Raw genomic sequence first — 686892 nt, 5'->3', positions numbered from 1 at the left:
CCGAGGTTTTGATGAAACAAACCCCTGGCCCGCCTCACCTGCACAATGGCAAACTCCTCACCTTTTACCGGAGAAAAAACGATGCTGATTGGCTATGTCAGGGTGTCAACAAATGACCAAAACACCGATTTGCAACGGAATGCGCTGCAGAGCGCAAATTGTGAACAGATTTTTGAGGATAAAATCAGCGGAAAGACCAGTGAACGGCCTGGTTTAAAGCGGGCGCTGCGGACGTTAAAAGAGGGCGATACTTTGGTGGTGTGGAAGCTCGATCGACTGGGTCGCAGCATGCGTCATCTCGTTATGCTCACCGAAGAGTTGCGCGAACGCGGGGTAAACTTCCGTAGCCTGACGGACAGTATCGATACCAGCACACCGATGGGCCGCTTTTTCTTTCATGTGATGGGCGCACTGGCGGAGATGGAGCGCGAATTGATTGTCGAGCGAACGCGTGCCGGGCTGACCGCAGCGCGTGAAAAAGGGCGCATTGGTGGCCGGCGGCGCATTATGACACCGGAAGTCGTTGCCAGAGCGGAACGCATGATGGCGAATGGCGCCACGCTTCATCAGGTTGCGCTGGTATTAGATGTCTCACCCAAAACGATTTATCGTTATATTCCAGCGCCAAAACAGCACCATTTACGCGGTTCTTCTTACTGAACGATCAGCAAACCGCAATCGAATGCATCCTTTCCACTGACCTGACAATCTGAGCACACCCTCAACACGGAGTGCTACAGATGTCTGATTTTCATCACGGTGTCCGCGTCGTCGAAGTCAATGACGGTACACGCACCATTTCAACAGTTTCAACCGCCATTGTTGGCATGATCTGCACCGCAGAAGATGCTGATGCAACGGCGTTTCCTCTTAACACACCTGTCCTGCTGACCAACGTGCAGGCAGCCGTCGGTAAAGCCGGTACAAAAGGCACCTTAGCGGCAGCGCTGCAGGCGATTGCTGACCAGGCGAAGCCGGTTACTGTCGTGGTTCGCGTTGCAGAAGGCGCGAGCCAGGCTGAAACCACCTCTAACCTGATTGGCTCGACGGATGCGAACGGTAAATACACCGGCATGAAGGCGCTGCTGAGTGCGCAAACGCAACTGGGTGTTAAACCCCGCATTCTCGGCGTCCCAGGTCTGGACTCGCTGGAAGTGGCGACAGCGCTGGCCAGCATTGCCCAGCAGCTGCGTGGCTTTGCCTACGTGTCTGCCTGGAACAGCAAAACCATCTCGGATGCCATGAAGTACCGCGAAAACTTCAGCCAGCGCGAGCTGATGGTGATCTGGCCAGACTTTATGGCCTGGAACACCGCCACGAACAAATCTGAAATGGCTTATGCCACCGCACGTGCACTGGGCCTGCGCGCCAAAATTGACAACGACACCGGCTGGCATAAAACCCTGTCCAACGTGGGCGTCAATGGCGTAACTGGTATCTCCGCAGACGTTTTCTGGGACCTGCAACAGACCGGCACCGATGCCGATCTGCTGAACGAAAAGTGTGTGACCACGCTGATTCGCAAAGACGGTTTCCGTTTCTGGGGCAACCGGACCTGTAGCGACGATCCACTTTTTGCCTTTGAAAACTACACCCGTACGGCACAGGTGCTGGCCGATACCATGGCCGAAGCGCACATGTGGGCCAACGACAAACCACTGACGCCGGTGCTGGTGCGCGAAATCATCGCTGGCATCAATGCCAAGTTCCGCGAGCTGGTCAGTGCTGGTTATCTGCTGGGCGCAAACTGCTGGTACGACGACAGCGCGAACGATAAAGAGACCCTGAAGGCGGGCAAACTGTTTATCGATTACGACTACACACCGGTGCCGCCGCTGGAAGATCTGACCCTGCGTCAGCGCATCACCGACACCTATCTGGCGAACTTCGCCGCATCCGTAAACAGCTAAGGAGCCGGATAAATGGCACTGCCACGTAAACTTAAGGGGTTGAACCTCTTCAATGATTCAAACAGCTACCAGGGCATCGTCACCGCCGTGACGCTGCCGAAGCTGTCGCGCAAGCTGGATACCTACCGCGCTGGCGGTATGAACGGTGCGGCGTTCATCGATAACGGCCTGGACGATGCCGCACTCGATATGGAGTGGACGCTGGGCGGGATGGATGAGCTGGTGTTAAGCCAGTGGGGCGCAACCGCCAACGTACCGCTGCGTTTCACCGGTTCTTACCAGCGCGATGACACCGGCGAAGAAATTGCCGTGGAAATCGAAGTGCGCGGTAAGCACCAGGCCTTTGATTTCGGTGAAGCCAAACAGGGCGAAAACGCCGAAACCAAAGTCACCAGCAAAAACACCTATTTCAAACTGACCTGGAATGGCAAAGAGCTGATCGAAGTCGACACCGTCAACATGGTGGAGAAGGTCAACGGCGTCGATCGCCTGGAACAGCGTCGTAAAAATCTCGGCCTGGTGTAATAAAAAAGGCCGGCGCGTCCTGCGCTGGCCCTCTTTATCCTGATGGAGAAAAAATGGAACAGCTTGATAAACCACAACTGAAAGAAAACCTGGTGGTGCTGGAAAGCCCGATTTCACGTGGTGATGTGGTGATCAGCCAGGTTGAGCTGGTGAAACCAACGGCAGGATCGCTGCGTGGCGTGCGACTGGCAGACCTGGCCTCGTCTGATGTGGATGCCCTGTTAATGGTGCTGCCCCGTATCACCCTGCCATCGCTGACCAAAGCGGAGTGCAACGCGCTCGATCCGGTGGACCTGATTGCCCTGGGCGGCAAGGTGATTGGTTTTTTGTCAGCGAAATCGGCCGGGTAAGCTGGCCCCGCGATCTAACGGTCAATGACCTGATGGCCGACATTGCCAGCGTTTTTCACTGGCCACCCTCAGAAATGTATCTCATGTCGCTGGAAGAGTTACTCGACTGGCGGCATAAAGTGATGATCCGCAGTGGAGTAACCTCTGATGAGTAACACGCTCAAGCTGCAAGTGCTGCTGGAGGCGGTTGATCGGGCCACGCGCCCGTTCAATGCCGTGCGTAAAGAAACAGAAAGGCTGTCTGCGGATATCCAGGAAACGCAAGACCGTCTGGCAGAACTTAACGCCAAATCCGCGCAGATTGAAGGGTTCCGTGATACCCGAAAAGAACTGACGCTGACCCAACAAAATCTTAAAAACACCCGGGCAGAAGCGGCAGCACTCGCCATTGAACTGAAAAACACCAAAAACCCCACCGTTGAACAAGCGCAGGCGCTGGAGAAACTGCGCCTGTCTGCCAACGCGTTACAACAAAAGAACATTCAGCTGCGCCAGTCGGTGCAGGATCAGCGCCAGTCGCTGAATGACGCCGGGATTTCCACGCGTCGTCTGAGCAGCGAGCGCCAGAAGCTGAACCAACAAACAGAGCGGACCCAATCCACCCTTGATGCGCAGGGCGAGTCGATGGGGTTGCTGAATCAGCGCCAGGATAAGCTCAATCGTACCCGGGATCGTTACCGCGCCGGCATGGCGCTGGCGGATAACGTACAAGGTGCCAGCAACAAGGCCAAAGACTTCGTCGAGAAGGGCCGCAAGGTTATCGATTATCTGTCACCTGCGGATGCGAATAACGGTAAGGATCAGGCGGCATCCCTGTCTGTTAATCCGAACAACAGCGGTGCGCAACCGGATATCGCTGAGCTGAACAAGGCGATGGCCAGCATCGGCCCGGTGGCAAAACAAGCCGGCGTGAGCGTCGGTCAGGCATCGGCGATGATCGGCGTGCTGGCCGAAAACGGCATGACGGGCAGCGCTGCGGGCGCAGGCGTCGGTGCCATGTTGTCGCACGTGCAGGCACCTGATGACAATGCAGACAGCGCGCTGAAAGCGTTGAATGTTGTTACCGCAGATGGCGAGGGCAACAGTCAGCCGATTTTCACGGTGCTCAGCCAGGTGCAGACGGCATTTGAGAAAAACAAAATCGATGCAGCCCAGCAGGCAACCTATCTGCAGGCCATCTTTGGCGAACAGGGCGCGGCTCCTGCCGCTGTGCTCATGAAAGGTGCCGCCAGTGGGCGCCTGGATCAGCTGTCTCAGGCGCCGGCGGCTCAGCAGCCGGTAGATGCCTCTGTTGACACCAATCTGCAAACCATCAGTCAGGACGGCTTATCCGTACAGTCCGTTCTGACCGGCGTGATGAATATCAATCCCCAGCTTTCGGACAGCCTGCTGACGCTGGCGGCCAGTGGACTGACGTTGGTGGACTCACTCGCCAGCGTGGGGAATATTGTCTGGCCGGTCATTAGCGGGTTGAGCACCATCATGGCGGGCGCTGAACTGCTGGGCGGTGCGTTTGCCATCATCGGTGGCGCGATTACAGCGACGCTGGGCGCAATTACGCTGCCGGTTGTGCTGCTTGGCGCGGCTATCGCGGCGGGCGCGATGCTGGTTTATCAGTACTGGGAGCCGATCAGCGCCTTTATCAGCGGCGTTGCTCAGGGCTTTAGTGCAGCGATGGGGCCGATAAGTGACGCGTTCGCGCCGCTGAAGCCGGTATTTGACTGGTTCAGCAACAAAGTCTCTGAGCTGGGCTCCTGGTTCTCAAAGCTGCTGGAACCGGTGAAGTTTTCTCAGCAGGAACTGGCCTCGGCAGGGGAGATGGGACAGCGCTTCGGCAATATGCTGGCGACGGCACTCAAATTACCCGGTGAAGCCCTGAATCAGCTGCGGGGCGGCATTGACTGGGTGCTCGGCAAGCTTGGCATCATCGATGAGAAATCTGACAAGGTGAAAGACAAGCTGCCTCCGCCCAAAATGCGCGAACAGGACGACGAGGATGAGGACAACGCGGATGCCCGTCCGGCCGCATCGCGCGCCAGCCTGAACAGCACGCTCAATCAGCCTTTGCCCTCGGTTAACAGTTCAAACGTGGATAACCGGCAGCACACGGTCACCAACAATATCAATGTGACGGGCGACCCACAGGCGATTGGACAGGCCGTCGCGCAGGCTTCCACGGTATCGCCGTGGTCCACGGCTGATCGCAGCTATAACTCCATGTTTAGTCTGGATTAATTAACCATGATGATGATATTAGGCATGATGCCGTTTGTACGGCAAACCCTGCCCTTCGACAATTTGCAGCATGACATTACCTATCGCTGGGCGAAAAACAGCCGCGTGGGGCGCCGTGAGTCGACTCAGTTTTTGGGCGGCGGCGACGATAAAATCAAGCTGTCTGGCGAACTCCGGCCTGAAATCACCGGCGGCAATGTCACCCTGTTGGCGCTGAAGACTATGGCCGATGAAGGGCTGGCGTGGCCGCTGATTGGCGGCAATGGCATTATTTACGGCATGTTTGTTGTGACGGATTTCTCGGCCACGCATACCGAATTCTACAGCGACGGCAGCGCGCGCAAGATAGGCTTTACCCTCAACCTGCTGCGGGTAGACGATTCACTAACCAGTATGTTCGGGGACTTAAAAAGGCAGGCGGAAGAACTGCAAAACCGGGCCAGCGACGCAGCGCAACGGGTCGGCTCTGTCATCAACAGCGCCACCTCTGCGCTGAACGGAGGGCGCTGAGATGAGCGATATCGCCCCGATTCCCGTGCCCCTGCGCGTTGCGCCTACGCCGGACTTTAATATCAAAATTGAGACGAAGGATAAAACGGAGGATATTCGCCCACGGCTGATTTCTCTGAAGTTGACGGATAACCGTGGCCTGGAGGTCGATCAGCTGGACCTGGTGCTGGACGACAGTGACGGCCAGTTGGTTATGCCGCCCTTTGGCGCGAAAGTGGTCTTAGAGATAGGCTGGAAGGGACAGCCGCTTGCAAATAAAGGCTCCTACATCATTGATCAGGTCACCTACCAGGGCGCGCCGGACACGATAACGGTGGTCGCCCGAAGCGCCGATTTTAGCGGTTCGCTCGATGTTAAAATCACTGATTCATATCCGGACATGACGGTTGGCGAGGTTGTGGAGAAAATCGCGAAACGTAACGGACTTACCTCCGACGTGCGGCCGGAGATAGCCAAAAAAAAGATTAAGCATATCGATCAGACGCAGGAAACGGACGGCACGTTCATTACCCGGCTGGCTATGCTGGTTGGCGCTGTGGCGGCGATAAAAGATAAGACGCTGCTGTTCTTTGCCCCCGGGCATGGCGTGACAGCGAGCGGAAAGCCGATTCCACTCCTGAATCTGAACCGACAGGATGGCGATAAGTATGAGTACAAATTGTTTAAGCGCGACGATTACAGTGGCGTTGAAGCAAAATGGTACGATCAGAAAAAAGCGCAGCAGAAAGGGGTAACCGTCAACACGATACCGCCAGCAACACCGGCGGTGAACCCTGTCCATCCGGCGGCCAAAAATATCCCCACTATCGGGCAACAAGACCCGGGAAAAACCTATGTTTTTGGCAGCAATAAGAAGCTGTTCGTACTGAATACGCACTTCAGTAGCCAGGGGGAAGCAGAGGTGGCGGCTAAAGCGAAGTGGCAGGAACTGCAACGCAACCGGGCTACGTTGAAGATCCTACTCGCGCTGGGTGCTGCTGAGCTGATTCCTGAAACGCCGGTCAAAGCCCAGGGTTTTAAATCGGTCATCGATAATCAAAAATGGCTGATTACTAATATCGTGCATACCCTCGATAAAAGTGGATTTACCACCCAGTTGAACCTGGAGCTGATGATTGAAAACGTGGATTACGTCTTAGTGGAAAAACAGGCTGGTTAGATTTAGTCTAATTTAAGTTGCTTTTTGTTTAGTCTTTGGCTAATGTTGCACTATGCCAGAGAGGAGAACGACTATGATGCATTGCCCAAAATGTCAGACCGCCGCCCATACGAAAAGCAGTCGCTACGTTTCGAAAGAGACGAAAGAACGTTATCACCAGTGCCAGAACATTAACTGCAGCTGTACCTTTAAAACCCTGGAGAGCGTATCCGGGATTATCGTCGAACCGGCGCAGATCAATACGGTGCCGGTTATGGCGAAAGGGAGCGATAACCCGTCACCGCAGCTGCTGTAAGCTCAACCCGCGAAAGCGGGTTTTTTTATGGATGCGGGTTGGATGGGATGGCTGACAGACGTGGCTGAAGGCCAGCGCGCCGTTGACGTTTAAGGGGGCGACAGCGCCCTCTGGGAGTGCTGTTAATAACTGTACGGCGGGGAGGCGCTGGCCCTTGGGGACAGTGGCAATAACTGTACGGGAATGAAAAGATTTCAGGAATGGCAGCACGACAAAATATATTTTCAGTGAATGAAGATGAATCGTGGTGGTATTTTCGGCAGAAGAAAACTCAGGGTTATAAAGCATTTTGGCACTGAGAGTGAGTCCACAGTGAGATTTTAAATTTTGCATGCGAATTCCCTTCTTCCCTGCGGAAGAAGGGAAGGGTCCAAAATCAGTGAACGATATGTGTAAATTTGCTCTCAATCATCACCAGCCCCGACGCTGTTCGCACAAAGCGCGGCGCGGTTAAGTCATCAGTCATGATGTTAACCATCTGGAATAACAAGCCGGTGATATGTTTTTGCAAGTCTGCCGGGGCCTGCTGATTCAGCAATACTAATGTTAACGCGCTGCAATATTGCCGCATCTCTTCCGAGTCTATCGAATCCCTGCTGCGACAGGCTCTGTCATCACCTTTCTCCAGCGTGAGGCGCTTGATCAGGTGTTCTGGTAGTGGCTTGTCTAACAAAACTTTCAAGACTTCCAGTGCAGCGAGCAGACGACCGCACAGCGCCATGCGGTCTGCAATATCGTTACACTCAACCAGGGCATCGACATAGCGCCCGCATGCATCCAGCACTAGGAAGAGATCGTGCGTGGTGCCGAGCGGCGTTTTCAAGAGGTTTGAGATCGCAGATTCGATAACTGGTTGAATGTCCACGATTTGATGATGGGCGGTTGTGTTACTATCGGTGTTAGCCATAGCGTTGTTTCCTTAACACTGAACGTTGTGGTCAGACGCTCCGGTATGTGTTGCTGCACTGCCGGGGCGTTGCTCTTATAAAAGGCCTCGTGTTAGTGTGGTCTTTTATAAGGCTAAACTGAGGGAATAGGTCAGCACATGTCAATAATAATGCGTGAAAAAAAACCAAAAGGTCGAGGCAAGTCCCCACAATTCCATATGCGCATTGATCCCGACTTGAAAAAACAGCTCGATGCTGTTGCAACTGAAGAAGGAATTAGTCTGGCAAGCTGGTTGAAAAACCTGGCGAGGGAGGCGTTAAAGGCAAGGGGAATTGAGCCGAAGGGATAAATTTGTGCGTGAAATGTTGAGTTAATTATATGTGTGGTAAATGAAAAAAGCTAAATTTCGCTATTGTGAAGTTTTTAATGTGGCCATTACAAGTTTGATAAAGTAGCTGAGGCTTTGATGGAGTTGTGAGTAAATGAAGCTTTTCGTTGTATGGTTACTGCAATCTTTTTTCTATCTTTTACCGCTTATAGCCAGTGTTGTTGGCGCTTATTTTATTGTGCGATTTGTTCCATTTTATCCAATGGGGTTTGTGGTTGCCTGGGGCGGTATCGTTGCTTATCTTTATATAAGATATAGTAAGTGGATATAACCTAAAACGTATAATATTTTTCATGGCGATTTGAAAAGCACCATGAAATTTCAATGATTATCTGTATTAGGATGTTCAGTGAATCGGGTCTTACCCCTATTGACTTGCTCAAAGTAAATAATCAGGTTACAACATCCTTATAAATGGATGAGCAATCTAAGTTGTATGCTTACAAGATTAGCTATGAGATAACATTCAAATACAATAAGATTGCCTGAAAGAAGAACGGATTATGATAATGGACGAGACAGAAAAAGCAGTATTCGATCTTGTTGAGACCTACAATGGTCGCAGCATATTTACCTTTAAGCGGTATCCGCTCAAACATAACACCGATCTTAATGAAGATTTTCGAATGGACCCGTTAGATGCCTATGATTTACTGGAGGAATTCACAGAGAAATTTTCAATTAACCCAGATAAAATCAATTTCACTCGCTATTTTCCCGAAGATAATGGCAAAGCAGAAAAGGCGTTGACCATTCAATTACTGATTGACTCGGCACGAGCAGGTCACTGGACGGATGAAGAAAAATCAAAAAGAGAAAATACCTTACCCTCAAACTCAGACAGGAAAATAATGAAAAAGGGAACAAACAAGACGATTTATATTTTAGCAGTCATTATATGTTTTCTGATTCTTCCGGAAATAGTGGTTCGTACACTAACCCCTGAACAGCTCGTCAGACTCAGCGATTTCACAAGTCTGGGCGGGATTTTTAGCCACCTCCTTTCGTTAATGATTTTTCTCGGTATAGCATCGATGTTGCTGGGTATTGCCGCTATCTATCTGGCAAAAAAAATCTACCGATATTTAGTCAGATTAAAAAAATAACAGATCCGCTATGTGTACTTCACGCTTTACGAATGTACTCAGAGCATAACTGTGGTAAAGCTGAAAACGTTGAGCGAAAGCAATCCGGGAGAGCTTACAGGATCTATGGACCTGTTTTACGGTGGTTGGTTTGCGCAAACATATTGGGTCAACGTGAGAATAGTAAAGCGTGCCATTCTTAGCCTAACAGGAGGAGTAACAGGAGCGTAGCTATCCTGAGCCATGTTTTTCTCCGATGTGCGGATTTAGCCTGAGACATAATCCCGGTATTATCTTTAACCAGGTTGGCCCTTTTTATCATTTTCACTGATTTTCGTGGTGGGATACATCACCAATACATAAGCCCCCATTCCGCAGATTAGTACAGCGAGAGGTCCTACGATCCGCATGGCGCCTTCATTCATAAAGCCTGTATAGAACATACCAAATACAGTTGCTGTCAAAACCAGTGTTCCCACTATCTCGGAAACAAATTTGAATGACAGTTTAAAGATTCTCGATAACACGTAATCACGCCTCCGTTCTGTTGGGCTCTTTCCGCAACATTCTTCCCATTTCTATCAGGTGCTTCAAAGGTTCTTCGAAAAGGAAGTAGAGCATATCGTAATTATGTATACGTTGCTTCTGCCACAGTGCCGTCACGCTGAAAATCGACCCATCCGTGGTGCTGGCACGCCAGGCTGTGGATAACGCGTTAACTGAGGTAAAGGCTTATACCGACAAGGCGCAGGCGCACATGTTACTGCCGATAATCCCCATAAGCATTACCTGCAAACGGCCAACGTGCTGGCGGAAATCAAAGACGCGGGACTGGTTGCCGACGCCCTTAAAAATCTCAGCCTGTATGATGCCGGTAAGCATGGCGTTTCAGTAGCGGCAGATATGACGGCGGGCGGGGATAAGCTGTCGAGCGTTGATGCCGTTATGCGTCTTTTCAATAAGTGAGCCTTTGCGGGCAACGACTATATCTGCATTCCCGACGAGACATGACGGACGCTGTGTTATTGCCAGGCGGCAGAAAAATCGCCACGGAGAGCGAGAAAGCGCTGCTGGAGCAACAGAGAACCTACCGCGTGAAGCTGAACCGCGTCGAGACCTGAGCGGCACCGGATGTCAGCTGGCCGGAAAAGCCTGAACAGAAAAAAACCTGTTACAGCGGGGACTATCAGGAAAAATTTTAGATGCGGGAAGGCTTAATTTTGCCATTCAATCATCTCATCCAGCCGTTTTAAAATATCGGGGAAGTAGCTCTCGTTGATGCCGAAATCGCCTTTAACCTGAACGCTGTCAGCATGCGCTTCAGGACGAAGGTCATATTCAATCATTACACCATCGTCGCCGACGTCACAGTGCCTGTGGCGGCCTCAGCCCGGAACAATTTGAAAACCAGAATCTCGCTTAGGATTGTGTCCACATTACGTGGGTAAGATCAAAGAACGTTATAACCAGTGCCAGAACATTAATTGCAGTTGTACCTTTAAGTCGCATGAGACTGTGTCAGAAATTATTATGTCACCAGGTAAAGTTAAAGCCGTTCCGCCACATCCAGGCAGAGGCCAGCAGCAGCCCCTATGGTTATGATCGTAATGAAGCCCGGTTAGCGGTTTTTTTTACAAGCAATGAGTCTGACTGCTTAAGTGTGAATGTGTTTTTCTTAGTTGGCCTCATCTTTCTTGGGAATATCATTATCTCTTGTTTTATCATCAGTGATCTTGCAAATAGGTCTGTAGTGAAGACTTGAGATCTTCTTCCTGTCTTTTACTGGCTTTCTCTCTGCTCGCTCTCCCGATATTACAGGCCAATTGGAAAGAAATTCTGAAAGTGTTTCCAGAAAATGATGCATTTACATCTTCCTCCATTTTCTTCAGTCTATAAACCCGAGCTATTTTAGCATGGAGCTATTATTCACTGCGTTGAATTACAAGGAGGAGGTATTCATGGTTACAGGATTACCAGCGAGTGAAGAACCCGGTCGCTACTACACTTTTCAGTCACGATTACCACACGGCGAATTCTTTGAAATTCGCCCACGATTTCTGCCTCATGGTGCGAAGCCTATTGTTGATGATGAAACCGGTATGTGTATCGGCTACTCAGTATCTCAGGCTCCAGGATTGTGGCAGATTTATGATACGGAAGGAAATTTTTTTCGGCTTGAAGAGACACCGTTAGAGTCTCCCCTCATTGACCCAACCGATTTGGTGTTGCTGGCGGCAGGAGCATTTCGTATTTTTCTTGCCGGGAGAGCTTTACTACAGAGTGGAGTTCGTGCAGCCGTAACTGTAAATCTTAGCCATGCCACGATCAGCCTCTTGCGCGGAAGGCTAAAAATAGGCCTTTCGGCTCGCTCTTTGAAGATGACGGAAAGCGCAGCAAAGCACATGTATGAACCTGGTCGATATGTGCCTTTACAGATACAGGAAAAAGCCATTCGATATGGAACACGTATGCCAGACCCACTTAGAAAACCAGGGCTTTTCAGATATGAAACCCGTATGTACCGGCTGGTAGAAGATAAACAAAAAAAAGGAAGTTATTTCTATAAACCCTACCGGCTTGAAGTTCTGGTAAGAGAAAAAGACTGGACTATTATGCACTTTCAGTACATGCCTTAAAGGTGAACGGATGATCGATATACAGAGCGGAACCCTACATCTCAAGTTAACCCCTTATGAAAGGATACCTGAGCCTGAAGAAGCGGCATATGACCGGATCATGGTCTGGGTTGAGTTTTCTGTTCCTTCGCTTAAAACTGAATTCCGTGCGGAGTTTGCTGCGGGCCAGCTTGAGATATTTCGGGATGATTTAAAAAAGCTGCATCAGTCGCTGATATTTCAACAGAAGAATTCGGATGTCGTTCTTAGCTGTCTGTTTAAGCAGGTCGAGTTGACATTCATACAGTCAGATTCGGGTAATGCTGTAGGCGTAAACATGGTGCTAAGGCCTGAGGATCATGCTGATAGTGTCATGCTTACAGACTTTTTTGGACTGGATGAAAGTTACTTCCCTGCGATTTTGTTTGGACTGGATGAAATCATAAACTGGTCAACCTGATACGTTCAGATAACACAGTTACTTTATACATTTCTAAAGATTTTCCGCTTTGTTGAGCCGCTGTGTGCGGACTGCTCTGAGTGAACAGCAATGGCACAATTAGAATGTCGAGAAAATCTATCGCCATTTTATCGCCACTTAAAAACAGGAAACAAAAAAGCCACCCTTTTGAGGTGGCTTAACTTCATGATTTTTATCACTAAATCTGGTAGCCCCTGCTGGGTTTGAACCAGCGATCAAGCGATTATGAGTCCCAATTTGAAATAAGTAAAATCAGCAACTTACTGATTTTTATGTTTTGTTTGGGCCGAATAGTGATGAAAAGTGGCACATAGCGTTGCGCTCTGCTGCCACTTTGCTGCCACTTACGGGGGATAATAAATTTATGAATTCTTAACGAGTTCACTTAAAAAAGATTGCAATGCCTTAGATGGTTCATGAACATCACTGACAATCATTTTCACTCCTCTTGCATCTAATATTTTCTCTTGAACAGGGTTTGGTCTTGTTGAGAAAACGAAAGACTTTGGTCTGGATGTTGAAGTGTTGCTATTTTTTTTCCATAGCTTATCTAACTTATAAAATAATAGTTTTATATTCCAATCTGAAAGACTATAACCAATGAAAAGAACTGATTTACCTAACATGTCGCTTCTAAATTTTATGTCTAAAGGGCTATCAAAATCTAAACGATCAAAATAGCTTGATTCACCAAGCACAATCGATGAGTCGTCCGAAAAATCCCCATGAAGCTTGACTACTTGTGTTACATCGCTTTTAATATCTGCAATATCAGATACATCAACGATAACTTTATGTTTCTTGTTATAATGTTTAAGTGAATGCTCAATCCATCTGTCGTAATTAGTTGTATAGATTATTGGGAAGTTGCCGGTTGCAATATGTTTATGGATTTCAGAGTCTTCGATTTTTATATCACCACTATGCCACTTTGTATCCATCCAACTTCTTAATTTCCCGATCTTATTGTTATTATTCAATAAGTAATATTCAGCTAGACTTAAGTAATCACCGTATGTAAGGAATACATCGTCGTCGAACTCAAGCTCATTTGCGATTTCACTAATCAGTTCCTTCCAATCTGGAAGATTAAGGTTTTTTGAAACGCCAGCTCCAATAAAAAGAATGAGGTTGTCATTTTTATAAGCATCCAATAACTCTTGATCTATCATCACTTTTCCTCCAGTAAATGTAACGAAAGCTTATCCAATGCTAATTTCCTCATGGATATTTGATTTTTTTTATCGCCCATCTCAGCAAAGCTTTCTTGGTAACCATTTGGTATAAATATACAGTCCCACTGAAAATCCCGGTTTCCTAATGGTGAATCTGATATCGTTCCTTCAACTTCGCCTTGAAAAAAGTGTATTTTCTTTCCATCGCAATAGCCAATTACTGTTTTAGCAATTGCAGCCTTATCTTGATGAGAGTTGAGTAGTGATATAAATCCTTCTGCTTCAAGATCATCCCAAAATATTTGAGTTAACCCACCAGGTAACTCTTTTAATGATTTTAAATATAAACCAGTATGTTCTACAAATACTGGTCTTCCTATCTGCTTAAAAGCTTTTAATAATTTATCTCTAACTAAATCCTGCGTATTTTTACTTTGTATTTCTTCAATTTTTATGTTGGCACTCACCACCTCAACTCGATCACCTAAGATATCATTTATTTCCTTGATTTTATTAGGGTTGTTACTCAGGAAATGTAGTTTCATAGTATTCCTTTAATAAAAGTAAATTGTTTTTGATATTCATACATCTTTTTGGAAAAGTTAGGGATTATAATTTCTTTATTGCAATAGTCGTAATCATCAATAAGACTTGTTTCTTGTATCCCCGGATTATCTGAGCAAACAACAAAGGGAACTTCGAAATTCAAAAACTCTTGAAGAGAATGTCCTTTGGCTATATGTGTAGCACCTGTCATCACGTTGCTTAAAGGGCATACTTCAACACAAACTTGATTCTTACTTAGCATTTCTAATACAAGTTTATCGTTTTTAGCGCAAGTTCCATGGCCTATTCTATCTGCTTCGAAATGAGTTATGGCTTTTTTAATATTATCGACATTTCCAGTCTCGCCTGCATGAATTGTAATTCCTAATCCTAAATCATGTTTGCATTTTTTGAACAGATTGTAGATATTATTATCCAGTTCAGTATCTTCATCTCCAGCCAGATCAATGCCAACGATATTATTTTGTGAACTTGATAAAGGAATATTATTGATGGCGAGTTTAATATGGTCCATGGCCTGTTCGCCTCTCCCGATTGTAATAATTAACCCAGCCTTTATCTGATATTTGCAGCTATAAATTTTAATTCCTTCCAGAAGCCAATCTAATGCCTCGAGATAAGTAATCCCACAATTTCTAGCTAAATGAATTACCGTGTGCCTGATCTCAACAAATTTTATGTTTGTTTCTGCCATGGCTATAAAAAAAGCCTCAATCATAGTATTTAATTGAACTTTGTTTATAGGGATAATCCGAAGAAATTCCCAGGGCTTAAGATACTCTATCAATCCAGAAGATTTTTTATTAACTAATAACTTGCTGTGATGGTAATTAATTTCAGTCAATCGATCAGCAGAATTATTTTCTACAATGATTCTATCAACTATTTCTGGAGGCAAAGCTCCATTGAAATGTACGTGCAATTCACCTTTTGGAGTAACTAAAAAATCATCCATGCGTTATCCTAATTTAAATTCACATTTTCTCTTGAAAATTTGGTTGTTGGTTTGAGGAGTTTATTGGCAGCCATGATACTAATTATATCACTTTGTCATATGGAAGAGTTAGATATAATTAATAGGATTAAGCCGCGTCGCTTCAGCTAAATGGTCTGGCGCGAAATGCGCGTATCGCATCGTCACCTTAATATCCGTATGCCCTAAAATTCGCTGAAGCACAAGGATGTTTCCTCCGTTTATCATGAAGTGAGAAGCAAAGGTATGACGTAATACGTGCGTAAGCTGCCCGGCAGGTGTCTCGATGCCGGCGCGCTGCATGGCTTTTCTAAAGGCGGAGTAACAAGGTTTAAAGAGCAACTGTGCTTTCCTGCTCGATGGCAGTTCAGCCTGTAATTTTTCAGTTATCGGCACCGCGCGGTTTTTCTTGCTCTTAGTTTTCACATAAATGATCTGACCGGCGCGGATTTGGTTTCCCTTTAAGCCTTCTGCTTCGCTCCAACGTGCGCCAGTTGCCAGGCAGATTTTCACGATGGTAGTCAGATCTTTGGATCGGCTGTTCTCACATTCGGCGAGTAGATTTCTGATTTCCTCAATGGTGAGATACGCCATCTCCGATTCACTGATTTTAAACTCGCGCACGTTCTCTAGCGGATTTGGCGCGGTCCATTCATCCAACCGGCGCAGTTCGTTAAACATCGCCCTGAAATATGCCAGCTCTAAATTTACCGTGCGCGGCGTAACCGTCTTCACTCGATTGGAGCGGGTGATTTTCCCGCTTAAACGCTGCTCGCGATAAGACGCAAAAATTTTCGCGTTAAACTCGGTTGCGAGTGGGTTTCCCATCGCCTCGCAGGCGAACGCCATTGTGGTTCGCCGTTTCTCACCATCCGCCAACGTAATGCCATGGGTGTTGAACCACAATTCAACCAGCTCAATTACCCGCCGCTTATCTGCTTTATCTCCCAGCCAGGGTTTATCTTGAACTTGCTCTTTTACGAACTTCTCATAGGATTGTGCTTCGCCCTTCGTCGCAAACTGGCGGCGAATCCTTTTGCCGTCACGGCCGTTTGGGAAAATCTGCGCCTGCCATTTCCCGTTGGGTAATTTGTTTATCGCCATTCCATGCCTTAAAGGTATTCGGTTCGAGTGATCACTTTGCCTAAAACTACGATGTCACTTGATTGGCATTCAAATGACGATTTCCCATTCTCGACACGTATTCTTCCACCGGGAAAACGTGCCAGTTCTCGAATGCTGACTAACTTATCAATCTCGATAAGCCAAAGCCCATCGACGATCTCGCCTTCATAGGTATCAACCAAATAAGTGCTTCTATCTGCGTTGATCACAAACGGGGCATTCAAGCCTTCGGGTAGTGATGCTTTATCCAGAATGAAATCATCCATAACTTCTAAAACCCCATTTGAGATTTTTTTGTGTGTGGCAATCACAACACGAGATTCCTCCACTTCCATAAAGCGTGCACCTTTACCTGTAGTTAGCCAGGTAAGTGATGCTCCCGTTTCCACATGGCAGATGATCACCCAGTCAGCAGGGAAGGTATCGCGGGCTGAACGGTTGGCTAGCGTGCTTTGCGAGACGCCCAAATGGTTGCATAGCGCCTGACGGCTGCTGAATCCGTACGCCTCAACTAAGCGAAAAATCACATCTTTACCGCCCCGATTACTCTCTACCGCTTCACGAACTACCTTTGCGTTATGGCGATTTGTGTTTTCTTTCGTTGACATATCCGATTTGTGATCCTATTCTTCGGTCTGTGATGAGATGAATAGCGTTTAATAGTGATATCTAATACCTAAACTTGGGAATACTGCATCATGACTCGTAAACTTTCAATGCGCCCTTCAATCAATCTCGTGATTTCAGAACCGTACATTACTGTCGAAGAGTTCTGCCGCCGCACTGGTTACAAGGAGGGCACCGTTCGTCAGATGTACCGCGAGAACCGTTTACCCATCAGGAAGAAGGAGGGCTTAAACGGGCTTATCGAAATCAACATGGTTGCTCTCACTATTGAAGCCGCTTCTGGCTGCGAAATCACAATGCAGGGCTGATGTATCCATATTGGGATATTGAAAGGGATTAATCATGTTTGATTTTAGTGTGTCCACACATAACTACTTTGACGAAGCCTGCCGCCGGTTCGCTCTGTCTCACAACATGAAAGAGCTGGCGCAGGCTGCAGGCATGAACGTGCAGTCCCTGCGCAACAAGCTGAATCCTGAACAGCCGCACCAGTTGACCGTTGCGGAAATGCTTTTGCTCACTGACCTGACCGAAGATGCAACTTTAATGGATGGCGCACTGGCACAACTACATTGTTTGCCTTGCGTACCGATGAACGAACATGCCGAAGAAAAGCTGTCAGCCTACGTTTTGAAGGCAACGGCAGAAGTGGGGCAGCTGGCAGCCAGTGCAGTGAATCAGGATGCGTTGAGCACTTCCTGTCGCCGTAGCCTGATGCAAAGCGTTAATACCGGCATTCGCTGCCTGAGTCTGGCCGCTATAGCGGTACAGGCCCGCATTCATTCCAATCCCACTATGGCATCAACCGTAGACGCTATCAGCGGCCTCGGCGCATCCATTGGCCTGAGCTGAGGGACTGCTAATGATTTCACTGGCATCACTTCTTAAGCGTAAAAGTCCGTCCGTAGCATACGGCAACGGCTGGATCATGGGTGAGAACGGCAAGCCCTGGCATCCGTGCAACAGCCAAAAGCAACTGCTGCAGGGGGTGACCAGCAAACGCAAACCCGCCGGTTTCATGGCGCGTTTATTCAGGGGGTAACATGCAGCGAGTAACAGGCAACACAACCGCACAGCAAGGCCCGGCATCTTTTGCCAAAACTCATTCAACGGGCAATCGTGCTGATGCTGTTAACAAAATGTCGTTTGATGAGTTTCGGAAAAGCTGGCGGCAGCAGCGTGACAATAACGCTAATCCGTCACTGCGTTATTTCAACCGTCAGAATGACGAGTTTAAATTTTGCGTATTAACCCTGGCTAACCGCGAAAATCCTAAAACCTTTTCGCAGGAGGAAATCGGCAAGCCGTTTGAATACTTCGATGAATACCGCCGAGAATTAATCATCATGGCGATGAATAAAATGGCGCGCTGGGGAAAGATTCTGCCCCGACAGTTTTCTACCGCAGACTGTTTTTTACCAGAGTAAATAAGACTCAAAAATTAATGGCGTAAACCCGCCGGGCATTCCTTTGCCCTGAATCTGGAGAATTGAACAATGAGAAATACCCAAACCCGTAATTTTGAAGCCGACGCAGACACGCTTAATGCACTGCTGAGCAAGGCCAAAACAGAACAGCGCAGCGATGATGCGCTGGCCGTATCAATCCGCATTGCGGCGCTGGTCATTCATGCCCGCAAACACGAAATGACCGCGCCAGAAATCATTGAGCTGCTGGATAAAGAGGCAGAGCGTTTTGAGCATCAGGCGCGGGAGCTGCACTAATGGCCGATTCAATGGATTTAGTCCAGGCGCGCGTTGAGGAAGAACTGCAGCGCAATCTCGCTAACGCACGTCATCAGCCTGTCGGGGCTGGTGAGTTCTTCTGTCAGGCCTGCGATGAGCCGATACCGGAGGCCCGTCGTCGCGCGGTACAGGGTGTTACTCACTGCGTCGCCTGTCAGGAAATCGTCGAGCTGAAAAGCGCCCACTATAAAGGCGGTGCTGTATGAGTACGATCCTTAAGTGGGCGGGCAACAAAACCCGCCTCATGCCTGAACTGCTTAATTATCTGCCGCAGGGGCAGCGACTTGTTGAGCCGTTCGCCGGTTCCTGCGCCGTTATGATGGCTACGGATTACCCGGCTTATTTAGTGGCTGACGTTAATCCCGACCTAATTAATCTTTACCGCCAGATTAAAGAACACACGCGCCCGTTTATCGTGGTGGCGGTGAGTCTGTTTACCCAAAACAAGAGGGCAGAGGATTATTACCGCATCCGAGAAGCGTTTAATCATGACCCGGCTCTACCTCTGCTTGAGCGTGCCGCGCACTTCCTTTACCTGAACCGCCACGGCTACCGTGGCCTTTGCCGTTACAACCGTAAGAGTGAATTTAATATCCCTTACGGAAACTATTCTGAACCCTATTTCCCCCTGGAAGAAATAGAAACGTTCGCAGCCAAAGCCCACCGTGCAACGTTTGTATGTGCTGATTTCCGCGAGACGCTGAGCATGATTAAGGGCGGTGACGTTGTTTACTGCGACCCGCCTTATGACGGTACGTTTAGCGACTACCACGCAGGCGGATTTGATAAGGCTGCGCAGCAGGACTTAGCCAGCATGTTAACCAGCGTGTCAGAGCGCTGCCCGGTCATCGCTTCAAACAGCGATACTGACTTCACGCGCACGCTTTTTGATGCCTACGAGCTGACCAGCATCAGGGCTGCCCGCGCGGTAGGTGTGGCTGCAGGTGACAGCAAAAGCGCGGCAGAAATCATTGCCGTTCGTCGTCCTGCCGCTATCTGGTTTGGGGGTTGATATGGCTGCAAAAGAGGCAGCTACATGATTGAGCAGTACGCTTACCCGTGGAATGCTCCACGGGAAGCTATCGCCAGCCCTTACCCCACCTATGAGGAAATGCACAGCCGCAGTCAAATGATTGCGGCTTTGGTGCGTGCGCAGGAGCTGCTTGAGCAGCAGCCGACTCTGATTCAAATTGACGTCAAACGTCGCATGAACGAGCTGGAAAAATCACAGGGCATTGCCCGCGCCAATGCGTACTTAACGAAAACCTTCGTCGAGCGCACATTGCCGCGTGTTGAATGCGTTAATGAACAGTACCGGGTGAAAACGATGAGTGCCGGCACGTTGAACTTGCTCACACATAACGCCCCGAAAGAGGCTGGCGCGGCACGTGCCGGCGGCCAGTTGTGGGAGCTGATGAAGCGTTTTAACCGCCTGGCTGATATGTCGCGTGCCGATGTGGATTTGCTGGCCGGTGACATTGCCAGTTTCATTCTGGCCGAGCTGGTACAGGCACACGCGCAGTCAACTGATGAGTCAGATTATAAATACACGCACCGCGTTTACATGACAGCGGCGGCCATCACCCGGGAATTTAATCAGACGCCGCCACTGTGGGATAAAGTGACGTCCCGTTTCTTTGTTCCGGAGGAAGTCACGCCCGCCGTGCTGCGTATGCAGACAGAGAAATGGTGGACGGGACGACTGCGCCGTGTGGCTGCGTCATGGCGTGAACACCTGCAGATTGCCCTGGCTAACGTAAGCAAAAAACACACGCCTCACGCCAGCAGAATGACGGTTTCAGAATGGCGGGAGCAGAAACGCCGTACCCGTGAGTTTTTAAAGGGCATGGAACTGGAAGACGAGGAAGGCAACCGCATCAGCCTGATTAAGAAATACGACGGCAGCGTGGCAAATCCGGCCATCCGTCGCTGTGAGCTGATGACCCGCATTCGCGGCTTTGAAAATATCTGTAATGAGCTGGGCTATGTCGGGGAGTTTTACACGCTGACCGCACCGTCACGCTATCACGCCACAATCAAAACCGGCCATCGCAATCGTAAATGGAATGGTGCCAGCCCCGCAGACACGCAGCGTTACCTCTGCAGCGTCTGGCAGCGCATCCGGGCAAAGCTGCACCGTGATGACATTCGAATCTTTGGCATTCGCGTTGCCGAACCCCACCACGACGCAACGCCACACTGGCACATGCTGATGTTTATGCGGCCCGAAGATGCGGATCAGGTGCGCCAGACAATCCGTGACTATGCCTTTCAGCAGGACAGCAACGAGCTGACCACGGATAAAGCCCGTAAAGCGCGCTTTCATGCCGAGGCCATCGATCCGGAAAAAGGCAGTGCTACGGGTTACGTGGCTAAATATATCTCTAAGAATATCGACGGCTACGCACTGGATGGCGAGCTGGACGACGAAAGCGGTAAAGAGCTTAAGGAAACCGCGCCCGCCGTTTCTGCCTGGGCGGCACGCTGGCATATCCGACAGTTTCAGTTTATCGGCGGTGCGCCGGTCACGGTTTACCGCGAGCTGCGTCGCATGGATGACACCGACACCGCTCACGGCCTCAGCGCGGAGTTTGCCGCTGCGCATGACGCGGCCGACGTGGGCGACTGGGCGGCATACGTTAACGCACAGGGCGGTCCGTTCGTGCGTCGTGATGAGCTGGCCGTGCGCACCTGGTATCAGTCGGGCGATGAGCTGAATGAATACGGTGAGGAAACCTTGCGTATTAAGGGTGTCTACGCAACTGAGGTTGGCGCAGATACTCCGATTTTAACCCGTCTGGCACAGTGGAAGATTGTTCCGAAGCGTGCCGTTGAATTTGGTTTTGATCTTCAGGGCGCGCCCGCGCCCTCTCGGAGTTCTGTCAATAACTGTACGGGGCGTTTGAGATCTGAGGATTCAAACCCGCCGGAAAGTTTGGAAGAAATCGACCTTAAGGGGATGGGCCATAAAGAACGGCGACGAATGCTTGCCCGACTGAGAGCAGAAAAGCCGGATAAAAAACACCTTGTGCTGCGACGGCCAGATACGATAGAGACGGCGTGTGACAACGTGATCGGCCAGGTCAGAGACTTAAGCGGCGAAACCATCAGTCGCGGTCTTGCCGTGCGCCTGATAGGTGGCACACAGACAGAAATTGCAGGAAAAATGTTCCGAAGCACCTGCTACGGCGACTTAGTACGACCATTCAGAACTAAGGATGACACTTCACGTAAAGACGAAATACTGAGCCGTTTCAACAGCCTTGCTGAAAGGGTTAAGGCGGCCAACTTGCGTAAAGTGGAAAGCGAAGCACACAAAAAGTAAGGCTGAAAGTAAAAAAACATTTCACTTTCGGATTTTCCTAATATACTGTGTTTATGTACAGTTGTTTGAGGGAAGTAAATGTTATGCAGGATTATTTTTTTGAGTCTTTTAAATTGCAACGTATTGATTTGTTTCTTAAATTGGTTGCATCGAGTGATTGCAGTGAAGATGAAAAGAGTCTGGCGATCCAGTGGGTGTCTGAGCTTACAGATGAACTAATGAAAAAGGTCCGGATTCAGGAATATCTACGCTCTATTGATACTAAAAGTTAAGCAATCAAAAGAAAAAGCACATGAAACCAAATAGATAAAATTCATATCGTTTGATAAGTCCTGTATTACTATCTATGGAAGACAATAGCCTGGTAAGGTTTTTTGCTTTTTTGGTAAGGTATTTATCTTAAATTGATAAAATTACTGGATGTCTGGTCGGTATGGTATATCATCTGCTAAGTTTTGGTTTGATTTTACTTTGGAGTGGTTTTTATGATAAACATCACTAATGATATGTTTGTTGAAGTGATGAACGATGCATTGCAAGGGAAACGAGAAAATCTGGAGATGCGGCTACGCATCATGATAAAGAAATTAAAAAAAGATTCTCCAGAGCTTGCATCAGAATTAAGTGATGCACTTTTAAGAAATACAGATTCATTTACTGTTTTAAGAGGTTTTAAAGATAATAAACAACCAGCACCGGTAGACGCTGATACTCGTCAGAAATTGCTAGTCGAAAACTATCCTGTGAGATTAACTGTTAGCCCTCTATGGCCTGAGCATATATCTACATCTTTAAACAGATTTGTGGCAGAGTGGGAAAAAAGAGAGCAGTTGTGTGAAAACGGTCTTCTGCCATCGAAATCACTACTAATGGATGGTCCTCCAGGCGTTGGTAAAACTTTAGCAGCGAAATGGCTTGCAGAGAGGATGAACCTTCCGCTTCTGACTTTAGATTTATCAAGTGTGATGAGCAGTTACTTGGGTAAAACAGGCAACAATATTCGTGCAGTTCTTGATTACGCGCGTTCTTTTCCATGCATTTTGCTACTTGATGAGTTTGATTCCATAGCTAAAAAACGGGATGATTCTTCTGATGTTGGAGAGTTAAAGCGTTTAGTAACAGTTCTACTGCAGGCAATTGACGAGTGGCCGAACACATCAATTTTAGTCGCTGCAACCAACCATGGGGAGTTGCTAGATCCTGCGGTTTGGAGAAGATTTGACCGAGTAATAAAATTTGATTATCCTTCACAAAATCTTATCAAAGATTTCCTACTTCAATGCGATGTACCGCATGGCATTGCTGAAAATATAAGTGAACGGATGGTAGGTAAGTCCTTCGCCGTCATTGAGCGTTCCTTGAATCAGGCAAAAAGGAATTCAGTTCTTGAGGATTTACCGGTTAATCGAGCAATACTTGAAGAGCTTTTTGATGGTGAACCTATCGAGGAAATCATCAAATTTATGAATGAGAAAGGGATGTCGCAACGGCAAATTTCTGCTGAGTTATCAATACCTAGACCAACTATTAAGAAGATAATTGGTTTGTAAGGGGTCGGAATGAATAACAAAAACCTGCTATTAGGCTATGGTGAGACTTTAACCGGTGATGTCAAAATTGAAAACGGTAGTGGGCCTAAAAATAAACCATATACTTATGAAGACAATGCTCCAGTAATAATAAATGAGTTAAGGGGTGTTATTCAAAAGTTTATGGATATTCCCGATGCCGCGAAACCAAAAGGTGAAGCAGTTGCGAAGTTAATCCTTCATCCGGCATTTTTAGCGAAAAGTTATTTTTCAAATCTAATTTTTAAGAGATTTTCGCTAACCAGCATTGGTAGTAAGGCTGTATCAATTAAACCGCGAAAGGTTGTTGGTAGTCGCGGTAAGCACAAAGACGAATATTCGAGCGTATGCATTTATGTTTCTGGAAAAGTAACTGATTTTTCGAATCTTCTTAAAGCGCTGTCAGATAATAAACTGAATAAAGGGCAGCAAAAAGAAATTATAACGTTTGAAAGTGTTGCTTTTTTTTCAGCCAATGAGAAGGTTAAGATAGTTAATTCCTCAATGCATCCTAGAAAGTTGGAGGTAGCTTTACATACGCCTGATAGTAACAAAGATGTGCTTGATAGCTTTATTAAATATGCATTGTCCTGCGGTGCAAAAATTGATAGGCATAAAATAATAAAGGTTAATGACCTCACCTTTATGCCAATATCAGCTAACTTAGCTGAGGCTAAAAATATTGCTGATTTTTCGTTCTTAAGAGTGGTTAGGGATCTTCCAGGCTTAAGGATAAATAATCCTGTTTTCACGCGTACAGTCGTTGAAGATTTTGAATTTGAACTTCCTCTCGAAAAAGCAATTAATGATAATATTAAAGTGGCGATTTTTGACGGGGGAATAGGTAATACTGATTTTGATAAATGGGTCAAAGAATACACTTTTGGCGAGCCTTCAAAGACTAGTGGAAAGTTACTTTCTCATGGTCAAGATGTTACTTCTACAGTTTTGTTTGGAGCTGTTCAGGATGGTCAGTCGCAATTGCCCATACCGTATTCTTCTATTGACCACTACAGAGTTATTGATAACTTGATCGATGGTGGAGATGAAGATTTATTTGACGTTTTATTAAGAATTAAATCTGTTTTAGATGAGAAAAAATACGACTATATAAACTTAAGTTTAGGCCCAAGATTTCCTATTGATGATGAAGATGTACATGTGTGGACGTCTACTTTAGAGCAATATTTATCTGCTGGAAATATCCTGTGTACTGTTGCCGTAGGTAATGATGGTGGTTTGGCTGACGGCTTGAATCGTATACAGCCTCCTTCTGATTTAGTTAATGCATTAGCAGTTGGTGCCGCTAATTCATTATCGAAAACTTGGGTCAGAAGCGATTATAGCTGCATAGGGCCAGGGCGAAGTCCAGGGTATGTTAAACCTGACGGCGTGGCTTTTGGCGGCTCTAAAGATGAGCCTTTTAAGGTTTATAGTCCTTTTTTAAATAAAGTTATTAAAACCGCTGGCACAAGCTTTTCGTCACCATTAGTTCTACGACAAGCCATAGGCTTGGCAGCGAGTTTAGAATATAATATTACGCCACTCACAGCTAAAGCTCTTTTGATTCATCATGCAGAAAATAATGGACTGCAACGTAGTCATGTAGGGTGGGGGAGATTTCCTCATGATATTTCCGATGTTATCTATTGTGATGACAACGAAGTTAAAGTTATATATCAGGGGGAGCTTAAGCCATCCCAGCATTTGCGTGCGCCAATTCCTTTCCCTGATATCCAGATTAACGGTGCTGTTGAACTTAAAGCTACCTTTTGCTTCACGACACCCGTGGACGTTGCTCATCCTGTGAATTACACAAAAAGTGGATTGGTTGTCACTATGAGAAAAACACCAAAAGATAAAATTGGTGCTACTTTCCCACTCTTTAATAGTAAACATATATATGCGAGTGAAGAGGAGTTGCGTGAAGATTCTCATAAATGGGAAACTACGCTTCGTAGTGAGCATACGTTCAACAAAGATACTCTTAAAGATCCATGTTTTGATGTTATTTACTACGGGCGTGATAATGGAATGCCTGCTGAAATAGATGAACTACCAAATCTTGCATATGTATTGATTGTATCGCTAAAGGCAAAAGATACCCCTGAGTTATATAACAATATAAGACAAAGGTATCAAACTTTACAGGCCATTCAAATTAAACAGCAAATCAGACTGCAATCTTGATTTGATAATCTTCTGCATGGCTATGCTGCATGAATCTGCATGATCCCAAAAGGATCGTCTACCCTCTGGCCCGCCTATGATAGCGGGCTTTTGCATATGTCATGCACCTGCATGAAAACCACTACATAAAGCGGGCAGGCGTGGCGGGGCTACGAGCGCGCGCCAAGTCTAAATACCTATCGCTGAGCATTGTCGGTGAAGTATTGTATGGGCAAAGAAACAGTATCTTTTTAAGTTTTGTAAGGATAGATTCCACTTGTATTTGGCTACTATATGCTCACAAAAAATCGAGCAGCTAAACACGAGTGTGTTCAATTTGGTCACTCGCAGGTGTTTTTTCTTCATTCTTATTTCCTTTAGAGCTAAGTTGCTGTATTTTTTATAAAAGCACGTATTTTTTAATTGATTTCCCACGTGAAATTCTTCCTTCAATATTAAAATTCTGATTCATACGAGGTCGTCATGTTTTCTGGACAATGGGTGGGTACTTCTTCTTTTGGTTCATTCAAAGGAGAGTGTTTGATAAATATCGAGCCTAAAAATGATGTATTAGGATGTTACGCTTATTTTTTTTCAGGCTCCGTGTCTTATCCATCGTCATGTGTGTATTTTGAAATGCCTACATCTGGAGACAACCACAAGCTCAATGTTTCTAATATACAGGTCATGAGTTCTGATTTCCTTGCTCAGCCTATTCATTCAACTAAAGATTATATAAGTAACAGTTATGGCGGTATAGACTTTCCTGAGAGCGCGATTTTTGAATTATCTTTCGATGGCGATGTATTGAATTTATTGATTACTCCCAGTGTTGGAAGTGTCATATATTGTGTCTTGGAAAATAAATGTAATAAAAGCTACTCATCTATAGGTATTGATATGACATGGGTAGATTTTAAGAGTTTCGTGAGTAGTGTTGATTACAGGAATGTGGCATTCAGAGGTCAGGCCCATAATTGGCCTTTAAGAACATCATTCCACAGGAATGGTAGGTATGATGTACAGGTATATATGAATGATGATATACCTTTGTTGCACAGACATATATCTAGTATGACAAAGCACTATTTCAATTTATCGGATCCAATACATAACGGTGCATTCATAAATTTGCTCCAGCACCATGGTTATCCTACACCTTTACTCGATTGGTCTTACTCACCTTATGTTGCTGCTTTTTTTGCGTTTAGCAAGCTAACGCAGGATGAAATTGATAATAGTGATGCTTCAAGGAAAGCGAGAATTTTTGTATTTGAATTGGATAAGTGGAGAAGGGAGATTTGGCAGTTTAGTAACCCATTTGATTGTAGGCTAAATATTTCAATAGGGGAGTATTTAACATTGAATAATCCGAGAGCGCTGCCACAACAGGCGTTAACTACTTTTACTAATTGCTGTGATATGGAGGGGCATCTTTATAAGTGCGGGGGAGAGACGGATAGATATCTTAAGGCGATAGATATTCCTATAAAAGATGCAAGGAACGCTATGCGTGATTTAGCGATGATGGGAATCACATATGGTGCATTATTCCCAGGGATTGATGGTGCTTGTCAGGATTTTAAGGAAATAAAATTCCCTCGAACTTAATTATTTACAATAAAATTGAAAGCCAAAGTGGAGTGGTGTTCTGGCTTTCAATTTTTTGGCTAATTAAGTTTGTACTCTTTAAAATCTATTACCTTTTCTCCCAACCATTCATTCAATTCTTTCATTCTTTCTTGTAATGGGCTGAGTTCATTCCGTACGAAAACCATGCTAGCCTTCTCTATATCCCCGAACCCGCCAGTGTTGTTAGGAATTATCCCCATTAACTGAGGCGGCACGCGATGCACGGCCAGCATGTCATCGCGCGACACGTTTTTAATATTCAGAAACTCATCTTTGGCCGCCACCTCTGACAGCGGGATGATCTGAATGCCGTCTTTCTTCCCGTTCGGGCTGTACATAAACAGATTACGGAAGTTACCAGGCCCTTTTGCGCTTTTCATGGCGCTGCGGATGTTGTCAACGTCCTGCTGGCTTTGTGCCGGGTCGGTCATGTACATGATAAAACCCGCATGACTGCCGTTAATGTAATACTTGCGGCGAAACAGCGTGGCCGACTCATTCAGCAGCGCGGACGGTATGGCTGACAGGTAGCCCGGTACGCCGTAGATTTCCTGATTGATGTCCGGCTCCATCAGGTGGAACACGCTGCCCTTTGTAAACTCATACGGCTCGGAGTTAAGGCCGTAGTGCGTATACCAGTAGGTGTCGAGGTCAAGCCCGCGCCGCGTGTATTTGGCAAGCGAAGGCTCCAGTTTCAGCGTGGTGCCGAGGCGGCTGGTTCGCTTCTCCAGGTACGCGTTGGCAAACACCAGGTAATCCATCGCGAAGCGGGTAAAAGCCTGCTGGCTCAAAAGCGGGTGCGGGATAAAGGTACTCGCCAGAATGTTGCACTTAACACTGATGGGCGAACTGTGATGCACGGCGGCACGGAACGTGCGCGCCAGCCCGTCAACGCTTACGGGTGGCTCATACCAGCGGTCATTGATGACGCACTCCACGTAGTCCAGCAGTTCGCGCCGGTCGAGTACCGGGATCGGGTCGCCAAAGGTAAACGCCTCGGAGGCGGCGGTGCTGGTCATCTGTTCCGGCTGCTGCACGGGCTGCGTGCGCGTGCGGTTCCTGCGTCTGCTCATTAATACATCTCCACAATATTCTGCGTGTGTGCCGCCTGTCCCTGCAGCGGCTCGTTTGCCAGCGCGTGCATGGTCGCCCAGGCTAAATCGCCGTGGCTCACTTCCTCGCTGCGGCTGGTTTCATAGGTCGGACGGTTGCCGCTGGCCGTGGTGGCTTTGCGGATAGACATAAACGACTGCGCAATGTCTAAGTGGCTGGCGTCAAACTCCATTCGCCCGCTGCTGATGGTGTCGTAGGCTTTTAAGACCAGGGCATTTTTCACCGTCGGGTTATAAACAAACTCTTTCACCTGCGGGAAAAAGGCTTTTACGTTCTCATAAACGCCGAGGCCGACGCCGGTCGAGTCGATGCCGATGTAGGTCACGTTGTACTGCTGCGTAAGGGATTTGATGGCGTCGGCCTGCGCGCGGAAATCCATCCCGCGCCACTGATGACGCTCAAGGATGCGGAACTTACCGCCCGGCACGGCAGGCGGGGCAATCACCACGCAGCCCGCGCTGTCGCCGTTCTGCGTACCCTTCGCCGGGTCGTAACCAATCCAGACCTCTTTCCAGCCGAACGGGCGCAGCGCCAGCGCTTCGAAGTCGTCCCACACTTCCCAGCTGTCCACCATGCATTTCTGCAGCATGGCAAGCTGGAACACCGAGGCGAGGTCATCCATAAACACGCACATCAGCAGGTTTTGATAGTCTTCCGGGCTGTAGCGCGTGCGCAGCTGCTCCAGGTCGAACAGGTCACAGCCGCCGCGTACGGCATCCTCGACGGTGACTATCTGGCGGAACTGGCCGTCGGCACACAGGCGGCCAGCGGCAAGCGACGCGTGGCTTAAATCAATATCAACCCGGTCGGCTTTGGTGCGGCCCTTGTTGAACTGCGCGCCAGACCAGAACGGATAGGCGCTGTGCGTGAGGCTGGACGGCGTGGAAAAGTAGGTTTCACGCCATTTCTTGTGCAGCGCCATGCCGGAGGCAACTTTCTGCAGTTCCTGAAATTTCGGTATCCAGAAATATTCGTCAAGATACAGGTTGCCGTGATAACTCTGCGCCGTGCGGGCGTTGGTGCCGAGGAAATACAGGCACGCACCGTTAGCCAGCGTCATCGGGTCGCCTTTCAGGTCGACGTCCGCCTCGCGGGCAAACTCCACGATGTACTGCTTAAACACGTGCGCCTGCGCCTTACTGGCCGACAGAAAAATCTGGTTGCGCCCGGTGGTGAGCGCATCGATCAGCGCCTCACGGGCAAAAAAGAACGTCGCCCCGATCTGGCGCGATTTCAGCAGATTGCGGACGGCGTATTTATTGCCCGCTTCCCACCACTGGCGCTGGTAGCCGAACATCGTGCTGTGAAAGACGTCCTGCAGCTTTTCAATCTGCGCGTCGCTGAACACGTTTTTTTCAGGCGGTTTGCGCGGGCCTTTGTTGCGGTTTTCGACGTTGGGGTTTAAATCGGCCTCATTGCCGCCGTTGTTAAATTTCCCGATGCGCGCATGGCGCTCTGACTGCCGGGCCAGCAGGTCAATTTCTTTGTAGTCCTTTCCTTCCTTCTCCTCTTTCATGACCAGCTGACAGTAGCGCGCAGCGGTGGTGAGCTGCATCTGGTCAAGCGGGCCATAGTCGCCCCACCTGTCGCGCTTCTTCCAGCTGTGAACGGTTGCGGGTTTCTCTCCCAGCATTTCTGCAATGCGGGCGATACGGTATCCCTGAAAGTACAGCAGCAAAGCCTGTCTGCGGGGATCGAGGTCTGCGGGGGCGATTGTCGTTGTCATGGCCCCAAAATACGGCCCGCCCGTTTCCTTTTCCGCCGACCGTGATTGTGTGAATTACGGTACAACGTCGCCGCGTTGTTTCACTGCCCCCGTCGCCGCAAACATAGGGACTCACAGAGTTTTTATCTAACCGGAGCCTGGACAATGGCAAAGAAAGCAAGGCGTTTCCGCATCGGGGTGGAAGGTGCCACCACGGACGGGCGCACCATCGAGCGCAGCTGGCTGGAGCAGATGGCGGCCAATTACGATCCGGCTGTCTACACCGCCGTGATCAACATGGAACACATCAAGGGTTACACGCCTGACAGCGCGTTTCGCCGTTTCGGAGTGGTCGATGCGCTGGACACCGAAGAAATCAGCGACGGCCTGCTGAAAGGCAAGCTGGGGCTGTACGCGGTAATTAACCCGACGGATGAGCTGGTCACGATGACCGGCAACATGCAGAAGCTTTTTACCTCTATGGAGATTCGCCCGGAGTTTGCCGACACCGGCGAGGCGTATCTGATTGGCCTCGCCGTGACCGACGATCCGGCCAGCCTCGGCACTGAAATGCTGCAGTTCAGCGCCAGTGCGGGCGCAAACCCGCTGGCTAACCGCAAGCAGCATCCTGACAACCTGTTTACCGCCGCCGCCGAAACCGTGATCGAGTTTGAGGACGTGGCCGACGAAAAACCTTCTCTTTTCAGCCGCGTATCTGCGCTTTTCAGCAACAAACAGAAGTCTGATGACGCCCGTTTCAGCGACGTTCACAGGGCCGTCGAGCTGGTCGCCACCGAGCAGCAGGCATTCAGCCAGCGCATAGAAACCGCCCTGAGCGAGCAGGCCAGCAGCCTGCAGGCGCAGCTGAGAGCAGAAGCTGCAGCCCGTGAGCAGCTGCAGGCGGATTTCAGCCAGCTGCAGGAACAACTGAGCCGTGAAGACGGGCGCCAGGACTTCCGCCCGCGCACGCCCGGTAACGGCAACGGCAACAGCCAGGACGTGCGCACCGACTGCTGATGCAGGTGCGGCCAACCCTCTTAACGAACAGAGAATATGAAACGATGAAAAACAGCACCCGCTTTAAGTTAAACGCCTACATGTCGGTACTGGCGGAAATCAACAAAATCAACCTGTCGGCCCTCAACAGCAAATTTACCGTTGAGCCATCCGTCGCGCAGACGCTGGAAACCAAAATTCAGGAGTCATCTGAATTTCTGACGCGCATCAACATCGTGCCGGTCGCGGAGCAGAGCGGCGAGCGCCTGGGGCTGGGAATCGGCGGCACGATTGCCGGTACAACCGACACCGCGCAGAAAGAGCGCGAGCCAACCGATCCGACCTACATTGACGGCGAAGGCTACAAATGTACGCAGACCAACTTTGACACGGCGCTGCCCTACGCGAAGCTGGACATGTGGGCGAAGTTTTCCGACTTTCAGGTCCGTATCCGCGACATGATTGTGAAACGCCAGGCGCTGGACCGCATCATGATCGGCTTTAACGGCCTCAAGCGCGAGAAAACCTCTAACCGCGACCAGAACCCGCTGCTGCAGGATGTGAATATCGGCTGGCTGGAAAAAATCCGCCAGGAGAAACCGTTGCAGGTGCTGGGCCAGCACATCGACAGCGCAGGAAAAATCATCGCCGATAAAATCACCATCGGTAAAACAGGCCTGTTCCGCAATCTGGATGCCGTGGTGATGGGTGCCGTAACGGAAAAAATCGCCGTGCAGTATCAGGATGACACCGAGCTGGTTGTGATCTGCGGTCGCCAGCTGCTGGCCGACAAGTATTTCCCGATCGTCAACAAAGACCAGCCCAACACCGAAGCGCTGGCCGCTGATTTGATTATCAGCCAGAAGCGCATTGGTGGCCTGCCTGCGGTGCGCGCGCCGTTCTTTCCGGCAGACGCGCTGCTGATTACGCGCCTTGATAACCTGTCGATTTATGTTCAGGACGACACCCGCCGCCGCTCCATCATCGACAACCCGAAACGGGATCGCATTGAAAACCTTGAGTCGGTCAACGAGGCGTACGTGGTCGAGGACTACGACTGCACCTGCCTGATTGAGAACATTGTAATGCTGGAGCAGGAACCGGAGCCGGAAGCGGGCCAGATGAGCGACGCCGAAATCGCGCGTATTGCCTCCGTTGCGGCAAGCGTGGTCAAGGCCATGAGCGAATCGGGTACGGCGCAGGCGCAGGCTGAATCAGGCACCGGCAACGCAGGAGCGTAACCCGTGACCAATCCTTTTCGCACACATACGCGATTCATTCAGGCACAGGAGGCCGCCCGCACGGGCGGCAGTGGCCGCCCGCACGGGCGGCAGTGGCCGCCACGCAAAAGGCTATGACCTTATGCTGCTGCAGCTGAATGAAGACCGCCGCCGCCTCAAGGGCATTCAGTCCACCGTCACCAAAGCGCAGATTAAGGTTGAGGTGCTGCCGAAGTATGCCGCCTGGGTAGAGGGCGTGCTGAGTGCCGACGGAGCGCAGCAGGATGATGTGATCATGTACGTCATGCTGTGGCGTATCGATGCCGGTGATTATGCCGGTGCGCTGACCATTGGCCGCCATGCCCTCAGACACGGCTGGGTGATGCCGGTCGGCAAGCGCAACACCGCCACTGTACTGACCGAGGAAATGGCCGACGCCGCAAAGGCCGCCATTCTGGCCGGAACCCCGTTCGATGCAGACCTGCTGCTGCAGACGCTGGATAACGTGGACGGGGAAGACATGCCGGATCAGTCGCGCGCGCGCCTGCATAAATCCATTGGCTGGGTACAGGCCGAAAGCAACCCGGCATCCGCACTGAATCACCTTAAGCACGCCCTGCAGCTGGACGAAAGATGCGGGGTAAAAAAAGACATTGAGCAGCTGGAGCGGAAACTCCGCAAAGACAGCTGATAACCGAACGTGCCCACGCGCGGGGCGGCACGGGGTGGCGACAGGCAGCGCCGCATCAAAACCCCGTCCACCGCCCACCTATTCAGGAGTAGTAAGGATGCAGTTTACAGCGCCAGAGCAGTCGCCGGTTGCGCCGGTCATTATCCCGAACAATTCATTCTGGCCGGATCTGGATTTGGCTAAGTTCCGCAGCGCGATGCGCGTTGACGGCACCGTGACGCCGGAGCGTCTGAAACAGGTTGTGCTGACCGCTATGTCAGAAGTCAACGCCGAGCTGTACCCGTGGCGGGAACGGCAGGAAATGGCGGGTTACAACGGGCTGGCCGACGTACCGGCTGAACAGCTGGCCGGAAAGAGCGTGCGCCTGCACCACTATGAAAACGCCGTGTGGTGCTGGACGCGTGCGGTACTCAACGAGCGATACAGCGACTTTGACGCCACCGCATCCGGCGCTAAGCGCGGCGAGACGCTGGACGATGCCAGCGGCGATTTATGGCGCGATGCGCGCTGGGCCATCAGCCGCGTGCAGGATCTGCCACACGTAACCGTCGAGCTTATCTGATGAAAGTGCGTGCGCAGCAGTATGACACGGTTGATGCACTGTGCTGGCGTCACTACGGGCGCACGCAGGGGCTGTCCGAGCGAGTGTTACAGGCCAATCCGGGGCTGGCGGAATACGGCCCCACCTTACCCCACGGTTTAGAGGTCGAGCTGCCGGACGTTGCGCCAGCAGCCACGGCGCAGACCGTGCAGCTATGGGACTGAATCATGTGGGAAAGAATCAGCACGTTTATCACCTGGTCGATGGCCGTGTTTATGGCCTGGCTGGGCGACCTGTCGGTTAAAGACGTTTCAACATGGGCCGGGCTGATCATAGGCATCGGTATGGCACTGATCAGCTGGTACTACAAGCACAAAACCTACCAGCTGCTGGCAAGCGGGCGCATCACGCGGGAGGATTATGAATCTGCAAACCGTTAAACGCTGCGTCGTCGGCGCGGTACTGGCCATCGCCGCCACACTGCCGGGATTTCAGCAGCTGCATACCTCGGTTGAGGGACTGAAACTGATTGCTGATTACGAGGGCTGCCGCCTGAAACCTTACCTGTGCGATGCGGGCGTGTGGACCGACGGGATCGGCAACACGCGGGGCGTTGTGCCGGGCAGAACCGTTACCGAGCGGCAGGCCGCCGGGACGTTTATCACCAACGTGTTACGCGTTGAGGCGGCACTGGCGCGCTGCGTGGCGGTCACCATGCCGCAGCAGGTATATGACGCGCTGGTGTCGCTGGCGTTTAACGTCGGCACCGGCCACGTGTGCGGTTCAACGATGGTGAAACTCATCAGGGCCAGCCGGTGGCGCGATGCCTGTTATCAGCTGCCGCGATGGGTGTACGTGAAAGGCATATTTAATCAGGGGCTGGATAACCGGCGCGGGCGGGAACTGAGCTGGTGCTTAAAAGGGGCGGCAGCATGATGCGCGCCGTTGTTGTGACCTGTTTTGTCGTGCTGCTGATGACTGCCGGGCTGCTGTCGTGGCAGCTGCACAGCGCAAACAGGACCATCGGCACGCAGGCGGCGCATCTGGCCGAAAAAGATAAAAAGCTGAGCCAGAAAAACAGCCAACTGCTGGCGGTCAACATCATGGCGCAGAGCAGCAACCTTGCACAGACGCAGCTGTATGCGGCGGCTGAACAAAACAACGCACTGCTGCGACAGCGGCAGCGCCAGATTGAGGATCTGAAAAGTGAAAATGACGCCCTACGCCGCTGGAGTGATGCCCCTCTGCCTGATGCTGTTATCCGGCTGCGCCAGCGACCGGCCATCACCGGAGGTGAATCTTACCGTCAGTGGCTGTCCCAGAATAACCCGCTGCCAGCTGGGGCCGTCGTCGGCGCGCACTAACGGCGATTTACTGGCCCTGCTGGATGAAACAGAAACCGCCTGGGCGGCCTGCGCCGACAAGGTGGACACCATAGTGACCTGCCAGGAAAAAGACGATGAACAAGCCGCAGTCCTTACGCGAAGCCCTGAATAACGCCATCCCTTACCTGCAGCAAAACCCGGACAGGTTTCACCTGTTTGTGGACAAAGGGGCATCCGTCGGGACTTCTGCCGCCTCTCTGTCGTGGGAATACCGCTACACGCTGAATGTGGTGATTACAGACTTCACCGGCGATCAAAACCTGCTGATGGCGGCGGTGATGTACTGGCTGCGCACCAACCAGCCCGACGCGCTGCAGAACCCCAACGATCGTGAGCAGCTTTGCACGTTTGAAGTGGACATTCTCGGCAACGATGCGTGTGACATCAGCATTAATTTAAAGCTGACAGAGCGGGTTATTGCCGAGGAAGTCAACGGCGTAACAGAAGTCAGAGCCGTGCCGGAGCCGGGCAACCCTTTTGAAACGGACGACATCTGGACGGTGCGCCGTGGATAATCTGCATGAGGTTGACGCCTGGCTTGATGCGCTGCTGGCAAAGCTGGAACCGGCTGAGCGCAAAAAGATGCTGCGTGAGGTGGCGCGCGACGTGCGGCGCATTCAGCAGGCTAACATGACGGCGCAGCGCTCACCCGATGGCGGCGCATGGGAACCGCGCCGCGTATCAGCAAGGACAAAGCCGGGCCGCATTAAGCGCAAGATGTTTGTGAAGCTGAAAACGGCAAAGTACCTTAAGACAAAGGCGACAGGCGACAGTGCCGAGGTGGCTTTTGTGCCTGCCGTGCAGCGTCTTGCCCGTGTCCATCATTACGGCCTGCGTGACCGCGTGAGCAAGCGAGGCATTACGGTGAAGTATACAGAGCGTCCTTTGATTGGGCTTGATGATAAAGCTGCTGTATCGATAAAAGATACACTGATGCGTTGGCTTTCAGATTAAGTAAGGTAAAGCTTTGCGCGCTCTGCTTGCTGCTGGTTATATTTATCAATTTGAAACTTTAACACGATATCCATTAATAACGCTATCGAGAACCAGTACATCATAAGTAGTGTTGGACCATAAAAAATTAGCAATTTAAATGCGTCATTATGAACCATGGCAATCCATTTTCTAATCCCTCCCTCCTCACTCTTAAAGGTGATCGCTGTACATAATTTATAAACTAGAGATGCAGATATTTTAAATTCTGAAGCTATATTACCATATGTTTGTAAGGCACAGGTTTCAGGGGTGATTATCCAACTTTTCCTGTCTGGTGAGGTTGCCTTGTTTAGGGAGATAAGGAAAAGCTCATTAGTTGATGTGAGTTTTAATAACGCCCATCCCTCGGGAGATTTATGATAATCTTTACTTAATTGATAGGTGAGCCAGCCTGCGCCTGAGAAAACAATTACCCCTAAAATTAGAATGAATGTATATGTGGCTTTTTTATATGGTTTGTATTCTCTAAGTTTTGCACGAGACAAAGATAACCGCAGTATTAATGGTGGGATTCCGCAATCTTTAAAGTATTCAGAGTCTTCTTTCAATGGTGAGTTAAGTTTCCTTATTAGTGTTAATGTCATAGTCAATAATGTAGGCAATAAAGCTACTAACCAAGGGGCATTCAAGATTGCACCAAAAGTTGATTGATTTTCCATCGTCTTAGCTTCTCTATTAAAAAAGATTACTTGTGTGAAACCCCATACAAATTACCAGTGTGGGATGGCTGGAATTTCTAGATTAACTTTATGCAAATGAATACACAACTTACCGAAATCATGCGCCTCATCACCAACCTGATCCGTACTGGCACCGTGTCCGACGTCGATCCGGTTAACTGGCTGTGCCGGGTGAAAACGGGCGACCTCGAAACCAACTGGATTAACTGGCTCACTACACGCGCCGGTAACACCCGCACGTGGTGGCAGCCAACCGTGGGCGAACAGGTCATTTTGCTGAGCATGGGCGGCAATCTTGAAACCGCCTTTGCACTGCCCGCGATTTATTCCGATGCCTTCCCGCCGCCGGATTATTCAGAGAACGGCAGCACCACGCAGTACAGCGACGGCGGATTTTTTCAGTACGAACCGGAAACCGGCCAGCTGCTGATAAAGAACATCAAAAGCGTACGCATCGAAGCTGCGGACGGTATTCAGCTGATTACTGACGCTTTTGGCGTTGAGGCCATTAAAACGACCATTAACGGCGCAGTCACTCAGGGCGGCGGTGACATGAGTTCTAACGGCGTCGTGGTGCATACCCATACACACGGCGGCGTTAAGTCTGGTAATGACACCTCAGGAGGCCCGGCGTGATGTATCTCGGCATGAACCGCGACACCGGCAAAGCGCTGACCGATATCGATCATATTCGCCAGAGCGTCAGCGACATTCTGCTGACCCCGGAGGGCAGCCGCCTGGCGCGGCGGGAATACGGATCAATGCTTTCAGCGCTCATCGACCAGCCGCAGAACGGCATCACCCGTATGCAGGTCATGGCGGCAACCTACGCCGCGCTGAGCCGATGGGAGCCGCGCATCCGGCTGATTTCAGTGAATTACACAACGGCTTATGACGGCTCGATGGTCGTTGAGATAAACGCACAGCGTGCCGACGGTTCGCCGCTGGCAATGACCATACCAACGGGGGTGAACCGTGGCAGTGATTGATTTATCGCAGCTTCCCGCGCCGGAAGTCATTGAGGTGCCGGACTTTGAAGGGCTGCTGGCCGAGCGCAAAGAAAACCTGATTGCGTTATATCCGTCAGACCAGCAGGACGCCATGCGCAGCGTGCTGGCGCTGGAATCCGATCCGCTGGTCAAGTGCCTGCAGGAAAACGTCTATCGCGAAATCCTCTTACGCCAGCGCATCAACGAGGCGGCGCAGGCGGTCATGGTGGCCTATGCGCTCGGCACCGATCTGGACCAACTGGCGGCAAATAATAACGTTAAGCGCCTCACAATTACCCCGGCAGACCCCGACGCCGTGCCACCTGTGGCGGCGGTAATGGAGTCAGACGACGATTTACGCCTGCGCGTGCCGGGTGCATTTGAGGGGCTGAGCGTGGCCGGGCCGACGGCGGCCTATGAGTTTTACGCCAAAAGCGCAGACGGACGCGTATCTGACGTGTCGGCAACGAGTCCGGCACCGGCGGAGGTGCTGATTACGGTACTGAGCCGGGACAACAGCGGGGCGGCAACGGCGGATTTACTGAATGCAGTGAATGCCGCGTTAAACGCCGAGGAAGTGCGCCCGGTGGCTGACCGCGTAACGGTGCAGGCGGCAGCGATATTTGACTATCAGGTGAAAGCCACGCTGCACCTGTTTGACGGCGTGGCCGCAGGCCCGTGCCTGGAGGCGGCGCAGGCCGCAATGGACGCTTACCTGACTGACCAGAAAAAGCTGGGCCGCAGCGTGCGCCGCGAGTCTTACGGGGCGGTGCTGCGCGTGGCAGGCGTGGACTGGGTGGAAATCACCGAACCGGCGCAGGACGTTATTCTGAACCGCACGCAGGCGGGCAACTGCACGGCGGTGGCCGTCACGGTTGCCAGCGATAATGGGGGTAAAGGATGAGCCAGAGCATGTTACCGCCCGCGTCGTCGGCGCTTGAGCGCAGGCTGGCACAGGCGTGCGGCGGCATCAGCGGGCTGAACGTCCCGCTGCGTGACCTGTGGAACCCTGCCGCCTGCCCCGTGTGGTTTCTGCCTTACCTCGCCTGGTCGTTTTCGGTGGACCGCTGGGATGAGGCCTGGGCGGAAAGCGTCAAGCGCCGCGTGGTGATGGATGCGTTTTATATCCATCAGCATAAAGGCACCATCAGCGCAGTGCGTCGCGTGGTGGAGCCGTTCGGCTTTCTGATCCGCGTGCTGGAGTGGTGGAAAACCGGTGAAGCGCCCGGCACGTTTCGCCTGGATATTGGCGTGCAGGAACAGGGGATTACTGAGGAGACCTATCAGGAGCTTGAGCGGCTTATCAGCGATGCCAAACCCTGCAGCCGTCACATGCTGGGAATGAGCATCAACCTGCAGAGCAGCGGCACGTGCTTTACCGGTGCGGCCAGCTACGACGGCGACGACCTTACCGTTTATCCCTACACACCCGATCTTATCTCCGTCAGTGGCCCGGCATATGCGGGCGCGGCGGTTCACGTTATCGACATGATGGAAGTGGGACCATGACACAAAAATTTTACGCCATAGTGACCAACCTCGGCGCGGCGAAGATTGCTAACGCCGTGTCGCTGGGCACAAAACTGAATATCACGCACATGGCCGTTGGCGACGGAGGCGGCACGCTGCCAACGCCCAACGCGGCGCAGACAAAGCTGGTTAACGAGGTGCGCCGTGCTGCGCTCAATTCGCTCACCGTGGATACGGCCAACAGCAGCCAGATTATTGCCGAGCAGGTGATCCCAGAAACCGAGGGCGGTTTCTGGATCAGGGAAATGGGCCTGTTTGACGCTGACGGCTCGCTGATTGCGGTCTGTAACACGGCAGAAACCTATAAGCCGCAACTGCAGGAGGGCAGCGGGCGCACGCAGCGCCTGCGTATGCTTATCATCGTGAGCAGTACCGAGGCCGTGACCCTGAAAGTCGATCCGTCGGTGGTGCTGGCGACGCGCCAGTATGTGGACGAAAAAGTATTAGAGGTGCGCCAGTACGCTGACAGCCTGATGACGGCGCACCTGAAAGCTGCTGATCCGCATACGCAGTATGCACCGAAGGAAAGTCCGGTCCTGACCGGCATCCCGAAAGCCCCCACGGCGGCAGCGGGAAACAGCAGTACGCAGCTGGCAACCACGGCATTTGTTCAGGCTGCGCTGAGCGCACTGGCGGGCGGCGCACCTGCCGCGCTGGACACCCTCAAGGAGCTGGCCGACGCGCTGGGCGGCGATGCGAATTTTTCCACGACGGTGCTTAACAAGCTGGCCGGTAAAATGGACATCGCGAGAAACGGCAGCGACATAGCGAACGTGTCGGCGTTTCTCAAAAATCTCGGCCTGGGCGACGGCTCGGCGCTGCCGGTCGGCGTGCCGGTGCCGTGGCCTGTTGCAACAGCGCCATCAGGCTGGCTGAGGTGTAACGGTGCCACCTTCAGCGCATCAGATTACCCGCAGCTGGCGAAAGCCTATCCGTCGCTGCGGCTGCCTGACCTGCGCGGCGAGTTTATCAGGGGCTGGGATGACGGACGCGGGGCTGACCCTTCACGCGTATTGCTGAGTCAACAGGAAGGCACGGTGGTGGGTGGCTATGACGATAACGAAGATGGTGATTTCAGCGCCATCAGTTCACCTAATTATGCATTCAGCGACCCCCTTACCGGAGGTCAGTTAGCTTCCATTCAGGGAAAAACGTGGATTAACAACTCATCATCGAAAGTGAACAAATATGACTGGTTTGCTTACTCCTCAACCCGCCCGCGCAACGTCGCATTTAACTACATCGTGAGGGCAGCATAATGACACAGCAGCACAGTGAAGCACTGAACGCGGACGGCCTGGCTGTCGCGCCCGTTACCGTTAACGTTTTTAACTTTGATCAGGCGAGCGGGATTTACACCGGCAGCAGCCTGGAGTTTCTGCCAAAAGGTGTCGGTCTGCCCGCGCACTCTACGGCAGTCGCGCCCCCTGATGACGTTGCCGGGCAGGTGTGCGTCTTTAAAGACGGCAGCTGGCAGCAGGTGCCGGACCATCGCGGCGAAACGGCTTACAGCACGGCAACCGGTGCGGCGGTGACAGTCACGCAGCCCGGTGATTATCCGGCCGGGACAACGCCGGTTAAGCCAGAAACGGCCTTTGACCGGTGGGGCGGCGCAGCCTAGGTAACTGACAAAGCGGCAAAGCAGCGCGCCGCCGTTGAAGCGGCCCAGGCGGAGAAAAGCGCCCGTATCACCGAGGCGGCGGGCGTGACTCAGGCATGGCAAACGCAGCTGATGCTCGGCATCATTTCCCCCGACGATAAGGTAAAACTCACGTCATGGATGACCTACCTGCAGGCCGTGCAGGCGACAGACCCCTACAGCGCGCCCGCTGTCAGCTGGCCTGACCGGCCTGCGTAGTAATCAAAGGCCCCCTGCGGGCCTTTTTCCTTTGTGTCATTTGCCAGACAATGGCCGCAGGGTGCGCCCGCGCGCCATCCCTTTCACCATAGCGGAACCCCTTAACAGAGGATCTGCTCTATGGCACAGGATTATCATCACGGCGTGCGCGTTGTCGAAGTCAACGAAGGCACCCGCACCATTACCACCGTCAGCACGGCAATCATCGGCATGGTCTGCACCGCTGACGACGCCGACGCGGCAGCGTTTCCGCTCAACCGCCCGGTTTTACTGACAGACGTCACTACCGCCATCGGCAAGGCCGGTAAAACCGGTACGCTCGCCGCCTCACTGGACGCCATCGCCGACCAGGCAAAACCGCTCGTCGTCGTGGTGCGCGTCGCGCAGGGCGAAACCGAGGCGGAAACCACATCCAACATCATCGGCGGCGTGACCGCAGACGGGATGCGCACCGGCATGAAAGCACTGCTTGCCGCGCAGAACGTCTGCGGCGTCAAACCGCGCATTCTCGGCATACCGGGGCATGACACAAAGGCGGTGGCAGCCGAGCTGCTGAGCATCGCGCAGACCCTGCGCGGGTTTGCGTATATCTCCGCTTACGGCTGCAAAACCGTTTCCGAGGTCATCGCCTACCGCGCTAATTTCAGCCAGCGCGAAGGGATGCTTATCTGGCCTGACTTCATCAGCTTTGACACCGTGCTGAACGCTGACGCGACGGCGTATGCCACCGCCCGCGTGCTCGGACTGCGCGCCAAAATTGACGAGGCGACCGGCTGGCACAAGTCCCTGTCTAACGTCGGCGTGAACGGCGTCACCGGCATTTCCAAAGACGTGTTCTGGGATTTACAGGACCCGGCAACCGATGCAGGCCTGCTGAACCAGAACGACGTCACCACGCTTATCCGCAAGGACGGTTTCCGCTTCTGGGGTTCGCGCTGCCTGAGCGATGATCCGCTGTTTGCCTTTGAGTGCTACACCCGCACGGCGCAGGTGCTGGCGGACACGATGGCCGAGGCGCAGCTGTGGTCCGTTGATGGCGCGCTGAATCCGTCGCTTGCCCGCGACATTATCGAAAGTATCCGCGCCAAGCTGCGCAGTATGGTGAATCAGGGCTATCTAATCGGCGCAGACTGCTGGCTGGATGACACCGTGAACACCAAAGACACGCTCAAGGCCGGGCAACTCATTATCGATTACGACTACACGCCGGTGCCGCCGCTGGAAAACCTGATGCTGCGCCAGCGCATCACTGACCAGTATCTGGTCAACTTTGCCGCCAGCGTTAAAGCCTAAGGAGCTGAACACATGGCCTTACCCCGTAAGTTAAAACACCTGAACCTGTTTAACGCAGGCGACAACTGGCAGGGCGTGATCGAATCGCTGACCCTGCCGAAACTCACCACGAAGTTTGAAAAATACCGGGGCGGCGGGATGCCGGGCGCGGTGGATATTGATATGGGCCTGGACGATGGCGCGCTGGATACGGAATTCACCATCGGCGGCACCGAGGCGAAGCTGTTTAAACAGATGGGTACACCGACGATTGACGGTATTCAGTTGCGCTTTACCGGCTCCATTCAGCGCGACGACACGGGCGAGGTTCAGGCGGTGGAGCTGGTCACGCGCGGGCGTTACAAGGAGCTGGATTCCGGCGAGTGGAAAACGGCGGACTCTAACACCACCAAAGTGTCGGCAACCAACAGCTACGCCAAGCTGACCATTAACGGTGAAGTGCTCTATGAGGTGGATCTGGTCAATATGGTTCACATCGTTGACGGCAAAGACCTGCTGGAAGCGCACCGCAGCGCGCTGGGCCTGTAATCACGGCGGCAGGCGCTGGCCTGCTGCTTTCATAAACTATTCAGTGGATTAAGAACATGAGCGAAAACATCAACGAAAAAACCATCACCCTGGACACCCCAATCAGGCGAGGCAAAACCGAAATTAAAGAGGTGGTACTGCGCAAGCCGCAGTCCGGTTCGCTTCGCGGCGTGCGCCTGCAGGCGCTGATGGAAATGGACGTCAACGCGGTGATGGCCGTGCTGCCGCGCGTGTCTGCCCCGGCGCTGACGGCACAGGAAATTAACGAAATGGACCCCGCCGACCTGCTGGCGCTGTCGGTGGAGGTGGTCACTTTTTTGTTACCGAAGTCGGCGACGTCGGGTTTCCTGACGGCCTGACGGTTGACGATCTGGTGGCAGATATTGCCACCGTGTTTCACTGGCCGCCGTCGGTCATGTTTGCGGAGTCGCTGACGGATTTACTTGAATGGCGGCACAAAGCGATCCTGCGTAACGGAGCCGGTGACGATGAGTGAAAGAGACCTGCGCCTGCAGGTGGTTCTTAAGGCGGTGGATAAAATCACCCGCCCATTCCGAAACGCGCGCGACGGCTCAAGGGAGCTGTCCGCCGCCCTTAAAGCCAGCAAAGACAGCCTGAAAAATCTTAACGATCAGGCCGGGCGCATTGATGGCTTTCGCAAAACACGCCAGCAGCTTGCCATCACGGAAAAAAATCTCGCCTCTGCCCGGCAGGAGGCCGCCGCACTGGCAACGCAGTTTGCCGCCACCAACCGCCCCACGGCGCAGCAGTCCCGTTTACTTGAGCAGGCAAAAAACCGCGTTAATGACCTGCAGCAGAGTTACAACGGCCTGCTGCGCTCGGTACAGCAGCAGCGCGGCGCGCTGACCGCCGCCGGTATCGATACAAAGCAGCTAAGTGCGGCACAGCGCCGACTGAAAACCGACGCCAGCGCCGCCAGTGATGCCATTGAGCGCCAGCAACGTGAGCTGAAAAAGCTGGGCGAGCGCCAGGCCAAATTGCGCGCGGTGCGTGAGCGCTACGGCAAAACGCTGGAGGCGCGCGATAAGGTGGCCGGAGCCGGAGCGGCATCCACGGCGGCGGGCGTGGCAATGAGTATGCCGTTTGCGGCAGCGGTAAGAGCCTCTGCAGATATGGAAGACGCCATGAAAGGCGTGGCAAAGCAGGTCAACGGCCTACGCGATGACAAGGGCAACCGCACCGCGCAGTTTTACGACATGCAGGCCGCCATCAAGGCCGCCAGTGAGCAGTTGCCGATGCAGAACGGCGCGGTTGACTATGCCGCACTGGTAGAAGGCGGCGCGCGAATGGGCGTGACGAACCAGAATGATTCTTACGCCGACCAGAAGCGCGACTTACTGGCCTTTGCCACCACGGCGGCCAAAGCGTCAACGGCGTTTGAGCTGCCCGCCGACCAGCTGGCCGAGGGGCTGGGGAAAATCGGCCAGCTGTACAAGATACCGACCCGCAACATTGAGCAACTGGGCGATGCGCTCAACTATTTAGACGATAACGCGATGTCGAAAGGTGCAGACATTATCGACGTGCTGCAGCGCATGGGCGGCAACGCCGACAGGCTGAATTTCCGGCAGGCGGCCGCGCTGGGTTCAACGTTCCTTTCGCTCGGCGCGACGTCTGAGATTGCGGCGAGTTCGGCTAACGCGATGGTGCGTGAGCTGTCGATAGCGACCATGCAAAGCAACCGGTTTATGGACGGTATGGATCTGCTCAAGCTGAACCCGGCAAAAATTGAAAAGCAGATGACCAAGGATGCGATGGGAACCATCATCCGCGTGCTGGAAAAGGTCAAGAAACTGCCAGACAGCAAGAAAGTGCCCGCCCTGACAATGCTGTTTGGAAAAGAGTTTGGTCCTGCTGCTGCAAAACTTGTCAACAACCTGCCGGAGCTGCGCCGACAGCTGGCCCTGACGCAGGGCGACGCCGCCAGAGGTTCTATGCAGAAAGAGTCTGACATTAATAAAGATTCCCTTTCCGCTCAGTGGATGCTGACCAAAAGCGGCGTTAACAACACCATAAGCGGGCTGGGCGACACGCTGCGCCAGCCGCTTATGGACATTATGGGGGTGATTAAAAAAGTCACCGGCACAGTGGCGCGGTGGGTTAATAAAAACAAGGAGGCAGCAGGCACGCTGATGAAAGTCGGTGCAGCGGTATCTTTTATCGTTATCGGCATGGGAACGCTGGCAATCAGCCTTGCCGCCATTGTCGGGCCGATGGCGGTCGTTAAATTCGCTCTGATGCAGTTGGGTTACAGAGGGCCGGGCGTTTTTGGTCTGATAGGTAAGGCCATAGTCGTGCTGGGAAAAAGTGTTCTGTGGCTGGGCCGCCTGATGTTCGCTAACCCGATACTGGCCGTCATCGGGCTTATTGCTATGGGGGCGATTTACATCTGGCGTAACTGGAACACCATCGGGCCAATGTTTAAAGCGACATGGCAGGCGGTGACGGATAACACATCTGCAGCCTGGGAGGCCATCAAAGACAAGATTACCGGCGCGTGGACGTGGGTTAAATCGCTGTTCGCGGATGGCACTCTGCAGGGCGTTATCAGCAAGGGCTGGGACGCCATACGTGACGGCATCGCCGGGGCATGGCAAAGCATTAAGATAGCCGTGTCGCAAAAATGGGATGAGCTGGTTAACTCGGCCAGCACATTGCCTGAGCGGTTTAAAGAAGCGGGCAGTAACATGATAAGCGCCCTGCTCGACGGCATCACGTCTAAGTGGGAGGCACTTAAGGCCAGGCTGTCATCCATGACGGATCTGTTGCCCGGATTCATGAAGCCATCAGTGGACAAGGGCGGCGCGACACCGGTCAACCCGTTAAGCCCGGCATCCCCGACGGGCTTTGCCGGACTGTTTGACAATGGCGGCTATATCCCCGCCGGTCAGTATGGCATTGCGGGCGAGAACGGGCCGGAGCTGGTCAACGGCCCGGCGCGCATTACCAGCCGTCGTCGCACCACCGCACTGGCCGCATCGGCGGCGCTGGCGCTGGGGATGGCCGCCGCACCTGCCGCCGCCAGGTCGCTACACCCGTTGAGCCTGCCCGCGCAGGCATACCAGAAAAATGCGCAGCGCGCGAAGGAACCGCAGCCGGTTGCCGTGCCGCAAATCAATGCATCATTCACCATTGTGCAGCAGCCAGGGCAGAGCCAGCAGGATCTGGTTGATGAGGTGATGCGCAGGCTCAAAGCCGAGCAGCGACAGGCCGAAGCCCGCGCGCGCAGTTCATATCGTGATCGAGGAGGGTACGACGAATGATGATGACGCTGGGGCTGTTCGTTTTCATGCTGGAAACGGTGCCTTATCAGGAGCTGCAACTGCAGCGCAGCTGGCGGTTTCCGTCCAACAACCGCGTGGGCCTGCGTCCGTCGCTGCAGTTTGCCGGGCCTGACACCGACACGCTGACGCTTTCCGGCATCCTGCTGCCGGAGCTGACCGGCGGCAGGCTGGCGCTGTATGCGCTGGAGCAGATTGCGGAACTGGGGCGCGCCTGGCCGCTGATTGAGGGCGGCGGCACCATTTACGGTATGTTTGTGATTGAAAGCCTGAGCCAGACAAAGGCGGAGTTTTTCAGCAACGGCGTGTGCAGGCGCATCGAGTTCACGCTCACGCTTAAACGCGTGGATGAGTCACTGGGCGAGATGTTCGGCAGTCTGAGCGGCCAGCTTGACGCGATGAAAAGCGCGGCGGCAGGCGTGGCCGGTAAAGTGACTGCAGCAGCGGGAGGGTTGTTCTCATGATGCAGGCAGAAAGCTGGGTCAGGGGGGCGGCGAACGCGCCCGCTTTCCGGCTCACGATGGAAGGCGCAGACGTCACACAGAAGATAGAGAAAAGGCTTATCAGCCTGACGCTCACCGATAACCGGGGCTTTGAGGCCGACCAACTGGATATTGAGCTGGATGACACTGACGGCCTTCTGCAGCTGCCGCGCCGGGGCGTGGTGTTAAAACTGGCGCTCGGCTGGCAGGGTGAGCCACTTATCAGCAAAGGCAGCTATACCGTTGATGAGATTGAGCACAGCGGGATGCCTGACCGGCTGACGCTCCGCGCCCGCAGCGCCGATTTCCGGCAGACGCTGAACACGAAACGCGAAAAATCCTGGCATAAGACCACCGTGGGCGAAATCGTCAAAGCCATAGCCGACAGGCACAAGCTGAGCCTTGCGCTGGGCGCAGACGTGCAAAAAATGGCGATTGACCACATCGACCAGACAAACGAATCAGATGCCAGCTTTCTGATGCGCGTTGCCCGCCAGTGCGGTGCTGTTGCCTGCGTCAAGGACGGCAACCTGTTGTTTATCCGGCAGGGCCAGGGTAAAAACGCCAGCGGCAAGGCGCTGCCGGTCATCACTATTCAGCGCCGCGACGGTGACGGCCATCGCTTCGCCCTGGCTGACCGCGACGCTTACACCGGCGTGATTGCCAGCTGGCTGCATACGCGGGAGCCAGCGAAAAAGCCGGTAACAAAGGTAAAGCGCCGACGCCGACGCAGGACGACAACAGCCAGTAAAAAAAAGAAAGAGCCGGAGGAAAAACAGGGTGATTACCTTGTCGGAACTGATGAGAACGTGTTGGTTCTGAGCCGCACCTACGCCAACCGGGCAAACGCCGAGCGGGCGGCAAAAATGCACTGGGAACGTCTGCAGCGCGGTGTAGCAACCTTCTCGATCCAGCTGGCGCGCGGGCGTGCTGAGCTTTACACCGAAATGCCGGTAAAAGTGACAGGGTTTAAAAAGCAGATTGATGATTGCGAATGGATCATTACCACGCTGACGCACAGCCTGAGCGCCGACAGCGGCTACACGACCAGCATAGAGTTGGAAGTGAAAATTGATTCATTTCAAATGGAATGAGATGTATCTCAAAACAAATGTTTGTGTATAATTGATTAAAAATGCGATGGGGCTTAAGCGATGATGAATTGTCCTATGTGTGGTAATGCCGCACACACGAGAAGTAGCTTTCAGGTATCTAAGAATACTAAAGAGCGTTATAACCAGTGCCAGAACATTAACTGCAGTTGTACCTTTAAATCACATGAAACTGTGACTGACATAATCATGACACCAGGAAAAGTGGCTAGCGTTCCGCCCCACCCTGATCGAGGTTCTCAGCAAGTCTTATGGATGTAAAAAAAGCCCGCTTAGCGGGTTTTTTTTTGCCCCTCGCAAGAGAAAAGTTGATGGACATTGAAATATGCAAAAAAAGTCTGCTGCCATTTTGCTGCCATCGAGACTATAGCCAACAAAAAAGCCACCCTTGCGAGGTGGCTTAACTGCATGATTTTAATCACTAAATCTGGTGGCCCCTGCTGGGTTTGAACCAGCGACCAAGCGATTATGAGTCGCCTGCTCTAACCACTGAGCTAAGGGGCCAATGGAGCGGGGATTATAAAGTATCTGTCCGGGGCAATCCAGCGTTGATCGGCTGGTTGCTGAAATAAGCAGCAATGTTTTACTTGCTGATAACTATGATAAAACAGACAAAAACCTCTGGCTGACAGGCGGCGACATAACCGGCGCGGTTATCCTTAATTGTCTTTCCCTGCTTAACAGTGAAAAAAGCCAACCCAAACCACGACGCTGCCCGCCAAATGCGCTTTAATCAGTGACAAGACGATGTCAAACAAGGACCCTTTGCGTGAGCGACAGTGAGGCGCGCAGGCGCAAAGCCAGGAGGCAACATGAGCGAACACAACATTAGCGATATCATCGCATCAGATCTGAACGTGCTGTTTTGCGGCATCAATCCCGGTCAGTCGACGGCGCACACCGGCTATCACTTTGCCCATCCCGGCAACCGCTTCTGGAAGGTGATTCATCTGGCAGGGTTTACCGAGCAGCAACTGAAGCCGGAAGAGGAGCAGCGCTTACTGGAAACCGGCTGCGGTATCACGATGCTGGTCGAGCGTCCAACCATCCAGGCGAATGAACTGGCCAGTGATGAGCTGCGTGATGGCGGTCAGCGGCTGATGGATAAGGTGCTGCGTTATCAGCCTGCTGCGTTGGCTATCCTGGGCAAAGATGCCTTTAAACGCGCGTTTCGTCAGAGCAAGGTGGAATGGGGCGAGCAGCCGATCTACATGGGGAAAACCCAGGTTTGGGTGTTGCCGAATCCGAGTGGGTTAAATCGTGCATCGCTGGAAGAGATCGTGGCGATGTATCGTCAGATGTACGATGCGCTGAAGACACGAGGCTGAAGCTAACGCGTGAAAAGTGGGGCAGGGCGGCAGAAATAAAAAACCCCGGCGAACCGGGGTTTTAACTGACTTAATCGTCGAGGAAGCTGCGCAGCACTTCCGAGCGGCTCGGATGGCGCAGTTTACGCAGGGCTTTCGCTTCAATCTGACGGATACGCTCACGGGTAACGTCAAACTGTTTGCCCACTTCTTCTAACGTGTGGTCGGTGTTCATATCGATACCGAAACGCATGCGCAGCACTTTGGCTTCACGCGCTGTCAGGCCAGCCAGCACGTCGTGGGTGGCAGAACGCAGGCTCTCAGAGGTGGCAGAGTCCAGCGGCAGCTCCAGCGTGGTGTCTTCGATAAAATCACCCAGATGTGAATCTTCATCATCACCAATCGGCGTCTCCATAGAGATAGGCTCTTTGGCAATCTTCAGCACCTTGCGGATCTTATCTTCTGGCATCAGCATGCGCTCAGCCAGTTCTTCTGGCGTTGGCTCACGGCCCATCTCTTGCAGCATCTGGCGCGAGATACGGTTGAGTTTGTTGATGGTCTCAATCATATGCACCGGAATACGGATGGTACGCGCCTGGTCAGCGATAGAACGGGTGATAGCCTGACGAATCCACCATGTGGCATAAGTTGAGAACTTATAGCCGCGACGGTATTCAAACTTATCAACCGCTTTCATCAGGCCGATGTTACCTTCCTGAATCAGGTCGAGGAACTGCAAACCACGGTTGGTGTATTTCTTCGCGATGGAAATCACCAGACGCAGGTTAGCTTCGACCATCTCTTTCTTGGCACGACGCGCTTTCGCTTCACCAATCGACATACGACGGTTGATGTCTTTAACCTGCTCGATGGTCAGGCCGGTTTCTTCTTCAATCTGCGCCAGTTTCTGCAGAGAGCGCATCACATCATCCTGCACGTCCAGCAGTTTTTCAGACCAGGGCTTGTTCATCGCCAGTGCGGCTTTGAACCAGCTCTCGTTGGTCTCGTTACCGGTGAATAGCGTAATGAAGTTTTTCTTAGGCATTTTGCACACTTCAATACACAGCTTCATGATCAAACGTTCCTGAGTACGGACGCGTTCCATCATTTCACGCATGTTGTTCACCAGGTAGTCGAACTGCTTCGGTACCAGGCGGAACTGCTTAAAGACGTCAGACAGGTTCTGGATCTCGGCAACAGAGGCAGCGTGGCTGCGTCCTTTGCTTTTGATCACATCACGGGTGGTTTCGTACTGGGTGCGCAGGTCAGAGAACTTCTCGCGTGCCAGTTCGGGATCGATAGAGTTATCGTCATCCGAGCTGTCGTCATCGCTCTCTTCATCTTCTTCATCGTCGTTATTACGATCGGCTTCAGACAGCTCAGAACCGACGTGCGTTGCGGTCGGTGCCAGGTCTTCTTCTGCGTTAGGATCAACAAAGCCAGTGATTAAATCTGACAGGCGCGACTCACCTGCTTCAACGCGATCGTACTGATCCAGCAGGTAGGTAATGGCTTCCGGATATTCAGCGACGGAGCACTGAACCTGGTTGATACCGTCTTCAATACGCTTGGCAATGTCGATTTCGCCTTCGCGGGTCAGCAGTTCAACGGTACCCATTTCACGCATATACATGCGAACCGGGTCAGTGGTGCGGCCAATTTCAGATTCAACGCTGGATAATACCTGAGCGGCAGCTTCCGCGGCATCTTCGTCAGTATCGGAGCTGTTTTCATTCAGCATCAGATCGTCGGCGTCCGGGGCTTCTTCAACCACCTGGATGCCCATGTCGTTAATCATCTGGATGATGTCTTCGATCTGATCGGAGTCGACGATATCTTCCGGCAGATGGTCATTGACCTCAGCATAGGTCAGATAGCCTTGCTCCTTACCACGGGTGACAAGAAGCTTGAGCTGTGACTGCGGGTTTTGCTCCATAAGACGGTATCCACACTTCTGTTAATTAGATTGGTGTCGGTCGGCAGCGTGCCAACAATAGCAGTGAAGGCCTTTATTCTTGCCGCTGCCTTCGTCGCGGCCTGGGCTTTGCCCATTAGTAATCGGCACTTAAGCCGCAAATTTTATGTCGGGCCTGGCTTACTCGCCATTTTTGTCTCTGGAAGTGCTCGTCATCCTCACGTACTTGAGTACGCTCCGGTGACTGCGCGCTTGCAGAAACAAAACTTGCTTCGCCGCCGACGGCCCGAGGGCGGAAGCTGGCTTACTCGCCATGTTTGCTTCTGGAAGTGCTCGTCATCCTCACGTACTTCAGTACGCTCCGGTGACTGCGCGCTTGCAGAAACAAAACGTGCTTCGCCGCCGACGGCCCGAGGGCGTAAGCTGGCTTACTCGCCATGTTTGCTTCTGGACGTGCTCGTCATCCTCACGTACTTGAGTACGCTAAGGTAACGGCACAGAAACAAAACGTGCTTCGCCCATCAAATTTTTAAGCCTGCCGCTTCGGTTACAGGAAGCAGCAGGCCGGATAATGCATCATTTCTTCGCGAAGGCCTGGCTCAGTGTCCAGAGTTCGCGGCGCTCGTCGCTACTCAGCCCGTGCGTGCGTTCACGCGCAATCAGGAACTCCAGTCGTTCTTCCAGTGCCGAGTCATAAATGCTCGCAAGGGAGTCCTGAAATACCGCTTCGCTTTCCTCATCCACTATCATGTGGTTCCAAACGGCCAGTGTTTCAAGCGTCTGGCTAAAATTTGTTCCGCGATATAACTCTAGTAGCTGACCTGTGGTCAATCCAGGATTCTCGTTACAACGCGTCACTAATTCGATAAATAGCGGTAAACCGGCCATTTTCGACTCGGCAAGCCCATCCAGAGACGGCACCAGTGTTGCCAACTGCGGATTCTGGATCAGCAGCGCCACTAATACACGCATTGTGGTGCGTTTGAGTGGCGGGGCCACCGGTGCGCTTCCGCCCGGTGCCTGCTTCGGCATCAGCTTTTCAAGCTGAGAGTCATCCAGAATACCTAATTTGTTACCCAGCTCCTGACGCAGATAAATGCGCAGTGTTTCACCGGGAATCTGTGTGATCAACGGCAGCGCCAACGTACTTAAACGTGCTTTGCCGTCGCGAGAGCTCAAATCTACCTGAGGTAGCAGGCTGTCAAAAAGAAACGAAGAGAGCGGCATCGCCTGCTCCATCCTCGCCTCAAATGCGGCTTTACCCTCCTGGCGAACCAGCGTATCCGGGTCTTCGCCGTCGGGTAGAAACATAAAGCGTAGCTGACGACCGTCATTCATGTAAGGCAATGCTGTTTCAAGTGCACGCCATGCGGCTTCACGTCCGGCACGATCGCCGTCATAACAGCAAATCACGTTGTCCGTACTGCGAAACAGCAGCTGAATATGTTCAGCCGTCGTGGATGTTCCCAGCGATGCCACCGCGTAATCCACGCCGAACTGCGCCAGGGCAACCACATCCATATAACCTTCAACCACCAACAAGCGTTTAGGTTCAGGATGATTTTTTAACGCTTCATACAGACCGTAAAGTTGACGGCCTTTATGAAAAACAGGCGTTTCAGGTGAGTTCAGATACTTAGGCGTATCATTACCCAGCACGCGGCCGCCAAAGCCGATGACGCGGCCTCGCTTATCGCGAATCGGAAACATCACGCGCTCGCGAAAGCGGTCATAAACCCGGCCTTTGTCATTACTGACCAGCATGCCTGCTTCCATCAACGACTCGCGATCTTCAGGCTGTTTGCCAAAGCGTTTCAGGACGTTGTCCCAACCGGCGGGCGCATAGCCAATCGCAAAATGGTTGATGATGTCGGCGCTCAGACCGCGATGTTCAAGATAATCGCGAGCTGACTGGGCGCTGGATTGCTGCAAACTCTGCTGATAAAACCCGTTCAGGTTTTCCATCAGTTGGTACAGGCTCTGGCGCTGATGGCGTTCCATCGGGCTTGGCCCGTTGCCGGCTTCGTAAGGTACGTCTAAACCATGGGATGTGGCTAACTCTTCGATGCTCTCAACAAACTCAAGCCGATCATAGTTCATCAGAAAATCGATGGCGTTACCGTGAGCGCCGCATCCAAAGCAGTGATAAAACTGCTTTTCGCCATTTACGGTGAAAGAGGGCGTTTTCTCGTTATGGAAAGGACAGCACGCGTGATAATTTTTTCCCTGCTTTTTCAGCTTAACGCGAGCATCGATTAACTCCACGATGTCCGTGCGGGCAAGTAAGTCATTGATAAATACGCGTGGAATTCGTCCTGCCATAAGCCCCGTTTTTTCAGCTCATAAACGACAACAAGCCGCGCTTCCTTTCGGAAAGCACGGCCTTTTACTTGACTCGGTCTGCGTTTATCACGCTGTGGAGGCGAACCTCCGGGAAATTAGTACAGACGAGTGCGGCGTGCGTTTTCGCGAGCCAATTTTTTGGCATGACGCTTAACTGCAGATGCTTTAGCGCGCTTACGTTCGGTCGTTGGTTTTTCATAAAATTCACGACGACGAACTTCAGCTAAAACGCCTGCTTTCTCGCAGGAACGCTTAAAGCGACGCAGTGCTACGTCAAATGGCTCGTTTTCACGTACTTTAATTACCGGCATGTAACTCTCACCTCAATAAAATTCGGTTTTGCTGCTGACTGCGGCGTCAGCACATTTCAAAATGGTGCAGCATTTTACTCCAACTCGCGTCGGCTTGTAAAGCACCATGGATAATTTAGAACCAACAGGAGCGATTGCCTGTGCGGCTGCCGGTTTTTTCCAGGGGCGGAAGTATAGCGCACTCTTTAGGCAGCGGAAAATGACTTTTTGCGTGGATGGGGTCCTCTTTTCACTCAAGGGCTATGCTAAACTGCGCGCCGCAAGAATGAGGTGAAGCCATGCGAATTCTGGGTATTGAAACATCGTGCGATGAAACCGGCATCGCAATCTATGATGACGAGGCTGGCCTGGTGGCCAACCAGCTATACAGTCAGGTAAAACTGCATGCCGATTACGGCGGTGTAGTGCCGGAACTGGCATCGCGCGATCACGTACGCAAAACGGTGCCCCTGATCCAGGCGGCGCTGAAAGAGGCGGGTTTGCAACCGCAGCAGATTGATGCGGTGGCGTATACCGCAGGCCCGGGTTTGGTGGGTGCATTACTGGTGGGCGCCACGATTGGGCGCGCGCTGGCCTTTGCATGGAAAGTTCCTGCCGTGCCCGTGCACCATATGGAAGGGCATCTGCTGGCACCGATGCTGGAAGCGAATCCGCCACCGTTTCCGTTTGTGGCATTGCTGGTTTCAGGTGGTCATACCCAGTTAATCAGCGTCACCGGCATTGGCGAATACGAACTGCTGGGCGAGTCGATTGACGACGCGGCAGGGGAAGCCTTTGATAAAACCGCCAAACTGCTGGGGCTGGATTATCCTGGCGGCCCAATGCTGGCGAAAATGGCGCAGCAGGGCACCGCTGGGCGATTCACGTTTCCGCGTCCGATGACCGATCGTCCTGGGCTGGATTTTAGTTTCTCGGGCCTGAAAACCTTTGCGGCGAATACCATTCGTGGCAATGACGACGACGAGCAAACCCGGGCCGATATCGCACGGGCGTTTGAAGATGCGGTGGTAGATACGCTGGCGATTAAGTGCAAACGCGCGCTGGATCAAACCGGCTTTAAGCGTCTGGTTATTGCGGGCGGCGTCAGTGCAAACCGTACCCTGCGCGAGCAGATGGCCGTGATGATGCAAAAGCGCGGCGGAGAAGTCTTTTATGCCCGACCTGAGTTTTGTACCGATAACGGCGCGATGATTGCTTATGCTGGCATGGTACGCCTTAAAGGCGGTACGCGGGGTGAGCTTGGCGTCAGCGTCAGGCCGCGTTGGCCACTGTCGGAACTGCCCGCCATTTGAAAATCAAAAAGCCGGTTAGCCGGCTTTTTTTACGCTTAGGGTTTCTTTTTCCGCTTCCAGATTTTGCTTTCCTGACCGCGCCACAGGCGCTGAATATTGTCATGATGACGCAGCAAAATCAGGCAGGAGAGCATAGAAACCGGAAAGGTGAACTGGGGTTTAAACCACCAGACATAAAACGGCGCAATCAGCGCGCTGACAATCGCCCCAAGCGATGAATAGCCGCTCAGCAGCACGGTCAGCAGCCATGTTCCCGTCATCAGTCCGGTCAGGTCCCAGCCAATCGGGGCGATAGCACCAAAGGCGGTCGCCACACCTTTCCCGCCGCGAAAGCGAAAGAACACCGGGTAAATATGGCCCAGACAGGCGGCAATCGCCGTTAAGCCCAGATAAAGGGGTGAGACATGAAACAGGTACGCCAGCCACACGGGCACCATACCTTTCACAATATCGAACACCAGTACAGACGCAGCCGCCAGCTTGCCGCCAATACGCAGCACGTTGGTTGCGCCCGGGTTGCCTGAACCGTGGGTGCGGGGATCGGGTAAACCGGCAAGTTTGCAGACCAGAATGGCACTGGAAATTGAACCGCACAGATACGCGAAAATAATCATACCAAGCGCGAAAGCACTCATAACACCGTCCCGTTTCCTTTGGGGTCGTTTTGATCACGTCAAGCATGGATAATACGCACAATCTGCCGGAAGTGGTATCCGGCGCGACCAAAAACAGAGAGCATCATCATGGATATCGTCTTTATTGAACAACTCACCGTCTTCACCACCATTGGCGTTTATGACTGGGAGCAGGGAATACAGCAGAAGCTGGTGATCGATGTAGAGATGGCGTGGGATAACCGCCAGGCGGCCGCCAGCGACGATGTGAAAGACTGCCTGAGCTATGCCGACGTCTCCGACGCGATCCTGACGCATCTGACAGGACAGCGTTTTGCCCTGGTCGAGCGCGTAGCGGAAGAAATCGCGGATCTGTTGATGAACCGTTTCAATTCGCCTGGTGTGCGCATCAAGGTAGCAAAACCGGGCGCTGTGGCGCAGGCAGCGCAGGTTGGCGTGCGTATTCAGCGCGGGACTATTCCTAAATAATTACGATGTGATTGCCATCACAATGAAACCAAACCAAATTATTGTCTGTCTCAGGTGGTGCCGTTTCGTTGCGACTGACTAAACGGCGATTGAGCTTAAGGTTTTACTCAGAGTGAAGCAGATAAGATTAAGGCGATAGCGCTGCTGCTAGCGCCTTTTTAATGGTTTTAAAACGGACAGAGGGAATACATTGATGGCAGATCTTCATCAGCTGTGGGTAGCTGCAATCCTGGGCGTGGTCGAAGGGTTAACCGAGTTTTTACCGGTCTCTTCCACCGGGCACATGATTATAGTGGGGCACCTACTGGGCTTTGAGGGCGATAAAGCGGAAACCTTTGAGGTCGTCATTCAGTTAGGTTCCATTCTTGCTGTGGTCGTGATGTTTTGGCGGCGTTTGTTTGGATTAATCGGTATCCACTTTGGTGAAGTCAAACACGAAGGCGTGGGAACGGGCCGCTTAACCCTGATTCATATCCTGTTGGGGATGATCCCCGCGGTGGTGGTCGGGCTGGCGTTGCACGATCAGATTAAAACCTTGTTTAATCCGATTAACGTGATGTATGCGCTGGTGGTCGGCGGCTTACTGCTGCTGGCGGCGGAATTCCTGAAACCCAAACAGCCAAAAGCCGTCGGCGTGGATGATATTACCTATCTTCAGGCATTTGCGATTGGCTGCTTCCAGTGTCTGGCGCTGTGGCCGGGCTTCTCGCGTTCAGGTGCCACCATTTCAGGTGGGATGCTGATGGGCGTGAGCCGCTATGCCGCATCCGAGTTCTCGTTTATCCTGGCCGTCCCGATGATGATGGGTGCTACCGGGCTGGATCTGTATAAAAGCCTTGGCTTCCTGTCGATGGCCGACTTCCCGATGTTTGCCGTTGGCTTTATCACCGCCTTTGTTGTCGCGCTGCTGGCCATCAAAGTCTTCCTGGAACTGATCAAACGTATCTCTTTCGTGTCGTTTGCCATCTACCGCTTTATCGTGGCGGGTGCGGTCTACATGATTTTCATGTAAGCCATTATGACGCGGCCGGGTGACTGGCCGCGTTAAGCTATGCGTTGTTCGACCGCGGCAATACGCCGTCGCGTTAACTCTTCCCGCACCTCAATGCCTTTAAATCCTGCCTCAACCACCGCCTTAGAGGACACCGCCTGAGCCAGTGCAAACGCACGTCGCAGGTAATCGCCTTGCGGATAAGGCATGCTGGCAAGACCACCGCGTCCGCGGGCATCCGCTTCACTACACAGCGCCAGTTGGTTCACCCGTTCGGGTTTGCGCCAGGCATCAAGACGGTCAAATAACGCAACCAGAGATTCAGCAGGGCGCTGCTCAATGGTATGCATCATGTCGTGAAACTCCGTCACCAGCAGCGCTAAATCACGAATCGCATTGGGCACGCGTAAACGCTGGCACAGTGCGGCGACCAACGGTACGCCCGCCGCGCCATGCCCATGATGGCTGGGCCATTTTTCGACAGGGGTTAATGCCTTACCGACATCGTGGAACAGCGTCGCAAAACGCACGTCGATAGCGTCTGATAAGGCCGCTGACAGGGTTAAGGCCATCAACGTATGCACCCCGGTATCGATTTCAGGGTGCCATCTGGCGGGAGCGGGGACGCCGTACAGGTTATCGATTTCCGGAAACAGCACCCGTAAGGCACCGCAGTCACGCAGCACCTGGAAGTAGACCTGAGGATTATGCGAAGAGAGCGCTTTTTCCGTTTCTTTCCAGACGCGTTCGGCCGTGAGATCGGCCAGTTCGCCGCTCTCCGCCATTTGTTGCATCAGGGCCTGGGTTTCATCGGCAATGCGGAAGTTGAGATGGGCAAAGCGCGCGGCAAAGCGTGCAACGCGCAGCACGCGCAGGGGATCGTCACTAAAGGCATCGGACACGTGGCGCAGCTGACGGGCAGCGATATCCTGTTGCCCGTGATAGGGATCATAAAGCTCACCCTTCTCATCCTGGGCGATGGCGTTAATCGTCAAATCGCGCCGCTGTAAATCCTGCTCCAGGGTGACGTCCGGTGCCGACCAGGTGGTAAAACCGGTATAGCCTTTGCCGTTTTTCCGCTCGGTACGCGCCAGCGCGTACTCTTCCCGGCTGTCGGGATGGAGGAACACGGGGAAATCGCGGCCTACCTGCTGATAGCCTTGTTCCAGCATGATTTCTGGCGTCGCGCCAACCACCACCCAGTCTTTGTCTTTAACCGGCAATTTCAACAGCGCATCACGTACCGCGCCGCCAACAAGAAAGGTCTTCACGCACAACTCCAGAGATAAATAAGTGAACTGCGCGTCCGGGGGCTTCCGGCACCTGAATCCAGACGGGCACGAACTCTATTGTTGCACAAATTCGGCATATTGCAGACAGGCCAAAAGGGGCATCTGGCGATCCCCTGATAGCGAGCTGTGGTGCAGACTAGTTCATCCAGCGATCGTTTTTCTTCCGGCGCGGCACCATATGCGGCAGCAGCAGACCGAGCAGCAGGCCCACACCGAGCACGCCGCCGCCATACATAAACCACTGCATGATGATCGTGCGCTGCTTGTCATCCAACTGAACGTTGGCGGCGCTGACTTTCTTCTGGGCCACAATCAGTTCGTTTTTAAGTTTCTGATTTTGCTCTTTTAAGCCGTTAATCACGCTGTCGCTGCTGGCGACTTTATTCTGCATTTCTGCCGTGCGCTGGTTCCAGCTATTATCGATATTCGCTAACTTAGCCGTCAGGTCTTTCACCTGTTGCTCCAGCTGTGGAACCCGGGTGCGCAGGCTGGGGTTTTCACTCAGCTGCGACAGTGGGATCCAGACGGTACGGCCTTCGGCATCGCGCACCTGACCATATTTGGTGGCGTCATTGGTCTGCAGCAACTGGACTTGTTCACCGGCGTTCAGCTTGCCGAGCAGGCGAAACTGATCGCCAGGGCCGCTGCGAACCCAGGTGGATAATTCGTCAGAAACGTAACGTTTTTCATCAGCGTGAGCAGGTGCAAGGGTGCTGAGGGCCAGCAAAGTGATTCCAGTGAGTGTGATTTTTTTCATTAGATTTCGTTTTGCTTAAAATGAAGATAATTTACCGGCACAGTCTGTAGAGGCTTCGCATAAATCTGAATGAGAACTATCCTGGTCTCATGACAGTGCGAAAAGGGTAGCGAAAGCACAAAGAAAGCAGAGACAGCCCGGCTTCTGTGCATTACTCTTCGCCTGAAAACCCCTAACCTTCAGCTCAGTGGATGCAGCAGAAGATAACCTGAAACAGGTAGGGAATATATCCTCAAGTACCAGCGGCGTTAGTGAATAAAAAAATATGACCATCGAGATCGAGCTTAAGTTCATTGCTAAACCAAATGCTGCCGGGAAACTGGCAGAACGGCTGGCGGCATTCCCGCATCAGCATCAGGCTGCCCGTCAGCTGACCAATATCTATTTTGAAACCGACGATAACCAGTTACGTCGATGGAATATGGGATTACGCATTCGTGGCGTGGACCAGCGCTACGAAATGACGCTGAAAACCGCTGGCACAACGCTGGGCGGGCTACATCAGCGAGGCGAATACAACGTTGATCTGACCGAACCGACGCTGGACATCAGCCGTCTGCCAGCCGACATCTGGCCGGAAGGCACCGACGTTGCGGCATTACAACAGCGCCTGCAGCCGCTGTTCAGCACCCATTTTGAACGTGAGATCTGGGTGGTCACGGCGGGCAGCAGTGACGTCGAAATTGCCTGCGATCGGGGCGAAGTCACGGCGGGGGAGTTTAGTGAACCCTTGTCAGAGGTTGAGCTTGAGCTAAAAGGCGGCCAGCGCAGCGAGATGCTGACGTTTGCCCGGCAGTTAATTGCCGTGGGCGATCTGCGGATGGGCAGCCTGAGCAAGGCTGCACGTGGTTATCAGTTAGCGAAAGGCAATCCGCCGCGTGAGTTAAAACCCTTTCCGCTGTTAAAAGCGGGGCCGAAAGCCACGGTGGAAGAGGGCATGGTCGCGGCCATGGCGGCAGGTCTTGACCACTGGCAATATCATGAAGAAGTGTGGCTGCGTGGCAACAAGCGGGCCAGGGAAGCGGTGCGTGAGGCGCTGGATGTGCTGCGTCAGGCATTCGCGCTGTTTGGTGCGTTAGTGCCGCGCAAGGCCAGCAGCGAGCTGCGTCAGAAACTCACTACGCTGGAAGAGACGCTGTTGAACGAGGATGTTGACGCCGACAGCTTCTGTTTTTCTGTCCTCTCTGTTGAAACCCAGTTAGCACTTACTCACTGGTTAGCCGAGTCGCACTGGCGGCAGTGGATTGATGAAAAAGGACAAACCAAGCTGAACGGCTCCTTTAAACGCTTTGGCGATATTATGCTGGGCCGCATCAATGCCGACCTGAAAGAAACCTTCAGCACGATTCACCAGACTAACGAGTATCAGGACAAGGCCACACGTCTGGATCGGCAGTTGCTGGCGGTCCATTTACTGGCGGGCGCCTACTCGCCGGACGCAGTGCACGACTGGCTGGCACCGTGGCAGCAGTTGCAGCGCGCAATCAGGGAGCAGCAGCACGCCAGCCTGGATTGGTTAAAGGCCCAGGCCATGAAACAGCCACCATTTTGGCTAACCAGCGGTTCGCCACGCTGAGTCATACCGCACGCTATCAGGGAGAGAACATGTTGCCATCCTTACCCAACCTATTGCGCACGCAGGCCGCGCAGGCTGTCGAACAGCTCGGGCTTGCGGATTCCGCCCTGAGTGAGGCACAGCTTGCCGGTCTGGCGTTCAGCGACTTTGTGCTGGATAACCTGCAGCAGAATCCGGACTGGTGGCAAGCGATCGCCGCGCAGTCGCCTCAGGCCGACGAGTGGCAGCAGTATACGCAGTGGTTGGGCAGTGACATGGCAGCGGTGGACAGTGAAGCCAGCCTGATGCGCGTGCTGCGCCTGTTTCGTCGTCGCATGCTGGTTCGCATTGCCTGGATGCAGTGCTTACATCACGCCACGACAGAGCAGACGCTGCAACAGTTAAGCGTGTTAGCCGAGGTGCTGATCGACGCCGCGCGCGCCTGGGTTTATCAGGACTGCTGTCGCGAGTTTGGCACGCCCTGCAATGCCGCAGGTGAGCCACAGCCGCTGCTGATCCTCGGCATGGGTAAGCTGGGCGGCGGCGAGCTGAATTTCTCGTCGGATATCGACCTGATTTTTGCCTGGCCGGAAAACGGCACGACGCGCGGCGGTCGCCGTGAACTCGACAATGCGCAGTTTTTTACCCGCATGGGCCAGCGCCTGATCAAGGTGCTCGACCAGCCCACGGCGGACGGTTTTGTTTACCGGGTGGATATGCGTCTGCGTCCGTTTGGCGACAGCGGGCCGCTGGTCATGAGCTTTGCCGCTCTGGAAGATTATTACCAGGAGCAGGGCCGCGACTGGGAGCGGTACGCGATGGTGAAAGCCCGGCTGATGGGCGATGAGCAGGATCGCTGGAGTCAGGAGCTACAGCAGATGCTGCGGCCCTTTGTGTATCGCCGTTACATCGATTTCAGCGTGATCCAGTCGTTGCGTAATATGAAAGCGATGATCTCGCGCGAAGTGCGCCGCCGTGGGCTGAAAAACAATATCAAGCTGGGGGCTGGTGGGATACGTGAAACTGAATTTATCGTGCAGGTGTTTCAGCTGATTCGCGGTGGACGTGAGCGCTCGCTTCAGCTCAGAGCCTTGTTACCCACGCTGTCGGCTATTGAATCCCTGGCATTGCTGCCACCTGAACAGGTTGCTGCACTGCGCGCTGCCTACCTGTTTCTGCGCAGGCTGGAAAACCTGCTGCAAAGCCTGACAGACGAGCAAACGCAAACGCTGCCGGAAGAGGCATTACCGCGCGCCCGTCTGGCGTGGGCGATGCAGTGTGATGACTGGTCCATGCTGAGCACACAGCTGGACGCGCACATGGCCGCCGTGCGGGCCATTTTCGATGAGCTGATCGGGGAAGATACACCGGATGTTGGCGATCGCCCCGAACTGGCCGATTTCAATATGCTCTGGCAGGACAGTCTGGAGGACAGTGAGCTGGCGCCGCTGGTGCCGCAGCTGGATACCGCGCAGTGCCAGGCACTCAATCAGGCGCTGGAGGCGTTTCGCCAGGATATCAGCCGCCGTACCATCGGCCCGCGTGGTCGCCAGGCGCTGGATCAGCTCATGCCACGGCTGCTGAGTGAAGTGTGTTCGCGCAGCGATGCCGCAGTGACCTTCAGCCGACTGGCACCGTTGCTGCTGAGCGTTCTGACCCGCAGCACCTATCTTGAACTGCTGACCGAGTACCCCGGTGCGTTACGTCACCTGATTCGCCTCTGTGCGGCCTCGCCGATGGTGGCAAGCCAGCTGGCGCGTTATCCCCTGCTACTGGATGAGCTTCTTGATCCCGCCACGCTGTATCAACCCACCGCCACCGATGCCTATCGTGATGAGCTACGTCAGTATCTGATGCGCATTCCCGCTGATGATGAAGAACAGCAGCTTGAAGCATTACGCCAGTTTAAACAGGCACAGCTGTTACGCATCGCGGCGGCAGACATCGCAGGCACGCTGCCGGTGATGAAAGTGAGCGATCACTTAACCTGGCTGGCCGAAGCCATCATTGAATCGGTGGTGCAACAGGCATGGAATATGATGGTACAGCGCTATGGCCGACCGTCACACCTTGTGCATGAGCACGAACGGGGCTTCACGGTATTGGGCTACGGCAAGCTGGGTGGATGGGAACTGGGCTACAGCTCGGATCTCGATCTGGTTTTCCTGCATGACTGCCCGCTGGAAGCGGTCACGCAGGGAGAACGCAGCATCGACGGCCGTCAGTTTTATCTGCGGCTGGCGCAGCGCATCATGCATCTGTTCAGTACCCGCACCTCGTCCGGTATTTTGTACGAAGTAGATGCGCGACTGCGTCCGTCGGGGGCGGCTGGCATGTTGGTCAGCACCTTTGAAGCCTTCGACGACTACCAGCGCAATGAAGCCTGGACATGGGAGCATCAGGCGCTGGTTCGGGCCCGCGTGGTGTTCGGTGAACCCGCCTTGAGCGAGCGCTTTAGCGCCATTCGCCGTGCCATTCTCTGCCTGCCTCGCGACGCAACGGCGTTGCAAACCGACGTCAGAGAGATGCGTGACAAAATGCGCGCGCATCTGAGTAATAAGCACAAAGGCCGCTGGGAAATCAAAACCGACGAAGGCGGCATTACGGATATTGAGTTTATCGCGCAGTATCTGGTGCTGCGTTACGCGGCCGCGCAGCCCGCCTTAACGCGCTGGTCGGACAATGTGCGGATTTTTGAACTGATGGCCACCCATCAGAAAATGTCAGATGAGGAAGCGGCTGCGCTTACCCATGCTTATGTCACGCTGCGCGATGCGCTGCATCATCTGGCGCTTCAGGAGCAGCCGGGGCACGTTGAGCCCGACGCATTCGCGCAGGAAAAACAGGCGGTGAACGGCAGCTGGCAGCGCTGGCTACAGTCACCACAATCTCTCACGGCGTGAGGCTGATAGCACCTGTCGCAACTGTGTTATCATCCGCGCACTATTTTGAATGCAGTCTGGAGTGTCTGGAATGAAAGTTACTCTGCCCGCGTTCGGCCAGGCCTCGGTGCTGGTCGTCGGCGATGTCATGTTGGATCGTTACTGGTACGGCCCCACCAGCCGTATTTCTCCTGAAGCCCCGGTTCCGGTGGTGAAAGTAGAAACCGTTGAAGAACGTCCAGGCGGCGCCGCTAACGTGGCAATGAACATTGCTGCGCTGGGTGCCGGTTCCCGTCTGATCGGACTCACCGGTGAAGACGATGCGGCTCAGGTACTGAGTAAAACGCTGAAAGATGTTCGTGTTGACTGCGATTTTGTCACGTTAAAAAGCCATCCCACTATTACCAAACTGCGTGTACTCTCGCGCAATCAGCAGCTTATCCGCCTGGACTTTGAAGAAGGGTTTGAGCAGGTTGATGCCGCCCCGATGCACGAAAAAATGCGTCAGTCGCTGTCCCGCAGCGGTGCGGTGGTGCTGTCGGATTACGGCAAAGGCGCGCTGGACAGCGTTCAGCAAATGATCACGCTGGCACGAGAAGCGAATGTGCCCGTGCTGATCGATCCAAAAGGCACGGATTTTGCGCGCTACCGCGGTGCGACGCTGCTGACGCCCAACCTGTCTGAGTTTGAAGCCGTGGTCGGCAAGTGCAAAACAGAAAACGAGATTGTTGAGCGTGGTATGCAGCTTATCGCCGACTGCGACCTTTCCGCCCTGCTGGTCACCCGTTCTGAGAACGGTATGACGCTGCTCCAGCCCGGTAAGGCTCCGCTGCACCTGCCTACGCTGGCGCAGGAAGTTTTTGACGTTACCGGCGCGGGGGATACCGTGATTGGCGTGCTGGCCGCAGCATTAGCGGCAGGTGACTCGCTGGAAGAAGCCTGTTTCCTGGCTAACGCCGCCGCAGGCGTGGTAGTGGGCAAGCTCGGCACCTCGACCGTCAGTATCGTCGAACTGGAAAACGCGATTCGCGCGCGTCCTGAACGCGGCTTTGGCATTATGACCGAAGCTGAACTCAAAGACGCCGTTGCGATGGCACGTCAGCGCGGCGAAAAAGTGGTAATGACCAACGGTGTCTTCGACATCCTGCACGCCGGGCATGTTTCGTACCTTGCCAACGCGCGCAAGCTGGGCGATCGCCTGATTGTCGCGGTAAACAGCGATGCGTCCACTAAGCGCCTGAAAGGCGACAGTCGTCCGGTGAACCCGCAGGAAAACCGCATGATTGTGCTGGGTGCGCTGGAAGCGGTGGATTGGGTGGTGCTGTTTGAAGAAGACACGCCTCAGCGTCTGATCGCCAGCGTGCTGCCCGATCTGTTAGTGAAGGGCGGAGATTACAAACCTGAAGATATCGCGGGCAGTAAAGAAGTCTGGGCAAATGGCGGTGACGTACGCGTGCTCAATTTTGAAGATGGTATCTCGACCACCAACATCATCAAAACCATTCGCGGCGACTGAATGATGATGGCGGGAGCCTGCGCGCCCGCCATCCCTTTATTTAGCGGTCTTGTCAGCAGGGTTGGCTGCCGGAACGATTGCCGGTGCCGGGCCGGGTGTGCTGGTGGCAGTGGGCGCGGCAGAAGCCGAACTCTTGCTTTCCAGCTGAGCCAGACGTTGCTCCAGCGCCGCCAGTTTTTCCCGCGTACGCAGTAACACCTGAGTCTGTACATCAAACTCTTCACGGTTGACCAGATCCATGCGGGTCATTTGTGCCTGCAGCGTCTGCCGGATTTTCTTCTCGACATCATCGCCAAATTCACGAACTCCCTTCGGCAGCGCGTCATGAACCTGACGGGCCATTTGTTCAATTTTTTTCGTGTCGATCATGATGGTTTCCTGATTACGGGTTGCTATGGCAGCATTTTACCAACGCTATGGTGACTTAAGTGTAATGCCTGAATTGAAAAGGTTAAACCTGAAATCCTTAGCGCAAAAAATGCTAAAGCAATAATGGCTTTCTGCATTGCCGCCCCGAATGGGAAGCGTTATAGTTAAAACGCTTATTCTCAGGGCGGGGCGAAATTCCCCACCGGCGGTAAATCAGCCCAGGCTGACAGCCCGCGAGCGCTTCACTCTCATGGTGAAGGTCAGCAGATCCGGTGAAATTCCGGGGCCGACGGTTAAAGTCCGGATGGGAGAGGGTAACGACATTTGTCAGGCATTATGTCTGTTTTGCGTCATTGCTACGTCTTTAAGGCGTCACTCCTAAGCTTGCCCTGATTCTGGTAACCCAATACATTTATAAGGTTTTATTACCATGAATCAGACTCTACTTTCTGAATTTGGCACGCCGAAACAGCGTGTAGAACGTGCTATCGCAGCGCTACGCGAAGGTCGCGGTGTGATGGTGCTCGACGATGAAGATCGTGAAAACGAAGGCGATATGATTTTCGCCGCTGAAACCATGACCGTCGAGCAGATGGCGCTCACCATTCGCCACGGCAGCGGTATCGTATGTCTTTGCCTGACCGAAGAACGCCGCCAGCAGCTGGCGTTGCCGATGATGGTGGAAAACAATACCAGCGCCTACGGCACGGGTTTTACCGTCACCATCGAAGCGGCGAAAGGCGTTACCACAGGTGTTTCCGCCCAGGATCGTCTCACCACTATTCGTACCGCGATTGCCGATAACGCTAAGCCAGAAGACTTAAACCGTCCTGGCCACGTTTTCCCGCTCCGTGCACACGATGGCGGCGTTCTGGCCCGTGGCGGTCATACGGAAGCGACCATTGATCTCGTTACGCTGGCGGGCTTTAAACCTGCAGGCGTGTTGTGTGAACTGACGAACGACGACGGCTCGATGGCCCATGCGCCTGAAGTCATCGTCTTCGCGAAACAACATGCTATGCCGGTGGTTACCATCGAAGACCTGGTCGCCTATCGTCGCGAGCATGAAACGCGTCAGGCCAGCTAAGCGTTTTCTCATCAGGCCAGATATTCTGGCCTGATTGTTTCACCTGGCACCGCCTGTTTTTCCCTCTTTTGTACCCTTCCATATTATTCAAATTTCCTGAAAGACAACATCATGCTTATCCGCGTGATAACGTCTGCAAACAGCGTATCGTAGTGTTCATTGAGTGAACATATTAAGGATCGCTATGAACCAGGTACGTATGCCGGCACTGTTTTTGGGACACGGCAGCCCGATGAACGCGCTAGAAGAAAACCGTTACACCGAAGCCTGGCGTCAAGCCGGTGCCACGCTGCCACGACCACGGGCGATCCTGGCCATTTCGGCTCACTGGTACACCCAGGGAACGGCGGTCACCGCGATGGATAAGCCGCGCACCATCCATGATTTTGGCGGTTTTCCGCAGGCGCTTTTTGATACCCGCTATCCCGCGCCGGGTTCACCTGAACTGGCAAACGAAATCGCTGAGATATTATCGCCTGTGCCGGTTTATCAGGACCATGCATGGGGATTCGATCACGGCTCGTGGGGCGTACTCATTAAAATGTATCCTGAGGCGGATATTCCGGTAGTCCAGCTTAGTATCGACAGCGGCAAGCCTGCGGCCTGGCATTTTGAGATGGGCAAAAAAGCTGTCTGAACTGCGCGATCGCGGTGTCATGATCGTCGCCAGCGGCAATGTCGTGCACAACCTGCGTAAGGTTCTGTGGGGCGGCGGAAACGCTTATGACTGGGCGACCGGATTCAACGACTATGTGCGCGATAATCTGGCGGTTCAGGCCGAGGCAGATGCACATCCGCTGGTGAATTTTATGCAGCATCCGGATGCGGCGTTATCTAATCCGACGCCGGAACACTTCCTGCCGCTGCTGTATGTGCTGGGATCTCGCCATGCAGACGAGGCCGTCACCGTCCCTGTCGAAGGTATGGAAATGGGCGCTATCAGTATGTTGTCGGTGCAGGTCGGCTAGCGTGAAAACAGGCCAGCGTACTGGCCTGGATAAGAACAGTTAATCGATGAACGCGTGCGGATAAAAACGCGAAAGATCCTGGGTGATCAGGTCGCGATCTTCACGCAGGCCAATGCCTGCAGGCTGATCGTCTATCAACCAGCTGCCAATCAGGGTGTAGCTGTCACCAAATTTCGGCAGAGGGTGAAACTGCTGGACGATCATGCCTTCTTCGCCGTAAGGACCGTCCACACGGGCGATCTCTTTGCCGTTTTCCACAATACGAATGTTGGCACCTTCGCGCGAGAACAGCGGTTTGACGACGTACTTGTCCATTGGTGGCACATCGTCTTCGGCAAACCAGGCGGGCAACAGGTTGGGGTGATTCGGAAACATCTCCCACAGCAGAGGCAGCAACGCTTTGTTTGACAGGATGCTTTTCCAGGCAGGTTCCAGCCAGCGTACGCCCGCATCGGCCAGCTTGGTAGAAAACATCTCGCGCAGCATAAATTCCCACGGATAAAGCTTGAACAGGTTGCTGATGACCTGATCCTGGGCATCCGTAAACTGGCCTTTCTCCCCCAGCCCTATCTCATCGATGTAGAGAAACTCGCTCGGTAGTCCGGCTTCTGTGGCACAGTCCTGTAAGTATTGCACTGTGCCGCGATCTTCATCGGTATCACGGCAGCAGGCGAAATGCAGCCAGTTAAACCCCTGTTGCTGATGAAGCACCGTAAAGCGGTCGATGAGTTTCTCTTGCAGGCTGTTGAACTGATCGCTGCCTTGCGGCAGCTGTCCAGCGTTGAGCTGATCTTCCAGCCACAGCCACTGAAAAAACGCCGCTTCATACAGCGACGTGGGCGTGTCGGCATTGTTTTCCAGCAGTTTGGCATCGCTTTTGCCGTCCCAGGCAAGGTCAAGGCGCGAGTAAAGCGAAGGCTGACGTTGTTGCCATGAGTCGCGCACGAAGTCCCAGGTGTGCTTAGGGATGCGGAATTTGGTGAGCAGCGCTTCGCTGTTCACCACTTTTTCCACCACCTGCAGGCACATCTGATGAAGCTCGGCGGTGACGTCCTCAAGATAATCAATCTGCGCCAGCGTGAACTGATAGTAAGCATCTTCACACCAGTAAGGCTCACCGTGCATGGTGTGAAAACGAAAACCAAACTCCGTGGCTTTTTCCCGCCAGCCCGGGCGCTCTGAAATCGCGATGCGTTGCATAAACGGGTTTAGCCTCCCAGCGAACGATTAGAGGTGCCGGTGGCACTGCTACGCTGCATACTGTTTTGCTTCGCGACCGTTTCACCAAAGCCACCGCGCGTGATGGTTGAGGTCGTGGTCGGCTTAGGCGCCATGGCGGTTTTAGGAACCGTCATGGTTTTACCGGAAGTGGCGTTACCGTAGTTACGGCCGGAAGCATCGACAAACTGACCATTAGCCGGGCTGTTTGGCGTTTTAGGTGAGAACAGCGGCTGCTGCGCAAAACCTGCTCCGCCACCCATCATGCGGCCCATCATATAGCCCGCCATCAATGGCATCCAGAAGCTGCCGCTTTGCTGCGACTCGGCGTTAGTGCTGCCCACGCCCGCCTGAGCAGGTGCCTGCTGACACTGGTTTTCACCAAATTCCGCCACACAGTCTTCACGCGTTGCGTATTTCGGTGCGGTGCGTTCAGCTTCTTTTTTCGCATTGTTAAACGCGGTGGTGCATTGCGCATTCTGGCCAGGGTTGGCTTTTGCGCAATCATCAGCGTTCTGATAAAGCGAGACGGTTTCATCGTTTTGTTCACAACCTGCCAGCATAAATACCGCTGATACAGCGATAGCAACAGGCGTTAAGTGTCTTGCTTGCCAGCTCTTACGAAAGGCGGCATAGCGGATCGTTTTAGTCCGTTTCATTATAAATATCCTGTGCCCAAAGGTAGCGCATAGAATAGGGGATGAGTGGCGAGAAATGAAGCTAACGGCCAGGCAGGACGGGGATCTTTACTTAGTTATACGTTTTTAAGAGAAGCGGGCCGCAAAGCAGCCCGCAACCTGATTAGTGACCGAATGGATTACGGCTGCTCTTATGGGCCGCAGGGCGCACTGGCGCCGTGGCGGTTTCTGAAGAGGACGCGATATGATCGTCACCCAACACCTGCTGAACGTTTTGCGGCTGAACGGTTTCAGGTGACGTGGAGATCTCTTTGCCTAACTGGCTGTTGAGAATACCCAGACTCTGCTCGTTTAGCGTACCCAGCGCATAGCTGATGTTCAGCTGGTTAATCAGATAGCTGTAACGGGCATCTGACAACTGCTGTTTCGCGTTATACAGGGTTGAGGTGGCGTTCAGCACATCAACGATGGTACGCGTACCGACCTGATAACCGGCTTCCATTGCGTCTAATGAGCTTTGCGCAGAAACCACGGCTTGTTTATAGGCCGCAATGCTGCTCGCTGACGCATTTACGTTGTTGTAAGAAGACCGCACCGTCTGGACAGCGGAACGGTGCGCCGCTTCCAACTGCTCGCTGGCGCTGACAAAGCTGTATTGCGCCTGTTTCACCTGCGAGGTCACGCTGCCGCCGCTGTATAGCGGAAGCGTAAAGCTCAGGCCGACTTTACTGTTTCCGGTAATCGAGTCGGTTGAGTTTGCACTCTGTTCAGCGCGGCTTCCGCCGTACTTGCTGTTAGACAGGCCGGTTGAGGCAGTCAGATCGAGCGTTGGCAGGTGGCCTGACTCTGCAGAACGAATCTGCTCACGGGCTAAATCCTGATTCAGGCGAGCAGAAAGCAGATTAAGGTTACGGCTTTCTGCCTGCTTGAGCAGCGAGTTAACGTCATCAGGTTTGGTGGTTTTAAAGCGATCGATATTCAGCGAGGCCAGCGCCAGATAGTCCATGCCGGTGATCTGACGCAGGGACTCCACCGAGTTATCCAGGTTATTCCGCGCTGTCACTTCATTCGCCAGCACGCTGTCATACTGTGCGCGGGCGTTCTGCACGTCGGTAATCGCAACCAGGCCCACGTTGAAGCGCTGAGTGGTTTGATCCAGTTCGCGGTAGATGGACATCTTCTGCGCTTCGACGTAAGAAAGCGTATCAATAGCTTTCAACACGTTGAAATAGGCCGTGGCGGTATTCAGAATCAAATCCTGCTGAGCAACCTGATACGTGACGTCCTGAATACCGGCGGTTTTTTCCTGCAGAGTCAGCGCGCGCCATTTTGACATGTCAAAAATGGTTTGCGTCAATTGCAGTGTGCCACTGGTCGTGTTGGAATGAATACCGCTACTATCACGATAGCCATTTGCATAGCTATAGTCTGCACCCAAACCCAGCTGTGGTAATAAAGGGCTGCGCGCTTCGTTGATTTTCTCAAACGCAGCATCGCGAGTGGCAGCGGAACTCCGCAGATCCGGGTTGCTTAAACGCGCTTGTTGGTAAACCTGAAGCAGGTTTTCCGCCTGGCTGGCGACGCTGAAACCGCCCAGGCTCAGCCCAATAAATAATGGGAGCAGTTTTTTCATTTGCATTCCTTTTGTTGCAGCAAATCGCAATGATAGTGCCGCCGGTAAGCCAAAAATTATCGCAGATTCTAGCAGAGGGCAACTGTGAGATAAGGTGGCTGAACGTGCCATATTTGTGTGTTTCAGGTAAATAACTCAGTAATGACTGTTTGAATGGTGCCTGGGCTTGTGTTTTATCTGTGTCATCCCAATCTGCAAAAGGAACCCAATGATGAAGGACAATAAAACATCACCTGTGACTTTCACAAAAAATGATGTAGAAATTATTGCACGAGAAACAGCCTACGACGGTTTTTTTTCCATCGTTCGCTACCGCTTTCGTCACCGTCTGTTTAAGGGCGGGATGAGCGGGGAAGTGACCCGTGAAGTTTTTGAGCGCGGTCATGCTGCCGTACTGCTACCTTATGATCCCATCCGTGATGAAGTGGTGCTGATTGAACAGATCCGCATCCCGGCCTTTGACTGCAGCCCAACGCCGTGGCTACTGGAAATGATTGCGGGCATTATTGAGCAAGGTGAAACCCCGGAACAGGTAGGACGCCGTGAAGCCTTAGAAGAAGCCGGTCTGGACGTTGGCCGGGTGAAGCCCGTGTTGAACTATCTTGCCAGCCCCGGCGGCACCAGCGAACGTTTATCGGTGATGGTCGGTGAAGTGGATGCCAGTCTGGCAACAGGATGCCATGGTCTGGAGGAAGAGAATGAGGATATTCTCGTGCATGTGGTCAGCCGTGAACAGGCCTACCACTGGATGGAACAGGGGATTATTGATAACGCGGCATCTGTCATCGCCTTGCAATGGCTGGCACTGCACCATAAAGAACTTCGAGAAGAGTGGACGCAAAAATGAAACAGCGCTATACCCCTGATTTCCCCGAGATGATGCGGCTGTGCGAGACCAATTTCGCCCAGTTACGCCGTCTGCTACCACGCGATGACGAGGCAGGCGCATCGGTGATCTATCAGGTAAGTGGCGCCCGCTATCAGTTAACGATTGAAGAATCCACCCGTTACACCACGCTGGTCGAAATTCGTCAGACGGTCCCGGCGGTGAGTTACTGGAGCCTGCCGTCGATGTCTGTCAGGCTGTATCATGACGCCATGGTCGCTGAAGTGTGTTCAACACAGCAGATCTATCGGTTTAAAGCGCGTTATGATTACCCGAATAAAAAGATGAATCAGCGTGATGAAAAACATCAAATCAATCAGTTCCTCGCTGACTGGTTACGCTACTGTCTGACGCATGGCGCGATGGCAGTACCGGTTTGCTGATACGTATAATGCATTGAATGGCGTAGAGACGAAGGAAACGCTTTGGATAGCCTGCTAACTCTTCCTGCGACAACGGGGTCCGAGTTTCGGATTCTGCAAGTGACGGACACACACTTGTTCGCAGGAAAACATGAATCGCTGCTGGGAGTGAATACCTGGTCGAGTTATGACGCGGTGCTGGATGCGATCATCGCGCAGCAGTGCGATTATGATCTCATTGTGGCCACCGGCGATCTCTCTCAGGATCACTCGGTCGAAGCCTATCAGCATTTTGTTGAGGGCATTTCGCGCTTGCCTAAACCCTGCGTCTGGCTGCCGGGTAATCATGATTTTCAGCCCGCGATGGTAGATACGCTGGCCAAGGCCGGGATTAACACCCATAAACATGTCCTGATGGGGGAACACTGGCAGGTGGTGCTGCTGGACAGCCAGGTCTTCGGCGTGCCGCATGGCATGTTAAGCGACTATCAACTTGACTGGCTCCATAACGCGCTCGCGCGCTTTCCCCTGCGTCATACGCTGGTGCTGCTGCACCATCATCCTCTCGCTTCAGGCTGCACCTGGCTTGATCAGCACAGCCTGCGCAATCCGCATCAGCTTGATGCCGTGTTACAGCACTATCCGCTGGCAAAGACGTTGGTATGCGGCCATATCCATCAGGAAATGGATGTGGACTGGCACGGCCGACGCGTTCTGGCAACGCCTTCCACCTGCGTGCAGTTCAAACCGCACTGCACCAGCTTCACTATTGATACCGTTGCGCCGGGCTGGCGCTGGTTTACGCTGCACGATGACGGTCAGCTAGAGACGGAAGTTAACCGACTCACCACTCAGGCGTTTTGTCCCGATCTTGACGCTGAAGGATATTGACGGATGAAGGCACTGCTTTACCTGCACGGCTTTAACAGTTCACCGCTTTCAGCAAAAGCCACGTTGTTTAAACAGTGGCTGAGCCACAACCATCCTGATATTGAGATGATTGTGCCGCAGCTTCCCACGTTTCCGGCCGATGCCGCCGCGATGCTGGAAGATATTGTGCTGAGCAACAGCGGGCGCGATATGGGGCTGGTAGGCTCCTCCCTGGGCGGTTATTACGCGACCTGGCTGTCACAGTGCTTTATGTTGCCTGCGGTGGTCGTCAATCCCGCCGTGCGGCCATTTGAGTTGCTGGTGGATTTTTTAGGGGAAAATCAGAATCCCTACACCGGCCAGCAATATGTGTTAGAGTCTCGCCACATTTACGATCTGAAAGTGATGCAGATTGAACCGCTGGAAGCACCTGATTTATTGTGGTTGCTGCAACAAACCGGCGATGAAGTGCTCGATTACCGCCAGGCGCTCGACTACTACAGCGCGTGCCGTCATACGGTGGAAGAGGGCGGAAATCATGCATTTACTGGATTCGAGCGCCATTTCCCGCAAATTCTGGACTTTCTGGGCCTGAATCACTCTTGAGTAACGCGGAAATCGCAACCATTTTCTTCTTCTAATCAGACAGTTATCATGAGTCAATCAAGCTATAATGCGGGTGACATTGAGGTCCTGACTGGCCTTGAGCCGGTTCGCCGTCGCCCGGGAATGTATACCGATACGACGCGGCCTAACCACTTAGGTCAGGAAGTGATTGATAACAGTGTCGATGAGGCACTGGCGGGCCATGCCAGGCGCGTAGAAGTGATTTTACATGCCGATCAGTCGCTGGAAGTCATCGACGATGGCCGTGGCATGCCGGTGGATATCCACCCGGAAGAAGGCGTCCCGGCCGTGGAGCTTATTCTGTGCCGGCTGCATGCGGGCGGCAAATTCTCGAATAAAAACTACCAGTTTTCCGGTGGCCTGCATGGCGTCGGCATTTCGGTGGTTAACGCTCTGTCCAAACGTGTTGAAGTCAACGTGCGCCGTAATGGCGAGATCTACTTTATCGCCTTCGAAAATGGCGACAAAGTGCAGGATCTTACCGTAACGGGCACCGTTGCCAAGCGCAACACGGGTACCAGCGTCCATTTCTGGCCGGACGAGCACTTCTTTGACAGCCCGCGTTTCTCGGTATCCCGCTTATCCCATCTGCTTAAAGCCAAAGCCGTGCTGTGTCCGGGCGTGGAAATTGTCTTTAAAGACAAGCTAAACAATACCGAACAGCGCTGGTGCTATGACGATGGCCTGACCGATTACCTGTGTGAAGCCGTTAATGGCCTGCCGACGTTGCCGGAAAAACCCTTTGTCGGCACCTTTGCCGGTGATATTGAAGCGGTTGACTGGGCGTTACTGTGGCTGCCGGAAGGCGGTGAGCTGCTGACGGAAAGCTATGTAAACCTGATTCCCACCATGCAGGGCGGCACCCATGTGAATGGGCTGCGTCAGGGCTTGCTGGATGCCATGCGTGAATTTTGCGAATACCGCAATATTCTGCCGCGCGGCGTTAAGCTGTCTGCGGAAGATATTTGGGATCGCTGCGCCTATGTGCTGTCAGTGAAAATGCAGGACCCACAGTTTGCAGGGCAGACAAAAGAGCGTTTGTCCTCGCGCCAGTGCGCGGCCTTTGTGTCTGCCGTAGTAAAAGATGCTTTCAGCCTGTGGCTGAACCAGAACGTGCAGGCAGCGGAACAGCTGGCGGAGCTGGCGATTTCCAGCGCCCAGCGCCGTATGCGTGCGGCCAAGAAAGTGGTGCGTAAAAAACTGACCAGCGGCCCGGCCCTGCCAGGAAAACTGGCGGACTGTACCGCGCAGGATCTGAATAAAACCGAGCTGTTCCTGGTGGAAGGGGATTCGGCGGGCGGATCGGCGAAGCAGGCGCGCGATCGTGAATATCAGGCGATCATGCCACTTAAAGGTAAGATCCTGAATACCTGGGAAGTCTCATCTGATGAAGTGCTGGCCTCGCAGGAGGTGCATGATATTTCGGTGGCGATCGGTATCGATCCCGACAGTGAAGACCTGTCTCAGCTGCGCTACGGTAAAGTCTGTATTCTTGCGGATGCCGACTCGGATGGACTGCACATTGCCACATTGCTCTGCGCTCTGTTTGTGAAGCACTTCCGTACGCTGGTAAAAAATGGCCACGTCTATGTGGCGATGCCGCCACTTTATCGTATCGATCTGGGCAAAGAAGTGTATTACGCGCTGGATGAAGACGAGAAAGAGGGCGTGCTGGAGCAACTGAAGCGCAAGAAGGGCAAGCCAAACGTGCAGCGTTTTAAAGGGCTGGGTGAAATGAACCCGCTGCAGCTGCGCGAAACCACGCTCGATCCCAATACGCGACGTCTGGTACAGCTCACCATCAGTGACGATGATATTGACCAGACCTTGCGGGTCATGGATATGCTGCTGGCGAAAAAGCGTTCCGAAGACCGCCGCAACTGGTTACAGGAAAAAGGCGATAAAGCGGACATTGAAGTGTAGTTCGCCGCCAGATGCAAAAAGCCCCGGCCATCGCCGGGGCTTTTTCATGTAAGCGCCGCAAAAAACTATTTACCCGGCTCAAGCACCAGAATTTTCACGTCAGTCACATAGTCTTTAATCGCAGTACGATGGGCTTCCATATGCGGCATCTGCTGATGTTGATCAAGATGGCGTAGCGTTTCCCACTGCTCCAGCATAAAAACCGAATCGGGTGAATTGTGCTTCCACGGCACCTGCGCCTGATGATCGACCAGAGGGCTGTACTGGTGACAGCCTTCTTCTTCCAGCACGGTAGGAATCACCTGGTGAAACGCATCCAGCACTTTTTGACGACAGCCTGGTTTTACACAAATTTCAGCAACGACGGTTAACATTCACTTTTCCTCTTTCTGGATGAAACGCTATTTAAGCAAAAATCTCGCTGAGGTGCGTGCGATAACGTGCAATATCGCGTGGGACATCAGGCTGTTTCATCACGTCGTTACAGATAAAGGTCGGCAATGCTTCCATACCCAGGAACTGATTCGCCTTGTGGAAATGCAGATAGAGTCCGTCTACGCCAACGCCTTCAAAGAACTGCTCGGGGTCGGTAAAAGCCTCGAGGGGCGCGTTCCAGGTGAGGGACAGCATATATTTTTTGCCCTGAATCAGTCCGCCTGAACCGTATTTTTTGGCGTCGTCAGCACGTGTGCGTCCATCGCTGGCGTAAAGCTTACCGTGGCCTTCGGTGAAAACCTCATCAATGTAACGTTTCACGGTCCAGGGCTCACCCATCCACCAGCCCGGCATTTGGTAAATGACCACGTCACTGTCGACATATTTTTGCACTTCTTCGGCCACGACATAATCGCTGTCGGCAACGGTAATCGTCACCTCATGGCCCAGATCACGCAGTTGGCTGGCGGCCACATCGGTCAGTGTATGATTCAGCTCGCCTTTAGAATGGGCGAAGGTTTTACCGCCATCGATAATTAAAATTTTACTCATTCAGCTTCTCTCCCCTATACGTCAATGGGGATAGCTTAGGGGGAGACGTGCCGGAGAAAAATGCGAGAATGATCACAACACTTTTGCGAATAGCGCAATAACCAGCGGGGTTATGTCACCATAACGGCGCAAACCCATCTTCGAAAAAAATATAATGATGAAAAAAACACTCGTAATCACGTTACTGCTGGCGGCGACCGGCGCTCAGGCTGAGTCTCGTCTGGACACCATCCTCAGCAGTAAAACCCTCAAAGTCTGCACCACCGGGGACTACAAGCCTTACAGCTTTCTGAAACCTGATGGCAGCTATGAGGGGCTGGATATCAGTATGGCCCAGTCGCTGGCGGCATCACTTGGGGCGAAGGTGCAGTGGGTTCCCACGACCTGGAAAACCCTGACGCAGGACTTTCTGGCTAAGCAGTGCGATATCGCCCTGGGTGGCGTATCGGTCACGCTGAAGCGCCAGCAGACCGCCTGGTTTGCGCAGCCGTTGGGCGTGGACGGTAAAATTCCGCTGGTGCGTTGTGCGGATAAAACGAAGTACCAGACGGTCGAACAGATGAACCAGTCCAGCGTGCGTCTGGTTGAGCCAGCAGGGGGCACGAACGAGGCGTTTGTTCACAGCCACTTACCTCAGGCCTCGTTAACGCTGTTTCACGATAACGTGACCATCTTCCAGCAGCTGGTGGACAACAAAGCCGATGTGATGATCACCGATGCCTCCGAGGCGCTGTACCAGCAAAAACGCTTTCCGACGTTATGTGCGCTCAACCCGGATAAACCGCTCCAGTATGGCGAAAAGGCCTATATGATTCCGCGTGATGATATGAGCTGGAAGCAGTATGTCGATCAGTGGCTGCATCTGAGCACCGCGACCGGGGAATATGCGCAGATCGCCCAGCAGTGGATGGGTGTGATGAAGTAAGGAGAAAGCAGGGGGTTCCCCTGATGTGTTAACGCCGGGCTTCAAAACTGCAGATAGCCGTCCGAAACGGCGCACATGCGTCACTGTGCCCACCGCCACGGGAGCGGAACAGACAATTCGCAGCGCTGAGCAGAGCGAGGAAGCCAGAATTTGCCCGCAGGACGCGGGCAAAAAGCGGAGCCGGTACAGGAAGTACCGTCTCCGCTGGTTCGTCAGGCTGACGAACGCCGCGAAGGCACCGCGTTAGCGGCGCGAGGACGTCAGATCCGATACCGTGGCGGTGGGAACCGCACGGAACACCAACCACACATTTTTACCCTTCAGTACTCAATACAGCGACGCTTTTCCCAGTCCGCCAAACAAATTCATTTTGTAGCGGATCACCGCTTTAGCAGCTTCAATCGCTTCGGGATAGATAACGTTAGGGTCCCACCAGGTTTCACGGGTTAAGACTTCGCGGACTTTCTGGAAGTAGGCATATTTCATATCGCTGGAGATATTGATTTTACCCACGCCCAGCGTAACCGCTTCAGCCACTTCCGCATCCGGATTTGCCGAACCGCCGTGCAGCACCAGCGGAATGGACACGCGTTGCGAGATATCCCGCAGGATATGCATTTGCAGTTCCGGTTTCATATCTTTGGGATAAATACCGTGCGCCGTGCCTATTGCCACCGCTAAGGTATCCACGCCGGTGCGCTGCACAAAATCTTCCGCCTGCGCCGGCTCGGTATAAATCACCTTACTGACGCCACCTTCTACCGACGTACCGGTATCGCCAATGGTGCCCAGTTCGCCCTCCACGGAAACGCCCACCGCATGGGCCAGTTTCACCACTTCTTTGGTCAGCGCCACGTTTTCTTCATAGGGCAGCAGCGAACCATCAATCATGACCGATGTAAAGCCACACTGGATGGCCCGCAACACATGGGCAACCGAAGCACCATGATCCAGATGCAGGGTAAAAGGCACGCGGCTTTTCAGGGTGCGCTCCCGCACATAGCCAAAAAACGCATCCGTCACGAACTCCAGTTCGCTGGGATGAATAGAGATAATGGCCGGGGTGTCGGTGGCTTCGGCTTCTTCCACCACCGCGCGGATAAAACAGCTGTCAGCCACGTTAAATGCGCCTATAGCAAAGCGGTGTTGACGGGTGGGGCTTAACATCTCTTTCATTGAAATTAACATGTTAAATCTTCCTCAGCTTGTTTTACGACAATGGGATGCCCTGCGCTGACGTTCAGCGACGCGCACCGGGTTACAGCAGAAAAAAATCAGATCTGATTCGCGGAGCCGGAGTCGCTCAGATAGTCATGTACGACTTCGCGACAGGCGGACGCCATCAGCGCCATCAGGTCAGGCAGTTCAGCAGAAGGATGCTGTTTAAGCGCCTGTTGGATCGCCTGCTTGCCGGCATCAAAAACGGCTGCACCGACGTTAATCTTGGCGACGCCGTGCTGACTGACGCGACGAATCGCCTCCGCAGGCGTTCCGCTGCCGCCGTGAAGCGCAAGGGGGACCGGCGAGACGGCATGCAGTTCTGCCAGACGCTGAAAGTCGATTTGCGGTTTGACGCCAGCGGGATAGAGCCCGTGCGCGGTGCCAACCGACACCGCTAACAGATCGATGCCCGTTTGTTCCAGAAAGGGCAGCACATCCGCCACCTGTGTCATTTTTACCGCGGCGTCCGCCAGCGCATAAGTTGGGGCATCGGCGATATGCCCCAGTTCGCCTTCCACACAAACGCCAGCGGTGTGGGCCATCTCGACCACCTTTGCCGTCTGGCGAATATTTTCTGCCAATGGCTCGGAAGAGGCATCGATCATCAGTCCGGTAAACCCCGCGCGAAAGGCCTGCCCAATCAGCGCAAAGTCTGTCCCATGGTCGAGCGCCAGGGCGACCGGCACACTGGCATCCGCCACCAGCGCCTGAACCAGCGGCACGGCAACAGCGGGCGGAAAATGACGACTGTGTCCCTGATAAACATTCAGGATCAGGGGCGCACGTTGCTCCTCCGCCGCCTGCACGGCCGCACGGGCGCTTTCCAGGTTAAAACAGTTGATGGCCAGTACCGCGTATTGGTGACGGGCGGCCTGCGCTATCAGGTCGTTCATTGCCGCGTACATACGCACTCCTTATTCCAGTGTGAATTTAATGTCGTCATCGCGAACGCTGTGGTCTTCCACGTCGTCAAACTCCTCGTCGGCTTCGGTGACCGGCTTTTTCAGCAGCGATAACATCACGCCACAGATCGTGCTGCCGATACCGAGCGCCAGACAGAACAGCCAGGGTTTGGTAAAGAGGGGAACCACGAACATACCGCCATGAGGCACAGGCGCTTCGACGCCCCAGACCATAATCAGCCCACCGGCGACGGCGGACGCCACCACACAGCTGCCGACGACACGAAACAGATCGCGGGCAGCTATCGGGATCACACCTTCGGTGATCATGCAGATCCCCATCGGAAAGGCTGCCTTCAGTGCTTCTTTTTCTGCGCGGGTGTACTTATGGCGGGTTAACAACCAGGAAAGGGTGATACCAAAGGGTGGGATCATCGAGCCGACAAATTTGACCGCTTCCGGTCCATAAATGCCGTCGACCAGCATGCCATCCGCAAACAGCGACATGGTTTTATTCACCGGGCCGCCGAAGTCGAAGGTCGCCATCGCCCCAAGAATCGCCCCCATGACGAATTTAGAACCGCCTTGCATGGATTCCAGCAGCGCAATCAGCGCCTTCTGTAGCCAGACGATGGGTTGACCGATAAAGGTCATCATCAGAAGCCCGGCGATAATGGTGCTCAGCACGGGCAACACCATGATGGGCATCAGCCCCTGCATCGACTGTGGCAGCCGGATAGTGCGCCGCAGCAGAATCACCGTATAACCCACCAGGAAGCCACCCAGGATGCCGCCGATAAAGCCAGTGCCGATCTGACCGCAGATAAAGCCCACGATTAAACCGGGTGCAAAGCCAGGTCTGTCGGCAATCGAATAGGCGATGGCGGCGCTGATCAACGGCACGATCAATCCCATGCCCCAGCCGCCCATCTGGTTCAGCATCCAGGCTATCGTGCCGGGATGTTTGCCAACGTCCGGTCCGCCGATCACCTGGCCCAGGGCGATACAGATCCCGGCGGCGACAATCAGCGGGATCATCCAGGAGATCCCGGTCAACAGATGGCCTTTGATCTCCTGCCCATACTGTCTTTTGTTATCGTTCATTGTGGATCTCCTCAGGCGCGCGCCAGTGAATCCGCCACTTTTTCCAGAAACTTGATCGGCGACTTGATCACCACTTCGGTTTTCACCCTGACGATCGGTTTGCCGCGAAAGCGTTCTTCACCGTTGATCTTCACATCTACCGCCAGAATGACCACATCGGCGGCGGCGATGGTGTCGGCATCCAGGGCATTTTCGGTACCAATGGTGCCCTGCGTTTCCACGTGGATGATGTGACCAAGGGCATGTGCGCCCTTGATCAGTTTTTCGCGCGCAATGTAGGTATGCGCGATGCCCGCCGTACAGGCGGCAACACAGACGATGTTCATGGTCTACCTCGGACGTGTAGGATTAACAGAGGTCGGTTTCGGCGTACTGACTGAACAGCCGAATGATTTCGCTGGGGTCATTTTCCACCAGCAACTGCGCTATCACCTCATCATCGGCCAGCGCACTGGCCACCTGGGACAGCAGGCGAATATGGGGAGTATTTTGATCTTCAAGACGCACGGCAAACAGGATAATGCAGCGCACCTTACTGCCATCCAGCGTTTCCCACGGAATATCCTGTTGGCTTCGCCCAATGGCTAATGTGGTTTGTTTAACGGCTGACGATTTACCGTGCGGAATGGCAATATGGTTTTCAAACCCTGTCGATCCTTCCGCCTCACGTAGCCAGACGTCCTTAATAAAAGTCGCTTTATCGCTGATGGCGTCGTCACTGAACAGCAAATCGGTCAGTTCAACAATCGCCTCCTCTTTACTGCTGGCTTGCAGGTTGAGATTGACGCGGCGCGGCGTAAGAATGCGAGAAATATCCATCTGTCAGACCTCATTCAGTTAATGTTCAGCCAGGACGCTGTTAACGGCCTGCGGCAGTTGGCTGCCAATCATGGCGTCAGTCACACGACGAATGTCGTCGTCATTGAAAAACGCGGTCACATACACGGTTGGAAACGTTGCGATATCGAGATGAATGGTAGAAATCACCAGGTCCACCGGCTCTTGCTGGCAAAAATCGCCTAGGTTACTGGCAGAAATGACGCCCGCAATAATCCAGTCCGGGAACGCGCGCAGAATACGGCTCTTAAGGAGATGCGAAGTGCCCACGCCGCTGGAACACACCAGCAGAATACGTTTGTGGGCGATTTGCCGTTCCAGCGCAGCCTGAAAATGAACACACAAATAACCCACTTCATCATCAGCGATGGACGCATAATGAAAACGTGTCGCGGTAATCTGCATGGCCCGCTGCGTCAGCGTAAAAATTTCACTCAGCTCGGTTTTAATATCATCCAGTAACGGATTGCGAATACGAATATGATATTTAAGCCGGTTAAGTAATGGCTTAATATGAAAAAGTAAACCTTCAAATAATAAAGGGTCGGTGGTGAGATCCTGTTGAATGAGATCTGAAAAACAGTGAATTAATTCACGCGTTATATTGCGCGATGCTTTATTCGAAAATTGATATTGCGGCAGCATATCGCTACCGCGTTCCTCAACAACAATGCCGGAAGAAATAATGTACTGATAAATAAATCCGATCTCATCAGCCGGTACTGACTGTCCTAAACGTTGTTCAATCTGTACCACCATTTGCCGAGCAATCTTCAGGATACGGTTGTCCATTTCCTGGGCGCTCAGCGCCAGCGGCAGGGATAAGGCCTTACCCTGCGACATGCGGTGGATCATGATCAGGATGTGGGTCGACAGATTGATGTAGTAAGCATCGCTCAGGGGATAGCCAAGCTGCTGCTCCATGTGCTGCAGTAAGGTCTGCACAAAGGCCACATCTTCTTCGCCAAAATAGTGAATCAGCGCCTGGTAACTGCCCGGGTCCAGCCGCGGCAACGGCGTATTACTGCCAACGTTATGCTGCATAACATCGTTAATCAGCGATACCATTGCCTGGCGCAATGCCTGTTCGCTCCCTTCAACATGGGTACCGCTCTGACTGCGCACGACCTGGAGTTCCAGCGGCTGCAGCCACTCTTCAATCACCTTTAAATCGTTGACGATAGAGGCATGGCTGATGAAATAACGTTCAGATAATTTACTGATTGAGGTTTCTCGCGGGGCATCCCTCAGCAGCTGCGACAGAATTTTCACCCGGCGTGCATTGTTGCTTAGCCCCTCAGACCAGTTTTCTTCACTGGCGAGGTGCTGCTGTAAAAGCAGGCGTTGCTCTCTGTCGTCGGTTTGCAGCATCACACTGCGTCCGGGCAGCTTGATCAACGGCACCTGCCAGTCACTCAGCCAGATTTCCAGGCGCTGTAAATCGCGATAAATACTTTTTTCCGACACGCTCAATTGCTGGGCTAATTGTGTTAAAGCCAGCGGCGTGCCGGCCTGTAGCAGTAATTTCAGTAAGCGATGTTGTCGTGAAGTCAGATTCTGCATTCAGTCACCTGTCTATTATTTCGTTAGCGGTGCTTAAGTGGCAATTCGTTTAATCCAACCTGGCATAAAAATAAAATAACCTGATGTCGATGAAAGGGAATGTAGGGCGAGAAAGGCGAATCAACAATACTAAATGTTGTCCCGGAAGCAGGACAGGATTAATACGCGCTACGCTCGCCAGTAATTAATTGCGAGCGCGGTCACAAACTATTAGAAATAAGACGCTGAGCATTTTGTCCAGAGCGTCGTTTTTGGCATGCAATAAACAGGGAAAAAACCCTGAGCTGACTGCGTCAGGACTGTGACTAACACCCGCGAATAAGGTACTATCCTCGCCAAACAACCGCCGGGTGATCCGCCGTTGCGGGTCACGATGTGAGGATGAGGACTTAATGAGCGAATTGACGCAGGATGGTGCAGAGCGTCTTGCCCTGCATACGTTTACTGAGAATGCGTACTTAAATTACTCCATGTACGTCATCATGGACCGCGCGCTGCCTTACATTGGCGACGGTTTAAAGCCCGTGCAGCGCCGCATTGTCTTTGCGATGTCAGAGCTGGGACTGAACGCCACAGCCAAATTTAAAAAATCCGCCCGTACCGTGGGTGACGTGCTGGGTAAATACCATCCTCATGGCGACAGCGCCTGCTATGAAGCCATGGTGCTGATGGCGCAGCCGTTTTCCTACCGCTATCCGCTGGTCGATGGTCAGGGGAACTGGGGGGCACCGGACGATCCCAAATCCTTTGCCGCCATGCGTTATACCGAATCACGCCTGTCTAAATATGCCGAAGTGCTGCTGGGCGAGCTGGGTCAGGGCACGGCCGACTGGGTGCCAAACTTTGATGGCACCATGCAGGAGCCGAAGATGCTGCCCGCGCGGCTGCCGAATATTCTGCTGAACGGCACCACCGGCATCGCCGTGGGCATGGCAACCGATATTCCGCCGCACAATTTGCGTGAAGTCGCCCAGGCCGCTATTGCCCTGATTGACGATCCCAAAACCAGCCTGGATGCGCTGCTGGAGATCGTGCAGGGACCGGATTTCCCGACCGAAGCTGAGATCATTACGCCGCGTGAAGAGATCCGTAAAATCTACCAAAACGGACGCGGCTCGGTTCGCCAGCGTGCGGTGTGGAAGAAAGAAGAGGGTGAAGTGGTGATCACTGCGCTGCCGCATCAGGTGTCGGGCGCCCGCGTGCTGGAGCAGATCGCCAACCAGATGCGCAACAAAAAGCTGCCGATGGTAGAGGATCTGCGTGACGAATCCGATCACGAAAACCCCACCCGGCTGGTGATCGTACCGCGTTCCAATCGCGTCGATCTGGATCAGGTCATGAACCACCTGTTCGCCACCACTGATCTGGAAAAAAGCTACCGCATTAACCTCAACATGATCGGGCTGGATAACCGTCCGGCGGTGAAAAACCTGCTGGAGATCCTGTCGGAATGGTTGGTGTTCCGCCGCGACACCGTGCGTCGCCGTCTGAACTACCGGTTAGATCGCGTGCTGCGTCGCCTGCATATTCTTGACGGTTTGCTGGTGGCCTTCCTCAATATCGACGAAGTGATTCACATCATCCGTACTGAGGATGAGCCGAAACCGGTACTGATGTCGCGCTTTGAGATCAGTGAAACCCAGGCCGAAGCGATCCTTGAGCTCAAGCTGCGCCATTTAGCGAAGCTGGAAGAGATGAAGATTCGCGGCGAGCAGAGCGAACTGGAAAAAGAGCGCGATCAGCTGCAGTCGATTCTGGCATCCGAACGCAAAATGAATACGCTGCTGAAAAAAGAACTGCAGGCCGACAGCAACAGTTTTGGCGACGATCGCCGCTCACCATTGCGTGAGCGTGAAGAAGCCAAAGCACTCAGCGAAACTGAGCTGGTTCCCTCCGAGCCTGTCACCATTGTCCTGTCGCAGATGGGCTGGGTGCGCAGTGCCAAAGGGCATGATATCGATCCGGCAGGGCTGAGCTACAAAGCCGGCGACAGCTATCTGGCGGCGGCGCGCGGCAAGAGTAATCAACCCGTCGCCTTTATCGATTCAACCGGACGCAGCTATACGCTCGATCCCACCTCGCTGCCCTCGGCACGGGGTCAGGGCGAGCCGCTAACCGGTAAGCTGACGCCACCGCCGGGTGCTGTCGTTGAACAGGTGCTGATGGAGCCAGAAGAGCAGCGTTTGCTCATGGCTTCTGATGCCGGATATGGTTTTATCTGTACCTTCAACGATCTGATTTCGCGCAACCGTGCGGGCAAAGCGCTGCTGACCCTGCCTGAGAATGCGCGCGTGATGACGCCAATGGCCGTGCATCACGAAGACGACATGTTGCTGGCCATTACGCAGGCCGGCAGGATGTTAATGTTCCCGGTAGGCGAGCTGCCGCAAATGTCGAAGGGCAAAGGCAACAAGATTATCTCCATTCCGTCGGCGGATGCTGCAGCGGGAGTCGATAAACTGGCCTGGCTGATGATACTGCCACCGGGCAGTGCGATTACGCTGCACGTTGGCAAACGCAAGCTGCTGTTACGCAGTGAAGAGTTGCAGAAGTTCCGTGCCGATCGCGGCCGTCGTGGCACACTGCTGCCGCGTGGCCTGCAAAAAATTGATCGGGTCGAACTGGATGCACCGGCACGTCCTGACAGCGCGGACAGCGACGCGTAATTCACCCGGCTGGCTGATGGCCAGCCGTGTCACATTGAGGAAACTATGTTACTGATATTACGTACTATTATCGTCGTGATTTATTCAACCCTGTTAAGTATTTTCGGGTGCATCTGGTGTCTGTTCTCGCCACGTAACCCGCGCCACGTCGCGACCTTTGGTCACCTGTTTGGCAAATTATCGACCCTGTTTGGCCTTAAAGTAGAGCTTCGCCGCCCCGAAGGCGCGGAAAACTATGGCAACGCGATTTACATCGCTAACCATCAGAACAACTACGATATGGTGACGGCAGCCAAGATTGTGCAGCCCACGACGGTCACCGTGGGTAAAAAAAGCCTGTTATGGATACCCTTTTTTGGGCAGCTTTACTGGCTGGCCGGTAACCTGCTGATCGATCGTGACAACCGCGCCAAAGCACACGGTACGATTGGTGAGCTGGTAGATCAGTTTAATAAAAAGCGCATTTCATTCTGGATGTTTCCAGAGGGCACGCGCAGCCGCGGTCGCGGGTTATTACCGTTCAAAACCGGGGCATTTCATGCCGCCGTTGCGGCGGGCGTGCCGGTCATTCCGATTGTGGTCTCGAATACTCACGGCAAAATTAACCTCAACCGCCTGAAAAACGGACTGGTGATTGTGGAGATGCTGCCGCCGGTGGACGTCAAACAATTTGAGGCCACTTCAGTCCGTAAACTGGCGACGCACTGTCGTGAATTAATGGCGGCAAAGCTGGAAGAGCTGAACGCCGAAGTCGAAGAACGTGAAAAAAACGGTAAAATCTAACCGATAAGTCCTTTGTCGGACTATTCTGCATGGATGCCCCACGGCGGGTTTCGCTCGCCGTGTACGCAGCACAGCAATAAAAACAGAGTTGGCGTTTCAGCGCCACGCGTAAAAGGTCTGAAATTCAATGTCTTTCAGCAGACGTCAGTTTATCCAGCTTTCTGCCGGTGTGGCGCTCAGTGCCACGGTTATGCCTCATGCGGCGCGTGCCGCGTCTGCGCGTGGTGACACGCCGCTTCCTGTTCCACCGCTACTGGAATCGCGCCGTGGTCAGCCGCTGTTTTTAACCCTGCAGCGCAGCCACTGGTCGTTTAACGGTGATAACAATAAAGTCCCGGTCTGGGGCATTAACGGCATGTATCTGGGCCCGACGGTGCGCGTGTACAGCGGTGATGATGTCAAACTGATCTACAGCAATCGCCTTAACGAACCGGTTTCCATGACGGTCAGCGGCCTGCAGGTGCCCGGTGCACTGATGGGCGGTGCGCCGCGTATGATGTCAGCCGGCGTTGACTGGGCACCGGTGCTACCGATTCGCCAGAATGCCGCCACCTGCTGGTATCATGCCAACACGCCAAATCGTATGGCCCCGCACGTGTATAACGGCCTGGCGGGCATGTGGCTGATTGAAGACGACATCAGCAAGCAGTTACCGCTGCCGAAACACTATGGCGTGGACGATTTCCCCCTGATCATTCAGGACAAACGGCTGGATAACTTTGCCACGCCGGTTTATGACCCGCCGGGCGAGGGCGGTTTCCTGGGCGACACGTTGCTGGTCAACGGTGTCCGCAATCCTTTTGTTGAGGTCTCGCGCGGTTGGGTACGTCTGCGGTTGCTGAACGCCTCCAATGCGCGACGTTATGAACTGAGCATCAGTGATAACCGCCCCTTTACGGTGATCGCCAGCGATCAGGGCTTCTTGCCGTCACCGGTTGCGGTACAGCGCTTAACCCTGGCACCGGGCGAGCGGCGCGAAGTCTTAGTGGATATGTCGCAAGGGGATGAAGTCTCCATCACGGCAGGCACGGCGGCGGGCATTATGGATCGCCTGCGGGGTTTCTTTGAACCCTCCACGATTCTGACCTCAACGCTGGTGCTGACGTTACGGCCTACCGGCCTGCTGCCGCTGGTCACCGATAACCTGCCGATGCGTTTACTGGCCGATCAGATTCTGGACGGTGCGTCGGTGCGTACGCGGGAATTCCGCATTGGCGACAGTATGCCGGGCATCAACGGTGCCGTATGGGATATGAACCGCATCGACTCCACCGCCCAGCAGGGCACGTTCGAGCGCTGGATTATTCGTGCCGATCGTCCGCAATCCTTCCATATTCAGGGCGTGATGTTCCTGATTAAGAGCGTGAACGGTGCCCAGCCGATGGGCGAAGATCGCGGTTGGAAAGATACCGTCTGGGTGGACGGCGACGTCGAGCTGCTGGTCAGCTTTACGCAAAGTTCGTCAGAGCATTTTCCTTTTGTCTACCACAGTCAGACCCTGGAACTGGCGGATCGCGGCACGGCAGGCCAGTTACTGACGCAACCCACGCTGTCTTAAGGTTGATGCCAGGGGAAAGCGGCTTGCCGCGTTCTCCTGCGGCGTGGCCATCACCGCGCGCAGTCACCTGGCCCATACGGACCGGTACGCCCGGTGAAACGCCATGCATTGGGCATCGCGCACCAGAGATAAAAAAGCCTCTCTGGGGCAGAGAGGCTTGATGGGGCAAGATGCAGACAAGGCGGTTGCGTTAGCCGTTGAACGTGTCCGGGTCTGGCCCCAGTCGATTGCCGCTGTCCAGCCTGGCAATCTCGCTCATTTCTGTCTTATCCAGGCGGAAATCAAACACCTTGAAGTTCTCTTCAATGCGCGCAGGCGTTACCGATTTTGGAATCACGACCAGACCACTGTCCAGGTGCCAGCGGATAACGATTTGCGCCGGGGTTTTACCGTATTTCTTCGCCAGCGATTTGATGATGTCCTGATCGAATACACCTTCGCCACCCTGAGCCAGGGGACTCCAGGATTCTGTCTGAATCTGATGCATGGCGTTCCATGCATGCAGGGTGCGCTGTTGCAGCATCGGATGCAGCTCAATCTGATTGATCACCGGCGTCACGCCCGTTTCTTCCAGCAGTCGCTTCAGGTGCGGCTGATTAAAGTTACACACGCCGATGCTTTTAACCAGGCCCTGTTGCTGGAACGCGATCATGTTCTTCCAGGCTTCAACATAGTGATCGTTTTCCGGGCACGGCCAGTGCATCAGATACAGATCGACCTGGTCCAGCTTGAGCTTTTCCAGGCTGGTTTCCAGCGCCTGCTGGACATTTTGCTGGTCGTTATTCCACAGCTTGGTCGTGACAAAGATATCGTCACGGGCGACGTCAGTTTCCTGTAACGCCTGACCAATCGCCTCTTCGTTTTTGTACGCGGCGGCGGTATCAATGGAACGATAGCCGACCTCCAGCGCTTTCAGCACGGCGTGACGCGCATCTTCGACGCTGGCTTGCCACACGCCAAGTCCCAGTTGCGGCATCATGTTACCATCGTGCAGTTTGATAATAGGTTGGTCTGCCATGACATGCTCCTTACATTTGCAGTAAACCAGTGAATCTTCGCTGTGCTTAAGTCTAGCTAACAATTTGCAGGCTGCTTGTGAACCGCACAGGATAACCCTGCCTGATCCTGTCAACTTCTTGCCTGATTCTCCATTTTGCTGGCGAATTAACCAGGTGCGCGGCAAACTGCTATTTTATTTTCTGGAGTGATTATGCCCCACGACGCATTGTGCCAACGTCTGGCTCAACAGGTGGTCACGTTGATGACCCACGGGCGCGAACAGCTGTGCCCGGTAGAAAACGTCTCGCTGATCTATGCCGGTCAGTATCGCCCGCGCACGCCGATCATGTATCAGCCCGGCATCGTTATCCTGTTTCAGGGAAGTAAAACCGGCTATCTCGGCAGTACGGTTTTTCAGTACGATGCCACAAAGTATTTGATGCTGACCGTACCGCTGCCGGTCGAGTGCGAAACCTGGGCGTCACCCGAACAGCCCTTAGCCGGGATGTGTCTGAACGTGGATACCGCCAGTTTGCAGGACCTGCTGATGGCGATTGGTGATGATGAAGGTTTCCAGCCGCAGCCGCTTACCTCCGGTATTCACGCCGGCTGGCTAACCGAGCCGATGTTATGCGCCGCAGAGCGCCTGCTGGATGTGATGACACAACCACGGGATGCCCGCGTGCTGGGACCGGACATTGTGCGGGAAATTATCTATTACGTGCTGACCGGGCCGATCGGCGGGGCGCTGCTGTCGCTGGTCAGTCGTCAAACGCAGTTCAGCCAGATTGCCCGCGCGGTACGGCGCATTGAACATCACTATGCTGACAATCTCAGCGTGGAGGCGCTGGCGGCAGAGGTGAATATGAGCGTGTCGGCGTTTCACCATAACTTTAAGGCGGTGACGCAGACGTCGCCGTTGCAGTACCTTAAACGTTATCGCCTGCATCAGGCGCGGCTACTGATGTTGCATGATGGCCTGAAAGCCAGCGTGGCGGCGGTGCGCGTCGGCTATGAAAGCCCCTCGCAGTTTTCACGGGAGTTTAAGCGCTATTTTGGCGTGACGCCGGGAGAAGAAGTGAATCGGGTGCGTCAGACGGTAGCCGAATCCGCCGGCTGACGCAGCCCATGCTCAGGCGTGTTTTTGACGACGCTTTTTCCAGATAACGATGATGCTGCCGACCAGTCCTACCACCAGTAGCACCATCGGTAATATCATCAGGATCGCCATCACCTGATCTTCGTGACGTTTAATAAAGGGCACCTGGCTGATACCGTAACCCATGGTCACTACGATGCCGACCCACAGCAGGCCGCTCAGCCAGTTAAATAACTGGAAACGACCATTGGACAGCCCGGATATACCTGCCATGGTCGGTAACAGGGTGCGAATAAAAGCCAGAAAGCGGCCAACCAACAGCGCCATCAGGCCATGGCGGTTAAACATATTCCATGCGCGTTGATGATATTGCGCCGGGAGCTGCATCAGCCAGCTCTTGACCAGTTTCGTGTTGCCTAGCCAGCGTCCTTGCAGATAACTCAGCCAGCAGCCCAGACTGGCGGCAGTCGTCAGAATCAACAGCGTCGGGAAAAAATCCATCACCCCTTTGGCGACCATGGCACCTGCCAGCAGTAGCAGGCTGTCACCGGGCAAAAAAGAGGCAGGCAACAAACCATTTTCCAGAAACAGCGTCATAAACATGACGCTGTAGACGATCCAAACCACATCTGGATTGGCCAGCGCGGCGAAGTCTTGATGCCAAAGCGCGTGCACAATCTCGTGTAAAACACCCATTAGCTATCCCATTACGTCACAATAAGACTTACTCGTTCTGTTCAGACCTGCCTGACCTCTTACTTCCACCACCGCAACAGCGTGCGGTGGAAGGGTAAAATGCTGCGGTTCTTCTGCTGGCTGAACACTTTTTTTATAAACTGAATGTTAACAGCTAACCAGCCATGACCGGGTGTTATATCACGACGGTCGGCGCCTGGTTTATATCATGTTTACTATTTTAGCGCGTCAGGCGATCAAAGCCTGCCTCAAGATCGACCCGTAAATCATCCACATGTTCCAGGCCGATATGGAGCCGTATCAGCGTGCCCTCGACGTCCACGCCACCGGCCGGGCGAATGGCCGCCAGCTCCTCAGGCTGATTGGCTAAAATCAGCGACTCATAACCGCCCCATGAATAGGCCATGCTGAAATGATGAAAATGGTCGAGGTAATTCGCCAGCTGTTCACGGCTGAGTTTTTGCTGCAGGACAAATGAAAATAAACCGCTGCTGCCGTTAAAGTCACGCTGCCAGAATTCATGTCCCCGGCAGGAAGGCAGTGCCGGATGGTTAACACGCGCCACTTCAGGTCGCGCAGCAAGCCATTCTGCCACCTGTAACGCGCTCTCTTCGTGCTGCCGCAGGCGCACGCCGAGCGTACGCAGGCCACGACTTGCCATGTAAGCCGTATCGGCGTCCACCATCTGACCCATCAGGTAGCTGTTTTCGCGCAGTTGATCCCAGCAGCGGGCGTTGGCGACAGCGGTGCCAATCATGGCGTCACTGTGACCAATCAAGTATTTCGTGCCGGCCTGAATAGAAATATCCACGCCAAGGGCCAGCGGGCTGAACAGCACGCCAGCCGCCCAGGTGTTATCGATCATAATGATGGCGTCGGGCGCTTTAGCGCGCACCGCCGCGACGATAGCGGGAACGTCCTGCACTTCCATCGTGATGGAGGCGGGGGATTCCAGGAAAACCACGCGGGTATTCGGTTGAATCAGTGCGGCGATGTCACCACCGATACAGTGATCAAACCAGGTGGTGGATACCTGGAGTTTGCTCAGTATTTTCGTGCAGAAGTCCTGAGTCGGTTCGTAAACCGCCCCACTCATTAAAATGTGGTCGCCCGCTTCAACGAACGCGAGGATGGCATTGGAGACGGCTGCCGCGCCGCAAGGGTAGAGAACACAGCCCGCACCGCCTTCCAGCTCCGTCATGGCATCCTGCAAGGCGAAATGTGTCAGGGTGCCGCGACGACCATAAAACAGCTCGCCCTTCGCACGCCCTGCGGTGGCACGTTTTTTCTCAGCCACGGTATCAAAAACCAGCGAAGAGGCGCGCTGAATCACCGCGTTCACCGAACCCTGGGTATAACGCTTGTTGCGTCCAGCGCTGACGAGTGTGGTATCAATTTTTTTCGTGGTCATAGCTCTCTACTTTGCCGCTTGCAACTCAGACTTCACGTTACCACGAATTCAGCAGCGGCGTTGAGCGGCTAAACAGATTATTGCCGCAGCAACAGCGAGATTTCGCGGGCTGCCTCCTGCAACAGCGGTAAATGGTGCTGGCGCAGCATATCGGCGGAAACCTGTCCGGCATGCACGCCCACATTCAGGGCGGCCACGATCCGGCCATCCGGCGCGCTGAGCGGCACGGCCAGCGATCGTAGTCCGATTTCCAGTTCCTGATCGTTGATGGCGTAACCCTGCTGCCTGACGCGCGCCAGCTCCTCACGCAGCGCGCTACTACTGACCAGCGTGTGGCTGGTGTAACGCAGTTGGGTTAAACGCGCCAGATAATCATTTAGCGGTTCGCTGGCAAGCCCACTTAACAGCACTCTTCCCATGGAGGTGGTGCTGGCCGGTAAGCGGCTGCCGATATGCAGGTCGATCGTCATGATGCGCGATGCTGACGCACGGGCGATATAGAGAATGTCATCCCCGTCCAGTACCGCCATCGAACAGGATTCGTTCAGCGTCTGGCTGAGCTGGCGCAAAACCGGCTGTGAGGCGCTCGCCAGCGGCGTAGCCCCTAACCAGTTGTGACCCAGAGAGAGCACACGCGGACGCAGTTCAAAGTTTTTACCATCCTCCGCATACACAAACCCCAGCTTGCTCAATGTATAGAGACAGCGCCGCACGGCCGCACGGGGAATACCGGTACGCTGGCTGATTTGCGACACGGACATCAGACGCCGCTGTGGCGTAAACGCCTGTAGCACCTCCAGTCCCCGCGCCAGTGAGGCCATAAAGTTGGGATCGCCTTTCCAGGGATCGCTGTTAGCGCGCAGTGGTTGTTGTTCATCCGTCATGATGTTCTCCCGTGAGTGGCTGGAGCCGTGCACGCCTGTGTGCGCGATCACAATGCCCCGTTTCAGTCTGTCGTTGACCGATAATCGCACACTATTTCGATTATCGGTATTGTTTGCTGTCACAGAGCGATCTACTTTTTGACTATTCAACACAAACCGGCCTGAGCCGGGCTAAAGGAACAGCAGATGATCGATAAAAGTGTGGCAACGCTGGCAGAGGCCGTTGCGGTGATACCGGACGGGGCCAGCATCATGATTGGCGGGTTCGGGCCCGCAGGCCAGCCCCTGGAACTGATTGATGCGCTGATCGACAGTGGCGTCCGTGGGCTGACGGTGATCAGCAATAACGCCGGTAACGGCGAAAGCGGCCTGGCCGCGCTGCTGAAAGCGGGCTGCGTCGATAAGATGATTTGTTCCTTTCCACGTCAGGTCGATTCATGGGTGTTCGACGAACGCTATCGGCGTGGGGAAATCGCCCTTGAGCTGGTGCCGCAAGGCAACCTTGCAGCCAGAATGCAGGCAGCCGGGAGCGGCTTAGGCGGGATTTTCACGCCGACCGCCTTTGGTACGCCGCTGGCGGAGGGCAAAGAAACGCGCGAGATCGATGGTCGCCATTACGTGTTTGAAAAACCGCTTAAGGCCGATTTTGCCCTGATAAAAGCGCACCAGGGCGACCGCTGGGGCAACCTCGTTTACCGCAAAGCAGCACGAAACTTTGGGCCGATCATGGCCATGGCCGCCACCACCACGATTGCCCAGGTCGCAGAACTGGTGCCGCTTGGGCATCTCGATCCTGAAAACGTCGTCACACCGGGCATTTTTGTGCAGCGGCTGGTGGCCGTCGCGCATCCCGTCACCCTGACCGTTTCCGCCTGAGGAACAGACTATGCAAAAACTCACCCGAGACCAACTGGCCCAGCGCGTGGCGCGTGATATTCCTGAAGGTGCTTACGTTAATCTGGGCATCGGCCTGCCCACCCGCATTGCCAACTATCTGCCTGCGGACAAAGAGATCTTTCTGCACAGTGAGAATGGCCTGCTCGGCATGGGGCCGGCACCCGCAGCGGGAGAGGAAGATCCGGAGCTGATCAACGCCGGGAAAGAGCAGGTGACGCTGCTGCCTGGCGGCTGTTTTTTCCACCACGGCGACTCGTTTGCCATGATGCGCGGCGGGCATCTGGATATCTGCGTGATGGGGGCATACCAGGTGTCGGTTAGCGGCGATTTGGCTAACTGGAGTACCGGCGCACAGGACGCGATTCCCGCCGTGGGCGGGGCGATGGATCTCGCCATTGGCGCGCGCAAAGTCTATGTGATGATGGATTACCTGACCAAAAAAGGCGAGTGCAAGCTGGTGAATCAGTGCAGCTATCCGCTCACCGGTCTGGGCTGCGTCAGTCGTCTTTATACCGATATGGCGGTGATTGATATTACTCCGCAGGGACCGCTGGTGGTGGAGTGCTGCCCCGGTCTGAGTTTCGACGCGCTGCAGGCGTTAACGCCGGTGCGCTTATTGCAACCTGAACTGGCGACCGCCTGAGGAGAGACTGATGCAACAGGCATTTATCTGTGATGCGCTACGTACCCCTTTTGGCCGTTACGCGGGCGCGCTTGCCAGCCTGCGCGCTGACGATCTGGCGGCCTTACCCTTAGCCGCGCTGTTAGCCCGTCAGCCTTCCTCGGTGGCACAGGCCATCGATGATGTGATTTACGGTTGCGCCAACCAGGCCGGAGAAGATAACCGTAACGTCGCGCGTATGGCCCTGTTACTGGCTGGGCTGCCGTCCAGCGTGCCGGGCACTACGCTCAATCGCCTGTGCGGCTCGGGGCTGGATGCCATCGGCACGGCGGCCAGGGCGATCAAATGCGGTGAGGCCAACGTGATGATTGCGGGCGGCGTGGAAAGTATGTCGCGCGCGCCCTATGTGACCGGCAAAGCAGAAAGCGCGTTTAGCCGTTCCCTGAAAATGGAAGACACGACGATGGGATGGCGCTTCATTAACCCGCAGATGCGCGCCCGCTTTGGGGTCGATACCATGCCGGAAACCGCAGAAAACGTTGCGCGCGAGTTCGCTATCAGCCGCGCCGATCAGGATGCCTTCGCCCTGCGTAGTCAATTACGTACCGCCCGGGCGCAGGAAATGGGGCTGTTTAGTGACGAACTGATGGCGGTGAGCATCCCGCAGCGCAAAGGCGACGCCCTGAACGTCACCTGTGACGAGCATCCGCGCAGCACCTCGCTGGCGGCGCTGGCAGGCCTGAAAGGCGTGGTCAGCCCGGAAGGCAGCGTGACGGCGGGTAACGCATCGGGCATTAACGACGGCGCCTGCGCCTTGCTGCTGGCAAGCGAGCGCGCGGCGGCAGAACATGGACTGACTCCGCTGGTGCGGGTGGTGGCGATGGCGGCCTGTGGCATTGAGCCGCGCATTATGGGCTATGGCCCGGTGCCTGCCGTGCGTAAAGTGCTGGCTCAGAGTGGCCTGACGCTGGCACAAATGGACGTGATCGAATTAAATGAAGCTTTCGCTGCTCAGGCGCTGGCGGTGACGCGCGAACTGGGGTTAGCCGACGATGCGGCCCATGTGAATCCCAACGGTGGCGCGATTGCGCTTGGGCATCCGCTGGGCGCATCAGGCGGCAGGCTGGCGATGACGGCAGCTTACCAGCTGCGGCGCACCGGCGGCCGGTACGCGCTCTGCACCATGTGTGTAGGCGTTGGGCAGGGAATCGCACTCATTCTGGAACGGGTATAACCAATGTCTCTTTACCGCGCCATGTTTATGGCTTCTCCGCTTAGCGACAGCTTCAGCGATACGGCCCTGCTCCAGGGAATGCTGGATTTTGAAGCCGGGCTGGCACAGGCGCTGGCAGTAGCCGGGGTGATCGATCACGCATCCGCCCGCTGTATTCAGTCCTGTTGCCGGGCGCAGGCGATCGATCGGGCGGCGCTGACGCAGGCTGCGGGGCTGGCTGGCAACCTTGCGATTCCGCTGGTGAAACAGCTTACGGCCGTGGTGGCGGCGACGTCGCCCGACGCCGCGCGCTATGTGCACTGGGGCGCAACCAGTCAGGATGCGATCGACAGTGGTCTGATGCTGCAACTGCGCGCCGCGCTTAACGACACGTCGGTGCTGCTGGACCGGCTGATTGCCGCACTGGTTCTTCAGTGCGAGCGGCACAGCACGACGCTGATGGTTGGCCGGACCTGGCTGCAACACGCTTTACCGGTGACGTTGGGCCTGAAGCTGGCGGGCACGCTGGATGCGCTGGTGCGCTTCCGCGCGCGGCTGGTGGCCATGCGGCCCCGGGTGCTGGCGCTTCAGTTCGGCGGGGCGGCAGGCACGCTGGCGTCGCTGGGGGAAAAGGGCGAGCGCGTAGAGCAGGCACTGTCCGAGGCGTTGGATCTGCCGCGTAGCGCCACGCCCTGGCACGCTCAACGCGACAGGATCACCGAGCTGGCTGGCTGGTATGCCGGTCTTACCGGTACGCTGGGTAAACTGGCCCGGGACATGTCGCTCCTGATGCAGAGCGAAGTCGGTGAAGTCAGTGAACCCCAGGCACCGGGGCGCGGTGGCTCTTCTACCATGCCGCACAAACGTAATCCGGTGCTCTGTGCCGCGATTCTCAGCGCCGCCAACCGGGTCCAGGCCCTGATGTCGGGCCTGTATGCTGGCCAGGTTCAGGAGCACGAGCGTGCGCTGGGCGGCTGGCAGGCAGAGTGGCAGAGCCTGCCGCAGCTGACAGAACTCAGTGGCGCGGCGCTGGTGCACAGCACGGAACTGATCGACGGCCTTGAAGTGCATGAAGAAGCCATGCAACGCAATCTCGGTCTGACGCAGGGATTAATTATGGCCGAAGCGGTCACGCTGGCGCTGGCAGAGACGCTGGGACGGCAACAGGCACACCATCATATTGAGCAGTGCTGCCGCCGGGCGCTGGAGACGCAGCAGAGTTTGCTGACCATTCTGTGTGCAGATGACACCGTTGTCTCGCACCTGAGCCGGCCTGCACTGGAGACGCTGCTCGATCCGGCCACCGCCACGGGCAGCGCATCGCGCTTTATTCACCAGGTTTTAGCGGCTGCGAGGGAATCATGACGCTGCATTACGTACTTGAGGGGCCAGACGATGCCCCGGTTATTCTGTTCAGCAACTCCTTAGGCACCACATCAGAGATGTGGCAGCCGCAACGCGATGCGCTGATCAACCAGTATCGCATCCTGCGTTACGACGTTCCCGGCCACGGTGCCTCAGCACCGGACGGACAAACCCGTTCGCTGGAACAACTTGGAAGCAAGGTTCTGTCGCTGCTGGATACGCTGGGCATCGACAGGGTGCACTTTTGCGGCATCTCGATGGGCGGGCTGACCGGACTCTGGCTGGCACGTTTTCATCCTCAACGCCTGATGACATTAACGGTTGCCAACAGTGCGGCAAAGATCGGCGAGCCTGCGGCCTGGCAGCAGCGGGCGGCACTTGTCCGTCAGCACGGCATGACCGCTATCACGGAGAGCGCGGCTGCGCGCTGGTTTACGCCGGCATTCTGTGAACGCGCGCCCGCGACGGTACAAAGCCTGCTATCGCAGCTCAGCGCCTGCGATGCCGAAAGCTATGCCGACTGCTGTGAAGCTCTGGCGACAGCCGATTTGCGCTATGAACTGGCGGCGATTTCGCTACCTGTGCTGGTGATTGCCGGACGGGACGACAAGGTCACCACAGTGGCCGATGCGGATGCGATGGTTGCACAGATTCCGGGCGCGCAACGTGTCGTGCTGCCCGCCTCGCATCTGTCCAGCGTGGAGGTGTGGCTGGCGTTTAACCGCGCGCTACAGCCTTTTATTGACGCTCAGCTGACGCAGGATCAACGCTATCAGCAGGGCATGAGGGTGCGGAGGGCCGTGCTTGGCGAAGCCCATGTTGACCGTACGTTGGAAAACCTGTCGCCGCTGAATGACGAGTTCCAGAACTTTATCAGCCGCTACGCCTGGGGCGAGATCTGGACCCGTCCTGGCCTGACTCGCCACACGCGCAGCCTGATCACCATCGGCATGCTGATTGCGCTCAACCGGGAAGCAGAGCTGAAGATGCACCTGCGGGCCGCGTTCAATAACGGCGTCAGCCGGGATGAAATTAAAGAACTGCTGATGCATGCTGCGCTCTATTGCGGCCTGCCGGCTTCCAACGCCGCATTCCATCTGGCGCAGACGGTATTCGATGAGCAGGATAGCGCGCGGTAAACGGCGATGTCAGACAGGCACGTCCAGCACCCGTTGCCGCAAGGCCGCTACCAGTTGCAGTTGCTCAGGTGGCGGCGTTTGCTGCTGGCGGGTCAGGATGCCGACCGCTTCAGCCATGCCCTGGCTGGGAAGCGGCAAGGTGCGTAGCTGGTTGCTGGTCAGGTCGTCGCGCACCGCGCCGTAGGGCACCAGCCAGACGTAACCGTGACCCAGCGTCAGGCGGCGGGCCAGCGTGGTGGACAGGGTTTCCACTGCGCCATCCGGTAAGGTCAGGCCATGGCTGGTCATCAGTGATTCGGCGTTCTGGCGCGGCACTGTCCCGCGAGGAGACAGGATCAGCGGCCAGCTGAGAGCTTCGGCCAGCGTCACGCCGGCGTGCAACAGTGGATGATGCGGGGCCACCACCAGACGCAGGGTTTCCAGATACAGCAGCTCGAAATTCAGCCCCTCCATCAACACCGGTTCGGCCATGCGGCCAATCCCCAGCGCCATCTGTCCCGATTTTATCCCCATCAGCAGGGCATCGTTCGCCAGCGTGCTGACCTGGATGCGCCAGCCGGGGTAGTGCTGCTGCAGGCTGGCTAACACTGGCGCAACGACGCTGATTATGGCGGTAGGCAGCGCGCCAAGGTGCAGCGGCGCGGGCTGAGGCGTGCAGCCGGGTCGCATGACCTGGTCAGCAATATTCAGGGCATCCAGAATACGAATGGCGTCGTGCAGGAAACGCGCGCCGCTGGCGGTAAGCTCGGTTCCCTGGCGGCTTCGCAGCAACAGTTGCTCACAGGTAAGGAATTCGAGTTCGTTAAGGGTTTTGGACAGGGCGGGCTGGGTAATGCCCAGATGGAGGGCGGCACGACCCAGCGTCCCCTGCTGCGCGGTGGCAACAAAAGCGTGAAGATGACGCAGGCGCACGCGCTGACTAAACCGGGAAACCCTATCCATGGCTCATGTTATGAATTTGCCGCCGAAGCGGCAAGAACAATGTTGCAAGGAAGTTAAGAATCAGATGTCAAAGAACACGGTTTCTTTTTCACCCTGCAGCCAGATATCGAAGCGGTAGATCGTCTCATCGCCGCGCTGTTCACGCTGTGCCAGTAAGGTGCTGCGTCGCGTTTCCCATTCAATTAAATTCAGCACCGGATCGCTGGCATTTGCCGCCTGTTCATCGGCGAAGTAGAGCCGGGTATTCAGGCCGATGTTAATGCCCCGAGCCACAATCCACAGGTTAAGGTGCGGAGCCATGGGGCGGCCATCGCGCCCGGTCACGCTACCGGGTTTAATGGTGTCGATACGCCAGATACCGCTGTCAAAATCCGAGCAGGTCCGCCCCCAGCCACGAAACGCCGGGTCCAGCGGTTTATCGTGCTGCTGGTCAGCCGGGTGCTGATAGCGTCCCTCGGCATTGGCCTGCCACACTTCAATCAGCACATCGCGAACCGGCGTGCCGGAACCGTCGTAAACGCAGCCTTCAACCACAATGCGCTCGCCGCGCGTTTCCGGCTGGGTAAGCACCTCACTAAAGTTATTTTCAAAAATATCAAAGCCTGCCGCATGGGGCGCCAGGCCAATGTGCACATAAGGCCCGGCGGTTTGCGACGCCGTTTCGGCAAGATAGCGTTTCATGATGCGGCTCCCTGGGTCCGGTTTTCGAACCAGGTCGCACGATGACCGCGCAGGACCAGGTCAAAGCGATAGGCCAGGCAATCCAGCGGCACAGCGGAATGCGTATCCAGTTCAGCAATCAGCGTTCGCACGGCGTCCTCGCTGCCTACCGACTGAACAATCGGACAGCGGCCTACCAGCGGGTCGCCCTCAAAATACATCTGGGTAATCAGTCGCTGGGCAAAGGCTTCGCCAGACAGGGAAAAATGAATATGCGCCGGCCGCCAGTCGCTGACCTGATTGCGCCAGGGATAAGGGCCGGGCTTGATGGTGCGAAAACAGTAGTAACCGTTGTCGTCTGTCAGCATACGACCGCAACCGCCAAAGTTAGGATCGATAGGCGCAAGATACTGATCTTTTTTATGACGATAGCGTCCTCCGGCATTGGCCTGCCACACCTCAACCAGGGCATTTTTTACGGGCTGACCAAACGCATCACGCACGTAGCCATGCACGATAATGCGTTCGCCGATGGGCAAACCCTCTTTCGCGTAATTGAGGATCAGGTCACTGTCTCGTGGCCCAAGCTCCTGGCGGGTAAACACCGGCGCGGTGATTTCTGATAATGAGTTTTGCAACGAAATCAGCGCATTGCGCGGGGATCGCAACAGGCTTGTTTTATACAAGGGCGCGAGGGCCGGTGGGTGATCACGGTAATCACGATGGACCAGTTCGCGGGCGGGCCAGTCATTTTTCATCCAGGCATCCTTTATTATTTTTCGGCTACAGAGCAGGAAGTGTAGGAAGCGCAACTTGTAAAAGAAAAGTGAAAAATTGTCGGCTTTGTCATAACCAAAAATCATGACCAGTTACACATTGACGAAATGTTCCAACTGGTTCATAACAATTGCCAATCTCCGTCAGTGGAACGCCTCGCTGCTGACTGGCTGCTTTAAGGTCACCCGGTGACCGTTTATCTGGAGGCAACAATGAAACGTTCTATCGCAACGGTCTCGGTATCGGGCACGCTGCCGGACAAACTGCGGGCCATCGCCGCCGCAGGCTTTGATGGCGTTGAAATTTTCGATAACGATCTGGTCTATTATCCCGGCTCACCCGTGGAAATCCGCCAGCTGTGTGAACAGCTCGGGCTGGAGATTTTGCTGTTTCAACCCTTCCGTGACTTCGAGGGCGGCCCGCGTGACAGGCTGGCGCACAACCTTGCGCGCGCGGCGCGGAAGTTTGAAGTCATGCAACAGCTGGGCTGTCAGCGGATGCTGCTCTGCAGCAACGTCTCACCCGACTGCAGTGACGATTTCGCCACTCAGGTCAGCGATCTTAAGGCACTGGCAGAGCTGGCTGAGCAACACGGTATTACTCTCGGTTATGAGGCGCTGGCCTGGGGACGCCATGTCAGCCTGTGGCGCGATGCCTGGGCCAGAGTCGAGGCCGTCAACCATCCAGCGCTGGGCATCGTGCTCGACAGTTTTCACATTTTGTCGCGCGGCGACAGCCTTGACGGGCTGGACGTGGTGCCGCCAGAGAAGATTGTGTTTGTACAACTGGCGGATGCGCCGCTGCTGAAAATGGACGTGCTGTCATGGAGTCGCCACTTCCGCTGCTTTCCCGGCCAGGGCGAATTCAATCTGACCCAGTTTATGACGCAGCTGTCTGCCCATGGTTACCGGGATGCCTGGTCGCTGGAGATTTTTAACGACGGGTTCCGTGCTTCGCCGGTAGTGCCGACCGCCCAGGACGGTTATCGATCGCTGCTGTGGCTTGAGGAGCAAACGCGCGACTGGCTGATCAAACAGCCGCTGCTGCCCAGTGCGCTGGCTTCCCTGGCCGGAGACGGGCTGTTTCACTCTGCGCCCCAGCCGCCGCTGCTGTCACTGGAGTTCATCGAATTTGCCGTCAGCCACAACGACGCACTGGCCCTGGGGCAATGGCTGACGCAGCTTGGCCTGGTTCATGCGGGGGATCATCGCTCCAAGCAGGTGGCGCTGTATCGCAACGGCAAGGTGCATGTGATCCTGAATGCCCAGCCGGAGAGCCAGGCCAGCGGGTATTATCATCAACACGGCATTTCGCTGTGTGCGGTGGCATGGCGGGTTCGCGGAGTCGATAAGCTGATTAAACGCGCGCAGGACTATGGTTACGCCATCTGGCAGGGAGAGACCGGCCCGAACGAACGCCAGATACCGGCGTTATGTGCCCCCGACGGCAGCCTGATTTATCTGGTGGAAGATGAGCCAGCAGGCCAGGACGGTTACCACAGCGATTTTCATTTAACGCACCGCACTGCGCCGCAGCCCGCGATGCAGACGCTCGATCATTTGGCGATTGCCCTGCCCGATGACACACGCGATAACTGGATTATGTTCCTGCGCAGCGTGCCGGGTTTTGTGCAGGATACCGAGTGGGAACTGCCCGATCCGCTGGGTCTGGTGCGCAGTCGGGTGCTGCGGAGTCCCAACGATGCGATTCGCCTGCCGCTGAATATGTCGGTCAGCCGGGAAACCCAAATTGCCCGTGCCTTAACGACCTATCAGGGCGCAGGATTACAGCACGTCGCCTTTGGCTGTGACGACCTGTTTAGCGCGGTAAAAGCCGCGCGCGAACGCGGTCTAAAAACCTTACCGATTCCCGATAACTATTATCAGGACCTGATGGCGCGCTTCGATCTCGATGCCGATTTTCTGGCGCAGCTGCAACGCTACGATGTGTTGTATGACCGTGATGAACAGGGCGGGGAACTGCTGCATGTCTATACCGTTCCCTATGAAAAAGGCCGCTTTTTCTTCGAATTGCTGGAACGGCGTGGCGGCTATCGCGGCTTTGGCGCGGCCAATGCGCCCGTGCGGCTGACCGCCATGCGGTAATCCTTCGACGGGCCAGTTTCGCTGGCCCGTTATCCTGCACCTGTCTCCTCTGTAGCGCATCCCTCCGCCTGAAAACACGCCCGATCCCGCTCACAATCCTTAGCGGATAACGGGAGCCATGCTGTCAGAAAAATTGCCTTATATAACAATCTGGTAACGCGATAATGAACTTTATTTAACGCATTGTTGCGCGATAAACGCACAAAATTTCGATTATCGCCGTTTATCGCCCTACAGCGCCTGCATATAGTAACCCCACATAACGTATTTCACCGGAGAGTCACCGTGGCGGAAAGCAAAACAATTGATGTTCGGGCGTTAATCGACAGCCGCCCGCTGGGGATGTGGCAAAAGATGGTGGTGCTGTTTGGCTTCTGCATCATCGCCCTTGATGGATTTGATATTGCCATCATGGGATTTATTGCACCTGAATTAAAAGCCGACTGGGGGATCACCAACCGCGAGCTGGGGCTGATTATCAGCGCAGCGCTGGTGGGACTGGCGCTGGGCGCGATGCTCTCTGGTCCCCTGTCTGACAGGCTGGGCCGCAAAGTGGTCATTATTAACAGCGTGTTCTTTTTTGGTGCCTGGACGCTGATCACCGCCTTTTCGCAAAACATGGAGCAGATGATCCTGTTTCGCTTCCTGACCGGTCTGGGATTGGGTGCGGCGATGCCCAATGTGGGTACGCTGGTGGCCGAATTTGCGCCTGCCAGACGGCGGGCATTTCTCATCACCGTGGTGTTTTGCGGCTTCACCTTTGGTGCCGCGCTGGGGGGCTTTGCCGCTTCATGGCTGATGCCGCACTTTGGCTGGCACGCCGTACTGATGCTGGGCGGCATCCTGCCGATGCTGTTCGTGCCGTTGCTGCTCTGGGCGCTGCCGGAGTCGGTGTGCTTTTTAGTGGTCAGGCGTGCCGCCAGCAAAAAAATTCACCGTATTCTGGCTAAGCTGGCGCCGGATCTGGACCTGCAACAGTGCAGCGTCGAGCTGCCGCCCGTCAGCAAAGCGAACGCGCAGCCAGTAAAAGTGGTACTCAATGACCAATACCGGTTTGGCAGCCTGATGCTGTGGGGCGCCTATTTTACCGCCCTGTTTTTGTTCTACACCCTGGGCAGCTGGCTACCCATGCTGATTAAAGATAACGGTTTTGACGTGGTACAGGCGGCGATTATTACTGCGCTGTTCCAGGCAGGCGGCACCTGTGGTTCGCTGTTTTCGGGTTGGTTAATGGACAGGATTGAGTCGCACCGGGCGCTGTCGCTGATTTACGGTGCGGGCGCGCTGTTCACGGTCGGTATGGGATTTTCGCTCGCGCACCCGGTGTTGCTGGGCGGTTGTGCCATGATGATCGGCTTTTGCATCGGTGGCGCTAACACCGGAATGAATGCGCTCTCGGCCAGCTTTTATCCGACCGAGGCCCGCGCGACCGGCTCCAGCTGGATGCACGGCGTGGGACGCGTCGGCGCGATTCTGAGCGCGTTGGTCGGGGCGGAGATGCTGGCGCTGGGCTGGGGATTTGCCACCATTTTTGCCGTACTGGCTATTCCGGCGTTGTTAACGGTGGCGATGATTACGGCAAAAGGACGTTATCAGCAGCGCCAGGCCGCCAGCAGAAGCACGCCTTCCCGCTGGGGAATTAGCCCAGGGGATATCCGCTAATCAGGGCTATGTTACGCCCAGATGCTGTCCGCTCAGGGCACACAGCCGGTTGAGGTGGTCGGCGTGTTCAGCGGCGGGCTCACCCCGGATGGCATTTCTTGATATTGCCGTCCTGTGCAGGGCGACGACGGTGGCAGCGGGTGCTGTCTGAGCAATGCGTCAGGCGAGAACAAAGAGGGTTCTGCCGGGCTGGCACGGACAGGCTGCTCTGGCTCGGGATCGGCCCGGAAGGGCGGACGTACCTGGCTTCTTTTCTTCTTACCTGAGTGATGGTCGTGACGAAAACGCTTTAACCTGCCCGGCGGGGCCGCGCTGCGTGAGGCATGGATAAAACGAATCAGTGCCACGCTGCGCAACTGGCGACTAAAACATTTAACCATCCCGGATGAGGGTTTACCGGATTCATAACAGCGCCTGAAAAAGTGCAAAGTGATCAGGGTATTGGTGGCGGCATAGCAGGCTCCCGAACAGTGTGAAGCCATGTTTGAACCGGGTAGCAGCAGTGATACAAACAAAAAACAGCGAGACAGCCAGAGCAGCATCGTCCGGTCTGGCGGCGGGCAGGGATCGGATGACGTCTCGCTTGCCTGGGTTAAGGCGTTACTGGCGTGAGAAAGGGTGCCGTCAGGCCCGGCGAAAACGGAAGCGGGAGACAGGCGTGATGGGCGATCTCCCTCACGAGTAAGGTCAGCGTGGTCATGCGGTAAACGGCGGCCTCGTAATGAAAGCCACGGTATTGTCCGACGTAAAAGCGAAAGTAGGCTGGTTATGATTGCATTGCTCATAGGCTGTTTATCATTCTGTTTGCGCAACAATCGTTCGCGGGGATTCCCCTGCTCACGAAAGCGATTTTTCACTGACTCGCTTCTCTGACAATGGAAATGCCGATTTATGCTGACTCTCGTGTAATTAATTGGCCCGATAATAAAATACGCTGCGTTTGCCGTTCGGGTTCTTTCACCTGACGCAGGATAAGTTCCGCCGCCTGCCGCCCGGATTCTTCACTGGCGGAAGAAACATAGGTGAAAGAGGGCGAGGTCAGGTTCACGTGCAGCATGTCTTCAAAGCCCACCAGCGCGACCTGTTGGGTCAGGAACACATCTTTACCCACGGTGCGCCCCGTATGATGAATCCCTGAAATCGCGCCAATGATCGCATCCGGCGAGTGACAGAGCAGGGCGGTAATGGTGTTGTTCTGCTCCAGTAACTGGCGAGTGGCATAAGCGGCCGCCTGGGTATCGGCCCGACAGGACGGCGTAAACCCTTCCCGTAGTGCCAGCCCGTGCTGGGTCAGGGCACTGCGAAACCCGAGTAAGCGCTGTTGCCGGATCAGATCCCCTTCAATCCCGCCAATGTAAGCAATATTGCGATGACCGCGTTCTATCAGATAGCGCGTCGCCAGGTGCGCGGCCTGGCGGTTATCACGCATCACCAGATTGCACTTCTCTGCCAGCAGCGACTGCGATACCACCACCAGCGGCAAAGGGCAGTGCAGGAGTTGCTCGGGCAGGCTGGCGTTTCGCGTGTTTGACGCCAGATAGACGACCCCGGCGACGCCCTGCTGTTTAAACGAAAGCAGGCAGCGTGCCAGCGATTCGTCGTCGTCAGTGGGCTGGCCCAGAAATACCAGGTAGCCCTGCTTTTCAAGCTGCTGAACAATGCTTGCCATCACCTTGACAGAGAAACTGTCGCTGAAATCGCGCAGAATCAAACCGATAAGGTTAGAGGTACTGGCGCGCAGATTCGCCGCGGCCACATTCTGCACATAGTCGAGCGCATCAATGGCGGCGTGAACTTTCCTGATGGTGGCATCGGATATTTTTCCTTTCTGACGCAGCACCAGTGAAACGGTCGAAACCGAAACACCGGCATGTTTAGCAACGTCAGTAATGCTGACTCTCTTCAAACCTGCTCCCTGACATTCACGTCATCCGCCTGATACCGCTTTGCCCGTCGCCTGCAGAAACGCAGGCTAGGATTTGCCCACCATCCCGGACAGCGTCTGGGCAATAAATTGCGCTCTGGCACCAAAAATAATTTGTATTCCGTTATCGCCGACAAAAACCACGCCGCGCGCGCCAAGGTTATTAAGCCCTTCACGGTCGACCTCATTGCTGTTGGCCACTTCAAGCCGAAGGCGCGTAATGCAGGCGCCCACCGCGCTGATATTCTGCTCGCCGCCCAGCAGAACCATAATGTCGCTTGCCAGCTCTGCATCGGTTTTATCATCGGTCGTGGCCGTCACATCGGTTCGTCCCGGCGTTTTTACATTAAACCGGCGTATCACGAAGCGGAAGGTGAAATAATAAATCAATGCCATTGGCACGCCTACGATAACGGCACTGAGATAGTGAGTCTGATAACCGTTAAGTGAGGGCACAATGCCAAAGGTAATGTAGTCAATCATTCCGGCTGAAAAGGACTTCGCGATATGAGCATGCAGCAGGTACATGGTCATATACGCCAGGCCTGCCATGATGGCATTAAAGACATACAGCAGCGGCGCGACAAAGATAAAGGTGAATTCTACCGGCTCGGTGATCCCGGTTAAAAAGCAGGTCAGCGCCGCCGAAAACAGGATACCGAAGGCGATCTTTTTGTTTTTCGTATGGGCTTCGTGATACATCGCCAGACAGGCGGCGGGCAGCGCGAACAGCATCAGCGGGTACTCACCTTGCATAAACTTGCCCGCATTTTGGTAGGTGTTGCTGCTAAAGGATTTCACGCCCTCTTCCAGCATCTTGAACCAGATAGTTTGATCACCATGGATCACCTGGCCGCTTTTGGTCACGTAATCGCCGAAGGAGTACCAGAACGAAGGATACCAGATATGGTGCAGGCCAAGCGGTATCAGGGCGCGTTCGACCAGCCCGAAAATAAAGGTTGAGGCCGCCTGATTATCACCGTTAACGATAACCGACAGCGCATCAATCCCTGCCTGAATATGTTGCCAGACATACGGCATCAGCAGGCCAAGCAGGAAGGATAAAAACGCGGTGGCAATGGCGACAAAACGCTTACCGGAAAAGAAACCGAGAAACTCCGGGAGCTGCAGGGTATGGAAGCGGTTATAGCACCAGGCGGCCAGAATGCCGCAGATAAGCCCGCCAAACACACCCATCTGCAACGTCGGAATGCCGACGACCATGGCATATTTTCCGCCCTGAGCCGCCATTTCCGGTGTGATATGCAACATAGTGCCGATGGTAATATTGGTCACAAAGACGGAAACCGCGGCAGAGAGCGCGGCGATACCGGATTCGGAGGCCAGCCCTACCGCAGAGCCGATAGCAAACAGCATCGGCAGGTTATCGAAAATTACCCCGCCGGCATTCATCATCAGCGGCAACTCAAATTTATTACCAAATGCCAGTAGCAAGCCAGCGGCAGGCAGCAACGAAATGGGCAGCATGAGCGCCCGGCCAATCATTGATAGTTTTGATAACGACTTAACAAATCCTGAGAGCAGTCTCATGCCAGGTTTCCCCAATGTTGCGCTGTTATTAGCGTTTTTATAGCAGGTAGAACGTTTTAGTAGAACGTTCTACTCATCCTGCTGCAGGGGGATTTTGGCCGCAACATAATTTTTACATTCACCGAAACGAAAAACTTATTTTATGAGATTGATCGCTAATTAGCCGTTTTGGCGCATCTGGAGGCGGTAAAAACGCTGGGCTAACTGAGCAACCTCTGCTCAGGGTGTCAGCCAAAAGCCAAAAGCCAAAAGCCAAAAGCCAAAAGCCAAAAGCCAAAAGCCAAAAGCCAAAAGCCAAAAGCCAAAAGCCAAAAGCCAAAAGCCCCGTGGTCGCGACAGTCACGCCACGCCATCTGTGTGCAACGCGGCACGAAGCGTATTGTCTGGGCCTGGTGGCCTGGTAAAATCAACTCGCCGCCGCAGCCCAAAGCCCTGCGTTATTTCCTTGCAGGCCGTTATGTCGCCTGGGTGTGCGCGGATGGCTATAACGAGGGAACCTCCACTTCAGACCATCAATGGCAGAGCTGCTACCACGTATTCCAGCAGAGCGATGCGGCGAGGTCGGGCACCGGCACACTCACGTTGACCGTTGACAGGTGAAACAGGGTTTGATGAAACCGGCGGCAATAAGGCGAAGTGGGCAGCTGCTATCGTTCCTGTGCTAAAAACACAGTACCTTGTGGTGAAAGCTGACGTATGGGGCGAGATGGAAAAGAGCGCCGCGGGCCTGTGAACCGCTCGCCTGAAGCACTGGCGGCTCAGGCGTAATGCAGGCCATCCCAAGACGAGCGTAATAAAGCCAGCGCGTACAGGCCCTGAGACTAAGCGTCCTTTTTCCAGTGCTGGCTCCATAGCGTGGAGGCGCGGTAGATTGTAAATACTAATGAGAACCACTATCAATTCGATTGATTTTTGCTATCATCTGCACTTATTCCGCATCCTGAATATGAAGTTGGAGAAGCCGCGTGGTAGCCAGTGATTTAATGCAAGCAGACCTTTCCGTATGGGGCATGTACCAGCATGCTGATATCGTGGTGAAGGTCGTCATGATTGGTCTGTTATTGGCCTCTGTTGTGACCTGGGCCATTTTCTTCGGTAAGTATGCTGAGCTGAGCGCGGCCAAACGTCGCCTGAAACGTGAACAGCTGGCATTGGGTGAAGCCCGCAACCTGAATGATGCCGCGCGCGCCGCCCAGCAGTTTAAAACCACCAGCCACAGTGCGGTGCTCCTTAACGACGCGCAAAACGAGTTGGAACTCTCTGCAGGCGTTGAAGACACGGCCGGGATCAAAGATCGTACCGCTTTCCGGCTCGAACGTCGCGTTGCTGCTTTCTGCCGACACGCAGGTCGCGGCAATGGTTTCCTGGCAACGATTGGTTCCGTCGCGCCGTTTATCGGTCTGTTCGGCACGGTCTGGGGCATCATGAACAGCTTTATTGGTATCGCCAAAACCCAAACGACCAATCTTGCCGTGGTTGCCCCCGGCATCGCTGAAGCCTTGCTGGCGACCGCGATCGGTCTGGTAGCGGCGATTCCGGCGGTGGTGATATACAACGTGTTTGCCCGCATGATCGCCAACTACAAAGCCTCGTTAGGGGATGTTGCTGCGCAAATTATGCTGCTGCAGAGCCGCGATATCGACCTGGGAAACTTGGCACAGCCTGAAGCCAACCGTCCTGCCGCCGCGCAAAAACTGCGTGTAGGGTAAGCGTTATGGCAATGCGATTAAACGACCACTCCGAAACCGAGGGTGAAATGCACGAAATCAACGTTACGCCATTTATTGACGTGATGCTGGTGCTACTCATCATCTTCATGGTCGCGGCGCCGCTGGCGACCGTTGATGTCCGTGTGAATCTCCCGGCGTCCACCAGTGCGCCTCAGCCGCGCCCGGAAAAACCGGTTTACCTCTCTATCAAAGCCGACAAACAGCTCTATGTTGGCAACGAGGCGGTAAATAATGCGTCGCTGATTAACGTGCTGACGCAGCAGACGCAAGGCAAGAAAGACACCACGATTTTCTTCCAGGCCGACAAGTCTGTGGATTATGAAACGCTGATGAGCGTTATGGATGAACTGCGCACGGCCGGTTATTTAAAAATCGGTTTAATGGGAATGGAAACGGTCAAGAAGTGATGAGTCAGGCGGGGTAAACCCGGTTAGCCGCCCGCTGTGAACCGCAAGCCTTGACCCTTTTTCACTTCTCAGATGCAGTTAATACGCTTACCTGTCCCCGCATTTTAAGCCCTCCTCAAAAAGCGCTCACTCTGTAGCGCTTTTTTTATCTCAGCCTTTTTGCAGAATCTTCGATAGCCTTTTGTCAGTGAACGCAGGCAGATATGCTGCTGTAACTCTCCTGTTAATTTCTTGTTACGGAAGCTCATGAGTTTGTAAAGTGCAATGGTGATCAGTGTCACATTAATTTGGCTTCTGGCAGGCTAAAACGGATAAAAAACCAAGGAAGCCGTGATGAGCCATAGTGAAACTTTACAAAAGCCGCCCAAGAGCGCGGCCAGAACCATTTTCAACGTTACCAGTGGTAACTTCCTTGAAATGTACGACTTCATGGTATTTGGCTATTACGCGACCGCGATAGCCAAAACCTTCTTCCCCGGTGACGATCCCTTCTCTTCACTAATGCTGACGTTGATGACCTTCGGCGCAGGTTTCCTGATGCGCCCGCTGGGGGCGATTATTCTGGGGGCTTACATTGACCACCATGGTCGTCGCAAAGGGTTGCTGTTAACGCTCGGCCTGATGGCAGTGGGTACGCTCACCATTGCGCTGGTACCGGGTTATGCCACGCTAGGCGCGGCGGCACCGGTCCTGATTCTGCTGGGTCGTCTGCTGCAGGGCTTTTCAGCCGGCGTGGAGTTAGGCGGTGTGTCCGTGTATCTGGCCGAAGTGGCCCCAAAAGGACGCAAAGGGTTCTTTGTGAGCTGGCAATCGGGCAGTCAGCAGATCGCCGTGATTTTTGCTGCGCTGCTGGGTCTGGCGCTGAACCATCTGCTTTCCCATGATGAAGTGACCGAGTGGGGCTGGCGTATTCCCTTTGTGGTGGGCTGCCTGATCGTGCCTTTCCTGTTCTATATCCGCCGTATGCTGGAAGAAACCGACGCCTTCAGCCAACGTAAACATCACCCGGCGATGACAGAAATTATGCGTTCGGTTGCCAGCAACTGGGCACTGGTACTGGCGGGCATGCTGATGGTCGTCACCACGACCGTGATGTTCTATATGATTACCGCCTTTACGCCAACCTTTGGCAAAACGGTGTTGATGATGAGCGACAAGCAGGCGTTTATGGTGACGCTGTTCGTGGGCATCTCCAACCTGTTCTGGCTACCGGTGATGGGCGCACTGTCCGATCGCGTCGGTCGTCGCCCCCTGTTGCTGACGTTTACCGTGCTAATGATTGCCACGGCCTGGCCCGTACTGCACTGGATGGTGGGTTCGCCGAGCTTTGCCCATCTGCTGGAGGCGGAATTATGGCTCTCCTTCCTCTACGCCAGCTACAACGGTGCCATGGTGGTCTATCTGGCGGAAATTATGCCGGCAGAAGTGCGCGCCGCCGGTTTCTCCATGGCCTACAGCCTGGCAACCGCGCTGTTTGGCGGCTTCACGCCAGCGGTGTCGAGTTATCTGATTCACGCCACGGGTGATAAGGCGATGCCGGGCGTATGGCTGACCTTTGCGGCCATTTGTGGACTGATTGGCACCTTGCTGATTGGTCGAATGGTCAAACAGTACCGCGCGCGCCACGGCGGCACGCCGGTCAGCGCCGCACTTTAAAAGGCAATATCGACCACCACGCTGTCGCTGTAGTTGCCCGCAGGCGGCGTGTTTTGGGTGGTGAGGACGCGCGCAGTGTAGTTAAAGCTGCGCGTCAGTCCATCGGTGCTGACGGTATTCGCCGCCGCACTGCCAACGCGTTCTGTCCCGCTCGGTCCCCAACGATCGCTACTGGTTCCTTTGTAGATTTCGTAACTCAGAAGGTTTGTGCCGCTCGTCATATTGCGTACGCTGCCGGAAGCGTTGTTGCCATTGCTTAAGCCCACCGTGTAGGTACTGCCTTTACTGCATAATACATTGATGGTTTGCGAAACCGCCCCAAAACTGGCGACCAGCGGTGCACTCCCAAAGCTGATATTCGGTGCGGTAATCGCGGTGCAGTCGTTAGTCAGGACAACCGTCACGGTAATGGGAATGACCCCGTTGCCGGTCTGCGGGGTCAGGCAAGCGCCCAGGGCGGAAAGGCTGGTGCAAACGTTATAGGTGACGGCCATGTTCAGCGTCAGCGTATAGCTGCCCGCCGCCACGGTTTGCCCGGCGACGGTGCGTAAATAGACGGGAATCGCAAAGTTCAGGCTGCCCAGTAACCCCGCCAGATTAATCAACGTCGCCGAGCTGTAGACAAAAGCCGACCCGCCAATCGTGAGTTCATTGGCGCAGGCGCTGTCGGTACACAGCCGTACCGGAATATTGTCGCTGCCGGTATCGCCGCTTCGTTTGAGCGTACCGCGTGTACCGTTGGTGTTGCTGGCGCTGGTCAACTGAAAGGTAATCTGGTTATTACTCAGCAGGGTCAGGGCCGTGCCTGAACCACAGTTGACGTTAGCGTTGGTGGAGGTGGAACTGACGCTGGTATTTGCAACAAAGGTCGTTTCTGTGCCAAAGCTGGCGCTGGAGGCAGGCAGGGCACAGGCTGCATAACCCAGCGAGGGCAACAACAGCAGGCAAAGGAGTAGCATCAGGTTTTTCATGGCGTCATTCCGGCGGTAGCGTTATCAGGATTGGGCACCGGTGCACCTTTGGGCAGCGGCGGTAGGGGGCAGGTCAGCGGCCCGTAGGTTTTTAATGCCTGCGGTTGACCGCCAGGCAGTGTCAGATCGGTTTCACAGGTTCGGCCATCGGGGGCGATGACCTTGATAGGGTTGTGCTCTCTGAGGTCGTCCAGCCAGGCGATGCCGTCCCAGCCAACGTAGCCGGTTGCCTGTCCCGGACGGATCACCTGGCTGGATACCGGCAGCGGCTGGTTATTGCCATCAAACAGAATCACGCTGGCGGCGCGTAAACGTTCAACCGGAAAATCCAGTAAAAATCCACTCTGACGCTTCACGGCAAAACGCTGCTCCACTTTGGGCGTGGTCATATCGGCAGGCAGATCGAGCGTATCAATGTCGTATTTGGCCGCGTAGTAGCTGCTGATTGACGGCACCAGCAGGTAGCCCTTGCTGTCGGTGCGCCCCATCGACTGATTTTCATAGCGGACATTCACGTCCGGGTAATTAGTTTTGACCACCACAAACGCATCGTTAATGGTGTTGGCGGCAAACACCTGATTATCCATCAACACCAACGAGCCGGATAAATCTGCCCACTGCGTCGTGTTGTCATCATCCCCATAAAAGCCAGCGGAGGTATCGATCTTATTGTTGCGGTAGCGCAGGCTGCCCTGACGATAATCGCCGCTGTTGCCGCCCTGATTCGCCCAGGATGCATCCCAGGCAACTCCCCCATCGCTGGGCATGGCGCGGGACAAATAGGCCCGCTGATTATTTTGGCCTTGCTGATCGCGCTCAAGGCTCAGGGAGGCATTACTGTTTTCACCAAACGGGATCACCAGCGAGACGGCACCGCTCCATTCGCCCTGTTGCCTGTCACGGCTGGCGGAAATGTACAGGCTGGCATTGCCCCACAGATTTTTACTCCACGACAGGTTCCACAGGCTGGTACGCTGGTTATCGCCGCTGGAGATATCGATATAGGCTGCGCCCAGACTGCCATAACGATTGAGCGATACGCTGGCGCTGTACTGCGCGGTCCGTCGCGCCAGGCTGTAACGGTTGTCAGCATAGGCACTGTTGCGCTGGTTGCTCAGCAGGGCCAGATTACCAAAGCCGGCGTTGCGGACGGTGTGCTGGGTGCCCAGGCTGAAACGGCTGTTGTTGTACTGATAGCCCCAGCTGTACTGCGCACCCGACTGACCCTCCAGACGACTCTGCGCCGCTGCGCCGTTAATCACGCCCCAACTGCCCACTTTGAACTGCGCGCCCGCGCCGCCCATTCCCAGCTCATTACTGCCTTCCGCGTGGGTTTCCAGCGTGAGCCAGTCCGTCATGCCATAGCGCCACGAGCCGCTCAGGGCTGCCGCACCGTAATCGGCATTTTTGATGCCATAATTTTGACGTATCGCGCCCGCTGAAAAGGCGTAATCGGACAGGCCGGGCTTGAGCAGATTACTGGAAACATAAAACGGCAGCGTGGTGACGACCTGGCGACCGACGGCATCCGTGGTGGTAATGACGGCGTTCCCTGCGCCATTCACAAAGGGCACGTTGGTCAGCGACCAGGGACCGGGCTGGACGTTGGCCTGAGTGGATCGATAGCCGTTAACAAACAGGTCAACCGTCGAGGGCACCGCCGCCTGACCGGAAAAGGCAGGCAGGGGATAGGTAACCAGATCCGGTCGTACGCTGAAATCGCGCGCAACCTGTATGCCGCCAAGCCGGACGCTGCTGGTCCATGCCAGCGCATCGGTAGTGAGGTCGCCAACCCGCCAGCTCAGGATGGCGTTTTCATTCTCATTGCTCCACCAGGTGTCATAGCGGATATAGCCCTCATCCTGGTAGCGATTTTGCCCTTCCAACTGCTGTTGCCAGACGCCATTACTGGAGAAATGCCCTGCCTCACCAAACAGACGCAGTTCATTCCAGGCCGCCAGCCGTGTGCCCGCCACGTCGGTGCGCGTGACGTAGAGATCGTAATTGATCAGGGCACCGTTACTGACGCGTCCAGGAAAGCGCGGCCCGTTGTTGCTCTCACCTAACGTCTGGGCTGGCAGCCAACCGGGCGGAACGGTCAGCAGCAAGCGCTGACGGCGATCGTCATAATCCACTTTCACCTCCGCCAGTTGATTGACATCAACCTGCTGCTGCCCCTGATATTTTTCGGCAGGGATTCCGGCACGCTGGAGATCGCCCGCCCGCACCAGAAAATGGCCGTTTTGCTGCTCGACCGGCACGATATCGCCCCGCGCCTGCTGGTTCACTACCAGCTCTAACATGTAACGCTGGCCGGTAGGGCGGTTATCCACCGACGGAGGGGGCGGTAGCGACGTAAAGGTTTCAGCCCAGAGATAACCGGGCGTCAGACAACACAGTCCCGCGATAGCCAGCGCGACGGGATGCGGCGAAAACTGCATCATTGCAACTTACTGAGCCGCAGCGCTGCGCCACTGCCCGTTATTGGTCTCTGCGCTCAGTTCACCGCTTACGGAGGACGTTAACGGAAAGCGCTGCGTGCTGTTGGCCAGCACATAGCCATAAAGTCCGTTTCCAAGTCGCTGACCGCCAACGGTGACATTACTGAGTCGTGCATGGCCGTTGCCGCGATTCGTCAGTTCCAGATAGCGTTGGCCGCTCGCGTTGACCTGACGCCAGCTGAGTGCTGACTTCGCGTCATCGCGGCTCAGACCGGAGCCATAGACAAAGAGCGGAACCGAATAACGCATCTGAAAATTCAGCCCGGCCTGGTTGTCGCTGACCGATCGCGGGGTAGGGATTTCATCCAGCACCACGCGGTAGGCCACCTCTTTACCCGCGGCAGGCGGTAGCTGTTTAATCAGGCGGACGAGCTGCTTCTGACCGGGTTCGATGCGCACCAGTGGCGGGCTGGCGACGACCTGCTGCTGAGTTTGATACTGCTCCTGGCTGTTGGTCTGCTGCCAGGCGAAGATGCGCACCTGCATAAGCGTCGTGCTGCTGCCACGGTTTTCCAGCCACAGTTCGCTGGCTTTCTCCTCCGGGTTTATCGCCGGGTCGATGGGCCAAATCATGACAGAGTTAGCGCCCTGCGCCTGTGGCAACAACACGAGTGTGAACAGAAAAAACAGGGCGCGCAGGGATGGCATGGTAAAGCTCCTTTGTACTTTTTATCACCAGGTCAGCGTGACGCTGAGCGTGTCGGAATAAACCCCGGCGCGCGTCGGGCCGGGTAACTGCAGCACGCCGTAAATCGGTAACGTGATGTTATTGGCATTGCTGTAGCTCAGCGGCACTGCCGTATTCACCGGAATCGGGATGGTGCGTGCTGCATTGCTAAAGAGGTAATAGGGAATCGTGTTGGTATTGTTCGCCAGCTTCAGGTTGCGGGTCGCGGTGTAGTTACTGCCACCGTTGATGGTCATGCTCAGGGTGGTGCCGGGTGTACAGGCGAGGTTAATCGTTGAACTTTGCACATAGCTGGCGCTGACACTGCTGTTTGCCAGCCCGGACTGGGTGCCAAAATTAAGCGTGCCAAAGATCCCCGTATTGGTTCCGGAGATCACACAACCTGCAACGATTGACGCTGAAACCTGAAATGTCGTGGAGCTGGTCGTAATGCTCCACCCATTCACACTCACCAGGAACAGTAACCCGCCAGCGGTGATCGAACCAGGTGACCAGGTTGCTGTCATCTGCCGCTACTCAAACACGGGCGCTTAGTAGTTCACGGCAACGTTAATGGTATCGGTGTAAGTGCCAGCCGGAATCACAGGGTTAAAGCCGCCGCCCACCACGCGTCCGTAAATCGCGTAATTGGTGCCAAGCGTGGGATCGGTCGTGCCGCTTGGCGCAATATTGGTGTTATTCGCAATGGCGGTGCTAAAGGAGGCGTCGCTGTAGAGGGTATAAGCGATGCCCTGGGTGTTATCCGCGCCCAGCACCAGATAGCGCGGTGCAGATGACACGGTGCCGTAGACGGTTCCCGGTGCCGCATTACTGCTGGTCACCTGGACGTTAAACGTTTGCCCGGTAGTACAACGGACGTAGATACCGTTTCCTGCCGCGCCCACCAGGGTGGCATTCAGAGTATCGAAGGTGGCGGCACTGCTACCAAAGTTCAACGAACCAAAGTTTACGCCCGTGGTGGCTGACTGGCCGTTCACCAGACAACCTGTGGTTAATGTCAGCGTAGCGTTAATTGCACCCGTGGTGGTGGCAGCAAACGTCACGGACGGCAGCGCCGTGGTGAAACTGACAGCTAACAGAAAAAGCTTGAATTTCATAATCATTCCTTACCGATTATTCAGGACTTGTGCTTTTTCACCTGATGGCGTAATACAAAAAAACCAGAGAAAAGAAAACCTAACCGTAGAGTGTCAGCATCCTGCCGTTGTTTTTCCGACAATCCAGAAAACAGGTAAGTCGATTTATATTAATTTTTTTTACTATACATCAGCCTGGCCGTTGTAGCGAAACCCGACGATAAATTTTTTATTAATTTGTTACATTCGTGCCCCCGGACACCCTTCATGGCCGTTCATTCTTGGCAAATGAAAATAAAAACAGGGGCATATTTTGCGCACCGTGACCCTTTCGAATCAGGTGGGATGGTCTTGCGCCGATCAGAAACGGTTTCAGAATAATCGTCTAAGATAAGCAGATGTGGACAGGGGCGAGCAGACGAGTTGGCGGTATGTTTAATTATAATTTATTGGAATAGCAGTCTTTTTTAATTTTTTCTGTGTTTCTGTGCCTGTCGTTTCATGCCGGGAGAGCGGTAATCGCCTGGATAGCGCCCTGCGGACAACGACAGATTTCCCTGTTCGGCAGACAAGGTTGATTGGTCCGGACGCTCGGAAGCATTGGGAACCTCTATTAAAAAAGCCTAATTTAGTCTTTTTTCGCGCCGATAACCGGTAAATAAGACAAAACATCTTTTTCAACGTCAACATCACAGCTGCGCGCTCGGCGCTGTTCGGATAAACACTATGCTAGTGGCCTCATATAACGCATTCATCGTCGTCATTTCGGTATTAGTGGCGATGCTGGCTTCCTTTACCGCGCTGGATATGGCGGGACGTGTAGCCACTTCAACCGGTAAGGTCGCACTCGTGTGGCTGTTTGGCGGTGGCTTTGCCATGGGCATTGGTATTTGGGCCATGCACTTTATTGGCATGCTTTCCATGGACCTGGACATGATGATGAGTTATGACGCATCCCTGACGGCGCTGTCTGCCGGTATTGCGGTGTGTGCATCCATTTTCGCCCTGTGGCTGGTCTGTCAGGGGGACCTGCCTCTGCCGCGCTTAGCCGGCGGTGCTGTTGTCCTCGGCAGCGGCATTGTCGCTATGCATTACACCGGCATGGCCGCCCTGGTGCTCTCGACCCGTATCATCTGGAACTGGGGCTGGGTGCTGATTTCGGTGATCATTGCGCTGGCCGCCTCCGTTGCTGCCCTGTGGCTGGCGTTTAAGCTGCGTGAAGGGCATCAGGGACGCGTCGCGACACTGCGGCTGTGTGCATCGGTGGTGATGGGCGCCGCCATTGCCGGTATGCACTACACCGGCATGATGGCGGCTTCATTCCCTGCAGGCAGCCATACCATGTCTTCGGGCGTTAACAGCAACTGGTTAGCCATTGTGGTCACCGTAGTGACCATCGCCATACTCGGTATCACCCTGCTGGTTTCCATGCTGGATGCGCGCATGCAGGCACGTACCTCTATCCTGGCCAGTTCACTGGCTGAGGCCAATCGTGAACTGGCCCAGCTGGCGCTCCACGATAATCTGACCCGACTGCCAAACCGCATCCTGCTGGAAGACCGCCTTGAACAGGCGATGAATAAAGCCAATCGTGAGAGCAGCCAGTTTGCTCTGATGTTTATGGATCTCGATGGGTTTAAAGCGGTCAACGATGCCTTTGGTCACCACATTGGCGACAGTTTGTTGGTCAGCGTCACGGAAAGAATGAGTGAACAGATGAAAGGCTACTACACGCTGGCGCGTCTGGGTGGCGATGAATTTGTCCTGCTGATTGAAATCACCGAGCCAAATGATGCGGCGGCGGTCGCCGATCAACTGGTAAAAGCGGTGGTTCGCCCGTTCTCTATTTCCCGTTACGAGTTAGTGGTCTCCTTGAGCATCGGCATTGTGGTATATCCCGGTGACGGCGAGGATGAGCGCGAGCTGATGTTCAATGCGGATGCCGCGATGTACCACACCAAAAATAACGGCCGCAACGGCTATACCTTTTTCCAGCCCTCCATGAATCTGCTGGCGCAAAGTCAGTTACAGCTGAATAACGATCTGTGGCATGCGCTGGATAACAACGAGCTGCGGCTGTTTTACCAACCCAAATACTGTGCACCGCACGGCCCGATTATGGGCTTTGAAGCCCTGCTGCGCTGGCAGCATCCGAAACACGGCTTGCTGACGCCGGACTGCTTTCTGCCGATGGCGGAAAAAACCGGCATGATAGTGAATATCGGTAACTGGGTGATTAACGAAGCCTGCCGTCAATTGCATCAGTGGCACCTGCAGGGCCATCTGGCATGGTCCGTGGCGGTGAACCTGTCTGCGCTGCAGTTTGAGCAGAGCAACCTGGTCGAAACGGTTAAAGCGGCGCTGGCGCTGCACCATATTCCCGCCACGCAGTTAACGCTGGAGGTGACGGAAACGACGGCAATGCGTAATCCCGATGAAAGCGTCCGTATTCTGACCGAACTGACGGAGCTCGGCGTCAAAGCCTCGATTGACGATTTTGGAACCGGCTATTCCAGTTTGTTGTATCTCAAACGCCTGCCAGCCAGTGAGCTGAAGATCGATCGGGCCTTCGTGAACGAGCTTCAGCACCAGTCGGAAGATGCGACCATCGTCTCGGCGATTGTGGCGCTGGCGCAGTCTTTACAGTTAAAAGTCGTGGCTGAAGGCGTCGAAACGCCCGAGCAGCAGGCCTTTCTGACCCAACTTGGCTGCAACACGCTACAGGGATATCTGTTGGGTCGCCCCCTTCCACCGGAACGTATCGAAGAGCTTAACGAGTTTGTTGGCACTGAAGCAGACAAACCCGCAGCGCTGGAGTGCTAAGGCGTTAACCGCCACGGCTTTTTTTGTTACAGGTGATCAACATGATAAAGTGACGCCTCAGCATCAGGAGCGACATGCCGTGGCGAAATATCAGCAGTTAATGGATGACATTCAGCAGCAAATCGAAGCCGGTATCTGGCCGCCGGGCACCCGTTTGCCTTCGCTGCGCCAGCAGGTCGCCCGGCAGGGGCTGAGCCTGATGACCGTGCTGCATGCTTATGAATTGCTGGAAAGTCAGGGATGGATTGTGTCGCGCCCGCAGTCCGGTTATTACGTCGCGCCACGGGCGCTGGCAGCCGCACCGCTCAGCGTGGCTATCAGCGAGCGGGTGGATATTAATGACTTTGTGTTCGACGTTTTGCAGGCCACGCGCGATCCGGCCATTGTGCCGTTTGGTTCGGCGTTCCCCGACCCGGCTTTGTTTCCCCAGCGTCAGCTGATGCGTTCGCTGGCGAACGTCTCACACCAGCTGACGCCGACCGATGCATTGCATAATCTGCCCCCCGGCAACGCCACGCTGCGCCAGCTGCTGGCGCAGCGTTACGCCCGTCAGGGCATCACGTTATCTCCCGATGAAATCGTGATTACCAGCGGGGCGCTGGAAGCGCTGAATCTCAGTCTGCAATCCCTTACCGAACCCGGCGACTACGTGGTGATTGAACAGCCCAGTTTCTATGGCGCACTGCAGGCGATTGAACGGCTTAAGCTCAAGGCGCTGGCTATTCCCGTCGACACGCAGAACGGCATTGATTTACAGCAGCTTGAGGACGCGCTTCAGCGCTGGCCTGTTAAAGCCTGTTGGCTAATGACGACCCTGCAAAATCCCTCAGGTGCCACGCTGACCCCCGAGCGTAAACAGCAGCTGGTGGAATTGCTTGCCCGTCATCGGGTGCCGCTGATCGAAGATGATGTGTACGCTGAGCTGTCGGGTGAGGGCGCGCCGCCCCTGCCGGCAAAAGCCTGGGACAGCCATGGCAATGTGCTGCACTGCGGTTCTTTTTCAAAATCGCTGGTGGCGGGGTTTCGTGTGGGATGGGTCGCTGCGGGCCAGCATGCTCAACGTATTCAACGCCTGCAGTTGATGAGTACGCTTTCGACCAGTGCACCGATGCAGTTGGCACTGGCGGATTTTCTGGCGACCCGCCGCTACGATAATCATCTGAAACGGCTTCGGCAAAGTCTGGCAAAGCGCCAGCAACTGGCGCGTCAGGCACTGATGAAGGTGCTGCCCGCACCGTCCACGGTGAGCGACGCCGCCGGGGGCTACTTTTTGTGGGTGACGCTACCGGACAGTATTAATACCACCCAGCTTTACCAGCGCGCGCTGGCAAAAGGTATCAGTATTGCACCGGGGCAGTTGTTTGCCGCCGGTGAACAGTTCAGCCACTGTTTCCGGCTTAACACCGCCTGGCCCTGGGATTCGCGAGCCGAGGCGGCGGTCGTCACCCTGGGTGAGATCATGGCCGACATGGCGCGCGGTTAAACCTGCGCAGCCTGGCGGTGCCCCCAGGTCAGGTAATAAACGTCGTAAAAGTCCACTTCCCCTTTCTGCTTCAGCAAACGGTCAATCCCTGTTTTGACGCGCTCTGGCGCATCCGGCAAAGACATAATGCGCGATACCGCCTGTTCAGGCAGCGGCTGCACGTAATACCATTCGCCGTTGTAGCAAACCCGCAGATCCAGCGCATCGATATCTTCAAAACGGTATTTGGGATTGATATCCAGCAACATCAGAAAGCTCATCACCAGTACAAAGGCGGTCGCGAACCAGAAGGCTGGCCAGCCCAGCATCTCAGTGGAAAAAATCAGTGCCACGCACAGGCCGTAGCACAGGTACATCACTGCCCACAGTCCGGGATGTTTTTTCAAAAAAGAGAAGCTGAAGCGCGGCAGGTTATCCCGGCGTTCTTCACGGTTGAGCGTATTAATTTCGTCGATCAAGATCTGTTTAATGGCGTCCATCGTTCCCCTCACTTTCAACTGATAGCTATTAGAACAGATAACAGTCAAGGCGTTCAGACACAGATTAGGCCATTTTTTATATAACAGTTTCGCGTTTGCTGACCGACTGCGCCGCCACCTGCGCCAGGGCGCGCGGTGCCAACTGTGTAAAATAGTCGACAGCGGGCCCCAGCATGGCTTCATCGGGATTAAACGCCGGATGATGCAGGCCATATTCGCTGGCACTGCCAATATTCACAAAGGCCCCCGGCACCTGTTGCAGATAAAAGGCAAAATCTTCACCGCCCATTAGCGGCGTAACGGCCTGTTCAGCGCGATAACCACTTTGGACGGCCTGATCCAGGGCCATTTCTGTCCATTCTGGCGTGTTTATCAGGGCAGGTGGCCCCGCTATCCATTCCAGCCCGGCGCGAGCGCCAAAGCCCGATGCGATTCCCTGAATCAGCGCCGTCATACGTTCAGGGATTTGCTGACGCAGCGCAGCATGGTGGGTGCGGACCGTGCCTTCCAGTTCCACCTCCTGCGGAAGCACGTTCCAGGTATTACCCGCCGTGAAACGGGTGACGCTCAGCACGACCGTTTCCAGGGCGCTAAACACCCGCGCAGGTAACGTCTGTAATGCCGTCACGATGTGGCTGGCAATCACAATGGCATCAATACCTTCCTGGGGCCGGGCGGCATGTGCGCCTTTGCCGTGCACCCGAATAATAAAGCGGTCGACATTGGCGTAAAACGCGCCAGGCCGGGTTCGCAGCGTACCCAGTGGCAGATCCGGCGCGTTGTGCATACCAAATATGGCCTGCACGCCGTCCAGCGCACCTGCGGCAAGCAGCTGTCGGGCACCTTCAAACGTCTCTTCTGCGGGCTGAAAAAGAATACGTACCCGGCCCGGAAGCGTGGCTTCACGTTGCTTAAGCTGATGGGCAACGCCGAGCATCACCGACGTATGAATATCGTGTCCGCAGGCGTGCATCACGCCGGGTTGTTGGGACATCCAGGCAGAATGCACGGCCTCGTCGACAGGCAGAGCATCAATATCGGCGCGCAGGGCAATAAGGGGTTCGCCCTGGCCAATTTCCGCGACCACGCCGGTCGTCAATGGCAAGGGCAGCAAACGAATATCGCCCTGCTGCAACCAGCGCGTAATACGTTCCGTGGTGGCAAACTCCTGATTTGAGCGTTCAGGATGTTGGTGCAGTTCACGACGCCACTGCACCAGTCGTTCCAGTAAAAATGAAGTCATGAGTCTCCTTGTTCAAACAGTCCAACGCAATCTTAGATATTCCTGCTTAGCCGTTACAGGTTATTGGGTTGCCAGGGGTAATCGGGCAATTGCGTCAGGGCATGATCCTGGGTTGATAACACCGATACCGACGTCGAGTACGCATCATAATGATGATTTTCATTCTCTCTGCCTGAATAATCGCGGGTGGATAATTCTCTGTCAGACCCAGAGCAAGCACCTGCACGGGGCTTTTTAACGGGGCTATGCTGGCAAGCTGTCTCGCTGTTATGTGGGAACAGCATTTGTAATAAGGTACTGACTTTTAACATACTTTATCCCTCTCTCTCACCTGTTTGACCCGATGGATCATCATCGGGCAATACCGTGAGTCGATAAAGTAAGGAATTAATCAAAGCTTAGCGAAAATTAGCAAATACAGCATGGTTAAACGCGGAATTAATATCGATTCTGGCGGGGTTGGTAGGAAGGCAATAAATAATGCCATCGCGGAATGCGTTTATTCATTTAATTCTATTGCCACTTTTTAACTTCATATTGTCATATTTATTGTTTTACGAAATATACCCGCATCGCCACACTGAGCCTTAACGGAAATGAGTGAGGACAGGTGAATGGCATATCAATTAAGTCTGTTAGATAAATCGCCCGTGGCAGAAGGTGAAACACCGGCGGCGGCGCTTCAGCGCACGTTGCAGCTGGCGAAACAGGCTGAGAAATGGGGCTATCACCGTTTTTGGCTGGCGGAACATCACAATATTGAACAGCTGGCGAGCCCGTCACCTGAAGTTTTAATCGCCTGGCTTGTGGCGCAAACCCAGCACATTCGTATTGGCTCTGGCGGGGTGATGTTACAGCACTACAGCCCCTATAAAGTGGCGGAAAATTTTAATTTGCTGGCGTCGCTGGCACCGGGGCGGATCGATCTGGGCATCGGTAAAGCGCCTGGCGGCCTGCCGCTTTCAACCCGGGCGCTACAGCTTGGGGTGCATCAGGATGAAAAGGGCAGTTTTGCCGAGCAGCTTCAGCAACTGGACAGCTGGCTGCAACCTGATGTGGAACGGCACGACGACGAAAGGCTACGGGCCACGCCCTTGCCCGCGCGTCCGGCGCAGCGGTTTCTGTTGGGGGGGAGCGAGCAGAGCGCCCAACTGGCGGCGCAGTTGGGCTGGCAGTTTGTTTTTGCCGCGCACATCAATGGCGATCGCCAGCGTCTTGAGCGATCCCTGCAGGCCTATTCACGGCAGGCACAGGGTAAACGGGCGCTGGTAGCAGTGCAGGTCGTGGTGGCTGATTCGCCAGCGCAGGCCGATTTGCTGGTTGCCGATCTCAAACATTTCCACGTGCAGGTGAAAGGCGGCCCGGGCGTCAACGTTGCCAGCCTGGAACAGGCGGAACGCTATGTTCGTCAGGGCGGCTTTACCGATTATCTGATTGAGCCGCGCACGCCATCCCTGCTGAAAGGCACCGCGTCCCAGGTTCATGCCCAGCTCGACGCGCTACAGCATAACTTCGGCATTGATGAGTTTGTTATCGACACGCCGATTGCCGATGCCCGCGCGCGTTACCGGTCGCTGGAGTTACTGGCAACCCATCAGTGGGTCGCCGCCTGAGCATGATGTGTTAGCCGAGGTACACCATGAGTCTGAACGAAGCACAGTTAATTGCGTGGCGACGCGAGCTGCATACCTGGCCCGAACTCTCTGGCCAGGAGTTTGCCACCACCGCACGGTTGCGCCAGTGGCTCCAGAACGCCGGTATCCGCTTGCTCGACTACCCGCTTGAAACCGGCGTGGTCGCGGAAATCGGCAACGGTGAAAACCTGATTGCGTTGCGTGCCGATATTGATGCGCTGCCGATCCATGAGGCCAGCGGCGTCAGTTTCCACTCTCGCCAGCCAGGTGTGATGCACGCCTGTGGTCACGATCTGCACAGTGCCGTGATGCTGGGCGCGGCCCTTGAACTGCAGGCACAGCAGCAGCAACTGCGCGGTCGGGTACGCATCTTATTTCAGCCCGCCGAAGAGATTGCACGCGGTGCCAGACAGTTTATCCAGGCCGGCGTACTGGATCAGGTACAGGCTATTTTTGGTATGCATAACGAACCCGGCCTGCCGAGCGGGACCTTTGCCACGCGTGACGGGGCGTTTTATGCCAACGCCGACAAGTTTGTTATCCACGTGACAGGTAAGGGCGCGCACGCGGCGCATCCAGAGCAGGGCGTGGATGCCATCGTGGTCGCCAGCCAGATTATTCAGGCTCTTCAGACGCTGACCAGTCGCAGCTTTAACACGCTCGACAGCCTGGTGCTCAGTATCACCCGCATTGACGGCGGTAAAACCTGGAATGTGCTGCCGGGAACGGTGGAGTTTGGCGGCACCGCCCGCACTCACGATCTGCACCTGCGCGCCGAACTGGAAAAACGCGTACGCACGCTGGTGGAGAACATCGCGCAGGCCAATGGCGCGCAGGCCAGCCTGAGCTGGCACGCCGGGCCGCCCGTGCTGATCAATGACGCGCGCTGGGCGCAGTTCAGCAGTGAGGTGGCTCGCCAGGTGGGCTATCGGGTACAGACTGCCGATTTACATCTGGGGGGCGAGGATTTTGCCTTCTACCTGCAGCAGGTACCGGGCGCGTTTGTCAGCATTGGCAGCGCCAGCGACTTTGGCCTGCATCATGCCGGTTTTACGCCCGACGAATCCTCGATAGCGCCCGCCGCCCACTACTTTGCACAGCTCGCCCGGCAGGCGTTGCACCATCTTCACGACCGATGTCGTGAACCCGCCCTGAATTAAGTTCAACTTTCTGACTTGCCTGAGCGGCTGTCCCGGACAACCGCCTGGCATCCTGACGCATAAAAGAGAGCACATCATGACCACAAGACAGCTTCGACTGGGTACCATTTTGCATGGCGCGTCCGGAAATATGTCGGCCTGGCGCCACCCGGCCGCCCAGGCGGACGCCAGCATCAGCTTTGACTACGCGAAAAAAATCGCGCGGAAAGCCGAGGAGGGCAAACTGGATTTTCTGTTTGTCGCCGACGGCTTATTTATTAATGAAAAATCGATCCCCCACTTTCTGAACCGGTTTGAACCCTTAACGCTGCTGTCGGCGCTGGCCGGTGTCACCGAACATTTAGGGCTGGTGGGCACGGTCTCGACCTCCTACAGCGAACCCTTCACCGTGGCACGACAGTTTGCCAGTCTGGATCACCTGAGCGGAGGACGTGCCGGCTGGAACGTAGTGACCTCACCGCTGGAAGGATCGGCCAAGAATTTCTCACGGCAGCAGCATCCGGAACATGCACTGCGTTATCGCATTGCGGATGAGTACCTTGAGGTGGTGAAAGGATTATGGGATTCCTGGGAACAGGACGCGTTTGTCCGCAATAAAGACAGCGGCCAGTTTTTTGACCCCGCTAAGCTGCACACCCTTAACCATCACGGCGACTTCTTCCAGGTACAGGGACCGCTCAATATTTCACGCACGCCACAGGGCCGACCGATCATTTTTCAGGCGGGCGCCTCTGACGACGGTAAAAAGCTGGCAGCCCGTCATGCCGATGCCATCTTTACGCATCAGCCGACGCGCGAGGAAGCCCAGGCATTTTATCGTGACGTCAAAGCGCTACAGGCGAAAAATGGCCGTCAGCCGCAGGATCTGCATATTTTCCAGGGCGTGAGCGTCATCGTTGGCAACGATGCTGAGGACGTGGAGCAGCAATATCAAACCACCGCCGCGCTGGTTTCCATTCATGATGCGCTCAACTATCTTGGCCGCTTCTTCGACCATCACGACTTTTCCCAGTACCCGCTCGATGCGCCTTTCCCCGATATTGGCGACATCGGCCAGAACAGTTTCCGCAGTACCACCGACGAGATTAAACACAAAGCGCGTGAGCAAGGTCATTCACTGCGCCAGGCGGCACTGGAAGCGGCAACGCCGCGTCCGCTGTTTCATGGCACGCCCGAGCAGGTCGCCGACGGTCTGCAACTGTGGTTTGAGAGCGAGGCCGCAGACGGTTTCATTATCAATGGCGGTACGCCAGACACTTTTGAACGTTTTGTTGACCAGGTGGTGCCTGTGTTGCAGGCGCGCGGTTTAGCGCGCCGTCACTATCCGGGCTCCACGCTGCGTGACAGCTTTGCCCTGTCGCAGCCGGTTAATCAATTCACATCACAATAAGAGCCTTTGCTATGCAGAAAAATATGCTTATCGCCTTGCTGATGCTGACCGCCAGCGGTAGCAGCCTTGCGGAAGGAACCCGTGTTGCCGTGAATGGTCAGCGCGTCAGTCTTGAGGCCAATAAAACCCCCATCCACACCGTTAAAAATGCGCAAGCCGTGGCGCAACTGCCTGCCCACTATCGCTTCGCCGTACCGGGCGCGTTTACCGTGGCGGTGGCGGCCCTGAACTCACCGCCGCTGACCGTTTTCTCTGATGACAACAAAACGTTGTTGGGCAGCGAAGTCGATATTGCCCGGCTGGTGGCGGACAGCCTGGGGCTGAAACTTAACGTCGTGCCGGCTTCCTGGGAAGACTGGCCGCTTGGTGTGGCATCGGGGAAATATGATGCCGCCATCACCAACATCACCGTGACGAAGGCGCGCAAAGAGAAGTTCGATTTCGCCACCTACCGAAAAGATTCTCTGGGGTTTTATGTGAAAACCAGCAGCCCCATTCAGTCGCTGACCAAAGCCGAAGATATCGCCGGGCTGCGCATCATTGTCGGTTCCGGGACCAACCAGGAGGCCATTTTACTGGCCTGGGATAAAGAAAATCAGGCCAAAGGCCGTAAGCCGTTTACGCCGATTTATACCAAAGATGACGCCGCCCAAACGCTGGCGCTGCAGGCAGGACGTGCGGATGCCTATTTTGGTCCAAACGTGATTGGCGCCTGGAAGGCGTCACTGAATGGTAAAACCCGCCTGGTCGGCAGTGTGGATGGCGGCTGGCCTAACGCCGCGCACATTGCTGTCACGGTCAAAAAAGGCAGCGGATTAGCGGAACCCATCAGCACGGCCCTGAATGGCGTCATGCAAAATGGTGACTACCAGAAGGTGCTGGATCGCTGGGGAGAAGGCGTTGAACGCATCGATCATTCCGAGATTAATCCACCGGGTTTGGGTGACTGAGGAGCGCACCATGAGTGAACTGCAATTTCGCGAGCTGTCACCGGATGCGCCTGAACTGGTGCCGATCCTGACGGGTTTGTTCGGTGAGTATGCGGCCCGCTATGGCGATTATTTTAGCCGCCACCAGGAACAGGAGCTGGCCGAATGGTATCTGCCCCCGCACGGCTTATTTATTGTGCTGGAGCGTGACGACGAGATTATTGCCATGGGCGCGTACAAACCTTATGACGCACAAACCGCCGAACTGAAACGGATCTGGACGCGTGGCGATCTGCGCCGCCAGGGATTAGCGCTGGTGGTGCTGAAAGAGCTGGAGCGGCGAGCAAAACGGGCGGGTTATCAGCGTCTGTTTTTGACCACCGGCTTTCGCCAGCCCGAGGCCGTGCGCCTGTATATCGGCCACGGTTATCAGCCGCAGTTCGACCTGAATGGCGATCTGGAACGTTTTGGTCAGCCGCCCCACGATGGTCGCCTGCGTTTTATCAAAATTATCGATGTGCACAGCGTTGCGCAGGCAAGCTAAGGATCGCTCATGAGTCATCATCAACAGTTACAGGTGGTGCCCGCCCGCTATCCAGCCCGAACGCTGGGTGCCGTGGTGGCGCTGTTTATTCTGGCAGGCGTTGTACAGTCGGTGGCGTTTAATCCCCGCTGGGAATGGGGCGTGTTTGCCCGCTGGTTCTTCGACCCGGTGATTTTGCATGGCCTGGGGCAGACACTGCTTTTGACCCTGCTGGGCACGGTGTTCAGCCTGCTGTTAGGCGGTTTGCTGGCGCTGGCGCGGCTCTCCTCTTCCTGGCTGTTAAGCAGTCTGGCATGGGGATACATCTGGCTGTTTCGATCGCTGCCGTTGATTGTCGTGCTGATCATTCTCTACAACTTCTCCTATCTCTACGACACGTTGTCCGTTGGGGTGCCTTTTACCCACCTGTCATGGGGCCACTTTCAGACGATTAACGTGCTGGGGCAGTTTCCCGCAGCGGTGATTGGTCTGACGCTGGTTCAGGCGGCGTACAGTGCCGAGATCATTCGCGGCGGCTTTTTAGGCGTCGATCACGGTCAGGTGGAGGCGGCCTCTGCCCTGGGGCTGTCGGCCTCGCGGCGTACTTTTCGCATCATTTTGCCCCAGGCCTTACGCGCCATTATTCCGACCGCCTTTAACGAAATTATCAGTCTCGCGAAGGGCACGGCGATGGTCTATGTGCTGGCGATGCCGGAGCTGTTTTACACCATTCAGATGATCTACAACCGCAATCAGGAAGTGATCCCCTTACTGATGGTCGGCGCAGCCTGGTATCTGATTATCACCACCGTTCTGTCAGTGATTCAGCACAGCGTTGAACGCTGGCTGGCTCGCAGCGTCAGCCGTGAACCGCAACCGTCGCGCTGGCGACAATGGCGCACGCGCGTCGCACCGCTTAATCCTGTTGAGGAGATCAGCCATGTCCGAAGCCATTGATTACCGTTTATCCCCTGCGCAGGGGGCCATTAGCATGACCGGCGTCAGCAAACGTTTCGGCAAGCTCAAGGCGCTGGACGATGTCTCCCTGGCGCTGGAGCCGGGTTCCGTCACGGTAATTCTTGGCCCCTCCGGGTCAGGAAAATCGACCCTGCTGCGGACCATTAACCATCTGGAGCGGGTAGACGAAGGATTTATTCAGATTGACGGGGAGTACATTGGCTATCAGCGCCGGGGTGACCGGTTGTATGAACTGAAGGAGCGGGCGATTCTGCGTCAGCGCATCAATGTTGGCTATGTCTTTCAGAACTTCAACCTGTTTCCCCATCTCACGGTGCTGGAAAATTTAATCGAAGCGCCCATCGCCCATCGCCAGCTCTCAAAGCGCGAGGCGATAACCCGGGCGGGCGAGCTCCTGGATATTGTGGGCCTGCGCCATAAAGCCGATGCCTGGCCTCGTCATCTGTCTGGCGGTCAGCAGCAGCGCATAGCGATTGCCCGGGCCTTGATGCTGCAACCGCGCGTCATGCTGTTCGATGAGCCGACGTCAGCGCTGGACCCCGAACTGGTGGGGGAGGTGCTGGACGTGATTAAAAAGCTCGCCCGGTCAGGTACGACGCTGGTGATCGTCACGCATGAAGTGGGCTTTGCCCGTGAGGTGGCCGACAACGTGGTGTTCATGGTGGACGGTAAAATTGTGGAGCAGGGCAGCAGTACGCAAGTGTTAAACCATCCACGTCATGAGAGAACGCGCCGCTTTCTGGCTCGCGTATTATAAGAGGCCGAGATGAAATATGCGTATCTGACGCTGTTGGCGATGCTGGTGAGCGGCGTGGTGTTTGCCGGGGAAAAACGGGATGCCGCCAACAATGAACAGCCGATTCATGCGCCGGTGAATCCCGACGCGGTAAAAAAAATCCCGGCGGATTTTCATTTTGTTGAGCCGGGCACCTTAACCGTGGCGACCTCTGCCACTAATTCGCCCCCGCTGGCGCTGCTGGCGTCGGATAACCTGACCCGCATTGGCAGCGATCCTGACATTGCCCGCCTGCTGGCGGACAGTCTGGGGCTGAAACTTAAGCTGGTGCCCGCGTCCTGGGAGGACTGGCCGCTGGGGATTCGCGCCGGACGCTACGACGTGGCCATGTTTAACATTGCGGTCACCGAAGAGCGGAAAAAGAAGTTTGATTTTGCCACCTATCGTGCCGATAACCACGCCTTTGTCGTCAAAGCGGACAGTCCTGTCAGCACGATCAACTCACCGGCAGACGTGGCGGGCAAGCGCATCATCGTGGCATCAGGCACCAATCAGGAGCGCATTTTACTCAGTTGGGACGCGCAGAACCGGGCCAAAGGGTTGCCGCCTGTCCAACCCATCTACCTGACGGATGATGCCTCGGCGACGCTCTCTCTGCTCTCCGGGCGGGCCGATGCGCTGTTTGGGCCGCATTCTACGGCGGCATGGAAAGTGGCGTCGCGCGGGCAAACGAAAATAGTCGGCGAGGGGCCGTTCCGCGCCTGGGTGGCGGTGACCACCAAAAAGGGCAACGGCCTGGCGGCGGCGCTGCAAACCGCGCTGGATGGCACCATTGCCGGCGGGCAGTATCAGCAGGTTCTCCAGCGTTGGGGCGAAGAGGATGAAGCGGTCGCCCATTCCACCGTCAATCCACCCGGCATTGTTTACTGAGTCAGGCGAGCCTGAAAATGGCGTCAGCCACAGGCCATCACCGCGCATCGACCCGCCAGCCCTGGCGGGTTTTTTTGTCGCCGCGAAACAGATTGATGCCTTGTCATCGGCCCGTCATTTTCTGGGGTTATTAGCCTTAATCTTCACTTTGACGGCTGCGCAGCGACTGCCGGTTCAGCGTGCAACCACGGGCGTTGTCTCTTTTACAGATTAATCCTACCACGTAAAAGAGACTTACTTACTTAGGGTGAAATTGTTAACAACTAATTTGGCTTTGGTTAGCGAGTTAGGGTGGTTGTGTAAATTGTGATGCATAGCGCACATTACAAACCCTGCGACCTTTGTCACACTAAAGAAAAAAGGAGACATTGTATGACTGCCCAAACCTCCAGTCTGATGTTGCTGATGTCTTTCGCAGCAGGAACATTTTCAGCCGGGGCATCAGATAACCCTCAGCATTTGATGTTCGCCAGTCCGTCTGGCGGCGTGCCGAATAATCCGTTACCGCTCATTATCTGGCCGCGCGTGGTGCCAGAGGATGAAGAGTATATTGCCGCCTGGTTCGAGCAGACGTTTGAAAAAAATGGCTGGCCACCCGACTGGCGCGATCAGCTGTTCCCTTACATGCATTACCATCCCAACACGCATGAGCTCCTCGGCGTGGCTGAAGGCTGGGCGGAAGTGCTGTTTGGTGGCGACAGTGGTCGTATGATTACTCTGCGGGCAGGCGATGCCGTGCTGATCCCGGCCGGTGTCGGACATCGACAGGTGTCAGCCAGCGAAGATTTCCTGGCGGTGGGTGCCTATCCGGAAGGCCTGAAGCCTGAAATCCTGCGCGATGAAATTGCCCATTTGAAGCTGTCCCAGGAAAAAGTGAAAACAGTAGCGCTGCCGAAACGGGACCCGTTCACCGGTAAAGCGGGCGCGATGACCGAGATCTGGCTCCCGGTTGCGACCATGATGCACAACCAGTAACGCGAAACGGGACCGGCTGCTCAGGATTAATGACAGTGCCGCTGCCGACAAACAGGCAGCGGAAACCGGTTCCGCCTTTTCTTGTCAAGCGGTGGCGAACGGGTACGAATGCCGTTATCGCCAGCAGTATTAAGATTTTTCATGTCCCGACACCGTATCGCCCCGGTGAAATATCCTGCCTTATCCCTCTGTTTTTGTGGCTAAAAACCTGATGCGGCACCCATGTGTCGCTGACTGCGCCAACATATTTGTCTCTCGACCACTCGTTATTCATAAAAGTGCAAACAATGCGACTTACTTTCGCTGTATCTCCGGGACAGGCACGAAAGGTTAACTATGTTTTCAGTCGATCAGGTTATTGAGCGTTTCTGGCCCAACCAGCATCCCGCCAACTGGCAGAAACGGATTCTGAAGTGGATCTTACGTGAAGATGAATTCCAGCGATTTGCCGCGCGCTATCCTCACCTGAAAGGCCTGGATATGGTCGAGCAGGTGCTGGAGCACCTCGATGTACGTTGCGAGCTTAGCGAACGCGATCTGGAGCAGATCCCCCCGCGTGGGCCAGTGGTCATCGTGGCCAACCATCCACTGGGAACCATTGACGGCATGGCGTTACTGCATGCGATATCACAGGTGCGCCCCGACGTGAAAATTGTGGCGAACCGGTTGATTATGCTGCTGGAACCGCTCAACAGCCTGATGTTGCCCGTCGACAATATTGGGAATCGTACCAGCCGCCAGCAGTTGCAGAGCATGCAGCAGCATCTTAGCAATCAGGGCGTGCTGATTATCTTCCCGGCGGGTGAAGTGTCCCGTCTTAGCAGTGCGGGCGTGCGTGACCGTGAATGGCATCACAGCTTCCTGCGTCTTGCGGCGAAAGCGCGGGCACCGCTGGTGCCGGTACACGTTGAGGGCCGAAACAGCTGGCTGTTCTATGCTACCGCCAAAGTCGCACCGCCTGTGGCAATGTTAATGCTGGTGCGGGAAATGTTTAAACAGCGCGGAATGCGTATCAAACTGCGTATCGGTGCGCAGATTCCGTTTGCGCACTGGCACGACGGCCACACGCCAGGCAAAGAGCTGGCAAAGCGCGTGCGTAAACATGTCTATCGTCTGGGGCAGGGAAAAAAGGGCCTTTTTCAGACTGAATCCGCCATTGCGCTGGCGGAAGATCGTGCCGACCTGAAAAAAGCGCTGCTGCAAAGCGAACTGTTGGGGAATACCCCGGATGGCAAGCAGATCTATCTGTGGCGACGTAACGGGGCCACCTCGGTGCCGATACTGCGTGAGCTGGGCCGACTGCGGGAGATTGCCTTTCGTGCCGTGGGCGAGGGCAGCGGCCGCCGACGTGATTTAGACAGCTACGATGATGACTACTATCACCTGATCCTGTGGGACGATGCAGAGCTGGAAATCGTCGGTGCCTATCGGTTTATTCCCGGTGGCGAACAGTTGGAACGCCGCGGCATGGAAGGACTCTACAGCCACAGCCTGTTTCATTACGACGAACGCATGATCCCTATCCTGCGTCAGGGCATCGAACTGGGACGCAGCTTTATCCAGCCTGCTTACTGGGGCAAACGCGGGCTGGATTATCTCTGGCTGGGCATCGGAGCCTACGTCGCCAGATACCCTGAGGTGCGCTATCTGTTCGGACCGGTCTCTATCTCTGGCACTATGCCGCTGGCGGCACGTGATTTGCTGGTGGCGTTCTACCGCATCTATTTTCCGACGGACTTCCCCCTGGCCACGTCGCGCTGTCCTTATCCGGCCTCGCTGCCTGACGTGCTGGCCCAGTTCAGCGGCAATGATTACAAAGAGGATCTCCAGCGGCTGAAGCAGTTGCTCAGCAACCTCGGCGTGGCGATCCCGACGCTTTACAAACAGTATTGCGAAGTGTACGAACCCGGCGGCGTGCAGTTTATTGATTTTGGCAGCGACCCCGACTTCAACAACTGTATTGACGGGCTGGTTCTGGCGGATCTCACCAAAATTAAGCCGTCGCGCTATGAGCGCTACGTGGCGGTCCATCTGCCGAAGTAGCCTGCTGTCACGGTGTTGTCATCAATGTGTCGTAACGTTTTGCATAGAACGTTTATGGCACAGGCGACGTAATCATGGCCGCAATTTCACTCTCCGGGCTGCATAAAGCCTTCGCGGCGCAGCCGGTCCTTAACGCGGTATCGCTGGAGATCCAGCAGGGTGAATTTATCGCCGTGCTGGGTCCCTCCGGCTGCGGCAAGACAACCTTACTCCGCTTGATAGCCGGATTCGAAACTCTGGATCGCGGTGAGATCTGGGTAGGCGACACCTTGTTTGCCACTCAGGGTTTTCATCTTCCCCCCGAAAGTCGCGATCTTGGCGTGGTATTTCAAAACTACGCGCTCTGGCCGCACATGACGGTAGCCGAAAACGTGGGCTACAGCCTGAAAGTCAACGGCGTGAACCGTACAGAGCGGGCAGATCGTATCCGGCAAGCCCTGACGCTGGTCGATCTGCTGCCCTTTGCCGAGCGTCGGCCAGCCGATCTGTCCGGCGGCCAACGTCAGCGCGTGGCGCTGGCCCGCTGCCTGGTGGCAAAGCCCGGGCTGGTCCTGCTTGATGAACCTCTGGCTAACCTTGACGTGCATTTGCGTAGCGCGATGGAAGAGGAGTTTCGCCGCTTTCATCGTCACAGCGGGGCAACGCTGGTCTACATCACCCACGATCAGCGCGAAGCGATGGCGCTGGCCGATCGCGTTGTGGTGCTGAATGCGGGGCAGGTCATGCAGTTTGCTTCGCCCCAAACGCTGTGGCGCGAGCCCGCCAACGAGATGGTCGCCACCTTCATTGATGAGGGACGGGTTCTGCCGGTACAGGATATTGAACCGGTGGGACAGGGGCAGGCATCGGTCATGCTGTTCGGCGCACGACTGCTGCTGCGCTGCTCAGCGCAGCAGGCAACGTTACCCCACGGTAAAGCCAGCTTTCATCGTGCCAGCTTCCGCCTGACGCCTGTTAATCGCGGTCAGTTTAACGCGCAGGTTGAACGCATTATCTACCGTGGCGGTCATTACGACATTCACCTGTGCCCGCTGGCGCAGCCGGATGTCTCTTTCACCCTGGCCCTTGATGATGTTTCTGCGCTTGCGGTGAACGACACCGTAAGTATTGCTGTTAATGACGGCTGGATTCTTCCCGCATAAAGGACTTCAGACAATATGAAAAAGGTCATTCTTACCTCGCTACTGTTCACGGCTGTGCTGACAGGTTCAACGCTGGCGCAGGCGGCTGACAAGCCCAGCGGCAAGCTGGTGGTGTACACCTCGCAGGCACAGGAAATTGCGCAGCAAACCATGGATGCGTTCAAAGCCGCTTATCCCGCGATTCAGGTGGAATGGACGCGCAACGGCACCACGCAGTTAATGAATGTCCTGCACACGGAAATGATGAGCGGCAAGGTCAAGCCTGACGTGCTGCTGGTGGCGGATGCCATCAACCTCGGCGCGCTGAAGAAAGAGAAGCAGCTGTATGCGTATCAGGATGCGCCCGTGGATCACCTGAAGCCTGCGTTTTATGACCGTGATAAAACCTTTTTTGGTACCAAGATCATCGCCACCGTGATTGCCTATAACACGCAACGTGCCAAACCGGTCAACAGCTGGAAAGCGTTGCTCAATGCTGATAACAAAGGGCAAATAGCCGTACCCAGCCCGCTTTACTCCGGGGCGGCCCTGTATAAACTGCACACCGATATTACGACGCCGGACATCGGCTGGAACTTCTATAAGCAGTTGGCGGCGCTGGGTATTGCACCGCAGGGCGGCAACGGACCGGCTTTAAAAGCCGTGGCCAGCGGGATGGATAAATATGGCGTGATTACCGATGCTGACATCATCCGGGCCAAAAAACAGGGTTCGCCCATCGACCTGGTTTATCCCGAAGAAGGGGTTTCTTACGTCACCGAACCGGTTGCCATTATGAAATCGGTACATAACCTGCCTGCCGCCAAAGCCTTTGTGGACTTTTTACTCTCCGAACAGGGGCAGAAACTGGTGGTGCAGCAGGGTAACCGGCCGGTCGATGACCGCGTTGCCGCGCCTGAAGGATTTGTCCCTGTCGACCAGATCAAACTCCTGACGCCGGACGTTGAGAAGGCGGTTGCGGACGATGCGCAGGTGCGGGAGCAGTTTACCGCGCTGTTTGGTGGCTGAGCATGAGCGTGCTGAGTAACGACTGTCGGCCCCGCCGTTTGCAGCCCGCACGCTGGCGTTTTCGCGCCGAGCCGTGGGTGCTGGGGCTGCTGGTGCTGACGATCGGACTGCTCTCCGTCGCGCCCTTTGGGCGGCTGATCTGGACAGCGGTGGCGCCGCAGGGCGTGCCGGATCTGGCCCGGCTGACGCAGTTGCTGGTCAGCCGTCGGGTGCTCAGCGCCACGCTAAATACGTTAAGCGTCGGGCTGAGCGCCACCCTGCTGTCGCTGCTGCTCGGCACATTTGCCGCCTGGCTGGTCGCGCTGAGCGATATGCGCGCCAAAGCGGCCTGGGTCTTTGCGTTTATCTTACCGTTAATGATTCCGCCGCAGGTGACGGCGCTCGCCTGGCTCCAGGCACTGGCACCGGGTAGCCTGCTGGCATCGCTGTTTCAGCGGCTGGATTTACCCTGGTTTGCGCCGGGTGAGCAGCCGCTCTGTTCATGGGGCGGAATCGTGTTGCTGCTGGGTTTGCACAATGCGCCGCTGGTGTTTCTGACGGTGCGAGCCGGTCTTCGGCGTTTACCCGCCGAACTGGTGGAGGCGGCGCAGATCAGCGGTGCATCGCACGGGCAAATCCTGCGCACCATCATTCTGCCGCTGGCGCGCCCCGCCATTTTTGCCGGGGCGGCGCTGGCATTTGTGGCGGCCGTCGGTAATTTTGGTATTCAGGCGATGTTGGGCATTCCGGCGCGTTTACCGACCTTAATTACCCTGGTCTATCAACAGCTCAACGCCATCGGCCCCAGCGCGTTGCCGGATACCGCCGTCTATTCCTTGCTGATTGCGCTGATCACGCTGACCGGCATGATGCTAAGCGCCTGGCTGGGCGGTCGACAGGATGTCCGGGTCAGTGGCTCGCCGCGCCCGTTCCATCAACCGCTAAAAGGCGCTCGCCTGCCCACGGAAATCATGGCCTGGCTGTGGATGGCCGCCACGCTCATCATGCCCGTCAGCGCGCTGCTGACCACGGCGCTGACGCGGGGTTTTGGTCAGGCTTTAACGTGGCAAACCCTGACGCTGGAGAACATTTACCAGGCGCTGTGGGGCTATCCTGCAATCCGTCATGCTTTCGCGACCAGCCTGTGGCTGACCTCCCTGGCGACGCTGATCCTGACCACCATGGCGTTGTTTCTGGCTTTTTTCCTGAGCTGGCAGCGCACCCGGCTGGTTCGCGGCCTGTGGTTTGCCAGTGAACTGACGTACGCGCTGCCCGGCATTGTGACAGGCGTGGCGGCCATACTGTTCTTTCTGCCGCCGCTTCCGCTGCTGGAGGTGTCGATTTACGGCACGGTCTGGATCATTCTTGCTGCCTATCTGTCCAACTTTCTGGCTTTAGTCTTGCGGCCCACGCTGGCAGGCTTCGCACAAATTGAGCCGTCGCTGGACGAAGCCGCCCGTCTGTGCGGGGCTGGTTTTATGCGTCGTATGCGCGATATTTTACTGCCGCTGGCGGCACCGTCGGCGCTGGCGGGAAGCCTGTTGGTGTTTCTGACCGCGCTAAATGAAATTCAGGTATCGGTGCTGCTGGTGACGTCTGACACACAAACCCTGGGGCCTACCATCATCTTTCTCGATGAAGGCGGTTCCGCCCCGCTGGCTGCCGCCGTGGGATGCCTGATGATTCTGGTTGTTCTGACCTTAATGCTGCTGGCAACGCGTCTGACGCGCCGCCTGCCGCAGGGAGTATTGCCATGGCAAGCCTGACGGTGGTGAGCGGCGTGGGCGGTAAATTGCCCGCCGCTTTCCTGCTTGAGATTCAGGGATATCGCCTGTTGTGGGACCTGGGCGCGGGGCCTGAACCGGGCGTAAAGCCGGATCTGACTAAGACAGGCCAGGTTGATGCGATTTGCCTTACCCACTCCCACGGCGACCATGCCGGTGCGCTCGACAGCTGGCAACAACTGGGATCGCCGCCGGTTTATGCTACGGAGCTGACCTGGCAGCAGTTGGCTGCTTGCCCGGTGCCCGCCCGCTGGCGGCATTCTCTGCCGTTGCACGGGCAGTGCGCGATGGGGCCGCTTAACCTGTTTACCGGCCGGAGCGGCCACTCGCCCGGCTCCGTCTGGTTGCACCTGGCGGTCGCGGGCGGGATTACCTATATGGGAGACTGGAGCTGTGAGTCGCTGCTGCTGCCTTTTGACCGGCCGCCACGGGCGCGCTGGCTGATTACCGATGCATCCTACGGCGACCGCAATCAGCGTCTGGATCAGCAGGTTGATGCCCTGGTGCAGGCAGCCCGAAAAGGCGCGGTGGTCACGGCGCCGTTGCATGGCAGAGGTCCGGAGATGGCATTACGGCTGCGTAGCCAGGGTTTACCTGTCGTGCTTTGCCCGCAGGTACGTGAGGAAGTGTCACAGCTGCTGGCGCAAAATACATTACCTGCCGCTACCGCGCTGGCGTTACTGCCGCTACTGCGCGAGCCGACGCCAACGCAATGGCGGCCTGACAGCATTATTGTCGCAGCCGATGCGGTGGCAGACAGTGGCCTGGCTGCCACGCTGAGCCAGCGACCCGAATTCAATCTGATTTTTAGTAGCCATGTGGCGCGCGGCACGCGGGCCTTCGAGATGCTGCAAAACGGGTTGGCGCAGTGGCTACCCTGGAATGTTCACCCACCACTGGACGATCAACTGGCGCTGATCCAACACAGCGGGGCGGAACAGGTGATCCCCGCTTTTGTCGAGCCGGCGTTGTGTCAGCAGTTAATCGCCCGAACGCCCGCGACGCTGAACTGGCAGCGTCATTTCACGCTGTCATCCCGCTGGGAAAGCTTTGCCTGAGCGCGCGATGCCTCCTCAGCTGTAAAGCCCGTGTTGCTGCACCGAGGCATGGCCCGGATTATCCCGGATGCGGCGGACAGAGTCGCGTACCACCAGCTTGCCGTTCAGCAGCAGATTGCCGGGTGGCAGGTCCGGGTCTAAACGCAGGGCCTGAAGGACTTTGACCGCGGCTTCTCCCAGCTCATCCCGCGGCACCTGCACCGAGGTTAACGGAATCTCCTGTACGGTCGCCAGATTAAAACCATCCATGCTCATGACGGACACATCCTGCGGCACCCGCAGGCCGGCCTGTTGTAATGCCTGCACGGTTCCCGCCGCAATATAATCCCCACTTGCCAGAATCGCCGTGGGCCGCTGTGCCTGAGGACAATGACGCAGATATTCACCCAGACAGGCGCTGGCTTCGCTGCTGCTAAAGCTGTTGAGCGTAATCAGGTGCTGGCGGCTGTCGAAGCGCAGATTCATGGCATGCCAGGCATCGCGCACTCCCTGCAGCCGCTGCTCCATGGTGTAACGTCGCAAACAGTGCAGCGACAGAATTTGCCGGTGACCCTGTTCAAACAAATAGCGCGCCGAAAACTCGCCAATGAGCTGATGATCGGGCGATACCGAGGGCAGCCGCATTCGGCGATCGCGGGCATTGATCAGCACGCAGGGCTTATTCATTTCGGCTGCCAACTGATGGATGTGCTCGTCGTCGATACCGATTAACAGCGCCGCCTCCGTCTGCTGCATCTTGTCGATAAACAGGGCGGCATCGCTTTCCACCTCTTCCAGCGGACAGTAGCGCAGCCGGACATCGTGCGGTTTGACGGCCTCGCTGATGCCCTGGATCACCTTGTAATAAAAGATATCCGTGCGGATATCAAACGCGCGCGGTGGTGCAAACACCATCAGATCATTAAGCAGCAGCCGCCCATGATGAAGGTTGTCCAGTACGCCTTGCTGTTGGGCAATGCGCAGGACTTTATCGCGCGTGGCGGTGCGGATATTGGCTTTCCCGGCCAGGACGCGAGAAACCGTGCTGACTGACACGCCGCTCAGGGCGGCAATCTCGCTCACTTTTAAGCTTTGTTTCATTCTGTGATCGCCCTCAAATCTGCAAATGAAAAAATTTTCATAACGTGCTGAATCGTGTCCCTACTGGTCTGAGAGGGGTTTTTTGTTATTTCCAGATAGTGTCATGAAAAGAGTTGCAAAAAATGGGCTGTACCCACGTTTTGCGCTTTTTTAAGGTCGGATCAGACAAAAAGGTTTGCTTCGCGGCAACGCGGTTATTACTGGCTACAGGAGTTTCATCATGAGTCTCGACTCGACCACCCGCACCAGCGCATCGCGCACGGTGCGGGTTATTAAAAATCTGCGCTGGTGGATGCTGGGTATGTTCCTGCTGGGCGTGACGGTGAACTACATCACCCGTAACTCCCTGGGCATTTTGGCCCCCGAACTGAAAAACACCCTGAATATGACTACGGAACAATATTCCTGGGTGGTAGCCGCCTTTCAGCTGGCCTATACGCTGTTTCAGCCTCTTTGCGGTTGGTTAATCGATATTATCGGCCTGAAGATGGGCTTTTTAATCTGCGCCGTTATCTGGTCCATTACCTGTCTGCTGCACGCCGGAGCCGGAAGCTGGCTGCATCTGGCGCTACTGCGCTTTGTGATGGGGGCATCCGAGGCCGCAGCCACGCCTGCGAATGCCAAAGCCATTGGGGAATGGTTTCCGAAAAAGGAACGACCGGTAGCAGCAGGCTGGGCTGGCGTGGGGTTCTCCATTGGCGCGATGCTGGCACCGCCCATTATTTATGTCGCGCATATCTCGTTTGGCTGGCAGGGCGCATTTCTGCTGACCGGTGGGCTGGGCCTGATCTGGGTCGCGCTCTGGTGGTGGGGTTATCACTCACCTGAACATCATCCGCGTCTGTCGGAGGAAGAACGGGCGTTTATCACCCAGGACAAAGAAGTCATCGGCGAAAAGCTGCCGTTTTTCACCGCCATGAAAGAGATTGGTAAAGAGAAGAAATTTTACGGTATTGCCATTCCGGCCTTTCTGGCTGAACCCGCATGGGCGGTACTGAGCTTCTGGGTGCCGCTCTACCTGGCCAACGAACGCGGCATGGATCTGAAACAGATCGTGATGTTTGCCTGGCTACCCTTCCTGGCTGCGGATCTGGGCAGCATCGCCAGTGGTTATCTGACCAAACTCTATGTGCGCTGGTTTGGCTGCTCCCGCGTCAACTCTATCGTTGCCAGTTCTGTGACCGGGGCTGCCCTGATGATCTCTCTGGCACTGATGACGCTGGTTAAAGATCCCTATCTGGCCATCGCCCTGATCTCCATCGGCGGGTTCGGTCACCAGGTGATCTCCTGCATGTTGAGTGCGCTGGTGGTCGAGCGTTTTGATCGCCGCCAGATGGCAACGGTTAACGGGATGCGCGGCTCCTGTGCCTGGATCGCCAGCTTTATTTTCTCGCTGATTATCGGCGTCACGGCCGACACCATTGGCTTTAATCCCCTGTTTATTGCCATGGGCTTTTTTGACCTGATTGGCGCGGTTTTCCTGGTGATGTTTATCGCCGAACGCCGCCAACGTACTGCTAAAAATTGAGGGTAACCTGATGAAAACGCTTAAGACATGGACGCTTCATCACCAGGCGGCGAATTTCGTCGAACTGAAAGTCGAGCAACGTCACTTTTTACGTATTTACGTATTAGAAAATGGCCTGATGCGCGTGCTGCTGAAACGCGATGGAGAGCTGGCACTCAACCGCACCTGGAGCATTGCTCCCCAGGAGGATGTGCCATGGGAGGGACGCGATCGCGAATCGCTGGAAGGCTTCACGCTGCCCGCTTTTACCGTTGAGCAGGAGGCGCAGCAAATCCGTCTGGCCACTGACCGGCTGCGCGTCACCGTGCATTATCCGCTGTGCCTCAGCTGGGAACATTTTGACGGCACTGGCTGGCAACCGCTGGCGGTCGATCGCCATACCGGGGCTTACCTGCTGAACATGCATGGCGATGGCGTGGAACATTATCAGCGCCGTCAGCCGCAGGATCGGGTTTACGGCCTGGGTGAAAAAAGTGGCGACCTCAACCGGGTTAACCGTCGTTATGAGATGCGTAACCTGGACGCCATGGGCTATAACGCGGCCAGTACCGATCCGCTCTACAAGCATATTCCCTTCACGCTGACCCAGCGTGACGGCGTCAGCTTTGGCCTGTTTTACGATAACCTCAGCAGCAGCTGGCTGGATCTGGGCAATGAGTTAGATAATTACCATCTGCCTTATCGTCGCTACCGTGCGGAGGCGGGCGATCTGGATTACTACATGATGCTGGGCCCGACGCTGCTGGACGTCACCAAGGCCTTTGTTCGCCTTACCGGTCGTACCCTGTTTCAGCCGAAGTGGAGCCTGGGCTATAGCGGTTCCACCATGCACTACACGGATGCGCCTGATGCGCAGCAGCAACTCCTGTCCTTTATCCAGCTGTGCCGTGAGCATGAAATTCCCTGCGATTCGTTTCAGCTGTCGTCGGGTTACACCTCCATTAACAACAAACGCTACGTGTTTAACTGGAACTACGACAAGGTGCCGAACCCGGAGGGGATGAGCGCTTCTTTCCATCAGGCCGGGATGAAGCTGGCAGCCAATATCAAGCCTTGTCTGCTGCAGGATCATCCCCGTTACAAAGAAGTGGCGGACCAGGGACTGTTTATCCGCGATTCGGAACATGACCGGCCTGAACGCTCGGTGTTCTGGGATGACGAAGGCTCGCATCTGGATTTTACCCATCCACAAACCGTGGCGTGGTGGCAGCAAAACGTCACTGAGCAGTTGCTGAAAAAAGGCATCGATTCAACCTGGAACGACAATAACGAATATGAAGTCTGGGACGGTGAAGCGCGCTGCTATGGCTTTGGTCAGCCCATCGCCATCAAGCATATTCGTCCGGTGATGCCGCTACTGATGATGCGGGCCTCGATGGAAGCTCAGCAGCGCTTTGCCCCAGAGAAACGGCCGTATCTGATCTCGCGCTCTGGCTGTGCAGGGATGCAGCGCTATGTGCAGACCTGGAGCGGCGACAACCGGACAAACTGGCAAACCCTGCGCTACAACATCCGCATGGGATTAGGGATGAGCCTGTCAGGCCTGTTTAACGTGGGGCACGATGTGGGCGGCTTTGCCGGGGATAAACCCGATCCGGAGCTGTTTGTACGCTGGGTGCAGAATGGCGTGATGCATCCACGGTTTACCATTCACTCCTGGAATGACGATCATACGGTGAACGAGCCCTGGATGTATCCGGAAGCCACACCGATGATCCGCGAGGCGATCCGCCTGCGTTATCGTCTGATGCCCTATCTGTATACGCTTGCCTGGCAGGCCAGCGAGCAGGATGAACCCATGCTGCGGCCGACCTTCCTCGATCATGAGGACGATCCCCGTACGTACGACGAGTGCGATGATTTTATGCTGGGACGCGATCTGCTGGTGGCCAGCGTGGTGGAGCAGGGCGCACGCCAGCGCCAGGTTTATCTGCCGGAAAATACCCACGGCTGGTATGACTGGCACACCGGCAACTGGCTGGCGGGCGGACAAACCGTGACGCTGGATGCACCGCTGGATCGGTTGCCGTTGCTGGTCCGTGCCGGGGCCGCACTCCCACTGGGACAGTGCGAAACCACCACCGATGCGCAACGTGATAACGTGCGTGAGCTGCAGATTTGGCCTGTGCCGGGCGATGCCACCACCCAGGGTGAGGTGTTCGATGACGACGGCGAAACCCACGGTTGGCAGAAAGGCAAGGCGTTATGGTTGAACTGGTCTTTAACCAGTAGCGCGTCACGGCTGGATCTGACCATTGAAAAGCGCGGCGATTATCTGCCGGCGTGGCGTGAGATAGCGATTATGTTGCCGCCGGGTGAGCAGCGTTCGCTGTGGATCAACGGTGAAAGGACGTCATGTTATCGGCTGGCGTAAGCGATAGCGCATCAGGCTGTCGTCATCCGCAATATTGATAACCGGCCCACCTGCGTGGGCCGGTTTATGTTCAGGCTGAGTGGTTTTCGGTGCTCATGCGTCCAAGGTCTTTATCGACCAGGAACAGACCGTTACCGCTGTCGCCCACCATCGCCAGTTTATCCAGCACGGTTTTAAACAGTTTCTCTTCTTCATGCTGTTCTGCAACATACCACTGCAGGAAGTTGAAGGTTGAATAGTCCTGCGTCGTCATGGCAGAGTGCGCCAGTTCGTTGATTTTGCTGGTGATCAGCTTTTCGTGATCCAGCGCCTGAATCAACACTTCGTTCAGCGAATTGTAAGCAACGGGCGGTGCAGCAATGCTGCCCAGCACCGGCATACCACCTGTATCACTCAGATAGTCGAACAGGCGCTGCATGTGTTGCATCTCTTCACGCGAATGCATTTTCAGGAAGGACGCTGCGCCCTCGTAGCCTTTATCGCTGCACCACGCACTCATTTGTAAATAGAGATTGGCGGAGAAGAATTCCAGGTTCAGCTGGTCGTTTAAACGTCCAGTCATTTCAGCAGTCAGCATGGCCGCGTCCTTTTGATAGTCATTAAATTAGTGGTGAATTATGCAACAGTCTGGTAACGAATGGGAAGCCTTTTGTTGAAAAAGTTGCAATTTATCTGATTGATTTAAAAAGAATTATTTCAACTGTTGAATGCGAGCGATTATCATTGTGGTCTGCTTTTCGCGCGGTCAATTTTCTCCCTGAATGTTAGCCAGGCGGGGCGTGCGCCGATCCTCTGCGATGTTGCGGACGGCTGAGGCGCAGTCTGTATGCGGCCTGGGGAGGCGACAGAGGAAAATCAGGTACGCGATCGGACCGCGCGTTTTTTTGCCCGCCACGCTGAACAGACATGTTCGATGACGGTTCATGAGGCAAAATGTGAAGGGTGATCGTGAGAAGGTTCTGTCGCGAAAAAATCGCATAAGCTTTTGGTAAAATGCCACCGTTAACCGATAAGGGTGAATATGCAACGTATCGACAGTCACGCTGAATTTTATGATACCCATTTTTCAAAAGAGGATTTCACCGGTCTGACCATCGCTGAAACCCATTTTGAAGACTGCGACTTTAGTAACGTCAACTTCACCTCTGCGCAGTTTACCGCCTGTAAGTTCATTAACTGCACTTTCAGTCACTGTAATCTGAGCCTGTTGGATGCGCCGAATACCCGCTTTTATGGCCTGCAGTTCACGGAGTGCAAGCTGACCGGCATCGACTGGACTAAAGCCTACTGGCCTGATTTTCATCTGGATCATGAGCTGTATTTTGTGAACTGCATGCTGACCAGCGCGTCCTTTTATGGCCTTAAGCTTCAGGGGCTAAAAATGGAGGCGTGCAGAGTGGCGGAGGTTGACTTCAGAGAGTGCGATCTGACTGGCGCAACGTTCAGCGGATCGGAGCTGACAGGCAGCTTATTCAATCACACGCTGTTGCGGGGCGCCGATTTTACCGACGCATGGAATTACAGCATTGATGTCTTAAACAATACGGTCACTAAAGCCAAATTTTCGCGCCTTGAGGCGGTGTCTCTGCTGGAAAGCTTAGGGATTGAATTGGTGGATTAACCGGCACCGGGCCGCAGTGACGTGGGGGTTTTCACTTTCACAGCCGTGGCTGGCGGCAGGATGACTGCGCCGCGCGCCTGGGCCGCCGCATCCGTGCTAAGCCTCGTTGAGCGGAGTTTCAGGCCGACGTGACTTTCTCTTCGGTACGCTGTAGGCCATTAGCACAAAATATTGTATGCTATGCCGCCTTAAAGTTGACCAGGTAACCGGAAGCACGCCAATGTAACTTTGCGCTCACCCCGCGACGACATAAAGTCGCATTTGGCACCGTTTACCTGCCGGTAAGGTTCTGCCGGCCACCGTGATTTATCTGCTGCGCCTGTTAGTGCGTGGCTACGTTGAGAAGAATTCACTCATGTCTAATCCCTTTTTAGAAGAGGTGGCACGCCGCCGCACCTTCGCAATTATCTCACACCCGGATGCCGGTAAAACCACCATTACCGAAAAAGTCCTGCTGTTCGGACAGGCAATTCAGACCGCCGGAACGGTAAAAGGCCGTGGCTCTAACCAGCATGCTAAGTCTGACTGGATGGAGATGGAAAAGCAGCGTGGTATTTCGATTACGACGTCGGTTATGCAGTTTCCCTATCGTGACAGCCTGGTAAACCTGCTGGATACGCCGGGGCACGAAGACTTTTCTGAAGATACCTACCGTACGCTGACTGCCGTTGACTGCTGTCTGATGGTGATCGATGCGGCAAAAGGCGTTGAAGATCGTACCCGCAAGCTGATGGAAGTCACCCGTCTGCGTGATACGCCCATCCTCACCTTTATGAACAAACTCGACCGTGACATCCGCGATCCGATGGAAGTGCTGGATGAAGTGGAAAGCGAGTTAAAAATTGCCTGTGCGCCCATCACCTGGCCGATAGGCTGCGGTAAGTTGTTTAAAGGGGTTTATCACCTTTATAAAGATGAAACCTATCTCTATCAGACCGGTAAAGGGCACACCATTCAGGAAGTCCGCACCGTCAAAGGCCTGGATAACCCAGAGCTCGACGCGGCGGTAGGCGAAGAGCTGGCCGCTCAGTTGCGTGACGAGCTGGAGCTGGTGCAGGGTGCTTCAAACGAATTTGATGAAGAGGCATTTCTTAGCGGTCAGCTCTCTCCGGTGTTCTTTGGAACCGCGCTGGGTAACTTCGGCGTAGATCATATGCTGGATGGCCTGGTAGCGTGGGCGCCACGTCCCATGCCGCGCGATACCGATACCCGCAAGGTTGAAGCCAAAGAAGAGAAGTTCACCGGCTTCGTGTTTAAGATTCAGGCCAACATGGACCCTAAACACCGTGACCGGGTGGCGTTTATGCGCGTGGTTTCCGGCCGCTATGAAAAAGGCATGAAGCTGCGCCAGGTGCGCACCGGCAAAGACGTGGTGATTTCTGACGCCCTGACCTTTATGGCAGGCGACCGTTCGCATGTGGAAGAAGCCTATCCGGGCGATATCATCGGCCTGCACAACCACGGCACCATTCAGATTGGCGACACCTTTACTCAGGGTGAGAACATGAAGTTCACCGGGATTCCGAACTTCGCCCCAGAACTGTTCCGCCGTATCCGCCTGCGCGATCCGTTGAAGCAAAAGCAGCTGCTGAAAGGGCTGGTACAGCTGTCGGAAGAGGGCGCGGTGCAGGTGTTCCGCCCGGTGCATAACAATGACCTGATTGTGGGCGCTGTGGGTGTACTGCAGTTTGACGTGGTCGTTGCGCGTCTGAAAAGCGAGTACAACGTTGAAGCCATCTATGAGGCAATTAACGTCTCTACGGCGCGTTGGGTCGAGTGCAGTGACGCCAAAAAATTTGAAGATTTCCAGCGTAAAAACGAGGTTAACCTCGCCCTGGATGGCGGTGATAACCTGACCTATATCGCGCCGACCATGGTGAATCTGAACATTACGCAGGAACGCTATCCTGATGTGACGTTCCGCAAAACCCGCGAACATTAATCCGCGCCTGCAGGGCCATTCCAGCGCGGGATGGCCCTGTTTTAACAGATACAGAACCCTCCTAAAACACGCTTTTTCCTCGCTTTTGACGCACGATCAACCAGTTACCCAAGCAAATCTCTAAATCCCGACTATGATTACTTCATCGGACGGTTAAAGAGACTTATTTCTCCCTGCGTCCAGTGCCGCAGCAGCACTGTTTGCTGCTCTTGCGCCCACAGTTTTGGGCGAGTTACCAGATAGAAGGATGATATCGATGCACACAACGAAGATTACTAAAACATTGATGGCTGCGATGATCGGTACTGCTCTGCTGAGCGGAAGCGCATTTGCAGAGGAATCCGCGTCTCAGAAAGCGTCACAGACGGCTGACAGCGCCGGTTCTAAAATCGACAGCTCAATGAAATCAGTGGGCGGCTTTATGGATGACAGCGCCGTGACCGCCAAAGCGAAAGCGGCCCTGGTTGATGACGATTCCATCAAAAGCACCGACATTTCTGTCAAAACCCATAAGGGCGTGGTGACGCTGAGCGGTTTTGTCACCTCACAAGACCAGGCTGAAAAAGCCGTGGCCGTGGTGAAAAAAGTGGAAGGCGTGAAATCCGTCAGCGACAAACTGCACGTGAAAGACGCAAAAAATCAGTCAATGAAAGGTTATGCCGGTGACGCTGCTACAACCAGCGAAATTAAAGCTAAGCTATTAGCTGATGACATGGTTCCTTCACGTAACGTGAAAGTTGAAACCACCGATGGTGTGGTTCAGCTCTCAGGTGAAGTGGCGAATCAGGCACAGTCTGACCGTGCTGAGAGCATCGCTAAAGCTATCGAAGGCGTAAAAAGTGTTAAAAATGACCTGAAGGTCAAGTCTTAACACGACCCGGTGCGGCTTCCTCGCGAGGCCGCACTGATAAAAATACCCATCGTTGGGATGAAACAAGCAGTTCAATATTAAAATGGTGAAGGAGAGGCTTATGTTTCGTTGGGGCATTATTTTTCTGGTGATTGCACTGATCGCTGCTGCATTAGGTTTTGGTGGCCTGGCCGGTACCGCAGCCTGGGCTGCTAAAGTGGTCTTCGTGGTGGGTATTATTCTGTTCCTCATCAGCTTGTTCACTGGCCGTAAAAAGCTATAGCGATGACCCAGACAGTTTAATGCTGGCGTAGCCAGTATTAAACGGAGACCAGTTATTTGTAGCGAATGTTATTGTGAAGCAAAGGATGCTTCATATTCGCAACGATGTGTTAAACGGCGCAACGCCAATAGCACAATTTATGGACACCATAGCTGGTTCTCCGTGCTAGTATCGACCCACAATTCTACTCCCTGCATTCCCTACATTTGTCTATCGGGAACCCAATCTGAGGTCGGTACATTGGGTATACGTATTCCCGTGACGCTGGGGGCGATTGAACCCCTTGCTCTCACACCTTTTAAAGCCAGGAAAATCGCCTTAGTCTGCGAGGGCGGCGGTCAACGCGGCATCTTTACCGCTGGCGTTTTAGATGAGTTTCAGCGGGCTAAATTCAACCCCTTCCAGTTACTGCTTGGCACCTCAGCCGGGGCACAGAACCTGTCTGCCTTTGTGTGTGCACAGCCGGGCTACGCACGTCGGGTCATTACGCGCTATACCACCAGCAAGCTGTTTTTCGATCCGCTACGTTTCTTACGTGGGGGCAATCTTATTGACCTCGACTGGTTGATCGATATTACCCGAAGTGAATTTCCCCTGGCGATGAGCAGTGCCGAAACGCTGTTTGCGAACGGGCGCGAATTCTATATGTGTGCCTGTCGCAGTGATGACTATGCGCCCAGTTATTTTGCGCCCACCAGTGATAACTGGCTGGAAATTATTAAAGCTTCCAGTGCGATTCCGGGCTTTTATCGGCTGGGCGTGGATCTGGAAGGAATAAGCTATCTGGATGGCGGCGTCAGTGACGCGATTCCCGTCCGGGAGGCCGCAAAACGCGGCGCGGATACCATTGTGGTGATCCGCACCGTGCCCTCGCAGATGTTTGACACGCCGCGCTGGATGACGCGCATGGAGCGCTGGTTCAACGGCAGTGCGCTGCAGCCGATGATCAATATCCTGCATCATCACGAGCAGAGCTACCGTGAAACCCAGCAGTTTATTGAGAAGCCACCGGGTGATTTACGCATCATCGAAATCTTCCCGCCGCGCGCCTTAGCCAGTAACGCGCTGGGCAGCCGGGTCGCTTCGCTCAATCAGGACTACCATCTTGGACGTCGCTGTGGCCGCTATTTTATGGCCACGCTAGGCCAGTGGCTGAGCGATGCCGAGCCCGCAACCGGGCTGGATATCGTGTTGCCATCAGCGCCGGTGGCGAATGAACCGGAGCGCGCGGCGGTGATCACGCCGTTGGCAGGCAACGATGATGCCTACAGTAAAGGTTCGCTGGCATGAGGTTTGTGGATACCCACTGCCACTTTGATTTTCCGCCGTTCGTGGATGAGGTCGATGCCAGTCTGCGCCAGGCCGCGAACGCGGGCGTTGAAAAAATTATTGTGCCGTCGGTAGAGGCCGGGCGCTTTGACCTGGTTTGCCAGTTAGCCCGCGAGCATCAGCCCCTTTATGCTGCGCTGGGTCTGCATCCGATTGTGATTGAACATCATAAAGAGCCGCACCTCGCTGAGCTTGAAAGGTTGCTGCAACAGCGGCCCGCTAAACTGGTCGCCCTCGGTGAGATCGGTCTGGATCGTTATCGTGAAGATCCCCATTTTGATCAGCAGACATATTTTCTGGATGCGCAGCTGAAGCTGGCGAAACGTTATGATCTGCCGGTAATCCTGCACTCGCGCCGCACGCACGATCAACTGGCGTTGCATCTGCGCCGTCACGATCTTCCGCGCCGCGGCGTCGTGCACGGTTTTGCCGGTAGCCTGCAACAGGCACAGGCATTTATCAAACTCGGCTATGCGATTGGCGTGGGCGGCACCATTACCTATCCTCGTGCCAGTAAAACCCGGCAGACCATTGCGCAGCTACCGCTCTCCTCGCTGTTGCTGGAGACCGATGCACCGGATATGCCCCTCAACGGTTTTCAGGGACAGCCTAACCGGCCAGAGCGTGCCTTTCAGGTGTGGCAGGTGTTGTGTGAACTGCGTGACGAATCGCCCGAGACGATCGCCGATGCGCTATGGCATAACAGCCACAGACTTTTTCTTCTTCCGTAATCCCGCCGGTTTACCCCTTTCTCACCCAAATGTTATAATAGTAACATTCTCAGCGCTGGCTTATACTGGGTTGACTCGGCCGGATAGCGTGCATTAATCCACTTTCTTGTTAGATATTGCAGTTGTTTCATACTTTGATGTGACGTATGGCACATATTACCCGGCCCCGAATTGTTACTATTATCACATGCAAGGGTGATTCAACGATTCACCCCATGTTCTGGAGATCGCTATGACCGATATCAAACAGCAGGCCCTGCGCGCGCTGAAACTGATGGATTTAACCACCCTGAATGAAGACGACACCGATGAGAAAGTGATTGCACTGTGTCATCAGGCTAAATCCCCGGCGGGCAATACCGCAGCCGTCTGCATTTATCCGCGTTTTATTCCCATTGCCCGTAAAACACTGCGTGAGCAGGGAACCCCGGATGTGCGTATTGCTACCGTGACCAACTTCCCCCACGGCAATGACGACATTGAGATTGCGCTGGCCGAAACCCGTGCGGCTATCGCTTACGGTGCCGACGAAGTGGACGTGGTTTTCCCGTACCGCGCGCTGATGGCGGGCAATGCTCAGGTGGGTTTTGATTTGGTCAAGGCGTGTAAAACCGCCTGCGCCGACGCCAGTGTTCTGCTGAAAGTGATTATCGAAACCGGTGAGCTGAAACAGGAAGCGCTGATTCGTCAGGCCTCAGAAATTGCCATTGACGCCGGGGCTGACTTTATCAAAACCTCAACCGGTAAAGTGGCGGTAAACGCGACACCAGAGGTGGCGCAGATCATGATGAGCGTGATCCGCGATAAAGGCGTTAAAGCGCAGGTCGGTTTTAAACCTGCCGGTGGTGTGCGCACGGCGGAAGATGCCGCCATCTATCTGCAACTGGCAGAAGATACGCTGGGCGCTGACTGGGCTGATGCGCGCCACTTCCGTTTTGGTGCCTCCAGCCTGTTGGCAAGCCTGCTGAACACGCTTGGACACAGCAGCGATACTCGACAGTCAGGCTACTAATATCTCTGGGCGGCATCCGGCCGCCTTTTCTCCTCTTTCCCTGACGTAAGGGGGCAACTTTGTACCTCGCACAAGAAATCATTCGAAAAAAACGTGACGGCCACGCGCTGAGTGAAGACGAGATTCGTTTCTTCATTAACGGCGTGCGCGATAACAGCGTTTCCGAAGGACAAATTGCCGCACTGGCAATGACCATTTATTTTCACGATATGTCGCTAGCGGAACGGGTGGCGCTGACGATGGCGATGCGTGACTCAGGCACCGTGCTGAACTGGAAATCCCTGAACCTCAACGGGCCGGTGGTCGACAAGCACTCCACGGGCGGCGTCGGCGATGTCACGTCGCTGATGCTGGGGCCGATGGTGGCCGCCTGTGGCGGTTATATCCCGATGATCTCAGGTCGCGGGCTGGGGCACACCGGCGGCACCTTAGATAAGCTGGAAGCGATTCCTGGTTTTGATATTTTCCCCAGTGATGACCACTTCCGCCAGACCATTAAGCAGGTTGGCGTGGCGATTATCGGCCAGACCAACTCCCTGGCTCCGGCGGACAAACGGTTTTATGCCACACGTGATATCACGGCCACCGTGGATTCCATTCCGCTGATCACCGCCTCGATCCTGGCGAAAAAGCTGGCCGAGGGCCTGGATGCATTGGTGATGGATGTCAAAGTCGGCTCAGGGGCATTTATGCCGACCTATGAGGCGTCTGAAAACCTGGCGCAGGCCATTGTCGGCGTGGCCAATGGCGCGGGCTGCCGAACCACGGCGCTGTTAACGGATATGAATCAGGTGCTGGCCTCCACAGCCGGTAACGCGCTGGAAGTGCGTGAAGCGGTGCGCTTCTTAACCGGTGCGCAGCGTAACCCGCGACTGCTGGAAGTGACGCTGGCGCTGTGCAGCGAAATGCTGATCTCCGGCAAACTGGCGGAAAATGATGCTGAGGCACGCGAAAAATTAATGACGGTGCTGGATAACGGCAAGGCTGCAGAGGTGTTTGCCCGCATGGTGGCGGCGCAAAACGGCCCGAGCGATTTTGTTGAGCGCTACGACAGCTATTTACCTGCGCCGACGATGAGCAAAGCGGTTTATGCCGACAGCGCGGGCTGTGTTACCCATATGGATACCCGCGCGCTGGGCATGGCGGTGGTAGCGATGGGCGGTGGACGCCAGCGCGCCAGCGATGCCATTGATTACAGCGTCGGGTTGAGCGACATGATTACCCTGGGTGAGCAGGTGGATGCCTCCCGTCCGTTAGCCGTTATTCATGCCAGCAGCGAAGCGCACTGGCAGCAGGCCGCTGCCGCCGTAAAAGCGGCCATCACGCTGGGTGACAGCGCGCCAGCGGCCACGCCCGTCGTGTATCGCCGGGTGACTGAGGCGGGTTGACGCGGATAGCGACTGTATACCGCACAGGATTCGGGTATACTGATCTGATCGCTTTTTTTTGACTTGTCGCGCGCTTTTGGCGCAGGAGACTGGCATGAAACGTGCTTTTATTATGGTGCTGGATTCCTTTGGAATCGGTGCCAGCAAAGATGCCGATAAATTCGGTGATGCAGGTTCAGATACGTTAGGTCATATCGCAGAAGCCTGTTTTAACGGTCAGGCGGATAAAGGTCGTAAAGGGCCGCTGCACTTACCGAATCTGACCGCGCTGGGGCTGGGCAAAGCGGCAGCGCTTTCAACCGGGCGTTTTCCGCCGGGACTGGACCCTGAGGCTAAGATCACGGGCGCTTATGCTTACGCCCGTGAACTGTCATCTGGCAAAGATACGCCGTCAGGCCACTGGGAAATCGCCGGTGTGCCTGTTCTGTTTGACTGGGGTTACTTCAGTGATAAGCAGAACAGCTTCCCGCAGGAACTGCTGGACAAACTGGTGGAACGCGCCGGTTTACCGGGCTATCTCGGTAACTGTCACTCATCGGGTACGGTGATCCTCGACCAGTTGGGCGAAGAGCACATGGCTTCCGGTAAGCCGATTTTCTATACCTCGGCGGACTCGGTATTCCAGATCGCCTGCCACGAAGAAACCTTCGGGCTGGAGCGGCTGTATGAACTGTGTGAAATCGCCCGCGAAGAGCTGACCGAAGGCGGCTATAACATCGGCCGGGTGATTGCCCGTCCATTTGTGGGTGACAAAGCAGGCAGCTTTGAGCGCACAGGCAACCGCCACGATTTGGCCGTCGAGCCACCATCGCCGACCATGCTGAAAAAGCTGGTGGACGAAAAGGGCGGTCATGTGATTTCGGTCGGTAAAATTGCCGATATCTATGCCGAGCAGGGCATCACGAAAAAAGTGAAAGCCACCGGGCTGGACGCGCTGTTTGATGCGACCATTCAGGAAATGAAGACTGCGCCGGATCAGGCAATTGTGTTCACCAACTTTGTCGACTTTGATTCCACCTGGGGCCATCGCCGCGACGTTGCGGGTTACGCGGGCGGGCTGGAGCTGTTCGATCGCCGTTTGCCAGAGCTCATGGAATGGGTCAAAGAGGATGATATTTTGATCCTCACGGCGGATCATGGTTGCGATCCGACCTGGCAGGGCACCGAACATACGCGCGAGCACATTCCGATCTTAATTTACGGACCAAAGGTTGAGCCGGGATCGCTGGGCTATCGTGAAACCTTTGCCGATATCGGCCAGACGATCGCGCACTATTTTGACCTGTCCCCCATGGACTACGGCAAGAACATGCTGTAAAAACAGCGAAATTTTTAAAAAGGATAGAGAATTATGGCAACTCCTCACATTAATGCAGAAATGGGCGATTTCGCAGACGTCGTACTGATGCCGGGCGATCCGCTGCGTGCGAAGCACATTGCAGAAACCTTTCTGGAAAATGCCGTTGAGGTGAATAACGTGCGCGGCATGCTGGGTTATACCGGCACCTACAAAGGCCGCAAAATCTCGGTAATGGGCCACGGTATGGGTATTCCCTCCTGCTCCATCTATACGAAAGAGCTGATCACCGAGTTTGGCGTGAAGAAAATTATCCGTGTGGGTTCCTGTGGTGCCGTGCGTGCCGATGTGAAACTGCGTGATATCGTTATCGGCATGGGCGCGTCTACCGACTCGAAAGTCAACCGTATGCGCTTCAAAGATCACGATTTTGCCGCGATTGCGGACTTCGATATGGTACGTAACGCCGTTGATGCGGCTAAAAATCTGGGCGTCGACGCGCGCGTGGGGAATATCTTCTCTGCCGACCTGTTCTACACGCCCGATCCGCAGATGTTTGACGTAATGGAGAAGTACGGCATTCTCGGCGTTGAAATGGAAGCCGCGGGCATTTACGGCGTAGCCGCCGAGTTTGGTGCGAAAGCGCTGACTATCTGCACCGTGTCGGATCATATCCGTACCCATGAGCAGACCACTGCGGCAGAACGTCAGACAACCTTTAATGACATGATTAAGATTGCGCTGGAATCAGTACTGCTGGGTGATTAAACCCCGACGTCATTAATGTCATCCTTAACCCGGCAGCGCGCTGTTGCCGGGTTAACGCGTCAGAAAATTTACGCTTCCCGTTCTTTTCGCAACATTCTCATCAAATGACACACTTTTCATCAGGCTTGTGCATCTTGGCACTGGCAAGGATCGCTTATGTCACTATCATGAAGACGAACAATAAATAACAATATGCCAGACTGAAAATACCTGCCTGATGAATTTCCGAAATTTCGACGCTGAAGAGAAGTTATTTGTACGCCGTGCCGTGATGGCATTTGTGCTGGTCTGCATCTGCTTCACCATTCTTGGTTTAAACCTGTATCGCCTGCAGATACGCGATCACAGCTATTACCAGACACGTTCAAATCAAAACGACATCAAGATGATCCCTATCGCGCCCACGCGCGGGCTGATTTTTGACCGTAACGGCATTCCGCTGGTGCGCAACGTAACCTGGTACGACATCACCATCACCCCGTATAAAGTGGATGATATGAAAGACGTGCTGCGCCAGCTCACGCCGCTTATCGATCTGACCCCGGACGATATAGAACGTTTTCAGCACGATCTTCACCAGAGCAGCCGCTATAAGCCGGTTATCCTCAAAGAGGAACTCACCGACGAAGAGGTGGCGCGCTTTTCGGTAAACCAGTTTCGCTTTACCGGCGTCAGCATTGATACCTATCAGGACAGAGAATATCCCTATGGGGCCGATCTGGCACACGTCATCGGCTACGTTTCTAAAATCAATGACAACGACTACAAACGGCTGAATGCAGAAGGTATTGCAGAAAACTACGCGGCTGACCACAACATCGGTAAACAGGGGATTGAAGGCTATTATGAATCCCTGCTGCACGGTAAGCCGGGTTATCAGGAAGTGGAAGTAGATAACCATGGGCGCATTGTCCGGGTGCTGAAAGAAGTGCCCCCGGTGGCGGGTAAGAACATCACCCTGACGCTGGACCTGCATCTGCAGCAGTATATTGAAAGCCTGCTGGCCGGGCAGCGTGCCGCGTTGCTGGTGGAGGACCCTCACGACGGCTCCGTGCTGGCCATGGTTTCCAGCCCCAGCTACGATCCTAACCCGTTTGTGAAAGGCATCAGCTACAAGGCGTACAAAACGCTGCTGCAGGATAAAAATCTGCCGCTGATCAACCGTGTCACGCAGGGTCTTTATCCCCCGGCTTCCACCGTAAAACCCTATATGGCGATGTCTGCGCTGTTAACTCATGTGATTACCCCGCAAACCACCTTTTTTGGTGGGCCGACATGGACCTTACCGGGCACCGATCGTCGCTATCGTGACTGGAAAAAAAGCGGGCACGGCACGCTCGATGTCACCAAAGCTATCGAAGAGTCTGCCGACACCTTCTTCTATCAGGTGGCCTTTATGATGGGCATCGATCGTATTCACACCATGCTCAGCAAATTCGGTTACGGTCAGCCCACGGGCATCGACCTGAACGAAGAGTACAGCGGGCTGCTACCGAGCCGCGACTGGAAAATGAAAGTGCATAAAAAGCCGTGGTATCAGGGCGATACGGTGTCGGTGGGGATTGGGCAGGGCTACTGGATTGCCACCCCGATACAGATGGTGAAAGCGCTGGTGACGTTAATTAATAATGGCCGGGTGATTGCGCCGCATCTGCTGGAAAAATCGCAGCGCGGCACCAGCGTTCAGCTCTATCAGGCTAAACTGCCCCAGGCGCAGGTTGGCGATCCGCATTCACCGTACTGGTCACTGGTGCGACATGCCATGTTTGGCATGGCCAACGCACCGAACGGGACAGGCTATAAATATTTCCATACTGCGCCCTACGGCATTGCAGCGAAAAGCGGGACATCACAGGTATTCAGCCTGAAAGAAAACCAGACCTATAACGCCAAAATGATTCCGGTACGGCTGCGCGACCATACGTTTTACACTGCCTTCGCGCCCTTCAACGATCCCAAAGTGGCGGTGGCCCTGATTCTGGAAAACGGCGGAGGTGAAGGCGTGGTTGCCGCGCCGGTCATGCGCCAGCTGCTTGACCATATCTTCCTGCCGCCGACCACCACACCGCCGGTCGAGGTGGTACAGCATCGGGCAGGCTAGCGGAAGAACACCCGATTACGCCCGTGCTTTTTAGCATCGTAGAGCGCCGCATCGGCATGGGTGTAAAGCGTTTCAAACCGGGTGCCCGCCGCGCCCCAACTGACGCCGAGGCTGGCCGTGACCAGCCGCTCTGGCAGGGCATTAAGCGGCGAGGCGTTTAATGAGGCAAGAATGGCCCCGGCAACGATCACTGCATCACCCAGCCAGGTATTGGGTAACATGATGGTGAACTCTTCACCGCCGATACGGCCGATGCTGGCCATGTCGGGCGTATTACGCTGAATGCGCTGCACCAGCTCGCAAATCACCTTATCTCCGACGGGATGCCCGTATTCATCATTGATGCGTTTAAAAAAGTCGATATCGAGGATGATTAAGGCCGCTGGTGTTTGATCCAGCGTGTCGCTGATGCGTTGAATAATGGCGCTGCGGTTCCAGACATTGGTCAGGGGATCGTGCGTGGCTTTGTACTCCAGCTCTGTTGCCAGCTCGTTAAGTTGTTCATTCACCCGGTTCAGCTCACGCTCTGCCCGATCGCTGCGCGAGATTAGCCGATAGGTTTCCCGCATCAGCCGCTGGTAGTGGCTGTTAAGCTGCAGCAACGCCTGGCGATACTCTTCGGCGTGTAGGCTTTGCTGTGCCGCGATATGGCTGGCCTGATTGAGTGCCTGGGTTTCTTCCAGGAACAGCTCGTTAAGTTGCGTCATTGGCGCTGTTCCGCATGCAGCTTCACGGTTAACGCGGTGAAATCCAGCGACAGCTCCTCACCAAACTCTTCCGAAACGTCGTCTTCGGCATCGTAGAACCAGTTGAGTATTATCGTGCAGCCGTTTGCGCCAGCCTGTTGAACTGATCGAACAGCCCAAACAGCATCTTGGTGCTTGAGCTGTTGAAATAGCTCAGGTCAATATTCACCTCTGCCGGTTGGCTGGCCTGCGGTTGCCAGCACTCCAGCGCGCTTTGCAGCGGCCGGTAAAAGGCGGCGGCGTTCTCGGGCCAGGATTCTCCTTTCAGGGAGAATCGGTGGGCCGCAAAGTCAAACTCTACGGCGGGCGTACATTCAGTGGCGGTAAGTTGAATGGTTTGCATAAGGGTTTCTTCAGTCATGGCAGATAGTGGCCTTTAACCAAAAGGCAGAGAGCTCGCTGGCCTCCAGTGGCTGGAAACAATATTCCAGCGGTTCACTGACGTCGCGCGCCAGGGTAAGCAAGCCGATATTTGCGCCTTTGCTCCAGACCGGACTCTCAGCGCGTAACCGGTTTCGATAAGCTTGTTTAATTTCATCCGCATTCATCACCCGCAGCGAATCCAAATCACCGCGCAGCTGATGAGTGGCGTCACTGGCGACCAGGTTAGCGCTTTCCAGATAATAGCGACCGTCATCGTAGCGCAGGCTCAATGAACCAAAGCGATACAGCTGATCGTTATGGCTCAGCGCCCGGCTGTCCTGAGAGTAACGTAAAATGTTCTGCGCAATCTCGACAAAGCTGGAGAACAGCCGCCGTCTGACCTTTTGCGACTGCTCATGGTTTTCCAGAAACAGTTTGACCACTTCACCCATTGCCGTGATGTTCTGGGGTGAAAAAAAGCCGGTGTACTGTAGTGCAATAAGGCCGGACTGCGATTCGGTATTGAAGGGCAGACCCCGTAGTGACTCGTTTTTCATTTTCTTCCCGGTGCGGTCAATAGCGAAAGCCAAACCAGGTGACGTCATCGCGTCGCGCCTGGTTACCTTGCCAGCTTAAATAATCTTGCTGAAACGCCAGTGATAACTGCGGCATGGGCAACTGCTGATAACGCATCAGCAGAGACTGGATGCGCTTATTACCAAACATGATATTGCGCTCGCCACCCGGCTGGTCGGTGACGCCATCTGTCAGCACAAACAGCATGTCGCCACGGTTAAACGCTAAGCTCTGCTCAGGCCAGTGATAGTCTTCTGGCGTATCGGTATAGCCGACGCCGACGCGATCCTGACTGAGCGAGGTAATTTCTTTACTGATGTGGCTGAGCATAAACGCCTGGGTTCGGGCGCTGGCCCAGCGCAGCTGATGCCGCTCGGTATCGACCGATATCACGATGGCATCGCAGCCGTCGTTAGACAGTGACGTTTGCTGGGAGGCATTCAGCTGGCCGAGCGTCTGTTTGATATGGTGGTTAAGGGCATGCAGGATGCTGGACGGGGCCTGGAGATCGGCCTCGCGCAGCGCGTTTTCCAGCGCAGACTGCAAAATCACCGTCATAAAGGCACCGGGAATCCCATGACCTGTGCAGTCGGCGATCACCGCCAGCCAGCCGCTGTCGTGACGGTGAAAGGCATAGTAATCGCCACCCACGCCGTCACGCGGTTGCCAGTACAAACACCAGTCGTCGAGCAGGGAAGCGATTAACTGGTTGGAGCGGTCCAGCATCGCGTCCTGAATCACCCGCGCATAATCAATGCTCTGTAAAATCTGCTGATGCTGGCGCGCCTGCAAATCGGAGACGCGGCGAATCAGATCGATCCCTAAACCAATGCCGATATAGTGCCCGTGCTCGGTCAGGATAAACCCATCGGCCACAGACTTATCGCCGTTAGCCACCACCTGCTGTGCGACGCTTTCCAGGGTATTTTCCACGTCAATTACCAGCGGGAACTTATCCATAAAGGCGATACAGCTTTTGCGGTCATAGAGTTCGGGGAAAAACGGGCGCGCCATCTGCGACAAAAAGATATGGCGGTTAATCATGCCAAACGGCTTGCCGTTTTCAACCACGGGCAGGCCAATAAGATCTTTATGCTCGGCAAACAGCGCCATCACGGCACGGTTATCCGTGTCGGGGCTGACAAAAGGAACATCAATGCAGAGCACCCGTGCGTCATAACGGCTTGAGGCGGAAATCACAGTATTCACAGAGGCGGGTAACTGCATGATGCGGCTCTTGATTGTCCAGGAATAATCGTAGAGTAATGAGCGCAGATGACGGATTTATGGCAAAAAAACGGTTGGGAAAAAGAGCGCGGATAAATCGTGGATAAAGCAAAATAGCAGCGAAAAAACGCCTGTCAGAGGGCGTTCGGCAGCGCGAAAATCCGGTGTCTTTTTGAGCGCATCGCTAAATTTTCGTCCGTGACTATCCGGGTTGATGGAAAACCCGTCAGTTGATTTCATTTTTGTGAAAAGCGTTTGACGCTGGGGCCTGCATAAGGTTTAATGCGCCCCGTTGCCCGAATAGCTCAGTCGGTAGAGCAGGGGATTGAAAATCCCCGTGTCCCTGGTTCGATTCCGGGTTCGGGCACCACAAATTTGAAACCCTCGCTTCGGCGGGGGTTTTTGCGTTTGGGGGTGTTGCGTCTGTAGCCAGTATGGTCTGTCTATTTGTTTCAATAAAAAATATTTCTTATACGGATTTTTTTTCGAGCGTCGTAATTTTTATAATCTAGTCTATCAAGAGATTAATGAATTATTCGCCGGTATTTCAGATGAGTTGTTTATTGATCGAATATAACTGTATTGGAAGTTAGTGTGGCAAAGAATAAATTAGCCACCCTTCGAACTCCCTTTTTATGGCAAATTTTAAAAATTCTTTTACGACATCTACTTGATGGGAATTTGAAAGTGCTGTTCTATTAGGAGAGAATTACCATTTGATGATAATCCAGTATTTTATTTTAACCTTACAATGTGTAATTGAATTTTTGAATGAAGTACTTTGCCAGGGTAAAATGCGAAAGCCAGTGATAAAACTACCGGTGAGCGTAGAACTGGAAATAGAGAGTTACTAATATAATTTTGAATTTTTCTTATCCGAAAATGTTGATTTTTTTTGCTAAGTTGTGTGTTATAGTGAATGGTTAGCCGGTTTAATATGAAGTAAATTCATTTATTATGAATGGGTTTGACTAAGAATATCAATAAAATAATAAGGTGTATTTACGATCACTATAGGTGAAATTTTATTTTTCATTAAATGGGTAAATATGCCTCACTGCTATTTTTCAACAGTGGAGCATATTTTTAATATTTATTAAATCATTCAAAGATACTCTTTCTGTAAGAAAGATGTGACATCAAGTGCAAAGCTTTTATAAATAATTTCAATATGATTTCTTCTTATTTCAATTATTTCTTCTTTATTTTTCTCAATCGTAGATAGCGAGTTTGTAGGTATGGCATCTTCAATGATGTCTATTATAATTTTATCTTTAATTTCGTTATTCAAAAAGAAAACCTTACTCCCGAGGAAATTACTTAAGTTTGAACGAAACAAGCTTTGTGGCGGGAAAACAGAAAAAGCATTGACATCGGCATCAATATTTTTTGTTGATAAAATTGAATTGATATGGGATTTGAGAACGATTGCTAATGTTTTTCCTGATGCAGATCCGGCTGTATACTTCACAGAAATATCTAATGGATTAGGGCTTTTTAATTTTTTAATCAAATTTTGATGTATGATTAGTTCTTCTTTTTTTAGGCCGGCTTTGAAAAAAAGTATAATCCCTTCTATTTTAGAAGGACTAACTCTCCCAAGCTCATAAATTGAGATTAAATATAGCCAGTTGCTTAAAGTCTTGTTTGATTTTTGGCCTTTATATGAATGAAAATAGTGAAATGCCATAAAGAAAAGAGTTGTGTATGGCAACAGTGATAATTTATTTATTAACATTGTTTCAACAAAGAAATGCAATGTTTCTTTCAGTGAGGTTATGATTTCTGTAAGTTGAGAAGGGTTGTTTTTATTAATTATTTTTAGTTTTTCAACTATTTTGTTTCTATCTTGCTCGTATACTTCAAAGCCAATTGCAGTCTTGACTAACTGAAGGTAAACTTCATTTTTATTACTTTCTTCAATGAAATAATCACCAAAACATTTTTTGATGTCATTAATAAATTTATTGATGCCACTATCGGAATTACCATCATAAGTTAGTGCATATACCAAATCTTTCTGACCTATGTTTTTTCCCAATGAATTTAATCTTGAAAATACCTCTACTACCTCTGATAAGTCACCACCGTCAAGCTTGATAACAGCCATTTTATATTTTCGTATTTTATCGGCTAAATATTCAGCCTTTTCAATTAAAGTATCATCTTCGGTAATTTCAATGATTCTTCTTGCTTCTTTTAAAAATGATGTTGTTTTCCTTAAGGACTTTATACTTATAAGGTGAGGGTCTGCATTTTTGTTGCCGGGGGAATGTGTAAAAGCTTCATCCTTGAGGTTGAAATATAAATCCCACTTACCTTCTTCATCATCTATATCATCAGAAAGACAACAAAAAAGCGTGGTTAAGCGTTGTTGTCCATCAACTATGTAATATTTATCACCATTTGCTTGATGCACAACTCGCCCTCCAACATAGTTGGGAGTGGGGATGTCTTTGCCTCCTCCATTCCATAGTAATATAGATCCTATTGGATAACCTTTATAAATGCTATCGAAAAGATATTTTATATCTTTTTCTTTCCAAACATATGGTCTTTGAAACTCAGGCAAAACGATTTTACCATTTTCAATATGCGAAACTAAATCGTCTATAAACATTACTTCGGGGCTTACTGAAGGTATTTCATTTTTATCATTATTCATAATATTTTCTCAATAGCCTCACAGATTTTAAAAAATTCATGATTTATATTATCACATCTTAAGGAAAAATCATCTTTTGAAATACGGACGTGTTCGTTGTATGCTGCATCAGATATTTCCTTTCCAAAACCGTTCTTGATTTCATTGTAAACTTCGTCATCAATATCTTCATATAATCCGTTTAATGAAGTGTCATTTTTCTTTTTATATCCACCTCTTTTCTTAAAGCCGAGTTTGTAGTCAAAAAAATCCTTTTGAGTTGATGATAACTTTGAAAAAGACTCTATTATTTTTTTTCGTGTCCAATCTATATTGTAAATTATTTCATCAGGAATGTAGTTTTCAATTTCTCTTTTTTCTAAAGTGTAGCAAAAAATATCATATTCTTTGGCTTGTTCGATTATTTTTCTTTGAATTTCACTGATTTCACTATCAGGATGTAGTTTGTCTGAGTCATGTACGACTAAAATTCTTTTTAGATTTTTCATTTTTTCTACTTTGCTACGTATGTGTTTAGGTATCTCACCGCATCCTCCTGCACCACAAAATTCCCAAGATATGTCTTTAGTTTTGAGAAGATAATCTTTATTTTGACTTTTTATCACAGACTCAATGAAACGTGCATCGCTAAATTCATTCTCTAAAATTATAACAGCCTTACGACTTAAAATATCATTTAATTGTTCACAGGGGAATATTCCGTTACCAGTATGAGTGTTTGAAATGGTGATTTTTAGTGAGTAATTAGAATATGCAGAGTGGACAGCCAATCTTAGCATTAAATTTCTTTCGGAATCGCTAAGGTTATGATGCTCAAGCAATTCATCGATGTTGCCTACATCTAGCGAATGAGATTTGTTATGAGAAACCATGCATGAAATAAAAAAGTTTCTCTCAGAGTCGGATTTAAATACATCAGGGTCACATTTTATATTCATTTTGATGCTCCCGCTTTGCTAAGAGCTATAACTTCATCGAAATCCTCTTCAAAAATACCTTTAGGCCACCATTCAACTCCACCTGTATCGTTAATTTTAATTGGTTTCATTTTTGCCGTTTTATCAATAGTGTCATAATCAATATATAAAAGATTCACTTCCTTGCAATCAATCCCTTCTGCAACTCGCCTTCTGATTCTTAAAATAAACTCTTTTGAATGTGTTTCTACAAAAATAATGTTATTTTTTCTTGCCTTTAAATATAAATCGGCTATTGTACCACATGCTGCGGGGTGAATGTGTAGCTCAGGCTGTTCAATTATTTCAATGCCTTTTATTTTTTTTAAATCACGAACGTTTCGATTAATTATAGATGGAAATATTTGAGCAAAACCCATACCTTCATCTACGATGTTTGACTCATTGAATTGATTGCTACAAATTACTGAAAATGAACCGTCATGTAATTTTAATCCGAAAAATTTCTTATCGAAGTTGAGATACATCCATTCTTTCACTTTATTACTTAATATTCCATTATATTTATAATCCACTTCCCTGAAAATATATGGTGCATTTTGCCCTCTATCGCCAATGTCTAAATTTTTTAAACTTTTTGATGTGTAAGTTCTTTGAAGTTCGGAGCGGAATGGGCCTAAGTAGCTTATGTCAAATTCGTTCTTTCTTATTTTATCTAATGTGCTAAATAACTCATTTTCTGATTCATCTAAGTTTGTGGGTAAAAGGCCATTAAAAATTAAATTCTGCGCTTTTCCGTTGGATTGGTAACTTATAACTCCATCTTTTCCTAAAGCTTCCAAATCCAATTCGGCCTGATAGTGAGTTTCTCCGATTGTAGCTTTAAAATTCGAAACCAGTAATGATTTTAATTCTGTTGAGAAATTTAATTCCGTGGTGAATGAGACGTTTAATTCGTTAATCCTAAAGGTAGCTCCGAGAACAAGTCTGGTATATTCAGTATGCCCGTGGACAATATCCAAGTAAGATGCGCCGATATCTATACCTAATGGACTGTAGTCAAGAACATTTCCTGGGCTAACATCTAACGATTTCAAGATTAAAGGCGCTAATCTTGCCAGTGCACTTTTGCCAGCGCTATTTTTCCCTATAAAGATGTTGATTTTCTTTACGTCTAACTTAATTTCCTTGTATGCTTTATAATTTTTAGCATAGAATTGAATCGGTTCTATCATTTCCATTACCCATTGCTTATTTTAATATTGATTATATTTGTTTTTTTCGTTTGTGCAATGTTTGCTTATGTGTTTTTTCTTTCTTTTAGGATTGACGGAACTACTAATTTAGAAAAAGTAATGAGATTTTAGCTGATGGTAACGTATAAGTATCTGAACTAAAATTTATCGGCCCTCTTGATAAAAAGGAGGGCTTTACAAATTAACATGTAAAAACTTTATTATTATAGAAATATTTAGACTATAAGGATTGGCGGAATAGTATAATTAGTTATATGTCACATTAAGGTTACAGTTTATAAAATCCCTTTAAATAACTTATAAATTCTAATTGCTAGCCTCCTCACCCCTTCGGCTTAACGCCCCTTGCCTTAAGCTCTTTCCTCAGTATCCGCTTTATCCACGTCGCCAGGTTGATGTCACCATCCTCACGCGCCTGTTCTTCGAGCTGCGCTCGAAATTCGTGAGAAAGTCGGATTTGGTACTGATCTGTTTTGGTCTTTTCCTTAGATATTGTCATTCCATCATCCTTGTTATGAGAGAGGTAAACACTTTAATGACAGGGCATGATGCAACAAAAAGAGTGAAGCCCGGTCATGCTGAAATCGGACCGAGCTGCTGACTACACCGTAAAGATGAACCATGCGCCAGAACGCGTAAACGATTAAGGCTGCCATGACGAACTGCGGAAATCTGACATGGATGACAAAAATGGGAATCCCTTTCCAAAATCACGCTGTCTGTTCATCACGGCGATAAAATCCGTCAGGTGCTACAACCCTGTGCACCTGTTCTCTCACCGAATCCGCTTCTGGCTCCGCAGCAGCGCCAGGCCGCTCAGCACCGACATCGCCATCAGGTAATAGCCGGGTGCCAGGCTGGTGCCGGTGGCGGTGATCAACAGCGTACAGATCAGCGGCGCAAATCCGCCAAATACCGTCACCGCGATGTTATAGCTGATCGCCATCCCGCTGGCGCGGGTGCCCATCGGAAACAGATCGGCCATGACCGACGGCACCGTGGAGAAGTAAATCGACTTCAGCAACGCCATCCAGCAGACCATAACGATCAACGTGGTGGGCGTGGTGTGATTCACCACCAGCTTAAAGGCAGGATAGATGGTGACGATCAGTAAAATCAGCGATCCCCACATCAATGGGACACGGCCAACGCGCTCTGCCCACAGGCCCATAATCGGCGTTACTACGGTCAGGATCACGCCCGCCAGCAAGGTGGCGGTGAAGGCGACGGAGCCGGGCAGGTGCAGGTTGCGGGTGGCATAGGTCGGCACATAGTTGAGCATGTAGTTAACCGCCGTAGAGATGACCATCAGGCCAATCGCCAGCAGCATCAGCTCTTTCTGACGGCCAAACAGGCGCTTAAGCGGGGCGACTTCAGGCTGCCGCGTGGCGAAGCTGGCAGGTTCATGTACGTGGCGACGAATATAAATCCCCAGCGGGCCAATCAGCAGACCAAAGGCAAACGGAATGCGCCAGCCCCAGTCCTGAATCTGGCTTTCAGTAAGAATCTGCGTTAATCCCAGACCAAACGCGGATGCCATCAGCGTACTTGCCCCTTGGGTGGCAAACTGCCAGCTGGCGATAAAGGCTTTGCGCTCGGGGAAATGCTCCACCAGAAACGCCGTCGAGCTGCCAAATTCGCCACCCGCAGAAAAGCCCTGCACCAGACGCGCCAGCAGAATCAACAAAGGCGCAGCCAGGCCAATGCTCGCGTAGCCTGGCATGAACGTAATGATGGCACCGCCCAGCATCATCAGATTGATGGACAACAGCAGCGCCTTCTTACGCCCGTGGCGATCGGCATAGTTACCCAGCACAATCGCGCCCAGCGGACGGATCAGGAAGGAGACACCGAAACTGCCAAAGGTCAGCAACATAGAAACGGACGGATCGCTGGTCGGGAAGAATGCATGGGCAATATAGCTGGCAAAAAAGCCGTAAACCGCAATATCAAACCACTCCAGCGCGTTACCGATGCAGGTGGCGAAAAGGGTTTTGTGCAGGCTGGGTTTATTCGCGTGCAGCGGTGCAGCCGTGTTGAGTGTGCTCATGCGTCACCTCCGGCATGTTGACGGTGCTTCGCCACCAGTTCGCGGCCTTGCTCGCCTAAGTCCCATAACAGTCGGGTCATGATTTGCAGACCTTCACGCGCAATCGACTTCAGCATATGTTCGTTCACGCCGTGCTGACCGCAGGCGGGATAAGAGTGCGGCACCCACAATGTGGGCAGGCCGAGGATGTCGGAAAACACCTCGTTGGGCAGCGATCCGCCCAGGTTGGGCAGCAGAGCCGGTTTCTTACCGCTGGTTTCGGCGATGCTGGCCAGCACCCAGTCGACCAGCGGATCGGTGGGATCAAGGCGGGTTGCCGGCGATCCGCGAATAAACTCGACCTTCACGTAGCCAAAGCCGTGCTGCGCCAGATATTCGCTGACGTGCTGCGCCAGGTTCTTCCAGTCGGTGCCCACCACAAAGCGCAGCTGACAGACGGCGCTGGCTTCACCCGGAATGGCGTTCATCGGGCGCGCAGGATTGCCCGTCAGGAATGCCAGTACTTCAAGCGTGTTCCAGCCATACAGACGTTCCGTTGGCGTCAATGCCGGTTCGCCCCAGTTCGGATCGATCTCGGGATCGCCCGGCATCCCGCCAACGTTAATCTGGCTGAGAATGTCGCGCACCTGCGGGGTCAGCGAGTTGGGTTTCAGCGCCTCAACCTGAAGCACGCCCTGGGCATTAACCAGCGCGGCAATGGCGTTGGCCAGTTGGGTGCCAGGATTGCTCAGCAAGCCGCCCCAGTTGCCGGAGTGATAGGCGTTGTCACGGGCAGTCACCGTCAGGCGGAAATTCACGGCCCCGCGCGATCCCAGAAACAGGGTAGGTTGCACTGCATTCAGGCGTGGACCGTCCGAGGCGATAAACAGATCGGCTTTCAGCAGATCACCGTGCTGCTGGCACAACTGCGCCAGGCCGGGGGAACTGATCTCTTCGCCCATCTCGAACAGTAGCTTGCAGTTGAAGCCCAGACGTCCACCGCGTGCAATGAACACCTGTTCCAGCGCGGCCAGATTCACGCAGTGCTGACCTTTGTTATCTGCGCTGCCACGGGCGTACCAGCGATCGCCTTCTTCAACGAGCTGCCAGGGCAATAATCCTTCGCGCCAGTTTTCATCATCGCCAAACACCACATCGCCATGACCGTAGCTCAGCAGGGTAGGCAGAGTGGGATCTTCAATGCGCACTGCGACCAGAAACGGACGATGGGCCGCTTCGGCGTTCTCGATGAAGCGCAGGGTAAAACCCAATGCACTCAGCTGTGGGCCGATTTCGTCATGTAAATAGTGGTGTAATTCGCTGTCGCGATCTTGACGCTGGCTCTCGGTACGCTGCGAAACACGGCGTGCGAGTAGCCGTTGAAACTCGCCACTGTCGAACCATGCGGTGGCCTGGTCTACCGCTTGTTGGGCTGTCATGTTTGCTCGTCTTTTATTCATATTATGGTTTTGTCATCATTGCTGAAACGCTGCTTTGCCACCATTATCAATTTATCTAGTAAGGTTTGCTTTTAGAGCAAAGCAAATGTGCCCGTTTTCGAGGCATGCACCAGCATGAGGCGACCGCATGATCAGTAATGAAATCCGCTATTTCCTCGCCGTCGCGAATACAGGCTCGCTCAGCGCGGCGAGTGAGCAGCTGTTTATTGCCGTGTCGGCAATCAGCCGACAGATTCAGCGGCTGGAAACACAGGTGGGCGTGCCGTTGTTTGAGCGTCACGCGCGTGGCATGGTGCTGAATGAAGCCGGGGAAATCTTTGCTCATCACGTGCGCAAAAATATGCTGGATATGGAATACGCGCTGGCGGAAATCAAAGGGCTGAAAGCCGTGCGCCGTACGTTGATTCGGCTGGCCTGTACCGATGGACTGGCCTTTACGTTGCTGCCCCGCATGATTGCCGCCTTTCGGGAAGATAACCCCGGCATTCTTTTTGAAATCAAAGTCGCCAGCCCGCAGGGCGTATCAGAACTGATACGCAACGGAGAATGCGACCTGGCGTTACAGTTCAGCCTGCACGCTGAGCACGGAGTTGAGATCCTCGGTTCCTGGCCTGCACCGGTGCTGTTGGTGATGCATCAGAGCCACCCACTGGCCAGCGCGCCGCAGGTGACACTCAGCGATATCAGCCATTATCCGCTGGCGCTGCCGCAGCAAAACACCACGGTACGGCAGCTGTTCGAGCTGGCGAGCCACATGAGCGGCAATCTGATTGAACCGGTCGTCACCTGCGATAACTTTTCAACCCTGTTTCAGTTCCTGCTGCATACGCCGTTAGCCGTCACCATTTGTAGTGCTTTCAGCGTGATACAGGAAGCCGAAGCGCACGGCCTGGTTTTGCGATCCGTGGGCATCGATCAGCTAAGCCAGCGCAATTTGCAGTTGCAGGTGCCTTCCGGTCGGCCCCGCAGCGCCGCGCTGGAAGTATTTTTAGGGTTTGCGCGGCAGCAACTGAACGCGCTGGACGAGCCGCTGACCCTATAACCCCACTGCCAGTTTAGTGATCACGGGAAATGCGCCAGACACGGGGTTTTTCATTCACACGTCATGTCATCTCTCTTTAGATAGTGTAAAGGACGTAAAAGGCTGTAAAAGGGCGAGGATTCTGCCTGTGACCGGCCTATCATTCCTTTCATAAGCCGCTGTATCTCTGTCGGAAGTTTGCCGATAACACAGAGTAGAGCGGCACATAACGACCTGAACATTCATCTGCAAAGGAGAACCACCATGGATTCTTTCTTTCCTGAGGATGTCATTGATACCCTCAGTAAAACGTTCTGGCAGCGCGTCAGTGCGGTGAAAGGGCTGATTGAACGTCACCAGAGTTTTCGCCTGCTGTGGTTTGGCGAAGCGTTGAAGCGCAACCGTAACTGGACCGGCGTCACCGCCGAGCAGGCCGTTAACCGGGCGATAAGCGAACATCATGGGCTGCCGCTAGCCGATGTCAGAAAAATGACGATTGCTCAAAAGTGGGTAGCGCTCGTCCCGCTAAGAAAAGCGCTGTATTCCCGCCCGGATGGCAAAACGTTCCAATGGCTGGTGGAAAAGAAGCTCGACGAGCTTGATCGTCCTTGTCGCTTTTCGGCCTAGCGGCTTTCCCCTAAATTAGTCCGTAGGGGGAACACCGGTGCTTAGCTCAGCGCCTGACGGTAATTAATAACGCCCCGGATATCAGCCTGTCTCTGTATCCGGGGCGGTTATACTGCATGACGGCTCAACTGGTGGCGCAGAAGGTGATCAATCTTCGTTATGCCCAGCGCAGCGTTAAGATTGGAACGCTGTCATCTACGGGACATCGTCAGATAACATTGAGCACTGTCATCCCTTCAACGTCCTCATTACGGCACATGCGATTGCCAACTCTTAAGCGCCTACCATTAGCGGCTTTTTGAAACGAAAACGGCATTGTTGGCCGTATGGCGATTTTCATCATCAAGCCAGCCTTTCAGATAATGCTCGATCTGCTCCAGGCTCCTGTTGCGGGTTTCCGGCACGCATTTGATAACAAAGATGGCACCAAAGAGTCCAATGGCGGCGAAAATAAAGAACGTACCCGCCAGACCCACCCGGGCAAGAAGAAGAGGAAAGAAAAGAGAGATCAGAAAGTTCGCTATCCACATGGCGAATACGGCACCGCCCATAAAGATGCCACGCAGTCGCGTCGGAAATATCTCTGACAATAACAACCATGTCACGGGTGACAAGGCACCCTGCTGGAAACTGAGAAACATCAGCATGCCCGCCAGTACCATATAAGCCCGTAGCGCATCTGGCTGACCATTAACCGTTTCAGGCAGCAGATAGCTCACCGTGCCAATAAAGACCAGACAGGCGGTGCAACCAAACTGTCCCGTCATCACCATGGTTCGGCGACCCACTTTACCCAGCATCCAGATTCCAACAAACGTCATCAAGACGGAGACCGCGCCGTTGGCGATGGTGGCAAAAAGCGCGGCATTATCCGACATACCGATTGACTTCAGCACGGTGGGGGCATAATACATAATGGTGTTGACGCCGGTTAGCTGCTGGATAACGGCGATACCGACACCAATCAAAAAAAGTTTGAACAGCCACGGCGTCAGCATTTCACGTAAACGCGGTTTACCCAGCGAACTCTGTTCTTCCAGCGTCTCGGTAATCTCCATCAACTCCCATTCCACCTCATCCTTGTGGCGCGTGCGTTCAAGTATGCTGCGAGCCTCAGCCAGGCGGCCTTTCATGGCATACCAGCGTGGAGTATCGGGCATAAACATCATCCCGACCCACAGCAATACGGCAGGAAGCGTTGCTACCACCAGCATCCAACGCCAGGTGCTTTCACCTCCCCATATTTCGTGGAAGGTCGCATTCGAGATATAAGCCAGGAGCTGACCCGAGACAATCATCAGGTCCTGAAGCGTGACCAGCTGCCCACGTTTATTGGCGGGGGCCATCTCTGCGATATAAACCGGCACGGTCGCCGCCGCGCCGCCGACCGCCACGCCCAGGATAAGACGAAAAAAAACCATCCAGTTTACGTCTGGTGCCAGTGACGTGCCTGCCGCGCCAATCGCAAAAATAACGGCCAGGTAGAGGATTATTTTCCTTCTGCCCGCTGGTGCCGCCAGATGGCCCGATAACAACGCGCCAAAGGCGGCACCAAACAGCAAAGAACTGGTGATCAGCCCGGTTGTGAAGGGAGTGAGATGCAGCTCATCGCCCATAAAAAGCAACGCGCCAGAAATCACGCCGGTATCGTACCCAAAAAGTAAACCACCTAGCGTTGCGATGAGCGCAACGACCTTCACAAAAGGCGAAGTAGGTGCGTTACTGTTTGGGCCCGATGCGTTGTTCAGTGTGAGAAATTGTTCTTTCGTCATACAAGACTCCAGTCACCTGATGTAAAAGAAATAAATCTAAAATTTGTCCAGGCGCAAAGCATTCACCTCAGTACACCTAAATTTACAGCATTAATTTAGATCAAAAATTTCATCAATGTTAACTATGAAACTTTATGTTTGAGTTATGGATCATGTTTTGTTAATTATTTTTTATGAAACGACAGGAAGAGGAGAGGTGCTGAACAAAATGTGAACGCAGCATGCTGGACCAGCGTGATGCCAGGATATTGATATTATTCGATTCAAACGCGTGAAAATTTACCGCGCTGTCGGCATTAAACCGGCCTGAACGAGACTGGAATTAAGTGGAGTATTTGGAATTTTTCTTTCACAAAGTAGCGGGTAGAAAATCAATGTCAGGTGGTAAGAGGCGCTTACGCACGACGGTTGTTATCAACGATGCTGTGCCCACTTTTCATCCAGAGAATGCGTGCGTTGCCTGCCGGCTGAGCGAGCGTAACTGTGCTCTTGCCTCTCCAGCGCTTGATGCCTTTTTGCCAGACGCTTTTTGTCAGCGGAATACATGGGAAAATCAATGACATCCTTGTCATGAGCCCGCTTGCTCTTTACCGAACGTCTTACCGTTATACTGCTGAGGTATCCTGGTGACCGAGCAATTCGCGTTCAATCAATTCACGCGTTTCCACAGCCTGGTACTTCATCTTTTCCGGATAACCAAAAAGGGACGCGGCCACGATAGATTCACCGCCGACTTTGAAGGTCTTCTCGGCGAATTTCATTTCGCGCAGGGTACGGAACAGCGCGTCGAAATCCACCTCACCTTCACCTACGGCAACATGCTGGTGGATGGTGGCATCAACACCCGGAGGATTAACGATATAACGACAGTGCCTGGTGTGGTTCATGGTGTCAGCGATGAGCACGTGGGACAGATCGTCACCGGCATAGCGCAACATTCTTGCGACGTCACCGATTCCTTTGTCGTAAAAGAAGGTGTGCGGTACGCTGTAGATATATTTGACGTTATCGCTGCGAAACGATTTCACTACGTCGACCGTCCCGTCGTTCTCTTCGCAAAAATCCCACGGATGAGCCTGAATCTCAACACGAATGCCCTCGCGTTCAAAAACAGGCAACAGTTCTTCCATCGAACGATAGAACATTTCGTCGCAGATTTCTGGTTGATTTGGATCGCCGGAGAATTCGGTATTAATGACCTGCACGCCCATCTCGACGGCGATTTCAACCAGGCGCTTCCAGTTTTTCACGGCGGCCTGACGACGCAGTTCATCAGGCCCCGACCAGCGATAAACACAAATAAATGAAGATATCTCTAAACCGGTTTCATTCAGCGCCCGCTTATATTCCGTAATGATTTCACGGCTGGCGCGCGGATGTTTATAGAAAGGATTGATCTGGGGATGCGGCGACTGCTCGATGTACTTATAACCCCAATCCGCGACCTGGTGCACCATCCGGGTCACGCCCAGATCTTTTATCACGTCTACGTCAAATGCAATTTTCATCATTGTTACCTGTCAGTAAAAATGGATGGTAGGCCAGCGCTTAACGCTGATAAAAAGAGTGGCGTTCAGGCAGCGTAACGCTTACCGTTTCGCCAGTTTCCGCTGTTTTCAGGCTGGCATCGGCCGCAACAGATGCAGCATAGCCATCCCAGGCTGAGGGACGGCGAATACGTTCTTTACCGATGAGGCCAGCACCTGTGACACCGAGGCGTAACGTCATGATCTTACGCCCACATGTTCACAGGCTTCAGGATCAGGACGGCACTCAGTAATCGCGCGCCTGCGCGCGTTTTTCATTGATCTGTTTGGCAACCTTGCGAATCCGTTCCGAAAGCGCCGTTTGCGCGACGCCAACGTTCCACCAACTGCCATATTTGTGCACCATCGTTTTCGGCAACACTTTAATATCAATCAGTGTGCTGCCCGCTTCGTGGCGCGAGGCATCGAGCGCCTGACGCAGTTCATCAAGGCTGGTGACTCGCCAGGTCTTGCAGCCATAGCCCGCTGCAATTGCGGCAAAATCGACGGGAACGAGGCCACCGGTCAGTCGGCCATTTTCCGGCGAGCGGTAGCGGAACTCGGTGCAGAAACTGTTCATGCCGTGTTCCATTTGCAGGTTGTTAATACATCCGTTAGTCATGTTATCGAGCAGCACGATATTAATCTTCGCGCCTTCCTGCAGCGATGTGACGAGCTCGGAGTGCAGCATCATAAAAGAGCCGTCGCCCACCAGGGCATAGACCTCGCTTTGCGGCTGTGCCAGTTTTACGCCCAGCGCGGCGCTGACTTCATAACCCATACATGAGTAACCGTACTCGACGTGATAGGTATTTTCGGCCCGGGTGCGCCAGACACGTTGCAAATCGCCCGGCAGACTTCCCGCTGCGGCCACAATCACCGATTCTTCGGGAAGCACCTCGTTGAGGACGCCCAGTACGCTGCTTTGTGTCAGGGTTGAGTCGGTTATTTGACGAAATTCACGGTAGACTGACTCGCGATCCAGATGGTCGTCGATTTCAGGCACGAAAGACGTTTCCTTCCATACTGCCTGATAGACACGCTGAGTTTCTTTGTACTGTTGAGTGAGCAGCTCGGCAATACGGTCGCCCCAACTGGCGCGCCAGGTTTCTTTTTCCAGCACCGCATCCAGCGTGTTGAGCGCCGTGAGCGCATCGGCCAGAAGCGGCATACCATCCAGTTTCCAGGCATCAAAATTACTGACGTTGATATTCAGGAAGCGGACGGACGGATGTTGGAAAATCCATTTCGATGAGGTGGTAAAGTCGCTGAAGCGCGTACCGATGCCGATAACCAGATCGGCCTCTTTCGCCAGTTGGTTGGCGGCCAGACAGCCGGTTTCTCCGACACCGCCCGCGTTAAAAGGGTGTGATGAGACAACGGTGCCTTTGCCAGCCTGGGTTTCGACAAACGGGATACCGTAACGGCTGGCAAAATGCATCAATGCCTGGCCTGCGCCCGCGTACTTCACCCCACCGCCGCAGACGATCAGCGGCTTTTGGCTTGCTTTAATAGCAGCAATAGCGTCATCCAGTTGCGCCTGACTGGCCGGACGACGATCTAACACGTGCACCCGTCGGGCAAAAAAGGACTCTGGATAGTCCCAGGCTTCGCCCTGCACATCCTGAGGCAAACAGAGTGTGACCGCGCCGGTTTCAGCGGGATCGGTCAGAACGCGCATCGCATTAAGGCAGGCGCTCATCAGTTGTTCCGGGCGAGTAATGCGATCCCAGTATTTGCTTACCGGGCGAAACGCGTCGTTAGTGCTGATACTGAGATCGTGGCTCTGCTCGATTTGCTGCAGCACGGGATCGGGCTGCCGTGTTGCAAAAGTGTCACCGGGCAGGAGCAATAAAGGAATGCGGTTTGCTGTGGCCGTGGCTGCGGCGGTAATCATATTGGCCGCACCAGGGCCGATAGAAGAGGTGCAGGCAATGATTTGACGACGCAGAGATTGCTTCGCAAACCCGGTTGCCGCATGTGCCATCCCTTGTTCGTTACGCCCCTGGAACACCCGCAGATCGCCGCAGTTCTGCTCCAGCGCCTGACCCAGTCCCAGCACGTTACCGTGCCCGAATATAGCGAAAATGCCTTTAACAAATTTGAGCTCTTCACCATCCACTTTCAGATACTGATTATCAAGGAACGTAACCAGCGCCTGCGCCATTGTCAGTCTCACTTTGCCCATTTTGCTCATTCCTGTTTTGATCGGTAGTAGCCTGTCGCCCGGCCCCTTGCTCTGTCAGGCGGTGTTTGCCTTGACGCAGTTAAGAGGTTGTACCTTAAATCTGGATAATGCCCGATTATAGGCAAACATATTTTTCATTAAACCATAATACAGAAGAAAGATTTCATTTTGCGAGGGCGATCAAACTCTACTGCTATTCCGATTGGGATGCGGGAGGGCAGTGCCTGCCGGGTGAGCAAAGCATACGCATGAAAGATCGAGGAATGCGGCATTATTTTGAATTCTAAAATAAAAATACCACTTCAGACAGGCTGCCTATTGGGATGCATTGGCACGTCATAATGGCCGCGCGCGCCAGGCGCAGAGGAAAAAGTGACAGCGCATTCGCACTGTTTAAATTTATATTTCATTTAAATTAATTCTGGAATGTAAAGTCCATGCAAGGGCGATCACTGCCCCCATGCGGAACGCGCTCAGATCGATGACCCGGCCCGGCAAGGCGCGCAAAACGACATGCTCACAAATGCCGCCTCAATGCGGTTTGACGTCATTGTTATGGAGCGGCTGCCCGTCGCTTCCGTTGCCCGGCAAAGCGCGGCGAGGCCGGAAGATGTCGCCCGTTGCTTCAACTATTCTGGTCGCCCAACCGGCAACGGCGCGCAGGCTATCGCCCCGATGACCACACTGTAATGGCTGGATGGCTGCTCTCCACTACTAACCTAACCCACGATAATCAGGTACTGGCCTGACATCGGTAAAAGATTCACACCTGACTGTCGCTGTCCTCGCAGGGTGCTTAAAGGGCATTTAAATGAAATTTCCATTTCATCAGGGATGCATTTTTCCACGTGAACCTGCCGGTTTTTTGTCAGGCGAAGAATGGTGAATATTCTGTTGTTAATTAAGGGAAATGGCGGGTTTTGTTCTTTTTTTTCTAAGGTTTCTAACCAAGCGTTAACGTATTTTGCGAGAGTCATCAAAGAAATTTATTTTCCTTTTAATCTAAAATGAAACAAATATTTTCATTATCCCGTTGGGTTCGCTTGATGTTACCGGGTTCAGGAGAGTCGCATGACCATCGCCGCAGAACGTTTTTGTATCAACAGAAAGATCGCCCCCTCGCTGAGCATTGAAGCCTTCTTCAGGCTGGTGAACGGTTTGGGGTTGAATAAGGTTGAACTTCGTAACGACTTGCCCAGCGGTAAAGTGATGGACAACCTGAGTGCTGCCCAGGTTTGCGCACTGGCTGAACGCTATAGCATTGACATTATTACCATAAACGCCGTTTATCCCTTCAATCAGCGTACGGAACAGGTTCGCCAACTGACCGAGTCCTTACTGGCTGATGCCAAAGCGGTGGGGGCGCGTTCGCTGGTGCTTTGTCCCCTGAACGACGGCTCGTCGGTTACGCCAGAGGTAACAGTAAACGCGCTGCGCGATGTGGCACCGCTGTTCGCGACCTATGGAATAACCGGACTGGTTGAGCCGCTGGGCTTCCCACAAAGCTCGCTGCGTTCGGCAGCGCAGGCGCAGAATCTTATTCGCGATGCCCATGTTCCCTTTAAATTATTAATCGATACCTTCCATCATCATCTCTATCCCGATGCTGACGCCGAATTCAGTCAGGTGGATATCGCCCAAATCGGTCTGGTTCACCTGTCGGGCGTGGAGGACAAACGTCCGCGTGAAAGCCTGACCGATGCCGAGCGCATAATGTTAACGCCGGAAGATCGTCTGTTCACCTGTCGCCAGGTTAAACAGCTTGAAGAACGAGGCTATAAAGGCATTTATGCCTTTGAACCTTTTGCGCCAGAACTGGCGGACTGGGATGAGAACAAGATTCAGCATGAAATTAAAAACAGCATCCAACTGATTCAACATTCCCTGAAGTAAAGTGCCTCGCCCGTGAGGTTTAACCTGCTGATTTATCGATGATATCTCATGCATCTTCGGTTCGCAGAAACAGCATTATGAGGAACAGCCAACAGGGCGTCGAAGTAAACGCGCCCAGGCTTCGTTGATGCACTGACGGGCAATCATGCCCGTCAGTGTGATTCATCATCTGTCCGTTCTGAGAGACGACAAACTTCCCCGCAGAGAGGCAGGATGTTTTACTCTGTCGCTATTGGCGTAGCATTCTCATCAATCTTCGTGTCGCCCTGAATCGCCTTAATGCGTTTTTCAACGGCATTAACCTGCTCGCTGTTGTGCAATAGCGTATAGGTCAGATCAAACGCCGTACTTGCTCCTGGCGCCAGCTGTTTCACCCGCTTCTGTTCACGTTCAACGGTCACCGGATAAGCATAGTTGGTGCCGGGTTCAATACCGGTGACGTAACCTTGTTTCAGCGTGTCGGTATTTTTCCACAAGGTCAGCAGTGGCAGTTGTTGGGTATCAAACTGGATGGAGGCGCCTTTATTTCCGGCTTTATTGACGACGGCAGCGACCGTGTGATGATCCTTGTCGGAAAGCGGCTTGATGTTAAACACCATTTCATCAAAGTCTTTGGTCGGTCCCTGATAGGTTTGCCAGTTTTTCAACCCCGCTTTGGCGTAATCATTAAACGGACTGATGCTCGACATCGGGGCGAGGAAACGAGCGCCTTCTTCCAGAATCGGCGTACTAAAGTTGCTGTGATAAATAATCTCGTAATCATGCGGGTAATCTGAATGGTTAGTCAGCACGTCATGCAGGCTGAACTGGTTGCTGCCAGGCACATAGCGCAGTTCGGTAAGCGTCTGGAGATCCGCTTTTTTGAACGTGCTCTCTTTGATCAAACCCCGAATACGAATCTCATGCGGAGCCGCATCGGCTACCTCGACTTCAAGCTGGGATACCGGTGTATTACCCGCTTTACCGTGCAACGTATAAATGCGCCCTTTGTCGTTCACCGGATGCCCGGTCCATTCATAGCCGCAGCGCACCATCATTTCGTTGAAACCTTCCAGCCAACCCAGGCCATTTCGGCTTTCAAGATTGATGTAAGCCGGGTTCACCACCTCTTTCACGGGGGAATCCCAGCCCAGCCGGGTGCCAAAACCTTCTACTCGCAGCAGGTTCATTCCTCGGGTGGGGATCAGCGTGATGGTCAGGCCATCCTGACTGCGAATCTCAAGGATTTTACTGCCTTCTTGTTTACCGCCGTGCAGGACTTTCTGTTCGATGCTGAACGGTTTGCCCTGCAACTTCAGCTCGCTGCTGGTTATTTGCCAGTTTCCTTTGTCTGTGCCTTGTTCAGCACTCGTCAGCACCCAGGTTTTTGCTGACACGGAACCCGATATCATCACGGCGAATACGGCAAGTGCGATTTTAGTCTTCATCTTTCCTTCCTTAAGCTGAATCGTTTTTTCAGTCGTTAAGGGAATTTACTGATTTGCACTTAACCGAAACGTGATTCGCCTCACCTGCTGGAAAAAGAATCCACAAATGCCCCAGCACTGTGCGCCGGGTCACAGATAAAAATGAGAAAGGTGACGATTACGGCGGTTAACAGGATTAGCGTTGTAACGATTCAGCCGATACGAGCGGGCGTAAAGAGCCGGGCCAGTCGGGCGGGCCAGGTCATTATAAACGTGCTTTGCCGGTATGCCTGGCTGGGGAAGGGCGGCGGCATTTTCAGCCGCGCCTGGCGTGCCTGTTGCAGACGCGCGTCCGTTATGTCAGATAAAACTGGCGCCTGAATGCGAACATATCGTTCATCAGGCAATACTCAGGATTACCCAGGGTTATCACCGGGACACGTTGGGCAATGGTTGTTTTCCATGCCGCCAGCGAACGTCGCCATGCGGCGTCCTCGTCGTCGGTCAGGGGAGCGAACTGATAACCCAGGGTGATGTGGAAACCGTAACGCTCATGGTCTGGCTCATGAATGCCAGTCACCTGCGATAGCCGATCGCGCAAACGGCGCAGGCAGGTTTCGGTATCCTCATCGGCTGACAGCAGGCGAAGCGTCAGCGGCTTTTCCTTCGCGGACGGCTCTGCCGGATCAACGCGCATACGGTAAGGAGAGGCATCCTCACCCAGGCGAAATTGCCGCAGCCGATCAGCCAGGATACGATCGCATTCCTCTATCGGCATATCGAGTGGAAGCCCTGCTGGCCATAACGGGTAGCGGCGAGCCTTGTCGTTTGCGCCACCGAAGACCGTCATATGATAACTGGATGGCGGCAGTGCCGTGACGTTGCGCGCCCAGGGTTCAGCCGGTAATGCGCGGTAAATATCCAGCAGCGCATCGAACGCGTCAGAATCTTTTTCTTGCTGTGGCAGATGACAAATAATCGTGTTGCCCCGAAACGGCAGTACGCGCCCGTCAGCCGCAAATTTTCTGCCTGTGTCGTTCGGCAAATGATCGGCAGCCCGGCTCATGGAGGTGGCCATTCCGGTCAGCGTCAACAGCGTTCCTTTCAAAAGTGTTCTCCGTGTTGTCATGGTGCTCCCCCTGTATCAGCGAATCGTCCGGCAAACGCACTCAAAAGTGTCATGCGTGCGCGAACGGGATTGAGGCGGCAACTGTGCGTGCCTCTGGTCTACGCATCATTGCAGACCAACCCTTTAACCGGCGTACCAGCGTTGCACAGGCAGCCTGCCCGATAAAAATATGTGCAAATGATCAAGCAGGCTACGCGAAGTCTGTGACCATACGATGACCTGATGGGCGGGAAAGCAGAATTGAGCGGGTTGCTCCGACATCGATAAAGAGAGTCGATGGCAGCGGGCGGCATCACAATGTGATAAGGGGTGACGCGTGAGCCGCTCTGCGCTGAGGGAATGATGGTCGTCTTTTCAGGATGGCCTGACCAGGCGCGCCGCTGACGCAAGCGGTCAGCATATTATCGATACTGGCGCTTTTCGATTACACATCCAGCCTGTGAATCACGGTGACGAACTCTTTTACCCCGCTAAAAATTTCCTGAATATTGTCTGAGAGATTAGTGATCTTGTCGTTTTCTGTGGTGAGAAAGTGGTTGATCTCATCGAGCTGTCGGTACATCTCATCAATAAGATTAGTATTTTCTTCAACCACCTTGCTGATTTTCTGCGTCGCCTGAGAGGTGGAGGCGGCAAGACGTCTGACTTCTTCCGCCACGACGGCAAAACCGCGTCCCGCTTCGCCCGCACGTGCGGCTTCAATTGCGGCATTCAGCGCCAGAATATTAGTTTGTCCGGCAATGTTGTTAATGGTCGAGACAATCTCTTTGATGTCTTTGGCCGAGTAATTCAGTTTGTCACTGATTGCCGTTGCCGCATTGACCTGCGAGGCCATTGATTCCGCGTTACGCACCGTTTGGCTCAGTACATCGTTTGCATTAACGGTGATATGAGAGGTTTTTTCAGACGTGCTCATGGCGATATCGGCAACCTGCTTCGCCGTTTCCACGCGTTCGGTGATATCGGAAGCCAGCTTAATCACTTTATACACGTGCCCCGAGGCATCTTTAACCGGATTGTAGTTGGCTTCAAGCCAGACGCGCTTCCCTGACGCAGTTACCCTTTCGAAACGTCCGGTAAAGGACCGGCCATGCTGGATTTTATTCCAGAAATCCGGGTTTTCTTTATAGAACGCATCGAAGCAGAACATACGGTGATGCTTGCCTTTGATTTCTGCAAGATCGTACTCCATCAGCGCGAGGAAGTTTTCGTTCGCATTGATGATGTCACCATGCGGAGTAAATTCAATCGTCGCCATTGTATTATTCAGCGCAGTAATAATGGCTTCTTTGTGCGTCAGCTCTTCATGCCTGTCGGTAATGTCATTGGCGATTTTGATGATTTTTTTAACGGTGCCGTGTTTGTCTTTCACGGGGAAATAATTGGCGCTCAGGTAGAGCAGGCTTTTGTCTTTTCTGTAGCGTTCGAAGATGCCGCTGAACGACTGCCCGGATGCCAGTCTTTCCCAGAACTGGCCATATTCACGGGAGTGGACGAACTCTGGCTTACAGAACATGCGATGGTGCTGTCCGGTGATTTCGTTAAGCTGATAGCCGGTCACGGCCAGAAAGGCCGGGTTGGCCGAGAGAATGATCCCCTCTGGGGTAAATTCGATCCAACCGCTACAGGCCTTTATCGCCTGAATGTTATTTTGATCATCTGACACGGCCAGCGAAATTTTGCCTGGTAGTAAACGCGTGAGGGAAAACATAGATCTCTCCATTTATAGCCGTTAAAAGGTCAAAAGATTTTGACCACGTAGTGGAGAGACAACGACCCGTTTAAAGGGAGGCCGATCGACTCGGGTCCACTAAGGTTATCGGCATCGCGTGTGTCATATTTAGGTCACATTTCGGTCATATCGAAACAGAGCAGTGAGGCGCGTCACGCTATTCATCAAGGACATGCAGTGGAGACAACAGAGGGCATGCGCCTCACCGATGAGGTGACGGCCTTAACAGCATCCGCGTGCGGCGGACGTCGTTGCAATGCGGCAGAGTGAGGCCGCGTTACGACGGATTATCCGGAATCGCACTGCGCAAAAATTCCGGGATGGACGGGCGACCATTTTCCAGACAGGTGCCGGTAAAAACCGCCTCGGCGTACACCACATTGTTTACCAGAATTTGTTGGATGAAGTTAACGCGGTTGCGTTTTTCATTGGCGGCCAGCGCGCAGGTGACCTGCATTTCATCGCCTTTTTTCAGGCTCTTTTTAAAGCGCAGCGAGTACTCAAGTAGCATATGAATTCGGCCTGCGGCAAACTCTTCTTCAAGATCGACGCCAAGGTGCTCTTTCATAAATGCGTGACGTGTCCATTCCATATAAAACGGATAGTAAAGTCCATCCACCACGCCCTGAAAATCAATGTGCTTTTCGTCAACCTGATAGGTTTTCGTAAACATAGTTGCGCCCGTTGTGAGTAAGGTTATGCTCACTTTAGTGGTCATCGGTGTTTTTTAAAACGCTTTTTTTGGCAAGGGATACGCGGGAAAAGCGTGGGGGCAACAGGCATGATCGGCGCAATCGTTAAGACAGGCCCGGGCCAGCGGTTAGCGGGTCCGGGCTCTGTGATGACTCAGGCACTCAGAATAAAAGCGTGCCGGTTAGCGGAAAGCCGGGGTAGCGAGGTTAGCGCTTTTTTCGATGCGGAAGATGGAAACCGCGTCGCGTAACATCACCGTTTGCTCCAGCATACCTTGTGCGGCAGAAGAAACCTGCTGAACGAGAGCGGCGTTCTGCTGGGTCACCTGGTCCATCTGGCTGACGGCAATGCTGACCTGACCGATACCATTGCTCTGCTCATCGGAAGCGATGGTGATTTCGCCCATAATCGTCGTCACGCCCTGCACCGATTTCACGATCTCTTCCATCGTATTACCGGCCTGGCGGGCCAGTCCTGAGCCTTTTGCCACATGTTCAACCGACTGAGTGATCAAATCTTTGATCTCTTTGGCGGCAGTGGAACTGCGTAAGGCCAGCGAACGCACCTCACCGGCGACAACGGCAAATCCGCGTCCACCTTCACCCGCTCTTGCGGCTTCAACCGCGGCGTTCAGCGCCAGGATATTGGTCTGGAAAGCAATGCCTTCGATGACCGAAATGATTTCTGCCACTTTGCCTGAGCTTTCTGAAATGGAGCGCATGGTCTCAACAACCTGTTTCACCACATCACCGCCCTGCGTCGCCACATGTGACGTTGTGTCGGCCTGTGTATTCGCATGACGCGCATTATCGGTATTCTGACGCACGGTAGCGGTAAGTTGTTCCATGCTGGCAGCCGTTTGTTCAAGCGCCGCGGCCTGCTCTTCAGTACGTTGGGCCAGATCGACATTGCCCTGCGCGATTTCGCTCGCAGAATTGTTGATCAGCTCAGCAGAGGACTGGATACCGCTGACGATGGTGACTAACTGCATGCGCATGGCTTCAAGAGAGCCCATCAGGCTACTCTGTCCTTTGACCGGAACGGCGATCTCCACGGTCAGGTTACCCTGCGCAATCATTCCGGCAATATCGGCAGCCGCTTTTGGCTCGCCGCCCAGTGCGCGGATAATACTGCGCGTAATAATGGTGCCCAGAATGATGGAAAGCAGAATGGTGGTGATACCTGCCAGACTCAGCGTCATTTTGGTGGCAAAGGCCAGACTGTTTACCTCTGCAGAACGTTTGGCTAACAGTGTGGCTTCCGCACCGTTGAATTCAGCAGCGATGGCGCGATAGCGATCCATAAACGCTTTATCGCGGCCTTCCTGAAAGAAATGCGTCAGGGTCTCCAACGGTTGCTTGCCGCTGTTCACCTCGCGGCGTAAGGCGATCAGTTGCTCATCTACGCCCTGAACGCTTTTATGCAATTCAAGCAGTGATGCCAGCCTTTGCTGCTGCTCGGCGTTATCCGCAGTCATCGAGCGTAGCTGGCTGTACTTCTGATCGAAAGCGGTTTTACCGCTGTTAAACGGTGCCAGAAAGTTGTCATTGCCAGAGACAACAAACCCACGCACGCCGGTTTCCATATTAACCATATCGGTCAGCATGCTGTCGCTGACGCTCATGACCTGGTAACTGTGGACGTTCCAGGTGTTGGCCTGGCGCAGTTTAAGAAAGTTAGTGATCGACAAACTGCTGCCAATCAGCGAGACGATGACGATGATGCCGAACGCTAAAGCGATTTTACGGCCAGTTGTGATTTTCATGTTTTTCCCCGATAAGTGATCTTATTATTTTTGTGATTAAAGCCATTACATTTCGTTTATCGGCAAAGATGAATTGCAGTTTATAACCTGAAGTCTTTTTTTTAGAAAACTATCCTTTAGTTTAGTTAAAAAGTAATTTCATTGGTTATCAATAGAAAGGACAGGGTGCTGGAGCGTTGTTTGAAAAAGTGTATCGCGCGGCAGCGTTCGTTTAAATAAATTCGAATAACCAGAAGAGATGGTTTGTTCAGTGAAAAAGTCATTTCTTTTTTTATGAAGTGGGATGTATTCGTAATACTTATGCGCAACAAGAGATAAGCAGATTATCTTATAGTGTATTTATAGATGTACGTTGCCGCTTTCATCCTGAATAATGAAAGCGGCAGCGTTATTTAATAACGTAACTTTATTAAAAAGGATGGTTATCCTTTATTACCTGGCTGAGCATGGGTACCCGTTTGGGTGTGATGCATGGTTGGATTAACAGGGCTTTCTGAATAGGTTTGGGTGTCGTAAATGACCCCTTCTTCTGCTGATTTCAGCAACATGCCTGCCTGGTAGTACTTATCCTGTTTCATCATGGCAAGCGCGTTGGAAACGTCATTTTCGGTTTGCTGCAACGGCATGAGTTCCTGCGTTTCGGTAACGGCAACCCCTGCCAGTTTCAATGCATCGAGCGCGCCTTGTTTATCTCCCGCTTTAATATGCTGGTTGGCTTGATCGATCGCGTCATTTTTCTGTTTGGAAAGTTGATAATCTTCAGAAACCGAGACGTCCGAGCCTATACGAATATAGTTATCACCTGTTATTGGGGCCTTTTTGTCGTAGCGAATATACCTGGTCCAGTCCACACTATTATCTTTAAGATACGTTTCAGCCTGGGTCGCCAGCGTTTTAGCCTGCTGCGTCTGGCCATTAAATAACGCATTGCGAGAAAGCTGAATGTCATTCATCGCCTGTGCGGCCTGCGCAGACACGACTTCGTTATTTAACGTATGGCTGTCTTTGAATGATTCTGCGGCTGCGGCACCGCCGGTAAAAACGAGTACGGCTACAATCATTGAGCTAATAATCATCTTTTTCATGATAGTTATCCTCTGCATTTATGCATCCGAAAGGTGCTAACGTCATTGATTACATCGATATTGCCTTCTTACGGGTTATTACTGATTGGCAAAAATAATGCGCGGTGGTGGTCAGATATATATCGCTGCCCCTTTTTGGCTAGTGTGGAAATGATTATCCAGCACAGCATTTCTTACACAGAAATGGCCGGGCGCAGCGCCATGTAATCCATAATTTTTTACATGATGTTCGTTGTCATTATTATGAGCGAAAAACATATCGCCTAAAAAAAGCGCGTCGGTGAGATGGGAATCTTGTTGTGACTGATTTTTACACTGAGTACCGTGAAAAGAAAGCGTGATTAACGGGTTCATCATTTATCTCCTTGATGTCGTGCTGACGTCTTTACTTAACACCCGGAAGATATTTAAGTGTGATTATGAGTTTGCATAAACATGTCAGCGTTACATTTGATGATTTTATTTATGATTACATATCAGGTGGTTATCAGAATGCTGTTGTTACAGGCCGCCTGTTCTTTAAAAAAGCAAAGCTTTCTATAGATGAAAACGTACAGGCTGACATCTGACCAACACTTCACGCGATACCTCTGTTATCGACCTGAGGCTCGCCGGGACAATGTAAACGCCCTGACGTTATCCCTTAAGATTTTGTCGTGTGCTGTTTCTGACGCCGTTAAGGGTGAGAAATCCTGTCGAGGCCGGTTTTGTCCGCGTCTCATCGTCTTTTCAACATGCTGCTTTACACAATGTATAGCACTGGCAAAATAGACATTTCCCTTTCCAGTTATCCCTATGTCTGAAGAAGCCCTGCGGCAGCAAATCGCGAATTTAAAAAAACATAACGCACGGTTAAAGCGTATTGCGCACGATGCCCGTAATAAATTAAGCGCCGCACTGGACGGCACGGGGTTGTGTCTGTGGCAGTTGGATATTCCCAGCGGCAAGCTGGTTATCTTTAACCGACGCTGGGGATCGATGCTGGGCTTTCAGCCTAAAGAGGTCGGTGCGCATTTCGATGTATGGAAATCCTACCTGCATCCGGACGACGCCAGCGATGTGTTAAAGGCTTTCTACGATCACATCGATGGGAAAGCGCCTTTCTATGAGGCGTTGCATCGCATGATTGGCAAAACGGGCAAAATTACCTGGGTACTGGATCGCGGTCGTGTCAGCGAATGGGATGCGCAGGGAAGGCCCACTAAAGTGACGGGCACCCACATTGATATGACCAAAGAGAAACAGTACGAAGAACAACTGGCCACGCTGGCTATGCACGATCCACTTACGCAGTTAACCAATCGCCATGCGTTAATCAACCATTTCCGCGAGATGAAAACGGACGTAGCCTTTTGTATTGCCTTTATTGATTTAGATAACTTCAAACATGTTAACGACACCTTAGGTCATCGCAGTGGTGACGATGTCCTGATTCAACTCAGCCAGCGTTTTATCGCGGCCTGTCCGGCGAATGTCATCATTGGCCGTCTGGGGGGCGACGAATTTGTTTTACTGATTCCTTTTGCGTTGTCTCATCCGCTCACAAAGAAGCTCACCGACGCTTGCCTGGAGGCAGCCTTACAGCCTTTTGAAGTGGCCAACGGCAGCGCCTCAATTGGCGCATCCATCGGCGTGGTTCAGGTTGAATACCCGGAGAACTTTGACAGCGCACTGGCACGCGCGGATGCGGCTATGTACAGCATCAAGAAAAATGGCAAATGCGGCGTAGCGCTGTCACACGAGGGTTATCTGTAGCGTCCTCTGTTCCGCATTGGAACATTTTTCCCCCTCTGCCAAACTTGTCAGGTATCGCCCTCTGCCACGGCTGTCGCGGTAACGTTATTCGCGCTGGCCTGAAGAGTCATGACTTTCACCCATAGCGAGGCACTTATGAGTCTGTTTAAAAGCAAAGATGGCTTTAATCTTTATTACAAGGACTGGGGAAAAGGTCAGCCGGTTCTCTTTAGCCACGGCTGGCCGCTGGATGCAGATATGTGGGATAGCCAGCTTAACTTTCTGGCTGAACGGGGCTATCGCGCCATCGCCTTTGACCGTCGCGGCTTCGGGCGTTCCGATCAACCCTGGGAAGGCTATGACTACGACACTTTTGCTGAAGATATTCATAGTCTGATTGAGCACCTGCAACTCAGCGACGTAACGCTGGTCGGTTTCTCGATGGGCGGCGGTGATGTGTCGCGCTATATCGGTAAGTACGGTACCGCTAAAGTCAAAAGCCTGGTGCTGCTGGGTGCGGTTACGCCGATTTTCGGCAAAACAGACGATCACCCAGAAGGGGTGGAAAAAGCCGTTTTCGACGGCATTAAACAGGGGCTACTCAAGGATCGCGCGCAGTTTATTAACGAGTTTGCTGCGCCGTTTTATGGCACGAACGCCGGTCAACAGGTTTCTGACGGTGTATTAACTCAGACCTTAACGATTGCGTTAATGGCCTCCCTGAAAGGGACGCTGGACTGCGTGACCGCTTTTGCTGAAACGGATTTCCGGTCGGACCTTGCGAAAGTCGATGTGCCAACGTTAATCATCCACGGCAGCCACGACCAAATCGTGCCTTTTGAAGCAACCGGTAAACTGGCCCATGCGCTGATAACCGGCTCGGAACTTAAGATCTATGACCAGGGTCCGCATGGGTTTGCAGTGACGCATCAGGATCAGCTTAATCAAGATTTACTGACGTTCCTGCAAAAGTAGCAGGGCAGAATAGTCCGAAAAGAACGCCCGTCAGGGCGTTTTTTTATTTTCCTACGCTTCGCTTATTTAAAACGCCCTCTTTATCTTTTTCTCTCTTTTCTGACCCGGTCGTTTTGCTAATTGATGTCTGGTTGATTATTAAATGATCTGCTTTTTATCAGTATCTTAATAATAAACGAATTTACCGCTTCGCTTATTTTCATCCGATGAAATATTTTGATAAAGGAATTTGCGTTATCACGCCTGGTTAAATAGATCATTTATTGATCAGATTGACGATGTCAGGCGCAATCATCACGTTGTTACGCTTCGCTTTAAAAGAAAAACAGAGTGGACTTTTTAATGAATCGATCGATTAATACAGGCTGAAAGGTGCCGCTGTCACACAGTGGGCACCTGATGCGGTTTAGTTGAGTTTCTGCTTTAAATAGTTTCATCACTAAAGAATGAGAGGAAAGTTCTTCACAAACCATGACCAGAAATGTGATGCCTTTTCTCAAACATCATGCTTGATAAGGTAAGTTTTATGACTACATTTATTTCTGGCACCCTTTAGCTGATGTAACTTCAACTGTGCTGTTTGAATAATGAAATTTGAGGAGAACACAGAATGACGCAATATCGTGGTGGGGCGGGTAATTTTGCTGCAGACAAAGAACGTGCAGCAGAAGCGGGACGTAAAGGTGGTCAAAACAGCGGTGGAAACTTTAAGAACGATCCGCAACGCGCTATTGAAGCAGGTCGTAAAGGTGGTAAAGTCAGTCGCCGGAGTTAATGCTTAATTAACAATGAGTTAATCATTATCTTTGTGCACTGAAAAGCTTAACGTTTCTTCGAAACAGATAAACCTTCCAGTGTAATTCGTTGTGTCAATCATCTCTGGTGTGAGATTGCGTTAATCTTGCCGGAAAGGAAATTCCTTTCCGGTATTTTTTTATCTTGTCGTCCGATATCAAAAAAATCACAAATTTAAAAAAATGGAACCTGAGTCCAACGGGCGGAACGTTTTTATTTAAAGCGTGGATTAAGTTGTACGGATTATTGATTTTTTGTACAGGTTTGTCGTTATTGGTGAGAAATCATTCTTTGACCGAAGATAAATTAAAAGAAGTAAATGACTGGTAGTAAAAGAAAAATTGCATCGGTAATGCTACTTTTGCTGTGGGTTTGTGCAAAGTTAAACGCAATTTCCGCTAATTACACTAAGGTTATATGAGAGTGAGATTTACGGTTGCTGCGCTGAAATTACGGCGTGGCTGTTTAAATAATGAGGCGCTTTTTATGACTGTTAAAACGTTAAATGATCTTTTCATCCATGACCTGTCAGATGTTTACAGTGCTGAAAAACAGATAGCCCGGGCGCTGCCAAAAATGGCCCGCGCAGCCAGTGATGAAAATCTTATCGCTGCGTTCAATCAACATCTTGAAGAGACACGCGGGCAAATTGAGCGTCTTGATGAATTAGTCGACATCACGCCCGAGGTTAAAATTAAACGTATGAAGTGTCATGCGCTTGAAGGGTTGGTGGAAGAAGCGCAGGAGATTATTGAGTCTGTTGAAAAGGGTGAAGTACGCGATCAGGGATTGATCGGGGCGGCGCAGAAAGTTGAGCATTATGAGATTGCTACCTACGGCACCCTGCATGCGCTGGCACTGAAGCTGGGCTACACCAAAGCGGCAAAGCTGCTGGCTCAAACGCTTGAGGAAGAAAAACAGACCGATGAAAAACTGACCGGCGTTGCACAGGCCATCAGCACGGTTAAAGGAGCATCAAAATGACGACGGCGATTGAAAATTATCATGACTGGCTTCGTGATGCTCACGCCATGGAAAAGCAGGCTGAGAGCATGCTGAGTAAAATGGCGGGCCGTCTGGAGCATTATCCGGCGTTGGAGCAGCGGCTGGCGCAGCATCTGGATGAAACCAAACATCAGCTCAGGCTGCTGGAGCAACTGCTGGAACGCCACGATATTGACCATTCCATTATGAAAGACGTGATGGGAAAAATGGCGGCCATGGGGCAGGCGATTGGCGGTATGTTTACCCCTGACGAAGTCGTGAAAGGCGCAATGAGCGGCTATGTGTTCGAAAACGCAGAGATTGCCAGTTACACCAGTCTCATCGCGGCAGCGGAACAGGTAGGCGACAGCGAAGGTGTCAGAGTGCTGACAGAGATTCGCGACCAGGAAATTGCGATGGCTGAATGGCTGTTCCAGCATTTGCCGGAGGTGACTCAACAGTTCCTGCAGCGCTCAGCCCAGCCAGGTGTAGAAGCGAAGAAATAACGTGACTACGCGCTGACGGGTATAAAAAAAGCCGGGACAGATTCCCGGCTTTTTTGCGTCTGTTCGGTACGGCTGGCGGTTAATCAGCCATCAGGTGACCATACATCGCCATCAGACGACGCGTTACCCCGTTTGTCCAGCCAAACCCGTCCTGTAACGGATATTCACCTCCGCCGCCCGGACGGGCACGATCGCCGCTGATATCGTACTTTTCTACCAGTTTATGGTGCAACTGATAGAAGTTATTCACCGTGTTCAGCCAGTTAACGGCAATTTCATTCGCCAGCGTCTCTTCCCCGTAGTTATTCAGGCCGACGACGGCCATCCACTGCATAGGGGCCCAGCCGTTCGGTTTGTCCCACTGTTCACCGCTTTCCACCATTGAGGTGAGCAGGCCGCCGTTACTGAGCAGCAGGTGACGCAGGGCGATAGCCTGCAGGTGTGCCTGGTAAGGCGTAGCCAGACCGACAAACAACGGCACCACGGCGGCGGCGGTAAAGGCCCCGAAGCGTGCACGACGCCAGTCGTAATCGCGGAACACACCAGCCGTGCTGTCCCATAAATAGCGGGTAATTGCCCGCTTGCGCGCCTCGGCCTTTTTCTGCCAGGCCAGGGCGGTAAGCTCTTCGCCTTTGGCATGAGACAGCGTGGCTATCATCAACTCAAGCTTGTATAACAACGCATTGAGGTCGATGGGGATAAACTGCGTGGTACGAATGCTCGCCAGGCGTTTGGGATTGCGTAGCCAGCGCGACGAATAATCCCATCCGGACGCGGCACCTGCGCGCAGATCCCGATAAACCTCGCTTGCCGGGCGCTTTGAAAGACGAGCCGTTTCCACATCTTCGATCCAGGACTCATCGCGCGGGGTATCCCGGTCATCCCAGTAGCGGTTCAGCAACGAGCCGTCAGGCATACGAACCACATGGCGGTAAGCCTGGTTTGGCATCAGCGAGCCCGCACCGTCCATCCAGAACTGATACTCTTTCATCAGTTGATCCAGATAGCGCTGTGAACCCTGCACGCCGTCCTCTTCAAACAGCTCCACCATCAAGGCAAACACCGGTGGCTGTGAACGGCTGAGATAATAGGTACGGTTACCGTTTGGCACATGACCGTAGTTATCGATCAGCCAGGCGAAGTTGTCTGCCATATGGCGCAACAAATCGTCACGGCCCGATTCAGCCAGGCCGAGCATGGTGAAGTAGGAATCCCAATAGTAGGTTTCACAGAAGCGTCCGCCGGGCACCACGTAGGGCTTAGGCAGCGGCAGCAACGAGGAGTGCGGCATATGCTGCTGCGGCATTTTGGTCAGAACCGGCCACAGATCGTCGATATGCTCGTTGAGCGTTTTATCGGGATTTGAGACGTAAAAGCTTTCGTTAATGCCTGGCATATAAAAATGCTCAGTAACGAAACGCGACAGATCGAAGTCCTTGCTGCGCTTTTGACGGCGATAGCGCATCAGAACATCCAGTGGATCATACTTGGGCGAACAATCGGGAAAGGTTTTGCTGTCCTCGAAAATGCCCGACATCTGGACGGCTTCAAACAGCTCAAGATAGCGATCGGCAGGCGTCAGCGCATCCGGAGCCGGTAAGCCTTCGATCAGCTCTGGCTCAGGTTCAGAATCCTGCATGCGGTCCAGCTTCAGTTCATGGGGATCGTATTGATACTCAACTTCCGCCCCGGCACGATTCTCTTCGAATGCATTGAGTTGCTGGCGATAAGTATTAATAACGGCCTCCTGAGCGAACGGGGTTGCACAAAAGAGAAATTATAGACCTCTCGCAGGCAGGAACAACAATGCAGATTGTCTATGAACGTAATAAAAATTGTCGATTAATCGTATGCATTGAATAAAACACAGTCAATTCAACCAAATATGACCAGTTTTGCATTAAATGCATTTCAGATGAATCTCTTAGGATATAACTAAATAAATTTTGATCATCGCCAGCGGGCATGTTTTTGACCTGCGTAGCCGTCAAAATGCACAGAAGTGTCAGGATAAAGCAAAATGGTGCGAACAACCCCGCTAAGGACAATTCCGTGGTGAAACCTTACATCTTACAACCTCTCGCTGAGCAGGATGTGTCGGCATTCCGTGCTATCAGACTGGAGGCACTCAGGCGTCATCCCGACGCCTTTGGCGCGGATTACGATCGCGAGCGTCAGCAGCCGGACGCTTTTTTTGCGGCAATGCTACGTGAAAACCGTATGCTGGCGGGCATCGATGACCAGGGCCAGACAGGTGGCATCGTCGGCGTGCGCTTTAATCCAGGCGTGAAACAGCGGCACATCGCCACGCTCTGGGGAATGTATGTGCGTCCTGAATGGCGGGGCAGCGGACTGGCGAAGGCGCTGCTCACGGCTGCGATAGCGGAAGCCCGTGAATGCCGCAGCCTGAAACTCGCCGTGAGCGCCACCAATATCGCGGCTGCCAGGCTGTACCGCTCGGCGGGGTTTCAGACCTACGCGACGGATGTTGCTGCGCTTTATGTCAACGGCGTTTTTCACGATACCTTGCTGATGCGGCGGGATGCTGAACCTGAGCGCTAAGCCTGTAACCTGTGCTGAACAAACGGGCAATACAGGGCGGCGGTCAGATCGGGCTGATACTGAACAGACGCTGCAGTGCCGCTTTGCCGCTGTCCGTTACAACAAGCTCCCGGTATCCCGGCGCCTGCATCAGCCAGTGCTTTTGCAGCAGAAAGCGTAACAAAGCGGCACCCACTTCGCCCCCGGCATGAAAGCGTCTTTCACTCCAGTCCAGGCAGGGACAGCATGCTTTTCGTCGGGAACGAGGGGCAAGCACGATGCCCGCCTTGTCAAAGTTCGCCGTGCCGCACGGCGTTAAGGCTGTGCCGTCTGATGTTATCCAGCCTGCCGATTGCAGAAAATCATAGATTTCGACCGCAATCTCACCGGCCAGATGGTCGTAGCAGGTGCGGGCTCGCCTCACCCGGTTTGGCGTCGTGGTTTTAACGGCGTTACCGGGCTTAACCGAAACGCCCATCAGGTTTTCCAGTAGCCCGGCAACCTCGCGATCGGCCAGGCTGTAGTAGCGATGCCTGCCCTGCACCACACAGACGATCAGGCCGGTATCAAGCAACTTATGCAAATGACCGCTGGTGGTGGACGGGGCGATGTCGGCAACCACGCTTAGCTCAGTGGCTGTCCATGCCCGGCCATCCATTAGTGCACAGAGAATATGCATTCTGGATGCATCCGCCATCGCGGTGGCGACCGCAGACATGCTGGTCTCCAGTGAAGGCGGATGATCTTGTTGATGCCGGGAAGGGATCAGTTTCATGCTGTCGCTAATGTCCATTTTCGGGTGACGTCACCAGCCCGCTCATCATCATCGGTGATCAGGATCAGTCGGTTACTGTGATCGCTGTATTGAACCAGTATAGTAATGCCATTTTCCGCAATGACCCGCGCAATTTCACCCAGTTCTCCCGGCTGTTCCTGCGCTAACTTCCTAATCAACGGTTTTTTGAGCTCTCTGACATCGAAACCGGCGTCAGACAATAACTGATATGCTTTGGGCCCCTCTTCAACAAGAAAATGCGCGTGGCTCTCGTGCGACGTTGTAAAAACGCCACCGCCTTCCAGCCCAATGCCATGCTGGCCGAGCAGGGTGCCAAATGATGAAAGCGCCCCCGGTGTATTACTGAACACGACGTGAATATCAAACATGATCGCGCCCCTCTGGCCCTGAATAGTCCCGAATGAGCTGGACAACGCGTATCTGGTAATGGGCAAAAATGCGTTTTTTACCTTCTGCCTGTGCCGACTGATGCCGCGTGTTTTCCCGCCAGTTTCTTACTGCACTCTCATCCTCCCACCACGATAACGATAAAACCTTGCCGGGCGCGCTCAGGCTCTGAAATCGTTCGATCCTGATAAACCCCGGTATTTCGGCCAGCGCGGGTGTCAACTCAGCCGCCAGCGCAAGGTAGCGTTGTTGCGCTGCGGGCAGTGCCTCTGCTTCAAAAAGAACAGCAATCATTTTGGATCTCCATGAGTAAACATGCAGGCAGTTTACGCACGGCAAAATGTCTTGCTTCGGCGTGTACCGAATCATGGTGTACGCCTCGCGGGCAAGAGGCGATAAGGATGGAGGCATCAGGCGCAATCAAGACAAGATCGCCGTCGTCTATCGGTTATCCTGCTCCGGTAGACGACGGCGTCGTTAGCGAGTAAAGCGGAGGTTAGCGGGTCGACCTTAGCCTTTTGCCAGCGTCGCGCGAATCACGTCCTGATAAGCGGTGGTGGGGCGACCAATAAGCTGGCTCAGTGTGCGCGAATCATCGAACAGCCCGCCCTGAGCAACACCGACGTCGGAGTCCGCCAGTAAGTCCGCCAGCGGTGCCGGTAAACCTGCGGCTTTCAGCGCTGCGGCAAACTCCGCCTGCGGCAGGTTCACGTAATCGACTTTTTCTCCGCTTTGTGCCGCAATTTCAGCGGCAAATTCAGCCAGGGTGTAACTGTCATCGCCTGCCAGCTCGTACACTTTTCCAGCCTGATCGTCACGAACCATCACTTCGGCCGCTGCCTCAGCATAATCCTGGCGCGCAGCAGAAGAGATTCGTCCTTCGCCCGCAGCACCAAGGAACACATGATGTGCCAGGGCTGGCGCGATGCTGGCGGCATAGTTTTCGGTGTACCAGCCGTTGCGCAGCAGGGCGTAAGGCACACCAGAGGCTGCCAGCATGGCTTCGGTCGCGCGATGCTCAATGCCAAGTGAGAGCGGAGAAGTATCAGTATGCAGCAGGCTGGTATAGGCAATAAATTTCACGCCTGCGGCTTTGGCTGCGTCTATCACGGCGCGGTGCTGAGCTTCACGTTGGCCCACTTCACTTCCCGAAATCAGCAGTACTTTATCTACCCCTTTAAAGGCGGCCGCTAAGGTCTCAGGTTTGTTGTAATCCGCTTCACGCACTACAACGCCCAATGCGGCAAGGTCACCGGCTTTAGCGGGCGAGCGCACGGTGGCAACAATGTGGTCTGCAGCAATTTTTTTGCGTAATGCTTCTATGACTAAACGGCCCAGCTGGCCAGTCGCACCAGTAACAGCGATCATTGGGTAACTCCTTTAACATAGCGGTTGGTGAAAAACAGCCTAAGCGATAAACTAACTTTTAGTAAGTACTTACAGAATTGTTAGCGTGGAGCGATATAGCTAAATGTCTGAAAAGATTAGTGAAAGATTTAAACGCGGTGAGCTGTTGCACGTTAACTGTCCGTCACGTGACCTGTTAAAGCGCATTACCAGCCGCTGGAGCGTGTTAATCCTGCTGGCGCTGAAAGATAAAACGCTACGGTTTAGCGAATTACGGCGGACGGTGGGCGGCGTGAGTGAACGCATGCTGGCACAGAGCCTGCGCTACATGGAAGAAGACGGTTTTGTGCAGCGTATTGCCTATGATGTGGTGCCTCCGCATGTGGAGTATCGCCTCACGCCATTGGGCCTGGAAGTGGGGGAGCAGGTGGTCGGCCTGGCCGACTGGTTAGAAGAGAATGTTGATCGTATTCTGTCTCATCGTGAAAAAGACGCCACCGGGGAATAAATTGTCACCCTGAACGGGGCGCGTTTGCCTGTCAGGTGACGCGCCAGCCTGGCCATAGCCGATTACGCAGAGTAAAGGCTGCACTGCAACTGACCGGCATGAACAACCGGCCAGCGCCACAGGGGAGGTTGTTCGCTGGCATTTTTTAACATCGTTTTTACTAATGCGGTTATTTCAGCGAGCTATCGGGAAGAAATAATGACTTTGGGTTTTAGCAGATAGTTCTTTATTTACATACTGCGTTAAATTTTAACATAAATAGCAAACTTTCCTGTGCTGAATGGCACGAGTAAACGCTTATTTATTCTTGGTTAAATATGTCCCGAACGGGCAAAAACCGTCAGAGAGAGAAGATAAGATCACTATCCTGCTAACAATATAAAAAAACACGTAATTTTATTGTGGGATGTAGATTTTTAACGGATTTAAGCCAGCCGGGAAAGGCTGAATAACAGAGAAAAACAGCGAGTTGCGAGGTTTTTTTTACCCAGTGCAGCCTGGCGGGAATGTAGTTTTTTAGCCTCTAATTTAATAACAAAAATGTCACATTGCTGCGCTGTAATTAACTTTTTATTGTTGTTTTTCAAATAAAAGATCTTTCAACAAAAAAATGATCTAAATCAAAAAATACTGTTATAGTTTTTACATATCTGATTGTCTCTGTTTTACCCGGGCGAAGCGTTTTACATTCGCCATGGAATTTTTCTGTGCAACGGAATGACGTTCTTTGTACATAAGTTGTTAATTATAAGTAACTATATGGTGTTCTATGTGGCAAAGAGGTAAGCAATGTTTGGATTAGATGCCTTTCATCTCGCCAGGATTCAGTTCGCATTTACTGTTTCCTTCCATATTATCTTTCCCGCCATCACGATCGGCCTGGCCAGTTTTCTGGCTGTGCTGGAGGGAATGTGGCTAAAAACGCATAATCAAACCTATCGCGATCTCTATCATTTTTGGTCGAAAATCTTTGCGGTGAACTTCGGTATGGGCGTGGTTTCCGGGCTGGTCATGGCGTATCAGTTTGGCACCAACTGGAGTGGTTTTTCTCAGTTTGCGGGCAGTATTACCGGCCCGTTGCTGACCTACGAAGTGTTAACGGCGTTCTTCCTGGAAGCCGGTTTTCTGGGTGTGATGTTATTCGGCTGGAACCGCGTCGGTCCCGGCCTGCACTACTTTGCGACCTGCATGGTGGCGCTCGGCACGTTAATTTCCACGTTCTGGATTCTGTCCTCCAATAGCTGGATGCAAACGCCGCAGGGCTACCTGATTCAGAACGGCGTTGTCGTGCCGGAAGACTGGTTTAAAATTGTCTTTAACCCGTCATTCCCTTATCGCCTGTTACATATGTCCGTGGCGGCCTTTCTGGCCAGTGCCTTCTTTGTGGGCGCTTCTGCAGCCTGGCATTTACTTAAAGGCAATGACAATCCCGCCATTCGTAAGATGTTCTCAATGGCGCTGTGGATGGCCCTGATTGTGGCACCGGTTCAGGCCATGATTGGGGATGCGCACGGGCTGAATACCCTGGAACACCAGCCGGCAAAAATTGCGGCTATCGAAGGCCACTGGGAAAACCCGCCGGGTGAAGCGACGCCACTCATTCTGTTTGGTGTGCCGGATATGGAAGAAGAACGCACTAAGTATGCGCTGGAGATTCCTTATCTTGGCAGCCTTATTCTGACGCACAGTCTGGATAAGCAGGTACCGGCGCTAAAATCCTTCCCGAAAGAAGATCGTCCAAACTCAACCATCATCTTCTGGTCATTCCGCGTGATGGTGGCGCTGGGCCTGTTGATGATTACGCTGGGCGTGGTCAGCTTGTGGTTACGCTTTAAAGGACGCCTGTATGAGTCGCGTCCGTTCCTGTGGTTTGCCTTACTGATGGGGCCATCGGGCCTGATTGCCATCTTAGCCGGTTGGTTTACCACAGAAATTGGCCGTCAGCCGTGGGTCGTTTATGGCGTACAGCGCACTATCGATGCGGTATCGCCGCATGGCGAAATGCACATGAGTATCAGCCTGCTCGCCTTTATCCTGGTTTACTCCTCCGTCTTCGGTGTGGGTTATCACTATATGATGCGGTTGATTAAGCAGGGTCCGGTGACGGGCGAAGGCGATATCGTTGAAACGGGTGGCCCCGGCCAGATCAAAACGCCATCACGTCCGCTCTCTGCTGCCACTCACCAGAATGAGGAGCGTTGAGATGGTTGATTACTCTGTTATCTGGTTCGCGATTATCGTTTTTGCTGTCCTGATGTATATCGTGATGGACGGTTTCGACCTGGGCATTGGCCTGCTGTTTCCTTTCAATAAGGATGCAGGCGAGCGCGACATGATGGTGAATACGGTTGCGCCAGTCTGGGATGGTAACGAAACCTGGCTGGTGCTGGGTGGTGCGGGCCTGTTTGGCGCGTTCCCCCTGGCCTACGCGGTTATTGCGGATGCGCTTTCTATCCCGCTCACCGCCATGCTGATTGGGTTGATTTTTCGCGGCGTGGCCTTTGAGTTCCGTTTTAAGGCCGTCGAGCATCACCGGGCATTTTGGGACAAGTCGTTTATCGCCGGTTCGCTGCTGGCGACCTTTAGCCAGGGCGTTGCGGTAGGTGCCATGCTGGACGGTATTCCGGTATCCGGCCGTAGCTTTGCAGGTTCCACGATGGACTGGCTGGCCCCGTTCCCGCTGTTCTGCGGCGTCGGACTGGTGGTGGCCTATGCATTACTGGGCTGTACCTGGCTTATCATGAAAACCGAGCATGAGCTGCACCGTAAAATGTCCGCACTGGCAACGCCGCTGCTCGTGGCACTGCTGGTCATTATTGGCGTGATCAGCATCTGGACACCCTTTACCCACCATAACATTGCGCACCGCTGGTTCAGCATGCCGAATCTGTTCTGGTTCCTGCCGGTGCCCGTTCTGGTGCTGCTGTGTGCCTGGGGACTGAGAAGCGCCATCAAGCGTGAGGCGCACTATTCGCCTTTCCTGCTGACGCTGGCGCTGATTTTCCTGGGCTTCTCAGGCCTGGGAATCAGTATCTGGCCGAATATTATTCCGCCCTCGGTTTCGATCTGGGATGCGGCTTCTCCACCACAGAGTCAGGCATTTATGCTGGTGGGCAGCCTGCTGATTATCCCGATGATCCTGGGCTACACCTTCTGGAGCTATTACGTGTTCCGCGGAAAAATCAAAGCAGACGAAGGATACCATTGATATGCAGACCCAGGTCAGCAGCAAAGAACGTCAGAATGAAACCCGGTCGCCGTGGTGGAAACGCGTGCTGTGGCTGGTGGTTATCTATGGGGCAAGTGTGCTGGCACTCGGTGTGGTGGCCACGCTGTTCAGAATGATGATGACCGCCGCTGGCATGCGCAGCCACTAAGCTTCACCCACTGCGTAGCGAAACCGGGGCAGGATATCGTACCCGGTTTGCTCTGTTCTTCTGTTATCGGCCAGCCTTCGGGCTGGCTTTTTTAATAGTAACCCAGGCAATTAATGCGCTTTTCGCCGTCCATCCTGACGTTTACCCTGCGCTTCATTACATTTTGTAAGGCTTTTTGTTACTCTTTTATGACGAATTCCCCCCTCTTTTTCTGTTCATACATCAATGCTAAGTCAAACCATAAAAAAACAGCATATTAATGATCTAGTCGACTGGATTGAGGCCAACCTGACCAACGACATTAATATCGACCAGATCACCCTCAAATCCGGCTACTCAAAATGGCATATGCAGCGTTTGTTCAAGGAGATGACCGGGCAAACACTGGCGGCCTATACGCGAAAACGCCGGCTCACGCTCGCCGCCATGGCACTGCGACTGACCCGCATGCCGTTGATTGATGTTGCGGTGCGTTTCGGCTTTGAAAATCAGCAAAATTTTAATCGTGTCTTTAAAAACCATTTCACGATGACGCCGGGGGCTTTCCGACGCCTCAGAGTCTTACCTGTGCGCCATTTTCACGGACGCATTGCCCAGCGCACGCCAGTAAAACAGGTGTTACTGACAGTACGTGAAGAGGCGTTGCAGTTGCAGGGCGAGACGCTGGAGTGGGAGTGCAGGTACGGCGACTATATATGCGATCGCCATCAGCGCGTTGCCGAACAGGTTCGTCATTTTGTCCTTGCGCATCAGGGAACTGCACACGGCTGGTTGGGGTTTCAGTACGGTCCGGGAAGCAGCGCTGTTGAACAGCAGCACATCAGTCTGTTTCGCGGGGTTGAGGTGCAACCAGCGGCTGATGTCCATCAGGATAAGCCGGTCCGCATAGTTGAGCCTGGCCTGTATGCCAGCCTTACGTGGAGCGGTACGCCGGAACAACTCACGCGTTTTATCGCGGATATTTATTATCTGCATTTGCCCAAATTGGGCGTTGCCTGCCGTCCGGGGATGGATTTACTGTGCCTGGATTTAGCCCGGTGCACGGCTGACAACATTGAAGGCGTATTTTCCATCCCGGTAACGCAATGCTGAATGCACATTACGTGCGCCATACTGTGATAAAGCGCACGATTTTATAAGCAGGTAATCTGGCGAGGCGTAAAATTCTCCCTGAAGCTCACTGAGGAGCCACTACGACGGCTTTTATTTCTCTGAGCTGGAATATTCACCTGCTTTCTGCGCCTTATCAGGCTAAAAACTATGATTAAACTTTCCCAGATATCAGCAATGCTGCTGGCTATCGCGCTGTCTGTGGCTCCGGCTCTGGCTGGCGCGCAAATGACCGATCCTGTCAATGTGCCAACAGGTTTGCACCCTGGCTCGCAGGGCACGCATAACGAGATACTCGGTGACAGCTCTCTGCCTCAAAGCAGCGGACAAAACCCGGTTCGATAACAACGTTATTGCCGTCAGTCCTCTTAAAAGGTGCGCAAGCGCCTTTTTTGTTTTTACGTGCCCGTTTCTTCTTCCCTTGCGATCCCTCTCTTCATAACCGATCGCATTTTTGGTCATTGTTCTTAAGATATATCATAGCTATTCTGAGCCGCTAGCATGAGAATGATTTCTATTTACTCAGGCCGCGCGAAAACCATTCCCGCTCGCACAGCCGCGTTTCCGGAGAGTTACTGTGCATACATCTTATCCCCGTCGTTTACCTGAACGCGTACGTAACGAACTGCGCTTTCGTCGCATCCATGTGGCCGAAAAAACCAGGATCGCCGACACGTTTTGGCGCATCGTCTTCACAGGTGACGACCTGATGGGCTTCAACTCCCCTGGTTTTGACGACCATATTAAGGTCTTCTTTCCCTCCGCTGACGGCGCAGCGCTGGCACTGCCGACGATCAACGAGGACGGTATTCAGTGGCAAGACGGCTTGCGGCCGGTAGCGCGCGACTATACGCCACTGGCGTTCGACGGCCTGTCATCGCTGACGCTGGATTTTTACAGTCATGAAAGCGGCGTCGCCAGTAACTGGGCAGCGCAGGCGCAGGTGGGTGATACCTTAATCATCGGTGGTCCGCGTGGTTCTTTGCTGGTGCCGACAGATTATGCTTTTCAGCTTTATGTGTGCGATGAAACCGGGCTGCCAGCGTTTAAGCGCCGCAGCAGCACAGTAAAGGCAGAGGCGCTGCATCTGTTTGCCTACGCCGATGAGGCCGCCGGGCGCGCTTGCCTGGCGGATACCGGCAATGCAGAGATCAGCTGGCTCGGCAGGGGTAACATGACGTTGGCGGATTTACCGCAGCTCACTGCTGCACTGGATAAGATAGCTATTCCGCAGCACGACGCCTTTATCTGGCTTACCGGAGAAGGGCAGTTCGTGAAACAGCTGTGTGACTATTTCACCACGCAGCGCGGGGTTGACGCTGATTGTGTGCGTGCCGTGGCTTACTGGCATCAAAAGTAAGTCTTCTTCTGCTAACTGGATTTACGTGACCTGCTGTTGATTGAATTTTGCCTGACGGCCCACTACCATCAGGCTCTTTCCACTGACTCAGGCAGAGAATGAAAATGGATTCGGCACATTCAGGGCAGAGTAACCACGATGCGCATTCGGAGCCGTGCAGTGGACGTCGCAAGCGCCGTGAAAAAATGTTGGATGCGGGCGAGATCCGTCTGTTGATGCTGCATTTTATCTCGCAGCGTGCCACGCATGGTTATGAGCTGATTAAATGTATTGAGGAGCTGTCAAAAGGCGAGTATTCGCCCAGTCCTGGCATCATTTATCCCAATCTGACATGGCTGGAGGAGATGGACGCCATTCATATCCATGATCCTCTCGCCGCGCGTAAGGCTTTTGTGCTGACCGAAACGGGCCACGCCATGCTAAAGCGCGATGCCGCATTGCTATCTCGCCTGATGAAGCGTTTGTCATCCCTTGCGGTTCTGGTCAATAACCGCAGCATACCGGAGATTGAGCAGGCTATTTATCACTTCAAAAGTGCCTTAAACACTCGCCTGGCGCAGCAGGAGATTACCGATGAAACCCGGGAAAAAATTGTTGCGGTGCTGAAGACTGCGGCAGATGAAATCAACCGCAGTTAATGACTGAGGCTGGTGATCAGCTGTCGTCAGATTTATTTTTATCAATGTGCCCCAGCGAACGCTCCGGGAAACAGATATCCCTTACCCGCTGCTTAAGCGTCTGGGCATCGGGGAATCCGCCGTCGCGTTTGCGTTCCCACAACAGATGCTCATCCAGGGTAATTTCAAATACACCGCCGGTGCCCGGACGCAACGTCACGCTGGCTAAGTCCTGTGCAAAGGTTTGCAGCAGTTCCTGCGCCATCCAGGCGGAGCGCAGCAGCCAGTTACATTGGGTACAGTAGTGGATGACGATCACGGGTTTTTGCATCTTTCCCTCTCTTTCTTATTCGTTAACGCTCAGACCAGCAGGCGCTATTAGCGTGCGCGTCCGGCTGTGCTGTTACGCATGGGTTTCTTGTCTTGATGTTTTGTTGCTAACCCTGACGCGAATCCTCACCCGTGGCAGACAGCAGCGCAAACCTTAACCCATCGCCAGCCGAAACGGTACAGGTAAGCGCCTGCGTTTATTCTGATAAAACATCAGATTAGCTGTTTCAGGTTGTGTGGTTTCGGCCATACTTCACTCATGGCAGGAAACAAAGGAAAACCCATGATGAAACTTAATGAGGCCGCAGCGTTACTGGGGCAGCAACTTTTATCCTCTGGTCTTCGTCTGGCGACGGCGGAGTCCTGCACGGCAGGATTAATCAGCATGACGCTGGCTGCAGTCGAAAACAGTGGCGATTTTTTTACCAGCGGTTTTGTGACCTATAGCGAAAGCGCCAAGGTACGACTGCTTGGCGTCAGCGAGGACACGCTGGAAAAACATACGGCGGTAAGCCGGGAAACCGTATGCGAAATGGCTCGGGGTGCGCGTGAGCGCTCTGGTGAGCCGGTCAGTCTGGCTATCAGCGGCTATGCCGGGCCGGACGGCGGACAGGATGGCACCCCCGCAGGTACGATTTGGGTAGGATGGGCCTTGCCGGGCGGTGACGTCATCGCCCGCTGTCAGCACTTTTCCGGTGAGCCGAAAGCGGTGATGGAGCAGGGGACGATCTGGGCGATTCAGGGGCTGAGCGAATTACTGACGCGCCCGCCTTCGTCGCTCCAGACCGTAAAAGAGCATTAAGCGCAGTCGACGATCAGACGGCCCCGGATTTTGCCATCCAGCAGGTCCTGTGCGCCCTGGCACACTTCACTGAGCGGGATGACTGTTGTCATCTGGCTCAGTAACGCATCATCCAGAAGCTGCCCCAGCCGCTGCCAGGCCTGTTGTCGCAGCGGTTTAGGGCACATCACGCTGTCTACGCCTGCCAGCGTCACACCGCGCAGAATAAAGGGCGCGACGCTGGTGGGCAGATCCAGCCCCTGTGCCATGCCGCAGGCCGCCACCACGCCGTCACGCTGCATCCCGGCCAGCACATTGCTCAGCGTGTGGCTGCCGACGCTGTCGATGGCGGCGGCCCAGCGCTCTTTACCCAGTGGCTTGCCGGGTTGGGTCAGTTCGGCGCGATCCATCACCGCGGTGGCCCCCAGGGTGGAGATTAAATAGGCTTCATCGCTGGCCCGTCCGCTGGAGGCGATTACCTCATAGCCAAGCTTTGCCAGTAAAGCGACGCTGAAGCTGCCGACGCCTCCGCTGGCACCAGTGACTAAAACCGGACCGCTACCGGGCTTAACGCCCTGTTTTTCAAGCGCCAGCACGCACAGCATGGCGGTAAAACCCGCCGTTCCAATTGCCATGGTATTCAAGGGTGTCAGCGTATCCGGCAGCGCGACCAGCCAGTCGCCAGACACGCGGGCTTTCTGTGCCAGCCCGCCCCAGTGTTTTTCCCCAACGCCCCAGCCGGTGAGCAGCGCCGCATCGCCTTCTTGCCAGTCAGGATGGCGGCTTGCCGTGACGCGTCCGACGAAATCAATCCCCGGCACCATTGGGAACTGGCGCACAATCGGCCCTTTATTGCAGATTGCCAGCGCGTCTTTGTAGTTGAGGGTGGAATAGCTTACGTCGAGGGTGACGTCTTGATCGGGTAATTGTGTTTCGGAGAGTTCTTTGAGTTGAGAGCGGTAACCCTGTTCGTCATTGTCGATGACCAGTGCCTTAAACATGCAGCCTCCGTCAGGCATAAGAATAATCAGGCAAGTTTACGCCGGATACGCCGATTGCGGTAGGCACTGGACCGACAAGTGCGCGACGTGCCGCAATTTGGTGGTGTTCCAGTGCAGGCTGATGAAGGTGCTGCCGTATTTGCATATTGCATAATTTTGCATTAATTACAAAAACTTAATCGGTTGGTCATGAGCGTTTTAAATGCAATTAAATGATATTTAAGGCTTTTTTATTTTGTGTTTATTGACCTGATATATAAAGTTGTCGGGTTGTTCCTGCCGGTAAAAAATGACATTATGACCGCCACTTTTTTCTTGCCACCGCCCGCTAACAGAGGACGCTATCATGTCCGGTTCAATGCGCATCCGCACTTGTTCCCACTCGCCTGAGCTGGCGCGTGAACTGTTCCTCGTCGTCATGCCAGTTACACACACATCGTTCACTATGCGGTGAGGCCAATCGGGCCGCAACTGTTGGACATGAGTAAGGACTACTCTTTACTGATGTCTATCGGTCTATCGCGTCAGACATTATTCGCCGGGGAAATTTCCCTATTGCCGTGCCTCAGGCACCCACTCCCTGACTGTTAGGGATTTGTGTTATGACACCACTTAAAATTGCTGCCAGCGCTGCTGTTGCGCCTAATCTGACCCTGAATACTGCGCGCGACGTGGTTACGCTGGATAATACTGATTTTACCGATGTGGCGGCTGTGGTCGTCTCGCTGGCTGATACACGCAGTGGCGTGCTGGCGTTGTTACGTCACACTGGTTTTAATTTACCGGTGTTTGTTGCCAATGCCTTCGAAGAAGAGGTGATGCACCTGCCTGGCGTCACGGGTGAACTGAATGGCGAGCCGCAGGATTGGGTGGCATTGGAAACCGCCGCTCAGGCTTATGAAGCCGCATTATTGCCGCCGTTTTTTGAAACTCTGACGCGTTACGTCGACATGCAAAACAGCACGTTTGCCTGTCCCGGTCATCAGGGCGGTGCGTTTTTTAAAAAGCATCCTGCAGGTAAGCAATTTTTTGATTTTTATGGCGAAAACGTTTTTCGATCGGACATGTGTAATGCCGACGTTAAGCTGGGCGATCTGCTGATCCATGAAGGCTCGGCGAAGCATGCACAAAAATTTGCCGCCAAAGTGTTTAATGCGGATAAAACCTACTTTGTGTTAAATGGCACTTCAAGCGCGAATAAAGTGGTCACCAATGCTTTACTGACGCGCGGTGATTTAGTGCTGTTTGACCGCAATAATCATAAATCCAACCATCATGGTGCGCTGATCCAGGCAGGGGCAACGCCTGTTTATCTTGAGGCTGCCCGTAATCCGTTTGGCTTTATTGGCGGCATTGATGCGCACTGTTTTGACGACGGCTATCTGCGCGAACAGATCAAGAAAGTCGTACCTGAGCGGGCTAACGACGCGCGTCCATTCCGGCTGGCGATTATTCAGCTAGGCACCTACGACGGCACGGTCTACAACGCGCGTCAGGTGGTGGATCGCATTGGTCATCTGTGTGACTACATTCTGTTTGACTCGGCCTGGCTGGGCTATGAGCAGTTTATTCCGCTGATGGAAGGTTGCTCTCCGCTGACGCTTGAGCTTAACGAAAACGATCCCGGCATTTTTGTTACCCAGTCAGTGCACAAGCAGCTGGCAGGCTTTTCGCAGACCTCGCAGATTCATAAAAAAGATAACCATATTCGTGGGCAAAAGCGTTTCTGCCCGCACAAGCGGTTGAACAACGCATTCATGCTGCACGCATCAACCAGCCCGTTTTATCCGCTGTTTGCCGCACTGGATATTAACGCCAAAATGCATCAGGGCGAGGCGGGACGCCGCATGTGGGATGAGTGCGTGATGCTGGGCATTGAAGCGCGCAAAGCGATCTTTGAGCGTTGTGAAATGATCCTGCCTTTCGTGCCGGAAACCGTCAATGGCCAGCGCTGGCAGGATGCGCCAACGGAAGCGATCGCACGCGATCTTAACTATTTTAGCTTCGAACCTAACGCTAAATGGCACGGTTTTGCCGGATACGATCGCGATCAGTACCGTGTCGATCCTTGCAAGTTGCTGCTGACCACACCAGGCATTGATGCTGCCAGTGGCGAATACGCTGATTTTGGTATTCCAGCGACCATTCTGGCGAACTACCTGCGTGAGAACGGCATCGTGCCGGAAAAATGCGATCTCAATTCCATTCTGTTTCTGCTAACGCCAGCAGAAAGCCCGGAAAAAATGGCGATTCTGGTCGCGATGTTGGCGCAGTTTGAGCAACATGTTAAAGAAGATACGTTGCTGGCTGAAGTGCTGCCCACGCTTTACCGTAAAAACGCCAAACGCTACGCGGGTTACACCTTGCGCCGTCTGTGTCAGGAGATGCATGACCTGTACGTGAGCTTTAACGTAAAAGATCTGCAACGCATGATGTTCCGCGAGCAGGGTTTGCCGCAGGTTAAAGTGAACCCACAGGATGCGCATCAGGCTTATATTCGTGGCGAAGTTGAGCTGGTACCGATTGCAACGGCAGAAGGGCGTATTGCGGCGGAAGGCGCACTGCCTTATCCACCTGGCGTACTTTGTGTGGTACCGGGTGAAGCATGGGGCGGGGCGGTACAGCGCTATTTCCTGGCGCTGGAAGCGGGCATTAACCAGTTGCCTGGTTTTTCTCCGGAGTTACAAGGGGTTTACACCGAGGAAGATGCTGACGGACGTAAGTATCTGGTGGCAAATATGATGGTGCAATGAGTTTGCGTTATGCCTGGGCGGCGGCTTATCACCAGGGTTTCGGCGGATGGCCTGTCATCAGGCCCTGAGAAGGTTTCGTTCGCCAGGCGGCAGGGAGTTTCAGTTTGCCCCGTGCGGGCGACCGACAAGGGGCGGCCAGTCGCCGCGGCCCCTTGACCCCGGGCTCCCGTCCTGCCCGCCCGCCGCTGCGCGGTCCCTTCGCTGCTTCAGGATTTCTGCCGGACCGCCAGGACGCGCCGTCCCTGGCGCGGCCCGGCTCTCGCCGACGTCCTGTCGGCTCATCCGGAAATCCCTCATCCGCTCAGCGGTCGGGAAGGCCGGCCAACTCCCCCGCTTCGATATCTGTAGTAAAACCAACCGCGTTGCCGCTTCAGATGCAGGAAAAGCCTCCTGGCTCATCACTTTTCATTTTTTCATGTTCGTCAGGCTTTCCCGTCCTGAGTTTTGATTGCGCATGTTAACAACAGGCGAAGCCAGTCTTCCGGGAAAACATTCGATCTCACAGGCGTAGGTTTTCGGAGGCATCCGGATCGCATCCTAATGTATTGAGATAAAGATATTTTTCTGTTCCCTAAACGTCCGCATTCATTTTAACCGCACGTAGTTAATTACAGACAACGCCGACCTTCCGGGAAAAATATAAGCCCTCACAGGCGTGGGTTTTCAGGAGGCATCCGGAGCGCATCCTAATATATTGAGATAAAGATATTTTTCTGTTCCCTAAACGTCCGCATTCATTTAACCGCACGCAGTCAATTACAGACAACGCCGACCTTCCGGGAAAACATTCGATCTCACAGGCGTAGGTTTTCAGGAGGCATCCGGAGCGCTGAGGAGAGAGCGGAGGCCAGGGCGGAGCGGCAGGGATGCCGCGCAGAGGACGGCTGCGCCAGGGAGGGTGCATCCGTCCGGCCCGTCAGGCCGCAGTGAGTGACGAAGGAACAGCGACGGCTGCCGGACGCCGGGATTGTTAAGGGGCTGGCGTAAGCCCCTTAACACGTCCGCCTGCACGGGCAGGCTGAAACTGCCCAACGCCTGGCGGGCAGAACCATCTCATAGCCAGAGTGAGCAACCCAACGCCTGGCGGGCGGAACCTTCTCACAGCCAGAGTGAGCAACCCAACGCCTGGCGGGCGGAACCTTCTCACAGCCAGAGTGAGCAACCCAACGCCTGGCGTGCGGAACCTTCTCACAGCCAGAGTAAGCAACCCAACGCCTGGCGGGCGGAACCTTCTCACAGCCAGAGTAAGCAACCCAACGCCCGACGGGCAAAACAACCCATCGCCCGGCGGGCAGCCCCCCATCAAAACCGATGATAACTCCGCTGCGCCGTACTCACCTTATACAAATAATGCCGCGATTCCGCAGACGGATGCTGTTTAGACAGCGTCTGATAAACCTGACTGGGTGACATACCGTTAATGATAGTGACCGCACGATCCTTATCGCTGGAGAACACACGCAGTACGCTGCCTGCACCGCCGTTATAGGCGGTAATGACGGCATAGCGACGCGAAAGCGGGTCCTGAATGCCTGCCAGATAGCTGCGCTGCAGCAATGACAGGTAAGCCGTACCGGCATCAATGTTGTTCTCGGGGTCCAGCAGGTAGCTGCGGCTTGGTTTGCCCCATTTACCCTTCATGCGGAACACATCTACGCCCGCGGTATGCTGTACCACCTGCATTAAACCCAGTGCGTCAGAATGGCTGACGGCGTAGGGGTTAAAACTGGATTCGGTCTGCATAATCGCGAGGATCAGAGACGCATCAACACCATATTGCTCAGCAGCTTTGCGCACCATCGGCAGATATTTATGCGCACGCTTATCAAGATGGTTAGGCACCATCGGAATGGTAACCGAGTAGATCACATGCAGACCAGAATTGCGACGCTGCAGTTTATTCGCAATCAAATAGTCCGCAAACGCCTGAGCGCGGCCCTGCCAGCGGATGGCCTGCCCGGTGTTATCCAGTACCTGACCATACAGCAGCGGTTCTTTACTGATTTGGATATCGTTGACATCAGAATAAAGATCGACATTGCCCGGGTCCTCGCCGATCAGCAAGGTGGTCACGATCGCCTGACGCAGGCTGGCCGTGGGATCGGTACCGGAAATGGTCTCAATAGTGATATTACCGCTTTCAAAGTTGATATGGCTGCGGGTGTAATAGTTGTCGCTATATTTGACGTAGTCTTTTGGTCCGGCAATCAGAACCTCATTGATACCCCAGATGTTCTCAATGTTATGGGCGAACTGCCCCATCAGGATGTCAAATCCGTTGGTGTCCTTCACCCACTCTTCTGAATAGGTCGGGTTCTTTTTTCCGGAACAGGAAACTAAAAGGGGTGCAATCACCAGCAGGGCTATCAGCTTTTTATTCATCTAAAATACATGCCTGACCTGGAAAACGGCCCCAGTACTGAGGCCAAAAAGGTTATGCTTCGGGTGGCGTATAGCCTTCAATGTGGACGTCTTTGCCTTCAAACAGGAAATTGATCATCTCCTTTTCCAGCACTTTGCGATCTTCGGGGTTCATCATGTTGAGCTTTTTCTCGTTGATCAGCATGGTTTGCTTGGCCATCCATTGCTGCCAGGCTTCTTTCGAGATTTCATTGTAAATGCGTTTTCCCAGATCGCCAGGGTAGAGTTGGAAATCTTGTCCTTCAGCGTCACGTTGTAAAAAAGTACAAAAAATAGTGCGGCTCATTATTCTTCCTCGTTAATCTCACAGCGGCCTAAAGGCAACTGCTGGGGATGGCGCAGTTCGTGCAAAAGACGCTCTACGGGTGCGGCTAATCCCACAGACGGCGGCAGCGTTAAGTTATACCAGAGACCGCCCGCTTCATCCATTAATGCCCCGGCAGAAGGCCATGACAGCCACATTGGGACGATATCCAGATGGAAATGGCTGAAGGTATGACGAAACGCCGTAAGCTGCTGAGGTTTCGCCCGAATGCCTCGTGCCGTCAGCCAGTCGGTCATCGCCTCTTCACTGGTGAACTGCGGGAAGCAGAATAATCCGCCCCAAAGGCCCACCGGCGGACGCTGTTCCAGCCAGACCTTGTCGCCATGTTGCATCATCAAAAACCAGCCGCTGCGCGCCGGCAACGTCTGTTTCGGCTTTTTCCCTGGATAGCTGGCCCAACTGTTGTTCGCCCGGGCTTCGCATCCGCTGTTAAGCGGACAGATGTCACATTTCGGTCGGGAGCGGGTACACACCATTGCGCCCAGGTCCATCATTGCCTGGTTAAACTGACTGACGCCTTCGGCTGGGGTGACGTCCTCGCTGATTTGCCACAGACGTTTTTCGACATCTTTTTTACCCGGCCAGCCACCTACCGCGTAACAACGTGCCAAAACCCGTTTAACGTTACCATCCAGAATAGGAAAATGCAGACCCAGCGACAGAGACAAAATAGCGCCAGCGGTAGAACGTCCCACGCCAGGCAAAGCGGCGACGTCATCATAGTTGCGGGGAAACTCGCCGCCATGAACATCCACGACCTGTTTTGCCGCTTTATGCAGGTTGCGCGCCCGGGCGTAGTAACCCAGGCCGGTCCAGAGATGCAATACCTCGTCCAGGGGCGCGGCGGCTAAATCGCTGACGGTAGGAAACCGCGCCATAAAGCGTTCAAAGTAGGGAATAACGGTGGTCACCTGGGTTTGCTGTAACATGACTTCAGACAGCCACACCTTATAAGGTGTTTTTTCCAACTGCCACGGCAGGGTTTTACGGCCAAAGCGCTGATACCAGTCCAGCACCTGTTGCGCGAACTGCGGGGCTTGCATCATAAAGGGGATATTTCCGTGATTACGCGACATTCGGGCAGGAATTCCAGCATAAGCGCACGTGAGAGTAAACCGGAAGATTGAAAAGGCCTGTTTCATTCAGGCCCGTCGGATGCGTTGCCTTGACCGCCCCTGGGCGAGTCGCCACGGGCGCGCCAGCATCAATCACAAATGCCAGACAGCAGCAGGCCAGATGACATGCACCTGGCCTGCTGTGGCTGTTCGAAACCCGGTATTAAAAGCCCGGCGTGCGGCTTTTACGGTTCAGATCCAGGTATCGCAAGGCTCCTGACCGGAATCGCTTCTGACGCCGGCGGTTTACGGTATTTATCCAGGAGATGGATCTGGATTTTCCGCAGCATATCGCCGTTCAGCCTGTAGAAACGGAAATAGAGCAGCAGCGTCAGCATAAAAAATACCGCGGGCAGTGCGATCATAATAAATTGCATACCTACCAGGGTTTCCTGTGACTGTGCGATGTTAGGCATATAGCCAATTATCCCCAGCACCACGGCGATAAAGAAAGCGGCAAAGGCTGAACCGCCTTTCACCACCATAGTCTGCACCGAATAAGCAATGCTCTCGCAGCGCACATGCAGCTTGTATTCACCGTAATCGACGGTATCCGCCACCATGATCACCTGGAGCACCCAGAAAAGGGCGGTACCGGTATTTAACAGGATGCCGGCCACCACAATCAGCGGAGTGGAGTGATAGCCCGCCAGCGCCATGGCAAACAGCACGCCACAGCTCAGTATGGGCAGCGCGGATGCCGCCGCCCACAGAATTCGGCGCGACAGAATGTTCACCAGTTTTGGGAACAGGATTAACGTCACCAGGTTCGCCGCACCGGCATAAGAGAGATAGTAGGGGAAAAGAGCGGCATCACCGATAACGTAGGTGAAATAGTAGATGGTAAAGCCGGTAATAATGTTAGCCGCGACGTTGTAAGCCAGCGCCATTCCCAGCAGGCAGGAAAGCTGATCGTTACGATAGATGAGGGCGACAATGGCTTTCAGTCCCAACCGGCTGCCGTCCGTGGTCTCATCGTCAGTGGACGAATAGACTTCATGCACGTTTCGCAGTGTCACCAACATCGATGCGATAAAAAAGGCAATTAACACCAGCGTAAACATCTGGAAGCCTAATCCGCGATTGTCACCGCCAACATAGCTGACAAAGGGCAGGGCAATGCCTGCGGTGACGAAGGAGGCAAGGCTGGCGAAAAAGCGCGGCCAGGGCACCAGCTCTTCACGTTCGCGCTTGTCCAGGGTGATAGTGGGCACCAGCGACCAGAACGGGATATCCATAATGGTGTAGGTCATGCCCCATAAGATGTAAGTGACGCAGACGAACACCAACTGGGCCGTGCCCTCGAACAAGTGGGCGCTAAACAACAGGAACAGCACCAGCGAGTTCGCCAGCGTGCCCACAAAAATCCAGGGTTTGAATTTCCCCCAGCGTGATCGCGTGGCATTAACGATCCAGCCCATGATCGGATCGTTAATGGCATCCCAGATCCGTGCCACTAAAAACAGCGTACCGACGACACCAACCGATAAACCCACTACGTCGGTGTAGTAATACATCAAATACATATAAACAATGCCAATAGCGAAATCTTTCCCAAACGCGCCGAATCCGTAGCTGAGTTTTGTCGTTATTGAAATGCTCATCGGGTACCGGGACGCTGTTGCCAGCGCCCGCCTTCTGTTATGGAATACAGCAGCAGCCGGACTGCATGTCCGGAGACAAAGACGTTACGCGTGAAGCCAGGCGGGCAGCCAGTCTCCGTGTTCGGCGATCAGCTCATCCACCAGCGCATAAATCTCCTCAATGCCCAGCACCGCTGCCGTGTGGGGGTCCAGCATGGCGGCGTGGTAAACCCGGTCACGGTTTTCCGTCAGGATGGCTTCGGTCAGCAGCGTTTGCACATTGATATTGGTTTGCATCATGGCCGCCAGATGTGACGGCAGAGTGCCGACTTTGGTGGGCTGAATCCCGTTGGCGTCCACCAGGCAGGCGACTTCCACACAGCATCCCTGTGGCAGATTGTCGATTAACGCATCATTGCGCACATTGCCGTAAATCACGGCCGGTTCGCCTGTCCATATCGCATTCATAATGGCGCTGGCATACTCGCGTGATGGCTTACTTTCAATGCGTTCAGCGCGCTTGTAATGCTCAAGTTCGCTACGCCAGTTATCCAGTTGCTCTACGCAGCGTTTAGGATATTCGTCCAGCGGGATCTGGTAGCGCTCAATCAGATCGTCTCGTCCCGGCTTGATAAACCAGGGCGTGTATTCCGCGAAGTGTTCTGAAGATTCGGTGACGAAATAGCCCAGTTTTTTGAACATTTCATAGCGTACCAGGTTCGGGCAGCGTGGATTGCCGTGAATATTGGGTTTCGGTGCCTGCCCGGCGTCAAAGGCGGCCAGCAGTTCCGGATACAGATTGACGTAGGTACCCTCTGCGGTTTTCCGCTCAAGCTCCAGATAAAACGCCATATGGTTGATACCGGCAGAGCGGTAACGTAAATCGGCAGGGTTGAGGTTGAGATCGTTCGCCAGCTCTTCAGCGGTTCCCTGAACGGAATGGCACAGGCCAACCTGTTTGATATGCGGATAACGTGCGTACATCGCCCAGGTGTTCATCGCCATGGGGTTGACGTAATTAAGCATGGTGGCATTGGGGCACACCGCCGTCATATCTTCACAAATCTGCCACAGGTGCGGGATGGTGCGCAGCGCGCGCATGATGCCGCCGGGGCCAAGCGTATCGGCGATGGTCTGCTCAAGGCCATAGCGCTTACATACCGCAAAGTCTGTGACGGTACAGGGTTCATAGCCGCCAATCTGGAACGCCACCACCACAAAATCGGCATCGACTAATGCCGTTTTCTGATCACTGTGGCAGGTAATATGGCCTGCCGCGCCAGCCGAACTCATCAGCTTGCTGACCACGGTGTAGGACTCGTCAAGCCGGGTTGCATCAATATCCATCAACGCGATATGGGCTGACTTCAGCGCATCGCGGTGGAAGACATCACCAAGGATATTTTTGACGAAAATAGTGGAACCCGCGCCAATAAACGTAATTTTGGGTGCAGACATCAGGATGCTCCATTGCAAGGTTGGATAACGTCATAGTGTCACGCCGTAACTAACGAAACTTCCTTCTAATCAGGGGAGCATTCCCAAAAGCTCAGATCTGCCCGCCGCCAGCATCGAATCTGAGTTTTTGGGATAAATTTGCCTGGAAAGAAGAGTATCTGGCCTGAAAAGCAGAGAATTATTAACGCGAACCGCCCATTTTTGGCCTCTGCTACTGGCCTGAGCCCTTCAGATATGGCAGGGTTCTGATAATTCAGGAGAGGGAATGATGATGATGCAGCCTGGCGTACCGCTTCCACCCGACCCGCATATGTGTAGCAGCGATGAAAAGCAGACCCGCAGTCCGCTGTCGCTCTATTCTGAATACCAGCGCATGGATATCGAACTGCGTCCGCCGCTGGCCATGACCACCAGCCACTGGCACGGTCAGGTGGAGGTGAATGTCCCGTTTGATGGTGACGTGGAGTACCTGATCAATAATGAAGTCGTCCAGATTAAACAGGGTTACATCACGCTGTTTTGGGCCTGTACGCCGCATCAGCTTACGCGTCCCGGCAACTGCCAGAACATGGCTATCCTTAACCTGCCGATGCATCTGTTTTTGTCCTGGCCGCTCGACAGAGAGTTAATCAATCATGTTACTCACGGCATGGTGATTAAGTCTGTGGCAAAGCAGCAGCTCAGTGTGTTTGAAGTGCAGCGCTGGCAGCAGGAACTCAACAGCCCCGACGAACAGATCCGCCAGCTTGCCGTCGATGAAATTGGCCTGATGCTTAAACGCTTTAGTTTGTCGGGATGGCAGCCGGTAGGGGTGAACAAAACCTCTCGCACGCATAAAAACAGTGTGTCGCGTCATGCCCAGTTTTATGTCAGTCAGATGCTGGAATTTATTGCGGATAACTACGATCAGGCCTTGACCATCAATGACGTAGCCGAACACGTTAAGCTCAATGCCAATTATGCGATGGGCATTTTTCAGCGCGTTATGCAGCTCACGTTAAAACAGTACATTACCGCCATGCGCATCAACCATGTCAGAGCGTTATTGAGCGACACCGATATCACCGTGCTTGATGTGGCGTTGACGGCCGGATTCCGATCCAGTAGCCGCTTCTACAGCACATTTGCTAAATATGTCGGCATGTCTCCACAGCAGTATCGTAAGCTGAGCCAGCAGCGGCGGCAGACGATGGCTTTATAAGCCGTTTTTCGCGTGATGCGTCGAGATCCTGACAGGGTGATCTCAACAAGGAAATTTCTGCGGTTTACTCTACACTCAGGCAGGAAATCGCGCTTCAGGGCACCCAGGAATAAAGCAGAACGTGGCAAAGGCTTGCTTCTGCTTTTGAACTTTGCATAATGCCCGTTTCCCAGAACAGGCAAACCAGCAGGCTTCTACATGATTAATGATGTCATCACCCCGGAATATGATGAAAATGGACGCCCGTTGCGTCGGATTCGTAGTTTTGTGCGCCGTCAGGGCCGCTTAACCAAAGGCCAGCAGCTGGCGCTGGATAATTACTGGCCGGAGATGGGTGTTGAATATCAGCCTGATCCCATTGATTTGCCTGTGCTGTTTGGTCGTGATGCGCCGGTGACCCTGGAAATTGGCTTTGGTATGGGCGCCTCGCTGGTGACCATGGCGCAAAATACGCCACATCAAAACTTCCTGGGGATTGAAGTGCACGCGCCGGGCGTGGGGGCCTGTCTGGCTTCTGCAAAAGAAGCGGAGGTCAGCAATCTGCGGGTTATGTGTCATGATGCTGTTGAAGTGCTGGAAAAAATGATTCCTGATAACTCACTGCGCATGGTTCAGCTTTTCTTCCCGGACCCGTGGCATAAAGCCCGTCATAATAAACGCCGCATTGTGCAGGTGCCCTTTGCCGAACTGGTGATGCGTAAACTTAAGCTGGGTGGCGTGTTCCATATGGCGACCGACTGGGAAGCCTATGCAGAACATATGCTTGAGGTCATGAGCAGCATTGCAGGTTATCAAAACCTGTCTGAAGACAGCACGTATGTGCCGCGTCCGGAAACGCGTCCACTGACAAAATTTGAGCAGCGCGGGCAGCGTTTAGGCCATGGCGTATGGGATTTAATGTTTGAGAGGGTGAAATAATGGCCACACAACGCAGCCGCCGTTTACGTAAAAAATTACATATTGATGAATTTCAGGAACTGGGCTTTTCCGTGGCCTGGCGTTTTCCTGAAGGCACCGCTGAAAGTGACATCGACGAAACCCTGAATCAGTTCATCAATGAAGCGATCGCGCCTAATGGTCTGGCTTTCGATGGTAGCGGTTATCTGGCATGGGAAGGGCTGATTTGCCTGGAGCAAACCGGTAAATGCACCGATGAACATCGTGAGCTGGTACGCAAGTGGCTTGACGACCGCAAGCTGCAGGATGTGAAAGTGACCGAACTCTTTGACGTCTGGTGGGACTAAGTTACCAGCAGTGTCGCTTTCACACCCACACAGGGAGATTGTATGATTCGTAACGCGCTGGTCGCCGGTCTTTTACTGGCAGCAACGCAGGCCCAGGCCGCCTGGGAGTGCAGTGTCAAACCACAGGATGATGTTGTTATTACGCCACAAAACGTGCAGGTGGTGGGTGAAAACGGCAACATGCAGATCTCGACGCTGGGTGATGTGCAGTTCAACGGTCAGAAAATGACGATGAATGCGGCTAACCGTCAGAAGGCGATTGATTATCAAAATGCCTTACGTCGCGATCTTCCCTGGATCGATAACGGTGCCACATCACGTCTGGAGAAAGGGCGTGCTGCGCTGGATAACATCATCACCCAGCAAGTCGGGGAATCCAGCCGGTTACATGAGCGGCTGGCAACGCTGAATACCCAGTTAAAAACCCAGATGAACCGCATTATTGAGCATCGCAGTGATGGTTTAACCTTCCATCATCAGGCGATCGATCAGGTTCGTGCCGATGGTCAGCAACTGGTTAATCAGGCGATGGGCGGTATTCTGCAGGACAGCATCAATGAGATGGGCAGCAAAGCCATGTCCAACGGTGGCGGCAGCGGTTTGCAGGGGTTGATGGGGAATCTTGGCGGCCTGCAAAACGCCATTCAGAGCGAGTGGAATAATCAGGAAGCCGACTTCCAGCAGTTTGGAAAAGCGGTCTGTAACCGGGTTATTGCTCTGGAGAAAGACCGGAAAACACTGGTCAGTTCGCTGAAGTAATGCTTCACAGAGGGCCTGCTCCGGCAGGTCGTCTGCCCTTCACCGTGCGGTTCATTGAGCCAGTGGTCGCCCGTTCTCAGGGTCTGCGCGCCCTGGCGATGAAGACGTCCGTGTTCAGGCGTCATCAAGGTTGCGCCCTTCCTGAATCCGTTGCAAAACAAAAGGGGCTGAATTCATCAGCCCCTGGCAGGATTTAGTCGGTGTTAACCTCTTTAGCGACCGTTTTGTTGCTGGCAACGTAGTTATAAATAACCAGCAGGGCAAAAATTCCCGTGATCACCATGGTGATCGTTCCCTTATCAAGGAACCTGGCCATATTACCCAGCAGTATCCCCGTGACGCCAAAATCGGTGTCCGAGAAGGTGGTGTTGGTCAGGCCGATGGCACCCAGCACAGGTAATAAGGCGACCGGCAGGAAGGTAATCAGAATGCCGTGCGCAAAGGCCCCTAACATTGCCCCGCGTTTACCGCCGGTTGCATTACCAAATACGCCTGCCGTTGCGCCGCAGAAAAAGTGCGGTACGACACCTGGCAGGATTAATATCCAGTGCAGCTGTCCAAGAATAAACAGTCCCACCAGTCCGCCGACAAAGCTGGAAATAAAGCCAACCAGAACGGCATTAGGCGCATAAGGGAAAACGATAGGGCAGTCCAGTGCCGGACGCGCGTTGGGCACCAGCTTCTCTGAAAACCCGGTAAATGCCGGCACAATTTCCGCCAGAATTAAACGCACGCCCTGAAGGATAATAAAGACACCCGCAGCGAAGGTAATAGCCTGCACGAACGAGTACACCAGATAGTTTTGTCCGTGGCTGAACTGACTCTCCACATATTCCCTGCCCGCTGAGACGGACAAAATAAAATAGATGATCATCATCGTCAGGGAAATCGAGATGGTGCTGTCACGCAAAAAACTCAGGTTTTTTGGCATGTTCATCTCTTCAGTGGATTTTGAACCTTTGCCCACCAGAGAACCTATCCAGCCTGACAGGACATAACCCACCGTGCCGGTATGCGCCAGTGCAACCTGATCGTGCCCAATGATTTTACGCATATAGGGCTGAGCCAGTGCCGGGAAAAATGCCATTAACATTCCCAGCGTCAGCGAGCCGGTATAAATAAGCTGTACGCCTTCAAAGCCAGCCACCGACAGGATAATGGCAATCATACAGGCCATATAAAAGGTCACATGACCAGAGAGGTAGATATATTTCAGGCGGGTAAAACGGGCAACGGTGATATTTGCCACCATGCCAAACGCCATGATAAGCGTCGTGGGCGCGCCATACTTCGCCAGGGCGATAGACACCATCGCCTCATTATTTGGAATAATTCCCTGAACGTTAAATGCGTGCTTAAAAATATCCCCCAGCGGCGTTAGTGAACCAACCAACACCGTGGCACCGCCTGCCAGTACTAAAAAACCCAGGATGGTTTTTACCGTGCCTTTTATCACATCCGGCAGCGGTTTGCGTTGCGCGATCAGACCGAACATCGCCACCAGTCCGACCAGAATAGAGGGGACTTTCAGCACGTCGACAACTACCAGTAAAAGGTTTTGTATAAACATAATAACCTCAGCGGTAAGTGTTCTTTTATAAGTGGGTGACAGGATTATTTATTGAAGTAGTCGCGAATTTTTTGCTCAACTTCTTTCAGGTCGATAATGTTATTAATGATGATGACTTTTTCCGGCGGCAGGTTAGCGCTGTAGGCGATGTCTTTTGCCATAACAAACACATCCGCCACGTCCGGTGTCACTGAGCCGAGATCGGAATGTTCAACGTCCGCCGTGACATCAATCGCTTTAAGCACTTTTTTGATGTTCATTTCCATCATGAAGCTGCTTCCCAGGCCTGAACCACACACTGCCATAATTTTCATAAAAACCTCTTTGAATTTGAATAGGTTAATTGGACATGTCGTTTGCTAACAGCACCGCGCACAACGCGTGTTGGCTTTGTGCCTGGTACACGCGTTCCATGATGGCGTCGTCAGTCAAGACTTCAGCCAGCTGCGAGATCATCTCGATGTGGCTGTTGCTGTCAGGGGCGGAGAACATGAAAAGAATGTCGACAGGATCGTTTTCCCCCGCATCAAAGGTGACCGGGTTTGCAAGCTTCACCACGGAGAGTCCCAGCTTCATTGCACCCTGCTCAGGGCGGGCATGCGGCATGGCAATGCGCGGTGCGATAACGAAGTAGGGGCCGGTTTCCTCTTTAAGGCGGATAATCGTGTCGATGTAATCCTGTGAAATCGCACCTTCTCTGAGCAGGGGATCGCCAGTGACCTGAATCGCGGCTTTCCAGTCAGAAACGCGTTCAAGATAGTGAATTTTGTCGGCATTCAGCCATTGGGTCAGATTCGCCATACGTTATCCTGGATAAAAAGTTATGCAAAAAAGTCAGGATGCAGGCTCGCCGCATTCATCAAGCTGTACAGTCAGCTTTCTTTATTTCTTCACGCTGTCATCCCTTTTCCGTTTTATCCAGCAAAACGGCTGGCAGCAGGATGAAAAAGAAAATAAATATAAACCATTATAAATTATGGTTTTTATTTTGACTGCACGCATCAGTTTTGAACATCCGCTGTTGCAAAAAACGTTTCGTACGTATAGACATGTTAAACCTGTCTAGTCATCTTGATGATGCACCTCGACCTGTACAGATACAATATGCAAGAATCATTTCTGGCTGGGCGAAGGGAATTTGAGTGCAAAATCGTTAGCTGGATCACATCTGGGTCCTTTCTTACTGGCACGTCGTGACGGAAATCGGGCGTAAAGGCGTTGCTGTAGCGCACCGCAGGCACGGGCACACTATTCGGGAACATGCTGATGTTCGATGGCATTACAGAGAAGCAAAAAGAGGTTGTCGACTATATTCTGACGAAGATCATGCAGGATGGCCTTCTGCCGGGCGATAAGCTGGACACAGAAATTGCCATTGCCAAGAACATTGGCATTACCCGGGCGACGGTGCGGGAAGCCACCCGAATCCTTATTGAGCAGCAGCGCATTTATCGGGTAAAAGGTTCGGGCCTGTTCGTCGGCTCAATCGGCAAGAGTAATCATTCTGGCCGGTTTCATGCACTTTCGCCGTTTGATTATCAGGCGCACAAAAAAGGACACAAAGCGGTCAGGAAGGTGCTCACTGCCAGCATTATCAAAGTGCCCGGGCCCGATATGGCGCAGGCTTTACGCATCAAGAACAGCGACCAGATATACAAAATCGTTCGTCTGATGTGCTTTGATGACATCCCTGTCGCACTGGAATATATCCATCTGCCCGTCAGCCTGTTTAACAGCATGGAGTTTGGGCGACTGGAAATCTCAAAATATTCGTACATTGAACAGATCACCGGCAAGAAAATTCAGCGTCGTGATCAGCAACTGAATGCCATCAACGTTACCGACGGTGAGCAGCTCAGGCTGCTGAATTTTAATGCGAATGATGCGGCGCTGGAGATCAACGAAACCGTCTATCTGGATGATGGCATGCCCTGTGAGGTTAACATCGCCATTATTAACACGAGGCTGTTACAGCTAAGGCAGAATACCGAGCGCGGTTGAACGGCGGTGCAAACGGCCCGGTTACGCTCACCTGTGGCGTCAGGCTTCCGGGCCGGGAAGGCGCTACGCTTCCGCTAAAAACAGCTCCAGCAACGTGTTCAGGAACAGTTTGCCTTTCTCTGTAATCTGCCAATATTCCGGCGTTTCGGTGATGTAGCCTGCGGCAAGCGCCTGGTCGATCTGCGGGCGAACCCACGTTTCATCCAGCCCGGTATAGCGGCTAAAGTCAGCACGCGGCGCGGGCTCCAGCAAACGAAAACGGTTCATAAAGAACTCAAACGGCTTATCACTGTCCACAACGTCGTACTGCTTGTCGAGATAGTTTCCCTTCATAAAGCCACGCGGATGACGCACTTTTATCGTGCGGACAATGCGGCCATCGGGCTGGGTCAGTTTGCCGTGGGCACCGCAGCCAATGCCGAGATAGTCACCAAACCGCCAGTAGTTCAGGTTATGTTCACAGCGGTAGCCCGGCCTGGCATAGGCCGAGGTTTCGTATTGCTGATAACCGGCGGCGGTCAGCAACTGATGACCCTGCTCGAAAATATCCCACAGGGCGTCATCATCCGGCAGTGTGGGCGGGCGAGAGGCAAATAAGGTATTCGGCTCAATGGTCAACTGATACCAGGAAAGATGCGGTGGATTGAGCGCAATCGCCTGGCGTAAATCGTCCAGCGCCTCCGTCAGTGACTGATCGGGAAGGCCATGCATCAGGTCAAGGTTGAAGCTGCGTAAGCCTAACCCCTGAGCCAGTTCGGCGGCGCGTTTCGCTTCGTCTGGCCCGTGGATACGGCCCAGTCGTTCCAGCTTCTGCGGACTGAAGCTCTGTACGCCAATGGAGATGCGGTTAATGCCGGCGCGTTGATAAGCGCTGAAGCGGTCAGCTTCTACCGTGCCCGGGTTCGCTTCCATCGTGACTTCCGCATCTGCCGTCAGCGTCAGGCGCTCGCGCACACCATCCATCAACATCTGCATGGCGCTGCTGCTTAACAGGCTTGGCGTTCCGCCGCCGATAAACACCGTGCGAACCTCGCGACCCTGAATCAGCGGCAGATCGTTTTCAAGATCGCGCAGCAGGTGCTGCACATATTCAACGTGCGGCACCTCATCCTTTAAGGCGTGAGAATTAAAATCACAGTAGGGGCATTTCTGTACACACCAGGGAATGTGGATGTACAAACTCAGAGGCGGTAAATCAGGCATTACGCATCGCTTCCAGTAACAGCGTCAATGCTTTACCACGATGAGAGACTTTTCCTTTCTCTGCTTTAGTCAGTTCGGCGGCGGTTTTACCCAATGCCGGAACATAGAACACGGGATCGTAACCAAACCCACCGTTACCGGCTGCCGTCCGGGTAATTTCCCCGTCCCAGCTACCGTGGAACACCAGCGGCGTGGGATCAGAAGCATGACGTAAATAGACCAGCACGCAGTGGAACTGTGCCTGACGTTGCCCGTCGGGCGTGTTTTCCAGCGCCTGAAGCAGTTTTTCCAGGTTCTGCTGGTCGCTGGCCTCTTCACCGGCATAGCGGGCAGAATAAATCCCGGGTGCGCCACCCAGCGCATTTACGGCCAGCCCGGAGTCGTCTGCAAGAGCAGGAAGCCCGGTAAGCTGTGCAGCGTGACGCGCTTTCAGGATGGCGTTTTCGATAAAGGTCAGGCCGGTTTCCTCGGCGGATTCCACGCCGAGTTCGGTTTGCGCCACGATATCCAGACCAAAGGCGGCGAGCAGATCCGCCAGTTCACGTACTTTGCCGGGATTACCAGTGGCAAGAACAACTTTTTGCATAACAGTTCCAGTTTGATTCATTTACAGCAAATACCAGAGACCCGGGAACAGATCCATGCCAAGGAAATTCAGGGCATACAGCACCAGAATCACAATCATGGCTGAGAAGTCGATGCCGCCCATGGCAGGGAGAATGCGGCGAATCGGCGCCATTAATGGCTCGGTCAGTTGGATCAGCACGAAGTCCATCGCACCGCGGCCCTGGCTGATCCAGCTCATCAGGGAGCGAATGATAATCACCCAGAACACCAAATAGCCGGCAGATTTCAGCAACGACAGCAGCCCAACCAGCAAATTGGTGGGATCGACAGAGAACACGCCGACCTGGATGAGCAGCAGAAGCGGGTATTTAAGCGTTGTCAGTACAAAGGCTAACAACAAAGATGCCGTATCGATCGGACCCAGTGCAGGCAGGATACGACGTAAGGGTTTCACAATCGGCTGAGTAATCTTCACCACAAACTGGGCAAGCGGATTATAAAAATCACAACGTGACCACTGCATCCAGATGCGCAGCAGCAGCACCATGACGTAGAGATCGATTATCGTTTTTACTAAAAACGTCATTGTTAACATGAAGTTCCTCAATTATTGTTGTGAAGGTTGTGTGTAATCACGCGCGCCAAATATAGCGGTGCCAATGCGCACCAGAGTACTGCCAGCGGCGATGGCCGCCTCCATGTCATCGCTCATCCCCAGTGAGAGGGTGTCAACATCACTATATTGCTGTTTTAGCTGGTGAAATGCATCAGCCATTTGCTGGCATACCGCCAGCTGTCGCTGATAATCCTGTTCGGGTGCCGGAATCGCCATCAGTCCGCGCAACCGCAAACGCGGCATGGCGGTAATCTCCTGAGCCAGTTCGGCAACCGCATCCAGCATGATGCCAGATTTGCTGTTTTCGTCACTGATATTTACCTGAATTAAGACATTGAGCGGCGGCAGATGTTCAGGCCGCTGATCGTTGAGCCGCTGGGCGATCTTCTGGCGATCGACGGTGTGGCACCAGGCAAAATGTTCGGCTACCAGTCGGCTTTTATTGGACTGCAGGGGACCAATGAAATGCCATATCAATCCAGGATGTGAGGCCAGGGACTGAATTTTTTCAACCCCTTCCTGAACGTAATTCTCACCAAAATCAATCTGACCCGCCGCTGCGGCTTCTTCGACCGCGCTCGCAGGCTTCGTTTTGCTTACTGCAAGTAACGTAATTTCTTCTGGTGCCCGGCCGCAACGGGTTGCAGCAGCAGCGATTCGCTGACGGACTTGCTGTAGGTTGTGCTGGATTGAAGTCATAGTCTGGAGATCAAAATGGATTTGGATGAAATAGTGGCGCTTAGTGTAAAGCATAACGCCGCCGATCTGCACCTTTGTAACGGACATTTGCCGTACTGGCGCCGTCAGGGCAGGCTTGAAACGCTTCCCGACCAGCCTGTCCTGTCTGCTGACTGGATGGCGCGGTTTACCTCGGCATGGCTGGACACTGAACAGCAGGCGCAGCTGAAGCAAGAAGGGCAGCTGGATTTTGCGTTAACCCTGGTGAGTGGACAACGCCTCCGCGCCAATCTGTTTAGGCAGCGTAACGGGCTGTCACTGGCGTTGCGTATTATTGCCAGCCACTGTCCCACGCTGGCAGCGTTGCGCCTGCCGGAGGTGGTGCCGACCTTACTGAATAAACAGGACGGGCTGATTTTGATTACCGGCGCAACCGGCAGTGGTAAATCGACCACGCTGGCGGCTATGGTCGATGCCATCAACCGCCTGCAGGCGCGGCATATTCTGACGCTGGAAGATCCGATTGAGTTTATTCATCACAGCCAGCAATCCCTGATTCAACAGCGCGAAGTCGGGTTGCATTGCCGGTCGTTTAGTCTGGGCCTGAAAGCGGCTTTACGGGAAGATCCTGACGTGATCATGCTGGGTGAACTACGCGACAGTGACACCATTCGTCAGGCACTGACCGCCGCAGAGACCGGACATCTGGTGCTGGCAACCTTGCATACGCGCGGCGCGGTTCAGGCGGTGGACAGGCTGGTGGATGTGTTTCCTGCAGATGAAAAGAATCTGATACGCACGCAACTGGCGGGCAGCCTGAAAGCGGTAATCGCGCAGCAGCTGGTTTCTGCCATCGATGAGAAAAGAGTCGGGCTGTTTGAGGTGCTGATTACGACCAGTGCGGTCATCAACCTGATTCGGGAAGGCAAAATGCACCAGATTCCTGCCATTTTGCAAACCGGCGCGCAGGCCGGAATGCAAACGTTTGAGCAGAGCCGTCTGGCCCGTCAGGCCGAAGGCGTTATTGCTTAATGGGTTTCAAACCAGTCCTGCAGGATAATTGCCGCTGACTGTGAATCCACTGATCCTTTGTTCAGCGCACGATAACCGCCCCGTTCAAACAGATCGGCTCGCGCTTCGACGGTGCTGAGGCGCTCATCCTGCAGCTCCACGCGAATGCCGAAACGACCATGCAGGCGGTTAGCAAACTTGCGCGCGCGCGCGGTCAAAGGCTGTTCAGTGCCGTCCATATTTAACGGTAATCCCACCACCACAAAATCAGGCTGCCACTCTTTGAGCAGTTTTTCGATTTGCAGCCAGTCAGGCGTGCCATCCTGCGCCTTGAGCGCACTCAACGGGCGGGCATTGCCCGTCAGCTGTTGTCCCACCGCGACGCCGATACTTTTGGTGCCGAAGTCAAAACCTAACAACGTTTGTGTATTCATCAGGCGTGACCTGCATCGCTGGCCATATTGTGAATATCAACGCCAATGCTGCGTGCGGCTTCACGCCAGCGCTCAGAGATCGGCGTCTGAAACAGGATGTTGCTGTTAGCCGGTGTGGTCAGCCAGGCGTTTTCCATCAGCTCGTTTTCAAGCTGGTCTTTTTCCCAGGCACAATAACCCAGCGCGACCAGCACATGATCGGGCTGTGAGGCCGTGCCAATCGCTTCCAGAACGTCGCGTGAGGTGGTAATCACGGTGTTGTCTGAGACGCGAATGCTGGAGGTAAAGGTTCGCTGTGCCGAATGCAGAATAAAGCCGCGATCTTCTGCCAGCGGACCACCGCTGAACACCGGTTTATCAAGATTGATTGCCGGGTCGCGGTTTTCTTCGGCGATCTTGAGCTTTTTCAGAATGCCGTCAACCGTCAGGTTTTCCATCGGCTTATTGATAATCAGCCCCATTGCCCCTTCTTCGTTATGCTCGCAAATGTAGACCACAGAACGTTTGAAAAAGGGATCTTGCAACGATGGCATGGCAATTAAAAAGTGATGCTGTAAATTCATTCTCACATGCTTTACCAAAGATAACCGGTGCGTGACATCTGCACCGGTGTTGGGTTGATCACGGAGCATGGCCCCAGCGTTATGCTCAGCCCAGGCGCTTCTCGATGGCGTCCATCAGCATACCGGTGATGGAGACAGGGAACGCGGCCTCGATTTCACGAATGCATGTCGGGCTGGTCACGTTAACTTCAGTCAGTCTATCACCAATAATGTCGAGCCCGACAAAAATCAGGCCTTTGGCCTTCAGGGCAGGGCCGACACGGCGGGCAATTTCCCAGTCGCTTTCGCTCAGCGGGCGAGCTTCGCCGCGTCCGCCAGCCGCCAGGTTACCGCGGGTTTCTCCCCCCTGCGGAATACGCGCCAGGCAATAGGGAACCGGTTCGCCATCGACCACCAGAACGCGCTTATCACCGTCTTTGATCGCCGGCAGGTAATTTTGCGCCATGCAGTAACGGCTTTCATGTTCAGTCAGGGTTTCTGCGATAACACCGAAATTCGGGTCGTCCTGCTTCACGCGGAAAATGGACGCGCCGCCCATGCCGTCCAGCGGCTTCATAATGACATCGCCATGCTCCTGCCAGAACGCCCGCAGCTGTTGCTTAGAGCGGGTGACCAGCGTATCTGGCGTGAATTCTGCGAACCAGGCGGTATACAGTTTTTCGTTACAATCGCGCAGGCTTTGCGGCTTGTTAACGATCAGCGTGCCCTGTTCTTCTGCGCGCTCCAGGATATAGGTGCAGTAGATAAATTCGGTGTCGAATGGCGGATCTTTTCGCATCAACACGACGTTCAGATCAGCCAGTTTAATCACCTGCTCGCTGCCAAACTGATACCAGCTTTCGGCATTCTGTTCCACGCTGAGCAGGCGAGTGCGGGCGAAAGCCACGCCACCGCGCAGGGAGAGATCGTTCATCTCCATGTAGTGAATTTCGTAACCACGGCGCTGTGCTTCCAGCAGCATTGCAAAGCTGGAGTCTTTCTTAATGTTGATGGATGAGATCGGGTCCATCACGATGCCAAGCTTGATCATTATTATCTCCTGAAGGAGGCGGGGATTACCGTCTCGTTCCGTTCGGGCGAAAAGGGGCTGAACAGTCAGGACGCGGTTTGTGCTGAGCGCGACCCGATGAAGCTAAAAGTATCGCTTAACCCAGGTCACCAAACCTCACCTGAAGTGCCGTGATGGCGGTCAGTGCCGTGGTTTCGGTGCGTAAAACCCGTGGGCCAAGCAAAATATCGGTAAAACCATGCTGCGCCGTCATGGCAATTTCATCCGTTGACAGCCCACCTTCCGGACCAATCAACAGGCGGATACGTTCTACCGGCTGGGGCAACGTATTGATGCTGTGGCTGGCGCGCGGATGCAGATTTAGTTTTAACCCACTTTCTGCTTCACTGCACCAGGCTTCCAGCGTCATGGCCGGGCGGATTTCAGGTATCCGGTTACGACCACACTGTTCGCAGGCGGCAATGGCAATTTTTTGCCACTGCTGAATTTTTTTTGCCAGACGTTCGGCATCCAGTTTGACACCACAGCGTTCAGAAAACAGCGGCGTAATGACATTTACACCCAGTTCGATCGATTTCTGAATAGTAAATTCCATTTTTTCGCCGCGAGACATCACCTGACCGAGATGCAGATAAAGCGGTGATTCGCGATCGTCTTCCTGGCTTGCCGTGATGGATACTTTTACACGTTTTTTATCAACATGCGTGATTTCTGCTGCGAAAGTCAGATTACTGCCATCAAACAGTTCTACATGCTGCCCAATGGTCATACGGAGCACGCGGCCAACATGGTTGGCGGCGTCGTCGTCCAGCGTAATTTCACTGCCAACGTGAACAGGCTGTGCGTGATAAATGCGAGGTATGCGCATAAGGTCCCTGAGAGCTAAACGCCGCGGGATTAACGCGGCGGGGCGGTGAAACCGTTAGTTTAGGGCAGGGATTTTAACGCTTGCAAGCCTCGAGCACATAAGGATTATGATTCCCCTGTACACGCGCGATGCGCTGGTCGCGCTCACATTCCCATTTGCTCACCGGATAGAGCTTGTCCCAGGCCATGAATAACTGGGTTTGTTGACGCGACAGGCGCAGATGATACTGGTCACGCATGTAGAAGTAAGTGCGGGCGATTGCGCCGCGAGCCCGCTCTGGCGGCTGCGCCTGCTTGTTTTTAAAATCAATTTGCATGGTGCACTGACCGTACTGCTTTTCAGTGCCGTTCCACTGGCTGTAAGCATAGTTACCACGGTCACCATTCACCTCACCGATGGCCGGCTGCAGATTGTGCAGGTCGGTTTCGATACGGCGGTAGTCGGCATCTTTACTGCAATTTTTGCGGCCGCCATTCTGCCAGCACTGACGTTGATGACCGAACTCCCAGGCAGGCATCACATGTTCCCACTCAATACGCGCGGCGCGGTTGGCATTTTTGCGCGGCTGGTAACCACAACTGTTCAGGTCAGGCTCGCCCTTTTTGCCGTGCCAGCTAATCTTACAGCCACAATAAAAGCTGCCTGGCGCATCCTGGTTAATCTCTGCGGCGAAGGCTTTGGCCTGCTGAAAATTATTTTGATGATAGTTATTGAGGTTAAGGGCCTGGCTGTTAAAAGATGCCAGTAACAGCGCCGTGGTTATGATTAATTTGCGAGACATATTCCAGTTTTACCCCTGATCCTTAAAAGGGCGGCAGGGTACCAGAATGCAGGCGCAGGCGGAATGAGAATCCGTTCAGGAGAGGGGAGAGACGTCGGCTTTCAACAGGCTACCGCAGTGCACGCAGCGGTACTCGCTTTCGCCTCGGAGCACGCGGTTATGGCGACGCACGGTAAGCTGGTGCTGCTGACACTGGCAGCGATAAGCAAAAGTGCGGCTGCGCACCGACTCGACTTCGAACTGATGAGTGCGCCGTGCCGGCACGCCCAGAACGCTCTCCATCATCCATTTCCACTCTTTGCCATGGGGCGCGACGCGGCCAAAGGTTTTCCACACCAGCAAATGGGCCAGCTCATGGGGAACGACTTCTTCAATAAAGGCCTGCTGATTTTCCATCAGCAGGACGGGATTGAGGCGAATTTCCCATTTTTCCAGCCAGGCCGTGCCAGCGGCGGTGCCACGCTGCTGATAAACCAGCGTTGGCTCAGGATAATGGCGTTCAAGCTTTTCATTGGCCCGCTCAAGCGCGCTACGCAGGGCGCGCATAACGGCTTGTTGCAGGGCAATGGGAAGACGGGCTGTTTTCATGGCGCTCAGCATAAGCGGCGCAGGCGAGGAACTCAACAGCAATACACCGCCTGCAAAAAAGGTCATGCTGGCCGACCGGCACCACCCACTTTTTAATGAAACTGCTTAACCGTCTGCGCCAGTTGCCGGGCCTGGTCCTCAAGCGAACTCGACGCGGCCGACATCTGCTGAACCAGCGCGGCATTCTGCTGCGTGGTCCCATCCATTTCGTTGACGGCGATGGTCACTTGCGCAATGCCGCGAGCCTGCTCATCGGAGGCGGCAACGATTTCACCGATGATATGCTGCACGGATGAAACGGCAGTCGTCATCTCATGCATGGTTTTGCCCGCATCGTTGACCAGTACAACACCATTTTCGACCCGCACGGCGGACGCTTCAATCAGGGCGGAGATATCTTTCACGGCGCTGGTCGTCCGCTGAGCCAGATTACGCACTTCAGAGGCCACCACAGCAAAGCCGCGCCCCTGTTCTCCGGCGCGAGCCGCTTCGACGGCGGCGTTGAGTGCCAGAATGTTGGTCTGGAACGCGATGCTGTTAATCAGCGTGGTGATATCACCGATTCTCTTTGAGCTTTCATCGATCTGGGCCATGGTCGTTACCACCTGATCCACCAGGGTTTCTCCCCGGCTGGCGATACGCGTGGCATTTTCGGTCAGGCCCGTTGCCTGCTGTGCATTATCCGCATTCATGCGAATGGCGGCGCTAATCTGCTCCATGCTCGCGGCGGTCTGTTCCAGCGCCGCCGCCTGTTCCTCGGTGCGTGAGGCGAGATTGAGGTTCGCACTGGCAATCTCGCCCGCACCCTGCTGGACCGAAGTGCTGGCGTCTTTGATTTGACCCACGATACTCTGCAACTGTGCCTGCATGGTGTGTAAAGCATAAAACAGGCTGCTGCTGTCACCTGGCGCCACCTGAATGCCGTTGTTTAACCGGCCCTCAGCAACGGCCAGCGCAATGCGCGCCGCCTCTGCGGGTTCACCGCCCAGCGGACGCATTACTTTACGGTTGAATAACAGCCCCAACACGGCCCCTACAGACAGAATACTGATTATCATCAACGCTATAGCCCAGTAAAGCTGCTGGTCAGCCGCCGCCATCACCTGACTGACCGGCGCGACAATCCCGACATACCAGGGTTTAGTGCTGTTACCTACGCTTATCGGGTACCAGGTATACATGGCTTTTTCTTTCAGGACGGGATCGTACTGCTCTGTCACTGCCGTACGATAGCCGTTTACATTGCCCTGCCATTTTTTACCGGCTTCACCTGCATCGGGGGAGGAAATCACGTTGCCACTATTCGAGAGCAGCAGCGCATAGCCGGTTCCCTGCCAGGGCTTGATTTGATTGACCTTTTTCTGGATGGCGGACAGCAGGATATCGGAACTGACCACCACTTTCAGTTTGTCGTTGACCATGACAGGCGTTGCCACCGAGGTTAGCCACTCTGGTTTTGCGCCATCATAAGCGAAGCTGTAAGGCTCAATCAGTGTGTCCTTTAGCGTTTCCTTCGGCAGCAAATAGTAATTTCCGGCACCGGGCTGCAAATAATCCAGTGCCGGATTCATTTTGTAACGGCCGTCTTTGTCCCGGTCTATGTACCAGGCATAGCGACCACCAGGTGGCGTGCCCTGCTGCCCGACGAAGGCACTATCGCGGCCGTCAAAGGCATCGGGTTCAAACACCACGGTCATCGACACAAAGTCTGGGTTTTTGTGCAGCGCATATTCCATGAGCTTATCGGCAACTTTGCGATCGGTTATCCCCGCCGCAGGCAGAGCGGCCAGGCTTTGTCCCAGATTTTGCGCGGCATCCAGCGCGTGAGTCAGTTCTTGCTGGATTTGCCCGCCATGACCGGCAGCAATTTGCTGCAGGTATTCGGCAGCAAGGGATTTTTGTTCTTTGGATGACTGCCAACTGAGTAATCCGATGGTCGCAGTAAACCCCACGACAATCGTCATTCCGCCGGCCAGCAGCATCTGAGCACGGGTGCTCATTGTCTTTTTTATGCTGGTGCTGTTCATTTGATTTCCTGGTAAACGTAAAGTCTGAAAAATTATTTTTATAATGAAAACGTCATTTAATTTATCGGCGTATTTTTATTCGACTTTAATGAAAGAAAAGCGAAGCGGTGACGGTGACAATGGGGAAATAGCAGGGCTTGACGATAATAAGGCGGGGGATTTTTCGAGAGAGAACGACGGTAAAACGCCAGCAAAAAAGCCAGTCAGTTTTCACTGACTGGCTTTGAGATACACATGAAAAGCGGAGGCTTACTGACCGATGTCGCGCAGCTTTTTGCCTGCCATCAGGTTACGTTCAATGTGCTCCAGCGAAACGTTTTTGGTTTCGGGAATTAACATAACCGTCAGTACGATGAAGAAGACGTTCAGCAGACCGTAAACCCAGAAGGTCGGTGCATTGCCCAGCGTATTCAGCATGGTCAGGAAGGTTGCGCCGACAATCATGTTGGCGATCCAGTTGGTGGTCGTTGACACGGTGATACCGAAATCGCGTCCTTTCAGTGGCTGAATTTCAGAACACAGAACCCAGATCAACGGACCGGCTGACATGGCAAAGCCCACGATAAACATCAGCAGCATGCCAATCGCGAAGTACTGCGCGCCTGACGAATGAATGCCCATATGCAGCATGGTGCCCAGAACGCCCATACCGGCCGCCATCACCAGGAAGCCCAGAATCAGGGTAGGCTTACGGCCCCAGCGATCCACCAGACCGATAGCAATAAAGGTTGCCAGTACGTTAACCAGGCCGACAATCACCGTTCCCCACATCTGTTGGGTGGTATTTGAGAAACCTGCAATCTCAAAAATTTTCGGTGCGTAATACATGATGACGTTCATGCCGGTAAACTGTTGCATAACCTGCAGCAGAATGCCCAGGTACACCGCACGACGGAAGTGGCTGCTACTGGTAAATAATCCCCAGCCTGACTGTTTGATCTTCAGGCTTTCGCGGATTTCATCCAGCTCGCGCTTTGCCTGCTCACTGGTATCACGCAGGCGATCCAGTACGCGTTGCGCATCGCGGAAGTTGCCTTTCGCCGCCAGCCAGCGTGGGCTGTTAGGCAGGAAGAACACGCCAACCAGCAACAGCAGGGCAGGAATAGTGATAACGCCCAGCATCCAGCGCCAGTTACCTGTAAAGCTGAACGCCGTATCGGAAAGATAAGCACCCAGAATACCGATGGTGATCATCAACTGGTACAGCGAGATCATGCTGCCGCGGATTTTTTCAGGGGCAATCTCTGAAAGATAAAGCGGCGCGGTGTAAGAGGCGATACCTACCGCCAGACCCAACAGCACACGTGCGCTGATCAGCATTTCAGGGTTCGGTGCCATGGCTGACCAGAGTGAGCCAATAACAAACAGAATCGCACCGGCCATCAGGCTTTTCTTACGGCCCAGACGGGATGACATCCAGCCGCTGCCGATGGCACCGATCGCTGCACCAAACATCATGGAGCTGACAATCCACTCCTGTTGATGGGCAGTGACGTTAAAGTCCTTCGCGATAAAGGGCAGAGCACCGGCAATAACGCCGATATCCAACCCAAACAGCAGGCCTGCGAGGGCTGCCAGAAAGCAGACAAATAAGGTCATTGCCTTATTTGAGGTTCTGCTTTTATGTGAATTGCCAGGCATGGTTGCCTCCAAAATTATCCATCATTGTTGTTATCGATGTTAAAAAACCTTAACTGAGCAAAAAGTGAACCCGATCACATTGATGTAATCGCTTACACTTGCTGAAACCCTGAAATCCAGCATTTACAACCCAGAAAGGTCAAGTAACCAGTGAGGTATAGCACCCTCGAAGTTTCTGACAATGTCCTGTTTAACGCCTATCAGATGACGCTGAAAATAACGCATTTTCAGAAGAATAACTACGGCGATAAATTCCTAAATAGCCGATATATAAAGCGTTTCAAATTGTAAGCGTTAACACATCAGCAGCGTACAAGCCGAAAGAAAGTGTAGTTGAGTTAAAAAAATGTGCAGAAGGAAAAAACGCCATGAAAAGGAAGCAGAACAGGCAAAAAAAAGCCCCGCCAGATGGCGGGGCTTTTCAGTGATGCGTCAGCCTTACAGGCCCGCAGCCTCACGCAGCTGGGCAGCTTTGTCGGTTTTTTCCCAAGGGAAATGCTCGCGACCAAAGTGACCGTAGGCAGCGGTTTCTTTATAGATAGGATGCAGCAGGTCCAGCATCTGAATCAGGCCGTAAGGGCGCAGGTCAAAGAACTCGCGCACCAGCAAGGTCAGCTGTTCAGTAGACACTTTTTCTGTGCCAAAGGTCTCGACCATGATAGAGGTCGGCTCAGCGACGCCAATCGCATAGGAAACCTGAATCTCACAACGATCGGCCAGGCCCGCGGCCACGATGTTTTTGGCAACATAGCGGGCGGCATAGGCGGCTGAACGGTCAACTTTAGACGGATCTTTACCAGAGAATGCGCCGCCACCGTGACGGGCCATCCCGCCGTAAGTATCGACAATGATTTTACGACCGGTCAGGCCGCAGTCACCCATCGGACCACCGATAACAAAGCGGCCAGTCGGGTTGATGTGATATTTAGTGGATGCATTCAGCCACTCGGCAGGCAGGACAGGCTTGATGATTTCTTCCATCACCGCTTCCTGCAACGCTGTCTGTGAGATGTCTTCGCTGTGCTGGGTTGACAGCACCACGGCATCAATCCCAACAATTTTACCGTCGTCGTACTGGAAGGTCACCTGGCTTTTAGCATCCGGGCGCAGCCATGACAGCGTGCCGTTCTTACGCACTTCAGCCTGGCGCTGAACCAGACGGTGCGCATAGGTCACCGGTGCGGGCATCAGAACATCAGTTTCGTTTGTGGCATAGCCAAACATCAGGCCCTGGTCACCCGCGCCTTGCTCCAGCGGATCGCTACGGTCAACGCCCTGGTTGATATCCTGAGACTGTTTGCCAATCGCGCTTAACACTGCGCAAGAGTTGGCATCAAAGCCCATATCGGAATGAACATAGCCGATTTCACGAACGGTATTACGGGTGATTTCTTCGATATCGACCCAGGCGCTGGTGGTGATTTCGCCGCCAACCAGCACCATACCGGTTTTCACGTAAGTTTCGCAGGCCACACGCGCTTTCGGATCCTGTTCCAGGATGGCATCAAGCACGGCATCAGAAATCTGGTCGGCGATTTTATCAGGATGTCCTTCGGATACGGACTCGGATGTAAAAAGATGTTTAGCCATTATGTTCTTTACCTTACCAATGGTTTGAATTCGACTGCATAGCGCAAGTGAGTATTAGCTGACTTAACGCCCCTTAAGGCAAAGCCGTGAGCAGTCAGGTAGTGTCAGCACGCAGGCCAACACCGCCTGGATATTAACCTGTTTAGATGGAAAACCATCTGGACGTCTATTTTAGGTTACGGGGTGAGCGAATTACCAGCCCTTTTTGAGGTTACGCTGTTAACTTTATGCTGCGCAGTGGATAATTCTGTTTATGGCGGAGGCATTAAGCAAATAATCTCTTTGCATTTTTTGTGCGCAAAATGTATAAAACGCCGCTGCGTTCTCAGCAGAAAAAAAAGGATGACGTGCTAGCGCGTCGCGCCTGTCAGACAACTGTCTGGCTTTCACCCTGATGCTTTTCCACATGTCTTTGACCTGTGCGGAGGTGATACGAGTTATGAGCCTTATGTTCCCACTCACGGGTTCTTCGCGTGCTGGCGTTGCGCCGGCGTTATCCTGTTTCCCACCTTTATTTCTCTTCTGCCGACATTTTATTGGTTTCGGTAATTATCCCGACACAAGCGCTGGCTAACCTCTGACGCGATAGCGGTTTATATCGCCCAGGCTGCGAGCGTCGTCAATTATTCGCGACCCTTTTGCACCTGACATGGCTGAGTGTTTTACACTTAGGTATTCAAGGATGCATCGTGCGGGTTCGCGACGCAGACAGAGCATGACGTAATATGTGGCAACGAATTTTCAGACTTCCGACCTTTGAGTCGGTTTACATTATTATCTTTCAACGGAAAATTGAGGTTCGCGATGTCTGACGGCATGAAGAATATCAAGGGTTCGTCAGCTGGCGAACAAGGTGCACTCCGCTCAATGCAGGAGGTGGCGATGAACGATCAAGACGCCAGCCTGATGCTGCGAACGTATAACATTGCCTGGTGGGGCAACAACTACTATGACGTCAATGAACTGGGTCATATTAGCGTCTGCCCGGACCCGGATCGCCCGGATGTACGCGTCGATCTGGCTAAGCTGGTCAAGGAGCGAGAGGCACAAGGCCAACGCCTGCCCGCACTGTTCTGTTTCCCCCAGATTCTTCAACACCGCCTGCGCTCCATTAACGGGGCATTTAAACGTGCGCGTGAGTCTTACGGCTATACCGGTGATTACTTCCTGGTTTATCCCATCAAAGTTAACCAGCACAAGCGCGTGATTGAATCTCTGATTAACTCCGGCGAACCGCTGGGCCTGGAAGCCGGTTCAAAAGCCGAACTGATGGCGGTGCTGGCCCATGCCGGGCAGACCCGTTCAGTGATTGTGTGTAATGGTTACAAAGATCGTGAATATATTCGTCTGGCGTTGATTGGCGAGAAGATTGGTCACAAGGTTTATCTGGTACTTGAGAAGATGACCGAAGTGCGCATGGTGCTGGAAGAAGCGGAACGCCTGAACGTGGTGCCACGTCTGGGTATTCGCGCCCGCCTTGCTTCACAAGGCTCCGGTAAATGGCAGTCGAGCGGTGGTGAGAAATCCAAATTTGGTCTGTCTGCCACCCAGGTCCTTAAGCTGGTCGACATCATGCGTGAAGCCGGTCGGATGGACAGCCTGCAGCTTCTGCATTTCCATTTGGGATCGCAGATGTCTAACATCCGCGATATCGCCACCGGCGTGCGTGAGTCAGCACGCTTCTATGTTGAGCTGGCGAAACTGGGCGTCAACATTAAGTGCTTTGACGTCGGCGGTGGTCTGGGCGTTGACTATGAAGGTACCCGTTCGCAGTCCGACTGTTCGGTTAACTACGGGCTGAATGAATATGCCAACAATGTGATCTGGGGAATTGGCGCGGCCTGTGACGAGCATGGTCTTGAGCACCCAACGGTTATCACCGAATCCGGTCGTGCAGTTACGGCGCACCATACGGTGCTGGTGTCTAACATCATCGGCGTTGAGCGTAACGAATTCAGTAAGCCAGAAGCGCCAGATATTGAAGACGCGCCTCGTCCTATCCTGAGCATGTGGGAAACCTGGCAGGAGATGCACGAGCCGAACACCCGCCGCTCCCTGCGTGAATGGCTTCATGACAGCCAGATGGACCTGTTTGATATCCATACGGGTTACTCATCGGGCACTTACAGCCTGAAGCAACGCGCGTGGGCAGAGCAACTCTATCTGAGCATCTGTCACTATATTCAGCAGCATCTTGATCCCAGCAACCGTGCACACCGTCCTATTATCGACGAGCTGCAGGAACGTATGGCGGACAAGATCTACGTTAACTTCTCGCTGTTCCAGTCAATGCCGGATGCGTGGGGCATTGATCAACTGTTCCCTGTGCTTCCGCTGGAAGGCTTGAATAAAAAGCCGGAACGTCGCGCCGTGTTGCTGGATATCACCTGTGACTCAGACGGCACCATCGATCACTACGTGGATGGTGATGGGATTGCGACAACCATGCCGATGCCGGAGTACGACGTGGACAATCCACCGATGCTCGGCTTCTTTATGGTGGGCGCTTATCAGGAAATCCTGGGCAATATGCACAACCTGTTTGGTGACACCGAAGCGGTTGACGTGTTCGCGTTCCAGAATGGGGAAGTGGAAGTCCAGCTGTCGGATGAAGGCGATACCGTAGCCGATATGCTGCAGTATGTTCAGCTTGATCCAAACGAACTGATGACGCTGTTCCGTAAGCAAATTCAGACCTCTGAACTGGATGACGAACTGCGCGAGCAGTTCCTGCAAGAGTTTGAAAGTGGTCTGTATGGCTACACCTATTTAGAAGACGAATAAAGCCCCGCGAAGCGCTTGCAGCTTGCCGGGACATTGTTGATAATCGGCAGCAACTCATCCCTTCCTCGTCGGGCCTAACGACGCGGGAGGGATTTTTTTTATCTCAACCTTCATGGTGCGCGGGCCAGACCCGACTCAAGCACAGACAGAGGACGACTTATGTACAATACCCTTGGCAATCAGTACGACAATTCACTGGTTTCTAATGCCTTTGGTTTTATGCGTTTCCCGGTAAATTTCCAGCCTTACGACAGCGATGCAGAGTGGGTGATCACCGGCGTGCCCTTTGATGCGGCCACCTCGGGCCGTCCGGGCAGCCGTCTTGGCCCAGGCGCTATCCGTCAGATCTCGACCAATCTCGCCTGGGAAGGTTGCCGCTGGCCGTGGGAGTTTGACCTGCGTCAGCGTCTGAACGTGGTGGACTGTGGCGATCTGGTTTATGCCTTTGGCGATTCACAGGATCTGTCTGACAAGCTGCAGGCCCATGCAGAGAAACTGCTGGCCAACGGCAAACGTATGATGACCTTCGGTGGCGATCACTACGTCACGCTGCCTCTGCTGCGCGCGCACGCGAAGCACTTCGGTAAAATGGCGTTGGTGCACTTTGACGCGCATACCGATACCTACTCTAATGGCCCAACGTTTGACCATGGCACCATGTTCTTTACCGCACCGAAGGAAGGGCTGATCGACCCTCAGCACTCGGTGCAGATTGGTATTCGTACCGAGTTCGACAAGAGCCTGGGCTTCAACGTGCTGGATGCCGCTCAGGTCAACGACCGTAGCGTGGACGATATTCTGGCTGAAATTAAACGCACCGTTGGCGATCTGCCGGTCTATCTGACATTTGATATCGACTGTCTGGACCCTGCGCATGCACCGGGCACCGGTACGCCGGTCATTGGCGGTTTGACCACTGATAAAGCGACCAAGCTGATTCGGGGTTTACAGGGCATGAATATCGTGGGGATGGATCTGGTGGAAGTTGCACCGGGTTACGATCACGCCGATCTGACGGCTCTTGCCGCGGCTACTCTGGCGCTGGACATGTTGCACGTCCAGGCTGCCAACAAGGGCTGAGGTGACAGAGGGATAACCTCAGTGTTATCCCTCTGATAACGCGTTATTTAGCGTCTGCGGCAATGCGATCGCGAATGTGCTGAGCACGGGCTTCCGAGTCAGGATGCGAGTCAAACATAGAGCTTTGACGGCCCTTCTCCAGTTTTGCCAGTTTTTCAAAGCTGGTTGCCAGCCCAACGGGATCAATACCGCGCTTCTTCAGCAGGCTGTAGGAGTAGTCATCGGCCTGTGTTTCCTGCGTCTGCGAGAACTGCGCATTCACCAGTTTTTCGCCCAAATCACCCAACTGTGACTGTGACAGCGAACCAATGATCCCGCCAGCCGAAGCTGCCGCGGTACGTGCTGCCGTCGTGGTGAAGGCGACCTGCATCGCTTTGCGCGTATGGCCCAGCGCAACGTGGCCCATTTCGTGGCCCAGCACCGCCTCGACCTCATTGTCGGTCATCATATCCATCAGACCGCTGTAGACGCGGATGCAGCCGTTGGCCATGGCCCATGCGTTAACATCTTTGGTCTGATAAACCTTGTAGTTCGCCGGGATGCCATTGATGTTGTCACCCAGCGCCGCAGCGATTTTGTTCAGACGTTGCTGGTATTCGCTGTCAGCCGGTGCCACCTGGTTTTCTTTGTCCATCTGGGCGCAGGATTGATCGCTGAGCTGCTTAACCTGAGCATCGCTCAGGGTGTAAGCCTGGAAAGCCTGTGCGCCCGACTGCAGCAGACCATCACTGTTTACGCCTTCACAACCACTTAGCAATGCAACCAGGCCCAGAGCCAGTGCCGTTTTTTGAATTTTCATTCTGTCGTCCCATAAGTAACAAGATAAAAAACAATCACCTGAATCTGCGCCAGGTGGTTGAACCAACAGGTTATAGTTCGCGATAGGCCATTTTGCTAGCAGACATTACTGGAAAAGCCAGACGAAGCGGGAACATTTAGCGTTTTACCACATTACTTTTGCCCCGTTTTTCATGTACATTGTGGTGAAACTTTTCCCCGTGCTTTGCCCGATAGCTGATTAATTACAACAGGTTAAGGCGCAAATCATTAATCCGAACTGGAGTAGAAGATGCCCTCTCGTAAAGATCTTGCCAACGCCATTCGCGCGTTAAGTATGGATGCAGTGCAAAAAGCTAAATCGGGACACCCGGGTGCCCCGATGGGCATGGCGGATATCGCCGAAGTATTGTGGCGCGGCTATCTCAATCATAACCCAACCAACCCACACTGGGCCGATCGTGACCGTTTTGTGCTGTCTAACGGCCACGGCTCCATGCTGATTTACAGCCTGCTGCACCTGACCGGCTACGATTTACCGATCAGTGAGCTGGAAAACTTCCGTCAACTGCACTCTAAAACGCCGGGTCACCCTGAGTACGGCTATACCGTCGGCGTGGAAACCACCACCGGTCCGCTGGGGCAGGGCATTGCTAACGCGGTGGGTTTTGCCATTGCTGAACGCACGCTGGCAGCGCAGTTCAACCGTCCGGGCCATGACATCGTAGACCATAATACCTGGGTCTTTATGGGTGACGGCTGCATGATGGAAGGCATTTCACACGAGGTTTGCTCGCTGGCGGGTACGCTGAAGCTGGGCAAGCTGGTGGCATTCTATGATGACAATGGCATTTCAATTGATGGTCACGTTGACGGCTGGTTTACCGATGACACCGCTAAGCGCTTCGAAGCGTACGGCTGGCACGTGGTACGCGGCGTAGATGGTCACAACGCCGATGCTATCGCCAAAGCGATTGAAGAAGCGAAAGCCGTTAGCGACAAGCCTTCACTGCTGATGTGCAAAACCGTTATTGGTTTTGGTTCACCGAATAAAGCCGGTACCCATGACTCACACGGCGCGCCACTGGGCGATGACGAAATTGCACTGACCCGTAAGCAGTTAGGCTGGGAATATCCTCCTTTCGTGATTCCTTCAGATATTTATGCTGAGTGGGATGCTAAAGAAGCGGGCCAGGCCAAAGAAGCGGCGTGGAATACCAAATTTGCAGCCTATGCTAAAGCTTTCCCTGAGTTGGCCGCTGAGTTTACCCGCCGCATGAGCAATGACCTGCCAGCTAACTGGCAGCAGGAATCGCAGAAGTTTGTCGAGCAGTTACAGGCGAATCCGGCGAAAATTGCCAGCCGTAAAGCGTCACAAAATGCTATCGAAGCCTTTGGTAAAATCCTGCCAGAATATCTGGGCGGTTCTGCTGACCTGGCACCAAGTAACCTCACCATCTGGTCAGGTTCTAAGCCAATCAATGAAGACGCAGCCGGTAACTATATCCATTATGGCGTGCGTGAGTTTGGTATGACCGCCATTGCTAACGGTCTGGCGCTGCACGGTGGCTTCCTGCCTTACACCGCAACCTTCCTGATGTTTGTTGAGTATGCGCGTAACGCCGCCCGTATGGCTGCCCTGATGAAAATCCGTCAGATCATGGTTTATACCCACGACTCCATTGGCCTGGGCGAAGATGGCCCGACTCACCAGCCGGTAGAGCAGATGGCAAGCCTGCGCACCACGCCAAACATGAGCCTGTGGCGTCCGTGTGACCAGGTTGAATCGGCGGTTGCGTGGAAATATGCCATTGAGCGTAAAGACGGCCCAAGCGCACTGATCTTCTCTCGCCAGAATCTGGCACAGCAGGATCGTACAGCGGAGCAGCTGGCAAACGTCGCGCGTGGCGGTTACGTGCTGAAAGACAGCGCAGGCACGCCAGAGCTGATCCTGATTGCCACCGGTTCCGAAGTTGAACTGGCTGTAGCCGCGTATCAGAAGCTGACCGATGAAGGCCGTAAGGTACGTGTGGTATCCATGCCCTCTACCGATGCCTTCGACAAACAGTCGGCTGAATATCGTGAATCGGTCCTGCCAAAAGCCGTTGCCGCACGCGTTGCGATTGAAGCCGGTATTGCAGATTACTGGTTTAAATATACCGGTCTGAACGGCGCAATCATCGGCATGACTACCTTTGGTGAGTCAGCGCCGGCTGAGAAGCTGTTTGAAGTCTTTGGCTTCACGGTAGATAACGTGGTAGCGAAAGCCAAAGCGTTGCTGGCATAGTAAAGAGAGGCAGGCGAGTGAATACGCGCCTGCCTTCTGATTAAAGGGGGCGGAATCCGTCCCCTTATTAACCAAATTATTCCTCCAGTAATAGCGATTTTTTGCCCGTTTTTGTGACGTAGATCCAAAAATAAGCAGCGCGCTTGATCGCAATCATTCCCGTTATTCCTTCCTTCCATTATCCTAGCTGAACCGTTTCAGTTTGGGCCGCTTTGCTCTGTCCCGGGCTAAGAATCTCCTGTACAAAATGCAGCGAAACGCTCAGGCTATCAGCACCTTTTTTTCAGTCTGGTTTGGCAGGAGAAAGATGACCATTCGGGTAGCGATAAACGGCTTTGGTCGCATTGGACGCAACGTGTTGCGTGCACTGTATGAAACGGGGCGCCGCGCTGAAATTACGGTGGTGGCGGTTAACGAACTGGCTGAAGCCGCAGGCATGGCGCACCTGCTGAAGTACGACACCAGCCATGGACGTTTTGCACTGGATGTCCGTCAGGAGCGTGACCAGCTGTGGGTCGGGGACGATATTATTCGCATTCTGCACCAGGCCGGACTGGATGAGCTGCCCTGGCGCGAGCTTAACGTTGACGTGGTGCTGGACTGTACCGGCGTTTACGGTTCCCGCGACGATGGCGAAGCCCATTTGCGTGCGGGGGCGAAAAAAGTCCTGTTTTCCCATCCGGGTGGTAACGATCTTGATGCAACCGTGGTGTACGGCGTCAACGAGCAGGAGCTGAAACAAACGGACTGTATTGTCTCTAATGCATCCTGTACCACCAACTGCATCATTCCGGTGATTAAGCTGCTGGATGACGCCTTTGGTATTGAGTCGGGCACGGTAACGACCATCCATTCGGCGATGCACGATCAGCAGGTGATTGACGCTTATCACAGCGATCTGCGCCGTACGCGTGCGGCCAGTCAGTCTATCATCCCGGTCGATACCCGATTGGCGGCGGGCATTACGCGTATTTTTCCGAAATTTAACGATCGCTTCGAAGCCATCGCGGTTCGCGTGCCGACGATCAACGTGACAGCCATTGATCTCAGCGTTTCTGTACGCCAGCCCGTACGGGCCCGCGAGGTTAACACCTTGTTGCAAAGCGCGGCAGAAGGGGCATTTCGTGGTATAGTTGACTATACGGAATTGCCGTTAGTCTCAGTAGATTTCAACCATGATCCGCACAGTGCCATTGTGGACGGTACACAAACGCGGGTCAGCGGTCAGCATCTGATCAAAACCCTGGTCTGGTGTGACAACGAATGGGGCTTTGCTAACCGAATGCTCGACACAACGTTAGCGATGGCCGCAAGCGGTTTCAGGTAAGACGCGGTTTGCGTCTGGCAAAACTTATGAGAATCAACGAGAGGGTTCACCATGTCCGTAATTAAGATGACCGATCTGGATCTTGCTGGCAAACGCGTATTAATTCGCGCCGATCTCAACGTACCAGTGAAAGAAGGGAAAGTGACGTCGGATGCACGTATTCGTGCTTCACTGCCAACTATCGAAGCGGCGTTGAAACAGGGCGCCAAAGTGATGGTTACCTCTCACCTGGGTCGTCCGACCGAAGGTGAATACAACGAAGAATTCTCACTGCTGCCAGTAGTGAATTACCTGAAAGAAAAACTGAACGGTACTCAGGTTACCCTGGCGAAAGACTACCTTGACGGTGTCGACATCGGCGCAGGTGAACTGGTGGTGCTGGAAAACGTGCGCTTTAACAAAGGCGAAAAGAAAGACGACGAAGCGCTGTCTAAGAAATATGCTGCGCTGTGCGACGTCTTTGTGATGGATGCATTTGGTACCGCACACCGCGCCCAGGCATCGACGCACGGCGTTGGTAAATTTGCGCCTGTCGCCTGTGCGGGTCCACTGCTGTCTGCTGAACTGGAAGCGCTGGGTAAAGTGATGAAAAGCCCTGAGCGTCCGCTGGTGGCCGTGGTGGGGGGTTCTAAAGTATCGACCAAATTCGATGTGCTGCAGTCGCTGGTGAAGATTGCCGATACCGTGATTGTCGGCGGTGGCATTGCGAATACCTTTGTCGCGATCGACAACAACGTGGGCAAATCGCTGTACGAGCCAGACTTCGTTGAAGCGGCAAAAGGCCTGCGCGATCAATATGGTATTCCTGTTCCAACCGACTCCCGTGTTGGCACGGAATTCTCTGAAACTGCCCCGGCAACCGTGAAAAAGGTTTCAGAAGTCGCAGATAACGAAGAGATTATGGACTTCGGCGACGAAACTGCTCAGGCCATGGCAACCATTCTGAAGAATGCCAAAACCATCCTGTGGAATGGCCCGGTTGGCGTGTTTGAGTTCCCGAACTTCCGTAAAGGCACCGAAATTGTGGCAAACGCGATTGCAGACAGCGACGCATTCTCAGTGGCAGGCGGCGGTGATACGCTGGCTGCCATCGATCTGTTTGGGATCGAAGACAAAATCTCCTATATCTCTACCGGCGGCGGTGCCTTCCTTGAGTTCGTTGAAGGCAAAAAACTGCCTGCCGTAGCCATGCTGGAAGAGCGTGCGAAGCAGTAATCCTTTGGGGGCGATGCCCTGCGGCATCGCCTGAAAACTCGCCCGAAACAGGGCGTTTAAATCGCTGTCCCCGTATTGGGGATAACCGGTCACGAAACAGGACACAATCATGTCTAAAATTTTTGATTTCGTAAAACCCGGCGTTGTCACTGGTGATGACGTTCAGAAGATCTTCAAAGTAGCGAAAGAGAACAAATTCGCTCTGCCAGCGGTCAACTGCGTCGGCACCGACTCAATTAACGCTGTACTGGAAGCTGCCGCGAAAGTAAAAGCGCCGGTTATCGTACAGTTCTCCAACGGTGGTGCTGCATTCATCGCCGGTAAAGGTTTTAAAACAGACAAGCCACAGGGCGCAGCGATTTTCGGTGCTATCTCTGGCGCACATCACGTGCATCTGATGGCTGAACAGTACGGCGTGCCGGTTATCCTGCATACCGACCACTGCGCCAAGAAACTGCTGCCGTGGATCGACGGCCTGCTGGACGCGGGCGAAGAGCACTTCAAGAAAACCGGTAAGCCACTGTTCTCTTCTCACATGATCGACCTGTCTGAAGAGTCACTGGAAGAAAACATCGAAATCAGCAGCAAATACCTGGCGCGCATGGCGAAAATCGACATGACCCTGGAAATCGAACTGGGCTGCACTGGTGGTGAAGAAGATGGCGTAGATAACAGCCATATGGACGCTTCTGCACTTTACACCCAGCCAGAAGACGTAAACTACGCGTACGAAAAACTGAATGCGATCAGCCCGCGTTTCACCATTGCGGCATCCTTCGGTAACGTGCACGGCGTTTACAAGCCAGGCAACGTAAAACTGACCCCAACGATTCTGCGTGATTCACAGAAATACGTTTGTGAAAAACACGGTCTGCCGCACAACGCGCTGGACTTCGTGTTCCACGGTGGTTCAGGTTCATCTGCTGCAGAAATCGAAGAGTCTATCAGCTACGGCGTGATCAAGATGAATATCGATACCGATACCCAATGGGCAACCTGGGACGGTATCCTGCAGTACTACAAAAAGAACGAAGGCTATCTGCAGGCGCAACTGGGTAACCCAGAAGGCGCAGACAAGCCAAACAAGAAATACTACGATCCACGTGTATGGCTGCGCTCTGCTCAGGCATCCATGGTGGTGCGTCTGGAGCAGGCGTTCAAAGAACTCAACGCCGTTGACGTTCTGTAAGCATCACAACGCACTCGTCTGAGTTCGCCAGAACGTCGGATGAATGACGCAGTCCCGATCGTCCGATCGGGACTTTTTTTATCCTTTCCGCTTACCCCCGGTTTCATTTCTTCTTACAGGGCGACACTTTCTGACCGGCTGTCACAACCTCATCGCACCGTCCCCGGTATGCTTTGTCTCTGAGTTAACAGGTGAGGGCGATTTTATGGCAGTCAAACGCATCGTCGCGAATATTCAGGGCAAAAATACGGAAGAAGCTAAACGCTTTTATGGTGACATTCTCGACCTGAAACTGGTCATGGATCACGGATGGATTGTGACCTGGGCTGCGGAGAATGCTATGGCGCCCCAGCTCAGCATTGCGCTGGAAGGCGGTGCAGGCACGCCTGTGCCGGACTTGTCCATTGAGGTCGATAATCTTGATGAGGTGTACCGACGCGTTGTCGCCGCGAGGCTAACAGTGGAATATGGGCTTACGGAAGAAGCGTGGGGCGTCCGTCGTTTTTATGTCCGCGATCCTTTCGGCAGGCTCATTAATATCCTGAGCCATGTGCAGTGAGCAAAACCGTGGCTTCTGGGGCACTGATGAGTAATTGTGCAAAGCCGTCTTAATATGTCACTCATTTTGGCGCCTGGCTAAATAATTGATTACCCTTAACCCTTGGGTGTCGGATTACATCTGGCAGTTTTTGTTTTTCCCCCGTAGGGGGAACCATCAACAGGGCTTACAAATGGAAGACTTGAATGTTGTTAATGGCATCAACAGTGCCGGTGGCTGGCTGGTGCATAACCAGGCACTGATTCTGAGCTATGCCGTCAATATCGTGGCGGCGATTGCCATTATCATTGTCGGCATGATCATTGCCAGGGTGATTTCAAACACGGTTAATCGGCTGCTGCGCGCGCGCCATATTGATGCCACCGTCGCCGATTTCCTTTCCGCTCTGGTACGCTATGGCGTTATCGCCTTTACGGTTATTGCTGCGCTGGGTCGTGTGGGAGTGCAAACGGCCTCGGTCATCGCGGTGCTGGGTGCCGCTGGTCTGGCAGTCGGTTTGGCCTTGCAAGGTTCGCTCTCCAATTTAGCGGCTGGCGTGCTGCTCGTCACCTTCCGTCCGTTCCGTACCGGCGAGTTCGTCGATCTGGGCGGCGTAATGGGGACCGTACTCAATGTACAAATCTTCTCTACTACCCTGAAATCCGCCGATGGCAAAATTGTGGTGGTGCCGAACGGTAAAATCATCAGCGGCAATATCGTTAACTTTTCGCGTGAGCCTGTGCGTCGTAATGAATTTATCGTCGGAGTGGCTTATGAAGCCGATGTGGATGAGGTGATTGCTCTGTTGCGTGATGTCGTTGAAGCCGATCAGCGCGTATTAAAAGATCGTGGCATCCAGATTGGCCTGAACGAATTAGGCGCATCTTCGCTTAACTTTGTTGTTCGTTGCTGGAGTAATAGCGGCGATCTGCAGGACGTCTACTGGGATTTGCTGAAGAACTTCAAGCGTGCGCTGGACAGCAAAGGCATCGGCATTCCTTATCCACAAATGGATGTACACTTGCATCAGGTTAAACAGCCAGACAGCGACGTGACCGCGACCCAGTAAGTCGTGCGATGGGCGGCCCGTGCCGCCCATTAATTTCGTTAATGGCAGATTAAATTTTTCAATTTCCGCTAATCCAAACCGCTCTCTATAATCCCTGCATCTCACCGATGTAAGGAATAACATCCTGTGTTAACCATTTATTTTCAAGGGCTTGCTCTTGGGGCTGCGCTCATCCTGCCGTTAGGCCCACAAAATGCCTTTGTGCTGAACCAGGGCGTAAAGCGTCAGTATCATCTCATGACGGCGGCGCTCTGTGCGCTAAGTGATATCGCCTTAATCTGTGCGGGCATTTTTGGTGGCAGCGCGCTACTGAATCAATCGCCACTGCTCCTGATGATGATTACCTGTGCAGGCGTTGCTTTCCTGCTGTGGTACGGCTGGGGAGCCTTGCGTACGGCGTTTAGCCGCAATATTGAACTGGCATCAGGGATGCACGAAACGCAAAGCAGAGGGCGAATTATTGCGACGATGCTGGCGGTGACCTGGCTGAATCCGCATGTTTATCTTGATACCTTTGTGGTGCTGGGCAGCCTTGGTGGTCAGTTGCAAGGAACGACGGCGCGACAGTGGTTTGCACTGGGCACCATCAGCGCCTCGGTAATCTGGTTTTTTGGTCTGGCGCTGCTGGCTGCGTGGCTCGCGCCTTTACTGCAAACGGCGCGTGCTCAGCGCATCATTAACCTGCTGGTTGGGGCGGTAATGTGGTTTATTGCGTTTCAGCTTGCCCGACAGGTCATCTCTGGGTTTTGACCAAAAGGTAAACGAAAACCGGTTATTAAGGTCAATCTGCCGAACTTTTGCCATAATCTCCACTCCAACCAAGGCGTAATATGATGCGCTTGTGGGCTTCATATACTGGAAGCCATCGAACTGACCTTTTCAAGGAGGACTTTCATGAAACTGAAAGCATTGGCGCTTGCCGCGATGATGAGCGCAGGGGCATTGCCTTTGAGCGTACAGGCTGACGAACTGCCGAACGGACCCCATGTTGTTACGTCAGGTAAGGCAACCGTAGATGCCCGCCCGGATATCGCGACGCTGTCAATTGTGGTGAATGTCTCATCGAAAGATGCCGCTGAAGCAAAAAAGCAGGTCGATAGTCGCGTAGCGCAATATTTTGATTTCCTGCAAAAAAACGGTATTGAGAAAAAAGACATTGAAGCGGCGAACCTGACGACGCAGCCAGAGTATGACTACACCAAAGACGGTAAATCGCAGCTTAAAGGCTATCGTGCGGTGCGTCAGGTGCAGGTCACCGTTCGTCAGCTGGACAAGCTGAACGATCTCCTTGATGGTGCGCTGAAGTCCGGTCTGAACGAAGTGCGCGGTGTCGAACTGGGCGTCGCCAATCCAGAGAGCTACAAGCAGCAGGCGCGTAAAGCCGCGATTAAGAATGCGACCCAACAGGCCGCTGAACTGGCTGAAGGCTTTAATGCCAAACTGGGCCCGATCTACAGCATTCGTTATCAGGTCGCAAACTATCAGCCAATGCCCATGAACCGCATGTTTAAAGCCTCGGCTGCGGCAGATACGTCTGCGCAGGAAACCTACGATCAGCAAAGCATCAACTTTGATGACCAGGTGGATGTGGTGTTTGAGATGAAACCGAATACGGCACAGTAAGCCGTTATCGGTGTTGTGGTTAAGCCATCAGGGGCAATGTTTGCCAGGCGGTCCTTGCGCCGCTGATGCGGTTCCTTCACATCGCTCATCAACCTGACGGACCGGCACAGCCGGCACAACGCTGTGCCGGCTGTGCCTTTTACCCGCATCCTTGCGGGTAAATCCGGGTGGATTCCCTCTGCTCAGCGCTGCGTATTGCCTTCTGAAAAATGCCCTGACGGCCATTAACGCCGTGCCGCTTTCACAACTACACCTTCTCACTGCAACGCCCAACTTTTGCGGCGGCAAAGATTAGACGTTTGGCACACAACCTTCAGCCAGCTCGTTTTTCCTGGCCTTTAGCGCTTGATCTGTCGACCGCCCGCTATTCCGCCGTATCCTGACGTAGCACCCGATGGCCATGGGCAATCAGCGCATCCGTTACCCGACGCATCAGCCGGCTTTCTGGCGCAAAACGGTGCCAGTACAGCATCCGACGTTGATACAGCCCCGGCGTGAGATCGATGAGCTCGCCACTTGCCAGTTCGCGTTCAATCTGCAGGTGAGGGATCATACAGCAGGTCGATCCCTGCCGCGCCATCTGCACAAACGCTTCGGATGAGTTGACGATATGGCAGGGAACGCTGCCCGGAGATAAATCAAAGTTCTGCTGCAAGAAGGCCTGATGCATATCATCCAGATGATCAAAGGCCACCGCTGGCGCTTTAAGCAGGGCGGAACGCGTTACGCCGTTGGGGAAAAAGCGATCTGCGAAATCCTTTGAGGCCACAAACAAATAATCCAGGGCACCCAGTTGATCCACCAGACAACTGGGCAGCGGTTGCGGCTGGATACTCACTGCGCCAACCACTTCGCCTCGTCTCAGGCGTTCCTGAGTGCGGGTTTCATCCTCAACCTGAAGGTTCAGACGCACCGGCGAATCGGCCAGTACGTCTTTTAATGCGGGCAACAGCCAGGTTGCCAGACTGTCGGCGTTCACCGCCAGCGACAGCAGCAGCGGCGTTGTCCCGCTGATTTCATCGCCCAGCCACTCTTCCTCCAGCAACTCAACCTGGTGCAGCAGCGCAAGCAGTTTTTGACCTTGCTCGGTAGGGCGAGGCGGCACGGTGCGAACTAACAGTGGCTGACCAAACAGGTTTTCCAGCTGTTTAATGCGCTGCGATACGGCAGATTGCGTAATGCACAGCTTTTGCGCGGCACGTTCGAAGCCGCGTTCACGTATCACTGCGTCCAGCGCCTGAAGCGTTCTGTAGTCAGGGCGTTTCATTATTTTTCTCTCTCCTTCAGGATGGACGTCACTATGCCACAAAAGTGCCAACGGCAATGTCGGGGAAATTTTTGTGGGCTGGCTTCCAAAGCATTAAATCCGCCCAATGCATCCGAGCATTTTCAGCAAGCCTTGCTTTATACTACGCGCAATTCCTTATCGCACAGGTTCTAAACATATCATGACCCAGGATGAACTGAAAAAAGCTGTTGGTTGGGCTGCACTTGATTATGTCCAGCCCGGTACAATCGTCGGTGTTGGAACAGGTTCTACTGCCGCCCACTTTATTGATGCGCTCGCAAGCATTAAACATCAGATTGACGGTGCCGTTTCCAGTTCCGAAGCCTCAACGCAAAAGCTGAAAAGCCTGGGCATTCAGGTGTTTGATTTGAACGAAATCGATGACCTGGCCATTTATGTCGATGGTGCCGATGAAATTAACCCACAAATGCAGATGATTAAAGGCGGTGGCGCTGCGCTGACGCGTGAGAAAATCGTCGCTGCAGTGGCCAAAAAGTTTATCTGCATCGCCGATGCATCCAAAGAAGTGGATGTGCTTGGACGCTTTCCGCTACCGGTTGAAGTCATCCCGATGGCGCGCAGTTATGTTGCGCGTGAACTGGTGAAGTTGGGGGGCTTACCTGAATATCGTCAGAATGTAGTGACCGACAACGGCAATATCATTCTTGATGTGCACAATCTGCGTATTCTCAATCCCATTGAGCTGGAAAAAACCATCAACGCCTTGCCCGGTGTGGTCACCGTTGGGCTGTTTGCGACGCGCGGCGCAGACGTTGCACTGATTGGTGGGCCGGACGGCGTCAAAACTCTCAAAAAATAATGCGCCTGGCGCTGAACGGCGCCCGCTTTTTTTTGATTTAAAAAACTTTTCTTACCAGGTCAAAATTTGGTGACTTATGTCACATAACCGTCATCGGCAGCGGGTTCGTTCTTTCCGATGCGGCCAACCCATGATTTTGTCTGGCAAAGTACGCCCTCTGAGCCCGGCCATGCTGACGGGCAGGCAATCGTTTGTATTGCCGCAGGCGATTTTTTTGATATTTTGACAGACGGCTGGCGGCGTTCAGTCCTCGTTGAATTCTGAATAGGGTTGGGAAATGGCAAAGGTATCACTGGAAAAAGACAAAATTAAGTTCCTGCTGGTGGAAGGTGTCCATCAGAGTGCGCTGGAAAACCTCCGTGCTGCAGGTTACACCAATATTGAATTCCACAAAGGCGCACTGGATGCCGAGGCGTTGAAAGCGTCCGCTCGCGATGCGCATTTTATCGGTATCCGTTCCCGTTCCCAACTGACCGAAGAGATTTTTGCCGCTGCAGAAAAACTGGTGGCTGTGGGCTGTTTCTGCATCGGAACGAACCAGGTTGATTTAAATGCGGCCGCTAAGCGCGGTATCCCGGTGTTTAATGCGCCTTTCTCCAATACGCGCTCTGTTGCCGAACTGGTTATTGGCGAAATGCTGCTGATGCTGCGTGGTGTACCGGAAGCGAATGCGAAGGCGCACCGCGGCGTCTGGAATAAAATTGCCAAGGGCTCATTTGAAGCGCGCGGTAAAAAGCTCGGCATCATTGGCTATGGTCATATCGGTATGCAACTGGGCGTGCTGGCTGAGAGCCTGGGCATGCACGTTTATTTCTACGATATTGAAAACAAACTGCCGCTCGGCAACGCTTCACAGGTTCGTAGCCTGACGCAACTGCTGAACATGAGCGATGTCGTCAGCCTGCATGTACCTGAAACCGCCTCCACGCAAAATATGATCTCTGCCAATGAACTGGCGCAGATGAAACCCGGTGCGTTGCTGATAAACGCCTCACGCGGCACCGTAGTGGATATTCCGGCGTTGTGTGACGCGCTGGCAAGTAAGCAGGTTGGCGGAGCCGCTATTGACGTATTCCCGGTCGAGCCTGCGACCAACAGCGATCCGTTCATTTCACCACTGAGCGAATTCGACAACGTTATCCTGACGCCGCATATCGGTGGATCTACCGAAGAAGCGCAGGAAAATATTGGTATTGAAGTCGCAGGTAAGCTGGCTAAATACTCGGATAACGGTTCAACGCTGTCCGCCGTTAACTTCCCTGAAGTCTCATTGCCGATGCACGGCGTGAGCGCCAGTCGTCTGCTGCATATACATGAGAACCGCCCAGGCGTCCTCACCGCGATCAACCAGATCTTTGCTGAGCAGGGCATCAATATTGCCGCTCAGTACCTGCAAACCTCGCCGATGATGGGTTATGTGGTGATTGACGTTGACGCCGAGCATGAACTGGCTGAGAAAGCCCTGCAGCTCATGAAGGCTATTCCGGGTACTATCCGCGCCCGTCTGCTGTACTAATCCATCGCTGTCATAAACCCAGGCGCACGAGCGTGCCTGGGTTTATTCATCCCATAGCCAGAGTTTAGACGGCGTCAGTACGGCGGGCAGGGGGATATCCCAGGCCGCAGCAGGTAGCACATCAACCAACTGACAATCGTGGGCAACCCCAATCGGTAGGAATCCGTGCTGTTTCCAGTTCTGTAAAGTGCGGTCGTAGAAACCGCCGCCCATGCCTAAACGCTGCCCGGTGCGGTCAAATGCCACCAGCGGCACCATCATTACGTCCAGTTTATCAAGTGTAACCAGATGGCGGATATCGAGCGGAGGTTCGGGAATGCGCAGCTTATTTTGGATTAACTGTGTTTCCGGCGTATAGCGAAGAAAAAGCAAATGACCGGCAGCAAAGGGATGCAGAACCGGCAGATAAACCCGTTTGTTTTGCTGCCACAGCTTTGCGATAAGTGGTCGTGTATTGATTTCGCCATCAACAGACAAAAACAGCGCTATGTTGCTGGCGTCGGCAATCGGCGCAACGTTAATCGCGTGTTCCGCAAGCTGATCGGCTGCAGCGTGTTGCTGTTCGGGGCTGAGTGCGCGACGTAAATGACGAACATGCTGACGGATGTCCTGTCGCGGTAGCAAAGAGGGTTCTGACATGGTTTCCCCCAGACAAGGTCGCTTGAGCGACGCATTATATCATGCCTGGTGGGAGATAAAGCAGTACTACCAGAAAGGAGATCTCCGAGATGCCGCCGTAGGCTGTAACCCTTGAACCCTTGGTTCAAGGTGAACATGCCGTCGCAACCATCAGGCTTCTCGGACGGACCGAGCATGCTCACAGGTTGCGGAGCGTCACATTCTGTTGGTATGAAATATCGGCTCAGGGGACTGGCCCACTTGCAAACATCTCAGAGAAAATTTACTTCACCGTCAGTGTAGCACAGCGACCATGAAGTGTTATTCGAACTTCGCATCCTCGCGATCGGTTATGCGACCCTGCTCAACTAATGCCTGTTCAATTGTCTGCTGTAGCATACGGATTCGTTGTTCCATATTAGCAGCATAGTCACGCGTCTTACCTTTCTCTTGTGCCAGTTCATGGCAAATGTTTAACGCGGCAATGAACACCAGTTGCTCTGTATTTGTGACTCTAGTGCGAACTTTTAAATCTTGCAACCGTTGATTGAGATCTTCTGCCGCCGCGTTCAGCGCATCTTGCTGTTCAGGCGGACAATTTACTCTCAAAGAACGACCAAAAATTTGTAAATCTACCGGTTGTGCAGACATGCCACCTTCCTGACTGATTACCTGGCTCGCCATTCCCCTTAGCCTTCAATGGCCTGGGAGGCGGGCAACTATATAGACCTGAGAAATAAGATACAACCCCTTTTCTGGAAACCTTGAGGCAGCTAGTGGTAGCATACCACGAACTCTTACAGCCAACGACGATGAAAAATGATGTCTTCACAGAACGCAACCCCCGATTACAACGCGCTGGCGGCGGCGCTCTCACACCACGGCGTCGGTATGACGCCCGCGGAAATGCACGGATTGCTTAGCGGCATCCTGTGTGGCGGTAATCAGGATAACAGCTGGAAAACGCTGGTCCATGATCTCGCGAATGAAGGCATGGCTTTTTCGCAAACGCTGTCTCAGCCACTGCAGTCTCTGCATGCCAGCATTGCTACTGCGCTTGAGGACGATGGCTTTCTTTTTCAACTGATGCTGCCTGGCGATGATGACATCACGGTGTTTGACCGTGCTGATGCTCTGGCGGGCTGGGTGAATCATTTTTTACTTGGCCTGGGCGTAACCCAGCCTAAACTGGATAAGGTCACCGGCGAAACGGGTGAGGCCATTGACGATCTGCGCACGATTGCTCAGCTTGGCTATGACGAAGACGAAGATCAGGAAGAACTCGAGCAGTCGCTGGAAGAGGTGATCGAGTATGTTCGCGTTGCTGCGCTACTCTGTCACGATACCTTCACGCGCCCGCAACCGACCGCACCAGAAGTACAAAAGCCAACGCTACACTAAGCCAGATATCTGAGTTCAACAGGGAGTGCAGACATGATTTCACTGGAAAATTTCCAGCAACGCCGTCAGGCGCTGTTAGCGAAAATGGTTCCGGGCAGCGCAGCGTTAATCTTTGCCGCGCCTGAAGTAACACGCAGTAACGACAGTGAATATCCGTTCCGTCAGAACAGTGACTTCTGGTATTTCACCGGCTTCAATGAGCCGCAGGCGTTACTGGTACTGATCAAAAGTGATGAGAACCACAATCACAGCGTGCTGTTTAATCGTGTGCGCGACCTGACTGCAGAAATCTGGTTTGGCCGCCGTCTGGGACAGGACGCGGCGCCCGCTAAACTGGGTGTGGATCGTGCTCTGCCATGGAACGATATCGGTGAACAACTCCACCTGCTGCTGAACGGTCTGGATGAGGTGTATCACGCGCAGGGCCAGTATGCTGAGGCTGACAAGTTGGTGTTTAGTGCGCTGGATAAACTGCGTCAGGGCTTTCGCCAGAATCTGAGTGCACCGGCTAGCCTGACTGACTGGCGTCCCTGGGTGCATGAGATGCGCCTGTTTAAAAGCCCTGAAGAAATTGCGCTGTTGCGTCGCGCAGGCGAGATCAGTGCGCTGGCACATACTCGCGCCATGCAAGCCTGTCGTCCAGGCCTGTTTGAATATCATCTTGAAGGCGAAATTCATCACGAATTTAACCGTCATGGTGCGCGCTTCCCGTCTTACAACACTATCGTAGGCTCCGGTGAAAACGGCTGCATTCTGCACTACACCGAAAATGAGTGTGAGATGCAGGATGGCGACCTGGTGCTCATCGATGCGGGATGCGAATTACAGGGTTATGCGGGCGATATTACCCGGACTTTTCCGGTTAATGGCAAGTTCAGCCCGCCGCAGCGGGCTATCTACAATATCGTACTCAAATCTTTAGAAACGGCACTTGCCCGATTCCGTCCTGGCGTCAGCATCCGCGAGGTCAATGATGACGTCGTGCGCATTATGGTCACTGGACTGGTTGAGCTGGGCGTAATGCAGGGCGAGGTGGATGCACTCATCGCCGAAGACGCGCATCGCAAATTCTTTATGCACGGCCTGGGCCATTGGTTAGGTCTGGATGTCCACGATGTGGGGCACTACGGCACGCCAAGCCGCGATCGTATCCTGGAACCGGGCATGGTTATCACGGTTGAGCCGGGGCTGTATATCGCGCCAGATGCGGATGTGCCTGTGGAATACCGCGGTATCGGCATCCGCATTGAGGATGACATCGCGATTACTGAAAACGGTAACGAGAATCTTACCGACAGCGTGGTGAAAGATCCCGATGCCATTGAGGCACTGATGGCGGCGGCACGCGCGGTATGACCATTCTTATCGCCGGTGGTGGAATGACCGGCGCCACGCTGGCGCTGGCGATTTCACACCTGACACAGGGCGCACTGCCCGTGACGCTGATTGAAAGCAGCGAACCTGCCAGCCGCACGCATCCGGGCTATGACGGGCGTGCGATCGCGCTGTCTGCGGGCACCTCCCAGCAACTTGCTGATATCAATCTCTGGCAGCGTATTTCACCCTGTGCGACACCCATCACCACTATCCATGTTTCCGATCGCGGTCATGCCGGTTTTGTATCCCTGGCCGCCAGCGATTATGCGATTCCCGCGTTGGGGCACGTGGTTGAGTTATTCGACGTAGGACAGCAGCTGTTTACGCAGCTTAAGCAGGCACCTGGCGTCACACTGCGTTGTCCGTCACGCGTAACTCAGGTGGCCCGTACCCAGGAACGCGTGCAGGTTACGCTTGATAATGGTGAGCAGTTGGAAGGCGAGGTACTGGTGGCCGCTGATGGCACCCGTTCTGCCGTTGCTGCCGCCTGCGGCATTCAGTGGCAGACAGAGGCCTATCAGCAGTTGGCGCTTATCGCCAACGTCACCAGTGAGCGTCCTCATCAGGGCCGGGCATTTGAACGCTTTACCGAGTTTGGTCCCCTGGCGCTGCTGCCAATGTCAAACAACCGTCTGTCGCTGGTGTGGTGCCATCCGCTGGAGCAGCGCCCGCAGGTAGAAAGCTGGAACGACGAGGTATTCCTCAGCCAGCTTCAGCGCGCCTTTGGCTGGCGGCTGGGCAAATTCACCCATACCGGCAAGCGTGATGTTTATCCGTTGGCGTTACAGCAGGCCAATCCTGCGGTTTCCCATCGTGTAGTCACCGTCGGAAACGCTGCGCAGACGCTGCATCCGATAGCCGGTCAGGGATTTAACCTGGGTCTGCGGGATGTGATGTCACTGGCTGAAACCCTGGCCAATGCACATCGGCAGCAACAAGATCCCGGTAGCTACGGGGTTTTGCAGCACTACCAGCAACGTCGCCAACAGGACCGGGCCATTACCGTGGGCATCACTGACGGGCTGGTACGTCTGTTTGCTAATCGTCATGCGCCGCTGGTCGTCGGGCGCAACCTGGGCTTGCTGGCAATGGATCATCTGCCGTGGCTGAGAAATCTTCTGGCTGAGCGTACGCTCGGCTGGGTTAAGCGTTAACTGAGAGGCACTGATGCAAACTTACGATGTGGTGATCGCTGGCGGCGGAATGGTAGGGCTGGCAGTGGCCTGCGGTCTGCAAGGGAGCGGATTACGCATTGCCGTGCTGGAACAGTCGGCCGAGCCGCAATTTGATGCAGGCGCATCTCCCTCTGTGCGCGTATCCGCGATTAATGCGGCCAGTGAACGTCTTTTGCAAAAGCTGGATGTCTGGTCAACTATTTTGTCCCTCCGCGCCAGTCCTTATCAGGCGATGGAAGTCTGGGAGCGTGACAGCTTTGGCGCGATCGCATTTGATGGCGAGCAGCAGGGTCTGGCGCATCTTGGGCACATCATCGAAAATCCCGTGATCCACACCGCCCTGTGGCAGCGCGCCAGCAACTGCAGTGATGTCACGTTACTGGCTGCTTCACAGCTACAGCAAGTGGCATTTGGCGATAATGAAGCCTTTATTACGCTGCAAGATGGCAGCATGATGAGCGCGCGGCTGATGGTTGCGGCGGACGGAGCCAACTCCTGGTTGCGTAACAAAGCCGACATTCCCCTGACCTTCTGGGATTACGACCACCATGCGCTGGTGGCGAATATTCGTACAGCCTTGCCCCATGGCGGCGTGGCTCGTCAGGTTTTTCACGGCGATGGCATTCTGGCGTTCCTGCCCATGCAGCATCCGCATCTTTGCTCAATCGTCTGGTCGCTTTCACCTCAGGAAGCCAGCCGCCTGGAAGCCATGCCAGAGTCGCTGTTCAATCAACAGTTGTCCGTCGCGTTTGATATGCGGCTGGGGCTGTGCGAGCTGGAAGGGGAACGCAAGTGTTTCCCGCTGACGGCACGTTATGCACGTAACTTTGCCGCTCACCGACTGGCGCTGGTGGGCGATGCGGCGCATACCATTCATCCGCTGGCAGGGCAGGGCGTCAATCTGGGATTCATGGATGCCGCAGAGCTGATCGGCGAAATTCGCCGTCTGCATCAGCAGGGCAAAGATATTGGGGAGCACCTTTATCTGCGCCGCTATGAGCGCAGTCGTAAACACAGTGCAGCAATGATGCTGGCCGGGATGCAGGGCTTCCGTGAATTGTTTGCAGGCAACAATCCTGCCAGGAAGCTGTTTCGCGATTTGGGCCTGAAATTAGCCGATAATTTGCCGGGCGTGAAGCCGATGATGCTCCGTCAGGCAATGGGCCTGAATGATATGCCAGAGTGGCTTCGCTAACGCCATCCTGCAGCGAAAAGCCAGCATTCGTGCTGGCTTTTTTTTATCGCCTTAATCCGCTGCACCATAAAAATGCAGTGCTGCACCCTGATTGCGCCTCATTTGATTTATTCTAATTTTGCCTGATGTTTCGCATTACTTTTTTTTATCCCTGCGCCTTTTCGTCCCGCTATTTTTTTAACATCCTGCCAGGCTTCGCGCATAAAATTGCTGCGTATAAATCACCATGGCGTATTTATTGCGTGGCTAATCACAAAATTACAGTTTTTTGTCCTGTTTGCCTTTCTCCCTGGTTAGGCTGTGCAACGTCTTTCGACCTCGCTTTGCTTATGGTTAATCGTCAGGTTCGGTGGTAACGTCAAGGCAAAGAGAACGTTTGCGTCGGCAACATGGCGGCGTAGTTTCAAACTCACTCGTTTCTGCACAGGATAGTTATGACTCAGCACACACCGTTGTTTGAACAGCACCAGGCAAATGGCGCGCGTATGGTGGATTTCCACGGCTGGATGATGCCGTTGCACTATGGCTCGCAAATGGATGAGCATCATGCTGTACGCAGCGATGCCGGCATGTTCGATGTGTCGCATATGACGATTGTTGATGTGAAAGGTGAGCGCACGCGCGAGTTTCTGCGCTACCTGCTGGCAAACGATGTCGCCAAACTGACCCAGCCGGGCAAAGCGCTCTACACCGGCATGCTGAATGCCTCTGGTGGCGTGATTGACGATTTGATTGTTTATTTTATGGACGAGACGTTTTTCCGTCTGGTGGTCAATTCCGCGACGCGTAAAAAAGATCTGGCCTGGATCAGTGAGCATGCCCAGGGTTACGGCGTCGCGTTAACAGAGCGTGACGATCTGGCGCTTATCGCTGTACAAGGCCCGCAGGCCCAGCAAAAAGCGCAAACGTTATTCAGCGATGCGCAGCGCCAGGCGGTGCAGGGCATGAAACCCTTCTTTGGCGTACAAGCCGGAGAGCTGTTTATCGCCACCACCGGCTATACGGGCGAAGCGGGCTATGAAATTGCGCTCCCTGCCGCCGAAGCCGTCGCGTTCTGGCAGCGCTTGCTGAGCGCAGGCGTCAAACCTGCGGGACTGGGCGCACGTGATACTTTGCGTCTGGAAGCGGGCATGAATCTCTACGGTCAGGAAATGGACGAGAGCGTATCACCGCTGGCGGCCAATATGGGCTGGACGCTTAGCTGGGAGCCAACTGACCGCAACTTTATTGGACGTGAAGCGCTGGAAAGCCAGCGAGCAAAGGGCACTGAAAAACTGGTTGGGCTGATTCTGACGGAAAAAGGCGTACTGCGTAACGGCTTGCCGGTACGTTTTACCGATCAACAGGGTCAGATGCAGCAGGGTGTGATCACCAGCGGTTCTTTCTCCCCTACGTTGGGTTATAGCATTGCCCTGGCCCGCGTGCCGGCAGGTATCGGTGAGAACGCGATTGTTGAAATCCGTAACCGTGAAATGCCTGTAAAAGTCACTAAACCGATTTTCGTTCGCGCCGGAAAACCGGTTGCGCAGTAACATATAATTACAGGAGAAATGGCGATGAGCAATGTGCCAGCAGAGTTGAAATACCGCGACAGTCACGAATGGCTGCGCAAAAATGCGGACGGTACCTATACCGTTGGTATCACCGAACATGCGCAGGAGTTACTGGGCGATATGGTGTTTGTTGACCTGCCTGAGGTCGGTGCCACCTTCTCTGCCGGAGAAGAGTGCGCCGTCGCCGAATCGGTCAAAGCCGCTTCAGATATTTATGCGCCCGTCAGCGGTGAAATTGTGGCAGTGAACGATTCCCTGAACGATTCCCCTGAACAGGTGAACAGCGAGCCTTATGACGGTGGCTGGTTATTCCAGATCAAAGCCAGCGATGAGTCCGAAATTGACTCGCTGCTGGACGCGGATGCTTATAAAGCCTCCATCGACGAGTAATCGTTGTGCGGCCTCTTATCGGGGCCGCACATATCTGACTTGCATTCTCTGTTCCCCAGCCCGATTCAGGACTTACAGCTCATGACTCAGACTCTCAGCCAGCTTGAACACAACGGTGCCTTTATCGAGCGCCATATTGGTCCGTCGCCAGAACAACAGGCCGTCATGCTGGAGGCGATCGGTGCCAGCTCTCTGGCGTCGTTGATTGGTTCTATCGTCCCCGCCGACATTCAGCTGCCAGGCCCGCCCGCTGTTGGCGATGCCGCAACTGAACAACAGGCGCTGGCTGAGTTAAAGGCCATTGCCGGACAAAACCTGCTTTATAAATCCTGGATTGGCATGGGATACAGTGCGGTGATCACGCCGCCGGTAATTTTGCGTAACATGCTGGAAAATCCGGGCTGGTACACAGCTTATACCCCCTATCAGCCAGAAGTCTCACAGGGCCGCCTTGAGGCACTGCTTAACTTTCAGCAGGTCACGATTGATCTGACCGGCATGGACATTGCCTCCGCTTCACTGCTGGACGAAGCCACCGCCGCCGCTGAAGCGATGGCGATGTCAAAACGCATCAGCAAACTGAAAAATGCCAACCGGTTCTTTATCGCTGACGATATTCATCCACAAACGCTGGATGTGGTGCGTACCCGCGCCGAAACCTTTGGCTTTGACCTGATTATCGATAGTCCGGCCAAAGCGTTGGATCACGACAACCTGTTTGGTGTGCTGCTACAGCAGGTCGGCACCACCGGAGAAGTACACGACTTTACCCACCTGATTAACGAGCTGAAAGCGCGCAAGGTGGTGGTGAGCATGGCATCCGACTTTATGGCGCTGGTGCTGCTTGAGTCGCCTGGCAAACAAGGGGCGGACATTGTATTTGGTTCCGCCCAACGCTTTGGTGTGCCAATGGGCTATGGAGGGCCTCATGCCGCCTTCTTCGCCAGCCGCGACGAGCACAAGCGCTCTATGCCAGGCCGTATTATCGGCGTTTCCCGCGATGCGGCAGGCAATACCGCCCTGCGTATGGCGATGCAAACCCGCGAGCAGCATATCCGTCGTGAAAAAGCCAACTCCAACATCTGTACTTCACAGGTGCTGCTGGCCAATATCGCGGGGCTGTATGCGGTGTTCCACGGGCCGGTTGGACTGAAACGTATTGCGTCGCGTATCCATCGCTTCACCGATATTCTGGCTGCCGGACTCCAGCGTGGTGGGCTGAAACTGCGTCATAGCCACTGGTTTGACACGCTGACGGTAGAGGTTGCAGATAAAGCGGGCGTGCTTAACCGTGCGCTGAGTTTTGGCGTTAACCTGCGTAGCGACATTCATAATGCAGTCGGCATCACGCTGGATGAAACCACGCGCCGTGAAGACATCAGCACGCTGTTCGCTATTCTGCTGGGTGATGAACACGGTCAGGATATCGACCAACTCGACAGCCAGGTCGCGGCTGACAGCCAGTCGGTTCCGGCCGGGCAGCAGCGTAAAAGTGAAATTCTCTCTCATCCGGTGTTTAACCGTCATCACAGTGAAACTGAGATGATGCGCTATATGCACAGCCTGGAGAAAAAAGATCTGGCACTGAATCAGGCGATGATTCCGCTGGGTTCCTGCACCATGAAACTCAACGCGGCCGCCGAGATGATCCCCATCACCTGGCCTGAATTTGCCGAACTGCATCCGTTCTGCCCGGCAGAACAGGCGGGGGGTTACCTGCAAATGATAGGGCAGCTTTCACAGTGGCTGGTACAGCTGACCGGTTACGATGCCCTCTGCATGCAGCCTAACTCGGGCGCGCAGGGGGAATATGCCGGACTGTTAGCGATTCGTCGTTACCACGAAAGCCGTGGTGAAGGTGAACGTCATCTTTGCCTGATTCCCAGCTCGGCGCACGGCACCAATCCGGCCTCAGCGCAGATGGCAGGCATGGATGTCGTGGTGGTAGCCTGTGACAAACAGGGCAATATCGACCTTGGCGACCTGCGTGAAAAAGCGGCTCAGGCCGGCGATAAACTGTCATGCATTATGGTGACCTATCCCTCCACCCACGGTGTTTATGAAGAAACCATCCGTGAGGTGTGCCAGATCGTGCATCAGCATGGTGGTCAGGTTTACCTTGATGGTGCCAACATGAATGCGCAGGTGGGCATCACCACGCCAGGCTACATCGGCGCAGATGTTTCGCACCTCAACCTGCACAAAACCTTCTGCATACCGCACGGCGGTGGCGGCCCGGGAATGGGACCGATCGGCGTGAAAGCCCATCTGGCCCCGTTTGTTCCGGGACACAGCGTGGTGCAGATTGATGGCATGCTGACGCAGCAGGGCGCCGTCTCCGCCGCGCCATTTGGCAGCGCATCCATTCTGCCTATCAGCTGGATGTATATCCGCATGATGGGGGCAGAAGGACTAAAGCAGGCCAGTTCGGTCGCGATCCTTAACGCTAACTATATTGCCAGCCGCCTGAAATCGGCCTATCCCATTCTTTATGCAGGACGCGATGGTCGCGTGGCGCACGAATGTATTCTCGATATTCGTCCGTTAAAAGAGCAAACCGGTATCAGTGAGCTGGATATTGCTAAACGCCTGATCGACTATGGCTTCCATGCGCCGACCATGTCATTCCCGGTAGCCGGAACGCTCATGGTGGAACCGACAGAATCGGAAGGCAAAATCGAACTGGACCGTTTCATTGATGCCATGCTGGCGATTCGCATGGAAATCAGTCGGGTTGAGCAGGGAGAGTGGTCACTTGAGGATAACCCTCTGGTCAATGCGCCTCATACGCAAACGGAAGTCATCGGAGAATGGTCGCATCCCTACAGCCGTGAGCTGGCCGTGTTCCCGGCAGGCGGACACAATAAATACTGGCCGACGGTGAAGCGCCTGGATGATGTCTTTGGCGACCGTAACCTGTTCTGTTCGTGTGTGCCGATGAGCGACTATGCTTAAGTCAGGTTAACGCATTTATTTCTGAGGGCCGATTTTCGGCCCTTTTTTATGGAGACAGCCATGCAACTCGCACTCGTTACCGGCGGCAGTCGCGGCATTGGTCGCGCAACGGCTCTCTTACTGGCGTCCCGAGGCTACCGGGTGGCGGTAAATTTCCGCTCACGCGCCAGTGAGGCCCATCAGGTTGTGGATGAGATAGTGCGTCAGGGCGGTGAGGCTTTTAGCGTTCAGGCCGACATCAGTGATGAAGCGCAGGTGATGTCGCTGTTTCAGCGGCTGGATCAGGAAGATCTGCCGCTCACGCTGCTGGTGAATAATGCCGGCATACTGTTTCAGCAATGTCGCCTTGAGCAACTGGATGCCTCGCGTATTCAGCAGGTTTTTGCCACCAACGTGCTTGGCCCCTTTCTCTGCAGTCGGGAAGCCGTCCGGCGCATGGGAACCCATCATGGCGGCCAGGGCGGTAGCATTGTTAATGTGTCGTCTGCTGCGGCCCGCACGGGGTCGCCAAATGAATATGTCGATTACGCAGCATCGAAAGGCGCGATGGATACGATGACCAAAGGCCTGTCGCTGGAAGTCGCTCAGCAGGGAATCCGTGTCAATGGCGTACGTCCGGGGATGATCTACACCGAAATGCATGCGGACGGGGGCGAGCCGGGCAGAGTCGACCGGCTGGCCAGCGGAATTCCAATGGGGCGCGGCGGTTATGCTGAAGAAATTGCAGAAGCCATCGTCTGGTTAGCCAGCGATGCCGCCTCTTACATTACCGGCAGCATTATTGATGCCGCCGGCGGGCGCTAAAATTATGCCGCAGCAAAGCGCTGCGGCACGGGCTTACAGTTTTTCGCCGTTGCTGGCGATAACCTGTTGATACCAGGCAAAGCTCTTTTTCTTCGCGCGCGAGAAATCGCCGCTGCCGTCGTCGTTTTTATTCACATGAATAAAACCGTAACGTTTGTTGTACTGACCGGTGGTGAAAGATACACAGTCGATACAGCCCCACGGCGTGTATCCCATAAGATCCACACCATCATGTGTGACGGCTTTCTTCATCTCTTCAATGTGTGCGGCCAGATAATCAATGCGGTAATCATCCTCGATGACGCCCTGTGCGTTCGGTTTATCGATGGCACCAAAGCCATTTTCCACAATAAACAGGGGCTTTTGGTAGCGCTCGTACAACTCGTTAAGCGTATAGCGCAGGCCAACGGGATCAATCTGCCAGCCCCAGTCTGAGGCTTTAACATGCGGGTTTTTAACCGCGCCTTCAAAACCGGTAATGGGGTCATCTACGCCGCTGGCACTGGTCTGCACGGCAGTACTCATGTAATAGCTGAAACCCACGTAATCCGCGCAGCCATTACGCAGGGTTTCAGCATCTTCAGCTTCCATTTCAATGTGATAGCCTTTGCGCGCCCACTCTTTCAGTGCATAAGCCGGGTAGTAACCCCGCATCTGCACGTCACTGAATACATAACGTTGATGCATCGCTTCCTGCGCCAGCAGGACGTCATCCGGATGACAGGAGAAGGGGTAAACCGGCACCATGGCGATCATGCAGCCAATCTGAAAGTCCGGGTTGATCTCATGACCCAGTTTCACTACTTTGGCGCTGGCAACAAACTGATGATGCATGACCTGATACATCGCCTGTTCAGGTTTTTCATGTTCAGTGAAAATAACGCCTGAGCAGCAGTAACCAAACAGCGGATATTGCCAGTTACGCTGATTATTAATTTCGTTAAAGGTCATCCAGTATTTTACTTTGTTCTTGTAACGTTTCAGTACGACTTCACTAAAGCGAACAAAGAAATCGACGACTTTACGGTTATGCCAGCCACCGTATTCTTTAACCAGATGATAGGGCATTTCAAAATGGGAAAGGGTAATAACCGGCTCAATACCGTATTTAAGTAATTCATCAAACAGATCGTCATAGAATTGCAGACCGGCTTCATTGGGTTGCAATTCATCGCCATTCGGGAAAATACGGGTCCAGGCAATTGAGGTACGGAAGCATTTAAAACCCATCTCAGCAAACAGCGCAATATCCTGTTTGTAATGCGAGTAAAATTCAACAGCCTGATGATTAGGATAGAATTTTCCGGGCTGGACGCCGTCGGTGATGACCCGGTCCACACCATGCGAACCGCCGGTCAGCACATCGGCAATACTGATGCCTTTACCGCCCTGATCCCAGCCGCCTTCCACCTGATGTGCCGCGACCGCACCGCCCCACAGAAACGTTTTTGGTAAGCTCATTACGCTCTCTCCCCTGACAATAAAATTGGGCTGAGTGTAGCAAAGCACTTAATAATGTCACGCTATAACACCGTAGCAAAAAAGGGATTTGTTACGGCGAAAAAACGTCTTGTTTTATTTACCCAGTTTTCGACCCAGAGACTCAATAATATACATGACCGGGACCTGAGTCGTAATATCGCTGTGGTCTGCCATTCGTATCACAGGTACATGATAAGACACCGTAAAGTCGCTCATTTTTGCCAGTGAGCAGGTTTCACTATTGGTGATGGCAATGATTTTACACTTATTCAGGCTGAACTGACTGGCGATACGCAGCACTTCTTCCGTTTCGCCGGAAACAGAAAGGATAATAGCCAGGGCGTTTTCATATAAGCTCGGACTCACCGGATAATAGGGGTCGTCAATGGCATGGCTGAACTTACCGACGTTCGAAAAAAAGCGCGCCCCATATTTTCCCAGGCTTCCCGATGTTCCCACGCCAATAAAAAACACCCGCTCAGCCAGATTGATCATCTCTGCCGCCTGACGCATGACCTGCTCAAACTCATCGTTGTTGATGCTTTTAAAGAAACTCAGCATATCCGCGACGCCCGAGACCGGCAGCACAGGGGCCGTTTGCTCCTGCGCCAGACGCAGCCGGATACGAAATTCTGACCAGCCTTCACACTGCATTTTGCGACAAAAACGCAATACGGTGGTGGTCGACACCGCTGCCTGCTCGGCCAGATCGCGGATGGTCATGTAACTGACACTGTCGCGATGTTTGATGATGTACTGATAAACCTGCATTTCAAGATCGTTCAGGGTGGCAAGATCGTGATGCGAGAACATGGAAAAACTCATCAGGCAATTGACTAGCCAGCATTTTACCAGAAATCGCGCAGGGGTTGACCGCAATAATTATTTTAAGCTTACACTTGTACACTGAAACTTTTTCTGGGTACTCTGTTGCACGATAAAGCTGCAGTTGTTATCACTTTTCAGGCAGGAATGTTATGACTCACAAAAGTTTACCGACGCAGGGTTATCCACTGGCAGAGGAAATTGCCAACAGTATCAGTCACGGGCTCGGTTGCCTGTTTGGGATTGTAGGATTAGTGCTGTTGCTTGATAAGGCAATGGCGATGAACGCTGGAATAACCACTATCGTCAGTTCCAGCCTGTACGGCGGCAGCATGATCCTGCTGTTTCTGGCCTCAACGCTTTACCATGCTGTCAGCCATCCGCGTGCTAAGCGCGTGCTGAAAAAAGTTGACCACTGCGCTATCTACTTGTTGATTGCAGGCACTTACACGCCGTTCCTGATGGTGGGGTTACAGTCGCCTCTGGCCTATGGATTAATGGCGGTCATCTGGGGCCTGGCGCTGTTAGGGATTCTTTTTAAGCTGACTATCGCCGATCGCTTTAAGGTGCTGTCCCTGGTTACTTATCTTTGCATGGGATGGCTTTCGCTGATTGTGGTTTATCAGTTGGCGATGAAACTGTCGGCTGGCGGGATCTGGCTGCTGGCGTTGGGCGGCATTATCTATTCCGTGGGCGTGATTTTTTACGTCGCGCGTCGGGTGCCCTTTAATCATGCTATCTGGCACGGTTTTGTCTTAGGCGGCTGTATTTGCCATTTCTGCGCCATCTACTTCTACGTCATGTAAAGAAAAAAGGGCGGGAGAAGATCCCGCCCCTGAACTCAGCCTTCTTCCAGCGAGTAAGGCAAGGGCTGAATCTGCAGCTTACCGCCTTCATCGCCTTCAACACGTAGTACGCTGTCCGGCTCCAGATCGTTGTTCATCACGACCTGCACCCAGGTCACGCCATCGTCCAGCTGGACCGCCGCAAGAACGGTGCCCGTGCGACGCCAGCGCTCGCCCATCTGCAGCTCAAGCGAGTCGTTAGCGGTGGGCAGGTGACTGGCCTGGCCTGACAGCCAGTAGAGCGCACGTTTATTCGCGCCGCGATACTTGGCCCTTGCCACCATTTCCTGGCCGGTGTAACAGCCTTTTTTAAAGCTAATTGCGTCCAGTGCCTGCATGTTTGCAGCCTGGGGAATAAACTGCGCGCTGGTGGCCGCGTCGATGACCGGAATACCGGCTTCGATATCTAACGCCAGCCACTGTGTGCTGTCATTGAACTGCGCATCCTCCGCCAGCCTCTGTTTCAGCGCTTCTGCCTGTGAAAGCGACGTGACCAGCAGAAAACGTTCTGCAGGATGTTCAAACCACAACAGCGTTGTATCGCCCTGCTGTACTACGGGAGTTGAGTGGTCGGGCAGCGTGTCAAAGACATTCGCCAGCGCGGCACGCGCCTGGAAACCGGCGACGCCCAGCAAAACGACATCGTCATCCGCCGCCAGGGTGACTTTAGAAAAAACGGCATATTTTTTCAGCTCAGGCAACTGCGTGTCTCGCAGCTCGCGACGCACCAAATAGGCATAGCCCTCACCACGATGAAACAGACGCAGGTTGCTCCACATCTTGCCCTTAGCATCACAGTGGGCGGCAGGCAGATGGTGAGCCGCATCCAGCGCTGCCACATCCAGAGTCAACTGGCCCTGCAAATAAGGCGTGCTGTCGGGGCCGACGACGGAAACCAGTGCCCAGGCATCCAGAGAGATTAACGTTAACGGCAGGCGTGACGAGGCTGCGGGCTGACGTGGGGGAAGCGTAAATGTTGGCATCGATAAATCCTGAGTATGAAGGTTCATCCGGAACAATGTCTTCAATGTTAAAAGAGCACACTGGCAATGCAACCTGTTTACTGAAAAGGGCGCACAAAACGCGTACTGAGGCGTTAAAAAAACCTGACTCTGTGGCGCGTTGCACAGGGTTGCGTTGTGAGCCTGCAGTCAGCATTAATCCAGGGTACACTAGCGGCCACGATGTGAAATGTGGAAACTGTTGCATGGATATTGATGATAAATCACGAATTCACTGGGCCTGCCGTCGTGGCATGCTGGAGCTGGATATCGCTATTATGCCGTTCTTTAAGTACGAATATGACACGCTCAACGACACGGATAAGCAAGTGTTTATCGCCCTGCTGAAAAGTGACGATCCCGATCTTTTCAACTGGTTGATGAACCATGGCGAACCGGGCGATCCTGAACTTAATCGTATGGTTAAACTTATCCAGCAGCGCAATCGTGAACGCGGACCGGTGGCGATGTAACCTTCATCCCTCCTGGCACGCACGCACGACCTTAACCCTGGCGCTGTTAATGACTATAGCAGGCGTCGGGATAATGGAACTGCCTGCGGCAGAGTGGATGATTAAGCCTGTCCTGGTCGCCGTAGTGCTGTGGGAAGGGTGGCGACAGGATCGCCGTTTACGCCAACGGCAGGGCTGGTTACAGCGCGACAACAACCGCGACTGGCGCTGGCAAGGTGACAGCTGGCAAACGCACCAGCCGTTGTACTGGTTACCCGGCGCGGTCTTACTGGTCCTGCGCAACGGCAAAGGCAAGACTTTACGGCTCTGGCTGATGCAGGACAACATGCAGCCAGAGGAATGGCGCGCGTTACGGGCTCGCTGTTTCAGTGACACCTGACGCGCTGAACAAGGCTTCCAGAGCCATGTTTTCAGAACACGCTTCCCAGAACACTTTTTGCAGAACAACGTTTCCTGAACAATGTTTCCTGAATAAGGTTTCCAGAATAACGCGCCCGGGACAGGGCTTTCAGAACACGGCTTTAAAGCACGGTTTTCAAAACATGTCTTTTAAAACATGACCTTCAAAACAATAATTTCTGGATAACCCTGTCTGAAGAAGGTGAATTAACAGCGGCTTCTTAGCCCCCGTTTCTGAACGGCGGTTTTTTAACACCGCTTTCTGGACAAGGGCTGCAGAACAGAGGTTACAGCCGGTCGGCAGTCTCGGTCAGAATCTGTTCGCACCACTGTTCGACGCGCTCATCCGTCGCTTCAAACTGATTAACATCGTCCAGCGCCAGCCCGACAAACTGTTTGCCATCAGCGCTCAGCGGTTTGGGGCTGGTGAATTCATAGCCGTCCAGTGGCCAGTAGCCGACAAACTGCACGCCCATTGGCTGTAGCAGCTCATGCAGCATGCCCAAAGCATCCAAAAACCACTCGCCATAGCCAATCTGGTCGCCCATGCCGTACAGTGCCACTATCTTGTTATGCAAATTGAGAGTGGGTAACTGAGGCCAGATTGCCTCCCAGTCCTCCTGTAATTCACCAAAATCCCAGGTAGGAATGCCCAAAATCAACAGATCATACTCTTCCATCAGACGCGGATCGTCATCTTTCACGTTGTGCAACGTCACTAACTCGTCACCAATAAAATCCCGAATTTTCTCCGCTACGATTTCGGTGTAACAGGTACTGGAACCGTAAAAAAGACCTATTTTCATGCAGATAGTGCTCTGTTAATCCTGACTTTGGCGTAATTGTATCAGAAGCAGGGTTGAATCAGGCATAATGAGCACGATTTCATACTGAACGGTGGGGAAAACGTGCAAGATAGTGAACTGACAGAACAGTTTCTTGATGCGCTATGGATTGAGCGCAATCTGGCGCAAAATACCCTGTCTTCCTATCGACAGGATCTGCAAACCCTCACTGGCTGGCTGGTGCATAACGGTTTGACGCTCACGACGCTGACTGCGCCCGATCTGCAACAGTTTCTCGCGGAGCGGCTTGAGGGCGGCTATAAAGCCTCCAGCTCTGCACGCCTGCTCAGCGCCATGCGCCGCCTGTTTCAGTACCTCTACCGCGAAAAGATTCGATCTGACGATCCCAGCGCGATGCTGGCAGCCCCCAAACTGCCCCAGCGGTTGCCAAAAGATCTGAGCGAGGCGCAGGTAGATCGCCTGCTGCAGGCGCCGGATGTCAATGTGCCGCTTGAACTGCGCGATAAAGCCATGCTGGAATTATTATACGCCACCGGCTTGCGTGTCTCAGAACTGGTGGGACTGACCCTGAATGATGTCAGCCTGCGTCAGGGCGTGGTGCGGGTGATCGGTAAAGGCAATAAAGAACGCCTGGTGCCATTAGGTGAAGAGGCGGTTTACTGGCTGGAATATTATATGGAGCACGGGCGGCCATGGCTGCTCAATGGGCAGACGCTGGACGTGTTCTTTCCCAGTAACCGTGCCCAGCAGATGACGCGACAAACCTTCTGGCATCGTATCAAGCATTACGCCACGCTGGCGGGCATCGACAGCGAAAAGCTTTCACCGCACGTGCTGCGCCATGCTTTCGCCACGCATCTGCTGAACCACGGGGCTGACTTACGTGTCGTACAGATGTTACTGGGGCACAGCGACCTCTCAACGACACAGATTTATACTCATGTCGCCACGGAACGTCTGCGACTGTTACATCAACAGCATCATCCGCGCGCATAACCGACGGATAGTAAGGAAAACAATGAACAAACATGTTGCCATGCTGGCGCTTCTTGCCAGCGCCTTTTCCGGATTGACCCACGCTGATGACAGCGCCATTCAGCTTTCCCTGAAAAAACTGGGTTTGCACCAGACTGAGATTCAACCTTCACCCCTGCCGGGTTTTAAAACCGTGCTCACCGAAAGTGGCGTGCTGTACGTTACCGATGATGGTAAACACATGATCCAGGGGCCGCTTTATGATGTCAGCGGCACTCAGCCGGTCAACGTCACGAATGCGCTGCTGGATAAGAAAGTTGAGGCGCTGGTCCCGGAAATGATCGTGTATAAAGCGCCAAAAGAGCAGCATGTGGTGACGGTGTTTACGGATATCACCTGCGGCTACTGCCACAAACTGCATGAGCAAATGGCGGACTATAACGCGCTGGGCATCACCGTTCGCTATCTGGCTTTCCCCCGTGAAGGCATGAACGGCAAAGTCGCCAGCGCCATGAAGGCCGTCTGGTGCAGCGCCGATCGCAACAAAGCCTTTGATGAGGCGATGAAAGGCGATGTGCCGAAGATGGATGCGCCAGCCTCATGCAATATCGATATCGGCAAGCAGTACCAACTGGGTGTGCTGTTCGGCATTCAGGGTACGCCAGCTATTCTGACCGATAGCGGAATGATGATCCCAGGCTATCAAAGCCCACAGGAACTCAAGCAGGTACTGGATAATCAAAAGCGTGGTGGTTAAGGCGTGGTAAAGCACGAAGTCGAACTACGTCGCCGTGAGGCGGTGGCCGATCAGCTGGCGTTACCGGCTGATTTACCGCCACTCCTGCGTCGGCTTTATCTGCAACGCGGCGTTACCGATGCCGCCGAGCTGGAAAGAGGCGCGAAAAACCTGCTGCCTTTCAGCGCATTAAGCGGCATAGACAAGGCCGTGAGTTTGCTTCATCAGGCTCTGCTGGATGGCCGTTGCATCATGGTTGTGGGCGATTTTGATGCCGACGGTGCCACCAGTACCGCGCTGACGGTGCTGGCACTGCGCAGCATGGGATACAGCAACGTGCAGTATCTGGTGCCCAACCGTTTTGAAGATGGCTACGGTCTGAGTCCGGAAGTGGTGGAGCAGGCCAGAGCGCGCGGTGCCGAGATGATTTTGACCGTGGATAACGGTATCTCCTCCCACGCCGGTGTGCAGGTGGCGCATCAGCACGGCATTGCGGTGCTGGTCACCGACCACCACTTGCCGGGCGAAACGCTGCCGGATGCTGATGCCATTGTGAATCCCAACCTGCCGGATTGTGATTTTCCCTCTCGCTCGTTAGCGGGCGTTGGCGTTGCCTTTTATCTGATGATGGCCCTGCGCGCGCATCTGCGAACTCAGGGCTGGTTTGGGGCTACGCGAGCGGAACCTAATCTGGCGGACCTGTTGGATCTGGTGGCGCTGGGCACGGTGGCGGATGTGGTGCCGCTGGATGCGAATAACCGCATCTTAGTGTGGCAGGGCCTGAGCCGCATCCGGGCTGGCAAATGCCGACCGGGAATTAAAGCCCTGCTGGAAATCGCCAACCGCGATGCCCGCCAGTTGGCCGCCAGCGACCTGGGTTTTGCGCTGGGTCCGCGGCTTAATGCTGCCGGACGCCTGGATGATATGTCTGTTGGCGTGGCGCTGTTACTGACCGACGATCTCAGCCAGTCACGCATGTTAGCCAGTGAACTGGATGCGCTTAACCAGATGCGCAAAGAGATAGAGCAGGGCATGCAGAGCGAGGCGCTGGCGTTATGCCAAAAGCTGGAGAGCGAGCAAAGCGATCTGCCGCTGGGGCTGGCCTTTTATCACCCCGAATGGCATCAGGGCGTGGTCGGCATTCTGGCTTCCCGCCTGAAAGAGCGCTTCCATCGCCCGGTCATTGCCTTTGCACCTGCCGGTGACGGCATGTTGAAAGGATCGGGACGATCGATTGCGGGTTTGCATCTGCGCGACGCGCTGGAACGTCTTGATACGTTGCATCCCGGCCTGATGCAGAAGTTTGGCGGCCATGCTATGGCAGCGGGACTGTCGCTGGAAGCGACGCGCTACGAGGAATTTCGGCAGCGCTTTGCCGACCTGGTGGGCGAATGGCTTGCCGGAGAAGCGTTACAGGGCGTTATCTGGTCGGATGGCGCGTTACAGCCCGCCGAGTTTTCAATTCAGACGGCGGAAATGCTGCGCGATGCCGGTCCCTGGGGCCAGTCCTTTCCTGAACCGGCTTTCGACGGCAAGTTCAGGCTACTGCAGCAGCGCCTGGTCGGTGAACGTCACCTGAAGCTGATGGTTGAGCCGCTGGAAGGCGGGCCGCTGATTGACGGTATCGCGTTCAACGTGGATACCACGCGGTGGCCTGACAGCAGCGTGCGTCAGGTTGAACTCGCGTACCGGCTTGATATCAATGAGTACCGCGGTAACCGGTCGGTGCAACTGATTGTTGAACACCTCTGGCCGCTCAGCTAGCCGGGCAGGCGGGTTGCGCGGCACTGTTCCCCCTGTCGTCATGATTACCATCGTCACGCCCGTTTCGGCTTAGCCAGTCCATCTGACTGAGCCGAAAGATTAAGACCTGCGCATTTTCTCAACGCTACAAACTGCCGTCGGTTTCGGGTAAACTCGCAGGCTGAATTTCTTATTCCATCGAACGTAAAAAAGACGCTAAACACATGTTTGAAATTAACCCGGTCAAATACCGTATTCAGGACCTCAGCGAGCGCAGCGACGTTCTTCGGGGGTATCTTTGACTACGATGCCAAGAAAGAACGCCTTGAAGAAGTAAACGCAGAACTGGAACAGCCCGACGTCTGGAACGAACCGGAACGTGCTCAGGCGCTGGGTAAAGAGCGCTCCTCGCTGGAAGCCATCGTTAATACGCTCGATCAGATGAACCAGGGGCTGGAAGATGTGCAGGGGCTGCTTGACCTGGCGGTAGAAGCTGACGATGAAGAAACCTTCAACGAAGCCGTGGCTGAACTGGACGTGCTGGAAGGTAAACTCGGTGAACTTGAGTTTCGTCGTATGTTTTCCGGCGAGTATGACAGCGCCGACTGCTACATTGATCTGCAGGCCGGTTCCGGTGGAACAGAAGCGCAGGACTGGGCCAGCATGCTGATGCGCATGTATCTGCGTTGGGCAGAGGCGAGAGGGTTCAAGACTGAAATTATTGAAGAGTCAGAAGGTGAAGTGGCAGGCATCAAGTCCGTCACTATTCGCGTCTCTGGCGATTATGCATTTGGCTGGCTGCGCACCGAAACCGGCGTACATCGCCTGGTACGTAAGAGTCCATTTGACTCCGGTGGTCGCCGCCATACCTCCTTTAGCTCAGCGTTTATCTATCCGGAAGTGGATGACGATATTGATATCGACATCAATCCGGCCGACCTGCGTATTGACGTTTACCGCGCCTCCGGTGCCGGTGGTCAGCACGTTAACCGTACGGAATCGGCGGTGCGTATTACCCACGTTCCAACCGGTACGGTAACCCAGTGTCAAAACGATCGCTCTCAGCACAAAAACAAAGATCAGGCGATGAAGCAGATGAAGGCGAAGCTGTACGAGCTTGAGATGCAGAAAAAAAATGCCGAGAAGCAGATGCTGGAAGACAATAAGTCTGACATCGGCTGGGGCAGCCAGATCCGTTCTTACGTTTTGGATGACTCACGTATTAAAGATCTGCGTACCGGCGTGGAAACGCGTAACACGCAGGCGGTGCTGGATGGCGATCTGGACCGATTCATTGAAGCAAGTTTAAAAGCAGGGCTATAAGGAACCGACATGTCTGAACAACAACCGCAGAGCGCTGACGTTGCACTTGAGTTAAATAACGAACTGAAAACGCGTCGCGAGAAACTGAGCGTGCTGCGTGAAAACGGCGTGGCGTTTCCTAACGATTTCCGTCGTGATACCACCTCCGATCGGCTGCATGCCAGCTATGACGAGAAGAGTAACGAAGAACTGGAAGACTTAGGCATTGAGGTCAGCGTGGCTGGCCGCATGATGACGCGCCGTATTATGGGCAAAGCTTCTTTTATTACTCTGCAGGACGTGGGCGGCCGCATTCAGCTGTATGTGGCGCGTGACGATCTGGCCGAAGGCATCTACAACGAGCAGTTCAAAAAGTGGGACCTGGGCGATATCCTCGGTGCGCGCGGCAAACTGTTCAAAACCAAAACCGGCGAGCTGTCGATCCACTGCTCAGAGCTGCGCTTGTTAACCAAAGCCTTGCGCCCGCTGCCCGACAAATTCCACGGTCTGGCCGATCAGGAAACGCGCTACCGTCAGCGTTATCTTGATCTGATTGCCAACGATGACTCACGTAACACCTTCAAAATCCGTTCACAGATCATGGCCGGCATTCGCCAGTTCATGGTTGGACGCGACTTTATGGAAGTGGAAACGCCGATGATGCAGGTGATCCCGGGCGGCGCATCGGCGCGTCCGTTTATCACGCATCATAATGCGCTGGATATTGATATGTATCTGCGTATTGCGCCAGAGCTGTACCTGAAACGTCTGGTCGTGGGCGGTTTTGATCGCGTATTCGAGATCAACCGTAACTTCCGCAACGAGGGCATTTCGCCACGTCATAACCCAGAGTTCACCATGATGGAACTCTATATGGCTTATGCGGATTACAAAGACCTGATTGAACTGACCGAAAGCCTGTTCCGTACCCTGGCGCAGGACGTGTTAGGCAGCACCGTTGTGCCTTACGGTGAACAGGAATTCGACTTCGGTAAGCCGTTTGAAAAACTCACCATGCGTGAGGCGATCAAGAAATACCGTCCGGAAACTGATTTGGCCGATCTGGAGGATTTCGACAAAGCGGTAGCCATTGCCCAGTCCTTGCATATTAAGGTTGAGAAAAGCTGGGGCTTAGGCCGCGTAGTGACGGAAATCTTTGAAGAAACCGCTGAAGCGCACCTGATTCAGCCAACCTTTATCACTGAATATCCGGCTGAAGTCTCTCCGCTGGCTCGTCGTAACGACGAGAATCCTGAAATCACTGACCGCTTCGAGTTCTTTATCGGCGGACGTGAAATCGGTAACGGCTTTTCTGAGCTTAACGATGCGCAGGATCAGGCAGAGCGTTTCCTGCAGCAGGTTAATGCGAAAGATGCGGGCGATGATGAAGCGATGTTTTATGACGAAGATTACGTCACCGCGCTGGAACATGGTTTACCGCCAACGGCTGGGTTAGGCATTGGTATTGACCGCATGGTTATGCTGTTTACCAACAGCCATACCATCCGTGACGTTATCCTGTTCCCGGCGTTGCGCCCTGGCTCAAAGTAATTATCAGCTGCTGGTTAAAGGCCGGGTGATTCCGGCCTTTTTCATTTCTGCTGCCCGCCACGCCTCACAATGTGCATCGACTTGAGTAATCTCACCTCGTCTGCCAGGCTGACAATCTCAACCTGGAGCGATCATCATGAAGCAACGTCCTGACTGCATTCTTCACTGGCAAGCGCTGGAAGGCGAAGACAACGAACATTATTCCGATAGCGATGAGCTGATGTCCATTGGTACACCTCTGGCAAAACTGTCGGGCTTAACCCGGCTCGGCATCCATCATGAAAGGCTACGACCCGGACGACGCATGTCTTATCCTCATGCAGAGAGTGCAGAAGAAGAGTTTATCTACGTGCTGGAAGGCAATCCCCACGCCTGGATCAATGGCGAACTCTACCCGTTGTCACCGGGCGATGCAGTGGCTTTTCCGGCCGGCACCGGTATTTGCCACACCTTTATTAATAACAGTGACGCCGACGCGCGCTTTCTGGTGGTCGGCGAGGTCAGCAAGCCGGAGAATCGCATTACTTATCCGCTCAACCGCGACTACGAGGCAACGCGCAAAGACAGATGGCTTAACCCACCGCAGCAGCAGATGGGCACGCATCCCGGACTGCCGGATGAAAAATCCTAAGATTTCACAGCATCATCCAGCCAGGTCTGAAAACGGGCGTAGGGCACATACAGCGCCACATCTTTATACAAGGTTTTACCACTATGGTTATCGTTGATGCGCTGACTGTAGCCGATAATCACGCCAGCCAGGGTGTCATCAGAGGCGTTATAAACTGCGCCGCCTGACATGCCCTTAACCACGCCTGCATTGGCAGCCACGACCACGCAGTTTGCTTTATTCCAGTCATTGGCTAACGTCGTGTTCACCAGGTTTTTGCCTGTTGAGCTCACGGGCATGGCGGAGATGAAGCTGTAACCATAAAGATTCACCTGGTCGCCGATATGGCTGTTACGGAATGATGGGGGCAGGTTGGCTTCGCTGTTTTTGTGGTACACGACCGCAAGATCGCATTCCGGATGCCAGGCTTTCACACGGTAAAGCGAATATTTCGCCACGTGGGCCGCCGTAAGGCTGTAGTTCGGGGTTAACGGAATGGTGGTACCCAGTGTGCCCACACCCAGCACGGTTGGAATGCCGGTCACGGTCATATCAACGCGTTTCTCAGCTTCTCTGCTGTATTCATAATGACCGACTGAGCAGCCCGTAAGACTGATTACCATTAAAACGATAAGCCGTTGCATTTTCTCTCTCCGCGTCAGTAGGACTGCATTTCATCTGGCGATTCATAAGAGCTATATCGGCAACGCTAATACTTTATTGATAACTAAAATCGGTATTAGCAAAAAAACGGCTACTTCGCTGGCAACCTTTCTCAACGTCTGGTGCGTAAAGCAGTATTTCTTTCTCTAACAGTATGTTTAATAAGCGTAGTTGGAGTGTGTGTCAATTATTGCCATTTACGCAATAGATTGTTGTTGTTATGTGAGTATCAGATGACAGGCAGCTATGCTGTAATACACAGTGTGATGTAGATCATAAATTATAGCTCGTTCATAACATTGCGTGAGTCACCTGTCACGCAGCAATTATCATTTTTGGGAGAGTGTTATGCCTGTTGCATTGCTGGCATTGGCGCTGAGTGCGTTCGCCATCGGAACCACTGAGTTTGTGATCATGGGCCTGCTGCCGGAAGTCGCAAACGATTTGCGTGTGACCATTCCGTCAGCTGGTTGGTTAATTAGCGGTTATGCATTAGGCGTGGCAATCGGTGCGCCAGTCATGGCGCTGTTAACGGCGAAATTGCCGCGTAAGAAAACGCTAATCCTGTTGATGGTGATTTTTATCATCGGCAATCTGCTGTGTGCGCTGGCTTACAGTTATAACTTACTGATGCTGGCACGTGTGGTGACTGCGCTCTGTCACGGTGCCTTCTTTGGGATAGGGTCGGTGGTTGCAGCCAGTCTGGTTTCCGCCGATCGTCAGGCTTCAGCCGTCGCGTTGATGTTCACTGGTCTCACATTGGCAAACGTCTTAGGCGTGCCGCTGGGAACCTGGTTTGGTCAGCTGTTTGGCTGGCGCGCCACGTTCTGGGGCGTTTCGGCTATCGGCGTGCTGGCATTTATCGCGTTGATCACCAGTCTGCCGGGGAATAAAAACGAGAAGCCGGTCAATCTGGCAAGCGAAATCAGCGCGCTGGCAAATGGCAAACTGTGGCTGTCATTGCTGATGACGGTATGTTTCGCCGCCGCCATGTTTGCACTGTTCAGCTACATTGCGCCGTTGCTGTTGCAGGTTACCGGCATTGGCGATCGTGGCGTGAGCTGGACGTTGTTCCTGATTGGCGCGGGCCTGACCGTGGGCAATATTCTGGGGGGCAAAATGGCCGACCGTAAAGTCTCCCTGAGCCTGATCGGCAGTTTTTCGCTGATTACGCTGTTCTCACTGCTGTTTAGCTGGACCAGCCATGCGCTGTGGCTGGCGGAAATCACATTATTCCTGTGGGCGATGGCAACCTTTGCAACGGTTCCCGGCCTGCAGATCAATGTTGTGCGCCACGGTAAAGAAGCCCCCAATCTGGTTTCAACCCTGAATATTTCCGCTTTTAACGTGGGCAATGCGCTGGGCGCGTGGGTCGGTGGTGCAGTGATCGCGCGCGGCTATGGACTGACGGCGGTGCCGGTTGCCGCTGCTGGCCTGGCGGCGATTGGGCTGATCGTTTGCCTGATCACCTTCCGCAAGTCAGGCGGTACGGCGGCCCGGGTGCATGCTTAAGCGAGTTTGCTCGCAATCTGCTCTGGAAAACGGGCCACCTGTTGCTGCAGATGGCTCACAAACGCCTCCACCAGGGCCGATGCTGGCCGATGTTGCGGCCTGACCAGGCTGATAGTAAAAGGCACGGCGACGCTAAAAGGGCGCATGACCACACCGCTGTCGGCATAATCTAATGCCGTCAGCGGATTCACCACCGAGATCCCTACACCGGCCTGCACCATGGCGCAGACGGACGCTGCACTGTGGGTTTCCATCACCATCCTGCGCGTCACGCCCTGTTCATGAAACAGCGCGTCGAGCAACTGACGATAGCTGTCCGTGCGTGACAGACTGACATAGTTCTCACCGGCAAAATCCTGCGGCGTCAGCACGCTGTGCTGTGCCAGTCGATGCTGCTGCGGCAACACGCACACTTCATCGCAGGTCAGTAGCGCCTGTCGAACGGTCCCGGCGGGGGCATGCTGCGTTTCCGTAAGCCCCAGATCATAACGCTGTGCCGACAGCCACTCTTCCAGTAGCGGTGATTCCTGCGGAATAATATTCAGACTGACATCGGGATAACGCTGCAAAAAAGTCTGACAGACAGGCGGCAGCAGTGACTGGGAAAAGACCGGCAGGCAGGCGATGGACAGTTCGCCCTGGCGAAACTGGCGCAATCCTTCTGCCGCATCGATGATGCGATCCAGCCCATACCACGAGCGCTGTACCTCTTCGAACAGACGTAATCCCTGTACCGTGGGTTGTAAGCGGCCGCGCACGCGTTCAAACAACTTCAGACTCAGCTGCCGTTCAAGGCGCGCCAGTTCACGGCTGACGGTGGGCTGCGAGGTTTGCAGCAGCGTTGCAGCCTGAGTGAGGTTCCCACTGGTCATAACGGCATGAAAAATCTCGATATGCCGCCAGTTGATGTTTGCCATGGGCTATTCCATATCATTTTTGCATAGATGCTATTAAAACAGATATTTTTCGGCATGGCACGATTCTGGCTTAATGGCTTTATTGCCACAGGAGAAAATTTCATGCCTCGTCCACTCAATACGACTGAATCTGCCCTCAACGTTGACCATTTATTGCCGCTAGCGCGCCAGTATAACGGTCCATTCTGGGCCTATGATGCGCAGATTATTCAACAGCGCATTGCCCAACTGCACGCCTTCGACGTGGTGCGTTTTGCGCAAAAAGCCTGTTCTAACACGCACATTCTGCGCCTGATGCATGCTGCGGGAGTAAAAGTCGATTCAGTTTCCCTGGGCGAGATTGAGCGTGCGCTGGTGGCGGGCTTTAAGCCCAACAGCGATGAAATCGTCTTTACCGCTGATGTTCTGGATAACGCCACGTTGGCCAGGATAGCTGAACTCAAGGTGCCGGTGAATGCCGGCTCCGTCGACATGCTGCATCAACTGGGTGCCGTGTCTCCCGGACACGCGGTCTGGCTGCGTATCAATCCGGGTTTTGGTCACGGCCACAGCCAAAAAACCAATACCGGCGGCGAAAACAGTAAACACGGTATCTGGCCCAGCGATCTGCCTGCTGCACAGGCCGCCATTGAACAATATGGACTGCGCCTCATCGGTATTCATATGCATATCGGTTCAGGCGTGGACTATGCGCACCTGCAGCAGGTCTGCGATGCGATGGTCGATCTGGTGGTGCAATTTGGTCAGGATATTGAGGCTATCTCTGCCGGCGGCGGTCTGTCTGTTCCCTATCACTATGGGGAAGACGCGATCGATACCGAACACTATTTTGGCCTGTGGGATGCCGCACGTCAGCGCGTAGCTGAACATCTGGGCCATGCCGTGAAGCTGGAAATTGAACCTGGCCGTTTCCTGGTCGCAGAGTCAGGTGTGCTGGTTTCGCAGGTTCGGGCGGTAAAAGAGATGGGCAGCCGTCACTTTGTGCTGGTGGATGCAGGCTTCAGTGATTTGATGCGCCCATCCATGTACGGCAGCTATCACCATATCTCTCTGATGGCAGGTGATAACCGGACTATCAACGAGCAAACGACGATCGATAGCGTGGTCGCGGGGCCTCTGTGCGAGTCAGGCGATGTCTTTACCCAGCTTGAAGGTGGCAAGGTGGAAACCCGGGCGATTCCAGCCGCTAAAGTCGGTGATTACCTGGTGTTTCATGATACCGGCGCTTACGGCGCGTCGATGTCTTCCAACTACAACAGCCGTCCGCTGATTCCTGAGATCCTGTTCGAAAACGGCGAGCCGCGGGAAATTCGTCGCGCACAGCGCATTGAGGAACTGCTGGCGCTGGAATGAGCCTAATGCGCGCAGTCAGGCTGTCGGGAAAGGGAAAGACGATGGCCGATATACGCCAGCCGCGCAACAGCACGGCTGGCAGTACATATCAAGGTGCAGGATAGGTATAACGGCGATGGATCGCTTCAAGCGCTTCCAGAACCTCATTGCTGAGGGTCAGGTTGGCGCTGTCAATATTGATCTGTAACTGGTCCAGCGTGGTCGCGCCCAGCAGGGTGCTGGAAACAAAGGGTTGCTGACGGACAAAAGCCAGTGCCATTTGTGAAGGATCAAGCTGATGCTGTTGAGCCAGCGCCACATATTCCGCCACCGCCAGTTGCGACTGCTCACCGCTGTAACGCGTAAAACGGCTAAACAGGGTATTGCGCGCGCCAGCAGGTTGCGCACCGTTAAGGTATTTTCCGCTCAGCGTACCAAAGGCCAGGCATGAATAGGCCAGCAGTTCCACGCCTTCATGTTGACTGATTTCTGCCAGGCCCACTTCAAAACTGCGATTCAGCAGGCTGTAGGGATTTTGAATAGAGACGATACGCGGTAGCTCGTGCTTTTCAGCCAGTTGCAGGTAACGCATTACGCCCCACGGCGTTTCATTCGATACGCCGATATAACGAATTTTGCCTGCCCGTACCTGCTCGGCCAGCGCTTCCAGCGTTTCTAACAAGGTGACAGGCACGCTGTTCTCACTGTATTGATAGCCGAGCTTGCCAAAGAAGTTGGTTTGGCGCTGCGGCCAGTGCAGCTGATACAGGTCAATGTAGTCGGTATTGAGGCGCTTCAGGCTGGCGTCCAGCGCTTCGCGAATATTTTTGCGATCCAGCGCCATGTTAGGGCGAATCGATGCATCGTTGCCGCGCGTCGGCCCGGCGACTTTACTGGCGAGAATGATTTTATCCCGGCTGCCGGTCTTTTTTAACCAGCTACCAATATACTTTTCGGTCAACCCCTGGGTTTCGGGACGCGGCGGTACCGGATACATCTCGGCGGTATCAATCAGGTTAATGCCCGAACTGACAGCTAAATCCAGTTGAGCGTGGGCGTCGGCTTCGCTGTTTTGCTCACCAAACGTCATGGTGCCCAATCCAAGCTGGCTGACTTCCAGCGTGCTATGGGGGATACGGTGATAATGCATTGCCGGCTTCCTTTTCTGTAGGGATAAGTATTCTGTCTTCAGGGACTATAGCGCGAGGCGTAGCGGGTAACAAAGGGGAACAACAAAGAGAAGTAGCCTGCCGACGAGGGGAGTGGCGACAGGCTGATACGTTTCGCATCTAGCGTTCAATAATGGTCGAGACTTCATCACTGTTAATCTGCACGGTATGGCCCGACTGATCGGTGTACTGCACCAGCCCCGTTTCTTTATCAATACTCGGTTTGCCTTCGGTCATAATCATACGGCCATCTTTTGTTGCCATGACATAATTGGAACTACATCCCGCTAATGTCACCGCAGCAACGGCCAGTAATACAATTTTAATCAGCCCTTTCATTATGCTTATCCTCACGAATCGTCCATAGCAAAAAGTGTAGTAATAAATCCTTTTACCGATTGGGTTAATCGTATCAATCTGAAAATAACGGGGCGGCGCGGGGCCGCCCTTGACAACGCTAGCTCACTTTTTTCTTACTGCGCATAAGGTTAAGGCACTCAACGGCCATTGAGAAGAACATGGCAAAATAAATGTAACCTTTTGGTACATGCACGGCGAAACTTTCCAGAATCAGGGTGAAACCCACCAAAATCAGGAACGAAAGTGCCAGCATTTTTACCGACGGATGGCGATCAACGAACTCGCCAATAGTGCGGGCAGCAAACATCATCATGAGCACGGCAATGACGACCGCCGCCATCATAATAAACAGATGATCAGAGAGGCCCACGGCCGTAATCACCGAGTCGAGACTAAAAATGATGTCGAGCAACATGATTTGGACAATCGCCCCAAAGAACGAGTTAACGTTGCTCTTGTGCTCGGTTTCCTCGCCTTCAATGGTTTCATGAATCTCCATGCTGGATTTCCACAGCAAAAATAATCCCCCAAACAGGAGGATCAGATCGCGTGCTGAAAAAGCATGATCCATCAGCGTGAAAAGCGGGTTGGTGAGTTTAGCGACCCAGGCAATGGAGGCCAGTAAACCCAGACGCATGAGCATGGCACCCATCAAACCGATACGACGTGCGCGGGCTTGCTGGTGTTTGGGAAGTTTCGCCACCACTAGCGACAGAAAGATAATGTTATCAATGCCCAGCACCACTTCCAGAATGGTCAGGGTACCCAGCGCCAGCCAGGCGTTGGGATCGTAAATCCAATCGAACATACCTGCACTCATATCCTAAACGAAAATTAAACAAAGATTATACGCACCAAATTTGTCTAACTCACCTTTAAATACAGTATCGGACATGAGAACGCCGTCGTCAGACCAGGAAATGACGCGCCAGTAAGGGGCCGGTAAAGCTTTTCTTGAGATAAAAACCACGTGGCAGCGTCATGATCGGCTGTCCGCGATCGCCAATCCCTTCGGTTAACGCTTTGCTGTTGGCCGCTTTCGGGCGAATCTGCAGCCAGGCACCATGACGGGCGGTAATACGTTCCACCTTGCCCAGTACGATCATATCCATTAACTCTTCCCAGTCCTGACGCAGCATTTCATCTTCCTGCGCGTCAGGGCTCCACAGCAGCGGCGCGCCAACCCGGCGTTCAGCTAAGGGGATTTCACGCTCGCCCTCTACCGGGACCCACAGGACGCGCGCCAGCTTATGGCGAACATGGCTGTTTTGCCACGTCACACCGCTGTTACCGGTGAGTGGCGCGACGCACACAAACGTGGTTTCCAGCGGCTTGCCATAGCGATCGACAGGGATCGTTTTTAGTTCTATCCCCAGATGGGCAAAATCCTGTTCTGCTTTACTGCCCGCGCTGGCACCTAAGTGTAATTCCAGCAGCATACCTACCCAGCCTTTGTCCCGTTTAAGGTTGGCAGGCATCGGAATGCCCGCCTGTTCAGCCAGGGTTTGCAGCGTTAAACCCGCCAGCGTCTGCGCGCGTGACAGCAACGTTGCCTCATCTTCAGGTTGCCCGGGAAGGAATGTCATGTGAATAACTCATAATGATTAATAATTAAGCAGCCTGCAGCAACCTAAGGTTTTCCACAGGAAAGAACGCGGTATAACTCACATAATAACATGAAACATAGTACTTTTTTTTGAAGTGAAATTTGCCTGCTCTCACTAATGTAGCAGGTTATCCCAACTTGCTATCAACAATGAACAGGATCTCAGGCCCAGTTATCCACAGAAAAATGGGATAACCCTGGCTGGAACGGCCTACTGGTTCCATTTACAGCCTTGACTTTGCCAGTTTTTGACAAGAATTGGCCGTTTTGATGCAAGCTTAAGCCGATTGCTGTGGATAAAAAGCGTTGTGGTGGATCTTTAGCCAATTGTCAGCGTGAAGGATTTGTCCGGTGGATTTTCAGTGGGTAAAAAGCGGGTTCTGCAAAAAAATTATCTTACATTTCAATTGAAAAAGACAATCTGGTTTTGAGCCTCCTCCGAAGTATCCTGAGATGTTATTCAGTTAACTCCCGCGTTCTGCACAAAGCTATCCACAGAAAACGTGAATAAGATCGCTCTTTTTAGTGTCCTTTGTTTATAACTTCGCATTAGTCTGTGAGTTATCCCAGTATTACGCCTGTAACCGCCCGCAAATCCAGTGGTTTACCGCCTGTAAGGAGTGTGAAACAATCAGACCATTCAATTTTAGCTTTTGAGGTAGTCCGGTGATCGATGATGATGGCTACCGCCCGAATGTTGGTATCGTAATTTGTAACAGGCAGGGGCAAGTGTTATGGGCCAGGCGCTTTGGACAGCACTCCTGGCAATTTCCTCAGGGAGGCATCAATCCCGGTGAAACCGCAGAACAGGCAATGTATCGCGAACTGTTCGAAGAAGTCGGGTTACACCGCAAAGATGTTCGAATACTTGCTTCTACCCGTAACTGGCTACGCTACAAGTTGCCAAAACGTTTGGTGCGTTGGGACACAAAACCGGTTTGTATTGGTCAGAAACAAAAGTGGTTTCTTCTGCAGTTGATGTGTAATGACGCAGATATTAATGTGCAACACAGCAGCACGCCGGAATTCGACGGCTGGCGGTGGGTAAGTTTTTGGTATCCGGTACGTCAGGTTGTTTCTTTTAAGCGCGATGTTTATCGTCGGGTTATGAAAGAATTTGCTGGCGTTGTCATGTCCATGCAGGAGAGTGCGGTGCAGCGAAATCATCCTGCCCATCGACGTAAAAGAGGATAGGCCACGCCCTTTATGCTCACTCAGTTGCGAGAAATTGTTGAAAAGGTGGCGAGTGCGCCACGTCTGAATGAAGCACTCGACATTCTGGTTAATGAGATCTGCCTGGCGATGGAAACGGAAGTTTGTTCCGTCTACCTCGCCGATCACGAACGTCGCTGTTATTACCTGATGGCCACACGCGGCCTGAAAAAACCGCGTGGCTTAACGGTCAAGCTGGCGTTTGATGAAGGTATTGTGGGCCTGGTGGGGCGACTTGCCGAGCCAATTAACCTTGCCGATGCGCAGAGCCATCCCAGCTATAAGTACATCCCTTCTGTAAAGGAAGAGCGCTATCGCTCTTTCCTTGGCGTGCCTATTATCAGCCGCCGTCAGCTCATGGGCGTGTTGGTGGTTCAGCAGCGTGAACATCGACAGTTTGATGAAAGCGAGGAGTCGTTTCTCGTTACCTTAGCCACGCAGCTGGCAGCGCTACTGTCTCAATCGCAGTTGAGTCAGTTGTTCGGTCAGTATCGTCTGGCGCGCATTCGGGCCATTGCTGCCGCGCCAGGTGTCGCTGTCGCTCCGGGATGGGTGGATGAAACCCAGCCGCTGCTTGATCAGGTTTCTGCCGCCTCGACGCTGGATCAGCAACGTGAACGCGAACGTTTATCGCTGGCGATGAGTGAAGCCGCCAATGAATTTCGTCGCTTCAGCAAACGCTTTACCGCCAGCGCGCAGAAAGAGAGCGCGGCGATCTTCGACCTCTACTCACACCTGTTAACTGACGCACGGTTGAAAAAAGATCTCTTTGCTGAGATCGAACGCGGATCGGTCGCCGAGTGGGCGGTCAAAACCGTGATTGAAAAGTTTGCCGCCCAGTTTGCCAGCCTGACGGACAGCTACCTGAAAGAGCGCGCAGGCGATCTGCGGGTGCTGGGGCAGCGCTTGCTGTTTCACCTCGATGATTCTCTGGTGGGCGTCAACGCCTGGCCTGAGCGTTTCGTCCTGGTGGCGGATGAACTGACGGCGACAACGCTGGCGGAAATTCCCCACGAGCGGCTGGCGGGGATTGTGGTCCGCGACGGCGCGGCAAACTCCCACGCGGCCATTTTAACCCGCGCGATGGGGATTCCGACCGTCATGGGCGCGGACATTCAGCCCAGTCAGTTAAACAAACGTCTGCTGATTGTCGATGGCTATCGCGGCGAACTGCTGATCGATCCTGAACCGGTGCTGGTGCAGGAGTACCAACGGTTAATCAGTGAAGAAAATGCCCTCAGTAAAATGGCTGAAGGCGGCGTGGACAGGCCTGGTGAACTGAGAAGCGGTCAGCGCGTGCAGGTCATGCTCAATGCGGGGTTAAGCCCGGAGCATGAGCAGACGCTGGGCAGTTGGGTTGACGGTATTGGCCTTTATCGCACTGAAATTCCCTTTATGCTGCAGAGCGGCTTCCCGTCCGAAGAAGAGCAGGTTGCTCAGTATCAGGGCATGTTACAACTGTTCCATGAAAAACCGGTTACGCTGCGCACGCTGGATATCGGGGCAGACAAACAGTTGCCGTACATGCCGATTAGTGAAGAGAACCCTTGCCTGGGCTGGCGGGGCATTCGTCTCACGCTCGACCAACCCGAGATTTTTATGGTGCAGGTGCGCGCCATGCTGCGTGCTAACGCCGCGTCAGGCAATCTGAGCATTTTACTGCCGATGATTAGCCATATCGATGAGATCGACGAGGCCAAACGCCTTATTCAACGCGCCGGCACGGAAGTGGAAGAGATGCTCGGCTATGCGATTCCGAAGCCGCGCATCGGGATTATGATTGAAGTGCCTTCCATGCTGTTTATGATCCCGCATCTGGCCTCACGCGTCGATTTTGTGTCTGTCGGGACCAATGACCTGACCCAGTATTTACTGGCGGTGGATCGCAACAATACGCGCGTGGCGAATCTGTATGATTCACTGCATCCGGCGATGCTGCGCGCGCTGCAGGCCATTTCCATTGAAGCCCATTTGGCGAATCTGGAATTATGCTTGTGTGGTGAAATGGCGGGCGATCCGATGTGTGTGGCGCTCTTGATAGGGATGGGATATCACCATCTCAGCATGAACGGCAAGAATGTCTCGCGCGTAAAATATCTGCTGCGCCATCTGGATTACGAAGAAGTGCAGAAACTCAGTACCCAGGCGCTCAAAGCTTACTCGGCGTCAGATGTGCGTCAGCTGGTGTCGGCGTTTATGGAAGAGCGCGGTCTGGGCGGCCTGATTCGGGGTGGGCGTTAACCCAGGTTACATTTCTGCGGCTACTCAGAAAACTGGCTGTGCTATCATGCCCAGCCCTAATTTATGTGCATCACGTCCCCTTTTCAGGGCTGAAAATATACGGTGAATGATGAATAACGGCTATATCGCATTTCCGCAGTTCGATCCGGTAATCTTCTCGATCGGACCGCTTTCGCTTCACTGGTACGGATTGATGTATCTGGTGGGTTTTGTTTTCGCCATGTGGCTGGCGGTGCGTCGGGCGAATAAGCCGGGCAGTGGCTGGAAAAAAGAGGAAGTAGAAAACCTGCTTTACGCGGGTTTCCTGGGCGTTTTCCTGGGTGGACGTATTGGTTACGTGCTGTTTTATAACCTGCCCCTGTTTCTCGATAACCCACTGTACCTGTTCAAAGTCTGGGATGGCGGTATGTCATTCCACGGTGGACTGATTGGCGTGATTCTGGTGATGCTGATCTTCGCTCGCCGTACCAAACGACATTTCTTCCAGGTTTCAGACTTTATTGCGCCTCTGATTCCGTTTGGCCTGGGTGCCGGTCGCCTTGGTAATTTCATCAATGGTGAGTTGTGGGGCCGTGTCGATCCCAACTTCCGTTTTGCCATGCTGTTCCCGGGTTCGCGCAGCGAAGATATCGCGCTGGCAGCCAACAACCCACAATATCAGGCATTACTGAACACTTATGGCGTACTGCCACGTCATCCTTCACAGCTCTATGAGCTGTTTCTTGAAGGTATCGTGCTGTTCATTATCCTGAACCTGTTTATTCGTAAACCACGCCCGATGGGCAGCGTTTCTGGCCTGTTCCTGATTGGCTACGGCTGCTTCCGCTTTATTGTCGAATTCTTCCGTCAGCCCGACGCACAGCTTGGTTTGCTCACCGGTGGACTCAGCATGGGACAACTCCTGTCTCTGCCCATGATCATTGCCGGTGTGATTATGATGATTTGGGCGTACCGTCGTCGCCCGCAGCAACAACTTCACGAGGAAAAATGAAACAGTATCTGGACTTAATGCGCTACGTGCTGAACGAAGGCACACCAAAATCTGACCGTACCGGTACAGGCACGCTTTCAATTTTTGGTCACCAGATGCGTTTTAATCTGCAGGATGGTTTTCCGCTGGTCACCACCAAGAAGTGCCATCTACGCTCCATCATTCATGAACTGCTCTGGTTTCTGCAAGGCGATACCAACATTGGTTACCTCAAAGAAAACAAGGTCTCAATTTGGGATGAGTGGGCGGATGAACAGGGTAATCTGGGGCCGGTTTACGGCAAACAGTGGCGCAGTTGGGGCACGGCAAGCGGCCAGGAGATTGATCAAATCACCAAGGTGATTGAACAACTGAAACGCGATCCGGATTCCCGCCGCATTATTGTGTCCGCCTGGAACGTCGGTGAGCTGGACGAGATGGCGCTGGCACCCTGCCATGCATTTTTCCAGTTCTATGTTGCCGACGGCAAACTGTCCTGCCAGCTTTACCAGCGCTCTTGCGACATCTTCCTCGGCCTGCCGTTTAATATCGCGAGTTATGCGCTGCTGGTGCATATGGTGGCGCAGCAGTGCGATCTGGAAGTGGGCGATTTCGTCTGGACCGGGGGCGATACGCACCTGTACAGCAATCACCTTGAGCAGGCTCGCCTGCAGCTAACGCGTGAGCCGCGGCCCCTGCCTAAGCTTATTATCAAGCGCAAGCCAGCGTCGCTGTTTGATTATCACTTCGACGATTTCGAGATTGAAGGCTACGATCCGCATCCAGCGATTAAAGCGCCGGTTGCCGTTTAAATCTCGCCCCATAAAAAACCCCGGTATGGCGCTGTATACCGGGGTTTTTTATTGTTTGTCTGGCGTAACATTGCGGCGTTGATCGCAAACTTTTGTTTAAACACAACAACCAGATAAACGCCTCTGCAGCGCCGCTTCCCGTTCCCGGTTTTTCACTTTGCCAGACCGCCCGCCACACCGCACTCTACTGCCATGAAAAAACAAACGTCAAAAGGTTTCACGCTGGCAGAGCTGCTGTTTGTCATGGTGATTGTCGGTATTCTCAGTGCATTTGCCACTCAGGGCTGGCAACGCTGGCAGCAGCGTCAACAGTTACGGGACAGCGCCCGGCAACTGCAGAACTTTCTGCTCAGCGTGCGGGCGCAGGCCAACTGGCAAAACCGCGACTTTATTCTGTGGGCGCGCACGACCCAGCCCTGGTGCGTTGGTGTAGCCGAACCACCGGTCAACGGCTGTGAGGCCGCCAGGCGTCTGCATTTTATTGCGCCGCACGCGGATGTCGCCTTGCAGCCGTTGCGCGGTGAACCCGGTTTTTACGGACGCCGCAACGTTGCCAAAGCCGGTAGCATTGAGCTGGTGAATGCGGCAGGACGAATACGGCTGATTATCTCTTCACGGGCACGGATTCGCCTGTGTCTGGCAGATGAAGCGGGCTGTGAATGAAAATGGCCGGATTTAGCCTGCTGGAAATGCTGATTGCGATGTCCATCAGTGCGGTACTGATGGTCGGGGCGGGGCGCTTTATGCCGCTGCTGCTGGGTGAAAACCTCAGGCTGCAACAGCGGGTGCAGTTGCGCCTGGAGTTGCAGCAAATACTGTCTACCCTGGAAAAAGCCGTGCGCAGGGCGGGATATTGCCAGGGAGAATGTGGCAGCGGGGGAGTGACGGTAGCGGAGAGCTGTCTGCTTATTCGCGTTGATGAAAACAGCAACGGTCACTGGGAAGGGATCAGCCACAGCGAAAGCGACTATTACGGCTATCGTCTGCGACAAAAACAGCTGGAGATGCAGCGCGGTGTGGATAACTGTAACGGCGGTGGATGGGAGCGCTTGTCCGATCCCGCTTTTCTCTCCGTGGAAGCCTTTGATGTGCAGCGGGAAGGCCGCCTGATCAACATTTTGCTGCAGGGCCGGGCTGGTCAACAGGACGAAACGGTAGCACGCTGGGTCGAGGGCATGAATTTGTGAAGGCGCAGGGCAACAGTGCGCTGGGCATGGTGTTGATCATTATGCTGACAGGGAGCCTGACGCTGCATGCCAGCCGTGAGATGCTGGCGCAGGGGATGAGCGGAGTGGCCGATGAACAGCGTTTCATTCAGGGATTCTGGCAGGCGCAGTCGGCGCTGCAGTGGGGGCTGACATTACAGTGGCCGGAACAACAGACGTTGACCTGCCAGCAGGAGAAACAGTATGGCTGGCAGAGCTGCCTGCAGAGAACCGCAGATGATAAGGGATTGCTTAAAGGTGAAGACCGCACCAGTGAGATGGCCTCATGGCACTGGGTCAGGGTGCAGGGCAGCCGTCTTCATCCCTTGCCGCAAGGCTGGATTGACTACTGCCCGCTGGCCGCAGCGGAAGACTGCTTCTGATGCGGGAGGGTTCAGCCTGCCGGAAGCCCTGTTTGCTCTGCTCCTGATGGCCGTCAGCACCAGCGCTCTGTTGCAGTATCACCGGGTGCTGACGCTGGGATTCAGTCAGCAGTGGCAACAACGCGAAGCCTGGCGCGTGGCAGAGCAACGGCTGCTCGGCCGCGAGGTGCCGGGCTGGCAATCCCGGTCAGAGAAAACCCAGGGGCCGGCGGGCTGTGTGCTGGAAAAAGCCGAGGTAAGCGGGCCGTATCAACGTCACGCCAGCCTGATGCGTGTAACCTGTTAACCGCCAGGGGGCGCTATCGCCCACCGCCTTTTGTTAGGCTTCAAATGCGATACGCGGTAGAGTGAATACCCTCTGACGTCGCTATGCCGTTTTGATTTTCCACAGGAGTTTTCATGTTTCACGTTTATCACTCTAATCAGCTTGATCTGCTCAAAAGCCTGGCAGCCAGAGTGATTAAACTGGACCCACTTGACGATCCCTTCGCCTCAGAAATGGTTCTGGTGCAGAGTCCGGGCATGGCGCAATGGTTACAGATGGAACTGGCACAAACCTTTGGTATTGCGGCGAATATCGAATTCCCGCTACCGGCCAGCTTTATCTGGGAAATGTTTGTTCGCGTCCTGCCGGACATTCCGGTCGAAAGCGCCTTCAGTAAAGCCAGCATGAGCTGGAAACTGATGCACCGTTTACCCTCACTGCTGCGCCAGGATGAGTTTGCCTCGCTGCGTCATTACCTGAGCGACGATGGCGACAAGCGCAAGCTGTTTCAGCTCAGCGCCCGTATCGCTGACCTGTTTGACCAGTATCTGGTTTATCGCGCCGACTGGCTGAACAGCTGGGAACGTGGCCAAAACATTGACGGCCTGGGCGATGCTCAGATCTGGCAGGCGGCGCTATGGCGTGACTTAGTGAATTACACCGAGGAACTGGGCCAGCCTAAATGGCACCGTGCCAACCTCTATGCCCGCTTTATTCATACGCTGGAGCAGGCGCAGACCGCCCCGGCTAACCTGCCCGAGCGGGTTTTTATTTGTGGTATTTCAGCGCTTCCGCCGGTCTATCTGCAGGCGTTGCAGGCGCTGGGCCGCCACATTGATATTTACCTGCTGTTCACGAATCCCTGCCGCGATTACTGGGGCGACATTCAGGATTATGCCTTTCTGGCGAAGTTACAAAGTCGCCAGCGTCGCCGCCACGATCGGGACGAATACCGTGGATTGTTTAGTGACGCGGCACGCGCGCCTGCGCTGTTCAGTGAACAGGGCGAGCAGCAGCTGACTAACCCGCTTCTGGCCTCCTGGGGCAAGCTGGGGCGCGATAATCTTTATCTGCTCAGCCAGATGGATCTCAACAGCGAAATTGACGCCTTTGTCGATGTTGAAGAAGACAACCTGCTACACAGCATGCAGCACGATCTTCTCAACCTGCAGGACAACGCGGTGATTGGCCTGACGGCGGATGAACTGGCCTACAGCGGACAAAAGCGTCAACTGGACCCCGAGGATCGCTCGATTGCCATACAGGTCTGCCACAGCGCGCAACGCGAAGTGGAAGTGCTGCAGGATCATTTACTGGCGCTGATGGAGGCCAGTCCTGGGTTAAAAGCGCGCGATATTATCGTCATGGTGGCAGACATTGACGCTTATGCGCCCTTTATTCAGGCCGTGTTTGCCAATGCGCCGACCGAACGCTATCTCCCCTTTGCCATCTCTGACCGTCGGGCCAGCCAGGCGCATCCGGCGATTGTCGCTTTTTTGCAGTTACTGGCGCTGCCCGACAGCCGTTTTGTCTCAGAGGATGTGCTGGCGCTGCTGGACGTACCCGCCTTAGCGAATCACTTCTCTATTGATGAGAGCGGACTGCGTTTACTGCGGCGCTGGGTAAGTGAGTCCGGCGTCCGCTGGGGGCTGGATGATGCCAGCGTTGAGGCATTGTCCTTGCCAGTTACCGGTCAGCACACCTGGCGCTTTGGCCTGCAACGCATGCTGCTTGGCTATGCGATGGAAAGTCAGCATGGCGACTGGCAGGGCATTTTACCTTACGATGAGTCGAGCGGGCTGGTGGCCGAACTGGCGGGCCATCTGGCCGAACTGTTGTCACGGCTTAATCACTGGCGTCAGGTCTTGTCCGAACCGCGCCCGCTGGAAGCCTGGCTGCCTTTATGCCGCGAGCTGCTCAATGCGTTCTTTACGGCCGATACGGAAACTGAAGCCGCATTACTGCTGGTGGAAGAGCAGTGGAAGGCGCTGATTGAATATGGCATGGACGCACGTTTCGATGAGCCGATCCCGGTGGTATTGCTGCGTGACGATCTGCGCGGTCGGCTGGACCAGCAGCGCATCAGCCAACGCTTTCTTGCCGGGCAAATCAACTTTTGTACCCTGATGCCGATGCGCTCCATTCCTTTCCGTGTCGTATGCTTACTGGGCATGAATGACGGCGTTTATCCGCGCACCTTAGCGCCGCTGGGATTTGACCTGATGCAGCAGCAGTCGCGCAAAGGCGACCGCAGCCGACGTGATGATGACCGCTACCTGTTTCTGGAGGCCCTGATTTCGGCACAGCAACAGCTCTATATCAGCTATATCGGACGCGCAATCCAGGACAACACCGAACGCTATCCCTCAGTACTGGTCACTGAATTACTGGAGTATATCGGGCAAAGTTTTTACCTGCCCGGGGATGAGGACCTGGATCTGGACGAGAGCGCACTGCGGGTCAGGGCGCATCTGGAACATTTACACAGCCGCATGCCGTTTGCGCCGGAAAACTTCCAGCCCGCGTCGACGGCACGCAGCTTTGCCCGCGAGTGGCTCCCGGCTGCGCAAGGCACAGGCCAGCCGCAACCTGATTTTGTCCAGCCCCTGCTCACTCCGCCCGTAGAGACACTCGCCCTGGAGCAGTTCCTGCGATTCTGGCGTCATCCGGTTCGGGCCTGGTTTCAGCAACGTCTGGGCGTCAGTTTCTGGCTTGAGGAAAATGAACTGCCCGATAGCGAGCCTTTTGCCCTGGACAGCCTGGAGCGTTACCAGATTAATGCCCAGTTACTGAATGCATTGGTGACGGGCGATGACACCGATCGTCTTTATGCACATCATCGCGCCGCAGGAAACTTACCTTACGGTGCCTTTGGCGAGCTGTTCTGGCAGGCTCAGCGCGAAGAGATGCAGGAGGTGGCGGCGGAAGTGAGCAGTCAACGCAGCGAAGGTGAAAGCTGGGAGATCAATCTGGATCTGGACGGCGTCAGGTTATCCGGTTGGCTGACCCAGGTGCAGAGCGATGGTCTGTTGCGCTGGCGTCCGGGCGTGCTGAATATCAATGATGGTTTATTACTGTGGCTCGAGCATTTAGTTTATTGTGCACTGGGCGGTAACGGCAGAAGCCGGATATTTGGCCGACAGCACAGTTACTGGTGCTTCCACGCCGTTACGCCGGATGACGCCATCGCCACGTTAGCGCGCTACATGCAAGGCTATCTGCAGGGAATGCGGGAACCCTTAATGCTGCTGACCAAAAGCGGCGGTGCCTGGCTCAACGCCTGTTTCGATAAAAAAAGCCAACAGTTCCTGACGGATGAGGCGACTCAGCTCAAAGCCCGTAATAGTTTGCTGGCGGCCTGGGTGGGCGGTTATCAGCAGGAGGGCGAGGGGAGCGATCCCTATTTGCAGCGGTTGTGCAGGGCACTGGACGCGTCTCATGTACAGCGCATAACCGAGGCCGCGGAGCACTGGTACTTGCCGGTACTGCAGGCCCATCAGGACGATCGGTAAGTCACACCTTTACAGGTGATGAGAACACCAAAAACGTTTGTTGTATTTTCAGCCGTCGATGCGCTGGCAAGGCGGCTTTTGGGTAACGTAAGAGGTTTACATGCGCACACATGCACGCTTGATCCTGGCCATCCTGTTCAGCCTGGTGGCGTTTACGGTTCAGGCCGAGACCGGCCCCGGCTGGCAGCCCGTTAACAGTACCATTGGTAAAAGCCAACAGGATTCGCGCCAGTATCAGGCGATCACGCTGAATAATGGCATGACCGTGCTGCTGGTATCAGACAAGGATGCACCTAAGTCGCTGGCGGCCTTAACGCTGCCGATTGGTTCACTGGACGATCCTGCGCAACAGCCTGGCCTGGCGCACTACCTTGAACACATGGTGCTGATGGGCTCAACGCGTTATCCGCAGCCTGACAGCCTGGCTGACTTCCTCAAGAAGCACGGGGGCAGTCACAACGCCAGTACCGCATCCTATCGCACGGCTTATTACCTTGAAGTGGAAAACGATGCGCTGGAGCCTGCCGTCGATCGCCTTGCGGACGCGATTGCTGAGCCGTTGCTGGACCCGGTCAATGCTGACCGGGAACGCCACGCAGTCAATGCCGAGCTGACCATGGCGCGCGCACGGGACGGTTTGCGCATGGGGCAGGTCAGTGCCGAGACGATCAATCCGGCCCATCCGGCAGCACACTTTTACGGGGGCAATCTGGAAACGCTACGGGATAAGCCGGGTAGTAACCTGCATCAGGCGCTGCTGGACTTTTATCATGGTCACTATTCGGCCAATCTGATGAAGGCGGTTATCTACAGTAATCAACCCCTGGCGCAGATGGCCGCCATTGCGGCCAACACCTTTGGTCGGGTGGCGAACCACAATGCCAGCGTCCCCGCGATTAGCGAGCCGGTCGTCACGGAAGCACAGCAGGGCATTATTATTCATTACGTGCCTGCACAACCCCGTAAGCAGTTGAAAATCGAGTTCCGTATCCCGAATAACAGTGCCCGCTTCCGCAGCAAAACGGACACGCTCATCGGCTATTTAATGGGCAACCGTAGCCCAAATACGCTGGCAGACTGGCTGCAAAAACAGGGGCTGGCCGATGGCGTCAGCGCAGGGGCCGACCCTGTCACCGAACGCAACAGCGGCGTTTTTACGGTCAACGTGTCGCTAACCGATAAAGGCCTTGCCCAGCGCGATGATGTGGTTGCGGCCGTCTTTAGCTACATTTCTATGCTGCGAGAAAAAGGCATCGATCGCCGCTATTTCGACGAAGTTTCCCGTGTTCTGGCGCTGGATTTCCGTTATCCCTCCATCACGCGCAATATGGATTATATCGAATGGCTGGCCGATACAATGCTGCGTGTGCCGGTGGAGCACACGCTGGATGCGCCTTACCTTGCCGACCAGTATGATGCTGAGGCGATTCAGGGCCGTCTTAACAGCATGACGCCGCAGAATGCACGCATCTGGTACATCAGCCCACAGGAACCGCACAACAAGCTGGCCTATTTTGTCAACGCGCCTTATCAGGTTGATAAGATCACCGCTCAGACGTTTACCCAGTGGCAGCAGCGCGGGCGTGACATGCAATTCGCGATGCCCGTACTGAATCCCTACATTCCTGATGATTTCTCGCTGGTTGCTACCGGGGACAAGGTCTACCGCCATCCGGTGAAGCTGGATAACGATTACGGTATGCGCATTTACTGGATGCCAAGCCAGTTCTATAGCAGTGAACCCAAAGCCAGCATTACCGTCGCGCTGCGAAATCAGCAGGCCATCAGCGATGCGCGCCAACAGGTGCTGTTTGGTCTGAACGACTATCTGGCCAGCCTCGCGCTGGATGAGCTGAGTTCGCAGGCGTCGATTGGCGGGATCAGTTTCTCGACCAGTGAAAACGATGGCCTGGTCTTTAACGCCAGTGGCTTTACGCAACGCCTGCCCGCATTACTCAAACAGTTAGTTGATCGTTACAGCACTTTCCGGCCCAGTGAATCTCAGCTTGAGCAGGCCAAATCCTGGTACCTGGAGCGGCTGGATGCGGCCGAAAAAGGCAAAGCCTTTGAGCAGGCGATTCAGCCTATGCAGCTGTTATCGCAACTGCCTTACACCCAGCGCGAGACACGACGCAAACTGGTGAGCGGCATTACGCTGGATGAGGTGGTAGCCTACCGTGATGCGTTAATTAAAAATGCCACGCCGGAAATGATGGCGGTGGGCAATCTCAGCGCCGACAGCGTGACCCAACTGGGGCGCGATCTGAAACAACAGATGCAGTGTGGAGGTATTCACTACTGGCACAGCAACTACCTCAGCGTTGAAAAGCCGCTGAAGGCGAATCTGGAACAGCACGGTAGCAGCACAGACTCTGCGCTGGCGGCACTCTATATTCCCCTGGGCTATGACGAATACCAAAGCATGGCGAACAGCGCGATGCTCAGCCAGATCGTGCAGCCCTGGTTTTACAACCAGCTGCGTACAGAAGAGCAACTGGGCTATGCCGTGTTTGCCTTCCGGATGCCAGTAGGACGCCAGTGGGGAATCGGTTTTCTGTTGCAAAGTAACAGCAAGCAGCCCGCTTATCTGATGCAGCGCTATCAGGCATTCTATCCGCAGGCAGAGCAGCGGCTTCGCACGATGAGCCAGGCCGACTTTACCCAGTACCAGCAGGCGATGCTCAACGATCTTAAACAGCGTCCGCAAACGCTAAATGAAGAAGCCGATCGTTTTAGCCGTGATTTTGATCGCCAGAACTACGATTTTGATACCCGGCAAAAGCTGATGGAGCAGGTCCAGCTGCTTACGCCAGCCGGTCTGGCCGATTTCTTTCATCAGGCCGTGATGCAGAAAAAAGGGATGGCAATGACGTCGCAGATAGCTGGTAGCGGCGAGCGCAAAATTGAATTTGCTCCACTACCTGGCTGGAGAACCTGGCAGGAAATCGCCAAACTGCAGCAGTCGCTGCCGGTAAAGAGTGAAATCCAATGATGCAGTCAAGGCCCGAGTCACTTGACCCGTTAACGCTGCCGCTGAACGGCGAGCGATTAATTGAGGCGTCAGCGGGGACCGGTAAAACGTTCACTATCGGCCTGCTTTATTTACGCCTGCTGTTAGGGTTGGGCGGTGAGTATGCCTGGCGCAGGCCACTGTCCGTCGAAGAAATTCTGGTGGTGACCTTTACCGAAGCCGCCACGGCGGAGCTTCGCGGCCGTATTCGTGACAATATCCATCAGCTACGGCTGGCCTGCGTGCGCGGTAAAAGTCAAAACCCGATGCATCAACAGCTGATTGCACAAATCCCTGACCTGCCACAGGCGGCGTCACAGCTGCTGGCGGCCGAGCGGCAAATGGACGAAGCGGCTATTTTCACCATCCACGGCTTCTGTCAGCGCATGCTTAACCTGAACGCGTTTGAATCGGGGATGCTGTTCGAGCAGGAGCTGATTGAAAACGAACAAACCCTGCTCCGGCAGGCGACGGCCGATTTCTGGCGTCGTCAGTGTTACCCGCTGTCGCTGGATGTGGCCAGAGTGATTGCGGCGGAGTGGAGCGGGCCAGACAGTTTGCTGACCACGCTACGACCCTGGCTACAGGGGGAATCGCCAACGCTCAGGCATCCGCCTCGTGCAGATGAAACCCTGGCCTCACGTCATGCGGCCAATCTTCAGCGTATCAACGCCCTTAAGCAGCAGTGGCAGGCCGCCAGCGACGATGTGGAAGGCATTATTACCGCGTCTGGCGTTGATAAACGCAGTTATAGCAGTAAGCACTTACCTAACTGGGTTACCAAAGTGACGCAGTGGGCACAGAGTGAGACGCTTGATTATCAGTATCCCAAAGAGCTGGAGCGCTTTGGACAGCAGGTGCTGCATGAGAAAACGAAAAAGGGCGAGGCGCCACAGCATTCCCTGTTTGACGCGGTGGATCGGTTCCTGGCAGAACCGCTAACGTTACGCGATGTCATTATCTGGCAGGCCCTGACGGAGGTCCGCGAAGCAGTCCAGCGTGAGAAGCGTCAGCGTGCATTACTGGGCTTTGATGACCTGTTAAGTCGTCTGGATGAGGCGCTTCAGCAGCCGGGCGGGGTGCTTCTGGCTGAAACCATTCGTAGCCGTTTTCCGGTGGCATTGATCGATGAATTTCAGGATACCGACCCACAGCAGTATCGCATCTTCCGCACGCTGTATATTCATCAGCCAGACTTAGCGCTGCTGCTTATCGGCGATCCCAAGCAGGCTATCTATGCTTTCCGTGGCGCGGATATTTTTACCTATCTGCGCGCCCGGAGTGAAGTTAGTGCTCACTACACATTAGATACCAACTGGCGTTCGTCCCCAGAAATGGTGGACAGCGTTAACCGGTTGTTTTCGCAGGTCGATGCGCCGTTTCTGTTCTCTTCGATCCCTTTTCTCCCGGTCAGTCCGGCTGCGCCCAACCAGGACTTGAAACTGATTTACCAGCAACAGCCGCAGCCCGCCTTACGCTTCTGGCTTCAGCCGGGAGAAGGCGTTGGAGTAAGTGATTACCAACAATTTATGGCACAGCAGTGTGCTGCAGACATCAGCCGCTGGCTGGTGGCGGGACAGCAGGGACAGGCGCAGATTGGCAAAGGTGATGCCCTACAGCCGGTTAAAGCATCGGACATTACCGTGCTGGTCCGCAGCCGGACCGAGGCCAGCCTGATCCGCGATGCGCTGAACAGCCTGGCGATTCCCTCGGTTTATCTGTCCAGTCGCGACAGCGTTTACACTACGCCCGAAGCGCGTGAGCTGTTGTGGCTTTTACAGGCGGTTCAGTCGCCTGAGCAGGAGCGATTACTGCGCAGCGCGCTGGCGACATCCATCTTTGCGATTGATGCCGCAGAACTGGACGCTCTGACGCAGAACGAACGCGACTGGGATGCGCTGGTAGAGCAGTTTGTCAGCTGGCAGCAAATCTGGCATCAGCGTGGTGTTTTACCCATGCTGCGTGACGTGATGATCAAGCGGCAGCTGGCCGAAAATATGCTGGCGTCAGACAACGGTGAACGGCGCTTAACCGATCTGATGCACCTGGGGGAATTACTGCAGGAAGCGGCAGTACAACTCGACAGCACGCATGCGCTGGTGCGTTTTCTGGCGCAGCAAATTGCCCGTCCCGACAACCAGGCCTCCAGCCAGCAGCTGCGGCTGGAAAGCGATCGCCACCTGGTGCAAATCGTCACCATTCATAAATCGAAAGGGCTGCAGTATCCTCTGGTCTGGCTGCCCTTTGCCGCCGGCTTCCGCGAGGCCGCCAGCGCCCTGTATCACGATCGCGAAAGCTTTGCCGCGATGCTGGACGTGCAGGGCGATGAGCAAAGCCTGTCGCTGGCAGAAGAGGAGCGGCTGGCAGAAGACTTGCGTCTGCTTTACGTGGCGCTTACCCGCTCGGTGTACCACTGCAGCGTGGGCATTGCGCCGCTGATCAAAGGGGCACGTAAAAAAGAAGGCGAGAGCGATCTGCACAAAAGCGCGCTCGGTTATCTGGTCCAGCGCGGTGAAACTGCCGATGCCGCACAGCTCAGCCAGCATCTGCAGGCGCTTGAGGGGGCGGGCATTGAGGTCATAAGCAGCGAACTCCAGCCCGGCGCGATCTGGCATGAAGGCGAAGGTCGTGACGATGCGCTGAGTAGTCGGGAAATGACGCGTGCGCTGGCAGACAGCTGGCGCGTCACCAGTTATTCGGGATTACAGCAGCACGGTAGCTCACCGCTGCTGGATGCGTTACCTAGATTTGATATTGATGCCGCAGGTGAAGCGGCAGACGATGAAGACGCTCTGTTAACGCCGCACCATTTTCCTCGCGGCGCCGCACCTGGTACTTTTCTGCACGGGCTGTTTGAATCAATTGATTTTACCGAACTGCCAGACGCGATCTGGCTGGAAGATCAGCTGCAGCAAAATGGCTATCCGCTGAGCTGGCTTCCGGTCATTCAGCAGTGGATTGCGCGCGTGCTGACGACGCCGCTTAACAAAGAAGGCCTGACGCTGGCCAGTATCAACAGCAGTGACCGACTTATCGAAATGGAATTCTATCTGCCGATTAACAATTTGCTGACTGCAGCCGATCTGGATGCGCTGGTGCGCCGCTACGATCCCCTGTCGCAGCGCGGTGCTACGCTGGATTTCCGGCAGGTCAAAGGCATGCTGAAAGGCTTTATCGACCTGGTGTTCCGCTGGCAGGGGAAATACTATCTGCTGGATTACAAATCCAACTGGCTGGGTGAAAGCCATGCCGCTTACACGCCCGAAGCGATGGAGCAGGCCATGATCGATCACCGGTACGATCTGCAATATCAGCTGTATACCCTGGCGTTGCACCGTTATCTGCAGCATCGGCTGGCAGGCTACGACTACCAACAGCATTTCGGCGGGGTATTTTACCTGTTTCTGCGCGGCATGGACGGCAGCTCTGCCGATAACGGCATTTTCGCGACCCGACCCGACCCGGCGTTTATTGATGAGATGGATAGGTTGTTTGGCAACACAGAGGAAATGTTATGAGTGATATAAACGCCTTGCTGCTCCAGGCAGTCGAAAAGCGTTTACTGCGTCCTCTGGATATTCAGTTTGCCCGCTTAATCGCGGATGAAACTCAGCCTTTTCTGCTGTTGGCAGCGGCCTGCGTGAGTGCGGATGCCGGAGAAGGCCATGTCTGTCTGCCGCTGGCTAATCTGAGCGAGGCAGGGTTGTTTGCAGGTCGTCAGCCTGCGCTGGCCCAGGCTCTGTGGCAGGCTGCAGGCGCACCGGACGATCTGCATGCGCAGCTGGCGGGCTGGTCGGCAGTCAGCGACGGCAGTGCCGTTACCCCGCTGGTGCTGAGCAATCAGCGTTTGTATCTGCATCGTCTGTGGCAGAGCGAAGGGCAGGTTGCGCGCTTTTTCTCATTGCAGCCCGACGAAGGACGCTTCGATTCGCACCGCGCCAGTGAGGTGTTAAACGACCTGTTTGGCAGCCTTCCTGATGACTGGCAAAAGATTGCCGCTGCTGTGGCACTGACGCGCAAAACCGCCGTGATTTCCGGTGGTCCCGGAACCGGTAAAACCACGACGGTAGCAAAACTGCTGGCTGCGCTGATTCGACTGAATACGCTGCCATTGCGCATACAGCTGGCAGCACCCACCGGAAAAGCGGCGGCCCGTTTAACGGAGTCGCTGGGTAAAGCTCTGCAGGGGCTGGCGGTGAACGAGGAAGAGCGCGCCCGTTTCCCTGCGGAAGCGACGACGCTGCATCGCCTGCTCGGCGCGCAACCCGACACGCAGCGCCTGCGTTATCACGCGGGAAATCCTCTGCATCTGGATGTGCTGGTGGTGGATGAAGCCTCAATGGTCGATCTGACCATGATGGCAAAACTGATTTCCGCCCTGCCTCATCACGCCAGAGTGGTGTTTCTGGGTGATCGCGATCAACTGGCCTCGGTTGAGGCGGGCGCAGTGCTGGGGGACATTTGCCGCTGTAGCGAAACAGGGTTTAGCGCTTCCCGGGCCTTGCAACTGACAACCCTTACCGGTTGTACGCTTGTGGGCAACGACACCGAGGCTGCACCCGCGGTACGCGACAGCATTTGCCTGCTGCGGCAGAGTTATCGTTTCGATGAGAAGTCCGGAATCGGCCAACTGGCCCGGGCGGTGAATCAGGGCGATGCGCGCCAGATGAAGACTGTTTTCGCCGCAGGGCACCACGACGTTTCTTTTCAGCCGCTCAATGACGGCGACGCTTATCAGGCGATGCTGGACGAGGTGGCGCGGGGCTATGAGGCATATCTGCACGCTGTGCAGCAGCAGGCCGCGCCGGAACAGGCCATCGCGGCATTTAGCCGCTACCAGCTGTTATGTGCCCTGCGTGAAGGGCCGTTTGGCGTACACGGACTGAATCAGCGCATAGAGCAACGTCTGATGCAGCTGCAGCGCCTTCGCCGTCCTGCGCTGGGCAGCCGCTGGTATCCAGGCCGTCCGGTCATGATCACCCGCAATGACAGCGCGCTTGGGCTGTTTAACGGCGATATTGGTATTACTTTACGTGACGAAGAAGGCCAGCTCAGGGTGTTTTTTCCGTTGCCGGATGGCAGCGTCAAAGCGATTCAGCCCAGCCGTTTACCGTCCCATGAAACCGCATGGGTGATGACGGTACATAAGTCGCAGGGATCTGAGTTTGACCATACCGCGTTGGTCATGCCGACTCAGTTTTTGCCGGTGCTGACTCGCGAGCTGGTTTATACCGCCATTACGCGCGCGCGCAGTCAGCTGACCATTTACAGCGATCGCTCAATATTTGAACGTGCCGTACAGCTGCAAACTCAGCGACGCAGTGGACTGGTGGAAAGGTTAGAGGCTGCCGGGCAGGCATAATAAGCAGGGCGGCAGGATGGCCGCCCGGTTGACGGTCAGGTTAAATCGGCCATCAGCACCTTTGAACGGCGCTGATAGTTGTACATCTCTTTCTTACTTTCTGGCAGCGACTCAATATCCACCGGCGTAAAGCCGCGCTCCTGGAACCAGTGAATACTGCGCGTGGTCAGCACGAACAGTTTCTCCAGCCCCATTTGCCGTGCCTGAAGCGCGACGCGCTGCAGCAGCAGCTCACCGCGTGACGAGCTGCGATAATCCGGATGCACTGCGACGCAGGCCATTTCACCAATCTTTTCATCCATAAACGGATAAAGCGCGGCACAGGCTATGGTCAGGTTATCGCGCTGGATAATGGTAAATTTATCGATCTCCATTTCCAACTGTTCGCGTGAGCGGCGAACCAGAATGCCTTGCTGTTCCAGTGGGCGAATCAGCTCCAGAATGCCGCCGATGTCGTTGATGGTTGCCCGGCGGATCTGCTCGGCCGATTCCATTACGATCTGTGTCCCGATGCCGTCGCGCGAGAATAACTCCTGCAGCAGCGCACCGTCTTCCTGGTAGCTGATTAAATGGCTGCGGCGCACGCCACTGCGACAGGCTTTTACCGCGCCCCGTAAAAAGCGCACGGTGCCCGACAGAAAATCGCCATCGCTTTCCATTTCATCAATACGCGCCTGAGCATCGTTGGGAAAGAGTTCGGAGACGATGTTGCCTTCACGATCGATCACGCCTTGTTCTGAACAGAAGCCAATCATTTTTTCGGCTTTGAGCTTAATCGCTAACTGCGTGGCAACCTCTTCGGACGTCAGGTTAAAACTTTCACCGGTCACTGACACCGCGACCGGGCCAAGCAGCACAATGGCATCGTTATCCAACTGGCGATGAATGGCCTCTTCATCAATACGGCGGATGCGTCCACTGTGGCAGTAGTCTACCCCGTCATCCACGCCGAGCGGCTGGGCGATAATAAAGTTACCGCTCACCACGTTAATATGTGCACCCTGCAGCGGCGTGTTATTGAGGCTCATTGAGAGCCGGGCAGTGATGTCCAGCTGTAACCGACCTGCCGCCTGTTTGACCAGTTCCAGCGATGATGCATCGGTGACACGGGTATATTTGTGGTAAGCCGGTTCCAGCTGATGTGCCGCCAGGCTGGCATCAATCTGTGGACGTGCGCCATAGACCACGACCAAACGGATGCCAAGGCTGTGTAGCAAGCCGATATCGTTGACGATGCTGGAGAAATTCTCATGCTCAATGGCCTCACCGCCAAGCATGATGACGAATGTCTTATCCCGATGCGCATTGATATAGGGAACGGTATGGCGAAAACCCTGAACCAGTTCAGTACTACGTTCCTTCACGGCTAACCCTCAGTGAATGTTTATTCGTATTTTGTGTATTTTTATGCTTTTGACTGCCATTTTGCAAGCGTTAATCCTGACGATAATTTACGTTTTTCTTGATGCTAATGCCGCTAACAGCCTGCATTATTTGGGGTTTCCGGGGTGACATTACCTGGAGGATTGGATAAAGTTTTCGCCGCCATTTTATTTGGCTGCCGTTTTTTTAAACACTATATAACAGCTGGAGTGGCATGTCGGAAGGTAATCCCCTGGTTTCACGTAGACGATTATTAAAAGGTACGGGGGCGCTGTTACTGCTCAGCGTCAGTGGCGTGAGTATGGCTGCCACCCGTCATATTCTGGCGGTGCGCATCTGGCCCTCTTCAACCTACTCGCGTATGACGCTGGAATCGAACGTCGCACTTAAATACAAGCAGTTTGCCCTGACGAATCCTGACCGACTGGTGCTTGATATTGATGGCTTGCATCTCAACGCGGTGCTAAAGAGCGTGAATAAGCACGTGCGCGTTGACGATCCTTTTATTAAAAGCGCCAGAGTGGGGCAGTTTGATGCCAACACCGTGCGCGTGGTACTGGAACTAAAGCGTAACGTTTCCCCTAAAATCTTCAGCCTTGCCCCGGTTTCCACCATCAAGCACCGACTGGTGGTCGATCTCTATCCCAGTCAGGATATGGTTGAAGATGATCCTTTACTGGCGTTACTTAAAGATTACAACCAGGGCGATCTGGAAAAAAATGAGACGGTGCAGAAGCCTTTACCCGGTAAAGCCGGACGCGATCGACCCATTATCATCATGATCGATCCTGGACATGGCGGCGAAGATCCCGGCGCGCATGGTAAATACAAAACCCGCGAAAAAGATATCGTGCTGAAGATTGGTCGTCGGCTGAAAACCTTGATCGAAAAAGAGCGCAACATGAAGGCTTACATGACCCGCAACGAAGATGTGTTTATTCCGCTTCGGGTGCGCGTCGCCAAAGCGCGCAAGCAACGTGCTGACCTGTTTGTCTCTATCCATGCGGATGCATTCACCAGCCGGGCCGCGCGCGGTTCTTCAGTCTTTGCCCTTTCTACCAGCGGCGCGACCTCTGCTGCGGCGCGTTTCCTGGCGCACAGCCAGAACGAAGCCGATCAGATTGGCGGTGTCAGCATGAGTGGCGACCGCTATCTGGATCACACCATGTTTGATATGGTGCAGCGCCAGACCATCCATGACAGCCTGAAGTTTGGCAAAGAAGTGCTGCACCGTCTGGGGCGCATCAATCATCTGCACAAACGTACCGTGGATCAGGCCGGCTTTGCCGTGCTTAAGGCACCCGATATTCCGTCTATCCTGGTGGAAACGGCGTTCATCAGTAATGTGGAAGAAGAGCGTAAGTTGCGTACCACGCGCTATCAGCATCAGGTGGCAGAGGCGATACTGGAAGGGATTAAAGCCTATTTCAAAAGCGGTGCCGCCCTGGCTCACCGCTGAGTCGCAGGCCGGGGGAAACAGGCTGCTACTGCGTTTCCCGGCCTGCCGTCAGGCGGTGAAAGGCGCGTCAGGCCCGGATGCAGCGTGCGTAATCGCGCATCCCGATGTCCGTTTCGGGGCGCAGCAGGGCTGCCCGGGTGCTCAGCGGCCCTTCGCCAGGTAGCGTGCCATTTCGTCTTCCGGCACCATCCCGCCGCCCGTGGCCCAGACCAGATGTGTCGCCTGGTCCAGCTGCGTCGCGGTAAAACCGTGCAGTTGCAGGTAAGCCGCGGCACCGCAGACGCGCTGGGGGCCAGCCATACCGGCAAGCGCCGAAGGCTCCAGCCGCAGGTCTTCCTCCTGCGCCAGCCAGCTCAGCATGTCATACATACTTTGATCGTCAAGCGTATAAAGCCCGTCCAGCAGGCGCTGCATGGCCCGGCCAACAAAGCCGGAAGCCCGACCCACCGCCAGTCCATCTGCCGCCGTGATATTGTCGATGCCGATGTCCTGCACTGAAATACCCTCATGCAAACCGGTAATGATGCCCAGCAGCATGCAGGGAGAGTGGGTTGGTTCGGCAAACAGGCAGTGAACGTGTTCACCAAAAGCCAGCTTCAGACCAAAGGCGACGCCGCCGGGGCCGCCGCCCACGCCGCAGGGTAAATACACAAACAGGGGATGGTTGCTGTCAACCACGCGTCCCTGTTGTTCAAACTGTGCCTTCAGGCGCTGTCCGGCAACCGCATAACCCAGAAACAGCGTGCGGGAGTTCTCATCGTCAATAAAGAAACAGTCCGGGTCAGATTCTGCTGCTTTACGTCCTTGCTCGACTGCCACGCCATAGTCCTGTTGATATTCCACCACTCTGACGCCGTGACTGCGCAGTTTGGCTTTCTTCCATTCCCGGGCGTCCGCCGACATATGCACAGTTACTTTAAAGCCGAGGCGGGCGCTCATGATGCCAATCGACAGCCCGAGATTGCCGGTTGACCCCACGGCTATGCTGTACTGGCTAAAAAACTGCCTGAAGGCAGGGGAAAGTAGCTTGCTGTAGTTATCTTCCCTGGTCAGCAAACCTGCGCCCAGCGCCAGCTTCTCGGCATGAGTCAGCACTTCATAAATCCCACCACGGGCTTTAATCGAGCCAGAAATCGGCAGGTGGCTGTCTTTCTTTAATAACAGCTTACCTGCAATTTTTTGTCCGTATGCCTGTTCCAGCCGCCTCTGCATCGTCGGGATGGCGACGATCTCTGACTCAATAATGCCGCCCGTGACGGCGGTTTCCGGAAAGGCCTGCGCTATAAAAGGCGCGAACCGGTTCAGACGATCGTGCGCCTCTTTCACATCCTGTGCCGTCAGGCCAACATGAGGAAGGGCTTCCGCGACGCTGGTCGTGGCGGGATTAAACCAGGTGGTTTCGTTGAGCGCGATTAACTCCGCGACCTGCGGGTACTGAGCTGTCAGAGCAGCAATATTGAGATTATTCATACCAGACCTTTTGGTGTCCGAATGAATCATGAAAGCAGAAATGTATCGGCCAGAGCAATACCTGCGGCACGAATAACCTTCGGTCTGATGGGGCGTTTTTATAAGAGATTAAAAGGGGGAAAGCGGTGGGCTTGTGTCGTTCAGCGGAATTCAGATACAAAAAAACACCCTTTCAGGTGTTTAAAGTGGTTGCGGGGGCCGGATTTGAACCGACGACCTTCGGGTTATGAGCCCGACGAGCTACCAGGCTGCTCCACCCCGCGTCCGATTGCGCATAGCGACTTTCACATTGTGTCTTCTGTCTGAGCAAAGTGACAGAAGCGTTGGTTGCGGAGGCCGGATTTGAACCGACGACCTTCGGGTTATGAGCCCGACGAGCTACCAGGCTGCTCCACCCCGCGTCCGATTGCGCATAGCGACTTTCACATTGTTTCTTCTGTCTGAGCACTATCACAGAAGAATTGGTTGCGGGGGCCGGATTTGAACCGACGACCTTCGGGTTATGAGCCCGACGAGCTACCAGGCTGCTCCACCCCGCGTCCGTGGATGCGCACTATACTCCGCACGATGATTGTTGCAACCCCTTTTTGCCCTAAAAGGCTAAATTTGCTGTTAATTGCTGAAGGATTCCCCCGTTTGATGATTTATTGAACCGATATCCATTATGACCAAACAGGATGGATTTCATTATGATGACGGCTTTGCTATCGTCGCGTGGCGAACAGTCATAAAAAGAGATGAAGATGAAAGGACATTGGGCGAAGTATGCACTTACTGGCGCATTTTTAGCGCTGCTGGCTGGCTGTAGTTCTAAGCCAACCGATCGGGGTCAACAGTATAAAGACGGTAAACTGGAGCAGCCCCTTGCCCTGGTCAATCAACCCAACGCCAAAGGCCGTCCGGTCAATGGCAGAGATTTTGGCGAACAGGTGCGGCAGATTCAGTCCACGTCATCTGCCCTGTTTGGTCGCAACAACAGTACGTACAGTGCGGTCGAGAACTGGTTGATAGCCGGTGGCGATACGCGTCAGCTGCGGCAGTTTGGTTTGAATGCGTTTCAGATGGAAGGCACCGATAATTACGGCAACGTGCAGTTCACGGGCTATTACACACCGGTGGTCGAGGCGCGCTACACGCGACAGGGCGAGTTCCAGTACCCTATTTACCGGATGCCGCCACGCAAACGCGGACAAAAGCTGCCCAGTCGTTCTTCTATATATAGTGGTGGGTTAGACGATCGTTATGTGATTGCCTGGAGTAATTCACTTATTGATAACTTCATTATGGATGTGCAGGGCAGTGGCTACGTCGATTTCGGCGACGGTCGTCCGATGAGCTTTTTTGGTTATGGCGGGAAAAACGGCTGGGGTTATCATAGCATCGGTAAAGAGCTGATTGACCGTGGCGAAGTTAAGCGTGAAGACATGTCCATGCAGGCGATTCGCCAGTGGGCGGATGAGCATTCCCCAGAGGAAGTGCGTGCGCTGTTAGAAACCAATCCTTCATTTGTCTTCTTCAAACCTGAATCCTACGTGCCGGTACGCGGCGCCAGCGCTGTACCGCTGGTGGCGAAAGCCTCTGTGGCATCAGATCGTTCACTGATTCCTGCCGGAACGGTGTTGCTGGCAGAAGTGCCGCAGCTGAATGAAAAGGGCAAATTCAACGGTAAATATGAGATGCGGATGATGGTGGCGCTGGATGTGGGTGGTGCAATTAAAGGTCAGCACTTCGATATTTATCAGGGCGTAGGGCCGGATGCTGCTCATCTTGCCGGTTTCTATAACCACTATGGTCGCGTGTGGGTGCTGAAGTCTGCGCCTGGCGCTGGGCAGCCGCTGTTTAGCAATGCTCAGAGCGGTAACAACGGCACCATGCTGTTAGGTGCTAACTAATTCTTGATGCTGCGGGCGCGCTGGCCCGCACTCTGTAACAGGTTTAATTATGAAAGTGTTAAACGATGCCTGGCACCAGCGTTTTGGTGGTACGGCACGTCTTTATGGCAGGCAGGCGCTGCAGCTGTTCGCCGATGCGCATTTCTGCGTCATCGGTATTGGTGGCGTTGGCTCCTGGGCCGCAGAGGCGCTGGTGCGCACCGGGATTGGCAAAATAACCCTGATCGATATGGACGATGTCTGTATCACCAATACCAATCGTCAGATACATGCGCTTAGCGGCAACGTGGGCAAAGCCAAAACGGAAGTGATGGCGGATCGCCTGCGCACAATTAATCCTGATTGTGAGGTGGTGTGCATTGATGATTTTATTACTCCAGACAACACGGCCACGCTGCTGGCGGCCGATTTCGACTATGTGATCGATGCCATCGATAGCGTCCGCCCCAAGGCCGCGTTAATTGCCTGGTGTCGGCGCAATAAGATCCCACTGATCACAACCGGCGGCGCGGGAGGTCAAATCGATCCGACGCAAATCCAGGTGAGCGATCTGGCCAAAACGATTCAGGACCCTCTTGCGGCCAAACTGCGCGAGCGTCTGAAGCAGTCAGGTGTGGTAAAGAACAGCAAAGGCAAGCTGGGCATCGACTGTGTGTTTTCTACCGAGGCGCTGGTTTATCCGCAGGCGGATGGCACGGTTTGCGCCTCACGTAGCACGGCAGAAGGGCCGAAAAGAATGGACTGCGAATCGGGGTTTGGCGCGGCAACCATGGTGACGGCCACCTTCGGCTTTGTGGCGGTATCCCATGCCCTGAAGAAGTTCCTGGCGCGCGCGGCGCGCCAGGCTTAACCCAGCAACCGCTGTGCGCTTTGTTGCACGGCGTCAGCCAGCGCTTTCAGGCCACTGCTGCGTGAGGCGCTGAGCTGGGCGCGCAGGCCCAGTTCTTCAAACAGGTCCAGCGGATCGGACGCCAGCAATTGCGCGGGCGTTTTGCCTTCCACCGCGGTCAGCAGCACGGCCAGCAAACCGCGCACGATGCGACCTTCGCTGTCACCATAAAAGTGCAGAGCACCCTTTTCGCACAGCTGACTGCCGAACCAGACGCGGTTTTCACAACCGCTCAGCTCAATATCCGGCGTTTTTAACGCGTCGGGTAAAGCGGGCAACTGCCGACCCAGCAAAATCAACTGCCGGTAGCGATCTTCCCACTGATGAAAGCGGGAAAAGGTTGCCTGCAAATCAGCCGGGGTTATTTCCACACCGAACGGGTGGGGCGCTAACAGGGGGGCGGTCATCATCAAAACTCCGATAGCAATGCGATGGTGCTGTGCATGGCGCGCAGCAGCGCATCCACATCCTGAAGATTATTATAAGGTGCAAACGAAACGCGTAACGTGCCTTCAACGCCTAACGCCGCCATGAGCGGCTGAGCACAGTGCTGGCCTGCTCGCAGGGCGATACCGTGCTCTGCCAGTAGCGTCACGATGTCGCTGTGATGAATGCCCTGAATATCAAAGGCCAGCAGGCTGGCACTGCCGCAGCGGAAGCTTCGAAAGCCGGGCAGCTCAGCAAGCTGCTCTTCGGCAAGGCTGGCTAACTGCTGACTCCACATCTCGGCTTTGCGCATATCAAGCTGCTGCAACCAACTGAGCGCAGCGCTTAACCCGGTCACACCCGCAACATTTGGCGTACCGGCTTCAAAACGCCAGGGCACCGGTTGCGGGGTAAAACCGGTAAAATCTACCTGCGTCAGCATCTTACCGCCGCCCTGTAAGGGAATCATCTCTTCCAGCAGTTCGGCTTTCCCGTACAGCACGCCGATGCCCATTGGCCCGTAAAGTTTGTGCCCGGAAAAGGCATAGAAATCAATATCCAGCGCCTGCACATCCGGCGGGCAATGCACCACACCTTGCGCGCCATCCACCATGACTTTTACGTCTGCCGCGTGGGCCAGCGCGATAACCTGAGCTAAATCCGGACAGCCGCCGGTCACATTGGACATCTGTCCGATCGCCAACAGGCGAGTCCGGCTGTTAATCAATCCGGGCAGTTGTGACATATCTGGCAGGCGATCGGGCCCAATCGGCCATTTCACCACCCGGGCACCGCTGGCCTGGGCGACCATCAGCCAGGGCACCAGGTTGGCGTGATGCTCCGCTTCACTGACAATAATTTCATCGCCAGCTTGTAAACGCGGGGCTAACCAGCCGTGGGCAACCAGGTTAATCGCCTCCGTGGTGCCGCGCGTCCACACAATCTGGCGATCGCTGGCGGCATTAAGCCAGTGCGCCACCGTGCCACGCGCCTGTTCGTACTGGGCTGTCAGCTGGCGTGCGGCAGCAAACTGGCTGCGGTGGACCGTACCGGCGCTCAGGCTGTAGAACTGCTGCGTCGCGTCTATCACCGCCTGCGGTTTCAGCGTGGTAGCGGCACTGTCGAGATAAACACCGGCATCGTTTAGCGCTGGAAACTGCTGACGAAATGAAGAAGGATTGAAGGCGCTCATACGTGGCTCATAGGTTGTTAATTTTCAGATTAAGGCTGAAAGATGGCTATCTGTCTGGCAAAGCTGGAAAAGCGGGTTATGCTGAGTATTGCAAGGTATAAACTTAACCCGCATGGCGATACGACATACTTACAGTCGATCCCACTTGACCGTCTCTTTGGTCAGCGTAACGCGGGGGGTTTGGTGCAATCAATCTGCAAGGAGATAGAAGATGAAAAAACTCGCCGCAATGTTGGCCGTTTGTACAATGGCCTTTACTTTGGCTGCCTGTTCAAGCAACTACGTGATGCATACCAATGATGGCCGCACGATCGTCGCAGAAGGCAAACCAAAGGTCGATACTGACACCGGTATGATCAGCTATAAAGATGCGAATGGCAATGAGCAGCAAATTAACCGTTCAGATGTGAAAGAGATGGTTGAAACGAAGTAGTCAGCGCATAAAAAAAGCACCGCAATTTGCGGTGCTACTCAATATCACAATGGACAGACAGGGTAAATCTACAGGAATTAAAAAGCTTGATCTGTAAAGGTCAGATCAAAATTGCAAACACAACATCACGACCACAAGCCAAAAGTTTTCAGAAAATCTGCGAACTCACTCACAAATCTAAAAACTTTTCGTTCCGGCTCTGGAAGTAGCGCAACTATAGGTATTTGCTGGAGCTTCCTCAACGGACAATTTATAATGTCTCGGATTATAAATTCTAATACGTAATGCCTTTGTATTAGTTCGCGTATTTTTTGCCAGGCTGGCTACGGAAAACCATGTCAAAACGTCTTCCTCCCCTTAATGCACTGCGGGTATTCGATGCCGCAGCACGCCATTTAAGCTTTACAAAAGCCGCTGAAGAGCTGTTTGTCACCCAGGCTGCCGTCAGCCATCAGATTAAATCGCTGGAAGATTTTCTGGGATTAAAGCTGTTCAGGCGGAGGAATCGTTCGCTTTTGCTCACGGAAGAAGGGCAAAGCTACTACCTGGACATCAAAGAAATTTTCACTGCCCTCAATGAAGCCACGCGCAAACTGCAGGCACGCAGTGCTAAAGGCGCGCTCACGGTCAGTTTGCTGCCGAGTTTTGCTATTCAATGGCTGGTGCCGCGCCTTTCCAGCTTTAATATGGCTTATCCGGGCATTGATGTCCGTATCCAGGCGGTGGACCGGGATGAAGAGAAACTGGCTGATGATGTGGATGTGGCGATTTTCTATGGCCGGGGCAACTGGCCCGGACTGCGGGTAGAGAAACTCTATGCAGAATACCTGCTGCCGGTGTGCTCTCCGTCGCTGATGACCGGGGAGAATCCGCTTAAAACCCCCATGGATCTTGCCCGCTTTACCCTGCTACATGATGCCTCGCGCCGCGACTGGCAGTCCTATATTCGCCAGTTGGGCGTTCAGCACATCAACGTGCAACAGGGCCCCATTTTCAGTCACAGCGCCATGGTGCTGCAGGCGGCTATTCATGGACAGGGCGTGGCATTAGCCAATAACGTCATGGCGCAAAGCGAAATTGAAGCGGGACGGTTGATTTGTCCGTTTAATGACGTTTTGGTGAGCAAAAATGCTTTTTATCTGGTTTGTCATGACAGTCAGGCAGAACTGGGTAAAATAGCCGCCTTTCGACAGTGGATTCTCGCCAAAGCGGCAACCGAACAAGAAAAATTCCGCTTTCGTTATGATCAGTAATGTTTTTGATTTTTTTGCAGGGACCTGCAAACGCACCTTGAGGATAGGTTGATGTCCAGACGTGCCATGTTTATTTTTGCGGCCATCAGCGGTTTTTTCCTGGTGGCATTTGGTGCTTTTGGTGCTCACGTGTTGAATAAAACGCTGGGCGCCACTGAAATGGCCTGGATTCACACCGGGCTGGAATACCAGGCTTACCATACGCTGGCTGTACTGGGGCTGGGGGCGGCGATGCTGTATCGCTGTAACATCTGGTTTTACTGGAGCAGTGCGTCTATGGCGCTGGGAACCGTATTGTTCAGCGGCAGCCTCTACTCGCTGGCGCTGTCGCATTTAACGTTTTTTGTCTTTATCACGCCCGTCGGGGGATTGTTCTTCCTGACTGGCTGGCTATTGATGTTGATTGGCGCGCTGCGTCTTAAAACCAAGGCAGAACGCCATGAATAAAGTTTTACTGTATTGCCGCTCCGGCTTTGAAAAAGAGTGTGCAGCAGAAATTAGTGCTAAAGCTGCAGAGCATAACGTTTACGGCTTTCCTCGGGTAAAAGAGGACGCCGGTTATGTTCTGTTTGAATGTTATCAGCAGCCTGATGCGGAAAGGCTGATCCGTGAACTGCCGTTCGACACGTTGATTTTCGCCCGCCAGATGCTGGTCGTCGGTGAACTGCTGCGCGATCTGCCTCAGGAAGATCGCATTTCGCCCATCGTTGGCATGTTAAGCGGCGTGGTGGAGAAAGGCGGAGAGCTGCGTGTTGAAGTTCCGGACACCAACCAGGCAAAAGAGCTGACCAAATTCTGCCGTAAGTTTACCGTGCCGTTACGTGCCAGCCTGCGTGAGAGCAACATTCTGCTCAACTACGAAAGCCCAAAACGCCCGGTGGTGCATGTGTTCTTTATCGCCCCCGGCACCTGTTACGTGGGCTATTCGCTGCCAGAAAACAATTCGCCATTTTATATGGGCATTCCGCGTCTTAAGTTTCCGTCTGACGCGCCAAGCCGCTCAACGCTTAAGCTGGAAGAAGCCTTTCACGTTTTTGTGCCAGCCGATGAGTGGGATGAGCGTTTAGGCAGCGGGATGTATGCTGTCGATTTGGGCGCTTGTCCTGGCGGCTGGACGTATCAACTGGTTCAGCGCAGCATGATGGTCTATGCGGTGGACAACGGTCCTATGGCACCGAGCCTGATGGATACCGGACAGGTGTTCCATGAACGTGAAGACGGTTTCCGCTTCCGTCCGCCCCGCACCAACATCAGCTGGCTGGTGTGCGACATGGTGGAAAAACCTGCACGCGTGGCGAATCTGATGGCGGACTGGGTGGTGAATGGCTGGTGCCGGGAAGCCATTTTTAACCTGAAATTGCCCATGAAGAAGCGTTATGAAGAAGTGACGCAGAATCTGGCCATGATCGAGGAGCGCCTCACTGAAAATGGGATCAATGCGCAGATTCGCGCGCGCCAGCTCTACCACGATCGTGAAGAAGTGACGGTGCACATCCGTCGTATCTGGGCTGCCATGGGTGGCCGTCGCGACGAGCGCTAATCACCACCGCCGGGTGCCCTTGCGCCCGGCCTGGTGATGTTAATCGCCATGGTAACGCAGTAAATTCAGATTCCCTTCCAGCACTAAATCCTGCTTCAGCCGGGCAACATCGCGGCTGATAAGCGCCATCTCCTGGCCTGATTGCAGCTTATTACGCCATTTTGTCGGAACCTGATCCAACTGCTGATACAGAGCTTCCAGTGAACCAAACTGTAGCAGTAGCTCCCGGGCGCTTTTAGGGCCAATGCCCGCGATGCCTGGGATTTTACTGCTGCTGATGCCGCATAATCCCCAATAGTCGGGCAGAACGGACGGTGCAACGCCGAACTCGGTTTCAATAAACGGCAAATCCAGCCAGCGCTTCTGAAAATAATCGCGGATGCGAATCGCCGGAGCGAGAAGCTGGCAGTAGCCCTTATCGGTAGAAACAATGGTGGCCTGATGGCCAGCTCGCGCCATTTTTACCGCCAGCGTGGCGGCCAGATCGTCGGCTTCATCCTGTTCGGCAATCCAGCAACTGACGCCCACCGCCCGAAAAGCCTCCTGCAGGGCTGGCATTTCAGCCTGTAACTCTTCCGGCATCGGCGGTCGGCCACTTTTGTAGTCGGGTAACAACTGATGCCGCCATCCCTGATGACGGGCCTCGCCGTCGAACACTGCCACAACATGTGAGGGGCGCGTGTGTCCCAGAAGCTGGCGCAACGCCGCAACGCAGCCCTCCACACAGGGCGTGCCCTGCACGGCATGCAGGCGACGAATTAAATTGAGTGCATCAACAATAAGTAAGTGATGTGACATAAGGTAAGGGCAGCCCGCAGGCTGCCTCCTGGTTTACTTAATGATTTCGTAGCACGGGATATAGGCAGTACCGGGCAGTTTCATACGCTGCTGTGCCACAAAGCCCTGTAGCAGTTCATCCATGCGGTGCATGATGTCGGCATCACCGTGCAGTTTATAAGGGCCTTTTTCGCGGATTTCGCGGATGCCCATCTCTTTCACGTTACCCGCAACGATACCGGAGAACGCCCGGCGCAGGTCGGCAGCCAGTTTTTCCGGCGGCTGATTGGTATAGAGATTGAGGTTAGCCATATTTTCATGGGTCGGCATAAAGGGCACCTGCAAATCCTGAGCAATGCGAATTGACCAGTTAAAGCTGTAGGCATCACCCGTTTCGCGGCGATGCTCTTTCACCTGCGGCATGGCTTTTCTCATCAGGCGGGCGACCTCGGCGGCATCATCGATAATGATCTGATAATGCTTACGTGCCTGCTCCCCAAGCGTACTGACAATAAAGTCATCCAGCACACGGAAATAGTCCGCGCTCTCTTTTGGCCCGGTCAGGATGAGCGGCAGAACCTGATGTTCGTTTTGGGGATTCATCAGAATACCCAGCAGATAAAGGAATTCTTCTGCCGTCCCTACGCCGCCAGGGAAGATGATGATGCCATGTGCAATACGCACGAACGCTTCCAGACGCTTTTCGATATCCGGCATGATGATCAGTTCGTTCACCAGCGGATTAGGCGGTTCAGCCGCGATAATCGACGGCTCGGTCAAACCAATAAAGCGACTGTCGCGATAGCGCTGCTGAGCATGACCTACCGCTGCGCCTTTCATTGGGGCTTCCATCACGCCCGGACCACAGCCGGTACAGATATTCAGTTCGCGCAGGCCCAACTGCGTGCCCACGTTGCGACAGTACTGGTATTCCACCGCGTTAATCGAGTGGCCGCCCCAGCAGACAACGGTATTGGGATATTCGCCCACGTGTAATGCCCGGGCATTACGCAGAATGGAAAACACGGTGTTGGTAATCATGACCGAATCGTTGTCTTCTGCGCAGGGTAAGCGTCCAGAGCTGGCTAACTGGCCGTTAACAAACAGGATATCGCGCAGCACGGCAAACAGGTTGGCCTGCAGTGAACGAATAATATGGCCGTCTACAAAGGCCTCTTCGGGCGGATTGATCAGTTCCAGCTTGATACCGCGCTCGCGGCGCAGCACGTTGATATCGAAGTTCTCAAAACGCGACAGCAGTTCATGGCTACTGTCAGTCTGACTGCCGGAGTTGAGCACGGCGAGCGAGCAGTTACGGAAGAGTTGATACAAATCGCTGCTGGCTGTGCGCTTCAGCATATCTACTTCCAACTGGGAGAGCAGATCCATAGAGCCAAGAGGGCTGACATGTGTAATCAAATGAACTCCTTTGCACCCGCGAGGGTGATTGCTGACACTGCAAATGCAGTGACGAAAATCCCTGGTCGGCAATCCACTGTTTACCGCCTTGCCCAGAGTAGCCTTGTGGGCAGGGCTTGCTCAAGTGGAACCGGATAGTTGACTGACTTCCTGAGAAATATCTCGCAAACTATTGACGTACCAGACGAGAATGACCGGGCGTAAAGGCCACGTTACTGCGCCAGGGATTGATATCCAGTCCGCCACGGCGCGTATAGCGTGCGTAAACGGTAAGCTGTTCCGGCTGACAAAAACGCATCAGGTCATTGAAGATACGCTCAACGCACTGTTCATGAAACTCATTATGCTGACGAAATGAAATGATGTAGCGCAGCAGCGCTTCGCGATTGAGCCGTGGGCCCTTATAGCGAATCATCACCGAGCCCCAGTCAGGCTGGTTGGTGATCAGACAGTTAGACTTAAGCAGATGGCTGACCAGCGTTTCGTCCACCCGCTCCTGACCAGCAGCATCAACCAGATAATCGGCATTGAAGCCATAATCTTCAATCTCGATATCCTGCTCATCAATGCAGTCGCCCGCAAAGTGCCCGACAGGCTGGCCCTCAATTTCATTTAACCGAAACAGCGCAACACGCACGTCACCTTCCGCGCAGGCACGCAGATCCTGCTCCAGCGTTTGGCGTACCTCGCCCCAGTCGGCAAAGCGGGTTTGGTTAAAGCTGTTAAGATAGAGCTTGAAACTCTTGGACTCGATAAGATTGTGACTCCGGGCGTCAAGCACCACTTCGCCCACCGCAACCTGCGGAACACCTTTACTGTTGAGCCACGAAAGTTCATATAACGTCCAGATATCAGCACCTGTAAAGGGCAGGTTATCAGGATAGAGGCCGAGCGGCTCGCGGTTCATGCTGCGAGGCACCGCCTGTAATAAGCTGTTGTCGTAGCGATCGTGATAAGCTGTGGGCTTGCCCAGCGTCAGATTGCTAAGCGCCGGGTCCGGCTGATAAGAAGACATAACGGTTACCACTGAGGTCATCAAAGTGAGTAAGTGTAACCTATCAGAAGTGAGAATTTGAATGATGCAGCAAACGGCTGACGCCTTAATCGATTTCACCACCCGATACTGCCAGCACTGGCAGCAGGATTACGGCCATGCGCCGGCCAGCAGTGACCTGTATGGCGTACCCTCGCCCTGCCTGCTGGAGAACCGTGGAGAGCGTGCCCTCTGGCAGCCCCAGCCCTTTAGCCTGCCGCCATCGCTGGATGCCGTTGAGCGAGCGCTGGAGATCCAGCTTGATCCGCAAATCACCGCATTTTATACCAGCCAGTTCGCCGGAGACATGCGCGCCAGCTATGAACAAAACAGGCTGACGTTACTGCAGGTCTGGAGCGAAGAGGACTTTGTTCGACTGCAGGAAAACCTGATCGGTCATTTAGTGATGCAGCGACGTCTGAAACAGGCCCCGAGCCTGTTTATCGCGACCACGGATTCTGAAGAGAATATTATCTCGCTGTGTAACATCAGCGGGAATGTCATTCTGGAAACACCCGGGCAGAAAAAGCGCGTCACGCTGGCGTCCGATATCCCCTCTTTTCTCAATAATTTACAACCGCTTAGTGACTAGTTACAGATATCTGCTAGCAGCCGTGTGAGAGATCTCTTACAAACCTTGTGAGAGATCGCTCTATAATTCACGCGTCCTTCATGCCGAAAAGATGTAAAAATATTGTAAATCATTAACTTATTAGCCGCGCTGATGGGCAGCTTCTATAAGGTAAGGTTATAAATCATTTTAACACCTTGTGCCTTGAGTAGTTTCTGACGAGAATATCACTCGCGGACAGGATGTCCTGGACAACAGGAGCCGTCAGGATGACGGTAGCCAGGAGGCCGGAACGTAACGGAGTTTACGTCACAAGGAAGGCTTCAGGATGAAGCAGGACACTCAGGACTGAGTTAACGGACACCTCCAGGATGGAGAATGAGAGCCCCTTAGAAGAGGCGGCGGGCCAGGAGGCTAAGGATTGATCAGGATGATACGCGGATGGAGTTCGCACGGGAAAAGTTGTCACGGATGAGCAGGGAGCACTAACGTAGCCGGAAAGCTGCAAACGAACCGGGAGCACTGTTTAATGACAGTGCTCCCTTTTTTTGTGCCTGCGGGTTATGCTTGCCGCCCATTTTTCCCCAGTCAGAGGTGATGCATGACGCTGGAACACTTAATTATTCAACGGCTCGAGCAGGTCGAAGCGATAATGCACGAGCACAATCTCTGGCAGACCGCTGCACCAGACGCTCAGGCGTTCACCAGCGAGCAACCTTTTTTCCTCGACACACTTCAACCGCTGGAATGGTTACAGTGGGTACTGATTCCGCGCGTTCGGGCCATCATTGATGCCCGGCAACCTTTGCCAAAGAACTTCGCGGTCGCGCCCTATTTTGAGGTCGCCTTAACGCCTGAGCAGCCCGGTCGTTCGCTGCTGCTCCTCACGTTACAGCAGTTGGATGCCCTTCTGGAGGATGAGTCTGCCGGATGTTAGAGATCATTTATCAGGATGAGTGGCTGGTGGCGGTGAATAAACCTGCCGGCTGGCTGGTGCACCGCAGTTGGCTCGATCGCCACGAAACCCAGTTTGTGATGCAGACGGTGCGCGACCAGATAGGCCAGCATGTTTTTACGGCGCACCGGCTCGATCGCCCCACGTCGGGCGTGCTGTTAATGGGCCTTTCCAGTGAAGTGGGCCGCCTGCTGTCGCAGCAGTTTGAGCATCACCACATGGAGAAAACCTATCACGCCGTGGTACGTGGCTGGCTTGAAGGCAGCGATCGGCTGGATTATCCGTTGGTTGAAGAACTGGATAAAATCGCCGACAAATTTGTCACTGATGCGCGCGTGCCACAGCCTGCTGTGACCGATTATCATGCGCTGGCAAAGGTAGAGATGCCGGTTGCGGTCAGTCGTTATCCCACCGCACGTTACAGCCTGATTGAGCTCAAACCGAAAACCGGCCGTAAGCATCAGTTGCGTCGGCACATGTCCCATTTGCGCCATCCCATCATCGGTGATTCAGCCCATGGTGATTTGCGTCAGAACCGCGGCGCAGCTGAGCACTTTGGCGCTAACCGTTTAATGTTACATGCCAGCAGCCTGGCGCTCAGCCATCCTGTGACTAAAGCACCCTTGGTGATTCGTGCCGGGCTGGATGCTGTCTGGCAAGGCGTTCTGGATCAGTTTGGCTGGCAGGCCTGTTTACCTGATGTGCCACGGGTTGAGTTTATGGCTGGCTCAGGTCAGGATAGCGTGACGGAATAAAGGGGAAGAGAAATGGCGAAAATTGGTATTTTTGTAGGCACCGTATATGGCAATGCATTACTGGTGGCAGAAGAAGCAGAACCGGTTTTGCAGCAGCAAGGCCATGACGTGAAGATTTTTGAAGATCCTGGGTTAGCCGACTGGCAAGGCTATGCAGAGGATGTCGCCTTAGTGATTACGTCAACCACGGGTCAGGGCGATTTTCCGGATACGATTTCTGGCCTGTTCCACGACGTGCAGGACAAACTGGGCCACCAGCCGACACTGCGCTATGGCGTCATTGCGCTAGGCGACAGCAGCTACGAAAACTTCTGTGGCGCGGGCAAACGTTTTGACGCCCTGTTGCAGGAGCATCAAGCCAAACGGGTAGGGGAGGTGTTGTTGGTGGATGCCACGGAAGATCCGGAACCTGAATCCGTTACCACTCCATGGGTTGAGCAATGGGGCAAACAGCTCTGATAAGCGCATGTCAGCCTTGCTGTTTCGCTGCCGTCCCATTCTAAACGGGCGGCAGCCCATTCTGACTAACGGGATCAGGCCGTGCGGGCCGTTCCGTTAGCGCAGTCATAACGGCATCTTGCTCAGGTTATCGGCGCAGGATTAAAGACGGCCAGCTGATTACGAATCCCCCAGCGATCTGACCAGGTCTGTTTTCTGCCGCTGGCAATGTCCAGAATCAATTCGAATAACCGCCAGCCAACCTGCTCGATGGTTTCTTCACCTGTGGCAATGGTGCCGGCGTTAATATCCATCAGGTCATGCCAGCGCTCCGCCAGCGCATTGCGGGTCGCCATTTTAATCACCGGAATTGCAGCCAGACCATAAGGCGTTCCCCTGCCGGTGGTAAAAACCTGTAGGGTGATGCCGGAGGCCAGTTGCTGGGTTCCACACACAAAATCGCTGGCGGGCGTGGCGGCAAAAATCAGTCCACGCCGCGAAGGGCGTTGCCCCGGGGACAGCACTTCCACAATCGGACTGCGACCTGATTTGGCAATGGAGCCAAGGGCTTTTTCCACCACATTTGCCAGCCCGCCTTTCTTGTTACCGGGAGAGGGGTTGGCGCTGCGATCGGTTTTGCCTTGATCAAGATAGCTGTCATACCAGGCCATCTCTTCAATCAGCCGCTGCCCCACTTCCTGATTGATCACACGCGGTGTCAGTAAGTGAATCGCGTCGCGCACCTCGGTAACCTCAGAGAACATCACGGTCGCGCCACTGCGCACCAGCAGGTCGGACGCAAACCCCACTGCGGGATTCGCCGTTACGCCGGAAAAGGCATCACTGCCGCCGCACTGCATCCCCACGACTAATTCAGAGGCCGGACAGGTTTCACGCTGGCGCTGATTCAGCCGCTGCAAATGGCGCTCTGCCACCTGAAGGATTTCATCCACCATCGCGCCAAAGCCCACCAGTTTCTCATCCTGCAAACGCACAATATCTTCGTCATCCAGCGAGACAGGCTGCACGTCGGGCGTACCGGCCAGTAAGCGCTCAGGTTGTAACTTTTCACAACCCAGGCTGACCACCATGATTTCGCCGCCGAAATTCGCGTTGAGGGCCAGATTGTGGACGGAACGGATAGGGATGACCGCCGCAGGGGCGTTGATCGCCACACCACAGCCGTACAAATGATTCAGCGCAACCACACCATCCACGTTGGGATAACGGGGCAGTAAATCACGCTCTATCATTTGCACCACATAATCTACCACGCCCGCCACACAGTGAACGCTGGTGGTAATGCCTAAAAGGTTACGTGTGCCTACACTGCCGTCGGCGTTGCGATAACCCTCAAAGGTATAACCTTCAAGCGGTGGCAGGTCAGGCGGAACGTTATTCGCCAGGGGCAAACTCTGCAAATCGGGCGCGTCCGGAAGCGCAATGAGTGATTCATCGATCCAACTGCCTTGGGCAATATCACGAATCGCAAGGCCAATCACTTCACCATAACGCAGCACGGCCTGGCCCTGAGGAATCGCCTGCAGCGCAACCTTATGTCCCTGGGGGACATGCTCAATCAATGTCAATCCATCACTAAACGTGGTGCCCGCGGCCAGGCCCAGACTGTTCACCACAATCGCAACATTGTCATTTTCATGAACTTTGATGCAGAGCGGTTGTTCTTTTGATGTTGGGGTCATCGCTCACCTTCCAGTGGGTAGCGCCTTGTTTGCGCGGCGCATTCATTATGATAAGCCAGGTGTCACAGGTTCGGTATCTGCCAGGGTCAGTATAAAGAGGCAATACCGCCCGCACATTGTGCAATTGACCTATATTCGGCGTTCTGGTGACGCAGTTTTAATGTCTTTTTACTAAATCAAGTGAAGATTCTCACAAAGCCAGTTATCTCCACGCCTATGGGCGCGCTTTTTGTGATTTTTTACAAAATACGTGAAACGTTCCGCAGCGTTTTATGCAACGGCACAAAAAAGCCTCCTCCTTTTCACCTTATTCCAGGGTGATATTCCAATGCCTCAACCAAATCAGCTTCATATACTGATTTCCGTTTTCCCGGGCAGGTTATTTGTCACGACGCATTATCGGTTTGCCATTAAAAAAATCGCCGTGTTTAACCTACATCTCTCTGATACCCAACGCGATGTGTATGCAGTCAGAGCGAATGTGGCTTTCGCTATATTTCAGGAGTGCATCATGAGTAGTTATCACCAGACAACGGAGGCGGTACAAAAACGCACCAACGCGCGTTACTGGATCGTGGTCATGCTGTTTATTGTGACCTCATTCAATTACGGCGACCGCGCCACGTTGTCTATTGCGGGTTCGGCGATGGCAAAAGATATCGGCCTCGACCCGGTGGGAATGGGCTTTATCTTCTCTGCTTTTTCGTGGGCGTATGTTATCGGACAAATCCCCGGCGGCTGGCTGCTGGACCGCTTTGGTTCTAAGCGCGTCTATTTCTGGAGTATCTTCCTTTGGTCGTTATTTACCCTGCTGCAAGGCTTTGTGGACTTGTTCAGCGGTTACACCATTGTGATGACGCTGTTTATGCTGCGCTTTATGGTGGGGCTGGCTGAAGCGCCTTCATTCCCAGGCAACAGCCGTATTGTCGCGGCCTGGTTCCCGGCTCAGGAACGCGGGACGGCAGTGGCAATTTTCAACTCTGCACAATATTTCGCTACGGTGATTTTTGCGCCAGTTATGGGCTGGCTGACCTCTGCCGTGGGCTGGGCGCACGTGTTCTGGTTTATGGGGGGATTGGGGATTATTTTGAGCCTCGTCTGGCTCAAAGTGATTCACGATCCCTGCGATCATCCTGGCGTGAACAAAGCAGAACTGGAATACATGGAGCAGGGCGGCGCGTTGATCAACATGGATCAGAAAAGCGTGAAGCAAAAAGTCAGCTTAAGTGATAAGTGGTTCCAGGTTAAGCAACTGCTGCAATCGCGCATGATGATCGGTGTGTATATCGGTCAGTACTGTATCAACGCTCTGACATACTTCTTTATCACCTGGTTCCCGGTCTATCTGGTACAGGCGCGTGGCATGTCGATCCTCAAGGCGGGGTTTGTCGCCTCGGTTCCTGCGCTCTGCGGCTTTATCGGTGGTGTGCTCGGTGGGGTGATATCCGACTGGCTCATGCGCAAAACCGGCTCTCTGAATATTGCCCGTAAAACGCCGATTGTCCTTGGGATGCTGCTCTCTACCTCCATGGTGGTCTGTAATTATGTTGAGACGGACTGGGTTGTGGTTCTGTTCATGGCGACCGCCTTCTTTGGTAAAGGCATCGGTGCGCTGGGTTGGGCCGTGATGGCGGACACTGCGCCGAAAGAGATCAGCGGGCTGAGCGGTGGTCTGTTCAACATGTTTGGCAACGTTTCCGGCATCGTCACGCCTATCGCAATCGGCTACATCATTGCGTCTACCGGCTCCTATAACGGTGCGCTGGTTTATGTGGGCATTCACGCGTTCGTTGCCGTGCTTAGTTATCTGGTGCTGGTGGATAACATCAAGCGCATCGAACTGAAAACACGTTAAGGAGCCAGCATGAATACACAATCAACGCCCGTGATTACCGATATGCAGGTCGTTCCTGTGGCTGGCTATGACAGTATGCTGCTGAATATTGGTGGGGCCCATAATGCCTGCTTCACGCGCAATATCGTGATCCTGACTGACAGCGCCGGACACACCGGGCTGGGTGAAGCGCCAGGCGGCGAAACCATCTATCAAACCCTGGTGGATGCCGTACCCCAGGTGATCGGTCAGCAGGTCGCCCGCATGAACCGGCTGGTTCAGCAGGTTCATCAGGGGAACCAGTCCGCCGATTTCGATACCTTTGGCAAAGGCGCCTGGACGTTTGAACTGCGCGTCAACGCGGTCGCGGCACTGGAGGCTGCATTGCTGGACTTGCTGGGACAATGTCTGGGGGTTCCGGTCGCTGAGCTGCTCGGTCCGGGTCAGCAGCGCAACGAGGTGACCGTTTTGGGCTACCTGTTCTACTTAGGTGACCGCCGTAAAACCGATTTGCCTTATCTGTCCGGCGAGAAGGCACAGCATGACTGGTATCACCTGCGTCATCAGGAAGCCCTGAGTAGCGAGGCCGTTGTCCGGTTGGCGGAAGCGGCACAGGATAAATACGGTTTCAAAGATTTCAAACTCAAGGGCGGCGTGCTGCCGGGCGAACAGGAGATCGCCACCGCGCAGGCGCTGAAAAAACGTTTTCCCGAGGCACGAATCACCGTCGATCCCAATGGCGCGTGGCTGCTGGACGAAGCGATCGGGCTGTGCAAGGGCATGCAGGATGTGCTGACCTACGCGGAAGATCCCTGTGGCGCTGAGCAGGGTTATTCAGGACGCGAGGTGATGGCCGAGTTTCGTCGTGCCACTGGCTTGCCGGTCGCCACCAACATGATCGCCACCAACTGGCGTGAAATGAATCATGCGCTGATGCTGAATGCCGTTGATATCCCGCTGGCCGATCCGCACTTCTGGACGTTAAGCGGTGCCGTGCGGGTCGCGCAACTTTGCGATGAATGGGGCTTAACCTGGGGCTGCCACTCAAATAACCACTTTGATATTTCCCTGGCGATGTTCACCCATGTCGGTGCCGCCGCGCCCGGTAAACCTACCGCGATAGATACCCACTGGATCTGGCAGGAGGGCGATCAGCGCCTGACGAAAAATCCGCTGCAGATCCGTCAGGGAAAAATTGCGGTGCCAGATGCGCCAGGCCTGGGTATTGAACTGGACTGGGAACAACTCCGCCTGGCAAACGAACGCTACAAATCACTGCCAGCGGGCGGGCGCAATGACGCCACGGCCATGCAGTATTTGGTACCCGGCTGGACATTTGACCGTAAACGCCCGGCGTTTGGCCGGGCCTCTGCTTAAGGGATAACAGATGAATACGACACCGAAAATTACCGCCATGCAGGTTATTCCCGTCGCCGGTTATGACAGCATGTTATTGAACCTGAGCGGCGCACATTCACCTTTCTTCACCCGAAATATCGTCATCATTAACGATAACGCCGGCCATACCGGCGTAGGTGAAATTCCCGGCGGCGAAAAAATCCGTCAGACGTTGGAAGATGCCGCGGCGCTGGTGGTGGGGAAAACGATTGGCGAATATAAAAACATCCTGAGCCTGGTTCGCACCACCTTTGCCGATCGCGATGCCGGCGGCCGGGGTAATCAGACCTTTGATCTGCGCACCACGATTCATGTGGTTACCGGGATCGAAGCCTCACTGCTGGATCTGCTGGGGCAGCATCTGGGCGTTAATGTTGCCTCGCTGTTGGGCGATGGGCAGCAGCGCGACAAAGTAGAAATGCTGGGTTATCTGTTTTACGTTGGCGATCGCAATAAGACTTCACTGGGCTATCAGAACCAGGACAACGACGCCTGCGACTGGTATCGCCTGCGACATCAGGAAGCGCTCACGCCCGATGCGGTGGTGCGTCTGGCTGAAGCCGCCTATGAAAAATACGGCTTTAACGACTTTAAGCTCAAAGGTGGCGTGCTGAGCGGCAGCGACGAGGCAGAAGCGATTACGGCGCTGGCGAAACGCTTCCCGCAGGCGCGCGTCACTATTGATCCCAACGGAGCCTGGTCGCTGGACGAAGCCATTACGCTGGGCAAGCAGCTTAAAGGCGTGCTTGCCTATGCAGAAGATCCCTGTGGCGCAGAGCAGGGCTATTCCGGGCGCGAAGTGATGGCTGAATTCCGACGGGCAACCGGCTTGCCTACCGCCACCAATATGATTGCCACTGACTGGCGTCAAATGGGCCACACCTTATCTTTGCAGTCGGTCGATATTCCGCTGGCGGACCCGCACTTCTGGACGATGCAGGGTTCCGTGCGCGTGGCGCAAATGTGCCACGCGTTTGGCCTGACGTGGGGTTCGCACTCCAACAACCATTTCGACATTTCACTGGCGATGTTCACCCACGTTGCCGCTGCCGCACCGGGCAAGATCACCGCCATTGATACACACTGGATCTGGCAGGAAGGCAATCAACGACTGACCAAAACGCCTTTCCAGATTGAAGGTGGCATGGTCGCGGTGCCGCAGGCACCGGGGCTGGGTATTGAACTGGATATGGATCAGGTCATGCAGGCCAATGCGCTCTATCAAAAGCATGGTCTGGGCGCACGTGATGATGCGCAGGCGATGCAGTTCCTGATCCCGCAGTGGACGTTTGATAACAAGCGCCCGTGCCTGGTGCGTTAACTTTTTTGGGCTTCCTTGAGGAAGCCCGTTCCACAGGAGCTAAATCATGAGTAATACAGCCTGGCCAAATGAATTTCGCCGCCGCCTGCTGGCTGGTGAAACCCTGATCGGCAGTTGGTGTGCCCTGGCAAGTCCTCTCTCGACCGAAGTGTTGGGGCTGGCCGGATTTGACTGGTTAGTACTGGATGGTGAACACGCACCCAACGATATCACCACCTTTGTGCCTCAGCTCATGGCGTTGAAGGGCAGCCCCAGTGCGCCGGTGGTGCGTCCACCCTGTAACGAACCGGTAATTATTAAGCGCCTGTTGGACATTGGTTTTAACAACATCCTCGTCCCCTTTGTAGAGAACGAAGAAGACGCCAGACGTGCGGTGGCCTCAACGCGCTATCCGCCTGCCGGGATTCGCGGCGTGTCGGTTTCTCATCGCAGCAACATGTACGGCACGGTGCCGGATTATAACGGCACCATTAACGACAACATTGCTGTGTTAGTACAAATAGAAACGCAGCAGGCCGTGGACAATATTGATGCTATCGCGGCCGTTGACGGGGTGGACGGCATTTTTGTCGGCCCTGGCGATTTGTCTGCCGCACTTGGCTACCTTGGGCAGCCCGCGCACCCGGAGGTATTGAAGGTCATCAAACACATCTTTGAGCGGGCAAAAGCGGCTAACAAGCCCAGCGGTATTCTGGCACCGGTTGAGGTGGACGCGCGGCGCTATCTCGAATGGGGCGCGACTTTCGTTGCCGTAGGCAGCGATCTCGGTGTTTTTCGTAGTGCCACTCAGGCGTTGTGTGACAAATTCAAAAAGTAATCATCAGGAGAAACGAAATGAAAATTGGCTTTATTGGCCTGGGCATCATGGGCAAACCAATGAGTAAAAACCTGTTAAAAGCTGGTTATTCACTGGTGGTGCGCGATCACAATGCAGAAAACGAAGCTGAACTGGTGAAGCTCGGCGCGACAACGGCGGCGAATGCCAAAGAACTGGCCCAACAGTGTGACGTGGTCATCACCATGGTGCCCAACTCACCGCAGGTGAAAGAAGTCTGCCTGGGCGAAAACGGCATCATCGACGGCGCTAAACCGGGCCTGATTGTGATCGATATGAGCTCCATCGCGCCGCTGGCGAGCCGGGAAATCCACGATGCGCTGGCGGCAAAACAAATTAAAATGCTGGATGCGCCGGTGAGTGGCGGCGAGCCCAAAGCGATTGAAGGGACGCTGTCAGTCATGGTGGGCGGCGATAAGGCCGTGTTTGACGAGTGCTATGACATCATGAAAGCCATGGCGGGATCGGTGGTTCACACCGGTGACATCGGGGCGGGCAACGTCACTAAACTGGCAAACCAGGTGATTGTGGCGCTGAATATCGCTGCGATGTCAGAAGCCCTGTCCCTGGCGACCAAAGCGGGCGTGAGTCCGGAACTGGTGTACCAGGCGATTCGTGGTGGCCTGGCGGGAAGTACCGTTCTTGATGCCAAAGCGCCAATGGTGATGGACCGCAACTTTAAGCCGGGCTTCCGCATTGACTTACATATCAAGGACCTGGCTAACGCGCTGGATACCTCGCACAGCATCGGTGCGCACCTTCCGCTGACGGCGGCCGTGATGGAGATGATGCAGGCGCTGCGTAATGACGGACAGGGAACTGCCGACCACAGCGCGTTGGCCTGCTATTATGAAAAATTAGCCAACGTCGAAATCTCTCGTTAATGACTCGCCCGGCTTCTGCGGACGTCGGGCCACTTTCACTCTCTAATCGTTAATTAATACCGCCTGGATTGCCTATGAAAATCGTAATCGCACCGGATTCATATAAAGAAAGTCTTTCTGCCCTGGAAGTGGCATCGGCAATCGAAGCGGGATTCCGTGAGGTTTTCCCCGATGCCCATTATGTGAAAATACCGGTCGCTGATGGTGGCGAAGGTACGGTTGAAGCGATGGTGGCCGCGACGCAGGGAAAAAGGGTCAGGTTAACGGTAACCGGTCCGCTGGGTGAACCCGTTGAGGCGTTTTATGGCTTATCGGGTAATGAAGATACCGCCTACATCGAAATGGCGGCGGCCAGCGGCCTGGAGCTGGTACCGGCAGCGCAGCGCGATCCCCTGATCACCACCTCGTTTGGTACAGGAGAGCTGATTAAAAATGCGCTGGATAAAGGCGTTAAACATATCATTATTGGCATTGGTGGCAGTGCCACCAATGACGGCGGTGCAGGCATGATGCAGGCGCTGGGCGCCCGCTTGCTGGATAAGCAGCACAAGCAAATTGGTCAGGGCGGCGGTGCCTTGCCCGAGCTGGCAAGCATTGATATTAGCGGGCTGGACAGCCGTATCCGTCACTGCCGCTTTGAAGTAGCCTGTGACGTCACCAATACGTTGACGGGCGCTCATGGTGCCTCAGCGATTTTTGGCCCACAGAAGGGCGCGACGCCCGAGTTGGTTGAGCAACTGGATCGGGCACTGACGCACTACGCCACCATTATTCAGCGTGATCTGGGCATTGATGTGCTGCAGGTCAGTGGCGGCGGCGCAGCCGGTGGTATGGGCGCTGCACTGCATGCTTTTTGTCAGGCGGAGCTACGTCGCGGGATTGAGATTGTTACCGAAGCACTGGGACTGGAAGAACAGGTAAAAGACGCCGACCTGGTCATCACCGGCGAGGGACGCATCGATAGCCAGAGTATCAATGGCAAAGTGCCCATTGGCGTCGCCAACGTCGCCAAGCGTTTTAATATTCCGGTGATAGGGATTGCTGGCAGCCTGACTGACGATGTCGGTGTGGTACATCAGCATGGCTTAGATGCGGTGTTTAGCGTGCTTTACCGTATTTGCTCGCTGGATGAGGCCCTGAAAGGGGCAGAAAACAATGTCCGGCTCACTGCGCGAAATGTGGCCGCTACAATGAAAATCGCCGGTTTTCACTAAACGTTTTTACGGCCCCGCCATGCAGCAGTGACAGGGCCGTCGTATCATCACCCTGTACTGATTAAGGCATGGAGAGTATGCGCCGTGCCTGCGTGGCGACGTTCTCCATTTCATCCTGAAGCTCCAGGAGTTCTGGCTCCAGCGCTTCGATATCACTGGCCTGATGAAGTTCTTTCTCAAGCTTACGACACAGCTGTTTCATCCGTGGCACGCCGCTGTAACTGGCGCTGCCGTGAAGTTTATGAATGATCTCGCGTAAGGCGATCGCGTCATTGTCGGCCATGGCCTGCGCCATTTTACCGTGCACTTCCGGTAAGAACTCCAGCAGCATTCGTAGTAAATCCCGTGCCAGGTCCGGTTTATTTGCTGCCTGGCGTAATGCCAGCTTCCAGTCGAGCGTTGGCAATATTTGGGGCAGCTCTGGCACCGTGGTGGTCGGGCTTGGCATATAACGCGCCAGAACCTGAGCGAGCTTGTTTTCATCAATTGGCTTGGCAAGATAGTCGTTCATTCCTGCCCTGATCAGATGCTCGCGTTCACCATCAATAGCATGAGCGGTAACGGCAACTATCGGCGTGGCTGCATGGTTTGGCAGCGTACGGATGATCTCACTGGCGCGGATGCCATCAATATCCGGCATTTGTATATCCATTAAAATGACGTCCAACGCTTGCCGGTGGGCGACGCGAATAGCCTGCTCGGCGTTATTACACAGTACGATGTGTTGCACCTGTTCTTCGAGCAGCGCCCCGATCAGCTTCAGGTTAGCAGGATTGTCGTCCACGGCCATCACGGTCAGCGGCAGGCGCGGCGAAGCGGACATTTCATTGCTGTGACGCGCATGCAGCTCCAGCAGCATCGGCAGCAGGCGCGTTTGCGAGACGGGTTTCGTGATACAGCCATCAATACCGCGCACTTTCAGCTCATCGGCCAGTAACATCATCGGACTCGGCAGCGCCATAATGACCAGATCCGCGCTTTCCAGCAGGGAATGGATCAGCCTGTCCTCAAGCACCTGCGGTTGGCTGGCGTTGACCGGCATTGCCATCAACAGAATGGGATAGCGCGGCTGGCTCAGGCCTTCCAGCGTTAAGCTGTGCTCAACCTGCAACGGCGTTGCAGCTAAAATTTCCACCACCGCGCTGGCAACATCTGGGTTGGCTTCAACATAGGCCATGCGCGTATTCGACAGCGCATCCAGTACCCGCGGCATACTCGGTGCATTGGGGTTGAGGTCGAGCTTAACGCGCACCCAAAAGGTAGAGCCGTGATTCTGGCGGCTGACGAAAGTAATCTCCCCGTTCATTTCCCGCACCAGCTTTTGGGTGATCACCAGCCCCAGCCCCGATCCACCGTGGCGGCGAGAAATACTGGCATCCGCCTGGCGAAATGCCTGAAACAACTGCGCCTGCTGCTCTTCGGAAATGCCAATGCCGGTGTCGCGAACCTGAATCTCCAGCTCGACATGGGTCGCCGTGATGGTGTGTTGATCTACGCGTAAATTAATCGTGCCTTTTTCGGTAAATTTAATCGCATTTCCCATCAGGTTGATCAGGATTTGCTGCAGACGAAGCGCATCACCGATAACGTTATCCGGCACGCTGTTATTGCACACCACGGTCAGCTCCAGCCCTTTTTCATGGGCCGACGGAGCCAGTAAAACCAGGGTTTCATCCAGGGTGGCGCGCAACGGGAAGGGAATGGACTCCAGCATCAGTTTGCCGGCTTCCAGCTTAGAAAAATCAAGCACGTCATTAATGATCGACAGCAGGTTATTGGCCGAGCGCTCAATGGTCAGCATGTAGTCGCGTTGAGTAGTGCGCAGCGGCGTTTTCAGCATCTGTCGGGTAAAGCCCAGCACGCCATTGAGCGGCGTACGCAGCTCATGAGACATATTTGCCAGAAACTCGGATTTGATACGGGCGGCTTCCTGCGCCCGCTTCTTGGCCAGATCCAGCTCGACGTTCTGAATCTCCAGTTGCTCCAGCGTTTCCCGCAGATCCCAGGTGGCCTGGTCAATATTGTGCTGCATCTCTTCGTGATAAGCGGTGAGCGACATTGCCATGGCGTTGATCCCGTTTTTCAGGATACTCAACTCGCCGAGCATATGACCTTCCACCCGACTGTCTAACTGCCCACGGCGAATGCGGTCAACGGTACTGACCATATTACGGATAGGGCCGGTGACATCCCGCATCAGACGGTAGGCAAACAGCATGGCAATGCACAGGCAGAACAACAGCATCAGGGTGGCAATAAAGACTTCCCGGTATTGCTGCAAGCGCACGGATTGCAGATCCAGTTCTATCGCCACGTAGCCCAGAGGATTGCCTGCGGGTTTGGCATCCTGTTCCGGTAGCTCGTCAACGGCGTAACGCTCAGACGTTATCGGCTTACGTAAAATCAGCAGGTTGCCGCTGCCTTCGATGGAAACATCGTCAGGAAGCGCGCGAATAGCCTGTTTTGATTCCAGACTGAGGTTTTGATTGTTGTTGGAGGTGACGTAGAGCTGATTATTGTCGTCAAAGACGGAGATGGCACGAACGATCCCGGAATGGCGGCGATGCAGTAAACTAACCAGTTCACGTAGCGCGTCACGATTGTGCCACGTCATGCTGTATTCGGTGGAGATTGCCAGCGGTTCAATGATATTGGCACCCGCCTCAATGACCTGTCGCTGTAGCTCGTTGTAGCGATGCACCACAAAAAATGAGCTGAGCAGCAAACCTACCATCAACGTAGGGGCCAAAATTAAAATCATCATTCGCGCCCGCAGGCTGTATTTGGTCATAATAGTCGCCTGCTGTCCGGCATTGACGTCCCTGTGCATCCGCTGAACCTTATGCACATCGAATCTAAAAGAGAAAGAACCACACTATGGCGCAATTTTACTCCGCAAAACAGCGCGTGACGACCAAACAACGGATCACCGTCACCATTGAAGACCTCGACCCGTTTGGTCAGGGCGTGGCCCGGCACAAAGGGAAAACCCTGTTTGTCACGGGTGCGCTGCCTGGCGAAGAGGCGGAGGTAAGCCTGCTGGAGGACAAACGCCAGTTTGCCAGAGCGAAAACGGTGCGCCTGCTCAGCCGCAGCGCGTCACGGGTTGAGCCACGCTGTCCTCATTTTAGCCGCTGTGGTGGCTGTCAGCAGCAACATGCTGATGAAGCGTTGCAGCAGCAGAGTAAATCGCGTGCGCTGGCGCGCATGCTGACCCAGGCCGCGAACCAGCCCGTGGCGGTTGATGACATTATTGCCGGGCCCACCTGGGGCTACCGCCGTCGCGCCCGCCTTGGTTTACAATGGCATAACAAAAGTCAGCAGTTACTGATGGGGTTTCGCCAGGAATCTACCAACGATCTGGTCGATATTCAGCAATGCCCTGTTATGGTGCCCCAACTTGAAGCGCTAATTATTCCGCTGCGCAATTGTCTCACCATGCTTAATGCTGTCAAACGGTTAGGACATGTTGAACTGGTGCAGGCTGACAATGGCTCAGTGCTGCTACTGCGCCATCTGGATGCATTAAGCTCCGACGATATAGCAAAACTGGAACGTTTTTCGCATCAGCACCAACTGATGCTGTTTCTGGATGATGGAAGTGAGACGCTGCGCGGATTTAGCGAACAGCGACCATTTTATCATTCTCACCAGCTTGAGCTAATCTTCAGTCCACAGGATTTTATTCAGGTCAATGATGCGGTCAACCAGCAGATGGTGGCGAAGGCCATCGAATGGCTTGATTTACAACCTGAAGATCGGGTTCTGGATCTGTTTTGTGGCATGGGAAACTTTACGCTTCCTGTAGGAAAATCGGTACAACGTGCCGTAGGTGTTGAGGGCGTTGCAGCATTAGTGCAACAGGCAGCGTATAATGCTGACGTGAATAATCTTAAAAACGTCAGATTTTTTCAGCACAATCTGGAAGAAGATGTTTCGCATCAGCCCTGGGCTATGCAGGGCTTTAACAAGGTATTACTCGATCCGGCACGCGCTGGGGCGGCAGGTGTTATGGCACATGTCGTAAAATTATCGCCAGAACGCGTGGTCTATGTATCTTGTAATCCTGTGACACTCGCACGTGACAGTAGCACCTTGCTGTCGGCGGGTTACCAATTGGAAAGGGTCGTGATGCTGGATATGTTTCCTCATACCCGTCATCTCGAATCCATGGTGCTGTTCAGAAAAAAAATATAAGTGTCCGGCAGGGGCGCTGTGCAGGAGAGGATATGGTTGCGGTTAGAAGTGCACATTTAAATACGGAAGGGGAGTTTGCCCTTGACCAGTGGATCGCCAGCCTTGGCGTTGCTAACCCGCAATCCTGTGATCGTCTCGCTGAAACCTGGCGCTATTGTGAAGCGCAGACTCAGGGGCATCCTCACCAGTCGCTACTGCTGTGGCGCGGTATCGAGATGGTGGAAATCCTCTCGATGCTCAGCATGGACATTGAAAGCCTGTGCGCCGCGTTGATTTTCCCCCTTGCTAATGACGAAGTGGTCAGCGAAGAAGAGCTGGAAAAAACCGTCGGCAAAGGCATCGTTTCGCTGGTGCACGGCGTTCGTGATATGGACGCCATCCGTCAGCTGAAAGCCATTCATAACGACTCCATGGCCTCCGAGCAGGTGGATAACGTCCGCCGCATGTTGCTGGCCATGGTGGAAGACTTCCGCTGCGTCGTGCTGAAGCTGGCTGAGCGCATCATGAACCTGCGTGAAGTCAAAGACGCGCCGGAAGATGAGCGCGTACTGGCAGCGAAAGAAAGCACCAACATTTATGCACCGCTGGCGAATCGGCTGGGCATTGGGCAGCTTAAATGGGAGCTGGAAGATTACTGCTTCCGCTACCTGCATCCTGATGAGTACAAACGCATTGCTAAGCTGCTGCATGAGCGCCGCATTGACCGTGAGCAGTACATCGAAAACTTTGTTAATAACCTGCGTAAAGAGATGGCAAAAGAGGGCGTGCGGGCAGAAGTGTACGGCCGTCCGAAGCATATCTACAGCATCTGGCGCAAGATGCAGAAGAAGTCGCTGGCGTTTGATGAACTCTTTGATGTGCGCGCGGTACGTATCGTTGCCGAGCGGCTGCAGGACTGTTATGGCGCACTGGGCACGGTGCATACGCTGTATCGCCATCTGCCCAATGAGTTTGACGACTATGTAGCAAATCCCAAGCCCAATGGCTATCAGTCGATCCACACCGTGGTATTGGGGCCTGAGGGCAAAACCGTCGAGATCCAGATCCGTACCCGTCAGATGCATGAAGATGCAGAGCTGGGCGTGGCCGCGCACTGGAAATACAAAGAGGGCCCGTCGTCCAGCCATGCGCGCGGGGCGGCAGGTCACGAAGAGCGCATTGCCTGGCTGCGTAAGCTGATCACATGGCAGGAAGAGATGGCGGATTCCGGCGAGCTGCTGGAAGAGGTGCGCAGTCAGGTGTTTGACGACCGCGTTTATGTCTTTACCCCAAAAGGGGATGTGGTGGATTTACCGGCGGGTTCTACGCCACTGGATTTTGCTTACCATATTCACAGCGATATCGGTCATCGCTGCATCGGCGCGAAGATTGGCGGGCGCATCGTGCCCTTCACCTATCAACTGCAGATGGGCGATCAGGTTGAAGTCATTACCCAAAAACAGCCGAACCCGAGCCGTGACTGGCTGAACCCGAACCTGGGATTCATCACCACCAGCCGTGGTCGCGCCAAAATTCATAACTGGTTCCGTAAACAGGATCGGGATAAAAACATCCTGGCGGGCCGCCAGATTCTGGATAACGAGCTGAACCAGATGGATATCAGCCTGCGTGAGGCCGAGAAGCTGCTGCTGCCGCGCTATAACGTCACCTCGCTGGACGAGCTGTTGGCCGCTATTGGCGGCGGTGATATTCGCCTGCACCAGATGGTGAATTTCCTGCAGGCGAAGCTCAATAAGCCGACTGCCGAAGAGCAAGACCGCGAAGCCCTGCGTCAGCTTACGCAAAAATCGCACGCGCCCACCTCACGAAAAGAGAGCGGTCGCGTGGTGGTGGAAGGCGTTGGCAACCTGATGCACCACATTGCACGCTGTTGTCAGCCGATTCCGGGCGATGATATCGTCGGATTTATCACCCACGGACGCGGCATTTCGATTCACCGCGCCGACTGCGATCAGCTGTCTGAGCTGATTTCCACCGCGCCTGAGCGCATCGTGGATGCGGTGTGGGGCGAAAGCTATTCCAGCGGCTATTCACTGGTCGTGAGAGTCACGGCCAACGATCGTAGCGGGCTGTTACGCGATATCACCACCATCCTCGCCAATGAAAAGGTGAACGTGCTGGGGGTTTCAAGCCGTAGCGATACGAAAAAACAGTTAGCCACCATTGATATGGATATTGAAATTTATAATCATCAGGTGCTGGGGCGCGTCCTGTCTCGCCTGAACCAGGTGCCTGATATTATTGATGCCCGACGTCTGCACTAAACTTCTGTTATCAGGCGCACGTGCTTTCTGACGTGCGCCTGGCTGCTTTTATCACCGCTGTTACGCCAACTGAACACCTGAAGGATTGCCATATGACCTCTATTGATCGCCTGCTGGGCATTATGAAAACCCTGCGCGATCCGCAGCAGGGCTGCCCGTGGGATCGCGAGCAGACCTTTGCCACTATTGCGCCTTACACGCTGGAAGAAACCTATGAAGTGCTGGATGCTATCCAGCGTGAAGACTTTGAGGATCTCCGCGGCGAGCTGGGCGATTTGCTTTTCCAGGTGGTGTTTTATGCTCAGATGGCGCAGGAGCAGGGGCGTTTTAACTTTGATGATATTTGTCACGCCATCAGTGACAAGCTGGAGCGCCGTCATCCGCATATCTTCGCAGAGGGCACGGCAGAGAGCAGTGCGGAGGTGTTGAAAAACTGGGAAGCGATTAAAAGCGCCGAACGGGCAGAAAAAGCGCAGCACTCCGCGCTGGACGATATTCCGAAAGCGCTCCCTGCACTGATGCGCGCCCATAAAATTCAGAAGCGATGCCACAACGTGGGCTTTGACTGGACCACGCTTGGCCCGGTGGTCGATAAGGTGCACGAAGAGATCGACGAAGTGATGCATGAGGCACAGCAAAGCGTGATTGATCCACAAAAGCTGGAAGAAGAGATTGGCGATCTGCTGTTTGCTACCGTAAATCTTTCCCGTCATCTGGGCAGCAAGGCCGAAACGGCGCTGCAGAAAGCCAATGACAAGTTTGAGCGCCGTTTCCGTGCGGTAGAAGCCATTATCACCGCGCAGGGCCTGACGATGCCGGGCGCCACCCTGGCGCAAATGGAAGCCGCCTGGCAACAGGTTAAGGCGAAGGAAAAAAGCTGATTATTCCAGCAGCGAGCATAAATTGCTCTCTTGAGCTTACTCGATTCAGCCTGACGCCAGATTTGTGACGCAGGTCAAAATTTTGTTTACCGCTATCCGCTATGTTACCCGCAGCAATGCGTTGGGAGATGGATGTGATTCACCAATTGTGGCTGATAGCGGTTTCCAGTATACTGTTTTCCCGTCCTGGTTATTCCACCGTCTTTAAACCTAAACTCTCAGGTTCAGCATGACAACGAATTATATTTTTGTGACCGGCGGGGTCGTTTCCTCTCTGGGTAAAGGCATTGCCGCAGCCTCCCTCGCAGCCATTCTTGAAGCGCGTGGTCTGAATGTGACCATCATGAAACTGGACCCGTACATCAACGTCGATCCGGGTACCATGAGCCCAACTCAGCATGGTGAAGTGTTCGTCACCGACGACGGTGCCGAAACCGATCTGGATTTGGGTCACTACGAGCGCTTCATCCGCACTAAAATGTCGCGCCGCAACAATTTCACCACGGGTCGTATCTACTCAGAAGTCCTGCGCAAAGAGCGTCGCGGTGACTATCTTGGTGCCACCATTCAGGTTATCCCTCATATCACGAATGCGATCAAAGAGCGCATTCTTGAAGGCGGCGAAGGCCATGATGTCGTGCTGGTCGAAATCGGTGGCACGGTGGGTGATATCGAATCCTTGCCGTTCCTGGAAGCGATTCGTCAGATGGCGGTGGATGTGGGCCGCGAGCACACGATGTACATGCACCTGACGCTGGTGCCTTACATGGCCGCGGCGGGCGAGGTGAAAACCAAGCCAACGCAGCACTCTGTTAAAGAGCTGCTCTCCATCGGTATTCAGCCTGACGTTCTCATCTGCCGTTCCGATCGCGCGGTGCCAGCGAATGAGCGTGGCAAAATTGCGCTGTTCTGTAACGTGCCGGAAAAAGCCGTTATCTCGCTGAAAGACGTCGATTCGATTTACAAAATCCCGGGCATGCTGAAATCGCAGGGCCTGGATGACTATATCTGTAAGCGTTTCAACCTGAACGCCCCGGAAGCCAATCTGGCGGAGTGGGAGCAGGTGATTTATGAAGAAGCCAATCCAGGCGGCGAAGTCACCATCGGCATGGTGGGCAAATATGTCGAACTGCCGGACGCTTATAAATCCGTTATAGAAGCGCTGAAGCACGGCGGTCTGAAAAATCGCGTGACCGTGAATATCAAGCTGATTGACTCACAGGATGTTGAAACCCGTGGTGTCGAATTGCTGAAAGATTTAGATGCCATTCTGATCCCCGGTGGTTTTGGCTATCGTGGCGTAGAAGGCAAGTTGATGACGGCGAAATATGCGCGTGAAAACAACGTGCCTTATCTTGGCATCTGTCTCGGCATGCAGGTGGCTTTGATGGAGTTCGCCCGTAACGTTGCCGGTATGGCAGGCGCAAACTCTACAGAATTTGTGCCAGACTGTAAGTATCCGGTGGTCGCACTGATCACCGAATGGCGTGACGAAGAAGGCAATGTGGAAGTGCGTACTGAACAGAGCGATCTGGGCGGCACCATGCGCCTCGGCAGCCAGCAGTGTCAGCTAAACCCGGAAAGTAAGGTTCGCCAGCTGTACGGTTCTGACACCATTGTTGAGCGCCATCGTCACCGCTATGAAGTGAACAACATGCTGCTGAAGCAAATCGAGGCAGCGGGTTTACGTGTGGCGGGCCGGTCTGGTGATGATCAATTGGTTGAGATCATTGAGATCCCCAATCATCCGTGGTTTATTGCTTGCCAGTTCCATCCCGAGTTCACATCGACGCCACGCGATGGTCATCCGTTGTTTGCCGGGTTTGTGAAGGCAGCACATGAGCATCAGAAGCGTTTAGCGAAATAAGTTTAACGAACAACGCGCGAACTTTTCGCGCGTTGTTTGTCTTAGAATTGACTAACTTGTACTGAGGAAAATCGTAATGGCCAAAATCGTAAAAGTCATCGGTCGCGAAATTATCGACTCACGTGGCAACCCAACTGTTGAAGCAGAAGTTCACCTGGAAGGTGGTTTCGTTGGTCTGGCTGCGGCACCATCAGGTGCATCTACCGGTTCTCGTGAAGCACTGGAACTGCGTGACGGTGACAAATCCCGTTTCCTGGGCAAAGGCGTAACCAAAGCCGTTGCTGCGGTTAACGGTCCGATTGCTGAAGCGGTAAAAGGCAAAGACGCGAAAGATCAGGCGAACATCGATAAAATCATGATCGACCTGGACGGTACTGAGAACAAATCTAACTTCGGTGCTAACGCCATTCTGGCCGTGTCACTGGCTGCAGCGAAAGCGGCAGCGGCCTCTAAAGGTCAGGCGCTGTACGAGCACATCGCTGAACTGAACGGCACCCCAGGCAAATACTCTATGCCTCTGCCAATGATGAACATCATCAACGGCGGCGAACATGCCGACAACAACGTCGACATCCAGGAATTCATGATTCAGCCGGTTGGCGCTTCAAACGTGAAAGAAGCGATCCGTATGGGTTCTGAAGTGTTCCATAACCTGGCAAAAGTGCTGAAAAGCAAAGGCATGAGCACGGCGGTAGGTGACGAAGGTGGCTATGCGCCAAACCTGGGTTCTAACGCCGAAGCGCTGGCTGTTATCGCGGAAGCGGTAAAAGCAGCAGGTTATGAGCTGGGTAAAGACATTACCCTGGCTATGGACTGTGCGGCTTCTGAGTTCTACAAAGATGGCAAATACGTTCTGGCGGGTGAAGGCGGTAAAGCGTTCACGTCAGAAGAGTTCACCCACTTCCTGGAAGATCTGACCAAGCAGTATCCGATCGTTTCTATCGAAGATGGCCTGGACGAATCTGACTGGGATGGCTTCGCCTACCAGACCAAAGTGCTGGGCGACAAAATCCAGCTGGTGGGCGACGACCTGTTCGTCACTAACACCAAGATCCTGAAAGAAGGTATCGACAAAGGTATCGCTAACTCCATCCTGATCAAATTCAACCAGATCGGTTCTCTGACCGAAACCCTGGCTGCGATTAAAATGGCGAAAGATGCAGGCTACACCGCTGTGATCTCTCACCGTTCAGGTGAAACGGAAGATGCGACCATCGCTGACCTGGCGGTCGGTACAGCTGCAGGCCAGATCAAAACCGGTTCAATGAGCCGCTCTGACCGTGTTGCGAAGTACAACCAGCTGATCCGTATCGAAGAAGCGCTGGGTGCAAAAGCCCCGTTCAACGGTCTGAAAGAAGTGAAAGGCCAGTAAGTTTACTGCTTCTGACTTCTGATAAAACCCGCCCATGCTGGCGGGTTTTTTTATGCCCACAGGTTATGCCGCTCACCTCACATTTTTCCGCGACGTCTATGCTGTTTACATCCATTCTTCACAAAACCCATCGACACTGAACGACGAGCACCGTGCGCCTGTAACAGACAATGCACCTTGCCGCTTGCCTGAAGCGCGTCTGCGGGTGCTTTCAGGTTCACATTTCTGACTGCCTGAAAGGGGATACGCATGAGACTGGCTTCTTATAACGTTGAAAACCTGTTCGATCGCGCCAGAGCAATGAACCAGAATGAATGGCGAGTGGGCAAACCGACGCTGGAAAAATTTGCCCAACTTAATGCCCTGCTGGGACAGGTGGAATACAGCGACGCGGACAAAAAACAGATGGTCGAATTGATGGATGCACTTGGCTTGCAAACGTCCGACACCGGGCCCTTTGTTATTCTCCGGCGTAACCGGGGCAAACTGTTGACCCGACCGACAGACAACAGCGGAATAAAAATTATTGCCGCAGGCCGTGCCGATTGGGTGGGTTCGCTGGAGTTGCGCCGCGCGCCGGTAGACGAAATTGCCATGGGGCTAACGGCACAGGTCATGATTGACCTTCACGCGGATATCCTGACCGTGGTGGAGGCAGAAAGCCGTCCCGCCTTGCTGGAATTCAACAACGCCATGCTGCCGGCCCGCCAGGGAACGCCTTTTGATCATGTCATGGTGATTGACGGCAACGATGAGCGGGGAATCGATGTCGGACTGATGACCGCGGCAGGCTTTGCCATCGACACCATCCGCAGCCACGTTGATGATAAAGATAAACAGGGCAACCTGATTTTCTCTCGCGACTGTCCCGAATTTGCGATTCCGCTGGCCGATGGCCAAACTCTGCACGTGCTGGTTAACCATTTTAAGAGTAAAGGCTACGGCGCTAAAGCCAGTTCCGATGCCCGCCGCAAGCAGCAGGCCGAACGGGTGAAAGCGATTTATCAGCAACGCATCAAAGAGGGGCAAACGTTGATTGCCATCACCGGCGACTTTAACGATACGCCGGACAGTGATGCATTGTCGCCGCTGCTGAAAGAAACCGACCTGAAAGATATCTTCACCCATGAAAAGTTTGATAACGGCGGCTATCCAGGGACCTGGGGCGGCTGCACTGCCAGCAACAAGATTGACTATATTTTGCTGTCGCCCGCGCTGTGGAAAAAGGTAGAGAAGGGCGGTGTATGGCGCAAAGGGATGTGGCCTGGCGTGCGTCCGGTAAAGTGGGAAACCTATCCCGAACTGAAAAAAGAGGTTAATGCCGCCTCGGATCATGCGGCGGTCTGGGTGGATCTGTCCGTCTGAACGGGCTGCTGAACACAGCCCTCTGCTGACCTGCGTGCTGGCGCGTGCCGAACAGCTCGCGCCCTTTCGCATCACCTGACATGATCTCAACCCGGTGTTCTGCGATAATCGCGTTTTGAAAAAACCAAAGAGACCATTATGCAGTACCCGATTAACGAAATGTTCCAGACGCTGCAAGGCGAAGGTTATTACACCGGCGTGCCGGCTATTTTCATCCGCTTACAGGGATGTCCGGTAGGATGCAGTTGGTGCGACACCAAGCACACCTGGGAAAAACAGGCGGATCGGGAAACATCATTAGGCGATATTCTGGTCAAAACGGTGGAAAGCGATGCCTGGGGCAATGCCGATGCGGCGACGCTTCTGAGCAGCATACAACAACAGGGCTGGACGGCTCGCCATGTGGTGATCACCGGCGGTGAACCGGCTATCTATGATTTGCGTCCGCTGACTGCATCACTTGAGGCTGCGGGATTCCAGTGTCAGATTGAAACCAGCGGGACCCACGAAATCCACTGCGCTGATGCCACCTGGGTGACCGTTTCACCCAAGGTAAACATGCGTGGCGGTTATGACGTCCTGGCACAGGCCCTGAGCCGTGCGGATGAAATTAAGCACCCGGTTGCCCGGCAACGTGATGTGGATGCGTTAAACGATTTGCTGGCAGGCATCCACGACAGCAAAGCACGTATCATTGCGCTGCAGCCAATTAGTCGCAAAGATGAGGCAACAAAGCTGTGTATTGAAACCTGCATTGCGCGCAACTGGCGACTGTCGATGCAGACCCATAAATATCTGAATATTGCCTGATAAAACGCTGGCGGCCTTTGGCCGCCAGACCGTTAACATGACGCCGCGCTGGAAAGGCGGCAGCAGGCCGATCAACAGGTGAAGATACGGGCGATCGACCCTGAGCGGCCGTAGCGAAGCGGATTAACCGCGATAGGTGCAGCCTGCGGTGCAGGTTTCTTTAATCATCACCGCGCTCAGCAGCGGCAGACGAGGCTTCATGTGATCCCAAATCCATTTCGCCAGAACTTCACTGGTGGGATTCTCCAGCCCAGGGATCTCATTAAGATAGTAGTGATCAAGCCTGTCATAGAGGGGTTTGAACGCCGCTTTCAGCTCTGCAAAATCCATGACCCAGCCGGTATGCGCATCCACTTCACCGGTAATTTCCAGACGAACAAGGAATGAGTGACCGTGCAAACGGCCGCATTTGTGTCCTGCCGGCACATTGGGTAAATGGTGCGCGGCTTCGAACTGGAACTCTTTAAATAACGTGGTAGACATAATCGCTCTCAGGCATTAAAAACCGCTGAATTCTACCTGAAAAGGCGGTTTTTCGCATCCGCTAAGCGCCGTTTAACGACGATTAAGCCAGAATGGTAAAACGCGTCCCCCACTTTCCTTAAAAAGCGCTCAGCGATATACCGGATCGTCAGCCGGAAGTCGCGCGACGAGGGCTTCCGCGATGCCGTACTCCTCAATCAGCAGCCGGTGCTGCTCTGAACGTGACAGCGGCGTAACGCTTTCTTTTCCCTGGCGATCCCGGATGACCTGCTCTCCCTTCACGATTCCCGTGATCGCCTCGCCGTTAGCGCGGCGAATCAGCAGGGCACCGTCAAAGCGACTGTTGCTACGGCTTTGTTGATGACGTGACTGGAACGCGTCAGCGGAGAGGTCGGTTTCCAGAATTTTACAGTCGAGCCATGCCCGACCCAGCGGCTTCCAGTGTATGCACCAGCTGCCATCATGCTGATGGACGCGGGTGCCCCAGACGGGATGCGGGTTCAGCCGGGCCTCCAGCGGAAGCGGATCGCCGTGGAGCAGCGTGCTGTCAACCACCAGCGTGCGTCCATCCAGCTTGACAATCAACATGCCATGACCGGGAGAACCCACGGGTGCCGGACGCGAAGACAGCATGGTGGAAAGGCCAAACTGCACGTGAAACCCCAAATACGCGAGCAGGGCATACAACGCGCCGTGGCCAGCCCAGCATGTACCGCCTGTGCCAAAGGTTAACCAGTGAGTGAAAAAGTCGCTGGCCGTGCTACCAGGCAGGGGAAGGGCGCGGTCGTCTTCTGTGATGAGACGTCGGCGAAGGTTATCAAAGGGCACGGACTGGCACCAGGCGCGATAAAGCGTGCTCAGTCCGGCCTCGTCAGGGGCAGGAGGCGAGCTGAAGCCAAGTTTTTCCAGACTCTGCTCTGCCAATGCAGCCGGTAATGCTGTGATACTGTCTGGCATCTGTCGTCACTCCGTGGCGGTTTTCCTGTCTTTATGCCATCCCTTTAGCACGATAACCAGTCGGAACGTCCTACCGACAGTATGATTAGCTAAGTTTGTTAACTCACCCTGTCGTTACCACTTTTAACGATTAATTTTATCTGAAAAACCATTTAGTCATTTTGGTTATTTGATATGTCGAAGGCGTATTTAATCGTTAATATAGCTCCCTGTACCCTTTCTTCTCTTCCGCTACTATTCGGTTCGGACTTCTGCTACTGGAATTTTTATCGCGATGACGACTCAGGCACCAGGTTCAATGCTTCCGCTCTCTCCGGAGCAACTTGCTCGTTTACAGGCAGCAACGACAGATTTTTCCACCACCCAGCTGGCCTGGCTCTCCGGCTATTTCTGGGGCATGGTCAATCAAACGCCGGGTCAGGCGGTTGCCAGCGCCCCTGCGCAGGCTGAAGCTCCGGCCATTACGCTGCTTTCTGCCTCACAAACGGGTAATGCCCGCCGGGTGGCCGAGCAGCTTCGCGATGACCTGCAGGCGGCAAAACTGACCGTGAATCTGGTCAACGCGGGCGATTTTAAATTCAAGCAGATTGGTCAGGAAAAAATCCTGATCGTCGTGACATCGACCCAGGGCGAAGGCGAACCGCCGGAAGAGGCCGTTGCGCTGCACAAATTCCTGATGTCTAAAAAAGCGCCCAAACTGGACGGCGCTGCCTTTGCCGTGTTTGGTCTTGGCGACACATCGTATGAATTCTTCAGCAAAGCGGGCAAAGATTTTGACAGCCGCCTGGCTGAGCTGGGCGCTGAGCGCCTGCTGGACCGGGTCGATGCCGATGTCGAATATGCTGAGCAGGCCAGCGCCTGGCGTACGGCAATCACTGCGGTACTGAAAGAACGCGTCCCGACCGCGTCCCCGGCGCAGAGTGCGGCCACCGTTGCCGGCAGTGTGAATGAAGTCTTCACCAGCCCTTACACCAAAGAGCAGCCGCTTAGTGCCAGCCTGGCGGTGAACCAGAAAATTACCGGGCGCGATTCGGATAAAGACGTGCGTCATATCGAAATCGATCTGGGTGATTCAGGATTACGCTATCAGCCCGGTGATGCGCTGGGCGTCTGGTATGAAAATGACGCCGCACTGGTTAACGAGTTGCTTGAACTGGTGTGGTTGAAAGGCGATGAGCCGGTTGAGGTGCAGGGCCAGACGCTGCCATTGGCAGAGGCGCTGCAGAAACATTTTGAGCTAACGGTTAACACCGCGCAAATCGTGGCGCAGTACGCAGCCTTAGCACGTAACGACGAACTGCTGTCGCTGGTGGATGACAAAGCCAAACTGCAGCAGTATGCGCAACGCTATCCGATTGTTGATATGGTTCGCCTGGCACCCGCGCAGCTGAGTGCAGAACAGTTATCCGGCTTACTGCGTCCGTTAACGCCGCGTCTCTATTCTATTGCCTCTTCTCAGGCCGAAACCGATACCGAAGTACATATCACCGTCGGTGCCGTTCGCTTTGATATTGAAGGACGTCAGCGCGGCGGCGGCGCGTCCACCTGGCTGGCGGATCGCATTGAAGAAGAGGGCGAGGTGCGCGTGTTCATCGAACACAATGATAACTTCCGCCTGCCCGCCAACCCGGATGCGCCGGTCATCATGATTGGGCCGGGCACCGGGATTGCCCCGTTCCGCGCCTTTATGCAGCAGCGCGATAATGACGGTGCCGGCGGTAAAAACTGGCTATTCTTTGGTAACCCACACTTTACCGATGATTTCCTGTATCAGGTTGAATGGCAGAAATATGTCAAAGATGGCCTGTTAACCCATATCGATCTGGCGTGGTCGCGCGATCAGGCAGAGAAGATATACGTACAAGATAAAATCCGCGCCCGTGGTGCGGAAGTGTGGCGCTGGATTGAAGAAGGCGCGCACCTTTACGTCTGTGGTGATGCCAACCGTATGGCAAAAGACGTAGAGCAGGCATTACTGGATGTGGTGGTCGAGCACGGTGCTATGGATCGTGAAACGGCTGATGAATTTTTAAGTGAGCTGCGCATTGAGCGCCGTTATCAGCGAGACGTTTACTAATGACTGAAAAATACCCTGGACCGCTGGTGGTTGAAGGCAAACTGACTGACGCTGAGCGATTAAAAAAAGAGAGCAACTACCTGCGCGGTACTATCGTTGAAGATCTTGATGATGGTCTGACCGGAGGGTTCAGCGGCGATAACTTTCTGCTAATCCGTTTTCACGGCATGTACCAGCAGGATGACCGCGATATTCGCGCTGAACGTGCGGAGCAAAAGCTTGAGCCTCGTCATGCGATGATGTTGCGCTGCCGCCTGCCGGGCGGGATTATCACGCCAACACAGTGGCTGGCGATCGATAAATTTGCCACCGATAAAACCCTTTACGGCAGCATCCGCTTGACCAACCGTCAGACTTTCCAGTTTCACGGTATTCTGAAGAAGAACGTGAAGCCAACGCACCAGATGCTGCACGAAGTGGGGCTGGATGCGCTGGCGACCGCGAACGACGTTAACCGTAACGTTCTGTGCACCTCGAACCCCGTGGAGTCTGAGTTGCATCAGGAAGCCTACGAGTGGGCAAAAAAACTGTCAGAACATCTGCTGCCGCAAACCCGCGCCTATGCAGAGATCTGGTGGGATCAGGAAAAAGTCGCAACCACCGACCAGGAACCGATCCTGGGTGAAACCTATTTGCCGCGTAAGTTTAAAACCACGGTGGTGATCCCGCCACATAACGATGTGGATCTGCACGCTAACGATCTGAACTTCATCGCGATTGCGGAAAACGGCAAGCTGGTCGGCTTTAACCTGCTGGTGGGCGGTGGTTTGTCCATTGAGCACGGTAACAAAGCCACCTATGCCCGCACCGCCAGCGAATTTGGCTACTTCCCGGTGGATAAGATCCTGGACGTGGCGGCGGCCGTGGTGACGACACAGCGTGACTGGGGTAACCGTACCGATCGTAAAAACGCCAAAACCAAATACACCCTGGAACGCGTGGGCGTAGAGACGTTTAAGGCGGAAGTCGAAAAACGCGCTGGCGTAACGTTTGCGCCAACGCGCCCTTACGAATTTACGACTCGTGGCGATCGCATTGGCTGGATCAAGGGCATCGATAACAAGTGGCATCTGACGCTGTTTATCGAAAACGGTCGTCTGCTGGATTATCCGGGCCGTCCGTTAAAAAGCGGCGTAGCCGAAATCGCCAACATTCATCAGGGCGATTTCCGTCTGACCGCCAATCAGAACCTGATTGTGGCAGGCGTGCCGGAAAGCCAAAAAGCACAGATTGAAGCGATTGCCCGCGAACATGGCCTGATGGAAAACGTGACGGCCCAGCGCGAAAACTCGATGGCCTGTGTGTCGTTTCCAACCTGTCCGCTGGCGATGGCGGAGGCTGAACGTTTCCTTCCGTCTTTCGTGACGAAAGTCGAAGAGATCATGCACAACCATGGCGTAGGCGAAGAGCACATAGTGTTACGCGTTACCGGTTGTCCGAACGGTTGTGGGCGTGCGATGCTGGCAGAAGTGGGCCTGGTGGGGAAAGCGCCGGGTCGTTACAACCTGCACATCGGGGGTAACCGTATTGGAACGCGCATTCCACGTATGTATCGCGAAAATATTACAGAAAGTGACATTCTCGCCACACTTGATGAGCTGGTAGGTCGCTGGGCAAAAGAGCGCGAGGCCGCAGAAGGCTTTGGTGACTTTGTTATCCGTGCGGGCATCGTTACGCCGGTACTGGACCCTGCGCGCGACTTCTGGCAGGAGGCAAAATGAGTATCGATCTGGCAGCACTGAATGAAATGTCGAAAGTCCAGCGCGCGATGGCGCTGGCCGCGACAAACGCTCAACTGGAAAAAGCCACCGCAGAAGAGCGGGTGAGTTGGGCGCTGGAAAACCTGCCGGGTGCCTATGTGCTCTCCTCCAGCTTTGGCATTCAGGCTGCGGTATCGCTGCATCTGGTGACGCGCGTGCAACCCGATATTCCGGTCATCCTCACCGATACCGGCTATCTGTTTCCAGAAACCTACCGCTTTATTGATGAGCTGGCCGACCAGCTTAAGCTTAATCTGCAGGTGTTCCGGGCAGAAACCTCGCCCGCGTGGCAAGAGGCTCGCTACGGTAAGCTGTGGGAGCAAGGGGTTGATGGCATTGAGCAGTACAACCAGATCAACAAAGTTGAACCGATGAACCGGGCGCTGGAAACGCTGGGCGCACAAACCTGGTTTGCGGGCCTGCGCCGCGATCAGTCAGGCAGCCGTGCCAGCCTGCCGGTACTGGGCGTGCAGCGCGGCGTGTTTAAAGTGCTGCCGATTATTGACTGGGACAACCGTCAGATTCATCAGTATCTGCAAACCCACAACCTGAAATACCATCCGCTGTGGGATGAGGGTTATTTGTCGGTAGGCGATACGCACACCACGCGCAAGTGGGAGCCAGGCATGGCAGAAGAAGAAACGCGCTTCTTTGGCCTGAAACGTGAGTGCGGCCTGCACGAAGGCTAACGCACGCGGCGTAGCGGTATCAACGGGCGATCCTTATGGGTCGCCCGTTTTGCGATGGGGCCACCGCTGACGTCAAAACCCCAGGGACAAACGTGCAATAGCCACAGGTGTCCGTGGCAGTCAGAACGCCGTCTCTACACTGTCCACCACCCGGTATTCATCATCCACCAAGGGAAGATAACGCCATTTATCAAACGCCGTGCACGGATGAGAAATGCCGCATCCCACCCAGTCGCCTGGCATCAGCGGCTCATCATTGGGTAAGCGTAAATAGGCATGTTGATCGTTAACCTCACTGATGTGCAAATGGGTGCCGGATCGCGGCGCGGTGCCATCAGCCTGGCGAATCCACAAGGGGATCGGTAAATCCTGATCGAAAGGGACATCTCGTCTGCCGAAATCCAGCAGCGCCAGACCGGGTTCAGGACGGGAAAGAACGCGTCCCCAGATCTCCAGCGCCGCCGCAAAATGGTGGTCAGCGCCGGGCTGGGCAAAAGGCGCAATACGCGCATAAAGCCCGCTATCGTGTGCCATGTAGGCACCCGAGCGAATTAAGGGCTGAACCGGCAGCGGCAGGACGGCCTGGGTAAAGCATTCGGTCACCACATCAAACCATGCTCCACCACCGGCGCTGAGCAGAATCGTATCGCTGTGGAACAACTGGCGTTCAGCCAGCCTTCTGGCGCACTCCAGCATCACATGGCAGTAGTGCCGAACTAATGCCACGCCAGCGGCGTCCCGCGCGGCACCGAGCGCACCTTCATAGCCTGCCACACCGACAAGATGAAGATGGCGGCTTTGGGCGACGCGTTCAGCAATGGCCAGCGCCTCCTCGGCGGTTCTGCAGCCCGTTCTGCCGCCGGGGATGGACACTTCAATCACTACGGCAATCGCCGTATCGCCCAGGTTTTGCTCCAGCAATGTGATGCCCGCCAGTGAGTCAACGTAGCAGAGAAAGCCATGATCGGGATGCTGGCGCTGCCACTCGCCAATCCAGCGAATCCCGGCAGGATCGACTAATTCGTTAGCCAGAAACACGTTACGGATACCAAAATGACGCAGGGCGCGCACCTGAGCGGGCGTCGCTGCGCTGATCCCCCAGGCACCGCCCTGTGTCACGGCCCGGCGTAAGACCGCTGGTGCCATTGAGGTTTTGCCATGGGCGGCCAGCATGACGCCTTTCTCCTGACAAAATTGCGCCAACTGCTGCAGGTTATTGTCCAGTGCGGACTGTTTCATCACCATGACGGGCGAAAACACCGACCCGCTGCTCAACACGGCGGTGCCGGCCTCGAGCGGGGCATCGCCCGCGCCAGCAACCGATTTAAAACGGGGCGAGGGCTGCGCGCGATCCAGCTTCGCGTCTGCGACTAGCGGGAAACGTAAAGACATAGCGGCTCCTTAGTGCTCAAGAACGCGTGACAGAAATTGCTGAGTGCGCGGATTCTGCGGATGGACAAAAATGTCGTCCGGCGTGCCTTGCTCAGCAATCACACCCTGATCCATAAAAACAACGCGATCGGCTGTTTTGCGGGCAAACCCCATTTCGTGCGTCACCACCACCATGGTCATGCCCTCACGCGCCAGCCCGCGCATCACCTCCATCACTTCGCCAACTAATTCGGGATCGAGAGCGGATGTGGCTTCATCAAAGAACATGATTTTGGGCTGTACCGCCAGCGCACGCGCGATGGCCACACGTTGTTGCTGACCACCGGAGAGCTGAGAAGGATAGTGATCGGCGCGGTCAGCCAGTCCGACGCGTTCCAGCGTCGCCATTCCGCGTGCGTTTGCCTCTGCCGTTGACAGCTTCTGCGCTTTTATCAGTGCCAGGGTGACATTACCGAGCGCCGTCTTGTGGGGAAACAGGTTGAACTGCTGAAACACCATTCCCACCTGACCACAAATATCACGATTACGTTTTTGGTCATGCAGCGGAACGCCGTTAACCCAAATCTCTCCGCCGTCGGCCTTTTCCAGACCGCTCATGATCCGTAATACGGTACTTTTACCGGAACCGGATGCGCCGATCAGCACCAGTACCTCTCCGGGCGAGACATCAAGGCTGATCTCTTTCAGGACTTGCGTCGCGCCAAATGACTTGCTAATCCGACTCAGGGTAATGGCTGCGTTTTTCATGATAACGGGTTCCTGGTTTGCTGGTGCTGGACCCAGCGGGAAAGCGGAAAACAGATAACGAAATAGAGCAGGGCGACCAGGCCATAAACCACGACGGGTTGTCCGATACGGTCGACGATCGCCTGACCCTGATGCATCAGCTCTGACATGCCTATCATGCTGACAATAGAGGTATCTTTAATCAGCGACAGGTACTGACCGACCAGCGGGGGTAAAACGATGCCGCGGGTTTGCGGCAGAATCACGCTGGTAAAGGTCTGCCGCCTGGAGAGCCCAAGTATCCACGAGACTTCCCACTGGCCTTTTGGGACGGCTTCAATACCGCCACGAAAAATCTCGGCAATGTAGGCACCCTGATAAATGCTCAATCCCAAAATGCCCGCGGCAAACAGGTTGATGTCATAGCCGAAATAGGCCACGCCAAAGTAGATAAACATGAGCGTAATAAGTACGGGCGTGCCGCGAAACAGCTCGGTATAGATCACGGCAATTTGTCGGGCGACAGGCAGGCGGCTGGTGCGCAAAATGGCAGCCAACAGGCCAAGCAGGGTACTGCCCACAATGGCGGCCACCGACAGCAATAACGTAATAACCAGACCACGCCATAACAGCGGCAGGCTGCTGAGAATCAGTTCGCTCATTGGGCAGGCTCCCGTTTAACCGTGTGGGACCACATTTTTTTCGCCTGCGACCAGAGGGGCCGTTTGACCGATACCACCAGCGGCGGCATAAACAGACGGCGTTCCACGACGTTGCCCAGCCAGGAAAACAGGTTGCTGAGAAACAGATAGACCAACGCCACCACGCTAAATGTCTGGATGTAGAGCAGCGTACGCGCATTGATGACGGTGGCGGTTCCCGTCAGCTCCGGCAGCGCGATGGCTGACAGCAGTGAGGTGCCCAACAGCAACTGAATCAGATTGTTGATAATGGCAGGCCAGACGGCGCGCGCGGCCTGCGGCATCACCACGTTTAAAAACCGCTGGCGGCGACTGATGCCAAGAATCCAGGCGGCTTCCAGCTGACCTTTTGGCACCGACTGAATACCGGCGCGAAAGATTTCGGCCAGATAGGCACCGACGTTAATCCCCAGCGCCAGTACGCCCGCTGTAAAGGCACTCATGGTGATGCCCAGTGAGGGAAGTCCGAAGAACACAATAAAAATTTGCAGCAGCACGGGAGTATTACGAATAAATTCAACGTAGCCGTGGCTTAGCCAGCGCAGGGGGGCAAAAGGCGCAGATTTTGCCAGTGCGGCCAGCAATCCCAGCACCAGCGCCAGCATAAAAGCCAGCAGCGTCACCTGAAGCGTTAACCAGGTGGCGGCGAGAAAGGTGTCAGCATACTGCCAGAGTGTCAGCCATTGATAGCTCATAGAAAGCCTCCTCAACAGGACGCAGGCATGACCTGCGTCCTCGCCTGTCAGAACTGCGGGTTCAGCGGATAGCGAGGCTTACTGCCAAACCATTTCTGGTAGAGCTGAGCGTTCTCACCTGACGCGTTTATTTCAAACAGGAATTCGTTGAGATAGTTCGTCCACACCTGATCCCCTTGCTTCACACCGAACGCGTTGTATTCCAGCGGAACCAGCGCTTCGTTGGTGACCTCAAGCGTGGGGTCGAGTTTGGCCTGGTAGGCAAGGAAGTTATTATCTTCAATCATGGCATCGGCCTGCCCCTGCTTAACGGCCAGGATCGCCGCCTGAGAGGAATCGTATTCCTGGATCTTCACATCGATCCCCATGCTGCGCACTTCGTCACCGTTGGTTGAGCCTTTCACGGTAGCAATGGTTTTTCCTGCCATATCGTGGGCCGACTTGATCCCGCTTACTTTGCGGACCAACATCGCTTCGCTGGCCACCACGTAAGGCTGAGTGAAACCAATCTCTTTGGCGCGTTCCAGGTTACGCGTGAAATTACAGAACACGACATCCACTTTATTGGTTTGCAGATTAGGAATACGGTTCGCGCTGGTGGTGTTAACCACTTCCAGTTTTACGCCCATCGATTTCGCTAAGGATTTTGCCAGATCCACATCGTAGCCGTCGGGATTACCGGCTTTATCGTAAAAGCCGAAGGGCGCAAAGCTCAGGCAGTCACCGACCCGCAACGTGCCACGCTGCAGTACGGTTTGCAGCGTAGACTGCGGCGCGGCACCGGCTTCCGTTTTCTTTTCTGTCGGCGTACAACCGGCAAGAGCGGCAACCGTCAGTAAGGCCGGAAACAGCAGGGTCAATACCTTTTGGTGTGAAGTCGTGTTCATGTTTATTATCTCAAATAAAAGTGTGGTATCACCAACATCAATAAATAATGTGGATGGGACTTTTTTTAATTATCAATTTATTCTGACGGGTGAATGCGTTTTCACCTGTTATACATGAAGAGAAGGTTATTTCCGGCCTGAATTAAAACACCTCATATCGACTTCGACTTTGCAATCCACCACCAGGTCTTGCACGCTGCAAATGCGTGCTGGCGGATTTTCATGGAATAGCTCACTAAAGACTTTATTAAATGAGCTAAAGTAGCGGGCATCGGTCAGCACCGCCGTCACATGCACCACGTCCTGAATCTGATATCCCGCTTCCCGCATAATGGTCAGACAGTTTTCAAAGGCCAGGCGCGTCTGCTCAATGATGCCGCCTTCGACCACTTCACCGCCTGTCATCGGTGTCTGCCCGGAGATATACAGCCAGCCGTCGGCTTCTACGGCGCGAGCGAAAGGCAGTTTCTGTCCTCCGGTACCGACACCGCCTTCTGTGCCATAGCGCTTAATTGTCATGCTTATGCCCTTAACATCATCACTGCAACTTGTCTGGTATACCGGAATTAAATCTGCAATACCGGATAGGTTGAGATTTGCACAATGCTATTTTTTTTGCAATAGGCTGCTCGGGGATTATTTTGATGCTTTACAATCGGCTTCACGAATATTTGTTATTAATGATAAATGTTTTAAATAAATAGTGATCAGGATCTCTTTTTATAATTATGGCATGCTCTCTTTTAGTGCCCCGATAAATAGCATGAAGCGAAAAAAGAAAACGACAGTTATCGTGCACGCCCGTAGGTAAAACAAAGTGGGCTGTGTATGATGTATTCAATTAACCTCAACGTGACGATCCCGGTAGGAGAAGAAGGGTATGCAGGAAGATAAACCCGCCAGAGCGCGCGGCGTGGACCGTGTGATCGCTATTTTTCGTCAGCTACACGTTGCCCGTCAGCCCATGGCGATGCGTGAACTGATCGAGGCGACAGGCGCGCCCCGCTCAAGCGTGTATGAACTGGTTAATCTGTTGAGTGAAGCGGGACTGGTCGAAATCGATTCGGAAGGCAGTATCTATTTTGGGCGTGAAATGCACTACTACGGTGCGGATTACATCGCGCACAATCCCCTGATTCGTCGGGCGCATCAGTTAATGATCGAGATGGTTGCCGAGCATGGTGAAACCGTGCAGCTGTGTATGCTGGAAGGCAATAAATATACGGTGGTGCTGTCAGAGAGCAATGCACATCCGTTCAAGATAACCTCGGATATTGGCGTTAAAATTCCTATTCCCTGGACGGCCACCGGTCGCTTGCTGCTGAGCAACTGGAGTGATGAGGCAATTCTGTCCCTGATCCCGGAAGAGGATTATCGGCTGGCGAACGGAAAGGTGCTAAATAAGCAGGATTTTCTGGCCGACATTCATCGGGCGGGACATCTTGGCTACTCCATGACGGAAGGGCTGTCAGAGAGTTTTACCTGCTGTATGGCTGCGCCGATTCGTGCCCGTAACGATCTGGCGGTGGCAGCCATCTGTTTTATGGTCAGTCGGGATACACCCGAAGAACGGCGTCAAATGTTGCTGAAAACCTTGATCAATGCAGGTCAGAAGCTGTCCGACTTTACCTGAACCGACGAGCAATGGGGTTAAACCCGGGCTGTCGGCTCAGGGTAAAAGGGCTACAGGTCTTTCAGCACCGCAAGCGCATCGGCTGCGCGCGTCACGTTGACCTTTGTAACCTCATAATGGGCAACAGCGATAAAAGGGTCTTCCGCCAGAATCGCATCCAGCCGTGTGCGCGCAATATCTTTCACCATTATCATGCCGCCCGTGCGGGGATCTTTACGTCCCGCAGCAATAAATACGCCGCTGTTAAAATAGCGATCCAGCCACGTAATGTGCGGTGCCAGCAGGGCTTCTACTTCCTCGATCGGCCGAAAATAGTTCAGGTACACCACATACATTGTCTGTCCTCACACTTTGGGATTGGTTAGCTCACTCAGTAACGGCAGCAGGACTTTCACGCTGTCATGGGTACGCAGGCCAATGCGGCCGGGTAGCCAGTGGTCTAAAAAGTCGAGATTGTCGCGATCGGTCTGATGCCAGGTGGTGCCGTCGGGAAAATGCCGGGAACGGCTGCGCTGCTGTTCGCCATCCTTGCTGCCCAGGTTCCAGTTTCGCGCGGTGACATCCAGCAGGGGAAACCCTGCCGCATCGAAAGGATTGATGCCCTGAAAATCCTTTTCTTGCATCTGACGGCTGGCGGCAGAAATGCCATAGCGGCGCGCCAGCAGCAGGGCGCGTTCGCTGGTCTGTTTACGCACGGCACGCGGCGTGTTGATGCCGCTGTTGAAATAGAGATGATCGCCCGTAATCAGGCTGTTGAGATCGATAACCAGCAGCGTATTCTTTTTCTCTTTCTCACTCATGCGCGCCACGTAGTCGTCCATGCCGTGCAGCTGTGACTCACTGGCGCTGAGCGCGACAAAGCGCACGCCGTAATGAAGTGGCTGATGGCTGAGCTGTTTTGCCAGTTCCAGCATTACGCCAAGCCCGGATGCGTTGTCATCAACGCCCTGCAAACGCAATCCGCCCAGGCTGCGCGTCGTTTCGCTGCGGCTGAGTGGAATCCAGGTATCCAGGCTGGCAACAACCAGAATCTCCTGAGGTGCGCTGCCTTCACGCGCGGCGATGACTGAGGTGGCCGTGATTTTATGCCAGCGCGACGTGCCGTCATTTTCATGCCAGCTGTAGCCGGTATTAAACTGTCGGGTATTGGTTGCAAAACCGAGTTCGGTGAACTGCTGTTGCAGATAGTCGGCCGCCATCAACTCAGCCGGACTCCCGCTCATGCGACCGGGAAAGTAAGTAGAAATGTGTCGAACCTGTTGTTCAGCAAAGTGTCCGGTGACGTCGGTCACGGCCTGAGCGCTGAAAATAACGCTGCCAACAAGCAGCGTCGCCAGGCGAAGAAAGGCAGACATGTCGGGTTCCTTGTGGCTCATTCCCTATAAGGACGGTCATATTTTTTCACCCATAGTATGAAACTGTGACGGTGATTACACAATTTGAATCGTCCGGAAAGGCCCATAAGATCATTTGCTAAGCACATTTTGTTCTGAGCTTTTGCCGGGCGTTATTCCATTCAGTAACAACTCATTCCAATTCGTAATTTCATCTCAATAAACCAGGGAACGTATAGTCGCGATAACGCATCGTAACAACACTAGGGTTAACGTGGATTATTTGCCTCTTTTTGCCGATCTCGCAGGCCGACCCGTACTGGTCGTTGGCGGTGGAGATATCGCGGCGCGCAAGATCGAACTGCTGCGTCGTGCTGGCGCGCGCATTCAAATCGCCTCACGCGAACTCTGCCCGGAGCTGCAGGCTTTACTGGATGAGCAACAGCTTGAATGGCTGGCAACCTCCTTTGAACCCGCTCAGCTCGACAAGGTCTTTCTGGTTATTGCCGCCACCGATGACAATGCGCTGAATGCGCAGGTCTACGACGAGGCGAATGCCCGTCACAAGCTGGTCAATGTGGTGGATGATCAGCCTAAATGCAGCTTTATCTTCCCTTCTATCGTTGATCGTTCTCCACTGGTCGTGGCTATCTCCTCCAGCGGAACCGCGCCGGTTCTTGCCCGCATGCTCCGCGAGAAACTCGAAACGCTGTTGCCGTCTCATCTGGGCCAAATGGCCGAACTGGCGGGGCAGTGGCGTGACAAGGTCAAAGCACGTTTCAGCCGTATGTCTGACCGCCGTCGTTACTGGGAAAGAATATTTAACGGCCGTTTTGCCAGTCAGATGGCAACAGGTGACGTTGAGGCCGCGAAACAGACGCTCGACAGCGAACTGGGCGATCAGCCACCCCGACAGGGTGAAATTATTCTGGTGGGTGCGGGGCCTGGCGACAGCGGCCTGCTGACGCTGCGCGGTCTACAGGTTATGCAACTGGCTGACGTGGTGCTCTACGACCATTTGGTCAGTGAGGAGGTCCTCGATCTGGTGCGGCGCGATGCCGACCGTATCTGCGTGGGCAAACGTGCCAGCGCGCATCTGCTGCCGCAGGACGAGATTAACCAGTTGATGGTGCAACTGGCCCAAAAAGGCAAACGCGTGGTGCGCCTGAAAGGCGGTGATCCCTTTATTTTTGGCCGCGGTGGCGAGGAGCTGCAGGCGGCGCAGCAGGCGGGTATTCCGTTTCAGGTTGTGCCAGGTGTCACGGCTGCGGCCGGTGCCACCGCGTACGCCGGTATTCCACTGACCCACCGTGACTATGCGCAGAGCGTGCTGTTTATTACCGGTCACTGTCGTCCGGATAGCGATGATATTGACTGGCCATCCCTGGCGCGTGCGCGTCAGACGCTGGCGATTTATATGGGCGCCGTGAAGGCGGCTCACATCAGCAAACAGCTCATTCTTCATGGGCGCGCCGCGTCAACGCCGGTCGCGGTGATTGGTCGCGGTACCCGGTCTGACCAACAGGTGTTGACCGGCACGCTTGAACATCTTGAGACGCTGGCAGCGTCAGCGCCTTCCCCGGCCCTGTTGGTGATTGGGGAAGTGGTTAATTTACATGGGCAACTTGCCTGGTTTCAGCATTCGGCACAGCAGGGGGCTCGCGAGTCCGCCGTTGTCAATCTGGCTTGAGAGGAAAAACGATGGACCAAAAACGACTCACTCATCTGCGTCAACTGGAGGCGGAGAGTATCCATATTATCCGCGAAGTGGCAGCCGAATTCGGCAATCCGGTCATGATGTATTCCATCGGCAAGGATTCTTCAGTCATGCTGCATCTGGCGCGTAAAGCCTTCTACCCGGGCACGCTGCCGTTCCCGTTACTGCATGTCGATACCGGCTGGAAGTTTCGTGAAATGTACGAGTTCCGCGATCGCACGGTGAAAGCCATGGGCGCCGAACTGCTGGTGCATCGCAACCCGGAAGGCGTGGCGATGGGGATTAATCCCTTTGTGCACGGCAGTGCCAAACACACTGACATCATGAAAACCGAAGGCCTGAAGCAGGCGCTGAATAAGTACGGTTTTGATGCGGCTTTTGGCGGCGCACGTCGTGACGAAGAGAAGTCACGTGCTAAAGAGCGTATTTACTCTTTCCGTGACCGTTTTCACCGCTGGGACCCAAAAAACCAGCGTCCGGAGTTGTGGCACAACTATAACGGTCAGATTAACAAGGGCGAGAGCATCCGCGTCTTCCCCCTGTCTAACTGGACCGAGCTGGATATCTGGCAGTACATCTTCCTGGAAAACATTGAGATTGTGCCGCTCTATCTTGCTGCGCCGCGCCCCGTGCTGGAACGTGATGGCATGCTGATGATGATCGATGACGATCGTATCAACCTCCAGCCAGGTGAAGTCATTAAACAGCGTATGGTCCGTTTCCGTACCCTTGGGTGCTGGCCGCTGACTGGCGCGGTGGAATCTGAAGCGCAAACCTTGCCTGAGATTATTGAAGAGATGCTGGTTTCTACCACCAGCGAGCGTCAGGGCCGTGTGATTGACCGCGATCAGTCCGGTTCGATGGAACTGAAAAAACGTCAGGGTTATTTCTAAGGAGACGCCAGATGAATACCGTAATTGCACAACAGATTGCCGAACAGGGCGGCGTTGAAGCCTGGCTGACCGCACAACAACATAAAAGCCTGCTGCGTTTTCTGACCTGCGGCAGCGTGGACGACGGCAAAAGTACGCTGATTGGCCGCCTGCTGCATGACACCCGCCAGATTTATGAAGATCAGCTGTCTTCGTTACAGAGCGACAGCAAACGCCATGGTACGCAGGGCGAGAAACTGGATCTGGCACTGCTGGTCGATGGTTTACAGGCCGAGCGCGAGCAGGGCATTACCATTGATGTGGCTTACCGCTATTTCTCTACCGAAAAGCGTAAGTTCATTATTGCCGACACGCCGGGGCACGAGCAGTACACCCGAAATATGGCCACGGGCGCATCGACCTGTGATCTGGCGATCCTGTTAATTGATGCCCGTAAAGGCGTGCTGGATCAGACGCGTCGACACAGTTTTATTTCGACGCTGCTGGGGATTAAACACCTGGTCGTGGCAATCAATAAAATGGACCTGGTGGATTATCAGCAGGCTGTGTATGAGCAGATCAAGCAGGATTACCTCGACTTTGCCGGGCAATTGCCTGAAGACCTGGATATTCGCTTTGTGCCGATGTCGGCGCTGGAAGGCGAAAACGTCGCGTCGCAGAGCCAGAGCATGCCATGGTACAGCGGTCCGACGTTGCTTGATGTGCTGGAAACCGTGGAGTTAAACGCGGTGGTGGCTAACCAACCGATGCGCTTCCCGGTGCAGTATGTGAATCGCCCTAATCTCGATTTCCGGGGTTATGCCGGTACGCTGGCATCCGGTGTGGTGAAAGTGGGGCAACAGGTTAAAGTGCTGCCTTCTGGCGTCGAATCCACCATCGCCCGCATCGTAACCTTTGACGGCGATCTGCAGGAAGCCGGTGCCGGAGAAGCCATTACTCTTGTCCTGAACGACGAAATTGATATCAGTCGTGGCGATCTGTTAGTGGACGCCAGCGCTGAGCTGCGTGCCGTTCAGTCCGCCACAGTGGATGTCGTCTGGATGGCTGAGCAGCCGCTTCAGGCCGGTCAGAGCTACGATGTTAAAATTGCCGGCAAGAAAGCCCGTGGGCGAGTAGAAAAGGTCATTCATCAGGTTGAGATTAATTCACTGGAGAAACGCCAGGTGGACAGCCTGCCACTGAACGGGATTGGTCTGGCTGAGTTTACGTTTGATGAACCGCTGGTGCTCGACAGCTATCAGCAAAACCCCGTGACCGGCGGCATGATCATTATCGATCGCCTCAGTAACGTTACCGTGGGTGCCGGGCTGATCAATGAGCCACTGAGCGATCGGCCGCAGCAAAACGGCGAATTCAGCGCGTTCGAACTTGAACTTAATGCGCTGGTGCGTCGCCACTTCCCACACTGGAATGCGCGCGATCTTTTGGGCGGTCAGTAATGGCCCAGCATGATGAAAACGTCGTGTGGCATGACCATCCGGTGACGCGCCAGGCGCGTGAACAGCAGCACGGCCATCAGGGCGTGGTGCTGTGGTTTACCGGCCTGTCGGGGTCAGGGAAATCGACCGTAGCGGGGGCGCTGGAACAGGCGCTTCACCGCCTCGGTGTCAGCACCTATCTGCTGGACGGGGATAATGTTCGTCACGGACTGTGTCGCGACCTGGGCTTTAGCGATGAGCACCGCAAAGAGAATATCCGCCGTGTTGGTGAGGTGGCTAAACTGATGGTGGATGCGGGTTTAGTGGTTCTTACCGCGTTTATCTCGCCTCATCGTGCCGAGCGCCAAATGGTGCGCGATCTGCTGGACAGCGGCCGGTTTATCGAGGTTTACGTTGATACGCCGCTGGCGGTCTGTGAAGCGCGAGATCCTAAAGGGTTATACAAAAAGGCCCGGGCAGGTGAACTACAAAATTTCACCGGTATAGATAGCGTTTATGAAGCGCCGGACCAGCCAGAAATCTCGCTTAATGGGGAACAATTGGTTACAAAACTGACGGCCCAATTGTTAGATCTGCTGCGTCAGCGCGATATTATCAGTTCCTGAACAGACAGCGGCAAAGCGCCTATCGTTTTGCCGCCTTCGCGTTGACAGGATATTTATGCAGAATATTACTCCCATGCTGGCACGCAAAGACCACGGCACACCGGATGAGCCTCGCTCTGTCCTTCCGGGCGGCGTCATTGGCTTTGTATGTTACTGGTGTGCGCTTGCCATACCTTTCCTGTTGTACGGCTCAAGCACCCTGTTTTTCTTTCTCTACACCTGGCCATTTTTCCTGGCGCTGTTTCCGGTTTCTGTCCTGACAGGCATGGTATTGAATACATGGCTGCGTGGGCAGTTGCTCTGGACCTCTCTGATATGCGTCGTTGCCGTCGCTTGTCAGTTCTGGTTACTGTTCCTGTTTCTGTCTCGCTGGTAGCCAGACTGATGTCTAAACGCAGCAGCAGGTTACAAAAGTTTTCCTGCGTTGCGCCCGATCTTTTCTTCCCTTTTTTGCCTGCGTGAACGGCATTACACGGCATTTTTACTGCCAGTGTGGAGTCCTGAGTAAAGTTATGGGATGATTGGGCCGTTTTTAGGGGGCGGGATGGGAAAACTGACGTTACTGCTGTTGGTGCTGTTAGGTTGGCTGCAATATTCATTGTGGCTGGGTAAGAATGGCATCCATGACTTTTCGCGCGTCGACGACGACGTTGCGGTACAAAAGGCGAATAACGCCAAATTGAAAATGCGTAACGATCAACTCTTTGCTGAAATTGACGATCTCAATGGCGGCTCTGAAGCGATTGAGGAACGCGCACGCAGCGAATTAGGCATGATTAAGCCGGGTGAAACCTTCTATCGTCTGGTACCTGACCAGAACAAACGCAACGCGCAACAAGCTGCGCAAAACCAACAACGATAAAACATGAACAATCAGTCCCACTCTGCGGATGTGATTGCCGTTGTGCCCGCTGCCGGTATCGGCAGCCGCATGCAGGCAACCTGTCCGAAACAGTATCTGACGATTGGTCAGCACACACTTCTGGAACACAGCATTGCCCGCCTGTTTTCCCATCCTGCTGTCATGCAGGTTATTGTCGCCTTAAGCCCTGACGATCGGCATTTTGCCACTTTGCCTCTGGCAAGCGATCCGCGCGTGATTCGCGTGACCGGGGGCGATACGCGTGCTGAATCGGTACTGGCTGGCCTTCAGGCTGCGCAAGGTGCCGGCTGGGTGCTGGTCCATGATGCTGCGCGACCTTGCCTGCATCCTGATGACTTACAGCGCCTGCTGCGGTTACGGGAGACCAGCAAAACGGGCGGCATTCTGGCTGCCCCGGTCTGTGACACCATGAAACGCGGGGAACCCGGTAAGGCGGCGATTGCGCACACTGTCGATCGCGACAACCTGTGGCACGCGTTAACGCCCCAGTTCTTTCCCCGGGCCTTACTTACCGCCAGCCTGACGCGAGCCCTGAACGAAGGGGCGACCATCACCGATGAAGCCTCCGCGCTGGAGTACTGTGGCTACCATCCTGAGCTGGTAACAGGTCGTAGCGATAACATCAAAGTTACCCGCCCGGAAGACTTAGCCCTGGCGGCTTTTTATCTTAGTCAGATTCAGTCAAAGGAGAGCACATGATGCGTATCGGTCACGGTTTTGACGTTCATGCCTTCGGTGGAGAAGGTCCGCTGGTGATTGGCGGTGTGCGAATCCCATTTGAGTATGGTTTTATCGCCCATTCTGATGGCGATGTAGCGCTGCATGCCCTCACCGATGCGCTGTTGGGCGCGGTGGCCATGGGCGACATTGGTAAGCTGTTTCCGGATACCGATCCGGCGTTTAAAGGCGCGGACAGTCGCGGACTGCTGCGGGAAGCCTGGCGCCGTATTGAGGCCAAAGGCTACTGTATTGGCAATGTCGACGTCACCCTGATTGCCCAGGCACCTAAGATGCTGCCGCACGTACCGCAAATGCGCATTAATATTGCCGAAGATCTGGGTTGCCATATGGACCAGGTCAACGTCAAAGCTACCACCACGGAGAAACTGGGTTTTACCGGCCGGGGTGAAGGCATTGCCTGTGAAGCGGTCGCGCTACTGCTGAAAGCGGAACCGGCATGACGCTGCATTACCTTTATGGCAAGCCTACAGCGACGGGCGTGATCAAAGCGACAGCGGACGATTTCGTGGTCGTGGAGGATTTGGGCTATCAGCCTGATGGCGACGGTGAACATGTGCTGGTGCGTATCCGCAAAAGCGGTGCTAACACCCGTTTTGTTGCCGAAGCGCTGGCGAAATTTATGAAAGTGAACGTTCGCGATCTGAGCTATGCAGGTATGAAAGATCGTCATGCGGTCACCGAACAGACGCTGTGCTTTCGCGTTCCCGGCAATGCCATGCCTGTGCTGGCGGGTTTTGCGTTGGAAGGCGTGGAAATCCTTGAGGTCGTGCGTCATAAACGCAAGCTTCGCATTGGCGCGCTGGCGGGAAACGCCTTCCGGCTGGTGATTCGCCAGGTCAGCCATCGCGAGGAAACAGACGCGCGCCTGGTGCGCCTTCGCGACAGCGGCGTACCCAACTATTTTGGCGAGCAACGCTTTGGTCGCAATGGCAACAACCTGGTGACGGCGGTCAGGCTGGCGCGCAACGAGATTCAGATTCGCGATCGCAACAAGCGCGGCCTGATGCTTTCTGCGGCGCGCAGTGCGTTGTTTAATCAGGTCACCAGCATGCGTTTGCAGCAGCAGGGTGGACTGACTCAGGTGATGAACGGGGATGCTCTGCAACTTGCCGGTCGTGGCAGTTGGTTCGTCGCACAGCCGGAAGAGCTGGCTGAGCTGCAGGCGCGGGTGAATCAGCATGCGCTTCGTATTACGGCCCCGTTACCGGGGCAGGGCGATCCCGGCCCGCAGGCCGATGCGCTGGCGTTTGAGCAGCAGTGCCTGGCCGATGCCGGCGAGCTGCGAGGTCTGCTTGAGCGCGAGCGCGTAGATGCCGGACGGCGTGCCATGCTGGTTGTGCCACGCGACCTGCGCTGGTGCTGGCAGGATGATGCCACGCTGGAGATGCAATTTTGGCTGCCCGCAGGCAGCTTTGCCACCAGTGTCGTCAGAGAGCTGTTAAACAGCACCGAGTCTCTTGAAATGCTTGACGAATAAGCCGCTGCTTCCCTTGTCCCTCACCACAGGGGAAGCCGCATGGCCTGCTTCTGGTGGTTTTTCCCGGCCCGTTGGCTGCCTCATCTGTGCATGTCGTCGCCCTGAATCGTTTCGATATCGGCAAGTACCTGCCCTTTTCCTGCCCACTCGTTTATTTTCGCCTACCACTTCCTCTCGCTCACCGCTAGAATGCAACAGTCGCTGTCCACTCTTAACTTGTTGCCATGCCTCAAAACAGGTCCATATAACGGCGGCCTGGTTGAACAGAAAAGGTCAGAATTAAATGCGGATATTGCTCAGCAACGATGATGGTATCCATGCGCCTGGTATTCAGACGCTGGCAAAGGCTTTGCGTCAATTTGCCGAGGTGCAGGTCGTGGCACCGGATCGCAATCGCAGCGGTGCCTCTAACTCATTGACGCTGGAAACCCCATTGCGCACTTTTACCCATGAAAATGGGGATATCGCGGTGCAGATGGGCACGCCCACCGATTGTGTCTATTTGGGTGTAAACGCGCTGATGCAACCCCGGCCAGACATTGTGGTGTCGGGCATTAATGCTGGCCCCAATCTGGGGGATGATGTCATCTATTCCGGTACGGTGGCGGCCGCAATGGAAGGCCGTCATCTTGGATTACCTGCCGTGGCGGTATCGCTACATGGTCATCAGCACTACGCCACCGCCGCGGCGGTAACCTGTGCGATTCTTAAAGCGCTGACGCAACAGCCCTTGCGCACCGGACGTATACTGAATATCAACGTGCCTGACCTGCCGTTGGCGGAAATAAAAGGGATTCGCGTGACGCGCTGCGGCAGCCGTCATCCCGCCGATCAGGTGATTGCACAGACCGATCCACGCGGTAATCCCCTCTACTGGATTGGCCCGCCCGGTGAAAAACTGGATGCCGGCCCCGACACGGACTTTGCCGCGGTGGATGAAGGCTATGTGTCAGTGACCGCTCTCCATGTTGATCTTACTGCTCACAATGCGCAGGACGTTCTCAGCAGTTGGCTCGATAAAGCTGAGGTAAATCTGGCATGGTGAGTCGGCGTATCGAGACATTGCTGTCACAGCTGCGTCGACAGGGCATTGAAGATGAACACCTGTTAAAGGCGATTGCCGATGTACCGCGCGAACGCTTTATTGATGAAGCCTTCGAACATAAAGCCTGGGACAATATGGCGCTGCCGATTGGGTCCGGGCAAACCATCTCTCAGCCCTATATGGTCGCGCGTATGACCGCGTTGCTGGAACTCAACGAGCGCTCACGCGTGCTGGAGATTGGCACCGGCTCCGGTTATCAGACCGCCATCCTCGCTCATCTGGTCGAACATGTTTACTCGGTAGAACGCATCAAAGGCCTTCAGTGGCAGGCCAAACGTCGTCTGAAACAGCTTGATTTGCATAATGTGTCCACCCGACACGGTGATGGCTGGCAGGGCTGGCCGGCTCGTGGGCCTTTTGATGCGATTATTGTCACTGCTGCGCCGCCTGAGATTCCGATTGCGCTGATAGCACAGCTGGCAGAGGGCGGCATTATGGTGCTGCCCGTCGGCGAGGAGCAGCAGGTCTTAAAGCGTCTGCGCCGCCGTGGTAGTGAGATTACAGAAGAAACCATTGAGCCGGTTCGTTTCGTCCCATTAGTTCAGGGCGATCTGGCCTGATTGTCTTGTTAGCATTTCTTCATAACTGTTTCATGGAATCAGGTAGTTGATATTGCTACTATCCGGTTCATTCAACGAAAATCCAGCGTATAACGTGCCGCACAGTGTATTGTGCTGGTGAGACGAATAAGTCAGTTTTTTAAAGGTTGCCACCACGGGGGATTAATGAGCACGGGAAGCACAATTTTTCAGTTACGCCGTTTGGCGGCGCTTTCACTGGTGAGTTTTTGGCTGGCAGGCTGTAGTTCAGGCGATAATACCCAGGCTCCGATAAGCAATATCGGGGACAGTAACAGCGTTAATGATAATAGTAATATGGCGAGTTCTGGCACTGCGCCAGCGGCTGGCGGTGTGCCCTCAGTGCCACCGCAGGGCGGAATGTTAAGTCGAAGCACGCCGTTGCCACAGAACAATTCCGGAATCATTAGTACCAGTAATAGTAATGTGGGCGCCAGTAACAGTAATGTGCAAACCGAAAACGGACGAATTGTGTACAACAGGAGTTATCAGAATATTCCTAAAGGTAGCTATTCTGGTCAGACCTACACCGTAAAACGTGGCGATACGCTGTTCTATATTGCCTGGATTACCGGAAACGACTTCCGCGATTTGGCGCAGCGTAACAACGTCCAGGCGCCTTACAGCCTGAATGTTGGGCAGACGTTGCAGGTTGACAATGGCTCAGGCCAGCCGATTACCGGCGGCAATGCCATCACCGCGGCAGATGCAACGCAGAGCGGTGTCGTCAGCGCACCACAAATAAAACAGGCCCCTGTTGCACAGCAGCCTGTTATTACGTATTCTGATGATTCGGGTAACTCGAATGGCAGTAAATTGTTGCCATCGAAGGGAGCAAATGTTGCATCGACGACAGCTCCAGCCGTTACCGCACCGCCGACGGTTAGCAGCACAACTGACAGCTCTACACCTGTAGGAAGCTGGCGTTGGCCGACCGAAGGGAAGATCATCGATAACTTCTCTGCCGCAGAAGGTGGCAATAAAGGGATCGATATCTCAGGTTCGCGCGGACAGCCAATCGTGGCCACTGCTTCAGGAAGGGTGGTGTACGCAGGCAACGCGCTTCGCGGTTACGGTAATTTAATCATCATCAAACATAATGATGATTACCTGAGTGCCTACGCCCATAACGATACAATGCTGGTCCGGGAACAACAGGAAGTTAAGGCTGGGCAAAAAATCGCTACCATGGGTAGCACCGGAACCAGTTCAGTTAGATTACACTTTGAAATTCGTTACAAGGGGAAATCCGTAAACCCGTTGCGTTATTTGCCGCAGCGATAATCCGGCAGAGTCCTCAGGAATCTGCCCTGGAATCACGGGTAGGAGCCACTTAATGAGCCAGAATACGCTGAAAGTAAACGAGTTACATGAGAACGCGGAATTCGAAGAGAATGGAGCAGAAATTTTTGATGAGAAGGCTCTCGTCGAAAATGAATCTGGCGACAATGAAGTAGCTGAAGAAGAGTTGCTGGCGCAGGGTGCGACGCAACGTGTACTCGATGCTACTCAACTCTATCTTGGGGAGATTGGCTATTCTCCATTGCTGACGGCTGAGGAAGAAGTTCTCTTTGCTCGCCGCGCATTACGAGGTGATATTCCTTCTCGTCGCCGCATGATCGAAAGTAACTTACGCCTGGTGGTGAAGATTGCCCGACGTTACAGCAATCGCGGTCTGGCTCTGCTGGACCTGATTGAAGAAGGTAACCTCGGCCTGATTCGCGCCGTTGAGAAGTTTGATCCGGAACGCGGATTCCGCTTCTCAACGTATGCCACCTGGTGGATTCGTCAGACCATTGAACGGGCAATCATGAACCAGACCCGTACAATTCGTCTGCCAATTCACATTGTTAAAGAATTGAACGTTTATCTGCGTACTGCGCGTGAACTTTCTCATAAGCTCGACCATGAGCCGAGTGCGGAAGAGATTGCAGAACAACTGGATAAGCCCGTTGATGACGTCAGCCGTATGTTGCGTCTCAATGAACGTATTACCTCGGTTGATACACCATTAGGTGGTGATTCCGAGAAAGCGCTGTTGGATATCCTGGCCGATGAAAAAGACAACGGACCAGAAGATACCACTCAGGACGACGATATGAAGCAAAGTATCGTTAAATGGCTGTTCGAACTGAATGCCAAGCAGCGCGAAGTGTTGGCTCGTCGTTTCGGCCTGTTAGGCTATGAAGCGGCAACGCTTGAAGATGTTGGCCGTGAAATCGGTTTAACTCGCGAGCGTGTGCGCCAGATTCAGGTTGAAGGTTTACGCCGTCTGCGTGAAATCCTGCAAGGTCAGGGCCTCAGCATTGAAGCATTGTTCCGTGAGTAAACAGAACTTTGCACGTCAACAGAAAGCGATGGCTAACCCCATCGCTTTTTTTTTACCTGTTCTCTCCGTTCCATCAAGATGAGAACGGTCTGCTCTCAAAAAAATCGCCCGTGAGATAACATGCCTGTGTGGCGGTATCCAGCGCCAGGCAAAGTGTCACATCGTCCACAAAACCTCTCTGAATCAACTTCTTCGCCGATGAACAGTCGTGCAGCGATGCAACGTTAGTTGCCTGATGATATTGCCATGCCGCGACGGCGGTTTCCGCCTCAGGTGACAGTCCGCTACGGCCCAGCGCGGCAATGATGCCGCCAGCTGCAACATAATCTTCAATGCAGGGACGAAGGCTGCCATCCGGCCAGCGTTCACCACAAGGCACAATCAGAAGACGTTCGAACAGGCGGCAGGCAGCCGCCGTTGCGGACAGATTCCTGAAGCAGCCCGTAAAGATCGGCACGCCCCATTCTCTTGCCCTGAAGCAGGCTGCGGAGCCATTAGGGGAGGGAAGCACCAGCTTTTCACCTTTGCGGACATGCAGCAAGGTATGGGGCGACAGGCTGTAGCCTTCTCCACTGAATCGTCGGTCACTGTTTGCCGCGATTGCCCCCACCGACAGCGCATAGTGGGTAACTGAGTGATCTTTCCAGGGATAGGGATAAACGCGAGCGCCATTTTCAACCGCCAGGCTGACGCAGGTAGAAAAGGACATCACATCAATAATCACCACGGCATCCACTTCTCCGGCGAGATGCTCAACGGCGGGAATGCCCCATTCCAGACGGATGTTATATGCCTGCTGACTGTACCAGTGCATGGGTGTTCCTCCAGGTTGTCAGAACGGGGCTGACCGGTCGGGCTAGTCCTGTTTACGTAATATTTTTTGCAGGCGCTTTTGCTGCCAGCGGTTGATCCACTGTTTGAAAACAAACAGGCGCAGCGCTCTTATCACGAGCACGCTTCCCCAGATGACGGCGACCCAGAGCGACCAGTTACTACCGGGTTCGGTGACGCGGTTGAGGCAATACAGCATGAGGCACACCACGACCGCGGTGAGCAGTGAACGAAAGAACTGAGTTTCGAGTGCCAGCTGCAGGCGGGCATCAGAAATGTGATCATCTAGCGCCTGGCTACTTTCTACGTGGGTTTCTGCCGTCAGGTCGGTGACCTTGATTTCAAAGACGGCGGCCAACGCGCTTAGCGTTTCCAGGCTGGGTTGCTCACCGTTTTCAATACGCTGCACGGTTCGGGTGCTGAGTCCGGCCATTTCGGCCAGTTGTTCCTGTGACCAGGCGCGGGCAAGACGATACTCTCTGACTTTATTCAGGTTAGGCATAGTGCAGTCTCCGAAAGAGTGAACAATCGGTAAGAAGCATCGCCGGGACGTGCGGTCAGGAACACGACCGCCGCACGACAGGGACACGACAGCATTATGACACCGCTTTCGCCGGTAACAACAGGCTAAACCATGAACCAGCATGCAGGCCACATGCTGGCAAAAACATCATTCACTGCGGGGGCGTTTTATCCGCCCCGGTGAAAGGGCGGAGGGGATCAGACCAGCGACTTAAGGCGATAAATCCAGTCCAGAGCCTGACGTGGCGTCAGTGTATCCGGGTCCAGGGCTTCAAGCGCTTCCATGGCGGGGGAGGTTTCTTCCACCAGCAGAGGCAGTTGCGAACCGTCGATATTTGAGGTGGCTGACTGATTCGATACCGTTTCCAGCTCTTTCAGCTTATTACGTGCACGTTTGATGACGTCTTTAGGTACACCGGCCAGCGCTGCAACCGCCAATCCGTAGCTTTTGCTGGCCGCGCCATCCTGCACGCTGTGCATGAATGCGATAGTTTCCCCGTGTTCAACCGCATCCAGATGGACATTCACGACGCCTTCAAGCTTTTCAGGCAAGGTGGTTAGCTCAAAGTAATGGGTTGCAAACAACGTCATGGCTTTAATGCGATTAGCCAGACTCTCTGCACAAGCCCAGGCCAGAGATAACCCATCGTATGTCGAAGTGCCGCGGCCGATTTCATCCATCAGTACCAGGCTGTTTTCAGTCGCGTTGTGCAGGATATTGGCCGTTTCTGTCATTTCCACCATAAAGGTCGATCGTCCGGATGCCAGGTCATCTGCTGCGCCAACGCGGGTAAAGATGCGATCCAGCGGGCCGATGACAACGTCTTCAGCCGGTACAAAGCTGCCGATCCACGCCATCAGGGCAATCAATGCCGCCTGACGCATATAAGTACTTTTACCGCCCATGTTCGGGCCAGTAATGATCAGCATTCGGCGCTGGGGGGCCAGGGAGAGCGGGTTGGCAATAAAGGGCTCTTTAAGCACCTGCTCTACCACCGGATGACGACCAGCGGTGATTTTAATGCCGGGTTTATCCTGCAGCGTTGGGCGACAGTAGTTAAGCGTCCAGGCGCGTTCGGCCAGATTACTTAAGACATCCAGTTCCGCCAGCGCAGCGGCACTTAACTGCAGTGCTTCAAGGTGCGGCAGCAACTGATCAAACAGGCCTTCATACAGGCTTTTCTCCAGCGCCAGCGCTTTGCCTTTTGAGGTGAGGACTTTATCTTCGTACTCTTTCAGCTCAGGAATGATGTAGCGTTCGGCGTTTTTTAAGGTCTGACGGCGCACATAGTGGATAGGTACCTGATGGCTTTGACCACGACTGACTTGAATGTAATAGCCATGCACGCCATTAAAGCCCACTTTTAAACTGTCCAGACCGAGTTTTTCACGCTCGCGCACCTCCAGCCGATCCAGGTAATCCGTCGCGCCATCGGCCAGCGCCCGCCACTCATCAAGCTCGGCGTTATAACCCGGCGCAATCACGCCACCGTCTCTTATCAGAACCGGCGGGGATTCGACCACGGACTGCTCCAGCAGGGTGCGGAGTTCGCTAAAGTCGCCCATCTGCGCGCGCAGGTTTTTCAGCTGCGCCGCGTCGACGTTGGCCAGCAGGTCATTCAGCGCCGGTAGCTGTTGAAAAGCATGACGCATGCGCGCCAGATCGCGCGGACGTGCGGTACGCAGCGCCAGGCGTGCCAGGATACGCTCTAAGTCACCTACCTGACGTAATACAGGTTGTAGAGATTCGCTCAGAGGCTGCAGTTCAGCAATCGATTCCTGCCGCTTCGCGATGGTGCTGCTGTCACGTAAGGGCATATGCAGCCAGCGCTTTAACATCCGGCTGCCCATCGGCGTGACGGTTTTATCCAGCACGGCAGCCAGGGTGTTTTCTGTACCGCCCGCAAGGTTTTGCGTAATTTCAAGATTACGGCGCGTGGCTGCATCCATAATGATGCTGTCCTGCTGACGCTCCATGCTGAGGGAGCGAATATGGGGCAGGCTGGTGCGCTGGGTATCTTTAACGTACTGCAGCAGGCAACCCGCCGCGCGCAGCCCCAAATGGGCCTGCTCAACGCCAAAACCGTTTAAATCCCGCGTGCCAAATTGCATGTTGAGCTGCTGGCGCGCTGTATCGATTTCAAATTCCCACAGTGGACGGCGACGTAAACCACGACGCTGATCGATAAGCGACATCTCAGAAAAGTCTTCCGGATAAAGCAGCTCGGCAGGATTAGTCCGCTGCAGTTCCGCTGCCATGGTTTCCAGATCGGCGGGTTCACTCAGGCGAAAGCGCCCTGAACTGATATCCAGCGTGGCATAACCATAGCCGCGCGCACCCTGGACAATTGCGGCCAGCAGGTTGTCTTGCCGTTCCTGCAACAGGGCTTCATCACTGATGGTGCCGGGGGTAACAATACGCACGACTTTGCGCTCAACCGGACCTTTACTCAGCGCAGGGTCGCCGATTTGCTCACAAATGGCGACCGATTCACCTAACTGCACCAGTCGGGCCAAATAGTTTTCAACGGCGTGATGCGGCACACCGGCCATGGGGATCGGTTCACCCGCCGAGGCACCGCGTTTGGTCAAGGAAATGTCTAACAGCTGAGAGGCGCGTTTGGCATCGTCATAAAATAGTTCATAGAAATCACCCATGCGATAAAACAGCAGAATGTCAGGGTGCTCAGCCTTGAGGCGTAAGTATTGCTGCATCATTGGGGTGTGGGTACTCAAGTCCATGTGCGCTGCTTTGTTCATCTCATTCTTACTCAAGGTTGACGCTTCCTTTTCCCGTCACGGTTGACGCTGGGGTTTAACGAGGGAGATATACAGCTGCTATCGTGCTGTACAGACCATGCAGAAATATTACCATTTTACGGCGTCTGCATCATCCGGGTTACCGCAGCGGGTATTGAACTTAGCAAAGCCCGGCCGCCGACTGAATGTTTTTTTTGACCAGAGTTAACGTCATCGAGGCCTTTCACAAAAACAGCCGGACAGATCGTTAAAAATGCGTTTTTTTTACGATCTCGTTTGTATGTATTCGTCCTGAACGATTAACATTAGAATCCCTGGTCTGGCCTGTTATATGGATATCTGATGCGTTTTAAGCTTGCTTTCCTTCCGCTTTTTGTCCTGCTTGCCGCCTGTAGCAGTAAGCCACACTCTTCGCAGCCGCCCGCTGAGCTTGTTGCGCCTAAAGGCGGTTTTTTGCTGGAGCCGTCCCATGCCGTCCAACCGATGTTTGGCGATTTCGCCAGTAATCCTGTCGCAGAACAGTTCATTGATAAAATGGTGGCGAAGCATGGCTTCAATCGCCAGCAACTGCATGCCATTATTGGCCAGGCAAAGCGACTGGACTATGTCTTGCGCTTGATGGATCGTCAGGCGCCTTCGTATACACCGCCAAGTGGGCCTAACGGTGCCTGGATACGTTATCGCAATAAATTTATTACGCCGGATAACGTGCAAAATGGCGTGGCCTTTTGGAACCAATATCAGGATGCGCTACAGCGCGCTCAGCAGGTTTACGGTGTTCCACCCGAGATTATTGTCGGCATTATCGGCGTCGAAACGCGCTGGGGCCGTATCATGGGGAAAACCCGTATTCTGGATGCGCTGGCAACGCTCTCATTTGATTATCCACGCCGTTCTGCTTACTTCAGCGGCGAGCTGGAAACCTTCCTGCTGATGGCGCGTGATGAGAAAGACGATCCGCTCGATCTCAAAGGCTCCTTTGCGGGCGCGATGGGCTACGGTCAGTTTATGCCGTCGTCCTATAAATCCTATGCGGTGGATTTTAACGGTGATGGCCATATCAACTTGTGGGATCCCGTCGATGCGATAGGCAGTGTCGCGCACTATTTCCAGCAGAACGGCTGGCGTCCAGGTGAAAATGTTGCCGTCCCGGCCAGTGGACAGGCGCCCATGCTTGATAACGGTTTTAAAACCCGTTACAGCGTCAGCATGCTGGCTGCATCAGGACTTTCTCCACAGGGATCGCTGGATGGGCATGACGAGGTCAGTCTGCTCAGACTGGATTTAGGCACCAGCTACCAGTACTGGTACGGTCTGCCTAACTTCTACGCCATCACGCGTTACAACAACAGCACACATTACGCGATGACGGTGTGGCAACTGGGTGAGGCGGTCAGCAAGGCGCGCCAGGGATCGCTGTTTTAATTCTACCCTTAGCAACTGTAAGGATATATGATGGCGGCCCTTTATGTCGTGCCGCCTTTATTTTCTGGAGCCGTTATGTCGTTACCTGCTTGCCCCGTTTGCCATGCTGATTACACCTGGCAAGATGCTGAAAATCTTAACTGCCCGTCGTGCGGTCATATCTGGACGCAGGCTGACGGTGACGACAGCGGCCAGGATAGGGTCGTTCGTGATGCCAACGGCAATTTACTTGCCGATGGCGATAGCGTGACGGTGGTTAAGGATCTGAAGGTCAAAGGCAGCTCTTCTGTGCTCAAGATTGGTACCCGCGTCAAGAGCATCCGCCTGGTCGAAGGCGATCACAACATTGATTGCAAGATTGATGGATTTGGCCCGATGAAGCTCAAATCTGAGTTTGTGAAAAAGAACTGATTCTGCCGGGCGCAGGCTGCGCCCGATCTTATTCCCGCCAGTCTGTTCGGGCTCATCTGCTTTTAAACCGCTGACTCTCTTCTTTCGGCCTGCCGTGTTTTTCCACGCATTTTGCTGTCCGGCTGGGCACTTTATCGGTATTTACGCGTCTCATCTTCTGTGAATCGGTAGCCATCAAGAGGAGACGCACTATGCAAGACTGGGATCCGGCGTTGTATCGTAAATTTGAGGCGGAAAGGACACGGCCCGCCCATGAATTACTGGCGAGAATTAAGGTTGAAGATGTCCGGTTTGTCACCGATCTGGGCTGTGGCCCCGGAAACAGCACCGAACTGCTTTACGATGCCTGGCCGCAGGCGCAGGTTATCGGCCTTGATAGTTCAACCGCCATGTTAGCGCAGGCGCGTGAGCGCTTGCCCCAGTGCCAGTTTATTCAGGCGGACATAGGCAGTTGGAAAACCGATATCCCGCAGCAGGTGATTTATGCCAATGCTTCTCTGCAGTGGCTTGGCGATCATCCCGCACTGTTACCGCAGTTAGTTAACCAACTGGCACCGTCGGGCGCGTTAGCGATTCAGATGCCGGATAATCTGGATGAACCTTCACATCAGTTAATGCGTGAGGTGGCGACAGCCGGGCCCTGGCGCGAGAAGATCAGCGCACAGGCTGCAGAACGCAAAAGATTACCCTCAACAGAGCACTATTATGATGTGCTGGCGAAGGCGGGATGTGCCGTGGATATCTGGCGAACCACCTATTACCACGTTATGGACGATGCGCAGGCAATTATCCACTGGCTGAAGGCCACCGGGTTGCGTCCGTTTCTTGCGCCTCTTGACGTGTCTGAACAGGAGCAGTTTCTGGCGGCCTATCACCAGTGCCTGATTACCGCCTATCCAGCGCGCCAGGACGGCAGGGTGCTGCTGGCTTTCCCACGACTGTTTATGGTGGCGACGCGTACAGGCTAAAACTGGACAGTAAACCGCAATTTCTTCACTGGCTGGCCCTGAGCGCTTGAAAAAGAGCGAGGATTGCACCATGTTCAGTCAACGGCGACAGGGAGCAAAAAAATGAATGACCAGCAGTTGCAGGCGCTGAGTGCGCAGATAGGTGAAGCGCTTAAGCAGCGTAACGCCACGGTCACCTGTGCAGAATCTTGCACCGGCGGCTGGATAGCGAAAGTGTTTACTGACGTGAGCGGGAGCTCGGCCTGGTTTGAGCGGGGCTTTGTCACTTACAGTAATGATGCCAAGCAGGAGCTGGTTGGCGTCAGTGCCGCGTCGCTCACGGAATACGGTGCCGTCAGCGAGGCGGTGGTGCGTGAAATGGCGCAGGGAGCCCAGCAGCGGGCACGTGCTGATTACGCCATTTCCGTCAGCGGCATTGCCGGTCCGGATGGCGGCAGTGAAGATAAACCTGTAGGGACGGTCTGGTTTGGCTTTGCGGCACAGGGTGGTGTTGTCATGGCTTTTCGTCAGCAGTTTGACGGCGATCGTGATGCCGTGCGCCGTCAGTCTGTTGGCTGGGCGCTACAAACGTTATCCAGTCAATTTCTGAAAAATTAAACTTGATACTGTATGACTATACAGTATAATTACTCGCAACAGAAAGTGCACAGGCACCATGCGTGCGTGTTTACCCGGCATGATTAGGAGTAGAAATGGCAATTGATGAAAACAAACAGAAGGCTTTAGCTGCCGCGCTCGGCCAGATTGAGAAGCAATTTGGTAAAGGCTCCATCATGCGCTTGGGTGAAGACCGCTCAATGGATGTGGAAACGATCTCGACGGGTTCACTGTCACTGGATATTGCGTTAGGTGCGGGTGGCTTGCCCATGGGCCGTATCGTTGAGATCTACGGGCCTGAGGCTTCAGGTAAAACCACGTTGACGCTTCAGGTTATTGCCGCTGCGCAACGTAAAGGCAAAACCTGTGCCTTTATCGATGCCGAGCACGCACTGGATCCGATTTATGCCAAGAAGCTGGGCGTTGATATCGACAACCTGTTGTGTTCGCAGCCGGATACCGGCGAGCAGGCGCTCGAAATTTGTGATGCGCTGGCCCGCTCTGGCGCCGTTGACGTGATTATCGTTGACTCCGTAGCAGCGCTGACGCCAAAAGCCGAAATCGAAGGTGAAATCGGTGACTCACATATGGGCCTGGCGGCACGTATGATGAGCCAGGCAATGCGTAAGCTGGCAGGTAACCTGAAACAGTCAAATACGCTGCTGATCTTCATCAACCAGATTCGTATGAAAATCGGTGTGATGTTTGGTAACCCTGAAACCACTACTGGTGGTAACGCGCTGAAATTCTACGCCTCTGTTCGCCTTGATATTCGCCGCATTGGGGCGATTAAAGAGGGGGATAACGTTGTGGGTAGCGAAACACGCGTTAAGGTCGTTAAGAACAAAATTGCTGCGCCATTTAAGCAAGCCGAGTTCCAGATTATGTACGGTGAAGGTATCAACACCTTCGGTGAACTGGTGGATCTTGGCGTGAAGCACAAGCTGATTGAAAAAGCCGGTGCATGGTACAGCTACAAAGGCGATAAGATTGGTCAGGGCAAGGCAAACGCAGGCAATTTCCTGAAAGAAAACGCGGCGATAGCCGACGAGCTGGATGTGAAACTGCGCGAGATGCTGCTTAACGGTGGCGATCAAAATATCGCAGCCGGCGCTTCAGCCAATGAAGTTGAGAACGCGGCAAGCGAAGCCAACGAAGACTATTAAAGCCTGAGACAGGAGCGGAAAAATCCGCTCCTGTTTGACATTAAAGCCTCACTTGCCTTTCCTCTGTCCCCATCTCCCGCCATACTCTCACTCCGTTTGTAAAAGGTGCGCAGTATGTCTGAACAACCTCAGCCACAAGTCATCTCATTTTCACGCCTGTTGGATCGCGCGATGCGCCTGCTGGGCCAACGTGACCACAGCCGCGAAGAACTTAAACAGAAACTCCAGCTGTCTGCGCAGCGTAGTGCGTGGATAAAACAAAAAGATCCCGAAATCATTACGCCCGAGCTGTTGGAAAAGGTGCTGAACTGGTGCAGTGAAAACGGCTGGTTAAATGATGAGCGCTTTACCGCGCGGTTTATCCAGAGCCGAAGCCGTAAGGGATTTGGCTCGCAACGCATCAGGCTTGAGCTGGCGCAAAAGGGCATCGGCCGCGAGGCGATCGATCTTGCCATGGAAGAGACCGAGATTGACTGGTCGGCCTGTGCGGCTGAACTTGCAGAAAAGAAGTTTGGCCATCCTTTGCCGACTGAATGGAAAGAAAAAGCGAAAGTACAGCGCTTCCTGCATGCTAAAGGCTTCCTGAGTGAAGATATTCAGCAGGTTTTCAGAAATTTTGACGACGAATAGCCGATGTGATTTTACTTCCCCCCGAAGAATATTTATCTTACCCCTTTTGGTTCCTCAAGCTTGCTGCCGTAACGATGCGGCACGCCTGATAAAGAAGGACCTTTCGTTAGCGTGATTCCAGGATATATATGAGCAAGAGCACTGCTGAGATCCGTCAAGCGTTTCTCGACTTTTTCAATAGTAAGGGACATCAGGTTGTAGCAAGCAGCTCCCTGGTGCCTAACAACGATCCGACGTTGCTGTTTACTAACGCCGGCATGAACCAGTTTAAAGACGTGTTTCTCGGTCAGGACAAGCGCGACTACACACGAGCAACGACGTCACAACGTTGCGTACGTGCTGGCGGGAAACACAATGACCTTGAAAACGTCGGCTACACAGCGCGCCATCACACTTTCTTTGAAATGCTGGGCAACTTCAGCTTTGGCGACTACTTCAAAAAGGAAGCTATCGCATTTGCCTGGGAACTCCTGACCGGCGAGCAGTGGTTTAAGCTGCCTAAAGAGCGTTTGTGGGTCACCGTGTATGAAACCGATGACGAAGCTTACGATATCTGGGCCAACGAGATTGGCGTTCCCCGTGAGCGTATTATCCGTATCGGTGATAATAAGGGCAGCGCCTACGCGTCGGATAACTTCTGGCAGATGGGCGATACCGGCCCTTGCGGTCCCTGCAGCGAAATTTTCTACGATCACGGCGATCATATCTGGGGTGGACCGCCAGGCAGCCCTGAAGAGGATGGCGATCGCTACATTGAGATCTGGAATATCGTCTTCATGCAGTTTAACCGTCAGGCTGACGGCACCATGCTGCCATTACCTAAGCCATCGGTTGATACCGGGATGGGGCTGGAACGCATCACGGCGGTGCTGCAACATGTTAATTCGAACTATGAGATCGACCTGTTCCAGAAGTTGATTGAAGCGGTCGCACAGGTTACCGGTGCAACCGACCTGAACAACAAATCGCTGCGCGTGATTGCCGACCATATTCGTTCCTGTGCATTCCTTATCGCTGATGGCGTGATCCCTTCGAATGAAAACCGTGGCTATGTCCTGCGTCGTATCATTCGTCGCGCGGTGCGTCACGGCAATATGCTGGGGGCTAAAGACGCGTTCTTCTACAAGCTGGTTGCGCCACTGGTTGAGGTGATGGGAGCAGCAGGGGAAGAGCTACAGCGGCAACAGGCTCAGGTTGAGAACGTTCTGAAAAGTGAAGAAGAGCAGTTTGCTAAAACGCTTGAGCGTGGTCTGGCGCTTCTGGACGACGAACTGGCGAAACTGCAGGGTGATACGCTGGATGGTGAAACCGTCTTCCGCTTGTACGATACCTTTGGTTTCCCTGCTGATTTGACGGCCGATGTCTGCCGTGAGCGCAATCTCAAAATCGATGAAGCCGGTTTTGAACAGGCGATGGAACAGCAGCGTCAGCGCGCACGTGAAGCCAGTGGCTTTGGCGCCGATTACAGCAATGTCATTCGTATCGATGCCGCCTCATCGTTTAAAGGCTATGACCAACTCGACCTGTCGGCGACCGTTAAGGCACTGTTCGTCGCGGGTGAAGCCGTTGACGCCGTGACTGCCGGTCAGGATGCAGTGGTTGTACTGGATGAAACCCCTTTTTACGGCGAATCTGGCGGCCAGGTCGGCGATACGGGTGAGCTGAAAGGCAGCAACGCGCTGTTTAGCGTACAGGACACGCAAAAATATGGTCAGGCTATTGGTCATATTGGCAAACTGAGCAGCGGACAATTACGCATTGGTGACCGTCTTGAGGCTGTGGTTGATGAGGCGCGTCGTGCGCGTATTCGTCTGAACCACTCCGCCACTCACCTGCTGCATGCAGCACTGCGTCAGGTTCTGGGTGAACATGTCGCCCAGAAAGGCTCCCTGGTAAACGATAAATACCTGCGTTTTGACTTCTCACACTTTGAGGCCATGAAACCTCAGGAGATTCGTCAGGTCGAAGACATTGTTAACGCCCAGATCCGTCGCAATTTGCCCGTTGAAACCAATGTGATGGATCTTGAGGCGGCAAAAGCCAAGGGCGCGATGGCCCTGTTCGGTGAAAAATACGATCAGCGCGTACGCGTTCTGACCATGGGGGATTTCTCGGTTGAGCTGTGTGGCGGTACGCACGCTGCGCGTACGGGTGATATCGGCCTGTTCCGCATTCAGGCCGAGTCCGGGACTGCCGCAGGGATTCGCCGTATAGAGGCGATAACAGGTGAAGCGGCGCTGGCGCAGGTGTACGCTCAGAGTAGCCAACTGCAGGACATTGCCCACCTGGTGAAAGCCAACAGCAGTAACCTGAATGAAAAAGTGCGCGGTCTGGTTGATCATCTGCGTTCGCTGGAGAAAGAGTTACAGCAGTTACGCGATCAGCAGGCAGCGCAGGAAAGTGCACAACTGGGTAATCATGCGGTTGACGTCAAAGGCGTTAAGCTGCTGGTGACTGAGTTGAGCAATACCGATCCGAAAATGTTGAGAACCATGGTGGATGATCTTAAAAACCAACTGGGCTCAGCGATTATTGTGTTGGCTACGGTAGCGGATGGCAAAGTGTCACTGATTGCTGGCGTAACGAAAGATTTAACCGACCGCGTAAAAGCCGGGGAGCTGATTGCCGAACTTGCACCTAAAGTAGGAGGTAAGGGCGGTGGCCGACCGGACATGGCGCAGGCAGGTGGCAGTGATGCTACTGCACTGAAAGGTGCGCTGGCAGGCGTTGAAGGATGGGTTTCGAGCCGTCTGTAATGAAATAAAATAATTCATCGTAGCAAGCGCCAGAACTGATGTTCCGGCGCTTTTTAATACGATGTTAAATTTGCTAGTGACAAAGTCGGGTTGATGTAGCGTATTTCGGCTAAACTATTTATCAGCAGAATGTATTGGCGCGTTGATGTGCAATGGTGTATTTCTCATAGCCTGTGTGCAGCGTTAAGTGATGGATAACGCCGGGAAGCTTCATAAGCCCGACTCTTTTAATCTTTCAAGGAGCAAAGAATGCTTATTCTAACTCGTCGAGTTGGTGAAACCCTCATGATTGGCGATGAGGTGACTGTAACGGTACTGGGTGTCAAAGGTAACCAGGTCCGCATTGGTGTTAACGCACCAAAAGAAGTGTCTGTGCATCGCGAAGAGATCTATCAGCGCATCCAGGCCGAAAAAACGCAACAAACCAACGTTTGACAGATTCAGCGTCTCGCACCTGTGCGAGACGCTACCCTTGTTTCTCTGCCTCTTCGTTTTCTTTTTACTCCTCATCTCCCATTTTTGTTAACTTCATCATCTTTCATTGTTGATTATTCACTCTTTTTGCCGTCATTTTGTCCCAATTGCCTGTCATTTGTGCAAACGGAAAAAACCTTCCGAAAAATTGTTTGACTTATAAGTGCGGGAAAGTAATATGTGCGCCACGCAGTGCCGATGAGCAGAAACAAAGTTCAGAAGCACAGTTCGGAAGAACGCGTAAGGTGAGGTGGCCGAGAGGCTGAAGGCGCTCCCCTGCTAAGGGAGTATACGGTCAAAAGCTGTATCGAGGGTTCGAATCCCTCCCTCACCGCCATTTCCGATGCATCCGTAGCTCAGCTGGATAGAGTACTCGGCTACGAACCGAGCGGTCGGAGGTTCGAATCCTCCCGGATGCACCATGTTTTTCGATATGGACGTGTATGAGTGTTCTGTAAGGCATCGTCGATATGCCAGTCAGAACAAGGGAAGATAACGTTGCTTTAGCAACGGCCCATAGGGTGAGGCGTCAGCCGAATAATCCTCCCGGATGCACCATATTGTTGGATATGTTGATGTCAGGCGACGCGCCAGCAGACAACATCGTCGGAACAGAGTTGTAAAGTGAACTAGCAATTCCTTCATGGTGAGTCGTTAGCACCCTGCGTTGTACAAGAATTTCATAATGCATCCGTAGCTCAGCTGGATAGAGTACTCGGCTACGAACCGAGCGGTCGGAGGTTCGAATCCTCCCGGATGCACCATACTTTAGAGTATGGACGTGTGTTCCTGGTCTGTAAGACATCATCGATTTGTCAGTCAGAACCAGTGAGGATAACGTTGCTTCAGCAACTGCCCACAGGGCAAGGCGCAAGCCTGGTAATCCTCCCGGATGCACCATTCTTCGTATTACCCCCAGGTTGATTTCTGTCAGTCCATAAAAGATTTTCAATGCATCCGTAGCTCAGCTGGATAGAGTACTCGGCTACGAACCGAGCGGTCGGAGGTTCGAATCCTCCCGGATGCACCATATTCTAGACTTCTAAAGCGAAATCCTTCTGTCCTGTCCTGACGTATTTACAGCAAATACCAGGGAGGATAACGTTGCTTCAGCGACGGCCCGCAGGGCGAGGCTACAGCCGAGTCATCCTCCCGGATGCACCATCTTCTGCACTTCTAAAGCGAAACCCTTCTCCTTCTCCTTCTCTCTCTGTCCTGACCGGATGTGCGTACAGCCAGCCAGATAACAAACAACCTTCCCCCCTTTCGTATCATGCAGGACAAACAGATCGTTATCTCTTTAGCTCCTCAGCGCCCGTTAGCGGCATGACAGACATATCTTCGCCAGTCTTCCTTTTTCTCTTCACAGGCCCGTTTTACACCGTCTGAACTGTCCCGGTTCAAATTCATCCGTGCGATAGCCGTTTTCAGGCAGGTCAACATTTAGCGCTGTGTTAAGTTTTCTACGCTCTTCCGTTAATTTCTTATGCGTTTCTTAGCGCAACGCTGATCTTCAGCTTACCTCACAAAATCACTGGGAATTCGCGACCTTACAGGCTTTCCAACCCGCTCACCTTTATCCGAAAACTAAAATTGCTAATGCTTTCAAAGCATTTGCTGTTCATCCCGCCTGGCGACAACCTACGCACATTCAGCTAAAGTAGTGGCTCATTTGTTGGAGGTCCTCTGTGACAATCTACGATCAATACGACGCCCTGATTTTCGATATGGACGGTACTATTCTTGATACTGAACCGACACATCGAAAAGCGTGGCGTCAGGTGCTGGCACGTTATGAACTGGCGTTCGATGAAGCGCGCATGATGGATTTCAATGGTGCGCCGTCATGGCGGCTGGCGCAGTTAATTGTCGAAACCAATCAGTCAGATCACGATCCTTATGCGCTCGCCGCGGAAAAAACGGCAGCGGTCAAAGCGATGCTGCTGGATAACGTCCAGCCGCTTCCGCTAATGGACATCGTTAAGGCTTATCATGGCCGTCGACCCATGGCTGTCGGAACCGGTAGCCAGCGCGCCATGGCAGATGCACTTCTTAATCATCTGGGCGTCAGGGCGCTTTTCTCGGCGGTGGTGGGGGCGGATGACGTCGAACATCATAAGCCTGAGCCTGAAACGTTCTTGCGCTGTGCGGCGTTACTGGGCGTTGAACCGACACGTTGTGTGGTATTCGAAGACGCTGATTTTGGCGTGCAGGCAGCAAAGGCCGCAGGTATGGCCGTGGTTGATGTTCGCCAGCTGTGAGCGAAACGCTGGCTTATGTATCTTTATTTAGCAGCAGCTTTCTCAGTGCAACGCTCCTTCCAGGTAGCTCTGAGGCGCTGTTGGTTGCATTACTGATCGCGAAAAGCGCATCAGTTTACGGGTTGATTTTAGTCGCATCGTTAGGGAATACCCTGGGTGGCTTGACCAACATAATTTTGGGTCGCTTATTGCCGTTAAAACGTCAGGGGCGATGGCATGAGACAGCAATGACGTGGTTGCAACGGCTGGGGCCGGCAGCGCTGTTGTTGAGTTGGCTACCGGTTATAGGCGATCTGCTCTGCGTCCTCGCAGGCTGGTTACGCTTTGCCTGGTTACCTTCGGTGCTGTTTCTGGCTATCGGTAAAACGCTGCGTTACATCGTTATTGCGACCGCCACATTACAGGGCATGGAATGGTGGCATTGATTCGTACAGATTCGGGGCTAGGGTTAACACTATGCTGAACAAAAATAAATTATTCACACAGCGGGAGGTTAATGTGATCCCCGACGTATCAAAAGCGTTGTCCTGGCTGGAAGCGCATCCTGATGCACTGAAAGGCATTGGTCGTGGCATTGAGCGTGAAACGCTGCGTGTGCAGCCAGATGGTCATCTTGCGACGACGGCTCATCCTGAGTCGCTGGGTTCGGCCCTTAAGCATGACTGGATTACCACCGACTTTGCTGAAACGCTGCTGGAGTTTATCACCCCGGTTGATCACAGCATCGACCATATGCTCGCATTTTTGCGTGATGTCCATCGTCATGTTGCCAGCGAGCTCGGTGAAGAGCGCATGTGGCCTTTCAGCATGCCTTGCCTGATTGAGGATGCGGATAACATTACGCTGGCGCAGTATGGCAAATCCAACATTGGTCGTATGAAAACCCTTTATCGCCAGGGGCTGAAAAACCGCTATGGTGCGCTGATGCAAACCATCTCCGGGATTCATTATAATTTCTCGCTGCCACTGTCATTCTGGCAGGCATGGGCGGACGTAAAAGATTACGAGAGCGGGAAAGACACCATTTCTGCCGGCTACCTGCGGCTGATCCGAAACTATTATCGCTTTGGCTGGATCATTCCTTATCTGTTTGGTGCATCGCCTGCGATTTGCTCCAGCTTCCTGCAGGGCAAAAAAAGCGCGCTACCGTTTGATACGGATAAGAAAGGTACGCTGTGGCTGCCCTATGCAACCTCGTTGCGCCTGAGCGACCTGGGTTATACCAATAAGTCGCAAAGCTCATTGGGTATTACGTTTAACTCACTTGAGGGCTATGTCAGCGCCCTGAAAAAAGCGATTAAAACGCCCTCGGAAGACTTCGTGAAGATGGGCACCCAGGATGCAGCGGGGAACTGGTTACAGCTGAACACCAACGTTCTGCAGATTGAAAACGAACTCTACGCCCCGATTCGACCAAAGCGCGTTACCCGGTCCGGAGAAGCGCCTTCTGATGCCCTGCTTCGTGGCGGCATTGAGTACATAGAAGTGCGTTCAATGGACATCAATCCCTTTTCACCCATCGGTGTGGATGAAAACCAGGTGCGGTTCCTCGATCTGTTCCTGATTTGGTGTACGCTGGCAGACGCGCCAGAAATGAGCGCTGATGAATTACAGTGCAGTCGGCAGAACTGGAACCGTGTGGTGCTTGAAGGGCGTAAACCAGACCTTAAAATCGCCGTTGGCTGTGGTGAAGCAGAGTACTCGCTGGTCGAGATGGGGAAAACCCTGTTTGCCGATTTGCGCCGCGTTGCAGAAGCATTGGACAGTAATCAGGGGACTACAGAATATCAGCAAGTCTGCGACGAACTAGTAGCATCCTTTGACGATCCTGAGCTAACCTATTCGGCGCGTATTCTTCATGCGATGAAAGAAAACGGCGTGACCGGTACGGGGATTGCCCTGGCAGAACAGTACTGGCAGTTGCTTATCAACGAGCCACTGGAAGTGCTGAAGCCGGAAGACTTCGCGCGTCAGGCGCAGGAATCCGTCGCCGCGCAGCAGCAGCTTGAAGCGAATGATACGTTAGATTTTGAAACCTATCTGGCTGGCCGGGAAGGGTAGAAAAGAAAAAGGCCACATCAATGTGGCCAAATTAACATCTCTGTTGTCAGGGATGGATGATAACAAATGCGCGTCTTTCATATATTCAGACGCTGGGCGATCGGAAAAGTTTCATCGTTCCTAAAAAAATTTTTCAGACTAAGAGGTGACGTATGCCATTACTGGATAGTTTTACTGTTGATCACACCATCATGGCCGCGCCTGCGGTTCGTGTTGCAAAAACCATGAAGACTCCCCATGGCGATACGATTACTGTTTTCGACCTGCGCTTTTGTCGCCCGAATATCGACATCCTGACGGAACGCGGTATTCACACGCTGGAGCACCTGTTTGCAGGCTTTATGCGTAACCATCTCAACGGTAACGGTGTGGAGATTGTCGATATTTCGCCTATGGGTTGCCGTACAGGTTTCTATATGAGCCTGATTGGCACACCAGACGAGCAGCGTGTGGCACAAGCCTGGAAAGGCGCGATGGAGGACGTTCTGAAGGTGAAAGATCAGAACCAGATCCCTGAGCTGAATGAATATCAGTGTGGTAGCTATAAGCTGCACTCACTGGATGAAGCGCAACAAATTGCCCGCAACGTGCTGGCGCAGGATATCGGCGTGAACCATAACGACGATCTGAAACTGCCTGCCGAAAAACTGAAAGAACTGCACATCTAGTCTGGCTTCGGCTGTTCTGACAGTAAAACGCCGCCTGTTAGCGGCGTTTTTTATTGCGCAGCTAAAACAACGGTGTCACGTACTGTTGCCAGCCATGAAGTGGCGCAGGTTGTGACGAAAAGAAAAACCGCCTTTAGAGGCGGTTTGTCGGCATCAGGAACCTACTGATTGCTTAAGCGGTGTCCGCGGGGTAATGCGAACCTGCTTAATCATATTATCCTGCACATCCAGGATATCGACATCATAGTGATTCACCCGGACGCGCGTGTTAACGGTGGGGATCTCTTCCAGCGCTTCCAGCAACATACCGTTAATGGTGCGAGCTTCCTGCTCCGGCAGTTGCCAGTTAAAGACTTTATTAATCTCACGAATATTGGCGCTGCCTTCAATCAGCACCGAGCCATCGTTTTGCGGCATCACTTCTTCAGCCAGTGAAGGGGACATCGACGTCGTGAAATCGCCGACGATCTCTTCCAGAATATCTTCTATCGAAATCAGGCCCTTAATGTCGCCGTATTCATCCACCACCAGGCCCGTTTTTTTCTTGTTACGCTGAAACTTCACCAGTTGGATGTTGAGCGGCGTGCCTTCGGGAATGTAGTAGATCTCGTCAGCGGCACGCAGCAGCATCTCTTTCGTAAACTCTTTTTTCTCGGTCATCATGCGCCAGGCTTCGCGCACGCGCAGCATTCCGACACAGTCATCCAGCGAATCACGGAACAGGACAATGCGGCCGTGCGGTGAATGGCTTAACTGACGAATCACCGACTTCCAGTCATCATTGATGTTAATACCGACAATTTCATTACGCGGCACCATGATGTCGTCCACACTGACCTTCTCCAGGTCGAGTACGGACAGCAACATATCCTGATTACGGCGCGACATGTGCGTACGCGACTCATAGACAATGGTACGCAGTTCTTCTTTGCTGAGGGCTGAACTAATCGCACCATCCGCCCGGATGCCCACCAGGCGCATCAACAGGCGGGTAATGGTATTCAGCAACCAGACCAGCGGCAGCATGACGTATTGCAGCGGACCGAGCAGAAAACTACTGGGATAAGCGACTTTTTCTGGATAAAGCGCGGCAACCGTTTTTGGCAGGACTTCGGCAAAGACCAGCACGACAAATGTCAGGATACCGGTCGCGATGGCAACGCCTGCATCGCCATACAGACGCATTCCCACAATGGTCCCAATGGCGGATGCCAGAATGTTGACCAGGTTATTACCGATCAGGACCAGACTGATAAGACGATCCGGACGCTTTAACAATTTTTCGACGCGGCGGGCTGCGCGATGGCCATGCTTAGCCTGATGGCGCAATTTATAACGATTGAGTGTCATCATGCCGGTTTCAGAACCGGAAAAGTAGGCTGAAACCAGCACCATAATGATGAGTGTGACAATCAGGGTCGTGGTCGAAACATGTTCCACCGCAAAACTTCCTTTTTATTAAGAACTGTGAACAAGCAGGTGCTGAAGTACGCGACTGCCAAAGTAAGCCATCGTGAGCAGCAGTGCGCCGCTGCAGTTAAACCACACTACGCGACGACCGCGCCAGCCTTCATGATAGTGGCCCCACAGCAAAACGATGTAGACAAACCAGGCAATAATTGACAACACGGCCTTATCCACGTTTTCGGCGCTGAACAGGTCGTGCATGTAGAACAGGCCGGTGCACAACACCAACGTCAGCAATACAACGCCAACCTGCGTAATGTGGAACATCTTACGTTCAATGGTAAGCAGCGGCGGCATATCCTGAGTGAAAGCCAGCTTTTTGTTTTTTAACTGGTAATCGATCCACGCGAGCTGCAACGCGTACAACGCCGCAATAATCAGTGTCGCATAGGCAAACAGCGACAGGCCAATGTGAATCATGATGCCAGGCGTGGTTTCAAGATGCGTAATAAACGCATTTGGCACAAAGGTGGCAAAGGCCAGATTGATTAACGCAAAGCTATAGACAATCGGCAGCAGCAGCCAGCCGCGATTTCGCGAGGCAACAATGGTCATGATCGAACAGATCAGCAGGCTGACAAGGGAGCCAATATTGAGCAGGCTGAGATTTTGTCCGCCATCGACAGCAAAAATACGTTGCTGCAGGGCGACAGCATGTGTCACTAACGCCACACAGGCCGACAGCACAGCTAATCTGCGCCAGCCGCTTTGACGCTTCAACAGGCTGGGGATAATGAGTGCAAGACTCAGGGAGTAGGCGAACAGCGCCACAATCGCGAAAACGGACATAGTTCCTTTCAGGCATCAGTCAGATAAAGGAAAAGGGCAGTATAGCGCCAGCAGGAGCAGGCTCCAAACGATCTGAGGTGGAATTGAAGAGATCGCCACTGCTTCGTGTTATAATCCGCCGCATTCTGCCGATATGGCGCCTCGCGATTTTTTTAAGTGAGAGACAATGTTTGACAATTTAACCGATCGTTTGTCGCAAACCCTGCGCAATATCAGCGGCCGCGGAAGGCTGACTGAAGACAACATTAAAGACACGCTGCGCGAAGTTCGCATGGCGCTGCTGGAAGCTGACGTTGCGCTGCCGGTGGTGCGTGACTTCATTAATCGCGTCAAAGAGAGCGCGGTAGGCCACGACGTCAACAAAAGCCTGACGCCGGGCCAGGAATTTATCAAAATCGTCCGTAACGAACTGGTTACGGCGATGGGTGCTGAAAACAACGCGCTGGATCTTGCCGCACAGCCGCCGGCCGTTGTGCTGATGGCCGGTCTGCAGGGTGCGGGTAAAACCACCAGTGTAGGTAAGCTGGGTAAATTCCTGCGTGAAAAGCACAAGAAAAAAGTGCTGGTCGTGTCTGCGGACGTGTATCGCCCGGCGGCGATTAAACAGCTCGAAACGCTGGCGCAGCAGGTCGGTGTGGATTTCTGCCCATCGGATGTGAGCCAGAAGCCCGTTGATATCGTTAATAACGCGCTGCGTGAAGCCAAACTCAAGTTTTATGATGTATTGCTGGTGGATACCGCGGGTCGTCTGCACGTAGACGAAGCGATGATGGACGAAATCAAACAGGTTCATGCCGCGATTAATCCGGTTGAAACGCTGTTTGTCGTGGATGCCATGACCGGTCAGGATGCGGCGAATACCGCTAAAGCCTTTAATGAAGCGCTGCCGCTGACTGGGGTTATTCTGACAAAGGTGGATGGTGACGCTCGCGGCGGTGCTGCTCTGTCGATTCGCCATATCACCGGCAAGCCGATCAAATTTATGGGGATGGGCGAGAAGACCGATGCGTTGGAAGCGTTCTATCCAGACCGCATTGCCTCGCGCATTCTCGGCATGGGCGACGTGCTGTCGCTTATCGAAGATATCGAAAGCAAAGTTGACCGCGCACAAGCAGAAAAACTGGCGAAGAAACTGAAAACCGGCGACGGTTTTGATCTCAATGACTTCCTTGAGCAGTTAAAGCAGATGCGTAACATGGGCGGCATGGCGAGCCTGATGGGCAAGCTGCCAGGCATGGGGCAACTGCCAGACAACGTAAAATCGCAAATGGATGACAAAGTGCTGGTGCGCATGGAAGCCATCATCAATTCGATGACGCGTAAAGAACGTGAGAAACCTGAAATTATTAAAGGCTCGCGCAAACGCCGCATTGCCACAGGTTCAGGAATGCAGGTGCAGGACGTTAACCGCTTATTGAAGCAGTTCGACGACATGCAACGCATGATGAAGAAAATGAAGAAGGGCGGAATGGCGAAAATGATGCGCGGCATGAAAGGTATGATGCCGCCAGGTTTCCCAGGACGCTAATGGGTTCCACAAAAAAGCCTGGGATTACTCGGTTTAGGTTGCTTTTTGCGCCAAAATGAGTAAAATTTTCGGGCTTTTTATACAGCACCCGGACCCCGTTCCTCGATGGGGGCCGGGTGTTTTATTAACTGAAGAGGATGTTATGGTAACAATTCGTTTGGCACGTCACGGCGCTAAAAAGCGTCCGTTCTATCAGGTCGTCGTCACTGACAGCCGCAATGCACGCAACGGTCGCTTCATCGAGCGCGTAGGTTTCTTCAACCCGATCGCATCTGGTCAGGCAGAAGGTCTGCGTCTGGATCTGGATCGTATCGAGCACTGGGTTGGCCAGGGCGCAACGCTTTCTGATCGCGTTAACGCGCTGATCAAAGAAGCAAAGAAAGCAGCTTAATCTGTCACGGTGGTGAGCATGAGCAGACAACTTGCCGCACAGGCACCTGTTAACCCGATTGTTCTGGGTAAAATGGGTGCGGCATACGGCATTCGCGGCTGGCTCAAAGTGTTTTCCTCCACTGAAGACGCTGAAAGCATCTTTGACTACCAACCCTGGTTTATCCAGCGCGCCGGTAAATGGCAGCAGGTAGAACTGGATGGTTGGAAGCACCACAATCAGGACCTGATCATCAAAGTCAAAGGCATTGACGATCGGGATGCGGCGGCACAGTTGACCAATTGCGAAATCCAGGTCGACTCGACGCAACTGCCTGCGCTGGAAAACGGTGATTATTACTGGAAAGACCTGATGGGTTGCAAGGTAGTCAACGTTGAAGGCTACGAGCTGGGTAAAGTCATCGATATGATGGAAACCGGTTCGAACGACGTTCTCGTCGTGAAGGCAAACCTGAAAGATGCGTTTGGTGTACAGGAGCGGTTAATTCCGTTTCTTGATGAACAGGTTATCAAGAAAGTCGATCTCTCTACTGGCCTTATTGAAGTAGATTGGGATCCTGGTTTTTGATCTCCGAATCAAACGGTAACGTAACGGCGAAGACGATGTGGATTGGTGTAATTAGCCTGTTTCCAGAGATGTTTCGCGCTATTACCGATTACGGGGTAACTGGCCGGGCAGTAAAAAATGGCCTGCTCAGCGTTCAAAGCTGGAGTCCTCGTGACTTCACGCACGACCGGCACCGTACTGTGGACGAACGTCCTTATGGTGGCGGACCGGGAATGCTGATGATGGTACAACCTTTACGGGATGCCATCTCCGCAGCGAAAGCAGCGGCGGGAGAGGGTGCCAGGGTGATATATCTTTCACCTCAGGGACGCAAACTGGACCAACAGGGCGTTTGCGAACTGGCGTCACGTGACAAGCTCATCCTTGTCTGTGGTCGCTATGAAGGGATTGATGAGCGCGTAATCCAGACCGAAATTGATGAAGAATGGTCAATTGGTGATTACGTTCTCAGCGGCGGGGAACTGCCAGCGATGACGATGATTGACGCAGTCGCCCGGTTTATCCCGGGAGTCCTCGGCAAGCAGGCGTCAGCCGATGAGGATTCGTTCTCGGAGGGATTGCTGGATTGTCCGCACTATACCCGACCTGAAGTGTTAGACGGGATGGAGGTTCCGCCAGTTTTACTGTCGGGCAACCATGCCGATATTCGCCAGTGGCGTCTGAAACAGTCGCTAGGCCGTACCTGGCTGAGAAGACCTGAACTTCTGGAAAACCTGGCTCTGACTGAAGAGCAAGCAAGGTTGCTTAAGGCGTTCCAACAGGAACACCAGCGACAAAACGATGATGCGGGAGAGTGATCTTCCCTGACTATCAGTTTACCCAGGATAAGAGATTTAATTATGAGCAACATTATTAAGCAAATTGAACAAGAGCAGATGAAACAGGACGTACCTTCCTTCCGTCCGGGTGATACCGTGGAAGTGAAAGTATGGGTCGTTGAAGGTTCTAAAAAACGTCTGCAGGCATTCGAGGGCGTGGTTATCGCTATCCGTAACCGCGGTCTGCACTCTGCATTCACTGTTCGCAAAATTTCTAACGGCGAAGGCGTTGAGCGTGTCTTCCAGACTCACTCTCCGGTAATTGACAGCATCGCTGTTAAACGTCGTGGCGCTGTGCGTAAAGCCAAACTGTACTACCTGCGTGAGCGTACTGGTAAGTCTGCTCGTATCAAAGAGCGTCTTAACTAAGGTATCGCTAACGCGACATCTAAAAGTTAATAGCAAACAAGGGGTTGGCAATGTGCCAGCCCCTTTTTTTATGCCAGTGCCTATAACGATTTTTTTGCCGTCGTCTTCAGGCTAAAAGAGACAGGCCAGGATAATACGTTCTGTCTTGTTGAAAATAACATGGGGCAGAGTGGAAACGTCACGCTGTTACCGTGGATGTGCGTCAAGATCCCGGCCGGCTGCCGGTGCTGCGAGATCGCCATCGTTTTGCTGCGACACACGACATTAACTGGCATATCAGTCGCATAGCGTAGGGCTGAGGCTGAACTGATATGATCGTTACCTGATTCATTCTCATTGCCATAAGGACAGGTTTTGAAGGACGCCGTTTTTTTAGTTTCCGGTTTAATGCTTTCGCTAGCCTCATTTTATTCAGCCCGATATGCACTGGAAGGTAACAAGCATAAGTGGCTTTGCCGCTGCCTGACGGCAGTCTGGGTAAGCATGGGATTGGTGTTGTTTCCCCTTTTTCTTGCGCTGGGATTGTATGGTCCGGCCCTTATCTTTGTGGCGGCTAACGTGATTATTGTCTGGGCAGGACGCGAGCACAGAAAGGAGCTGGCGCGCAAGAACAGAAAAGCTACAGCTGTTGCGGAGCACGTTCCGGTTGTCGAGGTTGATATGCCCTGGTTAGATCTGAAAGAGATCGGCTTCAGTTATTTTGATTTTGAGGGCAGGGTCGCTTACCGACGTGTGGACGTTGAATCCTGTGATGGCATGTTTATTAAGGGCTATTGCCATTTCCACAGAAAGATGCGCGCATTCGAACTGGCACGCATCGAATACGGCAGCATCACACTGCGCAACGTAGGAAAAACTATGGACGTTAATAGCTGGTTTATTGCCTACGCTGAGGCTTATAGCCTGTAAATGCGGCCAGTTGGCAGCAGGGATGGCACGTTGATATCCAGGATCATGGCCGTTGAAAATGATAGATTGCCGCGTTAACCGGGCCGCTGTCTAAGATAATTACGCCATAGCGGTAATCAATAAAGCGGCCTCCACTTTTTTCCGCGACGCGTCTGCTGGCATAGTTGTTTTCAACCGCCAGCAGTTCAATGGTTTGCACCTCCGGACGCGCGAAGCCAAAATCCAGCAACAACTTTACCGCCTGCGTGGCAACGCCCTGACATTGCGCGTCACGTCGAACCCAGTACCCCAAAGCGCAAAACTCTCCCGGTTTTTTAGCAAAGCGAAAGCCTGCACCACCTAACAGGCGGTTCTCGGCATCCACGATGGCAAATTCTTCCGCTTCTTTAAGTGCGCGTTGTAAGTGTGTAAAGCGAATCCAGCTTTCGGCTTCATGCGGCTGATAATCCTGATGTGCCCAACTCATCCAGGGCAACAATGTGTCCAGAGAGTCGTTAACGGCTTCCGTGAAAGCCTCAATATCATGTAAATCGAAAGGGCGCAGGCGAAGTGTCGAAATCATCGGTGTCATGCTCTCATCCTTGTACGTTTCCCCCTTTATGTTAACAAGCAATTTTGCACCGGGGAATAAATTTAGTGTACATTTTAATTTACACTAAAAAATAGCTGGGGCTTTTTGTGATATTAATTAAGTTTCTGTTATTTATGATTTAATTAAGGTTATTGGCGGTGCATTTTTAATGTGGTAAATAAAGTGTACACAAAGGATTGCCAGATGTACCACTTATGATACAGTTAAGCACCTCCTCCATGAGGACCCTTTGACCGTATAAATGAGAGTAAAGGACAGGACGATGCAAAAAGACGCGTTAAACAATGTTCATATCGCCAATGAGCAAGTGTTGATTACTCCGGAAGAGCTGAAAAACAAATTCCCCTTGAGCAACGCGCAGCAGGCGCAAATCGCCGCTTCGCGCCAGACGATTGCCGATATCATTGCAGGCCGTGATCCGCGCCTGTTAGTGGTCTGTGGCCCCTGCTCAATTCACGATACGGAAGCTGCTCTGGATTATGCCCGTCGTCTGCAAAGTCTCTCTGAACAGGTAAAAGATCGCCTGTATCTTGTTATGCGCGTCTACTTTGAGAAACCCCGCACCACCGTTGGCTGGAAAGGGTTAATCAACGATCCTTACATGGATAACTCATTCGATATGGAAGCGGGTTTACATATTGCCCGTGAATTACTGGTTAACCTGGTCGATATGGGCTTACCTTTAGCTACTGAAGCGCTGGACCCAAACAGCCCGCAATATTTAGGCGATCTGTTTAGCTGGTCGGCGATCGGTGCACGTACCACGGAATCGCAAACCCACCGTGAAATGGCGTCGGGTCTGTCGATGCCGGTGGGCTTTAAAAACGGCACGGACGGAAGTTTGGGGACGGCGATCAACGCTATGCGCGCTGCAGCCATGCCTCACCGCTTTGTGGGCATCAATCAGTCCGGCCAGGTTTGCCTGCTGCAAACCCAGGGCAATCCCGATGGGCATGTGATTTTACGCGGCGGCAAAGCGCCGAATTACAGTCCGGAAGACGTAGCACAATGTGAAACTGCCATGCTTAAAGCGGGACTCCGTCCAGCCTTAATGATAGATTGCAGCCACGGTAATTCTGACAAAGATTACCGCCGTCAGCCTGGTGTTGCTCAGTCGGCCGTTGACCAGATCAAGAAAGGCAACCGTTCGATTATTGGCCTGATGCTGGAAAGCCACATTAACGAAGGCAACCAGTCTTCGGAGCAGCCGCGCAGCGATATGAAGTACGGCGTTTCTGTTACCGATGCCTGCGTCAACTGGAGCGTCACGGAGGCATTACTGCGTGAAATGCATGATGAGCTACACGAGGTGCTGTCGGCGCGTCTTTCACACGAGGTGTAGTGGGCAATGGTGGCTGAACTAAACGCATTACGCGAACAAATTGATACGGTAGATAAAGCGTTACTGGATCTACTGGCAAAACGTCTGGAACTGGTAGCGGAAGTGGGCGAAGTAAAAAGTCGTCATGGTCTACCTATCTATGTCCCGGAACGGGAGGCTTCCATGCTGGCGTCCCGTCGCAAAGAGGCGGAAGCACTGGGTGTGCCTGCCGATTTGATCGAAGACATATTGCGCCGTGTGATGCGAGAATCCTATACCAGCGAAAACGATAAAGGCTTTAAAACGCTGCGTCCCGATCTTCGTCCGGTGGTTATCGTCGGCGGTAATGGCCAGATGGGGCGGCTGTTTACTAAAATGCTGACGCTGTCGGGTTACCAGGTGAAAACGCTGGATAAAGACGACTGGGATCGGGCCGATGCGCTGTTAAGCGATGCTGGTATGGTGATTATCAGCGTGCCCATTCATCTGACTGAACAGGTCATTGAACAGCTTCCTCCACTGCCGGATGACTGCATCCTTGTGGATCTTGCTTCCGTCAAGAATCGGCCTTTACAGGCGATGCTGGCGGCGCATCGCGGACCGGTAGTGGGTTTGCATCCCATGTTCGGACCTGACAGCGGCAGCCTGGCCAAACAGGTTGTGGTCTGGTGCGATGGGCGGCAGCCCGAAGCCTATCAGTGGCTGCTGGAGCAAATACAGGTCTGGGGAGCTCGCCTGCACCGCATTGGGGCGGAAGAGCACGATCAGAACATGGCGTTTATCCAGGCGCTGCGCCATTTTGCCACTTTTGCTTATGGCCTTCACCTGGCTGAAGAGAACGTCAATCTTGATCAACTGCTGGCATTATCCTCGCCCATTTACCGGCTTGAGCTGGCAATGGTGGGGCGCTTGTTCGCGCAGGATCCGCAGCTTTATGCGGATATCATCATGTCGTCTGAAAATAACCTGAACCTTATCAAGCGCTATTATCAGCGGTTTGGTGAAGCCATTGCGCTGCTGGAGCAAGGTGATAAACACGCCTTTATCGCCAGCTTTAATCGGGTCGAAGACTGGTTTGGCGATCACGCCAAACGCTTTTTGGTTGAGAGCAGAAGCTTGCTTCGCTCGGCTAACGACAGCCGTCCGTAATGTAAAAAGGCATCCAGATGGATGCCTTTTTTCTGGCTACTTCTCGGGTTCGACAGGAATGACATTTTCACTGGGATAACAACCAAGCACTTTCAATGAACGCGTCATCGCACGCAGCTCTTCCAGTGCCTGCTGCATTTTTTCAGACTGCAGATTGCCCTGCACATCCAGATAAAACATCTCTTCCCATGGGTTACCGTTAATCGGACGGGATTCCAGCTTGCTCATAATCAGATTGTGCTGACGTAATACCAACAGCGCGTCAACCAGCGCACCCGCCTGCTGACCGGTTGCCATAATCAGCGTGGTTTTCGCCGAAATCTGATCGGATACCTCGATGGATTTTCGGGCCAGGACAATAAAGCGCGTGTGATTCTGCTGTTGGTTTGCCAGATTGCGCTCAAGCACCTGTAACTGATACAGCTCGCCACCGGCTTCGCTACCAATCGCCGCGACCTTAGGTGAGTTCAGTGCGGCGACTTTTTCCATGGCCGCGGCGGTGCTTTCGGTATAGACAATCTTCCAGTGTGGGAAGCGGTTAATGAAGTGGCTGGTCTGCTGAAAAGGCTGCGGATGACTGTAGACCGTTTCAATCTGTTCCAGATCGCTCTGACTGCTGACCAACATGCAGTGTTCAATCGGCAGCGTCAGCTCACCCACAATCGATAAATTGGTCTGTTGCAGCAGGTCGTAAACGTCGTTGATAGAACCGGAGCTGGTGTTCTCAATCGGTAAGACGGCGTAATCTGCCGCGTTGTTTTCGACCTGTTTAATGATGTCGTGAAATTTCAGGCAACCGCACTCCACCATATTACTGAAATGGCGTGCAGCATACTGACGCGCCGCCAGATGAGAATAGGAGCCTTTCGGGCCTAAGAAGGCGATGCGGGCCGCGTGAGCATGAGGATGGTTAAGGTTTTTTTGCAGCAACGCCTGCTGTGTCAGAACCGAATCTTCAATGACCAACTGGAAAAGACGAGTGATGTAGTGGGCATCCAACTGATGTTTTTTGCCCAGCACGATAAGGTGCTCAATCAGCGCGCGTTCACGTTCAACGTCGCGGACAGGGCGGTGCGTTGCCAGTTTCGCCTGTGCCACCTCCACAGCCAGCAAACGCCGTTCGGCGAGTAACGTCAGTAGTTTTTCGTCAACGGCGCTGATTTTTTCACGCAGTGCCAGAAGCGGATTGTCCGGGGTCATAAGGCTCACCTGTAAGCTATCCAATAAAAAAGCCTCCCGATTGGGAGGCTTTGTTGTTCGTCTTCGCTTTCTTTTTACACGACGAATGGCCTCCCAATCAGGGGAAGGTAAAAAAGAAAGCGAAGAAAAACGACAGTGTTTTCATGACAGGTTCCGAAAAATAAGCTGAACTGAGAGTAACCGCACAGATGAAAAGCTGTCAACAAAAAACGCGCCCGTAGGCGCGTCTGTAAGGCTGGAGCAGAACTTATTCTTCTGCGGCGGGCGTAAAGTCTTTGACGCTGGTGGCCGCACGGCGCGCTTCAGATTTGTGCTGAACTTTGTTGAGTTGGCGCTCAAGTTTACTAATCAGGTCGTTGATAGCGGTATACATATCGTCGTGCTTGGCACTGGCGACCAGTGTCCCGTTGGGTGTGTTAATGGTGGCGTCCGCCACAAATTCTTTGGACTCTTTCGACAGAACGATATGTGGGTTAATCAGGTCGGTTTGCCATTTTTCTAACTTGGCGAGACGGTCTTCGACGTGTTCACGGATGGCTGGAGTGATTTCCATTTGCTTACTGGTAATATTCACGATCATTATTCTTACCTCTCTGTGATTGCCGTCTGAATGGATCCAGCATAGCGCGATATGCCTATAGATGTGTGATTTTGATCACAAAAAAATGTCACTTTTTGTCAACTACAGCAAATTGTGAGAAAGGGCGAGAATGTGGCTGAAAAGCCTTGAAGCCAAAGCATTATCAAGGCATTCTTGATGAGTTAGCTCGGCAGGAAAGTGAACATTTCACTTGTTCTGCAAGCATAAAAAAGCAGCCCTAAAGGCTGCTTTTTTTTGTGGCTAAAAGCGCAAACGTATCAGCCGTTATTGGCGGCGATAATTTTTGCGACTCTTTCCGCCTCGGCATTCAGTTGCAGCTGGCGATAGGCGTTTTCCATCAGTGGCAGCGCGTCATGCGTAGCCTGCGTATCCGGATAATCGCGCATCATGCCCTCAACACGGTTAACAACCGCGACATAAGCCTCACGCTTGGTATAGAATTGCGCCACCGAAAGCTCATATTTAGCCAGACGATCTTTCAGGTAGACCTGACGCTTGTATGCATCAGCCGCATACTGGCTGTTTGGATAACTGCGCAGCAGCTGTGCAAAGTCGCGAAATGCATCACGAGCATGAGTAGGATCGCGATCGGAACGGTCGATACCGAAAAAGCCCTGTAATGCCGAATCGTCCAGCGCCATATCCGTCAGCCCTTTCATATAGATGACGTAATCGATATTAGGATGCGTTGGATTCAAACGCATGAAGCGGCTGATGGCAGCTTGTGCCATGGGCAGATCGGCATTTTTATAGTACGCGTAGATCAAATCCAACTGAACCTGCTGCGAATAGGGACCGAAGGGATAACGATTATCCAGCGCTTCCAGTTGCTTAATCGCCGCTTTAAAGTTACCGTCCTGCAGCTTTTGTTGCGCTGTAGCATAGATTTCAGAAGGCGGGTTGTCCGGTACCGCGTCATTTGAGCCGGAACAACCAACAAGTGCCAGGCTCAGTGTGGCTGCAGCCACCAGATATTTCATACGCGTCATGACGAAGTGATTATCCTCAAAATGTTATGGCGGAAGCTGTCCGTATAGCTCCCGGTAATGACCAGGTACGATAGCACATTATATTAAACGGCATCGCCGTAAAACCCAACGTTAACGAAGAAGCTGTATATGGCACAACAAGTTCAACTCACCGCAACGGTATCCGAGTCACAACTCGGACAACGTTTAGATCAAACTTTGGCGGAATTGTTCCCTGATTATTCACGTTCTCGCATAAAAGAATGGATTCTCGACCAGCGCGTCAGTGTTAACGGCACTGTTATTGATAAGCCAAAAGAAAAAGTGCTTGGCGGCGAGCGCGTATCTATCGATGCAGAGATCGAAGAAGAGCAGCGCTGGGAACCGCAAAACATCCCGCTGGATATCGTTTACGAAGATGAAGATATCATCGTCATCAATAAACCACGTGACTTTGTGGTGCACCCGGGCGCGGGAAATCCCGATGGCACCGTACTCAATGCACTGCTGCATCACTATCCGGCCATTATGGATGTACCGCGCGCAGGTATTGTCCATCGTCTGGACAAAGACACGACCGGGCTAATGGTAGTGGCGAAAACCGTACCGGCGCAAACGCACCTTGTAGATTCACTGCAGCGTCGCGAAATTACACGCGAATATGAAGCCGTGGCAATTGGTACGATGACAGCTGGCGGGACGGTAGATGAACCGATTAGCCGTCACTCGACAAAACGTACTCATATGTCTGTGCACCCAATGGGGAAACCGGCTGTAACCCATTATCGCATCATGGAGCATTTCCGTGCCCATACGCGGTTACGTTTACGACTGGAGACCGGCCGTACGCACCAGATTCGTGTGCATATGTCGCATATTAATCATCCTCTGGTGGGCGATCCGCTTTATGGTGGTCGTCCGCGTCCGCCAAAAGGGGCATCTGAAGACTTCATTACCACGCTGCGCGGATTTGATCGTCAGGCGCTGCACGCTACGATGCTTCGTCTTTACCATCCTATCTCGGGTATTGAAATGGAGTTTCATGCTGCGATACCTCAGGACATGATCGATCTGATTGATGCGCTGAAAGCGGATACAGAGATGTTCAAGGATCAACTGGACTGGCTATGAGCCTGATTATTCCACAATGGCCTGCGCCTGATCGGGTGCGCGCCGCCTCAACCTTACGTCAGGGCGGGGTCAGTGAGGGCAACTGGCGTTCGCTGAATTTGGGCAGCCATGTGGGTGACAAGCCGCAGCATGTGGCGGCTAACCGAGAGCGGCTGGTCTCGCTTGCGGCGTTGCCGGCGATGCCACAGTGGCTTGAGCAGGTCCATTCAACCGACGTTGAACGCCTCAGCGCAGGCGGAAACCTGTTGCTACAGGCAGATGCCTGTATCACCCGTGATACGGGCGTGGTGTGTGCGGTAATGACGGCTGACTGTTTGCCCGTGTTGTTCTGTTCGGATGACGGCAGCGAAGTAGCTGCGGCTCATGCCGGATGGCGTGGGCTGTGTGGCGGCGTCCTGGAAAATACGCTGGCCCAGTTTCAGGCTGCTCCCGCTTATATCCACGCCTGGCTCGGTCCGGCAATTGGCCCTGATGCATTTGAAGTCGGTGCGGAAGTCCGTCGTGCGTTTGTGGAGAAAGACCCACAGGCCGCCGCCGCTTTTCGTCCAGCGGGCGAGAAATTCTACGCCGACATCTGGCTGCTGGCCCGTCAGCGGCTGCACGCCGCAGGAGTGAAATCCGTTAGCGCGGACTCACGCTGCACCTTTCACGAGCAGGAGGATTTCTTCTCCTATCGTCGCGATGGTGTCACCGGCCGTATGGCAACTTTAATTTGGCTGTTATAGTCTTAGCCCATAAGACGATCCAGACAGCGCATTTTTTACTCCTATCTCAGGTCATTAACCTTGAAAATTTGAGGAATGACCTCATCTTAATCTCCAGTAGCATTTGACCTGTAATGGGAGGAATTATGCGTCTGGATCGTCTTACTAATAAATTTCAACTCGCTCTCTCCGACGCGCAGTCTTTGGCTCTGGGACACGACAACCAGTTCATTGAACCTTTACACCTGATGAGTGCGTTGCTCAAACAGGAGGGCGGTTCTATTGCGCCGCTGTTGTCCTCAGCCGGTGCTGACGTCGCAGCGTTACGTACGCAGATTGATCAGGCTATTGACCGTCTGCCTCAGGTTGAAGGCAGCGACGGCGATGTGCAACCTTCTGCCGATCTCATCCGAGTGCTTAACCTGTGCGACAAGCTGGCACAGAAGCGCAACGACAACTTTATCTCATCTGAATTATTTGTTTTGGCAGCCCTGGATTCACGTGGCTCGCTGGCGGATATTTTGAAATCCGCAGGTGCCACCAACGAAAAGCTCACCCAAGCGATTGAACAACTTCGTGGAGGCGACAACGTGAACGATCAAGGTGCTGAAGATCAGCGTCAGGCTTTAAAAAAATACACGATTGATCTCACCGAACGCGCCGAAAAAGGCAAGTTGGACCCGGTGATTGGGCGTGACGAAGAGATTCGCCGCACCATCCAGGTGTTGCAGCGTCGTACTAAAAACAACCCGGTGTTAATCGGTGAGCCAGGTGTAGGTAAAACCGCCATCGTTGAAGGGCTGGCACAGCGCATTATCAATGGTGAAGTACCGGAAGGGCTGAAAGGCCGCCGCGTACTCGCACTGGATATGGGAGCGCTGGTGGCGGGGGCGAAATACCGTGGTGAATTCGAAGAGCGCCTGAAAGGGGTACTTAGCGACCTGTCAAAACAGGAAGGCAATGTCATTCTGTTTATCGACGAACTGCATACGATGGTTGGTGCGGGTAAAGCAGACGGTGCGATGGATGCCGGTAATATGCTCAAGCCTGCGCTGGCTCGTGGTGAGCTGCACTGCGTTGGTGCCACCACGCTGGACGAGTATCGCCAGTACATAGAAAAAGATGCCGCCCTGGAGCGTCGTTTCCAGAAAGTGTTTGTGGCAGAGCCAAGCGTTGAAGATACCATCGCGATTTTGCGTGGTTTGAAAGAGCGCTATGAGCTGCACCACCACGTGCAGATCACTGACCCGGCTATCGTCGCAGCCGCCACGCTTTCACACCGCTACATCGCCGACCGCCAGTTGCCGGACAAGGCAATTGACCTGATTGACGAGGCAGCATCGAGCATCCGTATGCAGATTGACTCCAAACCTGAAGCGCTGGATCGGCTGGAACGCCGCATTATCCAGTTGAAGCTGGAACAGCAGGCGTTGAAGAAAGAGTCTGACGATGCCAGCGTCAAGCGTCTGGATATGCTGGAAGCCGAGCTAAACCAGAAAGAGCGTGAATATGCCGAGCTGGAAGAAGAGTGGAAAGCGGAAAAAGCCTCGTTAACGGGTACGCAGAATATTAAAGCGGAACTGGAGCAGGCACGGCTTACGCTTGAGCAGGCTCGTCGTTCCGGCGATCTGGCGCAGATGTCAGAACTGCAGTATGGCAAGATCCCGGCGCTGGAAAAACAGTTGGCTTCCGCTACACAGGCTGAAGGCAAGACCATGAAGCTGCTGCGCAACCGCGTAACAGATGTAGAGATTGCCGATGTCCTGGCGCGCTGGACGGGTATTCCGGTCGCTCGCATGATGGAAGGGGAGCGTGACAAACTTCTGCGTATGGAGCAGTCGCTTCACTCACGCGTGATTGGACAGGATGAAGCGGTTGAAGCGGTTTCTAATGCCATTCGCCGTAGCCGCGCAGGTCTGGCCGATCCAAATCGTCCTGTCGGGTCGTTCCTGTTTCTGGGGCCAACCGGGGTAGGTAAAACGGAATTGTGTAAATCACTGGCTAACTTCCTGTTTGATAGTGACGATGCGATGGTTCGTATCGACATGTCCGAATTTATGGAGAAACACTCCGTATCGCGGCTGGTGGGTGCACCTCCGGGTTATGTCGGCTATGAAGAGGGTGGTTATCTGACTGAAGCGGTTCGCCGTCGTCCTTATTCGGTGATCCTGCTTGATGAGATTGAGAAGGCACATCCCGATGTCTTCAATATCCTGCTGCAGGTGCTGGATGATGGCCGGTTGACGGACGGACAAGGACGCACTGTTGATTTCCGCAATACGGTTGTGATCATGACGTCTAACCTGGGTTCAGATTTGATTCAGGAACGTTTCGGTAATCTGAATTATGCCGAAATGAAAGGGCTGGTCATGGGCGTTGTGGGTCAGCATTTCCGTCCGGAGTTTGTGAACCGTATTGATGAAGTGGTGGTGTTCCATCCGTTGGGTGAGCAGCATATTGCTTCTATTGCTCAGATTCAGCTACAGCGGTTGTATAAACGTCTGGAAGACCGAGGCTATCAGCTGCATATCTCTGAAGCCGCAATCAAACTGCTGGGTGAAAACGGTTATGACCCGGTTTACGGTGCGCGTCCATTGAAACGCGCTATCCAGCAGCAGATAGAAAACCCACTGGCACAGCAGATTCTTTCTGGTGCGCTGGTTCCGGGCAAAGTGATTGAGATGGATGTAAAAGACGACGTCATTACGGCGCATCAGTAAGATCATCTCTGTAAAAACGGGCGTAATGCCCGTTTTTTGTACCTGCTAGTTGCGGTTTGGGTGGTTTTTAAAGCGCATTGCCTGGAAAGTGAGCACTCGAAAGATTTATTTGAATTAGCGCTTGTCAGCCTAAAATATTTCCCTATAATGCGCCTCCACTGACACGGCACAACGGCTTACGGAATGCGGTGTTGAGAGGTTCAGGAAACTGAGCCGCCGGAGAAAAACTTCTGAAAAAGAGGTTGACTCTGAAGGAGGAAAGCGTAATATACGCCACCTCGCGACAGACGGTTAACCCGCTGTTCGCACTGCTCTTTAACAATTTATCAGACAATCTGTGTGGGCACTCGCAGGATTGATATCAGCGTCTCCGGACGTAAAAAATATCAAGTCTCACGAGTGAACACATAATGAAATTCATTATGACGTTTTACAGATGAGCACCGCTGAACTGGTTTCAGCAAATCAAACTTAAATTGAAGAGTTTGATCATGGCTCAGATTGAACGCTGGCGGCAGGCCTAACACATGCAAGTCGGACGGTAGCACAGAGAGCTTGCTCTCGGGTGACGAGTGGCGGACGGGTGAGTAATGTCTGGGGATCTGCCCGATAGAGGGGGATAACCACTGGAAACGGTGGCTAATACCGCATAACGTCGCAAGACCAAAGAGGGGGACCTTCGGGCCTCTCACTATCGGATGAACCCAGATGGGATTAGCTAGTAGGCGGGGTAACGGCCCACCTAGGCGACGATCCCTAGCTGGTCTGAGAGGATGACCAGCCACACTGGAACTGAGACACGGTCCAGACTCCTACGGGAGGCAGCAGTGGGGAATATTGCACAATGGGCGCAAGCCTGATGCAGCCATGCCGCGTGTATGAAGAAGGCCTTCGGGTTGTAAAGTACTTTCAGCGGGGAGGAAGGCATTGTGGTTAATAACCGCAGTGATTGACGTTACCCGCAGAAGAAGCACCGGCTAACTCCGTGCCAGCAGCCGCGGTAATACGGAGGGTGCAAGCGTTAATCGGAATTACTGGGCGTAAAGCGCACGCAGGCGGTCTGTTAAGTCAGATGTGAAATCCCCGGGCTTAACCTGGGAACTGCATTTGAAACTGGCAGGCTTGAGTCTCGTAGAGGGGGGTAGAATTCCAGGTGTAGCGGTGAAATGCGTAGAGATCTGGAGGAATACCGGTGGCGAAGGCGGCCCCCTGGACGAAGACTGACGCTCAGGTGCGAAAGCGTGGGGAGCAAACAGGATTAGATACCCTGGTAGTCCACGCCGTAAACGATGTCGACTTGGAGGTTGTTCCCTTGAGGAGTGGCTTCCGGAGCTAACGCGTTAAGTCGACCGCCTGGGGAGTACGGCCGCAAGGTTAAAACTCAAATGAATTGACGGGGGCCCGCACAAGCGGTGGAGCATGTGGTTTAATTCGATGCAACGCGAAGAACCTTACCTACTCTTGACATCCACGGAATTCGGCAGAGATGCCTTAGTGCCTTCGGGAACCGTGAGACAGGTGCTGCATGGCTGTCGTCAGCTCGTGTTGTGAAATGTTGGGTTAAGTCCCGCAACGAGCGCAACCCTTATCCTTTGTTGCCAGCGATTCGGTCGGGAACTCAAAGGAGACTGCCGGTGATAAACCGGAGGAAGGTGGGGATGACGTCAAGTCATCATGGCCCTTACGAGTAGGGCTACACACGTGCTACAATGGCGCATACAAAGAGAAGCGACCTCGCGAGAGCAAGCGGACCTCACAAAGTGCGTCGTAGTCCGGATCGGAGTCTGCAACTCGACTCCGTGAAGTCGGAATCGCTAGTAATCGTGGATCAGAATGCCACGGTGAATACGTTCCCGGGCCTTGTACACACCGCCCGTCACACCATGGGAGTGGGTTGCAAAAGAAGTAGGTAGCTTAACCTCCGGGAGGGCGCTTACCACTTTGTGATTCATGACTGGGGTGAAGTCGTAACAAGGTAACCGTAGGGGAACCTGCGGTTGGATCACCTCCTTACCTGAAGATACCTTCCCGCGAAGTGCTCACACAGATTGTCTGATAGAAAGATAAAGAAGCAAGACGGCTGCGAAGTCGAGACACGTCCGTGTCCCCTTCGTCTAGCGGTTAGGACTCCGCCCTTTCACGGCGGCAACAGGGGTTCGAATCCCCTAGGGGACGCCACTTGCTTGGTGACAGGTGAAAGGTGTTGCCCACATATCTTAAAGATGACTTACGAGTCGTGTTTAAGATTTTGCTCTTTAACAATCCGGAACAAGCTGAAAATTTGAAACGACGCATTGTCGTGTTCCTCCGTAATAAGGAACACAGCACAACGCGTTCGAGTCTCTCAAAAGCTTACAGCTTACAAGCTAACTGTTATGCAGTAGCGCGCGAGCAGTGAAGAAAGCAAGGCGCGTCGGCGCACAGCCAGCGGAGCGTACTGAAGTACGTGAGCATGGCGAGCACCGCGCAACGACGCATTCTTTACGCGCAGCCGTTACGGTATTACAGATAAACGCCTGTGGGTTGTGAGGTTAAGCGACTAAGCGTACACGGTGGATGCCCTGGCAGTCAGAGGCGATGAAGGGCGTGCTAATCTGCGATAAGCGCCGGTAAGGTGATATGAACCGCAATAACCGGCGATACCCGAATGGGGAAACCCAGTGTGACTCGTCACACTATCATGCAGTGAATACATAGCTGCATGAGGCGAACCGGGGGAACTGAAACATCTAAGTACCCCGAGGAAAAGAAATCAACCGAGATTCCCCCAGTAGCGGCGAGCGAACGGGGAGGAGCCCAGAACCATCATCAGCTTGTGCATCAGTGGAAGCGTCTGGAAAGTCGCAGGGTACAGGGTGATACTCCCGTACACAAAGGTGCACAGGCTGTGAGTTCGATGAGTAAGGCGGGACACGTGGTATCCTGTCTGAATATGGGGGGACCATCCTCCAAGGCTAAATACTCCTGACTGACCGATAGTGAACCAGTACCGTGAGGGAAAGGCGAAAAGAACCCCGGCGAGGGGAGTGAAACAGAACCTGAAACCGTGTACGTACAAGCAGTGGGAGCCTTCTTTATGGGGGTGACTGCGTACCTTTTGTATAATGGGTCAGCGACTTATATTCTGTAGCAAGGTTAACCGTATAGGGGAGCCGCAGGGAAACCGAGTCTTAACTGGGCGTTAAGTTGCAGGGTATAGACCCGAAACCCGGTGATCTAGCCATGGGCAGGTTGAAGGTTGGGTAACACTAACTGGAGGACCGAACCGACTAATGTTGAAAAATTAGCGGATGACCTGTGGCTGGGGGTGAAAGGCCAATCAAACCGGGAGATAGCTGGTTCTCCCCGAAAGCTATTTAGGTAGCGCCTCGTGAACTCATCTCCGGGGGTAGAGCACTGTTTCGGCTAGGGGGCCATCCCGGCTTACCAACCCGATGCAAACTGCGAATACCGGAGAATGTTATCACGGGAGACACACGGCGGGTGCTAACGTCCGTCGTGAAGAGGGAAACAACCCAGACCGCCAGCTAAGGTCCCAAAGTCATGGTTAAGTGGGAAACGATGTGGGAAGGCACAGACAGCCAGGATGTTGGCTTAGAAGCAGCCATCATTTAAAGAAAGCGTAATAGCTCACTGGTCGAGTCGGCCTGCGCGGAAGATGTAACGGGGCTAAACCATGCACCGAAGCTGCGGCAGCGACACTATGTGTTGTTGGGTAGGGGAGCGTTCTGTAAGCCGTTGAAGGTGTGCTGTGAGGCATGCTGGAGGTATCAGAAGTGCGAATGCTGACATAAGTAACGATAAACAAGGTGAAAAACCTTGTCGCCGGAAGACCAAGGGTTCCTGTTCAACGTTAATCGGAGCAGGGTGAGTCGACCCCTAAGGCGAGGCCGAAAGGCGTAGTCGATGGGAAACAGGTTAATATTCCTGTACTTGGTGTTACTGCGAAGGGGGGACGGAGAAGGCTATATCAGCCGGGCGACGGTTGTCCCGGTTTAAGCGTGTAGGTGTGTGTTCCAGGCAAATCCGGTTCACTTTACACTGAGGCGTGACGACGAGGCACTACGGTGCTGAAGTGATAAATGCCCTGCTTCCAGGAAAAGCCTCTAAGCATCAGGTAACACAAAATCGTACCCCAAACCGACACAGGTGGTCAGGTAGAGAATACCAAGGCGCTTGAGAGAACTCGGGTGAAGGAACTAGGCAAAATGGTGCCGTAACTTCGGGAGAAGGCACGCTGGCGCGTAGGTGAAGGGACCTGCTCCCCGAGCCGAAGCCAGTCGAAGATACCAGCTGGCTGCAACTGTTTATTAAAAACACAGCACTGTGCAAACACGAAAGTGGACGTATACGGTGTGACGCCTGCCCGGTGCCGGAAGGTTAATTGATGGGGTTAAGCGCAAGCTGAAGCTCTTGATCGAAGCCCCGGTAAACGGCGGCCGTAACTATAACGGTCCTAAGGTAGCGAAATTCCTTGTCGGGTAAGTTCCGACCTGCACGAATGGCGTAATGATGGCCAGGCTGTCTCCACCCGAGACTCAGTGAAATTGAAATCGCTGTGAAGATGCAGTGTACCCGCGGCAAGACGGAAAGACCCCGTGAACCTTTACTACAGCTTGACACTGAACACTGAGCCTTGATGTGTAGGATAGGTGGGAGGCTTTGAAGCGTGGACGCCAGTCTGCGTGGAGCCAACCTTGAAATACCACCCTTTAATGTTTGATGTTCTAACGTAGGCCCGTGATCCGGGCTGCGGACAGTGTCTGGTGGGTAGTTTGACTGGGGCGGTCTCCTCCTAAAGAGTAACGGAGGAGCACGAAGGTTGGCTAATCCTGGTCGGACATCAGGAGGTTAGTGCAATGGCATAAGCCAGCTTGACTGCGAGAGTGACGGCTCGAGCAGGTGCGAAAGCAGGTCATAGTGATCCGGTGGTTCTGAATGGAAGGGCCATCGCTCAACGGATAAAAGGTACTCCGGGGATAACAGGCTGATACCGCCCAAGAGTTCATATCGACGGCGGTGTTTGGCACCTCGATGTCGGCTCATCACATCCTGGGGCTGAAGTAGGTCCCAAGGGTACGGCTGTTCGCCGTTTAAAGTGGTACGCGAGCTGGGTTTAGAACGTCGTGAGACAGTTCGGTCCCTATCTGCCGTGGGCGCTGGAGAATTGAGGGGGGTTGCTCCTAGTACGAGAGGACCGGAGTGAACGCACCGCTGGTGTCCGGGTTGTCACGCCAGTGGCACTGCCCGGTAGCTAAGTGCGGAAAAGATAAGTGCTGAAAGCATCTAAGCACGAAACTTGCCCCGAGATGAGTTCTCCCTGACCCTTTAAGGGTCCTGAAGGGACGTTGAAGACGACGACGTTGATAGGCCGGGTGTGTAAGCGCAGCGATGCGTTGAGCTTACCGGTACTAATGACCCGTGAGGCTTAACCTTACAACGCCAGAGGCGTTTTGGTTGAGAGACGAATTAAATTTTCAGCATTGTTTACCGGAAAAGAATTTGCGGAAACGACAGATTTTGCGGCATGAGAAGGCGCAGAGCGATGACGTCAGCGGGAGCATACTGAAGTATGTGACCGTTGCGGCAGAGCGAATGCAACGCGTTCATGGCGTAAAAGAGTCGTTTCGTGCACAAAGAATTTGCCTGGCGGCTGTAGCGCGGTGGTCCCACCTGACCCCATGCCGAACTCAGAAGTGAAACGCCGTAGCGCCGATGGTAGTGTGGGGTCTCCCCATGCGAGAGTAGGGAACTGCCAGGCATCAAACAAGTGAAGAAGCCCTGAACGAAAGTTCAGGGCTTTTTTACGTCCGTAACCTGCGGAAAGCGGGGCGTCAGGACGGTTATGCTGCGCGGCCGGGACTGCGCGAGCGCCGTCCGCGTCATTAAAACCGCCGGGCCGGGATAAAATGGCGCGTGAGAAAGCCGGATGGCGTGTCCGTCATAACGTAAAAAACTTACTCACAGACGCTCTCACTCCCTACAATAAGTGAAGAAGCCCTGAACGAAAGTTCAGGGCTTTTTTACGTGCGTAATCTGTGAAAAGCAGGGCGTCAGGCTGGTCATCACGCACAGCACCTGGCATAAACCTGCACCACCGCTAGACCGGCAACGGATGCGTTTTTTTTACTTCTCTCAGTGATATAGAAGAATTAATACTCAGAATTCCGGGTAATTTACGCAATTCCTTTTCAATAAACAGACTGTAATGGTCTAAATCCCGCGCCACGACCTGTAAGAGAAAATCGGCTTCACCGGTGATGTTGTGACAGGAAAGTACGTAAGGATTGGCCGTGATCCGTTCTTCAAAGTCCCGGGTTGCTGCCTCACTGTGCTGACTGCAAACCAGACGGACAAATGCCATCACGCCAAAGCCCACCTTTCTGCGGTTAATCACCGCCTGATAGCCCTCAATAAATTCCTCATCTTCAAGCCGTTTCAGTCGTCGCCATGCCGAGGCTGGGCTCACGTCCAAATCCTGAGAAAGCTTAAGGCTCGATACTCTGCCGTCCTGCTGGAGATAACGCAGCAGCGCCAGATCTTTCTTATCCAGAATGCTCACTGATATATCCACTCACTATTAGCGTATTTAATGAAGGATAATTTCATAATTAATTATTCAGCTGCAATAGCTGAAAAGTAATTTCCTGATCGAAAGGTATAATTTTAAAGACACCTACGATGAGGGTTTACTGATGAAAGCTGTCATATACGAGTCATTTCTGTCGCCACCACTACTGAAAACGGTTCCGGACCCCACTCCCGAGCCCCACGGCGTGGTGATTCGGGTCAAAGCGACCGGGGTTTGCCGAAGTGACTGGCATGGCTGGGTGGGGCACGATCTCGATATCCCTTTGCCGCATGTGCCAGGACATGAATTTGCGGGCACGATAGAAGCCGTTGGCAGCGCGGTGACAAAATGGCGGCCTGGCGATAATGTCACGGTACCCTTCGTGTCGGGCTGTGGTTTTTGTCACGAGTGTCACTCAGGCAATCAGCAGGTTTGCGATCGTCAGTTCCAGCCAGGTTTCACCCACTGGGGATCTTTCGCAGAATATGTGGCGGTACAGCAGGCGGACTTGAACCTCATCGCGCTGCCGGACACACTTAACTTCACTACCGCAGCGAGCCTCGGATGCCGTTTCATCACCTCGTTCAGGGCAGTGGTCGATCAGGGAAGAACGTCTGCAGGGCAGTGGCTTGCCGTCCACGGTTGTGGTGGGGTTGGCCTCTCCGCCATCATGATTGCGAATGCACTTGGGGCAAACGTGGTAGCGATTGATATCGCGGAGGATAAATTGCAGCTGGCCCGGGATTTGGGTGCCGTCGCCGTCGTGAATGCTGCACGTGTGCACAATGTGGCGGAAGCCATCAAAGACATTACCCAGGGTGGAGCGCATGTTTCCCTGGATGCACTCGGTCATACGGTCACCTGCGTGAACTCCATTAACTCGCTAAGAAAAAGAGGCAGGCACATCCAGATCGGCCTGATGGCGGGTGAACACAGTGCACCGCCTATCCCAATGGCCAGGGTGATTGCTAATGAACTGGAAATTATTGGCAGTCATGGCATGCAGGCTCACCGCTATGACGTCATGATGAATATGATAGCGGCGGGAAAACTCCGCCCTGAAAAGCTCATTGGCAGAACCATTAACCTTGAGCAATCCATAGAAGCGTTAATGAATATGGATAAGTTTGAATCGCCGGGGGTAACGGTAGTCACCGCGTTTTAACGGGTTAACACGACCTCTTCCTCGTCATTGATGTGCATGTGGACGGGAAGAGGCCGCTGGCCTCCCCTGCCTGCGCAACTGAAGATTTCAGTTGTTTCAGGGAATTAACAACGCATGTCACATTTTGTCATATTCAGACAACACATCTTTCCGTTTCCGCCATGACCGTGCTTTACTCAACGCTTTAACGCTGCTTATCAGCAAGGAGCCGAGGCATAGCATGTCAGACGTGATCAAGAATCAACAAGCGCAGGTGCTTGACCGAAAAAAACGTATCTGGGCCATCGTAGGCGCATCTTCAGGTAATCTTGTCGAATGGTTCGACTTTTATGTGTACTCGTTTTTCTCACTCTACTTCGCCCACATTTTCTTCCCACAAGGTGATACCACAACCCAGTTATTGCAAACGGCAGGCGTATTTGCCGCAGGCTTTTTAATGAGGCCAATTGGCGGCTGGTTATTTGGCTATATCGGTGACCGCCACGGGCGCAAAAAATCGATGTTGATCTCTGTCTGTATGATGTGTTTCGGCTCCCTGGTGATTGCCTGCCTGCCGGGCTATGACAGTATCGGGATCGCCGCACCGATCCTGTTATTGCTGGCGCGTATGTTTCAGGGACTGTCAGTGGGCGGAGAGTACGGTACAAGCGCAACGTATATGAGTGAAGTGGCGCTGGAAGGGCGGAAAGGCTTTTACGCATCGTTCCAGTACGTGACATTAATTGGCGGACAATTAGCTGCTGTGCTGACGGTGGTAGTGCTGCAGTTTATGTTAACCGATCAGGAGCTACGTACATGGGGCTGGCGCATTCCGTTCTTCCTGGGGGCGATGCTGGCCGTGGTAGCGCTGTGGCTGCGTCGCTCTCTGGACGAAACTTCCGATAAACAGAGCCGTGAGCATCGCGATGCCGGCAGTGTCATTGGCTTATTACGTAACCACACGAAACCTTTCCTGATGGTGCTGGGTTTTACGGCGGGCGGTTCGTTGAGCTTCTACACCTTTACCACCTATATGCAGAAGTACCTGGTGAACACTTCAGGCATGGATGCCAAAACCGCCAGTGGATTGATGACCGGCGCTTTACTGGTTTACATGCTGCTACAGCCCATTATTGGCGGCCTTTCCGATAGGATTGGCCGACGCACCTCCATGATGATTTTTGGTGCTGGTGCGGCGATTTGTACGGTACCTGTCCTGACGCTACTGCAAAACGTACAAAGTCCCGGTATTGCCTTTGCCCTGATTATGCTGGCGTTACTGATTACCAGCTTTTACACCTCAATCAGTGGGATTTTGAAAGCAGAGATGTTCCCGCCGGAGGTTCGAACGCTCGGCGTTGGGCTCTCTTATGCGGTGGCAAATGCAATCTTCGGTGGATCTGCAGAGTACGTGGCGTTACTGATGAAGCACAACGGTATGGAGACCACGTTCTTCTGGTACGTTTCCGTCATGGGAGCGTTGGCGTTCCTGGTGTCGCTGCTGCTACACCGGCACGGAAAAGGCATTAAGTTGTAACAGGGCAGACAGACAGAATGCCGCAGTCAGGCTGCGGCATTCTGGATCTTCACAGGATACGGCTGATGAGCCGATCGATACGAATACGGCGCAGACGGCGAATCAGCTTACGCACCTTCGCCGGGTAGTCAGCAATGCTTTCCAACTCACGGAAGTGCCCAACAACCCTGGTGTGTTGACGAATCAGCATCAGCTCATGCTGTCGCTGCTCGGTCAACTGCTGCAGAGGATCGTGAATCAGGACCGCATTCTCCAGATCCAGTCGCCATGCGCGCGGATTAAGATTGTTGCCCGTAATAAGCTGCCACTCATCGTCAACCCACATGCCTTTCAGGTGATAGCTGTTTTCACCGTCTTTCCAGAGACGCACGGTCAGTTGACCGTTGCTGACGTAATACTGCAGGCGGCTTAAAAAACGACGCAGGTTAATTTCGTAGAGATAGGGCAAGGCACCGATGATTTTAAACGGCTGATCGGGCGCGATATAGAAGTCATTCGCCGTTTTATCCCCCACGATAATCTCAACTTCTTTACCCTGGCGTAAAAGGGCAATGATATTGCGCACCAGCAGTGCTGGCAGGTTGAAATAGGGGGTGCAGATGGTGAGCTTCTTTTCGGCGCACGGCATTAAATGAAAAATGGTCTTATTCAGCAGGCTGCGCTTACCTAACCCGACCAGCGGTGTGACCGCGAGTTCATCGTTACCGGCATTACCTTCAAACTGATAGTTAAAGCCGCGTAAGTCCTGACGAAACTGACGCGTTTCATTTTTGATTTCCGGGCTGGATGGACGGTCAGCATAGTCCAGGCGATTGACCGCCTCTGCATCTTTCAAATGCACATTCATCCATTCGAACATGGTATCGGTCAGCGCGGCATTACGGATGAGTTGATAGCGGTCGTAGCGGTATTTGTCGTGCTGATGCAGGTAAACGTCATTAATGCTGGCGCCGCTGTAGAGCAAGGTATCATCGATAATGAAACCTTTCAGATGCAGTACGCCCATTGCTTCGCGAGTATTAACCGGAATGCCATAGACTGGAATCACGTTATCAGGATGTAGCTGGGCCATCTCGCAATACCAGTCGGCATTAGTAACACCACGTGCGGCACCAATGCGACCCCGTTGCGCGCGGTGCCAGTCGACTAAGATACTGATATCCAGCTGTGGACGAGCCATTTTCGCGGCATATAATGCATCCATAACGGCCCGACCCGCATCGTCATTTTCCAGATAGAGTGCGACGATACAAATGCGCGATTGCGCTGACGCAATCTTTTCCAAAAGCGTCTCGCGAAATTCGGCAGGCGAATATAACGTCGACACATCCGCAACAGATTGTGACAGTTTAGGCAGCTGTGCGAGGTGTTGTTGGTGTTTATTGCGTTTAAATTTAGACAACATCACAGTGCACTTCTTCTCGGTTCATTGTATGGCCTTTTGCCACCAAATCAGGGTCATAACGCTAAATAATAACATCAACCACGGCGGGCGGGGCGATTTTTACTTTTCTCTACACGGCAAAGTGACATTATCCTGTAACAAAAGCTTCAGGCTGACGATGCCATCGTCCATTTGCACATCTACGCTAAAGTTGAGTTTTTTCGCCAGTGTGACCATGCCGCGGTTGCCGGGCATGGTAATGCCATTCAGTTGTTGCAGACCATGGGCGCGTGTGTAACGAATCATTTTTTCAAGTAAACGTCGTCCCATTCCCAGCCCTTTGAGATCCGAGCGCACCAGCACCGAAAACTCCGCGTCAATGTTGTCTGCATCAGAAATGGCGCGAGTGACACCGATAATTTCCGGTTGCCCCTGATGCTGACGAACCGCAACAATTGCCATTTCCCGGTCGTAATCAATCTGCGTCATATTGGCCAGATCCTCATGGGTGAACTCATTAATTTCACTGAAATAGCGGTAGTAGAGATCTTCTTTGGTGACCTGACTGATGAAGTCGCGCAGAAGCGGTTCATCTTCGGGCAGGATGGGGCGGAATAAACAGTGCTGACCGTCCTTCAGTTCTACCTGCTCTTCCAGATGCTGAGGATAAGGACGTATGGCCAGACGCGTTTCACTGTCACCGGTAAAAGGCGCAAGCGTCAGCGTGACGTCCAGTAAGGTGAAATCACTGCCCGCCGCCAGCAGCGGATGAATATCCAGGCGTTGTATTTCCGGGCAATCCACCACCAGGTTAGAGACCTGCACCAGCAGTTGGCTCAGGCCAGCGACATCCAGCGGGATCAGGGCACTCCGGCTGCGGATCTTGCCGCTTTTGATTGCCTGAATCACCAGATAACGCGCCAGCGTCATATTGAGCGGTGGTAAGGCCACGGCGGCCTGCTTCTCGGCCTGCCACTCCACGCCGCCTTCACCCAGCATGATGATGGGGCCAAACAGGGCATCCTGCTCCACCACGACCCGCAGTTCCTGAGCACCGGCCCGGTTGGCCATGCTCTGTACGACCAGCCCTTCAATCCGTGCGTGCGGCAGCGTTTGTGTTACCCGGTCAACGATAGCGTCAGCCGCTCGCTTTACTTCCGCGGCGTTACGCAGATAGAGCATTACGCCCTGTACCTCAGACTTATGCGCCACATCGGGCGAACGCAGCTTCAGTGCCACCGGATAACCGATTTGTTCGGCGATAGTGACCGCGTCCTCACTGTCTTTGGCAATCCAGGTCGGTAGCGTCGCCAGACCGTAGGCTTTGAGGACGGGCTGCACTTCATGCGTGTCCAGAGACACAATGCCCTTGTCCAGCGCCTGGGACAGCAGTTGGTGAGCCTGAGCGCTATCCTGCGTCAGGTTTACCGGCAAGGCAGGGGTTTCCCGCAATAACTTCTGGTTACGCCGGTATTCAACCTGATGCATAAACGCGGTGACGGTCCCTTCCGGCGTACGCCAGGTGGGAATGCCGGCCTGGGTAAAAGCCCGTCGTGCCGCCAGAGAAGAGTATTCGCCGCACCAGTTGGTCAACAGCGTAAGCTGTTTGCCGCGCGGATGCTGATGGATCAGCTGGATGATTTTCTCTGCGGTTTCAGTCGCCGGAGCGACGGCACTGGGGGCATGAATAATCATCAGGGCATCTAAATCGTGGCTGTCGAGCAGAGCGGTCAGACAGGCCAGGTAGCGTTCCGGCGTTGCATCATCTTTTAAATCAACCGGATTGCCGTGGCCAACGCCTTCTGGCAGCACGGCATTGAGCTGCTGTACCGTTGGCTCACTCAGCGTGGCGAGCTTCCCGTTGCGGGCATAGAGTTCATCCAGCGCCAGTGCAGCGGGTGCCGCGCCATTGCTGATAATCATTAGCCGATGCCCGCGTGGTGGACGCATATGGCTTAACGACTCCACCGCCGTAAACAGCTCGTGCGTATCCTGTACACGTAATAAGCCCGCGCGCTGGATAGCCGCATCCCAGGCGGCATCCAGACCGCTGTGTGTGCCGAGCAGCGCCTGCGCCTGACGGCTGCGTCCGCTTTTGATGATCAGAATAGGCTTGTTACGGGACGCGCTGCGGGATGCTGAAACAAAGCGACGGGCATCACTGAGGTGTTCAAGATAAAGCAGAATCGCGCTGGTTTTACCGTCGCGGGCAAGAAAATCCAGCAGGTCGTCCACATCGGTATCCAGGCTGTCACCCAAGGCGATAAACCACGAAAAACCAAGGTTACGCTGCTGCGCCCAGTCAAGGATGGTGTTGGATACGGCTGACGACTGCGAAATAAACGCGATGCGGCCTTTGGCGATAGGAACAGGAGAAAAGCTGGCGTTAAGGCCCTGCCATGGGGCCAGTAATCCCAGACTGTTGGGACCCAGCAGACGAATCTGCCAGCGGCTGGCACATTGTTTTAACTCGGCTAACTGACTGGCGGGCGCGGAGAGGATAATACAGGCTTTACACCCTTTCTCGCCGAGCTGCTGTAACAGCTCAAGGTTTCTTTTGTGATGGGTACAGATCACCGCCAGGTCCGGGGCGAAGGGCAGGCTGTCAATGTCAGGCCAGGCCAGCACACCGCTAACCGCTTTATATTTTGGCGTCACCGGCAGCACCGGGCCGCTAAAGCCACCCGCCAGCAGATTACGCATCATAAAATAGCCTGCCCGTCCCGGCTTGACCGAGGCGCCGATTACCGCAATCGATTTGGGTCGTAACAGCGCTTCCAGCCCACGTTGACTCATCACCTTCTCCATTCATCGAGATTTAGGTGAGTGTAAACGCTTTTAGACTTTTTTACCGTCGGGCAGATCCCAGCCTGAATAACGACAATCAGCCTGCCAGGGCGCGCATTACCGCGCCTGGCCGGGATGATGCGGCTTACCCGCAAGGTAAGCCTGACGGAACTGCTCAAAATGCTGGGTTAATGCCTGTGCCGCCCCCGTATCGCCCGCCTGCTCCAGAAGCGCCGCCGCGATCTCTGCGGTACAGTGCTGGCCTTCGCCATGCGCTTCGCGCAGCCGGTAGCGAGAAGGGGTCGTAACATTGAGCGAGATCAGCGGAAAGCGGTCAAGCCAGGGGCTTTTACGAAACATCTTCCGCGCTTCGTTCCAGGTGCCATCCAGCATAATAAACAGCGGCGGTTTACCCGCAAGCGGCGGCGAGTGGATAACCTCGCGGCCTTCATCCGCATACGAGGCAGGAAAAACCACTAGCGGTTGATAAGCCTCATCGGCAACGGCTTCCAGCAATGCGGGATCGGGCTCGGTACGTGACCAGCCAAATGCCTGGGTGTCCGGTAACACATCGGCAATCAACCGGCCCGTATTACTCGGCTTCATGGGTTCGGTATCAAACATCACCAGGCAAAAGCGACTGCGAGCAGACTGCACCTGGATGCTGGCGCACAGACAATTTATTTCAGGCAACAGGCATCCCTGGCAGCGGAGCACACGATTCCCGCGTGCCAGAAAGGGACGCGTGGCACGGGCCAGGCGTTGGGCTCGTAAACGCAAAACGGCATTATCAGACATGATTATTCAGGACAGGAAAAAGCGTAGTGTAATCGAAGCGTCGAACAAAGGGAAAAGGCCAGCCAGGCTGGCCTGTCGTGCTTACAGGGATTCGTCGAGCCACTCGTTGAAAGGGGCTTTCGGCATGGCACCGTTTAAGACATCCACCATCTCGCCGTTCTTAAACACCATGATGGTCGGGATGCTGCGAATGCGGAAACGACTGCTCAGAGCCGGTTCTGCCTCTGTATTCACTTTGATAAAGCGGACTTTACCGCTGCGCTCCTGAGCGACATCTTTAAACACCGGGGCGAAGTTAACGCAGGGTCCGCACCACGGGGCCCAAAAATCCACCACGACCGGCAGATCGTCCCGCAGATAGCTGTCCAGCGTTGCGGCCGTCGCGTTAATGACATCGCCCGAAAACAAGGCTTCACCGCAGCGACCACATTTGGCACCCTCGGCAAGCCGTTCTTCGGGAACGCGATTGGTTGCCTGGCAAGACGTGCATACCGTATTCATAAAAACCTCTGATAATGATGTAGAGCACTTTGCTCAATATTACCCATTATGAAAGGGTGATAAGATCGGCTCAATGTGGATTGCTCTATAGGTTCAATAGTTGATAGCTAAGCGCAGTCACATCAGGTAATCTTCGCGCTCTCAATGCAGGAGGAAGAAATGAACGACGAATTTAAAGGCAAAAGTGGTAAGGTCAAAGTCATGTACGTGCGTGGCGAAGATGAGCAAAGCGCGCGTGCGCCGAATCCTCGTACAGGCAAAGGTGGCCGTCCTGCAGCTCGCCGTGAAGACAATCGTCGTTCATCTGGCCCGCGTACTGAGCGTAGTGAAGACGGCGGACGCAGTACGGGCCGTCGCAGCGACAGCGCACCACGCCGCAGTGACAGCGCACCGCGTCGCAACGATCGTGGCAGCGACAATCGTGATGCCTACGGCAGCAGCGATTCACCCTGGCGCACCGTATCCCGCCCACCGGTAGCCGAAGATACCAAACCCGAAAATCCTGGGATTGGCGGTAAAGGCGTGGTTGACGTAGAGCAGATTCGTCGTCAGCGTCTGGAAGAAACCCGTGTTTATGGCGAAAACGCCTGTCAGGCACTGTTCCAGAGCCGTCCTGAATGCATCGTCCGTGCATGGTTTGTGCAAAGTGTGACGCCGCGTTTTCGCGATGCGCTGCGCTGGCTGGCGGCTAACCGCAAAGCTTACCACGTGGTGGATGACGCAGAGATCACCAAAGCTTCCGGTACTGAGCACCACGGCGGCGTCTGCTTCCTGATTAAAAAACGCATGGGCATGGACGTGGCCGAGTGGCTCAGCAAGGCCGAAACCAAAGACTGCGTGCTGGCGCTTGAAGATGTCAGCAATCCCCATAATCTTGGCGCTATCATGCGCAGCTGCGCGCACTTCGGTGTGAAAGGCCTGCTGGTCAACGATGCCTCGCTGCTGGAATCGGGTGCGGCGGTTCGCACGGCTGAAGGCGGAGCCGAACATGTTCAGGCCATCAGCGGTACCACCTTCAATGAAGGCCTGGAAGCGTTCCGCAAAGCGGGTTACACCATAGTGACCACCTCAAGCCATCAGGGAACGCCGCTGTCTAAAGCTGAGTTGCCTGCCAAAATGGTACTGGTGCTGGGACAGGAGCGTGAAGGTTTGTCCGACAGCACCTTCCAGCAGGGTGATATGAGCCTGTCAATTGGCGGCACCGGTAATGTTGAAAGCCTGAACGTGTCGGTGGCAACAGGCGTACTGCTTGCCGAATGGTGGCGTCAGAACGCCTGACCGTACTATTAAATGATGGCGCCGTTAAACGCGCCATCCGTTGTCTGTTTCCCGGCGCTGTCCGGGAAACATCTTCCGCGTCAGCCCGCATCTTTTTCAGCGCCAGACGCCGCGCGCTGAACCTGTTCATCCATCTCATCAAGCGCCCGCTGATTATCCAGCCCCCACTGATAAAGCTGTTCCACCGGTTTTGCAAAACGGTTGCCCAGGGCGGTTAACTGGTACTCCACTTTGGGTGGGATCACGTCATAAACATGACGGGCGATTAACCCTCGCTGCTCAAGCTCCTTCAGCGTCTGAAACAGCATCTTTTTCGATATTCCCTGCAGGCTCCGCTGTAATTCGCCCGTGCGCGCCCGTCCGCCAGGCCAGTGGTACAAGGCATGCAGCACCATCGGATTCCACTTGGCAGAAAAAAGATCCATCAGTCGGCGCGGTGGCGAATCCACATAAAAAACCAGTTTACCTTCTACCCAGGCAGGCATCGTCAGCGCACTCCTTTTATGGTCACCAAATGGTAACTACTATCAATAATGAACCCGTTTAAGTAGAGTTTGCCGCCCTCAGTTATATAAAGCCAGTCACTATGAGAGGCACGATGAAAATTAATGCACTAGTCGCCCAGGATGCAACCCAGCCGCTTACGTCCGGGCTAATAGCGCTGCGCCCGCTTCAGCCGCAGGATGTCAGAATCGAGATTCTTTACTGTGGCGTTTGCCACTCAGATTTGCACATGGCACGCAACGAATGGGCGGCAAGCCATTATCCCCTGGTGCCGGGACATGAAATTGTGGGACGGGTGGTTGAAACTGGTCACGCTGCCAGTCGGTTTGCGCCTGGTGATATTGTGGGGGTGGGCGTAATGGTGGATTCCTGCCGCACATGCCATTTTTGCCAGCATCAGGAAGAACAATATTGTGAGGCCGGCTTCACTGCCACCTATAACGGTACGGATAAATACACCGGTGACCGGACATGGGGCGGTTATGCCGAGCACGTGGTGGTCGATCAGGACTTCGTGGTGTCGGTGCCACAGCACCTGCCACTGGCTGGCGTTGCGCCATTGTTGTGCGCTGGCGTAACCGTGTGGTCACCGCTGCGCCATTTTAACGTTAAAGCGGGCGATAAGGTTGGCGTCATTGGCTTAGGCGGGTTAGGGCATATGGCCGTGAAGCTGGCACGTGCCCTGGGCGCTGAGGTCACGCTTTTCACCACGTCGCCAGACAAAGCCGAGGACGCCCAGCGTCTCGGTGCCCGTCATGTGGTGGTGTCACGCGATGCCTCGGCGATGCAAGCCAGCCGGAATGGGCTGGATCTTATCCTTGACTGTGTGGCGGCCCCTCACGATCTTGATCCTTACCTGGCGACGCTTAAAACCAATGGTCGCCTGGTGCTGGTGGGTATCCCGGACAGTCCGCACGTTTCACCGGACGTGACGCCGATGGTGTTCCGTCGCTTAAGCATTAGCGGCTCATCGATTGGCAGCATTAAAGAAACGCAGGAGATGCTGGATTTTTGCGGCGAGCAGAATATCACGGCGGACATTGAGATGATTCGCGGAGAGCACGTCGAAGAGGCCTTCACGCGAATGCTGAAAGGTGACGTGAAGTACCGTTTCGTGATTGATATGAAAGCGACGCGCTGGTAGCCAATACAGGTTCTGGCGTGCATCACCGCCACGCCAGAACCTGCTACAAGGCTACGCGCTGTTGCGACTAGTGCGCGCCACCCGCACCGCCACCGGCGGTAAAGGGTGGACGGGCAAACCAGATCAGCACCAGCAGTATCAGAAACACGCCTGCCGAGGCCCAAAAAATCTCGTTGGCAGAGATGATCAATCCCTGATTGGTGATCTGCTGCGCAATGTACGCCGAGGCTTGCTGATGCGTCATGCCCATCCCCTCCAACTGACTGTACGTCTGCTGCGCATTGACGTTATAAGGCGTCACCGATTCGCTGAGAGTACTGTGGTGCATTGCCTCACGATCCGTCCACATCGTGGTGGTGATCGAGGTCCCTATTGAACCCGCCAGCGTACGCACAAAGTTTGACAAACTGGATGCCGCCGCCATCCGGTCGGGTGTCAAACCCGACAGCGTAATCGTGGTAAGTGGCATAAAGAAGCAGGCGACCGCGAAGCCCTGAATAAATTGCGGCCAGGCTGATGCACCAAAATCCATGCCCGGTTCAAACGTGTAAGCGCGCCAGTAGAAACAAACGGCATACATGATGAAACTGAAGGTGACCAGTTTCCGCATATCAAGCTTATGGGAGAACCGACCAATAATGGGCGACAGGATGACAGGAATAATCCCGACTGGCGCGGAGGCCAGCCCTGCCCAGGTGGCGGTGTAACCGTAGACCTCCTGTAGCAGCTGCGGCAAGAGAACGATCGATCCAAAATAGAGCATGTAGGCCAGGCTAAGGGACAAACAGCCTATGGTGAAGTTGCGCGATTTAAACAGGGCCAGATCGACGATAGGGTGATCGTCTGTCAGCTCCCAAATCAGTAACATCACCAGCGCCAACACCGCCGCAATCGTCAGGACGATAATTTCTGTGGAGTTAAACCAGTCCAGCTCTTTACCGCGATCCAGCATCACCTGCAACGAGCCAACCCCGACAACCAGCAGCACCAGGCCAACGGTATCAATGGGGCGAATCTGGGTAGCGGTTTCACGACCGCGCAGGGTTTGCAGCGTGAGCATAATGACCACTACACCAATCGGCACGTTGATAAAGAAGATCCAGCCCCAGTGATAGTTATCACTGATCCAGCCGCCGAGAATGGGGCCGCATATGGGGGCCACAATCACCGTCATCGCCCAGAGTGACAGGGCGATACTGCGTTTTGCGGGCGGATAGTTATTCAGCAACAGGCTTTGCGACAGCGGGATCAATGGGCCTGCAACGATCCCCTGAATTATCCTGAAGAAAATCAGCATTTCCAGGCTTTTCGACATGCCGCAGGCCCAGGAAGCCAGCGCAAACAGGATGGTCGACCAGGTAAAAAGTTTGACTTCACCGATGCGTTTGGCCAGCCAACCCGTTATCGGAATCGAGATGGCGTTTGCCACCCCGAAAGACGTGATGACCCAGGTGCCCTGGGAGTTTGAGGCCCCCAGATTACCCGCAATGGTCGGTATAGCAACGTTAGCAATGGTGGAATCCAGAACCTGCATGAACGTCGCCAGGGATAGCGCAATGGTCATTAAGACCAGCGGCATCCCTTTGAGCGGTGCTTGTGCCATTACAGCCTCCGGGTCATCATCCGGCGTTCGCGTGGACGATATCGGTAATCAGCTTATTGACCGGTGCAAGGTCAATGGCCAGGGCGTTGCTGCTGTAGGCAGCCTGCTGACGAACGCTGGTAGCCAGTGCGCTGCCGTCTTTATTATCGGTATCAATTTCTACCAATGTTGACAGCCCGATACGCAGAGGATGTTTAGCCACTTCGTCCTGGTTCAACTCAATACGGACCGGCAGTCGCTGAACCACTTTGATCCAGTTACCAGTGGCGTTCTGCGCCGGTAACAGCGAGAACGCGCTCCCGGTGCCCATATCCAGACCCACGACTTTACCGTGGTACACCACATCGTCACCGTAAATGTCCGCCACCACGGTGGCCGATTGGCCGATACGCACGCCAGCCAGCTGTGTCTCTTTGAAGTTAGCGTCCACCCACAGGTTGGTTGCGGGTACGACCGCCATCAATGGGGTGCTGGTGCTGATCTGTGAACCGACCTGCACGCTGCGGCGAGACACATAGCCATCCATCGGACTGCGAATCTCAGTACGTTGCAGCGCCAGCCAGGCGTCACGCAGTTCTGCCGCACTTTGCTTCACTGCGGGTTGGTTTTCCAGAGACGTATTCAGGATCACCGCCTGATTGGCGTTGTACTGCTGAACCGCCACATCCAACTCCGCTTTCGCTGAAGCCACGGCATCGCGCGCGTGTTGCAGTTCTTCACGCCCAATCAGGTTAGAGGCACCCAACGGCTCGCGACGTTTCAGATCGGCCTGTGCCTGATCTAACGCGGTCTGACGGAGATTAATCGTCGCCTGATATTGCTTTGCATTGATCATCTGTTGGTGCACCTGACGCACGCTGGTTGCCAGCCCGGTCTGCGCTTTTTCAAACGCCTGCTGTGCGTCGGTTTTATCCAGCGACACCAGCACATCACCTTTTTTGACGTAATCGGTATCATCAAACCAGACTTTATTCACGCTGCCTGATACCTGGGCCATGACCTGCACCTGGTTACCGGCGACATAAGCATCATCCGTTTCCTGATAGTGGCGCAACACTAAATACCAGTAAACGCCCCACGCAATGCCAAGCAGTATGACCACCAGCGCCAGTAATATCAGCGCACCTTTGCGCTTTTTCTTCTTGTTATTGACTGGTTGATGCGGGCTTTGCGCCTCTGTTGCACTCATTTATTTCTCCACGTTTTCCACTATGTCGGCGGGTTAAACTCCGTTTTCACCTTCGCCCGAGCCAAAAAAGCCAGCGACTAAGCGCTGGCCGGATAAAAGAGGGTTAAAATAACGATTTCGTCAGGTGATTGTGTCGCAGATCTTGCTATTACCGTGAAAGGGAAGCAGTTAGTTTATCTTCTTCCATTTTATCCAGACGGGTAAGCAGCTTGCGGGTGATGTTTTCCAACTGCGATTTCTCATCGCCGGTCAGAGAAGACCACAGGTATTGCAGGCTCTGATGCTGAGGTGGCAGCACCTGTTGCAGAAACGCATTGCCTTTGTCGGTCAAATGAAGATGCAGGCAACGACGATCCTGAGCGCTCTCACGACGTTCAATCCAGCCGCGCTTTTCCAGCTCATCAGCGATACGTGTTGCATTCGTCCGTGATGAACCCAGCGCGGTGCTCAGTTCAGAGGGCTGGATGCTCTGATCTTCCTGCGCATCAAGCGTCAGTAACGCCATAAACAGGGTTTCATTAATGCCCTGTTCTTTAAGCATTTTGTTGCGATTGTCCAGCAACTTACCCTGCATGTGCATGCAAAGACGCGTCAGGAGAATCTCCTGGAAGGGAAAATCTGCATGACGATTTGCACGGATATTTAACATCTGCTCAATGGGCGTAAACGAACTTTCCATTAGAAAAAACCTCACTAATTTCAACTTTTATAGTAACCACGGTGGCAGCATATGGGTGAGTGACCGGGTTCTGAAACCCCATCCTCAGGCTGTCGCACTGTGGTGATTCACGATCTGTCCTTGACCCCAGGGTAAAGGTTTTGCGCATCGATTCCATACGCGTTGGTCGTACAGTGAAACGGTACGACATCAAATGATTACGAAAGAAAAAATAACTTACGTGAATAACTTTGGGCCAACGATAGCAAACTCACACTCTGCTGAACAGGCTAAATCACACTATTCGGGCTATTCGCCTGTTCCAGACCACGATTCCGCCACCAGATGATCAAATTCAGGGAAGTCAATATCGCCCCGGCCACACAGACGCCATACCAGCCTGCCAGATGGTAGGCATTTGCCGACAACAATGAGCCTAGCGCACCGCCAATAAAGTAGCTGGTCATATAACCGGCATTCAGGCGATTGCGTGCTTCAGGCAGACGCGCATAAATGACGCTCTGGTTGGTGATGTGCACGGCCTGAACGGCAAGATCCAGCAACAAAATGCCGATAATCAGCGCCACAAGATTCTGCGCGCCCCAGGCGATAGCTGCCCATGACAACAGCATAATCAGCAAGCCTGCGCTGGTGGTGAGTCCGGCCTTACCTTTATCCGCCAGCGAGCCTGCCTTTCTGGCGGCCAGCGCACCGGCTGCACCGACCAGCCCCAGCAGTCCGATTTCCCCTTCCGTGAACCCATAGGGTGCGGAGGAGAGCAGGAACGCCATGGATGTCCACAGGATGCTGAAATTCGCAAAGGTCAGGCAGCCGCTATAAGCCCGGGTACGCAGCACCGGATCGGCCGCATACAACTGAAAGATGGAAACCAGAAGCTGGCGGTAATTTAGCGAGACAGACGGCGTAATGCGCGGCAGAGTGCGCCACAGGGCCAGTGCCATCAGCAGCATCAAGACGCTGGCGACCCAGTAGACGGTTTGCCAGCCACCCAACTGTGCCAGGCCGCCCGAAACGGTTCGTGCCAACAGGATGCCCAGCAGCAGTACGCTCATCACCGTGCCAGTGACTTTTCCCCGTTTTTCCGGCGCGGCCAGCGTTGCGGCCAACGGCACCAGAATCTGTGCCGCGACGGAAAAGAGCCCGGTGATCACCGTTCCCAGCAGCAGAAAGGGGAAGGATGAAGAGAGGGCAATGATCACCATGCCAACCGCAGCCATCACGATCATGCCAACAATCAGGCCGCGCCGTTCCAGCATGTCGCCGAGCGGGACCAGTAACAGCAGCCCACAAGCATAGCCAAGCTGTGCGGTGGTCACAATGAACCCGGCGAGCGCGACAGATAAGTCGAAGTGCTGCGCAATGGTGTGGAGCAGTGGCTGAATATAATAATTGCTGGCGACACACAGGCCGGTGGCAACGGACATCAGTCCCACCAGGGCGGGCGTTAAACCAGGACGTGAGGTTGTCATAGGGAGGCAGAGGTAAAAATTAATAATGTGACGTTAATAATAACCTAAAAAATTATTTGAGGGCTATGTTTATGTGGTGCGTGGATGGACAGGTGATGGCGAAAAAAAAGGGCGAACCACCGTCCGCCCTTCGTCAGTCAGTTGTGCCTTATTTAGCGGCAGCGCGGGCGTCGCTAATCCACTGATCAAACTGTGCCTGATGGCCTTTGATCCAACCGTCTACGTGACGATTGATATCCTCTTCCGAGTTTTGCCCGGCATGCATGGCTGCATTTTCCGCATTGATATCATTAATCGGCAGTTTCATGTCGGCAAACAGTTTGGCTGCGGCCGGATTTTTTTCCGCCCAGGCTTTGTTGGCAACGATGTGCATCGTGTTGACCGGGAAACCATAGTTCGCGCCGTTAGCCAGTTTGGTATCCACGCCTTTTTGTTCGCCCGGTAATGAGGAGAACGGCACCTGGAGCCAAACGACGTCGCGGCCCGGTTTAAGCACATCACTCAGCCAGTAAGGCGTCCAGGTGTAGTACAGAATAGGTTTTCCCTGTTTAAAGCGCGCCAGGGTGTCCGCCACCATTGCCGAGTAGTTGCCCATGTTAGCGGTGACTGTTTTACTCAGACCATAAGCCTCATTCTGGTGATTAATCACCGCCTCACAGCCCCAGCCTGGCGTACAGCCGGTCATATCCGCTTTACCATCCCCATTGCTATCAAACAGCTGGGCAATTTTCGGATCTTTTAGCTGGGCGATATTGGTGATGTGATACTTCTCAGCGGTTTTCTTGTCGATGAGATAGCCTTGAGCCGCACCGGAGACGTAGGTTCCCTGGCGATAAAACTTATTGCTACCGCCTGCGGCTTTATACATATCGTCATGCAGAGGCTGCCAGTTGGTCGCCAGGAAGGTCGCATCGCCAGACGCAATGGTGGTATAGGCAACGTTGTAATCCACTTCACTGGGTTTCTCGACGGTATAACCCAGTTTCTCCAGGCCACGGCTCACCAGCAGCGTCTGAAACGTTTCTTCAGCAATCGTACTCTGTACCGGTTTAACCGTAATGCCTTTACCGGGCTGATCGGCGGCGAACGTCTGAGAAGCGGATAAGGCCGCCAGAATGGCAACTACGGCAGGGATCGTCTTGCGCATGGTTATTCCTCGTTTTTGTTGTCGCGTTAAAGGCGGCAGATAACGGCCGCCTTTACTGTTCAGGATTTACGGAAGGGACGTGTCAGCAGGCCAATTGGCCCGGTGTGATACCAGTGGCGGCTGCCACGGCTGCGTTTGTCACGCGCCACCGATTGGGTCAGGCGGTCAAGGATGATGGCCAGAATCACGATGCCGACACCGCCCACGGAGGCCAGGCCCATGTCCAGACGACCAATGCCGCGTAGCACCATCTGGCCCAGTCCACCGACGGCAATCATGGAGGCAATCACCACCATCGACAGCGCCAGCATCAGCGTCTGATTCACGCCGGCCATAATGGTTGGCATCGCCAACGGCAACTGGACTTTGAACAGCAGCTGATGCGGGCTGGCACCAAAGGACTCACTGGCTTCGATCAGGTCGGCAGGAACCTGCTTAATCCCCAGAATGGTCAGCCTGACAATCGGCGGCAGGGCAAAGATAATGGTGACGACAACGCCCGGCACATTACCAATACCAAACAGCATGACAATCGGAACCAGATAAACGAAGGCCGGTGTGGTCTGCATCGCGTCCAGCAGCGGGCGCACAATTCTTGCCGCGCGTTCACTGCGCGCCAGCCAGATCCCCATCGGCAAGCCAATGATGATGCAAAACAGCAGGGCCGTGAGCACCAGCGCCAGGGTAATCATGGCCTGCGACTAGGCACCAATAGCGCCAATGGCGATCAGCGAAATCAGCGTGGCAATGCCCATTGCCGGACTGGCGATTTGCCAGGCGATTAACGCAAACAGCGCGATAGCAACGGGCGCGGGCATACCCAGCAACAGCTGTTGAAACGCGCTGAGGATATAATCCACCGGCACGCGAATACTTTGAAAGACCGGGCGGAAATGATTCACCACCCAGTCGATCCCTTCGGTTACCCAGTGATCCAGCGGAATCCAGGTTTTATGGAAGGGGTCAATGAGCGAGAAATGGTCAGCCTGGGGCGCGGGCGCGTTGTTCAACCAGTCGGTGCTGCTGGTGGAGCCTGTCGCGGCACTGCCATCCGGTGTGCCCCATGCATCTGCACCGCCGGTGGCTGCATGATGGCTGCTGTCGGCGGCACTGCTCTGGTCTGCGGCACCAGACCAGGGATCGCTACTCTGGCTGCGCTGTGTATCCGTTGCCGCCGCGTTATCCCATGGGGTTGATGTCTCTTTACTCATTGCTGGCTCCTTCACGATCTAAAGCACGTAAGAGCGTGCTTTTGGATATCACGCCGACGTATTGATTTTCTTCTCCCACCACCGGAACGGCACAGGGTGCCTGCGCCACGTGTGAGAGCAGTTCATTTAACGAGGTCGTGGCAGGAACCGCCGTGGGCGCGTCGAGCAGGGCGCTTTCCAGCCCTTGTCCTGCCGCCAGCGCCGCTTTAAGAGAGTCGGTTGACACTACACCGATGAATTTCTGTTTTTCCAGCACGTAGCCGAACTCACGATCTTCATCCTGCAGCAGTTTTATGGCCGAGCGCGGGCCTAAACCGGCCGCTTTACGGATCAGCGCGCCAGCATTACGGCGTGCAATATCGTTAGCGCTGAAAACGTGGCTGATATCGACACCGCGGAAGAACGTACGGACGTAATCATTGGCCGGATTATTCAGGATTTCGTCAGGTGAACCCACCTGGACGACTTCGCCATTTTGCATAATGGCAATGCGGTCGCCAATGCGCATGGCTTCATCCAGATCGTGTGAAATAAACACGATGGTGCGCTGATGTCTGGCCTGTAATTTCACCAGCTCATCCTGCATTTCGGTACGAATTAAGGGATCGAGCGCAGAGAAGGCTTCATCCATTAATAAAATATCGGGATTAATGGCTAAAGCACGAGCCAGACCTACACGTTGACGCATTCCGCCTGACAGCTCATCAGGATAAGCATGAGCATAATTTCCCAGCCCAACCTGACGCAATGCCTCAAGGGCTTTTTCCTGCCGTTCCACCAGGGGCGTTCCGGCTAATTCCATACCAAACGCGGCATTATTTAACACGTTAAGATGCGGCATTAATGCGAATGACTGAAACACCATGCTGATCTTATTTCGGCGAACCTCCCGCAGTTCGCTGTCCGATATTTTCGCAATATCGACACCGTCAATAATCACCTGGCCGCGTGTCGGCTCTATCAGACGATTGAGAAGGCGAACCATGGTGGATTTTCCTGAACCGGATAACCCCATGATGACGAATATCTCGCCTTCTTCAATGGCCAGACTGGCATTTTTGACACCCAACGACAAGCCTGTCTTTGCGAGTATCTCCTCTTTGCCACAGCCCTTATCAATATATTTAAATGCCCTCTGTGGATTATCGCCAAATACCTTATAAAGATTTTTTACTTCTAATTTAATTGTCATGCGATAGTGAAGCCCTGATTAAATTATTTTAATGTGAAATGACGTGTCCTGGTCGAATTTAAGCAGGCTATAACCTGACATACTCAGATTATCTGTCAACCCTGACGTGAAATATCCATGGCTAAAAATTACCCGTCATGGCGATAATTTCCAGCGCTCACAAGGGATGAGGGAAGATGAATTTTTTGTGATTTATTTGAGAAATAGCAGATAATTAGCCTGCTCAGACGAAGGGAATTGCCAGAATGGCGTGAGGATCAGAGGAAAGGGATAAGAAATAATGATAGCGATAAGGCTGAAATAACGGATTATAAATCAGTGTCATTAATGATTAATGACTGTGCCGCAGAATCACGGCACAGGGTTCACTAAAAACTCCAGTCTTCGTCTTCGGTTTCTACCGCTTTTCCCATCACATAGGAAGAACCCGAGCCCGAAAAGAAATCATGGTTTTCATCTGCGTTAGGGGACAGGGCAGACAAAATCGCCGGGTTGACGTTGGTCATTTCTGCCGGGAACAGCGCTTCGTAGCCCAGGTTCATCAAGGCCTTGTTGGCGTTGTAGTGCAGGAAGGTTTTGACCTCTTCCGCCCAGCCGACATCGCCATAAAGCGCTTCGGTATAAACCACCTCGTTTTCATACAGCGCCAGCAGCAAATCAATGGCGAACTGCTGCAAGGCTTCGCGGCGACCTTCATCAACCTGCTCAAGGGCTTTCTGGTACTTGTAGCCGATATAGTAGCCGTGTACCGCTTCATCACGGATGATGAGCCGAATCAGGTCGGCGGTATTGGTCAGTTTGCCACGACTGGACCAGTACATCGGCAGCCAGAATCCCGAATAGAACAGGAATGACTCCAGAAAAACGCTGGCAATTTTTTTCTTCAACGGATCGTCAGCACGGTAATGGGTGAGGATGATCTCGGCTTTGTTTTGCAGCGCCTGATTCTCTTCGCTCCACTGATAAGCGGCATCCACATCGCTGGTGTTACACAATGTCGAAAAAATCGAGCTGTATGAGCGGGCATGTACCGCCTCCATAAAGCTGATATTCGACAGCACCGCCTCTTCATGCGGCGTCAGCGCATCGGGCATTAATCCCGGTGCACCCAGCACGTTCTGAATGGTGTCCAGCAGCGTCAGGCCAGTAAACACGCGAATAGTCAGCTGCTGCTGCTGTTTATCCAGCGTCTGCCAGGCAGGCAGATCGTTGGACAGCGGCACTTTTTCCGGTAACCAGAAGTTGCTGGTCAGACGGTTCCATACCTCAAGATCTTTCTCATCCTGAATACGGTTCCAGTTAATGGCTTGAATTTGTCTGAGTTGCATAATGTGTTCTCACAGTGCGCAGGAGACGCAGCCCTGAACTTCAGTGCCTTGCAGGGCCATCTGGCGCAGTCGAATGTAGTAAAGCGTTTTGATCCCTTTTTTCCAGGCGTAAATCTGCGCTTTATTTATGTCGCGCGTGGTCACGTCATCCCGGAAGAAAAGCGTTAATGACAGGCCCTGATCCACATGCCGGGTCGCCTCAGCGTAGGTATCAATAATGGCTTCCGGCCCAATCTGGTAAGCATCCTGATAGAGTTCCAGATTGTCATTGGTCATAAAGGGCGCCGGATAGTAAACACGGCCGGTTTTACCCTCTTTGCGGATCTCTATTCGCGACACAATCGGATGAATACTGGACGTGGCGTGATTGATGTAAGAGATCGAACCGGTGGGCGGTATCGCCTGCAAATTCTGATTGTACAAACCGGACGCCATCACCGAGTCCCGCAGTGCCAACCAGTCATCCTGCGTGGGTAAGGTGATGCCCGCACTGGCAAACAGGGCAGCGATGCGGGGCGTACGCGGTTGCCAGTCACACTGCAGATATTTGTCAAAATAGGCACCGGTGGCATAGGTTGACGCCGCAAAGCCATCAAAGGCCTGTTGGCGCTCTTTTGCCAGCTGATTTGAGGCGCGCAGCGCATAATAGGTCACACAGTAAAAATAGAGGTTGGTGAAATCCAGCGCTTCCGGTGAACCATAGGCGATGCCTTCGCGGGCCAGATAGCCATGCAGATTCATCTGGCCCAGGCCAATAGCATGGGAGCGGCGATTGCCTTCTGCCACGGAGGGAACCGAACCGATATCACTCATATCTGACACCGCCGTTAGCGCACGTATTGCCGTCTCCACCGTGTGCGCCAAATCGCCAGAGTCCATCGCATGGGCAATATTCAGCGAACCAAGGTTACAGGAGATGTCTTTTCCCATCCGGCGATAGCTGAGATCCTCATTGAATTCACTGGCGCTGTTCACCTGCAAAATCTCTGAGCAAAGGTTGCTCATATTGATGCGACCGGCAATCGGGTTATCCCGGTTGACGCTGTCCTCATACATGATGTAGGGATAGCCCGATTCAAACTGGATTTCCGCCAGCGTCTGAAAGAAATCGCGCGGCTGGATATAGGTTTTACGGATTCTGTCGTCCGCCAGCATCGCCTGGTATTTTTCGCTGATGCTGATATCCCCAAACGCCTGACCGTATATCCGCTCAACATCGTAGGGCGAGAACAGCGCCATCGGCTGATTCTCTTTGGCGAGCTGGAACGTAATGTCAGGGATCACCACGCCCAACGACAGCGTTTTAATGCGGATTTTCTCGTCCGCGTTTTCGCGCTTAGTATCAAGAAAGCGCAAAATGTCTGGATGGTGCGCATTGAGCCAGACCGCCCCGGCACCCTGACGTGCGCCAAGCTGATTGGCATAGGAAAACGCGTCCTCCAGCATCTTCATCACCGGAATGACGCCGGAAGACTGATTTTCAATGCGCTTAATCGGCGCGCCGGACTCGCGCAGGTTCGACAGCAGAAACGCCACGCCGCCGCCGCGTTTTGACAGCTGCAGGGCAGAATTCACCGCCCGGCCAATCGACTCCATATTGTCTTCAATACGCAGCAGGAAGCAGGAGACCAGCTCGCCGCGCTGTTGCTTGCCGCTGTTGAGGAACGTCGGCGTCGCGGGCTGAAAACGCCCACTCAGGATGGCCTCCAGCACCGATCGTGCCAGCGCTTCATCCCCTTGTGCCAGCGTCAGCGCCACCATACAGGCACGTTGCTCGAAGGTTTCCAGGTAACGCTTTCCATCAAAGGTTTTTAGGGTATAGCTGGTGTAGTACTTCCACGCACCTAAAAACGTTTTGAACTCAAAGCCCCATGCCTCGGCTTCATCGTGCAGCGCGCACAGGAAGTTAAAATCATACTGATTGAGCACGGCAGCTTCGTAGTAGCCTTCGGCCACCAGATAGCGCAGGCGCTCGGCAACGCTGGCGAAGTGCTGAGTATTAGGTTGCACGTGCTGAATAAGAAACTGACGCGCGGCCTGCTGATCCTTCTCAAACTGGATGCGGCCATCGGCGTCATACAGGTTCAGCATGGCGTTCAGCGCATGGTAGTCCAGCGCTACGTTGTTGAGGGTATCTGTCGTTGCCAAAATTGGGTTACTCCCGCTTTCACATTGGCGATATCGTCGGGGGTTCCCATCAGTTCAAACCGATACAGGTAGGGAACCTGACATTTCTTAGCAATGATGTCGCCCGCCAGGCAGTAACCTTCACCAAAATTACGGTTACCGGCAGCGATAACGCCGCGCAGTCCGCTGCGGTTAACGTCATCATTGAGAAACTGAATCACTTGTCTGGGCACGGCCCCGCGATGACTGCCGCCGCCGTAGCTCGGCACCACCAGGATATAGGGCTGGTGGAGATGCAGCTGTTGCTTACCATCAATCGGTATGCGGTACGCAGGCAGACCCAGACGGGTAATAAACCGATGGGTGTTTTCCGACTGGCTGGAAAAATAGACCAGTGGAAACATGTGGCTACCCGCCGATCGCAACAGACTGAGACAGGCGGGCTATCTTGTCCGGTCGGAATCCGCTCCAGTGATCGTCACTGGTCATCACGACCGGCACCTGGCGGTAGCCCAGCGCTTTGAGGTTATCAACCGCCTCAGGTTGTGAATCAAGGTTGATCAGGTGGTAGTCAATGCCGTGGCGATCCATTGCATTTTTCGTGGCATTACACTGGACACAGTTGTTTTTAGTGTAAATAATAATGCGCATGATTCGTATTCCTCTCTCATTGCGGTGCCGCTGCGGATAACGAAGTGTATTTCCCTGAATCAGGCTTCGTCCTTGCAAACATCTTGTGGGATGACAATGAAATGAATACTAGATGTAGTGCCTTTGGCGGTCAAGCGTACTATATATAGGGTTAATCGGGGTGAGGGCGGTAAGTCAGTCGCGGCGCGGTCTGCAACGCGAAAAAAAAATTTGTAAAGCCGGTTGTGCAAAAAACAGGCACAAAAAAGCCCCGCTCAGTGAGCGAGGCCGATGATAACGATAAGGCAGGGATTAGCGGCGTGAAACCAGCAACGCGCCCAGAACAATCCCCACGGCAGCGCCGATACCTACGCCATACCAGGGTTTGTCATGCACATAGGCATCAACCTGATAACCTGCGTCGCGGGCAACCTGTGAGACACGGTTACCGCCGCCATTGAGTTTCGCGCGGGTTTGCTTCAGTAAGGCTTCCGCCTGACTGCGTGCAGAATTAACCTCATCTTTCGCTTCACTGCCGTAAGATTTAAGCAGCGCTTCAAGTGAATCAGCCAGCTCGTTCACATCCTGATTGATATCAATGTCATCGTTTTTTTGCGTTCGATTAAACATTTTTGGCTCCCTTGTAATTAACACGTAATACTTAGTGTAGACCACGTTTTGCGTAACGAGGCGCGGAATGGCCCTTTAGGGAAAATTCCGAATGCCCGTGCAGCCATGCTGATGTAAGGTTGCGTGGCTTTTGAAGAGGAGAGGATCAAGCATGTATTTACGACCAGATGAGGTAGCGCGCGTCCTGGAAAAAGTAGGCTTTGAAGTCGATGAAATTACCCCACGTGCCTATGGCTACCGTCGTGGCGACAACTATGTTTATGTTAACCGCGAAGCCCGCATGGGGCGCACGGCGCTGATAATCCACCCAACGTTGAAAGAAAAAAGTCAGCCGTTTGCCGACCCGGCTTCCGAAATGAAAACCTGTGATCACTACACGCAGTTCCCTCTCTATCTGGCGGGTGATTCTCAGGAACATTACGGTATTCCCCACGGATTCAGTTCCCGAATGGCGCTGGAACGCTACATACAGAGCGTGTTCGACTAGCGCATCCCGCCCCGTTAACGCGGGGCAACGACCCCTTCCCGACGACGCGTTACCGCTTCGCCCGTTGCATTTCAACGCGGTGACGCGTATAAATCTGCTGCATATAGATGTTTAGACGTCCATACGGATGGAGTATATGAGCGAGCAGACGACTTCTTCGCAGGATCAATTCAAGCGAACCATGAAAGTTCGTCACCTGGTGATGTTATCGCTGGGTGGCGTTATTGGCACCGGCCTGTTTTTTAATACCGGCTACATTATTTCCACGACAGGAGCTGCAGGCACGCTGCTGGCTTATCTGATTGGCGCGCTGGTGGTCTGGCTCGTCATGGCCTGTCTGGGTGAGCTGTCGGTCGCCATGCCTGAAACGGGGGCGTTTCACGTGTATGCTGCCCGCTACCTGAGCCCGGCGACAGGTTATACCGTTGCCTGGCTGTACTGGCTGACCTGGACCGTGGCGTTGGGCTCCAGCCTCACGGCGGCAGGGTTCTGTATGCAGTACTGGTTTCCACACGTGCCGGTGTGGATATGGTGCCTGGTGTTCTGTATTGCCATCTATCTGCTCAACGTGATTTCCACCCGCTTCTTTGCCGAAGGGGAGTTCTGGTTTTCCATTATCAAAGTCATCACCATTGTTGCCTTTATCGTGCTGGGCGGTGCGGCGATGTTTGGCTTTATCCCCATGAAGGACGGCACGCCTGCGCCGGGATTAAGTAATATCACGGCTCACGGCTGGCTGCCCAATGGCGTGTTGCCGATTCTCATGACCATGGTCGCGGTGAACTTTGCGTTTTCCGGCACCGAGTTAATTGGTATAGCCGCGGGTGAAACCGAAAATCCACAGAAAGTCGTGCCGCTGGCGATTCGCACCACCGTCGCGCGCCTGATCCTGTTCTTTGTCGGCACGGTCTTCGTGCTGGCGGCGCTGATCCCAATGGACCAGGCCGGTATCGTCAAAAGCCCCTTTGTATTGGTGTTTGAGAAGATCGGCATTCCGTGGGCGGCGGATATCATTAACTTTGTGATACTGACAGCCATCCTGTCGGCCGCTAACTCGGGTTTGTATGCGTCGGGCCGTATGCTGTGGTCGCTGGCCAATGAAAAGACCCTGCCGCGCGCTTTCGCCCGGGTCAACAAACGCGGCGTACCGCTGCTGGCAATCACGGTCAGTATGATAGGCGGCCTGCTGGCGCTGTTCTCCAGTGTTATCGCGCCGGATACCGTGTTTGTAGCGCTGTCTGCTATCTCCGGCTTTGCGGTGGTCGCCGTGTGGCTAAGCATCTGCGCATCGCACTACGTTTTCCGCAGGCGTCATGTGCAACAGGGGAAATCGCTGCAAGATTTGGTCTACCGCGCGCCGCTGTATCCGCTCACTCCAGTCCTGGGCTTCCTGCTTTGCCTGCTGGCCTGTGTGGGGCTGGCATTCGATCCTTCGCAGCGCATCGCCCTGTGGTGCGGAATTCCGTTTGTGCTGTTTTGCTATGCCGCTTACCATGTCACGCACAAAAAAACACAGGCTAAGGAGGCCAGGGATGTCGCATAATCCTGTTGCGCACGCACTACAACAGTCTGCACCGTTGATTCTGGATGGGGCGCTGGCGACCGAGCTTGAGGCCCGAGGCTGTGATCTGGCGGATACCTTGTGGTCTGCAAAAGTATTGATGGAAAACCCTGAGCTGATTTATCAGGTGCACTACGACTATTTTGCGGCAGGCGCGCGCTGCGCGATTACCGCCAGCTATCAGGCGACGCCGCAGGGGTTTGCGGCGCGTGGTCTGGACGAACAACAGTCTTTGGCGCTGATCGGACAAAGTGTTGAACTGGCCGCCCGCGCCCGTCGTGATTATCTCGCGACGCAGGCCGATGAAACGATCCTGCTGGTGGCCGGCTCTGTCGGACCCTACGGCGCGTTTCTGGCCGATGGTTCGGAATACCGGGGTGACTATGCGCTGCCCGAAGCCGAGATGATGGCGTTTCATCGCCCACGCATCACCGCTTTACTGGCGGCGGGCGTGGATGTGCTGGCCTGCGAAACGCTGCCCTCCTTTGCTGAAGCGCGCGCGCTGGTTGCCCTGTTAGGCGAATTCCCTGACAGCAGCGCCTGGTTCTCGTTTACGCTGCGTGATGCCGAACACATCAGCGATGGTACGCCGCTGCATGAAGTGGCCGCGTATCTGAATGCGCAGCCGCAGGTTGTCGCGATGGGGATCAACTGTATCGCGCTGGAAAGCGTTACGCCGGCCTTGCAACAGCTACAGCGCCTGACAGACAAACCGCTGGTGGTGTATCCCAATTCAGGTGAGCAGTACGATGCCAGCAGTAAAACCTGGCATTCTGCCCCCTCTGGCTGCACCTTGCATGACAAGTTTACCGAGTGGCAGCAGTCCGGTGCCCGGTTAATTGGCGGCTGTTGCCGTACCTCGCCTGCAGACATCGCGGCTATTGCCCGGCATTGTCAACCGCAATAAAGCAGCAGAATCGGGCGATGATAGCCCGATTGAGACAGATGAAAAGGTGGGAAGGGCGGTTTACACTGTGCTTCCTGACTTTTATCGGACCCTTCCATGAAACAGCACATTTTGGCTCTCGCCGCCGCAATGCTCCTGAGCGGCTGCGCCACCATTGTTGGCAATGAAACCCAATCGGTCCTGATCGATTCGCAGCCGCCGGGCGCGCGTTTTACCGTGCAGGATGAAAACGGCCGTCCGGTTGCGGAAGGATACACGCCCAAAACCGTTATCCTGGAGAAATCCAACCACAGCTACTTTGGCAAGAAGCACTATTTGCTGATGCTGGAAAGCCCGGGCTATGTGCCGGTGACGGTACCGATCGAGGCCCGCGCCAACCTGTGGTACCTGCTGGGGAACATTCCACTGCTTGGCTTACCGGGCTGGTTACTGGTCGATCCGTTCTATGGAGGGATGTACAACCTGGAGCCGGAGCATCCTCGTCCTTACATGAATCCGGTTGGCGCGCGCGGCTGATTACTGGGCCGTGGGTTTGACCATGCTGCCCTGGGTTTTATGCCGTTCAAGGTACTGATGCTGGAAGATACACATCCGGATCGTATTGCGGTACTCGCCATTGATGAAGAATTCGTGTTTTAACACGCCTTCAATCTCAAAGCCGAGTTTGCTGTAGATGTGGATCGCTTTCTCGTTTTCCTGATCGACAATCAGGTAGAGCTTATACAGGTTCAGTACCGAGAAACCATAATCCATCGCCAGCCGGGCGGCCTGCGTCGCCAGGCCTTTGCCCTGATGTGTCGGATCGATGATGATCTGAAACTCGGCGCGGCGGTGGACATGGTTGATCTCCACCAATTCCACCATTCCCGCTTTTTGCCCCTCATGCTCGACGACAAAACGCCGTTCGGTCTGATCGTGAATGTGCTTGTCGTAAAGATCTGACAGCTCAACAAACGCCTCATAGGGCTCTTCGAACCAGTAGCGCATGACGCTGGCGTTGTTATCCAACTGGTGTACAAAGTGCAGATCTTCTCTTTCCAGCGGGCGGAGTCTGATGGTCATCGTTTTTCCTTACGTTAGGCTGGGGCGGCAATGTGCTCAACGATCCGCCCCTGCGCCATGCGTACGGCACGGTCACACATATGGTCAATCACATCGGGATCGTGGCTGACCAGAACCATGGTCAGGCCATCCTGACGCTTGAGATCGTTAAGCAGATTGAGGATTTCAGCCTGTATTGACATATCCAGTGCTGACGTCGGCTCATCCAGCAGCAGTATTTTGGGTTGCAGCAGCAGGGCGCGAACAATCGCCACGCGCTGACGCTGGCCGCCGGACAGCTGATGAGGATAACGATCGGCTAATGCCGGGTCCAGACCCACATGGCGAAATCCGTCATGAATACGATCCGCAATGTTATCCCGCTTCAGCAGTTTTAGCGGCTCAGCCAGCGTGCGGCGCAGGCGGTGGCGAGGATGCAGGGACGCGTAAGGGTCCTGAAACACCATCTGCACTTCCTGACGCAGCGCACCGGTAAAGGTGTTGCCCGGCAGCACCGGATGTCCCGCCAGCTGCATCTCCCCCTGCCAGTGAGGATTCAGCCCCGCCATGACCCACAGCAGCGACGATTTACCACAGCCGGACGGGCCGACCAGGCCAAAGCACTCACCGGCGTTCACCTGAAGATTCACGTCGTGCACCACGGTGCGAAGATCGTAACCCTGTTTGTGTGACACGCTGAGGTTATGCAGATTAATCATCGTTATTGGCCTCCAGCGCTGCACGGTCCAGCACCGGCAGCAGTTGTCCATGTGTCGCTTTACTGGGACGGCATGACCACAGCGTGCGGGTGTAAGGATGTGTCGCCTGAGGCAGGTCGGCAGCAGGCAGCGTATCCAGCACCCGACCTTTGTACATCACCATCACGCGCTCGCAGTGTTCTGACACCTGTTGCAGATCGTGGCTGATCAGCAGCAGGCCCATATTACGGGATTCAACCAGTTGGCGGATCAGCGCCAGCACCTGATCGCGCATGGCGTGATCCAGCGCGGAGGTAGGCTCATCGGCAATCAAAAAGGCAGGATCGGTAATCAGGGCGATCGCCAGCATCACGCGCTGGCCCATTCCGCCTGAAAGCTGGTGCGGATAAAACTGCATCAGCGCACGCGGGTCCGGCAAACCCACCGCGTTGAGCATATCGCAGACTTTTTCTTTCCGTTCTGCTCGGCTCAGACGGCGGTGCAGAATCAGCGGTTCTTCAACCTGCCAGCCGATCGTCCGCGCCGGATTCAGCGCATACTTGGGGTCCTGCATCACCATGGCTACGCGATCACCACGAAGCTTACTCCAGCTGCGTTCATTCAGGGTCAGGGCATTTTCACCGGCGACCTGCAGCTGGCTGGCGTGCAGATGCAGCGATGGCGACAGTAATCCCATCAAGGTGCGCGCAGTGAGTGATTTGCCGGAACCGGACTCACCGACCAGCGCCACGCGCTCACGTCCGATGGCGAAGCTGATATTATCCACCAGCGTCGCGTCGTCGCTGCGGATGCTCAGCGACTCTACAAGAATGTTATTTTGCATGTCGGGTATCCAGTCGGTCACGCAGGCCATCGCCTGTCAGATTAAAGGCCAGGCTGGCAAACAGAATGGCCGCGCCGGGCGCGGCAGCCACCCACCACTGGTCAAAAATCACCTTACTGCCTTCTGCCACCATGGAACCCCACTCGGCGGTAGGCGGTTGCACGCCCATGCCCAGGAAGCCCAGTCCGGCTGCGGCCAGGATAATCCCGCCCAGGCTGAGTGCGGCCCGCACCACCGCCGTGGGCAGGCACAGTGGCAGAATATGGCCGAACATCAGGCGAAAACCGGTAATTCCCTGCATACGGGCGGCGGCCAGATAGTCACTGCGCCGCAGGGACAGCGTTTCGGCTCGCGCCTGACGGGCAAACGGCGGCCAACTGGTCAGCGCCAGCGCCAGCGCGCCGTTCATTAGTCCCGGCCCCATTATCGCGACCAGCGCCAGCGCAATCACCAGATTGGGCAGCGACAGAAAAATATCGGTAATGCGCATTAACACGCGCTCGGTCCAGCCGCCCACATAACCGGCGGTAATCCCCACCAGTAAGCCGACCGGAATGGTCAGGATCAGAATTAACGAGACCAGCAGCAGCGTAGGACGCGCGCCATAAATCACCCGGGACAGCAGGTCGCGGCCAAAACCGTCGGTGCCAAACCAGTGTGCAGCCGAAGGCGGCAGCAACCGGCTGGAGATGGTTTGCAGATTCGGATCGTACGGCGCGATCAGCGGGGCCAGCAGTGCCATCAGAATGACAATAGCCACCAGCGTTAACCCAATGGTTAACGAGGTAATCCGGCGGCGACTGCGGCGTGGTCGCACCGTTTCAAGTTCAGTGAGTTGTTGCGTCATCGTGTTCTCGGGTCGGTTAACCAGGTAAGGGCATCCGCCAGCGCGTTAATCAGGATAAAGCAGCCGCCGATCAGTAAGGTGGCACCTAAAATCGCCGGCACATCGCCAGAGAAAAGCGCATTGGTCATGTAGCGTCCCACGCCGGGCCAGGCAAACACGGTTTCCGTCAGGACCGAGCCTTCCAGCAGCGTGGCGTAAGAGAGGGCAATCACGGTAATCAACGTACCAAGCACGTTAGGGAAGATATGACGCAGCAGAATACGCACCCGGCCCGCGCCTTTAGCGCGCGCCAGCACCACATACTCTTTGCTGCTCTCTTCCAGCAGCGCGGCGCGCAGCAACCGTGTAATGCCTGCCATCGCCAGCAGACCCAGGATCACTACCGGTAACCATAAGTGCGCTACGGCGTTCCAGAATATCTCCCGATCACCTGACAGCCAGCTGTCAATCAGCACGAAGCCGGTTTTCGGCTCCAGCGTATAGGCCCAGATATCATCCAGTCGCCCCGGCCCGGCAGACCAGTGCAGCACCGCGTAAAACAGCAACAGGCCCAGCAGGCCCAGCCAGAAGACCGGCACGGAGTAACCCAGCAGGGAGATAAAACGGGCGACGTTATCAATCACGCTGCCGGGTTTCCAGGCGGCCAGCAGTGCCAGCAAAACGCCAAACACCACGGCAAAAATCATCGCGCAGGTGGCCAGCTCAATGGTTGCCGGAAACGTCTGGAGCAGGTCGCTGCTGACCGGCTGGTTGGTCAGACGGGAAACCCCAAGGTCGCCGCGCAACAGGTGCTCGACGTAGTGCCAGAACTGCATCAGTACCGGTTGATCCAGCCCAAGGTCGTGACGCACCTGCGCATAGGTCGCTTCGCTGGCATGATCGCCTGCTATCTGCTGTACCGGATCGATAGGGGACAGATGCGACAGCATAAAGGTGAACGCCAGTAACCCCAGCAGGGTGATCACCAGCGACAGTAAGCCTGATGAAAGGCGGCCAACGCGCCGCCAAATATGCCGGGAGGACCCGGCAGAAGAGGCAGAGTGTGCCATTACTTCGTAACCTGCGAATAGTAAACCATGTCCGGGTTGATGCCCTGAACGTAGCCCTTAAGATTGTCGCGCAGGGCGATCAGGTTTTTCGCCTGCAGGCCAATCACATAAGGGGAGCTTTTCAGCACTTCACGCTGCATGGCCTGGTAGAGCGCAACGCGTTTTTTCGGATCGCTCTCGGCGGTTGCCGCCAGAACCTGCTTGTTCAGCTCCGGGATATGCCAGTCGGAACGGTAAGCAATCGTCTTGCTGCCATCTTCCGGGTTATAGGCAAAGGACGCGGCGTTGGTATTGGGATCAAAGTAGTCCGCGCCCCAGGCATTCAGCGTGCCTTCGTAGTTATGCGCTTTTACGCGCGTCGAGACTTCAGAACTGAGCCCCGGTAACACGTCGACTTTCACGCCGCCCTTGGCAAAGCTGCCCTGCAGGGCCTGCGCGATGTCGAGGTAAGGTGGCTGATTGCTGGTGGACAGGGTGAAGCTGACGTTGGTCAGGCCCGCTTTTTTCAGAATCGCTTTCGCTTTTTCAGGATCGTAACTGTAAGGCGTATCGTTTAGCGCACCGAGAAAACCTTTCGGCAGAAATGTCTGGTGAACATCGAACTGTCCTTTCAGCAACTGACCGGCAATGCCTTTATAGTCGAACAGGTAACGTGCCGCTTCCCAGAAGGCGGGGTTTTTAAGCGCGGCATTGTTTTTGTTGCCCACGTTGAACTGGATGTAATACAGCGAGGCCATCGGAAAGGCTTCGGTGGTCACGCCGCTTTTGCCTTTGAGCGAGGCGATCTGGTCTGCGCCCAGATTACGGGCAATGTCCGCATCACCCTGCTCAAGCAGTAAACGACGGGCAGCCGGTTCCGGCACGTTCTTAATCAGAATATTTTTGATCTTTGGCGCACCCGCCGGCGACGTCGGGTTGGCGGTCAGGATAACAGCCTGGTGCATGACTACCTTGCGGATCTGGTACGGGCCGCTACCGGCGGAGTTGGTCGCCAGCCAGCCGTTGCCAAAATCGCCTTTGGTGGCATGTGCCGTCACGGTCTTTTCATCCACAATGGAGGAGACCGGGGCGGAGAGCAGGCTCAGTACGTAGGCCGGGCTGACGTCGGCAGTCCAGCTGATTTGCACATGGTCGTCATCGACCTTTTTAAGGAAGCCATCTACGTTATCTTTGTTCCAGCCAAGCTGGGTAAGAATAAAGGAGGGATCAAGATTCAGTTTCACGACACGGCCCAGCGAGAAGATCACATCTTCCGGACGCAGCGGGTTACCGCTGGAAAACGTCGCGCCTTTACGTAACGCAAACGTCAGGCTGCGGTTGTCACTGCCTGGCTGCCAGGAGGTTGCCAGCGTCGGTTTTAAGTCGGTCGGATTTTGCGGATCGGACTGAACGAGGCGCTGATAAATGTTGGTAAAAGCCTGTACGCTGGTGAGTTCAAATCCTTTAGCCGGATCGAAGCTGTCGGCATCGTCGGTCGACTGAACCACGACCAGCGTGTCTTTCGGTGTGGCAGCGTTTACGCTAAAGGCGGTGGCCAGTGACAAGGCCAGTAGTGATGGAATTATTTTTTTCATGGAAAATCCTTGCCTGAGAAAGTAACGCGAGTGTACGAAAGGGCTCATGCAAAGAATAGTCCATTATGGGCTAATGATATGCAAAAAAGTTATAACCAATGCAGGACGGTTATAAGACGAAATGAAAATCGCAGGGCGTAACAGAAACGGTTAATAAACGAAACGCCGGTTAAACGGCTATTTTTCTTTACCCGCCGGGTGCGGCGTTTATACTACGTCAAAATAGTTGCAGGAGTCATACATTGGACAGTCACCCTAAATACGATTTAACTCCGGCAAGCTAACTGCATTTCGCTGCTTGCCACCTGGCGGGCAGCAATCCCCTCTGTAGGTTTCGATTGCTCTCCTTAAAATAAACGCTGTAGTCACCGCGAGAGCACGCTATGTTGATGTATATTCTGGCACTTTTTCCTCCGCCTCGACAGGCGTAGCTGCGGGCTGCGCACCCTTTCACTTTTCGTCTTCCTTTGCTTTGCGTTTATTTCGCAAGGTCCGACCTATGGCGGCCTGATATTACGGCTGCGCGGCGGGAATTATTCATCTGTCCTGAAAGGCGGACGCCTTAAATAAACCGGTCATCACCGGAAAACCGGGCATGCATTATTACGCATGCAGGATATCTGTTGCTTTAAATCAGGGAGATGTCGACATGAGCGACATGAAAATCGAACAAGCCGCAAGGGTTTATAACGCGCAACGTTCAGTAAAAAAATCAAAAACACCTTATGCCATCGAGCGCGAAGCACGCCATCGCACCGATGTGACGCTCAGCAATCTGCACAGCAGCTATGAAGGACTGACGCACGCAGAAGCCAAAGCGCGACTCGGCGACTATGGCCGGAATGAAGTCGTGCACGAGAAAGCGCCTTCTGCGTTTATCCAGTTGATTACGGCATTCAATAATCCGTTTATTTATGTGCTGATGGTGCTGGCGCTGGTGAGCGGGATAACGGATTACTGGCTGCCGTTACGTGCCGGTGAGGAAACCGATCTTTCCGGCGTGATAATTATTCTGACCATGGTTACGCTCAGCGGGCTGTTGCGTTTCTGGCAGGAGTTTCGCACCAATCGCGCGGCCCAGGCACTGAAATCCCTGGTGCGCACTCAGGTCACCGTGCTGCGTCGGGAAGAGGGCTGTGCCATCTCCCGTCGCTACGATATTGATATGCGCGAACTGGTGCCAGGCGATGTCATTTTACTGAGCGCGGGGGATCTGGTACCGGCTGACGTACGCCTGCTGACCTCACGCGATCTGTTTATCAGTCAGGCGATCCTGACCGGTGAATCCTTGCCTGTGGAAAAAAACGATCTCAGCGCTGGCGTGGAGATCGAAGAGCAACCCGGTCGCAGCGTACTTGAACTCAAAAACAGCTGCCTGATGGGGACCAATGTTGCCAGCGGCACGGCCAGAGCGCTGGTCGTCGCCACCGGCAGTGAAACCTGGTTTGGTTCGCTGGCGGCTTCATTATCTGGTCGCCGGCCGCAAACGTCATTTGACCGCGGTGTGAACAGCGTTTCCAGGCTCCTCATCCGTTTTATGCTGGTGATGGTGCCGATCGTCTTACTGCTTAATGGCTTCACCAAAGGTGACTGGATGGATGCCACGCTGTTTGCGCTGGCCGTCGCGGTGGGCCTGACGCCGGAAATGCTGCCCATGATTGTCAGTGCCAATCTGGCAAAAGGCGCCATTGCCATGTCACGCCGCAAGGTCATTGTTAAACGCCTGAACGCCATTCAGAACCTGGGAGCAATGGATGTGCTCTGTACCGATAAAACCGGCACGCTGACACAGGACAATATTTTGCTGTCGGCGCACCTTAACGGCAACGGCGAAGAAGATGCGCGAGTCTTGCTGCTGGCATGGCTTAACAGCAGCAGCCAGAGTGGGGCAAAAAATTTAATGGATCGCGCGGTACTGAAATTTGGCGAGCAAAGCCTGTCTAAAGCCGCGTGCAGTCAGTTTCAGAAAGTCGACGAGCTGCCCTTTGACTTTGTCCGCCGTCGTGTGTCGGTAGTGGTGGAAGATCTGCATAACCATCGTCCGCTGTTGATCTGCAAAGGCGCGGTAGAAGAAATGCTGGCAGCGGCGACCTCGTTGCGCCAGGGCGATGCGACAATTCCACTGTGCGAGCAAAAGCGTGCAGCGTTGTTAGCGCTGACCCGTCATTACAATCAGCAGGGCTTTCGTGTGCTGCTGGTCGCTACGCGCGAGGAGGGAATATCGCTGCCGCTGTGCCGCGATGATGAGTGCGAATTAACCCTTGAAGGCATGCTGACGTTTCTGGACCCACCGAAAGAGAGCGCGGGCAAGGCAATCCAGGCGCTGAAAGACAGCGGGATTAAGGTCAAAGTGCTTACTGGCGATAACCCGTTAGTGACAATGCGTGTCTGTCAGGAAATCGGGCTGGCTTCAGAAGCCATGCTGACCGGCAACGACATCGACGCCATGAGTGACGACGAACTGCGTCGGGACGTAGAACGCTGCATGATTTTTACCAAACTCACGCCTCAGCAGAAGTCACGTGTGCTTAAACTGCTGCAGCAAAATGGACACACCGTCGGCTTTCTTGGCGACGGGATCAACGATGCGCCCGCACTGCGCGAGGCGGATGTCGGGATCTCGGTCGACAGCGCGACCGATATCGCCAAAGAGTCATCGGACATTATTTTGCTGGAAAAAGACTTAGCGGTATTGGGCGAGGGCGTGCTGAAAGGGCGTGAAACCTTTGGCAATATCATTAAGTACCTGAACATGACGGCCAGTTCAAATTTTGGCAATGTGTTCTCTGTGCTGATTGCCAGTGCGTTTATTCCTTTTCTGCCTATGCTGTCTGTTCAGCTCCTGATTCAGAATCTGATGTATGACATCTCTCAGTTGGCGTTGCCCTGGGATAAAATGGACCGCGAGTTTCTGCGTAAACCCCGCAAATGGGATGCCGGTAACATCAAACGCTTTATGCTGTGGATGGGGCCAACGTCTTCCATTTTCGATGTCACGACCTTTGCGTTGATGTGGTATGTGTTTGGCGCGAATCATGCGGGTGCACAGTCGCTGTTCCAGTCCGGCTGGTTTGTTGAAGGCTTACTGTCACAGACGCTGGTGGTGCACATGCTACGTACGCAGAAAATCCCGTTTATTCAGAGTTGTGCCCGGTTACCCGTGCTGTTGACCACCGTGGGGATTTCCGCCGCCGGTATTCTGCTGCCATTCTCTTCGCTTGGCGCTATGGTCGGGTTAGTGCCGCTGCCATGGCACTATTTCCCCTGGCTGGTGCTGACGTTGTTGAGCTACTGCCTGGTGGCGCAGGGCATGAAAATGTTTTATATCAAACGTTTTGGGCGTTGGTATTAATCCCCCAGCGAGCAGTAAACCTATAACCTAATTAACCGCAGGTGGATGTCAGCAACGCTTTGCCTAGGCATCCACCTGTCTTCCCGCAAAATCCCCACGTTTTTCTGCATTGCACACGTTGTTATGGATCAATTTATCAAAAGCGATGCCATAAATGTAAACCAGCCGTTAGTCATTCCCTCTCTCCCGCCGGATTTCTCTGATACAATTTGCAAAAAATTCAGCGCCCCAGTGTCGGGGAATCTTCAGGTAAGCCGATATCTGCTATACCGCGTCCACCATAGTAGGCGTGGGTCGTTAACAATCCATGTTGTACGCATTTATCGTTCGGGCATGGTGCTCTACAGTGAATAATTGCGCGTCTTTCCCTGAGCAGACAAAGGTTCGTTGCCACGTATGTGTTTTTTATGGGTTATCCACGCTGTTTGTTGCCGGAGGACAGAATGCAACAGACAGAGTATGTGATTGATGAGTTGGTTCGGTATATACCGGCTCAGAGTTTGCTGTGTCTGGTGGATTCCAGCGAAACCAGCGTGCCGTTATCGCCGGCCTGCAACCATTTACTGGAAATGTTTCTGAAAAGCGCCGGCGTCGTGCTGTCCCGGGAACAGATTCTGGATAACTTCTGGCAAGAAACGGGCGCAACGCCGTCTTCTAACAGCCTGAATGCTTACGTTTCAGCAATACGGCGTGGGTTGTCCTCTCTTGGCATCGATCAGGAAGCGATCACCACCGTCTACAAAGTGGGGTTCGTTTTTAATCCGGTTATCCGTATCCAAAAAACGGAAATCCAGCCTGAGTCTTCCACGGAGGACATTCCTGCCGCCTCCTTACCGGTTACACGCCGCAGCGCGAGTCGTTACTGGGTGTTTTTCGGCATCCTGGTGCTGATGGGGGCTGGATTTCTGCTCCCGCAGCTCATAAGAGAAAAGACGATGACGCCCATCAGCGTCGGCCAACTTAACGGCTGTGATGTGTTTTATCTTCCGGTTCACCCTGGTGAATCGACGTTTCCGACTGAAGCGGTGTGGCACAAAATGATTGCGAGTAGCCAGATGGCCTGTCAGAAGGGCGGTCGGTATATGTTTTATGCCGACAGGAATGTTATGGCCGGACACCCTGGCAACATGTATGTCTCTTACTGCGTCAGAACAGAGAGCAAAAAAATAGCATGCTCAAATTATACAGAGCTGGGATGGAGGCCGGACAATGACAACCCGTAAAAAACGCCTTGCCTCGTTGCTGGGTCTGATAACTGTCTTAGTGGGCTTGCTGGTTTATATCAGCTATTACTACGTTAAATCGCACAGTGAAATGTTTGAATTTACCTGTGCGGCCAATTTACAACAGCGCGATGCGACGACCGACTTTCATCTGGATGCCAGCTTTGTGCTGACGCTACGTTATTCAGGCGAGGCAATGGTCTCTGTTGATGGCACCGTGCATAAAAACGGTAAAGATTACGTATTAAGACGCAATGCGGAGTTCCAGTATTCTCCCTATATCCAGTTTCTTTATAAACTCAATCATTTCACCGTCCACCGGGGGCTGCGGGATAATGTGCCTGCTAACGTCCTGAATACTGATTTTTCTTACCTCTATATCACCAAAATAACCGATATGGATGATGCGGTATTAATTGGCACGCGCGTTTTGCCGCTCATTGTCTGCCATACACGCTAACTGATTTACCCGCCGTGCACGTTATAGCGGGCTGCATAAAACGCGGCACGTTCGCCTGAGTGCGCGCTTTTTTTGCTTTTCTGATGCGCCTTGCGCGAGCTTCATGTTGTCTTGTGCAGATGATAGTTTTGTATTTATTTATAAAATTAGAATTTTGTATCTAATATTGGTCTCGTTTAAGTGTTTGTGGTTGTCCTTTGGCGTCATTGTTAAATTAAGCCGTCGGTAAGATTGCCGTCAGTGAGGTTTGTTGCTGTTACAGACAGGCGATCTTATCCGGGCGTTTAATTTCTTTAATGAAGTCAGGTTTTGACCTTTATACGGAGCCAGCGATGAAAAATTTAGCATATAAAATTCAGTGTGAGGCGAAATGGAATCAGCTTCAGGAAACGGAAAGAAAACCCAAAATGAAAGACGTGATGATGTGCCTGATTAAACGTCAGGCTGAAGGCATTGTGACCCGGGACGTTGCGGATGAATGTGATATGTCTATTTATGCCGCGAGAAACTGGTTACTGAAGCTGGAAAACAGTGGCTTATTAAAAAAAGAGCCAGGACGTAAATCCTGCAAATGGTTCATCCTTTAATAATTAATACATCTTATCTCTGTTCTTATAAAATACGCGGTGCGATCTGGCCTGCTTTTTATTCTTTAATAGGCGACAAATAATCAGCAGGGCGACAGCACTCAGAAAAGTGAAACCAACCAGCTGTAACCCGGCCAGGGTGGCTTCTGGAGACGGCGTCAGCACAGCATCAAGCGGGTTGCCCATCATGACATTTCCGGCCAGCGCAGCGCCCTCGACCTGAAACATCTCCTGTTGCGAGAAGGTGCGCAGCTCCAGGAACAATCCACTCAGGCTGCCCGACAGGCGCATATCATTGCGCAGAAAGAGCGCCAGAAAGGGCACCCGCGCATAGAAGCCGATAGCAAAGACAAACTGGCTGACTGGCAGAACCGGCGCCCATCAACGGGAGGCCGGGCGCGGCGGAAACGGTGACACAGATTTAAAAACGCAGTGCGGCGTCAGGCATAGTAATGAATATGCTTCTTGCCATGTACTGGCGATGACACAATTTTAGTTCTGACCTTGAACACCTCCCACAGCAGGGATTCGGTCAGGATCTCATCTGGCGATCCCTGGGCAATCAGTTCCCCCTCCAGCATCACCATCAGCCGGTCACAGAAGAGTGCCGCATGATTCAGATCGTGGATGGCAACAATACTGGTAACCGGAAGTTCGCTGATCAGCTTCATCAACTGGAGTTGATGGTGAATATCCAGGTGGTTAGTGGGTTCATCAAGCAGAATTTCATTGGGTGCCTGCGCTAACGCTCTGGCGATATGCACGCGCTGCCGCTCCCCGCCGGAAAGACTTTGCCAGCCCTGATCGCAGCGTGAGCACATATCCACGCGCTTCAGTGCGGCTTCGACTATCTCGTCGTCCTGATGCGTCCAACTGGAAAAAGGCGAATGATGCGGGATTCGACCCAGTTTCACGACGTCACGTACGGTCATATTGGCGCTGGTTAACGCATGTTGCTCCACAAAGGCAACGCGACGGGCAAGTTGCTTTCTGGCAATGGATGACAGATCTTTGCCATCCAGCAGTACCTTGCCTTTATGTTGCTTACGCAGGCCAGCCAGCAGGCGCAACAGTGACGACTTGCCGGAGCCGTTCGGCCCCAGCAAACCCACGGTTTCGCCCGGTGACACCGCCAGGGAGACATCGTTAACGATAATTTTTTTCCCTACCTTCCAGGTAAGGTTTTGCGCGCTGATGCTCATTATTGCGTCCTGGAGCGATAAATAATAATTGCAAAGAAAGGCACGCCGACCAGCGCGGTGACTACGCCAACCGGCAGGCTTTGTGGCGCAATCAACATGCGTGATGCGATATCCGCCAGCACCATCAGAATTGCGCCCGCAATGGCACAGGCCACCAGCAACCGGCTGTGCAGCGGCCCAAAAAAGAAGCGCATCACATGGGGAACGACCAAACCGACAAAGCCGATCGAGCCTGCCATGCTGACAATCGTGGCGGTCATCAGGGCGGTCGCGGTGAACAGCACCAGACGGACCACGCCGACCGGAATACCCAGCGAGGCCGCTGCGTCGTCACCAAAGGTAAAGGCATCCAGCGCGCGGGAGTAGTACAGGCAGACCGCTAAGCCGATCAGCACAATCACCAGAACCAACTGAAACTCAGGCCAGCGCACGCCACTAAAGCTGCCCAGCAGCCAGAACATCACGTCACGTGCCTGTTGGGCGTTAGCCGAGGTACTGATAGTGTAAGCGGTAATGGCATTAAAGAGCTGCGATGCCGCCACACCGGCCAGAATGGTACGTTCTGTTCCGCCGCGCGCGCCGTTGGTCAGCAGAGCAACAAACGCAAAAGCGGCAAAGGCACCGGTAAAGGCACCCAGAGACAGCGAGATGGCGCCGGCCCCGACGCCCGATACCACGATCAACACCGCACCTGTTGATGCGCCAGCCGAAACGCCCAGCACATAGGGTTCGGCCAGCGCATTTTTCAACAGGCTCTGCAGGACGGCGCCGCAAATGGCCAGGCCCGCACCGCTCAGCGCCGCAACCAATGCCCGGCTTAAACGGAAATCCCAGATAACGCTTTCATGAATGCGATTAACGGGCACATCCGTCATACCCAGTTTATTGGTCACGGTATACATCACCGATTTCAACGGTATCGACAGTTCGCCCACGCTGACGCCCAGCGCGATAACGACAAACAGCACGACGATGGCGATGAGCGCGATAGCAATAAAGCTCACATTACGTCGCACCAGCACAACCTCTTCACGCATTAATTCAGGCCCATCTTACGTAACTGTTCGCCAACCTGTTCTGCACCATAAATTGTCCGGATCGTCGGGTTCATCGCCTGACCGTCCATCACCACAATATGGCCTTTCTTCACGGCATCCAGCTGGCTGACCGCCGGGTCGCTTTTCAGGAACTTGATCTTTTCTTCGGCGTTATCCAGTTTCCAGCGGTTACGGTCAAGGCTGGTGACCACGATGACATCCGGATTGGTGGCAATAATGCTTTCCCAGCTCACGGTGGGCCACTCTGTTTCCGTGGTAATCGCGTTATGACCGCCTAACACATTGGCAATAAAACCCGATGCGCCGTTTTTACCGCCCACGTAAGCATCGGCAGACGGCGAGGAACTGGAGAACCAAAACAGGAAGGAGAGATCTTTCTTGCCTTTCGGGAAGGCTTTTCTCAGGGCGCTTTCGCGGGCTTTGAAGTCGTTGATCACCTGCTGGCCGCGATCTTCTACGTTAAAGATTTTGGCAAAATCGGCAATCTCTTCATAAACGTAGGACATATTCCACAGCGTGGCACGGCTACCGTAAATGTCGCCGGTGTTCTGTTTGGTGGCACACATGCCCGGAGACAGATAGGTATTCATCCCCACTGACTCAAAGTCTTCACGTTTGGCGACCTTGCTGTTAGGCCCCATCAGCAACTGAATTTGTGCGGCAACAAAGTCGGGATTCTTCGCCAGGATGGACTCCAGCGTGGGGATCTCCACCGTCAGTACCGGCACTTTGGCGTTTTGTTCCGCTAACTGGGGTAAGACTTTGGTCGGCCAGAATGCGCTGGCAACCATTTTATCCTGCAGTCCCAGCAGCAGCAGAATCTCAGCGGTATTCTGCCCAAGCGCCACCACGCGTTCGGGTGCTTTAGTAAAGGTTTCTTTCTGACCACAGTTTTCAATCGTCAGAGGATAAGTGGTTGCCCAGGCGGAACTCGTCGTCAGGAAAATAAAACTCAACAGGCTAAGCATTTTTTTCATTTGTTTTGTCCATCAATAAAATGAGACTGCGTGCTTTTAACATTCTGGCGCGGCGAATTTTATCAGACATAAAATGTAAATAGAAATCATTATTAAATGGGTTATCTTTTTGCCGAAATGTATAAAAATAACTTGAGTGATTAAAAAGACGTAACCTGACCAGTGGCTATAGAAATAAATAACATTGAGCTAAAACAGGGGCGTAAATAATCCGCAGAAGTGAAGGTGGTGATGATTAACCTTATGATAGATAAAATAATATTAACCATATGAAACGTGATAAACGCGACGGCAGGGCGTTCCGGGGCGCGGGTTGACCCGGCCGCAGGTGCGTACAGCGCCAAATGACCTGGCTGCTGCCTGGGCAACGTCCGCAACGCTATCGGCAGGGCCCGTCTGCTCCATCTCTGCTCCATCATCCACACAAACTCCAGCAATCTATTCTGCTTATCATCCTGCCACTTTCGTGGAGGATGAAATGAATACGCTGAACTACATCGCTAAATATGTGGAATATAACCTCAAAGTCGCGAGGTATTTCCTCATCAATGACACACGTTTTCATACGCAACGACTGCGCACGTTGCTAAACAGAGAGCCGAATCTGATTCATCCTGTCACGCTGAATGAAAAAATGTGCTATCGACTGATTTATGACAGAAACCCGCTTTATACGCAGCTGGCAGATAAACTCACCGTGCGTGAATATGTGCTCAGTCGAACCGATGAACTGATGATTGCGCCGTTAATTAATACCTACAAAAACACCAGAGATATCGATTTTAACACCTTGCCAAATAGCTTCGTTATTAAGTGTAACCACGACAGTGGCAGCACGATAATTTGCAAAGATAAAGGTACGTTCAATACGCAAGCCGCGTTATTAACGCTGGATTTGGCCATGAAGAAAAATATGTATTACTGCACACGAGAATGGCAATACAAAGACATCGTGCCAACCCTTCTTTGTGAAGAATATATTGAGCTGTTCGAGGGGCGGGACAGAGGCACGACGCCTGAAATGTTGCGTATCCACTGCTTTGCGGGTTGTGCGAGTTTTATTGAAGCCGACTTCACCGATGAGCAGGGCAGGGAATATGTGAATGTCTACAACAGAAAATGGGAACTGCAGCCATTCCAGATTGAGTATCCCAACCATCCTGCTTCGATACCGGAACCTGCGCTGTTCTATCGCGCACTCTCTGCTGCCCAGGCGCTGGCAAAAGACATTGACTACTGCAGAGTGGATATAATGCTCAAAGACGACAGCCTGTACTTCAGCGAAATAACCTTAACGCCCCAGCGCGGCAAGCTCAAAATCCTGCCTCAGGAATGGGATGCTAAGCTTGGCGCGATGTGGCAACAGCAGGCGTACCATAAAACCCACCGCTTTCCTTCCAGCCCAGCGGTGGATCTACGCTAAAGGGCAACGGGCCAGCGCAGTAAAAACAGTGAACCGCCCTGAGAGGAGGTCTGATAACTGATGTCGCCACCGTGGGCCTGCATAATGGCCTTCGCGACCGATAAACCCAGCCCACATCCCGCTGGGTTTATCGCCCGTCCCGCCGTGCCGCGTTGAAATGGCTCAAACATATGACGCTGGAAATCCTCGGGCACGCCGGGGCCAGCATCTTCCACCTCAATAAAAAACGTGTTGTCCCGGTGTCCGCTGCGCACCCGGATGACGCCCGGCGTGGCGTAATTAAGTGCGTTATCAAATAAGATGGTCAGGCACTGAATAATCCGCAGCGGATCACATTGCGTAACGGCAGTATTTTGCTCAATGATCAGGTTAAATCCCTGCTCGCTAAACTGATGGCAAAACGAGGCGCTAACGTTCTCCAGCACGTCGTTAAAGGCGACGGGTTTAACATCCAGCATAAAAGAACCGCCTTCTGCCGCCCCCACGACGCGTAAATCGTCGATAAGCCGGGATAATCCCTCTGTCTGCCGCAAAAGACTTTTAAACAGCTGCGGATCGGGCTCAAATACCTCTTCTACCAGTCCCTGTAGCCTGCCGCGTAAAATCGTGACGGGCGTTCTGAGCTCATGGGCAATCGCGGCATTCCAGGACTTGCGTTCGTTATCCAGCGTCTGCAACTTTTCTGCCATTTCGTTAAAGTCTCTGACCAGAATATTGACCTCACCAAGGCGGCTCTGACTGTTAGCGGCGCGGGCACTTAAATCCCCCTGAGAAATGCGGCGTAAACTGGTAGCAACGGAGCTGAGTGGATTCAGTATTTTAGCGGAGAGCTTAAAAGCAAAAAGTAAGGCAATCAGGAAGCTGATTACAGAGCTGATCGCTATCCAGACCCAGTCAAAGACCGTCATGCTTTCACTGTTGCTGGCGGATAAACCGCCGGGGAAATTATCGATGATAAAGCTGTAAAACAGGTAGGAGCCCACCACGGCCACGATAATAATGGTAAATGTCAGAGACAGCATAAACAGGAGGATTTGCCGACTGAGCGCTTTGTCTTTATTCACTTCTGTTCACCCAGGCGATAGCCTATTCCACGAATACTTTCTGGCACGCCGGATAAACCACAGCTTTCAAATTTTTTACGTAACTTGCTCATATGGCTGTCTACCGTTCTGTCGAGCGTATCGCTTTCGGGCAGGCAGGCATTAAGCAACTCTTCGCGGCTAAAGACTTTACGGGGATATTTTGCCATGTGCGTTAGCAGCTTAAATTCTGTGGTCGTCAGAACGGGTGTAAACGTCTGTCCATCGCTGTGGATCTCAACAGAGAACTCATCGGGATAGATGGTCATAAAGCGGGTTCTTATCAGGGTTTGTGGTGGGGCCTGCGTTTTGGCTCTGCGCAGAACGGCTTCGATGCGGGCGACCACTTCCGACGGGTTAAAGGGCTTAACAATATAGTCATCCGCGCCCAGGCGAAGCCCCATCAGTTTATCGATATCCTGATCCAGCGCGGTAACCATAATTACCGGCGTGTTGCTGTCTTTACGCAAGGTGGAAAGCACGTTCCAGCCATCGATTAACGGCAGTTGAATGTCCAGCAGCACCAGGTCAGGCTGTAAGCTTTTGATTAAGGCCAGGGCGTTTTCGCCATCTGCCGCATGTACGGCTTTCATTCCGGCGCGTTTGATGTAACTGATTAAGATATCAGAAATTTCAAAGTCATCCTCTGCCACCAGGATTAGATTATCGTTACTCATAACGCCCTCAAGGTGAATAAAACCTGTTGCGGATGATGAGGGCAGCACAGTCAGACATTAAGCTCGCCCTTGCATCAGGAACATTACGCCTGTCAGTACAGGCAGACCAGCAAAAGCACCGGGCCGGGCAGCAGAATAAAACGACCTGCCTGCCATTCGCACACCGCGAGGTGACCGGGTCGCGCGGTGATGCGGCGACGGGGAACGCTATCAGCGTCCGCACCACTCTTTCTGCAAGATGGCGAAAATCAGCGTGTTTTCATAGAGGGTTATACCGTCATCATCAGTAAATGACACATGCTCTTTGAAACAGCCCTCCAGCCGCATTCCCAGACGCTGGCATAACTTTTGCGATCCGTCGTTATAATCCGCAACGTAGGCGTAAATGCGCCTCACATTTTTCACCTTGAATAAGTAATTAAACAGGCAGGTTGCGGCTTCCTGAGCAAAGCCATGACCATGATATTCAGGATTAAGATACCATCCCACGCTCATTGTCTCCGCGTCGGGTTCGTCGTCGTTAGAGGCAAAAAAATGGCCGATTAAGGCATCCGTCTGTTTCAGACACAGGGCAAACTGCGTCGCGTCGCGGCTTCTGTTTTTTGCTTCCTGCACGGCGGCGGCAAAATCCTCCAGCTTCTCATCCAAAAAACAGGCTGGGTAAGGATCGGATAAATACGCAAACAGGCCCGCCGCATCCTGTTCCATAAATTTTCTGATGATTAACCTTTCGGATTCGGCTATTTTCATATCAGATTTTTCCCGGTGAAATAGACAGGAGGGTTATTTTTGTCCTGTGCTGTATTAATCTGTTTAATGAATGAATTTTGGCGTATATTACGTCCTGCGCTTTTAGGTTGTCTATCTAATATATTACTTTATGAATAAATTTTTTTAACTTTTACGCATCCATACTCTCTCCATAAATTTTACATAATAGGTCATTGTTAACGGATTACACTCCGGAATAATGCGCATTATTAGAGAGTATGTGTGATGACGCCCCGGAATTTAATAAAATTAAACTTTTGTGTTTTATTTTTTTACTGTTCGCCATCGGTTTAAATCCCGCAACAGTTTTATCACAACATCCTTATATGACCGTTCAGGGGAAAAGCGTCATAGCGACGCCGTACCGTCCTGTGAAACCCCTCAGTCGTTCTGCCGGGCGTACAGCCCAGAAAACGCTCTGGGAGGCGGTGGCTAACCATGCACTGGCCTGCCGGGGAGGCCGCGCAACCCGGCTTTTATATAAGGCTGCTCTGCGCCGACTCAGGGAGCCGTGAACGCATACAGCAGGCAAGCCAGTCACGATGATGTTGGTTTGACGGACAACGTTTTACATCAGAAATCACGCGAGGGCGCGTGAATAACAGCACAACAGATGAGGGTTTTGGCCAGCATCTTTCTTTTGTTTAGTCAGGGTAAATCATGCCTCAGTTTTTTATTAATCGACCCATCTTTGCCTGGGTAATTGCCGTCTTTATTATCTTGTTTGGTCTGCTCTCCATTCCAAAATTGCCTGTCGCACTTTACCCCTCGGTCGCACCGCCAACCATCAGCATTAACGCTTCTTATCCAGGCTCGACGCCGGAAAGCATGAATAACAGTGTGGTGGCGCTGATTGAGCGCGAGCTTTCATCGGTTAAGCATGTGCTGTATTACGAATCGTCCAGCGATACCAGTGGCATGGCGACGATAACGGTGACCTTTGCGCCAGGCACCGATCCTGAACTGGCCCAGGTGGACGTGCAAAACCGCATCAAAGTGATTGAGTCGCGGCTGCCGCAGGTCGTGCGGCAGAATGGACTGAGCGTTGAAGCCTCAGGTGCTAACTTTTTGATGATCGTCGGACTGACGTCGAAAGATGGCAAGCTTACCGAGGCCGATCTCAGCGATTATTTTTCCCGTAATATTTCAGAAGAGCTTCGTCGGGTTGAGGGCGTCGGTCGCGTTCAGCTGTTTGGTGCAGAGAAAGCGATGCGAATCTGGGTGGACCCGGTAAGGCTTAGCCAGTATCGCCTGACCATCAGCGATGTCAGTCGGGCCATTACTACCGAAAATACCCAGATTGCGCCCGGACGTACCGGCGACTCGCCAGCGGTTGCCGGTCAGCAGGTTAGCTATCCATTACTGGTTAAAGGACAGCTTGGTTCACCGCAGGAGTTCGCGAATATCACCCTGCGCGCAAATCCGGATGGCTCACGCGTGGTACTGAGCGATGTGGCGCGAGTGGAACTCGGCTCACAAACGTACAGTTTTGCCAGCCGTGAAAACGGACATGTTTCGACCGCCGCGGCTATCCAGCTTTCGTCCGGCGCAAATGCGGTAAAAACCGCAGAGCGGATCAAACTCCGCCTGAACGAGCTGAGGCAGGCAATGCCAGAGGGCATGGCTTACAGCATTCCTTTTGATACCACGCCGTTTGTGAAGATCTCTATCGAGAAGGTGATTCATACCTTTATAGAAGCCATGATTCTGGTCTTCCTGGTGATGTACCTGTTCCTGCAGAACGTTCGCTATACCTTTATCCCTGCCATCGTTGCGCCCATCGCCCTGCTGGGCACCTTTACCGTTATGCTGCTGGCCGGTTTCTCGGTCAACGTGTTAACCATGTTCGGTATGGTTCTGGCGATAGGGATTATCGTTGACGATGCGATAGTGGTGGTTGAAAACGTCGAGCGAATCATGGCGGAAGAGGGGCTCGGTCCAAAAGAAGCGACGCAAAAGGCGATGAAAGAGATAACCGGTGCGGTAATCGGTATCACCCTTGTGCTGAGTGCCGTCTTCATTCCCATGGCGATGGCCAGCGGCTCCGTCGGGGCGATTTACCGGCAGTTTACGCTCTCCATGGCGGTTTCCATCTTAATCTCTGCCTTCCTGGCGCTCAGTCTGACGCCTGCGCTGTGCGCCACGCTGTTAAAATCCACTGATAAGCATGCCCATCAGAAAAGAGGCTTTTTTGGCTGGTTTAACAATAAGTTTGCCGCCATGACTCACCTTTATGGTCGCGGCGTAAGCCGCTTATTAAAACGGGTGGGCGGCGCACTGGGGGTTTATCTGGCCCTGTGTCTGCTGCTTGTCCTTGCGATGAAAAACCTGCCTTCTTCGTTTCTGCCGGAAGAGGACCAGGGATTCTTTATGACCTCTATTCAGCTACCGTCAGACGCTACGAGTGAGCGCACGCTAAAAGTGGTTAAAGCGTTCGAACAGCAGGTGCTTTCAAGCCCCGCTATCCAGTCAAGCATCGCGATTATGGGTTTCAGCTTTGCGGGGTCCGGCCCCAACTCCGCAATGGCCTTCACGACGTTAAAAGACTGGGGCGAACGGCAGGGGGCCACTGCCTTTTCCGAAGCCGAACGTGCTCAGAAAGTGATGTCGGCTAATCCCGACGCGGATACCTTCAACCTCATCCCGCCGGCCATTGACGGACTGGGTAATTCATCGGGTTTTACCCTTCGCCTGCAGGATCATGCTGGTAAAGGTTATGCAGCGCTGAAACAGGCGGAAGAGCAGCTACTGGCCCTGGCGGCGAAAAGCCATGTGGTGCGGGATGTGTACGTTGACGGTTTACCCGATGGGCAGATGATCAGGCTTAATATCGATCGGCAAAAGGCCTTTGCCATGGGGGTTTCTTTTGACGAAATCAGCCAGACGCTGTCCGGTGCGATGGGGTCGCTTTACGTTAATGATTTCCCAAACAGCGATCGTATGCAGCAGGTCATCATTCAGGCCGACGCGAAATATCGTATGCAGCTCGACGATATACTCGGATTGTATGTTCGTAATGCGACGGGCGGGATGGTTCAGCTCTCTGAATTTGTTCATGCCGACTGGGAAACAGCACCATTGCAGTTAGTCCGCTATCAGGGCTATCAGTCCATAAAGATAAACGGTAATCCCGCACAAGGATATTCAAGCGGCGATGCGCTTAACGAGATGAGTCGCCTGGCTAAACAGCTACCTGAAGGATTCGCGATTGAGTGGACCGGCGGCTCGTTGCAGGAGCAGCAATCGGCTTCCGAAGCGCCGATGCTGATGGTGCTGTCCATGCTGGTGGTGTTCCTGGTGCTGGCAGCCCTTTATGAGAGCTGGTCGGTCCCGGTCTCCGTTATGCTGGTTGTGCCACTTGGGCTGCTGGGCGCGGTCATTGCCGTCAGTCTGATGAATATGCAGAATGATGTTTTCTTCAAAGTCGGCATGATCACTATCATTGGACTGTCCGCAAAAAATGCCATTCTGATTGTCGAATTTGCTAAACAGATGCACGAAGGGGGAAAAGGGCTGGTTGAGGCAACGCTGGAAGCTTCGCGTATGCGTTTACGACCTATCCTGATGACATCACTTGCTTTCACGTTAGGCGTGATGCCATTGATGCTGGCTAGCGGGGCCAGTGCCAGAACGCAGCAGGCGATTGGCAGCGGCGTGTTTGGCGGCATGATCAGCGGCACGCTGCTGGCAATATTCTTTGTACCGCTGTTCTACTTTTCCGTTATGAAAGTCACAGAGAAGTTGGCGCGTAAAAGGTCTTAACAGTCCTTGAAAAACGGACGTGATGGCAAGCCTGAACCCGGTATGCTGTCGCGTCCTTTCCGTCTGCATCGCTGCCAGGCCTGCCATGAAAGTATAAAAACCGTTCAAGAGCCTCATGCTATACGGCGCGGCCTGTCCGGTGGGCTGTGATGATGTGGATTACCACGATTGGCGGCGTGCGTTTATGAAGGCGAACGCCCTATCGCTAAAACGGGCATAGTGTCCGGTCAGTCACCAACGTCACCGAAGTCACTGAAGTCATCAAAATGCAGGTTGTGTCTCGGTGGCGATTTCAGCCGCTAAAGCCAGACGACGGAGCTCATCTTTCATCAGGGCAGGCTGTGTCCGGGGAATAAAGCCGCTGGCGCAGAGAGTGCGTATAAACGCTGGCGGGCCGCCACAAATACGCTTTGCCGCCTGAAGACAAGGGGAAATGCAAAGGGACGCTTAACTGGCCGACGATGTCAGGCGCGCGGGTCGCTCAGGATACATGGCAATGCCGCCCGACCCTTTCTGGCACCGCGTGCAATGGCAGGCAGACATATCCAGCCTGTCGGCCTGCAGGAGAAACTGACACTTTCCACACAGGCAATGTCCGCTAAACCTTTGCAGGGCTTTCCTCTTTCACCTGAGTGAATACAGAAAAGCCAGCCCACAGGAGCTGGCTTTGTACGAGTAAGGTCTTATCAGAACTGATAAACCAGACCTACAGCAACGATATCATCCGTTGAGATACCGGCTGCGTTGGTGAAGTCATTGTCATCCAGCAGGTTGATTTTATAATCGACAATCGCTGACATGTTTTTGTTGAAGTAATAGGCCGCGCCCACGCCCACGTATTTCACCAGATCCTGGTCGCCAAAATTGCCTTCAATATCCTTGCCTTTGGACTGCAGGTAAGCAAGGGTTGGACGCAGGCCAAAGTCGAACTGGTACTGCGCGACCATTTCGAAATTTTGCGCTTTGTTAGCGAAACCGATGGCACCATTACCGATGCGGGTGGCGTTATAGGTCTGAGTGAACTGCGCTGCCAGGTAAATATTATTGGCATCATATTTCAAACCGCCGGTATAGGTTTCGGCATTATCACCTTCACCCAGTGCCAGACCATTTTGATCCAGTGTACGTTTGGAGTGAGAATAGGCCAGACCTGCGCTGATACCGTCCCAGAAGGTATAGGTTACAGCCGCACCGTAGCCATCACCATTTTGCTTCGCAGCGGCACGCCCGTTATTGGTGGCGCCTTCTCCGTTATTGCCCCCGTTTCTGCCCTGATACTGCAAGGCAAAGTTCAGGCCGTCAACCTGACCGAAGAAGTCGGTGTTACGGTAGGTCGCCAGGCCGTTGGCACGCTGCTGCATAAAGTTATCAGAACCGTAAGTGTCGCCGCCAAACTCAGGTAACACATCGGTCCATGAGGTCACATCGTAAACCACACCGTAATTACGGCCATAGTTAAACGAGCCATAGTCACCGTATTTCAGACCTGCAAAGCCCAGGCGGGTCCATGACTGATCGTTGTCACTTTCCGTTTTATTAGCCTGCATATTGTATTCCCACTGACCAAAGCCAGTCAGTTGATCGGTAATCTGCGTCTCGCCTTTAAAGCCCAGACGAGCATAGGACTGATCACCATCTTCACCTTTGTCACCTGAGAAATAATGTAAGCCCTGTACTTTGCCGTACAGGTCAAGTTTGTTTCCATCTTTGTTATAAACTTCAGCAGCATTTGTTGTACCTGCTGCTAACAATGTAGTTACTGCCACTGCAACTAATTTAAGTTTCATGTGAGAAGTCCTTTTATTTATCTTTTGTATTTACCTGAGCCATTGATGGATGAGGCGCGCTTAAATGGCTCACTACTTTTAAATGACAATGCGGTACAAATTCAATAATAAGTTTCATGTGCTTTTTGTTTATTTGTGTTTATATGATCTGGATCCTGATGAGGAACTTTTTTTGTTATTTTTAATGGTGTTTTTATTTTGACTTTTCATTTTATTAAATTTGGCTATTGTGTTTTATTTAAATTGGCTGCGTGTATTAAATAAATAATAGATTTTTAATTTATTTGTTGTTTGTTGCTGTATTTTTATGTTTCACATAAAGTTGTGAAGTTTACGTATTGTTTTTTTATGACTAAAAAATTAACAGAAAATAAAGAATTTGACACTGAATGACTCAACCTTCAGGTGAATAGTGGTTTTAAGCGCTGTAACGCGTTATCAGGTCTTTAAGGGTGGGAGGAGACGAACGATAAAACAACAGATATGAAGAGTGTCAAGATCCCCCCAAAGCTCGCTTATTGAACAGGTAATGAGTGATAAATGCCAACAGGAAAAGGCTCGATAAAGCGAGTTTTTAGGATGCTTTACTTCAGCAATAGCGAACGTTTACCTGACGACGGGCATGCTTTGCCTGCGAAGCAGATTTTAGTGTTCTGCCCAGGTCAGAGACATGCATAAGTTATAACTACCAGAGACCGGCCAGCGCCAGGGTTGAAACGTCAGGTCTCGTAACCGTTGTCGTTAAGAAGGTTAATGGTCAGGATCTCAATAGCCCTCTCATATGCACGTGCCCGTATCAAGCTAATGACGAACTAACCTGTATGTCTCCACACTCAGCGTAAAAGAGTAACCAGCGCTGCCGCTAACGGTTCTGCTAATCTATCTTTTAGTGGTTCCACGAGAACGAAGAACGGCAGCATATTCTGTTTACGGAAATGAGATGTTGCGGATTTTTTTCATAACCATGAGGGCATCCCGGCAAACAATCCACTCAACCTGTTACAGGTCTAACTCATTTACTTGTGAGTGGACAATTACAAACACAGTCGGAAATAACGAAATTGAAAAAATGATTTGCATTGATAACAAACTTTCCACTCTGGCAACATCAATATAAACACCGAGCAACATATTAATGGAATGTTAAATACAAAAAACGACACCCTGTGGTCGATAAATTGTAAGTAAATGTTTCATTGCTCGTTGGGATGCTTATTATATTAGTAATAATCCGAAGGGCACATGGAAAATCCCAAACCCAATTATAATGAGAAATACCTTTTTAAAGTAAAAAGTGTCGTTAATGTAGACGGCCATTTCAAACAAAGAGATATATTCTGATAGTCAGAATCTATGAGGCTATTTGGTTTGAAGTTGCGCTTTCACTGTGTGAATATTCCTAAAGAAATATATACACTTCTAAAGAAAACCTATGAAGACAAAAATAGTGTGACATTGTTACTATCTTAAAAATTCCAATGCAGGCAAAATTATTTTTGTTTAATTCGGGGGCCCAGTATGGGATATCGGTATTACTGGCCGCCAAATGATATCTATTTTGGCGCTGGTGTAAAAGGCTTGATTGATTATTTGGCAGTAGAAACAAATGAAAGAAACTACTTTTTTGTTAATTTAAATGCATACAGCTTAATTTCTTCATTTCATTTTTTTTCGCATGCAAATGAATTAAGAAAAAAGATTGTGATAATTTCTAGTCCTCGACTATCACCTCTTGCTGAGTTTTGGTTAGCTGAAAATGACAACATAATTGCAGCATTTAGTTGTTTCGATATGCCTGATAATATCGTCAGGCAACTAATTCAGCATCAGCCGGGCGAGAAGATAGCTAATATCAACGTCCGATCTACAGTGAAAGTCAATCGTAAAGACATTATAACCATGAAATATTTTCTTTACGAATCGGGTATGAAAGAGTTGACGGAAAGATTTATAAACTCGCCCTCTACAGTTTACAGATGGCGAAAGTGTATTTCTGAAAAATTCGGCGTTAAAGAGCCCCGGCATTTATTAATACCTGAAAAGCTTACTTAATAAAAAATCGTTAGAACCAGAGTTGATAAAGAGTGTTGACCTAAAAAGTTAACATCAAAAATTGCTGTTCTCTAATCATTAGCATTATCAGCTAAGGGCGGTAGCGTGGTTGAAATAAGTGTCAGGGCTTGTTTTTATTTTAAAGTTACGATTAAGCAAAGGATTATTACGAGTGATCACCAAAGATGATGTTAAAATTGCCATTATTGGCCTGGGGTACGTTGGATTACCGTTGGCCGTTGAGTTTGGTAAAAAACGACCTGTAGTTGGATTTGACGTAAATGATAAACGTATTCTTGAGCTTAACGAAGGGTTAGATGTTAATCTTGAAACAACGAAAGAGGAGTTGCGCGATGCCAGTCATCTCGAATTGACCTCCTCAATTGATGACATTAAACATTGTAATTTTTACATCATCACTGTTCCTACGCCTATTAATGAATATAAGCAGCCAGACCTTACGCCATTGATTAAGGCGAGTGAAACGGTGGGAAGTGTGATTCGTAAAGGTGACATTGTCGTTTATGAGTCAACGGTCTATCCGGGATGTACTGAAGAAGAATGCGTTCCTGTGCTTGAGCGTACGTCCGGTTTGACGTTCAATAAAGATTTCTTCGTTGGTTACAGCCCTGAGCGTATTAATCCGGGTGATAAAAAATATCGTCTTACCAATATTAAAAAAATCACATCAGGTTCAACAAGCGAAACAGCCGATCTGGTTGATGGCCTTTACAAGGAAATCATTAAAGCAGGCACCTACAAAACGGAATGTATCCGAGTCGCTGAAGCCGCAAAAGTGATTGAAAATACCCAGCGTGATTTAAATATTGCGTTGATCAATGAACTGGCGATTATTTTTAATCGGTTAGACATCGATACTGAAGCGGTCCTGCGCGCTGCAGGAAGTAAGTGGAATTTCTTACCGTTTCGTCCGGGATTAGTAGGCGGACATTGTATCGGCGTCGATCCTTACTATCTGACGCATAAATCTCAAGGCATTGGTTATTATCCAGAAATTATTCTGGCTGGTCGTCGCCTGAATGATAATATGGGAGGCTATGTTTCCGGACAGTTAATAAAAGGAATGATCAAAAAAGGAATAAATATTGAAGGGGCAAATGTTCTCATCCTGGGTTTCGCGTTTAAAGAAAACTGCCCGGACATCCGAAATACAAGAATTATTGATGTTGTGAAAGAATTAGAAAATTATAATTGCAAAGTGGATGTTTTTGACCCTTGGGTAGATGCTGAAGAAGTCACGCGAGAATACGGTATTTCAACTATTCAGGCGATTGAAGCCGATTTTTATGATGCCATTGTTGTGGCCGTGGGTCATGAGCAGTTTAAACAGATGAGCGTTGATGATATTCGCGATTACGGAAAGGATAAACATGTACTCTACGACCTGAAATATGTGCTTCCGGCTGAGCAATCAGATATGAGGTTGTAATTATGACTGCTTATGATGAATTAAGAATCCATTTGGTTCTCGAACCAAAACGGTGGCTAATCACCGGGGTGGCAGGTTTTATTGGCTCAGCTTTATTGGAAGAATTGCTATGTCTAAACCAAACCGTGGTTGGGCTGGACAATTTTTCGACTGGCTATCAGCATAACCTGGATGACGTTCGCTCTACCGTCAGCGATGAACAATGGTCGCGTTTTACGTTTATTAATGGCGATATCAGGTCGTTTGAGACTTGCCAGAAAGCCTGTGAAAATGTGGATTACGTACTTCACCAGGCGGCTTTGGGAAGCGTACCGCGTTCACTAAAAGATCCTGTCACGACTAATAGCGCAAATATTGATGGGTTTCTGAATATGCTTACTGCGGCGAGAGATTCGCAAGTGGCTAGTTTTACCTATGCCGCAAGCAGTAGCACTTATGGCGATCATCCCGCGTTACCCAAAGTTGAAGAGCATATTGGCCGGCCATTAAGCCCTTATGCGGTGACGAAATATGTTAACGAGTTATACGCAGAGGTGTTTGCGCGTAATTATGGTTTTCAAAGCATTGGTTTGCGCTATTTCAATGTATTTGGTTGTCGCCAGAATCCGAAGGGTGCCTACTCGGCAGTGATCCCTCGCTGGATATTATCAATGCTTAAGAACGAGCCGGTTTGTATTAATGGTGATGGCTCAACCAGTCGCGACTTTTGCTATATACAAAACGTGATTCAGGCAAACTTTCTTGCAGCTACAACACAAAATGTCGCTGCAAAAAATCAGGTCTATAATGTGGCAGTTGGTGACAGAACGACATTGAACGAACTTTATTATTACCTTCGTGATGAATTAAATAACTGGCAAGATAATAAGAATTTCCGTGAGCCTGTCTATAAGGGTTTTCGTGACGGTGATGTCAAGCATAGCCAGGCTGACATTAGCAAGATTAAACGTTTTCTTTCTTATGAGCCCGAGTTTGAAATTAAAGAAGGGCTTAAATTTACCGTGAAATGGTATATCGATAAACAGGATGAATTATACCCTGTCTCGTAAGTATTTATTGACTTGATCGTGGAATAAAATAATGAAATCGACAGGGATGCTTACGCTTACACCGATTGGCAGTTGCCGAATCGTCAATCCCATTAAGCGAGCTCAACCTTATTTTAACTTTGAAGCTAATTTTAAAAAAATTTATGGCTTTACCCATACCAGCAGTGAAGCCTTACAGCAGATTCGTTTTATTCTGGGAGAGCATGATATCCCGGAAAAAGTACAGCCTTTTATTTTTCGCCCTGCTGTACGTGATATCAAAAATGAGATCCACACGCCTTCTGATTTTTATCTCGTTGAAATATCAAGCCAAAAGAAGGTTATGGCTTATGATTATTGCCTACAAATAAATTACTTAACCAGACATTTTTATGATTTTTTTAGCAAGCCTGAGCGGGCGCGTATTTATTGGTCTCTCGCGACAAAAGAAAATCATCAGAAACTGTCTGCGTACCTGGAAGCTGAACCCTGCTATGCCACGATGCCGGAAAGTGACAGGGCTTTATTGAAAAGCATTCGCGTTGAACAGATGGATGAAGAGGCCATTGAACAGGACATGCGCGAAATCGTTCGGCTCCTGGGGCATGACCATGTCATGTTCATGACGCACATTAATGGCCTTACCCATACGGGATCACCAATACCGTCGCGAGCCAGACTCATCAAAAAGGTAGAATCCAGCGCCAGCAGAATGGGCATTCCCTGCATTAATCCCACCTATCTGATGGCAAAGTGGGGGCAGAAAAGGGCACTGGAAAAAAATGGTGAGGATCTTACACACTATACCGATTCCTTTGGTGATGCGATTGTAGCGGCAATCTTTAAAGATGTGATCTACAGCCAAATTCATCACATGGATGACACGCGACATGAGCTACAAGATCAAATGTTCGAACTCAGTGTGTCTGTCAATAAACTCCTGGCACGAAATGACATCGTTGGCGCGTCACAGACGTTATTTGCCGCACTGCGAAACAATCAGCGTGACCCGATTTTATTACAACTGCGTTCGGTCATCTTTAGCCGGCTGGGTTACTTTGAGCAGGCCTGTCAGGACATTATTGATGTTGAAAAAATGATTGGAACGACCGACAGCACCTTGCGCTGCCGACTGACAGCCCTGCATGGATTAGGGCACTGGGAAGAGGCACTGGCTACGGCTGAAATGATGCTTTCAAATGAAATTGAGGATGAAGACGTTCTGACAGTTGCAGCGGACTCAGCCGACGCACTGCAACTTTTTGAACGGTCATATCATTACTGGAAGCGGGTATTGCTAATGAACTCCGCTACGCCATCAGGATGGGTAAAATTCCTCAACAGCACGCAATATTTCTCCGAGGGTACGGCATTCTCTGAGGCGTTTCATGCGGGCGTACAGTCGCAGTGCCTGAACGAGAGCTTTATGGAAACAGGCTTATCGTTGTCAATTTCCTTCAAAGATGAAGCGATATTTAAGCAAACATTAGAGTGGTTATTACAGCGTGAGTCTGCGTTCGTGTTGTCAGCGTTAACGACGATTACGGATACTGGGCTTATCATCAGTGCGGCTTCATGTATTAAAAACCTGAGCCATCATTTAACGTTGAGCACCTCATTTAAAAATAAATTACATAATGTTTTTATGATGTGGAAGAATATGGCGTTATCACTTCATTCGGCTGATGATTTTGCCACGCTGAGCACCTCTTTAGTTTACGCCTGTTCCGCATCTTCTGTTTACCCTCATATCACAAGCCTGAATAACTCTATAAAAAAGACATGGCGTGATAAGTTAAAGAAAATGTATGAAGAAAAAGAGTATGAGGATATTTTAGTCGGTGTGAGGATTGTCTGGCCTTTATTAGAATACGATCCTGTGAGTGCTATTTATTGCGCGCGCGCACTCATTAATAGTGAGTTATGGCAAGAGGCATGCGTTTTGTCTCATATGACATTAATGCGCAATCCGAATATCACCAGCTTGCAGGCAATGACATTACGTAGCATGCGCCATATCAGTGATGTGCCGTTTCTCGTTGATCGTATAACCGAATTAATGGAGATTTCACAATCTTTCCAAACGCCTTCAATCAACCTCTTATTTGAAAAAGAGTGCCGTCATATCGCGACCAGGGCGCTTAAATATGTTCGTCAAAAGAAAAGTGAAGGTCGTCTGGATGAGGCATTATCCCTACTCATTAAAATGAAACGCATCGATCCCGACGCTCAGCGGTTGATGCGTGAATATAAGCAAATTGTTCGTTTATTTGATGAGTCGATGAAACAAGACGGCAGCATGATGACATCCAAAGAAAATCTGGATTATGCCAGAAAGCTGCTTATATTCGATAACGAAAACACATATGCATTAAAATACGTCGCATTAAATTCAATGCATCAGCGAGACTATGAGCAGGCATTATTATACTGGCAACGACTGGAAAAAGTAGGTGGTCCGACGGATTCTGTCACGAGGAAAATTGCCACTTGTCAGGTAATGCTGCAAAAAAGCTTGTCTGGTAAGAGGCGCTAATTATGTTTGATACGAACCTAAAAAAATTGATGCAGGAAATTACGCTGCTTAAAAAAGAAGGGAAAATATCGGAAGGGATATCCCTTATTGATCGTTTATTTCCAGAAGAGAATATAACCGCATCGGCAGCCTTAAAAAAAGCTGAATTCTTGTACGATCTTAATGAAACAGAACGCGCGTACAAAATTTATGACGCATTAGTTGCTCAAAATAGTGATGAAGCGCGTTACGAATATGCCCGACGATTGTTTAATCGTGGGCTGGCAAAAGATGCTCAGCTTATCCTTAGCGGTATTGAAGAAAAAACATTAAAAGAATATAAAAACTATTTAGCCAAAATTAATAAGATCTGCAATTTACTAGAAGAATATGAAGGCAAAGCTATTACAGCGGGAACGAATACCCGCATTATTGCCATGAAGTATGCCATATTGTCATATCGCCACCGGCAGATCCGCGAACTTCCCAGTGGACGATTAGGACGACTTTCATTGTGTACAGGTTCGCTAGGCAGTGGTGGCGCTGAACGGCAAATTTCGAGACTGGCGATTGAAATAACCAAAAAATATCAGGAACAAGGTGAGATAGCCGGATGGAAAGTGGAGGAACCGGTCGAATTGATCATTCGCTCTCTTTCTCCGGCGCTAAAGCAGAATTTTTTCCTGAAAGAAGTGCAGGATGCGCAAGTTGACGTTCTTGAAATGGCAAAGATAACCGTTAACGTTTTTGACGATACTGCGGTTGATTCTCCTGAACTGCGTTTACTGCTTTCTCATCTTCCCCCACAGTGTAACTACGGTATTAAGCGTCTGGTGCCGCATCTTCGTCAGCGGCAGCCTGATTACCTGTCCATCTGGCAAGATGGTGCCTGTCTGACCGTGGCTCTGGCGGCGCTGATTACAGGTGTTCCCCGTATCCAACTGGGATTGCGAGGATTACCGCCGATAGTAAGAAAACGACTTTTTAAACCGGAATATGAACCTCTCTATCAAGCGCTGGCGCAAATCCCGGGCGTAGATTTTATGAGTAATAACTATTGCGTCGCCCGGCGTTACGCTGACTGGCTTCAGTTGGATGAACGTAAATTCCAGGTGGTATATAACGGGGTTTCGCCACCTGCCACTGAAGCATCGTCAGCGGTTCCTGATAAAATCTGGCAAGCATTTATGCAGAAAACAAAAGATGCCGACACGACAATCGGCGGAGTTTTTCGTTTCGTTAGCGATAAAAGTCCGTTTGTCTGGATCGACTTCGCGGCTAACTATTTGAAGCAGTATCCCCGCAGTCGATTTATTTTAGTCGGCGATGGTGAACTGCGTGCCGAAGCTCAGCAACGGGCTGAACGACTTGGCATTTTGGCGCGTATTCTGTTTGTCGGTGTTTCACGTGACGTAGGCTATTGGCTAAAAAAAATGGACGTTTTTATGCTCTTCTCCCGCTATGAAGGCCTGCCAAACGTTCTGATCGAAGCACAAATGGCGGGCGTGCCCGTCGTGTCAACGCCAGCCGGCGGCTCCGCAGAATGTCTTATTGAAGGTGTTTCTGGCTACATTCTGGATGATGAGTTGGAGGTTAATCTGGAGCAGGCCTGCCACTATGCCAGGCAGTTGAGCACCTTATCGCGAGGCAGAATCTGTGTTTGTGAGGAAACACAGGCCTTTTTGCAGGAACGTTTTTCTGTAGAAAATATGGTGGGATCTTTTATTCGAACCATTACTGCCATGCCTAAGTCATTCAACTGAGTTTATTGAATGGCTCTCACTTAATGTAAATGAGTTTTATGAAAAAGATCATGCTTGTAGTTATTGTGGCTGGATTGCTTTCGGGGTGTACGATCCCAAGAGCTGCATTTAAATCCAGCCTTATTCACCATGACGATCCCGCGTTTAGCCTGATAGAAGTGACACCGGCTTTTAAAACAAACGATTCTGATATATCACAGCATAATATACCCGATGCCATTTTTAACGATACTGACTGGCAATGGACCTCGCTTACTGCAGGTGATGTCCTCCATATCACCATTTTATCTTCGGGGGGCGCGGGCTATTTATCCGATAACTCAAATGGCGATCGCGCTGATTTCGACAATATTTTCGTGGCTGATGATCAAACGGTTCGGGTGCCTTATGCAGGAACAATCGCCGTTAATCATCTCAATGTCAGACAGCTCGCGGACGAGATTACCCAGCGACTTTCACGCGTAGTGCTAAATCCACAGGTTTTAGTCACACTGACTGCCCGAACTGGCGCCATGGTAACGCTGGAAGGTAGTAGTGGAAAAATGGGGCGCTTTCCTCTCGATCAGAGCATGAATCATTTGAGTCATTTTCTGGCGGCAACAAACATGGAGAATGCCAGCGCGGAGATGACGGAAATCAGTGTCACCCGCCAGCAGCATAATTTCCGGGTGCGGCTCGCCGATCTTTATCAGCAACCCGCCCTGGATATTGCGTTACAGCCAGACGATCGTATTACCGTGCGTCAGGTCACTGATTATGTGAATGTCCTTGGCGCGGCGGGCATTCAGGGCAAGCATGCTTTAGTAAAACGTGATTCCAGCATCCTGGATGCTATAGCGCTGGCGAAAGGACTGAACGATAAACTTGCCGATCCTCAAGCTGTTTTTCTGTTTAAACATAACGAAACGCAGCTGGCGAGTCAGCAGGGACGTAAGCCCAATATCTATCATGTTGATATGAGCCTGCCTGATTCAGTGTTTCGTGCCAGAAAGCTTAAGATAGCGGATGGTGACGTCATCTATATTTCTAACGCCTCGTTAACTGACCTTGCTAAGGTTCAGGCTGCGTTTGGCGCTTTCTTATCTCGTAGCACCAATGCGCTATAAACATAGATATATGGCTATCTCGAAAAAATGTTCTGAACGTTTCAGGAATTTCATTTCATGTTACGAGCTAATTATCTTATTAATGTCACGCGATTTAAGAGCGAGATTTAATGATAATGTATTAAGCTATGTCATGGTATTGGCTGTTCCCCTTGCATGGATTACAATCACGGTAATCTCTTTTCAACTTTTATCGCGGAAAGTACCGATTTTTACTGACGATGTGAGTTTTGTGATTGCAGGGATTTTACCCTACCTGTTATTTCGCTATACCATTACCGCTACAATGCGCACGCGTTCTTTCTATATGTCACTGATTGTTGTCCTGCCGGTAAAAAGAAAGTTTGTTATGTTTGCTTTAGCATCGGTTGAATTTATAAATGCCGTCATTATTTACATCATCGTCTCATCAATTAATTTTCTTTTTTTCTCTCATTGGGAAATCCATAAACCGCTTTTGATTTTCAACGGAATGTTTATGGCATGGCTTCTGGGGTGTTCTTTTGGTTACTTTTGTGATGCTTTGTCTGACCGGTTTCCGCTGGTTTATAAGGCTCTGCCCGTCGTACTCAGACCCATGTTTTTAATATCGGCCGTATTTTATACCGCGAACGAATTACCTTATTCCGTATTGAATGTGCTTAGCTGGAATCCTCTGCTTCATGCTAACGAAATTGTCAGGGAAGGCATGTTCGATGGCTATCAATCTTTTTGCCTTGAACCGCTGTACCCGCTAGCATTTTGCGCAACGTTATTTCTGGCTGGGTTAGCCTTTCGCTTGATTCTCAGCACTCATAATAACTGATTTTTTATTTATCGAAGAGGCGAGCTCGTGTTCGGTTTATTAAATTGTACCCGCTATTTTGATACTGCTCACGGTCTCCAGATCATCTTAAATAATATGGACTTTGTGATGGATTATCAGGATCGTATCGGTATTCTGGCAGCGCCAGGCTCGGGAAAGACGACGTTAACCCGGCTGCTATGCGGAATTGATCTCCCTGATGAGGGATGCTTGCTGGGCGAGCGAGGGGATGCGCTGCCGCTGGGCGGCAACAGCTTTATTTTGCCTGGTTTAACGGGTGAAGAAAATGCGCGCATGATGGCCAGTTTTTATGGCCTGGACGGGGATGAGTTTTCCCATTTCTGCTATCAGCTCACTCAACTTGAACAGCGCTATGCGGATAAAGTAAGTAGTTACTCTGTTACGATGAAAGCTCATCTTGCTTATGCCATTAACCTGTTACTTCCCTGTCGCCTTTATGTCGCTGATGACAAACTTTATACCGGTGATAGCGCGTCACAACAGCGCATGCAGACGGCGCTCTCCCGCGAATTACAAAAAAAAGGGCTGGTTGTATTAACCCGAAACCCCCGCCTTATCAAACAGCATTGTCGCGCCTTTGGCGTACTGTTGCATGGAAAAATCATAAGGTGTTCAACGTTAGAACATGCCACTGCGCTTTTTGAGCGATATCAGTCAAGTGAGGCGTTGATATCTGCAGATGATAATACCTTTGATATATAAACAGAACTTAGACGGATAGCGTGTGAATAATTCAGAACGAATCAAAAAATGGAAAGAGGACAGGGCAAGGATAGCGGAAGAGAACCGGACTGCCCGAATCCAAAAAAAAGAAGAAGAACGTCTTTTGCGTCAGGCTGAACAAACGGCTGAACAGCCCAGCGACGATCATCAAAAGGATGCTGAATGGTTGGGAACAGACGCAGACTCTGTTCGACGAGCATCACTGATAATTAAAGAGCGACGCATTAGTCAGGCAAAAAAATCACTGCGTCATCTTCTTCTCTATATTGGATTACCCCTGTTAGCCATCGTATTAATATCCTGGCTAATGACGTCGCGTTTTTACAGTGCTGATGCCACATTTATTGTTCAGTCGGAAGCCAGCCAGGATACGTTGTCCGGTGCCGCTTTTTTTGGCAGTGGTAATGAAATGTCGGAGGGATTTCGGGTCCGCGAGTTTATTCTGTCGAAAGAAATGATGGATCGCATGGAAAAGGAATTGGGGTTTTTAACATATTTTTCTCAAAAAGAGATCGCATTGTTTTCACGCTACCACGCGCCAGCAGGAATTAATAATGACCCCTATCGCTACTACTTATCAAAAGTATCGGTTTCTGCTGATATACAACAGGGTATGTTACGCCTGAATGTGAAGGCGCAGGACAGGGAAAAAGCAGAGTTTTTCGCAAAACGTATTCTGGAATTTGCCGAGCAGCACGTCAATAAGATCTCGCTCAGAATGCAGCAGGAACGCATTCAGTGGCTGGAGAATGATGTTAAAGCGGCACAGGAAAACCTCGCCGCAGTACGTTTAAGTTTACTGAAGGTGCAGCATATTCAGAAGGATATTGAGCCTCAGGAGACAATAACGGCAATTTATAAATTGATTGCCGGATTTGAAACGCAACTGGCAGAGGCGAAGGCGGAATATGATCAACTCATGGCTAATGGTTTAGATCAGAACCCCATGATTCCACGACTGGCAGCCAAAATCGCTGTTCTGAAAAAACAGATTGGTGAGCAGCGTAATCGTTTATCCAGCAAGTTGGGTTCACAAGGCTCGTCAGAAAGTTTGCCTGTATTCGAAGATCTTCGCCTCCAGGGAGAGATAGCCAGGATGCGCTGGGAGGCTGCTCTGCAAACGCTCCAGCAGGGTAAATTACAGGCACTACGTGAAAGACGTTATTTAGTAGTCATTTCTCAACCTATGGTGATCTCTGATACCAGTCGTTACGACCACGGGGCTAAATGGCTCATGTTTTTTGTGTTGCTCGGCATCGCCTATCTGGTTATCTCATTACTGATCACGATCAGACGTATGCGTGAATAACGATTTAGAAGGGAATTTGATGAAGCTATACACAACGGTTGAAAAAACATCGCCGACTGCCTTGCTTAAATATGAGGACTGGGAGGGGATATGCCAGTATTACCGCCAGCATCCTGAGAAAATAAAAGATAGCGTTGCGAATGCACAACATATTCTTTTGTATGCAATCGGCTGTTTGCGTTTGGGCGAGGTGACATCGGGATTCTCTCTGCTGTCCCCGCTAGTGCTGAAGACAACAAACAGTCGGAGTTTATTACGGCGCTGGATAATTTCACCCCTGGCGTCGCGTAATCTGGATGTGGCGCTGCTGACGGTGAACAAGCTTCTCGCGGCGGATGTCTGTCAGACCGAGGATGTGTTGCTGGTCGCGAGTCACCTGATTAAATGTCGGCACTTCAATACGGCCGTTGAGCTGGCGGAGCGAGGATTACGTGTTTTTCCAGGCAATGGCAACATTTTTGCGCTTTATCTACGTAGCCTGACACTGTCAGAAAAAGAGGAGCAGGCCATTTGCTTAGCCAGAAAGCAGGCCCTTGCGCGTCCACACGACAATCATATTTTGCTCACCTGCCTCAGCTACCTGGATAAAAGCCACGCGCTATCGGATAAGGAATTGGCTTTTTCACTTCTCCCCTCTCTAAAAGTAGACTCAGCGGATGCAGCCAGTTTAGTGGTTAATATATCAAGCGCTGTTGGTAAATATCAGGAGGCAATTCAGGCTGGCGAAAGTGCATTGATTGCAGGCCATGATGGCGCAGGTTTACGCCGCAGCCTTGGACAAGTCTGGCTTAAATCCAGTCGTAGTCAGGACGCGAAACGCAAGGCCGTTGAGCATTTCGGCCAGGCTGTGGCTTTCAATCCCGATAATCTGCGGGCGGCGACGTTGTACGCTGATGCGCTCATCAGAACAGGGCAAACTGCCCTTGCCATTCCGTTGCTTGAGCGGTGGCTAATCCGGCATCCCAATCTGCCCTATGTCAGAGCGCTTTATGCCAGGGCGCTTCGCCAGGAAGGCCAGTATGAGGCCGCAAGTGATGAGTTCATGCGTCTGGCAACTGAAAAAGGGATAACCAGTAAATGGAACCGTTATGCAGCCGCCGCACTATTGCAGGCGGGAAAAAGATCAGAAGCTGAAACGGTCTTTGAACGTTATACAGGCGCCCGGGAAGTGCATTTAGCTGAGACATTCGAAGCGGGATTAGCCTCACTCAATGAGAAAATTTCCCAGGTGAGCTTGCCAGTCGAACGGTTTGACTGGGCGTGGGAGATTGCTGGAAAGCACGTGGGCCTGGAGCGACCGGAATGGGAGCGTCGGGCGAAGTGGGGATATCTGGCCGATAATTTCCTGCTCGACTGGCTGGAATGCCGGGGGAACCAGGCTGATGAACCAATGTATCGTCTGGCTGATATTGAACATGTAGAACAATTTTTTAATCGTCTGCAGTTGGATGAAAGAGGATGCATCATTGTCTCTGCCCATCTTGGTGCCATGTATGCCGGACCTGTGATCCTGTCGTTGCTGGATATGAACTGTAAATGGGTTGCCTCTACACCAGGTGTGATAAAGGGAGGCTACGGCGAAAAGTTGATTTCCGTAAGCGATAAAAGCGAAGCCGAAGTGGTCAGAGCCTGTATGCAAACTTTACACCGCGGCCAGTCAATCGTCATCGCTATTGATGGTGCACTAAACCTGGCCGCACCAACGATTGAATTTCATGGTCAACACATTACTTATTCCACTTTCAGCTCTCGTCTGGCATATAAAATGCACTTGCCCACCGTGTTCAGTGTTCCGGTATGGAAAGAGGGTCGCATTGACTTCTTCATGGAAAAAATGGTCGATCCGGAGAGATTCGAAAGTCTTGCGACATTCAGTGAGCGCTGGAAAGAAAACTATCTGCAGTGTGTGACCAACGTAATGCGAAGTGAGCCCGAGAATCTGAGATTATCGGGTGGGATTTGGCGAAATATTGTACCCATCAAGAGTCGAACGCCGTGATGAACATTTTACATTTCCAATCTGTCAGTTAACAATTAACTGTGTTACATGTTCATCCTGATTAAAATAATTAGCAGGAGTGTAACGTGCTTAGAAAAATAAAATACAGCAGCAGCTTATCAAGGCGCTAAGTCGCGACGGTTAGCCGAAACCTGAAGGGTTCATGTTTAGCATGAGCCCTTTTTTTATGGGCTTATATAAGTCAGCCTCTTCATTATGGATTTCAATAATGCTGTTCATCGGCGTAAAAACCATCTTTCCCTGCCTGTGAATATCTTCACAATTCCTTATTTCAAAATGAAATCACTTTTTCCATACATGTTTTTAAAATGAAAAAATATTTCCTGAGGTAAAGGTCATATCACATTTCAATCAGTTTCTGTTGTAGCGCGATTTTTATTGTTTTTTTATTTCTGTCAGTGGCTTAGGTTTAATTTTTAACGTTCTCTCTCTCCTGGCATGCATGCTGCAATACATTCTGCATATTCAACACAGGAGATCATTAAATGACGTATAAGATTTTGCTCCCTCAGGAAATTATGGCGGAAGGGCGCGCCTATTTAGAAAGTCGAGGCTATGAACTGATTACGGGTTCAGGAATGGAAGAGGAGGACATCATTCGAGATATTCCTGACTGTGACGGCATTATTGTTCGTCTTTCAAAAATGTCCGATCGCGTATTCGAGGCGGCTAAGAAACTCAAGGTCGTGGCCAGACACGGTGCCGGATATGACACCGTCGATCTTGAATCCGCCAAACGTCACGGTGTTGTGGTGCTGAATGCGCCCATTGCTAACAGCATGTCCGTTGCGGAACTGGCTATTTTCTACATGCTGCACTGCTCGCGTAACTTCAGGCTGGTCGAAGAGAAGATGCTGGAGGATTACTACTGGGCTAAATTACGTACGCCAAAGGTCGAACTGGACGGTAAAACGCTTGGCTTAATTGGCGTCGGTAATATCGGCTCACGTGTCGCGCTCAAAGCGTTGCACGGTTTCAACATGAAAGTCATTGCTTACGATCCCTACAAAACCCAGGCGGAGATGCCAGAAGGTGTCGAGCGTACCGACGATTTTGATCGTATTTTCCAGGAAAGCGATTTTGTCTCTCTGCATTGCCCAACCACCGCGGAAACTCTGGATTTCGTCGGCGAAAAGCAATTTGCGATGATGAAGCCAACGTCGTACTTCATTAATACCGCCCGCGGCAAGCTCGTTGATGAAAAAGCGCTGTATCACGCGCTCGCTAACCATCTTATCGCTGGTGCCGGCCTGGACGTCTTAAAGAAAGAGCCATTCGATCCGAACGATCCGATTTTCTCACTCAGTAATGTCGTTATTGGCCCACATATTGGCGCCGCCACGAAAGAAGCCACAGACAGAGCTTCACTGCATACCGCAATCGGTATCGATGAGGTTTTGTCGGGTAAAAAACCCACCTGGCCCGTTCCCGGCTTTGGAGAATAAGATGACTATTGGCAACCGTATTTATTTAAAACGTCCCGAAGGCAACCCTGATTTACTTAACGCGTACGCGCAACTGCCCGCCGCGAATATTGCTGACACCATGAATCGTATCGCCGTACTGGGTAACGGTATTCAGCGCATATCTTCGCCACAGAAACCGGTAATGGCGGGTTATGCCATTACAGTTAAAGCGCGGGCTGGCGACAACCTGATGCTTCATGCCGCACTGGATATGGCCACGGAAAATGACGTCATCGTGGTCTCCAACGAAGGCGACCGTTCCCGCGCGCTGATGGGCGAAATCATGGTGGCTTACGCCCATTACTGCAAGAAGATCGCCGGTATCGTGCTGGATGGCCCCATCCGCGATATTGATGCCTTATCGGTATTGGACTTTCCTCTGTTTGCCACGGGGTCAAATCCGGCAGGTCCGTTTAAAGAAGGTCCGGGTGAGGTTAATACGCCGATTGCCGTTGGCGGCGTTGCCGTATGTCCTGGCGATCTTATTGTTGGCGACGCAGATGGCGTGATTGTTGTTCCCCTGCGTGATGCGGAAGCTCTGCTTGAAAAAGCACAAGCCTATGCAAAATTTGACGCCAGCAAAGTCGAGGCGGCTAAAAATGGCACGGCAAATCGCGCGTGGGTGAAGAAAACGCTGGATGAGAAGGGCGTTGAATTCATCGATGACGTTTACCGTTGATCGGCTGACATAATATCCATTCGCTCAAGCCACGGAAGTGAATCTTCCGTGGTGATAAAGCAAAGGTAATCATCTATGTTCTATTTAAAACTTTTACCGATCGTTTTTTTTCCCGTTTTATTTTGGATAATACCCAACCCTGAGGCTGTGTCAGCGACCACCTGGCATATGGTCGGTATTTATCTGGCCATGCTGTGCGGTTTAGTGCTTCGCCCTTTTACTGATGCGATTATCATGCTGATTATTTTAGGCATCGCATCAATCTTTATCGATCCCCGTATTCTGTTTGCCGGTTACGGCACCTCTATGGTCTGGTTTATCATCAGCGCCTTTATTATTTGCAAGGCGTTTGTGATCACGGGTCTGGGTAAACGTATCGCTTATGTTTTATTAAAACGCTACGGCAAAAATACGCTGACGTTGGGCTATTTAATGATGGTAACGGACACGGTGCTGGCACCCGCTACCGGGTCGAATATGTCGCGCTCTGGCGGTATCGTATATCCCATCTTCAGAAATATTGCCGAGGCACTGGGCTCTAAACCGGACGACGGCAGCCGCAGAATCGGCGCTTACCTCACTATCCTGATGTATGTCGTATCGATGGGGACATCCAGCCTGTTTTTAACCGGGATGGCAACCAACGCCATTACCGTGTCGCTGGCGAATGAAATCATGAAGGTCAATCTGGACTGGATAACCTGGTTTAAAGCGGCCGTCATTCCTGCCGGATTGATCCTGCTGCTTTGCCCATGGATTCTCTATAAAGTTTATGCACCTGAACTGAAGAAGATCGATAACGTCAATGAAATTGCCGAGCAGGGGTTGCGTGAACTTGGCCCGGTAAAGCGTGAAGAGAAACTGCTGATCGTGTTCTTCATCATGGGGGTTTTGGGATGGATGACGGGCTCGGTTACTGGTATTTCTTTTATTCCCGTGGGGTTTGCCTTCCTCGCCTGCCTGCTGTTATTCAAAGTCTTAAGCTGGGAACATGTCGCCAGCGAGAAAGCGGCCTGGCAGACCTTTATCTGGTACGGGGCTTTTTACGGCTGTGCCGTCGCGCTGTCTAAAGGCGGATTCTATGTCTTCCTGGTCGGCGTGATTAAAAACTATCTGGACCTGTCTCATCTCAGCGAATTCAGCGCAATTGGCGTACTGATATTTATCAGTCTTGCGGTGCGTTATTTCTTTGTATCCAACACAGCGTTTGCGGTCTCGTTCTATCCCGTACTGTTTACCCTCGGTATGACCACGCAGGCTGATCCCATGTATATCGCGCTGTCACTGGCGTTTTCGGCGGGATACGGCGCGCTCCTGACGCATTATGGTAACGGGGCTGGCGTATTTACCTTCTCCAGCGGCTATGTTCCGCAAAAGACTTTCTGGTTTTTGGGCACGATGATGGTGCTGATTAACGTCATTGTTTATTTCCTGATTGGTATCCCTTACTGGAAGTTAATTGGTATTTAACCGGAGGATAAACATGAAACTGGATATGCTTATCAGGAATGGCCTGACTGTTGATCTCGATAAACACGATTATATCAGGCGGGATATTGGCATCATCGGTAACCGTATTGTTGACCTAAATGACGTCGATGGTACTGATGCTGAAACGGTGATTGATGCCGCGGGCTGTCTTGTTCTGCCCGGGCTTATCGATTTCCACGCCCACGTTTTTCACGGCGGCACGGCTATCAGCGTCAACCCGGATGTCGTTTGTTTACCCAATGGTGTAACCAGCGTGGTCGATGCCGGCAGCAGTGGCTGGGTAAATTACAGGCTGTTTCGTAATAGCGTAATTAACACCGCGACCGTAAAGATAAAAAGCTATCTCAATGTGGTCAATGTGGGCCTGTCGACGCTCGGCGGCGGGCCGACGGGTTACCTGGAAAACACCAATCCGGCGAACGTTAACCCGGAAAAAATTGAGCAGGTCTTAACTGAAAACCAGGACAATATTCTTGGCTTGAAACTGCGTTACAGCCAGGATATTGCCAAAGGAAAGCTCTACAGTAGCGATCCGTTTTTGGCGACCGTTGCTCTGGCGCGTAAGCTTAACACCTCACTCTGTGTACACGTAACGGACTCACGGCTACCGGCAGATGAACTCATCCAGCATTTCAACGCGGATGATATCTATGCGCACTGTTTCCACGGCACAGGTCATACCATTCTCAACGGTCAGGGCGAGGTGTACCCGTCTGTTCTGGCGGCACAGCAACGAGGCGTAATCTTTGACTGTTCAAACGGTGTGGCGCATTTTGATTTTAACGTTGCCCGCAATGCGATGGATCAGGGGTTCTACCCGGATATCATCAGCACCGACTTAACTCAGCGCAACAGTCTGCGTACCGATAAGGTCTACAGCCTGCTACATGTCATGTCTAAATACCTTAATATGGGGATGTCGCTGTTTGAGGTTATTCGGGCGGTTACGAGCACGCCGGCCAGACTGATGAAAATGCAAGGGCAGACAGGTACGCTGGAGCCGAATGCATTTGCCGATATTTCAGTGGTAAAACTGCGCAATGAAAAAATTGTTTTCGAAGATACTCAGGGTGCCAGACTGCAAGGTGAACAGTATATCGATAACTGCGTCACAGTGAGTAATGGCCAGATCTGCTATCGACGCCTGCATTACTAATCGTTAAATACTCCGCCTCGAAAGCCTTGTGACCTAAACGTAGCAAGGCTTTTTTTACACAAGCTGGAATGACGTCTGTCAATATCTCATTCATCGTTATCCTTATACTCGATGAAATAGCGATCGACAAAAGCGAATCTTTAATGAAGTCTAATGAAATCGTCATTTTCTCCGTTTCGAAAACCATAACCCAACGTATTTTAAATTTTCTTATTGAAAAGCAGCTTGAATTGCCAGTGTACGAGACGGGCTATTCAGAAGTATTAGATAAAGCGAATGAGATGATTCGATCAGGCACAAAAATAATTATTAGTCGTGGCGGGACTGCCGCGCTGCTTCGCAGCAATGTGACCATTCCGGTGATCGAGATAGCCCATGATTTTCATGGCATTTATCGTATTCTTAAGCAGGCAAAAAATAAATCGCAAAAGATCGCTGCGATAGGTTTTCCACAGTTTTGTAACGCGCTTAAGCATTACCAAAACATGACCAATGAAAATTTAAAAATTTGTCAGGTCTATAATCACTATGATATTGAAAGTGTCGTAAAAAATCTTGCAGAAAACAACTACAAAGTGGTCATAGGCGGCCTGACGGTTGCAGAGATGGCAAGGAAATATGACCTTAATGTTGTGATGGGTGACACGGATAATAATTCAATTGAGCAAGCCATCAATGAGGCCTTCAGTTTATTAAAATATATCCATCAGGAAAATCTGAAGCTGGATATGAGCTATTCCGCGATGAATCAGTCTCGTGAGGGCATTATGTGCATTGACCAAATGGGGGAGGTGGTGAGCATTAACAACAGAGGTAAAACCCTTTTTCAGTGTCATGCTGGCGATAAAATTTACCGTAAAGAGGCTTTCAAAGAGATTTATCGCTCAATTATCGACGAGTCAGATGTAAACGAAATGATTGTTGAACTCGACGGTGATTTTATCTGTACCTCAATAAAGCATTATACAAAGCGCCAGGATGGCTATTCCATCGTGACCGGATTCATTCAGAGCAAGAGCCAGTGGCGAAACAGTGCGGACAAAAAGAAAAAACAGCAAGGCTTTTATACCCGCTATGCTTTTGATGACATTATTGGTCATTCAGCAAGCATTAACATCGCGATTAATCAAGCGAAGCTGTGTGCGCGTCATGATGCCCCCGTCCATATTTTAGGTGATACCGGCACCGGCAAAGAACTCTTTGCGCAGAGTATTCATCATCACAGCACCAGAAAACATGGCCCCTTTATCGCCATCAACTGCGCCGCCATTCCTGAAAACCTGCTGGAAAGCGAGCTGTTCGGCTATGCCGACGGTGCCTTCACGAACGCGCGCAAAGGCGGAAAGCCCGGTGTCTTCGAGATGGCAATGAAGGGCACGGTTTTTATCGATGAGATCAGCGAAGCACCGCTCAATGTCCAGGTCAAATTACTGCGCGTCCTGCAGGAAAAGCAGTTTGTCCGTCTGGGGGGAGAGCAGCTCATTGCGGCCGACTTTCGGCTAATTACCGCCAGTAATAAAGATCTGCACAGGTTAGTGGAAAAGGGCGTTTTTCGTCAGGACCTTTACTACCGTATCAATATTCTGGCGCTCAGGCTTCCTGCGCTGGCTGAACGGGACGGCGATATTGAATTACTCGTCCGGCATTTACTCCATCAGCAGGGAAAAAACATCACCTTTACGCCAGATGCGCTGGCGGTGTTAACGCGTTACCCCTGGCCTGGTAATATCCGCGAACTACAGTCGGTCATCTACAGGCTGACCGTTTTTCACGATCGCGATGTGATCGACAAAGACGCACTGCTGCAGATCGCTCGCCTCGGCCATGAGGACGGCCCTGCCAGCCATCAGTCTCTGCCCTGTGAGCCTGTGGCTGATGAAACGGATCTGTTAAAGAAGCAGGAAAAGCAGCTGATCAGGCGCGTCATGGCGACAACCCAGGGGGATAAGGCCAGAGCCTCAACCATGCTCGGCATCAGCCCGACAACCCTGTGGCGTAAGTTAAAAGAGTACGAGCTTAACGGCTGAACGCGGCTGACGAAGCGGCTTTGATGTAGTCAACAAATGCCCTTAACGCCGAGGACATATAATGGCGGCTGGGATAGTAAAACTGCAGGCTGGGCTGTTCGGGTAACCATGCCTCCAGCACCGGAATCAGACGACCGTCCGCCAGGTAAGGTTTAACCTGTTCGTGATAAAGATAGCCCATTCCCGCGCCGCACAGCACGGCATCAAGCTGAGAGTCCATATCATCCAGTACGATATTACCGCCCGGAAGTATCTCAAGCCTGCCTTCCGGGCCGCCGAATTCCCATTGATAAATGCGACCGCTGCCGTGACGAAACATCACACATTGATGATTAACGATGTCACGTGGGTGCGCCGGGGGCGCATGGCGGGCGAAGTAGTCCGGCGTGGCCACCACAACCAACTTAATTTTGGGGCCGACAGGAAGGGCGATCATGTCTTTTTCAACCCTGCTGCTGAGACGAATGCCTGCGTCAAAACCCTCTTTAACGATATCCACCAGCCGGTCTTCTGTGGTGATTTCCACGCGGATATCCGGGTAAAGCCGACTGAATGCGGCCACCAGCGGGATTAACACCATGCGCGAGGCCAGACGCGAGGAATTAATTTTCAGTGAACCCATTGGCGTCTGACGAAAACAGTTAGCCTCATCGAGTATCACATTGATTTCATCAACGGCCGGGCGCAAACGTTCAAACAGATTTGCACCCGCTTCCGTGAGTGCAACGCTTCGCGTCGTACGGTTGAACAACCGAATTTTCAGCCGCTGCTCCAGCTGCTTTATGGCATGGCTAACCGCCGAGGGCGACAGGCCCAGCTCGTCACCGGCCGCGCGAAAGCTTTTGTGGCGGGCGACCGCGATAAAGGTCGCGAAGTCATAAACGTTCAGTTTCATTAGTGAAAATCTCTCATTAACCTATCTCAAATCATAGGTTTCACACAGTAATGTGGCGAGCGTAATGTGAGTGCCTCAACACAAGATGAGGTGAAAGATGAAACCAGCAAACCTGTATATCGTTTGGTCACATCCACGGGCCGATTCACTCACCGCACAGATGGTGGCGAGCCTGCGCCATCGGGCGGAACAACGGGGCGCGCATGTTAAAACGCTGGATCTCTACCGCAGTGGCTTTGATCCGGCGATGCGGGAAGAGGACGAACCAGAGTGGGAAAATCCCGTTAAATGCTACTCGCCACAAGTCCATCGCCTGTTCAGCGAGCTTAACGATCGGGATGCCATTATTTTTGTCTTCCCGTTATGGTGGTACAGCTATCCCGCCATGTTAAAAGGCTATCTGGAACGTGTGTGGAACTATGGTCTGGCCTACGGTGAAAACAGCGCGTTAAAAGATAAAAAAGTACGCTGGCTGGCACTGGTCGGCGGTTCTCAGCAAACCTTTATTAAATACGGCTGGGAGAAAAACATCACGGATTACATGATGGGCGTTACGGGCTATCTGGCGATCGGTGACGTGGAGGTTCATTTCCTCTATAACACCCTGGGGGTGGAGGAGACGATTGAGGACAGCCACTCGCATTATGAGCAACTGTTTGCACAAGCGCGGGCGGTCGTAGACAGTACCATTGGATAAAACATGGCAGGGCGATCGCTGCCCTGCAAAACGGCGTATGTGACAGCCTGGCCTGTATCGGCGGTCGGGCGTCGACAGGAGATGACCAAAATGAAAATAGCCATAGCGGGCCTGTTACTGATATCCGGCTCTGCCATTAGCGCGGTGGGCAGTTGCGATGTTATTGGTGGTGGGGCGCAGTATCAGGATCGTCTTACGCCGGATAACGTCGCCCACTATGTTACTGTCCGCACTTTCGATGCGTTGAAACAGGCTGTCGACAGCAATCATCCCTTCATCTATATCCCGGGTGATGTCACCATCACGGTGCCGAATCAGCCACAGGCTTTGCGCATCAAAGCCGGGCAGACGCTTTTTAGCAATCGTGGTGAAAAAGGCAGTCGGGGCGCTTTATTACAAACGCCGTGGATCAATGACGGACTTAATCAATATCCTGTGTATGTTGTTGAGGCTAAAGCAAGGATAACCGGGCTGCGTATTGAAGGTCCCTCTGGACAACCGGACACGCCGAATAAAACGATTGGTATCCAGTTTTTACCCGGCACCGATCATATTGATATCGACAACAATGAGATTTATCACTGGCCGTGGGCCGGGATTAGCGTAAAAACGTCCGTCGACAATAAAATTCATCACAACGTTATCCACGATAATATCCGTACCCAACTGGGCTACGGTGTGGTGGTACAAAATGGCCATGCCCAGGCCGATATCTACTGCAATACCTTTAACGCTAATCGTCATGCTATTGCCGGAAAAGGCGATGACGGTGAGGGCTATCACGCTTATAACAACCTTGTGCTCAATGGCGGAGCACGGGGCGCTTACCATCAGTTTGATATGCACAAGGGCGCGCAGGGCCACGGCGGGAAAAACATCATCATAAACAATAATCTGTTTGATTATGGCCGCTACGGGACGTCAAACCGAGGCAGTGTTTATATTCGAGGTATACCCACCGACGGGCCGGTTAGCGTTAACGACAATCTGTTTACCCAGCCCTGGACGGTAGGCTCGCAAACCGCAGTGGGTGGTGTGCCTGGCTCAGTCCCGCCGGTTGAGGAGATTAAACGCCACAATCGTTTCAGTGTGGCGGCACATTACAGCAAAGATGCGGCCGGATTTTGTGTTGTCTCCGTGGCAGAGCACAGGATGCCGGTGAACTGTGAGTCGGTTGCCTCTGTGCTTGCGAAATAAGCGATGGCGAGGCTGCACAGAAAACCGGTCATCGGTTGCTGCGGGCCACATTCTGATGTGGCAGATGGAAACGCACTGAACGACTGAACCTCACCACGGGCGTTTCGGGTTCCTCCCCATGATATCCTGCGGAGGAACCTGTCCAGCGTCAGTCATAACAGGTTTCGGCGTCAGCGCGCACGGCCATTCATTGTGCTTCAGCCTCGGACGTTTCCGGCACAACGGCGGGTTTTTTTTGCCTAATAAGGCCAGCGCGTGTTGCTCTCCCCACTGCTTTAACAGCCCAAGCAAGGGCGCAAGCGAAGCGCCTTCTTCGGTCATGCTGTACTCCACCTTCGGCGGAACTTCAGCATACACTTCGCGATGAATTAACCCGACGTTTTCCAGTTCCCGAAGTTGCCGCGTGAGTACCCGCGGCGTGATATCCCCCAGCCGTCTTCTTAGCGCATTAAACCGCAGCGTTTCGTTTTGCAGGTGGTAAAGAATCATCCCTTTACCCTTGCCGCCGATCAGTTCCAGCGTGGCTTCAACCGGGCAGGCCACCGCATCGTAATTTTCATATCTGGGGGTTTTTACAGTATCCAAAATGTACCTATATCACCTAAATGACCGTATTTAATAAAATGCACATATGGTCTATGTTTAGCAACTGCTGATTAAGACATCCCTCTTTTAACGGAGAAAAGCATGAAAGCACTTACCCTTAAAGCACCTGGCGGACTCAACAATATCCATGTGTCGGACATCGCCGATCCGGGCCAACCGGGCAAAGGTGAGATTCGGGTCGCTATCAAAGCCGGCTCCCTGAATTTTCACGATCTGATTGTCGCGACGGGGCAGTTTCCAACCGAAGATGGCCGCATCCTGCTGTCTGATGGTGCAGGCGTTGTTGACGCCGTTGGCGAAGGCGTTAACGATTTCCGCGTGGGCGATAGCGTGGTTTCGACGTTCTTTCCTGTCTGGCTGTCCGGCAAACCCACGGCAGACGTCGGTGGCTTCGCCCACACGCCAGGAGACGGCATTGATGGCATGGCCAGCGAATACGTGGTGCGTTCTGAGAATGCCTTTACCCATGCCCCGAAAGGCTGGACGCACACTGAGTCAGCCACGATCACCACATCTGGCCTGACAGCCTGGCGCGCCCTGATCACCGAAGGCAAACTGCAGGCCAACGATACCGTGCTGGTGCAGGGAACGGGCGGCGTGTCCATTGCCGCCCTACAGATCGCCAAAGCGATGGGTGCCAGGGTGATCGCCACCTCCTCATCAGATGAAAAGCTTAAGTACGTTAAAGCGTTGGGTGCCGATGAAACCATCAACTACCGCACCACCCCGAACTGGGGCGATAGCGTCCTCGCATTGACCAACGGCGCGGGCGTGGATCATGTTGTTGAGGTGGGCGGCCCGGCGACGCTGGGCGAGTCACTGAAAGCGGTCAAAATCGGTGGGCACATCACCCAAATCGGTATCATTTCCGGCGATGAAGCAACGCTGTCCATTCTGTCTCTTCTGGCGAAGCAGGTCACCATTAAAGGCGTGATCGTTGCCAGTCGTCAGGACCAGATTGACTACGTTAAGGCGCTGGAAAGTATGAACCAGAAGCCGGTTATTGACCGGACGTTTAAATATGACGATATTGCCGAGGCCTTCGCCTGGCAGCAGAGCGGCTCGCATCTGGGCAAAATCTGTGTTGAGTGGTGACAGGTAGATAAAGTGGGCAGGTAAGCCATGTCCTAAAGGGCGAAAACCTGCTTGTCGTCTGTCAAAAAAGGGTGCATATGCTGTGCACCCTTTTCAACAAAACCCTCTGCACAGCAAGGGGAAATGAGCGGTGTTGTCATCCAACGGCTCGAACCTTGTCTGACTTGCAGGCTCTGCCCCTCTTCATCATCTTTTAGTCATTATCATGAATATAATACGCGGCATCAGCAGGCTGAAAATCGGTCATTTCGCCTGTGGCGATGCCCGTGGCTAATGCCTGCTTGTTGTCCAGCAGCTTATGGTTATCTTCACTGTAGGTGATCTTTTCAATCTGCTCGTCAGTGAGGTGGGTGCAGGACTGATAAATCGTTTTTATCACGTTCCGGTATCTGCTGGTAAATTCGCTTTTCTCGTCCAGCATATTTTCACTGACATTGCTACGCGGCGGGTTTCCAACGGTTGGCGCATGCAGTAAGAAAATGCTGTCACCCATAACCTGCCTCTTTTGTGCGCCGCAGTAGATCATCGTCGCCGCGGATTCCACGGAGGAGGCGTTTACGGTCGTAACGGGAATGGGGGAGTTTTTAACGACCTGATAACCAATTTTCCCGGCATCAATGTCACCACCGGGGCTGCTGATATAGAGCAGCACCTGCGTGGCTGATTTATAATTCTGACCGATCTCATCGAGCACGGATGAAAGCGACATCACCTTATTAAGCGTGACCGCGCCGGTAAAAAACACCTTTACGGATTTAACCGTATTTGGCGGGCGTTTGCCGTCAACGACTTTATTCATGCCAGCCAATGACGGTAAACTCAACATGATAATCATTGCAGTGGCAACGGTGTGGTATTTCATTTCAAGGCTCCATTTTTTACTATTTATTATCAATAAATAAAAAAATCTGCAATATTGATTATGCTTTTTCATTGTTTTGTTACGACTAAAGATATATTTCAGTTTGATTGCTATGAGGTCATGCTTAATCGTTAGTGGGCCAATATTTTAATATGCGGTATCTCACCTATCGGCACAGGACAAAACCATGTTATTAACTGTTGAAGCAGAGCGTGTTAACCCTTAACTCACTGTTTCAACAGGCCACACACTTTTGTAAAAATGATCAGCATGTTGCGCCTCTGTGATCGTATCCCAGACGTTTACCCTCTGAAAAAGAGTTTACAGATTTTCACAGTTTCACATCAATGACGAAGTTTGACTTCATCCTGAATGACCGACCTTTGCAACTTACTGCTTTATGGGTTGAAGTGTTGTAAAAGGGTGAGCGATACGCAAAGTGAGCAGCAGAAACGAGTTCATTTTATTGCGCTGATATTGTCATATTCGCTTTACCTTTTCTGTTATGACGTAAGTGAAGGGTATGAAAAAGATATAGTCATATCCAGCATCTGATTTTTTAAATAAAAACTGCTGCGTGTTTGTTAGTTGGCTCACGTTTTTTTAATTTTTATTACTTCTGCTGTTGTAATTAAAAAATACGATGTTAGTCTGGCGTCGATTAGATAACTGGATTGTGACTGTCTGACAGGCAAAACCTAAGTATTTAGTGGCCGTATTGGCTGCCGGGTACTTAGGTTTTTTTTTGTCTTAAATCTATGCACAGAATGGAGTTTAACTTACCGATAAAATTTAAATGATGATCGTACGGATGGGGCTAATTACGCGCTGTCTTCGCCTCTGGAAAAATTAACGTTTCGAGTGATATCTCTCTCGCGGACGAATACACATTAATAAAAATGGTTTTCAACATGGAAAATAATTATTACCGGCGTCTGTTATGTGGAATGGTATTATTCTCGGCTTCTTATACCAGCCTTGCTCAGGAGTGGAATGGAACCGTTTTGGGATTTGAAGCCCCTCCTGACCCCCTGTTGGGTGAAATGCTGGGTATTCGCCAAACGCTGAGCGACAACGGTTTCACTTATCAGTTCGGCTTTCTCAATCAACTCGCCTGGAATGGCGGCGGTGGCTACGATCACGACTCACACGTTGCCTATATTGATCAATTTGCTTTCACATTTAATCAAGATCTTGAACGCTGGACGGGCATTCCGGACGCTCGTATTGAAGGGAATATCGTTAACCGTAATCACAATGATGACCTTACAACCCGACGTCTACAGCATCCAGGTGTAAAATTTAATGATCTGACTCAGGAGAGTTGGGGAGGGCAGTCCATTACTCGCCTGGGATGGTTAACGTTCGCGCGCAGCTTCGACGATCGGCGTCTGACCTGGCGCATAGGCATGATAAACAAAGTACAGACGTTTGATCAGATCATCCCTTGTGATTTTCAGATGCTTTCTCAGTGCGGTGGAAAATCTGCAAATGCAATGACCTGGAATAACTGGAACGTTCATACGTGGGGCACCACGCTTGATTACAAACTGACGCCTGAAGTGACACTGAAGGGCGGCATTCTGGAACAAAATTCGCAGGCAGCAAGCCGTAGCCACGCGTGGAGTGCATCGACTCAAGGCAGTAAAGGTGTGCTGTTACCCGTCGAAATCGAAACGCGTCCACAGATTCGTGGCTTACCCGGTGCCTACAACCTCGGCGTGCTGTTTACCAACGCGCCACAATACGACCTTTACCAAGGTAAATCCGGTGGAGCAGGCGCCGATGACCCCGAAGGTTACGTAAAACGCACGCGAACCTGGTTCATGTATGCGGGGATGAATCAGCAGCTTACGCGGCATCAGGATGATGAAAATCGTGGGCTCAGTGCGTCATTGAGCCTGGGGATCAGCGATCAGCGAAGCAATTATATCCATGCCATTTACGCTGCATCACTGCGTTACAGAGGGCTGTTTGACGCCCGTCCAGATGACTGGATTGGTTTTGGCTTAACCCGGATTGATATGAGTAACCACTACGCACGTCAACAGGATTATCTCAATAAAATCAGTGGAATAAATGATTATCACTCTGCTTCTTACTTTCCACACTCAGGCCACTCCCTCAACAGTGAAATCTATTATCGTTTTCGCCCTGTTCCATGGCTGGAGCTGCAGCCTGGCATTCAGTACTGGCACCATCCGGGCGGCGTAGCGAAAACACAAGACGCCTGGGTAACTGAACTGAAAACCGTCGTAACATTTTGATGGAGAATGCGATGAGACTCTTTTTGATCCTGTTCATGTTGGTGTGCTGCAACGCGGTTGCCGGTACCTGTAAGACGTTGCCCTTTGCTCCCGATCCGGCAAAACAGTTACGTGTCATGATTAGCACGGATGCCAGTAATGAAGCGGACGATGCTTTTGCGGTGGTGCATGCGCTCCTTACGCCAACTTTTAAGATACGGGGGCTTATTGCGGCACAGTACAACCGCACCGCGGAGATGATGAAAAATCCCAAGCCAACGATGGCAGAGAGCTATGCGTTGTTGACACATCTGTTGGGGATAATGGGGAGTGAAACGCCCGTCTACAGAGGCGCAGTTAACGCGCTAAGTGACAAACCACAACCTGTGAGCGAGGGAGCAAAAGCGATCATTCACGAAGCATTGCGTGAGGATAGCCGGCCCCTGTTCATTCTGGTATTGGGGCCCGCCACGGACATTGCGCAAGCGCTTGACGCTCAGCCAGAAATCGCGTCTCGCCTCACGGTCGTCTGGATTGGCGGCAACCCTTATCCCGCAGGGGGTTGGGAATATAATATGTTTAATGATCCACGCGCCGCTTCCCTGCTGTTTGCCTCGAAAGCGCCACTTTGGCAGGTGCCGCATAATGTTTATATGTCCATGCGGGTTTCCCTGGCAGAGCTGGCTGCGCGAGTGAAACCGCAAGGTGAAACCGCAAGGTGAAACCGGGGGCTGGTTATGGAAGCAGCTTATTGATTTTAATCAGTGGGCATCGGCGCGCCTGAAAGGTATTCCATGGCCAAAAAGCGAGGTCTGGATAATGGGCGATAACCCCGCCGTTGGGTTGTTACTGGATGATCATGAATACGCTTATGAAGAGCGTCCGGCGCCTGCATTAAACGACGATCTCAGTTATAAAACCGTGCAGGGAACACGCACTATTCGTGTCTATCAGCACATCGACTCGCGTTTCATCCTGGAAGATTTTTTCGCTAAACTCCGACTGGCCTGTGGGGAATAACCTGATACCTTCGCGCGACATCACGTTTTTAGAGGTGGTGTATTGAGGCGCAAAATGAAACTGATAAGATGCCTTTTTTGGATTGTTACTGCTGCGGCAGGCAAAACCTGATTTCCTGGCCTGTGCCGGAAGTCGGGTTTTTTTGTTTCTGGGGTTCTGATGAAAATCGCCAAAATACTTAATAACAATGTGGTGGTTGTTCTGGATGAGCACGGGCGTGAGCAGGTTGTTATGGGCCGGGGGCTGGCGTTTCAGAAACGTGTGGGTGAAGCGCTGGACAAGCAGCGTGTAGAAAAGGTGTTTGCGCTGCAAAACGATGAGCTGGTTCATCGCCTCGGGGAGTTACTCAACCAGATTCCGCTGGAGGTGATGACGACCTGCGATCGCATTATCGAACGGGCAACACAACAGCTGGGGAAATTGCAGGACAGTTTGTACATCACCCTGACCGATCACTGCTACTTTGCGATTGAGCGACAGAAGAAAGGGCTGGCGATTAAGAACGTTCTGCTGTGGGACATCAAACGGCTTTATCCCAGGGAGTTTGCGTTAGGGCAGGAGGCCAGGCAAATCATTGCCAGCCGTCTTCATACCGAGCTGGACGAGGACGAAGCCGGTTTTATCGCGCTGCATCTGGTCACCGCGCAGCTCAACAGTGAAATGCCAGAAGTGATGCACGTGACGCATGTTATGCAGGAAATCCTGCAACTGGTGAAATATCAACTGAAGCTGGATTACCAGGAAGAGTCGCTCAGTTATCAGCGCTTTGTGACGCACCTGAAATTTTTTGCTCAACGCATGTTAACGCGCACCGTGGTGCCGGATGATGATGTTTCACTGCATTCGGCAGTCAAAGACAACTATGCGAAAGCCTGGAAATGCGCGGAGAAAGTTTCACAGTATCTACTGCAAAGCTATCAGCGCGAACTGACAACGGAAGAGATTATGTTTCTTGCCATTCATATCGAACGGGTAAGAAAAGAGGCGCATTAAGCCTTATTAACACCGGATTGTAACTGCATTGCGCAGGCAAAACCTGAGCGCGGCCCATGACACACAAGGGGGCCGTTCTCAGGTTTTTTTATTTTTAACAGATGCCAGCGGCATCGCTCTGAGGACATCAACATGAAATATCAACCGTTGGCCAGGGATATTCTCAGCCACGTCGGCGGCAAAGAGAACATCATCAGTCTGGTGCATTGCGCCACGCGTCTTCGCTTCCGGCTCAAAGACCATCATCAGGCGGATGTTGAAGGGCTCAAGCAGCATCCCGATATCATCATGGTGGTAGAGAGCGGTGGACAGTTTCAGGTGGTGATCGGCAACCACGTTCACGAGGTCTGGCTGGCGGTGTGTGATGAAGCGGGACTCACTGACGAGACGCACGACCACAGCGATGATAAGGCTGAAAAGGGGCATTTTTTTGGCCGCCTGATTGATGTGATCTCCGCTATTTTCACGCCGTTTATCGGCATTCTTGCCGCCTCCGGTATTTTGAAAGGGCTGCTGGCTCTTGCGGTGGTGTGCGGATGGCTGACCACCGACAGCGGCACCTACAAAATCTGGTTTGCCGCCAGCGATGCGTTGTTCTTCTTTTTTCCGCTGGTGTTGGGTTATACGGCCGGTAAGAAGTTTGGCGGTAATCCTTTTATTACCCTGGTCATTGGTGGCGCGCTGACGCATCCGATGATGCTTGAGGCTTTTCACGCCAGTCAGCAAGCCGGGGCGATAAGCGAGTCATTTCTTGGCATCCCGATTACCTGGTTCAACTATAGCTCCTCTGTGATTCCCATTATTCTTGCTGCATGGGTCAGCTGCTGGCTGGAAAAGCAGGGCAACAGGCTGTTGCCCTCATCGATGAAAAACTTCTTCGCGCCGCTGATCTGTATTGTGGTGACCGTGCCGCTGACCTTTCTGGTTATTGGCCCGGTGGCGACGTGGCTCAGCCAGTTGCTCGCGAATGGCTATCAATGGATCTACGAACTGGCACCGTGGCTGGCCGGCGCGGCAATGGGCGCGCTATGGCAGGTCTGCGTGATTTTTGGTCTGCACTGGGGCCTGGTTCCGTTAATGATCAACAATCTGGCGGTGCTCGGTTATGACTCAATGCTTCCCATGTTACTGCCCGCCGTGATGGGCCAGGTGGGCGCCACGCTGGGGATTTTTTTACGCACCCGAGACGCTCGTCAGAAAATGCTGGCGGGATCGTCGATCATGGCCGGCATCTTCGGCATTACCGAGCCTGCGGTGTATGGCGTGAATCTGCCTTTGCGGCGTCCGTTTATCTTCGGCTGTGTCGCAGGCGCGATTGGCGGAGCCATCGTGGGATTCAGTCATGCGCACGTTTATTCATTTGGCTTTGCCAATATTTTTACCATCGCGCAGATGATCCCGCCTGGTGGCGTCGATATGACGCTGTGGGGCGGCATCGTCGGTGCGCTGGTGGCATTCGTCCTGAGCGGTGTGCTGACCCTTGTGGCTGGCATGCCCAACACGCTGACGCCCGATCTTCCAGGCGCGCTGTCTGTCGAGAAGAACGAGGTGCTGGCACCGATGACGGGGACGGTGTTAGCTCTCGATCAGGTGCCTGATGCCACGTTCGCCAGCGGCGTGATGGGTAAAGGCGTCGCCATTATTCCAGCCGATAACCAGGTTATTGCGCCCTTTGCGGGCGAAGTCGCCTCGCTTTTCCAGACGAAACACGCCATTGGCCTGCTGAGCGATAGCGGTATTGAAGTGCTTATTCATGTCGGCATCGACACCGTCAAACTCGAAGGGAAACCTTTCACCGCCCACGTAAACGTCGGCGACAAGGTGCAACCTGGGGACATTCTGCTGACGTTTGATCGTCAGGCCATGCTTGCTGCCGGATTTGATCTGGCAACGCCCATCATTATCAGTAACAGCGACAGCTTCGACACGGTGACCGTTTTGTCCTCTTCCGCTGTGGAGGCGGGAATGCCGTTGCTGCGCGTCAGTGACCACTAACAGGAGAGTCAGATGAAAACATTTCCAGAGACATTTTTGTGGGGCGGCGCGCTTGCCGCTAACCAGGTAGAAGGCGCGTATCTCAAGGATGGTAAAGGCTTGTCCACCTCTGATGTACAACCACAAGGGGTTTTTGGCCCGGTTGTCGAACGCGTGGCGGGAGACAGCGGCATCAAAGATATCGCAATCGATTTTTATCACCGCTATCCCCAGGACATCGCACTGTTTGCCGAAATGGGGTTTAGCTGTTTACGCGTTTCCATCGCCTGGACACGCATTTTTCCCCATGGCGACGAGGCGCAACCTAACGAGGCGGGCCTGGCTTTTTACGATAAATTGTTTGATGAACTGGCAGCACACAACATTACGCCTCTGGTCACGCTGTCTCATTACGAGATGCCGTGGGGGCTGGTTAAACAATACGGCGGCTGGGGCAATCGCCAGGTCATCGGCTTTTTCGAACGTTATGCCCGTACCGTTTTTACCCGCTATCAACACAAGGTGAAGCTATGGCTGACGTTCAACGAAATCAACATGTCGCTGCATGCGCCGATGACAGGCGTGGGCCTGCCGGAAACCAGCAGCAAAGCGCAGGTTTATCAGGCCATTCACCATCAGTTAGTGGCAAGCGCGTTAGCCGTTAAAGCCTGCCACGAGGTCATCGCAGACGGCAAAATTGGCAATATGCTGTTGGGTGGACTGGTGTATCCGCTCTCCAGCAAGCCCGAAGATGTTCTGAAGGCGCTGCAGGAAAACCGCACCTGGCAGTTCTTTGGAGACGTGCAGTGCCGGGGCGCGTATCCCGGCTACATGTTGCGCTATTTTCGTGAAAACGCGATTCAACTGGATATCACCGACGCAGACCGCGATGCGCTGATGTCGACCGTGGATTTCATCTCCTTCAGTTACTACATGACCGGTTGCGTGACCACCGATGAAGAACTGAACAAGCAGGCGCGGGGCAATATTCTGAGCATGGTGCCCAATCCTCATCTGAAGAGTTCAGAGTGGGGCTGGCAAATCGATCCGGTCGGCTTGCGCACCTTGTTGAATACTTTATGGGATCGCTACCAGAAACCGCTGTTTATTGTGGAAAATGGTCTGGGTGCCAAAGATACGCCGGATGCGAATGGTATGGTTCAGGATGATTACCGCATCAATTATCTCAATGACCATCTGCTGCAGGTCCGTGAGGCGATTGAAGACGGTGTGAATGTGATGGGTTACACCAGTTGGGGGCCGATCGATTTGGTGAGCGCGTCTAAGGCAGAACTGTCTAAACGTTATGGTTTTATCTATGTTGATCGCGATGATTCCGGGGCCGGGACATTGGCACGCAGTCGTAAGAAGAGCTTTTATTGGTATCAGAACGTGATTGTCTCTAAAGGTGCCTCGCTGAAAGCATAACGACCTTCAGGCTGGTTGAGGCTCATCCATCGTGTCGCCTCAACTTGCCTGCCATTCTTCGCGCCGCTGGTGGCGAGCGTTAACCAGTAGGCCATTCTCTCTGTCGTATTATCCCGCGCGGAACCAAACCCCATTTGCGGGAAGGCTCTGCCTGCTTTTTCTCTGCGGCTTATCCCCAGGTAGCCACAAGATCACCGCCTGAAAACTCCTGCAGCGTCACATATCACAACTCGTGCAGCTACCTTTTTGTGACAAATCACACAACCTCATAACATTTGCCTGCACAGGGAAAGGTTTACCCAGATAATGATTGTACTTTGTACACCGTAGTTTTACAGGGTAAAACAATGATTGTGTCCCGGCGTAAAACCATGATAATTCTGCGAGGAACACCATGTCTGAAAAGATGCCGAATGGCGCTTTAACCTCCGAGATAGAACAGCAGACCGTAAAGCGCGTTATACGACGGATTCTGCCGTTCCTGATCGTCTGTTATCTGATCGCGATTATCGATCGGGGCAACATCGGGATGGCAGCGTTGCAAATGAACGAGGATCTTGGCTTGTCCAGGGCGGTCTTTGGTCTGGCAAGTAGCCTGTTTTTTGTCGGGTATTTCCTGTTCGAAGTGCCCAGCAACTTAGCGATGCAAAAGATTGGCGCAAAGATTTGGATATCACGCATCATGGTGACGTGGGGCATCGTGTCCGTCTGCACCGCGTTTGTTTCAAGTGCCGAAATGCTCTATTTCCTGCGCTTTCTGCTGGGGGCTGCCGAAGCAGGATTCTTTCCCGGCGTTATCCTTTATTTAACCTACTGGATTCCGGGTAAATATCGCGCTCGCGTCATTGCCACCTTTATGGTTGCGATCCCGGCGGCAAACTTTATTGGTTCACCGATCTCGGGCGCAATATTGTCACTGGATGGATGGTTCGGATTACGCGGCTGGCACTGGCTGTTTATTTTAGAAGGCGTTCCCGCCGTGCTTTTAGGTGTCGCCGCCTTTTTCCTGTTAAGCAATCGCCCTGAAAATGCGACCTGGTTAACCGAAGAGCAGCGTAACTGGCTCAGCACCACGCTTGCGGCAGAAAATGCGAAACGCAAAGTGATTGGCCATATTTCGTTGTGGCAGCTTCTGCGCCATAAACACATCTGGGTGATGGCACTGATTTATGCGGGTGCTTCGGCTGCCGGTTCTACATTGAGCGTCTGGTCGCCACAGTTGCTCAAGTCGTTTGGGCTGGACAACTTCACCACCGGTCTGGTTAACGCCATTCCTTATGGCCTGGCGTCGGTTCTTATGATTATCTGGGGACGCAGCTCTGACCGCACGGGTGAACGCCGCTGGCATACTGCGTTAACGCTTTTCCTGATCGCGGGCGGTCTGCTGTCAGCTTTCCTCACGCAGTCGCTGGCGGGAAGCGTGGTCATTCTGTCGCTGGTGCTGATTGGTGCTTACTCCATGAAAGGGCCATTCTGGGCGCTGGCGTCGGGCTGGATGTCTTCCACCACCGCGGCGGCAGGCTTAGCCGCTATCGGCGCAATGGCGAATCTGATTGGTGGTGGCCTGATGGTTAACGTCTACGGCATTATCAATGAGCAAACCGGCAGTCATGCATTGGCGATGGTTCCACTGGCGGTACTCTGCAGTGCGGGAGGCATTGCGGTGCTGATCATGGGCCGCAAAAGCGCGGCGAAAATCGAGGTGGATCAAAGCCTGTCGACCGCAAGCAAATAGTGGGTTCGTCTGAACATCGATAAAGCGCCTGAGGGCGCTTTTTTTATGCCAGACACGTTTACAGGGCAGATAAAGGGCGAGAGGAGGGCGCAGGAAAGGAAAGAGGCGCCCGGAGCGCCTTGTTTTTCTTATAAAAAATAAGTTGCCGATTGCGCTACGTTTTGCGGTAAGGATCGTTGATTAACGCCACGGTGGCGGCACCTGTCATTAACACAGCGGACACTGCCAGCAGCGCCCACATAAATCCTCCGCTTGTCTGGCGCACATAGCCAATAAGAGAAGGCCCGACAAAGCCGCCCAGATTTCCGACAGAGACAATCATCGCTAAACCCCCTGCGGCGGCGCTTCCTGTGAGAAAACCTGAAGGTAATGCCCAGAACGATGCCTGAAAAGCCAGAATGCCGCTCACGGTAAAGCACAGTGCAAGCATCTTCACCACGGGGTCATCCACCACGGCGCTGCAGGCCAGCGCGATGGCGGCGATCACCAGCGCAGCGCTGATCCAGCGAATGCGGTGGCCGGATGCATTTGCCCGCTGCGCCCAGAACAGCATGCTTAACGCGCCGCAGACGTAAGGTAATGCGGTCAGGAAGCCGGTCGCGGTATGGCTAACGCCAATCTGCTTGATGATCTGCGGCATCCACAGGCCGACACCGATAGAACCCACAATGCCGCAAAAGTTAATGAAAGCCAGCAGGTAGAGCAGCGGATTATGCAGTGCATCACGCAGGCTGGAACCGTGCGCCTTTTCTATCTGCTGTTGCTCGTCTGCCAGTCGCCTGCTCAGCAACGTTTTTTCCGTATCGCTTAGCCAGTTTGCTTTTGCTGGGCGGTCATGCAAAAAGAACAAGCATATTATGCCCAGGATAACGGCCGGAAAACCTTCCAGCAGCAACAGCCACTGCCAGTTACGGATATGTTCGTGTCCGGTGATTTGCATCAGCATGCCGGATAAGGGCGCGCCGATGATGTTTGCCACGGGAATCCCGACCAAAAACGCCGCCGTAATTTTTGCGCGCCAGCTTCCGGGAAACCAGTAGGTGAAGAACAGGTAAATACCGGGCGTGAATCCTGCTTCGGCCACGCCCAGACAGAAACGGGCAAAGGCAAAACTGGCAGGGCCAGTGACGAAGGCGGTCGCCATGGAGATGATGCCCCACGAAATCATGATGCGGGCGATCCAGATACGGGCACCCACTTTTTGCATGATCAGGTTACTGGGCACTTCAAACAGGAAATAGCCGATGAAAAACATCCCGGCCCCAAACCCAAACTGTTCAGCCGTGATGCCCAGATCGGCGTTCATGCCCAGTGCGGCGAAGCTGACATTGGTGCGATCCAGATAACTCACGACATAACAGAGGAAGATAAAGGGCAGGATACGGCGGAACGCTTTACCCGCCGCTAACTCGCTTTGTTCAAAATCTGTTTGATTCATTTCTTCACGAGATGCGGACACGGCTTGCGGCTCAACAGGTGAGCCGGCGCTTGCAGAATGCAGATTCATGGTTGCCTCCGCTGCGTTCAGGAAACGCAGAGTTGTTCTCAGAGAAAAGCAGTGGAAAGGAAGGGCAGTGGGTGGCCTGGTGTTTTCATTGAACAGGTAAGAATGCTGCCGCTGACGGATTCGGTAATAAACAGCTGCTGTAAATTTTCTCCACCAAAACAGAGATTAGTGGTGGAGCGTCCGGCGGGGCTGGTGAGGATTTCTGCAGGCTCAGCCAGATCGTTGAGCAGCCAGACGCGGCCCAGGCCCGGATTGGCAATCAGCAGCTCGCCGCGCGCGTTCATCGCTAACCCGTCGGGACCGCTGGGTCCGTGCGAGGTAAAATATTGACCGACCTTGCTGATCGAACCCTCTCGCTGAAGCGGCACGCGCCAGATTGAGTTACCGCGCGTCATGGCGACATACAGCACCTTTTCATCTGGCGACAGAACCAGTCCGTTTGGGCTGGGGCAGTTATCCAGCAGGATATCCAGTCGGCCGTCCTGGCTGAGTCGGTAAACCCGTCCAGTGGGATCGTGCAGCCCGGTTTGCCCTTGATCGGTGAAGTAAAGATTTCCGCGACTGTCAGGCGTTAAATCGTTAACGCCACGAAAACTCTCGCTATTGCGGCGCGACAGCCAGGGGGTGATCGTTTGCGTTTTAAGACAAAGCTTCATTAACCCGTGACGATAATCCGTAATCAGAAGCGTATCCGGGTCGGTGAGTTTCATGCCGTTGGGTTCGCCGTCGTACTGCATGACGATCTCCCAGTTGCCTGCCATATCGACCCGGAATATCCGGCCAAAGGGGATGTCGGTCAGGTACAGACAGCCCGAAGGATGCCAGACCGGCCCTTCCAGAAACGAATCGGTAAGCTGGCCGCCGCGATTGGCGGCAGCCCAGGTATTGTTGCTGTCGGGGACGCGGAAACGGTCAGGCAGCCGGGTGAAAATCGTTGTCTGCCTGACTTCCGCTGTTGTCAGGCACATCATACGGTGGCTTCCTTTTGCGCTAAGACCTTGAGCAGATTGGTCACGGAGGCGGTGCCCATTTTCACATAAGAGTTATCGCTTACGCCGCCGATGTGCGGGGTAATGATGACGTTTTCGACAGACTGCCAGATGTGCGGCGCAGTAAGAGGTTCAACGGTAAAGCTGTCCAGCGCCGCCGAGCTCAGTTTGCCGCTTTTAAGGGCCCGAATCAGGGCATCATCATCAATCAGTCCGCCACGTGCAGTGTTGACCAGAACGGCGCCGGGTTTGAACTGTGCCAGCGCCTGATCATTAATCATCTTGCTGTTTTGCGCGGTAAGGGGACAGTGCAGCGACACAATATCTGCGCGTGCATACAGCGTGGCTAAATCATCCACCTGCTCACAGCCCGCGGGCAAGGTTTTCGCCCAGGGATCGTAAGCAATAACCTGCATGCCAAACACGCGACCAATATCCGCCACCCGGCCGCCAATCGCGCCCAGCCCGACGAGCCCGAGCGTCCGACCTTCCAGTTCAAGTGACTTGTGGGTGGATTTATCCCAGTGTCCCTCACGCATCCGGCGATCCAGCGGGAGCAGGGATTTTGTGCAGGCCAGAATCAGTGCCCAGGTATGTTCAGCCACCGCCGCCGCATTGGCGCCTGGCGCAGACTGGACGCTGATGTTGCGTTCGCCCGCCGCATCTTGATCAATGACGTCAATGCCGCTGCCATGCTTGGAGATCACGCGCAGCGCAGGCGCGGCATCCATAATGCGTGCGTTGATTTTTCCATAGCGCACCACGATCCCAACGGGATTATACTGCTGGCACAGCGTGAATAAGTCGTCTTCAGACGGCTTACTGCCCGCAAAAACCACCTCATAATTGTCCAGCATCGCGAGGGCGGCGGGGGCAAGATCTTCGCCAGTTACGATGACGGTGTCCTGTTTGCGCATCAGAGTTCCTCCCCTTCCGCTAACATGCCAGCTGCACGCAGTGCACCGTTCAGCCAGCCCGGTCTTTTGTCCCCCGCTTTGATCGCGGCAATACGACGGGTTTCCATATCCAGCTTTTTCGCCGCGAGTGCTAATACTATTTCAACGTCGTCGCGCGGCACGACCACCACGCCATCGATATCTCCGACCACCAGATCGCCCGCGTTAATCGTGGCACCGGCAACGGAAACGGGATAATTCACGCGCCCGGGAATCGACTTGGTTGGGCCACAAGGGTTAAGGCCTGCGGAAAAAACAGGGTAGGTGTGCGTGCTGAGTGCATCGGCATCCCTGACTGCGCCATCGATGATGATGCCAGCAATGCCGGACGCTTCGGCCTGGGTTGCCATAATCTCGCCCAATAGCGCGCAGCTGATATCACCTTTACCATCAACCACGATGACGTCACCAGGTTTGGCAACCGCCAGCGCAGCATGGATCGCCAGGTTATCACCGGGACGAACCTCGACGGTCACTGCCGGACCCGCCACTTTCATATGTGCACCCAAGGGCTTGATGCGGCCATGAAGTGTGCCCCTTCTGCCTGCCACATCAGCAATAATCGCGGCCTGAAATTCAGCCGCGCGTCTGACATAATCAGCGCTGACTCGCGTAACTTCACGGTTAATCATGGGTTTTTCATTGGTGGACATAGCGTACCTCATAGGTTGTTTTACACAGTAAAACCAGGTTGTACATTATGAAACCACTATATCGGTGATACTGACGATGACGCCAGTGTTGCGAGCTTGTTTGTGATGTAAACAAGATGTGACTCACAGTTTCGGGTACACTCGGTTCCAGCAAAAATCAGGAGAAGCAAAATGGGAAATGAAGGCGTTAATGCTGTAGAGAAGGCACTGGCCTTGCTGGACTGTTTTAAGCCAGGCGAAGAAAGTCTGTCACTCACGGCGTTGTCTCAGCTTTCGGGTTACCATAAAACCACCGTTTATCGCCTGATGAATTCGCTGGAACGCATGAGTTATGTGGTCAGAAGGGAGAATGGCATTTATACCCTGGGGCCAAGGTTGCTGTATCTGGGCAAGCTGTATGAACAGTCGTTTCATCTGGCCAGCGTGGTTCAGCCCGAACTGCAGGCGCTGGCCTCGGCAACAAACGAAAGCGCCAGCTGGTATGTGATTGATAACGGCCAGCGTCTTTGTGTCTTCCGTGCGGAGTCGTCGGACGGTTTGCGCCATACGCGACTGCCTGGCTCGCTTTATCCGCTGGATAACTCGGCGATTAGCCAGGTGCTGCGTCACTGGGGAATGGGCGAAAGCTTGTTTACTGACGCGCCCGATTTACCGCTCTATACCTCAGGCGCGCGCGATCCGCATACTGCCGCCTTTGCCATCCCGGTGTTTGGCGAAGGGGATAAATTGACGGCGGCCCTTGCGCTGACGGGGCCATCGTCACGATTAACCCTGGATCGTAAAGCGGCAGGGCTGGGCGACCTGATGCGGGACAGTGCGGCCAGACTGTCGGCCCAACTGGGCGCGAGAAAACCTTTCTGTGATTTCGTGTATGCACGTAGCGCGTGAAAAGCGTACGGCGAAAAACACGCATCCTGTAAACCCACATTAGCGCAGACCCGGCTGACAGGCGGACGGTTGCCCGGCATGAGCGTGACAGGGCCGGGGGAAACCGTCTGCGGTTATGCTCAGTGCACAGGATTAACGGTAGTAAACCGCAATATGTTGTCCCGCCACGGTTTCAACCGCGACAGGTATTTCAAAAAGGCGTTCGATCAGATCGGGTTTCATCATTTCAGCCGGGGTGCCTCTGAAAAAAACCTCACCCTTTTTCATGGCGATAATATGGTCTGAATAGGTCGAGGCGAAGTTAATATCATGGATGACCAGGATAATGGATTTTCCCAGCTCGTCAGCGGCGCGCCGTAGCTGCTTCATCATGGTCACGCTGTGTTTCATATCAAGATTATTCAGCGGCTCATCCAACAGAACGTATTTGGTATTTTGACACAGCACCATGGCGACAAAGGCGCGCTGCCGCTGTCCTCCGGACAGTTCATCAAGATACCGTTCAGCCAGTGGCAGTAAATCCAGAAAATATAATGCCTGATGAATATGATGCTTATCGTTTTCCGTTATGCGCCCTTTTGAATAGGGATAGCGGCCAAAACTCACCAGATCGTAAACCGTGAGTCGGCTGGTAAAATGATTATCCTGCCGCAGCACTGACATAATTTTCGCCAGCTTCTCGCTGTGCGTTTCATTGACGACCAGCGAGTCGATCCTGACCTCGCCACTGTCGGGCATCATCAGGCGGCTAATGACTGACAGTAATGTGGATTTGCCGGCCCCATTAGGCCCGATGATTGAGGTGATACCGGATGAGGGCAGGATTTCATTAATGTTTTTAAGGACAGATAAGGGCCCGTACGCTTTATTAACATTTGCAACTTCAATCACGTCGCCACCTTTTTCAGAACCAGATAAATAAAGAGCCCACCGCCAAAGAATTCAATAATAACGGACAGCGTTCCCGCCATGTTGAACAACTGCTCCAGGAGCAACTGTCCGCCCGTCAGCATAATGATGCCAATAAGAATCGCCCCTGGTAGCAAATAACCATGACGCCAGGAGCCCACCACCGGCCAGGCAAGGTTAACCACCAACAGTCCCAGAAACGTCATCGGCCCGACCAGCGCGGTTGAAATCGCCACCAGCAGCGAAATCAGCAGCAGCAGGCCGGTCACATAATGTTGATAGGGCACGCCCAGTGCCGTCGCGCTATTGCGCCCTAGCGCAATGACGTCAAGGCGATGCCGAAGCCGCCAGACGATAACGGTGATCGCAACAATCATCATGGCTGAAATGGCCAGTACCTCAGCATCAGCATGGGTAAAGGTGGCAAACATCCGGCTTTGCAGCACGGCAAATTCGCCAGGTGACAGTAAGCGCTGCATCAGACCGGAAAGGCTGCGAAACAGCGTGCCGAACACCAGGCCAGTTAACAATACCCGGTGAAGATCCAGCCCACTGCGGTTGAATAACCAGCGGTAGAGCAGTGTGGCAAAGATCATTAACAGCGCCGTTTCGCCAAGAAACTGCACCACGCTGCCCATCTGACTCAGTTGCGAAAGCTGAATAAAAAACACCAACAGGGTTTGGAGAAAGACAAAGAGTGACTCAAGCCCCATCACCGACGGCGACAGAATGCGGTTTTGCGTAATGGTCTGGAAAAGCAGCGTGCTGATTCCGGATGCAAAGGCGACCAGTACGATGGTTAATAAAATCTGCCCTCGGTGTTTCAGTATATAGCTGATATTTCCCTGCAGATTAAGGGTCATAAAGACCAGGGAGAATACGACCGCAAGCAGCGCCAATATCCACAACCGCTTCACGGGCGATCGTGCCGCTCTCGGGGCGTGGGACGGTTGCAACAGATTAGTTGGCATAGCGCTTTCCCCTGATAATCAGCACCAGAAAAACGGCTGCGCCCAGCACGCCGAGTAAGGCGCTGACCGGAATTTCAAAGGGATAAATAATCAGCCGTCCCAGGATATCGCAGCTCAATACCAACATGGCGCCTGTCATGGCGACCCAGGGCACGGTTCGTCGCAAATTATCGCCAAAAATCATGCTGACAATATTCGGGACGATCAATCCCAGGAAAGGTAAAACACCGACCACAACGATAACCACGCCGCTGGCGATGGCGATCATGGCCATGCCCGTTAACTGAATCTTGCGGTAGTTAAGCCCGACGTTAACAGAAAAGTCATGGCCCAGGCCGGCCACCGTGAACCGATCGGCAATGAAGGCCGCCAGCAGCGTAATCAGCCCGACAATCCAGAGCAGCTCATAGCGTCCCTGCATCACGCTGGAAAAGTCACCGGATTCCCAACTGCCCAGGGATTGCAGGATATCAAACTGCATCCCCAAAAATGTCGTCACGGAACTGAAAACGGCCCCCAGCATGATGCCTGTAAGCGGCACGATAAAAGCGCTTTTCTGACGGATGTGTTGAATAAGCAGCATAAACAGCACCGTGCCAGCCAGGGCAAACAGGGACGCGATGCACATTTTGACGATGACGGGCGCGGCGGGATACCAGACCATCACCAGCAAAAGCCCCAGGCTTGCGGATTGCGTGGTGCCCACGACCGAAGGCTCAACAAAGCGGTTTTGCGTCAGCATCTGCATGATCTGGCCCGCGACACTCATCGCACTACCGGCCAGCACCAGCGCGACGGTACGCGGAAAGCGGCTGATAAACAGAATGTCCCGCATCTCTGCATCTTGCCACAGGTCGATTAATGACACGCGGGTTACGCCCGTCACTAAGCTCAGAATAACCAGCGCAGCCAGCAGGCCCAGGCTGACAAGATAAGCCCCGTATTTCATTCAGGGCTGGTTCCCGGCCGCGATCAGGTGCTGCCTGATCTGCTTCATCATGAGGCTGTAGCTCTGGATTCCACCGGCAATATACAGCGAGGCGGAATCCAGATAGATAATTTGCTGCTTTTTCCAGGCGGTGGTGCGGCGCACCAGCGGATTATCCAGTACCTGGCGGGCCGACAGGCCTTCTTTGCTGCCGATGGCGCTGTCACGATCCAGAACGAACAGCCAGTCGGGGTTGGCCTGCATGATCAGCTCGGGTGAAATGGCATTGCCATGTTTGCTGGCGTTTGGCATAGCGAGTGCAGGTTTGAACTGCAGCACATCAAAAATAAAACCAAAGCGGGAGTGCGGCGTGTAGGCGCTGAGTTTGCCTCCGTTTACCATTAACATCATGGCGCTGCCCGACTGAGCGGCGGCGGTGCGAAGGTCTGCAATTTGTGCATTAAAGGCGGTTAAAACGGCCTTTGCCTGGGCCTGTTTACCAAAGATCTCCCCCAGTTGCGTAGTACGCTGTGTCAGACTTGCCATGACATTGTTCGGGTCAAGATCCAGCGAAACGGTTGGGGCGATATCGCTGAGTTTGTTGTAGGCCGCAAGGGCTCTGCCACCCGCCAAGATCACATCCGGCCCGGCAGCGCTTAAGGCTTCATAGTTTGGCTCAAACAGCGTGCCGGCATTGAAATAGTCATGGCTGTTGTATTTAGCCAGATGCGCCGGATAGGTGAAACCGGATTGCGCGACGCCCGCAGGGTTAATGCCTAACGCATCGGCAATATCCAGCGTGGCCGGATTCAGGATCACCACGCGTTGGGGATGCAGCGGCAGCGCGGTGGTTCCCTGTAGATGCGTGACGCTGACCGTTTGTGCCGCCTGGACCGAAGCCGGAGGGAAAACGGTCAGTATGCAGGCCAGGGTAAATAAAATCGTCAGAAGAGGGAAACGCATAAGTTCTCCTTGCGCGTTGCTTTTATCCATGGGAAAGCATTCGTAGTCAGTTATAAACAATCGTTAATCTGTGCGTCAGGTCAGATAACCGGCACGCCTTGCCTGTATGACGCTCAACGTGCCAGCACCGCTTCCTCTCAGGTCGCAATAAATAAAACGTGATGCTGGCATCTGTTAACGTTCAGGTTTTATATCGCCATACCGGGCTGGTTTACCTGAATCATCCTTTTCAAAACGCCCTTAATGCAGCGGCCTGATAACAAAGCAGGGCGATCAGAATGAGGCCGTTATTGAGGCATACATGGTGCGACCGGGCACCGCGTAATTGTTGCCTGAATCCCCGCTTGAGGACGGATTGTCAGAGACAGGATTTTTATCAAAAAGATTGTCCAGCCCGACATTAAACTTAAGGTGTTTCGTTGCCCTGTATTGTCCTGACAGACCATAAATCATGTAGGCTTTTCGGATACGTGCTGTCGCGGTATTGCCTCGTGCGGCCTGGTCTGCGCTGCTGTTCAGTCCCAGCATTTTTCCATAGTATTTTGCGGTAAATGAAAGGCTTATGTCGTCATTAACCTGCCAGTCAAGAGAAGACCAGGTGGAGAGTTTTGGCGTTGTCACTAACATCACGCCCAGAGAATCTTCGGCTTTAATCATTCGCGTGAGCGTGTTATTCAGTGACAGACGCTTCATCCAGGGACCCTTTTCTTCTGATATCAAGGGAAGGGTTAAATTGCCCTCCAGGCCCTGGGTGCGCGCAGTGTCAAGATTGACGCGTTCAAGCCAGTAGCGGCCGGAGGTATCGCCCGGAATATAGCCAACAGGGGCAGCGGCAATTTTGTCTTTGAATCGGCTGTCAAAGAAAGTCAGTCCTGCGCTCCATCCCTCGTAATCGAAGATTGCGCCAACTTCCCAGTTTTGTGATGTTTCAGGCTTGAGTTGGTCGCTGCCCATCGTGTAACAACCCCCGCCGTTGTAATCGGCATAGCCGTTACATCCCGCGCCTTTTGAGGATTCAATAAAGCCTTTGCTTGCCTGGCGCACGCTGGGTGCTTTAAAACCTTCTGAATAACCGCCTTTTAATGTCCACGCGTCCGTGGCTTGCCAGACCAGATAGGCGCGCGGCGTTGTCCTGTTACCGTAATCGGTATTATCTCTGCGCAGGCCCAGAGTCAGTGAAACATCCTCCAGCAGGTCGATCTGGTCTTCGACGAACAGGCCGGTGCTTTTGGCTTCACCGCTGTGTTTGCCGTAGGTGCTGGAGGCGTCCGCTACTACGCCGATAGAACGAGGATTGTTCAGCTCTTCTTTTTTCCACTGTGCGCCGAATGTCAGGTTGTGCGGTAAGCCGAACTCAAAAGGCAGGTTAATATCGCCTTCCACGATGCTTTCTTTATTCCATAGCGCGACATCCTGGCTGCCCGTCACGGTAGCGCCAGAAATCACCGGGATATCGGACACCCAGTTTTTGAACTTATTTTGATAGGCGTTCAGCTTCACCGTGCCAAAGTCAAAAATACCGCGATAATCCAACGCATAATTTTCACGTTCAAGTTTATCCACGCCACGCAGCGCAATTTCACTGCCGTCACTGGACTCGCCGGGAATCCCTTTTTCAGTTCCCTGCTGAGTAGAAACGGACAGGCGGTGATTAGGGGTAATATCCCAGCCGAGTTCTGCGCCGTAATTTTCATTCTTGCGTCCTTCCTGGCCGCTTCCCCAGCGCAATGCGCCGGTCTCGCTTTTATCCGCTTCGCGCTTATTCCACGAACCGTTAACGCGCAAATCAAATCCATTACCCAGCGGGCCGCCGATGCTGCCTGTCCAGGTCTGAGTGTTTCCCCGGTTACCATCTTGCGGCTGACGGGTGCCTGCCGTTAATGCTCCGTGCCAGGCATCATTATTTTTTTTGGTGATAATATTCACCACACCGCCCATCGCATCTGAACCATAGAGCGCGGACATTGGCCCTCTGACCACTTCAATACGTTCAATGGATTCGGTTGGAATCCAGTTAATGTCGTCGAAATAGTTTTGCTGTGTGCTTTTGATGCCGTTACTTGAGCCTATGCGTTTGCCATCCACCAACAACAGCGTATATGCCGCTGGCATTCCGCGCAGTTGAATACCGGAACTCACGTCTGTACCAATCGCTTTTGTTACGCCTGCGACACGTTCGAGAATATCCGCCAAATCCGTGGCCGATTTACCGATGTCTCTTTCCAGCTGTTCTGCGGTGATGACAGAGATGGATGCGGGCGCATCTTTAAGCCGTTGTTCAATTGCCGATGCCGTTACCACCATCACATCTTCATTGTCGTCGTTAATATCAGGCTCAGCCAGAGCGGGGGAAACCATACCCAAGGCGGGAATGAATAAACTCGTAGTAATATGACGGGTGATTTTTTTTAACGGCAGCATAACGATTAATCCTTTAACGATTGTCATCCAGTTGAGGAAGCCAAACTCGAAAGAAATCATAATTCCATATGCAAATGGGAATCAACTCAAGAATCATTATCAATTGTCGAAAAAATAAATCCGTCCGGAAACTGAATAGTTTTTTTAACGGATAAAGGCGAGCGGGAGGAGAGGGCGGCATCACGAATCGCTCGCCAGAGTTTGGTGTTAACTGATTTAATTGAAATGATTTTTACTTATGATTTTCTGGATTTAACATTGAATTAACGGTAAGAATAAATAATAAGGCGCCTATAAGTAACTTGCAAAGATTAAATATTCTCTTCTTTGTAATCCATCACCTTTTAAGAGTGAGTAACGATTTTTTATTGAATAGTTAACTCATCATCAACTTTACAGGAACGTTTAAAACATAACATGACCTTGTCAGGTTTGGTTCCGGCATTGCGTGGATGGCGTGTCATTCAGATTTGTCATGGTTTCATGACAATACAGGGTGCGACAGGCTGAAATGATGGGAATATCCGGGCATATATCCCTAACCGCCACGAAGGTGTTAATCAGGTGGGCGAGGGCTTAGACTCTGTTTTAAACAGGACTTTAAACCCGAAAAGTGTTTGACGCCACCTTGCTCGCGATAGAAAGGAACGCGGAGTTTGGGGCGTCATTCACTTTTATTTTCCACACAGAACCACTAATGAAACTGAATGTTATGGTTTCGTCATTTACCGATAGCTGTTCGAAAAAACCTGATGAAGACGTATTGCCAGTTTGCAGGCTTTCGATATTCCCTTTGCTCAAGCTGATTAGCGTTACAGTTAAAGAGAATATCGTCTGTCGTGAACAGCAGATATCTGTCGTTATCGACCTTTACCGCGGCGTCCAATATTTGTCCGTTAATTGAGATGCCTGTCGGTTTATTCTGATAACAACTTAAGAAATTGCCGGCTTAACATGCGTGGCTTTATTTTTTCACGCAGAGTCACCGAACCCGTTTGCTTCATCCTCCTACAAAACGCTATTTCAAAAGCGCTATGACGGCTTCGCATAATAAATTAGCGTTCTGATTACGTTATACCGTTGTCAGACTAATCAACGGATTTTAATGTGCGTACTGACCAAAAAACGAGGCTAGCGCATGGGCCGTGGCTTCGGGTTGCTCCTCGGGCTGGAAATGTCCGCAATCCGAGAGACGCTGACCCTGTACATCATCGCCGTAGGCTTTCAACGTGGCAGCCATATCAGGAATGGAGCCCTGGTCGGCGGACAGTCCCAGCACTGGCATGATCAACCGCCCAAGCCTGACCAGTTCTGCATTTTGCGCAGCGGATTGAGACAGCGCTCTGTAAAATGCCAGCCCGGCGCGTAATCCCCCCGGTGTTTTAAGCAACCGCTCATATTCGGTCAGTTCAGTCTCGCCATAACAGCTGTGATCAGCGGCTTTCTCGCGGAAAAACCATTCCAGATAAATGCGCTCACGTCCTGCCAGCAAGGCTTCAGGAAGATCAGCCACGGCATGGAAGGCAAAGTGCCATGTTTTCCAGGATTTGTCGGAGGCCGACGGCAGTTTATCCGGCAGGGATATTCCCGGGATACCGGCATCCATCAGGGTCAGCGCACGTATTTCATCGCCATATAACATTGCATAGGTAAAGGCGACCCAGGCACCGACGTCATGCGCGGCAAGAAAGTACGATCCTAAATCAAGTGAATCGACAAAAGCATGCAGTCGCGTGGCAACCGTTTGAGTGTCGTAACCGGAAAGCGGCTTATCTGTATCCCCCTGTCCCGGCAAATCAACGGCAATGATTCGGTATTTATCAGCCAGGGGACACATGACATTTCGCCATGCAAACCAGCTTTCGGGGAAACCTGCCAGTAACACCAGGGGAAAGCCATCCTCACGGCCACCTGTCACATAATGAAAGCGCAGACCATTTACACGCGCAAAGTGGTGACTAAAACCATTAGGTGCAGCGGGGAGCATAAAAGCAGGCATAATCTATTCCTGTAGTAAAAGTACAGTACCGGCTAACAGCAGAACCGCTGCCATGGCACGTTGTACTGTAATGGGATGAGGGGGAACACCGAACAGACCGAAACGATCGATCACCAGAGAAAACGCTACCTGCCCGGCGATAACCAGGGCGACCATCGCGGCGGCACCCAGGCGCGGTAGACTGACCGTGACGCCAGCCAGCGTCATCACACCGCAAATACCGCCAAACCACGCCCATAAAGGCAGAGACGGCAGGGATGAGGTGCGCGGGAAGGTTCCGGTTGTGATAGCCCCGAGTATAAAAAGAACGAGTGCCGAAACCAGTGCCGATACCGCCGCCGCCCAAAGCGGTGAGCCCAGCGCATAGCCCAGGCGAGCATTGAAGACCGCCTGCAACGGCAGCATCGCCCCGGCGAGAACGGCAATAACGACGTAAATAATCATGGCTTATTCCAGTACCTTCAGCGCCTGAGCCACAAAACGCTCAGTATCCTGTGTGAGGGTTGAGGCCTTTCCGATGACGCGCATTCCCTGAAGTAACGCCAGAATGACCTCGGCAGCGGCGGTTTCGTTGGTAGTCGCGGCAATGGAACCGTCCTGTTTTCCGTTTTTAATCAATTCCGCAATGTTGCTACGCCGCTTTGCCAGCTGTGTCTCCAGGCTACTGGCCGCAGTGCCAAGCTGGTCGAAGCTGGTGACACCGGCCACCACCATGCAGCCCAGCTTGCCGTCTTTTCCCTGACTGAGCTCAACATAGTCCCGCAGCAGTTCCGCAAGCTTGTCTTTACTCGTTGCCGCCTTTTCCAGCCGGGTTTTTATCTGTTCTTCGCGAAGAAACACATAGCGCTCAAGTGCCATGGCAAAGACGCCCTGTTTGTCTTTATACGCCTTGTAAACGCTACCGGTACTGAGGTTGGTGGCCGCGGTGATGTCACTGATGCTGACGCCACTAAAACCGCGATCGCGGAAAAGCCTAATGGCCCCATCCAGAAATTGTGCTTCGTTGAAAGCGCGTGGTCGCCCCGCAGAGGATTGCGCACTACCGGTATGGGAAGATGGTTTCATGGCTAACCTCCGATTAGGAAATGATCGTTTCCTTTTTAGGGCATAGAGGGGGAGGTTGTCAAGGGGAAGGATGGGGAGGGGGGTTTTGGGGAGGTTGTGGGTGGGGTGGTGTTTGGCTGGCGGAATTTGAATAAATCACCTATCTCTATGAAATTTAATATAAATATTTAATTTAAAGATAATTGGTATACCTAAGCGTATACCAATTGCTTTTGTTAAATGGTTTTTCATGTTGTGGAGGGCGATGGCTTTGCATCTATCGTCAGGTACGCTTTCAGACCTGAAGAGCGTTTTACACCACGCGGATCGGAAAAGAAGGGAACACGTAGCTTTGGAGAGTCGTTCACTTTAATTGTCCATACAGACCCACCAATGAAATTGAACTCAATGGTTTTGTGATTGACAGACAGCGCCTCGAAAGAGCCTGACGAATACTCGTTGCCAACCTGCAAGCTTTCAACAATCCCCTGACTCAGGCTGATGAGAGTAACCGTAAGAAACTCCTCAAAGATCACATCATCCATTGTGAAAAGAATATACCTGTCATTGTCGACTTTAACTGAGGCTTCGAGTACCTGTCCTTTTATAGTGATACCCGTCGGATTGTTATCGATCACTACTTCAGAAACGGCCTGCTGAAAATCAGTCGCTTTACTTTGCTCAACAAGCTTTACCGAAAGAGTTTGTTCCATGATTATCCCCACAAACGTCCCATTTCAAAGGTGGCAAGTGCACCACCAATCCACCAATCAAAACGCAAACGGGTGCGCACGGGCCGCATACCAAACCAGCTAAAGCCCCTCCCGCTGCACCACCTGCTATGCCTGCAACGTTAATGGCTATTTTTTAACGGTTTCAGTATCAATTATCTTAATGGTAAAGAGAAATTGGCTGTTAACAGGTGTTTATTTACATCATTAAATTATTTTAATTTTGATTAGGACAGCGATAACTGCAAGTAAAAAACAACAAAAAAAGCCCAATAAAAAAGTAAAATATAACGGTTTGAGGCTATTTATCTCTGCGCTATGTTGACTGTTACTTGCAAAATCATAGGCCTGACTTTTTGGGTCTAAAAAGAAGATTTTTTTGTTTTGTTTTAATCGCATAAAAAAATAGAGCATTAGTGGCGAACCTAAGTAACCCATATTGCAATGCAATAAGTAAGGGGTAGGCAGCATATACTTTTGTTGGAAGTCAGAAATCAATTTGTTGTAGCGGGATCTGTTACTTAGATACAAAAGAACGCTTACCACTAAGCAAACCATAGGAAGCATAATTAAAACCATTATGGCCGACTTCATTGTTCAAATTCCCATGTATTCATAGATAGTATCCATTATAGAGTCGCTCGCTTTGGCACCGACATAACCCGCAGCGATTGAGCCAACTGCTGCACATACTACCGCTCCTGTTCCTGCTGTGGCGATCCCTATTGCTGCGCATACACCTAATCCTGCTACAGAACCGGCTGCACCAGCTCCCACACCTGTTAATGTTGAAGCTCCAAACTTACCGTACTCTTTGAACGCCGTTCTTTTGCATTCGCTCTCTCGTCCTTTAACGCAGGCATTGACGACTTCATTCGTGGTACCCGCAAAGGCAAACCCTATACCTATGTAGCCACCTGATTTCAAAAATTTTGCCGCTTTCGCTGCACTATCTACATAATTCGAATAGCCAGGTATCCCTCCCAGCCCTACAGTGGACCATTCATGTACGATGGAGCGGCTGGATAGATTCAGTGCTCTACGCATGTCTTCGTAAGGCTTGAACTTCACGGCATAACGAATCAATGATTTCAGTAGTGGCTTGTTCACAAGTTCTTTTAGCTGATTGAAGAGCCGGTTACGTTCTGCGAAGAATTGCTGACTAATCAGTGTCCCCTGAGTACGGAACTGGTTTTGGTAACTGATTTCTATCTTTTTGAGGGTATTCTCGATCTCTGAAAAGTATCTCTCACCAACGTCACCAATAGTGCCAAAAATTTTATCTCCCGCAGTAGTCAGGGCAGCGATCAAACCGTAGTGTTGCTGCATAAAGCTCGCTTCGTCAGGAGTTACACCAACAAACGCAATGTTAGTTTTCTGTTTGGCCTGCCTTAAAGCGTTCAACATTTGCATGGTTTGTGAAGAAGCTGGGTCTGCAACAATGACTATCTGACCCGGATTCAGCCAGGGCGTGTCTGCATTGGTTTGCATAAAGAGACGAGCAGCTTCTGAGTTACTGTCATTGAAAAGCATTCTTGCCTGGAATCCGAGGTTACCAGGTTGTTGAACTACACAGTATGCAGGTGCGAGATTGCGAGGCATTCCATTTCCTCCGATGAAACAATTATTTAGTAGTGGGTTTGAGGCTTTTTTTCTAACGTTACTTAATCAATCCTGCCTGAGATTGTAAATAAGTATGACGATGTAGGCAAAAGGTATTGGTCTTTATGACCGTGTGAGTATCCCGCTTAAGGGAGAGTCAGACGCTGGGCCGTTATGGTTCTGCATTCCGCCAGATTCATTAATCCTTTACACTGCCGCTGCACAACCAGCGGCTTTTTTTATTCCCGTCCTTTGCCTTCCTAAAGCCTTTTTTTTGGCGAGCCGCTTTGTAAAGAGCCGTGCATGCATAGCGTGCATGGATCTGCATGCAAAAACATGAATCGTTTTGCCTCGTTCAGGCCATGCCGGGCGCGGCTAGGCCCGTAGCATGCACCTGCATGAAAAGTGGTGTATAAAGCGGGCAGGCGTGGCGGGGAAAGCATTGCGCGCGGTTAACAGCAGCCCACGGCAGCTCAATTGCATTTGTTAATGAGCAAACTATTTTTAATGATACTTCTCGCACTCCAGTGCAGAGCGATATTTTGAGTAAAATCATTTCTTACAATCTTAGCTCTAAAAAAGGTTTGATAGGAATCTGATGCTCTAACATAAACTCCTTCTGAAATTGAATCGCTATATGAAGATTTTTTTATAAAACTGGGTAATTCATTTAGACGAAAAAAACCCTTCCCTAACAAAGGTACAGATAAAATATTCATGGATTCCGTTAACTCTTGACGTCTATCAAAATCTATAAATTTTTTCAAGCTTTTGTCATAAATATCAAAAGCTAAAAAGTAGTCAGGGAGAGATGTGTAATGGATAGAATGTTTGGCGTAACACCACTCTCCGAATAAAATATGTCTGTCAGTAAGGACATCAAATAGCTTCTCAAGTCTTAATTTTAACCAATTATCTAAAGGTTTCCACTGGCCAGAGAATGGGGGATTTAAAATGCTTCCTCTATTCTGTAATATTATATTCCCCTCAAAATCGAAAGATATGCCAAGGTTTGCACCGTCAATTTTCTCCTCGATGATTAACTCTTTTGTTAGGGCGTCATTTTGCATATCATCATCAAGCACCTTGTCATTTCTAATATCTTGAGTGACTGAAATAGCGAAGTGAGGAGTGCTTGGGAATTTTACATTAATCTCGCTCATCCTTTCATCTTCCTGTTATAGATGGTTTCTATGTATTGCTCATCCATAAAGCACACTTTAATATTTACTTCTAGTAATGCATCTTTCCATCCCCACCATTTACTATCAGCAGCTTGATAAATGCAAGGTTTTCCTGGGTGTGCGTTTGATGTTGCCACGAACTTACGATCTGAAATATCAAAGTTAACTAGTTCTGGATGTTGTGGGAATTCGGAGTAAGTATCATTATTTTTAGTTATGTTAACACGGTCGGTTTCTGGAAAGTTCCATCTATTATCATGCAGCCATTTCATAAAGACATCCCCTTGTCCGGGCGAGCCGCCTAAATTAAGTTGTCCTCTATATTCATCAAAGATTTCATCCATTGAGTCAAGAACTAATCCACTATCTTTACTGCTTGTTATTTTCTCAATCAGTTCAACGCAGCTTAAAATACATTTGGCATTTTCATTAGTTACTCCATCTGCAACAACTGCTAAATTAGCAGTTTTAGGTACGTTAGTATCTAAAATATAATTCTTGGGAATTTTCATTTTTTTTTCATTTCCTCAAGTTTTCTCTGTATGGCTGCTTTAGATTGCGCAGTTATATCACCCATTTCATCTCCAAAGAAATGCTCCGGCCAATTTTTGATGTTGCCAAAGTCGTCAATCAACAAAGGAGTAAGTGACGGTTTGTTTTTGGAGTAATCAGAGAAATAGGCTGCTACATTTTCTTTGGATATTTCGTTTTCTGCTATTCTTCTTTGAAGTCTTCTCAGGAAATGTTCTGAGTGGGTTTCTATAATTAACTGAATTTTTCTATCTTCGCCATTTTCCTTTGAACGTATAACATCAATTAAAACATCCGCTAAAACAGATTGCGCCTTAGGATGGAGGTGTATTTCAGGCTGCTCCATTAAGATAACAGAACCACTAGGTGCGTAGAAACATTGTACTAAAACAGGTAATACTTGCGATACCCCAAATCCTACATCTGGTAAGTCCACCCAAGATTTTGAGCCTTTCGTACATACCTTAACTTCATATTCTTGACGATTTTCAGAGATGGGTTTTACGATGAAATCGTCAATAAGTCCCATTTCTTTCAATTTTAATGCAATTATCTCCTCGAAAGGTTTTGTCACTTTTCTATAGCCAAGGCCTATTTTACGATCTTTGGCAGATAAAAGCGCTGAAATAGTATTTTCACCAGAAAATCCAACGCTTTCAGGCCTGATTCCAGACCATGGATATAACCTTGATGCTTTTATTCTAAGCGGTCCGAGGTAATAAAGTGACCGAAATAACTGCTCGTGTCGTAAATTTAGCTCTTGCACAAAGTCTGCATTTTGATAATAAGCTACAACTTCTTCAGGGAATCCATAAAACCTTACGGCTTCTTTAATTGACCAAACGCGCCCTTTTTGCCTAACTAAATTATAATTAGAGAAGTTTGTCTTAAAGTCATTCTTAGTATTTAAATTCCTTTCAAGTCCAACTGAAAATCCAAGCTGGTTTTCATAATGTATTTCATAATTGAAGCCAGAAAGTTCAACAATCCGCTGACTTTCGTTAAAACATACTGAAGCACCAAATGATATTTCATCTCCTTGGAAGATGTTTGAGCTGATAGGATCCTTCACCCTTAACTCATCATCAATGCTCCAAGTATATTCAAATGATATTTTTTTTGAGGAATCTCTTTGATGAACCATTTCATGAAAAGAGCCAAGCTGTACTGCTGTCTGTGGCCCTCCTGAATAAAGAGGACTTTTACGATCAGGTGAATCAATAGTCTGTTTGAGCATTATTAGAAGCTGACCTATACTAGACTTACCTGAGCTATTACTTCCAAAAAATAACGTAATAGGAGCCATGGATATTTCTTGTGTATCTTCCCATGCTTTAAAGTTTTTTATTCTTAATTTTTTAAACATTTCATCTCCTGAATTTTGTTATAAACAAAAATGCCCCACCAATTCATCAGTTCAACGCGTTTCTCAAGGCAGGTTGAATGATTGTAAGCCCTACGGACTTCGTTTTTATCAGAATGAGCCAATGCAGACTCAATCACATCAGAGTTAAAGTTAGCTTCATTCAGGGCTGTACTTGCAATTGCACGTAAACCATGTGCGACAAGTCTACCACCATAACCAATCCGTTTTAATGCTGCATTTGCAGTCTGACTATTCATCGATTGTTTTGGGTTGTTTCTGCTTGGAAAAATATGCTCACTGTTAGCGCTTACAGGCCTCATAACCTCTAGAATATATAATGCTTGTGGTGATAAGGGGATAATATGTTCACGCTTGGCCTTCATCCTTGTTGCCGGGATAGTCCAGAGTTTATTCTCAAAATTGATTTCTGTCCATTTCGCACCAGAAGCTTCTGAGGGACGCACAAGAGTAAGAAGTTGCCACTCAATAAGACAGCGAGTAGAAACAGATAGGTTCGACATAGATAAAGACCGCATCAACTTTGGCAATTCCTCGGGTCTGAGTGTTGGCATATGCTGTTTTTTTGGCTTCTCAAAAGCCATACCAACACCAGACGCTGGGTTAGCATCGGTCAATCCGGTGTTGACTGCATGAATCATAATCTCGTTGATACGCTGCACTAACCTACGAACTCTTTCAGGAGCGCCTCTAGTTTTAATCGGCTCCAGTGCTTCAACAAACGTTCTGGCCTTGAGTGCTTGAACAGGAATTTCGCCAATAGCGGGGAAGATGTCCTTTTCCAGTGATCGCCAAATGTCTTTCGCATAATCCTCGGTGACGCTTTTGCTTTTAAGCTGGAACCACCTATCGGCAACAACTGAGAAAATGCTATCCAATTCAATCTGACGTTGCTCAGAAACTTCCTTTTGCTGCTTCTGTGGATCGATCCCTTGAGCAAGCAGCGACAAATACTGGTCACGCATCTGACGTGCAGCAGCTAGCGTTAGAGCAGGTATGAGCCAAGACTGAGATTTGTTCGGCTACTACTTCTTGGCCTCTGATAGCGGAAACGCCATAGCTTCTTACCAGACGTTTTGTTGAGCAGGAAAAGCCCGTCGCCATCATGCGACGTGAAGTCTTTCTCTTAGGGGCTTAGTTTTGAGGATTTTGTTATTGGTGAGGGGCATGTCATCCGCGCCATGACTGATTTCCGACCATAATTGGTACATGTTTTTGGCCCACATTAAAGCGTGTATCTTAACGTGTGCCGATTATTTCTGGATTCAGGCGGATCGTCCTGGAAGGTTACAGACACAAAAAAACCCGCAAAGCTTTCACCTTGCGGGCTTTCAGGACTTCAGCGGACAATTCTGGTATCGCCGCGAAAGAATTTTGGTGGAGCTGGCGGGAGTTGAACCCGCGTCCGAAATTACTACACCGTCGGCACTACATGCTTAGTACAGTCTTTACATTCGCCGGTCAGCTGCGGACAGACACGCCACTGACAGACTAGCCTGATTCAGTTTAACGCTTCAACCCCAGGCAAGGCATCCGCGCGATCTCTTTTGGGTTTGACCTCTCTTGATCCCCGTCCTAAGAGCGGAGGCTAGGGAGAGAGGGCTCTAAGCAGGTTATTAAGCTGCTAGTGCGTAGTTTTCGTCGTTTGCGACTATTTTTTTGCGGCTTTTTACGAGGCCAACCGCCCCTCGGCATGCTCCTAAGGCTTCACAATCCCGTCGAATCCAGAATCAGCCCCAGAACTTCAAATACTAGCAAAAAAGCGTATCGAATTCCAGTGTTTAACGATTGGCATTCTTCATAATGCGTGCTTTATCCATTTGCCATTCGCGATCTTTGATGTCGTTGCGCTTGTCGTGCTCTTTCTTACCGCGTGCAACGCCAATCTTTAACTTACACCAGGCGTTTTTCCAATAGAGCGACAGCGCAACGACGGTATAGCCTTCGCGGTTGACACGACCGTAGAGTGAGTCCAGCTCACGCTGCTTTAACAGCAGTTTACGGCTGCGGGTGGGATCGCAGACCACGTGCGATGAGGCCACCGCCAGCGGCTGAAAAGTGGAACCGAACAGATACGCTTCACCGTCGCGCAGCAGAATATAGCTGTCGCTGATGTTAGCTTTACCTGCACGGAGTGATTTAACTTCCCATCCCTGTAGCGACAGGCCAGCTTCGAATTCTTCTTCAATGAAGTATTCATGGCGAGCGCGCTTGTTCATGGCAATGGTGGCAGAACCGGATTTGTGTGTTTTTTTCTTTGTCATAATGCCGCGTATTTTACATCACTTGGTCGGTTATCGCATCCCCAGTCCAGCGGGGCAGCAGGAAACAGGCTATTCTAGCACACCATGACAATGAGGAATTTTTGTTTAATCGCTGAAAATGCTATTATTTAGCGGTTTTGTGACGAACAGGAACCATTATGGCTCAGATTAGTCGTTCGGCGCTGGTCCCCTTTAGCGCCGGACAAATGTACCAACTTGTAAATGATGTGGATGCTTACCCGCAATTCCTGCCGGGCTGCACCGGAAGCCGCGTACTGGATGCCTCAGAAAACCAAATGACGGCTTCAGTCGACGTGTCGAAAGCGGGCATCAGCAAAACATTTACCACCCGAAATACGCTGACTGACAACCAGAGCATTCATATGCAACTGGTCGATGGGCCGTTCCGTAAACTCACCGGTGGCTGGCGCTTTATCGATCTTGGGGAGGATGCCTGCAAGGTTGAGCTAAGCCTGGAGTTTGAATTCACCAACATGCTGGTTGAGATGGCATTTGGTCGAATCTTTAAAGAACTGGCTAATAGCATGGTGCAGGCATTTACCCAGCGCGCCAAAGAGGTTTACAGTGCCTGATATCTCTGTCGAGGTGGTGTACGCCCTGCCCGAAAAACAGTATCAGCACTATGTAAAACTGGAAGAGGGCAGCACGGTTGAGCAGGCTATCCGCAAATCAGGCTTACTGGAACTGCGGCCTGAAATCGATTTGGCCAGCAACAAGGTGGGGATTTACAGCCATCCGGTAAAACTGAGCGACAGCGTGCAGGAAGGCGATCGGGTAGAGATCTATCGCCCGCTTATCGCCGATCCTAAAGAGCTTCGTCGTCAACGTGCGGAGCGCGCGGCGAGCAGTAAAAAATAACCTGTTGGTTCAAACTCCAGTCATTAAAAAAGGCGCTTATCAGCGCCTTTTTACATTCTGTGATGCCCGGTCGTTTGTCGGTAACGACCTTTGCCTCTTCGATTAGTTATCCTGCGAAGACAGCGCTGGCTTGTTGTCGATGTTGGTCAGTACGCCGCTGCGGTCAAAGGTCAGCGTCAGCGTTTGCTGTTTCACTTTCTCGTGACCTGGCTCCTGACGGAACACGTAGTACCAGACATTGCTGCCAAAGGGATCTTTCATCATTGGCGTACCCAGCGTATAGGCCACCTGTTGCTGTGTCATACCGTTATGAAGCTTGGCAACATCATTGGCAACCAGATAGTTACCCTGATTGATATCGGGGCGATAAACAACGCGCTCTAAAGTGGAACATCCTGCGGTCATCATTAACATTACTACTGCCGCGGCAGTCAGCGTTTTACAGCGCATCTATACATTCCTTTTCCGGGGCGAAACGCCTTTTACAGGCTGTTCTTCTGCCATCAAATTCTGAACTCTGCCTGCGGCAGGCTTTATTATTCAGGCGACATTAGCTGTCGATGATAATAAACCTTTTCGCTATTGGAAACCTCTACAGAGCATGCATATGACCACGCTGTGGTAAAAAAGTGCATATCAGGCCGCTAAAAGTTCTTTCGCGTTAGCCAGTGTGTTGCGGGTGACCTCGCTACCGCCCAGTAAGCGTGCCAGTTCCTGCAGGCGTGCGCGCTTATCCAGAGGCTGCATGTGCGTTTCCGTCATTTCGCCATCGGTTTCCTTGCTGACATAGAAATGCTGATGCCCACAACCCGCCACCTGCGGCAGATGGGTTACGCACATGACCTGGGTGGATTCCCCAAGCTGGCGCAACATTTTACCCACTACCGCAGCCGTCGGACCGCTAATCCCCACGTCAACTTCGTCGAAAATCATCGCCGGCGTTTCCATTTTCTTAGCGGTGATAACCTGAATCGCCAGCGCGATACGCGACAGTTCACCCCCAGAGGCGACTTTACCCAGCGGCTGTAACGGCTGGCCAGGGTTGGTCGTCACCTGAAAATCAATGCGGCTGGCACCGTCGGCGGTCAGTTGCTCAGGGTTGAAAATCAGCTCAATGGCAAAGCGACCGTGCGGCATAGAGAGCAAATGCATGCTTTGGGTAATCAGCTGCTGTAACTCGGTTGCATAACGGCTGCGCTGAGCGTGCAGTTGCTCTGCACACTGGAGGGCTGCGTTGTAGTGCTCGGTTACCAACGTCTGCAGGCTTTCCTGATCGCTTTCCTGCTGTGACAGCAGTTCCGCTTCATCCAGCAGTTGCTGGTGCACAGCGGGCAGGCCTTCTGGTGCCACATGATGCTTGCGGGCCAGGGCGATTTGTCGGGAGATACGCTGTTCCAGCTCATAGAGGCGGTTCGGGTCCAGATCCAGACTGTCGCAGTAGTGGCGCAGTTCGTCACTGGCTTCGCTCAACTGAATCGCCGCTTCTTCCAGCAGGTTATAAACGCCGCTCACCTTGTCATCCAGCGCGCTGAGTTCAGACAGCATCTGACGCGCGCTGTACAGCATGCTGTTCAGGTTGGTGTCATCGCTGTCGGCTAACAGCTGAAGCGCCTGCTGGCTGGTCGACAACAGCTGGCCGCTGTTGGCCAGACGTTTGTACTCTTCGTCAATCTGCTCAAACTCGCCTGCCACCGGGGCAAACTCGTTCAGCTCTTTAAGCTGATACTGTAACAACTCTCGGCGGGATTCACGCTCCTGCGCCTGCTGCTGATGCTGCGCCAGCGTACGGCAGCTCTGGTGCCACGTCTGGTAGGACGCACGCATTGCAACAAGCAAGTCGTCATGACCGGCGTAGGCATCCAGCAGGTGCTTCTGATGATCGGACTTGAGCAGCAACTGATGGGCATGCTGTCCGTGAATCTGAATCAGTAACTGGCCCAGGTCGCGTAACTGAGAGAGGGGAACGGCTGTGCCATTGATAAAGCCGCGTGAGCGACCATCGGCGCTGATAACACGGCGCAGCAGACACTCGCTACCGTCGTCCAGATGATTGTCAGTCAGCCAGCGCTGTGCCGACGGCGAGGCTTTGATTTGAAAGCGCGCACACAAGTCCGCGCGACTGGCGCCCTGACGCACCATATCCGCATCGGCACGTCCGCCAAGGCACAACCCAAGCGCATCGATAGCAATAGATTTACCTGCACCGGTTTCACCAGTGATGGCGGTCATACCGCGTTGAAAATCAATGTCGAGCTCACGAACGATAGCGAAATTGCTGATGGTCAGTTGTGCCAGCATAGCGTCACCTGTATGAATAAACACATATGGTTTTTCATACAGTATAAACTGGTTTTTTATACAGTAAAGAGGGCGCGGTCATTTTCAGAACAATTTTTTTGACCAACCCAGTTTCGAACTCAGCGTGTTGAAATAACTGTAATTTTTAGGATGGATAAGATTGAGATGATTTTCGCTGCGGCGAATCAGCACATCTTCCCCTTCCTGGATAGGCAGCGCAATCTGGCTGTCACAGCTGATCTCAAGGTCGTTACGACGTGCCGAGAAACGGAGCCGAATCGTACTGCTGCTGTTGATCACCAGCGGGCGCGCGGACAAGGTGTGCGGGAACATGGGCACAATGGTAATGGCGTCCAGAGAGGGCGTTAAAATCGGGCCGCCAGCGGAAAGCGAATAGGCGGTCGAGCCGGTGGGCGTAGAAATAATCAGGCCGTCCGAACGCTGCGAGAAGGCAAAAACTTCGTCGATATAAACTTCAAACTCAATCATGTGGGCGACTTTGCCCGGATGCAGCACCACTTCATTGATGGCGCTGCCGATACGCGGCGAGCAATCCGACTTGCACACCTGCGCTTCCAGCAGGAAGCGGCTTTCAACAAAATAGTTGCCGTTTAGCACTTCATCGAGCTGGTGATGCGCGTTATCGGGGTCAAGATCGGTTAAAAACCCCAAGTTGCCGCGGTTAATGCCAATCACTTTAATGTCATAACGCGCCAGCACTCTGGCCGCGCCTAACATATTACCGTCACCTCCCACCACAACGGCCAGATCGGCTTTTTGACCGATTTCAGCCAGCGTACCGGTCTGGACATCGCCAAGCGACAGTTCCTGCGCAATCTGCTGTTCAACAATAACGGGATAGCCTTTGGCGGTCAGCCAGCGACACAGCATTTCATGCGTCGTGAGTGCGGTAGGATGGCGTGGATGGCCCACAATACCAATACAGTTAAAGTGTTTGTTCATCGAGTGGGTGTTCCTCATAAGCCAAATCGGCACGATGATGTGACGTGTTCCCTTGAAACCGTCAAACCAATCCCCATAATAAGCCAACCAGCGAAGTGAATGTGCAAAACGCGGAGAAATTCATGAGTAGTAAAGAACAGAACACCCCAAACGAGCAAGTCTCAGACGAAATTCAACAGGATCAACATCAACCTCAGGACGCGGAGACAGCAGTAGAGGTGGATCCGCGTGATGAGCGCATCGCTCAGCTTGAAGCTGAGTTAGCCCAGTTGCAGACGGGCGTACGTGATGCTCAACTGCGTGCGCAGGCCGAAATTGAAAACGTTCGCCGCCGCACCGAAATGGATATTGAAAAAGCGCACAAGTTTGCGCTGGAGAAGTTTGCCAATGAGCTGCTTCCGGTGATTGATAGCCTGGAACGTGCGCTGGAACTGGCAAACAAAGAAGACGAGAAGTCTGCCTCTATGGTTGAAGGCATTGAGCTTACGCTGAAATCCCTGCTGGGCGCGGTGCGTAAATTCGGTGTTGAAGTGGTCGGTGAAACCGGTGTGCCGTTTAACCCGGAAGTGCACCAGGCTATGTCGATGATGGAATCTGAGGATTTCGAGCCGAACCACGTGATGATGGTGATGCAACCTGGTTATACGCTGAATGGTCGCCTGCTGCGTCCGGCTATGGTTGCCGTGGCGAAAGCGAAAGCCTGATTATTGCTTTATCCTGCAACGGCCGCGCACTGACGCGGCCGTTTGTGTTTATGGCGTTTACTCAGGTAAGACCGGCGTCCAGTTAATCGGGGTTTTACCGGCATCGCGTAACAACGCATTGGTTTTGGAAAAATGCTGGCAGCCAAAGAAGCCACGATGTGCCGAAAGCGGGGAAGGGTGCGGAGCCTGTAGAACGTGATGGCGCTGGCGATCGATAATGCTGCCTTTCTTCTGCGCGTGTGAGCCCCAAAGTAGAAAGATCACGCCTTCACGCTGCTCATTGATAGCCTTGATCACCGTATCGGTAAAGGTTTCCCATCCCAGTCGGGCATGAGAATGCGCTTTACCGGCTTCAACGGTCAGTACGGTGTTCAGTAACATCACGCCCTGTTCCGCCCAACTGGCCAGATAACCATGATTGGGTTTCTCAAAGCCCGGAATGTCCTGCTGCAACTCTTTGTACATGTTTTGCAATGACGGCGGTGTCTGTACGCCCGGCAGTACAGAGAAAGCCAGCCCGTGGGCCTGATGGGGGCCGTGATAAGGGTCCTGTCCCAGAATCACCACGTTCACATCGCCTAATTCGGTTAAGCGAAACGCGTTAAACACATCTTTCTGCGGCGGATAAACCGTTACGCCTGCAGCCCGCTGGTTAGCGACATGTTTCAGGGTTTCGATAAAGTAGGGTTTTTCTTTCTCTTCAGCCAGCACGTCATGCCAGGTCAGCTTTTCAGCCATGATCAACTCCCTTGTATTTCGAACCTTAAGCTTAGCGGTTCACTCTGCAGACATGAAGCCCAAAATTTTTTTAAAAATTAAACGAAATTTTCTTAAGGCGCGTTTTTAAAATCAAAAGCTTACCAGCGTGAGGATAAAACGCCCGATTGTAATTGATGCAGGTCAAAGTCATGGTCGCTATCGGGTGATATACCAACAGCTCAAATTGACTGATTCACGGTGTTGGCAACCGTCAGCACGTTGTTGGAGGGATTGAAATGATCACAGGTATTCAGATTACCCAATCGAGTAATCCGGCTTTAATTAACTCGTTTTGGCTGCTGGACGAGGAAAAAGCGCAGGCGCGCTGTCTCTGTGCCGTCGCAGGCTATCAGGAGGATCAGATTGTGACGATTGGGGAACTCGGCGACGTCGCTTACCGTGAAGTGCCTGTCGAGGTGAAACCTCAGGTGCGCGTCGAGGGTGGACAGCATTTAAACGTCAACGTATTGCGCCGTGAAACGCTGGAAGATGCCGTGAAACATCCCGAGAAGTACCCACAGCTGACTATTCGCGTGTCGGGCTATGCCGTACGTTTTAACTCACTCACCGCTGAACAGCAGCGCGACGTGATTACCCGCACCTTTACAGAAAGTTTGTAATGGCTCTGGTGTCGAAATAAAACGCAACGCCTTATCCGGGAATTTATTTCTATTAACAAGGAGATAACTTTTCGGGCAGGCGCGTCACACCTGACTGTGAGGCCGGAGTAACCTGTTGGGCGTTAAAATGGCACTAAAGCAGTATTTACTGGCCTGATAAAATAAAAATCGCCTCATAAAGAGGCGATTTTTTTGAGCGGGTGTTGAATTATTCCGCACTCTCGCTGCCTGGCGTGCTGCCGCTTGGCTTGCGGCGCTTACCGACATTTTTGAGATCGCGATGACGTTTTTTAACCCGTGGTTTCTCTTCGTCTTTCGCTTTTTTCTCTGCACGCTTCACAAGCACCTTTTTCGACGGTTTTCCCGTGGATTTCGGTGAGGGCGCACGGGTCACAGGACGCAGCTCATCAATCACGCGCGCCTTAAGTGGCTCATCCACATAACGGCTGACTTTACCCAACAGCAGATAATCGTGCGCTTCGACCAGCGAAATCGCAATGCCTTTACGACCGGCACGACCGGTGCGTCCAATGCGGTGCAGATAGGTGTCCGCCGTGCGTGGCATATCGAAGTTAATCACGTGGCTCACGTCGTCAACGTCGATACCGCGCGCAGCGATGTCCGTTGCTACCAGAATATTTACGCGTCCCTCAATCAGGCGCTTAATCGCCTCATTGCGTTTCGCCTGCACCATCTCACCTTCAAGGTAACTGGTACGAATGCCGGCATCGTGAAGCCAGCCGACCAGCTCATGCAGACGTTCACGCTTACGTACAAACACAATGGTGCGGGTAACTTCTGGCTGTTTTAACAGGTGAACCAGCAGTTTGGTTTTGTGCTCCAGGTCATCTGCCCGGTAATACCACTGCTGAATCTTTTTACGCTCGCGACGGCTGGGATCGGCTTCCAGTTCGACCGGATCATTGAGCAGGCGCTCGGCAAAATCTTTGATGTGTTCGCCTTCCAGCGTGGCTGAAAACAGCAACGTCTGTTTGCGCCAGCGCGTTTCACCTGCGATGGTTTCGATATCCTGGGCAAAGCCCATATCCAGCATGCGGTCAGCTTCATCCAGAATCAGGGTTTCAACGGCGCGGCAATCAAAGTTTTCTTCTTTAATGTACTGCAGCAGACGTCCGGTGGTCGCCACCACCACGTCCTGGTTCTCGCTAAACACTTCGGCGTGGTTCATATAGGCTACGCCGCCCGTGATCGTCGCAATATCCAAGTGCGTATGCTTAGCCAGTTCACGCGCCTGGTCGGCAACCTGCATCGCCAGTTCGCGGGTTGGCGTTAAAATTAAAATGCGTGGCGGACCAGACTTTTTACGTGGAAAATCGAGCAGGTGCTGCAACGCCGGTAATAAATACGCAGCGGTTTTCCCGGTCCCGGTAGGTGCCGAACCCAGAACGTCGCGGCCCTCCAGCGCGGGGGGAATGGCAGCAGCCTGAATTGCTGTAGGGCGCGTATAGCCTTTCTCCTGCAGCGCTTCAAGCAGGCTTTCGTCGAGTTCAAGTTCGGAAAATGTGGTTACGGTCATGTTCTACCTCAGTTTGGGGCGCTGATTATAGACAGATCGGACATAATCTTCATCTGTTTATCGGTATTGACTGCGCCAGATTACGTCAACGACGTGAATTCCCCAACCCACCACGTTACACTGACCCCTTGCCGTACGGCAGGTAAAAAGGTGAATGGTCGCTGAGTATGATGCAGGACAAGCCGCAGACGCGGCCACAATTAAAAAAGAATGGTTTTACCTTCAAGCAGTTTTTTGTTGCCCACGACCGCTGTGCGATGAAGGTCGGTACAGATGGTATTTTGCTGGGCGCATGGGCGCCGGTGGCCGGAGTTAAGCGGATTCTTGATATCGGTGCTGGTTCGGGGCTGATTGCCCTGATGCTGGCCCAGCGTACTCCGTCAGCGGTTGACATTGATGCGGTAGAGTTAGATCCCGATGCCGCACAGCAGGCGCGCGAAAATATCCAGCACTCTCCCTGGGCAACGCGGATTCATGTCCATCAGCAGGACATCGCCCAGTGGGCTGAAAACTGCGAAGCGCGCTACTCGCTTATCGTCAGTAATCCTCCTTATTTTGAGCCCGGTGTGGCCTGCGCGACGTCCGCTAGAGACAGTGCGCGCGCCACCGGTTCGTTAGATCACCAAACATTATTACGTTGTGCGGCCTCGCTGATTGAAGAAGAGGGGTTTTTCTGTGTGATCTTACCCGAAGCGACAGGGCAGCAGGTTATCGCCCAGGCGCAGGCTGACGGCTGGCATTTACGCTTTCGCTTTGACGTTGCGGAATACGCGCATCGCCCACCTCATCGGGTGCTACTGGGGTTTTCCCCCAGCGCAGGCGAAACCCTGTTTGAACGGCTGGCTATTCGCGACGCGGACAGACAATACTCTGAAGCCTGGCAAAGCCTGACGCGCGACTTCTATTTATTTATGTCATGACCGGGTTGCAGCACGGTAGGTTGTGCCTCGGGTAACAAATCAGGATAGTCGCGGATAAAATGCAACCCGCGACTCTCTTTCCTCTGCAGCGCACAGCGCACCATCAGTTCAGCCACCTGCACCAGGTTTCGCAGCTCCAGCAGGTTATTAGACAGGCGGAAGTGACGGTAGTACTCGTCTATTTCCTGTTGCAACAGCGTGATGCGACGCAATGCCCGCTCCAGCCGCTTGGTGGTGCGCACAATCCCCACGTAGTCCCACATAAACAGTCGCAGTTCATGCCAGTTATGCTGAATCACCACCCGTTCATCGGCATCATCCACCTGGCTGTCGTCCCAGGCCGGTAAGCTGTCTACAGCGTCAACCTCGGGTAAAATACGCAGCAGATCTTCCGCCGCCGACCAGCCATAGACAAGGCATTCGAGCAGTGAATTTGACGCCATGCGATTGGCACCGTGTAGGCCGGTATAGCTGACTTCACCAATCGCGTACAAGCCGTTGATATCGGTGCGGCCCTGCTCGTTCACCATCACGCCGCCGCAGGTGTAATGGGCGGCGGGCACCACCGGGATCTTATCCTTCGTCAGGTCAAAGCCAAAGGTGAGCAGTTTTTCGTAAATCATGGGGAAGTGCGAACGCACAAACGCTTCAGGCTGATGACTGATGTCCAGATACATACAGTCCACGCCCAGGCGTTTCATTTCATGATCGATGGCACGGGCGACAATATCGCGCGGTGCCAGCTCAGCGCGTGCATCAAAGTCGGGCATAAAACGCGAACCATCAGGCCGCACCAGCCACGCACCTTCGCCGCGCAGCGCTTCGGTGAGCAGAAAGTTTTGTGCCTGGGGATGAAACAGGCAAGTGGGGTGAAACTGATTAAACTCCAGGTTAGCCACACGGCAACCTGCCCGCCATGCCATCGCAATGCCATCGCCCGATGCGACATCGGGATTCGTGGTGTACTGATACACTTTGGCCGCACCGCCCGTGGCCAGGACGACGGCACGTGCGCGGCAGGTTTCAACCCGTTCGCGGTTACGGTTCCAGATCCAGGCACCGGTAACACGACGCGGGCCCGGCAGGCCGAGCTTATCTGAAAGAATAAGATCCACCGCGTTGGTGCGTTCAAGAATGCGGATATTCGGATGATGTAACGCCTGACCTACCAGCGTGGTTTCTACCTCGCGGCCCGTCGCGTCCGCGCTGTGCAGAATACGGCGATGACTGTGGCCGCCTTCTTGCGTCAGGTGATAGCGCATCTCCCCCGCAGCCTGTGGATCGGTATCAAAGGCCACCCCGTTATCAATCAACCACTGTACGCAGTGACGCGCATTGCTGGCGACGAACGAGACGGCAGCGCGATCGCATAAACCTGCCCCCGCGACCAGCGTGTCTTCAACATGCGAATCAATGCTGTCGGTTTCGTCAAAGACCGCCGCAATGCCGCCTTGCGCATACAGCGTCGAGCCTTCATTCACCTGCGCTTTGCTTAATACGGTGACCTGATAATGCTCTGCCAGACGCAATGCCAGCGACAATCCTGCCGCACCGCTGCCCACAATGAGTACATCGCACTGATAATCTGAGGGAGAGAAAGTTGTCATGGTGTTTAATTTACTAAACAAGAATGGACCGAGCATAAGCGTTTGGTCGTTTTTTGTGAAGTATTTTGAACACAAACGGCGCAGGATTCGCGCCTTTAAATTAATTTATCAGATATATCAAAAGGTTAATGTATAACGGCTTTAAGCAGGGTTTTTTATACCAAACTTAATCGATTACAAGGATTTAAAGATGAAAAAGCTGTTGTCATAGGTTACTCTGCCTGCGATTTGCGCGCTTTACACTGAACGAAAACCAACAAACTGTGTAATTCTGCCGTAAAGTGGCTAAAAAGAGGCTGAGAGTGAACTTTTCGCCACGCAAAGACTCAAAGCGCATGCTTGCTCAATAGCGGTGTGCTGGCAGTTCCTTAACGCATAAGAAAGTATTTGGGGAGACATTACCTCGGATGAGCGAGCAGTTAGCGGACCAGGTTCTTGTTGAACGGGTTCAGAAGGGGGATCAGAAGGCTTTCAACTTACTGGTAATTCGTTACCAGCATAAAGTGGCGAGCCTGGTCTCACGATATGTCCCTTCAGGCGATGTGCCTGATGTCGTTCAGGAATCATTCATTAAGGCTTATCGCGCACTGGATTCGTTCCGTGGCGATAGCGCGTTTTACACATGGCTGTATCGGATAGCAGTGAATACAGCAAAAAATTATTTGGTCGCTCAGGGACGGCGTCCGCCTTCCAGTGACGTTGATGCAATTGATGCTGAAAACTTCGAAAGTGCGGGCGCATTGAAAGAAATTTCGAACCCTGAGAACTTAATGTTGTCAGATGAACTGAAACAAATCGTCTTTCGTACCATCGAGGCGCTTCCTGAGGACTTGCGAATGGCAATTACCCTCAGGGAACTTGACGGTCTGAGCTATGAAGAGATCGCCGTCATTATGGATTGCCCGGTGGGCACGGTGAGGTCGCGTATCTTCCGTGCACGTGAGGCCATTGATAATAAAGTTCAACCGCTTATCCAACGTCAGTGATAACGGCTACTGGAAGGGTATTAGGCATGCAGAAAGAAAAACTTTCCGCTTTAATGGATGGTGAGGCTTTAGATAACGAGCTGTTTTCAGCGCTGTCTAAAGATGCAGATCTACAAAAAAGCTGGGAACGCTACCATCTCATCCGCGATACCATGCGTGGTGATGTTGGTGAGCACCTGCATTTTGATATTGCTGCGCGCGTCGCTGCTGCTATTGAAAAAGAGCCACAGCGCAACGTTACAACCTTGATCCCCGAAGCACAGCCCGAACCTTCTCGCTGGGAAAAAATGCCGTTCTGGCATAAAGTTCGCCCGTGGGCGGCACAGATTACCCAGGTTGGCGTCGCCGCCTGTGTTTCCCTGGCTGTTATCGTTGGCGTCCAGCATTACAACCAACCGGCCAGCGGCGGCGTCGAAAGTTCCGACTCGCCGGTGTTTAATACCTTACCTGTGATGGGTAAAGCCTCACCTGTGAGCCTGGGCGTGCCGTCTGATGCCTTTGGCGGCGGTAATGTCACGCAACAGGTGCAGGACCAGCGTCGCCGCGTCAATGCCATGCTGCAGGACTATGAACTCCAGCGTCGCCTCCATGCGGACCAGCTGCAGTTTGAAACCAATGCGCCTAAACAAGCGCAGGCCAATGTCCCTGGTAATCAGTCATTAGGAATGCAGCAGCAGTAATGAAGCCGCTATGGTATGCCGTCAGCCTTCTGGCAGGCAGCCTGTTGTGGTCATCTGCCGCCCCAGCGCAGGTTTCTGCGTCTGGGGCGTTATTGCAGCAGATGGAGCAGGCAAGCCAGACCCTCAACTACGAATTCGCCTATATCAATGTGTCCCGCCTTGGCATGGAATCGCTGCGCTATCGTCATGCGGTTATTGACGATCGCGTGTATGCGCAGGTGCTGCAGATGGACGGCCCGCCTCGTGAAGTGATTCAGCGCGGCAACGATATCAGCTATTTTGAACCCGGCATTGAGCCTTTCTCTCTGCCGGGCAATCACATTGTGGATGCGCTCCCGTCCATTATTTATGCCGATTTCGCCAAGCTGGACGTCGCCTATGACTTTATTACCGTAGGCCGCTCGCGCATTGCCGACCAGATGTGCGACGTGGTGCGCATCGTTTCACGCGATGGCACGCGCTACAGCTATGTTGTATGGCTGGACGTGGATACCAAGCTTCCTCTTCGCGTCGATTTGCTGGACCGCGATGGCGAAACGATGGAGCAATTCCGTGTTATCAGCTTTGCGGTCGATGATGGCGTACGTAATCTGATGCAGGGACTGGAGAAAGCCAATCTGCCGCCGTCGTTGTCATTAACTAAAGCCGATAACGTCTCGTTAGACTGGCAGCCCGACTGGCTTCCCGCTGGAATGACGCTGGTGTCTCAAAGCCGTCGAATGATTCCCACATTAAATAAATCGCTAGAGTCACGGCTTTACAGCGATGGGTTGTTTAGCTTTGCCGTCAATGTGACGCCAGCAGATAAAAACAGCACCGCACAGACATTGCGCACGGGACGTCGTACGGTGCAGACCGTAATACGCGATAATAACGAGATTACGGTCGTCGGCGAGCTACCGCCCGTGACGGCAAAACGTATCGCAGACAGCGTCGAGCTCGGGGCGAAAAAATGATGAGAGAATGGGCCACCGTTGTGGCATGGCAGGATGGCATCGCCACGCTGCACACAGAAGCAAAAACGTCCTGCAACAGCTGCCAGGCTCGTAAAGGCTGTGGCAGCCATATGCTGAATAAGCTGGGTCCTAAGAATGCGCACGTGATGCAGATAGCCAGCAGCAAGCCGCTGGAGCCAGGTCAGCGCGTTGAACTGGGCATCAAAGAGAGCAGCCTGCTGGGTTCAGCGCTGCTGGTTTATATGACGCCACTGTTCGGCCTGTTCCTGTTTGCCGGCCTGTTTCAGGCGCTGTTTGGCAGCGACCTGGCGGCAGCCAGCGGTGCGCTGTTAGGCGGTGTGGGCGGGTTTATCGTTGCGAAAGGCATTTCCATGAAATTTGGCGATCGTGAAGCCTTCCAGCCCGTTATTTTGAACATCGCTTTGCCGCCTGATGCGCTGCGCGTTGAAAGCGAAGCCTGATCCTCACTCAAGCCGCACTTGCTGCGGCTTTTGCCATTATGACTCCTCGCAAAAAACTGTTTCGTTTCCACAACGTTCCATTCTTTTATGCGCGGCCTTAACAGTGTAATATGCGTCGTCATTAATGAGGCTGACAGGATTGTGGGTTAAGAGCGATCTTCCTGAATGTGTCTGTGCTCAGGTTCCTAACTGATTCTCTACGTGAAGATATTCCTATAAATGAAGCACATAAGAAATTTCTCCATCATCGCCCACATTGACCATGGTAAATCCACGCTCTCTGACCGCTTGATTCAGATTTGCGGCGGATTAACTGCTCGCGAGATGGCCGCACAGGTTCTTGACTCTATGGACCTGGAGCGTGAGCGTGGCATCACGATTAAAGCGCAGAGCGTAACGCTCGATTACAAAGCGAAAGACGGCGAAACTTACCAGCTCAATTTCATCGACACACCGGGACACGTTGACTTCTCATATGAAGTTTCCCGCTCACTGGCAGCCTGTGAAGGCGCATTGCTGGTGGTTGATGCCGGACAGGGCGTAGAAGCACAAACCCTGGCCAACTGCTATACCGCACTTGAGATGGATCTGGAAGTCGTGCCGGTGCTGAATAAAATCGATTTGCCCGCTGCCGATCCCGATCGTGTTGCTCAGGAAATCGAAGACATCGTCGGAATTGATGCAACCGATGCTGTGCGTTGCTCGGCCAAAACTGGCGTGGGCGTTCCTGAAGTCCTGGAGCGTTTAGTCCGCGACATTCCGCCGCCAGAAGGTGATCCAGAAGCCCCGCTGCAGGCGCTGATTATCGACTCCTGGTTTGATAACTATCTTGGCGTCGTATCATTGGTGCGGGTAAAAAACGGCACCATGCGTAAAGGCGATAAAATTAAGGTACTGAGCACCGGTCAGGTCTACAATGCTGACCGACTGGGCATCTTCACGCCGAAGCGGGTTGATCGCAATGAACTCAACTGCGGCGAAGTTGGCTGGCTGGTCTGCGCCATCAAAGATATTCTTGGCGCGCCAGTGGGCGATACCCTGACAACCGCACGTAATCCGGCTGATAAAGCCTTACCGGGCTTTAAAAAAGTGAAGCCGCAGGTTTATGCCGGTCTGTTCCCTATCAGCTCTGATGATTATGAAGCCTTCCGTGATGCGCTGGGCAAGCTGAGTCTGAATGATGCCTCACTGTTCTACGAACCCGAAAGTTCAACGGCACTGGGCTTTGGTTTCCGCTGCGGCTTCCTGGGTCTGCTGCATATGGAGATCATTCAGGAGCGTCTGGAACGTGAATACGATCTCGATCTGATCACGACCGCACCGACAGTTGTATACGAAGTGCAAACCACGAGCGGCGAAGTGGTCTATGTCGATAGCCCGTCAAAGCTTCCACCGCTCAATAATATCGAAGAGTTACGTGAACCCATTGCCGAGTGTCATATGTTGCTGCCTCAGGAGTACCTGGGCAACGTCATCACACTGTGCATCGAGAAACGTGGCTTCCAGACCAACATGGTTTACCACGGCAATCAGGTGGCGCTGACCTATGAAATTCCGATGGCCGAAGTGGTGCTCGACTTCTTTGACCGTCTGAAATCAACGTCACGTGGCTATGCCTCACTGGACTATAATTTTAAACGTTTTCAGACCTCTGACATGGTGCGCGTCGACGTTCTGATTAACTCAGAACGTGTTGATGCGCTGGCGCTGATTACCCACCGTGAAAACGCACCTTATCGTGGACGTGATCTGGTTGAGAAAATGAAAGAACTCATCCCACGTCAGCAGTTTGATATTGCGATTCAGGCGGCTATCGGCAACCACATTATCGCTCGCTCGACCGTTAAACAGCTGCGTAAGAACGTTCTCGCCAAATGTTATGGCGGTGACGTCAGTCGTAAGAAAAAGCTGTTGCAGAAGCAGAAAGATGGTAAGAAGCGAATGAAGCAGGTCGGTAACGTTGAGCTGCCGCAGGAAGCATTCCTCGCCATTCTGCATGTCGGAAAAGACAGCAAATAAGGATCTCAAATGGCTAATATGTTCGCCCTGATACTGGCGATAGCGACATTGATTACCGGTATTCTTTGGGTGATTGATCGTATTAAGTGGGCACCACAGCGGCGCGCGGTGCAGGCGGCGGCGCAGGCGCAGGCCGGGGGTTCACTCGACAGCAAAGCGCTGGCGAAGATGGCACCTAAGCCGGGCTGGATTGAAACCGCAGCATCAGTATTTCCGGTGCTGGCCGTGGTGTTCTTTGTGCGCTCTTTTGTTTATGAGCCCTTCCAGATCCCGTCCGGTTCCATGATGCCAACCATGCTGATTGGTGACTTTATACTGGTCGAGAAGTTTGCCTACGGGATTAAAGACCCGATTACGCAAACGACGCTGATCCCGACCGGGCATCCAAAACGCGGTGATATCGCGGTATTTAAATACCCGAAAGATCCCAGCCTGGATTACATCAAACGCGTGATCGGTTTGCCTGGCGATCGGGTCACGTACGATCCATACAGTAAAACGCTGACCATTAACCCGGCCTGCGATAATGGCAAACCTTGTAGCAAAGCGCTGCCTGTGACATACAGCAATATCGAACCCAGCAAATTTGTTCAGACGTTCAGCGGGTTTGACGGCAATGAAGCGGGTAATGGTTTCTATCAGTTACCGCTGAATGACAGCATGCAGGGCGGATTACGTCTGGCAACGCGCAAAGAAACGCTGGGCGATGTGACGCATGACATTCTGTTAGTAACCGAAGCACAAAGCCAGGCGAGCATGTATTATCAGCAGCCGGGTCAGCCGCAGGCTAGCTGGGTTGTGCCGCAGGGACAATATTTCATGATGGGCGATAACCGTGATAACAGCGCCGATAGCCGCTACTGGGGCTTTGTGCCCGAGCGCAATCTGGTGGGTAAAGCGGTCGCCATCTGGATGAGTTTCGAAAAACAAGAAGGTCAGTGGCCAACCGGCGTACGACTCAGTCGTATTGGTGGTATCCACTAACCGTAGCCTGACCGTCAGGCAAATAGGGTGGCCTCCATTTGGGGGCCACTGCACACCAAACAGAATGTGTTGGTTTTCCAGCCCTGTTTGGTATGCAGAGTGACAGACGCAAAACAGAACTGGAATCGCATGAACCCCATCTTGATTAACAAGCTTCAGCGTAAACTGGGCTACACTTTTACACATTCTGAACTTTTACAGCAGGCCCTGACGCATCGAAGCGCCAGCAGTAAACACAATGAACGTCTCGAATTTTTAGGCGATTCCATCCTCAGCTATGTGATCGCTAACGCGCTTTATCACCGTTTTCCACGCGTGGATGAAGGGGATATGAGCCGTATGCGTGCCACGCTGGTGCGGGGTAACACTCTGGCAGAGATGGCGCGTGAGTTCGATTTGGGTGAATGCCTGCGTTTAGGCCCTGGCGAATTAAAAAGCGGGGGCTTCCGCCGTGAATCCATTCTGGCGGACACCGTAGAGGCGCTGATTGGTGGCGTGTTCCTCGACAGTGATATTCAGACGGTGGAGAAACTGATCCTCGACTGGTATCAGACGCGCCTGGACGAAATCAGTCCAGGTGACAAACAAAAAGATCCCAAAACGCGCCTGCAGGAGTATCTGCAAGGGCGGCATCTGCCACTGCCAAGTTATTTAGTGGTGCAGGTACGTGGCGAAGCCCACGATCAGGAATTCACCATTCACTGTCAGGTGAGTGGCATGGCAGAGCCGGTGGTGGGCGTAGGTTCCAGCCGCCGTAAAGCTGAACAAGCAGCAGCCGAACAGGCGCTGATTAAACTTGGTCTGGAATAGTTTTATCCCGGCGCCGCAACCGGCGCTGAAAACCTCAGGATTCGAATGAGCGAAAACGTTACATACAGCGGCTTTGTCGCGATAGTTGGCCGACCAAACGTCGGCAAATCCACCTTACTGAACCAGTTGCTGGGGCAGAAGGTCTCGATTACATCGCGTAAGCCGCAAACCACTCGTCACCGCATTATGGGCATCCATACTGAAGGCGCCTATCAGGCGATCTATGTGGATACGCCAGGGTTGCACATGGAAGAGAAGCGGGCGATTAACCGCCTGATGAACCGTGCGGCCAGCAGTTCTATCGGTGACGTTGAACTCATCATCTTTGTGGTGGACGGCACGCGCTGGACGCCCGATGACGAAATGGTATTAAACAAGCTGCGCGATGGCAAAGTGCCCGTGCTGCTGGCAATTAATAAAATCGACAATATTCAGGATAAAAGCATTCTGCTGCCGCATTTGCAGTTCCTTAGCCAGCAGATGAACTTTATCGATATTGTGCCGATCTCCGCAGAAAACGGTAAAAATGTTGACACCATTGCGGCTATTGCCCGTAAGCATCTGCCGGCGTCTGACCATCATTTCCCGGAAGATTACATCACCGATCGCTCTCAGCGCTTTATGGCCTCAGAAATCATCCGTGAAAAGCTGATGCGTTTTCTGGGCGCGGAACTGCCTTACTCGGTCACGGTTGAAATCGAACAGTTCGTGTCGAATGCGCGCGGCGGTTACGACATCAACGGTTTGATCCTGGTGGAGCGTGAAGGGCAGAAGAAAATGGTGATTGGTAACAAAGGTGCCAAAATCAAAACCATTGGTATTGAAGCGCGTAAAGACATGGAAGAGATGTTCGACGCGAAAGTGCATCTTGAACTGTGGGTTAAAGTTAAATCCGGCTGGGCGGACGACGAACGTGCGTTGCGCAGCCTGGGTTACACAGACGATCTCTGATTAAATGGAAGGCTGGCAACGCGCCTTTGTGCTGCATAGTCGCCCTTTCAGCGAGACCAGCCTGCTGCTTGACCTGTTTAGTGAAAGTGAAGGCCGCGTTCGTGTTCTGGCAAAAGGGGCACGTTCACGGCGTTCGCAGTTAAAAGGCACGTTACAGCCTTTTACGCCTTTACTGGTGCGCTGGAGCGGGCGCGGGGACGTAAAAACCCTGCGCAACGCTGAAGCGGTCTCCCTGGCCTTACCTCTCAGCGGTATCACGCTTTATTGCGGCCTGTACGTCAACGAGCTGTTGTCTCGGGTACTGGAACAGCACATTCCCTTCTCTGAACTGTTTTTTGACTACCTGCAATGCATCCAGATGCTGGCAGGGGCCGAAGGTTCACCCGAACCGGCGCTGCGTCGCTTTGAGCTGGCGCTGCTGGGACACCTTGGCTACGGCGTGGACTTCCTGCACTGCGCGGGCAGCGGCGAACCGGTCAGCGAAACCATGACCTACAGCTACCGTGAAGAGAAGGGCTTTATTGCCAGCCTGGTGCTGAACCAGCGTAGTTTCACCGGTCGCGAGCTGCAGGCGCTGTTTACCCGAGAATTCCCCGACGCAGAAACCCTGCGTGCAGCCAAGCGTTTCACCCGCATGGCGCTCAAACCCTATCTGGGCGGTAAACCGCTAAAAAGCCAGGAGCTTTTTCGCCAGTTTACACCGAAAAAAAAGCCGACTATTTCTGACGAGACAGAGCTCTGACCGTAGCCTGGCCTTATCTCTGCGCGGTACACTCAGCACAATGACCATAATGAACCGAGGATTGTCATGGCTGAGTTACTGTTAGGCGTGAATATTGACCACATCGCTACCGTCCGCAACGCACGTGGAACCCATTATCCCGATCCGGTACAGGCAGCGTTTATCGCTGAACAGGCGGGAGCGGACGGCATCACTGTGCACCTGCGCGAAGATCGTCGCCACATTACCGACAGAGATGTCCGCATCCTGCGCGATACCATTGAAACGCGTATGAATCTCGAAATGGCAGTGACCGAGGAGATGCTGGCTATCGCCTGTGAAATCAAACCGCATTTTTGCTGCCTGGTGCCGGAAAAGCGTCAGGAAGTCACCACAGAAGGCGGGCTGGACGTGGCAGGACAACAGGAAAAACTCAACGCGGCGGTGAAACAACTCAGCGAAGCGGGCATTTTGGTGTCCCTGTTTATCGATGCCGATCATCGCCAAATCGAGGCGGCGGTGACCAGCGGTGCGCCCTATATTGAAATTCATACCGGTGCCTACGCAGAAGCGCCTGAAGGCCCGGCCCGCGAGGCTGAACTGGCACGTATCCGTCAGGCCGCGACCTTTGCGGCCAGCTGCGGCTTGAAAGTCAACGCCGGACATGGCCTGACCTATCACAATGTGCTGCCGATTGCCGCACTGCCGGAAATGCATGAGCTGAACATCGGTCATGCGATTATTGGACGCGCCGTCATGAGCGGCCTGCCTGAGGCGGTGAAAGAGATGAAACAGCTGCTGCGGGAAGCGCGTCGTTAATGGCTATCTTAGGACTGGGTAGCGATATCGTCGAAATAGCGCGTATTGCCGACGTGATTTCACGCTCAGGTGACCGTCTGGCACGCCGTGTGCTCAGTGATGCCGAATGGCAGCAGTACCAGCAGCACCTTCAGCCGGTGCGCTTTCTGGCTAAGCGTTTTGCGGTCAAAGAGGCGGCAGCAAAAGCGTTCGGCACCGGCATTCGTGGCGGGCTGGCTTTCAACCAGTTTGAAGTTTATAACGATGCGCTGGGTAAACCGCTGCTGCGCTTCTTCGATCATGCTGCTGAGATGGCGCAACGGCTGGGCGTGCAACATGTGCATGTCACCCTGGCGGACGAGCGTCACTATGCCTGCGCCACGGTGATTATCGAAAGCTAACCATCTAGCTGTACAAACTTATCCCACAGCGCATCGCGTGATTCGATGTGCTGTGGATCAATGATGATCGTGTTATCGATAGGGCAAACGCTCTGGCAGGTTGGCACATCGTAATGACCAACACATTCGGTACAGCGACTCACATCAATCTCATATATCGACTCACCCATTGAGATCGCCTGGTTCGGGCACTCAGGTTCACACATGTCACAGTTAATACAGCGTTCGGTAATCAGTAAAGCCATTGTGGTTTCTTAATTCGATAAATAATATTGGTCGTTTATGCCATTATCGGCAGTAAAATACGCCAAAATGTCTCAGCGCAACTTTCGCTATTGGCGCTACAGGTATAAGTCCGAAATCAATAGCCATGAGGCTTTGTCTGCCGCCCTAAGCCCGCCAGACAGTATCATATTCTGTTTAACGCAAAAATGATGCTGATAGGTAAAATCCTGAAAGACCAAAATAAAATTAATAACGCATTGATTTATATGGTTCTTATCGCGTTCGGTATGCTCAGAGCTAAAGAAATTAACTTTCTTTAGTTGAAGTTTTAGACGTCAGGATGAGCAAAGGCTTTAGAACCGCTGGAAGTCATCTTCGCAGGTTTTGTAAGGTTTACACAAAAAATGCGCTCAGTAGAAATATCTTGTCATAAAATGAGTGAGAGCAGATGCGTGATTAGGATTTTTCCGATAAAATCCACTCATCAAAAATATCGATGGATTGTGTCAGGTGAAAAAAAGAATTCTTTTAATAGCAGGCGTGGCTGTTCTGGCTGCAACAACAGCTTATGCAAGCCTCTCCGCAGGCGGATCTCGGCCAGATTTCGTTGCGTCGGCGGAAAATAAAACGAATAACTTCCTGCAGTACACCTATGGAAAGGGTAAATGTAAAGCAACGCAAGGAACAACGATAAGCTGGGATATGGAATGCAAGTATGAAGGTGGAAAGAAAGTCGTAAAATTTGCCCTTTATTCTGCGGATCACGCTCAGCAACCTACGGCTGAAACCTTCTATCTGGTAGCAAAAAACAAGGCAGCAGTCGAATCAGCGACTACAGGGATGAGCCAGTATTTACCTATCTCTACGCAAGATCTGAGTCGTAGCTAGTCTTTTAAGGTTTGGTTAGTATTCACAGCATTGCAAGAAGCCAGCGTTATCGCTGGCTTCTTGCATTATATGCTTAGCATATTATCTACGCTTAGTGAGCCTGGCTTTCTGCCTAAATCAGCTTCTTAACCAGCGCCTCACTGTGACGAATATGGCTGGATGCGCGCTCAGGATCGTTCTGCACCAGCGCCATAAAAAGCAGGTCGGTTAACGCCAGCTGAGCGGTGGTGGACGAGATGGCGGCGCTGCGTGTGCTCTGCTCTTCTGCCACGGTGTACAGGCAATGCGTAGCGCACTGCTGAAGTGTATTCGGCGTAAAGCCGGTAAATGCCAGCACGTCCGCGCCCACACGAACGGCTTCCTGCGCGGCAAGATTAATCTCACGCCGTTCGCCGGTATAGGAAATCGCCAGCAGCACATCGCCGGCAGACATCGCCTGCACGCTGGCCAGCAGCGCGTGCATATCCTGTTCCGCCACCGCGTTGATACCGATTTTCATCAGCTTCCATGAAAAATCCTTTGCCACCAGGCCTGAGGCACCAATCCCGACCAGCAAGATACGGCGCGCGCGTTTAAGCAACTGCAGGACGGCATTTAATTTCTCTTCACTGTTGATATCCAGCGTCGCACGAATCGCCGAGAGTTTTTCCGTCAGCAATTTTTCACCAACCGCTTTAAGCGGATCGTCACTCAGTATCTGATTGTGCACAGTAATGGCATCTTTATCCGCCAGTGACTCACTCAGTGCCAGTTTGAGCGCAGGAAAACCTTTGTATCCCAGCTTTTGCGCAAACTTAACCACGCTCGACTGACTGACTCCTGACTCTTCCGCCAGCTTTTGCGAACTTAAATGCCGTGCCCGATCCGGTTGTGACAGTAAAAAATCCGCCAGCCGCCGCTCGTTCAGCGCCAGAGAGGGATAAAGCTGGCGAATGCGCAGCAATGAACTCATGCTCAATCCTTGTGATTTAGCGGATGTTCCGCATGGAATAAATGATTCAATGGGCATTGTAGTCACTGGAATAAAAAATGACAGTCATCGCCTCGCTGGACGAAGATGACTACAATAGAGGCTGTTGATGCATATTCGTTAAAAAGGAGTGTTGTTTGACCAACGATATACAACGTCGCGTGGTGTTTTTCGACCTTGATGGCACATTGCACCAACAGGACATGTTTGGCACCTTCATGCGCTATCTACTGCGTCGCAAGCCGCTGAATGTTTTGCTGGTGGTCCCGTTACTGCCGGTGGTGGGCGCAGGATTATTGGTCAAGGGACGTGCCGCGCGCTGGCCGATGAGTTTGCTGTTGTGGTCGATTACCTTTGGCCGCTCTGAAGCAACCCTGTTGCGCCTGGAGGCCGAATTCGCCCAATGGTTTCGGCAACGCGTTAAAGCCTTTCCCGTGGTGCAGAAACGCCTCAGTGAATACCTCAGCAGTGATGATGCAGATGTGTGGCTGATTACAGGGTCCCCCCAGTCTCTGGTTGAACAGGTCTATTATGACTCCGCGTTTTTGCCACGAGTAAAGCTGATCGCCAGCCAGATGCAGCGCGGTTTAGGAGGACGTGTGTTGAAAATGCGCTGCCTTGGTCACGAAAAAGTCGTGCAGCTGGAAGAGCAGATCGGTACGCCATTGCAGCTTTATAGCGGTTACAGCGACAGCAAACAGGACAACCCGTTGTTGTTCTTTTGCCAGCATCGCTGGCGCGTCACGCCGGTTGGTGAATTACAGCAGCTGGAATAACGGCCATCGCGCTTCGGTTTTCCGGGCGTGATGGGTATAATGCGCCGCTTTTTTGCTGCCGGGAGTGGTCTGCGTGACTCAAGAACAAGATGAATACTGGATGCGTCGTGCGCTTACCCTGGCGCAGCGCGCATGGGAGCAGGGCGAAGTGCCAGTGGGCGCGGTGCTGGTTCAGGGAGAGCGGGTGATAAGCGAGGGCTGGAACCGGCCTATCGGGCAACACGATCCCACGGCCCACGCGGAGATCATGGCGCTACGTCAGGGCGGAAAAGTGCTGGAAAACTATCGCCTGCTTGATACCACGCTCTACGTTACGCTGGAGCCGTGCATTATGTGTGCGGGGGCGATGGTGCATGCTCGCATTGGTCGTCTGGTATATGGGGCGCACGATGTGAAAACCGGCGCAGCCGGCTCCCTGATTGACGTGTTAGGTCATCCGGGAATGAACCATCAGGTGGCGTTGCATCACGGTGTGCTGGAAGAGGCATGCGCGGGGATGCTGAGCGATTTTTTCCGTATGCGCCGCCAGCAACAAAAAGCGCTGCGTCAGGCGCAGCGCGACAGTTAGTTCATTGCCACCTCGGGCGTGACGGCAGGATAACCTTTGCCCATCTCCGCTTCCAGAGCGGCCTGTTGGGCAAGGTGTTTTTCCTGCTCCTGCAAATAGCCCACCAGGCTAATCTCATACTTACGAATATTCTCTACGTAGTTGTAGGCTTCCTGCCCGCGCGCATAGCCATAGGTGGTTTGCGTGTAGTAACGCTTTTGACTCAACATGGGTAAACGGAGTTTCACGTCAGCCCAGCTGTCCGGGTTACCGCCCTGTTTCGCGGTGAGCTTACGCACATCCAGCATATGAGCATAGCCCATGTTATACGCCGCCAGCGCAAACCAGATACGTTCATCTTCCGGAATGGTTTGTGGCACTTTTTCCATCATGTTTTGCAGATACTGGCTCCCGCCACGAATACTCTGCTCGGGGTCGGTACGGTCACCCACTTCAACGCTGTCAGCGGTGTTACGCGTTAACATCATCATGCCGCGCACGCCGGTCGGCGAGGTTGCCTGCGGATTCCAGTGCGACTCCTGATAGGAAATGGCTGCCAGTAATCGCCAGTCGATATTATTGGCATACTTCTCGAACAGTGGCTTAATGTCAGGCAGGACGTTATCAATGGAACGCAGGAAGGTGCGCGTATCCACATAGTCGAAGGTGCCGACGTGACCGAGGTATTTCTCCTCCAGTCGGGCCATCGCGCCTTCTTCTCCCATGCTGTTAAAGAAATCCAGCATCGCAGCATTCAGGCTGTCATCACTGTCATGGGGCAGGTACCACGTGACGGGTTCTTCATCCGTGACGTCGAAGGCAACGGCTAACTGAGGATGAATGCGCTGAAGCAGGGCAATCGTTACGGAATCGCCAACCGTGTAATCCAGCTTGCCTTCTGCCACGGCTTCCAGCAGGGCTTTTGGACTTTGATCAGTCGAAATGGCCCAGTCGAGATCGGGATACTGGTTTGTCCTGGCGCTCTTTAACGTCGACAGGTAGGCCGATCCTGAGGCAACCACCAGCCGTCCCTTCAGGTCACCCAGGTTTTTCGGCCGGGGTTTATCCACGCGATAAACCAGCTGCTGCGAAACGCTGTAGTAACCGGGGCCGGTTTGATAGCGATTCAGACGCTCATCGTTGTAGATAAGGCCCGCCGCCAGCAAATCGGCTTTGCCATCGTCAAGCGCATCGAACAGGTCACTGAGGTTAGCGCGCACGGTTATGTCGAGCTTCACGCCCAAATAATCGGCAAAACGCTTCGCCAGCTCGTAGTCCATCCCGGCCGGTGCTTTGTTCACGGTGTAGTAAGTCAACGGCGAGTTTACGGTACTGACGCGCAGCACTCCCCGTGATTTAATCTGTGAGATCGTATCTTGTCCACCACCGTACCAGGGGATGGACGGCCACAGTGCCAAAGCCAGAAGCACGGTGAGAAGACCGATAACCAGATAATTAAATTTTAGGCGTTTCAAATAGTTATCTCTCGATGGCTCCAAGGCCTCTGTCTTTTAAGGCAGTATTGATCTTGTTTTAACTCCCAGAGCGAGGGGCATTTTGCGCAACAAACTCAGGTAGAGCAACTTATAAAGCAAGTTTTGCGCAAATTTCAGGCAAATCTTGTTGGCCATAAATTTTGCGCAAACGGTTTCGTCGCGGAGTGGGTTTCTCTATAATACGCCCCGTTTTCCCCTGTTGCGCCCAATGAAGCGTCGCCCGGCGCTTCGAAGACGAGAGATCTTATGATGGAAATTCTGCGTGGTTCGCCCGCCCTGTCGGCATTTCGTGTAAACAAACTGCTGACCCGCTTTCAGGACGCTCATCTGCCGGTGAGTGATATTTACGCTGAGTACGTCCATTTTGCCGATGTCAGCGCGCCGCTGAGCGAGGATGAAACGTCCCGTCTGCAGCGCCTGCTCAAGTACGGCCCTTCTCTCGCTGAACATGCACCACAAGGGCGTTTACTGCTGGTGACGCCGCGTCCAGGCACCATTTCACCGTGGTCATCGAAAGCCACTGACATTGCCCACAACTGCGATCTTTCGCAGGTGCGTCGTCTGGAACGTGGCATGGCCTTTTATGTCCAGGCGCCTGAACTGACCGAAACCCAGTGGCAGGCGCTGGCGGCACTCCTTCATGACCGCATGATGGAAACGGTGTACAGCGATTTCAATCAGGCCGAGCAGCTGTTTGCTCACCATGAACCTCAGCCGGTCAAAAGCGTCGATGTGCTCGGTGAAGGCCGTCAGGCGCTGGTTGAAGCCAATATGACGCTGGGACTGGCGCTGGCCGAAGACGAAATTGATTATCTGCTGGCTGCCTTTACCGCACTGGGGCGCAATCCAAACGACATTGAGCTTTATATGTTTGCCCAGGCGAACTCTGAGCATTGTCGTCACAAGATTTTTAACGCTGACTGGATTATCGACGGCGAAAAACAGCCTAAATCGCTGTTTAAAATGATTAAAAACACCTTCGAGCAAACACCGGATTATGTTCTGTCAGCCTACAAAGATAACGCTGCGGTCATGGAAGGCTCTGAGGTGGGGCGCTTCTTCGCGGATGCTGAGAAAGGCGAATACGCCTATCACCAGGAAGCGGCACACATTCTGATGAAGGTTGAAACCCACAACCATCCCACCGCGATTTCCCCCTGGCCTGGTGCGGCAACCGGCTCCGGCGGTGAGATTCGTGATGAGGGCGCAACCGGACGAGGCGCAAAGCCGAAGGCTGGCCTGGTCGGATTCTCGGTGTCGAATCTGCGTATTCCCGGCTTTGAACAGCCATGGGAAGAGGATTTTGGCAAGCCTGAGCGCATCGTCAGTGCGCTGGATATCATGACCGAAGGCCCACTGGGCGGCGCGGCATTTAACAACGAATTTGGTCGTCCAGCCTTAAACGGCTACTTCCGTACCTACGAAGAGCAGGTTAACAGCCACAACGGCACTGAACTGCGTGGCTACCACAAACCCATTATGCTGGCTGGCGGTATCGGAAATATCCGTGCCGATCACGTGCAGAAGGGTGAAATCACCGTGGGTGCCAAACTGATCGTGCTGGGTGGCCCGGCGATGAATATCGGCCTGGGTGGCGGTGCCGCATCATCAATGGCGTCGGGTCAGTCCGATGCCGATCTCGATTTTGCGTCAGTGCAGCGTGACAATCCAGAAATGGAGCGCCGTTGCCAGGAAGTCATTGACCGCTGCTGGCAACTGGGCGATGACAACCCCATTCTGTTTATCCACGATGTGGGCGCAGGCGGATTGTCCAACGCGATGCCAGAACTGGTCAGCGATGGTGGCCGCGGTGGCCGCTTTAACCTGCGTGACATCCTCAGTGACGAACCGGGAATGAGCCCGCTTGAAGTCTGGTGTAATGAATCACAAGAGCGTTATGTGATGGCTGTTGCCCCAGAGAAGCTGGCCGAGTTTGCTGCTATTTGTCAGCGTGAGCGTGCGCCTTATGCGGTTATTGGTGAAGCCACCGAGGAGCTGCATCTGACGCTGGAAGACAGCCACTTCTCTAACAGCCCGATTGATATGCCGCTGGATGTGTTGTTAGGGAAAACCCCGAAAATGACCCGCGATGTGGTTAAACAGCAGGCTCAGGGGCACCCACTCCAGCGCGACGGTATCACGCTGACGGACGCGGTGAACCGTGTGCTGCACTTGCCGACCGTGGCGGAAAAAACCTTCCTGATCACGATAGGCGACCGTAGCGTAACCGGCATGGTGGCGCGCGATCAGATGGTCGGCCCCTGGCAGATCCCGGTCGCCAACTGCGCCGTAACAACGGCCAGCCTCGACAGCTACCATGGTGAGGCCTTCGCGCTGGGCGAGCGCGCCCCTGTGGCGCTACTCGACTTTGCCGCCTCGGCCCGTCTGGCCGTCGGTGAAGCACTGACTAACCTTGCAGCCACGCCGGTCGGTTCTTTGAAGCGCGTGAAACTTTCGGCTAACTGGATGTCGGCAGCAGGCCATCCGGGTGAAGACGCTGGCCTGTATGACGCTGTAAAAGCCGTTGGTGAAGAGCTGTGCCCGGCACTTGGCATCACCATTCCGGTGGGTAAAGACTCCATGTCGATGAAAACCCGCTGGCAGGAAGGCACCGAACAGCGCGAAATGACCTCGCCTCTGTCTCTGGTGATTACCGCGTTTGCCCGTGTAGAAGACGTGCGCCGCAACGTGACGCCACAGCTGGTGGCAGATCAGGATAACCTGCTGCTGTTGATCGACCTTGGTAACGGCGCTAACACCTTAGGCGCGACGGCACTGGCTCAGGTTTATCGTCAGTTGGGCGACAAGCCTGCAGATGTGCGTGATGCACAGCAACTGGCGGGCTTCTTTAATGCCGTTCAGGCGCTGGTCAGCCAACAAAAACTACTGGCTTATCATGACCGTTCAGATGGTGGCCTGCTTGTTACCCTGGCGGAAATGGCCTTTACCGGTCACTGCGGCATTGACGTCGATATCGCGGCATTGGGCAGCGATGCGCTGGCTGCGCTGTTCACCGAAGAGCTGGGGGCGGTCATTCAAATCAACGCCGCCGATCGTGAGGCAGTAGAGCAGATTCTTGCAGCGCACGGTCTGGCGCACTGCAGCCATGTGCTGGGATGTGCGAAGCAGGGCGACCGCTTTGTGATTCGTTCTGGCGAGAGTGCTGTGTATAGCGAAAGCCGTAACACCTTACGGACCTTGTGGGCAGAAACCACCTGGCAGATGCAGCGTCTGCGTGATAATCCAGCCTGTGCCGATCAGGAACATCAGGCAAAGCAGGATAACAACGATCCGGGTCTGAACGTGAGCCTGACATTCAAGCCAGAAGAAGACGTTGCAGCACCAATGATTGCCACAGGTGCGCGTCCACGCGTTGCCGTCCTGCGTGAGCAGGGCGTTAACTCCCATGTGGAAATGGCCGCCGCCTTTGATCGCGCCGGGTTTACTGCGGTTGACGTTCATATGAGTGACTTGCTCGCCGGACGGATCGATCTGGAACGTTTCCAGGCGTTAGTGGCTTGCGGCGGCTTCTCTTACGGTGACGTATTAGGGGCCGGTGAAGGCTGGGCAAAATCCATTCTGTTTAACCCACGCGTCCGCGATCAGTTCGCATCCTTCTTCCATCGCCCACAAACGCTGGCGCTCGGTGTCTGTAACGGCTGCCAGATGATGTCTAACCTGCGTGAGTTGATCCCCGGCAGCGAACTGTGGCCACGCTTTGTCCGTAATCAGTCAGAGCGTTTTGAAGCGCGCTTCAGCCTGGTTGAAGTGGCTGCCAGCCCGTCGTTACTGTTAGACGGTATGGCCGGCTCACGTATGCCAATCGCCGTATCGCACGGCGAGGGCTTCGTTGAGGTTCGCGATGGGGCGCATCTTGCCGCCCTCGAGTCCAAAGGGCTGGTGGCGCTACGTTATGTCGATAACGCAGGTAAGGTGACAGAAACCTATCCGGCAAACCCGAATGGGTCGCCAAACGGCATCACCGCCGTGACCAACGAGAGCGGGCGCGTCACCATTATGATGCCGCACCCTGAGCGCGTGTTCCGCACGGTCAGCAACTCATGGCACCCGGCTGAGTGGGGTGAAGACAGCCCATGGATGCGTATTTTCCGTAACGCGCGTAAACAATTAGGTTAATTGCTGTAAAAAAAATGGGAGGCGCTCAGGCCTCCCATTTTTTATGGCGCGGTTGTTGGCAAAAGGAGACAGCCGTCACCTTTTTTTGTCGCTAATGGGTGACATCTATCTTGATGATTTTTCTGAGCAGATTCTGAACGACAAAATTGTGTTGGTATTTGGCGACACTTTTAGCAGACCAGACGGTCCGGAACGAAGCGTTAAAAGGTAAGCTGGCAGCCAATGCCCTGAAAATAAAGGGCCTTTCATTGTTGGCATGAACCTTGCTATACTTGACACACTGCTCATTCACCTGTTTATGATTGCCACCGCGCTGCGGGTAGAGCTCATAAAGCCCGAATGACGCACCAAACGGAGCCTGTCGTCCACCACACCGATAATCGTATGTTCTGCATCGTTATCAAGCATCGGACGCAACGTTGAGTTAGGCTCCACCCATTCTCACGTGCTGCCAGGGCGGCACGCTAACGGCAGGCCATCGCGCCTGCCGTTTTCTTTTCTGCCTCTTCCTTCTCTGGGCTGACTCCGCTAGCATCCGATAAGCGTATCTTTAAGGAAGCTGTCGCGTGAAAAAATGGCGTTTATTTCCCCGGTCCCTGCGCCAGTTGGTGCTGATGGCCTTTTTGCTGGTGCTCCTTCCGCTGCTGGTGCTGGCCTGGCAGGCCTGGGAAAGCCTGTCGGCGTTAAGCAATCAGGCTGCCGACACCAACCGCAATACGTTTACCGACGTCAGGCGCAGTGAGGCCATGGCTCGAACCGCCATTGAGCTGGAGCGCAGTTATCGCCAGTACTGCGTGCTGGGCGATACGTCGCTGGCAAAGCTTTATCAGACGCAGCGTATTCGCTACAGTCAGATGCTCAGTTCCCATGCTGATAGCCTGCCTGATTTACCGGCGTTTAAAACCCTGCAGGCCACGCTGCCGCAACTGGAAACGTTGCAGTGTGATAACGGCAATCCCGTGGCTCACGCCTCTCAGGCACTGGAAAAGTTTTCAGCGACGAACGTGCAGCTGGTCCAGGATACGCGAGAAGTGGTGTTTGCCCGTGGTCTGCAACTGCAGCGTGAAATTGCCGATCGCGGCCAGTTCTTCGGCTGGCAGGCGCTGATCCTGTTTATCATCAGTCTGACGTTAACCCTGCTGTTTACCCGCATGATCATCGGTCCGGTAAAAAGTGTTGAACGCATGATTAATCGTCTTGGTGAAGGACGTGAGCTGGGAAGCAGTATGGTGTTTCGTGGCCCGCGGGAGCTACGCTCTCTGGGGCAGCGCATTATCTGGTTAAGTGAACGCCTGGCCTGGCTGGAAACCCAACGCCATGAATTTTTACGTCATCTTTCACATGAACTTAAAACACCGCTGGCCAGCCTGCGTGAAGGCACAGAACTGCTGGCGGATGAAGTGGCGGGCGCACTGAATCCGGAACAGAAAGAAATTGTCTCAATACTGGATAACAGCAGCCGTCATCTGCAACGCCTTATCGAACAATTACTTGATTACAACCGTAAGGTCGCCGATGGGCCGATTACGCTAGAAGCGGTGAAGCTGAATGACATTGTGCATGATGTGGTTAACGCGCATGCGCTTACGGCGCGGACCAAACTCATGCATGTCGATATCGATCTCAAAGCAACGGATTGCCAGGCAGAGCCTATGCTATTGATGAGTGTGATTGATAACCTCTACTCTAACGCCGTGAACTATGGCAATGAATCCGGTAACATTTGGCTGCGCAGCCGCCAGCAGGACGACCGGATAGTGATCGAGGTTGCTAACAGCGGCACGCCCATTCCCGAAAATGAGCAGGAGATGATTTTTGAGCCTTTCTTCCAGGGCAGTCACCAGCGCAAAGGGCCGGTTAAAGGCAGCGGACTGGGGTTAAGCATCGCAAAGGATTGTCTGCGCCGTATGCACGGTAGCCTGCAACTGGTTGCCTGCGACGACGCTGATGTTTGTTTTCGCATCGAACTGAATACCACAGCCGGGAAAGTCTGAAGCATGAAATTTTTCGCCGTCATTATTTTAAGCGCCCTGAGCAGCATGATGCTCAGTGGATGTGCCTCATCCCCGGTCACCTCAACAACCCAGCCTGCCAGCGGCAACGTTGTGGTGCCTGAAGCCAGCCTGGTTGACTATCTCACCACGCACTGCGGCGATATCTGGCGCATTGAAAATAGCGCCGCTATGACGAATCCCCTTTACTGGATGCGCAGTATCGACTGTGCTGAACGGCTTTCTCCCGCGGAAGCGCGCGCGGAGGCCCATCGCTGGCCGGTGGACAGTTGGGCGCGAGCGTTTAAGCAAGGCGTCTTAATGGCAAACGGCAATGTGACGCCGCTGGAGCGTCGTGACTACATCAACGTGCTCGATGGCTACAGTGAGCAGTTTCCGTCCAACCTGCGGGCATTCATTCAGCTCTGGCGCAGTAATCAGGTTGCCCAGCTTGAGTTAAGCGCCATGCGGACGCGTTACGCCCATTTACAGCAGAGCAGCGATGCGCAATCAGATTCACTGCGTCAACAGCAGATAAAACTGCGTCAGCAGCTCAGTGATACCCAGCGCAAACTGGAGCGTTTAACCGATATCGAACGCCAGCTTTCGTCGCGCAAAACCTCCGATATGTCTGACGGCAGTCACGGAACGGCCCTGCCACAAGAGGACGAACAGTAATGGTGAAACATGCGGCACACCTGCTTTTAGTGGATGACGATCCCAGCCTGCTCAAACTGTTAGGTATGCGCCTCACCAGTGAGGGATATCAGGTGACCACCGCCGCCAGTGGACCCGAGGCGCTTCGACTTTTGCAGAAAGAGAAAATCGAGCTGGTCATCAGCGATCTGCGCATGGATGAAATGGACGGCCTGGCATTATTTGGCGAAATTCAAAAGCGTCATACAGGCTTGCCGGTCATTATTTTAACGGCTCACGGCTCGATCCCGGAAGCGGTAGCGGCAACGCAGCAGGGCGTTTTCAGCTTCCTGACCAAACCGGTCGATCGCGACGCACTGTATAAAGCGATAGATGAGGCCCTGGCACAGCGCGCGCCAGTGAGTGACGATCGCTGGCGGGAAGCGATTGTCACCCGCAGCCCACAGATGCTGCGTCTGCTTGAACAGGCACATATGGTGGCCCAGTCAGACGTCAGTGTGCTGATCAATGGGCAAAGCGGAACGGGCAAAGAGGTGCTGGCGCAGGCTATCCATGCGGCAAGCCCGCGCGCGGGGCAGCCGTTTATCGCCATCAACTGCGGGGCCTTACCCGAGCAACTTCTGGAGTCAGAATTGTTTGGTCATGCCAAAGGTGCCTTTACCGGTGCGGTGAGCGCGCGTGACGGGCTGTTTAAAGCCGCAGAGGGCGGCACGCTGTTTCTGGATGAGATCGGTGATATGCCGCCTGCGCTGCAGGTGAAATTACTGCGCGTGTTACAGGAGCGGAAAGTCCGGCCGCTGGGCAGCAACAATGATATTGATATTAACGTGCGGATTATCTCGGCAACGCACCGGGATCTGCCAAAGGCGATGGAAAAGAAAGAGTTCCGCGAAGATCTGTTTTATCGCCTTAATGTGGTGAATCTGAAAATTCCGGCGCTGCATCAGCGCACAGAAGATATCCCGTTGCTGGCGAACCATCTGCTGCGTCAGGCGGCAGAACGGCACAAACCACAGATACGCAGCTTTTCCGTTGATGCGATGAAGCGCCTGATATCTGCCAGTTGGCCGGGTAACGTACGTCAACTGGTTAACGTTATTGAGCAATGTGTTGCGCTCAGTTCCTCGCCGGTTATCAGCGATGCGCTGGTGGAGCAGGCGCTGAGCGGAGAAAACAGTGCGTTGCCTACCTTTGTAGAAGCGCGAAACCAGTTCGAACTCAATTATCTCCGCAAACTGTTGCAGATGACCAAAGGAAATGTCACCCACGCCGCGCGTCTGGCTGGACGTAACCGTACTGAATTCTATAAGCTGCTGTCACGGCATGAACTGGACGCCAGCGACTTTAAAGAGTAGTTTTCTGCCCCAATAAGCCTGCGGCATTTATACTTAAAAATCCCTCTGCACATGGAGGGCGTGAGGAAAGGATCTGACATGAAAAAGATCGATGCAATTATTAAACCCTTCAAGCTTGATGACGTACGTGAAGCACTCGCTGAAGTCGGCATCACCGGCATGACCGTGAGCGAAGTAAAAGGATTTGGCCGCCAGAAAGGCCATACGGAACTCTACCGTGGCGCAGAGTACATGGTGGACTTCCTGCCTAAGGTCAAAATTGAAATGGTGGTCGGGGACGATATCGTTGATACCTGCGTCGAAACCATCATGCGCACCGCGCAAACCGGCAAAATTGGCGACGGTAAAATCTTTGTTTTCGATGTGGCTCGGGTAGTACGTATTCGTACCGGCGAAGAAGACGAAGAAGCGATTTGATTACGATTGAGTCAGAAGCCCGCCTGTTGCGGGCTTTTTTATGTCCTGAGATCACATCTCTTTATGCGGCCCGAACACCTCATAGTGAATTCTTTCTGCCGCAATGCCCACCGCATGCAACTGCTTAACGATAAAAGACATAAAGCCCAGTGGCCCACACAGGTAGAAGTGGGTGTTCACATCCTGCAGCCGCGCTGACACTGTCGCCAAATCCATAACACCTTGCGCATCATAGCGGCCTGCGTCTTGTTCATCGGGCGCGCGATACCAGATGTGCTGTACAAAATCAGGAAGCTGGGCACCGGTCGTGTTTACTTCCTCTGCGAAGGCATGCTGTTTACCGTTTTCGGCAGCGTGGAGCCAGTTGACGGGCGCCGGATGGCGTTGTGCAGCTAACGCGTGCAGCATGGCCAGCATCGGTGTTTGTCCCACGCCAGCAGAAATGAGTGTGATCGGCGTCGTCGGGCGCACCTGCAGGAAAAAATCGCCGTGCGGCGCGGCCAGCTGCACCTCGTCACCCACTTCGGCATGCCGGTGCAGCCAGCCTGATACACTCCCCAGCGCTTCTTGTTTAACCGCGATACGGTAGGTTTTCTCGTTGCTGGCTGTGGTTAGTGAGTACTGACGAATCTGATGATATTCAAACCCCGCAGGCTGTAAGTGAAGCGTCAAATACTGTCCGGGTTTGAACGCTGCAACCGGGCCGCCATCCACAGGCGTAAAGGTAAAGCTTTTAATGACGGCACTTTGCTGTTCCATCGCACTGATGCGAAACACCCGCTTCCCGCGCCAGCCGCCTTTTTGCTGTTCTGACGCCTGATAAATGGCATCTTCACGCTGAATAAATACCTCTGCCAGTGCGTTGTAAGCGCGTCCCCAGGCGGCCAGCGCCTCATCACCCGGATTCAGCAGTGTCTTGATGGTTGCGAGTAAATGCTCACCCACAATTGCATACTGCTCGGGTTGAATAATGAGGCTGGTGTGCTTCTGAGCAATTTTTTCAACAGCAGGCAGTATCGCCGTCAGGTTTTCCAGGTTTGCCCCATAGGCGCATATCGCATTAAACAGGGCTTCGCGCTGACCGCCATTACGTTGGTTATTCATGTTAAAGACATGCTTCAGTTCCGGATGCTTAGAAAACATGCGGTTATAGAAATGTGCCGTGAGATCGGGACCACAGGCGGCGATGGCGGGTAGGGTGGATTTCACGGTAGCAATGGTCTGTGCATCAAGCATGACAACACCTCCTTTAAAGTTGCATTTAAAATGCATCTTATATCCACTTCTTTCACGCTGTAAATCTTCGCTTACTTTTTGTTGGCAGCAACTGGCAGGTTTTCGCTACAAAATGGAAGGAAATCTGTTTCATCGTCAGGAATAATGTTGAAGGGCAGGCATTGCAAAAAATGCGGTGAAAATGCTTTGCTATTCCATAGCCAAACGTTTGCGTAAAAAGAGGGAATTCACCCTACCTTACCCAGATAAAACGGTTTACACTGTCAGCCTTCGCCCTCAGGGGGCGTAAATTGCCGATTTAAAGATAGCCAGTCAGGAGATGCGGATGTTAAAGCGTGAAATGAACATTGCCGATTATGATGCCGAGTTGTGGCAGGCGATGGAGCAAGAGAAAGTGCGTCAGGAAGAGCACATTGAACTGATTGCTTCTGAAAACTACACCAGCCCGCGTGTTATGCAGGCGCAAGGTTCACAGCTCACTAACAAATATGCCGAAGGCTATCCGGGCAAGCGTTACTACGGCGGCTGCGAATACGTGGATATTGTCGAGCAACTGGCTATCGATCGTGCTAAAGCCCTGTTTGGCGCAGACTATGCCAACGTTCAGCCTCACTCTGGCTCTCAGGCTAACTTTGCCGTTTTCACCGCGCTGTTGCAGCCCGGCGATACCATCCTGGGTATGAACCTGGCACACGGTGGTCACCTGACGCACGGTTCGCCGGTTAACCTGTCAGGCAAACTGTATAATGTTGTGCCTTACGGTATCGATGAAACCGGTAAAATTGACTACAACGAACTGGCCGATCTGGCACAAACCCACAAGCCTAAAATGATCATCGGCGGCTTCTCGGCGTATTCCGGTATTTGCGACTGGGCTAAAATGCGTGAAATCGCTGACAGCGTTGGCGCATGGCTGTTTGTTGATATGGCGCATGTTGCGGGTCTGATTGCTGCGGATGTTTACCCTAACCCGGTTCCTCACGCGCACATCGTGACCTCCACAACGCACAAAACCCTGGCGGGTCCGCGTGGTGGCATCATCCTGGCTCAGGGTGGCGACGAAGATCTGTACAAAAAGCTTAACTCTGCTGTATTCCCTGGTGGACAGGGCGGCCCGCTGATGCATGTCATCGCAGGTAAAGCCGTTGCTTTTAAAGAAGCGATGGAGCCTGAGTTTAAAGTCTACCAGCAGCAGGTGGCAAAAAACGCCAAAGCAATGGTAGAGGTGCTGATTGAGCGTGGCTACAACATCGTATCAGGTGGCACCTATAACCACCTGTTCCTGATCGACCTGGTCAGCAAAAACATGACCGGTAAAGAAGCGGATGCCGCGCTGGGCCGTGCTAACATCACCGTGAACAAAAACAGCGTGCCGAACGATCCGAAAAGTCCGTTTGTCACCTCAGGTGTGCGTATTGGTACGCCAGCCGTCACGCGCCGTGGCTTTAAAGAAGCGGACGTGCGTGAACTGGCCGGTTGGATCGCTGATGTGCTAGACAACGTCAATGATGAAGCCACCATTGAACGCACTAAGCAGAAAGTGCTGGATATCTGTGCGCGTCTGCCGGTTTACGCATAACAGGCTCTGTTGAAAACACAGTCTGACAAGAGGATGGCCCCGGCCATCCTTTTTTATTGCCTGCACGACCCGGCTCTGCCAAAGTAACGACCACTCATTATTGCCTGGTAGCATCGCTGCTGGAGGGAACATGGCAATCGGCTCCGCCAGGTGGCTTGGATTAAGCTACTTCACCTACTTTTTCTGTTACGGTATTTATCTTCCTTTCTGGGGCGTCTGGCTTAAAGGTGTCGGCCTGGACCCTGAACAAATTGGCTTGTTACTGGGATGCGGCATGGTAGCGCGCTTTGTTGGCAGTTTGTTTATTGCTTCCCAGGTTAAAAATCCAGCACAACTGATTACGGCGTTACGGCTGCTGGCGCTGCTGACCTGTTTTATTGCCGTCGGTTATTGGGTCGGGCAACAGTGGATGTGGCTGCTGTTAGTGATGACCGGTTTTAACCTGTTTTTCTCACCTCTGGTGCCGTTAAGCGATGCCCTGGCTGCAACCTGGACACAGCAGATTGGTCTGGCCTATGGGCCCGTGCGCCTGTGGGGTTCCCTGGCATTTGTGATTAGCTCGGCGCTGACCGGGATGCTGGTGAGTGCGTTCTCTTCACAGGCGATCCTCATGCTGCTGTCAGTGGGGCTGGTCAGCATGCTGGCGGGCATGTTGCTGACGCCACAGACACATCCTCAGGGCAGCGAAAGGCAGGGCGGGGTAAGCGGTGGCTGGCAGGCCTGGCGTGACCTGATAAAGGAAAACGCGGTCTGGCGCTTTATGGTGTGCGTCACGTTATTACAGGGCGCACATGCCGCCTATTACAGCTTCAGCGCAATCTGGTGGCAGGAGAGCGGCTATTCCGCGTCGGTGGTCGGTTATTTATGGTCGCTGGGCGTGGTGGCTGAAATTGTGGTATTTGCATTGAGTCACCGGCTGTTTCCCCGCTGGCGCGCGCGCGATCTGCTGCTGCTCTCGGGCCTCTGTGCGCTGATTCGCTGGAGCCTGCTGGGAGCCAGCACCGCCTTGCCATTGCTGATCGTGGCGCAAATTCTGCACTGCGGCAGCTTTACGGTCTGCCATCTGGCCGCGATGCGTTTCATCGCTTCACGTCAGGGAACGGATGTTATTCGTTTGCAGTCACTCTATTCGGCGCTGGCGATGGGCGGCGGTATTGCGGTGATGACCATGATTTGCGGCGTCCTCTTTACCCATCTGCAGGGTCATCTCTTCTGGGTCATGGCGCTGGTTGTCGTGCCTGCACTGTTCCTGCGCCCGCGCTACGATTCAAGCAAATAGCGAATGCGTTGCTGATGGTATTCTGTCAGCGGCAGTTCTGCGTGAATCAGCGGGGGCGAGAACAGCGGCAGCGAAGTCACATATGGCGAAATAATTAAATCGACTTCGCGCGGTGCGCCATCGCGCTGAAAATCCTCAACGCGCTGGTAAGTAATATTGACAGGCAGCAAGGTGATCTCCCGGATCTGCTGCTCGACATCCTGTTCCAGCTCAGGATCGTCACCGGTAAGCAGCAGCACCTGTTTTTCCTGTAGCGCACTACTTTGCATGAGCCAGGCACCTAAAATCACGGTGATCAGACTGACCTCTTCCGCTTCGAAACAGATCTCATATTCCTGCTCAAAAGCGGCCAGCGCCTGCTGTGTCGTGCGCAGCAGGCGCGGATAAAGCCTGGTTACGTCTTGTGCCACACTGTCATCAATACCAATAGTAAAGTAGGTGCGATCCAGCGCCTGAGCTAAATGGGTATATAACTGCTGCTGCAGTTCAGATCGTTCATGAAAAGCGTTGCCAGCATAATGCTCAAAGTCATCAATCAGTCGCTGAGTGGCGCGCATCAGACGCTGTTCGCTGGAATGCGTGACGCAGTCTGGATCAGGCGAGTGGAGCAGGCTAAAGAGCAGCGTCCAGAAATCAGTCTCGCTGGCGTCCGGCGACAGATGGCAGCGTTTTTGCCAGTGATGGATGACATCTGTTGCGGCCTGGCGTTCTGCCTTTGCTGCCAGCCATGCCTGCTGCTGGGCAGTAAAGATGGCAGGCTGGCGTTGGCACAGACCGTATTTCATAAATATTTGTAAAAAGAGTTGATCGCGAGTGCTGAACGGGCGATTAAGGCACAGGCTGCAGTGCTGAATTAGCGCCTGCAAGTTGGTTTCATCGTACAGCGCTTTTTCAATTTTCATCTGTTTCAGGCGCTGACGTAAGGGGGCAGCAAAATGCTCGCAGACAAAGGCCTGCGACAGTCGCAGGCTGCGTCGCAAATTGTGTATTAAGCAAATTCGGCGATCCAGCTCTGTACCATGAATGCGTAGGCTGCCATCCACCATCTGGTGAAGCTCCAGTTGATGATAGCGCTGTATCTCATCACCGACTTCCGCGATATCTTGTCGCGCGGTGGCGATATCCACTCCGTTCAGCAGGCTTAATCTTTTAAGCGTCAGCGCTTGAGCAGGCAGAAACAGCAGTAACAACAGATGGCAGCGACGCTGTAAACCGGTGAAGAGTGGTGCTGAAGATGTAGCAGAACTCATCAATCATTATCCAGCAGGCTATTTTTAGCTAAGAATAGTCAACCACCTGGACCCGTGAACGGTTTACCCGACTTTTTGTTCAGAGGTTTAAGGCGGGTCACAAAATTTTGTTACTTATGAAACCTTTTCATCAGGAAAGTTACTTTATAACATTATGAAACGCATGTTTTTCGTACTACTCTGCCTGGTAAGTTCGTCAGTCCTGGCACATCCCCATAGCTTTATCGATATGAAAACCGAGCTGGTCACGAAGGACGATCGTTTCACTGGCCTGAAAATGACCTGGACCATGGATGAGATTACGTCTGCCGATTTGCTGTATGACGCGAGTGATGCCAAACCGGGTACGGTGGTATGGAAGAAGCTGGCTGCGGGAGTGATGGCAAACGTGCTTGGACAACATTACTTTTCTGAAATCTGGCACAACAAGCAGCGGGTGAAGTTCTTGAATTTACCAACAGAGTACAATCTGTCACGCAGCGGCAACAAGGCGGTACTGGAGTTTGTCCTGCCGCTGGCCGAGCCGCCTTTACTCAACAATGAGCGCTTCGAGATTTTGACCTTCGATCCCACCTACTTCGTCGATATGTTTTACGACAAACCTGAGGCGCTAAGCGTACCGCCAGCGTTACAGTCACGCTGTTCATTTACGTTACATACGCCAAAGCCTGACGATTCATTGAAACAATATGCCCTCTCGCTTGACAAGGCGGATGCGCCGCCAGAGGAAATGGATTTAGGCAGGCAGTTCGCGCAAACGGTGATCCTGACATGTCACTAACGCTTACGACGAGGCCCAAAAAAAGGCTGTGGCCGCTGGCGCTATTTGCCGCAGCGCTTGGTACGGTGGGGGCGGCAATCTGGCTACACTGGCCGCAGATACTCCTGCAAAGTGTTCTCTGGCAAAAAGTGTTGCATCGCCAGATGACCCAGCTCCTGCAGCAGGTTGCAGAGCAGCCCCATCATGCCGGACTGTCGTTACTGGCATTTAGCCTGATTTATGGCGTGCTCCATGCATTAGGGCCGGGCCACGGTAAAGTGGTGATTACTACCTTCCTGGCAACCCATCCGGCAAAATTAAAAACCAGCATGAAGCTGACGTTGCTGGCCTCCCTGCTTCAGGGCTCGGTCGCCATTATCCTGGTCACGCTGATGCTCGTGGTGCTAAAAACCTCGTCGCGCCAGCTGCATCTCAGCAGTTTCTGGCTGGAGAAGGGGAGCTACCTGCTGGTTATTGCCTTAGGCATCTGGGTTGGCTACCGGGCAATCAAGACGCTTTGGTTGCTGCTGCGTCCACCGTCGGCAATGAAAATTCATGCGATCCATCCTCACCATCAACATGATGAGCATTGTGGTTGCGGGCATGCGCATCTGCCGAGTGCGCAGCAGGTGGCCGGCGCAGTTAACGGCAAAACCCAACTGCTGGTGGTGGTGTCGATGGGACTGCGGCCCTGCTCTGGCGCGGTTATGATGCTGCTGTTCTCTAAGGTGATTGGCGTTTATCTGTGGGGCGTGCTCTCTGCAGCCGTCATGGCCCTGGGCACCGCCCTGACCATTTCTGCCATTGGTTTACTGGTTCAGCGTTCCCGTGCTCTGGCGCAACGTCTTGGCGCTGACAGCCAGGCGGGTAAAGGTGCGCGCAGCCTGCTGCCTGTACTGGCATTACTGGGAAGTCTGACATTAATTGTTGTGGGCTGTGCACTTTGGCAATCAGCCCAACCCGGGCTGGCGGGTGGAATCCGGCCGTTTTAATTTCCTTAGCAGCGGAAGTCAATTTCCGCTGTGAATTCTCCGCTTTTTCTTTTCCTCTGCTATTTTCATTTTTCTGTTGACGGTTTAGTGGTGAAAGTTGTTTTCACTGACTACGCTATTAACAGCTAATCCACTTCCCATCCTGGGAATAAATAAACATGGCACGGCTTTTCTGTGTTGCGAGGAAAATATCTCATGGCTGATACCCGTATTAATAATGGTTACCACGATCCGCTGGTAACTGGAACGGCAGGTTTACCCCTTAAACGCATTTCATGGAGTGCCATTTTTGCCGGTGTAATTTGTGCTTTGATTATTCACATATTATTAACCTTGCTGGGTACGGCAATTGGTGCTACCACCATTGATCCTTTGCAGGAAGATAATCCATTTAAACATTTGGGAACCGGTGCGTTAGTCTGGACGGCAATTGAAATGCTCCTCGCCATTGCTGCCGGTGGTTACGTCGCCGGACGCCTGGCCCAGCGTGAAGGTGCGCTGCACGGACTGCTGATGTTTGGTATTAGCACCGTTTTAACTATTTACCTGGCGGTCAGCCTTGCCAGTAGCGTATTAGGCGGTGCCATGAATATTCTTGGCACGGGTTTTCAGGCGGTAGGCAGTGGTATTTCAGCAGCTGCGCCATCTGTTACGCAAATGGCAAAAGACAAACTGCAGCAAAACAATATTAATTTAAACGATATGCAGAAAGAACTGGAAACTACGTTGCGTCAAACGGGTAAGCCTGAATTACAACCGGAAAAACTGAAGCAGGATGCGAATAATGAAGCGCAGAATGCAGAGAACCAGGCGAATAATACCGCTAACCATCCTCAAACCGCCGACACAGATTTAACCAACTGGTTTAAAGGCGTCATTGAACGTCATTCGGATACGTTACAGGCAGCCGACCGTGATGCGTTAAAAAATATTATTAAAGCGCGGACCGGAAAAAGCGATCAGGAAGCAGAACAGATCGTTAATCAGGCTGAACAAAGCTATCAGCAGGCCATGCAGAAATATCAGGAACTGAAAAAACAGGCAGAGCAGAAAGCGCGCGAAGCGGGTGAACAGGCTGCCAAGGCAACGGCCAAAGCCAGCTGGTATGCCTTCTTTATCCTGATTATTGAAGCCGTACTGGCAGGTGTGATGGGAATGGTGGGTCGTCGTACTCAGCCAGCTCAGGTACTCACACACGAACGTCACTAACCGACAGGCAATAAAAAAGGCGGCACGTTAACGTGCCGCCTTTTCTTTTAGCGCTTCAGCGCTTCGCTTAGCTCATCACGCATCGCGGATAACAGCGATTTCACCACGCGAGGATTACCGGCAACGATGTTGCCTGATTGCAGGTAGCCGTGGTTGCCTGTGAAGTCAGTAATCAGCCCGCCAGCTTCACGCACCAGCAGTTCACCTGCGGCGAAATCCCAGGGTTTCAGACCAATTTCAAAATAACCGTCAACCCGACCTGCCGCAACATAGGCCAGATCCAGCGCAGCCGAACCCGTGCGACGGAAATCGGCACACTGGGTAAACAGTTTCGTCAGGATGTTCATGTAGGCTGGCGCGTGCTGCTTGAGCTTAAAAGGGAAACCGGTGGCAAGAATCGTGCCGTCCAGATCGCGAGCGATGCTGCCACGCAGGCGGTATCCATTAAGTTGCGTACCTTGTCCACGCACGGCGCTGAACAGTTCATTACGCATTGGATCGTATACGACAGCCACTTCTGTACGGCCTTTAATACGGACGGCAATAGAAACGGCGAAGTGGGGCAGACGTTTGATAAAGTTGGTGGTGCCATCCAGCGGATCGATTACCCATTGAATGTCCTGATCTTCCCCCTCCAGCTCACCGCTTTCTTCAGTGATGATGGTATGTTTTGGGTAAGATTTACGAATGACTTCGATAATCAGGCGTTCTGCGTCGCGGTCAACATTAGTTACGAAGTCGTTGCTGCCTTTCTGGCTGGCCTCGACGGCGTCCGGGGTTTCATAATTCTTGGCAATTAAATTTCCGGCCTTGCGCGCTGCGCGCACGGCAATGTTGAGCATTGGATGCATCGGTATCTCTCGCTGGATGTTAAAGAACGGGGAAAACGGCGCGGAGTATAGCAGGGTGTTCGGTAAATGTCCTGCTTTATGTTAGAGTACGCCCCATCATTTTCTGACCGATCCCAACTATGCTGCAAAATATTCGTATCGTGCTGGTGGAAACTTCTCATACCGGCAACATGGGCTCCGTAGCGCGCGCCATGAAAACCATGGGGTTAACTAACCTCTATTTGGTCAACCCGCTGGTGAAGCCTGATTCTCAGGCTATCTCTCTGGCTGCGGGTGCCAGTGACGTGATTGGCGAGGCGAAGATTGTTGACTCGCTGGATGAGGCCATTGCCGGGTGCAGCCTGGTGGTGGGCACCAGCGCACGTTCCCGCTCTTTGCCCTGGCCGATGCTGGACGCCCGCGAATGCGGTGTTAAAAGCATTGAAGAAGGGCAGCAGGCACCCGTCGCGCTGGTGTTTGGCCGTGAACGTGTTGGCTTGACCAACGAGGAACTGCAAAAGTGCCACTATCACGTGGCGATCCAGGCCAATCCAGAATACAGCTCGCTCAACCTGGCGATGGCCGTGCAGATTATTGCTTATGAAGTGCGCATGGCCTGGCTGCAGGCGCAAGAGAAGCAGAGTCCAAAACCGCAGTACGACGCTTCACCTTATCCGCTGGTGGACGATCTGGAGCGCTTCTATCAGCATATGGAAAACATGATGCTGGAAAGCGGGTTTATCCGCGAAGCCAACCCCGGTCAGGTGATGAGCAAACTGCGTCGTCTGTATACGCGCGCCCGTCCTGAACGCGATGAGCTGAATATTTTGCGCGGTATGCTCTCATCTTTTGAGAAGCGCAAAAAGACGAAGCCGGACAGCGAATAATAGTTGAGTAAATTACCAGGTTAAATACTTGAGTAATTTACTTGGTTAAATAGTTGACCAAATTACTCGGGAATGTCAGACTTGCTGTCATCTTCGCTAATCCTCCGATAACCGGACGCTATTGAGGTTGTATGCTATGAGACTGACATCCAAAGGACGTTATGCTGTTACCGCTATGCTGGACGTTGCCCTGCATTCTCACCAGGGCCCGGTTCCACTGGCTGATATCTCTGAACGCCAGGGCATTTCGCTCTCCTATCTGGAGCAGTTATTCTCGCGTTTACGCAAGCATGGCCTGGTCGCAAGCGTTCGTGGCCCGGGTGGCGGCTATCTGTTAGGTAAAGAAGCCAATGCGATTGCGGTAGGTGAAGTGATCACTGCCGTGGATGAGTCCGTGGACGCGACCAAGTGCCAGGGTAAAGAAGGCTGCCAGGGCGGCGAACGCTGCCTGACTCACGTCTTATGGCGCGATCTGAGCGTGCGCATCAGTGAGTTCCTGAACAACATTACGCTGGCCGAGCTGGTGAATAATCAGGAAATCCTGGATGTGGCCGATCGCCAAAATGCCAACGACAACCGCCGTTTCCAGAACTCCCGTGCTCAGGAAATCAACGTTAACCTTCGCGCCTCGTAATCCTCCGCTTCTCCGGCCCTTACTGCTAACGCGGTAGGGGCTGAATCTGCTATAAATACGTATGATTTTCTATACGGAGCTGTAGCGCAATGAAATTACCGATTTACCTGGATTATGCCGCCACCACGCCGGCCGATCCGCGTGTGGCCAGCAAAATGATGCAATTCCTGACGCTGGATGGCACGTTTGGTAACCCGGCCTCCCGTTCACACCGTTTCGGCTGGCAAGCAGAAGAAGCGGTGGACGTTGCGCGTAATCAGGTTGCAGAGCTGGTCAATGCTGACCCGCGTGAAATTGTGTTTACCTCCGGTGCGACCGAATCCGATAATCTTGCGATTAAAGGTGCCGCCCATTTCAATCAGGCGCGTGGCAAGCACATTGTCACCAGCATAACCGAACATAAAGCGGTGATTGATACTTGCCTGCAACTCGAACGAGAAGGGTTTGACATCACCTGGTTGACGCCCGCCGCGAACGGCCTGATCGCTGTTGAGGATCTGCGCGCGGCGCTGCGTGACGACACGGTTCTGGTGTCGATCATGCACGTGAACAATGAAATCGGCGTGATTCAGGATATTGCCGCGCTGGGCGCGCTTTGTCGCGAACAGGGCATCCTGTTTCATGTTGATGCGACCCAGAGCGTGGGTAAACTCCCGATTGATCTCAGCGAACTCCCTGTCGATCTGATGTCTTTTTCCGCCCATAAAGTTTATGGTCCCAAGGGCATCGGCGCGCTGTATGTGCGCCGTAAACCGCGTATCCAAATCGATGCACAAATCCACGGCGGCGGTCATGAGCGTAATATGCGTTCGGGCACCTTGCCTGTGCACCAGATTGTCGGTATGGGTGAAGCCTATCGCATTGCCCGTGAAGTCCGCGAAGACGAGATGGCGCGCCTGGCTGCACTGCGTGACCGGCTCTGGCAGGGACTTCGTCAGACAGGTGGCGTGAGTGTCAACGGCGATTTGCAGCACAGTTGCGCCAACATTCTTAACGTGAGTTTTGCTGACGTTGAAGGTGAGTCGTTGATCATGGCGTTGAAAGATCTCGCGCTGTCGTCTGGATCGGCCTGTACCTCTGCCAGTCTGGAACCTTCCTATGTCCTGCGCGCGCTTGGCCTGAACGAAGAGCTGGCACACAGTTCGCTTCGCTTCTCGTTGGGACGCTTTACCACTGAAGAAGAGATCGACTATGCCATCGCGCTGGTGCAGAAGTCTGTTACCCGGCTGCGCGAACTCATGAAGTCATAATGCATTTGCCAGCCGAGGCTGACAAACTGTGCGCCGACAACGTCTGCGGCGTGCAGCGTAACATCTGAATTAAAAGCCGTCGCAAAAACAGGCTGGATGAAACGAATAACGAATACGGAGCCCTACAATGAATACACAACCGATGAAGATTACTCTCAGCAGCCAGCCCGCCGATGCGCGCTGGGGCGAAAAAGCGCTGTTAAGCAGCAACGAAAACGGCATGACGCTGCACCTGCGTGATGCGGATGCATTGATGACCATCCAGCGGGCCGCCCGTAAACTGGATGGACAGGGCATTCGTCATGTGGCGCTGGTGGGTGAAGGCTGGCACCTGGAGCAGTGCTGGGCGTTCTGGCAGGGCTATCGCGGTCCAAAAGGTAAAAACCAGGTGGACTGGCCGCAACTGGGTGAACACGAGCAGGCGGAGTTTGATCGCCGCCGTAAGATCGTGGGCTGGGTGCGCGATACCATCAATTTACCTGCAGACGATCTGGGCCCGGAAACACTGGCGCACAGCGCTATCGACTTACTCAGTGAACTGGGTGGTGAAGCCGTCAGCTATCGCATCACCAAAGGCGACGATTTACGTGAACAAGGCTATATGGGCCTGCACACCGTCGGTCGCGGCTCCAACCGTCCGCCGGTCTTTTTAGCGCTGGATTTCAACCCAACCGGCGACAGCGAAGCTCCCGTTTACGCGTGTCTGGTGGGCAAAGGCATTACCTTTGATACCGGCGGCTACAGCCTGAAACCGAGCGCTGGCATGGACTCGATGAAGTCAGACATGGGCGGCGCAGCCACCGTGACCGGTGCACTGGCTATGGCAATCTCTCGCGGCCTGAATAAGCGCGTTAAGCTCTACCTCTGCTGCGCGGATAACATGGTCAGCAGCAACGCCTTTAAGCTGGGCGACATTATTCGTTACCGCAACGGCAAGTCAGTGGAAGTGATGAACACCGACGCTGAAGGCCGCCTGGTGCTGGCTGATGGCCTGATTGATGCCAGTGAGCAGAACCCGACGCTTCTGATCGATGCGGCAACCCTGACCGGTGCAGCGAAAACGGCGGTGGGTAACGATTATCACGCACTCTTTACCTTTGACGATAATCTGGCGCAGTCGGTGATGGGCAGCGCAGTCAGCGAAAACGAACCTTTCTGGCGTCTGCCGCTGGCAGAATTCCATCGCAACCATCTGCCGTCGAACTTTGCCGATCTGAATAACATCGCCAGCCCGGCGCACTCGGCGGGTGCCAGCAGCGCTGCCGCGTTCCTGTCGTACTTCGTCAGCAACTATCAGCAGGGCTGGTTACACATTGACTGCTCAGCCACCTACCGCAAAAGCGCGGTGGATCAGTGGGCTGCCGGTGCAACCGGTCTTGGAGTGCGGACCCTCGCCAACCTGTTACTGAAATAAGCGCAATCCAGCGGTGGCCTGGCCACCGCTTTCTGAAGGTAGAAGTAAACTATGAACCGTCTTGAAGAGGTGCTGAAGCTGGCAGCGACCGAGCCTGCGCACCGGCCTGAATTTTTCCAGCTGTTGCTGGAAGCCGATGTCTGGGTCCCCGGCGAAAGTACCAGCCAGCAGTTGGATGCCAGCACGCCAGTCGATCTCCAGCACTGGGAGAAAGAGGATGGCAGCAGCGTCATTCCGTTTTTTACTTCCGAACAGGCAATGAGCGACGCCGTCGATGACGAACAGGCGTATTTACGTTTACCCGTGCGCACCCTGTTTGAAATGACGCGCGGCGAAACCCTGTTTCTTAATCCAAAGCTGCCTACCGGCAAAGAGTTCTCCGCCGCCGAAATCAGCCATCTGCTGGGCGAAGAGGGCAGTGCACTCACGCAGCAAAGCGTGCTGGAAGGGGGGCAGTCGCTGTTGCTGTCAGAAGTGGCAGAGCCGCCCGCTCAGATGATCGACTCCCTGACCCAGCTATTTAGCAAATATAAGCAGGTGAAACGCGCCTTTGTTGCCAGCATCCGAGAACATGCTGATGAGCCGGCTAACTTGCTGATTGGAATTGAAGCGGACAGCGATATTGAGACGATTATTCAGGCCGCCGGCAGCGTTGCCAGCGACACATTACTGGATGATGCACCCATTGATATCTGCGAGGTCACGGCAGAAGATCGCGGCATTAGCCACTTTTTTACCGCCCACATTACGCCCTTTTATGAACGTCGCTGGGGAAGCTTCCTGCGCGATTTCAAAGGCGGTCAGCGTATTATCTGACAACGCGCGCGGCAGCTCTGGCCGCGCGTTTCCTTATTTCGCAATCGGCAAATCGTCCCGGCTGCCCCATTCGCCCCAGGAACCGTCATAGAGCGAGACATCCCGGACACCCAGCGACGTCAGCGCCAGAATCAACACGACTGCGGTTACGCCAGAGCCACAGGTGGCGACAATGGGTTGATGAATATCCACGCCTGCTTCGGCAAACAGGGCGCGCAGTTCGGACGCCGGCTTCAGTTGTCCCTGTTCAACCAGCAGGTTCCACGGCAGATTCAAACTGTTGGGAATGTGCCCGCGATGTAAACCGGGACGCGGTTCATCTACCTCGGCATTGAAGCGGTTAGCCGCGCGCGCATCCACAATTTGCGCACCACCTTCATGGCTAATCAGCAGCACGTCAGTCAGGCGTTTCACCAGGCCGTCATCAAACTCTGCGTCAAATTCACCTTCGGGCAGGTTCACTTCGCCCTCCGCCAGCGTCAAGCCGGCGGCTTTCCAGCCTTGTAAACCGCCTGCCAGAATGGAAACCTGCGCCACACCAAATGCGCGTAGCATCCACCAGGCGCGGGGCGCAGAAAACAGGTTGCCCTCATCATAAACAATCAGATGTTTATCACTGTTCACACCCAGCTCGCGCATGGCCACGGCAAAACTTTCAGCGCGCGGGAGCATATGCGGATAAGGGCTGGTGTGATCGGAAAGTGCTTCAATATTAAAGAAAGGTGCCTGGGGCAAATGCCCCGCCAGGTATTCAGCCTGGATATTGCGAACCGCATCCATGCCTGGCGGCAGCATACGTGCGTCCAGTACCTGCAGCGTTTCATCGTTGTAGTGTTCTTGTAACCAGTCGGCGGACACAAACAGTGGCGTCGTCATAACAACCTCATCTCAGCAATCTGTCATGCCAGTGTCGGGTAATGTGCACACCATCTCAAGAGAAGCGTTGATTAAATGCGAGCATTGATGTGAAATTGCCCAGCGTTATACAACAATTCCCCTGGGGCCCGGTGAAGGATTTACCATGAAAAAACGCATTAACCGGCTGCTGTTCAGCATGCTGATCGGTGGTTCGCTGCTGTCTGTCGCCACCTTACCTGTTTTTCCCGTCAGTGCAGAAACCCCTGCAGCCAGCGCGCAGGCCAGCAAACCGCTCACCATTATCGATCTCTCTGAATTACAGCTTGATGGCGCGGCGGCGTTGGTTTTAACCTTTAATCAGCCGCTGGATGACAAGCAGGATCTGGCGCAAAAGGTCAGGTTGATCGACGATAAACACGGCAAAGTCGATGGTGGTTGGGAGCTTTCCAGCAATCGTAAAGCCCTGCGTTTTCGCCATCCTGAACCCTCTCGTCAGTTCACCGTGACCGTCGATTCGGGCTTGCGCGCCGCCAGCGGTGAGACGCTGGCAACGGCCTACAGCAAAAAAATCACTACCCGTGACATTGAGCCGATGGTGGGCTTTGCCAGCCGAGGCTCCCTGTTGCCATTGCGTATCGCTCAGGGGCTGCCGGTACTGGCGTTGAACGTGGACCAGGTGGATGTGGATTTTTTCCGAATCAAAAATGCGGGCCTGGCGGAATTCCTTGCCCAGTGGAATTACGGCAACAACCTGTCTACCTGGCAATCTCAGGAACTGCTGAAAACCAGCCAACTGGTGTATACCGGCCGCTTTGAACTCAACCCGGCCCGTAACACGCGGGAAAAACTGCAGTTGCCGCTGAAAGACATTAAGCCGCTTCAGCAGCCAGGGGTTTATCTGGCGGTGATGAAGCAGGCGGGCACTTATCACTACAGCATGCCTGCGACGCTGTTTACCCTGAGCGATATCGGCCTGTCGCTGCACCGCTTTCCCACCCAGTTTGAACTCTTCGCACAGAGTCTGGAAAACGGTGCACCGCTTTCCGGCGTCAGTATCAGGCTGTTGAATGATAAAGGCCAGGTGCTGCAAAACGGCACCAGCGACAGCAGCGGTCATTTGCGCCTTAATGCGGATGAAAAAGGCAAGTTCCTGCTGGCCATGAAGGGCGAGCAAACCTCGCTGATCGACCTGGCGCGTCCGGCTCTGGATTTAGCCGAATTCCCCGTAGCGGGGCCCGAAGGCTATGACAAACAGCTCTTCGTCTTCGGCCCACGAGATATTTATCGGCCTGGCGAAACGGTGATCGTCAATGCGCTGCTGCGCGATGCTGACGGCAAGCCTTTACCGGCCCAACCGGTTAAAGCAGAACTGGTACAGCCTGACGGCGAGGTAGTGCGCACGGTGGTCTGGCAGCCGCAGGACGGTTTCTATCAGCAGCGGTTTGCTTTACCGACTTCGGCGATGACCGGCGGCTGGATGCTGCGGCTGAATACCGGTGATAACCAGCTGCGGCAGTGGCATTTTCGCGTTGAGGATTTTCTGCCTGAGCGCATGGCATTAACGCTGAAAAACGATGAACAACCCCAGCCAGCGGATGCCGATATTACGTTCGACATTGAGGGGCGCTATCTGTATGGCGCGCCTGCGGCAGGCAATCAGCTGCAGGGACAGCTCTATCTGCGTCCGGCCCGTGAAGCGGTTGCTGCGCTGCCGGGCTACCAGTTTGGTGACATCACCGAACAGGGCCTGAAGCGCAGTCTGGACGATGTCGATCTTAAGCTTGACGCCAACGGCAAGGCGCAACTGACCGTGGATAATCAGTGGGATCAGCTTCACTCACCGCTGAACCTGATACTGCAGGCCAGCCTGCTGGAAACCGGCGGTCGCCCGGTCACCCGACGTGCTACTCAGGCCATCTGGCCCGCGGACGCGTTGCCCGGCATTCGTCCGCTGTTTGGCAATAAATCGGTTTATGATTACCGCAATGACAGCTATCACGATGAGCCGACCGTGCCAGAAAACAGCCTGGCAGAATTCGATATTGTTTATGCCAACAGTCAGGGCGCTAAGCTGGCGGCAGAAAAGCTTGATGTGCGTTTGATTCGTGAACGGCGTGATTACTACTGGAGTTTCTCTGACAGCGAAGGCTGGCAGTCACGTTACGATGCCAAAGACCTGCAGGAAGATGAGCAATCTGTCAGCATTCCCGCTGACGGCAGCACGAAGGTCAGCTTCCCGGTTGAGTGGGGCAGCTACCGGCTTGAAGTCCAGTCGGGTGAAAAAATCATTAGCAGCGTGCGTTTTCAGGCGGGCTATGACTGGCAGGATAATACCAATGGTACAGGCGCACTGCGTCCGGACCAGGTCAAACTGAAGCTGGATAAAGCCGCGTATCAGCCGGGTGAAACCGTCCATTTGCAGGTCGAATCGCCCACGGCCGGGAAAGGCTATCTGATGGTGGAATCCAGCAGCGGGACGCTCTGGTGGCAACCCTTAACGGTGCCGCAGGGTGGAACGCAGGTGGACGTGCCGATCGCGGACAACTGGCAGCGTCACGATCTCTATTTCAGTGCCATTGTGGTTCGGGAAGGGGACAAGGCCAGCGGCGCAACGCCGAAACGGGCGGTCGGACTGTTACATCTGCCGATGGCGACCGAGGCGCGACGTTTAACGCTGACGCTGGACGCACCCGATAAGGTCCGTCCTGAGCAGAACCTGACGGTGAACGTTCAGGCCAGCCGTGAAGGCGGCCCGCTGCCTGACAAGGTGCACGTCCTGCTGTCAGCGGTAGACAGCGGTGTGTTAAGCGTGACGGATTATAAAACGCCAGATCCCTGGACGGCTTTTTTCGGTCGCAAGCGTTATAACGTCGATCAGTACGATGTGTTTGGTCAACTGATTGAAGGCGGTGGACGGCTGGCCGCTCTGCGCTTTGGCGGAGACGGTGAAGACGAATCCATGACGCGCGGCGGTAAAAAACCGGTCACCCATGTCAATATCGTGGCACAGCAACTTCAGGCCGTTACGCTGGATAAAAACGGCAAGGGCTCAGTGACGCTGCCCATTCCGGCCTTTAACGGCGAGCTGCGGCTGATGACGCAGGTCTGGAGCGATGACAGCTTTGGCGCAGCAGAACGCAAACTGGTGGTGGCTGCCCCGCTGGTCAGCGAACTGGCCACGCCGCGTTTTCTGGCCAGCGGGGACAGCGCGTCACTGGCACTGGATATCACCAATCTGACGGACCTGCCGCAAACCCTGAAGGTAGATTTGACTGCCAAAGGTCTGATAGGACTGTCGGGCGCGGCTACACAAAATGTGACGCTGGCAAAAGGCGAAAGGACCACCTTGCAGGTGCCCGTGACGGCGACAACCGGGTTTGGTGACGGCGAAGTGCAGGTGCAGATTTCAGGACTGAACCTGCCCGGTGAGACGGTGCGGCCCAGTCAGCAGACGTGGAAGATTGGCGTAAGGCCGCCTTATCCTGCGCAAACCCTCAATTTTGCCGCTGTCATTGACCACGATAGCCCCTGGCAGGTCACGGCGGCGGCATTTGCGGGTCTGGATGCAGAAACCCTGAGTGGACAACTGACTCTGAGTAATCGTCCGCCTTTAAATATCGCCAGCTACATCAGTGCGCTTTATGCCTATCCCTATGGCTGTCTGGAGCAGACCACCAGCGGTCTCTGGCCGTCGCTCTATACCAGTCAGGCGCAGCTCAGCGCTATGGGGATAAAAACCAGCAGTGATGACGTTCGTCGGGCCGCCGTTGACACCGGCATCGCCCGTCTGGCCGGGATGCAGCGTGCTGACGGCAGCTTTGGGTTATGGAGTAAGCAGAGTGAAGAGGAGTTCTGGCTCACACCTTATGTTACCGACTTTTTACTGCGCGCCAGCGAAGCGGGCTATGCCTTGCCCCCTGACGTGATTGATCGGGCTAACGCACGGCTGCTGCGTTATTTACAGGACCCTTCACAAATCACCGCCGGTGGCAGTGCCGACACCGATGCATTGCGTTTCAGCGTTCAGGCTTATGCCGGCCTGGTGCTGGCGCGTCAGCAGCGTGCGCCACTGGGCGCGTTGCGTGCGCTTTACGAAAAGCGTGACAAGGCTAAATCGGGGCTGGCGCTGATACAGTTGGGTGTAGCGCTGAAGCTGATGGGGGATGGGCAGCGTTCGCCGCTGGCTGTGATGCAGGGCGCCACGCTGTCACGACCTGAAAGCCGCTGGTTTGGAGACTATGGCAGCACGGTGCGCGATGAGGGGATGATGATCGCCCTGTTAGCGGAATATCAGCTGCAGCCGGAACTGCAAAACAGCCTGCTGCTGTCACTGTCAAAAGAGCTGAACGGGAAGCGCTGGCTCTCCACCCAGGAGAACAATGCGCTTTACCTGGCGGCGCGCACGCTGCAAACCGCACAGGGTAAGGACTGGCAGGCGATATTACAGGGTCATCAACCGCCCGTAAGCAGCAGTGGGCCTGTGAATAAAGGGCTGGATAATCAACAACTGGCGCAAGGCGTTGAGGTGAGCAACCCTGGCACGGCACCGCTGTATGGCAGCCTGAATGTGGTCGGTTATCCGCTGACGCCGCCGAATCCGGTCAGCCATATGCTGTCCGTTAAGCGAGAGTACTTCACCCTGGACGGTAAACTGGCGGATCTCAATAATCTGCGCAGCGGTGAATTGCTGGTGGTCCGTCTTACCGTGGCTGCGAAACGCCGCATCAGCGATGCGCTGGTCGTGGATCTGTTACCGGCCGGACTGGAGCTGGAAAACCAGAATCTGGCAGACAGCAGTGCCAGCCTGGGTGACAGTGCGGATGCGTTAAAAGAGAGCATGATGGATATGCAGCAGGCCAACATCCGGCATATTGAGTTCCGTGACGATCGCTTCGTTGCCGCGCTGGCAGTGGATACTTATCGTCCTGCCACCTTGATGTATCTGGCGCGCGCGGTGACGCCGGGCCTCTACCACATGCCGCCACCGCAGGTGGAATCGATGTATGTACCTGAGTGGCGGGCGATTGGCGCTACGCCGCAACAACTGCATGTACAACCGTAGCCGGGCCGGGTTGTGATCAAAAACAGGCACATCAAAAAGCGGTGGGTAGCCCTGCCGCTTTTTATTCTGGCCTTGCTGTTTATCCCGCTGATTCTGGATCGGTTATTCCCCTTGCCCCTCAAAGAGGTGCAGCCCGCACGCGTGGTGGTCGCCGAGGATGGCACGCCACTGTGGCGCTTTGCCGACAGCCAGGGCATCTGGCGCTATCCCGTCACCCCCAGTGACGTCTCGCCGGCCTATTTACAGGCGTTGCTGACCTATGAAGATCGCTGGTTCTGGTACCATCCCGGCATTAATCCCCTGGCCCTGCTTCGCGCAGCCTGGCAGGATCTGCGTCATCGCAGCGTCATTTCGGGCGGCAGCACCTTAACCATGCAGGTGGCACGACTCATTGACCCGCAACCGCGAACACTGCGCGGCAAGCTGATTCAGGCATGGCGCGCTCTGCAACTGGAGTGGCATCTTTCTAAACGCGACATCTTAACGCTTTATCTGAATCGCGCGCCCTTTGGTGGCACGCTGGAAGGGATTGGGGCGGCAAGCTGGAGCTGGCTGGGAAAAGCCCCGTCGCAGCTGACACGAGGCGAAGCGGCCCTGATGGCCGTATTGCCGCAGGCACCCAGTCGTCTGCGCCCCGATCGCTGGCCAGAGCGGGCGGAAGCCGCACGTAACAAGGTGCTGGACAGGCTGGCACAGTATCATGTCTGGTCGCCCCGCCAGGTCGCCGAAATCCGCGAGGAGCCGGTCTGGCTTCCGCCGCGCCAGATGCCGCAGATGGCACCGTTGCTGGCGCGACGACTGCTGTCGATGACCACGCACGATAAAATTGTCTCGACGCTGGACCCGTCCCTGCAGCGTGAACTGGAAAACATGGCGCTGAATGTTAAAAACCAGCTCCCCCCACGGACCTCGCTGGCGATGCTGGTGGTGGATCACACGACAATGGCGGTACGGGGTTATGTCGGCTCCGTAGACTTTAGTGATGACAGCCGGTTTGGTCATGTCGATATGATTGCCAGCGTGCGTTCGCCAGGCTCGGTATTAAAACCCTTTGTCTATGGCATGGCGCTGGACGATGGGCTCATTCATGCCGAGTCCTTACTGCAGGATGTCCCGCGCCGCTTTGGCGATTACCGCCCAGGCAACTTCGATACCGGTTTTCATGGCCCGGTCAGTGCCAGCGAGGCATTAGTACGATCGCTAAACCTGCCCGCCGTTCAACTGCTGGAGGCGCTTGGCCCCAAAAATATCGCCGCACGTCTGCGCAACGTGGGGCTGAATTTACGTTTCCCACCGGGGGCGGAGCCAAACCTCTCCTTGATACTCGGCGGCACCGGGGCGCGCATGGATGATATCGTCGCGGCCTATAGTGCCTTTGCCCGTCATGGCAACGCCGCTCAACTGCGCTGGATGGCCGATCAACCTTTACAGGCGCGCCCGCTGCTTTCGCCGGGGGCCGCCTGGATTATCCGCCGTATTCTGGCGGGAGAGGCCCAGCCTGCTGGCAATGGCAGCGCGCCTGCTGTCGTACCGCTGGCGTGGAAAACCGGCACCAGCTATGGCTACCGCGATGCGTGGGCGGTGGGGATAAATCCTCGTTATTTAATCGGTGTCTGGGTTGGACGACCGGATGCCACTCCGGTGGCCGGCCAATTTGGCTTCGCGTCTGCCGTGCCTGTCATGAATCAAATTAACAGCGTACTGATGAACCGCGTAGCCGCTCAGGAAATGCCCACCGATCCGCGTCCAGCGTCGGTCAGCGTGGCCAGCATCTGTTGGCCTGGCGGTCAGCCATTGCCTGCCGGGGATGAGAACTGTCGACAGCGGCGGCAGAGCTGGGTGTTAAATGAGACGCTACCGCCCACCTTACTCGCGCCGGGGCAGGAAAGCCTGAGCGGCTTACGCCTGCACTACTGGCAGAACGAACAGGGTTTGCGGGTTGCGGCGGATTGTCCGCATGCTATCAGCCATGAACGCCTGGTGTGGCCGCTGCCGCTGGAGGCCTGGCTGCCGCCGCAAGAGCGTCGGGCGCAGCGTTTACCGGCTATCGACACCCGGTGTCCACCTTTGCAGCAGGGCAGCAGCGCGCCGCTGATTGTCACCGGCGTTATCGAAGGACAGCGCGTTCAGCCGCTGCCGGGCACTACGACGCTGGTGATGCCGGTGGCGGTGCAGGGTGGTCAGGGCGTTCAGCGCTGGTGGTTTTTAAATGGCGAGCCGCTTGAGACGGAAAGTCAGAACGGCACGCTGTCGCTGCGCCTCGACCGGGCTGGCGATTATCAGCTGGTGGTGATGGATGAAGCCGGTCAACTCGCCTCCGTCGGCTTTACCCGCGATTGAGTGTTTTTTGCGCTAAATCACAGTGGAAAGCTGTCCGCACAGACGCAGATCAAGATTTTTCAATAAATTATGGGTTCTGTGATAGGCAACGTCACACTCAACCCCTATAATCGGCGCCGTTTCTTAGCCGGGGCGCGCCTCCGGTTTCTTCAGAACGTCAAGACAGAGGTCATCATGGCAATCGAACGTACTTTTTCTATCATCAAGCCAAACGCCGTCGCGAAAAACGTGATCGGTGCTATCTACAACCGTTTTGAGAGCGCAGGCTTCAAAATCGTTGGCGCAAAAATGCTGCAGCTGAGCAAAGAGCAGGCTGAAGGTTTCTACGCAGAGCACCAGGGCAAGCCGTTCTTCGACGGTCTGGTTGAATTCATGACGTCTGGCCCGGTTGTGGTTTCCGTGCTGGAAGGTGAAAATGCCGTTCAGCGTCACCGTGACCTGATGGGTGCAACTAACCCTGCTAACGCACTGGCCGGTACACTGCGTGCTGACTATGCTGACAGCTTCACCGAGAACGCCACTCACGGTTCAGATTCTGCAGAATCAGCAGCCCGTGAAATTGCCTACTTCTTCGGCGAAAACGAAATCTGCCCACGCACGCGTTAATCCCTTAGCGGCTGACGCGTACGCGGCTTTACAAAAATCTGCTGAACACAGGCAAGTCTCACCTGTTATCAGGCAGCAGATGTTGTACAATATTGCGCCTTCATTGAGTCAGCTTAGTGAAGGCGTAATTTTTTCTTTTCCCAACAGCGCCATAACGTGTAACAACGAGGCCAGAGAACATTATGTCCGAACAGATTGTGACGTCCGCGTCCACCTCGCCTATTTCCGTCTCTCCGAAGAGCCAAAAAATCAACCTGCTGGATCTTAACCGTCAGCAGATGCGTGAATTTTTTGTCTCGCTCGGTGAAAAACCGTTCCGTGCCGATCAGGTGATGAAGTGGATTTACCACTACTGCTGCGATGATTTCGAGCAGATGACCGACATTAACAAGAAGCTGCGTAACCGCTTAATGGAACTCACCGAAATTCGCGCCCCGGAAGTGGCCGAAGAGATGCGCTCAACGGATGGCACCATTAAATGGGCTATTCGCGTAGGAGATCAGCTGGTTGAAACGGTTTATATCCCGGAAGGTGAGCGCGCGACCTTGTGCGTGTCATCTCAGGTGGGTTGCGCACTGGAATGTAAATTCTGCTCGACGGCACAGCAAGGCTTTAACCGCAATCTGCGCGTATCAGAAATTATTGGCCAGGTCTGGCGTGCGGCAAAAATTGTCGGTGCCGCCAAAGTCACCGGCCAGCGTCCTATCACCAACGTGGTGATGATGGGCATGGGCGAGCCGTTGCTCAACCTGAATAACGTCGTCCCGGCCATGGAAATCATGCTGGATGACTTCGGTTTTGGTTTGTCAAAACGCCGTGTCACCTTGTCGACCTCGGGCGTGGTTCCGGCCCTCGACAAGCTGGGTGACATGATTGACGTGGCGTTGGCGATTTCGCTGCATGCGCCAAATGACAAACTGCGCGACGACATCGTACCCATTAACAAGAAGTACAATATTGAAACTTTCCTGGCCGCGGTTAAACGCTACATTGGTAAATCCAATGCAAACCAGGGACGTGTCACCATTGAGTATGTGTTGCTGGATCATGTTAACGACAGCACGGATGATGCGCATGAACTGGCAGCATTGCTGAAAGAAACGCCCTGTAAAATCAACCTGATCCCATGGAACCCCTTCCCGGGTGCGCCTTATGGCCGGAGCTCTAACAGCCGTATCGACCGCTTTTCTAAGGTGCTGATGGACTACGGTTTTACCACCATTGTGCGTAAAACCCGTGGTGATGATATTGATGCCGCCTGCGGTCAGTTAGCCGGTGAAGTCATTGACCGTACCAAGCGTACCCTGCGTAAGAAAATGGCGGGCGAAGCGATATCTGTGAAGGCGCTCTGAAAGGCTGATTAACAGCGTTTCCCATTCTGTCTCTGCGTGGCAGGCTGATGCCCGCCACGGAGATAACAGGATGGAGACGATATGTGCAAAGGGATGCGCGCGGCATTACTGGCCGTTTTTGTTGTAAGCGGTTGTGTCAGTTCACCGTCACAACCCGGGGCAGCAGAACTGCGTTTGCAATTGGGTATGCACTACCTGGCAGTGGAAGATTACCCCGCTGCGCGCCGCAATCTCCTGCGGGCACAGGCTGCTGATCCCCAGGATTACCGGGTGCCCCTGGCCTTAGCCAGGCTGGCTCAGCGGCAAGGGCAAAACGCCGCTGCGCATTTCCATTTTTCAAATGCGCAGCGAATTGCGCCACATAATGGTTACATCCCTAACAATTACGGTGCGTTTCTTTGCGCTTTAGGGCAGTATGATGATGCGCATCAACAGTTTATCAGGGCGAAGGGTGCGCAGGAAGGAGACGCCCGTATCGATGCGTATGAACTGTCGGGTTATTGTTATCTGCGGGCAGGGGACAGACAGGCAGCGCGTGCTGCGTTGTCATATGCGCTCGATGCGGACCAGAGTAAAGGAGAGGCGCTACTAGCCGAAGCTGAAAGCGCGGTCGAAAATGACCAGTGGGCTAACGTAGCGCTATTATTAGAGCTTTACCAGCCGCTGCCGACGACGGCACGCAGCCTGGCGTTACACATACGTTTCGCCGCGCAACAGGGAAATGCCGCAGACGTTTCACGTTATGGCGACCAGTTAGCGCGACGTTTTCCGCAATCGATACAGTACCAGCGTTATTTAGCTAATGAATACTGAAGCCACTCAAGAAAATTCTGCAGTTCATTCCACAGGTACACGCCTGCGTCTGGCCCGTGAACAAATGGGACTCACGCAGCAACATGTTGCTGAACGCCTGTGCCTTAAACTTTCTACCGTACGTGAAATTGAAGAAGACAGATTACCTGCGAATTTAGCCTCTACCTTCCTGCGCGGTTACATCCGTTCTTATGCCCGTCTGGTGCATATTCCTGAAGAGGAACTGCTGCCGATGATGGAAAAACAGACGCCGGTTCGCGCCACAAAAATTGAGCCGATGCAGAGTTTTTCCCTGGGCAAACGCCGTAAGAAACGCGACGGCTGGCTGATGATTTTCACCTGGCTGGTGATCTTCGTGGTGGTCGGTCTGACAGGTGCCTGGTGGTGGCAGAACCATAAAGCCTCTCAGGATGAACTGGTGTCGATGGCCGATCAGAACGGCAGTAGCAGCGACAGCAGCCAGTCGATCCCGTTAGGGCAAACTAACGCCGCATCAACGGATAACAGCACCAGCGTACCGCTGAACAATAATACCAGCAGTACACCGGCTAACACTGGCGCAGCGACCAGCACGGCCCCCGCTGAAAGCAGTAACGGCAATAACACGGCTGCGGCGACGCAGCAGGAAGAGAACAACGCGGTCGTGTCGCCTTCGCAGGCACCGACTGATACCAGTAGCACTGCACCGGCCAACACTGCGCAGCAGATGCCAGTAGGCGCAGCGGCGGTCAGCGAACCGGCTGCCGATCCCAATTCAGTGGTCATGACCTTTACGGGCGACTGCTGGCTGGACGTCACGGATGCTACCGGTAAAAAACTGTTCAGCGGTATTCAGCGTAGCGGCGGCAAGCTGAGCCTGTCAGGCACAGCACCTTATCGTCTGAAAATTGGCGCGCCATCCGTTGTTCAGGTGCAATATCAGAATAAACCCGTTGATTTAAGTCGTTTTATCCGTAATAACCAGGTTGCTCGCCTGACGTTGGGTGCGCAATAACAGCGTATCGCGTGTACCGGGCAATTGTGGAGAAGAAATATGCATAACCAAGCACCCATTATCCGCCGTAAGTCCAAACGTATTTACGTCGGCCAGGTGCCCGTTGGCGACGGCGCGCCAATCGCCGTCCAGTCGATGACCAACACCCGCACCACTGACGTGGCCGCGACGGTAAACCAGATTAAAGCCCTTGAGCGCGTGGGCGTTGATATCGTGCGCATTTCGGTACCGACCATGGATGCCGCAGAAGCCTTTAAGCTGATTAAGCAGCAGGTCAATGTGCCGCTGGTGGCCGATATCCACTTTGACTACCGTATCGCGCTTAAAGTGGCTGAATACGGCGTGGACTGCCTGCGTATTAATCCGGGCAATATCGGTAATAACGAGCGTATTCGCGCCGTCGTTGACTGCGCCCGCGATAAAAATATCCCTATTCGTATCGGTGTTAACGCCGGATCGCTGGAAAAAGATCTGCAGGAAAAATACGGTGAACCTACACCGCAGGCCCTGCTGGAATCAGCGATGCGACATGTCGATCATCTGGATCGCCTCAACTTCGATCAATTCAAAGTCAGCGTTAAAGCCTCGGATGTTTTTCTGGCGGTTGAATCTTATCGTCTGCTGGCAAAACAAATCGAGCAGCCTCTGCATCTTGGGATTACCGAAGCGGGCGGCGCGCGCGCAGGTGCGGTGAAGTCCGCTATCGGCCTGGGGCTGTTGCTGGCCGAAGGGATTGGTGACACGTTGCGTATTTCTCTGGCCGCCGATCCGGTTGAAGAGGTGAAAGTCGGCTTTGATATTCTGAAGTCGCTGCGCATTCGTTCTCGCGGTATCAACTTCATTGCCTGCCCGACCTGCTCACGTCAGGAATTTGACGTTATTGGTACGGTTAACGCTCTGGAGCAGCGACTGGAAGACATCATCACCCCGATGGACGTCTCCATTATCGGCTGTGTGGTGAATGGTCCGGGCGAAGCCACGGTATCCACGCTTGGCGTGACCGGCAGCAACAAGAAAAGCGGCTTCTATGAAGATGGCGTGCGTCAGCGCGTGCGTCTGGATAATGACGATATGATCGATCAACTGGAAGCGCGCATTCGTGCCAAAGCGGCCATGCTGGATGAATCCCGTCGTATTGACGTGCAGCAACTGGAAAAATAATCCGGTTCCTGTTCGGCATGCATGACTTTTTTAGCTGAGCCTGTGCGGTTTCATCCTCATGAGGTATGATGCCGGACAGGTTTTTTTGTATTAAGAGATTTTAACGTGGCGAAGAATATTCAAGCGATTCGCGGGATGAACGATTTTCTGCCTGCGGATACGGCCATCTGGCAACGGATTGAAGCGGTACTGAAGTCAGTGCTGGCGAACTATGGTTACAGCGAAATTCGCTTACCTATCGTAGAGCAGACTCCTCTGTTCAAACGCGCCATTGGTGAAGTTACCGATGTGGTTGAAAAAGAAATGTATACCTTTGACGATCGCAATGGCGAAAGCCTGACGCTTCGTCCGGAAGGGACGGCAGGCTGCGTGCGTGCAGGTATCGAACACGGTCTGCTTTATAATCAGGAACAGCGCCTGTGGTACATGGGCCCGATGTTCCGCTACGAGCGACCTCAGAAAGGGCGCTATCGCCAGTTTCATCAGATAGGCGTTGAAGTGTTTGGCCTGCAGGGGCCGGATATTGATGCCGAACTGATTATGCTGAATGCGCGCTGGTGGAAAGCGCTGGGCATCGCCGATCATGTTCGTCTGGAACTGAACTCCATTGGTTCGCTTGAAGCCCGTGCCAGCTATCGCGACGCGCTGGTGGCATTTCTGGAACAGCACAAAGACGCGCTGGACGAAGACTGCAAGCGCCGCATGTACAGCAACCCAATGCGTGTACTCGACAGCAAAAACCCCGATATTCAGACGTTGTTAAATGATGCGCCCCAGTTGGGCGATTATCTGGATGCGGAGTCACGCGAGCATTTTGACGGTCTGCGTGCGCTGCTGGACGACGCCGGTATTGCCTATACGGTCAATCAGCGCCTGGTGCGCGGGCTGGATTATTACAACCGCACGGTGATTGAATGGGTTACCGACAGCCTGGGATCGCAGGGCACCGTTTGCGGTGGTGGTCGTTATGATGGCCTGGTCGAACAACTGGGCGGTCGGGCAACGCCTGCTGTTGGTTTTGCCATGGGAATGGAGCGCCTGGTGTTGTTAGTGCAGGCGGTTAATCCGGAATTTGAACCCGCGCGCAATGTCGATGTCTATGTTATCGCTTCCGGCCAGGGGGTTCAGTCAGCGGCGATGCAGTTGGCTGAAAAGCTGCGTGACCAACTGCCCGACATGAAACTGATGACCAACTTTGGTGGCGGTAACTTCAAGAAGCAGTTTGCCCGTGCGGATAAGTGGGGCGCTCGCGTTGCTCTGGTGCTGGGTGAAGATGAACAGAAGGCCGGTCAGGTCGTGATTAAAGATCTGCGCAATGGCGAACAGCAAACGCTGGCGCAGGCGGATGCGGCTGCTGCACTGCGCACGCTCTTGCAGTAAGCGTGTCACAGCACAACCATTGAAAGGAGAAGGATTGCGTGGAAGTTTATAGCAATGAGAACGAACAGGTTGATGCGCTGCGTCGCTTTTTCGCCAACAACGGTAAAGCCTTAGCTGTCGGTGTCGTCATCGGGATCGCTGCGCTGGGCGGCTGGCGTTACTGGTCCAGCCATCAGCAGGATTCAGCTAAAACCGTGTCAGCTGAATACCAGAAAGTCACCAGTGCCATGCAGGCCGGTAAGCCAGAAACGCTGGAAGCGGTAAACACTTTCGCCAGCGAAAACAGTAATACCTACGGTGCCCTGGCGGCACTGGATCTGGCGAAGCAGTATGTCGACAGCAATCAGCTGGACAAAGCCGCAACCCTGCTGCAAAACGGATTGAAAGACACGAAAGATGCCAACCTGCAGGCGGTCATTAACCTGCGTCTGGCACGCATTCAACTGCAACAAAATCAGGCTGATGCAGCACTTAAAACCCTTGACGGTGTGAAGGGTGATGGCTGGACAGCCATTGTCGCTGACATCCGCGGCGAAGCGCTGCTGAGCAAAGGCGATAAGCAGGGCGCGCGCGATGCATGGAGTAAAGGCGTCGAATCTGATGCGTCTCCTGCACTGAAGCAAATGATGCAGATGAAGATGAATAACTTAAGCTAAGCCAGTCAAGAGAGAGCGCATGGAATTACGTAAATACCTGCTGCCGGGGCTGATCTCAGTCACCTTGCTCAGTGGTTGCTCGCTGTTCAGCGGCGAAGAAGATGTAGTGAAAATGGCCCCATTGCCGAAGGTGGAAAATCAGTTCACGCCTCAGACCGTGTGGAGCACTGGCGTGGGTGATGGAATCGGTGATTTCTACTCTAACCTGCACCCGACCTGGCAAGACGGCACCGTTTATGCTGCTGACCGCTTTGGTATCGTAAAAGCGCTAGACGCGGCGGATGGTAAAGAAAAATGGAAAGTCGATCTCTCTGAGAAAACCGGCTTCTTCTCGAAAAACCGCTCTGCCATGCTGTCTGGCGGTATCACCGTGAGTGGCGACCGCCTCTACATCGGCAGCGAACGTGGCCAGGTCTATGCACTGAACACCAGCGATGGTGCGATTGCATGGCAAGCCAAAGCCGCGGGCGAAGCGCTGTCGCGTCCGGTGGTCAGCGATGGCCTGGTACTGGTTCACACCAGCAACGGTATGCTGCAGGGACTTGATCAAACCAGCGGTGCAGTAAAATGGACCGTTAACCTGGATATGCCTGCGCTGTCACTGCGCGGTGAATCTGCCCCGTCTGTTGCCTTTGGTGGCGCAATCGTGGGTGGCGATAACGGCCGCGTGAGCGCCGTTATTCTGAACCAGGGCCAGCTGATTTGGCAGCAGCGTATTTCACAGCCGAGCGGTGCGACAGAAATCGACCGTCTGAGCGATGTGGATACCACGCCGGTCATTGTTAACGGCGTTGTGTATGCGTTGGCCTACAACGGTAACCTGACTGCACTGGATTTACGTTCTGGTCAGATTTTGTGGAAACGTGAAATCGGCGGTGTGAAAGATCTGATTGTGGATGCGGGTCGCATCTACCTGGTAGATCAGGACGATCGCGTGATTGCCCTCAACGCGGATGGCGGTGTGGCTATCTGGCGTCAAAGTGATCTGCTGCATCGCAATCTGACTTCACCGGTCCTGTATAACGGCTACCTTGTGGTCGGTGACAGCGAAGGCTATCTGCACTGGCTGAACACCACCGACGGCCGTTTTGTTGCCCAGCAAAAGCTGGACAGTTCAGGCTTCCAGACTGAGCCAGTCGTCGCCAGCGACAAGTTGCTGATTCAGTCAAAAGACGGTGAAGTTTACGCCATTACCCGCTAACGGGTAAGTTGTCAGGCAGGGTTATCCTTCCGGCACAACGGCTCCTGATTTCATCAGGGGCCGTTTCGTTTTTAGTCAGGCATGGTATCCTTAGCGCCTTAAGCCTGAACTGAGCGGCTAAAGCCGTTATAATCACGCCATTCGGGCGATTTAATACATTATTGAGGCATTGTTATGGTACCTGTGGTCGCGCTGGTTGGGCGTCCCAATGTGGGAAAATCTACGCTGTTTAACCGTTTAACCCGCACACGAGATGCGCTGGTAGCGGATTTTCCTGGACTGACTCGCGATCGCAAATATGGTCGCGCCGAAGTGGAAGGGCGCGAATTTATTGTTATCGATACCGGCGGTATTGATGGCACCGAAGACGGTGTTGAAACGCGTATGGCAGAGCAGTCGCTGCTGGCGATTGAAGAAGCAGACGTTGTGCTGTTTATGGTGGACGCGCGCGCAGGCATGATGGCCGCCGATCAGCAAATTGCAAAACATCTTCGCTCTCGCCAAAAAGCGACGTTTCTGGTCGCGAATAAAACTGACGGACTGGATCCGGATCAGGCGGTCGTAGACTTCTATTCTCTGGGGCTGGGTGAGATTCACGCCATCGCCGCTTCTCATGGCCGCGGTGTCACCAGCCTGATTGAAACGGCCCTGCTGCCGTGGATGGAGAAGGTCGATCCGGTCGAGATGACCGAAGAAGACGAAAACGAAGCTTACTGGGCAGCCTTAGCGGCAGAAGAAAACGGTGAGGAAGAGGAAGAAGAGGATGATTTCGATCCTACAACCTTGCCAATTAAGCTGGCGATTGTTGGCCGTCCTAACGTCGGTAAGTCTACGTTGACTAACCGTATTCTCGGTGAAGATCGCGTGGTCGTTTACGACATGCCAGGCACCACCCGTGACAGTATCTACATTCCCATGGAACGTGACGGTCGCGAGTATGTGTTGATCGACACCGCTGGCGTACGTAAGCGCGGAAAAATCACGGATACGGTCGAGAAATTCTCGGTAATCAAAACGTTGCAGGCGATTGAAGACGCTAACGTAGTGATGCTGGTGATCGATGCGCGTGCCGGCATTTCCGATCAGGATCTGTCCCTGTTGGGCTTTATCCTGAACAGCGGACGTTCACTGGTGATCGTGGTGAACAAATGGGATGGCTTGTCGCAGGAAGTCCGTGACGAAGTCAAAGAAACGCTCGACTTCCGTCTGGGCTTTATCGATTTTGCGCGCGTGCACTTCATCTCGGCGTTGCATGGCAGCGGCGTAGGCAACCTGTTTGAGTCCGTCACGGAAGCATACGATTGCTCCACGAAGCGAGTAAACACGTCACTGCTGACGCGCATTATGAACATGGCAGCGGAAGACCATCAGCCACCGCTGGTTCGCGGTCGTCGCGTTAAACTGAAATATGCCCATGCGGGCGGTTATAACCCACCGATTGTGGTGATACACGGTAATCAGGTTAAAGACCTGCCGGACTCCTACAAACGTTATTTGATGAACTACTTCCGTCGTTCACTGAACGTGATGGGGACGCCAATCCGCATTCAGTTTAAAGAGGGTGAAAACCCTTATGAAGGCAAACGCAATCTGCTGACGCCGACGCAACAGCGAAAGCGCAAGCGTTTGATGGCGCATATGAAGAAAAATAAGCGTTAACTGATCGAGGGCCAAATGGCCCTCTTTTTTTTGTCCTAGAATTGCGCTTATTTGCCTGGCCGGATGAAAAAAAATGAGCGCAACCTGTGAAAAATGTCAGCAACCCTTAGCCCCGGACGCCACCGATCTTATCTGTACAGGTTGTGGTGTCCGTTATCACTATCAGCCTGTCTGCCCCGACTGCCATCAGCCCCTTGAGCAACTCAGAAGCTGCGGCGCGACTGACTACTTTTGTAATCATGGTCACGGCTTAGTTTCAAAACATCGTCTGACTTACAGGATTGTTCCTGCCTGACGCTTGGGTGCTTCAACCTGCAACACATAACGATCCAAACGCTGCGAGCCGTAACGGTAACGGCGTAAAAATTTGTAGCGAAAATGCTATTGCTTCGTAACGAACACGTTTAAACCTTCACGGGATAACGTACCAGGTGGTACAATTTTTGCCGCGTCATGACGGAGTCACGCCAGCATGGGCTGCCTCCGGAACACATCATTCATTTCATGAACGCGGGTCCGCTTTAATTGGAATAAAACAACGCTGTTTCTTTTACCTGCACCGTGACCGGCGATGAGCCGGGTCGCACAGGACAGGAGCGGCTTTGTTTATCAGGAGAGTAAGTGTTATGGCTGAAACATCATCTCGATCCGGTAAAGGGTTGAGAATATGGTCCGTGCTGCTCGGGCTGGTGCTACTGGCAACCGGCCTGTTCTTTGCTGTTGGCGGGGGAAAACTCGCGACGCTGGGCGGCAGTTGGTATTTTCTGATTGCAGGCATCGTGATGGTGCTGTCCGCCATTCAGTTTGTCCGTGCCAAATCATCGGCAGTGGTCCTGTTCCTGCTGGTGTTTGTCGGGACGTTAATCTGGGCCGTTATCGATGCCGGGCTGGATTTCTGGCCACTGGTTTCCCGTCTGATGGTGCCTGCGGGTTTAATGATCCTGGCATTCATCACATGGCCCGCGCTGCGTAAGCGTGAAAATAAGCCTTCTCTGGCAAAAGTCTCGTATGCCTTTTCTGCCGTCATTGCCGTAGGCATGGTTGCCACATTAGTGCAGATGTTCCAGCCTCATCCTACCGTTGCTTCAACCGGACAGGAGCTGCCGCTGATCCCGGTGGATAAGTCAAAGCAACAGCAAAACTGGGACCACTATGGGAATACCGCAGGGGGAAGCCGTTTTGTTGCGCTGGACCAGATCACCCGCGATAACGTGAAGGATCTGCAGGTCGCCTGGACTTACCACACTGGCGATATTCCAGAAAGCCCAACCGGCAATGGTGCTGAAGATCAGCAAACCCCGCTGCAGGTGGGAAATACCGTCTATCTTTGCACCCCGCACAACAATGTGATTGCGGTTGAAGCCGACAGCGGCAAGCAGATTTGGAAGCGTGAAATTAATGCCCAGGCAGAAGTCTGGCCGCGCTGCCGTGGACTGGCCTATTTTGATGCCACCAAACCGCTTACCCAGCCAACTCAACCGGGATCAACGCCGGTCCCAGGCGTGACCCTGGCTGCCGGAGACAGCTGCCAGCGCCGTATTCTGATGAATACCATTGATGCACGTCTTATTGCTATCAATGCCGACAACGGTGAATTCTGTGAGGACTTCGGTAACCACGGCATCGTCGATCTCAAAGCGGGCCTGGGTGATGCGCCCGATCCCCTTTATCAGCTCACGTCTGCACCCACGATTGCCGGTACAACGGTTGTTGTAGGCGGGCGCGTGGCTGACAACGTTAAAACAGACATGCCTGGCGGTGTGTTGCGCGGATTTGACGTGATCACCGGCCAGATGCGTTGGGCCTTTGACCCGGGCAATACCGATCCAAATGCCATTCTGATGCCAGGTAAGGACTACACGCGGAGTACGCCGAACTCATGGGCACCCATGTCCTATGATCCGGCCATGAACACCGTGTTTATTCCAATGGGAAGCTCCTCAGTCGATCTGTGGGGTGCGAACCGCAACGCACTGGACCATAAATACGGTGCCTCGGTACTGGCGCTTGATGCCACAACCGGCAAAGAGAAGTGGGTTTATCAGACCGTACATAACGATCTCTGGGACTTCGATCTGCCGATGCAGCCCAGCCTGATCGACTTCCCGATGAAGGACGGCAGCACCAAACCTGCGGTGGTTATCGGCGGCAAGACCGGCATGATCTTTGTGCTGGATCGTCTGACCGGCAAGCCTCTCACTAAAGTGGAAGAGCTGCCGATGCCGCAGGGGCATATCCCGAACGAGCAATATACGAAAACCCAGCCGCATTCGACCGGTATGCCAATGATTGGCAATCAGAAACTGAAAGAGTCTGATATGTGGGGCGCCACGCCGTTCGATCAGCTTGCCTGCCGTATCGCGTTTAAATCCATGCGCTATGACGGCCTGTTTACCGTGCCGGGCACCGATAAGTCGCTGAGCTTCCCTGGCTCGCTGGGCGGGATGAACTGGGGCAGCATGTCCACCGATCCAAATAACAACCTGTTGTTTGTCAACGACATGCGTTTAGGATTGTGGGTACAGATGATTCCGGTGGATACCAGCAAGGTTTCCCGTGGCAGCAACGGCGGTGAAGCGATTAATACCGGTATGGGCGCCGTTCCTCTGAAAGGCACACCTTATGCGGTGAACAAGAACCGCTTTATGTCACCGCTGGGCATTCCCTGCCAGGCACCGCCGTTTGGTACCTTGTCAGCTATCGATATGAAAACCCAGAAAATCGTCTGGCAGGTCCCGGTTGGTACCGTACAGGATACCGGTCCGTTTGGGATTAAAATGCGCGCCAAAATGCCAATCGGTATGCCAACGCTGGGCGGCACGCTGGCAACTCAGGGCGGTCTGGTCTTTATTGCCGGCACCCAGGATTACTATCTGCGGGCATTCGATAGCGCAACCGGTAAAGAGGTGTGGAAAGCGCGTCTGCCTGTGGGAAGTCAGGGCGGCCCGATGAGCTATGTCTCACCAAAAACCGGTAAGCAGTACATTCTGATCTCGGCAGGCGGTGCACGTCAGTCACCGGATCGCGGTGATTACGTGATTGCTTATGCGCTGCCTGACAGCAAGTAACAGCACGTCGTAACGGATAAAAGAAAAGGGCCGCTAGCGGCCCTTTTTTCTGCTTATTTTCCGTCGCGGAAGAGCGACGCCAGCTCCGGCGGTGCCGACTGCTCCGGTATCAGGAGCACTACAGTGCCTGCTTCACGGCGCGTGGCGTACTGGATCTGGATACGAAAATAGCGCTGGTCCCCGCCGCCTACCTTAGCCGCTTTTTCCTCTGGTTCGCACAGCGGCATCGCCTGTTCCAGCACTTTACAGACGCGCTGTTTCTCTGGCGCAGGAAGTTCACCCAAAGGAAAACGACGCTCGCTACGTAAGCCGGGAATAAAAGCAAAGCCACCTTCACGCGTAACCACAATGGTTGCGTCATCGGTAAGTTCGGGGAGTTGACTCATAATACGCCTACCTCTTTCCACGCCTGTTCAATTTTGCTACCAACAGAACGATCAAAGCGCTTTTCACCGTGTTGCACGGTCAACTGTGCAAAGGCTTTAAAGTCAGCATCCTGATGCAAATTATCATCACATAAGGTGTCATACCAGGCTTGCCCTGCCTGTTCCCAGGCAAATCCACCTAATGCTTTTGCTGCCAGATAAAAGGCACGGTTAGGAATGCCAGAATTCAGATGCACACCGCCGTTATCTTCACGCGTTTTAATATAATCGTCCATATGGCCCGGTTGCGGGTCTTTACCCAACATGGGATCGTCATAAGCGGTGCCGGGGTGCGACATCGATCGCAAGCCTTTACCGTGAATACCTTTCGCCAGCAAGCCTTCACCAATAATCCAGTCGGCTTTCTCCGCCGTCTGTTTCTTACTGAACTGCTTCACCAGAGAGCCAAATACGTCGGACATCGACTCATTCAGTGCGCCAGCCTGTTCAAAATAGATCAAACCGGCCTCGGTTTCTGTGACACCGTGCGATAACTCATGCGCAACAACGTCGATAGCGATGGTAAAGCGGTTAAAGATTTCACCATCGCCGTCTCCGAATACCATCTGCTGACCATTCCAGAAGGCATTCTGATATTTCTCGCCATAATGCACGGTGCCAGCTAATTTCAAACCGTTATTATCCAGAGAATTGCGTTTATATATTTGCCAGAAAAAGTCATGAGTTACGCCAAGATAGTTCCAGGCCTCGTCGGCGGCAATGTCACCATTTGAGGACTGGCCTTCTTTACGCACCAGGGTGCCTGGCAACGTTTCCTGATTTTTGGCGTCATAGATTTCACGCTCAATCTTCCCGGCCTGCGTGGTCTTGGGTGCAGCGGTCTTTTGCCAGTGCTCCGCCATCAGGTGCTGAACGTGGGTGAGCGTACGGCGCGCCTGCTCCTGCTGATAGCCGGAACCGTGAGCAATAATCTTACGAAGAATGTAGGGAGGTATAACGCTGAAAGCCATTGTAGACTCCTTGGCACGAGGGATGTACCAGGAAGTATAGTTAAGAAATGCTTTTCTTTCGTTTCGGTTTTTCAGGAATCAGCTGAGTGACCTGACTTTCTACCCAGCCATCATCAAGGCGGGTACGCAGTAAATCGCCGTTGCTTAACTGGCGTGTTTTTTTCACCACCTGACCTGCGTTGTCGGTGGTGACGCTGAAGCCACGCGCCAGGGTGGCTAACGGGCTGACGCCTTCCAACTGGGCCGCAAGCTGACCGAAGCGGTTTTTGTCGCGGTTAAGCAATTTCTCCATGCTTTGTTGCAGGCGATAATGCCAGCTTTGCAGGCTTTGTTGCGCCAGATACAGGCGCTGCTGTGGTTGCTGCTGTGCCAGCCTCTGTGACAGGCGATCCTGCTGGCGGCTGGCGTTGCGCAGCCGCACTTCCATCGCTTCGCTCAGGCGCTGCTGTAAGCGAAACAGTGCAGTCTGTTGGCGGGCCAGGCGCAACTGCGGATGCTGCTGTTGCAGGCGGTGATCTAAACGGCTAAAGCTCCGCTGCTGGCGTGCCAGATAATAATCCATCGCCATTTCCAGCCGCTGCTGTTGTGACTGCAGCTGACGCAGAAGTTCAAGCTGATTACGGCTGACAATCTCTGCCGCGGCAGAAGGCGTTGGCGCGCGCAGGTCGGCAACAAAATCGGCAATAGTCACGTCGGTTTCATGGCCCACCGCGCTGACCACGGGAATGCGACTGGCAAAAATCGCACGCGCGACTCGCTCGTCGTTAAAACTCCACAGATCTTCCAGCGAACCGCCGCCGCGCCCCACGATGAGCACATCGCACTCTGCACGCTGGTTCGCAAGCTCAATGGCGCGCACGATAGCGGCAGGCGCATCCACGCCCTGTACGGCGGTGGGGTAAATCACCACAGGCAATGACGGATCGCGACGATGCAGCACACGCAGCACATCGTGCAGGGCTGCACCGGTCGCGGAGGTAATAACGCCAACCTGTTTAGCCGGTTGGGGTAAGGGTTTTTTGTGCCCGGGCTCAAATAAGCCTTCCTGTGCCAGCTTAGCTTTCAACTGCTCAAACTGCTGCTGCAACAGGCCTTCACCAGCGGGATGCATGCTTTCAATAATCAGCTGATAATCGCCGCGCGGTTCATACAAAGTGATGTTCGCGCGCACCAGGACCTGCTGACCGTGCTGAGGACGAAACGTGACGCGACGATTGCCATTGCGGAACATGGCACAGCGTACCTGTGCGCCATCATCTTTTAGGGTGAAGTACCAGTGACCGGAGGCAGGCTGGGTAAAATTGGAGATCTCGGCACTGAGCCAAACCAAACCCATCTCATTTTCCAGCAGCTGACGCACTGTGGTATTGAGACGGCTGACGGTAAAAATATTGGCGTTTGGCGGCAGCGACATGTGACGAAGATCAAATTCCAAATCAGTAGGTTAATCAGTCGATACTACATTGCTGATTGTGCGGATCAAGACTTTTTATTAAATAATAGTGGAGGCAATCGATTACGGCCTGTATAATGCCGCGGCAATATTTTATCTATTCTCACGCACCCAAGGTGGAGTATTGCCATGTTAAGAATCGCTAAAGAAGCACTCACTTTTGACGACGTCCTGCTCGTTCCTGCACACTCCACCGTCCTGCCCAATACGGCCGATCTCAGCACTCAACTGACCAAAAACATTCGTCTGAACATTCCAATGCTTTCTGCTGCGATGGATACCGTGACCGAAGCGGGTCTGGCTATTGCGCTGGCGCAAGAGGGCGGTCTGGGCTTCATTCACAAAAATATGTCGATTGAGCGCCAGGCAGATGAAGTGCGTAAGGTTAAAAAGCATGAAAGCGGCGTGGTCACCGAACCGCAGACCGTGTTGCCAACCACCACGCTGGCAGAAGTCAAAGAGCTGACCGAACGTAACGGCTTTGCCGGCTATCCGGTGGTGAACGCGGACAACGAACTGGTGGGCATTATCACCGGTCGCGATGTGCGCTTCGTCACCGATCTTACCCAGCCCGTCACTGCCGTTATGACGCCGAAAGAACGTCTGGTTACAGTGAAAGAGGGCGAAGCCCGTGATGTCGTGCTGCACAGAATGCATGAAAAGCGTGTAGAAAAAGCGCTGGTCGTGGATGACAGTTTCCACCTGCTGGGCATGATCACCGTTAAAGACTTCCAGAAAGCCGAACGTAAACCTAACGCCTGTAAAGATGCGCAGGGTCGTCTGCGTGTCGGTGCCGCCGTGGGGGCAGGTGCGGGCAATGAAGAGCGCGTGGATGCCCTGGTTGCAGCGGGTGTGGACGTACTGCTTATTGATTCATCTCATGGCCACTCCGAAGGCGTGCTGCAACGTATTCGCGAAACCCGCGCTAAATATCCTGAGCTTGAAATCGTCGGCGGCAACGTGGCGACGGGTGCAGGTGCGCTGGCGCTGGTTGAAGCTGGCGTGAGCGCGGTCAAAGTCGGTATCGGCCCTGGCTCAATTTGTACCACCCGTATTGTTACCGGTGTAGGTGTACCTCAGATTACCGCCGTTTCTGACGCCGTTGCCGCGCTGGAAGGCACGGGCATTCCGGTTATCGCGGACGGCGGGATTCGTTTCTCTGGTGATATCGCTAAGGCGATTGCGGCGGGCGCGTCCTGTGTGATGGTGGGATCGATGCTGGCAGGTACTGAAGAATCACCGGGTGAAATCGAACTTTACCAGGGCCGTTCTTTTAAATCCTACCGTGGAATGGGCTCGCTGGGCGCGATGTCTAAAGGATCATCAGACCGCTACTTCCAGACCGATAACGCTGCTGACAAGCTGGTGCCAGAAGGTATCGAAGGCCGCGTGGCCTATAAAGGCCGCCTGAAAGAGATCGTGCATCAGCAAATGGGCGGCCTGCGCTCCTGTATGGGCCTGACCGGCTGCCAGACCATTGATGACCTGCGCACCAAAGCCGAATTCGTGCGTATCAGCGGTGCGGGCATCAATGAAAGCCACGTGCATGATGTGACCATCACCAAAGAGTCACCAAACTACCGCATGGGTTCATAACCCCGTAAGATTTCTCGCCCGGCAACAGCCGGGCGCTTTACTTAAAGTCACCGTTCTGGAAACCCCTCAATGACGACGGAAAATATCCATAAGCACCGCATTCTGATTCTCGATTTTGGTTCTCAATATACTCAGTTGGTCGCGCGCCGCGTACGTGAGCTTGGCGTGTACTGTGAACTCTGGGCGTGGGATGTCACCGAAGCGCAGATTCGCCAGTTCAATCCAAGCGGCATCATCCTGTCTGGCGGCCCGGAAAGTACCACCGAAAACGACAGCCCGCGCGCACCTGACTATGTGTTTACTGCGGGTGTACCGGTTCTGGGTGTGTGTTACGGCATGCAAACCATGGCGATGCAGTTGGGTGGCAAGGTGGAAGGGTCCAACGAGCGCGAGTTTGGCTATGCGCAGGTTGAAGTCAACACCGCAAGCGCGCTGATTCGCGATATCGAAGATGCCATCAGCGCGGCCGGTAAACCGCTGCTGGATGTCTGGATGAGCCACGGCGATAAAGTGACTGCTATCCCTGATGGTTTTGTTACGGTCGCCAGCACAGAAACCTGTCCGTTTGCCATCATGGCTAACGAAGAGAAACGCTTCTATGGCGTGCAGTTCCACCCGGAAGTCACGCACACGCGTCAGGGACTGCGCATGCTGGAACGTTTCGTGATGGATATTTGTGAATGTGAAGCGCTCTGGACACCGGCGAAAATCATTGAGGATGCCGTCGAGCGTCTGCGTGTGCAGGTCGGCAACGACAAAGTGATCCTGGGCTTATCCGGCGGTGTGGATTCGTCAGTGACTGCCATGCTGCTGCATCGCGCCATCGGTAAAAACCTGACCTGCGTATTCGTGGATAACGGGCTGCTGCGCCTGAATGAAGCTGAGCAGGTGCTGGACATGTTCGGCGACCATTTTGGTCTGAATATTGTTCACGTTGACGGCGAAGCACGTTTCCTGGATGCCCTGGCAGGGGAAAACGATCCGGAAGCGAAGCGCAAAATCATTGGCCGCGTTTTCGTCGAAGTGTTTGACGAACAGGCACTGCGCCTGCAGGACGTGAAGTGGCTGGCGCAGGGCACTATTTATCCTGACGTGATTGAATCCGCTGCCTCGGCTACCGGTAAAGCGCACGTGATCAAGTCGCACCACAACGTGGGTGGCCTGCCAAAAGAGATGAAGATGGGCCTGGTCGAGCCGCTGCGCGAGCTGTTTAAAGACGAAGTGCGTAAGATCGGTCTGGAGTTAGGTTTGCCTTACGATATGCTCTATCGCCATCCGTTCCCGGGGCCTGGCCTTGGCGTACGCGTGCTGGGTGAAGTGAAGAAAGAGTATTGTGACCTGCTGCGTCGTGCAGATGCCATCTTTATTGAAGAGCTGCACAAAGCCGACCTCTACAACAAAGTCAGCCAGGCCTTTACCGTCTTCCTGCCTGTGCGTTCTGTTGGCGTGATGGGCGATGGCCGTAAATATGACTGGGTTGTCTCACTGCGTGCGGTCGAAACCATCGACTTCATGACCGCCCACTGGGCGCACCTGCCATATGACTTCCTGGGCCGCGTGTCCAACCGCATTATAAACGAAGTTAACGGCATTTCCCGGGTGGTTTATGATATTTCGGGCAAACCACCGGCGACGATTGAGTGGGAATGATTTCGCGTCCGGCTTAGACCAACAGTAAGCAGTATAAAAACGAAGCCCGCGTTATGCGGGCTTTTTGCATTTTAGATCCCGCATTGTCTGGCCGATAGTCGCTTCGCCGGAACGGCGAGGGATATCACTGAATTTCGCCTGCAAAATGGGTTCGCGTTGAACAGTGCACGGCGCTGAAGCGAACTCAGGATCTACGCCAGGCGGCAGGCAGGAGACGTACGACGCGAAGCTCTGTGACGACAATCCCCACCAGGATTAACGCCGCCCCTGCAAGTCTTTCCGGCGGCAGACGATCGCCCGCGAGAAAATAACCAAAAATCCCACTAAACACAGGTTCGCAAATCAGTATCAGGGCGACTTTTTCCGGGGCCAGCACAGCCTGAGCACGATTCTGAATGGCGTACGCCAGGGCTGTTGCGAACAGGGCCAGTGACAGGATTGTTAATGCTGTCGGCAGCGAGTGAGGTACAGCAAACTGGTCACGGGCGACGCTCCATAACAAAGAAAGCACGCCAACGATGCCCAGTTGTATCGATGTTGAGGCCAGGGAAATGTCAGGCGTTGTGAAAGTCGACACGATGACGATGTGTACGGCGAAGCACACCGCACAACCCAGAATAAGTAAATCACCATAGTGCACCCTGAACCCGTCAAGGCTGAGCAAGCCAAGCCCAAACACGGCAATGGCGGTTCCTGCTGCCTGTTTAGCACTGGGGCGTCCTCTGCCGATAAGATAGATACACAACGGCGTGAAAACGGTGCACAAGCCTGTGATGAACCCGGCATTGGAGGGCGTTGTATAAGCTGTGCCGGATGTCTGCAGGGAAAATGCAGCGAAGAGCACGATGCCTGCCAATACCGCACGCGCCCAGTCACGTGGCTTCAGGTGGCGAAAAGAACGGATTGAAAAGGGGAGAAGCGCAAAAGCCGCCAGGGTAAACATCCACGCGTTCAGGGTGGATGCGGCCATGACGCCCAGCGTGTCGTGCTTCGCAACGAAGCTCCAGCCCCACACCGCCGTGACGGCTAAAAGCGCGATTGACCAAAGGATGCGATATGACATAGTTGTCCCTTCGGCAGGCATTTATACCGAATGCCTGGCCCAGAATTGTATGTCAGCGGTACCCAAAGCGGCTTACGATAATTCAGTAAAAACCTCCTGGCAATCCTTAACGTTGTTCCTGCGGCGGCTATCCGAAATCTCAACTGTTGATGAGGCGAAGTAGTGGGATAGAAGGGGTCAGTACAAGGTGCCAGCAACCGGGAATTTGATAAGGTCAGGGTTCTGTGGCTGGCGGTGGTCGGGATGATCACGCCCTGATGCCTGTCAGCATTTAAGCCAGAAAAAATCAGCCGGTGCTATCCGGCTGATTTTATTTACCGCATGTCCGCACGAACAAAAGAATACGAATCCGCTGTCGGGCGATGTTTACTTAAGGTGTTCCTTCAGCTCCGCTGACGCCTGGCCAATCGCCGTGCGCACGGTTGGCTCTTTACTCAAGGCATTCAGCAAACCAAAGTCGTGAATCATGCCGTTATAGCGGGTAACCGTCACCGGTACACCGGCGGCATCCAGCTTACGACCAAAGGCTTCACCTTCATCGCGCAGCACGTCGAGTTCGGCAGTCTGAATCAGCGTTGGCGGTAAACCTGCCAGTTGTGCCTCAGTGGCACGCAGCGGAGAAGCCAGAATGTTATTCCGATCTTTATCTGACGTGGTGTAGTTATCCCAGAACCACTTCATCATGTTTCGGGTCAGGAAATAGCCGTTGGCGAATTGCTGATAAGAAGCATCATCAAAGCGGGCATCGGTAACGGGCCACAGCATCACATCGTAACGAATCGCCGGGGTTTTATGTTGTTTGGCCTGCAGCGCGACGGCGGCCACCATGTTGCCTCCGACGCTGTTACCGACCAGCGCCAGGCGCTTACCGTCAACGCCAATTTCCGCACCGTGTTCTGCTACCCATTTTGTCGCTTCATAAGCCTGGGTAATCGCGACCGGATAATGGGCTTCCGGTGATGGCTCGTAGTTCACAAATACCGCCGCAGCGCCGGATTCGTTCACAAGGTCTCGCACCAGACGTTCGTGCGTCGGGAAGTCACCCAGCACCCAGCCGCCACCGTGGAAAAACATGAATACCGGGAGCACTCCGCTGGCGTGTTCGGGTTTAACAATCGTCAGTTTGAGTGGTTTGCCCAATGCTGTGATGGTTTTTTCAGAAATCTGTGCTGGCGGCAGCGCGGCGCCTTGCTGCGCGCCTGTCAGCACTGCGCGTGCTTCTTTCGGCGTTAAGGTTTCGATGGGCTTGCCGCCGCCGCTGTTAAGGGCTTTAAGAAAGGCGGCGACACCAACGGTAGGTTCAGGCGCATTCTCCACAGGGTTGGCCCATGCTGATGTGATCTGGCTGGCTAACAATAAAGCACCTGCGGTGAGTTTCACGTTCATTTTGATTTCCTTGTGTTTGCGATTAAGTAGTGTGCTATTCAGTTTGGCTAAGATGGCAGGATTTTATCGTGTTGTAAACTATTAAATAGCGAGCTACTTAATTTTTTCTCTCTGATGCGATAAGAATGTGAATGACGAAAGGCAAAGGGAAGAGGCGCGGCATCGCTATTGCACGGCCTTTTTTAACGATTTACCCGTTGCTTAATCAATTTCGTGCCAGCTGTTTTTTTGAGCGCTACACTCATATCTGTGCCGCTACGCTGTCAGTCGGTAAAACCGCCTCAGGGCGCGAACACTGGCGGCATGATGAAGGCTGGCAATCAGGCTGTCTGATGTCTCACTACTCAAGGATTGAATTAACCATGTTTAAGCGTCTTCTCTCTTCTCTGCGCAATAAAAACCAACCCGCCGATACCGCACCAGACGAGCCCGCTCAAGAACGGGAGATGATTGTTGCTTACGATGCTCATGGACAGGAAATGTACATTGCACGCAATGAATGGCGTGAGAAGGTCTTTCTGCCGGATCTGGAAAAGAAGTGGGATGATGCGGACGCGTTGTACACCGCGATTCTGATGGGGTTGAAAGACGCCTTTGCTTCCGATCTGGTTGCGGCAGCGGAGCGCCTGGTGGACATTGACAGCAATCCCGAGCGAAGTCATACCCTTCACGGCATCGTACTGATGAAAACCGGCCAACTGGATGCGGCAGAACAAACCCTGCGCCAGGGAATCGATAAATCAGGCGCGACAGGAACCTTACTCACCAATCTGGCAAAAGTCTTTTCCGAGCGCGGTGAGGATAAACAGGCAGATGACACGCTCTGGCAGGCCATTCAAACGGACCCCAACCTCGACAATGGCTTACTCTGGTGGGCGAGCATCCAGCGCGAGCGGGGTGGTGATGAGGCCTATATCGAGGGCTTACGCAGCATTGCCGCGATGCCGGGAAGCTGGCGGGCACAGCTCTGGATGGCCCGTTTTTATCTGGAGCATAACGAAACCGACAAGGCTCGCGGACTTTATGACGAGGTACTGTCGGGTGGACGGTACGATTCTGACGCGCTGTATATGATCTCTGGTGACCTGGGACGAAATGGCGAGATTCCTCTTCTGATTTCGCTGGTTGCGCCTCATTACGATGTTCAAAAGCACGATCCTATGGCCGGTATAAATTTATTGCAGGCTTATCTTGAGCAGGACCAGACGGAGCAGGGACTCAAGCTTCTTAACCAGCTGTATGCACTCAATTTTGCCCCGATCAAGCAGCATCTTGATTATTACAGACAAGCGTTTGAAGAGAAACGTCGCCAAACGGAACCCGTTCAGCAGGTGGCGCCTGATGATGTGAAAATCACAACGTTATCCGTCACGCAGCCCATTTGGCATTACGGCTTATGCAAAGCCGACTGGCTGTTTAACCAAAAACCCGAAGAGACAGCGAAGATCGGTTTCTTTGCGTTATCAAAAATACCTGATGGATTAGCAGCCCAGGGCATACAGCGTGAAGACGAGCTTGGCCGCCTGTCGCGCGCGATTCCGCTCTATCTGGCTGAAGCCGTACATTACTGGAGTGATTATGCGGCGTGCACCTATTTTCTGATGGCGGAGGGCCATGGTCCTGTTCTCACTGGCCAACCGATGGTGGGTGAGGATATTTATGAGATCCTGCCTCCTGACATGAAGTATGTGGTGACGGGGGAAATTGGCTGCACTGGCGAGGGCGAACAGCGTCGTTGGCAGATTGCGTTGTCGCTGTGGAACTGTACCACGCGCAGTAAACAGTTGACTGAAACTGAAGAGGCAACGGATGCCGGGTTAGGCAACGTGATGCAGGAGCTGGAGCGAAAATTACTGATGCAGGCCGGCCTGAAGCGCGAACATCCACTGGATGCCTTTTATCAACGTCCTCCGGCTGACGCGTTGCCTGTCTATCTGACCGGGCTGGGGCAATCGTTAATGCTGACGTTGCTGGCTAACCAACAGGTTCCGTATTCGGAGGTCTGGAATGAGCGCGCCATGTTGGACTGGCCGCTAGATATTGCCCGTCACTGGCCATCCCTGACTGCCGCTAAAATCATGTATCTTTCCGGGTTGGGCAAAGCTTTCGATTACCACTCCGAGGCCCTGCCGGGCTACCAGACATCCAGTCTGGAATGGCTGAGAACGGAGAGCAGTCAACACAGCGTGATCGAAGGACTCTCGCCGCTGATGTGGAAAATATTTGGCATCGAAGGTGAGATAAACTCACGCAGCCAACCTGCCGCGCCGGAGGCGCAGCGGCGCTATGAAGCGTGGTTGCAGCGTGTAGCGGAAAAGGCGATAACAGGCTAGTTTTCAGACGGCGGGTTCAAGATAACCTATGCTGTTGTTGAAATCGCCAGGCATGAAATGCACCTGGAATCTGTTATCTGCTTCGTGCATGGGTGAAGTGCAGGCTTCGCGTGCCTTCGGGATTGGATCTGACGCCTTCCGTACTGACCGCAAAGCAAAGGGCAGCCCAGACCGGTCGCCCGCTGAATGCGGGCGGCGAGTATCCCTGTTTACTTCCTGAGCCTGGGCGGGTTTCAGGCTGGCTGATTCTGCGTATAGCCCGCCTCTGAGCATGCTGGTGGTGAAAGCCATCACGGCCTTTTAACGTTGCGTGATGGCGGGCATTACGTCAGCAGCCACTAACCAGCGGGAGTGAATATTGCGATGACATCGCAGCATAGTTAGTGAATACAAACCCTATATTTCATTGCAAAATCATCCCTTATCTTTTACCTGCAGGAACCGCGATGCTGCCTCTGAAAATCTTCAGTCTCTGTTTTCTCACCGTGATTTTGCTGTCGCTTGCGGCCAGCCTGGCGCAAGCCACTCATGGCAACAACGCTACCGGCCAGGGTGGCTGGGCGACGGCTCGCCGGGATTCGGCTGGCGTTGCGCCCGATCCCCATGCTCATGCCGGTCAGGCTATTGTTCAGGTCTATGCCGCACCGACATACGGCTGGAAAGGCGCAATCGCAGTGCATCCGTGGATTATCTTTAAACGTGCAGGTGAAACCCGCTATACACGTTACGAAGTGATTAGCTGGGGCAGTGGCGATAAAGTCAGGCGCAATTCATCCCTGCCTGATGGCTACTGGTACGGAGCAAAACCGCGGCTGCTGGTTGAGCATCACGGCCCCGATGCGCAAAAAATGATCCCGCAAATTGAAGCCGCCATAAAATCCTATCCCTGGCCTACCACCTATCATGCCTGGCCTGGACCCAACAGTAATACCTTTATGGCGCACATCGGTCGTAACGTGCCCGCCTTGCAGCTTGACTTGCCCGCCAACGCGCTGGGAAAAGACTACCGGCCATTATGGCGTCCGGTGGGGTTACCACCTTCTGGTCGTGGGGTTCAGGTGTCGATACTCGGCGTAGCAGGCATCACCTTAGGGGCGGAAGAGGGGATTGAATTCAATCTTTTGGGGTTAAGCGCGGGAATAGGCTTTTCCCCGTTTCGCTTGCGGCTGCCCTTTATCGGTGGTTTAGGCAGCAATAACCTGCAGGAAAATAAAATCTGACGGCCGAATAGCCCGGAATAAGGCAATCAGTAAAGGTTACCCGGAAGCCAGGCTCCCGGGTAACCGAACGGCCGGTTGCCTTATCCGTTGCGGTCGGTGTGAGTCACGTCACCCCTTTTAACAGACGCCAAAATCGCCCTCTTCATGGTAGAGATTGACGCTTTCTGCGTTAACTTCAATTTCCTTTTTGCTGGCATCGTCCACGCGAGCGCACCACAGTGTTTCACCATCGGCACGCAGTACGACCATTTTGGGCCCGCCCGTTTTCGCTTGTACCAGGTCATCAGTTTTAAACATATTTCCTCCGTCGTTATCTTCGATTGTCGTCCATCACGTCAGGCTGACACTTTTTTGCGTAATCCTTTCCATTTTAGCCGCAACCTGTTTTACCTGCCGCCAGACAGCCCGCATGCTGCCCCTGTACCGCACGAATGACACTTTAGTTGTCAGTTGACAACCCTATAAAAACAAGGAATGATAGGCGCCATGGTGGACAGAAAGCGACATCCCAGCAAAGAGATTGAAGCCGCCTTATGTTATGCAGAATCACAGGGGTGGCTCGTGGTGGCTACGGGTCATCACGCATGGGGCAAAATGTACTGCCCGGCAAATCTGGCGACGTGCCGCTGTGGGGAATACTGTCTGACCTGTATCTGGCGCACCCCAAAAAATGCCCATAACCATGCCAGAGCGCTGCGGCGCGTGGTAGATAACTGTACCGTTACTGATACGTTAAAAAGAGGGAATTAATATGACGGAATATCATTTCATCTTGCGGTTTGAATTGCCTGAATCAGCGGGGTCAATTGATGCGTTACTGGAAAAACTGGCGGAGGCAGGATGCGATGATGCATTGGTCGGTGCCGGTGTGGCAGGCAAGCTGGCGCTGGAATTTACGCGCCACGCCGACTCGGCGAGCCACGCACTCAGCAGTGCGATAGCAGATGTGCAGTCTGCTATTCCTGGCGCATTGATGGTTGAAGCCGCGCCTGATTTTGTCGGCTTAACCGATGTTGCAGACCTGATTGGCGTATCACGTCAGAACATGCGCAAACTGATGCTGACGCACAGCAAACAGTTTCCGTTACCGGTACACGATGGCAAAACGGCTATCTGGCATTTAGCTGATGTGCTGGAGTGGCTGGGGCAGCGCAATCACTACCAGCTGCCCGCGGTCACCTGCGAACTGGCACAGGTGACACGTCGACTGAATGTCATAGGATCGCTGCAGCGCTACGGTTATCAAAACCAGTAATCAATGCGGTATCAGGAAGATCGTCGCCAGGCCCAGGAAAATAAAAAAACCACCGGTATCGGTGATGGCGGTAATTAATACGCTGGAGCCCACGGCGGGATCGCGTTTCATTTTGGTCATGACCAGCGGCACCATCACACCCATTATGGCTGCCAGCAGAAGATTCAGCACCATGGCTAGCATCATGACGCCGCCCAGCGCCATGTTGTCGTACATAAGCCAGGTGATACCGCCCATAATCGCGCCCCAGAACAGGCCGTTGATCAAGGCTACGCCGAGTTCGCGCATAAACAGGAACGAGAAGTTGCCCGGTTCAACCTGATGCAGCGCAAGGGCGCGAACAATCATCGTGATGGTTTGATTGCCGGTATTACCGCCAATACCGGCAATAATCGGCATTAACGTGGCAAGGGCGACAATTTGCGAGATAGTGTTTTCAAACAGGCCAATGACGCGGGATGCAACAAACGCCGTACATAAATTGATCGCCAGCCAGGCCCAGCGATTACGCACGGATTTACGCACCGGGGCGAAAACATCCTCTTCCTGGCTAATCCCGCCCATTTTACGGATATTGCTTTCGTTCTCTTTGTTGACCAGGTCAACAACGTCTTCAATGGTAATACGGCCAATAAGTTTACCCTGCGCATCGGTCACCGCCGCTGAGATCAGGTTATAACGTTCAAAGGCACTGGCCGCGTCTTCGGCTTTGTCGTCGAGCTGAAAGGTGGTGGGATGCGAATTCATCACGTCGCTCACCATAGTCTTAGGTTTGTTCAGCAGGATATCGGTTAGCAGTAGCTCGCCCAGCAGCTGATTGTTTTCATTGGTGATGAAGATTTTGTCTGTGCCATCCGGCATGCTTTTGCCTTTACGCAAAAAGCGCTGCACAGTGGCTAATGTGACATCCTCGCGTACCGTGAGGATGTTAAAGTCCATAACCCGACCCACGCGATCACGGTCAAACTGCATCACGCTCAGGATGCGGGCGCGCAGGTTCGGCTCCAGAGAGGTCAGCAGGCGTCCTGTAAGGTCGCGCGGCAGATAACGCACCAGCCAGGCCTGATCGTCAATATCCAGCGGTTCCATCGCCTGCAGGATGGCGCGATCGCTCATCTCTTCAGTCAGGCTGTCCCAGACGGTTTCTGAGGCTTCCACCAGTACGCGGCCGCGTTTTTCACCCGGAACCAGGCTCCAGAGCGCCAGTCGGGCTTCTTCAGGCAAGGCTTCAAGAATATCGGCAAGGTCAGCGGCGTGAAGCTGGCTGATGTCTTGCTGGAGTATTTCCCGATGTATCACATTTTCACGTTGCTGCTCAGGGGAGAGATGACTGGCTTTATCCAGTAATTCATCCACAAGGTCGTGCTCATTGAGCAGCAGCGTCAGAATACGATGACGAATTTCACTTAAACGTTGAGAGTGTGAGGCAGACACATTGCATCCCTTTAGTCTGAAAGCACCTGCACGAAGTGTAGCGTTTTGACTGGAAAAGGGATGTAAAAAATGGCGCAAGCAGCGGGATTGCGCGTCGTTTAATCAGGTTAATGACACCTTTCGATTAACGACTGTCAGAAAGCGTCGTGATCACCGGCGGTGATTCAGTTTGTTTTTGCTGGTGATGCTCGAAGGCCGCAGGCAGGATAAAAACGAGGCGACTAAACAGAATGATAAAACTGATCAGTAAAACAATCCGCGTCATGCTGACGCTTTTTTTACGTCTTCGTGGAGAAAGGGCGCTGTTCACGCAGGGTAATTCCTGTAATAACCCAAACCGGGCGACAGCAATATTTAGTCACAGTCGCCCAGTGAAATCAACCGTTGTTTAAAAAAAACACAACTGTGTTAATAACTGGCTTTCTGCGCCAACAGCGTGGCAAAGCGGCAGTTAATCCGGTTGCCGTTTTCATCTTTGCGATGTAGCTGTCCCCAGTTTTCGTTGTACTTCACAATATGCCAGTTGCGGTAGTAATGACTTAACTCACCCGATTTAAAGGCAAACGGGAAGTCAGACGGGCAGGGCGCGTCCTCGGTATTCATGGCCGCAACAATCAGGTTAAAGCCGTTTTTCACCGTACAGGCCTGCATATCGGCAATAAGCTGCGGGATCGTTCCCGGTTGTAAAAACATCATTACCACCGTGGAGAGCACCACTTGGTAGGCTCCATTAAAACGCACCTGGTTCAGATCCTGTTGGGCCGTATGAATGCCGGTCAGGCCTTCGGTGGCAATAATGTAATTCAGGCGATCCAGGCTGGCGGGATTATGGTCCCAGGCCGTGACTTCAAAACCATGTTGATTCAGGAACAGCGTGTTACGCCCGCTTCCGCATCCCAGATCAAGCGCTTTTCCGGGCGTCAACTGAGGTAAGGCTTCGACCACTTCAGAATGGGTCGGTGTTAAGCCATAGGTCTCGGCAAAATAATTATCGGTTCGTAATGTCATCGTCGTCGGTTCAGTGATGCGGGCAGTCAATGCCCGCATTGTCAGGCTTCTGCGAGAATCAGTTTCCAGCCGGTTACTTCATCCCAGTAGGTTTGCTCACGCTCAAGATCGAGTTGCACCAGGTTATTCTGATTGAAATAGCCTGCCGGGAAGGTGAGCGTCCAGTGACCGTCATCGCAGGTCAGTTTTAACGAATCCGGGCGCGTCGTGGCCTGGCGCTGGTTGTTCAGTAAGGTGCCCAGACGAAGCAGAAAGATCAGGGGTAAAAACTGCTTCTTCTTGAACAGCGTCACGCGTGGCAGCTCATCCACCTTCACCGCTTTACGGTGAAATCTGACCAGCGCCGCCAACAGCATTTGCTGATCCTGATTGAAGCCCGGCAGGTTAGTGTTCTGCAAAATATAGGCAGAATGGCGCTGTAAACCACTGTGGTTAATGGTCAGCCCGACCTCATGCAACATGGCTGCCCATTTCAACAGCGCAGCCAACTGGGGATTCGCCAGTTTGGGATTTTGATCGCGCCACTGCAGATAAAGCTGTTCAGTCGTTTCCAGTACGCGCCGGGCCTGATCGCTGTCGATGGCATAGTGATTAGCCAGGCTCTGGGCTGTACGGCTGCGAATATCCTGATGACGGAAACGGCCTTCCATTTCATACAGCACGCCTTCCCGTAGTGCGCCATCACTCAGCGTCAGCTCACGGATGGCGAGTGCATCAAACACGCCACAGAGAATGGCTAAGCCGGGAACAAATACGCTTTTACGCTCTTCAGACAGACCCGGCAGACTCAGCGCCGCAAAGGATTTGTGCTTAATCACTTCATCGTAAAGCATGGTCAGGCGCTCGGGCGTAATCAGCTTCTCTTTCTCGCCCATGGCCAGCAGCACTTCGCAGGCCGCTTTGATGGTGCCCGATGCGCCCAGCGCATACTGCCAGCCGTGCAGACGATATTGCCACGCCAGCGTTTCCAGCTTTTGAGTGGCGGCCAGGCGAGCGCGACGAAAGTTCTCTACGCTGATTTCACCGCCAGGGAAATAAAGCTGGGCAAAACTGACGCAGCCCATACGACGGCTTTCCACCAGTTGCGGCTCAAAATCCTCGCCGATAACCAATTCCGTTGACCCGCCGCCGATGTCGATCACCAGCTTGCGGCCTTTTTCTGGCTGAGTATGCTCGACGCCCATAAAAATCAGGCGAGCTTCTTCGTGGCCGGAAATCACCTCAATCGGATAGGGAATGACCTCTGCTGCACGCTGCAAAAAGGTTTCGGCGTTCACCGCCTGGCGTAACGTATGGGTGCCCACAATCGTCACGTTGCTGGCGTTAAAGCCCTGCAGGCGTTCAGCAAACAGCGCCAGGCAGTTCAGCCCGCGTTCCATTGCCTCTTCGCTCAGGTAATTTTTGGCATCCAGACCATCGGCCAGATGTACCCGTTGCTTCAGACGCCCCAGAACCTGCAAAGCACCATCCACCACGCGGGCAATTACCATGTGGAAACTATTGGAACCAAGGTCAATTGCCGCAAACTCTTGAGGTTTCGGCGTACTTTTTTGGGAGATTGGCATAGGCGTTATTCAGGTTGTTCCAGCTTCTTAATGTAATCGTAAATAGCCATCTGCGACCGCACTTTACGACGATTGCCGCGCTGAACGTACTGGTTAGTCAGCTCTTTATCGACAACCCGGGCTTTAACGGTGTCGCTGAGCTGAATAGCAATAATGTCCAGAATGCGCTGCTTTATTTGTGGATCAAGGATCGCTACGGCAACTTCGATGCGATAATCAATGTTACGCGTCATCCAGTCAGCGGATGAAAGAAACACTTTCTTATCACCACCGTTTTCAAAAATATAAACACGGTCGTGTTCCAGGAAGCGGTCAACGATACTGATTACGCGAATATTTTCACTGATCCCGGGCAAGTCTGGAATCAATGAGCACATTCCGCGCACCAGTAAATTAACATTTACGCCCACGCTGGATGCGGTATAAAGCCTGTCTACCAGCCCTTTGTCCACCAGGTTGTTAATTTTCAGCGTAATCCCACTGGGGCGTTTTTGCTGGGCATTGGCTATCTCGTTATCGATCAAATCATACAGCATCCGACGTGAGTTTTGCGGAGAAACCATTAAATGGTCAAAGGTCACCGGACGGTAAGGGTTTTCGATAAAGTTGAACACCCGGCGCACTTCATTGGTGATACGAGCATCGGCGGTTAACAGGGAATAGTCCGTGTAGAGCCTTGCCGTTTTTTCGTTGAAGTTACCGGTGCCAATGTGGGCGTAGCGCACGATCTCTTCGCCTTCACGTCGGGAAATTAAAAACAGTTTGGCGTGAATCTTCAGGCCGGGTGCCGAGAAAATAACGTGTACACCGGCTTCAGTCAGACGTTTCGCCCAGTAAATATTGGCCTCTTCATCAAAGCGGGCCTGAAGTTCTACCACAACCGTGACTTTCTTGCCGTTATAGGCGGCATGAATCATCGCATCCATGATGCGGGAATGCTTGGCGACGCGGTAAATATTGATTTTAATCGCCAGCACGCTCGGGTCGAATGACGCCTGACGTAACAATTCCAGCACATGCTCGAAGGTGTGATACGGATAGTAAAGCAGCACGTCGCGATTACGGATAGCATCAAAACCGTTGCGGAAACCATCAAAGCCAATATGACGGATTTGCGGCATCGGCCGGTTAATCAGGTTGTTTTTCCCGACATTAGGGAAGCCGATAAAATCTTTAAAGTTGTGGTAACGGCCGCCCGCCAGGACGGAGTCATAATTTGAAATCGACAATTTGTCGCACAGCAGCGCCACCATCGAGTCCGGCATGTCGCGCTGGTAAACAAACCGCACAGGTTCAGCCGTCAGACGTTGTTTCAGACTGGAGGACATCAGTTCCAGCAGGCTGGATTCCATTTCCGTTACCAGATCGTACTCTGCGTCACGCGTCATTTTCATCGAATAAGCGTTGAGCGTGTCGTAGTCATAAAACCCCTTGAAGATATCATCCAGGCAATAGCGCAGGATGTTATCTAACAGGATCATGGGTTTACGGCGACGTGGCGGTTCAGCTGGCAGATTAATAAAGCGCGGCACCTTGTCGGAGGGGATCTCCAGCAGGGCGTACTGAATATCCTGACCGCGAATAATTTCAACGGCCAGGTACGTGTAATCGTCTTTAAGAAACTCGGTCAGGTCGGTTTCATGGGTAATCAGAATCGGCGTGATGTGCTGACGCAGTTCATGCTTGAAATAGTGGCGCAGCCAGCTTTGCTGATTGGGGGAAAGCTGACGCTCATTAATCAGGAAGATTTGATTGCGCGCCATCTCCAGCAGCAGGTCGTTATACAGGGCATCAAATTCCTGATCTGATTTCAGGACGCGCTGTTGAATCTTCTTTAATAAATGACGTGGCGTACTGGCAGAGCCTTGCTCTTCGCCAATCAGGATACGTCGTTTCAAATCGGCAAAACGTACCTTGTAAAATTCGTCGAGGTTGTTCGAGTAAATACCTAAGAAACGCATACGTTCAATCAGCGGATTACTTTTATCTGCCGCTTCCTGCAAAACACGTTCGTTAAAGCACAACCAGCTCATTTCTTTTTCGATATAAAGCTTTACCTGACCCATTCTCACTCCGTATGACGGTTGCAGGACTGACGACGATACAGTATCCAACTGCATTATGGCGAGAGTATGGCAAGGTTGTCCAACGGCAAAAGTTGTCTTATCAACCAGCTACGGGCAACATAGCGACTCATTTCCGCCGGATAATCAGGGCCGCATGAGCGTAAACCATATTCCTGTGCAGTTTAGCGATCGCCGACGACGTGCGATTGACCGCTTTACGCGGCGCCTCGTCACGTCTTGCGGGGTGGCTATTCTGCTACTGATGATGCTGCTGTTCTTCTGGTTGCTTTGGGTGGTCCTGCCGCTGTTCAGCGCGCCGGGCGTGCAAAGCATCAGCAGCCAACGACTGTGGGACTCGGCCCCGGCCCTGGCGATTGGCAACCAGGGAACCCTGGGCTGGCGCATCAGCAGTGATGGTAAGGCGCGATTTATTCCGCTGAATGGCCAACCGGCGGCTCCGGCTTTAGCACTGTCATCCGTTCCACAGCAAATCGTGACCAGCGCAGACGACAGGACATTACTGCTTAATGCCCAGGGCAACTTAACGCTGCTGCAACCGGTGATAAGCCAGGGCGAGGGCGAGTGGCATTTTCCGCTAGGTGATAACGTGTTTCGGCTGCCGCAGGGTGGCATAAAAAAGATGGCGCTCGCCACGATTACCCCGGAACAGTGGCGCATTGCCGCCTCAGGTGACGCAGGATTAAGCATACTGACGCTGGGCACTAACCAGCAGGCATCGCTGATTACGCTGCCAGCCCAGCAGCCCCAACATCTGTTACTGTCGCCAAAAGGTGACCTGCTGTATACCACCGAAGGTCACCTGCTGCGGGTCTGGCAAATTGATGACGGGCGAGCATGGCTGCGCGAAACGCAGACGCTGCCTCAGGTGCCTCAACAGCTGCAGTTACTGGCTGGAGGGCAAACCCTGCTGATCCAGGATGACAGCGGCATTACCCAGTGGTTTTCCATCGCAGGTGAGCACGGTCTGCGCTTACACCCTGTGCGTACTTTTGAACACAGCACCGGACAGGCCACGATCATCAGCGAGCCACAGCGACGGGTTTTCGCCACTTTTGATCACGCCGGCATGCTGAAAGTCTTTGCCAGTAAACAGAATGGGCCGATCCTGCAACGTCAGCTGGCCCCCGGCATTCTTCAGGCGCAATTCTCACCCCATGGCGACAGCCTGTTGCTGGAACGGCAGTCAGGCTGGGAAACGCTGAAGCTGACGAATGCCTGGCCGGATGTGACCTGGCGTAATTTCTGGCAAAAAATCTGGTATGAAAACTACCCTAAACCCGACTGGGTCTGGCAATCCACGAATGCTGGCGACAGCTATCAGGCAAAATTCAGCTTAATTCCCATGGTTGTGGGCACACTGAAAGCGGCCAGCATGGCACTGTTGTTTGCGACACCACTGGCGCTGGCGGCTGCCATGTATACTGCGTGGTTTATGGCGCCGGGCTTGCGCCGTTGGGTTAAGCCCGCGATTGAGATGATGGGCGCACTGCCCAGCGTGGTGATCGGACTGATAGCCGGATTATGGTTAGCGCCCCATGTAGGTCAGGCGTTAATTGGCGTGCTGTTGCTGCCCGTCACGCTTGCCGGCAGCCTGCTCGGGTGCGGCGTAGTGAGCCATCGCCTGCCTGAACGCTGGCGGCAGCCGGGGCGCGAGGTGCTGTTATTACTGCCTGTGCTGCTTGTTGTCACTCTGCTAACGTTGTGGCTGCCGACGCTGATCGTACCGGATGCCGGCGACTGGCTACCGCATTACGAGCAACGTAACCTGCTGGTGGCAGCGCTGGCGATGGGGTTTGCGCTGGTGCCCTTAATTTTCACCCTTGCAGAGGATGCGCTGTTTAGCGTACCGGCCTCGTTGGGACAAGGTTCACTGGCGCTGGGTGCCACGCCCTGGCAAACCCTGACGCGCGTGGTGCTGCCGGGCGCCTCGGCGGGCATCTTTGCCGCCCTGATGATTGGCTTTGGCAGGGCGGTCGGCGAAACCATGATTTTACTCATGGCGACCGGTAACACGCCGCAAAGTGAAGGCGGCTTGTTCAGCGGCCTGCGTACACTTTCCGCCAATATCGCGATTGAGATGCCCGAAGCCGCGGTGGGCAGCGCCCATTATCGGATTCTGTTCTTAAGTGCGCTATTGCTGCTGATTTTTACGATGATCATTAATACCTTTGCAGAACTCATCCGCCAGCGCCTGCGCCTGCGCTTCAGTCAGTATAAGGAGCAGGCATGAAGGTGATGCGACAAAACGACCGCTGGCGCTGGTTAACGGCCGGGGCCGTGACGGTGTGTCTGCTGGCGTTTACCTTACTGATTGGGTTGCTGGGATGGCAGGGGCTACGGACGTTTTGGCCCCACAGAGTAGAACTCTATACGTTTACGCAGCCCGACGGCAGTCAAACCCGCCTGCTGGGTGAAACCCTTGAGCGGCAGTCGACGTATCCGGCACCCGCTGAAGGGACAGACGGCCAGCGAGCCTTTCTGCACCGCTACCTGATCAAGACCGGCAATCGCGACTGGGCCGCGCCCGATTTTCGTATTGCGCTCAGCAAAGCCGCACCGGCGGTCAGTCAGCCGGACGATATCATGGTGTTACAGCGCCGCAGCCACGGCAATGCTTACGGCTGGCTTGTCGGCTTGCGCGAAGACAATGAGGCGCTGACGGCAAAGAACATCCATGCGCTACTGCAGCAGCGACTCGAACAGGTACAGCTCACTGTGCGCCAGGCCAGCGAGATCCGTCGTATTGATATGGCTCAGCTGAATCAACAACTGGATCAGTTAGACGATCAGGCTGAACAGCAGCGTGAGGAAAAGCAGTTCGATTTACAGGCGCAGTCAGAATACGACGCTAACCAGGCAGCCCTGGAACGCCGGCTTATCCAGCTCAATGAAAGACTCAACAACCTGCAAGAAGAAAGCGAGCGTGACGTGTTGATTCTGCGTGACGTTAATGGCATTGAGCACAGCATCCCACTGTCGCAGATTGTGGCCGCCTGGCAGCCCAACGCCATGACGCTAACAGAAAAAACAGGGCACTTCTTACAGCAGTTGTGGCGCTTTGTCAGCGATTCACCTGCGGAGGGCGAAAGCGATTTTGGCGTTTTCCCCGCCCTGTTCGGCACGGTGCTGATGGTGCTGCTGATGTCGGTGGTGGTCATGCCGCTGGGGGTCATCGCGGCAGTCTGGCTGCATGAATATGCCGGACGTAATGCGTTGACTCGGCTGGTGCGCATCGCGGTGGTGAATCTGGCGGGCGTGCCCTCTATTGTCTATGGTGTGTTTGGTCTGGGCTTTTTTGTCTGGCTGGTGGGCGGAACGGTCGATCGGCTGTTTTACAGCAGCGCACTGCCGAATCCCACGTTCGGTACGCCGGGCTTACTTTGGGCATCGCTGACGCTGGCCTTGCTGACCCTGCCGGTGGTGATTGTGGCAACGGAAGAGGGGTTATCACGTATTCCGGATAGTCTGAGGCAGGGATCGCTGGCGCTCGGGGCGACCCAGGCCGAAACCTTGTGGAATGTGGTGTTACCGATGGCGGTTCCGGCCATGTTAACCGGGCTGATTCTGGCGGTGGCCCGCGCGGCGGGAGAAACCGCCCCCCTGATGTTGGTTGGCGTAGTAAAAATGGTACCGGAATTGCCCGTTGATGCCGTCTTCCCCTATCTGCACCTTGACAGGAAATTCATGCATCTGGGCTTTCAGATTTATGATTTAGCCTTTCAAAGCCCTAATACAGAGGCCGACCGTCCGTTGGTTTTTGCCACGGCGCTGCTGCTGGTGTTAATTATTCTGTTGCTGAACCTGTTAGCCATGGGCCTGCGTCACCGTCTACGTGAACGCTATCGCCTGATGACTCAATAACTGACGATGACTACAATGCCCGAAACTGATATTGCGCTAACCGTTGATCATCTTTCACTCTGGTACGGTGAGCGCCAGGTGCTTCATGATATCTCGCTACAACTGCCTAAAAACCGGATTACCGCATTAATCGGTCCCTCCGGCTGTGGCAAATCAACGCTGCTGCGGTGTTTTAACCGCATGAATGATGTGATCGACAATTGTCGTGTCGACGGGGACATTTTGCTTGAGCAGCAGTCGATTATGCGGCCCACTCAGGATCGTTCCGCGCTACGCCGTCGTGTTGGAATGGTGTTTCAGCGGCCCAATCCTTTTCCGAAGTCGGTTTACGAAAACGTGGTTTATGGCCTGCGCTTACAGGGCGTGCGCGATAAGCGGGTGCTGAACGAGGCCTGTGAACGAGCACTGCGGGCGGCAGCGTTATGGGGGGAAGTGAAAGATCAACTGGCACAGAATGCCCTGACGCTCTCCACCGGTCAGCAGCAAAGGTTAGTGATTGCGCGTGCTATCGCGATTGAGCCGGACGTGCTGTTGCTGGATGAGCCGACATCCGCGCTGGACCCGATTTCAACGCTGGTGATTGAGGAACTGATGAGCACCCTGAAACAGCACTTCACGCTGGTGCTGGTCACCCACAATATGCAGCAGGCTTCACGGGTGTCGGACTACACCGCCTTTATGCACAATGGCGCGTTGGTCGAATTTGATGACACCGACCGCATTTTCACTGCGCCGAAGGTGCGGCGAACGGAAGATTATATTACCGGGCGGTATGGCTGACAGGTGCAGGGAGCCAGGCTCCCTGTGAGTTACTCGTGTGCATAACCCTGAGGGGGCAATGGTTTACCATCCAGCCAGGCCTTACCATCATGCATAGCCAGGCGGCCTTCAACAAACCAGCTAATCACCAGTGGATAAATGGCATGTTCCTGATGTTGTACGCGCTCGGTAATGTCCGCTTCACTGTCTTCCGCAAAAACCGGTACCTTTGCCTGTAGAATCACCGGCCCACCGTCCAGCTCATCCGTCACGAAATGCACAGACGTGCCGTGTTCAGCATCGCCGTTTTCCAGCGCCTGGCGGTGAGTATGCAGACCGGGATATTTGGGCAGAAGCGACGGGTGAATATTCAGCAGGCGGTCAGCGTAATGCGCCACAAAAGCATGGCTTAAAATGCGCATATAACCGGCCAGCACGACGACGTCCGGGGCATAGGCATCGATCTCATGCATAAGCTGCCGATCAAAACGTTCACGATCGCTGAAATCACGGGGATTCAGCGCGGTCGCCGGAATCCCGGCGAGCGAGGCGCGCACTAAGCCGTAGGCGGAAGCATTATTACTGAATACGGCAGCAACGCTGCCGTGAATACGCCCGTTTGCACAGGCGTCAAGGATGGACTGAAGATTACTTCCGTTGCCGGAAATCAGCACAACCAGCTTTTTCATGACGTGATGACCACACGCTCTTCCGCTTCTGATGCGTTAATCACGCCAATTTTCCAGGCATTTTCACCAGCGGCGCGCATCAGTTCAACGGCGTTATCCGCATCGGCAGGGCTCAGTGCAATCACCATACCGACGCCACAGTTGAACGTGCGATACATTTCATGACGGCTGACATTACCGGCCTGCTGCATCCAGCTAAACACGGCGGGCCACTGCCAGCTGTTCTCGTCAATCACGGCCTGGGTGTTATCGGGCAGCACGCGTGGGATATTTTCCCAGAAACCGCCACCGGTAAGGTGAGCGATAGCGTGAACATCGACCTGTTCGATCAGGCTCAGGATGTTCTTGACGTAGATACGGGTTGGCTCAAGCAGATGATCGGCAAGCGGTTTGCCTTCCAGCTGTTCCACCAGCGGATCGGTACCGCTGACTTCCAGGATTTTGCGCACCAGTGAATAACCATTGGAGTGCGGGCCGCTGGAACCTAGTGCGATCAGGACATCACCATCCTGCACTTTGCTGCCATCAATGATTTCTGACTTCTCAACCACGCCCACGCAAAAGCCAGCCACGTCGTAGTCTTCGCCATGATACATGCCTGGCATTTCAGCGGTTTCACCGCCCACCAGTGCACAGCCTGACTGCAGGCAACCCTCGGCGATACCGGTGATAACGGCGGAAGCGGTATCCACATCCAGTTTGCCGGTGGCGTAATAATCCAGGAAGAAGAGCGGTTCAGCGCCTTGTACCACCAGGTCGTTGACACACATCGCTACCAGGTCAATGCCGATGGCATCGTGGCGCTTGAGATCCATCGCCAGACGCAGTTTGGTACCTACGCCGTCAGTGCCGGAGACCAGCACGGGTTCACGGTATTTTTGCGGCAGCGCACAAAGCGCACCGAAACCGCCCAGTCCACCCATTACTTCCGGGCGACGCGTCTTTTTCACTACGCCTTTAATACGGTCAACCAGAGCGTTACCAGCATCAATATCAACACCGGCGTCTTTGTAACTGAGAGAGGTCTTATCGGTCACTGCGAGGTCCCCACGCGAGTTGCGGTTGGTGGTTTAATATAAAGCGCGGCAATTCTACCAGCGCAGGCAAACGTTTGCGAGTCTCAGATTGCGTCCCTGGCGATTTTCATTAATCCTTACTTTGTCCTGACAAAATGCATTTGATTGCGCAAGCACATGTGGCGCAGGGGCGAAAAGGCGGTATAATCCGGCGATTTTTTTTTAGCTCAACTCACTCCGGGAGAACAACAATGAAGATCGTGGAAGTTAAACACCCGCTGGTCAAACATAAACTGGGACTGATGCGTGAGCATGATATCAGTACAAAGCGTTTCCGCGAGCTGGCCTCTGAAGTCGGCAGTCTGCTGACCTATGAAGCCACCGCCGACCTGGAAACCGAAAAGGTGACGATTGAGGGCTGGAATGGCCCGGTTCAGGTTGATCAAATCAAAGGTAAAAAAATCACCGTGGTGCCTATTCTGCGTGCCGGTCTGGGCATGATGGAAGGGGTGCTCGAACACGTTCCCAGCGCGCGCATCAGCGTTGTAGGCGTTTACCGTGACGAAGAAACCCTGGAACCAGTACCTTATTTCCAGAAGCTGGTTTCAAATATTGAAGAGCGCCTGGCGTTAGTGGTTGACCCGATGCTGGCCACAGGCGGCTCGATGATCGCCACGATCGATCTGTTAAAGAAAGCGGGCTGTAGCAGCATAAAAGTGCTGGTGCTGGTCGCTGCGCCTGAAGGCATTGCCGCGCTGGAAAAAGCGCATCCGGATGTTGAGCTTTACACCGCTTCTGTGGATCAGGGACTCAACGACAAAGGCTATATCATCCCGGGCCTGGGCGATGCTGGCGATAAAATCTTCGGCACCAAGTAATGACGAAAATGCGCGGCTCCACGCATCACGGTGTTTTCAGCCTGCAGCAGCAGGCCGGGCCGCTTTTTTCTGTCGTAACAGACCATCAAATGAATTAGCCGACCACAGAGTCGGCTTTTTTTTATCTAAAAACAGACGATTAACTCAAGGGGACTTTTAATGACTCGTCGCGCTATCGGCGTTAGCGAACGGCCGCCATTACTGCAAACCATTCCGCTCAGCCTGCAACATCTGTTTGCCATGTTTGGCGCTACGGTATTAGTACCGATTCTGTTCCACATCAATCCGGCGACGGTATTGCTGTTTAACGGTATTGGCACCTTGTTGTATCTGTTTATTTGTAAAGGAAAAATCCCGGCTTATCTGGGATCGAGCTTTGCCTTTATTTCGCCCGTCTTGCTGCTGCTGCCGCTGGGCTATGAAGTGGCGCTGGGCGGTTTTATTATGTGTGGCGTGTTGTTCTGCCTGGTTGCGCTGATCGTTAAAAAAGCCGGGACAGGCTGGCTGGATGTGATGTTCCCGCCTGCGGCGATGGGCGCCATCGTGGCCGTCATTGGTCTGGAACTGGCTGGCGTAGCCGCGAATATGGCCGGACTGCTTCCTGCCGAAGGCCAGTCGCCGGACGGCACAACCGTCTTGATTTCCGTCGTCACCCTGGCCGTCACCGTGTTTGGTTCGGTCTTGTTTCGTGGTTTTATGGCCATCATTCCGATTCTGATCGGTGTGCTGGTGGGTTACGCACTTTCCGCGTTCATGGGCATCGTGGACTGGAGCGGCGTTGAACATGCGCCCTGGTTTGCCTTACCAACCTTTTATACGCCGCGCTTTGAGTGGATTGCCATGCTGACCATTCTGCCTGCTGCTCTGGTGGTCATCGCCGAGCATGTAGGCCACCTGGTGGTCACGGCGAATATCGTGAAAAGAGATCTGGTGCGCGATCCCGGACTGCATCGTTCGATGTTCGCCAACGGCTTATCGACGGTTATTTCAGGTTTCTTTGGATCAACGCCCAACACAACCTACGGCGAAAACATCGGCGTGATGGCGATTACCCGTGTTTACAGTACCTGGGTGATTGGCGGTGCGGCCATTTTCGCCATTTTACTTTCCTGCGTGGGCAAACTGGCGGCCGCGATTCAGGCGATTCCGGTGCCCGTTATGGGCGGCGTGTCCTTGCTGCTGTATGGGGTTATCGGTGCGTCCGGTATTCGCGTATTGATTGAATCTAAAGTGGATTACAACAAGGCGCAAAACCTGATCCTGACCTCGGTTATCCTGATTATTGGCGTTAGCGGGGCGAAAGTGCATATCGGTGCTGCCGAGCTAAAAGGCATGGCGCTGGCAACACTCGTCGGCGTTGCGCTGGCCTTAATCTTTCGGGTGATTTCCGTACTGCGTCCGGAAGAAGTGATTCTGGATGCAGAAGATAACCCCGAGTCGTCATCGCGCAGCTAGACGTCAATACGCGGGCAGGGATGCCCGATTCATCTCTGGTTAAAAACTATGATAGACTTGCCCCGATTTTTGCTTGTTCTCTTGCTGAGGTGCTTCTGAACACGCCGGCACAATTGTCATTGCCACTCTATTTGCCTGACGACGAAACCTTCGCCAGCTTCTGGCCGGGTGAAAACCCGTCGCTCATTGCCGCGATTAAGGGTGCGCTTAGCCAGCAGCATGGCAGCTATCTCTATTTCTGGTCTCGTGAAGGGGGCGGTCGCAGCCATCTGCTGCACGCCGCCTGCGCTGAAATGTCCGCACGCGGCGAAGCCGTGGGCTATGTGCCGCTTGATAAACGCACCTGGTTTGTCCCGGAAGTGCTGGAAGGCATGGAGCAACTGCCGCTGGTTTGCATCGACAATATTCAATGCATTGCGGGAGACGAAGCATGGGAAATGGCGATTTTCGATCTCTATAACCGCATCCTGGAAACCGGCAATACCCGGTTATTTATTACCGGCGATCGCCCACCGCGTCAGCTTAATTTGCATTTGCCCGACCTGGCATCCCGCCTCGACTGGGGGCAAATTTATCGTCTACAGCCGCTTTCTGATGAAGATAAGTTACAGGCTTTACAACTGCGTGCCGGATTGCGGGGATTTGAACTGCCCGAAGACGTTGGTCGGTTTTTGCTGAAGCGGCTCGATCGTGAAATGCGTACCCTGTTTGATACGCTGGATCGCCTGGACAGTGCGTCGATCAGCGCCCAGCGTAAGCTGACGATTCCCTTCGTGAAAGAAACCCTCGGTCTCTAAATAATCTCCAGCACCGCTTCGGGCGGACGTCCCAGTCGGGCGCGATCGCCGTTAACCACAATGGGTCGCTCGATCAATTTGGGATGTTCCAGCAGGGCGTCCAGCAACGCGCTTTCCCCGATTTCTGGCCGATCCAGCCCCAGCGCCGCATATAATGGCTCTTTATGGCGCATCAACTCACGCGCGCTTTGCATGCCCAGTTTCTGCAGCAGGATTTGCAGGGTCTGGCGATCGGGCGGTGTGTCCAGATAACGCACGATTGTCGGGTGAATATCCTGTTGCTCCAGTAGCGCCAGGGTTTCCCGGCTCTTGCTGCAGCGCGGATTATGATAAAGCGTCACCATACTATTATCCTTTTTGATACTGCTTAAAGCGTTGCTGAAGCTGACGTAACTGATCGATGCGGGCATCGTATCGGGCCTGTTTCAGACTGCCGAGCGGCACCTGTGCACTGGCACGGCTCAGGGCACTAATGGCCTGATCGAGCTGGCCGTTCAACGCCAGACTTTCGGCGCGGGCAAAGAGTTCTTCATCTGTCTGTCCCTGCTGTGCTGAGGCCTGAGCCAGCAGATCCCACCCGTTGGTATCATCTTTATGTGTCCAGGTATAGCGGTTCAGGATGCGGCTGGCATTCGCGGGCTGTTTCGCCTCCACATAAGCGTTAGCGAGGTTTAGCTGCACGACCGGGCTGGTTTTTGCCGCCTGCGTGGCGGTCAGCATGGCTATTGCCTGCTGCGGCTGGTTCAGGCCGATATCAATGTCCGTCATCAGATCCAGCAGCCAGACATTTTCAGGCTGTTTAGCCAGCAGGGGTGCCACGATCTTTTTCGCCTCGTCATAGCGTTTGGCCTGAAGAAACTGCACGGCTTTACCGTACTGTGAGGCGAGCTGTTCGCGAGAATTACCGTTGGCATATTGCGTGAGCAAATCGTCCGTCAACTGGTTGCGGCCCGTCGAATACATGCCTAATGACCGCACTTTGGCCAGATAGAAGTCTTGTGACGACTGCACGACCACCGGACGCATCTGGTTGGCACGGTTGCGCGCATCGGCAAGGCGGCTGTCAGGCAGCGGGTGCGTTAACAGTATTTCAGGCGGTTTTGAAGAGAAACGGCTCTGATCAGCCAGTTTTTGCAGGAAGTTAGGCATGGCTTGGGGATCAAACCCCGATCGCTGCAACACCTGAATACCGATGCGATCTGCTTCCTGCTCATTGTTCTGGGTAAAGCTAATAATTCCCTGCTGCGTGCCTGCCAGCGTGCCGCTGAGTGCCGCCATCCCCATCTGCGGGCTGGCCATTGCCAGTAAAATGGAGCCAAGAGCGCCCACCCAGGTCAGCGGCGCATTGCGTTTTTGATCTTCCATCGCGCGCGCCAGATGGCGTTGCGTGACGTGAGAAATTTCATGGGCCATCACCGACGCCAGCTGGCTCTCATTATCCGTAAAACGGAACAGGGCCGCGTGCAGCACCACATTACCGCCAAAAAAGGCGAACGCGTTGAGCTCATCGTTCTGAATCAGGAAAAAGTGGAAAGGCGTTTTAACCCCGTCCGCATGTGAAACCAGGCGCTGCCCGAGTTGGTTGATGTACTGATTCAGTAAGGGATCGTTAATCAGCGGGGCGCTGGCGCGGAGCTGGCGGACGTAGAAGTCGCCCATCTGCAGTTCCTGATTAATCGACAAGGTCGAGGCTGCCGTTGTCCCCATATCCGGCAATGAGTCACTGATATCTGCGTGCGAGGTTAACGGGCAGGATAATGTCAGTGCAGGGAGCAGCGTCGCAATCAGCGTCTTTTTTAACCGGTTCAACATGCCTTTATCCTGTAATGAATCCCTGATTTGGCCAGGTAAGCAGCGGAAATGTTCTTTTTTTACGTCAATATTGGTGCCTTCTTCGTATCTTAACCACTGGTGGGGAAGAATGAAATGGCGCAGTGGCAGCAGGTGCAGGGGATTGTGCGTAAAACGCGACCTGTCAGGCCACGGTGGGCGACAGAACGTCATACGGATGCACAACGCTGGCCTGTCAGCGGGCTGAGTAAAGACACCGACGTGGCGATGATCATCCCTCTCAGCTGAGGCGACGAAGGGGCAAAGCTCGGGCAGCATCTCTATTCCGTGACCCGGCAATGACGCACGGTTCTTGCGCGCCGAACGTTTCCCTCCCGGCTTCATGCCGGCTCTCTTCAGCAAGGCCACCGCGCATTACAGCAAAATCAGAACGCTGCCTTTGGCTGCGACGTGTTGGCGGCATTTTGGGCTGCTGTCACCACAACGTCATCTTGCCGTGATGTTCGTGTCACACAACGCCGTTAGTTTACGCAGCAATGAGATCGATCTCATTACGGATAAACGAGGGTGAGATGAGTGATTTAATCAGTGTGGCGGTACTGGCAGGCGTTTCGCGAGCAACCGCGGCCCGTGCCTTTTCCGATCCCCATCTGCTCAAGCCTGGCACCCTGAAAAAAGTGCTGGATGCGTCGGAACAGCTGGGGTTCAGACCGAACCATATTGCGCGCCAGCTTCGCACGCAACACTCCACCACGCTGGGGGTTTTACTTCCTTCACTCAGTAACCCGGTATTTGCCTTACAGCTTGAGGCCATGGAGCAACAGGCGCGGCTGGCGGGTTATGGCCTGCTGGTGGCAACGACGGATTACCAGCCAGAACGCGAAGCGGCCATTGTCGAACATATGTTGCGTCAGCGCGTCGCGGGCCTGGTGCTGACCGTGTCCGACGCGGACAGCAGCAGCGTATTACCGACGCTGGCAGCGGCGCACATGCCCTTTGTGCTGGCGCATAACGTCCCGCAAAACCAAAACTGGCGCTGTGTGTACGTGGATAACCGCCGCGCGATGGCGGAAGCCACGGCACATCTGATTGCGCTGGGCCATCAGCATATCGCCATGGCGGCAGGGCCGATGTTGCAGTCTGACCGTGCACGCCAGCGTTATCTGGGCTATTGCGATGCCATGCAGCAGGCGGGATTCGTCCCTCGCGGGCTGATTGACATGCCAAGTCATATCCAATCCCGATTCGATCCGCTTTTACCGCTGATCAACGGCGCTGACCCGCTGACCGCCGTGATTTGCAGTAACGATTTGCTGGCGATCAGCCTGATTGGCGCGGCGGCACGTGCAGGCATTCAGGTGCCGCAACAGCTGTCGGTCATGGGGTTTGATGGCATTGCCATTGGCGAACAGCTTTCGCCATCACTCGCCAGCGTAGTGCAACCCAGCGATCAGTTGGGTGCCTGCGCAATCGATATGCTTCTCCAACCTTCTCACGATGACTCGCGCCTGCTGGACCACCGGCTGCGTACAGGCGAGAGCATCGCGACCGTATTTCACTCGTCAACATCAGGGAACCATCATGTCTACACACAATAAAATCACGCTGCTTGCCAGGGCGGCATTCTTTACCGCCTGCGCATTTTCCAGCCCGCTGGTGCAGGCGGCTGAAAATGCGATCTGCTACAACTGTCCACCCGAATGGGCGGACTGGGCCACCGAGCTGCAGGCCATCAAAAAAGACACCGGTATCGTGGTGCCGCAGGATAACAAGAACTCAGGACAGGCTCTGGCGCAGTTGGTTGCCGAGAAAGGTAATCCGGTTGCCGACGTGGTGTACTACGGCGTCAGCTTCGGTATCCAGGCGGCGCAGGCAGGCGTGATTGCTGACTACAAGCCAGCCAACTGGGATCGGGTGCCGACAGGCATGAAAGATCCGGAGGGGAAATGGGTTGCACTGCACTCCGGCACGATGGGCTTTATGGTGAATGTGGATGCCCTGGGCGGCGCGCCCATTCCCAAATCCTGGGACGATCTGCTGAAACCAGAATACAAAGGCATGGTGGGCTATCTCGATCCGGCCAGTGCGTTTGTCGGTTATGTTGCCGCCGTGGCGGTAAACCAGGCGAAAGGGGGCAGCATGCAGGATTTCACCCCAGCCCTGACCTGGTTCAAAAAGTTACAGGCGAACAAGCCTATCGTGCCTAAGCAGACCGCCTACGCGCGTCTTATCTCCGGTGAGATCCCGATTCTGCTGGATTACGACTTCAATGCCTATCGCGCCAAATATAAAGACCATGCCAATGTGGCATTTGTGATCCCGCAGGAAGGAACGGTCACGGTGCCTTACGTCATCAGCCTGGTGAAAAACGCGCCCCATACCGCCAACGGCAAAAAAGTCATGGACTATGTGCTGTCTGATAAAGGTCAGGCGATTTGGGCCAATGCCTATCTGCGTCCGGTGCGTCCTTCGGCCATGTCTGCTGAGGCTAAAACGCACTTTCTGCCAGACAGTGATTACGCCCGTGCGCACACTGTGGACTACCAGCAGATGGCCGATGCACAGAAAGCCTTCTCTGCCCGTTACCTGAGTGAGATTCGGTAATGGCACCGTCTGACGCCCGCCGCGATTTACCGGTGGCTTCGCGCCGCCGGTCACGCCGACGCGAGCAGGGGGCAAACTGGCCATGGATGCTGCTGCCTGCGTTACTGTTTTTTGCCGCGTTCTGGCTGTTGCCTTTCGCCCGTTTATTACAGATGGGCATGACGCCAGATCGCAGCACCCAGCACAGTGGTTACTGGACGGTGCTTACCCAGCCGCAATATCTGCAAAGCCTGGTGAATACCGTACTGTTGTCGCTGTCGGTCACGCTATTGACGTTGGTCATTGCCACTGTGGTGGGCTGCTTTCTGGCCCGCCAGCGCTTCACCGGGCGCGGAACGTTGCTGGCACTGCTGACCTTTCCCCTGGCTTTTCCTGGCGTGGTGGTGGGGTTTTTAGTGGTGATGCTGGCGGGACGGCAGGGCGTTCTGGCCCAGATCAGCCTGCGCCTGTTTGACGAGCGCTGGACGCTGGCCTATTCACTGACCGGGCTGTTCATTGGTTATCTCTACTTTTCACTGCCGCGCGCCATAGTGACATTAGTGGCCGCCAGCGAAAAACTGGATCGCTCGCTGGAAGAGGCGGCCCGTTCGTTAGGTGCCAGCCAGTGGCGCATTGTCTGGGATGTGATTGTGCCGGGGCTTAAACCGGCACTGCTCTCCAGCGGTGCACTCTGCTTTGCCACCAGCATGGGCGCATTCGGCACCGCATTTACTCTGGGAACTGACCTGAGTGTCCTTCCGCTCACCATCTATGGCGAATTTACCAACTACGCGAACTTTGCCACCGCTGCGGCGCTGTCGGTGGTCATGGGGGCCGTCGCCTGGGCAGGCTTAATGCTGGTGCGGGTGCTCACCCAATCCCGCCAGGAGACGTCGTCATGAAACGTCGTGGTTTATTTTACCTGCAAATCGCCATTACCACGCTGACTGCTCTGTTCATGATTGTTCCGGTCATCCTGTCGATGCTGGCGGGCGTGACGCAGAACTACTTTGTTGGTCTGCGCAGCGGACTGACGCTGAAATGGGTGGAACAGGTTTGGGAGATGTACAGCGACACCTTTTGGCTGTCACTGTTAATCGCCGTCAGCTGTCTGGCGGTGACCCTGGTGATCGGCGTGCCAGCCGCCTGGGGCTTACTGAAATCGTCGTCGCGCTGGTCATCGCGCATTGAAGAGTGCCTGATGTTGCCGGTAGCGCTACCGGGCCTGGCCACCGCACTGGGCATTATCCTGCTGTACGGTCAGTTCAGCAGCCTGCGTGACAGCTGGGTTTTTATCTTGATCGGCCACGTCCTTTTTACGCTGCCGTTTATGATTCGCCCGGTGCTGGCGGTGATGCAGGCTATTCAGCTACCGCGCCTTGAAGAGGCTGCCGCCAGCCTGGGCGCGGGCTTCTGGCGTCGCTTTTTCACCGTGGTGGTGCCTAACTGCCGCAACGGCATTCTCGCCGGGGCCTTTATGGTAATCACGCTATCGGTAGGTGAATTTAACATTACCTGGATGTTACATACGCCACTCACCAAAACTCTGCCCGTGGGCCTGGCCGACAGCTATGCCTCAATGCGGCTGGAAGTGGGGTCGGCCTACACCTTGATCTTTATTTTAATGATTTTACCACTGTTGCTGATGCTCAACGCCTGTAATCACTGGCTTGAACGCCAGTCTCGTCAGCAACACAGGGAGGAGAAAGCATGATCCTTGAAGCTGTAAACGTGACGCTGCGCGGCTGCGCACGCCGCTTTAATCATCACCAGGCGCTCCATCCGCTCGATCTGAGCGTACGGTCAGGCGAAACCCTGGTGTTGCTGGGCCCATCCGGCTGCGGCAAAACGACCACGTTGCGCATTATCAGCGGCCTGGAGAGCACCGATGCGCCGGGTGAAGTCTGGTTTGACGATCGCAACGTGACCGACCTGCCTGTCGAGAAACGTAACGTGGGAATGGTCTTTCAAAACTACGCCCTGTTCCCCACGCTGAACGTGGCACAGAACGTGGCTTATGGCTTGAAAGTGCAGGGCATCCCGCGCCACGAGCGAGAGGCGCGTGTTGAGGAAATGCTGGAACTGGTCGATCTCACTTCCCTGGCCCAACGTCATATCGACAAGCTCTCCGGCGGACAGAAACAGCGCGTGGCGCTGGCAAGAGCGCTGGCGGCGCGGCCTAAAGTGCTGCTGTTTGACGAGCCGCTGGCGGCGCTGGATGCCAAACTGCGCGAGCGGCTGCGTCTGGAAATCGGGAGCCTGTTAAAAAAACTGGCTATCACCGCCGTGTACGTGACCCACGATCAGCAGGAAGCCATGGCGCTGGGCGATCGTATTGCCGTCATGGAACAGGGGCGCCTGGTGCAGATCGACACGCCGCAGGCCATCTATCAGCGTCCGGCCTCTCGCTTTGTGGCGGATTTCGTTGGCGCGATTAACTGTATCGCACGTGATGAGCAGGGCCATCCGCTGCGTTTTTGTCGCCCAGAGGATGTGCTGCTGGCAGACGAAGGCCGCTATACACAGCACGGTTATATCGTTGCCAGCACCTTTCTCGGAGCATCCCAACGTTTGATGATCGATATCGGGCTGGACAAGCCGATTCAGGTAGAGCGACACGCACGGGAAACCTGGCACGCCGGGCAGCGCGTCAGCTGGTCGCTGGCTGAGCAGGCCGCGCTTGAATTTACTGTTTAAGGAGACAACGTTTGTCTGTTGAACCTACGCTGATTGCGCAAATCAGCGACTTGCATATTAAAGCCCACGGTCGTCTGTCGTATAAAAAGGTCGATACCTATAACGCCCTGCTACGGGCGATTAACACCCTGAATGGGCTTAGGCCACGGCCCGATGCCGTGGTGATAACCGGTGACCTGGTGGATTTTGGCACGGCGGCAGAGTATCAGACGTTACGGCAGGCGCTGGCAACGCTGGATCTGCCGTTTTATCTGATGGCGGGCAATCATGACGATCGCCAGGCATTGAGGGCAGCGTTTCCCGATCACCCCTATTTGCAGCAGGGGCCAACGCTTAACTGGCGGCAGGAGGTGAAGGGCATTCAACTGCTGGCGCTCGACTCCAGCGTGCCGCAGCAACCGTGGGGCCAGCTTGATGAGCAGCAGCTTAGCTGGCTGGATGCAGCACTGACCGCGTCACCGAGCGTGCCCACGCTGGTGATGCTGCATCATCCGCCGTTTGCCTGCGGGATCGATCATATGGATCGCCAGCGATTACGCGATCCCGACGCACTGGCGGCGATTATTGCCCGCCATCCGCAGACAGAACGCGTGCTGTGCGGTCATGTGCATCGCGCCATTCAGACGCGCTTTGCCGGTACGCTGGCCTGTATTGCGCCTGGCGTCTCCCATCAGGTTGCGCTGGATCTGCAACCGGATGGGCCCGCAAATTTTGTGCTGGAACCGGCTGGATTTTTGCTCCATCGCTGGCATCCACAGCAGGGAATGACGACGCATCAATGTGCCATTGGTGACTATGACGGGCCATGGCCTTTTTATGACCAAAACGGTTTAATCGATTAAAGGCCGTACAGGCTGACTTTTTGGTGAATGCCGCGCTTAAACCTGCTCAAATTGTCCTACTGCGTGTAGACTTACACGCAGTAGGACCGCTATTACCATAAAAACAACAGAGCCAGGCACAGCAAAATGAATCTTTGCACTGTGGCGTCCACGCCATGCTAATTAATTTCCGTCCCCGGGCGGACTTACGCACGCTTATTGCGCTGCTGGTAATTACCAGTATTGTCATCACGCTTGCCAATAATTTATATGCGACCTGGCGCGTGCAACGCATGGTGCTGATTGACAGCACGCTGGAAGCCAACCGCGCGTATGCGGCCAAGCTGGCCTCCACCAGTGAGGTTTTTTTCCGTCTGGCGCAGTCTCAACTGCACTTTAGTGCCAATGTACTGGGAAAAGATTTCAATAATGCGTCACTGCTCAAAGCGGAAGTTAACCGTTTACGTGAACAGACCGACAGTTTCAACTCTGTCGCCGTGGTGGATGAAAACGGCAACGTTCAGGCGATATCACCTGAATCCCTGACCTTAACGGGGATGCATCTGACCAGCGATGCGGCCCGCGAAGCGCTGCAAACCCGACAGCCGTTAATTAGCAAACCGACGGTTTCCGCTGCGAATAACCTGCTTATTTTTGTCTCATGGCCGATCTGGAATAATCAGGGACGCTATCTGGGTTATATTGGCGGCACGATTTACCTTAAAAAGAAAAGTATTCTGAACGCGCTGCTGGGTGAACAGTTTTATCGTGACGGCACCAGCGTGTTTGTTCTCGACAGTAATAACCAGGTGCTGTATCACCAGAATCGTCAAATGGTCGGCAAAATTATGCCGCCGTTGATGAGCGAACGTGAGCGCCAGGAAAAAGATAACGGCTCGCTGGTCTTAACCGAGACCGACAAACCGACCCGGCTGGCGGGTTACGCCATCGTCCCGACGACCGGCTGGATGGTGGTGGCACTGAAGCCTGTCGACGTCACGCTGCAACCGCTGTCGGGCCTGCTCCTGAAAGTCCTGAAACGTTCTGTGCCCTTTGCGCTGCTGACCTTGCTGGTGGCGGTCATTCTGGCGCGGATGATCGCCATGCCGCTCTGGCAGTTGGCCCGCAAGGCCAGCAAAATTGATGCCTCAAGCGCCACTTATGAAATTGGCGGCATTCGCGCATGGTACTTTGAGGCCGCGCAGGTAAAACGGGCGCTACTCACCGGCATTGGTCTGGTGCAGGATAAAATCGGTCGCCTGAGCTCCGAAGCACAGACCGATTCACTGACCCTGTTACTGAACCGGCGCGGGCTGAATGCGGTACTCGATTATTACCAGAGCATACGCCAGCCTTTCGCCGTCCTGGCTCTGGATATCGACCATTTTAAAAGCGTGAATGATAACTGGGGACACGATGTTGGCGATCGGGTGATTCAGCAGGTGGCGCAGGCGCTACGGCAGAGCGCCCGGCAGTCGGACGTGGTCAGCCGTAACGGTGGCGAAGAGTTTTTAATGCTGCTGCCGAATACCTCTCTAAAAGAAGCAGAGGCTACGGCCGAGCGGATTCGGAACAGCATCGCGGAAAAAGAGATTGAGGAAGTCGGTCATATCACCATATCCATCGGTGTGGCCGAATGGGACGCGCGCCGGTTGCCACTGGAAAGCAGCCTGAAGCGGGCCGATGATGCTCTGTATCAGGCTAAAAACACCGGACGCAACTGCACCGTGGTCGCGAAACGCGTTAAAGCGTCTTAATCGTTAACCGCGTCGGCAGACCTGGCGCTCCGCCCGTGCGGGGAAATCCCGCGGCGGGCCGGGGCGAATCATCAGGAATTGATATGTTCCCGGCAGTAGCGCCGCTTCCAGCTGGCGGGCGTTAAGCCGGTGTGCTTGCGGAATATCTGGCGAAAATAGCCTACATCATTGAACCCACACTGGCGCGCCACCTCGGTTAGCGGCAGCTTGTCGCCGATCAGCAATTTTTCTGCCATTAAGACGCGCTGCCGGTGGATGGCTTCCGTCAGCGTCAGGCGAAATACGCGCCGGTAAACGCGTCCCAGATAATCCGCATTGCAATGCAGCATTTTTGCCAGTGCGGAGGTCGAAAGCGGCAGGTGATACTGGGTACGAATGAGCTGGTTCGCTTTCCAGGCCAGGTCAACGCCGGGACTGTCAACGACGTCCTCATGCAGGGCGGGAGCGGCGAGCTGCTGGAGGATCAGCAGTAAAATACATTCCAGTGCGACGCTCCGGTGAATGTTTTCCTGCTCGCTGAGGAACTGCCTGAACAGGGCGATGATATAGGCCGGATCGCCAACGCGGGTATGCTGGGGAAGATGCAGCAGTGCCTGGTGTAATCCATGTTGAAGCTTCGGCTGTTTCAACCAGTCAAAATGCAGCCAGTAAAATTTCAGATCCGCCGGAAAAATCCCTTCACCCACATGCAAATGCCCGGGCCTGAGCAGCAGGCTTTCGCCCGCCTGCACGCTATACAGCACGTCATCCTCGCGAATGGTTAACTGACCGCGCTCAACGAAGATGATCTCCCACGAGGTCAGCCTGCGTGCCGGATGTGTCCCGACACCGCGTGAAATAAACAGCCCGCCATTTTGCACCCGAACCGGAAACGCTATGGATAATTCGAACATCATTATTCATTTTCCCGCTGCGACAACCCTGATAATCACCTTTGTATCTGATTATTAACAAAAAACCACGAATGTATCTGATCCACTTCACAGTTTGCTTCACAGGTCGGAATTACCCCGTTTTTATACTTTTTTGTGCTCTTGTTGGTTAACGGATTCCTGACAGAATAAATCGGGTAAGGCGCTAAAACACCAATAAGCCCGCCAGAAAGCGGGTCATCCTCTCTGTCCTGCATGAGGCGTTTTTATGACTTCTACCACCATCGCTCAGGCCGATCTTAGCCAGTCGGCGACGCAGAGTGCGCTGTCCCTGCGTGAAAAAATAGGTTACGGGCTGGGAGACGCCGGCGGCACGGTGATCACCTGCCTGATCATGAACTTTCTGACGTTTTTCTACACCGATGTCTTTGGCTTAACACCTGCGCTGGTCGGCACCCTGTTTATGGCGCTGCGCGTGTTTGATGCGATATCCGATCCGGTGATGGGCGTGATTGCCGACCATACGCATAGCCGATGGGGACGTTTCCGTCCCTGGCAGCTGTGGGTCGCTGTGCCCATTGGCATCATTGGTGTCCTGACGTTCACGGTGCCCGCCGTCAGCATGGACATGAAAATCGTCTGGGCGTTTGCCACCTACCTGCTGCTTTCCGTCAGCTATACCGCCATTAATGTGCCCTATTGCGCGCTGATTAACACCATGACCACCCGCCACACAGAAGTGCTGGCGTGCCAGTCATGGCGGTTTGTGCTGTGCGGCGTGGCCGGATTTCTGGTCTCGGTAGGGCTGCCGTGGCTGGTTTCTGTCTTAGGTAAGGGGAATGCGGCACTCGGCTATCAGTCTGGCGTCGGCATTTTGTGCGCTCTGGCGGTCGTGATGTTCCTGTGCTGCTTCTTCTGGGTTCGCGAGCGCGTACCGCTGGACAGCCTGGGCAAGTTTACCCTGCGCGAACATATGGCCGGGCTGCGTAAAAACGATCAGCTGTTACTGATGCTGGTGATGTCGTTTTTGCTGATTAACGTGTTCAATATCCGTGGCGGCGGCTACATGTACTTCATCACCTATGTGTTACAGGGTAGCACCGCTTACACTTCGCTGTTTTTTACCATGGTGACCTTAGCCTCTATTTTAGGCGCGGTCATCGTTAACCCGCTGGCAAAACACATCGACACCGTCCGGCTCTACTACTGGACCAATTGTGTGCTTGCCGTGCTGGCGGTCATGATGTGGTTCCTGCCGGTGGGGCCGTCATGGCAGGTATTATGGCTGGTGGTGATCCTCGCCAACGGCGTCATCCTGGGGTTCACGCTCCCGCTGCACTTTGCCCTGATGGCCTTTGCCGATGACTATGGTGAATGGAAAAACGGCGTCCGCTCATCGGGCATGAATTTCGCGTTTAACCTGTTCTTTATTAAGCTTGCCTGGGCCTCCAGCGGCGTCATTATCAGCCTGCTGTTCATCCTGGTGGCTTACAAGCCAGGAATCACGCATCAGACACCGGCATCCTTGCAGGGCATTACCGCAATGGAAACGTTGTTGCCTGCCCTGTTTCATCTGCTGCTGCTATTCGCCATCCGCGCCTGCAAGCTCAATAACCCGATGATGGCGCAGATTTCCAGCGACCTGCGAATTCGCCATGTCCCGTCCTGAGGAGAGTAAAATGTCTGTCAATGAAGTCGATCTGCATAAGCTGACGATTCACGATCCCTTTCTCGGTCAGTATCAACGACTGGTGCGGGAGGTGGTCATTCCTTATCAATGGGAGGCGCTTAACGATCGGATCGACGAAGCCGATCCCAGCCATGCCATCGAAAACTTTCGTATCGCGGCTGGCCAGCAGGAAGGGGAATTTTATGGCATGGTCTTCCAGGACAGCGATGTCGCGAAATGGCTGGAAGCCGTAGCCTGGTCACTTTGCCAGAAGCCTGATGCAGAACTGGAAAAGACGGCGGATGAGGTGATTGAACTGGTGGCGGCGGCGCAGTGCGAGGATGGTTATCTCAATACCTACTTCACGGTGAAAGCGCCGGAAGATCGCTGGACGAATCTTGCCGAATGCCATGAACTGTATTGCGCCGGACACATGATTGAGGCGGGCGTGGCGTTTTACCAGGCGACAGGTAAACGCCGTTTACTCGAGGTGGTGTGCAAGCTTGCCGATCACATCGACAGCGTGTTTGGCCCCGGCGAAAATCAGCTGCACGGCTACCCAGGCCATCCGGAGATCGAGCTGGCATTGATGCGGCTGTATGAAGTGACCCAGGACCCACGCTATATGGCGCTGGTAGATTATTTTGTCGCGCAGCGGGGAACGCAGCCTCACTTCTATGATATTGAGTACGAGAAGCGCGGGCAGACCTCCTACTGGAATACCTATGGCCCGGCCTGGATGGTGAAGGACAAGGCTTACAGCCAGGCACATCAACCCCTTGCAGAACAGCAGCATGCGGTGGGGCATGCTGTGCGGTTCGTTTATCTGATGACCGGCGTGGCGCACCTTGCGCGTCTGAGCCAGGACGAAGAAAAACGTCAGGACTGCCTGCGGCTATGGCACAACATGGCGCAGCGGCAGCTGTATATTACCGGTGGCATCGGCTCCCAGGGCAGCGGTGAAGCATTCAGCAGCGATTACGATTTACCGAATGACACGGTTTATGCCGAAAGCTGCGCGTCCATTGGCCTGATGATGTTTGCCAGACGTATGCTGGAAATGGAAGCCGACAGCCAGTACGCCGACGTGATGGAACGCGCGCTGTATAATACGGTACTGGGCGGCATGGCGCTGGACGGGAAACACTTCTTCTACGTCAATCCGCTGGAGGTGCATCCGAAAACCCTCAGTTTTAATCATATCTACGATCATGTGAAACCTGTGCGTCAGCGCTGGTTCGGCTGTGCCTGCTGTCCACCGAATATTGCCCGTGTGCTGACCTCACTCGGCCACTATATTTATACGCCACGCGAGGATGCGCTTTATATCAATCTCTATGTCGGCAACCGGGTTGAAATACCGGTCGGTGAGCATACTTTGGGCATTAGCATAAGCGGTAATTTCCCCTGGGATGAAAAGGTCACCATCAGCGTCGATGTCGCGCAGCCCGTGCAACATACGCTGGCGTTACGTCTGCCTGACTGGTGTGAGGCGCCGCAGGTAAGCTGTAACGGCGACGCTGTGACCGATCGCGCCCGCAAGGGTTATCTCTACATTGAGCGACAGTGGCAAGAGGGCGATACGCTCACTCTGACGCTCCCGATGCCGGTGCGCCGGGTTTATGGTAATCCGTTAGTACGTCACGTGGCGGGCAAGGTGGCGGTTCAGCGCGGCCCGCTGGTGTACTGCCTGGAGCAGGCCGATAACGGCGAGCAGTTACACAATCTGTGGCTGCCCGCGTCGGCATCGTTCACCACCATTCAGGGACGCGGTGTTTTTGCGCATAAGGTGTTAATACAGGCTGAAGGGGTGAAAAAAACCGCCAGCGATCCTGAACGCCAGCCGCTGTGGCACTTCGATCACGCCCCTGCCGCGCAGCAAACCCAGACGCTGACCTTTATTCCCTGGTTCTGTTGGGCGAACCGGGGAGAAGGGGAGATGCGTATTTGGGTGAATGAAGCCTGACGCCTGAAAATGACCCACAGCAGGCCGGGCGTGTTGCTGGCCTGCGGTGAAGATAATGACCCCGTCGGCGACGATTCGCCTGCCAGTGCGCAACGGCGGGAAGCCTGAGGCTGGGGAGAATGGTACGGCACGCACCTTCACCGCGTGCCGTTTTTCATCATCCGCTAGCGCCTGTCAGGTCACGGACTGATTTTCACGTCTTTCCAGCACCAGAATATCCGGTACAATCATGGCCCTTTCTGACCTTATGGACCTGACGGCATGCTGGCTTTATTGATTCAATGGTACAAACGCCGTTTTAGCGATCCCCAGGCGATTGGCCTGCTGGTGATTCTGCTGGCGGGGTTCTGCATTCTTTTCTTCCTGAGCGGGTTGCTGGCCCCCTTACTGGTGGCGGTGGTACTGGCTTATCTGCTTGAATGGCCAACGGTACGGCTACAACGCATTGGCTGTACGCGTAGCTGGGCGACCAGCATTGTGTTGGTGCTGTTTGCCGGAATTCTGCTGGTTCTGGTGTTGATCGTCGCGCCCGTGGCCTGGCAACAGGGCATCAACCTGACGCGAGATCTGCCTAACATGCTGAACAAACTCTATCAGTATGCGGCGGGGTTACCGCGACGTTTTCCCGCCCTGGTCGATGCCGGCATCATTGATGTCATCGTCGAGAACCTGCGCGGTCGTCTCAGCGGCGTGGGCGATTCTCTGGTCAAGTATTCCCTGGCATCGCTGGTGGGATTAATGACCCTGATGATTTACCTGGTGCTGGTGCCGCTGATGGTGTTCTTTCTGCTGAAGGATAAAGAGCAGATGCTGAGTGCCGTGCGACGCGTCCTGCCGCGTAACCGTGGGCTGGCGGGTGAAGTATGGCAGGAGATGAATCAGCAAATCACCAACTACATTCGTGGCAAAGTGTTGGAGATGGTGGTGGTGGGCATCGCCAGTTGGCTGGCATTTATGTTCCTCGGCCTCAACTATTCGCTTCTGTTGGCCGTGCTGGTGGGCGTTTCAGTTCTGATTCCTTACATTGGCGCGATGCTGGTGACCATCCCGGTTATTGGTGTGGGCTTATTTCAATGGGGGCTGGATAGCGAGTTCTGGACGCTGCTTACCGTCTATCTGGTGATTCAGGCGCTGGACGGCAATGTGCTGGTGCCCATTTTGTTCTCAGAGGCGGTCAATCTTCATCCGCTGGTTATCATCTTATCGGTGGTGATCTTTGGCGGGATGTGGGGATTCTGGGGCGTGTTTTTTGCGATTCCGCTCGCAACCCTGGTCAAGGCGGTGGTGCACGCCTGGCCTGAGGCCACGCTGGATGAAACGCTGAATCGTTAAACGTTCAGGGCGCGGTAGATGCCGCGCCCTGAAGACATCAGGCTGATTTCAGATAGTCCATCACGATGTCGTGGTGATTTGACGTTTTGAAGTCGTCGAACACCTTTTCGATTTTGCCATTCGCATCCACCAGGAAGCTGATGCGATGGATGCCGTCATAGGTTTTACCCATAAAGGTTTTTTCACCCCAGACGCCAAACTGCTCACAAACCTGATGCTCCTGGTCCGACAGCAGAGTGAAGTTAAGCAGCTCTTTTTCTGCAAAACGTGACAGCTTTTCAGGTTTATCTGTGCTGATTCCCAGCACCTCGACGCCAGCTTTCTTCAGCTCATCCATGTTGTCACGCAGACCACATGCCTGCACGGTACAACCCGGCGTCATCGCTTTTGGATAGAAATAGACCAGAACGCGCTGCCCCTGGAAGTCGGCTAAATTCACTTGTTCGCCATCCTGATCGGGCAAGCTAAATTTCGGTGCGGTATCACCGGCTTTCAGTGGATTCATCACATCTCTCCATTTTGAGTTCATGCTGTGGTTAATACACCAAGAGGCGAGAAACTGCCAAATGGAAAATAATCAATTTCAGACGATTTCCTCACCTGACCGTACTTTTAACGTAGCAGAACAGTCAAGGCGGCGCTCGTCTTTACCTGCCGGGTATCACCAGTTCACGGTTATCGGCATCGTTCAGGCTATAAAGACGTAACGCGCCCTCGGCATTAAGTTCCTGACACAGTTCATTAAATGCCTGTTCAAATGCCGGACCATCGCTACGCGTTGGGCTGTGCGCCGTCATCTGAATATACAGCGTGGCGGGCCGATCCTGCTGGGCGGGCTGGATACGTGACACCAGTTCCGCAATGTTCATTTGGTGCTTATCCGTCAAATCCGTAAAGCGCTCAATGATATGCGGCGAGTCAGCCACTTCGACCTGAATAAACGCGGTATCCGCCATCGGCGGCCGGGCTGTGGCATGGGTACGTTTCATGACGATCAGCAGCTCCAGCTCAGCGCCTTTCAGCGGCAGCGTCGACTCAATCAGCGTAATCGCGTTCCAGCTACCGGAAAGCAGCATGATGAACGTAAATTCATCCCCAAGCATGGCAAGGCGACTGTCTTCGATGTTGCAACCGCAACTGCTGACGTGGCGGGTGATCGTATTGACGATACCCGGGCGGTCAACACCCAGAGCGGTGATCACCAGGTGGTGGGGTTGAGATTGCGGCAAAATAGGATTCCCTGTGCATTTGCTAATAACCATAAGGTAAACATAAAAAAAACTGCTGACAAGCGCGGGAATGGCGGAGCTTGCTTGCTTTTCCCTAAGTGTAAAACGTACCATGAAGCACTTGTTTGTCGAGGGGATCGCCAATGTTTACGGGAAGTATTGTTGCACTCGTTACGCCAATGGATGACAAAGGTAATGTCTGCCGTGCGAGTTTGAAAAAACTGATTGATTACCATGTCGCCAGCGGTACAGCGGCGATCGTTTCCGTCGGCACCACCGGCGAGTCAGCCACGCTGAGCCATGACGAGCACGGTGATGTGGTGCTGCAAACCCTGGAACTGGCGGATGGGCGTATTCCCGTGATTGCCGGAACCGGTGCTAACGCCACAGCGGAAGGTATCTCTCTGACCAAACGCTTTGAGAATTCGGGTGTTGTCGGTTGCCTTACCGTTACGCCTTATTACAATCGCCCGACGCAGGAAGGCCTGTTTCAGCACTTTAAAGCGATTGCTGACAGTACCAGCCTGCCGCAAATGCTGTATAACGTACCTTCGCGCACCGGCTGTGATATGTTGCCGGAAACCGTTGCCCGCCTCGCTGAAATCAAAAATATTATCGGAATCAAAGAGGCAACGGGGAACTTATCGCGTGTCAGCCAGATCCAAGAGCTGGTTAATGATGAGTTCATCCTGGTGAGCGGCGACGATGCCAGCGCACTGGACTTTATGCAACTGGGCGGCAAGGGCGTCATTTCGGTGACGGCAAACATAGCAGCACGCGAAATGGCCGAGCTGTGCAGGCTCGCACAGCAGGGTAATTTCGTGGAAGCTCGCCGTCTGAATCAGCGTCTGATGCACCTGCACCAGACGCTTTTCTGTGAACCTAATCCAATCCCGGTTAAATGGGCGGCAAAACAGCTAGGATTAATCGCTAATGACACGCTGCGTCTGCCTATGACGCCACTGACTGCGGTTGCACAGCCGAAAGTGGAGCAGGCGCTGGTGAAAGCGGGTTTGCGATAATTTAGGGAGTTTGAATGAATTACTCAGTAAAGCGGTCAACGGTTGCAACGGTGGTGGGGCTTTCCACCCTGATGCTGTTGTCGGCCTGTTCGAACGATCAGCGTTATAAACGTCAGGTCAGCGGTGATGAGTCTTACTTACAGGCCAGCGGGCTGCGCGAACTGAAAGCGCCGTCGGGCATGATTCTGCCTGTCCAGAACGGCGAATACGATATTCCACCGTCAACCAGTAAGGCACCAGTAGGCAAGCAGCTCGATATTCGCCCACCGGCTCAGCCTCTGGCGCTGATGAACGGCTCACGTGCGCAGTTCAGCAATAACACCGGCGTGCTGATGTTTGATAACAGCCGCGGCTCGATTTGGTCTCAGGTTGTAGGCGTTGTACAGTCGAATAACTTCCCGATCGCTTCCCGTAATGACGCCGGACAGCAGCTGACGACCGACTGGGTACAGTGGAACCGGGCGGACGAAGATAAGCAGTATCGTGGCCGTTACCAAATCAGCGTTCAGTCGCAGAGTTATCAGCAGGTCCTGACCGTGCGTCTGCTTGAACTGCAACAGGAAGGCAATAGCGTGACGTCGCCGGTACAGGTTCAGCGTTATACTGCACAAATGTTGAATGAAATTGCCGCCGGAATGGATAAGATCGCCACCATAAATGAAAACGCCGCAGCGGGCCGCGTCAGCGGTGCGATTGACGTGCAAAGCGGTGCCGATGATACCGGTCTGCCAATGCTGGTGCTGCGTACGCCGTTCAACGTTGCCTGGCAGCGTTTACCAGCAGCCATGAACCGTGTTGGCATGGAAGTGACCGACAGCACGCGTTCAACTGGCAGCATGAAAGTGACCTACAAGTCGCCAGGCAGCAGCACCTGGGACAGCGTAGGTGCCAAAGATCCTGAATTGCCAAACGGCGATTACAAGGTTCAGGTTGGCGACCTCGACAACCGGACCAGCCTGCAATTTATTGATCCTAAAGGCCATGTACTGACACAGGCGCAAAACGATGCGTTAGTGGCGGTGTTCCAGGCCGCACTGAATAAATAAAAAATTACCCCAGGCCGGAGATTCTCCGGCCTTTTTATTTCGTTTTTTGGCATAATAGCGCCAGACGAGGTAATCGATTGCGTCACGGCAATCAACGCAAATAGTCTGCCTCAGAACCGGATCTTTCATGTTTGGAGTTAAATAAGATGCAAAAGCGAGCTGAGTTGTATCGCGGTAAAGCGAAAACCGTATACAGCACCGATAACCCGGATCTGCTGATACTTGAATTCCGCAACGATACATCAGCCGGTGACGGCGCCCGCATTGAGCAGTTTGATCGCAAAGGCATGGTGAACAACAAGTTCAACCATTTCATCATGACGAAGCTGCAGGAAGCGGGCATTCCGACGCAGATGGAAGCCCTGCTGTCAGATAACGAAGCGCTGGTGAAAAAGCTGGACATGGTACCGGTTGAGTGTGTGGTCCGTAACCGTGCGGCAGGTTCGCTGGTCAAGCGTCTTGGTGTTGAAGAGGGCATGGTGCTGAACCCGCCGCTGTTCGACCTGTTCCTGAAGGACGATGCTAAACACGATCCTATGGTCAACGAATCCTACTGTGAAACCTTTGGCTGGGTCAGTAAAGAGAATCTGGCACGTATGCGTGAGCTGACCTACAAAGCGAACGACGTACTGAGCAAAATGTTTGATGATGCGGGTCTGATCCTGGTGGACTTCAAGCTGGAGTTTGGCCTGTTCAACGGTGAAGTTGTGCTGGGTGACGAATTTTCACCCGATGGCGCGCGTCTGTGGGACAAAGAAACCCTGGATAAAATGGATAAAGACCGCTTCCGTCAGAGCCTGGGTGGCCTGATTGAAGCGTATGAAGCGGTAGCCCGGCGTCTGGGTGTCAAACTCGACTGAATAAAACTCAGTGAATCAATGAAAGGAGAGCCCCGGCTCTCCTTTTTTCATTTTGGCGTAAAGCTGGTGATTGCTCCGTCACGCATCTAAAATCATGCCATCAGAGTTAACCTGCCACAGGGAGCAAAACATGCGCTGGCAAGGACGTCGCGAAAGCGACAATGTAGAAGATCGCCGTAATCAGTCATCGGGCAACCGGGGAGGCCGTATTCCTCTGCCGCGCGGCAAAGCGGGCATTATCATGCTGATTCTGGTCGCGGTAGCGGGGTATTACGGTTATGACCTGACGCCACTGTTCACTGGAGGCGAGGGCGCGTCGGTGAGCCAGCAACAGCGCACTACTAACCCGAATCAGGACGAGGCAGCGAAGTTCACCTCGGTGATGCTGGCGACGACCGAAGATACCTGGGATAAGTTGTTCAAACAGATGAACAAACAGTATACGCCGCCGAAGCTGGTGATGTATCGCGGAGCCACGCGCACCGGCTGTGGGACCGGGCAGTCTGTTATGGGGCCTTTTTATTGCCCGGCAGACCAGACTGTCTATATCGACCTGTCCTTCTATGACGATATGAAAACCAAACTGGGGGCAGGCGGAGACTTTGCGCAGGGCTATGTGATTGCACATGAAGTCGGCCACCACGTGCAGAAGTTACTGGGCATTGAACCCCGGGTCCGTCAGATGCAGCAGGGGGCCAGCCAGGCCCAGATAAACCAGCTGTCCGTAAAAATGGAGCTACAGGCCGACTGCTTTGCCGGCGTCTGGGGCCACTATATGGAGCAGGAAAAAATCCTCGACGTTGGGGACTTACAGGAAGCGTTAAACGCCGCCGAAGCCATTGGTGACGATCGCCTGCAGCAGAAAAGTCAGGGTCGGGTCGTCCCGGACAGCTTTACGCACGGCACCTCGGAGCAGCGTTATACCTGGTTCAAACGCGGATTTGACAGCGGTAACCCCGGCCAGTGCGATACCTTTGCTAATAAAGGATGAACCTGAAAGCAGTGACCTGTGCCATGCAGGCCGCCGGTATACGGCGATTGGCCGTCATCAGCGGGGAAGCCCGCTGGTGCCAGGAGACGGCGATCGCCTGGTGCCAGACGCTGGAAGGCGACGGGCTGTGGCTGAGCGATAACGCGCCAGATGTGGGCACGCACTGTCCGACTGCCGCCTTTCGTACGCTGCTGGGGCGCGAGTTCCATCATGCCGTTTTCGATGCCCGATATGGCTTTCATGCCGAGGCGCTGGCGGCGCTGGCGGGAACGCTGACGGCCGGTAGCTGGCTGCTGCTGTTAGTGCCCGAATGGACGCGTTGGGCGCAGCAGCCCGATGCTGACAGCCTGCGTTGGGCGGATGTCAGCGAGCCGATTGCCACACCAAACTTTGTCCATCATCTGCAATACCTGATTGAAAATGATGAGCAGGTGCTGTTACACCAGCCGCCGCAGCCGCTCCGGTTGCCCAACTGGACGCCACGGCCCGCCTGGCATTGTCAGGCGGCTTTTCAGCAGCAGGCGATTTTGCGCGAGCTGGCTTGTTTCTCTGCGGGCGTGGCGGTGATCACAGCGGCACGTGGCAGAGGAAAGTCGGCGCTGGCAGGCATGCTGGCCCGGCAGAGCACGCGTTGCCTGATCACCGCACCCGCAAAAATCACCACGACAGTGTTAGCGTCCTTCGCCGGGGATCATTACCGGTTTATGGCACCTGATGCGATTCTGGCTCTGCGCACATTGCCTGACGTTGACTGGCTCATCGTGGATGAAGCCGCCGCCATTCCGGCACCGCTACTCCATGCGCTGGTGGCGCGGTTTCCGCGCGTGTTGCTGGTAACGACGATTCAGGGTTATGAAGGCAGCGGTCGGGGCTTTATGCTGAAATTCTGTGCGGCGCTTGAGCAGGTACGCCATTTTACGCTGGACGAACCGCTGCGCTGGGCGCGCCATGACCCGCTGGAACACTGGCTTAACCAGGCGCTGCTGTTCGAGGATGCGCCCGAAACAGCGGGAACGGGTGAGCTATCGCCCCGGCGAGTCGAAGGCTCTGATATTGCTGCCCAGCAGGCGGCTTATCAACTGCTCACCCGTGCGCATTACCGCACCTCACCGCTGGATCTGCGTCGCCTGCTGGATGCACCGGGAATGCATCTCTGGCTGGCGAGCGATGTTCCGGCGCTGCAGGGGGCGCTATGGTTGGTGGAAGAGGGCGGACTGACAAATGAATTAGCGCAGGCCGTCTGGGCGGGCCACAGGCGGCCTCGCGGTAACTTAGTTGCGCAGTCGCTGGCGGCGCACGCGGGTTTCACCGACGCCGCCACGCTTCGCGCCTTACGCATCAGCCGGATTGCTGTCGCCGCGTCTTCCCGCCGTCAGGGAACCGGAAAGCAACTGGTTGCGTCCGCCAGTGCCGATGCCGCCGGATACGACTACCTCTCCGTCAGCTTTGGCTACACTGACGATCTCTGGGCGTTCTGGCAAGCCTGCGGTTTTACGCTGGCACGGATCGGCAGTCAGCGCGAAGCCAGCAGCGGCTGCTACGCCGCGATGGCCTTACGGGGGCTGACGCCCGCCGGAAAACAGCTGCAGCAGAAGGCGAGCGGGCAACTGGCACGCGACTGGCCACTGCTGAGATCACATATTCAGTTGGACCTGCCATTACCTGAGGCTTGTGATCAGGATTTTACCCCGCACGATGCCTGGCTGGCAGCCGGTTTTGCCTGGGCGCAGCGCCCACTGGAGGCAAGCCTGGCGGTTCTCCAGCGGCTGGTCGATATCAGCCAGCAGCCTTTGCCGTTACTCCGGCAGGCGGTCAGCGCCAACATCAGTCTGGCTGAACTGGCGCAGGCGGCACGGCTCAACGGACGCAAGGCGCTGATTATGGCGTTACGCGCTGAAGCCGCTGGGGCACTGCTGGCGTTACCCGACAGGGATGGTGACGCGTTGCGCAGGCAATTGCAATAAATCCACCAAGTCGTTCAAATATTCCCAATATCATCCTGCGCCCGGGAGCGTAGAGTAGTAGCAGGAGGTCGATATGACACTGAGATACGTAATTGTTCAGCAGCCTGCAAGGGCTGCCCAGCTGTTTCTGCTTTATCACGGCATTGGTGATAATCCCGACGCCATGGCCGAAATTGGCAGCTGGTTTGCTAAAACCTTTCCTGCGGCGCTGGTGGTGTCGGTGGGATCGCCTGGCCCTGGCGGTCAGTGGTTTAAGGAAGCCGGACTGCATGATAAAAGCGAGCAGGCCTGCGTTGACACCAGCATGCCGCAATTTGTGGCGTCGGTTCGCCACTGGCAGCAGCAAAGCGGCGTGAATCCCGAAGCCACCGCGCTGGTGGGCTTTTCACAGGGTGCCAGTATGGTGCTGGAAGGCATCAAAGCCAACGACGATCTGGCTGGTCGGGCGATTGTCTTTAGTGGCCGCTTTGTCACGCTACCGGAAAAAGCCAGCACGCGTACGACTGTGCATCTGATTCACGGCGATGAGGATGAGAATATTCCGCTGGCACAGGCGCAGCAGGCTGAACAGCGTTTAAGGCTGCTCGGCGGTGACGTGACGCTAAATATTGTGGAAGATCTGGCGCATGCCATCGATCAGCGCAGTATGCATTTTGCCCTGCATCATCTGCAGTACACGGTGCCGAAACGCTATTTTGATGAGGCGCTGGGCGGCGGAAAACCCGGCAGTGATGATGTCATTATGACGATGTAATCGTGCGCCCTCACAGAGGCGAGGGCGCGAAGCGGTTATTTCTTTTTCGGCCAGTCGTCGTCGTCCCACTTATCGTTAAAATCACGGTGTGGCGGGAGATTAGGCTTGTTATCCATAAACTTTTTGTGGTCGATGCGTTTCAGATCTTTATAAACGTTCATTAACACACCTACCATCAGCAGGATCACCAGTATCCACCAATAATCTTTAATAAACTCCATAGGCCCGCTCCTTCCCTCGCTGTCAGGCGATCAATTGTTCCATGATGCGTTGGTACATTCGGCTCAGCATTTGTAAATCGGATGCTTTAACGCATTCGTTGATTTTGTGAATTGTGGCATTCACCGGGCCCAGTTCCACCACCTGCGAGCCCATTCGAGCAATAAAACGTCCGTCAGAGGTTCCACCAGAAGTCTGTAACTGCGGCTTAATTTCATTATAGTGCGTTACGGCGTTTATTACGGCATCAACCAGTTTGCCGCGTGATGTCAGGAAGGGCTGACCGGAAAGTTTCCACTCGATGGTATAGCGCAACTGATGGCGGTCCAGCAGTTCTGCCACGCGCTGCTGAATCATGCTGTCAGTGAGTTCGGTACTGAAACGGAAGTTGAACTGGACAAACAGCTCGCCGGGAATCACGTTGTTGCTGCCGGTGCCAGCCTGAACGTTGGCGATCTGCATGCTGGTGGCAGGGAAGAAGGCATTGCCCTGATCCCATTCGGTGGCGACCAGCTCATTGAGCGCAGGCAGAGCACGGTGCACCGGGTTATCAGCAAGCTGAGGATAGGCCACATGGCCCTGTACGCCATGCACAGTAAGGTTAGCGGTAATCGAGCCACGACGGCCATTTTTCACGACGTCACCCACGACTTCGCTGCTGGAAGGTTCCCCGACCAGACAGTAATCCAGACGCTCGTTACGTGCCATCAGGCGCTCAACGACTTTTACCGTACCGTTTGCGCCACTGGCTTCTTCGTCAGACGTAATCAAAAAGGCCAGGCGTCCTTTATGATGAGGATGAACCGCGACGAAGCGCTCGGCGGCAACGACCATGGCGGCCAGCGACCCTTTCATATCGGCGGCACCGCGACCAAACAGCATGCCGTCACGGATGGTGGGTTCAAACGGCGGATTGATCCAGCGGCTGGCATCGCCAGGCGGCACGATATCGGTGTGGCCGGCAAACGCCAGGGTTTCGCCTTCACCGCGCGTGGCCCAGAAATTGAGGGTATCGTTGATGTTCATGGTTTCGATATGGAAACCAATCGCTTCCAGACGCGCAATCAGCAGCGCCTGACATCCGGCGTCATCGGGGCTGAGAGAAGGACGACGAATAAGCTGCTGCGTCAGCTCAATGACCGGACAAAACATATTATGACTTCTCCTGAAGCAGGTTCTGGTAAAGGGATTCACTGAAGCCGAGCAGCAAAGCGCCGTCGGGCGCGCGCAGGACAGGGCGCTTGATGATGGCGGGCTGGTCCAGCATCAGCGCTTTGGCACTCCCGGCATCCGTTATGGCCTCACGCTCTGCCTCGGGCAGCTTACGCCAGGTTGTGCCGCGCGTGTTGAGCAGGTCCTGATAGCCAAGCACGTCGATAAACTGCTGCAACTGGTCACCGGTCAGGCCGTCAGCACGGTAATCGTGGAAACGATAGTCCACGCCCGCCGCCTCTAAAAAGCGACGCGCTTTTTTAATCGTGTCGCAATTCTTAATCCCAAACATGACCCACTGCGCGCTCATCGTCTGCTCCTGTCATTAAAATCAGCTCGGCAGTTTACCATAGTGTGATCTGATGCATCATCCGCCCGATGGCGTCTGGGTGGAATAAATTGCGCCAATACAGAGGTTTTCCGCCTGTAGGTAAACGGTTTCAGTTTTGCCTCTAATAATTACGTGGTTTATCAATTCTGAATTAAGAATTTCCTTAATTACGCTTTTTAGGCTACGTCCTGGTCAAAACCGCATTAAAACCTGTCAGGTTAAGCCTTTGCTGAAATGTGCGTCAGCCAGCAAATCAGAAAAGACTCAGCCTTTTGGCGCCTTTGCCGATAGTAATAACAGGTGTAAACGTATTCACCAGGCGAAAAAAAAGGCGTAATATTGCCACTACAATAAGAGAGGGTTCTATGATTGACACCGAAATGGGGAACTGGAAAGAATTCATCGAAGCGATGTTACGCAATAAGTAACACGCGAGGAGAAAAGCAGGGCAATTTCCCCTCTGCTGTAATTCTTACCACACACAGAAATAAAACGGCCGCTGTTTTCAGAGGCCGTTTTTTTTTGCCTGTTCATTGTGAAAACAGGCGGCAGCTCAGTCCTGATGTTTCTCTTTGAGTGGGAAGCGGCGACGCACCAGAACAAAGAACAGCGGGACGAACAGGATGGCTAACAGGGTGGCGGAAATCATACCGCCCATGACGCCCGTTCCCACCGAGTGCTGGCTGCCCGATCCCGCACCGCTGCTGATCGCCATCGGCATCACACCGAAGATAAAGGCCAGGGAGGTCATCAGGATCGGCCGCAGGCGTTGACGTGAGGCCGCCAGCGTCGATTCAATCAGTTCTCCGCCTTTGCTGTTAAGCTCGTTGGCAAATTCTACGATCAGTATTGCGTTCTTAGCCGATAACCCCACGACGGTCAGCAGACCGACCTGGAAATAGACATCGTTCTCCAGTCCTCGCGTCCAGGTGGCAATCAGAGCACCAAGAACGCCAAGCGGGACGACAAGCATCACCGAGAAAGGAATCGACCAGCTCTCATACAGTGCCGCCAGGCAGAGAAACACGACCAGCAGAGAAACGGCATAGAGTGCGGGAGCCTGAGAGCCGGATAACCGCTCCTGATACGACGCACCCGTCCACTGGAAACCGACGCCCAGCGGCAGGGCGTTGACCAGTTTTTCCATCTCGTCCATCGCGGTGCCGCTACTCACGCCCTGTGCGGCTTCCCCGACGATTTCCAGTGAGGAGTAGCCGTTGTAACGTTCCAGACGCGGTGAACCCGTTTCCCAGCGGCTGGTGGCAAACGCGGAGAAAGGCACCATCGTGCCGCTGCTGTTGCGCACGTACCATTTATTGACATCATCCGGCAGCATGCGGTACGGGGCTTCCGCCTGAACGTAAACCTTTTTCACCCGGCCGCGATCCAGGAAGTCGTTAACGTAGTTGGAACCCCAGGCGGTGGTCAGGGTGTCGTTAATGGTATCCAGTGACACGCCAAGTGCCTGTGCTTTGCGCTCATCAATATCGATTTGCAACTGCGGGCTGTCGTCCAGACCATTGTGGCGCACGCGAGACAGGAGTTTGTCTTTGCTGGCCCTGTCCAGCAGCGTGTCACGCATCGCCATTAACTTGTCATGACCAATACCGGCATGATCCTGTAATTCCAGGTCAAAGCCGGATGAGCTGCCCAGCCCGGTGATTGCCGGTGGACTGCTGGCAATCACGACGGCTTCATTGATGTGTTTAAACGCTTTACCGGCGCGTTCAATAATGGCAAATGAGGTGCGATCGGCACCTGGCCTGTCGTCCCAGTCTTTCAAACGGATAAACAGACGCGCCACGTTCTGCCCGTTACCGCCCGGCCCGGAACCGATCGTTGAGAAGACCGACAGAACATTGTCTTTCTCTTTGGTCAGGTAATATTTTTCAACTTTTGCCACCACCGCTGAGGTTTGATCCATGCTCGAACCGGCAGGAAGCTGTACCTGGGTCATGATCATGCCGCGATCTTCCTGCGGCAAAAAAGAGGAGGGCAGATGAAGAAACAGGTACGCCATAATGCCAATAATCGCCAGATACAGCAGCAGCCAGCGCCCGCCGGTGCGCAGGATACTGGCGACACCGCGTTCATAGCGGTCGGCGTTGCGGTTAAAATGGTAGTTAAACCAACGGAAAAACCCACGCTGACCGTGATGCTCCCCTTTGGCGATGGGCTTGAGCAGCGTGGCACAGAGCGCGGGCGTCAGGATCATCGCCACCAGCACTGACAGGATCATGGCGGAGACGATGGTGATGGAGAACTGACGATAGATCGCCCCCACGGTGCCGCCAAAAAAGGCCATGGGGATGAACACGGCTGACAGCACCAGCGCAATGCCCACCAGTGCGCCCTGAATCTGGCCCATGGATTTGCGGGTGGCCGCGCGAGGCGACAGCCCTTCCTCGCTCATGATTCGCTCAACGTTCTCGACCACCACGATGGCATCATCCACCAGCAAACCGATAGCCAGCACCATGGCAAACATGGTCAGAGTGTTAATACTGTATCCGAAGGCATAGATAACGCAGAAGGTGCCAAACAGCACCACCGGCACGGCGATAGTGGGGATTAACGTGGCACGGAAGTTCTGCATAAACAGGTACATCACGCCAAACACCAACAGGATGGCCTCCAGCAGCGTTTTCACGACATCCGTAATAGAGGCTTTAACAAAAGGCGTGGTTTCATAGGCGATTTTGGCCTCCAGCCCATGTGGAAAATACTGTGACAGCTCATCCAGACGAGCACGCACCAGTTTATCGGTGTTCATCTCGTTCGCGCCGGACGCCAGTTTTACACCCAGTCCGGACGCCGCCTGGCCGTTGTAGCGGCTGAGATAATCATATTTTTCTGCACCCAGCGCCACATCAGCCACATCACCCAGGGTGACGACCGACCCGTCAGGATTGTTCTTCAGAGTAATCGCCTTAAACTGCTCGGGTGTTTGCAACATCGACTGCGCATTTACCGTGGCGTTTAGCGCCTGTTTTTTGACGGCGGGCAGGCCACCGACCTGGCCGACGGCGACCTGGGCGTTCTGAGATTTAATGGCGGTAACCACATCATCTGTGGTCAGAGAATAGGCGGTCAGTTTGAAGGGATCGAGCCAGATACGCATCGCATATTGCGTGCCGTAGGCGTCCACTTCGCCCACGCCGTCAATACGACTCAGCGGGTCCTGAATATTACTGGCGACGTAATCGGCAATATCCTGCTTGTCCATGCTGCCATCGGTCGAGACAAAGGCCACCATCAGAATATTGCTGTCGCCGGTTTTGTTTACCGTGACGCCTTGCGACTGCACGGCCTGAGGCAGCTTGCGTAGCGCTGCCTGCAACTGATTCTGCACCTGCTGGCGCGCTTCATCTGGATTGGTCCCGGCGGTGAAGGTCAGGGTAATTTGTGCCTGTCCGGTATTGCTACTGTTGGAGGACATATACATCAGGTTATCGATGCCGGTCATGTTTTGTTCGATAACCTGAGTTACGGTATTCTCCAGCGTTTGTGCCGACGCGCCAGGATAGGTGGCGGTGATACGCACGTTTGGGGGAGCCAGGTCAGGATACTGTTCAACAGGAAGCGAAATAATGGAAAGCGTGCCGCACAGGCACAGCAAAATTGCCAAAACCCAGGCAAAAATAGGGCGGTCGATAAAGAAATTCGACATTGAATCGACACTCCTCACTGCTTTTATTATTAATATGAGCGATACAGCGCATGATGCACAAAAAATCCACGCAAACCACGCACGGGTAGAAGTCTACTTTACGTGCGAGGCCGGGTTGAAAAGTGGAGAAATTATAGAGAATGTGTAAATTTGCGCGTTTTTTATCAACTGTTTCGACGTTCAATCCACATAATTGTTGCAGCAACGCGTGAACGCACATCCAGTTTGCGCAGGACGTTACGAATATGCACCTTCACCGTTTCTTCCGAAATATGCAGCGCATTCGCGACTTCTTTATTTGACAGTCCTCGCGCCACTTCCTGCATCACGCCGCGTTCGCGTTCGGTCAGCAAACGGAAAGGATCGTCGCTGTTATGCCGCGTAGCAAGATAGTGCTTCACCGCGTCGCTAAACACTTTCTCGCCCTGCGAGGCCTGCATAATCTGGCCGAGCAAGATTTCGGGTTCGCTGTCTTTGAGTAAATATCCGTCTGCGCCCGCATCCACCAGAGCATAAATATCACTGCGCGCATCAGAGACGGTCAGGACCAGAATACGTGAGCTAATGCCTTCGTGGCGCAGCGCTTTCAACGTATCAAGGCCCGACATGCCTTTCATATTCAGATCGAGCAGGATGACATCTGGTGTCAGGCGGCGGGCTTCCGCCAGCGCTTCGGTGCCGTTACTGGCCTCCGCGACGACCTGTAGCTGCGGTTCCAGCGCCAGTAACTGGCGAATGCCACGGCGCATGAGTGGATGGTCGTCCACTATCATGATGGTTAAAGCAGGTTGTTCCATGTTATCTCCCTGTCCCCTGGCATTACTGGCTTGCGGTATGGGCAGTACGTATGATCGGTTTTCCAGACTGCGCCTGAACGTTCAGGCGCAGGATGTTCATTGTACGGGGCAATCCCGTCTTCGTCTGTTGATCTGCCACATCCTGCATGATTATTGCGGCGTGGGTAAAATGCAAAACGGTGCGGTTGTGGCGTTATTCAATCTGCTGAGCCAGGCGCGGCGGAAAGCGCAGTGCGACGCGCGTGCCCCGTTGCAGTGCTGTAATCTGCAAAGACCCTGCCAGCCGTTCAGCACGTTCGGTCATCGTGGTTAAACCATAATGGCCGGGCGGCTCTTCCGTGCTGCCGATACCGATGCCGTCATCCGTCACGGTCAGGACATGTTCACCTTTCTCCGTGTGCTGGTAGTCGATAATAATCACCTGAGCACTGGCATGGCGAATCGCATTTAACAGCGCCTCTCGGGCGATCTGTAAGACGTGGACCTGTTGCTGGGCATCCAGGTCCTGAAGGCCTGGCTGGCAGGTGAACTGGATCTCGGCCGCTGACTGTTCCTGTAAGGAGGCGATCATGGCTTGCAGGGCCGCCACCAGATCTGATTTTTCAATGGTTAAGCGGAAGGTGGCAAGCAGCTCGCGCAGCTGGCGGTAAGCCTCTGCCAGCGCCCGATCAAATTCAGCAATGATGTCGTGTGCGGCACGATCGCCAGCATCGACGGTGCGCCGCAGCAGTGTCAGTTGAATTCGCAGGTAGGTTAACGCCTGGGCCAGCGAATCATGCAGCTCGCGTGCAATCGTAGCGCGCTCTTCAAGCAGCAGCATTTGCTGATGCTGTTTTTGGGTCTGCCAGATCCAGAGTGACCGCCCCAGCATGGCGGCCAGGCTTCGCATTAATGCCTCCGGCGGCGTTGTGACGGTCGTTTGCCAGCGCAGCGTGCCAATAGGTTGACCGTCCTGCTGCAAGGGTAAATGATGCCAGGCGTACGAAGCATCGATCTGGCCCGACGCAAACATAAACGACTCGCCTTCCAGCCGGATAAACGCAAGGTTTTCCCTGGCGCGCACGTTGGCTAACACGTTGTCGAAAAGGGCAGGGTGCAAGGGGCCGCGGGTCAAAATCTGTGAACTCTCATAGAGCAACGACAGCGTATGGTTTGCCTGGGTGAGATCCCGGGTTTTGTCGCGTACCCGCTGCTCCAGTATCTGATAGTGAGACTGTAACTGTGCGGCCATACTGCTGAACGTATGTGACAGCACCTTGAGTTCATTCTGCTGCTGGACATGCAGTGGCGGAAAGGCAAAATTACCGCTTTCCACATACCGGCTGGCCGTGACCAGCGCATTCAGCGGCTTAACCACCTGCTGGCGGGTAAAGCGGATTGTCATCAGCGCCAGGGCCACAATCGCCACCACGCCTGTCAGACTACTGACCGCCACCACCCGCATTTTCAGTTCTGCATAACGCTGCAGTTCCAGAACAAAGCGGTCAATTTCCCCGACGTAAGCAGGCATTTGTTGCCGCCAGGCCTGTGCCGCGTTGTCATGAAGATGCTGAGCCAAAACGGGCCAGCCCGCACGCAAACGCTGATAGTGGTCAATCACTTTGCGTGGCACCCAGGGACGGTCGAGCTGCTGTAATACGGAGGCATCAAGGGTTTGCTGGAACTGCACCAGATGATTCGCCAGCAGCTGTGGCTCCAGTCTGGCATCCCAGGCCAGCCGGTAACTCTGCATCCGCAGTGAGCCCGCCAGGTTAATGGCTTCCGCGTCACGCAGGCTGCTGGACAGCGTGAGCAGCGCCAGACCGGTAGTCAGTAAAGCCAGCAACACAATCAAGGTTAAAGACTGCGCAATACTTCTGGTAACAGAGCGTTTAACAATCACGGTAATAACCCCTTTAATGGCAGGGAATTATAAAAGAGGTGGCGGGATACGCAAGCGGCTTGTCATGGCATCGCCCAACGCGCGCCGTTCAGTCACTCAATAACCGCAGTTGACGTTTCCCAGGAATCCCGACGTCAGAGCGAACATTACTCGCACAGCTTTACACCTCACAAAGGTTGCCTTTCATTATCTCGGCAATAATCACTACCGTGTTTAACCACAGCGACCAACGCGAGTACAGGAGTATTGATGAAACATTTACCTGCTTACCTCACCGCCGCCGCCCTGTTGGCCACTGCGTCATTCCCGACCTTCGCCGCCACGGCGGTGGATCAACGTGAAGCCCAGAACCTGCAAAAGATTGGCAGCGTCTCTGTCTCCAGCGTGAATGGCTCACTTGATGATGTCACCCGCCAGCTTTCGCAGCAGGCGAAAGCCGAAGGCGCCCGCCATTTCCGTGTTATCGGCGTGGACACACCCGGCGATTCCAGTCTTTGGACCGGCACCGCAGAGATTTACCGCTAAACCCTCTCTTTTTCCATCCCTGTAGTGTTTACCGGCCAGCCAAAGGCCGGTTTTTTTGTGATCTCAGAAAAATTTTTTACAAATCGTCCGACTGATCCCCTCGGTATATTTTGCTTCGATGTTACATAACGGTTAGGATTCATCGCCGTAAATTCCCGCGCCGCTTTTAGTCAACTCACAGGCGGGCGCACAGAGGAAGACAACCCATTTCGCACTGCTAAACGCAATCGTTTGGATGCGCTATGACTTATGGTCAGGACAAACAGGAAGGCTATGAAATCTACTAAGAAATCAGCAGCGGACATGCGCGCTGCGAAACGACGCTGGCTCAATTCCCACGACTCCGGCTATAAGAAAGCCATGGGCAATCGTCACGTACAGATGATTGCTATCGGTGGTGCCATTGGTACGGGTCTGTTTCTGGGCGCAGGCGCCCGTTTACAGGCAGCGGGTCCGGCCTTAGCCATCATTTATCTGGTCTGCGGTATCTTCTCTTTCTTCATCCTGCGTGCACTGGGCGAACTGGTTTTACACCGTCCCAGTAGCGGAAGCTTTGTCTCCTATGCTCGTGAGTTCATGGGCGAGAAAGCCTCTTATGTGGCGGGCTGGATGTACTTTGTTAACTGGGCCATGACCGGGATTGTTGATATCACTGCCGTTGCGCTTTATATGCACTACTGGGGCGCGTTTGGCGATGTGCCGCAGTGGGTGTTCGCCCTGGGCGCACTGGCGATTGTCGGCACCATGAACATGATCGGCGTAAAGTGGTTTGCCGAAATGGAGTTTTGGTTCGCCTTAGTGAAAGTGCTGGCGATTGTGGTGTTCCTGGTGGTCGGCGTGGTGTTTCTTGGCACGGGCAAACCGCTGGATGGTAACGCAACGGGTTTCCATCTGATCACGGATAACGGCGGCTTATTCCCGCATGGCCTGTTACCGGCGCTGGTGCTGGTGCAAGGCGTCGTGTTTGCCTTCGCCTCGATAGAACTGGTCGGCACGGCCGCCGGCGAGTGTAAAGATCCTGAAACCATGTTGCCGAAAGCGATCAACAGCGTCATCTGGCGTATTGGTTTGTTCTATGTCGGTTCCGTGGTGCTGTTGGTGATGCTGCTGCCGTGGAATGCCTATCAGGCCGGACAAAGTCCGTTTGTGACCTTCTTCTCTAAGTTAGGCGTGCCTTATATTGGCAGCATCATGAATATCGTGGTGCTCAGTGCGGCATTATCCAGCCTGAACTCCGGTCTCTACTCCACCGGTCGTATCCTGCGTTCCATGTCGATGGGCGGATCTGCACCTAAGTTCATGTCAAAAATGAGCAGCCAGCAGGTTCCGTATGCCGGAATTCTGGTCACCGTTGGCGTATACATTCTCGGTGTGGTGCTTAACTACTACGTGCCGTCACAGGTGTTTGAGATCGTATTAAACGTGGCGTCGCTCGGCATTATCTCGTCGTGGGGCTTTATCGTGCTTTGCCAGTTACGCCTGCGTAAAGCGATCAAAGAAGGCAAAGCGGACGATGTCAGCTTCAAGCTGCCGGGTGCACCTTTTACCTCGTGGCTGACGCTGCTGTTCCTGTTTAGCGTGCTGGTCTTGATGGCGTTCGACTATCCAAATGGAACCTACACTATCGCGTCCATTCCGTTGATCGCGGTGATTCTGGTACTGGGCTGGTTTGGCGTGCGCAAGCGTGTTAATGCCATCGCCGCTACCGAACATGACCACCATGAGCACGACGGCAAATCGTCATAAACATGACCCTATTTGCTGCATAAAATGCCAGCCAGCGTGCTGGCAGTTTTTTTGCGTTGCATCTGCGCTTTCGGCACGCCGTTATTGATGATAGCGTGCGGGCGGTGCGCAATTCAGATAGTTTTCTTAGGCTGCACGTCCTATTATCTCTGGCTCCCTTCATATGGCTGCGGAGCGTCCATGTCGTTCAAGATCAACATCATCAAAGATAAGCTGCTGTCAGAGAACTGGTTTGTTCTGCGTAATATCACCTATGAGATTACCGACAACCAGGGCGAAATCGTGCGTCACAAACGCGAAGTTTACGATCGCGGCAATGGTGCCACCATCCTGCTGTATAACCGTGAAAAAAACAGTGTGGTGCTGACGCGCCAGTTCCGCATCGCCACCTATGTTAACGGTAATCAGGACGGTATGTTGATTGAGGCCTGCGCGGGCTTACTGGATGATGATTCCCCTGAAGATTGCATTCGCAAAGAGGCCATCGAAGAGACCGGTTATGCCGTGGGAGAGGTGGAAAAACTCTACGCGGTTTACATGTCGCCGGGTGGCGTGACCGAGCTGGTGCATTTCTTTGCGGCTGAATATCACGAGTCGCTGCGTGAGAATGCGGGCGGCGGTGTCGACGATGAAGCGATCGACGTGCTGGAAATGGCTTTTCCTGATGCCATGCAGTGGGTGAAAGAAGGGCGGATTCGCGACGGCAAAACCATTATGTTGTTGCAGCATGCGCTTATCGCGGGCTGGCTGACGCTCTGATGATGTGCAGAGCAGATGTGCCTGGCGGCACATCTGCTGCCGGGTTACGCGCAGGCCATGACGTTCCCGGCCACGCATTCGGGATGCGCCTGCAGGCGCGCCAGTGCATCGGCGTAGGAGGGCATAGCGTGGGCGGCGCCGGGTTGTTCGACACACAGAGAGGCAAACGCCGCCGCAAAGAGCGCGGCCTGCTCCAGAGAAACCCCTGCGGCCAACCGGGCAGCCAGCGCACCGTTAAAGGCATCGCCCGCGCCAGTTGTATCCAGTGGTGTGGCGGGAAAAACAGGAATGTGAAGCAGCTGTTGCCCGTCAGACAGTAAGGCACCGGCTGTGCCAAGGGTAATAATCACCTGACGTGCGCCTTTACGGTGAAGCGCCTCGGCGGCCTGCCGGGCACTGGCCATGTCCGTGACCTTCACGCCCGTCAGCAGCATGGCTTCGGTGCTGTTTGGCGTCAGCAGATCGACCTTCGCCAGCAGGGCATCACTGATTTTTTGAAACGGGGCCGGATTGAGGATCACAAAGGTATTTGCTGCGCGTGCGTGATCAATCATGCGCTGAATGGCGCTCAGATTATTTTCCAACTGCACCAGCATAATGTCCGCCGCCGCAACGGTCGGTTTACAGCGCGTAACCTCTGCGGCTGTCACGGTGAGATTGGCACCCGGATAGACGGAAATCATGTTCTCGGCGTCATTACCGGCTACGTAAATCAACGCATTTCCGGTGGGTTTGTCTTTGCAGGTGAACAGCGTAATCGCATCAAAACCGGTTTTTTCCAGATGTCGCCGGGCAAAGAGACCAAAGTCGTCGTGTCCTACTTTGCCAATATAGTGCACCCGGGCACCGGCGCGCAGCGCGGCGGTGGCCTGATTAGCCCCTTTGCCTCCTGGCCCCATCATGCTGTGCTGTGCAATTAAGGATTCGCCCGGTAACGGAAAGCGCGTCATGCCTGCCACGATATCCAGGTTGAAGGAGCCAAACACACACACTTTGCCTTTCATTTTTCCCCTCCAAAATAGCGCTCAGCGGCCAGACAGGCACCGCGACAGCCGGTGTGATCGGTCGCGTGACTGAAGACGATTTTCAAACCCTGGCGCGTCACGGGTGGACGCAGGTATTGCTGTATGGCACTGCGCAGCCGCGCCAGCGGAAAATCAGCCATCGCCAGCACGCCACCGCCCAGAATCAGGTATTCGGGATCGAGAATATTCATTTCGCTGGCGATCAGCTGGGCCAGGCGCTCGACGAACGCCAGCAGATCGGGGTGATCGCCGTGCAGGGTAAAGAGCTGCGAAATGGCGGTATCGGGCTGCTGTGATGCTGCCCAGCCGCTCAGCCAGTGACCGGATATCAGGGTTTCGGCGCAACCCCGGTTTCCGCACGGGCAGGGCAGATCGTTGCCCGCCAGCGGAATATGGCCTAACTCGCCTGAACCCCCATGATGACCATGATAAAACCGGCCTTCCAGCCACAGGCTGTTCCCCAGACCTGTTCCGGGATACAAGCCCACGGCATTCGCGGGTAGCCTCTCAAGCTGCAGCAGATCCCATAACATCAGGTGGTTCACATCTTTATCCATCGCAACCGGCACGCCAAGCCGCGCACTGAGTTGCGCCACCACGGGTTGCTGATCCAGCGCCTGAATAAAGGGCAAAGAGATCACCTGCTGACGGTCACGGCTGAGAATACCGGGCAAGCCGAGCATCACGCCGTTTACCGGCTGTGTCTCCAGAGTTTCGCCGATCACATCGCCCAGCGCGGTCAGCGCATCCGGTTGTTGTGACCAGCTGGCGGTCGGCACTTTACGAAAGCCACACCAGTTCCGGCCTTCTTCCATCAACTGCAGGCGCGTACTGGTACCGCCAATGTCAATGCCAAGCCAGCGTCGTTTCATGCCGACTCCTGCACCAGTTCCTGCGCCGCATCAATACTGCTGCGCATCATCGTCCAGGCGGTGGTGAGATCCTCATGTATATTGAACAGACCCGAGGTGCCCACAATCAGCACTTCCGCCCCGGCCTCCAGCAGGGTGCGGTAAGTGCGCTGATTACAGGAACCATCAATCTCAATCAGATAACGGTACCCGTGAGCCTGTTTTAACGCCTTGAGTGTCTGAATCTTCTCGACCATTTCCGGAATAAACGGCTGCCCGGCATAACCCGGGTCCACCGTCATCACCGTGATCTTCTCCAGCAGATGAATATAGTGGTGAATAAAGGACACCGGCGTGGCAGGGTTTAATACCACGCCCGGTTTTTTCCCCAGGCTGCGGATCTGGTTGATGACCCGGAAGGCATCACGGTTGATCGTCTCTGCGTGCGGGCAAATAAAGTCAGCCCCCGCTTTGGCCACCGCTTCAATAAAATCAGTAGGCTGCTCAACCATCAAATGCACATCGATAGCCACCGGCGTATGCGGACGGATTTGCTCGATAAAGAACGGCGAGAGGGTGATATTTTTAACGTAGTGACCGTCCATGATATCGACATGCAGGAAGTCGGCGCGGGAGTTCAGCACAGCCAACTGCTGTTTGATCTCCATCAGGTTCATACACATCAATGATGGGGAGATTTGAATACGCATCATACTTCCTTTTTCTCAGTCAGAGGATTCAGTGCCGCGCTCAGGCGCTTGCTGCGCTTCACGTCACGGCGTGCATTCAGTCGGGCTTTGCCCTGTTTCACGGCGAGCACCACAATCAGTACCGCGCCCCACATCGCCAGGCTCACGTGCTGGCTGATATTCATCAGGTTGAAGCCGGTGGAGAGGATCTGCAGTGCAATCAGCGCCAGAACGACACCGGTAACGCGGCCAAAGCCGCCGTTGGGATCGGTGCCGCCAAGAATAATGGCCAGCACGGTCAGTAGCAGATAGGCATCGCCATAACCCATGCGCGCGGAGTTAAAGCGCGCCATCATTACCAGCCCCGCCAGCACACACAGCAGGCTGGAGATGACATAGACAAGGATGATCATGCGGTGTGTGTTGATACCGCTAAACCAGGTGGCATTGATGTTACTGCCGCCCATATAGATGCATTTACCGGCGCGGGTTTTTCCCAGGAACAGCGCCAGTAGGGCGGCGGCCAGTAAAAATACCCACAGCGGCAGCGGAACACCCAGCAACGTATCGGAGCCCAGGGCGCGCACGACCGGCGGCATGCCGCTCACCGCCGCCCCTTTTGTCAGCCAGATGCCGATGCCGTTGAGCGTGATCATGGTCGCGAGCGTCACCAGAATAGGATGCGCGCCGATGCGCGTGACCATCACGCCGGTAATCAGACCGATGAGTGCCGCAATGACCATCGCGCCCAGCATCGCCAGCAGTAACCAGCCCACTTGCTGGCCGGTTCCCGCGCCGTCCGGCAACATGCTCAGTAGCACCCAGGCGATGAATAAGCTGGTCAGGTTGGCGGTCGTAATAATGGCCAGGTTTAATCCCCCGCTCAGAATGGCAATAAACATCGCCAGAGTAAGCAAGCCCAGCTCAGGCAGTTGAAAGGCCATGCTGAGAAAGGTGGAATCGGTAAAGAAACGACCGGGCAACAGGATGCTGAACAGCGCCAGTGCAAACGCGATGAGCAGCAGCAGGCCGGTATTGGTGCCGTCAGGTTTTAACGCCAATAAAGGTTTCATAGGGGTTCTCCCATCAGACAAAGCTGACGTCAGTCTCTTTGCGTTTTTTATAGTGAGTAACGGCGATGGCGATCATGATGACCCCGCCGACCACGATGTTCATGAAGTAGTTGGAGACACCAAGCAGGTTGAGACCGTTCTTCAAAATGGCGATCAGGAAAACCCCCATTAAGGTGCCGCTGACCGTGCCTTTTCCCCCCATCAGGCTGGCACCACCCAGCACGGTGGCAGCCAGCACATCCAGTTCACCGCCCACCAGCGCGTTCGGCACCACTTCACCCATGCGGTAAACCTGTACCAACCCGCCAATCGCTGCCATCGCACCCAACCAGCCATAGGCAAACAGGTGGATCAGGCCGACGCGAATCCCGATGCGCCGAGCCGACTCTGCGTCACCGCCAACGGCATAAAGCTGGCGGCCTAAGTGGGTTTTGTTGAGTAACACGGCGGTCAGGGTGGCGATGATCAGCAGGATGAGCAGCGGCAGGCCAAGCTGAAACGTCTGGCCTTGCCACGTAAACGGCAGCACGTTGCGTAAGGTGATCCACCAGTCGGGTAACTGATAGAGGCTGCGTCCGCCGGTTAACCACATCAGCAGGCCAAACAACAGCGACTGCATACTGATGGTGATAATGATGGAAACGACCCGCAGCCAGGTGATGAGCCAGGCATTGATCACCCCGAACAGGGTGCCGCAGGCAATGGCCAGGATAATGCTCAGCAGTGCGTTATCAAACTGATAGTGCACAAACAGGGCGGCGATAAAGTACTGCACCACCGAGGCGACGGCAGCAAAGGAGATATCGATGCCGCCGGTGACCAGCACCACAAACAGCCCCAGCGCAAAGATGCCGGTTACCGCATAGCTTTCGGCTAAATCCAGCAGGTTTTGCACGCTGAGGAACTGGTCGCTGGTCAGTGAGAAAACCACAATAAACAGCAGTAAAACCCAGGTCAGCCAGCCCTGACTGGAGTGAGGACGTAAGCGGGATAAGTCAGGCATTGATCACCTCTGCAAGTTGCTGTTGCTCAACGCTGTCGGGCTGGTATTCGGCATGGATCGTGCCGTCGCGGAAATGCAAAATGCGGTCACAGTTGTGCCAGACCTCAGGGACCTCGTCGGAAATCAACATAATCGACAAGCCTTCACGCGCCAGCTCGTGGATCAACTGGTAAATACTGGCTTTCGCCCCGACATCCACACCGACAGTGGGCGAATCAAGAATTAACAGACGAGGCTGAGTGAGCACCCACTTGGCTAAAACGATCTTTTGCTGATTGCCGCCGGAAAGCGTGGCGATCGCCTGCTCGGGGTCGGCAACCCGGACGCCCAGCTGCTGAATCCACTGCAGGATCAGCCTGTTCTTGCGGTATTCATCAATCAGGTGAAAGCGGTTTTGCAGTTTGTCGAGAATGGGTAAAACCATGTTATCGGCCACCGACTGTTGCTGAACCAGCCCCAGCGTCAGGCGGTCCTCTGACACATAGCCAATACCGGCTTTGATCGCGTCTTCATGGCTGCGAAAGCGCACCGGTTTCGTGTCCAGCCAGATCTTGCCGCTGTCAGGCCGGGTCATACCAAACAGCGACAGGGCCAGCTCGGTACGGCCTGAACCCAGCAGGCCACAGAGCCCCAGCACTTCGCCTTCATACAAACGAAAATTCACGTCGTGGTACTGTCCGTTACGGCTGAGATCCTCCACCTCCAGCAGCACCCGATCGCGCTTGCGCGTTGGATTTTTTAACGGATATTCCAGCTTCTGTCCGGTCATCAGCTCCGTCAGGCGGTGCGGCGTCATCTCCTGCGCTGGAAAGCTGCCAATCTTGCGACCATCGCGAATGACCGTGACCCGATCCGAGATCTCCAGCACTTCATCCAGACGATGGCTGACAAACACCACACAGATGTTTTTCTGCTTGAGATAGCGCACCGTGCGCAACAGCTGATTCACTTCCGTGCGGGTAAGTGAGGCGGTGGGTTCATCCATGATCACCAGCCGGGCATCGGCAACCAGGGCACGACAGATAGCTACCTGTTGCCGCTGGGCGATAGAGAGATGCGCCACTTTTTCGTTAAGATCGAGCGTGAATTGCAGCTCCTCGACAACGCGCCGGGCGCTGTCAAACAGCGTTTTACGCTGGTGCCAGCCGAACAGGCCACGCAGGTTGTGTTCAAACGCGATATTTTCAGCCACGCTCAGGTTGGGGAACAGGGACAGGTCCTGATAGATCACCTGTATGCCAAAGTCTCTGGCCTGCTGTGTCGAGAGGCGAGGCACAATTTCCCCGTCGCCCAGGCGGATCTCGCTGCCGCTGTCCGGCGCATGTACGCCGGACATCACCTTGATCAGCGTGCTTTTGCCACAGCCATTCGTCCCGGCAAGGCAGTGCACTTCACCGGCCAGCAGCGTCAGCGACATATCGCTCAGTGCGCGATGACCGCCAAAGGTTTTCGACAACCTGTTCAGGGTGACGAGCGTTTGTGGTGCGACAGGTTCCATCACTACAGCCCCAGCTTAATCAGTTTCGGCAGGTTGGCTTTATCCAGGCTTTCGGTGTTGTTGCCCAGAATGGTGTGCGTGGTTTCATCCACCCGCACCTTGCCTAATCCTTCAATGGTCATGCCATCTTTAATTGGCGTGTTCTTCTCCATCATCTCGGCAAGACGGACAAACACTTCTCCGGCGGTATGCGGATTCCAGATATAACCACCTTTAATGGCACCCCGGTTGACGAGCTGCGCGCCCTGGCCCGGACTGAATGAGCCAATGACGCAGACCTGGTTACTCTTGTTGCGGTTCATCACCGCCCGGCCTGCGCCGATAGGGCCCTGAGAACCAAAGGCCAGAATCCCTTTGAGATCCGGATACCTGGACATCAGCTCATTGGTTGTGCGGATGGAATCATCCAGCGATTCCCCCACGCCAAATTTGTCAGTGACTAATTGCATTTTTGGGTAATGCTGCTTTTGATATTCCAGCGCGGCGTCGGTCCACTGCTGGTGGAGCGGCACCGTCAGGCTGCCAACGTACATCGCGTATTGGCCTTCATCGTGCATACAGGCTGCCAGCGCTTTCATATGGTTGATGCCATGGGTAGTTGCATCCACCAACTCAAAGTCCCAGTTGGCAAACTTCTGGCCCGGCGACTCGTGGGTAATCACTTTGATGCCCGCATCACGGGCGCGCTGTAAAACGGGTTCCAGCACCTTGGGATCGTTCGGCACCACGCCAATGATGTCCACTTTCTGCGCAATCAAATCCTCAATGGCCCGCACCTGTAAGGCGGGGTCGGCTGCGGTGGGCCCGACCATCCACGCATCGATCCCACTTTTCGCCGCTTCACTTTTTATCCCGGCCTCCATGGCGTTAAACCACGGAATGCCGCCAATTTTCACCACGATCCCCATACGTATTTTTTCTGCTGCCTGGGCCTGGAATGCAAATAACGCGATCAGGGTGCAGGCGATAAGCTGTTTTTTCATAGCGACTCCATTTAATTATTCATAAGCTGTACGGACTGAGGGCGTTGCGAACAGTCGATAATATTTACCCCGTTCCACGCCAGTTCCTGTTCCAGTTCTTTATCTTTTAATTGGTCAGTGATGAGAAAATCCACATCACGGTAATGGCAAACACGCGCGAATGAGGGCCGAAGAAACTTAGAGCTGTCCATTAATAAATGTTTTCGTTCTGCTGCCAGAATGAGCTGTTGTTTTAAATGTGCATTACGTTCATTCCCTTCGCGTAAATAACCGTCATTGCCCAGACTGCTACAGGAAAAAAAGATTTTATTTATTTGAAACTCTTTTAAGGGTTGTTCAGTCACGATGCCGTGAAAATCTTCATAGCGATCGGAATATTCTCCGCCCAGGCAAATCGTGCGAATACTGCTGCGCGCCGCCAGCGTCTGCACAATGCGCAGAGAATTGGTTAATACCGTTAATTCTATATCGGGTAACTGTCGGGCCAGATAAAAACAGGTGGTACTGCTGTCGAGTAATACACAGTCACCCACGCTAATAAATCCCAGTGCCCGTTTAGCAATGGCCATTTTGGCATCGACATGTTCATTAATTCGCTGGCGAAAAGATAATTCATATTCATTAATGCCACGATTATTTATTTGTATGGCCGCATTATATTGTTTAACCGGGACTGCACCGCCATGACTTCGCTGTAATATGCCTTTCTTTTCCAGTTGCGCTAAGTCCCGACGAATCGTTTCCTGCGAAACCTGACACAATGCGGTAAGTTCCGCGACAATGACACGTCCATTACGCATTAATTCATCAATAATTCTCTGCTGGCGTTCAATCGGCAACATGCTGGCCTCCGAGGGTTATAAAGTACTGGAAGGCGCGCGGCAAAAATGTGGCCTGAGCGTGGGTACGCAGGACGCTATTTTCACGGCGCACATAAAGAGATATTTGTTGGGTTTTTATGAAACGGGATGTAATCTTTATTATTAAAAAGTGATGCTGATCACCTTTAAAGGGCTTTTTAACCTGAGAAGAATCTGTTGATAACCTTTTATGTTTAATCTTGTGACGACTATATCATGCCTGTTTTTGACCGTTTATGTGTATTTGACCGATTGCGCTGGCGGGAATGTCCGACGAATCCGATTGAGCGGCGCGGGGTGAATCAGCATGATAAATATTCTGCAGACTTTATTGCACTTCTCTTGTCATAAAGCGGATGTTTTTTAGACGGTTAGCTGCGCTTGCTGAGCACTTCACAGAATGCGGCCTTCGTGACGTGCGCGATTGCGCTATCATCTTCCACTCAAAGAAGTTGGGGCTGGTTTTTCTTAATGTGGTATGGGATGAAATCGCTGTTTGCGTTGCCTTTTTTTATGGTTGCAGCTGTTCAGGCTGAGCCGGTACAGAAGCTGTTTTCTGACTGGCAATTAACCTGCAATAATGCAGCGCATTGCGTTGCGCGAAGCATACCTGGCGACAAAGGCCTGGTGATGACCCTTTCCCGCCACGCGGGAACGGATGACCAGCCTTTACTGCGCATCGATTACGGCAGCGCCTACAGCGGAGCGCTTCCCGGCCCGGCACTAAAAGATAATCTGTTAGTCGATCAACGCCGACTCCGGCCCGATTTCAAGCACTGGACGGTCGAACCGCACCATCTTGCCACCAGTAATCCCATCGCTATTAATGAGTTCCTTGAACTGACCATGGATGCCAAAAGCCTGCAGCTGACGTTCAATGCCGGTCCGCAGATTTCGTTGCGCGGTATGAAGGCGGCGCTGTTATATATGGATGACGTGCAGGGACGGGTTAATGACATCAGTGCCTGGGTCAGGCGCGGGGAACGAAACAGCGTGCCGGCCGCCCCTGCGGTGCCACAGCTGCAGCCTGCCGTGGCTGCGCCTGCGCCACTGACGCGTGAAGAGACCAGTGGCCTTATCGATTACGGCACCTGGCGCGTGAATTCGGACAGCTGTTCGCTCGATCCGCTGCGCCGGGAAGTGAGCGTATCTCCCCTGACCGATAAAAAAGCGCTGCTGCTGGTGAGCTGTGAGATGGGCGCGTACAACGTTATCGATCTGGCCTTTGAAGTGACGCGTGCGCCGCCCTACGTGGCGCGCGGTCTGACCCTGACTCTGCCTTTTACGCCGCCGGGTGACACAGATCGCCAGCTTGAGCTGATTAATGCGGATTATGATGCGGCAACCGGGCAGCTCTATACCTTTGGCAAGGGACGTGGATTGGGCGACTGCGGCACGGCCACCCGTTGGCAGTTTGATGGCGAGCGCTTTGTTTTAGCCGAATACGCGCAGGAGTCGACCTGCGATGCCTGGCACAGCAGTGACGACTGGCCCACGCTCTGGGTGAGCCAGTCAGTCACGGCGGATAGCCGCGGTTAAGGAATCGCCTGCACCATCATTGGTGAGCCGTTCTGATTGCCCACCAGCTCCGCGAGCAGGTTGTTGACGCCGTCGCTCATCGGGGTAAAACGCGTCAGTGGCGAACGAGTGACGACCACGAAAACCCCAACGTTTTGCTGCGGAATCATCGCGATATAGGTGATAAAACCACCGCCACCACCGGTTTTCTGGATAATGCCAGGACGACCGTTTGCCGGGCCCATATAAACCCATCCCATGCCCAGCGCGTCGGCTTTGCCCGGCACATCCATGCCATCGACTTTATGTAGCTGGTCGCGACGGTAGATCAAGGTCTGCAGGCGGTCGATTTGCGGCGTACGATGATTCACCGATGAGTTCAGGAACTGCTGCATCCAGCGCCCCATATCATCAGGTGTCGAATAGACGCCGCCGCTGCCAATCGCTGCCAGTGTGTTGTTACAGGGGCTGGCCCCTTTTTCCGCGACCATCAGACGGGCGCACTGTTCAGGTGACGGCGTAAAGGTGGTGTCTTTCATGCCCAGCGGGCGGGTAATCAACTGCTGTAGCAGTGCCGGATAAGGTTTACCTGCTGCACGTGACAGCGCATCACCGAGCAGATCATAACCAAGGTTGGAATAGGCCGCGTTGGTGCCTGGCGCGGCTTTGAGGTTGGCCTTGTTTAACCAGCTCCAGCGTTCACTCTGCGTGGGCCACACGAACACCGGACGATGCGGTTTGCCGCCGGGCTGTTCACGCGGCAGGCCGCTGGTATGGGTCGACAGGTTAATCAAGCGAATGGGCTGACCGTCAAAACTGGGAACCCGTTTTCCGGGCGGTGCATATTTACTCAGGGGATCGTCAAGACGGATCTCACCGCGCTCGGCCATCTTCACCATCACTTCACTGGTCATCAGCTTGCTGAGTGAGGCGATGCGAATCAATGAATCTTTTTGCGGACGAATATTGCTGCCCGGCCGCGTATCACCAAAACTGGCGAAAACCCGCTGATTACCGTCTATCGCGACCAATGCCATACCGGTGGCACCGCTGGCATAGAAGATGTGCTCGGCATAGCGATCGACAATTTGCGATGCCAGCAACGGATCGGGCGCAACCTGCGCCATGCTTTTAAGGGGAAGCAAAGAAACCATTAAGGCCAGTAAATAAGGAGTGCGCATTTTCAACGGGGACGGCTTCGCTATAGAAATCGGGAGAAAGCCTATAGTAATGCGTTTGCGAATGACGGGAAGAGGGAAGGGCAGTTTTTTTTGTTTCGGATTACAGCACGCTGCCGGGCTGATAGCGCATCCTGGCCCAATGTGGCGATCACCTGTCGGACAGGTTTCCCTTGTGCCGTGATGCCTGGGCCGCTTAGCGCCGACAGCGTCAATCCCGGGATAACATCATACGCGTTTATACATTCGTCTGGGATGTCCTACCTTGCCATACAGCATTTCCACCGTCAGAAACCCTGTTTCAACGCAGTGCTCCAGATAGCGGCGGGCGGTCGTCTTACTCACTCCGGTCTCGGCCATCACATCATCCACCGAAAAAAGACGCGTCGTGGCTGCCGCAAAAAGCGTTTGTACCCGTGCTAAGGTATTTTCTTCAATGCCTTTGCTGCCGTTGTCGTGCGGATAGTTTTTTGCCTGTAACTGATACAGCACGTCCACATTCTTCTGATCGACGATTTTCCATGTGCGTTGCTGTTCCGCAAAGGCGATAAAATTGGCAAGCGAACGGTTAAGCCGCTTCCATGAGACTGGTTTAAGGACGTAATCAAAGGCCCCATTACGAATGGCCTGGCTACAGGTATCCATATCGCTGGCGGCCGTAATAAAAATAATGGAACAGTTAGCGTTTGCCAGGAGAGGATCGCCAATCAGCGTGATGCCTTTGCCATCCGGCAGATAATTGTCCAGCAGCACAAGCTGCGGCAATCTTGTTTCAAGCTGCTGCTTCGCCTCTGACAGCGAGTGCGCTATTCCAACCAGCCGCAGCTGAGGATGGTTGTTAATCAGTTCTGCATGAAGTTGAGCCAGTTCATGCTCATCCTCAACGATCAGGACATCAATAGGATCATGTTGCATTGCTGACCTTCTCCGTTTCCGTGGTGGGATACTGATTTATTTCCACACAGGGAATAAACAGCGAGAAAATAGCACCGCGCGGCAGGTTATCGCTCACCTCAATCGTTCCGCCGGTGCGGGCAATATAGCTTTCGATTAAATACAGCCCGATGCCGTGATCGCCTCGGGTTTTGGTCGTCACCCCGCGTTCGAACATATGCTCACGGATTTCAGGACGGATGCCCACACCGCGATCGGCGACTTCAATGATCAGTTCACGCGCGTTGAGCTTAATCAGCACTTCGACAGGATCGTGCGGCAGTGGCGCGCGTTGGGTGGCTTCAATGGCATTGTCCAGAAGATTGCCAGTCACCGAGATCAGTTCAGCATCCGTGAGCGGAAGAAAGGGGCGATCCATCAGACACGCGGGATCAAAGTGGATATCTACGCCTTTCTCGCGGGCACGTACCGCTTTGCCCAGCAGTAAACCGCAGAGCAAGGGCGACTGGAAGCGGGTGGAGACAAAGTCCAGCAGCTCCTGTTCGTGCTCTGACTGTGCCTCAATATAATCGATTGCCTCTTCAAAGCGGCCCATGTGCAACAGGCCAGAAAGGGTGTTCATGCGGTTAAGCTGTTCATGACGCATAATGCGCAGATTATCGACGTAACGTTTTACCTGGCTGAGTTGGGCGCTGAGTGAGTCGATATCATTGAGGTCGCGAAAGGATATCACCCATCCCATCAGGGACGATTCCAGCATGATACGGACCCGGCTGGCGATAACGGTCAGCGAATTGAAGCGGCTAATCTCATCATGGGTATCTTTTTCCAGCATGACCGGCTGCGACAAAAATGGAACGGGTGAGATCACCTGGCTGACAGATTGCCCACGCAGTTGTTCGGCGGACTGCGCCAGTCCAAGCAGTTTTCGCGCCGCCTGGTTGATCACTTCGATTCGCAGATGTTCATCAATGACGATAACCCCTTCATAGATGGACTCCATCATCGCTTTTTGCTGACGCACCATCAGGCCAATCTCACGCGGTTCCAGCGAGCAAATCTGCTTTTTAATATTGCAGGTAAAAAACCAGGAGAAGATGAACAGGGCAATAAGCAGCAGGGCAGCCACGATCAGAATATTGACCATATTGCTGAAGGTAATCGCCTCAAGATAGCGGGTGAGATAACCCACGGAGACAATGCCAATGACCTGGCCTTGAGCGTTAACAATCGGTGCTTTGCTTCGCAGCGAAATCCCCAGACCGCCAGTCCGGATGGTGGTGATACTTTGGCCCGAGAGTACCGCAGCGTTGTCCCCGCCGACTAACGGCTTGCCGACTTTATCTTCACTCACGGAATGAAAAAGATGCAGGCCCTGGTGGTCACCAATAACGATAAAACTGGCATCGCTCTTGCTGGCAATCGTCTGCATCAATGACTGAATGGCCTGAATGTTGTGGTCCGCTATCTCTTTTTTAAGGTCAGGTATCTGCGCAATCTCCTCGGCCTGAACTTTGGCACGCATGCTCATCGCCTGGTAGATCTGTTGGTTGATGCTGACGTAATAATAGCTACCCAGTAGCACGAACAGGGCAGACGTAAAAACAACGAGCGAAAGAAACAGCTTCGTTTGAAATGACAATTTCATGACGATTACACGTGCTTTGAATTAATAACATTACTGTATCATCTTTTTAACAATATGGGCCAACCCAGTATAACCGCATGATAAGCAGCATAAAAAAAACGCTGACTGTTTTTTGGGCCGCGTTGACGCCCCTTAACGTGGGAAAGCAGACGGAACCGCAATAAAAACCATAAAAACCACGGCGCGAACCAGGACGACGATCACTCAATTTAAAAAAGACCATTAAAACTTTATGCCAGACACCTTCCCCTTCACGTAATTCATCCTCTTTTAACGGCATCCTGAAAAAAATAATGATGCAAAGAGGATAATAATGAGCACACCTGATGATTCTTTCTTGTCTGAGAAACTGTCCAGTACATCGCGCCGTAAAACCCTGAAAGATCAGTGGTGGCATATTATGGATAACTGGAAAGTCGGGATTATTCCTCTGCCGCTCTTCGTACTGGCGGGCTTGCTTATCGCGGTAGACTGCCTGAGTGGGACGCTGAAAAGCGATATCGTGGTCATGGTCGCCACGCTGGCTTTTTTTGGTTTTGCCTGTGGGGAGTTTGGTAAACGTCTGCCCGTGGTCGGCAGGCTGGGGGCCGCCGCGATTTGCGCCACCTTTATCCCCTCTGCGTTGGTTTACTACGGTTTGCTTCCCGACATCGTGGTGACGTCCACGACGCAATTCTATAAATCGACCAATATTCTTTATCTCTACATCTGCTGCATTATCGTCGGCAGCATTATGAGCATGAACCGCACGGTGCTTATCCAGGGCTTTCTGCGCATCTTTTTCCCTATGTTGTGCGGAGAAGTGGTGGGCATGATTGTTGGCATGGGCGTCGGGCTGGCGCTGGGGTTGGAACCTTTCCAGATCTTCTTTTTTATTATTCTGCCGATTATGGCGGGTGGTGTCGGTGAAGGCGCGATTCCGCTCTCCATTGGCTATGCGGCGTTACTGCATATGGATCAGGGCGTCGCGCTGGGCCGTATTCTGCCCATGGTCATGTTGGGTGGCGTAACCGCCATTATTATCTCGGGCTGCCTGAACCAACTGGGGAAACGTTATCCGCACCTGACGGGGGAAGGCCAGTTGATGCCGAACATCGCCAATGTTGAACCTGAGCCGCTGCAATCCGTTTTTTCGGGGAAAGTTGACGTCACCGCGATTGCTTCCGGGGCGCTGCTTGCGGTGTTGCTGTATATGGTGGGCATGTTGGGTCAGAAATTTACCGGTCTGCCTGCGCCGGTTGGGATGCTGTTTCTGGCTGTGCTGGTGAAGCTGGTCAATGGCGTTTCTCCCCGTATTCTGGCGGGTTCTCAGGTCGTTTACCGGTTCTTTCGCACTGCTGTCACCTATCCGGTGCTGTTTGCCGTCGGTGTCGCCATTACGCCCTGGCATATTCTGGTCACCGCGTTTACGCTCACCAACCTGCTGGTGATTATCAGCACGGTCAGCGCGCTGGTCGCCACGGGCTTTTTCGTCGGCAAAAAGATTGGTATGCATCCGATTGATGTCGCGATTGTCTCCTGCTGCCAGAGTGGTCAGGGCGGCACCGGCGATGTGGCCATTCTGACGGCCGGTAATCGCATGGGCCTGATGCCGTTTGCGCAGATCGCCACGCGCATCGGCGGGGCCATTAACGTTTCGCTTTCGTTGTTATTGCTGAGCCATTTTTTGAAATAAACCTGTTCCATAAATAACGCCAGGTCAGGCTGCGTAAACGGCAGTCTGACCTGGCGTCCTGATAAAAGCGTTGGCCTGGCTGATATTCACAGAGGGAAACAGGATTCAATCAGGGTAAACCCACGTCATCGCTCGGCAATAGCGAGTGGCACAACCCGCGCCACTTAACGTCATCGCAACCCATACGCGCGTTTTCCTCTTCTGTTCCGCTGGGGTTCCCACTGAAGGGAGCGTAAAGCAGGGCGGCAACGGCCGGCTGTCGAGCAGGAAAATACGTGTGATAACGCGCGGGATGCCATGCTCACTGGATAGCCTGTTCAGGACGGATAACGAAGACCTGGCGGGAGGCGATCTGCGACAGGAAGCGGATTTCAGAAAGCCGCGCGCCAGCACAGGGCTGGCGCGCGGTGGTACGCTGAACGAGCGACCTTGCCGGATAGCGGCAGGACGCTCAGGCGGGTAGGGATTACGCCGGTTTCAGCAGGGCTTCAGCATGGCTGACGATGTTTTCCACCGTAAAGCCAAATTCAGCAAAGAGTTTTTCCGCCGGAGCCGACTCACCGAAGGTGGTCATGCCCACGATGGCACCGTCCAGTCCGACGTACTTGTACCAGTAGTCTGCAATGCCCGCTTCTACCGCGACGCGCGCTTTCACGGTGGAAGGCAGTACCGACTCACGGTAAGCCGCATCCTGTGCGTCAAACAGGTCAGTTGATGGCAGCGAAACCACCCGGACCTTATGACCGCCGGTCGTCAGCTTCGCCGCCGCACCCAGGGTAATTTCCATTTCGGACCCGGTGGCAATAAGGATGATGTCTGGCGTGCCATCGCAATCCTTCAGCACATAACCCCCGCGCTTGATGTTAGCCACCTGCTCTGGAGTACGCTCAGGCTGTGCCAGGTTCTGACGCGACAGGATCAGCGCAGTCGGGCCGTGATGACGTTCAATCGCCGCCTGCCAGGCCACGGCTGTCTCTACCTGGTCACAGGGACGCCATACGCTCATATTTGGCGTCACGCGCAGGCTGGCAATTTGCTCAACCGGCTGGTGGGTCGGACCGTCTTCGCCCAGGCCAATGGAATCGTGGGTATACACCATAATCTGGCGAGCCTTCATGAGTGCCGCCATACGGACCGCGTTACGGGCGTACTCAACGAACATCAGGAAGGTTGCGGTATAAGGCACAAAGCCGCCGTGATGGGCAATCCCGTTACCGATCGCCGTCATGCCGAATTCGCGGACACCATAATGGATATAGTTCCCGGCCGGATCGTCTTTAATGGATTTTGAGCCTGACCAGATGGTGAGGTTACTCGGCGCAAGGTCGGCGGAACCGCCCAGAAACTCGGGCAGCAGTTTGCCATAAGCCTCCAGTGCGTTCTGCGAGGCTTTACGGCTGGCAATCTTTTGCGGATTCGCCTGCAGCTCGGCAACAAACTTCGCGGTTTCCGCTTCCCAGTTTGCCGGCATTCCACCGTTCATGCGGCGCTCGTATTCTGCGGCCAGCTCTGGATAAGCCTGCTTATAGGCAGCCAGTTTGTTGTTCCAGGCTTTTTCGCGCTCAGCGCCTGCCTGTTTGGCATCCCACTGCTGGTAAATCTCTTTGGGGATCTCAAACGCCGGATAGTTCCAGCCCAGTTGCTTACGGGTCAGCGCCACTTCTTCTTCGCCTAACGCAGCGCCGTGGGCTTCTTCTTTACCGGCTTTATTCGGTGAGCCGAAGCCAATGACCGTACGGCAGATGATCAGTGACGGTTTATCGGTGACGCTCTGCGCTTCCTGGATGGCCGCTTTCACGGCATCGGCGTCATGGCCGTCAATCTCACCCACCACATGCCAGTTATAGGCTTCGAAGCGTTTGTGCGTATCGTCAGTAAACCAGCCTTCGGTTTCGCCATCGATAGAAATACCGTTGTGATCGTAGAAGCCAATCAGTTTACCCAGACCTAACGTACCGGCCAGCGAGCAGACTTCATGGGAAATACCTTCCATCAGGCAGCCGTCGCCCATGAACACATAGGTAAAGTGGTCGACGATATCGTGATTGGGACGGTTAAACTGGGCCGCCAGCGTACGTTCAGCAATCGCCAGACCGACGGCATTCGCCAGGCCCTGGCCCAGTGGGCCGGTGGTGGTTTCAACGCCCGGCGTGTAGCCAATTTCCGGGTGCCCCGGCGTTTTGGAATGCAGCTGGCGGAAGTTTTTCAGTTCTTCGATAGGCAGATCGTAACCGCTCAGGTGCAACAGGCTGTAAAGCAGCATGGAGCCGTGGCCGTTCGAAAGGATAAAGCGGTCGCGATCCAGCCAGGCGGGATTAGTTGGATTGTGCTGGAGGAAATCACGCCATAATACTTCGGCGATATCTGCCATGCCCATTGGCGCACCAGGGTGACCAGATTTTGCTTTTTGTACCGCATCCATACTTAATGCGCGAATGGCATTAGCCAACTCTCTGCGTGAGGACATAAAGGGTCTCCCTTGTTAAGCATCAGGGCGGGAGTGCTCCCGCCCGGTAAAAGAGGGGAAAACTAGAGGCGTGCCGCCAGCACATCTTCGAGTTTTTGCTGGTCAACGGCGAACTGACGGATACCGTCTGCCAGTTTTTCTACCGCCATGGGGTCCTGATTATGCTCCCAACGGAATTCAGCTTCAGACAGCGGCGACGGCTGATGGAAACACTCGGTTGACGGCTCCAGCTTACGTTCAATTGGCTCATCACTGTTTTGCAGCTCTTCCAGCAGATTCGGTGAAAGCGTCAGGCGGTCACAACCGGCCAGCGCAAGTACCTGTTCAACTTTACGGAAGCTGGCACCCATGATGATGGTGTCATAACGGTGCTTCTTGTAGTAATCGTAAATACGGCGCACGGATTTCACGCCAGGATCTTCATCAGCGCTGTACGGGTCCATCGGTTTGCGTGAGTTGTACCAGTCATAGATACGACCGACAAACGGTGAAATCAGGTAAACACCGGCTTCGGCGCAGGCGCGCGCCTGCGCAAACGAGAACAGCAACGTCAGGTTGCACTGGATACCATTTTTTTCCAGTTCTTCCGCTGCCTTGATGCCTTCCCACGTTGACGCCAGTTTGATCAGAATACGTGAGCGGTCAATACCGTGCTCTTCATACATGCGAACCAGCTTTTCAGCTTTCGTGACGCACATGCCACGATCGAAGGAGAGGCGCGCATCCACTTCGGTCGAAACACGGCCCGGTATGCTTTTCAGAATTTCCATACCGAGGTTAATAGCCACTTTGTCGCTGGCGTTGATGATCTGCGTCTCTTTGCTGCCGCCCTGTTTTTTCGCATAGTCGATGGCGTCATCAATCAGATGTTTGTAAGGCTGGAGAGCAGATGCTTTCAGAATAAGCGAGGGATTGGTGGTCGCATCTTGTGGGTGATAATTTCGAATCGATTCAATATCGCCACTGTCAGCCACCACGGTGGTGAACTGTTTAAGGGCTTCAAGCTGGTTCATTTCTACACTCCTTGAAAATACATTGTAACGAAAGGGAACACCTCTGGCCTCGTGCCCTAATCCGTGCAGACATTACGGGTCGCAGTAACGCCGACTCACCACATTGCAACAGACGGGGTGCAGTGAAAATGCGTTTTCTCTGAATGTTGTGCGATGAGGGTAGCGCGTCACCACCCGAGAGAGCATTTCTGCGGATAACGACTGCCCGGCTATTAAGAATAGCAGCCATGACAAATGACGCAGGCCAGACTGTAACAATCTGTGCCCTAAGAAATGAGGTTCTTTGAAGCGCCTCACCGCTTTGTGGTGGTCTGCTTTCTATACTGGGCGCTCACTCACCTGGCGAAGAAGGACGTCAAATGGATGACCAACTGAAGCAAAGTGCGCTTGATTTTCACCAGTATCCCACTCCCGGCAAGATTCAGGTGTCGCCGACCAAGCCGCTGGCGACGCAGCGCGATCTGGCCCTGGCCTATTCACCCGGCGTTGCCGCACCCTGTTTAGAAATTGCCGCCGATCCGCTGGCCGCCCATAAATACACCGCGCGCGGCAATCTGGTGGCGGTCATTTCTAACGGCACGGCGGTGCTGGGCCTGGGGAACATCGGGGCGCTGGCCGGTAAACCGGTGATGGAAGGCAAAGGTGTATTATTCAAGAAGTTTGCCGGCATTGACGTCTTTGATATTGAGGTCGATGAGCATGACCCGGACAAGCTGATTGAGATTATCGCGGCGCTGGAGCCGACCTTTGGCGGCATCAATCTTGAAGATATTAAAGCGCCGGAATGTTTTTACATTGAGCAGCAGCTGCGGCAACGGATGAAAATCCCCGTGTTTCACGACGATCAGCACGGTACGGCGATTATCTGTACGGCGGCGGTGTTAAACGGGCTGCGCATTATCAAAAAAGCGATCTCAGACGTGCGGTTGGTGGTGTCCGGCGCGGGCGCATCGGCGATTGCCTGTATGAACCTGCTGGTCGCCTTGGGCTTACAGAAACACAATATTCAGGTGTGCGATTCCAAAGGCCTGATTTATCGCGGGCGCGAACCCAACATGGCCGAGACCAAGGCTGACTATGCGGTTGAGGATCAGGGCAAACGTACGCTGGCGGAGGTGATTGAGGGCGCGGATATTTTCCTTGGCTGCTCCGGCCCGGACGTGCTCACGCCTGAGATGGTGAAAACCATGGCAAAGGACCCCCTGATTCTGGCGCTGGCGAATCCGCAGCCAGAAATCCTGCCGCCGTTAGCCAAAGCCGTGCGGCCTGATGCGATTATCTGTACCGGCCGTTCTGACTTTCCTAATCAGGTGAATAACGTCCTGTGCTTTCCGTTTATCTTCCGCGGTGCGCTGGATGTTGGCGCGACCGCCATCAATGAAGCGATGAAGCTGGCCGCGGTTCACGCTATCGCCGATCTGGCGCAGGCAGAACAGAGCGATGTGGTGGCATCGGCCTATAGCGATCAGGACCTGAGTTTTGGGCCGGACTATCTGATTCCTAAACCTTTCGATCCTCGTTTAATCGTGCAGATTGCTCCCGCCGTGGCGAAAGCGGCGATGGATTCCGGCGTGGCAACCCGGCCGATTAGCGACTTTTACGCCTACCGCGAACAGCTCACGGAATTTGTTTATAAAACCAATCTGTTTATGAAGCCGATTTTCTCTCAGGCCCGTAAAGCGCCGAAACGTGTGGTGCTGGCCGAAGGGGAAGAGGTGCGGGTGCTGCATGCGACGCAGGAACTCGTGTCGCTGGGGCTGGCAAAACCCATTCTGATAGGCCGCCCGAACGTGATTGCCATGCGGCTGGAGAAGCAGGGGCTGAAAATCGAAGCCGGGAAGGATTTTGAAATCGTCAATAATGAATCCGATCCGCGTTTCAAAGCATACTGGAATGAGTATTACCAGATGATGAAGCGGCGCGGCGTAACGCCTGAGCAGGCGCAGCGCGCGGTGATCGGTAATCCGACGCTGATTGGTGCCATCATGGTCTATCGCGGTGAAGCGGACGCGCTCATCTGCGGCACCATTGGGGATTACAACGAGCACTACGAGATTGTGGAAAAAGTGCTGGGCCTGCGTTCCGATGTGAAAGTCGCGGGAGCCATGAACGCGTTGCTGCTGCCAAACGGCAACACCTTTATTGCTGACACCTATGTGAATGAAGATCCCACGCCCGAGCAGCTCGCAGACATCACCCTGATGGCGGCCGAAACCGTGCGGCGATTTGGGATTGAACCGCGCGTGGCGCTGTTGTCGCACTCCAGCTTTGGCACCTCAAATGCACCCGGCGCACGTAAAATGCGTGACGTACTGGCGCTGGTGCAGCAGCGGGCACCTGAGCTGGAAATTGACGGCGAGATGCACGGTGATGCGGCGCTGGTGGAAAGTATTCGTCGGGAAATCATGCCCGACAGCCCGCTAAAAGGCAGTGCCAACCTGTTGATCATGCCCAATGTGGAGGCAGCGCGAATCAGCTATAACCTGTTGCGCGTCTCCAGTTCTGAAGGCGTAACGGTGGGGCCGGTGCTGATGGGAATGACGAAGCCCGTGCACGTCCTTACCCGTATCGCCTCCGTGCGGCGCATCGTTAATATGGTGGCGCTGGCCGTGGTGGAAGCGCAAACCCAGCCGCTATAATGAAACGGGGCCGCATTCAACGATGCGGCCCCGTGTTAACCTTCGCCCCGCAGAGGGCTGGTTTGCCTGCCTGTCATGCGGGGCAGGCGGACAGACTTCATGCCGGCAGGTTAAGCCAGTTCTTTACCGGCAGAAAATCACGGTAGAGCGCCGCTTCCGGCGAGTCAGGCTCAGGATGATAGTTATATTCCCAGCGTACCAGCGGCGGCAGGGACATCAGGATAGACTCCGTTCTGCCTCCGGTTTGCAGACCAAACAGCGTGCCACGGTCCCACACCAGATTAAACTCCACATAGCGACCACGGCGATAGAGCTGAAACTGACGTTCCCGCTCGCCAAAAGGCACGTGTTTGCGGCGCGCGACGATTGGCTGATAAGCGTCCAGGAAGCCCCGGCCCACCGCCTGAATCAACGCAAAGCTGTTTTCAAAGCCGGGCTGGTGGATATCATCAAAGAACAACCCACCGATGCCGCGCTGCTCGTCGCGGTGTTTCAGATAGAAATAGTCATCGCACCACTTTTTAAAGCGCGGATAGACATCTTCGCCAAAGGGCTGACAAATATCGAATGCCGTCTGGTGCCAGTGCAGTGCATCCTCTTCGAAACCGTAAAACGGCGTCATATCGAAGCCACCGCCAAACCACCAAATAGGTTCAGCGCCAGGTTTTTCGGCAATAAAGAAACGCACGTTGGCATGACTGGTCGGCACATACGGATTATGAGGATGAATGACCAGCGAAACGCCCATGGCTTCAAAACTGCATCCGGCCAGTTCAGGGCGATGCGCGGTAGCGGACGCGGGCATCTGGTCGCCATGAACGTGCGAAAAGTTGACGCCGGCCTGTTCAAAGACCGCGCCATCACGCAGCACGCGGCTTCGTCCGCCGCCGCCGCCGGGGCGCTGCCAGCTGTCTTCAATAAACTGTGCACCGCCGTCTTCGGCGGTCAGCTTGCTACAAATCTCATCCTGCAGATCCAACAGGAACGTTTTTACACGGGAGATATCAGGCATGTGATGGGCTTCTCTTGGTAAAAATTGGACGTGATTATAGCTTATTCATTACGACATTCGGCGATCGTACTCATCAAAGTAATTGATTATTCCGGTGGCGATAGCCGATGCAATTTTTTGACGGAATGCGCTGGTGCCCAGTAACTGCTCTTCCCGCGGGTTAGTGATAAACGAGGTTTCCACCAGCACCGAGGGAATCGACGGGGATTTTAATACGGCAAACGCGGCCTGTTCCGTGTGCTGACTGTGAAGGTGATGCACGGGACGGATCTGATCCAGCACGTGTTTGCCCAGCGTCAGGCTGTTTTTGATGGTGTCCGTTTGCACCAGGTCAAACAGGATCTGCTGCAGATAGTGATCCTGCGCTTCCACCTTTGCGCCACCGACCTTGTCGGCATCGTTCTCTCTGTTTGACAGATAGCGCGCCATGCTACTGCTGGCACCGCGGTTGGACAGGGCGAAGACCGAGGCACCGTTGGCATCCGGGCTGGTATAGCCATCTGCATGGATGGACATAAACAGATTCGCGCCATGCTGATGGGCAATTTCCACGCGCTGATAAAGGGGAATAAAGTGATCGCTGTCGCGCGTCAGGCGCACCTCAATGCGCGGATGTGACTGTAGCTCACGGCGGACGTTGTTGGCGATTTCTAAGACAATATGCTTCTCTTCCGCGCCTTCTTCGCCCACCGCACCCGAATCAATCCCGCCGTGGCCAGGGTCGATCATGACAATGCGTTTACCGTTACTGGCTGGCGGCTTTGGCGAGGTGTGACGGGAAGAGAGAGAAGCCTGCTGTTCTTTTGCCTGTACGGCGCGCGGAGACAACACGGCCAGTGCAAGTCCTGACAGCAGAAGCTGGCGGCGGTGAATTAAACGTTTAAGCAAATGCATGTGCAGGTCCATAAGCAACAATTATGCAAAGTGTTATAGCGTAACGTTAGCGCCACGGCGATCTTTCAACCATTTCAGGTTATTACTTTGTATTTCAGCTCACTAACAGCCAAATCCCTTTTTTTTAACGTTGCCCCCGGTAGGGAGGGTTGCGCCAGCCGAAGAAAGCGTGATAATCAGCAAATTGTGGTGAATAGCAGGTAAAGAAGATGGAAATCCGCACCTTCCGCCAGGAAGACTTTGAAGAAGTAATCACGCTCTGGGAGCGCTGCGATTTGTTACGGCCGTGGAACGATCCCGAGCTGGATATCGAACGCAAAATGCATCACGACGCCGATCTTTTCCTGGTGGCAGAAGTGGGCGGTGAAGTCGTCGGCACGGTGATGGGTGGCTACGACGGTCATCGCGGCGCGGCCTATTACCTTGCTGTGCATCCTGACTATCAGGGACGCGGTTTTGCCAATGCCTTGATGAACCGCCTTGAGAAAAAACTGATTGCACGCGGCTGTCCAAAAATCCATTTGATGGTGCGTGAAGAGAACGATCAGGTGGTCGCATTCTATGAAAAGCTCGACTACGAAACGGTCGATGTGGTGTTACTGGGCAAACGTTTAATCGAAGATCGTGAATATTAATTCTGTCTGGCCACCGGAAGAGTACGATGATAAAGGCCAGTTGCGCCTGCCGTTTCTTTTCTGGCTGATTCTGCTGCTACAGTCACGGACCTGGTTGCTGTTGATTATGGCCGGCGCGTCACGCCAGCAGGGGAACGATCTTCTGGCGCTCTTTTATCCTGACCGCCAGGCCTTCTGGTCAGGCCTGGCGCTGGGCTTACCGGCGCTGTTTGGCCTGCTGTTGACCGGCTACCGTTCGCGTCTGCCAAGACTGTGGCGCAGCTGGCGCCAGGTCTTAATGCTCGCTATGGCGATTAACCTGCTCTGGCAAGGCGCTCAACTGTATCTGGCTGATTTTCTCAGCTCGCCGCTCCCCTTGTTATTGACGCTGTTCGATCTGCTGGCGCTGCTGTGGTTATTCAGCAGCATCCGGCTTCGCGCCTGCTTTGTACCGCAACAGTATCCCGAATAAACTTTTTGCCGCTTTGCGACTCCAATCAGTTCTGCCTTATTGTCCTTTATTGTTCTTTTATTCACAGGAGTTTTCATGAAAGCTGTTCGTTACACGTTACTGACTGCGGCCATACTGGTCAGTGGGTGTGCCAGTTCCTCCGGTACTGACGCTAACAGCAGCCAGCAGGTAAGCTGGTGGAATCCACTGAGCTACCACTGGTCATCGGCGCTGCCCTGGAACTGGTTTGGGTCCTCGCTGACGGCCACAGAGCAGGGCGTGGGTGGCATTAATGGCTCCACCGCCATGACCGAAGCCGCCATAAAAGAGGGGCTGAAAGGCAAGTACGATCTGCGCCAGGGCATGCGCGGTCATAATGGTCAGGTGGTGTCGTTCTGGCAGGCCATGGATGACGGCAAAGTAATGCTGGTGGTTTATGGCCAGTCGCAGGTTGACCGCATTGAAGTGCTGGACAGCCACATTGCCAGCGCCGATGGCAGCAAAATCGGTGACGCGTTCAGCGCCAAATTCGACAAAGCCTTCAATAACTGTGTGCTGGCGAGCGGGCTGGACAACCGTGACGTGGAGTGCCGCGCGCCCAACAGTCAGCATCTTCGCTATGTCTACAGCGGAACCTGGCACGGGCCAGAAGGGTTGATGCCGTCGGATGACACACTCAAGAGCTGGAAGCTCAGCAAAATTGTCTGGCAGCGCTAAGGCCTTTTCGTACCGCTAAACCGCAGGGCAGACCCTCAGCCCTGCGCGTCCAATGCCACTTTCCCGCTATCTTCTGCCACCGCCTTATGCCTTTTTCGACTTTGAAATCAGCAAACGATATATAAAACCGTTACGGGTTTACGCTGAGTTATAAATAAACTGCTGTATCGGCAGATGAGATCTGCATCAAATTTCTTCAGGGTGAACCATGACCTTACCAGCGATGAAAAAAATCGTGAGCGGACTCGCACTGTCGCTGAGCCTGGCCGGTGCCGCAAACGCGACCGAGCTGCTAAACAGCTCTTACGATGTTGCACGTGAATTATTCGTCGCCCTGAATGCGCCTTTTGTCAGTCAATGGGATGCCAGCCATCCTGACGACAAGCTGACCATTAAGATGTCCCATGCCGGGTCATCTAAACAGGCGCTGGCGATCCTGCAAGGTCTGCGTGCCGATGTCGTGACCTATAACCAGGTCACGGATGTGCAGGTGTTACACGATAAAGGCAAGCTGATTCCGGCCGACTGGCAAACGCGTCTGCCGAATAACAGTTCACCCTTTTATTCCACCATGGCGTTCCTGGTGCGCAAGGGAAACCCAAAGCAGATTCACGACTGGTCCGATTTAACCCGTGACGATGTGAAGCTGATTTTTCCTAATCCCAAAACCTCCGGCAACGGGCGCTATACCTATCTTGCGGCCTGGGGCGCTGCCAGCCAGGCTGACGGGGGCGATCAGGCCAAAACCCGCGCGTTTATGACGAAGTTTTTAAAGAATGTTGAAGTGTTCGATACCGGTGGTCGCGGTGCCACAACCACCTTTGCCGAACGCGGCCTGGGAGATGTGCTGATCAGTTTTGAGTCAGAAGTGAATAACATCCGCAACCAATACGGCAAAGATGACTATGAAGTCGTGGTGCCAAAAACCGATATCCTGGCGGAGTTTCCGGTCGCCTGGGTTGATAAAAATGTCGCGCAGAATAAAACGGGCGATGCGGCAAAAGCGTATTTGACCTGGCTGTATTCCCCCGAGGCGCAGAAAATCATCACGGATTTCTATTACCGCGTGAACAATCCGCAGTTAATGGCGCAGCAAAAAGCCCGTTTCCCTGCCACCAACCTGTTTCGGGTGGAAGAGGCGTTTGGCGGCTGGGATAACGTAATGAAAACCCATTTCGCCAGCGGCGGCGAGCTGGATAAACTGTTAGCGGCGGGGCGGTAATCATGTTTGCAGCCAGCCAAAAACGCGTTCTGCCCGGTTTCGGTCTGAGCCTCGGCACCAGCCTGCTGTTTACCTGCCTGGTGCTGCTGCTGCCCATCAGCGCACTGATTATGCAGCTGTCGCAGATGACGCTGCAGCAATACTGGGACGTGGTCACCAATCCTCAACTGATCGCAGCCTACAAAGTGACGTTACTGTCGGCCGGTGTGGCCTCATTGTTTAATGCCGTATTCGGCATGTTAATGGCATGGATTTTAACGCGCTATCGCTTCCCGGGCCGCACGTTGCTTGACGGGCTGATGGATTTGCCGTTTGCGCTGCCGACCGCCGTGGCGGGCTTGACGCTGGCCGGTCTGTTTTCCGTTAACGGCTGGTACGGGCAGTGGTTTGCCCATTTCGATATCAAGATTTCCTATACCTGGATCGGTATCGCGCTGGCGATGGCGTTCACCAGTATTCCCTTTGTGGTGCGAACCGTGCAGCCGGTGCTGGAAGAGTTAGGTCCCGAATACGAGGAAGCCGCTCAGACACTGGGCGCAACGCCCTGGCAGAGCTTTCGCCGGGTCGTGTTGCCTGAAGTCGCGCCAGCCCTTCTGGCGGGCACTGCGCTGTCGTTTACCCGCAGCCTGGGTGAATTTGGTGCGGTGATCTTTATCGCGGGCAACATCGCCTGGAAAACCGAAGTGACCTCGCTGATGATTTTTGTCCGCCTGCAGGAATTTGACTACCCGGCAGCCAGCGCCATCGCCTCGGTGATTCTGACGGCATCGCTACTGTTGCTGTTCGCGATTAATACATTACAAAGCCGATTTGGTCGTCGTCTGGGAGGCCACTAATGGCAGAGATTTCGCAACTCAACGCGGCCGATCGCCAGCCGGTTAACTGGAGTAAGTGGCTGCTTATTGGTATTGGCGCACTGATATCGCTGCTTCTGCTGGTGGTGCCGATGGTCTCCATCTTCTGGGAAGCGTTGTACAAAGGGCTGGGCGTGACGTTTAGCAACCTGACCGACAGCGATATGCTGCATGCCATATGGCTGACGGTGCTGGTCGCGTTGATTACCGTGCCGGTGAATTTAGTGTTCGGCACGCTGCTGGCCTGGCTGGTGACACGCTTTACCTTTCCCGGTCGCCAGCTGCTTTTAACGCTGTTCGACATTCCGTTTGCCGTATCGCCTGTCGTGGCGGGCCTGATGTATCTCCTGTTCTGGGGCATCAATGGCCCGGCGGGCGGCTGGCTGGATGCCCATAATATTCAGGTGATGTTCTCCTGGCCTGGCATGGTGCTGGTCACCGTCTTCGTTACCTGTCCGTTTGTGGTGCGCGAACTGGTGCCGGTGATGCTGAGTCAGGGCAGTCATGAAGACGAAGCCGCCGTGCTGTTAGGTGCCTCGGGCTGGCAGATGTTCCGTCGCGTTACGCTGCCCAATATTCGCTGGGCCATGCTGTATGGCGTTGTGCTGACAAACGCCCGCGCCATTGGTGAATTCGGCGCGGTATCGGTGGTATCCGGTTCTATTCGCGGTGAAACCTATACCTTACCGCTTCAGGTTGAATTACTGCATCAGGATTACAATACGGTAGGCGCCTTTACTGCTGCGGCCTTACTGACCGTGATGGCAATCGTGACGCTGTTTCTGAAAAGCATTGTGCAATGGCGTTTAGAGCAACAGCATAAACGCCTGCAACTGGAGGACAATCATGAGCATTGAGATTAACCAGATCAACAAATCCTTTGGTCGCACAGCGGTGCTGAACGATATCTCACTGGATATTCCTTCTGGCCAGATGGTGGCATTACTGGGGCCGTCCGGTTCCGGTAAAACAACGCTGCTGCGTATTATCGCCGGGCTGGAGCATCAGAACAGCGGTCAGATCCGTTTTCATGACCACGATGTCAGCCGTCTGCATGCGCGCGAGCGTCAGGTAGGCTTTGTCTTCCAGCACTATGCGCTGTTCCGCCATATGACGGTATTCGACAACATTGCCTTTGGTCTGACGGTGTTGCCGCGCCGTGAGCGCCCGTCCAGTGCGGAGATCAAGCAGCGCGTCATGCGCCTGCTGGAGATGGTGCAACTGTCCCATCTGGCAAACCGTTTTCCGGCCCAGCTTTCTGGCGGGCAGAAACAGCGCGTCGCGTTGGCAAGGGCGCTGGCGGTAGAACCGCAAATCCTGCTGCTGGATGAGCCGTTTGGCGCGCTGGATGCGCAGGTGCGCAAAGAGTTGCGTCGCTGGTTACGCCAACTGCATGAAGAATTGAAGTTTACCAGCGTCTTTGTGACGCACGATCAGGAAGAGGCGATGGAAGTGGCCGATCGCGTGGTGGTGATGAGCCAGGGCAGCATTGAACAGGTGGGGACGCCGGACGAGGTCTGGCGCGATCCTGCCACGCGTTTCGTGCTGGAGTTCCTGGGTGAGGTTAACCGCTTTGACGGCGAAGTTCATGGCTCTCAGTTCCATGTGGGCGCGCATCACTGGCCGTTAGGTCATACCTCAGCGCATCAGGGCGCGGTCGATCTGTTCCTGCGTCCGTGGGAAATCGACGTTTCACGCAGGAGCAGCCTGGAAACGCCATTGCCTGTTCAGGTCTTAGAGGTGAGCCCTCGCGGTCATTTCTGGCAGTTGGTGGTGCAGCCAAGCGGATGGCAGAGCGAGCCATTCTCGCTGGTCTTTGATGGTGAACAAACCGCACCGCTGCGTGGCGAACGCCTGTTCGTCGGGCTACAGCAGGCCCGACTGTATCAGGGGGCGACGCCGTTACGGGCGGTTGCCTTTGCGCATAGCGCCTGATATTTTCTTTTTCACGCAGGGCGGGACGGTGTCCCGCCTTTTTAATGACCGTTATACCGCAATGATTCAGGCTGAAGCCTGAACGATGGCGGATAGCGTTTTGCCAGGAAATGCACCGTGACCACTCTGGAAGACACCATCGGTAATACGCCGCTCATCAGGTTGCAACGCCTGACGCCTGACAACGGCAGTGAGGTCTGGCTTAAACTGGAAGGGAATAATCCCGCCGGTTCAGTGAAAGATCGCGCCGCCTGGTCGATGATCCATCAGGCGGAGCGGCGCGGTGACATTACTCCAGGCGATCGGCTGATTGAAGCCACCAGCGGCAACACCGGTATTGCGCTGGCGATGATTGCGGCAATGAAAGGTTATAAGCTACGGCTGCTGATGCCGGATAACATGAGCCAGGAGCGGCAGGATGCGATGCGTGCCTATGGTGCCGAGCTGGTGCTGGTCAGCCGTGAACAGGGAATGGAAGGCGCCCGCGATCGGGCCCAGGAGATGGCTGCCCGGGGTGAAGGCACCGTACTGGATCAGTTTAATAATCCCGACAATCCACTTGGCCACTACCAAACCACCGGGCCGGAGCTGTGGCAGCAGTCGAAACAGCGGATGACCCACTTTGTTTCCAGCATGGGCACCACCGGCACGATTACCGGCGTAGGTCGGTTTTTAAAAGATCATCATACCGGCGTGAAAGTGATTGGCCTGCAGCCGACCGAAGGCAGCAGTATTCCCGGCATCCGCCGCTGGCCACAGGCCTATATGCCGGGCATTTATCGTCCTGAGTTGGTGGATGAGATTATTGATATGGGCCAGCAGGAAGCCGAAGAAACCATGCGCGCGCTGGCGCGTCGTGAGGGCATTTTCTGTGGCGTCAGCTCCGGTGGCTCGGTTGCCGGGGCGTTGCGCATTGCCAAAGCCTGGCCGGGAAGCGTGGTGGTGGCTATCGTCTGTGACCGTGGCGATCGCTATCTTTCGACCGGCATCTATCAGTAGCGTGTCGTCAATATCGACGCGTTAAGAAAGGCTTGTGCTATCCGCCGGGTGCATAAGCCTTTTTTATTTGCCTGGGTTCGCACTATGCTTAATCGCATCTGTAAGGATCGCGTAAAACCGGCTGCGCATTGCGCTGACTCGGGTCAAAATAGCGCCAGTTACACATGAGAGATAACAATGAAAATCTTGCTGGTAGATGACGACGTAGAGTTAGGCACCATGTTAAGCCAATATCTGATTACGGAAGGCTTTGACACGCAACTGGTTTTAACCGGCACGGCCGGGGTTCAGGGGGCGCTGTCCGGTGAGTTTAGCGCCATGATCCTGGATATCATGCTGCCCGATATGAGCGGCACTGATGTGCTGCGCCAGGTGCGTCAGCAAAGCCGCTTACCGGTAATTATGCTGACCGCCAAAGGCGATAACATTGACCGGGTCATCGGGCTGGAGATGGGCGCTGATGACTATATGCCCAAGCCCTGTTATCCCCGTGAGCTGGTTGCGCGTTTGCGCGCCGTACTGCGCCGCGTTGAGGAGCTTGCGCCGCCGCAGGACAAGAAAGAGACACTGCAATGGGGCGAGTTAACCCTCAATTCGGCCAGGCGCATTACGGAATGGCGTGGCAAAACCTTTGACCTGACCGCCTCAGAATTTAACCTGCTCGATTTGCTGTTGCGCTCACCCGACCGTGTCGTCACCAAAGACGAACTGTCAGAAAAAGGGCTGGGACGACCGCGTGAGGCTTACGATCGTAGCGTGGACGTGCACATCAGTAATATCCGTCAGAAACTCAGTGCGCTGACGGCGGAGAGCATTACGATTGAAACCGTCCGCAGCATTGGCTATCGCATTCGATGAATCACAGCTATCGCGGACGCATGTTCTGGAAGATCCTGCTGGGCTTCTGGCTGGTGTTTGTCATTATCAGCCAGCTTATCTGGTTGGGGTTTTCGCTTTCCGGTACCCGACACCATCCACCTGAACTCCTGGTAACACAGCGTCTGGCTGACGTGATAATGGCGTCAGCGTCATCTGTGTTGGAACGTGAAGGGCCCGCCGCACTTGCGGTAATGACAGCGGAATGGACGCCTGAAGAACGGCAATTTCTCAGCATCAATCCCGTTGATGATCTTCAGTCTGACGCCAGCGCAATCCCCTCCGTTTCCGAAACACCCGACAAATCACTATTTCCCGACCAGTTGGTGCGCCAGGTGCAAGGAGCCGATGGCAAGGATTATGAGCTCCTGTACGATCTCAGAGGCATGCGTGAACGGAGTCGGGAAGGGCGGCCGCACAGTTTCCTGAATATTCCCGAGCCGATGTTTATCTTTGCTGGCTCGGTGGGGCTGCTGTTCAGTTTGCTTCTCGCCTGGAACCTGACCCGGCCGATGCGACAGCTGCGTGAAGGATTTTCCCGGGTGGCAAATGGTGATTTGCGCGTCCGGCTTTACCCGGCGTTGCGTAAACGTCACGATGAGCTGTCCAGCGTGGCACAGGCCTTTGATGCCATGGTGGAGCGGCTGGATACGCTGGTGAAGGCGCGTGAAGCTCTGCTTCATGATATCTCCCATGAACTCCGTTCCCCGCTTGCCCGCCTGCAACTGGCAACCGGCCTGGCACGGCAACGGCCGGAAAACGTGAATGCTTCGCTGGATCGCATTGACGAAGAGGCACAACGGCTCGATAAGATGATCGGCGAGCTGTTGACCCTAGCGCGTGCGGAGCATGAAAGTATGCCGGGTGATCACTATTTTGATCTGGCGGGATTGTTAGAGGCGGTCGTGACAGATCTGCGTTATGAAGCGCAGATTCCCGGTGTTGAGGTGACGTTTGACGTTGACGGTCAGGCCGATCATACCGTGCGCGGCAATGCTGAACTGTGTCGTCGTGGCATTGAGAATGTGTTGCGCAATGCGTTGCGCTTCTCGCTTCCGGGGCAGCGGATTGAGGTGAGCCTGAAGGTGGAATCTCAGTGGCTGGCCATTCACGTGCGCGATCAGGGGCCTGGCGTGGATGAAACCAAGCTCTCCAGTATTTTCGACCCTTTTGTGCGGGTGAATTCACCCCTGATGGGGAAAGGTTATGGGCTGGGGCTCGCTATCGTGCGTAAGGTGGTTCTGGCGCATCATGGCGAAGTCCGCGCCGTTAACCGGCCAGAAGGCGGTCTTGAGTTAACCCTGCGTTTACCGCGTTGGCAGCCGCATTAATGTTGTCACAGGCCATAAAAAAACGGCACCTTTGAGGGTGCCGTTTTTCTTTTTAGGTCTTAGTGCGGATTACTTCTTAATACGAATCACCGGCGTTTCACCCACGATGACCTGACCAGAAAGCTTAGTCAGCTCTTTGATCTCATCCATGTTGGAAATGACAACCGGTGTTAACGTTGATTTTGCTTTCTCTTCCAGCAGCGCCAGATCGAACTCGATAACCACGTCGCCTTTTTTAACCTTCTGACCTTCTTCAGCGATACGTTTAAAGCCTTCACCTTTCAGCTCAACGGTATCAATACCGAAATGAACGAAAAGCTCAATGCCATTATCTGATTCAATTGAAAAGGCGTGATTGGTTTCAAAAATCTTGCCGATAGTACCGTCAACCGGTGCAACCATTTTGTTGCCGCTGGGTTTGATCGCAATACCGTCACCCACGATTTTTTCTGCAAACACCACATCTGGTACGTCTTCAATGTTCACGATTTCGCCTGACAGAGGCGCTACGATATCAATTGTCCCAGCGCTATCTGTTTTTTCGCCAAAAAGTTTAGAAAACAAACCCATGATCTTCTCCTAAGCAGTAATTTGGGGCCAGCATCTCGTGGATCAGCAGAGCGTTTTTTCTTTAATGAACTTGTTAACCAGGTTCATCAAGTCTTCCGCCGTAGGTTGAGCCAGTGCCTGCTCTGCCAACGCCTTCGCATCTTCGAAATGTGTATTACGAATAATTTTCTTGATGCCAGGGATAGAAATGGCACTCATGCTGAATTCGTCCAGCCCCATTCCCAGTAACAGTAGTGTAGCACGTTCGTCACCTGCCAGCTCACCACACATGCCAGTCCATTTACCTTCAGCATGAGACGCATCAATAACTTGCTTGATGAGGTTCAATACTGACGGTGTCATTGGGTTATACAGGTGCGAAATCAAATCATTACCACGATCTACTGCAAGAGTATACTGCGTCAAATCGTTTGTCCCAATGCTAAAGAAGTCGACTTCTTTAGCCAGGTGACGGGCAATCACGGCAGAAGCAGGGGTTTCAACCATAATGCCGACTTCGATTGACTCATCAAACGCTTTGCCTTCTTCGCGTAACTGCGCTTTAAGCAGCTCCAGTTCCGCTTTCAGACTGCGTACTTCTTCGACCGAAATAATCATCGGGAACATGATACGCAGCTTACCGAAGGACGAAGCACGCAGAATGGCGCGCAGCTGAGCATGCAGGATCTCTTTACGATCCATTGCGATACGGATAGCACGCCAGCCCAGGAACGGGTTCTCTTCTTTTGGCAGGTTCATGTAAGGCAGGTCTTTGTCACCGCCGATGTCCATGGTACGCACGATAACGGCCTGCGATCCCATCGCTTCAGCAACGGCTTTATAGGCCTGGAACTGCTCTTCTTCGGTAGGCAGCGAATCGCGATCCATAAACAGGAACTCGGTGCGGTACAGACCTACACCTTCAGCGCCGTTACGCTCGGCTCCGGCGATATCACGCACGGTTCCGATATTGGCGCAGACTTCGACCTGATGACCATCCAGCGTCACCGCCGGCAGGTCTTTCAGCTTGGCCAGTTCATGTTTTTCTGAATGATACTGATGCTGAACGGCTTTCAGCTCTTCCTGAACCGCTTCAGACGGGTTGATGTGAATCGCATTGTTCACGCCATCCAGAATAATGAAATCGCCGTTCTTGATCGTGGCGGTCACGTTACCGGTACCGACGATTGCCGGGATCTCTAACGAGCGAGCCATGATTGACGTGTGCGAAGTCCGACCGCCCAAATCGGTAATAAAGCCCAGCACCTTTTTCAGGTTCAGCTGTGCGGTTTCTGACGGCGTTAAATCTTTCGCCACCAGAATAGATTCGTCCTGGATTGCGCTCAGGTCGACAATGTGCAGACCTAAAATATTTTGTAGCAGGCGTTTGCCGATGTCGCGCACGTCCGCCGCGCGCTCTTTCAGGTATTCATCGTCCAGCTCTTCCAGGGCTTTAGCCTGAGCGTCAATCACTGAGTTCACAGCGGCATCGGCAGTAGCGTGATCTTTTTTGATCAGGTCGGTGATTTCCTGCTCCAGCTCTTCGTCTTCCAGCAACATAATGTGGCCTTCGAAGATCGCTGCTTTTTCTTCACCCAGGGTTTCGCTGGCTTTAATGCGAATGGCTTCCAGCTGCTCAGCCGCTTTGCCACGGCCCTGAAGAAAACGCTGAATTTCCTGCTCAACCTGATCATCTGAAATCTTTTTGCGGTTGATGACGATCTCGTCTTCTTTCAGCAGCAGAGCTTTGCCGAAAGCGATACCTGGTGATGCTAAAATGCCTGAAATCATAACCTTACCTTTTTATCACGATGGCTGACTGGACTCGTTGCATTGCCATAGTCGTGGGACACGTACTCTACGAAAGCAATAACGCGGACAGTTTGTCCGCGATCAAGATGTTGCACGCAATGGCGCAGAAGAGTCGTTTTAAAGCGGTGCAGAAAGGAGATTACTCCAGTTCCGCCATCAGCTTAACCAAATGCTCTACGGCTTTTTGCTCATCTTCACCTTCCGCAGAAAGTGTGACAACGGTGCCCTGGGTCAGACCCAAAGTCTGCAGCTTGAACAGGCTTTTAGCGCTGGCAGATTTACCATTGGAGGTGACAGTGATTTCTGACTGGAAGGCTTTAGCTTCTTTGACAAATTGCGCAGCAGGGCGAGTATGCAGTCCGTTTGGTGCGGTAATGGTAACTTCTTGCTGGAACATTCTATTTCCCCAACTTTTTCAGGATTAGTGTTATGGATCTAAAGTCTAGCCTGGAGCCGTAACTTTAGCCTGTGTAGGTGCGCGGGTATACATCTTACTGTCTGACAAATGCGCTTGAATGAGTCTTTCTTTCCCGCTGAGTGTCAAAAAGCGTTTTGAGCACGTCACCGGGTAATTATGCCGTGATTCGCCCTTTCACTAAATCTGAATATTGACTCAGCTTGATCCACTTCAAAGGAGGATTAATTTCAGGCTTCGAAATAATTGGCAGTCTAAATACCAGAGCCACGTTACTGAAATCAATCTGCCGCATGGTAAAAGTGAGATCTACGCCACAAAAAAGCACCCATCTGGGTGCTTTTTAAGCATTTATCCGAAAGCCTTCCCGCTTACTGCAGTTCTTTCTCGGTAAAGAGATCGGCAAACAGGGCAGTACTCAGATAGCGCTCACCAGAAGAGGGGAGGATAACCACAATATTCTTGTCGGCATAGGCTTCGTCTTCCTGCAGCTTCAGCGCGGCGGCGACGGCAGCGCCAGAGGAAATACCTGCCAGAATACCTTCTTCTTCCATCAGGCGACGTGCCGTAGAGATAGCGTCTTCGT

General features: G+C 53.5%; 629 protein-coding genes, 10 tRNA genes, 3 rRNA genes, 2 other RNA genes, 11 pseudogenes, 1 riboswitch and 1 other annotated feature (1 of these 657 running past the window's edge). Of the genes and pseudogenes, 396 read left to right on the top strand and 259 right to left on the bottom strand.

What is annotated here, in order from left to right; translation table 11 throughout:
• Positions 1–81: 81 nt before the first annotated feature.
• The 9 genes from A6A26_RS23820 to A6A26_RS23780 all read left to right on the top strand — a co-directional run bounded on the left by A6A26_RS23820 (position 82) and on the right by A6A26_RS23780 (position 6984).
• Positions 82–660, top strand: coding sequence for a recombinase family protein (locus A6A26_RS23820; protein WP_028722820.1), 579 nt, complete (start codon positions 82–84; stop codon positions 658–660).
• A gap of 80 nt (positions 661–740) precedes the next feature.
• On the top strand, positions 741–1910 hold the full coding sequence (locus tag A6A26_RS23815; RefSeq protein WP_063881029.1) for a phage tail sheath protein: 1170 nt from the start codon (positions 741–743) through the stop codon (positions 1908–1910).
• Positions 1911–1922: 12 nt separating this feature from the next.
• Positions 1923–2435, top strand: a complete 513-nt coding sequence (locus A6A26_RS23810) for a phage major tail tube protein (RefSeq protein WP_063881028.1) — start codon at positions 1923–1925, stop codon at positions 2433–2435.
• Positions 2436–2488: 53 nt separating this feature from the next.
• Positions 2489–2785, top strand: a complete 297-nt coding sequence (locus A6A26_RS23805) for a phage tail assembly protein (protein WP_063881027.1) — start codon at positions 2489–2491, stop codon at positions 2783–2785.
• 32 nt (positions 2786–2817) lie between these two features.
• Complete coding sequence (locus A6A26_RS23800; RefSeq protein WP_063881026.1) at positions 2818–2940, top strand: GpE family phage tail protein; 123 nt, start codon at positions 2818–2820, stop codon at positions 2938–2940.
• On the top strand, positions 2933–5020 hold the full coding sequence (locus tag A6A26_RS23795) for a phage tail tape measure protein (RefSeq protein ID WP_063881025.1): 2088 nt from the start codon (positions 2933–2935) through the stop codon (positions 5018–5020). The genes A6A26_RS23800 and A6A26_RS23795 overlap by 8 nt, the downstream gene beginning before the upstream one ends.
• A 6-nt stretch (positions 5021–5026) precedes the next feature.
• Entirely contained in the window at positions 5027–5530 is a 504-nt protein-coding gene (locus A6A26_RS23790; protein WP_063881024.1) for a phage tail protein, read from the top strand.
• A 1-nt stretch (position 5531) separates the two neighbouring features.
• Complete coding sequence (locus A6A26_RS23785; RefSeq protein WP_063881023.1) at positions 5532–6689, top strand: contractile injection system protein, VgrG/Pvc8 family; 1158 nt, start codon at positions 5532–5534, stop codon at positions 6687–6689.
• 73 nt (positions 6690–6762) lie between these two features.
• On the top strand, positions 6763–6984 hold the full coding sequence (locus tag A6A26_RS23780) for an ogr/Delta-like zinc finger family protein (protein ID WP_063881022.1): 222 nt from the start codon (positions 6763–6765) through the stop codon (positions 6982–6984).
• 376 nt (positions 6985–7360) lie between these two features.
• Here the strand turns inward: A6A26_RS23780 and A6A26_RS23770 are convergent, their stop codons facing one another.
• The gene (locus A6A26_RS23770) at positions 7361–7891 is read right to left on the bottom strand and encodes a hypothetical protein (RefSeq protein ID WP_063881020.1); all 531 of its coding nucleotides are present in this window, start codon (positions 7889–7891) and stop codon (positions 7361–7363) included.
• 138 nt (positions 7892–8029) lie between these two features.
• Here A6A26_RS23770 and A6A26_RS23765 point away from each other — a divergent pair, with 138 nt between their 5' ends.
• The 6 genes and pseudogenes from A6A26_RS23765 to A6A26_RS26360 all read left to right on the top strand — a co-directional run bounded on the left by A6A26_RS23765 (position 8030) and on the right by A6A26_RS26360 (position 10466).
• Positions 8030–8221: a toxin-antitoxin system HicB family antitoxin gene (locus A6A26_RS23765; protein ID WP_063881019.1), complete on the top strand. Its 192-nt coding sequence runs from the start codon at positions 8030–8032 to the stop codon at positions 8219–8221.
• A gap of 133 nt (positions 8222–8354) precedes the next feature.
• Positions 8355–8531 (top strand): hypothetical protein, encoded by a 177-nt coding sequence (locus A6A26_RS25680; RefSeq protein WP_156506701.1) that lies wholly within the window; start codon positions 8355–8357, stop codon positions 8529–8531.
• A 232-nt stretch (positions 8532–8763) separates the two neighbouring features.
• Positions 8764–9057 (top strand): annotated as a pseudogene (locus A6A26_RS25095) (DUF1493 family protein); the annotation flags it as partial.
• Between the two features lie 940 nt (positions 9058–9997).
• Positions 9998–10134, top strand: a pseudogene (locus tag A6A26_RS26370) (phage tail protein); the annotation flags it as partial.
• A gap of 15 nt (positions 10135–10149) precedes the next feature.
• A complete protein-coding gene (locus A6A26_RS26365; RefSeq protein ID WP_156506700.1) occupies positions 10150–10311 on the top strand; it encodes a hypothetical protein in 162 nt (53 codons plus the stop codon).
• A 41-nt stretch (positions 10312–10352) separates the two neighbouring features.
• On the top strand, positions 10353–10466 hold the full coding sequence (locus A6A26_RS26360; protein ID WP_156506699.1) for a tail fiber assembly protein: 114 nt from the start codon (positions 10353–10355) through the stop codon (positions 10464–10466).
• 93 nt (positions 10467–10559) lie between these two features.
• Here A6A26_RS26360 and A6A26_RS26195 read toward each other — a convergent pair whose 3' ends face one another.
• Positions 10560–10691 (bottom strand): hypothetical protein, encoded by a 132-nt coding sequence (locus A6A26_RS26195; protein WP_256392991.1) that lies wholly within the window; start codon positions 10689–10691, stop codon positions 10560–10562.
• A 79-nt stretch (positions 10692–10770) separates the two neighbouring features.
• On the opposite strand from A6A26_RS26195, the gene A6A26_RS25090 reads away from it, so the two are divergent.
• The gene (locus A6A26_RS25090) at positions 10771–10947 is read left to right on the top strand and encodes an ogr/Delta-like zinc finger family protein (protein ID WP_074181041.1); all 177 of its coding nucleotides are present in this window, start codon (positions 10771–10773) and stop codon (positions 10945–10947) included.
• A 73-nt stretch (positions 10948–11020) separates the two neighbouring features.
• Here A6A26_RS25090 and A6A26_RS23750 read toward each other — a convergent pair whose 3' ends face one another.
• The gene (locus A6A26_RS23750; protein WP_063881017.1) at positions 11021–11209 is read right to left on the bottom strand and encodes a hypothetical protein; all 189 of its coding nucleotides are present in this window, start codon (positions 11207–11209) and stop codon (positions 11021–11023) included.
• Positions 11210–11303: 94 nt separating this feature from the next.
• Between A6A26_RS23750 and A6A26_RS23745 the strand changes: the two genes are divergently transcribed.
• On the top strand, positions 11304–11981 hold the full coding sequence (locus A6A26_RS23745; RefSeq protein WP_253851922.1) for a hypothetical protein: 678 nt from the start codon (positions 11304–11306) through the stop codon (positions 11979–11981).
• 10 nt (positions 11982–11991) lie between these two features.
• Positions 11992–12420 carry a WapI family immunity protein gene (locus tag A6A26_RS23740; RefSeq protein WP_063881016.1) on the top strand — a complete coding sequence of 143 codons (429 nt, stop codon included), beginning with the start codon at positions 11992–11994 and terminating at the stop codon, positions 12418–12420.
• Positions 12421–12803: 383 nt separating this feature from the next.
• Here the strand turns inward: A6A26_RS23740 and A6A26_RS23735 are convergent, their stop codons facing one another.
• The 5 genes from A6A26_RS23735 to A6A26_RS23715 form a co-directional block, all read right to left on the bottom strand.
• Complete coding sequence (locus A6A26_RS23735; protein ID WP_371560389.1) at positions 12804–13610, bottom strand: SIR2 family protein; 807 nt, start codon at positions 13608–13610, stop codon at positions 12804–12806.
• Between the two features lie 2 nt (positions 13611–13612).
• Positions 13613–14161 carry a non-canonical purine NTP pyrophosphatase gene (locus tag A6A26_RS23730; protein WP_063881014.1) on the bottom strand — a complete coding sequence of 183 codons (549 nt, stop codon included), beginning with the start codon at positions 14159–14161 and terminating at the stop codon, positions 13613–13615.
• A complete protein-coding gene (locus A6A26_RS23725) occupies positions 14158–15138 on the bottom strand; it encodes an amidohydrolase family protein (RefSeq protein ID WP_063881013.1) in 981 nt (326 codons plus the stop codon). Before A6A26_RS23725 ends, A6A26_RS23730 begins: the two co-directional genes overlap by 4 nt.
• Positions 15139–15246: 108 nt before the next feature.
• On the bottom strand, positions 15247–16260 hold the full coding sequence (locus A6A26_RS23720) for a phage integrase (protein WP_063881012.1): 1014 nt from the start codon (positions 16258–16260) through the stop codon (positions 15247–15249).
• Positions 16261–16268: 8 nt separating this feature from the next.
• A complete protein-coding gene (locus A6A26_RS23715; protein ID WP_063881011.1) occupies positions 16269–16889 on the bottom strand; it encodes a phage repressor protein CI in 621 nt (206 codons plus the stop codon).
• Between the two features lie 90 nt (positions 16890–16979).
• On the opposite strand from A6A26_RS23715, the gene A6A26_RS23710 reads away from it, so the two are divergent.
• The 12 genes from A6A26_RS23710 to A6A26_RS25085 all read left to right on the top strand — a co-directional run bounded on the left by A6A26_RS23710 (position 16980) and on the right by A6A26_RS25085 (position 27326).
• The gene (locus A6A26_RS23710; RefSeq protein ID WP_014604979.1) at positions 16980–17216 is read left to right on the top strand and encodes a hypothetical protein; all 237 of its coding nucleotides are present in this window, start codon (positions 16980–16982) and stop codon (positions 17214–17216) included.
• 34 nt (positions 17217–17250) lie between these two features.
• Positions 17251–17760, top strand: coding sequence for a phage regulatory CII family protein (locus A6A26_RS23705; RefSeq protein WP_063881010.1), 510 nt, complete (start codon positions 17251–17253; stop codon positions 17758–17760).
• A 10-nt stretch (positions 17761–17770) separates the two neighbouring features.
• Positions 17771–17950 carry a phage filamentation protein Fil family protein gene (locus A6A26_RS23700; protein WP_063881009.1) on the top strand — a complete coding sequence of 60 codons (180 nt, stop codon included), beginning with the start codon at positions 17771–17773 and terminating at the stop codon, positions 17948–17950.
• A gap of 1 nt (position 17951) precedes the next feature.
• Positions 17952–18335 carry a hypothetical protein gene (locus tag A6A26_RS23695; RefSeq protein ID WP_024471084.1) on the top strand — a complete coding sequence of 128 codons (384 nt, stop codon included), beginning with the start codon at positions 17952–17954 and terminating at the stop codon, positions 18333–18335.
• A 69-nt stretch (positions 18336–18404) separates the two neighbouring features.
• Positions 18405–18632 carry a DUF2732 family protein gene (locus A6A26_RS23690; RefSeq protein WP_063881008.1) on the top strand — a complete coding sequence of 76 codons (228 nt, stop codon included), beginning with the start codon at positions 18405–18407 and terminating at the stop codon, positions 18630–18632.
• Positions 18632–18859: a TraR/DksA family transcriptional regulator gene (locus A6A26_RS23685; protein WP_063881007.1), complete on the top strand. Its 228-nt coding sequence runs from the start codon at positions 18632–18634 to the stop codon at positions 18857–18859. The genes A6A26_RS23690 and A6A26_RS23685 overlap by 1 nt, the downstream gene beginning before the upstream one ends.
• Complete coding sequence (locus A6A26_RS23680) at positions 18856–19665, top strand: DNA adenine methylase (protein WP_063881006.1); 810 nt, start codon at positions 18856–18858, stop codon at positions 19663–19665. The genes A6A26_RS23685 and A6A26_RS23680 overlap by 4 nt, the downstream gene beginning before the upstream one ends.
• Before the next feature lie 24 nt (positions 19666–19689).
• Positions 19690–21978: a replication endonuclease gene (locus tag A6A26_RS23675; protein WP_063881005.1), complete on the top strand. Its 2289-nt coding sequence runs from the start codon at positions 19690–19692 to the stop codon at positions 21976–21978.
• Positions 21979–22061: 83 nt separating this feature from the next.
• Complete coding sequence (locus tag A6A26_RS26135) at positions 22062–22250, top strand: hypothetical protein (RefSeq protein ID WP_063881004.1); 189 nt, start codon at positions 22062–22064, stop codon at positions 22248–22250.
• 213 nt (positions 22251–22463) lie between these two features.
• Complete coding sequence (locus A6A26_RS23665) at positions 22464–23528, top strand: AAA family ATPase (protein WP_063881003.1); 1065 nt, start codon at positions 22464–22466, stop codon at positions 23526–23528.
• A 9-nt stretch (positions 23529–23537) separates the two neighbouring features.
• Positions 23538–25736: a S8 family peptidase gene (locus A6A26_RS23660; protein ID WP_063881002.1), complete on the top strand. Its 2199-nt coding sequence runs from the start codon at positions 23538–23540 to the stop codon at positions 25734–25736.
• A gap of 480 nt (positions 25737–26216) precedes the next feature.
• Positions 26217–27326, top strand: coding sequence for an FRG domain-containing protein (locus A6A26_RS25085; RefSeq protein ID WP_172823914.1), 1110 nt, complete (start codon positions 26217–26219; stop codon positions 27324–27326).
• Between the two features lie 59 nt (positions 27327–27385).
• On the opposite strand, the gene A6A26_RS23650 is transcribed toward A6A26_RS25085, so the two are convergent.
• On the bottom strand, positions 27386–28420 hold the full coding sequence (locus A6A26_RS23650; protein WP_063881000.1) for a phage portal protein: 1035 nt from the start codon (positions 28418–28420) through the stop codon (positions 27386–27388).
• Positions 28420–30186 carry a terminase ATPase subunit family protein gene (locus A6A26_RS23645; protein WP_063880999.1) on the bottom strand — a complete coding sequence of 589 codons (1767 nt, stop codon included), beginning with the start codon at positions 30184–30186 and terminating at the stop codon, positions 28420–28422. Before A6A26_RS23645 ends, A6A26_RS23650 begins: the two co-directional genes overlap by 1 nt.
• A 144-nt stretch (positions 30187–30330) precedes the next feature.
• On the opposite strand from A6A26_RS23645, the gene A6A26_RS23640 reads away from it, so the two are divergent.
• The 11 genes from A6A26_RS23640 to A6A26_RS23595 all read left to right on the top strand — a co-directional run bounded on the left by A6A26_RS23640 (position 30331) and on the right by A6A26_RS23595 (position 35952).
• Positions 30331–31182, top strand: a complete 852-nt coding sequence (locus tag A6A26_RS23640) for a GPO family capsid scaffolding protein (RefSeq protein WP_063880998.1) — start codon at positions 30331–30333, stop codon at positions 31180–31182.
• 44 nt (positions 31183–31226) lie between these two features.
• Positions 31227–32402, top strand: a complete 1176-nt coding sequence (locus A6A26_RS23635) for a phage major capsid protein, P2 family (RefSeq protein WP_063881261.1) — start codon at positions 31227–31229, stop codon at positions 32400–32402.
• Between the two features lie 25 nt (positions 32403–32427).
• Positions 32428–33072: a phage terminase small subunit gene (gpM, locus tag A6A26_RS23630; protein ID WP_063880997.1), complete on the top strand. Its 645-nt coding sequence runs from the start codon at positions 32428–32430 to the stop codon at positions 33070–33072.
• A 97-nt stretch (positions 33073–33169) separates the two neighbouring features.
• Positions 33170–33634 (top strand): head completion/stabilization protein, encoded by a 465-nt coding sequence (locus A6A26_RS23625; protein ID WP_014604999.1) that lies wholly within the window; start codon positions 33170–33172, stop codon positions 33632–33634.
• Entirely contained in the window at positions 33634–33837 is a 204-nt protein-coding gene (locus tag A6A26_RS23620; RefSeq protein WP_013027024.1) for a tail protein X, read from the top strand. The genes A6A26_RS23625 and A6A26_RS23620 overlap by 1 nt, the downstream gene beginning before the upstream one ends.
• Before the next feature lie 3 nt (positions 33838–33840).
• Positions 33841–34053 carry an HP1 family phage holin gene (locus tag A6A26_RS23615; protein ID WP_013027023.1) on the top strand — a complete coding sequence of 71 codons (213 nt, stop codon included), beginning with the start codon at positions 33841–33843 and terminating at the stop codon, positions 34051–34053.
• The gene (locus A6A26_RS23610) at positions 34034–34549 is read left to right on the top strand and encodes a lysozyme (protein ID WP_063880996.1); all 516 of its coding nucleotides are present in this window, start codon (positions 34034–34036) and stop codon (positions 34547–34549) included. The genes A6A26_RS23615 and A6A26_RS23610 overlap by 20 nt, the downstream gene beginning before the upstream one ends.
• Positions 34546–34977, top strand: coding sequence for an Rz-like lysis system protein LysB (gene lysB / locus A6A26_RS26130; protein WP_063880995.1), 432 nt, complete (start codon positions 34546–34548; stop codon positions 34975–34977). Before A6A26_RS23610 ends, lysB begins: the two co-directional genes overlap by 4 nt.
• On the top strand, positions 34865–35110 hold the full coding sequence (gene lysC, locus A6A26_RS25855) for an Rz1-like lysis system protein LysC (RefSeq protein ID WP_253851921.1): 246 nt from the start codon (positions 34865–34867) through the stop codon (positions 35108–35110). Before lysB ends, lysC begins: the two co-directional genes overlap by 113 nt.
• Positions 35073–35513, top strand: coding sequence for a phage tail protein (locus A6A26_RS23600; protein ID WP_063880994.1), 441 nt, complete (start codon positions 35073–35075; stop codon positions 35511–35513). Before lysC ends, A6A26_RS23600 begins: the two co-directional genes overlap by 38 nt.
• A complete protein-coding gene (locus A6A26_RS23595; protein WP_063880993.1) occupies positions 35506–35952 on the top strand; it encodes a phage virion morphogenesis protein in 447 nt (148 codons plus the stop codon). Before A6A26_RS23600 ends, A6A26_RS23595 begins: the two co-directional genes overlap by 8 nt.
• Here the strand turns inward: A6A26_RS23595 and A6A26_RS23590 are convergent.
• Positions 35949–36653 (bottom strand): DUF6216 family protein, encoded by a 705-nt coding sequence (locus tag A6A26_RS23590; RefSeq protein ID WP_063880992.1) that lies wholly within the window; start codon positions 36651–36653, stop codon positions 35949–35951. The two genes, A6A26_RS23595 and A6A26_RS23590, sit on opposite strands and share 4 nt — an antisense overlap.
• 96 nt (positions 36654–36749) lie before the next feature.
• On the opposite strand from A6A26_RS23590, the gene A6A26_RS23585 reads away from it, so the two are divergent.
• The 15 genes and pseudogenes from A6A26_RS23585 (at position 36750) to A6A26_RS25070 (ending at position 48029) form a co-directional block, all read left to right on the top strand.
• Positions 36750–37310, top strand: coding sequence for a phage baseplate assembly protein V (locus A6A26_RS23585; protein ID WP_063880991.1), 561 nt, complete (start codon positions 36750–36752; stop codon positions 37308–37310).
• Entirely contained in the window at positions 37310–37663 is a 354-nt protein-coding gene (locus tag A6A26_RS23580) for a GPW/gp25 family protein (RefSeq protein WP_063880990.1), read from the top strand. Before A6A26_RS23585 ends, A6A26_RS23580 begins: the two co-directional genes overlap by 1 nt.
• Positions 37650–38567, top strand: a complete 918-nt coding sequence (locus tag A6A26_RS23575; protein WP_063880989.1) for a baseplate assembly protein — start codon at positions 37650–37652, stop codon at positions 38565–38567. Before A6A26_RS23580 ends, A6A26_RS23575 begins: the two co-directional genes overlap by 14 nt.
• Positions 38564–39172: a phage tail protein I gene (locus tag A6A26_RS23570; RefSeq protein ID WP_063880988.1), complete on the top strand. Its 609-nt coding sequence runs from the start codon at positions 38564–38566 to the stop codon at positions 39170–39172. The genes A6A26_RS23575 and A6A26_RS23570 overlap by 4 nt, the downstream gene beginning before the upstream one ends.
• Entirely contained in the window at positions 39169–40452 is a 1284-nt protein-coding gene (locus A6A26_RS23565) for a phage tail protein (protein ID WP_063880987.1), read from the top strand. The genes A6A26_RS23570 and A6A26_RS23565 overlap by 4 nt, the downstream gene beginning before the upstream one ends.
• Positions 40452–40814 (top strand): hypothetical protein, encoded by a 363-nt coding sequence (locus A6A26_RS26355; protein WP_371560205.1) that lies wholly within the window; start codon positions 40452–40454, stop codon positions 40812–40814. The genes A6A26_RS23565 and A6A26_RS26355 overlap by 1 nt, the downstream gene beginning before the upstream one ends.
• Positions 40815–40826: 12 nt before the next feature.
• Positions 40827–41051 (top strand): annotated as a pseudogene (locus A6A26_RS26350) (tail fiber assembly protein); the annotation flags it as partial.
• Positions 41052–41171: 120 nt separating this feature from the next.
• Complete coding sequence (locus tag A6A26_RS23555; RefSeq protein ID WP_063880986.1) at positions 41172–42344, top strand: phage tail sheath protein; 1173 nt, start codon at positions 41172–41174, stop codon at positions 42342–42344.
• A 12-nt stretch (positions 42345–42356) separates the two neighbouring features.
• Positions 42357–42872, top strand: coding sequence for a phage major tail tube protein (locus A6A26_RS23550; protein ID WP_054633114.1), 516 nt, complete (start codon positions 42357–42359; stop codon positions 42870–42872).
• A 56-nt stretch (positions 42873–42928) separates the two neighbouring features.
• Entirely contained in the window at positions 42929–43231 is a 303-nt protein-coding gene (locus A6A26_RS23545; RefSeq protein ID WP_063880985.1) for a phage tail assembly protein, read from the top strand.
• Between the two features lie 14 nt (positions 43232–43245).
• Entirely contained in the window at positions 43246–43368 is a 123-nt protein-coding gene (locus A6A26_RS23540) for a GpE family phage tail protein (RefSeq protein ID WP_063880984.1), read from the top strand.
• On the top strand, positions 43361–46156 hold the full coding sequence (locus tag A6A26_RS23535) for a phage tail tape measure protein (RefSeq protein WP_063880983.1): 2796 nt from the start codon (positions 43361–43363) through the stop codon (positions 46154–46156). The genes A6A26_RS23540 and A6A26_RS23535 overlap by 8 nt, the downstream gene beginning before the upstream one ends.
• Positions 46153–46638 carry a phage tail protein gene (locus A6A26_RS23530; protein WP_063880982.1) on the top strand — a complete coding sequence of 162 codons (486 nt, stop codon included), beginning with the start codon at positions 46153–46155 and terminating at the stop codon, positions 46636–46638. Before A6A26_RS23535 ends, A6A26_RS23530 begins: the two co-directional genes overlap by 4 nt.
• Positions 46635–47750 carry a phage late control D family protein gene (locus A6A26_RS23525; protein WP_063880981.1) on the top strand — a complete coding sequence of 372 codons (1116 nt, stop codon included), beginning with the start codon at positions 46635–46637 and terminating at the stop codon, positions 47748–47750. Before A6A26_RS23530 ends, A6A26_RS23525 begins: the two co-directional genes overlap by 4 nt.
• Before the next feature lie 60 nt (positions 47751–47810).
• A complete protein-coding gene (locus A6A26_RS25070; RefSeq protein ID WP_014605020.1) occupies positions 47811–48029 on the top strand; it encodes an ogr/Delta-like zinc finger family protein in 219 nt (72 codons plus the stop codon).
• Positions 48030–48196: 167 nt separating this feature from the next.
• On the opposite strand, the gene A6A26_RS23520 is transcribed toward A6A26_RS25070, so the two are convergent.
• Positions 48197–48272 (bottom strand) — tRNA-Ile (locus A6A26_RS23520).
• 308 nt (positions 48273–48580) lie between these two features.
• Here A6A26_RS23520 and mug point away from each other — a divergent pair.
• Positions 48581–49096, top strand: a complete 516-nt coding sequence (gene mug, locus A6A26_RS23515; protein ID WP_063880980.1) for a G/U mismatch-specific DNA glycosylase — start codon at positions 48581–48583, stop codon at positions 49094–49096.
• Between the two features lie 70 nt (positions 49097–49166).
• Here the strand turns inward: mug and rpoD are convergent, their stop codons facing one another.
• The 3 genes from rpoD to rpsU form a co-directional block, all read right to left on the bottom strand.
• Positions 49167–51011: an RNA polymerase sigma factor RpoD gene (gene rpoD, locus A6A26_RS23510; RefSeq protein WP_063880979.1), complete on the bottom strand. Its 1845-nt coding sequence runs from the start codon at positions 51009–51011 to the stop codon at positions 49167–49169.
• Between the two features lie 555 nt (positions 51012–51566).
• Positions 51567–53312 (bottom strand): DNA primase, encoded by a 1746-nt coding sequence (dnaG, locus tag A6A26_RS23505; protein ID WP_063880978.1) that lies wholly within the window; start codon positions 53310–53312, stop codon positions 51567–51569.
• A gap of 116 nt (positions 53313–53428) precedes the next feature.
• The gene (rpsU, locus tag A6A26_RS23500) at positions 53429–53644 is read right to left on the bottom strand and encodes a 30S ribosomal protein S21 (protein WP_001144069.1); all 216 of its coding nucleotides are present in this window, start codon (positions 53642–53644) and stop codon (positions 53429–53431) included.
• A 278-nt stretch (positions 53645–53922) separates the two neighbouring features.
• Between rpsU and tsaD the strand changes: the two genes are divergently transcribed.
• Positions 53923–54936 carry a tRNA (adenosine(37)-N6)-threonylcarbamoyltransferase complex transferase subunit TsaD gene (gene tsaD / locus A6A26_RS23495; protein ID WP_063880977.1) on the top strand — a complete coding sequence of 338 codons (1014 nt, stop codon included), beginning with the start codon at positions 53923–53925 and terminating at the stop codon, positions 54934–54936.
• A gap of 35 nt (positions 54937–54971) precedes the next feature.
• On the opposite strand, the gene plsY is transcribed toward tsaD, so the two are convergent.
• Complete coding sequence (plsY, locus tag A6A26_RS23490; protein ID WP_063880976.1) at positions 54972–55571, bottom strand: glycerol-3-phosphate 1-O-acyltransferase PlsY; 600 nt, start codon at positions 55569–55571, stop codon at positions 54972–54974.
• A 108-nt stretch (positions 55572–55679) separates the two neighbouring features.
• Between plsY and folB the strand changes: the two genes are divergently transcribed.
• Complete coding sequence (gene folB, locus A6A26_RS23485; RefSeq protein ID WP_063880975.1) at positions 55680–56039, top strand: bifunctional dihydroneopterin aldolase/7,8-dihydroneopterin epimerase; 360 nt, start codon at positions 55680–55682, stop codon at positions 56037–56039.
• A 193-nt stretch (positions 56040–56232) separates the two neighbouring features.
• The gene (bacA, locus tag A6A26_RS23480) at positions 56233–57051 is read left to right on the top strand and encodes an undecaprenyl-diphosphate phosphatase (RefSeq protein WP_063880974.1); all 819 of its coding nucleotides are present in this window, start codon (positions 56233–56235) and stop codon (positions 57049–57051) included.
• Between the two features lie 32 nt (positions 57052–57083).
• Here the strand turns inward: bacA and A6A26_RS23475 are convergent, their stop codons facing one another.
• Positions 57084–58301: a multifunctional CCA addition/repair protein gene (locus tag A6A26_RS23475; protein WP_063880973.1), complete on the bottom strand. Its 1218-nt coding sequence runs from the start codon at positions 58299–58301 to the stop codon at positions 57084–57086.
• Positions 58302–58458: 157 nt separating this feature from the next.
• Positions 58459–59079 carry a TIGR04211 family SH3 domain-containing protein gene (locus A6A26_RS23470; RefSeq protein WP_063880972.1) on the bottom strand — a complete coding sequence of 207 codons (621 nt, stop codon included), beginning with the start codon at positions 59077–59079 and terminating at the stop codon, positions 58459–58461.
• Between the two features lie 265 nt (positions 59080–59344).
• On the opposite strand from A6A26_RS23470, the gene A6A26_RS23465 reads away from it, so the two are divergent.
• The 3 genes from A6A26_RS23465 (at position 59345) to hldE (ending at position 65032) form a co-directional block, all read left to right on the top strand.
• Positions 59345–60655: a CYTH domain-containing protein gene (locus A6A26_RS23465; protein ID WP_063880971.1), complete on the top strand. Its 1311-nt coding sequence runs from the start codon at positions 59345–59347 to the stop codon at positions 60653–60655.
• A 29-nt stretch (positions 60656–60684) separates the two neighbouring features.
• Positions 60685–63537, top strand: coding sequence for a bifunctional [glutamate--ammonia ligase]-adenylyl-L-tyrosine phosphorylase/[glutamate--ammonia-ligase] adenylyltransferase (gene glnE, locus A6A26_RS23460; protein WP_063880970.1), 2853 nt, complete (start codon positions 60685–60687; stop codon positions 63535–63537).
• Between the two features lie 70 nt (positions 63538–63607).
• On the top strand, positions 63608–65032 hold the full coding sequence (hldE, locus tag A6A26_RS23455) for a bifunctional D-glycero-beta-D-manno-heptose-7-phosphate kinase/D-glycero-beta-D-manno-heptose 1-phosphate adenylyltransferase HldE (protein ID WP_063880969.1): 1425 nt from the start codon (positions 63608–63610) through the stop codon (positions 65030–65032).
• 36 nt (positions 65033–65068) lie between these two features.
• On the opposite strand, the gene A6A26_RS23450 is transcribed toward hldE, so the two are convergent.
• Positions 65069–65401 (bottom strand): ubiquinone biosynthesis accessory factor UbiK, encoded by a 333-nt coding sequence (locus A6A26_RS23450; protein ID WP_063880968.1) that lies wholly within the window; start codon positions 65399–65401, stop codon positions 65069–65071.
• A gap of 171 nt (positions 65402–65572) precedes the next feature.
• A riboswitch (FMN riboswitch) is annotated at positions 65573–65721 on the top strand.
• 110 nt (positions 65722–65831) lie between these two features.
• Here A6A26_RS23450 and ribB point away from each other — a divergent pair.
• The gene (gene ribB / locus A6A26_RS23445; RefSeq protein WP_063880967.1) at positions 65832–66488 is read left to right on the top strand and encodes a 3,4-dihydroxy-2-butanone-4-phosphate synthase; all 657 of its coding nucleotides are present in this window, start codon (positions 65832–65834) and stop codon (positions 66486–66488) included.
• A gap of 184 nt (positions 66489–66672) precedes the next feature.
• Positions 66673–67456: pseudogene (gene ygiD / locus A6A26_RS23440) on the top strand (4,5-DOPA dioxygenase extradiol).
• Between the two features lie 39 nt (positions 67457–67495).
• Here the strand turns inward: ygiD and A6A26_RS23435 are convergent.
• From A6A26_RS23435 to tolC, 3 genes are all read right to left on the bottom strand, one after another.
• Positions 67496–68656, bottom strand: a complete 1161-nt coding sequence (locus tag A6A26_RS23435; protein WP_063880966.1) for a glutathionylspermidine synthase family protein — start codon at positions 68654–68656, stop codon at positions 67496–67498.
• 8 nt (positions 68657–68664) lie between these two features.
• Entirely contained in the window at positions 68665–69333 is a 669-nt protein-coding gene (locus tag A6A26_RS23430) for a DUF1190 family protein (protein ID WP_063880965.1), read from the bottom strand.
• A 142-nt stretch (positions 69334–69475) separates the two neighbouring features.
• Positions 69476–70945 (bottom strand): outer membrane channel protein TolC, encoded by a 1470-nt coding sequence (gene tolC, locus A6A26_RS23425; protein WP_063880964.1) that lies wholly within the window; start codon positions 70943–70945, stop codon positions 69476–69478.
• 211 nt (positions 70946–71156) lie between these two features.
• On the opposite strand from tolC, the gene nudF reads away from it, so the two are divergent.
• Genes nudF through parE form a run of 5 tightly spaced genes read left to right on the top strand, consistent with a single transcriptional unit; the run spans position 71157 to position 75613 of the window.
• Positions 71157–71792: an ADP-ribose diphosphatase gene (nudF, locus tag A6A26_RS23420; protein WP_063880963.1), complete on the top strand. Its 636-nt coding sequence runs from the start codon at positions 71157–71159 to the stop codon at positions 71790–71792.
• Positions 71789–72214, top strand: coding sequence for a DUF1249 family protein (locus tag A6A26_RS25260; protein ID WP_063880962.1), 426 nt, complete (start codon positions 71789–71791; stop codon positions 72212–72214). The genes nudF and A6A26_RS25260 overlap by 4 nt, the downstream gene beginning before the upstream one ends.
• Before the next feature lie 42 nt (positions 72215–72256).
• A complete protein-coding gene (cpdA, locus tag A6A26_RS25255) occupies positions 72257–73084 on the top strand; it encodes a 3',5'-cyclic-AMP phosphodiesterase (protein WP_063880961.1) in 828 nt (275 codons plus the stop codon).
• Between the two features lie 3 nt (positions 73085–73087).
• Positions 73088–73669 carry an esterase YqiA gene (gene yqiA / locus A6A26_RS23405; RefSeq protein ID WP_063880960.1) on the top strand — a complete coding sequence of 194 codons (582 nt, stop codon included), beginning with the start codon at positions 73088–73090 and terminating at the stop codon, positions 73667–73669.
• A gap of 48 nt (positions 73670–73717) precedes the next feature.
• Positions 73718–75613 carry a DNA topoisomerase IV subunit B gene (parE, locus tag A6A26_RS23400; protein ID WP_063880959.1) on the top strand — a complete coding sequence of 632 codons (1896 nt, stop codon included), beginning with the start codon at positions 73718–73720 and terminating at the stop codon, positions 75611–75613.
• Between the two features lie 65 nt (positions 75614–75678).
• On the opposite strand, the gene A6A26_RS23395 is transcribed toward parE, so the two are convergent.
• Both A6A26_RS23395 and A6A26_RS23390 read right to left on the bottom strand, forming a co-directional pair.
• Positions 75679–75987, bottom strand: a complete 309-nt coding sequence (locus A6A26_RS23395; protein ID WP_063880958.1) for a putative quinol monooxygenase — start codon at positions 75985–75987, stop codon at positions 75679–75681.
• Between the two features lie 31 nt (positions 75988–76018).
• Positions 76019–76600 (bottom strand): NAD(P)H-dependent oxidoreductase, encoded by a 582-nt coding sequence (locus tag A6A26_RS23390; RefSeq protein ID WP_063880957.1) that lies wholly within the window; start codon positions 76598–76600, stop codon positions 76019–76021.
• A 154-nt stretch (positions 76601–76754) separates the two neighbouring features.
• Here A6A26_RS23390 and A6A26_RS23385 point away from each other — a divergent pair, with 154 nt between their 5' ends.
• Complete coding sequence (locus A6A26_RS23385; protein ID WP_371560164.1) at positions 76755–77525, top strand: transporter substrate-binding domain-containing protein; 771 nt, start codon at positions 76755–76757, stop codon at positions 77523–77525.
• Positions 77526–77852: 327 nt separating this feature from the next.
• On the opposite strand, the gene A6A26_RS23380 is transcribed toward A6A26_RS23385, so the two are convergent.
• From A6A26_RS23380 to A6A26_RS23355, 6 genes are all read right to left on the bottom strand, one after another.
• The gene (locus A6A26_RS23380) at positions 77853–78713 is read right to left on the bottom strand and encodes a ketose-bisphosphate aldolase (RefSeq protein ID WP_063880956.1); all 861 of its coding nucleotides are present in this window, start codon (positions 78711–78713) and stop codon (positions 77853–77855) included.
• A gap of 86 nt (positions 78714–78799) precedes the next feature.
• Positions 78800–79651: a class II fructose-bisphosphate aldolase gene (locus tag A6A26_RS23375; protein WP_063880955.1), complete on the bottom strand. Its 852-nt coding sequence runs from the start codon at positions 79649–79651 to the stop codon at positions 78800–78802.
• A 9-nt stretch (positions 79652–79660) separates the two neighbouring features.
• Positions 79661–80752 (bottom strand): PTS fructose transporter subunit IIC, encoded by a 1092-nt coding sequence (locus A6A26_RS23370; protein WP_063880954.1) that lies wholly within the window; start codon positions 80750–80752, stop codon positions 79661–79663.
• An 11-nt stretch (positions 80753–80763) separates the two neighbouring features.
• Positions 80764–81078, bottom strand: coding sequence for a PTS fructose transporter subunit IIB (locus A6A26_RS23365; protein WP_063880953.1), 315 nt, complete (start codon positions 81076–81078; stop codon positions 80764–80766).
• A gap of 22 nt (positions 81079–81100) precedes the next feature.
• A complete protein-coding gene (locus A6A26_RS23360; protein ID WP_063880952.1) occupies positions 81101–81571 on the bottom strand; it encodes a PTS sugar transporter subunit IIA in 471 nt (156 codons plus the stop codon).
• An 18-nt stretch (positions 81572–81589) separates the two neighbouring features.
• On the bottom strand, positions 81590–83152 hold the full coding sequence (locus tag A6A26_RS23355; protein WP_063880951.1) for a BglG family transcription antiterminator: 1563 nt from the start codon (positions 83150–83152) through the stop codon (positions 81590–81592).
• A gap of 392 nt (positions 83153–83544) precedes the next feature.
• Here A6A26_RS23355 and parC point away from each other — a divergent pair, with 392 nt between their 5' ends.
• The 3 genes from parC to ftsP all read left to right on the top strand — a co-directional run bounded on the left by parC (position 83545) and on the right by ftsP (position 88159).
• Positions 83545–85818 carry a DNA topoisomerase IV subunit A gene (parC, locus tag A6A26_RS23350; protein ID WP_063880950.1) on the top strand — a complete coding sequence of 758 codons (2274 nt, stop codon included), beginning with the start codon at positions 83545–83547 and terminating at the stop codon, positions 85816–85818.
• 45 nt (positions 85819–85863) lie between these two features.
• Positions 85864–86601: a 1-acylglycerol-3-phosphate O-acyltransferase gene (locus tag A6A26_RS23345; protein WP_063880949.1), complete on the top strand. Its 738-nt coding sequence runs from the start codon at positions 85864–85866 to the stop codon at positions 86599–86601.
• Positions 86602–86728: 127 nt separating this feature from the next.
• On the top strand, positions 86729–88159 hold the full coding sequence (gene ftsP / locus A6A26_RS23340) for a cell division protein FtsP (RefSeq protein ID WP_063880948.1): 1431 nt from the start codon (positions 86729–86731) through the stop codon (positions 88157–88159).
• 190 nt (positions 88160–88349) lie between these two features.
• Here the strand turns inward: ftsP and dkgA are convergent, their stop codons facing one another.
• Positions 88350–89177, bottom strand: a complete 828-nt coding sequence (gene dkgA, locus A6A26_RS23335) for a 2,5-didehydrogluconate reductase DkgA (protein ID WP_063880947.1) — start codon at positions 89175–89177, stop codon at positions 88350–88352.
• Between the two features lie 192 nt (positions 89178–89369).
• Between dkgA and A6A26_RS23330 the strand changes: the two genes are divergently transcribed.
• A complete protein-coding gene (locus A6A26_RS23330; protein WP_063880946.1) occupies positions 89370–90278 on the top strand; it encodes an AraC family transcriptional regulator in 909 nt (302 codons plus the stop codon).
• A gap of 12 nt (positions 90279–90290) precedes the next feature.
• Here the strand turns inward: A6A26_RS23330 and A6A26_RS23325 are convergent, their stop codons facing one another.
• The 3 genes from A6A26_RS23325 to A6A26_RS23315 all read right to left on the bottom strand — a co-directional run bounded on the left by A6A26_RS23325 (position 90291) and on the right by A6A26_RS23315 (position 93248).
• Positions 90291–90953 carry a DedA family protein gene (locus tag A6A26_RS23325; RefSeq protein WP_063880945.1) on the bottom strand — a complete coding sequence of 221 codons (663 nt, stop codon included), beginning with the start codon at positions 90951–90953 and terminating at the stop codon, positions 90291–90293.
• 220 nt (positions 90954–91173) lie between these two features.
• Positions 91174–92364: a cystathionine beta-lyase gene (metC, locus tag A6A26_RS23320; RefSeq protein ID WP_063880944.1), complete on the bottom strand. Its 1191-nt coding sequence runs from the start codon at positions 92362–92364 to the stop codon at positions 91174–91176.
• 77 nt (positions 92365–92441) lie between these two features.
• On the bottom strand, positions 92442–93248 hold the full coding sequence (locus A6A26_RS23315) for an IclR family transcriptional regulator domain-containing protein (protein WP_063880943.1): 807 nt from the start codon (positions 93246–93248) through the stop codon (positions 92442–92444).
• Positions 93249–93434: 186 nt separating this feature from the next.
• On the opposite strand from A6A26_RS23315, the gene A6A26_RS23310 reads away from it, so the two are divergent.
• The 6 genes and pseudogenes from A6A26_RS23310 to pcaC all read left to right on the top strand — a co-directional run bounded on the left by A6A26_RS23310 (position 93435) and on the right by pcaC (position 98484).
• Positions 93435–94124, top strand: a complete 690-nt coding sequence (locus tag A6A26_RS23310; protein WP_063880942.1) for a 3-oxoacid CoA-transferase subunit A — start codon at positions 93435–93437, stop codon at positions 94122–94124.
• Between the two features lie 10 nt (positions 94125–94134).
• On the top strand, positions 94135–94788 hold the full coding sequence (locus A6A26_RS23305; RefSeq protein WP_063880941.1) for a 3-oxoacid CoA-transferase subunit B: 654 nt from the start codon (positions 94135–94137) through the stop codon (positions 94786–94788).
• A gap of 10 nt (positions 94789–94798) precedes the next feature.
• Positions 94799–96001, top strand: coding sequence for a 3-oxoadipyl-CoA thiolase (gene pcaF, locus A6A26_RS23300; RefSeq protein ID WP_063880940.1), 1203 nt, complete (start codon positions 94799–94801; stop codon positions 95999–96001).
• Between the two features lie 3 nt (positions 96002–96004).
• Positions 96005–97345 carry a 3-carboxy-cis,cis-muconate cycloisomerase gene (gene pcaB, locus A6A26_RS23295; RefSeq protein ID WP_063880939.1) on the top strand — a complete coding sequence of 447 codons (1341 nt, stop codon included), beginning with the start codon at positions 96005–96007 and terminating at the stop codon, positions 97343–97345.
• Positions 97342–98097 (top strand): annotated as a pseudogene (pcaD, locus tag A6A26_RS26125) (3-oxoadipate enol-lactonase); the annotation flags it as partial. The gene pcaB and the pseudogene pcaD, both read left to right, overlap by 4 nt.
• A complete protein-coding gene (gene pcaC, locus A6A26_RS26120; protein ID WP_241568456.1) occupies positions 98098–98484 on the top strand; it encodes a 4-carboxymuconolactone decarboxylase in 387 nt (128 codons plus the stop codon).
• 9 nt (positions 98485–98493) lie between these two features.
• Here pcaC and A6A26_RS23285 read toward each other — a convergent pair whose 3' ends face one another.
• Genes A6A26_RS23285 through pcaH form a run of 3 tightly spaced genes read right to left on the bottom strand, consistent with a single transcriptional unit; the run spans position 98494 to position 100844 of the window.
• Positions 98494–99426: a LysR substrate-binding domain-containing protein gene (locus tag A6A26_RS23285; protein WP_063880937.1), complete on the bottom strand. Its 933-nt coding sequence runs from the start codon at positions 99424–99426 to the stop codon at positions 98494–98496.
• A 60-nt stretch (positions 99427–99486) separates the two neighbouring features.
• A complete protein-coding gene (gene pcaG / locus A6A26_RS23280) occupies positions 99487–100107 on the bottom strand; it encodes a protocatechuate 3,4-dioxygenase subunit alpha (RefSeq protein ID WP_063880936.1) in 621 nt (206 codons plus the stop codon).
• Positions 100104–100844: a protocatechuate 3,4-dioxygenase subunit beta gene (gene pcaH, locus A6A26_RS23275; RefSeq protein ID WP_063880935.1), complete on the bottom strand. Its 741-nt coding sequence runs from the start codon at positions 100842–100844 to the stop codon at positions 100104–100106. The genes pcaG and pcaH overlap by 4 nt, the downstream gene beginning before the upstream one ends.
• A 231-nt stretch (positions 100845–101075) precedes the next feature.
• Here pcaH and A6A26_RS23270 point away from each other — a divergent pair, with 231 nt between their 5' ends.
• Positions 101076–102968, top strand: coding sequence for a bifunctional sugar phosphate isomerase/epimerase/4-hydroxyphenylpyruvate dioxygenase family protein (locus tag A6A26_RS23270; protein WP_063880934.1), 1893 nt, complete (start codon positions 101076–101078; stop codon positions 102966–102968).
• A gap of 285 nt (positions 102969–103253) precedes the next feature.
• Positions 103254–104630, top strand: coding sequence for an MFS transporter (locus A6A26_RS23265; RefSeq protein WP_063880933.1), 1377 nt, complete (start codon positions 103254–103256; stop codon positions 104628–104630).
• Positions 104631–104662: 32 nt separating this feature from the next.
• On the opposite strand, the gene A6A26_RS26115 is transcribed toward A6A26_RS23265, so the two are convergent.
• Positions 104663–105112, bottom strand: a complete 450-nt coding sequence (locus A6A26_RS26115; protein WP_253851920.1) for a hypothetical protein — start codon at positions 105110–105112, stop codon at positions 104663–104665.
• Between A6A26_RS26115 and A6A26_RS26190 the strand changes: the two genes are divergently transcribed.
• Complete coding sequence (locus A6A26_RS26190) at positions 105111–105242, top strand: hypothetical protein (RefSeq protein ID WP_256392953.1); 132 nt, start codon at positions 105111–105113, stop codon at positions 105240–105242. The genes A6A26_RS26115 and A6A26_RS26190 overlap by 2 nt on opposite strands.
• Before the next feature lie 277 nt (positions 105243–105519).
• On the opposite strand, the gene malI is transcribed toward A6A26_RS26190, so the two are convergent.
• Complete coding sequence (malI, locus tag A6A26_RS23255) at positions 105520–106536, bottom strand: Mal regulon transcriptional regulator MalI (protein ID WP_063880932.1); 1017 nt, start codon at positions 106534–106536, stop codon at positions 105520–105522.
• Between the two features lie 66 nt (positions 106537–106602).
• A complete protein-coding gene (locus A6A26_RS23250; RefSeq protein ID WP_063880931.1) occupies positions 106603–108105 on the bottom strand; it encodes a PTS transporter subunit EIIC in 1503 nt (500 codons plus the stop codon).
• 357 nt (positions 108106–108462) lie between these two features.
• On the opposite strand from A6A26_RS23250, the gene A6A26_RS25850 reads away from it, so the two are divergent.
• The 4 genes from A6A26_RS25850 (at position 108463) to A6A26_RS23230 (ending at position 111898) form a co-directional block, all read left to right on the top strand.
• The gene (locus A6A26_RS25850) at positions 108463–108705 is read left to right on the top strand and encodes a hypothetical protein (RefSeq protein ID WP_063880930.1); all 243 of its coding nucleotides are present in this window, start codon (positions 108463–108465) and stop codon (positions 108703–108705) included.
• 383 nt (positions 108706–109088) lie between these two features.
• The gene (exbB, locus tag A6A26_RS23240) at positions 109089–109814 is read left to right on the top strand and encodes a tol-pal system-associated acyl-CoA thioesterase (RefSeq protein WP_172823913.1); all 726 of its coding nucleotides are present in this window, start codon (positions 109089–109091) and stop codon (positions 109812–109814) included.
• Between the two features lie 5 nt (positions 109815–109819).
• Complete coding sequence (gene exbD / locus A6A26_RS23235; protein ID WP_063880928.1) at positions 109820–110242, top strand: TonB system transport protein ExbD; 423 nt, start codon at positions 109820–109822, stop codon at positions 110240–110242.
• 333 nt (positions 110243–110575) lie between these two features.
• Positions 110576–111898 (top strand): MFS transporter, encoded by a 1323-nt coding sequence (locus A6A26_RS23230; protein ID WP_063880927.1) that lies wholly within the window; start codon positions 110576–110578, stop codon positions 111896–111898.
• On the opposite strand, the gene A6A26_RS23225 is transcribed toward A6A26_RS23230, so the two are convergent.
• The 5 genes from A6A26_RS23225 to A6A26_RS23205 are packed head-to-tail and all read right to left on the bottom strand — an operon-like array spanning position 111895 to position 117155.
• The gene (locus A6A26_RS23225; RefSeq protein WP_063880926.1) at positions 111895–112869 is read right to left on the bottom strand and encodes a Csu type fimbrial protein; all 975 of its coding nucleotides are present in this window, start codon (positions 112867–112869) and stop codon (positions 111895–111897) included. The genes A6A26_RS23230 and A6A26_RS23225 overlap by 4 nt on opposite strands.
• Positions 112866–115313 (bottom strand): fimbria/pilus outer membrane usher protein, encoded by a 2448-nt coding sequence (locus A6A26_RS23220; RefSeq protein ID WP_082875223.1) that lies wholly within the window; start codon positions 115311–115313, stop codon positions 112866–112868. Before A6A26_RS23220 ends, A6A26_RS23225 begins: the two co-directional genes overlap by 4 nt.
• A gap of 6 nt (positions 115314–115319) precedes the next feature.
• Positions 115320–116018, bottom strand: coding sequence for a fimbrial biogenesis chaperone (locus tag A6A26_RS23215; protein ID WP_063880925.1), 699 nt, complete (start codon positions 116016–116018; stop codon positions 115320–115322).
• Between the two features lie 24 nt (positions 116019–116042).
• The gene (locus A6A26_RS23210; RefSeq protein ID WP_063880924.1) at positions 116043–116564 is read right to left on the bottom strand and encodes a Csu type fimbrial protein; all 522 of its coding nucleotides are present in this window, start codon (positions 116562–116564) and stop codon (positions 116043–116045) included.
• 24 nt (positions 116565–116588) lie between these two features.
• On the bottom strand, positions 116589–117155 hold the full coding sequence (locus A6A26_RS23205; RefSeq protein ID WP_063880923.1) for a spore coat protein U domain-containing protein: 567 nt from the start codon (positions 117153–117155) through the stop codon (positions 116589–116591).
• A 705-nt stretch (positions 117156–117860) separates the two neighbouring features.
• On the opposite strand from A6A26_RS23205, the gene A6A26_RS23200 reads away from it, so the two are divergent.
• Positions 117861–119957: a putative bifunctional diguanylate cyclase/phosphodiesterase gene (locus A6A26_RS23200; protein WP_063880922.1), complete on the top strand. Its 2097-nt coding sequence runs from the start codon at positions 117861–117863 to the stop codon at positions 119955–119957.
• A gap of 79 nt (positions 119958–120036) precedes the next feature.
• Complete coding sequence (locus A6A26_RS23195) at positions 120037–121440, top strand: aminotransferase-like domain-containing protein (protein ID WP_063881257.1); 1404 nt, start codon at positions 120037–120039, stop codon at positions 121438–121440.
• Here A6A26_RS23195 and A6A26_RS23190 read toward each other — a convergent pair.
• The 3 genes from A6A26_RS23190 to A6A26_RS25665 all read right to left on the bottom strand — a co-directional run bounded on the left by A6A26_RS23190 (position 121437) and on the right by A6A26_RS25665 (position 123473).
• A complete protein-coding gene (locus tag A6A26_RS23190; protein WP_063880921.1) occupies positions 121437–121919 on the bottom strand; it encodes a YlaC family protein in 483 nt (160 codons plus the stop codon). The two genes, A6A26_RS23195 and A6A26_RS23190, sit on opposite strands and share 4 nt — an antisense overlap.
• Positions 121920–121995: 76 nt before the next feature.
• Positions 121996–123162 carry an amidohydrolase gene (locus tag A6A26_RS23185; RefSeq protein ID WP_063880920.1) on the bottom strand — a complete coding sequence of 389 codons (1167 nt, stop codon included), beginning with the start codon at positions 123160–123162 and terminating at the stop codon, positions 121996–121998.
• 53 nt (positions 123163–123215) lie between these two features.
• Entirely contained in the window at positions 123216–123473 is a 258-nt protein-coding gene (locus A6A26_RS25665) for a hypothetical protein (RefSeq protein WP_156506698.1), read from the bottom strand.
• A gap of 303 nt (positions 123474–123776) precedes the next feature.
• Here A6A26_RS25665 and A6A26_RS23180 point away from each other — a divergent pair, with 303 nt between their 5' ends.
• The 15 genes from A6A26_RS23180 to A6A26_RS23110 all read left to right on the top strand — a co-directional run bounded on the left by A6A26_RS23180 (position 123777) and on the right by A6A26_RS23110 (position 139431).
• Entirely contained in the window at positions 123777–124775 is a 999-nt protein-coding gene (locus A6A26_RS23180; protein ID WP_063880919.1) for an LLM class flavin-dependent oxidoreductase, read from the top strand.
• A gap of 26 nt (positions 124776–124801) precedes the next feature.
• Positions 124802–125956, top strand: a complete 1155-nt coding sequence (locus tag A6A26_RS23175; protein ID WP_063880918.1) for an amidohydrolase — start codon at positions 124802–124804, stop codon at positions 125954–125956.
• Between the two features lie 76 nt (positions 125957–126032).
• On the top strand, positions 126033–127346 hold the full coding sequence (locus tag A6A26_RS23170; RefSeq protein WP_063880917.1) for an LLM class flavin-dependent oxidoreductase: 1314 nt from the start codon (positions 126033–126035) through the stop codon (positions 127344–127346).
• Positions 127347–127357: 11 nt separating this feature from the next.
• A complete protein-coding gene (locus A6A26_RS23165) occupies positions 127358–128296 on the top strand; it encodes an ABC transporter substrate-binding protein (protein ID WP_063880916.1) in 939 nt (312 codons plus the stop codon).
• A 10-nt stretch (positions 128297–128306) separates the two neighbouring features.
• Entirely contained in the window at positions 128307–128819 is a 513-nt protein-coding gene (locus tag A6A26_RS23160) for a GNAT family N-acetyltransferase (RefSeq protein ID WP_063880915.1), read from the top strand.
• A gap of 9 nt (positions 128820–128828) precedes the next feature.
• The gene (locus A6A26_RS23155; RefSeq protein ID WP_063880914.1) at positions 128829–129755 is read left to right on the top strand and encodes an amino acid ABC transporter permease; all 927 of its coding nucleotides are present in this window, start codon (positions 128829–128831) and stop codon (positions 129753–129755) included.
• The gene (locus tag A6A26_RS23150; protein WP_063880913.1) at positions 129739–130533 is read left to right on the top strand and encodes an amino acid ABC transporter ATP-binding protein; all 795 of its coding nucleotides are present in this window, start codon (positions 129739–129741) and stop codon (positions 130531–130533) included. Before A6A26_RS23155 ends, A6A26_RS23150 begins: the two co-directional genes overlap by 17 nt.
• A 9-nt stretch (positions 130534–130542) precedes the next feature.
• Positions 130543–131442, top strand: a complete 900-nt coding sequence (locus A6A26_RS23145; protein ID WP_063880912.1) for an ABC transporter substrate-binding protein — start codon at positions 130543–130545, stop codon at positions 131440–131442.
• Positions 131393–131656, top strand: a complete 264-nt coding sequence (locus tag A6A26_RS23140; protein ID WP_156506697.1) for a hypothetical protein — start codon at positions 131393–131395, stop codon at positions 131654–131656. The genes A6A26_RS23145 and A6A26_RS23140 overlap by 50 nt, the downstream gene beginning before the upstream one ends.
• Positions 131657–131814: 158 nt before the next feature.
• On the top strand, positions 131815–132417 hold the full coding sequence (locus A6A26_RS23135; protein ID WP_063880910.1) for a cupin domain-containing protein: 603 nt from the start codon (positions 131815–131817) through the stop codon (positions 132415–132417).
• A gap of 336 nt (positions 132418–132753) precedes the next feature.
• Positions 132754–134460 carry a bifunctional ornithine lipid synthase OlsF gene (locus A6A26_RS23130; protein ID WP_063880909.1) on the top strand — a complete coding sequence of 569 codons (1707 nt, stop codon included), beginning with the start codon at positions 132754–132756 and terminating at the stop codon, positions 134458–134460.
• A gap of 74 nt (positions 134461–134534) precedes the next feature.
• Positions 134535–135602, top strand: a complete 1068-nt coding sequence (locus A6A26_RS23125) for an ABC transporter ATP-binding protein (protein WP_063880908.1) — start codon at positions 134535–134537, stop codon at positions 135600–135602.
• 15 nt (positions 135603–135617) lie between these two features.
• Positions 135618–136610 (top strand): ABC transporter substrate-binding protein, encoded by a 993-nt coding sequence (locus A6A26_RS23120; RefSeq protein WP_063880907.1) that lies wholly within the window; start codon positions 135618–135620, stop codon positions 136608–136610.
• A gap of 2 nt (positions 136611–136612) precedes the next feature.
• Complete coding sequence (locus tag A6A26_RS23115; protein WP_063880906.1) at positions 136613–138355, top strand: ABC transporter permease; 1743 nt, start codon at positions 136613–136615, stop codon at positions 138353–138355.
• Complete coding sequence (locus A6A26_RS23110) at positions 138343–139431, top strand: MBL fold metallo-hydrolase (protein WP_063880905.1); 1089 nt, start codon at positions 138343–138345, stop codon at positions 139429–139431. Before A6A26_RS23115 ends, A6A26_RS23110 begins: the two co-directional genes overlap by 13 nt.
• A gap of 15 nt (positions 139432–139446) precedes the next feature.
• On the opposite strand, the gene A6A26_RS23105 is transcribed toward A6A26_RS23110, so the two are convergent.
• Positions 139447–140511, bottom strand: a complete 1065-nt coding sequence (locus tag A6A26_RS23105; protein WP_063880904.1) for a LacI family DNA-binding transcriptional regulator — start codon at positions 140509–140511, stop codon at positions 139447–139449.
• A gap of 220 nt (positions 140512–140731) precedes the next feature.
• Here A6A26_RS23105 and A6A26_RS23100 point away from each other — a divergent pair, with 220 nt between their 5' ends.
• Together A6A26_RS23100 and A6A26_RS23095 are read left to right on the top strand one after the other, a co-directional pair.
• Positions 140732–142039, top strand: coding sequence for an MFS transporter (locus tag A6A26_RS23100; RefSeq protein WP_063880903.1), 1308 nt, complete (start codon positions 140732–140734; stop codon positions 142037–142039).
• A 10-nt stretch (positions 142040–142049) separates the two neighbouring features.
• Positions 142050–144413, top strand: a complete 2364-nt coding sequence (locus tag A6A26_RS23095) for a glycoside hydrolase family 31 protein (protein ID WP_063880902.1) — start codon at positions 142050–142052, stop codon at positions 144411–144413.
• A gap of 70 nt (positions 144414–144483) precedes the next feature.
• Here the strand turns inward: A6A26_RS23095 and ftnA are convergent, their stop codons facing one another.
• Positions 144484–144990, bottom strand: coding sequence for a non-heme ferritin (ftnA, locus tag A6A26_RS23090; RefSeq protein ID WP_063880901.1), 507 nt, complete (start codon positions 144988–144990; stop codon positions 144484–144486).
• 444 nt (positions 144991–145434) lie between these two features.
• Here ftnA and A6A26_RS23085 point away from each other — a divergent pair, with 444 nt between their 5' ends.
• The 11 genes from A6A26_RS23085 (at position 145435) to mrdA (ending at position 157735) form a co-directional block, all read left to right on the top strand.
• Positions 145435–146034 carry a pentapeptide repeat-containing protein gene (locus A6A26_RS23085; RefSeq protein ID WP_063880900.1) on the top strand — a complete coding sequence of 200 codons (600 nt, stop codon included), beginning with the start codon at positions 145435–145437 and terminating at the stop codon, positions 146032–146034.
• 355 nt (positions 146035–146389) lie between these two features.
• A complete protein-coding gene (prfC, locus tag A6A26_RS23080; protein WP_063881256.1) occupies positions 146390–147976 on the top strand; it encodes a peptide chain release factor 3 in 1587 nt (528 codons plus the stop codon).
• A gap of 256 nt (positions 147977–148232) precedes the next feature.
• Positions 148233–148847 (top strand): molecular chaperone OsmY, encoded by a 615-nt coding sequence (osmY, locus tag A6A26_RS23075; protein WP_063880899.1) that lies wholly within the window; start codon positions 148233–148235, stop codon positions 148845–148847.
• 100 nt (positions 148848–148947) lie between these two features.
• On the top strand, positions 148948–149109 hold the full coding sequence (locus A6A26_RS25055) for a DUF1328 domain-containing protein (protein ID WP_003848537.1): 162 nt from the start codon (positions 148948–148950) through the stop codon (positions 149107–149109).
• 240 nt (positions 149110–149349) lie between these two features.
• Positions 149350–150399 carry a patatin-like phospholipase family protein gene (locus tag A6A26_RS23070; RefSeq protein ID WP_063880898.1) on the top strand — a complete coding sequence of 350 codons (1050 nt, stop codon included), beginning with the start codon at positions 149350–149352 and terminating at the stop codon, positions 150397–150399.
• On the top strand, positions 150396–151169 hold the full coding sequence (locus A6A26_RS23065) for a TatD family hydrolase (protein WP_063880897.1): 774 nt from the start codon (positions 150396–150398) through the stop codon (positions 151167–151169). The genes A6A26_RS23070 and A6A26_RS23065 overlap by 4 nt, the downstream gene beginning before the upstream one ends.
• A 232-nt stretch (positions 151170–151401) precedes the next feature.
• Entirely contained in the window at positions 151402–152181 is a 780-nt protein-coding gene (deoC, locus tag A6A26_RS23060; protein ID WP_063880896.1) for a deoxyribose-phosphate aldolase, read from the top strand.
• Positions 152182–152240: 59 nt separating this feature from the next.
• Complete coding sequence (gene deoA / locus A6A26_RS23055) at positions 152241–153569, top strand: thymidine phosphorylase (RefSeq protein WP_063880895.1); 1329 nt, start codon at positions 152241–152243, stop codon at positions 153567–153569.
• A 94-nt stretch (positions 153570–153663) separates the two neighbouring features.
• On the top strand, positions 153664–154887 hold the full coding sequence (gene deoB / locus A6A26_RS23050; RefSeq protein WP_063880894.1) for a phosphopentomutase: 1224 nt from the start codon (positions 153664–153666) through the stop codon (positions 154885–154887).
• 33 nt (positions 154888–154920) lie between these two features.
• Positions 154921–155634 (top strand): purine-nucleoside phosphorylase, encoded by a 714-nt coding sequence (gene deoD, locus A6A26_RS23045; RefSeq protein WP_063880893.1) that lies wholly within the window; start codon positions 154921–154923, stop codon positions 155632–155634.
• Between the two features lie 217 nt (positions 155635–155851).
• The gene (mrdA, locus tag A6A26_RS23040; protein ID WP_063880892.1) at positions 155852–157735 is read left to right on the top strand and encodes a penicillin-binding protein 2; all 1884 of its coding nucleotides are present in this window, start codon (positions 155852–155854) and stop codon (positions 157733–157735) included.
• Here the strand turns inward: mrdA and A6A26_RS23035 are convergent.
• From A6A26_RS23035 to A6A26_RS23020, 4 genes and pseudogenes are all read right to left on the bottom strand, one after another.
• A complete protein-coding gene (locus A6A26_RS23035; protein WP_063880891.1) occupies positions 157732–158442 on the bottom strand; it encodes a GGDEF domain-containing protein in 711 nt (236 codons plus the stop codon). The genes mrdA and A6A26_RS23035 overlap by 4 nt on opposite strands.
• A pseudogene (locus tag A6A26_RS23030) lies at positions 158439–158824 on the bottom strand (DUF1987 domain-containing protein). Before A6A26_RS23030 ends, A6A26_RS23035 begins: the two are co-directional and overlap by 4 nt.
• Before the next feature lie 10 nt (positions 158825–158834).
• Entirely contained in the window at positions 158835–159401 is a 567-nt protein-coding gene (locus A6A26_RS23025) for a SiaB family protein kinase (protein WP_063881255.1), read from the bottom strand.
• A gap of 16 nt (positions 159402–159417) precedes the next feature.
• A complete protein-coding gene (locus A6A26_RS23020) occupies positions 159418–160647 on the bottom strand; it encodes a SpoIIE family protein phosphatase (protein WP_063880890.1) in 1230 nt (409 codons plus the stop codon).
• A gap of 294 nt (positions 160648–160941) precedes the next feature.
• On the opposite strand from A6A26_RS23020, the gene A6A26_RS23015 reads away from it, so the two are divergent.
• A tRNA-Phe gene (locus tag A6A26_RS23015) sits at positions 160942–161017 on the top strand.
• A 735-nt stretch (positions 161018–161752) separates the two neighbouring features.
• Here the strand turns inward: A6A26_RS23015 and A6A26_RS23010 are convergent.
• From A6A26_RS23010 to A6A26_RS22990, 6 genes are all read right to left on the bottom strand, one after another.
• Positions 161753–163312: a DUF262 domain-containing protein gene (locus A6A26_RS23010; protein WP_063880889.1), complete on the bottom strand. Its 1560-nt coding sequence runs from the start codon at positions 163310–163312 to the stop codon at positions 161753–161755.
• Complete coding sequence (locus tag A6A26_RS23005; protein WP_063880888.1) at positions 163309–164250, bottom strand: hypothetical protein; 942 nt, start codon at positions 164248–164250, stop codon at positions 163309–163311. Before A6A26_RS23005 ends, A6A26_RS23010 begins: the two co-directional genes overlap by 4 nt.
• Positions 164247–165470 (bottom strand): AAA family ATPase, encoded by a 1224-nt coding sequence (locus A6A26_RS23000; RefSeq protein ID WP_063880887.1) that lies wholly within the window; start codon positions 165468–165470, stop codon positions 164247–164249. The genes A6A26_RS23005 and A6A26_RS23000 overlap by 4 nt, the downstream gene beginning before the upstream one ends.
• A gap of 337 nt (positions 165471–165807) precedes the next feature.
• On the bottom strand, positions 165808–165984 hold the full coding sequence (locus tag A6A26_RS25660) for a hypothetical protein (RefSeq protein WP_156506696.1): 177 nt from the start codon (positions 165982–165984) through the stop codon (positions 165808–165810).
• A gap of 276 nt (positions 165985–166260) precedes the next feature.
• A complete protein-coding gene (locus A6A26_RS22995; protein ID WP_063880886.1) occupies positions 166261–167535 on the bottom strand; it encodes an MFS transporter in 1275 nt (424 codons plus the stop codon).
• Positions 167532–168953: a M20 family metallopeptidase gene (locus tag A6A26_RS22990; protein WP_063880885.1), complete on the bottom strand. Its 1422-nt coding sequence runs from the start codon at positions 168951–168953 to the stop codon at positions 167532–167534. Before A6A26_RS22990 ends, A6A26_RS22995 begins: the two co-directional genes overlap by 4 nt.
• 148 nt (positions 168954–169101) lie before the next feature.
• Here A6A26_RS22990 and A6A26_RS22985 point away from each other — a divergent pair, with 148 nt between their 5' ends.
• Positions 169102–170016 (top strand): LysR family transcriptional regulator, encoded by a 915-nt coding sequence (locus tag A6A26_RS22985; protein WP_063880884.1) that lies wholly within the window; start codon positions 169102–169104, stop codon positions 170014–170016.
• Between the two features lie 243 nt (positions 170017–170259).
• Entirely contained in the window at positions 170260–170622 is a 363-nt protein-coding gene (locus A6A26_RS22980; RefSeq protein ID WP_063880883.1) for a hypothetical protein, read from the top strand.
• Positions 170623–170909: 287 nt separating this feature from the next.
• Here the strand turns inward: A6A26_RS22980 and A6A26_RS22975 are convergent, their stop codons facing one another.
• From A6A26_RS22975 to iolD, 4 genes and pseudogenes are all read right to left on the bottom strand, one after another.
• A complete protein-coding gene (locus A6A26_RS22975) occupies positions 170910–172394 on the bottom strand; it encodes a sugar porter family MFS transporter (RefSeq protein ID WP_063880882.1) in 1485 nt (494 codons plus the stop codon).
• A gap of 605 nt (positions 172395–172999) precedes the next feature.
• Entirely contained in the window at positions 173000–173902 is a 903-nt protein-coding gene (locus tag A6A26_RS22970; RefSeq protein ID WP_063880881.1) for a sugar phosphate isomerase/epimerase family protein, read from the bottom strand.
• Between the two features lie 40 nt (positions 173903–173942).
• Positions 173943–174074: pseudogene (locus tag A6A26_RS22965) on the bottom strand (inositol 2-dehydrogenase); the annotation flags it as partial.
• Positions 174075–174167: 93 nt separating this feature from the next.
• Positions 174168–176108: a 3D-(3,5/4)-trihydroxycyclohexane-1,2-dione acylhydrolase (decyclizing) gene (gene iolD, locus A6A26_RS22960; RefSeq protein WP_063880879.1), complete on the bottom strand. Its 1941-nt coding sequence runs from the start codon at positions 176106–176108 to the stop codon at positions 174168–174170.
• 513 nt (positions 176109–176621) lie between these two features.
• On the opposite strand from iolD, the gene A6A26_RS25655 reads away from it, so the two are divergent.
• Positions 176622–176798: a hypothetical protein gene (locus A6A26_RS25655; protein WP_156506695.1), complete on the top strand. Its 177-nt coding sequence runs from the start codon at positions 176622–176624 to the stop codon at positions 176796–176798.
• A 29-nt stretch (positions 176799–176827) separates the two neighbouring features.
• On the opposite strand, the gene A6A26_RS22955 is transcribed toward A6A26_RS25655, so the two are convergent.
• Positions 176828–177088, bottom strand: a complete 261-nt coding sequence (locus A6A26_RS22955) for a hypothetical protein (RefSeq protein WP_156506694.1) — start codon at positions 177086–177088, stop codon at positions 176828–176830.
• A 91-nt stretch (positions 177089–177179) separates the two neighbouring features.
• On the opposite strand from A6A26_RS22955, the gene A6A26_RS22950 reads away from it, so the two are divergent.
• Positions 177180–178001: a TIM barrel protein gene (locus A6A26_RS22950; RefSeq protein ID WP_063880877.1), complete on the top strand. Its 822-nt coding sequence runs from the start codon at positions 177180–177182 to the stop codon at positions 177999–178001.
• 218 nt (positions 178002–178219) lie between these two features.
• Here the strand turns inward: A6A26_RS22950 and A6A26_RS22945 are convergent, their stop codons facing one another.
• The 7 genes from A6A26_RS22945 to A6A26_RS22915 all read right to left on the bottom strand — a co-directional run bounded on the left by A6A26_RS22945 (position 178220) and on the right by A6A26_RS22915 (position 186168).
• Complete coding sequence (locus tag A6A26_RS22945) at positions 178220–179428, bottom strand: aldose 1-epimerase family protein (protein ID WP_063880876.1); 1209 nt, start codon at positions 179426–179428, stop codon at positions 178220–178222.
• 334 nt (positions 179429–179762) lie between these two features.
• Entirely contained in the window at positions 179763–180536 is a 774-nt protein-coding gene (locus A6A26_RS22940) for a DUF1868 domain-containing protein (protein WP_063880875.1), read from the bottom strand.
• A 424-nt stretch (positions 180537–180960) separates the two neighbouring features.
• Positions 180961–182247 carry a methyl-accepting chemotaxis protein gene (locus A6A26_RS26205; protein WP_063880874.1) on the bottom strand — a complete coding sequence of 429 codons (1287 nt, stop codon included), beginning with the start codon at positions 182245–182247 and terminating at the stop codon, positions 180961–180963.
• Positions 182248–182545: 298 nt separating this feature from the next.
• Positions 182546–182941, bottom strand: a complete 396-nt coding sequence (locus tag A6A26_RS22930) for an acyl-CoA thioesterase (protein WP_063880873.1) — start codon at positions 182939–182941, stop codon at positions 182546–182548.
• A 201-nt stretch (positions 182942–183142) separates the two neighbouring features.
• Positions 183143–184726, bottom strand: a complete 1584-nt coding sequence (locus A6A26_RS22925; RefSeq protein ID WP_063880872.1) for a methyl-accepting chemotaxis protein — start codon at positions 184724–184726, stop codon at positions 183143–183145.
• A gap of 422 nt (positions 184727–185148) precedes the next feature.
• Positions 185149–185811, bottom strand: a complete 663-nt coding sequence (locus A6A26_RS22920; protein WP_063880871.1) for a YfdX family protein — start codon at positions 185809–185811, stop codon at positions 185149–185151.
• A gap of 111 nt (positions 185812–185922) precedes the next feature.
• Positions 185923–186168 (bottom strand): hypothetical protein, encoded by a 246-nt coding sequence (locus A6A26_RS22915; RefSeq protein WP_241568448.1) that lies wholly within the window; start codon positions 186166–186168, stop codon positions 185923–185925.
• Between the two features lie 62 nt (positions 186169–186230).
• On the opposite strand from A6A26_RS22915, the gene A6A26_RS25650 reads away from it, so the two are divergent.
• From A6A26_RS25650 to A6A26_RS22890, 6 genes are all read left to right on the top strand, one after another.
• Complete coding sequence (locus tag A6A26_RS25650) at positions 186231–186380, top strand: hypothetical protein (RefSeq protein WP_172897889.1); 150 nt, start codon at positions 186231–186233, stop codon at positions 186378–186380.
• A gap of 226 nt (positions 186381–186606) precedes the next feature.
• Positions 186607–187566: a sensor domain-containing diguanylate cyclase gene (locus A6A26_RS22910; protein ID WP_063880869.1), complete on the top strand. Its 960-nt coding sequence runs from the start codon at positions 186607–186609 to the stop codon at positions 187564–187566.
• Positions 187567–187701: 135 nt separating this feature from the next.
• Positions 187702–188520, top strand: coding sequence for an alpha/beta fold hydrolase (locus A6A26_RS22905; RefSeq protein WP_063880868.1), 819 nt, complete (start codon positions 187702–187704; stop codon positions 188518–188520).
• Between the two features lie 610 nt (positions 188521–189130).
• A complete protein-coding gene (locus tag A6A26_RS22900) occupies positions 189131–189295 on the top strand; it encodes a con-10 family general stress protein (RefSeq protein WP_006118264.1) in 165 nt (54 codons plus the stop codon).
• Positions 189296–189801: 506 nt separating this feature from the next.
• Positions 189802–190299 carry a YciE/YciF ferroxidase family protein gene (locus A6A26_RS22895; RefSeq protein ID WP_063881254.1) on the top strand — a complete coding sequence of 166 codons (498 nt, stop codon included), beginning with the start codon at positions 189802–189804 and terminating at the stop codon, positions 190297–190299.
• The gene (locus A6A26_RS22890) at positions 190296–190805 is read left to right on the top strand and encodes a ferritin-like domain-containing protein (RefSeq protein WP_063880867.1); all 510 of its coding nucleotides are present in this window, start codon (positions 190296–190298) and stop codon (positions 190803–190805) included. The genes A6A26_RS22895 and A6A26_RS22890 overlap by 4 nt, the downstream gene beginning before the upstream one ends.
• Positions 190806–190884: 79 nt before the next feature.
• Here the strand turns inward: A6A26_RS22890 and A6A26_RS22885 are convergent, their stop codons facing one another.
• A complete protein-coding gene (locus A6A26_RS22885) occupies positions 190885–192543 on the bottom strand; it encodes an alpha,alpha-trehalase (protein WP_074181037.1) in 1659 nt (552 codons plus the stop codon).
• A 314-nt stretch (positions 192544–192857) separates the two neighbouring features.
• Between A6A26_RS22885 and A6A26_RS22880 the strand changes: the two genes are divergently transcribed.
• Positions 192858–193367: a GNAT family N-acetyltransferase gene (locus A6A26_RS22880; protein ID WP_253851919.1), complete on the top strand. Its 510-nt coding sequence runs from the start codon at positions 192858–192860 to the stop codon at positions 193365–193367.
• Positions 193368–193410: 43 nt separating this feature from the next.
• Here A6A26_RS22880 and A6A26_RS22875 read toward each other — a convergent pair whose 3' ends face one another.
• From A6A26_RS22875 to A6A26_RS22860, 4 genes are all read right to left on the bottom strand, one after another.
• Positions 193411–194139, bottom strand: a complete 729-nt coding sequence (locus A6A26_RS22875; protein WP_082875222.1) for an ArsR/SmtB family transcription factor — start codon at positions 194137–194139, stop codon at positions 193411–193413.
• Positions 194118–194510 (bottom strand): hypothetical protein, encoded by a 393-nt coding sequence (locus A6A26_RS22870; protein ID WP_063880864.1) that lies wholly within the window; start codon positions 194508–194510, stop codon positions 194118–194120. The genes A6A26_RS22875 and A6A26_RS22870 overlap by 22 nt, the downstream gene beginning before the upstream one ends.
• The gene (locus A6A26_RS22865; RefSeq protein ID WP_063880863.1) at positions 194503–194823 is read right to left on the bottom strand and encodes an antibiotic biosynthesis monooxygenase family protein; all 321 of its coding nucleotides are present in this window, start codon (positions 194821–194823) and stop codon (positions 194503–194505) included. The genes A6A26_RS22870 and A6A26_RS22865 overlap by 8 nt, the downstream gene beginning before the upstream one ends.
• A 216-nt stretch (positions 194824–195039) precedes the next feature.
• Complete coding sequence (locus A6A26_RS22860; protein ID WP_063880862.1) at positions 195040–195897, bottom strand: SDR family oxidoreductase; 858 nt, start codon at positions 195895–195897, stop codon at positions 195040–195042.
• A gap of 103 nt (positions 195898–196000) precedes the next feature.
• Here A6A26_RS22860 and A6A26_RS22855 point away from each other — a divergent pair, with 103 nt between their 5' ends.
• The 8 genes from A6A26_RS22855 to A6A26_RS22825 all read left to right on the top strand — a co-directional run bounded on the left by A6A26_RS22855 (position 196001) and on the right by A6A26_RS22825 (position 202869).
• Positions 196001–196384 (top strand): winged helix-turn-helix transcriptional regulator, encoded by a 384-nt coding sequence (locus A6A26_RS22855; RefSeq protein ID WP_063880861.1) that lies wholly within the window; start codon positions 196001–196003, stop codon positions 196382–196384.
• A gap of 789 nt (positions 196385–197173) precedes the next feature.
• Entirely contained in the window at positions 197174–198586 is a 1413-nt protein-coding gene (locus A6A26_RS22850; protein WP_063880860.1) for a cytochrome ubiquinol oxidase subunit I, read from the top strand.
• Position 198587: 1 nt separating this feature from the next.
• Entirely contained in the window at positions 198588–199592 is a 1005-nt protein-coding gene (gene cydB, locus A6A26_RS22845) for a cytochrome d ubiquinol oxidase subunit II (protein WP_063880859.1), read from the top strand.
• A gap of 1 nt (position 199593) precedes the next feature.
• Positions 199594–199761: a DUF2474 domain-containing protein gene (locus tag A6A26_RS25045; protein ID WP_074181036.1), complete on the top strand. Its 168-nt coding sequence runs from the start codon at positions 199594–199596 to the stop codon at positions 199759–199761.
• Positions 199762–199986: 225 nt separating this feature from the next.
• Positions 199987–200853: a helix-turn-helix domain-containing protein gene (locus A6A26_RS22840; RefSeq protein WP_063880858.1), complete on the top strand. Its 867-nt coding sequence runs from the start codon at positions 199987–199989 to the stop codon at positions 200851–200853.
• 168 nt (positions 200854–201021) lie between these two features.
• The gene (locus A6A26_RS22835; protein WP_063880857.1) at positions 201022–201216 is read left to right on the top strand and encodes a hypothetical protein; all 195 of its coding nucleotides are present in this window, start codon (positions 201022–201024) and stop codon (positions 201214–201216) included.
• A gap of 232 nt (positions 201217–201448) precedes the next feature.
• On the top strand, positions 201449–202231 hold the full coding sequence (locus A6A26_RS22830; protein WP_063880856.1) for a siderophore-interacting protein: 783 nt from the start codon (positions 201449–201451) through the stop codon (positions 202229–202231).
• A 98-nt stretch (positions 202232–202329) separates the two neighbouring features.
• Positions 202330–202869: a PadR family transcriptional regulator gene (locus A6A26_RS22825; protein WP_063880855.1), complete on the top strand. Its 540-nt coding sequence runs from the start codon at positions 202330–202332 to the stop codon at positions 202867–202869.
• Between the two features lie 16 nt (positions 202870–202885).
• Here A6A26_RS22825 and A6A26_RS22820 read toward each other — a convergent pair whose 3' ends face one another.
• Positions 202886–203179, bottom strand: coding sequence for an Rdx family protein (locus A6A26_RS22820; RefSeq protein ID WP_063880854.1), 294 nt, complete (start codon positions 203177–203179; stop codon positions 202886–202888).
• Positions 203180–203461: 282 nt separating this feature from the next.
• Here A6A26_RS22820 and A6A26_RS22815 point away from each other — a divergent pair, with 282 nt between their 5' ends.
• Positions 203462–203980 carry a CinA family protein gene (locus A6A26_RS22815; protein WP_063880853.1) on the top strand — a complete coding sequence of 173 codons (519 nt, stop codon included), beginning with the start codon at positions 203462–203464 and terminating at the stop codon, positions 203978–203980.
• Here A6A26_RS22815 and A6A26_RS22810 read toward each other — a convergent pair.
• The gene (locus A6A26_RS22810) at positions 203977–204960 is read right to left on the bottom strand and encodes an acrylyl-CoA reductase (NADPH) (RefSeq protein WP_063880852.1); all 984 of its coding nucleotides are present in this window, start codon (positions 204958–204960) and stop codon (positions 203977–203979) included. The genes A6A26_RS22815 and A6A26_RS22810 overlap by 4 nt on opposite strands.
• Before the next feature lie 602 nt (positions 204961–205562).
• Here A6A26_RS22810 and A6A26_RS22805 point away from each other — a divergent pair.
• Both A6A26_RS22805 and A6A26_RS25645 read left to right on the top strand, forming a co-directional pair.
• Positions 205563–207713, top strand: coding sequence for an ornithine decarboxylase (locus tag A6A26_RS22805; RefSeq protein ID WP_063880851.1), 2151 nt, complete (start codon positions 205563–205565; stop codon positions 207711–207713).
• Between the two features lie 967 nt (positions 207714–208680).
• The gene (locus A6A26_RS25645; protein WP_156506692.1) at positions 208681–209028 is read left to right on the top strand and encodes a hypothetical protein; all 348 of its coding nucleotides are present in this window, start codon (positions 208681–208683) and stop codon (positions 209026–209028) included.
• On the opposite strand, the gene mltC is transcribed toward A6A26_RS25645, so the two are convergent.
• The 5 genes from mltC to A6A26_RS22775 form a co-directional block, all read right to left on the bottom strand.
• Positions 209016–210095 (bottom strand): membrane-bound lytic murein transglycosylase MltC, encoded by a 1080-nt coding sequence (gene mltC, locus A6A26_RS22795; protein ID WP_063880850.1) that lies wholly within the window; start codon positions 210093–210095, stop codon positions 209016–209018. The genes A6A26_RS25645 and mltC overlap by 13 nt on opposite strands.
• 52 nt (positions 210096–210147) lie before the next feature.
• Positions 210148–210420 carry an oxidative damage protection protein gene (locus A6A26_RS22790; protein WP_013027107.1) on the bottom strand — a complete coding sequence of 91 codons (273 nt, stop codon included), beginning with the start codon at positions 210418–210420 and terminating at the stop codon, positions 210148–210150.
• On the bottom strand, positions 210420–211505 hold the full coding sequence (gene mutY / locus A6A26_RS22785) for an A/G-specific adenine glycosylase (protein WP_063881251.1): 1086 nt from the start codon (positions 211503–211505) through the stop codon (positions 210420–210422). The genes A6A26_RS22790 and mutY overlap by 1 nt, the downstream gene beginning before the upstream one ends.
• Before the next feature lie 254 nt (positions 211506–211759).
• A complete protein-coding gene (gene melB / locus A6A26_RS22780; RefSeq protein WP_063880849.1) occupies positions 211760–213178 on the bottom strand; it encodes a melibiose:sodium transporter MelB in 1419 nt (472 codons plus the stop codon).
• 84 nt (positions 213179–213262) lie between these two features.
• A complete protein-coding gene (locus tag A6A26_RS22775; RefSeq protein WP_109717058.1) occupies positions 213263–214618 on the bottom strand; it encodes an alpha-glucosidase/alpha-galactosidase in 1356 nt (451 codons plus the stop codon).
• A gap of 265 nt (positions 214619–214883) precedes the next feature.
• Between A6A26_RS22775 and melR the strand changes: the two genes are divergently transcribed.
• The 4 genes from melR to A6A26_RS22755 all read left to right on the top strand — a co-directional run bounded on the left by melR (position 214884) and on the right by A6A26_RS22755 (position 217819).
• Complete coding sequence (gene melR, locus A6A26_RS22770; RefSeq protein WP_063881250.1) at positions 214884–215816, top strand: transcriptional regulator MelR; 933 nt, start codon at positions 214884–214886, stop codon at positions 215814–215816.
• A gap of 198 nt (positions 215817–216014) precedes the next feature.
• A complete protein-coding gene (trmB, locus tag A6A26_RS22765; protein WP_063880847.1) occupies positions 216015–216734 on the top strand; it encodes a tRNA (guanosine(46)-N7)-methyltransferase TrmB in 720 nt (239 codons plus the stop codon).
• Complete coding sequence (locus A6A26_RS22760) at positions 216734–217060, top strand: YggL family protein (protein WP_063880846.1); 327 nt, start codon at positions 216734–216736, stop codon at positions 217058–217060. Before trmB ends, A6A26_RS22760 begins: the two co-directional genes overlap by 1 nt.
• A gap of 42 nt (positions 217061–217102) precedes the next feature.
• Positions 217103–217819 carry a YggN family protein gene (locus A6A26_RS22755; RefSeq protein ID WP_063880845.1) on the top strand — a complete coding sequence of 239 codons (717 nt, stop codon included), beginning with the start codon at positions 217103–217105 and terminating at the stop codon, positions 217817–217819.
• Between the two features lie 193 nt (positions 217820–218012).
• Here the strand turns inward: A6A26_RS22755 and A6A26_RS22750 are convergent, their stop codons facing one another.
• From A6A26_RS22750 to A6A26_RS22740, 3 genes are read right to left on the bottom strand one after another with little or no spacing between them, the layout of a single operon-like run.
• Positions 218013–219389, bottom strand: a complete 1377-nt coding sequence (locus A6A26_RS22750) for a PTS ascorbate transporter subunit IIC (RefSeq protein WP_063880844.1) — start codon at positions 219387–219389, stop codon at positions 218013–218015.
• Between the two features lie 44 nt (positions 219390–219433).
• Positions 219434–219703 carry a PTS sugar transporter subunit IIB gene (locus tag A6A26_RS22745; RefSeq protein ID WP_063880843.1) on the bottom strand — a complete coding sequence of 90 codons (270 nt, stop codon included), beginning with the start codon at positions 219701–219703 and terminating at the stop codon, positions 219434–219436.
• A 25-nt stretch (positions 219704–219728) separates the two neighbouring features.
• A complete protein-coding gene (locus A6A26_RS22740) occupies positions 219729–220190 on the bottom strand; it encodes a PTS sugar transporter subunit IIA (protein ID WP_063880842.1) in 462 nt (153 codons plus the stop codon).
• Positions 220191–220655: 465 nt separating this feature from the next.
• On the opposite strand from A6A26_RS22740, the gene A6A26_RS22735 reads away from it, so the two are divergent.
• Positions 220656–221390 (top strand): GntR family transcriptional regulator, encoded by a 735-nt coding sequence (locus A6A26_RS22735; protein ID WP_063881249.1) that lies wholly within the window; start codon positions 220656–220658, stop codon positions 221388–221390.
• A gap of 63 nt (positions 221391–221453) precedes the next feature.
• On the opposite strand, the gene hemW is transcribed toward A6A26_RS22735, so the two are convergent.
• From hemW to A6A26_RS22715, 4 genes are read right to left on the bottom strand one after another with little or no spacing between them, the layout of a single operon-like run.
• Positions 221454–222593 carry a radical SAM family heme chaperone HemW gene (gene hemW, locus A6A26_RS22730; RefSeq protein ID WP_063880841.1) on the bottom strand — a complete coding sequence of 380 codons (1140 nt, stop codon included), beginning with the start codon at positions 222591–222593 and terminating at the stop codon, positions 221454–221456.
• Complete coding sequence (locus A6A26_RS22725) at positions 222586–223179, bottom strand: XTP/dITP diphosphatase (RefSeq protein ID WP_063880840.1); 594 nt, start codon at positions 223177–223179, stop codon at positions 222586–222588. The genes hemW and A6A26_RS22725 overlap by 8 nt, the downstream gene beginning before the upstream one ends.
• A gap of 21 nt (positions 223180–223200) precedes the next feature.
• On the bottom strand, positions 223201–223755 hold the full coding sequence (locus A6A26_RS22720) for a YggT family protein (protein WP_063880839.1): 555 nt from the start codon (positions 223753–223755) through the stop codon (positions 223201–223203).
• A 12-nt stretch (positions 223756–223767) separates the two neighbouring features.
• Positions 223768–224475, bottom strand: a complete 708-nt coding sequence (locus A6A26_RS22715) for a YggS family pyridoxal phosphate-dependent enzyme (protein WP_063880838.1) — start codon at positions 224473–224475, stop codon at positions 223768–223770.
• 15 nt (positions 224476–224490) lie between these two features.
• Between A6A26_RS22715 and A6A26_RS22710 the strand changes: the two genes are divergently transcribed.
• Complete coding sequence (locus A6A26_RS22710; RefSeq protein ID WP_063880837.1) at positions 224491–225486, top strand: type IV pilus twitching motility protein PilT; 996 nt, start codon at positions 224491–224493, stop codon at positions 225484–225486.
• On the opposite strand, the gene ruvX is transcribed toward A6A26_RS22710, so the two are convergent.
• The 9 genes from ruvX to metK form a co-directional block, all read right to left on the bottom strand.
• Positions 225483–225899, bottom strand: a complete 417-nt coding sequence (gene ruvX / locus A6A26_RS22705) for a Holliday junction resolvase RuvX (RefSeq protein ID WP_063880836.1) — start codon at positions 225897–225899, stop codon at positions 225483–225485. The two genes, A6A26_RS22710 and ruvX, sit on opposite strands and share 4 nt — an antisense overlap.
• Positions 225899–226462 (bottom strand): YqgE/AlgH family protein, encoded by a 564-nt coding sequence (locus tag A6A26_RS22700; RefSeq protein WP_063880835.1) that lies wholly within the window; start codon positions 226460–226462, stop codon positions 225899–225901. Before A6A26_RS22700 ends, ruvX begins: the two co-directional genes overlap by 1 nt.
• Before the next feature lie 85 nt (positions 226463–226547).
• Positions 226548–227492, bottom strand: a complete 945-nt coding sequence (gene gshB / locus A6A26_RS22695; RefSeq protein ID WP_063880834.1) for a glutathione synthase — start codon at positions 227490–227492, stop codon at positions 226548–226550.
• A gap of 115 nt (positions 227493–227607) precedes the next feature.
• A complete protein-coding gene (rsmE, locus tag A6A26_RS22690) occupies positions 227608–228339 on the bottom strand; it encodes a 16S rRNA (uracil(1498)-N(3))-methyltransferase (RefSeq protein WP_063880833.1) in 732 nt (243 codons plus the stop codon).
• Positions 228340–228412: 73 nt separating this feature from the next.
• Positions 228413–229120 (bottom strand): deoxyribonuclease I, encoded by a 708-nt coding sequence (gene endA, locus A6A26_RS22685; protein WP_063880832.1) that lies wholly within the window; start codon positions 229118–229120, stop codon positions 228413–228415.
• Positions 229121–229195: 75 nt separating this feature from the next.
• Positions 229196–229708 carry a SprT family zinc-dependent metalloprotease gene (locus A6A26_RS22680; RefSeq protein ID WP_074181059.1) on the bottom strand — a complete coding sequence of 171 codons (513 nt, stop codon included), beginning with the start codon at positions 229706–229708 and terminating at the stop codon, positions 229196–229198.
• Positions 229709–229800: 92 nt separating this feature from the next.
• Positions 229801–231735, bottom strand: a complete 1935-nt coding sequence (locus A6A26_RS22675) for a methyl-accepting chemotaxis protein (RefSeq protein ID WP_063880831.1) — start codon at positions 231733–231735, stop codon at positions 229801–229803.
• Between the two features lie 249 nt (positions 231736–231984).
• Entirely contained in the window at positions 231985–233376 is a 1392-nt protein-coding gene (locus A6A26_RS22670) for a sugar porter family MFS transporter (RefSeq protein ID WP_063880830.1), read from the bottom strand.
• 438 nt (positions 233377–233814) lie between these two features.
• Positions 233815–234966, bottom strand: a complete 1152-nt coding sequence (metK, locus tag A6A26_RS22665; protein WP_063880829.1) for a methionine adenosyltransferase — start codon at positions 234964–234966, stop codon at positions 233815–233817.
• A gap of 804 nt (positions 234967–235770) precedes the next feature.
• Here metK and speA point away from each other — a divergent pair.
• Positions 235771–237750, top strand: coding sequence for a biosynthetic arginine decarboxylase (gene speA, locus A6A26_RS22660; protein WP_074181035.1), 1980 nt, complete (start codon positions 235771–235773; stop codon positions 237748–237750).
• 159 nt (positions 237751–237909) lie between these two features.
• Entirely contained in the window at positions 237910–238830 is a 921-nt protein-coding gene (gene speB, locus A6A26_RS22655) for an agmatinase (RefSeq protein WP_063880828.1), read from the top strand.
• 43 nt (positions 238831–238873) lie between these two features.
• Here speB and A6A26_RS22650 read toward each other — a convergent pair whose 3' ends face one another.
• Positions 238874–239629: a metalloprotease LoiP gene (locus tag A6A26_RS22650; protein WP_063880827.1), complete on the bottom strand. Its 756-nt coding sequence runs from the start codon at positions 239627–239629 to the stop codon at positions 238874–238876.
• 270 nt (positions 239630–239899) lie between these two features.
• Between A6A26_RS22650 and tkt (A6A26_RS22645) the strand changes: the two genes are divergently transcribed.
• From tkt (A6A26_RS22645) to A6A26_RS22610, 8 genes are all read left to right on the top strand, one after another.
• On the top strand, positions 239900–241894 hold the full coding sequence (gene tkt / locus A6A26_RS22645) for a transketolase (RefSeq protein ID WP_063880826.1): 1995 nt from the start codon (positions 239900–239902) through the stop codon (positions 241892–241894).
• Positions 241895–242201: 307 nt separating this feature from the next.
• Positions 242202–243221 (top strand): erythrose-4-phosphate dehydrogenase, encoded by a 1020-nt coding sequence (gene epd, locus A6A26_RS22640; protein ID WP_063880825.1) that lies wholly within the window; start codon positions 242202–242204, stop codon positions 243219–243221.
• Positions 243222–243272: 51 nt separating this feature from the next.
• Positions 243273–244436, top strand: a complete 1164-nt coding sequence (gene pgk, locus A6A26_RS22635; protein ID WP_063880824.1) for a phosphoglycerate kinase — start codon at positions 243273–243275, stop codon at positions 244434–244436.
• 109 nt (positions 244437–244545) lie between these two features.
• On the top strand, positions 244546–245625 hold the full coding sequence (gene fbaA / locus A6A26_RS22630) for a class II fructose-bisphosphate aldolase (RefSeq protein WP_013027074.1): 1080 nt from the start codon (positions 244546–244548) through the stop codon (positions 245623–245625).
• A gap of 205 nt (positions 245626–245830) precedes the next feature.
• A complete protein-coding gene (locus tag A6A26_RS22625; protein WP_063880823.1) occupies positions 245831–246184 on the top strand; it encodes a VOC family protein in 354 nt (117 codons plus the stop codon).
• A 172-nt stretch (positions 246185–246356) separates the two neighbouring features.
• Positions 246357–247232, top strand: a complete 876-nt coding sequence (gene mscS / locus A6A26_RS22620; RefSeq protein ID WP_063880822.1) for a small-conductance mechanosensitive channel MscS — start codon at positions 246357–246359, stop codon at positions 247230–247232.
• Between the two features lie 126 nt (positions 247233–247358).
• Entirely contained in the window at positions 247359–247982 is a 624-nt protein-coding gene (argO, locus tag A6A26_RS22615; protein ID WP_063880821.1) for an arginine exporter ArgO, read from the top strand.
• A 144-nt stretch (positions 247983–248126) separates the two neighbouring features.
• Entirely contained in the window at positions 248127–248855 is a 729-nt protein-coding gene (locus A6A26_RS22610; RefSeq protein WP_063880820.1) for an oxidative stress defense protein, read from the top strand.
• Between the two features lie 364 nt (positions 248856–249219).
• On the opposite strand, the gene A6A26_RS22605 is transcribed toward A6A26_RS22610, so the two are convergent.
• On the bottom strand, positions 249220–250122 hold the full coding sequence (locus A6A26_RS22605) for a LysR family transcriptional regulator ArgP (RefSeq protein ID WP_063880819.1): 903 nt from the start codon (positions 250120–250122) through the stop codon (positions 249220–249222).
• Between the two features lie 181 nt (positions 250123–250303).
• Here A6A26_RS22605 and rpiA point away from each other — a divergent pair, with 181 nt between their 5' ends.
• Entirely contained in the window at positions 250304–250963 is a 660-nt protein-coding gene (rpiA, locus tag A6A26_RS22600) for a ribose-5-phosphate isomerase RpiA (protein WP_063880818.1), read from the top strand.
• A gap of 277 nt (positions 250964–251240) precedes the next feature.
• A complete protein-coding gene (gene serA, locus A6A26_RS22595) occupies positions 251241–252479 on the top strand; it encodes a phosphoglycerate dehydrogenase (RefSeq protein WP_063880817.1) in 1239 nt (412 codons plus the stop codon).
• A gap of 42 nt (positions 252480–252521) precedes the next feature.
• Here serA and A6A26_RS22590 read toward each other — a convergent pair whose 3' ends face one another.
• The 3 genes from A6A26_RS22590 to zapA all read right to left on the bottom strand — a co-directional run bounded on the left by A6A26_RS22590 (position 252522) and on the right by zapA (position 253748).
• Positions 252522–253118 (bottom strand): 5-formyltetrahydrofolate cyclo-ligase, encoded by a 597-nt coding sequence (locus A6A26_RS22590; protein WP_063880816.1) that lies wholly within the window; start codon positions 253116–253118, stop codon positions 252522–252524.
• A 77-nt stretch (positions 253119–253195) separates the two neighbouring features.
• A non-coding RNA gene (ssrS, locus tag A6A26_RS22585) (6S RNA) lies at positions 253196–253379 on the bottom strand.
• A gap of 39 nt (positions 253380–253418) precedes the next feature.
• On the bottom strand, positions 253419–253748 hold the full coding sequence (gene zapA / locus A6A26_RS22580) for a cell division protein ZapA (protein WP_063881246.1): 330 nt from the start codon (positions 253746–253748) through the stop codon (positions 253419–253421).
• 171 nt (positions 253749–253919) lie between these two features.
• Here zapA and A6A26_RS22575 point away from each other — a divergent pair, with 171 nt between their 5' ends.
• From A6A26_RS22575 to A6A26_RS22540, 8 genes are all read left to right on the top strand, one after another.
• Positions 253920–254498, top strand: a complete 579-nt coding sequence (locus tag A6A26_RS22575) for a YecA/YgfB family protein (protein WP_063880815.1) — start codon at positions 253920–253922, stop codon at positions 254496–254498.
• 33 nt (positions 254499–254531) lie between these two features.
• Positions 254532–255854, top strand: a complete 1323-nt coding sequence (gene pepP, locus A6A26_RS22570; protein ID WP_082875221.1) for a Xaa-Pro aminopeptidase — start codon at positions 254532–254534, stop codon at positions 255852–255854.
• Positions 255851–257029, top strand: a complete 1179-nt coding sequence (gene ubiH / locus A6A26_RS22565; protein WP_063880814.1) for a 2-octaprenyl-6-methoxyphenyl hydroxylase — start codon at positions 255851–255853, stop codon at positions 257027–257029. Before pepP ends, ubiH begins: the two co-directional genes overlap by 4 nt.
• 13 nt (positions 257030–257042) lie before the next feature.
• Entirely contained in the window at positions 257043–258245 is a 1203-nt protein-coding gene (ubiI, locus tag A6A26_RS22560) for an FAD-dependent 2-octaprenylphenol hydroxylase (RefSeq protein WP_063880813.1), read from the top strand.
• Positions 258246–258679: 434 nt separating this feature from the next.
• Positions 258680–259777: a glycine cleavage system aminomethyltransferase GcvT gene (gene gcvT, locus A6A26_RS22555; RefSeq protein ID WP_063880812.1), complete on the top strand. Its 1098-nt coding sequence runs from the start codon at positions 258680–258682 to the stop codon at positions 259775–259777.
• 24 nt (positions 259778–259801) lie between these two features.
• Positions 259802–260188 (top strand): glycine cleavage system protein GcvH, encoded by a 387-nt coding sequence (gcvH, locus tag A6A26_RS22550; RefSeq protein WP_063880811.1) that lies wholly within the window; start codon positions 259802–259804, stop codon positions 260186–260188.
• 81 nt (positions 260189–260269) lie between these two features.
• Complete coding sequence (gene gcvP, locus A6A26_RS22545) at positions 260270–263143, top strand: aminomethyl-transferring glycine dehydrogenase (RefSeq protein ID WP_063880810.1); 2874 nt, start codon at positions 260270–260272, stop codon at positions 263141–263143.
• 60 nt (positions 263144–263203) lie between these two features.
• Positions 263204–263947, top strand: coding sequence for an SDR family oxidoreductase (locus A6A26_RS22540; RefSeq protein ID WP_063880809.1), 744 nt, complete (start codon positions 263204–263206; stop codon positions 263945–263947).
• A gap of 33 nt (positions 263948–263980) precedes the next feature.
• Here the strand turns inward: A6A26_RS22540 and A6A26_RS22535 are convergent, their stop codons facing one another.
• The gene (locus A6A26_RS22535; protein ID WP_063880808.1) at positions 263981–265408 is read right to left on the bottom strand and encodes a 6-phospho-beta-glucosidase; all 1428 of its coding nucleotides are present in this window, start codon (positions 265406–265408) and stop codon (positions 263981–263983) included.
• Positions 265409–265522: 114 nt separating this feature from the next.
• Positions 265523–266242, bottom strand: a complete 720-nt coding sequence (locus A6A26_RS22530) for a MurR/RpiR family transcriptional regulator (protein ID WP_063881244.1) — start codon at positions 266240–266242, stop codon at positions 265523–265525.
• Between the two features lie 164 nt (positions 266243–266406).
• On the opposite strand from A6A26_RS22530, the gene A6A26_RS22525 reads away from it, so the two are divergent.
• Positions 266407–267060 carry a PAQR family membrane homeostasis protein TrhA gene (locus A6A26_RS22525; protein WP_063880807.1) on the top strand — a complete coding sequence of 218 codons (654 nt, stop codon included), beginning with the start codon at positions 266407–266409 and terminating at the stop codon, positions 267058–267060.
• A 35-nt stretch (positions 267061–267095) separates the two neighbouring features.
• Here the strand turns inward: A6A26_RS22525 and ygfZ are convergent, their stop codons facing one another.
• A complete protein-coding gene (ygfZ, locus tag A6A26_RS22520) occupies positions 267096–268082 on the bottom strand; it encodes a tRNA-modifying protein YgfZ (protein WP_063880806.1) in 987 nt (328 codons plus the stop codon).
• Positions 268083–268306: 224 nt separating this feature from the next.
• Here ygfZ and sdhE point away from each other — a divergent pair, with 224 nt between their 5' ends.
• A complete protein-coding gene (sdhE, locus tag A6A26_RS22515) occupies positions 268307–268573 on the top strand; it encodes an FAD assembly factor SdhE (protein WP_063880805.1) in 267 nt (88 codons plus the stop codon).
• Positions 268548–268952, top strand: a complete 405-nt coding sequence (locus A6A26_RS22510) for a protein YgfX (RefSeq protein ID WP_063880804.1) — start codon at positions 268548–268550, stop codon at positions 268950–268952. The genes sdhE and A6A26_RS22510 overlap by 26 nt, the downstream gene beginning before the upstream one ends.
• Positions 268953–269259: 307 nt before the next feature.
• On the opposite strand, the gene fldB is transcribed toward A6A26_RS22510, so the two are convergent.
• Positions 269260–269778, bottom strand: a complete 519-nt coding sequence (gene fldB / locus A6A26_RS22505; RefSeq protein ID WP_063880803.1) for a flavodoxin FldB — start codon at positions 269776–269778, stop codon at positions 269260–269262.
• 102 nt (positions 269779–269880) lie between these two features.
• On the opposite strand from fldB, the gene xerD reads away from it, so the two are divergent.
• The 6 genes from xerD to A6A26_RS22480 all read left to right on the top strand — a co-directional run bounded on the left by xerD (position 269881) and on the right by A6A26_RS22480 (position 276716).
• Positions 269881–270774: a site-specific tyrosine recombinase XerD gene (gene xerD, locus A6A26_RS22500; protein ID WP_063880802.1), complete on the top strand. Its 894-nt coding sequence runs from the start codon at positions 269881–269883 to the stop codon at positions 270772–270774.
• A 22-nt stretch (positions 270775–270796) separates the two neighbouring features.
• On the top strand, positions 270797–271510 hold the full coding sequence (gene dsbC / locus A6A26_RS22495; RefSeq protein WP_063880801.1) for a bifunctional protein-disulfide isomerase/oxidoreductase DsbC: 714 nt from the start codon (positions 270797–270799) through the stop codon (positions 271508–271510).
• A gap of 3 nt (positions 271511–271513) precedes the next feature.
• Positions 271514–273253 carry a single-stranded-DNA-specific exonuclease RecJ gene (gene recJ / locus A6A26_RS22490; RefSeq protein ID WP_063880800.1) on the top strand — a complete coding sequence of 580 codons (1740 nt, stop codon included), beginning with the start codon at positions 271514–271516 and terminating at the stop codon, positions 273251–273253.
• Positions 273254–273456: 203 nt separating this feature from the next.
• Positions 273457–274555, top strand: a protein-coding gene (prfB, locus tag A6A26_RS25035) for a peptide chain release factor 2 (protein WP_096011771.1) whose coding sequence is annotated in 2 segments (ribosomal slippage) — positions 273457–273531 and positions 273533–274555 — 1098 coding nt in all. Because the reading frame shifts where the segments join, the coding sequence is not laid out codon by codon here.
• A gap of 9 nt (positions 274556–274564) precedes the next feature.
• Positions 274565–276085: a lysine--tRNA ligase gene (gene lysS / locus A6A26_RS22485; RefSeq protein WP_063880799.1), complete on the top strand. Its 1521-nt coding sequence runs from the start codon at positions 274565–274567 to the stop codon at positions 276083–276085.
• A 136-nt stretch (positions 276086–276221) separates the two neighbouring features.
• Positions 276222–276716, top strand: coding sequence for a cupin domain-containing protein (locus A6A26_RS22480; RefSeq protein ID WP_063880798.1), 495 nt, complete (start codon positions 276222–276224; stop codon positions 276714–276716).
• Here A6A26_RS22480 and A6A26_RS22475 read toward each other — a convergent pair.
• Positions 276713–277339, bottom strand: coding sequence for a hypothetical protein (locus A6A26_RS22475; protein ID WP_063880797.1), 627 nt, complete (start codon positions 277337–277339; stop codon positions 276713–276715). The genes A6A26_RS22480 and A6A26_RS22475 overlap by 4 nt on opposite strands.
• A 367-nt stretch (positions 277340–277706) precedes the next feature.
• On the opposite strand from A6A26_RS22475, the gene A6A26_RS22470 reads away from it, so the two are divergent.
• On the top strand, positions 277707–278870 hold the full coding sequence (locus A6A26_RS22470; RefSeq protein WP_063880796.1) for an MFS transporter: 1164 nt from the start codon (positions 277707–277709) through the stop codon (positions 278868–278870).
• Here the strand turns inward: A6A26_RS22470 and A6A26_RS22465 are convergent.
• Positions 278867–279787: a LysR family transcriptional regulator gene (locus tag A6A26_RS22465; RefSeq protein WP_063880795.1), complete on the bottom strand. Its 921-nt coding sequence runs from the start codon at positions 279785–279787 to the stop codon at positions 278867–278869. The two genes, A6A26_RS22470 and A6A26_RS22465, sit on opposite strands and share 4 nt — an antisense overlap.
• 102 nt (positions 279788–279889) lie before the next feature.
• On the opposite strand from A6A26_RS22465, the gene lysA reads away from it, so the two are divergent.
• Complete coding sequence (gene lysA / locus A6A26_RS22460) at positions 279890–281140, top strand: diaminopimelate decarboxylase (protein WP_063880794.1); 1251 nt, start codon at positions 279890–279892, stop codon at positions 281138–281140.
• Between the two features lie 88 nt (positions 281141–281228).
• On the opposite strand, the gene A6A26_RS22455 is transcribed toward lysA, so the two are convergent.
• The 4 genes from A6A26_RS22455 to mutH all read right to left on the bottom strand — a co-directional run bounded on the left by A6A26_RS22455 (position 281229) and on the right by mutH (position 284234).
• On the bottom strand, positions 281229–282269 hold the full coding sequence (locus A6A26_RS22455) for an NADP(H)-dependent aldo-keto reductase (RefSeq protein WP_063880793.1): 1041 nt from the start codon (positions 282267–282269) through the stop codon (positions 281229–281231).
• A 139-nt stretch (positions 282270–282408) separates the two neighbouring features.
• Entirely contained in the window at positions 282409–282627 is a 219-nt protein-coding gene (locus tag A6A26_RS22450; RefSeq protein WP_063880792.1) for a YgdI/YgdR family lipoprotein, read from the bottom strand.
• A gap of 118 nt (positions 282628–282745) precedes the next feature.
• Entirely contained in the window at positions 282746–283456 is a 711-nt protein-coding gene (locus tag A6A26_RS22445; protein ID WP_063880791.1) for a TerC family protein, read from the bottom strand.
• A gap of 100 nt (positions 283457–283556) precedes the next feature.
• Positions 283557–284234: a DNA mismatch repair endonuclease MutH gene (mutH, locus tag A6A26_RS22440; RefSeq protein ID WP_063880790.1), complete on the bottom strand. Its 678-nt coding sequence runs from the start codon at positions 284232–284234 to the stop codon at positions 283557–283559.
• 686 nt (positions 284235–284920) lie between these two features.
• Between mutH and rppH the strand changes: the two genes are divergently transcribed.
• The 12 genes from rppH to recD all read left to right on the top strand — a co-directional run bounded on the left by rppH (position 284921) and on the right by recD (position 303226).
• Positions 284921–285448, top strand: coding sequence for an RNA pyrophosphohydrolase (rppH, locus tag A6A26_RS22435; protein ID WP_013026988.1), 528 nt, complete (start codon positions 284921–284923; stop codon positions 285446–285448).
• 12 nt (positions 285449–285460) lie between these two features.
• Complete coding sequence (ptsP, locus tag A6A26_RS22430; protein ID WP_063880789.1) at positions 285461–287707, top strand: phosphoenolpyruvate--protein phosphotransferase; 2247 nt, start codon at positions 285461–285463, stop codon at positions 287705–287707.
• Between the two features lie 109 nt (positions 287708–287816).
• Complete coding sequence (gene lgt / locus A6A26_RS22425) at positions 287817–288698, top strand: prolipoprotein diacylglyceryl transferase (protein ID WP_063881243.1); 882 nt, start codon at positions 287817–287819, stop codon at positions 288696–288698.
• Positions 288695–289489 (top strand): thymidylate synthase, encoded by a 795-nt coding sequence (gene thyA, locus A6A26_RS22420; protein WP_063880788.1) that lies wholly within the window; start codon positions 288695–288697, stop codon positions 289487–289489. The genes lgt and thyA overlap by 4 nt, the downstream gene beginning before the upstream one ends.
• Before the next feature lie 192 nt (positions 289490–289681).
• Positions 289682–290152, top strand: a complete 471-nt coding sequence (locus A6A26_RS22415) for a prepilin peptidase-dependent protein (RefSeq protein WP_063880787.1) — start codon at positions 289682–289684, stop codon at positions 290150–290152.
• Entirely contained in the window at positions 290149–290676 is a 528-nt protein-coding gene (locus tag A6A26_RS22410) for a prepilin peptidase-dependent protein (RefSeq protein ID WP_063880786.1), read from the top strand. The genes A6A26_RS22415 and A6A26_RS22410 overlap by 4 nt, the downstream gene beginning before the upstream one ends.
• The gene (locus A6A26_RS22405) at positions 290673–291077 is read left to right on the top strand and encodes a DUF2509 family protein (protein WP_063880785.1); all 405 of its coding nucleotides are present in this window, start codon (positions 290673–290675) and stop codon (positions 291075–291077) included. The genes A6A26_RS22410 and A6A26_RS22405 overlap by 4 nt, the downstream gene beginning before the upstream one ends.
• On the top strand, positions 291037–291363 hold the full coding sequence (locus A6A26_RS22400) for a prepilin-type N-terminal cleavage/methylation domain-containing protein (protein ID WP_253851917.1): 327 nt from the start codon (positions 291037–291039) through the stop codon (positions 291361–291363). Before A6A26_RS22405 ends, A6A26_RS22400 begins: the two co-directional genes overlap by 41 nt.
• Positions 291364–291476: 113 nt before the next feature.
• Positions 291477–294854, top strand: coding sequence for an exodeoxyribonuclease V subunit gamma (recC, locus tag A6A26_RS22395; protein ID WP_063880783.1), 3378 nt, complete (start codon positions 291477–291479; stop codon positions 294852–294854).
• A gap of 100 nt (positions 294855–294954) precedes the next feature.
• Positions 294955–297846: a pitrilysin gene (gene ptrA / locus A6A26_RS22390; protein ID WP_063880782.1), complete on the top strand. Its 2892-nt coding sequence runs from the start codon at positions 294955–294957 to the stop codon at positions 297844–297846.
• A complete protein-coding gene (recB, locus tag A6A26_RS22385) occupies positions 297843–301382 on the top strand; it encodes an exodeoxyribonuclease V subunit beta (RefSeq protein WP_063880781.1) in 3540 nt (1179 codons plus the stop codon). Before ptrA ends, recB begins: the two co-directional genes overlap by 4 nt.
• Positions 301379–303226: an exodeoxyribonuclease V subunit alpha gene (gene recD, locus A6A26_RS22380; RefSeq protein WP_063880780.1), complete on the top strand. Its 1848-nt coding sequence runs from the start codon at positions 301379–301381 to the stop codon at positions 303224–303226. Before recB ends, recD begins: the two co-directional genes overlap by 4 nt.
• A 35-nt stretch (positions 303227–303261) precedes the next feature.
• Here recD and argA read toward each other — a convergent pair whose 3' ends face one another.
• The gene (gene argA, locus A6A26_RS22375) at positions 303262–304590 is read right to left on the bottom strand and encodes an amino-acid N-acetyltransferase (protein ID WP_063880779.1); all 1329 of its coding nucleotides are present in this window, start codon (positions 304588–304590) and stop codon (positions 303262–303264) included.
• A gap of 233 nt (positions 304591–304823) precedes the next feature.
• Here argA and amiC point away from each other — a divergent pair, with 233 nt between their 5' ends.
• On the top strand, positions 304824–306068 hold the full coding sequence (amiC, locus tag A6A26_RS22370; RefSeq protein WP_082875220.1) for an N-acetylmuramoyl-L-alanine amidase AmiC: 1245 nt from the start codon (positions 304824–304826) through the stop codon (positions 306066–306068).
• 141 nt (positions 306069–306209) lie between these two features.
• Here the strand turns inward: amiC and dsdA are convergent, their stop codons facing one another.
• The 4 genes from dsdA to A6A26_RS22350 all read right to left on the bottom strand — a co-directional run bounded on the left by dsdA (position 306210) and on the right by A6A26_RS22350 (position 308077).
• Positions 306210–307538 carry a D-serine ammonia-lyase gene (gene dsdA, locus A6A26_RS22365; protein ID WP_063880778.1) on the bottom strand — a complete coding sequence of 443 codons (1329 nt, stop codon included), beginning with the start codon at positions 307536–307538 and terminating at the stop codon, positions 306210–306212.
• A gap of 186 nt (positions 307539–307724) precedes the next feature.
• Positions 307725–307801: transfer RNA gene (locus A6A26_RS22360), tRNA-Met, on the bottom strand.
• Between the two features lie 61 nt (positions 307802–307862).
• Positions 307863–307939: transfer RNA gene (locus A6A26_RS22355), tRNA-Met, on the bottom strand.
• Between the two features lie 61 nt (positions 307940–308000).
• Positions 308001–308077: transfer RNA gene (locus A6A26_RS22350), tRNA-Met, on the bottom strand.
• Between the two features lie 204 nt (positions 308078–308281).
• Between A6A26_RS22350 and mltA the strand changes: the two genes are divergently transcribed.
• Positions 308282–309430, top strand: coding sequence for a murein transglycosylase A (gene mltA / locus A6A26_RS22345; RefSeq protein ID WP_063880777.1), 1149 nt, complete (start codon positions 308282–308284; stop codon positions 309428–309430).
• A 49-nt stretch (positions 309431–309479) separates the two neighbouring features.
• Positions 309480–310280: a tRNA cyclic N6-threonylcarbamoyladenosine(37) synthase TcdA gene (gene tcdA / locus A6A26_RS22340; protein WP_063880776.1), complete on the top strand. Its 801-nt coding sequence runs from the start codon at positions 309480–309482 to the stop codon at positions 310278–310280.
• Here the strand turns inward: tcdA and csdE are convergent.
• Together csdE and csdA are read right to left on the bottom strand one after the other, a co-directional pair.
• Entirely contained in the window at positions 310277–310726 is a 450-nt protein-coding gene (gene csdE / locus A6A26_RS22335; RefSeq protein WP_063881241.1) for a cysteine desulfurase sulfur acceptor subunit CsdE, read from the bottom strand. The genes tcdA and csdE overlap by 4 nt on opposite strands.
• Before the next feature lie 2 nt (positions 310727–310728).
• A complete protein-coding gene (gene csdA, locus A6A26_RS22330; protein WP_063880775.1) occupies positions 310729–311937 on the bottom strand; it encodes a cysteine desulfurase CsdA in 1209 nt (402 codons plus the stop codon).
• Positions 311938–312148: 211 nt separating this feature from the next.
• Between csdA and A6A26_RS22325 the strand changes: the two genes are divergently transcribed.
• From A6A26_RS22325 to rlmM, 4 genes are all read left to right on the top strand, one after another.
• The gene (locus A6A26_RS22325; RefSeq protein ID WP_063880774.1) at positions 312149–312370 is read left to right on the top strand and encodes a YgdI/YgdR family lipoprotein; all 222 of its coding nucleotides are present in this window, start codon (positions 312149–312151) and stop codon (positions 312368–312370) included.
• A gap of 335 nt (positions 312371–312705) precedes the next feature.
• Entirely contained in the window at positions 312706–313623 is a 918-nt protein-coding gene (locus A6A26_RS22320; protein WP_063880773.1) for a transcriptional regulator GcvA, read from the top strand.
• Between the two features lie 51 nt (positions 313624–313674).
• Complete coding sequence (locus A6A26_RS22315; protein WP_063880772.1) at positions 313675–314070, top strand: DUF423 domain-containing protein; 396 nt, start codon at positions 313675–313677, stop codon at positions 314068–314070.
• A complete protein-coding gene (rlmM, locus tag A6A26_RS22310) occupies positions 314063–315163 on the top strand; it encodes a 23S rRNA (cytidine(2498)-2'-O)-methyltransferase RlmM (protein ID WP_063880771.1) in 1101 nt (366 codons plus the stop codon). Before A6A26_RS22315 ends, rlmM begins: the two co-directional genes overlap by 8 nt.
• A gap of 39 nt (positions 315164–315202) precedes the next feature.
• Here rlmM and xni read toward each other — a convergent pair whose 3' ends face one another.
• The 3 genes from xni to queF form a co-directional block, all read right to left on the bottom strand.
• Positions 315203–315961 (bottom strand): flap endonuclease Xni, encoded by a 759-nt coding sequence (gene xni / locus A6A26_RS22305; RefSeq protein WP_063880770.1) that lies wholly within the window; start codon positions 315959–315961, stop codon positions 315203–315205.
• A gap of 33 nt (positions 315962–315994) precedes the next feature.
• Positions 315995–317359, bottom strand: coding sequence for a nucleotide 5'-monophosphate nucleosidase PpnN (gene ppnN, locus A6A26_RS22300; protein ID WP_014605152.1), 1365 nt, complete (start codon positions 317357–317359; stop codon positions 315995–315997).
• Positions 317360–317528: 169 nt separating this feature from the next.
• A complete protein-coding gene (gene queF / locus A6A26_RS22295) occupies positions 317529–318374 on the bottom strand; it encodes an NADPH-dependent 7-cyano-7-deazaguanine reductase QueF (RefSeq protein ID WP_063880769.1) in 846 nt (281 codons plus the stop codon).
• A gap of 61 nt (positions 318375–318435) precedes the next feature.
• On the opposite strand from queF, the gene syd reads away from it, so the two are divergent.
• The 4 genes from syd to A6A26_RS22275 all read left to right on the top strand — a co-directional run bounded on the left by syd (position 318436) and on the right by A6A26_RS22275 (position 321132).
• A complete protein-coding gene (syd, locus tag A6A26_RS22290) occupies positions 318436–318984 on the top strand; it encodes a SecY-interacting protein (RefSeq protein WP_063880768.1) in 549 nt (182 codons plus the stop codon).
• 580 nt (positions 318985–319564) lie between these two features.
• A complete protein-coding gene (locus A6A26_RS22285; RefSeq protein WP_063880767.1) occupies positions 319565–319900 on the top strand; it encodes a YqcC family protein in 336 nt (111 codons plus the stop codon).
• The gene (truC, locus tag A6A26_RS22280) at positions 319894–320673 is read left to right on the top strand and encodes a tRNA pseudouridine(65) synthase TruC (protein ID WP_063880766.1); all 780 of its coding nucleotides are present in this window, start codon (positions 319894–319896) and stop codon (positions 320671–320673) included. Before A6A26_RS22285 ends, truC begins: the two co-directional genes overlap by 7 nt.
• A 12-nt stretch (positions 320674–320685) precedes the next feature.
• Positions 320686–321132, top strand: coding sequence for a flavodoxin (locus A6A26_RS22275; protein WP_063880765.1), 447 nt, complete (start codon positions 320686–320688; stop codon positions 321130–321132).
• A 122-nt stretch (positions 321133–321254) separates the two neighbouring features.
• Here the strand turns inward: A6A26_RS22275 and garD are convergent, their stop codons facing one another.
• Positions 321255–322814 (bottom strand): galactarate dehydratase, encoded by a 1560-nt coding sequence (gene garD, locus A6A26_RS22270; protein WP_063880764.1) that lies wholly within the window; start codon positions 322812–322814, stop codon positions 321255–321257.
• A 511-nt stretch (positions 322815–323325) separates the two neighbouring features.
• Here garD and A6A26_RS22265 point away from each other — a divergent pair.
• The 6 genes from A6A26_RS22265 (at position 323326) to A6A26_RS22240 (ending at position 330300) form a co-directional block, all read left to right on the top strand.
• Positions 323326–324669, top strand: a complete 1344-nt coding sequence (locus A6A26_RS22265) for an MFS transporter (protein ID WP_063880763.1) — start codon at positions 323326–323328, stop codon at positions 324667–324669.
• Positions 324670–324678: 9 nt separating this feature from the next.
• Complete coding sequence (locus A6A26_RS22260; RefSeq protein ID WP_063880762.1) at positions 324679–326025, top strand: enolase C-terminal domain-like protein; 1347 nt, start codon at positions 324679–324681, stop codon at positions 326023–326025.
• Between the two features lie 10 nt (positions 326026–326035).
• Complete coding sequence (gene gudD / locus A6A26_RS22255) at positions 326036–327367, top strand: glucarate dehydratase (RefSeq protein ID WP_063880761.1); 1332 nt, start codon at positions 326036–326038, stop codon at positions 327365–327367.
• A 46-nt stretch (positions 327368–327413) separates the two neighbouring features.
• Positions 327414–328184 (top strand): 2-dehydro-3-deoxyglucarate aldolase, encoded by a 771-nt coding sequence (garL, locus tag A6A26_RS22250; protein ID WP_063880760.1) that lies wholly within the window; start codon positions 327414–327416, stop codon positions 328182–328184.
• A 17-nt stretch (positions 328185–328201) separates the two neighbouring features.
• Complete coding sequence (gene garR, locus A6A26_RS22245) at positions 328202–329086, top strand: 2-hydroxy-3-oxopropionate reductase (RefSeq protein WP_063880759.1); 885 nt, start codon at positions 328202–328204, stop codon at positions 329084–329086.
• A 74-nt stretch (positions 329087–329160) separates the two neighbouring features.
• Complete coding sequence (locus A6A26_RS22240; RefSeq protein ID WP_063880758.1) at positions 329161–330300, top strand: glycerate kinase; 1140 nt, start codon at positions 329161–329163, stop codon at positions 330298–330300.
• Positions 330301–330361: 61 nt separating this feature from the next.
• Here the strand turns inward: A6A26_RS22240 and barA are convergent, their stop codons facing one another.
• On the bottom strand, positions 330362–333091 hold the full coding sequence (barA, locus tag A6A26_RS22235) for a two-component sensor histidine kinase BarA (RefSeq protein ID WP_063880757.1): 2730 nt from the start codon (positions 333089–333091) through the stop codon (positions 330362–330364).
• Between the two features lie 86 nt (positions 333092–333177).
• Here barA and rlmD point away from each other — a divergent pair, with 86 nt between their 5' ends.
• The 7 genes from rlmD to queE all read left to right on the top strand — a co-directional run bounded on the left by rlmD (position 333178) and on the right by queE (position 343056).
• Positions 333178–334497 carry a 23S rRNA (uracil(1939)-C(5))-methyltransferase RlmD gene (gene rlmD, locus A6A26_RS22230; RefSeq protein ID WP_063880756.1) on the top strand — a complete coding sequence of 440 codons (1320 nt, stop codon included), beginning with the start codon at positions 333178–333180 and terminating at the stop codon, positions 334495–334497.
• 32 nt (positions 334498–334529) lie between these two features.
• Positions 334530–336761 (top strand): GTP diphosphokinase, encoded by a 2232-nt coding sequence (gene relA, locus A6A26_RS22225; RefSeq protein ID WP_063880755.1) that lies wholly within the window; start codon positions 334530–334532, stop codon positions 336759–336761.
• A 92-nt stretch (positions 336762–336853) separates the two neighbouring features.
• Positions 336854–337642, top strand: coding sequence for a nucleoside triphosphate pyrophosphohydrolase (gene mazG / locus A6A26_RS22220; protein ID WP_063880754.1), 789 nt, complete (start codon positions 336854–336856; stop codon positions 337640–337642).
• A gap of 229 nt (positions 337643–337871) precedes the next feature.
• Positions 337872–339509 (top strand): glutamine hydrolyzing CTP synthase, encoded by a 1638-nt coding sequence (gene pyrG, locus A6A26_RS22215; protein ID WP_063880753.1) that lies wholly within the window; start codon positions 337872–337874, stop codon positions 339507–339509.
• A gap of 76 nt (positions 339510–339585) precedes the next feature.
• Positions 339586–340881, top strand: coding sequence for a phosphopyruvate hydratase (gene eno, locus A6A26_RS22210; protein WP_063880752.1), 1296 nt, complete (start codon positions 339586–339588; stop codon positions 340879–340881).
• Positions 340882–341130: 249 nt separating this feature from the next.
• On the top strand, positions 341131–342246 hold the full coding sequence (locus A6A26_RS22205; RefSeq protein WP_063880751.1) for an endonuclease/exonuclease/phosphatase family protein: 1116 nt from the start codon (positions 341131–341133) through the stop codon (positions 342244–342246).
• Between the two features lie 138 nt (positions 342247–342384).
• On the top strand, positions 342385–343056 hold the full coding sequence (gene queE / locus A6A26_RS22200) for a 7-carboxy-7-deazaguanine synthase QueE (RefSeq protein WP_063880750.1): 672 nt from the start codon (positions 342385–342387) through the stop codon (positions 343054–343056).
• Positions 343057–343179: 123 nt separating this feature from the next.
• Here the strand turns inward: queE and queD are convergent, their stop codons facing one another.
• Both queD and A6A26_RS22190 read right to left on the bottom strand, forming a co-directional pair.
• Complete coding sequence (gene queD / locus A6A26_RS22195; RefSeq protein WP_063880749.1) at positions 343180–343539, bottom strand: 6-carboxytetrahydropterin synthase QueD; 360 nt, start codon at positions 343537–343539, stop codon at positions 343180–343182.
• A 129-nt stretch (positions 343540–343668) separates the two neighbouring features.
• Positions 343669–344496 (bottom strand): arylamine N-acetyltransferase family protein, encoded by an 828-nt coding sequence (locus A6A26_RS22190; protein WP_063880748.1) that lies wholly within the window; start codon positions 344494–344496, stop codon positions 343669–343671.
• A 274-nt stretch (positions 344497–344770) separates the two neighbouring features.
• On the opposite strand from A6A26_RS22190, the gene cysJ reads away from it, so the two are divergent.
• The 3 genes from cysJ to A6A26_RS22175 are packed head-to-tail and all read left to right on the top strand — an operon-like array spanning position 344771 to position 349022.
• On the top strand, positions 344771–346573 hold the full coding sequence (gene cysJ / locus A6A26_RS22185; protein WP_063880747.1) for an NADPH-dependent assimilatory sulfite reductase flavoprotein subunit: 1803 nt from the start codon (positions 344771–344773) through the stop codon (positions 346571–346573).
• Positions 346573–348294, top strand: coding sequence for an assimilatory sulfite reductase (NADPH) hemoprotein subunit (gene cysI / locus A6A26_RS22180; protein ID WP_063880746.1), 1722 nt, complete (start codon positions 346573–346575; stop codon positions 348292–348294). Before cysJ ends, cysI begins: the two co-directional genes overlap by 1 nt.
• Positions 348291–349022, top strand: a complete 732-nt coding sequence (locus tag A6A26_RS22175; protein WP_063880745.1) for a phosphoadenosine phosphosulfate reductase — start codon at positions 348291–348293, stop codon at positions 349020–349022. Before cysI ends, A6A26_RS22175 begins: the two co-directional genes overlap by 4 nt.
• A 120-nt stretch (positions 349023–349142) precedes the next feature.
• On the opposite strand, the gene A6A26_RS22170 is transcribed toward A6A26_RS22175, so the two are convergent.
• The 6 genes from A6A26_RS22170 to A6A26_RS22145 all read right to left on the bottom strand — a co-directional run bounded on the left by A6A26_RS22170 (position 349143) and on the right by A6A26_RS22145 (position 353942).
• Positions 349143–350414, bottom strand: coding sequence for an alanine racemase (locus tag A6A26_RS22170; RefSeq protein WP_063880744.1), 1272 nt, complete (start codon positions 350412–350414; stop codon positions 349143–349145).
• A 9-nt stretch (positions 350415–350423) separates the two neighbouring features.
• Positions 350424–351161, bottom strand: a complete 738-nt coding sequence (locus A6A26_RS22165) for an amino acid ABC transporter ATP-binding protein (RefSeq protein WP_063880743.1) — start codon at positions 351159–351161, stop codon at positions 350424–350426.
• Positions 351158–351802, bottom strand: coding sequence for an amino acid ABC transporter permease (locus A6A26_RS22160; RefSeq protein WP_063880742.1), 645 nt, complete (start codon positions 351800–351802; stop codon positions 351158–351160). Before A6A26_RS22160 ends, A6A26_RS22165 begins: the two co-directional genes overlap by 4 nt.
• On the bottom strand, positions 351799–352536 hold the full coding sequence (locus A6A26_RS22155; RefSeq protein WP_063880741.1) for an amino acid ABC transporter permease: 738 nt from the start codon (positions 352534–352536) through the stop codon (positions 351799–351801). Before A6A26_RS22155 ends, A6A26_RS22160 begins: the two co-directional genes overlap by 4 nt.
• A gap of 47 nt (positions 352537–352583) precedes the next feature.
• Positions 352584–353423, bottom strand: coding sequence for an ABC transporter substrate-binding protein (locus A6A26_RS22150; protein ID WP_063880740.1), 840 nt, complete (start codon positions 353421–353423; stop codon positions 352584–352586).
• A gap of 126 nt (positions 353424–353549) precedes the next feature.
• Complete coding sequence (locus A6A26_RS22145) at positions 353550–353942, bottom strand: RidA family protein (protein WP_063880739.1); 393 nt, start codon at positions 353940–353942, stop codon at positions 353550–353552.
• A gap of 361 nt (positions 353943–354303) precedes the next feature.
• Between A6A26_RS22145 and A6A26_RS22140 the strand changes: the two genes are divergently transcribed.
• A complete protein-coding gene (locus A6A26_RS22140) occupies positions 354304–355056 on the top strand; it encodes an IclR family transcriptional regulator (RefSeq protein ID WP_063880738.1) in 753 nt (250 codons plus the stop codon).
• Positions 355057–355106: 50 nt separating this feature from the next.
• Here A6A26_RS22140 and A6A26_RS22135 read toward each other — a convergent pair whose 3' ends face one another.
• Together A6A26_RS22135 and A6A26_RS22130 are read right to left on the bottom strand one after the other, a co-directional pair.
• Positions 355107–355391 carry a YciI family protein gene (locus A6A26_RS22135; RefSeq protein ID WP_063880737.1) on the bottom strand — a complete coding sequence of 95 codons (285 nt, stop codon included), beginning with the start codon at positions 355389–355391 and terminating at the stop codon, positions 355107–355109.
• A gap of 9 nt (positions 355392–355400) precedes the next feature.
• On the bottom strand, positions 355401–356411 hold the full coding sequence (locus A6A26_RS22130) for an aminopeptidase (protein WP_063880736.1): 1011 nt from the start codon (positions 356409–356411) through the stop codon (positions 355401–355403).
• A gap of 253 nt (positions 356412–356664) precedes the next feature.
• On the opposite strand from A6A26_RS22130, the gene cysG reads away from it, so the two are divergent.
• The 13 genes from cysG to rpoS all read left to right on the top strand — a co-directional run bounded on the left by cysG (position 356665) and on the right by rpoS (position 368157).
• The gene (gene cysG / locus A6A26_RS22125; protein WP_063880735.1) at positions 356665–358080 is read left to right on the top strand and encodes a siroheme synthase CysG; all 1416 of its coding nucleotides are present in this window, start codon (positions 356665–356667) and stop codon (positions 358078–358080) included.
• A gap of 11 nt (positions 358081–358091) precedes the next feature.
• Positions 358092–359000, top strand: a complete 909-nt coding sequence (gene cysD / locus A6A26_RS22120; RefSeq protein ID WP_006120739.1) for a sulfate adenylyltransferase subunit CysD — start codon at positions 358092–358094, stop codon at positions 358998–359000.
• 11 nt (positions 359001–359011) lie between these two features.
• On the top strand, positions 359012–360439 hold the full coding sequence (cysN, locus tag A6A26_RS22115; RefSeq protein ID WP_063880734.1) for a sulfate adenylyltransferase subunit CysN: 1428 nt from the start codon (positions 359012–359014) through the stop codon (positions 360437–360439).
• Entirely contained in the window at positions 360439–361044 is a 606-nt protein-coding gene (gene cysC, locus A6A26_RS22110) for an adenylyl-sulfate kinase (protein ID WP_063880733.1), read from the top strand. Before cysN ends, cysC begins: the two co-directional genes overlap by 1 nt.
• 55 nt (positions 361045–361099) lie before the next feature.
• Positions 361100–361420 carry a DUF3561 family protein gene (locus A6A26_RS22105; protein ID WP_063880732.1) on the top strand — a complete coding sequence of 107 codons (321 nt, stop codon included), beginning with the start codon at positions 361100–361102 and terminating at the stop codon, positions 361418–361420.
• A gap of 168 nt (positions 361421–361588) precedes the next feature.
• Positions 361589–361906 carry a cell division protein FtsB gene (gene ftsB / locus A6A26_RS22100; RefSeq protein ID WP_063881239.1) on the top strand — a complete coding sequence of 106 codons (318 nt, stop codon included), beginning with the start codon at positions 361589–361591 and terminating at the stop codon, positions 361904–361906.
• Positions 361907–361909: 3 nt separating this feature from the next.
• Positions 361910–362626 (top strand): 2-C-methyl-D-erythritol 4-phosphate cytidylyltransferase, encoded by a 717-nt coding sequence (gene ispD / locus A6A26_RS22095; protein WP_063880731.1) that lies wholly within the window; start codon positions 361910–361912, stop codon positions 362624–362626.
• A complete protein-coding gene (gene ispF / locus A6A26_RS22090) occupies positions 362626–363108 on the top strand; it encodes a 2-C-methyl-D-erythritol 2,4-cyclodiphosphate synthase (protein WP_063881240.1) in 483 nt (160 codons plus the stop codon). The genes ispD and ispF overlap by 1 nt, the downstream gene beginning before the upstream one ends.
• Entirely contained in the window at positions 363105–364145 is a 1041-nt protein-coding gene (truD, locus tag A6A26_RS22085; protein WP_063880730.1) for a tRNA pseudouridine(13) synthase TruD, read from the top strand. Before ispF ends, truD begins: the two co-directional genes overlap by 4 nt.
• Positions 364146–364428: 283 nt before the next feature.
• Entirely contained in the window at positions 364429–365190 is a 762-nt protein-coding gene (gene surE / locus A6A26_RS22080; RefSeq protein WP_063880729.1) for a 5'/3'-nucleotidase SurE, read from the top strand.
• Positions 365184–365810 carry a protein-L-isoaspartate(D-aspartate) O-methyltransferase gene (locus tag A6A26_RS22075; RefSeq protein ID WP_063880728.1) on the top strand — a complete coding sequence of 209 codons (627 nt, stop codon included), beginning with the start codon at positions 365184–365186 and terminating at the stop codon, positions 365808–365810. The genes surE and A6A26_RS22075 overlap by 7 nt, the downstream gene beginning before the upstream one ends.
• A 165-nt stretch (positions 365811–365975) precedes the next feature.
• A complete protein-coding gene (gene nlpD, locus A6A26_RS22070; RefSeq protein WP_063880727.1) occupies positions 365976–367112 on the top strand; it encodes a murein hydrolase activator NlpD in 1137 nt (378 codons plus the stop codon).
• A gap of 52 nt (positions 367113–367164) precedes the next feature.
• Positions 367165–368157: an RNA polymerase sigma factor RpoS gene (gene rpoS, locus A6A26_RS22065; RefSeq protein ID WP_063880726.1), complete on the top strand. Its 993-nt coding sequence runs from the start codon at positions 367165–367167 to the stop codon at positions 368155–368157.
• Positions 368158–368230: 73 nt separating this feature from the next.
• On the opposite strand, the gene A6A26_RS22060 is transcribed toward rpoS, so the two are convergent.
• The 3 genes from A6A26_RS22060 to mutS all read right to left on the bottom strand — a co-directional run bounded on the left by A6A26_RS22060 (position 368231) and on the right by mutS (position 372270).
• Positions 368231–368971: a 2-phosphosulfolactate phosphatase gene (locus tag A6A26_RS22060; RefSeq protein ID WP_063880725.1), complete on the bottom strand. Its 741-nt coding sequence runs from the start codon at positions 368969–368971 to the stop codon at positions 368231–368233.
• Positions 368972–369013: 42 nt separating this feature from the next.
• A complete protein-coding gene (locus A6A26_RS22055) occupies positions 369014–369490 on the bottom strand; it encodes a helix-turn-helix domain-containing protein (protein WP_063880724.1) in 477 nt (158 codons plus the stop codon).
• Between the two features lie 218 nt (positions 369491–369708).
• Positions 369709–372270 (bottom strand): DNA mismatch repair protein MutS, encoded by a 2562-nt coding sequence (gene mutS, locus A6A26_RS22050; RefSeq protein WP_063880723.1) that lies wholly within the window; start codon positions 372268–372270, stop codon positions 369709–369711.
• A 342-nt stretch (positions 372271–372612) separates the two neighbouring features.
• Here mutS and mltB point away from each other — a divergent pair, with 342 nt between their 5' ends.
• The 16 genes from mltB to luxS all read left to right on the top strand — a co-directional run bounded on the left by mltB (position 372613) and on the right by luxS (position 385687).
• Positions 372613–373695 (top strand): lytic murein transglycosylase B, encoded by a 1083-nt coding sequence (gene mltB, locus A6A26_RS22045; RefSeq protein WP_063880722.1) that lies wholly within the window; start codon positions 372613–372615, stop codon positions 373693–373695.
• 75 nt (positions 373696–373770) lie between these two features.
• Complete coding sequence (locus A6A26_RS22040) at positions 373771–374106, top strand: zinc ribbon domain-containing protein YjdM (protein ID WP_063881238.1); 336 nt, start codon at positions 373771–373773, stop codon at positions 374104–374106.
• Between the two features lie 191 nt (positions 374107–374297).
• Positions 374298–375074 carry a trans-aconitate 2-methyltransferase gene (gene tam, locus A6A26_RS22035; RefSeq protein WP_063880721.1) on the top strand — a complete coding sequence of 259 codons (777 nt, stop codon included), beginning with the start codon at positions 374298–374300 and terminating at the stop codon, positions 375072–375074.
• 102 nt (positions 375075–375176) lie between these two features.
• Complete coding sequence (gene pncC, locus A6A26_RS22030; RefSeq protein WP_063880720.1) at positions 375177–375671, top strand: nicotinamide-nucleotide amidase; 495 nt, start codon at positions 375177–375179, stop codon at positions 375669–375671.
• Positions 375672–375766: 95 nt separating this feature from the next.
• Positions 375767–376837, top strand: a complete 1071-nt coding sequence (recA, locus tag A6A26_RS22025) for a recombinase RecA (RefSeq protein WP_063880719.1) — start codon at positions 375767–375769, stop codon at positions 376835–376837.
• A gap of 114 nt (positions 376838–376951) precedes the next feature.
• Positions 376952–377467: a regulatory protein RecX gene (locus tag A6A26_RS22020; RefSeq protein ID WP_082875219.1), complete on the top strand. Its 516-nt coding sequence runs from the start codon at positions 376952–376954 to the stop codon at positions 377465–377467.
• A gap of 128 nt (positions 377468–377595) precedes the next feature.
• A complete protein-coding gene (gene alaS / locus A6A26_RS22015) occupies positions 377596–380223 on the top strand; it encodes an alanine--tRNA ligase (protein WP_063880718.1) in 2628 nt (875 codons plus the stop codon).
• A 249-nt stretch (positions 380224–380472) separates the two neighbouring features.
• Entirely contained in the window at positions 380473–380658 is a 186-nt protein-coding gene (csrA, locus tag A6A26_RS22010; protein WP_006120718.1) for a carbon storage regulator CsrA, read from the top strand.
• A 283-nt stretch (positions 380659–380941) separates the two neighbouring features.
• Positions 380942–381034 (top strand) — tRNA-Ser (locus A6A26_RS22005).
• A gap of 8 nt (positions 381035–381042) precedes the next feature.
• Positions 381043–381119, top strand: a tRNA-Arg gene (locus A6A26_RS22000).
• Positions 381120–381384: 265 nt separating this feature from the next.
• A tRNA-Arg gene (locus tag A6A26_RS21995) sits at positions 381385–381461 on the top strand.
• A gap of 189 nt (positions 381462–381650) precedes the next feature.
• Positions 381651–381727: transfer RNA gene (locus A6A26_RS21990), tRNA-Arg, on the top strand.
• A gap of 664 nt (positions 381728–382391) precedes the next feature.
• Positions 382392–382958, top strand: a complete 567-nt coding sequence (yqaB, locus tag A6A26_RS21985) for a fructose-1-phosphate/6-phosphogluconate phosphatase (protein ID WP_063881236.1) — start codon at positions 382392–382394, stop codon at positions 382956–382958.
• Entirely contained in the window at positions 382955–383383 is a 429-nt protein-coding gene (locus tag A6A26_RS21980) for a YqaA family protein (RefSeq protein WP_063880717.1), read from the top strand. The genes yqaB and A6A26_RS21980 overlap by 4 nt, the downstream gene beginning before the upstream one ends.
• 31 nt (positions 383384–383414) lie before the next feature.
• Positions 383415–385019, top strand: a complete 1605-nt coding sequence (gene gshA, locus A6A26_RS21975; RefSeq protein WP_063880716.1) for a glutamate--cysteine ligase — start codon at positions 383415–383417, stop codon at positions 385017–385019.
• 152 nt (positions 385020–385171) lie between these two features.
• On the top strand, positions 385172–385687 hold the full coding sequence (gene luxS / locus A6A26_RS21970; RefSeq protein ID WP_063880715.1) for an S-ribosylhomocysteine lyase: 516 nt from the start codon (positions 385172–385174) through the stop codon (positions 385685–385687).
• A 153-nt stretch (positions 385688–385840) separates the two neighbouring features.
• Here luxS and A6A26_RS21965 read toward each other — a convergent pair whose 3' ends face one another.
• Together A6A26_RS21965 and A6A26_RS21960 are read right to left on the bottom strand one after the other, a co-directional pair.
• The gene (locus tag A6A26_RS21965) at positions 385841–387127 is read right to left on the bottom strand and encodes an HlyC/CorC family transporter (protein ID WP_063880714.1); all 1287 of its coding nucleotides are present in this window, start codon (positions 387125–387127) and stop codon (positions 385841–385843) included.
• 18 nt (positions 387128–387145) lie between these two features.
• The gene (locus A6A26_RS21960; protein WP_063880713.1) at positions 387146–387943 is read right to left on the bottom strand and encodes a cytochrome C assembly family protein; all 798 of its coding nucleotides are present in this window, start codon (positions 387941–387943) and stop codon (positions 387146–387148) included.
• A gap of 166 nt (positions 387944–388109) precedes the next feature.
• Here A6A26_RS21960 and ffh point away from each other — a divergent pair, with 166 nt between their 5' ends.
• The 6 genes from ffh to A6A26_RS21930 all read left to right on the top strand — a co-directional run bounded on the left by ffh (position 388110) and on the right by A6A26_RS21930 (position 392525).
• Complete coding sequence (ffh, locus tag A6A26_RS21955) at positions 388110–389471, top strand: signal recognition particle protein (protein ID WP_063880712.1); 1362 nt, start codon at positions 388110–388112, stop codon at positions 389469–389471.
• A gap of 142 nt (positions 389472–389613) precedes the next feature.
• A complete protein-coding gene (gene rpsP / locus A6A26_RS21950) occupies positions 389614–389862 on the top strand; it encodes a 30S ribosomal protein S16 (protein ID WP_007893313.1) in 249 nt (82 codons plus the stop codon).
• Positions 389863–389880: 18 nt separating this feature from the next.
• Positions 389881–390429, top strand: a complete 549-nt coding sequence (gene rimM / locus A6A26_RS21945) for a ribosome maturation factor RimM (RefSeq protein WP_063880711.1) — start codon at positions 389881–389883, stop codon at positions 390427–390429.
• Positions 390430–390464: 35 nt separating this feature from the next.
• Positions 390465–391226, top strand: a complete 762-nt coding sequence (gene trmD / locus A6A26_RS21940) for a tRNA (guanosine(37)-N1)-methyltransferase TrmD (RefSeq protein ID WP_063880710.1) — start codon at positions 390465–390467, stop codon at positions 391224–391226.
• 42 nt (positions 391227–391268) lie between these two features.
• On the top strand, positions 391269–391616 hold the full coding sequence (gene rplS, locus A6A26_RS21935) for a 50S ribosomal protein L19 (protein ID WP_013026892.1): 348 nt from the start codon (positions 391269–391271) through the stop codon (positions 391614–391616).
• Positions 391617–391970: 354 nt separating this feature from the next.
• Positions 391971–392525, top strand: a complete 555-nt coding sequence (locus tag A6A26_RS21930; protein ID WP_063880709.1) for a hypothetical protein — start codon at positions 391971–391973, stop codon at positions 392523–392525.
• A gap of 43 nt (positions 392526–392568) precedes the next feature.
• Here the strand turns inward: A6A26_RS21930 and A6A26_RS21925 are convergent, their stop codons facing one another.
• A complete protein-coding gene (locus tag A6A26_RS21925; RefSeq protein ID WP_063880708.1) occupies positions 392569–393096 on the bottom strand; it encodes a GNAT family N-acetyltransferase in 528 nt (175 codons plus the stop codon).
• 283 nt (positions 393097–393379) lie between these two features.
• On the opposite strand from A6A26_RS21925, the gene A6A26_RS21920 reads away from it, so the two are divergent.
• Both A6A26_RS21920 and tyrA read left to right on the top strand, forming a co-directional pair.
• Positions 393380–394459: a 3-deoxy-7-phosphoheptulonate synthase gene (locus A6A26_RS21920; RefSeq protein WP_063880707.1), complete on the top strand. Its 1080-nt coding sequence runs from the start codon at positions 393380–393382 to the stop codon at positions 394457–394459.
• Positions 394460–394465: 6 nt separating this feature from the next.
• Positions 394466–395587, top strand: a complete 1122-nt coding sequence (gene tyrA, locus A6A26_RS21915; protein WP_063880706.1) for a bifunctional chorismate mutase/prephenate dehydrogenase — start codon at positions 394466–394468, stop codon at positions 395585–395587.
• 36 nt (positions 395588–395623) lie between these two features.
• Here tyrA and pheA read toward each other — a convergent pair whose 3' ends face one another.
• From pheA to bamD, 4 genes are all read right to left on the bottom strand, one after another.
• A complete protein-coding gene (pheA, locus tag A6A26_RS21910; protein WP_063880705.1) occupies positions 395624–396787 on the bottom strand; it encodes a bifunctional chorismate mutase/prephenate dehydratase in 1164 nt (387 codons plus the stop codon).
• Positions 396788–396809: 22 nt separating this feature from the next.
• Positions 396810–396933, bottom strand: a sequence feature (Phe leader region).
• A complete protein-coding gene (locus A6A26_RS25845) occupies positions 396885–396932 on the bottom strand; it encodes a hypothetical protein (protein ID WP_193372328.1) in 48 nt (15 codons plus the stop codon). (Overlaps the previous feature by 48 nt.)
• Before the next feature lie 101 nt (positions 396934–397034).
• The gene (gene raiA, locus A6A26_RS21905) at positions 397035–397367 is read right to left on the bottom strand and encodes a ribosome-associated translation inhibitor RaiA (RefSeq protein WP_063880704.1); all 333 of its coding nucleotides are present in this window, start codon (positions 397365–397367) and stop codon (positions 397035–397037) included.
• A 278-nt stretch (positions 397368–397645) separates the two neighbouring features.
• Positions 397646–398377, bottom strand: coding sequence for an outer membrane protein assembly factor BamD (gene bamD, locus A6A26_RS21900; protein ID WP_063880703.1), 732 nt, complete (start codon positions 398375–398377; stop codon positions 397646–397648).
• Between the two features lie 129 nt (positions 398378–398506).
• Here bamD and rluD point away from each other — a divergent pair, with 129 nt between their 5' ends.
• The 7 genes from rluD to rrf all read left to right on the top strand — a co-directional run bounded on the left by rluD (position 398507) and on the right by rrf (position 408672).
• On the top strand, positions 398507–399487 hold the full coding sequence (rluD, locus tag A6A26_RS21895; RefSeq protein ID WP_063880702.1) for a 23S rRNA pseudouridine(1911/1915/1917) synthase RluD: 981 nt from the start codon (positions 398507–398509) through the stop codon (positions 399485–399487).
• Positions 399484–400212 carry a purine nucleoside phosphorylase YfiH gene (yfiH, locus tag A6A26_RS21890; protein WP_063880701.1) on the top strand — a complete coding sequence of 243 codons (729 nt, stop codon included), beginning with the start codon at positions 399484–399486 and terminating at the stop codon, positions 400210–400212. Before rluD ends, yfiH begins: the two co-directional genes overlap by 4 nt.
• 125 nt (positions 400213–400337) lie before the next feature.
• The gene (clpB, locus tag A6A26_RS21885; protein ID WP_063880700.1) at positions 400338–402911 is read left to right on the top strand and encodes an ATP-dependent chaperone ClpB; all 2574 of its coding nucleotides are present in this window, start codon (positions 400338–400340) and stop codon (positions 402909–402911) included.
• A gap of 473 nt (positions 402912–403384) precedes the next feature.
• Positions 403385–404924 (top strand): 16S ribosomal RNA (locus tag A6A26_RS21880).
• A 90-nt stretch (positions 404925–405014) separates the two neighbouring features.
• Positions 405015–405089 (top strand) — tRNA-Glu (locus tag A6A26_RS21875).
• A gap of 351 nt (positions 405090–405440) precedes the next feature.
• A 23S ribosomal RNA gene (locus A6A26_RS21870) occupies positions 405441–408347 on the top strand.
• Positions 408348–408556: 209 nt separating this feature from the next.
• Positions 408557–408672 (top strand): 5S ribosomal RNA (gene rrf, locus A6A26_RS21865).
• The 16S, 23S and 5S rRNA genes sit together here with 1 tRNA gene alongside, the layout of an rRNA operon.
• Positions 408673–409011: 339 nt before the next feature.
• Here rrf and A6A26_RS21860 read toward each other — a convergent pair.
• The gene (locus tag A6A26_RS21860) at positions 409012–409473 is read right to left on the bottom strand and encodes an Lrp/AsnC family transcriptional regulator (RefSeq protein ID WP_253851916.1); all 462 of its coding nucleotides are present in this window, start codon (positions 409471–409473) and stop codon (positions 409012–409014) included.
• A 133-nt stretch (positions 409474–409606) separates the two neighbouring features.
• Between A6A26_RS21860 and A6A26_RS21855 the strand changes: the two genes are divergently transcribed.
• Positions 409607–410647, top strand: a complete 1041-nt coding sequence (locus tag A6A26_RS21855; protein ID WP_063880698.1) for a zinc-dependent alcohol dehydrogenase family protein — start codon at positions 409607–409609, stop codon at positions 410645–410647.
• A gap of 220 nt (positions 410648–410867) precedes the next feature.
• Entirely contained in the window at positions 410868–412163 is a 1296-nt protein-coding gene (locus A6A26_RS21850; RefSeq protein ID WP_063880697.1) for an MFS family transporter, read from the top strand.
• A gap of 49 nt (positions 412164–412212) precedes the next feature.
• Here the strand turns inward: A6A26_RS21850 and pssA are convergent, their stop codons facing one another.
• The 4 genes from pssA to trxC form a co-directional block, all read right to left on the bottom strand.
• A complete protein-coding gene (gene pssA, locus A6A26_RS21845) occupies positions 412213–413571 on the bottom strand; it encodes a CDP-diacylglycerol--serine O-phosphatidyltransferase (RefSeq protein WP_172823911.1) in 1359 nt (452 codons plus the stop codon).
• Positions 413572–413667: 96 nt separating this feature from the next.
• Positions 413668–416343, bottom strand: a complete 2676-nt coding sequence (locus A6A26_RS21840; protein WP_063880695.1) for a bifunctional acetate--CoA ligase family protein/GNAT family N-acetyltransferase — start codon at positions 416341–416343, stop codon at positions 413668–413670.
• A 108-nt stretch (positions 416344–416451) separates the two neighbouring features.
• Positions 416452–417132, bottom strand: a complete 681-nt coding sequence (locus A6A26_RS21835; RefSeq protein ID WP_063880694.1) for a tRNA-uridine aminocarboxypropyltransferase — start codon at positions 417130–417132, stop codon at positions 416452–416454.
• 81 nt (positions 417133–417213) lie between these two features.
• Positions 417214–417633: a thioredoxin TrxC gene (trxC, locus tag A6A26_RS21830; protein ID WP_063880693.1), complete on the bottom strand. Its 420-nt coding sequence runs from the start codon at positions 417631–417633 to the stop codon at positions 417214–417216.
• Between the two features lie 159 nt (positions 417634–417792).
• Between trxC and A6A26_RS21825 the strand changes: the two genes are divergently transcribed.
• The gene (locus tag A6A26_RS21825; protein ID WP_063880692.1) at positions 417793–418911 is read left to right on the top strand and encodes a tRNA/rRNA methyltransferase; all 1119 of its coding nucleotides are present in this window, start codon (positions 417793–417795) and stop codon (positions 418909–418911) included.
• An 80-nt stretch (positions 418912–418991) separates the two neighbouring features.
• Here the strand turns inward: A6A26_RS21825 and A6A26_RS21820 are convergent, their stop codons facing one another.
• Positions 418992–419396: a winged helix-turn-helix transcriptional regulator gene (locus tag A6A26_RS21820; RefSeq protein ID WP_063880691.1), complete on the bottom strand. Its 405-nt coding sequence runs from the start codon at positions 419394–419396 to the stop codon at positions 418992–418994.
• A 113-nt stretch (positions 419397–419509) separates the two neighbouring features.
• Here A6A26_RS21820 and A6A26_RS21815 point away from each other — a divergent pair, with 113 nt between their 5' ends.
• Entirely contained in the window at positions 419510–420559 is a 1050-nt protein-coding gene (locus A6A26_RS21815; RefSeq protein WP_063880690.1) for an NAD(P)-dependent alcohol dehydrogenase, read from the top strand.
• 67 nt (positions 420560–420626) lie between these two features.
• Here the strand turns inward: A6A26_RS21815 and emrB are convergent, their stop codons facing one another.
• The 12 genes and pseudogenes from emrB to A6A26_RS21755 form a co-directional block, all read right to left on the bottom strand.
• On the bottom strand, positions 420627–422162 hold the full coding sequence (gene emrB, locus A6A26_RS21810) for a multidrug efflux MFS transporter permease subunit EmrB (RefSeq protein ID WP_063880689.1): 1536 nt from the start codon (positions 422160–422162) through the stop codon (positions 420627–420629).
• Between the two features lie 16 nt (positions 422163–422178).
• Positions 422179–423351, bottom strand: a complete 1173-nt coding sequence (gene emrA / locus A6A26_RS21805) for a multidrug efflux MFS transporter periplasmic adaptor subunit EmrA (RefSeq protein ID WP_063880688.1) — start codon at positions 423349–423351, stop codon at positions 422179–422181.
• Positions 423352–423499: 148 nt separating this feature from the next.
• Complete coding sequence (gene mprA / locus A6A26_RS21800; RefSeq protein WP_063880687.1) at positions 423500–424030, bottom strand: transcriptional repressor MprA; 531 nt, start codon at positions 424028–424030, stop codon at positions 423500–423502.
• A 269-nt stretch (positions 424031–424299) separates the two neighbouring features.
• Positions 424300–425499 (bottom strand): MFS transporter, encoded by a 1200-nt coding sequence (locus A6A26_RS21795; RefSeq protein ID WP_063880686.1) that lies wholly within the window; start codon positions 425497–425499, stop codon positions 424300–424302.
• A 148-nt stretch (positions 425500–425647) separates the two neighbouring features.
• Positions 425648–426646 carry a glycine betaine/L-proline ABC transporter substrate-binding protein ProX gene (gene proX, locus A6A26_RS21790; protein ID WP_063880685.1) on the bottom strand — a complete coding sequence of 333 codons (999 nt, stop codon included), beginning with the start codon at positions 426644–426646 and terminating at the stop codon, positions 425648–425650.
• 59 nt (positions 426647–426705) lie between these two features.
• Positions 426706–427857 (bottom strand): annotated as a pseudogene (gene proW / locus A6A26_RS21785) (glycine betaine/L-proline ABC transporter permease ProW).
• The gene (gene proV, locus A6A26_RS21780) at positions 427850–429049 is read right to left on the bottom strand and encodes a glycine betaine/L-proline ABC transporter ATP-binding protein ProV (protein WP_063880684.1); all 1200 of its coding nucleotides are present in this window, start codon (positions 429047–429049) and stop codon (positions 427850–427852) included. Before proV ends, proW begins: the two are co-directional and overlap by 8 nt.
• 368 nt (positions 429050–429417) lie before the next feature.
• Positions 429418–430377 carry a class 1b ribonucleoside-diphosphate reductase subunit beta gene (gene nrdF / locus A6A26_RS21775; RefSeq protein WP_063880683.1) on the bottom strand — a complete coding sequence of 320 codons (960 nt, stop codon included), beginning with the start codon at positions 430375–430377 and terminating at the stop codon, positions 429418–429420.
• Positions 430378–430386: 9 nt separating this feature from the next.
• Complete coding sequence (gene nrdE, locus A6A26_RS21770) at positions 430387–432525, bottom strand: class 1b ribonucleoside-diphosphate reductase subunit alpha (protein ID WP_074181034.1); 2139 nt, start codon at positions 432523–432525, stop codon at positions 430387–430389.
• A complete protein-coding gene (gene nrdI / locus A6A26_RS21765; protein ID WP_063880681.1) occupies positions 432495–432908 on the bottom strand; it encodes a class Ib ribonucleoside-diphosphate reductase assembly flavoprotein NrdI in 414 nt (137 codons plus the stop codon). Before nrdI ends, nrdE begins: the two co-directional genes overlap by 31 nt.
• Before the next feature lie 4 nt (positions 432909–432912).
• Positions 432913–433155 (bottom strand): redoxin NrdH, encoded by a 243-nt coding sequence (locus tag A6A26_RS21760; protein WP_063880680.1) that lies wholly within the window; start codon positions 433153–433155, stop codon positions 432913–432915.
• Between the two features lie 291 nt (positions 433156–433446).
• Positions 433447–433764 carry a DUF883 family protein gene (locus A6A26_RS21755; protein WP_063880679.1) on the bottom strand — a complete coding sequence of 106 codons (318 nt, stop codon included), beginning with the start codon at positions 433762–433764 and terminating at the stop codon, positions 433447–433449.
• 151 nt (positions 433765–433915) lie between these two features.
• Between A6A26_RS21755 and A6A26_RS21750 the strand changes: the two genes are divergently transcribed.
• From A6A26_RS21750 to A6A26_RS21735, 4 genes are all read left to right on the top strand, one after another.
• The gene (locus tag A6A26_RS21750; RefSeq protein ID WP_063880678.1) at positions 433916–434251 is read left to right on the top strand and encodes a DUF2002 family protein; all 336 of its coding nucleotides are present in this window, start codon (positions 433916–433918) and stop codon (positions 434249–434251) included.
• A gap of 136 nt (positions 434252–434387) precedes the next feature.
• Positions 434388–435794, top strand: coding sequence for an S-methylmethionine permease (gene mmuP, locus A6A26_RS21745; RefSeq protein ID WP_063880677.1), 1407 nt, complete (start codon positions 434388–434390; stop codon positions 435792–435794).
• Positions 435784–436719, top strand: a complete 936-nt coding sequence (mmuM, locus tag A6A26_RS21740) for a homocysteine S-methyltransferase (protein WP_063880676.1) — start codon at positions 435784–435786, stop codon at positions 436717–436719. Before mmuP ends, mmuM begins: the two co-directional genes overlap by 11 nt.
• A gap of 96 nt (positions 436720–436815) precedes the next feature.
• Entirely contained in the window at positions 436816–437235 is a 420-nt protein-coding gene (locus tag A6A26_RS21735; RefSeq protein ID WP_063880675.1) for a hypothetical protein, read from the top strand.
• Here the strand turns inward: A6A26_RS21735 and speG are convergent, their stop codons facing one another.
• The 6 genes from speG to A6A26_RS21705 are packed head-to-tail and all read right to left on the bottom strand — an operon-like array spanning position 437236 to position 442772.
• Complete coding sequence (gene speG, locus A6A26_RS21730; RefSeq protein WP_013026855.1) at positions 437236–437781, bottom strand: spermidine N1-acetyltransferase; 546 nt, start codon at positions 437779–437781, stop codon at positions 437236–437238. It lies immediately after the preceding gene.
• Between the two features lie 14 nt (positions 437782–437795).
• Positions 437796–438479, bottom strand: coding sequence for an ABC transporter ATP-binding protein (locus tag A6A26_RS21725; RefSeq protein ID WP_063880674.1), 684 nt, complete (start codon positions 438477–438479; stop codon positions 437796–437798).
• A complete protein-coding gene (locus A6A26_RS21720) occupies positions 438472–439302 on the bottom strand; it encodes an ABC transporter ATP-binding protein (RefSeq protein WP_063880673.1) in 831 nt (276 codons plus the stop codon). The genes A6A26_RS21725 and A6A26_RS21720 overlap by 8 nt, the downstream gene beginning before the upstream one ends.
• Complete coding sequence (locus A6A26_RS21715; RefSeq protein WP_063880672.1) at positions 439292–440149, bottom strand: ABC transporter permease; 858 nt, start codon at positions 440147–440149, stop codon at positions 439292–439294. The genes A6A26_RS21720 and A6A26_RS21715 overlap by 11 nt, the downstream gene beginning before the upstream one ends.
• Entirely contained in the window at positions 440146–441198 is a 1053-nt protein-coding gene (locus A6A26_RS21710; protein ID WP_063880671.1) for an ABC transporter permease, read from the bottom strand. The genes A6A26_RS21715 and A6A26_RS21710 overlap by 4 nt, the downstream gene beginning before the upstream one ends.
• The gene (locus tag A6A26_RS21705) at positions 441198–442772 is read right to left on the bottom strand and encodes an ABC transporter substrate-binding protein (protein WP_063880670.1); all 1575 of its coding nucleotides are present in this window, start codon (positions 442770–442772) and stop codon (positions 441198–441200) included. Before A6A26_RS21705 ends, A6A26_RS21710 begins: the two co-directional genes overlap by 1 nt.
• A gap of 649 nt (positions 442773–443421) precedes the next feature.
• Here A6A26_RS21705 and mgtA point away from each other — a divergent pair.
• From mgtA to A6A26_RS21685, 4 genes are all read left to right on the top strand, one after another.
• On the top strand, positions 443422–446124 hold the full coding sequence (mgtA, locus tag A6A26_RS21700; RefSeq protein WP_063880669.1) for a magnesium-translocating P-type ATPase: 2703 nt from the start codon (positions 443422–443424) through the stop codon (positions 446122–446124).
• Between the two features lie 443 nt (positions 446125–446567).
• Positions 446568–447347 carry a winged helix-turn-helix domain-containing protein gene (locus tag A6A26_RS21695; RefSeq protein WP_063880668.1) on the top strand — a complete coding sequence of 260 codons (780 nt, stop codon included), beginning with the start codon at positions 446568–446570 and terminating at the stop codon, positions 447345–447347.
• Positions 447334–447807 carry a hypothetical protein gene (locus A6A26_RS21690; protein ID WP_063880667.1) on the top strand — a complete coding sequence of 158 codons (474 nt, stop codon included), beginning with the start codon at positions 447334–447336 and terminating at the stop codon, positions 447805–447807. The genes A6A26_RS21695 and A6A26_RS21690 overlap by 14 nt, the downstream gene beginning before the upstream one ends.
• 332 nt (positions 447808–448139) lie before the next feature.
• Complete coding sequence (locus A6A26_RS21685; protein ID WP_063881235.1) at positions 448140–448394, top strand: FaeA/PapI family transcriptional regulator; 255 nt, start codon at positions 448140–448142, stop codon at positions 448392–448394.
• A 3-nt stretch (positions 448395–448397) separates the two neighbouring features.
• Here A6A26_RS21685 and A6A26_RS25835 read toward each other — a convergent pair whose 3' ends face one another.
• The 5 genes and pseudogenes from A6A26_RS25835 to A6A26_RS21665 all read right to left on the bottom strand — a co-directional run bounded on the left by A6A26_RS25835 (position 448398) and on the right by A6A26_RS21665 (position 451631).
• Positions 448398–448583: a hypothetical protein gene (locus A6A26_RS25835; RefSeq protein WP_156506691.1), complete on the bottom strand. Its 186-nt coding sequence runs from the start codon at positions 448581–448583 to the stop codon at positions 448398–448400.
• Positions 448584–448604: 21 nt separating this feature from the next.
• Positions 448605–448763 (bottom strand): annotated as a pseudogene (locus A6A26_RS26100) (MFS transporter); the annotation flags it as partial.
• Positions 448764–448834: 71 nt separating this feature from the next.
• On the bottom strand, positions 448835–449596 hold the full coding sequence (locus A6A26_RS21675) for a siderophore ABC transporter ATP-binding protein EitC (protein WP_063880665.1): 762 nt from the start codon (positions 449594–449596) through the stop codon (positions 448835–448837).
• On the bottom strand, positions 449596–450633 hold the full coding sequence (locus A6A26_RS21670) for a FecCD family ABC transporter permease (RefSeq protein WP_063880664.1): 1038 nt from the start codon (positions 450631–450633) through the stop codon (positions 449596–449598). Before A6A26_RS21670 ends, A6A26_RS21675 begins: the two co-directional genes overlap by 1 nt.
• Entirely contained in the window at positions 450633–451631 is a 999-nt protein-coding gene (locus A6A26_RS21665) for a siderophore ABC transporter substrate-binding protein EitA (RefSeq protein WP_063880663.1), read from the bottom strand. The genes A6A26_RS21670 and A6A26_RS21665 overlap by 1 nt, the downstream gene beginning before the upstream one ends.
• 478 nt (positions 451632–452109) lie before the next feature.
• Here A6A26_RS21665 and A6A26_RS21655 point away from each other — a divergent pair, with 478 nt between their 5' ends.
• The gene (locus A6A26_RS21655) at positions 452110–453054 is read left to right on the top strand and encodes an ATP-grasp fold amidoligase family protein (RefSeq protein ID WP_063880661.1); all 945 of its coding nucleotides are present in this window, start codon (positions 452110–452112) and stop codon (positions 453052–453054) included.
• Here A6A26_RS21655 and A6A26_RS21650 read toward each other — a convergent pair.
• The 3 genes from A6A26_RS21650 to A6A26_RS21640 form a co-directional block, all read right to left on the bottom strand.
• The gene (locus tag A6A26_RS21650) at positions 453051–454118 is read right to left on the bottom strand and encodes an ATP-binding protein (RefSeq protein WP_063880660.1); all 1068 of its coding nucleotides are present in this window, start codon (positions 454116–454118) and stop codon (positions 453051–453053) included. The genes A6A26_RS21655 and A6A26_RS21650 overlap by 4 nt on opposite strands.
• Positions 454115–454813: a response regulator gene (locus A6A26_RS21645; RefSeq protein WP_063880659.1), complete on the bottom strand. Its 699-nt coding sequence runs from the start codon at positions 454811–454813 to the stop codon at positions 454115–454117. Before A6A26_RS21645 ends, A6A26_RS21650 begins: the two co-directional genes overlap by 4 nt.
• A 210-nt stretch (positions 454814–455023) precedes the next feature.
• A complete protein-coding gene (locus A6A26_RS21640) occupies positions 455024–455563 on the bottom strand; it encodes a GNAT family N-acetyltransferase (RefSeq protein WP_063880658.1) in 540 nt (179 codons plus the stop codon).
• A gap of 681 nt (positions 455564–456244) precedes the next feature.
• On the opposite strand from A6A26_RS21640, the gene A6A26_RS21630 reads away from it, so the two are divergent.
• Positions 456245–459346, top strand: a complete 3102-nt coding sequence (locus A6A26_RS21630) for an efflux RND transporter permease subunit (RefSeq protein ID WP_063880657.1) — start codon at positions 456245–456247, stop codon at positions 459344–459346.
• Between the two features lie 686 nt (positions 459347–460032).
• On the opposite strand, the gene ompC is transcribed toward A6A26_RS21630, so the two are convergent.
• Positions 460033–461133 carry a porin OmpC gene (gene ompC, locus A6A26_RS21625; RefSeq protein ID WP_063880656.1) on the bottom strand — a complete coding sequence of 367 codons (1101 nt, stop codon included), beginning with the start codon at positions 461131–461133 and terminating at the stop codon, positions 460033–460035.
• 1518 nt (positions 461134–462651) lie between these two features.
• Between ompC and A6A26_RS21620 the strand changes: the two genes are divergently transcribed.
• The 15 genes from A6A26_RS21620 (at position 462652) to A6A26_RS21550 (ending at position 482744) form a co-directional block, all read left to right on the top strand.
• Complete coding sequence (locus A6A26_RS21620) at positions 462652–463185, top strand: Vi polysaccharide biosynthesis protein TviA (protein WP_063880655.1); 534 nt, start codon at positions 462652–462654, stop codon at positions 463183–463185.
• Between the two features lie 172 nt (positions 463186–463357).
• The gene (gene tviB, locus A6A26_RS21615; RefSeq protein ID WP_063880654.1) at positions 463358–464635 is read left to right on the top strand and encodes a Vi polysaccharide biosynthesis UDP-N-acetylglucosamine C-6 dehydrogenase TviB; all 1278 of its coding nucleotides are present in this window, start codon (positions 463358–463360) and stop codon (positions 464633–464635) included.
• 2 nt (positions 464636–464637) lie between these two features.
• A complete protein-coding gene (locus tag A6A26_RS21610) occupies positions 464638–465684 on the top strand; it encodes an NAD-dependent epimerase/dehydratase family protein (RefSeq protein ID WP_063880653.1) in 1047 nt (348 codons plus the stop codon).
• 31 nt (positions 465685–465715) lie between these two features.
• The gene (locus A6A26_RS21605; protein ID WP_063880652.1) at positions 465716–468199 is read left to right on the top strand and encodes a hypothetical protein; all 2484 of its coding nucleotides are present in this window, start codon (positions 465716–465718) and stop codon (positions 468197–468199) included.
• A gap of 2 nt (positions 468200–468201) precedes the next feature.
• A complete protein-coding gene (gene tviE / locus A6A26_RS21600; RefSeq protein WP_063880651.1) occupies positions 468202–469941 on the top strand; it encodes a Vi polysaccharide biosynthesis glycosyltransferase TviE in 1740 nt (579 codons plus the stop codon).
• Between the two features lie 50 nt (positions 469942–469991).
• On the top strand, positions 469992–471047 hold the full coding sequence (gene vexA / locus A6A26_RS21595) for a Vi polysaccharide ABC transporter protein VexA (RefSeq protein ID WP_305790314.1): 1056 nt from the start codon (positions 469992–469994) through the stop codon (positions 471045–471047).
• On the top strand, positions 471010–471852 hold the full coding sequence (vexB, locus tag A6A26_RS21590; protein ID WP_283350752.1) for a Vi polysaccharide ABC transporter inner membrane protein VexB: 843 nt from the start codon (positions 471010–471012) through the stop codon (positions 471850–471852). The genes vexA and vexB overlap by 38 nt, the downstream gene beginning before the upstream one ends.
• Before the next feature lie 27 nt (positions 471853–471879).
• Complete coding sequence (gene vexC / locus A6A26_RS21585; protein WP_063880650.1) at positions 471880–472575, top strand: Vi polysaccharide ABC transporter ATP-binding protein VexC; 696 nt, start codon at positions 471880–471882, stop codon at positions 472573–472575.
• Positions 472576–472597: 22 nt separating this feature from the next.
• The gene (locus A6A26_RS21580; protein WP_063880649.1) at positions 472598–473905 is read left to right on the top strand and encodes a sugar transporter; all 1308 of its coding nucleotides are present in this window, start codon (positions 472598–472600) and stop codon (positions 473903–473905) included.
• Entirely contained in the window at positions 473898–475904 is a 2007-nt protein-coding gene (locus A6A26_RS21575; RefSeq protein WP_305790313.1) for a tetratricopeptide repeat protein, read from the top strand. Before A6A26_RS21580 ends, A6A26_RS21575 begins: the two co-directional genes overlap by 8 nt.
• Before the next feature lie 506 nt (positions 475905–476410).
• Positions 476411–477370: a hydroxyacid dehydrogenase gene (locus A6A26_RS21570; RefSeq protein WP_063880647.1), complete on the top strand. Its 960-nt coding sequence runs from the start codon at positions 476411–476413 to the stop codon at positions 477368–477370.
• Position 477371: 1 nt separating this feature from the next.
• Entirely contained in the window at positions 477372–478070 is a 699-nt protein-coding gene (locus A6A26_RS21565) for an RraA family protein (RefSeq protein ID WP_063880646.1), read from the top strand.
• Positions 478071–478145: 75 nt separating this feature from the next.
• Positions 478146–479540 (top strand): DASS family sodium-coupled anion symporter, encoded by a 1395-nt coding sequence (locus A6A26_RS21560; RefSeq protein WP_063880645.1) that lies wholly within the window; start codon positions 478146–478148, stop codon positions 479538–479540.
• A 13-nt stretch (positions 479541–479553) separates the two neighbouring features.
• The gene (locus A6A26_RS21555; RefSeq protein ID WP_063880644.1) at positions 479554–480717 is read left to right on the top strand and encodes a metallo-dependent hydrolase; all 1164 of its coding nucleotides are present in this window, start codon (positions 479554–479556) and stop codon (positions 480715–480717) included.
• Positions 480718–480860: 143 nt separating this feature from the next.
• Complete coding sequence (locus tag A6A26_RS21550) at positions 480861–482744, top strand: sigma 54-interacting transcriptional regulator (protein ID WP_063881232.1); 1884 nt, start codon at positions 480861–480863, stop codon at positions 482742–482744.
• Here A6A26_RS21550 and A6A26_RS21545 read toward each other — a convergent pair.
• Positions 482734–483639 (bottom strand): LysR family transcriptional regulator, encoded by a 906-nt coding sequence (locus tag A6A26_RS21545; RefSeq protein WP_063880643.1) that lies wholly within the window; start codon positions 483637–483639, stop codon positions 482734–482736. The genes A6A26_RS21550 and A6A26_RS21545 overlap by 11 nt on opposite strands.
• A gap of 97 nt (positions 483640–483736) precedes the next feature.
• Between A6A26_RS21545 and A6A26_RS21540 the strand changes: the two genes are divergently transcribed.
• Positions 483737–484336 (top strand): NAD(P)H oxidoreductase, encoded by a 600-nt coding sequence (locus A6A26_RS21540; RefSeq protein WP_063880642.1) that lies wholly within the window; start codon positions 483737–483739, stop codon positions 484334–484336.
• Between the two features lie 90 nt (positions 484337–484426).
• Positions 484427–485533: a right-handed parallel beta-helix repeat-containing protein gene (locus A6A26_RS21535; RefSeq protein ID WP_253851915.1), complete on the top strand. Its 1107-nt coding sequence runs from the start codon at positions 484427–484429 to the stop codon at positions 485531–485533.
• 187 nt (positions 485534–485720) lie between these two features.
• Here the strand turns inward: A6A26_RS21535 and A6A26_RS21530 are convergent.
• Positions 485721–486118 (bottom strand): annotated as a pseudogene (locus tag A6A26_RS21530) (winged helix-turn-helix transcriptional regulator).
• 102 nt (positions 486119–486220) lie between these two features.
• Between A6A26_RS21530 and A6A26_RS21525 the strand changes: the two are divergent.
• On the top strand, positions 486221–487234 hold the full coding sequence (locus tag A6A26_RS21525; protein WP_063880640.1) for a zinc-dependent alcohol dehydrogenase family protein: 1014 nt from the start codon (positions 486221–486223) through the stop codon (positions 487232–487234).
• 193 nt (positions 487235–487427) lie between these two features.
• Here the strand turns inward: A6A26_RS21525 and A6A26_RS21520 are convergent, their stop codons facing one another.
• Positions 487428–488096 (bottom strand): ATP-dependent Clp protease proteolytic subunit, encoded by a 669-nt coding sequence (locus A6A26_RS21520; protein ID WP_063880639.1) that lies wholly within the window; start codon positions 488094–488096, stop codon positions 487428–487430.
• A gap of 911 nt (positions 488097–489007) precedes the next feature.
• Between A6A26_RS21520 and A6A26_RS21515 the strand changes: the two genes are divergently transcribed.
• The 7 genes from A6A26_RS21515 to A6A26_RS21490 all read left to right on the top strand — a co-directional run bounded on the left by A6A26_RS21515 (position 489008) and on the right by A6A26_RS21490 (position 497492).
• The gene (locus A6A26_RS21515; protein ID WP_063880638.1) at positions 489008–490363 is read left to right on the top strand and encodes a carbohydrate porin; all 1356 of its coding nucleotides are present in this window, start codon (positions 489008–489010) and stop codon (positions 490361–490363) included.
• Between the two features lie 11 nt (positions 490364–490374).
• Positions 490375–491064 carry a nucleoside hydrolase gene (locus A6A26_RS21510; protein ID WP_253851914.1) on the top strand — a complete coding sequence of 230 codons (690 nt, stop codon included), beginning with the start codon at positions 490375–490377 and terminating at the stop codon, positions 491062–491064.
• On the top strand, positions 491048–491362 hold the full coding sequence (locus tag A6A26_RS26095; protein WP_253851913.1) for a hypothetical protein: 315 nt from the start codon (positions 491048–491050) through the stop codon (positions 491360–491362). The genes A6A26_RS21510 and A6A26_RS26095 overlap by 17 nt, the downstream gene beginning before the upstream one ends.
• A 159-nt stretch (positions 491363–491521) precedes the next feature.
• Positions 491522–492355 carry a BglG family transcription antiterminator LicT gene (gene licT / locus A6A26_RS21505; RefSeq protein WP_063880637.1) on the top strand — a complete coding sequence of 278 codons (834 nt, stop codon included), beginning with the start codon at positions 491522–491524 and terminating at the stop codon, positions 492353–492355.
• A 132-nt stretch (positions 492356–492487) separates the two neighbouring features.
• Positions 492488–494350 (top strand): PTS beta-glucoside transporter subunit IIABC, encoded by a 1863-nt coding sequence (bglF, locus tag A6A26_RS21500; protein ID WP_063880636.1) that lies wholly within the window; start codon positions 492488–492490, stop codon positions 494348–494350.
• A gap of 12 nt (positions 494351–494362) precedes the next feature.
• The gene (locus tag A6A26_RS21495) at positions 494363–495757 is read left to right on the top strand and encodes a glycoside hydrolase family 1 protein (RefSeq protein ID WP_063880635.1); all 1395 of its coding nucleotides are present in this window, start codon (positions 494363–494365) and stop codon (positions 495755–495757) included.
• Positions 495758–496151: 394 nt separating this feature from the next.
• Positions 496152–497492, top strand: coding sequence for an MFS transporter (locus tag A6A26_RS21490; RefSeq protein WP_063880634.1), 1341 nt, complete (start codon positions 496152–496154; stop codon positions 497490–497492).
• Between the two features lie 154 nt (positions 497493–497646).
• Here A6A26_RS21490 and A6A26_RS21485 read toward each other — a convergent pair whose 3' ends face one another.
• The 4 genes from A6A26_RS21485 to A6A26_RS21470 are packed head-to-tail and all read right to left on the bottom strand — an operon-like array spanning position 497647 to position 501597.
• The gene (locus tag A6A26_RS21485) at positions 497647–498999 is read right to left on the bottom strand and encodes an MFS transporter (RefSeq protein ID WP_063880633.1); all 1353 of its coding nucleotides are present in this window, start codon (positions 498997–498999) and stop codon (positions 497647–497649) included.
• Between the two features lie 38 nt (positions 499000–499037).
• A complete protein-coding gene (locus tag A6A26_RS21480) occupies positions 499038–499970 on the bottom strand; it encodes an SMP-30/gluconolactonase/LRE family protein (protein ID WP_063880632.1) in 933 nt (310 codons plus the stop codon).
• A complete protein-coding gene (locus tag A6A26_RS21475; protein ID WP_063880631.1) occupies positions 499967–500905 on the bottom strand; it encodes a hydroxyacid dehydrogenase in 939 nt (312 codons plus the stop codon). Before A6A26_RS21475 ends, A6A26_RS21480 begins: the two co-directional genes overlap by 4 nt.
• Positions 500905–501597: an RraA family protein gene (locus tag A6A26_RS21470; RefSeq protein WP_063880630.1), complete on the bottom strand. Its 693-nt coding sequence runs from the start codon at positions 501595–501597 to the stop codon at positions 500905–500907. Before A6A26_RS21470 ends, A6A26_RS21475 begins: the two co-directional genes overlap by 1 nt.
• A gap of 171 nt (positions 501598–501768) precedes the next feature.
• Between A6A26_RS21470 and A6A26_RS21465 the strand changes: the two genes are divergently transcribed.
• Positions 501769–502485: an IclR family transcriptional regulator gene (locus A6A26_RS21465; RefSeq protein ID WP_063880629.1), complete on the top strand. Its 717-nt coding sequence runs from the start codon at positions 501769–501771 to the stop codon at positions 502483–502485.
• 132 nt (positions 502486–502617) lie between these two features.
• On the opposite strand, the gene A6A26_RS21460 is transcribed toward A6A26_RS21465, so the two are convergent.
• The 16 genes and pseudogenes from A6A26_RS21460 to smpB all read right to left on the bottom strand — a co-directional run bounded on the left by A6A26_RS21460 (position 502618) and on the right by smpB (position 519416).
• Positions 502618–503376, bottom strand: a complete 759-nt coding sequence (locus A6A26_RS21460; protein WP_063880628.1) for an iron ABC transporter ATP-binding protein — start codon at positions 503374–503376, stop codon at positions 502618–502620.
• Positions 503373–504365 (bottom strand): iron chelate uptake ABC transporter family permease subunit, encoded by a 993-nt coding sequence (locus A6A26_RS21455; RefSeq protein ID WP_063880627.1) that lies wholly within the window; start codon positions 504363–504365, stop codon positions 503373–503375. The genes A6A26_RS21460 and A6A26_RS21455 overlap by 4 nt, the downstream gene beginning before the upstream one ends.
• Entirely contained in the window at positions 504355–505314 is a 960-nt protein-coding gene (locus A6A26_RS21450) for an ABC transporter permease (RefSeq protein ID WP_063880626.1), read from the bottom strand. The genes A6A26_RS21455 and A6A26_RS21450 overlap by 11 nt, the downstream gene beginning before the upstream one ends.
• Positions 505315–506256 (bottom strand): siderophore ABC transporter substrate-binding protein, encoded by a 942-nt coding sequence (locus A6A26_RS21445; RefSeq protein ID WP_063880625.1) that lies wholly within the window; start codon positions 506254–506256, stop codon positions 505315–505317.
• A 273-nt stretch (positions 506257–506529) separates the two neighbouring features.
• Positions 506530–508737 carry a TonB-dependent receptor domain-containing protein gene (locus tag A6A26_RS21440; RefSeq protein WP_063880624.1) on the bottom strand — a complete coding sequence of 736 codons (2208 nt, stop codon included), beginning with the start codon at positions 508735–508737 and terminating at the stop codon, positions 506530–506532.
• 1042 nt (positions 508738–509779) lie between these two features.
• Positions 509780–510676 carry an alpha/beta fold hydrolase gene (locus tag A6A26_RS21430; protein ID WP_063880622.1) on the bottom strand — a complete coding sequence of 299 codons (897 nt, stop codon included), beginning with the start codon at positions 510674–510676 and terminating at the stop codon, positions 509780–509782.
• 3 nt (positions 510677–510679) lie between these two features.
• Positions 510680–511120 carry a DMT family transporter gene (locus A6A26_RS21425; protein WP_063880621.1) on the bottom strand — a complete coding sequence of 147 codons (441 nt, stop codon included), beginning with the start codon at positions 511118–511120 and terminating at the stop codon, positions 510680–510682.
• A gap of 3 nt (positions 511121–511123) precedes the next feature.
• The gene (locus A6A26_RS21420) at positions 511124–511741 is read right to left on the bottom strand and encodes a TetR/AcrR family transcriptional regulator (protein ID WP_063880620.1); all 618 of its coding nucleotides are present in this window, start codon (positions 511739–511741) and stop codon (positions 511124–511126) included.
• Positions 511742–511968: 227 nt separating this feature from the next.
• Positions 511969–512433: a hypothetical protein gene (locus tag A6A26_RS21415; RefSeq protein ID WP_063880619.1), complete on the bottom strand. Its 465-nt coding sequence runs from the start codon at positions 512431–512433 to the stop codon at positions 511969–511971.
• Positions 512434–513048: 615 nt separating this feature from the next.
• A complete protein-coding gene (locus A6A26_RS21405; protein ID WP_063880617.1) occupies positions 513049–514053 on the bottom strand; it encodes a hypothetical protein in 1005 nt (334 codons plus the stop codon).
• A 473-nt stretch (positions 514054–514526) separates the two neighbouring features.
• The gene (locus tag A6A26_RS21400) at positions 514527–515216 is read right to left on the bottom strand and encodes an RNA ligase family protein (RefSeq protein ID WP_063880616.1); all 690 of its coding nucleotides are present in this window, start codon (positions 515214–515216) and stop codon (positions 514527–514529) included.
• On the bottom strand, positions 515213–515749 hold the full coding sequence (locus A6A26_RS21395) for a hypothetical protein (RefSeq protein ID WP_063880615.1): 537 nt from the start codon (positions 515747–515749) through the stop codon (positions 515213–515215). The genes A6A26_RS21400 and A6A26_RS21395 overlap by 4 nt, the downstream gene beginning before the upstream one ends.
• Positions 515746–517134, bottom strand: a complete 1389-nt coding sequence (locus tag A6A26_RS21390; protein WP_063880614.1) for an AAA family ATPase — start codon at positions 517132–517134, stop codon at positions 515746–515748. Before A6A26_RS21390 ends, A6A26_RS21395 begins: the two co-directional genes overlap by 4 nt.
• Positions 517119–518335: pseudogene (locus A6A26_RS21385) on the bottom strand (integrase domain-containing protein). Before A6A26_RS21385 ends, A6A26_RS21390 begins: the two are co-directional and overlap by 16 nt.
• Before the next feature lie 192 nt (positions 518336–518527).
• Positions 518528–518890, bottom strand: a transfer-messenger RNA (tmRNA) gene (ssrA, locus tag A6A26_RS21380).
• Positions 518891–518933: 43 nt separating this feature from the next.
• The gene (gene smpB / locus A6A26_RS21375) at positions 518934–519416 is read right to left on the bottom strand and encodes an SsrA-binding protein SmpB (RefSeq protein WP_063880613.1); all 483 of its coding nucleotides are present in this window, start codon (positions 519414–519416) and stop codon (positions 518934–518936) included.
• Between the two features lie 158 nt (positions 519417–519574).
• Here smpB and A6A26_RS21370 point away from each other — a divergent pair, with 158 nt between their 5' ends.
• Both A6A26_RS21370 and A6A26_RS21365 read left to right on the top strand, forming a co-directional pair.
• The gene (locus A6A26_RS21370) at positions 519575–520009 is read left to right on the top strand and encodes a type II toxin-antitoxin system RatA family toxin (RefSeq protein WP_063880612.1); all 435 of its coding nucleotides are present in this window, start codon (positions 519575–519577) and stop codon (positions 520007–520009) included.
• The gene (locus A6A26_RS21365) at positions 520002–520295 is read left to right on the top strand and encodes an RnfH family protein (RefSeq protein ID WP_063880611.1); all 294 of its coding nucleotides are present in this window, start codon (positions 520002–520004) and stop codon (positions 520293–520295) included. Before A6A26_RS21370 ends, A6A26_RS21365 begins: the two co-directional genes overlap by 8 nt.
• Positions 520296–520397: 102 nt before the next feature.
• On the opposite strand, the gene bamE is transcribed toward A6A26_RS21365, so the two are convergent.
• The 3 genes from bamE to nadK form a co-directional block, all read right to left on the bottom strand.
• Complete coding sequence (bamE, locus tag A6A26_RS21360; RefSeq protein ID WP_063880610.1) at positions 520398–520745, bottom strand: outer membrane protein assembly factor BamE; 348 nt, start codon at positions 520743–520745, stop codon at positions 520398–520400.
• Positions 520746–520931: 186 nt separating this feature from the next.
• Positions 520932–522593 carry a DNA repair protein RecN gene (gene recN, locus A6A26_RS21355; protein ID WP_063880609.1) on the bottom strand — a complete coding sequence of 554 codons (1662 nt, stop codon included), beginning with the start codon at positions 522591–522593 and terminating at the stop codon, positions 520932–520934.
• Between the two features lie 84 nt (positions 522594–522677).
• Entirely contained in the window at positions 522678–523556 is an 879-nt protein-coding gene (gene nadK / locus A6A26_RS21350; RefSeq protein ID WP_063880608.1) for an NAD(+) kinase, read from the bottom strand.
• A 122-nt stretch (positions 523557–523678) separates the two neighbouring features.
• Here nadK and grpE point away from each other — a divergent pair, with 122 nt between their 5' ends.
• Positions 523679–524260, top strand: coding sequence for a nucleotide exchange factor GrpE (gene grpE / locus A6A26_RS21345; protein WP_063880607.1), 582 nt, complete (start codon positions 523679–523681; stop codon positions 524258–524260).
• Positions 524261–524317: 57 nt separating this feature from the next.
• Here grpE and ung read toward each other — a convergent pair whose 3' ends face one another.
• On the bottom strand, positions 524318–524998 hold the full coding sequence (gene ung, locus A6A26_RS21340) for a uracil-DNA glycosylase (RefSeq protein WP_063880606.1): 681 nt from the start codon (positions 524996–524998) through the stop codon (positions 524318–524320).
• A 257-nt stretch (positions 524999–525255) separates the two neighbouring features.
• Here ung and grcA point away from each other — a divergent pair, with 257 nt between their 5' ends.
• Positions 525256–525639 (top strand): autonomous glycyl radical cofactor GrcA, encoded by a 384-nt coding sequence (grcA, locus tag A6A26_RS21335; protein WP_063880605.1) that lies wholly within the window; start codon positions 525256–525258, stop codon positions 525637–525639.
• Between the two features lie 208 nt (positions 525640–525847).
• Here the strand turns inward: grcA and srmB are convergent, their stop codons facing one another.
• Complete coding sequence (gene srmB, locus A6A26_RS21330) at positions 525848–527176, bottom strand: ATP-dependent RNA helicase SrmB (protein WP_063880604.1); 1329 nt, start codon at positions 527174–527176, stop codon at positions 525848–525850.
• A 167-nt stretch (positions 527177–527343) separates the two neighbouring features.
• Here srmB and A6A26_RS21325 point away from each other — a divergent pair, with 167 nt between their 5' ends.
• Positions 527344–528096, top strand: coding sequence for a tRNA(1)(Val) (adenine(37)-N(6))-methyltransferase TrmN (locus tag A6A26_RS21325; RefSeq protein WP_063880603.1), 753 nt, complete (start codon positions 527344–527346; stop codon positions 528094–528096).
• Here A6A26_RS21325 and nadB read toward each other — a convergent pair.
• Positions 528078–529739, bottom strand: coding sequence for an L-aspartate oxidase (gene nadB / locus A6A26_RS21320; protein WP_063881231.1), 1662 nt, complete (start codon positions 529737–529739; stop codon positions 528078–528080). The two genes, A6A26_RS21325 and nadB, sit on opposite strands and share 19 nt — an antisense overlap.
• 371 nt (positions 529740–530110) lie before the next feature.
• On the opposite strand from nadB, the gene rpoE reads away from it, so the two are divergent.
• The 11 genes from rpoE to acpS all read left to right on the top strand — a co-directional run bounded on the left by rpoE (position 530111) and on the right by acpS (position 539470).
• Positions 530111–530689 carry an RNA polymerase sigma factor RpoE gene (rpoE, locus tag A6A26_RS21315; RefSeq protein ID WP_006120509.1) on the top strand — a complete coding sequence of 193 codons (579 nt, stop codon included), beginning with the start codon at positions 530111–530113 and terminating at the stop codon, positions 530687–530689.
• Between the two features lie 26 nt (positions 530690–530715).
• Positions 530716–531369, top strand: a complete 654-nt coding sequence (gene rseA, locus A6A26_RS21310; RefSeq protein ID WP_063880602.1) for an anti-sigma-E factor RseA — start codon at positions 530716–530718, stop codon at positions 531367–531369.
• On the top strand, positions 531369–532325 hold the full coding sequence (rseB, locus tag A6A26_RS21305) for a sigma-E factor regulatory protein RseB (RefSeq protein WP_063880601.1): 957 nt from the start codon (positions 531369–531371) through the stop codon (positions 532323–532325). Before rseA ends, rseB begins: the two co-directional genes overlap by 1 nt.
• Positions 532322–532786, top strand: coding sequence for a SoxR-reducing system protein RseC (gene rseC, locus A6A26_RS21300; protein ID WP_063880600.1), 465 nt, complete (start codon positions 532322–532324; stop codon positions 532784–532786). Before rseB ends, rseC begins: the two co-directional genes overlap by 4 nt.
• Before the next feature lie 219 nt (positions 532787–533005).
• Positions 533006–534805, top strand: coding sequence for a translation elongation factor 4 (gene lepA, locus A6A26_RS21295; protein ID WP_063880599.1), 1800 nt, complete (start codon positions 533006–533008; stop codon positions 534803–534805).
• Between the two features lie 9 nt (positions 534806–534814).
• Positions 534815–535789, top strand: a complete 975-nt coding sequence (gene lepB, locus A6A26_RS21290) for a signal peptidase I (RefSeq protein WP_063880598.1) — start codon at positions 534815–534817, stop codon at positions 535787–535789.
• A gap of 129 nt (positions 535790–535918) precedes the next feature.
• Positions 535919–536599: a ribonuclease III gene (gene rnc / locus A6A26_RS21285; protein ID WP_014594336.1), complete on the top strand. Its 681-nt coding sequence runs from the start codon at positions 535919–535921 to the stop codon at positions 536597–536599.
• 45 nt (positions 536600–536644) lie between these two features.
• Positions 536645–537550 carry a GTPase Era gene (gene era / locus A6A26_RS21280; protein WP_063880597.1) on the top strand — a complete coding sequence of 302 codons (906 nt, stop codon included), beginning with the start codon at positions 536645–536647 and terminating at the stop codon, positions 537548–537550.
• A 4-nt stretch (positions 537551–537554) separates the two neighbouring features.
• Positions 537555–538292 carry a DNA repair protein RecO gene (gene recO / locus A6A26_RS21275; RefSeq protein WP_063880596.1) on the top strand — a complete coding sequence of 246 codons (738 nt, stop codon included), beginning with the start codon at positions 537555–537557 and terminating at the stop codon, positions 538290–538292.
• A 66-nt stretch (positions 538293–538358) separates the two neighbouring features.
• The gene (gene pdxJ / locus A6A26_RS21270; protein ID WP_063880595.1) at positions 538359–539090 is read left to right on the top strand and encodes a pyridoxine 5'-phosphate synthase; all 732 of its coding nucleotides are present in this window, start codon (positions 538359–538361) and stop codon (positions 539088–539090) included.
• Positions 539090–539470, top strand: a complete 381-nt coding sequence (gene acpS, locus A6A26_RS21265) for a holo-ACP synthase (RefSeq protein ID WP_063880594.1) — start codon at positions 539090–539092, stop codon at positions 539468–539470. Before pdxJ ends, acpS begins: the two co-directional genes overlap by 1 nt.
• Here the strand turns inward: acpS and A6A26_RS21260 are convergent.
• Entirely contained in the window at positions 539467–539715 is a 249-nt protein-coding gene (locus A6A26_RS21260) for a YfhL family 4Fe-4S dicluster ferredoxin (RefSeq protein WP_063880593.1), read from the bottom strand. The two genes, acpS and A6A26_RS21260, sit on opposite strands and share 4 nt — an antisense overlap.
• A 490-nt stretch (positions 539716–540205) precedes the next feature.
• Between A6A26_RS21260 and A6A26_RS21255 the strand changes: the two genes are divergently transcribed.
• The gene (locus A6A26_RS21255) at positions 540206–540583 is read left to right on the top strand and encodes a hypothetical protein (protein ID WP_063880592.1); all 378 of its coding nucleotides are present in this window, start codon (positions 540206–540208) and stop codon (positions 540581–540583) included.
• Between the two features lie 112 nt (positions 540584–540695).
• Here A6A26_RS21255 and A6A26_RS21250 read toward each other — a convergent pair whose 3' ends face one another.
• Positions 540696–541535 carry a MurR/RpiR family transcriptional regulator gene (locus A6A26_RS21250; protein WP_063880591.1) on the bottom strand — a complete coding sequence of 280 codons (840 nt, stop codon included), beginning with the start codon at positions 541533–541535 and terminating at the stop codon, positions 540696–540698.
• A 155-nt stretch (positions 541536–541690) separates the two neighbouring features.
• On the opposite strand from A6A26_RS21250, the gene yfhb reads away from it, so the two are divergent.
• Together yfhb and tadA are read left to right on the top strand one after the other, a co-directional pair.
• A complete protein-coding gene (yfhb, locus tag A6A26_RS21245; RefSeq protein ID WP_063880590.1) occupies positions 541691–542329 on the top strand; it encodes a phosphatidylglycerophosphatase C in 639 nt (212 codons plus the stop codon).
• Positions 542330–542402: 73 nt separating this feature from the next.
• Positions 542403–542897, top strand: coding sequence for a tRNA adenosine(34) deaminase TadA (tadA, locus tag A6A26_RS21240; protein WP_074181032.1), 495 nt, complete (start codon positions 542403–542405; stop codon positions 542895–542897).
• Here the strand turns inward: tadA and mltF are convergent.
• Complete coding sequence (mltF, locus tag A6A26_RS21235; protein ID WP_063880588.1) at positions 542894–544351, bottom strand: membrane-bound lytic murein transglycosylase MltF; 1458 nt, start codon at positions 544349–544351, stop codon at positions 542894–542896. The two genes, tadA and mltF, sit on opposite strands and share 4 nt — an antisense overlap.
• 267 nt (positions 544352–544618) lie before the next feature.
• On the opposite strand from mltF, the gene purL reads away from it, so the two are divergent.
• From purL to glnB, 5 genes are all read left to right on the top strand, one after another.
• A complete protein-coding gene (gene purL, locus A6A26_RS21230; RefSeq protein ID WP_063880587.1) occupies positions 544619–548509 on the top strand; it encodes a phosphoribosylformylglycinamidine synthase in 3891 nt (1296 codons plus the stop codon).
• Positions 548510–549075: 566 nt separating this feature from the next.
• A complete protein-coding gene (locus A6A26_RS21225) occupies positions 549076–550503 on the top strand; it encodes a sensor histidine kinase (RefSeq protein WP_063880586.1) in 1428 nt (475 codons plus the stop codon).
• A 3-nt stretch (positions 550504–550506) separates the two neighbouring features.
• Positions 550507–551178, top strand: coding sequence for a two-component system QseEF-associated lipoprotein QseG (gene qseG / locus A6A26_RS21220; protein WP_063880585.1), 672 nt, complete (start codon positions 550507–550509; stop codon positions 551176–551178).
• Positions 551178–552512: a two-component system response regulator GlrR gene (gene glrR, locus A6A26_RS21215; RefSeq protein ID WP_063880584.1), complete on the top strand. Its 1335-nt coding sequence runs from the start codon at positions 551178–551180 to the stop codon at positions 552510–552512. Before qseG ends, glrR begins: the two co-directional genes overlap by 1 nt.
• A gap of 78 nt (positions 552513–552590) precedes the next feature.
• Positions 552591–552929, top strand: a complete 339-nt coding sequence (gene glnB, locus A6A26_RS21210) for a nitrogen regulatory protein P-II (RefSeq protein WP_003848647.1) — start codon at positions 552591–552593, stop codon at positions 552927–552929.
• Positions 552930–552980: 51 nt separating this feature from the next.
• Here glnB and hmpA read toward each other — a convergent pair whose 3' ends face one another.
• Positions 552981–554165 (bottom strand): NO-inducible flavohemoprotein, encoded by a 1185-nt coding sequence (gene hmpA, locus A6A26_RS21205; protein ID WP_063880583.1) that lies wholly within the window; start codon positions 554163–554165, stop codon positions 552981–552983.
• 325 nt (positions 554166–554490) lie between these two features.
• Between hmpA and glyA the strand changes: the two genes are divergently transcribed.
• Both glyA and A6A26_RS21195 read left to right on the top strand, forming a co-directional pair.
• Complete coding sequence (gene glyA, locus A6A26_RS21200) at positions 554491–555744, top strand: serine hydroxymethyltransferase (RefSeq protein WP_063880582.1); 1254 nt, start codon at positions 554491–554493, stop codon at positions 555742–555744.
• Between the two features lie 130 nt (positions 555745–555874).
• Complete coding sequence (locus tag A6A26_RS21195) at positions 555875–557023, top strand: 3-phenylpropionate MFS transporter (RefSeq protein WP_063880581.1); 1149 nt, start codon at positions 555875–555877, stop codon at positions 557021–557023.
• On the opposite strand, the gene csiE is transcribed toward A6A26_RS21195, so the two are convergent.
• Complete coding sequence (gene csiE / locus A6A26_RS21190; protein ID WP_063880580.1) at positions 557005–558273, bottom strand: stationary phase inducible protein CsiE; 1269 nt, start codon at positions 558271–558273, stop codon at positions 557005–557007. The two genes, A6A26_RS21195 and csiE, sit on opposite strands and share 19 nt — an antisense overlap.
• Before the next feature lie 154 nt (positions 558274–558427).
• On the opposite strand from csiE, the gene A6A26_RS21185 reads away from it, so the two are divergent.
• The 3 genes from A6A26_RS21185 to A6A26_RS21175 all read left to right on the top strand — a co-directional run bounded on the left by A6A26_RS21185 (position 558428) and on the right by A6A26_RS21175 (position 561234).
• Positions 558428–559054, top strand: a complete 627-nt coding sequence (locus tag A6A26_RS21185; RefSeq protein WP_063880579.1) for a DUF1007 family protein — start codon at positions 558428–558430, stop codon at positions 559052–559054.
• On the top strand, positions 559045–560025 hold the full coding sequence (locus A6A26_RS21180; RefSeq protein ID WP_063880578.1) for a nickel/cobalt transporter: 981 nt from the start codon (positions 559045–559047) through the stop codon (positions 560023–560025). The genes A6A26_RS21185 and A6A26_RS21180 overlap by 10 nt, the downstream gene beginning before the upstream one ends.
• A 195-nt stretch (positions 560026–560220) precedes the next feature.
• Positions 560221–561234 (top strand): hypothetical protein, encoded by a 1014-nt coding sequence (locus tag A6A26_RS21175; protein WP_063880577.1) that lies wholly within the window; start codon positions 560221–560223, stop codon positions 561232–561234.
• A gap of 47 nt (positions 561235–561281) precedes the next feature.
• On the opposite strand, the gene suhB is transcribed toward A6A26_RS21175, so the two are convergent.
• Positions 561282–562085 (bottom strand): inositol-1-monophosphatase, encoded by an 804-nt coding sequence (gene suhB / locus A6A26_RS21170; protein ID WP_063880576.1) that lies wholly within the window; start codon positions 562083–562085, stop codon positions 561282–561284.
• A gap of 119 nt (positions 562086–562204) precedes the next feature.
• Between suhB and trmJ the strand changes: the two genes are divergently transcribed.
• The 5 genes from trmJ (at position 562205) to sseB (ending at position 567065) form a co-directional block, all read left to right on the top strand.
• Entirely contained in the window at positions 562205–562951 is a 747-nt protein-coding gene (trmJ, locus tag A6A26_RS21165; RefSeq protein WP_063880575.1) for a tRNA (cytosine(32)/uridine(32)-2'-O)-methyltransferase TrmJ, read from the top strand.
• A 136-nt stretch (positions 562952–563087) separates the two neighbouring features.
• A complete protein-coding gene (iscR, locus tag A6A26_RS21160; protein WP_063880574.1) occupies positions 563088–563585 on the top strand; it encodes a Fe-S cluster assembly transcriptional regulator IscR in 498 nt (165 codons plus the stop codon).
• An 89-nt stretch (positions 563586–563674) separates the two neighbouring features.
• Complete coding sequence (locus A6A26_RS21155) at positions 563675–564835, top strand: IscS subfamily cysteine desulfurase (protein WP_063880573.1); 1161 nt, start codon at positions 563675–563677, stop codon at positions 564833–564835.
• Positions 564836–564962: 127 nt separating this feature from the next.
• The gene (gene pepB, locus A6A26_RS21150) at positions 564963–566249 is read left to right on the top strand and encodes an aminopeptidase PepB (protein ID WP_063880572.1); all 1287 of its coding nucleotides are present in this window, start codon (positions 564963–564965) and stop codon (positions 566247–566249) included.
• Positions 566250–566300: 51 nt separating this feature from the next.
• On the top strand, positions 566301–567065 hold the full coding sequence (sseB, locus tag A6A26_RS21145; RefSeq protein ID WP_063880571.1) for an enhanced serine sensitivity protein SseB: 765 nt from the start codon (positions 566301–566303) through the stop codon (positions 567063–567065).
• A 33-nt stretch (positions 567066–567098) separates the two neighbouring features.
• Here sseB and sseA read toward each other — a convergent pair whose 3' ends face one another.
• Entirely contained in the window at positions 567099–567941 is an 843-nt protein-coding gene (sseA, locus tag A6A26_RS21140) for a 3-mercaptopyruvate sulfurtransferase (RefSeq protein ID WP_063880570.1), read from the bottom strand.
• A 145-nt stretch (positions 567942–568086) separates the two neighbouring features.
• On the opposite strand from sseA, the gene A6A26_RS21135 reads away from it, so the two are divergent.
• From A6A26_RS21135 to A6A26_RS21080, 13 genes are all read left to right on the top strand, one after another.
• The gene (locus A6A26_RS21135; protein ID WP_063880569.1) at positions 568087–572985 is read left to right on the top strand and encodes an alpha-2-macroglobulin family protein; all 4899 of its coding nucleotides are present in this window, start codon (positions 568087–568089) and stop codon (positions 572983–572985) included.
• Positions 572986–572997: 12 nt separating this feature from the next.
• Positions 572998–575325 carry a peptidoglycan glycosyltransferase PbpC gene (gene pbpC / locus A6A26_RS21130; RefSeq protein ID WP_063880568.1) on the top strand — a complete coding sequence of 776 codons (2328 nt, stop codon included), beginning with the start codon at positions 572998–573000 and terminating at the stop codon, positions 575323–575325.
• Positions 575326–575499: 174 nt separating this feature from the next.
• On the top strand, positions 575500–575931 hold the full coding sequence (gene ndk, locus A6A26_RS21125; RefSeq protein WP_003848684.1) for a nucleoside-diphosphate kinase: 432 nt from the start codon (positions 575500–575502) through the stop codon (positions 575929–575931).
• 182 nt (positions 575932–576113) lie between these two features.
• Positions 576114–577283: a dual-specificity RNA methyltransferase RlmN gene (locus A6A26_RS21120; protein WP_063880567.1), complete on the top strand. Its 1170-nt coding sequence runs from the start codon at positions 576114–576116 to the stop codon at positions 577281–577283.
• 81 nt (positions 577284–577364) lie between these two features.
• Positions 577365–578096: a type IV pilus biogenesis/stability protein PilW gene (pilW, locus tag A6A26_RS21115; RefSeq protein ID WP_063880566.1), complete on the top strand. Its 732-nt coding sequence runs from the start codon at positions 577365–577367 to the stop codon at positions 578094–578096.
• Positions 578086–579090, top strand: a complete 1005-nt coding sequence (gene rodZ / locus A6A26_RS21110; protein ID WP_063880565.1) for a cytoskeleton protein RodZ — start codon at positions 578086–578088, stop codon at positions 579088–579090. The genes pilW and rodZ overlap by 11 nt, the downstream gene beginning before the upstream one ends.
• 39 nt (positions 579091–579129) lie before the next feature.
• Positions 579130–580251, top strand: coding sequence for a flavodoxin-dependent (E)-4-hydroxy-3-methylbut-2-enyl-diphosphate synthase (gene ispG, locus A6A26_RS21105; protein ID WP_063880564.1), 1122 nt, complete (start codon positions 579130–579132; stop codon positions 580249–580251).
• A 105-nt stretch (positions 580252–580356) separates the two neighbouring features.
• Complete coding sequence (gene hisS / locus A6A26_RS21100) at positions 580357–581631, top strand: histidine--tRNA ligase (RefSeq protein WP_063880563.1); 1275 nt, start codon at positions 580357–580359, stop codon at positions 581629–581631.
• A gap of 38 nt (positions 581632–581669) precedes the next feature.
• Positions 581670–582287 (top strand): YfgM family protein, encoded by a 618-nt coding sequence (locus A6A26_RS21095; protein ID WP_063880562.1) that lies wholly within the window; start codon positions 581670–581672, stop codon positions 582285–582287.
• 19 nt (positions 582288–582306) lie between these two features.
• Positions 582307–583488, top strand: a complete 1182-nt coding sequence (gene bamB, locus A6A26_RS21090; RefSeq protein WP_063880561.1) for an outer membrane protein assembly factor BamB — start codon at positions 582307–582309, stop codon at positions 583486–583488.
• 174 nt (positions 583489–583662) lie between these two features.
• Positions 583663–585147, top strand: a complete 1485-nt coding sequence (der, locus tag A6A26_RS21085) for a ribosome biogenesis GTPase Der (protein ID WP_063880560.1) — start codon at positions 583663–583665, stop codon at positions 585145–585147.
• A gap of 73 nt (positions 585148–585220) precedes the next feature.
• On the top strand, positions 585221–585442 hold the full coding sequence (locus A6A26_RS25025) for a zinc ribbon domain-containing protein (RefSeq protein WP_074181031.1): 222 nt from the start codon (positions 585221–585223) through the stop codon (positions 585440–585442).
• Positions 585443–585773: 331 nt separating this feature from the next.
• On the top strand, positions 585774–588215 hold the full coding sequence (locus A6A26_RS21080) for a glucose/quinate/shikimate family membrane-bound PQQ-dependent dehydrogenase (protein WP_063880559.1): 2442 nt from the start codon (positions 585774–585776) through the stop codon (positions 588213–588215).
• A gap of 53 nt (positions 588216–588268) precedes the next feature.
• On the opposite strand, the gene A6A26_RS21075 is transcribed toward A6A26_RS21080, so the two are convergent.
• Genes A6A26_RS21075 through xseA form a run of 3 tightly spaced genes read right to left on the bottom strand, consistent with a single transcriptional unit; the run spans position 588269 to position 591025 of the window.
• On the bottom strand, positions 588269–588601 hold the full coding sequence (locus tag A6A26_RS21075) for a protealysin inhibitor emfourin (RefSeq protein WP_063880558.1): 333 nt from the start codon (positions 588599–588601) through the stop codon (positions 588269–588271).
• Positions 588598–589611 carry a M4 family metallopeptidase gene (locus A6A26_RS21070; protein WP_063880557.1) on the bottom strand — a complete coding sequence of 338 codons (1014 nt, stop codon included), beginning with the start codon at positions 589609–589611 and terminating at the stop codon, positions 588598–588600. The genes A6A26_RS21075 and A6A26_RS21070 overlap by 4 nt, the downstream gene beginning before the upstream one ends.
• 40 nt (positions 589612–589651) lie before the next feature.
• Positions 589652–591025 carry an exodeoxyribonuclease VII large subunit gene (gene xseA, locus A6A26_RS21065; protein ID WP_063881230.1) on the bottom strand — a complete coding sequence of 458 codons (1374 nt, stop codon included), beginning with the start codon at positions 591023–591025 and terminating at the stop codon, positions 589652–589654.
• A 168-nt stretch (positions 591026–591193) separates the two neighbouring features.
• On the opposite strand from xseA, the gene guaB reads away from it, so the two are divergent.
• Both guaB and guaA read left to right on the top strand, forming a co-directional pair.
• A complete protein-coding gene (gene guaB, locus A6A26_RS21060; RefSeq protein WP_063880556.1) occupies positions 591194–592660 on the top strand; it encodes an IMP dehydrogenase in 1467 nt (488 codons plus the stop codon).
• A 69-nt stretch (positions 592661–592729) separates the two neighbouring features.
• A complete protein-coding gene (guaA, locus tag A6A26_RS21055; RefSeq protein WP_063880555.1) occupies positions 592730–594310 on the top strand; it encodes a glutamine-hydrolyzing GMP synthase in 1581 nt (526 codons plus the stop codon).
• A 184-nt stretch (positions 594311–594494) separates the two neighbouring features.
• Here the strand turns inward: guaA and A6A26_RS21050 are convergent, their stop codons facing one another.
• Both A6A26_RS21050 and A6A26_RS21045 read right to left on the bottom strand, forming a co-directional pair.
• On the bottom strand, positions 594495–595373 hold the full coding sequence (locus A6A26_RS21050; RefSeq protein ID WP_063880554.1) for a DMT family transporter: 879 nt from the start codon (positions 595371–595373) through the stop codon (positions 594495–594497).
• Positions 595374–595739: 366 nt separating this feature from the next.
• On the bottom strand, positions 595740–596759 hold the full coding sequence (locus tag A6A26_RS21045) for an alpha/beta hydrolase (protein WP_063880553.1): 1020 nt from the start codon (positions 596757–596759) through the stop codon (positions 595740–595742).
• A gap of 362 nt (positions 596760–597121) precedes the next feature.
• Here A6A26_RS21045 and A6A26_RS21040 point away from each other — a divergent pair, with 362 nt between their 5' ends.
• Together A6A26_RS21040 and A6A26_RS21035 are read left to right on the top strand one after the other, a co-directional pair.
• Complete coding sequence (locus A6A26_RS21040) at positions 597122–599092, top strand: tetratricopeptide repeat protein (protein ID WP_063881229.1); 1971 nt, start codon at positions 597122–597124, stop codon at positions 599090–599092.
• Between the two features lie 446 nt (positions 599093–599538).
• Positions 599539–600312, top strand: a complete 774-nt coding sequence (locus A6A26_RS21035; RefSeq protein ID WP_063880552.1) for a DUF3750 domain-containing protein — start codon at positions 599539–599541, stop codon at positions 600310–600312.
• A gap of 117 nt (positions 600313–600429) precedes the next feature.
• Here A6A26_RS21035 and A6A26_RS21030 read toward each other — a convergent pair whose 3' ends face one another.
• Positions 600430–600609, bottom strand: a complete 180-nt coding sequence (locus A6A26_RS21030) for a DUF2158 domain-containing protein (protein WP_063880551.1) — start codon at positions 600607–600609, stop codon at positions 600430–600432.
• A gap of 189 nt (positions 600610–600798) precedes the next feature.
• On the opposite strand from A6A26_RS21030, the gene A6A26_RS26090 reads away from it, so the two are divergent.
• Together A6A26_RS26090 and A6A26_RS21020 are read left to right on the top strand one after the other, a co-directional pair.
• A complete protein-coding gene (locus tag A6A26_RS26090; protein ID WP_082875218.1) occupies positions 600799–601062 on the top strand; it encodes a hypothetical protein in 264 nt (87 codons plus the stop codon).
• 1 nt (position 601063) lies between these two features.
• Positions 601064–601567, top strand: coding sequence for a helix-turn-helix transcriptional regulator (locus A6A26_RS21020; protein WP_063880550.1), 504 nt, complete (start codon positions 601064–601066; stop codon positions 601565–601567).
• Here the strand turns inward: A6A26_RS21020 and mgtE are convergent, their stop codons facing one another.
• The 5 genes from mgtE to ppk1 all read right to left on the bottom strand — a co-directional run bounded on the left by mgtE (position 601568) and on the right by ppk1 (position 607640).
• Positions 601568–603001 (bottom strand): magnesium transporter, encoded by a 1434-nt coding sequence (gene mgtE, locus A6A26_RS21015; RefSeq protein WP_063880549.1) that lies wholly within the window; start codon positions 602999–603001, stop codon positions 601568–601570.
• Positions 603002–603125: 124 nt separating this feature from the next.
• Positions 603126–603311 (bottom strand): YfgG family protein, encoded by a 186-nt coding sequence (locus A6A26_RS26085; RefSeq protein ID WP_063880548.1) that lies wholly within the window; start codon positions 603309–603311, stop codon positions 603126–603128.
• 98 nt (positions 603312–603409) lie between these two features.
• Positions 603410–604048 carry a tellurite resistance methyltransferase TehB gene (gene tehB, locus A6A26_RS21005; RefSeq protein WP_172823910.1) on the bottom strand — a complete coding sequence of 213 codons (639 nt, stop codon included), beginning with the start codon at positions 604046–604048 and terminating at the stop codon, positions 603410–603412.
• Between the two features lie 2 nt (positions 604049–604050).
• Positions 604051–605574, bottom strand: coding sequence for an exopolyphosphatase (gene ppx, locus A6A26_RS21000; RefSeq protein WP_063880547.1), 1524 nt, complete (start codon positions 605572–605574; stop codon positions 604051–604053).
• A gap of 5 nt (positions 605575–605579) precedes the next feature.
• The gene (gene ppk1 / locus A6A26_RS20995; protein WP_063880546.1) at positions 605580–607640 is read right to left on the bottom strand and encodes a polyphosphate kinase 1; all 2061 of its coding nucleotides are present in this window, start codon (positions 607638–607640) and stop codon (positions 605580–605582) included.
• Positions 607641–607794: 154 nt separating this feature from the next.
• On the opposite strand from ppk1, the gene A6A26_RS20990 reads away from it, so the two are divergent.
• From A6A26_RS20990 to pstB, 3 genes are read left to right on the top strand one after another with little or no spacing between them, the layout of a single operon-like run.
• Positions 607795–609891: an ABC transporter permease subunit gene (locus A6A26_RS20990; RefSeq protein WP_063880545.1), complete on the top strand. Its 2097-nt coding sequence runs from the start codon at positions 607795–607797 to the stop codon at positions 609889–609891.
• Positions 609888–611522 (top strand): phosphate ABC transporter permease PstA, encoded by a 1635-nt coding sequence (pstA, locus tag A6A26_RS20985; protein ID WP_063880544.1) that lies wholly within the window; start codon positions 609888–609890, stop codon positions 611520–611522. Before A6A26_RS20990 ends, pstA begins: the two co-directional genes overlap by 4 nt.
• Positions 611523–611528: 6 nt before the next feature.
• Positions 611529–612302 (top strand): phosphate ABC transporter ATP-binding protein PstB, encoded by a 774-nt coding sequence (pstB, locus tag A6A26_RS20980; RefSeq protein ID WP_063880543.1) that lies wholly within the window; start codon positions 611529–611531, stop codon positions 612300–612302.
• A gap of 29 nt (positions 612303–612331) precedes the next feature.
• Here pstB and purN read toward each other — a convergent pair whose 3' ends face one another.
• Positions 612332–612970: a phosphoribosylglycinamide formyltransferase gene (gene purN / locus A6A26_RS20975; RefSeq protein WP_063880542.1), complete on the bottom strand. Its 639-nt coding sequence runs from the start codon at positions 612968–612970 to the stop codon at positions 612332–612334.
• On the bottom strand, positions 612967–614007 hold the full coding sequence (purM, locus tag A6A26_RS20970; protein WP_063880541.1) for a phosphoribosylformylglycinamidine cyclo-ligase: 1041 nt from the start codon (positions 614005–614007) through the stop codon (positions 612967–612969). The genes purN and purM overlap by 4 nt, the downstream gene beginning before the upstream one ends.
• A gap of 230 nt (positions 614008–614237) precedes the next feature.
• Here purM and upp point away from each other — a divergent pair, with 230 nt between their 5' ends.
• From upp to hda, 3 genes are all read left to right on the top strand, one after another.
• Positions 614238–614864 carry a uracil phosphoribosyltransferase gene (upp, locus tag A6A26_RS20965; RefSeq protein WP_013026702.1) on the top strand — a complete coding sequence of 209 codons (627 nt, stop codon included), beginning with the start codon at positions 614238–614240 and terminating at the stop codon, positions 614862–614864.
• A gap of 159 nt (positions 614865–615023) precedes the next feature.
• Positions 615024–616319 (top strand): uracil permease, encoded by a 1296-nt coding sequence (gene uraA, locus A6A26_RS20960; RefSeq protein ID WP_063880540.1) that lies wholly within the window; start codon positions 615024–615026, stop codon positions 616317–616319.
• Between the two features lie 95 nt (positions 616320–616414).
• On the top strand, positions 616415–617116 hold the full coding sequence (hda, locus tag A6A26_RS20955; RefSeq protein ID WP_216639872.1) for a DnaA inactivator Hda: 702 nt from the start codon (positions 616415–616417) through the stop codon (positions 617114–617116).
• On the opposite strand, the gene arsC is transcribed toward hda, so the two are convergent.
• Both arsC and A6A26_RS20945 read right to left on the bottom strand, forming a co-directional pair.
• Complete coding sequence (arsC, locus tag A6A26_RS20950; RefSeq protein WP_063880539.1) at positions 617113–617460, bottom strand: arsenate reductase (glutaredoxin); 348 nt, start codon at positions 617458–617460, stop codon at positions 617113–617115. The genes hda and arsC overlap by 4 nt on opposite strands.
• 4 nt (positions 617461–617464) lie before the next feature.
• The gene (locus A6A26_RS20945; protein WP_063880538.1) at positions 617465–618928 is read right to left on the bottom strand and encodes a beta-barrel assembly-enhancing protease; all 1464 of its coding nucleotides are present in this window, start codon (positions 618926–618928) and stop codon (positions 617465–617467) included.
• A gap of 114 nt (positions 618929–619042) precedes the next feature.
• Here A6A26_RS20945 and A6A26_RS25635 point away from each other — a divergent pair, with 114 nt between their 5' ends.
• The 8 genes from A6A26_RS25635 to A6A26_RS20905 all read left to right on the top strand — a co-directional run bounded on the left by A6A26_RS25635 (position 619043) and on the right by A6A26_RS20905 (position 626765).
• Complete coding sequence (locus tag A6A26_RS25635; protein ID WP_156506689.1) at positions 619043–619195, top strand: hypothetical protein; 153 nt, start codon at positions 619043–619045, stop codon at positions 619193–619195.
• Between the two features lie 284 nt (positions 619196–619479).
• Positions 619480–620505, top strand: a complete 1026-nt coding sequence (locus tag A6A26_RS20935; RefSeq protein WP_063880536.1) for a substrate-binding domain-containing protein — start codon at positions 619480–619482, stop codon at positions 620503–620505.
• Complete coding sequence (locus tag A6A26_RS20930) at positions 620489–621511, top strand: ABC transporter substrate-binding protein (protein WP_063880535.1); 1023 nt, start codon at positions 620489–620491, stop codon at positions 621509–621511. The genes A6A26_RS20935 and A6A26_RS20930 overlap by 17 nt, the downstream gene beginning before the upstream one ends.
• The gene (locus A6A26_RS20925) at positions 621511–622392 is read left to right on the top strand and encodes an ABC transporter permease (protein ID WP_063880534.1); all 882 of its coding nucleotides are present in this window, start codon (positions 621511–621513) and stop codon (positions 622390–622392) included. Before A6A26_RS20930 ends, A6A26_RS20925 begins: the two co-directional genes overlap by 1 nt.
• On the top strand, positions 622389–623204 hold the full coding sequence (locus tag A6A26_RS20920) for an ABC transporter permease (RefSeq protein ID WP_063880533.1): 816 nt from the start codon (positions 622389–622391) through the stop codon (positions 623202–623204). Before A6A26_RS20925 ends, A6A26_RS20920 begins: the two co-directional genes overlap by 4 nt.
• Positions 623201–624187, top strand: a complete 987-nt coding sequence (locus A6A26_RS20915) for an ABC transporter ATP-binding protein (RefSeq protein WP_063880532.1) — start codon at positions 623201–623203, stop codon at positions 624185–624187. Before A6A26_RS20920 ends, A6A26_RS20915 begins: the two co-directional genes overlap by 4 nt.
• An 11-nt stretch (positions 624188–624198) precedes the next feature.
• Positions 624199–625029 (top strand): phosphodiesterase, encoded by an 831-nt coding sequence (locus A6A26_RS20910; RefSeq protein ID WP_063880531.1) that lies wholly within the window; start codon positions 624199–624201, stop codon positions 625027–625029.
• A gap of 155 nt (positions 625030–625184) precedes the next feature.
• Positions 625185–626765, top strand: a complete 1581-nt coding sequence (locus A6A26_RS20905; protein WP_063880530.1) for a sensor domain-containing diguanylate cyclase — start codon at positions 625185–625187, stop codon at positions 626763–626765.
• 71 nt (positions 626766–626836) lie between these two features.
• Here the strand turns inward: A6A26_RS20905 and A6A26_RS20900 are convergent, their stop codons facing one another.
• Positions 626837–627658, bottom strand: coding sequence for an AraC family transcriptional regulator (locus tag A6A26_RS20900; protein WP_063881225.1), 822 nt, complete (start codon positions 627656–627658; stop codon positions 626837–626839).
• Between the two features lie 247 nt (positions 627659–627905).
• On the opposite strand from A6A26_RS20900, the gene A6A26_RS20895 reads away from it, so the two are divergent.
• The 3 genes from A6A26_RS20895 (at position 627906) to A6A26_RS20885 (ending at position 632604) form a co-directional block, all read left to right on the top strand.
• Complete coding sequence (locus A6A26_RS20895) at positions 627906–629306, top strand: MFS transporter (protein WP_063880529.1); 1401 nt, start codon at positions 627906–627908, stop codon at positions 629304–629306.
• Positions 629307–629316: 10 nt separating this feature from the next.
• On the top strand, positions 629317–631272 hold the full coding sequence (locus A6A26_RS20890) for a glycoside hydrolase family 127 protein (protein WP_063880528.1): 1956 nt from the start codon (positions 629317–629319) through the stop codon (positions 631270–631272).
• A 261-nt stretch (positions 631273–631533) separates the two neighbouring features.
• Entirely contained in the window at positions 631534–632604 is a 1071-nt protein-coding gene (locus A6A26_RS20885; protein ID WP_063880527.1) for an AI-2E family transporter, read from the top strand.
• Positions 632605–632641: 37 nt separating this feature from the next.
• On the opposite strand, the gene bcp is transcribed toward A6A26_RS20885, so the two are convergent.
• Together bcp and A6A26_RS20875 are read right to left on the bottom strand one after the other, a co-directional pair.
• Positions 632642–633109 carry a thioredoxin-dependent thiol peroxidase gene (gene bcp / locus A6A26_RS20880; protein WP_014605294.1) on the bottom strand — a complete coding sequence of 156 codons (468 nt, stop codon included), beginning with the start codon at positions 633107–633109 and terminating at the stop codon, positions 632642–632644.
• Between the two features lie 142 nt (positions 633110–633251).
• The gene (locus A6A26_RS20875; RefSeq protein WP_217268180.1) at positions 633252–633866 is read right to left on the bottom strand and encodes a glycine cleavage system transcriptional repressor; all 615 of its coding nucleotides are present in this window, start codon (positions 633864–633866) and stop codon (positions 633252–633254) included.
• 110 nt (positions 633867–633976) lie between these two features.
• Here A6A26_RS20875 and dapA point away from each other — a divergent pair, with 110 nt between their 5' ends.
• From dapA to ypfH, 6 genes are all read left to right on the top strand, one after another.
• Entirely contained in the window at positions 633977–634855 is an 879-nt protein-coding gene (gene dapA / locus A6A26_RS20870; RefSeq protein ID WP_063880525.1) for a 4-hydroxy-tetrahydrodipicolinate synthase, read from the top strand.
• Positions 634856–634869: 14 nt separating this feature from the next.
• A complete protein-coding gene (gene bamC / locus A6A26_RS20865) occupies positions 634870–635901 on the top strand; it encodes an outer membrane protein assembly factor BamC (RefSeq protein WP_063880524.1) in 1032 nt (343 codons plus the stop codon).
• 146 nt (positions 635902–636047) lie between these two features.
• Complete coding sequence (purC, locus tag A6A26_RS20860) at positions 636048–636761, top strand: phosphoribosylaminoimidazolesuccinocarboxamide synthase (RefSeq protein WP_063880523.1); 714 nt, start codon at positions 636048–636050, stop codon at positions 636759–636761.
• Positions 636762–636891: 130 nt separating this feature from the next.
• Complete coding sequence (locus A6A26_RS20855) at positions 636892–637752, top strand: KPN_02809 family neutral zinc metallopeptidase (protein WP_063880522.1); 861 nt, start codon at positions 636892–636894, stop codon at positions 637750–637752.
• Positions 637749–639716 carry a tRNA(Met) cytidine acetyltransferase TmcA gene (locus tag A6A26_RS20850; RefSeq protein ID WP_063880521.1) on the top strand — a complete coding sequence of 656 codons (1968 nt, stop codon included), beginning with the start codon at positions 637749–637751 and terminating at the stop codon, positions 639714–639716. The genes A6A26_RS20855 and A6A26_RS20850 overlap by 4 nt, the downstream gene beginning before the upstream one ends.
• 73 nt (positions 639717–639789) lie before the next feature.
• Entirely contained in the window at positions 639790–640470 is a 681-nt protein-coding gene (ypfH, locus tag A6A26_RS20845) for an esterase (protein ID WP_063880520.1), read from the top strand.
• 35 nt (positions 640471–640505) lie between these two features.
• Here the strand turns inward: ypfH and A6A26_RS20840 are convergent, their stop codons facing one another.
• From A6A26_RS20840 to A6A26_RS20830, 3 genes are read right to left on the bottom strand one after another with little or no spacing between them, the layout of a single operon-like run.
• On the bottom strand, positions 640506–640691 hold the full coding sequence (locus A6A26_RS20840; protein WP_063880519.1) for a YpfN family protein: 186 nt from the start codon (positions 640689–640691) through the stop codon (positions 640506–640508).
• 22 nt (positions 640692–640713) lie between these two features.
• Complete coding sequence (gene dapE, locus A6A26_RS20835) at positions 640714–641841, bottom strand: succinyl-diaminopimelate desuccinylase (RefSeq protein ID WP_063880518.1); 1128 nt, start codon at positions 641839–641841, stop codon at positions 640714–640716.
• A 1-nt stretch (position 641842) separates the two neighbouring features.
• Positions 641843–642211: an ArsC family reductase gene (locus A6A26_RS20830; RefSeq protein ID WP_063880517.1), complete on the bottom strand. Its 369-nt coding sequence runs from the start codon at positions 642209–642211 to the stop codon at positions 641843–641845.
• Positions 642212–642597: 386 nt separating this feature from the next.
• On the opposite strand from A6A26_RS20830, the gene ypfM reads away from it, so the two are divergent.
• Complete coding sequence (gene ypfM / locus A6A26_RS26345) at positions 642598–642660, top strand: protein YpfM (RefSeq protein ID WP_139015967.1); 63 nt, start codon at positions 642598–642600, stop codon at positions 642658–642660.
• Between the two features lie 125 nt (positions 642661–642785).
• Here the strand turns inward: ypfM and acrD are convergent, their stop codons facing one another.
• The 3 genes from acrD to narQ all read right to left on the bottom strand — a co-directional run bounded on the left by acrD (position 642786) and on the right by narQ (position 648581).
• Positions 642786–645902: a multidrug efflux RND transporter permease AcrD gene (acrD, locus tag A6A26_RS20825; RefSeq protein WP_063880516.1), complete on the bottom strand. Its 3117-nt coding sequence runs from the start codon at positions 645900–645902 to the stop codon at positions 642786–642788.
• A gap of 164 nt (positions 645903–646066) precedes the next feature.
• Positions 646067–646699, bottom strand: a complete 633-nt coding sequence (locus tag A6A26_RS20820; RefSeq protein ID WP_063880515.1) for a response regulator — start codon at positions 646697–646699, stop codon at positions 646067–646069.
• A gap of 193 nt (positions 646700–646892) precedes the next feature.
• Entirely contained in the window at positions 646893–648581 is a 1689-nt protein-coding gene (gene narQ / locus A6A26_RS20815) for a nitrate/nitrite two-component system sensor histidine kinase NarQ (RefSeq protein WP_063880514.1), read from the bottom strand.
• 249 nt (positions 648582–648830) lie between these two features.
• Between narQ and A6A26_RS20810 the strand changes: the two genes are divergently transcribed.
• The 3 genes from A6A26_RS20810 (at position 648831) to nudK (ending at position 651611) form a co-directional block, all read left to right on the top strand.
• Positions 648831–649106 (top strand): YdgH/BhsA/McbA family protein, encoded by a 276-nt coding sequence (locus A6A26_RS20810; RefSeq protein WP_063880513.1) that lies wholly within the window; start codon positions 648831–648833, stop codon positions 649104–649106.
• A gap of 273 nt (positions 649107–649379) precedes the next feature.
• Positions 649380–650852, top strand: coding sequence for an L-asparagine permease (gene ansP, locus A6A26_RS20805; RefSeq protein WP_063880512.1), 1473 nt, complete (start codon positions 649380–649382; stop codon positions 650850–650852).
• 180 nt (positions 650853–651032) lie between these two features.
• Positions 651033–651611, top strand: a complete 579-nt coding sequence (gene nudK / locus A6A26_RS20800) for a GDP-mannose pyrophosphatase NudK (RefSeq protein ID WP_063880511.1) — start codon at positions 651033–651035, stop codon at positions 651609–651611.
• Positions 651612–651655: 44 nt separating this feature from the next.
• Here nudK and A6A26_RS20795 read toward each other — a convergent pair whose 3' ends face one another.
• Genes A6A26_RS20795 through A6A26_RS20760 form a run of 8 tightly spaced genes read right to left on the bottom strand, consistent with a single transcriptional unit; the run spans position 651656 to position 659575 of the window.
• Positions 651656–652615, bottom strand: coding sequence for a ribokinase (locus tag A6A26_RS20795; RefSeq protein WP_063880510.1), 960 nt, complete (start codon positions 652613–652615; stop codon positions 651656–651658).
• Entirely contained in the window at positions 652612–653508 is an 897-nt protein-coding gene (alsK, locus tag A6A26_RS20790) for an allose kinase (protein ID WP_063880509.1), read from the bottom strand. Before alsK ends, A6A26_RS20795 begins: the two co-directional genes overlap by 4 nt.
• A complete protein-coding gene (gene alsE / locus A6A26_RS20785; protein ID WP_063880508.1) occupies positions 653505–654197 on the bottom strand; it encodes a D-allulose 6-phosphate 3-epimerase in 693 nt (230 codons plus the stop codon). The genes alsK and alsE overlap by 4 nt, the downstream gene beginning before the upstream one ends.
• Positions 654197–655249: an ABC transporter permease gene (locus A6A26_RS20780; RefSeq protein ID WP_063880507.1), complete on the bottom strand. Its 1053-nt coding sequence runs from the start codon at positions 655247–655249 to the stop codon at positions 654197–654199. The genes alsE and A6A26_RS20780 overlap by 1 nt, the downstream gene beginning before the upstream one ends.
• Before the next feature lie 13 nt (positions 655250–655262).
• Complete coding sequence (locus A6A26_RS20775) at positions 655263–656252, bottom strand: ABC transporter permease (protein ID WP_063880506.1); 990 nt, start codon at positions 656250–656252, stop codon at positions 655263–655265.
• The gene (locus A6A26_RS20770; RefSeq protein ID WP_063880505.1) at positions 656245–657750 is read right to left on the bottom strand and encodes a sugar ABC transporter ATP-binding protein; all 1506 of its coding nucleotides are present in this window, start codon (positions 657748–657750) and stop codon (positions 656245–656247) included. The genes A6A26_RS20775 and A6A26_RS20770 overlap by 8 nt, the downstream gene beginning before the upstream one ends.
• Positions 657751–657752: 2 nt before the next feature.
• On the bottom strand, positions 657753–658733 hold the full coding sequence (locus tag A6A26_RS20765) for a substrate-binding domain-containing protein (RefSeq protein ID WP_063880504.1): 981 nt from the start codon (positions 658731–658733) through the stop codon (positions 657753–657755).
• Between the two features lie 11 nt (positions 658734–658744).
• Complete coding sequence (locus tag A6A26_RS20760; RefSeq protein WP_063880503.1) at positions 658745–659575, bottom strand: DeoR/GlpR family DNA-binding transcription regulator; 831 nt, start codon at positions 659573–659575, stop codon at positions 658745–658747.
• 489 nt (positions 659576–660064) lie between these two features.
• Between A6A26_RS20760 and A6A26_RS20755 the strand changes: the two genes are divergently transcribed.
• The gene (locus A6A26_RS20755; RefSeq protein ID WP_063880502.1) at positions 660065–661132 is read left to right on the top strand and encodes a DUF1176 domain-containing protein; all 1068 of its coding nucleotides are present in this window, start codon (positions 660065–660067) and stop codon (positions 661130–661132) included.
• Here A6A26_RS20755 and ampH read toward each other — a convergent pair.
• From ampH to A6A26_RS20740, 3 genes are all read right to left on the bottom strand, one after another.
• The gene (gene ampH, locus A6A26_RS20750; RefSeq protein WP_172823932.1) at positions 661129–662292 is read right to left on the bottom strand and encodes a D-alanyl-D-alanine-carboxypeptidase/endopeptidase AmpH; all 1164 of its coding nucleotides are present in this window, start codon (positions 662290–662292) and stop codon (positions 661129–661131) included. The two genes, A6A26_RS20755 and ampH, sit on opposite strands and share 4 nt — an antisense overlap.
• A 225-nt stretch (positions 662293–662517) precedes the next feature.
• Positions 662518–663204 carry a response regulator gene (locus A6A26_RS20745; protein ID WP_063880500.1) on the bottom strand — a complete coding sequence of 229 codons (687 nt, stop codon included), beginning with the start codon at positions 663202–663204 and terminating at the stop codon, positions 662518–662520.
• On the bottom strand, positions 663194–664831 hold the full coding sequence (locus tag A6A26_RS20740; protein ID WP_063880499.1) for an ATP-binding protein: 1638 nt from the start codon (positions 664829–664831) through the stop codon (positions 663194–663196). Before A6A26_RS20740 ends, A6A26_RS20745 begins: the two co-directional genes overlap by 11 nt.
• Positions 664832–665144: 313 nt before the next feature.
• On the opposite strand from A6A26_RS20740, the gene A6A26_RS20730 reads away from it, so the two are divergent.
• Both A6A26_RS20730 and A6A26_RS25625 read left to right on the top strand, forming a co-directional pair.
• The gene (locus A6A26_RS20730) at positions 665145–666506 is read left to right on the top strand and encodes a 2-hydroxycarboxylate transporter family protein (protein WP_063880495.1); all 1362 of its coding nucleotides are present in this window, start codon (positions 665145–665147) and stop codon (positions 666504–666506) included.
• A 277-nt stretch (positions 666507–666783) separates the two neighbouring features.
• On the top strand, positions 666784–666969 hold the full coding sequence (locus A6A26_RS25625; RefSeq protein ID WP_156506688.1) for a hypothetical protein: 186 nt from the start codon (positions 666784–666786) through the stop codon (positions 666967–666969).
• 3 nt (positions 666970–666972) lie between these two features.
• On the opposite strand, the gene tkt (A6A26_RS20725) is transcribed toward A6A26_RS25625, so the two are convergent.
• Positions 666973–668973, bottom strand: a complete 2001-nt coding sequence (gene tkt, locus A6A26_RS20725) for a transketolase (RefSeq protein ID WP_063880493.1) — start codon at positions 668971–668973, stop codon at positions 666973–666975.
• A gap of 62 nt (positions 668974–669035) precedes the next feature.
• The gene (tal, locus tag A6A26_RS20720) at positions 669036–669986 is read right to left on the bottom strand and encodes a transaldolase (RefSeq protein WP_063880491.1); all 951 of its coding nucleotides are present in this window, start codon (positions 669984–669986) and stop codon (positions 669036–669038) included.
• A gap of 359 nt (positions 669987–670345) precedes the next feature.
• On the opposite strand from tal, the gene maeB reads away from it, so the two are divergent.
• Positions 670346–672625 carry an NADP-dependent oxaloacetate-decarboxylating malate dehydrogenase gene (gene maeB / locus A6A26_RS20715; protein ID WP_063880489.1) on the top strand — a complete coding sequence of 760 codons (2280 nt, stop codon included), beginning with the start codon at positions 670346–670348 and terminating at the stop codon, positions 672623–672625.
• 97 nt (positions 672626–672722) lie between these two features.
• Here the strand turns inward: maeB and hemF are convergent, their stop codons facing one another.
• Both hemF and amiA read right to left on the bottom strand, forming a co-directional pair.
• Positions 672723–673637: an oxygen-dependent coproporphyrinogen oxidase gene (hemF, locus tag A6A26_RS20710; protein ID WP_063880487.1), complete on the bottom strand. Its 915-nt coding sequence runs from the start codon at positions 673635–673637 to the stop codon at positions 672723–672725.
• A gap of 48 nt (positions 673638–673685) precedes the next feature.
• A complete protein-coding gene (gene amiA, locus A6A26_RS20705; RefSeq protein WP_241567980.1) occupies positions 673686–674531 on the bottom strand; it encodes an N-acetylmuramoyl-L-alanine amidase AmiA in 846 nt (281 codons plus the stop codon).
• 209 nt (positions 674532–674740) lie between these two features.
• On the opposite strand from amiA, the gene A6A26_RS20700 reads away from it, so the two are divergent.
• From A6A26_RS20700 to A6A26_RS20655, 10 genes are all read left to right on the top strand, one after another.
• Complete coding sequence (locus tag A6A26_RS20700; protein WP_006117810.1) at positions 674741–675166, top strand: GNAT family acetyltransferase; 426 nt, start codon at positions 674741–674743, stop codon at positions 675164–675166.
• On the top strand, positions 675156–675617 hold the full coding sequence (locus A6A26_RS20695; RefSeq protein WP_063880483.1) for a DUF2919 domain-containing protein: 462 nt from the start codon (positions 675156–675158) through the stop codon (positions 675615–675617). Before A6A26_RS20700 ends, A6A26_RS20695 begins: the two co-directional genes overlap by 11 nt.
• 75 nt (positions 675618–675692) lie before the next feature.
• Positions 675693–676313 carry an RpoE-regulated lipoprotein gene (locus A6A26_RS20690; RefSeq protein ID WP_063880482.1) on the top strand — a complete coding sequence of 207 codons (621 nt, stop codon included), beginning with the start codon at positions 675693–675695 and terminating at the stop codon, positions 676311–676313.
• 208 nt (positions 676314–676521) lie between these two features.
• Complete coding sequence (locus tag A6A26_RS20685; protein WP_063880478.1) at positions 676522–677535, top strand: sulfate ABC transporter substrate-binding protein; 1014 nt, start codon at positions 676522–676524, stop codon at positions 677533–677535.
• 2 nt (positions 677536–677537) lie between these two features.
• Positions 677538–678371 carry a sulfate/thiosulfate ABC transporter permease CysT gene (cysT, locus tag A6A26_RS20680; RefSeq protein ID WP_063880477.1) on the top strand — a complete coding sequence of 278 codons (834 nt, stop codon included), beginning with the start codon at positions 677538–677540 and terminating at the stop codon, positions 678369–678371.
• Positions 678371–679246, top strand: coding sequence for a sulfate/thiosulfate ABC transporter permease CysW (cysW, locus tag A6A26_RS20675; protein WP_063880473.1), 876 nt, complete (start codon positions 678371–678373; stop codon positions 679244–679246). Before cysT ends, cysW begins: the two co-directional genes overlap by 1 nt.
• Positions 679236–680324, top strand: coding sequence for a sulfate/thiosulfate ABC transporter ATP-binding protein CysA (cysA, locus tag A6A26_RS20670; RefSeq protein WP_063880472.1), 1089 nt, complete (start codon positions 679236–679238; stop codon positions 680322–680324). The genes cysW and cysA overlap by 11 nt, the downstream gene beginning before the upstream one ends.
• 117 nt (positions 680325–680441) lie before the next feature.
• Positions 680442–681323 (top strand): cysteine synthase CysM, encoded by an 882-nt coding sequence (gene cysM / locus A6A26_RS20665; protein ID WP_063880471.1) that lies wholly within the window; start codon positions 680442–680444, stop codon positions 681321–681323.
• A 177-nt stretch (positions 681324–681500) separates the two neighbouring features.
• Positions 681501–682181 (top strand): response regulator transcription factor, encoded by a 681-nt coding sequence (locus A6A26_RS20660; RefSeq protein WP_063880470.1) that lies wholly within the window; start codon positions 681501–681503, stop codon positions 682179–682181.
• Positions 682178–683530 carry an ATP-binding protein gene (locus A6A26_RS20655; RefSeq protein ID WP_063880469.1) on the top strand — a complete coding sequence of 451 codons (1353 nt, stop codon included), beginning with the start codon at positions 682178–682180 and terminating at the stop codon, positions 683528–683530. The genes A6A26_RS20660 and A6A26_RS20655 overlap by 4 nt, the downstream gene beginning before the upstream one ends.
• A gap of 69 nt (positions 683531–683599) precedes the next feature.
• Here the strand turns inward: A6A26_RS20655 and crr are convergent, their stop codons facing one another.
• The 4 genes from crr to cysK form a co-directional block, all read right to left on the bottom strand.
• Positions 683600–684100, bottom strand: a complete 501-nt coding sequence (gene crr / locus A6A26_RS20650) for a PTS glucose transporter subunit IIA (RefSeq protein WP_063880468.1) — start codon at positions 684098–684100, stop codon at positions 683600–683602.
• 42 nt (positions 684101–684142) lie between these two features.
• A complete protein-coding gene (gene ptsI / locus A6A26_RS20645; protein ID WP_063880467.1) occupies positions 684143–685870 on the bottom strand; it encodes a phosphoenolpyruvate-protein phosphotransferase PtsI in 1728 nt (575 codons plus the stop codon).
• A 160-nt stretch (positions 685871–686030) separates the two neighbouring features.
• Positions 686031–686288, bottom strand: coding sequence for a phosphocarrier protein Hpr (gene ptsH, locus A6A26_RS20640; protein ID WP_003848868.1), 258 nt, complete (start codon positions 686286–686288; stop codon positions 686031–686033).
• 389 nt (positions 686289–686677) lie between these two features.
• A protein-coding gene (gene cysK / locus A6A26_RS20635) for a cysteine synthase A (RefSeq protein WP_063880466.1) crosses the window boundary here: on the bottom strand, positions 686678–686892 show its 3' end. It continues 754 nt past the right edge of the window; 215 of the gene's 969 nt are visible here — the last part of the coding sequence; its start codon lies off the right edge, out of view; it ends in the stop codon at positions 686678–686680.

It is taken from the genome of Pantoea sp. OXWO6B1 (genome assembly GCF_001641135.1).
Taxonomy (GTDB): Bacteria; Pseudomonadota; Gammaproteobacteria; order Enterobacterales; family Enterobacteriaceae; genus Pantoea; species Pantoea allii.
The sequence above is the reverse complement of the archived record's forward strand: the minus strand, read 5'-3'. Positions and strand labels throughout refer to the sequence as shown.

What these genes read in the sequence shown, in the direction of transcription:
- A6A26_RS22590 (WP_063880816.1), bottom strand. Translation starts at nt 253,118, where the DNA reads ATGTCAGAACCCTCTTTGCTACCGCGACAGGACATCCGTCAGCATGTT.
- glnE (WP_063880970.1), top strand. Translation starts at nt 60,685, where the DNA reads ATGTTGCCATCCTTACCCAACCTATTGCGCACGCAGGCCGCGCAGGCT.
- A6A26_RS23610 (WP_063880996.1), top strand. Translation starts at nt 34,034, where the DNA reads ATGAATCTGCAAACCGTTAAACGCTGCGTCGTCGGCGCGGTACTGGCC.
- nudF (WP_063880963.1), top strand. Translation starts at nt 71,157, where the DNA reads ATGAAGGACAATAAAACATCACCTGTGACTTTCACAAAAAATGATGTA.
- tolC (WP_063880964.1), bottom strand. Translation starts at nt 70,945, where the DNA reads ATGAAAAAACTGCTCCCATTATTTATTGGGCTGAGCCTGGGCGGTTTC.
- A6A26_RS22055 (WP_063880724.1), bottom strand. Translation starts at nt 369,490, where the DNA reads ATGCCTAACCTGAATAAAGTCAGAGAGTATCGTCTTGCCCGCGCCTGG.
- A6A26_RS23065 (WP_063880897.1), top strand. Translation starts at nt 150,396, where the DNA reads ATGAGGTTTGTGGATACCCACTGCCACTTTGATTTTCCGCCGTTCGTG.
- A6A26_RS22060 (WP_063880725.1), bottom strand. Translation starts at nt 368,971, where the DNA reads ATGCACTGGTACAGTCAGCAGGCATATAACATCCGTCTGGAATGGGGC.
- A6A26_RS21840 (WP_063880695.1), bottom strand. Translation starts at nt 416,343, where the DNA reads ATGAGTCAACGTGGGCTGGAAGCGCTGTTACGACCCAAATCGATTGCG.
- A6A26_RS22315 (WP_063880772.1), top strand. Translation starts at nt 313,675, where the DNA reads ATGTCCAGACGTGCCATGTTTATTTTTGCGGCCATCAGCGGTTTTTTC.
- recC (WP_063880783.1), top strand. Translation starts at nt 291,477, where the DNA reads ATGTTTCACGTTTATCACTCTAATCAGCTTGATCTGCTCAAAAGCCTG.
- purN (WP_063880542.1), bottom strand. Translation starts at nt 612,970, where the DNA reads ATGAAAAAGCTGGTTGTGCTGATTTCCGGCAACGGAAGTAATCTTCAG.
- A6A26_RS23580 (WP_063880990.1), top strand. Translation starts at nt 37,310, where the DNA reads ATGTATCTCGGCATGAACCGCGACACCGGCAAAGCGCTGACCGATATC.
- yfiH (WP_063880701.1), top strand. Translation starts at nt 399,484, where the DNA reads ATGAGCCTGATTATTCCACAATGGCCTGCGCCTGATCGGGTGCGCGCC.
- A6A26_RS23145 (WP_063880912.1), top strand. Translation starts at nt 130,543, where the DNA reads ATGAAATATGCGTATCTGACGCTGTTGGCGATGCTGGTGAGCGGCGTG.
- A6A26_RS22140 (WP_063880738.1), top strand. Translation starts at nt 354,304, where the DNA reads ATGCAGGAAGATAAACCCGCCAGAGCGCGCGGCGTGGACCGTGTGATC.
- A6A26_RS20840 (WP_063880519.1), bottom strand. Translation starts at nt 640,691, where the DNA reads ATGGAGTTTATTAAAGATTATTGGTGGATACTGGTGATCCTGCTGATG.
- A6A26_RS23380 (WP_063880956.1), bottom strand. Translation starts at nt 78,713, where the DNA reads ATGTTAATTTCAATGAAAGAGATGTTAAGCCCCACCCGTCAACACCGC.
- A6A26_RS21665 (WP_063880663.1), bottom strand. Translation starts at nt 451,631, where the DNA reads ATGAAAAAAATGCTTAGCCTGTTGAGTTTTATTTTCCTGACGACGAGT.
- A6A26_RS23615 (WP_013027023.1), top strand. Translation starts at nt 33,841, where the DNA reads ATGTGGGAAAGAATCAGCACGTTTATCACCTGGTCGATGGCCGTGTTT.
- A6A26_RS23535 (WP_063880983.1), top strand. Translation starts at nt 43,361, where the DNA reads ATGAGTGAAAGAGACCTGCGCCTGCAGGTGGTTCTTAAGGCGGTGGAT.
- A6A26_RS22455 (WP_063880793.1), bottom strand. Translation starts at nt 282,269, where the DNA reads ATGCATTATCACCGTATCCCCCATAGCACGCTGGAAGTCAGCCAGCTT.
- A6A26_RS21610 (WP_063880653.1), top strand. Translation starts at nt 464,638, where the DNA reads ATGACTGCTTATGATGAATTAAGAATCCATTTGGTTCTCGAACCAAAA.
- rseA (WP_063880602.1), top strand. Translation starts at nt 530,716, where the DNA reads ATGCAGAAAGAAAAACTTTCCGCTTTAATGGATGGTGAGGCTTTAGAT.
- alaS (WP_063880718.1), top strand. Translation starts at nt 377,596, where the DNA reads ATGAGCAAGAGCACTGCTGAGATCCGTCAAGCGTTTCTCGACTTTTTC.
- A6A26_RS21425 (WP_063880621.1), bottom strand. Translation starts at nt 511,120, where the DNA reads ATGATTATTTACGTCGTTATTGCCGTTCTCGCCGGGGCGATGCTGCCG.
- A6A26_RS23395 (WP_063880958.1), bottom strand. Translation starts at nt 75,987, where the DNA reads ATGTTAACCGTCGTTGCTGAAATTTGTGTAAAACCAGGCTGTCGTCAA.
- sdhE (WP_063880805.1), top strand. Translation starts at nt 268,307, where the DNA reads ATGGATATTGATGATAAATCACGAATTCACTGGGCCTGCCGTCGTGGC.
- dapA (WP_063880525.1), top strand. Translation starts at nt 633,977, where the DNA reads ATGTTTACGGGAAGTATTGTTGCACTCGTTACGCCAATGGATGACAAA.
- A6A26_RS23450 (WP_063880968.1), bottom strand. Translation starts at nt 65,401, where the DNA reads ATGATCGACACGAAAAAAATTGAACAAATGGCCCGTCAGGTTCATGAC.
- A6A26_RS20780 (WP_063880507.1), bottom strand. Translation starts at nt 655,249, where the DNA reads ATGAAACCTTTATTGGCGTTAAAACCTGACGGCACCAATACCGGCCTG.
- A6A26_RS20900 (WP_063881225.1), bottom strand. Translation starts at nt 627,658, where the DNA reads ATGTTCGAATTATCCATAGCGTTTCCGGTTCGGGTGCAAAATGGCGGG.
- A6A26_RS21020 (WP_063880550.1), top strand. Translation starts at nt 601,064, where the DNA reads ATGACGGAATATCATTTCATCTTGCGGTTTGAATTGCCTGAATCAGCG.
- A6A26_RS23620 (WP_013027024.1), top strand. Translation starts at nt 33,634, where the DNA reads ATGAAAGTGCGTGCGCAGCAGTATGACACGGTTGATGCACTGTGCTGG.
- mutH (WP_063880790.1), bottom strand. Translation starts at nt 284,234, where the DNA reads ATGACATTCCTTCCCGGGCAACCTGAAGATGAGGCAACGTTGCTGTCA.
- eno (WP_063880752.1), top strand. Translation starts at nt 339,586, where the DNA reads ATGGCCAAAATCGTAAAAGTCATCGGTCGCGAAATTATCGACTCACGT.
- A6A26_RS23115 (WP_063880906.1), top strand. Translation starts at nt 136,613, where the DNA reads ATGAGCGTGCTGAGTAACGACTGTCGGCCCCGCCGTTTGCAGCCCGCA.
- mprA (WP_063880687.1), bottom strand. Translation starts at nt 424,030, where the DNA reads ATGGAAAGTTCGTTTACGCCCATTGAGCAGATGTTAAATATCCGTGCA.
- garL (WP_063880760.1), top strand. Translation starts at nt 327,414, where the DNA reads ATGAGTAATACAGCCTGGCCAAATGAATTTCGCCGCCGCCTGCTGGCT.
- pncC (WP_063880720.1), top strand. Translation starts at nt 375,177, where the DNA reads ATGAATGACCAGCAGTTGCAGGCGCTGAGTGCGCAGATAGGTGAAGCG.
- crr (WP_063880468.1), bottom strand. Translation starts at nt 684,100, where the DNA reads ATGGGTTTGTTTTCTAAACTTTTTGGCGAAAAAACAGATAGCGCTGGG.
- A6A26_RS22130 (WP_063880736.1), bottom strand. Translation starts at nt 356,411, where the DNA reads ATGTCTGCCTTTCTTCGCCTGGCGACGCTGCTTGTTGGCAGCGTTATT.
- A6A26_RS23570 (WP_063880988.1), top strand. Translation starts at nt 38,564, where the DNA reads ATGAGCCAGAGCATGTTACCGCCCGCGTCGTCGGCGCTTGAGCGCAGG.
- A6A26_RS23100 (WP_063880903.1), top strand. Translation starts at nt 140,732, where the DNA reads ATGAGTCTCGACTCGACCACCCGCACCAGCGCATCGCGCACGGTGCGG.
- A6A26_RS22805 (WP_063880851.1), top strand. Translation starts at nt 205,563, where the DNA reads ATGACACCACTTAAAATTGCTGCCAGCGCTGCTGTTGCGCCTAATCTG.
- A6A26_RS25680 (WP_156506701.1), top strand. Translation starts at nt 8,355, where the DNA reads ATGAAGCTTTTCGTTGTATGGTTACTGCAATCTTTTTTCTATCTTTTA.
- acpS (WP_063880594.1), top strand. Translation starts at nt 539,090, where the DNA reads ATGGCTATCTTAGGACTGGGTAGCGATATCGTCGAAATAGCGCGTATT.
- A6A26_RS23820 (WP_028722820.1), top strand. Translation starts at nt 82, where the DNA reads ATGCTGATTGGCTATGTCAGGGTGTCAACAAATGACCAAAACACCGAT.
- A6A26_RS26360 (WP_156506699.1), top strand. Translation starts at nt 10,353, where the DNA reads ATGACGGACGCTGTGTTATTGCCAGGCGGCAGAAAAATCGCCACGGAG.
- A6A26_RS21795 (WP_063880686.1), bottom strand. Translation starts at nt 425,499, where the DNA reads ATGACAACCTCACGTCCTGGTTTAACGCCCGCCCTGGTGGGACTGATG.
- A6A26_RS23685 (WP_063881007.1), top strand. Translation starts at nt 18,632, where the DNA reads ATGGCCGATTCAATGGATTTAGTCCAGGCGCGCGTTGAGGAAGAACTG.
- A6A26_RS23345 (WP_063880949.1), top strand. Translation starts at nt 85,864, where the DNA reads ATGTTACTGATATTACGTACTATTATCGTCGTGATTTATTCAACCCTG.
- A6A26_RS23130 (WP_063880909.1), top strand. Translation starts at nt 132,754, where the DNA reads ATGTTTTCAGTCGATCAGGTTATTGAGCGTTTCTGGCCCAACCAGCAT.
- A6A26_RS23430 (WP_063880965.1), bottom strand. Translation starts at nt 69,333, where the DNA reads ATGAAACGGACTAAAACGATCCGCTATGCCGCCTTTCGTAAGAGCTGG.
- A6A26_RS21070 (WP_063880557.1), bottom strand. Translation starts at nt 589,611, where the DNA reads ATGGCTTTCAGCGTTATACCTCCCTACATTCTTCGTAAGATTATTGCT.
- A6A26_RS22260 (WP_063880762.1), top strand. Translation starts at nt 324,679, where the DNA reads ATGAATACACAATCAACGCCCGTGATTACCGATATGCAGGTCGTTCCT.
- A6A26_RS21405 (WP_063880617.1), bottom strand. Translation starts at nt 514,053, where the DNA reads ATGCCTCGCAATCTCGCACCTGCATACTGTGTAGTTCAACAACCTGGT.
- A6A26_RS21715 (WP_063880672.1), bottom strand. Translation starts at nt 440,149, where the DNA reads ATGACGCAACAACTCACTGAACTTGAAACGGTGCGACCACGCCGCAGT.
- melB (WP_063880849.1), bottom strand. Translation starts at nt 213,178, where the DNA reads ATGAGCATTTCAATAACGACAAAACTCAGCTACGGATTCGGCGCGTTT.
- A6A26_RS22950 (WP_063880877.1), top strand. Translation starts at nt 177,180, where the DNA reads ATGACCATCGCCGCAGAACGTTTTTGTATCAACAGAAAGATCGCCCCC.
- lysC (WP_253851921.1), top strand. Translation starts at nt 34,865, where the DNA reads ATGCTGTTATCCGGCTGCGCCAGCGACCGGCCATCACCGGAGGTGAAT.
- mazG (WP_063880754.1), top strand. Translation starts at nt 336,854, where the DNA reads ATGACCTCTATTGATCGCCTGCTGGGCATTATGAAAACCCTGCGCGAT.
- relA (WP_063880755.1), top strand. Translation starts at nt 334,530, where the DNA reads ATGGTTGCGGTTAGAAGTGCACATTTAAATACGGAAGGGGAGTTTGCC.
- der (WP_063880560.1), top strand. Translation starts at nt 583,663, where the DNA reads ATGGTACCTGTGGTCGCGCTGGTTGGGCGTCCCAATGTGGGAAAATCT.
- tam (WP_063880721.1), top strand. Translation starts at nt 374,298, where the DNA reads ATGCAAGACTGGGATCCGGCGTTGTATCGTAAATTTGAGGCGGAAAGG.
- A6A26_RS23390 (WP_063880957.1), bottom strand. Translation starts at nt 76,600, where the DNA reads ATGAGTAAAATTTTAATTATCGATGGCGGTAAAACCTTCGCCCATTCT.
- A6A26_RS22165 (WP_063880743.1), bottom strand. Translation starts at nt 351,161, where the DNA reads ATGAAAAACGCAGCCATTACCCTGAGTCGGATTAGCAAGTCATTTGGC.
- queD (WP_063880749.1), bottom strand. Translation starts at nt 343,539, where the DNA reads ATGTCTACCACGTTATTTAAAGAGTTCCAGTTCGAAGCCGCGCACCAT.
- A6A26_RS20700 (WP_006117810.1), top strand. Translation starts at nt 674,741, where the DNA reads ATGGAAATCCGCACCTTCCGCCAGGAAGACTTTGAAGAAGTAATCACG.
- ypfH (WP_063880520.1), top strand. Translation starts at nt 639,790, where the DNA reads ATGACACTGAGATACGTAATTGTTCAGCAGCCTGCAAGGGCTGCCCAG.
- A6A26_RS21485 (WP_063880633.1), bottom strand. Translation starts at nt 498,999, where the DNA reads ATGAATCTGCATTCTGCAAGCGCCGGCTCACCTGTTGAGCCGCAAGCC.
- A6A26_RS20830 (WP_063880517.1), bottom strand. Translation starts at nt 642,211, where the DNA reads ATGAGCGCGCAGTGGGTCATGTTTGGGATTAAGAATTGCGACACGATT.
- A6A26_RS22835 (WP_063880857.1), top strand. Translation starts at nt 201,022, where the DNA reads ATGATTAAACTTTCCCAGATATCAGCAATGCTGCTGGCTATCGCGCTG.
- pheA (WP_063880705.1), bottom strand. Translation starts at nt 396,787, where the DNA reads ATGACCCCGGACAATCCGCTTCTGGCACTGCGTGAAAAAATCAGCGCC.
- parE (WP_063880959.1), top strand. Translation starts at nt 73,718, where the DNA reads ATGAGTCAATCAAGCTATAATGCGGGTGACATTGAGGTCCTGACTGGC.
- recO (WP_063880596.1), top strand. Translation starts at nt 537,555, where the DNA reads ATGGAAGGCTGGCAACGCGCCTTTGTGCTGCATAGTCGCCCTTTCAGC.
- pyrG (WP_063880753.1), top strand. Translation starts at nt 337,872, where the DNA reads ATGACAACGAATTATATTTTTGTGACCGGCGGGGTCGTTTCCTCTCTG.
- bacA (WP_063880974.1), top strand. Translation starts at nt 56,233, where the DNA reads ATGGCAGATCTTCATCAGCTGTGGGTAGCTGCAATCCTGGGCGTGGTC.
- A6A26_RS21030 (WP_063880551.1), bottom strand. Translation starts at nt 600,609, where the DNA reads ATGTTTAAAACTGATGACCTGGTACAAGCGAAAACGGGCGGGCCCAAA.
- A6A26_RS21490 (WP_063880634.1), top strand. Translation starts at nt 496,152, where the DNA reads ATGTCTGAAAAGATGCCGAATGGCGCTTTAACCTCCGAGATAGAACAG.
- trmJ (WP_063880575.1), top strand. Translation starts at nt 562,205, where the DNA reads ATGCTGCAAAATATTCGTATCGTGCTGGTGGAAACTTCTCATACCGGC.
- A6A26_RS22265 (WP_063880763.1), top strand. Translation starts at nt 323,326, where the DNA reads ATGAGTAGTTATCACCAGACAACGGAGGCGGTACAAAAACGCACCAAC.
- raiA (WP_063880704.1), bottom strand. Translation starts at nt 397,367, where the DNA reads ATGATCGTGAATATTACCAGTAAGCAAATGGAAATCACTCCAGCCATC.
- mgtA (WP_063880669.1), top strand. Translation starts at nt 443,422, where the DNA reads ATGAGCGACATGAAAATCGAACAAGCCGCAAGGGTTTATAACGCGCAA.
- A6A26_RS25665 (WP_156506698.1), bottom strand. Translation starts at nt 123,473, where the DNA reads ATGTTAAAAGTCAGTACCTTATTACAAATGCTGTTCCCACATAACAGC.
- A6A26_RS23795 (WP_063881025.1), top strand. Translation starts at nt 2,933, where the DNA reads ATGAGTAACACGCTCAAGCTGCAAGTGCTGCTGGAGGCGGTTGATCGG.
- gcvP (WP_063880810.1), top strand. Translation starts at nt 260,270, where the DNA reads ATGACTCAGACTCTCAGCCAGCTTGAACACAACGGTGCCTTTATCGAG.
- rseB (WP_063880601.1), top strand. Translation starts at nt 531,369, where the DNA reads ATGAAGCCGCTATGGTATGCCGTCAGCCTTCTGGCAGGCAGCCTGTTG.
- A6A26_RS23355 (WP_063880951.1), bottom strand. Translation starts at nt 83,152, where the DNA reads ATGCAGAATCTGACTTCACGACAACATCGCTTACTGAAATTACTGCTA.
- A6A26_RS23105 (WP_063880904.1), bottom strand. Translation starts at nt 140,511, where the DNA reads ATGAAACAAAGCTTAAAAGTGAGCGAGATTGCCGCCCTGAGCGGCGTG.
- A6A26_RS23370 (WP_063880954.1), bottom strand. Translation starts at nt 80,752, where the DNA reads ATGAACGATAACAAAAGACAGTATGGGCAGGAGATCAAAGGCCATCTG.
- rlmD (WP_063880756.1), top strand. Translation starts at nt 333,178, where the DNA reads ATGGCGCAATTTTACTCCGCAAAACAGCGCGTGACGACCAAACAACGG.
- A6A26_RS22905 (WP_063880868.1), top strand. Translation starts at nt 187,702, where the DNA reads ATGAGTCTGTTTAAAAGCAAAGATGGCTTTAATCTTTATTACAAGGAC.
- bamC (WP_063880524.1), top strand. Translation starts at nt 634,870, where the DNA reads ATGAATTACTCAGTAAAGCGGTCAACGGTTGCAACGGTGGTGGGGCTT.
- A6A26_RS22745 (WP_063880843.1), bottom strand. Translation starts at nt 219,703, where the DNA reads ATGAAAATTATGGCAGTGTGTGGTTCAGGCCTGGGAAGCAGCTTCATG.
- A6A26_RS22415 (WP_063880787.1), top strand. Translation starts at nt 289,682, where the DNA reads ATGAAAAAACAAACGTCAAAAGGTTTCACGCTGGCAGAGCTGCTGTTT.
- truC (WP_063880766.1), top strand. Translation starts at nt 319,894, where the DNA reads ATGTTAGAGATCATTTATCAGGATGAGTGGCTGGTGGCGGTGAATAAA.
- A6A26_RS22145 (WP_063880739.1), bottom strand. Translation starts at nt 353,942, where the DNA reads ATGACAATTAAGCGCTATGGCACAGAAGGCGGTGTCGGTACCGGAGGA.
- A6A26_RS23640 (WP_063880998.1), top strand. Translation starts at nt 30,331, where the DNA reads ATGGCAAAGAAAGCAAGGCGTTTCCGCATCGGGGTGGAAGGTGCCACC.
- A6A26_RS21735 (WP_063880675.1), top strand. Translation starts at nt 436,816, where the DNA reads ATGAAACAGCACATTTTGGCTCTCGCCGCCGCAATGCTCCTGAGCGGC.
- A6A26_RS21180 (WP_063880578.1), top strand. Translation starts at nt 559,045, where the DNA reads ATGTCACTAACGCTTACGACGAGGCCCAAAAAAAGGCTGTGGCCGCTG.
- vexA (WP_305790314.1), top strand. Translation starts at nt 469,992, where the DNA reads ATGCTTGTAGTTATTGTGGCTGGATTGCTTTCGGGGTGTACGATCCCA.
- arsC (WP_063880539.1), bottom strand. Translation starts at nt 617,460, where the DNA reads ATGGTGACGCTTTATCATAATCCGCGCTGCAGCAAGAGCCGGGAAACC.
- A6A26_RS23210 (WP_063880924.1), bottom strand. Translation starts at nt 116,564, where the DNA reads ATGACAGCAACCTGGTCACCTGGTTCGATCACCGCTGGCGGGTTACTG.
- trmD (WP_063880710.1), top strand. Translation starts at nt 390,465, where the DNA reads ATGTGGATTGGTGTAATTAGCCTGTTTCCAGAGATGTTTCGCGCTATT.
- A6A26_RS23140 (WP_156506697.1), top strand. Translation starts at nt 131,393, where the DNA reads ATGAAGCGGTCGCCCATTCCACCGTCAATCCACCCGGCATTGTTTACT.
- ompC (WP_063880656.1), bottom strand. Translation starts at nt 461,133, where the DNA reads ATGAAACTTAAATTAGTTGCAGTGGCAGTAACTACATTGTTAGCAGCA.
- tyrA (WP_063880706.1), top strand. Translation starts at nt 394,466, where the DNA reads ATGGTGGCTGAACTAAACGCATTACGCGAACAAATTGATACGGTAGAT.
- A6A26_RS22150 (WP_063880740.1), bottom strand. Translation starts at nt 353,423, where the DNA reads ATGAACACGACTTCACACCAAAAGGTATTGACCCTGCTGTTTCCGGCC.
- A6A26_RS20730 (WP_063880495.1), top strand. Translation starts at nt 665,145, where the DNA reads ATGAGCACACCTGATGATTCTTTCTTGTCTGAGAAACTGTCCAGTACA.
- A6A26_RS21175 (WP_063880577.1), top strand. Translation starts at nt 560,221, where the DNA reads ATGGCTGATACCCGTATTAATAATGGTTACCACGATCCGCTGGTAACT.
- A6A26_RS20920 (WP_063880533.1), top strand. Translation starts at nt 622,389, where the DNA reads ATGAAACGTCGTGGTTTATTTTACCTGCAAATCGCCATTACCACGCTG.
- pepP (WP_082875221.1), top strand. Translation starts at nt 254,532, where the DNA reads ATGATTTCACTGGAAAATTTCCAGCAACGCCGTCAGGCGCTGTTAGCG.
- A6A26_RS23730 (WP_063881014.1), bottom strand. Translation starts at nt 14,161, where the DNA reads ATGAAACTACATTTCCTGAGTAACAACCCTAATAAAATCAAGGAAATA.
- mrdA (WP_063880892.1), top strand. Translation starts at nt 155,852, where the DNA reads ATGAATTTCCGAAATTTCGACGCTGAAGAGAAGTTATTTGTACGCCGT.
- A6A26_RS21155 (WP_063880573.1), top strand. Translation starts at nt 563,675, where the DNA reads ATGAAATTACCGATTTACCTGGATTATGCCGCCACCACGCCGGCCGAT.
- A6A26_RS23375 (WP_063880955.1), bottom strand. Translation starts at nt 79,651, where the DNA reads ATGTACGCGGCAATGAACGACCTGATAGCGCAGGCCGCCCGTCACCAA.
- A6A26_RS20655 (WP_063880469.1), top strand. Translation starts at nt 682,178, where the DNA reads ATGAATCACAGCTATCGCGGACGCATGTTCTGGAAGATCCTGCTGGGC.
- A6A26_RS20875 (WP_217268180.1), bottom strand. Translation starts at nt 633,866, where the DNA reads ATGGTTATTAGCAAATGCACAGGGAATCCTATTTTGCCGCAATCTCAA.
- A6A26_RS21820 (WP_063880691.1), bottom strand. Translation starts at nt 419,396, where the DNA reads ATGCCTGCCTGGGTAGAAGGTAAACTGGTTTTTTATGTGGATTCGCCA.
- A6A26_RS23150 (WP_063880913.1), top strand. Translation starts at nt 129,739, where the DNA reads ATGTCCGAAGCCATTGATTACCGTTTATCCCCTGCGCAGGGGGCCATT.
- A6A26_RS22930 (WP_063880873.1), bottom strand. Translation starts at nt 182,941, where the DNA reads ATGTTTACGAAAACCTATCAGGTTGACGAAAAGCACATTGATTTTCAG.
- A6A26_RS22925 (WP_063880872.1), bottom strand. Translation starts at nt 184,726, where the DNA reads ATGAAAATCACAACTGGCCGTAAAATCGCTTTAGCGTTCGGCATCATC.
- A6A26_RS21620 (WP_063880655.1), top strand. Translation starts at nt 462,652, where the DNA reads ATGGGATATCGGTATTACTGGCCGCCAAATGATATCTATTTTGGCGCT.
- A6A26_RS21535 (WP_253851915.1), top strand. Translation starts at nt 484,427, where the DNA reads ATGAAAATAGCCATAGCGGGCCTGTTACTGATATCCGGCTCTGCCATT.
- A6A26_RS23650 (WP_063881000.1), bottom strand. Translation starts at nt 28,420, where the DNA reads ATGAGCAGACGCAGGAACCGCACGCGCACGCAGCCCGTGCAGCAGCCG.
- A6A26_RS21480 (WP_063880632.1), bottom strand. Translation starts at nt 499,970, where the DNA reads ATGATGTGCCTGACAACAGCGGAAGTCAGGCAGACAACGATTTTCACC.
- A6A26_RS23705 (WP_063881010.1), top strand. Translation starts at nt 17,251, where the DNA reads ATGTTTGATTTTAGTGTGTCCACACATAACTACTTTGACGAAGCCTGC.
- A6A26_RS21750 (WP_063880678.1), top strand. Translation starts at nt 433,916, where the DNA reads ATGTATTTACGACCAGATGAGGTAGCGCGCGTCCTGGAAAAAGTAGGC.
- lysA (WP_063880794.1), top strand. Translation starts at nt 279,890, where the DNA reads ATGCCTCGTCCACTCAATACGACTGAATCTGCCCTCAACGTTGACCAT.
- hemW (WP_063880841.1), bottom strand. Translation starts at nt 222,593, where the DNA reads ATGCCTGATTTACCGCCTCTGAGTTTGTACATCCACATTCCCTGGTGT.
- A6A26_RS22945 (WP_063880876.1), bottom strand. Translation starts at nt 179,428, where the DNA reads ATGAAGACTAAAATCGCACTTGCCGTATTCGCCGTGATGATATCGGGT.
- A6A26_RS25025 (WP_074181031.1), top strand. Translation starts at nt 585,221, where the DNA reads ATGAGCGCAACCTGTGAAAAATGTCAGCAACCCTTAGCCCCGGACGCC.
- A6A26_RS21455 (WP_063880627.1), bottom strand. Translation starts at nt 504,365, where the DNA reads ATGCCAACTAATCTGTTGCAACCGTCCCACGCCCCGAGAGCGGCACGA.
- rpoS (WP_063880726.1), top strand. Translation starts at nt 367,165, where the DNA reads ATGAGCCAGAATACGCTGAAAGTAAACGAGTTACATGAGAACGCGGAA.
- tehB (WP_172823910.1), bottom strand. Translation starts at nt 604,048, where the DNA reads ATGCGGGCATTGACTGCCCGCATCACTGAACCGACGACGATGACATTA.
- A6A26_RS23780 (WP_063881022.1), top strand. Translation starts at nt 6,763, where the DNA reads ATGATGCATTGCCCAAAATGTCAGACCGCCGCCCATACGAAAAGCAGT.
- A6A26_RS22610 (WP_063880820.1), top strand. Translation starts at nt 248,127, where the DNA reads ATGAAACTGAAAGCATTGGCGCTTGCCGCGATGATGAGCGCAGGGGCA.
- A6A26_RS23185 (WP_063880920.1), bottom strand. Translation starts at nt 123,162, where the DNA reads ATGACTTCATTTTTACTGGAACGACTGGTGCAGTGGCGTCGTGAACTG.
- A6A26_RS20755 (WP_063880502.1), top strand. Translation starts at nt 660,065, where the DNA reads ATGTGGTATGGGATGAAATCGCTGTTTGCGTTGCCTTTTTTTATGGTT.
- A6A26_RS26355 (WP_371560205.1), top strand. Translation starts at nt 40,452, where the DNA reads ATGACACAGCAGCACAGTGAAGCACTGAACGCGGACGGCCTGGCTGTC.
- mltC (WP_063880850.1), bottom strand. Translation starts at nt 210,095, where the DNA reads ATGAATAAAAAGCTGATAGCCCTGCTGGTGATTGCACCCCTTTTAGTT.
- lepA (WP_063880599.1), top strand. Translation starts at nt 533,006, where the DNA reads ATGAAGCACATAAGAAATTTCTCCATCATCGCCCACATTGACCATGGT.
- A6A26_RS23525 (WP_063880981.1), top strand. Translation starts at nt 46,635, where the DNA reads ATGATGCAGGCAGAAAGCTGGGTCAGGGGGGCGGCGAACGCGCCCGCT.
- A6A26_RS26090 (WP_082875218.1), top strand. Translation starts at nt 600,799, where the DNA reads ATGGTGGACAGAAAGCGACATCCCAGCAAAGAGATTGAAGCCGCCTTA.
- A6A26_RS20945 (WP_063880538.1), bottom strand. Translation starts at nt 618,928, where the DNA reads ATGTTGAACCGGTTAAAAAAGACGCTGATTGCGACGCTGCTCCCTGCA.
- xni (WP_063880770.1), bottom strand. Translation starts at nt 315,961, where the DNA reads ATGTCACATCACTTACTTATTGTTGATGCACTCAATTTAATTCGTCGC.
- ispD (WP_063880731.1), top strand. Translation starts at nt 361,910, where the DNA reads ATGAACAATCAGTCCCACTCTGCGGATGTGATTGCCGTTGTGCCCGCT.
- A6A26_RS21260 (WP_063880593.1), bottom strand. Translation starts at nt 539,715, where the DNA reads ATGGCTTTACTGATTACCGAACGCTGTATTAACTGTGACATGTGTGAA.
- A6A26_RS20935 (WP_063880536.1), top strand. Translation starts at nt 619,480, where the DNA reads ATGAGTGATTTAATCAGTGTGGCGGTACTGGCAGGCGTTTCGCGAGCA.
- A6A26_RS22450 (WP_063880792.1), bottom strand. Translation starts at nt 282,627, where the DNA reads ATGAAAGGGCTGATTAAAATTGTATTACTGGCCGTTGCTGCGGTGACA.
- A6A26_RS23205 (WP_063880923.1), bottom strand. Translation starts at nt 117,155, where the DNA reads ATGAAATTCAAGCTTTTTCTGTTAGCTGTCAGTTTCACCACGGCGCTG.
- rpsP (WP_007893313.1), top strand. Translation starts at nt 389,614, where the DNA reads ATGGTAACAATTCGTTTGGCACGTCACGGCGCTAAAAAGCGTCCGTTC.
- A6A26_RS23135 (WP_063880910.1), top strand. Translation starts at nt 131,815, where the DNA reads ATGACTGCCCAAACCTCCAGTCTGATGTTGCTGATGTCTTTCGCAGCA.
- A6A26_RS20770 (WP_063880505.1), bottom strand. Translation starts at nt 657,750, where the DNA reads ATGGAACCTGTCGCACCACAAACGCTCGTCACCCTGAACAGGTTGTCG.
- A6A26_RS23160 (WP_063880915.1), top strand. Translation starts at nt 128,307, where the DNA reads ATGAGTGAACTGCAATTTCGCGAGCTGTCACCGGATGCGCCTGAACTG.
- A6A26_RS20930 (WP_063880535.1), top strand. Translation starts at nt 620,489, where the DNA reads ATGTCTACACACAATAAAATCACGCTGCTTGCCAGGGCGGCATTCTTT.
- A6A26_RS21515 (WP_063880638.1), top strand. Translation starts at nt 489,008, where the DNA reads ATGGAAAATAATTATTACCGGCGTCTGTTATGTGGAATGGTATTATTC.
- ptrA (WP_063880782.1), top strand. Translation starts at nt 294,955, where the DNA reads ATGCGCACACATGCACGCTTGATCCTGGCCATCCTGTTCAGCCTGGTG.
- bamB (WP_063880561.1), top strand. Translation starts at nt 582,307, where the DNA reads ATGGAATTACGTAAATACCTGCTGCCGGGGCTGATCTCAGTCACCTTG.
- tsaD (WP_063880977.1), top strand. Translation starts at nt 53,923, where the DNA reads ATGCGAATTCTGGGTATTGAAACATCGTGCGATGAAACCGGCATCGCA.
- A6A26_RS23085 (WP_063880900.1), top strand. Translation starts at nt 145,435, where the DNA reads ATGCAACGTATCGACAGTCACGCTGAATTTTATGATACCCATTTTTCA.
- A6A26_RS22135 (WP_063880737.1), bottom strand. Translation starts at nt 355,391, where the DNA reads ATGTATGTGGTGTACCTGAACTATTTTCGGCCGATCGAGGAAGTAGAA.
- A6A26_RS21555 (WP_063880644.1), top strand. Translation starts at nt 479,554, where the DNA reads ATGAAACTGGATATGCTTATCAGGAATGGCCTGACTGTTGATCTCGAT.
- A6A26_RS22875 (WP_082875222.1), bottom strand. Translation starts at nt 194,139, where the DNA reads ATGGACATTAGCGACAGCATGAAACTGATCCCTTCCCGGCATCAACAA.
- A6A26_RS21325 (WP_063880603.1), top strand. Translation starts at nt 527,344, where the DNA reads ATGATGCAGGACAAGCCGCAGACGCGGCCACAATTAAAAAAGAATGGT.
- tkt (WP_063880493.1), bottom strand. Translation starts at nt 668,973, where the DNA reads ATGTCCTCACGCAGAGAGTTGGCTAATGCCATTCGCGCATTAAGTATG.
- bamD (WP_063880703.1), bottom strand. Translation starts at nt 398,377, where the DNA reads ATGACGCGTATGAAATATCTGGTGGCTGCAGCCACACTGAGCCTGGCA.
- A6A26_RS22040 (WP_063881238.1), top strand. Translation starts at nt 373,771, where the DNA reads ATGTCGTTACCTGCTTGCCCCGTTTGCCATGCTGATTACACCTGGCAA.
- sseB (WP_063880571.1), top strand. Translation starts at nt 566,301, where the DNA reads ATGAACCGTCTTGAAGAGGTGCTGAAGCTGGCAGCGACCGAGCCTGCG.
- A6A26_RS23710 (WP_014604979.1), top strand. Translation starts at nt 16,980, where the DNA reads ATGACTCGTAAACTTTCAATGCGCCCTTCAATCAATCTCGTGATTTCA.
- garR (WP_063880759.1), top strand. Translation starts at nt 328,202, where the DNA reads ATGAAAATTGGCTTTATTGGCCTGGGCATCATGGGCAAACCAATGAGT.
- A6A26_RS21670 (WP_063880664.1), bottom strand. Translation starts at nt 450,633, where the DNA reads ATGCGTGAAGAGGTTGTGCTGGTGCGACGTAATGTGAGCTTTATTGCT.
- A6A26_RS23550 (WP_054633114.1), top strand. Translation starts at nt 42,357, where the DNA reads ATGGCCTTACCCCGTAAGTTAAAACACCTGAACCTGTTTAACGCAGGC.
- metC (WP_063880944.1), bottom strand. Translation starts at nt 92,364, where the DNA reads ATGACCACGAAAAAAATTGATACCACACTCGTCAGCGCTGGACGCAAC.
- A6A26_RS21430 (WP_063880622.1), bottom strand. Translation starts at nt 510,676, where the DNA reads ATGCCTGCTTTTATGCTCCCCGCTGCACCTAATGGTTTTAGTCACCAC.
- A6A26_RS21755 (WP_063880679.1), bottom strand. Translation starts at nt 433,764, where the DNA reads ATGTTTAATCGAACGCAAAAAAACGATGACATTGATATCAATCAGGAT.
- zapA (WP_063881246.1), bottom strand. Translation starts at nt 253,748, where the DNA reads ATGTCTGCACAACCGGTAGATTTACAAATTTTTGGTCGTTCTTTGAGA.
- A6A26_RS23635 (WP_063881261.1), top strand. Translation starts at nt 31,227, where the DNA reads ATGAAAAACAGCACCCGCTTTAAGTTAAACGCCTACATGTCGGTACTG.
- A6A26_RS22160 (WP_063880742.1), bottom strand. Translation starts at nt 351,802, where the DNA reads ATGAGCGAACTGATTCTCAGCAGCCTGCCGCTGTTATGGCGTGGTCTG.
- ppx (WP_063880547.1), bottom strand. Translation starts at nt 605,574, where the DNA reads ATGCCAATCTCCCAAAAAAGTACGCCGAAACCTCAAGAGTTTGCGGCA.
- A6A26_RS23190 (WP_063880921.1), bottom strand. Translation starts at nt 121,919, where the DNA reads ATGGACGCCATTAAACAGATCTTGATCGACGAAATTAATACGCTCAAC.
- A6A26_RS21630 (WP_063880657.1), top strand. Translation starts at nt 456,245, where the DNA reads ATGCCTCAGTTTTTTATTAATCGACCCATCTTTGCCTGGGTAATTGCC.
- nudK (WP_063880511.1), top strand. Translation starts at nt 651,033, where the DNA reads ATGTCGTTCAAGATCAACATCATCAAAGATAAGCTGCTGTCAGAGAAC.
- A6A26_RS23215 (WP_063880925.1), bottom strand. Translation starts at nt 116,018, where the DNA reads ATGCCATCCCTGCGCGCCCTGTTTTTTCTGTTCACACTCGTGTTGTTG.
- A6A26_RS21605 (WP_063880652.1), top strand. Translation starts at nt 465,716, where the DNA reads ATGAAATCGACAGGGATGCTTACGCTTACACCGATTGGCAGTTGCCGA.
- uraA (WP_063880540.1), top strand. Translation starts at nt 615,024, where the DNA reads ATGACTCGTCGCGCTATCGGCGTTAGCGAACGGCCGCCATTACTGCAA.
- mutS (WP_063880723.1), bottom strand. Translation starts at nt 372,270, where the DNA reads ATGAACAAAGCAGCGCACATGGACTTGAGTACCCACACCCCAATGATG.
- A6A26_RS22670 (WP_063880830.1), bottom strand. Translation starts at nt 233,376, where the DNA reads ATGCCTGGCAATTCACATAAAAGCAGAACCTCAAATAAGGCAATGACC.
- A6A26_RS23690 (WP_063881008.1), top strand. Translation starts at nt 18,405, where the DNA reads ATGAGAAATACCCAAACCCGTAATTTTGAAGCCGACGCAGACACGCTT.
- A6A26_RS22825 (WP_063880855.1), top strand. Translation starts at nt 202,330, where the DNA reads ATGAAAATGGATTCGGCACATTCAGGGCAGAGTAACCACGATGCGCAT.
- syd (WP_063880768.1), top strand. Translation starts at nt 318,436, where the DNA reads ATGATGCAGCAAACGGCTGACGCCTTAATCGATTTCACCACCCGATAC.
- A6A26_RS21675 (WP_063880665.1), bottom strand. Translation starts at nt 449,596, where the DNA reads ATGAGCATCAGCGCGCAAAACCTTACCTGGAAGGTAGGGAAAAAAATT.
- A6A26_RS23725 (WP_063881013.1), bottom strand. Translation starts at nt 15,138, where the DNA reads ATGGATGATTTTTTAGTTACTCCAAAAGGTGAATTGCACGTACATTTC.
- parC (WP_063880950.1), top strand. Translation starts at nt 83,545, where the DNA reads ATGAGCGAATTGACGCAGGATGGTGCAGAGCGTCTTGCCCTGCATACG.
- A6A26_RS20925 (WP_063880534.1), top strand. Translation starts at nt 621,511, where the DNA reads ATGGCACCGTCTGACGCCCGCCGCGATTTACCGGTGGCTTCGCGCCGC.
- A6A26_RS22525 (WP_063880807.1), top strand. Translation starts at nt 266,407, where the DNA reads ATGACTCACAAAAGTTTACCGACGCAGGGTTATCCACTGGCAGAGGAA.
- A6A26_RS21520 (WP_063880639.1), bottom strand. Translation starts at nt 488,096, where the DNA reads ATGAAATACCACACCGTTGCCACTGCAATGATTATCATGTTGAGTTTA.
- A6A26_RS22815 (WP_063880853.1), top strand. Translation starts at nt 203,462, where the DNA reads ATGATGAAACTTAATGAGGCCGCAGCGTTACTGGGGCAGCAACTTTTA.
- amiA (WP_241567980.1), bottom strand. Translation starts at nt 674,531, where the DNA reads ATGCATTTGCTTAAACGTTTAATTCACCGCCGCCAGCTTCTGCTGTCA.
- A6A26_RS23005 (WP_063880888.1), bottom strand. Translation starts at nt 164,250, where the DNA reads ATGAATATAAAATGTGACCCTGATGTATTTAAATCCGACTCTGAGAGA.
- A6A26_RS23765 (WP_063881019.1), top strand. Translation starts at nt 8,030, where the DNA reads ATGTCAATAATAATGCGTGAAAAAAAACCAAAAGGTCGAGGCAAGTCC.
- A6A26_RS22285 (WP_063880767.1), top strand. Translation starts at nt 319,565, where the DNA reads ATGACGCTGGAACACTTAATTATTCAACGGCTCGAGCAGGTCGAAGCG.
- A6A26_RS23000 (WP_063880887.1), bottom strand. Translation starts at nt 165,470, where the DNA reads ATGGAAATGATAGAACCGATTCAATTCTATGCTAAAAATTATAAAGCA.
- A6A26_RS23790 (WP_063881024.1), top strand. Translation starts at nt 5,027, where the DNA reads ATGATGATGATATTAGGCATGATGCCGTTTGTACGGCAAACCCTGCCC.
- A6A26_RS20855 (WP_063880522.1), top strand. Translation starts at nt 636,892, where the DNA reads ATGCGCTGGCAAGGACGTCGCGAAAGCGACAATGTAGAAGATCGCCGT.
- A6A26_RS23095 (WP_063880902.1), top strand. Translation starts at nt 142,050, where the DNA reads ATGAAAACGCTTAAGACATGGACGCTTCATCACCAGGCGGCGAATTTC.
- A6A26_RS21185 (WP_063880579.1), top strand. Translation starts at nt 558,428, where the DNA reads ATGAAACGCATGTTTTTCGTACTACTCTGCCTGGTAAGTTCGTCAGTC.
- purC (WP_063880523.1), top strand. Translation starts at nt 636,048, where the DNA reads ATGCAAAAGCGAGCTGAGTTGTATCGCGGTAAAGCGAAAACCGTATAC.
- speG (WP_013026855.1), bottom strand. Translation starts at nt 437,781, where the DNA reads ATGACCATCAGACTCCGCCCGCTGGAAAGAGAAGATCTGCACTTTGTA.
- A6A26_RS22910 (WP_063880869.1), top strand. Translation starts at nt 186,607, where the DNA reads ATGTCTGAAGAAGCCCTGCGGCAGCAAATCGCGAATTTAAAAAAACAT.
- A6A26_RS22325 (WP_063880774.1), top strand. Translation starts at nt 312,149, where the DNA reads ATGAAAAAACTCGCCGCAATGTTGGCCGTTTGTACAATGGCCTTTACT.
- A6A26_RS21710 (WP_063880671.1), bottom strand. Translation starts at nt 441,198, where the DNA reads ATGGCACACTCTGCCTCTTCTGCCGGGTCCTCCCGGCATATTTGGCGG.
- A6A26_RS23125 (WP_063880908.1), top strand. Translation starts at nt 134,535, where the DNA reads ATGGCCGCAATTTCACTCTCCGGGCTGCATAAAGCCTTCGCGGCGCAG.
- guaA (WP_063880555.1), top strand. Translation starts at nt 592,730, where the DNA reads ATGACGACGGAAAATATCCATAAGCACCGCATTCTGATTCTCGATTTT.
- A6A26_RS23545 (WP_063880985.1), top strand. Translation starts at nt 42,929, where the DNA reads ATGAGCGAAAACATCAACGAAAAAACCATCACCCTGGACACCCCAATC.
- A6A26_RS22205 (WP_063880751.1), top strand. Translation starts at nt 341,131, where the DNA reads ATGAGACTGGCTTCTTATAACGTTGAAAACCTGTTCGATCGCGCCAGA.
- A6A26_RS20850 (WP_063880521.1), top strand. Translation starts at nt 637,749, where the DNA reads ATGAACCTGAAAGCAGTGACCTGTGCCATGCAGGCCGCCGGTATACGG.
- recB (WP_063880781.1), top strand. Translation starts at nt 297,843, where the DNA reads ATGATGCAGTCAAGGCCCGAGTCACTTGACCCGTTAACGCTGCCGCTG.
- A6A26_RS20885 (WP_063880527.1), top strand. Translation starts at nt 631,534, where the DNA reads ATGCTGGCTTTATTGATTCAATGGTACAAACGCCGTTTTAGCGATCCC.
- A6A26_RS22850 (WP_063880860.1), top strand. Translation starts at nt 197,174, where the DNA reads ATGTTTGGATTAGATGCCTTTCATCTCGCCAGGATTCAGTTCGCATTT.
- speA (WP_074181035.1), top strand. Translation starts at nt 235,771, where the DNA reads ATGTCTGACGGCATGAAGAATATCAAGGGTTCGTCAGCTGGCGAACAA.
- yqiA (WP_063880960.1), top strand. Translation starts at nt 73,088, where the DNA reads ATGAAGGCACTGCTTTACCTGCACGGCTTTAACAGTTCACCGCTTTCA.
- pilW (WP_063880566.1), top strand. Translation starts at nt 577,365, where the DNA reads ATGTGCAAAGGGATGCGCGCGGCATTACTGGCCGTTTTTGTTGTAAGC.
- A6A26_RS25835 (WP_156506691.1), bottom strand. Translation starts at nt 448,583, where the DNA reads ATGATGGGCAACCCGCTTGATGCTGTGCTGACGCCGTCTCCAGAAGCC.
- srmB (WP_063880604.1), bottom strand. Translation starts at nt 527,176, where the DNA reads ATGACCGTAACCACATTTTCCGAACTTGAACTCGACGAAAGCCTGCTT.
- A6A26_RS21540 (WP_063880642.1), top strand. Translation starts at nt 483,737, where the DNA reads ATGAAACCAGCAAACCTGTATATCGTTTGGTCACATCCACGGGCCGAT.
- smpB (WP_063880613.1), bottom strand. Translation starts at nt 519,416, where the DNA reads ATGACAAAGAAAAAAACACACAAATCCGGTTCTGCCACCATTGCCATG.
- nrdI (WP_063880681.1), bottom strand. Translation starts at nt 432,908, where the DNA reads ATGTTTCCACTGGTCTATTTTTCCAGCCAGTCGGAAAACACCCATCGG.
- A6A26_RS22970 (WP_063880881.1), bottom strand. Translation starts at nt 173,902, where the DNA reads ATGAAAATTGCATTTGACGTAGACGTGATAAAAGATCTGGGCGTGACC.
- gshB (WP_063880834.1), bottom strand. Translation starts at nt 227,492, where the DNA reads ATGATCAAGCTTGGCATCGTGATGGACCCGATCTCATCCATCAACATT.
- mmuP (WP_063880677.1), top strand. Translation starts at nt 434,388, where the DNA reads ATGAGCGAGCAGACGACTTCTTCGCAGGATCAATTCAAGCGAACCATG.
- A6A26_RS22105 (WP_063880732.1), top strand. Translation starts at nt 361,100, where the DNA reads ATGCAGAATATTACTCCCATGCTGGCACGCAAAGACCACGGCACACCG.
- A6A26_RS20890 (WP_063880528.1), top strand. Translation starts at nt 629,317, where the DNA reads ATGTCTGTCAATGAAGTCGATCTGCATAAGCTGACGATTCACGATCCC.
- A6A26_RS23530 (WP_063880982.1), top strand. Translation starts at nt 46,153, where the DNA reads ATGATGATGACGCTGGGGCTGTTCGTTTTCATGCTGGAAACGGTGCCT.
- A6A26_RS22810 (WP_063880852.1), bottom strand. Translation starts at nt 204,960, where the DNA reads ATGTTTAAGGCACTGGTCATCGACAATGACGAACAGGGTTACCGCTCT.
- A6A26_RS23470 (WP_063880972.1), bottom strand. Translation starts at nt 59,079, where the DNA reads ATGAAAAAAATCACACTCACTGGAATCACTTTGCTGGCCCTCAGCACC.
- rplS (WP_013026892.1), top strand. Translation starts at nt 391,269, where the DNA reads ATGAGCAACATTATTAAGCAAATTGAACAAGAGCAGATGAAACAGGAC.
- ribB (WP_063880967.1), top strand. Translation starts at nt 65,832, where the DNA reads ATGAATCAGACTCTACTTTCTGAATTTGGCACGCCGAAACAGCGTGTA.
- A6A26_RS25260 (WP_063880962.1), top strand. Translation starts at nt 71,789, where the DNA reads ATGAAACAGCGCTATACCCCTGATTTCCCCGAGATGATGCGGCTGTGC.
- grpE (WP_063880607.1), top strand. Translation starts at nt 523,679, where the DNA reads ATGAGTAGTAAAGAACAGAACACCCCAAACGAGCAAGTCTCAGACGAA.
- A6A26_RS25660 (WP_156506696.1), bottom strand. Translation starts at nt 165,984, where the DNA reads ATGACAATATCTAAGGAAAAGACCAAAACAGATCAGTACCAAATCCGA.
- A6A26_RS22725 (WP_063880840.1), bottom strand. Translation starts at nt 223,179, where the DNA reads ATGCAAAAAGTTGTTCTTGCCACTGGTAATCCCGGCAAAGTACGTGAA.
- dkgA (WP_063880947.1), bottom strand. Translation starts at nt 89,177, where the DNA reads ATGGCAGACCAACCTATTATCAAACTGCACGATGGTAACATGATGCCG.
- A6A26_RS22900 (WP_006118264.1), top strand. Translation starts at nt 189,131, where the DNA reads ATGACGCAATATCGTGGTGGGGCGGGTAATTTTGCTGCAGACAAAGAA.
- A6A26_RS23170 (WP_063880917.1), top strand. Translation starts at nt 126,033, where the DNA reads ATGACCACAAGACAGCTTCGACTGGGTACCATTTTGCATGGCGCGTCC.
- A6A26_RS21685 (WP_063881235.1), top strand. Translation starts at nt 448,140, where the DNA reads ATGAAAAATTTAGCATATAAAATTCAGTGTGAGGCGAAATGGAATCAG.
- A6A26_RS22275 (WP_063880765.1), top strand. Translation starts at nt 320,686, where the DNA reads ATGGCGAAAATTGGTATTTTTGTAGGCACCGTATATGGCAATGCATTA.
- recA (WP_063880719.1), top strand. Translation starts at nt 375,767, where the DNA reads ATGGCAATTGATGAAAACAAACAGAAGGCTTTAGCTGCCGCGCTCGGC.
- A6A26_RS23250 (WP_063880931.1), bottom strand. Translation starts at nt 108,105, where the DNA reads ATGAGACTGCTCTCAGGATTTGTTAAGTCGTTATCAAAACTATCAATG.
- A6A26_RS22990 (WP_063880885.1), bottom strand. Translation starts at nt 168,953, where the DNA reads ATGACAGCCCAACAAGCGGTAGACCAGGCCACCGCATGGTTCGACAGT.
- xseA (WP_063881230.1), bottom strand. Translation starts at nt 591,025, where the DNA reads ATGTCGCTGCCGCCAAACGCCAATATTTTTACCGTCAGCCGTCTCAAT.
- A6A26_RS22320 (WP_063880773.1), top strand. Translation starts at nt 312,706, where the DNA reads ATGTCAAAACGTCTTCCTCCCCTTAATGCACTGCGGGTATTCGATGCC.
- A6A26_RS26205 (WP_063880874.1), bottom strand. Translation starts at nt 182,247, where the DNA reads ATGTTTTCCCTCACGCGTTTACTACCAGGCAAAATTTCGCTGGCCGTG.
- A6A26_RS23555 (WP_063880986.1), top strand. Translation starts at nt 41,172, where the DNA reads ATGGCACAGGATTATCATCACGGCGTGCGCGTTGTCGAAGTCAACGAA.
- ansP (WP_063880512.1), top strand. Translation starts at nt 649,380, where the DNA reads ATGAAATCTACTAAGAAATCAGCAGCGGACATGCGCGCTGCGAAACGA.
- A6A26_RS22915 (WP_241568448.1), bottom strand. Translation starts at nt 186,168, where the DNA reads ATGATGAACCCGTTAATCACGCTTTCTTTTCACGGTACTCAGTGTAAA.
- epd (WP_063880825.1), top strand. Translation starts at nt 242,202, where the DNA reads ATGACCATTCGGGTAGCGATAAACGGCTTTGGTCGCATTGGACGCAAC.
- A6A26_RS23715 (WP_063881011.1), bottom strand. Translation starts at nt 16,889, where the DNA reads ATGTCAACGAAAGAAAACACAAATCGCCATAACGCAAAGGTAGTTCGT.
- A6A26_RS21645 (WP_063880659.1), bottom strand. Translation starts at nt 454,813, where the DNA reads ATGAGTAACGATAATCTAATCCTGGTGGCAGAGGATGACTTTGAAATT.
- A6A26_RS23310 (WP_063880942.1), top strand. Translation starts at nt 93,435, where the DNA reads ATGATCGATAAAAGTGTGGCAACGCTGGCAGAGGCCGTTGCGGTGATA.
- A6A26_RS25045 (WP_074181036.1), top strand. Translation starts at nt 199,594, where the DNA reads ATGCAGACCCAGGTCAGCAGCAAAGAACGTCAGAATGAAACCCGGTCG.
- surE (WP_063880729.1), top strand. Translation starts at nt 364,429, where the DNA reads ATGCGGATATTGCTCAGCAACGATGATGGTATCCATGCGCCTGGTATT.
- A6A26_RS20660 (WP_063880470.1), top strand. Translation starts at nt 681,501, where the DNA reads ATGAAAATCTTGCTGGTAGATGACGACGTAGAGTTAGGCACCATGTTA.
- A6A26_RS21655 (WP_063880661.1), top strand. Translation starts at nt 452,110, where the DNA reads ATGAATACGCTGAACTACATCGCTAAATATGTGGAATATAACCTCAAA.
- luxS (WP_063880715.1), top strand. Translation starts at nt 385,172, where the DNA reads ATGCCATTACTGGATAGTTTTACTGTTGATCACACCATCATGGCCGCG.
- A6A26_RS22855 (WP_063880861.1), top strand. Translation starts at nt 196,001, where the DNA reads ATGTCTGAAAAGATTAGTGAAAGATTTAAACGCGGTGAGCTGTTGCAC.
- A6A26_RS22540 (WP_063880809.1), top strand. Translation starts at nt 263,204, where the DNA reads ATGCAACTCGCACTCGTTACCGGCGGCAGTCGCGGCATTGGTCGCGCA.
- A6A26_RS23660 (WP_063881002.1), top strand. Translation starts at nt 23,538, where the DNA reads ATGAATAACAAAAACCTGCTATTAGGCTATGGTGAGACTTTAACCGGT.
- A6A26_RS21040 (WP_063881229.1), top strand. Translation starts at nt 597,122, where the DNA reads ATGTTTAAGCGTCTTCTCTCTTCTCTGCGCAATAAAAACCAACCCGCC.
- ispF (WP_063881240.1), top strand. Translation starts at nt 362,626, where the DNA reads ATGCGTATCGGTCACGGTTTTGACGTTCATGCCTTCGGTGGAGAAGGT.
- A6A26_RS25650 (WP_172897889.1), top strand. Translation starts at nt 186,231, where the DNA reads ATGAGTTTGCATAAACATGTCAGCGTTACATTTGATGATTTTATTTAT.
- A6A26_RS20795 (WP_063880510.1), bottom strand. Translation starts at nt 652,615, where the DNA reads ATGAAAGGCAAAGTGTGTGTGTTTGGCTCCTTCAACCTGGATATCGTG.
- A6A26_RS23330 (WP_063880946.1), top strand. Translation starts at nt 89,370, where the DNA reads ATGCCCCACGACGCATTGTGCCAACGTCTGGCTCAACAGGTGGTCACG.
- A6A26_RS23750 (WP_063881017.1), bottom strand. Translation starts at nt 11,209, where the DNA reads ATGCATCATTTTCTGGAAACACTTTCAGAATTTCTTTCCAATTGGCCT.
- A6A26_RS21080 (WP_063880559.1), top strand. Translation starts at nt 585,774, where the DNA reads ATGGCTGAAACATCATCTCGATCCGGTAAAGGGTTGAGAATATGGTCC.
- endA (WP_063880832.1), bottom strand. Translation starts at nt 229,120, where the DNA reads ATGTCTCGCAAATTAATCATAACCACGGCGCTGTTACTGGCATCTTTT.
- iolD (WP_063880879.1), bottom strand. Translation starts at nt 176,108, where the DNA reads ATGGGCAAAGTGAGACTGACAATGGCGCAGGCGCTGGTTACGTTCCTT.
- A6A26_RS21395 (WP_063880615.1), bottom strand. Translation starts at nt 515,749, where the DNA reads ATGAAAATTCCCAAGAATTATATTTTAGATACTAACGTACCTAAAACT.
- A6A26_RS22700 (WP_063880835.1), bottom strand. Translation starts at nt 226,462, where the DNA reads ATGAATTTACAGCATCACTTTTTAATTGCCATGCCATCGTTGCAAGAT.
- A6A26_RS22840 (WP_063880858.1), top strand. Translation starts at nt 199,987, where the DNA reads ATGCTAAGTCAAACCATAAAAAAACAGCATATTAATGATCTAGTCGAC.
- A6A26_RS22995 (WP_063880886.1), bottom strand. Translation starts at nt 167,535, where the DNA reads ATGAGCACACTCAACACGGCTGCACCGCTGCACGCGAATAAACCCAGC.
- A6A26_RS23565 (WP_063880987.1), top strand. Translation starts at nt 39,169, where the DNA reads ATGACACAAAAATTTTACGCCATAGTGACCAACCTCGGCGCGGCGAAG.
- purL (WP_063880587.1), top strand. Translation starts at nt 544,619, where the DNA reads ATGATGGAAATTCTGCGTGGTTCGCCCGCCCTGTCGGCATTTCGTGTA.
- A6A26_RS22170 (WP_063880744.1), bottom strand. Translation starts at nt 350,414, where the DNA reads ATGTCTTTACGTTTCCCGCTAGTCGCAGACGCGAAGCTGGATCGCGCG.
- truD (WP_063880730.1), top strand. Translation starts at nt 363,105, where the DNA reads ATGACGCTGCATTACCTTTATGGCAAGCCTACAGCGACGGGCGTGATC.
- melR (WP_063881250.1), top strand. Translation starts at nt 214,884, where the DNA reads ATGATGATGCAGCCTGGCGTACCGCTTCCACCCGACCCGCATATGTGT.
- rnc (WP_014594336.1), top strand. Translation starts at nt 535,919, where the DNA reads ATGAACCCCATCTTGATTAACAAGCTTCAGCGTAAACTGGGCTACACT.
- rluD (WP_063880702.1), top strand. Translation starts at nt 398,507, where the DNA reads ATGGCACAACAAGTTCAACTCACCGCAACGGTATCCGAGTCACAACTC.
- A6A26_RS21035 (WP_063880552.1), top strand. Translation starts at nt 599,539, where the DNA reads ATGCTGCCTCTGAAAATCTTCAGTCTCTGTTTTCTCACCGTGATTTTG.
- A6A26_RS23285 (WP_063880937.1), bottom strand. Translation starts at nt 99,426, where the DNA reads ATGGATAGGGTTTCCCGGTTTAGTCAGCGCGTGCGCCTGCGTCATCTT.
- A6A26_RS23035 (WP_063880891.1), bottom strand. Translation starts at nt 158,442, where the DNA reads ATGACGCAACTTAACGAGCTGTTCCTGGAAGAAACCCAGGCACTCAAT.
- ubiH (WP_063880814.1), top strand. Translation starts at nt 255,851, where the DNA reads ATGACCATTCTTATCGCCGGTGGTGGAATGACCGGCGCCACGCTGGCG.
- A6A26_RS23230 (WP_063880927.1), top strand. Translation starts at nt 110,576, where the DNA reads ATGAGCCATAGTGAAACTTTACAAAAGCCGCCCAAGAGCGCGGCCAGA.
- cydB (WP_063880859.1), top strand. Translation starts at nt 198,588, where the DNA reads ATGGTTGATTACTCTGTTATCTGGTTCGCGATTATCGTTTTTGCTGTC.
- A6A26_RS21695 (WP_063880668.1), top strand. Translation starts at nt 446,568, where the DNA reads ATGCAACAGACAGAGTATGTGATTGATGAGTTGGTTCGGTATATACCG.
- A6A26_RS23180 (WP_063880919.1), top strand. Translation starts at nt 123,777, where the DNA reads ATGGCATATCAATTAAGTCTGTTAGATAAATCGCCCGTGGCAGAAGGT.
- A6A26_RS22985 (WP_063880884.1), top strand. Translation starts at nt 169,102, where the DNA reads ATGATCAGTAATGAAATCCGCTATTTCCTCGCCGTCGCGAATACAGGC.
- A6A26_RS23155 (WP_063880914.1), top strand. Translation starts at nt 128,829, where the DNA reads ATGAGTCATCATCAACAGTTACAGGTGGTGCCCGCCCGCTATCCAGCC.
- rpsU (WP_001144069.1), bottom strand. Translation starts at nt 53,644, where the DNA reads ATGCCGGTAATTAAAGTACGTGAAAACGAGCCATTTGACGTAGCACTG.
- A6A26_RS20740 (WP_063880499.1), bottom strand. Translation starts at nt 664,831, where the DNA reads ATGAAATTGTCATTTCAAACGAAGCTGTTTCTTTCGCTCGTTGTTTTT.
- A6A26_RS22715 (WP_063880838.1), bottom strand. Translation starts at nt 224,475, where the DNA reads ATGACTTCAATCCAGCACAACCTACAGCAAGTCCGTCAGCGAATCGCT.
- A6A26_RS22470 (WP_063880796.1), top strand. Translation starts at nt 277,707, where the DNA reads ATGCCTGTTGCATTGCTGGCATTGGCGCTGAGTGCGTTCGCCATCGGA.
- A6A26_RS22820 (WP_063880854.1), bottom strand. Translation starts at nt 203,179, where the DNA reads ATGCAAAAACCCGTGATCGTCATCCACTACTGTACCCAATGTAACTGG.
- A6A26_RS20775 (WP_063880506.1), bottom strand. Translation starts at nt 656,252, where the DNA reads ATGCCTGACTTATCCCGCTTACGTCCTCACTCCAGTCAGGGCTGGCTG.
- A6A26_RS25635 (WP_156506689.1), top strand. Translation starts at nt 619,043, where the DNA reads ATGGCGCAGTGGCAGCAGGTGCAGGGGATTGTGCGTAAAACGCGACCT.
- A6A26_RS21565 (WP_063880646.1), top strand. Translation starts at nt 477,372, where the DNA reads ATGACTATTGGCAACCGTATTTATTTAAAACGTCCCGAAGGCAACCCT.
- A6A26_RS23785 (WP_063881023.1), top strand. Translation starts at nt 5,532, where the DNA reads ATGAGCGATATCGCCCCGATTCCCGTGCCCCTGCGCGTTGCGCCTACG.
- hemF (WP_063880487.1), bottom strand. Translation starts at nt 673,637, where the DNA reads ATGCCTGATATCTCCCGTGTAAAAACGTTCCTGTTGGATCTGCAGGAT.
- queF (WP_063880769.1), bottom strand. Translation starts at nt 318,374, where the DNA reads ATGTCTTCTTATCAGCCGGACCCGGCGCTTAGCAATCTGACGCTGGGC.
- A6A26_RS20905 (WP_063880530.1), top strand. Translation starts at nt 625,185, where the DNA reads ATGCTAATTAATTTCCGTCCCCGGGCGGACTTACGCACGCTTATTGCG.
- A6A26_RS20690 (WP_063880482.1), top strand. Translation starts at nt 675,693, where the DNA reads ATGAAAGCTGTTCGTTACACGTTACTGACTGCGGCCATACTGGTCAGT.
- A6A26_RS23270 (WP_063880934.1), top strand. Translation starts at nt 101,076, where the DNA reads ATGAAACGTTCTATCGCAACGGTCTCGGTATCGGGCACGCTGCCGGAC.
- A6A26_RS22860 (WP_063880862.1), bottom strand. Translation starts at nt 195,897, where the DNA reads ATGATCGCTGTTACTGGTGCGACTGGCCAGCTGGGCCGTTTAGTCATA.
- A6A26_RS23465 (WP_063880971.1), top strand. Translation starts at nt 59,345, where the DNA reads ATGACCATCGAGATCGAGCTTAAGTTCATTGCTAAACCAAATGCTGCC.
- A6A26_RS23220 (WP_082875223.1), bottom strand. Translation starts at nt 115,313, where the DNA reads ATGATGCAGTTTTCGCCGCATCCCGTCGCGCTGGCTATCGCGGGACTG.
- A6A26_RS23645 (WP_063880999.1), bottom strand. Translation starts at nt 30,186, where the DNA reads ATGACAACGACAATCGCCCCCGCAGACCTCGATCCCCGCAGACAGGCT.
- glyA (WP_063880582.1), top strand. Translation starts at nt 554,491, where the DNA reads ATGTTAAAGCGTGAAATGAACATTGCCGATTATGATGCCGAGTTGTGG.
- ptsP (WP_063880789.1), top strand. Translation starts at nt 285,461, where the DNA reads ATGCTCACTCAGTTGCGAGAAATTGTTGAAAAGGTGGCGAGTGCGCCA.
- ftsB (WP_063881239.1), top strand. Translation starts at nt 361,589, where the DNA reads ATGGGAAAACTGACGTTACTGCTGTTGGTGCTGTTAGGTTGGCTGCAA.
- mutY (WP_063881251.1), bottom strand. Translation starts at nt 211,505, where the DNA reads ATGATGCAAGCCCCGCAGTTCGCGCAACAGGTGCTGGACTGGTATCAG.
- guaB (WP_063880556.1), top strand. Translation starts at nt 591,194, where the DNA reads ATGTTAAGAATCGCTAAAGAAGCACTCACTTTTGACGACGTCCTGCTC.
- csrA (WP_006120718.1), top strand. Translation starts at nt 380,473, where the DNA reads ATGCTTATTCTAACTCGTCGAGTTGGTGAAACCCTCATGATTGGCGAT.
- gcvT (WP_063880812.1), top strand. Translation starts at nt 258,680, where the DNA reads ATGACTCAGCACACACCGTTGTTTGAACAGCACCAGGCAAATGGCGCG.
- A6A26_RS20990 (WP_063880545.1), top strand. Translation starts at nt 607,795, where the DNA reads ATGAGCGTAAACCATATTCCTGTGCAGTTTAGCGATCGCCGACGACGT.
- garD (WP_063880764.1), bottom strand. Translation starts at nt 322,814, where the DNA reads ATGACCCCAACATCAAAAGAACAACCGCTCTGCATCAAAGTTCATGAA.
- A6A26_RS22735 (WP_063881249.1), top strand. Translation starts at nt 220,656, where the DNA reads ATGTTCGATGGCATTACAGAGAAGCAAAAAGAGGTTGTCGACTATATT.
- A6A26_RS23600 (WP_063880994.1), top strand. Translation starts at nt 35,073, where the DNA reads ATGAACAAGCCGCAGTCCTTACGCGAAGCCCTGAATAACGCCATCCCT.
- csdE (WP_063881241.1), bottom strand. Translation starts at nt 310,726, where the DNA reads ATGACCGCCCCCCTGTTAGCGCCCCACCCGTTCGGTGTGGAAATAACC.
- cysN (WP_063880734.1), top strand. Translation starts at nt 359,012, where the DNA reads ATGAATACCGTAATTGCACAACAGATTGCCGAACAGGGCGGCGTTGAA.
- A6A26_RS22605 (WP_063880819.1), bottom strand. Translation starts at nt 250,122, where the DNA reads ATGAAACGCCCTGACTACAGAACGCTTCAGGCGCTGGACGCAGTGATA.
- cysJ (WP_063880747.1), top strand. Translation starts at nt 344,771, where the DNA reads ATGACGACTCAGGCACCAGGTTCAATGCTTCCGCTCTCTCCGGAGCAA.
- ruvX (WP_063880836.1), bottom strand. Translation starts at nt 225,899, where the DNA reads ATGAATACACAAACGTTGTTAGGTTTTGACTTCGGCACCAAAAGTATC.
- exbB (WP_172823913.1), top strand. Translation starts at nt 109,089, where the DNA reads ATGCAAGCAGACCTTTCCGTATGGGGCATGTACCAGCATGCTGATATC.
- exbD (WP_063880928.1), top strand. Translation starts at nt 109,820, where the DNA reads ATGGCAATGCGATTAAACGACCACTCCGAAACCGAGGGTGAAATGCAC.
- pdxJ (WP_063880595.1), top strand. Translation starts at nt 538,359, where the DNA reads ATGGCTGAGTTACTGTTAGGCGTGAATATTGACCACATCGCTACCGTC.
- A6A26_RS22710 (WP_063880837.1), top strand. Translation starts at nt 224,491, where the DNA reads ATGGATTTGGATGAAATAGTGGCGCTTAGTGTAAAGCATAACGCCGCC.
- mmuM (WP_063880676.1), top strand. Translation starts at nt 435,784, where the DNA reads ATGTCGCATAATCCTGTTGCGCACGCACTACAACAGTCTGCACCGTTG.
- gshA (WP_063880716.1), top strand. Translation starts at nt 383,415, where the DNA reads ATGCTGAACAAAAATAAATTATTCACACAGCGGGAGGTTAATGTGATC.
- queE (WP_063880750.1), top strand. Translation starts at nt 342,385, where the DNA reads ATGCAGTACCCGATTAACGAAATGTTCCAGACGCTGCAAGGCGAAGGT.
- nlpD (WP_063880727.1), top strand. Translation starts at nt 365,976, where the DNA reads ATGAGCACGGGAAGCACAATTTTTCAGTTACGCCGTTTGGCGGCGCTT.
- A6A26_RS21705 (WP_063880670.1), bottom strand. Translation starts at nt 442,772, where the DNA reads ATGAAAAAAATAATTCCATCACTACTGGCCTTGTCACTGGCCACCGCC.
- bamE (WP_063880610.1), bottom strand. Translation starts at nt 520,745, where the DNA reads ATGCGCTGTAAAACGCTGACTGCCGCGGCAGTAGTAATGTTAATGATG.
- pcaH (WP_063880935.1), bottom strand. Translation starts at nt 100,844, where the DNA reads ATGAAAAATGACTGGCCCGCCCGCGAACTGGTCCATCGTGATTACCGT.
- rpoD (WP_063880979.1), bottom strand. Translation starts at nt 51,011, where the DNA reads ATGGAGCAAAACCCGCAGTCACAGCTCAAGCTTCTTGTCACCCGTGGT.
- A6A26_RS21835 (WP_063880694.1), bottom strand. Translation starts at nt 417,132, where the DNA reads ATGTCTGATAATGCCGTTTTGCGTTTACGAGCCCAACGCCTGGCCCGT.
- recD (WP_063880780.1), top strand. Translation starts at nt 301,379, where the DNA reads ATGAGTGATATAAACGCCTTGCTGCTCCAGGCAGTCGAAAAGCGTTTA.
- A6A26_RS23025 (WP_063881255.1), bottom strand. Translation starts at nt 159,401, where the DNA reads ATGAAAAACGAGTCACTACGGGGTCTGCCCTTCAATACCGAATCGCAG.
- ppk1 (WP_063880546.1), bottom strand. Translation starts at nt 607,640, where the DNA reads ATGGGTCAGGTAAAGCTTTATATCGAAAAAGAAATGAGCTGGTTGTGC.
- A6A26_RS21550 (WP_063881232.1), top strand. Translation starts at nt 480,861, where the DNA reads ATGAAGTCTAATGAAATCGTCATTTTCTCCGTTTCGAAAACCATAACC.
- bglF (WP_063880636.1), top strand. Translation starts at nt 492,488, where the DNA reads ATGAAATATCAACCGTTGGCCAGGGATATTCTCAGCCACGTCGGCGGC.
- cysI (WP_063880746.1), top strand. Translation starts at nt 346,573, where the DNA reads ATGACTGAAAAATACCCTGGACCGCTGGTGGTTGAAGGCAAACTGACT.
- emrB (WP_063880689.1), bottom strand. Translation starts at nt 422,162, where the DNA reads ATGGCACAAGCACCGCTCAAAGGGATGCCGCTGGTCTTAATGACCATT.
- A6A26_RS22480 (WP_063880798.1), top strand. Translation starts at nt 276,222, where the DNA reads ATGAAGCAACGTCCTGACTGCATTCTTCACTGGCAAGCGCTGGAAGGC.
- A6A26_RS23770 (WP_063881020.1), bottom strand. Translation starts at nt 7,891, where the DNA reads ATGGCTAACACCGATAGTAACACAACCGCCCATCATCAAATCGTGGAC.
- A6A26_RS21135 (WP_063880569.1), top strand. Translation starts at nt 568,087, where the DNA reads ATGAAAAAACGCATTAACCGGCTGCTGTTCAGCATGCTGATCGGTGGT.
- pcaB (WP_063880939.1), top strand. Translation starts at nt 96,005, where the DNA reads ATGTCTCTTTACCGCGCCATGTTTATGGCTTCTCCGCTTAGCGACAGC.
- emrA (WP_063880688.1), bottom strand. Translation starts at nt 423,351, where the DNA reads ATGAGTGCAACAGAGGCGCAAAGCCCGCATCAACCAGTCAATAACAAG.
- prfC (WP_063881256.1), top strand. Translation starts at nt 146,390, where the DNA reads ATGTCTAATCCCTTTTTAGAAGAGGTGGCACGCCGCCGCACCTTCGCA.
- A6A26_RS20820 (WP_063880515.1), bottom strand. Translation starts at nt 646,699, where the DNA reads ATGGAACAACCTGCTTTAACCATCATGATAGTGGACGACCATCCACTC.
- ispG (WP_063880564.1), top strand. Translation starts at nt 579,130, where the DNA reads ATGCATAACCAAGCACCCATTATCCGCCGTAAGTCCAAACGTATTTAC.
- plsY (WP_063880976.1), bottom strand. Translation starts at nt 55,571, where the DNA reads ATGAGTGCTTTCGCGCTTGGTATGATTATTTTCGCGTATCTGTGCGGT.
- tal (WP_063880491.1), bottom strand. Translation starts at nt 669,986, where the DNA reads ATGAACCAGCTTGAAGCCCTTAAACAGTTCACCACCGTGGTGGCTGAC.
- A6A26_RS21400 (WP_063880616.1), bottom strand. Translation starts at nt 515,216, where the DNA reads ATGAGCGAGATTAATGTAAAATTCCCAAGCACTCCTCACTTCGCTATT.
- A6A26_RS21415 (WP_063880619.1), bottom strand. Translation starts at nt 512,433, where the DNA reads ATGGAACAAACTCTTTCGGTAAAGCTTGTTGAGCAAAGTAAAGCGACT.
- ndk (WP_003848684.1), top strand. Translation starts at nt 575,500, where the DNA reads ATGGCAATCGAACGTACTTTTTCTATCATCAAGCCAAACGCCGTCGCG.
- A6A26_RS25055 (WP_003848537.1), top strand. Translation starts at nt 148,948, where the DNA reads ATGTTTCGTTGGGGCATTATTTTTCTGGTGATTGCACTGATCGCTGCT.
- A6A26_RS23120 (WP_063880907.1), top strand. Translation starts at nt 135,618, where the DNA reads ATGAAAAAGGTCATTCTTACCTCGCTACTGTTCACGGCTGTGCTGACA.
- A6A26_RS20765 (WP_063880504.1), bottom strand. Translation starts at nt 658,733, where the DNA reads ATGAAAAAACAGCTTATCGCCTGCACCCTGATCGCGTTATTTGCATTC.
- A6A26_RS22575 (WP_063880815.1), top strand. Translation starts at nt 253,920, where the DNA reads ATGTCTTCACAGAACGCAACCCCCGATTACAACGCGCTGGCGGCGGCG.
- A6A26_RS22190 (WP_063880748.1), bottom strand. Translation starts at nt 344,496, where the DNA reads ATGCCAGACAGTATCACAGCATTACCGGCTGCATTGGCAGAGCAGAGT.
- A6A26_RS21390 (WP_063880614.1), bottom strand. Translation starts at nt 517,134, where the DNA reads ATGTTTAAAAAATTAAGAATAAAAAACTTTAAAGCATGGGAAGATACA.
- recN (WP_063880609.1), bottom strand. Translation starts at nt 522,593, where the DNA reads ATGCTGGCACAACTGACCATCAGCAATTTCGCTATCGTTCGTGAGCTC.
- mscS (WP_063880822.1), top strand. Translation starts at nt 246,357, where the DNA reads ATGGAAGACTTGAATGTTGTTAATGGCATCAACAGTGCCGGTGGCTGG.
- A6A26_RS21050 (WP_063880554.1), bottom strand. Translation starts at nt 595,373, where the DNA reads ATGTCATATCGCATCCTTTGGTCAATCGCGCTTTTAGCCGTCACGGCG.
- A6A26_RS21250 (WP_063880591.1), bottom strand. Translation starts at nt 541,535, where the DNA reads ATGAGTTCATTGCTGCGCATTCGCCAGCTTTATCCCTCTCTGGCGCTG.
- grcA (WP_063880605.1), top strand. Translation starts at nt 525,256, where the DNA reads ATGATCACAGGTATTCAGATTACCCAATCGAGTAATCCGGCTTTAATT.
- ffh (WP_063880712.1), top strand. Translation starts at nt 388,110, where the DNA reads ATGTTTGACAATTTAACCGATCGTTTGTCGCAAACCCTGCGCAATATC.
- rlmM (WP_063880771.1), top strand. Translation starts at nt 314,063, where the DNA reads ATGAATAAAGTTTTACTGTATTGCCGCTCCGGCTTTGAAAAAGAGTGT.
- lysB (WP_063880995.1), top strand. Translation starts at nt 34,546, where the DNA reads ATGATGCGCGCCGTTGTTGTGACCTGTTTTGTCGTGCTGCTGATGACT.
- A6A26_RS23815 (WP_063881029.1), top strand. Translation starts at nt 741, where the DNA reads ATGTCTGATTTTCATCACGGTGTCCGCGTCGTCGAAGTCAATGACGGT.
- A6A26_RS23110 (WP_063880905.1), top strand. Translation starts at nt 138,343, where the DNA reads ATGGCAAGCCTGACGGTGGTGAGCGGCGTGGGCGGTAAATTGCCCGCC.
- A6A26_RS22155 (WP_063880741.1), bottom strand. Translation starts at nt 352,536, where the DNA reads ATGAGCTATCAATGGCTGACACTCTGGCAGTATGCTGACACCTTTCTC.
- nadK (WP_063880608.1), bottom strand. Translation starts at nt 523,556, where the DNA reads ATGAACAAACACTTTAACTGTATTGGTATTGTGGGCCATCCACGCCAT.
- A6A26_RS23585 (WP_063880991.1), top strand. Translation starts at nt 36,750, where the DNA reads ATGAATACACAACTTACCGAAATCATGCGCCTCATCACCAACCTGATC.
- suhB (WP_063880576.1), bottom strand. Translation starts at nt 562,085, where the DNA reads ATGCATCCAATGCTCAACATTGCCGTGCGCGCAGCGCGCAAGGCCGGA.
- A6A26_RS23225 (WP_063880926.1), bottom strand. Translation starts at nt 112,869, where the DNA reads ATGAAAAACCTGATGCTACTCCTTTGCCTGCTGTTGTTGCCCTCGCTG.
- rpiA (WP_063880818.1), top strand. Translation starts at nt 250,304, where the DNA reads ATGACCCAGGATGAACTGAAAAAAGCTGTTGGTTGGGCTGCACTTGAT.
- A6A26_RS21920 (WP_063880707.1), top strand. Translation starts at nt 393,380, where the DNA reads ATGCAAAAAGACGCGTTAAACAATGTTCATATCGCCAATGAGCAAGTG.
- lgt (WP_063881243.1), top strand. Translation starts at nt 287,817, where the DNA reads ATGAATAACGGCTATATCGCATTTCCGCAGTTCGATCCGGTAATCTTC.
- A6A26_RS23745 (WP_253851922.1), top strand. Translation starts at nt 11,304, where the DNA reads ATGGTTACAGGATTACCAGCGAGTGAAGAACCCGGTCGCTACTACACT.
- alsE (WP_063880508.1), bottom strand. Translation starts at nt 654,197, where the DNA reads ATGCGTATTCAAATCTCCCCATCATTGATGTGTATGAACCTGATGGAG.
- maeB (WP_063880489.1), top strand. Translation starts at nt 670,346, where the DNA reads ATGGATGACCAACTGAAGCAAAGTGCGCTTGATTTTCACCAGTATCCC.
- A6A26_RS23805 (WP_063881027.1), top strand. Translation starts at nt 2,489, where the DNA reads ATGGAACAGCTTGATAAACCACAACTGAAAGAAAACCTGGTGGTGCTG.
- A6A26_RS23435 (WP_063880966.1), bottom strand. Translation starts at nt 68,656, where the DNA reads ATGCAACGCATCGCGATTTCAGAGCGCCCGGGCTGGCGGGAAAAAGCC.
- A6A26_RS22475 (WP_063880797.1), bottom strand. Translation starts at nt 277,339, where the DNA reads ATGCAACGGCTTATCGTTTTAATGGTAATCAGTCTTACGGGCTGCTCA.
- A6A26_RS23720 (WP_063881012.1), bottom strand. Translation starts at nt 16,260, where the DNA reads ATGGCGATAAACAAATTACCCAACGGGAAATGGCAGGCGCAGATTTTC.
- thyA (WP_063880788.1), top strand. Translation starts at nt 288,695, where the DNA reads ATGAAACAGTATCTGGACTTAATGCGCTACGTGCTGAACGAAGGCACA.
- serA (WP_063880817.1), top strand. Translation starts at nt 251,241, where the DNA reads ATGGCAAAGGTATCACTGGAAAAAGACAAAATTAAGTTCCTGCTGGTG.
- A6A26_RS21760 (WP_063880680.1), bottom strand. Translation starts at nt 433,155, where the DNA reads ATGCGCATTATTATTTACACTAAAAACAACTGTGTCCAGTGTAATGCC.
- A6A26_RS21690 (WP_063880667.1), top strand. Translation starts at nt 447,334, where the DNA reads ATGACAACCCGTAAAAAACGCCTTGCCTCGTTGCTGGGTCTGATAACT.
- A6A26_RS22720 (WP_063880839.1), bottom strand. Translation starts at nt 223,755, where the DNA reads ATGTTAACAATGACGTTTTTAGTAAAAACGATAATCGATCTCTACGTC.
- A6A26_RS20760 (WP_063880503.1), bottom strand. Translation starts at nt 659,575, where the DNA reads ATGTTGCCGATTGAACGCCAGCAGAGAATTATTGATGAATTAATGCGT.
- A6A26_RS22680 (WP_074181059.1), bottom strand. Translation starts at nt 229,708, where the DNA reads ATGAAAACAGCCCGTCTTCCCATTGCCCTGCAACAAGCCGTTATGCGC.
- csdA (WP_063880775.1), bottom strand. Translation starts at nt 311,937, where the DNA reads ATGAGCGCCTTCAATCCTTCTTCATTTCGTCAGCAGTTTCCAGCGCTA.
- rseC (WP_063880600.1), top strand. Translation starts at nt 532,322, where the DNA reads ATGATGAGAGAATGGGCCACCGTTGTGGCATGGCAGGATGGCATCGCC.
- A6A26_RS21420 (WP_063880620.1), bottom strand. Translation starts at nt 511,741, where the DNA reads ATGAAACCATCTTCCCATACCGGTAGTGCGCAATCCTCTGCGGGGCGA.
- barA (WP_063880757.1), bottom strand. Translation starts at nt 333,091, where the DNA reads ATGACCAAATACAGCCTGCGGGCGCGAATGATGATTTTAATTTTGGCC.
- A6A26_RS22020 (WP_082875219.1), top strand. Translation starts at nt 376,952, where the DNA reads ATGTCTGAACAACCTCAGCCACAAGTCATCTCATTTTCACGCCTGTTG.
- A6A26_RS23590 (WP_063880992.1), bottom strand. Translation starts at nt 36,653, where the DNA reads ATGGAAAATCAATCAACTTTTGGTGCAATCTTGAATGCCCCTTGGTTA.
- A6A26_RS23315 (WP_063880943.1), bottom strand. Translation starts at nt 93,248, where the DNA reads ATGACGGATGAACAACAACCACTGCGCGCTAACAGCGATCCCTGGAAA.
- gudD (WP_063880761.1), top strand. Translation starts at nt 326,036, where the DNA reads ATGAATACGACACCGAAAATTACCGCCATGCAGGTTATTCCCGTCGCC.
- rodZ (WP_063880565.1), top strand. Translation starts at nt 578,086, where the DNA reads ATGAATACTGAAGCCACTCAAGAAAATTCTGCAGTTCATTCCACAGGT.
- A6A26_RS20745 (WP_063880500.1), bottom strand. Translation starts at nt 663,204, where the DNA reads ATGCAACATGATCCTATTGATGTCCTGATCGTTGAGGATGAGCATGAA.
- A6A26_RS21075 (WP_063880558.1), bottom strand. Translation starts at nt 588,601, where the DNA reads ATGAGTCAACTCCCCGAACTTACCGATGACGCAACCATTGTGGTTACG.
- fldB (WP_063880803.1), bottom strand. Translation starts at nt 269,778, where the DNA reads ATGAAAATAGGTCTTTTTTACGGTTCCAGTACCTGTTACACCGAAATC.
- lysS (WP_063880799.1), top strand. Translation starts at nt 274,565, where the DNA reads ATGTCTGAACAACAACCGCAGAGCGCTGACGTTGCACTTGAGTTAAAT.
- A6A26_RS23305 (WP_063880941.1), top strand. Translation starts at nt 94,135, where the DNA reads ATGCAAAAACTCACCCGAGACCAACTGGCCCAGCGCGTGGCGCGTGAT.
- A6A26_RS22760 (WP_063880846.1), top strand. Translation starts at nt 216,734, where the DNA reads ATGGCCACACAACGCAGCCGCCGTTTACGTAAAAAATTACATATTGAT.
- A6A26_RS26195 (WP_256392991.1), bottom strand. Translation starts at nt 10,691, where the DNA reads ATGATTGAATATGACCTTCGTCCTGAAGCGCATGCTGACAGCGTTCAG.
- A6A26_RS22240 (WP_063880758.1), top strand. Translation starts at nt 329,161, where the DNA reads ATGAAAATCGTAATCGCACCGGATTCATATAAAGAAAGTCTTTCTGCC.
- A6A26_RS23360 (WP_063880952.1), bottom strand. Translation starts at nt 81,571, where the DNA reads ATGGATATTTCTCGCATTCTTACGCCGCGCCGCGTCAATCTCAACCTG.
- A6A26_RS22890 (WP_063880867.1), top strand. Translation starts at nt 190,296, where the DNA reads ATGACGACGGCGATTGAAAATTATCATGACTGGCTTCGTGATGCTCAC.
- gcvH (WP_063880811.1), top strand. Translation starts at nt 259,802, where the DNA reads ATGAGCAATGTGCCAGCAGAGTTGAAATACCGCGACAGTCACGAATGG.
- ptsH (WP_003848868.1), bottom strand. Translation starts at nt 686,288, where the DNA reads ATGTTCCAGCAAGAAGTTACCATTACCGCACCAAACGGACTGCATACT.
- A6A26_RS21445 (WP_063880625.1), bottom strand. Translation starts at nt 506,256, where the DNA reads ATGCGTTTCCCTCTTCTGACGATTTTATTTACCCTGGCCTGCATACTG.
- A6A26_RS21925 (WP_063880708.1), bottom strand. Translation starts at nt 393,096, where the DNA reads ATGACACCGATGATTTCGACACTTCGCCTGCGCCCTTTCGATTTACAT.
- A6A26_RS21545 (WP_063880643.1), bottom strand. Translation starts at nt 483,639, where the DNA reads ATGAAACTGAACGTTTATGACTTCGCGACCTTTATCGCGGTCGCCCGC.
- A6A26_RS22940 (WP_063880875.1), bottom strand. Translation starts at nt 180,536, where the DNA reads ATGACAACACGGAGAACACTTTTGAAAGGAACGCTGTTGACGCTGACC.
- A6A26_RS22740 (WP_063880842.1), bottom strand. Translation starts at nt 220,190, where the DNA reads ATGGCGAATCTGACCCAATGGCTGAATGCCGACAAAATTCACTATCTT.
- A6A26_RS21510 (WP_253851914.1), top strand. Translation starts at nt 490,375, where the DNA reads ATGAGACTCTTTTTGATCCTGTTCATGTTGGTGTGCTGCAACGCGGTT.
- A6A26_RS20895 (WP_063880529.1), top strand. Translation starts at nt 627,906, where the DNA reads ATGACTTCTACCACCATCGCTCAGGCCGATCTTAGCCAGTCGGCGACG.
- A6A26_RS23700 (WP_063881009.1), top strand. Translation starts at nt 17,771, where the DNA reads ATGATTTCACTGGCATCACTTCTTAAGCGTAAAAGTCCGTCCGTAGCA.
- A6A26_RS22175 (WP_063880745.1), top strand. Translation starts at nt 348,291, where the DNA reads ATGAGTATCGATCTGGCAGCACTGAATGAAATGTCGAAAGTCCAGCGC.
- osmY (WP_063880899.1), top strand. Translation starts at nt 148,233, where the DNA reads ATGCACACAACGAAGATTACTAAAACATTGATGGCTGCGATGATCGGT.
- pcaF (WP_063880940.1), top strand. Translation starts at nt 94,799, where the DNA reads ATGCAACAGGCATTTATCTGTGATGCGCTACGTACCCCTTTTGGCCGT.
- fbaA (WP_013027074.1), top strand. Translation starts at nt 244,546, where the DNA reads ATGTCTAAAATTTTTGATTTCGTAAAACCCGGCGTTGTCACTGGTGAT.
- A6A26_RS21570 (WP_063880647.1), top strand. Translation starts at nt 476,411, where the DNA reads ATGACGTATAAGATTTTGCTCCCTCAGGAAATTATGGCGGAAGGGCGC.
- A6A26_RS21495 (WP_063880635.1), top strand. Translation starts at nt 494,363, where the DNA reads ATGAAAACATTTCCAGAGACATTTTTGTGGGGCGGCGCGCTTGCCGCT.
- A6A26_RS26135 (WP_063881004.1), top strand. Translation starts at nt 22,062, where the DNA reads ATGCAGGATTATTTTTTTGAGTCTTTTAAATTGCAACGTATTGATTTG.
- acrD (WP_063880516.1), bottom strand. Translation starts at nt 645,902, where the DNA reads ATGTCGAATTTCTTTATCGACCGCCCTATTTTTGCCTGGGTTTTGGCA.
- folB (WP_063880975.1), top strand. Translation starts at nt 55,680, where the DNA reads ATGGATATCGTCTTTATTGAACAACTCACCGTCTTCACCACCATTGGC.
- A6A26_RS22535 (WP_063880808.1), bottom strand. Translation starts at nt 265,408, where the DNA reads ATGAGCTTACCAAAAACGTTTCTGTGGGGCGGTGCGGTCGCGGCACAT.
- alsK (WP_063880509.1), bottom strand. Translation starts at nt 653,508, where the DNA reads ATGAAACGACGCTGGCTTGGCATTGACATTGGCGGTACCAGTACGCGC.
- deoB (WP_063880894.1), top strand. Translation starts at nt 153,664, where the DNA reads ATGAAACGTGCTTTTATTATGGTGCTGGATTCCTTTGGAATCGGTGCC.
- A6A26_RS22975 (WP_063880882.1), bottom strand. Translation starts at nt 172,394, where the DNA reads ATGACGAAAGAACAATTTCTCACACTGAACAACGCATCGGGCCCAAAC.
- cysC (WP_063880733.1), top strand. Translation starts at nt 360,439, where the DNA reads ATGGCCCAGCATGATGAAAACGTCGTGTGGCATGACCATCCGGTGACG.
- tcdA (WP_063880776.1), top strand. Translation starts at nt 309,480, where the DNA reads ATGAAAGTGTTAAACGATGCCTGGCACCAGCGTTTTGGTGGTACGGCA.
- A6A26_RS23365 (WP_063880953.1), bottom strand. Translation starts at nt 81,078, where the DNA reads ATGAACATCGTCTGTGTTGCCGCCTGTACGGCGGGCATCGCGCATACC.
- cysD (WP_006120739.1), top strand. Translation starts at nt 358,092, where the DNA reads ATGGACCAAAAACGACTCACTCATCTGCGTCAACTGGAGGCGGAGAGT.
- A6A26_RS23010 (WP_063880889.1), bottom strand. Translation starts at nt 163,312, where the DNA reads ATGAATAATGATAAAAATGAAATACCTTCAGTAAGCCCCGAAGTAATG.
- speB (WP_063880828.1), top strand. Translation starts at nt 237,910, where the DNA reads ATGTACAATACCCTTGGCAATCAGTACGACAATTCACTGGTTTCTAAT.
- A6A26_RS23175 (WP_063880918.1), top strand. Translation starts at nt 124,802, where the DNA reads ATGAGTCTGAACGAAGCACAGTTAATTGCGTGGCGACGCGAGCTGCAT.
- mltB (WP_063880722.1), top strand. Translation starts at nt 372,613, where the DNA reads ATGCGTTTTAAGCTTGCTTTCCTTCCGCTTTTTGTCCTGCTTGCCGCC.
- A6A26_RS21720 (WP_063880673.1), bottom strand. Translation starts at nt 439,302, where the DNA reads ATGCAAAATAACATTCTTGTAGAGTCGCTGAGCATCCGCAGCGACGAC.
- A6A26_RS26115 (WP_253851920.1), bottom strand. Translation starts at nt 105,112, where the DNA reads ATGGCTTCACACTGTTCGGGAGCCTGCTATGCCGCCACCAATACCCTG.
- A6A26_RS23695 (WP_024471084.1), top strand. Translation starts at nt 17,952, where the DNA reads ATGCAGCGAGTAACAGGCAACACAACCGCACAGCAAGGCCCGGCATCT.
- pcaG (WP_063880936.1), bottom strand. Translation starts at nt 100,107, where the DNA reads ATGAAACGCTATCTTGCCGAAACGGCGTCGCAAACCGCCGGGCCTTAT.
- cysT (WP_063880477.1), top strand. Translation starts at nt 677,538, where the DNA reads ATGTTTGCAGCCAGCCAAAAACGCGTTCTGCCCGGTTTCGGTCTGAGC.
- ung (WP_063880606.1), bottom strand. Translation starts at nt 524,998, where the DNA reads ATGGCTGAAAAGCTGACCTGGCATGACGTGCTGGCTGAAGAGAAAGAA.
- A6A26_RS22675 (WP_063880831.1), bottom strand. Translation starts at nt 231,735, where the DNA reads ATGAACAGCACCAGCATAAAAAAGACAATGAGCACCCGTGCTCAGATG.
- metK (WP_063880829.1), bottom strand. Translation starts at nt 234,966, where the DNA reads ATGGCTAAACATCTTTTTACATCCGAGTCCGTATCCGAAGGACATCCT.
- A6A26_RS23675 (WP_063881005.1), top strand. Translation starts at nt 19,690, where the DNA reads ATGATTGAGCAGTACGCTTACCCGTGGAATGCTCCACGGGAAGCTATC.
- A6A26_RS21560 (WP_063880645.1), top strand. Translation starts at nt 478,146, where the DNA reads ATGTTCTATTTAAAACTTTTACCGATCGTTTTTTTTCCCGTTTTATTT.
- deoD (WP_063880893.1), top strand. Translation starts at nt 154,921, where the DNA reads ATGGCAACTCCTCACATTAATGCAGAAATGGGCGATTTCGCAGACGTC.
- A6A26_RS23325 (WP_063880945.1), bottom strand. Translation starts at nt 90,953, where the DNA reads ATGGGTGTTTTACACGAGATTGTGCACGCGCTTTGGCATCAAGACTTC.
- A6A26_RS21640 (WP_063880658.1), bottom strand. Translation starts at nt 455,563, where the DNA reads ATGAAAATAGCCGAATCCGAAAGGTTAATCATCAGAAAATTTATGGAA.
- ptsI (WP_063880467.1), bottom strand. Translation starts at nt 685,870, where the DNA reads ATGATTTCAGGCATTTTAGCATCACCAGGTATCGCTTTCGGCAAAGCT.
- A6A26_RS21465 (WP_063880629.1), top strand. Translation starts at nt 501,769, where the DNA reads ATGGGAAATGAAGGCGTTAATGCTGTAGAGAAGGCACTGGCCTTGCTG.
- A6A26_RS21815 (WP_063880690.1), top strand. Translation starts at nt 419,510, where the DNA reads ATGAAAATTAATGCACTAGTCGCCCAGGATGCAACCCAGCCGCTTACG.
- cysW (WP_063880473.1), top strand. Translation starts at nt 678,371, where the DNA reads ATGGCAGAGATTTCGCAACTCAACGCGGCCGATCGCCAGCCGGTTAAC.
- A6A26_RS23200 (WP_063880922.1), top strand. Translation starts at nt 117,861, where the DNA reads ATGCTAGTGGCCTCATATAACGCATTCATCGTCGTCATTTCGGTATTA.
- proX (WP_063880685.1), bottom strand. Translation starts at nt 426,646, where the DNA reads ATGCGCAAGACGATCCCTGCCGTAGTTGCCATTCTGGCGGCCTTATCC.
- A6A26_RS22865 (WP_063880863.1), bottom strand. Translation starts at nt 194,823, where the DNA reads ATGATTGCTGTTCTTTTTGAAGCAGAGGCACTGCCCGCAGCGCAACAA.
- deoC (WP_063880896.1), top strand. Translation starts at nt 151,402, where the DNA reads ATGACCGATATCAAACAGCAGGCCCTGCGCGCGCTGAAACTGATGGAT.
- rimM (WP_063880711.1), top strand. Translation starts at nt 389,881, where the DNA reads ATGAGCAGACAACTTGCCGCACAGGCACCTGTTAACCCGATTGTTCTG.
- A6A26_RS21370 (WP_063880612.1), top strand. Translation starts at nt 519,575, where the DNA reads ATGGCTCAGATTAGTCGTTCGGCGCTGGTCCCCTTTAGCGCCGGACAA.
- A6A26_RS21850 (WP_063880697.1), top strand. Translation starts at nt 410,868, where the DNA reads ATGTCAGACGTGATCAAGAATCAACAAGCGCAGGTGCTTGACCGAAAA.
- A6A26_RS21195 (WP_063880581.1), top strand. Translation starts at nt 555,875, where the DNA reads ATGGCAATCGGCTCCGCCAGGTGGCTTGGATTAAGCTACTTCACCTAC.
- A6A26_RS23165 (WP_063880916.1), top strand. Translation starts at nt 127,358, where the DNA reads ATGCAGAAAAATATGCTTATCGCCTTGCTGATGCTGACCGCCAGCGGT.
- dsdA (WP_063880778.1), bottom strand. Translation starts at nt 307,538, where the DNA reads ATGAATAATCTCAATATTGCTGCTCTGACAGCTCAGTACCCGCAGGTC.
- A6A26_RS21470 (WP_063880630.1), bottom strand. Translation starts at nt 501,597, where the DNA reads ATGTCCACCAATGAAAAACCCATGATTAACCGTGAAGTTACGCGAGTC.
- A6A26_RS22625 (WP_063880823.1), top strand. Translation starts at nt 245,831, where the DNA reads ATGGCAGTCAAACGCATCGTCGCGAATATTCAGGGCAAAAATACGGAA.
- A6A26_RS22750 (WP_063880844.1), bottom strand. Translation starts at nt 219,389, where the DNA reads ATGTTTATACAAAACCTTTTACTGGTAGTTGTCGACGTGCTGAAAGTC.
- A6A26_RS22895 (WP_063881254.1), top strand. Translation starts at nt 189,802, where the DNA reads ATGACTGTTAAAACGTTAAATGATCTTTTCATCCATGACCTGTCAGAT.
- A6A26_RS22465 (WP_063880795.1), bottom strand. Translation starts at nt 279,787, where the DNA reads ATGGCAAACATCAACTGGCGGCATATCGAGATTTTTCATGCCGTTATG.
- A6A26_RS21475 (WP_063880631.1), bottom strand. Translation starts at nt 500,905, where the DNA reads ATGCGCAAACAGGACACCGTCATCGTAACTGGCGAAGATCTTGCCCCC.
- iscR (WP_063880574.1), top strand. Translation starts at nt 563,088, where the DNA reads ATGAGACTGACATCCAAAGGACGTTATGCTGTTACCGCTATGCTGGAC.
- A6A26_RS20810 (WP_063880513.1), top strand. Translation starts at nt 648,831, where the DNA reads ATGAAACATTTACCTGCTTACCTCACCGCCGCCGCCCTGTTGGCCACT.
- A6A26_RS22980 (WP_063880883.1), top strand. Translation starts at nt 170,260, where the DNA reads ATGGATTCTTTCTTTCCTGAGGATGTCATTGATACCCTCAGTAAAACG.
- qseG (WP_063880585.1), top strand. Translation starts at nt 550,507, where the DNA reads ATGAAATTTTTCGCCGTCATTATTTTAAGCGCCCTGAGCAGCATGATG.
- ampH (WP_172823932.1), bottom strand. Translation starts at nt 662,292, where the DNA reads ATGCGCACTCCTTATTTACTGGCCTTAATGGTTTCTTTGCTTCCCCTT.
- pstA (WP_063880544.1), top strand. Translation starts at nt 609,888, where the DNA reads ATGAAGGTGATGCGACAAAACGACCGCTGGCGCTGGTTAACGGCCGGG.
- A6A26_RS22530 (WP_063881244.1), bottom strand. Translation starts at nt 266,242, where the DNA reads ATGTTCTCGCATCACGATCTTGCCACCCTGAACGATCTTGAAATGCAG.
- trxC (WP_063880693.1), bottom strand. Translation starts at nt 417,633, where the DNA reads ATGAATACGGTATGCACGTCTTGCCAGGCAACCAATCGCGTTCCCGAA.
- A6A26_RS22790 (WP_013027107.1), bottom strand. Translation starts at nt 210,420, where the DNA reads ATGAGCCGCACTATTTTTTGTACTTTTTTACAACGTGACGCTGAAGGA.
- A6A26_RS22445 (WP_063880791.1), bottom strand. Translation starts at nt 283,456, where the DNA reads ATGTTCGATTGGATTTACGATCCCAACGCCTGGCTGGCGCTGGGTACC.
- mltA (WP_063880777.1), top strand. Translation starts at nt 308,282, where the DNA reads ATGAAAGGACATTGGGCGAAGTATGCACTTACTGGCGCATTTTTAGCG.
- dapE (WP_063880518.1), bottom strand. Translation starts at nt 641,841, where the DNA reads ATGTTTTGTCCGGTCATTGAGCTGACGCAGCAGCTTATTCGTCGTCCT.
- tviE (WP_063880651.1), top strand. Translation starts at nt 468,202, where the DNA reads ATGTTTGATACGAACCTAAAAAAATTGATGCAGGAAATTACGCTGCTT.
- mug (WP_063880980.1), top strand. Translation starts at nt 48,581, where the DNA reads ATGAGCGAACACAACATTAGCGATATCATCGCATCAGATCTGAACGTG.
- bcp (WP_014605294.1), bottom strand. Translation starts at nt 633,109, where the DNA reads ATGAATCCACTGAAAGCCGGTGATACCGCACCGAAATTTAGCTTGCCC.
- hldE (WP_063880969.1), top strand. Translation starts at nt 63,608, where the DNA reads ATGAAAGTTACTCTGCCCGCGTTCGGCCAGGCCTCGGTGCTGGTCGTC.
- A6A26_RS23680 (WP_063881006.1), top strand. Translation starts at nt 18,856, where the DNA reads ATGAGTACGATCCTTAAGTGGGCGGGCAACAAAACCCGCCTCATGCCT.
- ygfZ (WP_063880806.1), bottom strand. Translation starts at nt 268,082, where the DNA reads ATGCCAACATTTACGCTTCCCCCACGTCAGCCCGCAGCCTCGTCACGC.
- era (WP_063880597.1), top strand. Translation starts at nt 536,645, where the DNA reads ATGAGCGAAAACGTTACATACAGCGGCTTTGTCGCGATAGTTGGCCGA.
- A6A26_RS20915 (WP_063880532.1), top strand. Translation starts at nt 623,201, where the DNA reads ATGATCCTTGAAGCTGTAAACGTGACGCTGCGCGGCTGCGCACGCCGC.
- proV (WP_063880684.1), bottom strand. Translation starts at nt 429,049, where the DNA reads ATGACAATTAAATTAGAAGTAAAAAATCTTTATAAGGTATTTGGCGAT.
- A6A26_RS23385 (WP_371560164.1), top strand. Translation starts at nt 76,755, where the DNA reads ATGATGAAAAAAACACTCGTAATCACGTTACTGCTGGCGGCGACCGGC.
- glrR (WP_063880584.1), top strand. Translation starts at nt 551,178, where the DNA reads ATGGTGAAACATGCGGCACACCTGCTTTTAGTGGATGACGATCCCAGC.
- pgk (WP_063880824.1), top strand. Translation starts at nt 243,273, where the DNA reads ATGTCCGTAATTAAGATGACCGATCTGGATCTTGCTGGCAAACGCGTA.
- A6A26_RS21960 (WP_063880713.1), bottom strand. Translation starts at nt 387,943, where the DNA reads ATGTCCGTTTTCGCGATTGTGGCGCTGTTCGCCTACTCCCTGAGTCTT.
- A6A26_RS22920 (WP_063880871.1), bottom strand. Translation starts at nt 185,811, where the DNA reads ATGAAAAAGATGATTATTAGCTCAATGATTGTAGCCGTACTCGTTTTT.
- amiC (WP_082875220.1), top strand. Translation starts at nt 304,824, where the DNA reads ATGTCGGAAGGTAATCCCCTGGTTTCACGTAGACGATTATTAAAAGGT.
- glnB (WP_003848647.1), top strand. Translation starts at nt 552,591, where the DNA reads ATGAAAAAGATCGATGCAATTATTAAACCCTTCAAGCTTGATGACGTA.
- licT (WP_063880637.1), top strand. Translation starts at nt 491,522, where the DNA reads ATGAAAATCGCCAAAATACTTAATAACAATGTGGTGGTTGTTCTGGAT.
- tkt (WP_063880826.1), top strand. Translation starts at nt 239,900, where the DNA reads ATGCCCTCTCGTAAAGATCTTGCCAACGCCATTCGCGCGTTAAGTATG.
- pepB (WP_063880572.1), top strand. Translation starts at nt 564,963, where the DNA reads ATGAATACACAACCGATGAAGATTACTCTCAGCAGCCAGCCCGCCGAT.
- A6A26_RS25070 (WP_014605020.1), top strand. Translation starts at nt 47,811, where the DNA reads ATGATGAATTGTCCTATGTGTGGTAATGCCGCACACACGAGAAGTAGC.
- A6A26_RS22755 (WP_063880845.1), top strand. Translation starts at nt 217,103, where the DNA reads ATGATTCGTAACGCGCTGGTCGCCGGTCTTTTACTGGCAGCAACGCAG.
- A6A26_RS26190 (WP_256392953.1), top strand. Translation starts at nt 105,111, where the DNA reads ATGTTTGAACCGGGTAGCAGCAGTGATACAAACAAAAAACAGCGAGAC.
- ubiI (WP_063880813.1), top strand. Translation starts at nt 257,043, where the DNA reads ATGCAAACTTACGATGTGGTGATCGCTGGCGGCGGAATGGTAGGGCTG.
- A6A26_RS21120 (WP_063880567.1), top strand. Translation starts at nt 576,114, where the DNA reads ATGTCCGAACAGATTGTGACGTCCGCGTCCACCTCGCCTATTTCCGTC.
- A6A26_RS21440 (WP_063880624.1), bottom strand. Translation starts at nt 508,737, where the DNA reads ATGATTTCTTTCGAGTTTGGCTTCCTCAACTGGATGACAATCGTTAAA.
- A6A26_RS21450 (WP_063880626.1), bottom strand. Translation starts at nt 505,314, where the DNA reads ATGAAATACGGGGCTTATCTTGTCAGCCTGGGCCTGCTGGCTGCGCTG.
- hmpA (WP_063880583.1), bottom strand. Translation starts at nt 554,165, where the DNA reads ATGCTTGATGCACAGACCATTGCTACCGTGAAATCCACCCTACCCGCC.
- trmB (WP_063880847.1), top strand. Translation starts at nt 216,015, where the DNA reads ATGATTAATGATGTCATCACCCCGGAATATGATGAAAATGGACGCCCG.
- dnaG (WP_063880978.1), bottom strand. Translation starts at nt 53,312, where the DNA reads ATGGCAGGACGAATTCCACGCGTATTTATCAATGACTTACTTGCCCGC.
- cysA (WP_063880472.1), top strand. Translation starts at nt 679,236, where the DNA reads ATGAGCATTGAGATTAACCAGATCAACAAATCCTTTGGTCGCACAGCG.
- A6A26_RS23740 (WP_063881016.1), top strand. Translation starts at nt 11,992, where the DNA reads ATGATCGATATACAGAGCGGAACCCTACATCTCAAGTTAACCCCTTAT.
- A6A26_RS21855 (WP_063880698.1), top strand. Translation starts at nt 409,607, where the DNA reads ATGAAAGCTGTCATATACGAGTCATTTCTGTCGCCACCACTACTGAAA.
- A6A26_RS23800 (WP_063881026.1), top strand. Translation starts at nt 2,818, where the DNA reads ATGGCCGACATTGCCAGCGTTTTTCACTGGCCACCCTCAGAAATGTAT.
- csiE (WP_063880580.1), bottom strand. Translation starts at nt 558,273, where the DNA reads ATGAGTTCTGCTACATCTTCAGCACCACTCTTCACCGGTTTACAGCGT.
- A6A26_RS21725 (WP_063880674.1), bottom strand. Translation starts at nt 438,479, where the DNA reads ATGATTAATCTGCATAACCTCAGCGTGTCACACAAACAGGGTTACGAT.
- A6A26_RS21525 (WP_063880640.1), top strand. Translation starts at nt 486,221, where the DNA reads ATGAAAGCACTTACCCTTAAAGCACCTGGCGGACTCAACAATATCCAT.
- sseA (WP_063880570.1), bottom strand. Translation starts at nt 567,941, where the DNA reads ATGACGACGCCACTGTTTGTGTCCGCCGACTGGTTACAAGAACACTAC.
- dsbC (WP_063880801.1), top strand. Translation starts at nt 270,797, where the DNA reads ATGAACAAACATGTTGCCATGCTGGCGCTTCTTGCCAGCGCCTTTTCC.
- A6A26_RS22870 (WP_063880864.1), bottom strand. Translation starts at nt 194,510, where the DNA reads ATGTTTGATATTCACGTCGTGTTCAGTAATACACCGGGGGCGCTTTCA.
- rsmE (WP_063880833.1), bottom strand. Translation starts at nt 228,339, where the DNA reads ATGCGCATACCTCGCATTTATCACGCACAGCCTGTTCACGTTGGCAGT.
- A6A26_RS20685 (WP_063880478.1), top strand. Translation starts at nt 676,522, where the DNA reads ATGACCTTACCAGCGATGAAAAAAATCGTGAGCGGACTCGCACTGTCG.
- A6A26_RS21825 (WP_063880692.1), top strand. Translation starts at nt 417,793, where the DNA reads ATGAACGACGAATTTAAAGGCAAAAGTGGTAAGGTCAAAGTCATGTAC.
- ftnA (WP_063880901.1), bottom strand. Translation starts at nt 144,990, where the DNA reads ATGCTGACTGCTGAAATGACTGGACGTTTAAACGACCAGCTGAACCTG.
- nadB (WP_063881231.1), bottom strand. Translation starts at nt 529,739, where the DNA reads ATGCTCGGTCCATTCTTGTTTAGTAAATTAAACACCATGACAACTTTC.
- A6A26_RS25655 (WP_156506695.1), top strand. Translation starts at nt 176,622, where the DNA reads ATGCTCACAAATGCCGCCTCAATGCGGTTTGACGTCATTGTTATGGAG.
- A6A26_RS23625 (WP_014604999.1), top strand. Translation starts at nt 33,170, where the DNA reads ATGCAGTTTACAGCGCCAGAGCAGTCGCCGGTTGCGCCGGTCATTATC.
- A6A26_RS22410 (WP_063880786.1), top strand. Translation starts at nt 290,149, where the DNA reads ATGAAAATGGCCGGATTTAGCCTGCTGGAAATGCTGATTGCGATGTCC.
- A6A26_RS22650 (WP_063880827.1), bottom strand. Translation starts at nt 239,629, where the DNA reads ATGAAAATTCAAAAAACGGCACTGGCTCTGGGCCTGGTTGCATTGCTA.
- A6A26_RS23810 (WP_063881028.1), top strand. Translation starts at nt 1,923, where the DNA reads ATGGCACTGCCACGTAAACTTAAGGGGTTGAACCTCTTCAATGATTCA.
- clpB (WP_063880700.1), top strand. Translation starts at nt 400,338, where the DNA reads ATGCGTCTGGATCGTCTTACTAATAAATTTCAACTCGCTCTCTCCGAC.
- A6A26_RS23020 (WP_063880890.1), bottom strand. Translation starts at nt 160,647, where the DNA reads ATGCAGTTACCCGCCTCTGTGAATACTGTGATTTCCGCCTCAAGCCGT.
- rpoE (WP_006120509.1), top strand. Translation starts at nt 530,111, where the DNA reads ATGAGCGAGCAGTTAGCGGACCAGGTTCTTGTTGAACGGGTTCAGAAG.
- lepB (WP_063880598.1), top strand. Translation starts at nt 534,815, where the DNA reads ATGGCTAATATGTTCGCCCTGATACTGGCGATAGCGACATTGATTACC.
- A6A26_RS21045 (WP_063880553.1), bottom strand. Translation starts at nt 596,759, where the DNA reads ATGAACGTGAAACTCACCGCAGGTGCTTTATTGTTAGCCAGCCAGATC.
- A6A26_RS22075 (WP_063880728.1), top strand. Translation starts at nt 365,184, where the DNA reads ATGGTGAGTCGGCGTATCGAGACATTGCTGTCACAGCTGCGTCGACAG.
- ftsP (WP_063880948.1), top strand. Translation starts at nt 86,729, where the DNA reads ATGTCTTTCAGCAGACGTCAGTTTATCCAGCTTTCTGCCGGTGTGGCG.
- pstB (WP_063880543.1), top strand. Translation starts at nt 611,529, where the DNA reads ATGACTACAATGCCCGAAACTGATATTGCGCTAACCGTTGATCATCTT.
- nrdF (WP_063880683.1), bottom strand. Translation starts at nt 430,377, where the DNA reads ATGCAACTCAGACAAATTCAAGCCATTAACTGGAACCGTATTCAGGAT.
- A6A26_RS23665 (WP_063881003.1), top strand. Translation starts at nt 22,464, where the DNA reads ATGATAAACATCACTAATGATATGTTTGTTGAAGTGATGAACGATGCA.
- upp (WP_013026702.1), top strand. Translation starts at nt 614,238, where the DNA reads ATGAAGATCGTGGAAGTTAAACACCCGCTGGTCAAACATAAACTGGGA.